Below are 905,188 nucleotides of genomic sequence, written 5' to 3'. Positions count from 1 at the left end.
AGCAGGTCGACCGGCTGCTTGCAGACGCTCAAGGCGGTGGCAATCACCGGGTCGTTCGGCGCCTCGGCCTGCAACGCGTGCAATTGCAGGCAGAGGCACTCGGTGAGGTTGCGCGCGCCGATGCCGGTGGGCTCCAGGTTCTGCAACAGCCGCAGCGCGACGGTGAAGCGGTGCACCAGTTCTTCCTGCTGCTCGATGTCGTCGGGTGCGAGCCCCGCGGCCAGCGATTCGAGAGACTCCTCGAGGTAACCGTCGTCGTTGAGCGATTCGATCAGGAAGCGCAGCGCGGCGCGGTCTTCCTCGCCCAGGCGCAGCGAGAGCGTCTGGCGGTGCAGCCAGTCCTGCAGCGACTCGCCGCCGCGCGCGAGGTCGGTGGCGTCGACGTCGCTGTCCTCGTTGTTGCTGGTCTTGCGGGCCGGCGCGTCGCCGCCCCACTCGCCGTCGTCCGGCACGAGCTCGGTGCTGCCGTCGCCATCCCAGCTGGGCGGCTCGTCGTCGGCCTGCGCGGTGGGCTCCGCTTCGACGGCGGCGCGGTCGTGCTCATGGTCGTCCTGCACGGCGGGCGCGTCGGCGTGGCGGATGCCGAACTCCTCCTGCGGCAGCTCGTCGGCGTTCTGCTCGAGGAAGGGGTTGTCGTCGAGCATCTGCTCGACCTCCTGCGCCAGCTCGAGCGTGGACAGCTGGAGCAGGCGGATCGACTGCTGGAGTTGGGGCGTCAGCGCTAAGTGCTGCGAGACGCGGAGGGAAAGCCCCTGCTTCATACCGAGGGGCGCTTACATGCGGAAGTGCTCGCCGAGGTACACGCGCCTCACGTCGGCGTTGTTCACGATCTCGGCGGGTGTGCCCTGGGCCAGCACGCGGCCTTCGCTGATGATGTACGCGTGGTCGCAGATGCCCAGCGTCTCGCGCACGTTGTGGTCGGTGATCAGCACGCCGATGCCGCGCGACTTCAGGAAGCTGATGATGCGCTGGATCTCGATCACCGCGATGGGGTCGATGCCCGCGAACGGCTCGTCCAGCAGGATGAAGCGCGGCTGCGTCGCGAGGGCTCGTGCGATCTCCACGCGCCGCCGTTCGCCGCCGGACAGTGCCACCGCGGGTGAGTCGCGCAGGTGGTCCACCCGCAGGTCCTGCAGCAGCGACGTGAGCCGCGACTCGATCTCTTCGCGCGAGAGCGACTTGCCGTCCGGGCCGCGCTGCAGCTCCAGCACCGCGCGCACGTTCTCTTCCACATTGAGCTTGCGGAAGATCGACGCCTCCTGCGGCAGGTAGGACAGGCCCAGGCGCGAGCGGCGGTGGATCGGCATGTGCTCCACCGAGCGGCCGTCGATGGTGATCTCGCCGTCGTCGGCGCGCACCAGCCCCACGATCATGTAGAAGGACGTGGTCTTGCCCGCGCCGTTCGGCCCGAGCAGCCCCACCACCTCGCCGTTGTCCACGGCCAGGGAAACGTCATGCACGACCCTGCGGCTGCCGTACGTCTTCTGCAGGTGGCGCGCCTCCAGCCGGCTGCGCGTCGTGGCCTCGGCAGGTGCGGCGGCCGTTTCGGTGTCGCCCATCAGCGCGGCTCTCCGCCGAACGTGGTGCTGGGCCGCAGGCGCACGCCCGAGGCCGGCGTGGCGGCCGCGGCGGCAGACGCCGCAGGCCGCGGCGCGAGCGTGGCGCGCACGCGGCCGCCCGGGTTGGCCGGCGTGCCGGCCACCGGCCCGCCGTCCACGTTGAAGACGTCGGTGGTGTTGTCGTAGGTGATCAGGCTGCCGCTGATCTCGTCGTTCACGGTCGCACCCCGCAGGCGCCGCATCTCGGCGCGGCCGATGAACTTCACGCGGTCGGCCTTGCCGTCGTACTCGATCGTCTGCGCCTCGCCCTCGATGTATTCGTCGAGGCCCTCGCGCTTCTGGCGGTAGTACGCCGGCTTGCCCGGCTCGGACGTCACGGTGCCGAACTGGTAGCCCTCTGGGTCCTGCTTGACTTCCACCTTGGCGCCGCGGATGAGGATGGTGCCCTTGGTCACCACCACCTTGCCGGTGAACACGCTGATCTGCCGCAGGTCGTCGTACTTGAGGGCGTCCGCCTCGACGTTCATCGGCTTGTTGCGGTCGGCCTTCTCGGCGGCGGCCGGCAACGCGGCCAGCGCCAAGGCGGCGCCGGCCAGGAGCAAGGCATAGGAATGTTTCATAGAGGCACGAATCTTGCTGGGGAGTATACCGACCGTGCCCCCCGGCAGGCGCGCTATTTGCTGCGGCGTGCCTCGGCGATCAGGAAATCGGTCACCTGCAGCGCGCGCTGCATGCTGCCGGCGGCGCTGCCGTCGGTCCACCAGCGGCCCGCCACGCCCAGCGTGGGCACGCCCTCGATGCGGTAGTCGTTGGCCAGCTGCGCCGCCTTGCGCGCCTTGGTGGCGATGGAGAACGAGTTGAACATCTCGGTGAACTTGGCCTTGTCCACGCCCTGCTTCTCGACCCACGGCGCGATCTGCTCGAAGCGCTCCAGCTTGATCTTCTCGCCGTGGATGGCCTGGAACACCTTGTTGTGCACGTCTTCCAGCTTGCCCATGGCCTCCAGCGTGTAGAACAGGCGCTGCTGCGGCTCGAACGATTCGTTGAACTGCACCGGCACGCGCTTGAGCACCACGTCCTGCGGCAGCTTCTTGGCCCAGGCCACCAGCTGCGGCTCGAAGGCGTTGCAGTGCGGGCAGGCGTACCAGAAGAACTCCACCACTTCCACCTTGCCCGGGGGCGTTTCGACGGGCGCGCGCTTGTCCAGCGTGCGGAAGTCCTTGCCGTCCGCGAAGGCACGCTGCGCGTGCGCGGGCAAGCCGGTGAAGCCCAGGGCGGCGGCCGTGCCGAGTGCGGCCGAGAATTGGCGACGATCCATTGCTTTCATTTCTCCTTAGGGCGCCTTGCGCGCCTCGGCGATGAGGAAATCGGTGACCTGCAGCGCCCGCGGCATGTTGCCGGCGAGCGTGCCGTCGGTGTACCAGCGCCCGGCGATGCCGAGCGTCGGCACCCCTTCGATGCCGTAGGCGTCGTGAAGTTGCGTGGCCTGGCGGGCTTTCAGCGACATGGCGGGCGAGGTGTAGAGCTCCACGAACTTCGCCTTGTCGATGCCTTGCTTCTCCACCCAGTCGACGATCTGCTCCCCGCGCTCGAGCTTGACCTTCTCCTTGTGGATGGCGTCGTAGATCTTCTGGTGCAGCTCCTCCTGCTTGCCCAGCGCCTGCAGCGTGTAGAACAAACGCTGCTGCGGATCGAACTCGTCCCGGAAGCCCACAGGGACGCGGCGCAGCACCGCGTCAGCGGGCAGGTTGCGGCTCCAGCGCACCAGCTGCGGCTCGAAAGCGTTGCAGTGCGGGCAGCTGTACCAGAAGAACTCCACCACCTCGATCTTGCCGGCGGGCGCCTCGACGGCGGCGCGCTTGGCGAGGCTGCGGTACTCGGTGCCGTCCTCCGGCTTCTTCTGCGCGAGCGCCAGAGCCGGCACGCCGGCGGCGAGGGCAAGTGCAGTGAATTCGCGGCGATGCATCAGGGTTACCTCAACGTTGGACGCGCACGAGGGCCGTCTCGACGCCGCCCGCCTCCAGCTTTTCCTTGGAGCGGTCGGCCTCGTCCTTGGTGTTGAAGGGCCCCACGCGCACGCGCCAGACCTGCCGGCCGGACTGCTCGCGCTCGGTCACCTTCGACTCGATGCCCATCAGGGACAGCTTGGCGCGCTGCGCCTCGGCATCTTCGGCCGTGCGGAAGGCGCCGGCCTGCACGAAATAGAGGAACGGGTCGCCGCCCGCGACGGCCGGCGGCACGGGCGAAGCCGCGGCGGCGCGCGCAGCGGCCAGGTCGCCCAGCGGGTCTGCGGATTTCTTCGCGGCGCTCGCGGCACCGGCGGGCTTGTCACCCTTGGCTTCCTTCGAGTCCTTTTCCGGCGGGGAGAGCGGCGGCGGCAGCGGCAGCACGCCGGCCGGGCCGCTGGCCGTGCCCGCGGGTGGCGTGGACGGCATGGGACGCGCGGGGTTCTTGCCGTACAGGGGCGCGTTGGGGTCCCAGTTCTGGTTCTTCTTGGACTCCGCGGCGTCCTGCTCGGCGGTGCGCGCGGTGCCCTTGTTCAGGAAAGGGACGGGGACTTTGGTGACGTAGACCGCCACCGCCAGTGCGGCGGCGAGGCCGAGGACCACGCCGATGATGATCCCGACCACGACGTTGCCGCCCTGGAGCTTACTGTGTGCCATGCCTGCCTACATCCTCTGCGGCGCGCCGACGCCCAGCACCGCCAAACCATTGTGCAACACCTGCGCGCAGGCGGCGACCAGCGCCAGCCGTGCCTTCTTCACCGTTTCGTCGTCCACCAGGATGCGCTCGCTGTCGTAGTAACTGTGGTACGCCGCGGCCAGCTCGCGCAGGTAGAAGGTGACGTCGTGCGGCGCGAAATCGGCCGCGGCCGCCGTCAGCATCTCCGGGTACTTGGCCAGCTGCAGCATCAGGTTCAACGCAGCCGGGCTGTCCAGCGCCGACAGGTCCGCCCCGGCCAGCGCGGCGCGGTCGCCGCCCCAGGCCTCCAGCACGGAGCAGATCCGCGCATGGGCGTACTGCACGTAGTAGACCGGGTTGTCGTTGTTCTTCGCCAGCGCCAGGTCCACGTCGAAGGTGTACTCGGTGTCCGCCTTGCGTGACAGCAGGAAGAAGCGAACCGCGTCCTTGCTGGTCCAGTCGATCAGGTCGCTCAGCGTGACGTAGCTGCCGGCGCGCTTGGAGATCTTCACCTCCTCGCCGTCCTTCATCACGCGCACCATCGTGTGCAGCACGTAATCCGGGTAACCCTGGGGAATGCCCACGCCGGCCGCCTGCAGGCCCGCGCGCACGCGGGCGATGGTGCCGTGGTGGTCCGTGCCCTGGATGTTCACGACCTTGGTGAAGCCGCGCTCCCACTTCGTGATGTGGTACGCCACGTCCGGCACGAAGTACGTGAACGTGCCGTCGGACTTGCGCATCACGCGGTCCTTGTCGTCGCCGTACTCGGTGGTGCGCAGCCACAGCGCGCCGTCCTGCTCGTAGGTCTTGCCGGCCTCGACCAGCCGCTTGACCGTGCCTTCGACGCGGCCGCTGGTGTACAGGCTCGACTCGAGGTAGTAGTTGTCGAACTTCACCTGGAAGGCCCGCAGGTCCAGGTCCTGCTCGTGGCGCAGGTAGGCCACGGCGAACTGGCGGATGGAGTCGATGTCCTCCACGTCGCCGCTGGCGGTGAACTCGCGGTCGTCGGACTTCACGGTCTTCTTCGCGAGGAAATCGTCGGCGATGTCCTGGATGTAGTCGCCGTTGTAGGCGTTCTCGGGCCAGAGCGCATCGCCCGGCTTGATGCCCTTGGCGCGCAGCTGCGTCGACAGGGCCAGCGTCTCGATCTGCACGCCCGCGTCGTTGTAATAGAACTCGCGGTAGACGTCCCAGCCCTGCGTGCCGTACAGGTTGCAGATGGCGTCACCGAGTGCCGCCTGCCGGCCGTGGCCCACGTGCAGCGGGCCGGTGGGGTTGGCGGAGACGAACTCCACCATCATGTGCTTGCCGTTGGCGGGCTGCACGCCGAACTGCGCGCCTTCGGCGAGCACTTCCTTCACCACCTGCTGCTTGGCCTGGGGCTTGAGCTTGATGTTGATGAAGCCCGGGCCCGCGATGTCCACCGCCTCCACCCACCGCTGGAAAGCGGGCGTGGCCAGCAGCTCGGTGCGCAGGCTTTCGGCCAGCGCGCGCGGGTTCTGCTTGAGCGGCTTGGCGAGCTGCATCGCCGCGGTGCAGGCGAAGTCGCCGTGCGCCGCCACCTTGGGGGACTCGAACGCCGCCTTCGAGGCGGAGCCGGGCAGCAGCTTGTCCAGCCCGGTGGCGAGCGCACCGAGCAGGTCCTGTTTCACTTGGAGCATTTGCGAATTTTACGTGCCGGGGTATGCTGCCTCCTCCCCTAGCTGAACAAGTCCGCTAAGGAGTAAGGAGTACAGCATGAAGAGGATTCTGGGCATCCTGGCCGTTGCCGCGTTCTGCGCCGGCCCCGTTTACGCCGCCAGCCACGCCGGCGCCGCCAAGCCGGCCGCCGAAAAGGCCGAGAACAAGCAGCAGTCCAAGATGGCCGTCTGCAACAAGGAAGCCGGCGACAAGAAGGGCGACGAGCGCAAGAAGTTCATGTCCGAGTGCCTGAAGAACAAGCAGGCGGCCCAGCAGGAAAAGATGAAGACCTGCAACGCCGACGCCAAGGACAAAAAGGGCGACGAGCGCAAGAAGTTCATGTCCGAGTGCCTGAAGAAGGCAGCCTGACGGCTCAGCTCCCGTAGCCGCGGGCGAGGAAAACCGCGGCCAGCGGCACGACAGGGATGATGTGCGCCTGGACCATCACCAGCTTGCGCACGCGCTTGACCTCGGCTTCGTCCGGCAGGCCGCCGCTCGCCCGCAAGGCGCGGCGCCACCGGATGAACGCGAGCGTCGGCGCGATCGAGATCAGCCCGACTGCCGCGAAAAGGCCGAACTTCGTCCAGAAGAGCGGGTTGCCCGCGTAGTACCCGGCGCCCTTGGCGCCGAGGAAGACGCGCGCGAGCCCCGTGACGAACACCGCGCCCGCCGAGATGCCGTAGATCATGTCGACGCGCGCCAGCCGCTCGACGATGGTGGCGTTCATCCATTCGCTGCGGCACAGCGCCGCCTCGCTCGTGAGGAACACGATCATGGTGAAGATGGCCAGGATGTGCGCGTAGGCCAGCAGGGCTTCCTGCGTCATGTCGGATGGGTCCTTTACGTCTTCCAGAAGTCCGGCTGCGCGTAGTTGTGCTTGAGGAAGTCGATCCACAGGCGCACGCGCAGCGGCAGGTGCTTGCGCTGCGGGAACACGGCGTAGATGCCGTTCGCGGGCGCGGCGTATTCTGCCAGCACCTCCACCAGCCGGCCGGCCGCGATGTCCTGCTGCACCTCCCACGTGCTGCGCCATGCGATGCCGATGCCGCGCAGGCACCAGTCGTGCAGCACCTGGCCGTCGGAGCAGTCGAGCGGGCCGGCGGGCTTGATGTGCAGGACTTCTTCCTTGCCCGGGACTTTGAAGGCCCATCCCCTGGTTTGCGATGCCTCACTGGATAGCGTGAGGCAGTCGTGCAGGCCCAGCTCGTTGGGGTGTTTCGGCGTGCCGCGTCGCTGCAGGTACGAAGGCGTGGCCACGCACAGGCGGCGGTTGTCCGCGAGGCGCACGCTCACGAGCGACGAGTCGGGGAAATCGCCGACGCGCACGGCGCAGTCGTAGCCTTCGCCCGCGAGGTCCACCACGCGGTCACTCAGGTTGAGCGACACCGTGACATCCGAATGCAGGTCGCGGAACTTCGGGACGAGCGGCGCGACATGGCGCCGGCCGAAGCCTGCGGGCGCGGTGACGCGCAAGTGGCCGCTCGCCTTGACGCCGCCCGCACTCACGCTCGCTTCCGCATTGGCGAGATCGGCCAGCAGGCGCTGGCAGTCTTCGAGGAAGGCGCTGCCTTCGTGCGTGAGCGTGATGCGGCGCGTGGTGCGCACCAGCAGCTTCACGCCGAGGCGCTCCTCCAGCGCGTCGAGGCGCCGGCCCATGATCGCGGGCGCCACGCCCTCGGCGTTGGCGGCCGCGGTCAGGCTGCCGCGGGTGGCGACGGAGACGAAGGATTCGAGCTGCTTGAGCTTGTCCACAGCGTGGCATTGTCATGCCGGACTCGATCCGGCATCCAGAGTGTGCCAGCCGCCATGGACCCCGGGTCAAGCCCTGCGTGGCAGCACGCCTCTCGCTGCGAGCGCTTCCAATTGGGCGTCCGTGTAGCCCACGCTGCGCAGCAACTCCCACGTGTGCTCACCCAGCTTCGGCGGATGCGCACGCAGGCCCGGGCGCTCGCCATCGAGCATCAGCGGCAGCAACGGCACCTTGGTTTCGCGGCCGTCCGGCAAGGTCATGGGCGCGAGCCCGCCGGTGCCATTGAGGTGCGGGTCGTCGAACAGGTCCTGCGGCCGCGTGATCGGCGCGAAGGGCAGCCCGTTCTTCTCGAAGATCTCCGCCAGTTCCGACGCACTGTGGTCGGCCAAGCGCGAACGCAATTGCGGCAGCAGCCACTCGCGCGCGCGGACGCGGTCGTTGTTCGTCCCGAGGCGCGAGTCCGCGCGCAGGTCGTCCAGCCCGAAGGCCTCGCAGAAGATCGCCCACTGCGTGTCGCTCACCACGGCCAGGAAGATCTGCTCGTTGTCCTTGACCGTGAACACGTCGTAGATCGCCCACGCGGAAATGCGCGCGGGCATCGGGTCGGCCGCCTTCCCAGTGACGGCGAACTGCATCATGTGCTGCGCGACGAGGAACACGTTGTTCTCGAAGAGCGCGCTCTGCACCTCCTGGCCGCGGCCCGTCTTCTCGCGCTGCGCGAGCGCCGCCATCGCGCCGATCGCGCCGAACATGCCGCCCATGATGTCGTTGACGCTGGTGCCCGCGCGCAGCGGGTCGCCGGGGCGGCCCGTCATGTACGCGAGGCCGCCCATCATCTGCACCACCTCGTCCAGCGCCGTGCGGTGGTCGTACGGGCCGGGCAGGAAGCCCTTGTGGCTGACGTAGATGAGCCGCTCGTTCAATTTCGAGAGCGCGGCGTAGTCCAGCCCCAGCTTCTTCATCGTGCCGGGCTTGAAGTTCTCGCTCACGATGTCCGCGGTGGCGATCAGCTTGAGCACCGCCTCGCGGCCTTCGGCCTGCTGCAGGTCCAGCGCCACGCTCTTCTTGTTGCGGTTGAAGAGCGGGTAGAAGCCCGCGCCGGAGCCGAGCAGCCGCCGCGTGTTGTCGCCGGCCACCGGCTCTACCTTGATCACTTCGGCGCCCAGGTCGGCCAGCACCATGCCACAGGTGGGCCCCATGACCATGTGGGTGAACTCGACGACGCGGATGCCCTCGTAGGGCAGTGGTTTACTGCTGGGTGCTGGCGGGTTTGGCATCCGCCGATTGTGTCCCGGACGCCTTGGCTGTGACATCGAACGAGCCGAAGACCTTCTGAACGGAGCGCGTCTCGGGCAGCACGTACACGTAGGCGCCCTTCTTGCCGACGGAAGGCTTGAGCACCGAGTTGTAGAACGCGATCGGCACGTTCACGCAGCCGTTGGAGATGCGGTTGTCGTCGATCTCGGGCGACGCCAGGCGTTCGAACCGGTTCTCGTCGCCCACCTTGATCACGCGGTGCATCGACACGGCGGCCTTGTAGTCGATCCACAGGATGTCGGCGCCGTGCGTGTTGCGGCCGTGCGAGGCGAGGAAGCGGCCGGCGGGCGTGGTCTTTTCTTCGTCCTTTAGCTGCGACAAGGGCTTGTCGCCGACGCCCGGCGCCGAGTCGTCGCCGACGGCCTTGCCCAGCAGCACGGGGGCGTCGCTCTTGAGCTTGCCCTTGGCATCGAACACGTACATGCGCGCGTGCTTCTTGTCGATGACGACGAAGTCGCGGTTGCGGTTGTTGCGCGTGTAGGAGACCCAGTTGGCGACGTGCACCACGTCGTCGGAGGCGTCCACCTTGCCGAAGTCGGCCAGTGGCCCGGGCGTGGTGTCGACCTTCTCGGCCTTGGCGGTGGCCTTGTCCTTGGCCGTCGCCTTGCCCTTTGTCTTCGCGGCCGCCGGGCCGGCCTTTGCCGCCGGGGACGCGGCTTTGGCCGTTTCAGCGGGCTTTGTGGCGGCGAAAGCCGGGATCAACGCGAAGGCGGCGCCCGCTACCACCGCCTTGCCGAGAACTGCTTTGAACATGCGTTGGATATTGCCGCGCAGCTTGCTGCCGAAGCGCTGACCGCGCACGACAGCGTATGTAGGCGCCGCTCCCGAGAGCGGCGCCGAATCCGCTCACTCGGCCTTGAAGCCCGACTGTTTGATCGGCTGCTCCCAGCGCTTGAGGTGAGCGACCTGCGTGGCTGCAAGCTCCGCCGCGTTCGCGTGGTTCGGCACGAGGCCGAAGCCGTAGATGCGGTCCTGCACCGCCGGGTCCTTCAGCGCGTCGCTCACCGCGCGGTCCATGCGGTTGACGATGTCCGTCGGCAGGCCGGGCGGGCCGTACAGGCCGAAGAAGGCATCGGCCGCCGTGTTGATGCCGATCTCCTTGAGCGTCGGGACGTCGGGCAGCGCCTTCGAACGCTGCTCGCCGGTAACGGCGAGGATGCGCACCTTGCCGGCCTTGTGGTGCTCGATGGTCTCGGAGGCCGTGTCCACCATCAGCGGCACCTGCCCGCCGATCAGGTCCTGCGCCGCGGGCGCGCCGCCGCGATACGCGACGTGCGTGAGCGGCACGCCGGCCGCCTGCGACAGCAGCTGGCCGGCGAAGTGCGGCACGGTGCCCGCGCCCGAGGTGGCGTAGTTGGCCTTTGCGGGGTTGGCTTTCATCCACGCGAGCACGGACTTGAGGTCGTTGCCCTGCGCACCCGGGCCCGCGGTGATCGCGAAGTCGAAGGTCACGATGCGCGACACCGGCGTGAAATCCTTCACCGGGTCGTACTCCAGCTTGTAGAGGTGCGGCGCGATCACCATCGCGCCGGAGGGCGAGAGCACGAAGTTCTGGCCGTCCGGCGGCATGCGCTTGAGTTCGCCGAGGACGAGGCGCCCGGCGGCACCCGGCTTGTTGTCCACGATGACGTTCTGGCCGAGCGACGCGCGCATCTTCTCGGCGAGCAGGCGCGCGATCACGTCGGCCGAGCCGCCGGGCGGGAAGCCCACCCAGATCTTGATCGTGCGGTCCTGCGCAAGGGCCGCGGGCGCGGCGAGCGAAGCCGCGGCCAGCGCGGCGAAGGTACGGCGTTTCATGCGGGTTGTCTCCTGTGTCCTCGAAAAGGTGCTTCTATTAGCATGCTAATCATGACAGTGATCGACGTCCACACCCACATGTTCACCGCGAAGTGGCTGCAGCTGCTCCAGGAAAAAAGCGGCATCTACAACGTCAAGACGCGGCCCGACGGCCAGCGCGAAGTCTTCCGCGGCGACACGCCCGTGGTGATCCCGCAGAAAGGCCACTTCGACTGGGACCTGCGCATCGCGCACATGGACGCCGCGAAGATCGACGTCTCGGTGGTTTCCCTCACCTGCCCGAACGTGTACTGGGGCGGCGAGGAGGTCAGCGTGATGGCCGCGCGCGAAGCCAACGACAACGTCGCCGACGCGCAATCGCGCTTCCCCGACCGCATCCGCTGGTTCGCGTCGCTGCCCTGGGAATACCCGCAGCGCGCCGTGGAAGAGCTGGAGCGTTCCTGCTCAAAGGGCGCGGTGGGCGTGATGGTGCTGGCCAACGTGGCGGGCAAGAGCCTCACCGACCCGATGTTCGCGCCCGTGTGGAAGGCCATCGACGACCGCAAGCTGCCGGTGCTGGTTCACCCCACGGACCCGCCGGGCGTGGACTTCATGGACATGACCAAGTTCGACCTGAGCTGGTCCGTGGGCTTCATGTTCGACACCACGCTCGCGATCACGCGGATGATCTTCGAAGGCTTCTTCGACACGTACCCGAACCTCAAGATCATCGCGTCGCATGGCGGCGGCACGCTGCCCTACCTTGTCGGCCGGTTCGAGAAGGGCGACGAGGTCGAACTGCCCCAGCGCCGCCAGATGAAGCGCAAGCCCACCGACTACCTGCGCCACATCTATTACGACAGCATCACGTACGACCTGCGGCCGCTGAAGTACCTGATCGAGATCGTGGGGCCCGAGCACGTGATGTTCGGCACCGACTGGCCGCACTGGGTGCACGACACCAAGGGCGCGTTCGCCAACACGGCCGCGTTGCCGGAGGCGCAGTGCAAAGCGATCCGGGGGTCGAACGCGCAGCGGGTTTTCGGGTTCTGAGCCCGATTACCCGCATCCAAGTCATCAATTCTTCGATTTCCAGGCACTTAATGGCAGCCTGAGTTCGGAATAAAGTGCCGCCATGGAGAAACCCAAGGCGGTTCTATTCGACGCGTACGGCACGCTCTTCGACGTGTACAGCGTCGGCCTGCTCGCGGAGCAGCTGTTCCCCGGCCACGGCGCGGCCCTGTCCGTGCTGTGGCGCGACAAGCAGATCGAGTACACGCGCCTGGTCACCACCAGCAACCACGGCGCGCACTACAAGCCGTTCTGGGAGCTGACGCGCGCGGGCCTGCGCTACGCGTGCCGGAAGCTGGGTGTGGAGCTCACCCCGGCGCACGAAGAGCGGCTGATGAACCAGTACCGCCACCTCTCGGCCTTCCCCGAGAACCGCGAGGTGCTGCAGGCGCTGAAGGACAAGCGTGTCGTCACCGGCATCCTCTCGAACGGCGACCCGGAGATGCTGGGCATCGCGGTGCGCAGCGCCGGGCTCGAGGAGCTCCTCGATCACGTGCTCTCGGTGGACACCGTGCGCAAGTACAAGACGCACCCGGACGCGTACCAGCTCGGCCCCGACGCCACCGGCCTTGCGCCGTCGCAGATCCTGTTCGTCAGCTGCAACGGCTGGGACGCGCTGGCCGCGACCTGGTTCGGCTACCGCACGCTGTGGGTCAACCGCTACCAGCTGCCGTTCGAGGAGCTGGGCACCGAACCCACACGCACCGGCAGTACGCTGCGCGACGTGCTTTCTTTCTTTTGATCCTCGAGGAAAAACAACATGAGCCAACGCACCGACATTCACGGCCTGAAGGTGGACAGCGCCCTGAAGGACTTCATCGACACGCAAGTGCTGCCAGGCACCGGCGTGGACAGCGCCGCATTCTGGAAGGGCTTCGACGCGATCGTCGCCGACCTGGCGCCAAAGAACGAGGCCCTGCTCGCGGAGCGTGACCGGCTGCAGGCGGCGCTGGACACGTGGCACAAGTCCACGCCCGGCCCGATCCGCGACATGGCTGCGTACCGCGGCTTCCTCGAGAACATCGGCTACCTCGCACCGCACCCGAAGGGCGCGAAGGCCACGACGACGAACGTCGATGCCGAGCTCGCGCTGCAAGCGGGCCCGCAACTCGTGGTGCCCATCCTGAACGCTCGCTACGCGCTCAACGCCGCGAACGCGCGCTGGGGCTCGCTCTATGACGCGCTGTATGGCACCGACGTCATCCCGGAGACCGATGGCGCGCAGAAGGGCCCGGGCTACAACGAAGTGCGCGGCCAGAAGGTCATCGACTACGCCCGCAACGTGCTGGACCAGTCCGTGCCGCTCGCGCAGGGCTCGCATCGCGATGCGACGGCGTACAAGGTCGAAGGCGGCCAGCTCGTGGTGGCATTGAAGGGCGGTGCATCCACCGGCCTGAAGGACGCCGCGAAATTCGTCGGCTACCAAGGCGACGCGGCGGCGCCCTCTTCAGTGCTGCTGAAGCACCACGGCCTGCACCTCGACATCCAGATCGACCGCAAGAGCGCCATCGGCGCGACCGACGCCGCGGGTGTGAGCGACGTGGTGGTGGAAGCCGCGCTCTCCACCATCCTCGACCTCGAAGACTCCATCGCCGCCGTGGACGCCGAGGACAAGCTGCTCGCGTACCGCAACTGGCTCGGCATCCTCAAGGGCGACCTGACCGAGGAGGTGAGCAAGGGTGGCCGCACCTTCACGCGCGGCCTGAACGCGGACCGCATCTACAAAGCGGCCGACGGCAAGGGCGAAGTGCGCCTGCATGGCCGCTCGCTGCTCTTCGTGCGCAACGTGGGCCACCTGATGACCAACCCCGCGATCCTGTGGGGCGGCGGGAAGGAAATCCCCGAGGGGATCATGGACGCGGTCATCACGACCGCGATCGCCGTGCACGACCTCAAAGGCCACGGCATCAACGGCATCCGCAACTCGCGCACCGGCTCGATCTACATCGTCAAGCCCAAGATGCACGGCCCCGCCGAAGCCGCTTTCGCTTCCGAGCTGTTCGGCCGCGTCGAGCAGCTGCTCGGCCTGCCGGAGAACACCGTCAAGCTGGGGATCATGGACGAGGAGCGCCGCACCAGCGTGAACCTGCAGGCGTGCATCGCCGCCGCGGCGCCGCGCGTGGCCTTCATCAACACCGGTTTCCTCGACCGCACGGGCGACGAGATGCACACGGCGATGCTTGCCGGCCCGATGTTCCGCAAGGGCGACATGAAGAGCAGCGCCTGGATCCAGGCGTACGAGAAGAACAACGTGCTCGTCGGCCTCAACTGCGGCCTGCGCGGCCGCGCGCAGATCGGCAAGGGCATGTGGGCCATGCCGGACCTGATGGCCGCGATGCTGGAGCAGAAGATCGCGCACCCGCGCGCCGGCGCCAACACCGCCTGGGTGCCCTCGCCCACGGCCGCGACGCTGCACGCGCTGCACTACCTGCAGGTGGACGTGTTCGCCGTGCAGCAGGAACTCGAGAAGACGGACGTGGAAACCGAGCGCGAGAACCTCCTCGCCGGCCTGCTGCAGATCCCGGTCGTGCCCGAGGCGAAGTGGACGCCGCAGGAGCGCCAGCAGGAGCTGGACAACAACTGCCAGGGCATCCTCGGCTACGTCGTGCGCTGGATCGACCAGGGCGTGGGCTGCTCCAAGGTGCCCGACATCCACAACGTGGGCCTGATGGAGGACCGTGCCACGCTGCGCATCAGCAGCCAGCACATCGCCAACTGGCTGCACCACGGCGTGGTGACCGCCGATCAAGTCGAGGAGACTTTCCGACGGATGGCGGCCGTGGTCGACAAGCAGAACGCGGGCGACCCGCTGTACAAGCCGATGGCCGGCAACTGGGACACGAGCTACGCGTACCGCGCGGCGCGCGACCTGGTGTTCAAGGGCAAGGAGCAGCCCTCGGGCTACACCGAGCCGCTGCTGCATGCGTGGCGTTTGAAGGTCAAGGCGGCGGGGCGCTAGCAACCGTTTGTCGGTAATCTTTGTGTCCGGATGCATCCGGCGCTGCCACTCGTCCGATTCCTCCTCCCTATGACACGAAGCGCTCCCTAGACTGCCCCAGTCTCCGGAGCGCTTCGCCATGCCCCTTCCAGCCGTCGTCCAGCCCTGCCTCGACCGCGCGGTCCAGCGCGCGAGTTCGCTCGTGTACCGGGCGGGCACGGAGGCTGCCGAGGCGCTGCAGAAGGACTCCGCCAACCGCGACGCGGTGCGCGATCTCCTTCGGCGCCTGCCGTCATGGCGCACGCGCTTCGCCGACGTGTTGCGCCGCACGATCGAGACGACCGAGCCCGAGCCCCAGGCGGCAGCGCCGCAGCCGGGCGCACTTTCGCTCTCCCTCGTCGACGACAACGAGGTCGTGCAGAACATCGAGGCCTCGCGCCTGGCGCAGCAGATGGCCGGCCGCGTCGAGAAGCAGCTCGCCGAGCTCAACGCGCTGATGTCCTCCGCGCTCGGCCTGCAGGCGATCCGCCCCGAGCGCAACCCGCTGCGCCCCGAGGTCCTCGCCAACGCCCTGCGCAAGCTGCTGGGCGAGGACGACCCGCACCCCGACTGGCCCGGCCTGTGGATGCGCGCGATGACGGACGTGTTCACCGAGGAGGTCGGCCAGCTCTACGCCGAATGCTCGGGCCTGCTGCTCAAGTCGGGCGTGCAGGCCGCGGGCTATCGCCTCGTCAACACGCCCTCCGGTGCGAAGACCGCCACCCCCAGCCGCCCCGCGCCCCTGCGCGAGGTGAGCCGGCCCGCCCCGCTGGACAGCCGCCCCGCCCCGCTCGGCGCCGGCGTTCCATCCGGGCCGGTCCCCGCGGGACTTGCCCAGGCGATCAACGCTTTCATGCAGTTCGCCGGCCAGGCGCTGCGCGGCCCGTTCGTGCGCGACTTCCTTGCGAACGACACGCCCCACCTGCGCCAGGCCCTGCCCTCGTCCTACTACGAGCGCCTGCAACAGGAGCTGGACTCGCTGCAGGACGGCGAGGACGAAGCCCCCTACGACCCGCACACCGATGCCGTGCTGGAAGCGATCGCGCCCGTCGAGCGGCCGCAGCGCGACATCGGCACGAACAGCCCCCTCACGCGCGGCGCGTGGGGCGACTACGGCGCGCCGCGCCAGCGCGCCATCGTGCGTGCGCAGCTCAAGAGCGAAGCGCGCGAGGTCGGCCAGGCCATGGGCGTGGACCTCGTGTGCCAGCTCGTGGACCAGGTCGCGCAGGACCCGCGCCTGCTCTCGCCCGTGCGCGAGGCCATGGTGGCGCTGGAGCCCGCGCTCGGCCGCCTCGCCGTCCGCTCGCCGCGCTTTGCCGGCGACGCCGAGAGCCCCGCACGCAAGCTGCTCGAGCAGGTGGCGCAGCGCAGCCTGCGCTACAACGACCAGTTCAGCCCCGACTTCGAGCGCTTCTACGAGGCGGTGCGCCAGCGCTTCAACGAGCTCAACGCGCAGGACGGGCTGCAGGACGCCGTGCCGTTCGAGGACGCGCTCAAGCTCCTTCAGGGCGAGTGGCATGAGCAGGACGCCGAGGAAGAGTCGCGCCGCCAGGAGCTGCTGAACGCGGTGCAGACCGCCGAGAAGCGCCAGGAGGAGGCCGACCGCATCGCGTGGGAGCTCGGCCAGCGCAGCGACCTCGAAGGCGTGCCCGGCGTTGTGCAGGACTTCCTCTACGAGCGCTGGGCGCTCGTGATGGCGCACGCGCGCGCGCACGCCAAGGGCGGCGAGCTGGACCCCGGCGGCTACGTGGCCGTCATCACCGACCTGCTGTGGAGCGTCAAGCGCGAGACCGCGCTGCGCGACCCCGCGAAGGCGTTCGAGCTGATCCCGCGCGTCGTCGGCAAGCTGCGCGCTGGCCTCACCGCCATCGGCCAGCCGCCCGGCGACGACGACATCTTCTTCAAGGCGCTGGAGCGGCTGCACCGGCCGGTGCTCAAGCTGCGCGCCAAGCACCGCCGGCAGGCCAGCGACACGGCCGCGAGCGTGCTCGATGCGCTGCCCGACGAGGACCTGAAGCCGGCCTCGGCGCAAGTGCCGAAGGTGGCCGACGACATCTGGCTCGCGCCCAACGAGCTGAAGGCCTGCGGCTTCGGCGACACCGAGCACGCGTACCACAAGCCCAAGCAGCCGGACCTGTCGGCGGCCGAGGCGGACAACCTGCTGGCCAGGCTCGAAGCCGGTTCATGGATCGACCTGTATTCGCGGCAGCACTGGCACCGGGCGCAGCTCGACTGGGTCAACGCGAAGGGCACGCTCTTCATGTTCGTCAGCCATGGCGGCCGGCCGCACTCCATGACGCGCCGCAGCCTGCAGCGCCTGCTGTGCAGCCGCATGGTCCGGCCCGTGGCCGCGCACCAGGTGGTGCAGCACGCCATCGACACCCTCGCCCAGCCGCGCCGACAGCCGCTCGCGGCCTGAAGCGGGGGCCGCGAGCGGCCCCGGCAGAGTCCCCACACGCACATAACGCGCACATACGGCGCAACCCGGCATTACGGATTTTCCCTGTGCAGGCGGCGCCCGCCTCCGATAAAGTCGCGGCGATGGACACCCGGCGCATCGAGGACGAACTGCGCGAGAGCGAGCTGCGCCTGCTCACGATGATCGAATCGGAGGCCGCGGCGCGGCGCAGCGCACTGCGGCTGCGCGCGGTCGTGCAGGCGCAGCGCGAGCTGGCCGCCAGCGACGCGGGCGAGGCGCAGCTCACCAGCCGCATCGCCGAGATGGCGCGGCGCCTGCTCGACGCCGACGGTGCAGCCTATGAAGCGCTGGAGAACGGCCGGCTGCGCATCCGCTGCGTGACGGGCATCAGCCAGGCCCACGTGGGCACGGAGTTCCCGCTCGACGGCAGCCTGTCGGGCCTCGCTGTGCAGGAGCAGACGAGCCTGCGCAGCGACGACGTCGAAACCGACGCGCGCAGCCACCGCCACGGCGTGCGGCTGGAGTGGCGCTCGCTCGTGGCCGCGCCGCTGCACATCGGCCGCGACACGGTCGGCGTGATCGCCGTGGTTTCGCGCGAGGCGGCCTATTTCACGCAGGACGACCAGTACGCGCTGGAGCTGCTGGCCGAATCGCTGGGCACCGTGCTGCAGCACCGGCGCGATGCCGAGCAGCGCGAAGCGTCGGACCGCGCGCACCGCGCCGAGCTGGAAGAGCGCGTGCGCGAGCGCACCGAACAGCTGCAGGCCGCCAATGCGGAGCTGGAGGCTTTCTCGTACTCCATCGCGCACGACCTGCGTTCGCCGCTCACGTCGATCGACGGTTTCAGCCGCGTGCTCGCGGAGCGTTACGCGGACCAGCTCGACGAGGAAGGGCGGCACTACCTGCAGCGCATCCAGGCCGGCGTGCGGCAGATGAGCGAGCTGACCGATGCGATGCTGTCGCTGGCGCATCTCTCCGGCGTGAGCCTGAAGGACGAGCCGGTGGACCTGGCAGGGCTCGCGTACGGCGTCTTCGCGCAGCTGCGCGAGCGCGAGCCGGAGCGCGCAGCGACGGCTACTCTGGAGGCGCCCTCGCGCCTGTGGGCGCGCGGCGACCCGCGCCTGCTGCAGCAGGTGGTGGCCAACCTCGTGGGCAACGCGTGGAAATTCTCCGCGCGCTCACCTCGCACCGAGGTCCGCCTTGGCAGCTTTGCCGGCACGGGCGGCGAGACGGTCTACTACGTGGCCGACAGCGGCGTGGGCTTCGACATGGCGCATGCCTCGCGCCTGTTCGGCGCGTTCCAGCGGCTGCACAGCCCGTCGGAGTTCGACGGCACCGGCATCGGCCTTGCGCTCGTGCAGAAGATCGTCAACCGTCACGGCGGGCGCATCTGGGCCGAGTCGGCGCCCGGGGAAGGCGCCACCTTCTACTTCACGCTCGCGAGCTGACGTTCGATGCGGCGCGAGAGCTCGCTGCGCCGATCCAGCAGGAACTGCGTGAGCCGCTCCCGGTAGTCCGGCACGGCCGCTTCGCGCACCGCGGGGCGCTGCGCGAGCGCGGCACGCCACGCGCGCACGCGCGGCAGGCCGCCGAAGAGCGAGGGCTCGCCCAGCGCTTCGAACACGTCGAAGTAGCGGAACACGGGGCCGAACACCGCGTCGACGATGCTGAAGCGCTCGCCGGCGAAGAACGGGCCTTCGACCACCGCCTCGAGCTGTTCGAACTTCGTGCGCAGCTCGTCCCTGCGGGCTTCGAGTGCGGCCGCATCCGGCGCGGTGTAGAACGCCCAGATCGTGTTCAGCACCGCGGAGCCGAACTCCATCCACGCGCGGTGCTGCGCACGCTGCAGCGGGTCGGCCGGGTGCAGCCGCGGCTCGTGCGTCTCGTCGAGGTACTCGCAGATGACGGCCGATTCGAAGACGGGCGTGTCGTCCGCGAGCAGCACCGGCGTCTTGCCGAGCGGCGAGATCGCGCGGAACCAGTCCGGCTTGTTCGCGAGGTCGACCCAGCGGCGCCCGAACGGCACACCCTTTTCGAGCAGCACGATCGCGGCGCGCTGCACGTACGGGCACAGGTGGTGGCTGACGAGCGTGAGCTGCATGGCCACGCCTTACGCCTTCACCAGGCCTTCGGCCTTCAGCACGTCCTTCACCGCGGGCCGCTGCGCAATGCGCTGCAGGTAGGCCTGCAGGCTCGGGTACGGCTTGAGCGACAGGGCCAGCATCGGCGCCCAGCTGACGATGGTGAAGCAGTACGCGTCCGCGACGGTGAAGCGCTCGCCCGTGAGGAAGGGCTGGTTCGCGAGGCGCGCGTCGAGTTCGGCGAATCGCGCGAACAGCTTCTCCTTCACCGCGGCACGCGTGGAGTCGGCGGTCTCCTTGTGCCAGAGCCAGGGGCTGAACACCTTGTGCAGCTCGCTCGACACGAAGGTGAGCCACTGCGCGACCTCGAAGCGCTCGCGCGTGCCGGCGGCGGGGATGAGGCCGCTCGCGGGTGCGAGGTCGGCCACGTACTGCAGCAGCGCGGCCACTTCGGTGTGGCGGCTGCCGTCGTCCAGCTCCAGCAGCGGCACGTAGCCGCGCGGGTTGATGGCCTTGTAGTCGCTGCCGTCCTCGAGCTTCCAGGTGGCGAGGTCCACCTTGCGCAGGTCCGCGGGCAGGCCCGCTTCGCGCAGCGCGATGTGGACGGCTTGGGAGCAGGCGGCGGGCGAGAAATAGAGTTTCATGGGGGTCTCCGGTTGAACGAGGGGAGACGCGAATGTAGGATTGCATGGCCGCAATGAAAATGCGCCGATATGAAATCCACGATTGCACAGACGCAATACGCCCTGACCGCCGCCGACCTGGAGCTGCTGCTCGCCCTGGTGCGCGGGCGCACGCTCGCGCAGGCCGCCGCGCGCGTGCAGGCCGATGCGTCGACCGTCTTCCGCTCGCTGCAGCGCATCGAGAAGGCCTTGGGGCAGCGGCTCTTCGAGCGCTCGCGTTCGGGCTACCTGCCCACCGACGCGATGCTGGAGCTTGCAGGCCATGCGGAGCGCATCGAGGCGGAGCTGGAGTCCGCGCGCGCGACGGCGCTGCGTCCCGGTGAAGAGGTGTCGGGCCGCGTGCGCGTCACCACGGTGGACGCCGTGCTGCGCGGCCTGCTGCTGCCCTGCCTCCCCGCGCTCGCGCGCAAGCACCCGCAGCTGCAACTCGAACTGCGCGCGAGCAACGAGCTGCTGAGCCTGACCAAACGCGATGCCGACCTGGCCTTGCGCGCTTTGGTGCCCACGAGCAAACCGCCACAGCACCTCATCGGCCGACGGCTCGGCACGATGCACTTCGTGGTGTGCGCGAGCAAGGCGATGCCCGCCGCGCAGCGCCGCAAGCCCCTGGACACGCAGGACTGGGTCGCCCCCGACGAAGCGCTGCCCGAGCACCCCACGGTGCGCTGGCGGCGGCGCAACTTCCCCAGGCTCGCGCCGAGGCACCTGATGGAGACCATCGTCGGCGTGCTCGACGCGGTGAGGGCGGGCCTGGGCGTCGGCATGGTGCCGCAGTTCCTGCTGGAGACCGAGCCTTCGCTGGTCGCCCTGACCGAGCCGAGCGACGAGTGCCATTCGAGCCTGTGGCTGCTCGCGCACCCCGAGTCGCGCCACCTGCGGCGCATCTCGGCCGTGTACCAGCACCTCGCCGACGCCATCGAGCTGCCGGATTAGACTGTGCGCATGCAGCCGCAAGCCGTCGACGCAAGCCTGTGCCCCTTGTGCGGGGAGCCGAACCGCTGCGCGATGGAAGTAGAAAAGGAAACCGGCGTGAAGCAGCCGCCGTGCTGGTGCACGCAGGCGGACTTCACAGCGGACCTGCTCGCGAGAGTGCCGGTTGAAAAGCAGCGCCTCGCGTGCATCTGCGCCGCCTGCGCGGCCAAGGACTAGTTCGGCCGGCCTTCGAGCTTGGCCTTGAGGAAGCCCACCGAACCATAGCGCGTCACGCGGCTGTAGTACCGCTGCGTGAGCCGCTCCACCATCGCCGAATACTCGTCGACCAGCGCCGGCAGGATGGTGAAGTTGTCGTAGTTCACCACCACCGCGACGCGCTTCTCGCTCGACGTCACCACCGGCTCCAGCAACTGCCGCACGCCGTTCTCGATGGCCTCGATGTCGCGCAGGTTGTCCACCGACAGCCCCTCGAAGTCGATGAAGAGCAGGCTGCCCGCGTGCAGCTGCAGGCGCTGTGAAAGAGGCTTGTCCAGCAGCCGGTCGCGCAACTTGAGCGGGTCTTCCCCAAACACCGACTTGTCCATCGTGCGCAGGTTCGGGCTGATGACCGGCTCGAACTCCATCTGCGCGAGGATGTGCCGCTCCAGGTCGATGCCCGGCGCGATCTCGACCAGTTCGAGCCCGCCCTTCGCGCCGAGCTGGAACACGCAGCGCTCCGTCACGTACAGCACGCGCTGGCCGCGGCGCGCCGCCTCTCGGCCGCTGAAGGTGCGGTGCTCCACCTGCCGCACGAACTTCTTCATCGTGCCTTCGCTTTCGACGACGAGCCGGCCGTCCTCCACCTTCACCGCAAGGTCGCCGGCTGTGAAGGTGCCGACGAAGCACACCGTCTTGGCGTTCTGGCTGATGTTGATGAAGCCGCCCGCGCCCGCGAGCCGCGGGCCGAACTTGCTGACGTTGAGGTTGCCCTCTGCATCGGCCTGCGCGAGGCCCAGCACGGCGAGGTCGAGGCCGCCGCCGTCGTAGAAGTCGAACTGGTTGGGCTGGTCGATGATGGCCTGCGCATTCACGGCGGCACCGAACGACAGGCCGCTGGCCGGGATGCCGCCGATCACGCCCGGTTCGGCCGTAAGCGTGACGAGGTCGATGACGCGCTCCTCCGCAGCCACCGCTGCAACGCCTTCGGGCATGCCGATGCCGAGGTTCACCACGCTGTTGGCCTTGAGCTCCAGCGCCGCGCGGCGCGCGATGATCTTGCGCTCCGTCATCGGCATCGCCGCGAGCGAATCGAGCGGCACGCGGATTTCGCCGGAGTAGGCCGGGTTGTACGCCTCGGCAAACGTCTGCCAGTGGTGCGCGGGGTCGGTCGCCACCACCACGGCATCGACCAGCACGCCCGGCACCTTCACCTGCCGCGGGTGCAGCGACCCACGCTCGGCGACGCGCTCCACCTGCGCGATCACCACGCCGCCCGAATTGCGCGCGGCCATCGCGATCGCCAGCGCTTCGAGCGTCAGCGCCTCGCGCTCCATCGTGAGGTTGCCGTCCGCGTCGGCCGTGGTCGCGCGGATGATGCCCACCGAGATCGGGAAGGCCTTGTAGAACAGGTACTCCTCGCCGTCGATCTCCATGCGCCGCACGATGTCCTGCGTGGTGCGCGCGTTGATCTTGCCGCCGCCATGCCGCGGGTCCACGAAGGTGTCCAGCCCCACGCGCGTGAGCGTGCCGGGCTTGCCCGCCGCGATGTCGCGGAACAGGTGCGCGAGCACGCCCTGCGGCAGGTTGTACGCCTCGATCTCGTTGGCCACGGCCAGCTTCTGCAGCGCGGGCACGAGCCCCCAGTGCCCGCCGATCACGCGCTTGACGATGCCGGGGTGGCCGAAGTGGTTCAGCCCCCGCTGCTTGCCGTCCCCCTGCCCCGCCGCATACACCAGCGTCAGGTCGCGCGGCGAGCCGGTGCCCGTCTCCGCCTGCGTCGCCAGGAAGCGCTGCTCCAGCGCCACCGCGACCGCCTCCGCGAAGCCGATGCCCACGAATCCGCCCGTCGCCACGGTGTCGCCGTCGTGGATGAGCCGCACGGCCTCCGCCGCGGTGACGACCTTGTTGCGCTTGCCGCCCAGGGTGGCGTGCTCGTTCAGGTTGGTGTGCATGGTCTCCTCCTGGCGCGAATGATGGCCCGATGCGGCCCCCGGCGCTTCGGAGAAAACCCATAATCAGCCTCATGTGCCAGTTGCTCGGGATGAACTGCAACACGCCCACGGACGTGACATTCAGCTTTTCCGGCTTCGCGCAGCGCGGGGGCCGCACCGACCACCACGCCGACGGCTGGGGCATCGCGTTTTTCGAGGGCCTCGGCCTGCGGCACTTCGTGGATCACCAGGCCGCCTGCGAGTCGCCGATCGCGGAGCTGATCCGCCGCTACCCGATCAAGAGCCGCAACGTCATCGCCCACATCCGCAAGGCCACGCAGGGGGTGGTTGCCCTGGAGAACTGCCACCCGTTCGTGCGCGAGCTGTGGGGCCGCTACTGGGTGTTCGCGCACAACGGCGACTTGAAGGAGTTCCACCCGCGCATCCACGCGAGCTTCAAGCCCGTGGGCAGCACGGACAGCGAGCGCGCGTTCTGCTGGATCATGCAGGAGCTGGCCAAGTCGCATGCCGGCGTGCCCGACGTGAACGAGCTCACGCTCACGCTGCGCGAGCTCACGCCGCAAATCGCGAAGCACGGGCCGTTCAACTTCCTGCTGTCCAACGGCGAAGCGCTGTGGGCACATTGCTCCACCAACCTGTACTACGTGGAGCGCAAGCACCCGTTCGCGCATGCGCAGCTGAAGGACGAGGACCTGTCGGTGGACTTCGCCCGCAACACCACGCCGAGCGACAAGGTGGCGGTGGTGGTGACGGCGCCGCTGACCGTCAACGAGGCGTGGGTGCAGCTTTCGGCCGGCGACCTGGTGGTCTTTGCCGACGGCGAGAAACTGTCAGGCTGACAGTTCGCGCTCCAGCGCGTCGATGAACATCTTCGGCACGTCGAAGCCGGCCTGCTGCGTGATTTCCTGGAAGCAGGTCGGGCTGGTGACGTTCACCTCGGTCAGGTAGTCGCCGATCACGTCGAGCCCCACGAGCAGCAGCCCGCGCTTGGCCAGCACCGGCCCGAGTGCACGAGCGATCTCCCAGTCGCGCGGCGAAAGCGGTTGCGCCACGCCCTTGCCGCCCGCCGCGAGGTTGCCGCGGATCTCGCTGCCCTGCGGGATGCGCGCCAGCGAGAAAGGTACCGGCTCGCCGCCGATCACCAGCACGCGCTTGTCGCCCTGCGCGATCTCCGGCACGAACTTCTGCACCATCAGCGTCACCGCGCCGCCCTGGTTGAGCGTCTCGATGATCGAGCCCAGGTTCAGCCCGTCGGGCCCGACGCGGAAGATGCCCATGCCGCCCATGCCGTCCAACGGCTTGAGGATGATCTCCTTGTGCTCGGCGTGGAAGCGCTTGACCTCCTCGGGGTCGCGCGTGACGAGCGTGGGGCTCACCCACTGCGCGAACTCCATGATCGCGAGCTTCTCCGGGTGGTCGCGCAGCGCCGCCGGCTTGTTGAACACGCGCGCGCCTTCGCGCTCGGCCTGCTCCAGCAGGTGTGTGGCGTAGAAGTACTCGCTGTCGAAGGGCGGGTCCTTGCGCATGATCACCGCGCCGAAATCCTTCAGCGCACGCACCGGCGTTGCCGTCTCGCGGAACCAGTCCTCGAGGTCGCCGGTGAGCTCGATCTCGCGCACCACGGCGTGCACGAGGCCGCCGGACTTCCACGTGATGTGCCGCGGCTCGCACGCCACGATGCGGTGCCCGCGGCGCTGCGCCTCGCGCATCATCGAGAAGGTGGTGTCCTTGTAGGTCTTGAAGGCTTCGAGGGGGTCGGCGACGAAGAGGATGTCCATGGCGTGCGGGGGCGGGGGGCGCCTACTTTCGCACAAAGCGCATCTCCCCGCCGGACGGCGGCCCAAAAGTGCGCCGATTTGACTTAAGTCGTGTCCCTGCCGGCCGTTCCTGCCTAACTTGCAAGCTCGTCCTCACGCCGGAGACCCGCATGCGCACGCCCTCTGTCCTCCGCCGCCGCACCCTGCTGGCGGCCGCCGCTTTCGTTCCCGTTGCCGGGTGGGCCGCACCCGCGAAGATCCCCGCCTGGAAGCTCGCCCAGACCACCACGCTGAGCGGCCCGCTGGGCGACCTCGGCCAGGCGCTGGTGCAGGGCGCCAAGGTGTACTTCGACGAAGTCAACGCCAAGGGCGGCATCCACGGCAAGCCGATCCAGCTGAGCACGCTGGACGATGCCTACGACGTGAAGCAGGCGCTCGAGAACGTGGACACGCTGTTCGACGAGAACGACGTGCTGGCCCTCTTCAACTGCTTCGGCACGCCGCTCGTGACGGCCATGATGCCGAAGGTGGCCGATACCGGCATCCCCTTCTTCGCACCGTACACCGGCGCGCTGGCGGCACGCCCGAAGATGCGCAACGTGTTCAACATCCGCGCGAGCTACCCGGAGGAGGCCGAGCGGCTGGTGCAGCACCTGTCCACGCTCGACATCAAGCGCATCGCCATCGCCTACCAGAACAACGCCTTCGGCAAGGAAGTGTTCAACGGCACGGTGCAGGCGGCGCAGAAGCACAAGCTGCCCGCGCCGGTGAGCGCGACGGTGGAAAACGACGGTTCGGATGCGGGCAAGGCGGCCGCGAAACTCGCGGACTCGAACCCGCAGGCCGTGATCGTCGGGCTCGCCGGCAAGCCGACGGTCGACTTCGTCAAGGCGATCCGCGCGAAGCAGCGCGGCCTGGCGCTCTATGCGTTGTCGGTGATGGGCGCCGCCGCGACGCTCAAGGCGATCGGCGACGACGCCGCGCGCATGAACATCTCGCAGGTCGTGCCGCTGCCGTCGTCGCCGACCGCCATCGTCGCGCGCGAGTTCCGCGCGGCGTGGTCGGCGTCGGGCACGAAGCTCGAACCGTCGCACGTGGCGCTGGAGGGCTACATCAATGCACGGGTGTTCGTCGAGGCGCTGCGCCGGTCAGGCCCGAAGACCACGCGGGCCACGCTGATCGACGCGCTGTGGAACCTGAAGCAGTACGACCTGGGCGGCTTCGAGATCGGCTTCACGGAGCCTGGGCAGAACGCGTCGAAGTTCGTGGAGCTGACGATGGTCGGCCCCGGTGGAAAACTCGTGCGCTAGATCTCGATCTTCGAGCCCAGCTCCACCACGGAGTTGTTCGGCAGGTTCAGGAAGTCCGCCGCCGCGCTCGCGTTGTGGTGCATCTGCGCGAACAGCTTCTCGCGCCACGCGGCCATGCCGCCGCCGATGCTGGGCACCACCACGTCGCGCGAGAGGAAGTAGCTGGTGGTCATCGGCTCGAGGTCGCAGCCGTGGCCGCGCAGGTGCTCCAGCGCACGCGGCACGTCGGGGTCGTTCTTGAAGCCGTAGTGGATGACGATCTGCCAGCAGTCGTGCCCCAGCGGCGTGATCACGGCGCGCTTGTCCATGCCGATCCACGGCACCTCGTGGTTGCGCACCGTCACGAACAGGTTGTGGTCGTGCAGCACCTTGTTGTGCTTGAGGTTGTGCAGCATCGCGTTGGGCACGGTGCCGGGCTCCGCGGTGAGGAACACCGCCGTGCCTTCCACGCGCGTGGGCGGGTTGACGAACACGGCCTCGAGGAAGCTCTGCAGGTCGATGGCGTCCGTCTTGAGCTTTTCGTTGAGGATGCTGCGGCCGCTCTTCCAGGTCGTCATGAGCGTGAACACCATGCCGCCGATCATCAGCGGGAACCAGCCGCCGTCGATCAGCTTGAGCAGGTTCGAGGCGAAGAACGTGAAGTCCACGACGAAGAACCAGCCGGTGGCCGCGATGCACAGTGCCAGCGGGTACTTCCAGCCGTAGCGGATGACGAAGAAGGTGAGGATCGTCGTGATCAGCATGTCCAGTGTCACGGCGATGCCGTAAGCGGCGGCGAGGCTGCTCGACGTGCGGAAGAGCACCACGGCCAGGACGATGGCGACGAACAGGCCCCAGTTGACGGCCGGGATGTAGATCTGCCCGGTGTCGCGCACGCTCGTGTGCTGGATGTTCAGCCGCGGCAGGTAGCCCAGCTGGATGACCTGCTTGGTCACGCTGAACGCGCCCGTGATCAGCGCCTGCGACGCGATCACCGTGGCCATGGTCGCCAGCACCACCAGCGGCAGCTGGGCCCAGTCGGGCGCCATCAGGTAGAACGGGTTCTTCACCGCCTCCGGGTTCGACAGCAGCAGCGCGCCCTGGCCGAAGTAGTTGAGCGTGAGCGCCGGCATGACGATGGAGAACCAGGCCAGCCGGATCGGCTTCTTGCCGAAGTGCCCCAGGTCCGCGTACAGCGCTTCGGCGCCGGTCACGCACAGCACCACCGCGCCGAGGATGATGAAGGTGGTGCCCGGGTGGTGCCACATGAAGAGCAGCGCGTGGTGCGGGCTCAGCGCCCCGAGGATCTCGGGGTGCCTGACGATGTGCGAGATGCCCAGCAGTGCGAGCACCGCGAACCAGATCAGCGTGACCGGGCCGAAGAAGCGCCCGATGCCGCCCGTGCCGCGCTTTTGCACCGCGAACAGGCCGAGCAGCACCACCAGCGTGATGGGGATCACCCAGTCCTTGAAGTGCGGCGAGACGACCTCCAGGCCCTCCACGGCCGACAGCACCGAGATGGCGGGCGTGATGACCCCGTCGCCATAGAAGAGCGAGGTGCCGAAGATGCCGACCAGCAGGAGCCGCGCGCGCAGCTGCGGCTTCTCCTTCACCGCCTGCGAGGCCAGGGCCAGCATGGCCACCAGGCCGCCCTCGCCGTTGTTGTCGGCGCGCAGCACGAGCACGACGTACTTGATCGAGACGATGACGGTGAGCGTCCAGAAGAAGATGGACAGGATGCCGTAGACGTTGGCCGGCGTGAACGGCACGTGGCCGTGCCCGAACACTTCCTTGACGGCATAAAGGACGCTGGTGCCGATGTCGCCGTAGACGACGCCGATGGCACCGAGCGTCAGCGCGGCGAGCGAGGATTTCGAGTTCTGCACGTGCCCGGTTCGGGTCTTCTGGGGACCGCTATTGTGCCCCTTCGGCTATTCGTAGACCTCTTGCTCCGGGTCGGTCGCCTCGAGTTCGTAACTTGCAGCCAACATGGCCAGCCGGCCGATCACGCCGTACATGTAGAACCGGTTCGGTGCACTGGCCCCCGGCTTGTGGCCAGGCTGAGGTAAGTGCGTACTCTCCGCAAAAGCCAAGGGCACATAGGACGCACCCGGTGCGTTGAGGTTCTCGTCGTCGCCGCGCTCGGCATGGATGCGGTAGAAGCCGCCGACCACGTAGCGGTCCATCATGTACACCACCGGCTCGGCCACGGCCTCGTTGATGCGCTCCGCGGTGAGCACGCCCTCCTGGATGATCACTTCGCCCACTGGCTTGTCCTTGGTGCGGCGGCCGATCTCCTCGAGGTCCTTCACGTCGCGCACGGTCATGATGCCCATGCCGTAGCTGCCGTTGTCGGCCTTGACGATCGCGAACGGCTTCTCGTTGATGCCGTATTCCTTGTACTTCTTGCGGATCTTGGTCAGCAGCGCGTCGACGTTGGTCTGCAGGCAGTCCAGCCCCTGCGGCTCGTTGAAGTCGACCTGCCCGCAGCGGTTGAACATCGGGTTGATGAGCCACGGGTCGATGCCCAGCATCTTGCCGAAGCGCTTGCCCACCTCTTCGTAGCTCTGGAAGTGCCGGCTCTTGCGGCGCACGCTCCAGCCCGCGTGCAGGGGCGGCAGCAGGTACTGCTCATGCAGGTCTTCCAGGATGCCGGGGGCGCCGGCCGCCAGGTCGTTGTTCAGCAGGATCGTGCAGGGGTCGAAGTCCTTCAGGCCCAGGCGGCGCTTGGTGCGCACCACCGGCTCGATGACCACGCTTTCGCCGGTGGGCAGCGTGAACTCCGTGGGCTTCTTGATCTCCGGCGCGATGGAGCCGATGCGTACGTTCAGCCCCGCCATCTGGAAGATGCGCTTGAGCTGCAGCACGTTGGCCAGGTAGAAGGTGCTGCGCGTCTGGTTCTCGGGGATGACCAGCAGGTTCTTGGCCTCGGGGCAGATCTTCTCGATGGCCGCCATGGCCGCCTGCACGGCCAGGGGCAGCATCTCCTGCGTGAGGTTGTTCCAGCCGCCGGGGTACAGGTTGGTGTCGACGGGCGCCAGCTTGAAGCCGGCGTTGCGCAGGTCGACCGAACAGTAGAAGGGCGGCGTGTGCTCCATCCATTCCAGCCGGAACCACCGCTCGATGGCCGGCATGGACTCGAGGATGCGCTGCTCGAGCTCGTTGATGGGGCCCGTCAGGGCGGTGATGAGGTGGGGGACCATGCTCCGGGGATTTTGGGGCTTGCCGGCCGGTTACAAGGCTCAGCCGCGCAACTCTCCCTGGCCGAGCACGACGTACTTGAGCGAAGTGAGCCCTTCGATGCCGACCGGCCCGCGCGCATGGAACTTGTCCGTGCTGATGCCGATCTCGGCGCCCAGGCCGTATTCGAACCCGTCCGCGAAGCGCGTGCTGGTGTTGACCATCACGCTGGCGGAATCCACCTCGCGCAGGAAGCGCTGCGCGTTCACGTGGTCGCGCGTGAGGATGGCGTCGGTGTGGTGCGAGGAGTAGTGGTTGATGTGGGCGATGGCTTCGTCCACGCCGGCCACCACCTTGATGCTGATGATCGGCGCGAGGTATTCCTCGTACCAGTCCTGTTCGGTGGCGTCCTTCGGGTCGAACTGCGAAAGGATTGCCTTCGCCTCGGCGTCGCAGCGCATCTCCACGCCTTTGGCCGCGAAGATGGCGCCGATCTTCGGCAGGAACTCCCTGGCCACGCCGCGCGCGACCAGCAGGCCTTCGCTCGCGTTGCAGGGGCTGTACTTCTGCGTCTTGGCGTTGTCGGCCACGCGCACGGCCATGTCGATGTCCACGGGGTCGTCGACGTAGGTGTGGCAGTTGCCGTCGAGGTGCTTGATCACCGGTACCTTCGCCTCGCGGCTGATGCGCTCGATCAGGCCCTTGCCGCCGCGCGGGATGATCACGTCCACGAACTGCGGCATCGCGATCAGCTGGCCCACCGCTTCGCGGTCGGTGGTCTGCACCAGCTGCGCCGCTTCGGCGGGCAGGCCGTTGTCGGTGAGCGCCTGCTGCACGAGGCGCGCCAGCGCGCGGTTGGAGTCGATGGCTTCGGAGCCGCCGCGCAGGATGCACGCGTTGCCGCTCTTGATCGACAGCGATGCGGCCTCGACGGTCACGTTCGGCCGGCTCTCGTAGATCATGCCGAACACGCCCAGCGGCACGCGCATCTGGCCAACGCGGATGCCCGAGGGCTGCTGCTTCATGCCGATGATCTCGCCGATGATGTCCGGCATGGCGGCGAGCTGCTCGCAGCCCTGCGCAAGCACCTCCACGATCCTGGGGGTCAGCTTCAGGCGATCCACCATCGGCGCGGCCAGGCCGGCGGCGACGGCGCGCTCGATGTCGTTGGCGTTGTCCTTGGCCAGGGCTTCGACGTTCTCGCGAAGCAGCCGCGCGAGCGACTTGAGGACTGCGTTCTTCTCGGCCGCGGTGGCTTTGGCCATGCGCGCGGAGGCCTGCCGGGCCTGCACGCCCAGCGTTTGCATGTACTCCGAAATGTTCAGCGCGTTCACGCGCCTATTTTCGCACGCGCGGGTTGGCCCTGCTGGGCCGTGCACTCCCGGCACAGGTCCATGGCCAGCCGGTGCAGCGCCTGCCAGCCGTCATTGGGCCACCCCGGCGCCTTCAGCCCCTTCACGATGCCGTCGACGGTGTGCGCCGCGTTCAGCAGGTTGTCCAGTGCGGTGGCGCCCAGGCGCGGCAGCGCGCGCTCGTAGAGCTTTTCCTTGACGCCCCAGACGCGCTGCTCGCGCAGCGCGACCGGCAGCGGGCGGCCTTCGGCCATCGCGTCCTTGACGCGCTTGAGCGCGCGGATGTCTTCGGACAGGGTGTAGTGCACCAGCACTTCCGCCTCGCCTTCGGCCTGCAGGCCGTCCAGCATGCGCTGCACGCGCGCAGGCTGGCCGGCCAGCACGGCTTCGGACAGCTTGAAGACGTCATAGCGCGCGACGTTGAGCACGGCGCTTTCGACCTGCTCGAACGAGAGTTCGCCTTGCGGGTAGAGCAGCGCGAGCTTCTGGATCTCCTGGTGGGCGGCCAGCAGGTTGCCTTCCACGCGGTCCGCGAAGAACTGCAGCGTGCGGTGGCCTTCGTCGCCCGAGGTGACCTTCTGGCCCTGCTGCGCGAGGCGCTGGGCGATCCACTGAGGCAGCGCGGCGCGTTCGACCGGCATCAGCTCGATCGTGACGCCGTTGCCGTCGAGCGCGCCGAACCAGGCGCCGGTCTTCGTCTGGCGGTCCAGCTTGGGCAGTAACACGATCGTGAGCGTGGAGTCGTTGCCCGCCGCGTTTTCCGCCAGCTGCTGCAGGGCAACGCTGCCTTCCTTGCCCGGCTTGCCGGAGGGGATGCGGACTTCGACGATCTGCTTGTCGGCGAAGAGCGAGAGCGAGCCGCCGGCCGCCAGCACTTCGCTCCAGTCGAAGTTGGCGCCGGTGACGGTGTGGACGGTGCGCTCCGTGTAGCCTTGGGCGCGGGCCGCTGCGCGGATGGCATCCGCCGCTTCCTGCACCAGCAGCGGTTCGTCGCCGTGGAGGGTGTAGAGCGAGCGCAGGCCCTTCGAGAGGTGCGTGGCGAGTTGCTGCGCGGGCAGTTGCATGCCCGCAAGTTTAGGGGTTCAGTCGACCACCGCCGCCAGCGGCACTTCCTTCGTGTTGCCTTCGCGCCTCAGCGTCGCCGCTTTCTCCATTGCCACCTTGCGGAAGATGTCCACCGCCCGGTCGATCATCTCGCGGGTGATCGTCAGGGGCGGCGCGAAGCGGATCACCGTCTCGTGCGTCTCCTTGGACAGCACGCCGTTCGCGGCCAGCGCTTCCACGAGCTCGCGCGCGGTGGCGTAACGCGGGTCGATGTCCACGCCCACCCAGAGGCCGCGGCCGCGCACATCGCGGATGAGGGGCCGTGCTTCCACCTGCACGTCGCGCAGGCGCTCGATGAGATGCTCACCCAGTTCGGCGCTGCGCTCCACCAGCTTCTCTTCTTCCAGCACCTTCAGGCCTTCCAGCGCCACAGCCGCCGCCAGCGCATTGCCGCCGAACGTCGAGCCATGGCTGTTCGGCGTGAACACGTCCATCACCTTCGCGTCGGCGCACACGGCGCTCACGGGCAGCACGCCGGCGCCCAGCGCCTTGCCGAGGATCAGCACGTCCGGGCGGATGCCCTCATGCTCGAACGCGAACCACTTGCCCGTGCGGCCCAGCCCCGCCTGCACTTCGTCGTCGACCAGCAGGATGTCGTTGGCCGTGCACCACTCGCGCAGTTCCTTGAAGAAGCCCGCGGGCGGCACGAGCACGCCGGCCTCGCCCTGGATCGGCTCGAGCAGCACGGCGCACGTGTTCGCGGTCGTGGCGGCGCGAATGCTGTCCATGTCGCCGTAGTCGAAGTGCCGGAAGCCAGTGGCCAGCGGCCCGAAGCCGTCGCGGTACGAGTCCTCGCTGGAGAAACTGACGATGGTGCTGGTGCGGCCATGGAAGTTGCCGCGCGCCACGAGGATCTCCTGCTTGCCGTCGAAGACGCCCTTCACACGGTTACCCCAACGCCGCGCGAGCTTGATCGCCGTCTCCACGGCCTCGGCGCCGGTATTCATGGGCAGCGCGCGCTCGAAGCCGGTGACCTGCGAGAGCTTTTCGAGGAAGGGGCCGAGCGTGGTGCCGAAGTAGGCGCGCGACGTGACGGCCACCTTCGCCAGCTGGCGGTGCGCCGCGGCGACGATGCGCGGGTGCAGGTGGCCGTGGCTCACTGCCGAATACGCACTCATCATGTCGATGTACTCGCGGCCGTCGACGTCCCAGACGAGGCAGTCCTTCGCGTGGTCCACGACGACGTGCACCGGCGCATAGTTGCGCGCACCGTATTTCGCTTCGCGTTCGATGTATTCGTTCATAGCCTGAGCTTAGGTGGGGCCCCGCTGCGGCAAGCGTGAATCCACGCGTGCGGCACTGCCGCAATGGCATGTTTCGGGGTATCTCACTTCCGAATCGGAAGCGGTGTCGGCGCTCAGCCCGGCCTGGGGACAGGAAAACCCGCGAATTCCTTGATCGTGGCGAGCTCGATGTTCGTCACGATCTTCTCGATGCCCAGCGTGTTGTCGTCCAGCCAGGCATTGATGAGCTGGTGGTAGCGATCGAGCGTGGGGCAGGCCACGCGCACGAGGTAGTCGTAGCGGCCGCTGATGATCCAGCAGCCGACCACCTCCTTGGCGGAGGCCATGCGCCGCTCGAAGCGCTGCACGTTGGCCTGGCGCTGGTCCTTCAGCGCCACTTCGGCGAAGACGGAGATCGGCTCGCCCGCGGCCTGCCGGCTCACGAGCGCGCGATACCCCTCGATGGCTCCCTCGCGTTCGAGCTTGCGCAGGCGATTGAGCGTCGCGCGCGCGGAGAGGTGGATGGCTTCGGACAGCGCCTGCACCGTGGCGCGGCCGTCACGCTGCAGCAGTTCGAGCAGCGTGAGGTCGGCGCGGTCCAGCTCCACGATCAGATGACTTTGATCGCTGCCAGGCGGCGCATCAGCTGCTGCACCAGGTCGGTCTGCATCTCGCGATACAGGAGGTTCTCTTCCGCTTCCTTCGACAGCACCGCCGATTCGCTGAAGCTGATGTCGCGCTGCTGCAGCAGCTCGGTGGGCGGCACCAGCTCCTTGCCGCCGGGCGTGCGCAAGCGGAAGCGCAGCCGCGTGCGCAACTGGAACTCGCGCACCTGCCCGCTGGCGTTCAGGCCGACGACCACTTTCTCGCGGCGTTCGTCGAGCACGTCGAGCACCACCTGCGCGGTGGTGGCCTGCGCGTCCGGCAACACCGTGACCTGGCCCGTGGAGCCGATCGTGCGCTTCAGCTCGTTGCCGATCGGCGAGGCGCTGGTGACGTACAGCGTGTTGAATACGAACGTGGGCGGCTGGCGCAGCTGGAAGCCGCAGCCGGAGAGGGCCGCCGCGCTTGCCAGCATGAAGAAGCGTCGCCTCATCAAATCACGACGTTCACGAGCCGGCCGGGCACCACGATCACCTTCTTCGGCGTCGCGCCACCACCATGCTTGGCGAACGGCTCGCTCGCCACGGCGATCTTCTCGATCTCACCCTTGTCCGCGCCCGCCGGCACGAAGATCGAACCGCGGTGCTTGCCGTTGACCTGCAGCACCAGCTCGATCTCGTCCTGCTTCAGCGCGTCCTCGTCCACGCGCGGCCAGGGCGCGTCGAGCAGGTCGCCGTGCGCGGCCGCGTAGCCCAGCGCCTGCCACTGCGCATGCGCGACGTGCGGCGTCACCGGGTACAGCACGCGCAGCAGGATCCCGAAGCCCTCGCGCAGCGCCATGTCGGCACCGGCGTCGCCATGCGCCTTGAAGTCTTCCAGCGCATTGAGCATCTTCATCGCGCCGGAGACCACGGTGTTGTATTGCATGCGCTGGTAGTCGTAGTCCACCTGGCGCAGCACGGTGTGGATCTCGCGGCGCAGTGCCTGCGCCTGCTTGCCGAACGCAGTGGCACCCACCGGCGCGGACTGCGACAGCTTGTGCCCGAACGCCCACACGCGGCGCAGGAACCGGTACGAGCCCTCGAGCGCCGCGTCGTTCCACTCCAGCGTGGCTTCCGGCGGCGCCGTGAACATCGTGTACAGGCGCGCGGTGTCCGCGCCGTACTTCTCGATCAGGTCCTGCGGGTCCACGCCGTTGTTCTTGGACTTGGACATCGTGGTCCAGCCTTCGTACGTCACGGGCTGGCCGTCGGCCTTCGACTTCGCCGAGATCACCTTCGCATGCTCGTCGCGCTCGATGTCCAGCTCGTGCGCCCAGTAGTAGTGCTTGCCGGTGTCGACGCGGTAGAACGCTTCGTTGAGCACCATGCCTTGAGTGAGCAACTTGGTGAAGGGCTCGTCGATCTTCACCAGGCCCATGTCGCGCATCACCTTGGTCCAGAAGCGCGCGTACAGCAGGTGCAGGATGGCGTGCTCGATGCCGCCGATGTACTGGTCCATCGGCATCCAGTACTGCGTGCCCTCGGCCACCATCTTCTGGTCGTTGGTGCGGTCGCAATAGCGCATGAAGTACCAAGACGAATCCACGAAGGTGTCCATCGTGTCCGTCTCGCGCCGCGCCGGCTTGCCGCAAATGGGGCAACTGCACTGGAGGAAGTCCTCGCGCTTGTTCAGCGGGTTGCCGCTGCCGTCGGGCACGCAGTCCTGCGGCAGCACGACGGGCAGGTCCTTCTCCGGCACCGGCACGGCGCCGTGCTCGTCGCAGTGGATGATCGGGATCGGCGTGCCCCAGTAGCGCTGGCGGCTGATGCCCCAGTCGCGCAGGCGCCAGGTGACCTTCTTCTCGCCGAGGCCCTTCTCCGCGAGCTTGTGCGCGACCGCCTCCACGGCTTCCTTGTAGCCGAACCCGCTGAAGATGTCGGAGTTGATGGTGACGCCGCGCTCCTTGTCGGCGTACCAGTCGTGCCATTCCTTGTAGTCGTAGCGCTCGCCCTCGACGTGGATCACCTGCATGATCGGCAGGCGGTACTTCATCGCAAACTCGAAGTCGCGCTCGTCGTGGCCCGGCACGCCCATCACGGCGCCGTCGCCGTAGGTCATGAGCACGTAGTTGCCCACCCACACGGGCACCTCTTCATTCGTGAACGGGTGGATCACGGTCAGGCCGGTGTCCATGCCTTCCTTCTCGCGCAGCGCGAGTTCGGCCTCGGTGGTGCCGCCCTTCTTGCAGTCCTCGATGAACTGCGCCAGGCCGGGGTTGGTCTTCGCGGCCTGCTGCGCGATCGGGTGCTCGGGCGCCACGGCCGCGAAGGTCACGCCCATGATCGTGTCCGCGCGCGTGGTGAACACGTACATGCGGCCGCCGCCGATGAGCTCGCCGCTGTCGTCCTTGATCGTGTGCGGGAACGCGAAGCGCACGCCCTCGCTGCGGCCGATCCAGTTCTCCTGCATCAGCTTCACGCGCTCGGGCCAGCCGGGCAGCTTGTGCTGCACGTGGTCCAGAAGCTCCTGCGCGTAGTCGGTGATCTTCAGGTAGTAGCCGGGAATCTCGCGCTTCTCGACGACGGCGCCGGTGCGCCAGCCCTTGCCGTCGATGACCTGCTCGTTGGCCAGCACGGTCATGTCCACCGGGTCCCAGTTGACGATCTGGGTCTTGCGGTAGGCGATGCCCTTTTCCAGCATCTTCAGGAACAGCCACTGGTTCCACTTGTAGTAGCTCGGGTCGCACGTCGCCACCTCGCGAGACCAGTCGATGGCCAGCCCCATCGCCTGCATCTGCTTCTTCATGTAGGCGATGTTTTCGTACGTCCACTTGGCGGGCGGCACCTTGTTCTTCAACGCCGCGTTCTCCGCCGGCAGGCCGAAGGCGTCCCAGCCCATGGGCATGAGCACGTTGTAGCCGTTCATGCGCAGGTACCGCGTCAACATGTCGTTGATGGTGTAGTTGCGCACGTGCCCCATGTGCAGCTTGCCCGAGGGGTAGGGCAGCATCGAGCAGGCGTAGAACTTCTTCTTGCGCGGGTCCTCCACGACCCGGTAGGCGTCGCGCGCCGTCCAGTCGGCCTGCGCGGCCTGCTCGACCTCGAGGTGGTTGTACTTGTCTTGCATGATGGGGAAATTGTAGGGGGCGGGCCCCTTCTTCCCCGGGGGTCGGCTATTTGGCGGGTTCGGCGACGAAACCGATGCGGTTCAGCCCGGCTTTCTGGGCGATCCCCATCACTTCCACGATGCGCCCGTAGGAGACGGCGGTGTCCCCGCGCAGCTGCACCTCGGTGTCCGGGTTCTCCTTGGCCGCCGCCGCCAGCCCCTTGGCGAGCTGCTGGGCGTCCACCGGCTTGTCATTGAGGAAGATCACGCCGGCCTTGTCCACGCCCACGGACACGAACTTCGGCACCTCGCCGGACTTCGCGCCCTCGGCCTTGGGCAGTTCCAGCCGCAGGGAGCTGGCCAACAGGGGCGCGGTGATGATGAAGATGACCACCAGCACCAGCATCACGTCCACCAGCGGCGTGACGTTGATGTCGCTCATGGGCTGCGGGCCCTGGGTCCTTTCCAGCCGCCCGAACGCCATGGCCTAGACCCCCTCGCCCACGGAATGGGTCAAAAGCTCGCGCAGGTCCCGCGCGAAGCCTTCCAGGTCCGCCTCGATCCGGCCGATCACGCGGCCGTAAATGTTGTAACCCAGTACCGCGGGGATGGCGACCGCCAGGCCGGCGGCCGTCATGATCAGCGCCTCGCCGACCGGGCCGGAGACCTTGTCGATGCTGATCTGGCCCGCGCTCGCGATGCCGGTGAGCGCGTGGTAGATGCCCCAGACCGTGCCCAGCAGCCCGACGAAGGGCGCGGTGGACCCCACGGTGGCCAGCAGCACCTGCCCGAACTGCAGCTTGTCCAGCACCTTGTGCAGCGCGTCGCGCAGCACGCGCGTGAGCTGCTGCGACTTGTCCGCGGCGGCCGCGAGCGAGCCGGGCATCTGCTGCTGCGTCGCCTCGATCAGCGGCAGCACGAGCTTCTCGCGGTCGAAGGCGCCCACCTTCTGCTGCGCGTCGGCCAGGTCCGCCGACTGCCAGAACGCCGCCGTGCTGCGCGCCACGTCGCCGCTGGCGCGCTTGAGCAGCCAGCCTTTCCACAGCAGCACGACCCAGCTGGCGACCGACATGGCCAGCAGCAGCAACGCCACGATCTGCGTGACCGCATCCCCTTGCTGGAACAAGGACGCCAGCGTCATTTCAAGCCGAGGACATCGAACATGTCGAACAGGCCGTTCTTCTTGTCGGCCAGGAAGCGCACCGCGCGCAGGCTGCCCTGCGCATAGGTGGCGCGGCTGGCGGCCTTGTGCGTGATCTCGATGCGCTCGCCGGTGCCGGCGAACAGCACCGTGTGGTCGCCCACGACGTCCCCGCCGCGGATGGCCGAGAAGCCGATGGACATGGCGTCGCGCTCGCCCGTGTCGCCGTGGCGGCCGAACACGCCGTGCTTCTTGAGGTCGCGGCCGAGCGCTTGCGCGATCACCTCGCCCATCTTGAGGGCCGTGCCCGAGGGCGCATCCACCTTGTGGCGGTGGTGCGCCTCGATGATCTCGATGTCGTAGCCGGTGGAAAGGGCCTTGGCCGCCATCTCCAGCAGCTTCATCGTGACGTTGACGCCCACGCTCATGTTGGGCGCCATGACGATGGCGATGTCGCGCGCGGCGTCGGCGATCTGCGCCTTCTGCGCCTCCGTGAATCCGGTGGTGCCGATCACCATCTTCACGCCCCGCTCGCGGCAGGCGGCCACGTGCTTCATCGTGCCCTCGGGGCGCGTGAAGTCGATCAGCACCTGCGCGTTCGCGAGCGCCGCTTTCACGTCCGCGGACACCGGCACGCCGCTGGCGGTGCCGAGGAAGGCGGCGGCGTCGTTGCCGATGGCGGGGCTGGACGGCTGGTCCATCGCGCCGGCCAGCACGCAGTCGTCCGCGTGCGTGAGCGCCTCGATGAGCATGTGGCCCATGCGGCCGGACGCACCGGCCACGGCCACCCTGGAACGGTTGGTTTGCGCCATGGCGCTGTCCTTAGCGAGCCGGCGGCTCGAGCGGCGGGTAGTTCGCGGGGGCGGGCACCGCGGCCGGCGGCGTGGCCGCGGCGGCGGGCTTGTCGGTTTCGTAGCGCTTGAGCTGCTCGGGCGTGGCCTCCAGCGGCGGCACCTTGCCGGCCTTGCGCTTGTCGAGCGCGGCGACGAATTCGGCCTCGCTGGGCATGGTGTCGCCCTCGAAGCGATCGAGCGCGTCGCCCTTGAAGAACACGGTGAGCTTGCGCTGCTGCGGCTCCACGCCCTGGCGCTTGAGCGTGAACACGTAGTCCCAGCGGTCGGCGTGGAACAGGCTGGTGACCAGCGGCGTGCCGAGCACCTCGCGCACCTGCTGGCGGCTGATGCCGGGCTTGAGCGCCTCCACCTGCTCGCGCGAGACGAAGTTGCCCTGCACGACCTCCACCTTGTACGGCGTGATCATGCCGGCGATGCGGTTGCTGGCGCTGTCGAGGCTGCCGCAGCCGGCCACGAACGCGCAGGCGGTGGCGGCGAGGAGGAACACGGGGCGGACAGGCATGGGAAACGTCGGCGATATGATTCGGGGGCATTGTAGCGGCACCCCCCAATGGCCAACATCGACGAACTCAAGAGCACCGGCCTGAAGGCCACGCTGCCGCGCCTGAAGATCCTGGACGTCTTCCACAAGGGCGCGCAGCGCCACATGACGGCGGAGGACGTGTTCCGCGTGCTGCTGGAAGAGCGGTCCGACATCGGGCTGGCCACCGTGTACCGCGTGCTCACGCAGTTCGAGCAGGCGGGCATCCTCTCGCGCAGCCACTTCGACAACGGCAAGGCCGTCTACGAGCTCAACGAGGGCACCCACCACGACCACCTCGTGTGCCTGGACTGCGGGCGCGTCGAGGAGTTCTACGATCCCGAGATCGAGCGGCTGCAGAACGACGTGGCGAAGCTCAAGGGGTTCGAGATCGCCGACCATGCGCTTTCCTTGTATGCGCACTGCACCAAGGAAAATTGCCCGCACCGGCCGAAACGTTAGCCGCCTTTCTCCATCGCGCGGCGGTGCCGCTCAACGAACTCCTGGTAGGTATCCACACCCCGCAGCTGCAGGATGGTGTTGCGCACCGCGGCTTCCACCAGCACGGCGATGTTGCGGCCGGCCACGACGGGGATCACGGCCTTGCGCACGGGCACGCCCAGCACGTCCTGCGTGAGCGGCTCGTAGGGCAGGCGCTCGTACTCGCGCTCCATCGTCTCGCGCCGCACGAGGTGAACGATCAGGCGCAGCCGCATCTTCCGCCGCACGGCCGTCTCGCCGAAGATGGCGCGGATGTCCAGCAGGCCGATGCCGCGCACCTCCAGCAGGTTCTGCAGCAGCTCGGGGCAGCGGCCCTCGATGGTGGTCTGGTTGACGCGGTACAAGTCCACCGCGTCGTCGGCCACGAGGCCGTTGCCGCGGGTGATCAGCTCCAGGCCCAGCTCGCTCTTGCCGAGGCCCGATTCGCCCGTGATGAGCACGCCCAGCCCCAGGATGTCCATGAAGACGCCGTGCATCGACGTGCGCTCGGCAAAGTGCTTGGACAGGTAGGCGCGCAGCACGTCGATGACGAACGCCGACGGCTCGTGCGTCGCGAACATCGGGATCTGCGCCCGCTCGCACATCGACAGCAGCGCATCGGGCGCGGCCTGCCCGTCGGTGAGCACCAGCACCGGCGGCTCGAGCGTGACGATGCGCGCGATGCGGCGGGCGCAGTCCTCCTGCGTGGCATTTGTGAGGTAGGCCACCTCGCGCTCGCCGAGGATCTGCACCCGGTACGGGTGGATGTAGTTGAGGTAGCCGACAAGGTCCGCGCCGGAACGCGCCGCACGCACGGCCACTTCGTCGAAGCGGCGCTCGGACGCGCCCAGGCCCGCGACCCACTCCCACTTGAGCGTGGCGCGGTGGTCTTCGAACAGGACGTCGGCGCTGACGACGGTGGGTTTCAAGCGCTTCTACAGCTCAGGAAGGTTGCGACGATTGCCAGTTGGCAATGAGCCCGTGCAGCTCCGCCGCCGACGCCGCGCCGCGCACCTTCTCGCGCAGCGGCGCGTCCGACAGCAGCTCGGCGATCTCGGACAGGATCTCCAGGTGCTTCTGCGTCGCCGCCTCGGGCACCAGCAGGAAGATCAGCAGGTTGACCGGCTGCTCGTCGGGCGCGTCGAAACCAATGGGGCTGGCCAGCTGGAAGAGCGCCGCCATCGGCGCCTTCAGGCCCTTGATGCGCCCGTGCGGGATGGCCACGCCATGGCCGAGCCCGGTCGAGCCGAGGCGCTCGCGCGCGAACAGGCTGTCCGTGATGAGCGCGCGCGAGAGGCCATGCAGGTTCTCGAACAAGAGCCCCGCTTCCTCGAAAGCGCGCTTCTTGCTGGTGGCGTCGACGCCCACCAGGACCTGGGCGGGCGGAAGGATGGACGCGAGGCGGTTCATGGCTTGCAAAAGGCAATTATGCGACACAGACGAAACAAGGCGCCCGGAGGGCGCCTTGTGCCTGGGTCGCGCTTCGCGCGGGGTTCACATCACGCGCTTGGCGGCCTCGTGGTGATGGTCCTGCATGCGGGTCTTGTGCTTGCCGACCTGCCGGTCGAGCTTGTCGACCAGCTCGTCGACGGCGGCGTAGAGGTCTTCATGCGAGCTCTCGGCGAACAGGTCGTCGCCCTTCACGTGGATCTTGCATTCGGCGCGTTGCCTTCGTTCCTTCTCCTTCTGCTTCACGACGGTCAGCAGGACCTTGATGTCCACAACCTGGTCAAAGTGGCGGGTGATTCGATCGAGCTTGGTGGTCACGTAATTGCGCAAGGCCGGTGTTACTTCGAGGTGGTGACCGCTGATCGTCAAGTTCATGAGTAGCCTCCTTAGTGCTCTCGGTCGGGGGAAGGCCGCCCAGTGAAGGTAGGGCGGCTTGGGGGGAGAACTTGCATCGCTTGCGATTCACTATGCCGACGCCGCCTGGAAAACGCAATTGATTTCCGTCAATCGCACTGCAGCAATGTGCAACGTTTGCCCAATGGGATTTCCGGAGCGAGAATGCAGAAGGCCGTCGCATGCGACGGCCTTCGTTCTGCAGCCTCTGCTGTATGGGCGCTCAGCGCGCTTGCCATGCAGCCGCGTAGTTCACGGGTGTCCAGCCGCCGAAGCGCGGGTGGGCTTTCGCACCCGGGCGCTCGACGTTGGCATGCTCGATACGGTCCGCGCGCGGCTTGTCGCGGGGCGTGTCGTGGTAGCGGTTGGTCGTCTTGGGCTCTTTGTTCATGATGCTCTTTCAATAGGGGCTCAGCTGCCGCTGTCGCCGTTGCTGTTCTTCTGGGGCTCCTGCGCGGCGGGCTTTTCGCCGTGCCGGCTGATGAACGGCCACGCATGGCTGCGTGTGCGCCGCGCATCCAGCGGGGCTCCCTTGCCTTCCGCCTGTGCGGGCCGCCAGGCCGTTCGGCTGGCGTTCGGATCGGACGCGAGCTGGATCATCAGGAAACTCCTTGGGACGAGCTCAATTTAGGGGCCCCTCCTCGACTGTTGTGTCGGACGGCTCGGCTCGGGCTTGTAGGAAATGTCCTGCCTCAGCCTTGAGATTGGCGGCGAGCTCTTCCGTAGACGACATTCGCGCCGTAACATGGCTGAGCCATGAGCCTTGGAACGATCATCCATGCCGGCCTGACCCGCCCCACGCGCACGATCGTCGCGCTGGTGCTGATGGGCGGGGGCGCGCGCACTGCGTACCAGGTGGGCGTGCTGCAGGCGATGGCGTCCATGCTCAAGCTGCAGACCAACCGCAAGCAGGACTTCCCGTTCCAGGTGATGGTGGGCACGTCGGCCGGCGCGCTCAATGCGGCCTTCCTCGCGAGCACCGCGAGCACCGGGCTCGATGCATTCGAGAAGCTCTCGGGCTTCTGGGCCAAGCTGCATTGCGAGGACGTGTACCGCCTCGAAGTGTCCCCATGGGTGCAGTTCAGCCGGCTCGTCGCCGCCGTCAAGCTGTGGGGCAACGCGCGCAAGCACGGCGCGATCCTGGACAACATGCCGCTCGTGGACACGCTGCATCGCACGATCTCGCTGGCGGGCATCGAGGCCGCGTTCGAGAGCAAGGCCATCGAAGCGATCGCGGTCACGGCGTCGAGCTACACGAGCGGCGTGCACTGGACCTTCTGCCACACCGCGCGCGACGAGAAGCAGAAGGCCTGGAACCGGCCCGGTCGGCGCGCGGAATTCCAGCCGCTGACCATCGAGCACCTGATGGCGTCCAGCGCCATCCCCTTCCTCTTCCCGTCGACACCGCTGTGGGTCGACGGCCACCGCGAATTCTTCGGCGACGGCTCGATGCGGCAGGTCTCGCCGCTCTCGCCGGCCGTGCACCTGGGCGCGCACAAGGTGCTCGTCGTCGGCGTGGGCCAGCCGCAGCGCTCCGGCATGCTGGGCAGCGGGCAGCCGGGCGAGCCCACGATGGGCGGTATCGCAGGCCATGCAATGGCGAGCGTGTTCCACGACACACTCCAGGCCGACGTGGAGCAGACGCAGCGCCTCGCGCGCACGCTCAAGGAGCTGCCGCGCGAGATCGCTGCGGTGCTGCCCTACCGCCCGATCGAAGTGCTGGCGATGCAGCCGACGCAATCGCTCGACGCGGTGGCGCAGGCCCACGTGCGCGAGTTGCCCAAGACCGTGCGCCGCGCGCTCGGCGGGCTGGGCGCGATGCGCAACGGCGGCGGCGCGCTGGCGAGCTACCTGCTCTTCGAGCCCGGCTTCGTGCAGGAGCTCGTCAAGCTGGGCGAGCAGGATGCGTACGCCCGCAAGGAAGAACTGCTCGCTTTCTTTGGTTAGGGACCGCATGCACGACACCGCCATCGACAACGGCAAGGCCTTCTTCGACACCTACCTCGTCCCGGGCACGCGCCCGCGGCTTCTCGACATCGGCGCGCTCGACGTCAACGGCTCGCTGCGCGCGGTGTGCCCCAAGGGCGTGGAATACATCGGCGTGGACTTCGCGCAGGGCCCCGGCGTGGACGTCGTGCTCACCGACCCGTACGCCCTGCCCTTTCCCGACAAGCATGCCGACGTGATCGTCACCTCGTCGTGCTTCGAGCACTCCGAGATGTTCTGGGTGCTCTTCATCGAGCTGCTGCGCGTGCTCAAGCCGCACGGCCTGCTGTACCTGAACGCGCCTTCCAACGGCGCGTTCCACCGCTACCCGGTCGATTGCTGGCGCTTCTACCCCGACAGCGGCCGCGCCCTCGTGACGTGGGCGAAGCGCTGCGGCCTGAAACCGGCGCTCCTCGAGTCGTACATCAGCGGCCAGAGCCCGCACAACCCCTGGGGCTGGAACGACTTCGTCGCGGTGTTCGTGAAGGACGAGGCGCACGCCGGCATCTACCCGCGCCGCATCCTGCAGGCCAAGCAGGACGTCTTCAACGGCGTGCTCTACGGGCTGGACGGGTTCGTGAAGTTCTTCAACCAGTCGGAAGACATGCGCAAGCTCCGAGCCTCGGGCGCGCATCCGCAGGCACAGCTGCCTGTGGAGTGAGTGATAATCGCCGCACCCCCACTACCGGAGCCATCTCCTTGGAAACCTACCCTAGTCGGTAGCTTTCGACGCCCGTGACCCGCGGTGCGTTGGAAGCCACCATTCCCGCACCCCCGATAGAAGAAGTCACGGAGCAGGAGCATGCTCAACATCTTTACGCTCGCCAACGGCCGGCTCTTCCAGGAAGAGATCGAGTCGCTCGAGGAGCTGTCGAAGTTCCAGCCGATCTGGGTGGACCTGGAGTCCCCCAGCGTCGAGGAAAAGCGCTGGATCAAGCAGTACTACGGCCTGTCCATCCCCGAGGATGCGATGGACGAGGACATCGAGGAGTCCGCCCGCTTCTACGAAGAGGACAACGGCGACCTCCACATCCGCAGCGACTTCCTGGTCGCCGGCGACGACGAGCCGCGCACCGTGCGCGTGGCCTTCATCCTGAACCTGCAGAACCGCGAGGCCAAGAGCCACAACGTGCTGTTCTCGATCCACGACGAGGACGTGCCCGTGTTCCGCCTGCTGCGGCTGCGCGCGCGGCGCGCCCCCGGCCTCATCGAGGACGCGAAGGAGGTGCTGCTCAAGCTCTTCGACGCCGACGCCGAATACTCGGCCGACACGCTCGAAGGCATCTACGACGAGCTCGAGAAGGTGAGCAAGCAGGTGCTGGCCGGCGAGGTGACCGACGAGCTCGCCGGCGAGGTGCTGGGCGAGATCGCGCGGCAGGAGGACCTGAACGGCCGCATCCGCCGCAACATGATGGACACGCGCCGCGCCGTGAGCTTCATGATGCGCAGCCGCATGCTGACCGCGGAGCAGTTCGAGGAGTCGCGGCAGCTCCTGCGCGACATCGAGTCGCTGGACAGCCACACGGCCTTCCTGTTCGACAAGATCAACTTCCTGATGGATGCGACGGTCGGTTTCATCAACATCAACCAGAACAAGATCATCAAGATCTTCTCGGTGGCCAGCGTGGCGCTGCTGCCGCCGACGCTGGTGGCGAGCCTCTACGGCATGAACCTGCAGTTCCCCGAGATCCAGCTGCTCGGGCACGCGGCGTACCCGTATGTGCTGGGGCTGATGGCGGGCAGCGCGCTGATCCCGATGTGGTACTTCAGGAAGCGCGGGTGGCTGAAGTGAGGCAAGGCCTTGCCGCGGCGCTCGCGCTTGCGGCCTGCAACGCCATGGCGGCGGGCGGGCACCATGCGGTCGACGACGCGGCCATCCTCGAGCCGGCCCAGTGCGAGCTGGAGACGTGGGTGATGCGCACGCGCTCCGGCGAGAGGCTGCTGCACGCGGGGCCCGGCTGCCGCGTCGGCCCGGTGGAACTGTCCGCCACGCTCGACCGCGAGCGCGCCGACGGCGCGTGGGCGGGCGCGCACTCGGTCCAGGTGAAGTCCGTGGTCGCCCTCACGCGCGAGTGGACGGTCGGCGCATCGGCCACGCCGTTCTGGCGGCCCGCCGGCGAGCGCGGCACGGGCGTGTTGCTGCTGGCGACGTGGGTGCGCGGGGCGTGGACGGCGCACTTCAACATCGGCCACGACTTCATCCGCGGTAGTGGCGGTACACCGAGGTCGGGCGCCAGCGTCGAGTACGCGTTCGACACACGCTGGTCGGCCGTTGGCGAGCGCTACGTCGAGTCGCGCGGGCACTACGCGCGCGCCGGCATGCGCTGGCAGGTCACGCCCACGTGGAACCTCGACCTCAGCCACGCGGCGCTGCTGCGGGGCAGCGGCGCATCGAGCTGGACCTTCGGCTCGACCTGGCAGTTCGACCGCCGCTGAAGCGCCTCAGGCCTCGGTCTCCTCGCGCGCGCGCACCGGCGCGGGCGCTGCACGCCGCCGCGCGACGAGCGCCACGTACAGCACGGGCAGCACGACCAGCGTCAGCAGCGTGGCGGTGATCAGCCCGCCGATCACGACGATGGCCAGCGGCCGCTGCGTCTCGGAGCCGATGTCGTGCGACAGCGCCATGGGCAGCAGGCCCAGCGCCGCAAGCATGGCCGTCATCAGCACCGTGCGCAGCCGCTGCATGGAGCCGAGCTTCACCGCGTCCAGCACGCCATGCCCCGCGTTCTGCAACTGCTGGTACACGGTGAGCATCACCACCCCGTTGAGCACGGCCTGCCCCGACAGCGCGATGAAGCCGATGGCGGCGGACACCGACAGCGGGATGCCGAAGGCCCACAGCGCGACGAAGCCGCCGATGAGCGCAAGCGGCACGTTCAGCAGGATCAGGCCGGCGAGCGTCACCGACTTGAAGGCGTCGAACAGCAGGACGAAGATGAGCAGCAGCGAAATCGGCACCACCACCGACAGGCGCTTCATCGCGCGCTCCTGGTTCTCGAACTCGCCGGACCACGTGAGCGTGTAGCCTTCGGGCAGCTTCACCTCCTGCGCCACGCGCGCCTGCATGTCCTTGACGACCGAACCCATGTCGCGGTCCTTGATGAAGATGCCGATCGCCATCATGCGGCGGCCCGCCTCGCGCGCGATGTTCATCGCGCCGCTCACCTCGCGGATGGTCGCCACGCTGCCCAGCTGCGCATAGCCGCCGTCGGGCGTGGGGATCAGCGTCTGCGGCAGCGCCACCAGCGCGCGGCGCGCCTCCGGCAGCCGCACGGTGACGGCGAACTTGCGCTCGCCCTCCCACAGGCTCGTCGCCGCCTTGCCGGCGAGCGCCGCCTCGATGACGTCCTGCACGTCCTGCACGTTCAGGCCGAGCCGCGCCGCGCGGTCGCGGTCGATGTCGATGACGAGCTGCGGCAGGTCGCCGAGGCGGTCGATCTCGGCGCGGTAGACGCCCGGCACCTGCTTGATCGAGCGCTCGATGGCCTCCATGGTTCGCTTGAGTTCTACGAGGTCATCCCCCGCGAGCTTGATGACGATCTGGCCGTCGATCTGCGAGATCGATTCCAGCACGTTGTCGCGGATCGGCTGGGAGAAGCTCGGCTCCATGCCCGGGATCGCCGAGACGGCGCGGTCCATCTCGTCGACGAGCTGCTCGCGCGTGACATCCTTGCGCCACTGCTCCGCCGGCTTCATGCCGACGAACACCTCGCCCATGCTGATGGTCTTGGGGTCGGTGCCGTCCTCGGGCTGGCCTGCCTTGGAGACGACCGTGGCGACTTCGGGGATCGTGAGCAGCGCCTTGCGAACGTTGCGCATCATGCGTGCGGCTTCGTCGTTGGACACGCTCGTGGGCAGGCGCACGTTCACCCACAGCGTGCCTTCGTTGAGTTCCGGCAGGAACTCGGAGCCGAGCTGCGAAGCCGCGAGCAGGCCGACCGCGAACGCGCCAAGCGCGATCGCCATCACCTTGCGGCGCTTTTCCAGGGCCCATTCGAGCACGGGTTCGTACAGGCGCTTGCTCGTGGCGACCACGCGGTTGTCGTGGTGCGGCAGCTTGCGGCGCAGCATCCAGTACGCCAGCAGCGGCACCAGCGTGAGCGAGAAGACGAGCGAGCCCACGAGCGCGGTCGACACCGACAGCGCCATCGGCTGGAAGATGCGGCCCTCGTGCCGCTGCAGCGCGAAGATGGGGATGTGCGCCGCGATGATGATCAGCATCGAGAACAGCGTGGGCCGCCCCACCTCGTTCGCCGCCTTCACGATCACGGCCTTGCGCTCGCCGTCGTCCATGGCCTCGCGCTTTTCGGCCAGGCGGTGCATGACGTTCTCGATGACGATCACCGCGCCGTCCACGATGATGCCGAAGTCCATGGCGCCCAGCGACAGCAGGTTGGCGGGCACGCCCATGATCTTCAGGCCGAGGAAGGTGGCCAGCAGCGCGAGAGGGATCACCACTACCACCGCGAGGCTTGCCCGCAGATTCGACAGGAACAGGTACAGCACCAGCGACACGAGCAGCGCGCCCTCGACGAGGTTGCGGAACACGGTCGACAGCGTCTTGCCCATCAGCCACGTGCGGTCGTAGAACGGCTCGACCTGCACGCCCTTGGGCAGCACGCGCGCATTGAGCTGCGCGATCTTCGCCTTCACGCCCTGCAGCACCACGCTCGGGTTCTCGCCCTTGCGCATGACGATGATGCCCGTGACCACGTCGTCGTCGTCGTCCTGCCCCACCGTGCCCAGGCGCGGCACCGCGCCCACCTTCACCTGCGCGACGTCGCGCACGAGGATGGGCGTGCCGTTGCGCGCGGCCACCACGATGCGGCCGATGTCCTCCGCCGACTGCAGCAGGCCGATGCCGCGGATGGCGTACTGCTGCGCGCCCTGCGCGACGTAGCTGCCGCCCGCGTTGGAGTTGCCGCGGCCCAGGGCGTCCAGCAGGTTCTGGAAAGTGAGCTTGGTCGCGCGCAGCTTGTCGAGGTCGGGCTGCACCTCGTACTGCTTGATGAAGCCGCCCATCGCGACCACGTCCGCGACGCCGGGCACCTGCCGCAATGCGCGCTCGACGGTCCAGTCCTCGATCGTGCGCAGGTCGGTGGTGGTGTAGCCGTCGCCGCGCAGCCGGTAGCGCATGATCTCGCCCACCGGCGTGGCGTTGGGCGCGATGTTGGCTTCGACACCGGGCGGCAGGTCCACGCCGCGCAGGCGCTCGTTGACCTGCGCGCGCACCGTCGCCACGTCGGCCTTGTCGTCGTAGGTGACGACGGTGAACGACAGGCCGAACTGCGTGTGCGAGAACACGCGGATGGAATTGGGCAGGCCCGACAGCGCCACCTCCAGCGGCAGCGTCACCTGTTTCTCGACCTCCTCCGCCGCGCGGCCCGGGTAGAGCGCAATGACGGTCACCTGCGTGTCGGTCACATCGGGAAAGGCCTCGACCGAGAGGTTCGAGAAAGCCACCACGCCCGCCAGCGCGAACAGCAAAGTGCCGAGCACCACGAACAGCGGCTGGTGCACCGCGAAATGGATGATGCGCTTCATGGCGCGGAAGCCGGTTTCGCGGTTTCCTGCGCGGTGCGGTACTGGCGCGCGAGCAGCAGTACGTTCTCGCCGACGACGAGTTCACCGGCTTCCAGGCCCTGCTTCACCAGCACTTCCTTCGGGCCTTGCCAGCCCAGCACCACTTCGCGCGGCTCGAACGCGCCGGGCTGCACCTGCACCATCACGAAGTGCTTCGCGCCGCGCAGCGACACGGCCTGCGCCGGCACGAGCACGCCCGAGCCGACGGAGCGCTCCACGCGCGCCGTGGCCAGCATCTCGGCCTTCAGCTTGCGGTCCGGGTTGGCGATGACGCCGCGGACCTTGATCGTGCGCGTGGCGGGGTCGATGTAGTCGGCCGCGGCGGTGACCTTGCCTTCGAACTTCTGGTTGGGCAGCGCCGGCACGGAGAGCTCGAAGGTCGCGCCGGGGCGCAGCGTATCGGCCTCGGATTCGCGGGCGTCGATCATCACCCACAGCGTCGTCGGGTCGCTGATCACGAACAGGGGCGGCACGCCGGGCCCCATCTGCTCCGGCCGCAGCTCCTGCCCCGGCGTGAGGTTGCGCTCGACCACCGTGCCCGCGATGCCCGCGGTGAGGGCTAGGGCCTGGTTGACGGACACGCCACCGCCGTAGAGCCGCGTGCGCGCCGCGGCACGCTGCACCTCCGCCTGCGAGCGCGCCGCGTCGGCTTCGGCCTGGTCGAGGTCCTTGCGCGCGATGATGCCGGCATCGAACAGCTCGCGCTGGCGCGCCAGCGCCTTCTGCGAGAGCGATGCGTCGGCGTGCGCCTTGGCGGCGTCGGCCTGCGCCGCGCCGAAGTCGGGCGATGCGAGCTGCGCGAGCACCGCGCCGGGCTTGACGGGCTGGCCGAGGTCCACCGCGATGCGGCTCACGCGGCCTGCGAACGCGGGATAGATGCGCTGGGTGCGGTCTTCGTTCCACACGATGCGCGCCGGCAGGTCCACGCTGATCGCGCGTGCGGGCGCCGCCGCGACGAGGCCGAACTGCGCGAGGTGCGGGTGCTTCGTCGGGAACTGGAACTGGTTGCCCACCAGCTTCGGCTGGGCCGCTTCCGCGGGCACTTCGGCTTCGCGGCAACCCGCAAGCAGCATCGCGCCGACAAGGGCGGCGCAAGTGAGGGAGGTCAGGATCTTCATCTCGGTCGGTTCAGTCTTCGTCGCGCGTGCTGCGCAGCCGCCAGGCGGCCAGCGCCTTCGCGTGGTCCGCGCGCGCGGCGATCTCTTCCAGCAGCACGCCGCGCAAGGTGCGGCGCGCATCGATCAGTTCGGCCAGCGGCATCGCGCCGCGTGCGTGGGCGAGTTCGGCCATCTGCGCCACCTGCCGTGCGCGCGGCACGATGGCCTCGTGGTACGTGCCCGCGCGCTGCGCGCTCGCATCGAGGTCGGCCAGCAGGCGCTGGCTGTCCGCAGCCGCCGCGGCCGACACCTTGTCCAGCTGGTCCTGCGCTGCGGCGAGCTGGGCCTGCGCGCGGCCGATCTCGCCCTGGTAGTCGTAGCCGCCCAGCACGCCCGCGAGCGGCAGGGACACGCGCAGCTCCAGCTGGCGGTTCGAGGTGCCGGGGAAGTGGTCCACCGAGCCGCCGACCGTCACGTCGTTGCGGCGCAGTGCCTGCGCGAGGGCGAGTGCGGCACGCGCGGCTTCGACGCGGTGCTGCGCTGCCTGCACGTCCGCGCGCGTTGCCGTGGCGCTGCCTTGCGCCGGGGCAGCTTCCAGCGTGGGCCACGCCTCCTGCGCCGCCACGGGCATGGGCAGGCGCGTGAGCTGCGCCAGTGCGAGCGCGGCACGCGCTGCGTCGGCTTGCGCCGAGCGATGGTCCGCCGCGGCTCGCCGGGCCTCGATCTCGGTACGCGCCACTTCCTGCTGCGACGTGTCGCCCGCGCGCTGGCGCCGCGTGGAAGTGTCGGCCAGCTGCGCGGCGCCGGCCGCGAGCGCATCCATCTGCCGGGCCCGCTCCTGCGCGGCCAGCAGGTCGTAGAACGCATTGGCAGCGGCCAGTTGCTGCTGCGTGCGCGCTTCGCGCAGGTCCGCCTGCGCCGCCTGCGCCGCCCATTGCGCGGCCTGCGTGCGCAGCTCGCGCTTGTTGCCGCGCTCCCAGGTCCAGTCGGCGCCGATCGACTTGTCGATGCGCTTGTCCCGCAGCACGTTGCCGGGGCCGATCCCGTTTTGCAGGTCGATGGACGCGGCCTTGGCGGACAGCACGGGCGCGGGTGCGTGGTTCGCGGCCGCGATGTCGGCCTGCGCAGCGGCTGCCGCGCGGGTCGCCAGCAAGACGTCAGCATTCCCGCGCGCGGCGGCCAGCACCTGCGCGAGCGTGAGTCCCTGCACCTGGGGCTGGGCCCAGGCGAGAGGCACGAAGAGAAGAAGGGCACACGCGGCTGCGCGTGCGGCGGCACGGATCGGCATGCCGCGTTTATCGCGTGCGGGCACTGACGCGCCACTGACCCGCGCGCTAAGTGATTCCGCTACGCGGCGGGTCAGGTCCGGGTCAGGACGGCCTCCATGGACGCACGGGAACGCGCGCCCTATGCTTGCGCCATGCACATCCCACCGCTCCCGCGGCTGCTCGTGGCCGGCGTCCTCTGCGTCTGCTGCGCACGCGCGCAGGCTCCGGAAGACCTGCGGCTCGCGCTCGTGATCGGCAACGCCGCGTACACCGATGCGCCACCCCTGGCCAACCCGCGGAACGATGCGGGTGCCATGGCCGACACATTGCGCGGCCTGGGCTTCGACGTGGAACTGCTGCAGGATGCGGACCGCGACCAGATGACGGCTGCGATCGGTCGCACCGCGCAGCGGCTGCAGGGCAAGCGTGGCGTCGGGATGCTTTATTACGCCGGCCATGGGTTGCAACTCGACTGGCGCAACTACATGGTGCCCACGGACGCACGGCTGGCCACGGCCGCCGACGTGCCGGCGCGCGCTGTCGACGTCGCGACCGTTCTCGATGCCTTCCGCCGCGCCAGCAACCGGATGAACATCGTCGTTCTCGACGCCTGCCGCGACAACCCATTCGCGCAGGCGGCCTCCGGCAAAGGCCTCGCCCAGCTCGACGCGCCCCCCGGTACGTTGCTGGCGTATGCGACGGCGCCAGGCAATGTCGCATCCGACGGCGACGGCCGGCACGGCCTGTACACGCAGCACCTGCTGCAGGAGCTCGTGAAGCCGCAGTCGCGCATCGAGGACGTCTTCAAGCGCACGCGGTATGCGGTGCGGCGCGCCTCGGGCGGCAGCCAGGTGCCGTGGGAAGTGACCAGCCTGGAAGAGGACTTCATGTTCAATGCCGGCACCATCGCCGCGGTGCCGCAGCCGGATGCGCGGGCGCGCGAGCAGGCCTACGCGCGGGAGGCGGCCGAATGGGCGCGCGTCAAGTCGCAGCCGACCATCGAGACGCTCTACAACTTCCTCTCGATGTTCCCCACCGGCAGCTTCAACGAAATCGCGCGGCTGAAGCTGGACGAATTGCAGGCGCCGAAGGTGCAGGCCCAGGCGGCGGCGGACGGCACACGCGAGTCCGAGTTCATGACCCGGTGGCGCGACGGCGACCGCTACGAAGTCGTCACGCGCGACGGCCTGAACGGCGCCGAGATGTCGCGCAGCACCTACGAAATCCGCGAGCTGCCCGGCGGCGAGTTCCGCACGGTGACGCTTGCCGGCGCCGCGTACGACGTGCGGCTGCTGCGCTCCGGCCACATCATCCAGGACCGGCTGGGCACCTACGACCCGCCCATCCCCGCCATTCCCGGCTCCGCATTCATCGTCGGCAACCGCGCTGCGGGGCGCTCCGTCGTCAGCGAACCTGGCAGCAGGATCCCCATCGATTTCACTGCGCGCATCGTGGGCCGGGAAACGATCGACACCGCCTTCGGGCCGCTGCAGACCTATCGCGTCGAAAGCGCGGCGCTCAGCGAGACGGGCGTACGCGTCAATTCGACCTCCTGGTACGACCCCGCATGGGGGCAGGCGGTGCGCACGCGAACCGAAGTGCGCCAGCGCGGCACCGGGGCGCCCGACATCCGGGTGCGCGACGTCGTCGCGCGCTCCCGCAAGGGCTAGCCGAGAAAGGCCTCGACGATCGCCGCCGAGTGCCCGCTCGCGACATCGCGAACGAACAACAGGAAGTCCACGTGCGCGGCGTCGTCGGCGCGGTCGGAGATCGTGCGCACGGCCGCGAACGGCACGCCGTAGTCGTGGCACACCTGCGCGATCGCGGCGCCTTCCATTTCGACGGCCAGCGCATCGGGCAATGCGGATTGCAAGGCGCGGCTCTCTGCGCTGGTCGCGACGAACCGGTCACCACTGATGACGAGCCCGCGATGCAGCTTCGCATCCGGCAGCGCCCTGCGCGCCGCGTCGGCCAGCTGCTGCGTGAGCGAAGCATCCGTCGCAAACCGGCTCATGCCGTACAGCGGCACTTCGTACTTCGGGAAAATCGGCGACGCATCCAGATCGTGCTGCAGGAAGCTTTCCGCCACCACCACGTCGCCCACGTTGACGCCCGGCGCGATGCCGCCCGCCACGCCCGTGAACACGATGCGGTCCACCTTGAACCGCTCGATCAGCACCGCAGCGGTGGTCGCCGCGGCCACCTTGCCGATGCGCGCCAATACGGCCACCACCTCGCGCCCATGCAAATGGCCGTCGAAGAACTCGCGTCCCCCGACGGCCACCTTGTGCTCGTCCGGCATCAGCGCGAGCACGGAGGAAAGCTCCTCCTGCATCGCGCTGACGATGGCGGTCTTCAAGTTGCGCTTACTTGATGTCCACGCCGTAGAAGTTGTGGCGCCCGAAGGGCGACAGCTTGAAGTCGATCACTTCCTTGCGCACCGGCTTGAGCTGCACGGCGTGCGCGAGCGTGAGCCACGGCTCCTGCTGCTTGAAGATCACCTGCGCCTGCTTGTACAGCGCGTCGCGCTCGGCGGGCTTGGTCACCGTCTTGGCCTTGAGCACCAGGTCCTCGAAGGGCTGGTGGCAGAACTTGGCCACGTTGGAGCCGTTGGTCTTCGCGGAGTCGCAGCCCAGCAGCGTGTGCAGGAAGTTGTCCGGGTCGCCGTTGTCGCCCGTCCAGCCCAGCATGCCCATCTGGTGCTCGCCGGCCTGCATGCGCTTGCGGTACTCGCCCCACTCGAAGGTCTTGATCTCGGCCTTGATGCCCACCTTGGCCAGGTCCGCCTGCATCAGCTCGGCGATGCGCTTGGCGTTCGGGTTGTAGGGGCGCTGCACCGGCATGGCCCACAGGTCGGTGGTGAAGCCGTCCTTGTGGCCCGCTTCGGCCAGCAGCTTCTTCGCGCCCTCGGGGTCGTACGGCGTGTCCTTGATGTCGTTGTTGTACGCGGCCATCGTCGGCGGGATCGGGTTCTTCGCGATCACGCCGGTGCCGAGGTACACGCCGTCGATGATGGCCTTGCGGTTGATCGCCATGCTCACGGCCTTGCGCACGCGCACGTCGTCGAAGGGCTTCTTCGTCACGTTGTACGCGAGGTAGCCGACGTTCAGGCCCGGTTGCTCGAGGATGGTGACGTTGGCGTCCTTCTTCATCGCCTCCAGGTCGGCCGGGTTCGGGTACGGCATCACGTGGCACTCGCCCTTCTGCAGCTTGGCCCAGCGCACGGACGCGTCCGGCGTGATCGAGTACACGAGGTCGTCGATCTTCGCCTTGCCGGCCCAGTACTGCGGGAAGGCCTTGTAGCGGATGACGGCGTCCTTCTGGTACTGCACCAGGTAGAACGGGCCCGTGCCGATCGGCTCCTGGTCCACCTTGTCGGGGGTGCCGGCCTTGAGCATCGCGTCCGCGTATTCCTTGGACTGGATCGCGGCGTAGGGCATCGCCAGGTTGGCGAGGAAAGGCGCCTCGGGCTTGTTCAGCGTGATCTTCACCGTGTAGGCGTCGACCTTCTCCACCGACTTCAGCAGCTTGGGCAGGCCCATGTCGTTGAAGTACGAGTGGTTGGAGCTCGTCACCTTGAAGTACGGGTCGCTCTCCTTCCACTGGCGCTCGAACGCGAAGATCACGTCGTCGGCGTTGAAGTCGCGCGTGGGCTTGAACGCGCGGTGGTTGTGCCACTTCACGCCCTTGCGCAGGTGGAAGGTGTAGGTCAGGCCGTCGGCGGAGATGTCCCACTTCTCGGCCAGGCCCGGCACGACCTTCGTGCCGCCGCGCTCGAACTCGACGATGCGGTTGTAGATGGGCTCGTTGCCGTCGAACGAGGTGCCGGTGGTGTTGACGCCCGGGTAGAAGTTCTCGGGGCTGCCTTCGGAGCAGAACACCAGCGTCTTGGCGCCGGCGCCGGCGGCGGCGGCGAGCGCCAGCGCGGCGATCGCGAAGTGCTTGCGGAATCGAATCATGCGTACTCCTGGATGAATGAGGGTCCCGGTCTGTGCCGGTGAGAACGCGCATTATCGGCATCCGCCGCTGCGGGAAAACCCGTGGGACGCGGGCAAAACCCGCGTTTGACCTATCGCAACTGCGACAGCGGGGTGCATTGCTAGCCTGCCGCGATGACCGTCAAAGCGACCCCGAAGCCCCCGCGCAGCAGCGGCGGCGGCAGCTTCCGCCGCGAGCGCTGGCTGCGCCCCATGGGGCTGGCGCTCGCGACGCTGGCCGTCGGGCTGCTCGCCACGCTGGCCGTGTGGTTGCAGGCGCGCGACTCCACGCACGAGGCCACGCTGCGCCGCTTCGAATACCGCTCGGGCCGCATCGCCACCGAACTGCGCACGCTGCTCGGCAATGACGAGACGGTGCTGCGCGCGGTCGCCGGCCTGCTCAACGTCAGCGGCGGGCTGAACCTCACGCAGTGGCGCAATTACTTCGACGCGCTGGAAACCGGCGCGCGCACGCCCGGGCGCCTGTGGGTTGCGTATGCGCAGCGCGTGGCCGAGCCCGCGCGCGAATCCCACGAGCGGCAGGTGAGGGACGAGGGGCTGGCCGGCTACTCGATCCGCGCCGGGCAGCGGCGCGCGCAGTATTTCCCGGTGGCGTTCTTCCGCTCCTTCGGCAGCTCGGACCGGCGGCCGATCGGCGTGGACCTGCAGGACGACGCCGTGGCGCGCGACGCGATGGCACGCGCCGCCGGGTCCGGGCAGATGGTGATGGCGGGGCCGATCAATGCACAGGGCCTCGTGGGCTCGCAGCCGGTGTGGGCGCTCTTCGTGCCCGTTTACTCGACGCCGGACGTGCCGATCACGGCCGTGCAGCGGCAGGCCGCGATCGCGGGCTTCGTGGTCGAAGCCTTCGACCCGGCGGAGACCGCTGCAGCGGCACTGGGCACCGACGCGGACGCGATCGGCCTGAACCTGCGCGACGGCCAGGCCGTGCTGTACACGTCGACGCAGCTGGCGCAGGCGCGGGCGAACGGCTTTCGCTCGGCGTACGAGGAAACCTTCGGCTTCGAGTTCGGCCAGCGGCCGTGGGCGCTGGAGTTCGTTGCGCTGCCGGGTTTCGAGAAGTTCGTGGGCGGCATCACGCCCGCCACGGCCATCCTGCTGGGCGGCCTCACGATCAGCGCGCTGATCGCGGGCCTGCTGTTCATGGTGGCTTCGATGCGGGTGCGTGCGATCGCGCTGGTGCAGGCCCGCACGGGCGACCTGCAATCCGCGCTGGCGCAGCGCGCGGAGAGCGAGGCGCGGCTGCGCGCCGTGTTCGACCACGCGCTGGACGGCATCATCACCATCGATGCGCGCGGCACCATGCTCAGCTACAACCCGGCCGCCGAGCGCATCTTCGGCTACAGCGAGCTCGATGCCGTGGGGCAGAACGTCAGCATGCTCATGCCATCGCCCGACCGCGAGCAGCATGACGGCTACCTCGCCAACTACCTCAAGGGCGGGCAGCCGCGCATCATCGGCATCGGGCGGCTCGTCACGGGGCGGCGCAAGGACGGCAGCACCTTCCCGCTGGACCTGTCGGTATCCGAGATGGACGTTGCCGGCGAACGCCTCTTCTGCGGCATCGTGCGCGACGTCACCGAGCGCATCCGTGCCGAGCAGGCCCTGCGGCAGGAGCGCGAGCTGCTGGAGCAGCGCGTGGCAGAGCGCACCGAGGTGCTGACCACGACCAACACGGAGCTCGTCGCCGCGCGCGAGCAGGCGCTGCAGGCCGCCGAAGCGAAGGCGTCGTTCCTCGCCAACATGAGCCACGAGATCCGCACGCCGATGAATGCGGTGATCGGCATGACGACGCTACTGGAGGAGACCACGCTCGACGGGGAGCAGCGCGGCTATGTGGAGACGATCCGCACCAGCGGCGACGCGCTGCTTGCCATCATCAACGACATCCTGGACTTTTCGAAGGTGGAGTCCGGCATGCTCGCGCTGGAGCAGCGCCCCTTCGAGCTGGGCGCCTGCGTCGAGGAAGCGTTCGACATGCTAGCGCCGCGCGCCGCGGAGAAGAGCATCGACCTGCTCTACGAGCTCGGCGACAACGTGCCGCAATGGCTGGTGGGCGACTCGACGCGGCTGCGGCAGGTGCTGGTGAACCTCGTTTCCAACGCGGTGAAGTTCACCGACACCGGCGAAGTGCAGATGAACGTGGCCGTGCAGAAGCGCGAGGCCGACGCGGTGCAGCTGCGCGTGACGGTGCGCGACACCGGCATCGGCATCTCGCCCGCGCAACGCGAGCACTTGTTCAAGGCGTTCTCGCAGGCCGATTCATCCACCACGCGCCGCTTCGGCGGCACGGGCCTGGGCCTGGCGATCTGCGCGCGGCTCGTGCGCCTGATGGGCGGCGAGATCGGCGTGGAGAGCGTCGAGGGCAAGGGCTCCGAGTTCTGGTTCACGCTGCACGCCGGCATCGCGCACAACGCGCCGATGGCGCGCTACCGCAGCGGCCATGCGCCGGAGCTCGCGGGCCGGCGCGTGCTGCTCGTCGACGACAACCCGACCAACCTGCAGATGCTCAAGACGCAGTGCACCCGCTGGGGCATGGAGGTGGCGTGTGCGACGCGCGGGACGCTCGCCTTGGCGATGCTCGAAGGCGAAGCACCGTTCGACGTGGCGGTGCTGGACTTCCACATGCCCGGCATGGACGGCCTGCAGCTCGCGCGCGCGATCGCGGTGCAATGCGGCAAGCGGGCGCCGCCGCTCGTGATGCTGTCGTCGTCCGCGCTGCGCTCCGGCGACCCCGGCGCCGCGGAGCTGTTCGCGGCGCGCCTTGGAAAGCCCGTGAAGCATTCGCAGCTGTTCACGCTGCTGATCGAGGTGATCCATGGGCGCCGCGCGGCCGCGCCCGTGCCACCCGCGCAGCGCATCGACCCGTCGCTGGCGCGCCGCTACCCGATGCGCATCCTCGTCGTGGAAGACAGCGCGATCAACCAGAAGCTGGCGGTGGGGATGTTGTCGAAATTCGGCTATGTGGCCGATCTCGCCGCCAATGGCATGGAAGCGGTGGAGATGGCGCGGCGCAATCCGTACGACCTCGTCTTCATGGACCTGCAGATGCCGGTGATGGACGGGCTCGAAGCTTCGCGCCGCATCCACGCGCAGTTGCCGGCGGGACAACGTCCCCGCATCATCGCGATGACGGCGAATGCATTGCCGTCGGACAGGCAGCGCTGCATCGATGCGGGCATGGACGATTACATCGCCAAGCCGATCCTGCCGGCGGGGGTGCAGGCGCTGATCGAGAAGTGGGCGCCGCAGGGTGTCAGCGTGCCGGAAGCCGACGCGGGGTTGCTGAACGAAGGCGTGCTGCGTGAACTTGCCGCGCTCAGCGATCCGGGTGGGCCGTCGATGCTGAAGGCGCTGGTGGAGGATTGGTTGCGCGAGGCGCCGGCCGTGGTCGGCGCGATGAAGCAGCACGCGCGTGAAGGCGATTCCGGCGAGCTTGCGAAACGCGCCCATAAACTGGGCGGCACCAGTGCGAGCCTCGGCGCTAGCGGTGTTGCGGAAGTCTGCTACCGGATCGAGGAGCAAGTGCGCGGGGGTGAGCTCGGGGTGCTGCCGCAGCTGATCGATGAGCTCGAAATGCGGTTTGCGCGTACGCGTGGCGCCTTGGGCAAGCGAGTCGAGTGAATGCGTCATGCCGGGTCAAACCCGGCATGGCAACGCGTCTAGCCCCGTTGCGCCAAGACGAGATACCCCTGCGGATCGTTCTTAGCATCCACCATCACCGTCACCTGGATCGCCGTCGGCCCGCCGGCCGTATTCACCATGAACCGCCGCGCCCCCGCATCGCGCAACCGCGTGACAGGCAGCGACTCATGCGCATCCTTCCACCCGGCCCGCTTCAACGCATCACGCAGGTCCGCACCATCGATGTCGCGCGCACTCAACCCCAGCATCTCCGCGGCGAGAGGAGTCGCAAACGAGATGCGGAACTCGAGGTCCGAAGCCAGGAAAGCCGTGCCGGTCACGGAGCGAAGGATGTTCGCCAGCACCAGCCGCTCGTCGATGCCGCGCTCGTGCATCAGCAGGCTGTTGGTGTTCTTCTGCAGCTCGATGATGTCCTTGAGGTACTGCACGTAGTCGCCGTCGAGCCCGCGCGCCACCTCATGGTGGGTCAGGAGCCCGCAGGCAACGCCCTGCTCGTCGACGACGACCAGGCGGCGGATGCGGTTCTGCTCCATGAACTTCACGGCCACGTGCAGGCGCTTGCGCGGCTTCACCGTGACGACGGGCGAGACCATCGCGGCGCCGAGCGACATCTGGTCCGGCTGCGCTTCGAGGCGGCACAGCCGCACGGCATCGCGCTCGGAGAGCACGCCCAGCGGCTTGCCCTTGCCGTCGACGGCGACCACGCAGCTCTGGTGGTGCTGGATCATCAGCTTCAACGCCTCGGACACGGGCGCCGACGGCGGCAGCTTGCAGAACTCCGCGTTCATCACGCTCGCCACGTCCTTGAAGTTCATGTAGTACTCCAGGCCGTAGTTGCGCATGACGTCGCCTTCGCTCACCATGCCCACCACCTGCCCCGCGTCGTCCGTGACGGCGAGATGCCGCAGGCCGCGGCTGGCCATCATGTGGTACGCGTCGAGGCAGCGCGTGTTCGCCGTGACGGTCACCACCGGCGACTGCATCAGGTCCGCGCAGCTGTCGCGCGCGATCTCGTGGTCGCGCGACCACGCGCGCACGATGTCGCGCTCGGTGATGATGCCCAGGATCATCCCGGCGTCCAGCACGAGGATGGAGCTCACGCGGTGCTCCTGCATCATGCGCAGGGCGTCGGAGGCGGGCTTTTCCACGCCGACCGCGAACACGTCGCGGTTCATCACCTCGGAAATCAGCTTGCGATGGATGGCCATGACCTCTCTCCTTTTTACTTCGCGCGCGAGATGCGCGCCACGCCGCCGAAGCTGCCCACCCACAACGTGCCGTCCTGCCCCGTCTCCATCGAGAACACGGTGTTGGAGAACAAGCCGTCGTTGGTCGTGAGCTTCTCGACGAACTTCTCGCCGTCGCGGCGCACCATGCCGTTGTTGGTGCCGATCCACATCTGGCCCTGCCGGTCGATGTGGAGCATGAAGACGTGGTTGCCGGGCAACCCGTCCTTGGTCGTGTAGTTGCGGAACTTCTTGCCGTCGAAGTGCGCGAGGCCGCCGCCCCAGGTGCCGGCCCACACCGTTCCGTCGGGGTCGGCCACGATCGAGACGATGTAGTTCGGGTTGTAGGCCGTGTCGATGCCCTGCAAGCCCATCTCCTGCTTCTGGCGCGCGTGGTGGCTCGACACCTTGGACGGGTCGTTCTTGAACGTGAGGTCGTCCTTCACCACGTCATAGGGCGCGCCCTGCCCGCCCTTGGCATGGTTCCAGTTGTCCCACTTGCCGTTCACCCAGCGCGCGAGGCCGCCTTCGGTGGCCAGCCACACGGTGCCGTCCTTGCCTTCGGCCAGGCCGTAGACCCAGTCGTTCGGCAGGCCGCCCCTGGTGCTGTCGACGGTGTGCAGCTCCCACTTGCTGCGGTCCTTGAGGTTGCCGCCCTTGATGCGGTTGACGCCCGACCACGTGGCGATCCACACGTCGCCGCTCTTCGTCTTGAGCAGGTCGTACACGAAGGCGTCGCCCAGGCCGTCGGGGATGTTGAAGGTCTCGGTGAACTTGCCCGTCTTCTCGTCGAGGATCGACAGCCCGCCGCCATAGGTGCCGACGGCCAGCTTGCCGTCGAGGCGGCTGATGTGGAAGACGCCGTTGGACAGCAGGCCCGAGCGCGTGTCGAACAGCTTGTACTGGTCCGTCTGCGTGTCGTAGCGCACCACGCCGCCCGATGTGCCCACCCACGCGACGTTGCCTTCGACGAGGATGTCCTTCACGTTGCGCTGCCCCACGCGGAAGTGCACGAACTTCGCCTTCGGGTCCACCTGCACCTTGCCTTCGGTGGGCGGCGCGCCACCTTCCGCGGCGGGCGGGTGGCCGGCCGGCGCCTGGATGTTGCCGGGCATGCCGCCTTGCGCATGCGGCGCCTGCGCCATCTGCGGGTGGGCGGCGGGTGCGGCCGGCGCCTCGTTGCGCTTGCCGAGCGAGTACGCGCCGGCGACTGCGCCCGCGAGCGCGATCACGCCGACGGCGAGGGTCTTGTGTCCGATCTGCATGGATGCTTCTCCGTTTTCCTTGCGGGCCTTCAGCGCCCGATCCGCGTGACGCCGCCGCGCGTGCCCACCCAGACTTCGCCGGCGGGGCTGATGGCGAGCGCATAGACGTTCTCTTCGATCAGCCCTTCCTTCTTGCCGAAGGTCTGCCACTTCTTGCCGTCGTAGCGCGACACGCCCTTGTTGGTGCCGAACCAGTACGCGCCGTCGGGGTGCTGCGTGATCGAATAGACGATGTTGCCGGCGAGGCCATCCTTCGAATTGAGGTTGGTCCACTTCTTCCCGTCGAACTTCGCGACGCCGCCGCCCCAGGTGCCCGCCCACACGTTGTCCTGCGGGTCGATGTGGATCGAGAAGACGTAGTTGGGGTTGTAGGTGGGCCGGCCCTCGTTCATCGTGGCCAGGTCGTGACGCGAGCGCGTGCCCAGGCCCGTGTTGGTGGAGAACGGCAGCTGGTCGGTATTGGGCGCGCCCAGGCCGTCCTTGTGGTTCCAGCTCTTCCAGGTCTTGCCGTCGAACATCGACACGCCGCCTTCGGTGCCGAACCACACGCGGTCCTTCGCGTCGACGCCCAGGCCATAGACCCATTCGTTGATCAGCTCGCGCACGTAGGTCGTGAACTTCTGCGTCTTCGGGTCGACCTTGTTCACGCCGGCCCACGTGCCGATCCACAGCGTGCCGTCCTTCTGCGACGCGAAGCAGTACACCCAGTAGTCGGCCAGGCCGTGCATCGGGAAGAAGGTCTTCCACTGCCCGTCCTTGAAGCGCGACACGCCGCCGGCATTGGTGCCGAACCACTTCTGGCCCTGGTTGTCGACGCCCACAGAGAACACGTATTCATTGGCGAGGCCATCCTTGCGCGTGAACGTCGCCTTCGGCTTGAGCGTCTTGAGGTCCACCTCGTGCACGCCGCCGGAGGTGCCGACCCAGATCGAGCCCTTCGACTTCTCCACCGTCAGCGCGCGCACGTACACGGGCTCGCCGACGTTGAAGTTGTCGATCACCTTCCACTGCTGCGCGAACGCGGCGCAGGCGGACAGGAGCATCGCCGCGATCAAAAGCTTTTTCTTCACGAAAGGGTCCTCAGGTAGGCGATCACGTCCAGGATCTCGCGGTCGCGCAGCACGCCGAAGTACGCAGGCATGGCGCCCTTGCCGTTGCGGATGGCGGTGAGCAGCTGCATGTCGGGCCGCATCAGGCTGTCGAGCCGGCGGAAGTTGGGCGCACCCGGCATCACCGGCGTGCCGTTCGCGCCGTGGCAGGTGGCGCAATGCGTGGCATAGGCTTGCCCGCCCTTGGCGATGTCGGCCGCCTGCGCGCCGAATGCGAAGGCGGCGAGCACGATTCCCACGATCGGGAATCTCACTTCTTCGCGGCCGCCAGCAGGCTCTTGCGGCGGGCTTCGAGTTCGTTGGCCAGCGCGAGGTCCTTGGGCAGGCCCAGCGTGCCGGTGCGATAGGCGCGCGCGATGGCGTCCAGCGCGGGCGGGTAGTTCTTCTTTTCGGCCTTGCGGTACCAGTCGAGTGCGAGCGCGTCGTCGCGCTTGACGGCGGCGCCGTTGGCGTACATCACGCCCATGCCGAATTCGCCCGCGGCCTCGCCCTGCGCGGCGGAGCGCTTGTAGAGGTCCAGCGCTTCGGCGTCGAACTCCGCCGCGTGCAGCAGCTCTGCGAGGCGCGCCTGCGCGACAGGATGGTTCTTGTCCGCGGCCTTGCGCAGCAGCGACATCGCGGTGTGCACGTCGCCCGCGCCCGCGGCGGCCTCGGCTTCGCGCAGGTCTTCGGCCGGGCCCGCGTTGGCACCGGCGGCGATGGCACAGAGCATCGCGACGGCCGCGACGCAGCGGGTGGTTGAGAGGCTTGAACGCAGCTTCATGCACCTTGAAGTGCAAGAAGCAGACCACCTCAATCCGGGGTGTTTTGCCCCTTGGAACCCTCGTTTTGCCCCTTCGGTGCCTCGTTTTCTTCCAACTTCCGGTAAAGGCTGGACAGGCCGATTCCCAGCTTTTGCGCTGCGGTGCGGCGGTCGCCGCCGCAGTCGTCGATGGCGCGCAGGATCAGGCCGAGCTCGTACTCGCGCACCTGCTCACGCAGCGTGCCGCCACTCGGTCGCGGCAGTGCCGTACCGCCCGGATCGGTGGTCACCACCGGCGTGATGTGCGGCGGCAGGTCGCCGAGCGTGATGCGCCCCTGGTCGGCCAGGATCGTGGCGCGCTGCAGCACGTTCTCCAGCTCGCGCACGTTGCCCGGCCAGTCGTACGCGATCAGCAGCTCCTCGGCGTCGGGCTCGATCGAGAGCTTGCCGCTCACGCCGAAGCGCTCGGCGCCGCGCGCCAGCAGGTACTTGATGAGCGCCGGGATGTCGTCGCGCCGCTCGCGCAGCGGCGGCACGGTGATGTGGAAGCCCGAGAGCCGGAAATACAGGTCCTCGCGGAACCTGCCCTCGGCCACCATGGCCTTGAGGTCGCGGTTCGTCGCGGCCACGATGCGCACGTCCACCTTGCGCACCTGCTCGCTGCCCAGCGGCCGGATCTCGCGCGCTTCCAGCACGTGCAGCAGCTTGACCTGCAGCTCCAGCGGCAGCTCGCCGATCTCGTCGAGGAAGATCGTGCCCTTGTCCGCTTCGAGGAAGAGGCCCTTGCGCGCGCGGTCCGCGCCGGTGAACGCGCCCTTCACGTGGCCGAAGAATTCGCTTTCGAGCAGGTTCTCGGGGATGGCGCCGCAGTTCACCGGGATGAAGGGCTTGCCCGCGCGCTGGCTCTGCTGGTGGATCGCGCGGGCGGTCACACCCTTGCCGGTGCCGCTCTCGCCGGTGATCAGCACCGTGCTGTCCGTCGGTGCCACCTTGGCGACAAGGCGGTCCAGCGCCTTCATCGATTGCGATACCGCCGGGCAATGGTCGTCGCGGCGGCCGACGACGAGCTTGCGCAAGGCCTCGTTCTCGCCCTTGAGGCCGCGCATCTCCGCGATCTGCTCCAGCCGCTGCGCGAGCTCCTCCTGCCGCAGCGGCTTGATCATGTAGTCGATGGCGCCGGCCTTCATCGCCTCGATGGCGGTGTCCACCGAGGAGTACGCCGTCATCATGATGAAGGTGGTGTCGATGCCCTGCGCGCGCGCTTCCTTCACCACCTCGATGCCGGTGAGGTCCGGCATGTTGATGTCGCACAGCGTCACTTCGACGTCGCCCTTGGCCAGGCGCATCAGCGCCTCGCGGCCGCTGGAAGCGACTTCGACCGAATGTCCCGCGCGTGTCATGCCTGCGGTGAGGATTTGCCGGATGGCGGGTTCGTCGTCCACCACCAGCACTTGCAATGCCGAGCCCATGACGGGCTAGTCTATCGGCGCACCCTGTAACAGGACAGTGACCCGGGCTCCGCTTTGCGGGGTCCAGTTGATTTCGATCAGCCCGCGGTGGTGCGCCGCGACCGAGCGGGCGACCAGCAGCTCGCCGGGCGGCTCTTCAGGTGCGTCGCCACTCACTTCGAGCACGACCTTCGCGCCGTCGGCGCGCGTGGCCACTTCGACCGTCCGGGCGCCAGCGTCCACCAGCCGCTGCACGACCTCGGTCACCAGCATCAGCAGCTGGTCCGCCTGCCCGGGCAGGGCCTGCAGCAGGGGGTCGAAGCGTGTCGCCACGGCCACATGTTCCAGGCGCGGCTCGTATCGCAGCAGCGCCAGCGCCTGCGCGGCGATGTCGTTGACGTTGACCAGCTGCCGCTGCGTCGCGGGCGCGCTGGCCAGGCCCGAGATGAAGTGGGTGATCTCGCCCAGGCGCCGCGTCTCGTTCACGATCAGCGACGGGTCGCAGTACGGCGCGGGCGGCGGCGGGATCTCGCCGCTGCGCTGCGCCTCGACCATCGCGCGCGCATAGCCGTCGATGGCCGCGATCGGGTTGCCGATGTCGCGCAGCACGCCGGCCGCGAGCGTGCCGAAGGCCGACACGCGTTCGTTCATCAGCTGTTGCTGCTGCGCGATCGCCTTTTCCTGCGCGCGCTGCTCGATGCGCCGCGCCGCGAACATGCCCGCACCGGCCAGGCCGAGGATGCCCAGGGCGGAGGCGACGGCGAGGGCAACGGCGGGGATGTCCATGGCTCAGGCTGCATCCATCACGCGGTCGATGCCGGCGCGGACTTCGGCGTCGTCCCATTCGCGCGCGCCGACCCACACCGACAGCACGGTGCCGTCGGCGGCGAGCAGGAAGGTCTGGGGCAACCTGTCCAGGCCCAGGTCGCGCACGGCGGGCAGGCCGGGGTGCATCAGCACGCTCGGTAACTTCGCCGCGTGCTTCGCAAGGTACTCGCGCACGCGGAAGCCGTCTTCCTCCAGCGCGATGGTGGTGACCTCGATGCGGCGCGGCGCCAGCGATTGCGCCAGCCGCTGCAGCCCCGGCAGCTCGTAGCGGCAGGGCGGGCACCACAGCGCCCAGAAATTCACGATGCGCCCGGCCGTGCTCGTCGGCGCGAGCGTGGCGGGTTCGCCGGCGAGGTCCGTGACGGGCAGCCACGGCAGGCGCGGGCCGTTGCGCGAGGCCTTCGCCGCGGGCTTGTCGCCGCAGCCGGCCAGCGCCGCCGCGCCCGCGAGGGCCAGTACTGCACGCCGCTTCACGGCACCACTCCGTCGATCGCCAGCTTCACATCGCGCGCACCGACCTTCACCGGGCCCAACGTGCCCATCAGGTCGCCGCTTTGCGGCGTGGCGTTGCCGCTCGCGGAGATGCGCGCGCCCAACATCACTTCGCGCTGGCCGGACAGCTTGAACTGCGCGGCCATCGCGGAAGCGTCGTCCAATCTGAATTTGTAGGGCATCTCGCCCACCGGAACCTTGACGATCGCCAAAGGCATGCGCGGGCCGTCGACGGCGCGGGCGAAGACGAACAGCGTGGCGCCGCGCGGGATGCGGGCCTTGATGGCGGGCGCGACGTCGACGGTGCCGTCGATCTGCGCAGCGCCGGACGGTGCGGACGCTTGCGCGGGCGCCGTCTGCGTGCTCGCCGCCTGTTGCGCCTGCGCGATGCTCGACGCAACCGACCGGGCCTGGTCCGAATCCGCCGGCAACGTGTCCAGCAGCTTTTGCCACGTGGCGGCGGCCAGCGCGAAGTCGCGGCGGTTGAAGGCCGCCGTGCCCGCCAGCGACAGCGCCTTCGGGTGCGTCGGGTCGGCCTGCAGCGCCAGGTTCACCAGCTCCATCGGCCGGCCTTCGAGGTTGCGGCCGTTGAGCATGGCCAGCGTGTCGGCGTAGTCGGCCAGCAGCGGCGCGTTGCGCGGCGCGAGCTTCATGCCCCGCTCGAAAGCCTGGCCCGCCTCGGCCAGGCGATTGAACGCGACGTACGAGCGCGCGAGCATGTGCCAGCCGTCGGCGTCGTCGGGCGACTTCTGCAGCTTCTCGGCAAGGCGCTCCACCATCTCTTCCATCTCTTCGCGCGACATGGTGTGCGGCGCGCCCCCGCCGGCCCTGGCCTGCGCAGCGGCGGGGTCGAGAGCGCCGGGCTTGCCGATCAGCCCGTAGATGCCGAGCGCGCCGGCCGGCAGCAGCAACGCGACCGCGAGCAGCGCCGCGAGCGCATGCCGCGGCGTCACCGTCACCGCCTCTTCCGGCGCCTGCACCACCTCTTCGATCACGCGGCCTTCCAGCTCGGTCACGGCACGCGCGTGTTCTTCCGTGGCGAGCTTGCCCGCGTCGCGCTCGGCATCGAGCTGCGCGCGCAGGTCGCGGTACACGTCGATGGGCGCGGCGCCCAGCGATGCGCGACCGCCGGTGCGCATCAGCGGCGGCAGCACGAACAGCAGCGCGCCGGCCAGCAGCAGGGCCACGGTGCTCCAGAAGGCAAGGTTCATTTCGTCGTCTCCGGCGTGCCGGCCAGCAAAGCGGCCGCCCTGGCATGGTCCTCGCCCGTGAACTCGCACGAGTCCACGCGCGGCTTGCGGCGGCGCACGGCCACCACGGTGACGATGGCGCCCACGCCCAGCAGCAGGAACGGCCCCACCCACAGCAGCAGCGTGGTGGCCTTCACCGGCGGGCGGTACAGCACGAAGTCGCCGTAGCGCTCGGTCATGTACGCGAGGATGTCGTCGTCGCTCTTGCCCGCGCGCAGCTGCTCGCGGATCTGGTTCTTCAGGTCCTGCGCGAGGCCGGCGTGCGAGTCGGCGATCGTCTGGTTCTGGCACACGAGGCAGCGCAGCTCTTCGGACAGGCGCTGCACACGCGCTTCGAGTTGCGGATCGTCCGCGAGGGGTACCGCCTCGCCCGCGAAGGCGAGGTTCATGGCGAGCAGGAGCACGGCCAGCAATTGCTTCATGCGCGCGCTCCTTCAACGGCGGCGACGCCCTGCTGCGCTTCCTGTCGGCGGCCGAAGCGGTAGCGCCGGTCGGTCGCGGCGACGATGCCGCCGAGTGCCATCAGCAGGCAGCCGCCCCAGATCCAGTCGATGAAAGGCTTCACCTGCACGCGCACGGCCCAGGCCTCCTGGCTCACCGCCTCGCCCAGGGACACATAGAGGTCGCGCGTGATGCCCACGTCGATCGCGGCTTCGGTCATCGGCATGCCCTGCGCCTTGTACAGGCGCTTCTCGGGCTGCAACTTCGCCACCTCGCGGCCGTCGCGCGTGACGGTGAAGTTCGCGCGCAGGCCCACGTAGTTGGGGCCGTTGTATTCGCCGAGGCTGTCCATGCGGAAGGTGTAGCCGCCCAGCTCCACGGTGTCGCCGGCCTGCATGCGCACGTCCTTCTCGCTCTCCCACGTCTTGACCATGGTCACGCCGAAGATGAAGCAGCCCACAGCGAAGTGCGCGAGCAGCATGCCGGCTTCGGCGCGCGTCACGCGCCGCGGGATGGCCGCGAATTTCCGCGCGATGCCACCGGGGACATTGCGGACCTTCTCGGCCAGCGAGACGACGGTGGTCGCGGCGATCCAGACCGCGAGCAGGATGCCGACGGCGCTCTTGATCGAGCCACCGGCGAGCATCGCCACCCCGGCGCCGATCGCGCTGGCCACAAGCGCCCAGCGCAGGCGCTTGAACAAATCGGGCAGCGACGCGTCTCGCCAGCGCGCGAGCGGCCCCACGCCCATGAGGAAGATCGCGGGCGCCATCAGCGGCAGGAACACGGCCTCGAAGTACGGCGGGCCCACGGAGATCTTGCCGAGCTTGAGCGCATCGAGCAGCAGCGGGTACAGCGTGCCGAGCATCACGGACGCGGCCGCCACCGACAGCAGCACGTTGTTGACCAGCAGCATCGACTCGCGCGAGATCGCTTCGAAGCCACCCCCCAGCCCGACCTTCGGCGCGCGCCACGCGAAGAGCGACAGCGACCCGCCGATGGCGATGCACAGGAACACAAGGATGTAGATACCGCGCTTCGGGTCGGTCGCAAATGCATGCACGGAGGTCAGCACGCCCGAGCGGACGAGGAAGGTGCCGAGCAGCGAGAACGAGAACGCGAAGATGGCCAGCAGCACCGTCCAGCTGCGGAACACGCCGCGCTTTTCGGTGACGGCGAGCGAGTGCAGCAGCGCGGTGCCCGCGAGCCACGGCAGGAAGGATGCGTTCTCCACCGGGTCCCAGAACCACCAGCCGCCCCAGCCGAGCTCGTAGTACGCCCAGCCGCTGCCCAGTGCGATGCCGAGGGTGAGGAACACCCACGCGACCGTGGTCCACGGCCGCGACCAGCGCGCCCACGTCGCGTCGAGGCGTCCCGAAAGCAGCGCGGCGATCGCGAACGAGAAGGCCACCGAGAAGCCGACGTAACCCATGTAGAGCATCGGCGGGTGGAACACCATGCCGGGGTCCTGCAGCAGAGGGTTGAGGTCGCGGCCTTCGGGCGCCGCGGGCAGCAACCGTGCGAACGGATTCGACGTGAACAGAAGGAAGCTGAGGAAGCCGACGCTCACCAGGCCCATCACGCCGAGCACGCGCGCGACGAACGCCGTGGGCAGGCGCTTGCTGAACACCGACACCGCGACGCTCCACAGCCCCAGCATCAGCACCCACAGCAGCATCGAGCCTTCGTGGCCGCCCCACACGCCCGCGATGCGGTAGGCCAGCGGCAGCTGCGTGTTGGATTGCTGCGCCACGACGAGCAGCGAGAAGTCGTTGTCGATGAAGGCCAGCGTGAGCGCGCCGAACGCGACGAGGATGAAGAGGAACTGGCCCTGGGCCGCGGGCTGCGCCACCGCCATCCAGGCGGGCACGCCGCGCGCCGCGCCCGCCAGCGGCAAGGCCGCCTGCGCCAGCGCGAGCATCAGCGCGACGATGAGACTGAAGTGGCCGATTTCACCGATCATGGAAAAAACCTCGTTGATCGGCACGGGAGTGCACGGAGCGTGCCAGCGGGTTTCGCGGTATTTCTTCCCGGAATCGGGAACGTCAGCCCTTGCGGTGCCGGCCGAGTTTCGCTTCCCACTCCCAGATGGCGGCGCGCGCCTTCTCGCGGTGGGGGTCGTCGGCCTTCGACAGGTGCAGGTAGCTGCGCATGCCACCCAGTGCGGACTCGTAGTCGCTGCGCATTTCCTCGGCCATCGCGAGGCCGTAGTACGCGTTCGCCTGCTGCGGCCGCAATTCGATGGCCGCGAGGAAGAAGCCGCGTGCCGCGTCGCCGCGCTCCTGCCCCAGCAGGGCGAAGCCCATGTTGACGTGCGCCTCGGGCATCTTCGGCGCGAGCTCCAGCACGCGGTGCAGCGCGGCGACGGCGTGGTCGTACTGCTTCGCGTGGAGCATCACGACCGCCTGTTCGAAGCGCTGCCTGACCTCGGCGTCCTTCATCTGCTGCTGGTGGTCCAGGCGCGTGACGCGGCCCGGCGGCGCCTTCATCATCAGCAGGCCGGCAACGGCCGCCACGGCGACCGCGAGTGCGATCGCACCGATGTGGCCCCGGCCCCATTCGAGCCTCACACCGCCCCCTTGTGCGGCGCGGTGCTGATGAAGGGCACCCCGAAGAAGGTCAGGAAAGCGATGGCGAACACGCCGACGATCATGAGCGCGCTGACCCGAGGCGCCACGCGCCACGCGAGGCGCGCGTGGATCGCGCCGGCCAGCGTGAGCCAGGTGACGAAAGCCCATGTCTCGAGCGGGTCCCACGCCCAGTACCGGCCCCACGCGTCCTGCGCCCACACGGCGCCGGCGACGAGCATCAGGCTCTCGAAGACGAGCGCTGCCATCATGAAGCGCCAGACGAGCGCGTCGAGCACGGCGTCACCCGGCACGCGTTCGAACCACAGGCGGCCCCGGCGCGTGGCGCGGGCGAGCACGACGCCCGCGATGCCGGTGGCCACGAGGGCACAGCCGAGGAACACCTTGCCCAGCGCGACGTGGAACCACAGCACCGTCATCTCGTACGTGGCGGGCAGGTGCGTGTCCGCGGGGTCGACGACCAGCAGCCACGCCGCCAGGACCGCGAGGAGTGTCAGCACCATGGGTGCGATGTCGCGCAGCCTTTGCACCCGCAGGTGCGTGACGCGCCACGCGACGCCGAGGCTGAAAAGGCTGCTCGCGAGGATCTCGAACATGTTGAGGAAAGGCCCGTGCCCCAGGCGCACCCATCGCAGCGCGATGCCGAGGGCAACCAGCAGGAGCGCCGTGTCGGTGAGCGACACCTGCACGAACTGCCACGCCGCCTGCGAGCGATGCGTCGCGGCCACGGCCCGCCACGCGGCCAGCATGGCCACCGTCATCGCCACCGCACCCGCGGCCACCCACCAGTAGTCCACCGGTTGCGCGGCGTAGTTCATGCGGCGGCACCTTCGCGCAGCGGCAGCAGCCGCACGCCGCGACCGAAGAGATGCCACGCCAGCGCGAGGATGCCCGCCACCGAGGCGAACAGCATCGGCAGCAGCGTCGGGTCGTGGAAGATGCGGTAGCCCATCCAGCCCGCGAGGCGCTCGTAGCGCAGCGTGGCGCCGCCGACGCGCAATGCGTCGCCCGGCGAGAGTTCATGGCGCACGCCGCCAGTCTCCACGACGAGCACCGTGCGCACATGACGTGGATCAAGCGTCCACGCGGTCTCGCCGGTCGGCGCGTCCACCACCCGCAGCCAGAAGCCCAGCGCCTCGCCGCCGGGCGCGGTCCAGCGGTTCTCCTGCTTCCAGTCGAAGAGCGGGTAGGAAGGCATGTGCAACGCACCCTGCACGCGCGGGCCCGCGTCCGGCTGCCACGAGATCACCGGCGCGAAGCCCTTGTTGTGCGTGGTGTAGAGGCGGTAGCCGTCGATCACCAGAGGTGTGTCGTCCCCGACCGTGCGCGGCAGCGACTCGCCCGGCAGCAGCACCTCGCTGCGCGTGTGCGCGCGGCGCATGCCGGGCGCGTAGTCCACCTGCCAGCCGCCCTGCCGGAACGAGATGCGGCGCCACGCGTTGCCGTGCAGCGGCCCGCGGCCGGTCACTTCGACGTGCGCGGGATCGAGAGCGCCGCCCTGGAGGACCTCGACACGCGCATCGAAATGGAACAGCCGGCCCCAGCCCGCCAGCAGCAGCAGCACGAGCAAGGCGAGGTGGAAGAGCCCGAGCCCGCCGCGGCGCAGCGCCGGCCGCGCGAGCATGGCGGCCGCGAGGTTGAGCGCGAGCAGCGCGAGCGGTGCAGCGATCGTTCCCTGCGGCACGGTCGGCAGCAGGTAGCTCGCGAAGGTGGCCGCCGCGAGCAGCGCGAAGCCTGCCAGCGAGAGCTTGAGCGAGGCGAGCGCGTGCAGCACGGGCTTCATGGCGCGTTGGCGCAGTTCTCGTTGGAGTCGCGCATCCACGAGCGGCCGGACTGCCCGTTGCCCGGCGCGCCGGCCGAGCCGCAGTTGGTGTCGTTCCAGTTGCCGCTGGTGGCGAAGGTGCGCACCTTCAGGACCGCGTTCACGTAATACGGCCCGTTGGTGTAGGTGGCCGTGGTGTTCAGCCGCACCTGGGTGCCGGCCGGCAGGCCCGCCTCCGGCCCCACGTCGTTCAGGTTGACGAGGAAGGCCTTGTTCTTCCAGCCGTGCGGCACGGCGACGTGGCACCACGTGCAGCGGATGCGGCCGATCTTGTCCACGTGGTGCGCATGCAGGTTGCCCTTGCCGCCGCCATAGAACCCGGTGGTGCGGTTGCTGATGCTGCCGATGCCGTTGCGGTCCGCATAGTTCGCCGGGTTGTGGCACTTGAAGCACAGCGCGTTGGCGGTGTAGGTGCCGCTGCTCGAGGCGCCGGTGGTGGAGCTCCACTCGCCCTTGAGGATGAAGTTGTTGGCAGACCCGTGCGGCCCCCACGGGCCCGATGCCGGCACCACGTCCGAGGCGCCGGAGTTGGAGCCGTGGCAGTCCGTGCAGTACATCGTCTGCGTGCCGACGTCCGCCACCGCGTTGAACGGGGCGCGCCAGATGCTCGTCTGGTTGGACGTCATCTGGCGCGTGGCGAGGTCGCGGCCGGTGTTGTCCATCACCGGGTGCCAGCCGCGGTGGTTGTTGGTCTGGAAATTGACGTTGTAGCAGGTGCACCCGCCGGCGCCGCATACCGCGCAGCCGGCGGGGTTGCGCACCTGTCCCGCGAACGCACCCGAGTCCGTCGTCGTGAGTTCCCCCTTGTGCCCCGCCGGTGCCTGGAACTCCATGGCCTGGTTCGTGTACCGGGTGACGCTGTTGGTGCCCGAGGGCGTGCCGCCCCCGGAAGAACCCAGCAGGGGCGGTGTGTCGTACGCGTAGTTGGAGTGGCACTTCAGGCACACCTGGTACTCGCGCGTGACCCACGCGCTGCCCTTGGCCGTGCTCGCGCCGGCGCCGCCGTCGCCGCGCTTGAAGTCGAACGACGTGGGGTCGCTGCCGAAGGCCACGCCCCCGTACACGGGCTCCACGCCGGTGATGCCCTTGAGCACGCCCGAGGCGATGTTGGTGTGGCCGGCCGTGTGGTTGTGCGTGCCGCCGGCGTCCGGTGTCGACGCATTCGCATTGAACAGCCGGTTGCGGATGACGCGGTGCGGGTTGTGGCAGTCGGTGCACTCCACGTGCCGATTGTTCAGGTTGCCTTTGCCCAGCAGCGCCGGCGCCTCGACGAAGTCCTTGCCCCGCTGCGTGCCCGTGCCCGTCCCGATGTCGTGCACTTCGCCGCCGGAGAGCTGCTCGGTGCTCTTGATCGGCATGTGCCGCGCGAGCGCGAAATCGTCCTTGATGTTGGGCACGCTCGTGACGTTGGTGAGCGCGCTCGACGCCAGCGCCGCATGGCACTGGTAGCACGTCTCCTCGATGGCCGGGTTGCCGCCCGCCTTGGGCGACGCGGCGCTGTCGGTGCCTTCGCGCAGCAGCCGGCGCGAACCCTGCACCGTGTGCGTGTCGTGACAGGCGAGGCAGCCCGCCTTCCACACCGGCAGGTTGGTCGGGAACTCGCGCAGCGAAGCCGCGGCGGCCGTGAAGGTTTCGTCGGCCACCGCCGGGTTGGCGTGCGCGGAGAGGGCCCACGCCTGCCCCGCCTTGTCGTGGCAGGCCAGGCAGAAGATGTCGCTGTTCTGCGAGAACGCGCCGCCGGTGGGCGCGGCCTCCTGGAAGCGGTTGAGGCGCAGGAATTTCGCCGGGCCCTTGGTCGCGTCGGTCTCGCGGATGTGCGGGTCGTGGCAGGTGGAGCACTGCATCTGCCCGCCGTTGGGGCCGGGCTGCAGCGGCAGCAGCGGCTTGACGCCGGGCGAGCGCGTGCCCACCACGGTGCCGTCGGGCGGGCGCAATTCGCCGTCGCGCGTGGCCAGCGCCGCGTCGTAGGTGAAGGAGATCGGGTGGTCGTTGGTGAGGTTCACGCCGAGGTTGCGCGTGAAGCCGGTGGTCGCGCCGGCGCCCACCGGCATCGTGCCGCCGGTGCCGGTGCCCGTCATCGGGATCGACACGTTCGGCGTGCCGTTGAGCACGTTGACATTGCCGATGGCCATGGTGCCGTCGTGGCACGACAGGCACAGCTTGGACGTGCCGCCGGGGCCGGCCGAAAGCTCCACCGTGTCCGCGTCGATGGAGCTCGATGTGTAGGGCGTGTACGTCGCGCCCGAGAGCTTGCGGTTCCACAGCGGGGCGGCAGGGATGTTCTCGGCGGCGTGCGGCGTGTGGCAGAACACGCAGACCTGCGACTCGCTCGTGGCCTTGACGGTGCCGCTGCCGCTGGCCGACAGGTTGTGCTTCGTGTTGCGCACGTCCGAGATCTTGGCCGCGCCCACGGGCTGCAGCAGGCCGAGCACGGCCAGCGCGATCATCACGACGAGCGACGCGAACCGCGCCATCAGTTGCCTCCCAGGAACTGGAACACGGCCACGCGGCCGTTGAACATGTCGGCGACGAACACCCGGTTGCGGGCATCCACCCACACCCCGGCGGGCAGGTAGAAGCGGCCGACGTCCTGGCCCGTGCCGCCGAGCGACATCAGCAGCTGCCCCTTCGGGTCGAACACCAGCAGCGTGTCGTGCATCGACTCGATCACGTAGACATTGCCTTCGTCGTCCGCCGCCACGCCCTTGGGCCGCACGAGGTTGCCGATGTACAGGCCCCGCTGGCCGAAGCGCAGCACCGGCTTGCCGTCGGCGTCGAAGCCCTGCACCCGCGCGTTGAGCGTGTCGGTGACGTAGAGCGTGCCGTTCGCCAGCGACAGGTGCGTGGGGTAGTTGAGCTCGCCGGGCCCGTCGCCGCGCGAGCCCCAGGTGGCGAGCAGCTTGCCGTCGTCGTCGAACACCTTGATGTCGTGCGCGCGCGTGTCGGCCACGTAGATGCGCTTGCGCTGCGCGTCCCGCGCGAGGCCGGTGGGCCGCACCAGCACGCCATCGCCGAACTCGCCCAGGGGCGTGCCGTCGGCGCGCAGGCGGAACACGCGGCCCAGCTCGGCGTCGGCCACCAGCACGCTGCCGGCGGGCCCGAGCGCGATGCCGATCGGCGAGGCGAAGCGCGTCATCTTCGTTGCCTGCTCCCAGACGTCGAGCTTGCCGCCCGGCTCGTCGAACACGAACACCGCGTTGCGGCTCACGTCGGTGACGAGCACGCGGCCCGCGGCATCCACCACGCCGGTCTGCGGGCGTTGCAGCACGGTCGGCGATTCGGCCTGGCCGACGAGGCCCACGACCCATTCGAAGAACTTGCGCGCGCCCGTCTTGCCGTTGGGCGAGCCGAAGTTCTGCTCGCCGGTGAGCTGCCCGAGGTAGCGGTAGCGCGGCACCTCCTGCGTCTGCGGCGGCGGGAAGGTGCGCGCCGTGTCCGCCTCGTTGGCTTCCATGCGCATGACCTGCGGCCCGGCGGCGCAGCCTGCGAGCAGCATGGCGATGGCGAGGACCGCGATGCGCATCACGGCGTCTCCTTCTCCATCGAAGGCGGCGCCACGAGCAGCACCTGCACACGCGCGTTCAGGCCGTCGGCCACGTACAGCAGGTTGCCGTCGATGGCGAGCGACTCGATGCGGCCGAAGCGCGCCGGCCCTGCACCCGCGCCGCCGAACGTGGCGAGCAGCTGGTTGCCGCGAAACACCTTGATGACCTGCTGCGCGTCGTCGCTCACGAACACGCGGCCGCTGCGGTCCACCGCCATCGCGCGCGGCTGCGTGAGCTGGTGCTCGCCGATCACGCGCACCGCGTTGCCGGCGGCGTCGAGCACCACCACCTGCTGCGCGAGGCGGTCCAGGACGTACAGGCCTTCGGGGCCGAACGCCAGTGCCGTCGCGCTCTGCAGCACGCGCGCCCGGCCGCGGCCGAGCAGCGACTGCACGCGGCCGAGCGGGTCGAAGGTGACGACCTGCGCGCTTGCGCTGTCCGCGATCAGGATCTCCGCGCGACCCGGCGGCACGGCGATGGCGACGGGCCGCATCGCATCCGCTTCATCGCGCCACTGGCGCACGAGCCGGCCGCGCGCGTCGTACTGCACGACGCGACGCTCGGCCGGCAGCGCGACCCAGACGGCGAAATCGTTGCCGATGTGCATCGCTGCGCCCTGCTCCGCGGCACCCGGCGGATATGGCGCGAAAGCCGCCATCGCATCGCGGCTGCGCTCGAGGCGCCAGATCGTGCGCGCGCCGGCGTCCGCGACCATGACGATGTCGCCGAGTGCGGCGACGCCCACGGGTTGCACGAAGCGCAGCCGGGGCCCCATTGCGGGAGCGGGCGCCAGCGGCAGCCGGGGCAATGCGGCAGAAGCACCGGGCAAGGCGCGCGGTGTCGTGTCGAGCCGCCAGCCGCCGTCGATCGACAACCAGGGCGTGAGCAGCGCGCTCGGACGCGGCATCTCGGAACGCGCAGGCGCGCCGATGTCGTCCGCGGCGCACGCAGCGAGCAAGAGCGCAACGATGGCGGCAAGCAGCCTCACCAGAACCCCGCACCCTTGGTCTGGTGGCCGCCGTAGATGCCGCTCTTGAGCCCCGGCTTGCCGGTGTGGCACAGGTCGCAGCGGTCGGCGGACCATGCGACCTGGCCGTTGTGGCACATGCCGCAGAACTTGCCGTTGATGATGTCGTTCATCTGCACGACGTTGGCGCCGGCGCGCATCTTGAAACCCAGCTCCGAGTGGCACACCTTGCAGCGGAAGCGGATGCGGTGGAACCAGTGCGGGAACACCACAGGCCGCACGCCCGCGGCCTGGGCCTGCCGATTCAGCACCACGTCGCCGTATTCCGCGCTCGCCGGCGCGGCGAAAAGCAGCGCGAATGCGAAGAGCACGAGCCACTTCACTGCGTCGCCTCCCGCACGATGCCCTTGCCGAAAGCCGCATGTTCGGGGCTGCCGCGGTCGACGCTGTGGCAGCGCTTGCATTCGGTGAGCGGGAAGGCGACCGCGCCGTGGCACAGCCCGCATTTCTCGCCGGCGAGGATCAGCATCATGTTGATGCGCGTGGCGCCGGCCTGCTGCGCGAAAAGCTGGTCGTGGCAGTTGGAGCAATCGAGCCAGGCGGTGTGCTGCCGGTGCGGGAAGCGCACCATCGGCATCTCGCCGGTGTTCCTGAGCAGCACGTCGGTCGTGCGCAGCTTGACGATCGTCTCGGGGTGGATGTTGGTGCGCGGCGTGATCTGGCCGGCGTCGAGCGCCTGCATCCAGCTCACGAGGTTGCCCGCCGTGTCCGGCGCCTTCGCGGCGAGCTGGCCCAGCGCGTCGCGCGGCTCCTGCAGCATGCCCAGCATCGGCGCGGTGGGGTCGTGCACCTCGTCCTTCGCGAGCGTGGCCCAGCTCGCGGCGGCCGCGAGAGCGATCGCCGAAACCAGCGCGAACGCAAAGGCCACCGCCCAGCGGAACATTCTTCTACCCCGGGATGTACACGCCCGCGGCCCGGATGGCCTTGACGAGTTCGCGCGTGGATTGCTCGAGCGTCCGGACGGCGCCTTCGTGGTCGCGCCGCGCGGCCTGCTCCTCGGCCTGCGCGCGCAGCTTCTCGGCCGCGCCCACCGCCTGGTCGACCATCGCATCGACGCTGGCCATGCCGCGCTTGTCTTTCAACAGCATCTGGACCAGCATCTTGTGCGTGTCGTTGCGGTCGATCTCGTAGGTGTACTCCTCGGCCTTGCTCGCGAAGTTGAGCGAGCGCACCACGGTCTCGCCATCGCGCAGGTTGCCGATCGCGGCCTTCACCGCCAGGTAGGCGCCGTCGATCTTCGTGCGCGCGTCGACCAGCCGGCCCACGCCTGCGAGCTGCTGCGCCTCGCGCATCTCGGCTTCGACGCGCTGCGACAGCTCGCCCGCGCGCGGGCCGCCGCCCTTCTCGGCGGCGATGCGCTTCTGCGCGTCGAGCAGCACGCGCGTGGATTCCATGCGCGCGTCGAAGTCGATCTTCTGCTTGCGGGCGACCAGCTCGTTGGAATCGGCCAGGCGCACCGCCTCGAACATCGCGCGGGACGCGTCGTCGAGCAGCGCGGACGCCGATTCGAGCTGCCCCGCCTTGAGCGCAGCGCCCGCGCGCGCATGCAGTTCGCGGGCACGCGTGCGGTGCGTGGCCGCGGCCTCGATACCACTCGCCTGGATCTGCCTGGCGGCCGACGAGCTCTCGATCAGTGTCGCGGTGGACACGAGCTTGCGCTCCAGCTGGTCGCGGTCCGGCGGCAGTTTCACGGGCGCCTGCGCGGCGGCATTGAACACGGTGGCGGCGGCCAGCAGCAAGCCCAGCCGCTGCGCCGCAAAAAAGGTGCGAAGTTCCATCAGTTGCTCCCCATCGTCTGCGGCACCACCAGGCCCGCGGCCTGCAGGGCGCGCCGCAGCGCGTCGGTGCCTTCATTGACCTTGCGGATGGCCAGCAGCGCGTCGCGCCCCGCCACCCCCTCGGCCGCTTCGCGCAGCTCGCGCGCTTCGGCCACGTGCCGCTCCACCAGCGCCAGCGCCTCGGGCGAGGGCCGGTACTCCAGCAGCGCCAGCGGCACCAGCCGCTCGAAACTGCGATGCCGCGCCAGCTCGAAGGCGAACTCCTCCTTGCGGTCGGCGAACTTGCGGTCGTAAACGATCGTCTGGCCCGCCAGGCGCGCCGATGCGTCGCGCAGCAGCAGCACCACCGCCTGGTCGAGCTGGCGGTTCGCTTCGATGTACTTGTCGGCCCGGGCGAGCGTGGTGGCCTGCTGCACGAGCTCGCCCACCTTGGCCGTCACCCGCTGCGCGGCCTCGGCGGCGCGCGCGTCGCCTTGCGGCAGCGCGATCTCGGCGGTGCGGCGCAGCGCAGACACGCTGTCTTCCAGCTGCGCGTAGCGGGCGCGCTCGCCGGCCTGCTGGCTGCCGGGGTCGGGTACCAGCTGCTGCGCGCGGCTGATCTCGATGATGGCCTCGTTGACCAGCGCATCGGCGCCGCGCAACTGGCCCATCGTCGTGAGCGTGCGCGCGTGCAGCGCGAGCTCGCGCGCGGAGGCCACGTGCCTGCGCGCCTTTTCATTGTTGCTCGCCGCGACGCGCGCGACCACCGGCGACTGGTTGAGCACCTTGTCGAGCATCGTCAGCTTCTGCTCCACGGCCTGCGCCGAGGGCGCCGGCCGCTCCACGTCCGCCTGCGCGAAGGCCTGCGACAGCGCGACGACGATCGCGGCGTGGGTCCAGAACGCGGCCTTCAGCATGGCTACTGCTTGGCCGCCGTGCCTTCGGCCGCCGCGGTGGCGGGTGCCGCCTGCTTGGGCTTGGAGTGGCACAGCCGGCACTCGGACACGGGGAACGCGACCTTGCCGTGGCAAGTACCGCACGCCTCGCCGAGCAGGATGCTGGCCATGCTGATCTGGTTGGCGCCCTTCTGCGGCTTGAAGATGGCCGGGTGGCAGTTGGAGCAGTCCAGCCACTCGGTGTGCTGCTTGTGCGGGTACACCACGTCGGGCATGGAGCCCTTCACTTCGCGCACGATGTTCAGGTCCATCACCATCGGCTGCGTGGCGGCATTCACCTTGTCCGCGCGCGGCGTGATGCGGTTCTCGCGCAGCGACTTCACCCAGTCCACGCGGTTGCCCGCGTTGCTGCGCGACAGGTCGTTGAACGCGGCCAGCGGCGGCTGCAGCGCATGCGTGCCGTCGTTGCCCGGGTCGTGGATGCCGTCCTCGGCCGGCGGGCGGTTGCGCTGTGACGGCGGGCGCAGCAGGCGGTTGAAGGAGTTGACGCCTTGCGGCGCGGCGACCTGGACGGCCGCGACCGGTGCGGGCGCGGGCGCTGCAACGGGTGCAGCCGCGACGGGTGCCGGGGCAGCTGGCGCGGGCGCTGGCGCCGCAGGCTTCGCCGCCGCAACCGCGGCCGGCGCAGGTGCGGCAGCAGGCGCGGGCTTCGCCGCCTGCGCGGTCGCCGTGCCCGCCTGGCCGACCATGTACGCCACGGCGCCGGCAAGCTGCGCATCGGTGATCGCGGGCATCGCGCCCTTGGGCGGCATCGCGCCCTTGCCGGCTTTCGCGCTGGCCACGAGGCCGGCCATGCTGCCCGCCGCGGCCAGGCGCGCCTTCCATGCGGCCGTGTCGCCGGCCTTGGGCGCACCGAGCACGCCGGTGCCGTGGCAGGCGACGCAGCCGCCTTCGTAGGTGGCCTTGCCGTCCTGCGCGGACGCATTGAAAACGAGGAGCGCCGCTGCCGCGGCGAGTGCGATGCGTTTCATGGCTTCGCTCCCTTCGCCGGCGTGACGATCGAGCTGGTCGTGCTCTCGTGCACCTGCGTCGGCGTGTTGGGCTTGCCGCTGTGGCACATGTTGCAGTTCTCGACGTTCCACGCGACTTCGCCGTTGTGGCACGCGCCGCAGAACTGGCCGTCGATCACCTTGACCATGTTGATCTCGTTGCCGCCGGCCTTGAACTTGAAGCCGAGGTCCGCGTGGCACACCTTGCAGCGGAAGCGGATGCGGTGGAACCAGTGCGGAAACACGACCGGCCGCATGCCGGCCTGGTCGGAGTAGTTGTTGATCACCACGTCGCCGTATTCGGCGCGGGCATCGAGCGTCACGCTGCTTCCGAGCAGCGCGGCCAGCGCCAGCAGGGTGGTGCCCACCCAGCGCGCGCGTCGCGATTTGCCGTCCATGTCTTGACCCCTAATCTCCAAAATTGCGCTGCACCCTGAACATCAGGAAGTCGCGCCGCTTGCCCTCCACCTGCGACAGCCGGTAGAGCGTCCCCGTCTCGAGGCGGCCGACGGACCAGTCGAGGCGGTTCTCCCACATGCGTGTCTCACGATCGGGAAGCGAGGGCAGCGTCCCAGCCTGTCTCAGCACATCCTGGGCCAGCTTGATGCGCGACGTGAAGCGCAGCCCCGGCATGTCGAGGAAGCGGTTGTCGCGGTACGTGATCTCGCCGCTCGCGCTCGTCGAACCCGTGGTTTCCCCCGGGATGAGCCCCGTGCCCGCGTCGAGGTAGTGGTCGCCCACGCGCTGCGCCACGCGCTGCAGCGTGAAGTCGCCGCCCAGCGAGCGCCAGCGGTTGAACTCGATGGTTCCCGAAATCTGGAAATTCCATAACTGGAAGCGGGCATGGCTGCCGCCCAGCTCGCGCGAGTCGCTGAATGTCAGCCGGGCGTAAAGGCTCTTGTTGTCGCCGCCCGCGGTCCACGTGAGCGAGCCCATGTGCAGCGCGGTGCGCTGCGAATTGCGGGACGACGCGAGCTGCGCCGCCTGCGCGGGCAGGCTGCTTTCGATGCGCGAGACCGACAGGCTCTGGCTGGCGGTGAGCGAAAGTGCCGACGACGAGCCGAGCGGCCACGCGCGCGTCACCGAGTGCCCGGCCTGCGCGTTCACGGTGCCCTGCGTCTCGTCTTCCACCTGCGAGCCGCTCGACGCGGCGACGGAGGCATTCACCGTCGCGAAGCGGTCGTAGCGGAACTGGGCGAAGTTCAGCGTGTCGGCCTGCCAGCTCACGCCGGCCGAGCCGCTGAAGCCCTGCGCCTGCGCGCCGCTGCTGCGCGTGGTGGTCACGGTCCCGTTGGCGGTGAGGCGCAGGTTGCGCGTGAGCTCGTAGTTCGCGCCTGCCGTGAACGACAGGTTGTCGATGCCGTGACCGGTGACGTCGTCGCGCAGCACCACGGCGCGCGCGGCGCCGCTGAGCGACAGCGGCGAGCCCTCGCGGTGCCACAGCCCCACGCTGGAGACCTGCAGCACGCTGATGTCGCTCGGCGCGCCGGCGAACTCGTCCACTGTCTGCGTGAGGTTCACGGTGGTGTTCAGCGAGAACGGCCCCACCGGCGACCACGAGTGGCGCGCCACCAGGCTGCGGAAGTCGCTGCTCTCGCCCACGAGCCGGCGCCGCGCGTGCGAGAGCGAGCCGCCGACGGACAGGTCGTTCTCCTTCCAGCGCAGGCCGAAGTCGGCGGTGAGCGAGTCCTGCGTGTCGCGAAAGCCGGTGCCCGACTGTTCGCGGTGCTCGTAACCCGCGCTCACGTTCCAGTTGCCGGTGGCGGGCCGGTAGCGCTGGGTCATGCCGATGCTGGTGGTGCGGAAGTCCAGCCCCGTCGAGAGGCCCGAGTCGATGCGGCTGTCCACCCGGTCGACGTGCACCTCGAAGGGAAAGCGGCTGCGCGGGAACACGTCGATGCGGGCATTGCCGCTGGCGAACTGCTCGCGGCCGGCGGTGGCGGGATGCGGCGCAAAGGGGTCGTCGACCGCGCCGGTGCGCGTGTGCGCACTCGTCAGCCGCAGGCTCGCCTGCACGGTCGCGAACCACGGCTGGTAGATGTAGGTCCGTGCACCGAACGTGCCGGTGAACAGGTGCGCCATCGTGCTCGCCTCGCCTTTGGCGCGCGACGCGCGCAGGTCGTAGGCGAGCGAGCCCGCGGTCCGGATGGGCGGCAGGCCGCCCCAGTTGAAATCGAACAGGCCCTTGAAGCCGCCCGGCTCGTTGCCCTCCTCGGCGGGCGGTGGCTGCGCGACTCGCGCGTCAGACGTCGGGGAGCGCTCCTGCTGCGCCGCCACGCCCCCGGCCGCGGCCACGGCCAGCAGCGCGAGAAGGAGGCGGGAGCCGCGGCGCATTCAAAACTTGGACTCGTCGATCTTCGAGGGCGTCTCACGCCGCAGCTTCGCGAGCAGCGCGTTCCAGGCCTCGTCGCCGCGCTCGCGCATCCACAGGTCCTGCGCGCGCTGGCGCACCGAGTCGAGCGGGTTGAGCTGCGGCGGCTTGCGGCCCTGCAGCTTGAAGAGCGCCACGCCTTCGAGCAGCACGACGGGCTCGCTCAGGTCGCCGGGCTTCATCTTGTCCACGACACCCTGTGCGGCTTCGGGCAGCATGCCGTGGTGCACGTACCCGAGGTCGCCGCCTTTCTGCGAAGAGCCGTCGCCGGAGTGCAGCTGCGCGAGCTGGGCGAAATCGGCGCCGGATTTGAGCCGCTTGTGGATCGCCGCACCTTCGGACTTGGCGGCGTCCCACTTGGACTGCGGCGAAGACGGGTCGACCTTCAGCAGGATCATCGCCACGTGCAGCTGCTCGGGCGAGGTGAACTTGTCCTTGTGCGTCTCCCAGTACTGCTCGAGCTGGCGCGCCGTGGGCTCGCCCACCTGCCGCACCTGCTTCGTCAGCTGTTCGACGACGCTGTCGCGCTCCAGCTTCGCCTGGATGCCGGGCAGGAGGCGCGCGCGGTTCTGCTTCCACTGCGCGCTGTCCTTGTAGCGCGCCTCGTACGCGTCGATGGTCTTCTTCACCGATGCGGTGTCGGGCTTGATGCCGCGCTTCTTCGCTTCCTTCGAGAGAAGGACCGCATCGACGAGGTCCTGCGCGACTTCGCGCTGCAGCGCGGCGACCGCGCCCTCGGGCGGCTTGCCGTGATAGAACTTGCTGCGCGCCGCCTGCGCGAACGCGGCCTCGTAGTCCTGCTGCGTGATGACGACGTCGCCCACTTTCGCGAAGGGCGCATCATTGGCCGCGAGGGCCGCGCCGCATGCGAGGGCGGCGGCGAATGCGATGCTGCGGAGGATCATGGTCGTACGCCTTTCGGGAGAAAAAACGGGGCACCCAGTGCCCCGAAATCACTCGCTTGCAGAAACCGGTTCTTACTTCACGTGGCAGGCCAGGCACACGGCGCTGCCGGCATTGGCGATGCGCAGGAACGTGGCGTTGGTGCTGTGCGGGTCATGGCAGCTGGCGCACTCGACGAAGGGCTCGCTGTCGGTCTGGCCCGTGTAGCCCTTGCCGGGTGCGCGGGTGTAGAGAATCATGTCCGTCTTGTTGCGCGCGTTGTTCGGCGTGGCTTCGGTGTCGACCCACCACACGGTGGTGCCGTTGATGCTGGCGTTGGCGGGAGTCTTGAAGTCGCTGTCGCGCGTCGCGGCCGCTGGGGACGTGGCCGTGATGCCGCCGCCGCCGTACTGGATGCCGATCGGGTGGTCGTTCTTCAGGTCCTGGCCGAGGTTGGCGATGATGCCGGCCTTCATGACGCCGCCGGTCTGGTTGGCGCCGGACCAGGTGCCGGCCTGCCAGGCGCTGTCGCCCGCGGTGCCGGAGCCCGGCGCGTTGATCACCGCGCTCATCGACGTCACGCCGTCGTGGCACGAGAGGCACGCGATGGACACGGAGCCCACCGGCGCGGTCTTGCCGTCCAGCGTGGAGGTGCCCAGGCTGTCATACGTGGTGAACGTGTTCGGGTTGGGCAGCGTGCGGTTCCACAGGGGAACGACGGCGCTGGTGTCCGAACCGTGGGGCGTGTGGCAGAACACGCAGATTTCCGTCGTGCCGTCGAACTTGTTCACCCCCGTGCCGCCCGTGGTGGTGCCCAGGTTGTGCTTCGTGTTCTTGATCTGCGCGTCGGCGGGAAGGTGGATGGCCATGCCGGCAACTGCCACGGCAAGGCCCATCACCAGCTTCGCGAAATCGCTCTTGATGCCCATCTCTCTCTCCTATGTCAGGTGTAGGTATGTGGGCCTGATTCGCAGGTTGCGTGCCAGCGCGCGAAACCGCTCGCGGGGCCGTTTTGCTTGACCTGCGTCAAGCTTCCGGGGCCGCGGCTTCCTACATTCAGGAAAACACGGATGTCCATTGCGAGAAGCAGGAAACGCATCAGCGCTTTCCGTACGCCGCGTTGGCCGGAAGGTGTGCGGGCCGGAACACTTCGACCTTGCGGAAGAACTGGTCCACCATGTAGATGCGGCCGTCGCTGTCCACCGCGATGCCCGAAGGCAGCATGAACTTGGCGGGCTGGTCCTGCGGGCCGCGCGAGCCGACGTCCAGCAGCAGCTGGCCTTCCTTGTTGAAGATCTGGAAATTGCCGAACGCGCTGTCCGCCACGTAGATGTTGCCTTCGTTGTCCGCCGCGATTTCCTTGGGCCGCGCGAACTGGCCGCTCTGTCGCCCGATCGCGCCGAAGGTCTTGACGAACTTGCCGTCGGCGTCGAAGACCTGGATGCGGAAGTTGCCGCCGTCCACCACATAGAGCAGGCCGTCGGCACCGACCACCGCGTCGCGCGGCAGGTTGAACTCGCCGTTGCCGTCGCCGCGCTTGCCGATCTCCAGCAGCGCCTTGCCGGTATCGAGGTCGATGGCCCGCACCTTGTGGTCGTTGCTGTCCACGCCGCCGGCGTCCACCACGTAGATGCGCCGCCGCTTCGCGTCCAGCGCCAGGCCGGCGGGGCGGCTCCACTTCATGTCGTTGCCCAGCATGCGCAGGAACTTGCCGTTCGCGTCGTAGACATGCACGCGCTTGAGCGTGCCGTCCAGCACGTACACGTTGCCCTGCGGGTCGATGTCGATGCCGAAGGGCATGCGCAGGCCGCCGGGCTCCTCGATGCCCAGGCGCGTGAACTTGCGCGCGTTGAGGTCGTAGACGACCACGTTGCGAGCCACCGTGTCGCCCACGTAGACCTTGCCGTTGCGCACCGCCACGCCATAGGGCTTGTCGAGGCCCTCGCCCGCGCGGACCTCGCCGGTGACGAAACGCCGCAGCGCGCCGTCCTTGCTGTCGTCCACCACGTCGGCGCTGCTGTGGATCGAGCGTTCCCACACGATGCGCGCCGCCTCGGGCGGCGGCGGGAAGGCGGGGATCTCGGCCTTCTTCTCGGGAACGGTGGGTTGGGTGACGCAGCCGCCCATGGCGAGCAGCACGGCGATTCCCAGTGCTGCGCAGGCGAATCGCGTTTTCGGGAATTTCGGGCTCATGTTCGTCTCTGCCTCCATGGCGGTGGCGGGCGAAACGCAAGCGCCATGCCACGGGAGTTGACGGGTGGCATGGGCTTTGCACTAGGGGTTCCAAACTCAGTGGAGTTCCCATGTTCGATGGAGCCGACAAGATGACCCGACGCGTTTGCGAGCTTGCCGCCGCCCTGCTGGTGCTGGCCGCCGCCTGGGCCGCGCCCGAAGCGCACGCGGGCGACCGCACGGCGGCGCCGCAGACGCCGGCCGCGCTGTACCACAACTACTGCTCGGTGTGCCACGGCGACGCGGGCGACGGCAAGAGCCGCGCGCAGAACAGCCTGAAGCCGCCGCCGCGCGACTTCACCACGTCGCAAAGCGCGCAGGAGCTCACGCGCGAGCGCATGATCGCCGCCGTCAAGGGCGGCGTGCCCGGCACGGCCATGACCGCGTGGAAGACGCAGCTGGACGACAAGCAGATCGTCGAAGTCGTCGATTACGTGCGCAACACCTTCATGCGCCCGAGCGTCACCGACGCGAGCCGCGGCCGGCAGGTCTATGCGCGCGTGTGCTCCGTGTGCCACGGCGACCGCGGCGCGGGCTCCATGTGGGCCAGCGCGAACCTGCGCCCTGCCCCGCGCGACTTCTCCTCGCCGCAGGCGCTGGCCGAACTCACGCGCGACAGGATGATCGCCGCGGTGGCCGCGGGCAAGCCCAACACCGCGATGCAGGCGTATGGCCAGAAGCTCAGCCCCAAGGACATCGAGGAGGTGGTGGACTACATCCGCACGTCGATCATGCGTGTGGACGGCCTGGCCGGCATCAGCGGCACCCATGCGCGTGGCGTGCCGGTGAATGCGCCCGCGGCGGCACCGTCTGCGCCCGCACAAGCATTCAAGGCCGACATGAAGCTGCCGTTCCCCAACAACCTCAAGGGCGACATCGCGGCTGGCCGCAAGTTCTACGACGCGAACTGCGCGACCTGCCACGGCGCCAAGGGCGACGGGCAGGGCCCGCGCGCGTACTTCATCAACCCCAAGCCGCGGGTCTTCACGAGCGAAGAGTCGCGCGGCATCCTCAACCGCCCGGCGATCTACGCCGGGGTATCGGCGGGCAAGCGCGGCTCCGAGATGCCGGCGTGGGACAAGGTGCTGACGGCGCAGGAAATGGCCGATGTCTCCGAGTATGTCTTCCGCTCGTTCATCCAGACTGCGGGCAGCGATGTCGCGAAGAAGAAGTAGGGCACTCGCTGCGCTCGCCGCACTGGGTGCCGCCTGGCTGCTCACCGGCTGCGGCCAGGAGCAGCCCGTGCATGCCGCCGTGCGCGGCGCTGCGCCCGCCGTGCCGGTGAGCGCCGAAGTGCTGGAGCAGGGCCGCAAGGTCTGGAACTACCGCTGCTACTTCTGCCACGGCTACTCCGGCGACGCGAAGACGCTCGCCACGAGCTACCTCGACCCCAAGCCGCGCGACTTCACGCAAGTGTCGGGCGACACGTTGACCTACGAGCGCATGATGAGCGCGCTGAAGGACGGCCGCCCCGGCACCGCGATGAAGAGCTTCGTGGGCATCATCTCGCCGCAGGACATGCACGCCGTGACCGAGTTCGTGCGGCACGAGTTCATGAGGAACAAGGCCGTCAACACGCAGTACCACACCGCGGAAAACGGCTGGCCCAACCACGAGCGCAACGCGGTGGCCTTCCCGTTCGCGCGCGGCGACATCGCCATCGACACGCCGTGGGACAAGCTCGACGAGACGCAGCAGAAGGGCAAGCGACTCTTCATGACCGCGTGCATCACCTGCCACGACCATGGGCGCGTGGAGACGCCCGGCACCGTCTGGGAGTCCCGCGCGGTTTCCTACCCGCGCGACGCGTACTGCACCAGCTGCCACCAGGACGTGCCGCGCTCCGCGCCGCAGGGCGCCGCGCATCCGCAGCGGCCGGCGACGCACACGTTCTCGGAGCCCGACGGCAGCGTGCCCGTTCGCAAGCCGCACGCGGGCGACCCCGTCGCGCAGACCTTCCTCGTCCATGACAAGGCGCCCGCGATGAAGAACCCGAGCGCGAAGGAGCTGCGCGGCGAGCACCTGTTCCAGAAGAACTGCGCGTTCTGCCACGCCGCCGACGGCACGAGCAAGAGCTGGATCGGCAGCTTCCTCGAGCCGCACCCGCGCGACCTGACCAGCAGCGACGAGATGAAGGGCATGACGCGCGAGCGCCTTGCGCGGTCCATCTCGCAGGGCCTGCCGGGCACGTCGATGCCGGCGTGGAACGGCGTGATGCCGAAGGAAGACATCGACGCCCTGGTCGCCTATATCGCCAAGGCCTTTCACCCGGTCCCGAACTGAGCTTGACGCCGGTCAAAAAAATGCCCGCCGGTGAGGCGGGCAAATTCCGGGCTCGCTTGGAATGTGCTTACTTGACCGAACCGAGCATGAAGTCGACGGCGGCGGTGATCTCGTCGTCCGTCAGCGCGGCGTTGCCGGCCTTCGGGGGCATCGCGCCCTTGCCGGTCTTCACGGACGCGACGAGCGCGGCCTTGCCCGTGGCCACTCGCGGGGCCCAGGCGGCCTTGTCGCCGAGCTTCGGCGCGTTGGCGACGCCGGCCGCGTGGCACGCGACGCACGTCTTCTCGTAGACGGCCTTGCCGTCGGCGGCCATCGCCGTCACACCGGCGCCGAGCGCCACGGCGGCAACGAGGGCTTGAACTGCGAATTTCATGGGGGAAGCTCCATCAGGGTTGAAATAGCCCGTTCGATGCAATACGCATGCCGAGCGCGATACGCCGCTAAGTGCTTGATGCACCGTGGCGCGCCATGTTTGCGCTGGGAAAACATCCGGGCGCTTTCCTGCAATTGGGAATGGGCTTCTGCTCCAATGCCTGCATGGATCGCAGTGCAGTCATGCGATGGATTTGCGTTGCCGTGTTGCCGCTGGCCGCGTGCCGGCACGCGCCGCCCGCGGAGCATCCGCTCATGGGCCTGAGCTCGCCCATGGCGCGCCAGGCGCGCGAGACGGCGATGAACAGCGTGTGGCAGAACCACACGCTTTCCGAGCTCGTTGCGGCCAAGGGCAGGCCTGTGCTGGTGATGCAGATCCCGGGCGGCGGCAACCCGCCGGGGTTCGTCGTCGTGTACGGCATCGATCCGGACACGGGCTGCATCGACGCATTCGCGGTGAGCCACGACGGCGACCCGCGCGTGCGCATCTACCACTGCCGATAGCGCCGCTTGCGGCGCCGCAAAACGTGAATTTGACGCACGCTGAGCTAGAACTCCCCCGTGTCCTACCGCTCTATCAGTGTCCTCCTACACGCTGATCAAGACCGTCCGACACATGCCCTGCCTCAAGAAGACCTTCGTTGCCTCTGCCGCCCTCACCCTCGCCGCGCTGGCTTCCCTGCCGCTGACGAGCCAAGGTAGCGATGGCTCTGCGGTGGCACCTGTCGCGTCGTTCCCCGTTGTGAAAACGGTCACCGCTGCCGCCGCGGTCGCGGCCCTGAAGCCCGCCACGCCGGCCGCGATCGACCTCGAGTCCACGGATGTCGAGACCGTGCGCGCGCAACTGAAGACCGACACGATCAAGTGGGGCGGCAAGCCCGTGCAGACGCTCGATGAGGCATCCCGCATCCTGCTGGCCCAGGCCGCTGCCGAAGAGGCAGGCCTGCATGAGGTCGGCCTTACGTACGAAGACGTGTACGGCATCATCGAAGCCGAGACCTCGTGGGTGCAGCGCACCGGCGCCAGCAAGGACGGCACGCCCAACCTCGGCCTTGCGCAGTTCGAGCCGCGCACCGCGAAGGCCTACGGCATCGAAGACCCGAGCGACCCCGTGCAAGCCGTCTACGGCGCCGCGCGCTACATGCGTGACGCGGCCGAGTGGGCGTCCGGGCGCGTTGCGGGCCTGAAGCTCTCGCCCGAGCAGCACGCCCTGAAGGTGCGCGAAGGCGTCTCGATCTACTACAACCTGTCGATCAAGGGCCGCAACAAGTGGGACGGCCAGAACGCCGACGAGCTGCCGGTCGAAACGCAGCGCCACATCCGCAACGCGCGGGCCGGCGCGCAGGAAGCGCGGCAGCTCGTCGCGCAGCTGAAGGCCTGAGGCCTTACTCCACCTTGATGCCGGCGGCCTTCACGACGGCGCCATAGCGCGCGAGGTCGCGCGCCATCTCGTCGCGGAACTCGGCCGCAGTGCCGGGTGAAGCCTCGATGCCGAGCGTGCGCAGCTTGCCTTGCGCCTCCGGGTCGGCGAGCACAGCGTTGAGCTCCTGGTTGAGCCGCGTGGCGATCGCGGGCGGCAGATGGGCCGGCGCGAGCAGGCCCACCCACGAATCCACCACGAAGTCCGCGATGCCGGACTCGATGAACGTCGGCACGTCGGGCAGCGACGGCGAACGCTTCGCGCTGGACACCGCGAGTGCGCGCACCTTGCCGTCCTTGACGAATCCATGCGCGCCTGCCACGGCCGTGTACACGAGCGGGATGCTGCCGCCGATGACGTCGGTGAGCGCCTGCCCGCCGCCCTTGTACGGCACGTGCACGAGGTTGGCGCCGGTGCGCATCTTCAGCAGCTCGCCCGCGATGTGCGGCGTGCCACCGGTGCCGGAGGTTCCGAACGAGAGGCCGCCTTGCGTGGCCTTCGACACGGCCACGAGGTCCGCCATGCTCTTGACCGGCGCATTCGGGTTCGCGACGAGGATGAGCGTCGCGTTGCCGATCTTGCCGATGGACGTGAAGTCCTTGAGCGTGTCGAACGGCAGCTTCGCGAACACGTGCGGGTTGATCACCATCGTGCCGTCGAACGCGAGGGCCAGGGTGTAGCCGTCCGGCGGCGCGTCCTTCACCAGGGCCATGCCGATGTTGCCGGACGCGCCCGGCTTGTTGTCCACCACCACCTGTTGGCCGAGGCGGCGGCCCAGGAACTCCGCCACCACGCGCGCGCTCGTGTCGGTGACGCCACCCGGCGTGAACGGCACCACCAGCCGGATCGGCTTCGCGGGCCACGCGCCCTGCGCGTTGGCGGCCAGGGGCGCGAGTGCGGTGGCCGCGAGCAGCGCGGCGGCGAGCCAGCGCCTGCGCGCCGGAGATTCGTGTGTCATGCCTGTCTCCTTGTTGTCTTCAGTCTTCCGCATGCTGGCGGTCGAAGTCCCACACCTGCTCGAAGCCCATCAGCTTCGTCATGTCGCCGAAGGGCATGAGCGGCACCGCCATGCCTTCGGACGAACCCTGTGCGCGAATGTGCGAGTACGCCGCACGCATCGCCTCCGCGGCCGCGAGCAGCGCCGTCACGGGGAAAATCGCGATGCGGTAGCCGATGGCTTCGAGCTGCGGCATAGTCAGCACGGGCGTGCGCCCGCCTTCGACCATGTTGGCCACGAGCGGCTTGCCCGCCTCTCGGCCGATGCGCTCCATCTCTTCCACGCTTTCGGGCGACTCCACGAAGAGGATGTCCGCGCCCGCTTCGGCATACGCGTGCGCGCGCCGCAGCGCTTCGTCGAGCCCGAGCGACGTGCGCGCGTCCGTGCGCGCGATGATGAGGAAGTCCTTGCTCGATCGCGACTCGCACGCGACGCGGATCTTGCGCACCATGTCCTGCATCGGCACCACGCGCCGGCCCGGCGTGTGGCCGCACTTCTTGGGAAATTCCTGGTCCTCCAGCTGGATGGCCGCCGCGCCCGCCGCTTCGTAGCCGCGCACCGTGTGCTGCACGTTGAGCAGCCCGCCGTACCCTGTGTCGCCGTCCGCAATCAGCGGCGCGCCCGCCATCCGGGCCATGGCGCCGACGCGCTGCACCATGTCCGTGTAAGTGGCAATGCCTGCGTCCGGCAGGCCGAGGTGGCTGGCGACGGTGCCGAAGCCGGTCATGTACAGCGCGTCGAAGCCGAAGGTGGAAGCAAGACGCAGCGAGACCATGTCGTAGACGCCGGGCGCGGCGATGAGGCCGGGCTGGCGCAGGCGTTGGGCGAGGGATTGCATGGGCTCATTTCAACGCAGGCGGGCCGCGGCACCAACCGGGATGACCCGAGACGCACTTTCGGCGTACTGCACCATGCCGCGCGCGGCGGCGCAGGTTTCTTGACCGGCGACAACGTCAGCGGGGTGGCGAGGCGCATACTGCAAACAACGAGGCACAAGAACAACGACAAGGTGCCACCGGTTCAAGGATGCGCCCCCGAGCGCATCTGTAGCGCCAGGCCAATGGCGCGAAGGCGCCGCTCCCGCGCAAGTGGGGCGGCGCCAACCTTTTGCGAGGCAGGCCGGGTTTGTATGTAGCGTCCGACGCCGGAACCCAGCGGCGGCCCACCACCCGCTGCTGAGACGCACCGCAGACTGCGCAGGTGACGGCACAGGCCCAACGCATCCTCGAGCTCGGCTTGCCGTGCCTGCGCGACCACGCGATCGTGCTGATCGACCCCGAAGCACGCATCGTGGGCTGGTACGGCGGCGCGGAGGAGATCTTCGGCTACCGCGAGCAGGAGATCGTGGGCTGCGACACCTCGACGCTCTTCGTCGCGGAAGACTTGCAGCTCGGCCTGGACCGGCACGAGCTGGAGGTGGCACGGCGCGACAGCTTCTCGCACGACGACCGCTGGCACGTGCGCGCGGACGGCATCCGCATCTGGGTGTCGGGCACGGTCACCGCCGTGCGCGAACCTTCGGGAGAACTGTGCGGCTACATCAAGATCCTGCGCGACCGCACGGACCTGCGCATGAGCACCGAGCACCGCCAGAACCAGCTCGAAGCCGTGGAAGCCGCGATGCAGCGCACCAGCAGCTACCTGCAGACGCTCGGGCACGAGCTGCGCAACCCGCTCGCGCCCATCAGGAATGCGGCTGCCATCCTGGCCGCGAGCGGCAAGGACGAGCGCGTCCAGAGACTCGCGCAGATCATCGACAACCAGGTCAGCGTGCTCGAACGCGTGACGGCCGACCTGATGGACGTCTCGCGCCTGCACCACCAAAAGCTGGAGCTGCGGCCGACGGAGTTCGACATCCGCACCTTGCTGGAGGAAGCGGCCGCGGGGATGTCCGAAGAGGCGAGCGCACACGGCCTGAAGCTGGAATGCGTGCTGCCGCCCCAGCCGTTGCGGCTGGTCGCCGACGCCGACCGCGTGCGCCAGGCCGTCTCGAACCTGCTGACCAATGCGATCAAGTACACGCCCAGCGGCGGCTCGATCTGGGTGAAGGCCACGCGCGAGGTGGACGACATCGTCGTGCGGGTGCAGGACACCGGCATCGGCATCGCGCCCGATGCGCTGTCCCGCATCTTCGAGCTCTTCACGCAGGAGCGGCGCGCGAGCGAGCTCGTGCCCGGCGGGTTGGGCGTGGGCCTGGCCATCGTGAGCCAGATCGCCGAGCTGCACGGCGGCGTGGCGCAGGCGCGCAGCAGCGGCATCGGCAAGGGCTCCGAGTTCATGATCCGGCTGCCCTGCCGGCTGGCGCCGAAGGCCGACATCGCCTAAAGTGGCTGTCCGCCCACCAGGAGGTACGCGACATGCCGATTCGTACTGCATCGATGAGCAAGCGGATTGCCCGCAACGGCCAGGCGCTGCACCGCGCCATGATGAGCCGCGGCGCCAGCCAGCAGCCCACCGAGGAGGAGCAGGCCCTCATCGACGAGCGCAAGCAGCTCAAGGAAGAGCGCGAGAAGCGCAAGGCGCAGGCGCTGCTGCCGCGGCCGAGCGCGCTCGACCGGCTGGTGCGCACGCACCACCCGACGGCCAAGGACAAGCCCAAGGCCGACAAGAAGCACGACGAGGTGAAGAAGCCGAAGGCCCGGCGTTCGCGCGCCGAGAAGCATGCCGAGCAGGCCGCCGCGATCGAGGCGGCGCGCAAGCCGAAGGGCGCGAAGCCGGCTGCGAAGGCGGCGACGAAGTAGCGTCTCGCTTCAGCTTTCGTCGCCGAGCACCTGCCCGCAGAATGCATCGATCGTGAGGATGGGGCAGAGGCCCTTGGCGCCTGCGAGCGCCAGCAGGTCCTTGTCGCCCGACACGATCATCTGTGCCTTGCCGGCGACTGCGAGCTGAAGGAAGGCGACATCGTACGGATCACGGCAGCGCGGCACCTGCGGCGGTGGGTCCGCGATGTGGACCACCTGCACGTGCGGGATGTAGTCGGCGAGCAGCTCCTCCTGTTCGCTACCGGCGAGCTTGAACTTCGGGTACGCCAGCACGCGCACCAGCTCGCGCGCCGTTTCCGGGCTCGCCAGTGGCACGAAGGCACCCGACTGCCAGTTGCTTCGCACGCGGCGCGCCGTCCCCCCGCCGAACAGCAGCGCGGACAGCACCACATTCGTGTCGAGCACCACGCGAGGTGCCGCTTTCATTTGCGACGCGACTGCTTCTTGGTGGGAGTGCCGTATGCGGGCCTTGGCTCCGCAACCATGTGCTGTGTGGAACCCGAGCGCGCCCAGCTCACCGCGTCGGCGACGTCGGCATCCGTCAAACCGAGCTCTTCGAGCTTGGCACGAATCGCATCGCCGCGCTGGATTCGCACCGGCGTGAGGACGATCTGGCCTTGGCGCACCTCCACGTCGAAGTACTCGGTGGCCCCGACGGCAGCCACGGCGGCTTTCGGCAGCGTGAGCTGGTTCTTGGAGGTGATTTTCGCGAGCACGGCTACCCTTTGAGTAAGGATTCCTTACTTTACACCAATCCGGACGCGCATATCAGCGTACCGGCGCCTCACCACTTCATCTCGCCCTTGTTCACTTTCGCGCCGATGTCCAGCGCGATCCCCAGGCCCGCCTGCGGGTAGGCCTGCTGCATCGTGTCGATCAGCGCAGCGCTGCCCGCTGCCTTGGGAAGCTCGGCTTCGAAGCGCTTGAGGTAGTCGCGCGTGTAGGTAATGGCAGTCCCATCGAGCGCCGCGCCGGGCGCCATGTGGCCGGGCACCACGAGCGTGGGCTTGAGCGCCAGCATCTCGTCGAGCTGCGCCAGCCACGCCTGGCGCTCGGCCGGCGTCTGCGTGTCGGCGGTCCACACGTGCAGGTTGTTGAAGACGGCGATGTTGCCCGCGATGGCCTTGATCGAGGGGATCCACACATAGGGGCGTGCAGCGAGTGCGCCCGTGGTGCCGCGCACTTCGACCATCTCGCCGTCAACCGTGAGCGTCGTGCCCGTGATCGCCTCCGGCACGACAGGCTGGTTCGGCGCGTTAGCGCCCATCTTCGGGCCCCAGAAAGCGACCTTGCCCGCGAGCTTGGACTGGATCCTCTCGCGCACGGCCGGCGTCGCGAGCACCTGCGCCTGCGGGAACACGGCTTTGAGCGTCTCGGCGCCGAAGTAGAAGTCGGGGTCGGCGTTGCTGATGAAGATGGTCTTGAGGGTCTTGCCGCTGTCCAGCACGTTCGCGGCGACGCGCAGCGCGTCGGCACGGGTGAAGCCGGTGTCGATGACAAGCGCTTCGGTCTTGCCGCTGACCACGACGGCATTCACGTGGAAGCTGTTGGCATCGGCGTTGTAGACCTTCACCGTCAGCGGCGTTTGCGCCGTTTGCGCGGCGGCGCCGGCGGCAACGACGCCCAGCGAGACGGCGGGCACGAGGTGGCGAATCAGTTTGAACATGGTGTTTCTCTCGTCGGTTGGGTGGCAGGAGCGCCCAATGTATTTGCCGCGATCCGGTAGATAAACAGCGGATCGGTAGAATGGTTGTTGCACCGATCGTTGCAATCGAGAATGGACCGCCTCACCGCCACCCGCGTGTTCGTCACCGTCGTCGAGCAGGGCAGCCTCACGCGCGCCGCCGATGCGCTGGACATGTCCACGGCGATGGTCAGCCGCTACCTCGCGGCGCTGGAGAGCTGGTTGAACGCGCGGCTGCTGCATCGCACGACGCGGCGCATCAGCCTCACCGATGCCGGCGAATCGGCGCTCGCGTCGTGCCGACAGCTGCTCGAAGCCGCGGAGGACGTGCAGGGCGTCGCTGGCGCGGCGGGGCGCGAGCCCAAGGGGCGGTTGCGCGTGGCGGCCTCGCCCTCGTTCGCGCAGGCGCAGCTGTCGGCCGCGTTGGTGGAGTTCCAGCAGCAGCACCCGCAGGTGGGCATCTCGCTGATGATCGCCGAGCGCGCGGTCGACCTCGCGGCCGAACGCATCGACCTCGCGGTGCGCATCACCAACACGCTGGAGCCCACGCTGATCTCGCGCCGGCTCGCGTCGTGCCGCTCGGTCGTGTGTGCAGCACCTGCCTACTTGAAGGCGCACGGCACGCCGCGGCGCGCGATCGACCTGCACAAACACCGCTGCCTCGGGCATGCGGAGGTGAGCGCGGCGCAGTTGCGCGCGGGCGCCGAGGAGTTCTCGTCGAACGACACGGGCGTGCTGCACAGCGCCGTGCTCGCGGGCGCGGGTATCGCGATCCTGCCGACGTACCTCGTGGGCCCCGACTTGCGCAGCGGGCGCCTCAAGCAGGTGCTGCCCGGCATGGACCTCGACCTGATGGGTGTGCATGCGATCTATTTGTCGCGGCAGCACCAGCCGCTCGCGCTTCGGCTGCTGATCGACTCCCTCGCGCAGCGCTTCGGCGGCCGTGTCGCGCCGTGGGACCGCTAAGCCAGGCGCAGGCCTGTGACCTTCAGGCTCGCGGCCTCGAACTCGAAGCGCACCTGCTTGTTCTCCACGAACAGCTTCAACGTCAGCGCACCGCCCACCTCGTCGGCGGCGAATTGCATGTCCTTGAACTTCAGCAACGCGCCCCTGGCGGACAGCGCCGCCAGTTCGGCGGTGATCCCGCGCCCCACCGCTTCCGAGTGCACGCGCACCACGTTGCGTTGCTGTGCGCGGCCCGCCAGCTCCGCATGCACGCCGGGCACCGCGAACTTGCCGTCGCCCAGTTGCAGGAAGCCGGTGACCGACGTGCGGTCCAGCAGCAGGCGCGCCTGCTCGGTGAAGCCGATGCCAGGGCCCACCTGGCCTTGTCGCAGCAGGCCCTCGCCGAACTCCTTCAGGCGCAGGCTGCCGCGGTCGGACACCCACGGCGTGAGCAAGGCCCCGCGCTGTTCGAACTGCACGCCGGCAACGGGTGACGACGTGAACTGGTACAGGTAGCTGCGCCCGTTGGCCGCGTCCACGTAGATGCCCATTCGGCTCACGCCCATGCGCGAGTCCGGGCCGATGTGCTCGACCTTCGCTTCGTTGAAGTGGACCTCGCCCCTTCGCACGGGCACGGTGACATCCGCATCGAACATCAGGTGCGCGTCGACGATCTGCGCCTTGATCGTGCCGTCGGCCGTGGCCAGTGGATCGAGGCACCAGTCCTCGGGCGCGGCGCCGACGCGGTCCGGCAGCACGACGGGTCCGCGCACTTTCACGCCCGAAAGCTCCGCGTTCGCCGCCTTGAGCGCGACGATCCGCGGCGTGCCGCCCTCGAGGCGTGCGCTGGCGACGAGATCGTCCAGCGTGGCACGGGCAACCTCCAGGACGAAGGGCCCGGTGGCCACGCGCAACGAGCCGGCCTCGAGTTTCCCGGCGGTGAACTCGAAGCCATCCTCCTTCGCGCGCAGCGAGAGGCCTTCGGGTTCGGTGATCGCGAACATCCCTGCAATCTAGGCCCGCCCACGGGCACCTCATGTAGGAGCCTGCCGGAATCGGGCGGGACCGGCTATTGGGCCCGCCATCCACCGCGCGCCACGGCTGACTCCGGGAAGCGCGCGCTTCCGACGCGGCACGCGCCGGCTGGGCCATAAGGTGACGGCATGGGTTACCGGCTGTTGCTGTGCCTGGCCTGCGTGCTGGCCTTGCTGCACTCGGCGAGCGAATGGCTGGCGCCGCGGCCTCCCGCGCCCGCGCCGGTGGTGGTGGGGCGCGTCGAAGAGCCGCCACCCCCCACGCCCGAAGCCCGCCTCGCGCAGCGCAAGCTCGCCGTGCCGGTGCAGGGCGTGCCGCGCAACAAGCTGCGGGACACCTTCAACGCCAGCCGCGGCAAGGGCCGCGCGCACGAGGCCATCGACATCATGGCGCCGTGGGGCACGCCCGTTATTGCTGCGGACGACGGCGAGGTGGTGAAGATCTCGCGCAACCGCGCGGGCGGCCTGACGCTGTACCAGGCGGATGCATCGGGCCGCTTCGTCTATTACTACGCGCACCTTGCAGGCTATGCGGACCACCTGCGCGAGGGGCAACCGGTGCGTCGCGGCGACGTGCTCGCTTATGTCGGTTCGACCGGCAATGCCACCACGCCGCACCTGCACTTCGCGGTGATGCTGCACAAGGAGAGCCTGCGGTGGAAAGGCGCGGAGGTGGTGAACCCGTACCCGGCGCTCGCGCTGGCCGGCGCTACGGACGGCGGCTGAGCACCTCCGGCACCGGCCGCTCGCCTTCCGCCTTGCCGCCGATGGGTGCGCGCGGCAATCGCGCTTCGCCCGGCTCGATGGTGAAGGTGTAGTCCAGCGAATACCACGGCCCGGGCTCGTGCCGCACGAAGTCCGCGACGAGCCGGCGTGTCACGCCGAACTGCACGTCGGTGTCGATGTTCGGGTCGTCGCCCGCGTACACCTGCGAGAACTGCGTCCTGTAGCCGGGCTTGTGGATCATGAAGTGCACGTGCGCCGGCCGCAGGTTGTGCCGGCCCTGCATGCGCAGCAAGGTGCCCACCGGCCCGCCGACAGGGATCGGGTAGCCCGCGGGCTTGACGCTTCGGAAAGCGATGCGGCCATCTTCATCCGTGGTGAAGATGCCGCGCAGGTTCATGTCCGGCTGGCCGGGGTCCTGGTTCTCGTAGAAACCTTCCGCGGAGGATTGCCACACGTGCACCTCCGCGCCCGCGACGGGTGCGCCGTCCCGGTCCTGCACGCGGGCGTTGACGACCAGCCGGTCGCCGGCCGTGCCGGGTGCCGCGATCGAATCGCCATTGGCACGCCGCGGCGCATCGGCCCGCCAGAACGGGCCGAGCAGGTTGGCCGTGGTGCCCTCGTCGCCGCGCGCGTTGTTCAACAGGCAGACGAGCGCGGAGATACCCAGCGAGCCGGCGGCCAGCACCACCTCGTTGTGCGACGCGGTCGTGCGCTGCCCCAGCTGCGCCACCACGGCGCAGACCTGCTGGAACTCGGCTTCGGTGAGGCGAGCTTTGCGCACGAAGGCGTGCAGGTGCGTGACGGCCACGCGCATGATCTCTCGCCAGCGCGCGTCCGGTGCGCGCTCCAGCTCCGCCAGCACGGCGGCGGTCAGGTCTTCCTGCTTCTCGATGATCACGTTCGGGCTCCTTCCCTCATCAGCGCCACGCGAAGCGCGGCTGCTCGTAATGGGCGACGCGCGTGGCGCGGCCGGCGATGCACACTTCGCGGAACTGGTACAGCACCGCGGCGGTGGGTGCGGCGATCCACCCGTCGCCCACCGGCATGCGCAGCACGGGGCGCGCGGGGTCGTCCGACGCTTCCAGCAACGGCGCGTCGCCGCGCATGAATTCGGCGACGGGGATGCGATGGATGCTCGCGACTTCGTCCGCGCTGGGCACCAGCGCACGCGCTTGGCCCGCCCACACGACCACAGGCGTGATGACGAAGCCGGAGCGCGTCGCGAAGTCGTCGAGGCGGCCCAGCACGTCCCCCGGCCCGAGGCGCAGGCCCAGTTCTTCCTCCAGCTCGCGCAGCGCCGCCTGCTCGGGCGTCTCGCCCTCGTCCATGCGGCCACCCGGCAGCGCCCACTGGCCGGCGTGGTTGCGCAGCGTATCGGGGCGGCGCGTGAGCAGGATCGCGGCTTCGCGGCTCCAGCCGGCCGGCGCGGCGACACCGGGTAAACCGGCCCCCGTCCCCTCTTCCGCCAGCGCCAGGGCGACGGCGGCCGGCCTGTGCGCGCCTGGGCCCGCCGCCCGTACTTCGAAGGCGCGCAGCGCCGCCTGTACCCGCAAGCGCAGGTGTTCGTCCAGCAACATGCGGTCATTTTGCGCGCATCGTGTACGCTTGGCCGAGCTCGACCGCACGCCATGTCCACGCCGACCGTCACGTTCGTTTCGCTTGCCGCCGAACTGCAGCAGCGGTTCGCGCTGGCCGCGGGCGAAGTGCACGTGCTCGAGCGGCTGCAGGTCGCCCAGTTCGTCAGCTCCGGCGTCTTCGAGCCGTGGCCCGCGCCCGACCTGCTGCGCCACCTGCACGCCTCGCTGGAAGCGCTCGACGTGGAAAAGCCGGGCGCCGGCTTCGTCAACCACTTCGCGCAGGCCACGCGCTGCCGCGACCTGCTGCAGGCGATGGCCACGCAAGCCGGGCCGTACGCGGAGCAGGCGGCCACGCCGCTGCGCCGCCTCGCGCTGGACATCGGCATGCACACGGGGGTGATCGGCAACGTCGCGCGCGACGTGGACCCGATGCTGCAGACGCTCGGCCAGTTGCTCAGCGACCGCGACAAGATGCTGCGGCACGCGCAGGCGCAGGCACACGTTCGGTCCCTGTTCACACAGGCCGCGGACTACGTGAAGCGCACGCAGTTGCTCAAGGAACTGGCCGAGTCCGGCCGCAACTCGCGTGCGTCGCTCACCGCGCTGATCGACGCGCAGAAGGCGCTGCTTGCAACCGTGCAGGGCGGTATCGCCGAGGCGTGGGCTGCGTGGCAGCCGCCGGTGGCGCAGTTTGCCGCCATGATGAGCGAGCACCCCTCGAACGCGCGCTACCACCCTTCGGTGCCGGGCCTGCAGAAGCGCCTGCTGGAACTCCTCGTGAAGGCCATCGAGGACGCCGATGCGGCCGAAGTGCTGCGCAACCGCGCGAAGGAGCAGCTGGTGGCCGTGCAGCGGCAGGTGAGCGTCGCGAAAGGCTGGGTCAGCGGCCCGCCGACGTGACCGCCGACCGGAAGCCCGCGAGGATGTCGGTGCGGTGCGGCTCGAAAAAATTGCGGTAACGCGGGTGCGCAAGCGCCTGCGACGTCGCCGTGCAGGCGCCGCGCAGCACCACGCGCGTGCCGAACCAAGGAGCGGAGTAGTCGCGGTAAGGATGCGGCTGGAAGCCCGGGTAGGGTGTGAAGGCTGAAGCCGTCCATTCCCACACCTCGCCCCAGGCGAAGCCGGGCGCGTGCAGCGCCGCGCACTCCCACTCGGCCTCGGTGGGCAGGCGGAGGCCCGCCCAGCGGCACCACGCGCGCGCTTCGTGCGCCGTGAGGTGCACGGCGGGTGCTTGCGGCTCGCCGGCGCGCGACCGGATGCCGGCCTCACGGTCCTTCGCGCCGGTCGCGTCGAGCCATTGCGCGCCGGCGTCGTCCCATAAGCGGCGCTCGCGGTAGCCACCCGCCTCCACGAAACCCATGTAGCGGGCCCAGCTCACCGGGCGCGCGTCGATCTCGAAGGCAGGCAGGTGCACCTCGTGCGCATGCAGTTCGTTGTCGAAGGCGAAGCCGGCTCCCGCCCAGCCGATGCGGAACGTTCGTTCCTCCACCCGCAGCGCACCCTCCTGGCCTCGCTCGCGTTGGCACAGCACCTGCGGCGGCACCGCAATGCCCAGGGCGCGGGCCATGTAGACGGCAGCCTCCGCATGCATCTCCTCGTGCAGCGTGCAGAGGCGGAAGAAATAGAGGTCGTCTTCGGATGCGTCGGGGGGCAGCCGATCGAGCAGCTCCAGGGTTTGCGCCAGCACCTGCGCGAGGTACCCGCGCGTGGCCTGCAGGTCCGGCAGCGGCAAGTGCCAGCGCGTGTCGTGCGGCACGTTGCTGGAGTCGTACAGCGAGTCCGCGTTGCGCAACATCGACGGCGGGCGCTCCAGTTCGAGCCACGCGGCGCCCTGCCCTCGCTGTGGGTTGCGCCCGAGCCAGTATTCCTGGAACCAGCCGACATGGCCCAGCTCCCACAGCGGCGGGTTGAGCGTGGCGCGCAGCGGCACGGGCAGCTGCGGCCCGAGCGCCTCCTCGTAGGCCAGCGAGAGCAGCTCGGTGCGCTCCCGCGCCCGCAGCAGAGCCGCGCGCACTTGCGCAGGCCCGCCGGTGCGCAGGGCGTGCGCCGCGTTATAAACCCGGGATGAAGGATCGTCCATCGGTCGTCATCGTAAGTCCTGCGACCGCCGCGGCCAACAACGGCAACTGGCGCACGGCGGCGCGCTGGGCGACCCTGCTGGCGGATTCGTGCAAGGCGCGCGTGGTGCAGGCATGGCCCGATGCCGATGCGGCGCGCGACACGGTGATGCTGGCCCTGCACGCGCGCCGCTCTGCGGCGGCCGTGAAGGCGTGGCACGCGAGCCGCGGTTCGCGCGGCCTGGCCGTGGTGCTGACGGGCACGGACCTGTATGGCGACCTGCCGAACGATTTCGCGTCGCTCGCTTCGATCGAGGCTGCTTCGCAACTCGTCGTCCTGCAGGAAGACGGCTTGCGCGTGCTGCCGCAGCCGTTTCGCGCCAAGGCCCGCGTCATCTACCAATCCACGCCCGCATTGCCCGTGTTGCCCAAACCCGTGGGGCAACTCACGGCCGTGATGGTGGGCCACTTGCGAGAGGTGAAGAGCCCGGGCACGTTCTTCGATGCGGCGCGTTTGCTGCGTGGCGAACCCGGCATCCAGCTGCGCCACATCGGCGCCGCCGAAGAGCCCGCGTGGGCCGGGCGCGCCCACGCCACCGAGCGCGAGTGCCCCGGCTACCGCTGGCTCGGCGCGCTGCCGCACGAGCGCACGCGCGAGGAAATCCGCGCCGCCCACGTGCTGGTGCACCCGAGTGCCGCGGAAGGCGGCGCGCACGTCGTGATGGAGGCGGTGTGCAGCGGCACGCCGGTGATCGCCTCGCGCGTGTCGGGCAACGTGGGCATGCTGGGCGAAGACTACGACGGCTACTTCGAGCATGGCGACGCGGCGGCCCTCGCGCGCCTGCTGCGGCTGTGCCACGCGGAAGACCCCAGCACAGGCACCCTCGCGCGGCTGGGGGCACAATGCGCGCGCCGGGCCGCTTTGTTCGCGCCCGAAGCGGAGCAGGCCGCCCTGCTGCGCCTCGTCCAGGATTTGGAGATCCCGCCATGACCACGAACCCCACCGAACCCCGCCTCACCTCGCTCTCGCACGGGGGCGGCTGCGGCTGCAAGATCGCGCCCGGCGTGCTGTCCGAGATCCTCAAGGGTTCCGTGAACATGCCGGTGCCGCCGGAGTTGCTCGTCGGCATCGAGACGGCCGATGATGCCGCCGTCTACAAGCTCAACGACCAGCAGGCGCTGATCGCCACCACCGACTTCTTCATGCCCATCGTCGACGACCCGTACGACTTCGGACGGATCGCGGCCACCAACGCCATCTCCGACGTGTACGCGATGGGCGGGCGGCCGATCATGGCGCTCGCTCTCGTCGGAATGCCGATCAACGTGCTGTCCACCGCCACCATCGGGCGCATCCTCGAAGGCGGGCAATCGGTTTGCCGCGAGGCGGGCATCCCCGTCGCGGGCGGCCACACGATCGATTCGGTCGAGCCCATCTACGGCCTCGTGGCGCTGGGCCTCGTGCACCCGCAACGCGTGAAGAAGAACGCCGATGCGCGTGCGGGCGACGTGCTCATCCTTGGCAAGCCGCTGGGGGTTGGCGTGCTCTCGGCTGCTCTCAAGAAGGAGAAGCTGGATGCGGACGGCTACGCGCGCATGATCGCGAGCACCACCAAGCTCAACACGCCGGGGCCCGAGCTTGCCGAGCTGCCGGGCGTCCACGCGCTCACCGACGTCACCGGTTTCGGCTTGGCCGGCCACGGGCTGGAGCTTGCGCGCGGCGCGGGCCTGACCGTCACGCTCGACATGGCGAAGGTGCCGGTGATCCAGGGCGCGCGCGAGCTCGCGGCCGAGGGCTTCATTACCGGCGCGTCCGGCCGCAACTGGGCCGGTTACGGCAAGGATGTGCAGCTGCCGTCGGACTTCGCCGCCGTCGACCAGTCGCTGTTGACCGACCCGCAGACGAGCGGGGGCCTGCTAGTGTCGTGCAGCCCGGGCAGTGCGGAGCAGGTGCTTGCCGTGTTCCGCCGGCACGGGTTCGAGCAGGCTGCGGTGGTGGGCGCGTGCAGCGCCGGCGAACCGAAGCTGGTTGTGGTCTGACTGTCATCCCGGGCTTGACCCGGGATCCATCGTGGCGCGCCGCCATGGATGCCGGGTCGAGCCCGGCATGACAGCGTTGGAAGTCGCACGATGACGCAAGTTCGCAAGGGGCAGGCGCCCGACATGCTGGAGCGCGGCGCGTTCCACGAACGCTTCATGCAGCAGTTCTTCGACCCGGCCTATGAGGCCGAGCAGCCGGCGTTGTCGCGCCTCGAAGAGATCGCGTGGCAAGCCTACCGGGAAGGCCGCAAGGCGCCGCGCACCGCGAAGGCCGGGCCCGGCTTCGCCGACCCCGGCTACGACCTCTCCATCGAATGGCGCGAAGCGCACGACAAGCTCGTCGCCGCACAGCAAGCGTGGAGCACCACGCCCTCGCGCGTGCTGGTCGTCTGCTCGGCGCCGCGCAATGACGGCACTTGCCCGGGCGAAATCTCCAAGACGTGGCGCCTGTCGAAGATCGCGTGCGAAGTGCTGGAACAAGCCGGCATCGAAGCGGACCTGCTCGACCTGTCGCGCCTGACTTCCGACTACGACCGCCACATCCACCCCTGCAAGGGCTGCGTGTCCACCGCGATGCCGCTGTGCCACTGGCCGTGCAGCTGCTACCCGAACCACGCGACGCGGCAAACCGGCGACTGGATGAACGAAATCTTCGAGCGCTGGGTGAAGGCGCATGGCGTCATCCTGCTCACGCCCGTGCACTGGTACCAGACCGCGAGCCCGCTCAAGCTGATGATGGACCGCATGGTGTGCGCGGACGGCGGCAACCCGGACCCGACTTCGACACAAGGCAAGAACGCGGAGATGGCGAAGGCGCTCGAACTCGCGGGCTGGGACTACCCCAAGCACCTGCAGGGCCGCTGCTACGGCGTGGTGGTGCACGGCGACGTGGCCGGCATCGAAACCGTGCGCCGGGTGCTGGAGGACTGGCTGGACTGGATGGGGTTGATCGACGCCGGCTTCCAGGCGCGGCTGGAACGCTTCATCGGCTACTACGAGCCCTATGCCACCAGCCACGACGAACTCGACAAGGACGAGCACGTGCAGGAAGAAGTTCGCAACGTGGCGCGCGCGGTGGTGAACGCGGTGAAGCAGCTGCGCGTCGGGAAGCTGCAGCGTCCCGACCGCGACATCCGGCGCGTGCGGGCGAAGTAAGCTGCGACCTGTCGCTCAGACAGGAGACAGCATGACCCTCTTCGACCTCACCGGCCAGGTGGCCGTCGTCACCGGCTCGTCGCGCGGCATCGGCCGCGCCATCGCGGAGCGCCTCGCCGAACACGGCGCGCGAGTCGTCATCTCGTCGCGCAAGCAGGAAGCCTGCGAGGAAGTGGCCTCGGAGATCAACGCGAAGTACGGCGCGGGACGCGCACTGGCTGTCGCGGCTAGCATCTCGTCCAAGGAAGCGCTGCATGCCCTCGTGGAAAAGACCATGCAGGCGTTCGGGCGCATCGACACGCTGGTCTGCAATGCCGCGAGCAACCCCTACTACGGGCCGATGGCGAAGATCTCGGACGACCAGTTCCGCAAGATCATGGACAACAACGTGCTGTCCAACCACTGGCTCATCTCGATGTGCGTGCCGCAGATGATGGAGCTCAAGTCGGGCTCGGTGGTCATCGTGTCGTCGGTCGGCGGGCTGAAGGGCAGCACGACGATCGGTGCCTATTGCGTCTCCAAGGCGGCCGACATGCAGCTCGCGCGCAACCTCGCGCACGAGTACGGCCCGCATGGGGTGCGCGTGAACTGCATCGCACCGGGGCTGATCCGCACCGATTTCGCGAAAGCGTTGTGGGAAGACCCGGCGCGGCTGGAGCTGGTGAACAAGCAGGTGCCGCTGCGGCGCATCGGCGAGCCCGACGAGATCGCGGGCGCGGCGGTGTTCCTGGCGTCGAAGGCGGGGAGCTTCGTGACAGGGACGACCATCGTTTGCGATGGGGGTGCGACGATCTGACGCGCAGCTCAGGTGGGCGGCATGCCCGCCAGCCTCTCGGCCGAAGCGCGCAAACCGTTCAGGATCGTATCCGCGACGCGCTGCGGAAAGCCTGCCGGCAACCTGGAGGCCACCGCCGCGATAGCACCGGGCAAACGGGACAGGATGTCTTCAATCAGCGGCTCGGCCGTGGGTCCGTAGCCGGCCTTGCGCGCGGTCGCATTGAAGTGCCGCCGCTGGATGTCCTTGAGCAGGTAGTGCCTGTTCTTCCCTGAAACGGCCATGGCCAGCTTCGCCTTGTGCCACCGCAGCTGGCTCGGCGCATCGCCCATCGCCGGCAGGATCGACATCACGTCGTAGATCGGCGTGAGCCGATATCGGCCCTGCGGAAGCAGGCGGATACTGAAATTCTTGGCGTGGCCGTCCGTCGCCGCGAGCATCCAGAAAAGCACTTGCGCCTTCATCAGGGTAGCGATGTCCTCCTCGCGACGCTCCGAGTTCAGCAGCTTTCCGGCGATCTGCTGCAGCCCGGGTCCGCCGTCCGCCTCGTACTTGCGTGTGTGCGGCAACCCGTAGACCTGGCAGAAGTCTTCCTGGGGCAGCCGTGCGATCCACCGGCCGGACAGGTCCAGCAGGCGGTCGAAGCGCTCCACGCCCAGCACCTTCTGGCCATCGAACGAGAGGACTGCCGTGCGTGGTACTTGGAGGCCGAAAGCCTCCATCAGTTGCATGCACAGCCATTCGTTCTCGACCGAAGTGGAAAAGTCGGCCCGCATGTTCCCCACGCGGCCAAGAGGCAGTTTCAGGATGTGCGTAGTAGGGGTCGCGCCGTGCGGCAGCAGCCAGCGCCCGCCATGCCAGAGCAGCGCCGTCTTCTCCTGCATGCCGGCGAGGGATATGCGAAATCCTTCGCCGTCGTCGTAGCCGGGAAACCGGGGGGACACGATGCCGCGCAAGTGCGCAGCCACCTCTTCCTCGGACAGCAGGGTACCTTCGATCTTCTCCACTGCCTCTGGCTTGTCGTGGTCGGGCAGGAGCTGGACCGCCCCGACACAATCGCGCCCCACAGCGGTCAGCAGATCGAACGCGGACAGGGACTGTGTCTTGAAGCGTTCTGCAATGCGCCGCCGGATTCCGTCGCTGTCGGGCAGGAGGTTGTCGAAATAATTCTCGACGGCGGCGCCGCGCAACGGCGAGTTGTCGGCACCGAAAGGAAGCGACAGCGAAAGGGGTCGGCCGCCTTCGGACGCCCGCCATGCTTCGTCGTACTGCAACTCCATCTCGCCGCGAGGAAGAATGCGCCACGTCCCGACCCGGACACCGTTGGCCCATATCGACAGAGCGCGCGTACGGGACTTGCGGCCCATCCCTACCAGCCGAACTTGTCCGAGTCGCGAACCTGGCTCGCAAGGCCGATGGTGAGCTCCAGCCCGAGAACTGCGCACAGCTTGAGCAGCTGCTCGGCAGTGATCGTGCCCGGCGCGATTTCCAGTGCGGAGATGCGCTTCTGGCTCAGGCCGACGCGGGCGCCCACGGCGGCCTGCGTCATGCCCTTGGCCTTGCGCGCCGACTGCAACATGCGCCCGAGCTGGGTGGTGGTCAGGAGAGGATCGGCCATGGTACTCGCAAGGAAAGTAAACGCAGTTTACCCTTTATCAGGGTAAACGCAAAATACCCGCGATGAGAGTGTCAAGCGCGTTTTCGCGTTGCTCCGCCCACCAGCCGCTCGCTATACCCAATCAGCTATCGCCTCTTCGCCTCCTTCGCCACGCTCAACCGGCGGACCGGCCACCGCGCCGGGCGTGCGCGAGAACCTCGGCGCAGCAGCCGGCTGCAGCACGCCATCCACGTCGACGAGGCTCGCGCGTCCACGGACATGCGGGTGCCGCGCCATCTCCTCCAGCGACAGCACCGGCGAGACACAAGCTTCCGTGCCGTCGAACACCTGCGCCCAGTGGTCGCGCGTGTGCTGCGCGAAAAGGGCCGCGAATCGCTCCCGCATCGCGGGCCACGCCTTGCGGTCCTGCTGCGCCGGCAATTCCGCGCCGGCGAGACCCAGCCCCTTCAACAGCGCCGCATAGAACCGCGGCTCGATCGCACCGACGGCCACCGCCTTGCCGTCGGACGTCGCGTACGTGCGGTAGAAATGCGCGCCGCCATCGAGCAGGTTGGCCTCGCGCTCGTCGCGCCAGCCGCCCTCCTGCCAGCGGCCGATCACCGGCGCCATCAGCGCCAGCGAACCATCGATCATCGCCGCGTCGACGACCTGCCCGCGGCCGGACGACTTCGCTTCGTGCAGCGCGGCGAGCACGCCGAACGCGAGCAGCATCGCGCCGCCGCCGAAATCGCCGACGAGGTTGAGCGGCTGCACGGGCGGTTGCCCGGCGCGGCCGATCGTGTGCAGCACGCCGGCCGTCGCGATGTAGTTGATGTCGTGGCCCACCGCCTGCGCCAGCGGGCCGTCCTGGCCCCAACCGGTCATGCGGCCGTAGACCAGCTTCGGATTGCGCGCGAGGCACACGTCGGGCCCCAGGCCCAGGCGCTCCATCACGCCGGGGCGCATGCCTTCGAGCAGCACGTCCGCGCGCCCGGCCAGTTGCAGGACCTTGTCGACACCTTCACGGGACTTAAGGTCGACGACGATCGAGCGGCGGCCGCGCCCGGTCACCTCGTAGCGCGTATCCCGGTCGATGCCCATGTCGGGCGGCGCAGGCCGGTCGACGCGCAGCACGTCCGCGCCCATGTCGGAGAGCATCATCCCGGCCCAGGGCACGGGGCCGATGGCCTCGATCTCCAGCACGCGCAGGCCGGCGAGCGGCCCCTGGCGCTTCACTGCGCGAACTCCACCAGCACGCGGCCGGCCGCCTTGCCTTCGAGCTGCTTCGCGGCGTGCTCCATCAGCTGGCCCAGCCGGATGTGGCTGACGTGCGGCGCCAGCTTTTCCATGTCGGGCTTCCACTCGCCGCCCAGCTTCGCCCACAGCCGCTTGCGCTGCGGCCACGGGGCGTTGGCCACCACGCCGAACATCTGAGCGCGGCGCATGATGAAGGGCAGCACGCTGCCTTCGTAGGTGTTGCCCGCCGCGTTGCCCACGCATGCGAGGCAGCCGCCGTCCTGCAGCGATCGCAGCAGCCACGACAGCGTGGCGCCGCCGACGTTGTCGATGGCGGCGGCGAAGCGCGCCTTCTCCAGCGGGCGCTGCGGCTGCTGCAGCACGGCCGCATCGATCACTTCGGTGGCGCCGGTGCGCTTGAGCGCGTCGGCGTGTTCCATGCGGCGCGTCATCGCGCTCACGGTGAAGCCCGCGCGCGGCAGGATGCCCAGCGCCATCACGCCGACCGCGCCAGTAGCGCCGCTCAGTGCGACGGGGCCGGATGCGGGCGTCACGCCCAGTTCGAGGAAGCGCTCGACGGCCATCGCGACGGTGAATGCCGGCACGCCCAGGATGGCGGCTTCCTGCGGCGTCAAACCCTCCGGCAGCGGGTGCACGTGCTTCGCGGGCACGCGTGCGTATTCGGCGAAGCCGCCGTCGAAGGCGATGCCGGTCTGGAAGCCGTGCACCAGCACCTGCTGCCCGGCCGTGAACTGCGGGTCCGACGACTGCACCACCTCGCCCACCAGCTCGATGCCCGCGATGCGCGGGAACTCCGTGATGATCTTCGCCTGCCCGTGCAGCGACAGGCAGTCCTTGTAGTTGACGCCGGCGTAGCGCGTGCGCACCAGCACTTCGCCGGGCGAAAGGTCGTCGAAGCGCAGGCGCACGAGGCGCGAGTCGATGCGGCCGCCCTCGCTGTGCGTGCGCAGGGCCTGGAAGTCGGGTGGGAGGTTCATGGCGGCATGAAACCACCTTCCCGCGCGTGCGCGCAAGACGGTGTTTCGCACATCGAAACGCCCGCTCGACCGTGCGCGCCCGCGCGCGCATGATGCCCGGAACCCTGGAGACAACGACGATGAGCGAGACCCGATTGTTCGGCGACCACTTCCTTCGCAACCTGCAGCCCGAGGAGCTGGCCGTGGTGCAGCGCGTGCGCGAGCTCTGCCGCTCGACCTTCGGGCCGAAAGCCGCCGAGGTGGCGAAGCAGGACGTCTTCGCGTGGGACAACTTCCGCCTGCTGGCCCGCGAGGGCATCGTGGGCACCGCGTTCCCGCGGCGCTTCGGCGGCACGGACGCGCGGCAGCAACTGCGCATCCGCATCATCGAGGAGCTGGGGCGCGTGTGCAGCACGTCGGCGTCGATCATCACCGGCACGGACCTGTCGACGCGGGCCATCGTCGCCGGCGCCTCCGAAGCGCTGCAGGAGCAGGTGGTGCCCGGGTTGTGCTCGGGCGAGCTGCAATCGGCGTTTGCGTTGACGGAACCGGACGCCGGGTCCGACGTGCGCGGGCTGAAGACGTTCTTCCGCCGGGTGGACGGCGGCTACCGCATCACGGGCCGCAAGAAATTCATCACGCGCGCGACCACGGCGGACTGGTTCGTGGTGGTGGGGCGTGCGGAAGACAACCCGTCGACGTTCCTTGCGGCCCTGGTGGCGCGCGACGCGAAAGGCTTCGGCATCAGCCCCGAGGTCGGCAAGCTCGGCTGGTACGGCGTGCCGATCTCCTCGCTGGAACTCACGGATGTGTTCGTGCCCGACTCGCATCGCCTGGGAGCCGAGGGCGAAGGCTTCAGCCTCGCGCAGGACGCGCTGCTGCGCGCGCGCATCGGCCATGCCGCGATGGCGCTCGGCCGCGCGATCGGCGCGGTGGAGATCGCGGCGGCCTATGCATGCGACCGCAGCACGTTCGGCAAGGCGCTCGGCGAACACCAGGGCGTGCAGTGGATGCTGGCGGACATGGTGACGCAGGTCGAATCGTCGCGCGCCCTGCTCGCGATGGTCGCGGACAAGTACGACCGCGGCGATGCGGACGTGGCCACGTTCGCGTCGATGGCCAAGCTGCAGGCCACGGACCTTTGCATGAAGGTCGTGACCGATTGCCTCCAGCTCACGGGCGGCCGCGGCTACCTGCAGGACTTCCCGCTGGAGCGCTTCTTCCGCGATGCCAAGCTCAACCAGATCGGCGAAGGCGCAAGCGAGGTGCACAAGACGGTGATCGGCCGCGACGTCGTGCGCCGTGCGCGGGCGGCCGAGCGCAACCCTTGCCTGCGCGAAGGGTCGCTGGTCGACTACTGATCAGATCACTTTCTGCTCGAGCAGCCGCGCGAGCTCGGCGGTGTCCAGCCCGAACTCGGCATACACCTCGGCGTTGTGCTCCCCAACGCCGGGTCCCGTGCGCGGTACCTTCATCTCCCGCCCCACGATCCGCGGCACGATGCACGGTGCGGGCAGGCTGCCGTAGTCCGGGTCGGGCAGCCGAACGATCGCCTGCCGCGCGATGTAGTGCGGGTCCTGCTCGATGTCCTCGATGGTGTACGCCTTGCTGAACGGGATGCCCGCCTGCTCCAGGCGCGGCGCGATCTCCGCGTAGTCGTGCGCGCCGAACCAGTCGCCCAGCTTCGCGTCCAGCTCCACCAGGTTCTTCACGCGCGCCGGGTTGCTGTTGAAGCGCGGGTCCTCCCCCAGCGCCGGCTGCCCGATGACGGCGCACACGCGCGCGAAGATCGCATTGGACGACGCCACCAGCGAGAAATACTGCCCGTCGCGGCTGCGGTACATGTTCGACGGCGCGGTGTAGCTCGCGCGGTTGCCCTCCGGCCGGCGCACCTGTCCGAGCATCTCGTGCTCCACCGGCAGGCAGTCGAGCAGGCGGAACAGCGCTTCGGTTGCCGCGAGGTCCACCTCGACGCCCTTGGCATCCGGATTCCCGCGGATGCGCGCGACTTCCGACGCGATCGAGAACGCGCAGAACAATCCGGCCACGGCATCGCCCACCGGGAAGTTGCTGTGCAGCGGCGGCCCACCCGCTTCTCCCGTCAGGTTGGTGAACCCGCTCATGGCTTCGAAGATGCGTGCGTAACCGGGCCGCGACTTGTAGGGACCCGTCTGCCCGAACCCCGTGAGCCGCACGACGATCAGCCGCGGGTTGGCCTTGTGCAGCGTCTCGATGTCCAGGCCCCAGCGGTCCATGCTGCCCGTGCGGAAGTTCTCCACCAGCACGTCGAACTTCGGCAGCATCGACAGGAAGATCTCTTTTCCGCGCGGCTGCCGCACGTCCAGCGTGATGCCGCGCTTGCCGCGGTTGGCCACCTTCCACCACAGCGGCACGCCCTCCTTGACCGGCTGCAGGCCGCGCAGCGCGTCGCTGCCGTCGGGCAGCTCCAGCTTGACGACGTCGGCGCCATGGTCGGCGCACAGGGTCGCGCCGATCGGTGCGGCCAGCACCGTCGCCATGTCGAGGATGCGCACGCCGGCGAGCGCGCCTGCTGAGTGGGTGTTCGTGGTCATCTTCGAGTTTGTGCCACCACCTTTCGCGGCCCACAATCGATGTTTCGCACAGCGAAACACCCGTTTGACCCCACCCTCGCACGGAACCATCATGGCCGCCAGCAAGCCGAAACGAAGCATGACCGCCATCGCGCTCCCCGGGCTCGTCAGCCCGCACGACCTCGCCGACGACCGCCAGTTCTCGATGAACCTGGCGCGCGGCCTGGAGGTGCTGCGCGCGTTCACCGCCACCGAGCCGATGCTCGGCAACCGCGAGATCGCGGACCGCACGGGCCTGCCGAAGCCCACGGTGTCGCGCCTCACGTACACGCTCACGCTGCTGGGCTACCTCACGCGCGACCCCGGCCTGCAGAAATACCGGCTGGGCAGCGGCGTGCTGTCGCTCGGCCACCCGCTGCTCGCGAGCATGCCCGTGCGGCAGGTCGCGCGGCCGCTCATGGAGCAGCTCGCCCGCAGGACGGGCTGCACCGTCAACCTCGGCATGCGCGACCGCGCCGACATGGTGTACGTGGACACCGTGCGTGCCGATGCACTCAACCAGCACCTGCCCGACATCGGCAGCACGCGCCCGCTGCTGGCCACGTCGATGGGCCGCGCGCTCATCCTCGCGTGCCCGCCGGCCGAGCGCACGGCCATCCTCAACTACCTCAAGGTGCACGACCGCGAGCTGTACGACACGCACCGCCCCGCGTGGGAGGCCGACCAGAAGCTCTATGCGCAGCACGGCTTCTGCCACTCGCGCGGCGACTGGCGCAAGGATGTGCACGCGGTGGCCGTGCCGGTGCGCCTGCCCCAGCGCGAGCAGCCCGTGGCGATGAACTGCACGCTGGCCGCCTACCGCATGCCCAAGGACAAGCTCACGCGCGAAGTCGCGCCGCTGCTGCTGGACACCGTGCGCCAGCTCGAGGCGGCGCAGGGCCTGCGCTCCACCAACTGAAAACCCGACCATGATCCGCAACCCTGAACAATTCGCCAAGCTGCTCGCCGACGTGCGCCGGTTCGTGCGCGAGGAATGCATCCCCATCGAAGCGGAGGTGGACCGCACCGACGTCATCCCCGAGCCCGTCGTCGAGCGCATGCGCACGCTGGGCCTCTTCGGCCACAGCATTCCCGAGGCGTACGGCGGCGCGGGGCTGACGAGCGAGGAGCTGTCCCTGGTGAACATGGAGGTGTCGCAATGCGCCACCACCTTCCGCGCGCGCTTCGGCGGGAACACCGGCATCGCGTCGGAATCGCTCGTCGTGGACGGCACGCCCGCGCAGAAGGAGAAGTACCTGCCGCAACTGGCCAGCGGCAAGGTCACCGGCTGCTTCGCGCTGACGGAGCCCGAAGCGGGGTCCGACGCCACGGCGCAGAAGACGATGGCCGTGCGCGACGGCGACCATTACGTGATCAACGGCCGCAAGTGCTTCATCACCAACGCGCCGATCGCCAACCTGTTCACCGTGTTCGCGCGCACGGACGCGCAGGGCAAGGGCGCGAACGGCATCAGCGCTTTCCTCATCGAACGCGGCGCACCCGGGCTGTCGACGCCCGAGGCCTACCGCAAGATGGGCCAGCACGGCTCGCCGGTGGGCGAGGTGGTGCTGGAGAACGTGCGCGTGCCGGCGAGCGCCGTCGTCGGCGGCCCCGCGATGGAGGGCCAGGGCTTCCGCACCGCGATGCGCGCGCTCAACAAGCAGCGCATCAACCTCGCGGGCCTGTGCATCGGCCCCGCCATCCGGCTGGTGGACGAGATGGTCGCGCGTGCGAGCACCCGCAAGCAGTTCGGCCAGTCCATCGGCGAGTTCCAGCTCGTGCAGCAGATGATCGCCGAGAGCAACACCGAAGTGCACGCGGCGCGCGCCTTGCTGCTGGAGACCGCGCGCAAGCGCGACGACGGCGTGGACGTGACTATGGAAGCGTCGATGTGCAAGCTGTTCGCCAGCGAGATGTGCGGCCGCGTGGCGGACCGCGCAGTGCAGGTGTTCGGCGGGCAGGGCTACGTGAACGACAACGTGGCCGAGCGCTTCTACCGCGACGTGCGCCTGTTCCGCCTGTACGAAGGCACCAGCCAGATCCACCTCGTCAACATCGCCAGGCGCACGATGGCCCTGGCCGCGCGCGACTGAAAAACCCTCGACCCTCGGAGACAAGCATGACCCTCACCCGACGCACCCTGCTCGCTGCCGCCACGCTCGCCATGGCGGCCGCCCCCGTGTTCGCGCAGGACGCCTACCCCAACAAGGCCGTGCGCATCATCGTGCCGTTCACGGCCGGCGGTATCGTGGACGCCATCGCCCGCACGATCGGCGAGAAGCTGGCGACGAAGTACGGCCAGCCCGTGATCGTGGAAAACAAGGTGGGCGCAGGCGGCGCCATCGGTACCGACTTCGTCGCGAAGTCGCCCGCGGACGGCTACACGCTGCTGCTGGTGAGCCCCGGCCATGCCGTGGCGCCCAGCCTGCAGAAAGGCGTGACGTGGAACCCCGTGCGCGATTTCAAATCCGTCGCCGGCATCGGCGTCGTGCCCAACGTGATCGTGGTGCACCCGAGCGTGGCCGCGCAGACGATGGCGGAGTTCGTGGAGCTGGCGAAGAAGAGCCCCACGCCCCTGACCTACGCCACCGCCGGCATCGGCACGTCCAACCACCTCTCCGGCGAGCTGCTCGCGCAGGAAGCCGGCATCAAGCTCACGCACGTGCCCTACAAGGGCCAGCCCGACGCGCTGAACGACCTGCTGGGCGGCCGCGTCAACATGATGCCTCTGACCGCCGCGCTCGCCATGCAGCACGTGAAGGCGGGCAAGCTGCGCGCACTGGCGGTCACCACCGCCAAGCGCGCGAGCGCCGCGCCGGAGCTGCCCACGGTGGCGGAGGCGGCCAAGCTGCCGAATTACGAGGTCGGCACGTGGTTCGGCCTGGTCGCGCCGGCGAAGACGCCGGACCCCGTGATGCGCAAGCTGTCGGCCGACGTCGCGGACATCCTGGCCATGCCGGACGTGAAGGCCAAGCTCGAAGGCATGGGCATGGAGCTCGCGCCGCAGAAGGGCCCCGACTTCGACGCGTTCGTGAACCGCGAGTTCGTGAAGTGGAGCAAGGTGATCAAGCAGGCCGGGATCGAGCCGCAATGACGCACGGCGTGCGCACACCGGTCTGCGAGCGGCTGGGCATCCGCCACCCGATCTTCGGGTTCTCGCATTCGGTCGACGTCTGCGTGGCCATCGCGCAGGCGGGCGGCTTCCCGGTGATGGGGCTCGCGCGCGAGCTGCCGCAGGAGATCCCGCACATCCTGGCCGAGGTGCAGCAGCGCATGGGCGACATGCCGTACGGCATCGACCTGATGCTGCCGTCGAAAGTGCCCGAGGCAGCGAGCATCGACGAGCTCAAGGGCGCGCTGCCGGCGGGGCATGTGGAATTCGTGGACGGCCTGCGCCGCCGTTTCGAAGTGCAGCCGCCCGTCAAGCCGAGTTTCTTCACGACGCAGGTGCGGTCGGAGGCGCTCTTCAACGAGCAGATCGAGGCCGTGCTCGCGTCCAACTGCCGCGGCGTCGCCACGGCCATCGGCCTGCGCGCGGACCTCATCGAGCGCGCCAAGGCGCGCGGCAAACTCACGTTCTCGCTCGTCGGCTCCGTGCGGCATGCGCAGAAGGCCATCGACATGGGCGTGGAGGTGCTGGTCGCACAAGGCTACGACGCGGGCGGCCACACCGGGCCGGTGGGCACGTTGTCGCTGCTGCCGCAGGTCATCGCCGTCGCAGGCGACAAGCCCGTGCTCGCCGCCGGCGGCATCGCCACCGGCGAACAGGTGCTCGGCACCATCGCCATGGGCGCGCAGGGTGCGTGGCTGGGTACGCTGTGGATGGCCGCGCGCGAGAACCACACCCCGCCCGCGCTGCTCAAGCGCCTCGTCGAGAGCAACAGCGAGGACACCGTCATCACCCGCGCGCACAGCGGCAAACCCTGCCGCGTGGTGCGCAGCGACTGGATCGACGCGTGGCAGCAGCCGGGCGCGCCGGAGCCGCTGAACATGCCGTTGCAGCAGGTTCTCACCGGCGACGTGTTCGCGTCGATGCACGAGCATGACGATGCGCGCACGATCTACGAAGCCGCGGGCCAGAGCGTGTTCGCGATCCGCGGCGAGACCACCGTGGCCGAGCAGATGGCCACGCTGGTGCAGGGCATGGAATCCGCCTGGAGCCGCCTTGCGAAACTGGCCGCCTGACCTGAAGCCGCTGCTGGCACCGCGCTCGATCGCGGTGGTCGGCGCGTCGGCGCAGCAGAACAAGGTGGGCGGCATGCCCATCCGCCTGCTGCGCGAGAACGGGTATGCAGGCGACGTCTATCCGGTGCACCGCACCGCGCAGGAGATCCAGGGGCTGCGCGCGTACGCATCGCTCGAAGCGATCGGGCGGCCCGTCGACCTGGCGATCGTCGCCGTGCCGGCGGCCGAATGCGAGAGCGTGATGGTGCAGATGGCGCGATGCGGCACGCGCGCCGCGGTGATGCTCACCTCGGGCTTTGCGGAAGTGTCCGAGGCGGGCGCGCGCGCACAGCAGCGCATGGGCGACATCGCGCGCGATGCGGGCATTGCGTTGCTCGGCCCCAACTGTCTCGGCGCGATGAACCTGCACGAGCGCATGTTCGCGACGTTCTCGCCGGTGGTGCTGGGCGGTGCGCCCGCAGGCGGCAAGGTGGCGCTCGTGAGCCAGAGCGGCGCGTTCGGCGGCTATGCGTTCTCGATGGCGCGGCAGGCGGGCGTGGGGCTCGGGCACTGGGTCACCACCGGGAACGAAGCGGGCGTGCAAGTGGCCGACGCGATTGCGTGGCTAGCGGCCGAACCCTCGTGCGAAGCCATCGTCGGCTACATCGAAGGCGCGCGTGACATGCAGCGGCTGCGCACGGCACTGCTCGCCGCAAAGGCGGCGGGCAAGCCGGTGAAATTGGTGAAAGTCGGCCACACGCCGGCCGGCGCGCGGGCGGCGAAGCTGCACACGGGCAGCGACACGGGCAATGCCGCGGAGTACCAGCGGCTCTTCGATGAATGCGGCGTGCGCACGGCCCGCACGATCGGAGAACTGTTCTCGGCGCCTGCGCAGGCCGCGGACGTGCCGCCGGCGCCGGGCGTGCCGGTCGCCATCTTCAGCATCTCGGGTGGGGTCGGGATCATGATGACCGACCGGGCCGAAGAACTGGGCCTCGCACTGCCGCCGCTGCCCGACGACGCCGCGGCACGGCTGAAGGCCGCGATCCCGTTCGCGTCCACCGTCAACCCGATCGACGTCACCGGCCAGGTGTTCTCGCAGCCGGCGGTGCTGGTCGATGCGCTGCGCGACGCCGCCACGTGCGGCCGCTACACCGACGTTGCCGCGTTCCTTGCGGCGGCAGGCAGCGCGCCGGGCGTGTGGCCGATGCTGCAGGAGTGCATCTCCCGATTGCGCGCCACGCAAGGGGCAGCCCGGCTGGTGCTCAGCGGGATTCTCTCCGCCGCGCAGCGGTCATGGCTGGAGGAAAACGGCTGCGCCGTGTTCGCCGAACCCGCGCACGCCATCGACGCGGTAGCGCGCAGGCGCTAGCGGACGAGCAGGCCCAGCACGACCGCGGCGTCCAGCAGGATCCAGCCGATGCACGCCACCCAGATCGCGCGGTCGTGCCGGCGCAACCCGTGCACCATCCACAGCACCGCCGCAAGCAGGTAGGCACTCCACGACAGCAGCGACACGCCACCCGTGTCGCGACCAAACCAGACCTGCCACACCTGCGGCACGGTCATGGCCATGGTGAACGCGGACAGCAGCGGCAGCAACTTGTCGAGCAGGGCGCCGTGCAGCTGGGGCATGGCAGCCCGCTAGAAGATCAGCTTGAAGAAACCGGTGACCACCAGCAGGCCGATGAGGAAGATGATGCCGATGATCCAGAGCAGAACGCGCATGGGGGTCTCCAGACTTGACTGAACAACAGCGTCGCATGCGCGGCCACGCGGCAGGGTAGGAGAGCGTCGGCTGGACTTGTCCGACGCGTCACGCGGCGTTGCAGTGCGAACGTGCGGTGATGCCCACCTCCCTTGCTCCTTCCCTGCTCGACGGCCTGCGCGACGACATGCATCCGCTCGCGGGCTCAGCCGCCGATGACGAGGCGTTGATGGGGCTGCTCGCGCGCGCAGGTCACGCGGCGGCTGATCCGCCAGCACGATGTTCGCGCGGTCGTGATCGCGGGCGATCGGCCCGACGCGCTGCGTGAGAACCGCTACGTGCTTCACCGCTCGGATGACCGGAGCGCGGATGAGGCGCTAGCCGGTTTCCAGCGCTTCCCGACCTGGATGTGGCGCAACACGGTGGTGCGCGACTTCGTGGAGTGGCTGCACGAACGCAATGCGCGACTGCCTGCCCACGAGCGCTGCGGCTTCTACGGCATGGACCTGTACAGCATGTACGCGTCGATGCAGTCGGTGCTGGAGTACCTGGACCGCGAAGGCCCCGGTGCAGCGACGCGCGCACGCGCGCGCTGCGGCTGCTTCGAGCACTTCGGCGAAGACCAGCAGACCTACGGCTACGTCGCCAGCTTCGGCATGGGTGCGAGTTGTGCGCCCACACGGCCATCCTCGGCGACGCGTCCGCCACCGAGATGGGCGAGCAAGGCGAATGGAATGTCAGCCACACCGGGCCGGCGAAGAGCGCTTCGCGCTGGTGCCGCCGGAGACCTACCCGTCCGGCCTGTGAGCCGCCCCGATTGACGCCGCCGCGGCCCGAGGCGATAGTGCCCGCTTCGACGTCGAGGGGCAGTCATGGACGAGAACAAGCTGCGCGGGTGGATCGAGGACGTTCGCGAGGGCCGCATGCCGCGGCGCCGCTTCGTCGAACGGCTGGTGTCGCTGGGGCTCACGGCCCCGATCGCCGGGCAACTGCTGATGCACGCCGGCGTGGCGAACTCGCAGACCGCTTTCAACTACAAGCCCACGAAGCGCGGCGGCGGCGGGCAGTTGAAGCTGCTGATGTGGCAGGGGCCGACGCTGCTCAATCCCTACTTCGGTACCGGCGCGAAGGACCAGGTCGGCTCGCGCGCGTTCTACGAGCCGCTGGCGCAATGGGACAACGACGCCAACCTCGTGCCGGTGCTCGCAGCGGAGATCCCGACCCGCGAGAACGGCGGTGTGGCAGCCGACGGCAAGTCGGTGACGTGGAAGCTCAAGCGCGGCGTCACCTGGCACGACGGCAAGCCCTTCACCGCCGACGATGTGGTCTTCAACTGGGAGTACGCGCGCGACCCGGCCGCGGCCTCGGTGAGCATGACCGTCTATGCCGAGATCAAGGTGGAGAAGGTCGACTCGCACACCGTGCGCCTCGTCTTCGACAAACCGCGGCCGTTCTGGGCGCAAGCTTTCGTGGCGGCCGGCGCCGGCATCATCCCCAAGCACCACTTCGCCGCGTACATGGGCGCGAAGTCGCGCGACGCGCCGGCCAACCTCAAGCCCGTCGGCACGGGCCCGTATCGCATCGTCGACTTCAAGCCGGGTGATCTCGTGCGCGCGGAAGCGTACCCCGGCTACCACATGCCGAACCGGCCGCACTTCGACTCGCTGGAGATCAAGGGCGGCGGTGACCCCACCTCCGCCGCGCGCGCCGTGCTGCAGACGGGAGAGTACGACTGGGCCTGGAACATGCAGATGGAGGACGAGGTGCTCAAGCGCTTCGAGGCGGAGCGCAAGGGGCACTCGATCATCACCGTGGCGCCGGACGTGGAGTTCGTCTACCTCAATGTCTCCGACCCGTGGACCGAGGTCGATGGCGAGCGGGCCAGTCCGAAGTCGAAGCACTTCGCCTTCGGCGATACGAGCGTGCGGCAGGCGATGGCGCTGCTGATGGACCGCGAGAGCATCCAGCAGTACATCTATGGCCGCACCGGCGCCGTCACCGCCAACTGGATCAACGCGCCCGCGCGCTATGCGTCGAAGAACACGAAGCCGGAGTTCGACATCGACAAGGCGCAGCGCATGCTCGAGGCCGCGGGCTGGAAGAAGGGCGGCGACGGCGTGCGCGAGAAGGGCGGGCGCAAGATGAAGTTCGTCTTCCAGACGTCCACCAACCCGGTGCGGCAGAAGGTGCAGACGGTGATCAAGCAGGCCTGCCAGAAGGCGGGCATCGACCTCGAGCTCAAGTCCGTGTCCGCCTCGGTGTTCTTCTCGTCCGACGTCGCGAACCCCGACACCAACACCAAGTTCTGGGCCGACCTGGAAATGTTCGCCGTGACCGGCGCCTCGCCCGACCCGCTGCGCTCGCTGGACCGCTACGTCAGCTGGGAGATCGCGAGCAAGGTGAACAAGTGGCAGGGCCGCAACCTCACGCGCTGGCACAGCGACGAGTACGACAAGCTCTATCGCGCCGCGGAGTTCGAGCTGGACCCCGTCAAGCGGGCGGCCATGTTCATCCGCATGAACGACATCGTGGTGAACGAGGCCGTGGTCATCCCGCTCATCCGCCGCTCCACGGTGTCGGTCGCGAAGTCGAAGATGGTGACCCGCGCTTCGGCGTGGGACACGGACTTCTGGGCGCTGCAGGACTGGTATCGTGAGGCATGACCAGCAGACTGTTCGAACCCCTTGAGCTCGGCGCGCTGCGCCTTTCCAACCGCATCATCGTCGCGCCGATGTGCCAGTACTCGGCCGATGGCGCGGGCAGCGCCACCGAATGGCACATGATCCATCTCGGCAGCCTGGCGTTGTCGGGCGCGGGGTTGTTGACCATCGAGGCGACCGCCGTGTCGGCCGTCGGACGCATCTCGCCTGACGATCTCGGGCTGTATTCCGACGACAACGAGCGCGCGCTGGGCCGGGTGCTGGCGGCGATCCGCAGGCATTCGAGCATCCCTGTCGCGATCCAGCTCGCGCATGCGGGGCGCAAAGGGTCGAGCCGGGCGCCATGGGACGGCGGCGCGCAGATCTCGCCGGATGCGCCTGAAGGCTGGGTCTCCGAAGCACCCTCCGCGGTGCCCCACTCCGAAGGCGAGGTGCCGCCGAACGCGTTGGACCACGAAGGCCTCGCCCGTGTGCGCGACGACTTCGTTCGCGCCGCGCAGCGCGCCGTGCGGCTCGGCATCGACGCCATCGAGCTGCACCTGGCGCATGGCTACCTGCTGCATGAATTCCTGTCGCCACTGTCCAACGAGCGCACCGACGAGTACGGTGGCAGCCTCGACAACCGCATGCGTTTCCCGCTGGAGGTATTCGACGCCGTTCGGGCCGCGGTGCCCGGCAAGATGCCGGTGTGGGTGCGCGTGTCGGCGACGGACTGGGTGCCGGGTGGCTGGGACGTGCCCGACACCATCGCGCTCGGCCTCGCGCTCAAGCAGCGCGGCTGCGCGGCGATCCACGTGTCGAGCGGCGGCGTTTCGCCTTTGCAGAAGATCACCCTCGGCCCGGGCTACCAAGTGCCGTTCGCGAAGCAGGTGAAGGATGCGACGGGCCTGCCGACGATCGCGGTCGGCCTGATCACCGACCCGGAGCAGGCGGAAGCCATCGTTTCAAGCGGCCAGGCCGATGCCGTGGCACTCGCACGCGCGATGCTCTACGACGCCCGCTGGCCGTGGCACGCCGCCGCGAAGCTCGGCGCGCAGGTGGAAGCCCCGCGCCAGTACTGGCGCTCGCAGCCGCGCGAGCACAAGGACCTGTTCCGGGGCCTGCACTTCGGGCAGCGCTGAGGGGTCAGCGCAAGCCCTCCCACCACTTCTTGTTCACGCGCGGCTTGCCGAGCGTGAGCACTTCGCCGATTTCGGGCGTCGCCAGCTGCAGCCCCTTCTGCTCCGCAAGCGCGGCCACTCGCTCCAGCGGGTCGCGCCAGGTGTGGAAGGCCAGGTCGAACGTGCTGTTGTGCACGAGGTAGAGCGTCTTCGCGCCGAGGTCCTGGAAGGCCTGCACCGTTTCTTCCGGCGTCATGTGCACCGTGGGCCAGTAGCTGTCGTACGCGCCGTTTTCCATGAGCGCGATGTCGATGCGGCCCAGGCGCTGGCCGATCTCCTTGAAGCCCTTGAAGTAGCCCGAGTCGCCGCTGTAGAACACGCGGTCGTCACCCGTCTTGATCAGCCATGACGACCACAGCGTCTTGTTGCGGTCCCACAGCGTGCGGCCTGAGAAGTGCTGCGACGGCGCGGCGACGAGCCCCACCTCACCGACCGTGCGCTCCTCCCACCAGTCGAACTCGTCGATGCGGTCCGCGGCGACGCCGAAGCCCTTGAGGCGCTCGCCGACACCAAGCGGCACAAAATAGCGCTTCACGCGGTCCTTCAGCGCCTCGATCGTCGGCACGTCGAGATGGTCGTAGTGGTCGTGCGAGAGGATGAGGCCTTCGATCGGCGGGACGTCCTCCAAGGCGATCGGCGGCTTGTGGAAGCGCGCCGGGCCCATCCACGTGACGGGCGACGCACGCGGCCCGAACACCGGGTCGATCAGCCACCATTTGCCGCGCAGCTTGAGAAGGTGCGACGAGTGGCCAAGCCGGATGATGTGCGTGGACGTGTCGTCCAGCGCCGCGAGCGCCGCCTTGTCCAGCATGCGCACGGGGATGGGGTCGATGGGGACCGTGCCTTGCTTCTTCTCCAGCAGGAAGCGCATCCAGATGTCCCACGAGGAGCGATGCGGTTTCGCGTCGGGGTTGGGCGGGTTCTGGAAGCGGCAGTCGGCCGCGGCGAACTGCGGCGACTTGGCGAAGCGCGGGTCGCATTCTTCCGCGCGGCCATCGGCCGGCACAAGCGTGGTGAAGAGCGGCACCAGGCAGCCGCACGTGAAACGTCGCATCGAGCCACCCCTCTGCAGGACGATGCACGAGGATACGGGGTTCGCGCGCGGCGCGCCACCTCCCCTTTCAGCGCTTGCGCATGCCGAGCGCGACGACGGCCCCGACCACGATGAGCGCACCGGCGACCTGCACGGGCGCGATGGCTTGCCCGAGGACCAGCCACGCGAGCACGAGCGCGAACACCGGCTCGACGTTCATGATGGCGGAGTTGCCGACCACGCCCAGGCGCGGCAGCACCGTGAACATGATCGTGAACGCGGTGCCGTAGAGGAACGTGAGCGCGGCGATGCCGGCCCATCCGGCCGGTGCGGTGGGCAGGTGGAAGCCGCCTTGCACGGCGACGGTGGCCAGCGCGATCACGGCGGCGATCGCCATCGTGGTGGCGGTGCGGACGCGGCCGTCCACGTCGCTCGCCTCGTGCTGCGTCAGCACGAGGGCCATGCCGAATGTGGCCGCCGCCGCGAGGGCGAATGCAACCCCCGCGCCGATGCGCGCCCACTGCCCGCTCGCCCCCAGGCCGGAGGCGGCGCCGAACACGTCGAGGGCGAGCGACAGGCCGACAAGGATCGCCGGCATCGCGATGAGCAGCGGCCGCTCCGGCGGGTGCTTGTAGAACACCGCCGCCCACAACGCGGTCCAGATCGGGTAGGTGTTGAACGCGAGCAGCGCCAGCGCCACCGGCAGGCGCGCGACGGCCGAATAGAGGCACAGGCTCTGCACCCCGATCAGCAGGCCGATGACGGGTAGGAAGCGTTTGTGGCGCGCGGTGAAGCTCACGCGCACGCCCTGCACCGCGAGCAGCGCGGCGATCACGCACACGGTCACCGTGCTGCGGAACACCACCGCCGTCGCGACGTCCACGCCGTTGTTGAACGCGATGCGCGCAGCCACGTGGTTCGCGCCCATCATCAGCGCGATGAGCAGCAGCGTGGCGAAGGCGGTGCCGCTGAGGGCCTTGCTCGGGGCGGTCACGCGAGGCCGGCCAGGTGCTCGCGCGCGGCTTTCGCCAGCTTCTTGTCGAAGGTGAGCAGCGGCACGTGCAAAGCGGAGGCAAGCCAGAGGTAAGCGGCGTCGTAGGCGCTCAGCTGATAGCGACGTGCGAGTTCGTACTGGCCGCGCGCGTCGGTGGGGTGCAGCTCGATGTCGTAATCGTGGTATTTCGCGAATGCGTTCTCGATCGCCTCCGGCGTCTCGGACTCCTTCTTCTTCAGCGCGACGCTCGCCAGTTCGCTGTCGAGCACGTGGGGCGCCTGCAGGCTCTTGCCGACCAGTAGCGCCGCGGCCTCTTCACGGGAGGCTTCCTTGAAAAGCACCGAGGCGAGCACGCTGCAGTCGAGCACGACGGGTGGGCGATGGAAGTACCGCGCCGGGGGTTCAGCCACGTAGAGGGGGCTCACCGGCTGTCCCTTTCCTTGCGGATGATGTCGGTGCCGGTCGGCGCGTCGGGCGAGAACTCGATGCCCTCTGCATCCTGCTCCGCGACGATCTGCTCGGTCGTCTTCCAGCCCCGGCGCAATGGCGGGTAACGCAAGTTCCGCGCCGGTATCGGCGTTTCGGGACGGCCCTGCGGCTCGGCAGCCGCCGATTCGATGATGGCCATCAGCTCGCCCTGCAGCGAACGATGGTTGCGCGCGGCGCGCTGCCGCAGCGCTTCGGCCAGCGGCTCGGGTACGTCCTTGATCGAAAGGTTGGGCATGTCGGCTCCCTGGGTTCAGGAGCCATTATGGCGCCACTTCGGCGTCAATACAACTTTCGACCTTGGAAGAACAACCGGCTGAGGCCGAGCAGCGCATCGGTGAACGGCGTCGCCACACCCGTCAGCTCGCCCAGTTCCTTCACCACTGTCACCAGCGCATCCAGCTCCACCGGCTTGCCCGCCTCGACGTCCTGCAGCATCGATGTCTTGAACGCGCCCAGCTTCTTCGTGATCGCGTGGCGGTCTTCGGGTTGCTGCTCGATGGGGATGCCGATGCGGTTGCCGACCTCGCGCGCTTCGAGCATCACGCGGGAGATGAAACCGCGCACGAGCTCGTCGTTCATGATGAGGTCGGTGGTGGCGCCGGTGATCGCGCTGACCGGGTTGACGGTCATGTTGCCCCACAGCTTGAACCATGTGTCGCGCTGGATCTGCGGCGAGACTTCGACTTCGAAGCCGGCTTTGGCCAGCAGGTCGGCGATGGCTTGCAGGCGCCGCGTCTTCTCGCCCGAAGGCTCGCCGACGATCAGCTTGTTGCCGAAGTGCTGCTTGACCAGGCCGGGTTCCGGCGTGGAGCAGCTCGCGTGCACGACGCAGCCGACGATGTGCTTGCCGGGGACCGCCTTCGCGATCGCGCCGTCGGGGTCCACCGCTTTCAGCCGCGTGCCTGCAAGCTTGCCGCCGAAGCCTTCGAAGAACCACCAGGGCACGCCGTTCATGGCGGTGAGGACGACCGTGTCGGGGCCGATCAGCGGAGCGATGCGCTTCGCGACGTCCGTCATCGCGGGTGCTTTGACGGCGACGACGACGAGGTCCTGCACGCCGAAGTCGGCCGGCGACTCGCTTGCGCGCACCTTCGTCGCCACGGTGTCGTCACCATGCTGCCAGCGCAGGCCTTGCTCGCGGATCGCGGCAAGCGTCGCACCGCGCGCGACCACGCTCACGTCGCAACCCTGCTGCGCCAGCCGCGCCCCGATCCAGCCACCGATGGCGCCCGCGCCGTAGATACAGACCTTGTTCATTGCTTGTAGCTCGCGTCCTTGCGGTCGACCAGCCGCGTCATCGCATCGAACACGTCCGTGCCGCCACCGAACTTCATGTCGAACTGGAAGGAGTCGTGCGTGGTCTTCTTCGCCACGGCATCCGGTACGGCGATGGCGGGGCCCAGCGCTGCCTGGGCGACCTGGACGTCACACGCGCGCTGCAGCGTCCACAGGCGCGAGAAAGCGAGCGGCAGCGTGGGCGCCCACGCGAGCAGGCCATGGTTGCGCAAGATGACGACCGGTTTGTCGCCGATGTTCTTCAACAGGCGCGGCGCCTCGTCCGCGTGGATGGTGATGCCCTCGAAGTCGTGGTACGCCACCAGGTCGTGCAGCTGCGCCGAATAGAAGTTGTTCTGGGCGAGCCCGCCCTGAGTGCACGCCACGGCCAGGCCCGTCGTCGTGTGCGTGTGCATCACGCAATGCGCGTCCGGGATGGCCTCGTGGATCGCCGAGTGCACCGTGAAGCCCGCCGGGTTCACCGGGTACGGGTTGTCGTCCAGCTTGTTGCCCGCGGTGTCGATCTTCACGAGGTTGCTCGCGGTGACCTCGCTGTAGTGCAGCCCGAAGGGGTTGATCAGGTACTGCTTCTTGCCGTCCGTCACCGAGTCGGGCAGGCGCACGGTGATGTGGTTGTAGATCATCTCGGTCCAGCCGAGCATGTCGAAGACGCGGTAGCACGCGGCGAGCTGCACGCGCGCCTGCCATTCGTCGGGGTGCCACTTCATGGTGGAGTTCCTAGTAGTTGCCTTTGGCGGCAGGCTGTTGCGGCGCGCCCTTGAATTTGCCGAGCAGCGCAGTGGTGCTCTTGATCATCAGGTTCGTGTCGGTGCCCAGCGCGATGAAGGTCGCGCCCATTTCCACGTGCTTCTTCGCGAGCGTTTCGTCCAGCGTGAGGATGCCGACCGCCTTGCCGGCTTTCTGGATGCGCTGGAAGGTCTCGGCGATCAGCTTCTGCATGTCGGGATGCCACGGGTCGCCCACGTGCCCGAAGGCCGCCGACAAATCCGACGGGCCGATGAACACGCCATCGACGCCATCCACCGCCGCGATCTCGTCGAGGTTCTCGATGCCCGCGCGCGTCTCGGCCTGCACGAGCAGGCACACCTCGCGGTTGGCCTCTTTTGCGTAGTTGGTGTTGCGTCCCCAGCCCGACGCACGCGTGGCCGCCATGCCGCGAATGCCCTCGGGCGGGTAACGCATGCAGCGCACCAGCTCGCGCGCCTGCTCCGCGGTGTCGACCATCGGCACCAGCAGCGTCTGGATGCCTGCATCGAGGTATTGCTTGATCAGCGCCTGCCCCACATAGCCATGCCCCATCGGCACGCGCGCGACGGCATGCACGCCCGGATAAGCCGCGATCACCTGCGACTGCATCAGCACGTTCATCGGGTCGTTGGGTGTGTGCTCGGCGTCGAGCAGCAGCCAGTCGAAACCGGCGGCCGCGCAGATCTCGGTGTTCAGCGGGCCCATGAGGCTGACCCACAGGCCGTACTGGGTGCGCTTCTCGGCGAGCGCCTTCTTGAATGCGTTGACGGGTGTCTTCACCTTGGACTCCTTAGACGAAACGGAACTCGAAGCGACCGAGCCTGCCGTAGTCGGCATCGAACACGTCGCCCTGCTTCGCCGGCGCGGGCCGCGTGAACGACCCCGCCAGCACGATCTCGCCTGCTTCCAGGCCTTCACCCCACGGCGCGAGCTTCATCGCGAGCCACGCGACGCCGACGGCGGGGTTGCCTTGCACGCCTGCGGCGAGGCCAGTCTCTTCGACCACGCCGTTCTGGCGCAGGATCGCGCCGACCCACGGCAGGTCCACCTCGCGCGGATGCATCTTGCGGCCGCCCAGGATGATGCCGGCGTTGGCTGCGTTGTCGCTGATCGTGTCCTGCACCTTGCGCGGCGCCCTGGTGTGGCGGTCGAACTGCTCGATGCGCGCGTCGATGATCTCGATGGCGGGCTGGACGTACTCGGTTGCGTCGAGCACATCGTCCACTGACACCTTCTCGCCCCGCAGCGGCTTCTTCAGGATGAACGCCAGCTCCACCTCCACGCGCGGCGCGACGAAACGCTGCGTCGGGATGTCGCCTGGCGCGAAGAGCATGTCGTCCAGCAGCGTGCCGTAGTCCGGCTCGTCGATCTGGCTGGACTGCTGCATGGCGCGGGAGGTCAGGCCGATCTTGTGGCCGATGGGCTTGCGGCCGGCGGCGATCTTCATCGCCACCCACGCGCGCGCGACGGCGTAGCCATCCTCCACCGTCATCGCAGGGTAGCGCCTGGAGAAATGCTCGACCTGTTGGCGCGTGCGCTCGCTCTCGTCGAGTTCGCGAGCGAGCTGCTGGACCAGTTCGGGTGTGATGCTCATTTGTTGAACAGCGGATGCAGCGTGGAATGCTTGCCGTCGTAGACCTGGCCCGGGCTTTCGTCGATCTGCAGCGTGACGCCCACGAGTTCCTTCTCGAACATCGGTGCGACATGCTGCTTCACGACGGCCATGAGCCGATCGCCGGCGCTTTGCTTCACCGCATCGCTGCGGCCCGCGCCCATGCGCACATTGAGGTACATGAAACCGTAGTCGCCCTTGCCGTCGGCTACCGCGTAGTGCGTGGCGGGGTACGCGAGCACACGAGTGCCGCCGGTGGGGAACACCTGCTTGCCGGATTCGTCGCGGATCTCGAGCATCTCGTCGGCGAGCTTGCGGCAGAGCGCGCTGACGTCCGTTTTCGCCTCGAGGTTGGGGGTGTAGAGGATGACGCAGTGGGGCATGTCAAAGCCTGCTGGAAATGGCGGTGTAGCCGTCGGCCGCCGACGCCTGCGCCTTCGGGATCGCCGCGCCGTCCTGCGGCGTGACGGGGAAGATCGCGTTGATCTGGCCGGTGCCGGAGGCGCCGAAGTACGGCGTGACGACTTCGACCTTGCCGTCGTAGGCGCTCCAGCCCAGCGCGCCAAGCAGCATCGCCGTGTCGTGCATGAAGCCTTCGCCGTGACCTTTGGCGGCATATTCGGGCAGCATGCCGCAGAACGCCCGCCACTCGCCGGCCTGCCACATGCGCACCACTTCGTGATCGAGCTGCTCGAGGAAGGGGCTCCAGATCCTGAACGCGAACTCCGGCGCGAGCCCGTTCTGCGCGAAGCGGTGCGAGAGGGACCCGCTCGCGAAGACGGCGACGGTGCCGTCGTATTCGTCCTCGATGGCCCGGCGGATCGCCCAGCCGAGGCGCGCGCTGTCGTTCAGGTAGTGCGCCATGCACAGCGCCGAAACCGACACGACCTTGAAGTGCTTGTCCGCGTTCATGTACCGCATCGGCACCAGCGTGCCGTACTCCGGGCCAAGCGTGGTGGCGTCGTGCGCCAGTGTCTCGACGCCCCACTCGTTGGCCACCTTGGCCATCAGCTTGCCGAGCCTCGGGTTGCCGGGAAACTCGTACCCCATGTTCGCGATGAAGTGCGGCAGCTCGTTGCTCGTGTACTCGCCCTTGAAGTGCGGCGCGCAGTTGACGTGGTAGTTGGCGTTGACCAGCCAATGGGTGTCGAACACCACGATGCTGTCCACGCCGAGCTCGCGGCAGCGCCGCCCGATCTCGGCGTGCCCGTCGATGGCGTCCTGCCGCGTGCCCTTGCGCGGGCCGTCCAGCTCGCTGAGGTACATCGAGGGAACGTGGGTGATCTTGGCTGCGAGCGCGAGCTTGCCCATGGCGTCAGACTCCCCAATGCGGTATGTGATGCGAGCCGAGCGACACCGCGATGTTCTTCGGCTCCAGGAACACCTCGTAGCTCCAGGTGCCGCCTTCACGGCCCGTGCCCGACGCCTTGGTGCCGCCGAAGGGCTGGCGCAGGTCGCGCACGTTCTGGCTGTTGACGAAGCACATGCCGGCTTCGATCTGCGCGGCGACGCGATGCGCGCGGCCGATGTTCTCCGTGAAGACGTAGCTGGACAGGCCGTACGGGATGTCGTTCGCGATGCGCACCGCATCCGCTTCGTCCTTGAACGGGATCAGGCAGGCGACCGGGCCGAAGATCTCGTCCTGCGCGATCTTCATGCGGTTGTCGACGTCGCCAAACACGGTCGGCACGACGTAGTTGCCCTTCTTCACGCGGTCCGGCAGCAGCGGCGCGCCCAGGCCACCGCACAGAAGCGTGGCACCTTCCTTCGGGCCCAGCTCGATGTAGCTGCGCACCTTGGCAAGGTGCGCCTGCGAGATCATCGGGCCGACGATCGTCTTCTCGTCCAGTGGGTCGCCCACGGTGATCTTCTTCGCGCGTTCCACAAATTTCTTCGCGAAGTCCGCGTAGATCGACTGCTGCACGAGGATGCGCGAGCCGGCCGTGCAGCGCTCGCCGTTGTTCGAGAAGATCATGAACACGGCGGCGTCGAGAGCGCGCTCGAGGTTCGCGTCTTCGAAGATCACGAACGGCGACTTGCCGCCCAGCTCCATGCTGAATTTCTTCAGTCCCGCTTCCTTGACGATGCGGTTACCGGTCGCCGTGGAGCCGGTGAAGGAGATCGCGCGAACGTCAGGGTGGCGCACCAGGGGTTCGCCGGCCTGCTTGCCGTAGCCGTGCACGATGTTCAGCACGCCAGGGGGGACACCCGCTTCGAGCGCAAGTTCCCCAAGCCGCGCGGCGGTCATCGGCGAGAGTTCGCTCATCTTCAGCACCGCCGTGTTGCCGAACGCAAGACACGGCGCCACCTTCCACGTGGCCGTCATGAACGGCACATTCCACGGCGAGATCAGCGCGCAGACGCCGACGGGGTGGAACAGCGTGTAGTTCAGGTGCGTCTCGGTCGGATACGTGTGGCCGTCCACCCGCACGCACATCTCGGCGAAGTAGTAGAAGTTGTCCGCGGCGCGCGGCACGAGCTGCTTGCCGGTCTGCGCGATCACTTGCCCGGTGTCGTTCGTCTCCGTCTGCGAAATTTCGGGAACGTTCTTCGCAATCAGGTCGCCGAGCTTCTTCACGATCTTCGCGCGCTGCGGCGCGGGCATGTTGGCCCAGGCCGGGAATGCGTCCTTCGCTGCAGCGACAGCGGCATTCACTTCGTCTTCGCCGCCGGACGCGACTTCCGCGAGGACTTCCTGCGTGGCGGGGTTCACGCTCTCGAAGTAGTCGCGGCCCGTGACGGGTTTGCCGTTGATCAGGTGCTCGATGCGCATGGCCTACTCGATGGTGTTCATGAGGGCGCCGAGGCCCTCGATCTCCGTCACGACGACGTCCCCCGGCTTGCAATCGACCACGCCGTCGGGCGTGCCGGTGAGGATCAGGTCGCCCGGCTGCAGCGTCATGAACGCGCTGAAGTACTCGATGAGGAACGGCACGTCGAAGATCATGTCCCGCGTGTTGCCGCATTGCGTGACCTTGCCGTTCACGGTGGTCCGCAGGTCCAGCGCCATCGGGTTGGGGATGTCCTTGGCGTCCACCAGCCACGGGCCCAGCGGCGTGGCGCCGTCGCGGTTCTTCACGCGCAGGTTGGGCCGGTACCAGTTCTCGAGGTAGTCGCGGATGGCGTAGTCGTTGGCGACCGTGTAGCCGGCAATGAAGTCGTAGGCGTCGTCCCGCTTCACCTTGCGCGCGGTGCGGCCGACCACGATGGTGAGTTCGCACTCGTAGTGCATGAAGTTCACGCCGGCGGGCCGCCTGGTACGCTGGCGGTGGCCGTTCAGCGCGGTCTCGCCTTTCAGGAACACGAGCGGCTCCTCGGGCGCCTTGAACTCGAGCTCCTTCGCGTGGTCGGCGTAGTTCAGGCCGAGGGCGAGGATGGTGCGCGGCCGGTCCGCGGGAGGCGCGACCGGGGGCAGCCAGGTGACGTCGGTTTCGCCGACGAGCGTGCCGTCCTGCAGCAGCAGCCGGCCGCCCTGCTCGCTCGCGTGCTGCACGCGGCCCTGGTGGATGACGCGGGCGCGTTTCATGCGGACTCCGCGACGAGCGTGTTCACGAGCGAGCCCAGCGCCGGCATCGCGATCTCGATGCGGTCGCCCACCTTGGCGCGGGGGCGGTCGCCGGCACATCCCAGCATCAGCACGTCGCCCTCGCCAAGCGTCATGAACTCGCCGACATCCGCGAGCAACTGGTCGGCGGAACGAATGAGTTCGGAGAAACGCACCGTCTGGACCAGCTCGCCATTGACACTCACCTTCAGCGTGAACACCGCCGGGTCGCCCGCTTCGTTGCGCGAACGCACGCGGTCGCCGAAGCCGAGGAAACCATCGAGGCAGCGGAACTTCACCGGCGGGCGGAAGTAGCTCGCATGCGGCACGCACAGGTCGTTGAGCAGCACGTAGCCCGCGACCTCGCGCGCCGACTTCATCACCATGCCGACGGTCGCGCCGATCTCCACCTCGGCGACATGCGCAGGCACCGGGATGTTCGCCCCGTTGGGCGAGAACGTGTTGGCCGTCTTCACGTACAGCACCGGCGCTTTCGGCGGCGCCTTGTACGGCGGCTCGTTCATCTTCGGCTGCCACGCTTCGTACTCGCCGCGGAAGTTCAGCAGCGTGCCGTAGACGGTGCCCTGCAACGTCATGGGCCCTCCAGTTCGATCAGTTCGTCGAGCAGCGTGTACAGCTGCGTGAGCTTCTGCTTGCCCAGCGACTGCTCCAGCCACTGGTAGTGCATCTCGATGGTGGTGGACAAACGGTCCACCAGCTTGCGACCCTTGGCCGTGGCCTCCACCACCGTGCGGCGCTGGTCCGCCGGGTCGCGCTCGCGGGTGACGAGCCCGTCGCGCTCCATGCGCGAGAGCACCCCCGTCAGGCTCGGCCCGATGATGTAGGCCTCGCGGCCGACACGGCCCGTCTCCACGGCCCCGTGCTCGCCCAACACGCGCAGCACGCGCCACTGCTGGTCGGAAAGGCCATGCTCGCGCAGGCTCGGCCGCGTGTGCAGCATCACGGCTTCGCGCGCCTGCAGCAGCAGGCGCGGGAGGTTGCGGTGGGCAAAGGCCGTCGTAGCCATGTTATTTAACATGTTAAGTGAATCGGCGGCGGCCCGCAAGCGCCCCCTACACTTGCGGCAATGGCCAAAGAGAAGACCACCTACACCTGCACCGAGTGCGGCGGCAGCACGCCCAAGTGGCAGGGCAAGTGCCCCAACTGCAACGCGTGGAACACGCTGATCGAGACCGTGGCCGAGTCGCCCTCGGCGCGCAACAACCGTTTCGCTTCGCTGGCGCCTGCGTCCGAGGTCGCGGTGCTGGCCGACATCGAAGCCTCCGAAGTGGAGCGCACCCCCACCGGCATCGGTGAGCTCGACCGTGTGCTCGGTGGCGGCATCGTCGAAGGTGGCGTGGTGCTGATCGGCGGCGACCCCGGCATCGGCAAAAGCACGCTGCTGCTGCAGGCGCTGGACGGCTTGCAGCGCGCAGGCGTGCCCACGCTCTACGTCACCGGCGAGGAAAGCGGCGCGCAGGTTGCCCTGCGCTCGCGCCGCCTCGGGCTCGACAACTCGCAGGTGAAGGTGCTGGCCGAGATCCAGCTGGAGAAGATCCAGGCGACCATCTCCGCGCAGCAACCGGCCGTGGCCGTGATCGACTCGATCCAGACGGTCTACTCGGACCAGCTCACCTCCGCGCCGGGCTCGGTGGCGCAGGTGCGCGAGTGCGCGGCGCACCTCACGCGAGCCGCGAAGTCCGGCGGCACGAGCATCGTGCTGGTGGGCCACGTCACCAAGGAGGGCGCACTCGCCGGCCCGCGCGTGCTGGAGCACATGGTGGACACCGTGCTCTATTTCGAAGGCGACACGCACTCCAGCTTCCGCCTCGTGCGCGCCATCAAGAACCGCTTCGGCGCGGTGAACGAGATCGGCGTCTTCGCGATGACCGAGAAGGGCCTCAAGGGCGTGGCCAACCCCAGCGCGATCTTCCTGTCGCAGCACAGCGAGCCGGTGCCCGGCAGCTGCGTGCTGGTCACGCTGGAAGGCACGCGGCCGATGCTGGTGGAGATCCAGGCGCTGGTGGATTCCGGCGGGCCGAGCCCCCGTAGGCTTTCCGTGGGCCTGGACCGCGACCGCCTCGCGATGCTGCTTGCGGTGCTGCATCGCCACGCAGGCGTCGCGTGCATGGACCAGGACGTGTTCGTCAACGCGGTCGGTGGTGTGCGCATCAGCGAACCGGCCGCAGACCTGGCGGTGATGCTTTCCATCGCGTCGTCGCTGCGCGGACGCGCGCTGCCCAAGGGCTTCATCGCCTTCGGCGAAGTGGGTTTGGCCGGCGAGGTGCGCCCCGCGCCGCGCGGTCAGGAGCGCTTGCGCGAAGCGGCCAAGCTCGGCTTTTCCGTCGCGATCGTGCCCAAGGCCAACGCCCCCAAGGGCCACCAGCGCGAGATGGAGGGCCTGGCCATCCACCCCGTCGAGCGCATCGAGCAGGCCCTGGAAGTGGTGCGGGGCCTGCAGTAGGGGAAAATCGCGCCATGAATTTCCAGAAGATCGCAGTCCCCATCCTCGGCGTCGTGCTCGTCTACGCCGCGTGGCGAGGGTATGGCTGGCCGGGCGTTGCGCTCGTCGTGGGCGGCATCATCATGTGGATGCTGCTGCACTTCACCCGCATGATGAAGGTGCTGCAGCGCGCGGGCAGCCGCCCTGTGGGCTATTGCGACAGCGCCGTGATGCTCAACGCCAAGCTCAAGCCCGGGGTGAACCTGCTGCACGTGCTGGCCCTCACGCGCGCCATCGGCGAGCAGCTCTCCGAAAAGGGCATCGACCCCGAGATCTACAAGTGGACCGACGGCACGCAGTCGTCGGTCACCTGCGAGTTCAAGCGCGGCAAGCTGGTGAAGTGGACGCTGTACCGCCCGCCTAGCGAGCAGGATACGGTCGCGCCAATTTCGACCATAAGTAACTGAACTGCAGGGCTTGCAGGTGCGCACGTTGCGCCGCGTCGGCCGCGCCGCCGTGGCCGCCTTCGATGTTCTCGTAGTACAGCACCGGGTGGCCCTGCTCCTGCATCCTCGCCACCATCTTGCGCGCGTGCGCCGGGTGCACGCGGTCGTCGCGCGTGCTCGTGTAGAAGAACACCTCCGGGTACTTCTTGCCCGCGGCCACGTGGTGGTACGGTGAGTACGCCGAGAGGAAAGCCCAGTCCTCGGGCTTGTCCGGGTCGCCGTACTCGGCCATCCAGCTCGCGCCGGCCAGCAGCTTGTTGTAGCGCTTCATGTCCAGCAGCGGCACGGCGCACACCACCGCGTTGAACAGCTCGGGCCGCTGCGTGAACACCGCGCCCACGAGCAGGCCGCCGTTGCTGCCGCCGTAGATGCCGAGGTGGCGGGGCGACGTGATCTTGCGCGCAATGAGGTCCTCCGCCACTGCGATGAAGTCGTCGAAGCTGCGCTGGCGGTTGCCTTTGAGCGCCGCACGATGCCACGCGGGCCCGAACTCGCCGCCGCCACGGATGTTGGCCACCACGTAGACGCCGCCGCGGGCCATCCAAGCGTTGCCCGTGGCAGGCGCATAGTGCGGCAGCTCGCTGTTCTGGAAGCCGCCGTAGCCGCGCAGCAGCGTGGGGTTCATGCCGTCCGCGGTGGCGCCCTTGGGCCACACGACGAAGTAGGGAACCTTGGTGCCGTCGCGGCTCGTGGCGAAGAGCCGCTCGACGCGCATGCCCTCGGCATCGAAGAACTTCGGCAACTGCTTGAGCAGCTCGCGCTCGTTCGTACCGGTGCGGCCGAGGTAGAGGGAATCGGGCGTCAGGAAGTCCTCGTAGGTCAGCAGAACCGATTCGCCGAGGGTGTCCGCCGCGAGCGAGCGGTCGTGCAACGAGCGCGCATAGGCCGAGGACTTGCCGGGCAGCGCGAACTCGCGGCGCTTCCATGCGCCGGCCTCGTGCCACAGCTCCTCGATGCGGGTGGCCACCGTGTCCATGCTCTCGACCAGCACGCGCGATTGCGTGAACGTCACCGCGCGCCGCACGAGGAAGCGCGTTGCCGTGGGCTCGAACAGCACGTCGAGGCGCCGCTCACCCTTCATGAAGCCGTCGAGGCCGGCAGCCAGCAACGAGCCCGCGCGGTAGGTTCGCCCACCCGCCGTGTAGTCGCTGCGCAGTTGCAGCAGCAGCCACTCGCGGTGGAACCACAGGAAGGTGTCCGCAGGCACGTCGATCTTCTCGAGCCGCCCGTCGCGCAGGAGGAAGTTCTCGTAGGTGTTGAACTCCACGACGCGCTGTACGAGGTGGCGCACGTAGCCGGGCGTCGGCGTCACCTCCGCGTTCACGCCGAGGTCCGTCGGCTGCGACTGGTAGACGATTCGCGCCTGCGCCAGCGGCGTGCCGCGCTGCCAGAGGCGCAGCTGCAGCGGGTATCCCGATGCACTCATCGTGCCCGGCCCGAAATCCGTCTCCACGTACAGCGCATCGCGCGACACCCAGCGGATGTCGTTCTTGGCCTCGGGCAGGACGAAGCCCCTGTCCACGAAGCGCTTCGATGCGAGGTCGAACTCGCGCTGCACCTTGGCGTCCGAGCCGCCGCGCGAGAGCGACACCATGCAGCGCTCCACCACGCCTGCCGCGGTCGCAGGCTCGCACTGGAAGCCCTTCCACACCCAGCTCGCCCCCTCGGCGCGGTTGAGCGCGTCGACGTCCAGCACCACTTCCCACGCAGGCTGCGGCTTGCGGAACTCGGCGAGCGTGGTGCGCCGCCACACGCCGCGCGGGTTCTGCGCGTCGGTCCAGAAGTTGTACAGGTGCTCGCCGATGCGCGTGGGGTACGGGATGCGTTCGCGCGAATCCAGCACCTCGCGCACACGCGCCTTCAGCGGGGCGAACTCGGGCCGCTTCTCCAGCACCGCCTGGGAAGCCGCGTTGCGCTCTCGCACCCAGGCCAGCTGGCGCTCGCCGGTCACGTCTTCCAGCCAGAGGTACGGGTCTTCGGTGGCCACCGCCACCGGGCCGGGCGCGGTGCAGGCGGCGACCAGCGTGAGCACGCCCAAGGCCGCCGCCTTCAGGAATGAATGCATTGGTTTGACTCCTCGTCTCTGGCCGGGATTGTCACCGAATAAAATCAGCTCCTTTCCCCCAAAACCTGCAGGCAAGGAATTCCTTATGGCGAGCCCACTACCCTCGATGGCCGACCGCGACGGCAAGATCTGGATGGACGGGGAGCTCATCGACTGGCGCGACGCCAAGGTCCACGTGCTCACCCATACGCTGCACTACGGCTGCGGCGCTTTCGAGGGCGTGCGCGCCTACAACACGGTCAACGGCACGGCGATCTTCCGCCTGCAGGAGCACACCGACCGCCTGTTCAACAGCGCCAAGATCCTGCGCATGCAGCTGCCCTTCAGCAAGGAGCAGGTCAACGAGGCGCAGAAGCAGGTTGTCAAGGCCAACAAGCTGGAGAGCTGCTACATCCGCCCGCTCACCTGGATCGGCTCGCAGAAGCTGGGCGTCAGCCCCAAGGGCAACACCATCCACCTGATGGTCGCCGCGTGGGCCTGGGGCGCCTACCTCGGCGAAGAGGGCCTGAAGAACGGCATCCGCGTGAAGACCTCCAGCTACACGCGCCACCACGTCAACATCACGATGACGCAGGCCAAGGCGGTGTCGAACTACTCCAACTCGATCCTCGCCAACATGGAAGCGCTGGACGACGGCTACGACGAGGCGCTGCTGCTGGACGCCTCGGGCTTCGTGTCCGAAGGCGCCGGCGAGAACATCTTCGTCGTGAAGGACGGCAAGATCTACACGCCGGACCTGTCGGCCGGCGCGCTCAACGGCATCACCCGCAACACCGTGTTCCACATCGCGCAGGACCTCGGCGTGGAGATCATCCAGAAGCGGATCACGCGCGACGAGATCTACATCGCCGACGAGGCGTTCTTCACCGGCACCGCCGCCGAGGTGACGCCCATCCGCGAGCTGGACCGCGTGCAGATCGGCATCGGCCGCCGCGGGCCGGTCACCGAGAAGATCCAGTCGGCCTTCTTCGACATCGTGAACGGCCGCAACCCCAAGTACGCGCACTGGCTGGCCAAGGTATGAGCACTGTGACGAAGAAGGAAGCGGTGGTCGAACTCACCGCCAAGGACCTCAACGCCAACGGCGGGGTGTTCTGCCCGAGCCCGATCGCGGGCATGAAGATCTGGAACACGCATCCGCGCGTGTTCCTCGACGTGGCGCGTACCGGGCAGGCTAAGTGCGCGTATTGCGGCACCGTGTACAAGCTGAAAGAAGGCGAGCATTTCGGCCACGGCCACTGATTCGCTCGTCGTCGCGCCGCAGTGGATCGGCGACGCGGTGATGACCGAGCCGCTGCTGCGCCGGCTGCATGCGCGCGGCGAGCGGCTCACGGTGGGCGCGTTGCCCTGGGTGGCGCCGGTGTACCGCGCGATGCCGCAGGTGCACGAGGTCATCGAGTTCCCGTTTGCGCATGGCGGCCTGCAGCTGCGGGCGCGCCGCGCATTGGGGCGTGAGCTGCAGGGCCGCTTCGATGCGGCCTACGTGCTGCCGAATTCCGCGAAGAGTGCATTGCTGCCGCTGCTGGCCGGCATCCCGCGGCGGGTGGGTTATCTCGGGGAAGCGCGCGTCGGGCTGCTCACGCACCGGCTGAAGAATCCCAAGGGCAAGCCGCCGATGGTGGCGTTCTACTCGGCGTTGTCGGGCGCTACGGGTGTGGAAGGCGATCGCCCCCGCCTGCAACTCAAGGCAGGCGAGGCGGATGCGACGCTGCGCGCTTTCGACTTGTCGCAGCGCGGGTACTACGTCTTCGCGCCGGGCGCGGAATACGGGCCGGCGAAGCGCTGGCCGCCCGGGCACTACGGCGCGCTGGCGCTGCAACTCGATGCGCCGGTGGTGCTGCTCGGCTCGGCGAAGGAAGCGCCGCTGTGCGAAGAGATCGCCGCGCATGCGCCCGGCAAGTGCCTCGTGCTCGCGGGCAAGACGTCGCTGGCGCAGGCCTTTGCCTTGATCGCTTCCGCGCGAGCGGTGGTCAGCAACGATTCGGGCTTGATGCACGTGGCCGCGGCTTTCGCCGTGAAGCAGGTGGCGCTGTTCGGCTCGTCGAGCCCGCTGCACACGCCGCCGCTGAACGAAGCGGCGCACGTGATCTGGTTGAAGCAGGACCCCGCTTATGTTCCGTCGCTCGACTGCGCGCCGTGCTTCGAGCGCGAGTGCCCGCTGGGGCACTTGAGGTGCCTGAACGACATCCGGCCGGAGCGCGTTCTGTCGATTCTTCAATAGAGAACGGTCGTTCTCGATTATTCATTTGTGCCGAGGCCCCCGAAGCGGTCCAATCGGGCCATGAACTTCACTGCCATGGCCGGGCTGCTCTCGCTGGCTGTCGCGATGGGCATCGGGCGCTTTGCCTTCACGCCCGTGCTGCCGCTGATGCTGCGCTCGGGCGAGCTCGACGTTGCAACGGCCGGCTGGATCGCGGCGGCGAACTACGCCGGGTACCTCGTGGGCGCGATGACGGCCGCACGCGTAAAGCTGCGTGCAGGGGCGCTGGGCATTGCGGCGCTCGTGGCAACGGCCGTGCTGACTGCCGCCATGGCCGCGCACGGGCCGGTGGCCTGGGGCTTGTTGCGGTTCGCCGCGGGCGTCGCGTCTGCATGGGCCTTCGTGGCGACGAGCGTGTGGTGCCTGGGTGCGCTGGCGCAACAGGGCAAGGGGCATCTAGGCGGCGTCGTGTACGCGGGCGTGGGTGTGGGGATCGCCATCACAGGCGCGTACTGCCTCGTTGCCGGCGCGGGCTCCGCGCAATCACTTTGGATCCAGCTCGGCGCGCTGGCACTTGTGCTCGCGCTGCCGGCGATGGTGGGCGCATCGAAGGCGGACGGCGGCGTTCCCTCCGCGCACCGCGACGCCGCGCGTCCCACTTCGGACGCAACGGGGCTGGTCGTGAGCTACGGCCTCATGGGCTTCGGCTACATCCTGCCCGCCACCTTCCTGCCCGTGATGGCCCGCAGCGTCGTCGATGACGCGCGCGTGTTCGGCCTGGCCTGGCCGGTGTTCGGCGCCATGGCTGCCATATCGACCGTGCTTGCAGCCGCCTGGCTGAAACGCGCATCGCGGCTCACCGTCTGGAGCGCCTGCCAGCTCGCGATGGGTGTCGGCGTGCTGCTGCCCAGCCTGTGGCTCACGGGCTGGACCATCGCGCTGTCGGCGGTGCTCGTCGGCGGCACCTTCATGGTCATCACGCTCGCCGGCGTGCAGGAGATGCGCGCACGCGCGCCGCATGACCCTGCGGCCGCAGTTGGCCGCATGACCGCCGCGTTCGCGTTCGGCCAAATCGCAGGCCCCGTTTGCTCCTCGCTGCTGCTGCACGTGCCGGCCTTCGCCGCGCACGGCCTGAACATCGCGCTGCAACTTGCGGCCGCCGGCCTGCTGCTGTCGGGCCTGTGGCTCGCACGCGAGACATCCAGAATCCCCACGAACCCGGAGGTTGCCCATGCCCGCTGAACCCATCCCCCAAGGCTTTGCCGAAGGCGCCCATGAGCGCCTGCCCATGCCCGCGCAGGACGCGATGAACGACGCGCAGCGCGCCGCCGCGCAGGCGCTGATCGACGGCCCGCGCAAGGGCGTGTACGGGCCCTTCCTGCCGCTGCTGCGCAGCCCCGACCTGCTCGACCGCGTGGCGAAGGTCGGCGAATACCTGCGCTTCGGCAGCACGCTCGACGCACGCGTGCGCGAACTCGCCACGTGCATCGCGGCACGCCACGTGCACAACCAGTTCGAATGGGTGATGCATGCGCCGCTCGCTCGCAAGGCCGGCGTTTCCGAGGCGGCGATCGAAGCATTGCGCAGCGGCGCGCGCCCGAAGCAGCTGGCAAAGGACGAGGAGTGCGCATACGACTTCGCCACCGAGCTGCTCGCCACCAACGGCGTGAGCGACGCGACGTACGCCGATGCACTCGCGCAGTTCGGCGAGCAGGGCGTGGTGGAACTCACCACCCTCGTCGGCTACTTCGTGATGGTCAACTGGGTGATGAACGTCGCGCGCACGCCTTCATTGGCCAGCGACGAAAAGCGCCTGGGCGCCCTTCCCGCCTAGAAATACTTCAGGCAGAACGACGTCTTGCTCGTGTGGTCCGCACCCCATGTGCGCCAGCCGCTCACGTCGAGGTGGATGCGCCCGCTCGGGTAGCGGCTCATCCCCATCTGCCATGCCTTGCCTTCGTTGCGCCAGAAGTTGCACAGCTTCTCCACGTCCACCTGCCCCGGGTCGGCCGTGATGTCGATGGCAAAGCTCTTCGTGTGCGCGCTGCGCGGCGCACCGTTGGCGCACTTGTTCAGCTCAGGGTTGCGGTAGCCCGAAGCGCCCTCCACGTCCTTGAGGATGCCGCGCTTCTTGAGCTCGGCCACCAGGTCCAGCACCTGCCGCATCACCGGCCAGCGGTCCTTGGGCGGCACTTCGAATTGCTGCGCACCGCACTTCTTCCAGTCGGTGGCCGTGCGCAGCAGCGAGCGCGTGGGCAGGATGCCCGACACGTGGTTCTCGTGCAGGTACGCCTCCAGCTCGCCGACCGGGTGCTCGCGCATCCACGCGTCGAATTCCTTCTGGTCGTCGGGCTCGGCCGCGCACGCGGCGGCCAGGCACAGCAGCGAGGCAAGGGCGGCGATGCGGTGCATCCGGCCATTTTCTTGCGGATCGCGCGCCCGCAGGCCGCGCTGTAACGGCGTGATCGGCTACCCTTGTGTTCCTCCACTCCCGAAGCCGTGAACCCCCACCACGTCGACCTCACCTCCCTGCGCGTCTTCGTCGCGGTGGCGCAGTCCGGCTCCATCTCCGCGGCCGCGGAAGCGATCAGCCTGTCCATCGCGGCGGTGAGCAAGCGCATCACCGATCTGGAGGCTGTCGTCGGCACCCTGCTGTTCCGCCGCACCTCGTCGGGCATGGAGCTGAGCCCTGCCGGGCATTCGCTGCTGCAGCACGCGCTGCAGATCCAGCAAGGCGTGGAGCGCATGGCGCAGCACATGGGCGAATTCGCGAGCGGTGTGGCCGGGCAGGTGCGCCTGCTCGCCACGTCGTCGGCCATCGTGCAGGGGCTGCCCGCACAGATCCGCGAGTTCTGCGAGAAGCATCCCAACATCCGCGTGGACTTCGAGGAGCGGCTGAGCGGCGACGTGGTCCGCAGCGTGTCGGACCGCCGGGCGGACATCGGCATCTTCACCGACAACGTACCGCACGATGGTTTGGCGGTGCGCAGCTACGACCAGGACGAGATGGTGCTCGTCGCGCACGCGGACCACCCCCTCGCCAAGCTACCGGAGGCGCAGCTTGCCGATGCGCTGCAATACGATTTCGTGTCGCAGTACGAAAGCACGGCGATGAACCACGCCTTGGCGCTGGCCGCCGCGCATTCGGGCCGCACGCTCAAGCTGCGCAGCCTGGTGCGCGGCTATGACAGCGTGTGCCGCCTGGTGGCCGCGGGCCTGGGGCTGGGGCTGGTGCCCGCTTCCTTCGAACTGCCGGAAGCGGTGTTCGGCAAGCTCGTGGTGGTGCGGCTGCGCGATGCGTGGGTGCGGCGCCGGCTGGTGATCGGCGTGCGCGAGGGCGAGGCATTGCCCAGCGCCGTGCAGGCCCTGTGCGACCACCTCGCCGCCACCGCGATCAGTCGACCGTGATCCCCATCTCCTTGATGAGGCCGCCCCACTTGTGGAGGTCCTTGCGCACCATCGCGGCAAAGCCTTCCGGCGTGTCCAGCATCGCCTCGGCGCCGATGGTGGTCAGGCGCTCCTTCACTTCCGGCAGCTTCAGCACCTTCTGGATGTCCGCGTTCATCTGCGCGACCACCTGCGGCGGCGTGCCGGCCGGCGCGAAGACGCCGTACCAAGGCGTCAGCTCGTAGCCCTTCACGCCGGCTTCGGCCAGCGTGGGCACGTTGGGCAGCAGCGGGCTGCGCGTGCGGCTGGTCACGCCCAGCGCCTTGAGCTTGCCCGAGCGGATGTGCGGCAGCGCCGACGTCAGGCTGTCGCACATCACCGGCACCTGCCCGCCCATCACGTCGGCGAGCGCCGGGCCGCTGCCCTTGTACGGCACGTGCATGATGTCGACGTCCGCCAGTTTCTTGAACAGCTCGCAGGACAGGTGCAGCGTGGTGCCGCCGCCGGCCGATGCGTAGCTGAGCTTGCCCGGCTGCGCACGCGCCATCGCGATGAGGCCCTGCACGTTCTGCACCGGCACCGACGCGTTGGTCACCAGCACGTTCGGCACCATGGCCGAGGGCGCCACGGGTGCGAAGTCGCCGAGCGTGTCGTAAGGCAGCTTCTTGTACAGCGCCGCGTTGAAGCCGTGCGTGCTGGCCGCGCCCATGCCGATGGTGTAGCCGTCCGGCGCGCTCTTGGCGAGTTGCTCCGTGCCGATGATGCCGCCGGCGCCGGGGCGGTTTTCAACGACCACGGGCTGCTTCCACATCACGCTGAGGTGCTGGCCCAGCAGCCGCGCGAGCGCGTCGATCGCGCCGCCCGGCGGGAACGGCACGATGAACTTCACGGCGCGCGTGGGGAACGTGGCGGCGGGTGTGCCCGGTTGCGCCGAAGCGGGCAGCAACGCGGTGCCCAGGCAGCATGCCAGGGCCGCCTTGGCCAGGAGGGTGATCGTCTTCTTGCGGGTCATCATGTTCAGGGTCACCGGGTTGTCTCCGTAGTGGTTCGTGGACGTTTCGATTGCGTCTGCTGGGCCAGCCGGTCCAGGGCTTCTTCGTGCGCGGCCGTCTGCAAGGCAAGCGCCTGCATCGCGGCCGCCGTTTCGAGGTGGGATGCGAAGCTGGTGCCGGGCTCGCGCAGCAGCCGCTTGGTCATGCGCAGCGCCTCAGGCGGATGCGCCGCGATCTCCTGCGCGATGGTGTTTGCGGTGGGCAGCAGTTCTTCTTGCGGCACGACCTGCGATACCAGCCCGTGAGCGAGCGCGGCCTCCGCGCCCAGCACCTGGCCGGTCAGGCACATCTGCGCCGCGCGCGCCGCGCCGACGATGCGCGGCAGCAGCCACGCGCCACCGAGCGCGGGCACCATGCCGACCTTCACGAAGTTGGCCGCGAAGCTCGCCCGCTCGGATGCAATGCGGATGTCGCACACGCAGGCGAGGTCCAGGCCGCCGCCGATGGCCGGGCCGTTGACGGCCGCGACCAGCGGCACTTCCAGCGCGTGCAGGTTCAGCGTGATCTGCTGGACGTCGGTGCGCAGGCGCCGGCGCACAACGGCCGCCTCGGTGGCCCCGCGCCAGTTCTCGCGCAGCGCGCGCAGGTTGCCCCCGGCGGAAAAAGCGGGGCCGGCGCCGGTGAGGATCACGGCGCGCACCGTCATGTCCGCTTCGATGCGCCTGCACGCAGCCACGAACTCTTCGACCGCGGAGTTGCCGCTCAGCGAGTTGCGCGTGGCGGGGTCGTCCAGCGTGAGCGTGACGACGGCGCCGGTTTGTTCGTAGGAAAGCACGCTCATTGCGCACCCACCGGCATGCCCAGCTCTTCGCGGATCTGCGCGCCGTGCTCGCCGAAGTTCGGCGCGGGCCGCGTGATGGCGCCGGGCGTACGCGAGAACTTCACCGGGATGCCCAGCGTGCGCACCTCGCCCTCGGTCGGATGCGGGCTCGTGCGGAAGAAGCCGGTCGCGTTCAGGTGCGGGTCGTCCAGCAGGTCCTGCGGCGAGAGGATCTTCGAGAACGGGATGTCGGCGCCGGAGAGGAGCTCCACCCACTCCTGCGTGCTGCGCAGCGCCACCAGCCGGGCGAGCTCGCCATACAACGCATCGACGTTGCGCGCGCGGGTCTCGGGGCTGTTGAAGCGCGGCTCGTCGCCGTGCTGCGGCACGCCGGCGGCGGCGAAGAAGTCGCGCCAGTGCTTCGACGTGTAGGGCAGCAACGCAATGTAGCCGTCGAGCGTGGGGTAGGGGCGGCGGTGCTCGGACAGGATGCGGTCGTAGCCCATGCCGCCGTTGGCCGGCGCGAACGTGGCGCCCGCCATGTGCTCCACCATGGTGAAGGCCACCATCGTCTCGAACATCGGCACCTCGATCGCCTGCCCGCGGCCGGAGCGCTCGCGCTCGTACAGCGCCATCGAGATCGCGTAGGTGACGGTGAGCGCGGCGGCCTTGTCCGCGATGATCGTGTTGACGTAAGCCGGCGCGCCGTCGTTGCCGGTGGCCTGCAGGTGCGCCAGGCCGCTCATCGCCTGGATGATGTCGTCGTACGCGGGTCGGCCCGCGTACGGCCCGTCTTCCGAGAAGCCGTAGGCGCCGCAGTAGATCAGGCGCGGATGCTTCTTCGCGAGCGTCTCGTAGTCCAGGCCGAGCTTGCGCAGCGCGCGCGGACGGATGTTGCTGATGAAGATGTCCGCCCCGTCCAGCAGCTTCAGCAGCACGTCCATGTCGCCCTCGGCCTTGAGGTCCAGCACGATGCTGCGCTTGTTGCGGTTGAGGTTGAGGAAGGCCGCGCCCATGTTCGGCGTGTGCGAAGGCGGCACCACGCGGAAATGGTCGCCCGACGGTGACTCGACCTTGATCACGTCGGCCCCCATGTCGCCCAGCGTCTGCGTAGCCAGCGGCCCCATGGCGACGGTGGTGAGGTCGATGACGCGAAGGCCTTGCAGGGGTCCGGGCATGTCGGGGGTTCCAGTGAAGTTGGAGCGACTTTAGGCGCCCGTGCGCGGGCGCGGTTTTGAGTTTGGGAAAGCCCTCTTTCGCCCAAACGAAACGCCCTTCGCGCGCTTCGTCCCTAGCATCCGTGCCATGTCATCTCTTCAGAAAACATCAAGGCGCGCCGCGATCGTCGCGCCGGTGCGCACCGGCGTGGGCGCCTTCGGCGGCGCCTTGCGCGGCGTCGGCGTGGCCGACCTTGCCGCCACCGTCCTGCGTGCGACGCTCGAACGCGCGCGGCTCGACGGGGCGCGCGTGGACGACGTGGTCTTCGCGCAGTCCTACGCCAACAGCGAAACGCCGTGCGTGGGCCGCTGGGCCGCGCTGCAGGCCGGCCTGCCCGTGGAGGTGCCGGGTATGCAGCTGGACAGGCGTTGTGGTGGCGGCCTGCAGGCCGTGGCCACGGCCGCGATGATGGTGCAGACCGGCGCCGCCGACGTGGTTGTCGCGGGCGGCGTGGAGAGCATGAGCAACATCGAGCACTACACGACCGACTTGCGCTGGGGCAAGCGCAGCGGTTCGACGACGCTGCACGACCGGCTGGACCGCGGGCGCGAACGCTCGCAGCCGGTGGAACGCTTCGGCGTGATCAGCGGGATGATCGAGACGGCCGAGAACGTCGCGCGCGTGTGGGGCATCTCGCGCGAGGCCTCGGACGCGTACGCGGTGCGAAGCCACCAGCGCGCCGCGCAGGCGTGGGCCGCGGGCCGCTTCGCGGACGAAGTGGTGCCGGTCGCGGTGCCGCAGCGCAAGGGCGACACCCTCGCCTTCGCGAGCGACGAGGGCATCCGCCCCGACGCAAGCCTCGAGACGATGGCCAGGCTCAAGCCGCTGATGAAGGGCGGCGTGGTGACCGCCGCGAACGCGAGCCAGCAGAACGACGCCGCCTCCGCCTGCCTCGTCGTCGCCGAGGACATGCTCGACAAGCTGGGCTTGGAGCCCATCGGCTACCTCGTCGGCTGGGCCGCCGCGGGCTGCGAGCCCGCCACGATGGGCATGGGCCCGGTGCCCGCGACGAAGCGCGTGTTCGAGCGCACGGGCCTGTCCATCGCGGACATGGACCTGGTGGAAGTGAACGAAGCGTTCGCCTGCCAGGTGCTCGCTGTGCTCAAGGCCTGGGGCTGGCAGGACGACGAGCGCCTGAACGTCAACGGCTCCGGCATCTCGCTCGGCCACCCGATCGGCGCCACCGGCGTGCGGATCATGACGAGCCTGCTGCACGAGATGCGCAGGCGCGGCGCGCGCTACGGGCTCGAGACGATGTGCGTGGGCGGTGGCCAGGGTGTGGCCGCAATTTTCGAGAGGGCCTGAAGCCATGGCCAGGACCCGCGCCTCCAGGATCCCGCCGGTGCTGCAGAAGCTGCGCATCCCCGTCATCGCCTCGCCGATGTTCACGGTGAGCTACCCCGAGCTGGTGCTCGCGCAGTGCGAGGCGGGCATCGTCGGCTCCTTCCCCGCGCTCAACGCCCGCCAGCCCGAGCTGCTGGACGAGTGGCTGCACCGCATGAACGAGTCGCTGGCCGCCCTGCGCGCCGCGAACCCCGGCCGCATCGTCGGCCCGCTGGCGGTGAACCAGATTTCGCACTCGTCCAACGTGCGCCTCGCGCAGGACATGGAGACCTGCATCCGCCACCGCGTGCCGGTCATCATCAGCTCGCTGCGTGCGCCCGTGCGCGAGATCGTGGATGCGGTGCACGGCTACGGCGGCATCATCCTCCACGACGTCATCAGCATCCGCCACGCGGAGAAGGCGCTCGAAGCGGGCGTCGACGGCCTCATCGCCGTGGCCGCGGGCGCGGGCGGCCATGCGGGGCGCATGTCGCCGTTCTCGCTCATCGGCGAGATCCGCCGCATCTTCGACGGGCCGCTGGCCCTGTCCGGCGCCATCGCGACGGGCCACGCCCTGCTGGCGGCGCAGGTGATGGGCGCGGACTTCGGCTACATCGGCACGCGCTTCATCGCGTCGGCCGAGGCCAATGCCAGTGACGACTACAAGGCGGCCATCGTGCGGGCGCGCGGCGGCGACATCGTGTACAGCAACTGGTTCTCGGGCGTGCACGGCAACTACCTGCGCGAGAGCATCGAGCGCGCCGGCCTGGACCCCGACAACCTGCCCGAAGGCGACAAGGCCCGCATGAGCTTTGCGGACGGCCGCTCCAAGGCCAAGGCGTGGAAGGACATCTGGGGCGCGGGCCAGGGCGTGGGGCAGATCGACGACCTGCCCGCGGCGCGCGTGATCGTGGATCGATTGGCGCAGGAGTACGCGGCGGCGAAGGAGAAGTTGATGCAATCGATGCCGAGCGAGGCCCTGGCATGAAGATCGACCTGGGCGGCAAGGCGGTGGTGGTCACGGGCGGCGCGGGCGCCATCGGGCGCGGCATCGCGATCGCCATGGCCCGGGCGGGCGCGAGTGTCGTGGTCAACGACATCGGCGTGAGCCTCAGTGGCGAAAGCGGTGGAGGCACCCCCGCGGACAGCGTCGTGGAAACCATCCGCGCTGCCGGCGGCAAGGCCGTGGCCAACTCGGACTCCGTTTCCACCTGGCAGGGCGCGCACAAGGTGATCGCCGCCGCGCTGGACAACTTCGGCCGCATCGACGCGGTCATCAACAACGCAGGCACGCTGCAGGACCGCATGTTCTTCCGCATGAGCGAGGAAGAGTGGCGCAGCGTGATCGACGTGCACCTGCGCGGCACCTTCTTCATCAGCCGCGGGGCCGCGCCGCACTTCAAGGACCAGGAAAGCGGCGCCTTCATCCACATGACGTCGACGTCGGGCCTCATCGGCAACCTGGGCCAGGCCAACTATTCCGCGGCGAAGCTGGGTGTGGTCGCGCTCTCCAAGTCCATCGCGCTGGACATGGAGCGGTTCAACGTGCGGTCGAACTGCATCGCGCCCTTTGCGTGGAGCCGCATGACGAACTCGCTGCCCACCGAGACCGAGGAGCAGCGCGAACGGGTCGCGCGCTTCCAGAAGATGGAGGCGGACAAGATCGCGCCGATGGCCGTGTTCCTGGCGAGCGAGCAGGCGAAGGACGTCAACGCGCAGGTCTTCGCCGTGCGCGCCAACGAGATCATGCTGATGGGCCAGGCCCGCCCGCTGCGCAGCGTGCATACGGCCGAAGGCTGGACCCCGGAGGCGGTCGCGCAGCATGCCATCCCCGCGCTGCGCCCGGGCTTCTACCCGCTGCACCGGTCCTCGGACGTGATCAGCTGGGACCCCGTCTGAGACAAAAAAAACAGCCACCTTGCGGTGGCTGTATCAAGTCCTTGGAAGGACGTCGTTGGGAGACTTGAAACCGGTTGCCGGGCTTTGCGTGACAGCGTTGAAGCAACTTTAGTCCCGCCCTGCCGCTGCTGCATCCCCCACATTGCGGAGGGAAGCCTCAACGGACCCGTTGCATGCAGCAATATTGGTGATTTTTTCCTGCATTGGCGAGCCCTGCAGGACTCTTTTACAGCGGTTTACTTTTCGTGACAGGCAAGGGCCAGCACGAAGCAGGCGCCGCCGCCCGGGTTGTCCTCGCAATGCACGCTGCCGTGGTGGCGCTGGGTGATCGAGCGCACCAGCGCCAGGCCCAAACCCACACTGCCTTCGCGCTCACTCGCACCCGGCAGCCGGTAGAAGGGCTCGAAGATGCGGTCGCGCTCGGCCGGCGGTACGCCCGGGCCCTGGTCGCACACGCGCACGACAGCGTTGCCGCCCTCGCGCTTCAGCTCGACAGTAACCGGCCCGGTGCTGTAGCGGCGCGCGTTCTCCAGCAGGTTGCGCAGCGCGCGGCGCAGCAGCTTGGGGACACCGTGCACGACGAGCGGCCGGCCGTCTTCGGCGGCGTGCAGCTCGGCGCCGGCACGCGCGCATTCCTCGGCCGCGAGGCCCGTGAGATCGACGGCCTCGAAAGTGCCGACGTCCGTTTCCTTCGCATCGAGCCGGCTCGCCAGCAGGATCTCGTCGACCAGCTGGTCGAGCTCGGCGATGCTGCGCTCGATCTCGCGGCGCGTCGTGGCGTCGGGCTCGGGCGTCATCAGCTCCAGCCCCATGCGGATGCGCGCGAGCGGCGAGCGCAGCTCGTGCGACGCATTGGCCAGCAGCGACTTGTGCGTCTTCAGCAGTGTCTCGATGCGCTCGGCCGAATGGTTGAAGCGCTGCGCGAGGAAGGCGATCTCGTCGTGCCCTTCCACCTGCACGCGCGCGCCGAGGTCGCCTTCGCCCCAACGCTCGACGCCCTGCCGCAGCGCCTCGAGGCGCTTGGTGATGCGGCGCACGATGGGGTAGCTGCCCACGGCGACGGCAAGCGCGATGATGGCCAGCATGGACCACGGCGTCCACCACGGGCTCGGCCCCGGCCCGCCGGCGCGGCGCCGCCCCTCGTCGCCCGGCGCGCGCGGGCGCGGGGGCAATTGCACGATGACCGTCTTGCCGTCCTTCATCGGCACCTGGAATTCGACGCCCTGCCCCGGCACGCGAACCGGCCGCACGGACGCTTCGCCGAGCACCTCGCCCGCTTCGTCGCGCAGGATGATCTGGCGTGGCGGCGACTGTTCGCGCTGCGCCTCGCGCTCGCGTTCGCGCTGCTCGCGCAGGATGAGGCCGAAGCCGGTGGTGAGCAGGAAGACGGCAACGACGACGGCCAGCCAGATGCGCAGGTAGAGCGGGAACCTCCAGCGCTCGGACCAGGATGTCATCAGTCTTGTTGTTTGGCGAAAACGTAGCCCACACCGCGCACGGTGAGGATGCGCTTCGGGTTCTTCGCATCGACCTCGATGGCCGCGCGGATGCGGCCCATGTGCACGTCGATGCTGCGGTCGAACGCCTCCAGCTCGCGGCCGCGCACGGCCTCCATGATCTGGTCGCGCGTGAGCACGCGGCCCGCGCGCTCGGCCAGCACCACCAGCAGGTCGAACTGGTAGGAGGTGAGCTCGCAGGATTGCCCCGCGACCATGACCGTGCGCGCATCGCGGTCGATCTCCAGCGAGCCGAAACGCATCACCTTGGCCGAGGGCTGCCCGCCCTCGCCCTTGCGGCGCAGGATGGCGCGGATGCGCGCGAGCAATTCGCGCGGCTCGAACGGCTTGGGCAGGTAGTCGTCGGCGCCGAGCTCCAGGCCGACGATGCGGTCCATGGGGTCGCCCTTGGCGGTGAGCATCAGCACCGGCACCTTGCCGGCCTCGCCGGGCAGCGAGCGCACGCGGCGACACACTTCGAGCCCGTCCATGTCGGGCAGCATGAGGTCCAGGATGACGAGGTCAGGCGAGGCGCCCGCGGGCGGCTCCTGCAGGACCGCCATGCCCGCCCTGGCGTCGAGCGCATGGGTCACGCCGAAGCCCGAACGCTCGAGGTACTCGCCCACCATCTGGGCCAGCCGCGCGTCGTCTTCGATCATCAACAGTTGCTGCATGGAATCCAATGTTAATGAGTTGATCCCCATGTTGGGGGACCGCGGCCGAGCACCATTGAACCGGGCGTAAAGTTAGGTAAATGGGTGTCCCTGTTTTCGCGGGTGAGGTGTCGTTGGCCGAGGTGGTGGCGCGGCATGCGCTGGAGTCACCCGGACAGACGGCGCTGCTGTTCGAGGGCGAGCGGCTGAGCTATGGCGATCTTGCTCGCCGCATCGTGGCCGCCACGCGCTTGCTCGCGCAGGATTGGCACGTGCGCAGCGGCGACCGCGTGGCGTGGCTCGGGGCGAGCCATCCGGGCGAGCTGGTACTGCTGTTCGCGCTGGCGCGCCTGGGCGCGGTGCTTGTGCCGCTGAACTACCGGCTGGCGCCGGGCGAATGGGACCGGTTGCTTGCGGACTGCAAGCCCGTTTGCGTGGTGCACGACATCACCTGGGCCGAGGCCGCGAAGGCGCTCGCGCAGCGCAACTCGCTCGCCAGCCACTGCGTCGACGAACTGATGGCCGCACCGCCCGCATCCGATGCACCGACGGACGGCAAGGCCGATTCGCCGGTGCTGCTGGTGTCCACGTCAGGCACGACGGGCGGCCCCAAGCTCGCCGTCCACACGCAGGCCAACCTGCTCGCCAACATGGCGATCGCCGCGGCGTCGCAGGAGCTGTCGCCGCACGACCGCGTCCTGACCGTGCTGCCGCTGTTCCACGTCGGCGGCCTCTGCATCCAGACTCTGCCCGCGCTGTACGCAGGCGCCGAGGTGGTGCTGCACGCGAAGTTCGACCCGGGCGAGACGCTTGGGGCCATCGCCGGCTTGCGACCGACGCTCACGCTGCAGGTGCCCGCGACGATGAAGGCGCTGGTGGAGCATCCTCGATGGGCAAGCACGGATCTCTCGTCGCTGCGCGCCGTCTGGGCCGGCTCCAGCCTCATACCGACAGCACTCGTCGAAGCTTTCCACGCACGCGGCGTACCGCTGTGCAACGTCTACGGCGCCACCGAGACGGGCCCGTTCTCCATCGCGCTCGGCCCCACGCACGCGCGCACGCACGTCGGCTCGTGCGGCTGGCCCGCGCAGGGTGTCGAGGCGAAGCTGGGTGAAGGCGGCGAGGTGCTGCTGCGCGCGCCGAACATCGTGGCGCGCTACTGGCCCGACGTGCCCGCGCTCGATGCCGACGGCTGGTTCGCCACCGGCGACCTCGCCGTGCAGGCAGCCGACGGCAGCTACACAATCGTCGGCCGCGCGAAGGAGCTGATCATCTCCGGCGGCGAGAACATCCACCCGGCGGAGATCGAGCTGGTGCTGGCCCAGCACCCCGCCGTCGCCGAGTGCGCGGCCTTCGGCGTGCCCGACGAGCGATGGGGCGAAGCAGTGGCAGTCGCCATCGTCGCGAAGGTGCCCTGCACCGAAGGCGCACTGAGGCTCCACCTCGAAGGGCAGCTCGCGCGCTTCAAGATCCCTCGCAAGTGGTACTTCGTCGACGCCTTGCCCAAAACCGCGCTGGGCAAGGTGCAGCGCGCGGCACTCGCGCGACGGTTCGCCTGATCAGGCCTGCGCCGACCCCGTGCGCCCGTGCATGCGCCACAGCAGCGCGATCAGCAGCAGCGGCGGTATGGCCGTGAGCCCCGTGGCAATGAACGCCGTCGCATAGGACCCGATCAGCCCGTACGTCGGCGTCATCGCATCGATGGCAACGCCGGAGAAGCCCTTGAGGAACTTGCCCAGCAGCGCGTAGGTGGACGACAGCATCGCGTACTGCGTGGCGGTGTAGCCCAGGCTCGTCAGGCTGGACATGTAGGTGACGAGCGCCACGCCGGCGAAAGCCTGCGCGAAAGCATCGAGCGACATCACGGCGGCGAACATCACGTCGCCGGCATGCAGCGCGAGCAGCGCGAACGCCGCGGTACCGAGGCCTTCGAGGATGAGCCCGACCACCAGCGTGGGCATCATGCCGATGCGCAGCACGGTGAGGCCGGCGGCGCCCAGGCCGAGGAAAGTCGCGACCAGCCCGAACGAACCCCGCACCAGCGCCACCGTGTCCTTGGAGATGCCCAGGTCGTGGTAGTACGGGTTGTACATCGGGCCCATGATGAAGTCGGGCAGGCGGTACAGCGCGACCATCAGCAGGATCACGAGGCCGGTGGACTTGTGCTTGCGGAAGAAGTCCACGAAGGGGCCGATGAGCGCGTCGACGAGCCCGCGCCGGCTCCACAGCGGCGGCTTGGCGTGCAGCACCTCGTCCGCCCGCTGCGGCTCGAACGCGAAGAAGGTGGCGACGACGCCGATCGTCATCAGCACCGCCATCGCCACATACGAGAGGGACCAACCGACGCGCTCGGCGGCCGCGATGATCGCCGCGTCGGTGACGAGCAGCGCGATGCGGTAGCCCAGTTGCGCGGCGGAGGTGAGCATGCCCACCTCGTCGGAGTCCGACGCCGCTTCGATGCGCCAGGCGTCGATGGCGATGTCCTGCGTGGCCGATGCGAAAGCCACGAGCAATGCGAACGCGCCGATGACCCCGAGCCCCGCCTTCACGCCGAAGAACGACATGGCGAGCAGGCCGACGGCCACGAGGAGCTGGCAGAACAGCATCCAGCCGCGCCGCCGCCCCAGCCGGCCGAACAGCGGGATGTCCATGCGGTCGACGAGCGGCGACCAGTACACCTTGAACGCGTACGCGAAGCCGACCCAGGAGATGAAGCCGATCGCCTTGAGGCTGGTGCCCTCGTCGCGCAGCCAGTAGCCGAACGTGTTGGCGGTGAGCAGGAAGGGCAGCCCGGACGAGAAGCCCAGGGCCAGCATCACGGCCACCTTGGGCTGGCGCAGGCCGCGCAGCACGTCGAGGACGGAGCGCTTCTTCTTCGGCGGTGCAGGTTCGCTCCGAGGGGGGGTCGCGACGGAATCCGACATGGTGTTTGTGTTGTTCGTCACTATTATTGGGCCATGTGCCAGCTCTGCCTTTCCAAGACGTCCGCGTGGACCCGGCGCGGCTTCATTCTGGCCGCAGGCGCGGCCGCGTCGGCGCCCGTCCTGGCGCAAGTGGACGTAGGCGGCCCCTCACGCGCCCGCAGCCTCGTGCCGGCGCAGGAGCTGGAAGTCGCCGCTGCCCAGCAGTACACGCAATTGCTCGAGCAGGCGCGCGCCAAGGGTGCGCTGGCGGGGGAGAGCCACCCGCAATTGCAAAGGCTGCGGCACATCGCCCAGCGCCTGATCCCGCAGGCGGGCCGCTGGAACCCGCGCGCCGGGCAATGGCGCTGGGAGGTGAACCTGATCGGCAGCAACTCGATCAACGCGTTCTGCATGCCCGGCGGCAAGATCGCCTTCTTCAGCGGGCTGCTCACCAAGCTGCAGCTCACGGACGACGAGACGGCGATGGTGATGGGCCACGAGATGGCCCACGCGCTGCGCGAGCATGCGCGCGCGCGCATCGCCAAGACGCAGATCACCGGCACCGTCGCTTCCATTGCCGCGCAGGTGCTGGGGCTCGGGCAGATCGGCGACCTGGCCGCGAACATCGGCACGCAGCTGCTGTCGCTGAAATACAGCCGCGACGACGAGAACGAGGCGGACCTCGTGGGGCTGGAGCTGGCCGCGCGCGCCGGCTACAACCCGGACGCCTCGATCACGCTTTGGGACAAGATGGCGCGCGCCTCGGGCGGCGGGGGCGGGCCGGCCTTCATCTCCAGCCACCCCACCGGGCCCGACCGCATGCGCAACCTGCAGATGAACATCCCGCGCGTGCGCGGGCTGTACGAGCAGGCTATCGCGCATCGCTGACGGACGGCCTCGCGCCGAGGGCATACCAGTCCACCCGGCGCGTGCCGACCATGAAGAGGGCGAGCAGGCCGAAGAGCAGCAGCGAGCCGAGCAGCAGCGCACTGTCTTCCGACGAGAGCAGCCCATACAGCGCCGCGTACAGCAGCGCGACATAGCCGCCGAGCCCCAGCCCGCGCCGCCAGCCGCGCAGCACCGCGCCGAAGTAGATCGTGAGCAGCGCACTGCTCGCACCCGCGGCGAGCCCATACGCCCACGCAAACGGAATCTTCTCGGACAGGGCGAGCAGCAGCAGGAAGAACACGGAGATCGCCAGCGCCACCAGCGCGTACTGGATCGGGTGCAGCCGCAGATCCTTGAACAGCTCGAACATGTAGGCCGCGGCGAGCGTGAGCGCGACGAACAGCAGGCCGTACTTGATGGCGCGGTTGGTGAGGGAGTACACGTTCAGCGGCTCCAGCAGCGTGACGCCGAAGGTGTCGGGCGGCTCGGTCGCCTTGCCGCTGCGCGCCTGCAGGAACTGCGAGCGAGCGCTGCTGGCGAGGGACGACACGGCCCACTGCGCGTCGAAGCCGGCGGCACCCACTTCGCGCCGTGCGGCCAGGAACTTGCCGCCGAAACCGGGATGCGGCCACGTCGATGCGATGTGCGCCTTGTTGTCGTCCGCCAGCGGCACGACGAAGAGCCGCTCCTGGCCCACGAGCGTGAAGTTGAGCGCGTAGTCGAGCGTGCCCTTGTCCTGCCACGCCTTCAGCAGCTCGGGCGGCAAGGGTGCGTGGATGCCGCCCAGCGCGGCCTCGTCGACGTCCGGTACGCGCGGCTGCCAGGTCATCGACGTGCCGCCCAGCGAGAGCGCGGGCCGGCCCTGCAGGCCACGCACGTCCTTCACCGCGAAAGCGAGGTACGGCGCCATCGGCTCGATGGTGGAGTTGCGCTCGGTGCGCGGCAGCGCCGACGGGTCGAACTTCGCGAACCGGCCGGTCCACGACGCCTCCAGCCCATAGAACATCACGCTGAAGATCCCGCGGTGCCGCTGCTCGGGCGCAAGCCGCCCCTCCAGCGCCGACGTCTCCGGGAACACGAACTGCGCCGACCGCTTGATGCGCGGCACGAGCATGGACTTCTCCTTCTCGCCCGCCTTCTCTTCGGTCCACCGCTCGGTGTACGGGAACACGATGAACGGCACGGCGACCGTCTGCGGCCTTGCGTAGGTGGAAGCGAGTTCATCCACTGCCTGCTGGCGGCTCGCGCCGCGCTCCTCGATCAGGCTGCCGATGGAGCCGAGCGGCAGCGCGGCCAGCAGGACGAGCACGAGCAGCGTCAGCGCCTTGGCCAGGGCGGAGTGGGCGAGCAGGTTCTTCATCTCCTGCTGGAGCCGCGCCGCACCCGCGCGTTCGCGCGCGTGAAGAAACCTTCCGCCCGATCAGGTCCCGCGCACGTACGGGTTGCTGCGCCGCTCCGCGCCGAAGGTGCTCTCCGGCCCGTGGCCCGGGATGAACACGGTGTCGTCGCCCATCGGCCACAGGCGTTGCGTGATGCTGGCGATCAGCGTCGCGTGGTCGCCCTGCGGGAAGTCGGTGCGGCCGATGCTGCCGGCGAAGAGCACGTCACCCACGAACGCCCGCTTCATCTCGCGTGAATGAAAGACGACGTGGCCCGGCGTGTGGCCCGGGCAGTGCCGCACGTCGAGCGTGTAGCCCGCCAGCTCCACCGTGTCGCCGTCGTGCAGCCAGCGCGTGGGCGTGAAGCGCTCGGCCTGCGGGAAGCCGAACATCGCGCTTTGCTGCGGCAGCAGGTCGATCCAGAACTGGTCCGCCGGGTGCGGGCCGACGATGGGGATGCCGAGCTCGCGTGCGAGCGTGGCCGTGGCGCCGGCGTGGTCGATGTGCGTGTGCGTGAGCCAGATCTGCTCGATCTTCACGCCGAGCTCCTGCGCGGCGGCCTTGAGCGTCTCGACGTCGCCGCCGGGGTCGATGATCGCGGCCTGTTTGGTGGCGTCGTCGTAGACGATGGAGCAGTTCTGCTGGAAGGCGGTGACGGGGACGGTGAGGTAGCGCAGCATGTTCGGCGTCATTTTGAACGACGCCGCCCCGCACGCGCGAACGCGGCCGCGCCCAGCGCCTGCCGCTCGTGCACGCGCGCGATGCTGCCGCACACGATGTCGCACAGCTTGTAGACGGCCGGGTCGGCGATGCGGTAGTACGCCGCCGTTCCGCGCGTCTCGCGTTCCACCATGCCGCGCTGCGTCAGGAAGGAAAGATGGCGCGACACGTTGGCCATCGACGTGCCCGCCGCCTCGGCGAGCTCGCCCACGTTGCGCTCGCCCGTGCGCAGCTCGTTGAGCAGCCGCAGGCGCATGGGCTCGGCCAGCGCCTGGAAATACGTGGCGACGTGCTGCAGTGCTTCGGGGGTGAGACCTTCCATGGCGCGGATTCTATCCAATTCGTGCTCACTTGACTATTTACGTGATTACGCAAATAATGCAAGACAGGATGGATGAGGCAGGCACTTCGATGACACCCCGCACGACCTTCAACCTGCGCGCAGCGGGCATGCTGCTGCTCACGGCAGCCGTCGTGGGCGCGGGCGCCTGGGTCCTGCTGGCCTCGCGTGGCCCGGGCCCGCAGACCGTGCCCGACGGCCCCGCGCCCGCGAGCATCCAGGTGCGGCCCGCGGCCCAGCCCGGGCTGGCGGCGTACGACGGCGTGGTGCAGGCCGTGCGGCAAACCGTGCTGGCTGCACAAGTCGCCGGTGCCGTGGTTGCGCTGGAGGTGAAGGCGGGCGATGCGGTCAAGGCCGGGCAGCTGCTGGTGCGGCTGGACGCGCGCGCGGCCGAGCAGTCCGCCGCCGCGGGTGCGGCGCAGGTGCGCGCGGCCGGCGCGGCGCTCGACGCGGCCCGGCGCGAGTACGAGCGGCAGCAGCAGCTGCTGCAGCAGAAGTTCATCAGCCAGGCCGCGTTCGAGCGCGCCGAGGCGCAGTTCAAGACCGCGCAGGCCGAAGCGGCGGCGCAGCTCGCCACGGCCGGCGCCGCGCGTACGCAGGCCGATTTCTATGCGATCCGCGCGCCCTATGCCGGCGTGGTGTCGGAGGTGTCCGTCGTGCTCGGCGACATGGCGATGCCCGGCCGGCCGCTCGTCACCTTGCACGACCCTGCCGCCATGCGCGTGAGCGCCGCGGTCCCGCAAAGCGTGGCGGCGTCGCTGCCGAAGCAGGCGCTGCCTGCGGTGGATCTGCCTGCCACCAGCGCCGGCCGCATCGTGCCCGTGCACATGCAACTGCTTCCCGCCGTCGACGCGGCGACCCACACGCAGGAGTTGCGGCTCGACCTGCCCGAGGGCACGCCGGTCGCACCCGGCATGTTCGCCCGCGTGTGGCTGCCGGCAGCCGACGCCGCGTCGGCGCGCGTGTTCGTGCCGGTGCAGTCCGTCGTGCGCCGCGCCGAGCTCACCGCCGTGTACGTGATCGGGGACAAGGGCCAGCCGCTGCTTCGCCAGGTGCGGCTCGGCCGCGCGGAAGGCGACCGCGTCGAAGTGCTCGCGGGCCTGTCGGCCGGCGAGCGCGTCGCGCTCGACCCGCAGGCCGCCGCGAGCGCGCGCTGAGGAGGCCGGGATGCCGCAACCGCAACTCGGTTTTTCGGGGCGCATCGCCGCCTTCTTCCAGGCCGCGCCCATCACGCCGCTGCTCGCGCTCGTGGCCTTGCTGCTGGGCGCTTTCGCGGTGCTCGTCACGCCGCGCGAGGAGGAGCCGCAGATCAACGTCACGATGGCCGACGTCATCATCCCGTTCCCCGGCGCGGCCGTGGCCGACGTGGAGCAGATGGTTGCCACACCCGCCGAGCAGGTGCTGTCGCGCATCCAGGGCACCGAGCATGTGGTGTCCGTGTCGCGGCCGGGCGTGGCCGTGGTCACCGTGCAATTCAAGGTGGGCGTGCCGCGCACCGAGGCACTGGTGCGCCTCTACGACACGATCCACTCCAACGCCGACTGGCTGCCCGCGGGCCTGGGCACCGGCGAGCCAATCGTCAAGCCCAAGGGCATCGACGACGTGCCGATCGTGGCGCTCACGCTGCACGCCAAGGACGGCGCGCTGGGTTCCTTCGACCTCGAGCGCGTCGCCCATAGCCTCGAAGCGGAACTCAAGCGCGTGCCCGGCACGCGCGACGTCACCACCATCGGCGGCCCCGGCCGCGGCATCGTGGTGGAGTTGGACCCGGCGCGCATGGCCGCCACCGGCATCTCGGTCGGCGACCTGCGCCAGGCGCTGCAATCGGCCAACCAGGGTGCGCCGGTGGGCGACCTGCTGGGCGGCAACCACGCCGTGGCGCTGGAGGCCGGGCCGTTCCTGCGCGACGCGAAGGACATCGCCGAACTCGTGGTGGGCGTGCGCGGCAACCGCCCCGTGTATTTGCAGGAAGTGGCCAACGTGCGCGACGGCGCGCTGCCCGCGCAACGGTATGTGTGGCACGGCACCACCGGCTCGAATGCCGCCGAATCGCCGGCCGTGACGCTCGCCATCACCAAGAAGCCCGGTGAGAACGCCATCGCCGTCGCCGAGGCGGTGACGAAGCGCATGGACGAACTGCGCAACACCGTCATCCCGCAGGGCGTAGGTGTGGCCCAGACGCGCAACTACGGCGCCACCGCCAACGACAAGGCCCAGAAGCTGATCCAGAAGCTGCTGTTCGCCACCGCGTCGGTGGTGGCGCTGGTGTTCTTCACGCTCGGGCGCCGCGAAGCCGCGATCGTGGGCGCGGCCGTGGTGCTCACGCTCACCGCGACGCTGTTCGCGTCGTGGGCCTGGGGCTTCACGCTCAACCGGGTGTCGCTCTTCGCGCTGATCTTCTCCATCGGCATCCTGGTGGATGACGCCATCGTCGTCGTGGAGAACATCCATCGCCACCAGGCCCTGCACCCGGGCACGCCGCTGCGCGAGCTGATCCCCGGTGCCGTGGCCGAGGTGGGCGGGCCGACGATCCTTGCCACTTTCACCGTCATCGCGGCGCTGCTGCCGATGGCTTTCGTCAGCGGCCTGATGGGCCCGTACATGGCGCCGATCCCGATCAACGCCAGCATGGGCATGCTGCTGTCGCTGGCGATCGCGTTCGTCGTCACGCCGTGGCTGGCGCGGTTGTGGATGAAGCCCGTACACGGGCACGCCCCCACGCTCGCCACGAAACTCGCGCCGTTGTTCGAGCGCGCGTTCCGGCCGCTGCTCGACGAGCGGCATGGCGCCGGCAGGCGACGGCTCGTGGGGCTGGGTGTCGCGGCCGCCATCGCGGTCTCCGTGGCGCTGCCGGCGCTCGGCCTCGTGGTGCTCAAGATGCTGCCCTTCGACAACAAGTCGGAGCTGCAGGTGGTGGTGGACATGCCGGCCGGCACGCCCGTGGAGCGCACGGCGGCCGTGCTGCGCGAACTGGGCAGCGTGCTTGCGCGCCAGCCGGAAGTCACCGATTACCAGGCGTACGCGGGCACCGCGTCGCCGATCAACTTCAACGGCCTCGTGCGTCAGTACTACCTGCGCGCGGGCGGCGAGGTGGGCGACATCCAGGTCAACCTTGTCGACAAGCATGCACGCCAGCAGCAGAGCCACGACATCGCCACGCGCCTGCGCCCGCTTCTGCGCGCGGTGGCCGCGCGCCACGGCGCCAACGTGAAGGTGGTGGAAGTGCCGCCGGGCCCGCCCGTGCTGGCGCCGATCGTGGCCGAGATCTACGGGCCCGACGCGCAAGGCCGCCGCACCGTGGCGAAGGCCGTGCGCAACGTCTTCGAGAAGACGGCCGGCGTCACCGACGTGGACGACAGCAGCATCGCCGCGGCGCCGCGCAAGCTGCTGCTGGTGGACCGGCGCAAGGCCGCGGCGGCCGGCGTGCAGCAGCAGGCCATCGTGTCGACCCTGCGTGCCGGCCTCGCCGGCGAAGCGGCGGCGTACCTGCGCGACGAAAGCAAGTACCCGGCGGCGGCCGTGCTGCAGTTGCCCGCCGAGGCCCATGGCGACATCGACGCGCTGCTGCAGCTGGCGGTGCGCGGCGCGAGCGGCCGGCTCGTACCGGTGCGCGAGCTCGTCACCGTGAGCGACACGCTGCGCGAGCAGCCGGCGTACCACAAGGACCTGCTGCCGGTGAGCTACGTGGTGGGCAACATGGCCGGGGCCGTGGACAGCCCGCTGTACGGCATGTTCGCCATGCGCGAGGAGCTTGCGAAGCTCAAGGCGCCGAACGGTGGCGGCCTGGCCGAGTACTTCATCCGCCAGCCCTCAGACGCGTACCGCGAGTACGCGATCAAGTGGGACGGCGAGTGGCAGGTGACGTACGAGACCTTCCGCGACATGGGTGCGGCGTATGCCGTGGGGCTGGTGCTGATCTACCTGCTGGTGGTCGGCCAGTTCGCGTCGTACCTCACGCCCCTGGTGATCATGGCGCCGATCCCGTTGACCGTGATCGGCGTGATGCCGGGCCATGCGCTGCTCGGCGCGCAGTTCACCGCCACCAGCATGATCGGCATGATCGCGCTGGCCGGCATCATCGTGCGCAACTCGATCCTGCTGGTGGACTTCATCAACCTGCAGGTGGCGCAGGGTGTGCCGCTGGCCGATGCCGTGGTGCGCTCCGCGACCGCGCGAGCGCAGCCCATCCTGCTGACCGGCGTGGCCGCGATGGCCGGCGCCTTCTTCATCCTCGACGACCCCATCTTCAACGGCCTGGCCGTCTCGCTCATCTTCGGGATCCTCGTGAGCACGCTGCTCACGCTGGTGGTGATCCCGCTGCTGCACTACATGGCGCTGCGCCGCGCCGCACTGGTTCCCCTCGACGAAGGAGCACTCGCATGACTTCCTGGCAGATCGTCCGCATGGCCGCGGGCACTTTCATCCTCGTCTCGCTCGCGCTGGGCGTCCCCGGCAGCCCGCTCTTCATGAGCACGTGGTGGCTCGCGTTCACGGCGTTCGTCGGCGCGAACCTGCTGCAGAGCTCCGTGACGAAGTGGTGCCCGCTGGAGATCATCCTGCGCAAGTTCGGCGTGCAGCCGGGCTGCTAGCGCATCAAGGCCGTGTCGCCGCCGGCCAGCAGACGCCGACGCGGCAGCCGCGGCCGGGCGCGCCGCGCAGCACGGCCTTGCCGTCGATGGCGGCGGCGCGTGCGCGGATCGAGCGCAGGCCGATGCCGGACGCCGAGCCGGCCTGCCGCGCGAGGTCGCAGCCCATGCCGTCGTCGGCGACCACGAGCCGGTACGCGCCGCCCGTGCCCGCGAGCGTGACGCGCACACGCGTCGCCCCGCCGTGGCGCAGCGCATTGGCGATCGCCTCCTGCGCGATGCGGTACACGTGGCCGCTCGTGGTCGCGGGCACGTCGCCGAACATCCCGCGAGAGAGGAAGCTGACGTCGATGCCGCCCGTGGCGGACATCTCGGTGGCGAGCCGCTCCAGCGCCGGCACCAGCGCGCCTGCCTCCTCGCCGGCCGGCATCAGCCCACGCGACACCTGGCGCACCTTCTGCGCCGCCTGCTGCACCTGCTGCTGGATCTTCTCCAGCATGTCGACCACGCGCGGGCGGTCGACGGTGGCCACCTTCGCGCCCGCGGCCACGAGCGCCACGCCCGCGAGCGAGGACGCCACGGCGTCGTGCAGCTCGCGCGCGATCGCGGCCAGCTGCGAGTCCATCTCCTTGAGCAGCGTCCGCTGGAAGTTCTCGTTGACGCGCCTGAGCTCGTCGCGCGCGGCGCGCAGGTCGCGCTGGTCGCGCACGCGCTGCGTCACGTCCCGCACGATCAGCGTGCAGTAGCTGGAATCGTCGCTGTCGATGAAGGAGGAGAACAGCATCTCCGCCGGGAAGTGCGCGCCGCCCGCGCGCGTGCCCACGCAGGGGATCGGCTTGTTCTCGGTGGCACCTTCGCGCCCGGCCCGGCACGTCTGCGTCAGGCGCGCCCAGGTGCGCGGCGCGAACAACTCCGAGGCGCAACGCCCGAGCATGTCCTGCGCGCAGTGCCCGAAGATCGCTTCCGCCGCGGCATTGAACACCACCACCTGGTGCGCCTCGTCGGTGACGATGATCGCGCTGCTCGCCGTCTGCAGGATCGTCTGCAGCCGCTGCTCGCTGCGCCGCAGGGCGTCGCCCGACTCCGCCAGCTTGCACGCGGAGTCGGCCAGCGCGCTGGCCACTTCGTCCGCTTCGCGGAAACTGCGCGCCGGCAGGTGCACGCCGGCGGGTGCCGGGAAGCTGCGCGCCATCTCGCCCAGCCGCTCGACGGATTGCGCGATGCGCCGCGCCACCCGCGTCGCGCCCCACATGCTCAGCAGGAAGACCACCGCCAGTGCCAGCGCCAGCTCCGCGGCGGCGTGGCGCAGCGGCGCGTACAGCACGCTGTGCGGCACGGTCACGTGCGAGGACCAGCCCGTGGACGCCGACACGCGGGAGAACACCTGGGCCGGCGAGCCGCCCTCCTCCACATCGAAGGGCCCGTGGTCGCCGGCGGTGTCCGTGCCGGGCTGCACGTGCGGGTAGGCCTGGCCCACCGGCCGTTCCCGGCCGCCGCCGCGATGCGCGACGACCGTACGTCGGGTGTCCGCGATGCAGGCCGACCAGCCCTCGGGCAGCGCCACGGTGTCCAGCAGCCGGCGGAAGTTGGTGTGCTCCAGGCCGGCGTTGAGGCCGTACGCGATGTGGCCGTCGCGGATCACGGGCACGCTCAGCCCGGCGGCGTGGACCTTCGCGACCGGCGCGACGGCCAGGTCGCTCACGGCCGGCCGCCCTGTGCGCACGGCCTTGAGCATCCCCTCGGGCGAATGCGGCAGCGGCGAGCCGAACGGCACCCGCGTGTTGACGACCTGCTGGCCGTCGGGCCGCACCAGCACGATCACCTCCACCTCCAGCTCGCGCGCGACGCGGCTGGCCTTGGCGTGGAACTCGGCCAGCGCCTGCGGGTCGTCGCCGGGCGGGACCTCGGCCGCGAGCTTGTCCATGCGGCGCTCGATGGCCGCGAAGCGCTCGCGCAGTTTCGCGGCGATCGCGCTCGTGGTGGTGCGCATCTCCTCGCGCGCGTGGTCCATCTGGTTGTCCCACTGGATCACGAAGAGCGCCACGCAGGCAGCGAGCACGGGCACCTGCATCACCGCGGCCAGCCGCGCGAGCAGGTGCCGCACGGGCGGCGCGGGTTCCGGGCGGTCGGGCTGCATGGCGCCGCAAGCATAGGAGCGCCCACCCCGGCGCGTCGTTGACGTTTCGCAAGCGCACGCGCTGTTTGACGGGCCGCAAGCCCACGCGCGTGCCGCCGCGCCACGATGGAGGCGATGCTTCCCTTCCTGCTCGCCACCTTGCTGCTCGCCGCGGCGCCCGCCGCCGCGCTCGCGGACGAGTGCGGCTCGCGCGCAACCGCACGCACCGCGGCGGAATTCGGCGAAGCGGTGTCGCGCCTTGCGCCGGCCGTCGTCACGCTGCGCGTGCTGCGGCCGCCGCGCGCGGACGACGAGGTGCCGGGGCTGTACGCGATGTCCGGCCTGCCGCTGCCCGGCGGCGCCGACGGGCGCGAGCCGGCGCTGGAGCGCAGCTTCTCCTCCGGCTTCGTGATCGGCGCGGACGGATGGATCGTCTCGACAGCGCACGCGGTGTACCGCGCGCAGCAGGCTTTCGTGGAGCTGGCGGACGGGCGCCAGCTGCCGGCGCGGGTCGTCGGCTCCGACCTGCGCAACGACGTCGCGCTGCTGAAGGTGCAGGTCTCGGGGCTGCCCGTCGCGGACATCGCGGCGGACGTGCAGCTCTGCGCGGGCGACGCACTCGCCGCGCTCGGCTCGCCCTTCGGCTTCGAGCGCACGGTCACCTCCGGCGTGGTGAGCGCGCCGCTGCGGCAGCTGCCCGGCGTGCACGCCGCGCCGCTGATCCAGACCGACGTGGCGCTCAACCCCGGCAGCTCGGGCGGGCCGCTGTTCGACACGCAGGGGCGCGTGGTGGGCATGAGCTCGATGATCTACTCCGACACCGGCATCTACGTCGGCGTCTCGTTCGCCGTGCCGATCGCCCGCGTGCTGAAGGTCGCCGCCGCGCTGCGCCAGGGCCGGTACCCGCAGCGCGAGATGGGCATCGTCACGCAGCCGCTGACGGCGCCGCTCGCCGAGGCCTTCGGCCTGGCGGACTCGCACGGTGTGCTGGTGGCGAATGTGCGCGCCGGCAGCGCAGCCGCGCTCTCCGGTTTGCGGCCGGGCGACGTCGTGCTCGGCGCGGGCGGCGCGGCCGTCGATGACGAAGCGGCCCTCGAAGACGCGGTCGCGGCGGCGCCGGGCGGCGTGGTGCGCCTGCAGGTGTGGCGCGGCCGGTCGCGGCACGTCGTGGCGGTGCGCACGATGGCGGGTTCGGAGCCGAGCGGCGGCCCGCCGCAACGCGAGGCCGAGGGGCCCGAGCGGCGCCTGGGCCTGGGCATCGCGAGCGCGGCGGCCACGCAGCAGATGCCGGCCGGTGTCTACGTCGAGCGCGCGGCGGGTTCCGGCCTGCTCGCGGGGCTGGAACCGGGGGACCGCATCACGGCGGTCAACGGCACGGACGTGACGACGCCCGATGCGTTCGATGCCGCGCTCGACGCTGCACGCGACCGCGACGTCGTCGCGCTGCTCGTGTGGCGCAACCGCGCGCCGCTCTACATCGCCGTGCGGCGCATCGCGCGCTGAGCCGCTGCATCGGCGCCCGGCCGCAGCTACGTCTGCGTGCGGCCCGTGGCCTGCTGCCGCTCGCCGCCGCGCAGCGCACGCACGACCGCGAAGGCGGCGAGCGCCGCGACGGCCAGCTTGCGCCAGCGTCCGGCGCCCGCGATGAGGCGGCTGAGCGAAAACGACAGCAGCCCGGCGCGCCAGAGCGAGCCGAGCTCGCCGCCCGCGCGCGCGAGCGCAAGGCGCGTGGCCTGCATGTCGGCGCGCAGCCGATCGCGCCGCGCCTGGACGAGCGCGAGCCGGCTCATCGCACCGCGCTCCGGTGGGAGGCAGCGCGCTTCATGGCGCGGCCCGGGGCGCGAGCTGCTCCCCGTCCTTGCGAAGCTCCTGCAGCGTGCCGTGCAGGAAGGGCGGCTTCGCATCGAGCGCGCGCTTCAAACGCCAGGCGATGCAGGCCGCCGCGCCGCCGAACACGGCCGCGACGCCCAGCAGCGCCTGCAGGCGCGCGGTGTCCCACCACCACACGACGACGAACGCCGCGAGCGCGGCGAGGCACAGCGCGCCAAGCGCCGCAACCGCGAGCACCGCCAGCAGCGCGATGCCGGCGCGCAGGACCTCTTCCTCGAAGTCGAGCGCGGCGAGCTCCAGCCGCTGGCGCGCGAGCAGCAGGACGGTGGCGGCCAGACGCCGCACGCTGTCCACGCCGAAGGCCTTACCTGCGGCCGATGAGCAGCCCGACCAGCACGCCGATGCCGGCGCCGATGCCGACGGCCGACCACGGGTGCTCGTGCACGTACGTGTCGGTGGCGCGCCCCGCGTCGCGCACGCGCCCGGCGACGGCGCGCTCCATCGTGGCGAGCTGGTCCTTCGCGGCCGAGAGGCTTTGCTCGAGCCGCGCGCGCGCGTCGCTGTAGCCGGCGCCGGCATCGCGCACGGCGTGGCGCAGCAGCGCGTCGGCGTCGTCGACCACGGCCCTCAGGTCGCGGGTGAGGCTGTGGGGGTCTTCCTGCAGGTTGCGTGTCACGTCGTCCATGGTGTCCTCCTGTCGATGTACCACCAGTGTTGGCGGGGGGCGCGCCACGCGGCTTGATGGCCATCAACGTCGCCGGGCGGGCGCGGCCCAGACTGGAAGCAGGAGCATTGCCATGAAGACCGCCTACCGCCAGATCCTCGTCCACATCGACAACACGCAGCGCAGCGGCGCACGCCTGGCGCTCGCCCGCGCCGTCGCACGGCAGCAGGGCGCATGGGTCGCCGCCGTCCACGCGACGATGCCCAGCTACGTCGACCTGCCGTACGCGCCGGAGCTCGGGCCGATCGCCATCGCGGAACTGCGCCAGCTCGACGAGAGCCTCGTGCGCGCCGCCCGCGACCGGTTCGAGACCGCGCTGGCCGACGGCGGGCCGCGCGCCACGTGGGCCGTGGTCGACGAACTGCCCACCGCCGCCGGCTTCCTGCAGCAGGCGTTCTATGCCGACCTGCTGGTGCTGGGCCAGTACGACGCGCAGGACCGCGACGGCTCGCGCGTGCCCCCGGGGTTCGTGGAGTCGGTGGTGATCGGCAGCGGCCGCCCGGCGCTGGTGCTGCCGCACAGCGGCGAGCTGCCGTCGTCCTTCGACACGGTCGCCGTGGCGTGGAAGGAGACGCGCGAATCGGCACGCGCCCTCACCGCCGCCATGCCGCTGCTGCAGCGCGCGAGCCGCGTCGTCGTGCTCACCTGGGGCAAGTGGCACACCCACGTGCGCGGCGCGCACCTGGACCTGGCCAACCTGCTGCGCCTGCACGGCATCGACGCCGACATCCAGCCGCAAGGCGAGGAGGAGCCGGCGGACGTGGGCGAGCTGCTCCTGTCGCGCTGTGCCGACCTCGGCGCCGACCTGCTCGTGATGGGCTGCTGGGGCCACAGCCGCGCGCGCGAGTGGGTGCTCGGCGGCGTGTCGCGCACCATCATGCAGTCGATGACCTTGCCGGTGCTGATGGCGCATTGAAGCGCAGGCGGCCTTGCAACGCCGCCGCGAGCAGCACGCTGCCCGCGCCCGCCACGCACGCCAGCGCGGCCGCGGCGCCGCCGGGTGGTGCGAGCTGCAGCAGCGCGCCGAGCGACGGAACGGCGATGCCCGCGCCGAGCGTCACCGTGGCGAACGCGGTGACCGCCCAGAACGCCGGGTAGCCCGCGCCGAAGATGGCGCGCCAGCTCGCGCCGCGGCTCGCGTTGAGCCACACCAGCCCGAGGTTGCCCACCGTCAGCGCGACCAGCGCCGCGGCGCGCGCCGCATCGGGCGGGCCGTGCCGCAGGGCCGCGAGGTAGGTGGCGAACGCGGCGGCGAACAGCAGCCCGCCCTGCAGCAGCGCCTGCAGCACCATCTCGCGCCCGAAGAAGCCGGCGGCGGCCTCGCGCGGCGGGCGGCGCATCACGTCCGCGCGCTCGGGCGCGCCTTCGAACGCAAAGGAGCACACGGGGTCGATCACCATCTCGGTCAGCACCACGTGCGCGGGCAGCATCAGCGGCGGCAGGCCCGCCACCACGGGCACGAGCGACAGGCCCGCGATGGGCACGTGGATCGCGGCGATGTAGGTCGTGACGTTGCGCAGGTTGTCGGAGATGCGGCGGCCCATGCGCACCGCGTCGACGATGTGGCCGAAGTCCTCCTCCAGCAGCACCAGCCCGGCGGCTTCGCGCGCGACGTCGGTGCCGCGCACGCCCATGGCGATGCCGATGTGCGCGGCCTTCAGCGCCGGCGCGTCGTTCACGCCGTCGCCCGTCATCGCCACCACTTCGCCGTTGGCGCGCAGGGCGCGCACGAGGCGCAGCTTCTGCTGCGGCGTCACGCGCGCGAAGACGCGCACCGCGCGCACCGCGTGGCGCAGCCGCGCATCGTCCATCGCGGCGAGCGCGTCGCCCGTCAGCACGCCCGCTTCGGCGGCGATGCCGGCCTGCCGCGCGATGGCGAGCGCGGTCGCAGCGTGGTCGCCCGTGATCATCACCACCGCGATGCCCGCGGCGTGGGCTTGCGCGACGGCGGCCGGCACGCTGGCGCGCAGCGGGTCCTCCAGCGCCACCAGCCCCACCCACTCGAACGCGTAGTCGTGCAGCACGCGCGCGTGGCCGCTGTCGTGCGTCTCGCTCGCGCGCGCCACGCCCAGCACGCGCAGGCCCTCGGCCGCCAGCGCCGCGGCCTGCGCCAGCACGCGCCGCGTCGCGGCCTCGTCCAGGTGGCACAGGTGCGCGATCGCTTCGGGCGCACCTTTCGCGGCGATGCTGTGCGCGCCGTCGCCATCCACCCAGGCCTGCGACGTCGCCGGCAACTCGGGCGTGACGGGGAATTCGTGCGCGAGCTGCCAGCCTTCGCGCAGCGCCGCCATGTGGCCGAGCCAGGCATCCGCTTCCGTGAAGATCGCCCGGTCCATCGGCTCGAGCGCGCCGCGCCGCGAGGCGAGCGCCGCGAAATCGAGCACGGCGTGCATGTGTTCGGGCGGCCGCAGGCCGTCGCCCAGCGCCACGTCGTCGTCCGCGGTGACGAGGCGGCGCACGCGCATGCGGTTCTCGGTGAGCGTGCCGGTCTTGTCGACGCACAGCACGGTGGCGCCGCCCAGCGCCTCGATCACTGCCGGGCGGCGCGCAAGCACTTTCACGCCTGCAAGCCGCCACGCGCCCAGCGCAAGAAACACGGCGAGCGCCATCGGGAACTCCTCGGGCAGCATCGCCATCGCGGCGGCGATGCCCGCGAGGATGCCCTGCGTCCACTCGCCGCGCACGATGCCATGCCACGCGGCCAGCACGGCGCTCATCGCGAGTGCGCCTGCCCCCAGCAGCCGCACGATGCGCCGCATGTGCAGCTGCAGCGGCGTGGCCGAGGTGGCGATCGAGGCGAGCGAGACGCCGATGCCACCCGCGCGCGTGTGGCGGCCGGTCGCCACCACTTCGGCGATGCCGTGCCCGGCGACCACGAGCGTGCTCGCATACAGCGCCGCGTCTTCGGTGCCCGCGCCCGCGTCTCCCGTCGCGCGCTCGGCGTGCGGGTGCTTCGCGACGGCCACGGATTCGCCCGTGAGCAGCGACTCGTCCACCGAGAGCTGGTGGCCTTCGCGCAGCACGGCGTCGGCCGGCACGCGCTCGCCTTCGCCGACGGTGAACACATCGCCCGGCACCATGTCGCGCGCGGGTATGCGCTGCAGCGTGCCGTCGCGGAAGACGCGCGCGTGCGGCGCGGCCAGCGAGCGCAGCGCGTCGAGCGCGCGCTCGCTGCGGCGCTCCTGCAGGATCACCATGCCCACGGTCACCGCGGCGAACACCGCGAGCAGCAGCCCTTGCGACAGCTCGCCGATGACGAGGTACAGCAACGCGCCGGCGACGAGCAGCACGAACATCGGCTCGGCGGCGACCTCGCGCAGCGTGGCGCCCCAGCCGCGCCTTTCGGTGGCGTCGATCTCGTTCAGCCCGTGCTCGCGCAGGCGCGCCAGCGCCTCGCGCGTGCCCAGGCCGGCCATGGCGCCGTCCTCAGGGCTCCAGGCTGTGCGCCGTCTCCAGCACCTTGCCGGCGTCGACCAGGTGAGTGCAGCAGCCCGCCACGTCGGTCTGCATCTCCACGGCCGCGGCGGCGAGCGATTGCCAGTAACGCAAGGCGGCCTCCATGTCGAAGCGCGCGAGGTCCGCCTGCAGGGCGAACAGCTCGGCCGGCTTGACCGGCCGGCGCAACTTCTCGGCCGCGGCCGCGTGGCGCACCTGCGCCTGGTGCGCCGCCTGCTCCTGCACCTTGCGGATCGCCTCGAAGCCGCGGAACACAGCGCAGGCGGCCTCGCAGGCCACGGCGGCCTGCTGGCGGGGGAACTCGGCGAAGGTTTCGAAGCCGCCGGCGGCGCGCGGCCAGTTGAATGCGGCCAGGAGGTTGGGCGCGGCGGCCTGCGGTTGTCTGGCAGGTTTCATCGGGGGCTCCTTTTCAGTCGGGACGAGACGATTCTGGGCAGCGGCCGGCGGCGCGATGTTGATGGCGCTCAACCACGCGCCGCGTGGCGCGGCCAGCATGAATGCATGGACTGGTGGACTGCGATCTTCTCGGCGGCCGCGCGTGCGGGTGCCGGCGTGCAGCTCGCGGCACCGGACCGCCAAGGAGCCGCGATGGACAGCACCCTCATCGTCTTCTATTCCCACACCGGCGTGTCGCGACGCGTCGCCCGCCTCCTGGCGGACCAGCAGGGCTGGCCGGTCGGCGAGGTCCACGAGAAGTTCGCGCTCGCGGGCCGCGGCCCGCTGCGCTGCGTGCTCGAGTCGGTGCTGCGCCTGCACCCCCGGATCAACTACAACGGGCCGAACCCCGCCGACTTCCGCACCGTCGTGCTGGTCTCCCCCGTCTGGGCGTTCTCGCTGAGCGGGCCGATGCGCAGCTTCGTCCATGGTCACCGGGACACCTTGCAGCATGTGGCGGTGCTGATGACGATGGGCGGCGCCGGCGCAAGCCTGGCGGCCCGGGAGGTCGCGCACATCCTCGGCCGGCAGCCCGTGCTCACGGCCGGCATCACGCAGAAGGAGGTCGAGGACGGGGCGGCCACGCAGCGCGTGCAGGAATTCGCCGACGCGCTGCGGCCGGGCGGCAACAGGCGGCAGCCGGCCGACACCGCATGGTCGCCGCTGGCGGGATGACGCCGCGCGCCGGCCGCCGCCGCGCCCGCGCGGGACTGGTGCGCTACATCGCGACGGTGATCGCCGCCACGGCGGCCACGGTGCTGCTGTCGCTGGCGCAGGCGCAGGCGCTGTGATGACCACAACCGCCACCACGACGCTCACCGGCTCCGCCGCAATCGGCCCCGCACCGCTCGACCTGCCGCTGAAGGTAGCCCTCACGCGGCTCTTCAACGGCATCTCGCCGGCGTCGCTCGTGCAGGCGTATGCGGACTGGCTGCTGCACATCGCCGCCTCGCCCGCCAAGCAGGTGGAGCTGGGCTCCAGCGCGATGCGCAAGGCCGCGCAGTGGCTGGCGTACGTGGCAACGCAGTCGCGCGGCCTCGAGTGCATCCCCTGCGTCGAGCCGCGCGAGGCGGACAAGCGCTTCAAGGACGCGCAATGGCACGCGCTGCCGTTCAGCGCCATCGCGCAGGGCTTCCTGCTGCAGGAGCGCTGGTGGGACGAGGCGACGCACGGCGTGCACGGCGTCTCGCGCCACCACGAGGAGGTGGCCTCCTTCGTCGCGCGCCAGTGGCTCGACATGTGGTCGCCCTCGAACTTCGTGGCGACCAACCCGGAGGTGCTGTCGCACACGGCGCGCTCGGGCGGCCTGAACCTCGCGAGCGGGTTCACCAACTGGCTGCACGACTTCACCGCGCTTGCCACCGGCGGGCGGCCGCGCGGCGTCGAGGCGTTCGAGCCGGGACGTGACGTCGCCATCACGCCCGGCAAGGTGGTGTGGCGCAACCACCTCGTCGAGCTGCTGCAGTACGACCCGGTGACGCCGCGCGTGGACCGCGAGCCGGTCTTCGTGGTGCCGTCGTGGATCATGAAGTTCTACATCCTCGACCTCACGCCGCACGACTCGCTGGCGCGCTACTTCGTGGCGCAGGGGCACACGGTGTTCATGCTCTCGTGGCGCAACCCGGGCAGCGAGGACGCCGGCCTCGGCCTGCAGGACTACGTGCAGGCCGTGCTCGACGCGATCGCCGCCGTGCGCAGGCTCTGCCCACGCGCGCACGTGCACGCGATGGGCTACTGCCTCGGCGGCACGCTGCTGGCCATCGTGGCCGCCGTGCTGGCGGGCCGGCACGACGAGTCGCTCAAGACGGTGACCCTCGTCGCGGCGCAGGTGGACTTCCACGAGCCCGGCGAGCTGGGCCTCTTCATGGACGAAAGCCAGGTCGCATTCCTCGAGGACGTGATGGCCGAGCGCGGCTACCTCGATGGCGTGCAGATGGCCGGGGCCTTCCAGCTGATCAACTCCAAGGACCTGGTGTGGTCCAAGCTCGTGCACGAGTACCTGCGCGGCGCCACCACGCCGATGACAGCCCTGCGCGCCTGGAACGCGGATGCCACGCGCATGCCGGCGCGCATGCATGCGGAGTACCTGCGGCAGCTGTACCTGCGCAACGAGCTGTCCGAGGGGCGCTACCGCTTCGACGGCGAGGCGGTGGACCTGGAGACGATCGCCGCGCCGATGTTCGTCGTGGCCACCGAGCGCGACCACGTTTCGCCGTGGCGGTCCGTCTACAAGGTGCACCACCTCGTCGACGCGCCGATCGAGTTCGTGCTGACGTCGGGCGGCCACAACGTCGGCATCGTCAACCCGCCGGGCGGCCCGGCGGCCAGCCCCGAGGCGAGCTACCGGATGGCGCGCACGCGCCGCCATGCCGCGCCGGTGGACCCGCAGAAGTGGCTGGACGCGAGCGTGCGGCACGCGGGCTCGTGGTGGCCCGAGTGGCACCGCTGGCTGCGGCGGCATTCGTCGGATGCGAGGGTGCCCGCGCGCGCCGTTACGCCGCTGTTGCCGCCGGCTGAACGGGCCGCCGCGCCGGGCAGCTACGTGTTCCAGCGCTGACGCGGCCGCGCGGGCGCATCGCGCTCAGTTCACCGTGATCTTCTTCGTCGCGTTGCCCGCCTTGCGCGGCAGCCGGAGGGTCAGCACGCCGTCCGCGTACCTCGCATCGACCATGCTCTCGTCGATGTCGCTTGCGAGCGTGAATGCGCGCGAGACGGCACCCCAGGTGCGCTCGCGGCACAGCAGCTTGTCGCCGTTGCCCCTGGTCTCCTTCTCGGTGCCCGACTGGGCGTCGATCTGCACGAAGTTGCCATCCACGCGCACGGAGATGTCTTCCTTCTTCATGCCGGGCAGGTCGGCCTTGACGAGGTAGCCGTCGGCGTTCTCGGTCACGTCGATCTTCATCTTCGAGGCGGGTGCGTCGCCCTCGAGCGGGGCGGCAGCGAAGAAGCGGCGCATCGCGCTGTCGAACGTGTCGCCGAACAGTGGGTCGAGGAGCTTGAGGTTGCCCATGGTGTCATCCTTTCTCGGTGGTTGTGGAATCACGTGGGGTGGCGCGAGTGCCACCAGCTGCCGATGGCCATGCCCACTGCAACCGGCAGTGCCGCATAAGCGCACCAGATGGCCAGCTCGTAGGGAAAGAGTTCGCGCGGCGCACCGCCCGATGTGCGTTCGAGCATGGCGTCGATGACGAGGCCAACCGGGATGCCCAGGTAGAACACGCCGGCGATCGCGGCCGTGGGGCCGGCCGCCTGCACGCGGGCGAGCACGGCGGCCACGCCATACAGCGCCAGAAGCAACAGCAGCGTGGCCGCGAAGCCGGGCAGCCCGTGCACCGCCGACAGCGCCGACGACAGCCAGCCGCCGGCCAGGGTTGCAGCCGCGCCGAGCAGCCACGGCCACAACAGGCGCGCCTGCCACGCTTGCCGGGTATGCGTGATGCGGTCCATCGCCTGCTCCTGTCGCCGTTGTCGTTCGATGCAGGATAGGTAGCGGTGCAACCTGCGGGCTTGATGGCTGTCAGGTTCGCGTCGCCATTGCGCCAGGTCAACGCCCGCCCGGGGCCGGCTGCTAACGTCTTCACTGAAACCCCATGAAGACCGTTGTTCTCATCGACGACCACGACATCGTGCGCTTCGGCCTCGAGACGCTCGTGCGCGCGGCGCCGCAGCTGGCGCTGGCGGGCTCCGCGGCCACGCTGCAGGAGGGGCTCGCCCTTATCGCGCAGCACCAGCCCGACCTCGTGATCACCGACATGGGCCTCGCCGATTCCGCGGGCCTGGACACCGTTCGTGCGGTGATCGCCGCGCAGTTGCCGCGCCCCACGCTGGTCATCTCCATGCAGGACGAGATGCTCTATGGCGAGCAGGTGCTGGCGCTCGGCGCGCGCGGCTACCTCATGAAGGAGACCGCGCACTCGATCATCATCCCGGCCGCGCTCGAAGTGCTGGAAGGCGGCACGTGGATCAGCCCACGCCTGGGGGCGCGGCTGCTCAACCGCGTGCTGCAGCGCAACCGCCCGGCGGCCGAAGCGGCGGCGGCACCGCAGGAGGGGCTGAGCGTGCGCGAGCTCGAGGTGCTGGAGCAGCTCAAGCTCGGGCGAACGACCAAGGAGATCGCCGCCGCGCTCGACCTGAGCGCGCGCACCGTGGACATCCACCGCGCCAACATCAAGCGCAAACTGGGCCTGCGCACCGGCGCGGAGCTGATCGCGTACGCATCGAACCGGCTCTGACGCGCCGCGAAATTTGATCCAGCGCAAACCGGCGCGGAACTGCCTATCGCCGGCTAGGTACATGTACATAGCGCCGCGACCGCGCCCACGGCGAGCATCGATGCAGCACACAACGCAGCGAGCACGCGATGGACTTCACCTCCGGTACCGCCACCTACCCGGCCCCCGCCGCCGGCCACCTCGATTTCACCGGCGCATGCGCGCCGTCGCACGACAACCCGGCAAGCCAGTGCGCGAACTGCCCGGTGAAGGTGCGCTGCCTCACGTCCGGCACCACGGAATGGGAGACGGTGCACTTCGCGCGCCTCGCCCTGGGCCGCCGCCGCGCGCGCAAGGGCCAGGCCGTCTACCGCGTGGGCGACCGCTTCCTCTTCGTGTACGCGGTGCGCTTCGGCAGCTTCAAGTCGACCATCGTGCTGCCCGACGGGCGCGAGCAGGTAGTGGCGTTCCACCTGCCGGGCGACGTGGTGGGCCTGGACGCGACGGCCACCGGCGCGCACCCGACCACGTTGACGGCGCTGGAGAACGCCGAGATCTGCGCCATCCCGTATTCGCAGCTGAGCGACGTCTCGGCCGAGTCGCGCACGCTGCGCGAGCACTTGGTGCGCATCGCCGGCAGCGAGCTCGTGCGCGACCACAAGCTGCTCGCGCTGATCGCGCACTCGCACGCCGAGGAACGCGTCGCGGCCTTCCTGGTGCAGCTGTCCGAACGCATGCAGGAGCGCGGCTACTCGCCGCGCGAGTTCAACCTGCGCATGACGCGCGCCGACATCGGCAGCTACCTCGGCACGACGCTGGAGACCGTCAGCCGCACGCTCTCGGCCTTCGCGCGCCGCGGCATCGTGAGCGTCGAGCGGCGCCGCATCCAGGTGCTGGACATGGACGCGCTGCGCGCCGCGCGCGCATACGCTTGAGGCCCACCCGCAGGATTTCGTGGCATTTCACGAACCCGCGGGGTGCAGCGGCAACCTTCAGTGCACGACGTGCAGGCGGTCGACCACGCGCGACACGCCCTTGGCCGCGAAGGCCGTGCCCACGACGGCGTCGTGCTCGGGCAGCGAGTCCACTTCGCCGGTGAGGGTGACCACGCCGCCGTCCACATCGACCGCGATGTGCGTGGCTTCGCGCTTCGCGTGCCGTGCGAGCGCACCGGCGATCTCTTCGCGGATGTCGCCCGCGTTCGCGAGGCCCTTGACCGTCACCGAGTTGGTGATGCCGCGCACGCCGGCGATGCGTCGCACGGCCTTCTCGGCGGCGTACTTCTCGGCCAGCGAGTCGAGCGAGCCGCTGAGCGTGACGACACCGTCCTCGACGGCGACGCCTATGTGCGTCGAGTTGACGGCAGGGTCCCACGCCAGTTCGGCGACGACGTCGGACTTGAGTTGGGCATCGGTCTTCATGAGGAGGTCTCCAGGGTTGCAGGTGGTGCTTCGACGAGGGCGGCCTCGGCCGCGGCCAGGGGTTCTGCGCCACGCCGCAGCTTGTCCAGCACGGCGGCCGTGGCTTCGGACGCGTCGCCGGTGCGCGCTGCCAGCCGCTCGCGCAGGACGGCCAGCGGCGCGTCGCATTCGACGATGTGGAACGGCACGTGGTACTCGGTGGCCACCTCGCGCGCGCGGCTGCGCTCCTCGCGCTTGAGGAAGGCGGCGTCGATCACCACCGGGTAGCCGGCCGTGATCGCGCCGCGCGCCAGCGTGCGCAGGCGCTCGTACGTCTGGCGCGTCGCTTTCGGCGTGTAGATGTCCTTGGCCGCATCGCGCGAACTCTCGTCCATCCACAACCCGAACAGGCGCTTGCGCTCGACGTCGGAACGCACGCGCACGGCGCCCAGCGTTTGCGCGAGGCGGGCCGCCGCGGTGGACTTGCCCGAGCCGGGCAGGCCGTGCGTGATGTAGAGCGCGGGCACCGGCTCGCGCATCTGGCGCAGCGCGGTGGCGAGGTAGGTGCGGGCGAGCGCGTCGTTGCCGCGCGCGCTTTCCACGCGCGCACGCACGAGGGCGCGGTAGACGACCGCCATGCGCAGCAGGCCCAGGGCTTCGTAGTCGCCCGTCCATTCCAGCCAGCCGTTGAGGAAGCGCCATGCGAGTGCCGGGCCGGCCCGCGTGTGCAGGTCCATGAAGGTGAAGGCCATGTCCTCCGCGATGTCGATGCGGCGCAGCGCCGGGTCGAACTCGATGGCGTCGAAGGGCACCGGCTCGCCGTCCAGCAGCACGATGTTGTCCAGGTGCAGGTCGCCGTGGCCGTCCCGCACGCAGCCGTGGCGGGCGCGCTGCTGCCACAGCGGCATGAGGCGCACAGTCTCGGCGTCCAGCCATGCGGCGATTGCCATCGCCTCGCCGCGGCCGGCGAGGTCTCGCACGCCGTCGAGCGCCGCGAGCGCGCGCCGCAAGGCACCGCTTGCCGCCACCCAGGCTTCGGTCATGGGCACGGGCTGGGCGTTCACGTGGAAGCGCGCGACGTTGTGCGCGAGGCGGTCCACAGTGGCGGTGTCCAGGCGGCCCTGCCGTGCCATAGCCCCGAGCAGCGCCGCCTGCTCGAAGCGGCGCATCCGCACTGCGTACTCCAGCGCCCGCCCCGCGCCGTCGACGCGCGGCGCGTCGGCGGTGCCGGTGATGCGGCTCACGCCCAGGTACAGGCCGGGGGCCGTGCGCCGGTTGATGCGCACCTCCTCCAGGCAGCAGCGCTGCCGCTGCCCGATGCGGCTGTAATCGAGGAAGGGCAGTTTCAGCGGCTTCTTCAGCTTGAGGGCTTCGCCGGCGCCGAGCACCACCCACGAGATCGGTGTTTCGATCCACTCGCCCCCCACCCGGCGGGCGAGGGCGTCGACCAGTTGCTGCTTGTTTCGCGCGTTCATGGAGTCATTCTTGGCGGGCCGCGCACGCGGATGTTGATGGGCAACAAGCTACGGACCGCACGCAGCGAGAACACTGAAGCCATCGAAGCCCAACCAAGGAGAAATCGATGATCAAGACCAAACTGCTGATCGCCGCCGCGCTGGCCTCGCTCATGGCCACCACCGGCGCATTCGCCCAGGGCAAGGGCGAAGTGGACGAGGCGCAATCGCGCGCCGCCCCCACGAAGAAGGCCACCAAGTCCGAGAAGGCCGCGGCCAAGGCCGCCCGCAAGGCCGAAGGCACGAAGCAGGCGAAGGTGGACGTGCCCGGCGGCACCGGCCCCGAGTCCGCCGGCGTGGCGAAGGTCGCCACGAAGGAGGAACGCAAGACCGCGGCGGCGAACCGCAAGGCCAACGCCACGGACGCGGTGAAGAAGGGCCAGACGACCTCGGGCGAAAAGTAGAACGGGGAACGACGTCCCAGGCTCCCATCCCGAGCTTGGTCATTGCGGGCCTCGCGGCCCGCTTTTTTTTTCATGGAACCCGACCCCGTCCTGCGCGCCCGCTCGCTCTGCCGCACCTACGGCACCGGCGACGCGGCGGTACGCGCACTCGCCGACGTGGACCTCGACGTGCGCGCCGGCGAGTTCATCGTGCTGCTCGGGGCGTCGGGCAGCGGCAAGTCGACGCTGCTGAACATCCTGGGCGGGCTGGACCGGCCCACCAGCGGCGAGGTGGTGTTCCAGGACCACCGCCTCACCGATGCCACGGAAGAAGCGCTCACCCGCTACCGGCGCGAGCACGTCGGCTTCGTCTTCCAGTTCTACAACCTCATCCCGAGCCTGACCGTCGCGGAGAACGTGGCGCTCGTCACCGACATCGCGGCCGACCCGATGCCGGTGGACGAAGCGCTCGCGCTGGTGGCGCTCTCGCCGCGGCGCGACCACTTCCCCTCGCAGCTGTCCGGGGGCGAGCAGCAGCGCGTGGCGATCGCGCGCGCCATCGCCAAGCGCCCGCAGCTGCTGCTGTGCGACGAACCGACCGGCGCGCTGGACTACGCGACCGGCAAGCTGGTGCTGGAGGTCATCGCGGACATCAACCGCAACCTCGGGACAACGGCAGTGGTGATCACGCACAACGCGGCGATCTCGGCGATGGCCGACCGCGTGGTGAAGCTGGCCGACGGCCGCATCGCGAGCATCGAGGTGCCCGCGCGCCGGCTCACGCCCGCGGAGCTTTCGTGGTGATGCGATGAACGCCCTGGACCGCAAGGTGCTGCGCGACCTGCGCCTGCTGTGGAGCCAGGCGCTCACCATTGCGCTGGTGGTGGCCAGCGGCGTCGGCGGCTTCATCGCCAGCCTGTCGGCGGTGGATTCGCTCGCGCAGGCGCGCGATGCCTTCTACGCGAGCGCGCGCTTCGCCGACGTGTTCACGATGGTGCACCGCGCGCCGCAGGCGACCGCGCGGCGGCTCGCGGAACTGCCCGGCGTGGTGGACGTGCAGGCCACCGTGGAATCGTGGGCGCGCGTGACGGTGCCCGGAAGCCCCGACCCGGTCATCGGGCAACTGATCGGCGTGAACGCGCGCGAACCGCATCGGCTGAACAGGCTGGTGCTGCGCACGGGCCGCTGGCCCGACGCGCGCACGCACGGCGGCAGCGAGATGGAAGCGGTGGCCACCGAGAGCTTCGCGCAGGCGCACCGCCTGCGGCCGGGCGACACCGTCTCCGCCCTCTTCAACGGACGGCTGCACACCTTGCGCATCACCGGCACGGCCCTGTCGCCGGAATACATCTTCGGCGGCCTCTTCGGCATGCCGGACCTGCGCGCCTTCGGCGTGTTCTGGGTGGACCACGACGCGCTCGCGGCCGCCAGCGACATGACGGGCGCATTCACCCGCGTCGCGATCAAGCTCGCGCCGGGCGCTTCGGAGCCCGCGGTGCTCGACGCGGTGACGCGCGCGCTGGTGCGCTACGGCGGCTCGCCCGCGCACGGGCGCGAGGCGCAGCCCTCGCACGCCATGCTGGACAACGAGATCCGCGAGCAGCAGGTGATCGGCACCGTGCTGCCCGCGATCTTCCTCGCCGTCGCGGGCTTCCTGCTGCACGTCGTGACCGCGCGGTTGGTCGCCACCCAGCGCGAGCAGGTGGCGGCACTGAAGGCGCTCGGCTACGGCAACCGCGCGATCGCCCTGCACTACCTCAAGCTGGTCTCGCCGATGGTGCTGGCCGGCTGCGCGCTCGGCATCGCGCTCGGGCGCTGGCTCGGCGAGCTGATCGTCGCGATCTACGCGCAGATGTTCCGCTTCCCGGTGCTGGACCACCGCATCGACCCTGCGCTCGCACTCACCGCGTTCGGCATCGTTGCCGCCACCGCGGTGCTGGGCACGCTCACGGCCATCGCCGCGACGGTGAAGCTGTCGCCGGCCGAAGCCATGCGCCCGCCCGCGCCGGGCAGGTATCGCCGCGCGCTGCTGGAGCGCCTGCCGCGCCTGCGGCCCAGCCCGGCGCTGCGGATGATCGCGCGCAACATCGAGCGGCGGCCGCTGCGCGCCTTCATCACCGTGGGCGGCATCGCGGCGGCGGTGGCGATCGTGATCATGGGCAACTTCTTCCGCGACGCCATCGATGCCATCGTCGACACGCAGTTCAACCGCGGCATGCGCAGCGACATCATCGTGTGGACCACCGACTCGGTGAACGCGTCCGCCGGCCGCGAGCTCGCGCGCATCCCGGGCGTGCTGCAGGTGGAGGCAGGCCGCCGGCTGGAGGTGCGCTTCATCCACGGCGCGGTCGCCGAGAAAGGCCTGCTCGAAGGCGAGGCGCCGCGGTCGCAGCTGCTGCACGTGATCGACATCTCCGGCCGCGCCGTCGCGCCGGGCGTGCACGGCGTGCTGATGACGGACCGGCTCGCGGCGAAGCTGCGGCTGCGCGCGGGCGACGAGTTCACCGTGGAAGTGCGCGAGGGCGCGCGCGAAGTGCGCCGCGTGGTGCTCGAGCGAACGGTGGGCGACATGATGGGCCTGAACGCCTTCATGGAGCGCGATGCGCTCAACCGGCTGCTGGGCGACGGCGACCTGGCCAACTTCTTCAGCCTGCGCGTGCTGCCCGGCCGCGTGCCGCAGGTGCTGGAGCGCACGCAGCAGCTGCCCAGGGTGGCGGGCGCGTTCGCCAAGGCGACGATGGTGCGCAACATGCAGGAGATCAGCGCGCGCAACGTGCGGGTGATGAGCGGCATCCTCACGGTGTTCGCGGTGGTGATCGCGGTGGGCGTGGTCTACAACAACGCGCGCATCGCGCTGTCCGAGCGCACGTGGGAGCTCGCGAGCCTGCGCGTGCTGGGCTTCACGCGCGCGGAGGTGTCGATGCTGCTGCTGGGCGAGCTCGCCATCGCGATCGCGGTGGCGCTGCCGCTGGGCATGCTGCTCGGCTGGGGCCTCACGCACGGCGTGGTGGCGCTCGTGAAGTCGGACCAGTTCCAGTTCCCGGTGGCGATCCAGCCGCGCACGTATGCGTGGGCGGCGCTCGCGGTGGTCGCCGCGGGCGTGGCGAGCGCGCTGGTGGTGCGCCGGCACGTGGACCGGCTGGACATGGTGGCCGCGCTCAAGACGAGGGAATGACGATGATGAAACCCGCATGGCTGAACCCGCGCAATGCGCTCGCCGCCGCCGGCATCGTGGCGGCCGTGGGCGCGCTGGCCTGGGCCTTTGCGCCGAGGCCCGTGGACGTCGAAGCGGCCGTGGTCGAACGCGGCCGCTTCGAGCAGTCGATCGAGGAGGACGGCCGCACGCGCCTCGTCGACCGCTACACGGTCTCGGCCCCCGTGGCCGCGCGCGTCGCGCGCATCACGCTGCGCGAGGGCGACACCGTCGCGGCCGGCGCGCCGGTCGCCGTGCTCACGCCCGTGATGTCCGCCATGGTGGACGAGCGCAGCGCGCGCGAGGCCGCGGCCCGGCTGAAGGCCGCCGAGGCGAACATCGCGCTGGCCGCCGCGCGCACCGAGCGCGCCCGCGTGGCGCTCGAGGAGGCGCGCCTCGAGCTGCAGCGCACCGAGAAGCTCGCGCGCGAGGGCTACCTCTCCGCATCGCGGCTCGACATCGCACGGCTCGCGGAGGCCGGCGCGCGGCGCGAGGTGGATGCGGCCGCCGCGCAGCGCGACGTGGCCGCGCAGGAGCGCGCGCAGGCTGCCGCCGTCCTGCAACCCGTGGGCGCGGCGCCGGGCCAGCCCATCCTCGTGCGCTCGCCCGTGGCCGGCGTGGTGCTGCGCGTGCCGGCGCAAAGCGAGGGCACGGTCGCGGCCGGCACCGCGCTGCTGGACGTGGGCGACCCGTCGCGGCTGGAGGTCGTGGCGCAACTGCTCACGACCGACGCGGTGCAGGCGAAGCCCGGCACGCGCGTTGCGGTGGAGCGCTGGGGCGGCCCGCCGCTGGCCGGGCGCGTGCGCCGCGTGGAGCCGGCCGCCTTCACCAAGGTGTCGGCGCTGGGCGTCGAGGAGCAGCGCGTCAACGTGCTCGTCGAGCTGGGCGAAGCGCCCGCGCAATGGCAGAGCGTGGGCGACGGCTTTCGCGTGACCGTGCGCGTGATCACCGCATCGGCGGACGACGCGGTGCTGGTGCCGGTGGGCGCTTTGTTCCCGGACGACGGCGGCGGCATGGCGGTCTACCGCCTCGAAGGCTCGCGCGCACGGCTGCGGCCGGTGGACGTGGCGGGGCGCAATGCGAATGTCGCGTGGGTGCGCGGTGGGCTGGCTGCCGGAGACCGCGTCGCGGTGTACCCGCCGCCCGCGCTCGCGGACGGCAATCGCGTGAACGTGCGCGCGCCCTGAGGGCCCTATTGCGGCAGCCAGCGGCCGGGGAACACCTGCAGCAGGCCGCCCGCGATGGTGACGTAGCGCGCGAACATGCCGACGGCCATGTAAGCCGTGCAGGCCCGGAGCGGCATGCGCAGCCAGCCGGCCACGGCGCACAGCGGGTCACCCACGATGGGCAACCACGCGAAGAGGCAGGCCTTGGGGCCCATGCGCGTGAGCATGCGCAACGCGCGCTCGTGCCAGCGCGAGCGTGTGTAGCGGTCGGCCAGGGAGCGCGCGCCCCAGCCCATGGACCAGTTGATCACGCCGCCGGCCACGTTGCCTGCCGTCGCCACGAACATCGCGGGCCAGAACAGGTCCGGGTTGAGCTTGAGCAGGCCGAACACGGCCGGCAGCGAGCCCAGTGGCAGCAACGTGGCGGACAGCAGGCAGACCAGGAACAGCCCCGTCAAGCCGTACTCGGGCAACGCGAGTGCCGCGAGGATTGCGTGCAACCAGGCCGGCATCGGGCGGCCGCCTTCAGCGAACGAGCGCCGCACCGGCCGCGGCCATGAGCGCGATGACGATGGTTCTCGGTCCCATGCATTCACTCTGGCGCAATGCCGGGACGCGAGGTTGATGGCCGTCAGGGTGCCGTTCGCCGGCACTCCATGGCGCCGGTCAGAAGGTGTGGCGAATGCCCAGGTCCAGCCCGCTCGAGCCCTGGTTGGCAGCCGTCGTCGCACCGCCGAGGCCCAGCGTGCCGCCGGCGCTGTTGCGCACGCGCGCATAGGTGGCGTACAGCGCGGTGCGCTTGCTCAGGTTGTGCACGTAGCCCAGCGCGATCTTGGTCGCGCGCGGCTCCGCCACGTTGCCGGGCGGGTCGATGTGGAAGCGGGAGTACGACACGCGCACTTCGCCCGCACCGACCGGCACGAGGCCGCCCACGAGCCAGCCGTCCGCTTCACGCAAACCCGCGCGCTCGCGCTCGTACTGCGCCATCAGCTTGACCATGGCGAAGTCCCAGCGGCCGCCGATGTTGCTCTGGTGCACCGCACCCGCGGCATAGCGCGTGTAGCCGGTGGCGGCAGCGATGTTGAAAGGGCCCGCGGCATAGCCGATGCGAACGCCGTAGCCCGAGCCGTCGCGCTTGGTCACGCCGACGTTGCCCGCGTTCTCGCCGAGGTGGTACATCGCCTGGCCGTACCAGCCGCCCAGCGAGCCGGGCAGCAGGTAGCCGATGCTGTTGGATGCACGCACCGACGTGATGCCGGTGATGTTGAGGTTGCTGATCACCGTCTGGCCGACGCCGACGATGCCGAAGGGGTCGAAGACGCTGCGGTTCCAGTACTGCGGCACGTAGTCGCGGCCCAGGCGCACCTCGCCCCAGCCGCCGGCCAGGCTCACCGTCGAACGGCGGTTGAACGTCATGCCTTGCGCGCCGTTGATCGCGGGCGTGCAGGTGCTCGTGCTGGTGGACGTGGAGGTGAGCGCGGTGCCGGCGATCGCGGGGTTGGCCGTGGTGGCCGTCGTGGTGGTCGTCGCGACCGTGCAGCTCAAGTTGCCGCCGCTGGTCTGGTTGTTGGTGTTGGTGGCCTGGCCGCTGCCGTCGTCGATGTTCAGGCCGGCTTCGAGCCAGAACGACGCGGACAGCCCGCCGCCCAGGTCTTCGGTGCCGCGGAAGATCAGCCGCGACGTGGCCATGTTGCCGCTCGTCAGCTGCACCCGGTCGGCCACGCTGCCGCGGCCGAAGGTGACGCCGGTGTCGATGATGCCCCCGAGGGTCACCGAGGATTGCGCGGAGGCGGTGCCGGCGGCGGCGAGCAGGCCGAGGGCCACGAGGTTTCTCTTCATGCGGTTATCTCCAATGTTGATGAGCTCGATCTTCGCGGCCGGCATTGCAAAACGGAATTGCATCTTTAAGATCAACTGATAGCCATGGCGCATCAATGCGCCGGGGAGCCCGCGATGCCGATGCACTTCGACCTGAACGACCTCGTCGCCTTCCGCACGGTGGCGGAACTGGCCAACTTCCGGCGCGCCGCCGACGCCGTGCACCTGTCGCAGCCGGCGTTCAGCCGCCGCATCGACAAGCTGGAAGAGGCGCTGGGCGTGCGGCTGCTGGAGCGCACCACGCGGCGCGTCACGCTGACGGCCGTCGGCCGCGACTTCGAGCGCAAGGTGCGGGAGCTGCTGGACGAACTCGATCACACCCTGCTCGGGATCAAGGGCGCGGCGGCCACGCGCATGAGCGAAGTCACCGTGGCCTGCGTGCCGTCCACCGTCAACTACTACCTCTCTCGCGTGCTGCACGATTTCCACGAGCGCAGCCCCAACGTGCGCGTGAAGCTGCTCGACGCCGGTGCCAACGAAGTGCTGGCCACCGTGGCGCGCGGCGAGGCGGACTTCGGCCTGAACTTCATGGGCGTGCAGGAAGCCGAGCTGGAGTTCACGGCCATCGCGGAGGAGCGTTTCGTCGCCGCATGCCGCCGCGACCACCCCGTGGCCCGCATGAAGCGCGTGTCGTGGGAGGCCCTGCAGGCGCACGACTTCATTTCGGTCAGCCGCTCGTCGGGCAACCGGCTGCTGCTGGACCAGGCGCTCGCGAGCGTGAAGAAGCGGCCGGTGGCGGCTTACGAGACGCAGCACGTGACCACGGCCCTCGGCCTTGTCGAAGCGGGGCTGGGCGTCGCCGCGGTCCCGGCGATGGCCATGCCGGCGGCCGACCACCCCCTGCTCGTCAGTGTGCCGCTCGTCGACCCGGTGGTCACCCGCAAGATGGGCCTGATCCGCCGCCGCAGCCGCAGCCTGTCACCCGCGGCGCAGCAGCTGTTCGACCTCTTTCTCGAGTTGCGCCGCAAGCGTCGCGCCCACTGATGTTGGTGGCGCATCAGTTGATCTGAAAGATGCAATTCACTTTGTGAATCGCCGGGCCGATCATTCGGCCCATGCAACGAACCATCCCCTGTGTTCTGATGCGCGCCGGCACGTCGCGCGGGCCCTTCTTCCTGCGCGAGTGGCTGCCCGCGGACGAGACGGCCCGCGACGAAGCGCTCATCGGCGCCATCGGTGCGTCGGACCTGCTGCAGGTGGACGGCGTGGGCGGCGGCAGCACGCTGACCAGCAAGGTCGCGATCGTCTCGAAGTCGTCGCAACCGGGTTGCGACGTGGACTACCTCTTCGCGCAAGTCGGCGTGGGCCAGAAGTCGGTCGACACGCGGCCGAACTGCGGGAACATGCTCTCCGGCGTCGCGCCGTTTGCCATCGAGCAGGGGCTCGTTGCCGTAAAGGAAGGTGAGACGACCGTTCGGGTGTTCAACGTGAACACGCGCTCGCGCATCGACGTGACCGTGCAGACGCCCGGCCGCCGCGTGCAATACGACGGCGACACCGGCATCGACGGCGTGGCGGGCACGGCCGCGCCCATCCGCCTGAATTTCCTGGACGCTTGGGGTGCGGTGACTGGCTCGCTGTTCCCCACCGGCCACAGAATCGACACGATCGAAGGCATCGAGGTGACCTGCATCGATGCCGCCATGCCGCTGGTGATCATGCGCGCCCGTGACCTCGGCCTCACCGGCCGCGAGTTGCCCGCCGAGCTCGATGCCGATGCGGCACTGATGGCACGCATCGAAAAGATCCGCTGCGCCGCAGGCGAAGCGATGGGCCTGGGCGACGTGTCCGGCAGCGTCGTGCCCAAGCCGGTGATCGCCAGCGACGGCGACGACGCGGACAGCATCACCTCGCGTTACTTCACGCCGCGCCGCTGCCACGCATCGCACGCGGTGACGGGCGCGATCGGTGTCGCCACGGCCTTCGCGCTGCCCGGCACCGTCGCGAGCGGCCGCACGCGCCGCGCCGGCGTGCGTTCCATCGCCGTGCTGCACCCGCAAGGCCGCATCGAGATCGAAGTCACCGTCGAAGGTGCGGGCGACGAGGCGCGCGTGCAGCGCGCCGCGCTCGTGCGCACCGCGCGAAAGATCCTGCAGGGCGACCTGCACCTCCCACCCTATGTGTTTTCGAACGTTCCCGAAGGAGACAAACCCATGAAACGCTTCATCGCGCCCGCCGTTGCCGCGGCCATGATCGCCGCCACGCCCGCCATGGCGGCCTACCCCGAGAAGCCCATCACGCTGGTGGTGCCGACGGCCGCCGGCGGCGGCAACGACGCCATGGCGCGCACCATCGCGCAGAAGCTGGGGCCGCTGCTGGGCCAGCAGATCATCGTGGACAACCGCGCCGGCGCGAACGGCGCCATCGCGAGCGAATTCGTCGCACGCGCCCCGGCCGACGGCCACACGCTGATGTTCGGCTACATCGCGACGCACGCGATGAACCCCGCGCTGCAGAAGCTGCGCTACGACCCGGTCGCGGACTTCGCGCCCATCGGCCTGGTGGCGAACTCGCCCACCTTGATGGTCGCCAACCCCACGGTCGCGGTGAAGGACGTGAAGGACCTGGTGACGCAGCTGAAGGCCAAGCCGGACAAGTTCGCCTACGCGTCGGCCGGCAACGGCACCGCGCCGCACTTCGCCGCCGAGCTCTTCAAGCTGAACGCCGGCGTGAAGATGATCGGTGCGCCGTACCGCGGCTCGGCCCCGGCCATCACGGACACCATCGGCGGGCAGACGCAGTTCATGTTCCCGAGCCTGTTCACGGCGATGCCGTACGTGAAGTCGGGCAAGCTGAAGGCCCTCGCGGTCGCGGGCCCGAAGCGCTCGCCGCTGCTGCCCGACGTGCCGACGCTGAAGGAAGCCGGCGTGGACGGTGTGGACGTGCAGCAGTGGTACGGCTTCTTCGCGCCGGCCAAGACGCCCAAGCCCGTCATCGACCAGATCAACAAGGCGCTGAACCAGGTGCTGGCCGACAAGGAGACCATCAAGCGCATCCAGGAACACGGCGCCGAAGTCGAGACCAGCACGCCGGAGCGCTTCGGCGAGCTCGTGAAGAGCGAGCTGGCCAAGTGGAAGGGCGTTGTGCAGCGCGCCAAGCTGACGGCGGAGTGAGCGCGATGGAAGCCGCTTCCAACGACCTGCGAGCGTGGGTCGGCCGCAGCGAGACGGTGCGGGACCGCATCGGCGCAACGCCGGTCAATGCGCTGAACGCCACGCTGGACCACGAGGCCGCGCTGGCCGCCGACGGCGACGCGCTGCATCCCTTGTGGCACTGGCTCTACTTCCTGCCGCTGCATCGCCAGAGCGAGATCGGCGCCGACGGCCATGCGAAGCGCGGCGGCTTCCTGCCCCCCGTGCCGCTGCCGCGGCGCATGTGGGCTGGCAGCCAGTTCGAGTTCCGCTCGCCGGTGCGCGTGGGTGACGCCGTGGAGCGCACCTCCACCATCGCCGACGTGACGGAGAAGGACGGCCGCACGGGCAAGCTCGTGTTCGTGAAGGTTCGCCACGAAGTGCGCTGCAACGGCGCTGCCGACCCGGCGATCGTGGAATTCCACGACATCGTTTACCGCGAGCCCAAGCGCGCGGACGACGTCGAGCCGCCGCCGCAACCGGCGCCCACGGGCGCGGCGTGGCAGCGCGAGATCGTGCCCGACGACGTGCTGCTGTTCCGCTATTCGGCGTTGACGTTCAACGGCCACCGCATCCACTACGACCGCAAGTACGTGACGGAAGTGGAGGGCTACCCGGGCCTCATCGTCCACGGCCCGCTGATCGCGACGCTGCTCATGGACCTGGTGCGCAGGAACGCGCCCGGCGCCGACGTGGCGACGTTCCGCTTCCGAGCGGTGCGGCCGACGTTCGACCTGCACCCCTTCCGCGTCAACGGGCAGGTGCAGCCGGACGGCAAGACGATCAAGCTGTGGGCGCAGGACCATGAGGGCTGGCTCACGATGGACGCGGTCGCGACGCTTCGCTGAAGGAACCTGACCATGCAACCCCTAAAGGGCCTCACCGTCGTCACGCTCGAACACGCGATCGCCGCGCCGTTCGCCACGCGCCAGCTGGCCGACCTCGGCGCGCGCGTCATCAAGATCGAACGGCCGGGCTCGGGTGACTTCGCGCGCGGCTACGACCAGCGCGTGCGCGGCCTCGCCTCGCACTTCGTCTGGACGAACCGTTCCAAGGAAAGCCTGACGCTCGACGTGAAGCACGCCGAGGCCGCGAAGGTGCTGGAGCGCCTCGTCATCGAGAAGGCCGACGTGGTGGTGCAGAACCTGGCGCCCGGCGCGGCGGCACGCCTCGGCCTCGGCTATGAGCGATTGTCGAAGCTCAAGCCCGGCCTCATCGTCTGCGACATCTCGGGCTATGGCGACGACCCGGATAACCCCGGCCCCTATCGCGACAAGAAAGCCTACGACCTGCTGATCCAGAGCGAGGCGGGTTTCGTGTCGGTGACCGGCACGCCCGACGAGCCGTGCAAGGCCGGCCCTTCCATCGCGGACATCGCCGCCGGCATGTACGCGTACACGAACATCCTCGCGGCGCTGTTGCAGCGTGGCCAGACCGGCAAGGGGCAGCGCATCGACATCTCGATGCTGGAGTCGCTCGCCGAGTGGACCAGCTACCCGCTGTACTACGCGTTCGAGGGCGCCGAGCCGCCGCCGCGCACCGGTGCGGCGCACGCGACGATCTACCCGTACGGGCCGTTCCCCGCGGGCGACGGCGGCGTCGTGATGCTCGGCCTGCAGAACGAGCGCGAGTGGATGGCCTTCTGCGAGAAGGTCCTGCTGCAGCCGGCGCTCGCCACCGATGCGCGCTTCACCGCCAACTACAAGCGCGTGGCCGAGCGCGACGCGCTGCGGGCGATCATCGTCGATGCGTTCTCGTCGCTCACCGCCGCGCAGGTGCTCGAGCGCCTCGAAGCCGCGCAGATCGCCAACGCGCAGGTCAACACGATGCGCGAAGTGTGGTCGCACCCGCAGCTGAAGGCCCGTGGCCGCTGGACCGAGATCGGTTCACCGAAGGGGCCGCTGCCCGCGATGCTGCCACCCGGCAGCTGGGACGTGCCGCCGCGCATGGACCCGGTGCCCGCGTTGGGCGAACATACCGACGCAATCCTCGCGGAGCTGGGCTACGGCGCCGCGGACATCCAGCGCCTGCACGCAGCGCAGGCAGTCTGACATCGAGAGAAAGACGAACACCATGGCCTCCACCATCATCGACTCGCGCATCTTCGGCGACATGTTCAGCGACGCGCGCATGCGCGACGTCTGGTCCGACGAGAACCGCACCGCCAAGTACCTCGACATCGAGCGCGCCCTCGCCAAGGTGCAGGGGCAGCTCGGCATCATCCCCCAGGAAGCCGCCGACGAGATCGTGAAGAACTGCGAGCTCTCGCAGATCGACTGGGCGAAGCTCAAGGCGAAGACCGAGCAGATCGGCTACCCGATCATCGCGGTGGTCAACCAGATCAACGCGAATTGCCGCGGCGGGCTCGGCGAGTACTGCCACTGGGGCGCCACCACGCAGGACATCACGGACACCGCCACAGTGCTGCAGATTCGCGAGAGCCTCGCACTCGTGGAGCGAGACCTGGACGAGATCGGCGAGGCACTCGCCGCGCTCGCGCGCAAGTACCGCGACACGCCGATCATCGGCCGCTCGAACCTGCAGCAGGCCACGCCGATCACGTTCGGCTACAAGATGGCGTCGATCCTGGCGGGCATCGACCGCCACCGCGAGCGCCTGCAGCAACTGAAGCCGCGCGTGCTCATGGGCGAGTTCGGCGGCGCCTCGGGCACGTTGTCGTCGCTGGAAAAAGGCGCGATGGAAACGCAGGCCGCGCTCATGAAGGAGCTTGGCCTCGCGCAGCCCCTCATCTCATGGCACACGGTGCGCGACACGATCGCGGAAGTCGGCGCGTTCCTCGGCCTCGTGGGCGGCTCGCTCGGCAAGATCGCGATGGACGTCAAGCTGATGATGCAAACCGAAGTGGCCGAGGTGTTCGAGCCCTACGCGCCCGGCCGCGGCTCGTCGTCGACCATGCCGCAGAAGCGCAACCCGATTTCGTGCCTGTACATCCACGCGAACATCTCGGTTGCGCGGCAGCATGCGGCTGCGCTGATGGACGCCATGGTCGCCGACCATGAGCGCTCCACCGGTCCGTGGGAGATCGAGTGGGTGGTGCTGCCGGAAATCTTCTGCCTGATGTCGGGCGCGCTCAAGCAGGCGAAGTTCGTGCTGAAGGGGCTCGAGGTGGACGCCACGCGCATGCGTGCCAACATCGACATGACCAACGGCCTGGTGATGTCCGAGGCGGTGATGATGGGCCTGGGCCCGTACATCGGCCGCGAGTATGCGCACGACCTTGTCTACGACCTGTGCCGCCAGGCCATCTCGGAGAACCGCCCGCTGATCGACTTCCTGGCCGCCCACCCGGAGATCTCGAAGCACGTCACGCGGGCGCAGCTCGAGGGGTTCTGCGACCCGGGCCGGAACCTCGGGCAGGCGGGGGTGATGGTGGACCGTGTGCTGGCGCAGCGGGCTGTGAGGTAACGCCTCACTCGGATTCAGATTCGCTCGATTGCACGGCGAACACTCTCGCGGCGCGCTTTCGGGACGGCGAACAGGCTCAACCCGAACTCCGCGGCGGCGCGAAACGCCGTGTCAAGGGCGACACCACCTTGGCCAGTTTCGAGATTCGCCAACGTTTGTTTGGCGATCCCGAGCTGCGCAGCAGCGTCAATCAAGTTGACCCCCGCGGCGGCTCGTGCCGCACGAAGGGCTGCGCCGAATTCAACAGCGGATTCAATCAGCGGCTCCGGATGACGGGGTAGTGATTTCACGGCCTGGTTTTCTAGGAGTAACGCTGGGGAAAGTGGCTCTTTACGCGCTTTGGGCTAGGATTTTAGGACGCCGGCGCGTACCCATGCGCGCGTACGATCGCGCGCGCCGCGCCGCCGCGAAGGAACTGCATCAGCGCCGCGGCCGCAGGGTTGTCCTTGCCGGACACGAGCAGCACCGCGTCCTGCCGGATCGGCGAGTGCAGGCGTTCGGGCACCACCCACGCGGAACCCTTCGCCACGCGGCCATCGACCATCACCTGCGACAGGGCGACAAAGCCGATGGGCGCATTGCCGGTGGCGACGAACTGGTGGGCCTGCGCGATGCTCTCCCCTTGCACGAGGCGCGGCTGCCAGGCCGCAAGGAGATTCAGCCCGGTGAGCGTCTCGACGGCGGCAGCACCATATGGTGCGAGCTTCGGGTCGGCGATGGCAAGGCGCGACACATCCGGCCGCTTCAGCACGGCGCCCTGCTCGTCGACGACACCCGGCGTTGCGCTCCACAGCACGAGGCGCCCGATCGCATACGTGAAGCGCGAGCCGGCAACTGCCAAGCCTTCCCGCTCCAGGCGTGCCGGCGTTTCCTCGTCGGCGGCCAGCAGCACCTGGAACGGCGCACCGTTCTTCACCTGCGCGTAGAAGCGGCCGGTGGACCCGAATGCGAGCCTGGCCTTGTGGCCCGTCGCACGCTCGAACGCCACCGCGACCTGCTGCATCGGTACCGTGAAGTTCGCGGCGACGGCAACGGACACCTCGCCCGCCTTCGCAGGCAACGCGACCAACGCAAGAAGGAGAAAACGCAGGGCGGCCTTCACCGGCCGCAGTGTAGACGTCAGGCCGTCTCGGCCGCTCGCGCCTGCTGCTCGCGCAGCGTGCGCACCAGCAGCCCCGCGTCGAAAGGCTTGGGCAGCACGACGAGGTTCTTGGCCTCGGCCTCGCCCAGCTTCTCCGCGTAGCCGGTCATCAGCACCACCGGCAGCTTGGGATAAAGCCGCCGCAGCTCGGCCTGGAACTGCAGGCCGTCCATGCCGCCGGGCATGACGATGTCGGTGAGCACCAGGTCGAACCGCTGGTCGCGCCCCAGCACCTCCAGCGCCTCGTCGGGCTGCACGGCGTGCACGACGCGGCAGCCCGCACCTTCGAGCAGCTCGCGCGTGGCCATGGCGACGTCGCGGTTGTCTTCCACCATCAGCACGCGCAGCGACAGTTTCTCCAGCGGCTGGCCCACGCCGTCGTTCGCCGCGCCGGGCTCCGCAGTTTCGGCGATGGCCGCGGGGAACCGCAGGAACACCGTGGTGCCCTTGCCCACCTGGCTTTCGATGCGCGCACTGCCGCCGGCCCGCGCGCACAGGCCGTACACCTGGCTCAGGCCCAGGCCGGTGCCGGAGCCCACGGGCTTGGTCGTGAAGAAGGGCTCGAACACCCGCTCCATGTTCTCCGGTGCGATGCCCGTGCCGGTGTCGCGCACGGCGATCTCCACCGACTCGCCCTCGTTGCCCGCCGTGATGTTCAGCATGCCGCCGTCGGGCATCGCGTCGCGCGCATTGATCGCGAGGTTGATCAGCGCCAGCTCGAACTCGCCCGTGTCGATCTTCACCGGCCGTGTGCCGGCCGCCACGTTCATCTCCAGCCCGATGCTGCTGCCCAGCGCCGGGCGGATCAGGTCTTCCAATGCCGGCATCAGCTCGGTGAGGTCCACCACGCGCGGCACCAGCGGCTGGCGGCGCGAGAAGGCCAGCAGCTGCCGCGTGAGCTTCTTGCCGGCGGCCACCGCGCGTTCGATGGCCTCGATCTGCCGCTGCTGCGCCTCGCCCACCTTCTGCTTGAGCAGCGTGGCGTTGAGGTTGACCACCATCAGCAGGTTGTTGAAGTCGTGCGCCACGCCGCCGGTGAGGTGGCCCATGGCCTCCAGCTTCTGCGACTGGCGCAGCGCGGCCTCCACCTTCTGCCGCTCGTGCGCCTCGCGGTGCAGCGCGCGCGACGCCTCGATGTGGCGTTGCGTGCGGCGCAGCGCCTGCCAGCTGATGAAGGCCAGGCACAGCGACAGCGGCAGGATGAATGCCGCCAGCGCGTAGAGCTGGCGCCGCCAGCTGCCCAGCGCCGTTTCCTCGTCGCTGCCCGCGACGACGTACACGGGGTAGCGGCCCACCTGCCGGAACGCGCCGATGCGCTTGACGCCGTCGAGGCGGGACACGCCGCGCAGCAGCCCCCGGTTCTCGCCGCGCGCGATGGCCGTCATCAGCGGGCCGCCGGGCGACGCCCGCAGCTCGCCCTCGCGCATCAGCGGCCAGCGGGCGATCACGCGGCCGTCCTGCCCCACGATGCTCAGCATCGTGCCCTCCTCGCTGTTGGCGAGCTCGCGGTAGAAGGCGGTGAAGGTCTCGGGGGCCGGCTGCTTCTGCGTCTCGTAGGCGCGCAGCGCCTGCTCGTGGGCGATGCTGGCGATGCGCTCCATGCGACGCTGCGCCTCGTACAGGCTGGTGTCGTGCGCGTACAGCGCGACGGCGGCGAACACGGCCCACGGGATGAGCAGCGACAGCAGCATCGCCATGCGCAGCCAGAAGATCGTCGATTCCTCGACGTCGCTGTCGGGCTCCGGGGGTTCGGACGGCTTGGACTGCATGACCACCGGATGTTAATGGTTGAGCTCACCCTGCGCCTGTAGGAGAGCATGCCGTCGGGCGGTTGTCGGCGCGCGGCGCATGTGCGCGTCGGCCGCATTCGCCCTTGCCGGCCCACACCATCGCTAACGCCTTGCTAACCCCGTGTATCGCTGCGGCTGCGTAGGCTTCACGCACCAGCAACTTTCGTTCGGGAGAACTTCGAAATGGCTATCTTCAACGGCACATCCGGCAACGACACGCTCATCGGTACGGCGGGCAACGACATCCTCACCGGGGGCGCCGGCAACGACGTCCTGACCGGCGGGCTCGGCAGCGACCAGTTCGTCATCAACTTCGGCTCGCGCATGGTGGCGGGCGGCACCTCCAGCTTCTCCGCCTACCTGGCGGCCAACGGCCTGTCGCCGCTGGCCGACGGCGTGACGACGCAGTCGCAGTTCTCGCAGGCCTACGGCGCGTGGCTGCACTCGCTGGTGCGGGACTTCGGCATCGGACGCGACGTCAATGGCGACGGGCAGATCAGCGTGGGGCTGATGCAGAACGACCGCGACGGCTTCGTGGGCGACGAGCATGACGACGACGATCACGACGAGGACCACGACGGCGACGCCGCCTTCATCGAAGGCATGAGCGACACGCAGGTCGCCGCGATGTTCGGCCACCGCGAGGACATCCAGGTGGTGACCGGCAACCACACGCAGCAGCGCTTCTACTGGTCCGACTTCACCGGCGGCTCGCGCTCCGCGCTCATGGGCGAAGGCAACGACCTCATCACCGACTTCAGCCGTGCCGACGGCGACAAGCTGGCCATCAGCGGCATCACGCTCGAGAACGTCGGCGACTTCCGCGTGCAGGTGGCCGACGTCACCGGCGACGGCCGGCTCGACACGAAGATCACGCTCGTGAACGACCCGTCCTTCTCGCTCACGCTGTCCAACTACACCGGCCTGGGGCTGCAGGACCTGCAGGTCAACCTGCCGCCCACGTCGAGCGGGCTCATCCTCAACGGCACGCTCGGCGCCGACCTGCTCGTGGGCGGGATGGGCAACGACACCATCACCGGCTTCGCCGGGAACGACATCCTCACGGGTGGCGAGGGCGCCGACGAATTCAGGCTCGCGTTCGGCACGAGCACGGGCGTGTTCAGCGGCCCCGGCTCGGACACGATTACCGACTTCAACCGTGCGCAAGGCGACAAGCTGGTGCTTTCCGGCCTGACCATTGCCAACGCCCTGAACTTCCGCGTCAACACGCTCGACCTCAACGCCGACGGCGTGCTCGACACGCAGGTGACGCTGGTCTCCGACCCGAGCTGGTCCCTCAAGCTGCTCGGCGTGAGCGACCTGAACGCCGCCACCGACGTCAGGGTCGTCTGACGCTCAGGCGTAGGCGAGCCCGTGGGCCGAAAGGCCCACGAGGTTCACCTGTTCCTGGTTGACCGGCAGTTCCGCGGCCGCGAGCGTGAGCGGCGCGGCGCCGAACACGTCCACCAGCACGTCCAGCTCGGCGTGCTGCGCGGCGGTTGCATTGCGGCCCAGCAGGTTCTGGAACAGCAGGTCGATGACGGCGGTGCTCGAAGCGTGCGCGCCGAGCTTCGCGTCCAGCGCCCGCTGCGCCACCTGCAGGCGATCGACGCCGCCATCGAGTTGCGCAAGTGTGCTGCCAACGAGCGAAGCATTCGAGAGCGCGCCGGCGCCGTACACCGCGCCGAGCAGCTTGGCCGCGCTCCCCGCATTACCGTCGATGTCGAGCGCGACGCGTGCGTCGCCGAACTGCAGGCGCTCCACGTTCACCAGCGTGTCGGTGCCGTTCGCGTCGCGCACGGTCGTCGTGGCGCCCGCGCGGACCACTTCGTAACCGCTGCGGCCGCCCGTGTAGACCACCGTGTCGGTGCCCGCGCCGCCGTCGATGCGGTTGGACGCGGCGTTCGCCGTGATGCGGTCGGCATACGCGCTGCCGACGGCGTTCTCGATGATGGCGCCCTGCGCGATCGTCAGCGTGGCGCTGTAGCTGGTGGTGGTGCTGGTGCCGTCGGCCTTGTAGGCCTGCGCGGTGACGCCGCGGCCGACTTCGCTGTGGCTGCCGGGCGTGAGGTCCAGCGTGACACCACGGCCGACACGGCTGGCGTCGAGGGTGTCGATGCCCGCCGCATCCCAGACGGTGTGGAAGCCGCCCTGGAATTCCGCGGAGGCCAGGTCGTAGGTGGTGTTGCCCGAATTCGCGTTGGATGCGCCGTAGAGGTACTGCAGCGCGGCGACGTCGTACACCATGGGCTCGGCCGGGTACTGCGACAGCGAGCCGGAGCTGCTGCCGGCCACGGCGGAGTAGCTCATCACGGTGTTCGGGATGATGTCCTGGTCGGCTGCGAGGCGGTCCGTGCCGCTGAAGGGGTGCTTCAGGCCCAGCGCGTGGAGCGTCTCGTGCAGCAGCAGGTTGGGCCGGTAGAAATCCCATTCGGCCTTGCTCTGGTTGGTGTCGATCCACACGTCGCCGCCGATTGCCGCAGCCGAGGGGTAGAACGCGAAACCGGCGTAGTTCATCGCGGCCGGCTGGCTGGAATAGCCATAGCGCACCACGCCGCACTGCGTGGCGTTGTCCGCGACCTCGACGAACTGCACGTTGCAGACGGCGGCGATCTTCTCGAGGATGGCGCGCACCAGCGACTTGTCGGCGTCCGAGAAGGCCTTCAGCGTCGCCGCGTAGTTCTCGCCGCCGGCGTAGTTGAACACCGAGGTGCGCGGGTCGGCGAAAGAAAAGGTGACCACCGTCTTCTGCGTGCCCGCGTCGATGCTCGTCCACTTGCTGCCGGCCATCAGCGGCGCGACGCCGCCGTTGCCCTGCGCGGCGGCCTGCGCGACGTAGCGGTACGCGTTGTCCACCGGCGTGGTGGCGTAGTCGCCGGGGGTGTTGCCCCCCGCGCCGAGGCCGCTGCTGCCGCCGCAACCGCCGCAGACGCAGGTCCATGCGGGGGTGGCGGAAGGCTCGTAAACCAGGTCGGTGAAGAGGGCGTTTTCCATGCCCTCGATGACACCGTTTGCAGCCTTTGCGCAGGTAAGCCAAACACCCCTTCGCCCTAGGTCGTTGGCCGTGCCGGCGCAGGCCGGAAACCTAAGGCGCTTAGGGCCCTTCCCTAAGCTCCATGGTTCCTCCACACTTGGCGGCCAGAATCCGGCCCATTTCATGGAGAGAGGAGAAAGCGATGGTCATGCGCACGTTCGCGGCCTGCGCCGCCACGATCGCCGCCGCGATGCTCACGGCATGCGGGGGCGGCAGTACCGACACGACCAGCGGGCTGTCGATGCCCTCGCCCATGGCAGCGCGCGTTGCGCTGTCCGCGTGCGACACGGCGGGCCTGGCCAGCGGCGATTACCAGTTGGTCGGCACCGAGTGCGTGCGCAGCACGCCGCTGATCCGGCCGACGGCGCAGGCGCAGGTGCTGCAGACCACCACGGCGGCCACGATCACGGCCACGCAGCTGATGGACTGGGCCGAGGCGCAATTCGCCACGTTCTTCCCGCCCGCGGGCAAGGTCAGCGCGACGATCGGCATCTACAACGTGCGCTACTACCCCAACTCCGGCAACTACATCGGCGTGACGACCGAGGCCACGCCCGCGGTGTACGTGCTGGGGCCGATCACCGGCAACAACCTCGTGCGCCTGGGCGCGCTGAGCGCGTTCAACTGCTCGGTGGCACCGACGACTTGCACCACGAGCACGTCCACAGGCGGCACGACGACGACTGGAACGGGGTCGACCACCACCACGGGTTCGACGACGACGTCGACCGGCAGTACGTCGGGCACCACCACCAGCACGACGAGCACTACACCGGGGTCCAGCACCGGCTCCACCGGTTCGTCGACCACGAGCACGGGCGGCACCTCCGGCAGCACCAGCTCCAGCAGCAGCACCGCCGGCGTGCAGTGCAGCTACAGCTACAGCGCGTTCAACAGCAGCGCTTCGGTGAACAAGACCAGCACCGCGAGCTGGTCGTGCAGCAGCACGCAGCGTACGGTGACGGGCAACGGCATCCCGGACCATTCCACCGGCACCTTCCCGAACGCGAACAACCCGAGCGCCATCGCGGCCGTCACCGTGAACGCCGCGATGCCGCTGATCCCGGCCATCGCCGCCTCGGTCACGAGCAACGTGCACGTCATCGGGTACGCCCTCAACAGCATCAAGATGGACCCGGCCACCGCCGCCACGTGCGCCGTCTCCGGCAGCACGGTCACGTGCACCGCCGACGGCAACACCGGCACATGGAACATCGAGGCGCTCGGCCAGACGGTGATGAACCTGGGCCTGGACAGCAACAACGCCCACGTGCAGCCCGACGGCTCGTACCACTACCACGGCATGCCCGAGGGCTTCCTCACGCGGCTGGGCGGCGGCACCGTCATGCGGCTCGTGGGCTTCGCGCTCGACGGCTTCCCGATCTACGCGCGCTACGGCTACAGCACGGCCACCAGCGCTTCCAGCTCGCTGAAGGTGATCACCTCCAGCTACCGCCTGAAGACGACGCCCAGCACCGGCCGGCCGTCCACCACGAGCTACCCCATGGGGATGTTCACGCAGGACTACGAGTACTCCGCGGGCTCCGGCGACCTCGACGAATGCAACGGCCGCACGGGCGTGACGCCGGAGTTCCCGAATGGCATCTACCACTACTTCATCACCGACACGTGGCCGTACATGGGCCGGTGCCTGAAGGGCACGCCGACGACCGGAACCCGCTGAAGCCATGCGACGCTGGCTCCTGCTCCTCGCCTTCGCGCTGCTGTGCGGCCGCGCTGCGGCGCACCTGATGCCACAGGGCCAGGGCGCGGTGAAGTTCGACGACGCGGGCGCGTTCGCGATGGTCGCCGTGCCGGTGCGGGCCTTCGCCGTCGCCGGCGACCGCATCGGCCCCGCCGAACACGCGCGACTGCGGGCGCAGATGGAGCAGCAGCTGCCTTCGCTCATCGAGCTGCGCAGCGACGGGCAGGCGGGTCGCGTGCTCGTGAGCCAGGCCATGCTGCCCGGCAAGCACGAGCTCGGCGAACGTACCGACTCCGACTACGTCGTGACCATGCTGCGTGTGGTGTGGGACACGCCGCCGCGCGACGTCACACTGGCCATGCCTTGGCTGGAGCGCACCGGCGCGCCGCTGATGCTGCAGGCGCAGCGCGGGAACGAAACCGAGGCCGTGCTGCTGACGGCGCACTACTCGCAGCATCGCTTCTTCGAGGGCTCGGTCGCCACGCTGCTTCGCTTCGTCGGCATGGGCGCCGAGCACATCCTGCTGGGCGCGGACCACCTGATCTTCCTGCTCACCGTGCTGGTGGTCGGCGCAGGTTGGCGTTACTGGGCCGCGGTGGTCACGAGCTTCACGGTGGCGCACAGCGTGACGCTGACGCTCGGCGTACTAGGTTGGGTGACGGTGCCGGCAAGCATCGCCGAACCGATGATCGCGGCCAGCATCGTGCTGATGGCGTGGATCAACCTGCGCGGCGGCGAAGTGCGCCTCGCGCAGCGCAGCGCGATCGTCTTCGCATGCGGGCTGGTCCATGGGCTCGGCTTCGCGCGTGCGCTGGGCGAGCTGGGCGGCACGGGCTCGAAGTGGCTGCAGCTCGCCGGGTTCAACCTCGGCGTGGAGGTGGGGCAACTCATGTTCGTGGCTGCCGCGCTGCTCGCGCTGGCGCTGCTGCGCCGGGCGGTCCCGATGTTCACGCAACCGCGCATCGCCCGCGCGACGTCGTGGAGCGCCGCCGGCCTCGGCGTGCTGCTGCTCGCTACTCTTCTGGTGTTGCCGCCCGCGTAGGCCACAGTACCGACGCGATCGCCACCATCATCAGCGCCACGGCGGCCCAGTCCTGCCAGTGCACGGCCTCGCGCAGCCACACGGCGCCGCTGAACACGCCAAGCACCGGGATGAGCATCACGCTGAGCGTCGACGCCACCGGCGGCAGCCCGCGCGCAAGGTAGAACCACGCGGCATGGGCGAAGCCGAAGATCAGCACGGCGTTGAAGAGGATCGCGTTGGTGGCCGCCGTCCCCGGCATCCGCCATTGCGCGCGTTCGAAGGTGGTCGCCAGCACGCTCATCACGACCGCGGTGAGCACCGTCATCCAGAACGAGATCGCCAGCGTCGGCACGTCGATGCGCGTGCGGCGCAGCAGCTGCGTGCCCAGCGCCCACACCGCGGCGGCGACGAGCGCCAGCACCACGCCCACGGGGCGGCCGGCCAGGTTGGTGAACTCGTGCCACAGCAGCAGCGCGACACCCAGCGCCGCCGCGGCCACGCCACCCCAGGCCCGCCCCGGCAACCGGTTGGCGAACAGCGCCGCGCCGATCACCGCCGAGAAGATGGGCATCGTGTAGCCGAGGATCGCCGCGCGGCCGCTGGAGAGCTCGCGCAGCGCGAGGATGATGCAGGCGTGCCAGACGAACATGTTGGTCGCGGCCAGCACCAGCAGCTCCCGCCAGTGCTCGCGCGGGATCCGGAAGGGCACTTTCAGCACCACCAGCGCCAGCGCCAGCACCGGCACGCCCAGGACGAGGGACAGCGCGCGGAACGTCAGCGGCGGGTAGTCCGCCACGCCCAGCTTCATGATCGGCCAATTGATGCCCCACACGAGGGTGAGGGCGACGAGGAGGACGAGTTGTTGTCGGGACAGCCGGTGCATGGGCGGTGATTGTGGCCCGCAACTAAAATCCCCTGCATGACCTTCCTCGAGATGCTCGCGGATGCGCAGCAGCGCAACCGCTCGATGCTCTGCGTGGGCCTCGACCCGGAGCCTTCGCGCTTGCCGGGCCGCATGGCCGGTGACGCTTCGAAGATCCACGACTTCTGCGCCCGCATCGTCGATGCCACCGCGGACCTCGTGATCGCGTTCAAGCCGCAGATCGCCTACTTCGCGGCCCACCGCGCCGAGGACCAGCTCGAGCGTTTGGTGATGCACATCCGCCAGGTGGCGCCGCACGTGCCGGTGATCCTCGATGCCAAGCGGGGCGACATCGGCTCCACCGCGGAGCAGTACGCGAAGGAGGCGTTCGAGCGCTACGGCGCCGACGCCGTCACGCTGTCGCCCTTCATGGGCTTCGACTCCGTGCAGCCCTACCTGCAGTACCGCGGCAAGGGCGCGTTCCTGCTGTGCCGCACCTCCAACCCGGGCGGCGACGACCTGCAGAACCAGCAGCTCGCGGGCTTGCCCGGCCAGCCGCGCCTCTACGAGCACATCGCGAAGCTCGCGCAGACGCACTGGAACACGAACGGGCAGCTCGGGCTGGTGGTGGGCGCCACCTACCCTGCCGAGATCGAACGCGTGCGGCAGATCGCGCCCACCGTGCCGCTGCTGATCCCTGGCATCGGTGCGCAAGGCGGTGACGCCATCGCCACCGTGAAGGCCGGCTGGCGCGCGAATGCCCCGATCGTCGTGAACTCGTCGCGCGCGATCCTCTACGCCGGCAAGGGCGACGACTTCATGGACGCCGCGCGCGACGCGGCGATGAAGACGCGCGACCAGCTACAGGCGGCGCGCGGCGGCTGAGCCCTTTCAACCGGCGCTTTCGCGTCGTAGCATCGCGGCATGAGAACCGCTGCCGTGGTTGCCGCCGTGCTGCTGGTCGCTGGCAGCGCCCGTGCCCAGGACTCGCTCGCGCCGCTGTCCTGGCTGGCCGGCTGCTGGAAAGCCGAGAACGGCGAGCCCGGCTCCGGCGAGCAATGGATGCCGCTGGCGGGCGACACGATGATGGGCGTGAGCCGCACCGTGCGCGGCGGCAAGACCGTCACATGGGAGTTCATGCGCATCGCGCGGCGCGAGGACGGCGCGTACGCGTTCTTCGCGCAACCGGCGGGGCGGCCGCCCGACAACTTCAAGGTCGTCGAGCTGAACGCGCAGCAGGTGGTCTTCGAGAACCCGGCGCACGAGTTCCCGCAGAAGATCGTCTACCGCCTCGAGGCACCCGGCAAGCTGGCCGCGCACATCGAAGGCGTGCGCAACGGGAACCCGCGCAAGATCGAGTTCCCGATGCTCAAGGTGCCCTGCCCTCAGTAGCGGCCGCGGCCGCGGAACATCGCGAAGATGAACAGCAGCACGATCGCGCCGATCACCGATGCGATCCAGCCGGCCGGCTCGTTGGCCGTGTAGAGGCCCATGGCCTGCCCCGCGAAGCGGGCAATGAACGCGCCGGCAATGCCGAGCAGCGTGGTCATGATGATGCCCATGCGGTCGTTGCCGGGCTTGAGCGCGCGGGCGATCAGCCCGACGATGAAGCCGACGATGATGGTTCCGATGATCGACATGTTTTCTCCCTTTTTGGCGTGAAGGGCCAGCTTAGGGAGGTGCGGGGCGCAGGCGCTGTAGGAACAGCCCGTACGCTGGGGTCGGAGGCCCAAGCTGGTCAGTGCGCGGTGGCGCGCGAAGCGTCCAGCTGCGCCTTCGCGCGGGCCGCGAGCGCCACGTCGGCCGGCGTCAAAGGCTGCCACGGGTCCACCGGCACCGGCTTGCCGCTCGCATCGACCGACACGAACACGATCAGGCATTCGGTCGTCGTGTGCAGCTGCCCCGTCTTGATGTCGCCGCTGCGCACTTCCACGGCGATGTTCATGCTGCTGGTGCCCGTGTAGGCGATGCGCGCCTCCACTTCCACGAGATCGCCGATGCGGATGGGCCGGTGGAAGCGGATGCCGCCGACGTACACCGTGACGCAATAGCGCTTCGCCCAGCTGCTGGCACAGGCATACCCCGCCTCGTCGATCCACTTCATCACGGTGCCGCCGTGCACGTTGCCACCGAAGTTGACGGTGGAAGGCTCGGCCAGGAAGCGCAGCGTGATCGAGGACATGAGGCGGTTATAGCAACCGCTGGAGGTACTTCCCCGTGTGGCTTGCCACATTTTTGGCAATGTCCTCGGGCGTACCGGCCGCCACCACCGTGCCGCCGCCGTTGCCCCCCTCCGGCCCCATGTCGATCACCCAGTCCGCCGTCTTGATGACGTCGAGGTTGTGCTCGATGACGACGATGGTGTTGCCGGCGTCGCGCAGCTGGTGCAGCACCTTCAGCAGGAGGTCGATGTCGGCGAAGTGCAGGCCCGTGGTGGGCTCGTCGAGGATGTAGAGCGTGCGGCCCGTGTCGCGCTTGGACAGCTCCAGCGCCAGCTTCACGCGCTGCGCCTCGCCGCCGGAGAGCGTGGTGGCCGACTGCCCCAGCTTGATGTACGAGAGCCCCACGTCCAGCAGCGTCTGCAGCTTGCGCGCGATGGCGGGCACGGGCTTGAGGAAGTGGAACGCATCCTCGGCGGTCATGTCGAGGATCTGCGCGATGTTGCGGCCCTTCCACTGCACCTCCAGCGTCTCGCGGTTGTAGCGCTGGCCGTGGCAGACGTCGCACGGCACGTAGACGTCGGGCAGGAAGTGCATCTCCACCTTGACCACGCCGTCACCCTGGCAGGCCTCGCAGCGGCCGCCGGCGACGTTGAAGGAGAAGCGGCCGGGGCCGTAGCCGCGCTCCTTGGCGAAGTTGGTCTCCGCCATCAGTTCGCGGATGGGCGTGAACAGGCCCGTGTACGTCGCCGGGTTGCTGCGCGGCGTGCGGCCGATGGGCGACTGGTCGACGTTGATCACCTTGTCGAAGTGCTCGATGCCTTCGATGGCGTCGTGCGGCGCGGGCTCGTCGTGCGCGCGGTACAGCTCGCGGGCAACGGCGGCGTAGAGCGTGTCGTTCACTAGCGTGGACTTGCCGGACCCGGACACGCCGGTGACGCACGTGAGCAGGCCGACCGGGATCTCCACCGTCACGCCCTTGAGGTTGTTCCCGCGCGCGCCCTCGATTTTCAGCACCTGCGGGTCGACCATCTCGCCGAGGCGCACACGCTTCTTCGGCACGGGAATCCTCAACTTGCCGGAGAGATACCGTCCGGTGAGCGATGCATCGCTGCCGATCACCTCATCGGGCTTGCCCTGCGCCACCACTTCGCCGCCGTGGATGCCGGCACCGGGACCCATGTCGACGACGTAGTCCGCGGCCCGGATCATGTCCTCGTCGTGTTCCACCACCAGCACGCTGTTGCCCAGGTCGCGCAGGTGCTTGAGGGTGCCGATCAGGCGGTCGTTGTCGCGCTGGTGCAGGCCGATGCTCGGCTCGTCCAGCACGTACATCACGCCGGTGAGGCCGCTGCCGATCTGTGACGCGAGGCGGATGCGTTGCGCCTCGCCGCCGGAGAGCGTCTCCGCGCTGCGGTCGAGGCTGAGGTACGTGAGGCCGACGTCGTTGAGGAATTTCAGGCGGTTGCCGATCTCGCGCACCACCTTGTCGGCGATCTCGGCCTTCGAGCCGCGCAGCTTCAGCGCCTGGAAGTAGTGCCAGCAGTCCGCAAGCGTGAAGTGGCCGATCTCGTAGATCGCCTTGGCCTGCTCGCCCTCGCCCAGCTTGACGTTGCGCGCCTCGCTGCGCAAACGCGTGCCATGGCACTCCGGGCAAGGCTGCATGCTGCGGTAGCGAGCGAGCTCCTCGCGCACCGCGGCCGAGTCGGTCTCGCGGTAGCGCCGCTCCATGTTGGGGATGATCCCCTCGAAGGGATGCTTGCGCGTGAAGCGCTTGCCGGCCGACGCGCCCGACTCCATCGTGTAGCTGAAGCGCACCTGCTCCTCGCCGCTGCCGTACAACAGCACCTGCTTGACGTGCGGCGCGAGCTCGCCGAACGGCACGTCGGGGCTGAACTTGTAGTGCTTGGCGAGCGAGTCGATCAGCGCGAAGTAGTAGGTGTTGCGCCGGTCCCAGCCCTTGATGGCGCCGCCCGCGAGCGACAGCTCGGGGAAGGCGACCACACGGGACGGGTCGAAGAACTCCATCGTGCCGATGCCGTCGCAGCGCGGGCACGCACCCACGGGTGAGTTGAAGGAAAAGAGGCGCGGCTCGAGCTCGGCGATCGAGTAGTTGCAGATGGGGCAGGCGAACTTGGCGTTGAACCAGTGCTCCTTGCCGGTGTCCATCTCCACCGCGATCGCGCGGCCGTCGGCAAGGCGCAGTGCGGCCTCGAAGCTTTCGGCGATGCGCTGCTGCACATCGGGGCGCCCCTTGAGGCGGTCCACGACGACGTCGATGTCGTGCTTTTCCGCCTTCTTCAGCTTGGGCAGGTTCTCGTACTCGACGACCTCGCCGCCGATGCGGAAGCGCACGTAGCCTTGCGCCTGCATCTGCGAGAACACGTCCGCGAACTCGCCCTTCCGGTCGCGCGCGACGGGCGCGAGGATCATGATGCGCGTCTCTTCGGGCAGCGCCAGCACGGCATCGACCATCTGCGAGACCGTCTGCGACGTGAGCGGGATGTTGTGGTTGGGGCAGTAAGGCGTGCCGGCCCGCGCGAAGAGCAGGCGCAGGTAGTCGTGGATCTCGGTGACCGTGCCGACCGTGGAGCGCGGGTTGTGCGACGTCGCCTTCTGCTCGATGGAGATCGCGGGCGACAGGCCCTCGATCAGGTCCACGTCCGGCTTGTCCATGAGCTGCAGGAACTGCCGGGCATACGCCGAGAGGCTTTCGACGTAACGGCGCTGGCCCTCGGCGTAGAGCGTGTCGAATGCCAGCGAGGACTTGCCCGAGCCCGACAGGCCGGTGATCACGACCAGCTCGTTGCGCGGCAAATCGAGGTCGACGTTCTTAAGGTTGTGCGTGCGCGCCCCGCGGATGCTGATCCGCTGGGCCATGGCATGCCCGAGGTATTTGCCGTCGACTTCTTGGTTCAAGGTTTCACGCGCGAAACCCTAAATTGTAGGCTTCAGACCCCTGCCTTTGCGAGCACCACCACCGAGACGCCGCGGGCGGGCGCCGTGGCGTCCGCGTTCTGGTACGAGTGGGGCACGTTGCCGGGGAAGCCGAGCACCTCGCCGGCCGCCACGGCAAACCTTTCACCCGCCACCATGATGTTGACCTTGCCGCTGAGGCAGGTGAAGAACTCGCGCGTGCCCGGCAGGTGGGGCGTGCCGCCCATGACGGCTCCCGGCGCGAACTCCATGACCTCGGCGAGGGCGTCGGGCACAGGCTCGGGCAGGAGCGGATGGATCGTGACGCCGCGGCCCTTGGACTGCTGCTGGACCTCCCCCGCCTGCCAGTGCCGCACCTTCGCGCGTGGCGAGGCGAGCAGCTCGTCGATGGGTACGCCGAGCGCGGCGGCCACCTTCACGAGCACTGCAAGGGAAGGATTGCCCTCGCCGGATTCGAGGTTGGCGATGGTGGAGCGCGGCACACCCGCCTGTTTCGCCAGGCCGTCCTGCGTGAGCGCGCGCGTGTGGCGCAGGCTCACGAGGTTGCGGGCGAGGTGCGAGGAGGCGGCGTCCGTCATCGCGCGCATTGTCGGCGAAAGAGAGCCTTGCCAATGCGTTGGACATGAAGCTCGAAAGGTTGGCGGTGCGTCCCTATCGTGCAGTCATCCAACCAGGAGAACGCAATGCACAACGAAACCTTTCGCGGCCTGAAGGTCGCCGTCACCGGCGGCACGTCGGGGCTGGGCCTCGCCCTTGTCGAACAGCTGCATGCCGCCGGCGCGAAGGTGGCTTTCGTCGCGCGAGATGCGCAGCGCGTGCGCGCCGTCGCGGCATCGCTGCCCGGGACGCACGGCATCGCGGGCGACGTGGCGGACAAACTCGCGACGCACCCCATCGCGCTGCAGGTCGCGGGCGTGCTGGGCGGCGTGGACGTGCTGGTGAACAACGCGTCCTCGCTCGGCCCGGTGCCGCTCGCGCCGCTGGCGGACACGGAATGCGAGGACTTCGAGGCAGCGCTCGCCACCAACGTGCTCGGGCCGTTTCGCCTCACGAAGGCACTGCTGGGTGCGCTCGCTTCGTCGGCCCGACAGGGCCGGCCCGCGGTGGTCGTCAACATCACGAGCGACGCGGCCGTGAACGCCTACGCCGGCTGGGGCGCGTACAGCGCGAGCAAGGCGGCGCTGGCACACATGACGCGTGTGTGGGACGAGGAGTTGCGCGAGCATGGCGTGCGGCTGATCGCGCACGATCCGGGGGACATGGACACGCCGCTGCATGCGCTTGCATTGCCGGATGCGGATCGCGCGTCGCTCAAGCAGCCCGCAGTGTCCGCCAACGAACTCCTCGCGCGCATTGCCGGGGTCATCGCGGAAGAAGCGGTGCCTGCATGAAGGCCGCAACGCAACCCGTTCAGCGTCCGCGCGACGCGAAGCTGCTGGTGGTGGACCGCCATGGCGGCATCGCGCACGAGTCGCGCACGAGCCTCGCGCAGGTCCTGCAGCCCGGCGACCTGCTCGTGGCCAACGACGCGGCCACGCTGCCGGCCAGCCTGCGGGGCGTGCACGTGGCGACGGGGCGCGAGATCGAGGTGCGGCTCGCGGCACGGCCATCGCTTGCCGTGGACGACGTGCACGGGTTCACGGCGGTGCTCTTCGGCGAAGGCGATTACCGCACGCCCACCGAGCACCGGCCTTTGCCGCCCACAGTCGCGCCGGGCGACCGCCTGCACCTCGGGCCGTTATCGGCGACGGTGCTGCGCACGTGCTCGCACCCGCGCCTGGTCGCTATCCGCTTCGACGGCACGGCGGACGCGATCTGGGCCGGCCTCGCGCGGCACGGCAAGCCGGTGCAGTACGCGCACATGGCGCAGCCGCTGGCGTTGTGGGATGTGTGGACGCGCGTCGCTGCGGTGCCCGTTGCGTTCGAGCCCCCGTCGGCGGGCTTCGTGCTCGACTGGGCATTGCTGCGCGAGCTGAAGTCGCGTGGGATCGGCTTCGCGACGCTCACGCATGCGGCCGGCCTGTCGTCCACCGGCGACGACGAGCTCGATGCACGCCTTCCACTGCCAGAGCCGTACTTCATCCCGCGTGCGACTGCCGACGCCATCCGCGAGACGCGGTGGAACTGTGGCCGCGTTGTTGCGCTGGGCACGACCGTGGTCCGAGCGTTGGAGCACGCGGCCTCGCGCCCAGGGATTGCAGCCGCCACGTGCGCAGAAGCCGGGCCAGCGCCGCCCCACGGCGCAGGCATCGCCGACCAGCGCATCGGCCCGCACACCCGCCTGCGCGCGGTCGACGCCATCGTCAGCGGCACGCACGAGCCCGGCACGAGCCACTACGAACTCCTGCGCGCCTTCGCGCCCGACGCCCTGCTGCAGCGCGCCGCGGCGGAGCTGGACGCCCACGGCTACCTCACCCATGAATTCGGCGACAGTGTCCTCATCGAAGCTGTGCCGCCGCCGGAGGCGTCAAAATGCAAGGTTCGCCGGCCCGGCCAGGGCCTGCTTCTTGCATCCACGCCCCCGTGACCGAACCCTCGCGCGCCGCCGCCCTTTCTTCCACCCGCATGACCGCCACCGAGCGGCGCGCCAGCGCGTCGCTCGCGGCCATCTTCGCCTCGCGCATGCTGGGGCTGTTCCTCGTGCTGCCGGTGTTCGCGCTCGAAGCGGCGCGCTACCCCGGCGGCAACGACCCGTCGCTCGTCGGTCTGGCGATGGGGATCTACGGCTTGACGCAGGGCGTGCTGCAGATCCCCTTCGGCATGGCGTCGGACCGGTTCGGCCGCAAGAAGGTGATCAGCCTCGGGCTGCTCGTCTTCGCCATCGGCAGCTTCGTCGCGGCTGCGTCGGGCAGCCTCATGGGCCTGATCATCGGCCGCTCGTTGCAGGGTGCCGGCGCGGTGTCGGCCGCCGTGACGGCACTGCTCGCGGACCAGACCCGCGACGAAGTGCGCACCAAGGCCATGGCGATGGTGGGCGCGAGCATCGGGCTGATGTTCGCGCTGTCGCTGGTGGCGGCGCCCATGCTGGCCGCGCGCATCGGGCTGGCCGGCCTCTTCACCGTGACGGGCGGGCTCGCGCTGGGCTGCATCGGCATCGTGCTGTGGTGGACGCCGCCGGAGCCGCTGCAGCACAAGGACACGCCGCGTGGGCGCATCTCGGAAGTGCTGGCGCACGGCCCGCTCGTGCGGCTGGACGTCGGCGTGTTCGTGCTGCATGCCGTGCAGCTGGCGATGTGGGTCGCGGTGCCCGGCATGCTGGTGGCGGCGGGCCTGCCCAAGAGCGAGCACTGGTACGTGTACCTGCCGGCGGTGGTGGCCTCCTTCTTCGTGATGGGTTTCACGCTGTTCCCGCTGGAGCGGCGCGGCTACCTGCGCGCGGTGTTCCTGGCGTCGGTCGGGCTCATCCTGCTGGTGCAGCTGGGCTTGCTGTGGGTGTCGAGCGCGCCGGGCGTCGCGTCGCTCGCCGTGCTGCTCTTCCTCTTCTTCTGCGGCTTCAACGTCCTGGAGGCCAGCCAGCCCAGCATGGCTTCGCGCCTGGCTCCTCCCCATGCGCGCGGCACGGCGCTCGGTGTGTACAACACCCTGCAGTCCTTGGGATTTTTTGCGGGCGGCGCGGTCGGCGGGCTGCTCGTTAGAAACGTTGGTATGCACGGGCTCTTTGCCGCGTGCGCCGCCATGATGGCGGTGTGGCTGGTCGTGGCTTGGCCCATGCGCGCGCCGCAAGGGAGGAATTCGGCCGAGGAGGTGCTGGCGGACGAGGCCCAGGCGACATAATCGAGACAACACACGAGGAAAGTTCTCATGGCATCCGTCAACAAAGTCATCCTGGTCGGCAACTGCGGCCGGGACCCCGAGATCCGCTACCTGCCCTCCGGCCAGGCCGTCGCCAACGTGAGCATCGCCACCAGCTCGCGCCGCAAGGACAAGACCAGCGGCGAAACCGTCGAGCAGACCGAGTGGCACCGCGTCACCTTCTTCGACCGGCTTGCCGAGATCGTCGGGGAGTACGTGAAGAAGGGCACGCCGATCTACATCGAGGGCCGCATCACGTACCGCAAGTACACGGACAAGGACGGCATCGAGAAGAACGCCACCGACATCATCGCGACCGAGATGCAGATGCTCGGCGGCCGCGAAGGCATGGGTGGGCCGCGCGGTGGGGATGAAGAAGGCGGTGGCGGTGGTGGTTACCAGCGCCGTGCGCCTGCGGGTGGTGGCGGTGGCGGCGGCGGTGGTTCGCGCCCGCCGCAGGGTGGCCAAGGCGGCGGCAAGCCCGCGTCGAAGCCTTCGACGGGCTTCGATGACATGGACGACGATATTCCGTTCTGACGATGCCGCGCTACGTTGCGTTCCTGCGGGGCGTGAGCCCCATGAACGCAAAGATGCCGCAGCTCAAGGCAGCTTTCGAATCGGCGGGCTTCACCCATGTGAAGACCGTCCTCTCGAGCGGCAACGTCGTTTTCGACTCCCGCAAGTCAACTGACACAGCCCTCGAGAAAAAGGCGGAGGCGGCGATGACGAAGGAGCTCGGCAAGAGCTTCTACACGATCGTCCGCTCCGTGGAGCATCTGGAGTCGCTCATCGCCGCCGACCCGTACGCGAAGCACAAGTTTCCGAAGGATGCGAAGCGGGTCGTGTCGTTCGTGCGCGAGGCGCCCGCGACTAAACCGAAGCTGCCCATCGAGTTCGAAGAAGCGCGCATCCTCGAGATGAAGGACCGCGACATCTTCACCGCTTATGTGCCGCAGCAGAACAACCCGGCCTTCATGAACCTGATCGAGAAGACCTTCGGCAAGGAAGTGACGACGCGCACCTGGGACACGGTCCAGAAGTGCGCCAAAGCGTGAGGTGACACGATGCTCCAACTTCGCCCCAACTGCGAATGCTGCAACACCGACCTGCCGCCGGACACCACCGAGGCGCGCATCTGCACGTTCGAGTGCACGTTCTGCGCAACGTGCGCGGACGGCAAGCTCAAAGGCACCTGCCCGAATTGCGGCGGTGAACTCGTGACGCGGCCGAGGCGGCCCGCGAACAAGCTCGCGAAGTACCCGGCGTCCACCGAGCGCGTCTACAAGCCACAGGGCTGCGCGGGAACCAACTAGTTCTGCAGGCGCGATAAGGCAGAGAACGAGCTGCCACCATCCTCCGGAAGTATGAAGTGGCGCGGGTACAACCCGCGGCTTGTCCCTGAATCCAACGGCCAGTACATTCGCGCCGAACCTCAGGGAGAAGCGAATGGAATTTCGCAGTTCGATCGCGGCGCTGGCGCTGCTCGCAACCTGTCTCACGCAACCTGCGCAAGCGCAGTTCAGTGCGCGCACCGGGTACGAGTACGAGCATGGCGACCTCAAGGCGGTCACCTATCACAGCGGGTTGGTGGTGACGTACAAGCGCGTCAAGGGCCGCGTCGTCGGCATCGATGTGCAGGTACCCGGGCGCAAGGCGCCGACGCCGTTCGTGACGGACCTTTCGCAAACTCCGCTGAAACAGCCGGCGAAGTGGACCTGGTGGAACGGCGACACGGCTTCGCGCTCCTTCAACCTGGATGGCCGCCTCACTTCGACGGAGTTCTCCTCGTACGAGTACGACGCGGCCGGGCGGATCGTCGGCGTCCGGCAGGACCTGTGGGCAACGCGGTCGGTCACGAGCGGCACAACGACGGTGGCCGAGCTGTACAAGTACCCGGTTCATTGGAGCGCCGGTTATGACGCACGCCATCGCCTGACCCGGTTTTCGCGAACAGGCGCCGAGAGCACTTTCTCGTACGACCCCAACGGCAACCGGCTGCTGGCCGTCGAGACACAGAGCAGCGACGTCGATCTCGACGCCGCATTCGACCAACCCGGATTCACACAGAGCACGACGCGATCTTCGAATATCGACGGCGGCAGCAACCGGCAGCTTGGTTTCACGCAGACGCTCGTCAGGACGCGCAACGGCAAACCGGTTTCCACTTCGACGGCATCGACCCGCTACACCCTCGATGCGAACGGCGCGCTCGTCAGCGACGGCATCCGCACATTCGAGTACGACGACACGAACGCACTGGCGCAGGTCGTCATTGCCAAGGATGGCGAGGCAGCTCGTATCCGTTACCTGCACAACTATCTGGGCCAACGGGTGTTCCGGTCCGAGCCGGAGCCGGAGCCGGAGGAGACGCTCCCGAACGAGACGACGCTCGCGAACGGCTTCGTCAACTGGCTGCGAAAGAACTTCGGGTGGTTGTTCGTCAAGGGCCCCACACGCGGCATCGGGCAAGCCTTCGTCTACGCGGATGGGCTGTTGCCGCAATGGGCGCTGCTCGGCGAGTACGACACGGGCTCGGCCCAGGGACGCGGTGTCACGGAGTACATCTGGCTGCCGATCATGAACGGCGACCCGATTCCCATCGGGATGTACAGGAACGGCAAGCTCTATGCCGTCCACGCGGACCACCTCGGCACACCGCGCCTGATCACCGATGCCGACAACAAACCCGTGTGGCAGTGGCCGTACTCGGCTTTCGGCAACAACAAGCCAACGGGCGTGCTCGCGATCACCACCATCGATGGGCAATCCATCGTGAGGGCGACGAAGCCGCCGGTCGAGTACAACCTGCGGTTTCCGGGGCAGTACTGGGACGAGGAGTCGAACCTCGCGTACAACTTCCGGCGGTGGTATCGGCCGCTCGATGGGCGTTACACGCAGTTCGACCCGATCGGCTTGAGGGGAGGCCCCAATGGCTTCAACTACGCACGTCAGGACCCGCTGCGCCGAGTCGATCCGTCGGGCCTCTTCGACTTCGCAGGGCACGTCTGGATAACCACGCAGGCGGTTGGCTCCGACCCGGCGTTCAAGGACCTGCCGATGGCGACCGCGCTGGTCGACTTCCAGCCGGGCAGCCAGCGGCCTGAAAACGCCTACTGGCATGCGATGAGCGATGGCTCCAACGGCCAGACCGCTGGCGAAGCTCGTCAACTGCACCGAGAATACGTCGAGCAACATCTTGCACAGTGCACACTCGCGGGCCTGGCCCGCGCGCTTCACGCTGTGCAGGATGGTTTTGCGAGAGGGCATCGCGGCTTCCAGCCCTGGTCCGGCGGCAGTCCTGGCGCTTCGCATATTGCGGGGGATGTTGTTGCGTCACCGGAAACGTATGACCGCGCCGTTCAAGCCTCTCGTGAGTTGATTGACGAATACAAGGTGAAATGTCAGTGTTCTCAATAGCATGGACGCAACGCCACACCCGAGTCTTGGTTTTGGCCTTCTCCGTGCTGGCGATCTGCGCATGCCATTCCATGGACGCTGTCACAGCGGACACACCGGAAACCTGCAGAATCACCCGACCGCCCCCGACCGCCGGAGTCAGTTTTGTCCACGGCACTGCCGTCTATGTTTTCCCGAGGTCAGTTCCAGGAAGTTTCGAGGGCTGCCAGACGATGTTCAGCGCCGAGGGAGACCCCGCCTTGCAGATCGAATTTCGACGTGGCGCGGTCCATCGATACAGCCAATTCCAGAAAGGCGGCACGAGGGAGGTCGACTGCCTCTATGCAGTGCGGGGGCGCACCGGTGAGAGTTGCCCAGAGTTGGCAGCGATCCAGAGCGGATTCCGCACTCTGACTGAAGACCAGGAGAAGGCCGTTCCGACCTTTCGGGATATCAGAAAGTAGGCGACTACGCGCCATGGCCCACCTCGTCTTCGTCTTCGGCACGCTCAAGCAAGGCTTCCCCAACTTCGGCTTCAACACCGGGCGGCGCGTGGTGGGCGACTTCGTCACGCAGGAGCGCTACCCGATGTACCTCGTCGGCGAGCGGCACGTGCCGTGGATGATCGACACGCCGGGCACGGGGCACGAGGTCGTGGGCCAGGTGTTCGAAGTGGACGCGACGGCACTCGCGGCGATGGACGCGCTGGAGCGGGTGAACGAACCCGATGGCTACCGCCGCGTGCTGATCGGCATCCGCCGCCGCGACGCCGTCTCGGAGGTCCGCCAGGCCTTCGCGTACATGAAACCCGCCGAGCAGCTGGACCCGATGCAGGTTCAGGTGGGGCCGCTTGCCGAGTACACGATGGAGCACGCGGCGCTGTACCGTTACCGGCCTTGAGGCCGGGAGCCCGAACAGCTTCGCCGAGAAGCTGGAGCCCGAGGCGATGCAGCAGGCTAAGCAGGAAGACCGGAAGGTCGAGGAGTGACGGCCGCGGCGGCTGCGATCACACCGCCGCCGAGACACACTTCGCCGTCGTACAGCACGGCGGATTGGCCGGGCGTCACCGCCCATTGCGGGTCCGCGAATTCCAGGTTGAACGCGCCACCTTCAGCGGCCGACAACGTGCAGGCCGCATCCGCCTGCCGATAGCGCGTCTTCGCGCCGTACTCGCCCGGAGCTGGTGGCTCGCCCGCGATCCAGCTCGCGTCATCCGCGTGCAGCGACGGCGACAGCAGCCACGGATGGTCGTGCCCCTGCACCACCCACAGCGTGTTCTTCTCGATGTCCTTGCGCGCGACGAACCACGGGGCGTGTTCGCCGCCACCGCGCTGCGCACCCTTCTCCTTGATGCCGCCGATGCCCAGCCCCTGCCGCTGCCCCAGCGTGTAGAAGCTCAGGCCCACGTGCCTGCCGATCGTGCGGCCCTTCTCGTCCTTGATCGGCCCCGGCTCCTTCGCGATGTAGCGATTGAGGAACTCGCGGAACGGCCGCTCGCCGATGAAGCAGATGCCGGTCGAATCCTTCTTCTTCGCGTTGGGCAGCCCGATCTCGGCGGCGATGCGCCGCACTTCCGTCTTGCGGATTTCGCCGACCGGGAACAGCGTCTTGGACAGCTGCGCCTGGTTCAGCCGGTGCAGGAAGTAGCTCTGGTCCTTGGTGTCGTCCAGGCCCTTGAGCAGCTCGAACCGGCCGCTGCGCTCGCGCACCCGCGCGTAGTGGCCGGTGGCGATCTTCTCCGCGCCCAGGCGCATCGCGTGGTCGAGGAAGGCCTTGAACTTGATCTCCGCGTTGCACAGCACGTCGGGGTTGGGCGTGCGGCCGGCCTGGTATTCGCGCAGGAACTCGGCGAAGACGCGGTCCTTGTATTCGGCGGCGAAGTTGACGTGCTCGATCTCGATGCCGATCACGTCCGCCACGCTGGCGGCGTCGACGAAGTCCTCGTTGGAGGAGCAGTACTCGCTGTCGTCGTCGTCTTCCCAGTTCTTCATGAAGATGCCGACGACGTCGTAGCCCTGTTGCTTCAACAGGTGCGCGCTGACCGCGGAGTCGACGCCCCCGCTCAGACCCACAACGACGCGCGGCTTCCGACCCATGTGTGCGATTATCCCAGCGCACGCAAACCCCTGCGGAAGGTGGTGAAGATGGAGCTCAGGCAGCTGCGCTACTTCGTCCGCGTCGTGGAGCTCGGTAGCATGGGCAGCGCGGCGCACGACCTGGGGCTGGTCCAGTCCGCGCTGAGCCAGCAGATCAGCCGGCTCGAAGGCGAGCTCTCGACCCGGCTCCTGCACCGCACCAGCAAGGGCGTCACGCCCACCGAGGCGGGGCTTGCCTTCTTCCGCGAGGCGCAGCTCTCGCTGCGGCATGCGGAGCAGGCGAGCCGGGCGGCCCAGCATTCGCGGCTGGCGGGGAACGTGCGGGTGGGCCTGTCGCCGGCCATCACGTCCGTGCTGGGGCTGCCCTTCCTGCTGGCGATGCGCGAACGCTACCCCGACGTCACCGTGCGCCTGCAGGAGTCCTTCTTCAACAGCAACCAGCTCCACCTGCGACAGGTCGACATGACGGTGCTGTTCCAGCCGCAGGAGGGCCGCGGCTGGACGATCCAGCCCTTGGTGAGCGAACGGCTCTTCCTCGTGCGCCCGCGCAGCCAGGCCGGTCCCCGCCCGGCGGCGCGCGTGCGGCTCGCGCAGCTGAAGGACGTGCCGCTGGTGGTGAACATCGGCCCGAAGGGCCTGCGCTTCGTCGTCGACGCGGCATTCGCACGGGCACGCATCCAGCCGCTCATCGTCGCGGAGGTGGATTCGATCCCGTTGACCATGGACGCGGTCGCGGCAGGCATGGGCGCCGCCATCGCGTCCTGGGCCGGGCTCGGCCCCGCACGCGAGGCCGACGAACGCTTCCACTTCGCCGAGATCATGGACGCCGCCGCTCGCCGCAACGCATGGCTTTGCAGCCTGTCGGACAGCGAGCTGTCGCCGGCTGCGCTCGGCGCGCGCATGGTGTTGTTGAACGTCGCTCGCGACCTGGTCCGCTCCGGCCGCTGGAAGGGCGTGGACCTGCTGCCTGTCGATGCGGTGCCGCCGCCCCTTCACGAATCGTGATGGCCCCATTGCACCCGCGCATTTGAGGTTTGGGGACCGGTCTCCTAGAGTCGATGCAGCGGCCCGGTTCGCGGTCGCGGAGGAGGTCCCCATGCAAGCCCGCATCCCGCGCCGAACCTTCCTCGCCGCCGCGATCGGTGCGCCCTTCATGGCGCCCGGCCTGCGCGCCGCGGAGGCTGCCTGGCCGCAGCGCCCGATCCGAGTCGTCATGGGCTTTCCCGGCGGCAGCCAGACGGAGGCTTTCGCCCGCGCGTATGGCGAGTACGTGACGCAGCAGACGGGCCAGCCCTGGTACCTCGATTTCAAGCCGGGCATGAACGGTGGCGTGGGTGCCGCGGAGTTGAAACGGGCGGCCCCCGACGGCCACACGCTGCTGTTCACGATCACGACGACGCTGATCCAGAACCGGGTGCTGTATCGCTCATTGCCGTACGACCCGGACAAGGACCTGTCGGTCGTCGCCTTCATGCCCGGCGGCAACCTCACGCTGTCGGTCTCCACGACCCGCACGGGCGCGACCAACCTGCGCGAGTTCGTGGACCACGTGCGAAAGAGCCCGAAGCCGGCGGTCGGCACCTTCGGGCCCGGCACGCACCCGCACATCCTCTTCCACGAGCTGAACCGGCAGTACGGCCTGGACATGAACATCGTGCACTACAAAGGCAGCGCGCAGATGCTGATGGACCTGGGCGCCGGCATCATCGACGCCGGCATCACCAACCACCTGAGCACGATGCCTTTCGTGCAGAAGGGCGTCGCGCGCGCCATCGCGACCATCCCCGGGCGCAGCCCGGTCCTGCCGGGCGTCGCATCGCTTGCGGACCAGGGCGCGACGTCGCCCGCGGTCCGGATCGCGGGCTACCAGTGCTGCCTCGCGCCCGGCGGAACGCCGCCGGAAGTGGTGGAGCGCATCTCCACGCTGTTCCAGGAGGCCGGGCGTACCGAGAAGATGCGCACGCTGCTGGCGACGTTCGGCGCCGACCAGCCTGCGTATTCGGCGGAGGAATCGCGCAGGCGCTACGCCGCGGAGATGCCGATGTGGCTTGCCTTGATCAAGGAACTGGCGCTCACGCCTGAATAGCCCGCGGCGGTTGCGGTCGGTGTGCGATTATCGCGACGCACACCGACGCCATGCTCTATCGGCCCTCCTACCCCGCGCTGCCGCGCTCGCGGCCCTCGCCGACGGCGGCTGCGAGCGCCATCGCGCTGCACATCGCGCTGGTGTGGGCGCTGCTGCAGTACCAGCCGGTGCAGCAGGTGGTGCGCTACGTGGTCTACCACTACGTGCAGCCGATCAGCCCGAACGCATCCAACGCTGCTGCCTCTTCGAGCCGCGCCATCACCGCGCCGCCGCTCGTTCTGCGGCAGTCGGACCGGCTGCCCGTGTTCTCGAACACGCCGGAGTCGAGCGTGCCGCTGCAGACGACCACGCAACTGCCGGACACGTTGCGTTCGCGCGAGCCGGAGGCCGGGCGCAAGCAGCCCGAACCGACACCGGTCAAGGAAGAACCCGCACCGACGCCACCGCCTGTTCCGGTGCCTGTACCACCAGTCGCGCCGCCGCCCGTGCCACTGCCCCAACCTCGCGAGCCTGAGCCGACGCCTGCACCGCCGCCGCCGACGCCTGCGCCGGTTCCAACGCCTCCTCCGACGCCTGCACCTGTTCCTTCCCCTGCGCCCGCGCCGGTACCTGCGCCCGCACCGGTTCCTGCGCCCGCGCCGGCGCCAGTACCCGCTCCCGCTCCCGCTCCCGCGCCCGTGCCCGCCCCGGCTCCGGTACCCGCACCCGCACCCGCACCCGCGCCTGTTCCCGCACCTGCCCCGGTGCCAGCGCCCGCGCCTGTGCCCGCACCGCCTGCGCCCGCACCGGCACCGGCCCCAGTGCCTGCGCCCCCTGCGCCCGTCGCAGCGCCGCCCGCGCCGGTTCCCGCACCTCCGGCACCGGTGGCCGCGCCAGCGCCCGCAGTGCCCGCCCCGGCCGTGCCCGCACCCCCCGCCCGGCTGCAAGGACCGGTGGTCGACCTGCCGGTGCCCGCCAACTCACCGGCAGCCGGCACGGCGACACCTGTCATCGTCCCGGTGCCGGCAGCTCCCGGCGGCGGCTGGGGCGCACCCGCGGTCGCACCGCCCGCTCCCGCCGCCGCGCTGCCGCCGGCGCCGATCATCCTTCCGCCCCCGCCGCGCCCCACGCTCGCGCCGCACCCCGGCCCGTTCCGCAAGGACGAGCGCAGCCTCGCCGACCGCGCGAACGCGCAGTTGCGGCGCGACCGCAAGGACCCGCTCGCGCAAGGTGTCGAAGACGCGGGCCGCGACGACTGCCTGCACACGCCGAAGGACCAGCGCGTGGGCGGGCTGCTGAATGCGCCGGTGGTGATCTCGCGCGCGCTCAACGACAAGTGCGCGAAGTAGCACCATCAAACCTTCGTTGCGCGAACAAGTACGGAAGCTGTGGCCGCCGGCTTGTGGTCTGATCGGCGGCAGACAACAGGAGTACCCATGAACAGAAGACACCTCATCGCCGCTGCGGCCGTGCTGGCCGTGGCCGGCAGCGCCGCCGCCCAGGACTTCCCGCCCAAGCGCCCCGTCACCCTCATGGTCGGCTTCGCACCGGGCGGCGCGGCCGACTCGGCCGCACGCCTGATCGCGAAGAAGCTCGGCGAGAACATCGGCCAGTCGGTCGTGGTGGAGAACAAGGCCGGCGCCGGCGGCAACATCGCGCACCAGCTCACCGCGCAAGGGCCGAGCGACGGCACGCAGCTCCTCTTCGGCTCGATCGGCCCGCTGACGATCGCGCCGCACATGATGAAGGTGGGCTACGACCCGTTCAAGGACCTCGCGCCCATCTCCGGTGGCGTGCACTTCCCGAACGTGCTGGTGGTCAACGCGCAGTCCGGCATCAAGTCGCTGGCCGACTTCGTGGCCGCGGCGAAGAAGAGCCCCGGCAACGTGACGTTCGCGTCCACGGGGCCGGGCTCCGCATCGCACCTCACGGGCGAGCTCTTCGCCAAGCGAGCGGGCGTGGAGATGACGCACGTGCCGTACAAGGGCGGCTCGGCCGCCATGCCGGACCTGCTCGCGGGCCGCTTCACCGCCTACTTCGCCGCGCCGCCCACGGCGCTGCCGCACATCGAGGCGGGCAAGATCACGCCGCTGGCGACCACCGGCCTCACGCGGCCCGACTACCTGCCCAACATCCCGACGGTGGCGGAGTCCGGCTTCCCCGGCTTCGAGGCGCTCAACTGGTACGCTTTCGTGGCGTCCGCGAAGACGCCGCCCGCGATCCTCGACCGCTGGAACGCCGAGATCGTGAAGGTGCTGAAGGACCCCGAAGTCGTGGCGCAGCTGAAGAAGCACGGCCTCACGCCGCACCCCACGTCACGCCCCGAACTCACTGCTTTCATGCAGAAGGAGTCGCAGCAGTGGGGCGCGATCGTGAAGGAGCGCAAGATCACCGGGGAGTGACCTGGACCTCGCCGGCGGGCTGCGCAGACCCTTGCGCATGGGCCCGCCGCAATTCGTCCAGCGGATAGAAGGTGCCGCGCCAGGTGATGCCGCCGCTGCGCAGCGTGATGTACGTGCTGCGCAGCATGGTGTAGACCATCAGCGCGGGGTTGAGCGGTACCCACAGCAGGCACCGCGCGTGCAGGCTGGTCAGCCGCAGCGCGTGCGCATGGGCGACGAGGTCGCCCACGATCGCGCCCAGGCAGAACCACCACGTGCGGCCGCTCGTGGTAACCAGCCCCACATACGGAAAGTAGCGCACGAACAGGATCAGCGCACTGCTTGCCACCACATGGGCGAGGCTGTAGTCCATGTTGGCGAACCCGTTCTTCTCCAGCCCCTTCACCATCGCCGGCGCATCGGCATACCACTCCACCTTCACGCTGCCCGGCGAGACCAGCGCGTCCTGGCGCAGGCCGAGGCGCTTGACGAGGCGGCCCAGCATCAGGTCGTCCAGCACCTCCAGCTTCAGCGGCTCGTGGCCGCCCCACGCGCGGTAGGCGCTCGCGCGCACCATGTTGAAGGCGCCCGCGCCGAAGTACACGCGCTTCGAGCGACGCAGCAGCCAGATCGGGTGCCGCAGCAGGAGGAACATCGCCGCGCCGAGCACCATCGCGCCGGCGGCGCCGCTTTGGGCATGCATGTCGGGGAAGAGCGTCAGGTGGTCCAGCTCGTTCGCGGCGAAGTACGCGACCGTGCGGCGCAACGCGCTGCGCTCGTACACGACGTCGGCGTCGGTGAAGAGCAGGATGTCGCCACTGGCGACGGCAGCAGCGGCATGCAGCGCATGGTTCTTGCCCAGCCAGCCCGGCGGCAGCTGCGCGATGTGCAGCACGCGCAGGCGCGGGTCCTGCCCGGCCATGCGGTCGAGTATGGCGCCGGTGCCGTCCGTCGAGCGGTCGTTCACGGCCACGATTTCGAGGTTGGGGTAGTCCAGCGCGAGCAGCGAGCGCATCGCGGGCTCGATCGTCGCCTCCTCGTTCAGCGCCGCGACGATCACCGACACCTTCGGCGCGCCGGCAGGCAGCATGTCCGGCAGCTGCGACACGCGGCGCACGCGCGACAGCCCCCACACGCCCCAGGCCAGGACGAGCACCGTTGCGATGAAGATCCCCTGCGCCAGACCCGCCATGCTCATGACAACCTCCAGCCTTGTTTGGCGGGCAGGGTAAGGGTCAAGGCCGGGCTGCGCCAAGCGCGTTCGTCGGTGCGGGCGGGCGCCGGAACCCGGCCGTACGGCGCGGTTCGTTCCGCCCAACTGCAGTTCATCGCAGCCAGACGGAGTTCGTCGCAACCGGGCTGCGGCCGGCCGTGTGCACGCCTAGATTCCAACCTGCCCCAGGAGGAATCCATGAAGAACTTCGAACTGTCGCCCCTTGCCGCCTTCCCCCGCTTCAACGCGGCTGCCCGCCCCGTGCTCGGTGCCGTTGTCGCCGCGGTGTATGCGTTCGTCGTCTTCACGGCCGGCCCGGGCAACGGCTACCAGGAGCCGCGCCCCGTCAATTACGTGAAGCTGCCCACCGTGGTGGTGATCGGGTATCGCCAGGCGGCCCCGCAGGCGATCGTGGCGTCGGCCGCGGTCAACAACGTGAACCTCACTCGCTAGGCAGCCTCTCCTCCATTCAGAGGAGGCGGCGCCCCCCGCCGCCTCGCCCTGCCGGGACAATGTGGCGATGACCCTTGATGTCCCGGCGCGTTTCATCCGCACGGACGACGGCGAGTTCTACGCCGTCACCTCCGACAGCGCCGAGCAGCGCGCCGACCTGCCCCTCACCGGTTTCCTGCAGCGCATCCGCCGTGCGTTCGACATGGACGTGGTGTTCGTCTCGCAGTTCGTGGGCGGCAAGCGCGTGGTGCGGTGGGTCGACGCGGACGCGGCCGACGAGTACGCGGTGCCGCAGGGCGCAACGGACCCGCTGGAGGAGTCGTACTGCTGGCACGTCGCGCAGGGCCGATTGCCCGAAGTCATTCCCGACACCGCGCGCGAGCCGCTCGCGATGTCGATCGCCGGGACGGCCGCGTGCAAGGTCGCCGGCCACGTCGCGGTGCCGATCGTCACGCCCGACGGCGCGGTGTTCGGCACCGTGTGCTGCTTCAGCCATGAGGTGTTGCCGCAGCTGCGTGCGCTCGAGCAGGCCGAGGCGCTGCGAAGCATTGCCGCGCTGCTCGCCGACGCGATCGGTCCACCCCGGCGTCCGGCCCCGAATCGAGCGGGGCCGGCGTAACGCTCAGCGGCGCGGGTTGTTCGGGGCGATCACCCGCGAGCGAACGCGAGTTCAGGGCGGCTGCGGCGAGTCGCTGAGCGCCTTGACCGCGGCGTCCGTGTAAACCACCTCCAGCGGATACCGCACGCCGCGCAGGTAGTCCTCCATGCACCGAACCACCAGCGGGCTGCGGTGCCGCTCCGCACTCGCGCGGATCTCCTCGGGCGTCATCCACAGCGTGCGCACGATGCCGGTGTCGAGCGCGCGATGCGCGACGTGCTCGCCGACCTCGCCGCAGAACGCGAAGCGCACATAGGTGATGTCCTCGCCGGTCGAGGGCCGCTGGAAGCGCGAGAGGTAGACACCGAGGCTGTGCGTCGGTCGAAAGACGTGCGCCGTCTCCTCCAGCGCCTCGCGCGCGCAGCCTTCGGCCGGCGACTCCCCGAGCTCCAGGTGGCCGGCGGGGTTGTTCAGCCGCAGGCCCTCGGAGGTCTCTTCCTCCACCAGCAGGAAACGGCCGCCGCGCTCCATCACGGCTGCGACCGTCACGCTGGGCTTCCAACGTTGGTCCATCGGGCCATTATGCGCAGCGCCTGCGCTGCAATGGTCCAGAATGCCGCCCATGCACATCCTTGCCCTCTTCCTGCAGACCGCCACCTCGCCGGCCCTGGGCACGGCGACGCAATCGCTGCCGCCCATCCAGCCGGCGGTGACCTCCAACCCGTACGGGCTGGCCGCGCTGTGGGCGCAGGGCGACCCGGTCGCGCGCATCACGATCGTCATCCTCGTGCTGATGTCCCTCGCGAGCTGGTACGTGCTGATCACGAAGCTGATCGCGCAGGGCCGCCTGGGCGCGCAGGGCCGCGCGGCCAACGAAAAGTTCTTCAAGGCCAACACGGTGCGGCAGGGCGCCGACTTCCTGGAGAAGAACAGTGCCTATCGCTACATCGCCGAAGCGGCGCTGGAAGCCACGCGCAAGCACGAAGGCCTCATCGGCCAGGTAGACCTGAACACTTGGGTGGCGCAGAGCATCGAGCGCGCGGTCGGCACGATCCACAGCCGCACCCAGGAAGGGCTGGCGGTGCTGGCGACCGTGGGTTCGACCGCGCCGTTCGTGGGGCTGTTCGGCACGGTCTGGGGCATCTACAACGCGCTGGTGCGCATCGGCGCATCGGGGCAGGCCTCCATCGACAAGGTGGCGGGCCCCGTGGGCGAGGCGCTGATCATGACGGCGATCGGCCTTGCGGTCGCCGTGCCCGCGGTGCTCGGCTACAACTGGCTCGTGCGGCGCAACAAGGTGGCGATGGATACCGTGCGCAATTTCGGCTCCGACCTGCACACCGTGCTGCTCGCCGCCGGCGCCGCGCAGAAGCCCGCCGCATGATCCACTACCAGCAGGGCGCCGAAGGCGAGGACAAGCTCCTCGCCGAAATCAACACCACGCCGCTGGTGGACGTGATGCTGGTGCTGCTGATCATCTTCCTGATCACGATCCCGGTGTTCAACAGCTCGATCGCGGTGAGCCTGCCGCGCGAGCCCAACCAGGCGCGCGAGACGGACCCGCGCAACGCCATCGTCACGGTGGACGCGCAAGGCAGCGTGTACTGGTTCGATGCGCGGCTGCCCAACCGACAGGCGCTCGCGCAGCAACTGGCTCGCATGGCCGTCATGCAGCCGCAACCCGAGCTGCACATCCGCGCCGATGCGCGCGCCGACTACGACGCCGTGGGTCAGGTGGTGTTCGTCGCGCAGCAGATGGGCATCCAGCGCATCGGGTTCCTGACGGAGCCGCCGCGATGAGCCTTCACATCAAGGCGGGCACGGAGCAGGAGCCCGAGCCGATGGCCGACATCAACACCACGCCACTGATCGACGTGCTGCTGGTGCTGCTGGTCATGCTCATCATCACGATCCCGATCCAGCTGCATTCGGTGAACATCGAGATGCCGGGCAAGAGCGCGCCGCCGCCGCCGACGCAGCCTGTGATCGTCCAGCTCGACGTCACCGCCGACGGCCGCTGGTTGTGGAACGGCGAAGCGGTGGCCGACCGCGCCGACCTCGAAGCGCGCCTGCGCGATGCCGCGTTCCAGACGGAGCAGCCGGAGATCCACCTGCGCCCCGACAAGCGCGCGAAGTACGACGCCGTTGCGGCCGCACTGTCGAGCGCGCAGCGCATCGGGTTGACCAAGATCGGCCTCGTGGGCGAGGAGCAGTTCCAGTAACCTTGCACGCATGCACCAGACCGCGACGTGGTTGCTGATGTATGCCGTGCTCCCGCTGCTCATCGTCGCGGGTTTCGTGGACTGGCTTTGCCACCGCTCGACCGAGATCGAAACCACCAGCGGCCTGCGCGAGAACCTCGTGCACTGGCTGATGTTCGCGCAGGTCGGCTCGGGCATCGCCGCGGTGATGATCTTCGAGGTCAACACGACGATCGTGCTGTGGGTGGGCTTCGTGTTCCTGCTGCACGAGGTAACGGTTTGGCTGGAGCTGCGCTACACGGTGGACCGGCGCGAAGTGCGGCCGATCGAGCAGGTGGTGCACAGCTTCATGGAGATGCTGCCGCTGGTGGCGTTCGCGCTGCTGTTCGTGATCGCGTCGCCGAGCGAGGGCTTGCGGCTGCGCCGCGCGCCGTTGCCGGAGGGCTACGTGTTCTACGCCGGCATCGGCGTGCTGCTGTTCAACGTGCTGCCCCTGGCGGAGGAAACGATCCGCTGCCTGAATCGCCGCCGGGCCGCCCCAAGGCGATGAACGCCCCCTCGGGGGGCAGCGAACCTCGCGAAGCGGGGAGCGTGGGGGCTCTATTTATCCGCCGTACTCGTCCGCGCCCTGCACCCAGATGAAGGACTGCAGGTCGATGAAGTCCCGCGCCTTGAAGCCGGGTCGCCGGTCCAGGTCGCGCCGGATCACGGCGGCGAAAGTCAGCAGCTGCTGGTAGCCCGCCCAGGACGGCCGGGCGTCGTAGTGCAGGTCGAACGCGTAGGCGCGCGCGGCACGCTGCGTGACGCGCGGTTTGAAGAAGATGTGCTTTTCCGGCCGCGCGATGAAACCGAAGACGGTCGCCATCGGCCAGGTGAGAACCGGGCTGCGCAACTGCGGCAGGTCGCGCAGGGCCTCCAGCCAGTCGTTGAACTTGCGCTGCTGCGAACCCGGCCCGTAGAGGAAGGCATACAGCTCGGTGGCAAACAGGCGCGCGCCGGCCGGTGTTTTCACCGCGTCGCGCAGCGCCATCTTCTCGAACGAGAAGAGCAGGTTGGTGCGCGACTCCACGCGCACGGCGACGTCGGCGATGTGGCGGAACTCGCCGCGCGCCAGCAGCTTGCGGAAGGCAGCGGGGCCGAGCTCCTGGTTCCATTCCAGCGTGGCGCGCTCCTTGTACGAGCGCTCGGCCACGAGGTAGGTCTCGTCCTCGAAGCCTTCGGGGTAGTAAAGCTCGAAGCGGCGGCGGCACCGCGCGGCGCCCAGGTAGTTCACGTTGCCGGCGCGCGGGCCGGCCAAAGGGGTGGAAAGCGATGCGAGACGGGCCATGAACCCAGTGTTCCGGGTGGCCCAACCTCAGCCATGTGGGACAACACGCCACTGGCCTGTAGGAACGGCACCTACGCCGCCCGGAGGACGATCTCCCCGATCTCGGAGGGAGCGCCTACTCGCTTGGGAGGACCCCAGTAGCCTGTGCCACGGCTGACGTAGACCCACAGGTTGCCCAGCCGGTGCAGCCCGGCCGTGAAGGGCTGCTGCAGCGGCACGAGCAGGTTCCACGGCAGGAACTGGCCGCCGTGCGTGTGGCCGGACAGCTGCAGGTCGAAGCCGGCTTCGGCCGCGGCTCGGGCGCTGCGCGGCTGGTGCGCGAGCAGCACCTTGGGCACGCCGGTGGGCGCGCCTTCGAGCGCGCGGCGCGGGTCGCTGGTGTGCGACGTGTCGAAGTGGCCGGCGCCGTAGTCGGGCACGCCGGCCAGCACGAGCCGGCTGCCGCCATGTTCGATGACTTCGTGCTCGTTCATCAGCACGCGCAGGCCCAGGCGCCGCACCTCGCGCACCCACGCGTCCGCGCCCGAGTAGTACTCGTGGTTGCCGGTGACGAAGAAGGCGCCGTGCTTCGCGCGCAGTTGCGCGAGCGGCGCGACGTGCTGCCGCAGCTCGGCGACCGAGCCATCGACGAGGTCACCCGTCACTGCGATGACGTCGGGCTTGAGGGCATTGACGCGCTCGACCACCTGCTCGATGTAGCGCTGCTTGATGGTCGGCCCGACGTGCACGTCGCTGATCTGCACGATGCGGAAACCGTCGAGCGCAGGCGGCAGGCCCGCGATGGGCACTTCGACGCGCTTGACCGCGGCGGTGCGGCGCGCATTCACGAGCCCGATGAGCGTGAGCACCAGCGCAATCGGCGGGATCAGCTCGGCACTCGTGCGCCAGAACTCGGGCGTACCGATGAACAGCAAGGCGATGTCGCGGAAGAACGTCAGGACCAGCAGCGACGAGAACAGGCCCATGCACAGCAGGCCGATCCACGCGAGCTTGTCCGCGAAGGGCGGCCGGGCGAAGCGGCGCGCGATGAGGCCGAGCGGCATCGACAGGGCCGACACCACGAGCAGGAGAACGAACGCGCCCGCCGCCCACGGGCCCGGCAGTGCGGGAACGATCCGGGCGCCGACGTACAGGTGGAACGCGGCCGAAAGGGCGTAGAGGGCGAACATTGATGTTCTTCAAGGCTAAACGCTTTTGTCGCTCCAGTGTCTTAGCTGCGGATGAGCGAGTGATGACATGGGGTAAGCTGTCGCCCGGCTGACTGGCAGCTTGGCGGCCGCGAGGCCATTGCGAGGAGAAGGGTCCATGCTCATTGGGGTACCGAAAGAAACGCTGCCCGGCGAAAAGCGCGTCGCGACCGTGCCGGACGTGGTGGAGAAGCTGGTGAAGCTGGGCTTCTCGGTCGCGGTGGAAAGCGGCGCCGGCGACGCGGCGAATTTCGCCGACGACATCTATCGCGCCGCGGGCGCGCAGGTCGTGCCCATCGCGGCGGACATCTGGGGCAAGTCGGACATCGTGTTCAAGGTGCGCCCGCCCACGCCGGACGAAGTGGCGATGCTGCGCGAAGGCGGCACGCTCATCGGCTTCGTGTGGCCCGCGCAGAACCCCGAGCTGATGCAGCAGCTGGCCGCCAAGAAAGCGACGGTGCTTGCCATCGACGCGCTGCCGCGTCAGCTGTCGCGCGCGCAGAAGATGGACGCGCTCACCTCGATGGCCGGCATCAGCGGCTATCGCGCGGTGATCGAAGCGGCCAATGCCTTCGGCCGCTTCTTCAACGGCCAGGTGACGGCCGCGGGCAAGGTACCGCCCGCCAAGGTGTTCATCGCGGGTGCCGGCGTTGCGGGCCTCGCGGCCATCGGCACGGCCGCCAACCTCGGCGCCATCGTGCGCGCCAACGACACGCGCGCCGAAGTCGCCGACCAGGTGAAGTCCCTCGGCGGCGAGTTCGTCAAGGTGGACTACGAGGAAGAAGGCTCGGGCGGCGGCGGCTACGCCAAGGTGATGAGCGAAGGCTTCCAGGCCGCGCAGCGCGAGATGTACGCGCAGCAGGCCAAGGACGCCGACATCATCATCACCACCGCGCTCATCCCGGGCAAGCCCGCGCCCCGGCTGATCACCGCCGAGATGGTGAAGAGCATGAAGCCGGGCAGCGTCATCGTGGACATGGCCGCGGAGCAAGGCGGCAACTGCGAGCTGTGCGTGCCCGGCGAAGCCGTCGTGCGCCACGGCGTCACGATCATCGGCTACACCGACCTCGCGAGCCGGCTCGCGAAGCAGTCCTCCACGCTCTACTCCAACAACCTGCTGCGGTTGACGGAGGAGCTGTGCAAGACCAAGGACGGCGTCATCAACGTCAACATGGAAGACGACGCCATCCGGGGCCTGACGGTCATCAAGGAGGGCGAGGTCACGTGGCCCGCGCCGCCGCCGAAGCTGCCGGCCGTTGCACCGAAGCCCGCCGCCAAGCCCGTTGCCGCACCGGCTGCGAAGGGCCACGGGCATGGCGCGAGCGAGCCGATGTCGGGCCAGTCGCTCGCCATCGTGTTCGGCGTCGGCGCCCTGCTCTTCCTGCTGGTGGGCATGTATGCGCCGGCGAGCTTCCTGTCGCACTTCACCGTGTTCGTGCTGGCGTGCTTCGTGGGCTACATGGTGATCTGGAACGTGACGCCTTCGCTGCACACACCGCTGATGTCGGTGACGAACGCGATCTCCTCGATCATCGCCATCGGCGCGCTGGTGCAGATCGCGCCGCCGCTCACCGGCGACGCGGCCAACCGCCCCAACATGCTGATCCTCGGCCTCGCGGTGTTCGCGCTCGCGCTCACCGCCGTCAACATGTTCGGCGGCTTCGCGGTCACGCGCCGCATGCTGGCGATGTTCCACAAGTAAGAAGGAAACGGACATGACCTCGAGCCTTGCGACCGTTTCCTACATCGGCGCCACCATCCTCTTCATCCTCAGCCTCGGCGGCCTGTCCAACCCGGAGACGGCGCGGCGCGGCAACCTGTTCGGCATCATCGGCATGGCCATCGCGGTCGTCGCCACCGTGTTCGGCCCGCGCGTCACCGCCGCGGGGTACGCGTGGATCATCGGCGCGCTCGTCGTCGGCGGGGCCATCGGCCTCGTCGCCGCGAAGAAGGTGCAGATGACGCAGATGCCCGAGCTGGTCGCGCTGATGCACAGCCTCGTGGGCCTCGCGGCCTGCCTGGTCGGCTTCGCGAGCTACGTGGACACGTCGATCGAGTTCACCGGTGCCGAGAAGGCGATCCACGAGATGGAGATCTACATCGGCATCCTGATCGGCGCCGTCACCTTCTCCGGCTCGATCATCGCGTTCGGCAAGCTCTCCGGGCGCATCGGCGGCAAGCCGCTGCTGCTGCCGGCACGTCACTGGTTGAACCTCATCGGCCTGCTCGTGGTGATCTGGTTCGGCCGCGAGTTCCTGCACGCGAAGGACATCCAGTCCGGCATGACGCCGCTGATCATCATGACGGTGGTCTCGCTGCTCTTCGGCATCCACATGGTGATGGCCATCGGCGGCGCCGACATGCCGGTGGTGGTGTCGATGCTCAACTCGTATTCGGGCTGGGCCGCGGCCGCGACGGGCTTCATGCTGTCGAACGACCTGCTGATCGTGGTGGGCGCGCTCGTGGGCTCGTCGGGCGCGATCCTGTCGTACATCATGTGCCGCGCGATGAACCGCAACTTCATCAGCGTGATCGCGGGCGGCTTCGGCACCGGCGGCGGCGCACCGGCCGCGGCCGCGGGCGGCGAGCAGCCGCAAGGCGAAGTGGTGTCGGTGAGCGCGCTCGAAACCGCGGAGATGCTGCGCGAAGCCAAGAACGTGATCATCGTGCCGGGCTACGGCATGGCGGTGGCGCAGGCGCAGCACACGGTGTACGAGATCACCAAGCTGCTGCGCGAGAAGGGCGTGAACGTGCGCTTCGGCATCCACCCGGTGGCCGGCCGCATGCCGGGCCACATGAACGTGCTGCTCGCCGAGGCCAAGGTGCCGTACGACATCGTGCTGGAGATGGACGAGATCAACGAGGATTTCCCGCAGACCGACGTGGCGATGGTGATCGGCGCCAACGACATCGTGAACCCGGCGGCGCAGGAAGACCCGCAGAGCCCCATCGCCGGCATGCCGGTGCTGGAGGTGTGGAAGGCCCACACGTCCATCGTCATGAAGCGCAGCATGGCCAGCGGTTACGCGGGCATCGACAACCCCTTGTTCTACAAGGAGAACAACCGCATGCTGTTCGGCGATGCGAAGAAGATGCTCGACGAAGTATGGGCCGCGCTGAAGGCCTGACTAGAGATTCCTCTCCATGATTCCCTAGGGTAAACCGGGGGAAAACCCGAAGGGGCTGCGCGACACAATCGCGCAGCCCCTCTGTCATCTGGAGAACTACAAAATGAGCAGCGACCGCCCCTGGCTGGCCTCGTATTCCCCCGGCGTACCGGCCGACATCGACCCCTCGCAGTACAGCTCGCTGGTGCAGCTGATGGAGGAGAGCTTCAAGAAGTACGCCGCGCGGCCCGCCTATGTGTTCATGGGCAAGGAGATCAGCTACGGCGAGACCGATTCCTACTCGCGCGCCCTCGCGGCTTACCTGCAGGGCCTGGGGCTCGTGAAGGGCGATCGCGTCGCGATCATGATGCCCAACACGCCGCAGTACCCGGTGGCCGTGGCCGCCATCCTGCGCGCGGGCCTCGTGGTGGTGAACGTCAACCCGCTGTACACGCCTCGCGAGCTCGAGCACCAGCTCAAGGACTCCGGCAGCAAAGCGATCATCATCATCGAGAACTTCGCCAACACGCTGCAGCAGTGCATCGCGAACACGCCGGTCAAGCACGTCGTGCTCGCCGCGATGGGCGACATGCTCGGCGCGATCAAGGGTGGCATCGTCAACTACGTCGTGCGCAACGTGAAGAAGATGGTGCCCGCGTACAGCCTGCCGGGCGCCGTGCGCTTCAAGGACGCCATCGCGCAGGGCCAGCGCGGCACGCTCAAGGCCGTGGCCACCGGGCCCGACGACATCGCGGTGCTGCAATACACGGGCGGCACCACGGGTGTTTCCAAGGGCGCGGTGCTCCTGCATCGCAACGTCATCGCCAACGTGCTGCAGTCCGAGGCCTTCAACGAGCCGGTGATGGGCATGGTGCCGAAGAACGAGCAGCCCTGTTCCGTCTGCGCGCTGCCGCTGTACCACATCTTCGCTTTCACCGTGGGCATGATGTTGTCGATGCGCACGGGCGGCAAACTGATCCTCATCCCCAACCCGCGCGACCTGCCCGCGGTGCTCAAGGAGCTGTCGACACAGACCTTCCACAGCTTCCCGGCGGTCAACACGCTGTTCAACGGCCTGGCCAACCACCCCGACTTCAACAAGGTGAACTGGAAGAACCTGAAGGTGTCGCTGGGCGGCGGCATGGCGGTGCAGGGCGCGGTGGCCAAGCTGTGGCTGGACAAGACGGGCTGCCCCATCGTCGAGGGCTATGGCCTGTCCGAGACGTCGCCGTCGGCGAGCTGCAACCCGGTGACGAGCAAGGAGTTCACCGGCACCATCGGCGTGCCGCTGCCCTCCACGTATTTCAAGTGCCTCGACGACGACGGCAACGAGGTGCCGCTGGGCACGCCGGGCGAGATCGCGATCAAGGGCCCGCAGGTGATGGCGGGCTACTGGCAGCGCCCCGACGAAACGGCCAAGGTCATGACGCCCGACGGCTACTTCAAGACCGGCGACATCGGCGTGCAGGACGAGCGCGGCTACTTCAAGATCGTCGACCGCAAGAAGGACATGGTGCTGGTCTCCGGCTTCAACGTGTACCCGAACGAAGTGGAAGACGTGGTGGCCAAGCTCGAGGGCGTGCTGGAGTGCGCGGTGGTGGGCGTGCCCGACGACAAGACGGGCGAGGCGGTGAAGCTGGTCATCGTCAAGAAGGACCCCAACCTCACCGAGCAGCAGGTGCGCGACTACTGCCGCGCGAACCTCACCGGGTACAAGCAGCCGAAGGTCGTAGAATTCCGGACCGACCTGCCGAAGACACCCGTCGGCAAGATATTGCGGCGCGAACTGCGCGATAAGAAGTAAACCACGGGCCCGCCACAAGCGGGCCTCTTAACGTCCGTGATCCGTTTCATATTGACCCGGCTGTCGCTGGTCATCCCGACCTTCTTCGGGATGACGCTGCTGGCCTTCTTCCTCATCCGGCTCGTGCCCGGCGATCCCATCGAGACGATGGCGGGCGAGCGCGGCATCGACGCCGCGCGCCACGCGAAGCTGCTCACCGAATACGGCCTGGACCAGCCGATGCTGGTGCAGTACGGCAAGTACATCGCCCGCGTGCTGCAGGGCGACCTGGGCAAGTCGATGATCACGCAGGAGCCGGTGATCCGCGAGTTCCTTGCGCTGTTCCCGGCCACCATCGAGCTGGCGCTGTGCGCGATCTTCTTCGCGCTCGTCATCGGCATCCCGGCGGGGATCATCGCGGCCGTGCGAAGGAACTCCATCTTCGACCACGGCGTGATGGCGACCTCGCTCACCGGCTACTCGATGCCGATCTTCTGGTGGGGCCTGCTGCTGATCCTGCTGTTCTCGGTGCAGTTCGGCCTGACGCCGGTGTCGGGGCGCATCTCGGTGCAGTACTTCATCGAGCCGAAGACGGGCTTCCTGCTGGTCGACTCGCTGCTGTCCGACGACAAGGGCGCGTTCTGGTCGGCGGCCAGGCACCTGATCCTTCCTGCCATCGTGCTCGGCACCAACCCGCTCGCGGTGGTCGCGCGCATGACGCGCAGCGCGATGCTCGAAGTGCTGGGCGAGGACTACATCCGCACCGCGCGCGCCAAGGGCCTGCCGCCGGTGCGCGTGATCGGCGTGCATGCGCTGCGCAACGCGCTGATCCCGGTCGTCACCGTCATCGGCCTGCAGGTGGGCGTGCTGTTCACCGGCGCCATCCTCACCGAAACCATCTTCTCCTGGCCCGGCGTCGGCAAGTGGCTGATCGAGGCCATCGCCCGCCGCGACTACCCCGTGCTGCAGGGCGGCATGCTGCTGCTCGGCACGGTGGTGATGGTCGTCAACCTGGTCGTCGACGTGCTGTACGGCGTGATCAACCCGAGGATCCGCAAATGAGCGCCGTGATGCCCCAGCCCCTGCAGACGCAGGCCACGCCGCCCGGGCCGCTGCGCGAGTTCTGGATTTCGTTCTCGGCGAACAAGGGCGCCGTCGGCGGCCTCGTGGTGGTGGCGGTGCTGCTGCTGCTCGCGCTCTTCGCGCCGCTCGTCGCGCCGCACTCGCCGGACGCGACCAACAGCGCCGCGTTCCTGAAGCCGCCCGTGTGGCAGGCCGGCGGCTCGTCGCAATACCTGCTCGGCACCGATGCCATCGGCCGCGACATCCTCTCGCGCCTGATCCATGGCGCGCGCCTGTCACTTTCCATCGGCCTGGGCGTGGTGGCGCTGTCGGTGGTCGCGGGCATCGCGCTCGGCCTCGTCGCCGGCTTCGCGCGCGGCGTGGTGGAGATCTTCATCATGCGCGCGATGGACATCCTGCTCACGCTGCCATCGCTGCTGCTGGCGATCGTGGTGGTGGCCATCCTCGGCCCGGGCCTCGTGAACGCGATGCTCGCGGTGGCGGTGGTGCTGCTGCCGCACTACGTGCGCATCACGCGCGCCGCGGTGATCGCCGAGACCGCCAAGGACTACGTGACCGCCGCCCGCGTGAGCGGCGCCGGCACGCTGCGCCTGATGTTCAGCGAGGTGCTGCCCAACTGCGCCGCGCCGCTGATCGTGCAGGCGTCGCTGGGCATCTCCACCGCCATCCTCGACGCGGCCGCGCTGGGCTTCCTGGGTCTCGGCGCGCAGCCGCCCTCGCCGGAGTGGGGCACCATGCTGGCCGACGCGCGCGAGTTCGTGCTGCGCGCCTGGTGGGTGGTGACCTTCCCCGGCCTGATGATCCTGATCGCCGTGCTCGCGTTCAACCTGCTGGGTGACGGCCTGCGCGATGCACTCGACCCGAAGCTGAAGCGATGAGCGCCCCCCTCCTCGAAATCGAAGACCTGCACGTGGAGTTCCCCACGCAAGGCAGCGTCATGCACGCCGTAGAAGGCGTGAGCCTCACGTTGAACGAAGGCGAGATGCTCGGCATCGTCGGCGAATCCGGCTCCGGCAAGAGCGTGACGATGATGGCGCTCATGGGCCTGATCGGCTACCCCGGCCGCGTGCGCGCGAAGAAGCTGCGCTTCATGGGCCACGACCTGCTGGGCATCGGCGACAGGCAGCGCCGCGAGCTGGTGGGCAAGGACATGGCGATGATCTTCCAGGAGCCCACCACCAGCCTGAACCCGTGCTTCACGGTCGGCTGGCAGCTGGTGGAGCAGCTGCGCCAGCATTCGCCGATGGACAAGAAGGCCGCGTGGAAGCACGCGATCGAGCTGCTGGAGCAGGTGGGCATCCCGGCTGCCGCCTCGCGCATGAACGACTACCCGCACCAGATGTCGGGCGGCATGAACCAGCGGGTGATGATCGCGATGGCGATCTCGTGCAACCCGCGCTTGCTGATCGCCGACGAGCCGACGACGGCGCTCGACGTGACGATCCAGGCGCAGATCCTCGACCTGCTGCGCCGCCTGCAGCAGGAGCGCGGCATGGCGATGGTGCTCATCACGCACAACATGGGCGTGGTCAGCGAGATGGCGCAGCGCGTGGTGGTGATGTATGCGGGGCAGGTGATGGAGCAGCAGCCCGTGGCCTCGCTGTTCGACAAGCCGCAGCATCCGTACACCGAGGCCTTGCTGGCGGCGTTGCCGGAGCATGGCGAAGCGGGGCATCGGCTGGCGACGATCCCGGGCGTGGTGCCGGGTGTGTTCGACCGGCCTGCGGGGTGTTTGTTCGCGCCGCGCTGTGCGTATGCGACGCAGCATTCGGCGACGGTGCGGCCCGAGTTGAGGGAGTGGCAGGGTGGGCAGGTGCGCTGCCATTACCCGCTGGGGGACCCGAGCCGTGAAAGCCGCATCGAACGCGACGGTGGATTGCGGGTCGCGCCCGCAATGACGAACCCATGAGCAACGTCGTCGTCGAAGCAAAAGACCTGCGCAAGGTCTACCCCATCCGTCGCGGCCTCTTCAAGCCGCCGGCTCAACTGCAGGCGGTGGGCGGCGTGTCCTTCACGCTCGAACAGGGCAAGACACTCGCCGTCGTCGGCGAGTCCGGCTGCGGCAAGTCCACGCTCGCGCGCATGGTGTCACTGATCGAAAAACCCACCGAGGGTTCGCTCACGCTCGACAACACCGACGCGGTGAACTACCCGGCCAGCGAGCACCGCCGCCTGCGGCAGGCCGTGCAGCTGGTGTTCCAGAACCCGTACGGCTCGCTGAACCCGCGCAAGAAGATCTCGCAGATCCTCGAAGCCCCGCTCGCGATCAACACCGACCTGCCGGCGAAGGAGCGCGGCGAGAAGGCCCGCGCGATGCTCGCGCACGTCGGCCTGCGGCCCGAATACGCCAACCGCTACCCGCACATGTTCTCCGGCGGGCAGCGCCAGCGCATCGCGATCGCGCGCGCGCTCATGCCGAACCCGAAGCTCGTGGTGGCGGACGAGCCCGTGTCCGCACTCGACGTCTCGATCCAGGCGCAGGTGCTCAACCTGCTGGCCGACCTGCAGGCCGAGCTGAAGCTCGCCTACCTCTTCATCTCGCACGACCTCGCCGTGGTGCGCCACATCGCGCACGACGTGCTGGTGATGTACCTCGGCCACGTGATGGAACAGGGGCCGAAGCCGAAGATCTTCGCGCGGCCGCTGCACCCGTACACGCAGGCGTTGCTGGCCTCCACGCCCGGCATCGACAGCAAGGCCAGGCGCATCGTGCTCAAGGGCGAGCTGCCCTCGCCGCTGAACCCGCCGAGCGGGTGCGTGTTCTCGTCGCGCTGCCCGTACGCGGTCGACATCTGCCACAAGGACAGGCCGCTGCCGCGGATGGTGGAAGAGCGCCTCGTGGCCTGCCACTTCGCGGGCGAAGTGGGCGTGGACCCGGCCTAGGCTTTGTCGAAACTGCCGGCGGACGCGCACGCCCGCGTGACACGCGCCGCGCCGCCGCGCACCTGCTCCACCAGGTCCACCCGCGCATAGCGGAACGCGTCGAGCACAGCCACCATGTCGTCGCCCATCGCCGTGGGCACCTCGCGCAACAGCCCGAGCTGGAATGCCTTGCGGTTCCAGACCGCCTCGATGAACTGCACGAGCGCCGGCGCCGCTGCGGGCCCGTGCGTCTCGGCGCTGCGCAGCAGCCGGTCGAAGGCGGCCAGGCCGCGCTCGGTGGCGGAGTGGGAGCTCATTTCCTCGTCGAGCATGCGCGCGCGCTCGAGCAGCGTCGCCTCGTGGTCGATGCGGGCATCGTCCCCGCGGCCGCTGACCACCTGCACGGTGTTGATCTGCGCCAGCCGCTTGACGTGGCGCCGTTCGCGTTCGGCCTGGCTCATGGCGGTCCCCCGACGAAGCTGAGTCACGCCTTTGTAGCCCAGCCCGGCCGCGGCGGCAAGCGGGTCAGGTCTCGACAGTTACCGGCACCCGCTGCGCGAGCGCACACATGAGCTCGTAGCCGAGCGTGCCGCCCGCGCGAGCCACCTCGTCGATGGGCAGCACCGCGCCGTTGCCGGCACGGCCCCACATCGTCACTTCCGAGCCGAAGCCGGCGGAGGGCACGGGCGTCAGGTCGACGGCGATCATGTCCATGCTGACGCGGCCGATCAGGCGCGAGCGCACGCCGTTCACGAGCACGGGCGTGCCGGTGCTGCAGTGGCGCGGGTAGCCGTCGGCGTAGCCGCAGGCCACCACGCCGATGCGCACCGGCGCTTCGGCCGTGAAACTGGAGCCGTAGCCGACCGTGTCGCCCGGCTTCAAGTCCTGCACGCCGAGGATGCGCGTGGCGAGCGTCATGGTCGGCCGCAGGTCCCAGTGCGCGATGTCGTTCTCGGGGTAGTCCGGCGCGCTGCCGTACACCGCGATGCCGGGGCGCACCCAGTCGCCGCGAACGTCGGGGTCGGCCGAGTGGCGCAGGGCGGCGGCGCTGTTGGAGAGGGACCGTTCGCCCGGCAGGTCGCGCGTGGCCTCGCGGAAAGCCGCGACCTGGTGTGCGATGCCGCGCGGGCCGTCGGCGTCGCTGAAATGGGTCATGAGCGAGATCTCTTCGACCTGCGGCAGCGCGTTCAGGCGCGCCCACGCCGCGCGATAGCGCTCGGGCGAGTAGCCGAGCCGGTTCATGCCCGAGTTCATCTTGAGGAACACGCGGTGCGGCTGCTGCGTCTTATGGGCGGCGAGCATGTCGATCTGCTCGTCGCAATGGATCGTGTGCCAAAGGCCCAGGCGCGAGCACAGCTCGAGGTCTCTTGCCTCGAACACGCCTTCGAGCAGCAGGATGGGCCCGCGCCAGCCCAGCGCCCGCACGCGCTCGGCCTCGTCCAGGTCCAGCAAGGCGAAACCATCCGCCGCGCGCAGCGCCTCGTACACGCGCTCGATGCCGTGGCCGTAGGCGTTGGCCTTGACGACGGCCCAGACCTTGGCGTCGGGAGCGGCGGTGCGCACCCGGGCGAGGTTGTGCCGCAGGGCGTCGAGATGGATGGTGGCCAGGATGGGGCGGGGCATGGCCGGGATTCTGGCATTACCCCCCGTGATATAACCCCGTGTCGCTTGGAGACAGCATAAGGTTTACAAGTCCATCAGCCCGCCTGATGGCCACGCCCAGACGGATGAAGCGCGGTTTCTACACCATCATGTCGGCGCAGTTCTTCTCGTCGCTGGCAGACAACGCCTTGTTCGTCGCCGCGGTGGAACTGCTCAAGTCGTCCGGCGCTGCCGAATGGCAGCGCGCGGCGCTCGTGCCGATGTTCGCGCTCTTCTACGTGGTGCTCGCGCCTTTCGTGGGCGCGTTCGCGGACGCGCAGCCGAAAGGCAAGGTCATGTTCGTCAGCAACGCCATCAAGGTGGTGGGTTGTTTGATGATGCTGTTCGGCACGCACCCGCTGCTTGCGTACGCCGTCGTGGGGCTGGGCGCGGCGGCGTATTCGCCGGCCAAGTACGGCATCCTGACGGAGCTGCTGCCGCCCTCGCAGCTGGTGAAGGCAAACGGCTGGATCGAGGGCCTCACCATCGCGTCGATCATCCTGGGCATCCTGCTGGGCGGCCAGCTGGTGGGGCAGGCGGTGGCCAGCAAGCTGCTCGTGTTCGACTTCCCGCTCATCGACACCGGCATCGACACGCCGCCCGAGGCCGCCATCACGGTGCTGATCTTCGTGTACGCGATCGCGGCGTGGTTCAACACGCGCATCCCGCTGACCGGCGTGGAGATGCGGCCGATCCCGAAGAACCCGATGGAGCTGGTGCCGGATTTCTGGAGCTGCAACTCGCGCCTGTGGCAGGACAAGCTCGGCCAGATCTCGCTGGCCACCACCACGCTGTTCTGGGGCGTCAGCGGCAACCTGCGCTACATCATCCTCGCGTGGAGCGCGGCGGCGCTGGGCTACAGCACCACGCAGGCGTCCAACCTCGCGGGCGTGGTGGCGCTGGGCACGGCCGTCGGCGCGGTGGTCGCGTCGATGCGCATGAAGCTCGATCGCGCGACGTCGGTGATCCCGCTGGGCATCGCCATGGGCGTCCTCGTCATCGCGATGAACTTCATCCACAACGTGTGGGTGGCGGCGCCCTTCCTGATCCTGCTGGGCGCGCTGGGCGGCTACCTCGTGGTGCCGATGAACGCGCTGCTGCAGCACCGCGGCCACAACCTGATGGGCGCGGGCCGCTCGATTGCCGTGCAGAACTTCAACGAGCAGGCCTGCATCCTCGGCCTGGGCGCGTTCTACAGCCTGTCGTCGTCGATGGGCCTGAGCTCCTTCGGCGCGATCACCGCGTTCGGCCTCATCGTGGCGTTCGTCATGTGGGTGATCAAGCGCTGGCACGCGCGCAACTGCATCGTGCACAAGGACGAGGTCGACCACCTGCTGCGCGTGGCGCGGCAGGACAACGTCCACGGGTGATGCGGGCCGGTGATCGTCTCGCTCCGGCCGCGGCGCTGGTGCTCAACGCATTCGTGTGGGGCCTGTCCTGGTGGCCCTTTCGTGAGCTGCAGGAGCGCGGGTTCCACCCGCTGTGGTCCACGGCCTTCACTTACTTCGTGGCGGTGGCGTTCTTCACGGCCTTGCATCCGGGCGCGTGGCGGCCGTTCCTGCGCGAGCCCAAGCTGTGGCTGCTGGCGGCCGCGTCGGGGCTGACGAACGTCGGGTTCAACTGGGGTGTGACCGTTGGCGACGTGGTGCGCGTCGTGCTGCTGTTCTACCTGATGCCCGCGTGGTCGGTGCTGCTCGCATGGGCACTGCTCGGCGAGCGGCCCACGGGTGCGGGGATCGCGCGGCTGTTGCTGGCGCTGGCCGGTGTGGCCATCGTGCTCAAGCGGCCCGATGCGGCATGGCCGGTGCCGGAGAGCCTGGCCGACTGGCTGGGCGTGGCGGGCGGGTTCAGCTTCGCGCTCACGAACGTGATGCTGCGCAAGCTGCCGCACGTGCCCGCGCCGTCGCGATTGATGGCGATGTTCGGCGGCGGCGGGACGCTGGCCATCGCGGCGGCGGGCGTGGGCGCGCTGCAGCATGTGGTGGTCGCGCCGCCTGCGCCAGGCCTCGCCGAGGTCCTGTTCATCCTGCTGCTGTCCGTAGGGTTCATCTGCGCCAACCTCGGCTGGCAGTACGGCGCTTCGCGACTGCCGGCGCAGGCCACCGCGCTCATCATGCTGTCGGAAGTGCTGTTCGCGAGCGCGTCGTCGGCGTGGTTGGGTGCCGGCGAGATCACGCCGCGCATCCTGGCCGGCGCCGCATTGATCGTCGCCGCCGCGGCATGGTCGGCTTGGCCTTCGCGCCGCCGCGGAGCAGAATTGCACGCATGACGACCGTCTACGACTTCGAAGCGCAGCAGATCGACGGCAAGGCCGTGCCCCTGAAGAAGTTCAAGGGCAAGGTCATGCTGATCGTCAACACCGCCAGCGCCTGCGGCTTCACGCCGCAGTTCGCGGGCTTGCAGGAGCTGCACGAGCAGTACGGCAAGAAGGGCCTCGTCGTGCTCGGCTTCCCCTGCAACCAGTTCGGCGCGCAGGACCCTGGCAGCAACGACGAGATCGCGGGCTTCTGCCAGCTCAATTACGGGGTGAGCTTCCCGATGATGGCGAAGATCGACGTCAACGGGCCCGCGGCGCACCCGCTCTACAAGTGGCTCACCTCCGAGAAGCCGGGCCTCCTGGGCAGCACCGGCATCAAGTGGAACTTCACCAAGTTCCTCATCGGCAAGGACGGCGAGGTGATCAAGCGCTACGCGCCGCAGGACCCGCCGTCGGGGCTGGCGGGCGATATCGAGAAGGCGCTCGCGGCCTGAGGCCGAAGCCTCAGTTGACCCAGCCCTGCTGCGAAGCCCACTCGCGGTCCAGCCGGGCGAGGTCGGCCAGCGTGCGGCCGGGCTCGTCGCGGAACTGCTCGTCGAGGCGGCGCACGTAGGTGACGCGGTCCACGCGGAAGCTGCGGAAGTCGTTGCGCAGCTCGCACCAGCCGGCGAGCGTCCACACCTTGCCCCAGTAGAAGCAGCCGAGCGGCCGCACGGTGCGCTCGCTGGGCTTGTCGGTGAGGTCCTTGTAGTTGATGAAGATCTTGCGGCGCTCCTGCACCGCCTCGCGCAGGGTCTGCAAGGTGCGCTGCGCCGGCGGGGGCAGCCCGCCGCCGGGCGCGTACACGGCCAGCGCCTCGGCGGCAACGCGCGCATCGACGGGGAGCACGGACATGATCTTGCCCAGCGCGTCCTGCGCGCCGGTGGCCAGCGCCGGGTCGAGCCAGGCTTGCGCGAGGCGCACCGAGGCGACGAGCGCTTTCGCTTCCTCGTGCGTGAACATCATCGGCGGCAGGTCGAAGCCGGCGCCGAGGCGGTAGCCGACGCCCGCCTCGCCCTCGATGGGCACGCCCTGCGCCAGCAGGTCCGCCATGTCGCGGTAGATGGTGCGCTCGGAGACCTCGAGCCGCATCGAGAGGTAGGCGGCCGTGGTGAGCCGCCGGCCGCGGATCAGCTGGATGATGTGGAACAGGCGGTCGGCTCGGCGCATGGGGAGTAACTTTGTACTCCAACGCGCGAGGCCCTGCTGACACGGTGGTGTCAGGAGTGTTTCAACGCGGAGTCCAGGACTTCCACCCAGTGCCTGACGGGCGTGGCGGTGGCCGCCTGCAGGTGGGTGATGCAGCCGATGTTGGCCGAGGCGATGGCCTGCGGGTCCGCCGCGTGCAGGTTCTTCAGCTTGCGGTCTCGCAGCTCCTGCGCGATGTCGGGGTGCAGAACGGAGTAGGTCCCCGCGGAGCCGCAGCACAGGTGCGACTCGTTCAGCGCGATGCGCACCGTGAAGCCCAGCTCCGACAAGCCTTGCTCGACGCCGCCCTTGAGTTGCTGGCCGTGCTGCAACGTGCAGGGCGGGTGGTAGGCGATAACCCGATCGTCCGCCGCGACCTTGCCGCGAAGCGCGGGCACGAGCTCGGGCAGCAGCTCGCTCAGGTCGCGCGTGAGCCCGGAGATGCGCCGCGCCTTGTCCGCATACTGCGCGTCGTGCTGCAGCATGTGGCCGTACTCCTTGACGGTGACGCCGCAGCCCGAAGCGTTCATCACGATCGCCTCGACCTCGCCGCGTTCGACGTGCGGCCACCAGGCGTCGATGTTGCGCCGCATCTGCGCGCGGCCGCCTTCCTGGTCGTTCAGGTGGAACTTGACCGCGCCGCAGCAGCCCGCGTCACGTGCGATGACCGTCTCGATGCCGGCCGCATCGAGCACGCGCGCGGTGGCGCTGTTGATGTTCGGCATCATCGACGGCTGCACGCAGCCTTCGAGCAGCAGCATCCTGCGCGCGTGGGTACGGCGCGGCCACGCGCCGGCGTCCTGCTTCGGCGGGACCTTTTCCTTGAGCTTGCCGGGGAGCAGCCCGCGCACCACCTGGCCGACCTTCATCGCCGGGCCGAAGAGCGGCGATGTGAGGCCTTCCTTCAGCGTCCAGCGCAGCGCGCGCGAGCCGGTGCCGCGCGGCACCTTCTCTTCGACGATGCGCCGGCCGATGTCCACGAGGCGCCCGTACTGCACACCGCTCGGGCAGGTGCTCTCGCAGTTGCGGCAGGTGAGGCAGCGGTCCAGGTGCAACTGCGTCGCGCGCGTCGGCTCCGCGCCTTCGAGCACCTGCTTGATCAGGTAGATGCGCCCGCGCGGGCTGTCCAGCTCGTCGCCGAGCACCTGGTAGCTGGGGCAGGTGGCGGTGCAGAAGCCGCAGTGCACGCATTTGCGCAGGATGGCTTCGGCCTCGGCGCCTTCGGCCGTGCCCTGAAACTGCGGGGCGAGTTGCGTCTGCATCTAGAAGTCCGAATAGAGCCGGCCGGGGTTGAAGATGCCGGCGGGGTCGAATTGGCGCTTGAGTTCGCGGTGGATGTGGTCCAGCGCCGCGGGCAGCGGCTGGAAGCGTTGCGGCGGGATGCCGCCCAGGTCGGCGGGCATGAAGAGCGTGGCATGGCCGCCGGCGTCCTGCGCGAGTTCGCGCACAAGCGAAGCATCGCTGCGGTCCGCGCGCAGCCAGCGCTGGCCGCCGTGCCATTCGATGACGCCCGGTTCGGGGCCGCCGAGCGGTTGCGCGGTCTGCGGCACGGACAGCCGCCAAAGGTCGCGCTCGCCACGGTCGGTGAACCACGGCAGCTCCATGTCGCGGCAGCGCTGCCAGCCCTTCGCTGCGTCGGCGTTGTCCTGGCGCTGGCCGCCGAGCGCTTTGCATGCGGCATCGACGGCCGCCTGCGCGCCGCGCAGGCGCAGCATCAGCGTGCCGGCGTCGTCGGGTGTCCAGCAGCTCGCGTTGAGCGGCAAGGGCTTGCCGCCCCAGGCATTGAGGTGCTTCAGCGCCTCGGCCTGCGTCATCTGGAACTGCAGCGTCGCTTCGGCGCGCGCAACAGGCAGCACCTTCAGGCTCACTTCCGCGATCAGCCCCAGCGTGCCCATCGCACCGACCATGAGGCGCGACACGTCGTAGCCCGCGACGTTCTTCATCACCGTGCCGCCGAAGCGCAGTTGCTCACCGCGCCCGTTGACCAGGGTGATCCCCAACACGTAATCGCGCACCGATCCCACACTTGCGCGCGCGGGGCCGGACAGCCCTGCGGCCACCATGCCCCCGACCGTGGGCTCACCCGCGAAATGCGGCGGCTCGAAAGGCAGGCACTGGCCTTCGCGTGCCAGCAGCGCTTCCAGCTCGGTCAGCGGCATGCCCGCCTGCACGGTGACGACGAGCTCGCTCGGTTCGTAGGCGATCACGCGATCCAGCGCGCCGGTGCGCAGCATCTCGCCGTCGAAACGCTCGCCGTAGAAGTCCTTGCTGCCGCCGCCCCGGATGCGCACCGGCGTGCCCGAGCCCGCCGCCTCGCGGATGCGTTCGATCAGCTGGGCCAGCACGTCGTCCATGGGCAAGGATGTTAAGCGCGGCCGCGGGGATTCGCTGGGCCGGGGCGCATGAAGTCTTCTTCAGGAGTCGATGAAGAAATTGACGCGCAGCCCCGGCACCTCCACCCGCGTCGCCATGACGATGCCCGAAAGCGGCAGCTCGCGCACCTCCGCCTCGCCGCGCTGCGTGCCCGCGCTGGTGACGTACAAGGTCTGCAGGTCGTCGCCGCCGAAGCAGGGCATCGTGGGGCAGCGCACCGGCACGGGCACTTCCTGCAGCACCTCCCCGCGCGGCGACAGCTTGAGCAGCCGGCCGCCTTCGAACATCGCCACCCAGTAATTGCCTTCGGCGTCCACCGCCGCGCCATCGGGCCGGCCGCCGTACCCGGGCTGCCTCGGCTGCCAGCCCGCGGGCTTGGCGGGGAACTGCGCGAATACGCGGTGGCCGCGCATGACGTTCGCGGCCGCGTCCCAGTCCCATGCGTGGATGACATGGTTCGTCGTGTCGGACCAGTAGATCGTGCGGTTGTCCGGCGACCAGGCCAGCCCGTTGGCGATGACCGCGTTCTGCGCCTTCAGCTGGATCAGCGTCTTGCCGCGCTCCGCGTTGTCGGGGCGGCAGTCGATGCAGTACAGTTCCGCCTTGCGCGCGTCGCGCGGCTCGTACATCGTGCCGGCCCAGAAGCGGCCCAGCGCGTCCGCCTTGCCGTCGTTGAAGCGCGTGGTCTTCGTGTCGTGGCTGAAGCGCGCGATGCAAAGGAGCGCCTCGCCCCAGCCGCGCGCGCGGTAGATGCCGTCGCGCAGCGCGATCACGAGGCCGCCACCTGCCGCCGGCGCGATGCAGCCGGGCTCCAGCGGCATCTCCCAGCTCTCCAGCGTGCCCATGAACACATTGGCCCGGCGGACCTGCCGGTTGGGGATGTCGACCCAGTAGAGCATCTGCTCGTCGGGGTGCCAGAACGGCGACTCCCCCAGGCCGTCGCGCGAGCCGACGACCGGCTGCCACTGCATCATCGGGCGGCCTCCGCCGAGATGGTCATCGTGGCCATGATCGAGTCGCCCATGCCGAGCACCGCGAGGCCGAGGTCGGCCGAAGGCGCGCCCGCCGCATGCAGGTTGACGGCATTGTTGACGTGGCTCACCGGCTCGATCGCGATGTAATCGCGCGTGTCGTTGGTGAAGACCACGAGCCGCGTCATGCTGGACGTGACGCGCACGTGCATCAGCTCGTCGCGCAGGTGCACCACGCCGTCCCAGCCGTCGAAACAGTGGTCGACGTCGAGGAACGCGCAGTCGGCGTCGATGCCGCGCGAGCCCTTGCGCACGGTGGGCAGCTTGTCCTCGCCCATGTCCCAGCGGCCGGTGGCCGCGAACGAGATGCGGCTGCGAGCGCGCTTCATGAAGTACGGGTGCCAGCCCAGGCCAGCGGGCGCAGGCTCCTGCGAGTGGCTGGTGAGCGCGAGCGTGAGCTCCAGGCCGGTCTCGTTCAGGCGGATCGTCTGCGAGCAGTCGAAAGCGAAGGGCCAGTTGGCGTCGGGCTGGTGCTCGTACGACAGCAGCGCATAGGTTTCGTCGCTGTCGAGCAGCTCCCAGGGCCGTTGCCAGCCGACGCCGTGGATGGCGTGCGGCTCGTCGCCGTTGTTGCGCACCAGTGGCAGCTGCGTGCCCTGCCACTGCAGCGTGGCCTGGCCGATGCGGTTGGAAAAAGGCACCAGCGGGTAGCTGCCGGCGAGGCGCGCACTGGTGAGCTGGGCGGCCGGCGTGGACCGCAGGACGGGATGGGTGCCGAGCCACAGGCCGGCGATGCAGCCGCCCAGCGCGGGCTCGATCTCGCAGCGCAGCGCACCTGACTTCAGTTCGAGCATGGGCCAAGTCTCCTTTTGCAGCCCATTGTGCACCCCGAGCGGCCAAAAAAAAGGGCCCGCTTGCGCGGGCCCAACATCCAAAGGAGACTTGCTTTTATCGGTTGTAGGCGGTTTCGCCGTGGCTGGAGATGTCCAGGCCCTCGCGCTCTTCCTCTTCGGTCACGCGCAGGCCGATGACGAGGTCGACGACCTTGTAGGCGATGAAGGCGACCACGCCGGACCACACGATGGTGGTCAGCACGCCTTGCAGCTGGATCCAGACCTGGCCGCCGATGGAGTAGTCGGGGCTGACCTTGTTGGCCACGTAGTCGTAGATGCCGGTGCCGCCGAGCGAGGGCGAGGCGAACACGCCGGTGAGCAGCGCACCCAGGATACCGCCCACGCCGTGCACGCCGAACACGTCCAGCGAGTCGTCGGCGCCGAGCATGCGCTTGAGGCCGTTGACGCCCCACAGGCAGACGAGGCCGGCCAGCAGGCCGATGACGATGGCGCCCATCGGGCCGACGAAGCCGCAAGCCGGCGTGATGGCCACGAGGCCGGCGACGGCACCGGACGCGGCACCCAGCATCGAGGCCTTGCCCTTGGCGAGCGCTTCACCCGCGATCCACGACAGCGTGGCGGCGGCGGTGGCAACGAGCGTGTTGACGAAGGCGAGCGCGGCGACGCCCGTGGCTTCGAGGTTGGAGCCGGCGTTGAAGCCGAACCAGCCCACCCACAGCATGGACGCACCGACCATCGTCAGCGTGAGGCTGTGCGGCGCGAGCGCTTCCTTGCCGAAGCCGATGCGCTTGCCGACCAGGTAGGCACCCACGAGGCCCGCCACACCGGCGTTGATGTGCACCACCGTGCCGCCCGCGAAGTCGAGCGCGCCCTTGGCCCACAGCCAGCCGCCGTTGGCGGTGACCGTCTTGAGCGTGGCTTCGCTCGTGATGGCGTCCGGGCCGTCCCAGTACCAGACCATGTGCGCGATCGGCAGGTAGCTGAACGTGAACCAGATCACCACGAAGAGCAGCACCGCGCTGAACTTGATGCGCTCGGCGAACGCGCCGACGATCAGGCCGCAGGTGATGGCCGCGAACGTGGCCTGGAAGGCGAAGAACGAGTACTCCGGGATCACCACGCCCTTGCTGAAGGTGGCGGCGACCGCGTCGGGGTTCACGCCCTTGAGGAACAGCTTGTCGAGGCTGCCGAAGAACGGGTTGCCGGCGGTGAAGGCCACGCTGTAGCCGTAGAGCGTCCACAGCACGTAGATGAGCGCCGTGACGACGAACACCTGCATCAGCACCGACAGCATGTTCTTGCTGCGCACGAGGCCGCCGTAGAACAGGGCCAGGCCGGGGATCGTCATCAGGATGACGAGCGCCGTGGCAACGGTCATCCACGCCGTGTCGCCCTTGTTGGGCACGGGCGCGGGTGCGGCAGCGGCCGCGGGGGCCGAAGCGGCGGCAGCCGCTGCAGGCGCGGCGGCGGCGGCCGGTGCAGCCGCCGTGGCGGCCGCGGGTGCGGCGGAAGCGGGGGCGGCAGCGGCGGCAGCCTGCGGTGCGGACGCGGCGGGTGCCTGCGCCATCACGGCACCGCCTGCCAGCAGGCCCAGCCCGAGGGCCAGGGAAGCGAGAAGCTTTTTCATGGGGGTCGTCTCTCTGAGGGGTGGATTTCTCTTACAGCGCTTCCTTGCCGGTCTCGCCGGTTCGGATCCGCACGACCTGCTCGAGGTCGTACACGAAAATCTTCCCGTCGCCGATCTTGCCGGTGCGGGCCGCGCCCTCGACGGCCTCGATGACGCGCTCGACGAGGTCGTCGGCGACGGCGGCCTCGATCTTCACCTTGGGCAGGAAATCGACGACGTACTCGGCGCCGCGGTACAGCTCGGTGTGGCCCTTCTGGCGGCCGAAGCCCTTGACCTCGGTGACGGTGATGCCCTGCACGCCGATGCCGGAGAGGGCTTCGCGCACCTCATCGAGCTTGAAGGGTTTGATGATGGCGGTGACGAGTTTCATCGTGATCTCCTTGGGGGAATGCGCGGCCTCAGAACGTGTAGGTGTACTTGACGCCCACGACGGCCGCGGTGCGGCCGAGGTTCCTGCCGCTGGGGGAAACGTAGGCCTTGGTGTCGGTGCCCACCAGGCCGGCGGAGGCCGAGAAGCCGTTGCCGAAGTCCTTGTTGGCCGTGACCGAGTAGTCCGTGTAGCTGAAGTTGCTGTTGCGCTTGACGGTCTGGTGGCCGATGTGCGGCACGATGCTCCAGCCGTCGCCGAGGTCGAACGTGGCGGACAGGTCGAGGTAGCCGCTGTTCTTGCTGTTGGCGAAGCCGAACAGGTTGGAGAACGCATGCGAGTACTTCAGCGTCGCGGGGCCGTACGTGCCGGCGACGTACAGCTCCTGCGTGTCGGCATTGGGGTTGAGGCGGTTGCTGTCGTAGTTGTACGTGAGCACGCCCACGTCCCAGGCGACCGGGCCGGCTTCGAACTTGTAGCCGCCGTAGACGTCCACTTCCGCGTTGGAGCCGCCGCCGGCGTCCTTGATCCACTTGATGGAGGAGGCCCACACGCCGACGTAGAAGCCGCTCTTGTGCGCGAGGTCGGCGCCGCCTTGCAGGGCGGGCTTCAGGCGGGTCTGGGAGATGCCGCGGTAGCGGTAGTCGGAGATGACGCCCACGTTCGCGGACAACGTGAAGTCGGGCTCCGGCGCCTTGGCCTGCGCCATGGCGGCGCCGGACAGGACGAGGGCCGACACGGCCAGGGCGGTTTCTTTGAGCTTCATTTGAGTTTCTCTCCGTGCTGAAGGATTGGGGCTAGGGTCTGTAGCAGGAGCTGTGCCATACATCACCGGGGCGTCAGCGGAAGTGCACCGGAACGTTCCGGCTGCGTTGTGGAGTGGGTGCAACCTATAGGTAACACCAGCTTGGTGCGTCGTTCCGCACCAAACGCGACGCTCGCACAGCTCTGGGGAGGCGGAAGAGAGATGAGCCTTTGTTTGGTGCAAAGCCGCGCCCTGGTCGGGCTGCAGGCCGAAGCGGTGACCGTGGAGGTCCATCTGGCCAACGGGCTGCCGAGCTTCACGCTGGTGGGGCTGGCGGACACCGAGGTGAAGGAGTCGCGCGAGCGCGTTCGCTCGGCCCTGCTGACCTGCGGGCTGGAGTTCCCGCACAACAAGAAGATCACCGTCAACCTGGCGCCGGCGGACTTGCCGAAGGATTCGGGGCGGTTCGACTTGCCGATCGCGCTGGGCATCCTGGCCGCAAGCGGGCAGGTGGATGGGGCTGCGCTCGCGGGATATGAATTCGCGGGGGAGCTTTCACTGTCGGGCGGGCTGCGGCCGGTGCGCGGTGCGCTCGCGATCAGCCTGGCCTTGCAGGCCGGCGCTGTGCAGACACGGCTCGTGCTGCCGCCGGGCAGCGCGGAGGAGGCCGCGCTGGTGCCGGGCGCGCAGGTGTATCGCGCGGTGCACCTGCTGGATGTGGTGGGGCAGTTCGTGCGTGGCGATGCACCGTCGCCCGCGCAAGGCTGGACGCGCTTGCAGGCCACGCCGCCGCCCTACGAGCCGGCCTATCCGGACCTTGCCGACGTGAAGGGCCAGCTCGCCGCCAAGCGCGCACTCGAAGTGGCCGCGGCGGGCGGCCACAGCGTGCTGCTCAGCGGGCCACCCGGCGCGGGCAAGTCGATGCTGGCGCACCGCTTCGCCGGCCTGTTGCCGGCCATGACGGTGCAGGAGGCGCTGGAGAGCGCCGCGGTCGCGAGCCTGGGCGGCCAGTTCTCGCTGGCGCAGTGGTCCGTGCGGCCCACGCTCGCGCCGCACCACTCCGCGAGCGCGGTGGCGCTGGTGGGTGGCGGCTCGCCACCCAGGCCGGGTGAAATCTCGCTCGCGCACCATGGCGTGCTGTTCCTCGACGAGCTGCCTGAATTTCCCCGTGCCGCGCTGGAGGCGCTGCGGGAGCCGCTGGAGACCGGCCACATCACGATCGCGCGCGCAGCACGCCGCGCCAGCTTTCCGGCGCGCTTCCAGTTCGTCGGCGCGTGCAATGCGTGCCCCTGCGGCAACCTCGGCTCGGCCCAGGCCTGCCGCTGCACGCCGGACCAGGTGGCGCGCTACCAGGGCAAGCTGAGCGGGCCGCTGCTCGATCGCATCGACCTGCACATCGAAGTGCCGGCGCTGCCCACCGACGAATTGCTGCAGGCGCCTGCCGGCGAGCCTTCGGCCCGCGTGCGCGCGCGGTGCGTCGAGGCGAGGGAGCGTGCGATGCAGCGGCAGGGCAAGGCGAACAGCGCGCTGCAGGGCGAGGAGATCGACCAGCATGCGGGCCTTGCCGTGCCCGCGCGCAAGTTCCTCCGCGCGGCCGCCGGGCGCCTTGGCTGGAGCGCGCGCTCCACCCATCGCGTGCTGAAGGTGGCGCGCACGATCGCGGACCTCGCCGGGTCGGCGCCCGTCGACGTGGTGCACGTGGCGGAGGCGGTCCAGTACCGGCGGACCGTGGCAGCGTCCGGGCGGAGCCAGCCCCGCTCATGAATAATCGGGCCCGATGAGTGCCCGCCCGCCTGCGCAGTACGACCGAGCCCTCGTGGGCTGGCTCTCGCTGGCCCAGTTGATCACCTGGGGCAGCGTCTTCTACACCTTTGCCCTCCTGCTCGCGCCCGTGGAGCGCGAGCTGGGCATGACACGCGCGCAATCGTCGCTCGCCTTCAGCCTCGCGCTGCTGGTCGAGGGCATCATGGCCTACCCCGTGGGCCGTTGGATCGACCGCGGGCACGAACGCGCGGTGATGACGGGCGGCTCGGTGCTCGTGGCCATCGGGCTTGCGGCGCACAGCCAGGTGCGAAGCGTCGCGGGCTTCTACGCGGTCTGGATGCTGCTCGGCGCCGCGCTCGCCGCGACCTTGTACAGCCCCGTGTTCGCGGTGGCCACGCGCCGCTTCCCCAACGACTTCCGCCGCGCGATCATCACGATGACCTTCCTCGGCGGCCTCGCGAGCACGGTGTTCATCCCCACCTCCGCGTGGCTGATCGAGAGCCTCGGCTGGCGCCACGCGCTGCTCGTGCTCGCCGCCGTGCACGTGCTGCTGTGCGCACCGCTGCACTGGCTGTGCCTGCGCGATGCGCCGCCGCCGGTGGTGCATCCGAAAGAGGCGGCCTCGCCCTCAGCGCTGCTGCGCAGCCCGCCGTTCCTGCTGATCGGCGTGTTCAGCGTCGGCATGATGGGCATCACCGCGGCGCTGCCGCCGCACATGATCAGCCTGTTGCGCGAAGCCGGGCTCGCGGAGCAATGGGTGATCGCGATCCCGGCGTCCATCGGCGTGATCCAGGTGCTGGGGCGCTTGCTGCTGTTCTTCTTCGAGCACCGCTTCGACGTGCACGTGGCCAACCGCGCGATCCCGTGGCTGGTGCCGATGGGCCTGGCTGCATTGCTGCTCGGTGCCGCGCACCCGGTCGCCGGACTCGTGTTCGTGGTTCTTTACGGCCTGGGCAACGGGATGATGACGATCGTGAAGGGCACTGCGATCGCGCAGTACGTGAATCGCGACCACGTCGCTTCCCTCAATGGCGCGCTGGGCATCCCGACGGCGATCTCGCGCGCGATCGCACCGCTGCTGCTCGGTGTGCTGTGGACGCAGGAGACCGGCTACCGCTGGGGCATCGCCGTGCTGCTAGGCGTGGGAGTGCTTTCCGCGGTGGCGCTGTGGCAGGCCCAGCGGCGCGCGCTCACCTGAAGCTTCGCGCTCCGCACGCAACTCCTCGGCGGCGCGTGCGCAACCGGCGCCGAACAGCAGCACGCCGGACGAGAAGTACATCCACATCAGCAGCACGATGAGCGAGCCGGCTGCGCCATACGCGGACACGACGGCGGCCGTGGAAAGGTAGATCGTGAGCACCTGCCGGCCAATCGTGAACAGGATCGCGCCCACGAACGCACCGAGCCAGAGGTAACGGCCGCGCGGCCGCGCACCGCCGGAGAGCCGCATCAACCCGTAGAACAGCGCGGTGCAGAAGAGGAAGCCCACGGTCTCGTTCACCGCGCGCAGCGCTGTTTCGAGCAGGATGCCGCCACCGACCTTGTTCGTGACGAGGCCCAGCATCGCCGAGATCGCCAGCGACACCAGCAGCAGGAAACCGAAGGCGAGGATGTACGCGATGCCGCGCAGCTTCATCGTGGCCGTGCTGCGCCACGACTTCTTGCCGGCGGGCTCGCGGCCGTGCGACCACACGCGCTCGAAGGCGTCCTGCAGTTCCCCGAACACGCCGGTCGCACCGGAGACCAGCACGATGAAGCCAAGCACCGTGGCCCAGATGCCCTGGCCGGTCTTCTGCGAACTGGCGAGCGCCTGCTGGATCAGTTCTGCGCCGCGTTCGCCGACGACAGCCTGGATCTGCGTGACCAGGCTGTGCTGCAGCATCTCCTTGTCCACCCACCAGCCGAGCAGCGCGACGAGCAGCAGGAGCAGCGGCGTGAGGCTCAGGATGCCGTAGAACGACACGGCGGCGCTCATGCTCAGGCCGCCCGCGTCACTCCACAAGCGCACGGCGCGCAGGATGGGCTGGAGGGGTCGGAGCAGGCCTCGCATGAAACGAGGCTAGGTGCGCGGCCTTCGCGAGTGCGTAGGAACCCGGCCAAGCGTCGGGTCGGAGACGCCAGCGTCAGAGGTTCGGTGCCAGCAGCCGCTGCAAGTCCTCGACGCTTTCGCCGCGACGCTGCGCGAGGTCCTGCAACTGGTCGTCCCCGACCTTGCCCACGTTGAAGTACGTGCTCGAAGGATGGCTCAGGTAGAAGCCGCTCACGCTGGCAGCCGGCCACATCGCGAGGCTTTCGGTGAGGGACATGCCCACCTCCTCGGCCTGCAGCACGCGGAACATGTCGCGCTTCACGCTGTGGTCCGGGCATGCGGGATAGCCCGGCGCGGGGCGGATGCCGAGGTACTTCTCGCCAATGAGCTCCTCGTTCGACAGAGTCTCGTCGGCCGCATAGCCCCACAGGTCCTTGCGCACGCGCTCGTGCAGGGCCTCGGCGAACGCTTCCGCGAGCCGGTCCGCCAGCGCCTTGAGCATGATCGCGGAGTAGTCGTCGTGGTCGGCCAGGAAGTACTGCTCCTTCTTCTCCGAGCCGATGCCCGCTGTGACGGCGAACATGCCCACGTAATCCGGCTTCACGCCCTTGGGCGCGACGAAGTCCGCAAGGCTGCGGCTCGGGCGCATCACGCCTTCGACAGCAAGCTTCTCCGTCTGCTGGCGCAGGCCGTACCAGGTGAGGATGGGGCTTGCGCGCGACTCGTCGGCATACAGCTCGATGTCGTCGTCGCGCACGGTGTTGGCGGGCCACAGGCCCATCACCGCATTCGCCGTCAGCCAGCGGCCTTCGATCAGTCGCTTGAGCATGCGCTGGCCGTCCGAATACACGCGCACCGCCTCCGCGCCCACCACCTCGTCCTTGAGGATGTCGGGGAAGCGGCCGGCGAGGTCCCACGTCTGGAAGAACGGGCCCCAATCGATGTACTTCGCCAGTTCCGCGAGGTCGAAGTTCCTGAACACGCGCCGGCCGATGAACTTGGGCTTGGGCGGCGTGTAGTTCGCCCAGTCGATCGGCGTCTTGTTCGCGCGCGCCTTGGCGATCGGCCACAGCGGCACCTGCTTCTTGTTGGCGTGCTGCTCGCGCACGCGCACGTAGTCCGCCTCGACATCGGCGATGTACTTCGCGGCCTGCTCGGACAGCAGGCTCTGCGCGACGCTGACGCTGCGCGAGGCGTCCGGCACGTACACCACCGGGCCTTCGTAGTTGGGCGCGATCTTCACGGCGGTGTGCACGCGCGACGTGGTGGCGCCGCCGATCAGCAGCGGGATCTTCTTCAGGCGGAAGTGCTCGTCCTTCTGCATCTCGCGCGCGACGTACTGCATCTCTTCCAGCGACGGCGTGATCAGGCCCGACAGGCCGACGATGTCCGCGCCTTCGACCTTGGCCTTCGCCAGGATCTCGTGGCACGGGACCATCACGCCCATGTTCACCACTTCGAAGTTGTTGCACTGGAGCACGACCGTGACGATGTTCTTGCCGATGTCGTGCACGTCGCCCTTGACCGTGGCGATGATGATCTTGCCCTTGGCCCGCACGTCCTCGCCCGCAGCCTCCTGCTGCTTCTTCTCTTCCTCGATGTAGGGGATGAGGTGCGCCACGGCCTGCTTCATCACGCGCGCGGACTTCACCACCTGCGGCAGGAACATCTTGCCGGCGCCGAAGAGGTCGCCCACGATGTTCATGCCGTCCATGAGCGGGCCTTCGATCACGTGCAGCGGCCGGCCGCCACCCTTGAGCACGATCTGGTACGCCTCTTCGGTGTCCTCGACGATGTGGTCGGTGATGCCGTGCACGAGCGCATGCGACAGGCGCTGGTTGACCGGCAGCGCGCGCCACTCGTTCTTCTTGCTGTCGTCGCGCGCCGCGCCCTTGGCGCTTTCGGCGATCTCGACGAGCCGTTCGCCGGCATCCGGACGGCGGTTGAGCACGACGTCTTCGACGCGGTCGCGCAGCTGCGGCTCCAGCTCGTCGTACACGCCCACCATGCCCGCGTTGACGATGCCCATGTCCATGCCCGCCTGGATGGCGTGGTACAGGAAGACGGTGTGGATCGCCTCGCGCACGGGGTCGTTGCCGCGGAACGAGAAGCTCACGTTCGACACGCCGCCCGACACCTTGGCGCCCGGCAGGTTCTGCTTGATCCACTTCGTCGCTTCGATGAAGTCGACCGCGTAGTTGTTGTGCTCCTCGATGCCGGTGGCGATGGCGAAGATGTTCGGGTCGAAGATGATGTCTTCCGGCGGGAAGTCCACCTCGTCCACCAGCATGCGGTAGGCGCGCTCGCAGATCTCGATCTTGCGCTGGTAGGTGTCGGCCTGGCCCTTTTCGTCGAAGGCCATCACGACGGCGGCGGCGCCGTAGCGCTTGATCAGCTTGGCCTGCCGCTTGAATTCGTCCACGCCCTCCTTCATGGAGATGGAGTTGACGATGCCCTTGCCCTGGATGCAGCGCAGGCCGGCCTCGATCACGTCCCACTTGGAGGAGTCGATCATGATCGGCACGCGGGCGATGTCCGGCTCGCTGGCGATCAGGTTGAGGAAGCGCACCATGGCGGCCTTGCTGTCCAGCATGGCCTCGTCCATGTTGATGTCGATGACCTGCGCGCCGTTCTCGACCTGCTGGCGTGCAACGGCCAGGGCCTGCTCGAACTGGCCCGCGAGGATCATGCGGGCGAAGACCTTGGAGCCCGTGACGTTGGTGCGTTCGCCCACGTTCACGAAGAGCGAACCCTTGCCGATCTCCACCGGCTGCAGGCCGGAGAGCTTCATCGGGGGGACGGGGATGTGGGACATGGGCTCACCTTGGAAAGGGTGAGCGCGGTTGGGAATCTCAAGCCTGACGGGCCATCCCGCTGCAGCGCTCCTTGAGGAACACCGATTTTAAACCGGCAGGTCGGCCTTCTTCAGCGTACGGAGAACGAAGCTGGAGCGGCTGTGCCGGATGCCCTTGATCTTGTACAGCCGCTCGCGCAGCAGCCGCTCGTAGTCGCGCGTGTCCTTCACCGCCACGCGCAGCAGGTAGTCGTAGTCGCCCGACACAAGGTGAGCCTCGATCACCTCGGGGATGGACGCCAGCACCTCGCCGAACTTCTCCAGCGTGTTGTCGGAATGGCTGTCCAGCGTCACCTGGACCAGCACCGTGTCATTGAGCCCGAGCGCGTGCGGGTTGAGCCGCACCGTGTAGCCCTCGATCACCCCGGACGCCTCCATCTTGCGGATGCGCTCCCAGCAGGGCGAGCTCGACAGGCCGACCGCCTGGCCGACCTCCTGCAGGCTGGCCCGGGCGTCGGCCTGCAGCACTCGCAGGATTTTCCGGTCGATCGCGTCCACGCAACATCTCTTTCGAAGGGGGAGCCATGTTACAGAAAAATCTTTGGCAAAGTGCAGAAAGAGGCGCAAACTCGGCAAGACTTCCTGCCGGCCTGGCCGCAAACTTTCGGCATGCCGGGGGGTTACCGCCTGCCGGCGCGGCTGCCGCAGGTGGTGGTGTCGATCACGGCCCCGGGGCTCCTCACAAGGGAGCCCCGGGGGAGCGAAAGGAGACCGACATGTGCGCACCGTGCAACCAGGCTTGCCGGCAAGGCCGGACCTGCCCCCGACGGGCAGCGGAGCCGTCCCCCCTTCTGGACTTCAGGCCCCTGGCGAGCTGGCTTCGCCGGCACCTTCCACCACTGCGTCCACAAACACCGGGCCCGTGAGGCATGCGCCGGGGCCGATGCCGCGCTCGGCAAACCAGCCGCGCGGCACCTCCAGCACGTAGCGCACCGGCACCTCGCTCTCGGTCGTCTCGCGGGTATGCGCCTCCATGTCCTCGATCTGCAGGATCGTGCCGTCGCCGTCGATGAAGGCAATGGACAGCGGCAGCGGCGTGTCCTTCATCCAGAAGCTCTGCGGCTGCGGCTCGCCGCACACGAACAGCATGCCCTCGTCGTCCGCCAGCTCGCGCACGTGCATGAGGCCGACCGCGCGCTCCTTCGCGCCACGCGCGACATAGGCGTTGAGGCGATGCTCGCCGAGCGTGAGGACGGCGCGGGGAAGGTTCTTCATGGGCAGCATCGTGCCGCCCGCCGCAGCGCCGCCGTGTCAGGCTAGGCCGCTTCCTTGTAGAAGAACTCGCGCTGCACGCCGCGCGTAGGCAGCGGTTCGATCGCCGTGCGGATGGCAGCGATGTGCTCCGGCGTCGTGCCGCAGCAGCCGCCGACGATGTTCACGAGGCCTTCGGCCGCGAACTCGCGCAACAGCGCCGACGTGACTTCCGGCGTCTCGTCGAACCCGGTCTCGCTCATGGGGTTGGGCAGGCCCGCGTTCGGGTAGCAGCTGATGAACGTGTCGGGCGCGACGCGGTTCAGCTCCTGGATGTAGGGGCGCATCAGCGCGGCACCGAGCGCGCAATTGAGGCCCACCGCCAGCGGCCGCGCGTGGCGCACGCTGTACCAGAAGGCCGTGACGGTCTGGCCGCTGAGGATGCGGCCCGAAGCGTCCGTGACCGTGCCGCTGATGACGATCGGCAGGCGCTCGCCGGTCTTGTCGAAGTACTCGTCGATGGCGAACAGCGCCGCCTTGGCATTGAGCGTGTCGAAGATGGTCTCGACCAGCAGCAGGTCCGACCCGCCCTCGACCAGGCCCTCGACCTGCTCGTAGTAAGCGGCGCGCAGCGCTTCGAAGTCGACGTTGCGCGCGCCGGGGTCGTTGACGTCCGGGCTGATGCTGGCGGTGCGCGGCGTGGGGCCGAGCGCCCCGGCGACGAAGCGCGGCTTGTCGGGGGAGGAGTACTTGTCGGCGGCTTCGCGCGCAAGGCGGGCCGAGGCGACGTTCATCTCGCGCGAGTACTCGGCAAGGTCGTAGTCCGACTGCGCCAGCGCGTTCGCGCCGAAGGTGTTGGTCTCGATGATGTCGGCACCGGCGGCGAGGTAGCCCTCGTGGATGTCGCGGATGACGTCGGGGCGCGTGAGCGACAGCAGGTCGCCGTTGTTCTTCAGGTCCTTGCCGTGGTCCTTGAAGCGCTCGCCGCGGTAGTTCTCCTCGGTGAGCTTGAAGCGCTGGATCATCGTGCCCATGGCGCCGTCGAGGACGAGGATGCGCTTTTCGAGCAGGCTCGGCAGGGCCTGGCCACGGGTGTACGAGATCGGCTTCATGGTCATCGCATTGTAGGTAGGAAGCGTTGATGGCTCTCAGGGACCGACAATAAGCCCACTTTGCTGCCCCCCCAATCCATCCTGTCCGAGGTCTTCGGCTACGCGGCCTTCCGCGGCCCGCAGGCCGACATCATCGACCACGTCATCGGCGGGGGCGACGCGCTGGTGCTCATGCCCACGGGCGGCGGCAAGTCGCTGTGTTACCAGATCCCGGCCATTGCGCGCCAACGCGCGGGCAAGGGCATCACCGTCGTCGTGTCGCCGCTGATTGCGCTGATGCACGACCAGGTGGGTGCGCTGCACGAAGCCGGTGTGGAAGCCGCGTTCCTCAACTCCACGCTCAGCGGCGAGGAAGCGAACGCGGTGGAGAAGAAGCTGCTGCGCGGCGAGATCACGCTGCTGTATGCAGCGCCGGAGCGCATCACCACGCCGCGCTTCCTGGCGCAGCTGGACTCGCTGCACGAGCGCGGGCAGCTGGCCTTGTTCGCCATCGACGAGGCGCATTGCGTGAGCCAATGGGGCCACGACTTCCGCCCGGAATACCGCGCGCTTGCGGTGCTGCACGAGCGCTTCGCCGGCGTGCCGCGCATCGCGCTCACCGCCACGGCCGATGCGCTGACGCGCGAGGACATCGTGCAGCACCTGCAGCTGCAGGAAGCGCGGCAATTCATCAGCAGTTTCGACCGGCCGAACATCCGCTACGCCATCGCCGAGAAGAAGGACGCCACTTCGCAGCTGCTGCGCTTCATCTCCAACGAGCACGATGGCGAAGCGGGCATCGTGTATTGCCAGTCGCGCAAGCGCGTCGAAGAGATCGCGCAGACGCTGTGCCAGGAAGGCGTCGATGCCCTGCCCTACCACGCGGGGCTGGAGCCGGACGTGCGCCAGCGCCACCAGGACCGGTTCCTGCGCGACGAGGGCGTGGTGATGGTGGCCACCATCGCCTTCGGCATGGGCATCGACAAGCCCGACGTGCGCTTCGTCGCGCACCTGGATCTGCCCAAGAACATCGAGGGCTATTACCAGGAGACAGGCCGTGCGGGCCGCGACGGGTTGCCCGCGGATGCGTGGATGGCGTACGGCCTGCAGGACGTCGTGAACCAGCGCCGCATGATCGACGAAGGCGAGGCGCCGGAGGAGTTCAAGCAGGTGCTGCGGGGCAAACTCGATGCGTTGCTCGCGCTCGCCGAAGCCACGGACTGCCGGCGTGTTCGCCTGCTCGACTACTTCGGCGAGCAATCGCAGCCCTGCGGCAACTGCGACAACTGCCTGAACCCGCCGCAGGTGTGGGACGGCACGGACGCCGCGCGCAAGCTGCTGTCCACCATCTACCGCGTGCAGCAGCAAAGCGGCATCAGCTTCGGCGCGGGCCACATCATGGACATCCTGCGCGGCAAGGCCACCGAGAAGGTGAAGCAGTTCGGGCACGAGCGCATCAGCACCTTCGGCCTGGGCGCGGAGTTCAGTGAGCAGCAGTTGCGCGGCGTGCTGCGGCAGCTGATCGGGATCGGTGCGCTCGCGGTGGATGCCTCGGCGTTCAACACGTTGCAGCTCACCGAAGGCTCGCGCGCGGTGCTCAAGGGCGAGCGCACCATCGAGCTGCGCGAGTCCGTCGCCGCTTCGACGGGTGGCAAGAAGGGCCGCGCGGCGAAGGGCACGCCGACGGTCGCCGCCGGCCTCACGCAGGCGGGCCAGCAGCGCTTCGACGCGCTCAAGCTGTGGCGCGCCGAAGTGGCGCGCGCGCACAACCTGCCCGCGTATGTGATCTTCCACGACGCCACGCTGGCCGCGATCGCGGCGCTCGCGCCGCAGTCCCTGCGCGACCTGCAGGGCATCAGCGGCATCGGCGCGAAGAAGCTCGAGGCCTACGGCGAGGAAGTGCTGCGCGTGGTGAGCGACGCGTAGTCCAGCGGCAGCGCGGTGGTGGTCTTGAGCACCTCCATCGCGAAGCTGGAGCTCACGTCCTGCAGCTCCACCGCCTTGATCAGGCGCTTGTAGACGCGGTCGTAGCCCGCGATGTCGGGCACCACCACTTTCAGCAGGTAGTCGACGTCGCCGCTCATGCGGTAGATCTCCACGATCTCCGGGATGTCCCGCGTGCCTTGCACGAAGCGCCTCATCCACGCGTCGCTGTGCTGGTTGGTGCGGATGGAGACGAACACCGTCACGCCCACGTTCAGCGCGGCCGGGTCGCACAGCGTCACCGTCTTGCGGATCACGCCGTCCTCCTGCATGCGCTGCACGCGGCGCCAGCACGGCGTGGACGACAGGCTCACGGCCTCGGCCAGCTCCGAGAGCGGGGTGGTGCCGTCCTCCTGCAGGATGGCAAGGATTTGCAGGTCCTTCTTATCCATGGAGAAGGATTTTCTACAAGATCCCGGTTTTCGGCCAGCACTTTGCAAAGACTTTCCACGCGCCCTTGCCTAGACTTGCCGGCATGAAAGCGTTCACCGACCACCCGGCCAGCGTTGGCGAGAGTTACTGGGAGCACATGCGCTTCGCGCTCGGCTTCTCAGGCACGCTCTTCGTCGCCGCCGGCGCGGCGTTGCTGCATGCGGTGTTCCCGTTCGTGTGCGAGAAGACCGGCAGCACGCTGATCAAGCGGCTGCACGCGAGGATCGTGAATCGTTAATTCGCGGCGCCGGGCCGCCCCAAGCCGCGAAAGCCCCCTCGGGGGGCAGCGATCCTCGCGAAGCGGGGAGCGTGGGGGCTCTATGACGTGAAGCCGATGCTGCGCGATTCGCGCACTTCGGGCTTGATGCGGTGCTCGGCCTCGAGCTGCTCGAGGAATTCCTCGGGCGCGAAAGCCGTCGCCAGGATGTCCACCTGGCGCTTCACGGCCGCGAAGTCACCCGGGCAAAGCTGCTCCAGCTTCGCGAGCCGCGCGCGCACTTCCGGCGACAGCGTCTCCGCATTGCCGCCCAGCACTTCGGTGATGAACATGCCCTCCCGCTGCGCCTGCGTGAGCGGCTTGAACTTGATCTTGAAGGTGAAGCGCCGCAGCGCCGCCTGGTCGATGCGGTCCATCAGGTTGGTCGTGCACACGAAGATGCCGGCAAAGCGCTCCATGCCCTGCAGCATCTCGTTGACCTCGGTCACCTCGTAGGTGCGCTGCGCGCCGCGGCGGTCCTGCAGGAAGCTGTCCGCCTCGTCCAGCAGCAGGATCGCCTTCTCGGCCTCCGCCTCGCGGAACATGGCGGCCATGTTCTGCTCGGTCTCGCCGACGAACTTGCTCATGAGGTCGCTCGCCTGCTTCACCAGCAGCGGCTTGTCGAGGCTGCGCGCGATGTGCTCGGCCAGCGCCGTCTTGCCGGTGCCCGGCGCGCCGTAGAAGCACAGCGTGCCGTGCCCGCGCGCCTTGAGCGCCTCGACGATGCGCGGCACCTCGAAGCGCGACTCGACGTTGAGCATCTCGAGGTCATACGTTGTGACGCTGCGCCGCGCACCGCTTTCGTACGCGCGTGTGCCCAGCGCCTGGTCGGCGTTGCGCAGCTGGCGCTCGATCAGCGACTCCATCGCCGCGCCCTCGGCCTGCGCGAGCCCCGCGAAGCGCACCGCCGTGCGGATCTGCGCCGGCGTGAGCCCCTTGCGCTCGGTGAGCTTGGCGACGAAGCCGTCCGACACCTGCACGCCTTCGAGCGTCTTGCGCACCAGCTGCTCGCGCGCGCCCGGCGGCGGCGACTTCAGCTCGAGGTGGTAGGCGAAGCGCCGGCGGAACGCGGGGTCGATCTGCTCGATTCGGTTGGTCACCCACACGGTGGGCACGGGGTTGGACTCGAGGATCTGGTTCACCCACGCCTTGCCGCTCACGCTGCCCGAAGGCGGTGCCACGATCTGCTCGGCGCGCGCCATCATCTGCGCGGCCTCGCTGGAGATCGGCGGGAACACGTCTTCCACCTCGTCGAACAGCAGCGCCGCCTGCGCGCTCCCTTTGAGGAACACCTGCGCGATCTGCAGCGAACGGTAGCGGTCGCGCCCCGACAGCGAATTGCCGTCGCGGTCCGCGTACTCCACCTCGAACAGCTCCAGGCCGGCGGCTTGTGCCACCACCTTCGCCAACTCCGTCTTGCCGGTGCCGGGCGGGCCGTACATCAGGATGTTCACGCCGCTTTCCTTGCGCGCCACCGCATTGCGCAGCAGCGTGCACAGCACCTGCGCGTCCTCGGCAACGAAGGTGAAGTCGGCCAGCTCCAGCGAGCTCTTGGCCGACGGCCGCGTGAACACCGCCATCAGCTCGCTCTGGTCGCGGTATTCGCGCATCAGCACGGGCGGCAGCTTCTCGCTCACCTTCATCAGGTCCGCGAGGTCGGTGATGTTGTGCTCGGAGATCAGGTTCTCGACGAGCCCGATGCGCTCCAGCCGCGAGCCGGCGCGCAGCGCCTCGCCCACTTCGGTGGCGTTGACGCCCGCCACCTCCGCGATCGCGGCATAGGCCTCGGGCGCGTTATTCACCTTGAACTCCACCAGCAGGCTGCGCAGGTCGCGCTGGTAGCGCGCGAGCGTGCCGTACAGCAGCAGTGCGCGCTCGGCCTTGTTCAGCTGCAGCAGCGACGCGAGCGCGTCGATGTTCTTCTCCACCAGCGTGGAATGCTTCTTGAGCGCGTGGGTCAGCCATTCGCCGGTGACGGCCAGCACCTGCAGCAGGTCCTTGGGCTGGTCCTTGGCGTATTCGTCCAGGTAGAAGAACAGCGTGCCCTCTTCGTACGGGCCGCGCCAGACGCCATGCCGGTCGAGGAACTCGCGCAGGGGCAGTTCCTCGTGGCCGCGCCAGAACTCGTTGTCCTTGCAGCGGCGGCCGAGGAACTCGCGCAGGCGCGCCAGCGCGGGCTGGGGCCAGACCAGGTGGCGGCCGGCGAGCGACAGCAGGCCGTTCAGGTCGCGGCGGACATTGAACTTGGCGCCCTGCTTGGCCGCGAGTGTGAGCACGAAGTGCGAGCACATCAGGTCCAGCACGGGCGCGTCTTTCAGCCCTGGAGAGGGCAGAACCTGCACGTCCGGCGAACGCTTGGCCAAGGGGCCTCCTTCCATGGGGCTGGTGCGTGATGACGATAACGCGAGTTGATGCTACATGGAAGACCGTGATGGCGGGGAAACCGGGCCCCCGGTCGTGGACAATCCGCCGATGATCGGATTCGAGGACATCCAGGCCGCCGCCGGCCGCCTGAAAGGGCAGGTGCTGGACACGCCGTGCGTGGAATCCCGCACGCTCTCCGAGATCGCCGGCTGCCAGGTCTTCCTGAAGTTCGAGAACCTGCAGTTCACCGCGTCGTTCAAGGAACGCGGCGCCTGCAACAAGCTGGCGCAGCTGACGCCGGCCGAGTCGTCCGGCGGGGTCATTGCCATGAGCGCCGGCAACCACGCCCAGGGCGTGGCCTATCACGCGCACCGGCTCGGCCTGCGCGCGGTGATCGTCATGCCGCGGTTCACACCGGGCGTCAAAGTGGGGCGTACGCGCGGCTTCGGCGCGGAAGTGGTGCTGTTCGGTGACACGCTCGACGAAGCCCGCGCCCATGCGCTGGAGCTGGCGGCGCGCGAGGGGCTGACGTTCGTCCACCCTTACGACGACGAGGCCATCGTCGCCGGCCAGGGCACCGTCGGGCTCGAGATGCTGGCAGCGGTGCCGGACCTCGACACGCTGGTCGTCGCGGTCGGCGGCGGCGGGCTGGTCGCCGGCATCGCCACCGCGGCCAAGGCGCTCAAGCCGGGCATCGAGGTGGTGGGCGTGCAGACGCTGCGCTTCCCCAATATGTACAACGCGGTCAAGCACACGGACCTGCCGCAGGGCATGTCGACCATCGCCGAGGGCATTGCCGTGGGCACGCCCGGCCGGGTGCCACAGGCGCTGATCGAAAAGTACGTCGACGACATCGTGCTGGTGGACGAGGGCGACATCGAGCAGGCGATCGTGCTGCTGCTGGAGATCGAGAAAACGCTGGTCGAAGGCGCGGGCGCGGCCGGGCTGGCGGCGCTGGTGAAGTACGCCGACCGCTTCAAGGGCCGCAAGGTCGGGCTCGTGCTCGGCGGGGGCAACATCGACCCGATGCTGCTGGCCGCGATCATCCAGCGCGGCATGGTGCGGGCTGGCCGGCTCGCGCGGCTGCACGTCAACGCGCGCGACGTGCCGGGATCTTTGGCCCAGATTACCAAGATCGTCAGCGAAGCGGGCGCCAACATCGACGAGGTGCATCACCAGCGCGCGTTCACCATGCTGGCGGCACAGAACGTGGAGATCGAACTCGTGGTGCAGACGCGCGGCCGCGAACATATCCAGGCATTGCTGTCCGCGCTGCATGCGGGCGGCTTCCAGGCGGAGGAGCAGCGATGACGAACGAGCAACTGCAAGGTGCCTTGGCCGAGTACTTCGCGCCTTGGGTGCAGGACCTCGGACTGAAGGTCGAGTCGTTCACGCAGGGCACGGCAACGCTGCGGCTGCCGCAGAACGCCCGGCTCTCGCGCGTCGGCGGCATGCTGTGCGGCCAGGCCATGATGGCCGCAGCCGACACGGCCATGGTGCTGGCACTGATCAGCCACTTCGGCGAGTTCAAGCCCTGCACGACGGTGCAGCTGAACACCAGCTTCCTCAAGCCGCTGTCCAACCAGGACGCGCTCGTCGAGGCCCGCGTGCTTCGCGCGGGCAAGAGCCTGGCCTTCGGCGAGATCGACATCCGCGGCGCCGACGACGGCAAGAGCGTCTGCCGCGCGAGCACCACCTACGCCCTCTTGTAGAATCGCGGGCTGACCCCCAGCCTGCCTACAGAGGAAGAGATGTCCGAGCCCCAACACGACACGCACAGCGACGACCCGATCGAGCAGATCATCCACAAGATCCCGATCGTGCTGCCCGTGGCCGGCGGCGTGCTGATGTTCCTTCTGGCGTTCATCGCCGTGTACATGGCCTGAGGCGCACCCCGCCCGATCAAGCCGCCCTTGAGGCGGCTTTTGTTTGCCCGACTGGCCGCTCGGAAGTATTTACTTGACAAACCCGACAAAGGTTCTATAGTGAGTCCATGGCCTCCGCAATCCTCAATCAGCCGCACTTCCAAGACGAGGGAAAAGCCCGCGAATACCTTGAAGCGCTGCGTTGGCCGCAAGGCACCGTCTGCCCGCATTGCGGCGTGATCGGCACCGCCTACAAGCTGGAAGGCACCAAGCACCGTCCGGGCCTCTACAAGTGCAAGGACTGCCGTGAGCAGTTCACCGTGACCGTGGGCACTGTGTTCGAGCGCTCCAAGATCGCGTTGAACGTCTGGCTGCAGGCTGTCCACCTGATGTGCGCCAGCAAGAAGGGCATCAGTGCCAAGCAACTCGAACGCATGCTGGGCGTCACGTACAAGACGGCCTGGTTCATGTCGCATCGCATCCGCGAAGCCATGACGGCCGATCCGAAGAACCTGCTTGGCGGCCCCGGTTCTTCCGGCATCGTGGAAGCCGACGAGACCTATTGGGGTTCCGCCACCGCCGAAGACGGCACCAAGTACCCGGCGAAGACCGGCGGCGGCTACTCCCCCAAGATGAAAATCTTTTCGCTGGTCGAGCGACAAGGCGTCAAGCGCACGATCCACGTTCCCAACGTCACGGCCGCCACGCTTGGTCCCATCCTGAAGTCACAAGTCGCGCAATCCGCCCGCCTGATGACCGACGAAGCCTCCTATTACAAGTCCATTGGCAAGCACTTCGCGTCCCACGAGTCCGTGAATCACTCGAAGTACGAGTACACGCGCGGCGACGTCACCAGCAACACCGCGGAATCCTCTTTCGCCATCCTCAAGCGCGGCTTGGTCGGCACGTTCCACAGCGTCAGCGAACAGCATCTGCAGCGCTACGCGCACGAATTCGACTTCAAGTGGAACACGCGCACTAGCCTCGGCTACAACGACGCGATGCGCACCGACGAAGCCCTCAAGGGCATCACCGGCAAGCGCCTGACCTATCGGCGGATTAGTTGGAGCGCCGCGCAAACCCACTTTTGAACGCATCATGGTGATGCTGCTGCGCAGCAGGTAGGTAATACGTGCGCACCTCAAAAGAACCGAGAATTTCTCGGCCAAGCGAATGAAATCCAGATAAAATCACTACTGAGCGGCTGGCAATCGGTTAGGCCACCTCCGCCTTGGCTACGAGCACCGGGAAGCCCCGGATGCCGTAGTCCTTGGCGTAGATCACAGTACCGTTCTTGAGGGTGATGGATGCACGGAAGATGACTTCATAACCCTCTGGGATCGGAAAACCGAAATCCAGTTGCTTCATAGGGCACTTACCTCCTTCCCGCCGGGATCGCCGGGCTTAAAGGGTTGGTGGGGTGCCAGCCGCTCCAGTAGCGGTTCGCCTCGGGCCTCTGTAACGCTCCTTCGACCAAGAGCTTGCGTTACAGGGGCCTTTCCTTTTCCGCCCCGGTTACGGCGAACTCATCGCCGGGGCCGTCGTTCCGCCGCATGGGGGCCTCCTTTCTGCGGTTGAGCGCGAGTTTAAACGGCTTGTGAGTTCTGCGCAAGCCGGGAGGCTGGATAAGTCTCGACTTGAGTCTCGGATGGGCTTAAACTACGAGACTGCTAAGGAGAATCTTATGGAAGCCAAGACCACGCCAGATGAGCAGAAGCGCGCCGCCGCTCATAGGAGCCCTTCGTATCCAGCAATAACGCTGCAAAAGGCAGTCGAGCGAGCGCGCACCTTCTATCAACACGAGAAGCGGAGCGCGGCCAACATCAACGTGGCACTTGATCACTGGAATTACTCCCCGGGGAGCGGACCAGGCCGAACTACTCTCGCTGCGCTACTGGCGTTCGGTCTTATGGTCGATGAGGGGTCTAGCGACAAGCGTCAAGTGCGCCTGACAGACCTAGCGTTTAGGATCATTCTGGATGATCGCCCGGAGTCGAATGAACGTGACGCCGCCCTGAGAGAAGCAGCGCAAAACCCGCGCATTTACAAGGAGGTACTTGCCAAATTCCCCGGTCTAGAGGTGTCGGACGCAAACCTCAGGCACTACCTGTTAGTCGAGCGAAAGTTCAATGACAACGCCGTCAAGGACTTTATGGGCGACTTACGAGCAACGGTCTCGTTTGCGAAACTCAATGACAGACCCGATAATGAGGTCGAGCGCCGTGATCCTGATCCGGAAGTACCACCTCCCGCGCCGACGCCACCGCCAGCACCGACGGTGGCGCCTCGGGACACGGTCCAAATCGAACGACACCCGCCCAATCCGGCGGTAGGGCAGACAAGGCCGCATATGCGTCAAGAGGTATTCGCACTCGCTGAGGGTGATGTCACGATTCAATGGCCCGAGAGATTGAGTCCAGAGAGTCTCGAAGACTTCACGGATTGGTTGCGCATCTTGGAGCGGAAGATCAAGCGCAACGTGCAGACGCCAGCAGCGCCGCGCGTAGACTCTGGCGATGGCAACGAAGCCGAAGACCTCGCCTAAGCAACCGACGGAGGACGACGTTCTCCGTCGCATGCTGAATACTCCGCCCGCTCCGAAGAAGACGCAGCCCCCAACGCAGCCGCAAAAGAAAACCGGCCACTAGGGCCGGTGGTTTGGTGGGTGAGCTACTTGTGCCGCCCGAAGTGCGCGGCAATGAAATCGTCCATCTTCGCGCGGATCGCGTCGTACTTGCCCCGAGCCGCCTCCCACGCATCCAAGTCCTGCATGCTGGGGTTGCCGGACGAGCCGGGCATCATCTGTGCCGTGACCTTGTTCAGCGTTTCTCGATGTGCCTTGTCGGCCGCATCGCATTCATCGCACATTGCCTTCCATTGTTCGTAAGGCGTCATCTTGACTCCCGCTAGGTTGCCCGGCAAAGCCTGCCGGGTAGGGCCTACCTACGCTCATTCACTGCGCTTTCAAGGCCCCAAGTTCCAACCGGGTTTGTAAGGTACATACCTCCGTGGCCGCTATGCATAACCTCATGCATGTTTTGCATGGAATTGCAGCCCGATGAAAGCGGAGGAAAGGGTCCGTTCCCTAAAATGCCTCGACCGACGGGCAAGCCCGATTTCAAAAAGGCCTTCGGGAGGCGTCCTTTCCGCGAGCTCCTTTTGGAAATCGGTTTTGATACTTTGGAGCTTCGGACAATGAATTCACCCGTGATGCAGGGCCTGAACCTGCAGGCCCCCGGCTACGTCAAGAATGCCAAACTGATCGCCTGGGTGGCCGACATGGTCGCCCTGTGCAAGCCGGACCAGGTCTACTGGTGCGACGGCAGCCAGGAAGAATACGACCGCCTCTGCCAGCAACTGGTGGACGCCGGCACCTTCCGCAAGCTGGACCCGATCAGGCGCCCCAACTCCTACCTCGCCTGCTCCGACCCGAGCGACGTGGCGCGCGTGGAAGACCGCACCTTCATCTGCTCGCAGAAGAAGGAAGACGCCGGCCCCACGAACAACTGGATGGCCCCGGCCGAGATGCGCGCGACGCTGCAACCCCTGTTCGACGGCTGCATGCGCGGCCGCACGATGTACGTCGTGCCGTTCTCGATGGGCCCGCTCGGCTCGCCCATCGCGCACATCGGCATCGAGCTGTCCGACAGCCCGTACGTCGCCGTGAACATGCGCATCATGACCCGCATGGGCAAGGCCGTTTACGACGTGCTCGGCGTGGACGGCGAGTTCGTGCCCTGCGTGCACACCGTGGGCGCGCCGCTGGAGCCGGGCGAGAAGGACGTGAGCTGGCCCTGCAACACGACCAAGTACATCGTGCACTACCCCGAGTCGCGCGAGATCTGGTCGTACGGCTCCGGCTACGGCGGCAACGCGCTGCTGGGCAAGAAGTGCTTCGCGCTGCGCATCGCGTCCACCATGGGCCGCGATGAAGGCTGGCTGGCCGAGCACATGCTGATCCTGGGCGTGACCTCGCCCGAGGGCAAGAAGTATCACGTGGCTGCCGCTTTCCCGTCGGCCTGCGGCAAGACCAACTTCGCGATGCTGATCCCGCCCAAGGGCTTCGAGGGCTGGAAGGTCACGACCATCGGTGACGACATCGCCTGGATCAAGCCCGGCAAGGATGGCCGCCTGTACGCGATCAACCCCGAGGCGGGCTACTTCGGCGTGGCCCCGGGCACGAACACGAAGACCAACCCCAATTGCATGGCGAGCCTCGACAAGAACGTGATCTTCACGAACGTCGCGCTCACCGACGACGGCGACGTGTGGTGGGAGAACATGGGCCCGCCGCCCGCGCACTGCATCGACTGGCAGGGCAAGGACTGGACGCCCGAGATCGCCGAGAAGACCGGCGCCAAGGCCGCCCACCCGAACGCGCGCTTCACCGTGTCCGCCGTCAACAACCCGGCGCTGGACAGCGATTGGGACAACCCGCAGGGCGTGGCGATCGACGCTTTCATCTTCGGCGGCCGCCGCTCGACGACGGTGCCGCTGGTGACCGAGGCCCGCAACTGGGTCGAGGGCGTGTACATGGCCGCGACCATGGGCTCGGAGACGACCGCGGCCGCCGGCGGCGCGCAAGGCGTGGTGCGCCGCGACCCGTTCGCGATGCTGCCGTTCACCGGCTACAACATGAGCGACTACTTCCAGCACTGGCTGTCGCTCGGCAAGAAGCTGCAAGCCAGCGGCGCGAAGCTGCCGAAGATCTACACGACCAACTGGTTCCGCAAGGGCGAGGACGGCAAGTTCGTGTGGCCGGGCTACGGCGAGAACATGCGCGTGCTCAAGTGGATGATCGACCGCATCGAAGGCCGCGCCACCGGTACCGAGCACGTGTTCGGAGTGAGCCCCGCCTATGAAGAGCTCAACTGGACCGGCTTGGACTTCACGCGCGACCAGTTCGGCAAGGTCACCAGCATCGACAAGGCGGCCTGGGTCAAGGAGCTGCAGCTGCACGCGGAGCTGTTCCAGCAGCTGTCGTACCACCTGCCCGCGGAGCTCACCGAGACCAAGGCGCAGATCGAAAAGCGCTTGGCCGCATGAACAAAAAGCCACCGCAAGGTGGCTTTTTTCATCGGGCGGCTTGCCGCTTCATGACAGCTGCGCGGCGTCGTTCGGCCCTCTGTTGCGCGACGCGGTAAGACCACTCGTCGAGCACCCGGACCAGCGGCCGCGGCAGCCGCGTGAGCAACAGGCCGACCCACGAGGTGCGGGCCAGCGCTGCCATGGCGTCACCTCAGTAGTAGCGCTTGATGTTCAGGGCTTCGGCACCCATCGCGCGGCTGAGGTCGGCCATCACACGGGCATCGGTCAGCGCCAGGTTCCAGAGCTTCTCGTCCTCGCGGGCTTGGCGGCGGGCCTCGGCCCACTTGCCCGCGCTGGTGCCCAGGGCAGCGGCGAGCTTGCGGACCGGCGCGCCGATGAAGGCAAGCGCGGCGAGGAAGTAGGTGCCCACGTGGGCTTTGCGGATGACGCGAGCGGTACGCTCGAGACGGACGACGCCGGGGTGACGGGTCGGGTATTCGATGTGGACGAAGCGGCTCATGACCTTCTCCTTCTTGTTCCCAGCACAGCGGGATTACTGTGTTGAGCGAATATTAGGGTTACCACTGATATTTTGCCAATTTTGATTTGTGATGCCTATCATTCAGGGCATCTATGGCCAGCTTCCGCAACCTCGACCTGAACCTGCTGCGTGTGTTCGACCAGGTGATGACCGAGCGCAACCTCACCCGGGCGGCGCGCAACCTCAACATGACGCAGCCGGCGGTGAGCAACGCGCTGAACCGCCTGCGCGAGTCGCTGGGCGACCGGCTCGTCACCCGCAGCGGGTATGGCGTCGAGCCCACGCCCCGCGCCGTGGCGCTGTGGCCGGCGGTGAGCGATGCACTGAGGCAGCTGGAGGCTTCGTTCGCGCCGGGCGACTTCACTGCCTCGGAGGCCAATAACACCTTCGTGCTCGCCATGGCCGATGCGACGGCTGCGGAACTGATGCCGGGGCTGGTGGAGATCATCGAGACCGATGCGCCGGGCGTGTCGATGCGCGTGCTGCCGCTCACCACGCGGGACCCGCGCAAGCTGCTGGACGAAGGCCTGATCGACCTCGCCGTCGGCTTCTTCCCCGCGGTGCTCGCGGATCTCACGGCCCAGGCGCAGGCCGGCCGGGTGGCGCCGTTCGACCACGAGCGCCTGTACCACGGCGAATATGTATGCGTGATGCGCGACGGCCACCCGTTGTCGCGCGGCCCGCTCACGCTCAAGCGCTATTGCGACGCGCACCACCTGCTCGTGTCGTTCTCCGGGCGGCCATTCGGCTTCATCGACCAGGCACTCGCCTCGCTCGGGCAGAAGCGGCGCGTGGTGCTCACGGTCAACCAGTTCTTCACCGCGGGACGGGTGGTGTCGACCTCCGACCTGCTCACGGTGCTGCCACGGCATTTCGTGCGCGTGACCGGCATGGCGGAGCAGCTCACGGTGCGCGAACTCCCCTTCTCCGTGCCGCCGGTGCACGTCGAGTCCCTGTGGCACCGCCGCCAGGGGCAGCGCGGCGACCATGCGTGGCTGCGGCTGGCCGTGGCGGCGGCAGCGAAGAAAGCATTCAACCCCGATTGACGGGCGCCGTCAGGTGCCCGACAGTGGCCGTGGCACACCGCTTGCGTCGTGCCTGCGTACCACCAGCAGGAGACACCATGCCCATCGCCGACAGCGGCCGCCGCCGCGCCCTCAAAGTGCTCGCCGCCACCGCGGCGGCCTGGAACCTGCCCGCCCGTGCGGCGTGGCCGGACAAGCCGATCAAGATCGTCGTCACCTTCCCCGCCGGCGGTGCGAGCGACATCGTCGCGCGCGTCGTCGCGGAGCAGCTCGCCTCCAAACTCGGCCAGGGTGTCGTCGTCGACAACCGGCCCGGTGCGGGCGGCAGCGTGGGCGGGCTCGTGGTGCACCAGGCACCGGCCGACGGCTACACACTGATGCTGTCCAACTCGACACCGATCTCCATCGGCCCGTTCGCGCTGGAGAAGCAGCCCTACGACCCGGTCGACGGCTTCACCCACATCGCGCTGATCGGCAGTGCCCCGTGCGTGGTCATGGCCAACCCGAAAGCGGGCATCAAGACGCTGGCGGACCTCGAAGCGGCGGCGAAGAAGGCCGGCCGCCTCGACTTCGGCTCCGGCGGCCCCGCCTCCATCGGCCACATCTACGGCGAGCTGATGAAGAACACGCTGGGCATCAACATGGTCCACGTGCCCTACCGCGGCGGCGCGCCGATGACCACCGACCTGATCGCCGGCGTGGTGCCGGTCGGCATCGACGTGCTCACCGCCTTCGTGCCCTACTTCAAGAGCGGGCAGCTCGTGCCGCTGATGGTGACCTCCGCCAGCCGCTCGCCGCTGGTGCCCGACGTGCCCAGCGTCGCCGAGCTCGGCCAGCGCAAGCTGGTGCTGGACAACTTCTTCGGCCTGTCCGGGCCGCCGAAGATGCCCGCGGACATCGTCGCGCGGCTGAACACCGCGGTGAACGAAGTGCTGGCGGTGCCCGCCGTGAAGACGAAGATGGGTGAGCTGGGCATCGCGCCCAACGCCGCGAGCCCCGGTGCCTTCACCAGCTTCGTGAAGGACCAGGTCGGCCAGCTCGCGCCCACGGTCAAGGGCGCTGGGGTTCGGCTCTAGGCAAGCCGCGGCGGGCTGGCGCTATGCTCGGCCGATGGCTGAGCCCGACGATGGAATTGCCCAACTGGCGCAGGCCATCGAGGAGATGCTGTGGGTGTGGGACGCGGCGACCAGCCGCGTGGTCTACACCAACCCCGCGTTCGAGCGCTTCTGGCACACCAGTGCCGCCCAGCTCGGCCCCGGCGCCGACGTGCTGCTCGACCGCATCGTCCCGGAGGACGCGCCCACGCTGAGGCGCCTGCGCAACGGCCTGCCCCTGGCCGGCTACGTCGAGGAATACCGCGTCAAGCTGCCGCCCGCGCGCGGCGAGCGGGCGTGGCGCAATGCGCGGCTGCGCGAGCGCGCGTTCGCGACCAAGGGGCCGAACGGCGAAACGCGCGTGACGCACGTGGCGCGCGACATCTCCTGGCAGGTCGACACCTCCGCGCAGCTGCGCGAGGAGATCAGCCGGCGCACCGACGCGGAACGCAGCCTGAGCGACGCGACGGCGCGCCTCGAAGCGCTGATCGCCACCGCGAACGACCCCGTCATCACCATCGACGAGCAGGGCCACGTGATCGACTGGAACCAGGCCGCCGAGCGCGTGTTCGGCTGGGCGCGGTACGAGGCGGTGGGCAAGCTGCTCACCGAGCTCATCATCCCTCCGGTGCACCGCAAATGGCACGAAGCGGGCATCCAGCGCTTCCTGCAGGACGGCTCCTCTCAGATCTTCCAGCGGCGCGTGGAGACTCGCGCCCTCAAGCGCAGCGGCGAGGAGTTCGACGTGGAGCTCTCGGTGTGGCCGGTTCGCACCGCGCAGGGCTACACCTTCAGCTCCTTCGTGCGCGACATCTCGCGGCGCAAGGCGCAGGCGCGCGCGCTGGCCGAGTCGGAGGCGAAGTACCGCAAGGTGGTGGAGAACGTGAACGAGGGCATCCTCATCACCGCCGGCGGCCGCATCCTCTACGCGAACCCGAAGGCGCTGGAGCAGACCGGGCAGGACCTCGAGACCGCCAAATCCAAGCCCTTCATCGAGTTCATCCACCCCGATGACCGCGAGCGCGTGCTTGGCAACCACCTCAAGCGCCTGCGCGGCGAGCCGGTGGAGAACCACTACCAGTTCCGCGTGATCCACTCCGGCGGCTCGGTGCGCTGGCTGGAGATCTCGGGCGTGCTGTTCGAGTGGCAGGGCCAGCCCGCGACGCTGAACTTCCTGATGGACGTCACCGAGCGCCGGCAGGTCGAGCAGGACATGCGCAACGCGCTCGCCCGCGAGCGCGAGCTGTCGCAGCTGAAGTCGCGCTTCGTCGCGGTGGCGTCGCACGAGTTCCGCACGCCGCTGGCCGCGATCCTTTCTTCGGTGGAGCTGCTCGACGACTACGGCGCGCGTTTGCCGACGCACGAGCGCAAGGAGATCGTGCAGCAGATCCGCAGCGCGGTGACGCGCATGAACGGCATGGTCGAGAACATCCTGCTCACGAGCAAGCTCGAAGCGGGCCGCCTCGCTTTCGACCCGCTGCCGCGCTCGGTGCCCGACCTGCTGGTGCAGGTAGCCGCGGAAATGGACCAGGCGAACCCGCAGGCCTCGCGCATCGAGATGCGCTGCGACGGCCTCGACGAGCCTCGCCTGATGGACGTGAAGCTCGTGCGGCACATCCTCGTCAACCTGCTGGGCAACGCGCTGAAGTACTCGCCGCCGGACACCGTGGTGGAGTGCTATGTCGCCACCGAGCACGACGACGACCGCCTCGTGTTCTCGGTGCAGGACCGCGGCATCGGCATCCCCAAGGACGACCTGCCGCGCCTGTTCGAGACTTTCCATCGCGGCGGCAACGTCGGCAACATCCAGGGCACGGGCATCGGGCTGAACATCGTGAAGGAATGCGTCGAGCTGCACCAGGGCACCATCGAAGTGGAAAGCGAGCCCGGCCACGGCACGATCTTCCATGTGCGGCTGCCGGCCCCCGTTGTGGCCCCGGCTTCCGCACAATGAGCGGGTGAAAATCCAGCTTCTTTCGGACCTGCATCTCGAAACCCAGCCCAAGTTCGTTGCGACGCCCGCACCCGATGCGGAACTGCTGTTGCTGCTCGGGGACGTCGGTTCCTACCAGCGCAACTCGAAACTGCCCGGCGAGGACTTCGGGCTCGACCGCTTCTCTCCGAGGCTCGGCACGTGGCCCGTCCCCGTGCTCTACGTGCCCGGCAACCACGAGTACGACAACCTCGACTTCGACGCCACGCATGCGCGGCTGCGGGAAACGTGCGAGCGGCTGGGCATCACGTGGCTGGAGCGCGAAGTCCTCCTCATGGGCGGAGTACGCTTTATCGGTACCACCCTCTGGACCGACTTCGACGCGCTGGCCGACGAATCGACGAACGAGGAGCGCCGCATCAAGCTGCGCCACAAGGCCTTTCGCGCCGCGAACTTCTACCTCGAGAAGATGGCCGGCACCCGCTACGGGCGGCCGTTGCTGGCGGAGGAATGGCGCGAGCTCGGGTGCAAGTGCCGCAAGTGGCTGGCGGCCGCGCTCGCGCAACCGTACGAAGGCACCACCGTCGTCGCGACCCACTTCGCGCCGAGCCTGCGCAGCGCGGACCCGCGCTATGGCGTGACGCCGGGCACGGCCGGCTTCTGCAACTCGCTGGACGAGCTGCTGCCGCTGGCGCGGTACTGGCTGCACGGGCACCTGCATTGCCCGCAGGACTATGTCGAAGCGGGCTGCCGCGTCGTCGCGAATCCACTGGGGTATGCGTACCGTCGCGAGCAGGACGCGTTCGTACCGCACTTCGTGCTGGATGTCCGATGACCGTTGCGCGTTACCCCTGCGAACAATTCGCGCGAGTCGTTTACCCGAAAAACATGGAAGGAAGCGGCCACCCTTGCGAAACTTCGCAGCGGCCACATCTACAACGCGAAGGGAGCCTGGCCATGAAACACCAACACCCGCTGTGGACACCGACGCTCGCCTGGATGGCGGCGGTCGCTGCCGCCGTGTTGCTGGCGCTGTTCGGGCCGGAGCTGTCCGGCCTGCACAACTTCCTCTCGCACGACGCGATCCTCTTCAACTCGCATTAGGCGAGCGATTTCTCCGCCGCCGCCGTCAGCGCGGCGGTGAGCGAGTCCAGCACTTCCGATTCCAGATTCCAGCAGTGCCAGTAGAGCTGCACCGGCACCGCATGCGCGGGCGCCAGGTTCACCAGCTCGCCCCTCTCGAGCAGCGGCCGTGCCAGCAGCTCCGGCACCACGCTCACACCCCAGCCTGAAAGCACCGCCCGGACCTGGCCCTCCGAGCTGGGCACGAACAGCTGGTTGAGCGCCACACGCTTCAGGCCGAACGCTTTGCCGACGAATTCGGCCTGCATGTCGTCCTTGCGGTTGAACGCGATGAAGGGCACGTCGCGGAAGTTGTGCGGCGTGAGCCCTTTCGGGAATCGCTCGTGCGCCAAAGCCTTCTGCGCGATCGCGATGTAGTTCATCGCGCCCAGCGGCACCACCTTGCAGCCACGCAGTGCCTGCTTCAGCGTCGTGACGCAGCCCAGCACCTGCCCTTCGCGCAGCCACTCGTGCGTGAAGTCCTGGTCGTCGGTGATGATCTCCATCGGCAGGCCGTCACGGGCCAGCCCGTTCAGGGCCGGCAATGCCCAGGTCGCGATCGAGTCGGCATTGATGGCGATCGAGACGCGCTCCTCCTCTCGATTGCCACCCGCCGAGCTGGGGGCCAGTTCCTTCAGGTCGCGCTCCAGGTCGGCCCGCAGCAACCTCAGCTGTTTCGTATGCTTGAGCAGCAGCTGGCCTGCCGAGGTGGGCTTGAGCGGCCGGCTGCGAACGATGAGCACCGTGCCGACCTGCGCCTCGAGTGCCCTCAGCCGTTGCGACACCGCCGACTGCGTGATCGACAACCGCTGCGCTGCGCGCTCGAAACCGCCCTCCTCCACGATGGCGGCCAGGCATTCGAGGGCGTCCGGGTCGAAGGTGCTCATATAAGCTGTCCTGATAATTTCGCAGAGAGTTTAATTTTCCTTTTCAAGAGGCGCAAGGCGTCGCAAACTTCCGGCCTATGCAGATCCTTGTCCTCGGCGCCGGCATCATCGGCATCAGCACCGCCTACCACCTGGCTGAACGCGGCCACGACGTGACCGTGGTCGACCGCCAGCCCGGCGCGGCCCTGGAAACCAGCTTCGCCAACGCGGCGCAGATCTCGGTGAGCTACTGCGAGCCGTGGGCCAACAAGCATGCGCCGGCCAAGCTCGTGAAGTGGATGTTCCGCAACGACGCGCCCCTGCTCTTCCGCCCGCAGTTCGACTGGCAGCAATGGCGCTGGGGCCTGCAGTTCCTCAGCCAGTGCCATGACGGCGCGTTCGAGCGCAACGTCGAGCAGCTCGTGGCCCTCGGCAACTACAGCCACGCCGCCCTGAAGGACGTGGTCCGCGCCACCGGCATCGAATACAACCGCCTCGAGCGCGGCATCGCCCACTACTACACCGACGAGAAGAGCTTCGAGTCCGCCGGCGAAGCCGCCGCGCTCATGCGCAAGTACGGTGTCGACCGCAAAGTGGTGAGCAAGGAAGAGCTGTTCAAGATCGAGCCCGCGTTCAAGTCGTTCGCGCACCGCATCGTCGGCGGCACCTACACCGCCAGCGACGAGAGCGGCGACGCGCGCGTGTTCACGCAGGCGCTGGCCGAGCGCTGCGCCGGCAAGGGCGTGCGCTTCCTGTACAGCCACGACATCGAACGGCTCGAGAAGGCCGGCGGCGCCGTGCGCGCCGTGCACGTGAAGGACAAGGCGACCGGCAAGCTCACGCGCCTGGTGGCCGACGAAGTGGTCGTGGCCATGGGTTCGTTCACCGCGCCGCTGCTGCGCACGGTGGGCGTCAACCTGCCGATCTACCCCGGCAAAGGCTACAGCGCCACGTTCAAGCTGAAGAAGCCCGAGCTCGCGCCGTTCGTGAGCACGATCGACGACGAGCTGAAGATCGCGATGAGCCGCCTCGGCGACGAGCTGCGCGTGGCGGGCACGATCGAAGTGGCGGGCTACAAGCTCACGCTCGACACGGAGCTGGCGAAAGCTCGCTGCCGCATGCTGGCCCAGCGCATCGAGGCGGTGCTGCCCGGCGTGTGCGACACGCGCACGGAAGAAGAAGGCGGCAATCCGCGCTTCTGGACCGGCCTGCGCCCCGCGACGCCGACCAACATCCCGTACATCGGCCGCACGAAGGTGGCCGGCCTGTGGGTGAACGCCGGCCACGGCACGCTGGGCTGGACCCACGGCGCCGGCTCCGGCAAGGCGATGGCGGAGCTGATCAGCGGCCGCGCGCCGAACATGGGCGCGTTCAGGTTCTACGGCTTCGACGCGCCTAAGGCCGCAGGGCAGCCCACACTGTCGCCGGCGTAAGCGGCATCTGCAGGTCACGCGCGCGCTGGGGGAACCCTGCGCGCGCGACTGCATCTGCCACGGCATTCACGATACAAGGCGTCGCGCCGATCGTGCCCAGTTCGCCGACGCCCTTCACACCCAGCGGGTTGTTCTTGCAGGGCACCGTCTGGTCCATCTCCGTGCGGAACTCGCACTCCACCGCATCCGCGCGCGGCGCCGCGTAGTCCATCAGGCTGCCGGTGAGCAGCTGGCCGCTCTCCGCGTCGTACACCACCTGCTCGCACAGCGCCTGGCCGATGCCCTGGATCGCGCCGCCATCGAGCTGGCCGCGCACGATCATCGGGTTCACCACGCGGCCCACGTCGTTCATGCTCGAATAGGCGACGACGCTCACTTCGCCGGTGTCGGGGTCGAGCTCCACTTCACTGACGTGGCAGCCATTGGGCCAGCTCGGGCCGGAGACTGCTGTCGTGCTGTCGATGTGGATGCGCTGATCGGGCTGCTTGCCGGCGACATCGAACAAGTCGATCGACAGGTCCGTGCCCTTCACCGTGAATCGGCCCGACGCATAGTCGAGGTCCTGCGCGCTCGCCTCGAGCGCCTGCGCGGCGAGCTCACGCGACTTCTCCAGCGTCTTCTCCGCGCCGACGCGCAGCGCCGAGCCACCGGTGAACAGCGAGCGTGAGCCCGCGCTGCCGAAGCCGTCGCCGCGGTCCGTGTCGCCCAGCACCACCTTCACCTTGTCCATCGTGACGCCGAACACGTCCACGACGAGTTGCGCGAGCGTGGTGGCGATGCCCTGCCCCATCGCGTTGACCGCCGAGTAGGCCTCGATCACGCCGTCGGCACGCACCGTGACGGTCACGCGCTCTTCCAGCGCGTTGCCGCCGGTCCACTCGAGGAAGGTCGCGAGCCCCAGCCCGCGAACCTTGCCGCGCGCCTTGCTCTGCGCCGCGCGCGCTTCGAAGCCCGACCAGTCCGCGAGCGCCAGCCCCTCTTCCATGATCTTCTCGAACTCGCCCACGTCGTACACCTGCCCCATGGGGTTCTTGTAGGGCATTTGCTCCGGTCGCACGAAGTTGCGGCGGCGCAGCTCGACGCGGTCGATGCCGGTCTGGCGCGCCGCCTCGTCCATCAGCCGCTCCATGAGGTAGATGGACTCGGGGCGCCCCGCGCCGCGATACGCACCGATGGGCGCGCAGTTGGTCATCACGGCCTTGAAGTGGAAGTCGATGACGGGCACGTGGTACACGCTCGTCTGCACCCACGGCCCGATCATCAGCGGGATCGCCGTGTTGGTCCCGGTGGCATACGCGCCGACGTTCGCCATGCCGCGCAGGCGCATGCCGAGGATCGCGCCCTGCGCGTCGAGCGCGAGCTCGGCGTGCTGCGTGACGTCGCGGCCGTGCGTGGCGGAGAGGAAGTCCTCGCTGCGGTCCGCCGCCCACTTCACCGGCCGGTTGAGCTGCTTCGCGCAGTACGCGACCACCGCATCTTCGGGATACAGCCCCGTCTTCATGCCGAAGCCGCCGCCGACGTCCGCCACGATCACGCGCACCTGCTCCTTGGGCAGGCCCAGCACGGCATCGCAGAGCGTGTTGCGCACGCCCGAAGGCATCTGCGTGCTCATGCGGATCGTCAGGCGGCCATCGTCGGCCATCCATGCCAGCACCGCGCGCGGCTCGATCGACAGCGGCGCCAGCCGCTGGTTGTGCACGACGAGCTTGACCACCTGCGCGGCCTGCGCGAACGCGGCATCGGTCTTGTCCGCGCTGCCGTGGCGCATCTCGCAGGCAATGTTGTCGGGCGCCTCATCCGTCAGCGCGGGCGCGTCGCCCTTCGTCGCGTCCTGCGCGTTGGTGACCGAAGGCAGCTCCTCGTACTCCACCCACACCGCCTCCGCGGCATCACGCGCCTGCTGCAGCGTGTCGGCGACGACCACCGCGACCGGCTCGCCCACGAAGCGCACGCGCTCGTGCGCGAGCGGGCGCCGCGGCGCGCTGACGCCAGGCTTGCCGTCGGCGCGCCGAAAGCCCGCTGTGCCGGGGATCGGCTTCACGCCCGCCGCGACCAGTTCGGCACCGGTCAACACCGCCGCCACGCCGGGCATGGACCTGGCATTCGCCGTGTCGATCGACGTGATGCGGGCATGTGGATAAGGCGATCGCACGAACACCACACGCAACTGGCCCGCGGGTGCCGCGTCGTCGGTGTACTGGCCGTGGCCCTGGAGGAGGACGTCGTCCTCGATGCGGCGAACGGCCTGGCCGCTGCCGAAACGCTGCGCAATGACTTCGTTCATGGAGCCGCACTATCGCTGATTTCCAGCGAACGTGCAGTCAGCGCTGCGAACCCGCCTCCGCCGAGAGCTTGGCGGCCATCCACCGCGCCAGGTCCACCCACATCTGCCGCATCTCGGCATCCAGCGGCGTACGCATGGCGTTGGGCAGCTCGATCGTCACGACCGGCACGCCCTTGTGCACGCCGCCGTAGTTGCCCAGCGACCCCGGGAAGATGCCCACCTGGTCCAGGTACAGACGCCCCAGCTTGGACGGCGGCACGGAGGGCCCGTCGAAGTCGAGCACGCCGTACGGCGCATGGATCGCCACGATCAGGTGCGGCTTGAACTGCTGCATCTGGTCGTGCACGTAGCGCGACTCCGGCTCCGACAGCGCCTTCGGGCCGGGCCAGCGGCGCGGGTCCTTGCGGGTGCGCTGCTCCCAGTAGATGGCCGCGTCGCGCGCCCAGTTGGGCGTGGCGAAATTGCGGTTGAGGTCGACACCATTGGCATTGGTGCGCCGGGGCGGGTGCGCCAGCAGCCCGTCCGGGTTGACAGCGGGCACGAAGCGCCAGTGCACCGCCTGCGGCAACTCCAGCTTTTCCTCGGCGGCCAGGCGGATCCAGTGCAGCGCCAGCGAAGCGGACGACAGCTCGTCCCCGTGGATCGCGCCGATCACCAGCACGCGCAGCTTCGCGTTCTCTTCCTTCACGTCGCGCACGAAGAGCGGCACGCCCTTGACGGACTTCGCCGGGCCTTCGGCCAGCTCGGCGGACTCGCACAGCGCCCGCGTGACGTTGGGCAGCTTGCCCACGAACACGTCGCACGCCTTCGACGCGTGCGCCAGCGGCGCCGCGCACAGCGCCGCCACGGCGAGCCAGTGTCCGGGCGCCAACCCCTTCATTCGTCCTTCTCTCCCGGCTCGTACAGCGCCTCGCGGCCCATGCGGTCCAGCACGAGCTCGGCGGTCCACGGCAGCATGAGCGAGCCGCAGCGGCTGTCGCGGTACAGGCGCTCCAGCGGCAGGTGCTTCATCATGCTCTGCCCTCCGCAGGTGCGGATGGCCAGCCGGGCAATGTCGTTGGCGCCTTCCATGACGGTGTAGTGTGCGGCATAAAGCCGCATGCGCTCGTCCCGAGACGGGTTGGGCTTCGCTTCCATGACGGCGCGCAGGAATATCGCACGCATCTGTTCGAGCTGGATGCGCATCTGGGCCACCGCCACCTGCTTGGTCGGGTACATCCGGCGCTTGACCGGCGGCTCGCCGGGCACCTCGCCGCGCAGGTACTGCACCGTGAAATCGTAGGCCGCGTTGGCAATGCCGAGGTACGTGGGCGCGAGCGTGAAGAACATCGCCGGCCAGGTCTGCGCGCCCTTGAAGTACACGCCGCGCGGCATGAGCTGCTCGTCGTCGGCGACGAACACGTCCTTGAACAGCAGGTTGCGGCTGACCGTGCCGCGCATGCCCAGCGGGTCCCATTCGCCGCTGATCGAGAAGCCTTCGCTCTTCGCCGGCACGGCGAGGTAGAGCGTGTCGCGCGCATCGGGGTGCTGGTCGCCCTTGTCCTCGGTGCAAAGCACGCCGTAGTAGTCCGCCGCGCCGGAGAGCGACGCGAAGATCTTGCGGCCGTTGACGACCCAGCCGCCGTCCACCTTCCGCGCCGTGGTGCCGAAGGGCGCGCGGCCCGCAGCCGCGGCGCTGCCTTCGGAGAACGGCTGCGCATAGATGGCGCCGTCGTTCACGACGCGAGCGAAGTGCAGCTCGCGGCGCTTCGCGTGCTCCGCGCGCTGCGCCTCGGTCATCGGGATGCCGTCCGCGAGCACGCCGGTCCACATCGTCGAGCAGATGTGCATGTTGTACGTGAGCGCCGTCGCGCCGCAGTAGCGGCCGATCTCGGCGGCGACCATCATGTAGGTGGCGTAGTCGGCGCCGAGGCCGCCGTGCTCCTTCGGCACGCACAGAGCGAGGAACCCGGCACCCCGCAGGTCGTCGTAGTTGGCAAAGGGGAAGCTCGCCTCCTCGTCCCACTTCGCGGCGCGTGGCGCGAACTTCGTCGTGCCCAGTTCGCGTGCGACCGACAGCAGCTCGCGCTGTTTCGGCGTGAAAGCGTGGTCGCCGACGGCGGGCGTGAAGCCGAGTTGGGGCAATGCGTCCATGGAGCTCCTTGCAATCAGTCCGTGCGACCGCCGAGCGACCGGAGAACGCCGTACCAGAAGAACGCGCGCTCGATGTTCGCGTCGTCCCGCGCCTGCAGGAAAGCGGCGGTGTGGACCATCACGATCCCCGTCGCCGGCTGCACGAACAGCCCCTGCCCGTGCACACCCCACATAGCGAACGTCCGCTCGCGCAGCGGCAGCAGCCAGAACTGGTAGCCGTACCCGGCAAAAGGCGTCGCCTTGCCGGGCTGGAAAGCCGCGGGCTGGCGCGCGAGGTCCGTGGCGTCGAGCAGGTACTCGCGTGAGATGAGGGCCTTGTCGCCCACGCGCCCGTCGCGCGCGAGCATCAAGCCGAGGCGCGCCCAGTCGCGCAGGCTGGCATTGAAATACGCGAACGCGCCTTCGTTGCCGTCGGTGTCGGTCATCCACAGCGCATCGCGTTCGGCGCCAAGCGGCTGCCACAACCACTCCTGCGTGAGCTGCGAGAGGTTCTTGCCGGTCGCGCCCTTGAGGACGCGGCCGAGCACCTGCGTCTCGCCGCTGGCGTACACGAACTTCTCGCCGGCCGCGGAATGCCGGGCCGTGATCGACTTCAACACGGAGGTGACGCCGCCGTGGTTGAAGGCGCCCACCATGCGGGCGACGTCGTCGGCGCCGTCGTAGCGCTCGGTGAACACGAGTCCGGACGACATGCGCAGCAGCTGCCGCACGGTGGTCGCGCCGTAGGGGCTGCCTTCGAGCTCGCGTGCGTACTTCGCCGCCGGGTCGTCGAGCGACGCGATGAGGCCGCGCTCCAGCGCCATGCCCACGAGCAGCGAGGTGACGCTCTTGGCCATGGAGAACGACAGGAAGCGCGCGTCGGGCGTGCGGCCGTAGCGGTAGCGCTCGACGACGATCTCGCCGTCCTTCATCACGATGAGGCCGGTGACGCGCTGCCGCTCGAGGTAGTCGTCGAGCGTGTACTCGACATTGTTGAAGCGGTACCTGATCGCCGCCGGTTGCGCCGCCACGCGCAACGGCTGCACTTCGCTGCCGGCGGAGACGACGCGCGTGCGCACGCCGGGCACCTTGTGCATCGCGGACCAGGAGCCCACGCGGTTGGGGTTGCTGTACCAGTCGGCCGCCACCGGGTAGCCCAGCGGCTTGCCGAGGATGACCTCGTCCGGCTCCGACTGCGCCGCGCCGCACAGCAGCGCCAGCAGGACTGCGGTTGCGATTCGACCCATGTCCGCTCTCCTCCAGTGAAGCTAGTGAAGATGCCGGGGCAGCGCCAGGAAATTGAGCACGAGCCCGTCGAATTCGTCCGGCGCCTCCAGGTTCTGCAGGTGGCCGATGCCCTTCATCTCGATGTAGGTGCTGCCGGCGATCCGGTCGGCCATCTTCTTCATGACGGCAGGGGGCGCATTGCGGTCCTGCTCACCCGCGATCAGCAGCGTGGGCACATGGATGCTCGCAAGGCTCTCGCGGCGGTCGAAGGTCACGATGCATTCCAGCGCACGCCGATAGGTCGCGGCGGGCACCTGCCCCATGCAGTGCGTCGCGAGGCGCACGCCCTCGGGCAAGGAGCCCGGGCCGACCATCTGCGGCACCAGCGTTTCCGCGAGTTCCGCCATGCTCTTGCCGGCATCGAGCGGTGCGGTGCGCTGCGAGATGAATTCGCGCTGCCAGTCGCCGTCCGGCTTGCCGAACGAGGGCGAGGTACCGCACAGCACGAGCCGGCTCACCAGCTCCGGCCGGCGCGCGACCACCTCCTGCGCGACCATGCCGCCCATGCTGTGGCCGATGAGCGTGACGCCGGTGCACTTGAGGCTTTCGATCAAGGCGATGCAGCTTTGCGCCAGCCCCTTGAAGGTGTAGGGCTCGATCGGCGCACTGTGGCCATAGCCCGGCATGTCCCACGCGACGGCGCGGTAGCCGGAGCCCGCGAAGGTCTCCACCTGCGGCGCGAAGGAGAGGTGGCCGCCGCCGATGCCGTGCAGCATCAGGATGGTGGGGCCGCCGCCCAGTGCGGTGAAAGCGGGGATCGATGTCATGCCACCACCTTGCCCGCGTCCACGACCGTCGCGCCATCGAGCTGCACGGTGCAGTTGCGCAGCGGCAAATCGAAGTGCCCGAGCGTGTGCCGCCCGGCCACTTCGTTGGCGCCGGTGCTGTAGAGGAAGTTGCCCGCGAACGCCCGCAGCTCCGTGCCGTTGAAGTCGCGCTTGTCGTACATCGCCATGCTGTCCCAGCGCGCCTTCGCGTTCAGGCCGTAGCCGACGTGGCTGACCGCGTAAGCGTCGCGGTCGCCCCACGCCTCGATGTAGCTGCGCATGAGGTCCGCGTCGGTGCCCGTGCCTTCGATGCGCGTGACGTAGTCGTCTTCGATGCGAAGCGTCACGGCGCGATCGAGGTAGCGCTTGAAGGTGAGATTGACGTCGCCTTCGGCCAGCACCAGCGTGCCGTTGACGCTGCGTGCCGCCGGGAAGGCCAGCGCCAGCCCGCCGGGCCAGTGCGTCATGGTGCCGGGGCGCGTGGTGTAGCCCCAGTTGCCGCCGCACACGGCGCCTTGCAGGGAGATGGTGAGGTCGGTGCCGGCCGCGGAGGTCACGCGCATCCGCTTCGCGGCGCGCAGGCGCTTCACGTGGTCCTTGACCAGCGGCTCGATCGTGTTGTCCGGCAGCAGGCGCACCAGCGCCTCGGGATGTTCGTTGCTGACGTAGATGACACGCGCGCCGCCCTTGAGGATGGCGGGCAGCTCAGGTGCGTGCATCAAGCCTTCAACGGTGCAATCGACCACGAGCGTGCTGCCGGCCAATGCGGACACCACCGGCGCAATGTTGCGCAGTACGGGCGAAGCGCCGGTCGACCTTGCCACGGGCAAGTCGCTGCTGAACAAGCTTGGCATTTCGACACTGAACACCTGCGCGCCCAACCGGGCGGCTGCGAGACGGGCCAGCGCCACAAGCGCGGGCCGGCTCTGCGATTCGGAAAGCACGGCGACCGTGTCGCCGCGTTGGACGGCGCAGCGCGTGAGCACCGCCTCGAAGGCATCCAGCCACGCGGGCTCCAGGGTTTCTTGCTGCAGCATGGGAATCCGATTCGCCCCATAATACATGAAATTTCATGTAAAGAACGTTGAACCCCCCTCCCCGCAAGGCCCAGCCACCGATCTTCTCGCCGCAGGAATTCCGGGCGGCGCTGGGCATGTTCGCGACCGGCGTCACCATCGTCACGGCCCGCACGGCCGATGGCCAGGTGATCGGCCTCACGGCCAACTCGTTCAACTCCGTTTCGCTCGAGCCGCCGCTGGTGCTGTGGAGCCTGTCGCGCGCGGCGGCTTCGCTCGCGGTGTTTTCCGCCGGGTCGCACTACGCCATCAATGTGCTCGCCGCGGACCAGAAGGCGCTGGCCGAGCGCTTTGCGGCCAAGGGCGCGGACCGCTTCAGCGGCGTCAGTTTCGACGAGGGCGCCGGCGGCGCGCCGCTGTTGCACGGCGCGGCGGCGACGTTCGAGTGCTTCAACCGCAGCCGCTACGAGGAAGGCGACCACGTGATCTTCGTGGGCGAGGTGGAGCGCTGCACGCACCGCCCCGGAGCTGCGCCGCTGCTCTTTCATGGTGGCCGCTACTACACCGAGCACGCCATATGAACGAGCGCTTCGTCGACGGCTACCTCGGCTACCTGCTCGGCCAGGCGAACCACGCGCTCTACAAGGACTTCGATGCGCAGGTGCGCGCAGCCGGGCTCAGTTCGATCGAGTGGCGCGTGCTCGCGACGCTGCACGACAGCGAGCCGCTCACCGTGAGCCAGCTCGCGCACGAGGTGCTGTCCAAGCAACCCACTGTCACCAAGCTCGTGCAGCGCATGTGCGAGCAAGGCTGGGTGGAGCTGAGCGCCTGCCCGGACGACCAGCGCCGCACGCTCGTCACGGCGACCACCGCCGGCCGCAAGCTCGTGCGGCCGCTGATCGACAAGGCGCGTGCGCACGAGGCGTCGGTGCTGCGTTCGCTGGGTGCTTCGGAGAAGGTCGCGCTGCGCAAACTGCTGGCCAAGCTCGCGAGCCAGGCGTAGCACCTTCGTTGTCGCCCCTGCGATCTGGATAGCATCAGCGCCGATGGTCCAGCGCAAAGAACACCTCGACACCCTCGCCGTCACCCTGCTCGTGGCGTGCTGCCTCTTCTGGGGCCTCCAGCAGATCCTCATCAAGAGCACGGTCGGCGAGATCCCGCCGCTGTGGCAGGCGTCGATGCGTTTCGCGGGCGCGACGCTGCTGCTGTGGCTGTGGTGCGTCGCGCGCAAGGTGCCGCTCTTCAGCCGCGACGGCACGCTGAAGGCCGGCCTGCTCGCGGGTGCCCTGTTCGCGAGCGAGTTCACCTGCATCTACCTCGGCCTGCGCGACACGACCGCGTCGCGACTCACCGTGTTCCTCTACACATCACCTTTCGTTGTCGCCCTGCTCCTGCCGCGGCTGGTGCCCGCGGAGAAGCTGCGGACGGTGCAGTGGGTGGGCCTGTTCATCGCCTTCGCCGCCGTCGCACTCGCCTTCAGCGAGGGCTTCACGGGCGGCAGCACGCCGCGCCAGCTGCGTGGCGATGCGCTCGGGCTCGCCGCCGGGGTGTTGTGGGGCCTGACCACGCTCGTGATCCGCGCCTCCGCGATGGCCACGGCGAGCGCGGAGAAAACGCTCTTCTACCAGGTGGCGGTAACCGCCGTGGTGGCGCCCTTCCTGTCGCTCGCGCTCGGCGAGACATGGTCGTTCCACTACTCGGCCTATGGATGGACGTCGCTGGCGCTGCAGACCGTGATCGGCGCGTTTGCCAGTTATCTCGCATGGATGTGGCTGCTGCGGCACTACCCGGCGACGCAGATGTCGTCGTTCGTCTTCCTCACGCCCGTGTTCGCGCTCGTGTTCGGCGTCGTGCTGCTGAAGGAGCCGCTGACCGTGCAGCTCGTCGTGGCGCTGGCCGCCGTGGCAGGCGGCATCGTGCTGGTGAATCGCAAGCGCGCTTAGCGCGCCTGGATGACGAGGCCCGCGGTGAGCGTGCGGGGCCGGCCGGGGAACAGCAGGTCGGCACCGTATGCGAAGCCGGCGTCGCGCCAGTAGCGGCGGTTCGCGAGGTTTTCGACGGCCGCTTGCAGCGCGACCCGCTCGCCGATTTCCCAGCGCAAGCCGGCGTCGAACCGGTCGTACCCCGCCACTTGGGCCAGCCCATCGGCACGCGCGTTGCGCCTGCCGCTGTGCAGCCAGCGCAACTCTGCGCGCAGTCCCGGCAGGTCAGGGAGCATGGCCGCCACCCAGGCGGAGGTGCGCAGGCGCGCCACGTTCTGCACCTGGCGGCCATCGTAAGCGGGCTCACCCGTCCCTCTCGCGACCGCGCGCAGGGCGGCGCCTTCGACGCCGGCCTCGATGCTTCGGCCCCATGTGCGCTTGGCCGCGAATTCGATGCCGGTATGCACCTGCGTGCCCGCCTGCGTGAAGTCGCCCAGGCCGGCCCATGAACTGCCCGCGGGCTGCACGAAATGGAAAGGCCGCGCCATCCGGAAAGCGGTGATGGAGAGTTCGCGGTCGTCAGCCATGCGGCGCCATCCCGCCTCGAACTGCCGCATCTCGCGCGGGGGTAGCAGCGCACCGGCGTTCTGCGCGGCGACCGGTGCTTCCGCGCCGAAGTCGATGGACCGCGCGGCATTGGCGAACAGGATCTCGCCCTCGGCGCGCTCCCACGCGAGCGCCGCATGCGGCAGCAAGCGCGCCGCACCGCGACCTTGCGACTGTGCGATGTGGGCAGCTCGCGCACCGACGGTCACTCGCCACTTGCGCCACGCGATTTCGTGCGCGGCGAAAAGCGCGCCCTGCCGTGCGATGCGCTTCGGCAGATCGGCGCCACTGGCGGGCGGCGCCGGCAAGGGCTGCGCAACGCGGTCCAGTGAGCCGGTGAGCGCACGGCCCGCGTCGTCGACCAGCGTCGTCGAATACAGCTGCCGCTGCTCGATGCGCCGCCGCACCTGCTCCAGCCCCACGCGCCACGCGTGGTGCGCCGCGCCCGCCACCGACTCGCCGGCGAGCGACGTGATCGCGTGTGTCGTGCGCCGCCGCTCGAAAGAGCGGTAGTCGTACAGGACGTAGCTGCGGTCGGCGCAGAAGAAGTGATACGGCGCATCGTTGCAGCCCAAGGGAAACGCCAGGCTGTCGTCGATGCGCGCGGCCGCGTCGCTGGCTGCCCAACGCAGTTTCAGGGCCGCAGCGAGGTCGTGTTCGCTGCGAACCGCCAGCAGCCGGCTTTCGTTGCGCACCGGCCGGCTCCACGGCTGCTGGTTGATGTTGGTGCGCGGGTCCACCTCCGGCGCCATCGTGCCGCCCAGCAACTGGAAGCCGGGGACTGCAGGCTGGGCACGACGGCCGTAGGCCGTGTCGAAATTCAGGTGCCAGGCGGTGGAAGGTGCGAGGTCGAAAGCGGCCCCAACGAAGTCCCGATGGCCTTCGGCGTGGTGCTCGACCGGCTGCATCGCTTCGTGCGCGAGGTTCAGTCGCCAGCCGAACCCATTGGTGGCGGCCCGGCCCAGGTCCACCAGCGCATAGCCGCCCCCACGCTGGCTCGTTTCGAGCCGCAAGGCGCGGACATCCGCGGGCCGCTTCGTGATGAAGTTGATCGTGCCGGCGGGACCGACGTGGTTGCCGCTGCCGCGCACGACTTCGATGGCCTGCTTGTCGTCCAGCCCGATGTGCATTTCGGCGGGCACCACCAGGCCGTTGATCCGGTAGGAGCTGCCATGGTCCAGCGCAAACCCGCGCACCGTGAAGTTCTCGTAGTAGCCCGTGATCGCGTAGCTCTCCCCGATCGCCGGATCGCTTTGCAGCGCCGACGAGATGCTCCGCAGCCCAGGTCCCGAGAGGTCCTCCGCCACGCGCCAACCCGCGGGCACCGCGAAAGGCTCGCCCGAAAACATCGAGCCGGGCACCGCACGCGTTGCGCGCACGCTCACCTCCGGCAGGGGCGTCGCCGTCTGCGCACGCAGCGCGAGCGGCAGGCACAGCAGGCTCAGGCAAGCGGCGGCGCGAATCGCCATGAGCGTTCCATGAGGGCATCGACGTGCCCCAGGGCGGTTTCGAGGCGCTGTTGCGGCGAGCCCTCCAGGACGGCATGCGGCAGGCCCTTCTCGGCGAGCCGCTCGAGGAAGCACGCCGTCATCCAGCCACGGATCGACTCGCCGTCGCGCAAGCCGTCCTGCTCGAAAGGCACGCCGCGGTCGTGGGTGACGAGGTAGAGGTCGCCCGGCTCTTCCGCCGCGATGCGCTCCACATGCGGGTCGCGCGAACCCATGTACCGCTCATGCCAGATCGCCGTGGCGAAGGCATCGGTATCGCACACGAGCACGGGACCGCCCTGCGCGGCCGCCTCGCGTTGGCGGCGCAGCTGCTCGCGCGCGATGTCGACGAACTCTTCGCTGCGCCAGGCGAGCTGTTCGAAGCGCGGCGGCACTTCACCTGCGAGCTGCGCCTGCGCGGTCGCGCGCGCGAACTTGTGGACGCTGTATTCGCGGCCGTACTCGCCCACCCAGCCCGTCTCCGTGAACGCACCACCGCGCGACCGCAGGCTCGATTGCAACGCGCGCGACAAAGTCGTCGTTCCGGTTGATTCGGCGCCGACCACCACGACGCGCACGGCGAGCGACCGGCGCACGGGCGCCGCGAGGAACCCCCAGTGCCCCGGCAAATCCGCCCGGATTCGCGTGGCGGAAACCGGAACCAGCGTCCGCGCCGTGTCGAGCGTCACCGCCGTGGCATTGAACCGCCGCGCGAGCTCCTGCCCGTACGGCTCCGACGTGAACACCGCGGTAACCGGCGGCGCGCCGATCCACGCGAGCGCTGCGCGCATCAGGGCCACGTGCTGCGACCACACGGTGTCGCTGTGCAGGTCCATCGGCACGTCGTCGGTGATGCCCGTGACCGCGACGTTCGCCGACCGTGCGTGCGCGTCGCGCATCCAGCCGACGCGCTGCTGCAGCGGGATGCTTTCGCACGTTGCGGCCATCACCACCACGGTCACGCGCTCGCAACAGGCTGCAGCCGTCTGCACCAGCAAGTGGTGCCCCGCATGCGGCGGGTAGAACTTGCCGATCACGAGCCCGTGCTTCACGCCGCCTCCTGCGCGGCAATCCTGCGCGACCAGTGCCGCCAACCCGCGACGCACAGCCCGAGGAAGAGGACGTACAGCACCGCTGTGAGCGGCAAGGAGCGGCTCCAGTAGAGCGGAACCGACACGATGTCCACCGCGATCCACACCCACCAGCAATCGATCCAGCCGCGCGCCTGTTTCCAGGTGGCGAGCAGGCTGAAGGAGAAGATCACCGCATCGGGCCACGGGACCGGGCTGTCGCTGTGCGTGCGCAGCAGCCATGCGCATGCGGCGGTTGCGAGCATCGCTGCGACGAGCCCCAGCACCAGTTCGCGCATGGGAGCTCGCGACACGCGGATCACACCTTCGCGCCCCTGCCCCTGCCGCCACTTCCACCAGCCCCAGCCGCACAGCACGCAGAAGACGAGCTGCAGCCCCGCATCGGCGTAGAGCTTCGCATGGAAGAACACCCACGCAAAGCACAGCACGCTCACGATGCCGGTCGGCCACGTGGCGATGTTCAGCCGCTGCGCATACCACACGGAAGCGAGGCCGGTGACGAATGCCACCGCCTCGACCGGTGAGACGGCCTGGCCCGCGAGCTCCATAAGTTGTACTATACAACCATCAACGGAGAAGTCCATGGACACCGGCCTCACGCTCCTCGTCATCGACCCGCAGAACGACTTCATGGACATGCCCGGCGCGGCGTTGCCGGTCGCCGGCGCCAAGGCCGACATGGCGCGGCTGGCCGCATTCATCGACCAGGCGCAGTCGCGCATCGACGCGATCTGCGTCACGCTCGACACGCACCACAGCGTGGGCATCGAGCGGCCGGCGATGTGGGTGCAAGGCGATGGCCGCGACGTCGCGCCGTTCACCCAGGTCAGCTCCGCCGACGTGCGCGCCGGCAAGTACCGGCCGCGCCGCGACGGTGACCTGCCGCGCGTGCTGGCCTACCTCGACGCGCTGGAAGCCGGCGGCCGCTACTCGCTGATGGTGTGGCCGGTGCATTGCGAGGTGGGCACCTGGGGCCACAACGTCGAGGACGAACTGCGCGCCGCCTACAACCGCTGGGAGGCCGCGCGTCTCGTGCCGGTGCGGCACGTCATGAAGGGCATGAACGCCTGGACCGAGAACTACAGCGCGCTGCAGGCCGAAGTGCCGGACGCCGAAGACCCCGAGACGCAGCTGAACACGCGGCTCGTCGCGCAACTCGACCGCGCCTCCACCATCGCCATCGCCGGGGAAGCCAGCAGCCACTGCGTGCGCGCCACGACCGAGCACCTCGTGCAGCACATGCCCTCGCGCAATGCTGGCAAGATCGTGCTGTTGCAGGACTGCATGAGCCCCGTGGCGGGCTTCGAAGCGCAAGCCGGTGAATTCCTCGACGCGATGCGCCGCAAGGGCGTGCGCGTCACCACCACCGCCGGGCTGCTGCGGGACGTCGACGCCTGAACACGGGAGCCCACGCCATGGCCGTCATCACGAGCCTCATCGACACGGACCTGTACAAGTTCACGATGTGGCAGGCCATGCTGCATCGCCACCCGCAGACGCAAGCCGAGTACACGTTCAAGTGCCGCAACCGGCCCGAGTACCCGCTCGCCGAACTGCTGCCGGAAGTCGAGCGCGAGCTGGACCACCTGTGCTCCCTGCAGTTCCGCGAGGACGAGCTCGCGTACGTGGGCGGTCTGCGCTTCATCAAGAGCGACTTCGTCGACTTCCTGCGCATCTTCCGGTTCCAGCGCCGCTTCATCGACGTGCAGGCGGACGGCGAGGACCTGCGGATCGTCGCGCACGGGCCGCAGGTGCATGTGATGGCCTTCGAGATCTTCGTGCTGGCGATCGTCAACGAGCTGTACTTCCGCCGGTTCGATGCGCAGCGCGCGCTGGAAGAAGGGCGCAAGCGGCTCGCGGCCAAGATCCAGATGCTGCGCGACTTCGCAAGGCGCCCGCAGAAGGCGCACCCCTTCGAGCTGTTCGACTTCGGCGTGCGCCGCCGCTTTTCCGGCGCGTGGCAGCGCGAGGTGGTCGCGCGGTTTCAGGGCGAGGCGCCGCAGTTCTTCAAGGGCACGTCGAACGTGCTGCTGGCGCGCGACCTCGGCCTCGTGCCCATCGGGACCATGGCGCACGAGTACCTGCAGACGTACCAGGCGCTCGGCGTGCGCCTGCGCGACTTCCAGCGCGCGGCACTCGAGGACTGGGTGCAGGAATACCGCGGCGACCTCGGCACGGCGTTGACCGACGTCGTCGGCATGGACGCCTTCCTCGCCGACTTCGACCTCTACTTCGCCAAGCTGTTCGACGGCCTGCGCCACGACTCCGGCGACCCCATCGAATGGGGCGAGAAAGCCCTCGCGCACTACCGGAAGCTGCGCATCGATGCGCGGACTAAGCGCATGGTGTTTTCCGACGGGCTTGACCTGCAGAAGTCGATCGAGATCTACGACGCGCTCGCGGACCGAACGCAGCTGGGTTTCGGTATCGGCACCAACCTCACGAACGACATGGGGCTCACGGCGCTGAACATCGTGATGAAGCTCACTGCCGCGAACGGCCAACCGGTGGCCAAGCTCTCGGACTCGCCGGGCAAGACGATGTGCAGCGACGAGACTTTCCTGGCCTACCTGCGCCAGGTGTTCCAGGTGAAGGCGCCTTGAGTCAGCAGTCGCACCACTCGGGGCGGTCGACGCGCTCGCTGTCGATGACCACCATCACCCGCCCGGGGTAAGGCAACTTCGGCGTGGGCCGCGTGGCGTCCAGCACGCCATGGCGCTCCACGAAAGCCAGCATCGAGGGCGGCAGCAGCACGCAGCCGTCGGAGTGCGGCTGGCCGAGGTGGCCGATCGCGGCACTGTCGGCGGCGCGCGCGCACAAACGCACTTCGCACTGCTGCATGCGGCCGGCGACGAAGCTCGGGCGGCGCGTCATGAACTCCAGCTCGCGCACTGCGGCGGAGGACGTGCGTTCGAACACGCCGTCCGGCGTTTCGTTCGCCGGCAAGGCGCCGGTACTCGCCGGCGCTGCACCGACCAGCTGGTAGTGGCCGGGCATGAGCCGCCAGTAGAGGAAGGCCACCTGGATGTTCACGTTCTTGTCCACCGCCAGCAGGTACTGCGGCGCGTTGCCGCCCTGCCAGCCTTCGGGCAGCTGCATCTCGGTCATCGAGCCGTAGAGCAGCGCCTCGGAGCGCGGCACGTCCAGCTTCTGGATCACCTCCCGGCGGAACAGCTCGGCGAGTTCGGAGGGCGTGCGGATCTCGGCCGCCGCCGCGGGCCGCGGCAGCACCGCGGACGCGAGCGCACCCAGGACGAAGTGCCTTCGCCGCAGGGTGGGGGTGGGATCGTGCAGGCCCATGCCACCCATTCTGGGAAGCGGGGCCGCCGCCCGCCTTGCGGGCGGTCAAGTGAAAGTTTGCGCTGGATCAGGAACGCAGCAGCAGCTCGTGCGGGCGCAGCGGCTCCTTCTCCGGCGGCACGCGCGCGGCCTCCTCGGCCTGCTCCTGCGCGATCTTCTTCGACAGCGTGAGCCTGAAGTGCGACAGCGCCGCATCCGCGGCGATGGCCTGCATGCGGTACTGCGCGTCGGTGTCGATCACCTTCTGCTGGTGCTCGATGATGTGCTTGTCTTCCATGAAGCCTTCGATCAGGCTGTCGCGCAGCGACCGCGAGATGTTGGTGTCGCTGCCCTCGAAGTTGTTCAGGTAGACGAAGAAGAAGTGCGTCGTGCGCCGCGTCTCGGGCGTCATGAACTGGCAGTTGCGGTATTCGCGCGTGCCCTCGCGGTTGCCGCGCTCGCTGCCGCTGCCCGCGGGCGAAAACATCGACTCGAGGAAGAAGATGCCCGGGATGAGCATGCGGCCGATGTTGCGGCGGTCGACGTTCTTCGCCTTTTCGTCGGCCGGCAGCACCTTCCTGTGGAAGGGCGGCGGCGGTGCGTCCATGTGCCAGCGCTCGACGCGGAAGCCATCGTCCAGCCGCTCGATCGCCACCGGCTTGGTCTTGTACGCGTACTCCTCCGAGCCGCCGAGCGTGTTGGTGTGCACGAACGCGAGGTGCGCGAAGTCGGAGAGGTTGTCGACGATCAGCAGCCAGTTGGCGTCGTAGTGCATGTACTCGGGGATGCCCTTCCACTGCGCATCGCGCAGGTACGGGTAGTCCACGATCTGCGAGGCGTCGGCCTTCTCGGCATCGCCCATCCAGATCCAGACAAGGTGGTCCTTCTCCACCACCGGGAAGCTGCGCACGCCGAGCTTGGGCGGGATGTTCTCCTGCCCGGGAATCTGGATGCACTTGCCCGAGGGGTCGAACTTCAGGCCGTGGTACATGCAGCGGACGCACTCGCCTTCGCGCCGGCCGATGGACAGCGGCGCGCCGCGATGGCAGCAGCGGTCGCGCAGCGCGACGACGCGCCCCGTCTCGGCCTTGTAGAGAACCACGGGCTCCTCGAGGATCGTGCGCGCCAGCATCTTGCCGTCGATGAGCTCGTGGTCCCAGCAGGCCACGTACCAGCAGTTTTTCAGGAACATGGGCCGATGCTAGGCAGCGGGGCGCCGCTTCGCAAGTTCCACGTAGAAGTCCAGCGACGCGGGGTTGGCCATTGCATCCTTGTTGACTACTTTGTCCACCGGCTGGCCCAGCAGCAGCTTCTTCACGGGCAGCTCCTGCTTCTTGCCGGTCAGGGTGCGCGGGATCTCCAGCACCTGGAAGATCTCGTCCGGGATGAAGCGTGGCGACAGCGCGGTGCGGATCGCACCGTTGAGCTTGGCCTTCATCGCGTCGTCGAGCTGCACGCCGGGCCGCAGCACGACGAAGAGCGGCATGTAGCTTTCGCGCCCGAGGTATTCGAGGTCCACCACCATCGAGTCCAGAACCTCGGGCAAGGCCTCGACGGCCGCGTACAGCTCGCTCGTGCCCATGCGCATGCCGTGGCGGTTGATCGTGGCGTCGCTGCGGCCGTAGATGATGCAGCTGCCCGTGGGCGTCACCTTCAGCCAGTCGCCGTGCCGCCAGATGCCCGGGTACATGTCGAAGTAGGACGAGAGGTAGCGCTTGTTGCCTTCGTCGTTCCAGAAGTACAGCGGCATCGAGGGAATGGGCCGCGCGCAGACGAGCTCGCCCACTTCGCCAATGACGGGTTCGCCTTGCTCGTTCCACGCTTCGACCGCGCAGCCGAGCAGGCGGCACTGCATCTCGCCGGGCACGAGCGGCAGCTCGCGGTTGCCGCCGATGAACGCGCCCGCGAAGTCGGTGCCGCCGGAGATGTTGGACCACCACATGCCGGGCGTGCCGATGCGCTCGAACTGCGCGTTGACCCAGTTCTGCACGTCGGCCGACAGCGGCGAGCCGGTGGTGCCGAGCGCGCGCACGTTCGTGAGGTCGCCGCAAGTGGAGAGGTCGATCTGCGCCTTCATGCAGTTCGCGAAGAACGCCGCGCCTGCGCCGAAAAAGGTGGCCTTCACATCCGCGCCGAAGCGCCACAGCGTGGTCCAGTCCGGCTTGTCGCGCGGACCGCCCGGGTTGCCGTCGTAGATGCAGCAGGTGGTGCCATTGAGCAGGCCCGCCATCTGCGCGTTCCACATCACCCAGCCGGTGGAGCTGTACCAGTGGAAGCGCTCGCCGAGGTTGTTGGGCTTGTAGCTGCAGCCGATGTCGCTGTGCAGGACGAGGTGCGCCAGCATCACGATGGCGATGCCGCCGTGGCCGTGCACGATCGGCTTCGGCAGGCCGGTGGTGCCGCTCGAGTACACGATCCACACCGGGTGGTCGAAGGGCAGCCACACCGGCTCGAACGCCGCGACTTCCGCGTCGTCACGCGAGCAAGCCTGGGCGAGGCCGGCGAAAGGCTGCAGCGCCTGCGTGTCCACGCCGAGGTTGTCCAGCAGGACGAGGTGCCGCACGCTCGGCAGCGCACTGCGCATCTCGGCCACCACCTGCGTGCGGTCGTAATCGCGCATGCCGTAGGTGACGCCGTCGCACGCGATCAGCACCTTGGGCTCGATCTGCCTGAAGCGGTCCAGCACGGCCGGCGTGCCCATGTCGGGCGAGCAAATGCTCCAGATGCCGCCGAGGCTGGCCACGGCGAGGAAGGCGACGATGGTCTCCGGCACGTTCGGCAGGTACGCCGCCACGCGGTCGCCGGGCTCGAGACCCTGCTCCTTCAGGTGCAGGGCGAGCGACGCCGCCTGCCGCTTCAGCTCGGGCCAGGACAGCTCGCGCGCCACGCCTTTCTCGTTGCGGCTGATCACCGCCGGCAGGCCCGCCGCATGGGCCGCATCGGCATGGCGGAACACCTGTTGTGCGTAGTTGAACTGTGCGCCTTCGAACCACTTCGCGCCGGGCATCCTGTCGTCGGCGAGCACGGCGGTGTGCGCCGTGGGCGACTGCAGCTCGAAGTAGTCCCAGATGCTTTGCCAGAACCCGGGCAGGTCGGTCGTGGACCAGCGCCAGAGCGCGTCGTAGCCGTCCAACGAGAGCCCGCGCTTCTTCTGCAGCCAGTCCTGGTACAGGCGGATCTGCGGCACGTTGGGCGGCTTCGGCTGGTATTCATCGCGCAGCTGGCGCTTGAGCACCTTGCCGATGTCGCTGCGCGGCAGCTCGCCGCGATAGCGCACGTCGACGAGTCGCTGCGTCTTGCCGAGGCGCTCGTTGGCCCAGGCCTTCAGCGCTTCCGGTGCGGGAGCGTTCCTGCCCGGCACGACGAATGCGACCGGCGACTCGCCCCATGCTTCGGAGGGCACGCCCACCACCGACACGTCCGCCACGCCGGCGTGCTCGCGCAGCACCGCCTCGATGTCGCTCGGGTAGATGTTGAAGCCGCCGCTGATGATCATGTCCTTGCGGCGGTCCATCAGCGTGAGGAAGCCGTCGGCGTCGAAGCGGCCCACATCGCCCGTGCGGATGTAGCGGCGACCCTCGCTGTCGTACCACTCCGCCTCGCGCGTCTTCTCCGGCTGGTTGTGGTACGCCGTCATCATCGACGCGGAGCGGCCGACGACCTCGCCCACCTCGCCGCTCGCGACCTCGCGGCCTTCCTCATCGATCAGGCGCACGTCATGGTTCGCCGCGGGCTTGCCGACCGTGTGGAGCTTGTCGGGGTAGTTGTGCGCCTCCAGCACGATCGAGCCGCCGCCTTCGGTCATGCCGTAGTACTCCACGAGCCCGCCCGGCCAGCGCTTCAGCACGTCGGCCTTCAGCTTCGCGCTGAACGGCGAGCTGGTGCAGAACTTCATGTGGAAGGACGACAGGTCGAACTTGTCGAAGTCCGGGTACGCCATGAGCCGCTGGTACTGCACCGGCACCAGCATCGCGTGCGTAGCTTTCACCTTCTCGGCCAGCGACAGGTACGCGGCCGGGTCGAAGCGGCCTTCGGACAGCACCACCGCACCGCCTCGTGCGATGGACGGGAAGAAGCACACCAGCGTGGTGTTGGAGCAAAGGGACGTCGCGAGCAGTGTCACGGACTCCGGGCCATAGCCGTAGGCGTCGGCGCGCGCGACGTGCGCCCAGCGCATCGAGTGCGGCTGCACGATGCCCTTGGGCGTGCCGGTCGTACCCGACGAATAGATGATGTTGAAGCCCCACTGCGGCTGCGCCTCCACGCGCTTCGGCCGGCTGCCTTCCGGCATGAGCCAGCCTTCCAGCGAGGGCGTGGCCCTGCCGTCCATCGCGATGCGCTTCACGCGCGACTCGATCTGCGGCGTGTCGGCATCCACGAACAGCAACCTCGCACCACTGTCCGCCACCATGCCCGCCAGCTGCGCCGGCACCGTGCCGGTCGGCAGCGGCGCGACAACGACGCCGGCGCGCAGCGCGCCCAGGAACACCGCCGCGTATTCGAGCGAGTTGGCGGCGCAGATGGCGATGGACTGCTGCGGCTGCACCCCGTCGCGCTGCAGTGAAGCGGCCACGCGGTCCATCATCGTGTCGAGCTGGCCATAGGTCACCGCGCGCTTGCCCTGGTGCAAGGCGGTGGCGGCGGGCCGCGCCGCCGCGTGCTCGCGCACGAGGTCGGCGATGGCACGGAACGGGGGGAGTCCGGCGGGTTCCGCTGCCGGGGGCGTTGTCTCCTTCTGGGTCATGGCTGGAATTTACGGCAGCGGGCCGGTTTGCTTTTTCGCACGACCGTGCTAAACTGCCGTCCATGGAAGCCAGGACCCAGCGCAGCGAGCTCACGCGCACCGCCATCGTCGGTGCCGCGCTGGATTTGGCCGCCGCCGAGGGGCTGGAAGCCATCTCCCTGCAGGTCGTGGCCGACCGGGTGGGCCTGTCCAAGAGCGGCGTGTTCTCCCGCGTCGGCTCGCGCGAGGCGCTGCAGAAGGCGGTGATCGAGGAATACGGCCGCCGTTTCCTCGCCGACGTGTTCGTGCCCGCGATGCAGCAGCCCAAGGGCCTGCCGCGGCTGAACGAGGTCGTCTCGCGCTGGCTCACGCGCGTGCGGGACGTGGAGTCGCAGCGCGCCTGCATCTTTGCCGCCGGGGCTTTCGAGTTCGACGACCGCGAAGGCCCGGTGCGCGACTTCCTGCAAGGCGAAGTCACCCGCTGGCGCGCCGCCCTGCGCCGCAGCGTGCTGCAGGCCATGGAAGCGGGCCACCTGAAGCCCGACACCGACCCCGACCAGCTCGCCGGCGAGATCTGCGGCCTGGTCATCGGCGCCATGCACGACTGCCGGTTCCTGCGCGACCTTCGCGCCTGCGACCGCGCCGCCGCCACCTGGCAGCGGCTGCTGTCCACCTACCAACCCCGATAAGAACAACGAGACATGCCGTTTCGCCCTCACCCCTGCCAGCATTTCGCACACTCGTGCGAAGAAAGGATCTCACCATGATCACCGCCCTCCTGCTCGTTGCCGCCTACGGCGTCGTCCGCATCGCCGGTGCGATGTACGAAGCGTGGCGCCTGCTGCCCCGCCGCAACGAAGACCTGGTGCTGTTCTGATGGACACCACCGCCACCACGACGGGCACGCTGCAGGCGGCGTCCCGCTTCTACGACGCGAGCCCGGCACTGCGCCTGTTCCGCTTCGCGCTGAAGACCGCCGAGCGCCTGTGGCCGGCGTTCGCCGTGCGCGCTGCGTACCGCGTGTTCGGCACGCCCTTGCCCTTGCGCTGGGTGCGCCGGCCGAACCGCCTCGGCAAGGATTGGCGCGCGGAAGCCTGGCCGTTCGAGGATGGCGGCGTGACCGTCTACTCGCCGGCCGCCGCGCCGCACGGCCCGGTGGCCCTGCTGGTGCACGGCTGGGGCGGCAACGCGGGGCAGATGGTGCCGCTGGCCGAGACGCTGGGGCAGCACGGCCTGCGCCCGGTGCTGGTGGACCTGCCCGCGCACGGCGCGAGCGCCGGCTCGGTGAGTAACCTGCCGCAGTTCGCGCGCGCCATCGAGTACGTCGTCGCGCGGCTGATGCAGCAAGGTTTCGAAGTGCGCGCACTCGTCGCGCATTCGCTCGGCGCCAATGCCGCCGCGTTCGCCGTGGCGCGCAACCTGCCCGTGCGCCGCCTCGTGCTGCTCGCGCCGCCGGCTTCGGCACGCGCGTACACCAGCTATTTCGCGCACGTGTTCGGCCTGTCCGAGACCACCCGCGCCGCGATGCAGAAGCGCATCGAGGTGCGCGAAGGCATCCTCATCACGCAGTTCGAGCCCCCCGCCGTGGGCCCGCGCGTGAACGTGCCGACGCTCATCGTCCACGACCGGGACGACCGCATCAACGCCTTCTCCGACGGCCAGGCCTTCGCGCGCCACGTGCGCGGCGCCGACCTGCTCGCAACCCAGGGCCTCGGCCACCGCCGCATCCTCAAGGACGCGCAGGTGCTGGGCCGCGTCGCCATCTTCACCGTCTGACCCCGACAAGGATTTCATCGATGGACGCTTTCATCGTCGACTACGCCCGCACGCCCTTCCACTTCGCGAAGAAGGGCCGCATGGCCGAACTGCGCCCCGACGACCTCGCCGGGCAACTGGTGCGCGCGCTCGTGGCACGCCAGCCCTTCGACGCGAAGGAGCTCGAGGACGTGCTGCTCGGCTGCGCCTACCCCGAGGGGCCGCAAGGCGACAACCTCGCGCGCATCGTGAGCTTCATCGCGGGCCTGCCGGACACCCTCGGCGGCATGACGATGAACCGCTTCTGCGGCTCGTCGATGTCCGCCGTCCATGTCGCCGCGGGCAGCATTGCGAGCGGTGCGGGCGACGCCTTCCTGTGCGTGGGCGTGGAGTCGATGTCGCAGGTGCCGCAGGGCGGCCTCAGCCCCTCGCGCAACCCGGGCCTCAAGAGCGACTTCCCCGAGGCGTACACGCCGATGGGCATCACCGCCGAGAACCTCGCGAAGCGCCACGCCATCACGCGCGAGCAGCAGGATGCGTTTGCCGTGCGCAGCCAGCGCAAGACGGCGGCCGCGTTCGAGCGCGGCGCGTTTGCCGAAGAAGTGGTTCCCGTGAAACTGCCGGACGGCTCGGTCGTGGACAGCGATGGCTGCCTGCGCCCCGCCACCACGCAGCAGGCGCTGGCCGCGCTGAAGCCCGCCTTCCTGCCCGAAGGCGAAGGCACCGTGACCGCGGGCACTTCGTCGCCGCTCACCGATGGCGCGAGCGCCGTGCTGGTGGCCAGCGAAGCCTTCGTGCGCCGCCACAACCTGAAGCCGCTCGCGCGGATCCGCTCCGTGGCAGTGGCCGGCGTGCCACCGGAGATCATGGGCATCGGCCCGGTGCCGGCCACGCGCAAGGCTTTGCAGCGAGCCGGGCTCACGGTCGACGCGATCGACCTCATCGAGCTGAACGAGGCCTTCGCCGCGCAGGCACTGGCGTGCATCGGCGAGCTGGGGCTGGACGAGGCGCGCATCAACCTCGATGGCGGCGCGATCGCGCTCGGCCACCCGTTGGGCGCCACCGGCGCGCGCATCACCGGCAAGGCCGCGCAGCTGCTCGCGCGAACCAAAGGCCGCTTCGCTCTCGCCACGCAGTGCATCGGCGGCGGGCAAGGCATTGCAACCGTGCTGGAAAGAACCTGACCCACCCGTTAGCATCGCTGCGCTTCAATAAAAAAGGAGAAGAGCGATGTTCAACTGGACCGAGAAGTCCCCGGAGGTTCTGCGCCAAGGCGGCGTGATCGCGCCCGACGAGCGCCTGCCCTGGCCGCAGACGGCGGCCATGGGCGTGCAGCACGTGATCGCCATGTTCGGCGCCACGGTGCTCGCGCCCATCCTCATGGGCTTCGACCCCAACATCGCCATCCTGATGAGCGGCGTCGGCACGCTGCTCTTCTTCTTCATCACCGGCGGCAAGGTGCCGAGTTACCTCGGCTCCAGCTTCGCCTTCATCGGCGTGGTCATCGCGGCCACGGCATACGGCGGCAAGGGACCGAACGGCAACATCGCGGTGGCGCTGGGCGGCATCATCGCGTGCGGTGTGGTGTACGCCATCATCGGCGCGCTGGTGCATGCGATCGGCACGGCGTGGATCGAGCGCTTCATGCCGCCGGTGGTCACCGGTTCGGTGGTCGCCGTGATCGGCTTGAACCTCGCCGGCATCCCGGTGAAGAACATGGCCGCGAGCAATTTCGACTCGTGGATGCAGGCCGTCACCTTCGTGTGCGTGGGCCTCGTCGCGGTGATGGCGCGCGGCATGGTGCAGCGGCTGCTGATCCTCGTCGGCCTGATCCTGGCGAGCATCGTCTACGCCATCCTCACCAACGGCCTGGGGCTGGGCAAGCCGATCGACTTCAGCGGCATCGCCACCGCGGCGTGGTTCGGTGCGCCCGCATTCACGGCGCCGCAGTTCAGCGGGCCCGCGATGCTGCTCATCGCGCCGGTCGCGATCATCCTTGTCGCGGAGAACCTCGGCCACATCAAGGCCGTGACCGCGATGACGGGCCGCAATCTCGACCCCTACATGGGCCGCGCCTTCATCGGCGACGGCATCGCCACCATCGTCAGCGGCTCCGCGGGCGGCACCGGCGTGACGACGTATGCCGAGAACATCGGCGTGATGGCGGCCACCAAGATCTATTCGACCTCGATCTTCATCGTGGCCGCCGTCATCGCGCTGCTGCTCGGCTTCTCGCCGAAGTTCGGTGCCGTGATCCAGGCGATCCCGCTGCCGGTGATGGGCGGCGTGAGCATCGTGGTGTTCGGCCTCATCGCGATCGCCGGCGCGAAAATCTGGGTGGACAACCGCGTGGACTTCTCGCAGAACCGCAACCTGATCGTCGCGGCCATCACGCTGGTGCTGGGCACGGGCGACTTCACGGTGAAGTTCGGCGGCTTCGCGCTGGGCGGCATCGGCACCGCCACGTTCGGCGCGATTTTGCTGTGGGCGCTGCTGGGGCGCAGCGGCGAAGGGGAAACCGTCGCCGCCGGCGACGCGCCGGTCAACCGCTAGCTAATATCGCCGGATGCGAATCTGGACCAAGCCGATCTCGATCGAGATCCTTTCCGCCAACCACCACCGCACCGCGCCCGGCCACCTGGGCATGGAGTTCCTGGAGGTCGGCGATGACTTCATTCGTGGCCGCGTGCCGGTCGACGACCGCACACGGCAGCCCTACGGCATCCTGCACGGCGGCGTGAGCGTGGTGCTGGCGGAGACGCTGGGCTCGTGCGGCGCCGCCTATTCGTGCGAGCCGGGGCACCGCGCGGTGGGGCTCGACATCAACGCGAACCACCTGCGCTCCGCGTCGTCGGGCTGGGTGACGGGCATCACGCGCCCGGTGCATCGCGGCCGCACGACGCACGTGTGGGCCATCGAGATGTTCGACGACGAAGGCCGCGCGACCTGCGTGTCGCGCATCACGATGGCGATCCTCGCGCCGAGGTCGAACGCGTGATCTCCCGGCGCGGTCCATGGCTTGGCCGATGGATCGCGCTTGTCGTGCTGGCGTTCGCGGTTCATGCCGATGCGCAAGGCGCGCCACCGGTGCCGCTCGGCCCCGACGAAGTCCGCGTCGACCTCTCGCGCGCCGCGGAGGTCCTTGAAGATCCCGAAGGGCGGCTCACGTTCGAGGAGGTGCGCCGCTCGACGGCTTTCAGGCCCGGCCCTGCGTCGCGGGGCCGCAGCGCCTCGGCATTCTGGTTGCGGTACGAGCTGGACAACCGCAGCGGCCGCACCAGCTGGTGGCTGGACACCGGGAGCCGCACGCTCCACGAGATCGACTTCTTCGCCGTGGGACCGGACGGCCGCATGACGCACCAGTCCGCGAGCGCGAATCTGCCGTTCGGCGCGCGACCCCTGCCGACCCTCTCGTTCGTGTTCCCCGTCACCTTGCCCGCGAACGCCAGGTCCACCCTCTACCTGCGCTTTCGCTCCACCAGCTGGATGGCGGCCTCGACCGCGCCCGTGCTGTGGGAGCCGGCGGCCCACCAGCAGGAGGTCGCCAAGGAGCGGACGCAATGGTTGCTCTACGTCGGGATGGCTCTCGCGCTCGCGCTGTTCAACCTGCTGCTCTACGCGGCGCTGCGTGAAACCGATTACCTCGTCTATGTCCTGTCCCTGTTCGGTACGGTGTGGACGATTTCCTCGGCCTACGGCGGCTTCGGTGCCGCGTACGAAATGCTCTGGCCGGATTCGCCCGTCTTCGAACAGGTCGCCTGGATCGCGCCCTTCCTTTTCGTCGCGGTCTTCTCCACGCTCTTCTACGTTCGTGTGACGCGCATGCGGGCGCAATTCCCGCACGCCAGCCGCGTGGTGTTCGCCGGCGCTTGCGCGTTTGCCGTCGTCGTGCTCGTTCGTGTGGCCATCGCCGGGCTGCAACTGCCGGTGCCACCGAAGGCGCAGATCCTGCTCGGCGTGGCGGGCAACCTGGGCTTCCTGCTCTGGGTGCTCAGCTCGGTGGGTGTGATGGCCTTCCTCGTTGCCGCGCGCAACCGGCAGGCGCAATTTCTCGCGGTGGCCGTGGCGCCCGTCGCGTTGATGGCGACCTACCAGACCGTCATGCGTGCCTTGGGCGAACTTCCGCCCGTGTCGTGGCTGCTGTGGACCTCGATGTTCGAGTTCGTCACCATGGCGCTGCTGCTGGCCGACCGCTTCCGCCAGGAGCGCGAGCAGCGGCAGACCGCCCAGGATGCGCTCGTGGCAGGGCTTCAGCGCTCCGAGCGCGAACTCGAGGCGAAGGTGCAGGAGAGAACGGCCCAGCTCGAACGCGAGCAGGTGCGCACGCGCGAGCTGCTGCACAACATCCTGCCCGCGCAACTGGCCCAGGAGCTCGCCGAGACCGGGGCCGCCCGGCCCGCGCGACACGACTCGGTTTCGATCCTCTTCACCGATTTCAGCGGTTTCACGCAGTCGGTCTCGATGATGCCCGCCGACCGGCTCGTGACGGAGCTCAACGAGATCTTCGCGGCGTTCGACGATATCGCGGAAGCGAACGGTATCGAGAAGATCAAGACGATCGGCGACGCCTACATGGCGGCCGGCGGGCTGCCCACGCCGTGCGAGCGCCACGCGCAGCGCTGCGTGAGAGCCGGCCTCGCCATGATCGAATGGATGGAGAAACGCAACGCGCACGCGCCGTTCAAGTGGCAGCTGCGCGTGGGCGTGCACTCCGGCCAGGTCGTCGCCGGCGTGGTCGGCAAGCGCAAGTACGCCTACGACGTCTGGGGCGACAGCGTGAACATCGCATCGCGCATGGAGAGCGCAGGCGAGCCGGGGCGGGTGAACATCTCCGCGTACACCTACGACCTTGTCCGCGGTGAATTCGAGTGCGAGTACCGCGGCCGCGTGCCCGTGAAGGGCAAGGGCGAGGTGGACATGTACTTCGTGGTCGGCCCGGCGGCTCAGGCACCGTCCTGACTTCGCGCCAACCGCTCGCTCTTCCAGTACACGTCGTCGCCGCCGTTCATGCGGTTGAGCACACGCGCGAGTACGAACATCAAGTCGGACAGGCGGTTGAGGTACTGGCGCGGGGCTTCGCGCAGCTTGTCGGAAGCACCCAGCGCAACAAGCGCGCGTTCGGCGCGGCGCGCCACCGTACGGCACACATGAGCCTGCGACGCTGCGCGGTTGCCCGCGGGCAGGATGAACTCCTGCAGCTTCGGCAGTTGCGCGTTGTACTTCGCGAGAGCCGTGTCGAGCGCCTCCACCGCCTCGGCCTTCAACAGCTCGAAGCCCGGGATCGACAACTCACCGCCGAGGTTGAACAGCTGGTGCTGGATCTCGACCAGCAGTTCGCGCACGTCGCCCGGCATCTCCTCGCACAGCAGCAGGCCGATGTGCGAGTTGAGCTCATCCACATCCCCCATGGCATGCACGCGCAGGCTGTCCTTCGACACCCGCGTGTTGTCCCCGAGGCCCGTGGTGCCGTCGTCCCCCGTGCGGGTGGCGATCTGGGTGAGGCGCTTGCCCATGGCTGTTCCTTGGCTGTTGCTGGGCAAGATTGTGCCCGCCTCTTCCTACATGCATTCACGGCCGCTTCGGCTGGTCCGTTACGCGGCCGCTGAGCAGCATGGTGGGAACAGGAGTCATGACCATGAAGTTCCACCGCATCGCCCTCGCGGCGGCATGCGCCGCGGCCGCCCTCGCCGCGCAGGCGCAGGTCGCGCGCATCCAGTCGGCACCCATCAGTACGTCGAAACCGGTCAACACGCAACAGGCCGCCACGTTCGGCATGCCGCGTGCGAACGGCCTGAACTCGCCGTTGCCCGCCGGGCTGACGGCCGGCAGCGGGCCGAACACGGGCACGACCACCACGACCAGTAGCGCGGGCAGCGCCACCACGACTGCTGCGACGGCGACAAGCCCCACGTCCGGCCAGGTCGTGCTGCAGAACCCGAACACGACGGTCGACCCGAACACCGTCACCACGCCTGTCGTGACTGCACCCGTCACCACGCCGATCGTCGTGGGCGCCGGCACGGCCACGGGCGTCGGCACCGGTGCCACCACACCCTCCGCCGCGTATGCAGCGACGGCCGTGATGGGCGCAGGCTCCAACATCCCGGCGCCGCGCCAGGGTGGCTCGTTCGGCCCGGGCCCGTACACCGCCGTCGAAGTGGCCGCTTCGTTCCTCAACGCAGACGCCAACGGCGACCGCGAACTGACGCGTGGCGAGGCGACCCGGCTGGCGCTGATGCCGTTCTCCTTCGAGGAAATGGACCGCAACCACGACGGGGTTGTGACGCGCGGCGAGTACGACGATTCACTACGTTGACGGTGGGCTTAAACTGGGGTGGTCAGGAGACGCCCCATGAATGCCCCCACCGCCGCCTCGCACCTCATCCCCGAAGTCCAGCAGCGCGCCGTGCCGCAGGCGCTGCTCGACGCGCTCAAGGCACGCTTCGGTGAGCAATGCTCCACCGCAATGGCGGTGCGCGAGCAGCACGGCCGCGACGAGTCGTCGTTCGAGGTGCCGCCGCCGGGCGCGGTGATCTTCGCGGAGAAGACGCAGGACGTCGCCGATGCCGTGCGCCTGTGCAGCGAGCACGGCACGCCCGTCATTCCTTTCGGCGTGGGCACGTCGCTCGAAGGCCATTTGCTCGCCGTGCAAGGCGGCGTGAGCATCGACGTGGGCCGCATGAACAAGGTGCTGGCCGTCAACCCCGAAGACCTCACGGTGACGGTGCAGGCGGGCGTGACGCGCAAGCAGGTGAACGAGGAGATCAAGAGCACGGGCCTGTTCTTCCCGATCGACCCGGGTGCGGACGCCACCATCGGCGGCATGAGCGCCACGCGTGCTTCGGGCACGAATGCGGTCCGCTACGGAACCATGCGCGAGAACGTGCTCGCGCTCGAAGTGGTGACCGCGAGCGGTGAGGTGATCCGCACCGGCACGCGCGCGAAGAAATCCTCGGCGGGTTATGACCTCACCCGCCTGTTCGTCGGCAGCGAAGGCACGCTCGGCGTGATCACCGAGATCACCCTGCGCCTGTACCCGATCCCCGAAGCGATCTCCGCCGCGGTCTGCTCGTTCCCGAGCATCGCGGATGCCGTGCACAGCGTCATCGAGATCATCCAGCTCGGCGTGCCGATCGCGCGCGTGGAGCTGATCGACCACAACACGGTGCGCATGGTCAACGCGCACAGCAAGCTCGCGCTGCGCGAGGAGCCGATGCTGCTGATGGAGTTCCACGGCTCGCCGGCCGGCGTGAAGGAGCAGGCCGAGACGGTGCAGGAGATCGCGTCATCGCACGGCGGCAAGGCGTTCGAATGGGCCACCACGCCCGAAGAGCGCACGCGCCTGTGGACCGCGCGGCACAACGCGTACTTCGCCGCGATCCAGTCGCGCCCCGGCTGCCGCGCGATCAGCACGGACACCTGCGTGCCGATCTCACGCCTGGCCGATTGCCTGCTGGACTCGGTGAAGGAAGCCGACGAGAGCGGCCTGCCCTACTTCCTCGTCGGCCACGTGGGCGACGGCAATTTCCACTTCGGTTACCTGCTCGACCCGAACCTGCCGAAGGAGCGCGAGGTCGCCGAGGCGCTGAACCACAAGCTCGTCTCGCGCGCGCTCGACCTCGGCGGCACGTGCACGGGCGAGCATGGCGTGGGCCTGCACAAGATGGGTTTCCTCGTCGACGAAGCCGGCGTGGGCGCGGTGGACATGATGCGTACGATCAAGCGCGCGCTCGACCCGAAGAACATCATGAACCCCGGGAAGATCTTCGCGCTTTAACGCTCGGCGCGCAGGCGGTCGATCAGGCCGTTCAACTCGTCCAGCGACCCGAACTGGATCGCGACTTCGCCGAGCTCCTCGGTGCGCCCGTGGCGCTTCACGCGCTTCTTCACGCGCACTTCGACTTCGGCGGTGAGCAGGTCGGAGAGTTCTTCCTCCACGCGGCGCAGATCGCGCGACTTCTCCTTCTTCGGCTTGGGCGAGGTCAGCGTGAACTCCGCGCCCAGCTTCTTGACGAGGCTCTCTGCCTCGCGCACGGACAGCTTCTTCTGCGCGATCTGGTTGGCCGCCGTGATCTGCGCCGCCCGCTCGAGTGCGAGGAGCGCGCGTGCATGGCCCATGTCGAGGTCACCGGCCATCAGCATCGTCTGCACGGGCTCGGCGAGGTTCAGCAAGCGCAGCAGGTTCGACGCCGCGCTGCGCGAACGCCCCACCGCTTGCGCGGCTTGTTCGTGCGTGAGGCCGAACTCCTTGACCAGCCGCTGCAGGCCATGCGCCTCTTCCAGCGGGTTGAGGTCCTCGCGCTGAATGTTCTCGATGAGCGCCATCGCCGCGGCGGACTCGTCGGGCACGTCGCGCACGAGCACCGGCACGCTGTCCAGGCCCGCGAGCTTCGCCGCGCGGAAGCGGCGCTCACCCGCGATGATCTCGTACTTGCCGGCGTGGTCCCCGCTCGCGAGCTTGCGAACGAGGATCGGCTGCATGATGCCTTGCGCCTTGATCGACTCGGCCAGTTCGTAGAGCGCGCCCTCGTCCATGCGCGTGCGCGGCTGGTACTGGCCGGGCACCATGTCGTCGAGCAGCAGCGACGCGGGCGTGCCCGGGTTCGTCGCGGGCGCGTCGGCGTTCGCGCCCTCTTCCACCTTGGGCCCGAGCAGCGCTTCGAGGCCGCGGCCGAGGCCCTTGGGTTTCTTCGTCACCATCACTAGTCTCTCATCAGGTCCTGCAAGAGGACGTGTCCTTCGGGCCAGCTCGCGAGCCCGCTCTCCGCGTTGATGTGCCCGCTGTTGCCGTAGTCCATGAACTGCGAGCCCCACGCGTGCGCAAAGAGGCGTGCGCGCTCGAAGTCGCAATAGGGGTCGTCGCGGCTGGCGACCAGCACGCTCACGAAAGGCAGCGCCTGCAGTGGCACCGGTGCCCAGGTGCGCAGCAGGTCGCGCATCTCGGGCCGCTCGGGGTCGCCCGGGGCGACGAGGAGCGCGCCCTTCACGCGATGCGTGTTCTGCGAATGCGCCGCCCACGCGGAGACGAGCATGCAGCCGAGGCTGTGGCCCACCAGCACCGCGGGTTCGTCGCGCGAGAGCACGACCTCTTCCAGCCGCGCGATCCAGTCGCCGCGCAGGGGCCGCATCCAGTCGTGCTGTTCCACGCGCACGTAGCCATGGCGCGCTTCCCACAGGGTCTGCCAGTGCTGCGGGCCGCTGGACTGCCAACCCGGCAGGGTCAAGACGTTGGAAGGCTTCACTGCTCTCTTTTTTGTAGCGCGGTCACATCCGCTTGAGGCGATCGACCATCTCCTGCGCGAAGTCCACGAAGGCCTGGCTGCCGCGCGCCGAGGGGTCGAAGATCACGCCGGGCAGGCCGTAGCTGGGTGCCTCGGCGAGGCGCACGTTGCGCGGGATCACCGTGTTGAACACCTTCTCGGCGAAGTGCGCCTTGAGCTGGTCGCTCACCTGCTGCTGCAGCGTGATGCGCGGGTCGAACATCACGCGCAAGAGGCCGATGATCTGCAGGTCCTTGTTCAAGTTGGCGTGCACCTGCTTGATGGTGTTCACCAGGTCGGACAGGCCTTCGAGAGCGAAGTACTCGCACTGCATCGGCACGATCACGCCGTGCGCCGCGCACAGGCCATTGAGCGTGAGCAGCGAGAGCGAGGGCGGGCAGTCGATGAGGACGAAGTCGTAGTCCTTGGCCGATTGCGCGAGCGCCTGCTTGAGGCGCTTCTCGCGGCGCTCCTCGTCGACCAGCTCCACCTCGGCACCCGCGAGCTCGCGGTTGGCGCCGAGCACGTCGTAGCCGCACTTCTCGCTCTTCACCCGCGCTTCGGCCACCGAAGCCGATTCGAGCAGGACGTCGTACACGGTGAGCTTGAGCGCGCGCTTGTCCACGCCTGAGCCCATGGTGGCGTTGCCCTGCGGGTCGAGGTCGACCATCAGCACGCGCTGGCCGATCTTCGCCAGGCCGGCGGCGAGGTTGACGGTGGTGGTCGTCTTGCCGACGCCGCCCTTCTGGTTGGCGACGCAAAAGATCCTGGCTGTCATTCGATTACCTGGAGAGGGCCAGCTTCACGCCGAAGCCGACCAGGAACACGCCGGCCAGCTTTTCGAGCGCGCGGCCGATCATGGGGTTGGCACGCAATCTTTCGGCCAGGAAGTGGGTGAGCAGCACGACTATCAGCCCGTAGAGGAAGGTGAGCGTGGCGATGGTCGCGGCCATCACGCCGAAGGTCACCAAGCCTTGGTGCTGCTTCGGGTCGACGAACAGCGGGAAGAAGGCCATGTAGAAAACGATGGCCTTGGGGTTGAGCAGCGTGATCAGGCCGGCTTGCTGGAAGTAGCGGCGCGGCTCGATGTTCAACACGGGCGCGTCACCGGGCTTGGCCAGCATCATCTTGAAGCCGAGCCAGGCGAGGTAGGCGGCGCCGAGCCACTGGACGGCGTGGAAGGCGGCGGGGTACGCGATGAGCAGCGCGGCAACTCCGGCAACGGCTGCCCACATCAGGACCTGGTCGCCGGCAATGATCCCGAAGGTGGCGGCCAGGCCGCCCGCGATGCCGCCCTTGCCGGTGGAGGTGATCAGCGCCAGGTTGCCCGGGCCGGGGATGGCCAGGAAAACGATGATCGCGACGACAAATGCGCCGTAGTCTGCAACGCCGAACATGAATGCCCTCCGGGTGGAGCGGCGAGTTTACGTCACGGCCTGTCGAGCCAGACCAAGCAGCGCTCGGCATCGAGGCCCGGGACGCCCAACTGTTCCACGTGAAACACACGGGCTTCGGGTGGGAGCGCGGCGATTTCGTCGTCGGGGCGCTTGCCTTTCATGGCGAGCCAGACGCCCCCCTGCTTCAGGGCCGAGGCCGACCAGGTGACGAAGTCGGCGAGCGACGCGAACGCGCGGGAGGTGATGACGTCGTACGGCTCTTCGAGCGTCTCAACCCGCGCGTGAACGCCGCGCAGGTTGGCGAGCTTGAGTTGGACGGCGCATTGCTGGATGAAGGCGGCTTTCTTGGCCACCGCATCGACGCAGTCGACCTGGATCTCGGGGCAGCAGATGGCGATCACGACGCCCGGGAGTCCAGCGCCCGAGCCCACATCCAACAGCTTCGTCGGTTGGCCTTGGGTGTGGCGCCGAAGTGGGGGAACCACTGCAAGACTGTCGAGCAGGTGGTAAGTGAGCATCTCCCCCGGATCACGGACGGCGGTGAGGTTGTAGACCTTGTTCCATTTCTGGATGAGGTCGAGGTAGGTGAGCAGCTGGGTGAGTTGCTGCGCTTCCAGCTCGAGGTCTAGCTCGGTTACGCCTTGGGCGAGGCGCGCTTCTCGTTCTGTCATGCGGCCCGCCTCTCCTCCGTGGTTGGGGTGGCGCGCTGCGTCGACGGCGGGGTGGGCCCCCGCCCTGCGCTTAATCTTCCGCCGCCCGTCCTCCGGACGGGGACCCTGGCGGCCGACTGACCGCTCAAGCTCCGGGAAAGACACGGCGGCCGCAACGGCGTCTCCACATGCGCGCCGGATCGAGGCCCCACCCCGCCGCCGACGAACCGGGGCGTGCGGAGGACGCGCGCAACGACCTCGGCCGCGAAGGCGATCCCGGCGCACCCCAGCGTTACGGTCGGGGCGGGAACCGGTCCGAAGAGAAGAGCCTTGGGGGCCGGCGGGAGTCCCGGAACCCACGCGAGCCGAGACGTCTCATGTTCAGGCGCGACGGTGAAGCGCGACTGCTCGCGCCCTCGGGTCCGTCGGTGGTGGGTGGGGTCTCGATCCGGCGCGCATGTGGAGACGCCGTTGCGGCCGCCGATGTTTCTCCGGGGCGCGAGGCGGTAGTCGGCCGCCAGGGCCCCCGTCCGCAGGACGGGCGGCGGAAGATTAAGCGCCGGGCGGGACCCCACCCAGCGCCGACGCAGCGCGCCACTTGTTGACGCGCCCAGCCCCCAGCAAACCGCCGACACGGCACAGCGGCCGATGCAGCCGGCACTCACCGCCCGCGCACCCGGCGCACCCCGAGAGCAAGAGCACGGCAGCATCAAGCCGCCTGCTTCCCCTGATTGGCCGCCTCGACAAATCCCTTGAACTTGTTCTTCTTCAGGTGCACCAGCAGCAGGGAAATGGCAGCGGGAGTCACCCCGGAAATCCGGGAAGCCAGGCCCAGCGTCTCCGGCCGATGCTTGCTGAGCTTCTGCCGAACCTCGATGCTCAGCGCGGCAACCTGCATGTAGTCCAGCTCAGCCGGCAGCTTCAGGTTCTCGTAGTACGCCGCCCGCTCCACCTCGTCCTTCTGGCGCTCGATATAGCCGGAGTACTTCGCGGCAATCTCGACCTGCTCGACGATGACACTGTAGAGCTCACCCAACCCGGCCTCCGTCATGGCCGGGCTGGCGTACTTGCCGCCGTCCAGCGACATCAGGCCGGCGTAGCTCACATCCGGCCGGCGCAGCAGATCGCCGAGGTTGTATTCGTGGTCGATACCCTTGCCGAGCACGCGCTCGGCCTCCGCCGCCGGCAAGCTGCGTGGGTTCACCCACGTCGATTTCAGCCGCTCTGTTTCACGTGAAACAGCGTCGCGCTTGCGGTTGAAAGCGTCCCAGCGCGCGTCGTCGACGAGCCCCAGACGGCGCCCGGTTTCGGTCAGGCGCATGTCGGCGTTGTCCTCGCGCAGCTGCAGCCGGAACTCGGCTCGGCTGGTGAACATGCGATACGGCTCAGTCACCCCCTTGGTGATGAGGTCGTCCACCAAGACGCCGAGGTACGCCTCGTCGCGGCGCGGCAGCCAGGCTTCCCTGCCCTGCACCTGCAGAGCGGCATTGATCCCGGCGAACAGGCCTTGGGCCGCCGCCTCTTCGTAGCCGGTGGTCCCGTTGATCTGGCCGGCGAAGAACAGGCCGCCGATCGCTCGGGTCTCGAAGCTCGCCTTCAGCGCCCGCGGGTCGAAGTAGTCGTACTCGATGGCGTAGCCCGGCCGCAGGATGTGGGCGTTCTCCAGCCCCGGCAGCGTGCGGACGAGCTGGTACTGGATGTCGAACGGCAGGCTGGTCGAGATCCCGTTCGGGTAGACCTCGTTCGTGGTCAGCCCTTCCGGCTCCAGGAAGACCTGGTGGCTGGACTTGTCCGCGAACCGGTTGATCTTGTCTTCCACGCTCGGGCAGTAGCGCGGGCCGACGCCTTCGATCTTGCCGGTGAACATCGGGCTGCGGTCGAAGCCGGAGCGGATGATCTCGTGCGTGCGCTCATTGGTGTGGGTGATCCAGCACGGCAGCTGGCGCGGGTGCATCGCCGCGTTGCCCATGAAGCTGAACACCGGCACCGGGTCCAGGTCGCCGGGCTGCTCCTCGCACTTGCTGAAGTCGATCGTCCGGCCGTCGATCCTCGGCGGGGTGCCCGTCTTGAGCCTGCCCTGCGGCAGCTTCAGTTCTTTCAGCCGAGCCGACAGTGTCGCCGCCGGCGGGTCGCCGGCCCGGCCGGCGGCGTAGTTGTTCAGGCCGACATGGATCTTGCCGTCGAGGAAAGTACCGGCGGTCAGCACGACCGCGCGGCCCCTGAAGCGAATACCAACTTGCGTGACAGCCCCCGTCACACGGTCGCCTTCGACCATGAGGTCGTCGACCGCCTGCTGGAAGAGCGTGAGGTTCGGCTGGTTCTCCAGCCGACGGCGAATGGCCGCCTTGTAGAGGATGCGGTCCGCCTGAGCCCGGGTCGCCCGCACGGCCGGGCCCTTGCTGGAGTTGAGGATGCGGAACTGGATGCCGCCCTCGTCCGTGGCAATCGCCATCGCGCCGCCGAGCGCGTCCACCTCTTTCACGAGGTGGCCTTTGCCAATGCCGCCGATCGACGGGTTGCAGCTCATCTGCCCCAGCGTCTCGATGTTGTGCGTGAGCAGCAGCGTCCTGCAGCCCATGCGCGCGGCGGCAAGGGCTGCTTCGGTGCCGGCGTGGCCGCCGCCGACGACGATGACGTCGAATTCTTCGGGGTAGAGCATGAGGGGCTAAATTTTATCTGGTGAGATGAAATCCTGCCCGTGGCGGACAATCGACGGCTATGGACTGCCGACCCGGCTGCGGTGCTTGCTGCATCGCGCCTTCCATCTCTTCGCCGATTCCTGGCATGCCGAACGGCAAGCCGGCGGGGGTGCGGTGCGTTCAGCTCGATGATGCAAATCGGTGCCGGATCTTCGGGCGGCCGGAGCGGCCTGTCGTGTGTTCGAGCCTGCGGCCTTCGGGGGAAATGTGCGGCGCGACGAACGAGCAGGCAATGCACTTCCTGCTGGCGCTCGAAGCCGCTACCGCCGTGTCATTGCGGGCTTGACCCGCAATCCATCGTCGCGCAGTACCACGCAACCATGGATCCCGGGTCAAGCCCGGGATGACGATTCGAGCGCCGGGACGTCCGTGATCTCGATCTGCCCGTAGCCCAATCGCACGGCGCCCTCCTGCGCGAACCCCTTCAGCTCCTTCGACAACGTCTGCCGCGTGATGCCCAGCATCATCGCCAGCGACTCCTGCGACACCGGCACCACCGGACGCGCGTAACGTGCAAAGGTCGCATCGCCGCGCGCGAGCAGCAGCAAGCGCCTCGCAACTCGCGCGCGTGTCGAGCGCAGGGTCGCATCCTCCACCATCCCATAAAGCGAGCGCACGCGGGCCGCGAGCATCCGGCACACCGCATGCGAAAACGCGGGCCGCTTCATCAATGCATCGAACGCGGCGCGCGGCAGCGCCATCACTTCCGCATCACCGAGCGCCGTTGCATCGTGCGTGCGCGGCTCGCCGTCGATCAGCGAAATCTCGCCGAACCAGTTGCCGGGCTCCAGCACCACGAGGATCGCTTCCTTGCCGTCCTCGCGCAAACTCGAGGCCTTGATGCGGCCCTCCACCAGCCCGTAGAACGCGCCCGTCCCCGCCGGCACGGCATCGCCCTGGCGGAACAGCATCTCGCCCGGCCGCAGGCGCTGCCTTTCGCACGCGGCCAGCACGGCCTTGCGGTCCGCAGCGGGCAGTGCACCGAACCACGGGTTCGCGGACATCCTGCCGAGCAGCTCCAGCGTCGCCTTCATGACAGGGATTGTCAATTTCTTGACATTCGCCCGTCAACCCGCGGCGAAGAATCGGGCGAACAGGAGACAGCACACCATGAACATCGCCTCGCTCAAGGAAGTGGTCAGCGCCGAAGAATGGCAATTGCGAGTGGACCTCGCGGCTGCGTACCGCCTTGTCGCCATGTACGGCTGGAGCGACCTGGTGTTCACGCACATCAGCGCGCGCATCCCCGGCCCCGAGCACCACTTCCTGATCAACCCGTACGGGATGATGTTCGACGAGATCACGGCCTCGTCGCTCGTGAAGGTGGACCACGAGTGCAACAAGGTGATCGACTCGCCCTTCCCCGTCAACCCGGCGGGCTTCGTCATCCACAACTGCATCCACGAAGGCCGCGAGGACGTCGCATGCGTGCTGCACACGCACAGCCGCGCGGGCGTGGCGGTGAGCGCGCAGAAGCACGGCCTGCTGCCCATCTCGCAGCAGAGCACGTTCATCATCCCCTTCCTGGGCTACCACGACTACGAAGGGCTCGCGGTGCGCGACGAAGAGCAGCCGCGCCTGCAGAAGGACCTGGCGAACAACGCGTTCCTGATGCTGCGCAACCACGGGCTGCTCACGGTGGGCAGCAACATCGCCGAAGCGTGGACGCGCATGTACTTCTTCGAAGCCGCGTGCCGCATCCAGATCGATGCGCTGAGCGGCGGCGAGGTGATCACGGTGGACCCGCGCATCCTGGATGGCATCGGCGCGGCGATGACGAAGGCGAGCGCGGGTGCGGGGCCAGACAAGCTGGTGTGGCCGGCGCTCCTGCGCAGGCTGGAAAAGACGGATCCCTCGTACAAGACCTAGGCAACCGCCGCTTCACGCGGCCGCACGACACGCGCCGGCCGCGGGTCGTGCTCCAGCACCATCACTTCCTTGCGCTTGAGCTCGATGTTGCCGAAGTAGGTGCAGAAGGCCACGTCCTTCGCATCGCGCCCCGTGCCGACACGCACCAGCCGATCCGCGGGCGCCATGCCGGTGGGATCGAACAGCACCCACCGCCCGCCGACCCACGCCTCGAAGATCGCGTGGAAGTCCTGCGGCGGCTCGTCGAACCACACGTAGCCCACCACCATGCGCGCCGGGATGCTCAGCGCGCGGCAGAAGGTGATGCCCAGGTGCGCGAAGTCGCGGCACACGCCGGAGCGCTGCACGTACACGTCCTTCGCTGTCGTCGTCGAGCACGTGCTGCCCGGCCGGTAGGTGATGTTCTCGGTGATCCAGTCGACCACCTTGCGAACGCGCGAAACGCCGGGCTTGAGCTCGCCGAACATCTTCTGCGCGGCCGCGCACAGCACGTCGCTCTCGCAATAGCGCGACGGCAGCAGGTAGTGGAAGATCTCGTCGGGAATGTCCCGCACGGGCGCTTCCTCGAGGTTCGGGTCGTGGTACTGCTGGAGCAGCTGCACGTCGGCCTTGTAGTGCAGGGCCAGCTTGCCGGGCGGCGCATCGAAGCGCACCAGGCGGTGCCCGAAATGCGGGTCCTCGAAACAGCGCGCAATGACGGGCGGCGAGAGCTCGAGCTTCTCGCTGACGATTCTCTGGGTGGGCCACTGGGCGGCCTCGAGGTTGAAGCAGAAGTGCGTGGGCTCCTTCACTTCGTACTCGAGTACCGCTTCGACGGTGGAGAAATGCATCCGAAGATGCTAAGCCGGCGCCGCACGATTGCCCATCGGCGGCGCGCTGACCCAGCTGTAGGACAGGCTACTTGCCGAAGAGCCCGCGCACCGCGTCGCCGATCTTGTTGGTGATGAGCGAGCCCTGGCTCAGCGTCACGCTCGGCGAATCCACAGTGCCGCCGAGGGCCAGCGGAACGCCCAGCTTGTCCGGCGTGCCCACGAGTTGCACCGTCACCTGCCCGCCCAGTGCCTTGGCCGGGCTGATCGTCACGTTGCCGTTGGCTGCGAGCGCGCCCGACGTTGCAGCCAGGTTGTTCAGCTGCACCGCCTTGCCCTGCGTGTTGAGCTGGCCCGCGAGCGAGTCGAGGCGCGTCTCACCGCCGCGGCTCATGCCGACCGTGCGCACGGCCCTGGCGAGGTCGAGCCCATGCACGACGGCGCCGCGCACCGTGAACTGCGTCTGCGTGCGCAGCGCATCGCCGAGCGCGCCCATCTCCTTGAACTCGGCGCGCAGCTTCGTCGTCGCCTGCAGCTTGCCGGTGAGAGAGCGGCTCGGCGCGGTGAGCGACGCGACCTCCACGTTCTGTGTCTGCAGGTCGCCGGACAGCACGCGCAGCTCACCCTTGCCCGGCACGAGGCGGATCTTGCCGCGGATGTCGCCGCCGCCGATGGCGACATGCACCGGCCAGTGGTCCGGCTCGCGCGACACCTCGCCGCGCGCACCCGCGAAGCGGCCTTCGAGCACCTTGAACGTGAGCACGTCGAGCGTGCCGTCATCCGACAGCCGCGCGTGGGCATCGAGCGTTGTCGGGACCTGCGGCAGCATCGCGCCGCGCACCACCAGCGCGCGCGGCTGGAACTTGCCCTGCACCATCGGGGCCCACGCGGGCCGCACTTCGAGGCGCTCGAGCGTGACGGGCGGCTGCGTCTGCACGGTGATGCTGTCGGCGGCGACGGCCGGCAGCGGCCACAGGTCGACCTTGAGCGCACGCACCTTCAGCTTCACGCCGAGCGCCGTGGACGCCTCCTGCTCCACGCGCGCACGGATGTCGTCCGACGACGCCCAATGCTGGAGCAGCAGCGCGGCCGCGCCGACCAGCACCAGCAGCACCCCGGCGCCGCCCGCCAGCCAGCGCATCCATGTCTTCATGCGGCCATTGTGCCCGGCCGCAGCACGATGCCCGCCAAGCCGCTAGCATCGGTTGCATGAAGCTCTATTACTCCCCCGGCGCGTGTTCGCTCTCCCCGCACATCGTGCTGCGTGAGGCCGGCCTGGCCTTCGAGCCGGTGCTCGCACCCACCAAGACGCACAAGCTGCAGGACGGCACCGACTACTACACGATCAACCCCCTCGGCTACGTGCCGCTGCTGGAGCTGGACGACGGCACGCGGCTGCGCGAAGGCCCGGCGATCGTGCAGTACATCGCCGACCAGGTGCCCGCGAAGAACCTCGCGCCCGCGAACGGCACGCTGGCCCGCTACCGCTTGCAGGAGTGGTTGACGTTCATCGGCACGGAGATCCACAAGAGCTATTCGCCGCTGTTCGTCGCGGCGATGCCGGACGAAGGCAAGCAGATCTACCGCGACCGCCTCGCCAAGCGCTACGAGTGGTTGAACAGGCAGCTCGAAGGCAAGGAGTACCTGATCAACACGCACTTCACTGTGGCCGACGCTTACCTGTTCGTGGTGACGCGCTGGGCCAAGCCGATGGCGATCGACCTGTCGCATGCGCCGAACGTCGTCGCGCACTCGCAGCGCATCGAGGCGCGTCCCGCGGTGCAGGAAGCGCTCAAGGTCGAAGGCCTGCTGGGCAAATAGAAGTCAGAACGCCGGGCCGACACCGATCGGCGCCGGCGCCTTCATCACGATCCGGGTGAAGAGGCGGTCGTAAGCGGGGTGGCGCTCGCCGCCGGCCAGCGGGTCCCGCTCGCGCTCGAAAGCGGCATCGATCTCGGCCCACTCGGCAGGCGTCAGCGACGCTTCGGCGGCCGGCAGGATCTCCAGCTCTTCCACCTTCATGTGCTCGAGGTAGAAGCCCACGTACTCCTTCAGGCCCTTGGCGAAAGCCATGCGGCGCGGCTCGCCGAGCAGCTCCCACGCCAGCAGCAGGTGCTGCAGTTCGCGCACGCGGCTCTCGCCCGCGAGATGCTCGTTGTCCAGGCGGCGGATCACGTTGGCCAGCGCGGGCTGCGCCTTCACGACCTTGGGGAACAGCAGTTCGCTTTCCTTCGGGTGGTGCAGGCGCTCGGGGAATTCGTCGATGTAGAACAGCATCGCGCGCAGCACGTCGAAGTAGCGCTCCGGTTCGTCGCCGGGCCCCTTTTCTTCCATCATCAGCAGCGAACGGAGCATCGCCGACAGTGCTGTGTGTTCGTCGCGAATGATCTGCAGCGTGCGTGACATGGGCTCGGTCTCCTGCCCGGAGCATGGCAGGCGGCGCGCAAGAGCGCGTTGATGGAGGTCAACTGCGTTCGTGCCACCTGCGCAGCAGCAGCGCGTTGCCCATCACGCTGATGCTCGACAGTGCCATCGCCGCACCCGCGACCACCGGGTTGAGATACCCGAGCGCCGCAAGCGGGATTCCCGCCACGTTGTACGCGAAGGCCCAGAAGAGGTTCTGGCGGATCTTGCGCACGGTGCGGTGCGAGACATCGAGGGCGCCGGCCACGAGCGCAACGTCACCGCGCATCAGCGTGATGCCGGCCGCGTGCATCGCGACGTCGGTGCCGCTGCCCATCGCGATGCCCACATCGGCGGCGGCCAGCGCGGGCGCGTCGTTGACGCCGTCGCCCACCATCGCGACCACGTGCCCGCCTTGCTTCAGCTGCGCAACGGCCGCGGCCTTGTCGCCGGGGAGCACGTTCGCGAGCACTTCGTCTTCGCGCAGGCCCAGGCGCGCGGCCATCGCCACGGCGGCGGCCTGGTTGTCGCCGGAGATCATGCGCAGGCGCAGGCCGCGTGCGCGCAGCTGCGCGATGGCCGCTGCGGCTGAGGGTTTGGGCTCGTCGGCGAACGCCATCAAGGCGCGCAACGTGAGGCCGTCGGTCGTGCGTTCGACGAGTGCAGAGCCGGTTGCGTTCATCGACTCGCCGACCTCGACGCCGAGGGACTTCAACCAGGGGAGGCTGCCGATCAGGAACGACCGGCCCTTCACCTCGCCTTCGAGGCCTCGCCCCGGCACGGCGCGCACGTCGTCCGGTGTTTCGATCGAGAGCCCCTTGGCCTTCGCGGCATCGACGACAGCACGCGCCAGCGGATGCTCGCTGCCGCTCTGCAACCCAGCGGCGATGGCCAGCATGTCATCGTTGCCCGTGAACTCCACCAGCCGCGGCTTGCCAACGGTCAGCGTACCGGTCTTGTCGAATGCCACGGTGTCGACCTTGTGCGCGATCTCCAGCGCCTGCGCGTCCTTGATCAGGATGCCGTGCTTCGCGGCCACGCCGGTGCCGGCCATGATCGCCGCGGGCGTCGCGAGACCGAGCGCACAGGGACATGCGATCACGAGCACTGCGACGGCATGCACCACGGCTGCTTCGACTTCGCCGCCCATCGCGAGCCAGCCGAGCAGCGTCACCAGCGCAATCACCAGCACCACCGGCACGAACACGGCCGACACCTGGTCCACCAGCCGCTGGATCGGCGCCTTCGCCGCCTGCGCATCCTCCACGAGCCGGATGATCCGCGCGAGCACCGTCTCGTGCCCGACAGCCTCCACGCGCACGACGATGCGGCCCTCGCCGTTGATGCTGCCGCCGGTGACGCGGTCGCCCTCGCCTTTCGCAACCGGCAGCGGCTCGCCGGTCAGCATGGATTCGTCCACCTGCGTGCGGCCCTGCTCCAGCACGCCGTCGGCCGGCACGCGCTCGCCGGGGCGCACCACCATGCGGTCGCCGACCAGCAGCTCGCCGATCGGCACGTCGGCCTCGCCGCCAGAGCGCAGCATCACGTGCGCGATGTCGGGCCGCAGCGCATGCAGGGCGCGGATCGCGGCCGTGGTCTGGCGCTTGGCGCGCGCCTCGAGCCATTTGCCGAGCAGCACCAGGCTCACGACAACGGCGGACGCTTCGAAGTAGAGGTGCGAGGTATCGCGCACCAGCCACAGCCACATCGACAGCCCCCAACCCGCCGTCGTGCCGATCGCCACCAGCAGGTCCATGTTGCCGGTGCGCGCCTTCAGTGCGTGCCAGCCCGCGCGGTAGAAGCGAGCGCCCAGCACGAACTGCACAGGTGTCGCCAGCAGGAACTGCAGCCACGCCGGCAGCATCCGGTGGATGCCCAGCAGGTCGAGCGCCATGGGCACGACGAGCGGCAGCGACAGCGCGAGCGCCAGCCCGACGGGCATGAAGCCCGCCCAAGGGGAAAGGTCCTCTTCGGCCTGCTGGTCGGCCGCGCGCGGCTCGTACCCTGCATTGCGCACCGCGCGGCGGATCTGCGCTTCCATCTCGCTGCCGGGCTCGAACGTGACGCGCGCCGTCTCGGTGGCCAGGTTGACGCTGGCCTCCTGCACGCCGGGCACCTTCCTGAGCGCGCGCTCCACCCGGTTGACGCACGAGGCGCAGGTCATGCCGCCGACGCCGAGATCGAGGATTTCAGTTGTCATGGCTCAATGCTCAAGCTTGCCATGATGGCAAGGTCAAGGCCTTGACCTTACTATGGTGGGAAGGTGGATGCTCTGCGCATCATCATCGAAAGGACGAAAACCATGAACCAGACATTCCAGGTGCAAGGCATGAGCTGCGGCCACTGCGTCAAGGCGGTCACCGAAGCCGTCAAGGCCGTCGACCCCGCCGCCGAGGTGCAGGTCGACCTCGGCAGCGGCAAGGTCGACGTGCAAAGCACGAAGGAGCGCGAGGCGCTGGCCGAAGCCATCCGCGAGGAAGGCTACTCGGTGGCCGCGTGATCAACATCGGCGAAGCGGCCCGGCGCTCGGGCGTCTCCGCCAAGATGGTGCGGCACTACGAGTCGCTGGGCCTGCTGCCCAAGGTGGCGCGCACCGACAGCGGCTACCGCCTCTACAGCGACGCCGACGTGCACACGCTGCGCTTCATCAAGCGCGGGCGCGAGCTGGGTTTCTCGATGGAGGAGATCGGCGAGCTGGTCGGCCTGTGGCAGAACCGCCGGCGCGCGAGTGCCAGCGTCCGCAAGATTGCGCAGAAGCATGCGGACGACCTGGGGGAGCGCATCGCGCAGATGCAAGCCATGCAGCGCACGCTCAAGCACCTGATCCACTGCTGCGCGGGCGACGACCGGCCGGACTGCCCGATCCTCGACGACCTGGCAGCCGGCTCCCACTGAACCTATTTGGTAGCCGGAACGACCTGCACCTTGCCGTCGGTGATGTCCAGCACGCGCTTGCCGTCGGTGGCCTGCACCGGGGCCGGACCGGCGCCCATCACGGTGGACATCATCTGCCGGTTGCGGGCGACGGTCTCGCGCATCAGTTCCTGCTTGGCGAGCACGGGTTGCTCTTCGAGCACGATCGCGCCGGTGCTGGCGCGGTCCTCCGCGGGCAGCGGGGCCATGTCGCTCATGACCTTGGGTGCGGGGGCGGGAGCCGTCTGCGCATAGGCGCCGCCCAGCGCGGCGGCGAGAAGCACAGCGGCGGTTCGGGCGATGGACGCGGTCTTCATGGTGGCTCCTTGAACTGCTCTGATTTGCCAGCCTGAATGCTGCGCGCCCCGCCACGGTCCGGCTGTGGCCGGAAGCAGCGTCCGGCCGTAGGAAGGTGCTGACTGGGGGGCTCAGCTTTACATTCGGGTGACGCTTGGGGCATGGTCGCGATACCTGCCCCGCCCAGACTTGCCCCCATGAATACCTCCAAGACCCTCCTTGCGGCCGCCCTGGCGGCCACCCTGGCCGCCGGCGCTTTCGCCCAGGCCCAGCCGATGCCGCCCCAGCCCGGCCAGCCGCCCATGATGATGCGCGGCGACCACGGCCCGGACCGCGCCCGCATGATGCAGGAGCGCATGGCCCGCCGCCAGGCCGAGCTCAAGGCCAAGCTGCAGATCACGCCCGCGCAGGAAGGCGCCTGGAACGCATGGACGCAGGCCATGCGCCCGGCCGCCAACCGCCCGCAGCGCCCCAACTTCGTCGAGTTCGCGCGCATGACCACGCCGCAGCGCATCGACCGCATGCGCGAGCTGCGCAACCAGCGCAACGCGGAGCAGGACCGCCGTGGCGAGGCCACCAAGGCCTTCTACTCGCAGCTGAGCCCCGCGCAGCAGAAGGTGTTCGACGAGCAGTCGTTCGAGCGCTTCGGCCGCGGCGGCGAGCGCGGCGGCCACCATGGCCGCGGCATGCATCGCGGCTGATTCCCGCTGGCGCAACGAAGAAGGCCTGCCGGTCGCCCGGCAGGCCTTTTCTTCGTGTGACAGCAGAAAACTTACTTGGTGGGCACCAGGATCACGGCCGGGCCCGCACCCATCGCCGTGCCGGTCGTCGCGTCGATGACCGTGTAGCTGGCGACGTTGGTCGTGAACACCTGGTTGTTGGTGGCCACGTTCGGCGCGCCGCGCGTCATCGTGCTCTGCTCGCCGGCGCGCAGCGGCACGTCGCTGGTCTCGCTGGCGGTCAGCATCTGGTTGGCGACGCGGCCACCCAGCGCCACGCGGTCGCCGTAGGGCGAATTCGTGGTCTTCACGTTCGGAACGCCATTGGTCATGATGCTCATTTCACCGGCGCGCAGCGGCGAGTCGGTGGACTCGCTGGCACCCGAGGCGAAGGCGGCGCCGCTGAAGCCGAGAACGGCAGCAAGCAGCATGGAAACATGCGTGGTCTTCATTGAAGTCTCTCCCTTAAGTCGTGATGACAACGCCCCGAGGCGGGTACGTGGCTCGAACATTAGGTGGGCGGCAGGCCCATCAACATCGGACTTGCGCGTCAGCCGCTGTAGGACTTATGGGCGAGGCACGTCAGTTCAGAACTTCGAACCCCATCGAACCTGTAAGAAGTTCTCTCCGGGGTTGGGATGTTTGATCCCGGCATTCGAAGTGTGAACAATCCGCACAGAAAGTTCGCTGCCGTTACCGATGCTGCGGCCCACCGCGACGGTGTCGTGGAACTGGAAGGCGGTGGCGAACTGCTTGTCCGGCGTGTTGTATTTGCGGTCGGCCAAGGTCAGGCCGATGCCGCCTTCGACGAACCACGGCGAGCGGCCCTCGTCGAAGCGCAGCCTCAGCAGCGGCACCAGCCCCAGCACGTTGGAGCTGCCGCGGCCGCCGCCGAAGCGGTCCCATTCCCAGTGACTGAGCTGCAGGTCCACGGCGCCGGTGGCCTCGGTGCCGAGCCAGCTGCGCTTCCAGCTGCCGTTCCATTTGAGGCCGCCCGTGACCTGCCAGGTGCCCTTCGGCGCGGCGCCGCCCTCGATGAACCAGGCGTCGGGGCGCCAATCCGCTTGTGCGGGCCAGGCCGCGAACAGCATCGCGGCAAGCACGAGAGGGCGAGACCACATGGGCGGCGATTCTGGCACAGGGGCGCTTAGGACGCCCGAGGGCGTCCGGGGCAGGCGTCCTACACCCCGGGCAAAAGCCGGGCTGTACAAGAAAAGCTCCCCCATAAAACGAACCGCAGCCCATGAGCGAAACCCACGCTTCGCCCCCGCCGCTGACCGTGATGACGGTCAACATCCACAAGGGGTTCACCAGCTTCAACCGCCGCTTCATCCTGCCCGAGCTGCGCGACGCCGTGCGCAAGGTGGGCGCCGACGTCGTGTTCCTGCAGGAGGTGCTGGGCACGCACGAGGAGCATGGGCGCAAGGTCGGCGAGGCCTGGCCGGACGCGCCGCACTACGAGTTCCTCGCGGACAGCATCTGGCCGCAGTACGCGTACGGCAAGAACATGGTGTACCCCAAGGGGCACCACGGCAACGCGGTGATGTCGAAGTTCCCGATCGTGCACTTCCAGAACCACGACGTGTCGATCACGGGCCCCGAGAAGCGCGGCCTGTTGCATTGCGTGATCCGCATCCCGGGCCAGGCGCGCGACGTGCACGCGATCTGCGTGCACCTGGGCCTGGCGGAAAACCACCGGCAGCAGCAGCTGGACCTGCTGTGCGCCATGATCCACAGCGAGGTGCCGCCCGAGGACCCGCTCGTCGTCGCAGGCGACTTCAACGACTGGCGCCGCCGCGCGAACGACCGGCTTTGGGAAACCTGCGGCCTGCGCGAGGTGTTCGTCACCGCGTACGGCGAGCCGGCCAAGACCTTCCCGTCGATCTTCCCGATCCTGTCGCTGGACCGCATCTACGTGCGCAATTGCTCCGTGCACTTGCCGGTGGTGTTGCCCCGCAAGCCCTGGTCGCACCTGTCGGACCATGCGCCCCTTGTCGCGGAGCTGCACCTGTGAGCGACTGGAAATGGACGAGCGGCAACAAGTTCGACCTCCTTGAAAACGGGGAGGAGTTCTACCCGCGCGTGTTCGCGTGCATCGCCAATGCGAAGCGCGAAGTGATCCTGGAGACCTTCATCCTGTTCGAGGACAAGGTGGGCCTGCAGCTGCACGAGGCGCTCATCGCCGCCGCGCGGCGCGGCGTGGAGGTGGACATCACCATCGACGGCTGGGGCTCGCCCGACTTCTCGCCGCGCTTCATGGCGTCGCTGGCCGAAGCCGGCGTGCGCGTGCACGTGTTCGACCCCGGCCCGCGCCCCTTCGGCTGGCGGCCCAAGGTGCTGCGGCGCATGCACCGCAAGATCGTCGTGATCGACGGCGAGGTCGCCTTCGTGGGAGGCATCAACTACTCGGCGGACCACCTGGCCGACTACGGCCCGGAAGCCAAGCAGGACTATTCCGTGGAGATCCACGGCCCGCTCGTGGCCGAGATCCACCGCTTCTGCCACGCGGCGCTCGCCGAGGGCCAGCGCCACTCGCAATACCGGCAGTGGTGGCGCTGGCGCCGCCACCTGCGCAACGTGGCCGACGAGATGCCGAACGCCGGCAGCGCGCAGGGGACGTTCGTCATCCGCGACAACCGGCGGCACATGAACGACATCGAGCGACACTACCGCATCGCGATCCGCGCCGCGCGCAAGCGCATCGTCATCGCCAACGCGTACTTCTTTCCCGGCTATGGGCTGATCAAGGAGCTCAAGCGCGCGGCACGGCGTGGTGTGGACGTGCGCCTCATCCTGCAGGGCGAGCCCGACATGCCCATCGTCAAGATCGCGGCCAGCATGCTCTACCACCACCTCATCCGCTCGGGCGTGCGCATCTTCGAATACTGCGAGCGGCCGTTCCACGGCAAGGTGGCCGTTGCCGATGACGAGTGGGCCACCGTGGGCTCGAGCAACCTCGATCCCCTGAGCCTCGCGCTCAACCTGGAAGCCAACGTTGTCATCCGCGACCGCGGCTTCAATGCCGAGCTGTCGAAAAAGCTCGAGCACCTGATGCAGCACTCGTGCAAGCACATCGTCGAAGACGACCTGGAGGAACTCAAGGGCTGGGCCTGGGTGCGCAGCTTCGCCGCGTACCACTTCGCGCGGCGCTATCCGGGCTGGGCCTCCTGGCTGCCCCGCCACGTGCCGCGACTGTTCACGCCGCCCGCGCCGCGGCCGGCCACGGAGAAAGCGTGAACGACCTCGCGCGCACGTCGCGCACGTCCGGTTCCGCGGCACCCGTGTCGCGCCACACCGTGTGGCACTGGGCCAGGCGCGGCATCGGCATCGCCTTCCTGGCCTTCGTGGTCGTGCTGATCGTGCGCTACGCGCGCAATGTCGACTGGGACGACGTGTGGCGCAGCGTGCGCGCGCTGCCTGCCTCGGTGCTCGTGCAGGCCGCCGCGCTTGCCGCCGTCAGCCACCTGCTCTACAGCTGCTTCGACCTGTTCGGCCGCCGCTACACGGGCCACGGCATCCGCCCGCGCACGGTGATGAAGATCGGCTTCATCAGCTACGCGTTCAACCTCAACATGGGTTCGACCGTCGGCGGCGTGGGCATGCGGCTGCGGCTCTATTCGCACCACGGCGTGCGGCCCGTCGACGTCGCCAAGATCCTCACGCTCAGCATGGTGACCAACTGGCTGGGCGACATGGCGCTCGCCGGCTCGTTCTTCACGTTCGCGCCGCTGGAGCTGCCGCCACACTGGAAGCTCGACAGTGACGGGCTCACCTTGCTCGGCATCGGCCTGCTCGCCACGGTGCTCGTGTATCTCGCGCTTTGCATCTGGTCGCCGCGCCGCAGCTGGACCATTCGCGGCCACGAGATCGAGCTGCCGCCGCACCGCATGGCCTTCCTGCAGGTGGGCATTTCCGCGGCCAACTGGGCGACGATCGCCGCCGTCATCTGGACACTGTTGCAAGGGCGCGTCGAATACAGCGCGGTGCTGAGCGTGCTGCTGCTGGCCGCGATGGCCGGGCTGATCGTGCGCGTGCCCGCCGGCCTGGGCGTGCTGGAAGCCGTGTTCCTTGCGCTGCTGTCGCACCGCGTGCCCGAGGGGCAGCTGCTGGCTGCGCTGCTGGCCTACCGCGCCATCTACTACATCGCGCCGCTCGGCGTGGCCGCCCTGCTCTACCTGGCCACCGAAGCGCGCCATCGCCGCCTTCGTGCGGCATAAGGCACACGAATGCTGGTTACAGCGCACACCGGAGAAGCCCCAGCGGGTGGACAATCGCGCATGAAGATTGCGACGCAGGCGCATTTGGCGGGCGAAACGGACCTTGCGGGGTTCCGTGCCGAGTCGCGCGAGCTGCTCGCGCAACAAGTGCACCCCGACAACGTGCAGTGGCAGATGGGCCGGCCGGCGTTTGCCGAACTGTTCACGGCCCCTTTGCCCGCGGCCGCCTCGCGGCCGAAGGGCGTGCCGCGCGCCGCCAGCGCGATCGTCCCCGCGTCGTTCCTGCGCCTGTGCGAATCGGTGGTGCTGCACCGCGACCCGGAGCGCTTCGGGCTGCTCTACCGCCTGCTGTGGCGCCTGGTGCACGAGCCCGATCTTCGCAACGACCCGGCCGACCCCGACATGATGCGGGCGCAGCACATGGCCCATGCCGTGCGCCGCGACATCCACAAGATGAAGACCTACCTGCGCTTCCAGCCGCTGGACCAGGCGCAGGTCGCCTATTACGAACCTTCGCACCACGTGCTCGAAGCGGTGGCCCCGTGGTTCCTGCGGCGCTACCACGAGCAGCCGTGGGCGATCTTCACGCCCGAGCGCAGCGTGCGCTTCGACGGGCAGAAGCTGCTCTTCGCGCCCGGCATGGCGCGCGAGCGCGTGCCGAAGGAGGCGGACAGCGCCGGCTGGCTCACGTGCCTGCAGGACGTCTTCCGCCCCGCGCCCGCGGCCTGAAGCTTCCATGCCCAAGCGCGGGGCCATCGCGTCGCTGGGCCAATTGAAGGCGGCCACCATGGCTTGCCGCGAATGCCCCATCGGCGAATTCGCGACGCAATCCGTCATCGGTGAAGGCAAGCTCAAGCCGAAGCTGATGCTGGTGGGCGAACAACCGGGCGACCAGGAGGACTTGCAAGGCCATCCCTTCGTGGGGCCTGCCGGCAAGTTGCTCGCACGTGCACTTGCGAAAGGCGGGTAAGGGTTAGAGCTGTGCGACGGCCGGGTGGCGGATGTTCTTCGCCGCGCGGCGCACGCTGCGCAGCGCGTGCCGGGTCGTGCCGCCCGTGTCGCGGGCCATGCCGGTGTCTCGCGCCGGCTTCTCGCCGCGGTTGCGGATGATGGCTTCGGCCGTTTCGTTATCGGCCAGCTGCGGCCGCACCATGTCGAGTTCGTCCTTGATCTCCGCACGCATCGCGGAGCGCGGCTCGTCCACCGAGCGCGGGCGCATCAGGCGCAGCCCCGCGGCGTCGCTGCCCTGCACGCCCAGGCCACCCTGCGGCGGCCCAGCCTGCGCGCCCGTGCCGGCCTGCGCACCCGCCATCGAAGGCATGCCCTCGAACTGCGAGCGGGCGTTGGTGGACGTCTGGCCCTGCACCTCGCGCAGCGTGAACAGCGCGGCAAGCACCACGAGGAACAAGATGATCCAGTGCGAAGGACGATGCGGTGTCATGGCGGTCTCCCTGCGTTGCACCCAGTTTGGTCAACCGCCCCCAGCCCTGCCACACGCCAGATGCAACAAAGTTTGTAGGACACCGCGCACTGCTAAGATGCGCCGCCCTTCCTCCGCTCGCATCGATGTCCGTTTCCCTTGCAGGCAAAGCGCCTGCCACGTTCGAGATCAAGAGTGCCAACCTGCCGCTGGTGGCGCTGCTGCTGAAATCCACCGACCTCGCCCGCCTGGCCGATGAGCTGGCGCAGCGCTTCGGCGACATCCCCGACTTCTTCGACGGCGACCCGCTTCTTGTCGACCTCTCGCCGCTGCAAGGCGCCGGCGACGTGGACTTCGCGCAACTCAAGGCCCTGCTCACCGGCTACCGCCTCAGCCCCGTCGCGGTGAAGGGTGGCAGCCAGGCGCACACACGCGCGGCGCAGCGCGAAGGGTTCGTGGAAGCGGGCGACGCGGGCATCCTGCACGTCGAGCGTGAAGCAGCGCCTGAAGAGAAAGCACCCGAACCCACGGTCGTGCAAGTGCCCACGCATGCGCTCGTCGTCGACAAGCCTCTGCGCTCCGGCCAGCAGGTCTATGCGAAAGGCCGCGACCTCGTGGTGCTGGCCATGGTGAACCCCGGCGCGGAAGTGATCGCAGACGGCAACGTGCACGTCTACGCGCCGCTGCGCGGCAAGGCCATCGCGGGTGCCCGCGGCAATACCGAAGCGCGCATCTTCACGCTCTCGCTCGACCCCGAGCTTGTTTCCATCGCCGGTGTGTACCGCACCAGCGAAGCACCGCTGCCGCCCGACTTGCGCGGCAAGCCGGCCCAGATCCACCTCGCCAGCGGCGACAAGCTGGTGATGCAACCCCTGAGGAACTGAACACCCATGACAGCGAAGATCATCGTCGTCACGTCCGGCAAGGGCGGCGTCGGCAAGACGACCACCAGCGCCAGCTTTGCCAGTGGCCTGGCCCTCGCCGGCCACAAGACGGCCGTCATCGACTTCGACGTCGGCCTGCGCAACCTGGACCTCATCATGGGCTGCGAGCGGCGCGTGGTGTACGACTTCGTCAACGTGCTCCACGGCGAGGCGACGCTCAACCAGGCGCTCATCAAGGACAAGCACTGCGAGAACCTGTTCGTGCTGGCTGCCTCGCAGACCCGCGACAAGGAAGCCCTCACGAAAGACGGCGTCGAGAAAGTCCTCAATGAACTTTCCGGCATGGGCTTCGAATACATCGTCTGCGACTCGCCGGCCGGCATCGAGACCGGCGCGCTGATGGCGATGCACTTCGCCGATGAAGCGCTGGTCGTCACCAACCCCGAGGTGAGCTCGGTGCGCGACAGCGACCGCATCCTCGGCATGCTGGCGAGCAAGACCAAGCGCGCGATCGAAGGCAAGGAGCCGGTCAAGGAGCACCTGCTCATCACCCGCTACAACCCCAACCGCGTCGACCAGGGCCAGATGCTGTCCCTCACCGACATCCAGGACATCCTGCGCATCGGCCTGATCGGCGTGGTCCCCGAGAGCGAAACCGTGCTGCAGGCCTCCAACCAGGGCACCCCCGCCGTGCACCTGAAGGGCAGCGACGTGAGCGAGGCCTACAAGGACGTGGTGGCGCGCTTCCTCGGCGAGGACAAGCCGCTGCGCTTCGTCGACGCGCAGAAGGCGGGGTTCCTCAAGCGCCTGTTCGGGAGCCGCGGATGAACCTGCTTTCCTTCCTGCTCGGCGAGAAGAAAAAGACGGCCAGCGTGGCCAAGGAGCGGCTGCAGATCATCCTGGCGCACGAGAGGAGCGGCCGCAACCCGGGCCAGCCGGACTACCTGCCGGACCTGCAGCGCGACCTGGTGGCCGTGATCAGCAAGTACGTCAAGATCGACCCGAAGGACATCAAGGTCGACCTGCAGAAGCAGGACAATCTGGAAGTTCTCGAAGTGAAGATAGAGCTCCCGGCTTGACTTTGCAGGGTGCGCGCGCGATAACCGCCGGATGAGCTCCCCAGTAGTTGTACGGGTCACACATCGATACAACGCGCCGGCCGAGCGCGTCTTCGATGCCTGGCTCAACCCGCGCGATGCGGGCCGTTTCCTCTTTGCCACCCGCACCGGCAACATCATGCGCTGCGAGATCGACTCGCGTGTCGGCGGCGAGTTCTTCGTCACCGACCGCCGCCCCACGGCGGACGGCGACGAGAGCGTGATGGACATGGACCATCGCGGCACCTACGTCGAGATCGACCGGCCCAGGCGCCTCGTCTTCGACTTCTCCGTGCCGCCCTACACCGACGATACCGTCACCCGCGTGGCCCTCGACTTCACGCCCAACGGCCCGATGGCCTGCGAGCTCGTGCTGACGCACGAGATGGGCGACAGCCCCATGGCGCATGCCTACGAGAAGCAGAGCCAGCAGGGCTGGGCCAAGATGCTCGAGAAGCTCGAGCGCGAGCTGTTCCCGCGGCGCATCGCCCTCTAGGGCCTGGCGCTGCGGCGCATCTTCGATTGGTTGTTGCCGATGTGGTCCTCGCGGTCGTGGCGGCTTTGCGGCGTGCGCTGGCCCTCGTTCTTCTGCGTGGGGCGCTCCATGCCCTGCTTGTTGGTGTCGTTCTGCACCTTGCCGGACTGCGGTGTCTGCTTGTCTTCGGGTTGGTTCTTGTAGCGATGAGTCATCTCGGTACCTCGTTTCGTGCCTGATGGGCTCATTCTGGGAAGCGGGGTTGCGCGTGGCTGTCGGACGGCGCGCAGGCGTCACGTCATCAGCATCGCCTCGATCTTGTTGCCGTCGAGGTCGCGCACGAACGCGGCGTAGTAGTTGTCGCTGTACTCCTTTCGATAACCCGGCGCGCCGTCGTCCGTGCCGCCCAGCTCCAGCGCCCTGGCATGGAAGGCCTTGACCTGGTCCACCGACTCGGCCCGGAAGCAGATGTGCACCCCGTTGCCCACCGTGGCGCGCTGCTGGTCGTGGGGCAGCTGCACCCAGAACTCGGGGAACTTGCGGCCGTAGCCGGCACCGCCGTCGAACGACATGAGGCAGCCGATGCCCAGGGTGCCGAGCACGGCGTCGTAGAAGGCCTTGGCCCGCTCGTACTGGTTGGTGCCGAGCGAAACGTGCGACAGGATCGAGGGCATGGCGGTGGGCTCCTTGCAGTGAGGGACGGATTCTGCGTCGGCAACCCGCAAGCCCTCAAGCCCCCTCCATCACCCTCCTGCCAGATCCGCGCTGTAGTCCTTCTTCAATTCAATGTTTCAAAGTAGTCGTAGCAGATAAGGGCGGGCCCCTCGTGTTGATAACCGCGCTTTTGCCCTTGCGCGCCAAGCACTTGCGTGCCGTGGACGGCTGTGGACGGGTGCGCTTCCGCGTTGCTCGCGAAACAGGGACAACTTCGGGCCCGGGCACCGCGCTGTGGACAACGCCCGAGTTGGGCCGGAACCATCCACAGGGTTGTCAGGCGCAAATAAATTTTCGGGTGTGGCGGCGACGCGACTCAGGGTGCGCCGGTCTTGACATCCCGTGATGGAAGCAGGGACCACAGTGGCACGGCTTCCATGCGGTCAGCCAGGTAATACCGGTGTGGGCCTCCGTAGACGACGTAGAGGGCATCCAGCTTCAGGTCATGCATGGCGATGTGCATGCTCCGAGTCGCCCCAACGACCGACGAACGCTTGAACTCCACTCCGATGCGACGGCTTCCATCCAGCATCACCAGGTCGAGTTCAGCACCTTGGTGCGTGGCCCAGAAAAATGCCTGCTGCGGCTTGGCGAGGCGCAAGACCTGCTCAAGGGCAAAACCCTCCCAGCTCGCACCGGCATGGGGGTGTCGCAGCAGGTCGCCCAACGACCGCACACCCCACAATGCGTGGAGAAAGCCGCTGTCCCGGAAATAAATCTTCGGTGCCTTGACCTGCCGCTTGCCGAGGTTTTCGTGGAAAGCGGGCAGCTGGCGGATCATGAAAGTCTCGGTCATGAAATCCAGGTAGCGCCTGACCGTCGATTCGTTGACGCCCATCGATTGGGCGGGCGCGGCAGCGTTCCAGACCTGCCCATGCAAGTGCGACAGCATTCCCATGAAGCGGTGGACGGCCGGCACTGCGACATTGCCGACAAGCCCAGGCAGGTCCGTTCGAACATAGCGATCGAGAGCGCTCTGGCGCCATGCAAGGCTCGACTCGTCATCAGGTGCGAGGAAGGCGAGTGGGAAGCCTCCGCGCAGCCATAGCTTGGCCACTTCTTCGTCCTCCCAACCTGTTTCATCAATCGTGAGGCCCGTGACTTCGACTGTCGCGACACGCCCCAGCAACGACTCCTCCTGTTTCAGAAGGTTGTGCGAGGCGCTCCCGAGCAAGAGGTACTGGCCGGGCCTGTCGATTCGGTCGGGCCGATCGATCAGGTAGCGCAGGAGCTGGTATAGCCGCGGGGCGTGCTGGACTTCGTCGATGACGACAAGGCCCTCCGCGTTGGCCAACAATGGCTCGGGATCGGCGAAGAGTGCCCTGACGGCAGGAAGCTCGAGATCGAAATAATTTGGGTGGTTCGCGGGAAGGAAATGGCGCGCAAGGGTGGACTTCCCGACCTGGCGCGGGCCGGTGAGTTCGACCGCCCGGAAGAACCCAAGCCGCTTCTCGATGTGGCGCAGCAGCCGCTGCCTGGTCAGCATGCCCAGCAGACTACCATGAAAATCCCGCATTTGATGCGGGATTTTCATGGACCGGCCCCCCGATGGACGAACGACCGAGGTTGCCCCAGAATGCCTGCTTCCACCCCTTCGCTGGAGGAGAGATGCCCGCAAAAGCCATCTGCATTTCGCGCGCCATCTGGACACGCGCGGAAACCATCGCCGCCAACGTCGCCCGCGAGCTCGGGTACCGGTGCATCGACGAGGAGATCCTCACGGTGGCCGCCGAGAAGCGCAACCTGAGCGCGGCCGAAGTGGCCGACTCGGAAAAGCGCAAGGGCGTGCTGCAGCAGTTCGTGGACGACATCCGCCGCGGCGGCGTGGGCGAGATGATCAACTACATCCCCGGCCAGCGCACCCTGCCCACCGCGGCCGACGACGTGCGCGTCGTCATCCGCGACGCCATCCTGGAAACGGTGGACGCCGGCAACGTCGTCATCGTCGCGCACGCCGCGTCCTATGCGGCGGGCAGCCGCAAGGACGTGCTGCGCGTGCTGATCACCGGCAGCCCGATGGCGCGCGCGACGCGCTGGGTGGCGCAGAGCAACGGCAAGGGCATCCGCGAAGCGCAGGAGACGATCGCCGAGAGCGACGAAGCGCGCGCGTCGTACATCCGCCGCTTCTACGGCGTGGAGCACGAAGCACCCGACGACTACGACCTCGTGGTGTCGACCGACAAGCTCACGCCGGAGTCGATCACGCAACTGATCCTCCAGGCCGCGCGCTCGCTCGACGCGGACCACCCGGACGTGAACCCGCCGCAGACCGGCTGGGACCTGCCGCCCACACCGCGCTCGCCCGCGAAGTACTGAGCCCCCTTCCTTCCTCCCTGATCTTCGCTGTGCGCGAAGGGAGGTGAGAACGATCTGTCGCTATACGTCCGATGGATCGGCTGCATGCACGCGCCCCTCGATACTGGCCGCCTTCAGCCAACCAGGGAGACCGCGTGATGAAATACCTCGTGCATGTGGAAGCACGGCATTGCCTGCTGGTGATGCGATACCCCGGCACGAGCCTGCCGTCCGAGGAGAAGGAGCGGGCCGTGGGTTTCTACGCCACGCGCGTCGTCGAGGCGCCCACGCTCGACGAGGCGCGCGAGATGGGCCTTGAGCGGGTTATCCAGGAGATCACGCCCCAGCTGCGCAACCCGCCGGAGAGCATGCCCGTCTTCAGGGCGGTCGAGGTGCGCGAGATCAACCCGGCGCCGATGCCGGAGGCGAGCGACGCGCTGACTTACTTTGCCGAGCGCAAGGAGCGCTGACATGCAGCGGCACTCGGTATGGGCGCGCGCCGTGTGCTGCGCGGTGTTGGCTTCGCTTTGCATCACCAGCTTTGCGCAGGGGTCGTGGTCGTACGGCTACGACGCGAACGGCAGGCTGGTAACGCAGACCGACACCTTGAACCAGACCACGCGGCAGGCGCTGGACGCGCTGGGCCGGCCCACGGCGACTACCTTGCCCGACAACAGTACCGTCACGCGAGCCTGGTCGCCGCTGAACCAGCTGATGCAGCTGACCGATCCGAAGGGTGTCGCCACTCGCTACACACGCAACGCCTTTGGTGAAGTGATGAGCGAGACGAGTGCCGACATCGGCACTGTGACGTTCAAGCGCAACGCGAACGGCGCTATCACGGAGATACGCGATGCGAAGGGGCAAGTCACGCGCGTCGAGCGAGACTTGCTGGGCCGCCCCACACGCATCCTCCACGACGCCGGCAGCATCACCAGCTTTACCTATGGGCTCGGCGGGCGCGTCGAGAAGTTGGAGGACGCTTCGGGGAGTATCACGTACACACGCGATCTGCATGGACGTGTGCTCACTGCCACTTGGCGGATCAACGACAACCCGGCGAACCCGAGCACCTTCCATGTCGAGTATGGCTACACGCAAGGTGACCTCACGTCCATCACCTACCCGAGCGGCCTGAAGGTGGCATACAGGCGCACAACCGGCCGCATCACTGGCATCGACGTGCTCGAGCCCGGCAAGAACAAGGCGTGGGTGCCGTTTGTGAGCGCACTCACCCACACCCCGCTCGGGCAGCCCAAGGCGTGGGTGTGGAGCAACGGTGATACGGCGGCGCGTAGCCTCGACATGAACGGCCAGATGACGGCCAACGAGTTCGCGCGCTACACGTACGACGCGGCATCTCGCATCACAGGCATCACCCAGGACCTGTGGGCCACGCGCACGGTCGTCGTGGGTACCACCACCGTGAGCGAGCTGTACAAGGCACCCGTGACGTGGGCCGCTGGCTACGACAACCGAAACCGCTTGACGCGCTTCGAGCGGCAAGGTGCGAAGAGTGTCTACACCTACGATGCGAACTCCAACCGCTTGAAGGCCTTGGAGATGCGGCAGCGACGTGGACCTCGAAGGCACCTTCGACCAGCCGAACATGGCGCAAGGCGCGGACATCTCGCTGAAGGTGGATGCGGGCAGCAACCGGCTGCTCGGGTTCACTCAGACCCTCACGCGCATGAAGGACGGGAAGACGGTGAGCAGCACCGTCACGAACGTCAGCTATGACGTGGACGCGAATGGTGCGATGACGAGCGACAGGCTGCGCAAGTTCGTCTACGGCGACGACAACCGCCTGGCACGTGTGGAGATGGTGAAGGACGGCGAAGCGGCCGCCGTGCGCTACCTGCACAACGGCTGGGGCCAGCGGGTGTTCAAGAGCGAGCCGGAGGTGCTGCAGACGCTGCCGAAGGAGAGCGAGCTGGGGAACACGTTCATCAACTGGCTGCGCAAGAACTTCGGGTGGACGTTCGCGAAAGGCAATGGCGACAAGACCAGCATCGGGCAGGCGTTCGTGTATGGAGATGGCCAGATTCCATCGTGGGCCATGCTGGGGGAGTACGGCAACGGTTCTGCGACGGGCAAGGGCAGGACCGAGTACATCTGGCTGCCAACGGAGAATGGTGGCGCCGTACCTGTGGGCGTCTATCTGAATGGGAAGTTGTATTCGGTCCACACGGACCACCTTGGTACGGCCCGGCTGATCACGGACGCCTCGAAGAACGTGGTCTGGCAGTGGCCCTATTCAGCTCACGGCGGAAACCGTCCGACTGGCGTACTGGCAACGAGCACGACAGCGAATGGACAAGTGAGCTTGCAAGCGACCAAGCCCGGCGTAGAGAGTTCGTTGGCATTTCCTGGACAACTACGGGACCCTGAAACCGGAACGTTCTACAACTTCCAGCGTGATTCGTATGACCCGTTCCTGATGCGGTACAGACAGTCCGATCCGATCGGCATCCACGGTGGATGGAACAGGTACATCTATGCCGGCGGGGACCCGCTCCTCTACGCCGACCCACGAGGGCTCGACAATCCCAGAATGGGGCCATATGGCCCCTACTACGGTTCCATGGGCTTCAGGCCGAAAGTCCCGTCGGATTCATGCACCTGCATGCTGGGATCGACGACCTTCTACGCGCCCACAGGAACCAACTTCGCGGCGGTGCAGGCGGCTGGTCAGTCAAATGGGAGGAACCCATTAGAGGTAAACCGCACCGTCGGACATTGGGGAACATTTGATTTCCAGCGCGATGTAGCGATGAATCAGTTCACCGCAGCCTATACTGACGCTTCCAACTTCGCAGTTGGTGTCTACATGCACGGTGCGGGCTATAGCCGAGAAGCCACCGGTGCCATCGCCGGCGCCTTTGCACGGGCGTTTTCAAGCAACGCAGGAAGTCCGCGTCAGAGACAGATGTGGATGATGGGCTGGGATGCCGCAAACTCCGGAAACCTGCAGTACGCCTGTCAATGAGAAAACCAAGTCGCTCACTCCTGCTGCTGGCCGCAGGCTTGTTGGTCGGATCCATCGCGACAGCGGTTTTCGTTGCCTGGCGTGCCGACCCGCAAGGTGAGGCGAACGCATGGTGCGACAAGTTCGCCGGTGGTTCGGTTGTAAACGGTCAGGACATGACCGTGAGTTGGCACACTACTGCGTGCACAACACTGGGAACGAGTGTCGTGACGTACGTTTATGTCCATCCGTCTCGCGAAGCCCCTGGTCCGAGTGACCTCGTGCTCAGATATGAAGCACGCGGCGTGGGCGACGTGCTGAAGGCTACATGGATCGGCGAACGACGCGTCGTACTCGAGGTAGACGACGTCAGCAACATTTCGGCAATGAGGACGACGGCAGGCCCGATCTCGATCGAGTACAAAATCAAGAGCGACGTCAAGGTTTCAATATCGTCGTGATCAGTCGCAATCGGGTTCCAGCGCACAAGGGTGTGGTCGGCGATGGCGTCACGATATCTGTAGCTCATACCCGGTACTTCTGCCCCCGCCCTCCATCTTGCGGAGCACGCCTCGAGCCACAAGGTCGTTGATGTCCCGCAGCGCCGTATCGGGCGAGCATTTCGTGATCACCGCCCACTTCGTGCTCGTGAGCTTCCCTTCGAAGCCATCGAGCAGCTTGTTGATCATCTTCACCTGCCGCTCATTCAACGCCACGCCGGCAAGGTTCTGCCAGAAGCGCGCCTTCACCAGCACCGCATCGAGCGTGGAGTGCGCATTGGCCAGCGCACGCTGAAGGGTGGCAAGGAACCAGGCGAGCCACTCCGTCACATCGAGCGTGCCCTTCTGCGTACGCTCCAGGATGTCGTAGTACGCCTTGCGGTCACGCTGAATCTGCGCCGACAGGCTATAGAAGCGCTGCGGGCTGCCGTCGGCCCGGGCAAGGAACAGGTCGCCCACTGCACGGGCGATGCGGCCGTTGCCGTCGTCGAACGGGTGAATGGTGACGAACCAAAGGTGCGCCAGGCCCGCCTTCACGAGCGCAGGCTCGGGCGTGCTCGCATTCGCCCATTGGAGGAAAAGAGCCATCTCCGCATCGAGGCTGGTCGCCGGCGGCGCCTGGTAGTGCACCTTGCGGCGGTGGTCCGGGCCGGACACGACCTGCATCGGGCCTGACGCGTCATCGCGCCATGCGCCGATCGTGACGGGGCTCATGCCGCTGAACCCGGTCGGGAACAAGGAGGCGTGCCACGCGAACAACCGCTCCTCGGTCAGCGGCGCCGAGAAGTTGGCTGTGGCGTCGAGGATCATCTCCACGACGCCTTCCACGTTGCGGTCCACCGGCGCTAGCGCGCCGATGTCCACGCCGAGCCGACGCGCGAGAGACGAACGAACGGACGCCACGTTGAGATGCTCGCCCTCGATCTCGCTGGTCTTCACGACGTCATCGGTCAAGGCGGCGAGGCTGGCTTGGTCGCGCAGCCCCAAGCCCACGTCGGCAAGCCTGCCGAGTAGTGCACCTTCGAGGCGGCTGGTTTCGGTCAGCGCAGCAGCCAGCACCGGCAGCTCGTAGTGCATGCCGGGCCAGCCCGCCTTCGCCCAGATATAGCGGCTTTGTCCGCGAAACATGCGGAGATTGTGGGGCGGATTCTCCGCACGCGCAACTTTCTCCGCAACGTATGCGGAGATTAGCCTATCGATTCCCCGCACGACTCTGGCCGCCGCCCACGCCAACGCCTGTTGCATTTCCCCCAACTTAGACCTTCGGTCAGCTCCCAGCCGCGCCACCTCCATCTAAATTCCGCCCACTTCACCCGGGAGGAACCCATGTCCACTGCACTCCGCCATGCAGCGCGCAAGAGCATCGTGCTCGCCACCGCTGCCATCCTCAACCTCGGACTCACCGCTGGCGCACGAGCGGGCGAAACCGACCACCCCATCGTCACTCAGCTCTGGCACGCAACCTACGACGTGCAGCAAGACGGCAGCGCCACCGAGACCGTCGACCTGCGCTACCAGGTGCTGCAGCAGCGCGCCATCGAAGGCGCCAAGACATACTCGATCTCCTTCAGCACGAGCATCCAGGCCGGCGAGATCGTCGAGGCGTACACGCTCAAGAAGGACGGCCGCAAGCTGCCCGTGCCGCCCACCAACTACCAGCACCAGACCAACGACGGCCGCAAGGGCGCGAGCCCTTTCTTCTCGGACCGCACCAGGATCACCGCCGTGATGCCCGACCTGGAAGTGGGCGACAGCGTGCACGTGCGCTACCGCATCACCGAGAAGGAGCCGATGTTCCCCGGCCAGTTCTCCATGGCCATGGGCTACAGCCCGTTCGCGCCCTATGGCGATGCCCGCCTCACCGTGCGCGTACCCAAGGAGATGAAGCTGCTGACCGAAGCCCACCACGTGAACGAGCAGCCCGTGGTGGAGCAGGATGGCAAGCGCGTGCATGAGTGGCGCTACGCCAACCCCAACCCGCGCCGCTGGAACGAGGAAGAAGACGGCGGCCTCTGGCGCCGTGACGAACGCCCTGGCGTGCTCGTCTCCACCTTCACCGACTACGAGAGCATCGCGCGCGCCTACGCGGCCCGCGCGCTGCCCAAGGCGCAGCCCACGCCGCGCATCCAGGCGCTGGCCGCCGGCATCGTGGGCGCGGAGAAGCAACCGCACGAGAAGGCGCGCCTGATCTACGAGTGGGTGTCGAAGACGCTCACGTACGGCGGCAACTGCATCGGCATTGGCGCGGTGGTGCCGCGCGACGTGGACACCGTGCTGGACAACAAGATGGGCGACTGCAAGGACCACGCGACCGTGCTGCAGGCGCTGCTCACCGCGGCCGGCATCCGCAGCGAGCAGGTCCTCATCAACGCGGGCAGCGACTACGAACTCGCGAAGACGCCCGTGGTTTCGCTCGTCAACCACGTGATGAACTACCTGCCGGACTTCGACCTCTACGTCGACGCAACGGCCAAGGAAATCCCCTTCGGCCACCTGCCGGACGACAGCTACTCCAAGCCCGTCATCCACATCGGCGCCGCGAAGGCCCTGGCCACCACGCCCGCGCAGGACCACCGCACTGCCGCGCAGAAGCTGCGCATGGCGCTGAAGATCGCTGAGAACGGCTCCGCCACCGGCACGATGCAGGTGGCAGTGAAGGGCCTCGCGGCCGCGCAGATGCGCGCGTACATGCGCGAGCTGAGCGCCGAGGACGAGGCCAACTGGGTGAAGAGCACGCTCGCCTCCGCCGGCATGAAGGGCCGCGGCAAGCTGCAGAAGGGCGAGACGAACGGCCTCGTGGACACCTACGAGTTCTCGGTGCGGTTCGAGATCGACAACTACCTGCGCGGCGGCGCCAACGGCGCGATGTTCTTCGCGCCCGTGGTGGGCACGCCGCACTCGGTGATGATGTTCGCCGGTGCGGATGAAGAGCCAGTGGGCAAGCGCCGGCAGCAGTGCCACGGCTTCCACAGCGAAGAGGTGTACGACATCGAGCTACCCGCCACGATGACCCTGCTGGCCATGCCCGAGAGCGTGCAGCTCAAGGGCAGCATCGTCGACTACACGGCGAAGTACGAGAAGACGGGCATGGGCGTGAAGGTGCAGCGCGAGCTGCATGACAAGACCGCGACGAGCATCTGCACGCCGGAGGTGATGGCGGAGTTCCGCAAGCAGGCCGCGGCTGTGGGGGAGAACCTGCGGACGCAGGTGGTTTACAAGCGGGGCGTGCGCTAAGGGTTAAACCGCCTCCGCCTCCGGCCACAAATTCGGGAAGTAAAACCGCAGCGCGTGCTGCGGCACGCCGAACCGCAGCTTGCCGTGCGGTGAGTCGGACAGTACCAACCCGCGCTTGAGCAGCGCCGACACCTGGGCGGTCGCCAGCCGATCGCCCAGGCCAAGCAGCGCCTTGAACTCGCTGCGCTCCATCTCGCCTTGCGAAGCGAACAGGTAGTGCAGCGCGCGGAGCGCCTCGGTTCGCACGCCTGACTTCACAACGTTCTCCTCATAGTGCAGGCAGGCGGCAATGCGGTCCTTCATGCCATCCAGCTGCAGCAGGCCTGCCATGAAGCGCACCTGGTCCAGGCACAGGTCGAGCACGTATGCGATCCACTCCACCAACGCACGCTCGGAGAGATTGCCGCGCCCGTCGAGATCCCCCGCGCGCGGCTCGTCGGCCGCGGCAAGCAGCGCGTAGTACTTGTCACGGCTGCGCGCAAACCCACGCAGCGGCGACCACAGCCCGTTGGTGAGCCCGAGCTTGCCAAGCACCAGGTGCGTGTGCAGCCGCATCACGCGGCCATTGCCGTCGCGGAAGGGGTGAATCCAGCCGAGCCGCTGGTGCGACGCCGCAGCGGCAACGATGGAGCGCGTGTGGTCCCCCCAGATGGTGAGCGACATCCACCAGGACCTTTTTGCGCGCCTGCCCGAGGAGGACCGCACGCTGGACGAGGGCGCGGTGCTGCAGCCTGGCGAGCTGCGGGACCGCGAGGTTTCCGTCGGCGTGCATGCGGCGCCGGCCAGCGCGGCGATCGGCCGGATGCTCGAGCGCTGGGCCAGCTTCTACCTCGGGGTGCGGCGGGGTGAGCTGCAGATCACGGCGGGCCATGTCGGCGTCCGCGGAATAGTCGTTGCGCAGGGCACGCTCGATGTCCAGCGGCAGGGTGTGCTGCCCCTCGATCTTGTTGCTGTAGTACGAGTTCATCGCACGCAGCAGCGTGCGCAGCCCGGTCAGCGCCCCCGGCTGGGCGAAGCCGCCCAGGCGATGCGCCTCGCCCTGCAGGTCATGCGCGCGCTCCAGCAGCGGCCCGAGGCGGTGCTCGCCGGGCAGCAGTGGCTCCATCTGGGACGGGTGGTCGTAGAGCGCGAATTCTTGCGACTTTGACTGCACGCCTAAGTTATTGATCTGAAAGGGAATTCCAGCAAACGTGCGCGAGTTTTTGCGACTTCGTTTGCGACCTCCCTACAAGCCCTCCAGCAGCGCCACCGCCCGCTTGTACCGGTTGATCCGCTCCAGGTCCTTCTCGGTCAGCACCGCGATGCGCCAGATGTCCAGGTTGTCGCGCAGGTCCGCCATCTTCACCGTCCGCCCGATCGGGTTGGCGGCGGCGCGGCGCACGAAGTCCATGTAGTCCTCGCCCTCGACCTTGGTCACCGAGCGCAGCGCCTCCACCAGCTCCGGCGTGAAGCCCTCGGCCGGCAGCCGCTCGAAGTTCCAGCCGGCGCAGTCTTCGCAAACGTCGTGGAAGACGGCGACGATGCGCGCCGCCTCCGTGCGCTGGGCCATCATCACGCGCAGGGGGTGCAGGATGTAGGGGGCGCCGGCCTTGTCCAGCTGGCCGGTGTGGGCGTGCGAGGCGAGGGAGATGGCGCGTTCGAGGGTGATCATGGCGGGCTCCTGGGGAGATTCTGATGTCTAAGATCGCAAATTGCGACCTTAAAGATCGGCCCTGAGCTCCTGACGCCCTACTAGAGACCCGACTGCGAGTCTTTAAGATCACAATTCGTGACCTTAAAGAGTGGCCGTGCCGTGTCGCACGCTCAGCAACGTTCGTAAGCGGGCAGCGGTCAGGAAGTGAGGTTTCGCGTGCAGTATCTCGTCGTCATCGAGGAAGGCCCCACCGGGTTTGGCGCCTATGTGCCCGACCTGGCAGGCTGCGTGGCTGCCGGGAAGACGCGCGAGGAAGTCACGCAGCTCATTCACGAGGCAATTGAGTTTCACATTGAAGGTATGAAGGAGGATGGCCTGCCGATCCCTCCTCCGCATTCGTTCGGGCAGATGGTCGAAGTGCAAACGTAACGGCCGCTTGAGCCGAACGCTGCGCTGACTGCCCGTCCGCTGAAGCAATCCGCTCGTGCACCAGCCTAGAACGGCCGCACGCCGATCCACATGGCGTGCAGCACCATCGCGAACACCACATACACGATGAGCCCGACGACAACCGTCGCCGCCGTCATCCCCGCGCTGGCAGGCGCCGGCGCCGGCACCGTGCTGCGCGGGTCGTGCGGGCTGCCCAGGGCCGCCGCGTCGCGCAAGCGCGCCGCCCGGAAACCCAGCACCGCCCACACCAGGAAGCTGCCGAACAGCAGCACGTCCGCGAGGTTGCCGTTGGACAGCAGGTGCGCCAGCGCCCACAGTTTGACCGACAGGATCTGCGGGTGCTTCAGCCGCGCATTGAGCGCGTTGCGCGGCACGTAGGCGGCCACGAAGAGCGGGAACACCGGCAGCATCAGCAGCGCGGTGACGTGCTTCATCCACGTGGGCGGGTCCCAGATCGGCATCTGCATGCGCGACTGGCCGTAGCCGTAGACGACGAGCACGAAGCCGGCGATGGAGAGCACCGAGTAAATGCCCTTGAACGGCAGCTCGCCCAGACGGGCGACGGTGGCGGTGCGCCAGGTGTTGGCGAAGATGCGGGTGCTGTGGACGCCTAGGAATAACAACAGGCCGAGGAGGAGGAGGGCCATGGGGTGGGGCCTTTCGGGGGCTGTGGTATGGGGATTGTGCCAAGGGACTTGCGAAGAAGTAGAACTTCGTCTTCTGGCAGTGAAGAGGTCATAGAGGGGGAAACCGACCTACCGGGTGATGGCGCCGTTACTAACCCAACGTGCTCAATCGCGGCCCTCCGACAACTAATGGCCACAAAGTGCACTTCCGGCGCGCCCATGCGACGTGCACCCAGCGGGCCTTTTCCTTGTTGGGGACTTGAGGAGATCGGCAACTACCTTTCTAATACATGGATAGCGGAGACCGTGCCGTCTGAGACAAGCCGCGAAAGAGGAGGTAGGTATTTGGCGACCGCAACATGGATGCTGTCGGGCGGGCGCCTAGCGCTAAGAACCGAGTCCGGAGTGCAGATTAGCGTCGGCGCTACGACGATATTTGATATCGTCTTCAAAGGTCAGAGAGTAGTAGAGGGGTACGACGTGGCCCACCCTCACGACCAGCTGGCTGATCTTACGTTTTCACGATTCCCGGCCGAGGTGGCCCTTAGGGTTCAAGACTCCGAGCGAGGAATCGAATTGACCTGCGGTGTACTCGCAGAGGGAATATTCGAATCTCTTCGACCGGGCGCTGATCAGATAATCGTCAATGCTCGATGGTTTCCCGTCAGTACCAGCCAAGTCCAACAGCTCGAAGAGTGGCTTGGTGCGACACTGGGGTCGAAACAGGAGCAGCAGCCCGTCGGTGCTCTTGTCGCAATTCGGACGCGACCGGACGTTCCAGCCAAACTGATCGACTTGGCAAAGGGCGATGCGAAGGCGATGTCGGTGCAGCGGCCGCTGCGCGCCGACGAACTCCCGAACCTGAATGCAAAGCTGTACCCGTACCAAGCTGAGGGTGTCGGTTTTCTTAGACGAATGTGCGATCAGTCAATCGGTTGCGTGCTCGCCGACGAAATGGGGCTTGGTAAAACCCTTCAGATCATCGCTCTGTTGTGCAATGAAGCGATTCAACGTCGCCGACCATCGCTAATAGTTGCCCCCGCAACGCTTCTGGAAAACTGGCGACGTGAGATCGCGAGTTTTGCGCCTTCTCTATCCGTTTATGTTCATCGCGGATCAGACCGACACGGGATTGCCAGCAGACTCTTGGGTGCTGACTTAACGCTTGTTTCATACGAGACCGCCGTGAGAGACGAGCCTCTTCTGTCCGAAATCTCATGGAACGTAGTCGCACTCGACGAAGCGCAGAACATAAAGAACCCAGCCGCTCAGCGAACGGCGTCCGTGAAGCGACTTCCACGGCGAGTTGGAATTGCGATTACCGGTACTCCCCTCGAGAACCGGATTGACGATCTGTGGTCAATCGTCGACTTTGCGCTCCCGCGCCTGCTCGGCGACCTAGACGCCTTTCGCAGAGAATTCGCAGATCAATTAGCCGATGCCGAAAGAGTCGGACTGCTTGTAGCGCCGGTTCTACTCCGCAGGCGAGTCCGGGAGGTGGCAAACGATCTCCCGGAAAGAGTAGATATCGCCCAACCGCTGGAACTCGAAAGCCCTTGGGCTGAGATGTATGAGGCCCTGCGAAAACAAATCCAGACTGAATATGGGCGGGCGGGCGCATTGGTGGCACTGGGAAAGTTGCGGATATTTTGTGCAAACCCCTCTTCTGCTACGAACGAGCTGCCGAGAGACATCGAATTTCCTAAGGTGACACGCCTGCTGGAGATCCTAGAAGAGGTCTTCGCTTTGGGCGAGAAGGCTCTGATTTTCACTTCATATCTCGATGTCGCTGATCGCCTTGCAGAGGCGATTACTGCGATGGACGCGAGCGCGTTTGTCGCAACGATTGATGGGCGACTCTCAGTGGAACGTAGGCAGCCGACTGTTGACGAGTTCTTCGCGTTCTCAGGAGCTGGTGTTTTGCTACTGAATCCAAAGGCCGCTGGAGTCGGTCTCAATATCACGGCGGCAAACCACGTCATTCACTACAACCCGGAATGGAATCCGGCGCTTACTGATCAAGCAACAGCACGAGCATACAGGCGACGTCAGGCGAAAGGCGTGACGGTGCATCACCTCTACTACGTGAACACCGTCGAAAGCGTTATCGTGGAGCGCGCATCTTTCAAGCGCCTACTTGCCGGGGAGGCAGTAACAGGCCATGGAGGCGAAATCGAGCCGGAAGCACTGGCGAGAGCACTCCAAGTTTCACCGTTACTCCGTGAGAAGGAAAAATGAGCAGTCAGGTTGTAAAGCGACTTTCAGCAAACGACGTCGGTGACACCGGGGGCCATCAGGCGGGAATTCTGGTCCCCTTGGACCCCGAAATCCTGGCCTTCTTTCCGAAACTCAACACTGCTGAAAAAAATCCTCGATGTCTAATCACGGTACGGGAGGGTGCGAGCAATGAAAGATGGGACTTCGCGTTCATTTACTACAACAACAAGAAGTTCGGCGGCACCAGGAATGAGTACCGTCTCACGCGAATGACTAAATTCCTTCGGGCGGTGAATGCAAAGGAGGGTGACGAGCTGCGTTTTTGGCACGACGAACAACGCAACTACAGAGTTGAGCTTCGGCGTACGGAGAAGTTGAGGGTGGCAGAAGACGTTCCCGAATTCGGGTCGGCCGTCCTAGTGCTGTCGGGCGGCTGGAAGGTAATCAAATACTAGTTTGAAAAGGATGCACATGACTCCGATCGAAGTTCCTCCTGATGTTGCCCGAATCACCGAAGGGCTTCGAGATACGGGCTACGACTTCAACACAGCTGTTGCCGATGTCATTGACAATTCGATTGCGGCGGGCGCGAACGTAATCGATGTTCGCATTGCGGCCGACTTTGTCGGGGACATATTGATCTCCGTCGCCGATGATGGCGTGGGCATGGACCAAGACGGTCTGATCAACGCTATGAAGTACGGCTCGAAGCGGAGACCTCATGCAAAGAGCCTTGGGAAGTTCGGCTTGGGGCTCAAGACGGCATCAACAGCGTTCTGCAAGAGACTCACCTTGGTGTCTCGGCATGTCGCTGGCGGTAAGCCATTAAAGGCGACGTGGGATCTTGAGGAGATGGCCGCCGCTAATTCCTGGTCTCTTCTGCTCGACACGCCGAGCGTAGACGAGCTGCGGCTACTTGACTCTGTAGCGCCGTCGCACTCAGGGACTGTCGTTCTCTGGGAGAAAGTCGATCGCCTTCTCGAGGGATACAAGGACAAACAGGGACGGCCATTCAAGAAAGCGCTAGACCGCGTCGCGGCGGCGCTCGGCGAGCATATCGCGCTCGTCTATCAGCGGTTTCTCGATCCATCCGACACGCGTGAAAAGACGTGTGAAATACGCGTCAACGGCCAAGCCATTCGTCCGTGGGACCCCTTCTGCTTGAACGAGACAAAGGAGCCTGTTGCAAGGCAGGAATTGGAGGTGGAACTCAACGGCGGCCAGCGCACAAAATTCCTCGTGCGCGCCTTTATCCTGCCACGGAAAGAGGAATTCTCGAGCGATGAAGCACGTGTTGAGGCTCGAATCTCAAATGAGCGGCAAGGCGTCTACGTGTACCGGGAAAATAGACTTATACATGGCCCAGATTGGATGGGGATGTTTAAGCAGGAGCCACACTACAGCCTTCTGCGCGTGGAATTGTCTTTCGATCACACGCTAGATGACGCCTTCCAAGTGGACATCAAGAAATCGCGCATACAGCTGAACGAGGCCCTTTACGAGTGGCTGCGGGACAAGTTCCTAACGGGCCCCCGGCGAGAGGCCGAAGTTCGGTACAGGCGCGGCGCAGCAAGCTTGGCCAAAGGGACGGCCGCGCTCTTGCATACGCCATCTAGCAACGTGATTCATCAAAAGGCACCGGGCCTATCAACGCCCACCGTTCAAGTCGTCGACCCTTCAAGTGGAAAAGTCGAAGTCTCGAACAAGTCGGGCAAGACAACCGCCACAATCAGAATTGTGGACCCGCAAGTGCCGGCGGGAGTCTATGTCGTTACGGCTGACAGTCTTGAAAACGGGGCCCTATGGGAGCCTACGTACGCAGCTAAGGGGCCCGCCGTCTCGTTGAATCTGGGGCATCCGTACTATACGAAGGCGTATCTGCCTAACAAGGCAAACAGCATCGTGGTCCAAGCACTGGACTATATGTTATGGGCGCTGGCCAATGCCGAATTGAATAATCTGAATGACGACAATAAGGATGCATTCGAGGAGTTTCGGATCGAGGTGTCGCGCAATCTGAAAAAACTGGTAGCTGACCTTCCCGACCCTCCTACCGAGCCGAGTGAGGCTTGATGAGTAAGGAGTTCGACCTGCCGCGCGTATGCGGGGTGCTGCAAGAGCGATTTGGAGTCGCGCTAACGTCCTCCTACCAAGAGGTTGATGGCGGAAAGTTTCCCGTGATCCGACCCACGGATTTAGCCGACGGGAACGGATTTTCCATTGTGATTGCGCGCTCGATAAGACAGGTCGAAGTCATTTTCCACCCCGACAACTTCGCGGCTGGATTGATTCGTCAGATGTGGCGCTCCGATCCTTCAGCGTTCAAGACTTTTGCCGCGCTCCGGACGAGTGCGGAATGGGATGGCTCGCGTGTGTACGTCGCGGTGGACGGAGTGCCTGCTCCGGAACTGGCGCCCACAACGGAGCCATGGCGGAAGATTGAGATCGAAGCCTCGAAACGGATAGTTGCCGCGAAGGTTACTGACAACGACGTCTTTGACACTGTGCTCGAGTGCACCTCGGTCGCGTTGGGCCTTACTCTTTCCCTCCTTGTGTCAGAGGAAGTGGTGAGTGCAGAAGATGATGTTCGTGGATTGCCTGAAGGAGCTCGGACGCGTATCGAAGTGAATCGCTACGAGCGAAGTCCTGCAAATCGAGCTGCCTGCATTGCGCACCACGGCCTCGTCTGCAAAGCGTGCGGGTTCGACTTTGGTGCGTTCTACGGAGACTTGGGCTCGGGCTACATCCAAGTCCATCACCGAGTTCCAGTGTCGAAGATGGGGGAGGACTATTTTGTCAATCCGGTGGCCGATCTGATCCCCGTCTGCGCCAACTGTCACGCGATGCTGCATCGATCCGATCCGCCAATGGAGGTCGAAGAGCTCGCGCGAAGGTTGAAGCAGTGAGCTCACTGGTCGGACTTCCACAATGCAGCCCGACGAGATACACTGTATGGATACACACCCCACACTCCGATGACCACACCGACATTTACGTTCATCGACCTCTTTGCGGGCATTGGTGGGATTCGCCAGGCGTTCGACCAGATCGGCGGCGAATGCGTGTTCACAAGCGAATGGGATCCATTCGCGCGACGAACTTATTCAGCGAACTACGGCGTCCCAGAGCGAGAAATCGCTGGTGATATTTGGGAAGTGAACATCGCGGACATTCCGTCGCACGACGTTCTTGTCGGGGGATTCCCCTGCCAGCCTTTCTCGCTCGCTGGTGTTTCGAAGAAGAATGCTCTTGGTCGGGCACACGGGTTCGCATGTGATGCGCAGGGGACGCTGTTCTTCAGGATTGCGGAGATTTTGAAGGCCAAGCGCCCCCACGCGTTCCTATTGGAGAACGTCAAGAACCTCCAATCTCATAACGGTGGGCATACATATCGCGTGATCAAGCACGTGCTGGAAGAAGAACTGAGGTACGACCTGCACACGATGGTCATCGACGGAAAGAGGTGGACGCCTCAGCACCGAGAGCGAATCTTCATGGTGGGGTTCGCAAAGGAGCACCACGTCCGATTCGAGTGGGGCGCTGAGAGCTGGCCCGGCGCCGGACAACGTCGCTTGCGGGAAATACTTGAACCAGCGTCAACTGTCTCTCCGAAGTACACGTTGAGCGACAAACTATGGACTTATCTGCAGGACTATCGCAGAAAGCATGAGCGAGCGGGAAATGGCTTTGGTTATTCACTCGTCGGTCCGCAAGACACGACTCGCACACTTTCTGCCAGGTACCACAAAGATGGCTCGGAGATTCTTGTGGACCAAGGACGATCAAGAAATCCGCGAAGACTCACGCCGCGAGAATGCGCGAGGCTCATGGGTTTTCCAGAAGACTTTCAGTTCGTCGTCTCGGATACCCAGCTCTATCGGCAATTTGGAAACTCTGTTGTCGTTCCGGCAGTTAAGGCTGTCGCTGAAGCTATGTCGCCGCATCTTAGAGTGATCGTGGGACAAAAGAAGCGCGCCCCAGGACAAGAGCTCCGTCTCGTCTACTCGAATCCGGTTCTGAAAAAGAAGAATGACCAAGTGCAGAAGCGAAAGGTTCGAATCCCGAAAGTTGCTTGATTGTTGATCGTCCGTGGCGCAGTACTGAGCGGAAGACGAGCGATCTAGGTAGGTCAGAGTGCCGCACAGATGAGCGCCAGACGACCTAGGGCGTCTGATGATTAGACTCAGCTAGCACGCGCCAGAATAGGCTTTCAAGGTTTTCGGGAGTTCGTGTCTCACATTCCCAGACCACGATAGGACTCCACCCGCACATTCTGACCAGATCCTCTTTGATTTGGTCACGTAGGACGTTCCCCTCGAATTTCTTCTGCCAGAACTCGACATTCGAAGAAGGCGTAGTCGCGAAGCGGCATCCAGGGTGTCGGTGCCAGAAGCAACCGTGCACAAAGATTGCCACCCGGTGCTGCGGAAGGATGATGTCAGGAGTGCCAGGTAGGCGGCGATCGTGCACGCGGAACCGTAGCCCCGCAGCATGCAAGTAGCGGCGGACGGCCAGCTCGGGCTGCGTGTCCTTTGGCCCGATACCGGCCATCATCGACGACCGTTTGGCCGCGTCGACGACGTCAGCCATGATCGACGTGCACGCTACACATACGGCGCACTTGCGTTCTTGGCGAGCTTGGTACGTTGTCTCTCCAGCTCTTGCTCTGCCGAGTCGGAAATGTCGGCGAACAGTACAACGCCCGCTCCCGTCAACAGCTTGAGCACCAAGCCAAGCCGCGCGGTTGGCTTTCCCCGCTCCACGTCCGCAGTCTTGCGAACCGCGCGCAGCAGCACCGCAACATCTTCGGGAGAGCGAACAGGATGCCTCATAAGAAAATGCCTGCGATCGCAGGCATTTCAGGCTGTTTCAGCCGTTCGACGCGAGAAATGCCTACGCTCGTAGGCATTTCATCAAACGTCAATATTCGCGGCCCGCAAGGCATTGCTCTCGATGAAGTCCCGACGAGGCTCCACCTCATCCCCCATCAGCATGGTGAAGACTTTGTCCGCCTCGATCGCATCCTCGATCTGCACCCGCAGCAACCGGCGCACTTGCGGATCCATCGTCGTCTCCCAAAGCTGCTCGGGGTTCATCTCCCCCAGCCCCTTGTACCGCTGACGGCTCGTCCCGCGCTCGGCTTCGGAAATGAGCCAGCGCATGGCGGAACGGAAATCCGAAACCCGCTCTTCCTTCGCCTTCTCACCCTCACCCCGCACCACACGCGCCCCCTCACCCAGCAGCCCGCGGAACGTATCCGCCGCCTCCGCCAGGCTCCGGTAATCCGCGCCATGCACGAAGTCCTGCGTGATCACGGACGACTTGATGTTCCCATGGTGCCGCCGCGAAATGCGCAGGATCGGCTTGTCCGTGCGCACGTCGAACTCGCCGGCCACTTCCGCATCCGGCAGCTTGGCCTGCAGCTCCAGCGCGCTGCGCTCGGCGTCGGGCACGGTGTCCAGGTTCAGGTGCACGCCGTCGGCAATGGCGCGCAGCGCCTCGCCGTCCATGTAGCCATACAGCCGGTTGATCACGCTCTCGGCCGCCTGGTGCTTGCGCGCCAGGTCCGCCAGCTCCTCGCCGGCGATGACGCGGCTCACCGCGCCGCCCGTGTGCACGCTCGCGCCCAGCAGCGCGATGCGCAGCAGGAAGCCGTCGAGCTCGTGCCCGTCCTTCAGGTACAGCTCCTCCTTGCCGGCCTTCACCTTGTACAGCGGCGGCTGCGCGATGTAGATGTGGCCGCGCTCCACCAGCTCGGGCATCTGGCGGTAGAAGAACGTCAGCAGCAGCGTGCGGATGTGCGCGCCGTCCACGTCCGCGTCGGTCATGATGATGATGCGGTGGTAGCGCAGCTTCGCCACGTCGAAATCGTCCGCGCCGCTCTTGCCGCTTTCAATGGCGGCCTTGCCGATGCCGGTGCCCAGCGCGGTGATCAGCGTGACGATCTCGTTGCTGGTCAGAAGCTTCTCGTATCGCGCCTTCTCCACGTTCAGGATCTTGCCGCGCAGCGGCAGGATCGCCTGGAACTTCCGATCACGCCCCTGCTTGGCGGACCCGCCGGCGGAGTCGCCCTCCACGATGTAGATCTCGCACAGCGCCGGGTCTTTCTCCTGGCAGTCCGCCAGCTTCCCGGGCAGGCCCATGCCGTCCAGCACGCCCTTGCGGCGCGTCATCTCGCGCGCCTTGCGCGCAGCCTCGCGCGCACGCGCGGCTTCGACGATCTTGCCGACGATGGTCTTCGCGTCGTTCGGCCGCTCCTGCAGGTAGTCGTTCAGCTTGCTGGCCACCACGTCTTCCACGGGGCCGCGCACTTCGCTGGAAACCAGCTTGTCCTTGGTCTGGCTCGAGAACTTGGGCTCGGGCACCTTCACGCTCAGCACGCACGTGAGGCCCTCGCGCATGTCGTCGCCGGTGATCTCCACCTTGGCCTTCTTGGCCAGCTCGTTCTCTTCGATGTACTTGTTGATCACGCGCGTCATCGCCGCGCGCAGGCCCGTCAGGTGCGTGCCGCCATCCCGCTGCGGGATGTTGTTGGTGAAGCAGAGGACCTGCTCGTTGTAGCCCTCGTTCCACTGCATGGCCACTTCCACGCCGATGGTGGTGCCCTGGTCGCTGTTCTTCTCGCCGATCGCGTGGAAGGCATTCGGGTGCAGCACCCGCTTGCCCTTGTTGATGAAGTCGACGAAGCCCTTCACACCGCCGGCGCCGCTGAAGTCGTCGCTCTTGCCGGTGCGCTCGTCCATCAGGCGGATGGCCACGCCGTTGTTCAGGAAGCTCAGCTCGCGCAGCCGCTTGCTGAGGATCTCGTAGTGGAAGTCGGCGTTTTCCTTGAAGATCTCGTTGTCCGGCAGGAAGTGCACCTCGGTGCCGCGCTTGTCGGTGTCACCCAGGATCAGCATGGGGCGCACCAGCGCCTTCTGGCCCTCGGGGCCGGTCTCTTCCTTCACCTCGCCGCTTTGCACCACCACACCGCGGCAGAACTCCATGGTGTGCACCTTGCCTTCGCGGCGGACGGTTAGCCGCAGGAACTTGCTCAGCGCATTCACGCAGCTCACGCCCACGCCGTGCAGGCCGCCGCTCACCTTGTAGCTGTTCTGGTTGAACTTGCCGCCGGCATGCAGCTCGGTCAGCGCGATCTCGGCCGCGCTGCGCTTGGGCTCGTGCTTGTCGTCCCACTTCAGCCCGGTGGGGATGCCGCGGCCGTTGTCCACCACGCTGATGGAGTTGTCGGTGTGGATGGTGACGACGATGTCGTCGCAGTGGCCGGCCAGCGCCTCGTCGATGCTGTTGTCCACCACCTCGAACACCAGGTGGTGCAGGCCGGTGCCATCGGACGTGTCCCCGATGTACATGCCCGGGCGCTTGCGCACGGCTTCCAGCCCCTCCAGGATCTGGATGGAGCTTGCGCCGTAGTCGTTTGCCGCTGCCGGGGGTTGTTGTTCTTCGGGTTGCGCGTGTTCTTCAGCCATTGAAACTTTCTCAAATCCGCATCGGCATCACGACGTACTTGAAGGTCGTGTTTTCGGGAATCGTGATCAGTGCCGAGCTGTTGGCGTCCGCCAGCTCCATCTTCACCATTTCCTGGTCCATGTTGGCCAGGGCATCGATCAAGTACGTGACGTTGAAGCCGATCTCGATGTCGTCGCCGGCATAGTCGATGTCCAGCTCGTCGACGGCTTCTTCCTGCTCGGCGTTGTTGCTCGCCACGCGCAGGGTGCCGTTCTCCAGGTTCAGGCGCACGCCCTTGAACTTCTCGCTCGTCAGGATGGCGGTGCGCTGCAGGCTGGCCAGCAGCGGCGCGCGGCCCAGGGTGACGGCGTTCTTGTGGTTCTTGGGGATGACGCGGTTGTAGTCGGGGAACTTGCCTTCCACCAGCTTGGTCACGAACTCCATGCCGTCGAAGGCGAACTTGGCCTGGTTGTTCGCGAACTGCATCTCGATCTGGCCTTCGGCCTTGTCGCTGAGCAGGCGCTGCAGCTCCAGCACGGTCTTGCGCGGCAGGATCACCTCTTGCCGCGGCACCTCTACATCTAGGGTCGCCGAAGCAAAAGCCAAGCGGTGGCCGTCGGTGGCCACGAGCGAAAGCTGCTTGCCTTCGGCCACGAAGAGGATGCCGTTCAAGTAATAGCGGATGTCGTGCACCGCCATCGCGAAGCTCACCTGGTTCAGCAGGTCCTTCAGCGCCTTCTGCGGCACCTTGAAGGCGGGGCCGAAGCTCGGGGCCTCCTGCACGAGCGGGAAGTCCTCGGCCGGCAGCGTCTGCAGCGTGAACTTGCTCTTGCCGCCCTTGAGGATCAACTTGTTCTGGCTGCTCTCGATGCTCACCGTCTGGTCGCTGGGCATGGTGCGCAGGATGTCGATGAGTTTGCGCGCGCCCACGGTGGTGGTGTAGTTGCCGCTGTCGCCGTCCATCTCCACGTTCGTGCGGATCTGGATTTCCAGGTCGCTCGTGGTGAACTGCACCGCGCCACCGGTCTTGCGCACCAGCACGTTCGCCAGGATGGGCAGGGTGTGCCGCTTTTCCACGATGCCGGCCACGGACTGCAGCACCGACAGCAGCTTTTCCTGCGTTGCCTTCAAGACGATCATGTCTTCCTCTTCCTATTGTTCGTTTTGCGGCCCTTCTGGGGCCAAAACCAGCATTTTGGCCTAGCCGGGCGCTAGCCCTTCAAGGTCTGCTCCAGCACGTGAAGTTGCTGGTTCAGTTCGGTCACGTTCTGCCGCTCCTGCGCGATCTTGCGCACCGCGTGCAGCACGGTGGTGTGGTCGCGGCCGCCGAAGAGCTCGCCGATTTCGGGCAGGCTTTTCTGCGTCAGCTCCTTGGCCAGGTACATGGCAATCTGCCGCGGCCGCGCGATGCTGGCCGGCCGCTTCTTGCTGTACATGTCCGCCACCTTGATCTTGTAGTAGTCGGCCACGGTCTTCTGGATGTTCTCCACGCTGATCTGCCGGTTCTGGATCGACAGCAGGTCGCGCAGCGCCTCGCGCGCGAGCGCGATGGAGATTTCCTTCTGGTTGAAGCGGCTGTACGCCAGGATCTTCCTCAGCGCGCCCTCGAGCTCACGCACGTTGCTTCGCACGTTTTTGGCGACGAAGAAGGCCACTTCCTCCGGCATCTCGGCGTTTTCGCTGCGCGCCTTGTTGATGAGGATGGCCACGCGCATCTCCAGCTCGGGCGGCTCGATGGCCACCGTCAGGCCGCTGTCGAAGCGCGAAACCAGCCGCTCGTGGATGTCCGTCAGGCCCTTGGGGTAGGTGTCGGAGGTCATCACGATGTGAGACTTTTTCGTTAACAGCGCCTCGAACGCGTTGAAGAATTCTTCCTGGGTGCGGTCCTTGTTGGCGAAGAACTGCACGTCATCTATCAACAGGAGGTCCAGGCTGTGGTACTTGTCCTTGAATTCATCGAAGGTCTTGCGCTGGTAGGCCTTCACCACGTCGCTCACGAACTGCTCGGCGTGGATGTAAAGCACCTTGCTGCCGGGCTTGTCGGCCAGCAGCTTGTTGCCCACCGCGTGCATCAAATGGGTCTTGCCCAGGCCCACGCCGCCGTAGATGAACAACGGGTTGTACAGCTGGCCGGGCGTTCCGGCCACGTGCATCGCGGCCGCCCGCGCCATGCGGTTGGCAGTGCCTTCGACGAGGGTGTCGAAGGTCAAAGCGGTGTTCAGCCGGGTCTTGAAGCCGCCCGCGGCGGGGTCTTCGTCGGGCTCCACGGGCTCTGCCGCGGCCGCAATGGGCGTGACGGCGGCCGGCGTGGCGTAAGTCTTGACGAGGTTTTCTCGGGGAGTGATGGCTAACTCAAGCTGCACGGGCTGACCGTACAGCTTTTCCAGCAGGCCGGCGATGCGGCCGGCGTACTGGGCCCGCACCCAATCGAGCTTGAACCGGTTGGCCACGTGCAGCGTGACCTTGGAGAAATCGTCGGAGACCGTGGCTGCCAGCGGCTTGATCCACGTGTTGAACTGCTGTTCCGGCAGTTCCTGGGCCAGCTGGTCCACGCACGCCTGCCACAGGCTGTCGCCTGCGCCCAAGCTGGCTGTGGCTGCCAGGCTGTTCAGTTGCCCCTCGCTCATGTGTGCTGTTCCCGCCTGTGGATTAGTTATGTCGCGCGAAACGGCGAATTCTAGTTTACGGGCAGGTTATCCACAAATGCGGCGGTGCCGCTTGACACGGGGCGCGGGCTCTGCGATATGGCAGCGTACCGTTTGCCGGGGCATCCGTTTTCCGCGATAATCGCCGGTTCCCCGGAGTATCAACATCATGAAACGCACCTACCAACCCTCCAAAGTGCGCCGTGCACGCACCCACGGCTTCCTGGTCCGCATGAAGACCCGCGGTGGCCGCGCCGTCATCAATGCGCGCCGCGCCAAGGGCCGCAAGCGCCTGGCCGTCTAAGGCTTCGCGCGCCACCCGCGCGTGCCTCGGGCGTGCAACGGATCAAGACCCGAGCGCAGTTCGAGGCAGCCATGGCAGGCGCCCCCCTCTCCCGGACGGCCCACTTCGTGCTGCACCGGGCCGCGCTCAACTCGACAGCGCCGCAGGCTGATGAAGCCCCGGCGCTGTTTGGCGTTCAAGAGCCCTACATAGGCGCGGTAGTCCCCAAGCGCTGGGCCAAGCGGGCCGTCACCCGCAATGGCATCCGCCGGCAGATTTACAACGTGGCCGCCTTGTGCCCGTTGCCGCCGGCCGCACATGTGGTGCGGCTGCGGTCGGGCTTCGCGGGGTTCACCAGCGCGTGGTCCGAAGGCCTCAAGGCCCAGGTCCGCACGGAGCTGCAGCAGCTGTTTGCCAGAGCATGAAGCGCATCCTCATCGCCATCGTCAAGGGCTACAGGCTTCTCCTGTCGCCGTGGCTGGGTGGCGCGTGCCGCTTCACACCCACCTGCTCCGTGTACTCTCTCGAGGCGCTCGAAACCCACGGCGCCGCCTACGGCAGCTACCTCACGCTCAAGCGCATCGCGCGCTGCCACCCCTTCTGCGCCGGCGGGCATGATCCGGTCCCGCCCGCCCTCTTTCCTCAAAAGAAGAACTCATGAACGACATCCGCCGCACGATCCTGTGGGTCATCTTCGGCTTCTCGATGGTGATGCTGTGGGACCAATGGCAGGTCTACAACGGCCGCCCTGGCACGTTCCTCATCGGCACGCACAAGCCCGCTGCCAGCGCGCCTGCCGCGCGTTCGTCCGCGCCGGCGTCGACGCCCGTTGCGGGTGGCCAGCCGCCGGTGGCCACGCCAGCCGCAGGCGCATTGCCTGGCACGCCGACCGCCGCACCCGCGGTTGCGGCCGAGCGGTTCACGATCACCACCGACGTGATGAAGGTCACCTTCGACACGCAAGGCGGCACGATCGTGCGCACCGAGTTCTCGAAGCACCCCGGCGACAAGGCCCTGGGCCACAGCGACACCTTCGTGCTGCTCGACCAGACGCCCGACCACACCTACGTGGCGCAAAGCGGCCTCGTCGGCGGCGACTTCCCGAACCACACCACGGTGATGAAGGCCAGCGGCGACCGCGCGCTGAAGGAAGGCGCCAACGAGCTGGTGGTGAAGTTCGAGGGCGAGAAGAACGGCGTGAAGCTGGTGAAGACCTTCACCTTCCACCGCGGCGCCTACGACGCGGCCGTGAAGCACGAGGTGTTCAACACCGCCACCGCGCCGGTGTCGCCGCAGCTGTACGTGCAGATCGTGCGCGACGGCCGCCGCCAGGGCAGCGGCAACATGTTCACGGACCCCACGTCCACCTTCACCGGCCCGGCCGTCTACACCGAGGAGCACAAGTTCCAGAAGGTGGAGTTCGGCGACATCGACAAGAACAAGATCGAGTTCCAGAAGACGTCGAGCAAGGGCTACGTGGCGATGGTGCAGCACTACTTCGCGAGCGCGTGGATCCTGCCCGATGGCGTGCCGCACGAGAACTTCATCCGCAAGGTGGAGAACAACTACGCGGTCGGCATGATCACGCCGCCGCAGCCCGTCCCGCCCGGCGCCGCGAAGGCGTACGACGCCAAGTTCTTCGCCGGCCCGCAGGAAGAGACGATGCTCGAGCGCGTGGCGCCGGGCCTGGAGCTGGTGAAGGACTACGGTGTCTTCACCATCATCTCCAAGCCGCTGTACTGGCTGCTGTCCAAGCTGCATGGCTTCCTGGGCAACTGGGGCTGGGCCATCGTCGGCCTGGTGCTGCTGATCAAGGTTGCGTTCTTCTGGCTGCAGGCCAAGGCCTACGAGAGCATGGCCAAGATGAAGGCCATCAACCCCAAGGTGATGCAGCTGCGCGAGCGCTACAAGGACAACCCGCAGATGATGCAGCAGGAGATGATGCGCATCTACCGCGAGGAGAAGGTCAACCCGCTGGGCGGCTGCCTGCCCATCATGATCCAGATCCCGGTGTTCATCGCGCTCTACTGGGTGCTGCTGTCGTCGGTGGAGATGCGCAACGCGCCCTGGATCGGCTGGATCCACGACCTGTCGCACCCCGACCCGCTGTTCATCCTGCCGGTGATCATGACGCTCACCACGCTGCTGCAGACGGCGCTGAACCCCGCCCCGCCGGACCCGATGCAGGCCAAGATGATGTGGATCATGCCGATGGTGTTCGCGGTGATGTTCTTCTTCTTCCCCGCGGGCCTGGTGCTGTACTGGGTGACCAACAACATCCTGTCCATCGCGCAGCAGTGGCTGATCAACCGCCGCATGGGCGTGAAGGTCGAGTTCAACCTGCCGAAGTTCAAATAGGCAGGGCCGCCCAGTGCGGCGGCCCCATTGCCAGGCCGCCCGGGCGCTCGTGCTCGGGCACGCCGGCGGCGCGGTACGCCTCCACGCAGCGGCGCCGCACCGCGGGGTCCTTGAACGGCAGCACGCGTTCGGCGAAGTCGATGCTGATGCGGCGGTTCAGGCGCTGCGCCGTGGCGCCATAGCTGCGGGCCAGCTCCAGCTCGCCGCACTCCGCGTGCAGCATCGCGAGCAGCCCGTGCGGCCACACATAGGTCGGGTTGCGCGTCGCCGCGCTTTCCAGCGAAGCCTGCGCGCCGCGGTAGTCGCGCGTGATCCACTGGATGAAGCCCCGGATGGTGAGGAAGATGCCGGCGTCGTTCGGCTCCACGGCGAGCGCGCGGTCGACGGTCTGCAGCGCCTCGTCGTAGCGGCCTGACCACGAGGCCGTGTCGGCGGCGTTGAAGATCGTGAAGCCATCCGACGGTGCCAGCGCGACTGCGAGCCGCATCTGCTCCAGCGCCGCTTCGTGCTGGCCGCGCCACAGCAGCACCTTGCCGTGCGCGGTGTGCGCAGCCGCCACCCTCCAGTCGCAGGTGACCGCGCGCGCAGCGGCATTCGCCGCGTACTCGTAGCTGAGCTCCGCGTCCTCGCTCCAGCCGGAGACCGCCTCGAGCCAATACGTCCACGCCAACCGGGCGATGGCCTCCGCGTGGTCCGGCGCCAGGTTGGCGGCCGTTTCGAAGGCGGCGCGCGCCCGCAGGTTGTCTTCCGCCGTGGTGAGCTTGAAGAGCTGCAGCCCGCGCAGGATGAGGTCCTGCACCCTGGGGTCGTCCTTGCGGCGCGTTGCGGCCCCGATGGCAGGCGCTTCCTCGGAGAGGTGCGCGACGACGGCAGCGGTCTCGGGGCTCGGCTCCACGCCGAGCTCCTTGCGCAGCACGTCGCGGCACTCGTTCCATAACTGCAGCGCCTTCGCGCGAAGGCCCGCGCGGGCATGCACCTGCATCAGCGCGCGGTAGCAGCCTTCGTGCAGCGGGTCGTTCGCGAGCAACCGGCGGCCGAGGCGCACGGCCGCTTCGCGTGTGGGTGCATCGCCCGCGACCTCGCACATGCGAGTGAGCAGCGCATGCGCGGCATCGCGCAGCCGCTCGCGTTCGGCGGCTGCCCACCGGTTGAAGTCCTCACCGGCGTCGAGCGCCTCCAGGAAGTCGCCGCGCACCAGCTCGGCGGCCTCGACCAGCGCAGCAGTCTCGCGCTGCTGCGCAAGAAACTCGAAGCGGTGCACGTCCACGTCCCATGCGCCGGCGCGAAGCACGATGCGGTCTCCCTCGCTGTCCAGCAGGTCGGCGCCGCTGCCGAGCCCGCGCCGCAGCAGGTGCAGGCACTGGCGCAAGGCATTGCGCGCTTCTTCTTCACCGAGGTCGGCCCAGAGCAGCGCAACGAGCCGGGCGCGCGAAACGCCCGTGGCGTGCATCGCGCAACACGCGAGCATCGCCTGCGCCTTGCGGCCCAGGCGCACGGCGCCTTGCGGCGTTTCGAGCACGAACGCGCCGAGCAATTGCAGCCTCGGGTACGGCATGGCGGAAAGCATGCCGCCGGCCCGGCGGCGCTGCAAGCCCCGAATAACGCTTTTCTCACGCCGCGGTGACGGCCTGCGCAACGCCCTCCACCGAGAGTGGGCACTCTTCCACCAAGGAGATGCTCATGGCGATTCGACACACTCCCGGCGTCCTGGCCCTGTCCCTGCTCGCCGCGGCCGCGATGGCGGCGGAGCTGCCGCGCGAAGGCGAGATCGACTCGCGCCTGTGCTTCGGTGGCCCGATGCACGTCGTGGCGGCCGCGCCCGACGCCCGCTTCGCCTCCTACGTCGTGCGCGGCGGCACGAGCGCGACGCACCCCGCCTTCGACTCGATGGCGGTCGAGTGCACCGGCACCTTCGAGACGCGCGGCGGGGCCACGCAAAGCCTCGGCTACTGCGTGCTGCGCGACACGGACGGCCACGCGATCTACGGCAGCGATTCCATCGGCCCCGAGGGCTACGTGTGGACGTATGCCGGCGGCACCGGCAAGTTCGCAGGCATCAGCGGGCAGGGGCGCGTCGAGCGCTCCGGCGACCTCGGCCCCACCGCGACCGAGATGCGCGGTTGCCGGCGGTTCGTGGGGACATACCGGATGCGATGACAATCCATGGATGCTCTCGCGCCTCGACCAGCCCATTGCCGCCATTGCGACCGCACCGGGGCGCGGGGCGGTGGGGATCGTGCGGGTTTCGGGCAAGGCGGTTGCGGCGGTTATTGATGCGGTCTGCGGCCGCGCGCTGAAGCCCCGCGAAGCGACGTTCCTCTCGTTCAAGTCCGCCGATGCCTCGGTCATCGACCAGGGCCTCGCCATTCACTTCCCCGCGCCGCATTCGTACACCGGCGAGGACGTGCTGGAACTGCAGGCGCACGGCGGTCCCGTGGTGCTGCAGTTGCTTCTGGCGCGTTGCCTGCAAGCCGGCGCTGCCATGGGCCTGCGTGTTGCGGAGCCGGGTGAGTTCACGCGCCGCGCCTTCCTCAACGACAAGCTCGACCTCGCGCAGGCCGAAGCGGTCGCGGACCTGATCGACGCGTCCACCGAAGCCGCGGCGCGCAGCGCGAGCCGCTCGCTCGCAGGCGAGTTCTCCAACGAGATCCACACGCTGCGCGATGCGCTGGTGAACCTGCGCATGCTGGTCGAGGCCACGCTCGACTTCCCCGAGGAAGAGATCGACTTCCTCAAGAAGGCCGACGCCGAGGGGCAGCTCGAGCGCCTGCAGGCCAACGTGCAACGCGTGCTGCAACGCGCCCAACAAGGCGCGCTGCTGCGCGAGGGCATCCAGGTGGTGATCGCGGGCCAGCCGAACGCGGGCAAGAGTTCGCTGCTCAACGCGCTCGCCGGCGCGGAGCTGGCGATCGTCACGCCGATCGCGGGCACGACGCGCGACGTGGTCAGCGAGCAGATCCAGGTCGAAGGCGTCCCGCTGCACGTGGTGGACACAGCCGGGCTGCGTGAGAGCGGCGACGAGGTGGAGCGCATCGGCATCGAGCGGGCATGGGGGCGCATCGAGAAGGCGGATGCGGTGCTGTTCCTGCATGACCTCACGCGGGTCAATGACGCCGACTACAAGGCTGCCGACGTGACGATCCGCGCGAAGCTGCCCGCGGACGTCGAGATCATCCACGTCGGCAACAAGATGGACGCGGCCCCCGGCGAGCTGGCTGCCGGAATGTTGCGCGTGTCCGCGAAAACCGGCGAAGGCCTCGACACGCTGCGCAAGAAGCTCCTCGAAACCGCCGGCTGGCAAGCCGCCCCCGAAGGCGTCTTCATCGCGCGCGAGCGCCACGTGCAGGCCCTGCGCCGCGTGGAGAACCACCTCATGGAAGCCGCCGCGCAACTCGCCCGCCAAGCGCAGGCGCTGGACCTGCTCGCCGAGGAGCTGCGCCTCGCGCAGAACGCCCTCTCGGAAATCACCGGCGAATTCAGCGCCGACGACCTGCTGGGCGTGATCTTCTCGCGCTTCTGCATCGGCAAGTGATCACGCTTCGCCCCGTTCATCCCCGTACCCGAACCGAATATCCGTACGCGACGTTTCGCCGCTTGAAGTTGCCGTTTCAGCTGTAAAGGTCCGTTAGAACGCCTTGCCCGGCCGCACGCGCGCACGTACCTTTCGCGCCTATGAACGCTCCGCTGCGCATGCCCCTTCGCTTCGACATCCAGGGCCTGGTCCGCGCCGTCACGCAGGACCACTCCCCCGATGCCTTCCGCCCCCAGCTCAAGCCGGAGCAGTGGGAGCTGCTGGGCACCTACATGCAGCCCTTCGCCCTGATGCAGGGCCAGGTGCTGATCGAGCAGAACTCGCAGGACCGCACGGTGTACTTCGTCGAGTCGGGCACGCTCACGGTGCATTACCAGGACGAGAAGGGCCGCGTGCGGCTGGCGGTCGTGGGGCCGGGCTCGGCGGTCGGTGAAGGCGCCTTCTTCACGCGCCTGCCGCGCAACGCCACTGTGCAGGCAGCCAGCCCCTGCAAGATCTGGTCGATGACGCCGATCCGTTTCACGGAACTGACGAACCGCCAGCCGCAGCTCGCGCTCGAAGTGGCGATGGCGCTCGGCTCGCTGGTTTCGCGTCGCCTGGCCAATCGACCGAAGCGCGCCGCGGTCACTTAAGCAAAGGCACGTAAGCCGCGCCAGTGTGACAAAAGTCAGTGACTGGCCCGCGCCGCTGCCCTTACACTGGCCCCTGCGATCTGGAAACAAAAGTTTCCTTCGCATCAGGAGCGCACCATGGCCTTGTTCGACTGGCTGTCCCCCAAGAAGAAGTCTTCCAAATCCGACCTCGCCCCCGTGAGCTCGGGCCTGTCGCGCATGGATTCCACGCGCCCGGTCATGAAGTCCGCCAAGGTGCCGCAGCAGCCCGAGGGCCAGCCCGGCAAGCCCGCCAACCGCAAGCACGAGCGCATGGCGCGCCGCGAGCTGCTGTACGGCGTGGTGCGCGAGTGCATGGCCAACGCGGGCGTCGTGTCCGCGGGCTACAAGTTCAAGGTCCTCTCGCTCGACGCGCGGGGCCGCCAGTTCCTCGTGATGGTGGACCTGTCGCGCGAATTCGCGGGCGACGCGGTGCGCCTCGCGGAAGTGGAGGCGATGGTGGCGCAGAGCGCCAAGGCGCGCTTCGACATCATGGTCACGGCCGTCTACTGGCGCACGATCGAGCACGTCGCCACCGGCATGGCGGCGAGCAGCCGGCCCGCACCGCTCACCAGCAATTCCAAGCCGATGCCGCTCGTGTCGCAGCCTGCCCCGCTCGCAGTCGATGCGGCGCTGCCGGACGAAGCTGCGTCCCCGCGCAAGGTCGCGCCCGCGCGCTTCGAGCCGTTGAACTCGGACGAAGTGGCGGCTTTCAAGGCCGCGCTCGCGCGCGGCGTGTCGGGCAGCGAGGCGCTTACGCAAGCGCAGGAGTCGACGCCCGTGGCCAAGTCGTTCGACGGCCAGGCCAAGCACGGCCCGCAAAGCTACACGCTGCTCACCGGCTTCGAGGACACCGAGCTGCCCGACTCCGACATGCGCGTGCCCCAAGCGCTCAGCGCCACGCAGTACGGCGACCTGCGTTGAACGTTCAGCAGCTGGTCGATGCGATCGGCGCGCTGGATGCGAAGGACGCACTCCAGTGCAAGCTCACCGTGGCCGAGTGGAAGCAGCTCGCGCCCTACCTCGCCGTTCGCTTCCTGCGCGTGGGCGAGCCGCTCATGACCGAAGGCGAGGCCGACCGCGAGCTGTTCATCCTGGCCGACGGCGAGCTCGAGGTGATGGCGCAGGGCCATGCCATCGCGCATGTGCTGCCCGGCTCCGTGGTGGGCGAAGGCTCGTTCTTCTCCGGCATGCCGCGCAGCGCCACGGTCGTGCCTTCCAAGCCCGGCGTGGCCTGGGGCCTGCAGTGGGACCGCTTCGAGCTGATGGCGCACAAGCATCCGCGCTTGGCCTGTGACCTGATGAAAGGGCTGGCCGCCGTGCTGGCCATCCGCATGCGCGAGGCCGTGCTGGTGGGGCACTTCGCCTAGGTCAGTGCCCGGCGAAGTCGACGAAGTTAAACACGTCCAGCCCGCCTTCGCGCAGCTTCTTCGAGCCCCCGAGCTCCGGCAGGTCGACGATCGCGCAGCCTTCCACCACCACGCCGCCGAGTTTCTCCAGCAGCTTCTTGCCCGCCATCATCGTGCCGCCGGTCGCGATGAGGTCGTCGACGAGCACCACGCGCTGGCCGGGCTTCACGGCGTCGGTGTGCAGTTCGACCGTGGCGCTGCCGTACTCCAGCTCGTAGGTTTCTTCGACGGTGGTGAAAGGCAGCTTGCCTTTCTTGCGGATCGGCACGAACCCCACGCCGAGCTGGTAGGCGACCACCGAGCCGAGGATGAAGCCGCGCGCATCGAGCCCCGCCACCACGTCCGGCTTGTGCGTGCGCGCACGCGCGACGAACGCGTCGATCAGCACGCGGAACACCGTCGGGTCTTGCAACAGCGGCGTGATGTCGCGGAACTGCACGCCGGGCGCCGGCCAGTCCGGCACGGTGCGGATGTGGCTGCGCAGGTAGTTGGAGATCGAGTCGTTCATCGCGCTAGCCCTTCAGCAGTTTCTCCTCGGCCAGCGCCAGCGTGTCCGGCCGGCCGGAGAGCACGAGCGTATCGCCATCCTCCAGCGGCGGGTCGGTGTCCGGGTCGACGACCTTGCCATTGCCGCGGCGCAGGCTGACCACGCGCACGCCGACCGCGTGCAGCGCGAAGTGGCTCAGCGCACGGCCGAGCGCGCGCGCGCCGTAGGGCAGCGTGATGGTCGACAGGCGCTCCTGCTCGATGTCGTCCGTGGTGTCGTCGTCCGCGCCGTGGAAGTAGCCGCGCAGCAGGCTGTAGCGCTCGTCGCGCTGGTCCTGCACGATGCGGATCACGCGGCGCATCGGCACGCCGACGAGCGCGAGCGCGTGGCTCGCGAGCATGAGCGAACCTTCCAGCGTCTCGGGCACCACCTCCGTGGCGCCGGCGGCCTGCAGTTTTTCGAGGTCGCGGTCGTCCTGCGTGCGCACGATCACCGGCACGTTGGCCGCATGCGCGCGCACGTTCGCCAGCACCTTCAGCGCGCTCGGCACGTCGATGTAAGTCACGACGACGGCGGTCGCACGTGCAAGGCCCGCAGCCATCACCGCTTGCAGGCGCGCCGCGTCGCCGAACACCACCGAGTCCCCCGCCGCCGCGGCCTGCCGCACGCGGTCGGGGTCGAGGTCGAGCGCCATGTAGGGGATGTTCTCGCGTTCCAGCATGCGCGCGAGGTTCTGGCCCACGCGGCCGTAGCCGCAGATGATGACGTGCTTGTTGACGTTGATCGACTTGCGCGCGATGGTCGTCATCTGCAGCGACTGCATCATCCATTCGCTGGCCACCAGCTTCATCACGATGCGGTTGCTCCACTGGATGATCAGCGGCGTGGCCAGCATCGAGAGCACCATGCTCGCGAGCACCGGGTTGATCAGCTCCGGCGGCACCAGCCGGTTCTGCTGCGCCAGCGTCAGGAGCACGAAGCCGAATTCGCCGGCCTGCGCGAGGTACAGGCCGGTGCGCAGTGCCACGCCTTCGGTCGAGCCGAACAGCCGCGCGAGCACGCTCACCAGCGCCAGCTTGAACAGCACCGGCAGCGTCAGCAGCACCAGCACCAGCTTCCAGCGGTCGAACACCGGCCGCCAGTCGAGCAGCATGCCCACGGTGATGAAGAACAGGCCGAGCAGCACGTCGTGGAAGGGCCGGATGTCGGTTTCCACCTGGTGCTTGTATTCCGTCTCGGAGATCAGCATGCCCGCGATGAAGGCGCCGAGCGCGAGCGACAGCCCGGCCTGCTCGGTGAGCCACGCGAGCCCGAGCGTGATCAACAGCAGGTTGAGGATGAAGAGCTCCTCGCTCTTGCGGCGGGCCACCAGAGTCAGCCACCAGCGCATGACGGCCTGGCCGCCGACGAGCAGCACCGTGATGACCACCGTCGCCTTCAGGCCGGCGATCGCAAGCGCGCCGAACAGCTGCTCCGGCGGGCTGCCCAAGGCAGGGATCAGCACCAGCAAAGGCACGACGGCCAGGTCCTGGAAGAGCAGCACGCCCATGACGCGCTGGCCGTGCTCCGACTCCAGCTCCAGCCGGTCGGCCATCATCTTCACGACGATGGCCGTGCTGCTCATGGCGAGGGCGCCCGAAAGCGCCACCGCGCTTTGCCACGACATCTTCCACAGCCCCGGCGCCAGCGCGGAGAGGAACATCGAACCGAACGTGGTGATCACGACCGTGAGCACCACCTGCATCAGCCCCAGCCCGAACACGTGTTTGCGCATGGCGCGAAGCTTGTGCAGGTTGAACTCCAGCCCGATCACGAACATCAGGAACACCACGCCGAACTCGGCGAGGTGCTGCACGGCGCCGCCGCTCTTCTGGCCCAGCCCCAGTGCGTTGGGGCCGATCAGCACGCCCACCGTGAGGTAGCCGAGGATGGGGGGAAGCTTGAGCGAACGAAAGGCCACCACCCCGAGCACTGCCGCCAGCAGGTAAAGGAGGGTGAGCTCGAGGGCGGACATGCCCCCATCCTACAATCCGGCCATGACCGCGTTCGACCGCGACCGGGCCCTGCGCCTGGCCCAGGAGACATTCGACATCGAGGCGCGGGCCGTGGCCGGCCTGAAGGCCCGCACGGGCGAGAGCTTCGCGCGCGCGGTGGAGAAGATCCTCGACGTGCGCGGCCGCGTGGTCGTGATGGGCATGGGCAAGAGCGGCCACATCGGCCGCAAGGTGGCGGCCACCCTCGCCTCCACCGGCACGCCGGCGATGTTCGTGCACCCGGCCGAGGCCAGCCACGGCGACCTCGGCATGATCAAGGCCATCGACCTCGTGCTGGCGATCTCCAACGGCGGCGAGAGCGACGAGATCACCGTGATCCTGCCCGTGCTCAAGCGCCTGGGCGTGTTCATCGTCGCGATGACGGGCAACGCGTCTTCCACGCTCGCGCGGCACGCCGACGTCGTGCTCGACAGCGGGGTGGAGATGGAAGCCTGCCCCCTGCAGCTGGCGCCCACGGCCAGCACCACGGCGCAGCTGGCGCTGGGCGATGCGCTCGCGGTCGCGCTGCTCGATGCGCGCGGCTTCCGCAGCGAGGACTTCGCGCGCTCGCACCCCGGCGGCGCGCTCGGGCGCAAGCTGCTCACGCACCTGTCCGATGTCATGCGCAGCGGCGACGCCGTGCCGCGCGTGACGGCCGACACCGCTTTCCCGCAGCTGATGCGCGAGATGAGCGCGAAGGGGCTGGGCGCCTCGGCCGTCGTGGACGACCAGGGCAAGCCGATCGGCATCTTCACCGACGGCGACCTGCGCCGGCTGATCGAAAAGGGCGTGGACCTGCGCGCCGTGGTCGCGCGCGACGTCATGCATCCCGGCCCGCGCACGATCCGCGACGACGAGCTCGCTGCCGAAGCGGCGGCGCTGATGGAGCAGTACCGCATCACGAGCGTGCTGGTCGTCGATGCGGAGGGCAAGCTCGTCGGCGCGGTCAACAGCAACGACCTCATGCGGGCCAAAGTCATCTGATGAAGGGGCCCGCGCTGAACTTCGCGCCCGAGCTGCTGCTCGCCGCGCAAGGCATCAAGGTGGCGTTCTTCGACGTCGACGGCGTGCTCACCGACGGCGGCATCTACTACTCCGACCAGGGCGAGACGCTCAAGCGCTTCCACACGCTCGACGGGCACGGCCTGAAGATGCTGCAGAAGGGCGGCATCACGCCGGCCGTCATCACCGGCCGCGACTCGGCGCCGCTGCGCAAGCGGCTCGAAGGCCTCGGCGTGGTCGACGTGCACTACGGCACCGAGACCAAGCAACCCGCCGCCGAAGCCACGCTCAAGTCGCTGGGCCTCGACTGGTCCCAGGCCGCCGCCATCGGCGACGACTGGCCCGACCTGCCGGTGCTTGCGCGCTGCGCGTTCGCGGCCGCGCCGCCGCACGCGCACGCGGAGGTGAAGGCCGCGGCACGCTACGTCACTCACGCTCCCGCCGGGATGGGCGCAGCGCGCGAGTTCTGCGACCTGCTGCTCGTGGCCAGCGGCCGCTACGCGCAGCTGCTGGAGGCCTACCGGTGACCATCGCGCGCCAGTATGTGGGGCGCGCGATGGATGCCGCCACGATCTACCTGCCGGTGATCCTGATGGGCGTGCTGGCGCTCGGCACCTACTGGCTCGCGCGCAACACGCCCACGTTTTCCGCGCCGGAGGCCAAGCGCCCCCCGACGCACCAGCCCGACTACTTCATGCGCGGCTTCTCGGTGAAGTCGTTCGGCCCGAACGGGCGCCTGAGGAGCGAGCTGCACGGCAGCGAGGCGCGCCATTTCCCGGATACGGACACGCTGGAGATCGACAACGTGCGCATCCGCTCGTACAACGAGCGCGGCGCGCTCACGGTGGCCACGGCGAAGAAGGCCGTGACCAATGCCGACGGCAGCCAGGTGCAGCTGATCGGCGATGCGGTGGTCACGCGCGAGGACGCGAAGCAGGCCAACGGCACCGCGGCGCCGAAGCTGGAGATCCGCGGCGAGTTCCTGCACGCCTTCCTCGACACGGAGCGCGTGAAGTCCGACCAGCCGGTGGTGCTCAAGCGCGGCGACGACCAGTTCACCGCCGACTCGCTCGCCTACGACAACCTCGACCGCGTGCTGGAGCTGCGCGGGCGCGTGCGCGGCACCATCGCGCCGCAGCAATGAGCAACGGCAAACTGGCGTTCATCACCGGCGCGTCGAGCGGCATCGGGCAGGCGCTGGCCTTGCGCTACCACCAGGCGGGCTGGCGGCTCGCGCTCGTCGCGCGCCGCACGGGCGAGATCGAGGCGTGGGCGAAGTCGCAGGGGCTGCCCGAAGACAGCTACCGCGTGTACGGCGCCGACGTCGCCATCACCGACAGCATCGTGGGCGTGGGCCATGCGTGCATCGCGGCACAGGGCGTGCCCGACGTGGTGATCGCCAATGCCGGCATCAGCATCGGCGTGGACACGGCCGAGCGTGAAGACATCGACGTGATCGCGCGCACCTTCGCCACCAACAACATCGGGCTCGCGGCCACCTTCCACCCGTTCATCCTGCCGATGGTCAAGCGCGGCAGCGGCGCGCTGGTGGGGATCGGCAGCGTGGCGGGCATTCGCGGGCTGCCGGGGCACGGCGCCTACTGTGCGAGCAAGGCCGCGGTCATTGCCTATTGCGAGAGCGTGCGCGGCGAGCTGCGCGGCACCGGCGTGCACGTCGTCACGATCTCGCCAGGCTACATCGACACGCCGCTCACTCGCAAGAACCGCTACTCGATGCCCTTCCTGATGCAGCCGCCGGACTTCGCCGACCGCGCGTTCCGCACCATCGAGGCGGGGCGCAGCTACCGCGTCATCCCGTGGCAGATGGGCGTGGTGGCCAAGCTGCTGCGCCTGCTGCCCAACTGGCTCTACGACAGGGTGCTGGCCGGCCGGCCGCGAAAACACCGCCAGCGCGAGGACTGAGCCCGGGGACTTGCAATTGGATTTACTTTGAATTAAAGTAAATTCAATTCGAGGACACCCATGGCCCCACGCGCCTACGACACCACCACCCGCGAGCTGCAGCAGGCCGAGCTGAAGGCCCGCATCGCCGCCGCCGCCGCCGAGCTGCACCGCACGCAGGGCGCGCTCGCCACCTCCTGGGCGGACATCGCGCGCGAGGCCGGCGTCTCGCTGCCCACCGTGTACAAGCACTTCCCGACGATGGACGACCTGCTGCAGGCGTGCACGGGGCACGTCGCGGCGCAGGCGCCGCAGTTCGCGGCCGAGGCGATCGTCGCCGCGCCGGATCTGGAGGCCGCAGCCCGTGCGCTCGTCGAAGCCGTCGAGATGCAGCACCACCACTTCGCGCCCTGGCGCGCATGGCGCGAACACGGCCAGCTGCCGGCGCTGGCGCGCATGTACGAGCAGCAGCGCGTGCAGCTCACCGGGCTGTGCCAACAGGTACTCGCGCGCCACGGCGTCGATGACGCGCGCAGCGTTGCCGCCGTCTGGGAAGCACTGCTGCACTTCGAGCTGTGGCACCGCCTTGTCCACGCGCACGGCATGGCTCGCGCCGCCGCGCGCGAGCGCATCGTCCACCTGCTGCTGGCCGCCGCCGGACCCCGGCCCGCAGCCCCCACCCCCGCGCGTCCGAAACCCAGGAAGACATGATGACTGCCGTCCAGCCCTCCATCCACGCCGTTGCCGAAGACACCTACCGCATCAGCATCCCGCTGCCGCCCGAGGAATTCCCCGGCGGGTTCTCGTTCAACCAGTACCTCGTGGTCGACGACAAGCCGCTGCTGTTCCACACCGGGCCGAAGAAGCTGTTCCCGCTGGTGAGCGCGCAGATCGCCAAGGTGATGCCGCTCGAGAAGCTGCGCTACGTCGCCTTCTCGCACTTCGAGGCCGACGAATGCGGCGCGCTTGCCGAGTTCCTGGCCGCGGCGCCCGGTGCGCAGCCCGTCTGCGGGCGCGTGGCCGCGATGGTCTCCGTCAGCGACTATGTCGACGTGCCGCCGATCGCGATGGAAGACGGCCAGGTGCTCAGCCTGGGCAAGCACGAGCTCGTGTGGCAGGCCACGCCCCACCTGCCCCACGGCTGGGAGTGCGGCTACTTCTTCGACCGCACCACGCAGACGCTCTTCTGCGGCGACCTCTTCACGCAGCCAGGCACGGGCGAAGTGCCGCTGACCGACGGCGACATCCTCGGCCCGAGCGAAGCCTTCCGCAAGCAGGAGGACTACTTCTCCTACTCGCGCGATGCCGGTGCCCTGATGGAGAAGCTCGCCAGCCTGAAGCCGCGCGTCCTCGCGTGCATGCACGGCAGTGCGTGGAAGGGCGACGGCGCCGGCATGTTGCGCCAGCTCGGCGCGGCCCTCGCCGCCTGAGCGCCACCAACGAAAAAGGCTCCCGTCGGGAGCCTCATTGCACGCACGAGGCCACGGGCCTCGTCATCGCGCCGGTTCAGTAGCCGCCGCGGCCACCACCGCCGCCGCCGCCACCGCCACGCGGGCCGGTGCCGTACGGGCTGCGGAAACCGCCGTCCTGGCCGCCGCGGCCACCGCCGCCGCCGCCACCACCACCGTAGCCGCCGCGGCCACCGCCGCCGCCGCCACCACCACCGTAGCCACCGCCGCCGCCACCACCATAGCCGCCGCCGCCACCGCCACCGGGGCGGCGCTCCATCGGGCGCGCTTCGTTAACGACGACGCTGCGGCCACCCAGCGGCTGGCCGTTCATGCCGTTGATGGCTGCCTGGGCTTCGGCATCGCTGCCCATCTCGACGAAGCCAAAGCCCTTGGAGCGGCCGGTCTCGCGCTCCATCATGACCTTGGCAGAGGTGACCTGGCCGAACTGGCTGAACGCCTGCTCCAGGTCACTGTCGCGCATCTGGTAAGGCAGGTTGCCTACGTAAAGTTTGTTGCCCATTGACAGGGACTCCTGAGAAAACACAAAAACCGCGCGATGGAGTCCCGAAAACGCATTCAACCCGTATTAAAGCGACGCGAAAAAGAACCTTGACACCGCAACCTGCGCGGAGAACTGCTCGAACCACGCGCGGTCATTATGAAGCAGATACGCAGGCGAATGTAAAGCACATGTTCCCCCAGAAAACCCTCATTCGGGGGAGCGCTTAAAGCGTTCGTGTGACTTGCGCGCAACGGGTGCTACCAATTCACTTCGCGCTCCGGCGTGGAGCCGATCCGGTGGATGGCGATGTCGGCACCTTCGTGTTCCTCTTCGGCCGTCAGGCGCAGCCCCGTCGCCGTCTTGAGCACGCCGTAGACGACGAACCCGGCCGCCACGGCCCACGCGACCCCGATGGCGCTGCCGACCAATTGCGCGCCGAAGCTCACGCCGCCCAGCCCGCCCAGCGCCTTGCTGCCGAAGATGCCCGCCGCGAGCCCGCCCCACAGGCCGCACAGGCCGTGCAGCGGCCACACGCCCAGCACGTCGTCGATCTTCCAGCGGTTCTGCGTGAGCGTGAACATGAACACGAAGATCGCGCCCGCGCCGCCGCCCACGACGAAGGCGCCCACGGGATGCATCAAATCCGAACCCGCGCACACGGCCACGAGGCCCGCGAGCGGCCCGTTGTGCACGAAGCCGGGGTCGTTGCGGCCCAGGACGACGGCCGCGAGCGTGCCGCCCACCATGGCCATCAGCGAGTTCACCGCGACGAGGCCGGAGATCTTGTCCAGCGTCTGCGCGCTCATCACGTTGAAGCCGAACCAGCCGACGGTGAGGATCCACGCGCCCAGCGCGAGGAAAGGGATGTTGGAGGGTGGGTGCGCGGAGATCGCGCCGTCCTTGCGGTAGCGGTTGCTGCGCGCGCCGAGCAGGATGACCGCGGGCAGCGCCAGCCAGCCGCCGACCGCGTGCACGACGATGGAGCCGGCGAAGTCGTGGAACTCCTCGCCGGTGAGCGCCTTGATCCAGCCCTGGATGCCGAAGCGCTGGTTCCACGCCACGCCCTCGAACAACGGGTACACCAGCCCGACGATCACCGCCGTCGCAATCAGCTGCGGCCCGAAGCGTGCGCGCTCCGCGATGCCGCCCGAAATGATCGCGGGGATGGCGGCGGCGAAGGTCAGCAGGAAGAAGAACTTCACCAGCTCGTAGCCGTTCTTCGCGGCCAGTTGTTCGGCGCCAACCATGAAGCTGGCGCCATAGGCCACGCCATATCCGACGGCGAAGTAGGCGACGGTGGAAACGGAGAAATCGACCAGGATCTTCACGAGCGCGTTGACCTGGTTCTTCTTGCGGACGGTGCCCAGCTCGAGGAAAGCAAAGCCGGAATGCATCGCCAGCACCATGATTGCGCCGAGCAGGATGAACAGGGCGTCCGCGCCCTGTTTGTGTGCGTCCATAAGTCCCTCGTGGATGTGAACTGCGTTGTGTTGGTGCGAAACCGTGCGTTCCGCGCTTTGTGCACCAACTCGAAGCAAAAACCGCGCCAGAAGCGTGCAGTTGCGGCGGTGCAATAAAATCGCAGGCTTGCAACCCTTCCTGATCTCCACGGGCCTCGTGGCCCTCGCCGAAATGGGCGACAAGACCCAGCTCCTTTCCTTGGTGCTGGCCGCGCGCTTCCGCAAGCCCTGGCCGATCGCGCTGGGCATCCTCGTGGCAACGCTTGTCAACCACGGCCTGGCCGGCGCGCTCGGTGCGTGGATCACCCAGGCGCTGAGCCCGCAGGTGCTGCGCTGGATCCTCGGCGGCTCCTTCATCGCGATGGCGGTGTGGATGCTCATCCCCGACAAGCTGGACGAAGACGACACGAAGTCCGCCGGCGTCTCGCGCTCGGGCGTGTTCCTGGCGACCCTCGTGGCCTTCTTCCTGGCCGAGATGGGCGACAAGACGCAGGTCGCCACCGTGATGCTTGCCGCGCGCTTCGACGCGTGGCTGCCGGTCGTGCTGGGCACCACGTTCGGCATGATGCTGGCCAACGTGCCCGTGGTGTGGTTCGGCGACCGGCTCACGCGGCGCGTGCCGATCAAGGCCGTGCACATGACCAGCGCGGTGATCTTCCTCGCGCTCGGTGTGTACGCGCTGCTCTAGGTATACTTCGCCCACAGCGCCGATTTGCCTCGCTTGCGGGCGCTTTAACAAATGCCGCTAAAGAAGCTGGACGAACCCGGCCTCGTGTAGCGGCCGGGTTTTTTCTTGTCCATGAGCTTCATCGCCACACCGCAGTCCATGCATTTCGACGCGCCGCTCGCGCTGAGCAGCGGCGCGTCGGTGCGCGACTACTCCCTCGCCTACGAAACCTACGGCACGCTCAATGCCGACCGCAGCAACGCGGTGCTGATCTGCCACGCCCTCAATGCGTCGCACCATGTGGCGGGCGTGTACGAAGGCCAGCCCAAGTCCGAGGGCTGGTGGGACACGATGATCGGCCCGGGCAAGCCGGTGGACACGGACCGCTTCTTCGTCATCGGCGTCAACAACCTCGGCTCCTGCTTCGGCTCGACCGGGCCGATGCACAAGAACCCGGACACGGGGCGTGTCTACGGCGCGGACTTCCCGGTGGTGACCGTAGAGGACTGGGTCAACGCGCAGGCGCGCCTGCTCGACGGCCTGGGCATCCGGCAGCTCGCGGCCGTGATGGGCGGCAGCCTCGGCGGCATGCAGGCGCTGTCGTGGACGCTGCAGTATCCCGAGCGCGTGCGCCATGCGGTGGTCGTGGCGAGCGCGCCGAACCTTACGGCGGAGAACATCGCGTTCAACGAGGTCGCGCGCCGCGCGATCGTCACCGACCCCGACTTCCACGGCGGCCACTTCTACGAGCACGGCGTCGTTCCGCAACGCGGCCTGCGCATCGCGCGGATGATCGGCCACATCACGTATCTGAGCGACGACGTGATGAACGAGAAGTTCGGCCGGCAGCTGCGCAACGGCCTGGACCTGCAGTACACCACGCAGGACATCGAGTTCCAGATCGAGAGCTACCTGCGCTACCAGGGCGACAAGTTCAGCGAGTACTTCGACGCCAACACCTACCTGCTGATCACGCGCGCGCTCGACTACTTCGACCCCGCCAAGAAGTTCGACGGCAACCTGTCGAAGGCGCTCGCCGCCGCGACCGCGAAATTCCTGCTCGTGAGCTTCACCACCGACTGGCGCTTCTCGCCGGCGCGCAGCCGCGAGATGGTGAAGGCGCTGCTGGAGAACAACCGAGACGTGAGCTACGCCGAAGTCGATGCGCCGCATGGTCACGATGCGTTCCTGCTGGAGGACCCGCAGTACCTCGGCGTCGTACGGGCCTACTTCGAGCGCATCGCGAAGGAGTTCCCGGCATGAGCGATCGCAAGACGATGGAGATCATTGCATCGCTCGTGCCGCAGGGCTCGCGCGTGCTCGACCTCGGCTGCGGCGACGGCGCGATGCTCGACTTCCTCCAGCAGGAACGTGGCTGCTCGGGCTACGGCATCGAGATCGACGACGCCAACGTGCTCGCCTGCACGAAGCGCGGCGTGAACGTGATCCAGTTGAACCTGGAAGAAGGCCTGTCGATGTTCGGAGACGCCACGTTCGACGTCGTGCTGCAGGTGGACACGCTGCAGCACCTGCGCAATGCCGAAGTGATGCTGCGCGAGACGGCGCGCGTGGGCAAGTGCGGCGTCGTGGCCTTCCCCAACTTCGCGCATTTCCCCAACCGGCTCTCGATCCTGCGCGGCCGCATGCCGGTGACCAAGCGCCTGCCGTACCAGTGGTACGACACGCCCAACATCCGCGTGGGCACGTTCAAGGACTTCGAGGTGCTCGCCACCAAGAACCGCCTGACCATCCTCGACGCCTTCGGGTTGCAGGACGGGCAGGTGCGGCGCATGTTGCCGAATCTCCTCGCAAGCACCGCGGTTTTCAAGTTCGAGCGCGGGTGAGATAACATCGCGGCTGCCGGGAAAGCAGCCTCCCGGGCCGCAAGGCAAGACGGTGTCCCGTCCAAGTGCTGGTAACTTCGCAATGGAGTTCCCCATGGACACCGTACAACCCGAATCCATTTCCCCTGCCGAATTGAACGCGCTCATGGCGCGTGCCGACGCGCCGTTGCTGCTCGATGTGCGCAGGCGTGCGCGCTTCGACGCAAGCCCCACGATGCTGGCCGGCGCGCACTACTGTGCGCCCGAGGACGTCGCGGCGTTCGCGCTCTCGAACGAGAAGCGAGACGTCATCGTCTACTGCGTCTACGGGCACGAAGTCGGCTGCGACGCCGCACGCACGCTGCGCGAGGCGGGCTGGAACGCGCGCTTCCTCGCCGGTGGCATCGAAGGCGGTGAACCGGGCGTCGACTCGCCGCAGGACATCGCCGCATGGCGTTCGCAACCGTTGCCGACCGTGCCGAAGGAGACGGCATGACGGTGAGTTTCGGCGAGGCGTTCAAGTTCTGGCTGAAGCTCGGCTTCATCAGCTTCGGCGGGCCGGCCGGGCAGATCGCGATCATGCACCGCGAGCTGGTGGAGCAGAAGCGCTGGATCTCCGAGCGGCGCTTCCTGCATGCGCTGAACTACTGCATGGTGCTGCCCGGGCCCGAGGCGCAGCAGCTGGCCACCTACATCGGCTGGCTGATGCACCGCACCTGGGGCGGCATCGTCGCGGGCGGGCTGTTCGTGCTGCCGTCGCTCTTCATCCTCATCGCGCTGTCGTGGGTGTACGTGGCGTTCGGGCACGTCGAGTGGGTGGCGGGTTTGTTCTACGGCATCAAGCCCGCGGTGGCGGCGATCGTCATCCATGCGGTGTGGCGCATCGGCAGCCGTACGCTGAAGAACCCGCGCCGGACACCGGCCTTGTGGGTGATCGCGTTGCTCAGTTTCGTGGCGCTGGCGGTCCTGGATGTGCCGTTCCCGTTGGTGGTGCTCACGGCAGGGATCGCAGGTGCGATCGGCGGCCGCGTGTCGCCCGCGCAGTTCAGCACCGGCAGCGGCCACGCCGCCGCGGACAAGGACTACGGGCCTGCGTTGATCGACGACCACACACCGACGCCGCCGCATGCGACCTTCGCGAAGTCGCGCCTCGCGAAGGTGGTGATCGCGGGCGCGCTTCTATGGCTGCTTCCCATGGGCGCGATCGTCGCGACGCAAGGCTGGAACGCCACGCTGGCCCAGATGGGCTGGTTCTTCACCAAGGCCGCGCTGCTCACGTTCGGCGGTGCGTACGCGGTGCTGCCGTACGTGTACCAGGGCGCGGTGGAGCACTACCAGTGGCTCACGGGGCCGCAGATGATCGACGGCCTGGCGCTGGGCGAGACGACGCCGGGGCCGCTGATCATGGTCGTGGCCTTCGTTGGCTTCGTCGGCGGCTGGACGAAGCAGGTCCTGGGTCCCGACGCGCTGTTCCTCGGTGCCGCGCTCGCCGCGACGGTCGTCACCTGGTTCACTTTCCTGCCGTCGTTCCTGTTCATCCTCGCGGGCGGGCCGCTGGTGGAATCCACGCATGGCAACCTGAAGTTCACAGCGCCGCTGACCGCCATTACGGCGGCGGTGGTCGGCGTGATCGCGAGCCTGGCTGTGTTCTTTCTCTGGCACATCGGCCGCACGCCGTCCGGCGGCGTCGATACGGTCGCGCTGCTCATCGCGGCCGCGGCGGCAATCGCACTCTTTCGTTTGAAGTGGGGCGTGATCCCCGTCATCGCGACATGCGCGGTCGCAGGCATGGTTCTGCGGATTGCAGGACTCGCATGAACCGGTATCCTCGTTGGCATGCAAATCCTCATCACCGGCGGCGGCGGTTTCCTGGGTGCCCGCCTCGCCCGCACGCTGCTTGCCCAAGGTGAACTCTCGCTTGCGGGCCAGCCGCGCAAGCGCATCGAGACGATCACGCTCACCGACAGGGCCGCGCCGCCCGACGACCTGAAGAACGACCCGCGCGTGCGCGTCGTCGTCGGCGACCTCAACGACGTGCTCGCGAGCAAGCAGGTGCCCGCCGCGGGAACGGATTGCGTTTTCCACCTGGCAGCCGCGGTGAGCGGCGAATGCGAAGCCGACTTCGACTTGGGCATGCGCAGCAATTTCGCGGCGACGCATGCGCTGCTGGAAGCCTGCCGCGCGCTCGGCAACAAACCCACCGTGGTGTTCTCGAGCTCCGTCGCCGTGTTCGGCAAGCGACCCGGATTCGAGATGCCGGACCCGATCCAGGACGACACGCTGCCCACGCCGCAGAGCAGCTACGGCACGCAGAAGGCGATCGGCGAGCTGATGATGGCCGACTACGGCCGCAAGGGCTTCATCCGCGCGCGCAGCGTGCGCCTGATGACGGTGAGCGTGCGGCCCGGCCGCCCCAACGGCGCGGCGTCGAGCTTCTTCTCCGGCATGATCCGCGAGCCGCTCGCCGGCGTGCGCGCGCAGGTGCCCGTGGGGCCCGAAGTGGACCACCCGATCCTGTCGCCGTCGCGCACCATCGCCGCGATCATCCGCTGCGCGGAAGCCACCGACGCCGAATGGGGGCCGCTCACCGGCCTGAACCTGCCGGCCCTGCGCTGCAGCGTCGGCGAGATGGCGAAGGCGCTGGAGCGCGTCGCGGGCCCCGAGGCGACAGCCCTGCTCGACTGGGTGCCGGACCCCAACATCCTCAAGCTCGTGAACACGTGGCCGGGCAACGTGAAGTCCGCTCGCGCGAACGCGCTGGGGCTCACGGCGAACGCCGACTTCGACGAAGTGATCCGCGAATACATCCGCGAGAACCCGCAGGCCGTGAAGCTGAAGGTGCGCTGATGCCGCGTTTCGCCGCCAACCTGTCGATGCTTTACCCGGAGCATGCCTTCCTCGACCGCTTCGCCGCCGCCGCGCGAGACGGCTTCAAGGCGGTGGAGTACCTGTTCCCTTACGAACACGACGCGAAGGAATTGGCCGCGCGCCTGCGCGACAACGGGCTGGAGCAGGTGCTGTTCAACGGCCCGCCGGGTGACTGGGCCGGCGGCGAGCGCGGCATCGCGTGCCTGCCCGGGCGCGAGGACGAGTTCCGCGCCGGCATCGAGCAGGCGCTGCGCTACGCGGACGTACTGCGCTGCCCGCGCATCCACGTGATGGCGGGCCTCGTGCCCGAAGGCCGCGACCGCGCGGACCTGCGCCCCACTTACGTCGCGAACCTGCGCTGGGCAGCGAAGGTTGCCGCGTCGCTGGGCGTGAACGTGCTCATCGAGCCGATCAACACGCGCGACATCCCGCGCTTCTTCCTTAACCGGCAGGACCACGCGCACGAGCTGCTCGGCGAGATCGCGGCGCTCAATGCGCAGGTGCAGATGGACCTGTACCACTGCCAGGTCGTCGAGGGCGACGTGGCGATGAAGATCCGCCAGTACCTGCCCACCGGCCACGTCGGCCATTTCCAGATCGCGGGTGTGCCGCAGCGGCACGAGCCGGATGTGGGCGAGGTGAACTACCCGTACCTGTTCGACGTGATCGACGAGGTGTCGGCGCAGTGTGGCTGGGAAGGCTGGGTCGGCTGCGAATATCGCCCGGCGGGCGCCACGAGCGAGGGCTTGCGCTGGATGAAGCGCTAGCCGGATGGCCCGCACATTGCGCAGCGCCGTCCACAGCGAGCTCTTGATCCGCAAGAGCCGCTTCATCGGTTGCGTGCAGCCGGTGCAGGGGCGCGCCGAAGCGAACGAGGTCGTGGCCCGGTTGCGCGCGGAACACCCGGGCGCAGCGCATGTGTGCTGGGCGCTGCTGGCGGGTGGGCAGTCGGCAGCCAACGATGACGGCGAGCCCGGTGGCACCGCTGGCCGGCCTATGCTGGAGGTGTTACGGCACCAGGACCTCGAAGGCGTGCTGGCGACCGTCGTGCGTTACTTCGGCGGCGTGAAGCTGGGCGCGGGTGGGCTCGTGCGCGCGTACACGGATGCGGTTGCGCAGGCGCTGCTGCAAGCCGAGAAGGTGCCGGTGCAGCGCCTGGTGACGATGGCTTGCTCGGTCAGCTACGCGACGGAGGGCTGGTTGCGCAGGGAGCTGGAGCTGGTGGGCGCGACGCTTCTCGAGGTTGCACATGGCAGCGATGTGCGGGTCGGCTTTTCGTTGCCCGAAGATGCGGCGAGCGCGCTGCGGCAGCGCCTGTCGGACCGCGGTATCCAGGTGGAGTGACGGGTCAAGCCTGCAATGACAGTTGTCGCAGCATCTCCATCGCGGCTGCGGGGTTGCGCTCCTTCGCGCTGCTGATGAAGAACGCATAGACCTCGCGGTCGGCGCCCTTTGCCACCCATGCCTTGGACCCTTGTGCCCACTGCGCAATGAGCGAGGGCGCATAGCCCGTGGGCACCGCCGCTTCACTGCGCATCAACCGCAAATAAGCCAGCGGCGTGCCGGGGTCCGCGATCGACGGGTACTTGCCCGAATCCGTGTGCACGGTCGCGACGCCGTATTTGTGCGCGAGCTCGAGGTACTCGGCCGACACGAAGCTCTCGTGCCGAGGCTCCAGCACGTGCTGCAGGCGTTTGCCTTTCACCTCCTTCGGCAGCAGGCGAAAGAACGCCTCGATGTTCTCGCGAACGAACTGCGTGCTCGGCATCAGCTGCCACAGGATCGGCCCGAGCTTGTCGCCCAGTTCGGCGATGCCGCTGCCGGTGAACCGCTCGATCGATTCGCGCGACGTCGACAGGTCGCGCCGGTGCGTCGTGAACCGGTTCGCCTTGACCGAGAACTTGAAGCCCTCCGGCGTCTCGTCGCGCCACCTGGCGTACTGCTCCGGCTTGAACGTGCTGTAGAAGCTGCCGTTGATCTCGATGGCCGTGAGCTGCCGGCTCGCGTAATTCAGCTCCTGCTTGTGCGGCAGGCCGTGCGGGTAGAAATTGTTGCGCCAGGGCTCGAAGGTCCAGCCTCCCACCCCGACGTGAATACGTCGGGTTTCGGGGTGCTCGACATGGATTCTTTCGTTCGACATATGCCCATCCTATCCGCGAGCGTACAGTCATGGGCTCGGCCCACGAAGCCCACCCCGGAGACTCCTGACATGAATACCCCCGTGCTCGACAGCGCAGCCGCCCTCGACAACGTCACCCAGAAGTGGGACAGCGACATCGTCCGCCGCCTCACCGACTACATCGCCATCCCCGCCAAGTCGCCCGGCTTCGACAAGGACTGGCAGAGCCACGGATACATCGAGGCGGTGCTGCGCAACGCCGCTGCGTGGGTGGAGTCGCAGAAGGTCGAGGGGCTGAAGCTCGAGGTGGTGCGCCTGCCCGGCCGCACGCCGGTGCTGTTCTTCGAAGTGGCGGCCACGCGGCCCGACAGCAAGCAGACCGTGCTGATGTACGGCCACCTCGACAAGCAGCCCGAGTTCACCGGCTGGCGCAACGACCTCGGCCCGTGGACGCCCAAGTACGAGGACGGCAAGCTCTACGGCCGCGGTGGCGCGGACGACGGCTATGCGGTGTATGCGTCGATCGCTGCCATCCAGGCGCTGAAGGCCCAGAACAAGCCGCATGCGCGCATCGTGGGCCTGATCGAGACGTGCGAGGAATCCGGGTCCTACGACCTGCTGCCCTACGTCGACGCCCTGCGACCGCGCCTGGGCGACGTGGCGCTGGTCATCTGCCTCGACTCGGGCGCCGGCAACTACGACCAGCTCTGGCTCACCACGTCGCTGCGCGGCATGGCCGCCGGTGTGCTGAAGGTGCAGATCCTCACCGAGGGCGTGCACTCGGGCGATGCGTCCGGCCTCGTGCCTTCCAGCTTCCGCATCATGCGGCAGGTGCTGGACCGGCTGGAGGACAGCAAGAGCGGCCGCCTGCTGCCGGCCAGCTTCCACTGCGAAGTGCCGGCCGAGCGGCTGGCGCAGGCCAAGGCCACGGCCGCGATCCTGGGCGATGAGGTCTACAAGCGCTTCCCCTGGGCGCACTACGACTGCGAAGGCTCCACCGTCTTCGCGCTGCCGACCACGACCGACCCGACGCAGGCGCTCATCAACCGCACGTGGACGCCCACGCTGTCGGTGACCGGCGCGGAGGGCTTCCCGGCCCTTCAGGACGCCGGCAACGTGCTGCGCCCCTACACCGCGTTCAAGCTGTCGCTGCGCCTGCCGCCGCTCATCGATGCGGCTGCCGCCGTGCAGGAGCTCAAGGCCCTGCTGGAAGACAACGCGCCGTACCAGGCCAAGGTGACTTTCGAGTCCGGCAGCGCGTCGTCCGGCTGGAACGCGCCGGACACCGCACCGTGGTTCGAGAAGGCGCTGAACACCGCCTCGCAGGCCCATTTCGGTGCGCCGGTCGGCTACATCGGCCAGGGCGGGACGATCCCGCTGATGAACATGCTCAGCAAGGGCTTCCCCAAGTCGCAGATGATGGTCTGCGGCGTGCTCGGCCCCAAGAGCAACGCCCATGGCCCCAACGAGTTCCTGCACGTGCCGTACGCCAAGAAGCTGACGGCGTCCGTGGCGGAGGTCATCGCACAACTCCCCTGAATGGGGGAGATTCTGTGAACTCCGTCACCGGGACGGGGTTCCCTGATTGCGAAAAGATCACGGCGCGCGCCATCATCGCGGCTGCATGAGCGCCGTACCCAGCGATTCCACGCTGTCAACTTTCACCGCCAGCGATGGCGACAACCTCGCGGTGCAGGACTGGCCCCTGCCCGAAGGGCTGGCCCTGCGCGGGGTGATCGTGCTCGTCCATGGCCTCGGGGAACACGCCGGCAGGTACGACCACGTAGCGCGCCGGCTCAACGGCTGGGGCTTCGCGGTCCGCGGCTACGACCAGTACGGCCACGGCGAGTCGGGCGGTGTGCGCGGCGCGTTACCGGCGTCCTCGCGGCTCCTCGACGACCTGGCGGACATCGTGGACAGCACGCGCGCGCGCATGGAACCCGAAACGCCGCTCATTCTGCTGGGCCACAGCATGGGCGGGCTCGTGGCGAGCTGCTTCGTCGCGCAGGCCCGGCGCGAGGTCGACGCACTGGTGCTCACGTCGCCCGCGCTGGACCCGGGGCTCAACTCGTTCCAGCGCATGCTGCTGGCGATCATGCCGCGCGTCGCGCCGAACTTCACCGTCGGAAACGGGCTCGACGTGGACCTGCTCTCGCACGATGCCAACGTGGTCAGCGCGTACCGCAACGACGCACGCGTGCACGACCGCATCTCGGGGCGCCTTGCGCGCTTCATCGCCGATGCGGGCCCGTGGGTCGTCTCGCAGGCGCAGCGCTGGACCGTGCCTACGCTGCTGATGTATGCCGGCGAAGACCACCTCGTGAACCCGCAGGGCAGCCGCGACTTCGCCGCGAAGGCGCCGAAGGAGGTGGTGACGGTGCGCTGCTTCGACGACCTCTACCACGAGGTCCTGAACGAGCCGGACGCGCGCGTGTTCGAGCAGCTCAGGCAGTGGCTGGACGCACGTTTCTGAGCTGCAGCCAGCCGATGGCCACGCCGGTGATGGCCACCGGGATCAGCGATGCGAGGTTCAGCCAGCTCCAGCCTTGCGTAGTCATCACCAGGCCCGACGCGAACGAGGTGACGGCGAGCGTCGCCATCACGAAGAAGTTGAGCGCGGCCTGCGCGCGGTCCTTTTCCTCGGGGCGGTAGGTCTCCAGCGACAGCGTGGTCGCGCCGGTGAAGAGGAAGTTCCAGCCCATGCCGAGCACGAACAGGGCGATCACGAATTTCTCGAGCTCCACCCCGGTCAGCGCGAACGCGATGCAGCACAGGTTCAGCAGCACGCCCGTACCCATGATCGGCAAGGCGCCGTAGCGCTTGATCAGGTGCCCGGTGAAGAAGCCGGGCGCGAACATGCCGATCACGTGCCACTGCAGCACGAGCGCCGCGTCCGAGAACGGCAGCCCGCACTGCTGCATGGCGATGGGCGTCGACGCCATCAGCAGGTTCATCACGCCGAAGCCGAGCGCGCCCGAGGCCGCGGCAACGATGAACACCGGCTGGCGCACGATCTCCGCGAGCGGCCGGCCGGTGGGCGCATCGGCGGCCTTCTTCGGCACCGGCGGGAATTCGATGAAGGCGAGGATGGCGAAGGCGATGGCGGCCACGACGCTCAGCGACAGGTAGGCCCCCGCGAACGGCACCGCGAACATGTCGCGCGTGCGCGCCGCGATGTTGGGGCCGATCACCGCGCCGATCAGGCCGCCGGCCATCACCAGCGACACGGCCTTCTCGCGCGCGTCGGCTTTCGCGAGTTCGGCGGCGGCGAAGCGATAGAGGTTGGCGTTCGCTGCGTAATAGCCGGCCACCACCGTGGTCAGGCAAAGCAGCCAGAAGTTGCGGCTGACGGCTGCATAGGCGCAGAACAGCGCGGACGCGAACGCCACGGCCAGCCCCCACTGGAAGCTGCGCTTGCGGCCGTAGACCGATTGCGTGCGCGCGACCATGCCGGTGGAGATCGCACCGCCGACCACGTAGCCCATGACCGGCAGCGTCGCCATCCAGCCGAAGGGTGCGAGCGCCAGGCCCACGAGCCCGTTGATCGCGATGAACACGACGTTGTTGGCGAGGAACAGGCCTTGCAGCACGGCCAGGAGCCAGAGGTTGCGGTTCATCGTGCGAGGGTGGTGAGGGCGAGGGCCGCAAGGGGCGCGGTCTCTGCGCGCAGGATACGCGGGCCCAGCCCGGCGCGCAAAAAGCTTTTCGCGACGGCGGCTTCTTCCTCCGCGGGCGCGAGGCCGCCTTCGGGGCCACTGAGCACGCACACGCTGCCCGCGCCGGTGCGCGCGTCGAGCGTCGAAGCGGCTGCAGGGGACAGCACGAATTTGGATTCGGCGGCGTTCGGCGACGAGAGCCACGCATCGAGCGTCGCCACGGCATGGATCTGCGGCACGCGATTGCGGCCGCATTGCTCGCAGGCCGCGATCGCGATCGATTGCCAGTGCGCCTGCTTCTTCAGCGCGCGCTCGCCCGCCAGCCGCAGCACGCTGTGTTGCATGAGCAGCGGCTGGATGCTCGCGGCACCCAGCTCGGTGGCTTTTTCCACCAGCCAGTCCATGCGTTCATTCGCCGGCATGCCCAGGGCCAGGTGCACTTCGCGCGCGGCCTCACGCTCCACCGCGTCGTGGTCGCCCACGAGCACCTGCACGTCGCTGCGGCCCATGCGCTCCACTGTCGCGGTGTACTCGCCGCCGCGTCCATCGAAGAGCGTGAGCGCATCGCCGGGCTGCATGCGCAGAACCTGCACGTGCCGTGCGGCGGCGGGCGGCAAACCGAGGGACGCCCCGCTTTGCAGGGCCGTCTCGCAAAAGATACGCGGCACTAGATGCGGCCGAAGGCGTAGCCGCTCGCGGCCTCGGTGCCTTCGACCTGGTCGATGAGCGCGGCCAGCGGCGCGAGCTCGCGGTAGCGCGAAGTGGTTGCGCGGATGTAAGCGATGAAGCGCGGCGTATCCGCCAGGTACTTCGGCTTGCCGTCGCGCAGCGTCAGGCGCGTGAAGATGCCCGCCACCTTCAGGTGCCGCTGCAGGCCCATCCACTCGACCGCGCGGTAGAACTCGCCGAAGTCCTCGTCCACCGGCAGGCCGGCCTTCTGCGCCTGCTTCCAGTAGCGCACGGTGATGTCGAGCACGAACTCCTCGTCCCACGAGAGGAACGCGTCGCGCATGAGGCTGGCGATGTCGTAGGTGATGGGGCCGTAGACCGCGTCCTGGAAGTCGAGCACACCGAGGCGCTCGCCCATCATGAGGTTGCGCGGCATGAAGTCGCGGTGGACGAACACCGCGGGCGAGCGCAGGTTGTGCGCGATGATCAGTTTGAACTGCGAATCGAGCGTCTCGCGCAATTTGCCTTCGACGGCGATGCCCTTGTGCTTGGCGAGGTACCAGTCGGGGAAGAGCGCCAGCTCGCGGGCGAGCAGTGCCTCGTCGTACGGCGGCAGAACGCCCGGCTTCGACGCGAGCTGCCACGCGATGAGTTCGTCGATCGCGCGCAGGTACAGGTCCTGGTTCGCCGGCGGCCGCTCGCGGTCCACCGCTTCGATCATGGTGCGCGTGCCCAGGTCGTCCAGCAGCATGAAGCCGAGGGGCTCCTCCCAGGCCAGCACGCGCGGCACGTGGACGCTGGCGTCCTTCATCAGCTGCGCGACCTTCACGAAGGGCCGGCAGTCTTCCTTCTCGGGCGGGGCATCCATCACGATGCGGCTGCCCTGCGAGCCATCGACCCGGAGGTAACGGCGGAAGCTGGCGTCGGCCGAGGCGAGGCGGACGGTCGAGGTGTCCAGGCCGTGGGCCGGGGCGACCGCTTCCAGCCAGTGCTGGAAGGCGAGTTGCCGCGCGGGGTCGGCCCAGGGGACTGCGGGGTTGTGCGCGGGGTCGCTCATGGATAATCGATTCTACAAATCGATGCACCGCTACCGCCCGAGGGCCGCCCGCGCCCGCTTTGCCCTGACCCCTGTCGCCGTCGTTGCCGCAGCGCTGCTGCAGCAGGGCAATGCCTGGGCGCAGGCCGAGCCCGCGCCCACGCTCAAGCCCTCGCCCATGCTGCGCGAGGACATCCCGCCCGCCGTGCGCCGGCAGCTGCCCACTTTTGTCGAAGGCCAGAGCATCCAGGGCCGGCCGGACCTCGAAACCGTGATCGAAGGCGGCGCCGAGCTCAGGCGTGGCGACACGGTGATCCGGGCCGACCGGCTGGAGTACTACCAGCCCGACGACCTGGCCAAGGCGCGCGGCAACGTGCACATCAACAAGGCGGGCAACATCTTCGAAGGCCCGCTGCTCGAGCTGAAGGTCGACGCGTTCGAGGGCTTCTTCAACGAGCCGCGCTACCGCTTCCTGCGCAACGACGCGTATGGCGAAGCCGACCGCGTGGACTTCATCGACGACAAGCGCGCGATCATCCGCAACGCGAGCTACACCACCTGCAAGCGCGAACCGGGGCCGAGCTGGATGCCCGACTGGATCCTGCGCGCCACCAGCATCCGCATCGACCAGGAAGAGGAAGTGGGCCAGGCCACCGGCGCCGTGCTCAGCTTCAAGGGCCTGCCCATCCTGCCGGTGCCGTCGATGAGCTTCCCGCTGAGCGAGAAGCGCAAGTCCGGCCTGCTGCCGCCCACCATCGGCATCGACAACGTGAGCGGCGTCGAAGTGACGCTGCCCTACTACTGGAACATCGCGCCCAACCGCGACGCCACGCTCTACCCCACGCTGATGACCAAGCGCGGCGTGGACCTCGCGGGCGAGTTCCGTTACCTCGAGCGGGACTACGTCGGCTCCGTGCGCGCCAACTACCTGCCCGACGACCGCCTGCGCGGGCACGACCGCTGGGGCCTGGCACTCAAGCACGACGGCCTCGTGCCGCTCGGCACGCTCGGCCCCGCGGGCGTGGCGATCAACGTCAACCGCGTCAGCGACGACAACTACTGGCGCGACTTCTCGCGCACGAGCGCCTCGCTCACGCAGCGGCTGCTCGCGGGCGACGGCATCATGTCGTGGTCGCGCGGGCCGCTGTCGTTCACGACTCGCGTCTTGAAGTGGCAGACGCTCCAGGACCCTACAGCGCCGATCGTGCCGCCGTACGACCGCGCGCCGCAGCTGGTGGCGCGCTACCTGCGGCAGGACCTGCCGCGCGGGCTGGAGTTCTACACGGAGGCGGACTACACGCACTTCGAGTCCGACCCCACGCTGACGGCGCAGCCCAACGGCAAGCGCAGCTTCGCGCTGATGCAGCTCTCGCGCCCCTGGCAATCGTCGTGGGGCTTCTTCGTGCCCAAGCTGCAGTTGCACAGCACGCACTACGAGTTCGATTCGCCGCTCGCGAGCGGCCGGCGCACCGCCGACCGCACGCTGCCCACCCTCAGCCTCGACAGCGGCCTGGTCTTCGAGCGCGACGCGAAGTACTTCGGCCGCTCGTTCCGACAGACGCTCGAGCCGCGCGCGTTCTACGTCTACACGCCGTACCGCGACCAGAGCTACCTGCCCAATTACGACTCGGCGCGCGTGGACTTCAACTTCGCGACCATCTACACCGAGAACGCGTTCGGCGGGCATGACCGCATCTCCGACAACAACCTGCTGACACTCGGCGCCACGAGCCGGTTGCTCGACCCCGAGACCGGCGCGGAGGCCGCGCGCTTCGGCGTCGCGCAGCGCCTGCGCTTCAAGGACCAGCGCGTCGTGCTGCCCGGCGAGACGCCGGTTTCGGAGCGCCTGTCGGACATCCTGTTCGGCGCGTCCGTGGCCCTGTTCCCGAAGTGGGTCGCCGACGGCACGGTGCAGTACAACCCGAAGAACAACCATTCGGAGCGCACGACGCTGGGCGTGCGCTACAACCCGGGCAACTACCGCGTCGTGAGCGCGGCGTACCGCCTGCAGCGCGGCCTGTCCGAGCAGGTGGACGTGGGCTGGCAATGGCCGCTCAACGACCTGTGGGGCCAGGCGGACGAAAAGCTCGGCGCGGGCCTCGGCTTGGGCGAAGGCCGCTGGTACAGCGTCGGCCGCCTGAACTACAGCCTGAAGGACCGTCGCATCGTCGACGCCGTGCTCGGCCTGGAATACGATGGCGGCTGCTGGCTGGGCCGCGTGGTGGTGGAGCGCCTGCAAAGCAGCACCTCCAGCTCGAACAAGCGCATCCTGTTCCAGCTGGAGTTCGTGGGGCTCACCAAGATCGGCTCGAACGCCCTGCAGACGCTCAAGCAGAATATCCCCCGCTACCAGTTCCTGCGCGAGCAGATCACCGTTCCCAGCCGCTTCTCCAACTACGACTGAAACCGACAGACCATGAAAGCACGCTCCCTCGCCCTCTGGCTGGCCTGCGCCGCGCTGGCCGAGCTGTGCTTGCCCGCGTACGCGCAGCTGCGCGCCGCGCCCCAGCTGAACCCCTTCCTGCCGCCGCCGGACAGCCGGCCGCGCGCGGCGGACTACATCGTGGCGGTGGTCAACTCCGAGCCCATCACCAACAACGAGGTGCGCTCGCGCATGATCCGCTTCGAGCAGCAGCTCGCGCAGCAGGGCTCGCCGATGCCGCCGCGCGCGGAGCTGGCGCGCCAGGTGCTCGAGCGCCTGATCGCCGAGAAGGCGCAGATCCAGCTCGCGCGCGAGAACGGCATCCGCGCCGAAGAAGGCATGGTGGACAACGCGGAGCAGAACGTCGCGCGGCAGAACCAGATGTCGGTTGACGAGCTGCGCAAGCGGCTGAAGGCCGACGGCATCGACGTGGCGCTGTTCCGCGAGGACCTGCGCAACCAGATCCTGCTGTCGCGCCTGCGCGACCGCGAGCTCGAGTCGCGCGTGCGCGTGAGCGAGTTCGAGATCGACCAGTTCCTGCGCGAGCAGCAGGGACAGGCCGGCGAGGCCAACATGGAGATCAACCTGGCGCACATCCTGGTGGCCGTGCCGGAGAAGGCGACCGGCCCGCAGGTGGCGGCGCTGCAGCAGCGCGCGATGCGCCTGCAGGAGCGCGCCAAGGCCGGCGAGGATTTCGTCAAGCTCGCGCGCGAGAGCTCCGACGCTCAAGGCGCGTCCAACAACGGCGGGGTGATCGGCCTGCGCACGGCGGATCGCTACCCGCCCCTGTTCGTGCAGGCCACGCGCGACCTGCGTCCGGGCGGCGTGAGCGAGGTGGTGCGCTCCGAGGCCGGCTTCCACATCGTCAAGGTGCTGGAAAAGCGCCAGGGCGGCGTGCCGGGCGTGAACGTCACGCAAACCCATGCGCGCCACATCCTGCTGCGGCCCTCCGCCGAGCTGACCGAGGCGCAGGCCAAGGCGCGGCTCGAGGACGTGCGCAAGCGGGTCGAAGCGAAGCAGGCCGATTTCGCGGAAGTCGCGAAGCAGATCTCGCAGGACGCGAGCGCGCGCAACGGCGGCGACCTGGGCTGGGCCAACCCGGGCCTGTTCGTGCCCGAGTTCGAGGACGTGCTGAACCAGCTCACGCCGGGGCAGGTCTCCGAGCCGGTGGTCACGCGCTTCGGCGTGCACCTGATCCAGCTGCTGGAGCGCCGCCAGTCGCAGCTGTCGCAGCGCGAGCAGCGCGACATCGCGCGCGGCCTGGTGCGCGAGCGCAAGCTGGACGAGGCCTATGCCACCTGGGCGCAGGAAGTGCGCGGCCGCGCCTACGTCGAATACCGCGAGCCACCGCAATAAAACACGTCGCTCGAAAAAGATTCGGGCAGCACTTCCTGTCCGACCCCGCGATCATCGACTCGATCGTGCGCGAGATCGCGCCCAGGTCGGGCGACCCGATGGTGGAGATCGGGCCCGGCCTCGCGGCACTCACGCAGCCGCTGGTCGAGCGGCTCGGCCACCTGACCGTCATCGAGCTCGATCGCGACCTCGCGGCGCGTTTGCGCCAGCACCCGCACCTCACCGTGGTGGAGTCCGACGTGCTGAAGGTGGACTTCGCGCAGCTCGCCGGCACCGCGAAGCTGCGCGTCGTGGGCAACCTGCCGTACAACATTTCTTCGCCCATCCTCTTCCACCTGCTGCAGTACGTGAACCACGTGCAGGACCAGCACTTCATGTTGCAGAAGGAAGTGGTGGACCGCATGGTCGCCTCGCCCTCGACCGGCGACTACGGGCGCCTGTCGGTGATGCTGCAGTGGCGCTACGAGATGGAGGACGTGCTGTTCGTGCCGCCCTCCGCTTTCGAGCCGCCGCCGAAGGTGGACAGCGCGGTGGTGCGCATGGTGCCGCGGCGCGATGCGGCGGCCGTCGATGAGGCGCTGCTCTCGGAACTCGTGCAGGTGGCGTTCAGCCAGCGCCGCAAGCTGCTGCGGCACACGCTGGGCAAGTGGCTGGACCAGCGCGGCTTTGCCGGCACGTTCGACGTGCAGCGGCGCGCGGAGGAGGTGCCCGTTGCGGAGTACCTCCAGCTCGCCGCGCAAATGCAAAGCCCCGCATAGCGGGGCTTTCCTCAACGCCTTGGATTCCCGCCTGCGCGGGAATGACGGTTACGCGGCGGTGAGCCAGTAACCCGCGTTGAACGGGCTGGACATGCGCAGCGCGAGCGGCGACACGTCGAGCAGCTTGTCGGTTGGCATCTTCTCGGTTTCTGCCGGGAGGGCAATGCCGTTGGGCGTCTCGCCCGGGGCCTCGTTCGCCCGTTCCGCTTGGCCTTGTTGTGCGGAACGGGCTACCGAAAAGAATAGAAGCATCGGAATGGGACTTTCCGGTCCGCCCAGTAGTCGGCGGTATCGCGGAAGATGTCCAGCAGCTGCTCGCGCGCTTCCTTGTCGAACTTGCCGTTGGCCGGGATGTGCTCCAGCACCACGATGAAGCCCGGCTGCGGGCCCGACTTGTGCAGCGGGTCCGTCATGCAGTCGTACAGCGCGTCGAAGTTCTTGCCGAAGTGCGCCGGCAGCATGAACTGCTGGGCGATCAGGTCCAGCACGTCCTGCTTGCTCTGCGCGGTGGCCAGGTTGGCGTACAGGAAGTGGTGGCCCAGGTCGGTGGCCGTTTCCTGCAGGTCCTGCACGCGGAACGCGCGGATGGACTGGACGATGTTCGTCCGCACCCCTTTCAATGGGGTCTCGTTGATTTCTTTACGAAGTGGCGTATCCATCTCCGCATCTTTCTCGGTAGTCAAAAACAGGTCCCGCTTCATCGGGTCACTCCACTATCTTTCGAAAACTGGCGTAATGGTCTGATGTGTACCAACAAGTGTGCGGTTGCCTTGCGGGCCCACCGCACACGATGCGCCGGGCGCCCCGGTCGCGCGATCCAGGCGTGGCCACGGTGTATTCGAGGTAGTAACCCCGCTTCTCGCGCGGGAGCAGCCGCTCCCGGTTGCCGAACACCGTGCCGTCCTTTTCGAAGGGGAACGGGCCGCCAGCGCGGATGCGTTCATAGGTCTCCCGGCCCTGCCGGGGCAGCTCGGCAACACGGATCGTGGCCGATGCGCCTGCGGGGAGGTCCGTCGGAGCCTTGGCTTGCACCAGGGCGGCGCCTGCGATCGCGAATACCAAGCAGCTAGTAAGTGCAAACTTGACAGCCGCAACGCGGGCCATGAACGGACCTTCTGGGTGACCTTCTTTCGGGGGGACGCCACTGGGATCCACCTTCTGGCCTGCAACAGACCTTCGGGTAAACCCGTAACTTTCAAGCGCGCTAGTGTGACGCAATCCCTCCCAAAAGGCAAGCGGCTGCCCACTTTTTGGGCAGCCGCCAAGGGCCTTTGGAGGCCGAAAGTTACACAGGCGAGTTAGTGCCAGCTCTCTAGCAAAACCTTAGCGCGCCGCGTTGGCGTCGGCAACCGTCAGCGCCGTCATGTTGACGATGCGGCGCACCGTGGTGCTGGCAGTCAGGATATGCACCGGCTTGGCGGCACCCAGCAGCACCGGGCCGATGGCAATGTTGCCGCCGGCGGCCGTCTTGAGCAGGTTGTAAGAAATATTCGCTGCATCGATGTTGGGGAGGACGAGCAGGTTCGCGTCGCCCGCCAGCGTGCTGCGCGGCATCAGCAGGTTGCGCGCATGCCCGTCGAGCGCCACGTCGCCGTGCATCTCGCCGTCGACCTCGAGCCACGGGGCTTCGGCCTGCAGCAGGGCCAGCGTCTCGCGCATCTTGATCGCCGTGGGCGTGTTGCCCGAGCCGAAGTTGGAATGGCTCAGCAGCGCCACCTTCGGCTTCACGCCGAAGCGCAGCATTTCCTCGGCGGCCATCACGGTGATCTCGGCCAGCTGGGCTGCGGTCGGGTCGTAGTTGACGTGCGTGTCGACCAGGAAGATCTGGCGGCCGGGCAGCATCAGCCCGTTCATGCACGCATAGGTCTTGACGCCGGGCCGCTTGCCGATCACCTGGTCGAGGTAGCGCAGGTGGATGTCGGTCGTGCCCCAGGTGCCGCAGATCATCCCGTCGACCTGGCCCTTGTGCAGCAGCATCGCGCCGATCAGCGTGAGGCGCCGGCGCATCTCGATCTTGGCCATCTGCGCGGTGACGCCCTTGCGGTCCGTCATGCGGTGGTAGGTCTGCCAGAAATCGCGGTAGCGCTCGTCGTACTCGGTGTTGACCACGTCGTAGTCCACCCCCTCGCGCAGGCGCAGGCCGAACTTCTCCACGCGCTCGGCAATGATGGTCGGCCGGCCGATCAGCGTCGGGCGCGCGATGGCTTCGTCCACCACCACCTGCGCGGCGCGCAGCACGCGCTCTTCCTCGCCCTCGCAGTAGGCCACGCGCTTCTTCGCCGCCGTCTTGGCCGCGGTGAAGATCGGCTTCATCGTCGTGCCGGACGCGTACACGAACGTCTGCAGCTTGTCGCGGTAGGCGTCCATGTCCGGGATCGGGCGCAGCGCCACGCCGCTGTCCGCCGCTGCCTTGGCCACGGCCGGCGCGATCTTCATCATCAGGCGCGGGTCGAACGGCTTGGGGATCAGGTAGTCGGGGCCGAAGGCGAGCTGCTGGCCCGCATAGGCCGCGGCCACCACTTCGCTCTGCTCCGCCTGCGCGAGCTCGGCGATCGCATGCACCGCCGCGATCTCCATCTCCACCGTGATCGTCGTCGCGCCCGAATCGAGCGCGCCGCGGAAGATGTACGGGAAGCACAGGACGTTGTTGACCTGGTTCGGGTAGTCCGTGCGGCCGGTCGCGATGATGCAGTCGGCGCGCGCCGCCTTCGCGTCCTCGGGGTTGATCTCGGGGTTCGGGTTGGCCAGCGCGAGGATGATCGGGTTGGCCGCCATCTTCTTGACCATGTCCGGCTTGAGTACGCCGCCCGCCGACAGGCCCAGGAACACGTCCGCGTCCTCCATCACGTCGCCGAGCTTGCGCAGCGGCGTGTTCTTGGCGAACTGGATCTTGTCCTCGTCCATCAGCTCCTTGCGGCCCTCGTAGACCACGCCCGCGAGGTCCGTGAGCCAGATGTTCTCGCGCGGCATGCCCAGCTTGAGCAGCAGGCCCACGCAGGCCAGCGCCGCGGCGCCCGCGCCCGAAGTGACGAGCTTGACCTTGGAGATGTCCTTGCCGACCACCTTCAGCCCATTGATGATGGCCGCGGCCACGCAGATGGCCGTGCCGTGCTGGTCGTCGTGGAAAACCGGGATCTTCATGCGCTCGCGCAGCTTGCGCTCGACGTAGAAGCAGTCCGGCGCCTTGATGTCCTCGAGGTTGATGCCGCCGAACGTGGGCTCCAGCGCCGCGATGATGTCGACCAGCTTGTCGAGGTTGTCCTTCTCGGCGATCTCGATGTCGAACACGTCGATGCCGGCGAACTTCTTGAAGAGGACGCCCTTGCCTTCCATCACCGGCTTGGCGGCCAGCGGGCCGATGTCGCCCAGGCCCAGCACCGCGGTGCCGTTGGTGATGACCGCCACGAGGTTGCCGCGCGCCGTGTAGCGGAAAGCGTTGGCGGGGTCCTTGACGATCTCCTCGCAGGGCGCGGCCACGCCGGGCGAATAGGCCAGCGACAGGTCGTGCTGGTTGACCAGCTGCTTGGTGGCGGCGATGGCCACCTTGCCGGGGATCGGCTGCTCGTGGTACTCCAGCGCGGCACGGCGAAGTTCGGCGCGCTTGTCTTCGGTATTCACCTCATTGGGCATGGGAAGCGGTCTCCTGGGCCCAGCGTACGCGGCGCCGGCCCTTGTTTTGAAAAAAGGTCCGGGATTGTAGCCACGGTTTCGGGAAAACCCTAGTACGCGGATTTGCGTAACGGCGCAGCGTGGAACGAAGGGTAGCGCGCAAACCTTGCCGTGGCTCAATGATGCGCTATGCGCATAACCTGCCGAGCAAATGGCATTGGCGTTTGATCACGCGCGCTAATACAGTCCCGCGGCCAAAGGAAAGAACACCACATGGACGCTTCCACCGAAGCCGAACGCGGCGAACGCGTCGCCGAAGTGCTGGCGCTCGCGGCTACCCGCCTGAGTGCTGCCGAATACAAGCGCGTCGAACCCTACGCGCGCGAATTCTTCCGCCGGGCCGACCCCGACGACCTGGCCGAGCGCAAGGCCGAGGACCTGCTGGGCGCGGTGCTGTCGCAATGGCAGTTCGCGGCCGTGCGCACGCCCGGCGCGCCCAAGGTGCGCGTCTTCAGCCCGTCGGTGGGCGAGGACGGCTGGGGCTCGCGCCACACGGTCGTGCAGGTGGTCAACGACGACATGCCTTTCCTCGTGGACTCCGTGACGATGGAAGCCAACCGGCAGGGCCACACGCTGCACCTGATGCTGCACCCGATCTACGCGGTGCAGCGCGACGGCGAGGGCCGGCTGCAGACGGTCGCCCTGCGCGACGACGCGCCGGACGCGCCGCGCGAATCGTGGATGTACCTCGAGGTGGACCGCCTCGTCGACGCGCAGCAGCGCGCGGCGCTCGCGGCCGGCATCGAGCGCGTGCTCGCCGACGTGCGCGCGGCAGTGACGGACTGGAAGGCGATGCGCGAGCGGCTGCAGGCCGTCATCACCGAGCTCGACAACGCGCCGTCAGGCCTGCCCGTCGAGACGGTCGCCGAAACGCGCGCTTTCCTGCAATGGCTTGCCGACGACCACCTCACCATGCTCGGCTACCGCTGCCACGACCTCATCGACCAGGGCGGCCAGACCGCACTGCGCGTCGTGCCGGGGTCGGGCCTCGGCCTGCTGCGCATGCAACCGGATGAGGCGCTGTCCGCCAGCTTCGCCGCGCTGCAGCCGCAGGTGCGTGCGCTCGCCCGTGCACCGCTGCCCATCGTCGTGGTTACCAAGGCCAACACGCGCTCCACCGTGCATCGCGACGGCTACACCGACTACATCGGCATCAAGCGCTACGACGCAAGCGGCGCGGTGGTCGGCGAGCACCGCTTCATCGGCCTGTTCACGTCCACGGCCTACCAGGCGCGCGTGTCGGAAACGCCCTTGCTGCGCGGCAAGGTCGAAGCGATCGCCAAGCGGGCGGGGCTCGCACCGGGCGGCCATGCGGCCAAGGCGCTGCAGCACATCCTGGAAACCTACCCGCGCGACGACCTGTTCCAGATCCCCGACAACGCGCTGTACGAAACGGCGCTGGGCATCCTCGCGCTGGGCGAGCGCCACCGCCTGCGCGTGTTCATGTGGCACGACCCCTTCGAGCGCTTCGTCTCCTGCCTGGTGTTCGTGCCGCGCGAAGCGTTCTCCACGGACCTGCGCGTGAAGTTCCGCAACATCCTCATGCAGGCCTTCCACGGCACGCAGGCGGACTTCGACGTGCTTCTCTCGGGCACCACGCTCGCGCGCATCCACTTCACCATCCGCACCACGCCCGGCCAGATACCGGCGGTGGACCGCAAGGAGCTGGAGCACCGGCTGGAGGAAGCCGCGCGCCGCTGGGACGACGACCTGCGCAAGGCGCTGGTCGATGCCGAGGGCGAGGCCGGCGGGCTGGCGCTGTTCAAGCGCTGGGGCAGCGCTTTCCCCGCGGCGTATCGCGACCGCGTCGGTGCTCGCGCCGCGGTGCCGGACGTTCGCCGAATCGCCGGGCTGACGCCGGAAAAACCGCTTGCCGTCGCGCTGTACTGGCCGCTCGGCGCGCCCACCGGCACGCTGGGCCTGAAGGTGTACCGCCTCGGTGACCCCATCGTCCTGTCCGACAGCCTGCCGATGCTGGAACACATGGGCGTGCGCGTGATGGCCGAGGCCAACTACCGCATCGAGGCCTTCGGCAACAGCGTGTCGATGCACGACTTCGAGCTGCAGGCGCAGCCCGCGGCCGAAATCGAGCCGGAGACGCTGGCGCGTTTGTTCGAGGACGCTTTTGCGCGCGTCTTCCGCGGCGAAGTGGAAAGCGACAGCTTCAACCGCCTCGTGCTGCTGGCGGGGCTTGCGGCCGAAGAGATCGTGGTGCTGCGCGCGTACACCAAGTACCTCAAGCAGATCGGCTTCGCGCAGTCGCAGGCCACCATCGCGGCGACGCTGGCGGCGCATCCGCGCATCGCGCGCATGCTGGTGCTGCTGTTCAAGCTGCGCTTCGACCCGAAGGCGCACGACGAAGCCGGCGCACAGGCGCAGGTCAACGCCATCGAGAAGGCGCTGGAGAAGGTGAGCAACCTCTCCGAGGACCGCGTGCTGCGCCAGATGCTGGCGCTGGTGCAGGCGACGCTGCGCACGAACTACTGGCGCACGGGCACGGGCCATTCCGGCGCCGCGGGCCCGCGCCGCAGCTTCCTGTCGATGAAGTTCGACTCGGCCAGCGTGCCGGGGCTGCCGCAGCCCAGGCCGCTCTACGAAATCTTCGTCTACTCGCCGCGCTTCGAAGGCATCCATTTGCGCGGCGGCAAGGTCGCTCGCGGGGGGCTGCGATGGTCGGATCGGCCGGACGACTTCCGCACCGAGGTGCTGGGCCTGGTGAAGGCGCAGATGGTGAAGAACACCGTCATCGTGCCCGTCGGCTCCAAGGGCGGCTTCGTGCTGAAGAAGGCGCCGCCGCCTTCGGACCGCGATGCGTGGATGAAGGAAGGCATCGCCTGCTACCAGGACTACCTGCGCGGCCTGCTGGACCTGACCGACAACCTCATCGGCGGCAAGGCCGTGCCGCCGCCGCACGTGGTGCGTGCGGATGGCGACGACCCGTACCTCGTCGTCGCCGCCGACAAGGGCACGGCCACCTTCTCCGACTTCGCCAACCAGGTGAGCGCGGAATACGGCCACTGGCTGGGCGACGCCTTCGCCTCCGGCGGCAGCGTCGGCTACGACCACAAGGCGATGGGCATCACGGCGCGCGGCGCGTGGGAAAGCGTCAAGCGCCACTTCCGCGAGATGGGTGTCGACACGCAGACGACCGACTTCACTGTCGTCGGTGTCGGCGACATGTCGGGCGACGTCTTCGGCAACGGCATGCTGCTGTCGAAGCACATCCGGCTCGTGGCGGCGTTCGACCATCGCCACATCTTCATCGACCCCACGCCGGAAGCGGCGAGCTCGTTCGCCGAACGCGAGCGCCTGTTCAAGCTGCCGCGCTCGTCCTGGGCCGACTACGACACGCAGCTCATCTCTGCCGGCGGCGGCGTGTGGGCGCGCTCGGAGAAATCCGTGCCGCTGTCGCCGCAGGCGCGCAGCGCGCTCGGGATCACGGCGGAGAGCCTCACGCCGTCGGAGCTCGTCACCGCGATCCTGAAGGCGCCGGTGGACCTGCTCTACAACGGCGGCATCGGCACTTATGTGAAGGCTTCGACCGAATCGCACGCCGAAGTGGGCGACCGCGCGAACGACGGCGTGCGCATCGACGGCAAGGACCTGCGGGTGAAGGTGGTGGCCGAAGGCGGCAACCTGGGCCTCACCCAACGCGGGCGCATCGAGGCCGCGCAGGCCGGCGTGCGCCTGAACACCGACGCCATCGACAACTCCGCGGGCGTGGACACCTCCGACCACGAGGTCAACATCAAGATCCTGCTGGGCATCGCGGTGGGCGACGGCGAGATGACCGAGAAGCAGCGCAACGCGCTGCTGCCGCAGATGACCGACGAGGTGGCGGCGCTGGTGCTGCGCGACAACTACTTCCAGACGCAGGCGCTGTCGATCGGCAAACGGCTCGCGGTGAAGCAGCTGGACGAGCAGGCGCGCTTCATGCGGTTCCTGGAGAAGAAGGGCGAGCTGCACCGCGCCATCGAGTACCTGCCGACCGAGGACGAGATCGCCGAGCGCAAGGCGCGCGGCCAGGGCCTCACCGCGCCGGAGCAGGCGGTGCTGCTCGCGTACAGCAAGATGTGGCTGAACGACGAGCTGATCGCGTCCGACCTCGTCGAGGACCCGTGGGTCGCGACCGCGCTGGAGCGCTACTTCCCGCGGGTGCTGAAGGAAAAGTTCGCGGCGTACATCCCGCGCCACCCGCTCAAGCGCGAGATCATCGCGACGCACGTGCTCAACAGCATGATCAACCGCGTGGGGCCGACCTTCGTGCACCGGCTCTCCGAGATCACGGGCACCACCGCGCCGCAGATCGTCCGGGCTTACCTCGCGACGCGCGAGGTGTTCGGCTTCGTGAAGACCTGGCAGGAGATCGAGGCGCTGGACAACGTCGTGCCCGACGCTGTGCAGGCGGAGATGGTGATCGAGCTGCGCGGCCTGATCGCGCGCGCCACGACGTGGTTCCTGCGCTCGCGCCGCCTCTACGAACCGACCGAGCAGCAGGTCAAGCGCTTCACGCCCGCCGTGCAGGCGCTGCGCGAGCGGCTGGAGACGCAGTCGGGTATCTCCCCGCGCGCCGCGGCGTGGATCCAGGCCGGCGTGCCGCAGGCACTTGCGTTGCATGTGGACGCGGCGGCCGGCGTGTTCGATGCGCTCGACATCGCCGAGATCTCCGACACGACCAAGCGCCCCTTGCAGGAAGTGGCGGCGGTGCATGCCGGCGTCGGCCAGCGCCTGGGCCTGAACCGCCTGCGCGGCCAGATCGAGGTGCTCCCCGCCGAAAGCTACTGGCAGGGCCTGGCCAAGCTGGCGCTGGGCGACGACCTCGCCGACCTGCAGCGCTCCATCGCGCTGGAGGCGGTGAGCCACCACGAGGGCGACTCGGCCACCATCCTCGACGGCTGGGAGCACGACAACCGCCAGGCGCTGGAGCGCGCGCAGCGGCTGCTCGCCGAGACGTCGGAGACCGGCGGCGACCTCGCGATGCTTTCCGTTGCACTGCGCGAATTGCGCAACCTCGTCTAGTGGATATGATGGTTCGCGCGCCGCCGTGGCGCGTGAACCTTGGCGAGAGGAGCGGACATGGCCCTGATGGACTTCATCAAGAAACAGTTCATCGACATCATCCAGTGGACGGAGTCCGGCGACGGCACGCTCGCCTGGCGCTTCCCGATGGCGGACATGGAGATCCAGTACGGCGCGTCGCTCACCGTGCGCGACTCGCAGATGGCGGTGTTCGTCAACGAGGGCAAGATCGCCGACGTCTTCGGGCCGGGCATGTACAAGCTCACCACGCAGACGATACCCGTCCTCACCTACCTGAAGAACTGGGACAAGCTGTTCGAGTCGCCCTTCAAGAGCGATGTCTATTTCTTCAGCACGCGCCAGCAGCTGGACCAGCGGTGGGGCACGCCGCAGCCGATAACGATCCGCGACAAGGACTTCGGCGCGGTGCGGCTGCGCGCGTTCGGCAACTACAACTTCCACATCGCCGACCCGAAGCTGTTCTACCAGAACATCTCGGGCACGACGCCGGCTTACTCCGTGAGCCAGCTCGACGGCCAGCTGCGCGGGACCATCCTGCAGCACATCTCGGACGCCATCGCGCAAAGCGGCATCCCCTTCCTGGACCTCGCGGCCAACCAGATGGAGTTCGCCAAGGCGCTCTTCACCGAGCTCGACCCGGTGTTCGCCACGAGCGGCCTCAAGCTGGACGGCATCACGGTGCAGAACCTGTCGCTGCCCGAGGAGCTGCAGAAGCTGCTGGACCAGCGCATCGGCATGGGCATGGTCGGCAACGACATGGGCAAGTTCATGCAGTACCAGACGGCGCAGGCGATCCCCGAGATGGCGAAGGCCGCCGGCTCCGGCGGCGGCAGCATCGCGGGCGATGCGATGGGGCTGGGCGCGGGCGTCGCGCTCGGCCAGGTGCTCGCGCAGAACCTGCAGCAGGGCCTGCAATCCGGTGCGGCGCAGAACGCCGCGGCGGCAGCGGCCGCGGCCGCCGCCACGGTGAAGCCGGACGACGTGATGGCCACGCTCGAAAAACTGGGCGACCTCAAGGCCAAGGGAATCCTCACGCAGGAAGAGTTCGACGCCAAGAAGGCTGAACTCCTCAAGAAACTCACTTGAGCGAGCGCGCCTACCGCGCAGCCTGCCCGGGCTGCGGGGCGCCGGTGGAGTTTCGAAGCGCCCAGTCCGCCTACGCGGTCTGCAGCTATTGCCAGAGCACCGTCGTGCGCGACGGCGAGACGCTGTCGCGCATCGGCAAGATGGCGGAGGTCTTCGACGACCACAGCCCGCTGCAGCTCATGGCTACGGGGCGCTGGCGCGCCCGCGCGTTCACGGTCGTCGGCCGCCTGCAGTACCGCAGCCCCGACGGGCCCTGGACCGAGTGGTACCTGCTGTTCGACGACGGCGCCACCGCCTTCCTGTCGGAGGACAACGGCGCCTACGTGCTCGCGCTGCCGGCCGAGATCGAGCGCGAGCTGCCGCCGCCCGAAACCTTGCGCGTCGGTGCGACGACCGCCATCGACGGCAAGAGCTTCGACGTCTCGTCCAACGAACAGGTCGCGCTGGTCTCGGCGCAGGGCGAGCTGCCCAAGCTGCCGCCGCTCAACCAGCCCTTCGCGATGGTGGAGCTGCGCAGCAGCGACGGCGAGGTGCTGTCGCTCGACTACGGCGCGCGGCCCGTCGTCGCGGCGAGCGGGCGCTCCATCCTGCTCGACGAGCTGGAGCTCAAGGGCCTGCGCGACGAGGTGGCGAGCGAGTACAAGGCGCGCCAGTTCTCCTGCCCGAACTGCGGCGCGCCGGTCGAGCAGCAGCTGGCGACCACGAAGAGCCTCACCTGCCGCGCCTGCAACGCGCTGATCAACGTCGACACCGGCATCGGCGGCGAGCTGCGCCATGCGCTGCAGGACGAGCCGGTGGAGCCGCTCATCCCGCTGGGCAGCACCGGCACGCTGCAGGGCGCGAAGTGGAAGGTGGTCGGCTACCAGCACCGCATGGGCTGGGAGCCGGACGACGACGACGAGCAGTTCGGCTGGGACGAATACCTGCTTTACGAGCCCAAGCGCGGGTTCATCTTTCTCGTGGATTCCACCGAGGGCTGGAGCGTCGTCAAGCCGACCACGGGCGCGCCATCGCTCTCGCCCAACGGCCAGTCGGCCGTGTACCTGGGCGCGGGCTACAAGCTCAAGTACAGCTACAAGGCGATGACCAACTACGTCGCCGGCGAGTTCTACTGGCCCGTCGAGCGCGGCCAGCGCACCTTCAACCGCGACTTCGAGAAGGGCACTTCCGTGCTCTCGATGGAGGAGACGCAGCGCGAACGCACGTGGTCGCTCGGCAGCCAGATCCAGGCGGAGTCGGTGGCGAAGGCGTTCGGGCTGGAAGGCAAGAAGGACCAGTTCAAGCGTGGCGACGCCGGGCCGACGGCGGCGAAAGGCGCGGGGATGGGGTGCGGGTGCCTCACCATCTTCCTGATCATCTTCATCATCATCATCCTGCTGGCGCTGTTGAAGGCGTGCGAGGACGGGACGACGAGTTCGGGCAGCGGCAGCTCCCGCAGTTCTGGTGGTTCTTTCGGTGGTTACTCAAGTGGCGGCGGCCACAAATAGGAGAGCGACATGGGACTTGAGTGGTTGAAACCGGCAGCCTTCTTCGGCTCCATCCTGTTCGCGCTGATCGGCGTGATCGTGTTCTGGGTGAGCTTCGTCATCATCGACAAGATCACGCCCTACGACCTGTGGGGCGAGATCGTCGAGAAGCAGAACGTCGCGCTCGCCATCGTCGTTGGCGCGATGGCGCTCGGCGTTTCGGTGATCGTGGCGGCCGCCGTGCACGGGTGAACACCGACGTGGCCGGGGCGGCGGCGAAGCCCCGCCCGCTCGAAGTCGCGCTGCTCGCGTCGGTCTTCGTCGTCGCGGCGTGCGGGCTCGTCTACGAGCTCGCGGCGGGTGCGCTCGCCTCGTATCTGCTGGGCGACTCGGTGCTGCAGTTCTCCACCGTCATCGGCACCTACCTGTTCGCAATGGGCGTGGGTTCGTGGCTGTCGAAGTTCTTCGAGCGGCAGTTGCCCGCGCACTTCCTGCGCATCGAGCTGATGGTGGCACTGGTCGGGGGGCTGCTGCCCACGATGCTGTTCGTGGCGAATGCGTGGCAGCCTGTCGCTTTCCGGCCGTTGCTTTATGGACTGGTGCTGCTGGTCGGCATGCTCGTGGGGCTGGAGATCCCGCTGGTGATGCGCATCCTCAAGCGCAACGTGCAATTGCGCGAGCTGGTGGCGCAGGTGCTCACGTTCGACTACCTCGGCGCACTCGCGGTCTCGATCGCATTCCCGCTGGTGCTCGTGCCGCAGCTCGGGTTGATCCGCACGGGCCTGCTGTTCGGGTGGATGAATGCGTGCGTGGCGCTGTGGGCGCTTTGGCTGTTCCGCCACGAGCTGCGCCGCGTGCGCGCGCACCTCGTGGCGTGCCTCGCGACGCTCGCCGTGCTGGGTGCGGCTTTCGCGGGGGCGCAGCACATCACCACCTTTGCGGAAGACCGCTTCTACCAGGACCAGGTCCTGCTGGCCGAGTCGTCGTCGTGGCAGCGGATCGTGGTGACGCAGGGCCGCGGCGGCATCCGGCTCTTCCTCAACGGCAACCTGCAGTTCGCGCAGTCCGACGAGTATCGCTACCACGAGGCGCTGGTGCACCCGGTGCTCGCCGCGCACGGTGCGCCGCGCAAGGTCGCCGTGCTGGGCGGCGGCGACGGCATGGCGGTGCGTGAGGTGTTGCGATATCCCGGCGTCGAGAGCGTCACACTTGTGGAGCTCGACCCGCACATGACGCGGTTGTTCTCGTCGCATCCGGCGCTCGCGCAGCTCAATGGCGGCGCGCTGTCGTCGCCCAAACTGAAGATCGTGAACGCCGACGCGTTCAAGTGGCTCGAGGAGACGAAGGACGTGTTCGATGCCATCGTGGTCGACTTCCCCGACCCGACGAACTTCTCGATCGGCAAGCTGTACACCAACTCGTTCTATGCGCTGCTCGACCAGCGCCTCGCAGCGAGCGGTTATGCGGTGATCCAGACGACGTCGCCGCTGATCGCGCGGCAGAGTTTCTGGACGGTGGTGTCCACCATCGAATCGGTCGGGCTCACCGCGACGCCGTACCACGCGCACGTGCCGAGCTTCGGCGAATGGGGCTTCGTCGTCGCGAGCCGCCGGCCCTTCCGCGTGGCGAGCAGCTTGCCGCAGGGGCTGCGTTTCCTCGACGACACCACGCTCGGCAACATGTTCGAGTTCCCGCGCGACATGGCGCGCGTGCCGGCCGAGGTCAACCGGTTGTCCAACCAGGTGCTGGTGACGACCTACGAGCGCGAATGGGGCAAGGTCCATCCCTGATCCGGCGACGCACCCTGCTGGCCGCCACTGCCGCAGCCCTCGCCGGTTGCGAGGACGCTTCGCGCGTCACGGGGGGCTTCGCCGGCGCGAATGCGGACCTCGGCCACATGCTGCGCGACAAGCGCGAGTGGGCCGCCCCGCGCACGAGCCGCCGCACGCAAGTCGTGGTGGCTGGCGCCGGCGTCGCGGGTCTCGCTGCCGCGCGCGCATTGCGAATGCGCGGCATCGAGGACTTCGTGGTGCTCGACGCCGAATCGCAGGCCGGCGGCAACAGCCGTGCGGGCGAGGTGAAGGGCATCGCCTGCCCGCTCGGTGCGCACTACCTGCCGGTGCCGGGCGACGAGGCGCGCGAGGTGCAGGCCCTGCTGGAGGAGCTGGGCCTGCGCAGGCGCGTAGCGGGCCGGTGGACTTATGACGAGCGCCACCTGTGCCACTCGCCGCAGGAGCGCCTGTACCACGATGGCGAGTGGCGCGACGGCCTGCTGCCCGTGCACGGCGCCGGGCCCGGCGCGCTGATGCAGTACCGCAAGTTCGCGCAGCTCGTGGAGCGGCTCTCGCAGGAGGCGCGCTTCACGATCCCGCTGGTGCGCGGCAGGCCATCCGCCGTGCACGCATCGCTCGACGCAGTCACCTTCGCCGCGTGGCTGGACGCGCAGGGTTTTAACGACCCGCTGCTGCGCTGGTACCTCGACTACTGCTGCCGCGACGACTACGGCGCGGGCATCGCGACCGTTTCAGCATGGGCCGGCATCCACTACTTCGCGGCGCGACACGGCTTCCATGCGCCCGGCACCGCGGAGGGCGAGCCGGATGCGCCGCTCACCTGGGGCGAGGGCAACGGCTGGCTCACGCGTGCGCTGGCGCGGCCGCTGGGTGACCGCTTTCGCGGTGGGCAACTGGTCGCGCGCGTTGCGGCGCAAACGCACGGCGTGGAAGTCGACGTGTATGACGCGCGCACGCAATCGGTCGAGCGCTGGCAGGCCGCGCACTGCGTGGTCGCGCTGCCTGTGTTCGTCGCCGCGCGCGTCGTCGAGAACGCACCTGCGTTCCTGCGCGCCCATGCGGCCGCCACGGGCTACGCGCCTTGGGTCGTGGCCAACCTACACCTCGATGCGCCGCTCGCGGATCGCGGGGGCGCACCGCCGGCGTGGGACAACGTCGTGCATGGCGGCACGAGCCTGGGTTATGTCGATGCCACTCACCAGGCGCTGAACCCGGTGCGTGGCGCGACCGTCCTGAGCTGGTACCACGCGCCCGGCGAAGCGGCTCGCGCCGACGTGCTGCGGCAACCGTGGACAGCGTGGCGCGACGCGGCGCTGGCGGAGCTCACGCCGATCCATCCCGACCTGCCACGCAAGCTCACGCACGTGGAGGTGGCGCGCTATGGTCACGCGATGGCGATTCCCACGCCTGGAAGCTTCGCGCGCGCCGGCGCGCCACCGCGCACCGCGCGGCTTTCGTTCGCGCATGCTGACTACAGCGGCTACTCCGTGTTCGAGGAAGCGTTCACGCTCGGGCATCTGGCGGGCACGGCCGCCTGAGGCTCAGCGCTTCGAATTCAACGCCACGTGCGCCTGGGCCTCGCGCTTCAGGATCGACGCGAGGTCGCCCACGGCTTCTTCGTGCAGCAGCGACTTCAGCTGCGACAGCAGTCGCGGGTCCGCGCCCGCGAGCTGCTTCGCCACATCGAGCGCCGCGCCTTCGAGTTCCGCGCGGGGCACGACCTGCCACACGAGGCCCCAGTCACCTGCCTGCTGCGCACTGATCTCGCGCCCGAGCATCAGCAGCCCCTTCGCTCGCGCCAACCCCACAACGCGCGGCAGCAGCGCCACCACACCGCCCGTGCCGAACAACCCGATGTTCGTCTCCGGCAGCATGAAGCGCGCATCGTCGGCGGCGACGACGATGTCGCAGTTCATCAGCATCTCGAAACCCGCGCCCACGGCCCAGCCCTGCACTGCGGCAACGACCGGCTTGCGGCTGTCCATCAGCACACGCGCGAGGTGCTGCAGCGCGTCGACGAACTCGGGCGTCGGCGGGTCGTCCTTGTCCTTGCCCGCGCAGAAGGCGCGGCCCTCGCCGGAGAGCAGGATCACGCGCACGCCGGGCTCCTCGTGCGCGTGGTGCACCGCCTGCAGCAGCTCGCGCACGAGCTCGAGCGTGAGCGCATTGAGCCGCCCCGGCCGCTCGAGGTGCAGTTGCAGCACCCCGTCGGCGGGCGAGCGGCGCGAGAGCACGGTCAGCCCTTCATGAGGGCTTCGATCTCGTCCGCTTTCACCGGCACGCCACGCGTGATCAGCTCGCAACCACCGGCCGTGACGATCGCATCGTCCTCGATACGGATGCCGATATGGTGGAAGCGCTCCGGCACGCCGTCGCCCGGGCGCACGTAGATGCCGGGCTCGATCGTCAGCACCATGCCGGGCTGCAGGATGCGGCTCGGGCGGTTCTTGATCACCTCGCCCGACAGCGGGTCCTTGCGCTCGCTCACTTCGCCCACTTCCGCGGGCTCGACGTAGCTGCCGCAGTCGTGCACGTCCATGCCCAGCCAGTGGCCGGTGCGGTGCATGTAGAACTGGAAGTAGCTGCGGTTGTCGATCACGTCCTGCAGCGTGCCCACCTTGTTCTTGTCCAGCAGCCCGGTGTCGAGCATGCCCTGCGCGAGCACCTTCACCGCGGCGTCGTGCGGGTCGGTGAAGCGCGCGCCCGGCTTCGTCGCGGCCACGGCGGCTTCCTGCGAGGCGAGCACGATGTCGTAGAGCTCGCGCTGCGGCCCGGTGAACTTGCCGTTGGCCGGGAAGGTGCGCGTGATGTCGCTCGCGTAGCCGTCCAGCTCGCAACCGGCGTCGATCAGCACGAGGTCACCGGACTTCACCGGCGCCACGTCGGCGCGATAGTGCAGCACGCAGGCGTTCGCGCCCGCGGCGACGATGGAGCTGTACGCCGGGTACTGCGAGCCGCCCGCGCGGAACTCGTGCATCAGCTCCGCGTCGAGGTGGTACTCGCGCACGTCGCGGCCTTCGCGCAGCGCCTTTGCGCAGTACTGCATGGCACGGACGTGAGCGCGGGCGCTGATCGCGGCCGCGCGGCGCATGATGTCCTGCTCGTGGGCGTCCTTGAAGAGGCGCATCTCGTCGAGCACCGCGCACAGGTCACGCTGCTGCTCGGGGCACAGCGCGCCGTAGCGCACGCGCGCGCGCACCTGGTTCAGCCAGCCGGCCACGCGCTGCTCCAGGCCCGGATGGATCGCGAACGGGTACCAGACCGCGTCCCTGTTCTCCAGCAGCTTGGGCATCTGCGTGTCCAGCTCGCCGACGGCATGGGCCGCGTCCACCGCGAGCGCGCCGACAGCCGCATCCGGCCCGAGGCGGTAGCCGTCCCAGATCTCGCGTTCGAGGTCCTTGGGCTGGCAGAACAGCGTGCTCTTGCCGTCGCCGGTGAGCACCAGGCACGCGTTCGGCTCGGTGAACCCGGTGAGGTAATAGAAGTAGCTGTCGTGCCGGAACTGGAAGTCGCTGTCGCGGTTGCGCTGGCGCTCCGGCGCCGTCGGCACCACGGCGATACCGTTGGGGCCGAGCGCAGCGGCGACTTTTGCGCGCCGCTGGGCATAGAGCGAGGTGGGGACGGTGGTGTTCATCCCATCATTGTGGCGCCAAGCGGGCTAGTTCGCTTGCAGGCCCGCCAGCCGCTCGGGCGTGCCGACGTCGGTCCAGGCACCCGGGTACAGCTCGGCACTGACCTCGCCCCGGGCCATGTGCTCCAGCAGCAGGGTCAGCAACGCGATCTTCCGGCCCTGCGGGTTGCCGTGCGGCGCGCCCGCGAAGAACGATTGCCTGAACAGGCCGATGCTCGCGTACGTGTAGCGCTTCGGCGCCTCGCGCACGGCGAGCCCCTCATCGGTGATCCCGAAATCGCCCGTGGGATGGTGATCCGGGTTTTCCACGAGCCACAGGTGCGCCTTGCGCTGCGACCGCGCGAACCGCTCGAACACCTCGCGCGTGTACCGAAAGCCCGGCACGAAGTTGTCGCTGGCCGTCACCCAGAACACGTCGTCCAGCAGCGGCAGCGCACGCGCGACGCCGCCGGCGGTCTCCAGCGGGCCGCCGAAGTCGCGGCCTTCGCGCGACCACAGCAGCGCGGGCAGGGCGGGCGAAGGCTGCGAGTAGCGCGCCTCGATCTGCTCGCCCAGCCACGCCGTGTTGACGACGACCGGGTCGAACCCGCCCGCCTTCAGCGCCTCCAGGTGGTACTGCATCAGCGGCTTGCCGCTCACTTCCAGCAGCGGCTTGGGGCATGCGTCCGTGAGCGGGCGCATCCGTTCGCCCCGCCCCGCGGCGAGGACCATCGCTTGTGCTTTCAGCTCTCGTCTCCCCGGTCCAGCGATCTCTGTTCGGTCCACTCCGGCTGGAAGCGGTTGACCAGCGCATACATCAGGCCGCGCGCCTTCGCGGAATGGTCGCCGCTGAAATTGCAGACGTAGACGTCGCAGGTCACGGCCTTCTGCTCCGGCCAGGTGTGCACGCAGATGTGCGACTCGGCCAGCAGCACCGTCGCCGTCACGCCGCCCGCGCCGGTGGCCGTGGCCGGAAAGGTGTGGAACAACTCGTCCACCGCCTGCAGCCCCACGGCCTGCACCGCCTCGCGGCACCACGAGCCGAGCTTGCGCGCGTCCGTGAGCCACACCGCGTCGCAGCGGCACTGGTACAGGTCGGCGGTCAGGTGCAGGCCTTTCATGGTCCTTGACTGTAGTTCAGGAGGGCATGGGCCCAGCCGGTAGAATTCCGGGTTTCCCCTGAGCTTTACCTCCCCGGAGCTGCCCCCGATGGCCAACGATTCACTGATGGCGAACGCAATCCGCGCGCTCGCCATGGACGCCGTGCAACAAGCGAACTCGGGGCACCCCGGCGCCCCGATGGGCATGGCGGACATCTCGGTGGCCCTGTGGCACCGGCACCTGCGCCACAACCCGAAGAACCCGCACTGGGCCGACCGCGACCGCTTCGTCCTCTCGAACGGCCACGGCTCGATGCTGATCTACGCGCTGCTGCACCTCACCGGGTACGACCTGCCCATCGGCGAGCTCAAGGGCTTCCGCCAGCTGCACAGCAAGACGCCCGGCCACCCCGAAGTGGGCATCACGCCCGGCGTCGAAACCACCACCGGCCCGCTGGGCCAAGGCCTGTCGAATGCCGTGGGCATGGCGCTCGCCGAGAAACTGCTGGCCGCCGAATTCAACCGCGACGGCCACGCCATCGTCGACCACCACACCTACGTGTTCATGGGCGACGGCTGCCTCATGGAAGGCATCAGCCACGAGGCCTGCGCGCTGGCCGGCGCGTGGAAGCTGAACAAGCTCGTCGCCATCTACGACGACAACGGCATCTCCATCGACGGCCAGGTCACGCCCTGGTACATCGACGACGTGCCGCTGCGCTTCAAGGCCTATGGCTGGAACGTGATCGGCCCCGTGGACGGCCATGACGTCGAAGCCATGGACCGCGCCATCGCCGACGCGCGCAAGAGCGCCGAGAAGCCGACGATCATCGTGGCCAAGACCACCATCGGCAAGGGCTCGCCCAACCGCGCCAACACGGCCAAGGCGCACGGCGAGCCGCTGGGCGCCGACGAGATCGCGCTCACGCGCACGGCCCTGAACTGGCCGCACGTGCCCTTCGAGCTGCCGCAGGCCGTGTACGACGAATGGGACATGCGCGCCAAGGGCCAGGTGCTGGAAGAAGAGTGGGAAAAGAAGTTCGCCGCGTATCGCGCCGCCTTCCCCGATCTCGCCGCCGAGTTCCAGCGCCGCATGAAGGGTGAGCTGCCGAAGAACTTCGCGCAGGTGGCGAACGAGGCGATGCTCTCCGCGCACTCGAAGGCCGAGACCGTTGCGTCGCGCAAGGCGTCGCAGCTCGCGCTGGAGTACTTCACGGCGGCGCTGCCCGAGATGCTGGGCGGCTCCGCCGACCTCACCGGCTCCAACCTCACCAACACCAAGAGCACGCCCTCGCTGCGCTTCGACCAAGCCGGCGATGTGAAGCGCACCGAGGATGGAAAGATCGGCCGCCACATCAACTACGGCGTGCGCGAGTTCGGCATGGCCGGCATCATGAACGGCGTGGCGCTGCACCGCGGCTACATCCCGTACGGCGGCACCTTCCTCACCTTCAGCGACTACAGCCGCAACGCCATCCGCATGGCGGCGCTGATGAAGACGCGCGTGGTGCACGTGTTCACGCACGACTCCATCGGCCTGGGCGAGGACGGGCCCACGCACCAGTCGATCGAGCACGCGGCCAGCCTGCGGCTGATCCCCGGCCTCGAAGTCTGGCGGCCTTGCGACACGGCGGAGACGGCCGTCGCCTGGTCCGCGGCGCTTCGTAACCAGAACAAACCCACCGCCCTGCTGCTCTCGCGCCAGAATCTGCCGTATGCACCCAAGGGAGACCTCAAGGCCATCGAGCGCGGCGCGTACGTGCTCGCCGAGCCCACCGAAGTGGGCGCCTCGAGGAAGGCGCAGGCCGTGATCGTGGCGACCGGTTCCGAGGTGCAGCTCGCGCTGAAGGCGCAGGAGCTGCTGGCGCAAGGCGGCATCGCCGTGCGCGTGGTGTCGATGCCCAGCACGAGCGTGTTCGACCGGCAGGACGCCGCGTACAAGCAGCAGGTGCTGCCCGCCAACCTGCCGCGCATCGCGGTGGAGGCCGGCGTCACCGATTACTGGTGGAAGTACGGCTGCTCGGCCGTGGTCGGCATCGACACTTTCGGCGAGAGCGCGCCGGCGGCGGCGCTCTTCAAGCATTTCGGTTTCACTGCCGAGAACGTCGCGGACACGGTCCGCGCGGTGCTCGCAAAATAGGGTTCACATCGTCCAGGAGATCCGCATGACCATCCGCGTAGGCATCAACGGCTTCGGCCGCATCGGCCGCAACGTGCTTCGTTCCGCCGTCCAGAACTTCCCCGACGTCGAGATCGTCGGCATCAACGACCTGCTGGAGCCGGACTACCTGGCGTACATGCTGCAGTACGACTCGGTGCATGGCCGCTTCAAGGGCGAGATCGCGGTGGAGGGCAACACGCTCATCATCAACGGCAAGAAGATCCGCCTGACGGCCGAGAAGGACCCCGCCGCGCTGAAGTGGGGCGATGTGGGTGCCGACGTGGTGATCGAGTCCACGGGCCTCTTCCTCACCAAGGAAGCCGGCCAGAAGCACCTCGACGCGGGCGCGAAGAAGGTCATCCTGTCGGCGCCGTCGAAGGACGACACGCCGATGTTCGTGTTCGGCGTGAACAGCAGCAAGTACGACGGCCAGAAGATCATCTCCAACGCGTCGTGCACGACCAACTGCCTCGCGCCGCTGGCGAAGGTGGTCAACGACAAGTGGGGCATCAAGCGGGGCCTGATGACCACCGTGCACGCCGCCACGGCGACGCAGAAGACGGTGGACGGCCCGTCCAACAAGGACTGGCGCGGCGGCCGCGGCATCCTCGAGAACATCATCCCGTCGTCCACCGGCGCGGCCAAGGCCGTGGGCGTGGTGATCCCCGAGCTGAACAAGAAGCTCACGGGCATGTCGTTCCGCGTGCCGACGTCCGACGTGTCGGTGGTGGACCTGACGGTCGAGCTGGACAAGCCGGCGCAGTACGCCGAGATCTGCGCGGAGATGAAGGCGCAGAGCCAGGGTGCGCTCAAGGGCATCCTCGGCTACACGGAAGACAAGGTGGTCGCGACCGATTTCGTCGGCGATGCGCGCACGTCGATCTTCGACGCCGATGCCGGCATCCAGCTGGACCCGACCTTCGTCAAGCTCGTCAGCTGGTACGACAACGAGTGGGGCTACTCGAACAAGTGCCTGGAGATGGCACGCGTGGTCAGCAAGTAAGCGCAAAAAAAAGCGCCGTCAGGCGCTTTTTTTTACCAGTTCAAACGCTTAGCGTTTGAAAGAACCTCATCGAGGACCGAGTCCAGCCCTCGATCGGAGCTACGCTCCCGCTTTTCTCGTATGCCTTTGACCGGAAGCTGAAAGACCCTGCCGGCCTGCAGCAGGTCACGCTCCGAGTTCGCCTCCGATGAGGCAGCGTCGAAATTTAAAGGCAGCTGAGGGGGAGGGGCTGGAGGACGTCGCGGCATGGATGCTCCTTCCAGTTAGCCATGGCTCATTCTGAGTTCGTAGCGATTATCTGTCAATTCGCGGCCGGTCTGAGCCGCTCAATCTCTTCATTCAGATGCTCGACCGCTTTTGTTTCGAAGTCTTGGTAGTTGTCGAGATACTCGGGCAAGACTTTGTCTGCCTCCATGGGCCGGATGGGGATGTACTTTCCATCGGAGTCCTTGCGCGACGCTGCTCGAAAGACGCTATGGAACTGACGCGGAGCTACGCCTTCGTAGTGCAGGAACTCGACGCGGCTAGGTTCGCCCTCCTTGGTCTCTTCGACTTCAAACGCTATGGCATCCTTGTGCAGGTCCTTGGCGAGGCTCTTTTCGTATGGCTCGATATAGAAGACTTTCATGATTCCCGCAGCCACAATGTGTCGCGCGCAGTTGTGACACGGATAAGTTGTCGTGTACAAGGTTGCGCCGTGCAGACCAGCACCGCCTAAGCGAGCGAGCGATACGATCGCATCCATCTCGGCATGCACGGATCGCGAGAACTCTATGAGGTCCTTCAATCGAGTGTTGTCATAGATCCTCGTGAGGAGTTCGGCGCGGTCGTCTTGTGGTAAGGACCACGTTCCTTTGCCAGCCTTCTCAAGGGCCTTATCGACCAACTCACCAATTTCGGTTTGCAGCTTTCGCTTGTAAAGGTCGTTGAAGCACTGCTGACCATCCATGTGAACGCATCGCTTGTCGTGACCCTTGAACGAAGCCGAATAGAGCCCTCCGGTTGCCTTAGGTACGTCGTTGCATCCCGTCGCCAATACTTCCCCGGTAGCTGACGAGATGCTCGCACCGACTTGACGCGAAAGGCACGCAGACCGGAGGCTCGCTGCATAAGCTGCATACATGCCGTGCTCGGCATCTGTCGGTGTCGTGCTCTTGTCGCCGTGGACCAAGTCCAAGAAACGATTAAGTTTCAACCGCTTTTCATCAACGGTCGTCGCATCGTTCCGAATGAAGTAGTCGGCCAGATGCAGCGTCTTATCGAGTTGTTGCCCGCCGTCCCCGGCTTCCAGTCGGTCGATGTCGATCAACCGCTGGGTTTCGTCGGACCTGACTTGCTCCGTCTCCAGTTGATCCTTCCTGTGATCGTTGATCCTTGTGACACCCAGCAGGTAAAAAAGATTCCGATAGATAGCCCGCAGAAGGCGAACTTCTTCGGGGCGCTTTACTTGGTCAATGAGGTATGCGATTCGACCAGGTACGAGAGGGGAATTCGGGGCTGGGATTGCTTGCCCGGTCTGGGAGCTCTGACGTTGACGTCTCCGGCGATCTACGGCAATTTCTTGTGCTGCATATTCCGCCAGAATTGCCGGGTTCTTTGATTTCCTACGAAGCTCTTTGCCTGCTTCTTGCAGCCGTCGATATCGAACGAATCTTCGCGAAGCATCTGCGTCGCCCCACTCACTCACGAGCTTGTTCGCCAACGAGTCTTCCAGGAATTTGCTCAACTTGATGTGAACGACGTCCGTATACCCTCGCTCACGAAGGCGATCTCGAAGACCGTCTACTATGGTTCCGATCCCGCAACCCATTGGGCCCGCCAAACCGATGATCAGTTCACCTGATTGACGACTGTCGAACTTTTCGAGCAGGGCATCGTTGCTCTTCTTGCTCGACGAACCACCCGGTACTGCGTGCAATACTGCGGACATATCGCTCCTCCTCTGATCTTTTTAAGCTTATCGGAAAGGTCGCCCGAATCCAATCCGGTGGCTTACTGTCCCTACTGTCACTACTCTAACCCGCCGTCCTCCCCTTTCTCTCTCGTCATAAAAGTACGCTTCGTATAAAAGCCCTCCTCATACTCTGGGCGACGGCTCACACGAGCTTCTCACTTCGAGCGCTGCGCCGCCGCCTTCGCCCGCACCGTGTAGTGCTGGTACGCCGGAATCGCGATCGCGGCCAGCATGCCGATGAGGAAGATCGCCGGGAAGCACCACGCGAGGATCTTCACGCCCAGCGTGTTCGGCGGCGGCGGCGCGCCGAAGCGGTTGCTGCCTTCGGTGCCGGCCTTGACGAGCCAGATCAGCCCCACGAACGGGATGAGCGCCAGCAGCGCGGACCAGCCCGACCAATCCATGTCGTGGCTGCGCTGGATCGTCTTGAGGACGGTGAAGACGCCATAGACGAGCAGCACGACCACCGGTGCGAGCCCGGCCGCCGTCTGCAACCTGGCCGTCGTCGCGACGAACGCGAGGACGAAGGCGCCGATGGTCACCAGGAAGTACGCGGCGGTGAGGTACGCGAGGTACCGCACGCGCCCGATGCGGCCCTTCGAGGAAAACACGCGCACGGGCTGCACCTCGTGCTGCACGGCGGCCACGTCCTCGACTTTCGCGCCGGGCGGCGCATAGGGGTTCAGCGTTTCCATCGTCTCTCCTCCATGAAGAACATGCGGTTCACAGCAGCCCGGCCCGCTTGACCGCGTGGTAGCGGTTCACCAGCGCAGCGGGCAATTGGGCCGGCTCGACGTCGATCGACAGCGCGTCGTTGCCGGCGACGCGAGCGAACGCATCGCGCCGGTTCTGCTCGAAGAGGTGCGCGCCCGCGGCCTCCACCGCGTCGCGCGGCTGGGCGAGCGGCTGCGACGCGATCTCGCGCAGCACGCGCTCGCGCAGGCTGGCCACCAGCACGAGGTGGCGTTTGCGCAGCAGTTCGAGCGCGGGCTTGAGCTCGCCCACGTCCTCGTCGCGGAAATTCGTGAGCACGATCACGAGCGCGCGGCGCGGGAACCAGTGCAGCAACTGCTGCGCGGCCTGCAGGTAGTCCGAATGCACCGCCTCGGGCTCGAGGTCGTAGAGCCGGTTCATCAGCGCATTGAGCGTGGCCACGCCCTTGCGCGGCGCGAAGTCCCGCTGGCGGCCCGGCGCATTGCCGAACGTGAGCGCCCCCACCTCGTCGCCTTCCTTCAGCGCGACGTAGCCGAGCAGCATCAACGCGTTCAGGGCCTGGTCGAAGTGGCTGCCGCCGGGCACGCCCTCTTCATCCGCACGCATGCGGCGGCCGCAGTCGAGCAGGAAGAACACGCGCTGGTCGCGCTCGTCCTGGTAGCGGCGCACGATGGGCTTGCCCTGGCGCAGCGTTGCCTTCCAGTCGATATGGCGCAGCGGGTCGCCGCGCGTGTATTCGGCGAGCTGGCGGAAGTCGGTGCCCAGCCCGCGCTGCGCATACGTCTTGATGCCGATCTGCTGCAGCCGCCGGTCGCCGGCCAGCCACGCGTAGCGGCCCACCGCGGCGAAGTTGGGGTACACGCGCAGCTCCTCCGGCTCGCCTGCGCCAGCCACGAATTCCAGAGCGCCGAAGACGCCGCGCCAGCGCAGTTGCACGGCGCCGAAGCGCAGGCCACCGCGCCGCAGCGGCGTGACGCGGTAGCGCAGGGTCGCGCGCGAACCCGGCGCGACGCGAGCCTCTTGCGGCAGGCCTTCGAACACGAAACGCGCGTCGGGCTCGTCGAACACGCCCAGCGTCCATGTGCGCGTGCCGCGGTTGTCGACTTGAATCACGACGTCGTGCGGCACGCCGAGTGCGAGTGCGCCCGGGAGACGTCGCGAGACCTGCAGTGCGGATGTACGCCACGCGCGCACGCTCGCCGCCGCATCGGCCAGCGCCCAGGCAACGAGCGCGGCCAAGGCGATGCCGGTGGCCCATGCGACGGCCTGCAACGCAGCACCCCCGAGCAACGCCGCCACACCGCACAACGCCAGTGCGGTGAGCGCGAACGCAAGCATTCGCGTCGGCATCACTGAGCGCAATCGGGCGCCGTTCACGCCCGCGGCGCCTCCACGCTTTCCGCAGCGGCCAGCAGCAGCTTGTCGACCGTGCGGCCTTCGAGCTGCGCATCCGGCGACAGCATCACGCGATGCCGCAGGGCGGGCAGCAGGTGCTGCTTGATGTCGTCCGGCGTGATGAAGTCGCGCGCCTGCAGCAGCGCGCCCGCACGTGCCGCGCGCACGAGCGCGATCGCGCCACGTGGCCCCGCGCCCGCCGAGAGGCCGGGCCACTCGCGGGTGGCGCGCACGATGCGAACGGCGTAGTCCACCACCAGCACGTCCGCGCGCACGAGCGCGGCCATGCGCTGCAGGTCCTGCACTTCGCCGGCCTGCAGGCGCGGCTGCAACGCATCGAGCGGCAGCAAATGGCCCATCTGGCCTTCGGTGCTGCCGCGCACGATCGCGGCCTCTTCCGCGGCGCCTGGATAGCCGATGCTGATCTTGAAGAGGAATCGGTCCAGCTGCGCTTCCGGAAGCGGGTACGTGCCTTCCGTGTCGATCGGGTTCTGCGTCGCCAGCACCATGAACGGCGCCGGCATCGGCAGCGCACGGCCTTCCAGCGTCACCTGGTACTCCTGCATCACTTCGAGCAGCGCGCTCTGCGTCTTGGCCGGCGCGCGGTTGATCTCGTCGGCCAGCAGCAGGTTGGTGAACACGGGCCCTTCCAGCACGCGCAGCCGACCGAGCCCCGCTTCACCGGGCGCGGCGGGGTCCAGCACCGCGTGGCCCGTGACGTCGGACGGCATCAGATCCGGCGTGAACTGGATCCGGGCGTAGGCGAGCTGCATCGCGCGCGCGAGGGCGCGGGCCAGCAGCGTCTTGCCGAGGCCGGGCACGCCTTCGATCAGTACGTGGCCGTTGGCCAGCAGCGCGACGAGCGTCTGCTCCAGCACTTCGTCCTGGCCGATCACGGCCTTGCGCAGCTCGTCGCGCAGGCCCTGCACCAGGGCGGCGGCGCGGGCGAGGTCTTCGGGGTTCAGGGTTGCAGTCATCGTTGTCGTTTCAGGCATCGGTGTTCCTGGGTTGGAGGCGGCGGCGCGCATGCTCCACCACTTCGAGCCGCGCCGGCAAAGTCTTGGGTGTGGGTGCGCCGCCGCGCAGCGCATCGGCAAGCGGCCCCGCCGGCACGTGCGCTGCTTTCGCGACGCGCGCGAGGCTCGCGGGATCGCCCAGGCTCGTGAAGCCCGCGACGCGTGTGCGTGCAAGCTCGGCAAGCGCCCGCACCTGCGCGTCCTGCAAAGCGCCGGGCGCGTGGCGGCGCAGGAAGGCAGCCGTGCCGGCGACCTGCTCGCGCATAGAACGGCGCTGGGTGGCGGGTGCCGCGCCGACAGGCCCGAAGCGCACCGCGCTGCGCCACACCCACGCGGCCAGTGCCAGCAGGCCCATCAGCAGCGCCGGCCACGCGCGGTTCCACAGCCAAGGCAGCAGCGGCTCGCGCGATTCCTCGCCGACGAACCACACGACGCTGCCGCGGCGCAGCTGCAAAGTGTCGGCAACGACAAGGGCGTGGTCGTGCCGCACCGCGTCGCGGTTGTGCAGCAGTCCCCAGGGGCCGTGCACGGTGACGGTGCCGCGGCCCACCGCGACCCGCAGCACTTCGATGCCGCGCGGCCCCTCCAGCGCCCACAGCGGGGCGGTGCCCTCGCGCGCACTGAGGATCTGCCAGTACGGGTACGCGCACACCTTCAGCGGTTCCGTGGCGGCAGCTGCGGGTGGCGCACGTTCACGCAAGGTGCGGCAGCCCTGCTCTTCGGCGGGCACGCGGCTGCGGGTGCGCGGCGCGTTCTCGGTCTCCTTGGGCGGGTTGCTGAACGCCACCGGGATCCACCGCAGCGCCTGGTCGCTCGCCACCGTCGCGGGCAGCACGAGGTTGCCGCCGCTTTCCACCCACTGCTGCAACTGCTGCGCGCGCTCGGGAAAGAGGTGCCAGGGCCGGGCATCCAGCACCAGGCGTATGTCACGCGGCGGCATGGCTTCGAGGTTGAGCTGGCGCTCGGCTCGCCCGCCGAGGCTGCGCACCAGCAGGCTCGCCGCGAACCACGGGTTGCGCGCTGCCTCGCCGCGCGGCGGGCGCGGCACTTCCACCTCCGCCCATTCGGTGGCGTTGACCAGCCACACGGCGACGGCGATGGCGAGCGCCGCGAACACCCAGCGCGTGATCGCTTCGCGGCTCATCGCCGGCCCTCCGCGACGCAAGCGTGCCGCCGGTTCATCCCGCGGCCCCCTTCGCCAGCAGCACGTCGAACTCGCTGCACAACGCCAGCGCCTCCTCCGCGCCGACCAGCCGCCCGCCGTACACCGACTGCTGCCACGCCAGCACGAGCCGCGTGAAGAACATGACCTTCGGCGCGTCGAGCCGCGAGCGCACGAGCGCGAGGCATTCGCCTTCGGTGCTCGCCGCGCGGATGGGCACCGCGTGACCATGCACGAGCCGCGACAGCGCGCCCCGGTACAGCAGCGACAGCGCCGTGCGCGACTCGCCCGCCTGCCACAGGCGCGCCGCGTGCGCGCCGATGTCGGCGGGCAGGCTCTCGGGCCGGATGTCGAGGTTCTGCACGTGGCTGGGCAGCGCCTCGCCGGTGCGGCCCGCCCAGTCGGCGTGCTCGCGCCGCCAGCGCCACAGGCCCACGAGCACCAGCGCCACCAGCACCGCGCCGCCCACCCACACGAGCAGGCGGCTCGTCTCCGAAATCCAGCGCAGCAGCTCCGCCAGCCAGCGCAGCCCGCTCGTGTCGCCGCTTTGGCGCGGCTTGTCGCTGGACTTGAAGCGCAGCGTGCGCTCCTTCTGCGGCCCGCCCAGGTCCGGATGCGAGCGCACCTCCTGCGCCGCGCGGCGCACCTCTTCGCGCGCGGGCGGGTCCGTGGCCACGGCCTGCGCGGCCGCCAAGGCGATGGCGAGTGCCAGCAGCACGCTACGCAAACGCACGGCGGAACTCCTGTTCGATGTCCCACGCCTCCAGCTCGACGCGCCGGTTCAGGTACATCGCGAAGCCGGCGGCGACGTGGAAGGGTTCGACGATGCCGACCGCCACCGCGTAGATGATGGAGAGCACCGAGCGGCTCGCCAGCGAGTCCGACTGCCACAGCCACGCGAACACGTGCCGGTGCGTGCCTTCGGGCGCGAACCACAGCAGCAGCGCGCCGAGCCCCAGCGCCAGCGCGAGCTCCACGTGCGCGAACACGGCCTGCAGCCCGAACGCCGCACCCCGCTTGCCGCGCAGCAGCTGGTTGCGGCGCCGCCAGCGGGCGCGCCCGCGCTGGCCTTCGAGCTGGTCCACCGCCTGCGTGAACGCGCGCCACGGCGACAGCCTGCGCAGCGTGAGCGAGTTCAGCAGCCCGTGCCACCACACAGTGCGGGCATCGCGCAGCAGGCCACGCAGCGTCGTGGGCTCGTTGAACACCGCACGCGCCATCACATATAGCAACGTGCGATCGAGCCACGGCTTGGCGCAGAAGATCAGCAGCCCCGGCAACCACGGGCGCCACTCCACCGTCGCCAGCGCGAGCAGCGCGAAGACGCCGTACACCGGCAGCCACACGCGCCACACGCTGGCCGCATGGCGATGCACCAGCAGCACGCCGAGGTCGGCGGCTTCCGCCATGGGCCGCGGGCGCAGGTGCAGCGCGAGCGCGTCAACGCGCATCCCAGCCTCCTTGCAAGGGTCGGCCTTGCCGCGCGAGGTACAGCAGCACCAGCGCCCAGCAGGCGGCGCCGACGCCGTACTTCACTTCCGGCTCGACCCAGCGCGCGGAGGACCAGAACGCCTCGATCGCGGCCGCCACGAGCAGCATCCAGACCACACCGTAGATCACCACCACCGCCTCGCGGCTGTGCGCCTTGAGCGCGTCCAGGCGCGTGCGCTGCCCGGGTGCGACCCACGCATGGCCGATGCGCAACCCCGCGGCGCCCGCGAGCACGATTGCGGTGATCTCGAACGCCGAGTGCGTGACGACGAAGGAGAAGAAGTTGGTCCCGTGCCCGCGCCCCACCACCCAGCCGCCGAGCGCACCCGCGAACAACCCGTTGAACAGCAGGTAGAACGCGCTGCCCACACCCGCGAACAGGCCGGCCGCGAAGCACTGGAAGCCCACGCCGATGTTGTTGAGGATGTAGAAGCCGAACATCGCCCAGTCGGTGTCGGCGTCGCGCCGGTGCCCGATGCCGTGCTCGCCCGGGCCGTACATGGCGTCGAACTCCTGCAGGCGCGCAGCCTCGAGCAGGTGCAGCACGAAGCCCGGGTCGCGCCAGCTCGCCCACGCGGCCAGCACGAGCGGCACGGCGAAGAGCGCCGTTGCCATCGCCACGTAGCGCGCGTGGGCGCGCACCGCTTGCGGGAACTCGATGAGCGCGAGCCGGCGCAGCTGCGCGAATTCCACGCCCTGCCGCCGGTACACGAGCCGGTGCGCGCGCTGCGTGAGCGACTCCAGCTGCTGCACCATCTGCACCGGGTAGGCGCGGGCCTGCGCGAGCGCGAGGTCTTCGCAGCAGCGCCGGTACAGCGACGCGAGGCGCGCGCCGTCGTACGGCACCTTCTCGTCGCCCCCGCCTTCGCCGCGCGCGACGAGCTGTTCCAGCTCCGCCCAGCCGGGCGCGCGTGCGGCGGCGAACTGCTTGGGCGTCACCGCGCGGGCTCCCGCTCGCCCAGCAGCCAGTGCGCCACGCCGAGGAGCCGCTGCGACGCGGGGTTGTTCGCCCCTTGGCCATGCGCAGCGCCGGCCGCGGGCGCCGCCAGCCGCGCGAGTTCCTCCAGCCGCTCCGGCGTCAGGCGCTGCGCGCGCCCGGCCCACGCGACGATCGCGGCCTGCTCGTCCTGCGTCAGCGTGCGCGCGGGGCGCAGCGGCGCGGCCGGAGGCAGTTCGCCATGCAGCTTCACCGTGGCGCTGTAGACCACGAGCGTGCCGGCGGCCACGTCGCCCAGGCGCTTGAAGTCGCGCCGCAGCAGCAGCGACACTGCCGCGGCCGCATAGCCGAACGGCAGGAAGTCCGCGGCGCGCAGCAGGTTGCGCACCACGCAGGCCGCGGGCGTGACCGGCAGGCCGTTGTCCATCACCACCTGCAGCCCCATCGCGCGCTTGCCCGGCGTGCCGCCGGCCGGCAGCAGCTCGAACACCATCGGGTAGAGCCACTCCAGCGCGAACAGCGAGATCAGCAGGAACGCGTTGCCCATGCCGCCCATCGACGCGGCGACCATGGCCAGCACGAAGAAGAGGCCCACGCGGATGCCGAAGTCGATCAGCCACGCCTGGCCGCGCGCGACGATGCCGGCGGGCCGCAGCGACAGCGCGATGCCCTCTGGCGTCTCGCAGCGGTGCAGCGTGTCCAGCCGCTGCGGGGCGCCCGGCGCGCTCACGCCTTCAGCACCACCGTGTCGGCAATGACGTCATGCAGGCAGCGGCGCGACTTGCGGAAGATGAGGAGCGCATCGACCAGCGCATACGGCTGGCCGATGGCGGGGATGACGGTGGCCAGCGTGCCGATGCCGTAGCGCAGCCCGAGCAGGCGGCCGAGCGACGCTCGGCTGCCGTCGATGCGCACGATGCGGATGCCCAGCACCATCTTGCCCACCGTCTGGCCCCGGCGCGCGAGAGGCACGCCGTGCACGACCGAGAAGAGCAGGAACGAGAGCCCGATGTTCAGCCACTGCGGCGTCCACCAGCCGCCCTCGGCGGACCAGGGGTTCCAGGGCGTGACGGCGGATGCGACGGCCATCAGGCCCAGCCCGATGCCCAGGTCGAGCATGGCGGCCCAGAAGCGCTGCATGCGCGTGGCCAGCCCGCCGGCTTCCTCCGGCGCGGCGATGTCGTCGACGTGCGAACGCGGAGGCGCGTAGCGCGCATCCGCCGGTGTCCCGGCCTCCCCCATGTGGAGCCCCCTTTCGTCCTTGGGGGCGATTCTAGGGGCTGCGGCCGCTACTTCAGCGAGCCGATGTACATCACGAGGGCTTTCATGTCGTCCTCGGTGAGGCTGCGGGTCTGCTTCATCATCTTCTCGTCCGAGCGCGCCGCGGAGCCTTCCTTGTAGCGCCGGATGCTCGTCATCAGGTATTCGGGCTGCTGGCCGGCGATGCGGGCGTACTTCTCGTCGCCGTAGCCGCCCGTGCCGTGGCACTTGAAGCAGTTCTTCTCGTACACCGCCTTGCCGCGCGAGGCCATGGCGGGGTCGGTGGCGGGGCGGCTCGTGACTTCCTGGTTGGTGTAGTAGATGGCCACCGCCAGTTTCTCGTCGGAGCTGAGCTTCTTCATCAGCGGCCCGCAGAACGAGTTGATGCGCTTGCCGTCGGTGAACTTCTGCAGCTGCGCGAGGGCGTAGCCGGTGTTCTGGCCCGCGAGGTTCGGCACATCGGTCTTGGTGCTCTGGCCGGACTGGCCATGGCAGTGCGAACAGAAATCCGCCACCTTGCGCCCGGTGCGGTACATCTTCTCGAAGGAACCGGCGTCCTTGCGCAGCTCCTGAAGCTTGTCCTCGGTCATCTGCGGCACGGCGCCACCGGGTGCCGCGGCCTGGGCGAGTACGGCGGGCGCGGCCGCCAACCCGAGGAGGAAGGCGAGGGCCAGCCGGGCGAAGTTGAGCTTGTCCATGAGGCGCATGATGCTCAGCGCAGGGGCAAGCCCGCTTGACGAACCTCAACTGGACGCGTCGCGGCCGCCCGACAGTATGATGGCCCGATGCCGGACGCCGAAGCCGCCGCCGAACGCCGCCGCCTCGCGCGGCTGCGGATGCTCCAGGTGCTGGACTCCGGCGCCGAGCCCGCTTTCGACGCGATCGTGCGCACGGCGGCGGCGGTCTGCGGCGTGCCGATCTCGCTGATCAGCCTCATCGACGAGGACCGCCAGTGGTTCAAGGCGAACGTCGGCCTCGAGGGTGTCGCCGAGACGCCGCGCGCGGTGGCGTTCTGCGACCACGCGATCCGCCGGCCCGACGAGACGATGCAGGTGCCGGACGCGCACCGCGACGAGCGCTTCGCCGCCAACCCGCTGGTCACCGGCGCGCCGCACATCCGCTTCTACGCCGGCGCGCCGATCGTCATGCCGGGCGGCGAGGCCATCGGCACCCTGTGCGTCATCGGCCGCCAGCCGCACGAGCTTTCCGCCGCGCAGCAGGCCGCACTGGAGGACCTGGCGCTCGTGGCCCGGCACTGCCTGCTGCTGCGCGAGCAGCTGCACGACCTCAACGTGGTGGGCGACGAGTCGCGCTTCCAGGCCGTTTCGTACGCATCGCCGCTGGGCATCTTCCAGGCCGACGAGCAGGGCATGCTGTTCCACGTGAGCGGCCGCCTCGGCGAGCTGCTCGGCATGGCCATCGCCCGCGCACAGGGCCTGGGATGGCAGGACGCGGTGGCGGCCGAGGACCGGCCGCGCGTGCGCGAGGCCTGGGCGCAGGCGATCACGTTCGCGCAGGATTTCGACGAGGAATTCGGCCTGCACCGATTCGACGGCAGCCAGATCCAGGTCCGCATGCAGGCGCGCCCCGGCCGCTGGGGCGAGCCGCCGCGCAACGGCTTCATCGGCGTGATGGAGGACGTCACGGCGCGGCACGAGGCGCTGCGCTCGCAGCAGCGCGCCATCGCGCTCGTGCAGACGGTGCTGGAGAACATCCCGTGCGGGCTGGCGGTGTTCGACGCGCAGCTGAACGTCATCGCGCACAACCGCAAGTTCCGCGAGCTGCTGGAACTTCCCGACTCGTTGTTCGCAGGGCCGGTCACGACACTGGAAGACATCGTGCGCTACAACGCGCCGCGCGGCGAGTACGCCGAGGGCACGGGCGAGGACGCGGTGCGGCTGATCGTGGACCAGGCGCGCTACATCTCCGCGCAGCGCACGGAGCGCACGCGCGCCAACGGCACCACGCTGGAGATTCGCGGCGCGCCGATGCCGGGTGGCGGCTACGTCACGACCTACGTCGACATCACCCCCGCCAAGCGATTCGAGCAGGCCCTGCGCGAGAGCGAAGAGCGGCAGGCCCGCGCGATCGACGCCTCGCGGCTGTCGCTGTGGGACCTGGACCTGGGCACGGGCCGCATGTACCTGTCCGAGCATTGGTCCGAGATGCTGGGCGGCCCGCGCGAGCCCACGGTCACCGACGTCGGCGCGCTGATCCAGCTCGTGCCCGAGGAGGAGCAGGCCTACCTCGAACAATGCCTGACCGCGGTGCTCAAGGGCGAGCGCGACCGCTACGCCGTCGAACACCGCGTGCGCCGGCCCGACGGCACGCTGCTGTGGATCCGCAGCGAGGGCCGCGTGACGCAGCGCGACGGGCACGGGCGCGCCACGCAGGTCACCGGCACCAACCAGGACATCACCGCGCGCAAGACGACCGAGGCGCAGCTGGAGCGCGCGGCCGCGATCACGCGCGCCACGCTGGAGTCCACCGCCGACGGCATCCTCGTGATGAACGACGACCGCGAGATCCTGCTGTACAACCGGCCGTTCCTGGAGATCTGGCGCATCCCGCCGGAGCTGGAGCAGGCGAACGCGGGCGAGTTGCTGCGTTTCGTGACCGACCAGATGAAGGACCCGCAGGCCTTCGTCGCGCGCGTCGACGAGCTGTTCAGCGACGCCGCTTCGCACGGCATGGACGTGCTGGAGTTCCGCGACGGCCGCACGGTGGAGCGCTACCTGCAGCCGATCGTGCTGTCCGAAGGATCGGTGGGCCGCGTGTGGACCTTCCGCGACGTGACGCTGCGGCGGGAGGCCGAGATGCAGATCGAACAAGCGCGGGAAGCGGCGGAGGCGGCCAACCGCGCGAAGAGCGACTTCCTGCACAACGTGAGCCACGAGATCCGCACGCCGCTCAACGGCGTGCTGGGCATGACACGGCTGCTGCTGGCCGAGGAGCTGCCCGATCGGCAGCGCCGCTACGTGGAGCTGGCCGATGCGAGCGCCGCGTCGCTGCTCGCGCTGATCAACGACCTGCTGGACCTGGGCAAGATCGAGTCGGGCCGGCTCGAGGTGGAGCACATTCCCTTCCCCCTCGACTCGCTGCTGGCGCAGCTCGGCGAGCTTTACGAGCTATCCGCCGCGCAGAAGGGGCTCGCCTTCAAGCTCGACGTCGCGCGCGGCGTGCCGGCGCAGGTGCGGGGCGACCCGGTGCGCGTGCGGCAGGTGTTGAACAACCTGCTGGGCAATGCGCTGAAGTTCACGTCGCAAGGGGGCTTCGGGTTGCGTGCGGCGGCGATCGAGGGTGGCGTGAAGTTCGAGGTCTACGACAGCGGCATCGGCATCGGGGCCGACGCGCAGTCGCGCCTTTTCGGCCGGTTTGCGCAAGCCGACAGTTCGACCACGCGCACGCACGGCGGCACGGGGCTCGGCCTGGCCATCGTCAAGCAGCTGTGCGAGCAGATGGGCGGCAGCGTGTCGCTGCGCAGCGAAGAGGGCAAGGGGTCCACGTTCACGGTGGAGCTTCCGCTGCCGGGCGTCGAACGCGTGTCGGCCGTCGGCAAGCGCACGGCGCGGGCAGCGCCGGCCGAGCGCCACACACAACGCCTCCTCGTGGCCGAGGACAACGCAACCAACCAGGTGGTGGTGCAAGGGCTGTTGTCGCTCGTCGGCTACGACGACGTCACGCTCGTGGCCGACGGTGCGCAGGCCGTGGCCGCGCTCGACGCCGGCCGCTTCGACCTCGTGCTGATGGATTGCCGCATGCCCGGCATGGACGGCTACGAAGCGACGAAGGCGCTGCGCGAGCGCGGGCACAAGCTGCCGGTGATCGCGCTCACGGCGAATGCGTCGCAGGCGGAGCGCGACCGCTGCCTCGCGTGCGGCATGGACGACTTCCTGTCGAAGCCGGTCGATGCGCAGCAACTGGCAACGGCGCTCGCACGCTGGACGGGTGCGAGCGTGCCGGCTGCGGCCGTTCCGGCACCCGCTGCCGCCCCGCCCGCCGCCGCGCCGGGCTACGACCGCGCGCGCACGCTCGCGCAACTCGGGGGCGACACGGCACTCATGCGCATGGCGCTCGACTCGTTCCGCGAACAGGGGCCCGGCTACATGCGCCGCATCCGCGAAGCGCTGGCGCAGATGGATGGCGGCGAACTGCACCGCGGGCTGCATTCGCTGGCGGGCTCGGCGGGCATGATGGCGGCGACGCCGCTGCAGCTGCTCGCCCGCTCGCTGGAAGACCGCGTGGGCAATGGCGAGCTCGACGGCATCGAGTCCAGCCTCGACCAGCTCGAAACGCTCGTGGAGCGGTTCGTCTCCGAGAGCGAGGGCTGGTAGTCAGGCCTCTTGAGGTTCCTCGACGCGCCCGTCGGGGTACTTCGCGAAGCGCTTCGGCTCGTGCCCATGCACCGGGTCCGCCGCCCCGAACGGCCAGCCGCCGAACTGCGTGCGGCGATAGTCCGTCATCGCCTGCATGATCTCGGCCTGCGTGTTCATCACGAAGGGGCCGTACTGCGCCACCGGCTCCGCGATCGGCCGGCCTTGCAGCAGCAGGAACTCGCTCTCGCTGCCCCCCGCGACGATGGGCACTTCCAGGTCGGCGCGCAGCTCGATCGCGCAGGGTGCCTTCACGGCCTGCCCGCCGACCACCGCGTCCGCGCCCTTGAAGAAGTAGAGCGTGCGCCGCGTGCCTTCGCCGCGTGCGGGCGGCAGCGACCACTGCGCACCCGGCTCCATCCGCAGCGTCCAGATCGCGACATCGGCCTCGGGTTGCGCAGCCCAGGATTCGGGCGGCGGCGCCGGCGGCTGGATGTCACCGAGAGCGCCGGCAACAACGGCGATCTCGGTCGCACGCCCCGCCGCATCGCGCACCACCTGGCGCGGGATGTCGCCGTTCCACAGCATCGTGAAGTGCGGCTCGGCCATCTTGTTCTTCGCGGGCAGGTTCAGCCAGATCTGGAACAGCTCCAGCGGGTTGTCCTCGTCTTCGCTCAGGAGCGGGAACATCTCCGAGTGCACGATGCCCTTGCCCGCCGTGACCCACTGCACGTCGCCGCGCCCGAAGCGCGCGCTCGCACCGAGCGAGTCCGAATGGTCGATGAGGCCGCGGCGCACGATGGTCACCGTCTCGAAGCCCCGGTGCGGGTGCGCGGGAAAGCCCGGCACCGTGTCGCCGTGGTACATCGAGAAGCCGTCCTTGCGGCTGAAGTCGCTGCCGATCTCGCGGCCGGCCAGCGACACGGCCGGCGCCAGCTGGCCGTTGCCACGCGGGTAGTGGTCGTCGTGGTAGGCGCAGAAGAGGAACGGGTCGACGGTCGCCCATGGGAAACCGAGCGGCTCTACGCGAAGGATGGGATTGGTCATCGCAGGTAGGTGAGGTTGGTGCCGCGTTTCAACAGGCGTGCGCGGCGCAACGCAGCGTTCCAGCGCCGCAACGATCGTCTCAGTGGTGGTGGCCGCCTTCGCCGTGCACGTGGCGGTGGGCGATCTCCTCGGCCGAGGCGGCGCGCACGCCCACGACCTTGATCGTGAACTTGAGCGTGCGGCCCGCGAGCGGGTGGTTGCCGTCCAGGTGGACCTCCTGGCCCTTGATCTTCATGACGTGGAAGATGTGCGGCTCGCCGGCATCGGTGCGGCCTTCGAGCTGGCCGCCCACTTTCACGCCGGGCGGGAACTCGCTTTTCGGAATGGTGCGCACGAGCGCTTCGTCGCGCACGCCGAACGCGTCCTGCGGCTCCAACGTGAGCGTGACGGAATACCCTTTTTCCTGGCCGTCCAGCGCTTCCTCGATCCTGGGCAGCGTGTTGTCGTAGCCGCCGTGCAGGTAGACAGCGGGCTCCTTCGTCTGCTCGATGACCTTGCCGTTGGGCTCCGCCACCGTGTAGTGCAGGGTGACGACGGTGTCCTTTGCGATTTTCATGCGCCGATTGTGAACGCAAGCTGAATCGCCCGCGGCCCGGCGGGTAAAGGCGCGCGGCATTTCTTTACTCGCGCTTCACGCCACAAAATGGGACTCGGCCGTTCTAATCCGTCATGAGCAGTACCCTTTCCACCCGTCCCGTGGCGCCCGGCTGGCGGCGCTGGTTGCCGATGCTTGCGTTGGCGTTCTCGGCCTTCGGCGTCTCGGCCCAGGGCGGGGCGGAAGACCCGCCCGGCCGCGTGGCTGCGGTGACGGCCCGGCAAGGCTCGGTGGTGTACGCACCGGCAGGCGACGAGGAGTGGACGGCACTGCCGCAGAACCGCCCTCTCACCCAGGCCGACCGTCTGTGGACCGACCAGGGCGCGCGTGTCGAGCTGAACCTTGGCACGGAAACGGTCCACGTGCGCGACCTCACCAACCTCGGTGTCGTCGAGCTGGACGACCGCTCCACCCACCTCACCATCACGCAGGGCAGCATCAACGCCCGCGTGCGCGAGCTGCAGCAGGGCGAGCGCTTCATCGTCGGCACGCCCAACCTGTCGGCGCGCGCTTCGCAGGCCGGCGACTTCCGCATCGACGTCGATCCCGATACCGCGTCGACGCGCGTTGCGGTGCGCAGCGGCACGGTCACCGTGTACGGCGAAGACGGCAGGGGCCGCATCGTCGGCCCCGGCGAAGACGTGATGTTCGTCGCGCGCGACCTCGAGCAGGTCGAGCCCAACCGGCGCAACCCGGATTCGTTCGACCAGTGGGTCACGGCGCGCAACCAGCAGGAGGACCGTTCGCCGACGGCGCAGGTTCTTTCGCGAGACGTCGTCGGCTACACCCAGATGGACAACCACGGCGTGTGGCAGCAGGACACCACGTACGGGCAGGTCTGGTACCCCAACGTCACCACGGTCGACTGGGCGCCGTATCGCCAGGGCCATTGGGAATGGATCCGGCCCTGGGGCTGGACGTGGATCGACGATGCGCCGTGGGGCTTCGCGCCCTTCCACTATGGCCGCTGGGCGATGATCGGCTCGCGCTGGGCGTGGGTGCCCGGCCGCCTGGGACCGCGCCCCGTCTATGCGCCGGCGCTCGTCACCTTCGTCGGCGGCAGCGGCAACGTGAGCTTCACGGTCGGCAACAGCCCCGGCATCGCGTGGTACCCGCTCGGGCCCGGCGAAGTGTGGCAGCCCAGCTACCGTGCCAGCACGGTCTACGTCAGCAACGTCAACCGCTACGTCTACGCGTCGCCTCGTTATTCGACGGCGGGTATGTACATGCACAGCCGCTACCCCGGCGCGATCACGTCGGTGCGCCTCGACGACTTCACCCGGGGTCGCCCGGTGTGGGGCAACTGGCATCGCGTCGACGCGTCGCGCGTTGCCGCTGCCGCCGTCATCACCGCGCCGTCGCGTCCGGCATGGACGCGCACCGACCGCCGCGACTTCACGCACACGCCGCGCCTCGTGCAGACGCCCCCGGCCGCGACCACCGTGACGGCCAACCCGCGTTGGACGCGCGATTGGCACACTGGCGCCGGTACGCGCACGCCCGTGGCGCCGGCAACCGCGACGCCGCCCGGGACGAACGTGACGCAGCCGAACTGGACGCGCGACGGCCGCGGACATTGGGGCACGCGCACGACCACGAACACGGGTACTGGCACGGGTACGGGTACGGGTACGGGCACGGGCACGGGCACGGGCACGGGCACGCGGACGACCACAACCACCGGCCCGGCCCCGGCCGCACCTGCAGCGCCGACGGCGGTTGCGCCCGCCCAGCCCGCTGCACCGGTCCCGCCGGTGGGGCCCGCGCGCCCGAACTGGGAGCGTGACCAGGCGCGTGCCATCGCGGGTTCCACGGCGCAGGGGCGTGTGGAGCTGGATGCGCAAGACCGCTTCTATCGCGAGCAGCGCGAGGCGGCCCGCCAGCAGAAGCAGCAGGTGCAGCAACAGCAGCTGCAGCAACAACAACAGCAGCAACAGCAATGGCGCCAGCAACAGCAGCTGCGGATGCAGCAGCAAGTGCAGCAGCAGCAAATGCAGCAAGCCGTCCAGCAGCAGCAATTGCAACAGCAACAGGCGCGCCAGCAGCAGATCCAGCAACAGCAGCAGCTGCGTGACCAGCAGCGCCAAACCCGCCAGGCCGAGCAGTGGCAGCATCGCCAGCAACAGGTGCAACCCGTGGCGGCCCCGCAGCGCCAGGTGGTGCCGCAGCCGCAAGCCGCGCCTGCCGCGCAGGAGAACCCGCGCGGCCAGCATCGCGGCTGGCGTGATCAGCAAGGCGGCGAGAACGAAGGCCGCGGCGGCCCCCGCGGCTGGCAGCGCTGAGCAAGCGAGGCGTCACCCCGGGCTTGGCCCGGGGTCCATGCGGGCGTGGCGCCGCGTCACCATGGATGCCGGGTCGAGCCCGGCATGACAACTTCTACTCTTCCTTCACCTTGTGCTGCGACATCAGCTGCTGCTGCACGTTCGGCGGCACGGCCTCGTAGTGGCTGAAGGCGATGGTGTAGCGCCCCTGGCCGCCGGTGAGCGAATTCAACCGCGACTGGTAGCTGGCCAGCTCCGACAACGGCGCCTGCGCCAGCACGGTGAGTGAACCCGCAGACGCGGCCTGCGTGCCGCTCACCTGCCCGCGCCGCGTCGAAAGGTCACCGGTGATGTCGCCCATGTTCTGCTCGGGCGCGGTGATCTCCACATTGACGATCGGCTCCAGGATGCACGGCCGCGCCGACTGCACGGCCGCCTGGATGGCCTTCTTCGCCGCCGTGACAAATGCGATTTCCTTGCTGTCCACCGAGTGGTACTTGCCGTCGTACACGACGACCTTCATGTCGACCACCGGGTAGCCCGCGATCACGCCCTCCTGCATCGCCAGCTGCACGCCCTTCTCGACGGCCGGCATCAGGTTGTGCGGAATGGCGCCGCCCTTCACCTCGTCCACGAACTGGAAGCCCGCGCCATGCGGCAAGGGCTCGATGCGCAGGAACACCTCGCCGAACTGGCCGGCGCCACCGGTCTGCTTCTTGTGGCGGTGGTGGCCTTCGGCGGGCGCGGTGATCGTCTCGCGGTACGCGATGCGCGGCGGCCGCGTGTTCACCTCGCACTTGTGGATCTCCTGCAGCCGGTCCAGCAGCGCGCGCAGGTGCAGCTCGCCGAGGCCATAGACCACGCTTTCGTTCGTGCTGGCCACGTGCTCGACCTTCAGGCACGGGTCCTCGCTCACGAGTTTCGCCAGGATGTCGTGCAGCCGCTGCTCGTCGCCGCGGCGCTTGGGCTCGATCGCCAGGCCGTGCACGGGCACGGGGAACTGCATCGGCTTGAGATGCATGTTCGCGTCCTCGGCGGCGTCGTGCAGCACGGCGTCGAAGTGCAGTTCCTCCACCTTCGCGATCGCGCACAGGTCGCCCGGCACGGCCTTCGACACTTCCTTCAGGTCCTTGCCCTGCAGCATGAAGAGGTGGCCCACCTTGAACGGCCGGCGCCCGTCGCCGACGAAGAGCTGGCTGTCCTTGGTGATCGTGCCCTGGTGCACGCGGATCACGCCCATCTTGCCCACGTAGGGGTCCTGCGTGATCTTGAACACGTGCGCGATCACGTGCTTGTCCGGGTTGCCGGAGTCCACCGTGGTCGGCTTCGCATCGGGGCCTTCGCCTTCGAGGAAGGCGGGCGGGTTGCTCTCGGTCGGGTCCGGCAGCAGCTTCTCGATCACCTGCAGCAACTCGGCGACGCCCGCGCCGGTGCGCGCGGACACGAAGCAGATCGGCACGAGGTGGCCCTCGCGCATCGCCTGCTCCAGCGGTGCGTGCAATTCCTTCGGGTCCACATCGCCCTCGTTGAGGTAGCGCTCGGTGAATTCGGCATCCACCTCCACGACCTGCTCGACGAGTGCGCGGTGCGCGGCTTCGACGGAGGAGAAGTCCGGAGGCGGCCCGTCATCCGTGAGGTGGTAGAAGCAGTCGATGACGCGCTCGCCCTTCTGCGAGGGCAGGTTCACCGGCAGGCATTCCTTGCCGAACGCGGACTGGATGTCCTGCACCAGCTTCTCGAGGTTGACGCCCTGCGCGTCGATCTTGTTGACGACGATGACGCGGTCGCGCTCGCGCTGCTGCGCCCATTCCATCATGCGCACCGCCATCGGCTCGATGCCGGTCGTGGCGTTGATCACGATGGCCGCCGTCTCCACCGCTTCCAGCGCGGTGAGCGACTGGCCGACGAAGTCCGGGGCGCCGGGCGTGTCGACGAGGTGGGAGGTGATGCCGTCGTGCGTGAAGTGCACCAGCGCCGAGTTGAGCGAGCGCAGCGCTTTCTTCTCGAGGGGGTCCCAGTCGGAGACCGTGGACCCTCTCTCTACGCTGCCGGGAGCGCCGATCGCCCCCGCCTTTGCCAGCAGCGCTTCCACGAGGCTGGTCTTGCCGGCAGCGCTGGGGCCCACGAGGGCCAGCGTGCGGCGGGTTGCGACGTCGCGATGGGTAGCCAAGGCTTCCTCCGGCAACAAGAACGATGGATGGCCCATGGTACGGCACGCCGGGCCGCGGCGGCAAACAGGGGAGAACCCGCGCTTGCGGCTGAGCAAGGTTTCGGCCCACGGCGCGCGGCTTTTGAATTAGGCTGTCGTGATCACGCGATGAGCCTCAACAGTTTTTCGTTTCCCACCGCCATCCGGTTCGGCGCCGGGGCGCGCAGGGAAGTGGCCGCGCACCTCCTGCAGAACGGCTTGAAGCGCCCGCTGCTCGTCACCGACCGCGCGCTCGCGGCCTTGCCGGTGCTGGATGAATTCAAGTCGCACCTCGGCGCGCTCGACGTCGCCGTCTACTCCGGCGTGGCGGGCAATCCGGTCGCCAGCCAGGTCATGCAGGGCGCCGCGATGTACAAGGCCCACGGCGCCGACTGCGTGATCGGCTTTGGCGGCGGCGCCGCGCTGGACGTGGCCAAGGTCGTCGGGCTCGCGGCCACCCACGAAGGCGGCATCCTCGACTATGCGTGGGACCACCCGAAGGTTCGGGCGATCGACAAGCCGCTGCCTTACTTCGTCGCGCTGCCGACGACGGCGGGCACGGGTTCGGAGGTCGGGCGCTCGTCGGTGATCAGCGAGGACGAGTCGCACCTCAAGCGCGTGATCTTCAGCTCGCTGCTGCTCGCGAAGATCGTGTTCGCAGATCCCGAGCTCACGCTGGCCTTGCCGCCCAACGTGACGGCTGCGACCGGCATGGACGCGCTCACGCACAACATCGAGAGCTACCTCTCGCCGGCCTACCACCCGCTGTGCGACGGCATCGCGCTCGAAGGCGCGCGCATCGCGTCGCGCTCGATCGTTCGCGCCGTGGCGGAGCCCGGCCACCTGCAGGCGCGCAGCGACATGATGATGGCGTCGATGATGGGCGCGATCGCTTTCCAGAAGGACCTGGGCGCGGTGCACGCGTGCGCCCACGCACTCGGCGCGGTGTGCGACCTGCACCACGGGCTCGCGAACGCGCTGATGATCGACACGGTGATGGCCTGGAACCTCGAAGCGGTGCCGGAGAAGTTCGACGACCTGGCGCACGTGTGCAAGGTACCCGGCGGCGGCAAGGCTTTCCCGGCGTGGCTCAAGTCGCTGAAGGAGCGCATCGGCATCCGCGGCACGCTCGCCTCGCACGGCGTCACGCCGCAGCAAATCCCGAAACTCGTCGACATCGCGGTCGCCGACATCTGCCACAAGACCAACCCGCGCATGTGCACGCGCGGCGACTTCGAGCGCCTGTTCGACCGGGCGATGTAAGCCCCTCCTGAACCTGCGGCGCCGGTACTCGACCGCGCTGGCACAGCCTTTGCATCTGATCTTGTATCCAAGTTTGGATGCTCAGAGATGGTGCAGCCCCAGCCAACCCTTGCCGCCGGATCGAACGCCTGGATCACCCGGTCCGCCGAGCCCGTGCGGGTTGCCGCCACGGGCGCGCTGCAGGGCATGTCCTTCGCGGCCAAGGACAACATCGACGTCGCCGGCTTGCCGACGACGGCGGCTTGCCCCGCATTCAAATACGTAGCCACGGCGCATGCCGCCGTGGTGCGGCGACTGCTCGAAGCTGGTGCGTCCTGCGCCGGCAAGACCAACCTCGATCAATTTGCTTGCGGCCTGAACGGCACGCGCTCGCCGTACGGCGCGGTACCGAATGCGTTCGACGCCGCCTATGTGAGCGGCGGGTCCAGCTCGGGCTCCGCCTATGTTGTCGCGAAGGCTGAAGTCGATTTCGCGCTCGGCACGGACACCGCCGGCTCGGGCCGTGTGCCCGCGGGCCTGAACAACATCGTGGGGCTCAAGCCCTCCAAGGGCCTGATCAGCGCACGCGGCGTGGTGCCCGCGGCGCAGAGCGTCGATTGCGTCTCGATCTTCGCGCGCACCGTGGGCCTTGCGGCGCAAGTGCTGCAGCAGGCCATGGGCTACGACCGCGACGACCCGTTCTCGCGCGACCTGCGCCTCGCGGACCAGCCGTTTCCCGCGGCCTTCCGGTTCGGCGTGCCCGACAACCTGCCCTTCTTCGGGGACACGCTCGCGCAGAAGGCGTTCGCCGCGGCCATCGACAACCTGCAGGCCCTCGGCGGCACGCCGGTGCGCGTGCCCTTCGGCCCGCTCGCGCAGGCCGCGGCGCTGCTCTACGAAAGCGCGCTGGTCGCCGAGCGTTACACCGCCATCCGCGGCTTCTTCGACACGCATGCCGCCGAAGTGATCGAGCCCGTGCGCTCCATCGTCGCCAGCGGCTGCAGCTACAGCGCAGCGGACCTCTTCGAAGCGCAGGAGAAGCTGCGTGCCCTGGGCCAGCATGCCGCGCAGATGTGGCACGACATCGACGTGCTGCTCGTGCCGACCGCGCCCACGCACTACACCATCGCCCAGATGCTCGCCGACCCGGTGGAGCTCAATCGCAACCTCGGCGCCTACACCAACTTCGTCAACCTGTTGGACTACGCCGCGCTGTCGGTGCCGAGCAGCCTGCGCAGCGACGGGCTGCCGTTCGGCATCACCTTGATCGGCCCTTGCGGCAGCGACTGGCAGCTGGCCGATCTGGGGCAGCGCTATCACCACGCGACCGGCCTCCCGCAAGGCGCGACCGACGAGCCCCTGCCGGCTCCGGTTGCGATCCCCGGCCTGGCGAAGTCCGGCGTTGTCAAGCTGGCGGTCGTCGGCGCGCACCTCTCCGGCATGCCGCTCAACCCGCAGCTCACGGAGCGCGGCGCGCGCCTGCTGCAAGCCACCGAAACCGCCGCCGACTACCGCCTCTTCGCGCTGCCCGGCACCACGCCACCCAAACCCGGCCTCGTGCGCGTGCCGCAAGGCGAAGGCGCGCGCATCGCCATCGAAGTTTGGGAGATGCCGGTGGCGCACTACGGCTCGTTCGTTTCGCTGATCCCTGCGCCGCTGGGCATCGGCACGCTCTCGCTCGCCGACGGCAGCAGCGTGCAAGGCTTCGTATGCGAAACGCTCGCGACGCAAGGCGCGCAGGACATCACGCACCACGGCGGCTGGCGTGCCTACATGGCCGCCCGCGCCAACCCCATTTCTCCCTCGTGAACGCCAGGAGTCCCACCATGACGACAACATCATTGAAGCGCCGCTCGCTGCTCAAGGCCGCCGGCGCGCTGCCCGCGGCCGGAGCCGCGCTCTACGCGGGCCGCACGCAAGCGCAGGACCGCAAGGAAACGCTGGTGATGGCCAACGAGTTCGGGCCCAACATGCTCGACATCCACGGCCTGGGCGCCAACCGCCCGAGCTACGGCGTGGCCTGGAACGTCTACGACCGCCTCATGACCTACGGCCGCAAGAAGCTGCCGGACGGCTCGATGATGTACGACTACTCGAAGCTGGAGCCCGAGCTGGCCGAGCGCTGGAAGATGGACGCCGACGGCATGGGCGTCACGTTCTACCTGCGCAAGAACGCGAAGTTCCATGACGGCACGCCGGTCACGGCCAACGACGTCAAGTGGAGCTTCGACCGTGCGCTGGCGATGGGCGGATTCCCCACCTTCCAGATGAAGGCCGGTTCGCTCGAGGATCCTGCGCAATTCAAGGTGGTCGACGAGTACACGCTGCACGTCAAGTTCGTCCGCAAGGACAAGCTGTCGATGCCCGACCTCGCCGTTCCTGTCGCGTCGATCTACAACTCGACGCTTGCGAAGAAGAACGCCACCGAGAAGGACCCGTGGGCCGCCGAATGGCTGAAGAACAACACGGCGGGCGGCGGCGGCTACAAGGTGGTGAGCTTCAAGCCCGGGCAGGAGCTCGTGCTGGAACGCTTCGACGACTGGAAGAGCGGCCCGCTGCCGAAGATCAAGCGCATCATCCAGCGCGACGTGCCGTCCGCCGGCAACCGCCGCGCGCTGCTGCAGCGTGGCGACATCGACATGACCTACTCGCTGCCGCCGAAGGACTTCGCGGACTTCGCCGGCGACAAGAGCAAGATCAAGGTGGCGAGCCTGCCCGTGGAGAACGCGTTGTTCTACCTGGGCATGAACACCACCAAGCCGCCCTTCAACAACGTGAAGGTGCGCCAGGCCGTGGCGTACGCGCTGCCCTACGACAAGATCTTCGAGTCTGCGTTCTACGGCCGCGGCATCAAGATGAGCGGCGCCAGCAACGACCCCAAGGCGCCGGTGTGGCCGCAGCCGCACGGCTACAAGCAGGATCTCGCCAAGGCCAAGCAGCTGATGCAGGAGTCGGGCGCCGGCGCGATCGAGACCACGCTGTCGTACGACCTGGGCTCGGCGACGGTAAGCGAGCCGACGGCCATCCTCGTGCAGGAAGCGCTGGCGCAGATCGGCATCAAGGCGTCCATCAACAAGGTGCCCGGCGCGAACTGGCGCGCGGCGCTGCTGAAGAAGGACATGCCGATGATCCTCAACCGCTTCGGCGGCTGGCTGAATTACCCGGAGTACTTCTTCTTCTGGTGCTACCACGGGCAGGACGCCGTGTTCAACACCATGAGCTACAAGAACCCGACGCTCGACAAGCTGATCACCAACGCGCGCTTCGCCGAGAGCAAGCCGCTGTACGACGGCATGGTCAAGGACATGATCAAGGTGGCGCACGACGAGGTGCCGCGCATCCCGCTCGTGCAGCCGATGATGGACGTGGCGATGCAGCCCAACATCAGCGGCTACACCTACTGGTTCCACCTCGAGCCGGACTACCGGCAACTGGTGAAGGCATAGAAGGCCGTCATGCCGGGCTTGACCCGGCATCCATGCAACCATGCCAATGCTCATCGCCAAACGCCTGCTCGGTGCCCTGCCGAACCTGCTGGGCATCGTGCTCATCACCTTCCTGCTCACCCGCGCGCTGCCGGGCGACCCGGCGGCGTTCTTCGCGGGCCCCGCGGGCACGCAGGAGGCGGTGCAGCAGGTGCGCGAGAAGCTGGGCCTCAACCGCAGCCTGCCGGAGCAGTTCTGGATCTACGTGAAGGACCTCGCGCGCGGCGACCTGGGCAACGCGCTGTCCACGGGGCAGCCGGTGCGGCAGGAGCTCATCTCGCGGCTGCCGGCCTCGCTGGAGCTGGTGCTGGCCTCGCTCGTGTTCGCCGTGAGCATCGCGATCCCGCTGGGCATTGCCGCGGCCCGGCATCCCAACTCGTGGATCGACCATGCATGCCGGCTCGTGACGACGGCGGGCGTGTCGCTGCCGACCTTCTTCACCGGGCTGCTGCTCGCGTACGTCCTTTACTACCTGCTCGGTTGGGCGCCGTCGCCGATCGGTCGCATGGATCCTTACCTCACCGCGCCCGCCGCGGTCACGGGCTTCTACACGATCGACAGCCTCATCGCCGGCGACGTGAAACTGTTCGTCGCGAGCGCGAAGCAGATGATCCTGCCGGTGCTGACGCTCGGCATCTTCGTGCTGGCGCCGCTCGCCCGCATGACGCGCGCTTCGATGCTGGCAGTGCTCTCGGCCGACTTCGTGCGCACGGCGCGCGCTTCGGGCTTGTCCACGCCGACGGTGCTGGTGCGCTATGCCTTGCGCAACGCGCTGCTGCCGGTGGTGACGACGCTCGGCATGGTGTTCAGCTTCCTGCTCGGCATGAGCGTGATCGTGGAGAAGGTGTTCGCGTGGCCGGGCGTCGGCTCGTTCGCGCTGGAGGCGCTGGTCGCGAGCGACTACGCGCCGGTGCAGGGCTTCGTGTTGACGATGGCGGTGCTGTACACGCTGCTCAACCTCGTCATCGACCTCCTCTACGTGGTCATCGACCCACGCGTGAGGCTCGCGTCATGAGTGCCGTCCTGGAAGCACCCGTCGCCGCCGCGCGTCCGCGCGCGCAGAAGTCGTTCTGGTCGCACGTGAAATACGTGCTCTCCGACAACCCGTTCACCCTGGGCGCCGCCATCCTGTTCTCGCTGTTCGTGGTGGTCGCGATCGTGGGCCCCTGGATCGCGCCCTACGACCCGCTCGCCACCAATGTCGGCCCGACGATGCAGCCACCGTCGGCGAAACACTGGTTCGGCACCGATTCGCTCGGCCGCGACATCCTCTCGCGCGTCATCGTCGCCACGCGCATCGACTTCGCCATCGCGCTGTCGGCCGTGAGCGCGTCGTTCGTCATCGGTGGCCTGCTCGGCGCCTGCGCCGGCTACTTCGGCGGCTGGCTGGAGCGCATCGTCATGCGCGGGTGCGACATGGTGATGAGCTTCCCGTTGTTCGTGCTGGCGATGGGCATCGTGGCCGCGATGGGGAACACGGTCGCGAACATCATCCTCGCGACGGCGGTGGTCAACCTGCCCTTCTACATCCGCGTGGCTCGCACCGAGGTGAACGTGCGGCGCGAAGCCGGCTTCGTGGAGGCGGCGCGGCTGGCAGGCAACGGCGACGCGCGCATCCTGCTGCTGCACCTGGTGCCCAACGCGATGCCGCCGATGATGGTGCAGGTGTCGCTCAACATGGGCTGGGCGATCCTGAACGCGGCAGGCCTGTCCTTCATCGGCCTCGGTGTGTCGCCGCCCGTGGCCGAGTGGGGAATCATGGTCGCGGAGGGTGCGACATACATCATCTCCGGCGAATGGTGGGTGGCGCTGTTCCCGGGCGGCGTGCTGATGCTGGCGGTGTTCACCTTCAACCTGCTCGGCGACGGTTTGCGCGACATCATCGACCCACGGAGGAGGACATGAGCGACCTCCTCCACGTGCGCAACCTGTCGCTGCAGTTCAAGACACGCGACGGCGTCGTCAACGCTTTGCAGGACGTGTCGCTGTCCATCGGCAAGGGCGAGACGGTGGGGCTGGTCGGCGAGTCGGGTTCGGGTAAGAGCGTGCTCTCGTACGCGATCCTCGGCCTTTCCGACACGGCGGCGCGAGTCACGCAAGGCACCGCGTACTTCGACGGCATGGACCTGCTCGCGGCAAAGGAAGCCGACCTGCAGGAGATCCGCGGCCGCGAGGTGAGCATGATCTTCCAGAACCCGAAGGTCGCGCTCAACCCGATCCGCAAGGTGGGCCACCAGCTGGAGGACGTGCTGCTGCGGCACACCACGGTGCTGCGTTCCGAAGTGAAGGCGCGCGCGATCGAGTGCCTCGCCGAGATGAAGATCCCGGACCCGGAGCGCCGCTACCACGCATACCCGTTCGAACTCTCCGGCGGCCTCTGCCAGCGCGTGATGATCGCGCTTGCACTGGCCTGCGGCCCCAAGCTGCTGATCGCCGACGAGCCCACCACCGGCCTCGACGTGACCACGCAGGCCGCCATCATGGCGCTCGTCAAGGAAAAGACGCGTGCCCGTGGCATGGCGACGCTGCTCATCACGCACGACCTCGGGCTGGCGCGCGAGCAGTGCGATCGCATCGTCGTGATGCATGCGGGGCACATCGTGGAATCCGCGCCGACGGAAGCGCTCTTCACCGAGCCGCGCCATCCCTACACGCGCTTGCTGATCGGGGCGACGCCGGTGGGGCGCGCTTCGCTCGAGGAACTCACCGCCATCGGCGGCAGCCTGCCCGACCTGCGGCGCACCGACCTGCCCACCTGCCGCTTCGCCGAGCGCTGCCCGGGGCGCAGCGAGGCCTGCGCACTGCCACTGCCCGAGCTGGTCGACGGCAACCACGTCGTGCGCTGCCATCGCGTGGAGATGATGGTATGACCGCGGCCCTGCTCGAGGTGATGGAAGTCGCCAAGCGCTTCCCCGTCAAGACACCGCAAGGCAAGGGCGAGCTGCATGCGGTGGACGGCGTCACGTTCCGCATCGAAGCGGGCGAGACAGTGGGGCTCGTGGGCGAGTCCGGCTGCGGCAAGTCCACGCTCGTTCGCCTGCTCACGCGCACGCTGCCGGTCTCGGACGGTCAGATCCGTTTCCTCGGCGCGGACCTGGGTCTCGTCGACCCGCGCGACATGCCCACGCACAAGTCACGTCGTGAAGTGCAGATGGTGTTCCAGGACCCGCACGACAGCCTCAACCCGCGCTACAGCGCGTTCGACACCATCGCCGAGCCGCTGAAGCTGCTGGGCGAGGTGAAGGATGCGCAGGAGATCCGCCGCCGCGTCGAGGAGATCGCCACGCTCACGGGCCTGCCGCACGAGCTGCTGCCGCGCTTTCCGCACCAGCTCTCCGGCGGCCAGAAGGCACGCGTGGGCATCGCCCGCGCCGCAGTGCTGCGGCCCCGGCTGCTGGTGCTGGACGAACCGACCGCGGCGCTCGACGTGTCCGTGCAGGTTGTCATCCTGCAGCTGCTGCGCGAACTCAAGCGCGAGCTGGGCATGAGCTTCCTCTTCGTGTCGCACGACCTCAACGTCGTGCGCCTGCTGTGCGACCGGGTGCTCGTGATGTACCTCGGCTCGGTGGTCGAGAGCGGCCCGGCGGCGCAGGTGTTCGCGAACCCGCGGCATCCGTACACGCGCGCGCTGATCGCCTCCATCCCGGGTACGGGCCACGACGCCTTGCAACACCTGCTGCCGGGCGAGCCGCAAAGCCCCATCCGCATGCAGGGTGCGGCGGCGTCCACGCGATGCCGCTTCCTGGGGCGTTGCCCGCATGCGGCCGGCGAGTGCGAACAGGCATTGCCCTTGCTTCAGCAGGTTGCGCCGCAGCGCGAGGTGGCCTGCCATCGCGCCGAAGCGCTCCCGGAGTTCTGAGCATGGAAGAAAACGACGTCCTCGCCTATGTCCGCGCCGCGGCGCAGGCGCTGCAGCTGCCGCTCGACGACGAACGGGCGAAGGCGGTGGCGCTGCACTTCGGCCGCACCGTCGGCATCGCGCGCGTGCTGGACAACGCGCCGCTCGCGCCGGAATCCGAACTCGCGGAAATCTACCGGCCGGCGCCGTTCCCGCCGGAGGACGCAGCATGAAAACGGCCGGGCCTGTGCCCCTGGTGATCGCATGAAGACGACCGAACTCCTGCGCGCGGTGGCCGGCGGCGAGCGCAGTGCCCGCGAAGTGTGCGATGCCGCCATCGCGCGGATCGACGCCACGGACCCCCGCGTCAATGCGTTCACCGAGCGGACCTTCGCCCGTGCACGCGCCGAGGCGGACGCCGTCGATGCGCGCCGCGCGCGTGGCGAAGTACTGCCGCCCCTCGCGGGCCTGCCGTACGCCGTGAAGAACCTCTTCGATGTCGCGGGTGTCATCACGCTCGCGGGTTCGAAGATCAACCGCGACCTTCCGCCGGCACAGGACGACGCGGTCCTGGTGCAGCGGCTGAAAGCAGCCGGCGCCGTGCTGCTGGGCGCGCTCAACATGGACGAATACGCGTACGGCTTCACCACCGAGAACACGCACTACGGCCCCACGCGCAACCCGCACGACCTCACGCGCATGTCCGGAGGTTCCTCGGGCGGTTCCGGCGCGGCCGTCGCTGCGGGCCAGGTGCCGCTTGCACTCGGCTCGGACACGAATGGATCTATCCGCGTGCCTTCGTCGCTCTGCGGCGTGTGGGGCCTGAAGCCGACCTTCGGGCGCCTGTCGCGCCGCGGCAGCTACCCCTTCGTGCACAGCCTCGACCACCTCGGCCCCCTGGCCGACAGCGTGGAGGCGCTCGCGCTTTCCTACGACGCGATGCAAGGCGCCGATCCGCAGGACCCGGGTTGCCACGCGCAGCGCGTGCAGCCTGCGGCGTCACGCCTCGGCAACGGCCTTGCCGGGCTGCGCATCGGCGTCCTTCGCGGTTATTTCGATGACAACGCCACACCCGCCGCGCGCGCAGTGGCACAGCAGGCCGCGAAAGTGCTCGGCGCCACCGAAACCGTCGACTGGCCCGATGCCGGCATCGCGCGTGCGGCAGCGTTCCTGATCACCGCAAGCGAAGGCGGCAGCCTCCACCTGCCGGACCTGCGCAAGCGCCCGCAGGATTTCGAGCCGCTGTCGGTCGACCGCTTCATCTCCGGCGCGCTGCAGCCGGTGGACTGGTACCTGCGCGCCCAGCGCTTCCGCCGCATCTATCGCGACAAGGTCAACGCGCTCTTCGAACACTGGGACGTGTTGGTCGCGCCCGCGACGCCCGTGGCGTCTCCGCCGATCGGCACCGACTGGCTGGAGATCAACGGTCAGCGGCAGCCCAGCCGGCCCGTGATGGGCTTGCTCACGCAACCCATCTCTTTCGCAGGCTGCCCCGTCGTCGCCGCACCGCTGTGGCCCGAAGGCACCGGTGGCCTGCCGATCGGCGTCCAGCTGATCGCCGCACCGTGGCGCGAGGACCTGTGCCTGCGCGCCGCAAAAGTGCTGCAGGACAGCGGCACGGCGCACCTGAAGGACCCAACGCTGTGACGATGCAGATCAACCTGCCCGACGTGCTGGCCGAGGTCAAGGCGCAATTCGCTCGCTACGAGCAGGCACTCGTGACGAACGACGTCGCCGTGCTCGACGAGCTGTTCTGGGACAGCCCGCACACGCTGCGCTACGGCGTCACCGAGAACCTCTACGGCTACGGCGCCATCAAGGACTTCCGCGCCTCGCGCCCCGCGCAGGGGCTCGCGCGCGAAGTGCTCAAGACGGTCATCACCACCTACGGCCGCGACTTCGCCACGGCCAACATCGAATTCCAGCGCGCGGGCGGCACAAAGACCGGCCGCCAGAGCCAGACGTGGATGCGCACGCCCGAAGGCTGGCGCGTCGTGGCCGCGCACGTGTCGCTTCTTTCCTGACTTTCACCAACCGCTCTGAGGAGAAAACCATGAGCCAGCAGTACAACCGCCGCGACACCCTCAAGACGCTTGCCGCATTGAGTGCTGCCGGCGCCGCCCCGCTCGCGTTCGCGCAGGCCAAGCCGATCACCGTTGGCGTCATCTACGTCGGCCCGCGCGACGACTACGGCTACAACCAGGCGCAGGCCGAGGCCGCCGCGCAGCTGAAGAAGATGGCCGGCGTGAAGGTGGTCGAGGAAGAGAACGTGCCCGAGACCGCGGCCGTGCAGAAGACGATGACGGGCATGATCGCGCAGGACGGCGCGTCGCTCGTGTTCCCCACGTCGTTCGGCTACTTCGACCCGCACATGCTGGCCGTGGCCGCCAAGCACCCCGACGTGCGCTTCGCGCACTGCGGCGGCATGTGGACCGACGGCAAGCACCCGAAGAACACCGCCAGCTACTTCGGCTACATCGACGAGTGCCAGTACCTCAATGGCGTCGTGGCGGGCCACATGACCAAGAGCAACAAGCTCGGGTTCATCGCGGCCAAGCCGATCCCGCAGGTGCTGCGCAACATCAACGCTTTCACGATGGGCGCGCGCTCGGTCAAACCCGGCATCACCACGCAGGTGATCTTCACCGGCGACTGGTCGATGCCCGTCAAGGAAGCCGAGGCGACGAACAGCCTCGCCGACCAGGGTGTGGACGTGTTCACGATGCACGTGGACGGCCCGAAGGTCATCGTCGAGACCGCCGCCAAGCGCGGCAAGATGGTCTGCGGCTACCACGCCAGCCAGGCGAAGCTCGCGCCGCAGGCTTACCTCACCGGCGCCGAATGGAACTGGCTGACCGCGTACACCAACTTCATCGAATCGGCGCGCGGCGGCAAGCCCCACCCGAACTTCGTGCGCGGCGGCCTGAAGGAAGGCTTCGTGAAGATGTCGCCCTACGGCAGCGCCGTGAGCGACGCCGCGAAGAAGCAGGCCGACGCCGTGAAGGCCGAGATGGTCGCGGGCAAGTTCGACATCTTCAAGGGCGGCCTGAAGGACAACAAGGGCGCGGTCGTCATCCCGGCCGGCAAGGTGTTCAAGCAGACGGACATCGAGCTGGAGAAGATGAACTACCTGGTCGAAGGCGTCATCGGCAGCGTCTGATGAAGCAAGTCGCCCGCGAGGCCGCCCTGCCGCTCGCCGCGATCGCCGCGGCGCTGGGGCTGTTCGGGATCTTCGTCGCGTTCGCGGGGGCCAACCCGCTGGACGTGTGGCTGATCCTGTTCAAGGGCGCCTTCGGCGACTGGTACTCGTGGCAGAACACGCTGCAGCGCGCGGCGCCGCTCATGCTGACCGCGCTGTGCGTGGCGATCCCCGCGCGTGCGGGGCTCGTGGTCATTGGGGGAGAGGGAGCCTTGGTCCTGGGCGGGCTGGCGTGTGCCGCGCTCGCCCAGGGCTTTTCTTCTTCGGCGGGGTTCGTGGGCACCGTGTTCGTGTGCATCGCGGGTGCAGTGGCGGGTGCTGCATGGATTGCATTGGCGGGGTGGCTGCGGCAGTGGCGCGGCGTGAACGAAACCATCAGCAGCCTGTTGCTCGCGTACGTCGCCATCGGGCTGTTCAAGCACATCGTCGAAGGGCCGCTGCGAGACCCGGCGAGCCTGAACAAGCCGTCGACGCATGCGCTTGCCGAATCCCTGCGCATCGGCGGGATCGCGGGCTCCGACGTGCATTGGGGCCTCGTGCTAGGCGTGCTGGCGTGTGTCGTGGCGGCGCTGTGGTTGCGGTGGACGCCTTCCGGTTTCTCGGTGCGCGTGGTGGGTGGCAACCTGCGTGCGGCGCAGCTCGTCGGCTTGCCGGCCACGCGCTTGATCCTCGTTGCATGCGCGTTGGGCGGCGCCGCAGCCGGGCTGGCGGGCGCGGTGGAAGTGGCGGCGGTGCACACGAGTGCGAACGCGTCGCTGATCGCGGGGTACGGCTACGCGGGCATCCTCGTGTCGTTCATGGCGCGGCACCATCCGCTGGCGATCATCCCTGTGGCGATCCTGTTCGGCGGGTTCGGGGCGGCGGGTAGCTTGCTGCAGCGGCGGTTGGGCCTGCCGGACGCCAGCGTCGTGGTGCTGCAGGGGATTGCCTTTGTCCTGATTCTCGCGAGCGAAGCCTTGCGCGACGTGGAGTGGCGCGCCGTGTGGAAGCGCCTCTCCGTCATCCCGGGCTTGACCCGGGATCCCCGCTCGCTCACATGGACCCCGGATCAAGTCCGGGGTGACAGCCCGTGAGCGCGGATGTGGTGGTCACGCTCGCCAGCGCCATCCTCGGGGGCGCGCTGCGAGTTGGGGCGCCCTTTCTTTTCGTCTCGCTCGGCGAATGCCTCACCGAGAAAGCCGGCCGCATCAACCTCGGCCTCGAAGGCGTGCTGGTCCTCTCGGCCATGTGCGCCTTCGGCGGCTCGTACCTGAGTGGCAACGTGTGGATCGGCGTCGTCTGCGCGATGCTCGCGGGCGCCGCGCTCGCCGCCTTGCACGGCGCTTTGTGCTCGCTGCCGCGCGTGAACGACGTCGCGACCGGCATCGCGCTCATGCTCCTCGGCATGGGTCTCGCCTTCTACCTCGGCAAACCGCTGATCCAGCCGCAGGCCCCGCAACTGCCGCCCATCGAGCTGGGCAACTGGAGCGACACGCCCGCGGTGAAAGCCGCATTGCAGATCAACCCCCTCGTGCCGCTCGGCATGCTGCTCGCCGCCGCGATGGCGTGGGCGTTCGCGAACACGCGGCCGGGCCTCCTCGTACGGATGGCGGGCGACTCGTCCGATGCGGCGCGGGCGCTCGGTTACTCCGTCAGCGGCATCCGCATCGCTGCGACCGCGGCCGGCGGCATGATCGCCGGCCTCGGCGGCGCGTGCCTCACGCTCGCCTACCCGGGCAGCTGGAACGAGGGCATCTCCAGCGGCCAGGGCCTGATCGCGGTGGCGCTGGTGATCTTCGCGCGCTGGAGCCCGCTGCGCTGCGTGGGCGCCGCGCTGCTGTTCGGCGGCGCCGGCGCGATCGGTCCCGCGCTGCAGTCGGTGGGCATCGGCTGGGGCTACCACCTGTTCAACATCGTGCCCTACGTGCTCACGCTCGTCATCCTCGTCCTCAGTTGCAGGCCGGGGCAGCTGGCGGCGGGCAGCCCGGGCGAGCTCTCCTCCGCGAGGTGAAGATGGAAAAGTACGTCACCGCCAACCCGTACCTGTGGCCGTACAACGGCGACCTGCGGCCGCAGAACACGGCGCTCGTCGTCATCGACATGCAAACCGATTTCTGCGGCCACGGCGGCTACGTCGACAAGATGGGCTACGACATCTCGCTCACGCGCGCACCGATCGAGCCGCTGAAGAAGCTCATGGCCGCGATGCGTGCAAAGGGGTATCACGTGATGCACACGCGCGAGGGGCACCGGCCGGACCTGTCGGACCTGCCCGCGAACAAGCGCTGGCGCTCGCGCCAGATCGGCGCGGGCATCGGGGACGACGGGCCTTGCGGCAAGATCCTCGTGCGCGGCGAGCCGGGCTGGGAGATCATCCCGGAGCTCGCGCCGCTGCCGGGCGAGGTGGTGATCGACAAGCCGGGCAAAGGCTCTTTCTGCGCGACGGACCTCGAACTGATTCTGCGCACGAAGGGCATCGCGAACCTCATCCTCACCGGCATCACCACAGACGTGTGCGTGCACACGACGATGCGCGAGGCCAACGACCGCGGCTTCGAATGCCTGATGCTGTCCGACTGCACGGCGGCCACCGACAAGGGGAACCATGAAGCGGCGCTGAAGATGATCACGATGCAGCACGGCGTGTTCGGCGCGCACGCACCGTCCGGCGCGGTGCTCGAGGCGATCTGACCATGTCCGGCATGCCCGCGCAGCTGCACGCGAACACCGGCGCCATGGCGCTGGAGACGTACGAGCTGACCAAGCGCTTCGGTGCCTTCACGGCGCTCGACCATGTCGCGCTGAAGGTCGAGCCGGGCACCGTGCACGCACTGCTCGGCGAGAACGGCGCGGGCAAGAGCACGCTGGTCAAGTGCATCGCCGGCTTCCACCGCGCCGAGGAAGGCGCGGTGATGGTGGACGGGCGCGAGCAGGACATCGCCAACCCTGTTGTTGCCCGTGCGCTCGGCATCGGCATGGTCTACCAGCACTTCACGCTGGCGCCCGGGATGACGGTGGCGGAGAACCTGCTGCTGGCCGGGGGCGAAACGCCGTTCCTGATCGACTGGAAGGACAAGCGCGCGGTGCTCGACGCCTTCCTCGCGTCCACGCCGTTCCGGCTCGACCTCGATGCGCGGCCCTCGGAACTGGCTGCCGGCGAGAAGCAGAAGCTCGAACTGCTCAAGCAGCTGTACCTCAAGCCACGCTTGCTGATCCTCGACGAGCCGACATCCGTGCTCACGCCGCAGGAGGCCGACGAAGTGCTCGGGCACGTCCGCGAATTCGCGCGCGCCGGCCTGTGCACCGTACTGATCATCACGCACAAGTTCCGCGAGGTGATGGCGTATGCCGACGACGTGACCGTGCTGCGCCGCGGCAAGGCGGTGCACCACACGAGCGTGAAGTACACGGGGCCCGCATTGCTGGCGCGGCACATGGTGGGCGAAGCGGCGGAGCATGCGATCGAGGAAGAGAACCTCTCGCAGGTGCATGCCGTGCGCGTGCCCGCTGTCGCGGATGCGCGGCTCGCCCTGCAGGTAGAAGCGCTGGACGTTGTCGGAGACCGCGGCGCACCGGCGGTACGCGACCTGACGATGACCGTGCGCGCCGGCGAGATCCTGGGCGTGGCGGGCGTCTCCGGCAACGGCCAGCGCGAGCTGGTGGAGGCGCTCGTCGGCCAGCGGGAACGCGCCGGCGGGAGCGTGAGGGTGATGGGCGAACCGTATGCGGCGCGCCGCGCGGACAACCACCGCCTGAAGGTGCGCAGCCTGCCGGAGGAGCCGCTGCGCAACGCGTGCGTGGGCGACCTCAGCGTCGCGCAGAACATGGCGCTGCGCGATTTCGACCTGCCGCCGCTGGCATCGAAGGGGCTGCTGCGCTTCGGCGAATGGCGCGCGCGGGCGCGCTCGTGGATCGGGGCGTACGGCATCAAGACGCGCGGCGAGGACGCGCCCATCCGCAGCCTGTCCGGCGGCAACGTGCAGCGCGCGGTGCTTGCGCGCGAGCTGGCCGGCGACATCAACGTGCTGATCGCGGCGAACCCTGTGTTCGGGCTCGACTTCGCGGCGGTGGAAGAGATCCATGGCCGCATCCGCGGCGTGCGCGACCGCGGCGGCGCGGTGCTGCTGATCAGCGAAGACCTCGACGAACTGCTGGCGCTGGCGGACCGCATCGTGGTGATGAGCGAAGGCCGCATCGTGTTCGAGACCGGCGCGGCCGATGCGAAGCGCGAGGTGCTCGGCGCACACATGGGCGGCGGGCACGGAGGCCACGCATGAAGCTGGGTACCGCGAAGCCGTTCCCCTACGAGTTCGAGCTGAAGCGCACCGCGCTCGTCATCATCGACATGCAGCGCGATTTCGTGGAGCCGGGCGGTTTCGGCGAGTCGCTGGGCAACGACGTGAGCCTGCTGCGCGCGATCATCCCCAGCTGCCAGGCGGTGCTGAACGCGTGGCGCGAGCTCGGCGGCCTTGTCGTCCACACGCGCGAAGCGCACCGTCCCGACCTGTCCGACTGCCCTCCGGCCAAGCGAAGCCGCGGCAACCCATCGCTGCGGATCGGCGACGAGGGGCCGATGGGCCGCGTCCTCGTTGCGGGCGAGCCGGGCAACGAGATCATTCCCGAGCTGGCGCCTCGCCCCGGCGAGATCGCGCTCGACAAGCCCGGCAAGGGCGCGTTCTACGCGACGCCGCTGCAGGGCCTGCTGCAGCAGGTCGCCATCACGCACCTCGTGTTCATGGGCGTGACGACGGAGGTCTGCGTGCAGACCTCGATGCGCGAAGCCAACGACCGCGGCTACGAGTGCCTCCTGCTGGAGGACTGCACCGAGAGCTACTTCCCGCAGTTCAAGGCGGCGGCTGTCGAGATGTTCCGCGCGCAGGGTGCGATCGTCGGCTGGACGGCCACCAGTGCCGAGCTGCTGGCCGCGCTCGCCTCCGCCCGCTGATAGAGTCCGCACCGTGCAGACCACCCAGCATCGCTCGCACCGCCCCCGCACCGCGCCGCGTTCGCGCGCCGACGAGGTCTACGAGCAGCTCAAGCGCGACATCGCCGAGTTCGACCTCGTCCCCGGCGACCGTTTTACCGAGAACGAGATCTGCGAGCGGCTCGATGTCTCGCGCACGCCGGTGCGGCAGGCGCTGATCCGGTTGCAGCAGGAAGGCTACGTCGAAGTCCTGTTCCGCAGCGGCTGGCGCGTGCTGCCCTTCGACTTCGAGCAGTTCGAGCAGCTTTACGACCTGCGCATGGTGCTCGAGACCACCGCAGCGCAACGCATCTGTGCGGATGACCGCCGTGTCGACCGCGAATTGGTGGACAAGCTCAACGCGATCTGGCTCGTCGCCGCCGCCGACCGCGAGACCGACGCCGCGCAGGTGGCGCAGTGGGACGAGGAGTTCCATTGCTCGCTCGTGGCGGCTGCCGGCAACGCGGAGATGGCGCGCGTGCACCGCGACGTCACCGACCGCATCCGCATCATCCGCCGCCTCGACTTCACCAAGCAGGCGCGCATCGACACGACCTACGAAGAGCACGCGAAGATCCTGAAGGCCATCGCCCGCAAGCGCGGCGACCAGGCCGCGATGCTGCTGCGTGCGCACATCGAGACGAGCCAGGCGGAGGTGCGCAAGATCACGTTGCACCAGGTGCACCTGGCGCGGCAGGGGGCGGGTGGGAAGTAGGGCGCCTTCAGGGCCGGCCTGCGTCCGTGAGGTGCGATCCGAAGTACATGCGCGACACGCGCGCCGCCGCTGCGGCCCGTTCGCACAACGCGCAAGGGCGTGACGTGGAATAGAGCACCGTTCCCGCGAGATCGGCGCGACCCAGCCGCTTTTGCGCATCGCGGATCGCCTCGCGTTCCGCGTGCGCCGATGGGTCGTTGTTCATGATGACCCGGCTCGGCCCTTCGCCGACGATGGCGCCACCCAGCACGAGCACCGCGCCGTAGTCCTGGTCACCCCAGGACAACGCCAGCTTGCGCATCGCATCGGCCGCCTCGAACCAGCGCCGCTCCTGCGAGCTTGCCGTGAGCGGCAGCAACGAGGCAGCCGCGGCGGCGAGCAGCGCCCGCCGCCCGGCCGGGCTCACTTCTTCGCCTTCGCCCGCCCGTACTTCGCGGTGAAGCTTGCCTTCGCGATCGTGTTCGCGTTGGTCATGAAGCCCGCCACGGCTGCCGTTGCATCCGCGGGCAAGTCCAGCTTGTCGGTCTTGAGCGCATGCACGGTGAAGATGTAGCGGTGCGGCTTGTCGCCCTCGGGCGGGCACGCGCCGCCCCAGCCGGCGAAACCGTAGTCGATGCGGTTCTGCTTCGCGCCCTGCGGCAGGTTGGCGCCGCTCTGGTTGCCCGCATCGAGCTTGAGCTCGGTGACGTTGGCCGGGATGTTGTAGACGAACCAGTGCCAGAAGCCCGAGCCGGTCGGCGCATCGGGGTCGTACACCGTGACGGCGAAGCTCTTGGTGTCCTTGGGCGCGCCGCTCCACTTGAGCGCGGGCGACTTGTTCTCGCCCGAGCAGCCGAACACGTTGGCTTCCCACTTCTTGTCCATCATGGCGTTGGCCTTGATGTCCGGGCTTTCGAGCTTGAAGCCGGCGGCGTGGGCACCGGTGGCGGCGATCAACAGCGCCGCGGCGAGCAGTTTGCGTTGCATGGTGGGCCTCCTTCTGGGTGAGGCCGCATCATGCCCCGGTCACTCCCCCTTCGACAAGTGCTTGCCCAGCACGCCGGCCAGCTCGAACATCGTCACGCTCGGCTTGCCGAACACCTTGCGCAGCTTCTCGTCGCCGTTGATGGTGCGCTTGTCCTTCGCGTCCTGCAGGCCGTGCGCCTTGATGTAGTCCCAGATCTTCTTCGTGGCTTCGGTGCGCGCGACGGGTTCGTTGCCGATCACGTCGGCGAGCTCCGCGCTCGGCGTGAGGCCGGGCCCGCTCTTGCGGTTCGTGGCCTTCTTCGCGGCTGCCTTCCTGGCGGGCGCGGCTTTCTTCGCGGGTGCGGCAGCCTTCTTCGCGGCCGGCGCCTTCTTCGCCGCAGGCGCGGCCTTGGCGGGCGCGCCCTTGCGCGGCGGGAACTTCGACGCACGCGGCTCGAACTCGAAGTTCACCTTGCCGGCTTCCTTGTCGTACACGAGGAAGGCCTTGAACGGCCGCCGCGTGCGCATCGAGATGAACTTGTCCAGCAGGTCCGTCTTGCCGGTGGCCAGGAGCTTCTGCATCTGCTCGCGCTCCACGGGTTGCTGCAGGATGACCTTGCCGCTCTTGAAGTCGCACGTGGGCACGGGGTGCTTCTCGGTCGGCACCGCGTTCTCGCACACGTAGTTGCCCCCGAGCTCGAACACACGGCCGCCGCACTTGGGGCATGGGCCCAGGGGCTCCTGGCCGGAGAAGTCGACGATCTCGCCGGTCTGCGCCGGGTCGTCCTCGTTGCCGAAGTCGAACTCCAGCTTCCAGTTCTTCTCCTCCTCGTCGAACTTCAGCACGAGCTCCGCCGTGAACGGCCAGCCCGCCTTGGAGCGGAAGCCCTGCAGCGGCCCGATGCGCTTGTTCTGCAGGAAGGCCTCCACTTCGTCGAGCTCGAACGCGCGCCCGGCCGGGATCTTCGTGAACGAGAAACCGCAAGGCGGCTGCTTCGGTTTGCCCACGCAGTTGTAGCGGCGGTACGTCTCCTGCACCACGCCGCCGCAGTTGGGGCAAGGCGTGTGCAGCGTCGCGTAGTCGCCGGGGACCGTGTCGCGGTCGTACTCCTTCGCCTTCTTGACGATGCGCGCCGCCATGTCGGCGATCTCGCTCATGAAGGCTTCGCGCGAGAGCTTGCCGTGCTCCATCTGCGCGAGCTTGTATTCCCACTCGCCGGTGAGCTCGGGCTTGGAGAGCTCCTCCACGCCCAGGCCGCGCAGCAGCGTCATCAGCTGGAAAGCCTTGGCGGTGGGGATCAGCTCGCGCCCTTCGCGCAGCATGTACTTCTCGTTGATCAGCCCTTCGATGATGGACGCGCGTGTCGCCGGCGTGCCCAGCCCCTTCTCGTGCATCGCCTCGCGCAGCTCGTCGTCCTCGATGAACTTGCCCGCGCCTTCCATCGCGCCCAGCAGCGTGGCTTCGCTGTAGCGCGCGGGCGGGCGGGTCTTCAGGCCCTTCACGTCGACGCTTTCCGTGCGAACCATCTCGCCGGGCTTCACGGCCACCAGCACCTTGGTGTTCTCTTCCTCGCCGGTGTCGGCCTCCTTGCCGTAGATCGCGAGCCAGCCGGGGTTGACCAGCACCTTGCCCTGCGATCGGAAGTGGTGGCCCACGACCTGGCTGATTCGCGTCGTCTCGAGGAACTCCGCGCTCGGGAAGAAGATGGCCAGGAAGCGGCGCACGACGAGGTCGTAGATGCGCTGCTCCGCGTCCGACAACCCATGCGGCGCCTGCAGCGTCGGGATGATCGCGAAGTGGTCCGACACCTTGCTGTCGTCGAACACGCGCTTGGTCGGCTTGACGTAGTTGTTGTCGACGGCCTGCTGCGCGAACGGCGCGAGGTGCTTCATGCCGCTTTGCGCGAGCATGCCCATGGTCTGGTGCACCACCTTCACGTAGTCGCCGGGCAGGTGGCGCGAATCGGTACGCGGATACGTCAGCGCTTTGTGCCGCTCGTACAGCGACTGCGCGAGCGCGAGCGTGGTCTTGGCGGAGTAGCCGAAGCGGCCGTTGGCTTCGCGCTGCAGAGAGGTGAGGTCGAAGAGCAGCGGCGAAGCCTGCGTGGTCGGCTTCGATTCCTCGGTGACGGTCGCGGGCTTGCCGCGCACGGCATCGGCAATGGCCTGCGCTTCCTTCTGCGTCCAGACGCGGTCGGCCCTTTTCTCCGGGTCTTCCTCGTCCTTCTTCCACTTCGGGTCGAACCACTTGCCCGGGTACTCGCCCGCCGCGGCGAGGAAGCTGGCGTGCACTTCCCAGTAGTCGCGGCTGACGAACTTGCGGATCTGCTCTTCGCGCTCCACCACCACGGCGAGCGTGGGCGTCTGCACCCGGCCCACGGTCGTCAGGAAGAAGCCGCCGTCGCGCGAGTTGAACGCGGTCATCGCGCGCGTGCCGTTGATGCCCACCAGCCAGTCGGCCTCGGAGCGCGAGCGCGCCGCGTGCGCCAGGCCTTCCATCTGCTTGTCGCTGCGCAGCCGCTCGAACCCTTCGCGGATGGCCTGCGGCGTCATCGACTGCAGCCACAGCCGCCGCACCGGTTTGCCCAGCGGCTTGGCGCCGCCGGCGTACTGCTCGATCAGCCGGAAGATGAGCTCGCCCTCGCGCCCCGCGTCGCAGGCGTTCACCAGCTCGGTGACGTCCTTGCGCTTGGCGAGCTTGACCACCGCGTTCAGGCGCGACTTGGTCTTGTCCACCGGTTTGAGGTCGAAGTACGGCGGTATCACGGGCAGGTGGGCGAAGCTCCACTTGCCGCGCTTGACGTCGAACTCCTCCGGCGCGTGGATCTCCACGAGGTGGCCCACGGCGCTGGTGACGATGTACTTCTCGTTCTCGAAGTACTCGTCGTGTTTTTCGAACTTGCCCACCTCCGGCGTCAGCGCGCGGACGATGTCCTGCGCCACGGAAGGCTTCTCGGCAATCACAAGTATCTTTCCCATCGGCACCTGTCTCTACAATCCACCCTTCGCCTCGCGCGTGCGCGTACGCGCACACGCGCGCGCACGTGTACGAATTCAAATTAACAGAACTTTGGGAAACATGGCCAGAAGGATCCAGGTCCGCAAGTCGGGCGTCCACGGGAAGGGCGTCTTCGCGCTCACGGAAATCGCCAAAGGGGAGGAGATCATCGAGTACGTCGGGGAGCTCATTTCCTGGGAGGAGGCACAGGACCGCCACCCCCACGACCCCAGCGACCCCAACCACACTTTCTACTTCAGCCTCGACGACGGCAACGTCATCGACGCGGCGGTCGGCGGCAACGCGGCGCGGTGGATCAACCACTCCTGCCAGCCCAATTGCGAGGCGGACGAGGTGGAGGGCCGGGTGTTCATCAAGGCCCTGAGGAAGATCAAGCCGGGCGAGGAGCTCAACTACGACTACGGCCTGATCATCGACGAGCCCTACACGAAGAAGCTCAAGGCCGAGTACGAGTGCCGCTGCGGCGCGAAGAACTGCCGCGGGACCATGCTCGCGCCCAAGCGGGGACGATGAAGCTCCGGCTGCCCGGCTGCGCGGTGGAGGTGGTGGACGAGATCGACTCCACCAACTCCGAGCTGATGCGCCGTGCGCGCGCCGGCCGCACCGGCCGGGTGCTGCTGGTGGCGCGGGAGCAGACGGCCGGGCGTGGGCGCCTCGGGCGCGGCTGGGTGAGCCGGGCCGGCGAGTCGCTGACCTTTTCCCTGGGCCTCAAGCTGGCGCCGGCCGACTGGTCGGGGCTGTCCCTGGCCGTCGGGGTGAGCCTGGCCGAGAGCCTGCACCCGCAGGTGGGGCTGAAATGGCCCAACGACCTGTGGGTGGCCGACCGCAAGCTGGGGGGCATCCTGGTGGAGACGGCCAGCTTCGGCGAGGGCGCCGCGGCCGGGCGCTACGCGGTGGTCGGGGTGGGCATCAACATCGCGCCGCGGCCGGAAACGGGGCTTTCCACGCCGCCGGCCGCCCTGCAGGACCTCGACCCTGCCGTCACCGCGGACACGGCGCTGCAGCGCCTTGGAGCCCCGCTGCTGGCCGCGCTGGAGGCCTTCGAGGCCTACGGCTTCACGCCCTTCCAGGCGCGCTTCAACGCCCGCGACGTCCTGCGCGACCGCGAGGTGCAGCTCTCCGACGGCACGGCCGGCACGGCCCACGGCGTGAGCGAAGCCGGCGCCCTGCTCGTGCATACTGCGGCGGGCATGCGCACCGTCACCAGCTCCGAAGTGAGCGTGCGCCCCCGCCCCTGAACGCCGATGCTCCGCCTGCTCGTCCTCGCCCTGCTGCTGGCCAACGGCGCCTATTTCGCCTGGTCGCAGGGCTACATGCTGCCCTGGGGCTTCGGGCCGGCGCAGCAGTCGGAGCCGCAGCGCATGGCGCAGCAGCTTCGGCCCGAGGCGTTGCGGGTGCTGCGCGCCGACGAGGCCCGCCGGGCCGAGGCCGCCGCCGCCGGCACGCCCCGCCCGCCGGAATGCCTGCAGGCCGGCACGCTGGAGGAGACGCAGTCCACCGCGCTCAGCAGCCTGCTCGAAGGCTGGCCCACCGGCAGCTGGATGCTGGAGACCAGCGCCGAGCCGGCGCGCTGGATCGTCTACATGGGCAAGTACGCGAGCGACGAGCTGGTGGCCCGCAAGAAGGGCGAGCTGCGCCAGCTGGGCATCTCGTTCGAGCCGCTGTCCAACACCACGCTGGAGCCCGGGCTGTCGCTGGGCGGCTTCACCTCGCAGGCCGACGCCAACCGACACCTCGAAAACCTCGCGCAACGCGGCGTGCGCACCGCGCGCGTCGTGCAGGAGCGCGGCGAAACCAAGGGGCTGCGGCTGGTGCTGCCGGCGGTCGACGACGCGCTGCGCCCGCGCCTCGAGGAACTCAAGCCCATCCTGGGCGGCAAGACGCTGCGGCCGTGCCGCGGCATGTGACGTCGGAAGAGACGACAAGGAGACCGGAATGAGCCTGAAGCTGTATTACGCGCCCGGAGCGTGTTCGTTCGTGCCCCACGTGCTGCTCGAGCTGTCCGGCGCGCCGTTCGAGCCGGTGCTGGTCAAGCTGCACAAGGGCGAGCAGCGCACGCCGGAATACCTGGCGATCAACCCGCGCGGGCAGGTGCCGGTGCTCGCGGACGGCGGCGAGAACATCAACCAGATCGTGGCCATCGTGTGCTACCTCGACGCGAAGTTCCCGCAGCACGGCTTCCTGCCGCGGGACGGCCTGGCGCGGGCCAAGGGCATGGAGCTGCTGTGCTGGATGAACAACACGGTGCACCCGACGTTCACGCACGTGTTCCGGCCTTCGACTTTCGCAGGTGAGGAGGCCGCGCAGGCCGACGTGAAGGCGTTCAACGCGCGGCGCTATGCGGGCCTGCTGGGTGAGCTCGACGCGATCGTGGCGGGCGCCGCGGCGAAGGGCCAGGCGTGGCTCACCGGCGACAAGCCGGGCGCGGTCGATGCCTACGCGCTCACGCTGTGCCGCTGGTCCGGCTTCGCGGGGCTCGACCCGACCACCTTCACCGCGCTGTGGGCGCACGTGCAGAAACTCGCGGCGCACCCGGCCGCCGCCCGCGTGATCGAGCGCGAGAAGCTGCAGCTGAATCTCTACAAGGCTTCTTGAACGCGGGCGGTAGCGTCTTCCTCGGCGTCCTGCGACACGACGAAGCGCACCGACACGCGAGTGCCCGGCGGCACCTGCCCGGGGCGCGCGTCCTCGATCGCGATGCCGGCGCCGTGCTGCCGCGCGATCTCCAGCACGATGGGCAGGCCCAGCCCGGAGCCGTCGACGCCGGTGCCGAGCGCGCGATAGAAGGGCTGGAGCACCAGCTCGCGTTCGCCCTCGGGGATCCCGGGCCCGGAGTCCTCCACCTGCAGCACGAGCACGCCGCCAAAGGGATCCGCGAGCACGCGGGCCGTGATCACGCCCGGTGACTCGGCGCTGGACGGCGTGTACGCGATCGCGTTGTCCAGCAGGTTGCGCACCATCTCCTTGAGCAGCGTCGGGTTGCCGCGCAGCGTGACGCCCGGCGCGCCGGGCTCGACGCCGTCGTAGCCCAGGTCCAGGCGCTTGTCCATCGCGCGGGGCAGCGAGTCCTGGATCGCTTCCATGGTCAGCGCGGCGAGGTCGCAGGGCTGCCGGACGATCGTCTTGCCGCTGGTCTCGGCACGCGCGAGTGCGAGCAGCTGGTTGACGGTGTGCGTGGCGCGGATGCTGGAGCGCGCGATCTGGTGCAGCGACTGCTTCAGCGCGTCGGCGTCCGAGCCTTCGCGCTGCGCAAGGTCCGCCTGCATGCGCAGGCCGGCGAGCGGCGTCTTCAGCTGGTGCGCGGCATCGGCGAGGAAGCGCTTCTGGGTGGCGATGGAATCCTTCAGCCGCGTGAGCAGGTCGTTCACGGAGGACACGAGCGGCGCCACTTCCAGCGGCACGGCCTTGTCGTCCAGCGGGCTCAGGTCGTCCGGCTTGCGCTGGCGGATGCGCTCCTCCAGCTTCGACAGCGGCTGGATGCCGCGCACGAGCGCCAGCCACACCAGCAACACGGCCAGCGGCAGGATCACGAGCTGGGGCAGCATCACGCCCTTGATGATTTCCGTGGCGAGGATCGATCGCTTCTCGCGCGTCTCCGCTACCTGCACCAGCGCGGTGGGGCTGCCGGGCAGGTCCAGCCGGACCCAGGTGTAGGCCACGCGCAGGTCGAGGCCGCGCATCTCGTCGTCGCGCAGCTTGACCTCGCCCACCTGCGGCAGCTCGTCCTCGGAGGGGAGCGGGAAGTCGCGCTCGCCGGAGACGAACTCGGCACGCGGGCCCATCACCTGGTAGTACACGAGGTCGGAGTCGTCGGCGCGCAGCACCTCGCGCGCTGGCCGCGTGAGGTTGAACGCGACGCGCCCGTTCTGCGCGGCCACGTACTGCGCGAGCGCCTGCACGTTGAACTCCAGCGCGCGGTCGAAGGGCTTGGTGGCGATGCTCTGCGCGACGAGCCAGGTCAGCGCCAGGCTCACCGGCCACAGCAGCAGCAGTGGGGTGAGCATCCAGTCCAGGATCTCGCCGAACAGCGAGCGCTGCTCACGCTGGAAAATCTTCATTCAGCTCAGGGGATCTTCTCGAGGCAATACCCAAGCCCCCGGACCGTCGCGATGCGGATCGGCCCCTTCTCGATCTTCTTGCGCAGGCGGTGGATGTACACCTCGATCGCGTTGTTGCTGACCTCCTCGCCCCACTCGCACAGGCGCTCGACGAGCTGGTCCTTGCTGACCAGGCGCCCGGCGCGCTGCAGCAGCACCTCCAGCAGGCCCAGCTCGCGGGCGGACAGTTCGATCATCTTGCCGTCGATGGTGGCCACACGGCCGGCCTGGTCGTACACCAGCGGGCCGTGCTTGATGGTGCTGGTGGTGCCGCCCATGCCGCGGCGCGTGAGCGCGCGCACGCGCGCTTCCAGCTCCTGCAGCGAGAACGGCTTGGCCATGTAGTCGTCGGCGCCGTAGTCGAGGCCCTTGACGCGCTCTTCGACGCTGTCGGCGGCCGTGAGGATCAGCACCGGCATCGACGAGCCGCGCCCGCGCAGCTTCTTGAGCACTTCGAGGCCGTGCATCTTCGGCAGGCCCAGGTCGAGGATCAGCAGGTCGAACTCGTTGTTGGTCATGAGCGCCGCGTCGGCTTCGGTGCCGCTGGCCACGTGGTCCACCGCCGCGCCCGATGCGCGCAGGGATCGCAGCAAGCCGTCGGCGAGCACCTGGTCGTCTTCGGCGATGAGGATCCGCATGCTTTGTCTCCTGTCCTGTCCTGCTCAACTGGCCCCGCCAGCATACGCTTCCAGCCCGAGCGCGACCACCGTGGCGACGTCGGGGCCCACCTCCTCGCGGAATTCCGCCTCGGCCTGCGTGACGGCCTCGCGGAAGGCGTGCAGCCACGCGAGGCCGGCCTCGGTGAACTTGACGAGCCGCGCGCGAGCGTCGCGCGCATCGGCTTCGCGCGTGACGAGGCCCCAGGCTTCGCACTGGTCCACGAGGTCGCCCATCGCCTGCTTGCTCATGCCCGCGCGCTCGGCCAGGTCCGTGAGGCGCGAGCCCTCCAGCGCAAGGTGCCGCGTGATGTGCACATGCGCCGCCGTCACCTGCCCGCGCGCGGCGAGGTTGGACAGCGCCAGCGGCACGTCGAGGTCGTGCGCCATCAGGTCGAGCACGCGCTCGTCGAAGCGGCGCATCGCGTGGCCGAGCAGGCGGCCGAGGTGGGTGAGGCGCCAGCCGTCGTCGTTGTCGTCCATCCGCAAATCGTAAGGCAAACTGACCAAAAAACCTGTTTACCTGCGCGTACCTCGCCCGTTAGAGTACTGGCCATGCATCCAGCCTGTCTGTCCAGACAGCCGGTGCGGCAAACCCAAACCATTGACACACAAGGAGAAACCTCGAATGGACGCACAGGTCAAGGGCGCGAAGGTCGACAAGGCCGACACCGAAAAAGCCAAGGCGCTGCAGGCGGCGCTGGCGCAGATCGAGAAGCAGTTCGGCAAGGGCACGATCATGCGCCTGGGCGAGGGCGAGAAGATCGAGGACATCGAGACGGTGTCCACCGGCTCGCTCGGCCTGGACATCGCGCTGGGCGTCGGCGGCCTGCCGCGCGGCCGCGTCGTCGAGATCTACGGGCCGGAATCGTCGGGCAAGACCACGCTCACGCTGCAGGTCATCGCCGAGATGCAGCGCCTCAATGGCCAGTGCGCCTTCGTCGACGCCGAGCACGCGCTGGACATCCAGTACGCGCAGAAGCTGGGCGTGAAGGTCTCCGACCTGCTGATCTCCCAGCCCGACACCGGCGAGCAGGCACTGGAGATCGTCGACTCCCTCGTGCGCTCCGGCGCGGTGGACCTGATCGTCATCGACTCGGTCGCGGCGCTCGTGCCCAAGGCCGAGATCGAAGGCGAGATGGGCGACTCGCTGCCCGGCCTGCAGGCCCGCCTCATGTCGCAGGCGCTGCGCAAGCTCACCGCCACGATCAAGAAGACCAACTGCATGGTCATCTTCATCAACCAGATCCGCATGAAGATCGGCGTGATGTTCGGCAGCCCCGAGACCACCACCGGCGGCAACGCGCTGAAGTTCTACGCCTCGGTGCGCCTGGACATCCGCCGCACCGGCACCATCAAGAAGGGCGAGGAGGCGATCGGCAACGAGACCAAGGTGAAGGTGGTCAAGAACAAGGTGTCGCCGCCCTTCAAGACGGCCGAGTTCGACATCATGTTCGGCGAGGGCATCAGCCGCGAGGGCGAGATCATCGACATGGGCGTGCAGCACCAGATCCTGGAGAAGTCCGGCGCCTGGTACGCGTACAACGGCGAGAAGATCGGCCAGGGCCGCGACAACGCGCGCGAGTTCCTGCGCGAGAACCCGGAGCTGGCGCGCGAGATCGAGAACAAGATCCGCGACGCGATCGGCATCGCCCCCCTGCCTGCCGGCGAGGCCGACGAAGAGTAAGCCTTCATGGCCTTTGCGCAACCGTCGCTCAAGGGCCGCGCACTCAGGCTGCTCGCCATGCGCGAGCACTCGCGCGCCGAGCTGGAGCGCAAGCTGCGCGCCCACGAGCAGGAGCCGGGCACGCTCAAGCGCGCGCTCGACGAGCTGCAGGCGCGCGGCTTCATCGACGAGCAGCGCGTGGCGGACTCGGTCGTGAACCGCCGCGCGCCCCGCCTCGGCGCCGGCCGCATCAAGCAGGAGCTGCAGGCCAAGGGGCTGGACGCCGAGCGCGTCGCGCTCGCGGTCGCCAGCCTCAAGGCGACGGAAGTGGAGCGCGCCCGCGAAGTCTGGCGCAAGAAGTTCGGCGAGCTGCCGGCGGACGCGGCGGCGCGGGCGAAGCAGGCGCGGTTCCTGGCGGCTCGCGGCTTCGCGGGCGACGTGATCCGCCGCGTGCTCGGGGGCGACGACACGCTGGGTTAGAGTGCGTGCCGGGTTTCGCCGATGCTCGCCTCGATCTTCAAGTTCCTCAAGCGCCCCGCGGCGCCCACCGACTGGCGCGAGCGGGGCAACGCGGCGCTCGCAGCGGGGGATTACGAGGCCGCCGCGGCGTGCTACCTCGAAGGCACCCAGCCCGAGCCGGGCGATCCCGTCGCCTGGTTGAACCTCGCCTTCGCCCAGCTCGAGCTGGGCCGCCACGACGCGGCGCGCGAGAGCCTTCGCCGCGCGGAGGGCCTGCTCCCGGCCGGCGACGCCTCGCTGCCCGAAGTGTGGTTCCTCCAGGCGCGCGAACGCCATGAGCAGCGCGATTGGGCAGCGGCCGCCGCGGCCTATCGCCGCGTCGTGGACCATGTGCCAGCGCATGCCTTCGCGTGGCGTGAGCTCGGCCAGGCGACCGAAATGCAAGGCGACCTGGCCGGTGCCGAGGCTTGCTATCGCAAGGCGGTGGCTGCGCAGCCGGACCTCGACGTCGCCCTGCGCGACCGCGCGCGCGTCCTGCTCGCGATGCGCCGCGATGCCGACGCGCTTGCGGCCATCGAGAGCCTGTTGCGGCGCAATCCCGCCGAACTCGCGACCCCCGCGAACCTGCCGCACGCAAGCCCGCGCGATCCCGACGTTCACCTGATGCACGCCGAAGCACTGCTGCGGCTCGGCCGCGCGAGCGACGCGCTGGCCGTGTGCGACCGCAGCCTCGCAGCGGCGCCGCACGTGCCGACGCTGAACATGCGCGGCGTGATCCTGCGGGGCCTCGGCCGGCCCGAAGAGGCGCTGGCCTGCCACGCGCAGGCGCTCGAACAGGACCCCACGTACGCGTCCGCGTGGCTCGACATCGCCCGCGCCCAGGAGCGCCTGGGCCGCAACGAGGACGCGCTCGCGAGCGTCGACAGCGCCGTGGCCGCGGGCTGTTCCCGCCGCGAGGCCGTCCTCGTGCGCTCCGGCGTGCTGATGGCGCAACTGCGTTGCCGCGAGGCCGTGGAATTGCTCGAGCGCGACCTGTCGGCGCAGGAACGCGCCGACCCCGAGGTCGATTTCTTCGTGAGCTTCCTGTACCTGCTGCTGGGCGACTACGCGCGAGGCTGGCCGGGCTACGAGGCCCGCTGGCAGCTCACGGCCTTCGGCGTGGCCAACCGCAAGCCGGACTTCGGCGCGCCCGAGTGGCGCGGCGAGCCGCTGCAAGGGCGCACGATCGTCCTCTACGCGGAGCAGGGGCTGGGCGATTCGATCCAGTCGCTGCGGTTCGTGCGGCCGGTGGCCGAGCGCGCGGGGCGCGTGAAGCTGCGCATCCAGCGCGCGCTCGTCCCGGTGCTCGGGCCGCTGCCGGAAAACTGCGAGCTGGTCGCGGAGAACTCGTTCCCGCGCGTCGACTTCGCCTGCCCGCTCATGAGCCTGCCGGTGGTGCTGGGAACGACCATCGACACGATCCCGAACGAGGTGCCCTACCTCGCGGCGCCCCCGCAGCTGGTGGAGAAGTGGCGCGCGAAGCTCGGCGAGCGGCGCGGCGCCCTGCGCGTGGGCGTCGCCTGGTCCGGCAACCCGATGCAGGCCAACGACCACAACCGCTCGATGCCGCTCGCCGCCCTGCGCGACGCGGCTCGCGGCGACATCGAGTTCGTGAGCCTGCAGAAGGAAGTGCGGGCGTCGGACGAAGCGGTGCTGCGCGAATGGCCCGCCCTTCGGCACTTCGGCGCGGAGCTCGAAAGCTTCGGCGACACGGCGGCGATCGCCTCGCTCGTAGACGTCGTCATCAGCGTCGACACCAGCGTCGCGCACCTGTGCGGAGCGCTCGGGCGGCCGCTATCGGTGGTGCTGACGCACTGCGCCGACTGGCGCTGGCTGCTGGGCCGCGACGACTCGCCGTGGTATCCCACGGCGAAGCTCTATCGGCAGGAAAGGCGCGGCGACTGGAGCGTGCCCGTGGCGCGCGCGATGGCCGAGCTCGAAGCGCGGGCCGCGCTCAGATCCCCAGCATCAGCTTGAGGTTCTGCACCGCGGCGCCGCTGGCGCCCTTGCCGAGGTTGTCGAGCCGTGCCACGCACACGGCCTGCCGGGACTCCTCGTTGGCGTAGACCCGCAGTTCCATCTTGTTCGTGTCGTTCAGCGCGGTGGCCTCGATGCGGCCGCCTTCGGTGGGCTCGCGCACCGACACCCATTCGCTGCCCGCGTAGTGCTTGGCCAGCGCGTCGTGCAGGTCGGCGGCCTTGGGCTTGCCGGGCAACTCGTCGAGGAACAGCGGCAGCTCCACCAACATGCCCTGCTTGAAGTTGCCCACGGCGGGGATGAAGATCGGCCGGCGCTTGAGGCCGCCGTACTTCACGATCTCGGGCAGGTGCTTGTGCTTCAGGCCCAGGCCGTACACCTCGAACGGGCCCGCCTCGCCCTTCTCGAAGGCTTCGATCATCGTGCGGCCGCCGCCCGTGTAGCCGCTGGTGGCCGGGATCACGAGCGGGAAGTCCGCGGGCACGATCCCGGCGTCCACGAGCGGGCGCACCAGCGCGATCGCACCGGTCGGGTAGCAGCCCGGGTTGGTGACGCGCGCCGCCTTGGCGATCGCCTCGGCCTGGCCCGGCGCCAGTTCGGCGAAGCCGTACACCCAGCCCTCGGCGACGCGGTGCGCCGACGAGGCGTCGATCACGCGCGGCGCCTTGCCGCCCGACTTGGCGATCTCGTCGACCATCGCCGCCGACTCGCGCGACGCGTCGTCGTGCAGGCAGAAGATGACGACGTCGACGGCCTGCATGATCTCGCGCTTGGCCTGCGGGTCCTTGCGCCGCTCCGGCGCGATGCTGACCACGTCGATGGCGGGCATCTTCGCGAGCCGCTCGCGAATCTGCAGGCCGGTGGTGCCGGCTTCGCCGTCGATGAACACCTTGGGCATGGCGGTTTTTCCTGTGGAAATTGCTTACCGCCTACTGTAAGGCAGGCGGAAGATTGGTGCGTTGCAGCATGATACAGTTGCACGCTGCGCCGCGCAGGGCCCGCGCGCCTTGTCCCAGCCGCACTCCCCCCGTTCAGATCCTCGAGAGAGACCATGAAGATTCACGAGTACCAAGGCAAGGAGATCTTGCGCAACTTCGGAGTGCCCGTGCCGCGCGGCATCCCGGCCTTCACCGTGCAGGAAGCCGTCGAGGCGGCGCAGAAGCTGGGCGGCCCGGTGTGGGTCGTCAAGGCGCAGATCCATGCCGGCGGCCGCGGCAAGGGCGGCGGCGTGAAGGTCGCCAAGAGCGTGGAGCAGGTCAAGGAGCTGGCCGGGCAAATCCTCGGCATGCAGCTCAAGACCCACCAGACCGGCCCCGAAGGCCAGAAGGTGCGGCGCCTCTACATCGAGGACGGCGCGGACATCCAGAAGGAATACTACGTGTCGGTCGTGACCGACCGCGCGACGCAGAAGGTCGCGTTCATCGCCTCCAGCGAAGGCGGCATGGACATCGAGGAAGTGGCGCACGCCACGCCCGAGAAGATCAAGAAGGTGTTCGTGGACCCGCTCGTGGGCTTCACGGACGCGCAGGCCAAGGAGCTGGCCGACGGCATCGGCATCCCGGAGGGCTCCACGGCGCAGGCCAAGGACGTGTTCCAGAAGCTCTACAAGTGCTACATGGACACCGACGCGTCTCTGGTCGAGATCAACCCGCTCAACCGCGACGGCAAGGGCAACATCATCGCCCTGGACGCCAAGTTCAACTTCGACTCCAACGCCCTTTTCCGCCACCCCGAGATCGTCGCGCTGCGCGACCTCGACGAGGAAGACCCGGCCGAGATCGAGGCGTCCAAGTTCGACCTCGCCTACATCTCGCTGGACGGCAACATCGGCTGCCTCGTCAACGGCGCGGGCCTGGCGATGGCCACCATGGACACCATCAAGCTGTTCGGCGCCGAGCCAGCCAACTTCCTCGACGTGGGCGGCGGCGCCACCCCCGAGAAGGTCACCGAGGCCTTCAAGATCATGCTGAAGAACAAGAAGGTCAAGGCGATCCTCGTCAACATCTTCGGCGGCATCATGAAGTGCGACACCATCGCCACCGGCGTCATCACGGCGTGCAAGGCGGTGAACCTGAGCGTTCCGCTGGTCGTGCGCATGAAGGGCACGAACGAGGAGCTGGGCAAGAAGATGCTGGCCGAGAGCGGCCTGCCCATCATCAGCGCGGACACGATGGCCGAAGCGGCGCAAAAGGTCGTGGCGGCGGTGAAGGCTTAAGGAACAGACATGTCGATCTACATCAACAAGGACACCAAGGTCATCACCCAGGGCATCACGGGCAAGACCGGCCAGTTCCACACCGAGAAGTGCCAGGAATACGCGAACGGCAAGAACTGCTTCGTCGCGGGCGTGAACCCCAAGAAGGCCGGCGAAAAGATCTTTGACATCCCGATCTACGCGTCGGTGAAGGAAGCCAGGCAGCAGACCGGCGCCACCGTGTCGGTCATCTACGTGCCTCCGGCGGGCGCCGCCGACGCGATCTGGGAAGCGGTCGAGGCCGACCTCGACCTCGCGATCTGCATCACCGAGGGCATCCCGGTCAAGGACATGCTCATCGTGCGCAACAAGATGAAGGAGAAGGAGGCCAAGGGCGGCAAGAAGACGCTGCTGCTGGGCCCCAACTGCCCCGGCCTCATCACGCCCGACGAGATCAAGATCGGCATCATGCCCGGCCACATCCACCGCAAGGGCCGCATCGGCGTGGTGTCGCGCTCGGGCACCCTCACCTATGAAGCGGTCGCGCAGCTCACCGAGATCGGCCTGGGCCAGTCCTCGGCCGTGGGCATCGGCGGCGACCCGATCAACGGCCTGAAGCACATCGACGTGATGAAGGCCTTCAACGACGACCCCGACACCGACGCCGTCATCATGATCGGCGAGATCGGCGGCCCCGACGAGGCGGACGCCGCCCGCTGGTGCAAGGACCACATGAAGAAGCCCGTGGTCGGCTTCATCGCCGGCGTCACGGCGCCCCCCGGCAAGCGCATGGGCCATGCCGGCGCGCTGATCAGCGGCGGCGCGGACACGGCCGACGCCAAGCTGGCCGTCATGGAAGAGTGCGGCTTCAAGGTCACCCGCAACCCGTCGGAGATGGCGAAGCTGTTGAAAGCCTTGCTGTAAGCAGAATTACGGTCCCGCCCCCGGGGCCCGCTCGCTAAACTGGGCGGCTGCGCAAACAAGAACGAGAAGCGCTCGGAACGCCAGGTTTCGGGCGCTTCGTCGTTAGATACAACAGCAGGAGCAACCTCGTCATGGAATTCCTCTCGACCGCCGATTTCTGGATCGGCCTCGTCAAGATCATCTGGATCAACATCATCCTGTCGGGCGACAACGCGGTGGTGATCGCCCTGGCCGCCCGTTCGCTGCCCCCGCACCAGCAGAAGCAGGCCATCCTGTGGGGCTCCGGCGCCGCCGTCGTGCTGCGGATCGTGCTGACCGTGGTGGCGGCACAACTGCTCGCGCTGTCCTACCTGCAGATCGTCGGCGGCCTGCTGCTGCTGTGGATCGGCGTGCAGCTGATGGCCGACGAGGAAGAGGAAGAGGAAGGCGAGACGAAGGAGTACGGCAACCTCATGGCGGCCGTGCGCACGATCCTGATCGCCGACCTCGTCATGAGCCTGGACAACGTGATCGCGGTGGCCGCCGCGGCCAAGGGCAGCATGCTGCTGCTGATCCTGGGCCTGGCCATCAGCATCCCGCTGGTGATCTTCGGCAGCACGCTGATGATCAAGCTGATGGAGCGCTTCCCCATCATCGTCACGCTCGGCGCCGGCCTGATCGGCTGGGTGGGCGGCGAGACGATCGCGAGCGACGTCGCGCTCAAGCCCTGGGTCGAAGGCAATGGCTGGGTGCACTACGCAGCCGCGGCCCTGGGCGCCGTCATCGTCATCGGCGTCGGCAAGATGCTCGGTGCCAAGGCTGCGCGCGAAGAACACGCCACCTGAAAGCGCTTTCGGGCGCGAATGCGCGCCCCGTGCGCATTTGCAACAACTTGTACAGGGGGCGTGAGAAACTCCCTTGTCCCCTCGTGTTGCGTCTGTTAACGTGCCCCACGGGGTCCCCCGGGCGCCTTCCGTAGCAGCGGAAGGCGTCCGTGTCGTTTGTGCGGGGGCCGTTTCGACATACGGGACGGGGGAATCGGCATGGCTTCTGGCAAGCGCGGTCAGTTCTGGCGCAAGGATTGGTTCGTCGCAGTCGCGGTGATCCTTGCGGTCATCGTGCTGCACCGTGCAACCGACGTCTTCGAGACGATGGAGCGCCGCTATTACGACTTCGCCAGCACGGCGACGTCGCGCCAGCCGTCCAATCGCATCGCGGTGATCGCCATCGACGACCAGAGCGTCGCCAACATCGGCCGCTGGCCCTGGCCGCGCGACGTGCATGCGCAGCTCATCGACAAGCTCTCCGAAGCCAAGGCCAAGACCATCGTCAACACGGTGTTCTTCTTCGAGCCGCAGACCGACCGCGGGCTCGTCTTCATCCGCAAGATCCGCGAGGCGCTGGGCATGCCGGCGCCCGTGGCAGCCGCGCCCGCCGCCGCTGCAAGCGGCGCCGCCGCGCCCGCGCCTGCCGCTGAAGCGCCCGCCGCCGCGCCGCAGAACGAGGCGCTCGCCAAGCTGATGGCCGATGCCGAGGCCACGCTCGACACCGACGCCAAGCTTGCTGCCAGTATGGCCAAGGCCGGCAACGTGCTGGTGCCTTCCGTGTTCGTCATCGGCGACCCGCAGGGCAAGGCCGACAAGCCGCTGCCGGCCGCGGTCGCCAAGAGCGCGGTCGACGAGAAGGGCGGCTTCTCCATCAACGTGCTGCGCGGCCAGTACCCGATCGACAGCATCGGCAACGCCGCCGCCGGCGTCGGGCACCTGAACCAGCTGACCGACGTGGACGGCGCGGTGCGCACCGAGCCGCTGCTCATGAACTACTACGGCAAGGCCGTGCCGTCGATGGCCCTGCTCGCGGCGGCGCGCAGCCTCAACCTCGGCCCCGGCGACATCCGGCTGAACCCCGGCGAGTCGGTGCAGATCGGCAAACTGCGCGTGAAGACCGACGAGTTCGCGCAGATGCGGCCGCAGTTCTACCCGCCGCAGGGCGGCAAGATGCCGTTCGCGGAAGATTCGTTCTACGACGTGCTCTCCGGCAAGATCCCGGCGAGCAAGTACACGGACAAGATCGTGCTGATCGGCGCCACCGCGGCGGGCGTCGGCACGCTGTTCCCCGCGCCGGGCGGCTACTCGCTGGCGCCTGCGCAATACCTCGCGCACGTCACCTCCAGCATCCTGAGCGAGCACTTCATCGTGGACCCCAGCTGGGGCTGGATGGCGACGCTGGCCATCGTGCTGGTGGTGGCCGGCTACCTGATCGCCGGGCTGCCGCGCCTCACGGCCGGCATGTCGGCTGCCGTGACGGCAGGCATCTTCGTCGCGCTGCTCATCGCCGAGTACGTGATGCTGTCCACCAGCGCGCTGTGGATGCGGCTGGTGTTCCCCGCGATGCTGCTTGTCATCGGCCACCTCGCGCTCACCACCAAGCGCTTCCTCATGACCGAGGCCGGCAAGGTGAAGTCGGACGAGGAGTCCGCCGAAACCAACCGCATGATGGGCCTGGCGCTGCAGGGCCAGGGCCAGCTGGACATGGCGTTCGACCGCTTCCGCCGCGTGCCGCACAGCGACGCGCTGATGGACAACCTGAACAACCTCGCGCTGGACTTCGAGCGCAAGCGCCAGTTCAACAAGTGCCAGGCCGTGTACGAGTACATGGCCACGCTGGACAAGAACTACAAGGGCCTGCAGGACAAGCTCAATCGCGCGAAGAACCTGTCGGAGACCGTCATCCTCGGCGGCGGCGGCGCGCACCCCGGCGGCACGATGCTGCTCGATGGCGGCGGCGTCGAGAAGCCGATGCTGGGCCGCTACCAGGTGGAAAAGGAGCTTGGCAAGGGCGCGATGGGCGTGGTGTACCTGGGCAAGGACCCGAAGATCGGCCGCGTGGTGGCGATCAAGACCATGGCGCTGTCCAACGAGTTCGAGGGCGAGGAGCTGAACGACGCGCGCGAGCGCTTCTTCCGCGAGGCCGAGACGGCCGGCCGCCTGCAGCACCAGAACATCGTCACGATCTTCGACGCGGGCGAGGAGCACGACCTGGCCTACATCGCCATGGAGTTCCTCAAGGGCCGCGACCTGGTGGACTACTGCAAGGACGGCGCACTGCTGCCCATCCCCAAGGTGCTGTCGATCTGCGCCCGCGTCGCCGAGGCTCTCGCATACGCGCACCGCGCGAACGTCGTTCACCGGGACATCAAGCCGGCGAACATCATGTACGAGCTCGATACCGACACGGTGAAGGTCACCGACTTCGGCATCGCGCGCATCACCGACTCGAGCAAGACCAAGACGGGCCTGGTGCTGGGCACGCCCAGCTTCATGTCGCCCGAGCAGATCGCCGGCAAGAAGGTGGACGGCCGCTCCGACCTGTACTCGCTGGGCGTGATGCTGTTCCAGATGCTCGCCGGCGTGCTGCCGTTCCGCGGCGACTCGATGGCGGAGCTGATGTACAAGATCGCCAACGAGGAGGCGCCGGACATCCGCATCATCCGCAAGGAACTCACGCCGCGCATCGCGGAGGTGGTGGCGAAGTCCCTCGCGAAGAAGCCCGAGGTGCGCTACCAGGACGGCGACCAGTTCGCCGCCGACCTGAAGGCCGCGATGGCGGAGCTGACAGGCGCGCCGATGCCCGCACCCGCGGCGGCGCCGATGCAGCCGATCGCAACCGCCCCGGCGCCCGCCGCGCAGGAAGCGCCCGCGGCCTCCGAGCGCACCGTCGCATTCACCTCGCCCGCGCCCGCGCCGGCGTCGGGCGGCGGCGACAGTGAGAAGACCGTCATCATGCCCGGCCCACCCGCAGACGCCGCGCCCAGCTATGATTCGACGCAAAAGATGCAGGCCACGGACGGATCTGGAGGGTCGACCCGCTGACTATGAACTACGAGTTTTGCCTGCGAACCGATCCCGGTCTCGCGCGCGAGAACAACGAGGACTCCGTCACTTTCGACGAGCCGACGCGGCTGGCGATCCTGGCGGACGGAATGGGGGGCTACAACGCCGGCGAGATCGCCAGCGGGATGGCCACCACGTTCATCAAGTCCGAGCTCGGGCGCTGGCTCGCGCAGGCGGGCCGCTCGGCCAATGCGCGCGAGGTGCGCCGCGCCATGGAGATCTGCGTCGACAACGCCAACCGCTCGATCTTCAACGCCGCCAACTCCAACCCGCAGTACAGCGGCATGGGCACCACGCTCGTGGTCGGCGTGTTCCAGGACGGCAAGCTGCTCCTGGGCCACATCGGCGACTCGCGCTGCTACCGGCTGCGCGGCACGGAGCTTGCACAGATCACCAAGGACCATTCGCTGCTGCAGGAGCAGATGGACGCCGGCCTGATCACGCCGGAGCAGGCCGCCACGTCGACCAACAAGAACCTGGTCACGCGCGCGCTCGGCGTGGAGGACGCGGTGCTGCTGGAAGTGAACGAACACAGGGTGGAGACGGGCGATATTTACCTGATGTGCTCCGACGGTTTGTCGGACATGCTGGACGACCCCTCCATCGCGAAGATCCTCATGGGGGAGGGGCCGCTGGATCAGAAAGTCGTGCAGTTGGTGGATGCCGCCAATGCAAACGGGGGCCGCGACAACATCTCGGTGCTGCTGGCTCAGGCCAACACCGGCTCCAAAAAGAAGGGCTTGATTTCCCGATTGCTGGGACAATAGCCTTTGGTACTAGCTCGCGGGATACGAATCACACAGGAGTCCGACCATGCCGAAAATGATCGTCTCGATCGACGGTGTTGTCATCAAGGAAGTACAGCTCACGAAGGACCGCACGACACTCGGGCGGCGGCCTTATAACGACATCGTGATCGACAACCTCGCCGTCTCCGGCGAGCACGCGGTACTGCAGATGACGGGCAACGAGGTTTACCTCGAAGACTTGAACAGCACCAACGGCACGTACGTCAACGGCAAGGCGGTGAAGAAGCAGTTGTTGCAGAACAACGACACCGTCGAGATCGGCAAGTACAAGATCAAGTACATCAACGAGGCGCCCGGGCCGACGTTCGAGAAGACGATGATCATGAAGGCGGGCATGGTCCCGCCGGTGCCCAAGCCGGCCGCCCAGGCCGGTGGTGTCGCGGGCGGCGCTGCGGCCGCACCCGCCGCGGGCGCCGCTGCGGCGGCGGCCGAGGTCCTGCCGAACATCAATGCCAGCATCAAGGTGCTGTCCGGCGCGGCCGCGGGCCGCGAGGTGGCACTGGTGAAGGTGGTCACCACGATCGGCAAGCCGGGCGTGGCGGTCGCCGCCATCACCAAGCGGCCCCACGGTTTCGTGGTGGCGCATGTCGAGGGGGCCAACAAGCCGACGCTCAACGGAGCGGCGATCGGTGCGGAGCCGGTGACGCTCAAGAACGGCGACCTGCTGGAGCTGGCCGGCACGCAGATGCAGTTCGTCCAGGCGTAGCGGCCGGCATCCCGGCGCGCTTGCCGGCAGGCGCGGCGGTCAAATAACGACGGGGGAGCATGGGGCTTTTTTCCAGGCATTGGTCCCGCATTGCGGTCACGCTGGTCCCGCTGGTGCTGGCGCTGCTTCACGCCGTCGGCGTGATGAAGATCGGCGTGCTGCAGCGGCTGGACGACATCATCTACGACGCGCGCCTGCGCGCCACGATGCCGCGCACGCTCGACGATCGCATCGTCATCGTGGACATCGACGAAAAGAGCCTCGCCGAGGTCGGCCGCTGGCCCTGGAGCCGCAACCGCATGGCGGAGATGGTCAACGAGCTGTTCGACCGCCAGAAAGTGGCCGTCGTCGGCTTCGACATCGTGTTCGCCGAGCCGGACGACAGCTCCGGCCTCAAGCGCCTGCGCCAGCTCGCGGGCAACGAGCTGAAGGACAACCCGGCGTTCGGCGAGAAGCTGAACCTGCTGCAGGCCTCGCTCGATTACGACGCGCTGTTTGCCAAGTCGCTGCAGGGGCGGCCCATCGTCATGGGCTACTACTTCACCAGTGATCGCGAGGGCCACACCAGCGGCGCGCTGCCCGCGCCGGTGATGGACCGCTCGACGCTGCAGGGGCGGCCGATCAAGTTCACGTCCTGGAACGGCTACGGCTCCAACATCGAGCAGCTCGCGAAGGCGGCGCCGATCGCGGGCTTCTTCAACCCGGTGCCCGACCCCGACGGCCTGGTGCGCTCCGTGCCGCTGGTGGCGGAATACAAGGACAACTACTACGAATCGCTGGCCCTGGCGATGTTCCGCATCCTCATGGGCTCGCCGCGCGTCGAGCCGGGCTTCCCGCAGGAAAAGTGGGTGGGGCGCAACTACCAGGGGCTGGACAGCATCCGCCTGCGGCTGGGCGACAAGTCGCTCGCGATTCCCGTTGCCGAGGGCGTGATCTCGCTTTCGCCCTTCCGCGGCCCGGGCGGGCCGAAGGGAGGCTCGTTCAAGTACATCTCGGCGGGGGACCTCGTCAACGGCAAGGTGCCCGCCGAGTCGCTCAAGGGCAAGATCGTCCTGGTGGGCACGACGGCGCCGGGCCTGCAGGACCTGCGGGCCACGCCCGCCGGCGAGGTGTACCCGGGCGTGGAGGTTCACGCCAACCTGATCTCGGGCTTCCTCGACAACAAGATCACCGTGCGGCCCGACTACGCGCTCGGCTACGACGTGGTCATCCTGCTGCTCGCGGGCCTGACGCTCGCCTTCGGCCTGCCGCTGGTGTCGGCCACGCGCGCGGTGATCCTGAGCGTGTCGGTGATCGCCGTGGTCGTCGTGCTGAACTTCTGGCTCTATGCGGACCTGGGGCTCGTGCTGCCGCTCGCGGCCGGCCTCGTCATGACGATCACGGCTTTCGCGCTCAACATGGGCTACGGCTATTTCGTGGAAAGCCGCAGCAAGCGCGAGCTGGCGCACCTGTTCGGCACCTACGTGCCGCCGGAGCTGGTGGACGAGATGGCCAAGGACCCCGTCAGCTACAGCATGACGGCCACCAGCAAGGAGCTGACGGTGATGTTCTGCGACATGCGCGGCTTCACCAACATGTCGGAGAAGATGGACCCGACGCAGCTGCAGGCGCTGCTCAACAACGTGTTCAACCGCCTCACGGACATCATCCGCGGCAACCGCGGCACGATCGACAAGTACATGGGCGATTGCGTGATGGCCTTCTGGGGCGCGCCCGTCGAGCTGCCGAACCACCCGCACCTGGCAGTGAAGACCTCGCTGGAGATGTCCAACGCGGTGCGCAAGATCAACGAGGAGCACCGCGCTAAGGGTTTACCCGAGATCGGTGTCGGCGTCGGCCTGAACACCGGCCCGATGTGCGTGGGCGACATGGGCTCGGAAATCCGCCGTGCCTACACCGTGATCGGCGACGCCGTGAACCTCGGCTCGCGGCTCGAGGGCCTGTCCAAGGTGTACGGGGTTGACATCGTGGTGAGCGAATCCACCCGCAAGCTCGCCAACGATTTCGCGTGGCAGGAGCTTGACCGCGTTCGCGTCAAGGGCAAGAAGGAAGCCGTGGCGATCTTCTGGCCGGTGGCGCCGCTCGAGCGGCTCGAGAAGGGGACGCAGGAGGAGCTCAAGACCTGGGCGACCTTCCTGAAGGCGTACCGCTCGCAGGACTGGGACCAGTGCGACGTGCTGCTGATCAACCTGCAGCGGATGAATGCAAAAAAATACCTTTACGAGCTGTACTCCGAACGTGTAGCCTCGATGCGGCTGCTGCCGTTCGACCCGGAGTGGGACGGCGCGACCAACTTCGAGACCAAGTGAGGACCTGATGAAGGTGCGGGTGCTGGGCTGCTCCGGCGCGATCGCGAAAGAGTGCCGGACCACGTCGTTCCTGATCGACGGCGACGTCCTCATCGACGCGGGCACCGGCGTGGGCGACCTCACGCTCGAGGAGATGATGCGCATCAAGCACGTGCTGCTGACGCATTCGCACCTGGACCACGTGGCGGCGCTGCCGCTGATGGTCGACAGCATCGCCTCCATGCTCACCGAGCCGGTGAAGATCCACGCGCTGCCCGGCACGCTGGCCGCCATCAAGGCGCACGTCTTCAACAACGTGATCTGGCCGGACTTCAGCCGCATCCCCACGCCCGAGGCGCCCTTCGTGAGCTTCCACGAGATCCACGTGGGGCAGGTGCTGGACATCAACGGCAAGAAGATCGAGGTGCTGCCGGCCGTGCACACGGTGCCGGCCTGCGGCTACGCGGTGGACGTGACGCACGGCGCGTGGGTGTTCACCGGCGACACCGAGCGCAACCCCGCTTTCTGGCGCCGCCTGAACCAGCTGGACGTCGCGGCGCTGGTGATCGAGACGGCCTTCTCCAACCGGGAGAAGGACCTCGCGCGCCGCAGCCTGCACCTGTCGCCCCATGCGCTGGCCGAGGAGCTGGACATGATCGACAAGGGCAAGCGCTTCCCGATCTTCATCACGCACACCAAGCCGGCGGAGACCGAGCTGATCATGACCGAGATCCAGAAGTTCGACCAGACGCAGCCGTTCGGGCCGAATGTCGTGCATGACATCCGCTGGCTGCGCGCGGGACAGGAGTTCGAACTATGAGTGCAGTCCTCAAGCCCAACACCCACGAACGCGATTCGCAGGCGTTCTTCGACTCGCAGATGCTGCCGCCCGAGAAGCGGGGCGTCACGTTCGAGGCCCTTTTCTACAAGCAGCTGCAGCAGGTCACGACCAAGGTCCACGCGACCGACAACGTCGACCAGATCATGCTGGACGCCAGCGCCGACATCTGCAAGCTGTTCAACGCCGATCGCCTGACGTTGTACGCGATCAACGAGGACCGCACGGCGATCGTCTCGAAGCTCAAGACCGGCCTGAACACCGCGAAGGACCTGAAGCTGCCGATCAGCGCGCAGAGCATCGCCGGCTACGTTGCCTTCTCCAAGCAGATGGTGAACATCGCCGACGTCTACGACGACGAGGCGCTCAAGCGCATCCACCCGTCGCTCGCGTTCCTCAAGGAGGTCGACAAGCGCTCCGGCTACCGCACGAAGCAGATGCTCGTGATGCCGATCCTCGACGGCGACGTGCTCCACGGCGTGCTGCAGGTCATCAACAACAAGAGCGACGTGCCCTTCGGCGACCTGGAGATCGACGGCGCGCAGCAGCTTTGCCAGACGCTCGCCACCGCCATCCGCCAGCGCATGCAGAAGGCGGAGGAGGGCGCGCGGCGCAAGTCCTCCAAGTACGACGGCCTGCTGCAGAACGGCGTGATCACCGCCGAGGAACTCGCCACCGCGGTGCAGAAGGCGCGCGAGGAGGCCAAGCCGGTCGAGTACGTGCTGATGGCCGACTTCGGCATCCGGCCGGCGCAGATCGGCCCGTCGCTCGCGAAGTTCTTCGGCGTGCCCTACGAGCCCTTCAACCCGGGGCGCATCAAGGTCGAGGCCCTGCAGGGCAACCTCAAGCGCGAGTTCGTGACCGAGCAGGGCTGGATGCCGCTGGAGGAGGGGCCCGAGGGGCTGATCGTGATGTGCACGGACCCCGAGGCCGTGCGCGGCTCGCGGGTGGTGCCGCAGATCTTCCCGCGCATCGGCAAGTTCGCGTACCGCGTCACGACGCAGACCGAATTCGACGAGACGCTCGCGCAGCTGTGGGGCGTGTCCGAGGCCGACGGCGGCCAGTCGATGGACGAGCTGCTCGCGGACCTGAATGCGCCGGTCGACGACGAGGGCAGCACCGAGGAGACCGACGCCGCCTCCGCCGCGTCCGACAACGAGCTGGTCAAGTTCGTCAACAAGATCATCGTCGACGCGTACAACCTGCGCGCGTCGGACATCCATATCGAGCCGATGCCCGGCAAGCTCAAGACCGGCATCCGCCTGCGCATCGACGGCTCGTTGCAGAACTTCGTCGAGGTGCCGGCGCACTTCCGCCAGGCGCTGGTCACGCGCCTGAAGATCATGTGCGACCTCGACATCTCCGAGAAGCGCAAGCCCCAGGACGGCAAGATCAAGTTCAAGAAGTTCGGCCCGCTGGACATCGAGCTGCGGGTGGCCACCATCCCGTCGGCAGGCGGCGTCGAGGACGTGGTCATGCGTATCCTGGCGGCCGGCGAGCCGATCCCGATGGAGAAGCTGGGCCTCACGCCGCACAACAAGGAGAACCTCGAGAAGACGGTCAGCAAGCCCTACGGCCTGTTCTACGTCTGCGGTCCCACGGGCTCCGGCAAGACGACCACGCTGCACTCGATCCTGAAGTTCCTCAACACGCCGGACACCAAGATCTGGACCGCCGAGGACCCGGTCGAAATCACGCAGAAGGGCCTGCGGCAGGTGCAGGTGAACAAGAAGGCGGGCATCGATTTCGCCCTCGTGATGCGCGCCTTCCTGCGTGCCGACCCGGACATCATCATGGTGGGCGAGTCGCGCGACAAGGAAACGGTGTCGATGGGCATCGAGGCGTCGCTCACGGGCCACCTCGTGTTCTCCACGCTGCACACGAACTCCGCGCCGGAATCGATCATCCGCCTGCTGGACATGGGCATGGACCCGTTCAACTTCGCGGACGCGCTGCTGGGCATCCTGGCGCAGCGCCTGGCCAAGCGCCTGTGCGACTGCAAGGAGGGCTACTACCCCGAGCAGGAGGAGATCAAGACCTTCATCGCCGAGTACGCCGAGGACCTGCGGCACACCGCCGCGTGGAAGGCCGACTACGCAGGCGAGGCCAAGAAGCTGTACGAGACCTGGCTGAAGCACTATGGCGACAACGGCCGCCTGAAGTTCTACCGGGCGGTCGGCTGCGACAAGTGCAACAAGACCGGCTACAAGGGCCGGGTCGGCCTGCACGAGCTCCTGATCGGCACGGACGAAGTCAAGAAGCTGATCCAGGAGCGCGCCCGCGTGGCCGAGATCTTCGTGGCGGCTGTCGGCAGCGGCATGCGCACGCTGAAGATGGACGGCATGGAGAAGATCATGATGGGCACGACCGACATCAAGCAGGTCCGCTCCGTCTGCATCAAGTAGTCACATAGCGCAAAGAGTGGTTGACAAGTTTGTCGGGGCCGCGGCCTCGGCAGCTCATCCTTGCGCCTGTTGAGTTGTGTTTTAATCCGTTTGCACTATACGAATCCGCCTGTCGCGCCGGCGGGCCGGCGAACGGCGATGGCATGCCGATTGCGGTAACGCATCGCTTCTTCAACAGAACGGAGGTTCCATGAAGCGTCAACTGCAGCAGGGCTTCACGCTCATCGAACTGATGATCGTCGTGGCCATCATCGGTATCCTGGCGGCCGTCGCCCTGCCCGCGTACCAGGACTACACGATCCGCGCCAAGGTCTCCGAGCTGATGCTCGCGGCCAGCGGCGCACGCACCTGCATCACCGAGCTCACGCAATCCAACGGCGGCATCATCCCGAGCAACGTCTCGGCCGACTGCTCCATCGCCGCGGTCGGCAAGGTGTCCTCGGCGGACGTCGGTGCCAACGGCGTCGTGACGATCGTCGGCAACTCGGCATCGGTCGGCGCGGCGGTCACCGTGACGCTCGTGCCCGCGGCTTCGGGCGGCACGCTCACCTGGACGTGCGCCGGAACCCCCCTGAAGTACCTCCCCGGCAGTTGCCGCGGCTGATCGAACGATCGGCCCGGCCCCAGCGCTCTCAGTCGTCGTCGAGGGCTTCCTTTCCACCCACTCGGAGAAAACATGAAACGTCAATTACAACAGGGCTTCACCCTCATCGAACTGATGATCGTCGTCGCGATCATCGGCATCCTGGCGGCCGTCGCGCTGCCCGCCTACCAGGACTACACGATCCGCGCGAAAGTGTCGGAGCTGATGCTGTCGGCCTCCGGCGCTCGCACCTGCGTCACTGAGCTGACCCAGTCCAACGGCGGCACGATCCCCAGCAACGTGTCGGCCGACTGCTCCATCGCGGCCGTCGGCAAGGTGTCCGCGGCTTCCGTGGACGCGGCCGGCATCGTGACAGTGAGCGGCAACTCGGCCTCCGTCGGCGCGGCCGTCACGGTGACGCTGACCCCCACCGCCAGCGGCGGCACGCTGACCTGGACCTGCCAGGGCTCGCCCGTGAAGTACCTGCCGGGTACCTGCCGCGGCTGATCGTCCGCTGTGACATGGCAAGGCCTCCTCGCGGAGGCCTTTGTCATTGTTGAATGACAGGAATGTCACGCCATTCGCCGCATTCGTCACGATGACGGCGGCCAGTGCGGGTTTTTCAACGCGAAAGCCCGCAGCGGCCAAAGGCATGTGAATTGCTTGTCGAGAGTTCCAATCATTTCTGGAGGTGTAATGAAGCGTCAACTGCAACAGGGCTTCACCCTGATCGAACTGATGATCGTGGTCGCGATCATCGGCATCCTGGCGGCGGTGGCCCTGCCGGCTTACCAGGACTACACGATCCGCGCCAAGGTCTCGGAGCTGATGCTTTCCGCCTCCGGCGCGCGCACGTGCGTGACCGAGCTGACCCAGTCCAACGGCGGCACGATCCCGAGCAACGTCTCGGCCGACTGCTCCGTCGCGCCCGTCGGCAAGGTGTCCGCGGCTTCCGTCGCGGCGAACGGCGTCGTCACCGTCAGCGGCAACTCCGCCTCCGTCGGTGCGGCCGTCACGGTCACTTTGACGCCCACGGCCAGTGGCGGTACGCTCACGTGGACCTGCCAGGGTTCGCCGGTCAAGTACCTGCCGGGTACGTGCCGCGGCTGATTTCGCTGCGGTCCCGAAAGCAAGCCCCCGCGAGCCGGGGGCTTTTCATTCCGGAAGTCGCGCGATGCTGAAGTTCCTGAGTACCGAGGCCGAAAAGGAGTTCGTTGCCGGCCTGGTGACGAAGCTCAAGGCGTCCCTGCCGCCCGACAGCGTGGCCGGCGCGGGCAAGGGCGCCACCGTCAACCGCATCACGCGCCAGCTCGAGAAGACGTACGAGACGGCGTCCGACTACCAGGCCGAGCGCCGCCTGGGGTTCTTCCGGCGCGCGGCATTCGCCAACCACTTCAAGTGGGAGCTGCGCAATGCCGGTTATTCCGACGAGTTCATCGACGTCGCGACCGAGGGCCTCGTGATGGAGATGTCGAAGGCCGCCGCGAAACGCCCCGCCGCCCCGGGCGGGGGCGGCCGGTAACCTTATGATCCGGCCGCGGCAATGGTGCCGCGGTCCCGACCCCCCGGAAGCGCCCGATGCTGGCCAACCTCCTCCGCCGCTTCGTGCCCAAGTCGAAGCGGGCCGCGCAATGGCGCGAGAACATGCTCGTCGAAGCAGTGAAGCTGCGCGAGGCGGGCGACGTCACGCGCTCGATGGAGAAGCTGCGCGAAGTGCTGGAGCGCGAGCCGGGCGAGCTGCGCGCGCTCAACGACCTCGGCGCCTGCCTCGCGTACGTCGGCCGCTCCAAGGATGCCGAGCACGTCTTCGAGCTGGCCTATTCGCTCGACGACACTTTCCTGCCGACGATCATCAACCACGCGCGCGTGCTGCTGGACCAGAAGCGCGGCGCGGAGGCGATGCGCTTCCTGCGGCGCGCGAAAGTCGTCGACCCCGAGGCGATCCAGGCGGAAGCCTTCTACGCGGCCTACTGCATCGGCAATGGCGACGCCGAGCGCGCCGCGCGTTTCCACCTGCGCGCGTGGCTCGCCGAGTTCGACAGCCTGCGGCACGGCAACTCCTTCCTCTGGAACCTCGCTTATGCCGACGTGACCGAGGAGCGCATCGCGTCCGAGCACCGCTTCTGGGCCGACACGGCGCCGCCCGCCGCGCACGGCGAGAAGCCGCTCGCGCCGCAGCCCCTCGAAGGCCGCCGCATCCGCATCGGCTACCTCTCGCCGGACTTCCGCAGCCACTCGGTGCGCTACTTCTTCCGGCCGCTGCACGAGAACCATGACCGCGACCGCTTCGAGCTGTTCCTGTACCACGACTCGCCCGTCACCGACGCCCAGACGAAGCTGATCGAGGCCGCGTCCGAGCACTTCCTCGACGTGCACGAGATGTCCGACGCCGCGCTGATCGACCGCGTGCGCGAGGACCGCATCGACATCCTCGTCGAACTGGCGGGCCACACGTCGTTCAACCGCCTGCACCTGTTCCAGCGCAGGCTGGCGCCGGTACAGATGACGGCGCTGGGCGACCCTTCGACGACCGGGCTGCGCGGGCTCGACGCGAAACTCGTGGACGTGCACGCGGCCGGCCCCGACCCGCAGCGCTACTACACCGAGGCGCCGGTGGCGTTGCCCGGCACCTTCTGGTGCTTCGACCCGATGGAGGACGCACCGGAGCCGGCGCCGCCGCCGGTGCTGGCCAAGGGCTACGTGACGTTCGGTTGCGCGGGCAACGTCGCCAAGATCTCGGCGCGCCTGCTTGCCGCATGGAAGTCGATCCTCGAGCGGGTGGAGGACAGCCGCCTGCTCGTGCGCTCCATCAGCTTCGAGGACGAGGAGTCGCGCAAGGCCAACGAGAAGCGCTTCGCCGCCGCGGGCCTGCCGATGGACCGCGTGGAGCTGCTCAAGCCGGCGCACGGCCACGCACTGTACGAGACCTACCATGAGCTCGACATCGTCCTCGACACTTTCCCGTTCAACGGTGGCACCACGTCGTGCCTGGCCGTCTACATGGGCGTGCCGGTGGTCAGCTTCTACGGCGAGTCGCTGATCAGCCGGATGGGCCTCTCGGTGATGGCTGCGATGGGCGCTGCCGACCTTGCAGTGCCCGACCTCGACGCCTACGCCGACCGCGCGGTGGCGCTTGCCCGCGATGTCGACTTCCTCACGCGCTTCCGCGCCGGCGCGCGCGAGCAGTACCGCGCCTGCACCCTCGGCAACGGCAAACTGTTCGCACGCGATTTCGAGCGCGCTGTCGAAGACCTGCTCGCGCGCCGCAATGCAGGCGAGTTCCACTACGAAACCAAAGTGCCGGTGCTGCCAGCGCGCGAGCTGGTGCGCCGGGCATACGCGGTTGCGCGCTACGGCCGCGTCGAGGCCGCCAGGCGCATCGTCGCGCACTGCCTCGAGCACCACCCCGAAACCGGCACGGCCCACCTGCTGCGCGCGCAGCTGATGACGGTCGACGGCAAGGGCGACGAAGCCATCGCCTACCTGATCGAGCAGGGTAGCCGCCTGAACCCCGCGGAACACGCGTCGATGCTGATCCTTGCGATCCGCTTCCAGCTGCTCGCCGGCCGGCGCGACGCCGCGGGCGAGCTGCTGCAGCGCGCGCTCGCGCTCGACGTCACGGACGCCTTCGACCGCGAGCAGCTCGCGCTGTATCGCTGCGCGCTCGCGGCGGCCGACGCACCTGCCCGCGCCGCTGCCGCAGGGCCGGCGCGACGGATCGTGTTCGTCGTGCCCTGCGACGAGCCGGAGCGCTTCGACGCGATCCGGCGGCAGGTCAAGGCCACGTGCACTTGCCCGGACGGCTGGGAGATGGACTTCGAGCGTTGCCGCGAGCGCGACCGCATCGAGGCGTATGTCGAAGCACTGGCCGGTGCCGGGACCGACATCGTCGTGCTGATGCAGAAGAACGTCGAGATCCATGGCCCCGGGTTCGCACTGGAAGTGGCTGAAGCGCTCGAAGGCGCCGACGTCGTCGGCTTCGCCGGCGCGCGCCGCTGGACGCGCATGGACTGGCGTGCCGAGGAGTACGCGCTGAAGTCCGCCTGCTTCCTCTCGCGCTCGCGCGAGGCGGAGGGCTTCACCGACGTCAACATCGTCGGCGCGGGCACGGCGCGCCGCGCCGACGGCATGGCGGTACTCGATGGCGCCTTGCTCGCCGCGCGCGCGGGCGTGCCGGCCCTCTTCGACGAGGAACTGCTCGGCTCGCATGCCCTGCTGGAGGAGTTCTGGAGCAACCGGCTCGCGGCCGAGGGCCGCCGGCTCGTCGTCAGCCGCGACCTCGGCGTCTTCGTCGACGCCGCGATCCCGCTGGACACGTCGAACCACGCCGAAGCGCGCGTGCGCTGCGCCGACCTGCTGGCCCTGGAGCCCTTCCCGATGACGGACGAGGACACGCTGGCGCTCTCCGTTCCCGTGCGCAGCCCCGCGGAGGCGGCGCAGGTCGCCAGCGCGTTCTTCGCCGAACGGCAGCCCGCCTAGGGGGCGCGATGAGACGCGAAGCCGTGGACCTGGGCCTGCCCGATGCGGCGGCGGGCGCGCCGGTGCAGCGAACGTGGCTGCGCTGGGGCCCGGCGCTGCTGCTGGCCTTGCTGGCGCTGGTCGCGCTCGTGGTCCTGTTCCCGTTCATCACCGGCGAGTACGACTTCGCCTTCCTCGACGTGGCGACCGACACGCACCAGGGGCGCGCCGGCAGCATGCACCTCGCGCGACTTTTCGCCACCGAAGGCATCCCCGGCTGGTCGTTCAGCATCGGGCTGGGCGCGCCGACGCTGTTCATGTTCAACGACCCGTTCATGCTCCTCAGCCAGCTGGGCGGGGCCGACCATGTCGCCCAGCTGCGCCTCTGGGTCTACCTGCTGAAGATCGCGCTGGGCGGCGGCTTCTTCTACCTGCTGGCCCGCAGCTGGGCCGAGCGCCGCGAAACGGCGGTGATCGCGGCGCTGGCGTATTCGTTCTGCGGCTACGTCGTCGTCAACGGCATCTGGGACTCGGAGACGAACATCTTCGTCTTCGCGCCGCTCGTGGCCTGGGCCATCCGGCGCCACCTGCGCACGGGCGACGTGGTGGCGCTGCCGCTGGCCCTCGCGGCGACCCTGTGCGCCGGCGTGTTCTTCCTGCTCGTCGGCGTGTCGCTGCTCGTGGCGTTCGCACTGTGCGTGGCGGCGGCGGAGCAGCCGCGCGCGATGGCGCGCCGCTGGCTGCTGGGCGTGCTGCCGCTGTGCGCCCTCGGTTTCGTGCTGGCCGCGCCGTTCGAGCTGCCCATGGTGCTGCAGCTGTTCGACAGCCCGCGCATCGGCACCGCCTCGCAACTGGAGCGTTTCATCGACCGCGGGCTCGCACCGAGCGAGGGCTACCAGCTGCTGCTGCAGCTGGGCGGCCTGTTCCACAAGGACATCTTCGGCGTCGCCAATTACCACTGGTCGTGGATGCAGTACCTCGACAGCCCGGGCTTCTACGTCGGCATGCTGCCGCTGGTGGTGCTGCCGCAGCTGTGGCGCGGCACGGCCGCCGACCGGCGCCTGCTCGTCGTGGGGCTCGTGGGCATCGCGGTGTACATGCTGTTCCCGCTGGTGCGGCTGTCTGCCTTCGGCTTCGCGGCGCCGTACTACCGCGGCACGCTGGTCTGGGTGACGCTCGGCCTGCTGGTGCTCGGCGTGCGCGCGCTCGACCGCGTCCTGGTGCACGGCGTCGACCGCCGGATGCTGCTCGTCGGCGCGGGGACCCTGCTGGTGCTGCTCGAAGTCGTCGCCTGGCTGGCCCCGGTGCAGATCGAGCACGCGGCCCGCATGGCCTTCGCGATCATCGCGTGGGGCGTGGTGCTCGCGACGGCTGCGACCGGGCGCATCTCGCGCGCGGCATTGCCGGCGGTGCTGCTGGCGCTGCTCGCCGTGGAACTTGCGGCAACGGCCTGGCCCTCGTTCAACGAGAAGCGCATGCTCGTGAAGCCGGACGAGCGGCCCTTCGACGACCTGTCGCTGCCCGCGCTCGCCGCGATCCGCGCCGACAACCCGCCGCCCTTCTACCGGGTGGAGAAGACGTTCGACAGCCTCGCGTGGGTGCTGAACGACGCGCTCGCGCAGGACTATCGCGGCGTGAAGTCGTACTACTACCATGGACGCTCCGTGGTCCGCTTCCACGAGAACATGGACCTGCTCACGGGCTCGAAGCTCGTGAACCACACCAACTGGCTGCCGTCCCCCGGCAACCGCTACATGCTGCACAGCGCGCTGGGTGTGCGCTACCTCATCAGCCATATCCCGCTGAACTGGTACGGCCTGCAGAAGGTCGCCGCGGGCCGCGGCTGGTCCGTGTACCGCAACGAGTTCGCGCTGCCGCTGGGTGTGGTGCACACGCGCCAGGTCACGGAGGCGCAGATGCAGCTGTTCGCCTGCCTGCGGCGCGGGGTGTGGCTGAAGGACCTCGTGCTCGCGAACGCCGTCGTGCTCGGCGAGCCGATGCCGCGGTGGGGACGCCTTGCCGACCTCTCGATGCCTGCCCATGACAGCGACGCCGGCGTGCCGCCCGAGTACGGCATCGTCGGCATCGGCGGCTGGACGCACGTCTGGGCGGCCCGCAGCGACCTCGACGATCCGTCGAAGTACACCGAGTCCCATTACGCGGAGCCGGCCCGCGCACTCCAGCGCACCGGACTCGAAGTCACGCATTTCGCCAACGACCACGTCGCCGGCACCATCCGCCCCGAGGAACGCGGCATCCTCGTCTTCTCGATTCCGGCCTCGCGCGGCTGGACGCTGCAGGTCGACGGCCAACCCGTGCCGTGGTTCGCCGCGAACTACGGCATGCTCGCCGCGCCGGTCGAGGCGGGCACGCACCGCATCGAATTGAAGTACCGCGTGCCGGGCCTGGTGCAGGGGCTCTGGCTGGCCGGTGCCGGGCTCGGCGTGCTGCTGCTGTTGCTGCTGCGCGCGCGCCGGCGCGCCGCCGCCTGAAGTTGCACGCATGCATCCACGCGCGCTTCGCATGCCCCTGCTGCTGCTCATGGTCCTGCCATGGCTGTGGGCCTACACGCCGGGCCCGTCGCCCAACGTGGGCCCGCTGCTCGGTGCGTGGACCTGCCTGCTGCTGTCAGTGCCGCTGCTGCTCGCGGGCGATCGCACCGAACTGCTGCGCGCCACCTTGCCGCAGGCCTGGACCGTCGCGGCGCTCGTGTCGGCCGTGATCGGCCTCGCGCAGTGGTTCGGCGTGGCGCCGGACGTTGCGGGCATCAGCACGGCGCAGGTCGGCGAGGCGTACGGCAACCTGCGCCAGCGCAACCAGTTCGCCACGTTGATGTCGCTGGGGCTGGCCGCGCTGGTCTGGGCACCTTCCATGCCGAAGGCGCCGACGTACGCGGCAGCGGCCCTGCTCGCAGTCGCGAGCGTCGCGTCATCCTCGCGCACCGGGCTGCTGCAGGTCGCCGCGATCACTGTCCTCGCAGCTGCGTGGCCGGGTGCGCGCGGCGAGCGGCTGCGGACCTGTGCGGTGGCGATTGCGGCTTACATCGCGGCCGTCCTGCTGCTCCCCTGGGCGCTGATGGAGTGGCGCGGCGTGGATGCGGCCACGGCCGTCGGCCGCGCGTTCAGCGAGCTGGGGTGCAGCAGCCGCAAGGTGTTGTGGGGCAACGTGGCATACCTCATCGCGCAGCGGCCGTGGACCGGCTGGGGCATCGGCGAACTCGATTACGCGCACTACGCCACGCTGTATCCGGGCGAGCGCTTCTGCGACATCCTCGACAACGCGCACAACCTGCCGCTGCACATCGCGGTGGAACTGGGCGTGCCCGCCGCGCTGCTGGTGACGGCCGTGCTGCTCGCGGCCGTGTGGCGCGGGCGGCCGTGGCACGAGGCGGACACGCACCGGCAACTCGCATGGACCGCGCTGCTGCTCATTGCGCTGCACAGCATGCTCGAATACCCGCTCTGGTACGGGCCCTTCCAGCTGGCCGCCCTGTACTCGGTGCTGCTGCTGTTGCCGCAGCGGCGCCCCGGCTACTCGCTGCGCATCGGGGCCGCAGCGGGCGCGTTCGTGGGGCTCGGGCTGGCCGCCATCGCGTACGCGGCTTTCGAGTACGCCAAGGTGAGCCAGGCCTACCGCCTGCCGCCCGACCGCTGGCGGGCTTTCCGGGAAGACCCGATCGCCGCCGCGGGCCGCACGCTCCTCTTCGGCGCGCAACTGCACTTCGCGGAGCTGTCGATCAGCGACGTCGATGCGCGCACCGCGCAGCGCGTGCACGAACTCGCGCTCGGCGCGCTGCACTACTCGCCCGAGCCCATGGTGGCGGAGAAGCTGATCGAGAGCGCCCGCCTGCTCGGGCGCGCGGACGAGGCCGCGTGGCACGCGGCGCGCTATCGCGCGGCGTTTCCCAAGGAATATGCACGCTGGCGGGGCGCATCCGCGGCGGATACGCAACACACGGCACCTATACTGGATTCGCGCTGAGGGGACATCGATGCACACAGGAGGAACGGAACTTTCCGCGGCGGCCACGCTGCCGCACGCAACGCCTGCCCCGCGCGAGGCCACGTGGAAGCAGTGGCTGCCGCTGCTCGGGCTGCAGGCGCTGGTCGCGCTGATCGTGCTCTTCCCGTTCATCACCGGCGTGCTGAACTTCGCGTTCCTCGACATCGCGTCCGACACGTACCACTCGATGACCGGCGGCATGCACCTGGCGCGCCTGCTCGGCCGCGAGGGCTTCTCCGGCTGGTCGTTCAGCCTCGGGCTGGGCGCGCCGGTCGTGTTCATGTTCAACGACCCCTTCGGGCTGCTCAGCCAGCTCGGCGGCGCCGAGCACGTGGCCGACCTGCGCATCTGGGTGTACCTGCTGAAGATCGCGCTGGGCGGCGGCTTCTTCTTCCTCTTCGCGCGCGGCTGGGTCGAGCGCAAGGAAAGCGCGCTGCTCGTGGCGCTCGCCTATTCGTTCTGCGGCTACATCGTCAGCAACGGCGTGTGGGATTCCGAGACCAGCATCTACGTGTTCGCGCCGCTGGTGCTGTGGGGCATCCAGCGCCACCTGCGCCATGGCGACGTCGTCACCTTCCCGCTCGCGGTCGCGGCGGTGCTGTCCACGGGCGTGTTCTTCCTGATGGTGGGCGTTTCGCTCGCGGTTGCGGGCGCGGTCTGCGTGGCTGCTTCCGAAGACCCGCGCGCGATGCTGCGCACCTGGCTCACGCGGATGGTGCCGCTCGCGGCGCTCGGCTTCCTGCTGGCCGCGCCCTACGTGATCCCGATGGCCCTGCAACTGCTCGACAGCCCGCGCGTCGGCGGCGGCACGGCCTCGGCACTCAGCCGCGTGGCGGGCGAGGCGTTCGCGGTGACGGACCTGTCGATGCTGCTGCTGCAGGTCGGCGGGCTGTTCCACAAGGACATCTTCGGCATCGGCGGCTTCCACCGTTCGTACATGAACTACCTGGAGAGCCCGGGGTTCTACGTCGGCATGCTGCCGCTCCTGGTCATCCCGCAGCTGTGGCGCGGCACGCCCGCGCAGCGCCGCATGCTCGTTGCCGGCCTCACGGCTATCGCGCTCTACATGCTGCTGCCGGTGTTCCGGCTTGCCGCATTCGGTTTCGCGGTGCCGTACTTCCGCGGCACGCTGATCTGGGTGACATTGGGCCTGCTGGTGCTCGCGACGCCCGCGCTCGATCGGGTGCTCACGCGCGGCGCGGACTTGCCGATGCTGGCCGTCGGCGCGGGTGCGGTGTGGCTGCTGCTGCTCGCGATGGCGTTCTTCCCGCCGGCATCCGGCGAGCACGCCGTGCGAATGGCCGTGTTCATCGCCGCGGGTGCGGCGGCGCTCGCCCTTGCCACGCGCGTGCGCGGGCTGCAGGCGAAGCTGCCCTCCATCCTGCTCGCGCTGATGATCGTGGAGCTCGTCACCACCGCGTGGCCCTCGTACTACGTGATGCGCACGCACGTGCGGCCCGACGAGCGCCCCTACGACGACGTGACGCTGCCCGCGCTCGATGCCATCCGCGCCGACAAGCCGCCCCTCTTCTACCGCGTGGAGAAGACCTTCGACACGTTCGGCCTCGGCGACGCGATGGCGCAGGACTACCGGGGCGTCAAGTCCTACTACTACCATGGCCGCGGCATCGTGAACTTCCATGCCGGCGTGGACATGCTGCTCGACGGCGGCAGCAAGCGGGCCGTCAATTTCACCAACTGGCTGCCGCCGCCGGGCAACCGCTTCATGCTGCAGTCGGTGCTGGGCGTGCGCTACATCGTCAGCCACTACCCGCTCGACTGGGTGGGGCTGGAGAAGGTCGGCTCGGGCAAGGACTGGTTCGCTTACCGCAACGAGCTCGCGTTTCCGCTGGGCGTGGTGCACACGAAGCAGGTGACGGCCGCCGAGATGGCAAGCCTTTCGTCCTTGCCGATCGAGCGCGCGCGCTGGCTCAAGGACCTCGCGCTCGTCAACGCGGTGGTGGTCGACACGCCGATGCCGCAACTGGGCGGCCGCTTCGACCTCGCCGCGGTCGCGGACAAGGGCGTGGTCAACGTGCCCGAGCACTACCTGCAGCCCGCGCAGGCGCTGCAGCGCACCGGCCTGCAGGTGACGCAGTTCTCGGACGACCACTTCAAGGGCACGATCCACCCGGACGCGCCCGGCATCCTTGTGTTCTCCATCCCCGCGTCGCGTGGCTGGCAGCTGCGCATCGATGGGCAGCCGGTGGATTGGATGACCGCGAATTTCGGCATGATCGCGGCGCCTGTTACCGCCGGTAAGCTCGAGGTGGAAATGCGCTACCGGCTGCCGGGGCTGGTGCCCGGTTTGCTGCTCGGCGCGCTGGCCGTTGCGGTACTTGTGCTCCTGCAGCGACGCCGCCGCGCCACTCGGGAACCCACAGCGCCCACACATCGTCGGGCGGCGGGCGCCGACACCCGCCAAGCTAATATCCCGGAATGAAGGCAGTCATCCTTGCGGGCGGGCTGGGAACGCGGATCTCCGAGGAGTCCAGCGTGCGGCCCAAGCCGATGATCGAGATCGGCGGGCGGCCCATCCTCTGGCACATCCTGAAGATGTACTCGGCCCACGGCATCCACGAATTCGTGATCTGCTGCGGCTACAAGGGCTACGTCATCAAGGAGTACTTCGCCAACTACTTCCTGCACATGTCCGACGTGACGTTCGACATGGCTTCCAACCGCATGGAAGTGCACCACCGCAACGCCGAACCCTGGCGCGTCACGCTGGTCGACACCGGCGACAAGACCGGCACCGGCGGCCGCGTCAAGCGCGTCTCGGAGTACGTGCAGGACGGCGACTTCTGCATGACGTACGGCGACGGCGTCGGCAACGTCGACATCGCCGAGCTCGTCGCCTTCCACCGCCACCACGGCCGCATGGCCACCATGACGGCCGTGCGGCCGCCGGGCCGCTTCGGCGCGGTGCAGCTCGATGGCACGGCCATCCGCCAGTTCATGGAAAAGCCGCTGGGCGACGGTGGCTGGATCAATGGCGGCTTCTTCGTGCTCTCGCCCAAGGTGCTGGAGCTGATCGAAGGCGACGACACGTCGTGGGAGTCGGGGCCGCTTGTGGCGATGGCTCACGCCGGCAACCTGCAGGCCTACATGCATCACGGCTTCTGGCAACCGATGGACACGCTGCGCGACAAGACCTACCTCGAGGAACTGTGGGCGAGCGGCTCGCCGCCGTGGAAGATGTGGCAACCGGAGGGACGCCGATGAACAGGGACACGCTCCTGGACCTGCGCGCGCGCATCGGCGCGTTGGTGGACGAATACGCGGCGATCGCGCTCAAGCGCCAGCCGTTCATGCCGGGCGCCACCATGGTGCCGGCCACCGGCAAGCTCATTGGCGCGGAGGAGCTGCGCTCGATGGTGGATGCGTCGCTCGACGGTTGGCTCACCACCGGGCGCTTCAACGACCAGTTCGAGACGGAGCTCGCGGCCTTCCTCGGCGTGAAGCACGCGATGACGGTGAACTCGGGTTCGTCCGCGAACCTCATCGCGTTCAGCGCGCTGACCAGCCCCAAGCTCGGTAGCCGCGCCATCAAGCCCGGCGACGAGGTGATCGGCGTGGCGGCGGGCTTCCCCACCACGGTGAATCCCATCGTGCAGTTCGGTGCCATTCCCGTGTTCGTGGACGTCGACATCGGCACCTACAACATCGACGTCGACGGCCTGCGCAAGGCCATCTCGCCGAAGACCAAGGCGATCATGCTCGCCCACACGCTGGGCAACCCGTACAACCTCGACGTCGTGCGCGAGGTCTGCGAGAAGCACCACCTGTGGCTCATCGAGGACTGCTGCGACGCGCTCGGCTCCACCTACCGCGGCCAGAAGGTCGGCACCTTCGGCGACTTCGGCACCCTCAGCTTCTACCCGGCGCACCACATCACGATGGGCGAGGGCGGCGCGGTGTTCACCAACAACTCCGAGCTGAAGGTGATCGCCGAGAGCTTCCGCGACTGGGGCCGCGACTGCTACTGCCCGCCCGGCAAGGAGAACACCTGCGGCAAGCGCTATTGCTGGAAGCTGGGCGACCTGCCCGAGGGCTACGACCACAAGTACATCTACAGCCACCTCGGCTACAACCTGAAGATCACGGACATGCAGGCGGCCTGCGGGCTCGCGCAGCTGCAGAAGGCGCCGGACTTCATCGCGCAGCGCAGGGCCAACTTCAAGTACCTGCGTGACAAGTTGGCGAGCTGCGAGGAGTACCTCGTGCTGCCCGAGCCGACCGAGCACTCCGACCCGTCGTGGTTCGGCTTCCCGCTGACGCTGAAAGACAACGCGCCCGTGACGCGCGTGGACCTTCTCACGTATCTCGACCAGCAACGGGTGGGCACGCGCCTGCTGTTCGCGGGCAACATCACGAGGCAGCCGTCGATGATGGGGCGCAACTGGCGCGCCGTCGGCGATTTGCGCAACAGCGACATCGTGATGAACAACACCTTCTGCATCGGGCTGCAGCCGCAGCTCACCACCGAGATGCTCGATTACGCCGTGAGCCGCGTCGAGGCCTTCCTCGGCGTGTCTTTCGAATAAGCAATGGACAGTACTCCCCGCATGACCACGGCCGACGCGCTGCTCGCCTACTTGCGCGCCAAGGGCGTGGACCGGATCTTCTTCGTGCCCGGCGGCGGCGCGATGCATCTGAACGACGCGCTGGCCCGCTCGGAGATCGGCCCGGTGCATTGCCACCATGAACAGGCCTGCGGCATCGCGGCGGAGGCCTGGGGCCGCGTGCGCGGCCATGCCGGCGTGGCGATGGTGACGACCGGTCCCGGTGCCACCAACATCCTCACGCCCGTGGCGGGTGCCTGGATCGAATCCACGCCGCTCGTCGTCGTGTCGGGGCAGGTGAAGCGCGCCGACCTCAAGGCGGGAACCGGCGTGCGCCAGCGCGGCGCGCAGGAAGTCGATGTCGTGGCGATGGCCGCCACGTCGTGCAAGTTCGCCACCACGGTGATGTCGCCGGAAGAAGCGCTGCGCAGCATCTGCAAGGCCTGGCACCTCGCCAACAGCGGGCGCATGGGGCCGTGCTGGGTGGACGTGCCGCTGGACGTGCAAGGTGCGCCTTATCCCGGCGACTGGGCCGCCGATGCGGCGCGCTTCGAAAAGGAACTGCTTGCCGCCGAGGCGGCCGCACAGGCGCCCGTGCCTGCGCAATGGGCCATGGACACCGACGCATTGCTGGCTGCCGTCTCGCGTGCGTCGCGTCCCGTGCTGCTCGTCGGCCACGGCGTGCGGCTCGCCGGTTGTGCGCAGCGTCTTGTCGAAGTGATGCGCCGCCACGAGATCCCGGCGGTCTTCACCTGGAACGCGATGGACATGCTGGAGTGGGACGACCCGCTCAATGCCGGCCGGCCGGGCGCGATCGCCCAGCGTTGCGCCAACCTCGCGGTGCAGCGCAGCGACCTGCTGATCACCATCGGCGCGCGCATGGACAACGTGGTCACCGCCTACAACCCGCGCGGCTTCGCGCGCAACGCGCAGAAGATCGTGTTCGACATCGACACGGCCGAACTCGCCAAGCTCGAAGGTGCGGCCACGCACCGCTGGCAGGCGACGGCCGAGGCCGCGCTCGCCGCGGTCGATGCCGCGTTCGCCAAGGCGGAAACGCGGCCCGCGGATCGCCGCCCGTGGCTGTCCTGGATCGCCGACGTCAAGCGGCGCTTCCCCGCGCGCGACGGCGCGAAGCCGGCAGCGAAAGGCCCGATCGAATCGGCCGACGTCGCGCACGAGCTGTCGACGGCCGTGCCCGAAGGCGCGCTCGTGGTCACCGGCAGCTCCGGCCTGTGCGTGGAGTCGTTCTACCTGGGCTTTCGCAACCGCGCGGGCCAGCGCGTGTTCCTCACGTCCGGCCTCGGCGCGATGGGCTATGGCCTTGCGGCTGCCATCGGTGCGTGCGAAGCGCAACCCGGCCGCCGCGCGGTGCTGGTCGAAAGCGACGGCAGCCTGATGATGAACCTGCAGGAGCTCGCCACCTTGCGCGCGCGCGCGCCCGACCTCGCGATCGTGCTGATGGACAACGCGGGCTACGCGTCGATCCGGCTCACGCAGCGCAACTACTTCAAGGGCCGCCACGTCGGCACCGGCGGCGAGGCGGGCGTGCTGTTCCCCGACTGGCGCGCCACCTGCGGCGCCTTCGGCATCGCGTACGACGAGGTGGACGACCTGGCCAACGTGGGCGGCGCGCTGGCACGCCTCATGGACCCCAAGGCGAGCGGCCCGCGCCTGCTGCGCGTCGGCCTCGTCAAGGACGAAGCCTTGTGGCCGCGATGCGCCTCGCTGCCGCAGCCGGACGGCAGCATGCTCTCCATGCCGCTCGAAGACATGACCCCTTTGCTGCCCATCGACGTGCTGCGCGAATGGATGGGCGGCGAAGTCGCGCCCGCCTCGCTCGCGGCGCGCGGCCTGTAGATACCCGCACCCGAGAGGTGACCCGCATGACAACCACCGACAGCAAGACGCGCCGCGCATCGATCTTCACGCGCCCCCTGTTCGTCTTCGAGATGGCGAACAACCACATGGGCGACGTGGAGCACGGGGTGCGCATCGTCGAGACCTATGCCGCGATCGCGGCGCAGTTCCCCGAGTTCGACTGCGCGATCAAGTTCCAGTACCGCGACCTGGACACCTTCGTGCATTCGAGCGCGAAGGGCGACCACACGATCAAGCTGGTCAAGCGCTTCGAGGAGACGCGGCTGGACGCCGGCCAGTTCGAGCGCATGCGCACGCGTGCCCGGCAACTCGGCCTGCTCGTCATGTGCACGCCGTTCGATGAAGTCTCGGTGGAGCGCGTCGAGAACGAGGGCTACGACATCCTCAAGATCGCCAGCTGCTCGCTGACCGACTGGCCGCTGCTGGAGCGCGCGGTGCGCACGCAGCTGCCGCTGGTGGTGTCCACGGGTGGCGCGACGAAGGAGGAAGTGGACCGCGTCGCACTGTTCCTCACCAACCGCGAGAAGCGCTTCGCGCTGATGCACTGCGTGGCGGAATACCCGACGCCCGACGACGACTTGCGCCTGGGCCGCATCGCGGAGCTCGCGAAAGCCTACCCGCAGGCGATCATCGGCTACTCGACGCACGAAGAGCCCTCCGCCACGCTGCCCGTGATGATGGCCATCGCGACCGGCGCGCGCGTGTTCGAGAAGCACATCGGGCTGGAGGCGGGCAGCTACAAGCTCAATGCGTACTCCGCGTCGCCCGAACAGACGAAGGCGTGGCTGTCCGCGGCGCGCGAGGCCGTCAAGATGAAAGGCCCGGCCGGCTGGCCCGCCCCGAGCGCCGCCGAACTCGCGAGCCTGCGCGAGCTGCGCCGCGGCGTGTGGACGCGCCGTGCCGTGCGCAAGGGCGAAGTGCTCAGTGCCGACAGCGTCGAATTCGCTTTCCCGCCCAAGCCGGGCCAGTATCTCGCCAACGACTGGTCCAAGTACGCCGTGTTCCGCGCGCAGCGCGACATCGCGCCGGGCGAGCCCGTGGATGCTGCTGCGGTCACGCGCGAAGACCTGCTGGGCCAGCTGCGCCAGATCGCCCTGCGCGTGGACGACCTGCTGCGCGATGCCGGCGTTGCCGCGCCGCCCGGGCAGCCGCTGGAAATCTCCCACCATTACGGCATCGCCGAGTACGCCCGCACGGGCCTGGCGATGGTGACGGTGGTGAACCGCGAGTACTGCAAGAAGATCCTGGTCATGTTCAAGGGCCAGGAGCATCCGGAGCAGTACCACCTGAAGAAGGAAGAGACCTTCCTCATGGTCAGCGGCGAGCTGGAGACATGGATCGACGGGCAGCCGCGCGTCCTCAAGCGCGGTGACGTGCTGACGGTGCAGCGCGAGCAGCGCCACCGCTTCGTCGCGCTCACCGACGTGATCTTCGAGGAGATCTCGACGAACCACGACAAGGCCGACTCGTACTACACCGACCCGGCCATCGCGGCGAACACCGCGCGCAAGTCGTTCCTGAACTTCTGGCACGAGCCGCGCACGGCATGAGCGTTGTGCGCGCCTGCCCGCTGTGCCGTTCGCGTGGCAGCAAGCTGCTGTTCACCAACGCCATGGCGGCGCTGGACGCGCTCGACATGAGCTACGCGGTGCACGAGTGCGCCGAGTGCGGCTTCGTGTTCGCGGGCGAGCTGCCACCGGAGCCGGACTATTCGCGGTACTACGCGCGCTATTCCAAGTACGACCATTCGAGCGTCGTGTCGGTCGTGGACGCCGCGCGCGGCGAAGCGGCCGCGGCGCTGATCGAGAACGTCGTGGCGAGGGACGCGCCGGTCGTCGATGTCGGCTGCGGCAGCGGCACGCTGCTGTCCCTCCTCAAGCGCGCGGGCTACACCAACCTTCACGGCGTGGACCCGGCGCCGAACGCGGGCAAGCTTGCCAACGAGCTGTTCGGCTTGACGGGCGTCCGCCGCGGCTCCATGGCCGATTGCCACGAGGTCGTGCCGATTGCCGAAGCGAGCGTCGTCATGGTGATGGCCGTGCTGGAGCACCTGTGGGACCCGCAGCGCGACATGGCGGGGCTGTTCGCCCGGCTGCGGCCGGGCACGCACCTGATGGTGGACGTGCCGGCCCTCGAGACCTTCGATGGCGAACGCGGCGAGCCCTTCGGCGAGCTCTCGCTCGAACACATCCAGTACTTCAGCCGCGACAGCCTCGACGCATTGATGGCGACGCTCGGCGCCGCGCCCCTGAGCCACCGCTACGTCGAATGCGGCGGCATGAGCGGTCGGGCGCTGCTCGCGCTGTACCAGGTCACCGGCAAGCCGGGGTCCGTGCCGCGGCGCAGCGAAAACGACGCGGCGACGATGCGCCGCTATCTCGAAGTCTGCGGCGGCCGCCTCGACAAGGCGCTGGCGCGCGTGCCGGCCCGCGAGATGATCGTTTACGGCGCGGGCTCGCACACGGCGCGCTTGCTGCCGCAGCTGGGGCCGCGTTGCGGCGCGCAGGTGCGCCTGCTTGCCGATGCCAACCCCAACCTGCAGGGTTCGCGGATGGGCGGCAGCCCGATCGTCGCACCGGCGGAGATCGCGAAACATCCGCGGCTTCCGGTGCTGGTCTCGTCCTTCCGCTTCCAGGACGAGATCGAGAAGCAACTCGCGCAGCGCTACCCCAATGAGCTCATCAAACTCTATTAGCTCTAGTAGCTCTGTCAGCGCGTTCGACGCGATGAAGCGGCGCGCCGAGCCGTGCCGGGCGCTCAAGCGCGAGTCGCGCGTCTGGATCTTCGGCGCCGGCTTGTTCGGCCGTGCGGTGTGCCGTGCACTGCAGTCGCAGGGCTTCGATGTCGCGGGTTTCGTCGAGACCCAACCGAAGGCCACCAACGTGTTGGGCCTGCCGGTGCAGGCGTGGGCCGACCTGCCGGCGTCGAGCCGCGGCGAGCAGCTCGCCGTCGGCATCTACAACCACTTCCTGCCGCTGGACGGCATGCACGCGCTCGCGAGCTCGCACGGCTTCGAGGCGCCCTTCCTCGCGCACGAGCTCTACGACCAGTTCGCGGACGCGCTCGGCTGGCGTTACTGGCTTTCGCGCCGCGAGTTCCTGCTCGCCAACGTGGAACGCGCGGCCGCCGTCGCCGAAAGGCTGGCCGACGAGGAGAGCCGCGCCACGTTCGCGCGCACGCTCGCCTTCCGCCTGGGGCAGGACCTGCCGTTCTCCAGCCGGTTGAGCGAGGAGCCGCGCTACTTCAACAGCTACACGCTTGCGCGCTTCGCGGAAAAGCCGATCGCGTACGTCGACTGCGGCGCGTACGACGGCGACACGTTCGCGGACCTGCTCGCGCTGCCACGCGTGAAGTGTTCCCGTGCGTGGCTGCTGGAGCCGGACCCGGCCAACTTCGCGAAGCTCGCCGCGCGCGTGGCCGGTGAGAAGGTGCCTGCCGTTTGCCTGCCGCTTGCCGCTGCGGACCGCTACCGCATGCTGTCCTTCACCGCCGATGAAGGCGAGGCCAGCCGCGTCGGCGATGGGAGCGTGAGCGTCGCAGCGGTCGCGCTCGACGAGCTGCTCCCCAACGAAAGCATCGGGATGCTCAAGCTCGACGTCGAAGGCGGCGAGGCGATGGCGCTGCGCGGCGCGCGCCGCCTCATCGAGCGTTCGCGCCCGGTGCTCGCCGTCTCGCTGTACCACAACCCGCAGGACCTCTGGGAGCTGCCGGAGCTGCTGTTCGAGATGTGCCCCGGCTACGACTTCCACGTCGGGCAGCACCAGGCCAATACCTTCGACAGCGTCCTTTACGCCGTGCCGAAACCATGAAGCGAGTCCTGCTCACCGGGGCGACCGGCTTCTTCGGTCGCGCGCTGCTGCGGCACTGGGCGGCGAGCAGCGAGCCGCCGCAGGTCATCGGCCTGTCGCGCGACCCGCAGCGCTTTTTCTTGCGCTACCCCGAATTCCGCGAACTCGAGTGGCTCGAGCTCGCGGGCGGCGACATCGTCGACATGCCGAAGCTGCGCGCGCTGCCCGCGTTCGACGCCGTCATCCATGCCGCCACGGATTCGACGCTCGGGCCGAAGCGCCCACGCCTGGCGCTGCACGACGAAATCGTAGGCGGCACGCGCAACGTGCTCGACCTCGCCGTCGAGCGAGGCGTGAAGCGCATGCTGCTCACGAGTTCCGGGATGGTCTATGGCCGCTTGCCGGCTTCACCCGCGGTGCCGGAAGACTGGGCGGGCGCTCCCGATCCGCTGGAACCCGCCAACGTGTACGCGTGCGCGAAACGCGCCGCGGAACACCTGTGCATGCTCTACGGCGCGCAGCACGTCCTCGAGGTCGTCGTCGCGCGCTGCTTCGCCTTCGTCGGCGAGGACCTGCCGCTGGACGTGCACTACGCCGCCGGCAACTTCATCCGCGACGCGCTCACCGCCGACGCCATCCGCATCGGCGGCGACGGCCGCAGCGTGCGCTCGTACATGGACCAGCGCGACCTCGCGCACTGGCTGCTCACGTTGCTGGAGAAAGGCCGCGCCGGCCGCGCGTACAACGTCGGCTCCGGCCGGGCGGTGACGATCGCGGAACTGGCGCAGGCCATCGTGAACGCCATCGCGCCCGGCAAGCCCGTGCACATCCTCGGCGCCGGCTCGCCGACTCCGCCCACCTACTATGTCCCCGACGTGAGCCGCGCCCGCGACGAGCTCGGCCTCACGGTCACGATCGAGCTGGAGCAGGCCGTCCGCGATACCGCGGCGGCGCTGCGCCGGCGCGACGCCCTGCTGGAAACCGCCCGATGACGCAACGCACGACTCCTGCCGCGCAGGTGCTCGAAACCGACCTCGAAGAGATCCGCACCCACGCGCGCGGCAGCCTCGACCGGCTCGCCGGCATGCGCGTGCTCATGACCGGGGGCGCCGGCTTCCTCGGCTACGAGATGCTGCACGTGCTTGCCACCATCGGCGAAGGCGACGGACGCGCGCCGGTGCAGCTGACCGTCTACGACAACATGCTGCGCGGCCGCAAGGCGTGGCTGGAGCAGCTCGGCGCGCGGCCGCACGTGCAGGTGGTGAACCACGACATCACGAAGCCGCTGCCGGCCGACGCGCCCGCGTTCGACTACATCGTGCATGCCGCGTCGATCGCCTCGCCCATCTTCTACCGCCAGTACCCCATCGAGACGATCGACGCCAACGTCAACGGCGTGCGCCACCTGCTCGACCACATGCGCGCGAGGCAGGAGAAGAACCCGGTGCGCGGCATGCTGTTCTTCTCCAGCAGCGAGATCTACGGCGACCCGGACCCGTCCTCCATCCCGACGAAGGAGGACTACCGCGGCCTCGTGTCCTGCACCGGCCCGCGCGCCTGCTACGACGAATCCAAGCGGCTGGGCGAGACGCTGTGCGTGAACTTCGCGCGGCAGTACGGCTGCCACGTCACCATCGCGCGGCCGTTCAACAACTACGGGCCGGGCCTGTCGATCCACGACCGGCGACTGCTCCCTGACGTCGCGCGCGACATCTTCGAAGGCCGCGACATCGTGCAGCTGTCCGACGGCACCGCGACCCGCACCTTCTGCTACATCGCCGACGCGGTGAGCGGCTACCTCAAGGTGCTCACGCATGGCGAAGCGGGCGAGCCCTACAACATCGGCACCGAGAGGCCCGAGATCTCCGTGCGCGACTTCGTCAACAAGGCCGCGGCCATCGGCGCCGAGCAGCACGGCTGGCGCGGCAACGTGGTGCAGCAGTCGAGCGACGACCGCCACTACCTCACCGACAACCCCAACCGGCGCTGCCCCGACATCGGCAAGGCGCGCACCCGGCTCGGCTACGAGCCGTACGTCGGCCTCGACGAGGGCCTCAAGCGCGCGCTCGCGTGGTATTCGGGGAACCGCGAGTGAAGGTCGTCGTCGTCGGCACCGGGTATGTGGGGCTCGTGTCGGGCGTGGGCCTGGCGGAGATCGGCCACGAGGTGGTGTGCGTCGACGTCGACCAGGCGAAGGTCGAGAGCATCCGCCGCGGCGAGCCGCCGATCCATGAGGAGGGCTTGCCGGCCCTGCTGAAGAAGCAGGTCGATGCCGGCCGGCTCACGGCCAGCACCGACCTCGGCGCCGCGCTGGCGGGCGCCGACGTCTCGCTGATCGCGGTGGGGACCCCATTCGACGGCTCCGTGATCGACCTGCAGTACGTGAAGCAGGCGGCCACCGACATCGGCCGCCACCTGCCGAAGGGCCGCTACCACGTGGTGTGCGTCAAGAGCACCGTGGTGCCGGGTACGACGAGCGACGTCGTCGGCCCCTTGGTCGAGGCGGCCTCGGGCCTGGTTGCCGGCCGCGACTTCGGGCTGTGCATGAACCCGGAGTTCCTGGCCGAAGGCACCGCGGTGAAGGACTTCATGAACCCGGACCGCATCGTGATCGGCACGCGCGAAGCGCGCACGGAAAGCGTGATGCGCGAGCTGTACGCGCCCTTCGCGCGCACCGAAGTCGTCGTCACGACACCGAGCACGGCCGAGATGGGCAAGTACACCGCCAATGCGCTGCTCGCGACGCTGATCTCGTTCTCCAACGAGATCGCCGACCTGTGCAGCCGGTGCGGCGACGTCGACGTGGTCGACGTGCTGCGAACGGTGTACCTCGACCGCCGCATCTCGCCGGTCACGCCGCAGGGCCGCGTGTCGCCCGGCGTGCTGGCGTTCCTGCACCCGGGCACGGGGTTCGGCGGCTCCTGCTTTCCCAAGGACCTGAAGGCGCTTGCCGCATTCGGCTCCGCCAAGGGCGCGATGCCCGGCATCCTCGACGCCGTCATCGCACGCAACCGGCTGCAGCCGGGCGTGCTGGTCGATCTTGCGAAGCAGCGGCTCGGCTCCCTCGCCGGCCGGCGCATCGCGGTGCTGGGCCTCGCGTTCAAGCCGGGCACCGACGACATCCGCGAATCGCCGGCGGTCCCCGTCATCCGCATGCTGCTCGACGAGCAGGCCACGGTCGTCGCGCACGACCCGATCGCCATCGAGCCGACCTCGCGTGTGCTGTCGTCGCCGCGCCTGTCGTTCACCGGTTCGCTGGAGGATGCGTTGCAAGGCGCCGATGCCGCCTTGCTCGTGACGTCATGGCCGCAATACAAGGAGCTGCCGCAGCTGCTGCGCGGCAAGGACATCCCCCTGGTGGACGGCCGCCGCTTCATCAGCCCCGCCGACCTGCCGGCCTACGAAGGCATCGGGCGCGCTAGAAGTTGACGCGCTCGGCCTCCACCACCAGCGGCAGCTTGCGCAGCTTGGTGTGGATGGAGCCGATGTATTCCCCCAGCATGCCGATGCAGAACAGCTGCACCGCGCCGAAGAAGAAAATGCCGATCAGGATCGGCGCGATGCCCAGCTGGAACGAGTCCCAGAACAGCAGCTTGGCCGCGAGGTAGAAGAAGGCGACGAGCAGGCTCAGGATCGACACCGCGAAGCCGCCCATGGTCATCAGCCGCAGCGGCACCTTCGAATGGTTGGTGATGCCCAGCATCGCCACGTCGTACAGCGTGTAGAAGTTGTTCTTGGTGATGCCGCGCTTGCGCCGCGGCTGCTTGAACGGCACGGTGGCGATCGGCAGGCCGATCTCCGAGACGAGGCCCCGCACGTAGGGGTAGGGGTCGTCGAGGTCGCGCATGACGTCGATCACGGCGCGGTCGAACAGCCCCGCGCCGGTGGCGTTCTGCACCAGCGGCACGTCGGAGATGCGCGTGATCAGCATGTAGTAGGTGCGCCGCACGAGGAACATCAGCGGCGACTCCTGGCTTTGCGGCTTGACGGCCATCACCGTCTTGTAGCCCTGCTCCCACTTCTCGATGAACTCGGGGATCATCTCCGGTGGGTCCTGGAGGTCGGAGGCGATGGCGATCACCGCGTCGCCCTTCGCCTGCAGGATGGCGTAGTACGGCGACCGCACATGGCCGAAGTTGCGCGCGTTGACGATGATCTTCAGCCGCTTGTCCGTCGCCGCGATCGCCTTGAGCTTGGCCACCGTGTCGTCCGTCGACGCATTGTCGATGCAGATGTGCTCGTAGTCGTAGGGCAGCTTCGCCATCGCGGCCGCGATGCGCTCGTGCAGCTCCACGACGTTCTCCGACTCGTTGTAGCAGGGCGTGACGATGCTGATCAGCTTGTTCATGTTTTGGCGGCGAAGACGAACCTGCGCAGGATGACGAACGAAACCGCGGCCATGGGCAGGATCAGGAGCAGCCCGCCCACCTGCGGCGAGAAGCCGGCCCCCACCAGCACGCGCAGCCCCGCGAGGTTGCAGAAGTAGGTGAAGACGTAGGAGCCCACGAAGCGGAAGATCAGCCGGTTATCGTGCGAGCCGAAGACGAGCGTGCCGGTGGTCTTGAAGTTGAACAGCACGCCCAGCACGGTGCCGATCAGCAAGGCCATCGAGTAATGCAGCCCCACGTACAGCAGCAGCCAGAAGCAGCCGTAGCCGAACACGGTGTTCACGCCGCCGACGACGATGAACCGCGCAACCCGGTTCTGCGCAAGCCGGCGCACGAGCCCGGCCGATGCGCTCACGCCGGCGCCTTCCACTCGCCCGACTTGCCCCCGCGCTTTTCCAGCAAACGCACGCCGCCAATCGTCATCCCCCGGTCCACCGACTTGCACATATCGTAGATGGTGAGCAGCGCCACCTGCACGGCGCACAGCGCCTCCATCTCGACGCCTGTCGGGCCGACGGTTTCGGCGGTCGCGGTGCACACCACCGCGTTGGCCGCGGCGTCGACCTCGAACTCCACGGCGAGCCGTGTGAGAGGAATGGGATGGCACAGGGGAACGAGCTCGCTCGTGCGCTTGGCGCCCTGGATGCCCGCGATGCGCGCGATGCCCAGCACGTCGCCCTTCTTCGCGGTGCCGGACTGGATGACCGCCAGCGTCGCGGCCTGCAAATCGATGCGGCCGGTGGCGACCGCGACCCGGTGGGTGGATGCCTTCGCGCCCACATCCACCATGTGGGCTTGTCCCTGCGCGTCGAAGTGGGTCAGCGAGCTCATGTTTGGCGTGCGTGGTAAAAAGCAAAGTTCCGGCTTCACGCCGGCTTTACCCTGCCCGAGCATCATAAGGCGATGACCGCCCCCACCCCCTCGCGACGCCGCAAGTGGACCCCGCTGGTCCTCGCGCTGGTGCTGGCCGCCCATGTGCCCGGCGGCGCGCAGCAGCGCGGCGCGCTGCCCGGCCTGGGCAGCGGCGACGGCGCGATGACGACCGCCGCCGAACGCAAGCTGGGTGAACGTGTCGCCCGCGAGCTGTTCCGCGACCCCGACTACATCGACGACCCCGTCGTCAGCGAATACGTCCAGAAGATCTGGCAGCCGCTGCTCGCGGCCGCGCGTTCGCGCGGCGAGCTCACGGGTGAACTCGACGACCGCTTCGCGTGGCGCGTGCTGCTTGGCAAGGACCGCTCGATCAACGCTTTCGCCGTGCCCGGCGGCTGGCTCGGGCTGCACATGGGCCTGATCGCCGTGACGCAGACGCAGGACGAGCTCGCGTCGGTGCTCGCGCACGAACTGAGCCACGTCACGCAGCGCCACATCTCGCGCATGATCGAGCAGGAGGGCAAGACCACGCCGCTGATGATCGGCGCGATGATCCTCGGCGCGATCGCGGCCAGCAAGAACCCGCAGGTGGGCCAGGCGATGATCGCCGGCGGCAGCGCGCTGGGGCAGCAACTGGGGCTGAACTTCTCGCGCGACATGGAGCGCGAAGCCGACCGCATCGGCTACGGCGTGGCCACGCAGGCGGGCTACGAGCCGCAAGGCTTCGTCAACATGTTCGACCGGCTGTACCAGGCCTCGCGCCACAACGACAGCGGCAACTTCCCCTACCTGCGCACGCACCCCCTCACCACCGAGCGCATCGCCGAGATGCAGGCGCGCCAGCCGCTCGCGCAGCGCGCCGGCCCGCTCGTGCCGACGATGGAGCACGCGATGATCGCGGCGCGCGCGCGCGTCGTCTCCAACTCCGGCGTCGATGCGTTGCGGGCGATGATGGGCGAGGCGGACGCGAGCAACTTCGCCACCTTGCCGCAGGTGCGGCAGGCCGCGGTGCTCTATGGCTCCGCGCTGGCTGCCTCGCGCCTGAAGGAGAACGCGGCCGCGGGCCGGCTGCTCACGCGGCTGAAGCCGGCGACCGCCGGCGACGCGGCAGGCACACGCCTTGCGCGGCTGCTTGCCGCGGAAGCGGCGCTCGCTGCCGGCGATGCCCCCACCACCATTGCGCTGACCGACGTGCGCGGCGCCGAGCGCCCCGAAGTGCTGCTCCTGGGCGAAGCGCGGCTGGCGGCGGGCCGCGCCGCGGATGCAGTCGGTCCGTTGCAGACCTGGGTGACGATCCACGGCAAGGACGGCACCGCGTGGCAGCTGCTCGGGCGCGCGTTCGCCGCGCAGGGCCAGCAGGTGCGCGCGATCCGCGCCGATGCGGAGTCGCAGGCTTCGCAGCTCGACTACCAGGCGGCGCTGGACCGGCTGCGCGCCGCGCAGGACCTGATGCGAAAGGGCGCGGGCGCGACCGACCACATCGAGGCGTCGATCATCGACACCCGCGCGCGGCAGATCCAGCTACTTCTTCGCGAACAGACTCTCGAGCGCTGACTCGATCACCACGCCGATGGCGGTGTACATGAGCGAGCCGAGCAGGGCCGCCACGAAGTCGCGCACCTGGAAGCCGTCGAGCATCTGCGCGGCCAGCCAGAAGACCGCCGCGTTGATGACGAACAGGAAGAGGCCGAGCGTGAGGATGGTCACCGGCAGCGTCAGCACCACCAGCAGCGGCCGCACGAAGGCGTTGAGCAGCCCGATGACGAAAGCGGCGAGCAGCGCCGAACCGAATGTGCGCACCTCCACGCCGCTGTAGAGGTAGGCGACGAGCAGCAGGGCGCAAGCCGAGAGGCCCCACTTCACAAGCAGCTTGACCATGAGGCCGGAGCATAGCGCACCGGCCCCACGCAAGCGTGTGCGCTATTCCGCGGCGAGCACCAGCGCCGCACCCAGCCCCGCGATGGCGCCGGGCACTTCCCACGCCGGGCGCTGCTGCACCGGCTGGTCGGCGGTGACCGGGTCCATCTGGTGGCCGAACTTCGGGCGGCGGGCGTCGAAGACGCGGCCGGCGCCGTGGCGCATCAGCAGCTCGCGCGTGAGCTGCGGCAGCGGCCGCTTGGCGATGACCGTCGTCACCTTGTCCTCGGCTCCCGCGAGCTGGGGCGTCACGCGCGAGAACAGCTTCTCGCACCAGCGCGCGCGCCACTGCTGGCGCGCCGACTGCGACACCCACTTGCCGGCGCGGCGCGTGAGCTGCGGGGCGCAGCCCACCACCACCCAGTGCGTGGGCTGCTGGTTCTTCACCGGCGCGAGCTGCTGGTGCGCGTAGTCGGCGTCGTCGACGAACACAATGACCGTTTCCATGTTGTATCTCCTGGGCTTTCTGCTTTTACGGACGGGCGTGGGAAGGTTGCTGGTGGTTTCGGGACGCCGCGTACCGGCCGGCGGCGAGCACCCCGGCGACGGCAGCGATGTACACGCCCCAGCGGGCGAGCGTGTTGGGGTCGAAGATGTCGTCCAGCAGCGGTTCGCTGACGATCATCTTGCCGGCCGTCACCGCGAGCACCGCCGCGCCGGCCTGGATGATGATGGGGAAGCGCTCGACCAGCTTGAGCACCATGGTGCTGCCGAACACCACGATGGGCACGCTCACGAGCAGGCCGATCACGACGAGGTCGAACGAGCCGTGCGCGGCACCCGCGACGCCCAGCACGTTGTCGATGCCCATCAGCGCGTCGGCGATCACGATGGTCTTCATCGCGCCCCAGAAGGTGCTGGCCACCGGGTGGTGCTCGGCGCCGTCGCTGTCGTCCACGAGCAGCTTGTAGGCGATCCACAGCAGCGCCAGGCCGCCGATGAGCATGAGGCCGGGGATCTTGAGCAGCCAGACGACGGCCAGGGTCATGATCGAGCGCACGACGATGGCGCCGACGGTGCCCCAGATGATGGCCCGCTTCTGCAGGTGGGAGGGAAGGTTGCGCGCCGCCAGCGCGATCACGATCGCGTTGTCGCCGGCAAGGACGAGGTCGATGAGGATGATGGCCGCGAGCGCGGACCACCAGGCGCTGGAGAGAAACTCCATGAACAAGCTCCGGGTTGTCGATTCACAACCCGCCAGTGCGCGATATGGAGTGCCGGACGCTGTGAAGACGTGGCACTTCGATCGCACCCATGGCGGGCGCCAATCGAAGGTCTTGCTCAGCGTGGAGTATGTTGTTATGCCCGACAGGCCGGAAGCGATACCCTGCTTCGTATTGACGACCTGCCGCTGGGAGCTACTCCCCTTCGGTAAGCAGGATTACAGCACATTCCCGGCGTTTCGTCCCTAGGAAGAACACGTATGATCCGGCTCCCCCCGCCTGCGCCATGGCCGCGATCCACATCACCGACGTCGAAGCCGCCATCAACTGGTGGCGCGAGAAGAAGCCTTCACCCGACGGCATCACGCTGGCGCCCGAGCTGCGCGCGCTGGCGGAGGTCTATGCCCTGATGGTGTTCTACCGCGAAGACGAGGCCGCCGAGTCGGGGTTCCCCAAGGAGGCCTACGCCGCCTGGAAGGCCTGGTACGACACCCAGCCGGATACGCCGTGCATCGCCATCTGCTCCACGAGCCAGGGCGACGCCGAGTGCAAGGGCTGCGGGCGCACCTTTGCCGAAGTGCAGCACTGGACCGAGATGTCGCCCGCCGAGAAGCGGCATGTGTGGCGGCGCATCACGCTGGAAGGCGATGCGTGGCGGTTCAACCGGTACGCGGAGCGCGCTGCCTGAGTCTTACTTCCAGCGGACGGGTTCGATATCGACGGTGCGCGAGCCGCTGGAGAGCATCAACGCGCCTTCCTGGATCGTCGCCTGCAGCTGCATGCTGCGCTCGGCCAGCTGCGCCAGCGCCTGTGAAGCCTCGGCCGGCACGCGCCACACGGCGAGGTTGGACAGCCGCGTGAGCTTGCCTTCGATGCCGCGCCACCACACTTCCGCCGCGTGGTGGAAGGCGTAGACCGCTACCTGCTCCGACTTGCGGCAGGCCTTGGTGATGGCCGTTTCGTCGGGCTGGCCGACCTCGATCCAGAGCTTGGTCGCGCCCGTGAAGTCGCGCAGCCACACGTCCGGGTCGTCGGGATCCGACAGGCCCGCGCCGAACGCGAGCGTGCCGTCGCCGTTGCACATCGTCTGCAGCGCGTGCGCATTGAAGGCGAACGCGGCCAGGCGGATCATCATGCGCTCGTCGTTCTCGCTCGGGTGCCGCGCGAGCGTGAGCGCATGCTCGGCGTAGTAGCCGTGGTCGATGTCGGCGACGTTCAGGCTCGCCTTGAAGATGGTGGATTTGAGGGCCACCGGGTCAGCACCGGCGAGCGAGTTCGGCCGCTTTACCGACGTACGACGCCGGGGTCATGGCGATCAAGCGTTCTTTCTCCGCCTGCGGAATCTCCAGCCCGCGGATCAACCCGTGCAGGTCTTCCGCCAGCACCGACTTGCCGCGCGTCACGTCCTTCAGCTTCTCGTACGCGCCCTGCACACCGTAGCGGCGCATGACGGTCTGGATCGGCTCGGCCAGCACTTCCCACGCGTTGTCGAGGTCTTCCTTCAGGCGTTCTTCGTTGAGCTCCAGCTTGCCCAGGCCGATGCCGAGCGAGTGGTAGGCGAGCGCGGCGTAGCCGAGGGCCACGCCCATGTTGCGCAGCACGGTGGAGTCGGTGAGGTCGCGCTGCCAGCGCGAGATGGGCAGCTTCTCCGAAAGGTGCTTGAGCAGCGCGTTCGCGAGGCCCAGGTTGCCTTCGGCGTTCTCGAAGTCGATCGGATTTACCTTGTGCGGCATCGTCGATGAACCGATCTCGCCGGGCCGCAGCTTCTGCTTGAAATAGCCGAGGCTCACGTAGCCCCATACGTCGCGGGACCAGTCGATGAGGATGGTGTTGGCGCGCGCGACGGCATCGAACAGCTCCGCCATGTAGTCGTGCGGCTCGATCTGGATGCTGTACGGCTGGAAGGTCAGGCCCAGCCCCAGCGGCTCGGGGGACTCCACCACCTTGCGCGAGAACACTTCCCAGTCGAAGTCGGGCCATGCGGACAGGTGCGCGTTGTAGTTGCCCACCGCACCGTTCATCTTGCCCATGAGCTTGACCGAAGCGATGTTCTCGCGGGCCTTGGCCAGGCGCACCACCACGTTCGCCACTTCCTTGCCCACGGTCGTAGGGCTCGCCGTCTGGCCGTGGGTGCGGCTCAGCATCGGCACGTCGGCGAAGGTGTGCGCCATCTCGCGCAGCTTGGTGATCACTGCGTCCAGCGCGGGCAGGATCACCTCGTCGCGCGCGCCCTTGAGCTGCAACGCATGGCTGGTGTTGTTGATGTCCTCGCTGGTGCACGCGAAGTGCACGAACTCGCTGGCCGCCTTCAGCTCGGGCCGGGCCTCGAACCTGGACTTGATCCAGTACTCCACGGCCTTCACGTCGTGGTTGGTGGTCTTCTCGATCTCCTTGATCGCGGCGCCGTCGGCCTCCGAGAAATTCTTCACCAGCCCGAGCAGGTAAGTGCGCGCTCCCGGCGTGAGCGGCTTGAACTCGGCAAAGCCGGCGTCGGAAAGGGCGATGAACCATGCGACCTCGACCTGCACGCGCTTGTGCATGTAGCCCAGCTCGCTCATCAGGGGCCTCAGGGCGGCGAGGCGGCCGGCGTAGCGGCCGTCGAGCGGGGACAGCGCGGAAATCGTGGACAGGGACATTCCCGAATTTTAAGTGGCGGTCAAGTTGCCCTGTCGCTGGGCTGCGACAGCGGGAAAAACGCCTTCCCCTAGAATGAAGCGACAACCCGCACAGAACTCGAACGAAGCAAGCGAAGCCCCATGAAGTTGATCGGCGCCACCACCAGCCCCTACGTGCGCAAGGTACGCATCGTGATGGCCGAGAAGAAACTCGACTACCAGTTCGTGCTGGAGGACGTCTGGTCGGCCGACACGGCCATCATGCAGTCCAACCCGCTGGGCAAGGTGCCCTGCCTGGTGATGGAAGGCGGCGAGGCGCTGTTCGACTCGCGCGTCATCGTCGAATACCTCGACACGCTCTCGCCCGTCGGCAAGCTCATCCCGGCCGTCGGCCGCGAGCGCGCGGAGGTCAAGACGTGGGAAGCGCTGGCCGACGGCGTGCTGGACGCGCTCATCCTGGCGCGCCTCGAAGGCAACTGGGCCGGGCGCACCAAGGCGCAGCGTTCGCAGGCCTGGATCGACCGCCAGCTCGCCAAGACCCACGCCAGCCTGAAGGCGATGAGCCAGGGCCTGGGCGACAAGCCGTTCTGCGCGGGCATCTACCTGAGCCTGGCCGACATCGCCGTCGGCTGCGCGCTGGGCTACCTCGACTTCCGCTTCCCGGAGATCGACTGGCGCACGCCGTATCCGAACCTGGCGAAACTTTACGAAAAGCTGTCGGCCCGTCCCAGCTTCGCGGACAGCAAGCCGGCCTGACTGTTCACAAAAATTTACCTCGGAAGGCCTCTTGATAGGGGAACCCCGGGGCGCCAACTGCTGTCCATCCAACAACGGGACAGGGATTCAATCGGTTTTATCGCTGCGAAGCCTGCCGTGATCGCCAGTTCGGTCCGGCTGCAATCCTGGAGCGCCTCTTCTCCTCCTCCCTCCCTCCCTCCTTCGTTTCAGGGCGCTTCGCGGCTTTTTTCTTTCAGGGGGCCAGCAGCTTCTCGATCTGCGGCCCCAGCTCCTCGGGGGTGGTGGTGCTGTTGTAGGCAGCCACCACCTTCCCGCTCCGATCCAGCAGGTACTTGTAGAAATTCCACTTCACGCTGGTGCCGGTGGCGGCTTCCAGCTGCTTGAAGAGCGGGTTCGCGTCGCCGCCGCGCACGTGCGAGGCCGCGAACATCGGGAATTTCACGCCGAAGGTGTTCTCGCAGAACTCCGCGATCTCCTTGTTGCTGCCCTTCTCCTGCGCGAAGTCGTTCGAGGGGAAACCCAGGATGACGAGGCCGCGGTCCTTGTATTTCGAGTAGAGCGCCTCCAGCCCCTTGTACTGCGGGGTGAAGCCGCAATAGCTGGCGGTGTTCACCACCAGGGCCACCTTGCCGCTGTACTGGCACAGCGACTGCGGCTTCTCATCCTGCAAACGCGGGAAGGTGTGGGCAAGGGTGGCGGGGCAGGCCTTCTGGGCGCTGGCGGCCCCCGCAAAGGCCGCCAGCAGCAGGAATAGCAAGGTACGCATCAACCAATTGTCACACCCACCGGTAAAATCGGGGCTGCCCGTACCGTCCGACCCATGCTCTACCCCGAACTTTTCAAGCAGCTCGAATCCGTCCGCTGGGACATGGACAAGGACATCCCCTGGGACCAGTTCGACGCCTCCAAGCTGTCCGACGAGCAGGCGCAGACCATCAAGATGAACGCCATCACCGAGTGGGCGGCGCTGCCGGCCACCGAGATGTTCCTGCGCGACAACCGCGACGACAGCGATTTCTCCGCGTTCATGTCCATCTGGTTCTTCGAGGAGCAGAAGCACTCGCTGGTGCTCATGGAGTACCTGCGCCGCTTCCGCCCGGACCTGGCGCCCACCGAGCAGGAGCTGCACGAGATCCGCTTCGAGTTCGACCCGGCCCCGGCGCTGGAGACGCTCATGCTGCATTTCTGCGGCGAGATCCGGCTGAACCACTGGTACCGCCGGGCGTCCGAGTGGCACACCGAGCCGGTCATCAAGCACATCTACACCACGCTGTCGCAGGACGAGGCGCGCCACGGCGGCGCGTACCTGCGCTACATGAAGCGCGCGATCAACAACTTCGGCGTCGAAGCCAAGGCCGCTTTTGCGAAGGTGGGCGTGCTGATGGCGAGCGCGCGCCGCACGGCCCAGGCGCTGCACCCGACCAACCTGCACGTCAACAAGGCGCTGTTCCCGCGCGACACCATCCAGTCGCGCCTGCCCAACCCCGAGTGGCTGGAGGAGTGGCTGGACAAGCAGATCAACTTCGACGCGGTGTGGGAAAGCAAGGTCGTCGAGCGCATCCTGCACAACATGAGCCTGCTGATGGACCGCAGCTTCAAGAGCGTGCAGGAGCTCAACCGCTACCGCAAGGAGCTGCAGGGCAGCCTGGGCTCCGCGGGCGGCGGCGCCTTGCCGGCGTGAGCATTGCGTCGAAGGTCGTGCCGCGCGAGCAGGCCGCGGCGCGCATCGCGCAACTCGCCCAGCCGGTCGTCTTCACCAACGGCGTTTTCGACGTGCTGCATCGCGGGCACGTGACTTACCTCGAAGCCGCGCGTGCGCAAGGTGCGTCACTTGTGGTCGCGCTCAATACCGATGCTTCCGCTCGCCGCCTGGGCAAGGGGCCGGACCGGCCGTTGAACGGGGAGCAGGACCGCGCGGCGGTGATCGCCGCGCTGGAGTCGGTGAGCCTCGTGACCTTCTTCGACGAGGACACGCCCGTGGCCCTCATCGGCGAGCTCAAGCCGCACGTGTACGTCAAAGGTGGCGACTACGACATGCGCAAGATCGAAGAGACGCGCGTCGTCGAATCGTATGGCGGCCGCGCACTCGCCATCCCCTTCGTGGACGGTTACTCCACGACGTCCCTCGTCAAGAAGATCCGCGGCTAGGCGAACAGCTTCCAGCCCACCAGCGCCGCCACGCTCGCGGCGGCGATGCCGCCGACCCACAACGCGCCCACGGGCGGCAGCGGCGGGTGCTCGCAGCGGTAGATCACTTCATAGGCCTTTTCGGCCACCTGGTCGTCCAGCAGGCAGGCGATGGCGCGGATGAAATCGGTGGGCGCGCGCTGGACCACGAGGTCTTCCACCCATTTCTGCACCAAGGCGCGGCGCTTTTCGTCCGGCATGGCCAGCAGGCGCTCGAGCTTCTGGTAGACGTCGTCGTCGCTGCAGGCCGAGCGCAGCAGCGTGATGAAACTTTCGATGTCGCCGACGGATGCCGCCGGGGTGGCCTGGCCCATGGGTTCCCTGAAAGAGTACTCAAGGATTAAACCATCCGCCCTACGCCACGCGCAAGCGGAATTCGTCACGCAGGCACTTTCTTTCGCCAGCGCAGCTTGCCGCGCGCGGCCCGCGCCCAGCGCTTGAGGTTGTCGTCCATGAACAGGAACACGGCCGGGATCACCAGCAGGCTCAGCACGGTGGACGTGATCAGGCCGCCGATCACGGCAATCGCCATCGGCGAGCGGAAGCTCGGGTCCGATTTCGACAGGCCGATCGCGATCGGCAGCATGCCCGCGCCCATCGCGATGGTGGTCATGATGATCGGCCGCGCGCGCTTGTGGCACGCGTCCAGCAGCGCGTCGAAGCGGCTCATGCCGTGGTCGCGGCGCGCGACGATGGCGTACTCCACGAGCAGGATCGAGTTCTTCGTCGCGATGCCCATCAGCATGATCAGCCCGATGAGCGACGGCATCGAGAAGCTCTTCTGCGCGAGCAGCAGGCCCAGGAAGGCCCCGCCGATGGAAAGCGGCAGCGCGGCGAGGATCGTCACCGGGTGGAGGAAGTCCTTGAACAGCAGCACCAGCACGACGTAGATGCACAGGATGCCGGTGAGGATGGCCAGGCCGAAGCTCGCGAAGAGCTCGCCCATCACTTCGGCGTCGCCGATCTCCACGATCTTCACGCCCGGCGGCAGGTTCTTCACCGCGGGCAGTTCTTCCACCTTGGCCTTCACGTCGCCGAGCGGCAGCCCCGACAGTTCGATCTCGAAGTTGATGTTGCGCGAGCGGTCGTAGCGGTCGATCACCGCGGGCCCGCCCGCGAGTTCGAGCGTCGCCACCTGCCCGAGCATCACCGTGCCGCGGCTGCCGGGCACGCCCAGGCGTTCGAGCGTCGAGAGGTCCTTGCGTGCTTCCTCCTGCAACTTCACCACGATGGGCACCTGTCGCTGCGCGAGATTGAGCTTGGGCAACGCCACGTCGTAGTCGCCCGCAGTGGCGATGCGCAGCGTGTCGGCGATCGCGCTGCTGGTCACGCCGAGATCGGCGGCCTTCACGAAGTCGGGGCGCACCACGATCTCGGGCCGCACGAGGCTGGCGGTCGAAGCAACGCTGCCGAGGCCCGGGATCGAGCGCAGGTCCTTCTCCACCGCGAGCGCCGCGGATTGCAGCGCCACAGGGTCTTCGCCCGTGAGCACCAGCACGTATTTCTCGCCCGAGCCGCCCAGGCCCACTTTCGAGCGCACGCCCGGCAGCGGCTCCAGCGCGCGGCGGATCTCGTTCTCGATCGGCTGCTTCTTCGGCCGGTCGCCGCGCTCGGTGAGAAGGATCGTGAGCGTGGCCTTGCGCGCTTCGGCGGCGCCCGCGTTGCTGAACGGGTCCGTGCCCGCGCTGCCACCGCCAACCGTGGTGTAGACGCTCTTCACGTCCTTCACCTTCGAGACCATCAGCCGCGCCTGTTCGGCGGTCGCCACCGTCTGCTCCAGCGTCGAGCCGGGCGGCAGCTCCAGGTACACCTGCGTCTGCGAGTTGTCGTCGGGCGGGATGAAACCCGTGGGCAGCAGCGGGATCAGCAGCACCGAGCCGATGAAGAACAGGCCCGACAGCACGAAGGTCGCGAGCTTGTGCCGCATGCTCCAGCTCACCGCCTTCAGGTAGGCGGGCATCCAGCGCGGCTCCGGGTGGCCGCCGGCCTTGGCGCGCAGCATGTACGCGGACATCATCGGCGTGAGCATGCGCGCGACGACGAGCGACGCGAAGACGGCGAGCGCCGCCGTCCAGCCGAACTGCTTGAAGAACTTGCCCGCCACGCCGCTCATGAAAGCCGTGGGCAGGAACACCGCGATCAGCGTGAAGGTCGTGGCGATCACCGCCAGTCCGATCTCGTCCGCCGCTTCCATCGACGCCTGGTAAGGCGTCTTGCCCATGTTCAGGTGGCGCACGATGTTCTCCACCTCCACGATGGCGTCGTCGACCAGGATGCCGATGACGAGGGAGAGCGCGAGCAGCGTCACCACGTTGATCGAAAAGCCGAGCAGGTGCATGCCGATGAAAGCGGGGATCACCGACATCGGCAATGCCACGGCCGAAACGAAGGTGGCGCGCCAGTCGCGCAGGAACAGCCACACCACCAGCACCGCGAGCAGCGCGCCTTCGTACAGCAGGTGCAGCGAGCCCTCGTACTCTTCCTCCACCGGCGTGACGAAGTCGAACGCCTGCGTGAGCTCGATGTCGGGGCGCTGTGCCCTCAGTTCGTCGAGCGCCTTGCGCACGGCGGCGCCGACCTGCACTTCGCTTTCGCCGCGGCTGCGCGCGACTTCGAAGCCGACCACGGGGCGGCCGTTCAGCAGCGCGGCCGCGCGGCGTTCGGCAATCGTGTCGGTGACCGTGGCCACGTCCTGCAATCGGATCGTGCGGTTCGCGGCGCCCGCGCCGCCGCCCGGCCCAGCCAGGGGGATCTCGATGAGGCCGATCTCGCGCGCCGATTTCACCGTCGCGAGCGTGCGCACCGGCTGCTCCGCCGTGCCGAGGTCGGCGCGGCCGCCCGCGCTTTCGACCTGCATCTGGCGCAGCGTGCGCGAGATGTCGGCCGCCGTTGCGCCCAGCGCCTGCAACTTCAGCGGGTCCAGCGCCACGCGCACTTCACGCGCCACGCCGCCGACGCGGTTGACCGCGCCCACGCCGCGCACGGCGAGCAGCTTGCGCGAGACCTCGTTGTCGACGAACCAGGAGAGCGCCTCCTCGTCCATCTGCTTCGACGCGATCGTGTACGCCAGCACCGGCTGCGCGGCGAAGTCGAGCTTGGTGACGATCGGGTCGCGCAGGTCCGCCGGCATGTCGGCCCGCACGCGCGCGACGGCGGAGCGCACGTCGTCCACGGCCTCCTGCACCGGCTTCTCGAGGCGGAATTCCGCCGTGAGCGTGACCACGCCGTCCTGCACCTTGGTGAAGATGTGCTTGAGGCCCTGCACGGTGGCTACCGAGTTCTCGAGCTTGCGCGCGACGTCGGTCTCCAGCTGCGTCGGTGCGGCGCCGGGCAAGGCGGCCGTCACCATCACGGTGGGCAGGTCGATGTCCGGGAAGTTCTGCACCTTCATCGCGTGGAAGGAGTACATGCCCGCGAACGTGAGCAGCACGAAGAACATCACCGACGGGATCGGGTTGCGGATGGACCATGCGGAGACGTTGAGCATGGCTGTCCTTACTTGCTCGCAGCCGAAGCAGGCCGGGCCGCGGCATCGGCGACGCGCACGAGGTCGCCGTCGTTCAGGAAACCCGCACCGGTGGCCACGATGCGCATGCCCGGCGTCACGCCACCCACCACTTCGAGCCGGTCGGCCTCGATGCGGCCGATCTGCACCTTGACCTGCGTCACGCGGTTGTCGGGGTTCACGCGGAAGACGTAGTGGAAGCCTTCGCGCACGACCACGGAGGCTTGCGGGACGGTGAGCGTCGGCGTCGCGCCGAGGTCGAACTCGCCGCGCGCATACATCCCCGCGCGTGCGCTGCCGGCCGCGGGGCCCGGCAGCGGCTTCACGTCCACGTAGACGAGCGCGGTGCGGCTCTGCGGGTCGAGGCTGGGCGCGATCGTGCGGATGCGGCCCTCGAGGCGCGCGCCGCTCGAAGTCGTGATGATGGCCGTGGTGCCCGGCGTGAGGCGGCCGAGTTCGGCGGCCGTCACTTCGGCGCGCCATTCCAGCCGGCCCTTGCGGATCAGCCGGAAGAGCTCGGTGCCCGGGCCGACCACGGCACCGAGCGTGGCCGTGCGCGCGGAGATCACGCCATCGTCCGGCGCCAGCACGCGCGTCTGCGCGAGCCTCGCCTGCTGCGCCTGGAAAGTCGCACGCGCAGCTTCCACGCGCGCCTGCGCCGTCTTGGCGGCCGTCACGTACTGGTTGATCTGCGACTGCGACATCGCCCCGGTCTTCTCCAGCGTGCGTGCGCGCTCCGCGTTGGATGCGGCATCCGCCGCATTGGCCTCCGCTTCGGCCACGTTGGCCTGCGCCTGGTGCAGGTCGGCGCGGCTCGTCTCGCTGGCGAAGGTCGCGAGGACTTGCCCCTGCCTGACCCGGTCGCCCACGTTCACCAGCACTTCGGTCAGTCGAAGTCCGCTCGCCTCGGCACCGATGATCGCTTCCTGCCAAGCCGCGAGGCTGCCGTTCGCGGCCAGCTTCGTCGCCATCATCACCTGCGCGGGCACGGTGGTCGTGACCGTCAGCGCAGGCTTCACCGGCGCCTTGGCGGCCTTGTCGTCGCCGCCGCAGCCGGCCAGCAGTGCGGCCAGCCCGACGGCGATCCAGGTGTTCTTCTTCATGGGGTCCTTGCTTCTTCTTGTTGCGCGCGCGTCCAGCCGCCGCCCACCGCGCGATACAGCGCGATCCACGAGGCCACGCGCTCGCGCTGCAGCGCCACGAGAGCGGTTTCGGCCGCCAGCATCGCGCGGCGCTGGTCTTCCAGTTCGATCAGGCTGCCCAGGCCACTGCGGTAGCGTGCTTCCGTCGCGACGAACGACGCGCTGTAGCCTTCGACCGCGATGCGCGCGTCTTCGGCACGCGCGCGGGCGCTTTCGAGGTTGACGAGTGCTTCTTCCACTTCGCGCACCGCCTGCCGCACGCGGGCCTTGTAGAGCGCCGCCGCTTCTTCGTAGCGCGCCTGCGCCGAATCGACGTTCGCGGCGCGCCGCCCGGCGTCGAAGATCGGCAGCGTGAGCGCGAGCGGGCCGATCGACCACGTTTCGACATCGAAGGTGTCGCCGCCCGCGTGCGCCTTGCCGAGCGCGATGGAGCCCGTGAGCGACAACCGCGGCAGTTGCTGCGCGCGTGCGCTGCCCACGTCGGCGCTCGCGGCGGCCACTTCGCGTTCGGCCTGGTACACGTCCGGCCGTTGTGCAAGCAGCTCCGCGGGAATCGACGCGACCGTGAGCAACGCGAACTCCGCGGGCTCCTTCCACGAGGCGCCCAGGCGCTCGCGCAGGCGCGGTTCGGGCAAGGCGCTCAATGCGACGAGCGCCTTCACTTCGATGTCGCACTGCGCGCGCTGCTGCGTCGCGCGTGCCGCGCCTTCCGCGGCACTGGCGCGGGCCAGCGCCGCGGTGGCCGGCGGCGTGAAGCCCGCATTGGCGCTCAGCTGCGTCAGGCGCGCCGTCTCCGCGCGCGACTGCGCATCGCGCGTCGCGACGAGGAGCTGGCGCTCGCAGGTGCGCAGCGCGAGGTAGCTGTTGGCGGTTTCCGCGGCAACCGAAACCCGCGCGTCGTGCCAGCCCGCCTCCGCGCCTTGCAGCCGTTCACGGGCCGCGTCGGTGGCGGCGCGGTTGCCGCCAAACAGGTCGATCTCCCACGCAGCCTGCGCGCCGGTGGTGACAGTGGTGGCGATGGGGGTGGGCGGCTGCTTCGCGCGCACCGCCGTCGCGTTGCCGTCGACCGACGGCAGCAGCGTCGCCTGCGCGGCCGCACGTGCCGCGCGCGCCTGCACGATGCGCGAGCGTGCCGTGGCGACCGTGGGGCTCGCGGTCTGCGCCGCTTCGATCAACTCGACCAGCAGCGGGTCGTTGAACTGCTGCCACCAGCGGTTCAAATCGGTGAGCGTGCCGTTGTGCGGCAGGGGCGCGTACCACTTCGGCGGCGCATCCGGGTCCACGGTGGCGGCCGGGCGCGGTACGGCGCACGCGCTCAAGACAAGTGCGCAGGCGCAAGCCAGCGCGAGCTTTTGGCCCATAGGTCCTTGTTCTCCTGGCGAACCCGGGAGCGTAACACCGCGCGGGGCGGTGCGCCTGATCAGCTGAAGACGTGGTGCCAGAGCGCGAGCACGGCTTTCTGCTCGCGTTGCAGGTGCGCCTGCGGCACCTGCGTGGTCTCTTCGTTCAGGCGCGCGCGGTGCTGCGTGCGGCGCAGCTCGCGGTACGCATCGGCCGCGGCCGTGCCGACGCCGCGCGGCAGCAGCCCCGACGCCTCGGCGCGCTGCAGCAGCGCGATGTTGCCGACGTTGGGCCGCAGCTCGGCATGCTCGGCCGACTGCGACAGCACGAGGAACTGCACCGCGAACTCCGCGTCCACCATGCCGCCGGGGCTGTGCTTCACGTCGAAGAGGCCCGGCTTCACCGGGTGCGCGTGGCTCACGCGCTCGCGCATCGTCTCGATCTCGAGGCGCAATGCATCCACGTTGCGCGGCGCGGTGATCACGGCCTCGCGCACGAGGTCGAACCGCGTGCGCAGCGAGTCGCTGCCCAGCACGAACCGCGCCCGCGTCATGGCCTGGTGCTCCCACGTCCATGCGGTGTTGCTGCCGCGGTTCTGCTGGTAATCGGCATACGCGGCAAAGGTGGTGATCAGCAGGCCCGAGCTGCCGTTGGGGCGCAGGGCGGTGTCGATCTCGAACAGGTCGCCCTCGGCCGTCTTGGTGCCCAGCCAGATGATGAGCTTGCGCACGAAGGCCGCGTAGGCCTCCGGCGCGCGGTCGTCCTCGTCCTCGTAGACGAACACGATGTCGAGGTCGCTGCCGTAGCCCAGCTCCTTGCCGCCCAGCTTGCCGTAGCCGATGATCGCGAACTGCGGCTCGTCGCGGTGGCGCTGCTTCAAGCGGTCCCAGCACCAGCGCGCCGTGACGCGCAGCACCGAGTCGGCGAGCGCACTCAGCTCGTCGGCCACCTGCTCCACCGACAGCGCGCCTTCGAGGTCGCGCGCCAGCGTGCGGAACACCTCCGCGTGGTGCGCGCGGCGCAGCAGGTTGAGCAGGGCCTCGTCGTCGTCCTCGCCCGTGATCTGCAGCGAGCGGCGGCGGCGCTCCAGCTCGTCCTCGAAGTCGCGCGCGCTGAAGCGCTCGGTGAGCAGCTGGTCGCTCGCGAGTTCGTCGATCACGCCCGGGTGCTGCATCAAATAGCGCGCCGGCCAGCGCGCGGCGCCCAGCAGCCGCAGCAGGCGCTCGTGCACGCCGGGGCGCTCCACCAGCAGCGCGAGGTAGCTCTCGCGGCGCAGCAGCGGCTCGATCCAGTCGGCCAGGCGCAGCGCGGCGTCTTCCTCGACGCGGCCTTCCTGCAGCCACTGCGCGGTGCGCGCCATCAGCCGCGCAAGCCGCGCACGGCCGTCGTCGCGCAGCGCCTGCACGCGCGGGTTGCGGCACCAGGCGGCGACGCGCTCTTTCATCTGCGGCGGCAGTTCGTCCACCAGCGAGTCCAGCTCCGGCGCCACGCGCGGCGCCTTCGGGCCGGCGCAGCCCTTGCACTCGCGCTGCCCGCTGCCCAGCAGCGTGTCGAACTCCTGCGCCACGAACTCGCGGTGGCTGTCCAGCTCGTGCAGGAAGGGGCAGCAATCGGCATAGCCCATCGTGCGGCCGATCCAGCTCAGGTCGCCGTCGTCGTCGTCGCAGGTGCCCATGGGCAGCACGTGCGTCTGCTGGTCGTCGAGGTACTGGATGCGGTGCTCGGTGCGGCGCAGGAATTCGTACGCCTTCGCCAGGCCGTCGGCCGTGGCCTGCGGCATCAGCCCGGCCTTGGCCAGGCGCTGCAGCGCGGCGAGCGTGGGCCGCGTGCGCAGCTCCGGGAACTGGCCGCCGCGCACGACCTGCAGCAACTGCACGATGAATTCGATCTCGCGGATGCCGCCGCGCGACAGCTTGACGTCGTTGGCGCGCTCGGGCCGCCCGGCCGCGCGCTTGGCGGCGTGCTCGCGGATCTGCCGGTGCAGCACCCGCAGCGAGTCGAAAACGCCGTAATCGAGGTAGCGGCGGAACACGAAAGGCAACACCGCGGTGCGCAGGCCTTGCGCAGAACCGTCCTCGATGCAGGAGCGCGGCGCGACTACTCGGCTCTTGAGCCACGCGAAGCGTTCCCACTCGCGGCCCTGCACAAGGAAGTACTCCTCCAGCGCGCCGAGGGACACGGCGGGCGGCCCGGAATTGCCGTTGGGGCGCAGCGCAAGGTCCACGCGGAACACGAAGCCGTGCTCGGTGACGTCGCCGATGATCCCGAAGATCGCCTTGACGACCTTGCCGAAGTATTCGTGGTTGGTGATGCGCCCGCGCCCCTCGGGCGTGCCGGCCGTCTCGCCGTCCTGGTCGTAGACGTAGACCAGGTCGATGTCGCTGGACACGTTGAGCTCGCGCGCTCCCAGCTTGCCCATGCCGACGACCCATAGCTGCGCGCGGCCGCCGCCGGGCGCGAGTGGTGCGCCGTGCACCGCGTCGAGCTCCTGCTGGGAGTGACGGCAGGCGGCGTCGAGCGCGAATTCGGCAAGCTCCGTCATCGCCAGCGTGACGTCGGCCAGCGGCGCCTGGCGGTCGCAATCGAGCGTGAGAAGGCGCTCGATCACCAACTGGCGCAGGATGCGCAAGGCGGCCGGCAGCGGCTCGCCGCGCGCACGCAGGGCGTCGAAGCACGCAGCCATCGAGGCGCGGTCGGGCGTGCCCTCGGGCAGCAGGGCGAGCTCGCTGCCATAGCGGCGGCGCAGGCGCTGCGCCAGCCGCGAATAGGCCGACAGCGGCGCAGGGTCGTTGCGGTTGGACACAGCGGGTTGCTGCGCGTTGAAACCCAGCGCGACGCCGGGGGTCATAATGCCTGCCACCTCGATGTTTTCATGAATGCTCCCCCGACGAATCCGTCACGCGCGCTGAGGGCCTACGCCGTTGCCGCCAGGGGTTTGCTGTGGTTGCTGGCGGCCTTCTGGCTGGCCCTTGTACTGGCTTGGGGGGCGCTGCATGGATTCATTGTGCCGCGAATCGGCGAGCTTCGCCCCGAGCTCGAAAAGCAAGCCGGGCGCGCCCTGGGGGTACCCGTCCGCATCGGCAGCGTGCAGGCGCGCAGCGAAGGGCTCATTCCGTCGTTCGAACTGCAGGACGTGGTGCTGCTGGACGCGCAGCAGCGCCCGGCGCTGACCCTGCCGCGCGTGCTGGTCGCGCTCAGCCCCCGGTCCCTCCTGAACCTCGGCTTCGAGCAGCTTTACATCGACAAGCCGGAGCTGGACATCCGCCGCGCCACCGACGGCCGCCTCGTGGTCGCGGGGCTGGACCTCTCGCGCACCGGCGACAACGACGGCCGCGCGGCCGACTGGTTCTTCGAGCAGTCGGAGTTCGTCATCCGGGGCGGCACCATCCGCTGGACCGACGAGATGCGCCATGCGCCGCCGCTGGCGCTGGGCGACGTGGACCTCGTGGTGCGCAACAAGTCGCGCCGCCATTCGATCCGCCTGGACGCCACGCCGCCGCCGGAGTGGGGCGAGCGCTTCACGCTCGCGGCGCAGTTCCGCCAGCCGCTGCTGGTGCGCCATGGCGGCCACTGGCAGCACTGGGCCGGGCAGGTGTATGGCGACTTCGCCCGGGTGGATTTGTCGCAGCTGCGCCGCCATGCGGACCTCGGCGTGCAGATCACGCAGGGCCGCGGCGCGCTGCGGGCCTGGGTCGATGTGGAAAAAGGGCAGGTCGTTGGCGGCACCGCCGACGTGGTGCTGGCGGACGTGGACGCGCGCCTCGGCCCGAAGCTCGAGCCGCTGGCGCTGGTCTCGGTGGCGGGACGGCTGGGGGGCAAGCGCTTCGAGGAGGGCTTCGAGTTCGAGACCCAGGGCCTGCAGTTCCAGACCCGCGACGGCCACCGGTGGCCCGGCGGCAACGTGAAGGTCTCATGGAGCGCGGCGCACGGCCAGCTGCCGGCGCAGGGCGAGTTCAAGGGCGACAAGCTGGACCTGGCAGCACTGACGCAGGTGGCCACCCGGCTGCCGCTGGGCACGCCCACGCATGCGGCGCTCACCGCGTATTCGCCGCAGGGGCTGGTGGACATCCAGGCCAAATGGCAGGGGCCTGTCGATGCACCCGTGTCTTATGAGGCGAAAGGCCGCGCCACGGCCCTGCAGGTGGCGGCCCGCCCCGACCCGCGCAACCAGGCGGCCGGCACGCCCGGCGTGCGCGGGGCCAACATCGACTTCGACCTCACGCACAAGGGCGGCAAGGCGCGGCTGGCCATGGAGAACGGCGCGCTCGAATTCCCCGGCGTGTTCGAGGAGCCGGCGATCCCGGTCGCCACGCTCGCGGGCGACGTGCTGTGGCAGCTCGATGGCGCGCAGGCTTCGGTCACGCTCAACAACATGAAGTTCGCGAACGCCGACGCGCAGGGCGAGGCGAAGGCCACGTGGCGCACGTCGGACCCCGCGAAGTCGGTCTCGAAGTCGCGCTTCCCCGGCGTGCTGGACCTGCAGGCCACGCTGTCGCGTGCCGACGGCACGCGCGTATGGCGCTACCTGCCGCTGGGCGTGCCCAAGACCGCACGCGACTACGTGCACGAGTCGGTGCAGCACGGCACGGCGACGAACGCGAAGTTCCGCGTGCGCGGCGACCTCGCGGAGTTCCCGTTCCCCGAGAACCGCAACGGCGAGTTCCTCGTCACCGCCGACGTGCAGGGCGCCACCTACGCGTACGTGCCGCAGAGCGCCAACAAGGGGCCGGGGCAGTGGCCGGCGCTCACGCAGCTCGCGGGGGAACTGGTGTTCCAGGGCAACGGCATGCAGGTGAAGAACGCGCGCGGCCTCTTCGGCGCGCCGTCGAAGCTGCAGGTGAAGGCCGAAGCGCAGATCCCCGACTTCCGCAGCACCGTGGTGGCGGTGAAGGGCCAGGTGCAGGGCCCGCTCGGCGAGGCACTGGGCGTGGTGAACACCTCGCCCATGTCGGCCATGACGAACCAGGCGCTCGCGAAGTCCAAAGCCACCGGCAATGCCGACGTCCAGCTGCAGCTGAACCTGCCGGTGGCGAAGATCGAGAACTCGCAGGTGCTGGGCACCATCACGCTGGCCAACAACGACCTGCAGATCACGCCCGACAGCCCCATGCTCGCGCGCGCGAAAGGCACGGTCACTTTCAGCGAGAAGGGTTTCCGCATCGCGGGCGGCCAGGCGCGGGCGCTGGGCGGCGACGCGCGCATCGAAGGCGGCTCGCGCACGTTGCCCCCGGGCAGCCTGGATGCGCCCATCGTCGTGCGGGCGCAGGGTGTGGCGACGGCGGATGGCTTGCGGCAGGCGCGCGAGCTCGGCTTCATCTCGCGCCTGGCGCGCGAGATGGCGGGCAGCGCCAACTATTCGCTCACGCTGGGCGTGCGGCGCGGCTCGCCGGAGATCCTGGTCACGAGCAACCTGCAGGGCATGGCGCTGAACCTGCCGGCACCCCTGGCCAAGACCGCCGAGGGCGTGCTGCCGCTGCGTTACGAGACGATCGCCACGCGCGACGCCATGATGGCGCCCGAAGGCTCGCCCGTGCGCATGCAGGACCAGCTGACGCTCGACATCGGCCGGATCGCGAACGTGCACTACGTGCGCGACGTCTCCGGCGCGGACGCCAAGGTGCTGCGAGGCACGATCGCCGTCGGGCTCGCGCCCGGCGAAAGCGTCTCGCTGCCGGATGCGGGGGTGATGGCCAACATCAACCTCGCCGGGTTCAACGTGGACGCCTGGGAAGACGTGCTCACGCGTGCCACCACCGAGGAGCAGGCGGCTGCGGGCGCACCGGTTCCCACGGTGGCCGCGTCGCCGTTCCGCGCGGCGGCCGGCGGGCCGGGCTACATCCCCACGCTGATGGCGGTGCGCGCCAAGGAGCTGAGCGTCGAGGGCCGCACGCTGCACAACGTGGTGATGGGCGGATCGCGTGACGGGCTCACCTGGCGCGCGAACATCGACGCCGACGAATTGAACGGCTACCTCGAATACCGCCAGCCCTCGGGGCAGGGCGCGGGGCGGCTGCATGCGCGCCTCGCGCGCCTGAAGCTAGCCGCGGCCGCGGCGAACGAAGTGGAGTCGCTGCTCGACGACCAGGTGAACAGCATCCCCGCGCTGGACATCGTGGTGGACGACTTCGAGCTCAAGGGCAAGAAGCTGGGCAAGCTGGAGATCGACGCCACCAACCGCGGTGCGGGCACCGTGCAGCGCGAAGGCGGCATCCGCGAGTGGCGCTTGAACAAGCTCGCGCTGACCACGCCGGAGGCGGTGTTCACGGCGACGGGCAACTGGGCCGCGATCGGTGCGACCGCGGTGCCCCCGGGCGGGCCGCGGCAGGCACCGCGCGCGGAGAAGAAGCGCACCGCGATGAAATTCCAGCTGGACATCGCCGACGCCGGCGGCCTGCTCGCACGCTTCGGCATGAAGGAGATCGTGCGGCGCGGCCGCGGCAAGCTCGAAGGCCAGATCGCGTGGGTGGGTTCGCCGCTGGCGCTCGACTACCCGTCCTTGTCCGGCGCGTTCCAGGTGAACGTGGAGAGCGGCCAGTTCCTCAAGGCGGACCCGGGGCTTGCCAAGCTGCTGGGCGTGCTGAGCCTGCAGTCGCTGCCGCGGCGCCTGGTGCTCGACTTCCGCGACGTGTTCACCGAGGGTTTCTCCTTCGACTTCATCCGCGGCGACGTGGCGATCGAGCAGGGCATCGCGTCCACCAACAACCTGCAGATGAAAGGCGTGAATGCCGCCGTGCTGATGGAAGGCAAGGCGGACATCGCGCGCGAGACGCAGGACATCAAGGTGGTGGTGGTGCCGGAGATCAACGCGGGCACGGCGTCGCTGGTGGCGACGATGATCAACCCGGCGATCGGGCTGGGCTCGTTCCTCGCTCAGATGTTCCTGCGCCAGCCGCTCATCCGCGCCGCGACGCAGGAGTTCCACATCGACGGGACGTGGAGCGACCCGCGCGTCACCAAGCTCTCGGGCCGCTCGCCCACCAGCACCAGCGGCAACGCCGCCGACAACACCGCAACGAGATGAAGGTCGCCGCCCTCCAGATGGTTTCCGCCGCGTCGGTCGACGCGAACCTGCGCTCCGCGCGCGAGCTTGTTGCGCAGGCTGCATCGGCAGGGGCCGAGCTGGCGGTGCTGCCGGAATATTTCTGCCTGATGGGCCGCAAGGACACGGACAAGCTCGACGTGCGCGAGGCATTCGGCAGCGGGGCGATCCAGCAGTGTTTGTCGGAGGCCGCGCGCGAGCATCGCGTGTGGCTCGTGGGCGGCACGCTGCCGCTGGAGGCCGGCGACGCGCAGCACGTGCGCAACACCAGCCTCGTCTTCGGGCCCGACGGCGAGCGCGTGGCCCGCTACGACAAGATCCACCTCTTCAAATTCGAGAACGGCCGCGAGAAGTACGACGAATCGCGCGTGATCGAGGCGGGCAGCGCGCCGCAGGTGTTCGAGGTGACGTCGCGCGCCGGCGAGAAGTGGCGCGTCGGCATGTCGGTGTGCTACGACCTGCGCTTCCCCGAGCTTTACCGCGCGCTCGCGGCCGACATCCTGCTCGTGCCCAGCGCGTTCACGTACGTGACCGGGCAGGCGCATTGGGAGCTGCTGCTGCGCGCCCGCGCCGTCGAGAACCTCGCTTACGTGGTCGCGCCCGCGCAAGGCGGCGAGCACGAGAGCGGCCGGCGCACCTGGGGCCACTCCATGGTGGTCGACCCGTGGGGCGTGGTGCTGGCCGAACGCGCCGAAGCGGGGGCTGGCGTCGTGATCGCGGATGTAGAACACTCACGCCTGGCGCAGGTGCGCAGCCAATTACCGGCGCTGGAACACAGGGTGTTATGAGCGTGACCTCACCAGACGTGCAGGAACCGCGGCGCGCGTCTCCTGCGCGGCGGCTCGGCACGCCCATGCGCTGGACGCTGTGGGGCCTGCTGGCCGGCCTTGTGATCTCGCTGCTCGCCACGCTGGTGTGGCTGGCGGGCCGCTACGAGGCGAGCCAGGCGCAGGCGCACGTCGAGCGCGACACCACCGAAGCCCTCTCCGACATCCGCTCCGCGCTCACGCGCAACGTGCAGACCTTGCAGGCCCTGCACTCGGGCCAGTTCACCCGCGAGAGCTGGACGGCCGATGCGGCGCGCCTGCTGCGCGAGCACCGCGAGTGGGTGCGCATCGAGTGGCGCGACTCCAACCTCGGCACGGTCGCGGCCGTGGACACGCCGTTCCGCTCGCCCGTCTTTGCCCGCCTGGGCCGCGCCAATTCGCACAACGACGTGCTGCAGGCCTGCACCGCCGCGCGGCGGCTCACCGGCCCCGCCTACGCGCGCAGCTACTACGTGCCGCAGATGGACGGCCTTGGCCTCGAGCTGATGGAGGTGTGCCTGCCGCAGGTCACGGCCGGCGTGCTCACCGGATACGTCGTGGCGACCTATTCGCTCGGCGAGATCCTCACCAACCTCGTCGGGCCCAACCTCACGCGCTCGCAGGAGATCGCGTTCACCGAGGCGGATGGCACGCGCCTGGCCACGCACGGCGCCACCAAGCGCGGCAGCCGCGTCTTCACGTCGCAGCAGCTGCTGGACCTGCCCGGCAACACGATGGTGCTGCGCATGGACGCCTGGCGCGCCGCGCCGGACCTGTTCCCGAACGTGCTCACGGCGCTGGTCACCGCGATGTCGATCGCGCTCGTCGCCGTGCTCGTGATGCTGGGCCACGACATGCGCCGGCGCATCCGCGTGGAGCAGGACCTGGCCGACGCGCTTGCGTTCCGCAAGGCCATGGAGGACTCGCTCGTCACCGGCCTGCGCGCGCGCGACCTGCAGGGCCGCACGACCTACGTGAACCCGGCGTTCTGCCAGATGGTGGGCTTCACCGCCGACGAACTGCTCGGCAAGGGCGCGCCTTCGCCCTACTGGCCGCCCGAGCTCGCCAGCGAATACCACAAGCGGCAGGAGCTGCGCCTGGCGGGCCGCTACGGGCCGCCGCGCGAGGGCTTCGAGTCGCTGTTCATGCGCAAGGACGGCACGCGCTTCCCGGTGCTGATCATCGAGGCGCCCCTGATCGCCGCGCACGGCATGCAGACCGGCTGGATGAGCGCCGTCCTCGACATCAGCGAGCAGCGCCGCGTCGAGGAGCTCTCGCGCGCCAGCCAGGAGCGTCTGCAAGCCACCGCGCGCCTGGCCACCGTCGGCGAAATGGCCTCGCTCCTCAGCCACGAACTCAACCAGCCGCTGGCCGCCATCAGCAGCTATGCCACCGGCTCGATGAACCTCCTGAAATCGGGGTCAGATTCCAATTTTCCCGGCGACATCGAGGTGGCCATGCGCCGCATTGCGGAGCAGGCCGAACGCGCCGGCCGCGTCATCAAGAGCGTGCACGACTTCGTGCGCCGCCGCGACAACCAGCGCGAGCCGGTGGCGCCGCATGCGCTGCTCGACGCCATCCTGCCGCTGGTCAACCTGCAGGCCCGCAAGCTGGGCGTGCAGGTGACCACGCAGTTGCACGAGCCGCTGCCCGCGGTGCTGTGCGACCGCACGATGGTGGAGCAGGTGCTGCTGAACCTCGCGCGCAACGCGATGCAGGCGATGGACGAGGCGCGCGTCGCCGCGCCCGCGCTGCACATCTCGGTGCGCACCATCGGCCGCAGCGAGGAAGGCGGGGAGCAACGCAAGCACTGGCTGGAGTTTTCCGTGGCGGACGTGGGCCCCGGCATCCCGGAGGAAGTGCAGCAGCAGCTGTTCACGCCCTTTTTCACGACGAAAGAGGAAGGCATGGGCCTGGGCCTGTCGCTTTGCCGCACGGTCGTGGAGCAGCATGGGGGATTCCTCGCATTCGAGCCCAACCGTCCGCAAGGTACGATTTTCCGGTTCACATTGCCTGCCGAGCCCGTCGAAGCCGCGTCACAGGACACGAATACAGCCACCGCAAGCGCCTGATGCAACCCGCCCCGAATGCCACCGTTTTCATCGTCGACGACGACGACAGCGTCCGCGAGGCGCTGGCCTGGCTGCTGCGCTCGCGCCACCTGCTCTCCGAAAGCTACAGCGGCGCCGAGGAGTTCGAGGCGATGCTGCAGCGCGGCTTCACGCCCACGCAGCCCTGCTGCCTGCTGCTGGACGTGCGCATGCCGGGCATGAGCGGCCTGGCCCTGTTCGACAAGGTCGTGGAGCGTGGCCTCGCCGAAGCGATGCCGGTGCTGTTCCTCACCGGCCACGCCGACGTGCCCACGGCCGTGGACATGGTCAAGCGCGGCGCGTTCGACTTCTGCGAGAAGCCGTTTTCCGACAACGCGCTGGTCGACCGCATCGAGCAGGCGCTGGCGAAGTCCTCATCGGTGCTCGCGGCCCGTGGGGAAAAGCAGAAGCTCGCCACGCGCCTGGCCGACCTTACGGACCGGGAGCGCGACGTGATGGAGCTCGTGGCCAAGGGCCTGCCCAACAAGCTCATCGCGGACCAGCTGGCCATCAGCGTGCGGACGGTAGAGGTGCACCGCGCCCGCGTGTTCGACAAGATGGATGTGAAGTCGGCGGTCGAGCTCGCGAACATGCTGAGGGCGAACTAGTCGTCCTTCTTCTTCTCCTGCGGCAACTCGCCCTTGGGCCGCCCCGAGAACATCGTCCACCAGACGATGCCCACCAGCAGCACCAGCGCCAGCAGGGCTTCGAGCAGAATCAGCAGCATGCAGCGTTTCCTTGGGTTGGCCGCGATCGTAGCAATGCTGGCGGCGTGCGGCACGACGCCGCTGCCGCCGTTGCCGCCGGTCGCCGCGCCAGCGCCCGCTCCGTCAGCGCCCGTTGTCGACAACGAGGTGCCGCTGCCCGCCCCCATCACCTTCGGCAAGAGCCGGTGGGTGCCCGTACGCTGGGCCGAGCTGCCCGGCTTCAACGACGACCCCTTGCACGAGGCGTGGAATGCATGGCTGCGCAGCTGCGAACGGCCGATGCCCACCATCGGCGCGCTGTGCGCGGACGTGCGGCGCCTGTCCATCGCTTCCGCGCAGGAACAGCGCGCGTGGATGACGCGCCGGCTGCAGCCGTATCGCGTGGAGCCGCTTTCCGGCCCGAATGAAGGCCTGCTCACCGGCTACTACGAGCCGCTGCTCGACGCGACGCGGCAGCCCACGGCGACGAGCAGCGTGCCTTTGTACGGCGTTCCCGCAGGGCTCGCGTCGCGCCGGCCCTGGTACACGCGGCAGGAGATCGACACCTTGCCCGAAGCGCGCGCCGCCTTGCGCGGCCGCGAGATCGCTTACCTTGCCGACCCGATCGACACGCTGGGCCTGCACATCCAGGGCTCCGGCAAGCTGCGCATCGCCGAGCCCGACGGCCGCCAGCGCCTCGTGCGGGTTGCCTTCGCGGGCAGCAACGAGCAGCCCTATCGCAGCGTCGGTGGCTGGCTGCTGCAGCAGGGCGCGATCCGCGATGCGTCCTGGCCCGGCATCAAGGCGTGGGCGCAGCAGAACCCGCAGCGCGTGAACGAGATGCTGTGGAGCAACCCGCGCTACGTGTTCTTCCGCGAGGAGCCGCTGCCGGAGGGCGATGCCTCCGCCGGCCCGCGCGGCGCGCAGGGCGTGCCGCTGACGGCGGGCCGTTCCATCGCGGTCGACAAGGACAGCATTCCCTACGGTGCGCCCGTGTGGCTCGCTTCGCCGGGCCCGCTGGTGAACCTGCAGCGGCTCGTGATGGCGCAGGACACCGGCAGTGCGATCACCGGCGCCGTGCGGGCGGACTACTTCGTGGGTTCGGGCAACGAGGCGGGCGAAGTCGCGGGGCGCCTGAAGCAGCCGCTCAGGCTTTGGGTGCTCTGGCCGCGCTGACGGACTTGGAAAGGTGCGCCAGCGGCAGCTCGCTGCTCGCCTTGACCTCGCCGAGCGAAAAGCTCGTGTGCAGGTCCTTCACGTTCGGCAGGTTGATCAGCACCTTGCGCGCGAGCACCGAGAAAGCTTCGAGGTCGCGGGCGACCACCTGCAGCTCGAAGGTGCCCGCGCCGCTGATGTAGTGGCACGACACGATCTCCGGGATCTTGCGGATCGCTTCCTCCATCTCCCGCGTGCGCTCGCCGGTGTTCTTGTCGGCGTCCAGCCGCACGAACGCCAGCACGCCCAGGCCGATCTTGTGCCGGTCGATTTCGGCGCGGTAGCCCTTGATGTAGCCCGACTCCTCCAGCGCCCGCACGCGCCGCCAGCAGGGCGCCGCCGACAGGCCCACGCGCTGCGCGAGCTCCGCGTTCGTGAGGCGCGCGTCGGCCTGCAGCTCCTTGAGGATCGCGATGTCGAATTTGTCGAGGTCCATGGGTCCTCGTAGTGTCTCACTTGCTCCCCGCGCGCAGGCCCGGCGTGATGTCCACCGGCGCGCGGCTCGCATCCATCTCGTAGATGCGCCCGTCCTTCGCGAACAGCCAGGTGCGGTCGGCCACCGGCTTGAGCACGCGGATGAGCGACGGCACGAAAATGAAGGTCGTGCCGCCGCCCGGGTTGCCGAAGTCGATGATGCCGGTGTCGCGCAGCAGGATGTTCGAGCCGGTGGCGATGTCCGCGCCGATGTCGCGGTACAGCGGCGCCGCGCGGCCGAAGGCCTGCGAATACGTGCGGGGCGAAGTTCCCGCAGCCGTCGACCCACCCCACACGTAGACCTCGTCGGTCAGCGTCGCCGCGTAGATCGTGTCGGCGGCCGCGCCGGACGCCTTGACGCTGTTCAACTGGCGCACCACGCCCGGGAGGTTGAGGTTGCGCGCCGTGAACTGCTGGTTGAGGTTGAAGACCGCCTGGTCGGTGTTGAACGTCGACGCGTCCGCGAACCCGAATCCGGCTTCGTAACCCGAGCCCCACCCGAACACGCGGCCGTCGGTGGTCAGCACGAACTGCGCGTTCACCGATGCGGCGACCGAGTCCGCCTTCGGCAGCGGCGTCACCTGCCGCACCGGCGCGATGCAGGCCGGCACCACGCGGTAGGTGTTCAGGTTGGCCTGCGACTGCGTCGTCACCGTCGTGCCGAAGATCGTGCGCATGTAATCGCGCGTCTGGAGCAGGCCGGTGCCGCTCGCCGGCGTCTGGCGGTAGACCGCACCGCCGAACTGGTCGCGGCCCCACACGAACACGTCGCCGTTCGCGTCGCGTGCGATCCAGTTCTCGTTGTACTTGCCCACCGCCATGTCGGTGATGTTGGAAAGCCCCTGCACCTGGATCGGCGAGGGGATGCTGTCACCCGTGCTGCCCGGCAGCCGGAACTGCGACGCGGCGATCTGCGCCGACTGCTCCGCGGCCGTGCCGCTGAGGAACACGCTGCTGATGCAATAGACGGCCGACCCCCACGCCCACACCGTGCCGTCGTTCTTCAGCATGTACGCCTGCTGCGCGATGCGGTCCGACGCCGCGGTGATCGGCAGCGCGGTCTGGCGCAGGTTGGGCGTGGAGAAATGGAACAGCCGCTTGACGTTGGTCGCGAAGTTGTCGATGCGCGTGATCGTGCTGCCGTTGGTCGTGCGGAACAGCGTCACCGTGCCGTCGGCCAGCAGCAAGGCGGTGTCGATGACGATGTTGCGCGCGTCGCTCACGCTCGAGTCGGCCACGAGCGGGATCGTGTTGTAGTACTCCATGCGGTACACGACGTCGATGATCGACTTCGCGGTGGGCACGAGCGCGCTGCCGACGGTGGCCGCCAGCTGCTCGGCGGCGGCCTGCGACCAGTCCGGCAACCGAGTCGCGGCATAGGTGCGCGTGGTTGCCGCAGGTGTGCCGTCGAGCGCGTAGCCGTCGAGGCGGCCGTCGGTGAGGTCGCGCGCGAACTCCTCGGCGAACGACAGCGCCGGCGTGGCCAGCGAGGGGTTGAAGCGCTGCGAGCTCTTGACGAGGCCGCCGTTGACGATGGCCGAGACGCCGTAGCGGCTGTTCTTCACGGTCGACGCGTTGCTGCTCGCGTCGATCGGTGTCGGCAACGCTTTCGCCGACGCGAGCGTGTAGCTGTCGACGTAGCGCACGTTCACCGCGGTGCGCACCACTTCGTTCGCAGCCTGCACCTGCTGCACCGTCAGGCCGCGCAGGTCGCCGTCGGCGGCCAACGGCGTGATCCCCGCGCGGATGGCCGACGGCGTGCGCTTGTAGTTGTTGAGCGCGTAGCGGAAAGCGGCTTCGGTCAGTGGCGAGACGCCCACGTGTTCGTCCCAGCGGTCCACCAGCGCATGCATCACCGTGCCGGCCGGGAAATCGACGAGCGTGTTGCGGCCTTCGTCGAAGTAGCGCGCGCCGGCGCGGCCGCGCAGCGTGAGCAGGAAGGGACCGGTGCGGTTGAAGGTGCGCACGGTCACGAGCCCGTTCGTGCTGTCGGTGAGCGCTTCGCCGATTAAGGTGCCGTCGGACAGGTCGGTCACCTGCATCAGCCCGCCGAGCACCTTGCCGAAGCCGCCGCCGACGCCCGCCCCGCCGCCGACGCCACCCACGCCGCTGCCGTCGCCCCCCTGGTCACCCGGGGACGGCGCCCCCGCGAACGCGGACCGCCCGCAGGTGCCGGCGCTCGGGATGGTGCTTTCGATGCCGGCGCCGTACCCGGTGGTCACCGACGCCGCGCAGCTGCTCGCCGAGGTGTTCGAGGTGTTCGTCGAGTAGGTGCGGTTGCTCGTCACCCGCGTGTTGAAAGCGCGCGCCGCGGAGCCCCAGGTCACGTCGGATTCCAGCCCGACGAGGATGCCGATGAGGTTGGCGACGATCTGGCCGCGCGCGCTCGAAGGATAGGCGCCGAAGTACGCGACGAGGGCTGAATAGAGGATGTTGTACGAGTTCGGATTCACCGATTGCGCGGTGACGCCCATGTTGGCCAGCACCATCGTCGAGAAGGTGGTGTCCGGGTAGTTCGCGAAGTCAGCCGCGAACTGCGTGGCAAGTGCCGCGCTGCCGCCGCCGGCCTGGCCGAGCAGCGTGGCGTACTCGCCGAAGCCGGGCGCGGCGTTGTAGAACGCCTGGTACGCACGCAACGCGGTGGTGCTCGCATCGGCGGCCGCCACTTGCAACTGCGGCGCGGGTGCCTGCGCGAGCGGCGCCGGGCGAACCGGGGGCGGCGAAGCTCCGCCACCGCACGACACCAGCAGGACGGAAACGAGCGCAGCCCCCAGCCGCAACGCGCCGGACTTCTCCATACCCCACCTCCGTTGTTCTTCGCGGCCACGGTAACTGCTCGGCCACGGCATTGCAACTCTTTCAGTAATTTGTGGGCTATCTTTCGTCGCTTCGACCAAACGCGCAAGAACCTTTCCCAAACCGCCGCCATTCGGGCAAACAAAGCAAAGACTTATCTGCCGAGCGGTCCTACACTCTGCCGATTCAGGAGACTCCCCCGCATGAACGCTCCCCTGCCCGAGCACATCCGCAAGGCGCTCGAAACGGTCACCCTCGACGACAAGTACTCGCTGGACTATGGCCGCGCGTTCATGAGCGGCGTGCAAGCCCTCGTGAAGCTGCCCATGCTGCAGCGCCAGCGCGACGCGCTGCAAGGCAAGAACACCGCCGGCTTCATCAGCGGCTACCGCGGCTCGCCGCTGGGCGGCTACGACCAGGCGCTGTGGAAGGCCAAGAAGTACCTGCAGGCGCAGAACATCGTGTTCCAGCCCGGCGTGAACGAGGAGCTCGCGGCCACGGCCATCTGGGGCACGCAGCAACTGGGCTTCGCACCGCCGGGCAGCAACAAGCACGACGGCGTGTTCGGCATCTGGTACGGCAAGGGGCCGGGCGTGGACCGCTGCTCCGACGTGTTCAAGCACGCCAACATGGCGGGCACGACGCCCTGGGGCGGCGTGATCGCGGTGGCCGGTGACGACCACGTCGCGAAGAGCTCGACGGCCGCGCACCAGAGCGACCACATCTTCAAGGCCTGCGGCCTGCCGGTGTTCTTCCCGGCGACCGTGCAGGAGATCCTCGACCTCGGGCTGCACGCTTTCGCGATGAGCCGCTATGCGGGCGTCTGGGCGGGCATGAAGACGATCCAGGAGATCGTCGAGTCGAGCGCCACGGCGTCCATCGACCCGGAGCGCGTCGAGATCAAGCTGCCGACCGACTTCGTCATGCCGCCCGGCGGCGTGCACATCCGCTGGCCCGACCTTGCGCTCGACCAGGAGGCGCGCCTCTTCGACACCAAGTGGTACGCGGCGCTCGCGTACATCCGCGCGAACCGCCTGAACCACAACGTCATCGAAGGCCCCAACGACCGCTTCGGCATCATCGCCAGCGGCAAGGCGTACAACGACACGCGGCAGGCGCTGCTGGACCTCGGGCTCGACGACGACACGTGCCGCCGCCTCGGCATCCGTTTGCACAAGGTCGCCGTCGTGTGGCCGCTCGAAGCGCAGATCACGCGCGAGTTCGCCACGGGCCTGCGCGAGATCCTCGTGGTAGAGGAAAAGCGCCAGGTCATCGAGTACCAGCTGAAGGAAGAGCTGTACAACTGGCGCCCCGACGTGCGCCCGGACGTGCTCGGCAAGTTCGACGAAGTCGCGGGTGACTTCTCCGGCGGCGAGTGGTCGCAGCCGAACCCCACCGCCAACACGCTGCTGCGTGCCAACGCCGATCTGTCACCCGCGCTCATCGCGCGCGCGATCGCCAGGCGCCTGAAGAAGCTGGGCGTGGACAGCGACACCGCCGCGCGCATCGACACGCAGCTCGCGATCCTCGAAGCAAAAGAGCGCGCGATGTCGGTGGTGGAGGTCAAGGGCGACCGCCAGCCGTGGTTCTGCTCCGGCTGCCCGCACAACACGTCGACCGTGGTGCCCGAAGGCTCGCGCGCGATGGCCGGCATTGGCTGCCACTTCATGGCGACGTGGATGGACCGCGCGACCGTCGGCTTCACGCAGATGGGCGGCGAAGGCGTGCCGTGGGTCGGCATGCAGCCCTTCAGCAACGAGAAGCACATGTTCGCCAACCTCGGCGACGGCACGTACTTCCACAGCGGCCTGCTCGCGATCCGCCAGTCGATCGCGGCCGGCGTGAACATCACCTACAAGGTGCTCTACAACGACGCCGTCGCGATGACGGGTGGCCAACCGGTCGGCGAGCGCCCCGAAGGCCACACGCCGATGCAGATCGCGGCGAGCCTCGTCGCCGAAGGCGTGAACAAGCTCGTGATGGTGACGGACCAGCCGGAGAAGTACACGCTGGCCAAGCTGCCGCCGGGCACCGAAGTGTTCCACCGCGACGAGCTCGACAAGGTGCAGCGCATGCTGCGCGAGATCCCCGGCGTCACGGCCATGATCTACGACCAGACCTGCGCGACGGAAAAACGCCGCCGCCGCAAGCGCGGCACGATGGAAGACCCGGCCGTGCGCGTGATGATCAACGACCTGGTCTGCGAAGGCTGCGGCGACTGCAGCGCCAAGAGCAACTGCCTGTCGGTCGAGCCGCTGGAGACCGAGTTCGGCCGCAAGCGCACCATCAACCAGAGCACCTGCAACAAGGACACGAGCTGCCTGAAGGGCTTCTGCCCGTCGTTCGTCACGGTCGAGGGCGGGCAGCTGAAGAAGAAGGCCAAGGACAAGGCCGTCTCGCCGTTCGAGCTGGGCGAGCTGCCCGAGCCGCGCCTGCCTTCGACGCACGATGCGTACGGCATCGTGGTCGCCGGCGTCGGCGGCACCGGTGTCATCACCATCGGCCAGCTGCTCGGCATGGCCGCGCATATGGAAGGCAAGGGCATCGTGACGCAGGACGCCGCGGGCCTGGCCCAGAAGGGCGGCGCCACCTGGAGCCACGTGCTGATCTCCGATTCGCAGGACGCGATCCGCACCACGCGCGTGGGCATGGCGGGCGCGGACCTCATCATCGGCTGCGACCCGATCGTCACCGCGGGCAAGGAGACGGTGCTGCGCATGCGCGAAGGCCGCACGCACGTGGCGCTCAACGCGCACGGCACGCCGACGGCCGCGTTCGTCAAGAACTCGGCCTGGACGAACCCGTCCGACGCCTGCGCCGGCGAGATCGCCAAGGCGGTGGGTGACGCCGGCGTCGCTGCGTTCAACGCCGAAGCCGCGTCGACCAAGCTGATGGGCGACAGCATCTACACCAACCCCATGATGCTCGGCTTTGCGTGGCAGAAGGGCTGGGTGCCACTGGCGCGCGAGTCCCTGCTGCGCGCGATCGAGCTCAATGGCGTGGCGGTGGAGGCCAACAAGGCCGCGTTCGAGTGGGGCCGCCGCGCCGCGCACGACTGGGCCTCGGTCGAGAAGCTGCTCGCCCCCGCGCAGGTGATCGAGCTGAAGAAGCGCGAGACGCTGGAGACCATCGTCGCGCGCCGCGTCGAGTTCCTCACGGACTACCAGAGCGCCGCGTACGCCGACACCTATCGCGACTTCGTCGACCGCGTCCGCGCGGCGGAAGCGGCGCTCGGCAAGACGACGCTCTCCGAAGCGGTCGCCCGCAACCTCTTCAAGCTGATGGCGTACAAGGACGAGTACGAGGTCGCGCGCCTGCACACCGAGACCGGTTTCCGCGAACGCGTGGCTGCCCAGTTCGAAGGTGATTTCAAGATCAACTACCACCTCGCACCGCCGCTGCTGGCCAGGCGCAACGAGAAGGGTGAACTCGTGAAGTCGAAGTTCGGCCCCGCCACGGTGATGGCCTTCAAGGTGCTGGCCAAGCTCAAGGGACTGCGCGGTACCGCGCTGGACATCTTCGGCCGCACCGAGGAGCGCCGCACCGAGCGTGCCCTGATCGGCGAGTACCGCGCGAGCGTCGAGCGGCTGCTGGCCGGGCTGGCTGCGGGCAACCACGCGCTGGCGGTCGAGATCGCCCGCATCCCGGAGCAGGTCAAGGGCTTCGGGCACGTGAAGGAGCGCAACCTGGCCGCCGCCCGCACCCGCTGGGCCGAGCTGGAAAGCCAGTGGGCGGCGGGCCCCACCGCCGGCCGGCAAGCCGCCTGATCGGCGGCCCTACAATCGTCCTTTTCCCCGCGAACCCGCGCGGCGCTTGAGCGCGGCCGGCTCGCGGGCTTTGCCATCCCCATAACGCCTCGGAGCCGCAGTGTTCATTCCTTCCGCCTACGCCCAGGCCGCCCCCGCCGGGGGTGGCGCCACCGACATGCTCGGCGGCATGTTGCCGCTGGTGCTGATGTTCGTGGTGCTTTACTTCGTGATGATCCGCCCGCAGATGAAGCGGCAGAAGGAACATCGCGCCATGATCGAAGCCCTCGCCAAGGGCGATGAGGTGGCCACCGCCGGCGGCGTGATCGGCAAGGTCACCCGCCTGGACGACACCTACCTGGGGCTGGAGATCGCCAGCAACGTGGAGATCCAGGTGCAGCGCAGCGCGGTCGTGCAGGTGCTGCCGAAGGGCACGCTCAAGTAAATGAACCGCTATCCGCTCTGGAAGTACGCGATCATCGTGGTCGCGTTGCTGGTGGGGGCCATCTACGCCCTCCCCAATTTCTTCGGCGAGTCGCCGGCGGTGCAGGTGTCGGCGGGCAAGCCTTCGGTCAAGGTGGACGCCGGCGTGCAGCAGCGTGTGGAACAGGCGCTCAAAAATGCCGGGATCCAGCCGCAATTGGTCACCCTGGATGCCAATTCCGTCAAGGTGCGCCTGGCCAGCGGCGAGGAGCAGCTCAAGGCCAAGGACGCGCTGCAGAAGGCGCTGGTGCCGGACGCCAACGACTCCAGCTTCGTCGTCGCCCTGAACCTGCAGTCGCGCTCGCCCCAGTGGCTCACCGCCCTCCATGCCCAGCCGATGTACCTGGGCCTGGACCTGCGCGGCGGCGTGCACTTCCAGCTGCAGGTGGACATGCAGGCGGCCCTGACCAAGAAGGCCGAGTCCTTCGCGGGCGACCTGCGCACCCTGCTGCGCGAGAAGAACGTGCGCCACGCCGGCATCGCGCGCAACGGGCAGATGGTGGAAGTGCGCCTGCGCGAGCCCGGCGCGGCCGATGCCGCGAAGAAGATCATCGCCGAGCAGCTGCCCGAGATGCAGGTCACCGAGACCAGCGACGGCGGCGACACCAAGCTCACCGGCACCATCCGCCCCGAAGCGGCACGCAAAGTGCAAGAGCAGGCACTGAAGCAGAACATGGTGACGCTGCACAACCGCATCAACGAGCTGGGCGTCGCCGAACCGGTGATCCAGCAGCAGGGGGCCGACCGCATCGTCGTGCAGCTGCCGGGCGTGCAGGACACGGCCAAGGCCAAGGACATCATCGGCCGCACCGCCACGCTGGAAGTGCGCATGGTCGACGAGAGCAACGAGGCCCGCGCCGCCGAGCTCGGCTCGGCGCCCGTGCCTTTCGGCGACGAGCGCTTCCCGGACCGCGAAGGCCGCCAGATCGTCGTGAAGAAGCAGGTGGTGCTCACCGGCGACAACCTCACCGACGCGCAGGCCGGCTTCGACAACCAGACGCAGGAGCCCGCCGTGCACCTGACGCTGGACGCCAAGGGCGCGCGCATCTTCAAGGACGTCACGCGCGAGAACGTCGGCAAGCGCATGGCCATCCTGCTGTTCGAGAAGGGCAAGGGCGAGGTCGTCACCGCCCCCGTCATCCGCAGCGAGATCGGCGGCGGCCGCGTGCAGATCTCCGGCCGCATGACCACCGTGGAAGCCAACGACGTCGCGCTGCTGCTGCGCGCCGGCTCGCTGGCCGCGCCCATGGAGTTCATCGAGGAGATGACCATCGGCCCGTCGCTCGGCGCCGAGAACATCACCAAGGGCTTCCACAGCGTGGCCTGGGGCTTCGCGGCCATCTGCGTGTTCATGGTCATCTACTACCACCTGTTCGGCGTGTTCTCCAGCATCGCGCTGGGGGTGAACCTGCTGCTGCTGGTGGCCATCCTGTCGATGCTGCAGGCCACGCTCACGCTGCCCGGCATGGCGGCCATGGCGCTGGCGCTCGGCATGGCCATCGACTCGAACGTGCTGATCAACGAGCGGGTGCGCGAGGAGCTGCGGGGCGGCGCCTCACCGCAGGCGGCCATCCACGCGGGCTACGACCGCGCCTGGGCGACCATCCTCGACTCCAACGTCACCACGCTGATCGCCGGCTTGGCCCTGCTGATCTTCGGCTCGGGGCCGGTGCGCGGTTTCGCCGTCGTGCACTGCATCGGCATCCTCACCTCGATGTTCTCCGCGGTGTTCTTCTCGCGCGGCCTCGTCAACCTCTGGTACGGGCGCAAGAAGAAGCTCAAGTCGGTTTCGATCGGCACGGTATGGCGGCCGGGCGGCGAAGCCGCTATAACCAAGGCGGAGTAAGGAAAAGTAAATGGAATTCTTCAAGATCCGGCGGGACATCCCGTTCATGAAGAACGCGCTGGTGTTCAACGTGATCTCGCTGGTGACCTTCCTGGCCGCCGTCTTCTTCCTCGTGACGAAGGGCCTGCACCTGTCGGTGGAGTTCACCGGCGGCACCGTCATGGAGGTGAGCTACTCGCAGCCCGCCGACATCGAGAAGGTGCGCGCCACGGTGGCCCAGCTCGGGTACACCGACGTGCAGGTGCAGAACTTCGGTACTGCCCGCGACGTGATGATCCGCCTGCCCGCGCAGAAGGGTGTGAGCTCGGCGCAACAGAGCGAAAAAGTGCTCACCGCGCTGAAGGCCGCCGACCCGAGCGTGGTGCACCGCCGCACGGAGTTCGTGGGGCCGCAGGTCGGCGACGAGCTCGCCACCGACGGCCTGAAGGCGCTGGCCATGGTGGTGGTGGGTATCGTGCTGTACCTCGCGATCCGCTTCGAGTGGAAGTTCGCGGTGGCGGCGATCATCGCCAACCTGCACGACGTGATCATCATCCTGGGCTTCTTCGCCTTCTTCCAGTGGGAGTTCTCGCTGGCCGTGCTGGCGGCGGTGCTCGCGGTGCTCGGCTACTCCGTGAACGAATCGGTCGTGATCTTCGACCGGATCCGCGAGAACTTCCGCCGCTACCGCAAGATGAACACGGTGCAGATCATCGACAACGCCATCACGTCGACGATCAGCCGCACGATCATCACGCACGGCAGCACGCAGATGATGGTGCTGTCGATGCTGTTCTTCGGCGGGGCCACGCTGCACTATTTCGCGCTGGCGCTTACCATCGGCATCCTGTTCGGCATCTATTCCTCTGTGTTCGTCGCGGCCGCCATCGCCATGTGGCTCGGCATCCGCCGCGAGGACCTGGTGAAGGGCCAGTCGAAACGAGAAGGCGACCCCAACGACCCCAACGCAGGGGCCACGGTCTGAAGTAGTACAAGCGCCCATGTCCATGCCCCAGATGCCCCACGCAGCCAACCCGGCCCGCCAGGCCCGGGAGCATTTCGTGGGCAAGCTGGAGGCTGCGCTCGCACCCCTGTCGGACGAGATCCGCCAGAAGCTGATCGAGCTGGTCGACTCGGCCGGCAGCACCCGCGAGATGCAGGACAGGCGCGACGCCATGTTCGAGTTCGACCGCGTGCGCGGCGCCTGGGTGCAGGCCACGCAGAAGGCGTGGCGCGGCGCGGTGGTGCCGCCCACGGCGACGGCCCGCGTGCGGCTGGACGCGATGAGCCTCGAGCTGATCGGCGACGACGTGGTCGAGAACAAGATCCTGTCGTCGCGCCTGGCGCTGGCGGTGCAGGAGAAGGCGTCCGACCTCAACGACCTGAAGACGCGCGTGCGCCATGTCGAGGGCACCGAGGAGCTGGCCAAGGAGGACATCCTCAACCCCGACGCTGTCGCGCAGCTGATGGTGGAGCAGTGGATGGCCGCCAAGCTGCCGCGCGAGACGTGGCTGCTGGTCAAGGACGTCATCCACGAGCAGATGGTGCCGAAGATGGTGGAGGCCTACAAATCCACCAACGAGTTCCTGGTGAAGAACGGCGTGCTGCCCGAGATCGACATGTCGGGCCGCGTCAAGCGCTCGGCGGCGCCGCCGCGCCGCGCCGGCCCCGGCCCGCAGGGCGAGCCGCCGCCTCCCGAGGAGCAGCAGCCGATGGACCCCGGTGCGTCCGGTGGTTACGGCCCCACGTCCGGTGGCTACGGCCAGGGCTCGGGCGGCTACGGGCCCAGCTCCGGAGGTTACGGGCAGCAATCGGCACCGGGAGGCTACGGCGGCCACCCGTCGGCCCCCGGCCACGGCGGTTTCGCACCGAGCCGGCCGGGCGGGCTGCCGCAGGCCGGCGGTGGCGGCAATTACGGGCCTCCCGGCAGCTACGGCCAGCCGGGCGGCAACTACGGACATCCCGGCGGCGGGCAAGGCCACCCGGGCGGCGGGCAGGCGGCCCGCGGCGGACAGGGCGGCTACGCGCCGGCCGGCGGCCAAGGCTACGGTGCGCCCGGCGGACAGGGCCGCAATGGCGCTCCCGGCGGCCAGGGTTACGGTTCACCGGGCGGCCAAAGCGAGTACGGCCCCGGCGGTGCCCAGGGCGCCCCGCAGGCCGGCAGCGGCATGTGGCAGGGCGACGGCGGCGCCACGGTCGGGGGCCAGAGCGCCTACACGGGCCAGGGCGGTGTCCAGGACGAAACGCGCATGCTCACGGGCACGACGCCGCTGGCGCGTGCGCGGGCCCGCGCGACCGGCATCGTCGGCCAGCTGCGCCGGCTGCTGACCGACAAGGTGCAGGGCTACGACGGCGTCGCGGGCGCGCAGCCGTCACCCGCGCTGGCCGAGGCGATGGCGCAGCACGAGCACGCCACGCAGGTCAACACGCAGGTGAACACGCGCGTCGGCCAGGAAGGCACCGTGCAGGGCGGCGAGATCGTGGTGTACGACGACGCCGCGGTGGAGCAGGTCGCGCAGGACCTGCGCAAGCGCACCGTCGACCTCAAGAAGAAAGCCTCCACCACCACCGAGAAGGCCACGATCGAGATCGTGGCGCTCATGTTCCAGAGCATCCTGGCCGAAGAGCGCATCCCCGCGGCCATCCGCGTGTGGTTCGCGCGGCTGCAGATGCCGGTGCTGCGCGTGGCGATCGCCGAGCCCGAGTTCTTCGGCTCGCTCGAGCACCCCGCCCGCCAGCTGATCGACCGCATGGGCTCGTGCGTGCTGGGCTTCAACCAGGCCACCATCAACGGCAGCGCGCTGGAGACCGAGATCAAGCGCGTGGTGCAGGTGATCGAGCAGTACCCCGAGACCGGCCGGCGCGTGTTCCAGCTGGTCTACGACGAGTTCCAGAAGTTCCTCGGCAAGTTCCTCACCGAGAAGGGCGCCACGCAGAAGCTGGTGAGCGTCGCGCAGCAGGTGGAGCAGAAGGAAACGCTCGCCATCCAGTACACGATCGAGATGCGCAAGCTGCTCACCGACGTGCCGGTGCGGGAGGAAATCCGCGAGTTCCTGTTCAAGGTCTGGGCCGAGGTGCTGGCCGTGGCCGCCGTGAAGCACGGCCCGCAGCACGAAGAGACGCAGGCGCTGAAGAAGGCCGCGGCCGACCTCGTCTGGGCCGCGAGCGCCAAGCCCAACCGCAACGAGCGCGCGAAGGTCATCGCCGACCTGCCCAAGCTGCTGCTGCGGCTGCGCAGCGGCATGACGCTGATCGGCGTGCAGGGCCCGGCGCAGGAGACGCACATCAAGACCATCGGCGACACGCTGGCCGATGCCTTCCTGTCCAAGACCGAGTCGATCCCGCGCGAGCGCATCGACATGATGGCCAAGCGCCTCGCCAACCTCGAGGACTTCATCGAGGACGACGAGACGGCCGACCTGCCGCTGGACAAGGAAACGATCGAGATGATGCTGGGCATCGACGCCACGGACATCGAGGTGATCGGCTCCGGCGGCTCGCAGCCGAACGCCGCCATGCAGGCCTGGGCGCAGGAGCTGCAGCTGGGCAACTGGTTCAACCTGGACCACAACGGCAAGGTGAGCCAGGTGCAGTACGTGTGGCGTTCCGACCGTCGCCAGCTGCACCTCTTCGCATCGTCCGACGGCCGCAGCTGGCTGATCCAGCTGCGCCGGCTCGCGGCGTACCTGCAGGCGGGTTTGCTGGTGCCGACGGAAGAAGAAGCGCTCACCGTGCGCGCCACGCGCGAGGCGCTGGCGAAGCTCGAGGCCAACCCCGAACGCCTCGTCCAGTAGGCGTCAGTGCGCGAGACGCCCTTCGGTGTCGTCGCAGAGCTCGTCGAGCACCAGCGCATCCGGCTCGTGCCCGAAGCGCCAGTAAACCATCAGCACGATGATCTTCAGCGCGTCCAGCGGCACGGGGTCGCCGGGCGCGGCCATCGCGCGGTCGACGACGATCTCGCGCAGGTACGGCGGCAGCACGCCCGAGGACTCTAGGAAGGCGATGAACCCGAGGCACGCCGCGCCGAGGTGGTCCTGCTCCGCCACCGAGAACACGCGCAGGCTGTGCGGTGACGCGGTAAAGGGTTCGGGGGCCTCGGGGGTGGGCTGGCTCTGGTCCGCCGCGATGTTCAGGCCGTCGAGCCACACGAGCGCGTCGTGGATCTCGTCGGGCTCGAACCCGTGGGCGGAGAGCTTGCGCTCCAGTTGGTGAAGTTCCGGTACGGCTTCGCCGCGCCAGTAGTTTTCGTAAACGAACACCAGCACTTCAAACATGAAACCCGATTAGGGGCCAATGCGCCAAGGGGCGCAAGCAGAATTTGCGGCGTGTTGTGCGGCGCCTACGCGGCGGCGGTCCGCTGCAAAAGGCCGCCGGGCAAGCGCGCGACGTGGCCGGCGAGCTCGAGTTCGAGCAGTTGCGCCTGCAGCGTGGGCGCGGGGATGCCGGTGCGGGCGATGAGCGCGTCGAGGCTCACCGGTTCGTACCCCATCGCGGCGAGCAGCGCGTCGTCGCCTTCCGCGGGCTCGGCCCCGCCCTCGTCTTGCGCGCGAGTGGAAGCCGGTACCCAGCGCAGGTCCTCCAGCACGTCCTGCGCACTCTCCACCAGCTTGGCGCCCTGCCGCAGCAGCTGGTGGCAGCCGCGCGATTGCGGCGAGTGGATCGAGCCGGGCACCGCGAACACGTCCTTGCCCTGTTCGGCCGCAAGCCGCGCGGTGATGAGCGAGCCCGACTTCAGCGCGGCCTCCACGACGAGCGTGCCCTGGCTGAGCGCCGCGATGATGCGGTTGCGGCGGGGGAAGTTGTCGCCGATGGGCGGCGTGCCGATCGGGTACTCGCTCACGAGCAGGCCGCGCTCGGCGATGCGATGCGCAAGCGCGTGGTGCTGCCTCGGGTAGACGCGGTCGAGCCCCGTGCCGACGACGGCCACGGTCGCCAGCAGGTCGGGCGCCGCGCCTTCGATGGCGCCTTCATGCGCGGCGCCGTCGATGCCCAGCGCGAGGCCGGACACCACCGTGACGCCGGCTTCAGCGAAGGCGTGGCCGAAGCGCTTCGCGTTCTCGCGCCCCTGCGGCGTCGGGTTGCGGCTGCCGACGATCGCGACGGCGCGTCCGAGCGACTCGTGAGCGCGGCCGGCCATGTACAGCATCAGCGGGGGGTCTTCGGTCTGCAGCAGCGCGGCAGGGTAGCCGGCATCGGCCAGCGTCACGATGCGCCGCGTCCCCGGTGATGCGGCCAGCCACTCCAATGTGGCCTCGAGCCGCTGCTGCAGGTCCGCCGGTTCCTTCAGCAGCAGCCGCGCACGCGCGGCCGGCACGACCTGCTCGAGCGCAGCCTGCGACTGCTCGAGGATTGCTTGCGGCAACCCGAAGGCCGCCAGCAACTTGCGGCGCTCGTTGTCGCCCAGCCCGTCGGTGAGCACGAGCCGCAGCCACGCGGCCAGTTCGGCGCGGTCCATGCGCGGCGGGCGGTCAGCGCGGGTTGGTGATGCGGTCGCCGACGGAAACCGTGTCGGTGATCTCGAGGATGAGCGCGTACGACAGGTGCTCGAACGGGCGGAACACCATCAGAAGGCCGTTGCGCTCGTCGGGCAGCTTGATGCGGGCGCGTTCGCCTTCCTGCGACTTGTCGTCGACCCGCATGCCCTGCTTGAGGATGGCGAACACGTGGCCGGTCTCGACGCCGTCGGCCAGGCCCTTGTTGATCACCACCACCTGGTTCTGGCCGGCCAGCGCCACGGCGTTGCCGTACACGGAGACGATGCTGCCCGACACCTGCTGCGAAGGTGCGCGCGGCACATAGCTGATCAACTGCCGCGGCGGCTCGGGGAACAGGCGGTCGCCGACCCGGATTTCTTCCTTGGCGCGCAAGATGTCGATGGTGGCCGGCACCAGCACCTGCTCGGTCGCGCCCTTGGCGTTGGTGAGCGTCTGCACGCTCTCGCTGCGCATCAGGCGCGCGCCGCCCAGGTACTGCGCCTCGTAGCCGAGGATGCGGTTGGTGCCCGGCTCCTTCAGCGGCGTGGCCTCGCGGAAGACGCGGAACAGCTCGGTCTTCGTGGGATCGGTCTCGACGAACGGGGTGCCCGTGCGCCCGCGCACGTAGGCACGGTCGCCGCGCGTCATCAGCACACGGTTGTCGGTGGCGGAGATGATGCGGGGCGCCTGGTCGAATTCGCTGCGCTCCAGGATGATGGGCTCGTCGAGGAAAGGCTCGATGAGGTGCGGCGCCAGCGTCGGGATGCTGGTATCGCCCACCGGCAGGACGCGGGTGCGCGGCGAGACACGCACGGTCTCGACCGGGCCGTCGGCGCCGCCGGGGCCCATGCGCAGGCGGGCCATGCCGCCCACCTTGTCCAGGAACAGCTGCTGGCCGGGGTAGATGCGGTGCGGGTTGCGCACCTCGTTCATGTTCATGCCCCACAGCTCGGGCCAGCGCCACGGGCTCTTGAGGAAGATGCCGGCAATCGCCCAGAGCGTGTCGCCCCGCTTGACGGTGTAGCTGTCGGGCGCGTTGGGTGCCAGTTCAGAGAGCGGCACGCCGGACTGCGCGACCTGCTGCGCGGTGGACCGCTGCGCCGGGGAGACCGGCTGCGCGACCGCGGATGCCGCCACGGCGAGCACCGCACACGCGACGCCGATCCAGCCGAGCCCTGCCTTGGTTTGCGCCATCATCGTTCGTCCTGGACTTGACAATTTACTCGCGATTCTGCGCTCAAGCCCTTGACGGGGCAACGTTTATTGGCTTTCGCGGGCGCCCGGCGGCCCAAAGTGGCGGAAAATAGCGACAGTCCCCGAATCCGCCCCGAATCCGCTCGAGCCATGGCCCTCCTGCCCATCCTTTGCTATCCCGACGAACGCCTCCACACGGTGGCCAAGCCCGTGCAGGCGGTCGACGCCCGCATCCGCAAGCTGGTCGCGGACATGCTGGAGACCATGTACGACGCCAACGGCATCGGCCTGGCGGCCACCCAGGTGGACGTGCACGAGCGCCTGATCGTGATCGACGTCTCGGAGCAGCGCAACGACCCCATGGTGCTGGTCAACCCGGAGATCGTCTGGGCCAGCGACGAAAAGCAGGTGAACGACGAGGGCTGCCTGTCGGTGCCCGGCATCTACGACGGCGTGGAGCGCTCCACGTCCATCAAGGTGCGGGCGCTGGACGGCGAGGGCAACGAGCGCGTCGTCGAGGCCGAGGGCATCCTGGCCGTGTGCATCCAGCACGAGATGGACCATTTGCTGGGCAAGGTGTTCGTGGAGTACCTGTCGCCGCTCAAGCGCAACCGCATCAAGACCAAGATGCTCAAGGCCCGGCGCGAGACGGCGCGGCCCTGATGCGCGTCGCCTTCGCCGGCACGCCCGAGTTCGCGCGCGTCGCGCTCGAGAGGCTGCATGCCGCGCGCTTCGACATCCCCCTCGTGCTGACGCAGCCGGACCGGCCCGCCGGGCGCGGCATGAAGCTGCAGCCTTCGCCGGTGAAGCAGTTCGCGCTGGAAAAGAACATTCCCGTCGTCCAGCCGCGCAGCCTGCGCCTGGATGGCAAGTACCCCGAAGACGCCGCAGCCGCGAAGCAGGCCCTCGAAGCGGCGCGGCTGGACGTGCTGGCCGTCGCCGCCTACGGCCTGATCCTGCCGCAGTGGGTGCTCGACACGCCCCGCCTCGGTTGCCTGAACATCCACGCGTCGCTGCTGCCCCGCTGGCGCGGCGCCGCGCCGATCCACCGCGCGATCGAGGCCGGGGATGCGGAAACCGGCATCACGATCATGCAGATGGACGCCGGGCTCGACACCGGCGACATGCTGCTGGTCGAGCGCGTGCCCATCGGGGCGCGCGACACCACGGGCAGCCTGCACGACGAGCTCGCGGTGCTGGGCGGCCGGCTCATCGTCGAGGCATTGGAGATGCTGGCCTGCGGCGGCCTCACGCGCACGCCGCAGCCGGAAGACGGTGTCACCTACGCGAGCAAGATCGAGAAGGCCGAAGCGGCCATCGACTGGTCGCAGCCGGCCGAAGCCATCGAGCGCCGCATCCGCGCCTTCGACCCCTTCCCCGGCGCAACCGGTCAACTGGCCGGCGAGACGGTCAAGCTGTGGAAGGCGCGCGCCCTGCCCGGCCGCGGCAGCGCGGCGCCGGGCACGGTGGTCGCCGTCGACGAACACGGCATCGGCGTCGCCTGCGGCGATGGAAGCCGGCTCGAAGTGCTCGAACTGCAACGCGCCGGCGGCAAGCGCATGCCCTTTGCCGAATTCCTGCGCGGCTTCCCCATCGCACCGGGCCAGCGCTTCGAAACCGCGGCCTGATGTTCTTCCTGCCCGAGGTCCATCGCCACCCCGCTTTCCGCGAAGGCATGCGCGCGACGGCGCCGGTCGCGCCCGGCATCGCGGCCTGGGCGCTGATGACCGGCGTGGCGATGGTGCGCTCGGGCATGAGCCCGCTGGAAGCCGTGGCGATGACGCTCTTCGTCTACGCCGGCAGCGCGCAACTCGCGGCCATCCCGCTCATCATGGCCGGCGCGCCTGCGTGGGTGATCTGGGCCACCGCGTTCTGCGTGAACCTGCGCTTCGTGGTCTTCAGCCTGCACTTGCGGCAGTACCTCATGCACCTGCCGCGCTGGCGGCGGCTGGTCAACGGCTTCCTCACGGCGGACATGAGCTATGCGCTCTTCACGCGCCGCTTCGCCACGCCGCCGGCGACACACGAGGAGCAGCGCGAGCAGGAGTCGTACCTCGCGGGCAACTACTTCATGACGTGGATGGCGTGGACCGGTGCCAGCCTCGTCGGCGTCGTCGTCGGCAATGCCGTGCCGGCCGCGTGGGGCCTCGGCTTCGCGGGCGTGCTGTGCCTCGTCGGCATCCTGTGCTCGCTGGCCAACACGCGGCTGCGCGTCGTGGCCGCGGCGGTGTCCGGCGCCGTCGCGGTGGCGGCGTACGCCTTGCCGCTGAAGCTGAACATCGTCGTGGCGATCGGCGTCGCGGTGATGCTGTGTTTCTGGCTCGAAGGCCGCATGCCGAAAGAGCAGGCCGCATGAACCGGGGCGAAACCGACCTCTGGACGGTCGCGATCATCCTCGGCCTCGCGGGCGTGTCGGTGCTGTCGCGCTGCTTCTTCTTCATCCTCGACCGGCCGTGGACGCTGCCGGCGTGGGCGCATCGCGCGCTGCACTACGCGCCCGTGGCCGCGCTTGCGGGCGTGGTGCTGCCGGAGATCGTGATGACGAACGGGCAGCTCATATCGACGTGGCACGACGCGCGCCTCTTTGCCGCCGTCGCGGGCGCCGCGATCCATTTGCGCTCGCACAGCGTGCTCTACACACTGCTGGGCGGCATGGCCGTGTACCTGCCCCTGCATCTCGTACTGGGCTGGTAAAGAGGGCCCCCACGCTCCCCGCTTCGCGAGGTTCGCTGCCCCCGAGGGGGCTGTTTCGCCTTGGGGCGGCCCGGCGGCGAAACCGCAGCACCCGCGCGCTTCCTAGAATCGGGCTTTCCCTTCCCTCGATCGCCCCCCATGAAAGTCCTGCGTTTCTCCGACCTCTGCAACGAAGGCCGCGCCCGTGGCCAGCGCGTCTTCATCCGTGCCGACCTGAACGTGCCGCAGGACGATGCCGGCAACATCACCGAGGACACGCGCATCCGCGCATCGGTGCCCTGCATCGAGATGGCGCTGGCGGGGGGTGCAGCCGTGATGGTCACCTCGCACCTGGGCCGCCCGACCGAAGGCGAGCTCAAGCCCGAGGACTCGCTCGCGCCCGTCGCGAAACGCCTCGCGGAACTGCTGGGCCGCCCCGTGGCGCTGAAGCAGGACTGGGTGGACGGCGTGGACGTGCAGCAAGGCGAAGTGGTGCTGCTGGAGAACTGCCGCGTCAACAAGGGCGAGAAGAAGAACGACCCCGCGCTCGCGAAGAAGATGGCGCAGCTGTGCGACATCTACGTGAACGACGCTTTCGGCACGGCGCACCGCGCCGAAGCCACGACCTACGGCATCGCCGAATACGCCAAGGTCGCCTGCGCCGGCCCGCTGCTGGCGGCCGAGATCGACGCCATCACGAAAGCGCTGGCCAACCCGAAGCGCCCGCTCGTGGCCATCGTCGCGGGCTCGAAGGTTTCGACCAAGCTCACGATCCTGCAGTCGCTCGCGAAGAACGTCGACCAGCTCATCGTGGGCGGCGGCATCGCCAACACCTTCATGCTGGCGGCCGGCCTGCCGATCGGCAAGTCGCTGGCGGAGGCAAACCTCGTCGGCGACGCGAAGGCCGTCATCGAAGCGATGCGGGCGCGCGGCGCCGAAGTGCCGATCCCCACCGACTTGGTGGTCGCGAAGACCTTCGCGGCCGATGCGCCGGCCACGGTGAAGGCCGCCAAGGACGTGGCCGACGACGACATGATCCTCGACATCGGCCCCGACACGGCGCGCAAGCTCGCGCAGCAGCTCACGGCCGCGGGCACCATCGTCTGGAACGGCCCGGTGGGCGTGTTCGAGTTCGACGCGTTCGCCAAGGGCACCGAGGCCATCGCGAAGGCGATCGCCGAATCGAGCGCGTTCAGCATCGCCGGCGGCGGCGACACGCTCGCGGCCATCGCCAAGTACGGCATCGAGAAGGACATCGGCTACATCTCCACCGGTGGCGGCGCCTTCCTCGAAGTGCTCGAAGGCAAGAAGCTGCCCGCGCTCGAGATCCTCGAAAAACGTGCGACGTCGTAACGAGGACGTAACCATGGCCCCCCAAACGGCTCCACAATCGCCCAAAGAACCAGGAGACCGCATGGCCCGACGCCGCCGCGCCACGAAGATCGTGGCAACCCTTGGCCCCGCTTCCAGCGAACCCGCCATCCTCTCGAAGATGATCGCCGCCGGCGTGAACTGCATGCGGCTGAACTTCAGCCACGGCACCGCGCAGGACCACATCGACCGCGCGCGCCTCGTGCGCGAGGCGGCCGCGGCCGCGGGCCGCGAGGTCGCGATCATGGCGGACCTGCAGGGCCCCAAGATCCGCGTGGGCAAGTTCGCCGAAGGCAAGGTGCAGCTCGCGCCCGGCGCGAAGTTCACGCTCGATGCATCGCGCACCGAACCCGGCGACATCCACGGTGTGGGCCTGGACTACAAGGAGCTGCCGCGCGACGTGAAGCCGGGCGACGTGCTGCTGCTCAACGACGGCCTGATCGTGCTCACGGTGGACGGCGTGAAGGGTGAGGAGATCCGCACCACCGTCAAACTGGGTGGCGTGCTCTCCAACAACAAGGGCATCAACAAGCAGGGCGGCGGGCTCACCGCGCCCGCGCTCACGGCCAAGGACATGGAGGACATCCGCACCGCCATGAGCTTCCAGGCCGACTACGTGGCGGTGAGCTTCCCGAAGAACGCCACCGACATGGAGATGGCGCGCCAGCTGTGCAACGTGGCGGCGGCCGAGTTCCGGCACAAGCCGGGGCTCATCGCCAAGATCGAACGCGCGGAAGCGATCCCCAACCTCGAGTCGATCCTGCTCGCCAGCGACGGCATCATGGTCGCGCGCGGCGACCTCGCCGTGGAAGTCGGCAACGCCGCCGTGCCCGCGCTGCAGAAGCGCATGATCCGCATGGCGCGCGAGCACGACAAGGTGGTCATCACGGCCACGCAGATGATGGAGTCGATGATCACCAACCCGGTGCCCACGCGCGCCGAGGTGAGCGACGTCGCCAACGCGGTGCTCGACGGCACCGACGCGGTGATGCTCAGCGCCGAGACAGCCGCGGGCAGCTTCCCCATCGAGGTGGTGGTCGAGATGGCCAACATCTGCGCCGAGGCGGAAATGGCCGAGGACGTGAAGCTCGACGCGGACTTCACGGGCATGGCTTTCTCGCGCATCGACCAGTCGATCGCGATGGGTGCGCTGTTCACGGCGTACCACCTCGGTTGCAAGGCGATCGTCGCGCTCACCGACTCCGGCTCGACGCCCTTGTGGATGTCGCGCCATCGCGTCCACGTGCCGATCTACGCGCTCACGCCGCGCCTGGCCACGCAGCGCAAGATGGCGCTGTACCGCAACGTGCGCCCGCTGCTGATGGACCAGAGCGCCGACCGGGACATGGCGCTGCACGACGCCGAGGCGCACCTGAAGAAGCGCGGCATCGTGGCCTCGGGCGACATCTACGCCATCACCTGCGGCGAGCCGATGGGCGCGCCGGGCGGCACCAACATGCTCAAGATCTGCCGGGCGGCTTGAGAGCCGCCGGGGCTAAAATTCCTGCAGTTACCAGGCGGTTACGGCCGCCTTTCCCAACTCTGCAGGAACCACCATGCCCCTCGTCTCCATGCGCGAACTGCTGGACCATGCCGCCGCCAACGGCTACGGCATCCCGGCCTTCAACGTCAACAACCTCGAGCAGGTCCAGGCCGTGATGGAAGCGGCCAAGGAAGTCGACGCGCCGGTCATCCTGCAGGCCAGCGCCGGTGCCCGCAAGTACGCCGGCGAGCCCTTCGTCAAGCACCTGATCCAGGCCGCGCTGGAAGCATACCCCTCGATCCCGCTGGTGATGCACCAGGACCACGGCCAGAGCCCCGACGTGTGCCAGGGCGCGATCAACCTGGGCTTCTCGTCCGTGATGATGGACGGCTCGCTCGAAGCCGACGGCAAGACGATAGCCAGCTACGACTACAACGTGGATGTGACGCGCAAGGTCGTGGACCTCGCGCACAAGGTGGGCGTCACGGTCGAGGGCGAGCTGGGCTGCCTCGGCTCGCTGGAGACGATGAAGGGCGACAAGGAAGACGGCCACGGCACCGAGGCCACGATGACGCGCGAGCAGCTGCTCACCGACCCGGAGCAGGCCGCCGACTTCGTGAAGAAGACGCAGCTGGACGCGCTGGCCATCGCCATCGGCACGAGCCACGGCGCGTACAAGTTCTCGCGCAAGCCCACGGGCGACATCCTGGCCATCGACCGCATCAAGGAAATCCACCGCCGCATCCCCAACACGCACCTCGTGATGCACGGCTCGTCGTCGGTGCCCCAGGATTTGCTGGCCATCATCAACCAGTACGGCGGCAAGATGAAGGAGACGTACGGCGTCCCGGTGGAGGAGATCCAGGAAGCGATCAAGTACGGCGTGCGCAAGATCAACATCGACACCGACATCCGCCTGGCGATGACCGGCGCCGTGCGCAAGTTCCTCGCCGAGAACCCCGACAAGTTCGACATGCGCGAGTGGATGAAGCCCGCGCGCGAAGCCGCGAAGAAGATCTGCAAGCAGCGCTACATCGAATTCGGCTGCGAGGGCCAGGGCAGCAAGGTCAAGGGCGACTCGCTGCAGGTCGTGGCGGCGAAGTACTCGAAGGGTGAGCTCGCGCAGGTCGTGAATTGAGCGCCGCGCTCCACACCTCCAACATCGCCTCGCTGCCCCTGCTCGCCCGGGGCAAGGTCCGCGACAACTACGCGGTCGGCAAGGACCGCATCCTCATGGTGGCGAGCGACCGGCTCTCGGCCTTCGACGTCATCATGGGCGAGCCCATCCCGGGCAAGGGCGAGATCCTCACGAAGATGGCGCTCTTCTGGTTCGCGCGCCTGGGCCACATCGTGCCCAACCACCTCACCGGTGATGCGCCGGAGAGCGCGGTGCAGCCCAGCGAGGTGCCGCAAGTCACGGGCCGCTCGATGCTGGTCAAGCGGCTCAAGCCGATTCCCGTCGAAGCCGTCGTGCGCGGCTACCTCGCCGGCAGCGGGTGGAAGGAGTACCAGGAGTCGCAGGCCGTCTGCGGCGTGAAGCTGCCGCCGGGGCTCACCAACGCGGCCAAGCTGCCGCAGCCCATCTTCACGCCGGCCGCCAAGGCCGAGATGGGCGAGCACGACGAGAACATTTCGTTCGAGCAGGTCGAGAAGATCACCGGGCCCAAGCTCGCCGCCAGGATCCGCGACATCAGCATCGCGATCTACAAGGAGGCTGCCGATTACGCGCTCACCAAGGGCCTGATCATCGCGGACACCAAGTTCGAGTTCGGCCTCGACGAGCAGGGCAACCTGGTGCTGATGGACGAGGTGCTCACGCCCGACTCCTCGCGCTACTGGCCGGTGGAGGGCTACGAGGCCGCGTTCAAGGCCGGTGCCAACCCGCCCAGCTATGACAAGCAGTTCGTGCGCGACTGGCTGGAGGCCGTGCGCATCGACGGCAAGCCCTGGGACAAGACGCCGCCCGCACCGCCGCTGCCCGCGGATGTGGTGGCGAAGACGGCCGCGAAGTATCGCGAGGCGCTGGACCGGCTGACGACCTGAAATTCGGTTTCATCCGACACGCGCGGTCACGCCGCGGGGCTATGCTGGCGCCCACTCACGAGCAGGAGCTGTCCCATGGCCACTTACCGTCCCCTTCTCCTCGCCTTGCTGGCGGCCGCGCCGATGGTGGCGTCGGCACAGGGCATCAACGCCGGCAACTGCATCGTCGCCGGCCGCCTGAATGAAGATGGCCGCTGGGCGCCGCGCTTCGACAGCGTGCAGCTGCTGGGCGGCAAGGACCGCGTGATCAAGGAGTCGAAGCGCGAGGCGCTGCACGACACGCAGCGCGTGCGCATCACGAAGCCCGCCGTGCTGACCAGGTGCGACGGCGACCGCGAAATCGCCCGCGGTGAAGAAACGACGATCCCGAAGGAGCCGGTGCCCGCCGTGGCGCCCGGTGCCTACGAAGTCGAGAGCATCGCCTTCCCGAGGCTGCGCCGCGGCGGCGAGCTGGTGGAAGTGAAGCTGAAGCTGCCCGTCGAGCGGGTGGTGATGGTGACGCGCTAAGCGTCGATCACGACAGGACGACGCTCGACAGCCGGCGGCGGTACGTCGCCACCGTCGGATCGTCCGGCGGGATCTGCCCGTCCGCCACCTTGGCCTTGGGCGGCTCGATGATCTCGAGGATGGCGATGTAGGTCTTGCGCGCGAGGTCCTCGTTCCACGCCTTGTCGCGCATCAGGATCTCCAGCAGCTCGTCCATCGCGGCCGTCCACTGCTGCTTCGCCATCAGCAGCCGCGCACGCGCGAAGCGCGCCTCGAAGTCGCGCTTGTTGGCGGCGATCTTCGCGTCGAACTCAGCCAGCTGGGCGCCGCCTTCCGCGAACTTCACCGCGTCCAGCCAGCGCGCGAGCGCGTCGATCTTGCGCGACACCCCGGCCTTGTTCGCCACCGGCTCGAAAGCGCGCTGCGCGTCCGCCACGCGGCCGGCCAGCAGCAGCGCCTTGACGTAGTCGAAGCGCGCGTCGTCGTTCGACGGGTCGGTGGCCACGGCGTGCTGCAGCTTCTCCAGCTGCGCGGCCGGGTCGGCGGCGCCGGGTTCCTCGGCGGGGAGCTCTTCCTCCTCGGGCTCGCCCTCCTGCGCCTGCACGTGCTTGTCGAGGAACTCGCGCACCTTGCCCTCGGGCAGCGCGCCCATGAAGCCGTCCACGGGCTGCCCGTTCTTCATCAGGATGACCGTGGGGATGCTGCGGATGCCGAAGGCCGCCGAGAGCTGCTGCTCCTCGTCCGAGTTGATCTTGGCCAGCTTGAAGGCGCCGCCGTAGGCCCCTTCCAGCTTCTCCAGGATGGGGCCGATGGCCTTGCAGGGGCCGCACCACTCGGCCCAGAAGTCCACCAGCACCGGCTGGGTCATGGAGGCGGCGATGACTTCGCTTTCGAAGTTTTCAAGGGTGACGTCGATCATGGGGGCAGCGTTGGGGCGGGAACTTAGAATTCAACCTTTGGGAGCATTGTCTTGAGCTCGATTTCGGTTGGCGTGGTGATGGGCTCCAGCAGCGACTGGGACACCCTGCAGCACGCAGTACAGATTCTCCAGGAATTCGGCATCGCCCATGAGGCGAAAGTCGTCTCCGCCCACCGCATGCCCGACGAAATGTTCGCGTACGCCGAAACGGCGGCGGCGAGGGGGCTCAAGGCCATCATCGCGGGGGCCGGCGGGGCGGCGCACCTGCCGGGCATGCTCGCTTCCAAGACGACGGTGCCGGTGCTCGGCGTGCCGGTTGCCAGCAAGCACCTGCAGGGCGTGGACTCGCTGCACAGCATCGTGCAGATGCCCAAGGGCATCCCGGTGGCCACCTTCGCCATCGGCGCGGCCGGCGCGGCGAACGCGGCGCTTTTCGCCGTGGCGATGCTCGCCGGCAGCGACGCGGCGCTGCAGCTGAAGCTGCAGGACTTCCGCCGCAAGCAGACCGAGGCCGCCCGCAACATGCAGCTGCCGCCCGCTCCCCAATGACGCGCGACGTGCTGTTGCCGGGCGCCACGCTCGGCGTGATGGGGGGCGGCCAGCTCGGCCGCATGTTCGTGCACGCGGCGCAGCGCATGGGCTATTTCACGGCCGTGCTGGACCCGGACGCGGACAGCCCGGCCGGGCGCGTGAGCCATCACCACATCCGCAGCGACTACCTCGACCCGCAAGGCCTGGAACAGCTTGCCGCCAAGGCGCAGGCGATCACCACCGAATTCGAGAACGTGCCGGCCGCGGCGCTGGAGCAGCTCGCGCGTCAACGGCCCGTGGCGCCGGGCGCCGCCGCCGTCGCGATCGCGCAGGACCGCGCGAAGGAAAAGGCGCACTTCATGAAATGCGGCGTCGCCTGCGCGCCGCATGCGGTCATCGAAACGCCCCAGCAACTGGCCGCCGTTGCGGACAACCTGCTGCCCGGCATCCTCAAGACCTCGCGCCTCGGCTACGACGGCAAGGGGCAGCAGCGCGTGGCTACGCGCGAGGAACTCGCCGCCGCATGGGACGTGATGAAGCGCGTGCCCTGCGTGCTGGAGAAGATGCTGCCGCTCGCCTACGAGTGTTCGGTGGTCGTCGCGCGCGGGCAGGACGGCGCGATGGTGAGCCTGCCCGTGCAGCGCAACCTGCATCGCGGCGGCATCCTCGCGATCACCGAGGTGTACGACGCCAACGTGCCGGCCGCGGCCGCGCAGCAGGCCGTCGCTTCCGCTCGTGCGGTGGCCGAGGGCCTGGGTTACGTCGGCGTGCTGTGCATCGAATTCTTCGTGCTGGGCGACGGCTCGCTCGTCGTCAACGAGATGGCGCCGCGGCCGCACAACAGCGGGCACTGGAGCATCGAGGGCAGCGACGTGTCGCAGTTCGAGCTGCAGGTGCGCACGCTCGCGGGCCTGCCGCTCACGCAGCCGCGCGCGCTCGGGCCGTCGATCATGCTCAACCTGCTGGGGGACATCTGGTTCCGCAATGGCGGCGAGCAGGTGCCGCCGTGGGCGGACGTGCTGGCGCTGTCGGGCACGCACCTGCACCTGTACGGCAAGACGAGCGCTCGCGTGGGGCGCAAGATGGGCCATCTCACCGTGACCGGCGCTTCGCTGGAGCAGGTGCGGTCGACCGCGCGCCGCTGCGCCGAGCTGCTCGGCATCGATCCTTTCTGAAGCATGATCCTCGACGGCAGTTCCCCCGAGTCGATCGCGCAGGCTGCGCGTCGTCTCGCCGCGGGTGAACTCGTCGCGTTCCCGACGGAGACCGTGTACGGCCTCGGCGCCGACGCAAGCCGCGACGATGCGGTGGCGAAGATCTTCGCGGCCAAGGGACGGCCGAGCGACCATCCGCTGATCGTGCACGTGCCGGAAGCGTCGGCAGCCACTCGGTTCGCGTCCGAAGTGCCACCGGTCGCGGCGAAACTCATGGCCGCGTTCTGGCCCGGCCCGCTCACCCTCATCCTGCCCCGCAAGCCCGACGCGGGCAAAGCCGCCGCGGGCGGCCATGCCACCATCGGCCTGCGCTGCCCGGCCCATGCGGTGGCGCATGCGCTGTTGCTGGCTTGCGCGCAACAGGACCCGCCGGTGCCCGGGCTCGCCGCGCCCAGCGCCAACAAGTTCGGCCGCGTGAGCCCGACGACCGCGCAGCACGTTGCAAGCGAGTTCGGTGACAGCCTGATGGTGCTGGACGGCGGTGCCTGCCCGGTCGGCATCGAATCGACCATCGTCGATTGCACGCGCGGCATCCCGGTGCTGCTGCGGCCGGGCATCCTCACACCCGCGCAGATCGAAGCGGCGTGCGGCGAGCGCCTGCGGCTGCCGTCCGAACTGGAAGGTGCCACCCCACGCGCATCGGGCACGCTGGAGTCGCACTACGCGCCGCACGCGAAGGTGCGCCTGATGGACGCGAAGTCCATCCAGACGGCGCTCGACGTGCTGGGCACCGAGGCGCCGCGCATCGCGGTCTATTCCCGCACGCCGATGCGCGCCCGTTCGGAGAACGTGCTGCGCAGGCGTATGCCGGACGGCGCGCCCGAGACCGCGCAGCAGCTGTTCGCCGTCCTGCGCGACTTCGACGCCGCCGGCGTGCAGCTGATCTGGGTGGAGACCCCACCGATCGGCCCCGAGTGGGACGGCGTCCGCGACCGCCTGCAAAGGGCGTCGGCCGGTTAACCGGCCCTCAACACGGCCTCGGTAAACTACCCGGCTCAAGACTGGAGAACACTCAATGAAAGCAAACTGGTTGCGCCGCGGCCTCTGGGCAGCGGCCGCCGGCGCGGTGCTGGCGCTCGCGGGCTGCGGCTCCGGCACGATCGAATCGCAGTTCGTGCCGAATCGCGTGGTGGCGTTCGGCGACGCCATGGCGGACCTCGGCCAGACCGGCCCCCGCTACACGATCAGCGACGCCACGATCAACATCTGGACGCAGCAGGTCTCCACCAACTTCGGCTACAACATCGGCACGGTGAACGTGCCGGGTGGCACGTCGTACGCGACCGCGCACGCGCGCGTCGTCGCCAAGCCGAGCGCAGCCGGCAGCAACACCACGCCCACGGTCGAGGAGCAGATCGGCACCTTCCTCGGCCGCAGCACCTTCACGGCCAGCGACCTCGTGCTGGTCAGCGCGGGCACCTCCGACATCATCGCCGAGGCGGCCAAGGTGATCGCGGGCACGCAGACGAGCACGGCCGCGGTCGAGAACGCCAAGGCAGCGGGCCGTGCCCTTGCCGGGCAGGTGCGGCGCATCGTCAACTCCGGCGCCACGCACGTGGTCGTCGCCGGTGTCTACAACATGGCGAAGTCGCCGTGGGCGCTGCAGACCAACCAGGGCGCGCTGCTGCAGGACCTGAGCATGCGCTTCAACGACGAGCTGCTGGTCGCGATGGTGGACCTGGGCGCCAACGTGCTCTATGTCGACGCCGCGCTGGAATACAACCTCTTCGCCGGCTTCCCGGGCACGTATTCGTTCGCCAACGTGACGGACCCGGCCTGCACGTCGGTGGACCCCGGCGTGGGCATCGGCACCGGCACGGGCCAGGTCAATTCGAGCCTGTGCTCGACGAGCACGCTCGTGAGCGGCGCCAGCTCCACCAACTACCTCTGGGCCGACCGCGTGTACCCGAGCGGGGCGGCACACCGCTTCTTCGGCGATTACGCGTACTCACGGATTCGCCAGCGCTGGTAAGTAAAAAGGGGCCGCAAGGCCCCTTTTTACTTTGTCACTTGGCCGAGTCGAAGAGCCCGCGCGCCTGCAGGTAGCAGAACGGCGGCTCGTACGTGCCGTGGTAGCTGCCGTAGTACGTCGCGAAGGCCGCGCTCGTGGGGTCCGTCGGCGCCGCACCCCCGACGCCGTACGTGGCACGGATCAACGGGTCGACGTCCACGGACGTCACGTGCACCAGCCCGCGCGCCGTGAAGCCGGCCTGCGCCACCTGCATGTGAACGGCCGGCGGCACGGTCGGGTCGCCGGAGCCGCCGCACATCAGCATGCGCGAGCGCGGGTTCCACGCCAGCAGGTCGTTGGCCTGCGCGTCCACGTAGAGGCCGTTGCTGTTGTTCGTGGCCACGTCGGTGATGAAGGCCGGCTGGAAGATGGCGTCGCGCGCCGCGGCCGGCGTCACGGTCGGGCCGCCGGGCAGCTGGCCGGTGGTCACGAGCGTCGTGTAGGTGAGCGTCGGGCTTGGCAGCAGGTTCTCGATGTAGGTCGAGTACGGCGTCTTGTAGACCTGCGAAACGTTCGAGTAGACGTTGCCGTACACCTTCTGGTACGAGTTGACGATGAAGGGCACGAAGTACTGGTAGCCCGCGATCGCGTTGTTGAGCTTGAACGAACCGGAGAGGTTGTACGGGCCTGCCAGGTGCGCGCCCGCCACCAGGTTGATCTCGGAGGCGTAGTCGCGCTCGATGGCGCGGTGCGTGGCCATCGAGGCGTGGCCGCCCTGCGAGTAGCCGGTCACCATCACCTTGCCGTTGAGCGAGAAGCCCTGCGCGGCGGCCGTGTTGCGCGCTGCGCGGATCGCGTCGACGGTGGTCGTCGCCTCCGATTCGGCATGCAGGTACGGGTGGTAGCTGAAGGCCGACTTGGCGAAGCCGAGGTAGTCCGGCGCCACCACCGCGTAGCCTTGTGACGCGAAGAAGGCGACCATCGAGAAGGTTTCCGCATCCGTTGCGCTGGCCAGGGCGCGCGGCTTGAACACTTCGGTGCCGCGGTCGTACGCCACCAGCGGGAACGACTGGCTCGCGCATGCGCCCGCCGGCACCAGCAGCGCGCCGGATGAGTTGGTCGCCTCACCCTTCGGCCCGATCGTGTTGAAGTTGATCGACTGGATGCGCACGTCGCACTTGGCCTTGCCGCTCAGGGCCTGCAGGCCGCTGGCTGCGGTGCTGGCGTCGATCTGCGCGGCAGTGAGCGTCGCGACGGTGGCGGACGGCTCGATGAGCGCGCCGCGCGCACTGGGGTCGGCGCCGCCGTCGCTGCCGCCGCCGCACGCGGCGAGCAGGGAGGCGAGTGCGACAGCAGTCAGGGCAAGTCTCTTTTGCATGTTGTGTCTCCGGTGGTCGGGGTTGCCATGGTTATCCATGGCGCGGCGGGTCCCATCCGTGGGAACCCTCAGGCCGTCACTCAGGTGACGCGCCGCCCCCGAAGCGGACCTTCATCGCCAGGATCGAGCAGGCCAGCGCGAGCGTGACCGCATTGGCCAGGATGACGGGCCAGGCCGTCACCAGGACGCCGTACGCGAGCCACAGCGCCACCCCGGCAGTGAAGACGCTGTACATGCCCAGAGAGATCCCGCTCACGTCGCGCGTGCGCCAGGTATGCCACGCCTGCGGGACGAAGCTGAGGGTGGTCAGGACGGCGGCGACGTAGCCGATGAGGTCGGCGCCGCTCATGAGTCCCGGGCCGCCCAGTCCACCAGCACGTCGAAGAGCGGCCGGATCGCCGACGGAGCGGAATGGTTGGCGATGGCGACCAGCACGTAGCGCCGGCCGCTGGCGCCGTGCACGTAGCCCGCGATGCCGGCGACGTCGCGCAGGCTGCCGCTCTTGAGGTGCGCGAGCCCCGCGGCCGTGGACCGCCGCAGCGTCCCGTCGAGCCCGGTGACGGGCAGCGAGGCCACCAGCTCGGGCATGAGCGGCGACTTCCAGGCGAGCGCGAGCAGCTGCGCGAGTTGGCGCGCGGTGACCCGGTCGGTGCGCGACAGGCCGGAGCCGTTCTCCACCACCGGCGGGTCGCCGCCGATGCGGTCGCGCCACCACGAGCGCAAAACGTCGCGCGAGCCCTCGAACGTGCCCGCCCCGCGCGCCTGCAGGCTGAGCGTGAGGAAGAGCTGCTGCGCCATCACATTGTTGCTGTACTTGTTGATGTCGCGCACGGCTTCGGCGAGTGGTGGCGAGCGCACGTCGAACACGGGCCGCAGCCCTGCGGGCACGCGGCCCTCCCGCACCTGCCCGCCCACCGTGCCGCCGAGCGATTGCCACATGCCGGCAACAGCGCGCACCGCGAAAGCCGCCGGGTCGGCGAACGCGATCGGCCACACGCGCTCGCCGCAAGCGGCAGGGTAGCTGCCTGCGAAGCGCGGGCGCAGCGGGTCCGTGTAGTCGGCTCGCAGGCCCGTGCGCCAGTCGCCGCAATCGCCCGCTGCGAGCGGCACGTTCGCGGGCCAGGTGACGCCGGCCAGCGGCGGCTCCACGTGCACGCGTGCCTGGCCGTCGGCGGGCGTGAAGGTGATGACGACCGACTTGTAGTTGACGAGCAGCGCGTCCGGGGCCGCGTTGTAGGGGCGCAGCGGCTCGCCGTCGAAAGCGGCGGCGTCCACGGGGGCGGTTTCGAACGCGCTGCGGTCGAGCACGATGTCGCCGGATACCCGCTTGATGCCCAGCCCCTGCACGCGCCGCATCAGCAGCCACAGCCGCTCGGCCACGAGCTTGGGGTCGCCGAGGCCGCGGATGTAGAGGTTGCCCTGCAGCACGCCGTCGCGGATGGGACCCTCGGCGTACACCGGCGTCGACCAGGTGTAGGCGGGGCCGAGCAGCTCGAGCGCGGCATAGGTCGTGACCAGCTTGGCCACCGAGGCGGGGTTGACGGGGTTGTCGATGCGATGGGCGACGCGCGCCTTGCCAAGGTCGTCCACCGGCGCGACGAAAAGCGTGACAGCCTCGCGCGGGACCTTCGTGCGGGCGAGCGCCGCTTCGATCTCCGGCGGCAGCCCCTGCGCGCCAAGCCCAGCCGTGGCCGACGCAAACACCGCACCCCACACCATCCGCCGCCAGAGCGCCACCATGCGGGCATTATGGGGCGCCGGATAATCGCGGATTGCCCTTCGAGCCCGAATTGAACCTCCTTGCCTTCGACACCAGCACCGAGCACCTCTCGGTGGCCGTGGCGCGCGCCGATGGCCGCACCTGGCGGCACGAGGGCGCGGGCGGGGCGCAGTCGTCGGCGACCCTGATTCCCACCGTCCAGGCCCTGCTGGCCGAGGCGGGGCTCGCGCTGGCCCAGCTGGACGCGATCGTCTTCGGGCGCGGACCAGGCTCTTTCACGGGGCTGCGGACCGCCTGCTCAATCGCGCAGGGGCTTGCGTTCGGCGCGGGCGTGCCCGTGCTGCCCGTCGACACGCTGCTGGCCGTGGCCGAGGACGCCCGGATGCAGCAAGGCAGCACGCAGGTTGTCGCCGTGCTCGATGCGCGGATGGACGAGGTGTACGCTGCGGCGTACGAGTACGCCGCCGGCGCGTGGACGTGCGTGCAGGCACCAGCGTTGATGAAGCCCGAAGCGCTCCAAGCGCCCGATGGCTGGGTCGTCGCGGGCAATGCGCGGCACGCGTATGCGGGGCGCCTGCCGGCCTCGGGCTCGCAGGTCGACGCCCTTCCGACCGCGGCCGCCCTGCTCTCGCTGGCCCCCCCGCTGTTGGCTGCCGGTCACGCCACCAGCGCGGATGGGGCCCTGCCCCTCTACATCCGGGATAAAGTGGCTCAAACTACGCAGGAGCGCGCGGCCGCCAAGGCCGCGGCTTCGCAGCCATGAGCGCCGTCTTCAAGACCATCGAGGCCGGCTTCGAGCCGATGACCGAGCACCACCTCGACGAAGTGCTCGTGGCCGAGCGCGCCGCATACGCCCACCCCTGGACGCGCGGCAATTTCTCGGACTCGCTGCGTTCGGGCTACCACGCCCAGTTGCTGGTGGCGGGGGAAACCCTGATCGGCTACTACGTGGCCATGAAGGGCGTCGACGAAGTGCACCTGCTGAACATCACCGTGGCGCCGCAGTTCCAGGGCCAGGGCTGGGGCCGCGTGATGCTCGATGCGCTGGGGCTCTGGTCCCGCTCGCAGGGCGCGCAGTGGCTGTGGCTGGAGGTGCGCGTGGGCAACACGCGGGCGCAGAAGGTGTACGAGCACTACGGCTACCGCCGCGTGGGCGAGCGCCGCAACTACTACCCGGCCGGTGGCGGCAAGCGCGAGGACGCCATCGTGATGAGCTACAAGCTGTGAGCCTCGAACTCGACGAACGCCAGCGGGCGATGCTGGCCGAAATGGGCGTGCGGGTGTTCCTCCCGGAGGCGCCCGTTGTCGCCCAGCCCGCACCGGTGGCGGCCGCCGAGGCCGCCATGTCGAGCGCCCCGCCGCCCGCTGCCGCTCCCCGCGCGGAAGCGCGGCCGCCCGCACCCGTCCCGCAGCGGCCCGTCGCCATGCCGCTTGCGCCGCGCGCGACCGGCGTCGAATCGATGGACTGGGCCGCGCTCGAAGCCAGCGTCGCTGCCTGCCGCGCCTGCAAGCTTTGCAATGGCCGCCGCAACACCGTCTTCGGCGTCGGCCCCGCGCACGCGGAGGTGATGGTCATCGGCGAAGCCCCGGGCGAGAACGAGGACGCGCAGGGCGAGCCCTTCGTGGGCCAGGCCGGCAAGCTGCTGGACAACATGCTGCGCGCGATCGGCCGCGACCGGCGCACGAGCGTCTACATCGCCAACGTGCTCAAGTGCCGCCCGCCCGGCAACCGCAACCCGGAGCCCGAGGAAGTGGCGCAATGCGAGCCCTTCCTGCGCCGGCAGGTGGATTTGCTCAAGCCGCGCATCATCCTCGCAATGGGCCGCTTCGCGGTGCAATCGATCCTGCAGACGACGGAACCGGTCGGCAAGCTGCGCGGCCGCGTGCACCACTACAACGGCGTGCCCGTCGTCGTCACCTACCACCCCGCCTACCTGCTGCGCAACCTGCCGGACAAGGCCAAGGCCTGGGCCGACCTGTGCTTCGCGCAGTCACTGCTGGACGCGTAGCGGCGACCACGCCTTCGGCTCCAGCGTGCGCGCCGCGTAGTCGATCCCGCTGAACGCCGCGTACTCCGCCACCGTGCGGATGCGCCCCAGCCCGTACACCCCGAGCGGCGCGTTGGCCACCAGCTGGGCAAGGCGGCCGCGTGCGCGCTGCTCGTACAGCCACCAGCCGATCGCCCGTTGCGACTCGTGGGCCGCGTCCCAGTGCATCGGTCGCGGCGGCGCGCCCGCGTCGGCGTTGTTGTACAGGTGGAAGACCGGCAGGTTCGGGATGTGGAAGATGTCCCAGCCATGCGTGTACAGCCGCATGGTCATCGACTGCTCTTCGCCGTGGAAGTACAGGAACGGGTCGTAGGGGAACAGCTGCACGATGCTGCCCGGCGCGAACAGGCAGCCCGCGCCGAGGTGGATGCCCTCGATGGGCAGCGGCGAAGGGACGGGATGCGCCTCGAAGGACAGCACGGGGTGGCCGGGCTCGAAGTTCGTGCCGGTCTTGACCACGTGCACCAGCACGTCCGCGTTGTTGTTGCGCCGCACGGGCTTGCCGTCCTCGAACACGAAAGGATTCGGGTAAGAGGAAATGACTGCACCGCGCCGGCCCGCCATGAGCGTGCGAAGCTGGTCGCACAGCATCTCGTCCCAGCCGGGGTCGAAGTCCATGTGCGAGTCGATTTGAAAGAAGAAATCCTCGCCGTCGTAGAGCGACATCGCGATGGCGCGCGCCCAGCACGGGCCGCGCGCGTCGACCGGGTCGATGCGCACGTAGCTGATTCGCCCTGGGGCGGCCGATGACGCCGCAGGCCGTGGCCCGTCGCCCGGTGCCTGCTCCACCACCCCGAAGTGCAAGGCCTCGGGGTTGCGCGCCGTCGCAAGGGCCCGCTCGATCGTGAAGGGCAGCAGGGGATCGCAGTAGGCCGCGATGCTCAGGAAGATCGACATACCTTGTCGCTTGCCGCGACATTTGTGTCACACCGCGGCCGTAATTTTTTCACGGGCATGTTACCAAGCGAGCCGCTCTTGAATGGCCGCCGTGAAGTGTGATGCGCACTGCGGTTTTCACTGCGGCACTTTTATTGCGTGCCATGTAACGCTGTGCTACTGTTGAATCGACCTTTTCCCTCTCAGAGGACGCGCCGGGCAGGTTAGCCGAGGGACCCCGGCGCGAGAGACAACACATGACCCAAACGAAGTTGTACCGGGCGCGCGTCGCCGGCAGCCCCGCCGCCTGCGGCCACGCACCGCTCGCGATCGCACTGGCCGTCGCCGCATGTTTCATCCCGCTGGCCTCGCGCGGGCAGCCCGTGGGCGCGCAGGCCATCCATGGTGCCGCGAGTGTCGTGCAGCAGGGCAGCAAGACGGTGGTCACCACGCAGAACGGCGCGGGCACTTCGCACTCGGCGATCAACTGGCAGAGTTTCTCCATCCCCTCGGGCACGACGACGCAGTTCGTGCAGCCCAACGCGGCGAGCACGTCGATCAACCGGGTCCTCGGCAACGACCCGAGCCGCATCTTCGGCACGCTGTCCTCCAACGGCCGGCTCGTGCTGGTCAACCCCTCGGGCATCACGGTGGGTGCGGGTGCGGTGGTGGACACGGCGGCCTTCACCGCGTCGACGCTGCGCATGAGCGAAGCCGATGCGATCGCGGGGCGGCTCGTCTTCGGCGACGGCGCGTTCGGCGCCAGCCTGTCGGTGCAGGGGCAGGTCATTGCGCGCTCGGGCGACCTCGTGCTGATCTCGCCGGACGTGCAGGTGGGCGCCGATGCGATCGTGCAGGCGGACAACGGCGCCACGGTGCTGGCCGCGGGCCGCAAGGTGGCGATCACGGGCCGCGGGCTCGAAGGCATCCAGCTGCAGGTGCAGGCGCCGGACGACCGCGCGGTGAACCTGGGCACGTTGAAGGGTGATGCAGTCGGCGTGTTTGCGGGGACGCTGAAGCACAGCGGCCTCGTGCAGGCCAGCGGCGTGAGCGCCGAAGGCGGCAAGGTCGTGCTCAAGGGTGCTGAAGCTGCGGACGTGTCCGGCAGCGTGCGCGCCGAAGCGGGTTCGGCAGGCGGTTCGGTTCACGTCACCGCCAACAAGGTGATGCTGCGCAGCGGCGCGGTCATCGACGTATCCGGGCGCGATGGCGGCGGCGAAGCGCTGGTGGGTGGCGGCTGGCAGGGTGGCGATGCGCGCATCGCGAATGCGTCCGCGACCACGCTCGAGGCCGGGGCGACGATCAACGCGAGCGCGACGCAGCGAGGCCACGGCGGCACCGTGGTGGTGTGGGGCAACGACCGCACGGTGATGGCCGGCAGCATCGCGGCCCGCGGTGGCGCGCTGGGCGGCGACGGCGGAAAGGTGGAAACTTCCGGCAAGGAAAACCTGCGCTTCACCGGCGACGTGGACACTTCGGCCGCGAATGGCCGCGCCGGCTCGCTGCTGCTGGACCCCCGCGACATCATCATCGTCCCCGGCGCGGCCTTCAGCCAGGCGAAGGACTCGATGGTCGGCGCCAGCGGCGTCGACAACACGGCCGACAACACCGACTGGACGATCTCGCAGGGCAAGCTGGAATCGCTCGGCGGCAACGTGACGCTTGCGGCGAACCGCAACGTGATCCTGGGGAACATGACTTCGGACGCGCTCTCCATGGGCAGCGTCGGGTCCGGCAGCACGTTCACGATCAACGCAGGCGTTACCGGCAGCGGCAGCATCCGGTTCGGCAACACCGGGTTGGGCGATACGGTGACCGGCGACGTCAACGACCGCATCGTCACCGGCGGCGGCAACGTCGTCCTCAACGTCAACGGGGGGGACATCAACATCGGCGGGGTCAGGACGCAAGGCGGAGCCGTCACCATGAGCGCAGGTGGCGCGAGTGGCAGCCTCGTCGTGCGCGAGATCCTCACCACACCGGGCGTCGGCAGCGGCGGCAACATCCAGCTCACGTCCGGCAGCTTCATGTCGCTGGGCGGCGGCAACATCGATGCGCGAGCAGGCGCGCTCGGCACGAGCGGCAACGTGCTGATCAACGCAGCCGGCGCCGTGGGCATGCAGTCCGCGAAGGTGATCTACGGCAACGACGTGCAGATCGCAGCCAACGGCGGCATCTCCAACGGCGCCGGCGGCGGCGCGGAGTTCGACGCCACGCGCGTGAGCGCCTCCAACAACGGCACCGGCGACATCCGCCTGAAGCACGTCGGCACCGGCGCCGTGACCGTGGACAACACCGGCCTCGGGTTCGGCATCGTCAACAACGCCACGAGCGGCGCGATCGTCCTCGACTCGAACGTGGCAGTGACGACCAATGCACGCGTCACCGCCAGTGGCAGCGGCAGCATCGCGGTCACCGCCGGCAGCCTCTCGGTCCTGCAGACGCTCGATGCGGTGGGCGGCAACCTCACGCTCTCCACCACGTCCGGCTCGATGACGGAAGGCGCCTCCGGCCGGATCATGGGCAACCTGCTCAACGTGAGCGCGCCCGGCAACGCCATCACGCTGACCGCATCGGGCAACAGCGTGGCATCGCTCACCGGCTCGGGCGGTTCGGTGCAGTTCACGAACAACAACGCGGGGGGCCTGACGCTCGGCAACCTGTCGCAGACGCTGGCCGGGTCGCAGCTCGCCGTCAACGACATCTCCGGCGGGATCACCGTCAATGGGTTCGTGACCACGGGCTCGGCCACTTCCACGCTGGACCTCAAGGCGGCCAACGGCCTGTTCAAGTCGGGCAGCGGCTTCGCGCGGTCCGACATCTTCAAGCTGCAGGACGGCATCGCGGGCGGGCAGATCGGCATCAACGGCGGCACCTCGTTCGATGCGACGTCTTTCACGACGGGTGCGGCCGCCAGCTACCAGATCGGCGGCGTGGCGAGCGGGCCGAACTCGATCCAGCTGTTCCACTCCGGCTCGATGGTGATCAATTCCATCGGCCTGAACGCGAACGCACCGGTCACCATCAACACCAACAACTCGTCGGCCACCGACGACATGACGCTCAATGCGGCGCTGAACACGGGCACGGCGACCGCGTTGCTGGCTGCGGGCGGCAAGCTCACGCTCGGCGCCACGTCCTCGATCACCGGCAACGGTGTCTTCCTCTTCGGCAACAAGATGGCGCTGCAGGGCGCCGCGAACTCCGTCTCGGGCACCAACTTCGTCTCGCTGTCCACGACCGGCGGCGCGGCCATGAACCTCGGTTCCGCGACAGACGCGGCGGCGGGTACGGTGGAGCTGTCGGCCACGGAACTGAACACGCTGGCATCCGGCACGCTCGTGAAGCTGGGCGGCACCAACACGGCGTCCCTGAGCATCACGCAGCCGCTCGCACTCGCCGGAGCCACGAACGTGCTCGGGCTGCAGAGCGCCAGCACCATCACGCAGCTCGCGACGGCGCCGATCACGGCCAACAAGCTCGGCATCCGCGCGCTCGGCGACGTGACGCTCGACACGGCGTCGAACGCGGTGAGCAACCTCGCCGCCACGATCGGCGATGCCACCAACGTCAACAAGACATTCCGCATCAAGACGAGCGGCGCGCTCAACATCGCGGGGCCGCACGACCTGATGTCGGGCATCACCAGCTTCTTCGACGGCAGCGCGACAGGCGACCAGGGCACGGCCGTGCTCATCGCGGGCGGCGCGCTCACGCAGAGCACCGGGACCATCAACACACGCGGTGTGTACGCCGAAGGCTCGAGCGTCAACCTCACAGGCAGCAACAGCACCGGCGTGATCGCGGGCAAGGCCACGGGTTCCGGCGCCAGCGACAGCTTCGCGTACACCAGCACCAATGCCATCAGCCTCAGCACGATCAATGGCTTCGCGGGCGTGTCGCAGGCCTCGGCAACGCCCGTGATCGGGATTTCGCTGACCGGGAACGGCATCGGCCAGTCCGCCGGCGCGAACGTCGTGACGAACAAGGGGCTGAAGTTCACGTCCACGGGCTCGGTGTTGCTGACGTCCTCCGGCAATGCCGTCGCGGGCAACATCGCCGGTACCGGTACGTCCGTTCAGTATTCGCAGCCCGGCGCCGTGGGCGTGGGCCTGTCGGGGCAGGGCATCACCGCGTCGACGGGTGGCGTGACCATCACGTCCACCGGCGATGCCGTTGTCGCCACGCAGCCGATCACGGGCAACGGTATCACGCTGGAAGGCCTGGGTGGCGCGCTGGGCGACATCATCGTCTCGAACACCACGCTCAACTCCGCAGCCGGCGGCGTGCTGCTGAAGGCGGGCAACGACATCACGCTGGCAGGCGCGAAACTCACCGGCGCCGGTTCCATCAACGCAATCGCGGGCAACAACTTCATCGTCGGCGTGGGCACGACCAGCCTGAACATGAACGTGTCGTCGACGAACGCGGCCACGCCGGCGGCACCGATCCCGCTGCAGGTCGACGGCGGCACGCTGTCGATCGACGGGCCGATGAACATCGCGCGGCTGGACATCCTCAACAGCGGCTCGCTGACCGGCGCTTCCAACCTCACCATCAGCGGCGCGCTCGGCTGGAGCAGCGGCTCGATGCTGGGCACCGGCAGCCTCACGGTGATGAGCGGCGCGGTGGCGACGATCGGGGGCAACGTTTCGTTGACGCGCCCCGTCGTCAATTCGGGCACGGTCAACATGACGTCCGGCACGCTCACCTTCGGCACCGGCGGCTCGATCTCCAACCAGTCGGGGGCGTTCTTCAACCTCGGGGGGGACGCCTTGCAGTTCGCCGGCACGGGTGGGACCGTGAGCAACTTCGGCACCTTCCGCAAGAACGCCGGGACGGGAACGAGCACGGTGAACGGCGTGACGTTCACGAACAATTCGACCGGCCTGGTCGCGTCCGGCACGGGCACGCTGTCGTTCGCGGCCGGTGTGCTCACCAGCAACTCCGGCACGCTGGGTTCCAACGCGGGTGCGACTCTTGCGATCGCCAACAACCTGGCCAACAACGCGAGTGCCGTGATCGGCGGCATGGGTACGCTGGACCTGGGCAGTGGCCTGCTCACCAACAACGGCATCATCAGCCCGGGCGGCGTCGGCACGGTCGCAACGCTCGCCATCTTGACGCCTTCGCTCACCATGGGCGCGGGCAGCAAGCTGGCGACGGACCTCACGTCGACGGGCAGCTACGACATCGTCAACGTGAGCGGCAACATCGACCTCGGGTCGATGACGATCCAGAAGAACGATGTGTCGCCCACCTATGTGCCGGGGGACAACTTCGACATCCTTCGCAGCACCGGCGGCACGATCACGGGCACGCCCCCGACGCTGGCCGGCTTCTCGACGGCGATCAACGCGGGTCCGCCGCCGTCGCTGCGGATTTCACCGACACCGGCGCCCACGCCTGCACCGACGCCTGCGCCCACGCCCGCACCGACGCCGGCACCAACGCCTGCACCGACGCCTGCACCAACGCCTGCACCGACGCCTGCACCGACGCCTGCACCGACGCCTGCACCGACGCCTGCACCGACGCCTGCACCAACGCCGGCACCAACGCCTGCGCCGACGCCTGCGCCGACGCCGGCACCAACGCCTGCACCGACGCCGGCACCAACGCCTGCACCGACGCCTGCACCGACGCCTGCACCGACGCCTGCACCAACGCCGGCACCAACGCCTGCGCCGACGCCTGCGCCGACGCCGGCACCAACGCCTGCACCGACGCCGGCACCAACGCCTGCACCGACGCCTGCGCCAACGCCCGCGCCAACGCCTGCGCCAACACCTGCGCCGACGCCCGCGCCAACACCTGCGCCGACGCCTGCACCAACACCTGCGCCAACGCCTGCGCCAACGCCTGCGCCAACGCCTGCGCCAACGCCCGCGCCGACGCCTGCACCAACACCCGCACCGACGCCCGCGCCAACGGCATCGCCCACGGCGAGCGCAACGGCCGCACGCCTGCAGGAAGCGCTACCCAACATTGCTCCCGCGATCGTGGAGCAGGTCGTGACGGAGCAGCAGAACACGCTCACGACATTCGTTTCGCTCCTGGTCAAGGAGGAGAAGTCCCAGGCCGAGACGAAGGAAAAGGAGAAGGACAAGAAGGACGAACAGCGCGGCGACGACAAGAAGGACGCGAAGAAGTCCAAGGACCCGATCGTCACCGATACGAGTTGCAAACCGTGATGAGGAAGCCATGGCCCGACACACTGCGTGCTTCGGGGTGGCTCTGCGTCCCACAAGCAGTCCGGCGGTCGCGGGGCATGCCCCACTTGGTCTAGCACTTGCGCTGGCTACGTGCTTCGCGCCGCTCGCGGCGCGTGGCCAGCCAGTGGGTGCGCACGCAATTCATGGTGCCGCGAGTGTCGTGCAGCAGGGCAGCAAGACGGTGGTCACCACGCAGAACGGCGCGGGCACTTCGCACTCGGCGATCAACTGGCAGAGTTTCTCCATCCCCTCGGGCACGACGACGCAGTTCGTGCAGCCCAACGCGGCGAGCACGTCGATCAACCGGGTCCTCGGCAACGACCCGAGCCGCATCTTCGGCACGCTTTCCTCCAACGGCCGGCTCGTGCTGGTCAACCCCTCGGGCATCACCGTGGGTGCGGGCGCGGCGGTGGACACGGCGGCCTTCACCGCGTCGACGCTGCGCATGAGCGAAGCCGATGCGATCGCGGGGCGGCTCGTCTTCGGCGACGGCGCGTTCGGCGCCAGCCTGTCGGTGCAGGGGCAGGTCATTGCGCGCTCGGGTGACCTCGTGCTGATCTCGCCGGACGTGCAGGTCGGCGCCGATGCGATCGTGCAGGCGGACAACGGCGCCACGGTGCTGGCCGCGGGCCGCAAGGTGGCGATCACGGGCCGCGGGCTCGAAGGCATCCAGTTGCAGGTGCAGGCGCCGGACGACCGCGCGGTGAACCTGGGCACGTTGAAGGGTGATGCAGTCGGCGTGTTTGCGGGGACGCTGAAGCACAGCGGCCTCGTGCAGGCCAGCGGGGTGAGCGCCGAGGGCGGCAAGGTCGTGCTCAAGGGCGGCGACGTTGCGGACGTGTCGGGCGCCGTACGCGCCGAAGCGGGTTCGGCGGGTGGTTCGATTCACGTCACCGCCAACAAGGTGATGCTGCGCAGCGGCGCGGTCATCGACGTGTCCGGGCGCGATGGCGGCGGCGAAGCGCTGGTGGGTGGCGGCTGGCAGGGCGGCGATGCGCGCGTGGCGAATGCGAAGGAGACCGCGCTCGAAGCCGGCGCCGCGATCCGCGCGAATGCCACGTCGCAGGGCAATGGCGGCACGGTCGCCGTGTGGAGCGACGGGACGACGAGCTTCGCGGGCACGATCGAAGCGCGCGGCGGCGCAGCCGGCGGCAATGGCGGGCGCGCCGAGGTGTCGGGCAAGTCGGTGCTGGCCTTCAGCGGCACCGCCGACCTGCGCGCGCCGCAGGGCCGCGACGGCTTGCTGCTCCTCGACCCGACCGACATCACCATCCAGGCCAGCGGCACGACCGGCGGCAGCTTCTCCACCGCAAGCGGCACTGCAACGTACTTCTCGCCGAACTCGAGCGTGCTGAAGGTGCAGGACCTGGAAAACCAGCTCGCGCTGTCCAACGTGTATGTGGCGACGTACACGAGCGGCACGGGCACCGGCAACATCACGGTGGCGGACCCGGTGCAATGGACCTCCGGCCGGGCGCTCGGCCTCGTTGCGGACAACAACGTCGTGCTCAACGCGAGCCTCACGGGCTCGGGGCCGTCGGGCTCGCCCGCGCAGGTCCAGCTGGTCGGGTTGAACGGCATCGTCCAGAACGCCGGCACGGTGAAGGCCGACCAGCTGATCCTCGCCGCCGGCAATGCGCGCAACGCGTCGGTCACGAGCGCCGCCGTCGGCACGCTGGCGTTCTACGGCGGCAGCCTGTCGTTCCGCAACACGGGCGACCTGGTGCTGGGCACGCTCACCAGTTCTTTCAACGGCGCCGTGTATCGCGGCGTGAGCGGGGTGACGGGGGCCGTCGGGATCGAAGCCGCTGCCAGCGCCACGCAGGCCGGCCGCATCACGGCGCTCGAGAGCGTCAGCGGCGCCTCGCTCACGCTCAAGTCGGCCGGCGCGTCGAACTTCCTCGCGCTTTCGACCTACGACACCGGCTCGATCGCCATCAACTCGGGCGGTGCGATCACCGCAACCGACATCTACACCGGCGGCTCGCAGGGCAGTGTCGCCATCCCCGGCGGGGCGGTCACCCTGCAGGCGGCGGGCGCGGTGAGCGTCGGCTCCCTGAGCACCAGGGGGTTCTACCCGAGCGCTGGCACCGCCGGCGCGAGTGCCGGCGCCATCGCCATCACGTCGCAATCGACGGTGGACGTCCTGAACATCTGGGGCTTCGGCATCGGCTCGTCGACCGACACGCGCGCGGGTTCCGGCGCGACCGCGACGATCAGCGCGGCGGGCGCGGTGACGCTCAGCCATGTCGCGCTCGACGGCAGCGGTCCCGGCGGCGCGGGCGGCACGTTGTCGGTGGCGGCGGGTGGCGACATCGTGCTGCGGTCGACGACGCAGGACAGCAACCCGGCGCGCAGCTGGGTGGGCGTTGCCGGAGGCTTCTCGAGCCTTGGCGCCGGCGGCAACGGCGGTGTCATTTCGCTTTCCAGCGCGGGCGGCCGCGTGGTGCAGGAAGCCGGCGACGGCAGTGGCATGTGGGCCTTCGGCAGCCAGAACGGCGGGGCCGCCGGGCGCATCTCGATCAGCGCCGCGCAGGGCGTGACGCTGCCGCACCTGAACGCAGGCGGCGGGTCCGCCAGCACGCCCGCGGTCGACGGCAGCGACGGCGGCACGATCTCGATCACCGCCGGCGGCGACATCAACATCGGCACCCAGGGCGACCGCAACGGCGGCCTCTATGCCGGCGGCGGCGGCGCCGCGTTCGGCCGCGCGGGCAAGGGCGGCACCATCACGGTCTCCGCCGGCGGGGCGCTCGTTGCCCACGGCTTCGGCACGGTCACGACGTCCTCGGGGACATCGACCTTCGACTCCGCCTTCTATGCCGGACCCGGCAACACGTCCGGAGGCAACAAGCTCGGCAATGGCGGTGGGACGGTCTCGCTCAGTGCGGGCACCGACATCGTCAGCGGCGACATGAACGTCGGCGCCAATGCAGGCTATGACGGTGGCGCGGGCACCGGCGGGACGGTCCGCGTCAGCGCGGGCCGCAATGTCACGCTCGGTTCGGTGTTCGCCCACGGCGGCCACGGCTTTTCGCTGACGACCGCCAACGGCGGGGCGGGCGGCTCGGTCAGCATCGGCTCGACCAACGGCTCGATCACGACCGGCTCGATTTCCGTGCAGGGCGGCGATTCGATGCAGGCCACGGGCGCCACCGGTGTCGGGGGCAGCGCCGGCAGCGCGGTGCTGACCGCACGCGGCACCGCGACCGGGGCGGGCACCATCACGACCGGCGACATCCATGCGTTCGGCCACCAGGGCCAGGGTGGCTCCGGGAACGGCGGCACCGTCACCGTCCTCGCGAGCCGCGACGTCACCGTCACGCGCGTGAACGCGTACGCCGCCTCCACGCCTTCGCTGGGCGTGGGCGGGCAAGGCGGCTCGGTGTCGATCGTGAGCGACGCCGGCAACGTCCGCATCACCAACGGGGCCAGTGCCTTCGGCGCTTCAGGATCGCGTGGCGGCGCGGGTGGAACGATCACCGTGGCGGCCGGCGGCAGCGCGATGGGCGCCGACCTGAACGCTTACGGCGGCACCGGCGTCGCGACGTCCGGCCGCGGCGGCGCGCTGAACGTGCAGGCGGGCACGGGCGCGCAGTTCGGCTTCCTGAGCGCGGGCGGCGGGTTCATCACGGGCAGCAGCGCGACGGCGGACGCAGGGGCGGGCGGTTCGATCTCGGTCGGCTCGGCTGCGGGCAACATCACGGCCGACGGCGCGTTCTCGGGCGGCGGCGGCACGCAGGGCAGCACCGGCAAGGGCGGGGCCGGCGGCGCGATCACGCTGGCGGCGGCGGGGGCGGCCAGCTCCCTCGCGGTCACGAACGTTTTCGCGGGCGGCGGCGGCGCGCCTTCCGGCGGCGGCAACGCGGGCTCGATCTCGCTGGCAGCCGGTTCCGGCGGCATCACGGCGACCGAACTGGGGACATTCGGCGGCTTCGGCTCGCTCGGGCTCGCGGGCAACGGCGGCGCCATCACGGTGGTCTCGTCGGGCACCGGCGGTGCGATCAACGTCGGCCGCATCAGTACGGGCGGCGCCAGCGGCGCGCAAGGCGGCGGCGACGCCGCACCGGTGCGCATCGCGGCGGATGGCAACATCCGCATCGGCGTGATCAACAGCGCCGGCGGGTGGGGCACGGTCAGCAGCGATCCGCCCGCGGGCCGTGCCGGCACCGGCGGGCGAGTGGAGATCTCGTCCGGCCACGGCGACGTGGAGCTGCTCGGCTACACCACCGCCAGCCTCGGCTCCAACCTCGGCAGCGTCTGGACGGGCGGCGGCTTCGGCACTGCCGCGGCACGTGGTGGCGACGTCGTGATCAGCGCCGGCGGCGCCGTCAACTTCCCGTCGGCGGGCATCTACACGCGCGGCGGCTCGGGCGGCGACGGCGGCAACGTGACGGTTTCCGCCGGCGGCGCGGTGACACTCGTCGACGGCATCTCCACGTCGCCACGCGACGACATCGCCGGCACCAACGGGCGCGGCGGCGACATCACGGTGCAGGCCGGCGGCGCCATCTCGATCCACGCGCCCTGGGGCGGGCTCAGCTCGCGCGGCGGCATCAGCACGGCCGCGGCTGGCGGCACGGCCGGCAACATCACGATCAACGGTGGCGCGAACGTCGACCTCGGCGAAACCTTCGCGTATGGCGGCAGCGGCCCGCTGGGCGGCGGCGCGGGCGGCCGCGTGGTCGTCGGCAGCGCGGGCACCCTGCAGATGGTGCGCGTGGCGGCATGGGGCGGCAACGCGAGCAACGGCATCGGTGGTGCCGGCGGCACGATCTCGCTGAGCGCCGCGGGCGGCGACCTCACTTCGACCGGCAACCACGACGTCACGGGTGGGTCCGGCGCCGGCGGCGGCGCCGGCGGCACGGCGACGCTGCGCGCGCCGGCGGGCTGGCTCAGGCTCGTGGACGTGTACGGCGGTGGGGGCAGCGCCGCCGCGCATGGCGCGCTGGCGGGCACCGGGGGCAGCATCTCGCTCGCGGCGGCGGGCGGCGCCACCCTGCGTCTCGTCGCGGCGAACGGCGGCGCGCACACGGGCGGCGGCACCGGTGGCAGCGGCGGCACGATCGCGCTGGACTTTTCCGGCACCGTCACGAGCGCCAGCACCTACACCATCGTTGCCAACGGTGGTGTCGGCAGCGACGCCACGGGCGCGGGCGCGCAAGCGGGCGACGGCGGCTCCGGGGGCGGTGTGATCGTGAACGCGGCAGGGGGCATCACAGCAGGCGCCGTCGGTGGCGACATCAACATCGTGGCCCGGGGCGGCGCCGGCGGGCGCGGCCTCTCGGGCGCGACACCCGGCAATGGTGGCGCGGGCGGCAGCGTCTCGGGCACGGCCGCGTCGGGCGCGATCCGCATCTACGCGCCGGCAGCCGACGGCCTGTTCACGATCTCCGGCCGCGGCGGTTTCGGCGGCACGTGCGACACCACCGGCTGCACCGCGGGCATCGACGGCAGCAACGGCACCGTGCGCCTGGTGGCGCCAGGCGGCGTGCAGGTGGAAAACAACCTGCTGTTCGGCGGCTTCTGGACCAACACGGGTCTCGTGAGCCTGCTGCCGGGCGTCGCCGTGAGCGGCACCCGCGGCAAGTTCATCAACCAGGGTACGCTGGCCATGAACGGCGCGCAGATGACGCACACCGGCGGCATCGACAATGCCGGCCTGCTGTCGCTCGCGCCCGCGGCGAGCTTCACCTACCAGCTGCTCCTGAACAGCAACACGGGCACGCTGGCCGTTGCGTCCGGCGCCACGGCCAGCGCGCAAGGGCTCGCCACCAACAACGGCACGCTCGACGTCAACGGCCTGCTGGGCATCGCTTCGTGCGCGGGCAGCAGCTGCTCCACGGGGGGTGGCGCTCTCCTGAACGTAGGCACCATCAAGGGCAGCGGCACGGTCGCCGCGAACGTCACGAACTCCGGCATCGTCGCGCCGGGCTCGTCGCCCGGCGTGCTGGCCATCGACGGCAGCTTCACGCAGACCGCGACCGGCCAGCTGCAGATGGAAGTCACCGGGCCGACGCCGGGCAGCGGCTACGACCAGCTGGCGGTCACGGGCGCGGTGGTGCTGGGCGGCAACCTCGTCATCACGTCGAGCTACACGCCGGCGAGCGGCGAGCAGTTCACGATCCTCTCGAGCCCGACGGCGCCCACCGGAACCTTCTCGAGCGTCACGGCGCCCGCGAGCGTGGCCAGTGCCGCCAGCGTGAGCGGCGCGCCGCTGTCGACGTTCGCGAGCACGCCCGTGGCGACGCCTGCACCGACTCCGGCCCCCACGCCTGCGCCGACACCGGCCCCGACTCCGGCCCCCACGCCTGCGCCGACACCGGGGCCGACACCTGCGCCGACACCCGCGCCGACGCCGGCCCCCACGCCTGCACCGACACCCGCGCCGACGCCGGCACCCACACCGGCGCCCACGCCCGCGCCGACGCCGGCCCCCACACCGGCGCCCACGCCCGCGCCGACGCCGGCCCCCACACCGGCGCCGACACCGGCCCCGACGCCCGCGCCGACACCGGCCCCCACGCCGGCGCCGACCGCGTCACCGACGGCCAGCGCCACCGCGGCGCGCCTGCAGGAAGCACTGCCCGCCGTCGCCCAGGCGATCGTGGAGCAGGTCGTCACCGAGCAGCAGAACACGCTCACGACCTTCGTCTCTCTGCTCGTGAAGGAAGAAAAGGCACAGTCCGAGACGAAGGAAAAGGAAAAAGAGAAAGAGAAGAAGGAAGACAAGCCCGACGGAGACAAGAAGGACGAGAAGAAGGCGCGAGACCTGATCGTCACCGACACGAGTTGCAAGCCCTGATCGAGTTATCCATGCCCAAGCACACACCCAGCGCCCGAGCGCCCCTGCATCCCACCAGTAGTCCGGCGGTCGCGGGGCATGCCCCACTCGGCCTCGCGCTCGCATTGGCCACGTGCTTCGCGCCGCTCGCGGCGCGCGGCCAGCCCGTCGGCGCACAGGTCATCCACGGCGCGGCCAGCGTCGTGCAGCAGGGCAGCAAGACGGTCGTCACCACGCAGAACGGCGCGGGCACCGCGCACTCGGCGATCAACTGGCAGAGTTTCTCCATCCCCTCGGGCACCACGACGCAGTTCGTGCAGCCGACGACGGCCAGTACGTCGATCAACCGCGTGCTGGGCAACGACCCCAGCCGCATCTTCGGCACGCTCTCCTCGAACGGCCGGCTCGTGCTGGTCAACCCCTCGGGCATCACCGTGGGCACGGGTGCAGTGGTCGACACCGCGGGCTTCACCGCTTCCACACTGCGCATGGCCGACGCGGACGCGCTGGCCGGCCGCATGGTGTTCGGCGATGGCGTGATCGCGGGCAACCTCGTGGTCAACGGGCAGGTGATCGCGCGTGCGGGCGACATCGTGCTCGTCGCGCCCGACGCACAGGTGGGTGCCGACGCGATCGTGCAGTCGCCCAACGGCGCGACGATGCTCGTCGCGGGGCGCAAGGTGGCCATCACGGGCCGCGGGCTCGAAGGCATCCAGCTGCAGGTGCAGGCGCCGGACGACCGGGCCGTGAACCTCGGCACGCTCAAGGGCGATGCGGTCGGCCTGTTCGCCGGCACGCTGAGGCACAGCGGCCTTGCGCAGGCAACAGCCGTCACCAGCGAAGGCGGCAAGGTCGTCATCAAGGCGGTGGACGCGGCGGAAATCGCGGGCCGCGTGCAGGCGCAGCGCGGCGCCGTCGGCGGCCAGGCCCACATCACGGGCGGCAAGGTGATGCTGCGCAGCGGCGCGGTGATCGACGTCTCCGGCAAGGAGGGCGGCGGCGAAGCGCTTGTCGGCGGTGGCTGGCAGGGCAAGGACTCTCGCATCGCGAACGCGAAGGCGACGACCGCGGAAGCGGGTGTGGTGATCAACGCGGATGCCGTCGAACGCGGCAACGGCGGGACGGTGGTGTTGTGGAGCGATGGCACGACGCGCAGCGAAGCCACGGTGAGCGCGCGCGGCGGCGCGCAGGGCGGCGACGGCGGCCGGGTGGAAACGTCGGGCAAGGTGCTCGACTACCGCGGGACGACGGACACGCGCGCGCCGATGGGGCAAACCGGCAACCTGCTGCTGGACCCCACGAACATCTACATCGCCAGCTCGCAGGCGAACGCCACCAGCGCGGGCATGTCCGGCACCGACAGCAGCGTCGACACGAGCGGCCCGACCACGTTCCAGTCCTCGGGCGCTGGAACCATCGATTCGTTCCTCTCGACAGGCTCCCTGTCCACCGCCCTGGGCAGTTCGACGGTCACCGTGACGACCACCGGCGGCGCCGGCAGCGGCTTCATCAAGCTGGTGGACCCGCTCAGCTGGTCGACGTCGAACACGTTGAACCTGATCGCCGACAACGGCATCTTCCTCAACGCCAACATCGGCGGCGCCAGCGGCAGCACGCTCGCCATGCATTCGGGCGTGGGCAGCATCACGCAGGCGCCGGCCGTGGGGATCACGGCGACCAACGTGTATGCCTACGTGTCGAATATCTCGGCCGGCGGTTCGATCACGCTGAACGGGTCGGGCAACGCATTCACGAACTTAGCCGCATTCACCAGCACGGGCCCCCTATCGGTCACCAACTCGGGCAACCTGAACATCGTCACCAGCGCCAACGTCGCCGCTTTCGGCGGCGGGCAGGTCTTCGGCGTGAACGCGCCCGGGCAGCCGGTGTCGATCTCGGTCAACAGCGGCAACCTCACGGTCAACGACTCCACGGTCGGCCTCAACGCGAGCGGCGCGGTGCTGAGCATCAACACGCACGGAGGCACCGTCTCGCAGTCCGCGGGTGCGGCCCTCACAGCCGCCACGCTGGACATCGCGGGCGGGGACATCTCGCTGTCCAACGCCTACAACCCCGTGAGCAAGCTCCTCATCAGCTCCACGGGGGCGGCGATCAGCTTCAAGGGCAACAGCCCGCTCTCGCTCGGCACGATCACGCAGACCAACGAGGGCCTGTCGTCGATGTCGATCGCAACGAACAACCAGCACCTCACTATCAACGGCACGGTGACGGCCGCCAACGGCGCAGGGTCCGGGCTGGCGCTCGATTCGGGCACGGGATCGGTCGTGCAGGGCACCGGCGGGCTGCTCAAGGCTCACACCTTCTACTTCAACCCGAACTCGTCCGGCCCGGTGGGCATTTCGCCCAAGCCGATCCTGACGCAGCCGCTGGGCACCAGCTCCTCGATCAACGCAGGCACCGGCACCGGCACGCCATCCATGGTGTATGTCACGCACACTGGCGACGCGACGCTGGGCACGATCAACGTAGCCGGCTTCGCGCCCATCGGCATCTCCGTCGTCAGCGGCGACCTCACGCTCGCCAACAGCGTCAGCACCACGGGCAGCCTCACGCTCGCGGCCGAGGGCAAGCTCACCAAGCCCGACTCGTTGACGATCAACGGCGGCAACAGCCTCACCCTGTCCGCCAACCGCATGGACCTCGGCAGCACGGCCAGCCGCGTGACGACCAACGGCAACCTCGTCGTGCGCCCGTACTCGTCTGCGTGGAACGTGGACCTCGGCTCCACGGCGGACACCACGGCGAACACGCTGGAGCTGTCGGCCGCCGAACTCGGCGTGTTCTCGGCGGGCTCCGAAAGCACGATCAAGATCGGCAGCACCGCGCACTCGGGGACGATGGTGGTGTCCGCGCCGGTGACGATCCCCGCGATCGGCTTCGGCGTGGCGCTGGAGATGGGCGGCAACATCACGCAGACCGCGCCCATCACGGCCACGGGCGGCCTCGCGGCGCGATCGAACGGCACGGTCGACCTCACCGACGCCGGCAACAACATCGCCAAGATCGCGGGGCAGGCCACCGGCGGTACCGGCTTCAGCTTCCTCTTCCGCAACAGCACGTCGGCGCAGGTCGGATCGGTTGGCGGCTACAGCGGCATCAACGCGGCGGGGCTGAACGTCTCGCTCGCCACCGCGAGCGGATCCATCAGCCAGTCCGGCGGCACGATCACGGCGAGCGGCCTCGACATCAACGCGCCCGGCGGCATCCTGATGGTCAGCACCAACAGCGTCGGCGCGCTCACCGCGAATTCGAGCGGCGGCAACATCGCGTTCAGCAACGGCGCGGCGCTGGAGCTCTATGCCAGCTCCATGGGGCTGGCCAACGGCTCGATCAGCATCCAGACCTCGGGCGGCTCGGCCAACTCGGTCACGATCGCCGATACGGTGCAGGCGCCCAGCAGCGGCACGATCACCATCAACGCGGGCTCCGCCGATATCCTGCAGGGCACGAACGGCCTGCTGAAGGCCCAGAACATCGGGCTGGCGATGACGAATGGGGGCGGTGTCGGCACGCTGGCCGCCCCGATCATGACGGCGCCCGCCTTCATCGGCGGTACGACGACCCTGCAGACCGGCTACGCCAGCGGCGGCCCCACCAGCTACTACGTCAAGAACGACGGCCACGCGCAGCTGGGCAGCACGTTCAAGGTCGCCTCCGGCGCCACCGTGGCGATCGCCACGATGAGCGGCGGAGACCTCACGGCCACGACGAGCGTCAACGTCGGCTCCGGCGCGTTGTTGCTGTCGGCCGACGGCACCCTTCTGGCCGGCAGCCACCTGCACGCGACGACGACCAGCGGCTCGACGACGGTGCTTTCCGGCGACATCACCCTGTCCGCGGCGCGCACGCTCATCCAGGGCGGCGGCGCGGTGTCGATCATCGGCAACAACATCACGCTCGAAGCCGACGAGGTGTCCCTCGGCGGCCCCGCCGCATCCATCGTGTCGAAGACGTCGACCACCGTGAAGCCCAGGAGCGGCTCGGCGAACATCGACATCGGCACCACGACCAAGGGCACGCCCGGCAAGCTGGAGCTGTCGGCGACCGACCTGCAGAAGTTCGACACGTCGGACTCCAGCGGCGTCCTGCGCATCGGCAGCACGACCACCGCGGGCACGCTCACGGTCAGCGCCCCGGTGTCGCTCGGCATCACGGGCGGCCTCGCGCTGGAGATCGACGGCAACATCACGCAGACGGCGGCGCTCAGCGTCGGCAAGCTGGCGGCGGCGGCCACCGGCAGCGTGACGCTGGACAACGTCAACAACGAGATCAATGTCATCTCCGGCAGCGCGGGCAGCGCCGGCGGCTTCACCCTGGTCAGCAACCACCCGAGCGGCCTCACGGTCGGCAGCGCGGGCGGCTGGGCCGGCATCGTGACCGGGAACGACGCGCCCATCTCGCTGCGTGCACGCCAGGGCGACCTGTTCATCGCGGACCTCACGAACGGCCTGAACGCGGGTGCCGGCACGGTCACGCTGCGCGCCGACAACGGCTTCCTCTACCAGGACTACCAGGGCGGCGACCCGCTGAACGACGCGCCGATCACGGCGGGCCTGCTCGTGCTGGACTCGCCCGCGGGCGACATCGACCTCTTCGGCCAGCGCAACGCCGTCTCCGCGCTGTCCGTCGCCAGCGCCGGCGGCTCGGCACTCTACTTCCAGGGCAGCGTGCCGCTGAGCCTGCGCGACGTGTCGGCGTCGGCCGACGACATCGAGTTCCTCACGGAAAGCGCGAACATCACGATCGACGGCGTGGTGCAGGGCACGGGCGCCAACTCGATGATCATCGTCACCGCGCGCAACGCGGCGATCCTGCAGGGGACGGGCGCCGGGACCCGCAAGCTCTCCGCGTCGCGCATCGACCTGCAGCAGGACAACCCCGGCTCCGGCGCCACCGCGGGGACCGAAGCCGCGCCTATCCTCACCGAGGGCACGACGGTCAACATCGGCAACGGCGTGACCGGCCCGACGCACGCGTACGTCAGCCACACCGGCGACCTGATCCTCAACCAGTTCACGGTGAGCGACGTCGCGCAGGTCACGGCCACGGGGAACCTCGAGTTCCAGGGCTACACGAGCAGCGGCACGCTCGAGGCGACTCTGACCTCCGGCGGGGTGTTCTCGCAGGTCAACACGGCCAGCATCTACGCCAAGTCGCTCACGGTCGTGGCGGACCAGGTCTCGCTGATGGGCATCGGCGGCTCGATGACCGCCGATACGGCCACGGTGAAGCCGTACACCGCCGGCCGCGCCATCAACATCGTCGGCAGCAAGTCCGGTTCGCCCACGTCGCTGGAGCTGGACGACTACGACATGGCGGCACTGGCCGGCAGCAACGTCCTGCGCATCGGCGGTCCCTCGGCGGGCGCCATCCATTGGGGTGCGTCGCTCTTCACGTCGTTCGGCGCGCTGGTGCTCGAATCGGGCGCCGGCGTCACGCAGGACTCTTCCGCGCCGATCGTGGCCACCAGCATCGGCGTGCGGGCCAACGGCGACGTCGTGCTCGATGCGAACAACGACGCCTACGGCTTCGCGGCCTCGGTGGGCAGCGCGGGCGGGCAGATCCGGTTCAAGTCGATCTCGGACCTGGAGATCGGGACCGTGGCCGACATCACCGGCGTGACGCTCACGGGCGCCGGCAGCCTGTCGCTGGTCTCCGGCGGCAACCTCACGCAGACGTCAAACGGCGTGCTGACGGCGCCCTCGGCCTACCTGGAAGGCCGCAAGGTCATCCTCGATGCCGACAACCTGACCGGCGTCATCGCGGGCCAGGCCACGGGCTCGGGCTCCAACGACATCTTCAAGTACCGCAGCATCAACGGCATCCACCTCACCACGGTGGACGGCTTCTCGGGCGTGGCCCAGGCAAGCACCTCGACCGCCGACGACGGCAGGGGGATCTGGCTGGAGGCCAACGCCTTCACGCAGGACGCGAACGCGCCCCTGGCGACCGCCAACGGCCTGTACCTCAAGGGCGCCACCGCGCCGGCCGCGGCGACCCTGGCCAGTACGCTCAACAACGTCAATTCGATCGCCGGCACCGCGCTCTCGTCGGTCGATTTCTACAACTCCGGTTCGCTCTACATCGGCACCGTCGACAACAGCAACTCCGAGCAGCAGGCGTTCTCGCCGCTGCAGAACTACACGGCGCTGGGCGCCACCGGCGACATCCACATCACCAGCGGCGTGAGCATCGGCGTCAACGCCGTCGTCAGCCTGGGCGGCAACGTCAGCCTCAATGCCGCGACGGGCAACCTGCACTTCGCCACCAACGCCCTGGCGATCGCCGACTACGGCACCATGACGCTGAACGCGCCCAGCGGCGCGGTGTACAAGAACAATGGCGCGGAAATCTACGCCGACGTGCTGGACGTGACCGCGTACAACGAGATCAACCTCGGCTATTTCAACGCGGTGCGGCGCTTCAACGCTGCGCAGACGGGGCCGAGCGGCTATATCTTCTTCAGCTACGGCACGCCGACCTTCGCCTCCGAAGTGGAGATCGGTAACGTCACGCAGGCGGCGTCGGGCTCGCAGATCGCGCTGGGCGCCATGGAGACCGTCAATGCGCGGCTTGTCGGCACAGTGCAGAGCGGCGTCGGCTCCAGCCTCACGTTCAACGTCGGCGGCGCCACGCTGCTGCAGGGCGGCGGCATGCTCAAGTCGGACGACATCGTGCTGATCGCCCAGACGCCGGGCCGCATCGGCCTGGCGAGCGACCCGATCTTCATCGCGCCGAACGGCAGCAACGTCAACGTGTCGATGCAAGGCGGCGACGCCATGGGGGCGGGTTATGCCGTCAAGCAGCCTTACGGCAGCGGCATGTCCCTGTCCTTCGCGGGCGGGCCGGGCACCGAATCCGAGGTCGTGGTGGTCGCCTCGTCCAGCCTGACGCTGAACACGCCGATCTACACCGGCACCGGCGGCATCTACCTCGAGGCGCAGGGCGGCATCCTGTCGCAGACCCCCGGCGCGATCCTGTCGGGCAATACCATCGAGCTGCGCTCGAACCGGATGGAACTCGACGGCGGCTCCGGGTCGATCGCGTCCACGACCGAGACGGTGGTCAAGCCGTACACGAACGCGCCCACCGTGGACCTGGGGGACACGGCCACCGGATTGACGGGCACGCTGTCGCTTTCCGCCGACGAGCTCAACGCCTTCGCCGGCTCCGGCATCCTGCGCATCGGCCGCACGGACGGCAACGGCGTCAACATCTCGCAGCCGCTGTCGCTGGCGTCTTTCAGCGGCGCACTCGTGCTGCAGGGACAGGTCGTCACGCAAAGCGCGCCGATCACCGTGCCGACGCTGGGCATCCGCGGCGGCGACGTCCTGCTGCAGAACGTTTCCAACGACATCGGCACGATCGCCGCCGACGTGGTCGGCCAGTACCGGGTCGTCAACGGGGCGGCCGGCACGCTCTACGTCGGCCAGGTCGACGGCATGTCCGGCATCAAGGCGTCGGGGCAGGTCAGCGTGCGCACGCCGGGCGAGCTGCACCTGGACTACCCGGTCACCTCCAGCGCGTCGGGCGACGCGATCGTGCTGGCCTCGTCGACCTTCACCAACCACGCCGGCAGCAAGGGGGTGGAGGCGCCCGGCGGCCGCTGGCTGATCTATTCGAGCGACCCGGGCCCGAACGAGTACGGCGGGCTGCAGTCGCTGGACGGCACCACGCTCAACACGGCGGTGTGGGGCACCAGCGTGGACGACGGCCTGGCCAACGTGCCCGCCGGCAACCGCTTCGTGTTCACGCACACGCCGCAGCTGACCATCACGGCGGGCGACGTCACGGCCGACTACAACGGCACGACGTCCTTCACGCCGCCGCTGCCCACGATCAGCGGCCTCATGAAGGGGACCGATTTCAACGCCGTCACGCCGCCGTTCGGGGACGACACGGTGACCGTCAACCTGTCCGCGACGACACCGCTGCGGGACGTGAACACGTACAGCGGCGCGGTCACGCTCAGCTCGGTGACGCAGCCCTACGGCTACCTGGCCCCCAACTTCACGCCCGGCAACATCACCGTCAACCCGCTCGCGATCACCATCAGCACGAGCGACGTCGTGAAGACCTACGACGCCACCACCTCGGCCAGCGGCAACCCGGTCGCCGTCGCGGGCGGCCTCGTGGGCGGCGACACGTTCACGGGCGGCAGTTACGCGTTCACGGACAAGAACGCCGGAACGAACAACAAGCAGGTGAACGTCAGCGGCATCGGCATCAACGACGGCAACGGCGGCAACAACTACAGCATCACGCTCGTGGACAACTTCACGAGCACGATCAACCCCGCGCCGCTCACCGTCAACGGCATCGGCGCGCAGGGCAAGGTCTACGACCGCACGACGGCCGCGACGCTCACCGGCACCGCCAGCGTCACGCCGATATCGGGGGACGTCGTCAGCGTCACCGGCACCGGCACCGGCGTGTTCCCGACGAAGAACGTCGGCACGCACACCGTCACGGTCACGGGCTTCTCGCTCACCGGCGGCGACGCGGCCAACTACGCCATCGTGCAGCCCGCGCCCACCGCCACGATCACGCAGGCCAGCCTGCAGATCACCGGCGTCACGGCGTCCAACAAGGTCTACGACGCAGGCACGGCCGCATCGCTCGGCGGTACGGCCACGGTCACGCCGATCGCCGGCGACACGGTCAACGTGTCCGGCATCGGCGCCGGCGCCTTCGCGGACAAGAACGCGGGCAACAACAAGCCCGTCACGGTGAGCGGCTTCACGCTCTCGGGCGCGGACGCGGCCAACTACCTGCCGCTGCAGCCCGCGGGGCTCACCGCCAGCATCACGCAGGCCACGCTGGCCGTCACCGGTGTCGGTGCTGCCAACAAGACCTATGACGCGACGACGAACGCCACGCTCACCGGCACGGCGACGGTCACGCCGCTCGGCACGGACGTGGTCAACGTGGTGGGCGCCGGCACGGGCACGTTCAACAACAAGAACGTCGGCACGGCCAAGCCGGTGAGCGTGGGCGGTTTCACGCTCACGGGCACCGATGCGGGCAACTACATCATCGTGCAACCCTCGGGTGTCACGGCCAACATCACGCCGGCGACGCTGGCGGTGACGGGCATCACCGCCGCCGACAAGGTGTACGACGCCTCCGTCGCGGCCACGCTCAATGGCACGGCCGGCATCTCGCCGTTCGCAGGCGACACGGTATCGCTCGCGGGGACGGGCACAGGCACCTTCGCCAACAAGAACGTCGGCACGGCCAAGCCGGTCACGGTGACGGGCTTCTCGCTCACGGGCACGGACGCCACGAACTACACCCTCGTGCAGCCCACGCCGACGGCCAACATCACGCCGGCCCCGCTCGTGATCGGTGGAGTGACGGCGCAGAACCGCACGTACGACGCGACCACCGTGGCCCCACTCGGCGGCACCGCCACGGTCACACCGCTCGGCAGCGACAGCGTCAGCGTCGGCGGCGGCGGCCTGGGCGCGTTCGCGGACAAGAACGTCGGCACGGGCAAGTCGGTCACGGTGAGCGGGTTCACGCTTTTCGGCGCCGACGCCGGCAACTACATCGCCGTGCAGCCGTCGGGCCTGACCGCCAACATCACGGCGGCCTCGCTCGCGGTCACGGGCGTGAGCGCCGTGAGCCGGACTTACGACGCGACCACGAACGCCGCACTCACCGGCACACCGACAGTGACGGGCTTCGCGGGCGACTCGGTCGGCGTGTCCGGCGCCGGCACCGGGCAGTTCGCCGACAAGAACGTCGGCAACACCAAGCCGGTCACGGCGAGCGGCTTCACGCTCACGGGAACCGACGCGGGCAACTACATCATCGTGCAGCCCTCGGGCCTGACGGCGAACATCACGCCGGCCTTGCTGGCCGTCAGCGGCGTCGGCGCGCAGAACAAGGTCTACGACACCACGACGTCGGCGACGCTCACGGGCACGGCGGCCGTCACGCCGATCGGCACCGACTCGGTCAGCCTCGCGGGCGCGGGCACCGGCAGCTTCGCGGACAAGAACGTGGGCAACGGCAAGGCAGTGAACGTCAGCGGCTTCACGCTCTCGGGCACCGACGCCGGCAACTACGTCATCGTGCAGCCCAGCGGGGTGACGGCGAACATCACCCCGGCGAGCCTGCTGGTTTCCGGCGTCAGCGCGAGCAACAAGGTGTACGACACGACGACCGCGGCAACCCTGGCGGGCACCGCCACGGTCACGGCGCTGGGCACCGATTCGGTCTCGGTCGCCGGCAGCGGCACGGCCGCGTTCGCGGACAAGAACGTGGGTACCGCCAAACCCGTGACGGTGAGCGGCTTCACGTTGACGGGTGCGGACGCCGCGAACTACCTGGTCGTGCAACCCAGCGGCCTCTCGGCCAACATCACGCCGGCCAGCCTTGCGGTCAGCGGCATCACGGCAACGGGCAAGGTGTACGACGCGACGACGTCGGCGACGCTCGCCGGCACGGCGACGGTCACGCCGCTCGGCACCGACTCCGTCTCGGTCGCGGGCACCGGCACCGGCGCCTTCGCGGACAAGAACGTCGGCACGGCCAAGCCGGTCACGGCGAGCGGTTTCACGCTCACGGGCACCGACGCGGGCAACTACATCGTCGTGCAGCCTTCCGGCCTGGCGGCGAACATCACGCCGGCCCCGCTGGCGGTGAACGGTGTCACGGCCTCGGGCAAGGTCTACGACGCGACGACCGCGGCCACGCTGGCGGGCACGGCCAGCGTCACGCCGCTGGGCACCGACGCCGTCACCGTGTCCGGCAGCGGCACGGGCACCTTCGCGGACAAGAACGTCGGCACGGCGAAGCCGGTGACCGTCAGCGGCTTCACGCTCTCGGGCGCGGACGCCGGGAACTACACCATCGTCGCGCCCTCCGGCCTGAACGCGAACATCACGCCCGCCAGCCTGGCGGTGGGCGGCGTCACCGCCGCGAGCAAGGTCTACGACACCACGGCGGCGGCCACCCTCAATGGCACGGCGTCCGTCACTCCTCTCGGCACGGACTCGGTCTCGGTGGCAGGCACCGGCACCGGCACCTTCGCCGACAAGAACGTGGGTACGGCCAAGCCGGTCACGGCGAGCGGCTTCACGCTGACGGGCACGGACGCGGGCAACTACATCGTCGTGCAGCCCAGCGGCCTCACGGCCAGCATCACGCCCGCGAGCCTCACGGTCGGCGGTGTCACGGCGAGCGGCAAGGTGTACGACACCACGACATCGGCGACGCTGGGCGGCACGGCGACCGTCACGCCCCTGGGCACCGACTCCGTTTCGGTCGCGGGCAGCGGCACGGGCACATTCGCCGACAAGAACGTGGGTACGGCCAAGCCGGTCACGGCGAGCGGCTTCACGCTCACGGGCACCGACGCGGGCAACTACACCGTCGTGCAGCCCAGCGGCCTCACGGCGAACATCACCCCGGCTTCGCTGGCGGTGAGCGGTGTCACGGCCTCTGGCAAGGTCTATGACGCGACGACCGCGGCCACGCTGTCGGGCACGCCGACGGTCACCCCGCTCGGCACGGACTCGGTGGCGGTGTCGGGTACCGGCGCAGGCACGTTCGCGGACAAGAACGTCGGCACGGCCAAGCCGGTGAGCGTGAGCGGCGGCTTCTCGCTGACGGGGCCCGACGCGGGCAACTACGTGGTCGTGGCGCCCTCCGGCCTCAGCGCGAACATCACGCCCGCACCCATTGCGGTGAGCGGGGTGGGCGTTGCCGGCAAGGTGTACGACGGCACGACCGCGGCGACGGTGACGGGCACCGCCAGCGTCACGCCGCTCGGCACCGACAACCTCAGCGTCGCCGGCACGGGCGCCGCCAGCTTCGTCGACCGCAACGCGGGCACCGCCAAGCCGGTCAACGTCGGCGGCTACAGCCTCTCGGGCACCGACGCGGGCAACTACACGATCGTGCAGCCCAGCGGGCTGACCGCCACGATCACGCCGGCACCGATCACGCTCACCACCACCGACGTCGTCAAGACCTATGACGGCAGCCTCGGCGCGCCGGGCGCAAGCCTCGTCCTGAACGCCGGTTCGGTCTTCGGCAGCGACACGATCAGCGGCGGCACGTTCGCCTTCACCGACCGCAACGCCGGCACCGGCAAGACGGTCACCGTCAGCGGGGCCGCCGTGAGCGACGGGAACGGCGGCAACAACTACGCGATCACCTACGCGCCGAACACGACCAGCACGATCCTCGTGCGGCCGCTGTCCACGTGGAACGGCGCGGGCGGCAACAACCTGTGGAGCAACCCGGCCAACTGGGACGCGCTGCCCGACGCGAGCAACGTGCTGAACGTGTCGATCCCGAGCGGCGTCACGGTCAACTACGACCTGGCGAGCACCACGAACCTGCAGTCGATCGCGAGCGCCGGCACGCTGGGCATGGCGAACGGCACGCTGTCGCTGACCGGCGCGCTCAACACGTCCGGCTACGTACAGACGGCCGGCGCGCTGACCGCCGGCAGCCTGACGGTGACGAATTCGTTCTCGCAGACGGGCGGCTCCATCAGTTCCTCGGGAGCCGTTTCGGTCACGCACAACCCCGCCACGGACCTGCAGATCGCGACGCTCACCGCGCCGTCGGTGACGCTCACCGTGCCCAACGCAGGCGTCGTCCAGAACGGGGCGCTCACGACCGAGCTGCTCACGTACAACACGAACCCGGCCGCGCAGGTGCTGCTGACGGATCCCGGCAACGCGATCGCGTCGCTGGTCGGAAGCGGCGGCGGGCTCACGCTGGTCAACATCGCAGCGCCGCTGGAGATCACCTCGTTCAGCGGCTCGAGCCTCACGATCGACAACACGGGCGGCATCGTCACGACCGGTCCGGTCGACGTGCCGGTGGGCAACATGTCGGTGGTGTCGCACAGCCCGATCACGGTGGGCGCCAGCGTCACGGCGGGCAGCATCCAGCTCACGAGCACGGGCACCGCGGGCAACGACAACATCACGATCAATGCGCCGCTCACGGCCACGACCGGCGGCGTGCAGATCACGTCGGCCGACGGCGTGGCGGTCAATGCCAACATCGCCGCGGCGACGGCGGTCACGGCCACGGCGGGCACCACGACCACGTTCGCCGCCGGCACGACGGTCGCGGCGCCGTCGGTGACTTTCCAGGCTGCGGGTACTCCCGTGACGGCCCCGACGCCGACACCCGCGCCGACACCGGCACCGACGCCTGCGCCGACACCGGCACCGACGCCTGCGCCCACACCTGCGCCGACGCCTGCGCCGACGCCTGCGCCCACGCCTGCGCCCACGCCTGCGCCCACGCCCGCGCCGACACCGGCACCGACGCCTGCACCCACGCCCGCACCGACACCGGCGCCGACGCCTGCACCCACGCCCGCACCGACACCGGCACCGACGCCGGCCCCGACACCTGCGCCCACACCCGCGCCGACGCCGTCACCCACGGCCAGCGCGACAGCCGCTCGCGTTCAGGAAGCGCTGCCGAACGTCGCGCCCGCGATCATCGAGCAGATCGTCACCGAGACGCAGAACACGCTGACCACTTTCGTGACGCTGCTGGTCGCCGAAGAGAAGGTCCAGGCGGTCTCCAAGGAAAAGGAAATCGAGAAGAAGGACGACAAGAAGGAAGACAAGTCCGAGGCCAAGGACAAGAAGGACGAGAAGAAGAACAAGGACCCGATCGTCACCGACACGTCCTGCAAGCCGTAACGGTTTTCAGAACCGCTCGATCCCGGGGTGCGCGAGCCGGCCGCCGCGCACCACCATCTTCCCGTACTCCGCGCAGCGGTTCAGCTGCGGGATCACCTTGCCCGGGTTGAGCAGCCCCTTGCCGTCGAACGCGCGCTTGACGGCCAGCATCTGCTCGCGCTCTTCGGTGGTGAACTGCACGCACATCGAGTTGAGCTTCTCCACGCCCACGCCGTGCTCCCCGGTGATCGTGCCGCCCATCTGCACGCTGGTCTCCAGGATGTCCGCGCCGAACTGCTCGCAGCGGTGCAGCTGGTCGGGCTCGTTCGCATCGAACAGGATCAGCGGGTGCAGGTTGCCGTCGCCCGCGTGGAAGACGTTGGCGCAGCGCAGGCCGTACTTCTTCTCCATCTCCTGGATCGCGAGCAGGATGTCGGCCAGGCGCTTGCGCGGGATCGTCGAGTCCATGCACATGTAGTCGGGGCTGATGCGGCCCGACGCGGGGAAGGCGTTCTTGCGCCCGCTCCAGAACCTCAGGCGCTCGGCCTCGTCGCGGCTGACGGCAATGGCCGTCGCGCCCGCGCCGCGCAGCACCTCGGTCATGTGGCCGATCTCTTCCTCCACCTCCTCGGGCGTGCCGTCGCTCTCGCACAGCAGGATGGCTTCGGCCGTGAGGTCGTAGCCGGCATGCACGAAGTCCTCGACGGCGGCCGTCATCGGCTTGTCCATCATCTCCAGGCCCGCGGGGATGATGCCCGCGGCGATCACGGCGGCAACCGCATCGCCCGCTTTGCGCACGTCGTCGAAGCTCGCCATGATGCAGCGTGCGAGCTGCGGCTTCGGCACGAGCTTCACCGTCACCTCGGTCGTCACGGCGAGCATGCCTTCGCTGCCGATGACGATGGCGAGCAGGTCGTAGCCGGCCGCATCGAGCGCATCGCTGCCGAACTCGACGGGCTCGCCCGCCGCGGTGAAGCCCTTGACCTTCAGCACGTTGTGCAGCGTCAGGCCGTACTTGAGGCAGTGCACGCCGCCGGAGTTCTCCGCGACGTTGCCGCCGATGGTGCAGGCGATCTGGCTCGAAGGGTCGGGCGCGTAGTAGAGGCCGTACGACGCGGCTGCCTCGCTGATCGCGAGGTTGCGAACCCCGCACTGCACGACGGCCGTGCGGCTGGCGGGGTCGAGCTTCAGGATGCGGTTGAACTTCGCGAGCGACAGCGTCACGCCCAGCCGGTGCGGCATCGCCCCGCCCGACAGGCCCGTGCCCGCGCCGCGCGCCACCACCGGCACTTCGAGCGCGTGGCAGGCCTTCAGCACGGCTTGCACCTGCGCCTCGTTCTCCGGCAGCGCAACGACGAGCGGCCGCTCGCGATAAGCCGTGAGCCCGTCGCATTCATACGGCGTGGTCTCCTCCAGGTTCCACAGCAGGCAATCGGGCGGAAGCACGTCCTGCAGCGCGGCCACCACTTCGGCCTGGCGTTCGGCGCGGTAGAGCAGGTCGGGGTCGGCGTCGGCGGGGGCGTTCATGCGGCGTATTTCTCGAGGGCGCGGTCGTCGAACTCTACGCCGGAACCGGGCGCTTCGGCATCGAGCACCGCGCAGCCGTCACGCAGCACCAGCGGCCGCTCGAGCACCGGGTTCCACCAGTCGGCGTATTCCAGCCAGGCAGCGGTGGGCGACGCCATCAGCAGCTGCGCGCTCACTTCCGGCCAGAGGTGGCTGGAGACCGGCACGCCATGCGCCTGCGCGAGCGCCGCCACGCGCATCCAGCCGGTCACGCCGCCGGCCTTCATCACGTCGGGCATGAAGTGGTCGCGCACGCCCGCGTCGAGCGCATGGCGGAAGTCCAGCGGGCCCCACCAGTTCTCGCCGGCCTGCAGCGGCGTCTTCGCTTCGCGTGCGAGACGCGCCAGCGCTTCGAAGTCATGTGCGAGCACCGGCTCCTCCACCCACGCGAGGCCCTCGGCGTCGAGCGCACGCAAGCGCCGCGCGGCCTCGGTGGCGCCCAGGCTCTGGTTGTAGTCCACCATGATCGCGAGCGACGGACCGACGGCCTCGCGCATCGCGCGGATCACCGCGATGTCCTCTTCGAGTGTCGGGTAGCCAATCTTTGCCTTCACGCCGCGCATCCCCTGCTTCGCACAGGCCTCCGCAGCCCGCGCGGAGCCGTCCACGCCGTCGTAGCCGATGCCGCCGTACGCCGGCACGGGCCGCGGCTGCGCGCCGAGCAGGCGAACGAGCGGCAAGCCCTGCGCACGCGCCTGCGCGTCCCACAGTGCCATGTCGATGCCGGCAAGCGCCATGCCGACCAGCCCCTGAGTGCCGAGCAGCCGGAAGCGCGCGTGCAAGGCGTCGGACTGCGCCGCCGGCGCGAGCACTTGCCCCGCCACCAGCGGCTCGAGGTTGCGCATCAGCTGCGCGACGGGCCCCAACGCTGCCGGCGTGTAGGTGAAGGTGAGGCTGTGGCCGGCTACGCCTTCGTCGGTGTGGACCGACAGCGCGACGAGCGGCGACACGGTGATCACGCCCGACGCGGTGCGATGCGGCGGCATCTCCACGAGGGCGCAGCGGACGTCGAAGCGGGTGATCTTCATCCGGCGACTCTAGGCGAGACCCCGGCGTTGCGGAAGTGAAGATTTTTCCAGCGCCCGTTGAATTCACATGAGATGGATCAACTGACGGCCCGCGCTCGCCCGGCAGGATCGGTTGCATGCTTACCGCCCTTGCCGCGCTCGCACTCGTGCTGGCCTCCACCGCGCTGTTCTTCTTCGTGTTCACGCGCGCGGCGCTGCTGGTGCGCACGCTCACGGGCGAGCGCAACCCGGCGGCGCACGTGTACCCCGTGTACTCCAACATGCGGCTGATCAAGATGGTGGACTTCCAGCCCGTCATCTCCGCCATCCTGCTGTTCCAGTACCACCGCCTCGTGTCGATGATCGTCGCCGGCCTGCGGGCCACGGACCTGCGCGGCAAGACGGTGCTCATCACATCCTGCGCTTTCGGTGACGTGATCCCGCGAGTGACTGCGGCCGCGTTCGCTTCGGGCGCCGAGCGCGTGGTCATCGTCGACCTGATCGAAAACGAACTGATCCACGCGAAGACGAAGCTCGCCCAGTGGGGCGAGCGCGTGCAGTACCTGCTGGGCGATGCCACCGCGATGACGCTCGCGCCCGGCTCGGTCCACGCCAACATCATGTTCTTCCTGCTGCACGAGCTGCCGCACGCGGAGAAGACCAAGGCGCTGGCGGAGGCCACGCGCCTGATGGCGCCGGGCGGCACGCTCTACCTCGGCGAATTCCACAAGCCCAAGCCTTGGGTGCTCAAGGCGCTGTCCTGGACCTACTTCAAGGTCTTCGAGCCGCTGGGGCTCGCCCTGTGGGACTGGCAGGACCCCGTCGCCCGCCTGAACGGCATGGGCGGCTGGCGTGCGGGCACCGAGACCTGCTTCTTCGGCAACTTCCAGGTCGTCACGGCTGCGCGGCAGGCGTAGCCCGCTCACTTACCTTCGTCTCCCCGGCCGCCCCAACCCCGGCGGCTGGGGCCTTTGGTACGCAATTCCCGCATTGCGCCAGCCGGAGGTATGACGCGCCCGCGTGGCCCGCTGCCTAACGTGGATGCGGGAGCCACTGAAGGGCGAGACGGACCGCAGAAGTCCGCACGCCGGCGGAGCGGTCGATGCATTCCTTGAACCAGGCATATCGGTTGGTGTGGAACGACACCACGGGGACGTGGGTCGTGGCGCATGAACATGCGCGCGGGCGGGGCAAGGGCAAGTCCCGCGCGGTTGCGGCGGTCGTTCGCGCCCTGCTCGCCGGCCTCGGGCTGGCGGGCGCCTGCAGCGCGTGGGCCGACGTCCTGGTGACGGGGGCTTCGGACGGTGTCCTGTCCATCCGCATCGGCAGCAACAGCGGGGCGACCACCACCACGGCCGGCAGCTCGGGCGTCGCCGTCGGCTACGCCGCTTCCGCCAGCAACAACGCGGTGGCCGTCGGTACCAGCGCCGTGGCGGCCGGCAGTGCGGCGGTGGCGATCGGCGACCATGCCTCCACGGGCGTCGCGATGCTCTACGCCGTCGCAGTCGGAAGCTTCGCCAATGCGTCGGCGGACTACTCCTTCGCGCAAGGCTTCCAGTCGCTGGCAAGCGGCAGCCAATCGATCGCGATCGGCCGCAGCGCCAGCGCCACCGCCAACGATGCGGCCGCGCTGGGCTTCCAGGCCGCCGCGAGCGCCACCAACGCCGTCGCCTTCGGGCGTGAGTCGAAGGCCAGCGCGAACAATGCCGCGGCGTTCGGCTACCGGGCGAACGCAAGCCTCGCGGACTACGTCGCGCTCGGCGCGAATTCGACCGTCACCGCAGTTTCCGGAACCAGCCTCCTGACCAACATCGCCGCTCCGGCCTCTGCCGTGTCGGTGGGCAGTGCGACGGCGCGGCGCCGTATCCAGAACGTCGCGGACGGCGCGGCCGCCCAGGACGCCGTCACGGTGGCGCAGCTGTCCACCGGCATGTCGACGGTCACGTCGATCTCCACGCAGGTCGACGGCATGTCGACGCAACTCGCCACGTTGCAGACCAGCGTCGACGACCTCGACACCGCCCTCAACTCGCCGTCGGTTCGCATCGGCTCGGGCACCACCGTGGGCACCTTCGGCGTGGCGGTCGGCGCGAACGCGGTCGCCGGTGAAACGGGCGTGGCCATCGGCCAGTCCGCGACCAGCGGCAACACGGGCGTCGCGGTCGGCAAGCTCGCCAACGCCGCCGACAACAGCGTCGCCCTCGGCCTGCAGGCGGGCGCCGCCGGCGTGGGTGCAACGGCGGCCGGCTACCAGAGCTCGGCGACGACCGATGCGGCTGCGCTGGGCCGGCGCGCCCAGGCGACCGCGTCCGGCGCGGTCGCGATCGGCACCAACACGGTCGCCAGCCATGCCAACTCGGTGGCCATCGGCATCGGCTCGCAGACGGCGGACACGTCGCGCGCCGCCTACCTCAATGGGGGTACGCCGTCAGGTGGTGGCGTGTCCATCGGCGCGACGGGCCTGACCCGCCGCATCCAGAACATGGCCGATGGCGCGGAAGACACCGACGGCACGACGGTCGCGCAGCTGAAGACTCTCTCGACGGCGACCGCGACCAGCCTGGCCGCGACCAACGCGTCGGTCACTTCGCTCTCCACAACGGTGTCGGGCGGGCTGGCGGGCGCGAACTCGTCGATCGCTTCACTCTCCACGACCGTGACCAGCGGCCTGTCGACCGCCACGTCGTCGATCGTCTCGCTGTCGACCGGCGTCGCATCGATCTCGACGCGCCTGTGGGATTCGGACACCGTGGCGCTCGGCGCGTCGAACCTGGGCACCGGCGCCGACGCCGTCTCGCTCGGCCACTACACGCGCGCGGGCGACTATGCCGTTGCCGTGGGCATGGGCGCGTCGGCCGAAGGAGGGAGCTCGGTCGCGGTCGGAGACTCGTCCTATGCGCGAGGCGCCAATTCGATCGCGCTCGGCGTGGGCACCGTCGCCGGGTCCGGTGCGGATTCCGCGGTCGCCATCGGGAAGCTGGCCGTGTCGAACGGCGTGTCGGCAGTGGCGCTCGGCGCCAATTCGCGCGCGCCGGCCACCGGTGCCGTCGCCCTGGGGTCCAGCGCGCGGGCGCAGGCCGCCGGTGCCGTCGCGCTCGGCGAGAACTCGAAGGCCACGACCGTGAACGTCGTGTCGGTCGGCGATGCGGCCAGCGGGCTGACGCGCCGCATCCAGAACATGGCGGACGGCACGCTCGCTTCGGACGGCGCGACCGTCGCGCAGGTGGCGGTCGCCACGAGTGGCGTCGCATCGCTGTCGACGCGCGCGAACGGCATCGAGGCCAATGTCAGCACCGCGACCACGAACATCGCCGGCCTCACGACGCGCGCGACCGACCTCGAATCGCGGACCACCACCGCCGAGAGCGGGATCACGTCGCTCGGCACGCGCGCTACCGCGCTCGAGTCGAGGACCACGGCGGCCGAAGGCACACTCACGACGCTGGGCACGCGGGCCACGAACCTCGAATCGAGGACCACCACGGCGGAAAGCCTCCTCGCCACCTTGGGGACTCGCACCACCAGCGTGGAGTCACGCACCACCACCGCGGAAAGCGACATCACGGCGCTGGGCGCGCGGGCCACGACGCTCGAGTCGCGAACCACCACCGCCGAAGGTGTGCTCGCCACGCTGGGGACGCGCACGAACAGCCTCGAGACGCGAACCACCATGGCCGAAAGCGGCATCGGCTCGCTGTCCACGAGCCTCGCCGGCCCCACGGTGCGGATCGGCAACGCCGCCGCGGTGACCTCCGCCGCCGGTGTCGCCATCGGCCGCGACGCGCGGGCCACGCACGACAACTCGGTTGCGCTGGGCGCGGGCTCGCGCACCGAGGCCACCACCCAGGCGGCCTGGCTCACCGGATCGACGCCGACCGCCGGCGCCGTGTCGATCGGCGACAGCGCCACCGGCGCCACGCGCCGGCTGCAGAACGTGGCCGACGGCGCGCAGGACGGGGATGCGGCGACGGTGCGCCAGCTGTCGACCTCGGCTCGCGCGCTCAGCACGTCCATCGGCGCGACGGCCGATTCGGTGGCGTCGCTGTCCACGGCGACGAACGACACGTTCAACACCCTGTCCACCGCCGCGAGCAACGCGATCACGTCCTTGTCGACCGCCTCGAACAACGCGGTCACGTCGCTGTCGACTGCTTCGAACAACGCTGTCACATCCCTGTCCACCGCGACGAACGCCTCGCTCGCGGCGCTGTCCACCAGCACGGGCAGTGCGCTGGGCTCGCTGTCGACCGGCCTGGCGGCGACCGCAGGCGCGGTCACGTCGCTCTCGACAAGCACCGGTTCGGCGATCGCATCCCTGTCCACCGGCACCGATACGGCGGTCACCTCGCTGTCCACCGGCACCGCGGGCGCGGTGGCCTCGCTGTCCACCACCTCCCGCGCCGCCATCGCGTCCCTGTCTTCCGCCTCGGCCGCGTCGCTGGCCTCGCTCTCGACAACCACCGGCACCTCCATCGGTTCCCTGTCCACCAGCACCCGCAGCGGGCTCGACACGCTCTCGACCGGCCTGGCGGCGACAGCGGGTGCGGTCACGTCGCTCTCGGCAAGCACGGGCTCGGCCATCACGTCCCTCTCGACGGGCACCGACGCGGCCGTCGCCTCGCTGTCCACCAGCGCCGCGGCCTCGCTCGTGTCGGTGTCCACCGGGCTCGCGGCAACGAACAGCACCGTGGCTTCGCTCTCCACCAGCGCGGGCGCCGCGGTGGGCTCGCTCTCCACGGCCGTCGCCGCAACGCAGGGCGCCGTCACCTCGCTGTCCAGCGGGCTCGGCGCCGCGAACAACGCGATCGCATCGCTGTCGACCGCCACCGGCGCATCCATCGGTTCGCTGTCCACCAGCGTGGCGTCGTCCGTCGGGTCGCTCTCCGCCGGCGTCAGCGGCGCCACGAGCGCGATCGCGTCGCTGTCCACCGCCACCGGCACCTCGCTCGGGTCGCTGTCCACCGGCCTGAGCAGCACCGCGAGCACGCTGGGCTCGCTGTCCACGTCGGCGTCCACGGGCCTGGTCGCCGCCACGAGCGGCATCAGCTCGCTGTCGACCGGCTTGAGCAGCACGGCCAGCACGATCGGCATCCTGTCGACCTCCGTGTCCACGGGCCTGAGCAGCGCGGCCAGCGGCATCTCGTCACTCTCCAGCGGTGTCACTTCCACGGCGAGCGCGCTCGGCTCGTTGTCCACGTCCACCTCCAGCGCGCTCAGCGCGGGGGCCAGCACGGTGGCCTCGCTGTCCACGGCCACGGCGGCCGGGCTCAGCACCGTCGCCGGCAGCGTAGCGTCGCTGTCGACCGGCCTCAGCACCACGACTGCTTCGCTCTCGTCGAGCGTGGCCAGCGCCGCCAGCACCATCGGCTCGCTGTCCACCGGCTTCTTCGGCCTGTCGTCCGGTGTCGCATCGCTGTCCAGCGGGCTCGTCGCGGCCAACACGAGCATCGCCTCGCTGTCCACATCGACGTCCTCCGGCCTCGCGTCGGTCGGCTCCATGCTCAATGCGGGGCTCGCGTCGCTGTCGGCCAGCACCGTGAGCACGATGGCCGCGCTGTCGGCGAACGTCGCATCGCTGTCCACGTCGGTCTCGTCCTCGGCGGCGGGCGCCCCGGCCCCCGGGCCGGCCGCGTCATCCGCTCCCGCCCCGGCGCCCACGACCGCATCGACATCCACCACTGCGTCGGCTCCTGCGCCATCACCCGCGGCCCCCGCCGTCGCCCAAGGCGCGCAGGGGGTGCAAGGCGCCGGCGGCATCGCACCCGACCCGCTGCTCGTCACCTCGATCGCCAGCCTCAACGCAACCACCGCGCGCGTGGACAACCTCTCGCTCGACCTCAACACCCTCAACAGCGCCATCGCTTCGCTGTCCACCTCCGCCTCCACCGGCCACGGCGTGCAGGACGGGCAGATCCGCACACTGCAGACCCAGGTGCGCCTGGGCGGCGGCGAGGTCGACGGCGAAGGGGCCCGTGCATTCGGCGGCGGCTCGCGCGCCACGGGCGCGCAGGCGACGGCGGCGGGCGACTGCGCTTTTGCCAACGGCATGGCCGCGTCAGCGCTCGGCTACTGCGCGCGCACGGGCACCGGCACGGCGGCGGCCAACAACGCCACCGCGGTCGGCAGCAACGCGGCGGCGATGGCGGACGACGCCACCGCCGTCGGCTCTCGCACGCAAGCCATCGGCAGGGGCTCGGTCGCCATCGGCAACCAGGCGCGCGCGGAGAGCACCGGTTCGGTCGCCATCGGCGACGGGGCGGTCGCACGCTCCTCGGTCGCGGTGGGCGTGCAGGCGCAGGCGCAGGGCCTGAACACCACGGCCGTCGGGGACCGCGCGCAGGCCGTGGGCGACTATTCGGTGGCGCTGGGCAACAACAGCGTCGCGGCGGCGCCGAACTCGGTGGCCATCGGCAACGGCTCCACGGCCGAACAGCCCGGCACCGTCTCCGTCGGCAGCCAGGGCGCCGAGCGGCGCATCACGAATGTCGCGCCGGGCATCGCGCCCACCGACGCGGTGAACGTCTCGCAACTGCGCGACGTCGAGCGCCGTGCGTACGCGGGCGTCGCGATGTCCGTCGCCATGTCGTCGGCGCGGGTCGCGCTGTACGAAGCGGGCGAGATGGCGTTCGGCGCGGGCGTGGGCTACTACGGCGGCAACAAGGCACTGGCCGTCACGTTCCAGGGCGTCGACCGCACCGGGAAGATCACCTACAACGTCGGTGTCTCGAGCAACACGCGCGATTTCAGCGTGGGCGCGGGCATCGGCATCCGCTGGAAGTAACCACGAGAGGAAGCCATGCAAGCGAAGAAGTTCCTGACCGCGTTGTCCGCCGCGATCGCGCTCGCCGCGCCGGCCTGGTCGCAGACGCACTCCGATCCCGAGAAGAAGGCCGCCGGCACCTGGTACGGCGAATACCAGCCCGCGCCGCGGCAGGCGCTGCAGCGCTTCGTCACCACGCGCGCCGCCGACGGCACTTTCACGCTGCACGCGCGCATGTACGAGAACGGCAAGGTGGTGGCGGAGCTGAAGAACCGCGGCCTCTGGGGCGTCTCCAACGGCATGTACTTCACGGTCACGACCGAGGTGAACGACCTTCCCACAGAAGCGCGCAAGCCCGACGTGATCAACGCCTACCTGGTCCAGAAGCTCGAGGGCGACGAGTTCGAGTACATGCACGTCGCCTCCGGCAACCGCTTCCGCGTCAAGCGCGTCGAGGCCGGCAGTGTCCGCCTTCCGGACTGACGGCGGCCTGCGCATCGGCATCACGATCGGGCTGGGCGCCGAGGGCGAGTCGCTCTGGGTCAACGGCATCAAGCAGAACGCGATCTACCTGGCCGAGGCGCTCAAGCACGTCGAGGGCGTGGCGTCCGTGGTGCTCGTGAACACCACCGCCGTGGCCATCACGCCCGCGCTGCCGTGGGACCTGCAGCGCTGGCCTGCCGTCGCCTTCGATGCGGCGAAGGACGCGCTGGACGTGCTCATCGAGCTGGGCGGGCAGGTGAGTGCGCAGCAGACGGCTTACCTCAAGGAGCGCGGCACCCGGCTCGTGTCCTATTGCTGCGGCAGCGAGTACGTGAGCGTCATGGAGTCGGTGATGTTCGGCCGCCCCATGTTCGGCTACGAGCTCTTCGTCAACCCGCGCTACGACGCGGTGTGGGTGATCCCGCAGGTGGCCGGCAACAGCCTGCACTTCTTCCGCACGCTGCGCCGCCGCGAGCCGCGCATCGTGCCTTTCGTGTGGGACCCGGTCCTGCTGGTGCAGGCCGCGCAGGCGCTGCCGGGCGGCGGCGAATACCGCCCGCGCACCGGCGCGCGCCGGCTGAGCGTGATGGAGCCCAACCACGACGTGGTGAAGTTCTGCCTCTACCCGATCCTCATCGCGGAAGAGGCCTATCGCGCCGCCCCGGGCCTCGTCGGCATGCTGCACGTCACGAACGCGGAGCACCTGGCTACGCACAGCGCCGAATTCATCGCGTTGATGAACCAGCTCTCGCTCGTGCGCGACCACAAGGCCGCGTTCGTGGGCCGCTACGACACGCCGCAGTTCCTCTCGGCCGCCACCGACGTGGTCATATCGCACCAGTGGGACAACCCGCTCAACTACGCCTACCTGGAAGCCTGCTGGCAGGGCTACCCGCTGGTGCACAACGCGGCGCTATGCAGCGACCTGGGCTACTTCTACCCCGGCAACGACGTGCAGGCAGGCTGCGCGCGCCTGCTCGAGGCGCTCGACACGCACGACGCCGGCCACGACACCTACCGGCACCGCCAGCGCCAGGCGATGAGCCGCTACCTGCCCGGCCAGCGCGCGCTCACGCAGGCCTACGGCGAGCTGCTGCACGGCCTCATGCAGGCCCCGCTCACCTGAGGCAGCCATGAACGTCGGCATCTCCGTCTTCGCCTCGCCCGGCTCCAACGTGTGGAGCAGCGGCGTCAACCAGAACATCGCGTTCCTCGTGCACCTGCTGCGCCACTCGCCGGGCGTGGGCGGTATCTACCTCGTCAACGGCGGCGACGGCGACGCGCTGCCCGAAGGCATGGCCGATGCCTTGCCCGGCGTGCCGCTGGTGCGGCCCGCGGATGTGACGCACAAGGTCGACGTCGTCATCGAGATGGGCGCGCAGCTGCCGCTGGAATGGATGAAGCACGTGCGCGCGCTCGGCGCGAAGCTCGTGCTGTTCGTGGTGGGCCACACCTACGCGATGGCCGCGGAGAACCCGCTCTTCGGCCGCACGGGCGGGCTCACGTTCACGGGTGCCCCATGGCACGAGGTGTGGACGCTGCCCCAGTACATGGACAGCTGCGCGCCGATGCTGCGCACGCTGGCGCGCGTGCCGGTGCATGCCGTGCCGCACATCTGGTCGCCCGCCTTCCTCGAGCGCAGCATCGCCGCGGGCGGGCAGGCCTTCGGGTTCGACCTGGGCAGCCGCTCGCCGCGCGCGGGCTGGCGCGTGGGCATCTTCGAGCCCAACATCTCCGTCGTGAAGAACGGCATGGTGCCCATGCTGGCGTGCGAGCAGGCGTACCGCACCAACCGCGGCGCGATCGACACGATGATGGTGATGAACAGCCTGCACATGAAGGAGCACCCCAGCTTCAACACGCTGGCCGCCGGCCTGGACCTGGTGAAGGACGGCCGCGCGTCGTTCGAGCCGCGTGTCGCGTTCGCCGAGTGCATGGGGCGCTTCCGGCTGGACGCGGTGGTGAGCCACCAGTGGGAGAACGCGCAGAACTACCTCTACTACGACGCGCTGCACGGCGGCTACCCGCTGGTGCACAACTCGCCGTTCCTGCGCGATGCGGGCGCGGGCCTGTTCTACGACGGCTTCGATGCTTTGGGTGCCGCCCGCGCACTGCTTGGCGCGCGCGACGAGGAGCCGGGCTACTGGCGCGAATACCGCACCGCGTCGAGAGCCTTCCTCGCCACGCTCGCACCGGACCGCGCGGAGAACGTCGCGGCTTTCAGGCGGAGGCTGGCCGCATGAGCGCCCCCGCCCGCAAGCTGCGCGTCGGCGTCACGCTGAACCTGCGTGACGCCACCCAGTCGATCTGGGAAAACGGCATCTTCCAGAACTGCGCCTTCCTCGCACAGCTGTTCAACCACTCGCCCGCCGTCGAAGAGGCGGTCATCGTCGCGCACGGCGCGGCCGCGGTGCCCAGCCCCGCGATGCTGCTGGAACACACGGGGCTGCGCTGCGTGGGGCTGGACGAGGCGATGTCGCTCGACGTCGTCATCGAGATGAGCGCGCTGCTCCCGGCCGACTGGGCCGCGGCCTTCCGCGCCAGGGGCGGCCGCTATGCGTGGATGCGCGTGGGCAACGACTACGTCATCGACATCGAGCGCGCGATGTTCGGCAAGCCCGCGGCCTCGCTCTACGACCACAAGCCGTACGACGCCATCTGGACCCTGCCGCAGTACGAGGAACAGTGCCGCGACTACTTCGGCATCCCCACGCGCGCGCCGGTGAAGGTGCTGCCGCACCTGTGGACGCCGCTGTTCTTCGATATCGGCATCCGCTCCCTGCCCGCCGGCACTTCGTTCGGCTACGTCGCGGGCAAGCCGCGCTGGCGCGTGTGCGCCTTCGAGCCGAACGTGTGCATGGTCAAGACCAGCATCATCCCGATGCTCGCCTGCGAAGAGGCCTACCGCCGGCGACCCAACTTCCTGGAGCAACTGCGCGTGTGCAACACGCTGCACCTGAAGGACCACGTGCAGTTCCTGCACATGGCGCGCTCGCTCGACGTGGTGCAGCACGGGGTGGCCACGTTCGAAGGTCGCTTCGCCGTGTACGAGTTCATGGCGAATTTCGGCGACTGCATCGTCTCGCACCAGTGGGCCAACGCGCAGAACTACCTCTACTACGAGGCGCTCTACGGCGGCTACCCGCTCGTGCACAACTCGCCGCTGCTGCGCGGCCACGGCTACTACTACCCGGGTTTCGATTGCGAAGCGGGCGGCGCCGCGCTGCTGCGCGCGCATGCCGAGCACGACCTGCGCATCGCCGACGCGAAGCGCAGCACGCGCGAGCTGCTGCAGTCGCTGGATACCGCGCACCCGGCCAATGTGGAGGCGTACACGCGCGAGCTGCTGGCGTTGTTTGCCTGAAGCCGGGCGTCAGCGCCCTTTGAGCGCACGCAGGGGCTCGGAATCGAACACCGACGGCGCCGTGGCCGGCTCGTCCACGCGGCCCAGGTGGTAGACGGCGCGCTTGGGGTCGCCGAGGAACAGGTCCAGCGCCTCGTTCGCGCGCTCCAGCAGCCGCTGCTCGTCCGCCGAGCCGTCGACGGTGGTGTGGGCGGAGGTGTCGGGCACAGGCAGCGTCACCACCTTCAGCCGCAACGCGAGGTCGTTCGGCATGTGCGGCAGCGGCTCGAGCCCGCGCGCCACCATGTGCGGCGCGAGCGCGCGCCGCGCTTCGTCCGGCTGCGGGCCTTCCACGAGGATGGCGAAGCGCGTGTTGCTGATGCGGCAGACGGTGTCGATCTCGCGCACGAGGCGCGACAGCCTGCCGGCCGCAACGACCAGCGCGCGGTCGCCGGCTTCGCGCCCCTCGCGCGCGACGATCTCCGCATGGTTCGCCACCTCCACCAGCAGCAGCGCCGCGGGGTGGTCGAGGCGCCGTGCGCGCCGCAGCGAGTCGCGCAGGCGCAGGCGCAGCACGGGCACCACGGCCAGGCCGGTGAGCGGGTCGGTGCTGTCCAGCGCACGCAGGCGAGCGCGGTTCTCGCTGAACTCGCGCGCCCGCCAGTGCAGGATGAACAGCAGCAGCGGGATCTCGATGGCCGAGCCGATCAGCACCGCATACTGCGACGCCCAGCTATCCGGCAGCACGCCCGACGCGCGCAGCGCGGGGAACGGATAGGCGAGGTGGATCGGCAGGAAGCCCAGAAAGATCCACAGCGACCAGCGCTCGCCGCGCCGCCACGTCCACAGGCACAGCGTGATGCTCAGCACGACGGCCGCGAGGCCGTAGATCATCAGCACCGCATACGACCACGCGGAAGTGAACGCCGTGTACACGGCGGCGAAGAGCACGCCGAAAATGCAGAAGCCGATGGTGAGGCGATCCACGAGGGGGCTGTGCCTTTGCAACGCCACCGACTCGCGAATGTTCCAGATGCCCGCCGCCGTCATCAACAGCATGAAGAGCGCGGGAGACGCGTCGTTGAACGCCGCCGACGTGGGCCATACGAACAGCCCGCCCATGCCGGTGTACGCCAGCTGGAACAGCAGCATCATCAGCACGTAGGTGCAGTAGGAGTGGAACGCCCGCTCGCCATACAGGTAGCCCTGCGTCACGCCCACCAGCAGCACCAGCAGGCCGAAGCCGAGATAGCCGCCCACCAGCAGGAAGGTCCACTGGCGCGATTGCTGCAGGTCGTCCTCGTCCAGCAGCTTGACGAAGGGGCTGAGCGGCGCCGGGCGGTTCTCGATGCGCAGCCACGCCGGGCCCGCCGCGTCCGCGGAGAACAGCGGCGCGATGTGCGGGTGCGGCCACTGCGACACCGGCACGAAGTCGCCGGCGCGCTGCTCGCGCCAGCGCCCGTCGGTGCCGCGTGTGAAGAAGCTCGCGCGGTCGATGAAGGCGCCGCCGGAAAGTGCCACGTAGCGGTGCTGCTCGCCTGCGCGCGGCGGCAGGTCCAGGCGCAGCCACATGGCCTTGCCTTCCAGTGCGAAGGCTTCGTGTTTTTCCAGGGGCTTGAGTGCCAGCGCACCGGCGTCCACCTGTTGCACGGTGGCCGTGCGCGTGGGGTCGATGCCGTACTGGGCGGTGGTCGTGATGTCGGCGGAGGCGGCGCGCGCGCACGCCGCCGCGAGCAGCAGCGACGCGAGCGCGACCGCCCAGCGACCGGACTTCAGGACTTCACCCCACACTCTTCTTCAGCCACTCCGCGAAAGCCGCGCATTCCCACCGCTCCATCGTGCCCGTGCGCCAGCAAAGGTAGTGCGCGTGCGGGCTCGGCACGTTGCGCGGCGACAGGCGCTCCAGCGTGCCGTTCTCCAGCCAGGGCTGGCCCAGTTTCAGCCGGACCAGCGCGATGCCCAGGCCTTGGGCCGCAGCATCGCACATCAGCCCGATGTCGTTGAACGAGGAGCCCTCGGCCGGCTCCGGCGCGTCCACGCCGTGCGCGAGGAACCACGTGCGCCAGGGCTCCAGCGGGCTCTTGATCAACTTGGCGGCCAGCAGGTCTTCCACGGTGTCGAAAGGGCCGTGCTCGCGCAGGAAGGCGGGCGCGGCGAGCGGCGTCACTTCGTCGGTGAGCAGGCACAGGTGCTCCACGTCGGCGTAGCGGCCGGTGCCGAAGCGGATCATCAGGTCCGCGTCCTCGGCGACCACATCCAGCAGCGGGATGGAGACCTGCAGCGTGAGGTCGATCTCGGGATAGGCCTCGATGAAGGCGCGCAGCCGCGGCATCAGGATGGACCGCGCGAAGGTCGGCGTCACCGCCACGCGCAGCTTGCGCTTGCCCTGCGCCACGCCCTGGCCCGGGAAGCGGCCCAGCACCGCGAGCCCTTCGCGCACGTGGGCGAGGTATTCGCTGCCCTCGGTGGTGAGGGAGAAGTCGGAGCGGCCGAACAGCTTGGTGCCCAGGATCTGCTCCAGCTGGCGCACGCGGTGGCTCACCGCGCTGGGCGTGACGCACAGCTCTTCGGCGGCCTGCGTCACCGAGCGAAGCCGCGCGAGGGCTTCGAACGTCAGCAGGCACTGGATGGGCGGGATGCGCGCTGTCATGGGCAATCCCCCTATTGTCGCCGGGTGGGGGGCTGCCGCCATACTGTGCGCTCGCACAGCGAAGGAGCAGTCCATGGCCACACGCGAAGCGGCGATCGCCCGCGCCGAGACGTATTTCGACGAAGGCGGTTTCCTCGCCGACCTGCAGCGGCGCGTCGCCATCCCCACCACCAGCCAGGAGGCCGACTCGATGCCGGCCTTGCGCGAGTACGTGCAGGGCGAGATCGGGCCGTCGCTGTCGAAGCTGGGCTACCAGTGGCAGGTGTTCGACAACCCGCGGCCGAAGTACGGGCCGTTCCTCATCGCGCGGCGCATCGAGGGCGACGGCTTGCCCACCGTGCTGACCTACGGGCACGGCGACGTGATCCGCGGGCAGGACGAGCAATGGCGCGAAGGCCTGTCGCCGTGGAAGATCGTGCGCGAGGGCGACCGGCTCTATGGCCGCGGTACGGCGGACAACAAGGGGCAGCACACGATCAATTTCGGGGCGCTGCAGTGCGTGTTGAAGGAAGGGGGCGCGCTCGGGTTCAACTCCGTCATCCTCGTGGAGACGGGCGAGGAGACGGGGTCACCGGGGCTGGAGGAGTTCTGCCGCGAGCATCGCGACGAGCTCAAGGCCGATGTCCTCATCGCCTCCGACGGTCCGCGCCTGCAGCCGGGGCGGCCGACGATCTTCGGCGGCACGCGGGGCGCGCTCAATTTCGACTTGCGGTTGAAGTACCGCGAAGGCGGCCATCACTCCGGCAACTGGGGTGGGCTCATCGCCAACCCGGGCATCGTGCTCGCCCATGCCATTGCCTGCATCGCCGACGAGCGCGGGCAGATTCGTGTGCCGCAGTGGCGCCCCACCACGCTCACGCCTGCGGTGCGCGCGGCGCTCGCCGACGCGCACATCGAAGCCGGTGAGGATGGCCCGCAGGTCGACGAGAACTGGGGCGAGGCCTCGCTCACGCCGGCCGAGCGCGTGTTCGGCTGGAACAGTTTCGAGGTGCTGGCTTTCCGCACGGGCAACCCGGACCGGCCTGTCAATGCGATCCCGCCGATGGCCACCGCGCACTGCCAGTTGCGCTTCGTCGTCGGCACCGAACCCTCCGGGATCCTGCCCGCGCTGCGTCGCCATCTCGACAAGCATGGTTTCCAGGCCGTCGAGGTGATCCCGGCGAAAGAGGTCGTGATGAAAGCCACGCGCCTCGACCCCGAGAACCCGTGGGCGAAATTCGCGGCTGCTTCCCTCGAGCGTACCGCCGGCCGCAGGCCCGCCATCCTGCCCAACCTCGGCGGCTCGCTGCCGAACGACGTGTTCACCGACACCATCGGCATGCCGACGGTGTGGGTGCCGCACTCCTACGCCGCCTGCTCGCAGCACGCCCCCAACGAGCACCTCCTCGCGAGCGTCGCCCGCGAGGGCCTGCGGATCATGACGGGGATTTTCTGGGACGTGGGGGAGAAGGCCCAGGCTCCGACGTGAGCCTTCATGAAGTCACGAGCGCACCCTTGCCGACGTAGGTCTTGTCGGTAAGCTGGGCCAGCGTGAAAGCAGCCACGTCCGCCCTCGAGATCTTCGGGATGCCCGAGAGTGGCAAGTGCTCTCCGTAACGGATCTTCGCGGTCTTCGGCCCGTCGGTCAGCACGGAGGGGTAGACGACCGTCCAATCGAGCCCGCTCGCGGGTAGCGCCCTCTCGCCCGCCTCCTTGTCGGCAAAGACCTTCGAGAGGAAGAGGCGCTGCGCAAGCCGCGGCACGAGAGGCACGTCGCCCTTCGTGGGGCCGACTCCAAAGGCGGAAATGTGCACCAGCCGCTTCACGCCCGCGCTGCGCATCGCCGCGACGATGGCGGGCACCGACCGTTCCATCAACCCATCTGGATTCGTGCCGTTCCCGAGGCCCAGCGAGCTGATGACGGCATCCTGGCCGCGCACGGCCGCCTGCAAGGCCTCGCCGCCCTCGGGCAAGCTGCCTTGGATGGCGCGCACTCTGGGCTGGAGTTCGCCCAGCTTCGCGGGATTGCGAACGAGCACGGTGACTTCGTGGCCCTGCTCAAGGGCTTGCGTCACGAGATGGCGGCCGGTGCCGCCGGTGGCGCCGAGGATCAACACCTTCATGACAGGCCCCTTTCGCCCGCCGCGCGGCGGGCCTAGCGGAAGATCACCGTCCGGTGCCCGTTGAGCAGCACCCGGTGCTCGCTGTGCCACTTTACTGCGCGCGCCAGCACGAGGCACTCGGTATCCCGACCGGTGGCGGTGAGCGATTCGACGGTATAGCTATGGTCCACCCGCGCCACGTCCTGCTCGATGATCGGCCCCTCGTCGAGGTCGGCCGTCACGTAGTGCGCTGTCGCCCCGATCAGCTTCACGCCGCGGTCGTGCGCCTGGTAATACGGCTTGGCGCCCTTGAAGCTGGGCAGGAAGCTGTGGTGGATGTTGATCGCGCGGCCGGAGAGCTTGCGGCACAGGTCGTCCGACAGGATCTGCATGTAGCGGGCCAGCACCACGAGTTCCGCGCCCTCGCTCTCGATGATCTCGAACTGCTTCGCCTCGGCCTGCCCCTTGTTGCCGCCCACCACCGGGATGTGGTGGAAGGGGATGTTGTAGCTGGCCGCCAGCTGGTAGAACTCGCGGTGGTTTGACACGATCGCCCGCACGTCAAGTGGCAGCAGGCCGCTTTTCACGCGAAACAGCAGGTCGTTGAGGCAATGGCCTTCCTTGCTGACGAAAATCACCGTGCGCATGGGCTGCTCGGTGGAGTGCAGCTTCCACTGCATCTTGAAGGGGTCGGCAAAGAACTTCAGCTGCTCCTTCAGGTCCTCGAAGGTGAGCTGGTCGCACGCGAAGCGCACGCGCATGAAGAACAGGCCCGTGCCGTGGTCGTTGTACTGCGCCGCCTCCTCGATGTTGCCGCCGCGCTCGTACAGGAAGCCGGAGACGGCATGCACGATGCCGGGCTGGTCGGGGCAGGACAGGGTGAGGATGTAGGCGCGGGTCATATCACGCGGATTGTCGCAGGCGGCGGGTTGCCCCACGCGGCGCTCGGGAGCATGATGGCCGGATGCGTGACACGCCCCTTCCCCGCCGCGCGGCCGCGGCCCGCGTGGGCATCGTGCTGCTCGCGCCGGCGGCATGGCCGTGCGCGGCGCAAGGCCTGGCCGCGCTGTCCAGCGCCGACGCGTCGCAGGGCCTGAAGGCCGCGCTCGAAAAAGGCGCGGACACGGCCATCCGCCTGCTCGGCGCGCCCGACGGTTTTCTCGGCAACCCGAAGGTGCGCATCCCGCTGCCCGGCTACCTCAAGGACGCGGCCAAGCTGCTCAACGCGATCGGCCGCAGCCAGCAGGTGAAGGACCTGGAGGTCGCGATGAACCGCGCCGCCGAGGCGGCCGTGCCGCTCGCGCGCAAGCTGGTGACCGACGCCGTGCGCAACATGACCGTCGTCGACGCCAAGAACATCCTCACGGGCGGCGACACGTCGGTGACGAACTTCTTCGCGGGCAAGACGCGCGAGCCGCTCACCGCGCAGTTCCTGCCTGTCGTGCGAAAGTCCACGGAAAAGGTCGCGCTGGCCCAGAAGTACGATGCCGTGGCGGGTAAAGCCACGGGCCTCGGGCTGGTGCGGCAGGAAGACGCGACAATGGACCACTACGTCACGCGCAAGGCGCTGGACGGGCTGTACCACGTGATCGGCGAGCAGGAGCGCAGCTTCCGCCGCGACCCGATGGGCAGCGGCAGCAGCGTTATCGGCCGGGTTTTCGGCGCATTGAAGTAAGCAGTTTCAGGAGACAGGCATGGCCTACAACGACTTCACCATGGACAACCACTGGTTGCCCTTCACGCCCAACCGCCAGTTCCGCAAGGAGCCGCGCGTCTTCGTCGGCGCCGACGGCATGGAGTTCACCACCCACGACGGCCGCAAGGTGGTCGACGGCATCTCCAGCCTGTGGTGCGTGGGCGCGGGCCACAACCGCAAGCCCATCAACGACGCCATCACTAAGCAGCTGAACACGCTGGACTACTCCACCGCGTTCCAGGCGAGCAACGACCAGGCTTTCATCGCGGCGCAGAAGATCGCCGAGATGGCGCCCGGCGACCTCAACCGCGTGCTGTTCTGCAACTCGGGCTCCGAGGCGGCCGACACGTCGCTGAAGGTCGCGCTGGCCTACCACCGCGCGCGCGGCGAAGGGCACCGCAACATCTTCATCGGCCGCGAGAAGGGCTACCATGGCGTGGGCTTCGGCGGCATGAGCGTGGGCGGCATCCCGGCCAACCGCAAGGTGTTCGGCACGGCGCTGCTGCCGCGCGTCGACCACCTGCGCTTCATCCACGACCCCAAGCACGCCTTCATCCACAACACCGAGCCGGTGTGGGACGAAGACCCGCTGCTCGAGCTGGAAAACCGCATCCTGCCGCTGCACGACCCGAGCAACGTGGCCGCGATCATCGTCGAGCCGGTTGCGGGCTCGGCCGGCTGGTACATCCCGCCCAAGGGCTACCTCAAGCGCCTGCGCGAGATCTGCGACAAGCACGGCATCCTGCTGATCTTCGACGAGGTCATCACCGGCTTCGGGCGCCTGGGCACGAACTTCGGCGCCGACTTCTACGGCGTCGTGCCCGACATGCTGAACTTCGCCAAGTGCGTCACCAACGGCGTGATCCCGATGGGCGGCGTCATCTGCCGCGACAAGCTGTACGACGCGATGATGAAGACGGACGCGCCGGAGCACGTGATCGAGTTCTTCCACGGGTACACGTACTCGGGGCACCCGGTGGCGTGCGCCGCGGCCATCGCCACGCTGGACCTGATGCAGAAGGATGCGTTGTTCCAGCGCGCCGGTGAGATGGGCAAGCTGCTGGGCAATGCGTTCCACTCGACGTTCAAGGGGCTGCCCAACGTGGTCGGCATCCGCAGCCTCGGCCTGGCGGCGGCGGTGGAACTGGCGCCGATCGCGGGTACGCCGGGCAAGCGCGCTTTCGACATCTACCTCGATTGCTTCAAGAAGGGCGCGCTCGTGCGGCCCGCGGGCGACGTGGTGGTGATCGCGCCGCCGTACATCGTGGAGAAGTCGCACATCGACCAGCTGGTGAACACGCTGGCGGATTCGATCAAAAAAAACGCTTAGCGCGTTTCGCCGCCGGGCCGCCCCAAGGCGAAACAGCCCCCTCGGGGGGCAGCGAACCTCGCGAAGCGGGGAGCGTGGGGGCTAACGCATACTCAACCAGATCGTGTAGAGGCTGAACAGGATCAGCAGCGCCACGATCCACTTCCCGTACTTGCCCTGCCCCGGGTGGCGCTCCGCGATCTTGAACGCGGGCGCCGCCAGGTGCGCTTCGGGCGGCAGCTCGGTCGCTTCGGCCTCCAGCATCTTCTCGATCTCTTCGTTGCGCACCGGCGCATCGTCCAGCGCACGCATCAGCCGCTCGAATGGCGGGGCGAAATCGATCGCCGCTGCGAACTCGAGGTTGCGCCTTGCGCGCATCTCGCGTTCCGCATCGTTGGCGGCCAGCCGCTTGCACGCATCCACCAGCCGCTCGTAGGGCGCGAACACGATGCCGGAAGCCGACCAGTCCGACAGCCGCGAGAACACCGACTGCTCACAGACGATGGCCACACCCTGCGCCACCGGCTGCAGGATGCGCGCGATGGGGAACAGCCCCGTCTCGTAGAAGTGCACGTGCAGCACGATGCGCGCGCGCTTGATCGCCGGCGCGAGCTCCTCGCCGAACGAACCCGCGACGACTTCCACCGTCAGCCCCGCCGCCTGCAAGCCGTCGATGATGCGCTGCCGCCGCTCGCTGAGCGTGCCGAAGAACAGCACGTCCACTTCGGGCTCGTACGGCAGGTCCGGCCGCCACGCGATCGATTCGCTCGGCACGACGGGCAGCTCGAACGCGCGTTGCTCGCCGCCGCTTTCGCGCCGCAGCCAGTCGATGTTGGCGCTGTGGTAGTCCGCCACCACCCATTGCCGCAGCCAGTTCGCGTAGTCCTCGCCCGTGACGGACTGCGTGCTCCCCAGCTGCTCGAAATTGAAGATCGCCGCTTTCGCGGGCGCGAGCTGGTCCACCGCCGGCAGGTTGGGCGGCAGCGCGCCAAGCACGATGCAGCGCTGCGCCGTGTCGGCACGGTTGACGTGCAGATCGCAGGTGTAGCCGAGCCGGCGGATCGAATCGCGCAGGCACAGCGCCGCTTCGGTGAAGGTGAAGGGCCGCGGCGCGTGCGGGTTGATCTCGGCGACGTTCACGACGCCGCGGGACGGCGCCGTCATGCCGGCGGTTTTCCGCGCGACTTGCGGAAGTCCTCGCAATAGTCCTTGCCGGTATCCACCGGCGGCAGCATCACCGACTCCGCGCGCAGCTGCGGCCGCAGGTGCTGCGGTACGCCGGCCTGCGCGTTGACGTGGCCGGAGCCGGCCAGCAGCACGACCGTCTTGCCCTTGGCCGCCGCGGCGAGGATCGTGCGCGCCATCGCCTGGTCGCGCGCGATCTGCACGCGGACCATCGGCGGGATCTGCGTCTCGGGCAGCATGTTGCAGTGGCCGGCGCGGATGGCCTCGCGCTGCACGCGCAGCGCAGGCTCGGGCAGCAGGCCGTCGAGCGAGGCGTCGGCCATGGCGGCGCGCATCTGTGTCGAATTGAGGTTCGAGCCGAACACCGGCGCGCCCGCGCGCACGGCGGCCATCACGGCGGGGCCGTACTGGTCCCACGGCCACGCGCTGTTGTTCCAGCCGAGCGCGGCCTGCACCTGCTGCTCCGTCGCGGCGGCCGGCAGGCCCAGCGTGCTGTGCCCGCCCTCGGCCATCTCGAGCACCACGGCCGCCAGCACGCCGCGCGCGGCAAGTGCGTCGACCACGTCGCGATGCAGCTTCTGGTGCTCGGGCGCGTCGTGCTGCTCGCCCAGCAGCAGGGCGGGCACGGGGCCTTCGGGGGGAATGGGGTTGAATGCGGCGCAAGCCGCCAGCACGAAAGGCAGCAGCAAGCCAGACAGCCGGACCATGCGGCGATACTACGCCAGATGAAGGTGGCCGGAGTTCGCGTTGCGCTCACGCTGGCGCTCGCGCTGGCCGCGGCGCTCGCGTGCGTGTGGCTGCGCACGCCCATCCCGTGGATGATCGGCCCGCTGCTCGCCACCTCGATCGCGTCCATCCTCGGCGCGCCTACGCGCAGCTACGGCCCCTTCCGCAACGCCGGGCAATGGCTGATCGGCACCGCGCTCGGGCTCTACTTCACGCCGCAGGTGGTGGCGCTCGTCGCGAGCCTGTGGTGGACGATCGTTCTGGCCATCGTGTGGGCCCTCGCCCTCGGCTGGGGCTTCGGCGCGTGGCTGCATCGCGTGAATTCCAAGGGGCTCACGGGCACGGACCAGGAGAGGCGCGTGACGACCTACTTCGCCGCCGCCATCGGCGGTGCCTCCGAGATGACCCTGCTGGCCGAACGCGAAGGCGGCCGCACCGACCTGGTCGCCGCCGCCCACAGCGTCCGGCTGATCATCGTGACGCTCTCGGTACCCTTCGCCGTGATGGCGGCGGGGCTGCAGGGCATCGACCCTTCGCTGCCCGGCCCGCGCACCTTCAGCGCCATCGGACTGGCGGTGTTGCTGGCCGCGGCGATGGGCGGCGCATGGCTCATGAACAAGACGGGACGTGCCAATCCGTGGTTCCTGGGCGCACTGATCGTGTCAATGGGCCTGACAATGTTCGGCATCGAGCTCTCGGCCATGCCGCAATGGCTGAGCAATACGGCCCAGCTGGTGATCGGCGTCAGCCTCGGCGTGCGCTTCCAGCGCGAGTTCCTCGGCAGCGCGCCGCGCTGGCTGCTGTCGGTGGCGCTGGGGACGGTCGGGATGATCGTGATCTGCGGCGTGTTCGCGCTGGCACTTTCGTATGCCACGGGCCTGCACCCGGCCACGCTCGTGCTCGGCACGTCGCCGGGCGGCATTGCCGAGATGGCCATCACGGCCAAGGTGCTTCAGCTGGGGGTTCCGGTGGTGACCGCCTTCCAGGTCTGCCGCCTCGTGGCGGTGCTGGTGCTGGTCGAGCCGCTGTTCAGGCGGCTCTACCGGACAAATGGGATTAGTGGATGACGAGCGGGTTCTGCGCAAGTTCGGCGTAGCCGTCGAGCGTGGCTTCCACCTCTTCCTGCGTGGGCGTGTTCAGCTGCCAGGCGTTGATCTGGCGCTGGAAGGCGTCGGCCCACTGGCCGTCCAGGTACACCTCCTTGTTGGACCGCTTGTCGACGATCTCGAAGCCATGGCGCGCGACGCCCGGGCCCAGGTCCCCCTCGACGGGCTGGTTCGCCTGCAGGTGCACCACGACGAACGAGTCGGAGTCATAGAGCATTTGCATCGTGTATTCCTTCTGGTCCTTGTAGTTGGCAACGTTCATGCCCGTTTCAAGGTGCACCGGCCGAACGTCGGAAAGTACCGGGAATGGCCTTTCCCATGCCTTTCAGGGTAGGCAAACACGAGCTCAGGGCCTGTCGGCACCGGACCAGCGCTGGTCCACGGAATCCCCGTTTGGGTTTGTCAGACGCAGCCGTACCGGCGCGTAGTCCAGCCCGGGGGCCAGCCACAGCTCCACCTTCACGTCGTACTCGCGCCGCGGGGCGCGCTGCAGCTTCAGGCCCGGCATTTTTCCAGCGGGAAGGTCCAGCACTTCCTCGCCTTCGACGGTGAAGATCCAGTTCTCGACCTCGCTGGTGCTCGCGGTGGGCACCGTGAGCGTCGTGCCTTTGGGGAAGCGCTGCGGTGCGCCACCCACCATCGCGCACAGCTGCACGACGATGCTCAGGCGGTCCTGCACGCCGGGCGGCAGGGGCGCGTCGGGCTTGTTGTTGCTGAACACGATCCGCTTTTCCCCGCGCACGAAATGCGTGGCCGCTTCGTTGCGGCTGCGGTCGGAAAAACGCACGGGCGCGAGGCCCTCGGAGGTGAGCAGGCCGGTGCTGCGCTGGACGCGCTTGGGGAACATGCCGCCGCCGGCTTCCAGCACCGCTTCGTACTGCCGGCCGTCGTGGCGCCAGAGCAGTTCGGCGGTGCTTCGCAAGGTAAGACCGAAGCGTTCGGCGACGAGTTCGTACTTCATGCGGACGGACTCGGGGATGGCGTACGCCTGCGTGGCATTGACATCCGCCGCGTCCACCTTGCCGAGCTCGACGTCGGTGCCGGGCGTGAAGGGGATGTTGGGCTGCGCGGTGGCTGCCACTTGCGGCTCCGGTGCCGGCGCGGCGGCTTCGGCTGTCGCGGGTGCGGCAGAAACCGGCGCCGCGGGCGACGGCTCAGGCTTGGGTTGTGGCGCAACAGCGGGCTTGGCTTGCGGTGCCTGCGCAACCGGCCTCGGGGCAGGTGCGGGCGCAGCGGGGCGTGGCGCTTCGATCACGCGCGTGGTGAACGCGTGCGTGGGCAGCTGCTGCGGCCGTGCCAGCGAAATCGCGGCCGGCGCGAGGTCCAGCAGCACGGCGTGCGAAACGAGCACGACGGCCGCCAGCAGGGCGAGCTTCTCGGGCGGGGCGCGCCTGTCGGTCATGTGCGAGGATCGTGTCCAATCCGGTTCACGCAATCCTAACTGACACCCACGATGAAACTCGCCACCTACAAGGATGGCTCGCGCGACGGCCAGCTGGTGGTCGTCTCCCGCGACCTCTCCACCGCCCACTACGCGACCGGCATCGCCGCGAAGCTGCAACAGGTGCTGGACGACTGGGGCTTCCTGTCGCCGCAGCTGCAGGACTTGTACGAGACGCTCAATTCCGGCAAGGCGCGCCACGCCTTCCCGTTCGACGCGAAGCAATGCATGGCGCCGCTGCCCCGCGCCTACCAGTGGGCCGACGGCTCCGCCTACATCAACCACGTCGAGCTGGTGCGACTGGCGCGCAACGCCACGGTGCCCGACAACTACTACACCGAGCCGCTCATGTACCAGGGCGGCAGCGACGATTTCCTCGGGCCGTGCGACGACGCACCATTCATCGACGAGGCCTGGGGCATCGACTTCGAGGCCGAAGTGGCGGTGGTCACCGGCGACGTCCCCATGGGCAGCTCGCCCGAGCAGGCGCTCGACGGCATCCGCCTCGCCATGCTCGCCAACGACTGGTCGCTGCGCCACCTCATCCCCGACGAGCTGGCCAAGAGCTTCGGCTTCTTCCAGAGCAAGCCGGCCACCGCCTTCAGCCCCGTGGCCGTCACGCTGGACGAATTCGGCGGCGCGTGGCAAGGCGGCAAGGTGAACCTGACACTGCAGGCCCAATGGAACGGCCGCACCGTCGGCATGTGCGACGCCGGCCAGGAGATGACTTTTCACTTTGGCCAGCTGATCGCGCACATCTGCAAGACACGCAATGTGCGCGCCGGCAGCATCGTGGGCAGCGGCACCGTCAGCAACCGCGCCGTCGAAAAGGACGGCCGCAAGGAGTGGGTGAAAGGTTACTCCTGCATCGCGGAAAAGCGCGCGATCGAAACCATCCTCGACGGAAAGCCCTCGACCGATTACATGAAGTTCGGCGACACGATCCGGCTCGAGATGAAGGGCAAGGACGGGCAGAGCGTTTTCGGCGCCATCGACCAGAAGGTGGCGAAGCGGGGCTGATTGCCAAAGCCCGGCGCCGTCGCTATAAGGCGGCGATGACTCCTCGCGCTTCACGCGATTGGGCTCGCAGGCTCGCTGCGTATGCCCTCGCCTGCGTGGCGTTGTTCGCGCCGCAGGCCGCGCCGGCGCAGGAGCGGCCCAAGGTGGTCGGGCAGATCTTCGTCGGCAACGAGGAGTCGTCGCGCCGCAACCTCAAGCTGTTCCTGGATGCCTTCCGCGAGCTGGGCTACATCGAGGGGCGCAACTTCCGGTTTGCGACGCGCTACGCCGAGGGCCGTTTCGAAGACGGGCCGCGCCTGTACGAAGCGCTGCAAGCCGAGGGCGCGCAGGTGATGATCGCCGGCACCTACCAGCTGATGGTCGCCGCCACGCGCCTGCCGGGGCGGCCGCCCACCATCCTGCTGTCCTGCGGCGCCGAGCGCTTCGCGGATGCGCCGCGCGCCGGGCGGCACTTCACCGGCATCAGTTGCCTCTCCGTCGAGCTCGCACCCAAGCAGCTCGAGGTGCTGCGCGAGCTGTTCCCCGGGCAGGCCCGCGTGGCCGTGCTCCACAACCCGGAAAACCCGACGGCCGTGGCGGAGCTGCGCGAGGTGCGCATCGCCGCCGCCAAACTGGGAATGGACGTGCGCGTCCACGAAGTGCGCCATCCGCGCGAGATCGAAGGCCGTTTCGCAGAGATCGGCCGGGACGGCGTGCGAGCCGTACTGGTGATGTCCGACGGGATCTTCTTCGCCGAGCGCCGCAAGCTCGCCGAGCTCGCCACGCGCAACGGGCTGGGCCTGATCTCCAGCTTTCCCGACTACGCCGACGCGGGCGCGCTGCTCTCCTATGGCAGCACGCTGGACGAGATCATCCGCCGCGTCGTCGCCATGGCCGACAAGATGCTCAAGGGGACACGGCCGGAGGACATCCCGTTCGAGCAGCCGACCAAGTTCGAACTGGTCCTGAACCAGAAGACGGCACGCGCCTTGAACCTGAAGATTCCACCGGGCCTGCTCGCGCGGGCCGACCGCGTCGTCGAGTAAGGAGTAGGTCCTTGCGCGTACCGCGCTGCAAACATTTACAAGTTCCCGATTGAAGCGGGTTGCGCAGCTCTCTACGATTCGCGGATGCACAGGATCAGCGGCCCGTATCGTGGATATTTCGTCGCCGCGTACACCATGGAAGTTCGCGGTGGGTTCGTCGGCTATGGCGAGGCGTCGGAGTCGCGGCCGCCGAACGCGTGGCGCGCCAAGGGCCATGGCGACTACGCCAGCAGCATCTACCCCAGCGAGTTGCAGGCGCTGGTGGCCGCGGAGCACAAGGTGCGGCTCGAGATCGAGATGCTGCCCCCCAGCTGGGCGCCGTTCACGGTGCCCGGCACGTTGGCCGACTCCCAATAAGACTTCACAAACGCAGCCACGGGGTGCCCTTCACCTCGGCCTGCGCTTTTTCGAGCGCCGCCAGGAACGACTGGCACCACCAGTGCACGTCCTGCCGGCGGATGGTCTTCATCAGGTGCTCATGGCGCTCGCGCCGCTCCTCCAGCGGCATGGAGAGCGCGAGCTGGATCGCCGCCGCCGTGCCTTCGGTGTCGTAGGGGTTCACGAGCAGCGCCTCGCGCATCTGCTCCGCGGCGCCGGCGAAACGTGACAGCACCAGCACGCCCGGATCCTCCGGGTTCTGGGCGACGACGAACTCTTTTGCAACGAGGTTCATCCCGTCGCGCAAAGGTGTGACCAGCCCCACGCGGCTCGCGCGGTACAGGCCCGGCAGGCGCGCGCGGGCCACGGTGCGGTGCAGGTAGCGCACCGGCATCCAGTCCAGCTCGCCGAAGTTGCCGTTGATGGAGCCGCACAGGCTTTCCATCTCCTTGAGGATGTCGTTGTACGCCTCGACGTCCTCGCGGCTGGGCGACGCGATCTGCACCAGCGTCGCACTGTTGCGCGCCTCCGGGTACTTGTCCAGCAGGTGGCGGAACGCGCGCATGCGCTGCGGCAGGCCCTTGGAGTAGTCGAGCCGGTCCACGCCCACCAGCAGCTTGCGGCGCGAGTACTCGCTGCGCATGCGCTCGTACATGTCGCGCCCCTCGGGCGCGTGCGTGAGCGTGGTGAACTCCTCCACGTCGAGGCCGATGGGAAACGCATTGGCTTCGAGCGTGCGGCCGAACGCGCGCCAGCGGTGCTCCTCGACCTGCTGCGCATGCGCTTCCGCCGTCACGTAGCCCGCGAAATGCGAGAGGTCGGCCTGGCTTTGGAAGCCCACGAGGTCGTACGCGAATAGTGCACGGATCAACCAGTCGTGCCCCGGGATCGCGGCCAGGATCAGCGGCGGCGGCAGCGGGATGTGCAGGAAGAAGCCGATGCGCTGCGTGCAGCCCAGCGCGCGCAGTTCCGCGGCCAGCGGGATCAGGTGGTAGTCGTGCACCCAGATGATGTCGTCCGGCCTGAGCAGCGGCATCAGCTTCTTCGCGAAGAGCTGGTTCACGCGCCGGTAGCCGGCGATGTAGCCGGCGTCGAAGTCGGCGAGGTCGAGGCGGTAGTGGAACACCGGCCACAGCACGCCGTTCGCGTAGCCGAGGTAATACGAGTCGTGGTCGGCGCGGCACAGGTCCACGGTGGCGAGCTTCACGCTGCCGGCCTGCGTGACGTGCACCTTGCCCTCGCCCTGCGGCGCCTCGTCGTCGATCTTGCCGCTCCAGCCGAACCACAGGCCGCCGGTGCTGTTCAGGACGTCCGCCAAAGCGACGGCGAGGCCGCCGGCCGCGGTCTTGCGAGGATCCGCGATCCGGTTCGAAACGACGACCAGCCGGGGCTGGCCTAGATCACGGTGTCCCATGGCGCGGAAAGACGCACGGCGGCGTTGATGGTGCCGACCATCGAATACGTCTGCGGGAAGTTGCCCCACATCTCGCCCGTGACCGGGTGCGTGTCCTCGGAGAACAGGCCGACGTGGTTGCGGCTCTTGAGCATCACCTCGAAGATCTCGCGCGCCTGCCCCTTGCGGCCGATGCGCGCGAGCGCGTCGATGCGCCAGAAGGTGCAGATGTTGAACGCGGTCTCGGGCTTGCCGAAGTCGTCCGCCGCTTCATAGCGGCGCATGTACGGCCCGTCGCACAGCGTCTTCTCCAGCGCTTCCACGGTGGAGACGAAGCGCGCGTCGTGCGGGTCGATCATGTTCACTTCCGCCATCAGCAGCACGCTCGCATCGAGGTCGCGGCCACCGAAGCTCTCGGCGAACGCCTGGCGCTCGTCGCTCCACGCTTCCTTGAGGATGCGCGCGCGGATGGTGTCGGCGCGCTCGCGCCAGTAGCGGATGCGGTCCGGCAGCCGCAGTGCCGCGGCGGCTTTCGCCAGGCGGTCGCAAGCGGTCCAGCTCATGAGCGCCGAGGAAGTGTGGATGCGCGCGCGCGTGCGCAGCTCCCACATGCCCGCATCGGGCGTGTCGTAGATGCGGAAAGCCTGCTCGCCCACCGCCTCGAGGTACTGGAACTCCGCGCGCGTGGCGGGCTTGAAGAGGCGGCGGTCATGGAAAGCCTGCGCGGAGGCCAGGATGATGTTGCCGTACACGTCGTGCTGGAAATGCTCCTGCGCCTGGTTGCCCATGCGCACCGGGCCCATGCCGCGGTAGCCGGGCAGGTGCTCGACGATCGCCTCGGGCAGCTTCTCCTCGCTGCCGATGCCGTACAGCGGCTGGATGTGGCCGCCGCCGGAGCGCACCACGATGTTCATCAGCCAGCGCAGGTACTCCTCCATCGTCGCCACTTCGGAGATGGAGTTGAGCGCGCGCACGACGAAGAACGCGTCGCGCAGCCAGCAGAAGCGGTAGTCCCAGTTGCGGCCGCTGTGCGGTGCCTCCGGGATGCTGGTGGTCATCGCGGCGATGATCGCGCCCGTGTCCTCGTACAGCGACAGCTTCAGCGTGATCGCGGAGCGCACCACGGCGTCCTGCCATTCGAGCGGCAGCGAGAGGCTGCGCGACCACTGGCGCCAGTAGGAGACCGTCTCCTGCTCGAAATTGCGCGCGGTCTCCTCGATGCCGGTCTGCAGCGTCTCGTCGGGCCCCAGCAGGAAGTTGAGCGGGCGGTCGACGAGGAAGAACGTCTCCGAGAACACGTACGACAGCGGCGCGTCGGTGTTCAGCCGCAGCGTCATGGCCGGCCCGACGAAGCGGATGTGGGTGCTGCCCTGCGTCACCACCGGCTTCGCGCGGCCCCAGTCGAAGCGCGGGCGCAGCAGCACGCGCATGCGCGGCGAGCCGCTGATCAGCTTGACGCGGCGCACGAGCGTGAGCGGCCGGAACATGCGCCCGCGGCTGGTGAAACGCGGCGCGAAGTCGGTCACCTCGATGCCCTGCCCGCGCGAGTCGTACAGGCGCGTGACGAGCACCGCGGTGTTCGGCTCGTAGAACTGTTCGCTGCGCGCATAGTCCTCGATCTCGAACTGCCAGAACGCGGCGTTCTCGCTCGGGTCCAGCAGGCTGTTGAACACCGGGTCGCCGTCGAAGCGCGGCAGGCAGCACCACACCATGCGGGCGCGCGTGTCGACCAGTGCGTTGTACGCGCAGTTGCCGATCACACCCAGGTTGAGGTCCGGCTGGTAGTTGTTGTTGTTCATGGCGTGGTGGTCCTGGTGGATTTCGCGGCCGCGGCCGCCTCGAACTGGTGGCGCAGCGCCGCCGGGTCGGGCAGGCGCTGCCAGGCGCAGGTGGCGCCGTCACCGACCTTGATGCCCAGGCCGCCGGCGTTCTGCACGGTGGAGAAGCCGACTTCGTCGGTGATGTCGTCGCCGATGAAGATCGGCGTGCGGCCGGCGAAGGGCGGCTCCTTCATGAAGGCTTCGATCGCGCGCCCCTTGCTGGCGCCGCCGGGCTTGGCTTCGACGACCATCTTGCCGCGCAGCAACGTCAGGCCGGGGGACTTTTCGACGGCGGCGCGCATGGTGTCCAGGCACTCGGCTTCCAGTTGCGGCGCCTGGCGGTAGTGCAACGCGATGGAGCCGCGCTTGTTCTCGACGAGCAGGCCCGGGTGGCGCGCTGCGAGGCTGCGCGCCGCATGCTCGACCGCATCGAGCGGGTGCGTGGACAGCAGGGTCACCTCACCGCTCGCGCCGCGGCGCTCGGCGCCGTGCACGCCTGCCACGGGCAGCTTCAGCGGCGCGAGGAAGTCGTCGATCTGCTCGATGGGGCGGCCGGAGATCACGGCCACGGCGCCGCCCAGGTAGGTGTGCAGCCAGCGCAGGTGGTCGATGAGGCCGTCGGGGACTTGCACGGCCTCGGGGTTGGGCGCGATGTCCACGACGGTGCCGTCGAAGTCGAGGAACAGGGCGCACGATGGGCAGAGGATCTCCAGCAGAGTCATGCGTGCAGAAGGTAGCAAAGGCGCCGGCTGCCGAACAGGCGGCGTGGACCCTTGGGCGGGTAGGAAGCCGCCTACAAACGGCCGGGCAGGGTGCTGCGGGGGCTTTGTCGGACGGCGCACAATCGCCCCCATGGCTGACTACACACGCTACAAGACGCTGAACATCACGCGCCGCGGCGCCAACGACTCGGTGCTCGACATCCAGATGCGCGCGCTCAACGGCAAGCTGCCGACGGCCGGGCATGACGGGCACCGCGAACTCACGGAAATCTGGCGCGATGTCGGCGCTGACGACTCTGTGCGCGTGGCGGTCCTGCGTGGCGAAGGCCAGGGCTTTTCCGGCGGAGGTGACCTCGCATTGGTGCAGGACATGGCCAGCGACTTCGAGGTCCGCGCGCGCGTGTGGAAGGAAGCGCGCGACCTCGTCTACAACGTGATCAACTGCGACAAGCCGATCGTGAGCGCGATCCATGGTCCGGCGGTGGGTGCGGGGCTGGTGGCGGGTTTGCTGGCGGACATTTCTATCGCGGCCAAGGGCGCGAAGATCGTCGACGGGCACACGCGCCTCGGCGTGGCCGCGGGCGACCATGCCGCGATCGTGTGGCCGCTGCTGTGCGGCATGGCCAAGGCCAAGTACTACTTGATGCTGTGCGACCCGGTGAGCGGCGCCGAGGCCGAGCGCATCGGGCTCGTGTCCCTTGCTGTCGACGAGGACCAGTTGCTGCCGAAGGCGTATGAAGTTGCGGACCGGCTCGCCGCCGGTTCGCAAACGGCGATCCGCTGGACCAAGTACTCGCTGAACAACTGGCTGCGCCAGGCCGGGCCGGCGTTCGACACCTCATTGGCCCTGGAGTTCATGGGGTTTGCGGGGCCCGACGTGCGAGAGGGCGTGGCGAGCCTGCGTGACCGGCGTCAACCCAAGTTCTGACGGGCTGGGATAATCGCGCCCATGCAGCCCCTGCGCCAAGCCCGCTTCCTCGCCCGCCTCGTGCTGGCGTGGTTCGTGTTCGCGCTGGGTGCGGCCATCGCCTCGCCGCTGGTGAAGCCGCAGGCGATGGAGCTGGTGTGCTCGGGGTCCGGCGCGATGAAGCTGCTGGTCAAGGGCGACGATGGCTCGCTCGCCCAGGTGAAGCACACGCTGGATTGCCCGCTTTGCACGACTGCCGGTGCTCCGCCGCCGGTGGTGTGCGCCGAGATTCCTGCCGCGCAGCCCCTCGGCCGCGCAGTCCAAGCTATTCCTGCCGCGCACATCGCGGCCCTCACCGCGGCGCCAATACCGGCGCGCGGGCCACCTGCTTCGCTGTCGTGACCTGAGCGGGCGGGGTCATCGCGACTTCGCCTACCTTCACCCACACAGCGGAGTTTCCATGCATCACATCCGCGCCGCGGCCCTCGCCGCCGCGGCACTTTCATCCGCCGCCCATGCGGCGCACGAACTGCCCGCCATCCAGGTGCAGGGCGGCCGGCCCAGCTCGTTGCCGGCCGAGATCCCCGCCACCAAGGAGGGCATCACGCGTGAGCAAATCGAGCAGGGCATCAACGCCTCCGACAGCGAAGACGCCCTGAAGTACCTGCCCAGCCTGCTGGTGCGCAAGCGCTTCGTCGGCGACTACAACCATGCGGTGCTGTCCAGTCGCGCCTCGGGCACCGGCAACAGCGCGCGCTCGGCGGTTTATGCGGACGGCATCCTGCTGTCCAACTTCCTCGGCAACGGCGTGGGCGGGCTCGCGTTCCCGCCCCGCTGGGGGCTGGTGACGCCGGAGGAAATCGAGCGGGTCGACGTGATGTACGGGCCGTTCTCCGCGGCTTACCCGGGCAACTCGGTCGGCGCGGTCGTCGAATATCTCACTCGCATGCCGCGCGCCTTCGAAGCGCACGGCGCGTTGACGGCCACGGTGCAGCCCTTCGACCTGTACGGCACGCACAGGACGTATCGCACATGGCAGGCCAGTGCGTCGGCGGGCAACCGCCATGGGCCATGGTCCTGGTGGATCAACGCGAACCGCACCGACAGCGACGGCCAGCCGCTCACGTACGCGACACGGCTCGCGAGTGCCGGCGGTGCGGCCACGGGCGTGCCCGTCACCGGCGCAGTGCCGGCCCGCAACAACGCCAACCAGCCCTGGTACCTGCTGGGCACCGGCAGCGAGTACGCGACGCGGCAGGACCACCTGAAAGCCAAGCTCGCGTACGACGTCACGCCTACGCTGCGCGCGTCGTACGTTGCAGCGCTGTGGCAGAACCGCTCCGACGGCAAGGTGGAAACGTGGTTGCGCGACCCGCAGGGCGCCGCGGTGACGACGCGCAATGTCGTGATCGACGGCCGCGGCTACACCTTGGCGGCGGCGGACTTCGCGGCGACGCAGGAAAACCTCTTGCACGTGATGCATGGCGCAAGCCTCAAGACTCACACGCGCGGCGTGTTCGACTGGGAAGCGTCGGCCAGCCTGTATGACTACGCGCGCGACGAGAAGCAACAGGCCGGCACGCGGTTCGACGGCTCTGGCACCGGCTGGACCACGCTTGCATTGCGCGGCGCGTGGCGCCCGGGCGGCGAGCAGGGAGCGCACATCGTAGAGTTCGGCGCGCAGCAGGATCGCTATGCGCTGCGCTACGTCGCCACCGGCGCGGCGCCGAGCGACGTGCGGGGCGACACGCAGCTGCGCAGCCTCTGGGCGCAGAACGCGTGGCGGTTCGCGCCGAAGTGGAAGGCGGTGCTCGGTGTGCGCGCGGAGCAGTGGACCGCGAGCGATGGGCTCACGCAGATCGGCGCCGCAGTCAACACTGCGTGGCCGCAACGGCGCGAGTCGCACGTCTCTCCCAAGGCATCCGTGGCGTGGCAGGTGCGGCCGGATACCACGTTGAAGGCATCGCTCGGCCGCGCGTTGCGCATGCCCACCGTCGCGGAGCTGTACGGCGCCACCTCCACCGTCAATTCGCAGTTCATCAACGACCCTTCGTTGCGCGCGGAGCGTTCGTGGACGGGCGAACTGAGCGCCGAGAAGCAGGTCGAGAACACGCTGCTGCGCGCGACCTACTTCGCCGAACGCACGCGCGACGCGCTGTACTCGCAGACCACGCTGGACACCGCGGCCAACCGCAACGTCTCGCGCGTGCAGAACGTCGGCCGCATCCACACGCAAGGTCTGGAGCTCGCCGCGAGCGGCAGCGAAGGGCGGCTCGACTTCAACGCGAGCCTCACGTACACGGACTCGGTGATCAAGGAGAACGCCGGCTTCGTGGCCACGCCGGGCGACACCCTCGGCAAGCGCCAGCCGAACATTGCGCGGTGGCGTGCGAGCGGCCTCGCGACCTGGCGCTTCACGCCGGCACTCACCGGCAGCGTGGGTGCGCGCTACAGCGGCCCGCAGTTCCGCACGCTGGACAACAGCGACGTCGATGGCGCCACCTACATGGGCGTGAGCCGCTTTTTCGTGGTCGACCTGCGCGCCCGCTGGCAGTTCGCCCCGAACTACAGCGCCGCATTCGGCATCGACAACGCGGGCAACCGCAGGTACTGGAATTTCCATCCCTATCCCCAACGCAGCTTCTTCGCGGAGCTGAAGGCAGGCTTCCAATGAAACACGCCCTCATCCTGCTCGCCGGATTCGCCTTGTTCGCCGGCGCCGCGCACGCGCACGTCGGCCTGGAGTACGAGGTGGCGAACGCCAGCTCCTCGTACAAGGCCACTTTCAAGGTCGGCCATGGCTGCGACAAGTCGCCCACCCGCCAGCTGAGCGTGCAGGTGCCGCCCACGATGGGCAACGCACGCCCGATGCCCAAGCCCGGCTGGACCCTGGAAGTCCAGCGCCAGGGCGAGGCAGCCTCTCGCATCACCTGGACCGCCCGCACGCGCGAGGACGCCTTGCCGGACAATCAGTACGACGAATTCGTGCTGGTCGCGCAGGCGCCCGCGCAGCCCGGCACCGTCACGTGGCAGGTCGTGCAGGTGTGCGAACAGGGCCGTGCCGAGTGGGCGCCGAAGCTCGAAATCCTCCCGTCGGCCGGAGGCGGCCACAAGCACTGAACAAGGACTCCCCATGACCCGCAAATTGCTCGCAGCCGCCGCGCTGCTCGCCGCCGCCGTTTCCGCATTCGCGCAGCCGGCCCCCGTGAAAGCCGAAGGCGCCTGGATGCGCCCCGCCGTCCAGGGCCAGGGCGCCACCGGCGCCTACGTGGTGCTCACCGCGTCCGAGCCGCTGACCCTGGTCGGCGCCAGCTCGCCCATCGCGGAAATCGCCGAGATCCACGAGATGAAGATGGAGGGCGACGTCATGCGGATGCGTGCCGCGCCCGAGGTCAAGCTCGAGCCGGGCCGCAAGGTCGAACTCAAGCCCGGCGGCCTGCACGTCATGCTGATGGCGCTGAAGATGCAGGTGAAGGCCGGCACGCAGGTGCCGCTGACGCTGCAATTCCGCAATGCGAAGGGCCAAACCAGCAAGCTGGAGCTGCAGGTGCCTGTGCAGGTGCAGGGCGGCAACAACCCGCACAAACACTGACCGGTGCGCGCGGCCTTGGAGTAAGCTCGCTGGCAGGAGGTGTTCGATGAGCGATGGCAACCTCGGTTTCGGCAAGTTCGTCCCGGGCTTCGATTTCCTGCAGAGCCTGGCCAAGGGTGCGTCGCAGACCATCCCCCAGCTGCCCAACCTGTCCAACTGGGTCGCGCCCACGCTCAACCTCGAGGAGCTGGAAAAGCGCATCTCCGAGCTCAAGGCCGTGCACTTCTGGCTCGACCAGAACAGCAAGGCGCTCGGCGCCACCATCCAGGCGCTGGAAGTGCAGAAGATGACGCTGGCCACGCTCAAGGGCATGAACTTCAACATGGGCGACGTGGCCAACGCGCTCAAGCTGAAGGCCGCCGACAGCGTGATGGGCGGCGTGCAGAAGGTCACCGAGACCGCGGCCAGTGCCGCGGGCACGGTGGCTGGCGCCGCCAAGGCTGCGCGCAAGCCCGCCGCGAAGAAGACGGCTGCGGCGAAAGCGGCGGCGTCCGTCAAGAGCGGCGGTGGCAACGGCATGGTCGACCCGCTGCAGTGGTGGGGCGCGCTCACCCAGCAATTCCAGGAGATCGCGGCCGGCGCCATGAAGGACGCCGCGCAGAAGACGGCGCTCGACACCGCCAAGAACGTTGCCGGCGGCATGGCGAAGGCGGGCGTGAAGGCAGCGGCCGGCATGGCGAAGGCAGCCACCGGCTCGGCTACCAAGTCCCGCAAGTCGACGCGCAAGACAAAGGCCGCCACCGGCTGAAAAGCGAGGGCGCGATGAAACTCTTCCCGTTCGGCCATGCCACGCACCCGCAGTGGCAGATGGCGGCGGGGCTCGTGCTGGCACAGCTGCGCGCGCAGGTCGCACTGCACGACTACGCCGCTTCGCCGACGCTCGGCCTGCTCTACATCACCGACCACTACGCCGCGCACGCGCAGGACATCCTGGACCACGTGAGCGCCGAGCTGCCCGAAGTGACCGACTGGTCCGGCACCGTGGGCGTGGGCATTGCCTCGTCAAACGTCGAGTATTTCGACGAGCCTGCCATGGCCGTGATGCTGTGCGAGCTGCCGTCGGACCAGTACCGGGTGTTCTCCGGCGTGGCGCCGCTCAGCCCGCTCTTCCCGGCGCACACCGCGCTCGTGCACGCCGACGGCATGACGCCCGACCTTTCCGAGCTGATCGGCGAAATGGCAGGCCGCACGGCCACCGGCTATCTTTTCGGCGGGCTCGCTTCGAGCCGCGCCGAGACGGTGCAGTTCGCGATCGGCGGCAACGGCAACATCAAGGGGCACGGCAAAGCGGGCGGCGTTTTCCGCGGCGGGCTCTCGGGCGTGGCGTTCGCCGACGGCGTGTCGCTCGTCTCGCGCGTCACGCAGGGCTGCCAGCCGGTGGCGCCGGAGCGCACGATCACCGAGAGCGACCGCAACGTGATCTACAAGCTCGACGGCGAGCCGGCGCTCGACGTGCTGCTGCGCGACCTCGCGATCACGCTCGACGAGCCGTCGGAGGCGATGGCGACGCTGCGCGCCACGCTGGTCGGCCTGACCGATGCGGGCAGCGACCTCGTCGGCCGCACCGGTACCTTCGGCAACGACGTGGTCGTGCGCCACATCATCGGCCTCGACCCCACGCGCCGCGGCGTAGCGATCGCCGAGAAGGTGGAGGAAGGCATGCGCGCCGCGTTCTGCAAGCGCAACGCGCAGGCGGCGAAGGCGGACCTCATGCGCATCTGCGCCGAGATCCGGGAGGAAGTCGAGCCGGAGGAGATGCCGCTCGCGGTGGCAAGCGCGCTCGCCGCCTCCGAAGCGCAGGCCGAGCCGACGCCCACGCGCCGCATCGCGGGCGCCGTCTACGTGAGCTGCGCGGGAAGGGGAGGGCCGCATTTCGGCGGGCCGAGCGCCGAGCTGCAGATCGTGCGGCGGGCCCTGGGGGATGTACCTTTGGTTGGGTTTTTCGCGGGCGGCGAGATCGCCCGGCACCACTTGTATGGCTACACTGGCGTGCTGACTGTCTTCCGCTGAAGACACCCGTTCCCCCCTCGAAAAAACTTCAATGGCAAGTACGTCCCGCAGGCTGCCGGGGTTGTGGCAGGGAGTGCGCTGGGCCTGGGCCCGCGGCAACGAAGGCGGCGGCATCGGCCGCGCGCGGCTCACGCGCCGCGCCCTTGCCGCCACGCTCGCGCATCGCAGCGCATTGCAACGCTGGATGTCGGTGGTGCACGAGCTCGCATCGCGCGGCCTCGTGCGCGACGTGCAGGGCGAGTACCTCCGCGCGATCAGACCCCACGTGAACATGCACACCGGCGTCGCCGACCGCGCGGTGCAGCTGATCGACCACGTGGACTGGATGGAGACGGCGTTCCATTCGTGGGCGCTGGAGCGCTTTGCCGGCGACGAGCCACTTGTACTGGCCGAGCTCACGCCGCCGCGCGGCTACGAGTTCATGCGGCTGCAGTTGCAGCGCACGCCCGTGCAGGCACCCGAGGGCGAGCTGCTGCTGGTGCTGGCGCTGCGGCGCGCGGCCAACGTGCAGCACAAGGCGCAGCCGGTGGAGGCCGCGGCGCTGGGCTTCAGCCGCTTCCGCATCGAAGGCACGGGCTGCCTCGTGATCGGCGGCGTGCGCGGGCAGCGCGACCCGCTCAACCGCCTTTCGCAGGCCGAGCTGAACAACGTGTTGGTCGGCTGGAAGCCCAGCGTCCTGCTGGTGCGCGTGATGCAGGAGCTGGCGCGCTACTGGGGCCAGAAGCTCGTCGGGCTGGATCCGGCGGCGCACCGACTGCATCACTGGACGTATCGCCTCGACGAGCGCCGCCGCGAAACCGGCCAGAAGATCTTCGCGGCGTACGACGCGCTGTGGAAACACTTCGACGCGCAGCCGGGGCCCGAGGGCTGGGTCGTCCTGCCCGCGCACTCCGACGAGAAGCTGGCAGCGACCGACCTGTCGCCCGAGCGGCGCGAGCGGCAGGTGCGCCGCGCGGACTACTGGATTCGCACGCGCAAGTTGCTGCATGCGCAGATGAAGTCGCTGCTGCAGCGGCCGGGGCGTGAGATCACGCGGGGCGGTGTGACGGAGGAGCTGGACTCCGTCACCCAGTCGCCGGATGGCACCAGCAGCTACTTCGATGCCGACTACCTGGACAGCAGCGAGGATGACGTGCCGTCGCGGGTGTTGCAGACGGGGCCGGGGGCGCTGCTTTGAGTTGAGCCTCGGGGCGCGGTTCTTTTCGTTGGGGGGCGTCCGTAAGCGTAGTCTCGGTTTCGACTGGCGTCGGGCCGTTGTTCTCCCCATTCCTCCCCCCGCCCTCCTCTCCCCTCCGGGGAGAAGAGGGAGCTAAGCCGGACAGCCGATTTGGGCTCGTCTGAACGGACAGGGCCGAGTCGGGAGCCGTCGGGGGGCGGGCTGACACTGCTAGCGCTATCGTCCGAACCCGAGCGGACAATTTGCTGCGTGCTACGCAGCCTAATTCATCGTCATCTCATCACCGCATCATCTTCTTAGGCTGGGTAGCACCCAGCAACCAGTGGACCCGTCTCTTGCCGATAGCGCTAACAGCGTCCGAGCACCCCCCGACGTCTCCCGATTCGGCCGTGTCCAAGGCGACGAGCCCAAATCGGCTGTCCGATTTAGCTCCCTCTCCTTCCCGGAGGGGAGGGGAGGGCGGGGGGAGGGATGGGGGGAGCAACGCACATCAGAGTGGCGAGCTCGAGACTACGCTTACGGACGTCTCAACGCGTCAACGCGTCAACGCGTCAACGCGTCAACGCGTCAACGCCGCAGCGCCGCGAACTGCGCAAACTCCCAGGTCCGCATCCCCATCACCAGCGTGAAGCTCTCGCGCTGGTTCGCCGGCAGCTTCTGGTCCGCCAGGTGCTGCTGCGCGAAATCGGACGCGAGCCGCTGCATGCGGTCGACGAAAGACGGCGCGATGCCGCTGCTCACCGACCCGTGCACCAGCAGCAGCGTCTCGGCGCTGCCGTCGAACCCGCCGCCGAAATAATCCAGCACCACGTGGTCGCGGAAGTACTGCATCACCGGCCCATTGGGCCGCCAGCGGAAGGTCTTGGCGAGCTTCAGCCGGTACCGGTTGAGCGGCCGCAACTCGATGATGCCGATGCGATCGAGCTGCACGAGGTACTTGATGCCGTCTGCTTCCGTGAGGCGGTAGTAGCTGGTGAGCTGCTCCAGCGTCCACTGCGACAGCACGCAGATCGCCACCAGCAGCAGCTTCTTGTCGGCCACCACCGCGCGCTCCTGCTCGTGGGTGAGCTCCTTCAGCAGCGGCTGCGCGTCGGCCACGCGCCGGGCGAGCTCCGCGAAGTCCAGCTTCAGCACGCGGCAGATCGCGTCGATGCGCGACAGCGGCATGTCGCCCTTGGCCAGCATGCGCTTGACGCTCGACTCCGCCATGCCGAGCCCGCGCGCGAGGTCGGCATAGGTCAGTTGCGACGACTTCAACTCCTTCTTGATGGCGGCGACCAGGTCGGCTGTAGTGCTCATGGAAGTAGGGGGGTATCGCGCCGCGATACCGGGCAAGCGTGGCTGCGCGACTGTAGCGCAAATGGCTTGGCCGGTAAGGGCAGGCGCCCGACACTGCGCCGCGTTCCCCAACGTCCCCCGAAAGAAAAGGAAAACCACCATGCCATCGATCCTCACGAAGACCGAAGCCATGCTGTTGATGGCCATCGCCACGCTCCTGGCCGCCGCCATGGGCGGCCCCTCGCTCGCGCAGTCGCCGCACTTCCATGACTTCGCCGACCAGCGCTCGTTCCTGGGCATCGTGTATGCCATGGACGTGTTCTCGAACGTGCCGTTCGCGATCGCCGGTCTCGCCGGCCTCGCCTGCCTGTGGCTCGCACCCGCGCGCAGCCTGACCAACATGCAGCGCGCGATGGCGCTGCTCTTCTTCTGCGGCCTGCTGCTGGTCGCGCTCGGTTCGGCCACGTACCACCTCGCGCCGATGGACTCGGGGCTGGCCCTGGACCGCTACACCATGACGTTCGCCATGGCGGGCTTGCTGGGCATGGCGGCGGCGGGCCACGTGAGCGAGCGCGCCGGCGCGGCCACGGGGCTGCTCTCGCTGGCCGCGGGCTTGGCCGCGGTGTACACGTGGCAGGCCACGGGCAACCTGCTGCCCTGGGCGGTGTTCCAGTTCGGCGGCATCGCCGTGCTGTGGTGGCTGGCCAGCCTGCCGGTGCGGCACGTGGCGCAGCCGGTGAACTGGGCGCTGGTCATCGTCGTCTACGGCGTGGCCAAGCTGCTGGAGATCAACGACTACGCGGTGTTCGAGCTGACGTGGCACACGGTCTCCGGCCACACCTTGAAACACATCGTGGCCGCTTTCGCCGCCTGGCCCGTCATCGCGGCTCTCGTCAGCGCGCGCCGGGCAAGGCAGAATGCCCCCGCGGAGACCGGGGTGGAGCAGGACCTGGACGTCCGCTGGAGCAACGCCTGAAAGAGCGAGAGGACCCGGGATGAGCACTGTGATCGCCGAAGGAGCGCCTGCCGCTGCCGAACAAGCCCACGCGAGCCAGTTCGCGCTGCTGGCGCAACGCCGCTTCGCGCCCTTCTTCTGGACGCAGTTCTGCGGCGCGGGCAACGACAACCTGTTCAAGTTCGCGTTCACCGTGATGGTGACCTACCAGCTGCAGGTGTCGTGGCTTCCCGCCGACAAGGCGGGGCTGGTGATCGGCGCGCTGTTCATCCTGCCCTTCCTGCTGTTCTCGGCCACGAGCGGCCAGCTGGCCGACAAGTACGACAAGCGCACGCTGATCCTCTTCGTGAAGTGGCTGGAGGTCGGCATCATGGTGCTGGCGGCGTTCGGCTTCTTCAACGCCAACGTGCCGGTGCTGCTGGCCTGCACCTTCCTCATGGGGCTGCACTCCACATTGTTCGGGCCGGTGAAGTTCGCCTACCTGCCGCACCACCTGGGCGAGCGCGAGCTCACCGGCGGCAACGGCATGGTGGAGATGGGCACCTTCGTGGCCATCCTGCTCGGCAACGTGGCGGGCGGGTTGATCGTGGCGATCCCGCAGGTCGGGCCGCAGTACGTGGGCATCAGCTGCATCGCGGTCGCGCTGCTCGGGCGGGCGGTCGCGCACTTCATCCCCGCCACACCGGCGACGGACCCGGGGCTCGCGATCAACTGGAACCCGTTCACCGAGACGCTGCGCAACCTGAAGCTCGCGCACGGGAACATCGTCGTGTTCCGCTCGCTGCTGGGCATCAGCTGGATGTGGTTCTTCGGCGCGGTGTTCCTGTCGCAGTTCCCGAGCTTCGCCAAGGACGTGCTGCACGGCAACGAGCAGGTGGCGTCGCTGCTGCTGGTGGTGTTCTCGGTGGGCATCGGCGCGGGCTCGCTGATGTGCGAGATGCTGTCGCGGCGGCACGTCGAGATCGGGCTGGTGCCGCTGGGCGCGATCGGCATGACCGTGTTTGCCGTGGACCTGTACTTCGCCTCGCGTGGCTTGCCGCCATCGGCGACGCTGACGCTCGGCCAGTTCCTCGTGGTGCCTGCGCACTGGCGCGTGATGGCGGACCTGGCGCTTCTGTCGATGTTCGCGGGGCTCTACAGCGTGCCGATGTACGCGCTGATCCAGCTGCGCGCGCAGCCGACGCACCGCGCGCGGATCATCGCCGCCAACAACATCCTCAATGCGCTGTTCATGATCGCGAGCTCGCTCATCGCGGGTGCGCTGCTGGCAGCAGGGTTCAGCATCCCGCAGGTGTTCCTGGTGGTGGGGCTGGCGAACGCGGTGGTCGCGTTCTACATCTTCCTGCTGGTGCCGGAATACCTGCTGCGCTTCGTGGCGTGGATCGCGTCGCACATCATTTATCGCTTCCGCGTGCGCGGCGACGACCACATCCCGGTGGAAGGCGCGGCCATCCTGGCGTGCAACCACGTGAGCTTCGTCGATGCGGTGCTGCTGATGGCGGCGAGCCCGCGGCCGATCTACTTCGTGATGGACCACCGCATCTTCAAGTTCCCGGTGCTGGGCTGGCTGTTCAAGCTGGCGAAGGCGATTCCCATTGCGTCGCGTACCGAGGATCCCGCGGCGTACGAGGCAGCCTTCGAGCGCGCCGCGCAGGTGCTGCGCGAGGGCGACCTGCTCGCGATCTTCCCGGAGGGCGCGATCACCAGCGACGGGCAGCTGCATGAATTCAAGGGCGGGATCATGAAGGCGCTGCAGCGCGCGCACGCGGAGGGGCTCGACCCGCCCGTGATCCCGATGGCGCTGACGGGCTTGTGGGGCTCGTTCTTCAGCCGCGTCGAGTCCGGGCGAGCGATGGTGCGGCCCTTCCGGCGTGGGTTCTTCAGCCGCGTGGGGCTGGAGGTCGGCGCGCCCGAGCCGGGGCGGCAGGTGAGCCCGCCCGCGTTGCAGCAACGCGTTCAATTGCTTCTGGATGGAGGGACGGCTTGAGGAAACTGCTTCCTGTGTTCGGCTTTCGCGGCCGGCTTTCGCGCGCTGCGTTCTGGCTGCGCGTGGTGTTGATCGGCATCGCATTCGTCGTGCTCGATGCGGCGATGGAGCCGCTCCTCGGCGCGGCGCGCGTGTGGGTGCTCAACCCGCTCGTGCTGTGGGCGCTGCTGGCCGCGCTGGCGCGGCGCCTGCACGACCGCGACTACTCCGCATGGTGGCTGCTGTTCGGGCTGGTGCCCGTGCTCGGCGCGTTCTGGCTGCTGTGGCAAAGCCTGCGCCGCGGCTCCGCCAGCGACAACCGCTACGGGGCCGACCCGAGGCGCGACACGGCCGACTTCCTGGTGGTGGGCGGCTGATGCAGAACAACCTCGTCGTGAACGACGTGACGGGGCTGAACCCGGTCACCGTGTGGGCGATCAACAAGCCGCAGTCCGTGGAGGACGTTGTCGAAGCCATCCGCCGCTTCGACGGGCCTGTATCGGTCGGCGGCGGCCACTTCAGCATGGGCGGGCAGACGGCGAGCCCGAACAGCCTGCACCTGGACATGCGGTCGATGAACAAGGTGCTGCTGTTCTCGCCGGTGGACAAGACGATCCGCGTGCAGGCCGGCATCCGCTGGTGCGACATCCAGCGCTTCGTGGACCCGCATGACCTGTCGGTGAAGATCATGCAGACCTACGCCAACTTCACGGTGGGCGGGTCGCTGAGCGTCAACGTGCACGGTCGCTACATGGGGCTCGGGCCGGTGATCCTGAGCGTGCGCTGGTTCAAGCTGGTGATGGCCGACGGCAGCGTGCACGAGTGCACGCCCACGCAGAACACCGAGCTTTTCTACGCCGTGATCGGCAGCTACGGCGGGCTTGGCGTGATCGTCGAAGTGGAGCTGCAGCTGGCCGACAACGTGAAGGTCAAGCGGCTCGCGATGAAGATGTCCGCGCGCGACTACATCGAACACTTCAAGGCCAAGGTGCGACACTCGAAGGATGCGATTTTCCACAATGCCGACCTCTACCCGCCCGACTACGAGCGCGCGCGTTCCGTCACCTGGGTGCGCACCGAGGAGGCGGTCACCGAGCCGCGCCGGCTGCACCGCGGCGGCGCGGGCTATGCGCTGGAGCGTTACTTCGTCTGGGCCGTCACCGAGACGCCGCTGGGCAAGTGGCGCCGCGAGTACCTGATCGACCCTCTCCTCTATGCGTCGCGCAAGGTGCACTGGCGCAACTTCGAGGCGAGCTACGACGTCGCGGAGCTCGAGCCTGCATCGCGCAAGCGCACGACCTACGTGCTGCAGGAGTACTTCGTGCCGGTGGAGCGTTTCGACGAGTTCGTGCCGAAGATGGCGGAGGTGCTGAAGCGGCATCGCGTGAACGCGCTGAACGTGTCCGTGCGGCACGCGCAGGCGGACCCCGGCTCGGTCATGGCGTGGGCGCGCGGCGAGACGTTTGCCTTTGTGCTCTATTACAAGCAGCGCACCCGCGACAGCGCGAAGAACCGCGTGGCGGTGTGGACGCGCGAGTTGATCGACGCGGCGGTGAGCTGCGGCGGCACCTACTACCTGCCGTACCAGCCCCATGCGACCGAGGAGCAGTTCCACGCCGCCTACCCGCGCGCGAAGGAGCTGTTCGCGCTGAAACGACGGCTGGACCCCGGCTTCCGCTTCCGCAACGTGCTCTGGGACAAGTACTACGCCCCCACGCTGGCCACGCCGACATGATCACCTTCAACCGCCCGCCCTCCGAGTTCAAGGCCGTTTTCGGCGACGTGCGCATGCACGACGCGTTCTACAAGTTCCTGCAGAACATCTACCGGCTTTACCCGGAAGACCGCTTCCACGCGCTCATCAAGGAAAGCTGCACGCAGTTCGGCGACGACGAGGCGATCTACCGCCACGTGCAGCGCCAGCTGCCGCGCATCAAGCCCTTCCATGCGGACGTGACCTACGCGCTGCCGTCGCTCTTCAAGCAGAAGGAGGAGATGGCGCGCCAGACGCTCAAGCTGCTCGGCGGCACGAAGCGCATCGAGGGCTACATGGAGATCGGCAGCACGGGCCGCTATGTGAGCGAGCTGCGCAAGCACCTCGACATCCGCGAGCCGATCGTGCTGGTGAACGACCTCGCGCCGACCTTCTCGCCGGTGGACATCGCCGAGCGCGGCGGGCTGCGCAAGATCGGCCGTTTCGTGCCGCTGGACGATTACGCGCCGCTGCCCAAGGACCTTCCGGCGGGCGGCTTCCAGCTGGTCACGGCCTACATCGGCCTGCACCACTGCCCGCTGGAGAAGTTCGACGCGTTCATGCAGTCGATCGTGCGGCTGCTGCCCGCGGGCGGCGTGTTCATCGTGCGCGACCACGACGTGACCAGCGACGACATGAACACGTTCGTGTCGCTCGCGCACACGGTCTTCAACGCGGGGCTCGGTGTGCCATGGGCTACCAACCAGGCGGAGCTGCGTTTTTTCCGGCCGGTGGACGACTGGGTCGCCACGCTCGCGCGTTGTGGGCTCAGGCACACCGGGGAGCGGCTGCTGCAGGCGCACGACCCTTCCGACAACGTGCTGATGGCTTTCCGCAAGGAGGGCGCGTGAAACGCTGGCTCGCGGCCCTGCTGGCGGGCGTGTCGGTGCTCGCGGCGGCGCAGGTCACGCCGAAGGAGCACGTGCGCGGCGTCGAGCAGACCTTCCTCACCTTCCCGGAGTGGTTCCTCGTGTTCAGCCCGGCGGAGTACGCGGCGTACGTGAAGAAGGCGTCGCCGGACAACTTCCCGTTCTTCGGCCACATCAGGCAGTTCTGGGAGAGCTACGGCGCGGTCACGCGCGAGAGCCGGGCGATGGGGCACGACCTGAACCCGGGCTACCACCTCATGGTCTTCGTGATCGGCACGAGCACCACGGTGGAATACGCGCTGCGCTCGGGTTACGAGCGCCTGCTGGGCCGGCTCTCGCAAGCAACGACGTCCGCGCCCACGGCGGAAGACAGGCACGCCGCGAAGATCGCGCAGGACTATGTGGACTTCATCCGCGTGCTGCCTTGGTACGAGTACGACTTCGGCAAGCAGCTGAAGGCGCTGTGGACCGAGGTTCCGGCGACCGGGCCCGACATGCTGCGCAAGTGGGAGCGGCGCTTCGCGCTCACGACCGAGCTGGGCATCAAGGCGCTGTACGGGCAGTTGATCAAGGCCGGGACGAAGTCGATCTACGAGACGCCTTTGCTCGTGACTGCCGTCGTCGTGCAGCCCGCGCCGAAACCGGACCCGAAGCTGCCCGACATGAAGGTGCTGCAAACGCTGACCGATGGCGCGGCCGTGGTGACGATCCCGCGCTACGAAGCCTTCATGACGTACGCGCAGGCGCTGGCCGCGCAAGGCGTGGAGTTCCGCGAGATCGCGGGCAACCAGTCGATCATCCTGGTGAGCCTGATCGGCGCGAACGAGTGGCGGCCCAAGGCCGGCATCGACAAGGAACTGCTGGAACAACCCATCCTCACCGAGCCGGGCCGCAAGCGGCTGGTCGCGACGGCGAAGGTGCAGCAGCTGGGCGCCGCGCTGCGCGAGTGGCAAGGCGCGGGCGTGCAGGTGGAGCACGTGTTTGACTACTAGCGATCCGGCCCGCATCGAGCGCAGGCGACGCAGGCGCATCCGTCGCGCGCTCTGGTGGGCTGTATCGATTCCGCTGGCGGTCTTCGCGTTGTTGCTGGCCGCCATGGCTGGTGTCTTGATCAACGGCCAAGTGCGCCTCGCATCGGCCGAAACGCAGGCGCGCGCGCAGGCCGCACCGGCCGGTGCCCTGTGGTTCCAGGCGCACGACACGCGCATCCACGCGCGCGAGTGGGGCCGGCGCGATGCGCCGCCCTTGCTGCTGGTGCACGGCACGGGCGCGTGGGCCGGCACGTGGGTGAGCAATGCGCAGGCCATGGCAGATGCGGGCTTTCGCGTCGTCGCCATCGACCTGCCGCCCTTCGGCTACAGCGAGCTGCCGGCAAACGGCGACTACAGCCGCATCGCGCAGGCGCGCCGCATCCAGGCCGTCGCAGCGCAGCTCGGGCCCCAACCCGTCACCTTGCTGGGCCACTCGTTCGGCGGCGGCCCATCGGCGGAGGCGGCGATGCTCGATCCATCGCGCATCGCGCACCTCGTGCTCGTCGATGCGGCGATCGGCCTGCAGGGCGATGAAGAAAAGCCCTGCGAGAACCCGGCGGTCGCCGAGGCCGTGCTCGGCTGGCCGGGCCTTCGCACCGCACTGGTCGGCGCCACGGCCACCGAGCCTCACCTGACGCAGCACTGGCTGCGCCAGTTCGTGGCGCGCACGGAAGTCATCACGCCGGCGCGCGCGGCCATCTACCAGCAACCGTTCACCGTGCAGCACTTCAGCGCGGGCCTCGGCGACTGGGCCAGGCAGTTCGCCCTCGGTTGCGAGCGGCCTGCAAGCGTCAAGCCGCGCAGCTACCGCGCCTACGCGAGCCCGGTGACGCTGGTCTGGGGCGCCGAGGACACGGTGACGCCGCTCGCGCAGGCGCAGGCGCTGAAGGCGCAATTGCCTCGCGTGCGCCTCGTGGTGTTGCCGGGCGTCGGCCATATCCCGCAGATCGAGGACGTGACGTTGTTCAACACCCGCATCGTCGAAGTGCTGCGCACGCTCCCCTGACGGTATCGCTTTCCGGTACTCCCCGGGTTTTCCCTCGCCTTCGCCGGGTCGGCTGGCCACACTCGCGGCCATGTTCAACAACCCCCGGAGGGTTCCATGCAGAAAGTCCTGATCTCGCGCGACACCAAGGCCTGGCAGATGCAGGTCTGGGTCTCGTTCCTCATTGCCGCGTTCCTGTGCGGCGTGGGCCTGGCGTACCTGCCGGGCAAGGACCTCGATCGCGCATTCATGATCATGGGCTACATGTTCTGCCTGTCGGCGGCCTTCGTGCTCGCGAAGTTCGTGCGCGACAACGAAAAGGCGCGCCAGGGTGGCCGCGCCGGCGACACCTCGATGTTCAAGCTGGTGGTGTGGGGCGGCTTTTTCCTCGCCATGGCGCTGACCGGCTGGGGCCTGCTGCGCATGGAAGTGAATGAAACCTACAAGGCCTACCTGGGCGTGAGCTGGCTGTACCTGATCACCTGCACCTTCACCCTGGCCAAGACGCTGCGCGACGCGCACGAAGCCGACCTGGCCGAAGCCATCGAGGGAGCCCGCGAATGAAATCCCGCATCGTTGCCCTCTCGATCGCAGCCGCCGCAGCCGCCGCAGCCGACCTGCAGCCGGTGCATGCCCAGAGCGAAGTGTCCGCCTTGAGCGCGTTGTCGGCGCTGCCCGTCGCGTCGGTGGTCGGCACCGCGAGCGTGGCGGCGGGCGCCGTCGCCGTGGTTCCGCTCGCGCTGTCCGCCACAGGCGCGGTCCTCACCGTGAGAGTTGTGGAGGCCAGCGCGCGCGGCACGGTGTACGTGCTCGAACGGGCCTCCGACGGCGCGCGCGTCAGCATCGAAGTGGTGGACCGCGGCGCGCGCAGCGCTTCCGTCGCAGCCGGCACGCTCGTGACGTGCAGCGTGGTCGGCGCGGGCGTCGTGCTCTCGGTCGCGGGCGAGGCGATTGCCTTCGTGCCGAACGCGCTGGGCCGCGCACTGCTGCACAACGAACGCCTGACGTACTGACATGCCAAGCCTCCAGCATCAACGGCCGTGCGCCGGCATGCGCGCCCTGCTGCTCGCGTCCGCCCTCGCCTGCGCGTTCGCCGCGCCGGCCCATGCCGGCCGGTCCTGCGAGCCGCGCAAAGCCAGCGCCGAAACCATCGCGCGCGGCATCACGCTTGCCGAGCGCACGCATGCCGCGCTGGAGCAGCAGCACGCGGCGAGCGGCACGCAGGTGGTACTGCTCGCGCGCACGGGGCAGGACCTGACGAAGTACGGCCTGCGCTACTCGCACATGGGCATCGCCTACCGCACGAGCGGCACCGACGGCAGCCCCGCCTGGCGCGTGCTGCACAAGCTCAACCACTGCGGCACGGCCGACGCGGCGATCTACCGGCAGGGGCTGGCCGAGTTCTTCCTCGACGACCTCTGGCGCTACGAGGCCGCTTGGGTGACGCCGCCGCGCGAGATGCAGGCCCAGGTGCTCGCGCTCGTGGCCGACACGCCGCGCTCGCTCCAGCTGCATCGCAAGCCGTACAGCATCGTGAGCTACGCGTGGGGGCAGCGCTACCAGCAGTCCAACCAATGGGCGATCGAGACGCTGGCGGCCGCCGCGGAGCCGACGATCGCGACGCGGGAGCAGGCGCAGGCCTGGCTGCGCTTCAAGGGCTACGAACCAGGTGTGCTGGTGCTGGGGCCGCTGACGCGCCTGGGCGGGCGCATGGGGTCCGCAAACGTGGCGTTCGACGACCACCCGAACGAGAAGCGCTTCAGCGACCGGATCGAGACCGTGACGGTGGATTCGGTGTTCGCGTGGCTGCGGCGCGCGCAGCTCGGGGGTGAGCCGACGGTGGTGCGGTTATGAGCGTGGGGTGCGTCAAGCGCCCCTGCGCGCCAGCGCCCGGCGCCAGCGGCGCTTGACCACGCGGGCCCAGCGCCACGGCCACGACTCGCGCACGATCGCGAGCAGCGCTGCCTTCCAGGTGATCCAGGCGTTGTAGGCACGCTCGAACCACGCAAGGCGCATCAGCGCGGGTTTCGTGAGCGTGAACAGGCGCGCGACGATGGCGGTGCCGACGATCTTGGCCGCGACGATCACGAGCGTGCCGAGCAGCATGCGGCCCTGGCCGACCAGCCAGAGCGCGAGCAGCTTCACGGGCAGCAGCAACAGCGAGGGTGCGATGAAGAGCACGAGGGCGGCGTACGGCGGCAGCTCGCGGATGCGCGCTTCCAGCCATTCGAGGTGCAGGAACTTCGCGAGGCGAAGCAGGGCGCGCTGCAGCGGCTCCCAGCCCCACTCCTCGAAGAGGATCAGCAGCGCGAGCGGCCACGCGGCGAGCCGCGCGATGACGCGCGTGAGTGCGTGGAGGAGTTGGCGCCCCATGGGCGCGATGGTAATGCCGGCTAGATACCGCGCTTGCGGTCGGAGCGGAACTGCTGCGCGAAGGAGGCGAAGTTTCCGGCGTCCAAGGACTCGCGCACCTGCCGCATCAGGTCCAGGTAGAAGTGCAGGTTATGGATGGTGGCGAGCATCGGCGCCAGCATCTCGCCGCAGCGCTCCAGGTGGTGCAGGTACGCGCGCGAGAAATTGCGGCAGGTGTAGCAGCTGCAGGTCTCGTCAAGGGGACGTTCATCCATGCGATGCCGCGCATTGCGGATCTTCAGGTCGCCGAAGCGCGTGAACATGTGGCCGTTGCGCGCGTTGCGAGTCGGCATGACGCAGTCGAACATGTCCACGCCCTGCGCGACGCCTTCGACGAGGTCCTCCGGCGTGCCCACGCCCATCAGGTAGCGTGGCTTGTCCGCGGGCAGCCGATGAGGGGTGTGCGCCATGATGCGCAGCATGTCCTCCTTCGGCTCGCCCACGCTCACTCCGCCGACGGCGTAACCGGGAAAGTCCATCTCGACGAGGGCCTGCAACGACTCCTCGCGCAGGTGCTCGAACATGCCGCCCTGCACGATGCCGAAGAGCGCGTTGCGGTTCTCGAGGCGCTCGAATTCCGCCTTGCAGCGCAGGGCCCAGCGGCGCGACAGCTCCATCGAGAAGCGGGCTTCGGCTTCGGTCGTGAGGTGGCCCTTGGTTTCGTAGGGCGTGCACTCGTCGAACTGCATGACGATGTCGCTGTCCAGCACCGTCTGGATCTGCATCGAGCCTTCGGGCGTGAGGAACAGCTTGTCGCCGTTGACCGGCGAGGCGAACTTCACGCCCTCCTCGCTGATCTTGCGCATCTCGCCGAGCGACCACACCTGGAAGCCGCCGGAGTCCGTGAGGATCGGCTTGCCCCAGCTCTCGAACCTGTGCAGGCCGCCGAACTGCTTGAGCACGTCGAGGCCGGGCCGCATCCACAGGTGGAAGGTGTTGCCCAGGATGATCTGCGCGCCCATTTCGTCCAGCGAGCGCGGCGTGACACCCTTCACCGTGCCGTACGTGCCCACAGGCATGAAGATCGGCGTCTCCACCACGCCGTGGTTGAGGGTGAGGCGGCCGCGGCGCGCGAGGCCCTCGGTCTTGAGCAGGTCGAATGTCAGCATCGTTGCAGCAGCATCGCGTCGCCGTAGCTGAAGAAGCGGTAATGCTCCCTCACGGCGTGCGCGTAGAGGTCCATGACGTGTTCGTAGCCCGCGAACGCGCTCACCAGCATCATGAGCGTGGACTTGGGCAAATGGAAGTTGGTGACGAGCAGGTCCACCTCGCGGAACACGAAGCCGGGGGTGATGAAGATGCTCGTGTCGCCGCTGGCCTGGCCCGTGAGCGACCACGATTCGAGCGTGCGGACGGTGGTGGTGCCGACGGCAACGAGCCGGCCGCCGCGTTCGCGCAACCGCGCGATGGCGTCTTGCGTGCCTCGAGGCACTTCGTACCACTCACTGTGCATCCGGTGCTCGGCGAGGTTCTCGGTCTTCACCGGCTGGAAGGTGCCGGCGCCCACGTGCAGGGTGACGCTGGCGCGTTCTATGCCGCGTGCTTCGAGCGCGGCCAGGACGCCTTCGTCGAAGTGCAGTGCGGCTGTCGGTGCGGCAACGGCGCCGGGGTTCTTCGCGAACACGGTCTGGTAGCGCTGCTCGTCCTGCGCGGTGTCCGCGTGTTCGATGTAGGGTGGGAGCGGCACGTGGCCGTGCTGCTCCATCACCGTGTACGGGTCGGCATCGAAGCGGAAGCGGAACAGCGCACCGTCTGCGTCGGGCCAGCGCCCGAGCAGCGTCGCCGTGAAGCCGCCGTCCATGCGCAGCACGGTACCGGGCGGCGGCTTCTTGCTGACCTTCATGTGCGCGACGACTTCGTGATCCCGCAGTACGCGCTCCACGAGCAGTTCCAGCTTGCCGCCCGTGGGCTTCTCGCCGAAGAGGCGCGCCTTGACGACCTTGGTGTCGTTGAAGACGACGAGGTCGCCGGGCTGCAGCAGCAGCGGCAGGTCGCGGAAGATGCGATCGACCGGCGCGTCACCGGTGCCATCGAGCAGGCGCGAGCCGCTGCGCTCGGGTGCCGGGTGCTGCGCGATCAGGTCGGGGGGCAGGGCGAAATCGAAATCGCCCAAAGTGAACGTGCGTTGCATGCGCTTGAGGGCCGGACGGACCCGTTCCAAGTGAGAAGGCAGAATTGTCCCATGCCCACGACCCAGGCCGAGTCCGCCCCGCAGAAAGCCCTCAGGAAGATGGGCCTGACGCGGGACATCGACCTGGCGCTGCACATCCCCCTGCGCTACGAGGACGAGACGCGCATCGTGAAGCTGAAGGATGCGCGCGACGGCGACACGGTGCAGATCGAGGCCGCGGTGACGGACTGCGAGGTGCAGTACCGCGGCCGCCGGCAGCTGGTGGTGACCGTGGACGACGGCACCGACACCTGCGTGCTGCGCTTCTTCACTTTCTATCCCTCGCAGCAGAAGTCGCTGGCGGTGGGCACGAAGCTGCGAATCCGGGGCGAGCTCAAGGGCGGTTTTCTGGGTTTCCAGATGGTGCACCCCAGCTGGAAGCCGGCGGGTGGCGAGCTCGCGACGGCACTGACACCCGTGTATTCCACCGTGGCGGGCCTGCCGCAGGCCTACCTGCGCAAGGCGGTCGCATCGGGTCTCGCACGGGCCGAGCTCGGCGACACGATCCCGCCGGACGTACCCAAGCGGCCACACTGGACGCTGAAGGAGGCGCTGCACTTCCTGCACCATCCCACGCCAGACGTGTCGATGGCCACGCTCGAAGACCGCAGCCACCCCGCATGGCAGCGCCTGAAGGCGGAGGAACTGCTCGCGCAGCAGCTGTCGCAGCTGCAAAGCAAGCGCGCGCGCGACAAGCTGAAGGCGCCGCGCCTGAAGGCGAAAAAGGGCGGACTGCACGAGCAGCTCCTGGCCGCGTTGCCGTTCTCGCTGACTGCCGCGCAGCGCCGAGTGAGCGAGGAGATCGCGCGCGACGTCGCCCGCGACGTGCCGATGCACCGGCTGCTGCAAGGCGACGTGGGCTCCGGCAAGACGATCGTTGCCGCGCTCGCCGCTGCCGTCGCCATCGACGCCGGCTGGCAATGCGCGCTGATGGCGCCGACGGAAATCCTCGCGGAGCAGCACTTCCGAAAGCTGATCGGCTGGCTGGAGCCGTTGCTCGCCCCGCGCGGCCAGCGGGTGGCGTGGCTCACGGGCAGCCAGCGCAAGAAAGAGCGTGGCGAGATGCTGGCGCTGATCGCGAGCGGCGAAGCGGCCCTGGTGGTGGGCACGCATGCCGTGATCCAGGAGCAGGTGCAGTTCGCGAAGCTGGGGTTGGCGGTGATCGACGAACAGCATCGCTTCGGCGTGGAGCAGCGGCTGGCACTGCGCGGCAAGATGCTCGAACCCGGGCATGAGCCGCACATGCTGATGATGTCCGCGACGCCGATCCCGCGCACGCTGGCCATGAGCTACTACGCGGACCTCGACGTCTCCACCATCGACGAGCTGCCTCCGGGCCGCACGCCCGTCGTCACGAAGCTCGTCGCCGACTCGCGGCGCGACGAGATCGTCGAACGCATCCGCGCCCAGGTCGCCGAAGGCCGGCAGGTCTATTGGGTCTGCCCGCTGATCGAGGAGAGCGAGGCGCTGGACCTCACCAACGCCACCGCCACGCACGAGCAGTTGAGCGAAGCCTTGCCGGGCGTGATGGTGGGCCTGCTGCATTCGCGCATGCCGGTGCCGGAGAAGAAGGCAGTGATGTCGCTCTTCGTCGGCGGGCAGATGGGCGTGCTGGTGTCGACGACCGTGATCGAGGTGGGGGTCGACGTGCCGAATGCGTCGCTGATGGTGATCGAGCATGCGGAGCGCTTCGGCCTGTCGCAGCTGCACCAGTTGCGCGGGCGCGTCGGGCGCGGCGCCGCAGCTTCGGCGTGCGTGCTTCTTTATTCGACCGGCGACCACGGCAAACTGGGCGACACCGCGAAAGCGCGCCTGAAGGCGATGCAGGAAACGTCGGACGGCTTCGAGATCGCGCGGCGCGACCTGGAAATCCGTGGCCCCGGCGAATTCCTGGGCTCCCGCCAATCGGGCGCACCGCTGCTTCGTTTTGCGGACTTGATGACGGATACGCACCTGCTCGACTGGGCCCGCCAGCTCGCACCTGTCATGCTCGACCGTCACCCGGAATACGCCGAACGACACATCGGCCGCTGGTTGGGTGGAAAATCGGAGTACCTGAAAGCGTAGTTACATGGGGACAGATCTTTAGCTCTGTCCCCTCATATCAAGAGGCTATGACGCTCACCGAGCTCAAGTACATCGTGGCAGTTGCGCGCGAGAAGCACTTCGGCCGTGCCGCGGAAGCCTGTTTCGTGTCGCAGCCGACCTTGTCGGTGGCGATCAAGAAGCTCGAGGACGAGCTGGAGGTCAAGCTGTTCGAGCGCAGCGCCAATGAAGTGTCCGTCACGCCGCTGGGCGAAGAGATCGTCCGGCAGGCGCAGAGCGTGCTGGAGCAGGCAGCGGCAATCAAGGAGATCGCCAAGCGCGGCAAGGACCCGCTGGCCGGCCCGCTGCGCCTCGGCGTGATCTACACCATCGGCCCGTACCTGCTGCCCGACCTCGTGCGCCAGGCGATTGCGCGGACGCCGCAGATGCCGCTGATGCTGCAGGAGAACTTCACCGTCAAGCTGCTGGAGATGCTGCGCACGGGCGAGATCGACTGCGCGATCATGGCCGAGCCCTTCCCCGACACCGGCCTGGCCATCGCAGCCCTTTACGACGAGCCCTTCCTCGCGGCGGTGCCGAGCACGCACCCGCTGTCGGCGCATGCCACCGTGACGGCCGACCAGCTGAAGAAGGAGACGATGCTGCTGCTGGGCACCGGCCACTGCTTCCGCGACCACGTGCTCGAGGTGTGCCCCGAGTTCGCGCGCTTTTCCAGTGACGCCGAGGGCATCCGCAAGAGCTTCGAGGGCTCGTCGCTGGAGACGATCAAGCACATGGTGGCGGCCGGGATGGGCGTGACGCTCGTGCCGAGGCTGTCCGTGCCGAAGGACGCACTGGAAACCAAGCCGAAGCGGCGCAAGGACGACCAGGCCTTCGTCAAGTACATCCCCTTCGACGGCGACCCGCCGAGCCGCCGCGTGGTGCTGGCGTGGCGCCGCAGCTTCACGCGCTACGAGGCCATCGCCGCGCTGCGCAACGCCATCTACGCCTGCGAGCTGCCGGGCGTCAAACGACTCTCATGACCGACAAGAACATCTTCCAACCCGGAATCCTCGACCCCGTCCCCGCCGTTGCACGCTACGTCAATTTCGTCGTCGCGCAGGAGGGGACCACCGCACAACAGATCAAGGAAGCCTTCACGCGCCTGTCGCCGCTGGCGAACGGCAGCGACGTGGTGCTGGGCATCGGGCCTTCGCTCGTGAAGGCGCTCGGCACGCAGGTCGAGGGCTTGCACGAATTCCCCGACTTCTCGGGGCACGGCGTGAAGGTGCCTTCGACGCCGGGGACGCTGTGGTGCTGGATCCGGGGTGAAGACCTCGGGGAGTTGCTGCACCTCACGCGCAAGGTGCAGAAGGCGCTCGCACCCGCGTTCGTCGTGCGGCACGTGGTGGACGCGTTCCGCCATTCCTGGAGCGGCACGCACGGGCGCGACCTCACCGGCTACGAGGACGGCACCGAAAACCCCGAGGGCGAGGCTGCCGTGGCGGCTGCCTTCGCGCCCGACGGCTCCAGCTTCGTCGCCGTGCAGCAGTGGCTGCACGACCTCGACGCGTTCGAGGCGCTGGCCGGCGACGCGGCCAACCACCACTTCGGCCGCGACCGCGTGACGAACGAGGAACTGGAGGACTCGCCCGAGGAGGCGCACGTCAAGCGCACCGCGCAGGAGAGCTTCGAGCCCGAGGCCTTCCTGCTGCGCCGCTCCATGCCGTGGATGATGAGCATGCAGGCCGGCCTGATGTTCGTGGCGTTCGGCAAGTCGTTCTACGCCTTCGAGGCGCAGATGAAGCGCATGGCGGGCCACGACGACGGCATCGTCGATGCGATCTTCCGGATTTCGAAGCCCGTCAACGGGTCGTACTATTGGTGTCCCCCGATGCGGGACGGCAAGCTGGATTTGCGCCGGCTGGGCCTGTAAGACACCAAGTGCTGCGCGAGAAACTCGACCTCTACCTCGACCTGATCCGCTGGAACCGGCCCGCGGGCTGGCTGCTGTTGCTGTGGCCGTCGCTCTCCGCGTTGTGGGTCGCGGCGCATGGCTTCCCCGGCTGGCACCTGCTGGCGGTGTTCACGCTCGGCACGATCCTGATGCGCAGCGCCGGCTGCTGCGTCAACGACGTGGCCGACCGGGACTTCGACAAGCACGTCAAGCGCACGGCGCAGCGGCCTGTGACGGCGGGACGCATCGGCGTGAAGGAGGCGCTGGTGCTCGGTGCGGTGCTGGCGCTCGCGGCGTTCGCCCTCGTGCTGACGACGAACGCAGCAACGATCGCGTGGTCGTTCGTCGCGCTCGCGATCGCGATCGCGTATCCCTTCGCGAAGCGCTTCGTGTCGATGCCGCAAGCCGTGCTGGGCGTCGCCTTCAGCTTCGGCATCCCCATGGCCTTTGCGGCGGTGGAGTCGCGCGTGCCACTGCTTGCGTGGGTGCTGCTGCTTGGCAACCTGTTCTGGGTGCTCGCGTACGACACCGAGTACGCCATGGTGGACCGCGACGACGACCTGAAGATCGGCATCAAGACGTCGGCCATCACGCTGGGCCGCGCCGACGTGGCCGTTGTGATGCTTTGCTATGCCGCCTACCTCGTGATCTGGGCGGCGGCGCTCGCGGGCGAAAAGCTGGGCGCGTTCTTTGCATTGGGGCTGCTGGCCGCGGCCGGGCAGGCGGCGTGGCACTGGTCGCTGATCCGGGACCGCACGCGGGAAGGTTGTTTCCGCGCCTTCCGGTTGAACCACTGGGTCGGCTTCGCCGTGTTTGCCGGCATCGTGCTGGGTTACGCCACAAGGTCCTGAAGCTCTGAGCGCGCACCGCGCGAGGGCCGCCGCGCACCAAGCTGGCACAGGCGTTGCATGGCGTGCGGCATGCATGCCGACGCGCTGACGCTGACTGCCCCGCCCGAGCCGGCCGCCAACCCGCTGTGGCGGCACCAGCTCGGGCTGCTGCTGGAGTCCACCGGCGAAGGCATCTTCGGCATCGACCTGCACGGCCACTGCATGTTCATCAACCGCGCCGGCGCGCGGCTGCTCGGCTATGAGCAGGGCGAGGTGCTGGGCCGCAACATGCACGAGCTGACCCATCACTCGCATGCCGACGGCTCGCACTACCCGGACACCGACTGCCCGATCTTCAACGCGTTCCGCCAGGGCCTGCCCTGCCGCATCGACACCGAGGTGTTCTGGCGGCGCGACCACACGGCCTTTCCGGTGGAGTATTCGAGTTACCCGATCATGGACGCGGGCGAAGTGCGCGGCGCCGTCATCACGTTCGTCGACATCACCGAGCGCAAGCAGACCGCCGAGGGTCTGCGGCAGGCGAACGAGGCCCTGGAGCAGCGTGTGGCGGAACGCACGCGCGAACTGTCGGTGGCACTCTCCCGCCAGCGCGAGCTGGCCGCGTACTCGGAGAAGGTGCGCGAAGAAGAACGCACGCGCATCGCGCGCGAGGTGCACGACGAGCTCGGCAGCCTGCTCGTGGCGCTGAAGATGGAGATCAACTGGCTGGACAAGCGCTTGTCCGAGCAGGCGGAACGCGAGCCCGCCGACGCGCAGGCCATGCGCGACCGCATGCGCGGCAAGTGCCAGGGCATGAGCCGGCTGATCGAGGACGCGGTGCAGAACGTGGGCCGGATCATCACCGACCTGCGCCCCAGCATCCTCGACCACCAGGGCCTGTGGGCGGCGCTGGAATGGCAGGCGCACGAGTTCGTGCGGGTGAGCGAGCTGGCACTCGACTGGGATGTGCCGGCCAGCGGATTGCCCGAGCTGGCGGAGCCCGTGTCCGTGGCCGTGTTCCGCATCTTCCAGGAGATGCTGTCCAACGTCGGGCGGCACGCGCGGGCGTCGCGGGTCGCCGTGCACGTCGCGCTGGCGCCCGGCGAGCTGCGCCTTGCCGTGAGCGACGACGGCTGCGGCGCACCGGCGGATGCGTTCGAGGCGCCGACTGCCTACGGCGTGATGGGTATGCGGGAGCGGGCGCGCCACTTCGGCGGCCGGCTCGCGATCCGCAGCGAACCGGGGCGCGGCAGCACCTTCACTTTGTACCTGCCGCTGCAAGATGGCTGACGGCAAGATCCGGCTGCTGCTCGCCGACGACCACCGCATCGTGCGCGAGGGCCTCAAGCAGGTGCTGGCCGACGCGCCGGAGATCGAGGTGCGCGCCGAGGCGGTCGATGGCGCGCAAGCGTTGCAACTCGTCGCGCAGCACGGCGGCGAAGCCGGGCTCGACATCGCATTGGTGGACATCGCGATGCCCGGGCGCGACGGGCTCGACGTGCTGCAGGCGCTGCGGCGGGACTGGCCGAAGTTGCCGGTCCTCATCTTGTCGACCTACCCCGAGCGGCAGTACGCCGTGCGCTGCATCAAGCTGGGCGCGGCCGGCTACCTGAACAAGAGCGCGGACCCCGACGACATGATTGCCGCCGTGCGCAAGGTGGCGGCCGGCGGCGTGTACGTCACCCCGACAACGGCGGAAGCCCTCGCCAGCGCCGTGGGCCGTGGTGGCGCAGGTGCGGGGCCCGAAGCGCTGTCGCACCGCGAGTACCAGGTGTTCCGGCTGCTCACTTCGGGGCATAGCGTGAGCGATATTGGTGCGCAGTTGCAGCTGGCACCCAATACGGTGAGCACCTATCGCGCCCGCATCCTGGAAAAGACGGGTACGCGCAACGACGTGGAGCTTGCGCTCTATGCCGAGCGGCACGCGAAGGGCGCCGGCTGACCCGGGTTTGTAGGGCTGGCACTACACGCGTTCGACGGGCCGTGGGTGATTTGCCCCTTCGGCCCGGCTCGGGCGGACCGCAGGCGCAGCGCTTGCAAGGCAGCAGGGACTTCATCGCACCGAGGACCTCGCCATGCCCGACCGCCTTCCCGACGCCTACGATGCCGACCGGCCGATGCAGCTGCGCTGTGCCTGCGGCGCCGACCACGCCCCTCAGGAGCACGGCGCCACCAGTGACGAGTTCATCGAGAACACGCTGGTCAAGGCGCTCTTTCCTGTCGACGCGGTGCGACGCAGCTTCCTGAAGGCCGTGGGCGCCGGCACCGCGCGCGCCGCGATCGCTTCGCTGGTGCCCGTGGGTGCGCTGCAGGCCATGGCCCAGGAGCGCGGGCCGCTGGAGAAGAAGGACCTGAAGATCGGCTTCATCGCCATCACCTGCGCTTCGCCGCTGATCATGGCCGACCCGCTGGGCTTCTACAAGAAGGAGGGCCTCAACGTCTCGCTGAACAAGACGGCGGGCTGGGCACTCATCCGCGACAAGATGATCAACAAGGAGCACGACGCCAGCCACTTCCTCTCGCCGATGCCGCTGGCCATGAGCATGGGTCTGGGCAGCAACCAGGTGGGGATGAACGTGGCGAGCATCCAGAACACCAACGGGCAGGCGATCACGCTGCACGTGAAACACAAGGACAAGCGCGACCCCAAGACCTGGAAGGGGTTCAGGTTCGCGGTGCCGTTCGAGTATTCGATGCACAACTTCCTGCTGCGCTACTACCTGGCGGAAAACGGCATCAACCCCGACACCGACGTGCAGATCCGCGTGACGCCGCCGCCCGAGATGGTGGCCAACCTGCGCGCGGGCAACATCGACGGCTTCCTCGGGCCGGACCCGTTCAACCAGCGCGCGGTGTACGACGAGGTCGGCTTCATCCACATCCTGTCCAAGGAGATCTGGGACGGCCACCCGTGCTGCGCGTTCGGCGTGAGCGAAGAGTTCATCAAGCAGAACCCCAACACGTTCGCGGCGCTTTACCGCGCCATCCTCACCGCCAGCTTCATGGCGAGCCAGCCGAAGGACCGCGAGCTGATGGCCAAGGTGATCGCGCCGCCGCAATACCTCAACCAGCCGGAGACGGTGCTCGCGCAGGTGCTCACCGGCAAGTTCGCGGATGGCCTGGGCAACGTGCGCAACGTGCCCGACCGCGCCAACTTCGACCCGGTGCCGTGGCAGTCGATGGCGGTGTGGATGCTCACGCAGATGAAGCGCTGGGGCTACGTGAAGGGCGACGTGAACTACAGGCAGATCGCCGAGAAGGTGTTCCTGCTCACCGACGCGAAGAAGTACATGTCGCAGGCGGGCTTCCGGCCGCCCGAGGGCGCGTACCGCAAGTTCAAGGTGATGGGCAAGGAGTTCGACCCCGCCAAGCCCGAGGAGTACGCGAAGAGCTTCGCGATCAGCCGGATGGCGGCGCCGTGATGTCGCGCCTCGACCTCAAGGCGGCGCTCGTGTCGGCGCTGCTGCTGCTGGTGTTTCTCGGTGCGTGGCACCTGGCCACGCAGCAGCCGGGCGCCGGCGCGGCGGGGGCGCTGAGCGCGGAGCAAGCCGAGTACGCGAAGATGATGGGCAAGGACCCGGGCACGCAGAAGACGACGGGCTTTCCCACGCTGTCGCAGGTGGGTGCCACATTCGCGCGCCAGCTGGGCGACCCGTTCTACGACAACGGCCCCAACGACAAGGGCATCGCCATCCAGCTGGCGCACTCGCTCGGGCGCGTTGGCCTGGGCTTCCTGCTCGCGTGCATCGTGGCCGTGCCGCTCGGCTTCGTCATCGGCATGTCGCCGCTGCTGCAGAAGGCGTTCAACCCCTTCATCCAGGTGCTCAAGCCGATCTCGCCTCTCGCGTGGATGCCGCTGGCGCTGTACACCATCAAGGACTCGTCGGTCTCGGGCGTGTTCGTCATCTTCATCTGCTCGGTGTGGCCGATGCTGATCAACACCGCGTTCGGCGTGGCGAGCGTCAAGCGCGAGTGGCTGAACGTGGCGCTCACGCTGGAAGTGCGGCCGCTGCGCAAGGCGCTGCGCGTCATCCTGCCGGCGGCGGCGCCCACCATCCTCACCGGCATGCGCATCAGCATGGGCATCGCCTGGCTCGTGATCGTGGCCGCGGAAATGCTGGTGGGCGGAACGGGCATCGGCTACTTCGTGTGGAACGAGTGGAACAACCTGTCGCTCACGAACGTGATCTTCGCCATCGTGGTGATCGGGCTCGTCGGGATGCTGCTGGACCTGCTCTTCGCGCAGTTGCAGAAGGCGGTGACCTATGTGGAGTGAACGCGAACCCGGGCCGGGGGTGGTGCCGGCGGCGCGCGTCGCGCAGAAGGAGGCAGCCATGCCAGGCTTCCTGAAAGTCGATGGCCTGTCGAAGTCGTTCATTGCCGGCAAGCCCGTCTTCGCCGACGTGACGTTCGCGATCGACCGCGGCGAGTTCGTCTGCATCATCGGCCACTCCGGTTGCGGCAAGACCACGATCCTCAATGTGCTTGCCGGCCTGGACCGTGCGACCACCGGCACGGTGATCATGGACGGGCGCGAGGTCGCGGGGCCCGGGCTCGAGCGGGGCGTGGTGTTCCAGGGCCACGCGCTCATGCCTTGGCTTTCGGTGCGCCAGAACATCGCCTTCGCCGTGGAATCGCGCTGGCCGGACTGGAAGCCCGCGCAGGTGAACGCGCACGTCGAGAAGTTCGTGGCGATGGTGGGCCTGACCGCCGCGCTGGACAAGAAGCCGGCGCAGCTGTCGGGCGGCATGAAGCAGCGCGTGGGCATCGCGCGCGCATTCGCCATCCAGCCCAAGATGCTGCTGCTGGACGAGCCCTTCGGCGCGTTGGACGCGCTGACGCGCGGGACCATCCAGGACGAGCTGATGGGCATCGTGCGCAGCACCCGGCAGACCGTGTTCATGATCACGCACGACGTCGACGAAGCCATCCTGCTGGCCGACCGCGTCCTGCTGATGTCCAACGGCGCGGAGCACGACGGCACGTATTCACCCGGCGGCATTGCCGAAGTCGTGATCAACCCGCTGCCGCGCGAACGCACGCGCTCCGGGCTGCACCACCTGCCCGGCTACTACGACCTGCGCAACCACATCGTCGATTTCCTGGTGTCCCGCGCGCACGCGGGGCACCAACCCTCACCCCCACAAGGAGCCAACGCATGAACCGCAACGACGTCACCGAAAAGATCATCGCCACCAAGGTGAGCCAGGGTCTCACGTGGGAAGGCGTGGCCAAGAAAGTCGGCCAGTCGAAGGAATGGACCACCGCCCTCTGCCTGGGGCAGATGACGGCCACGAGCGAGCAGGCCAAGGTGCTCGGCGAGGTGTTCGGCCTCACCGAGGACGAGCAGAAGTGGCTGAAGGTGGTGCCGTACAAAGGCTCGCTGCCCACTTCCGTGCCCACCGACCCGCTGATCTACCGCTGGTACGAGATCGTCAACGTCTACGGCACCACGATCAAGGAGTTGATCCACGAGGAGTTCGGCGACGGCATCATGAGCGCGATCGACTTCTCCATGGACATCACGCGCGAGCCAGACCCGAAGGGCGACCGCGTGAGCGTCGTGCTCTCCGGCAAGTTCCTGCCGTACAAGACGTACTGAGGTCAGGCACCGAATTCGTTGCCGAGTTCGTCGGCGCGCTTGCAGGCGGCGTGCAGCGCCTTGATGAAGTGCGCCTTCACGTTGTCGCTGTCCATGGATGTCGTGGCGGCGTAAGTGGTGCCGCCCTTGGAGGTGACGCGCTCGCGCAGCAGCTCGGGTGGGTCGTTCGACGCCTGCGCGAGTGCCGATGCCCCGACGAAGGTGCCGACGGCGAGCTTGTACGCCTGCTGCTCGGTGAGGCCCATTTCCTTGCCGGCCTGGCGCATCGCTTCGAGGAAGTAGAAGACGTACGCCGGGCCGGAACCGGAGAGCGCGGTGACGGCGTCGAGGTGCTTTTCCTCGTCCACCCACAGGAACTCTCCCGTGGTGGCGATCACGCGCTCGACCTGCGCCTTGTCCGCCGCGGTCACAGCATCGCGCGCGAACAGCGCCGTCATGCCTTTGCCCACGAGCGCCGGCGTGTTGGGCATCGAACGCACGATGCGCTGCGTGCCGAGCCACCGCGCGATGCTGTCGGAGCGGATGCCCGCGGCCACGCTCAGGTGCAGCGCGGTGCCCGTATGCGGCTTGGCCTGCGCGGCGGCGTCCTTGAAGGTCTGGGGCTTGACGGCCCACACGACGAGCTCGCAACCGGCGAGCGCGGCGCCGGGTTCCGCCTGCGCCGTTATGCCGAACTGCTCCTTGAGCTTCGCGCGCTGCGGCTCGTAGGGCTCGACGATCTCGATGTTCGAGGCGGCCATGCCCTGCCGGATGAGCCCGCCGATGATGGCGCTGGCCATGTTCCCGCCGCCGATGAAGCCGATGCGCGTATTGTCGTTTGCCATGTCCTTACCCGAGGTATTCGCAGGCGGCGAACTGCGTCACCTGCAGGGGATTGAAATTGTCGTCGCTCACGAAGACCAGGGTGCGGGCGCCGTTCGCAAGGCGCGGGCCCCAGCACATGCCCTCGGTGTTGTCCAGGCGCGAGAGGCCGAGCTGCGCGAAGTCGGCGATCAAGGTCTTGCGCGGCATGCGCACGTTTGTACCGGACAGCGAAGCCACGGCGAGCGTGTCGGAGCCTTCGCGCACGTCGATGCGATACACGCGAAGCGAAGTGCCGCGGCCCATCATGAATGCGCGTTCGAGCACCAGCATGTGGTGCTCGCCGTCCATCAGGACTTCGCTCACGCCGTTGTCCGCGAAAGAGCCGGGCGGGATGGGGCGCGCCGGGATCGGGTCGGGCTGGTAGGCGATCTGGCGTGTCGCGCGGCCGCTCGCCACGTCGAACAGCGTGAAGCGGCAGGCGCCGCCGCCGGATTCCACGGTGGGCATGCCGCCGTCCTGCTCGAGCGCGTTCTCCATCGCCACCCACGCGCCGCGCGCGTCGGGCGTGAGCGCGAGCCCTTCGAAGGTGACGTTGTTGCGCGGGCCGGTGCCCGCTGTGCCGCCAAATCGGAACATGGGCGGGAGCTCGAACTCGCGCACGTGCGAGCCATCGGCGCGCGCTTCGCGGATCCAGGGCGACAGCTTGATCGCGCCGTCGCCCTCGCTGGTCCACAGCACGTTGCCATTGGGCAGCCACCGCACGGCCTCGGGGTCGGGCACGTCGCCACCTTGCCGCCGGCCGGGGAACGGCTGCCCGTTTGACTGGCGCAGGGTGTGCACGTCCTTCAGCGTGACCTGCAGCTGGCCCGGGCTGAGCTGCAGGTCGAAGGTGTAGAACCGCGCCGGGTCGATCTCGGAGCGGTCGTCCGACAGCGCGATCCAGAGGTTGCGCGCCGTGTCGTAGTCGATGCCCGAGAGCCCACCGACAGTGGTGCCCTTGAACTTCATGCGGTGCGGGAGCGTCGCCTCGCCGATCAGTTTGAGCTTGGGAGGGGCCGAGGTGACGGAGGGCACCATGCAGCCCGCGGCGGCCAGCGTCGCGGCGGCACCGGTGGCGCGCAGCAGGGTGCGGCGCGTGAGCAGGAGGGAAGTCATCGCAAGCGAGTCTAGTTCCTGCGGGAAGCTTGAGTTACGCTGCGGGCCCATGAAATACGTTCTTGCGCTGGACCAGGGGACGACGAGCTCGCGTGCCATCGTGTTCAACCGGGAGGGCCAGGTGGTCGCCCTCGCGCAGCGCGAGTTCCGCCAGATCTTCCCGCAGCCGGGCTGGGTGGAGCATGACGCGCGCGAGATCTGGGCGACGCAGCATGCGGTGGCGCTGGAGGCGATCGAGAAGGCCGGGGGCGAGATCGTCGCGATCGGCATCACCAACCAGCGCGAGACCACGGTGCTGTGGGACCGCGCGACCGGCCAGCCGGTGGCCAACGCCATTGTCTGGCAGGACCGCCGCACGGCACCGCGCTGCGACGAGCTGCGCAAAGCCGGCAAGGCCGCTCTGATCCAGAAGAAGACCGGCCTCGTGATCGACGCCTACTTCTCCGGGACCAAGCTCCAATGGCTGCTGGACAACGTGCCGGGCGCGCGCAAGCGTGCCGAAGCGGGCGAGCTGGCCTTCGGCACCGTCGACAGCTGGCTGCTGTGGAACCTCACCCGCGGGCGGCTGCACGGGACGGACGCGAGCAACGCGTCGCGCACGCTGCTGTTCAACCTGCACACCATGGACTGGGACGACGAGCTGCTGCGGTTGCTGGACATCCCGCGCGCGGTGCTGCCGCAGGTGCTGCCTTCGAGCGGGTTGCTCGCGGACGTGGAGACATCGCTGTTCGAGGCTTCGATCCCCATCGCGGGCATCGCCGGCGACCAGCAGGCCGCGACGTTCGGGCAGGCCTGCTTCGCGCCGGGCATGGCCAAGAACACCTACGGCACGGGCTGCTTCATGTTGATGAACACCGGTGCCACGCCGGTGGCGAGCCGCAATCGGCTGCTCACCACCGTCGGTTGGCAGGGCCCGCAGGCAGCGCACCGCACGGCGTACTGCCTCGAAGGCAGCGTGTTCATGGCCGGTGCGACGGTGCAGTGGCTGCGAGACGGCTTGCAGGTGATCCAGTCGGCGCCCGAGGTCGAGTCGCTCGCCGCGCAGGTGGAAGACACCGGCGATGTCTATCTCGTGCCGGCGTTCGCCGGCCTGGGCACGCCCGATTGGGATGGCTACGCGCGTGGCACGCTCGTGGGCATGACCCGCGGCACGACGCGTGCGCATATCGCGCGTGCCGCCCTTGAGGCGATTGCGCTGCAGAGCGCGGACGTGTTCGACGCGATGAGCCGCGATTCGCGCATCGCGCTGAAGGAACTGCGCGTCGATGGCGGCGCGTCGCGCAACAACCTGCTGATGCAGATGCAGGCCGACTTCCTCGGCGTGCCCGTCGTGCGGCCGCAGGTGACGGAGACCACGGCGCTCGGCGCCGCGTACCTCGCCGGTCTTGCGACCGGCTATTGGTCCGGCGCGGACGAAATTTCGGCGCAGTGGAAGTCGGACCGCCGCTTCGAGCCGCGCCTGCCGGAGGGCGAGCGCCGCGCGAAGCTCGCGCGGTGGCGGCAGGCGGTGGAGCGATCCAAGGGCTGGGCGCAGCGAGAATGACGGGGACATGAAGCGACAAGAATTGGTGGAGCGGCTGGCCCGGCCGCACACGTATGACCTGGCAATCGTGGGCGGTGGGGCAACCGGGCTGGGCGTGGCGCTGGACGCTGCCGCCCGCGGTTTCAGCGTCGTGCTCGTGGAATCGCACGATTTCGCGAAGGGCACGTCGTCGCGGGCGACAAAGCTGGTCCATGGCGGCGTGCGCTACCTTGCGCAGGGCAACATTTCGCTCGTGCGCGAGGCGCTGCACGAACGCACGACACTGCTGCGCAACGCGCCGCACCTGGCGCAGCCACTGGCCTTCGTCATGCCTTCGTACAAACTGTGGGAGACGCCGTTCTATGGCGCCGGGCTCAAGATGTACGACGCGCTGGCGGGATCGGCCGGGCTCGGGGCGACGGAGTTCCTCAGCCGCTCGCGCACGCTGGCCTGCCTGCCGACAGCGAAGCCGGATGGGCTCAAGGGCGGCGTGAAGTACTGGGACGGGCAGTTCGACGATGCCCGGCTCGCGCTCGCGCTGGCGCGCACGGCCGCCGAACGCGGCGCGCTCCTCGTCAATTACTGTTGCACGACAGGCCTGCTGCACGAGAACGGCAAGGTGGTCGGCCTGGCCTGCCGCGACCAGGAAACCGGCCGCGAATACCGCGTGCACGCCAAGTGCGTGATCAACGCCGCGGGCGTCTGGGTCGACGAGTTGCGCCAACAGGATGGGCAGGCCATCGGCCGCGCGGTCAAGCCCATGGTGGCGCCGAGCCAAGGTGTCCACGTCGTGGTCGACAAGGAATTCCTGCCGGGCGACCACGCGCTCATGGTGCCCAAGACGGTGGACGGCCGGGTGCTTTTCGGCGTGCCGTGGCTCGGCAAGGTGATCCTCGGCACCACCGATACGCCCCGCTCCGACCTGCCGCGCGAGCCCCGCCCGTTCAAGGACGAGTTGGCGTTCATCCTCGGCGAGTCGGCGCGCTACCTCGTCAGGGCCCCGCAGCCGCGGGACATCCGCAGCATCTGGGTCGGGCTGCGTCCCCTGGTCAAGCCGCTGGGCGAGGACGGCGAGTCCACCAAGGCGCTCAGCCGCGAGCACACGGTGCTGGTCAGCCGCAGCGGGCTGGTCACCGTGACCGGCGGCAAGTGGACGACCTACCGGGCCATGGCGGAGGACGTCCTCGAGAAGTGTTTCGGTGCGCAGCTCCTGCCGAGGGCAAGACCGGGTGTGACCACTAACTTGCCGCTCGTGGGCGCAACCGACCTGCGCGGCGCGCCCGTTTCCCTGAGCGCCGCGCAAGGCCCGCATATATATGGAGGCGAAGCCGGCTTGGTGGGGTCCCTGCCCGGCAGCGGCCGCAAGCTCGGCGGCGGCCTGACCGAAGCCATGGTCCGGTTCGCGGCCCGCCGCGAGTACGCCCGAACCGCCGAGGACGTGCTGGCCCGTCGCGTCCGGTTGCTGTTCCTCGATGCGGCGATGGCGGCCGAGCTCGCGCCGGAAGTGGGGGCCATCCTGCGTGAGGAGACCGGCGTCGACCCCCAGGTCGAGGCCTTCCAGGCGCTGGCGCGCAGCTACACGGAGTTGCCACAATAGCCCCCGTTTGACAATCCAGCCAGATCGGTCATAATCGCGGGCTCGCCTTTTGGTAGGCGAGCTTCTGCCCATTCGAAGTTTCGCAAGAAGCGACGGCGGGCCCAAGACTGCCCCGATGGCCTGAGGGATGTTCCCTCGGGGGTTTCGGGACAAGTTGGGAATAAACGAAATGATCCAGACTGAATCTCGGCTCGAAGTCGCCGACAACACCGGTGCGAAGTCCGTTCTTTGCATCAAGGTGCTCGGCGGTTCCAAGCGTCGCTACGCCAGCGTGGGCGACATCATCAAGGTGAGCATCAAGGAAGCCGCGCCCCGTGGCCGCGTGAAGAAGGGCGAGGTCTACAGCGCCGTCGTCGTTCGCACCGCCAAGGGCATTCGCCGCGCCGACGGCTCCCTGGTCAAGTTCGACGGCAATGCCGCCGTGCTGCTCAACAACAAGCTGGAGCCCATCGGCACCCGCATCTTCGGCCCCGTGACGCGCGAGCTGCGCACGGAGAAGTTCATGAAGATCGTGTCGCTGGCGCCCGAAGTCCTGTAAGGAACCGTCATGAACAAGATCCGCAAGGGTGACGAAGTCATCGTGCTGGCCGGCAAGGACAAGGGCAAGCGCGGCCGCGTGCAGCTGCGCAAGGATGCCGACTACATCGTGGTCGAGGGCATCAACCTGGTGAAGAAGCACACCAAGCCTAACCCCATGAAGGGCACGACCGGCGGCATCGTGGAGAAGGCCATGCCCATCCACCAGTCCAACGTCGCGATCTTCAACCCCGCCACCGGCAAGGCTGACCGCGTGGGCATCAAGACGGAAGGCGAGAAGCGCACGCGCGTGTTCAAGTCCTCCGGCGAAGAAATCAAGGTGGCCTGATCATGTCCCGCTTCCAAGAACACTATCGCACCAAGGTCGCTCCCGAGCTGACCGCCAAGTTCGGCTACAAGTCGCCGATGCAGGTGCCGCGCATCACCAAGATCACGCTGAACATGGGCGTGAGCGAGGCCGTGGCGGACAAGAAGGTCATGGAAAACGCCGTCGGCGACCTGACCAAGATCGCCGGCCAGAAGCCCGTCGTGACGAAGGCCAAGAAGGCCATCGCCGGCTTCAAGATCCGCGAAGGCCAGGCCATCGGAACGATGGTCACGCTGCGCGGCAACCGCATGTACGAATTCCTGGACCGTTTCGTGACGGTCGCGCTGCCCCGCGTGCGCGACTTCCGCGGCGTGTCCGGCCGCGCCTTCGACGGCCGCGGCAACTACAACATCGGCGTGAAAGAGCAGATCATCTTCCCCGAGATCGAGTACGACAAGGTCGACGCGATCCGCGGTCTGAACATCTCCATCACGACCACGGCGAAGACCGACGAGGAAGCCAAGGCGCTCCTGGCCGGCTTCAAATTCCCGTTCAAGAACTGAAGGTGCATCGTGGCTAAAACCGCACTGATCCAGCGCGAACTCAAGCGCGAAAAGCTGGTCTCCAAGTACGCCAAGAAGTACGAGGAGCTCAAGGCCATCGCCAACGATGCCAAGCGCAGCGAAGAAGAGCGTGCCGCCGCGCGCGACTCCCTGCAGAAGCTGCCCCGCAACGCGAACCCCACGCGCCAGCGCAACCGCTGCGAAATCACCGGCCGTCCGCGCGGCACGTTCCGCCAGTTCGGCCTGGCCCGCAACAAGATCCGCGAGATGGCCTTCACGGGCGACATCCCGGGCGTGGTCAAGGCCAGCTGGTAAGCGCGAGGAGAGACAGACATGAGCATGAGTGATCCCATCGCCGACCTGCTGACGCGCATCCGCAATGCGCAGATGGTCGCCAAGTCCTCGGTGACGGTGCCCTCTTCCAAGGTGAAGGTGGCCATCGCCCAGGTGCTGAAGGACGAGGGCTACATCGACGGCTTCCAGGTCAAGACCGAAGGCGGCAAGACCGAGCTCGAGATCGCCCTGAAGTACTACGCCGGCCGCCCGGTCATCGAGCGCCTCGAGCGCGTGAGCCGCCCCGGCCTGCGCGTGTACAAGGGCGTCGGCGCCATCCCCCAGGTCATGAACGGCCTGGGCGTCGCCATCGTGACGACCCCCAAGGGCGTGATGACGGACCGCAAGGCCCGCGCCAGCGGCGTCGGCGGCGAAGTCCTTTGCTACGTCGCTTAAGCGGGAGGTAAAGAGAAATGTCCCGAGTCGGAAAAATGCCCGTTGAAGTCCCGAAGGACGTCAACGTCGAAATCAAGGAAGACCAGATCAGCGTGAAGGGCAAGGGCGGCGAGCTGCGCCTGGCCACGAACGCGCTGGTGAAGGTGGCCTCCAAGGACGGCAAGCTGTCCTTCGAGCCCGCGAACGATTCGCGCGAAGCCAACGCCATGAGCGGCACCATGCGCCAGCTGGTGAACAACATGGTGCTGGGCGTCACGAAGGGCTTCGAGAAGAAGCTCACGCTCGTGGGCGTCGGCTACAAGGCCGCCGTGCAGGGCTCCAAGCTGAACCTCGCGGTCGGCTACAGCCACCCCGTGAACGTCGAAGCCCCTGCGGGCATCACGTTCGCCACCCCCACGCCGACGGAAATCCTCGTGAAGGGTGCCGATCGCCAGCGCGTGGGCCAGTTGGCCGCCGAGATCCGTGCCGTCCGCCCGCCCGAGCCCTACAAGGGCAAGGGCATCCGCTACGCGGACGAGAAGATCACGATCAAAGAGACCAAGAAGAAGTAAGGAGCATGACGATGTTGAACAAGAAAGAGCAGCGTCTGCGCCGTGCGAAGCAAACCCGCATCCGGATCGCGACGCAGGGTACGGCCCGCCTGACGGTGAACCGCACCAACCTGCACATCTACGCGAGCGTGATCTCGGGCGACGGCTCCAAGGTGCTGGCTTCCGCTTCGACGGTCGAGGCCGACATCCGCAAGGAGCTCGGCACCGTGGGCAAGGGCGGCAATGCCGCCGCCGCCGCGCTGATCGGCAAGCGCATCGCCGAGAAGGCCAAGGCCGCCGGCGTCGAGAAGGTCGCCTTCGACCGCGCCGGTTTCGCGTATCACGGCCGCGTCAAGGCGCTGGCCGAGGCCGCCCGTGAAGCGGGCCTGCAGTTCTAACGGACACGGATACCAAGATGGCAAAAGTTCAAGCGAAGACGCAGGGTGACGGTCCGGAAGACGGCCTGCGCGAGAAGATGATCGCGGTCAACCGCGTGACCAAGGTGGTGAAGGGCGGCCGTATCCTCGGCTTCGCGGCGCTCACCGTGGTCGGCGACGGCGACGGCCGCGTCGGCATGGGCAAGGGCAAGTCCAAGGAAGTGCCCGCGGCCGTGCAGAAGGCGATGGAAGAAGCGCGCCGCGGCATGACCAAGGTCACGCTGAAGAACGGCACGATCCACCATGCGGTCACCGGCCACCACGGCGCCGCCCGCGTGATGATGGCGCCGGCCCCCAAGGGTACCGGCATCATCGCCGGCGGCCCGATGCGTGCCGTGTTCGAAGTCATGGGCATCACCGACATCGTGGCCAAGAGCCACGGTTCGACCAACCCGTACAACATGGTCCGCGCCACGTTCGACGCGCTGAAGAACTCCACCACTCCCTCGGAAGTGGCGGCCAAGCGCGGCAAGTCGGTCGAAGAGATCTTCACCGCCTGAGGAGCAGCAAATGGCTAACCAACAACAGAAGACGGTGAAGGTCCAGCTGGTTCGCAGCCCGATCGGCACCAAGGCCGACCACCGCGCCACCGTGCGCGGCCTGGGCCTGCGCAAGCTCAACTCCGTGAGCGAGCTGGAAGACACGCCGGCCGTGCGCGGGATGATCAACAAGATCGATTACCTGGTGAAGGTGCTCTGATCATGGAACTCAATACCATCAAGCCGGCTGACGGCTCCAAGAAGCCCCGCCGCCGCGTCGGCCGCGGCATCGGCTCCGGCCTGGGCAAGACCGCCGGCCGCGGCCACAAGGGCCAGAAGTCCCGTGCGGGCGGCTACCACAAGGTCGGCTTCGAAGGCGGCCAGATGCCGCTGCAGCGCCGCCTGCCCAAGCGCGGCTTCAAGTCGCACAACCTGAAGTTCAACGGCGAAGTGACGCTGGCGCAGCTGGAGAAGCTGGGCGCGGCCGAGGTCGACCTCCTGGCCCTCAAGCAGGCCAAGCTGGTGGGCCAGATCGTCCAGAACGTGAAGGTGATCAAGTCCGGCGAGCTCAAGCGCGCCGTGAAGCTGACGGGCATCGGCGCCACCGCCGGCGCCAAGGCCGCCATTGAAGCGGCCGGCGGCAGCCTCAACTGAGCAGGATGTCTCTGACTTCCAAGGACCGACGTGGCAACTAGCGCTGCACAAATCGCGAAGACCGGCAAGTTCGGCGACCTGCGTCGCCGGCTGGTGTTCCTTTTGCTCGCGCTGGTCGTCTACCGCATCGGCGCGCACATCCCGGTGCCCGGCATCAACCCCGACCAGCTCGCGCAGCTGTTCAAGGGCCAGCAGGGCGGCATCCTGAGCCTGTTCAACATGTTCTCGGGCGGTGCGCTCTCGCGGTTCACGGTGTTCGCGCTGGGCATCATGCCGTACATCTCGGCCTCGATCATCATGCAGCTGCTCACGTACGTGGTCCCCACGTTCGAGCAGCTGAAGAAAGAGGGCGAGGCGGGCCGCCGCAAGATCACGCAGTACACGCGCTGGGGCACGCTGGGCCTGGCGATCTTCCAGTCGCTGGGCATCGCCGTGGCGCTGGAAAGCTCCGCCGGCCTCGTGGCCAGCCCGGGCATGGGCTTCCGCCTCACGGCGATGGTCAGCCTCACGGCCGGCACGATGTTCCTGATGTGGCTGGGCGAGCAGATCACCGAGCGGGGCTTGGGCAACGGCATCTCGATCCTGATCTTCGCGGGCATCGCCGCCGGGCTGCCCAACGCGATCGGCGGTCTGCTGGAGCTGGTGCGCACGGGCGCGATGGGGCCGCTGACGGCCATCATCATCTGCATCGTGGTCGCGGCCGTCACGTACTTCGTGGTGTTCGTCGAGCGCGGCCAGCGCAAGATCCTCGTGAACTACGCGCGGCGCCAGGTCGGCAACAAGGTGTACGGCGGCCAGTCGTCGCACCTGCCGCTGAAGCTGAACATGTCGGGCGTGATCCCGCCGATCTTCGCGTCGTCGATCATCCTGCTGCCGGCCACGGTCGTCAGCTGGTTCTCGGCGGGCGAGTCGATGACGTGGCTGAAGGACATCGCGGCGACGCTGACCCCCGGCCAGCCGATCTACGTGATGCTGTACGCCAGCGCCATCGTGTTCTTCTGCTTCTTCTACACGGCGCTCGTGTTCAACAGCCGCGAGACCGCCGACAACCTGAAGAAGAGCGGAGCGTTCATCCCCGGGATCCGTCCCGGCGACCAGACCGCCCGCTACATCGACAAGATCCTGGTTCGCCTCACGCTGGCGGGCGCGGTGTACATCACCTTCGTCTGCCTGCTGCCGGAGTTCCTGATCCTGAAGTACAACGTGCCCTTCTATTTCGGCGGCACCTCGCTGCTGATCATCGTGGTGGTCACCATGGACTTCATGGCCCAGGTGCAGAACTACCTCATGAGCCAGCAGTACGAGAGCCTGCTGAAGAAGGCCAATTTCAAGACGTCGCTGGGCGGCTGAAATGGCGAAGGACGACGTCATCCAGATGCAGGGGGAAGTGGTCGAGAACCTTCCCAATGCGACGTTTCGAGTGAAGCTGGAAAACGGGCACGTGGTGCTCGGGCATATTTCGGGAAAGATGCGGATGCACTACATCCGCATCCTCCCGGGTGACAAGGTCACCGTGGAACTGACGCCCTACGACTTGTCGCGGGCACGAATTGTTTTCCGCGCCAAGTAAGGGCGGGCGAGTTTTAGGAGAAAGAACATGAGAGTTTCGGCTTCCGTCAAGAAGATCTGCCGCAACTGCAAGATCATCCGCCGCAAGGGCGTTGTCCGCGTGATCTGCACCGATCCGCGCCACAAGCAGCGTCAAGGTTAAGTTTCAGAGGAATCGACATGGCACGTATCGCCGGCATCAACATCCCGCCGCACCAGCACGCCGAAATCGGCCTGACGGCGATCTTCGGCATCGGTCGCACGCGCGCCCGCAAGATCTGCGAGGCCTGCGGCATCGCCTACTCGAAGAAGATCAAGGACCTGACGGACGCGGAGATGGAAAAGATCCGCGACCAGATCGGCCAGTTCACGATCGAGGGCGACCTGCGCCGCGAGACCACGATGAACATCAAGCGCCTGATGGACATCGGCTGCTACCGGGGCTTCCGCCACCGCCGTGGCCTGCCGATGCGCGGTCAGCGCACGCGTACCAACGCACGCACCCGCAAGGGCCCGCGCAAGGCCGCCCAGGCCCTGAAGAAATAACGGGAAGAGAGATAAGACATGGCCAAGGCTCCCGCCAGCAACGCCGCGCAGCGAGTGCGCAAGAAGGTCCGCAAGAACGTGTCGGACGGCATCTGCCACGTGCACGCGTCCTTCAACAACACGATCATCACGATCACCGACCGCCAGGGCAACGCCTTGAGCTGGGCCTCCTCCGGCGGCCAGGGCTTCAAGGGCTCGCGCAAGTCCACGCCGTTCGCCGCCCAGGTGGCCTCGGAAGTGGCCGGTCGCGCCGCGATCGAGCAGGGCATCAAGAACCTCGACGTCGAGATCAAGGGCCCGGGCCCCGGTCGCGAGTCGTCGGTGCGTGCGCTGGCCGCGCTGGGCATCCGCATCACGTCGATCAGCGACGTGACGCCGGTCCCGCACAACGGCTGCCGCCCGCAGAAGCGCCGCCGCATCTAAGTCAGTCAACCCAAGCCCACCGCTTGCGCTGCACGCAGCGCAAGCTCCCCCGGCAACAGGCCGGGGTAGTGTTTTAAAGGAAAGAGAAAGTGGCACGTTACCTCGGCCCCAAGGCCAAACTCTCCCGCCGTGAAGGCACCGACCTGTTCCTGAAGAGCGCCCGCCGCTCCATCAGCGACAAGGCCAAGTTCGACTCCAAGCCCGGCCAGCACGGCCGCACGTCGGGCCAGCGCACCAGCGACTTCGGCCTGCAGCTGCGCGAGAAGCAGAAGGTCAAGCGCATGTACGGCGTGCTGGAGCGCCAGTTCCGCCGCTACTTCGAGGAGGCCGAGCGCCGCAAGGGCAACACGGGTGCCAACCTGCTGTTCCTGCTCGAGTGCCGCCTGGACAACGTCGTATACCGCATGGGCTTCGGCTCCACCCGCGCCGAGGCGCGCCAGCTGGTCAGCCACAAGGCGATCACGGTCAACGGCCAGCCGGTCAACATCCCGTCGTACCTGGTCAAGGCCGGCGACGTGATCGCGGTGCGCGAGAAGTCCAAGAAGCAGAACCGCGTGGTCGAAGCGCTGCAGCTCGCCCAGCAGGTCGGCATCCCGGGCTGGATCGAGCTCAACGCCGACAAGGCCGAAGGCACCTTCAAGAAGGTCCCGGACCGCGACGAATTCGGCGCCGACATCAACGAATCCCTGATCGTCGAACTGTATTCGCGGTAAACGGACGATAACGAGGCAGCTTCGCCTCCTCGTACTTGGTTTTTTTAGTTCCAGCCTTACCGGTGTAACGAGCCGGGGGTATTGAGAAGGAAAGTCCTGCATGCAAACCAATTTGCTGAAACCCAAATCCATCAACGTGGAGCAGCTCGGCACCAACCGTGCCAAGGTGACCCTGGAGCCGTTCGAGCGGGGCTACGGCCACACGCTGGGCAACGCGCTGCGCCGGGTCCTGCTCTCGTCGATGGTCGGGTATGCGGCCACCGAGGTCACCATCGCCGGTGTCCTGCACGAGTACTCGTCCATCGACGGCGTGCAGGAAGACGTCGTGGGGATCCTGCTGAACCTGAAGGGCGTGGTGTTCAAGCTCCACAACCGCGACGAGGTCACGCTGTCGCTGCGCAAGGACGGCGAAGGCGTGGTCACCGCCGCTGACATCCAGACGCCGCACGACGTCGAGATCATCAACCCCGACCATGTCATCGCCAACCTGTCGCAGGGCGGCAAGATCGACATGCAGATCAAGGTGGAGAAGGGCCGCGGCTACGTGCCGGGCACGATGCGCCGCTACGGCGACGAGCCGACCAAGTCGATCGGCCGCATCGTCCTGGACGCGTCGTTCTCGCCGGTCAAGCGCGTGAGCTACACGGTCGAGAGCGCTCGCGTGGAGCAGCGCACCGACCTCGACAAGCTGGTGATGGAGATCGAGACCAACGGCGCGATCACCGCCGAGGACGCCGTGCGCGCCTCCGCGAAGATCCTCGTCGAGCAGCTCGCGGTGTTCGCGCAGCTCGAGGGCAGCGAGCTCGCAGCCTTCGATGCGCCGGTGCAGCGTTCGAGCCAGCAGTTCGACCCGATCCTGCTGCGCCCGGTCGACGAGCTCGAACTCACGGTTCGCTCCGCGAACTGCCTGAAGGCCGAGAACATCTACTACATCGGCGACCTGATCCAGCGGACCGAGAACGAGCTGCTCAAGACCCCGAACCTGGGCCGCAAGTCGCTCAACGAAATCAAGGAAGTCCTGGCTTCGCGCGGGCTCACGCTCGGCATGAAGCTGGAAAGCTGGCCCCCGGCCGGCCTGGACAAGCGTTAACCAACCAATGGTGAACTGGCAGTACCTGACACGGCTGCCTTTGAAGATAAGGAAAGGAACACACCATGCGCCACGGACACGGCCTGCGTAAACTCAACCGCACCAGCGAGCACCGCCTCGCGATGCTGCGCAACATGATGAACTCGCTGATCGAGCACGAGGTGATCAAGACCACCGTGCCGAAGGCGAAGGAACTGCGCCGCGTCGTCGAGCCGATGATCACCCTGTCGAAGGAAAAGACGGTCGCCAACCAGCGCCTCGCCTTCGACCGCCTGCGCAGCCGCGACTCCGTCGCCAAGCTGTTCAACGAGCTGGGCCCGCGCTACAAGGCGCGCCCGGGCGGCTACACGCGCATCCTGAAGATGGGCTTCCGCGTCGGCGACAACGCGCCGATGGCACTCGTCGAACTCGTGGACCGTCCCGAGCCGACCGAAGCAGCCGCCACCGAGCAGGCCGCTTCCGAATAACCTATAATCGACAGTCTTGACGCGCGGTGGAGCAGCCTGGTAGCTCGTTGGGCTCATAACCCAAAGGTCGCAAGTTCAAATCTTGCCCGCGCAACCAAACTTCGACGCCCACCACCCGGTGGGCGTTTTTCATTGTGGCGTTGTCCGAGGACAACGAACATGCCCCCTGAATCCCTTCTAGGGGAAAACCATCCGATTCAGGCTCGCGTCAGGGATTGCCGTAAGCGTTACCGGCAGATACGATCCCACGGACATAAGACAACGTCGCCCGTTCTGCGTCCGACCATTGCGGGAAGTCCGCATCGGCGCGTGTTCTTCGTCCTAGAGGGGTATTTCGAGCATGGGGATCCAGGAAGCGAGCAAACCAGCCGCGCGTTGCAGTCACAGCGGCCGGCCATTCGCACACATACGGGCTGCGCTTGCGACCCTCGGGCTCTGCGCTGCCAGCTGGGTCGCTCTCGCACAAGCACCTGCCGCGCCCGCCGCCTCGGCGGCGCCCTCTGCAACACCTCCTGCTGCCGCGGCGGCTGCCGCAGCGCCGGCTTCCGCACCGAAGCCCGCGCAGGCTCCTGTGCCCCTTGCGGGCATTGGCTCCACGCTGGTCAAGGTCCCCGACGGCCGCATGCTTGCGCCGGACATCGCGCGCATCGTCAGCCGCGGTGAACTGATCGTCGCCATGCTCGGCGTCGACACGCCGCCGTTCTTCTACGAGAAGAACGGCGAGCTGGTCGGCGTGGAGGTCGACCTCGCCAAGGCGATCGCCAAGGAGCTGGGCGTCGCCGTCCGCTTCAACCGCAGCGCCAAGTCGTTCAACGCGGTGGTGGACATCGTCGCGCGCGGCGACGCCGACATCGCCCTGTCGAAGCTGTCGCGCACGCTGGCCCGCACGCAGATCATCAGCTTCACGCAGCCCTACCTCGTGATGAACCACGCGCTGATCCTCAACCGGGTCAAGTTCGCGCAGTTCGCCCGCGAGCGCGCGCTGCCCGAGGTCATCCGCGGCTTCACCGGCAGCGTCGGCGTGATCGCCAAGTCCTCCTTCTCGGACTACGCGCGCCGCAACTTCCCGAACGCCAAGATCGTGGAATACCCCGGCTGGCCCGACGTCCTCAAGGCCCTCGAGAAGGGCGAGGTGATCGGCGCCTACCGCGACGAGTTCGAAGTCAAGCGCATCCTGAAGGCCGACCCCACGGCCTCGCTGCACCTGCGCACCGTCACGTTCAAGGACCTCGAGGACACGCTGGGCATCGCGGTGGGCATCAACGACCACGTGCTGCTTGCCTTCCTCAACGAGTACCTGTCGCAACGGGTCGAAAAGCTGAACACCGCCAAGGTGCTGGCCGCGCTCGAGAAGTAACCCCCAGGGAGATTCCGCCATGGACGCAAAAAAGCTTTATTCCTTTGCCCTCAACCCCTGGGTCATCCTGGGCAGCCTGGCCCTCGGTTTCGCCATGGGCACCGTGGCCCCGCAGCAGGCCGTCAAGCTCGGCTTCCTGGGTGACATCTACGTCGACCTGCTCAAGATGATCACGCTGCCCTTCATGGTGTCGGCGGTCATCTTCAGCCTGCAGCGCCTGTTCCGCGAAGGCGGCACCGGCCAGCTGCTCGGGCGGCTTGCGGCGGTGTTCGTGGCTTTTTCGATCGCAGTGGCCGTCGTGGGTGCGGCGACCGCGCTCATCGTGCGGCCCGGCTCGAACCTGTCGAGCGAAACCATGGCCACGTTCGGCCAGATGGTCGGCAGCGACCTGAATTCCAGCGACACGGCCATGCAGCTGCAGGGTGCGGACGAAGTCAAGAAGTCCGTCTCGTTCACCGACGTGCTGCTCAGCCTCGTGCCCGCCAACATCTTCTCGGCGCTGGCCAGCGGCGACACCCTCAAGGCGCTGGTGTTCGCCATGCTGTTCGGCCTGGCGGTGGGGCACGTGCCATCCCGCATCTCGGACGGCCTCACTTACTCGCTGGAGACGATCTACCACTCGTGCCAGACCCTGGTGCGCTGGCTGAACTACCCGCTGCCGCTCGTGCTGTTCTGCATGAGCGCGGCGCAGCTGGGCAAGACGGGCATCCAGCCGCTGCAGGCGATGTTCCAGTTCGTGGTGGCGTTCTTCATCGCCTCGCTGATCATCCTGGTGGTGGCGGCCGTGATCATCTGGCGCCGCTCCAACAACTCGTTCGGGCAGACGCTCGACTCCCTGCGTGCCCCATTCGCGCTGGCCCTCGCCACGCGCAGCAGCGCCACCTGCATGCCGGTGATGATCGAGAGCCTGGCCGACAAGCTGGGCTTCGCCCGCTCGCGCGTCGAGCTGCTGGTGCCGCTGGCCACCTCGCTGCTGCGGGTGGGTCCGGTCGTCTACTACGTGACCGCGACGCTGTTCATCGCGCAGCTCTACGGGCGTGACCTCACCGCCGCGGACATCGCGCTCGTGATGGGTGCGTCGGTGCTCGCCGGTTTCGCATCGGCGGGCATGACGGGCCTGGTGACTGTGTCGCTGGTCGGCATGACCTGCGCCTACCTCGGCCTGCCGTTCGAGGCCGCGTTCATCCTGTTCCTGGCCGTGGACCCGATCTGCGACATGCTGCGCACGCTGGTCCTCGTGATCGGCAACACCGCGGCGGTCTCGCTCATCTGCCCCAGGCCCCTGAAGATCTAGGAGAAGGCCCATGTCGCGAATCGGTGTCTTCGGAGGGATGGGCCCGGCAGCGACAGTGGACTTCATGGACAAGCTGGTGACGCTGACACCGGCCAGGCGCGACCAGGACCACCTGCCGGTGGTGGTCGCGAGCTTGCCCCACGTGCACGACCGCTCGCGCTCGATCCTCGGCGTGGGCAAGGACCCGCTGCCGCAGCTGCTCGAAGGCATCGATTTCCTCAACGGGGCGGGCGTGGGCGTGATCGCCATCCCCTGCAACTCGTCGCACCACTGGTACGCCCAGATGAGCGAGCGCAGCAAGGTGCCGATCCTGCACATCGCCAAGGCCTGCGTCGCGGCCATCCCGAAGGAGGCGGCGGGAAAGGTCGCGGTGCTCGCGACGCGCGGCGCGCTGGCCTCCGGCTTCTACCAGGCCGCCCTCGACGAGCGCCGCATTCCCCATGGCGTGCCCGATGCGGCCACGCAGCCCTTCGTGGACGACTGCATCCGGCAGATCAAGGCGGGCGAGATGAAGGACGGCGGCGCGAGCCTGGGCAAGGCGCTGGCCGTAGTGAAGGAGCAGGGCGCGACCGCAGTGATCATGGGCTGCACGGAGATCCCGATCGCGGCGAAGTACACCGACACGCTGGGCCTGCACCTGATGGACAGCTCGCTGGAGCTGGCGCGCGCGGCCGTGAACTACGCGCTCGAGCGCAAGTGGCATCGGCCCGGCTGGGACGCATAGAAGAAAACCTGGCGCGGCTGGCGGGGATCGAACCCACGACCCTTGGCTTCGGAGGCCAATACTCTATCCACTGAGCTACAGCCGCATTGCTCGCGTTGCGAGCTGCGCATTATCGCCCATCGCCGCACCCTCAGGGTTGCCCCGCACCCGCTGGCTATAATCGAAGGTTGATTTGACTCCAGCCTACGCATTGCCCGAGGACGCCATGAGCGACACGACGCACGAAGAAGCCCACACCGGCCCGATCAAGACCCCCAGCCAGCTGCTCGCGACGGTGTTCTTCGCGTTCTTCGTGCCGGTGTTCATCATCATCGCGCTCGTGTCCTATGTCGTTTCCGACAGCAAGCCGGCCGGCAGCACCGACGTCGAGAAGTACGCACTGGGCGGCCTGACGGCCCAGGACATCGAGCGCGGCACCGCCGAGCGCATCCGCAAGGTCGGCGCGGTCGAGATCCGGGACGCCAACCGGCCGCTCAAGACCGGCGAGGAAGTGTTCAAGGCGCAGTGCACGGCGTGCCACACGTCCGGCGCCGCCGGTGCTCCGAAGCTGGGCGACGCCGCTTCGTGGGCCAACCGCATCAAGACCGGTTTCGACGCGCTCGTCGCTTCGGCGCTCAAGGGCAAGGGCGCGATGCCCGCGCAGGCCGGCGGCGACTTCGACGACATCGAGATCGCGCGCGGCGTCGCGTACATGGCCAACGCCGCCGGCGCCAAGTTCGCCGAGCCGCAGCGTCCTGCCGCTTCCGCCGCGGCCGCCCCTGCTGCCTCCGGTGCCCAGGCTGCTGCACCTGCGTCCGCTGCGGCGCCGGCTGCCACGGCCGTCGCTGCGGCCACGCCTGCACCCGCTGCCGCTCCTGCCCCTGCAGCCGCGCCTGCCACGGCTGCCGCCGGCGGCGGTGAGGCCCTCTACAAGCAGGCTTGCGTCGCCTGCCACGCGGCCGGCGTTGCCGGTGCGCCGAAATTCGGCGACAAGGCCGCCTGGGCGCCCCGCCTGGCGCAAGGCGTGCCCGCGCTCGTCCAGAGCGCCATCAAGGGCAAAGGCGCCATGCCGCCCAAGGGTGGCAGCACCGCTTCGGACGCCGAAGTGAAGGCGGCGGTCGAATACATGGCCGCCGCAGCCAAGTAAGCCAGGGAGCCCAAGGAAAGCCGGTCACGCGACCGGCTTTTTTCATGCCTGCGCGCGAACGCGCAATGCCGCAGGGCTGGTCACGAACCGGTAGCGCTCGGGTAGCTGCGCCGCAGCCACCTCGCGCGGCACCCACGCCCCTTGCTCGATCGCATCGGCCGCGGCTTCGACATCGAGCGTGTGCACGATGCCAAGGCCGATGTCGGTGTCGAGGTAAACGCGGCCGGCCTCGTCGACCAGGCACTCGCGCACGGTCTGCGGCGCGCGCCCGGTATGCGCCGTGACCTGACGCTCGCCACCGATGCGCCACACGAAAGGCGTGGCCTCCAGCTCCACGTACACGCGCTGCGGCCCGTTCTGGAAGAACCACTGGCCCGCATCGTCGCGCTCGTAGTTGCGGTGGATGAACTCGACGAGCTTCTCGTGCCGCAGCAGCGAACCCTTCGCAACGGGGAAGGGCCCTGCCGCCTGCGTGCGGTCGTCCCGCATGTACCAATTGCCGCGTGCGTCGAGGCCGAGCCAGCCATAGCAGTGCGGCACGTTGGGCCACTTGGCCATCGCTTGCCGAACGATGTCGTCCATGGCCCATTATCCGGCCGCGACAAATAAAAAGCGCCGCATGAAGCGGCGCCTTGGAGTGTTCATTTGCCCTGCCAGGCAATCGTTGGAGTTGTGGTTTGTCTCCTCGGTCCCTCGTCCCCTGGCGCCCTTTGGCGGGGCGTCATTGCGAGTCCGTGGACTCTACCGGCAAACCCCATGCACCAGCATCGGGAGTTTCCCGCGCTTCGCTAGCTCAACCGGTGCGCGCGATCCACTCGGCAGCCTTCTCGGCCATCATCAGGATGGGCGAGTTGGTGTTGCCGCTCGTGATGGTCGGCATGGCACCTCCGTCGACGACGCGCAGGCCCGCGATGTCGCGCACGCGAAGCTGCGAGTCCAGCACGGCCATCGGATCGTCGTCGCTGCCCATCTTCGTTGTCCCTACGGGGTGGAAGATGGTGGTGGCGATGTCGCCCGCGAGACGCGCGAGGTCCTCGTCGCTTTCGTACTGCGGCCCGGGCTTCCACTCCACCGGCTTGTATTTCGCCAGCGCCGGCTGCGCGGCGATGCGGCGCGTCACGCGCAGCGAGTCGGCCGCGACCTTGCGGTCCTCCTCGGTGCTCAGGTAGTTGGGCGCGATCGCCGGCGCATCCGCGAAGTTGGGCGTGCGGATGCGCACCCAGCCGCGGCTCGTGGGGTTGAGGTTGCACACGCTGGCCGTGAACGCGTTGAACGCGTGCAGCGGTTCGCCGAACGCGTCGAGCGACAGCGGCTGCACGTGGTACTCGATGTTCGGCCACGGCTGCTCGGCCGAGCTGCGCGTGAAGGCGCCCAGCTGCGAAGGCGCCATGCTCATGGGGCCGCTGCGCTTGAGCGCGTACTCGAGGCCGATCTTCATCTTGCCCCACCAAGAATAGGCCAGCGTGTTGAGCGTCGCCACGCCGTCGACCTTGTACACGGCGCGGATCTGCAGATGGTCCTGCAGGTTCTCGCCCACGCCCGGCAGGTCGTGCACGACCGGGATGCCCAGCTCCTGCAGCAGCGCTCCCGGGCCGATGCCCGACAGCTGCAGCAGTTGCGGCGAGCCGATGCTGCCGGCGCAGAGGATCACTTCTCTCGTCGCGGTGACGGTCGTCATCTCCTGCCCGGTCCACGCCTGCAGGCCGGTGCAGCGCTTGCTGCCGTCGGCCTGCACGTCGATCACGAGCTTCGCGACGTGCGCGCTCGTCCACATCTCGAAGTTCGGCCGGCCGTAGCAAGTGGGCCGCAGGAAGGCCTTGGCCGTGTTCCAGCGCCAGCCGTCCTTCTGGTTGACCTGGAAGTAGCCCACGCCCTCGTTGTTGCCGCGGTTGAAGTCCTCGCTGTGCGGGATGCCCGCTTCCTGCGCCGCGGCGGCGAACGCATCGAGGATGTCCCAGCGCAGGCGCTGGCGCTCCACGCGCCACTCGCCGCCGGCGCCGTGCATCGCATCGGCGCCCTTGTAATAGTCCTCGTGCCGCTTGAAGTAGGGCAGCACGTTGTCCCAGCGCCAGCCGGCGTCGCCGGTCACCTGCGCCCAGCCGTCGTAGTCACGCGCCTGGCCGCGCATGTAGATCATGCCGTTGATGCTGGAGCAGCCGCCCAGCGTCTTGCCGCGCGGGTAGCGCAGCTTGCGGCCGTTGAGGCCCGCGTCCGGCTCGGTGTAATAGAGCCAGTCGGTGCGCGCGTTGCCGATGCAATAGAGGTAGCCCACCGGGATGTGGATCCAGTGGTAGTCGTCGCGCCGCCCCGCTTCGATCAGCAGCACGCGCACGCTCGCGTCGCGCGTGAGGCGGTTGGCGAGCAGGCAGCCGGCCGTGCCGGCGCCGACGATGACGTAGTCGAAGGTTGTGTCGCTCACTTATTTTGCAGTGGGCATCACGAACTCGGCCCCTTTGCCGATGCTCTCCGGCCAGCGCTGCATGATCGACTTCTGCTTCGTGTAGAAGCGCACGCCCTCTTCGCCGTAGGCGTGCATGTCGCCGAACAGGCTCTTCTTCCAGCCGCCGAAGCCGTGCCAGGCCATCGGCACCGGGATCGGCACGTTCACGCCGACCATGCCCACCTGCACGCGCCGCGAGAACTCGCGCGCCGTGTTGCCGTCGCGCGTGAAGAGGGACACGCCGTTGCCGTACTCGTGGGAGTTGATCAGGTCCACCGCACCCGCGAGGTCCTTCACGCGAACGCAGCCGAGCACCGGGCCGAAGATCTCTTCCTTGTAGATCTTCATCTCGGGCGTGACGTTGTCGAACAGCGTGCCGCCGAGCCAGAAGCCGTTGTCGCAACCCGTGCCGGCCATCGCGCCCTTGAACTGGCGGCCGTCGACGACGAGCTTTGCGCCCTCGGTCGCACCTTGCGCGATGTAGCCGGCGATGCGCTCGTGCGCCACCTTGGTGACGATCGGGCCCATCTCGGCATCGAGCTCGGTGCCGTTCTTGATCTTCAGCTCCTGCGTGCGCTTCTGCAGCGCGGGCATGATGCGGTCGGCCGCATCGCCCACCAGCACGCCCAGCGAGATCGCCATGCAGCGCTCGCCGGCCGAGCCGAACGCCGAGCCGATGAGGGCATCGACGGCCTGGTCCATGTCCGCATCGGGCATCACCACCATGTGGTTCTTCGCGCCGCCCAGGGCCTGCACGCGCTTGCCGTGCTTCGCGCCGGTTTCGTAAATCTTCTGGGCAATGGCCGTGGAGCCCACGAAGGAGATCGCCTTGACGTCCGGATGCTCGAGCAGCGCATCCACGGCATCCTTGTCGCCCTGCACGACGTTGAACACGCCGTCGGGCAGGCCCGCTTCCTTGAGCAGGCGCGCCATCAGGATCGACGCGCTCGGGTCCAGCGGGCTGGGCTTCAGGACGAAGCAGTTCCCTGCCGCGATCGCCACCGGGTACATCCACATCGGCACCATGCACGGGAAGTTGAACGGCGTGATGCCGGCCACCACCCCCAGCGGCTGGCGCATCGTCCAGTTGTCGATGCCGGTGGAGACCTGGTCGGTGTACTGGCCCTTGAGCAGTTGCGGGATGCCGCAGGCGAATTCGACGATGTCGATGCCGCGGGTGACTTCACCCTGCGCGTCGGTGAACACCTTGCCGTGTTCGGCGGTGATCGTGCGCGCGAGTTCGTCGCGGTGCGTGTTGAGCAGTTCGAGGAACTTGAACATCACGCGCGCGCGGCGGATCGGCGGCGTGTCGGCCCACGCGGGGAAGGCAGCCTGCGCGGACTTCACCGCGGCGTCCACTTCGGCCGCGCTCGCCAGTGCCACGCGGCCGCTGACCGCGCCTGTCGCGGGGTTGAAGACGTCGGCGCGGCGGCCGCTCGTGCCGGGCACCACGCGGCCGGAGATCCAGTGTTCGATGGAGGAGAGGGCCGCCCCGGAGGCGGACTTGTCGGGAGCGTTCATGCGGGTCTTCCTTGGAGGAAGGCCAGTCTACCTCCAGCGGCGGCGCGCCCTATCCGGCGAAATCCGGGGCGCCGGCCGGTGCCACGGGCGGCGGCAGGCCGGGCGAGAAGATGAAGTCGGCGAACACCGCGCGCTCGATGCCCGTGAGCGTGTCGATGCTGCCGGTGGCGAGGTCACGCACGTAGATGTGATCGGCGTCGGCGCTGAAGGCGTAGCTGCCGACAGTGCCGGTGAAGTACGCGGTGTCGATGCCTGCACCGCCATCGAGCCAGTCGATGCCCTCCCCGCCGGCCAGCCAGTCGTCGCCCGCGCCGCCCAGCAGCCGGTCGTCGCCGCGGCCGCCGACCAGCGCGTTGTTCGCCGCATTGCCAACGAGCACGTCGTCGAACGAAGTGCCTGTTGCGTGCTCGATCGTGACGCCCTGCGCGATGGCCAGCGTGCGGTGGTAGGCGCCCGACACCATCGTGCCGTCCCGCTGCACCGCGGCCGCGTACACGACCGCGCCGATGTCGCTGCGCGTCCCGGCGCCGAGGTCCAGGTGCACGCCGGTGGCGACGCCGCGGGCGTCCAGCACGTCGGCGCCACCGGTGTCCCAGATCACATGGAAGCCGCGCTGCCAGGCGGGATCGGCGAGCCGGTAGGTTGTGTCGCCCTGCGCGTGCTGCGCAGCGCCGTAGAGCGCCTGCAAGGCCTGGACATCGAGCGGCATCGGCTCGACCGGGTAGCGCGAAAGGGTGCCGTCGCCCTCGCCTGGCAGCACCGAGTAGCTCAGGACCGTGTTGGGGATGACGTTGTCCGCGGCGGCCAGTTGCCGGGTGCCTTCGAACGGGTGCTTCAGGCCGAGCGCGTGCAGCGTCTCGTGCAGCACGAGGTCGGCGCGGTAGAAGTCCCAGTCGCTCGTCGCGAGGGTGCTGCCGATCCACACGTCCCCGGCCTGCGCGGCGGCGGAGGGGAAGAAAGCGTAGCCGGCGAAGCCCATGTCGAGCGGCCGGCTCGAGTACGCGTAGCGCAGCGTGCTGCCTTGCGGGCCGGCGTCGGCGACTTCGACGAAGCGGACGGCGGCCACGGCCTCGATCGTGTCCAGCACGGCGCGCACCGTCGCGCGGTCGGCAGCGGCCATCGCGGACGCCGTGGCCGCGAAGGCATCGCTCGCAAGGAAACTCGCGCCGGCGCCGGCAAACGAATAAGTGAGGACCATGCGGCCGTCGGCGTCGCGCGCGGTGCCCCATACGTGGCCTTCAACGAGCGCGGCGAAGTCGCTTGCCTGCAGCGTACGAAGGTCCACGGTTGTCGACGACGGTGCGGGCGGCGCGGGAACGGCAGGCACATCGCCGCCCGACGCCGCCGGCCCCTCCAGGCCCGGCGCGTGCAGTGCGTCCGCGTCCACCTCGATCCAGCCCACTGCCTGCTCCAACGGCGACTACTTCTTGCCGTCGGTCAACTCTAGGCAGGACTCGTCAAAACTTCATCCGCAATTTTGGTGATCGAGTGCGCAATCGCACGTCGCTTGAACTTGCGTGTTAGCTCGCAAGTTCCGCAATCGCGCGCGGCACGCGCACCGGCATGGCGAGCAGGATCTGCCCCGTGCCCTTGCCGAGCGGGTCGTTGCGCAGCGACGCCATGCCGCCGCCATCGAGCGCGCGCGTGCAAAGGAAGTTGAAAGCATCAATCCCCGGAACGTCGTAGCGTGTGACCTCGCCTTCGACCAGGTGCGACAGCCATTCCTTCACGCGCTCGGGTGTCAGTTGTGCGCGCAGCAGCGGCAGCCATTCGGGCCGGCGCGCGATGACGCCGATGTTGGAGTTGTTGCCCTTGTCGCCGCTGCGCGCCCAGGCGAGGCGTACCAAGGGCACCTCGATGGTGTCCTCTTGCGGTGCGCAGCCGCCACCGGTGTCGGGCCGCGGCGGTGAAGGTACTTCTTCCTGGCCGGAAGGCACCGCCACTTCCGTGCGTGCCCCACCCGCAAGCACGGTGGGCTGCAGGCGCTCCTTGCGAAGCAGGAAAGCGTACTGCTTGATCGCCGGTCCGGGCGAGGGCCGCCCATCGCCCGAGCCGGTGGTGCCCGGCGACCATGACGTGCCCGCCGGCGCGATCTCGCGCGCGAACAGCTCCAGCGCCGCCTTGTCCTTGTGCATCACGGCGATGCGCAGCACGGCCTCGCGCACGTCGCGCGTGCGCGCATGCGAGCCGAAGTAATTCTCCTCGGAACCCATCACCTCGATGCGCGTGCGGGTGTAGTCGTCCAGCCCCTGGGCCGCGAAAAGCTCGCGCGTGCGCTCGAGGATCGCTTCGCCCGTGCGGCGTGCCTTGCGCGCCGCGTCGAAACCGATGATGGTGAGCTGCCCGTTGCAGCGGAAGCCGTCGGCGTACGTCGCGCTCACCTTGTAATGCGGCCCCGGCGCGAGCCCGCGCGCGCCGCTCACGTGCACGCGATCGGGCCCTTGCTGCACCATGCGCACCTGCGTGAAGTCACAGGTGACGTCGGGCAGCAGGTACCGCCGCGGGTCGCCGATCTCGTAGAGCATCTGCTCGGCGACGACCGCGGTGTCGACGAGGCCGCCCGTGCCCGGCGGCTTGGTGACGACGAAGCTGCCGTCCTCCGAGCACTCGGCCACCGGGTAGCCGATGTGCGCCCAGTCCGGCACGCGCTCCCAGTCGGTGTGCAGGCCGCCCGTGGCCTGGCAGCCGCACTCGAGGATGTGGCCGGCGAGGCTGCCCTGCGCGAGGCGGTCGTAGTCCTCGGCGGACCAACCGAATTCGTGCATCAGCGCGCCGAGCGTCACGGCGCTGTCGACGCAGCGCCCGGTGACGATCACCTGCGCGCCGGCCTGCAGCGCCGCGCGGATCGGCAACGCGCCGAGGTACGCGTTCGCCGTGAGCACGCGCGCGGGCAGTGGCGCGCCGCTTTGCAACTCCGCCACGCCCTCGTCGCGCAACTGCGGCAGCAGCGGCATCACGTCGTCGCCCGTGACCACCGCCACCTTCACGTCGACGCCCAGCTCCGCGGCCAGCGCGGCAATCGCCTTCGCGCAAGCCTCCGGGTTCACGCCGCCCGCATTGCTGATGACGCGGATGCCCTTGGCCACGACGTCGCGCAGCACCGCGCGCATCGTGACCGTGACGAAGTCGGTGGCGTAGCCCAGCTCCGGGTTCTTCGCCCGCGCCGCAGCGAGGATCGACATCGTGAGTTCGGCCAGGTAGTCGAACACCAGGTAGTCGACATTGCCCTTGGCCACCAGTTGCGGCGCGCCGACGCTGCTGTCGCCCCAGAAGCCCGACGCCCCGCCGATCCGAACGGTCATGCCCATGCTCACTGCCCCTTCCACTGCGGCTTGCGTTTCTCCTGGAATGCCTTCTGCCCTTCCTTCGCGTCCTCGGTCAGCGTGAAGAGCGAGATCTGGCTCTCGGTGAACGCCATCGACTCCTCGAAGGGCATCGATTCGATCCGCTTCAACGTGTACAGCCCGCGCCGGATGCCGGCGGGCGACTTGTCCAGCAGGCGGGCGAGCAGCCATTCGAGCCGGCCGTCGAGGTCCGCATCCACGTGGTTCACCAGGCCGATCTCCAGCGCCTGCGCGGCATCCACCGGTTCGCCCGTGAGGCACAGCTCGGCGAGCTTGCGGCGCGGCAGCAGGTGTTGCAGCGCCGAGAGCACCTGCGCGGGAAACAGGCCCACCTTCACCTCGGGCAGCCCGAAGACGGCATGCGGCGCGGCCACTGCCATGTCGCACATCGCCAGCAGGCCCATGCCCCCCGCCATGCAGGCGCCATTGACGCGCGCGACGAGCGGCACGTTGCTGGCCCGCGCCGCGCGCAGCAGCTTGCCCATGCGGCCATAGGGCTCGGAGTAGTCGGTGGAAAAAGTCTTGCCGGACTGCAGGTCGGCCCCCGCGCAGAAGGCCTTGTCGCCCGCGCCGGTGACGACGATCGCGCGCACGTCCCGGTCCGACTGGGCGCCCTCGATCGCGGCTGTCATCCCCGCCAGCACGTCAGGGCTCAGGGCGTTGCGGCGCTCCTCGCGGTTGACGGTGAGCCACAGAACGTGCCCGCGCCGCTGCACCAGCACGTCATTCGAATGAAGGGTATCGCTCATGAAGCGCCTTATACAGCCCCACCGGCGCCAGCGCAGCCGTTAGGATGACAGGCTGACCATGGTGGACGCCACGCCCCGCATCGACTCGACCGCGCCGGACGCCGTACGCCTGCTCGGGGAATGGACCGCCGGGCAGTTCGGCCGCCGCCGCGTCGTGCGCCGCCTGCTGTCGGCGCTGCCGGCCCCGGGCCCCGGACGGCTGTGGGACCTGCGGGAGGCCCGCCAGCTGGATCACGTCGGCGCCCAGCTGCTGTGGGACCACTGGCAGCGCCGCTGGCCGGAGCGCCTGGAGCTGCTGCCCTCGCAGCGGACCATCCTGGACAGGGTGGCGCAGTACACCGTGGACCCGCCGGGTCGCCGCCGGGCGGGCCTGCGCGACCTCTACCTCGCCTTCGGCGCGCGGCTGCTGCGGTTCGGCGGCCACGTGCATGGCTTCGTCCGGCTGATCGGGCAGCTCACGCTCAACATCATCCGGCTGTGGCGGGCGCCGCACGAAGGGCCGTGGCGCGACCTCTCCGGCCACCTGTACCGCATCGGCGCGACGGCGCTGCCGATCACGGCGCTGGTGGGTTTCCTGATCGGGATCGTGCTGGCTTACCTCACGTCGCAGCAGCTGCGGCAGTTCGGGGCCGACGCGTACATCGTGAACATCCTGGGCATCGCGCTCGTGCGCGAGCTCGGCCCGATGCTGGCCGCCATCCTGATCGCCGGCCGCTCCGGCTCCGCGATCACCGCGCAGATCGGCGTGATGCGCGTGACGGACGAACTCGACGCCATGCGCGTGATGGGCATCTCGCACAGCTTCCGCCTCGTGATGCCGCGCGCGATCGCGCTGGCCATCGCCATGCCGCTGATCAGCGCGTGGACGACCGTCAGCGGCCTCATCGGCGGCATGATCGCGGCCGACCTGTCGCTGGGCATCACGCCGCTGTTCTTCCTCAAGGCGCTACCCGACGCCGTGAACGTGCAGAACCTCGTGCTGGCCACCGTCAAGTCGGTGTTCTTCGGCATCCTCATCGCGATGATCGGCTGCCACTTCGGCCTGCGCGTGAAGCCGAACACGCAGAGCCTGGGCGAGGGCACGACGGCGTCGGTCGTGACGGCGATCACGGTCGTGATCCTGGTCGATGCGCTGTTCGCAGTGCTCTTCAGCAACGTCGGGATATGAGCGAAGAGGACGTCGCCGTCAGCCAACTGCCCGAGGCCGACCAGCCGATGGTGGAAATCCGCAAGCTCTGGTCCGTGTTCGAGACGGCGGAGCGGCGCGTGGTCATCCACCGCGACCTCGACCTGACGGTCAAGCGCGGCGAGATCCTCTCCATCGTCGGCGGCTCGGGCACCGGCAAGACGGTGCTGCTGCGGCAGATCCTGGGGCTGGAGAGGCCCGCGCAGGGGGAGATCCGCCTGCTCGGCCAGCCGCTGGAAAAGCTCTCCAGCAAGGGCGCGGCCAGCCGCATCGGCATGCTGTTCCAGCACGGGGCGCTGTTCTCGGCCTTCAGCGTGCTGGAGAACATCGCCTTCCCGCTGCGCGAGCTCAAGACGTTGCCCACCGCGCTGGTGCGCGAAGCGGCGATGGTGAAGCTTCAGATGGTCGGCCTGAAGGCGACCGACGCCGACAAGATGCCGGCCGAGCTGTCGGGCGGCATGATCAAGCGGGCGGCCCTGGCACGGGCGCTCATCATGGACCCGCCCCTGCTCCTGCTGGACGAGCCCACGGCGGGGCTGGACCCCGACAGCTCGGACGCCTTCGTGCGGCTGCTGCGCTCGCTGCACCGCGACCTGGAGCTGACGGTGGTGATGGTGACGCACGACCTCGACACGCTGTTCGAGCTGTCCACGCGCATCGCGGTGCTGGCCGAGCAGCGGGTGATCGTCGCCGGCCCACCCAAGGAGGTGATCGGCGTGCCGCACCCGTTCATCCAGGACTTCTTCCTCGGCGAGCGGGGGCAGCGGGCGATGGAACTGCTGCGCGAATACCCGTTCGCCATTTAGAAAAGAAAGGGTACAAGAGGCCATGGAAAACAAAGCCCATGCAATGGCCGCCGGCATCTTCGTGGTGCTGATGACGTTCCTGCTGCTCGCGCTCGCGTCCTGGCTGACGCGGGAGACGGGCGTGCGCGACACGTACGAGATCTCCACGAAGGAAAGCGTCACCGGCCTGCAGGAGCAGGCGCCGGTGCGCTACCGCGGCGTGGACGTCGGCAAGGTGTCGAGGATCGGTTTCGACCCGAAGCAGCAGGGCAATGTGCTGATCCGGCTGCAGGTCGAGCGCGAGGCCCCCATGACGAAAGGCACCTTCGCCACGCTCAGCTTCCAGGGCGTGACCGGTCTGGCGTTCGTGCAGCTCGACGACAACGGCCAGCAGCCGACGCGCCTGCAACCCGACGAGGCGAATCCGCCGCGCATCCCGCTGCGGCCGGGCCTGCTGGCCAAGCTGGAAGAAAAGGGCGAGGTGATCGTCGACCGCGTGAGCGAGGTCGCCGAGCGGGTCAACCGCCTGCTGAACGACGAGAACCAGAAGAAGCTGACCCTGGCGCTGGGCAACCTCGGGCAAGCGGCCGACAGCGCGAACCAGCTCGCGTCGCGCCTCGACGCCACGGTTCAAAAGCGCCTCGACCCCGCGCTGGCCGAAGCCGTGCCGGCGATGAAGTCCGTGCAGCGCAGCGCCGACGAGATCGGCCGCACGGCCGCGGACTTCGGCGCCACCGCGCGCCGCCTGAACCAGAAGGACGGGCCGATCGACCGGCTCGCCGAAGGCACGCAGGCGCTGTCGCATGCCGCCGACTCGTTCAACTCGGCCACGTTGCCGCGCCTGAACCGCGTGACCGAGGACGCCGGCCGCGCGGTCCGGCAGCTCGGGCGCACGGCCAGCAGCATCAGCGACAACCCGCAGTCCCTCATCTTCGGCACCGGCAAGACCGAGCCGGGGCCCGGCGAGCCCGGGTTCGCGACGCCCGGGGGTGCGCGATGAAGGGCCGGCCCTGGCTCGCCGTGGTGGCCGCAGTGCTGCTGGCCGGGTGCAGCGCGCTGCCGGACAAGCCCGTGCGCCCCACGCTCTACGACTTCGGCCCGCTCACCGGCGAGCCGACGCAGGTGACGCCGACGCTGCCCGCGCTCGTGCTCGGCGACGTGGACGCCGCCGGCTCGCTCGAGGGCACGTCGATGATGTACCGCCTCGGCTACGCCGATGCGACGCAGTTGCGCCCCTACGCCTTCGCGCGCTGGAGCGCGCAGCCGGCGCTGCTGGTGCGCCAGCGGCTGCGCGAGATCCTCGGCCGCGAGCGGCTGGTGCTCGACGGGCCCGACGCCGCGGCACTGGCGCGCAGCGGCAGCCGCGCGCCGCTCGTGCTGCGCGTGGAGCTGGAGGAGTTCTCGCACTACTTCGAAAGCGCCGAGCGCAGCACGGGCCTGCTGCGGCTGCGCTGTACGCTGCTGGAGAACACGCCGGGCGGCGAGCGCCTGCTCGGGCAGCGCAGCTTCAACCTGCAGCGGCCCGCGCCCACGCCCGACGCGCCCGGCGGCGTGCGTGCCCTTGCGGCCGCGACCGAGGCCGCCGCCGGCGAGATCGCGCGCTGGATCGGCACGCAGGGCCGCTGAGCGCCGCCATGGCAGCCGCGCCAGTCCAGGAACAGCTGCAGGCCGCCGGGCTGGAGGTGTCGGGCCAGTGCGAGCGCCTGTCGCAGTGTCCGGGCCTGATGCAGAACGCGGCGCTGCTGCACGACTTCTCGCCGGCGGAGGCGGACATCCTGGGCGCCTCCATGCTGCACGTGAAGGCGCAGCCGGGGCAGGTGCTCATCGCCGAGGGCGACACGAGCGACTGGCTGATGCTGCTGCTGCGCGGGACCGTGGATGTGGGCAAGCAGAAGATCGGCACCGAAACCGACGCGCACGAGCCGGGCGACATCACGCGCATCGCCGTGCTGCGCGAAGGCGCGACGCTGGGCGAGATGTCGATGCTCGACGGCGAGCCGCGCTATGCCAGCTGCCGCGCGATCACCGAAGTGGAGGCAGGCGTGCTCAGCCGCGGTGCCTTGGCCAGCCTGATCCAGCGGCATCCCGCGATCGGCGCGAAGCTGCTCGTGAAGCTCACGCAGGTGCTGGCACAGCGCCTGCGCAACACGAGCAACCAGCTGGTGAAGGTGCTGAGAACGCGCTAGCGCAGCGCGGGGAAGAGCTTGTGCAGGCCGTCGGCCATCACCTCGACCGCCAGCGCCGCGAGGATCAGGCCCATGAGCCGCGTCATCACGTTGATGCCCGTCTTGCCGAGGAAGCGCGCGATGGGCTCCGCCAGCGTGAAGCAGACCGCGGTCGCCAGGCCGATCACAACGCCGTAGCCGACCAGCGTCGCCATCTGCAGCACCGTCTGCGCGCGTTCGGCGTAGATCACCACGGTGGAGATCGTTGCCGGGCCGGTGAGGAGGGGGATCGTCAGCGGCACCACGGCGATGCTCGCGCCCATCGCGGCCTTCTCCGCGCCGTCCTGCAGTTCCTTGGTGTTCGGTTTCGCTTCGGCCGGCTGCGCGTTGAGCATGTTGAGCGCGCTGGTCAGCAGCAGCATGCCGCCGCCGACCTGGAAGCTCGCGAGCGAGATGCCGAAGAACTCCAGTACACGGATGCCCAGCAGCGCGCTCGCGGCGATCACCACGAACGCCGAGAACGAGGCAACGCCCACGGTGCGGCGCCGCTGCGCGCGCGTGAAGTCCTGCGTGTAGTGGATGAAGAACGGGACGATGGCGAGCGGGTTGACGATCGCCAGCAGGGTGAGGAGCGGCTTGAAATCCATCAGGCGCCGCTGCGCTCGGCGTTCAGCCGCTCGATCTCCTCGGCGGTGGCGGGCTCGCGGCGGCGGAACATGCCCCAGCCCTCCATGTGCAGCACCTTGTCGCCGTTCTGGTTGAACATCTCCCACGACGAGCGCACGAGGCCGATGTCGGGCCGCCGGCGCATGCCGCGCGACTCGATCGTGGTGTGCTTGAGCGTGAGCGTGTCGCCGGGGTACACCGGCTTGAGCCAGCGCAGCGACTCCAGGCCGGGCGAGCCCATGCTGGACGACTCGTTGAGGAAATTGGTGACCGTCAGGCGCATCGCCAGCGCGCAGGTCTGCCACCCGCTCGCGCACAGGTTGCCGTAGATCGAGCGGCGGCCGGCGAGCTCGTCGAGATGGAAGGGCTGCGGGTCGTACTGCTCGGCGAACTCCTTGATTTCCTCCGCGCTCACGCTCAACGAGCCCAGCTCGCGCACGCTGCCCGGCACGAGGTCTTCCCAGTAGTAGTGGATGGTCATCAGCGGCCCCCGGAGACTTCCACGAGCGACATCGTGGTGTAGCTGGCCTGCGGCGACAGCAGCCAGAGGATGGCCTGCGCCACTTCCTCGGCCGAGCCGCCGCGCTGCATCGGCACGTGGTGCTTCAGTTTCTCGACGCGGTCCGGGATGCCGCCGGAGGCGTGGATGTCGGTTTCGATCAGGCCGGGGCGCACGGCGTTGACACGGATGCCTTCCGCGGCCACTTCCTTTGCCAGCCCGAGCGTGAAGGCGTCGATGGCGCCCTTGGCCGCCGCGTAGTCCACGTACTGGCCCGGCGAGCCCAGGCGGGAGGCCGCGCTCGAAACGTTGACGATGGCGCCGCCGGGGCCGCCGTGCCGCGTGCTCATCCGCCGCACGGCCTCGCGCGCGCACAGGATGCTGCCGATCACGTTGATGTCGAACATTCGTTTGAGCCGCGCCGCGCTCATCTCGTCGACGCGCTGGGTGATGTCCACGACGCCGGCGTTGTTGACGAGCGCGGTGAGCCGGCCCAGCCGCTTGTCCACCTGCTCGAACATCGCCAGGATGTCCGCCTCGCTGGCGACGTCGGCGCGCACGGCGAAGGCGCGGCTGCCCGCCGCCTCGATGTCGCGCACCACCTGGGCGGCGGCCGCTTCGTTGCTGGTGTAGTTCACCGCCACGGCATAACCGTGTTTCGCCGCCAGGCGCGCGGTTGCCGCGCCGATGCCGCGGCTTGCGCCGGTGACGAGCATGACCTGTTGCACTGCAGTACCTCCGGGTTGCGCCGCTGCGCGGCACGCCGCATTATTCGCCTTTTGCAGTCCCGACGAATCAAGGAGAACATTCATGGGCGAATTCATCCAGCTCAAGGCCGCCGACGGCCAGTCCATTCCCGCCTACGTGGCCAAGCCGGCGGGCAAGCCGCGCGGCGGCATCGTGGTGCTGCAGGAGATCTTCGGGGTCAACTCGCATATCCGCTCGGTGGCCGACGGCTACGCGGCCGACGGCTACCTCGCCGTCGCGCCGTCCACATTCCACCGCGTCAAACCGGACGTGGACCTCGGCTACTCGCAGGAAGACATGCAGGCCGGCTTCGCGCTCAAGACGGCCGTGGAGGCGCTGCCCGCGCCGGGCGTGATGCAGGACATCCAGGCGGCGATCGACCACGCCGCGCAGGCCGGCAAGGTGGGCATCGTCGGCTACTGCTGGGGTGGCCTGCTCACGTGGCGCGCCGCTTGCCTGGCCAACGGCCTGTCGGCGGCGGCGCCCTACTACGGCGGCGGCGTGACCACGCCGGACGAAGTGGCGCGCAAGCCCAAGGTCCCGGTGCTCGCGCACTTCGGCGACCAGGACCACTGGATCCCGCTGGACAGCGTGGAGGCGTTCAAGCAAAAGCACCCGGAGGTGGAGGTGCACGTGTACAACGCCAACCACGGCTTCAACTGCGACCAGCGCGCGTCGTACAACGCGGAGGCGGCCAAGCTCGCCCGCGAGCGCACGCTGGCGTTCTTCCGCAAGCACGTGGGATGAGGCGCGCGCTCGGCGCGGCCCTGCTCGCCTTCCCGCTGTTTGCCGCGGCGGCCGACTACGCGGGGCCGATCTTCGACGCCCACCTGCACTACAACGAAGAGGCGTGGAACGGCAGCGCCGGGCCGCACCCGGTGCCGGATGTCGTGGCGCGCATGAAGCGCAACGGCGTGCACGCGATCGTCGCCAACTCGCGGCCGAACGACGGCACGAAGAACCTCGCCTCGGCCGCGGAGGTGAAGCAGGCGGGCATCACCGTCGTGCCGTTCGTGCGCCTGTACCGCAACCGCGCCGACTACGACAACTGGTTCCGCGACGAGACCATCCACCAGATGGTGCTCACGGAGCTGTCGCGCGGCACCGCGTCGGGCGCGTTCCGCGGGCTGGGCGAGTTCCACCTGTACGACAGCGCCAATGCCGACGGGCCGGTCGCCCGCAAGCTGATGGCGCTGGCGGAGGAGAAGGACCTCGTGGTCCTCGCGCACGTGGACGACGTCGCCATCGACAAGCTGATGGCGCACACCGCGTCGAAGGGCCAGAAGGCGCGCGTGATCTGGGCGCACACGGGCATCGGCGGCGTGCCCGTGGCGCGCGTGGACCAGCTCTTCGCGCGCTACCCGTTGCTGATGGGCGAGCTCTCGTACCGCCCGGGGCTCACGTGCGAAGGCGGCAAGCTGTGCCCCGAATGGCGCCAGCTGCTCACGAAGTATGCGACGCGGTTCCTGCTCGGCTCGGACACCTGGGTGAACCAGCGCTGGCAGTACTACGACGACACCATGAAGGGCTACCGCGTGTGGCTCGGCGACCTGCCCGCGGACATGGCGCGGCGCATCGCCTGGGACAACGGCGCCAACCTCTTCGGACTCAAGACACCCTGATGCCCACCCTTTACTACTACCCCAGCACGGCGGCGATGATCCCGCACATCGTGCTGGAGGAAATCGGCGCGCCCTACGAGCGCGTGCTCGTCGACCGTACGAAGGACGCGCACAAGAGCGCCGACTACCTGCGCATGAACCCCAACGGGCTGCTGCCCGTGTGGCGTGACGGCGAGCTCGTGCTGTACGAGACCGCGGCGATCGTGCTGCACCTGTGCGACACGAACCCGAAGGCGCAACTCGCGCCGGCGCTGGGCACTGCGCAACGCGCGCACTTCTACAAATGGCTGGCGTGGCTCACGAACACCCTGCAGGCCACGCTGATCGTCTACTTCTACCCGGACCGCTGGGTGAAGGAGGGCGATGCTGCGGCGGCTGCGGAAGTGAAGCTGCAGGCGCAGCGCAAGGTGCTCGCGCAGCTGCGGCAGCTGGACGATGAACTGGCACGCACCGGCGGGCCGTGGTTCGCGGGGGAGCGGTACAGCGCTCTCGACGCCTACGTGTTCACACTGTGCCGCTGGACGCGCAATTTCGATACGGGCAAGGCTCGCGACTTCCCGAACCTGGGCCCCTACCTGCAGCGGATGCTGGAGCGGCCGGCGGTGAAGCGCGTCTTCGACATCGAGGCACTCAAGCCGCCTTACGTGTGATGTTTCGCCGGCGGCTGCCCGCTGGCCGCCCGGTACGCATCCTCGATCTGCCTGGCCAGCGTCTCCGGGCGCGTCGCCTGTTCCAGCGCGCGGATTTCGGGGTCGTCACCGGGCGATGCACCCACGTGCTTCGCTATGCGCTCGAGCAACTGCAGCATCTTCGTGTTTTCCTGCTCGGCGAGCAGGTTGATCTGCAAATCGAGCTGGTTGCGCCGCTCGCTCACGCGCATCTCGTAGTTCTGCGCGATCAGGATGAAGGACGAGAGGAAGATCGCTTCCAGCGACACGCACAGCGTGAGGAATGTGAAGGGATACGGGTCGAAGTGGAAGGTGCCCGGCACCGCGTTCCACGCGATCCAGGCCGCGAAGAGCGCCGCGTGGATCCAGACGAAGGTGATGCTGCCGCAGAAGGTGGCGACGAACTCCGCCATCCGGTCCGCGAACCCGCGCTTGGCCTTGGCCAGCTCCTCGAGCCGGCGCATGGCCTCGATGTTCTGGCGCGTGAGCTCCTCGGCGTCGCGCGGCGTGCGGTAGTTCTGGAAACGGTGGTGGCTCATGGCGTGGGTCTCCCTGGCGCGAGGTGGCGCAGCAGCGTGAGCGCGTCGCCGGTGGCGGCGCCGGACGCCGTATTGTCGAAGATGCACCACATGCGCTGTCCGTCATCGGCGGCGCGCCGGATACGGGCCGCAAGCGTTCCCAGCCACGCGGGGTCGTACGCGGAGTAATACACACGCGGCGAGCCGTGGAGGCGCACGTAGACGACGCCCGGCCAGCCGCCGGGTGCTCGCCCGGGCTCGTGCCGCACGGGGTCGGCGAGCACGCGTGCCACACGGAGGGAGGCGAGCATCGCATCCGCGTGGGGCTCGAACCAGCTTGCGTGGCGCGGTTCGAGCGCGACGTCGCCTTCGTAGCGCGCGCGAAGCATTGCAAAGAACCGGCTCGCAACATCCGAGTCGTACGCTAGGCTCGGCGGGAGCTGCACCAGGAGGCAGGCCAGCTTGTCGCCCAGCAGGCGGGCCTCCACGAGGAACGCGTCGAGCAGGTGCTCGCAATCCGCCAACCGACGCTCGTGCGTGATCGCCTTGGGCAGCTTCACCGAGAAGCTGAAACCGGCGGGCACGGAATCCGCCCACCGCCGCCACACCCATTCCTTGTGGCTGCGGTGGAAGGAGCTGTTGATCTCGGTCGCATCGAAGCGGCTCGCATACCGCTGCAGGTGGCTCTCGCCGGGCGCGAATTCGTGCTGGAACTCGCGCGGCAGGCTCCAGCCGGCGCAGCCCACGTGGATGGCGCCGGGCTGCATCGTCCTGGCTTTCAGCGGCCGCTGCGCGCGAGGTAGCGCTTGCGCCAGAACACGACGCCGAGAACGACCGCGATGAACAGCATGCTGCCGAGCGTCCACCAGAAACCGGTGTCGCGGTGGATCAGCGGCAGGAACTGGAAGTTCATGCCGAAGATGCCGGCGATGAGGTTCAGCGGCAGGAAGATGGCGGTGAGCGCCGTCAGCGTGCGCATGATCTCGTTGGTGCGGTTGCCCAGTGCGGAGAAGTGGATCTGCACCGCCGTCTCGGCGCTTTGCTCCATGCGGCGCACGTGGTGCAGCACGCGCTGGATGTGGTCCACCACGTCGCGGGCGCGGGCGATCAGGACGTCGCGGTCGGCCTGCGGCATCCACGTCGCCGGCTGCTCCTGCTGGCTGTCCAGCCATTCCTGCACGGCATCGTGCTGCTCGTCGCACAGGTCTTCCAGCGTATGCAGCGAGTTGCGCGCGGAGAGCAACGCGCCCCAGTCGGCCGTGTGCGAGTGCGGCGCGAGCAGCTGCTGCTGCCAGAGGTCGAGGCCCGAGTTGAGGTCGCGGCGCATGTCGAGGTAGCTGTCCACCATCAGGTTCAGCATGCGCAGCATCAGGTCGGCCGCACCCGTGGGCAGTCGGCTGCGTGCGGCGACGTTGACGCCCGCACTTTGCACGGCGTCGCCGACATAGCGGTCGACGAATTCGCGGGCGGCGTAGCAGTCCGAAGGATGGACCGAGATCAGCAGCCGGTCGAAGACGACGAAGCCCACGGCCCGTGTGCGCAGGCGATTGAAGATGGCGAGCGGTTGCGGCTGCGCGTCGGGCATCGCACCGAGCTCCGCACGCGTCTCGGGCTCGGTCGCCAGGCGGCGGAAGATGACGAGGTCGTAGACCGAGGTGTAGTCGTAGCGCGAAGGGTGCGAGCGGTTCGCGAGGTCCTTCACGTGCAGGTCCAGCAGCTGCGAGCCGCCGAGCACCTGCGCCGCGTGCTGCAGGGTGGACAGGTGCGCGTCGAGGGCGTCTCGCTCCAGGTAGATCCAGACGAAGCCCGAGGCGGGCGGGTGCTGCGGGACCGTGTCCAGGAAGCGCAGCGTGCCGCCCGAGAATTCGACGATGCGCATCAGGACTTCAGCTTGCGAGCGGCGTCGAGAGCGAAGTACGTCAACACACCGTCGGCGCCGGCACGCTTGAAGGCCAGCAGCGACTCCATCATCACCGCATCATGGTCCAGCCAGCCGTTCTGCGCGGCGGCCTTGAGCATCGCGTACTCGCCCGAGACCTGGTACGCGAAGGTGGGCACGCGGAACTCGTCCTTCACGCGCCGCACGACATCGAGGTACGGCATGCCGGGCTTGACCATCACCATGTCCGCGCCCTCGGCGATGTCCAGCGCCACTTCGCGCAGCGCCTCGTCGGTGTTGCCGGGGTCCATCTGGTAGACCTTCTTGTTGCTCTTGCCCAGGTTCGCGGCGGAGCCGACCGCGTCGCGGAACGGGCCGTAGAAAGCGCTCGCGTACTTGGCGCTGTACGCCATGATGCGCGTGTGGATCAGCCGGTCCTTCTCGAGCGCCTGGCGGATGGCGCCGATGCGGCCATCCATCATGTCCGAGGGGGCAACGATGTCGACACCCGCCGCGGCCTGCACGAGCGCCTGCTTGACCAGCACTTCCACGGTCTCGTCATTGAGGATGTAGCCCGTGTCGTCCAGCAGGCCGTCCTGGCCGTGGCTGGTGAACGGGTCGAGCGCCACGTCCGTCATCACGCCGAGTTGCGGGAAGCGCTCTTTCAGTGCGCTCACCACGCGCGGAACGAGCCCCTTCTCGTTGAACGCCTCACGGCCGTCGGGTGTCTTCAGCTGCGGGTCGATCACCGGGAAGAGTGCCATCACCGGGACGCCCAGCGCGACGCATTCCTCCGCCACGCCGAACAGCAGGTCGAGGCTGACGCGCTCCACGCCCGGCATCGACGGCACGGCCTCGCGGCGCTTCTGGCCGTCGAGCACGAACACCGGGTAGATCAGGTCGTGCGGCGTGACCGCGTGCTCGCGCACGAGGTTGCGGGTGAAGTCGTCGCGGCGCAGGCGCCGGGGGCGTCCGTTCGGATAGGTGGCGTAGGCGGTCATACGAAAATTGTGCCCCACTGCCGCGGCGCGCACTTGCGCTGGATCAGGTGCATCACTTGCATGACTTGTCTCCCATGGCCCGCCCGCCGACCGTCCGGGGGCGGCTGGCTCATGCTTGAAACCGACCGCACGGTCTGTTAAATTTCGCGCGGGCGGCTTGCCGCTCCCCGCTTTTCCTCCCTGAGCGGGTGCCTTAATGTGTGACAGCAAAAAGGCTTCGAACCCCGGCTGATGGCCGGGGTTTTTTTTGAGTCGCCGTAGACTGTCGCCCCATGCTCTGGGTCAAGGCATTCCACATCGTTTTCGTCGCCAGCTGGTTCGCCGGCCTGTTCTACCTGCCGCGCATCTTCGTCAACCTGGCGATGGTGGAGCCGGGCTCCACGGCCGAGTACCAGCGGCTGCTGCTCATGTCGCGCAAATTGCTTCGGTTCACCACGCTGCTGGCCGTGCCCGCACTCGCGCTGGGCCTCTGGCTGTGGCTGGGCATCGGCATCGGCGAGGGCAGCGGCTGGATGCACGCGAAAGTGGCGCTGGTGGTGCTGATCGTCGGCTATCACCACGCGTGCGCCGTGCTGCTGCGCAAGTTCGAGGCGAACGCGAACCAGCGCAGCCACCGCTGGTACCGGTGGTTCAACGAGATCCCGATCGTCCTGCTCGTCGTCGTCGTCATCCTCGTCGTCCTCAAGCCGTTCTAAGCTGGATGCACAAGACCTCGGCCTGGCCGCTGTCGCTGGCGTACGCGGCGCTCGTCGTCTACGCGAGTCTCTACCCCTTCAGTGGCTGGCATGACCAGGGCATCCCGGCGTTCGCCTTCCTGGCGAGCCCGCTGCCGAAATACTGGACCGGCTTCGACGTGGCCGCGAACCTGGTCGGCTATGCGCCGCTGGGCGTGCTGCTCGCGCTGAGTTTCATCCGCCGCGGCTCGCTTCGGTTCGCGCCCACGAACAACTGGGCGGCGGTGGCCGTGGCCACCACCGTCGCGGCGCTGCTGTCGCTGTGCATGGAGGCCCTGCAGACCTTCCTGCCCAACCGCGTGCCGTCCAACGTCGACTTCGCGCTCAACACCGCGGGGGCGCTGGCGGGGGCCATCGTGGCGGCTGGGCTCGAAGTCGCGGGCGCGATCGACCGCTGGAGCAGCTTCCGCACACGCTGGTTCATCGACCACGCGCGCGGCGCGCTCGTGCTGCTCGCGCTTTGGCCGTTCGCGCTGTTGTTCCCGGCCTCCGTGCCGCTCGGGCTGGGGCAGGTGCTCGAGCGCGTCGAGCAAGCGCTGGGCGAATGGCTGCAGGACACGCCGTTCCTCGAGTGGGTGCCGGTGCGCGAAGTGGAGCTGCAGCCGCTCGTGCCGGGCATGGAGATGATCTGCGTGGCGCTCGGCGTGCTCGTGCCGTGCCTGCTCGGCTATTCGATCATCCGGCATCCGGGCCGACGCGCTGCATTCGCCGCCATCGTGGTGCTGGTGGGTGCCGCTGCGACTGCGCTGTCGGCCGCGTTGAGCTGGGGGCCGTCGCATGCATGGGCGTGGGTGACGCTACCCGTGCGCGTGGGCTTCGGCTTCGGTTTCCTGCTCGCGCTCGCAATGGTGGTCACGCCGCGCCGCGGCTGCGCTGCCGTGGTGCTGGTCGCGCTCGTCGTGCACCTGAGCCTGTTGAACCATGCACCCGCCAGCGCGTACTTCGCGCACACGCTGCAGGCGTGGGAGCAGGGCCGCTTCATCCGCTTCCACGGCCTTGCGCAGTGGCTGGGCTGGCTGTGGCCCTACGCCACGCTGGTGTACGTGCTGCTGAGGGTCTCGCGGCGGGACCCCCCTTCTAGAATCGCGGAATGAGCGCGCCTCCCAGCTACTACAAGTACCACGTCTTCTTCTGCCTCAACAAGCGCGACAACGGCGAGGCGTGCTGCGCCGACCACAACGCCGAAGGCGCGTTCGCGCGCTGCAAGTCCCAGGTGAAGGCCGCCGGCCTGAACGGTCCCGGCAAGGTGCGAGTGAACCGCGCGGGCTGCATGGACCGTTGCGCGGCGGGGCCCGTGGCGGTGGTTTACCCCGGCGAGACCTGGTACACGTACGTGGACGACAAGGACATCGACGAGATCGTCGAGTCGCACCTGAAGAACGGCAAGGTCGTCGAGCGGCTGCTGACGCCGCCGCACCTGGGCCGATGAACGCGTACACCGAGCGCTTCGAGCTCGCCGGCCCCGCCGGCAGGCTGCAGTGCCAGCGTGACCGGCCCGAAGGCGAGACGCGCGGCACCGCCGTGATCGCGCATCCGCACCCGCTTTTCGGCGGCACGATGGACAACAAGGTGGTGCAGACGATCGCGCGCGCGTTCGTCCAGAGTGGATGGACCGCGGTGCGCTTCAATTTCCGCGGCGTCGGCAAGAGCGAGGGGCAGCACGACGACGGCAACGGCGAGGTCGATGACCTGCTGGCTGTCGTTACCGGCGCCGCGCACGACGGCCGCCTGGCGCTGGCCGGCTTCTCGTTCGGCTCGTTCGTGACCGTGCGCGCGCTGCAATCGCTGTGGACCACGCGCGAGATCGAGCACATCGTGCTCGTGGGCACCGCGGCCTCGCGCTTCCAGGTACCGCCCGTGCCGGCCGAGGCGCACGTGCGCACGCTCGTCATCCACGGCGAGCAGGACGACACCGTGCCGCTCGCCTCCGTGATGGACTGGGCGCGCCCGCAGTCGCTTCCGGTTACCGTCGTCCCCGGGGGCGAGCATTTCTTTCACGGACAATTGCCGCTCTTGAAGAACCTGGTGCTGCGGCACCTGCGCTGAGTCGATGACACGTTTTCTCCTCCGGGTGCTGTGCGCACCGGTGCTTGCCTTCCTTGCCGTTTCCGCCGGTGCACAGATTCCGCAGCCGCCCGAAGTGGCCGCGCGCAGCTGGCTGGTGATGGACGTCTCGGCCAACCAGGTTCTTGCGGCCAGGGAGATCGATTCGCCCATCGAACAGGCGTCGCTCACCAAGCTGATGACGGCTTATGTGGTGTTCGACGCCCTGCGCGCGAAGAAGATCGACATCAAGCAATCGCTGCCGGTGAGCGCGCGCGCATGGAAGACGCCGGGCTCGCGGATGTTCATCGATCCCAAGATGACGGTGCCGGTGGAGGACCTCATCAAGGGCATGATCGTGCAGTCGGGAAATGACGCCACGATCGTCCTGGCCGAGGGTGTGGGTGGAAGCGTCGAGCACTTCGTGGAGCTGATGAACCAGCAGGCGAAGGCGCTCGGCATGAAGAACACCACCTACAAGAACCCGGATGGGCTCACTGAGCCGGGCCACACCACGACGGCGCGTGACCTCGGCATCCTTTCCACTCGGCTCATCAAGGACTTCCCGGAATACCTCGGCTTCTATTCGATCAAGAAGTACCGCTACGAGGGGACGCCGCCGACCAACGACACGAACCGGAACATGCTGCTGTTCCGCGACCCCACGGTCGATGGGCTCAAGACCGGGCACACGGACGCGGCGGGCTATTGCCTCATCGCCACCGCGAAGCGCGACTTCCCCAACTTGCCCGGCCGGCGCGTGCTGGCGATCGTGCTGGGCGCCTCGAGCGAGGTCGCGAGGGCCAACGAGGCGCAGAAACTACTCAATTGGGCTTACATGGCTTGGGAAGGCTTGAAGCTCTTCGATGCTGGGCAGGCCGTCGTGGAGCCGCCGGTGTGGAAGGGTTCCGAGAAAACCGTAAAGCTCGGCCAGCCTGCCGCGCCGATCGTGGTCGCCGTTCCGGCGGGGTCGTCGGGCAAGGTCAAGACGCAGGTGGCCCGCGCCGACCCCCTGATCGCGCCCTTCGCCAAGGGCCAGCAGGTGGGCACGCTGAAGGTGAGCGCCGGCGAGCAGGTGCTCGGCGAAGTGCCGCTCGTGGCTCTGCAGGCCGTGGAACAGGCCGGTGTGCTGCGCCGCGCTTGGGACGCAGTCAGGTTGTGGGTCAAGTAACCAGCTAGCGGGTTTCCCCGCACCCGGATATACTAGAGGGCTTTCCCGCGATTGGGGCGGGAAGGTTTTTTCCGTTTTTCCGCTCTGCGGATTCCAGAATCCAACGTTTTAGGGACGTTAATGCCAACCATCAACCAACTCGTGCGTCAGGGGCGGGAGGTCGAAAAGACCAAGTCCAAGTCCCCCGCGATGCAGAACAGCCCGCAGCGTCGGGGCGTGTGCACCCGCGTGTACACCACGACGCCGAAGAAGCCGAACTCGGCCCTTCGTAAAGTCGCCAAGGTGCGCCTCACGAATGGCTTCGAGGTCATCTCGTACATCGGCGGCGAAGGCCACAACCTGCAGGAGCACAGCGTTGTGCTCGTGCGCGGCGGCCGCGTGAAGGACCTGCCCGGTGTGCGTTACCACATCGTGCGCGGTTCGCTTGACCTGCAAGGCGTCAAGGATCGCAAGCAGGCCCGCTCCAAGTACGGCGCCAAGCGCCCGAAGAAGGCCTGATAAGTTTTCGTTTGTCGGTGCTCGAACGCCTCGGCAGGCGAATCGAGCGTAGTGACCCACTTTCGGGTCGAGTAAGCGGGTAGCCAGGATGGCTCCCTGGGCCCCAGAGGCCAGCTGAAGCAAATTGAGAGGTGAATTGAAATGCCGCGTCGTCGTGAAGTCCCTAAACGTGAAATCCTGCCGGATCCCAAGTTCGGCAATGTCGAGCTCGCCAAGTTCATGAACGTGATCATGCAAGGCGGCAAGAAGGCGGTCGCCGAGCGCATCGTGTACGGCGCGCTCGAGCAGATCGAGAAGAAGTCGGGCAAGGACCCGCTCGAGACCTTCACCATCGCGATCAACAACGTCAAGCCGATGGTCGAAGTGAAGTCGCGCCGGGTGGGCGGCGCCAACTACCAGGTGCCGGTGGAAGTTCGCCCCGTGCGCCGTCTGGCGCTGTCCATGCGCTGGCTGAAGGAAGCCGCCAAGAAGCGCGGCGAGAAGTCCATGGCCCAGCGCCTGGCCAACGAACTCATGGAAGCCACCGAAGGACGCGGCGGCGCCATGAAGAAGCGCGACGAAGTCCATCGCATGGCCGAGGCCAACAAGGCCTTCAGCCACTTCCGCTTCTAAGAACCGTCCCAATCCAGTGGAGCGGGCCCGCCACGAGCGGGCCGTTCCCCATTGAACTGAAAGACCATCATGGCCCGCAAAACGCCCATCGAGCGGTACCGCAACATCGGTATCTCCGCGCACATCGACGCCGGCAAGACGACCACGACCGAGCGCATCCTTTTCTACACCGGTGTGAACCACAAGATCGGCGAAGTGCACGACGGCGCCGCCACGATGGACTGGATGGAGCAGGAGCAGGAGCGCGGCATCACGATCACGTCGGCCGCCACCACCTGCTTCTGGAAGGGCATGGACATGTCCTTCCCCGAGCACCGCATCAACATCATCGACACCCCCGGCCACGTGGACTTCACCATCGAGGTGGAGCGTTCCATGCGCGTGCTGGACGGCGCCTGCATGGTCTACTGCGCCGTGGGCGGCGTGCAGCCCCAGTCCGAGACGGTCTGGCGCCAGGCCAACAAGTACAAGGTGCCGCGCCTCGCGTTCGTCAACAAGATGGACCGCACCGGCGCCAACTTCTACAAGGTCTACGACCAGATGAAGGCGCGCCTGAAGGCCAACCCCGTGCCCATCGTCATCCCGATCGGCGCCGAGGACAAGTTCACCGGCGTGGTGGACCTGCGCAAGATGAAGGCCATCATCTGGGACGAAGCGTCCCAGGGCATGAAGTTCACCTTCGAGGAAATCCCGGCCGACCTGCTCGAGACCGCCAAGGAGTGGCGCGAGAAGATGGTCGAGGCGGCTGCCGAGGCCAACGAAGAGCTGATGAACAAGTACCTGGAAGAAGGCGACCTGACGGAAGCCGAGATCACCCAGGGCCTGCGCTCGCGCACCATCGCCGGCGAAATCCAGCCGATGCTGTGCGGCACCGCGTTCAAGAACAAGGGCGTGCAGCGCATGCTCGACGCCGTCATCGAACTGATGCCGTCGCCCATCGACATCCCGCCGGTTGCCGGCACGGATGAAGACGAGCAGCCCGTCAGCCGCAAGGCCGACGACAACGAGAAGTTCTCGGCGCTGGCGTTCAAGCTGATGACCGACCCGTTCGTGGGCCAGCTCACGTTCGTGCGCGTGTACTCGGGCGTGCTGTCCAAGGGCGACAGCGTGTACAACCCGGTGCGCGGCAAGAAGGAGCGCATCGGCCGTATCGTGCAGATGCACGCCAACAACCGCCAGGAAGTCGAAGAGATCCGCGCCGGCGACATCGCCGCCTGCGTGGGCCTGAAGGACGTGACGACCGGCGAGACGCTGTGCGACCCGAACTCGATCGTGACGCTCGAGCGCATGGTGTTCCCCGAGCCCGTGATCGCGCAGGCCGTGGAGCCCAAGACCAAGGCCGACCAGGAAAAGATGGGCATCGCCCTGTCCCGCCTGGCCGCCGAGGACCCGTCGTTCCGCGTCAAGACGGACGAAGAGTCGGGCCAGACCATCATCGCCGGCATGGGCGAGCTGCACCTGGAAATCATCGTCGACCGCATGAAGCGCGAGTTCGGCGTGGAAGCCAACGTCGGCAAGCCGCAGGTGGCGTACCGCGAGACCATCCGCAAGAAGGTCGTCGACACCGAAGGCAAGTTCGTGCGCCAGTCCGGCGGCAAGGGCCAGTACGGCCACGTCGTGTTCACGCTCGAGCCGAACGAAACCGGCAAGGGCTTCGAATTCGTCGACGCCATCAAGGGCGGCGTGGTGCCGCGCGAGTACATCCCCGCGGTGGAGAAGGGCGTCGTCGAGGCGCTCAACTCCGGCGTGATGGCCGGCTACCCGGTCGTGGACGTGAAGGTCACGCTGACCTTCGGTTCGTACCACGAAGTGGACTCGTCGGAGCAGGCGTTCAAGATGGCCGCCATCTTCGGCTTCAAGGAAGGCGCGAAGAAGGCTTCGCCCGTGATCCTCGAGCCGATGATGGCCGTGGAAGTCGAGACGCCGGAAGACTATGCCGGCAGCGTGATGGGCGACCTGTCGTCCCGCCGCGGCATGGTGCAGGGCATGGAAGACATGCCCGGCGGCGGCAAGATCATCAAGGCGGAGGTTCCCCTCTCCGAGATGTTCGGCTACTCCACGACGCTGCGCTCGATGTCGCAGGGCCGTGCCACGTACACGATGGAGTTCAAGCACTACAGCGAAGCTCCGAAGAACGTGGCTGAAGCCATCATCGCCGCGCGTACAAAGTAAGTGCATGGGGACAGACCAACAAGCGAAGCGGTTGCACTGTCCCCTCTGATCAAGAGTTCGGTCTGCGACTGCGGGCCCCTCGTTGCCGGTTGGCGAGGGAACAAGCACCGCAGTGCAGACCTAAAACCAATACACCGGCATTGCTCTTTCAAGGAAAAGACATGGCAAAAGGCAAATTCGAGCGGACCAAGCCGCACGTCAACGTCGGCACGATCGGCCACGTGGACCACGGCAAGACGACGCTGACCGCGGCGATCACCACCGTGCTGTCGACCAAGTTCGGCGGCGAAGCCAAGGCGTACGACCAGATCGACGCGGCTCCGGAAGAAAAGGCGCGCGGCATCACGATCAACACCGCGCACGTCGAGTACGAGACGGCCAACCGCCACTACGCGCACGTGGACTGCCCGGGCCACGCCGACTACGTGAAGAACATGATCACCGGCGCCGCCCAGATGGACGGCGCCATCCTGGTGGTGTCGGCCGCTGACGGCCCGATGCCCCAGACGCGCGAGCACATCCTGCTGGCCCGCCAGGTGGGCGTGCCCTACATCATCGTGTTCCTGAACAAGTGCGACATGGTCGATGACGCCGAGCTGCTGGAGCTGGTCGAGATGGAAGTGCGCGAGCTGCTCTCCAAGTACGAATTCCCCGGCGACGACACGCCCATCATCCACGGCAGCGCCAAGCTGGCCATGGAAGGCGACAAGGGCGCGCTGGGCGAGCAGGCCATCATGAAGCTGGCCGATGCGCTGGACACCTACATCCCCACCCCTGAGCGTGCCATCGACGGCGCGTTCCTGATGCCGGTGGAAGACGTGTTCTCCATCTCCGGCCGCGGCACCGTGGTGACGGGCCGTGTCGAGCGCGGCATCATCAAGGTCGGCGAGGAAATCGAGATCGTGGGCATCAAGCCGACGCTCAAGACCACCTGCACGGGCGTCGAGATGTTCCGCAAGCTGCTGGACCAGGGCCAGGCTGGCGACAACGTGGGTATCCTGCTGCGCGGCACGAAGCGTGAAGAAGTCGAGCGCGGCCAGGTGCTGTGCAAGCCCGGCTCCATCAAGCCGCACACGCACTTCACGGCCGAGGTGTATGTCCTGTCCAAGGACGAGGGCGGCCGCCACACGCCGTTCTTCAACAACTACCGCCCGCAGTTCTACTTCCGCACGACCGACGTCACCGGCTCGATCGAGCTGCCGAAGGACAAGGAAATGGTCATGCCCGGCGACAACGTGACGATCACGGTCAAGCTGATCGCCCCGATCGCCATGGAAGAAGGCCTGCGCTTCGCCATCCGTGAAGGCGGCAAGACCGTCGGCGCCGGCGTCGTCGCCAAGATCATGGAGTAATCATGGCCGACAAACAACAGAAGATCCGCATCCGCCTGAAGGCCTTCGATTACAAGCTGATCGACCAGTCCGCCGCGGAAATCGTCGACACGGCCAAGCGCACGGGCGCCGTCGTCAAGGGCCCCGTGCCCCTGCCGACGCGCATGAAGCGCTTCGACATCCTGCGCTCGCCGCACGTCAACAAGTCGAGCCGCGACCAGTTCGAGATCCGCACCCACCAGCGCCTGATGGACATCGTCGACCCGACCGACAAGACGGTCGACGCCCTGATGAAGCTGGACCTGCCGGCCGGCGTGGACGTGGAAATCAAGCTGCAGTAACTCGTCCGTAGGATCACTGCTATAATTTTGGGCTCCGCGTGCCTACGGGTGCGCGGAGCTTTTTATCAACCCTCTCTCGTAACCCAAACGCGCAGGCCAATTGCAGCAGGCGCGGCGAGAGCAACGGAGTAACAACATGAGCTTGAGCAGCCTCGGGTTGCTGGGCCGGAAGGTGGGCATGATGCGCATCTTCACCGACGACGGCGATGCCGTGCCGGTGACGGTGCTGGACGTGTCCAACAACCGTGTCTCCCAGGTCAAGACCCAAGACAACGACGGCTACGTGGCCCTGCAGGTCACGTTCGGTGCGCGCAAGGCCTCGCGCGTCACCAAGCCGCTCGCCGGCCACCTCGCCAAGGCGAAGGTCGAGCCCGGTGAAATCATCCAGGAATTCCGTGTCGACGCCGACACCGCCGGCAAGTACGCCGCCGGTGCCACCGTCCCGGTGCAGGACCTGTTCGCCGCCGGCCAGAAGGTCGACGTGCAGGGCACCAGCATCGGCAAGGGCTTCATGGGCACCATCAAGCGCCACAACTTCGGTTCGCAGCGCGCCTCCCACGGTAACAGCCGCTCGCACAACGTCCCGGGCTCCATCTCGATGGCCCAGGACCCGGGCCGCGTGTTCCCGGGCAAGCGCATGTCGGGCCACATGGGCGACGTGACCGTCACCACCCAGAACCTCGACGTGATCCGCGTGGACGAAGCCCGCCAGCTGTTGCTGGTCAAGGGCGCGGTCCCCGGCGCCAAGAACGGCTTCGTGACCGTGCGTCCTGCCGTCAAGGCCCAGCCGCAGGCTGCTGGTAATTCCTCGGCGAAGGGAGCGAAGTAACCATGCAACTCGAACTCCTGAACGAGCAAGGCCAGCCCTCTTCCAAGGTTGACGCGCCCGAGACCGTCTTCGGCCGCGAATACAACGAAGCGCTGGTGCACCAGATCGTGGTGGCCTTCCAGGCGAACGCGCGTCAAGGCACGCGCGCGCAGAAGGACCGCGAGATGGTCAAGCACTCGACCAAGAAGCCGTTCCGCCAGAAGGGCACGGGCCGCGCCCGCGCCGGCATGACCTCGTCGCCGCTGTGGCGCGGGGGCGGCCGCATCTTCCCGAACAGCCCGGAAGAGAACTTCACCCAGAAGATCAACAAGAAGATGTACCGCGCCGGCATGGCGTCCATCTTCTCCCAGCTCGCTCGCGAAGGTCGCATCGCGGTGGTCGACAGCCTCAAGCTCGACAGCCCCAAGACCAAGCAGCTGGCCGCCCGGTTCAAGCAGATGAACCTGGAGTCGGTGATGGTGATCGCCGACGAAGTCGATGAAAACCTGTACCTGGCCTCGCGCAACCTCGCGAACGTGCTCGTCGTCGAGCCGCGTTACGCCGACCCGCTGAGTCTGGTGCATTACAAGAAAGTGCTCGTCACCAAGGGCGCGATCGACAAGCTCAAGGAGATGTTCGCATGAGCGCTCCCAAGAAGTACGACGAGGGCCGCCTGATGGCCGTGCTGGTCGCTCCGATCGTCTCGGAGAAGGCAACCCATGTTGCCGACAAGACCAACGCCGTCACGTTCAAGGTCCTGCAGGACGCCACCAAGCCCGAGATCAAGGCCGCCGTCGAACTGATGTTCAAGGTGGAAGTCAAGGGCGTCTCGGTGGTCAACACCAAGGGCAAGCAGAAGCGCTTCGGCCGCTCGGTCGGCCGCCGCGACAACGTGCGCAAGGCGTACGTGACGCTCAAGCCCGGCCAGGAGCTGAACTTCTCCGGGGAGGCCGCGTAATCATGGCTGTCATCAAGATGAAACCGACTTCCGCCGGCCAGCGCGCCGTCGTGAAGATCTCGCGCGACCACCTGTACAAGGGTGAGCCGTACGCGCCCCTGCTGGAGCCGCAGTTCCAGAAGGCCGGCCGCAACAACAACGGCCACATCACGGTGCGTCACCGTGGCGGCGGCAACAAGCACCACTACCGCGTGGTCGATTTCGTCCGCAACAAGGACGGCGTCCCGGCGAAGGTGGAGCGCATCGAGTACGACCCGAACCGCACGGCCCACATCGCCCTGGTGGTGTACGCCGACGGCGAGCGCCGCTACATCATCGCGCCGCGCGGCCTGGAAGTGGGCGCGCAGCTGATGTCGGGCGCCGAGGCGCCGATCCGCGCGGGCAACACGCTGCCGATCCGCAACATCCCGGTGGGTTCCACGATCCACTGCATCGAGCTGCAGCCCGGCAAGGGCGCGCAGATCGCGCGTTCGGCCGGCACGTCGGCCACGCTGCTGGCCCGCGAAGGCACCTACGCCCAGGTCCGCATGCGCTCCGGTGAGGTCCGCAAGATCCACATCGAGTGCCGCGCCACCATCGGCGAAGTCGCCAACGAAGAGCACAGCCTGCGCCAGCTCGGCAAGGCCGGCGTCAAGCGCCACATGGGCATCCGCCCGACGGTGCGCGGCGTCGCGATGAACCCGATCGACCACCCGCACGGCGGCGGCGAAGGCCGCACCGGCACGGGCAAGCCGCCGGTCGATCCGTGGGGCAACCTGACCAAGGGTTACCGCACTCGTGCCAACAAGCGGACGCAGACGTTCATCGTCTCGCGCCGCAAGAAGTAAGGGGTCGACACAATGACTCGTTCTCTGAAAAAAGGCCCCTTCGTCGACTACCACCTGCAGGCGAAGGTCGACAAGGCCGTGTCCACCAAGGACAAGAAGCCGATCAAGACCTGGTCGCGCCGCTCCATGATCCTGCCCGAATTCATCGGGCTGACGATCGCCGTGCACAACGGCAAGCAGCACGTTCCCGTGTACATCACCGACCAGATGGTCGGCCACAAGCTGGGCGAATTCGCGCTCACGCGGACCTTCAAGGGTCACCCGGCCGACAAGAAGGTCGTGAAGAAGTGAGGATGAACAATCATGGCTGAAACTCGTGCAGTCCTGCGCGGCGTGCGCCTGTCCGTGGACAAGGGCCGCCTCGTGGCCGACCTGATCCGCGGCAAGAAGGTGGACCAGGCGCTGAACATCCTGAACTTCACCCAGAAGAAGGGTGCCGTCATCGTCAAGAAGGTGCTGGAGTCCGCGATCGCGAACGCCGAGCACAACGACGGCGTCGACATCGACGAACTGAAGGTCAAGACCATCTACGTCGAGCAGGGCACCACGCTCAAGCGCTTCACGGCGCGCGCCAAGGGCCGCGGCAACCGCATCAGCAAGCCCACGTGCCACGTGTACGTGACCGTCGGGAACTGAGGAAGAACATGGGACAGAAGATCCATCCGACCGGCTTCCGCCTCGCGGTCACCCGCGCGTGGAACAGCCGCTGGTACGCCAACAACCGCAACTTCGGCGACATGCTCGCCGAGGACATCAAGGTTCGCGAGTACCTCAAGACCAAGCTGAAGAACGCCGCCGTCAGCCGCGTGCTGATCGAGCGCCCGGCCAAGAACGCGCGCATCACGATCTACTCCGCCCGCCCGGGCGTGGTGATCGGCAAGAAGGGCGAGGACATCGAGAACCTGAAGAAGGAACTCGCCACCCGCCTGGGCGTGCCGGTCGCGGTCAACATCGAGGAAGTGCGCAAGCCCGAAGTCGATGCCCAGCTGATCGCCGACAGCATCACCCAGCAGCTCGAGAAGCGCATCATGTTCCGCCGCGCGATGAAGCGCGCGATGCAGAACGCCATGCGCCTCGGTGCCCAGGGCATCAAGATCATGTCGTCGGGCCGCCTGAACGGCATCGAGATCGCCCGCACCGAGTGGTACCGCGAAGGCCGCGTGCCGCTTCACACCCTGCGTGCCGACATCGACTACGGCTTCTCCGAAGCCAAGACGACGTACGGCGTGATCGGCGTGAAGGTGTGGGTCTACAAGGGCGACACGCTCGGCCGCACGGACGTGCCGTCCCTGGACAGCACGCCGCGCCCCGAGGGCGAAGAGCGCCGTGGCCCGCGTGGCCCGCGCCGTGACGGCGACCGCCGTGGCGGCCCTGGCGGCGGCCGTGGCGGCCCCGGCGGCGGCCGTGGCGGCCCGCGCCGCGACGCTGCAGGCACCACCGCTGCGCCCACCGACGGCTCCGACAAGCCGCAAGAAGCAACCGCAGGCGCGCCGTCCGACGCGCCGAAATCTACCGTTAAGCGCGTCGCCCGCAAGGCAGCCGCGCCGGCCCCGGCCGACGGTAAAGGAGAGTAAACATGCTGCAACCCGCTCGCCGGAAATTCCGCAAGGAGCAGAAGGGCCGCAACACCGGCATCGCCACCCGGGGCAACTCGGTGGCTTTCGGTGACTTCGGCCTGAAGTCGACCGATCGCGGCCGCCTGACGGCGCGCCAGATCGAGGCGGCACGTCGTGCCATCTCCCGTCACGTCAAGCGTGGCGGCCGCATCTGGATCCGCGTGTTCCCCGACAAGCCGATCTCCCAGAAGCCCGCCGAGGTGCGGATGGGTAACGGCAAGGGCAACCCCGAGTACTACGTGGCCGAGATCCAGCCGGGCAAGGTGCTGTACGAGATCGTCGGCGTGCCCGAGGAGCTCGCGCGCGAGGCGTTCAAGCTGGCCGCTGCCAAGCTGCCGCTGCGCACCACGTTCGTTGCGCGCCAGATCGGCGCCTGATCAGGAGATGACGGAAATGACCAAAGCTGCTGATCTGCGCAACAAGGACGCCGCCGCCGTGGAACAGGAAGTGAAGGACCTGCAGAAGGCCCACTTCGGCCTGCGCATGCAGAAGGCCACGCAACAACTCAACAACACCGCATCGCTGCGCGTCACGCGCCGCGACATCGCCCGCGCCAAGACCATCCTGGCGCAAAAGCGTGCGGAATCCGCCAAGTAATCAGGAGCGAACATGACGGAAGCCAAGACCTCCCTCAAGCGCACCTTGATCGGCAAGGTGGTGAGCGACAAGCGCGCCAAGACCGTGACGGTCCTGGTGGAGCGCCGCGTGAAGCACGCGCTGTACGGCAAGATCGTGATCAAGTCGTCCAAGTACCACGCCCATGACGAAAAGGGCGAGTACCACACGGGCGACATCATCGAGATCCAGGAAAGCAAGCCGATCTCCAAGACCAAGAACTGGGTTGCGACCCGCCTGGTCGAGAAGGCGGTCGAGGTTTAACCCTCGCTGCTGCGCAAGCAAGCAAAAACGGCTCACAATGTGGGCCGTTTTTCTTTTTGGAGCCAAGCGATGATCAAGGTTGGAGACGAGCTTCCCGACGTGACCCTGCAGGAGTTTTCCGAGGTCGAAGGCAACGGCTGCAGCATCGGCCCGAACCCGGTGAAGGTGCGCGAAGCGGCCAAGGGCAAGACCATCGCGCTGTTCGCGCTGCCCGGCGCTTTCACGCCCACCTGCTCGGCCAAGCACGTGCCGGGCTACATCGAGAAGTTCGACGACCTGAAGAAGGCCGGCGTCGACGAGATCTGGTGCGTGAGCGTCAACGATGCGCACGTGATGGGCGCCTGGGCACGCGACCAGAAGAGCAACGGCAAGGTGCGCATGCTGGCCGACGGCAGCGCCGATTTCGCCAAGGCCACGGGCCTCACCCTCGACCTCAACGCCCGCGGCATGGGCACGCGCATCCAGCGCAGCTCGATGCTGGTGAAGGACGGCAAGGTCGCATCGCTGAACGTCGAAGCACCCGGCAAGTTCGAGGTGAGCGACGCCGCGACGATGCTCAAGCAGGCGGGCGGCGCCTAGAGATCCGCCTTGAGGTAGTGCGCCCCCGCGATGGGGTTGTGGTAGTAGGGAGGGATCTCCTCGAACCCCAGCTCCTCGTAGAGGGCGCGGGCTGCTTCCATGTCGTCGAGCGTGTCGAGCAGCACGCAGTCGTAGCCGGCCGCCCGCGCCGCGTCGAGCGCGCGCTCGGCCAGCTGCCGGCCGAGCCCGAAGCCGCGGAAAGCCTTGCGCACGTAGAGGCGCTTCATCTCCGCGGCGTTCGCGTAGTCCACCGAATCGATCGGGCGCAGGGCCACGCAACCAGCCACTTCACCGTCCACGTACGCCAGCAGCAGCGCGCCGCGCGGGGCCGCGTAGTCGCCGGGCAGGCCGGCGAGCTCCTGGTCGAATTGCTGGAAACAGAGGTCGACGCCCAGCCCTCGGGCGTATTCCTGGAAGATCTCGCGCACGAGGTCGAGCTCGTGCGGTCGGGTGGGCGTGATCAGCTCGACAAGAGGCGAAGGTGCAGTGTCCACAGGCGGGAGGGGTAGCCCTGGGACGACGGAGTTTACCGCCTACCCGCCCAGCGACACCAGCCACCAGACGGCGCCCCCACACACGGCCAGGATCACTGCCGCGACAAGGCGGGACGCCATGTCGTCGCGCGACGAACGTGCCTCGTGCGCAACCTCCTTGTCCCCGGACAGCATCGGCCGCACCAGGTTGTTGTCCTTCTTGACCAGGTAATAGAGCACGGCGCCGATGTGCAGCACCACGAGGGCGAGCAGCAGCCACTGGCCGATGCGCTTGTGGTACCAGGTGGCGGCCAGCCCCTTGCTTGTGGCCACGAACTTGTTCAGCGGCCCCGTGAACGAGCTGTCGTCGTCGCCGACCAGCCCCGTCGCGACCTGCGCCAGCAGGACGAGCAACATCGCGAACACCGAGCCGGCGCCCAGCGGGTTGTGGCCCACGAGGTGGTCCGGGTGCGCCGTGCCCCGCAGGTACGCGAGGACGCTGCGCGGCGAGTAGAAGAAAGTCGCAAATCGCGACCAGTGCCCACCGACGATGCCCCACACGATCCGGAACAGCAGCAGCGTGAGCACGGCATAACCGAACCGCGCATGCCAGTCCAGCGCGCCCTTGTAGCCGGTCACCACGAGCATGACGACGCACACGACGAGTGCCCAGTGGAACAGACGGGTGGGGAGGTCCCAGACGCGGATGCGAGTGGCCATGCGGGCGACACCTTTCCTGTGTTGGCCGCGAACCACGCCGCGGAGCCGAGATGTTAGTGAATTCCCGCAGGCCCCACTGCGGCGGCGAACTTTTTTCACGATACTCGGTCAGCCGCTGTGGCAACACGCCGGACAAACCGAACCCGGAGAAGGAGTCCCATGAAGAAGTTTGCAGTCTCGCTTGCCGTCGCCACCCTCGTTGCGGGTGTGGCCGGCACCGCGCTCGCGCAGTCGTTCCAGAAGCCGGAAGACGCCATCAAGTACCGGCGGTCGGCCATGACCGTGCTGGCAACTCACTTCGGCGCGCTCGGTGCGATGGCCAACGGCCGTGCGCCCTATGACGCCGCCGCGGCGGCGCGCCACGCGGACGTCATCAGCGTCGTGCACACGCTACCCTTTGCCGGATTCGGGCCGGGGACGGACAAGGGAGAGACGAGAGCGAAGCCCGAGGTCTGGAGCGAGGCCGCCAAGTTCAAACAGGGCCAGGACCGCCTGCACGACGAGATCACCAAGCTGGCAGCCGCCGCCAAGACCGGCAGCCTGGACAACCTCAAAGCCGCGTGGAGCCCGAACTCGGGCAGCTGCAAGGCCTGCCACGACACCTTCCGCAAGGATTGAGGCGCGCAGCGGCGCCGGAGGCGATCAGCCCTCGGCGAGCAGCTTTTCGATCAGCTGGTGCAGCTCGGCGAAGTCGGGCTCGCCCACATAGCGCTTGACGATCTCGCCCTTCTTGTTCACGAGGAAGCTCGTGGGCGTGAGCTGCACGTCGCCCCATGCCTTGGCGACGGCGCCCGTGTTGTCGATGGCGACCTTGAACGGCAGCTTGCGCGTCTCGGTGTAGTTCACGACGTAGGAGGGCGGGTCGTAGCTCATGGCGACCGCCACCGTCTCGTAGCCCTTGCCCTTGAACTTCTCGTAGGTCGATACGATCCTGGGCATCTCCGCGACGCAGGTCGTGCAGCTCGTCGCCCAGAAGTTCACCAGCATCACCTTGCCGCGCAGCTCCTGCGTGGTCTGCTTCGAGCCGTCGAGCAGCACGAAAGTGGACTGCGGCGCCGCGTCCGCGGCCGAGCAGCCGGCAAGGAGGGCGCTGGTGGCGGCGAGGGCGGCCAGCCCGAGGGCGACGACGGTTCTGCGGAACATGACCCTCGGATTCTAGGTCGGCGGTTTCGTTCCCGCTCGCCAGGGGTCAAGCCGCGGCTTCGAGCAGGACGCGCACCAGGTCGGCCGGCGCGCTGACCATCGGGTCGTGGCCGGTCTGCAGTTCCACGATGCGGGCGCCCTGCCACGTACCGGCCCAGAACCCTGGATCACGTACCCGGTGCCGGATCGCGTCGATCGTGGCCATCCGCGGCCGCACGCAATCGACGAACGTGCGCGGCACGCTGGCAACCCGCACCGGGTCGAACTGCAGCGGGGCCGTGTACGTGTGGCCCGGGTGCGGCACCTGGCGGCGCTTGACCCACTCGTACTGTTCACCGGCGAGGCCATAGAGAGCCGGGTCCGCCGGCGGGAAACTGAAGTTGCTCGACGCGCTCGCGGCGGCCAGCCGCTGTTCCCGCGTCGCGCTGGGCTGCATGCTGCTCCAGCTCTCGCCGGGCTGCGGCACGACCGCGTCGACATAAACGAGGTGCTTCAGCCGGCTCGCCATGCGGTCGGCAATGGCGGTGCCGAGCATGCCGGCATACGAGTGCACCGCGAGGACCACGTCCTGCAGCTCGTTCGCTTCGATCGTGTTCGAGACGTCCGCGATGTGCGTCTCCAGCGTGATCAGCGACGACATCAGGTGCACGCGCTCGCCCACGCCCGTGAGGTTCACGGCGTGGACGCGGTGGCCTTGCGACGCGAGCTGCGCAACGACGTCGCGCCAGCACCATGCGCCGTGCCAGGCGCCATGCACGAGGACGAAGTTCGCCATCAGATCACCTTCCCTTCGCGCATCGCGGCGATGCGGCTCGCGTCCCAGCCCAGCACCTCGCCCAGCACTTCGTCGGTGTGCTGCCCGAGCAGCGGCGGCGGCCGGTCGGTGCGCACCGACGTGCCGGACAGCTTCATCGGGCTGGCGACGAGGCGCAGGCCCAGCTTCACCGGGTGCGTCCACTCGTTGACCATGCGCCGCTGGATCACGTGCGGGTCCTCGAACACCTCGGCGATGTTGTTGATCGCCCCGCAAGGCACTTTCGCGCGCTCGAGCGCTTCGAGCCAGTCGTACTTGCGCCGGGTCTTGAAGATTTCCTCGAGGATCGGGATGAGCACGCCGCGGTTCGCCACGCGGTCGCGGTTCTTCGTGAACCGTGGGTCCGCCGCGAGCTCGGGCCGCCCCGCCACTTCGCAGAACTTGGCGAACTGCCCGTCGTTGCCCACGGCGAGGATCACGTGGTCCTTGTGGCCATCGGCCGCGGGCGCGGTCTCGAACACCTGGTACGGCACGATGCTCTGGTGCGCGTTGCCCGCACGGCCCGGCACATTGCCGCTGACGAGATAGGCTGCGCCGAGGTTGGCCAGCATCGCCACCTGCGAGTCCAGCAGCGCCATGTCGATGTGCTGGCCTTCGCCCGTGCGCTCCGCGTGGCGGAGCGCGGCGAGCACTGCCACGGTCGAATACATCCCGGTGAAGAGGTCCGCCACCGCCACACCCACCTTCTGCGGGCCGCCGCCGAGGTCGTCGCGCTCGCCGGTGATGCTCATGAGGCCGCCCATGCCTTGCGCCGCGTAGTCGTAGCCGGCGCGCTCGCGGTAGGGCCCGGTCTGGCCGAAGCCGGTGATGCTGCAGTAGACGAGCCGCGGGTTCACCTTGCGCAGCGACGCGTAGTCGAGGTGGTAGCGCGCCATGTCGCCGACCTTGTAGTTCTCGACGAAGATGTCGCACTTCGCCGCGAGCTCGCGCACCAGCGCCTGGCCTTCGGGCCGCGAGATGTCGCAGGTGATCGAGCGCTTGTTGCGGTTCGTGCCGAGGTAGTACGCCGCGTCCTGGTCTTGCCCCTGCGCATCCTTCAGGAAGGGCGGCCCCCAGCCGCGCGTGTCGTCGCCGCTGCCCGGCCGCTCGACCTTGATGACGTCGGCGCCGAGGTCGGCGAGGTTCTGCGTGCACCAGGGGCCCGCGAGCACGCGGGAGAGGTCGAGGACGCGAACACCATCCAGTGCGTTCATGCGCCCCATTCTGCCCTCAAGGCTTGGCGAGGTGGCGCGCGAGGAATTTCTCGATGCGGCCCCACACCTCCTGCGTGTCCTGGAATTCGCTGTCGAGCTTCCAGTCCGTCGCGAAGTCGACCCAGTCCACAGTGACGCCGTTGGCCTTGAGGGCATCGCGCATCTTCGAGCCGTGCTCGAAGGGAACCGCCCGGCGGTAGTCCCAGTGCGCCAGGAAGACCGGCTGCCTGATCTGCGCCGCGCGGTGCAGCGGCGAGGTCTCCTTCAGCTGCTGCGCGTCCTTCTCGGCGTCGCCGACCATCATCGGGATGCCGTGCACGCGCAACTCTTCGTTGAATGCCTGCCAGTTCGTCGCGAACGCGGGCAGGTCGGTGATGGCCTGCATCGCGACGGCGCAACGGTACAGGCCGGGGTCGCGCACGAGCCCCATCAGCGCCGAGTAGCCGCCCCACACCGAGCCCGCGATGCAGATGCGCGCGGGGTCGGCGATGCCCTGCTGCGCGGCCCACTTCGCGCCGTCGGCGATGTCGTCCTGCATCGCCAGGCCCCACTGCTTCCAGCCCGCCTTGAAGTGGTTCAGCCCGAAACCGCGTGAACCGCGCGTTTCCGGCTGCAGCACCGCGTAGCCGCGCGACGCCAGGAACTGCGCCTCGGGGCTCCAGCCCCAGCCGTCGCCGCGGGTGAACGCACCGGTGTGGACCAGCACGACCATCGGCAGGTTCTTGCCGCCGCCTTGCGGCAGCGTCAGCCGTGCCGGGATCTCCAGCCCGTCGCGGGCGCGGTACTTCACCACGTCCGTGCGGGCCATCTGCTTCGGGTCGATCATCGGCCGCCACTTGCCCAGCGCGGTGAGCTTGTTGGTCGCGCTGTCGTACAGGTAGAACACGTACGGCGAGCGGTCGGAATGCGAGCGCACGAGCAGCCTGGTCGTCTGGTTGCGCACCGCTGATGTGATGGTGTTGACGGTGCCCGGCAGCAGCTTGTCGACCGCGTCCTGGATGGCCTTGAAGGCGGGGTCCACCCATGCGGTGCCGGCCGCGTCCGACGTGTAGCGGAACCCGACGATGCGCCCGGCATGCCGCACGGGGAAGCCGTCGAAGTCATGGTCGGCGAGTGTCACCAGCGGCTGCGGGTCGAGCTGGTTCTTCGCCAGGTCGTACACGTGCAAGGCACTCTTGTCCCGGCCGTTGTAGGCGCGCACGTAGAGCGTGTTGCTGCCGCTGGGGCCGAGCGCCACCGGATACATCGCCGCAGTGCCGAACGTGTCGAATTCGAAGAGCGTGCGCCAGTCCTTGGTGGCGGGGTCGAAGTACTTGACCGAAGAACGCCCCCCCGCTTCGCGCACGGTGGCGGCCGCCGGCTCGCCCTTCTCGTCCATCGCCCATTCATAGGCGTCGCCGGGCGAGCGCATCGGGATCGGGTGGCGGGTGCGCGAGTCCACGCGGTACAGCGCCACGCGCTGGAAGTTGCCGATGTTGTCGTAGCGCGGGCTGGCCCAGAAGAAGCTGTCGCTGTCCTGCAGCGGCGACGGCGAGTGGAAGCGTCCCGGGGGCTGGCTGGTGAACGGCTCCGACATCTCGGTGCCGTCGCTGTTGACGGCCCGGTACAGCGTCACGTCGTGGAAGCCCCCGGTCGCGCCGAACACGAGCCGGCGGTCGTTGATCCACCGCACCCAGTGCACGTCGCCGTTGGTGAACGACGCGACGACCTTCGCGGTGAGCTTTTCCGTGTCCACCACCACGAGGCGACCGCGCTGCCCGCGCGGGTGGACCACCATCGCCAGTTGACGGCCATCGGGCGCCAGCTGCTCGTTGTACATGGCCGCGCGATCGAAGAAGTCGACCACTGGGGGCGGTTGCTGGGCGCGGGCCGCCACGGCGGCCAGGAGCAGCGATGCTGCGAGAGCGAGCGCTCTGGTGAACGGGTGCATGTTTGTTGTCCTCCTCGAGCCGCCATTTTGCAGGCGCCCGGGCGGACGTTCACTCGGCGAGGTAGATCTTCGCCAGCCCGCGCTTGATGGCCTCGACGATCTGGTCGCGCCTGAGGCCGATGTGCTCGCGCAGCGCGCGCTCGCCCGCGCTCGCGTCGCGCGTTTGCAGCGCCTGCAGGATGGCCGCGTGCTCGCTCTGCGTCGAGTCGCGGCCGACGCTTTCCATGTCGATCCAGCGGATGAAGCGGATGCGCTCGTTGAGGTTGACGAGGATGCGCTTGAGCTCCGAGTTGCGGGCCATGTCGGCGATGCGCAGGTGGAAGCCTTCGTCCAGCTCCACGAGCTGCTCGATGGGCGTGTCGGCCGCTACCTGCCGGCTCGCGGCGAGGTACTTCACCGCCTCGGCGATCTCCTCATCGGTCGCGCGAGCGATCGCCATCGCGAGGCACGTGGACTCGATCGCGACACGCGCTTCGTAGAGGTCCATCGTCTCCTGCACCTCGAGCGGCCGGCGCATGTAGCCGCGCGTGGTGGGCGTGAGGAAGCCGTCGTTCACCAGCCGGGTGAGCGCTTCGCGCACCGGGGTGCGGCTCACGCCCAGCTTCCCGGCCAGCTCGATCTCGCTCAGGCGCTCGCCGGGCTTGAGCTCGTAGGAGATCGCCATCCGGCGCAGGGTGTTCAGGACCCCCGAGCCCCGTTCGCGGCGCGTCTTGGAAATCGTGCTTGGCATGGTGAATGCAGCTAAGTATACTGAATTGAATTCTGAAGGAACAACAATGAGCCAGATGAATGGCGCGGACGCCCTCGTGCGGATGCTCCAGCTCAATCACGTCAAGCACATCTTCGGGTTGTGCGGCGACACCACCTTGCCCCTGTACGACGCCCTCGCGCGCCTCGACCACGGCATCGACCACATCCTCACGCGTGACGAACGCAGTGCAGCGTACATGGCTGACGCTTACGCGCGTGTCACGGGCAAGCCGGGCGTGTGCGAAGGGCCGAGCGGCGGCGGCGCGACCTACCTGCTGCCGGGCATCGTGGAAGCGAACGAGTCCGCGATTCCCGTGCTGGGCATCACGTCCGACGTGTCGGTCGGCGCACGCGGCAAGTTCCCGCTCACGGAGCTGGACCAGCAGTCGCTGTACAAGCCGCTGACGAAGTGGAACACGACGATCGATCGCGTGGACCAGATCCCGCATGCGGTGCGCAGTGCCTTCCGCGCCATGACCACGGGCCGCCCCGGTGCCACGCACATCTGCCTGCCGTACGACGTGCAGAAGCACCCGTACGAGCCCGTGGACCTGTGGGCGCAGCCGGGCCATGACAAGTTCCCCGCCTACCGCTTCGCGCCCGACCCGCAGGAGGTGGAGCGGGCAGCCGAGAAGCTGGCGACTGCGCGCGCGCCCGTCATCGTCTGCGGCGGCGGTGTCGTGATCTCGGGTGCAAGCGCCGAACTCGAGCGCCTCGCCACGCTTCTGAATGCGCCGGTGTGCACGACCATCAGCGGCCAGGGCAGCCTGCCCGGCTCGCACCCGCTGCTCGCCGGCGTCATCGGCACGAACGGCGGTGTCGCCGCTACGCGCGAGGTCATCGGCCAGGCCGACGCGGTGCTGTTCGTCGGCGCCCGTGCGGGCTCGACGACCACCGAGCACTGGAAGATGCCTTCGCGCGACGTCACGGTGCTGCACCTCGATGTGGATCCGATGACGATCGCCACCAACTACCGCACCGACGTGGCACTGGTCGGCGATGCGAAGCTGGGCCTTGCGGCGCTCGCGGACGCCGTCGCAGCGCGCTCGTCGCAACGGCCCGCAGGCGCTGCCGACGGCCGCGCCATCGTGGCGAAGGCGCGCGCGGACAAGCACGCGTTCTTCTCGAACCTCGCGGAATCGCGCGAGCGCCCGGTCCGCCCCGAGCGCGTCGTCGACGCTCTCAACAAGCTGCTACCCGCAAAGGCCATCGTCGCGGCCGACCCCGGCACGCCGTGTCCGTACTTCTCGGCGTACTTCGACGCGCCGCAATCGGGCCGCCACTTCATCACCAACCGCGCGCATGGCGCGCTGGGCTTCGCGATGTCGGCCGGCGTCGGCGCGCAATTCGGCCGCCCCGATGCCATGGTCGTTGCCGTGATGGGCGACGGCAGCTTCGGCTTCACCTGCGGCGAGCTCGAAACCATCGTGCGGCGCAACGTGCCGCTGAAGATGGTGGTGTTCTCCAACTCCGTGTTCGGCTGGATCAAGGCCAGCCAGAAGACCGGCTACGACCAGCGCTACTTCTCCGTCGACTTCAACCGCACGGACCACGCGCGCGTGGCCGAGGCGTTCGGCGTGAAGTCGTGGCGTGTCGAAGACCCGGCCGACGTGCACGGCGCCATCAAGGCCGCGCTGGCCCACGACGGCCCGGCGCTCGTCGACGTGATTTCCCAGGAACTGCAGGACACGGCGGTGCCCGTGAGCCAGTGGATGGGCTGAACCCCTCGACCAACCAAGGAACTTCCATGCGCTTGTTGTCCAGAGCAATTCGTTTCCTCATCCCGGCCCTGGCCGCGGCACTGCCGCTGGCTGCCTCGGCGCAGGACTTCCCGAGCGCGCCGGTGCGGGTGATCGTGCCGTACCCGGCGGGCGGTTCGCTCGACGCGGTCATCCGGCCGGTCGCCGAGAAATTCCAGCAGGCCACCGGCCAGACGATGGTGGTCGAGAACCTGGGTGGCGCAGGCGGCCTGATCGCCGGCGCGAAGGTTGCGCAGTCGAAGCCGGACGGCTACACGCTGCTGCTCGCCAGCAATGGCCAGGTGTCGCTGGCGCCGCTGCTCTATTCGAGCATGAGCTACGACGCCGAAAAGGACCTCGTGCCCATCATCCACCTCACCGACCAGGTGGCCGTGCTGTACGCGAACTCGAAGACGCCGTACAAGACGGTGGCCGACGTGATCGCGGCCGCGAAAGCTGCGCCCGGCACCGTGGCGTTCGCGTCCACCGGCGCGGGTGGCATCTCGCACCTCGCCATCGAGCTGCTCGGGCAAGCCACCGGCGCGAAGTTCAACCACATCCCATACAAGGGCGCCGTGCCCGCGCTGCAGGATGTCGCCGGCGGGCAGGTGCCGCTGGTCTTCACGTTCGTGGGCTCGGCCAAGGCCCTCACCGCGTCGGGCCATGTGCGGCCGCTCGCCGTTGCCTCGGACAAGCGCCTCGCGTCGCTGCCGGACGTGCCCACGTTTGCCGAAGCCGGCATCCCCAACTTCCAGGTGTCGTCGTGGATGGGCCTCATGGCGCCACGTGACACGCCGCCGGCGGTGATCCAGCGGATGGCGACTGTCGCTGGCGAGATCATGAAGCAGCCCGACTTCCAGAAGAAGATGGCCGACATCAGCATGGAAATCCGCGGCGGCACGCCCGCCAATTTCAAGAGCGCGATCCAGGCCGACACGGTCAAGTGGAGCAACCTCGCCAAGACCGTCAACCTGAAGCAGCAGCAATGAAACAAGTGACCGGAGTCGCGCCGTCCGGCTCGATGGGCAGCGGCTACAACCTCGAGTCGTTCAAGCGCGCCATGGCCGCGCAGCCCGACTTCATCGGGCAGGACGCGGGCTCCACCGACATGGGCCCCTACTACCACGGCGACGACAAGCCGTTCCTGCCGCTGTCGGCCTATCGCCGTGATCTCGCGGTGATGCTCGACGCGGCGCGCGCGGCGAAGATCCCGCTGCTCATCGGCTCAGCGATCACGAACGGCTCGACGCAGACGCTCGCGCTGATGGAGCAGATGGTGCGCGAAGTGGCGAAGGAGCAGAAGCATTCGTTCCGGCTCGCCGTGATCGATGCGGAGATCGACAAGACCTATCTCAAGGGCAAGGTCGCGAGCGGCAAGGTGGAGGCGATGGGTCCCGACCACGACCTCACGGCGAAGATGATCGACTCCGCCGGGCCGATCGTGGCGCAGATGGGCATGGAGCCCTTCATGCACGCGCTCGAAGGCGGCGCCGATGTCGTCATCGCGGGTCGTGCCTGCGACGACGCGATCTTCGCCGCGCTGCCGGTGCTGCGCGGCTTCGACCCCGGCCTGGCCCTGCACTGCGGCAAGATCCTCGAATGCGCGGGCCTCTCGGCCGTGCCGTACGACCTCGGTGAGCCGATGATCGGCCGCGTGCGCGAGGACCACTTCGAGGTTGAGCCCGGTAACGCAGCCAACCGCTGCACGACGGTCTCAGTCGCGGGGCACTCGCTCTATGAGCGCAGCGACCCGTTCCTGCAGGCCGGCCCCGGCGGCATCAACGACCTCACGCACGCGAAGTTCGAGCAGATCGACGAGCGCCGTGTGAGAGTCACCGGCAGCCGCTTCCTCAAGGACAACCAGTACCGCGTCAAGCTCGAGGGCGCCGAGCGCATCGGCTACCGCAGCATCGTCATCGTGGGCATCCGCGACGCGGTGATGATCCGTGAGCTCGAAGGCGTGATCGCGCACGCACGCGAACGCGCGGAGCAGCGCTTCGGCACCAAGGCCGATGGGATCAACCTGATGTTCCGCACGTACGGCAAGGACGGGGTGATGGGTGCGCTGGAGCCGGACAAGGCCTTCGTGCCCAAGGAAGTGGGGCTCGTGATCGACGCGGTCGCGCCGACGCAGGACCTTGCAACCGCCGTCGCGATGTTCACCCGCGGCGTGATGCAGCACGCCGACTACCCGGGCATCCTCACCACCGCCGGCAACATGGCCTACCCGTTCTCGCCGTTCGGCATCCCGGTGGGGCCCGCGTACCGGTTCAACGTCTACCACCTGATGCCGGTGGCCAACCCGCTGGAATGCTTTCCGGTGCGCTTCGAGGAGATCCGATGAGCGAGAAGACCCTCACCGACTACGCCAAGGTGATCCGCAGCAAGAACTCCGGCCCCTTCGAGCTGACCTTCGACGTGATGTTCGACCGCGAGGAGCCGTACCGCATCGTCAAGGCAAGCGGCGCGATCAACTTCGACGCGATGGCGCATGCCTTCGCCGTGCCGCGCGAGCACGTGCTTGTGTGCACCGCGTTCGACGCAGCCCGCGCGTTCAAGATCACGCTGAAGCGCCCCACGAGCTCGGGTGACCTCGACGACCGCGACGTGTACGGCTGCCAGCAGCACCTGCCGCTCACCACGCTGAAGATTCCCGCGTGAGCATCTTCGAGGCCCTCGCCGGCGTGGACACGGGCACGGTGTGCAACGCCATGATCGTGCTCGACCCCTCGTTGCGCGGGAAGAACTACACGCTCGACGCGGTGGTCCCGGCGAGCGCCGACCTGCAGCCTTTCACCGGCTATGCACTCACCGCGAAGATCGTGTCGTCCGCGCCGTCGAAAGACAGCCACGACACGATGCTCGCGCGCCGCTTCGCCTACTACCGCTACCTCGAGCAGGCGCGCGGCCGTCCGTCCGTGGTGGTGATGGAAGACTGCGGCGAGCGGCGCGGCATGGGCTGCATCTGGGGCGAGATCCAGGTGTCCATCCACAAGGGCATGGGCATCGTGGGCGCCGTCACCAACGGCGCCATCCGCGACATCGGCTCGATGCCGGCCGGCTTCGGCCTGCTGGGCGGCAACGTCTGCCCCGGGTCCGGCTTTGCGCACCTGGTGGCGTTCGACACGCCGGTGAGCGTCTTCGGCCTGCCCGTGTCGCCGGGCGACCTGGTCCATGCGGACCGGCACGGCTGCGTCGTGATCCCGGCCGCGCTGGTCGATGCACTTCCGGCCGCGATCGCGCGGGTGGCCCAGCGGGAAAGCACGCTCATGGCGGCGCTGGAAGCCCCCGGGCTGGACTACGACAAGCTCGTAGCGGCCTGGAAGGTGTTCGAAGTCAAATAAGCGGCCGGGCAGCCGCCGGGGCAGCGGCCATAATCGGGATGAAGATGAACGGCATCCTGATCATTGCCCACGCGCCGCTCGCCAACGCACTGCGGCAGTGCGCATTGCACGTGTTCCCCGATTGCGGCCCGCTGGTGGCCGCCATCGACGTGCAGCCCAACCTGTCGCCGGACGAGACGCTGGGCGCCGCCAGGATCGCTCTGGACCAGCTGACGCACGTGCCGCAGGTCAAGGGCGTGCTCATTCTCACGGACATCTTCGGCGCCACGCCGAGCAACGTCGCCCAGAAGCTGGTCGACGGCACTCGCACGCGCCTGATCACGGGCGTGAACCTGCCCATGCTGCTGCGCACGGTGAGCTACCGCCACGAGCCGCTGGAAACGCTCGTTTCCCGCGCCATGGTGGGCGGCACGCAGGGCGTCATGCAGGTCGCGCCCGCCGCACCCCAGAACCAGACCCGACGGAACCATGATCAAGACGAACGTGACCATCAGCAATAAGCTGGGCCTTCACGCGCGTGCCTCGGCCAAGCTCACCAAGCTGGCGGGCAGCTACCCCTGCGAGGTGTGGATGGCGCGCGGCGAGCGCCGCGTCAATGCCAAGAGCATCATGGGCGTGATGATGCTGGCCGCGGGCCTTGGGACCGAAGTTACGGTGGAGACGAACGGGGACAAGGAGCAGGAGTGCATGGACGCGCTCCTGGCCCTCATCAACGACAAGTTCGGAGAAGGCGAGTGACCTTCGCCGTCCACGGCATCGCCGTCGCCCGTGGCATCGCCATCGGGCGCGCGGTGCTGATGGCCGCGGGCCGGGCGGACGTCGCGCACTACTTCATCGAACCGGGGCAGGTGGAAGCGGAGATCGACCGCGTGCGCGCGGGCCGCAATGCGGTGGTCGAGGAGATCCACCGCCTGCAGCAGACCATCTCGCAGATGGGCCCGAAAGAGGCGCCGCACGAGCTCGGCGCGCTGCTCGACGTGCACCTGATGCTGCTGCAGGACGAGGAGCTGATCGCCGGCGTCAAGCACTGGATCACCGACCGCCTCTACAACGCCGAATGGGCGCTGACGACGCAGCTGGAAGTGCTGTCGCGCCAGTTCGACGACATGGAGGACGAGTACCTGCGCGAGCGCAAGGCCGACCTCGAGCAGGTGGCCGAACGCATCCTGCGCTACATGAAGGGCGTGCCTTCGCCCGTCGCGCAGCCGCCCGCGCCCAAACGCAAGACGCAGCAGGACCTGCTGCTGGACGACAGCGTCGACGTGCCGCTGGTGCTGATCGCGCACGACCTGTCGCCCGCCGACATGCTGCAGTTCAAGCAGAGCGTGTTCGCCGGTTTCGTCACCGACGTGGGCGGCAAGACGTCGCACACGGCGATCGTCGCGCGCAGCATGGACATCCCGGCCGTCGTGGGCGCGCGCAGCGCGAGCCAGCTCGTGCGGCAGGACGACTGGGTCATCATCGACGGCGACGCCGGCGTGATGATCGTCGACCCGTCGCCGATCATCCTGGCGGAGTACGGCTTCAAGCAGCGGCAGGCGGAGCTGGAGCGCGGGCGCCTCTCGCGCCTGCGGCATACACCGGCCGTCACGCTCGACGGGCAGAAGATCGAGCTGCTGGCCAACATCGAGATGCCGGACGACGCGCCTGCCGCATTGAAGGCAGGTGCCGTGGGCGTGGGTTTGTTCCGCAGCGAGTTCCTCTTCATGGGCCGGCACGGCAACCTGCCGGACGAAGAGGAGCAGTACCTTGCCTATCGCCGTGCGGTGGAGGGGATGGAGGGCTTGCCGGTGACGATCCGCACCGTGGACGTCGGCGCCGACAAGCCGCTCGACGAATCGCGGCGCGACGAGGCGCACCTGAACCCGGCGCTGGGCTTGCGGGCGATCCGCTGGAGCCTGTCGGAGCCCGACATGTTTCGCACGCAGCTGCGCGCGATCCTGCGCGCGGCCGCGCATGGCAAGGTCAACCTGCTGATCCCGATGCTGGCGCACGGCGGCGAGATCCGCCAGACGCTGTCGCTGCTGGACTTCGCGCGTGCGGAGCTGGACAACCGCGGCACGGCGTACGGACCCGTTGACGTGGGCGCCATGATCGAAGTGCCCGCCGCGGCACTGGCCGTGCGCACCTTCCTCAAGTACTTCGACTTCCTGTCGATCGGCACCAACGACCTGATCCAGTACACGCTGGCGATCGACCGCGCGGACGAGTCGGTCGCGCACCTGTACGACCCTTGCCATCCGGCCGTGCTGCGGCTCGTGGCCGACACGATTTCGGAGTGCGTGCGGCAAGGCAAGGGCGTGAGCGTGTGCGGCGAGATGGCCGGCGACACGCAGTTCACGCGGCTGCTGCTCGGGCTCGGCTTGCGCAGCTTCTCGATGCACCCGGCGCAGATCCTCGCGGTGAAGCAGGAAGTGTTGCGCGCCGATTCAACGCGGCTTGCGGAGTGGGCGCAACGCGTGATCGAGTCCGAGGACCCCGCTGCGCTGATGGCCGCTTAACCGGCGCGAGTGCCTGCGACGGCCGCGCCGATGATCAAGGCGGCCGCGAGCCCGATGCTCCAGGTCAGTGGCCGGCCGCTGACGATCATGAGCAGCGTTGTCGAGGCCAGAGGTGTGATGTAGCTCAAGATCCCCACTTGGCGCGGGTCACCAAGCTTGAGCGCCTTGTCCCACAGGAAGAACGCCGCACCCAGCGGACCCAGGCCTGCGATCGCGATGAGCAGCCAATCCTGCGCGCTCAACTGCGCCGAGGGTTCGAGAACCACATGGCAAAGCAGCGAGAGCACGCCGGACACGAGCCCGAACAGCCCGATCGCCGCCGTCGGAAACGCGCCGACGCGCCGAGTCATCAACGAGTACGTCGACCAGATGAAGGCCGCGCCCAATGCGCAGAGATAGCCCCACGACCACCCGCCCGCACCGGTACTCGCACCGCTGCCGAGGATCGCCACCGCAGCGCCCGCGAACCCCGTGAGCCCGGCGACGATGTGCATGGCGCGCAGGTGCATCCCCGGCAGGATCACCGGCGCCAGCAGCACGATCAGCAAGGGCCAGAGATAGTTGACGAGATTCGCCTCAACCGCAGGCGCCGTGCGCAGGCCGACGAACAGCAGGAAGTGATACGCGAAGAGGCCGTACACGCCGAGCGCCAGCGTCTTCGGCGGCACGCGCCACTGCTTCACCAGCGGCCACGCGGGGATGCTGCCGATCACGAGCGCAAGGCCCGTGAGCAGGAAAGGCGGAACGTGCTTGAGCGCAAGCCCGAGCGAAGCGAGCGCAGCCCAGAGCGCGATCGCGCCCAGGGCGTAGAGGTTGGCGCTCAGACCGTGTCGGGCACGCCCGCGGCGTGCGCCTGCTGGTCGGCGTGGTAAGAGCTGCGCACCATCGCACCGACGGCTGCGTGCGTGAAGCCCATCTCCCGCGCCTTCTCCTCGAACATCTTGAACGTGTCCGGGTGCACGTAGCGCCGTACGGGCAGGTGCGACGTGGAAGGCGCGAGGTACTGGCCGATGGTGAGCATCTCGATGTCGTGCTCGCGCATGTCGCGCATCACGTCGAGGATCTCTTCGTCGGTCTCGCCCAGGCCCACCATCAGGCCGCTCTTGGTCGGAACGTTCGGGTGCAGGGCCTTGAACTTCTTCAGCAGGTTGAGCGAGAACTTGTAGTCCGAGCCGGGCCGCGCTTCCTTGTACAGGCGCGGGATCGTCTCGAGGTTGTGGTTCATCACGTCCGGCGGCGCGGCCTTCAGGATTTCCAGCGCGCGGTCGTCGCGGCCGCGGAAGTCGGGCACCAGCACTTCGATGGTCGTGCCGGGCGACAGCTCGCGCGTCCTGCGGATGCATTCGACGAAGTGGCCGGCGCCGCCGTCGCGCAGGTCGTCGCGGTCCACGCTCGTGATCACGACGTACTTGAGCTTGAGCGCCGCGATCGTCTTCGCGAGGTTCTCCGGCTCGTTCACGTCGAGCGGGTCGGGGCGGCCGTGCCCCACGTCGCAGAACGGGCAGCGGCGCGTGCACTTGTCGCCCATGATCATGAACGTGGCCGTGCCCTTGCCGAAGCATTCGCCGATGTTGGGGCAGGACGCCTCCTCGCACACGCTGTGCAGCTTGTGCTCGCGCAGGATCTGCTTGATCTCGTAGAAGCGGCTGCTCGCGCTGCCGGCCTTCACGCGGATCCAGTCCGGCTTCTTCAGCACCTCGCCCTGTTCCACCTTCACCGGGATGCGCGACAGCTTGGCCGCGGCCTTCTGCTTGGCGGTGGCATCGTAGGTATCGACGGATTGCGCGTCGCGCACGACGTTGGTGGAGCTCATGGCGGGTCTCTTCAGGAGGGCAGGAGCGCGCGCAGCTGGTGGCCGAGCACGCCTGCCGCATCATCCCATGTGGTGGAAACCCCGATTGTAGAAAGGTCCACTGTCGAAAGGCTTGCGTACCCGCAAGGATTAATACGTAGAAACGGCTGGAGGTCCATCGCCACGTTGAAGGCGACGCCGTGGTACGTGTAGTGCCTGCTGACCTTGACGCCCAGCGCGGCGATCTTGCCGAGCCCGGCGAACGGGTCCTGCCTCGGCCCGGTGATCGCGGCGTGGGAGAACGGGTTGTCCAGCCGCACATAGATGCCCGGCGCGCCCGCAACCCGATGGCCCGTGACGCCGTAGTGCATCAACGCGCGGATCACGGCCTCTTCGAGCCGGTAGACGTATTCCTTGACGAAGTAACCGGCGCGCCTGAGGTCCATCAGCGGGTAGGCAACCACCTGCCCCGGGCCGTGGTACGTGACCTGGCCGCCGCGATTCGTCTGCACGACGGGGATGTCGCCCGGATTCAACAGGTGCTCGGGCTTGCCGGCCAGCCCCTGCGTGAACACGGGCGGGTGCTCGCAGATCCACAGCTCGTCGGGCGTCGCGTCGGTGCGCTCCTCCGTGAAGGCGCGCATCGCCTCGTACGTGGGCACGTACTCGACCAGGCCGAGGACGCGCGTCTCCAAGCTCAGAGGACGACCTTGACCATCGGGTGCGTGGACAGCGTGCGGTACAGCTCGTCGAGCTGCTCGCGGCTGGTCGCCGTGATGGTGATCGTGATGCCGAGGTAGTTGCCGGCCTTGCTGTCGCGCAGCTCGATGCTGGACGCGTCGAACGCCGGATCGAACTGCTTCGCGATCTGCGTGACGGCGTGGACGAAGCCGTCCACCTTGGCCCCCATCACCTTGATGGGGAACTGGCTCGGGTACTCGATGAGGGATTCTTTGGGCGGGTCGGTGATGTTCATGGCGATGCCTGTTTCGCCCGCTGGTAGCCGGCATACAGTTTGGCGTAGATGGGGCCGGGCCGCCCGTTTCCAACCGGTTTGCCGTCCAGGCGCGTCACGGGCACCACTTCCTTCGTGGCCGACGAAATGAGGATCTCGTCCGCCGCGAACACCTCGTCGCGCGACACGCGCCGCAGCTCGAAGGGGATGCCGGCTTCGGCGCACAGCTGCTCGATCAGCCCGTAGCGGATGCCTTCCAGCACGAGGTTGTCCTTGGGCGAGCCCAGCACCTTGCCGCCCTTCACCACCCAGATGTTCGCCGCAGCGGCCTCCGTGAGGTAGCCGTCGCGGAACAGCACCGTCTCGTTGCCGCCCTGGTCCGCGCTGATCTGCCGCGCGAGCACCGCGCCGGCAAGGCTGATGCTCTTGATGTGGGCCTTGTGCCAGCGGAAGTCCTCCGCCGTGAAGCACTCCACGCCCTGTTCGCGTTCTTCGGGCGAGTAGATGTAGAGCCGGTTGGTCGTCGCGAACACCGTCGGCTGGATGCCCGCCGGGATCACGTGGTCGCGCATCGCCACGCCACGCGTCACCTGCAGGTACACGAGCTGGTCCGTCTGCTGCGGCTTCTTGCCGACGTGCGCCGCATACATCTCGATCAGTTCGCCCACGAGCGAGGCCCACGCCTGGCGGCTCATCGGGTTCTCGATGCGCATCTCGCCGAGGCTGCGTTCGAGGCGCGCCATGTGCTCGGCAAAACGGAAGGGCTTGCCGGCATACGCGGGCACCACCTCGTACACGCCGTCGCCGAAGATGAAGCCGCGATCGAGCACGCTCACCTTCGCGTCGCGCAGGGTGCTGAACTCGCCGTTGAGCCAGCAGGGCAATGCGGGGATGTCGTTCATCCCCGTCATTCTGTCAGCGCCAGAAGATCACTGCAGCGATCGCGAGCCAGCCCAGGCCGAGGTTGACCTTCGCGAGCAGCGCGATCTGCTGGGCTGCCTGCCCGGCCACCGGCCATTGCGCTTGGCCAAGCGCCGCGCGCATGCGGCGCCAGGGCACGAGCCGGATGAACAGGAAGACCAGCATCATCGCGATGCCGAGCGCGGCCATCGCGTGCCAGCCGACCGGTGCGCCCGCCGCCGGCACCTGCAGCAGCAGGCGCACACCCGTGACCAGCAGCACGAGCACGCTGATGTCCACGACGATGAAGAAACGCCGCAGCACGCCGCCGAGGACAGGCAGCCGCTGCGGCGGCTCGAGCGTGCCCAGCGCGGGCCGCAGTGCAAGGATCATGAAGGCCATGCCGCCCATCCAGAAGATCGCCGCGGCAAGGTGCAGGAACAGAAAGAGGTTACGCATCGCTGACGATTGTGCGCGCTTAAGTAAAACTACTTTCACCTCGGCCGCAAGCACCTTGGGTCTGCGACCTCTGGATAAACAGAGGGGGTTTCTACTTATAATGGGCGGCTTTGCAAAATTCCCCGGGGACACAGGTGCGCGGCCAAACACCTAAGAACATACCGCCGCTTCCCGAGGAGGATTGGAAAGAGGAGGAGCCCCCAGTGCAGGCGGTGAGCGCGGAAGCCGCGCGCCGGCTGCGTGAACAGAACCCGCCGGTTTCCCCCTGGTGGGTGGTTGCGGGTCAGGCAGGGGTGGGGCTCGTGGCCGCTTTGCTGGCCTGGGCCTTCACCGGGAAGCAAAACGTCGGGTGGTCCGCCGCATATGGCGCACTGGCCGTGGTCGTCCCCGCGGCGGTGTTCGCGCGAGGGATCTCCAGCCGCGTTTCTTCCCTCAATGCCGCGACAGCCGCAATGGGGTTCCTGGTGTGGGAGATGGTCAAACTGGGCTTGACGGTCGCCATGTTGCTGGCGGCGCCAAGCCTGGTGGCGGGGCTGAGCTGGCCGGCATTGCTGGTGGGCCTGGTCCTCGCGATGAAGGTTTATTGGGTGGCGCTGGCCTTCAAGCCGCGCCCGAAACGAACAGAAGGCTGAAGAGAAACATGGCTGCCGAAGCTGCTGCACAAGGCCAGACCGCGGGTGAATACATCCTTCACCACTTGACGTTCTGGCAGAACCACCCGCCCAAGGCCGTCGCCGATTTTTCCGTCTTCAATTTCGACTCGCTCTTCTACGGCATCTTGCTGGGCGTGCTGACCTGCTTCGTCCTCTGGAGCGCCGCTCGCAAGGCGACGTCGGGCGTGCCGGGCCGCTTCCAGGCCGCGGTGGAAATCCTCGTCGAGATGGTCGACAGCCAGGCCAAGGCCATCGTGCACAACGCGCAGAGCCGCAAGTTCATCGCGCCGCTGGCGCTGACCGTGTTCGTCTGGATCTTCCTGATGAACGCGATGGACCTGCTGCCGGTCGACCTGCTGCCCGCCATCTGGGCCCAGATCTACGGCGCCGCCGGCCACGACCCGCACCACGCGTACATGCGCGTCGTGCCCACCGCCGACCTGTCGATGACGATGGGCCTGTCGGTTTCCGTGCTGCTGCTGTGCCTGTACTACAACGTCAAGATCAAGGGCGCGGGCGGCTGGCTGCACGAGATGGTGACGGCGCCCTTCGGCGCGCACCCCATCCTGTGGCCGTTCAACTTCGCCTTCCAGATCATCGAGTTCATCGCCAAGACGGTTTCGCACGGCATGCGACTGTTCGGCAACATGTACGCCGGCGAGCTGATCTTCCTGCTGATCGCCCTCATGGGCGGCGCGTGGGGGTCGCTGGGCATCGGCGGCTCCGTGGCGCTGGCCATCGGCCACATCATCGCGGGCTTCGCCTGGGCCGTGTTCCACATCCTGATCATCACGCTGCAGGCGTTCGTGTTCATGATGCTGGCGCTCGTGTACCTCGGCCAGGCGCACGACCATCACTAAAACGCTTTTCTTTTCACTTCAACCCCCAGTCCCCTTAGGAGAACATCAAATGCAAGCGCAAGTCATCGCTTTCGTCGCCCTGGCCGCCGGCCTGATCATCGGCCTCGGCGCCATCGGTGCCTGTATCGGTATCGGCGTGATGGGCAGCAAGTACCTCGAGTCCGCCGCTCGCCAGCCCGAGCTGATGAACGAACTGCAGACCAAGATGTTCCTGCTGGCCGGCCTGATCGACGCGGCCTTCATCATCGGCACGGGTATCGCGCTGTGGTTCGCCACCGCCAACCCGTTCCTGGGCCAGCTGCCGAAGTAATCGTTTCCCATCCTTCCAACCCATTCCCGGGCGGTTCGCGCGCGGGAGCAAGGATGACCAAGTGAGCATCACCGGTACCCTCATCGTCCAGATGATCGTGTTCCTACTGCTGGTAGCGTTCACGATGAAATTCGTGTGGCCGCCGATCGCCGCCGCGCTCGACGAGCGCGCGAAGAAGATCGCCGAGGGCCTGGCCGCCGCCGACAAGGCGAAGGCCGAGCTCGCGGACGCGGACAAGCGCGTCGAGCAGGAGCTCGCGAAGTCGCGCGCCGACACGGCGCAGATGCTCGCGGACGCCGAACGCCGCGCGCAGACCATCGTCGAGGAAGCCAAGGCGCGCGCCACCGAGGAAGGCAACAAGATCGTTGCCGCCGCGAGGGCCGAGGCCGAGCAGCAGACCGTCAAGGCGCGCGAAGCCCTGCGTGAGCAGGTGGCGGCGCTTGCCGTCAAGGGCGCGGAGCAGATCCTCAAGCGCGAGGTGAACGCCAGCGTGCACGCCGAGCTGCTCAATCGCCTGCAGACCGAGCTGTAAAGGGACACGAGCATGGCCGAACTCGCCACCATCGCCCGCCCGTACGCCGAGGCGCTGTTCAAGTCGTCGAAGAACGATTTGAATGGCACGTCGCAGTGGCTGGACGCGCTGGCCGCCGTGGCCGGCAACGCGCAGCTGCTGCAGTTCGCGGACAACCCGAAGGTCACCGCGCAGCAGGTCTACGACGTCGTCGCCGACGTGGCGCGCGCCAACCTGCCGGAGTCCGGCAAGAACTTCCTGCGCACCGTGATCGAGAACGGCCGCCTCGCGGCGCTGCCGGAGATCGCGCACCAGTTCCGCGAGATGAAGAACTCGCAAAGCGGCTCGTCGGACGCCATCGTCTACAGCGCCTTCCCGATCCCCGAATTCGAACTGGGGCGGGTGTCGGTGGCGCTGGAGAAGCGTTTCGGCCGCAAGCTGAACCTCACGGTGCAGGAAGATCCGTCCCTCATCGGCGGCATCCGGGTGGTGGTCGGCGACGAGGTGCTGGACACCTCCGTCAAGGCCCGCCTCGAACAAATGAAAGTCGCGCTGACGGCGTAAGCCGGAGGCAGCACAGAAGGAAAGGAAAGAGTCATGCAACTCAATCCCGCAGAAATCTCCGAACTGATCAAGAGCCGCATCGAAGGCCTCGCGGCCAGCGCCGACATCCGCAACCAGGGCACCGTCATCTCCGTGACGGACGGCATCGTCCGCATCCACGGCCTGAGCGACGCGATGGCCGGCGAAATGCTGGAGTTCCCGCCCACCAAGGACGGCTCGCCCACGTTCGGCCTCGCGCTGAACCTGGAGCGCGACTCCGTCGGCGCCGTTATCCTGGGCGAGTACGAGCACATCTCCGAAGGCGACACCGTCAAGTGCACGGGCCGCATTCTCGAAGTGCCCGTCGGCCCCGAGCTGATCGGCCGCGTGGTGAACGCGCTGGGCCAGCCCATCGACGGCAAGGGCCCGGTCAACGCCAAGATGACGGACGTGATCGAGAAGGTCGCGCCGGGTGTGATCGCGCGTAAATCGGTGGACCAGCCGGTGCAGACCGGCCTGAAGTCGATCGACTCCATGGTGCCGATCGGCCGTGGCCAGCGCGAGCTGATCATCGGCGACCGCCAGACCGGCAAGTCGGCGGTTGCGGTCGACACGATCATCAACCAGAAGGGTCAGAACATGACCTGCGTGTACGTCGCCATCGGCCAGAAGGCGTCGACCATCAAGAACATCGTTCGCGCCCTCGAGCAGAACGGTGCGATGGAGTACACGATCGTGGTGGCGGCGTCCGCTTCCGAATCTGCGGCCATGCAGTACGTGTCCGCGTACGCCGGCTGCACGATGGGCGAGTACTTCCGCGACCGCGGCCAGGACGCGCTGATCATCTATGACGACCTGTCCAAGCAGGCCGTTGCGTACCGCCAGGTCTCGCTGCTGCTGCGCCGCCCGCCGGGCCGCGAAGCCTACCCCGGCGACGTGTTCTATCTCCACAGCCGCCTGCTCGAGCGCGCCGCGCGCGTGAACGCCGACTACGTGGAAGCGTTCACCAAGGGCGAAGTCAAGGGCAAGACCGGCTCGCTGACCGCGCTTCCCATCATCGAAACGCAGGCCGGCGACGTGTCCGCGTTCGTGCCGACCAACGTGATCTCGATCACGGACGGCCAGATCTTCCTGGAAACCGCGCTGTTCAACGCCGGCATCCGCCCCGCCATCAACGCCGGTATCTCGGTGTCGCGCGTGGGTGGTGCGGCGCAGACGAAGCTGATCAAGGGCCTGTCCGGCGGTATCCGTACCGACCTCGCGCAGTACCGCGAGCTGGCCGCGTTCGCGCAGTTCGCCTCCGACCTCGACGCCGCCACGCGCAAGCAGCTGGACCGCGGCGCGCGCGTGACGGAACTGCTCAAGCAGCCGCAGTACAGCCCGCTGCCCATCTCGCTGATGGCCGCTTCGCTGTTCGCGGTGAACAAGGGCTACTTCGACGACATCGACGTCAAGAAGGTGCTCGCGTTCGAACACGGCCTGCACGCCTACCTGAAGGACAAGGCCGCCGCGCTGCTGAACAAGCTCGAGACGAACAAGGCGATGGACAAGGACGCCGAGGGCGAACTCGTCGCCGCGATCGAAGCGTTCAAGAAGACGTTCGCTTAAGGGGCCGACATGGCTGCAGGCAAGGAAATCCGGACGAAGATCAAATCGGTGGAGAACACCAAGAAGATCACCAAGGCCATGGAAATGGTCGCGGCGTCCAAGATGCGCAAGGCGCAGGACCGCATGCGCGCGGCCCGGCCCTACAGCGACAAGGTGCGCAACATCGCCGCCAACCTGGGCAAGGCCAACCCCGAGTACACGCACGCCTTCATGAAGACGAACGACGCCAAGGCGGTCGGCTTCATCGTGGTGACGACGGACAAGGGGCTGTGCGGCGGCCTGAACACCAACATCCTGCGCGCGGTGACCGCGAAGATCCGCGAGCTGCAGGGGCAGGGCGTCGACGTGCAGACGGTGGCGATAGGCAACAAGGGCCTCGGCTTCCTCAACCGCATCGGCGCGAAGGTCGTGTCGCATGCGGTGCAGCTGGGCGACACGCCGCACCTGGACCGCCTCATCGGGCCGGTGAAGGTGCTGCTGGACCAGTACGCCGAGGGCAAGCTGTCCGCCGTGTACCTGTGCTACACGAACTTCATCAACACGATGCGCCAGGAGCCGGTCATCCAGACCCTGCTGCCCCTGTCCGCCGCGAAGATGCAGGAAGAGACCAAGGCCAGCGGCGAGCACGGCTGGGACTACATCTACGAGCCCGACGCGCCCACGGTCATCGACGACCTGCTGGTGCGTTACGTCGAGGCGCTGGTGTACCAGGCGGTCGCCGAGAACATGGCGTCCGAGCAGTCCGCGCGCATGGTGGCCATGAAGGCCGCCACCGACAACGCGGGCAACCTCATCGGCGAACTCAAGCTGGTCTACAACAAGACGCGCCAGGCGGCGATCACGAAAGAGCTTTCGGAGATCGTGTCTGGGGCCGCCGCCGTCTAACGGCGGCTCCGAATACCCGGTTTAATTTACGGAGCAACAAATGGCTCAAGTTCAAGGCAAGATCGTTCAGTGCATCGGCGCCGTGGTCGACGTCGAGTTCCCGCGCGAGGCGATGCCGCGCGTGTACGACGCGCTGAAGATGGAAGGCACGGCCCTCACGCTGGAAGTGCAGCAGCAGCTGGGTGACGGCATCGTGCGCACGATCGCGCTGGGCTCGTCCGACGGCCTGCGCCGCGGCTCGATGGTCTACAACACCGGCGCACCGATCACGGTGCCCGTCGGCAAGGCCACCCTCGGCCGCATCATGGACGTGCTGGGCAACCCGATCGACGAGCGCGGCCCCGTGGACCAGGCCCTGACGGCCGCCATCCACCGCAGGGCCCCCGCGTACGACGAGCTGTCGCCCTCGCAGGAGCTGCTCGAGACGGGTATCAAGGTTATCGACCTGATCTGCCCGTTCGCCAAGGGCGGCAAGGTGGGCCTGTTCGGCGGCGCCGGCGTGGGCAAGACCGTGAACATGATGGAACTCATCAACAACATCGCCAAGGCGCACTCGGGCCTGTCGGTGTTCGCCGGCGTAGGTGAGCGCACCCGCGAGGGCAACGACTTCTATCACGAGATGGCCGACTCCGGCGTCGTGAAGCTGGACAACCTGGCCGAATCGAAAGTGGCCATGGTGTACGGCCAGATGAACGAGCCCCCGGGCAACCGCCTGCGCGTGGCGCTGACGGGCCTGACGATTGCCGAGTCCTTCCGCGACGAAGGCCGCGACGTGCTGTTCTTCGTGGACAACATCTACCGCTACACGCTGGCCGGCACGGAAGTGTCCGCGCTGCTGGGCCGCATGCCTTCCGCCGTGGGCTACCAGCCGACGCTGGCCGAAGAAATGGGCCGCCTGCAGGAGCGCATCACGTCCACCAAGGTCGGCTCGATCACGTCGATCCAGGCCGTGTACGTGCCCGCGGACGACCTGACCGACCCGTCCCCCGCGACGACGTTCGCCCACCTGGACGCCACGGTGGTGCTGTCGCGTGACATCGCGGCGCTGGGCATCTACCCCGCCGTGGACCCGCTCGACTCCACGTCGCGCCAGGTCGACCCCAACGTCGTGGGCGAAGACCACTACACGACGACGCGTTCCGTGCAGGCCACCCTGCAGCGCTACAAGGAACTGCGCGACATCATCGCGATCCTGGGCATGGACGAACTGTCCCCCGAGGACAAGCTGGCCGTGGCCCGCGCGCGCAAGATCCAGCGTTTCCTGTCGCAGCCCTTCCACGTGGCCGAGGTGTTCACGGGCTCGCCCGGCAAGTACGTGCCGCTGTCCGAAACCATCCGCGGCTTCAAGATGATCGTGGCCGGCGAGTGCGACCACCTGCCCGAGCAGGCGTTCTACATGGTCGGCACCATCGACGAGGCCTTCGAGAAGGCCAAGAAGCTGGCGGCCTGAGCCATGGTGGATTCGACCCACACCATCCACGTCGACGTGGTGAGTGCCGAGGAGTCGATCTTCTCGGGCGAGGCGCGTTTCGTCGCGCTGCCCGGCGAGGCCGGCGAGCTCGGCATCTACCCGCGCCACACCCCGCTGATCACGCGCGTGAAGCCCGGCTCGGTGCGCATCGAGAAGGCCGACGGCAACGAGGAGTTCATCTTCGTGGCCGGCGGCATCCTCGAGGTGCAACCCAACCGCGTCACCGTGCTGTCCGACACCGCCATCCGCGGCAAGGACCTCGACGAGCAGAAGGCCGCCGAGGCCCGCCGGCAAGCCGAGGAAGCGCTGAAGAACGCCAAGAGCGAAGTGGACGTCGCCCGCATCCAGTCGGAGCTGGCCATCATGGCGGCCGAGCTGGCCGCCGCCCGCAAGTACCTGAATAAGAAATAAGCGTCAAAAGAACCGACGCGCTCCCAGCCCCGTTCGAAAGAACGGGGCTTTTTTGTCTTTTGGCGCCACAATGGCCCAGCAAGCAGTTCTGGAGACAAGCGTGACCTCACTTCGCATCCTGCCGCTGGCCCTCGCGCTCGCGTGCGGCCCGGCGTTCGCCGACATCGTCATCGGCCAGTCCGCGCCCCTCACGGGCGGCAACGCGGAACTCGGCAACGACATCCGCAACGGGGCCCTCGCGTACTTCAAGAAGGTGAACGACGCCGGCGGCATCGGCGGCGTGAAGATCAAGCTCGTCACGCTCGACGACAAGAACGACACGAAAGCGTCCGCCGCCAACACCGAGAAGCTGTTGAAGGACGAGAACGCGGTGGCCCTCTTCGGCTACGCGTCCTCCACGTTGAGCATTCCCGCGATGCCCGCGGTGGCCGAGGCCAAGGTGCCGTTCTTCGCGCCGTTCACCGGCGCCGACACCATCCGCAAGCAGAACGAGTTCGTCTACACGATCCGCGCGACCTACGCGGACGAGATCGAGAAGATCGTCAACTTCTGGGGCAGCCTGGGCAACACGCGCATCACGGTGCTGCACTACGACGACCCCGTCGGCAAGCAGAACTTCGACACCGTGGCCGAGGGCCTGAAGAAGTTCGGCAAGGCGCCCGTGTCCGTGTCGATCAAGCGCAACGCGCCGGTGAGCGACGCCAACATCAAGGCGGTGGTCGACTCGGACCCCAACGTGCTCGTCGTGACGACGCTCTACGCGCCTGCGGCCGAGCTGATCAAGAAGCTCAAGGCGGGCGGCAAGCAGTACATGACGACCAGCCTCTCGTTCGCGGGTGCGAGCCAGCTGGCGAAGGCCCTCGGCTCCGACGCCAACGGTGTGTCGGTGTCGATCACCGTGCCCACTCCGGGACGGCAAAGCGTGCCGGTGGTGAAGGAGTGCAACGACGCGTGGAACGCCTCGGGCCAGAAGGAAGCGATGTCGGTGACGGCGCTCGAGTCGTGCATCGCGGCCAAGGTGCTGGTCGAAGGCATGAAGCGCAGCGGCGGCCCGGTCACGCGCGCGTCGCTGCACAAGTCGCTGTCGGCGCTCGGCCGCTACGACACCGGCGGCTACGTCGTCGACTTCAAGCCGAACTTCCGCCATGGCGGCAGCTATGTGTCGATGGCCCTGCTGCGCCCGAACGGCGAAGTGAAAGACTAGCCCAGGACCGGTTCGTCCGGCAGCTCGTTCGTGTCCGCCTCGCCCGGCGCGAGCGGGAAGTGTTGCACGAGCAGCGCCGAGACCTCGGCCAGTGCTTCGGTGAGGCCATCCTCGAAGCGGCCGTCGCGGAAGGCGCCGCCCATTCTCGCGACGATCTCCCGCCACTCCTGCGGCGTCACCTTTCTGTTCAGGCCGCGGTCGGCCACGACCTCGATCGCGCGCTCGGCCAGCAGCAGGTAGATCAGCACGCCGTTGTTGTGCTCGGTGTCCCACACGCGCAGCTTGCCGAACATCGTCACCGCGCGGTCGCGCGCCGTGGCGCCGCGCAGGATGTAGCTGGTGGGCAGGCCGGCTTCGACGCAGATGCGCACCTCGCCGCTGTGGCGCTTTTCGCTCGCCGCCACGCGCTGCGCGAGGCGCTTGACCATGTCGGGCGGGATGGCGCGGCGCGTGTCGGTCTCGTCCAGCCAGCGGTGCTTGAAGAGGCGCTTGAGCGTGGCCAGCATCACCAGTCTCCCGAGGCGCCGCCGCCACCAAAATCGCCACCGCCGCCCGAGCTGAAGCCGCCGCCGTCGCTGCCGCCGCTGCTCCAGCCGCCGCCCCCACCGCCGCCGCCCCAGCTCCCGGTGCTGATCCACGGCCCGCTGCGCGAGTAGCCGCGGCGGGGCCCCGCCGAGCCGAGCCCGCCGGACATCAGCGCGACGATGAAGCCGATGAATGCCGCGATCACGGCCATGAAAATGCTGGACGTGAAGACCATCGCGAGGCCGCCCGCGCCCGCGCTCGTGATCACCGGGCCCAGCTTGCCGAAGATGCCGCGCAGCACCTTGCTCGCGATCGGCACGACGAGGAACAGGAAGATCGCGATGTCGAACCAGTCGAAGCCCGCGTCGACGCTGCCGGTGCCCTTGCGTTGCGGCTGCGCCGGCGGCGCGGGCAGCGCCTCACCGTTGATGCGCGCGGCAATGGAATCGGCCGCGGCCTGCAGCCCGCCGGCGAAGTCGTTGTTGCGAAATCGCGGGGTGATCTGCTCGTCGATGATCTGCTTGGCGACGACATCGGGGATCGCGCCCTCGAGCGTCTTGGCCACCTGCAGGTTGACCTTGCGGTCGTTCTTGGCGACGACGAGCAGCACGCCGTCGCCCACGCCCTTGCGGCCGATCTTCCACTGGTTGGCCACGCGGTTCGCGTAGCTGAACGCGTCTTCCGGCTGCACCGTAGGCACGATCAGGAAGACGACCTGCGAGCCCTTGGCCTTTTCGAGCGCGGCAAGCTTGTCGTCGAGGCCCTTGCGCTGGATGTCGTCGAGCGTGCCCGTCTGGTCGATGACGCGGGCCGTCAGCTCGGGGACGGGCTGAAGGTTCTGTGCGAATGCTGCGCTCGCGAAGGCCGTCGCCAGGAAGACGATGACCGCCGCGAGCAGGCGCATGTCGGCGTTATCGCGAGGCTGCGGGGGACGCTGGTGCCGCCGGTGCAGGCGCAGCCGGTGCCGCTGCCTTGCCGAAATCCACCGTGGGCGGCGCGGAAATCTGCGCCTCGTTCTGCACCGTGAAGTTCGGCTTCGGCTCGTAGTGGAACACCATCGCCGTGAGGTTGGTGGGGAACTGCCGCGCGAGCACGTTGTACTCCTGCACCGCCTGGATGTAGCGGTTGCGGGCCACGGTGATGCGGTTTTCCGTGCCTTCCAGCTGCGCCTGCAGGCCGCGGAACGCCTGGTTGGCCTTCAGGTCGGGATAGCGCTCGCTGACCACCATCAGCCGCGACAGCGCGCTCGAGAGCTCGCCCTGCGCCTGCTGGAATTTCTGGAACGCGGCCGGGTCGTTGAGCGTCGCCGGCGACACCTGCATCGACGTGGCCTTGGCGCGCGCTTCCACCACCTTGGTCAGCGTGTCCTGCTCGAAACCCGCCTCGCCCTTGACGGTGGCGACGAGGTTGGGGATCAGGTCGGCGCGCCGCTGGTACTGGTTGAGCACCTCGCTCCAGGCCGACTTGGTGGCTTCGTCGAGCCGCTGGAAGTCGTTGTAGCCGCAGCCGGTGAGCGACAGGGCGGCAGCGAGGATGAGCAGCCATCTTTTCATCGAGGTGTCCCTTTCGAGGATGTGGGCAACGGTAGCATAGATGGGATGGAGATCCCGCCGGTTCAAGGGCCGAAACCCAGGCTCGTGATCGCCGGCGCGACGGGCGTGCTGGGCCACGAGGTGCTGCGCGAGCTGGCCGGTTCCATGCGCTTCTCGCAAGTGCAGGTGCTGTCACGCGAACCCATCCGCGCCGGGCTGCGCGGCATGGCGACGTGGCAGGTGCCATCCGGCGACCCGGCAGACTGGCCGCCGTTCGCGGCCGACGTCGCCATCGTGCTGTTCGATCCGCCGCGAATGTTCTTCGAACGCGAACGCGCGCTGTGGACGCCGGCGCCCGGGCAACTGCCGGCGCTCGCCGCCTGGCTGCACGCGAGCGGTGTGCGCACCGTCGCCATCGTGATGCCGCACCAGCAGGGCCGCCTGCCCGAAGCGCTCAAGCGCGGGCTGGCCAACCTCGACGAGCACGCGGTCGCCCGGCTCGGTTTCGACCGGGTGCTCATCCTGCGCACGGCCAGCAAGCCCGGCGATGCGTCGCCCACGAACCCGTTGGCGCGCATAGCCCGCTTCATGCTGTCGGTCTTCAAGTACATGGTGCCCACCAGCGAGCAGCCCGTGCGCGCCGGTTGCGCAGTTGCTGGCGCTGGCGCTGCAGATCGCGCCGCGCGGCATCCACGTCGCCGCGCCGGAAACAGTCTGGCGGGCGTCACAAGCAGGACGGCTTGGGCCGGAGGCCCAGGCCTGGCTGCGACCGCAGGCAGAATAAAGCCGATGCGCAAGTCGAAGCTCCAGGCCGCCAACCTCGAAGGCAACGCCGACGACGTCGAGGCGGCGTTCTACGACGCGCTGCAGAACGCCGACATCGAGAAGCTGATGGCCTGCTGGGCCGACGAGGACGACATCGTCTGCATCCACCCCGGCGGGCCGCGCGTGGTGGGCGCCGTCGCCATCCGTGCGACCTTCGAGGCGATGTTCGCCAACGGCAGCATCCGCGCGTGGCCGCAGCAGGTCCGCAAGACGGTTTCGGTGGCCAGCGCCGTGCACAACCTGCTGGAGAAAGTGGAAGTGCTCACCCCCGAAGGCCCGCGCCACGCGTGGGTGATCGCCACCAACGTGTACCACCGCACCGCGCAGGGCTGGCGGCTGGTGGCGCACCATGCCAGCCCGGGCACCGCCAGCGAGATCCAGGAAGTGTCCGGCACGCCTTCCGTCCTGCATTGATCGACTACCGGGCTCCCCGCTGGTTGCCGGGCGGCAACCTCCAGACCATCTGGCCGGCGCTTTACGGGCGTCGCCATGACGGCGACCCGCCTTCATACCGGCGCGAACGCTGGTCCACGCCCGACGGCGACTTCATCGACCTGGACTGGCTGGCCACGCCCCCGACCACGAACGTCCTGCTCGTCCTCTTCCACGGCCTCGAAGGCTCGTCCCGCAGCCACTACGCCGAAGCGTTCGCTGACTTCGCGCGCAGTCGAGGCGCAGCCTTCGTCGTCCCGCACTTCCGCGGCTGCAGCGGCGAGCTCAACGCCGGGCCGCGCGCCTACCATTCGGGTGACCACGAGGAGATCGCGTGGATCCTGCAGCGCCTGCGGGAGCGGCACACCGGGCCGTTGGCGGCGGTCGGCGTCTCGCTCGGCGGCAACGCCCTGATGCGCTGGGCGGGCGAGTGGGAGTCGCGCGCCGCGACGCTGGCGGACGCGGTGGCTTCGGTCTGCTCGCCGCTCGACCTCGCCGCGGGCGGGCGCGCCATCGGCCAGGGCTTCAACCGGCTGGTCTACACGACCATGTTCCTGCGCTCGATGAAACCCAAGGCGCTGCTCAAGCTGGCGCAGCACCCGGGCCTGTTCGACCGCGAGGCACTGCTCGCCGCGCGCGACCTCTACGAGTTCGACAACATCTTCACCGCGCCGCTGCACGGCTTCCGCGACACGGACGACTACTGGCGGCGCGCTTCGGCCAAGCCGCACCTGCACCGCATTTGCATCCCGGCGCTGGCCGTCAATGCCCGCAACGACCCCTTCGTGCCCGCGGCGAGCTTGCCCCTGCCGGCGGAAGTGGGCGCCAGCGTCACGCTCTGGCAGCCGCAGCAGGGCGGGCACGTCGGCTTCCCGTCCGGCCCCTGGCCCACCGACGTGCGCGTGATGCCGCGAGCGGTCGGCGAGTGGCTGCTCGACCGGCTTCCCGTCAGCTGAGCCGTCGCGCGCGGGACAACCCTCGCCGGGTTTCTACCTGTACCGGCCGCGACCGCGCGGGGCGATAAAGCGCCGGTACACGGAGAAAAAAGCTTACCCGTGCAGGCAACGCCGCCACTGCTGGAAGTTTCAGGCGTCACCGTTCGCTTCGGAGGCATCGTGGCGCTCGACCAGGTGTCGTTCGACGTGCAGCAGGGGACGATCGCGGGCCTGATTGGCCCCAACGGCGCCGGCAAGACGACCCTCTTCAACTGCCTGTCGCGCCTGTACACCTTCAGCGAAGGCCGCATCAACTTCGAGGGCCACCCGCTCACCGACCATCCGCCGCACGGCATCGCGTCGCTCGGCATCGGCCGCACCTTCCAGAACCTGGCGCTGTTCCGCACGATGAGCGTGCGCGACAACGTGATGCTGGGCGGCCACTGCCGCAGCAGCAGCGGCTTCCTGTCCAACGCGCTGCGCCTGCCCGGCGTGCGGCGCGAGGAAGAAGAACTCTCCGCGCGCGCCGACGAAGCGATCCGGCTGATGGACCTCGGCGACGTCGCGCAGCGCCCGGTGGCGGACCTGCCTTTCGGCACGCAGAAGCGCGTCGAACTCGCGCGCGCGCTCATGAGCCGGCCCAAGCTGCTGCTGCTCGACGAGCCTGCCGGCGGCCTGAACCACGAGGAGGTGGACGGCCTGCGCCAACTGCTCAAGCGCATCCAGCAGGAACTCAAGCTCACGATGCTGCTGGTGGAGCACCACATGAACCTCGTGATGCGCGTGTCGGACCAGGTGGTCGCGCTGGACTTCGGCAAGAAGATCGCCGACGGCACGCCCGCCGAGGTGCAGGGCAACCCCGACGTGATCAAGGCGTACCTGGGGGTGGAAGCATGACGAGCCCGATGCTCCAGGTGCGAGGGCTGCACGCGCAATACGGCCCGACGCGCGTGCTGCACGGCATCGACTTCGACGTGAAGACGGGCGGCATCACCACCATCCTCGGCGCCAATGGCGCCGGGAAGACGACGACTTTGCGCGCGATGTGCGGCATGGTGCGCACGCAGGGCGAGGTTTCGCTCGCGGGCGAACGCATCGATGGCAAGGCCACCGAATCCATCGTGCGCATGGGCGTGGCCCATGTGCCGGACGGGCGCGGCACCTTCATGCATCTCACCGTTGAAGAGAACCTGCGCCTGGGCGCGTACACGCGCAGCGACAAGGACGCGGTGCAGGCCGACTTCGAGCGCATGTACGGCTGGTTCCCGCGCCTGCGCGAGCGGCGCAAGCAGCAGGCGGGCACGCTCTCCGGCGGCGAGCAGCAGATGCTGGCCGTCTCGCGCGCGCTCATGCTGCGGCCGCGCCTGCTGCTGCTGGACGAGCCCTCGTTCGGCCTCGCGCCGCGCATCGTGGCGGAGCTGTTCGAGATCTTCGGCGAGATCCGCGCGAAGGAGGGCACGAGCATGCTGCTGGTGGAGCAGAACGCCGCGCTCGCACTCAAGCTCGCGGACGATGCGTATTTGCTGGAGACCGGCAAGGTCGTGATCTCGGGCAGCGCCGAATCCATCCGCAACGACGAGGCGGTGCGCCGCTCGTACCTGGGATATTGAGCATGGACCTGCTGCTGCACCAGATCCTCTCCGGCCTTGCCACCGGCGGCATCTACGCGAGCGTGGCATTGGCCTTGGTGATGATCTACCAGGCCACCCACCTGGTGAACTTCGCGCAGGGCGAGATCGCGATGTTCGCGACCTACCTCGCGTGGACGATGCTGCAGGCCGGTCTGCCCTACTGGGTGGCTTTCTTCCTCACGGTGGCGATCGCGTTCGTTGCAGGCGTGGTGATCGAGCGCGTGATCATCCAGCCGGTGGAGAACGCGCCGGTGCTCTCGGTGGTGATCGTCTTCATCGGGCTGCTCGTCATCTTCAACAGCGTGGCCGGCTGGATCTACAGCTACACCATCAAGCCGTTCCCCAGCCCGTTCCCCGAGCAGCCGCTCTTCGGCAACAAGCTGCTGTCGTCGCACGAGCTGGGCTCGATGTTCGTGACGCTCGTGGTGCTGGGGCTGGTGTTCGTGTTCTTCCGCTTCACCCCGCTTGGCCTCGCGATGCGCGCGGCGGCGCAGAACCCGGTGTCGAGCCGGCTCGTCGGCGTGCGCGTCGGCTGGATGCTCGCGCTCGGCTGGGGGCTCGCGGCGGCGATCGGCGCGGTCGCGGGGATGATGGTCGCGCCGGTGGTGTTCCTGGAACCGAACATGATGGGCGGCATCCTGCTCTATGCGTTCGCGGGCGCGCTGCTGGGCGGCATCGACAGCCCCGGCGGCGCGGTGCTCGGGGGCTTCCTGGTCGGCATCCTCGAGAACGTGGTCGGCGTGTACCTGGGCACCGAGCTGAAGCTCACCGTGGCGCTGCTGATCATCGTGACCGTGCTGGTCGTCAAGCCTTCCGGGTTGTTCGGCAAGGTTCACGTGGCGAGGGTTTGACATGGCAGAACTCGTCCTGGCCGCCGTGCCCCGCCGCAAGCTCGAACTCAAGCAGTTCGCCGGCGTGGCCGTGCTGCTGCTCGTCGCGTGCGTGCTGCCCTTCGTGCTGGGCAACTACCGCGTGTTCCAGCTCACGATGGCGCTCGCCTATGCGATCGCGCTGCTCGGGCTGAACATGCTCACCGGCTTCAACGGCCAGATCTCGCTGGGGCACGGCGCGTTCTTCGCCATCGGGGCGTACACCGCGGCGGTGCTGATGGACAAGGCCGGCGTGCCTTACTGGGCGACCATCCCCGTCGCCGGTTTCGTGTGCCTCGTCGCTGGCTTCCTCTTCGGGTTGCCTGCGCTGCGGCTGGAGGGCCTGTACCTCGCGCTCGCGACCTTCGCGCTCGGGGTCGCGATGCCGCAGATCCTCAAGCACAAGTCGCTGGAACACTGGACCGGCGGCGCGATGGGCGTCGTGCTCGTGAAGCCGGAAGCACCGTCGTTCCTGCCGCTGAACCAGGACCAGTGGTTCTACTTCTTCACGCTGTTCTGGGCCGTGCTGCTGTTCGTGGCGGCGTGGAACCTGCTGCGCGGACGCGTCGGGCGCGCACTGATCGCGATCCGCGACCAGCCGATTGCCGCCGAGGCGATGGGCGTCAACACGGCGATCTACAAGTCGCTCACCTTCGGCGTCTCCGCGCTGTACACGGGCGTCGCGGGCGCGCTTGCGGCGATCGCGGTCCAGTTCGCCTCGCCGGATTCGTTCACGGTGTTCCTCTCGCTCAGCCTGCTGGTGGGCGTGGTGGTCGGCGGCCTCGCCTCGATCTCCGGCGCGATCTACGGCGCGCTTTTCATCCAGTTCATCCCCAACGTCGCCGACGAGATCTCGAAGGCGGCGCCGTGGGCGATCTACGGCATCTTCCTCATCGGCTTCATGTACCTCATGCCGACCGGCGTCGCGGGCCTCGTCCGGATGCTGCGCCACCGGTTGCGCATTTCTTCCTCTGTCAGTGATCGAAAGGAGCCAACATGAATGCTTCCAGGTGGACCCGCAGGCAGGTGATCGGCCAGGCGGCGACGGTCGGTGTGGCGCTCGCGTCGGGGCGCTCGTTCGCGCAGGCCAAGGAGATCAAGATCGGGCAGACCATGCCCTACAGCGGGCCGGCGTCGGCGTACGGCACCATCGGCAAGGTCGAGGCCGCGTACTTCAAGATGGTCAACGACCAGGGCGGCGTCAACGGCCGCAAGATCAACTTCATCACGCTGGACGACGGCTACAGCCCGCCCAAGACGGTGGAGCAGGTCCGCAAGCTCGTGGAGCAGGAGGACGTGCTGGCGCTGTTCCAGGTGCTGGGCACGCCGCCCAACACCGCGATCCACAAGTACGTGAACGCCAAGAAGGTGCCGCACCTGTTCGTCGCCACGGGCGCGACCAAGTGGAACGACCCGAAGGACTACCCGTGGACCTTCGGCTTCAACCCCACGTACCAGACCGAGGGCGAGGTCTACGCGAAGTACCTGCTCAAGACCAAGCCGAACGCCAAGGTGGCGGTGCTCTACCAGAACGACGACTACGGCAAGGACTACCTCACCGGCTTCAAGAAGGGCCTGGGCAACCGCGCGAACATGATCGTGCAGGAGGCCACGTACGAGGTGACGGACCCGACCGTCGACTCGCAGGTGATCACGCTGCACAAGTCCGGCGCGGACACCTTCTTCAACATCACCACGCCCAAGTTCGCCGCGCAGGCGATCCGCAAGGTGCACGACATCGGCTGGAAGCCGCTGCACATCCTCAACAACGTGAGCGCGTCCATCGGCTCGGTGCTCAAGCCTGCGGGGCTGGAGAAGGCCGTGGACATCATCTCCATGGAATACTTCAAGGAGCCGACCGACCCGCAGTGGAAGGACGACCCCGCGATGCTCGAGTGGCGCGCCTTCATGGCCCGCTACAACCGCGAGGCCGACCCGAACGAAGCCTTCAACGTCTACGGCGTCATCGCCGCGCAGACGCTGGTGCAGGTGCTCAAGCAGTGCGGCAACGACGTCACGCGCGACAACATCAAGCGGCAGGCCGAGAACCTGAAGAACGTGAAGCTGCCGCTGCTGCTGCCTGGCATCGCGCTGAGCACGAGCCCCACGCAGCACACGCCCATCAAGCAGCTGCAGCTGGCGAAGTTCGACGGCACGAAGTGGGTGCTGTTCGGCGAGATCATCGGCGGCTCGGCGGGCTGATGCATTAATATTCCCTCGCGGCGCCCGCAGGCAAAAAGGCGCCCGAGGGACACCATGCAAGCCAAGCGACTCCTGACGATCGCCCTGCTGGCCTTCAGCGCCGGCAGCCTGCAACCGGCAGCGGCCCAGGTGACCGCGCGCGTCACGCCCCTCATGCTGCAGCAGTGGCAGCTGGGCCAGGAGCTGGGACGCTACGGCCTCGCCAACAACGACCCGCTCGCGCTGCTCACGGCGGCCAGGCTGCAGCGCGCCTCCGGCATGCAGCCTTCGCGGGCGCGCGTCGAAGGCGGCGCGAATGCGGTCGTGGAACAGACCGACGCCGCCGGCCTGCTCGCGCAAGCCAGGGTGCTGGCGCGCGACCAGCCCGAGCTGCTCGCGATGATCGACTCGGCCGCCGCTCCACGCCGCACCCGCGGCACGCTCATCGGCCCGCAGGTGCAGCCGATGCTCATGGCCGCGCGCGACAGCCGGCCCATCCTGCTGTCGTACAAGCCGGGCCAGAAGGCCTTCTTCGGCATCTCCAGCGACCGGCTGCAGGACGTCGCGCTGTCCATCCGCGGCCCGCGGGGCGAACCGCTGTGCGAGCCCGCGCCCGCCCCGGCCGAGCTGCTGTGCGAATGGGATTCCGCCGACTCGTCGGAAGTGCGCGCTGTGGTGACGAACCGGTCGGCCAACGCCGTCCTGGTGACCTTCTTCCATGACTGAGGCGGCGGCCCGCCCCGCGTGGCGGACCGCGCTGTGCCTGGGGCTCGCCGCCCTGACGCTGGCGGGCTGCACCGTCGTCAGCGGCCGCCCCGGCGTGAGCTACCGCAACGAACCGGACCTTGGCCGTTCCTTCATCCGCCCCCAGAACCCCGTACCCCGCGCGCCGACGGCATGGGTGGCCGACAAGCCGCAGTTCGTCGGCCTGGCGATCAGCGGCGGGGGCAGCCGCTCCGCGAACTTCGGCATGGCGGCGCTGCAGGAGCTGGACGAGCTGGGCGTGCTGCAGCACGTGGACGCGGTGTCGGCCGTCAGCGGCGGCTCGATCCCGGCGGCGTACTTCGCCTTGAACGGCGAGCGCACCGACTGGAGCCTGCGCGCGCGCGAACTCGCGGCCACGGACTTCGCGCTGCCCTTGATCGGCAAGCTGTTCAACCCGGTGAGCCTCGCCGCCACGACCTTCACCGACCGCGACCGCAGCGACATGCTCGCGGAGCTGTTCGAGGAAAAACTGTTTGGCGGGCGCAGCGTGACCTTCGCCGAGCTCGGCCCGCGCGGACCGCGGCGCCCCGCGGTGTATTTCAATGCCACCGACACCACCAACGGCGGCACGCGCTTCGTCTTCAGCGACCAGGCCTTCCTGCAGACCACGGGCTCGGACCTGAGCAAGTACCCCATCGCGTGGGCGATGGCGTCGTCCGGCGCTTTTCCCGGCATCTTCAACTCGGTCACCCTGCGCCGGTACAGCCTCGATCCGGCCAAGCGCCGCGAAGCCACCGAAGACCCCAACGACAAGCGCTACCTGCACCTGATCGACGGCGGCCCCAGCGACAACCTCGGCGTGGAGACATTGATCCGCCTCGCGCGCGAGCACCACGTGAACCGGCTCAACGCGCAGCAGAGCGCGCAGGGCTGCATGATCGTGGTGGTCGACTCGCACGTGCCCAATGCGGGCGTGGCGGAGATGCGGCAGTCGGACCGGCGCAACTTCGGCTCGGTCGTGCTCGACCTGAACTTCCTCGATGCCATCGACGCGATGCTGTCCAACCGGCGCGACCAGACGCTCGCGCAGATGGGCATCCACCGCGACGTGCCGCAGGGCCAGTTCAACGTGGAGCTCGCGCCGGGGCTGTGGGACTACAAGATCCGCCCCTACCGCCGGGTCGCGAGGTTCCCGGTCGACTACTACTACCTCGATGGCCGTGCGTTCACCGAGGCGCGCTACCTCACGCAGGTGAACGCGGTGGACCTCTCCGCGGTGCGGCAACCCGAGCGCCGCGAGTTCGACTGCCACGTGTGGCACGTCGCGCTCGACGAGATCCAGTCGATCGTGCCCTGGCGCGTGCGGGGCGGCGAGGAAAATCCGCTGGACCTGAACGCACCGGCGGACCACGCCGTGTTCGCCTACCGCTCGCGCCTGGGCCGCCTCGTGAGCCAGGTCGCCACGAGCTACCGCCTCAGCGGCGCGCCCAACTGCAGCCAGGCGCAGGTGCAGGAGGTGCTGTACGACGCCGCGCACATCGCCGTGCGGCAGGACCGGGTTTCGCTGGCGCAGGTGTGCAAGTGGTTCCGGGACCGCGGCCTCGACGCGGCCGGCCGCTGCCGGATGGAAAGCGAACCTCTCGTGCGGCCGCAGCTGCGGGTCGAACCGATCCGCGCGCCGTTGAACCTCACGGAATCGGAGCAGAACACGGACCGCTTCGTCAAATGCGTGGGCACTGACGGCCTGGCATTGCCGATGCCGTCGATCCCGGCCGAACCGCTGCTGCCGCTGCGCTGAGGCCGGCGCCTCGCGCTCAGCGGGTGGCGGTCGCCGTTGCCGTGGCTGCCGCCGTCGATGTAGCCGTTGTCCTGACAGCCGCCGCAGCCGACGCGGGCAGCGCCGCCACGCTGGCCGATGCAGCGCTCGCGGGCGTGGCCGCGGCGCCGGCGGTGCCCGGCGGCGGCCACGGGATCTCCGAGGCGGGGCGCGGCTTGCCGATGGGCGTGGTGGCCTTGCCGACCTTCACCGCCGCCATGTCCTCTTCGCTCGGGTACTGGCCCATCAGCCAGTAGTCGAACGCGCGGCGCGCGATCGGCGCGGCGTTGGCGGCGCCGAAGCCCGCGTTCTCCACGATCATCGCGATCGCGATCTTCGGGTCCTCGGCCGGCGCATAGGCGATGTAGAGCGCGTGGTCGCGGTGGCGCTCGTCCAGCTGCGACGCGTTGTACTTGGCGCCCTGCGCGATGGCGATCACCTGCGCCGTGCCCGTCTTGCCGCCGCTCGTGTACGGGGCGCCGCGGAAGGCGGAAGCCGACGTGCCCTCGATGTTCACGCCGACCATCGCCCGCTGGATGATCGCCACGTTCTCGGGCTTGGCGCGCCACTGGTCCTGCACCACCGGCTCGATCTTGCGCACCTGCTTGGTGTTGATGTCGATGATCTCGCTGACCAGGTGCGGCTTCATGCGCACGCCGCTGTTGGCCAGCGCGCCCATGGCGGACGCCATCTGCAGGATCGTGAAGCTGTTGTAGCCCTGGCCGATGCCCAGCGAAATGGTCTCGCCCGCGTACCACTTCTGCTGCTCGGGCCGGCGGTAGGCATTGCGCTTCCAGGTGGTGGAGGGCAGCAGGCCCTTCGATTCGCCGGCGATGTCGATGCCGGTGAGCTGCCCGAAGCCGAAGTGCGCCATGTGCTCGGCCATCGTGTCCACGCCGAGGTCGTTGGCCAGCATGTAGTAGTAGGTGTCGCACGACTGCACGATGGACTTGTACATGTCCACCGAGCCGTGGCCGCCTTCCTTGTCGTCGCGGAACTTGTGGTTGCCGAACCAGAAGTAGCCGGGGTCGCTGATGGCCTGCTGCGGCGTGCGCTTGCCGGTCTCCAGGCCGGCCAGCGCCATGTACGGCTTGTACGTGGAGCCCGGCGGGTAGGTGCCGCGCAGCGCGCGGTTGAGCAGCGGCTTGTCGAGCGACTCGTTCAGCGCCGTCCAGTTCTCGGTGTCGATGCCGTCGACGAAGAGGTTGGGGTCGAAGGTGGGCTTGCTCACGAACGCGAGGATCTCGCCGGACTTCGGGTCGAGCGCGACGAGGGCGCCGCGCCGGTCGCCGTACAGGTCCTCGATCATCTTCTGCAGCTTGATGTCGATGCCCAGGCGCACGGTGTTGCCCGGCGTCGCGGGGCTGGAGGCGAGCTTGCGCACGGCGCGGCCGCCGGCGGAAGTCTCGACCTGCTCCACGCCGGTCACGCCGTGCAGCGTCTTCTCGAAGCTGTGCTCCACGCCGAGCTTGCCGATGTATTCGGTGCCACGGTAGTTGGACTGCTCGTCCTCCGGCCACTCCTCGATCTGCTTCTTCTCGGCCTGGTTGATGCGGCCGATGTAGCCGACCACGTGGCTGGCGAGCTCGCCGTAGGGGTAGCTGCGGAACAGGCGCGCCTTGATGTCCACGCCGGGGAAGCGCCAGCGCTGCGCGGCGAAGCGCGCGACCTCTTCGTCGGTGAGCTTGGTGCGGATGGGCAGCGAGTCGACGCTCTTGGATTCTTCCTGCAGCTTGCGGAAGCGCCGCAGGTCGCGCGGCTGGATGCTGACGACGTGGCCGAGGTCCTCGATGACGCGGTCCAGCGGCTGGTTCAGGCGCGAAGGCGTCACCTCGAGCGTGTAGGCCGAGTAGTTGCTCGCCAGCACGATGCCGTTGCGGTCGAGGATGAGGCCGCGGTTGGGCACGATCGGCACGATCGCGATGCGGTTGTTCTCGGCCTGCTCCTCGAACTCCTCGTGCTTGACCACCTGCAGCCACACGAGCCGCGACAGGAGCAGCAGGAAACAGACGAGCACGGCGATGCTCGCGGCGAGCACGCGCGCGCGGAACCGGGACAGGTCCGCTTCGACGTTCCTCAATTCCGTCATAAGGGCCGATTTTCGTCCGGATCGGGCGCCCTGCGCTGCGGCGCGAGCAGCAGGATGCTGACGATCGGCCACAGCAGGGCTTCCAGCAGCGGCGCCAGCGCGACCGTGATGCCCGGGAAGGCGCCGCCGGCCAGCATGCGGATGGCGAGTTCGATCGCGTGGGCAGCCACGAAGAGCGGCAGCACCTGCAACGCCTGCGACGGCACCTTGAACCACAGCAGCCGGCGGTGGATGGTGATCGCGAAGAACGAGAGCGCGGTGTACGCGAGCGCGTGCTGGCCCAGCAGCGTCGCCTGGTGGACGTCGAGGGCAAGCCCGAAGAGGAATGCGGCCACGACGCCGATGCGCTGCGGCTGGTGCACGTTCCAGAACACCAGCGCCACGGCCAGGAAGTCCGGCTGCCACGGGATGCGCCCGAGCGGCAGCATGTTCAGCAGCAGGGCGCCGATGAGGCTGCCCCAGATGAACACGGGGTTGGCCGGCAGCAGCAGCGGCTGCCCGGGACGCATGATCATTGCGGCGCTCCTGGCGGCGGCGGCGCTGCCTTGCGGCCCTTCTTCTGCGCCGCCGTGGGTTCCTCGGCCGGCGGCCGCGGCGGGATCTGCGGCGACACGGGCTTGAGCACCATCACGTGCCGGGCGCCGTCCACCAGGCCCTGCGGCTTGCAGACGATGCGCGCGAACGCGGAGTCGGCGCGGCGCTCGACGCGCTCCACGACCGCCACCGGCAGCCCCGGCGGGTACACGCCGTCCACGCCGCTGGTGGTGAGCACGTCGCCCGGCTTCACGTCGGCATTGGCGGCCATGAAGCGCAGCTCCAGCGCGCCGCCGTGCGCCGCCGGGTCGCCGTAGGCCACGCTGCGCGCGCCCGTACGGGTGTTGAGCACGGGAATCGCCTGCTCGCGGTCGGTCACCAGCGTCACCTCGCTGATGAGCGGGTGCACGCGCGTGACCTGGCCGATCACACCCGATTCATCGATCACGGGCGAGCCGGCCTCGATGGCCTGCGCGAGGCCCTTGTCGATGATCACCTTGCGGGTGTACGGGTCGGCCGCGTCGTAGAGCACTTCGGCGGGCACCGACTCGGTGGTCAGCCGCGGTCGCAGGTCGAGCAGCTTGCGCAGGCGGGCGTTTTCCAGCGCAAGCTGCTCGACCTGGTTGGAGCGCTGCGACTGCAGCGTCAGCTTCTTGCGGGCTTGCTCTTCCGAGCGCTGCGCCTCGCCGAGCGACTCGAAGTAGCCGGTGACGAGCCGCACGCCCTGCACCGGCTGGTAGGCGAGCCACTGCACCGGCGTGATGACCAGCCCCACCACGTAACGGATGGGCTGGGTGATCTTGAAGCGCGCGTCGGCCACCATGAGGAACAGCGCGAGCGCGCTGCACACCATCAGCTTGGACAGGGCCGACGGCCCTTGCTTGAAGAAGGGCGGCGGCGTGCGATCGAGGGTGCCTAAGGGCATGCGCTATTGTGCCCAGCCGCCCGGGCGACAGGGGCCGATTACTCGCTGGTGAAGATCGATCCGAGGCGTTCCATGCGCTCCAGCGCGATGCCGCAGCCGCGGACCACGCAGGTGAGCGGGTCTTCGGCGACGAGCACCGGCAGGCCGGTCTCCTCGGCCAGCAGGCGGTCCAGGTCGCGCAGCAGCGCGCCGCCGCCGGTGAGCATCATCCCGCGCTCGGCAATGTCGGCGCCGAGCTCCGGGGGCGTCTGCTCCAGCGCGTTCTTGACGGCCGACACGATGTTGTTCAGCGGGTCGGTCAGCGCCTCGAGGATCTCGTTGGAGGAGATCGTGAACGAGCGCGGCACGCCTTCGGAGAGGTTGCGGCCCTTGACCTCCATCTCCTTGACCTCGCTGCCGGGGAAGGCGGAGCCGATCTGCTTCTTGATGGATTCGGCCGTGGGCTCGCCGATCAGCATGCCGTAGTTGCGGCGGATGTAGCTGATGATGGCCTCGTCGAACTTGTCGCCGCCCACGCGCACGCTGCCCTTGTAGACCATGCCGCCCAGCGAGATGACGCCCACCTCGGTGGTGCCGCCGCCGATGTCGACGACCATCGAGCCGGAGGCTTCGCTCACCGGCAGGCCCGCGCCGATGGCGGCGGCCATCGGCTCCTCGATGAGGTACACCTCGGACGCGCCGGCGCCGAGCGCCGACTCGCGGATGGCGCGGCGCTCCACCTGGGTGGAGCCGCAGGGCACGCAGATGATGATGCGGGGGCTGGGCTTCAGGATGGACCGGGGGTGGACCATCTTGATGAACTGCTTGAGCATCTGCTCGGTGACGGTGAAGTCGGCGATCACGCCGTCCTTCATCGGGCGGATGGCCTCGATGTTGCCCGGCACCTTGCCGAGCATGGCCTTGGCTTCGCTGCCGACGGCCTGGATCGTCTTCTTGCCCTGGGGGCCGCCCTCGTGGCGGATGGCGACGACCGAGGGTTCGTCGAGGACGATGCCCTTGTCGCGCACGAAAATGAGGGTGTTGGCCGTGCCCAGGTCGATCGCCAGGTCGGTCGACAGGTAGCGTCGGAATGCTCCGAACATTGGGGAATTTCCTCGTTTCTTCTGTGAAATCGGCCGCTTCCGCGGCCGAGTCACCAAAGGCGGGATAATACCCGATCCCCTGTGCACAACCGGCCGCCGAGAGGCGGCTGAGAGCCTCTTTTACACCTCATGTCCCTGAGCTTGGAAGACATCCGGCGCATCGCGCACCTCGCGCGCCTGGAACTCGATGCGCAAGAGGGCGAGCGCATGCTCGCCCAGATCAACGGCTTCTTCGACATCGTCGAGAAGATGCGCGCCGTGGATACGTCCGGCGTGGAGCCGCTCAACCACCCGGTGGCGGCCGTGCAGGACGTGCCGCTGCGGCTGCGCGACGACGTCGCGAGCGAGCCCAATGACCGCGAGGCGAACCAGCGCAGCGCGCCGGCCGTGGAGCGGGGCCTGTTCCTCGTGCCGAAGGTGATCGAATGAGCGCGCTGCACGACCTCACCGTCGCGCAGCTCGCGGCGCAGTTGCGCGAGAAGAAGGTCTCGGCCACGGAGGTGGCGAAGCACTTCCTCGCGCGTGTGCAGGGCGACTCGCTGGGCGCTTTCCTTTCGACCGACGCCGAGGTGACGCTTGCGCAGGCAGCCGCGGCCGACCGGCGCATCGCGGGCGGCGAGGCCGCGCCGCTGGCGGGCGTGCCGATCGCGCACAAGGACATCTTCGTCACGAAGGATTTCCCGAGCACCGCCGGCTCGAAGATGCTGGAGGGCTACCGCTCTCCCTTCGATGCAACGGTGGTGCGCAAGCTGGCCGATGCGGGCTGCGTCACGCTCGGCAAGCTCAATTGCGACGAGTTCGCGATGGGCTCGTCGAACGAAAACTCGGCGTACAAGCCGGTGCGCAACCCTTGGGACACGTCGCGCATTCCCGGCGGCTCTTCCGGCGGCAGCGCCGTGGCCGTGGCGGCGCGCCTGGCGCCCGCGACCACGGGCACCGACACCGGCGGTTCGATCCGCCAGCCGGCCTCGTTCTGCGGCGTGACGGGCATCAAGCCGACGTACGGCCGCGCATCGCGCTACGGGATGATCGCTTTCGCTTCCTCGCTGGACCAGGCCGGGCCGATGGCGCGCACGGCCGAAGACTGCGCGCTGCTGCTCTCGGCGATCTGCGGGCCCGACCCCGACCGCGACTCGACCTCGCTCGACGTCGCGACGGAGGATTTCACGCTCTCGCTGAACGCACCGCTCGAAGGCCTGCGCATCGGCGTGCCCAGGGAGTTCTTCGGCGAGGGCCTCGCGGCCGACGTGCGCAAGGCGATCGACGACGCGCTGCAGGTGTACGTGAAGCTGGGCGCGAAGCTGGTCGAGGTGTCGCTGCCCCGCACCGAACTTGCGATCCCGGTTTACTACATCATCGCGCCCGCGGAGGCGAGCTCGAACCTCGCGCGCTTCGACGGCGTCAAGTTCGGCCACCGCGCGAAGCAGTACACCGACCTGCTGGACATGTACAAGAAGACGCGCGCCGAAGGCTTCGGCGACGAGGTGAAGCGCCGCATCATGATCGGCACCTACGTGCTCTCGCACGGCTACTACGACGCGTACTACCTGCAGGCGCAGAAGATCCGCCGCATGATCGCGGACGACTTCCAGCAGGCCTTCAGGCAATGCGACCTGATCGCGGGGCCGGCCGCGCCGAGCGTGGCGTGGCACCTGGGTGACCACGGCAACGACCCGCTGGCGGACTATCTCGCGGACATCTTCACGCTCCCCGGTTCGCTTGCGGGGCTGCCGGGCATGAGCGTGCCTTGCGGGTTCGGCGAAGGCGGCATGCCCGTTGGGCTGCAGCTGCTGGGCAACTACTTCTCGGAGTCGAAGCTGCTGAACGCCGCCCACCGCTTCCAGCAGGCCACGGACTTCCACCAGCGCAAGCCGGGGGGCGTGCAATGAGCAAGCTCGTTCGAGGCTACGAAGTCGTCATCGGCTTCGAGACGCACGCCCAGCTGTCGACCCAGAGCAAGATCTTCAGCCGCGCGCCGACGGCGTTCGGCGCCGAGCCGAACACGCAGGCTTGCGCGGTGGACCTGGCGCTGCCCGGCACGCTGCCGGTGATGAATAAGGGCGCCGTCGAACGCGCGATCCGCTTCGGCCTGGCGATCGGCGCGCACGTCGCGCCGCGCAGCATCTTCGCGCGCAAGAACTACTTCTACCCCGACCTGCCCAAGGGGTACCAGATCAGCCAGTACGAGATCCCGGTCGTGCAGGGCGGGGCCATCGAGTTCTACCTGGGCGAAGAGAAGAAGACCGTGCGGCTCGTGCGCGCGCACCTCGAGGAGGACGCGGGCAAGTCGCTGCACGAGGACTTCATCGGCCAGTCGGGCATCGACCTCAACCGCGCGGGCACGCCGCTGCTGGAGATCGTGACCGAGCCGGACATGCGCTCGTCCGACGAGGCTGTGGCTTATGCGAAGGAGCTGCACAAGATCGTCACGTGGATCGGCATCTGCGACGGCAACATGCAGGAAGGCTCGTTCCGCTGCGACGCCAACGTGTCCGTGCGCAAACCCGGCGAGCCGCTCGGCACGCGCCGCGAGATCAAGAACCTGAACAGCTTCAAGTTCATGCAGCAGGCCATCGACTATGAGGTGCGCTGGCAGATCGAGCAGCTGGAGGACGGCCTGGCGGTCCAGCAGGCGACGGTGCTGTTCGACCCGGACACGGGCGAGACGCGTGCGATGCGCACCAAGGAAGACGCGGCGGATTACCGCTACTTCCCGGACCCCGACCTGCCGCCGCTGGTGATCCCGGCCGACTGGGTCGAGCGCGTGAAGGGCGAGCTGCCCGAGCTGCCGCGCGCGATGGCCGCGCGCTTCGTGGCGGACTATGGGCTGCCCGAATACGACGCGACGACGCTCACACAGAGCAAGGCCATGGGCGCGTACTTCGAGGCGGTGGCGAAGGCGTCGGGCCAGCCGAAGCTGGCGAGCAACTGGATCATGGGCGAGTTGTCGCGCCGCCTCAACGCGCAGGACATCGGCATCGAGCAGGCGCCGGTGTCCGCCGAAGTGCTCGGCAAGCTCATCGGCCGCATCCAGGACGGCACGATCTCCAACAACGCGGCCCGGCAGGTGTTCGACGCGCTGTGGACGGGTGAGGGCAAGGACGTCGACGCCGTCATCGAGGCCAAGGGCCTCAAGCAGATGAACGACAGCGGCGCGCTGGAGAAGATCCTCGACGACATCATCGCCGCCAACCCGGACAACGTCGCCCAGATTCGCGCGGGCAAGGACAAGGCGTTCAACGCGCTCGTCGGCCAAGCCATGAAGGCCAGCAAGGGCAAGGCGAACCCGCAGCAGGTGAACGACCTGCTGCGAAAGAAACTGGGGCTCTGAACTACCGGCGCACCGGCTGCGAAGCCGGCTGCGCCGCCGTCTGCTGCGACCACAACGGTTTGAGCCGCGCGAGCTCCTCGTTGAACCGCGCGTCGATTCGCTTCTTTTCCTCGTTGGCGTCCGCCAGCTGGCGGCGCTGCACCGCGAGCTGCCGCGCGATCTCCTCGAGCTGCCGCGCGATGCGGGCGCGGGAAGCGGGGTCCGAAGCGGCGCTGCTGGAAGTGAGCTTCTGCCGCTCGGTCTCGAGGTCCGCCTCGCGCTTGCGGCCCGCGGCGATCATGTCGTCGACGGTGCGATGCGCGGCGCTGCGCTCGCGCTGGTGCGAATCGGCGTCGGGGTAGCGGGTGAGCAGGGCGCGGCCGCGGCGCTTTTCCTCGTCCTCGCGCTGGCGGGCTTCGGCGGCGCGACGCTCTCTTTCCTCTTCGGCGGCCCGCTCTTCGGCGGTCATCTGGGGCTTGATCGTGCGGCGCACGGTACCGGAGGAATTGAGTTCCTGCTGCTGGCGGTCCATGCATTCGGGGATGGGACGGTCAGCCGTGAGGCGCCGGCCCTTGGCGTCCGTGCACGTGTAGATCTGCGCGTGGACCGGCGCCGCGATTGCAGCGAGCAGGCAGCCGACGAAGGCGAAACACAACCTGGCACCGGCCACCGGACAACTCCTCAATCGACGCCGTAACGCTCCCTGTACGCAAGGACCTTGTTGTAGTGGGCGGCCATCTCGCCGCCACTCTGGCTCTGCAGATACTGGAGCAAGTCCGCCAGCCGCGCAATCGCGCAAACCTTGAGGCCGAGCCGGTCGCGGACGTATTGGACGGCGCTGTGGTCCACGTCCGTACCGTTTTCGGTCGCCTTCTCCTGCCGGTCCAAGGCGATCGCCACCGCGTGCGGCGTGGCGCCGGCCGCCTCGATGATGGCGATGGACTCGCGAGCCGCCGTGCCGGCGGACATCACGTCGTCCACGATCAATACTTTCCCCTTCACCGGGGCGCCCACCAGGTTGCCGCCTTCGCCGTGGTCCTTGGCTTCCTTGCGGTTGAAGGCGTACGGCACCACCCGGCCCAGGCGGGCCAGCTCGATCACGACGGCGGCGGCCAGCGGGATGCCTTTGTAGGCCGGCCCGAAGACCATGTCGAACTCGATGCCCGAATCGAGGATGCGGCGTGCATAGAATTGCGCCAGCCGGCCCAGCTTGGCGCCGTCGTCGAACAGGCCTGCGTTGAAGAAATAGGGCGAGAGCCGCCCCGCCTTGGTCTTGAATTCGCCGAAGCGCAGCACGCCGGCCTCGACCGCGAACCGCACGAAATCCTGCGCCAGGGCATCCTGCCCGCCATCCGTCACCATGGGAAAGTCCTTGTTCAAGCTGACCAGCCTCAACCTCAACGGCATCCGCTCGGCCACGAGCAAGGGAGTGGAGGCGTGGCTGAAGAAAACCCGACCGGATTGTATTTGCGTGCAGGAGGTCAAGGCGCAGGCGCCGGACGTCGAGGGCCGCTTCGAGAAGCTGGCGGGGCTGACCGGGCACTTCCACTTCGCGCAGAAGAAGGGTTACTCCGGTGTCGCGGCTTTCACGAAGCACGAGCCGAGCGACGTCATCGTCGGGTTCGGCTCCGAGGAGTTCGACGCCGAGGGCCGCTACGTGGAACTGCGCTACGACACGCCCACGCGCAAGCTGTCCCTCATCAGCTGCTATTTCCCGAGCGGGTCTTCGGGCGAGGAGCGGCAGCTGGCCAAGTTCCGCTTCCTCGACCAGATCGACCCGCACCTGGCGGCACTGCGCCAGACGCGCGAGTTCATCCTGTGCGGCGACGTCAACATCGCGCATACGCAGAACGACCTGAAGAACTGGCGCGGCAACCGGAAGAACAGCGGCTTCCTGCCCGAGGAGCGCGCGTGGATGACGAAGATCACTTCCGAGACGGGGCTCGTGGACGTCTACCGGCTGCTCAAGCCCGAGACCACCGAGGAGTGCTACACGTGGTGGAGCAACCGCGGCGAGGCCTACGCGAAGAACGTGGGCTGGCGGCTGGACTACCACCTTGCCACGCCGGGCATCGCGCAGCTTGCGCGCAAGGAGACGATCTATCGCAAGGAGCGCTTCTCGGACCACGCGCCGGTGACGGTGGAGTACGAGCTGGCGCTGTGAGCGCCGTCAGAGCATCTCGTCCGGCGCGAACGGCCCGATCAGGTTGACGAGCAGCTTCTGCTTGACGCTCGCTTCGGGCTCGCCGTGCGAGTCCTTGAAGGGGGCGCCCGGCGGGGCGCGCCAGACGTAGCCCAGCGCGCCCTTCTCCAGGCGGTAGGCATCGGTCGCAATCGTGGCCTCCACTTGCCGGATCGCCTGCTGCGCGATGGCCGGGCCGCGGATCAGGAGCGCGACCTCGCTGTTCTTCAGCTGCGACCGCAGGTCGAGGTTCATCGAGCCGATGATCGACAGGTAGCCGTCGATGATCACCGCCTTCGAATGCAGGCTGGCGCGCGATGTGCCGCTCTTGGAGCCGCCCGGCCCGCTGCCGGCAATGCTGCGCGTTGCGGAGCCGGTGCCGGAGCCCAGCCCCGCGGCTGTTTCGGGCGCCGCGCGCATCTCGTGGATTTCCAATCCCAGCCCGAGCAGGCGGTCACGGTAGCGGGCATACCCCGCATGCGCGGCTGGCGCATCGTTGGAAGCGAGCGAATTGGTGAGCACCCGGATGCGCACGTTGCGCTTGCGCAGCTGCTCGAAGACGGCAAGCATGCGCGTGCCCGGCACGAAGTAAGGCGAGACGATCAGGACGTCGCGGCGGGCCTGCGACATGAGGGTCAGCAGGCCGTCGACGACGGTTTCGCCGGCATTGACCTCGTCGTCGCCGGGCCCGATCTTGCCCGGCTGGTCCGCCAGCAGGATGGCGGGTGCCCACGCGAGCTCCACGCGCGCGAGGTCCATCGCCGGCCGGTCGGTCTGCGCCGCTTCCGCGGGCGTGACGCCGGGCAGCACCGTGCTGCCCGTCGCGGCGACCGGCTGCAGGGGCGACTCGGGCTTGCGCAGCCGGTCGAGGTCTTCCTTCGACAGCAGCGACTCGACCGGGTAGGCCAGCTCGTCGTTCCAGTAGCGGTCGAAGCTCGTGGACATGTCGCGCACGATGCGCCCCGCGGCCAGCACGTCGAGGTCGACGAAGTTCTGCTTGTCGCCGCCGCCGAAATAGCGGTCCCCGAGGTTGCGGCCCCCGGCGATCCCCCACGCGTTGTCGGCGATGAACAGCTTGTTGTGCATGCGCTTCTGCACGCGTTCCACGTCGTGCAGCGAGCCCACCAGCCGCGTGAGCATGCTGCCCCGCGAGCCGGGCAGCGGGTTGAACAGGCGCAGCTCGATGTTGGGCTCGAAGGCCATGCGCAGCACCTGCGCGTCCTCGCCCACGGAATTGAAGTCGTCCAGCAGGATGCGCACCCGCACGCCGCGCTGCGCCGCCTTGCGGATGCGTTGCAGCAGCACCTCCGTGCTCGCGTCGGCATGGATCGCGTAGTACTGCAGGTCCAGCGTGCGCTGCGCGCGCTCGACGAGTGCGAGCCGCGACGTGAGCGCGATGTCCACCGAATCGAGCAGGTGGAAACCGGAGTCGCTGCGCGCATTGCCGCGGCGCGCGATCGCCAGCTGGCCCAGCGCTGTCTGCTCCGGTGCCTCGAACGCGCGGGAGGCGGGGCGCGACGCGTTCGCGGGAAGGCTGGCGCAGCCCGTCGCCCACGACAGGCAGAACGCGAGGAAGATCCAGCGGAAGGCGGCGCTATACATGTGCTGCCAATGTAGCCGTGCCCCTGCAAGCGCGGGGGGCGTGCAGGTCAGCCGTAGCCGCGACCCGCTGCCGGACTCAGGCTACACCGCGCCGAGCTGCTCCCAGCGCTCCAGCGCGGCCATCAGTTCGTCTTCGATGGCGGCGCTGCGCTCGGCGAGTTGCGCGGCACGCGGAGGGTCGTCGCGGTAGACGGCGCCATCGGAGAGTTCCTCCTGGATCTGGCGCTGCTCCTGCTCGAGCGACTCGATGAGCGCGGGGAGGGCTTCGAGCTCGCGCTGCTCCTTGTAGCTGAGCTTGCGTTTCGCCGCGGGGGCGGCGGCGTCGGGCTTGCGTTCCGGCTTCGGCGCTGCCGTTGGCGGCGCCGCGGCGGCGAGCGCGGCCTGTGTGCGCCGCGATTGCGTGAGCCAGTCGGTCACGCCGCCCTGGTATTCGCGCCAGACGCCGTCGCCCTCGAAGGCAATGGTGCTCGTGACCACGTTGTCGAGGAAGCTGCGGTCGTGGCTGACGAGGAACACGGTGCCGTCGTAGTCCTGCAGCAGTTCCTCCAGCAGCTCCAGCGTGTCGATGTCGAGGTCGTTCGTGGGTTCGTCGAGCACGAGCACGTTGGCGGGCCGCGCGAACAGGCGGGCGAGCAGCAGGCGGTTGCGCTCGCCGCCGGAGAGCGAACGCACCGGGGACGCGGAGCGCGCGGGGGAGAACAGGAAGTCGCCGAGGTAGCTCTTGACGTGCTTGCGCTGGTTGCCGATGGTGATCCACTCGCTGCCCGGGCTGATGAAGTCCTCGAGCGTGGCGTTGGGATCGAGTGCCTCGCGCATCTGGTCGAAGTACGCGACGCTCAGGTTCGTGCCGCGCCGCACGCGGCCGCGGTTGGGTTCGAGCTCGCCCAGGATCAGCTTGAGCAGCGTGGTCTTGCCGGCGCCGTTGGGGCCGATCAGGCCGACCTTGTCGCCTCGCAGGATCGTGGCGGTGAGATCGCGCACAACGGTCTTGTCGCCGAACGATTTGGACACCGCGGCGAGCTCGGCAACGATCTTCCCGCTGGGCTGGCCGGAATCGAGGTCGAGCTGCACGCGCCCGAGCGCCTCCCGACGCGCGACACGCTTCTGCCGCAACTGCTGCAGGCGCACGATGCGGCCCTGCGCGCGCGTGCGCCGCGCCTCGACGCCCTTGCGCACCCACACCTCTTCCTGCGCGAGCAGCTTGTCCGCTTTCGCGTTCACGACGGCTTCCTGCGCGAGCTGCTGCTCCTTGAGCTCCTGGTACTTCGTGAAGTTGCCGGGGTAGGAGCGCAGCTGGCCGCGGTCGAGCTCGACGATGCGCGTCGCGACGTTGTCGAGGAAGGCGCGGTCGTGGGTGATGACGACGACGCTGCCGGGGAAGTCGATCAGCAGCTGTTCGAGCCACTCGATGGAATCGAGGTCGAGGTGGTTGGTGGGCTCGTCGAGCAGCAGCACATCGGGCCGCCGCACGAGCGCCTGCGCGAGCGCGACGCGCTTGCGGTTGCCGCCGGAGAGCGAACCGATCACGGCGTTCGGGTCGAGGTGGAGGCGATGGAGGGTCTCCTCCACGCGCTGCTGCCAGTGCCAGCCGTCACGCGCTTCGATGCGGCCCTGCAGATCGTCAAGGTCGCCCTGGCCGTGCGAGTACCGGTCGATCAGCTCGATGAGGTCGGCGACGCCTTCGCGCGTGGCGTCGAACACGGTCGCTGCGGGGTCGAGCAGCGGCTCCTGCGCGACGTATGCAGCACGCAGGCCTTGTTGCACGTGCAGAACGCCGTCGTCCGGCTTCTCGAGGCCGCCCAGGATCTTGAGCAGCGAGGACTTGCCGGCGCCGTTGCGGCCGATCAGGCCGACGCGCTCCGCGCTTTCGAGCGCGAAATCCGCGTGGTCCAGCAGGGGGACATGGCCGAACGCGAGCTGCGCGCCGGCAAGGGTGATGAGCGCCATGGGAGCGGCGATTATCGGCGGCGCGCGCTGGATGCGCGGCTCTATTCCATCGCGGACGTGCTGGCTATAGTGGCCGCTCGCACGTCGAGGAAGGACTCATGGAGCTACAGATCAACGGCCGGGCGGTGCAAGCCGACGCCGAGCCGGACATGCCTTTGTTGTGGGTGCTGCGGGACGTGCTGAACATGACCGGCACCAAATTCGGCTGCGGCGTGGCGGCCTGCGGTGCGTGCACGGTGCGCATCGACGGGCAGGCCGTGAGGTCGTGCGTGACGCCGGTGTCGTCGGTCGCCGGCAAGAGGATCCAGACCATCGAAGGCCTGGGTAGCCGCGAGAAGGCTCACCCGCTGCAGGCGGCGTGGATCGCGGAGCAGGTGCCGCAATGCGGCTACTGCCAGAGCGGCATGCTGATGGCGGCCGCCGCGCTGCTGGAGAAGAAACCGAAACCCACGGATGCCGACATCGACGAGGCGATCACGAACATCTGCCGCTGCGGCACCTACCAGCGCGTGAAGGCAGCGATCAAGCGCGCGGCGGGGGTGAAGGCATGAAGTGCGTGCCTCGCGTGGAGGCTGGCTGATGCGGCGGCGCACGTTGTTCCTGGGCGGGGCCGCAGCCGCGGGCGCGCTCATCGTCGGCTGGGGGCTCATGCCGGCGCGCTCGCGCCTGGGGTCGGGCGCGCTGATGTTGCCCGGCGAGCGCGATGTGGCGCTCAACGGGTGGATCAAGATCGCGCCGGACGGCGGCGTGGTGCTCGCGATGCCGCGCAGCGAAATGGGGCAGGGGGTGCACACCGCGCTGCCGATGCTGGCGGCGGAGGAGCTGGACGTTGCGCTTACGTCCGTGCGTATCGAGCAGGCAGGTGGGGACGCGATCTACGGAAACGTCGCGATGCTGCTGGGGGGCTTGCCCTTCCATCCGCTGGACGAGGAGCGCGAGGACGGCTTCGGCCGCGTCAAGGCGACGCGCTGGGTGGTCGGCAAGCTCGCGCGCGAACTCGGAATCAACGCCACGGGAGGGTCCTCGAGCGTGGCGGACGCGTGGGATGTCGTGCGTGTGGCCGCGGCTACGGCTCGCGCGTCCCTGTTGGGGGCCGCGTCGCTGCAGTGGAAGCTGCCGGTGGCGGAGCTCGCCGTCAAGGACGGCGTCGTCACGCATACGTCAGGCAAGAGTGCGTCGTATGGCGAGTTGGCGCGCTACGCCGCGGCCACGCCGCCGGGCTCGGTGGCACTGAAGCCCCGGTCGGAGTGGAAGGTGATCGGACAGCCGGCGCCGCGGCTCGACATCCCCGCCAAGCTGGATGGGCGTGCGGTGTATGGCATCGATGTGCGCGTGCCGGGGATGAAGTTCGCCGCGATCCGGCTTTGCCCGATGCTGGGTGGCTCGCCCGGGCGCGTGGATGCTGCCGCGGCGCTGGCGATGCCGGGCGTGGAGCGCATCGTGATGTTGCCGGCGTACTCGGGGTCGACGGCGGGCTTCGCCATCGTCGCGAAAACGTCATGGCACGCCAGGCAGGCTGCACAGGCCGTCCAGGTCGAGTGGCAGCCCCGGCCGGCGGGCGCTCTGGATTCGCGGCGAGTCGGTGAAGAACTGGAGCGGCAGGTCCGCACGGGCAGCGGCTTCACCTTCTACGAGAAAGGCAGTGCCGATGCGGCCGAGCGTGATGCCGCGCGGGTGGTGGAGGCCTGGTATCGCGCGCCTTTCCTGGCGCACGCGACGCTGGAGCCCATGAATGCGACGGCGCGCTTTCGCGATGGGCGCCTCGACCTGTGGATGCCGACGCAGGTGCCTCAGCTGTGCCGGGCCGCAGCTGCCCGCGTGGCCGGGGTTGCCGTGGAGAAAGTGGAGATACAGGTCACGCTGCTCGGTGGCGGGTTCGGGCGCCGGCTGGAGACGGACTGCGCCGCGCAGGCAGCCCGCATCGCGCTGGATTGCGGCGGTGAGGCGGTCCAGTTGCTCTGGCCACGCGAAGAAGACACGATGCACGACTTCTACCGGCCGATGGGTGTGGCGCAGCTTCGCGCCGCGATCGACAGGAGCGGGAAGGTCGCGAGCCTGCGCATCAGGTCGGCGGGCGATGCGATCCAGCCGCGCTGGATGGAGCGAAACATTCCTGCGCTGGCGGGGCCGGTCGATGTGCCCGACAAGACCACGGCCGAGGGCCTTTTCGACGCGCCTTACGGCTTCGCGCACCAGCACATGGAGCACGTCGCAACGCGCACGGGCGTGCCGATCGGCTTCTGGCGCTCCGTGGGGCACTCGCACAATGCGTTCTTCGCCGAAAGCTTCATGGACGAGCTGGCGGCTGAGCTACGCGTGGACCCCGTCGACTTCCGCAGGGGCTTGCTCAAGGACGCCCCGCGCCACCTGGCCGTGCTCGAGCTTGCTGCGCAGAAGAGCGGCTGGGGCAGCAAGCTGCCTGCAGGACGGGCGCACGGCGTGGCGCTGCATGAATCCTTCGGCTCCGTTGTGGCGCAAGTGGCCGAGGTCTCGCTGGAGGCAGGGCAGCCTCGAGTGCACAGGGTGGTCTGTGCAGTGGACTGCGGCACGGTGGTGAATCCCACCATCGTGGCCCAGCAGATGGAAAGCGCCGTGGTTTTCGGCCTCACGGCTGCCATCCACGGCCGCATCGACATTCACGATGGCGTCGTACAGCAAGGGAACTTTCCGTCCTACCCGATGCTCCGACTGGCTTCGGCGCCGAAAGTGGAGACGTGGCTCGTGCAGAGCAACAGACCCCCGGCCGGCGTCGGAGAGCCCGGTGTGCCACCGATCGCTCCCGCAGTCGCGAACGCGTTGTTCGCGCTCACGGGCAGGCGACATCGCACATTGCCTCTCGCGGCTTGAAGCACGAGCCAGAGAAAATTTTCAGCTGAGTTTGCGAAGCCGAAAAATCTCGTGCTATAGTCGCGGGCTCCGCTGATGGCAGCGATGCGAAACGCGAAAGCGCAACGCACCGCAAGAACAGCAGAGGGGTTGAAAAAATTTTCGCCTTGAGTTGATCGGGACAGAAAAACCGGTATAGAATTCAAGGCTCTGCTGAAAACGCAGCGAAGCACAAAAGAGCAACGCAGCAAATCGGTAGAAACCCTAGAAGTTGACAGGACTTCTAAAAACGGTAGATAATTCAAGGCTTCGCTGATCGCAGCGAAGGCAGGCAGAAGAAAGAAGCGCAACGCTGAATTCGCTGCCAGGTTCGTTAAAAACATACAGCCGATAAGCGTGGGCGTTTGATGGCGATTGCCAAGTTCTTCGGAACAAATCAAACGCTCATGAATAGACAAGAAGATCAGAAATGATCGTCTTTGTCGATTCCAAAGAGCAAAAATCAAGATCGAACTGAAGAGTTTGATCCTGGCTCAGATTGAACGCTGGCGGAATGCTTTACACATGCAAGTCGAACGGCAGCACGGGGGCAACCCTGGTGGCGAGTGGCGAACGGGTGAGTAATACATCGGAACGTGCCCAGTCGTGGGGGATAACGTAGCGAAAGCTACGCTAATACCGCATACGAACTCTGGTTGAAAGCGGGGGATCGCAAGACCTCGCGCGATTGGAGCGGCCGATGGCAGATTAGGTAGTTGGTGGGGTAAAGGCCTACCAAGCCGACGATCTGTAGCTGGTCTGAGAGGACGACCAGCCACACTGGGACTGAGACACGGCCCAGACTCCTACGGGAGGCAGCAGTGGGGAATTTTGGACAATGGGCGCAAGCCTGATCCAGCCATTCCGCGTGCAGGATGAAGGCCCTCGGGTTGTAAACTGCTTTTGTACGGAACGAAACGGTCCTGGTTAATACCCGGGGCTAATGACGGTACCGTAAGAATAAGCACCGGCTAACTACGTGCCAGCAGCCGCGGTAATACGTAGGGTGCGAGCGTTAATCGGAATTACTGGGCGTAAAGCGTGCGCAGGCGGTGATGTAAGACAGGTGTGAAATCCCCGGGCTTAACCTGGGAACTGCATTTGTGACTGCATCGCTGGAGTGCGGCAGAGGGGGATGGAATTCCGCGTGTAGCAGTGAAATGCGTAGATATGCGGAGGAACACCGATGGCGAAGGCAATCCCCTGGGCCTGCACTGACGCTCATGCACGAAAGCGTGGGGAGCAAACAGGATTAGATACCCTGGTAGTCCACGCCCTAAACGATGTCAACTGGTTGTTGGTCCTTCACTGGATCAGTAACGAAGCTAACGCGTGAAGTTGACCGCCTGGGGAGTACGGCCGCAAGGTTGAAACTCAAAGGAATTGACGGGGACCCGCACAAGCGGTGGATGATGTGGTTTAATTCGATGCAACGCGAAAAACCTTACCTACCCTTGACATGTCCAGAATCTCGCAGAGATGTGAGAGTGCCCGAAAGGGAGCTGGAACACAGGTGCTGCATGGCTGTCGTCAGCTCGTGTCGTGAGATGTTGGGTTAAGTCCCGCAACGAGCGCAACCCTTGCCATTAGTTGCTACGAAAGGGCACTCTAATGGGACTGCCGGTGACAAACCGGAGGAAGGTGGGGATGACGTCAAGTCCTCATGGCCCTTATGGGTAGGGCTACACACGTCATACAATGGCTGGTACAGAGGGTTGCCAACCCGCGAGGGGGAGCTAATCCCATAAAACCAGTCGTAGTCCGGATCGCAGTCTGCAACTCGACTGCGTGAAGTCGGAATCGCTAGTAATCGCGGATCAGCATGTCGCGGTGAATACGTTCCCGGGTCTTGTACACACCGCCCGTCACACCATGGGAGCGGGTTCTGCCAGAAGTAGTTAGCCTAACCGCAAGGAGGGCGATTACCACGGCAGGGTTCGTGACTGGGGTGAAGTCGTAACAAGGTAGCCGTATCGGAAGGTGCGGCTGGATCACCTCCTTTCTGGAAAACAGCAGTCAAATTCAAACGCTCACACTTATCGGTTGTTGGAAGATGTCGCCAGCGACGTTTGCTCGTTTCAAGCGACCGGCCTGGGTCTGTAGCTCAGTTGGTTAGAGCACCGTCTTGATAAGGCGGGGGTCGTTGGTTCGACTCCAACCAGACCCACCATCTTTCCCAAACGGGGGATTAGCTCAGCTGGGAGAGCACCTGCTTTGCAAGCAGGGGGTCGTCGGTTCGATCCCGTCATCCTCCACCAAACAATCCAATCAACACCAAAGCAGCCTGGTTGCTACCAGGCTTCTTTGTTGTTGACGCCGCATCTGCGGCTTCAATCGGCTGTTCTTTAACAATTCATAGAGTCGAATCAGCGTTGTTGACGGAAACCGCTTCATGGCGGACCGTGCCGTCAACAACATTTTTTGATTGCGTCAACCAAAGATTCAATTTTGCGAAAGCAACATTGAAACGGCATAACGCGCGAGGTGAAAGACCTCGCAAGTGCTTGATTGACTTCGAATCCTCGTGAGAGGGGTCAAAGTTATAGGGTCAAGTGACTAAGAGCATGTGGTGGATGCCTTGGCGATTACAGGCGACGAAGGACGTGATAGCCTGCGATAAGCTTCGGGGAGCTGGCAAATAAGCTTTGATCCGGAGATTTCCGAATGGGGAAACCCACCCAGCAATGGGTATCTTCAGCTGAATACATAGGCTGTCGAGGCGAACCGGGTGAACTGAAACATCTCAGTAGCTCGAGGAAAAGACATCAACCGAGATTCCGAAAGTAGTGGCGAGCGAAATCGGATGAGCCTGCTAGTGATAGCGCAGAACTTAGCGGAACGATCTGGAAAGGTCGGCTACAGAGGGTGATAGCCCCGTACGCGAAAAGATCTGTGTGGTACTGAGCTAGCGAAAAGTAGGGCGGGACACGTGAAATCCTGTCTGAAGATGGGGGGACCATCCTCCAAGGCTAAATACTCGTAATCGACCGATAGTGAACTAGTACCGTGAGGGAAAGGCGAAAAGAACCCCGGGAGGGGAGTGAAATAGATCCTGAAACCGCATGCTTACAAAAAGTCGGAGCCCGCAAGGGTGACGGCGTACCTTTTGTATAATGGGTCAGCGACTTACATTCAGTGGCAAGGTTAACCGAATAGGGTAGCCGCAGGGAAACCGAGTCCGAACAGGGCGTCCAGTCGCTGGGTGTAGACCCGAAACCAGATGATCTATCCATGGCCAGGATGAAGGTGCCGTAACAGGTACTGGAGGTCCGAACCAACTAGTGTTGCAAAACTAGTGGATGAGCTGTGGATAGGGGTGAAAGGCTAAACAAATCTGGAAATAGCTGGTTCTCTCCGAAAACTATTTAGGTAGTGCCTCGCGTATTACCTTCGGGGGTAGAGCACTGTTTTGGCTAGGGGGTCATGGCGACTTACCAAACCAAGGCAAACTCCGAATACCGAAGAGTACAGCGCGGGAGACAGAGCACCGGGTGCTAACGTCCGGACTCAAGAGGGAAACAACCCAGACCGCCAGCTAAGGTCCCTAAAATTGGCTAAGTGGGAAACGAAGTGGGAAGGCTAAAACAGTCAGGATGTTGGCTTAGAAGCAGCCATCATTTAAAGAAAGCGTAATAGCTCACTGATCGAGTCGTCCTGCGCGGAAGATGTAACGGGGCTAAGCCAGTTACCGAAGCTGCGGATTTGCACGCAAGTGCAAGTGGTAGGAGAGCGTTCTGTAAGCCTGTGAAGGTGGCTCGTAAGGGCTGCTGGAGGTATCAGAAGTGCGAATGCTGACATGAGTAGCGTTAAAGCGGGTGAAAAGCCCGCTCGCCGTAAGCGCAAGGTTTTCTACGCAACGTTCATCGGCGTAGAGTGAGTCGGCCCCTAAGGCGAGGCAGAGATGCGTAGCTGATGGGAAACAGGTCAATATTCCTGTACCGATGTGTAGTGCGATGTGGGGACGGAGAAGGTTAACTCGGCCGGGTGTTGGATGTCCCGGTTCAAGCCTGTAGTCGTGCCTGGTAGGTAAATCCGCCGGGCTTAGATGAGGGGTGATAACGAGGCGGCTTGCCGCTGAAGTGAGTGATACCCTGCTTCCAGGAAAAGCCACTAAGCTCCAGCTACACACGACCGTACCGCAAACCGACACTGGTGCGCGAGATGAGTATTCTCAGGCGCTTGAGAGAACTCGGGAGAAGGAACTCGGCAAATTGACACCGTAACTTCGGAAGAAGGTGTGCCCTTAGTAGGTGAAGTCCCTCGCGGACGGAGCCCAATGGGGTTGCAAAGAATCGGTGGCTGCGACTGTTTAATAAAAACACAGCACTCTGCAAACACGAAAGTGGACGTATAGGGTGTGACGCCTGCCCGGTGCTGGAAGATTAAGTGATGGGGTGCAAGCTCTTGATCGAAGTCCCAGTAAACGGCGGCCGTAACTATAACGGTCCTAAGGTAGCGAAATTCCTTGTCGGGTAAGTTCCGACCTGCACGAATGGCGTAACGATGGCCACACTGTCTCCTCCCGAGACTCAGCGAAGTTGAAATGTTTGTGATGATGCAATCTCCCCGCGGAAAGACGGAAAGACCCCATGAACCTTTACTGTAGCTTTGTATTGGACTTTGAACGGATCTGTGTAGGATAGGTGGGAGGCTTTGAAGCCCGGTCGCTAGATCGGGTGGAGCCGACGTTGAAATACCACCCTGGTGCGTTTGAGGTTCTAACCTAGGCCCGTTATCCGGGTCGGGGACAGTGCATGGTAGGCAGTTTGACTGGGGCGGTCTCCTCCCAAAGCGTAACGGAGGAGTTCGAAGGTACGCTAGTTACGGTCGGACATCGTGACGATAGTGCAATGGCATAAGCGTGCTTAACTGCGAGACTGACAAGTCGAGCAGATGCGAAAGCAGGACATAGTGATCCGGTGGTTCTGTATGGAAGGGCCATCGCTCAACGGATAAAAGGTACTCTGGGGATAACAGGCTGATACCGCCCAAGAGTTCATATCGACGGCGGTGTTTGGCACCTCGATGTCGGCTCATCTCATCCTGGGGCTGTAGCCGGTCCCAAGGGTATGGCTGTTCGCCATTTAAAGAGGTACGTGAGCTGGGTTTAAAACGTCGTGAGACAGTTTGGTCCCTATCTTCCGTGGGCGCTGCAGATTTGAGGAAGCCTGCTCCTAGTACGAGAGGACCGGAGTGGACACACCTCTGGTGTACCTGTTGTCACGCCAGTGGCATTGCAGGGTAGCTAAGTGTGGAAGAGATAACCGCTGAAAGCATCTAAGCGGGAAACTCGTTTCAAGATGAGATCTGCCGGGGCCCCGAGCCCCCTGAAGAGTCGTTCTAGACCAGGACGTTGATAGGCTGGGTGTGGAAGCGCAGCAATGCGTTAAGCTAACCAGTACTAATTGCTCGTGCGGCTTGACCCTATAACTTTGATCGAACGATCAGGTGTTATGCCCAAGGGTTGAACGCAATCAGAAGCTGATTCGAAGCTCTATGAATTGGTTGCCTTGAGAGATCAAGGCGACGACAAGTTATGCCTGATGACCATAGCGAGGTGGTCCCACTCCTTCCCATCCCGAACAGGACAGTGAAACGCCTCTGCGCCGATGATAGTGCGGATTCCCGTGTGAAAGTAGGACATCGTCAGGCTATTACAGCGGCAAACGCCCCGTGAGAGATCACGGGGCGTTTTGCTTTTTCAGGCGGCCGTTGCAGCAGGGGCGAAAACCTTGTCGCACGAGTCGCGTGCCACGTTCTTCTGCGAAATCGAAGAGCAGGTTTTCGTGAGCTGCGCGCGCAGCTTGTCGACCACCGGCTTGCGTGAAGCATCGGCGGTGCGCCAGTCGTCCAGCTTCCTGGCCATGCGTTCCAACGATCGTTGGCTGCGGCCGAAGAAGGCGTCGGGCTTGATCTCGCCCAAGACGGCACCGGCCGCGTCGGCAATGCGTTTCGAATCAGCCGGCGACAGGTCCACCAGCTGGCCAACATAGTTGGCACCCCACTGCACCCGAGTAGCCGGGCCCTCCGATTTACGCCACGCCTGCTCGTACCAGGAAAGTGCCGCCTGCGAATCCCCGCGCTTCTTGGCGTTCGAAGCCAAGCCGAGCATGTGGTAGTAGGGAGCGACTGCCCGCGGGAGCTCCGCCTTCAGCAGCGCATCGGCATCGTCAAGGAGTCCCGCTTGGGCGAGAACATGGGCGGCGCTTGGCACAACCGCCTGTCTCTCGTAGCGATCCGTCGTTGCCGCGACCAGCCGCGCGACCTCCTTGACCGCAGCTTGCTGGCGCTCGGGGGAGAGCTTGTCGGTGGCGTCGACCAGTTTCCACATCGAAACGCGCGAGTCAACGGCATCGACCTGCTCACCGCGAGACAGGTTGCCGGCAGAAACGAGCCGCGAGAGTGCTGCATCCCATTTCGATGCCACCACTTTGCGTTCTTCCGCGGACACTGCGACATGCTTGACGACCTTGTCCGCATAGCCGATGAACAGGTCCGCAAGTTCACGGGTCGCCTCGCTGTCGGCCAGCAACCGGTCAACCGTCTTGCGATCCACAACGCGAGCCGAATCAGGTGCGGACTTTTCCTGCGCGCGCGCGACCACCGCCTTCAAGGCCAGGCGATCCTTCGCCAGCCGCTGGTCGGCGGGCGCAGCATTCGCCAGTTCGTCGAGGCGCTTGGCGAGCTCGGCGGAAGGGAGAACCTGCTGTTCGTCCGTGTCCCACGAATAGAAAGCCAGAAGCCGCCACTGCTCCGGCGTCAAAACCTGCCCCGCCGACGCGCGCTTCACCAGTTCGCGCACCGGCACTTGTGCATCGAGGCCAGTCGTCAACGCCATCAAATAACGTTCGGGATCCACCTCGCCCGGCAAGCGAGTGACTTCGGTACCGTCCGGCTTGAAGAGGATCATGGTCGGATACCCCGACACCTTGAACCGCGACGCAACCTTCTGCGCCCCGGGCTTGTCGCCGTCCACGTACACGGGCACGAAAGCACGCGAGCGTTCGACAAAATCCGCGCGGGAAAAAAGCGTCGCCTTCACCTGGTTGCACGGAGGGCACCAGACGGCACCCCAATAGAGGAACACCGGCTTGCCCGACTTGCGAGCGAGTGCAAATGCCTTGTCGACGTCTGGGTCCGAAGACGCGACCTGCCACGCAATCCCGCCGCTGGACGAAGGCGCAGCGGCAAAACCGGGAACAGCGGTCCCCATGCAACCCACGAGGGCGCAAGCGGCGACAACGCCGCGGAGCGCAAAACGAGACGACATCTTCATCCAGCCAACTCCTTCAGCCGTTGCCCAGCAGCCCGCCTTCGCGGACCGCGGCACCCGACCGCAACAACTCACCGACCAGCCCGGCAACCCACTCGCCGGCCGGCCGATCCGCGAAGTATCGCGCGTGGACCATTCCGAAGTAAGGGGTGGAACCCGCCCAGCCGAGCAAGTCCGACTCCGGGACCTGCTGAAGCTCCAGCAACTTGAACTTCAGGAGGACCTTGGCGGCATGCTGGGCATGTTTCGCCGGGTCGCGCACAAAGCTGTCGAGCCTGCGGCGGGCGTTCGCAAGCGCCGCAACTGCGTCGGCGAAGACAGGACCATGGCCGGGAATCACAACGGCGGGACGCAGTCCCTCGATCAGGTCCAGCGTCGCCCCCACCTCGTCGAAAGCACGCTCACCCTCGAGCTCCTGGAAAACAACGCCAAAACCGTTCTCCCACAGGGCGTCCGCCGAAATCAATGTGCGTGAAACAGGCTCGAACAGGATCACGGAATGCGGATCGTGCCCCGGCGCCGAGTGCACCTGCCACGAAGTGCCGCCGAGCTCGACGGAAGCTCCGGGGACCAGCAACCCGTCCAGCCGGAACCTCGGGCAATGCTGGCCGGTCGGCTGGTAGGTCAACGCGACGGGATCCCACGCGGACACGAATCGCGCGAGCCCCGGCGGCACTCGTGTCTCGACCCCGGGGTACCGCCTCTGCAGCGCCGCGTTGCCCCCGCAGTGATCGCTGTGCAGGTGCGTCGACAGCAGCAAGTCCAGCGGACGGGCACCGAGCGCGCCCTCCACGAGCGCGACAGTCTGCACTTCGTGCGTCCAATACCCGCTGTCGACGAGCGCCGTCCGCTCGCCGCCCGTGAAAAGGATGTTGTTGGCCGAGAGCCAGCCGCGTTCGAAGACGGTGACTCCCGGCGGCAGCAACTCGCCCCCTTACTTCCCGGCGCGCAGCTCGCGCCGCAGGATCTTGCCCACCGGTGTCTTCGGCAGGTCGTCGCGGAACTCGATGTACTTCGGCACCTTGTACCCGGTGAAGTTCTGGCGGCAGTATGCCGCCACTTCTTCCTCGCTCAGCGTCGGGTCGCTCTTGACCACGAACACCTTGATCGCTTCGCCCTGCTTCTCGTCGGCCACGCCGATCGCGGCGCATTCGACCACGCCCGGGCACAGCGAAATCACGTTCTCCAGTTCATTGGGGAACACGTTGAAGCCGGACACCAGGATCATGTCCTTCTTGCGGTCCACGATCTTGCTGTAGCCGCGCTCGTCCATCACAGCGATGTCGCCCGTGCGCATGAACCCGTCGGCGGTGAACGCCTTCGCATTCTCCGCGGGCTGGTTGTAGTAGCCGGTCATCACGTTCGGGCCCTTGATGCACAGCTCCCCGGACGTGCCGATCGGCAGCGTGTTGCCGTCGTCGTCCTTGATCGCGATCTCGATGCTTGGCAGCGGCAGGCCGATCGTGCCGCTGAACTCCGCGCTCGTCACCGGGTTGTTGGTGCCGATCGCGCAGGTCTCGCTCATGCCCCAGCCTTCCACCATCGGGCAGCCCGTCGCCTTCTGCCAGGCGCGCGCCGTGCCTTCGGATGCGGCCATGCCGCCCGCCTGCGACACGCAAAGCTGCGAGAAATCGACGGTCTTGATCTGCGGGTGCTGCAGCAGCGCGTTGTAGAGCGTGTTCACCGCCGGGAACAGGTGGAACGGCCGCTTCTTCAGGACCTCGATGAACTTGCCGAAGTCGCGCGGGTTCGGGATCAGCGTGAGGTGCGCGCCCCACCGGATCGCCAGCAGGCCCAGCGTCAACGCGAAGATGTGGTACAGCGGCAGCGCCGCGATGCAATTGATCTTGTGGACGTCGCCCACGCGCTTGAGCGCCGGCGTGAACCATGCCTCCGCCTGCAGGATCGCAGCGACGATGTTGCGGTGCGTCAGCACTGCACCCTTCGACAAACCCGTCGTGCCACCCGTGTACTGCAGGAACGCGATGGAATCCAGCGACTGAGGGGTTGGCTTGAGCGACAGCGCCGTACCCTGTGCAATGGCTTGGTTGAACGGCGTCACCGTGCGGCCATCCGTCAGCGGCAGCTTGTACGCCGGCACCATCTTCGCGAGGTGCCTCACGGCAAACGTGATCCACTTGCCGTAGCCGAAGCCCAGCAGGTCGCCCATCGAAGCGACGACCATGTGCTTCACGGACGTCTTCTCCACCACTTCCTGCAGCGTGTGCGCGAAGTTCTCGAGAATCACGATCGCGCTCGCGCCGGAGTCCTTCAGCTGGTGCTCCAGCTCGCGCGCCGTGTACAGCGGGTTCACGTTCACGCAGGTGTAGCCCGCGCGGATGATGGCTGCCATCGTCACCGCGAACTGCGGGATGTTCGGCAGCATGATGGCCACTCGTGCGCCGGGCTCGAGCCCCTTGCCCTGCAGCCACGCGCCCAGCGCCTGCGACAGCTCGTCGAGGTCGCGGTAGCTCATCCACCGCTCCATGCAGACCGAGAACGGCCGCGCCGCGTTCTTGCGGAACGATTCCTCCAGCAGCTGCGTGAGCGACTTGTACTGCTCCGGGTCGATCTCGTGCGGCACGCCTTCGGGATAGTGCTTCAACCAGTGCTTTTCCATCGATGCTCCTTCACCGGCGCCGATTGTGGTCGGGGGCGCGCGCCCGCATTAGGGGGCTTGTCCTAGGAGCGAGCCCAGTTCCGTCTCGCAGGCGACAACGTCGGCCTCGAACAGGCGCTGGATCAGCCCGGCCTCGCGCTCGCGGATCGTGCCGAGGAAGCGCTCGGCCTCGCCAGGCTTCTTCGCCATGGCCCCAAAGGTGTCGAAGCCGGCCTCCAGGAACCGCTGCAGGTCGTTCAGCCCCGCCGCCGCGGCAGGCCCGCGCATCATCTTGAGCATCAGCCGCAGGCCGGGCGTGCGAGTGAGTCGCGCCATCTCGGCGCCAATGCGCATCACCACCGTCAACTGGGATTCGCGCTCCGCGCGGCGGCCCACCTTGCGCCAGGCATGGACGTAACGCGCGGGGGCCGGCAGCAATTGCAACTCCGGCGAGATCCACGCCTGCGCCACCGCAAAATCGAGCTGCTCCGTCAGCGCATGCAGTTCCGCCAGCGCGACGGCTGTCTGCGCGACCTGCGCCGGGAAGAACTTCTCGATCGCGCCCGCGATGCGCGCGAACTGCGCATCCCGCTCGGCGTAGTCCTTGTCGCTGTACAGCTCGTCGAGGAAGAAGCGGGCGGGCGCGCGGAACGCGCCGCCGCCCAGCATGTCTGCATACGTCCCCGCAAAGCGCCGGGCCTGCAGGCGCTTGACGTCGATGACGGCGGCGCGCAGCGTCGTCTCGTCGTGCCCGACCTCGCGCAGGTGCGCGACCTCGGCCACCGCCTTGCGGATTCTTTGTGCGGCTTCCATGCAAACCCCGAGTCTATCTAGGCGTGGCGCTCTACGGCCGGGCGCGCTGCCCATGCAATAGTGCGCCGATGCAAAGAAGGAGCCTGCTCAAGCTCGGCGTCGCGGGCGCCGCGGTGCTGGCGCTCGGCGGCGGCGCGGCCGCGCTGCTGCAGCCGGGCGTGGTGGATTCGCGTCTGTCGCCCGCGGCGCGCGAGGTGTTCGCCGCCGTCGGGCGCGGCGTGCTCGATGGAACCCTGCCGCAGGATGCGACCGACCGCGCGCGCGCCATCGACAGCCTGCTGCCCCGCATCGACGCCCTTGTCGCCGGCTTGCCGCCTCACGCGCAGGCAGAACTCTCGCAATTGCTCGCGCTGCTCGCGATGGCGCCCGGCCGTCGCGCGCTCGCGGGGCTCGCAACGAATTGGCGCGACGCGAGCGTCGGCGAGTTGCAGGCTGCTTTGCAGGACATGCGGATGTCCTCGCTCGCCATGCGCCAGCAGGCCTACCACGCGCTGCACGACATCGTGAGCGGCGCCTACTTCTCGGACGCGAGCACCTGGGGCGCGATGGGCTACCCCGGGCCCGTTGCGGTCTGAACACCATGGCGAACGTCCCCGATCCCATCCGGGAAGGCTTGGCGCGCGGCTGGAAAGTCCGCGGTGGCCCGCACGGCGAAGCACCGCCCCGCATCACCTGCGACGTGGCCATCGTCGGCTCGGGCGCCGGCGCGGGCATCACTGCCGAAATCCTGACGCGCGCAGGCTTGTCCGTCGTCATCGTCGAACAGGGGCCGCTGCGCAGCAGCAGCGACTTCAAGCAGCAGGAAGCCGTCGCCTACCCCTCGCTGTACCAGGAAAGCGCCGCGCGCAAGACCGCCGACAAGGCGATCAACATCCTGCAGGGCCGCTGTGTCGGCGGCTCCACCACCGTCAACTGGACCAGTTCGTTCCGCACGCCGTCGGCCACGCTCGCCTACTGGCGCGAGAAGTTCGGCCTGACCGACTACACCGACGACGCGTTGTCGCCGTACTTCACGCAGGCCGAACGGCGCCTGGGCATCGCACCCTGGCTCACCCCGCCCAACGAGAACAACGACCTGCTGCGGCGCGGTGCGCTCAAGCTGGGCATCCCGGCCGCCGCGATCCTGCGCAACGTGCGCGGCTGCTGGAACCTCGGCTCCTGCGGCATGGGCTGCCCAACGAACGCCAAGCAGTCGATGCTGGTGACGACGATCCCGGCCGCGCTCGATGCGGGCGCGACCCTGCTCGTGGAGACGCACGCCGAGCGCTTCGAATTCGCGAACGGCCGCGTGCAGTCGCTGCGCTGCCACCCCGCGCGCGCCAACGGCGGCTTCGCGGCCGGCGGCACGACGGACGTCATCGCGTCGCACTACGTCCTTGCCGCAGGCGCGATCAACTCGCCGGGGCTCCTGCTGCGCTCGCAAGCGCCGGACCCGCACGGCCGGCTCGGCACGCGCACCTTCCTCCACCCGGTGGTCATGTCCGCAGCGGTCATGCAGCAGCCGGTGCAAGGCTGGCAGGGCGCGCCGCAGACGATCTACACCGACCATTTCCTCGACACGCAGCCCATCGACGGCCCGATCGGCTTCAAGCTCGAAGCGCCGCCGCTGCACCCCGTCATCTTCGCGTCGAGCGTCTCCGGCTTCGGCACGCAGCAGGCCGAACTGCTGCGCGGCTTCCCGCACACGCACGTGCTGCTCGCGCTGCTGCGCGACGGCTTCCATGAGCAATCGCCCGGGGGCAAGGTGTCCGTGCGCGGCGACGGCTCGCCCGAGCTGGACTACCCGCTCAACCCGTTCGTGATGGAAGGCGCGCGCCGCGCGTTGCGCGAGATGGCCCGCATCCAGTTCGCCGCCGGCGCCCAGCGCGTGCTTCCGGTGCACGAAGCCACGCAGCCGTACACCACCGAATCGCAGGCGCTCGCGGCCATCGATTCGCTCGCCATGAAGCCACTGCTCACCAAGGTCGTCAGCGCGCACGTGATGGGCGGCTGCGGCATGGCTGCCACGCCAGACCTCGGCGTCGTGCGGCCCGACGGCGGCCACTGGCAAGTCGCCAACCTCTCGGTGCACGACGGCTCGATCTTCCCGACGAGCATCGGCGCCAACCCGCAGCTGTCCATCTACGGCATCGTCAACCGCCTTGCGCAGGGCCTCGCCCGTCGCCTCGGCGCACGCGATGTGATACTCGCCTGATGCCCACCCGCTCCGCGCTCGCGAGGCTGCAGCAGTTCACGACGCTGTCCGGGGCGCTCGCTGCGCTGGCGTGGTTCGCGTGGCATGTGCGCACGCAGCCCTGGGTCGCGACGATCGGGGCCGTGCTCATCTTCTTCGCGTACAGCGTCGTGCTCGCCATCGAGTTCGTGCTGCTGCGCCACGTGGTCCGCAACGACCCCGTGCCCACGCCGACCGCAGGGCAACTGTTCCACGCGTGGTGGGCCGAAACCGTCGACGCGCTCAAGGTGTTCTGCTGGCGCCAGCCCTTCCGCTGGCGCGCGGAGCCCGACTTCCTCGGCCCCGGCGTGCAAGGCCGCCGCGGCGCGGTGTTCATCCACGGCTTCGTGTGCAACCGCGGCTTCTGGACACCATGGCTGCGCGAGATGCGCGCGTGCGGCCACGCCTTCGCCGCCGTCAACCTCGAGCCGGTGTTCGGCTCGATCGACGACTACGCGCCGATCATCGACGACGCCGTGCGCCGCGTTACCGAAGCCACCGGCATGCCACCCGTGCTCGTGTGCCACAGCATGGGCGGCGTGGCGGCTCGCGCCTGGTTGCGCACCGCCCGCGCGCCCGAGCGCGTGCACCGCGTCATCACCATCGCCAGCCCGCACCACGGCACTTGGCTCGCGCGCTTCAGCCACCTCACCAACGGCCGCCAGATGCGCCGGCACGGCGAGTGGCTGGCGCAACTGGCGCAGGACGAGGCGCAGCGCACGCTGCCGCCCTTCACCTGCTGGTATTCCAACTGCGACAACATCGTGTTCCCGCCGTCCACCGCGGCCTTGCCCTTCGCGGACAACCATGTCGTGACGGGCGCCGCGCACGTGGACCTCGCGTTCCGCCCCGACGTGATGCGCCAGGCCCTCGCGCTGGTGACAGGCTAAGATAGCCGGCTCTGGGGGAATCACTGAAATGGCATTGATCGTCTTGATGGAAGACGATGCGGCCACGCGGATGCTCGTGGCGTCGGTCCTGAAGAAGGAAGGTCACGAGGTCCTGGCCGCAGAGGATGGCGTGCAGGGCATGGCGCTCGTGGAAACGCGTCGCCCGGACCTCGTCGTGAGCGACGTGCAGATGCCGCAGCTCAACGGCTTCCAGATGCTCGCCGCCTTGCGGCAAAACACGGCTATTGCCGGCACGCCCGTCATCCTGCTCACGTCGCTGCAGGAGCGCGCACACATGCGCATCGGCATGACCACGGGCGCCGACGACTACATCACGAAGCCCTTCCGCCCTTCCGAACTGCGCGAGGCGGTCAGCGCCCAGCTCAACCGCCGCCAGATGCGCGCAAGCCTCGAAGCGCTTGCCGTCGACGCCGCCGTGCAAGCCGCCCTGGAAGAGCAGCGCCACCAGCTCGCCAAGCTTTACGAGCAGCGGCTTGCGGCCGAACTCAGCGAGCGCTGGCCCAGCGGCGACACCTCGCAGGGCGACGAACGCTTCGACAGCGCGACGGTGATGTTCGTCGACATCCCGCAGTACGCCGGCGTCGCCGAGAAGCTCACGCCGGACGAGCTCACCGAGCTGGTCAAGCGCTTCTACGGCAACGCGAACGACAGCGCGCACCTCTTCGGCGCGCGCCACATGCAATTCATCGGCGAAGGCCTGCTGGCCGTATTCACCGACGACACCAACACGCGCACCGTGAACCACGGCCTGCGTGCGGCCCGCAGCGCGCTGGGGCTGGTGGAGACCAGCTTCGGCATCGGCAAGTACCTCGCGAGCACTTACCCCGACCGCGCGCTCCCGCCCTTCGGCGTCAACATCGCGCTGCACACCGGCCCGGTCGCGCTCACGCTGCTGAGCGACCCGCTGCACGGCGGCGCGCAGAAGCTGCCGGTGGGCGACGCCGTCAGCGTGGCCATCCTGCTGCAGCGGCAGGCCGTCACGCTGGGCTGGCCTGTCGCGGCAAGCGTCAGTGTCCTGCGCTCGATCACCGGCGCTGTGCGCACCGGCCGCCGTGCCCTCGTTGAACTGCCCGGCCGCTCGCAGCCGCTCGATGCTGCCGAGCTGGTCGAACTCGCCGTCTAACAAGAAATGAGGATGTTCCCGCTGCGGCGCATCCTCGCGGCCAGCCTCGTCCTCCTCGCCACCGTCCCCGCACTGCTCGTCGCATGGGTGATGGGCCGCGCGAGCACGCAGGCCGTCGAGGAGATGGCCGGCCGCACGCTGTCGCAACTGGGCACGCTCGTGCAGACGGGCACCGAGGCGCACCTGCGGCAGGCGCACGACGTGCTCAACGGTCTCCTGCCCGAGGAGCCCACCGCCGCCGATACGGCGCGTGCCCGGCAGTGGCTCCGGGCGCTGGACCGGCTCGAGCCGATGGGCTTCGCGCTCGCGCGGCAGGCACCGGACACCCCCGTCGTGCATTTCGCCAACCTGCGCGGCGAATACCTCGGCATGGAGGCCGTCGCGGAAGGCGTGCGGCTCGCCGTGCGCCCCGCCGGCGGCGCTGCGCGAAGCTGGTACATCGCGCGCGTGCCGGGTGACCGCACCAACGAGGTCACGGGCGACGCGGCCAACTTCGAGCCGCGCACCACCGTCTGGTACTCCGGCGCCTTGCAGGCCAAGAAGCGCGTGTTCTCGCCGGTGCAGGTGTCCGCCGTGCGCAAGCAGCTGATGGTGACGCTCTCGCAGCCCGTGTACGACCCCGACGGCAGTGCCACCGGCGTCATCGCCAACGAGCTGTACCTGCAGGGCCTGGCCGACGTGCTGCGCACGCAGCGCATCACGGCCCGCGGCGCCGCCTTCATCATCGACGAGAAGGGCCTGCTGGTGGCCAGCTCGGCGGGCGATCCGCTCTACGTGCAGGAGGGCGGGCGGTTCGTGCGCCGCAGCCCGAAGGAGAGCGCCAACGCCACGCTGCGCGCGGGCTTCGCCGCGTTCGAGGCGCTGCGCGCGCGTCGCAGCGAGGACTCCGTCGCTGCCGACACGCGCCTGCAGCGCCTGCCCATGGACGGCGACTCGCTGCTGATGGTGCAGCGGCCGTTCGGCGAGGCGCTGGGCCTGCGCTGGACGCTGGTGGTGGCCGCGCCGGAGACCGACTTCACGGCGGAGATCAACCGCGCGTGGAAGCTCGCCGCGGCCGGCGGCGCCGCGCTCATCGCGCTGGGCACGCTCATCGCGTTCCTGCTCGCGCGCGGCTTCGGACGGCGCCTGCGCAGGCTGTCCACCGCCGCCGAGCAGCTCGGGCGCGGCGAGGTGCCGGTGATCGAGGAATCGACGCGCATCGCCGAAGTGCGGCGCCTGTCCGAAGTTCTCCACGACAGCGCCGTGCAGCTCCAGGGATACCGCGCGCAGGTCGAGGCGGACGCGCAGGCGCTGCAGCAGGCCAACGAGACACTCGAAGCGCGCGTGCAGGCACGCACCGCCGAGCTCGCAGCTTCACGCGAAGAGGCGCTCGCCGCCGCGCGCGCGAAGGCCGCGTTCCTGGCCACGATGAGCCACGAGATCCGCACGCCGCTCAACGGCGTGGTCGGCATGAGCACGCTGCTGGCCGAGACGCCGCTGGACCCCGAGCAGCGCGACTACCTGCAGACCATCCGCCTTTCGAGCGACCAGCTGCTCGCGGTCATCAACGACATCCTCGACTTCTCCAAGATCGAGTCGGGCAAGCTGGAGCTGGAGGCCGAGCCGCTGTCGGTGCGCGGCGCGATCGAGGAGGCGTGCGACATCGCCGCGCCCCGCGCGCGCGAGAAGGGCCTCGAGCTGATCATCGACATCCCCGAGAGCGGCGAGCATGCGGTGCCGCACGCGATCAAGGGCGACATCACGCGCTTGCGTCAGGTGCTGATCAACCTCGTGAACAACGCCGTCAAGTTCACGGCGAAAGGCGAGGTGGCCGTGCACGTGCGCCAGCTCGCCGCCGACGACGGCCAGGGCCGCGCGGTCCTGGAGTTCCGTGTCACGGACACCGGCATCGGCATCCCGCCCGAGCGGCAGGCGTCGCTGTTCGAGGCGTTCACGCAGGTCGACGCGTCCACCACGCGCAAGTACGGCGGCACGGGCCTGGGCCTGGCGATCTGCAAGCGGCTGGTGGAGCTGATGGGCGGGCGGCTCGGCGTCGAAAGCGCACAGGGCCAGGGTTCGACGTTCTGGTTCACCGTGGCCGCGCCGACCACCGAGCTCGCGCCCGCATTCAGCCCCGCCGACGCCGTGCGGCTCAAGGCCATCCGCGTGCTCGTCGTCGACGACCACGCCACCAACGTGCGTGTGCTCACGCGCCAGCTGCAGCTGTGGGGGATGGAAGTGGCGGGCGCGGACTCCGGCAAGCGCGCCTTGGAACTCCTGCGCGAAGGCCCGCCGCCCGACGTCGTCATCACCGACATGCACATGCCGGAGATGGACGGCGTCGCCTTCGCGCGCGAGCTGAAGGCGAGCGAGGCGTGGCGCCGCATCCCCATCGTGCTCCTCAGCTCCGGCTTCATGCCCGCGGCCGACGAGAGCGCCGCGCTGTTCGCGGCGCGGCTGCTCAAGCCCGCGCGGCAGAACCAGCTGTTCGACACGATCCTGCGTTCGGTCTCCGCCGAATCGGCCGCCACACCGGCCAGCGTCGCCGCCGCCGAAATCCGCAAGCACGCGACGGTGCTGGTCGCCGACGACAACGCGGTGAACCTCAAGGTCGCATGCGCGATGCTGCTCAAGCTCGGCTACGAAGTGCGCACCGCTACCGACGGCCGCGAGGCGGTAGAAGCGCTCGCGCAGGCGCAGGCCGCCAACCTGCGCATCGCCGCCGTGCTGATGGACGTGAACATGCCGGAGGTCGACGGCCTCGAAGCCACGCGCCAGATCCACGCCGCATGGGGCAGCGCGTCACCGCCCATCATCGCCGTCACCGCCGCGGCGAGCGCCGACGACCGCGCGCGCTGCGAAGCCGCTGGCATGGACGATTACCTCACCAAGCCGCTGCAGGTCGCGGCACTGGCCCAGGCGCTCGAACGCTGGATCGGGCAGGAGGCCGCCCCCGCGCCGCCGGCGCCCGGGCCCACCTCCGCGCCGGCGGAACAAGCCGCACCGCTCGTGGACTTCTCTCGCCTGGAGGAATTCCGCGAATACGACGACGAGGCGCTCACGATGACGCGCGACGTGATCCGCCTCTTCCTCGCCGACACACCCGCGCGTCTCGAAGCGATCGGCGCCGCGACAGCCTCCGGCGACGCCGGCGCTCTTGCGACCGCGGCCCACGCACTCAAAGGCGCCGCCGGCAACATCGGCGCGATGGCGATGCACTTCGCCGCCGGCTCGCTCGAAGCCGACGCCAAGTCCGGCATGCCGGCCGATGCCGCCGCGCGCCACGCCGCGCTGTGCGAGCTGTGGAAGGCCACGCGCGAAAAGCTCGAAGCCTGGCAGCCTTTGTGACATAGATCACCGGAATCCGCGGCGATATTCCACTGGCCGTTTCCTCCCCTAACCCCTAGTCTCCTGCAATCGAATGAGATGTACGAAGGGGTGGTGAATGGAAAGGTTTGGCGAGGGAGGAGCCGCAGCGGGCGGCCCCGCAACGGGCACAGGCGGCGAGGGGTCGGTTTCCGGCCTCGCGCTGTTGATGGAGGAGTGGGCCCACGGGGTGGTGGTGACGACTGTCGGGGGACGTGTCGTGCACGCCAATGGGGCCGCCCGCCGCGAGCTCGCTCGGCGCAACGTGCTGGAGCTGCGCCTGGGCAGCCTGCATGCGGCGCTGCCGGAGAACGCAGAGGCGCTGCAGGACGCGCTGGGCAAGGCCGCCGAAGGCAAGCGCAGCCTCGTCACGCTGGGCGGCGCCGAGGGCCCCAACGTCACGCTGGCCGTGCTGCCGCTCAAGCCCGAGGGCGCTCGCAGCGTCGCCAGCATCGCGCTGGTGTTCGAGCGCGCATCGGTCTGCGAGTCGCTCATGCTCTGGTTCTTCGCGCGCAGCCACGGGCTCACGCCGACGGAAGAACAGGTGCTGGGCATCCTGTGCCAGGGGTATTCGGCCCCCGAGGCCGCGAAGCAGTTGCGCGTCGCCGTGTCCACCGTGCGCAGCCACGTGCGCAGCGTGTGCGCCAAGACGCGCTCGGGCAGCGTGCGCGAGCTGGTCGGCCGCGTCGCCGTGCTGCCCCCGGTTGCACCCTTCTGGCAGGAAGCGATCCACTAAGGTGTAACCGCGCCCTCCGGGGTTTCCCGCATCGGCCGCATGCTAGAGTCGGCGGCGCTGGGGAAGGGAAACCATGGAGCAGACCGCCAGGCTCACCGCCGAACACGAGAAGCTGTTTGCCGCACTCAACCCGTCGCTGCGCGTGCTGGCCGCGCGCGGCACGCTGCGCAACTACCGCAAGAACACGGTCGTCCTGACCGAAGGCGAGTCGGGCGACTCGGTCTTCGTCGTGCTGTCGGGCGAGGTCAAGGTGTTCGCCACCGACGAACACGGCCGCGAGCTCACCTACAGCACCATCGGCGCCGGCGACTACTTCGGCGAGATGTCCCTCGACGGCGGCCCGCGTTCCGCCTCCGTCATGACGCTGCAGCCCACGGTGTGTTCGGTCGTCAGCCGCGCCGCGGTGCGCGACCACATCGCCGAGGAGCCCGAGTTCGCGCTGGAGCTGGTGGCGCAGGTCATCCGCCGCGCGCGCGCCGCCACCGAGACGGCGCGCCAGATGGCGCTGCTGGACGTGTACGGCCGCGTGATCCACGTGCTGGAGGACCAGCACGGCCCCGCCAACGGCGGCGAGCCGATCGAACTCACGCAGATCACGCACCAGGCCATCGCCAGCCGCGTGGGTGCCTCGCGCGAGATGGTCAGCCGGTTGCTCAAGGACCTGGAGAAGGGCGGCTACATCGAGCTGGGCGTCAAGCGCATCACGCTCAAGAAGAAGCTGCCGGCCCGGTGGTGACGGGCTGCTTCTGCTTTGCCATCCCGCCGAAGATGTTCCGGCGGCTGGTGGAGAAGGCACCGGCCAAGGCGCATGGCCACCACAAGCATTCCACGAAGCTGCGCTCGGTGCGCTATGCGGAGCACGCAGCGCCTGCCAAGCCGCCCGCGCGTTCGCGCAAGCCCCAGCGCACCGTGTACGACGTCGCCAACGGCGAGACGCTGCCCGGCAAGCTGGTGCGCAAGGAGGGCGGCAAGCCCGCGAGCGACACGGCGGCCGAACAGGCCTTCGACAACGCCGGCATCGCGCTCGCCTTCTTCCGGGAGGTGTTCGGCCGCAACTCCGTCGACGGCAAGGGCCTGCCCATCGTCTCCGCCGTCCACTACGGCCAGGCGTTCGAGAACGCGATGTGGAACGGCAGGCAGATGATCTATGGCGACGGCGACGAGCACGTCGGTAACTTCACCGCCGCCCTGGACATCATTGCCCACGAGCTCTCGCACGGCGTCACGCAATACCTGATCCCCGGCGGGCTCGGCGTGGAGCGCATCCCCGCGGCGGAGCGCGAGTTCAAGGAGCAGCGCTACCGGCTCACGGGCCAGTCCGGCGCGCTCAACGAATCCTTCTCCGACGTGATGGGCAGCCTCGTCAAGCAGTGGCATGCGCGCGAGACGGTGCGCGAGGCCGACTGGCTGATCGGCGAGAAGGTGCTCGCGCGCGGCATGGGCCGCGCGGTGCGCTCGCTCAAGAGCCCCGGCAACGAGCGCGTCACCTGGCGCGGCGACGAGCAGATGCGCAGCATGGACCAGTACTACGAAGGCTGCGACGTGCACGACGCCTCCGGCATCCCGAGCCACGCGTTCTACCAGGCGGCCATGAAGATCGGCGGCCATGCGTGGGAGAAGGCGGGTCACATCTGGTTCGAAGCGTATGACAACCTGAGTCGCACGGCGCAGTTCGCGGACTTCGCCCAAGCCACGCTCGCTGTCGCAGCCAAGCGACACGGGGAGGCATCCCTCCCGCACAACGCCGTCCATGCGGCGTGGAGGAAGGTGAAGGTTCTCGGCTGACGCAGGCTGGCGCAAGGCGCGTTTGCTATAAGAACGCATGCGTTGCCGGTCCTGCATGACGGTCAACCCCTCGGGGAACAAGTTCTGCGAGCAATGCGGCTCGCAGTTGCAGCCTGCGTGCGCCCGCTGCGGCCATGACGTCTCGCCGGGTGCGCGCTTCTGCGGCAATTGCGGCCACGCCGTTGGCGCCGCGCCGCCGGCCGCCGCCGAATCGGGCCCCAAGTGGGGCGAGCTGAAGCAGGCCACCGTCCTCTTTGCCGACATCGTCAGTTCCACCGAGCTCATCTCCGCGCTCGACCCCGAGGAAGCCATGGCGCGCCTGCGCCCGGCCGTGCTGCGCATGCGCCACTCGGTGGAGCGGTTCGGCGGCACCGTCGTGCGCACGCTCGGCGACGGCGTGATGGCGCTGTTCGGCGTGCCGCACGCGCTGGAGGGCCACGCGCTGCTCGCGTGCCAGGCGGCGCTGCACATGCAGCGCGCTTTCGCCGCGGAGGCCGGGGGCCTGACCGTGCGCGTGGGGCTGCATTCGGGCCAGGTCGCCTCCGACCCTTCCGATGCCGAAGACGGCCGCGGCGGCGGCGCGCACGGCCTGACGATCCACCTCGCCAGCCGCGTGATCGCGCAGGCGGAGCCGGGCGGCATCTGCATCACCGAAGCTTGCCGCGCCGCGGCGGGCGCGTGCGAGACGACGCCGCTCGGGCTGCACACGCTCAAGGGCATCCGCGATGCCGTAGTCCTGCACCGGCTGGACGGGGTCGCCGCGCAGCCGGCGCATCGCGCGGGCGAGGTCGGTGGCGGCAGCACGTTCCGCGGACGCGATCGCGAGCTCGCGCAGTTGCACGAGGCCCTGCAGGCGGCGGCCGCCGGTGAAGCAAGTGTCATCGGCATCGCGGGCGAGCCCGGCTCGGGCAAGAGCCGGTTGTGCCAGGAATTCGCCGAGGCTTGCCGCGAGCAGGGCATTCCGCTGCACGAAGTGCGCTCGCAGCTCTACGGCCACGCGCTGCCGCTGCAGCCCATCCTCGAGCTGTTCCGCGTGCACTTCTTCGGCATTTCGGCAACCGACGATGCGGCCGTCGCGCGCGGTCGCATCGCGCAGCGCTTCGCGAAGCTGCAGCCCTCGGCCGTGGACCTGGAGATCGTGCACGACTTCTTCGGCGTCGGCAGCGAGGGCGCCGTGCAGGCGCTGGGCCCGCGCGCGCGGCAGGTGCGGCTGCTCGCACTGCTGAAGGACCTGCTGCGCAGCGAAGCCGCGCTGCAGCGCGTGATCCTCATCGAGGACCTGCACTGGCTCGACGAAGGCAGCGAGGAGTTCGTGTCGCTGCTCGTCGAGGCGGTCGCCGGCACCCGCACGTTGCTGCTGCTCAATTACCGGCCGTCCTACCGCTGCCGGTGGCTGCAGTTGCCGCACTTCCGCCAGCTCGAGTTGCACGAACTCGGCGACGCCCACATGGATGCGCTCGTCGCGGAGCTGCTCGCGCCGGCCAGCCGCTCGCCCGAGGTGCGCCGCCTCATCTGCCGCCGCGCCGGCGGCAACCCGTTCTTCGCGGAAGAACTGGTGCGCGGCCTCGTCGACTCGCGCCTGCTCTCCGCCGAGACCGGCCTGCCCGAAGGCGGACTCGACGCCGTCGAACGCGCCTTGCCCGCGACGCTCGAAGCCGTCGTCGGTGCACGCCTCGACCGCGTCGGCGAGCCCGAGAAGTCGCTGCTGCAGATGTGCGCCATCATCGGCAAGGACATCCCGCTGGCCGTGCTGGAACGCGTCGCCAGCCCGCTTTCGGCGCAGATCGAGCGCGGCCTCGACGGCCTGTGCCGCGCGGGGCTCATCCTGCCGCAGCCGGCCGACGGCGGCCGCCGCTTCGCTTTCCGCCACCCGTTGATCCAGGAGGTGGCCTACGGCACGCAGTTCAAGCTGCGGCGCGGGCAGGTGCATGCCGACGTGGGCGCGGCCATGGAGGTCTACTACGCGGAGCGCATCGACGAATACGCCGGCCTCATCGCCTACCACTTCGAGCAGGCCGGTGAAAACCTGCAGGCGGCGCGCTACAACGCGCGCGCCGCGACGTGGATCGCGAACACCAGCCCGGCGCAATCCATCAAGCACTGGCGCAAGGCACGCGCGCTGCTGGAGCCGCTCGCGCGCACCGCGGAGGTGGACCGGCTGCGCGCGACCGCGGGCGCGAAGATCGCGCTGCTCGGCTGGCGCGAAGGCATGACGCTGTCGGAGGTCAAGCCGCTGATCGACGATGCGCTGGCGCTGGCGAACCAGGGCGACGACCGACTCGTGCCGTGGCTGCTCACCATCGAAGGCCGCATGCTGGTGGCCAGCGGCGGGCCGGCCGACGGCTATGTGGACTGCGTGCGCAAGGCGCTGCTGTACATCGACGTCGACCGCGACGAGGGACGCGTCGCCGTGGCGCACGCCTTCCTCACGCAAGCCTATGCGTGGGCCGGGTTGCTCAACGAAGCCCTCGCGGCGAGCGAGGTCGCGCTGCACAAGGCGCCGCACGTGGACGCGTTCGACCGCGAGTTCATCGGCTTCAGCATCGAGCACTGGGTGCAGGCGCTGCGCGCGCGCGTGCTGGCGCGCATGGGCCGCTTCGACGAGGCGCGTGCCTGCCTCGAACGCGTGGTGGAGCTGGAAGGCGACGCCCACGCGACACCCGTGCCGGGCATGTCGACGCTCGGCTTCATCGAGCTCGCGTGGTCGCTGCAGGACGCCGAGACGGCGCGGGCGCACGAGCCGGGGCTCGCGGCGATGATGCGCCGGCAGGACACGCCGTACATGAAGACCTTCGCCCACGGCTACCGCGGCATGGTCGACGTGCTGGCCGGCGAGCATGGCAGCGCGCTCGCTTCGCTGCGCGATGCGCTCGCGCACTTGCGCGCCACCGGCGCCGCGCGTGAATTCGAAACCGAGATCCTGGCGCTGCTCGCGGAGTGCTGCCTGCGCAGCGGCGACCCCGAGGCCGCGCACGCCGCCGCCGACGAGGCCGTGCAGCTGTCGCGGCAGCGCGGCACGCGCATCGCCGAGTGCCGGGCGCGCATCGCGCGCGGCGCCGCGGCCCGTGCCATGGCCGACGGCAACCCGCGCGCGGGCGATGCCGACTTCCGCGAAGCCGAGGCGCTGATCGCGCGCACCGGCGCCAAGGCGTGCGCCGACGCGCTGCAGCGCGCGCGTCAGTGGCGCGCGAACAGCGTCACCTCGCGCAGCCCGTAGCCGGCGACGGTCTCCACGCTCAGGCCCAGTTCGTCCTCGCAGAAAGCGGCCCAGCGGCGCGGCGGCGGGCGATAGAGCTCGGGCACGTCGTCGGTGCCGCGCGGCAGGGGCTTGAGGAAGTTCACGGCAAAGCCGCGCCGGCTGGCGAAAGCCAGCTGCACCAGCGTTTCTGCCACGAAGTCCTCCCACAGCCGCCGGGGCTCGTCGATGCGCACGTTGAAGATGCCGCTGGCCACCGAGTAGTCCGCCACGCGCGACGGCGCCCCGCCCACCTCGAAACGCGCCGTGCCGCGCCACAGCGCGCGCGCTTGCGCCACCATCGCGGGCGACACATCGGTGCCGAGGTAGTCCACGCCACGCGCGCGGCCCGTGCGCCGCAGCAGGCCGAGCAGCGCGCCGTAGCCGCAGCCCAGGTCGTTGAGCGTGAAGGGTGACGCGAAGTCGCAGAGCCGCAGGAGCTGCTCCAAGCGCAACGCCTGCGTGCCGGCACTGGGCCAGTCCACGCCGCGCGGCGTCGGCCCATGGCGAGCGAGCTTCGCGCCGTAGTAGCGCGCGATCCGCCCGTGCAGGGCCGCGATCGCGTCGCTCACGTCACTTCTTCTTTTTCTTCGCGGGCTCGGCTTCGCCCGTGCGCGGCTGCATCGGCAGCGAGATCCACAGGTACTGCTGGTCCATGTAGAACAGCGGGTAGTCCTTCTCGCGGATGATCACCCCCGCGTTGTCGCCGCCGCCGCGCATGTCGTGGAAGTCGAAGTACACCGGCAGCGGCTTCTTCGCCGCGAAGTTCTTCAGCAGCGCCTTCACGATCGCCGCCTCGCCGTTCTGGCCCTTCACGTTGGACTTCTGGCGGCGCAGGTTGGCCAGGTAGGCGTAGAAGCGGTTCTTGGCCTCGTGGTTGGCGCCGTTGCCCAGGTGCAGCGCCATCGCGCTGGTGCGCAGCGAGCGGCCTTCCTTGAAGATGCCGAACTCCTTCTGGATCGCCGCCATCTCCTCGATGCCGCCGAACTGGTCCTTGCTGCCGTGCGGCGGCGCGAAGCGCACGTTCAGGTCGTCCAGCATCGTGCCGACGTAGACGTCGTGCTCCTTCATGAAAAAGCCCATGGGTCCTCGACTCCTCGTTGAAAATTTGTGCGGGGAGTGTAAGGGCTACTGCAGCTACTGCACCGGCGGCAGCGGCTGGCCGTTGATCCACATGCGCGCGACCTGCGGCGACGCGGCGCTCGTGCCGACCATGCGCACGAGTGCGCCGCTGCGGCTGCCGGCGGCATTCACGCCGGGCAGCTGCGCGTTCTCGTCGCTCGGCGCCTGCGCGGAGGGCACCTTGCGCACCTGGGGGCGCTGCGGCCGCGACGCATCGGGGTCGGGCTCGCGCGGCGAGTAGTGCGCCCAGTACTCGGGGTCGGCCGCCGGCAACCCGACGCGCGTGCCACCCGCGGACCGCACGCCGTGGCCGGTGGCGATGCTGTTGAAGTTGCCGCTGCGGCGGATGAGCGTGGGATTGGACGGGTGGTCGATGAAGCTGCCCGGGTTGCCGCTCGTGTCGTACAGCGCGTCCTCGAAGTGCGACTGCCGCGCGCCTGCGCGCGTGCCGACGGCCACGTCGTCGCGCTCGACGTAGGCGTCTATCGTCGCGTCCTGCTTGCCGCGGTTCACCAGTTCGATGTCCCACCGGCCCGATGGCGCCAAGCCCGCCCCGCTGTCGAACGAGTGCGTCGGCGCGAGCGCGAGCAGCGCGCAGGTGCCGAGCTTGCCGGTCGCGGCACGTTGCGGGTAGATCAGCGTGGCCAGCGGCACCGTGCCGCTGCCCGTCCACACACCGCCTTCGCCGATGCGCATCGCAGGCAGCGCAGTGCCACCCGGCGGCGTGACGACGATCTCCACGTCCTTGCAGCCGTCCTGGATCCACAGCTCGACGAAGCTTTGCGTGATGTCGTCCGGCTGCACCTGCCAGTGCAGCACGCAGCGGTCGCCGGCGGCCAGCGTGACGTTCGCGTGCGTGCGTTGCTGGTAGCTGTTGCCGGCGGCCAGCGTCACCGCGAGGCGCGCGCCTTCCTCGGCGCACAGCGCCGCCATCGCTTGCTCGAGCACCGACGTGCCGTCGTGCGGGCCCGCGATGGTGCCGAAGCTGATGTTCGCGGAGATCCGCGCCGTCGGCGCGCAGCGCCGCAGCACGTACATCAGGCCGTCCAGCACGTGCACGTTGAGCGAACCACCCGAGGTGTCCTTCACCGTGTCGTAGTCCAACTGCACGGCCACCAGCGCGGCGCGGCTCGCCGCGTCGTTCGCCAGCGCCCAGCTCGGGGGCGCGCCGTAGTGGGGCGGCACGCCGGCGATGCGCGAGGCCAGCGCGTACGGGCCGGCCGCAAGGTCCGCAACGTGCGAGCCGTGGCTCACGGGCGTGTCGAGCGTGTGGAAGCGCAGCTCGCCCGACGGGTGCTTGTCGCCGAGCGTGGACAGCCCGAGCTGCGTGTAGACGCGGCCCTCGTCGACCAGCCCATTGAAGATGTTGGCGCCGATCACCTTGTCGATGTCGGCTGCACTTTGTTCGTGGCCGTAGCCGAAGCCGTCGGGCACGGTGCCGCGGCCTGCTTCGTCCTGTCGCCAGAAGTACTGCGTGCGCGACTTGCGGTTCGCCAGGAAGGCCGCGTTCGCGAGCGCGAGGCTGTCGTCGATGATGGCGACGACGTCGCCTTGCACCTGCGCTGGGCCGCTTGCCTGCGACGACTTCGCCTGCGTCCCGGCTCGCGCGGCGCGCGAGCTGCCGGGCGGCGTGGCTTGGGGCTCGTCCGTGTATTGGGCCGCTGGCAGCCCGAGCTCGATGCGCTCGACGAGCTGCGCGAGTCGCCCGTTGTCGACCGCCTGGAAGAACGCCGGCGCCGCCCGACCCGTGGCGAAGCGCGGTGCGGGTGTTCGCTGAAGGTAAGCGTCGGGCACCCACAGCGAGCCCGCCGGCGCGGCGCCGAGGAGTTGCGCGAGGGTCGTACCTGCCTTCAGTTCGAACGCGATCGGCAACCGTTTGGGACTGGCGTTCCTGTACCCCGCGAAGTTGTCCGTCTCCGCCCACACGAGGTACGGGTCCCAGCCGTCGAGCGCGCCCTTGCGCGACCAGTCGATGCCGGTGAAGCAACCGCGCGGCAGCTTCTGCCAGGTCATGCCGCTACCACTCGGCTTGCGCTTTTGCCCACATGAACTGCAGCAGCGGCGACACCGGTATGGCGCCCGCCACCGGCCCGTACTGGTAGTAGCCCGATGCGTTGTTCGTCATGGAAACGCGCAGGTCGAAGTCCAGCGGCGCGCCCCCAGCCTGCTGGAACTGCGTGCCGTCGAAGCCGCGCTGCTGCAGCGGCGCGCCGTTGCACCGCGCGACGAAGAAATCGGCGATGGCCGCGCCGAGCAAGCGGCCCACGGCCGTGTCCACCGGGTAGTGCAGCCCCGCCACCGTGCGGTTGACGGCGATGCGCGCGGCCTGCCGCTCCAGTTGCTCGGCGTAGATCGCGCCGTTCGGCAGCAGCGCCTGCAGCACCGCGGAGACCGCGAACGCTTCGGTGCTGTGCCCGCTCGGCCAGCTCGCATGGCCGGGCGTCGGGATCATCGGCTGCACCTGCGGCGACAACTCCACGGCGCGCTGCACGGCGAATTCGTGCTTCAGCCGCATCTCGATGTGCGAGGCAAGCGACAGCAACAGTCCCATGAGTTCCACTGTGTACTTGTGCCGATGCGCCGTAAGGCCGATCACCGAGGCCCAGAACGGCACCTGCGGCACCATCTGCGTGAGCACTTCGCTGCCGCGGTCGCTGCGCAGCTCGCCGTAGTTCGAGACGAGCCAGAGCTGCTGCTGCACGATCGCGGGCGTCGGGCGCGTCAGCGTGGCAAGCGTCAGCGGCTGCGCACCGGCCTTGTTGACATCGACGAAGCCCACTTGCATCGTGTCATTGCCCTGCTGCCGGAACGCGATGCCGGCCAGCGCTTCGAGCTCGCAGATCTCCATGCGCGGGCCGCTCGCCCACTCGGCAAGGCGTGCGGGATCGTTCAGCGGCGGCATCACGACGGGCACCACCGGCCCCTTGAAGGGCCCGGCCAGCGCCGCGCGGCTCTGCGTCAACGCGTTCGCCACCATCGGGTCCGCATCCGCCGGCGCGGCCGACCAGCCGCCCTGCGCGGCCGCCCCGCTCCAGCCCCCGGCGCCGCTCCAGCCGCCGGCGGCGCTCCAACCACCGGCGCCGCTCCAGCCGCCGGCGCCACTCCATCCTCCGAGCGCGCCCATGGGCACTCCTCCTGTTTTACGCCGTGTTACAGCGCCCGGACGACTCTAACCGAATGAGGAGGAAGGGGCCAGTGATGCAGTGCGCAGGTTTTCTTCAGGCGGCGCGAAGGCTTTCGGCCGCCGCATGCAGCCGCAGTTGCGCGCCGGCCGAAAGCCCGCGCAGTTGCCGCGCCGCCGCATCGCGCGGGATCGCGCCCATGGCGAAGCCCACCGTCTCCCAGCTCGGGATGCCGAACATGATCGTGCCGCCCATCTGGTAGGGCACGAGGTCGGCCAGCCGCGGCGTGCGCGTTGCGAAGGCGCGCTTGAGGTCGCGGTAGCGCGGCGTCTGCGCGGCCGCGGCGGCGTCGCGCCAGAACGCTGTGTCGCTGCGCACGGTGTCGTAATGCATCAGGAGGAAGTCCAAGATGCCGTCCCACGCGTTCGACACCTCGCGGTTGAACTGCGCGATGGAGGACTCGGCCACCACGTGGTGCGTGTCCTGCACCAGGTTGCCGAAGAAGCTGAGCTGGTAGAGGGTGTGCGCGATCGAGGTCGCTTCCAGCGGCTCCACGAAGCCGGCAGCCAGGCCGACCGCGAGCACATTCGATTCGAGGCAGCGCGCGAGCCGCCCGGCGCCGAAGCGCAGCCGGTTCACGGGCTCGATCTCGCAGCCCCAGTGCGCGCGCAACTCCGCCAGCACGCCCGCCTCGTCGATATGCGCGGTGCTGTAGACGTAGCCGCAGCCCAGGCGCCCCTGCGTCGGGATCACCCACATCCAGCCGGACTTCATCGCGTGCGACATCGTCAGCAGCGGCGGGTGCGCGTCGCGGTGCGGCAGCATGAAGGGCAGCGCCGCATCGAGCAGCAGGTTCTGCGCGAAGGATTCCCACGGCACGCCGAGCGCCTTGCCCGCGATCACGCGCGCAAGGCCGGACGCGTCGACCCAGAAATCCGCTTCGAGCCGGCCTGCGTCGCTTTCGAGCGCGGTCACACGGCCCGCGTCCATGACCACCTGCTTCACGCGCCCTTCGATGCGCTTGACGCCGCGCGCCTCGGCCTCGCCGCGCAGGAAACGCGCCAGCGCCCGCGCGTCGAAGTGGTAGGCGTAGGCCTCGCGCGGATGCATGTCGAGCCACGCCAGCACCTCCTGCTGCGAGGCTCCGCGTTCCACGAGCGCCTGCACCGCGGGGTAGCGCTCCAGCGGCAGGCCCTCGCTCATCAGCCAGGAGCTCAGGGGGTAGAAGCCTTGCTCGGCCCAATCGAGCAGGCTCGTGTCGCCGCGCACGGTGGAGAAGAGGTGGTGGTAGCGGTCGTCCGCGGCGCCCGTGCGCCAGCCGTCGAAGCGCACACCGAGTTTCACCGTCGACTGCGTCGCCGCCATGAAGCGCTCGCGGTCGATGCCGTAGCGCTGCAGCGCGAGGTTGAAGTTGGGGATGCTGCCTTCGCCGGCGCCGATGATGCCGATCTGCTCCGACTCGATCAGCGTCACCTCCACCTGCGGGCCGAACGCGTGGCGCATCTCCAGCGCGGCGAACCAGCCCGCGGTGCCGCCGCCGACCACCACCACGCGCTTCGCGTTCGCAAGGTCAAGCATCGGTCACTCCGGCACGCCGGCCATGCGCAGTGCTTCGGCGAAGAGCCGGCCCTGCTCGGAGAACCCGCCGCCCTGGCGGCGCGCACGGAACACCGAAACGGTGAACTCCGGCGCCAGCTGCATCAGCCGCGTCGCCTGCATGCGCGCCTCTTCGATGCGACCCGCCATCGCCAGCGCGATCGTCAGCGCGCGATGCGTCGAGATGTGCGTCGTGTTCGATTTGAGCGAGCTGCGCGCAAGCTCCACCGCGCGGTCGTATTGGCCCGCCGAGAGGTGGATCGACGCGGCGAGCGACTGGAAGAAGTAGCGCGCCGGGTCCAGCGGCGACAGCGCCAGCGCCGTGTCCACTTCGGCGAGCGCGGGGCCGGGCTGGCCGGTGAAGCCATGCAGCATGCCCATGAACAGCCATGCGAGCGACTCGTTCGGGTTGAGCTGCAGCGCCATGCGGTAGCGGTCCAGCGCGCCGTCGAAGTCCTTCAGCAGGTTGCAGCGCACGAAGCCGTCCATGGTGAGCGCGAGTGCCGACTTGCCGTCGATGTCGAGCGCGCGGTTGGTGTGGCCGAGCGCCCGCTTCGCCGTGTCCTCGACGTTGCCGCTCCAGCCTTGCTCCACCTGCAGCACGTGCCACTTGGCGAGCCACGCCAGCAGCTCGGCATGCCGCGGGTGGCGTTCGAGCAGCAGGTTGAGCAGGTCCTGCGCGCGGAAGAAGTCGTTGCGCGCGGTGCGATGCATCAGCGTCACGGCGCCGAGCATCAGCGAGTGGCTTTGCAGGGTGGGCAGCCGCTGGCTGAGCGCCTTCTGCACCTCGGCGTCGAGGATGGCGTTGTGGGCGGCCGAGGCCAGCTCGTGCGACAGCTCGCTTTCCACCTGGAGCAGGTCGCCGACCTCGGCGTTCAGCCGCTTGGACCAGCGCACCTCGCCGCTTTGCGCATCGGCGAGCTCCGCCATCACCAGCAGCTTGTCGCCGCTGGCGACGTAGCTGCCGTGCAGCAGGTAATGCGCGCCGAGGTGCCGCTCGATCTCGAAGGGCGCGACGTCGCGGCCGCGGAACACGGTGGCGGACAGGCGCGAGATCACGCGCAGGTCGGGCGTGCGCGACAGCTGCGCGATCACGTGGTCGGCGATCAGCTCGCCGATCGCGAAGTGGTGCTCGCCGGTGCTGCGCGCGTCGAACGGGATCACGGCGACGGTGGGCTTGCGCGCTTCGCCGTCCGTGGGCGCCGTCGGTTCCGGCCGCTCGGCGCCCGGCTCCTCCAGCCGGTAGATGCGCACCGGCTGCGACACGTGCTTGAGGTAGCACTCGCCCAGGTCCTCGAGGTCGGCGTCCAGCCCTTCGGCCAGCTCGTCGCGCACCGCGACCGTCGCGACCACCTCGCCGGGGCCGGCCTGCGCGGCCACGCGCGCGGTGAGGTTGACGCCGATGCCGTAGATGTCGTGGTCGTCGCGCACGAACTCGGCGCGGTGCACGCCGATGCGCAGGTGCATCTGCCGCTCGGGCGGCAGCCCCGCGTTGGCTTCGCGGCTGATGCGGCGGATCGCGAACGCGGCTTCAGCGCCCGCGCGTGCGTCGGGAAACTCCAGCATCAGCCCGTCGCCCAGGCTCTTGACCATGCGGCCGCCATGCGGGGGCAGCACCTCGTCCAGCACGCGCTTGACCAGCGCATGCCAGCGCGCCACCGTGCCCGCCTCGTCCAGCTCCATCAGCCGGACGGACTCGACGATGTCGGTCACCACCAGCACCTTCGACTGCGGCGGCAGCGCGAAGGCGGCAAGTGGGTCGGTGTCGGCAGTGGGGGCGGGGGTGGGCGGGGGATGCATGCGCGCCCCCATTTTCAGCGAGCGCGCCGCAGCCGCCGCTGACGGTGTCGCCCGCCTGCAACGGACGTGCGAACCCGGTGTGCGCTCCCTACGAGTTGGCTTCCAGCACGCCGCGCCGCATCTGGTCCAGCTCCATGGTTTCGAACAGCGCCTTGAAGTTGCCCTCGCCGAAGCCTTCGTTGCCCTTGCGCTGGATGAACTCGAAGAAGATCGGCCCGAGCTGGTTCTCGCTGAAGATCTGCAGCAGCAGCTCGCCAGGTTGCCCGTCCACGAGGATGTTGCGCGCCTGCAGGGCTGCCACGTCTTCCTGCAGGTTCGGGATGCGCCTGGGCAGCAGCTCGTAGTACGTGTCGCTCGTGTCCAGCAGCTTGATGCCGTTGAACTGCAGCGCGTCGACGCTGTCGTACAGGTTGGTCGAGCCCAGCGCGATGTGCTGGATGCCTTCGCCGCGGTACATGTCCAGGTACTCCTGGATCTGCCCGGACTTCTCGTTGCCCTCTTCGTTGATCGGGATGCGGATCTTCCCGCAGGGGCTGGTCATCGCCTTGCTCTTCACGCCCGTGGCCTGGCCCTCGATGTCGAAGTAGCGCACCTCGCGGAAGTTGAAGAAGCGCTCGTAGAAGTCCGCCCATTCCTTCATGCGGCCGCGGTGCACGTTGTGCGTGAGGTGGTCGATGTAGGTCAGGCCGATGCCCGCGGGGTTCAGTTCGGCGTCGGGCAGCGGCTCGAAGTCCACGTCGTAGAAGCCGATGTTGCCGATCTCGCCTTCCTTGCGGCCGTTCTTGCCGCGCCAGCGGTCCACCAGGTAGATCAGCGAGTCGCCGATGCCCTTGATGGCGGGGATGTTCAGCTCCCCCGGGCCCGCTTGCCCCGCGTAGCCCCACGCGCCCAGCGACACGGCGCGCTCGTACGCAGCCTTCGCGTCCTGCACGCGGAACGCAATGGCGCAGATGCTGGGCCCGTGCAGGCGCGCGAAGCGCTGCGCGAACGAGTCGGGCTCGGCGTTGATGATGAAGTTGATTTCGCCCTGCCGGTACAGGAGCACGTTCTTGTGGCGGTGCCGCGCGACGGGCTTGAAGCCCATGCGCTCGAACAGCTCGCCCATGGCCTTGGGGTCGGGCGCGGCGTACTCGATGAACTCGAAGCCGTCGGTGCCCATGGGGTTCTCCCAGGCGGTGAATTTCTGCATGCGGTGTCTCCGTTGAACAGGCGGTTGCCCGCACTTTAGGGCCGCCCGCCTTCAGGATGGCGCCGTTTTGCGGCTGATTTCGCGGGCTGTTTGCAGTAAAGTTGCGTCATGGCCGAAACTGACGCACTCGACAAGCTCGATCGGGCCATCCTGCGCCACCTGCAGGCGAACGGCCGCGAAACCTACGACCAGATCGGCGCCGAGGTCGGCCTGTCGGCCAGCGCGGTGCTGCGGCGCGTGAAGCGCCTCGAGGAGACGGGCGTCATCGACCGCTACGTGGCGCTCGTGAAGCCCGAATCCGTCGGCCTGGGGCTCACCGCTTACCTGAACGTGCGCCTCGAAAAACACACCGAGCACCACAAGCGCAACCCGATGGACGCCTTCAGCGCCGCGGTGCAGACGTGGCCCGAGGTCGTGGAATGCGCCGCGCTCACCGGCGAGATGGACTTCATGCTGCGTGTGCTGGTGGCCGACATGGCGCACTACAGCCGGTTCATCATGGAGACGCTGCTGAAGCACCCCAGCGTGCAGGACTGCAAGACGAGCTTCCTGCTCAGTCGCATCAAGGCGACGACCGCGGTGCCGGTTTAACCCATTGGTGTTCATTCGGTCGTAGGTAGACCTACCTGCCTAGGCCTCCAGGTGACAAAAGTCGCTTGGCAGATCAGGGTGAACCCTTAAATTGAGGCCATGGCTTCCGTGCAATCCCCCGTCGTCGTCCCGATCCGCTCGCTCGGCCCCGGCCACCGCGAGCGCATCGCCGCGCATTTGCTCGCGCTGGACGAACACGACCGCTACCTGCGTTTCGGCTACGCCGCCAACGACGAACAGGTGCAGCGCTACGTCGACACGCTCGATTTCGAGCGCGACGACATCTTCGGCATCTACAACCGCAACCTCGAACTCATCGCGATGGCGCACCTGGCGTTCATCGTGGACGCCAAGTCACCCAACTGCGCCGAGTTCGGCGTATCCGTGCTGAAGAAGGCGCGCGGGCGCGGCTACGGCCAGCGCCTGTTCGAACGCGCGTCGGTGCACGCGCGCAACGAAGGGGTGGACATGCTGTTCATCCACGCGCTGTCGGAGAACCACGCGATGATCGCCATCGCTCGCAAGGCCGGCGCCAAGCTGGAGCGCTTCGGCGGCGAAACCGACGCCTACCTGCGCCTGCCGCCCGCCACGATCGACACGCGCATGACCGAGCTGCTGGACGAGCAGCTCGCGCAGACGGACTACCGCCTCAAGCAGCAGGCCAAGCAGTTCTGGGATTTCCTCGCGGGCCTGCAGGAAGTGCGCCGGGGCGTCAGGGAAGGCCGACACCGCTCCGGACAGTAGAGCTACACCGGGGCGGCGGAGGTCGGGTATCCTAACCCTCCCTCCACTCCCGCCGCCAGGCTGTGTCAGACCCCCACCCTGCGCGCCATGCGCAAGACAAGCAGGACAAACGCACTTTCCTGCAGAAAGTCGCCGAGTTCATCCACCCCGGGCCCGACTCGAAGGCCGAGCTGATCGAAACACTCGCGGACGCCGAGGACAACGACGTCATCGGCGCCGAGTCGCGCATCATGCTCGAAGGCGTGATCCGCATGGCGGACCAGACGGCCGGCGACGTGATGGTCGCGGCGCCGCGCATGGACATGATCGACATCGACGCGCCGTATGACGAGATCCTCGGCATCGTCATCGACACGGCGCACTCGCGCTTCCCGGTCTACGAGAAGGAGCGCGAGAACATCATCGGCATCCTGCTCGCCAAGGACCTGCTCAAGTTGCAGCGCGCCCCGGAGCTGAACCTGCGCGCGCTGCTGCGCCCGCCGTCCTTCATCCCGGAAAGCAAGGGGCTCAACGACCTGCTGCGCGAATTCCGCGGCAACCGCAACCACCTGGCCATCGTCATCGACGAGTTCGGCCGCATCGCGGGGCTGATCACCATCGAGGACGTGCTGGAGCAGATCGTCGGCGAGATCGAGGACGAGTTCGACATCGACGACGACAGCGCGGGGGACATCTTCGCGCTGGCCGACCGCACCTACCGCGTGAGCGGCGACACGGCGCTCGAGCGCGTGAACGAGGCCTTCGGCGTCCACCTCAAGCCGAGCGACGAGGACCAGGAGTTCGACACCATCGGCGGCCTCGTGGCGCACGAGATGGGCCACGTGCCCAAGCGCGGCGAGTCGCTCGTGCTGGGCGGGCTGGAATTCGCGGTGATGCTCACCAAGGGTGGGGCCGTGCGCTGGTTCAAGGTGTCCCCGGTCGCGGGCGACGGCAAACCCGCTTGAACGCGCAGGGCGTCCGCCGCGCGATACCCGTTGCAGCGCTCGTCGCCGGGCTGCTGCACGCCATTTCCATCGCCGACTGGTGGGCCGGGCAGCCGCGCTGGTGGCTGCAGGTGTTCTCGCTGGCGCTCCTGGCCGGGATGGTCGGGCGCGCCGAATCCGTGCGCGCGGCGGCCATTCGCGGCTGGGCGTTCGCCATCGCATGGCTCGCAGGCACCTTCTGGTGGCTGTTCATCTCGATGCACGTGTACGGCGGGCTGCCGTCGCTGCTGGCCGTGCTGGCCGTGCTCGCGCTGGCCGCTTTCCTGGGGCTCTACTACGCCGCGGCGGCCGCAGCCTTTGCGCGCTGGGCGCGCGGCGGCAAGGTGGCGCGGGCGCTGATGTTCGCCTGCCTGTGGCTCGCCGCGGAGTTGATGCGAGCGAGCTGGTTCACCGGTTTCCCGTGGGGCGCGAGCGGCTACGCCCACGTCGACGGGCCGCTGGCGTTCCTGGCGCCGTGGATCGGCGTGTACGGCATCGGCTTCGTGGCGGCGCTGGTCGCCGGCGGGCTCGCGTTCTCCACCGAAAAGCTCGGGCCAGGCAAGTGGCGCACTTCGGGCTGGGGGCTGCTCATCCCGGTCGTGCTGCTCTTCATGCCCAAGGGTGCGTACGTTCCCGAGGGCCCGGCCGGCAAGCCGCTCACGGTGGCGCTCCTGCAGGGCAACATCCCGCAGGACGAGAAGTTCCAGGGCGGCAGCGGCATCCCGGTCGCGCTGCGCTGGTACGGCGAGCAGCTGCGCGCGGCGAAAGCGTCCCTCGTGGTTGCGCCGGAAACCGCGATCCCCCTGCTGCCGCGCCACCTCGGGGGCTACTGGGAGCCGCTGGTTGCCGACCTGTCGAAAGGCGACAAGGCCGCGATCATCGGCATCCCGCTGGGCAGCCTGCAGGAGGGCTACACCAACTCCGCCGTCGGGCTGAAACCCGGTGGCGGCCGCGAGTACCGCTACGACAAGCACCACCTCGTGCCCTTCGGCGAGTTCATCCCGCCGCTGTTCAAGTGGTTCACGCAGATGATGAACATCCCGCTGGGCGACTTCAACCGCGGCGCGGTGCAGCAGCCCTCGTTCGAGTGGCAGGGCGAGCGGCTGGCACCCAACATCTGCTACGAGGACCTGTTCGGCGAAGACCTCGCCGAGCGCTTCACCGACAGCCGGGCCGCGCCCACGATCTTCGTCAACATCAGCAACATCGGCTGGTTCGGCGACACGGTGGCCATCGACCAGCACCTGCAGATCAGCCGCATGCGCGCGATCGAGTTCGCGCGGCCGATGATCCGCGCCACGAACACGGGCGCCACGGTGGTCATCGACCACGCGGGCCGCGTGACGCACTCGCTGCCGCGGCTCACCCGGGGCGTGCTCACGGGCACGGTGGCCGGCTGGCGCGACACCACGCCCTACGTCGAGTGGCTCTCGCGCTTCGGCCTGTGGCCGCTGTGGCTGCTGGCCTTGGGCGTGCCGGTCCTGCTGGCGAGGCGGCGCCCGTAAAATCGAGGGTTTTCCCGCCACGCCATGCTCACTTTCCAGCAACTCATCCTGAAGCTCCAGTCGTACTGGGACCAGCAGGGCTGCGCGCTGCTGCAGCCCTACGACATGGAGGTGGGCGCGGGTACTTCGCATACCGCCACCTTCCTGCGCGCCATCGGCCCCGAGCCGTGGAAGGCCGCATACGTGCAGCCCAGCCGCCGCCCGAAGGACGGCCGCTACGGCGAGAACCCCAACCGGCTGCAGCACTATTACCAGTACCAGGTGGTGCTCAAGCCCGCGCCCGCGAACATCCTCGAGCTGTACCTGGGCTCGCTCGAAGCGCTCGGCTTCGACCTGAAGAAGAACGACGTGCGCTTCGTCGAGGACGACTGGGAGAACCCCACGCTGGGTGCCTGGGGCCTCGGCTGGGAGGTGTGGCTCAACGGGATGGAGGTCACGCAGTTCACCTACTTCCAGCAGGTCGGCGGCATCAACTGCAAGCCGATCACCGGCGAGATCACCTACGGCCTCGAGCGCCTCGCGATGTACCTGCAGGGCAAGGAAAGCGTGTACGACCTCGAATACGCGCCGGGCATCAAGTACGGCGACGTCTTCCACCAGAACGAGGTGGAGCAGAGCGCCTACAACTTCGAGCACAGCAACGTGGATTTCCTGCTCTCGGCCTTCGCGGCGCACGAGAAGCAGGCGCAGTACCTGATGGAAAAGCAACTGGCCCTGCCGGCGTACGAGCAGGTGCTCAAGGCCGCGCACACCTTCAACCTGCTGGACGCGCGCGGCGCGATCAGCGTGACCGAGCGCGCCGCGTACATCGGGCGCATCCGCAACCTCGCGCGCGCGGTGGCGCAGGCGTACTACGAGAGCCGCGAGCGCCTCGGGTTCCCGATGGCGCCGCGCGAATGGGTGGGCGACATGCAGAAGAAGGCGGCCTGAGATGTCGAAGAACCTTCTCGTCGAACTCTTCGTCGAAGAGCTGCCGCCCAAGGCGCTGCGCAAGCTGGGCGATGCCTTCGGCGCCGTGCTGCACGAGCAGCTGAAGGCGCAGGGGCTCGCCACGGGCGAGTCGAAGCTCACGACGTTTGCGTCGCCTCGCCGCCTTGCCGCGCACGTCACGAACGTCGCGCCGCAAGCGGCGGACAAGGCCGTGTCGCAGAAGCTGATGCCGGTGTCCGTCGGCCTCGATGCTTCGGGCAAGCCCACGCCCGCGCTGTTGAAGAAGCTGCAGGCGGTCGGCGCCGACGAATCCGCCGTGCCGAAACTCAAGCGCCAGATGGACGGCAAGGCCGAAGCGCTGTTCTACGACAGCACGGCCAAGGGCGCCACGCTCGCCGAGGGCCTGCAGAAGGCGCTGAACGAAACCATCGCCAGGCTGCCGATCCCCAAGGTCATGACCTACCAGCTGGCCGACGGCTGGACGGACGTGAAGTTCGTGCGCCCCGCGCACTCGCTCGTCGCGCTGCACGGCGCGGACGTCGTACCGGTGCAGACGCTGGGTCTGCAGTCGGGTCGCTCGACCCAGGGCCATCGCTTCGAATCCAAAGGCACCGTCACCTTCGCCGATGCGGACAGCTATGCCGCATCGCTGGAGAAGGACGGCGCGGTCGTTGCCGGCTTCGATGCGCGTCGCAACGAAATCGCGAAGCAGCTCGCCGACGCGGCGGCGAAGGTCGGCGGCGGCGCCAAGGCGATCGAAGACGACGCGCTGCTCGATGAAGTGACAGCGCTGGTCGAGCGCCCCAACGTCCTCACCTGCGAGTTCGAACAAGAGTTCCTCGAAGTGCCGCAGGAGTGCCTCATCCTCACGATGAAGGCGAACCAGAAGTACTTCCCGCTGTTGGACGCGCAGGGCAAGCTCACCAACCGCTTCCTCGTCGTCAGCAACATCCGCCCCGCGGATCCGAGCGCGGTGGTGCAGGGCAACGAGCGTGTCGTGCGCCCGCGCCTGGCCGACGCCAAGTTCTTCTTCGACCAGGACCGCAAGAAGACGCTGGAGTCGCGCGTCGCGGGCCTGGCCAAGGTCGTGTACCACAACAAGCTGGGCACGCAGGGCGAGCGCGTCGAGCGCGTGCGCGCCATCGCGCGCTTCATCGGCGAGAAGATGGGCGGCGATGTGCTCGCCAAGGCAGCCGACACCGCCGCACGCCTCGCGAAGGCCGACCTGCTGACCGACATGGTCGGCGAGTTCCCGGAGCTGCAGGGCATCATGGGCCGTTACTACGCCCAGCACGACCAGCTGCCCGGCGACATCGCGGATGCCATCGAGGACCACTACAAGCCGCGCTTCGCCGGCGACGAGCTGCCGCGCAACGACGTCGGCATCGCCGTCGCGCTGGCCGACAAGCTCGAAACGCTGGTCGGCATGTTCGGCATCGGCAACCTGCCGTCCGGCGACAAGGACCCGTTCGCGCTGCGCCGCCACGCGCTGGGCGTGGTGCGCATGCTCATCGAGCGCGGGCTCGACCTCGAACTGCCCGCGCTCGTGAAGGCCGCGAGCGACACCTTCGGCAAGCTGCTGCCCGATGCGGCCGCGAGCAACGGGCAGGCGATGCAGTTCATCTACGAGCGCATTGGCGGGTATCTCCGCGAGCAGGGCTGGTCGCCGGCCGAAGTGGAGGCCGTCATCTCCGTCCACCCGCCGTGGAAGCAGATCCGCCCGCGCCTCGAGGCCGTGCGTGCGTTCGCCGCGCTGCCCGAGGCGCCGGCGCTCGCCGCCGCCAACAAGCGCATCGGCAACATCCTCAAGAAGTCCGAAGCCGCGGTGGACGCGCACGTGAGCGAAGTCCTTTTGAAGGAAGACGCCGAGAAGGCGCTTTACACCGCCACCCAGAAGATCGGCCCTCAGGCGCGCACGCAGTACGAGTCCGGCGACTACACCGCGTCGCTCAAGACGCTTGCCGCACTGCGCGAACCCGTGGACGCCTTCTTCGACGGCGTGATGGTCAACGCTGAAGAGGCTGACCTGCGCCTGAACCGCCTCGGCCTGCTGGCCACGCTGCACCAGGCGATGAACAGGGTGGCGGACCTGTCGCGGCTGGCGACCTGAGCGCCACAGCGGGATAATCTGCCGAATGAACAGGCAGCAGCAGATCGACGAATTCCTGGTGCAAGCGCATCGGCTCGCGGTCGTACGCCTGAGGGAGCATCCGGAGCGCTTGGGCGATGTCGCTGCATTGATGGATCGTTGGCGCCAACTCAATGGATCGACGCGGGCTGACGTTTATCGCGACGAGTGGGATGAGCTGATTGCTGAAGGCGTCGATGCGATAGAGCGCGTAGTCTGTGCGGACACCGAGCATGCCGCCGTCCTTCGGAGCGTATCGCCCATTTCGGTCCTCATCACGCAGCAGGAGCGCGGCGAAATGTTGCGCCGGGTTCGCCAGGCAAGATGAACCGCGAGGAAGTCGAGCATGTCCTGCGTGCGGCAGCCGCGATCACCAAGGAGCGGTCTTTCGTCGTCGTTGGCAGTCAGGCCATCCTGTTGATCTACCCGGACGCGCCGGCCGAGCTGCGCGCATCGAGGGAGCTCGACCTGTACCCGGCCTTGCACCCGGAGAAGGCCGACCTGATCGACGGCGCGATCGGCGCCCTGTCGAGCTTCGACGAAACTTTCGGCTATCACGCAGACGGTGTGGGCCCCGAGACCGCCGTGATGCCTCCGAGCTGGCAGCAGCGCAGCCAGCTCGTCTACATTGACGATGTGACAGTTATCTGCCCCGAAGTCCATGACCTCGCCGTCTCGAAGTGCGTCGCCGCTCGCGAGAAGGACGCCGAGTTTGTGCGCGCCCTGTTCTCGCATCGAATGATCGACCTCGACACTCTACTCGGCCGCATTTCCGAGCTGGGCGCTTCGCAACCGGTGGCGAGTATCACGGCCTGGGCACGTCGACGCGCGCAGGAGGCACGCAGCGCATGAAACTCGTCATCCTCGACCGCGACGGCACGATCAACGTCGACAGCGACGAGTTCATCAAGTCGCCGGAGGAATGGCAGCCGCTGCCCGGCTCGCTGGAAGCCATCGCCAAGATGAACCACGCCGGCTGGCACGTCGCGGTGGCGTCCAACCAGTCGGGCCTCGGGCGCGGCCTGTTCGACGTGGCTTCGCTCAACGCCATCCACGCCAAGATGCACAAGGCCGTCTCGGCGGTGGGCGGCCGCATCGACGCCGTGTTCTATTGCCCGCACAGCCCCGACGAAGGCTGCAACTGCCGCAAGCCGCTGCCGGGCCTGTTCGAGCAGATCGGCGAGCGTTTCGGCGTGGACCTCAAGCTCGTCCCCGTAGTGGGCGACACGCTGCGCGACCTGCAGGCCGGCGCGCTCGTGGGATGCCCCACGCACCTGGTCTTCACCGGCAAGGGCGCCGCGATGCGCGGGCGCCCGCTGCCGATCGAATACCCGGCCGGTACGATGGTCCATGAAGACCTCGCGGCTTTCGCCGACTGGCTGATCGCGCGCCCGCCGGTGCTGCGCCCCCCGATGCAATAACAACGAAGTCCATGGCCCTCCTGCGCTCCATCGTCCACCTGCTGTGGATGTTCGTCACGGTCGTGCCCTGGGGCACGTACATGGTGATCTCGTCGATCTGGAAGCGCGGCATCCCGCTGTACTGGGACGCGCGCCGCTGGCTGGCGATGGCCATGTACGGCCTGCGCGCCATCTGCGGCGTGCAGTGGCGCGTGAGCGGCTACGACAACCTGCCCCTCGGCGAGAAAAGCCCCGCCATCCTGCTCGTCAAGCACCAGTCCACGCTGGAAACCTTCCTGATGCCGGTGCTGATGCCGCATCCACTGGCCTACGTGTTCAAGAAGGAGCTGCTCTACGTCCCCTTCTTCGGCTGGGCGATGGGGCGGCTGGACATGATCCACATCGACCGCAGCCAGCGCGCGCAGGCTTTCTCCAAGGTGGTGGCGCAGGGCAAGGAGCTGCTCGCGCAGGGCATCTGGATCATCATGTTCCCCGAGGGAACGCGCATTCCGCGCGGGCAGAAGGGCGTGTACAAGCATGGCGGCACGCGCCTGGCGGTGGAGACGGGCGCGCCGGTGATCCCGATCGCGGTGACGTCGGCCAAGTGCTGGCCGCGCAAAGCGATCGTGAAGCGGCCGGGCATCGTCGACGTGTCCATCGGCAAGCCGATCTCCAGCGTGGGCCGCGACCCGGACGACCTGCTGCGCGAAGTGGAAGCGTGGATCGAATCGGAAATGAGAAGGCTCGATCCCGAGGCCTACGTTCACGAAGGCGCCGTAAACTAGCGCCCCATGCAGTCCCCGTTTCAGCTCCTCTTCGATTTCTTCGACGAGCCGAAACCTTCCCCCACCCACGCACCGCGCGTCGTCGCAGCCCCCGCCGGCCCGCCCGCAGAGCCGCTGGACAGCGTGCTCACGCCCGAGTGCTTCCGCCACCCGGACGCCAACCGCGAAGTGCTGCTGGGTGAAGTGCTCGTGGCGTACGAATTCCGCCGCGCACGCCGCCGCAACATCGGCTTTTCCGTCGGCCCCGAAGGGCTCACGGTCAGCGCGCCCAAGTGGGTCACGCTGTCCGAGATCGACACCGCCGTGCGTTCCAAGGCCAAGTGGATCGTCGCCAAGCTCGAACAGGCGCGCGAACGCCGCGAGCGCATCGAGGCCGCGCGCATCGAATGGAAGGACGGCGCGAGCTTCCCCTTCCTCGGCGAGACGGTCATCGTGGTGCTCGACCCGCGCTGCGACCAGACCGGCGTGCTCAACACCGGCGCCGAGGCGCTACCCGGCGTGCCGCACCTCACGCTGCACCTGGGCCTGCCGCAAACGGCCACGGGCGCGCAGATCCGCGACACGGTGCAGGCCTGGCTGATGCGGCAGGCGCGCCGCATCTTCACCGAGCGGCTGGAGCACTACGCGCCGCAGCTCGGCGTGCAATGGCGCAAGCTGTCGCTCTCCAGTGCCGGCACGCTGTGGGGCACGGCACATTCGGACGGGTCGATCCGCCTGAACTGGCGGCTCGTGCATTTCAGGCTCGCCGTGATCGACTATGTGGTCGCGCACGAGCTGAGCCATTTGCGCGTCATGGACCACAGCCCGCGCTTCTGGGACACCGTGCGCTCCGTCGTCCCCGACTACGCGCAATTGCGCGGACAATTGAAGGACGAGGCGCTGCCCGCCTGGTAGCAGCCCGGAACACAGGGAGGTTCCGTTGCCAAGCCGTGCTTACGCCGTGCTCGACACGGTGCTCGACACGATGCAGGAAGGCGTGGTCGCGGTGGACCCGCAGGGCGCCGTGCTGATGCACAACCGCGCCGCGTCGCGCATGTTCCAGCTGGCGGGCGAAGTGCCCGCGGCTGCCGAGTGGCCCGCGCGCTTCGGCCTCTACGTGCGCGAAGGCGAGCAGCTTTGCGTCCCGCAGGACACGCCCTTTGCCCGTGCGCTGCGCGGCGAGGCCGGGCACATGGTGCTGCTCGTGCGCAACCCGCTGGCGCCCGCGGGGCGCCTGCTGCGCTGCGACTACCGGCCGCTGGAGAACACGACTCGGGACACTTCCGGCGGCCTCGTCGTGTTCAACGACATCACCGAGCTGGAGCGCGCCCAGTCCCACGTCACGGGCCTCGAGGCGGCGCAGCGCGCGCTGCGCGACACCAACCAGGAGCTCGAGGCGTTCTCGTATTCCGTGTCGCACGACCTGCGTGCGCCGCTGGGCGCCATCGGCGGCTTCAGCGCTGCGCTGGCCGACCGGCTGGGCGACGTGGCGGACGAGAAGTCGCGGCACTACCTCGCGCGCATCCGCGCGAGCGTCGACCGCATGGAGCAGCTGATCGAGGGCCTGCTGGGGCTCTCGCGCCTCACGCGGGTGGCGCTCGACATCGTGGACGTGGACCTCTCGGCGCTGGCGCGCGAGGTGGTCGAGGGCCTGCAGGACCAGGCGCCCGCACGCCAGGTCGACGTGGTCATCGAGGAGGGCCTCGTCGCGCATTGCGACCTGCGCCTGATGCGGGTGCTGCTCGGCAACCTCCTGGGCAACGCATGGAAATTCACGTCGCGCAACGAGACCTCGCGCATCGAGCTCGGCCGCGACGACGCGCAGGGCGCCTTCTTCGTGCGCGACAACGGCGTCGGCTTCGACATGGCGCACGCCGGCAAGCTGTTCTCCGCGTTCCAGCGCCTGCACATCGAGGCCGAGTTCCCCGGCACCGGCATCGGCCTCGCCACCGTGCGGCGCATCGTGGCGCGCCACGGCGGGCGCGTGTGGGCCGAGTCGCAGCCGGGCAACGGCACCACCGTCTGGTTCACCTTGTCTGATTGACGTTAACGTAAACGTCAGATGTAATCGGCCCTGACATGGGCCCGGGCAGCAACACCACCTACACGATCAGCGACCTCGCGCGCGAGTTCGACCTCACCACGCGGGCGATCCGGTTCTACGAGGACATGGGCCTGCTGCAGCCCACGCGCTCGGGGCCGGGCGGGCGCAACCGCGTCTACAGCTCGCGCGACCGCACGCGTCTGAAGCTCACGTTGCGCGCCAAGCGCCTGGGCCTCTCGCTGACTGAGGCCAAGGACATCATCGACATGTACGACAGCCCGCGGGACACCGGCCCGCAGCTGAAGAAGTTCCTCACCATCCTGGCGCAGCACCGCGCGCAGCTGGAGGAGCAGATGGCAGAGCTGCAGGCCAACCTGGACGAGGTGCGCACGCACGAGAAAGAGGCGCGGGCGCTGCTCGCCAAGGCCGCCAAGACCGCCTGACTTCACGCGGCGGCCGGGATCGGCCATAATTGACGTTTACGTAAACGTCAACTCCCCGGCCACAACCAGGAGACCCCGCATGCAACTCCCCGGCCTCGACTTCCAGCTCGGCGAAGACATCGACGCCCTGCGCGACACCGTCGCTTCCTTCGCCCAGGCCGAGATCGCACCGCGCGCGGCCGAGATCGACCGAAGCGACCAGTTCCCGATGGACCTGTGGCGCAAGATGGGCGAGATCGGCGTGCTGGGCATCACCGTGCCGGAGGAGTACGGCGGCGCCAACATGGGCTACCTCGCGCACATGGTGGCGATGGAGGAGATCTCGCGCTCATCCGCCTCCATCGGCCTGTCCTACGGCGCCCACTCCAACCTGTGCGTCAACCAGATCAAGCGCAACGGCAGCGATGCGCAGAAGAAGAAGTACCTGCCCAAGCTGATCTCCGGCGAGCACGTCGGCGCGCTTGCGATGAGCGAGCCGGGCGCGGGCAGCGACGTCATCTCGATGAAGCTCAAGGCCGAGGACAAGGGCGGCTACTACCTGCTCAACGGCACCAAGATGTGGATCACCAACGGCCCCGATGCCGACACGATGGTGGTGTACGCGAAGACCGAGCCCGAGCTGGGCGCGCGCGGCGTCACGGCGTTCATCGTCGAGAAGGGCATGAAGGGCTTTTCCACGGCGCAGAAGCTGGACAAGCTGGGCATGCGCGGCTCTCACACGGGCGAGATGGTGTTCAACAACGTCGAAGTGCCCGCGGCCAACGTCCTCGGGTCGCTGAACGGCGGCGCGAAGGTGCTGATGTCCGGTCTCGACTACGAGCGTGCGGTGCTCGCCGCCGGCCCCATCGGCATCATGCAGGCCGTGATGGACAACGTGGTGCCCTACATCCACGACCGCAAGCAGTTCGGCCAGAGCATCGGCGAGTTCCAGCTCATCCAGGGCAAGGTGGCCGACATGTACACCGTGCTGCAGGCGGGCCGCGCCTTCTGCTACACGATCGGCAAGAACCTTGACATGCTGGGCGCCGAGCACGTGCGGCAGGTGCGCAAGGACTGCGCCTCGGTCATCCTGTGGTGCGCCGAGAAGGCCACGTGGATGGCAGGCGAGGGCATCCAGATCTTCGGCGGCAACGGCTACATCAACGAGTACCCGCTCGGGCGCCTGTGGCGCGACGCCAAGCTGTACGAGATCGGCGCGGGGACGTCGGAGATCCGCCGCATGCTGATCGGGCGCGAGTTGTTCGCCGAAACCATGTAAGGGCCCGCGGCATAGCACAATAGCTCTCATGCCCGACATCCAGATCCACGACCTCTTCGCCCACAACCGTGCCTGGGCCGCGCAGATGGAGCGCGACCGGCCCGGTTTCTTCACCAGCCTCGTCAAGCAGCAGACGCCCAAGTTCATGTGGATCGGCTGCAGCGACTCGCGTGTGCCGGCCAACCAGATCACGGGCCTGGAGCCCGGCGAGGTGTTCGTCCACCGCAACGTCGCGAACGTGGTCGTGCACTCCGACCTCAACGCGCTCTCCGCGATCCAGTTCGCGGTGGACATGCTGAAGGTGGAGCACATCATGGTGGTGGGCCACTACCGCTGCGGCGGCGTGCTGGCGGCGCTGAACAACCAGCGCGTGGGCCTGGCCGACAACTGGATCCGCCATATCCAGGACGTGCGTGACCGCCACCGCGGCATCCTGGAGAACATCGCGCCGGAAAAACGCGGCGACGCGCTGGTGGACCTGAACGTGATCGAGCAGGTGGTGAACGTGTGCGTCAGCACCGTGATGACCGACGCGTGGGCCAAGGGCCAGAACGTCACCATCCACGGCTGGGCCTTCGGCGTGCACGACGGCCTGTTGCAGGACCTGCACATGACCGTGTCCAGCCACGACTCGATCGAGCCCGTCTACCGCGCCGCCATCGAAGGCGTGATGGCGACGCATTCCTAGCCATGTTCCCGCAGCGCCTCGACTCGCCCCAGGCCTACGACATCGCCAAGGCGATGCTCGACGGCTTCAACCGCCACTACCGGCTGTTCCGCACCGAGTCCGCGCGCGCCAAGCACCGCTTCGAGACGGCGGACTGGCACGGCCAGCAGCGCGCGCAGCGCGAGCGCATCCAGTTCTACGACCTGCGCGTGAAGGAGGCGACGCTGCGCCTCGAAAAGGAATTCAAGGCGGGCGAGCAACCGATGGAGGTGTGGCAGCAGGTCAAGCTGCACTACATCGGCCTCCTGATCGACCACCACCAGCCGGAGCTGGCGGAGACCTTCTTCAACTCGGTCACCACCAAGATCCTGCACCGCACGTATTTCCACAACGACTTCATCTTCGTGCGGCCGGCGGTGAGCACGGAGTACATCGAGAACGACGAGCCGGCCGCAACGCCCACCTACCGCGCGTACTACCCGACGGCCGAGACGATGCACGAGACCATCGTTCGCATCGTCGACAACTTCCGCCTCGGCCGCGCGTTCGACAACCTGGAGCGCGACGCGAGCTTCGTGCTCGAAGCCATGAGCGGGCGCCTCGCGCAGGTCCGCCTGCGCGCGAATTTCCAGATCCAGGTGTTGTCGTCCTTGTTTTTCCGCAACAAAGGCGCCTACGTGGTCGGCAAGATCATCAACGGTTTCAACGAACTGCCGTTCGCCTTGCCGATCCTGCACAACAAGTCCGGAAAACTGATCATCGACGCCTGCCTGTTCGGCGAGGACGACCTGCAGGCGCTGTTCTCCTTCGCCCGCGCGTACTTCATGGTGGACATGGAAGTGCCGGCCGCGTACGTGCAGTTCCTGCGCTCGCTCATGCCGCGCAAGCCGCGCAACGAGATCTACAACGCGCTCGGGCTCGCGAAGCAGGGCAAGACGCTCTTCTACCGCGACTTCCTCTACCACCTGAAGCACAGCAGCGACAAGTTCCGCATAGCGCCGGGCATCAAGGGCATGGTGATGCTGGTGTTCGACCTGCCGTCGTTCCCGTACGTCTTCAAGCTCATCAAGGACTACTACCCGCCGCAGAAGGACACCACGCGCGAGCAGATCCAGGGCAAGTATTTGCTCGTGAAGCAGCATGACCGCGTGGGCCGCATGGCCGACACGCTGGAGTACAGTGAAGTGGCCTTCGACCGCGCCCGTTTCGACGAGGAGCTGCTCGCGGAGATCCAGAAGTTCGCGCCGAGCCAGCTGGAGATCTCCGACCGCGACGGCGACGGGATGGAAGAGGTGGTCATCAAGCACCTGTACATCGAGCGCCGCATGATCCCGCTGAACATCTACCTGCAGGAGGCGTTCGACTCGAACGCCCACGAGCAGATCGAGCGCGCGGTCATCGAGTACGGCAACGCCATCAAGGACCTCGTGGCCGCCAACATCTTCCCCGGCGACATGCTGTGGAAGAACTTCGGCGTCACGCGCAACGGCAAGGTGGTGTTCTACGACTACGACGAGATCGAGTACATCACCACCTGCAACTTCCGCAAGGTCCCCGAGGCCCGCAACGAGGAAGACGAGCTTTCGGGCGAGGTCTGGTACAAGGTCGGCCCGCACGACATCTTCCCGGAGACCTTCGGGCCTTTCCTGCTGGGCAACGACGCGGTCAAGGAGGTGTTCCTCAAGCACCACGGCGATTTGCTGGACCCCGAGTTCTGGCAGAAGCACAAGGAACGCATCCAGGCGGGGCACGTGCACGACGTGTTCCCGTACGAGCGCGACAAGCGCTTCGTGCGCAAGCTGCAGCCGCAGCCCGAGGCCGCGAATGTATGAGCGCCCGGGACGCATGGGAACTGGCGAGCTTCGTCGTCACCGCGCTGGGCCTGCCATTCGCCATCCTCTTCTTCGCGTGGGAGCAGCGCAAGGAGCGCGACAACGAGGACGAGGAGCAGTACCAACTGCTTTCCAACGCGTACAACGACTTCCTCAAGATCGTGCTGGCCAACCCGGACCTGCACCTGCGCACCAACGAGCCGCTGCCCCAGCCCACGACGGAGCAGAACGAGCGCATGCTGGTCATCTTCGACATGCTGATCTCGCTGTTCGAGCGCGCCTACCTCGTCGCTTACAAGCCCCGGATGAACGAAGCCGAGGCGCGGCGCTGGAACAGCTGGGACGACTACATGCGCGAGTGGTGCCGCCGCGAGGACTTCCACAACGCCCTGCCGCTGCTGCTGCGCGGCGAGGACGCCGCTTTCCAGGACTACATCCGTCGCATCGCGTCTGAAGAGCGCGGCGCGATCATCCTTCCATCTTCAGGAGCAACACATGGCTGAATCCATCGTCATCGTCGGCGCCGCCCGCACCCCCATGGGCGGCTTCCAGGGCGACTTCTCTTCCCTCGCCGCGCACGACCTGGGTGGCGCCGCGATCCGCGCCGCCGTCGAGCGCGCCGGCATCCCGGGTGACTCGGTCGGCGAAGTGGTGTTCGGTAACTGCCTCATCGCCGGCCAGGGCCAGGCACCCGCGCGGCAGGCGGTCTTCAAGGCCGGCCTGCCCAAGAGCACCGGCGCCGTCACCATGAGCAAGATGTGCGGCAGCGGCATGAAGGCCGCGATGTTCGCGCACGACATGCTGCTGGCCGGCACGCACGAGATCATGGTGGCGGGCGGCATGGAGAGCATGACCAATGCGCCGTACCTCATGCTCAAGGGCCGGGGCGGCTACCGCATGGGCCACGACAAGATCTACGACCACATGATGCTGGACGGCCTGGAAGACGCTTACCAGCCGGGCCGCAGCATGGGCACGTTCGGCGAAGACTGCGCCGCGAAGTACAAGTTCTCGCGCGAGGCGCAGGACGCTTTCGCAACGGCATCGGTGGTGCGCGCGAAGAAGGCCACGGAGTCGGGCGCGTTCGCGGCCGAGATCACGCCCGTGACGGTGAAGGACCGCGCGGGCGAGCGCGTCGTCGCCATCGACGAAGGCCCGGGCAAGGTCAAGCTGGACAAGATCCCGCAGCTCAAGCCCGCGTTCAAGAAGGACGGCACCATCACGGCAGCATCTTCTTCTTCGATCAACGACGGCGCAGCGGCGCTGGTGATGATGACCGAGAGCACCGCCAAGCGCCTCGGCGCCAAGCCGCTCGCGCGCATCGTGGCGCACACCACGCACGCGCAGGAGCCGGAGTGGTTCTCCACCGCGCCGGTCGGCGCGACCCAGAAGCTGCTGGCCAAGACCGGCTGGAAGGTCGGCGACGTGGACCTGTGGGAAGTGAACGAGGCGTTTGCGGTGGTGCCGATGGCGCTGATGGAGGAGCTGAAGATCTCGCACGACATCGTGAACGTGAACGGCGGTGCGTGTGCGCTCGGTCACCCGATCGGCGCCTCCGGCGCGCGGATCATGGTGACGCTGATCCACGCGCTGAAGGCGCGTGGTGGCAAGCGCGGTGTGGCGACGCTGTGCATCGGTGGTGGCGAGGCGACGGCTGTCGCGATCGAGCTGGTTTGACGCTCGCTCAGGCGTGAGGAGTTCATGCACGTCCTGATCATCGGCGCCTCCCGCGGCATCGGCCTCGAGTTCGCGCGCCAGTACCGCGATGCCGGCGACCGTGTCATCGCCACTGCGCGCAGCACCGACGCTCTTGCGCAGCTCGAAGAGCTCGGCGCCGAGCCCTTGCACGTCGACGTCACCGACCCCGCCAGCATCAGCACGCTCGGCTGGCAACTCGACGGCGAGAAGATCGACCTCGCGATCTACGTCGCGGGCGTCATGTCCCGCGGCGGTGCGACGCAATCGCCCGCACTGGACGAATTCGACAGCGTGATGCGCACCAACGTGTGGGGCGCCATGCAGTCCATCGTGCAGGTCGCCCCGCTCGTGGAAGCCGCGAAAGGCCGCTTCGTCTTCATCAGCAGCGAGATGGGCTACATCGCGGGCGTGGGCTCCAGCTACAGCTGGGTCTACCGCGCGAGCAAGGCCGCACTGAACATGACGGTGGCTGCCGCCCAACCCGATTACCCGAAAGCGGTGATGGTCGCCATCAGCCCGGGCTGGGTGAAGACCGACATGGGCGGCGCGAGCGCGCCGCTCACCGTGGAGCGCAGCGTCACGGCGATGCGCAAGACCATCGAAGGCCTGACGAAGAAGCACCAGGGAGCCTTCCTCAACTACGACGGCCGGCGCTTCGACGGCTTCTGACGATGATCCTCACCCAAGACCAGACCATGATCCGCGACGCCGTGCGTGCGTTCGCGCAGGAAGAGCTGTGGCCCAACGCGCCGCAATGGGACCGCGACCACACCTTCCCGCGCGAAGCGCACCAGGGCCTCGCCGCGCTCGGCGCTTATGGCATCTGCGTGCCGGAGGAGTTCGGCGGTGCGGGGCTCGACTACCTCACACTTGCGCTCGTGCTGGAAGAGATCGCCGCCGGCGACGGTGGGACCAGCACGGCGATCAGCGTGACCAACTGCCCGGTGAACGCCATCCTCATGCGCTACGGCAATGCGGCGCAGAAGAAGAAGTGGCTCACGCGGCTTGCAGCCGGCGAACTGCTTGGTGTCTTCTGCCTCACCGAGCCGCACGTGGGCAGCGACGCATCGGCGCTGCGTACGACGGCGACGAAAGACGGCGACTCGTACGTCATCAACGGCGTCAAGCAATTCATCACGAGCGGCAAGTACGGGCACCTCGCCGTCGTCATCGCGGTGACCGACAAGGGCGCCGGCAAGCGCGGGATGAGCGCCTTCCTCGTGCCCACCGACACGCCCGGCTACGTGGTTGCTCGCCTGGAGGAGAAACTCGGCCAGCGTTCCAGCGACACGGCGCAGGTCAACTTCGAGAACTGCCGCATCCCTGCCGAGAACCTGGTCGGCGAGGAGGGCGAGGGCTACAAGATCGCCCTCTCGACCCTCGAAGGCGGCCGCATCGGCATCGCATCGCAGTCTGTGGGCATGGCGCGCAGCGCGCTCGAAGTCGCGATCAACTATGCCAAGGAGCGCGAGAGCTTCGGCACGGCCATCATCAACCACCAGGCCGTCGGCTTTCGCCTCGCCGAATGCGCCACCAGGCTCGAAGCTGCGCGCCAGCTGATCTGGCACGCTGCTTCCTTGCGCGATGCAGGCCAGCCCTGCCTCAAGGAAGCCGCGATGGCCAAGCTGTTCGCCAGCGAGACCGCGGAGCAGGTCTGCAGCGCCGCGATCCAGACGCTCGGCGGCTATGGCTACGTCAGCGACTTCCCCGTCGAGCGAATCTACCGGGACGTGCGCGTGTGCCAGATCTACGAAGGCACGAGCGACGTGCAGAAGATCATCATCCAGCGGGGTCTCTGAAGCGGGCTCGCCCCGGCGGCGACGGAAAGCACTTGGCGTTGCACGCCGCCGGGCATAGCATGCCTGCGGATGGGCACGGACGTTTCCCTCGACCGCTTCACCCTGCGCTTCAAGGACGCGGCGCTGGAGCGCAGCTTCCGCGAAGCCGAGGACGACAAGTCGGTGCGCACGATGCGCTTCGGCACCCTGGTCGGCGCGCTGCTCTTCGTGTTTGCGTGCCTGTCCCTCGCGGTGATTCCCGAGCCGCTTCGGCACCTGCTCAACTGGGCCGACGTCTGGGTGTCCGGCGTGGTCGTCACGGTGGCTTGCGTGCTCGTCTACGGCGTGACCTTCACCCGCCCGTTCCAGGCGCATCCCCAGGTCGCGCTCGCCGCGCTGTGCGCTTCCGCGTCCGGGTGGCTGGCCTCGGGCCTGCGCCACCTGGAGCCCGATTTCGTCGCGAACCGCGGCTTCATGTTCCTGGTGCTGCACACCTTCACGATCTACAGCCTGTTGCGCATGCGGCTGTTGCCCGCGCTCGCGGCCGGCTGGGGCTCGCTCGTGCTGTACGTCGCCGCGATGAAGTACTGGCACGTCATCGGCGACATGTACCTGGTGCGGCAGGTGTTCTGGCTGGCGGCCTGCAACGTGTGGGGGAGCGTCATTTGCTACCAGGTGGAGCGCTCGCTGCGTCGCGAATACGCGTCGGCGCTGCAGGTGCAGCGAGAGCGCGAACGCGCCGACGGCCTGCTGCTCAACATCCTGCCCGCGCCGATCGCCGAGCGGCTGAAGTCGTCGCGCGAGCGGATCGCCGAACATGCCGACCCCGTCACGGTGCTCTTCGCGGACATCGTGGGGTTCACACCGCTGTCGGCGCGCAAGAAGCCGGCTGAACTGGTCGAGCTGCTCGACGAGGTGTTCACGGGCTTCGACGAACTCGCGGCCGAACACGGGCTGGAGAAGATCAAGACGATCGGCGACGCGTACATGGCCGTCGCCGGGCTGCCGCACGCACAGCCCGACCACGCGATGCGCGCCGCGCGCATGGCGCTGGCGATGGTCGAGCACGTCGAACGCGCGGCGCAGACAGCCGGCGAGCCGCTGCAGGTGCGCATCGGCATGCACACGGGCGCGGTCGTGGCCGGCGTGATCGGCCGCAGCAAGTTCAGCTACGACCTCTGGGGCGACACCGTCAACACCGCGAGCCGCATGGAGAGCTCGGGCGTGCCGGGCGCCGTGCACTGCACGCAGGCCACAGCCCGCCACCTCGACGGCGACTTCGCCGTGCGCTCGCGCGGGCCAGTCGAAGTCAAGGGCAAGGGCACCATGGAGACGTTCCTCGTGCTGGGCGCGGCATGATCGCCGGCGCACCGCTGCACCGCCTCACGCTGCACTTCGCGGACGCGGCGCTCGAGCGCCGCTATCGCGATGCCGAGGACGGCCACACGATGCGTTACGGCCGGCTCGGGTCGATCGGCGGCATGGTGCTCACGGTCCTCACCACGCTGCTGCTCCACCTCTTCGTGCCGCAGCACATGCTCGGCACCGACCAGGTGCTGTACGGGGGCTTGTTCGTGTGGGGCTTCTTCGCGCTGATGTATGCCGCGTCGTATGCGCCCGTCACCGTGCGGCATCCGCAGGCCGCGGGTGTCGCCGCCAACCTCGTCTTCGCATCGGCCCTGCTGGCCGTGATGAGCCGGATGCCGGCGGAGTTCCTGCAGCACCGCGGCTTCATGCTGCTGCTCAACCAGCTCTTCGCGCTCTATGGCCTGCTGCGGCTGCGGATCGTACCGGCCACCATCGCGGGCACCTCGTGCGTGCTGCTGTATGCGCTGGTTGTCGGACTGGCCGGCTGGATGCCGGCGATCGACCTCCTGCGGCACCTGTTCTGGCTGACGATGATCAACGTGTGGGGCGTCTTCATCTGCTACCAGATGGACCTGGCCAACCGCCGCGAGTTCATCGCGCGCGAGGCGATGCAGCGCGAGCATGCGCGTGCCGAGGGCCTGCTGCTCAACATCCTGCCCGGCGCGATCGCGCAGCGGCTGAAGGCATCGACCGAGCGGATCGCGGAGCACGCCGAGCCCGTCACTGTGCTCTTCGCGGACATCGTCGGCTTCACACCGCTGTCGGCCCGCAAGACGCCCGCGCAGCTCGTCGACCTGCTCGATCGCGTGTTCACCGATTTCGATTCACTCGCGGCGCAGCACGGCCTGGAGAAGATCAAGACGATCGGCGACGCGTACATGGCCGTCGCCGGCCTGCCCGAGTCGCAGCCCGACCACGCGCTGCGCGCTGCGCGCATGGCGCTCGCCATGATCGAGCGCGTCGCGCGCGCCGCCGACGAAACGGGCGAGGCGCTGCAGGTGCGCATCGGCCTGCACAGCGGCCCGGTCGTGGCCGGCGTCATCGGCCGCAGCAAGTTCAGCTACGACCTGTGGGGCGACACGGTCAACACGGCCAGCCGGATGGAAAGTTCAGGCGTGGCGGGCGCGGTGCACTGCTCGCAGGCGACCGCCTCTTGCCTGGACGGCGAATTCTCGTTGCACCCGCGCGGGCCGGTGGAAGTGAAGGGCAAGGGAACCATGGAGACGTTCCTTGTACTCAGTGCCTAGGAGCGTGATCCCGAATGCAGCTCGTCACACCCGCCCCCGGCTACCTCGCCGCCTACACCGACGCGCTCAGGCGCGGCTGGTCGCCCGACAACGCCCGCGGTGCCGCGGCCGCCGCCGAGCAGCTCGAAGCCATCGAGCGCGATGCGCAGGCGTTCGTCGCCGGCCTGACCGACCGCGAAGCCCTTGGCGCACCGATTCGCCTGCCGGACGGCAGCACGGTGCCGCGATTGCCCGGCTTCGTCATGTGGATGTGGGACGGCGAGTTCTGCGGCTCCATCGGGATGCGCTGGCAACGCGGCACCGAGGCGCTGCCGCCCTACTGCCTGGGCCACATCGGCTACGGGGTGGTGCCGTGGAAGCGCGAACGCGGCTACGCGAAGGCCGCGCTCGCACAGATGCTCGTCCACGCGAAGGCCGAAGGCCTGCGCTGGGTCGACATCACGACGGACCTCGAGAACCGTGCGTCCCAGCGCGTGATCCTCGCCAACGGCGGCGTGCTGCTCGAACAGTTCGAGAAGCCCTCGCAGTACGCCGGCAGCCACGTGGGCCTGCGCTACCGTGTTGAGCTCACCCCCGCTTGCGCTTGAGGTTTCAGCGGCGCACCGGCCAGTGGTCCACCACGTAGACCGCCAGCCGCGGCACCAGCACCTGCATGCCGCAAGCCAGCACGACCACCGCGACGGCGATGCCGATCTCGACCAGCATGCGCCTGGGGTTCATCGCGACGCTTTGGCCGCCGCGGGCGGCAGCGGCTCCGGCACGCGGTTCTTCACCGCGGGGATGGTGCGCAGGTAAGCGAAGATCGCGCCGAGGTCGTCGTCCGTGAAGTTCTGGTAGACGGGGATCGGCATCGGCGGCAGCACCGGGCGGCCGCGGCCCATGTGGCGGCCGGTGCGGATGGTCTCGCGGAAGTCGCGCTCGGTCCAGTTGCCCAGGCCCGTATCGGGGTCGGGCGTGAGGTTTGCGGTGAAGCTCGTGCCCCAGGGGCCGATCCACGCGGTCATGGTCGCGCCGGCGATCACGTTCCAGAAGCTGTTCTCCGCGACGGCGGGCGCGGGCGGCACGCGCACGTCCTGCGGGTGGCCGGAGAGCAGGCGGCTCATGTCCGGCTCGGGGCCGTTCGCGCCCATCTTCAGCGGCGTGTGGCAGTCCATGCAGGCCGAGGTGTGCACGAGGTACTTGCCGCGCGCCACTTTCACGGCCAATTCCTTCGCGTCCTTCTCGGAAGCGAAGGCGCTGCCGGCGAGCACGGCGGCGAGGGCGAAGAGCGAGAGTCGAAGTTTCATCATCGGGTTTCCTTGCGGGTGGGGAGGTCTTCGTCGATCCAGCGCGTGAGCAGCGCCAGGCCTTCGGTGTCGGGCAGTTGCGTGCCCAGCGGCGGCATCTGCACCTGCGGATGCCGAGAACGCATGCGCTGCGCGAGCACGCTCGCGCCGGCGTGGCCGGGGACCACGACGCGGGCATCGTCGCTGCCGGCGGGGCGCCAGCGGCTCATGCTGTCGATCGTGGTGCGCAGCACTTCGTCGTGCGACGCACGTGCATCGCCGGCGCGCTGAGCGAGCGTGAGCTTCAGCGGCACGCGCTGCTCGCCCGTGTTGTGGCAGTGGCCGCAGTTGGCGTGCAGGTAGCCGAGCGCGGCGCGCTCGACGGGCGTCGTGGCTTCGATGCGCGGCGGCTTGTCGGCGAGCGATGGCGGCAGGTTGCGCACGACACCGCTCGCGACCAGTGCGCGCAGATCGATCTCGCCTTGCGTGCGCGGCCGCCCGCCCGGCGCCAGCGGGTCGCGATCGGGCGAAAGCTGCAGCGCCGAGAAGCCGAGCACGGGCACCGGCGCGCTGGCGTGGCACGCCAGGCAGTCGCCTCGCGACGGCACGAGGTAGCGGCCGTTGGGCGCGTCGGCCACGGGCACGCTCGCGCCGCGCGGCGAAGCGAGCGTTGCTTCGGTGCCCGATTCGTTCCACACGTAGGCGGCGAAGCGCCAATCGCCGTTCGACAGGCGTTCGATGTAGCGCGTCTCCACAGGTTTGCCGCCGACGGCGAACTCCTTCCAGAGTTTCGTGCCGGGCGGGAACTGCCACTCGTCCGCGCGCGACGCATCCACATGCGCGCCGCGCGGCAGCGCGATCCACCGGCGCTTGCCGGCGCCGTCGGACCACAGCGGGTATTGCGGCGAGAACGGGATCACGTTCGCCCCATCGATGCCGGTATCCGCCAGCCGCGCAGGCAGCGGCGCGTCGTCCGCATGGGCGAACGTGACGTATGCGATGCACGCGAGGCAAAGGGCCGCGAAGGCCCGGGCGATGGCGGCCGGGGCAGGCATGGGGTCTCCGTTGGGAAGGCCGCCAGTGTGCGGCGCCGGCTCGCGCACCGTTCTTAACTATTCGCTAAGCCCACCTGAAAACTTTCTTAAACTGGCCGCGCCATGCGGTGTATGTGAACTGCTTCACAGCCGCGGCGAAGGAGAAACGATGGATTGCCCTTGCGGGCGGCGCGATGCGAAGGGCCGTGCGCTGCCATTCGAGCGCTGTTGCGGCCGCTACGTCGGCCACTTCGACGACACGCCCGCGCCCGATGCCGAGTCGCTGATGCGCTCGCGCTATTGCGCGTTCGTGCGGCAGGACGAGGTTTACCTGCTGGCGACGTGGCATGCGAGCACGCGGCCCGCGGATGTGCAGTTCGACCCTGCTGCTCGTTGGCTGGGCCTCGACGTGCGTGAGCATCGCGTCGTCGACGAGAACCATGCCGAAGTGGAGTTCATCGCGCGCTACCGCGTCGGGGGCCGTGCGGTGCGCCTGCACGAGCGCAGCCGCTTCGTGCGCGAGGAGGACGGGCGCTGGTACTACGTGGACGGGGACGTCACTCCGTGACGATGCCCTGCGAGAGCGCATCGGCACCGCGCAATGTGCGGCACTTCTCCAGCGTGCCGTCCTGCGTGCCGTCGCAATAGACGGTGCGCGACATGCGCACGCTGCCCACGTTGTAGCTCATGAACATCACGCCGGACGCGGGCGCCCACGACGACGCGATCAGGTCCATCACTTCCTTGCTCAACTTGCCGCCGGTGGCGCGCTCCACCCACTGCAGCATCTTCTGGCTCACGGCATCGGATGACGGGCCGCTGCTGTCCGGCAGGCGCGGCGCGTGCAGGCCGATCATGCTGAAGCCCGGCACGGCTTCGAAGCGGCGCGGCACGCCCGCGAGGAAGGCGAGCGCGCAGGCGGACGTGCACTGGCCGGCAGCCAGTGTCTTGAGCTTGCGGTCCCGGATGATCGTGGCAAAGGCGTTCGCTGCGCCGAGCGTGCCGCCCCGGCATTCGTGGAACAGCACCGTGTCGATGCCGGGGTTGCGCGCCAGCAGGTCGAGCAGGCGCGATGCGTCCTCGGGCGCGATCTGGCCGCTGACGATCACGCGCCCCGCGGCTTCGCGCACGATGCCGGCCTGCGCGCTGATGCACACGAAGGCCAGCCCGAAAGCAACGAGGTGCCGCACCATCACACCCTCCGCAGCGCCGCGGCCGCTTGCGGCCACGCACGCTCCATCTGTTGCCGCGCAACCGATGCCTCCGCGGCCTTGCCCTGTGCCTGCAACGCGCGAGCGAGCCCGCGCAACGCCCAGCCGCTGCCGGGGTGCTCTTCGAGCGCGGTGCGGAAGGTCGCTTCCGCTTCGGCCGCGCGCCCCGCGGCGAGCTGGATGTCGCCCAGCGCGATGAGCGTGCCGTCGGCGAACTCCGGCGGCTCGCGCTGGTCGGACTTCTGCGCGGCCTTCATCGCCGCCTGCTGGTGCGAGATGGCTTCGGCGAAGTTGCGGCGCGCCGCGGCGACCTGCGCCTGCAGCCCCGCCTCCGCGATGCCGGTGTGCGTGGCCACGAGAGCCTTCTGCCGCGGGTTGAGCGCCGCGTTGCCGCGCATCGATGTCGCGAGCGCCTGCAGGCGCGCGAGCGAGGCCTGCGCCTCGTCCATGCGCCCCAGCCGCGCCTGCGCGATGCCGCGCGCATGCTCGTACCACAGCTGCGTGACGCCCTTGTCGCCTGGCGGCAGCGGCTCGGCGAGCACGCGGTCCCACTGCTCCATGCGCACGAGCGTCAGCAGCCGCAGGCTGCGCGTGTATTCCGCGAAATAGAGCGGCGAGCCGTCCAGCATCGCTGCCACCTTGGCCGCCGCGTCCAGCGCCACGTCATCGCGCCCGGCCATGATGGCCGCGTACCAGAGGAAGTGCCGGTTGTGGCCGCGCCAGTCCTTCGTCGTCTCGAAGCCCTGCGCCTTGTGCGTCGCGTCGAGCGCGGCCTCGGCCGTCTCGGCCAGCTGGTTCACCCGCGCGGCGTCGTCGTAGCGGCCCACGTGCACGTAGATATGGGAAGGCATGTGCACGAGGTGTGGCGACTGCGGCGCGAGCTGCGCGAGCCGGTCCGCGGCGGCGACCGCGCGGCGTGCGGGCGCCGCGCCGTCCGCGAGGTGGACCATGTAGTGGTTCAGGCCGGTGTGCGTGGTGTGCGAGGGCAGCAGCTTCTCCACGCGGTCGAGCACTTCGCCGATGCGGCCGTTGGGCTTGCCGTCGCGCGTCCAGCCGTTGTCGGCGTCGGTGGCGATGATCTCGGCTTCGGCATACAGCGAAGCAATGTCGGGATCGGCAGGGTAGGCATCCGCGAGCGTGCGCATGCGGGCGGCGTACGCGATGTCCAGCGGATGCGGCGGCTCGCTGCCGTCCTCGCGCTTGGCGCCGCACACGGCCGTGTACGGCGCGGTCTCGCGCGCGGCGCTCGGGTGCGCATAGCGCACGGCCAGCGACTCGATCAGCGCGCGCTCGCGTGGCGTGGCCGCGGCCGCATGCTTCATCGCGTAGCCGACGTACTGCAGCGCTTCGGCCGCCTGCTTGCGGCTGGAATTGTTGATGTTCGGGCCGAGCTGCCACGCCACGCCCCAGGCACACATCGCGCAGGCTGGGTCCTGCGCGAGCGCGGCCTTGAACATGCGAACCGCTTCCACTTCGTTGAACGCGTAGGCCTGCAGCACGCCGTCGTTGAAGAGCGCGCGGGCGCGGTCGGACGCGGAGGTGATGGCGATCGTGGACGTGCCGAAGCCGGACAGCCGCGGCGCGGTGGCCTTCAGGTCGGGCGCGAAGGGTTCCAGCTGCGCGCACGAGCCGAGCGCGGCCGCGCAAGCCAGGGCAACAGCAGTCCGGCGAACCAACGACGACGTATTTCGCATAACGGCTCCGTCACGCCAGTATGCACGCCGGCGCCGGCGCTGTCAGCCCGTGGCGCGCTCCTGCCGGGCGAGCGGCGCCAGCGCCCACAGGCCCAGCACCGGCCCGAGCGCCAGCCAGGGCAGCACCGTCTCGAGCGGCGCCGCCTGGGCGGCGCGCACGAACACCTCGATGCTGGCCACGGAGATGGCAAAACCGATGCAGTTGGTGAAAGTCAGCACGCTGCCCGTCACGCCCGGCGGCGCGTTGCGGGCCGTGAGCGCGGAGAACTGCGGCGAATCGCCGGCCACCGTCACGCCCCACAGCAGCAGCCAGGCCACGAACAGCGGGAAGGGCGCCTGCAACGCCAGTGGCGCTGCAATGCAGCATGCGCCACTGACCGCCAGTTGCCACTGCGCCACGCGCGCGCTGCCGATGCGCCGCGCCACCAGCCCGCCGCCCGCGCAGCCGACGGCCCCGGCCGCGATCGCCCAGAACGACATTGCGCTCACCCCGTCCGCCGCCACTCGCACGGCTGCGATGGTGGGCACCAGTGCGTAAAGCGAGTACAGCTCCCACATGTGGCCGAAGTAACCGAACACCGACGCGCGCAGCCGCGGCTGGGCGACGATAGCGCCCAGCGCGGCGATGCGGATCGGCGCGCCCTGGACGGGGGGCCGCTCCGGCACCAGAAACGCCGTCGCCACGCCGCCGAGCGCGGCCAGCAGCGACACGCCGATCACGACGATGCGCCATGGCGGCAGCCCATCGCCCACGTTCGCGGCAGCCAGCGCACGCAGGCCGTGCGGCAGGGCCGTGCCCAGCACCAGCGCCGCGATCAGCACGCCCAGCGCGGCACCGAGGCCCTCGCGGTACCAGCTCGCGGCGATCTTCATGCCCACCGGGTAGATACCGGCGAGCAGGAAGCCGACCGCAAAGCGCAACCCGACGAGCAGCGCGTACTGCCCGTCCAGCAGCAGCACGGCCGCGTTCGCCAGTGCGCCCAGCAGGGAGCACACGAGGAACACGCGCGTCGGGCGGAACCGGTCCGCCAGCATGAGCAGCGCGAACACGAGCGTGCCCGCCACGAAGCCCAGTTGCACGGCAGAGGTCAGCGTCGCCAGTGCGGCGGGTGGGAGCGACCACGCCCGCTGCAGGTCGGGCAGCACGGCATTGACGGCGAACCACAGCGACGTGCCCGCGAACTGCGCAAGCACGATCACGGGCAGGATGCGGGCGGGGGTGTCCAACGGTTGCTACGATCCTTGTTGGCGAAAGGACCCCGATTTGAACCCGAAATACGAAGCCGTGCTGTTCGACTGCGACGGCGTGCTGGTGGACAGCGAGAGCATCACCAATGGCGTGCTGCGCGACATGCTGGAGGAGATCGGCTGGAAGCTCACCGCCGCCGAGTGCATGCGGATCTTCCTCGGCAAGGCGCTCAAGGACGAGAAGGCGATCATCGAGGCGAGCACCGGGCGGCCGCTGACCGAAGAGTGGCTCGCGAGCTTCCGCGCGCGGCGCAACGAGCAGCTCGAACTGCGGGTCGGGCCGATCCCGCATGCGGTCGAAGTGGTTGCCGAGCTTCATGCACGCTTCGAGGGGCGCATCGCGTGTGCCACGGGGGCCGACCGCGGCAAGGCGGAACTGCAGCTGCGCAAGTGCGGCCTCATGCAGTACTTCGAAGGCCGGCTGTTCAGCGGCCACGACCTGCCGCGCTCGAAGCCGGCGCCCGATGTGTACCTCGCCGCGGCGAGCGCCCTCGGTGCCGACCCGAAGCGATGCGTGGTCGTGGAAGACACCACGGTGGGCACCACGGCCGGTGTCGCTGCCGGCGCCACGGTGATCGGCTACAGCCCGCCGGTGCCCGGGCATGACGGCGGCGCGCTACTGCGCGCGGCCGGTGCCGCCTTCGTCGTGGAAGACCTGCGCCAGGTCCGGGAACTCTTGTAGGCGCGTTGCGGGCGATGAGGCCGGTGGCCCGCAGGTCACGGGCCTGACTGCGCTGCTCATACCGTCAACCCCCGTGCGCTGAGTTCGGCGCTCGCCTGCGCCACACGGTCCACGGCGGCCTGGTCCTTGAGCCACGCCGCCAGCTCCGCCATGCCGTCGTCGAGCTTCACCCGCGGCTCGAAGCCGAGGCGCTTGCGCGCCTTGGTGATGTCGGCATAGCAGTGCCGGATGTCGCCGACACGGTACTTCTGCGTGATCTCCGGCTCGATGTGCGGCTTGCCCATCACCTGCGCCAGCCGCAGCGCGATGTCGCGCACCGTCAGCGGCTGCCCGCTGCCGACGTTGAACACTTCGCCGTCGGCGGCGGGCGACTCCAGCGCGAGCCGGCAGCAGCGCACCACGTCGTACACGCTGACGAAGTCGCGCTGCTGCAACCCGTCCTCGAAGATGCGCGGCGGGCTGTCGTTCAGCAGCCGCGACGCGAAGATCGCGAGCAAGCCCGTATAAGGATTGGAGAGCGCCTGCCGCGGCCCGTACGCGTTGAAGAAGCGCAACGCGACGGTCGGCATGCGGTAAGCCCGGCCGGTGATCAGCGCCATTCGCTCCTGGTCGTACTTGCCCAGTGCATAGATGGAGGCGAGGGCGGGCGCCTTGGTCTCCGGCGTGGGCAGCGGGGTGAGCAAGCCGCCGTCAGCGCCACGCAACTCCCACTCGTCGCGCTCCAGTTGCGCAAGCGTGCGTTCGCAGTTGCCATGCACGCCACCTGATCCGTCCCTGTACAGGCCCTCCCCGTACAGGCTCATGCTGGAAGCGACGACGAGCTTGGCCACGGGGCTGGCGATGAGCGCTTCGAGCAGCACCGCCGTGCCCAGGTTGTTGGTGCGCGTGTAGTGCGCGATCTCGTACATGCTCTGCCCCACGCCGACCGCGGCCGCGAAGTGGAACACGGCGTCGATGCCCTGCAGCGCGCGCACCACCGCTTCCTTGTCGCAGACGTCGCCGACCTGGAGTTCGACGTTGGGGTGGAGGTAAGCGGGCCTTCGCGTGCCGTCGCCGTGCACCTGCGCGGCCAGCGTGTCGAGCACGCGCACGCGATAGCCTTGCGCGAGGAGTTCGTCGGCCAGATGGGACCCGATGAACCCTGCGCCTCCCGTGACCAACACATGCTTCATGCGCAAGACCTTCCGTTTCGCCGACGTGCCGCCACCGCGCGTGAAGGTCTCGCGCGGCATGGCGCACGACGGCGCCGGCGAGTATCTCAAGGAGGCCGTGCCCGAGGCAAGCGGCAGCACCGGCGACATCCGGACATGCGCGAGGGCCGGGCGCGCGCCGGGCGTCGACGGTCAGCCGTCTTCTCCGCCCCGGATGACGAGCACCGGCACCGGTGCATGGCGGATCACCTGTTCCGCGCCGCTGCCCAGCAGCACGCGGTCGAGGCCGCGGCGGCCGTGGGTGCCGACCACGATGAGGTCCGCGTTCCACGCTTTCGCCTCTTCGGCGATGGTTTCGCCCAGGCGGTGCCGCGGGAACTCGATGAATTTCGTCTCCGGGTCCACGCCCGCGGACTTGGCGATGTCGGCCGCCTCGGCGAGCAACCGTGCCGCGGCTTGCTTCGCGACCGCGATCATGTCCGACGTGTATTCGAAGCCGGTGACGTAGGCCAGTTCGTCCGCGCAGTGCACGAGCAGCAGGCTGCCGTTGCCGTCGCGCGCGATCTGCAGCGCGTGCACGAGCGCCTTCCTGGACGTGGCGCTGCCGTCCACGGGCACGAGCAGTCGGCGGTAGGTTCGCATGGCGGCTTTCCTTTCAGCGGGCCACCAGCACCGGCACGGGCGACGCGGCGACCACCTTGGCGGCGATGCTGCCGAGGATGAGGCGCTGGATGCCGGTGCGGCCGTGCGAGCCCACGACGACCAGGTCCGCCTTCGTGTTTTCCGCGGCGCGCAGGATGCCCTTGTCCGCGGTGACGTCCTCGAGCAGCACGCATTCGAGCTGGATGTGGCCGCCGTCCTTGGCCGCCAGTTCGCCGATCTTCGCGTGCGCCGCGGCGGCGTGTTCGCGGGCGGCGGAGAGGTAGGCGTTCATGCCGACCGGATTGGCCTCGCCGATGCCGAGGTAAGGGTACGGGTCGACGACGTAGACGGCCGTCAGGCGCGAGTCGTGCCGGCGGGCGAGCTTCACGGCCAGCTGGGCGGCGTGCTCGGAAGCGGCGCTGCCGTCGGTCGCGAAGAGGATGTTCTTGAACACGGGGGCCTCCTTTCTGGGCTTGCGTGCATCTTGCTGCAGCGCAGGGCGGTGCGCTTGACGTCGATCAAGCAGAATCGAGGCATGTTCAAGGACCGCCGCGACGCGGCCGGAAAACTGGCCGATGCCCTCGCCCACCATGCGGGCGCGCACCCGCTGGTGCTCGCCATTCCCCGCGGCGCGGTGGAGATCGGCGCGGTACTCGCGCAGCGCCTCGCCGGCGAGCTGGACGTGGTGCTCGTGCGCAAGCTCGGCTCGCCGTTTTCTTCCGAATTCGCGGTGGGTGCGATCGACGAGAGTGGTTGGACCTACGTGGCGCCGCATGCCTCGCAAGCGGGTGCGGACGACGACTGGATCCGGCGCGAGTCGGCGAAGCAGCTGGCGTTGCTGCGTGAGCGGCGCGCAATGTACACGCCGGGGCGCGGGATGCCTTCGATCGCGGGCCGGGCCGTGATCGTCGTCGACGATGGCCTTGCGACCGGTGCAACCATGATCGCCGCGCTGCATTCGGTGCGTGCGCACGGGCCGAAGCATCTCGTGTGCGCTGCGCCCGTGGCTTCCGATTCATCCATCGAAGCGGTGCGCCCGTACTGCGACGAGGTGGTGGTGGCGCTTGCGCCGAAGGACTTCCGCGCCGTGGGGCAGTTCTATCGCACCTTCGAGCAGGTCGAGGACGGCGAAGTCGTCGCCCTGCTGGCCCGCTGAAAAAAATTGCCCGCCGGCTGCGTGATGCAGGCGGCGGGCGCGACGGGAGCCCCGGGTTGGGGTGGAGGGTGGCCCGGTATGAGCACGCTCCCGTCCGGCCCTGCGGAGCAGGACCTTTTGCGCGGTGTCCGGATTCACCGGTTTCCGCGGTGCGCCGGGAATCCCCCCGTCGCACGAATTCACTGTAGGACCGCGGCGCAAGTGCTACCTTGATGGGGCGCAAGTTTGGGGCGTTGACGTACCGCAATCGCCTGCAGGGGGCACGCCCCTAACCTCGGGCGCATGACCATCCGCAACCTCGACGCGCTGTTCGCGCCGCGATCCCTCGCCGTGATCGGCGTCTCCGAACGGCCCGGCAGCCTGGGCGGCATCGTGCTCGCCAACCTCGAACAGGCCGGGTTTGCCGGCCCCATCTGGCCCGTCAACCACCGCCACCGCACCGTCCACGGCCGCGAAGTGTTCGCCGACGTGCCTTCGCTGCCCGGCGTGCCGGACCTCGCCGTGATCTGCACGCCGCCGCGCAGCATCCCCGGCCTCATCGAACAGCTGGGGCAGAAGGGCACCCGCGCGGCCATCGTGCTCTCGGCCGGCCTGAAGGAACCCATGGCCGAAGGCGGCCCGACGATCGAACAGCTGGTGCTCGACGCGGCGCGCCCGCACCTGCTGCGCGTGCTCGGCCCCAATTGCATCGGCCTGCTGGTGCCGCGCCTCGGGCTCAATGCCAGCTTCGCACCGGGCAACGCGAAAGCGGGCAGCCTGGCGTTCGTCACGCAATCGGGTGCACTCGCGACCGCGATGCTCGACTGGGGCGCGGGCCGGCAGATCGGTTTTTCGCACTTCATCTCGCTGGGCGACAGCGCCGACGTGGACTTCGGCGACGTGCTCGATTACCTCGCGAGCGACGGCCACACGAGCGCGATCCTGATGTACGTCGAGTCGATCAAGCACGCGCGCAAGTTCATGTCGGCCGCGCGAGCGGCGGCGCGCGTCAAGCCGGTGATCCTGGTCAAGGCCGGCCGCGCGCCCGAGGGCGCCAAGGCCGCCGCTTCTCACACAGGCGCGCTCGCGGGCTCCGACGCCGTATTCGACGCAGCCGTCGAGCGCGCCGGCATGCTGCGCGTGGACACGCTCGAAGCGCTGTTCGACGCGGCGGAGACGCTCGCGCATCCGCGTGCCTGGCATGGCGAGCGGCTGGCGATCGTCACGAACGGTGGCGGCGCGGGCGTGCTCGCCGCCGACGCGTTGTCGCTCGGCGGCGGCAAGCTCGCGCAGCTGTCCGAGGCGACGCTCGCGAAGCTCGACGCCGCGCTGCCACCGACGTGGTCGAAGGGCAACCCGGTGGACATCATCGGCGACGCGCCCGTGGAGCGCTACACGCATTCGCTGCGCGTGCTGCTCGACGCGCCCGAAGTCGACGGCGTGCTGTTCATGCATGCGCCCACCGCCATCGTGCCCGCGGCCGACATCGCGGGTGCGTGCGCGCCGGTCGTGAAGAACGCATCGAAACCGGTGCTCTCGTGCTGGGTTGGCGGTGTCGCGGTCGGCGGCGGCTACAAGGTGTTCGCGCAGAACGGCCTGCCGTGCTTCCGCACGCCTGAGCGCGCGGTGAGCGCGTGGCTGCAGCTGCAGGACTACCACCGCCACCAGCAGGCGCTGCTGGAACTGCCCGATGCGCCGCCCGAGGCGGTGCAGCCCGATCGCCGCGCCGCCCGCGCACTCGTCCGCGGCGCGCTCGCGGAAGGGCGCGAGTGGCTCGACGAGGCGCAGGCCAAGGCGCTGCTCGCCGCGTACGGCATCCCCACGGTGCAGACCGTCACCGCGCGCGACGCCGGCGAAGCGGCCGACGCCGCGGTGCGCATCGGCTTCCCCGTCGCGCTGAAGGTGCTGTCGCCGCAGGTGCTGCACAAGTCCGACGTGGGCGGCGTCGTGCTGGACCTGCAGTCGCACGAGGAAGTGCGGCAGGCCGCGGTGCGCATGCTGGAACGCGTCACGCGCGAAGTGCCGGGCGCGCAGATGGGCTACACGGTCCAGGCGATGGCGCGCCGCCCCGGCGCGCACGAGCTGATCGTGGGCATCGCGAGCGATCCCGCGTTCGGGCCGGTCATCCTGTTCGGCCATGGCGGCACCGCGGTCGAACTGCGCAACGACCGCGCCGTGGGCCTGCCGCCGCTGAACGCGAATCTGGCCGAATCGCTGATCTCGCGCACGCGCATCGCCCCGCTGCTGGCCGGGTATCGCGGCCGGCCGCCGGTCCAACGCGAAGCGCTGGTCGATGCGCTGCTGAAGGTTTCGGAGCTTGCCTGCGACATCGCCGAAGTGGCGGAGCTGGACATCAACCCGCTGCTTGCCGACAGCCACGGCGTGCTCGCGCTCGATGCGCGCATTCGCGTGCGCTGCGCCACGGGCGGCAGCCGGCTGGCGCTGCGGCCGTACCCCTCGGGGCTGGAGGAGAGCGTGGCGCTCGATGGCCACACCCTCAAGCTGCGGCCGATCCGCCCGGAAGATGGCGCGCGCCTCACCGCCTTCTACGCACAGGCAGCGCCAGGCGACATGCGCATGCGCTTCTTCCACGTGCGCCGCGACATCCCCGCGGCCGAAGTCGCGCGCTACACGCTGATCGACTACGAACGCGAGATGGCGTTCGTCGCACTCGACGGCGACCGCATCGTCGGCGAGGCACGCGCGCTGTGCGACCCCGACAACACGACGGCCGAGTTCGCGACGCAGATCGCGGGCGACTGGCAGCACAAGGGCCTGGGCAGCAAGCTGCTCGCGAAGACGCTCGACTACCTGCGCGAGCGCGGCACGGGCGAGCTCGTGGCGTACACCTTGCGGGAAAACGACGGCATGCTCGCGCTCGGGCGCGAGATCGGCTGCACGGTGAAGTCCGGCCCGGAGGACCTGGTGACGATGACGCTCAAGCTGCGCTGACCCGCGCGGCGCGGCACCGGGGGATACTCGGTGCCGCATGCACACCCAGGCCGTCCTGCTCGAAGCCCTGCGGCGCGCGCCGCGGCGCTACCGGCTGCCGCCGTTGCCGCGCGACGCCGCGCAGGCGCGCGCCGCCAAGCCGGATGTCGCCATCGGGTGGGCGATCGAGCAGCGGCGCGCGGCACTCGTTGCGAGCGCAGTTTCGGCCGGCCAGGCGGCGACAGCGCAAGGCCGGCTCGACGAGGCATTCGAAGTCTTTCTCCGGGGCCTTGCCGCACTTATCGCCGAAGCGCTGGACCCGCGCAGCGGTGACCCATCCTTCCAGGCACTCGTGCTGCGCGCGCAGCATCCGCACGTGGACGAGCATGTGCGCCTGGCCGCGCAGCAGCATGCGGACCGGCGCGCGATCCGGGCCGTGGTGGATGCCTTCGCCCACCCCGGCAAGCTGGTCGCGCTGCCCGAAGGCCCCGAGCGCGACCTGCTCGCGCCGCTGCACACGCTGGCGCGGCAAGGCAAGTGGCGCGAGCTGCGCGGCGAGCTCGAAGCCGTGTTGCCCCACCGCAGCGAAGCACGAACGGTCCTCGACCACCCCGCGCTCGAGCGGCTCGAACGCAGCAGCGTGCTGCTCGCGCACGACGCGGTGCAGCGCTACCTCGCGCTGTGCGGGCCGCAGGCCGGCAGCGCGGCCGCGTCGGCGCAAGGGCGCGCCGCGGCACGCACGGGCGACTCGGCCGAGCGCGCGACGCTCGCCGTCTTCCGCGAGATCGCGCTGCTGCTGGACCGGGCCGATCCCTCGCAACCTCACCGCGTTGTGGGCGGCCTGCGCACGCCGCCCGGCTTCCCCGGGCAGGTGGAGAAGTCGAAGGACGAATGGGACGCAGCCATCCTGCGCGGCAACGACCTGCTGCTGCTGGCCGAAGTGAAGGCTTCGCCTTCCGCTGCGACGCCGGACTACGCGCGCCTGCAGCGCGGGCTGCAGCGGTTGGCGCACGCCGTGCCGGGCGAGACCTACCGCTTTCCGTCACCGGGCGGCGGCACGGACATCAGCGGCGCATCGCTCGCGGCTTTGCGGCCGCACGGCCGCGAGTTGCCGCCGAGCGTCATCTATTGCTGCATGGGCCCGCCGGAGGTGCAGCCACTGCTCCTGAGCGCGGCCAGCCGGGCCGTGCTACTGGCCGAACCCGCAAGCGTCGCCTTCGCCTGCGCGCTGGCCGAGAGCCGCAACCCGCAGCTCGCCACGCTGACGCCCGTCTGGGACGCGCTCGCCACCGAACCGCGCCTGCGCTCCGCCCTGCACCAGGACGACACGTCCCGCGCCGCGCGGGAAGCAATGCTTCATCCCGACGACCTGAAAACCGCTGTTGTTGAAACCCTCCACCTCCCCTAGCATCAGGGCATGAAGTTCCTGACCGCGCAGGCGAAGCTGGTCGAACTCGTGCAGGACGGCGTCGTGGCCGAGATCGCATCGGGCCGCTTCGCGCCGGGCGTGCACATCCGGCAGGACCAGATCGCGCAGGACCTCGGCGTCTCGCGCGCGGCGGTGCAGGAGGCGCTCGAGGCGCTGCGCCGCCGCGGCGTGCTGCGCGAGACGGCCAACCGCACGTTCGAGGTGGCGCCGCTCGACCTGGACCATGTGCGCCACGTCTACGACGTGCGCGCGGTGATCGAGGGGCTGGCCTTTCGCAAGGCGGCCGAAGTCAACCCGCATGGCGCCGCCTCGGAAGGTCCGCTGCACATCGCCGCCGGCCGCCGGGCCATCGAGCGCGGCGACGTGGCGGACATCATCGACGCCGACATCGCGTTCCACGAGTTCGTCTACGAGCTCTCGGGCAACCCGCTGCTTGCCGCCGCCATGGACGCGCACTGGACCGAGACGCAGCGAGTGATGGGCGAAGTGCTGCTGCGCGACGAGGCGCCCAGCGACGTGTGGGACCAGCACCAGGCGATGCTGGACGCGATCGTTGCCGGGGATGGCGAGCGCGCCGAGGCGCTGGCGCGGCGGCACATCGAGCAGTCCGCGGCGTACATGATCCGGCGGCTGCGCGGCGGCACGGCCTGAGGTGCCGGGTTTTCCCGCGGCCCATACGGAGGTCGGATGACATGCCAGGGGTGGCTGCACAGACTGGAAGTGCGCCGCCCCTCTACCGGCGTGTCAGGACCTTCACATGGACGTCATCACCGCTCTCTCCGCATTCTTCTTCTTCGCCATCTACTCCATCATGGCGCACGGCCTCATGGCCGTGCTGGCCGGCATCCGGATCGACACGGCGCAAGGCGAGCCGCCGTCGGCGCTGCGCATCACGGCCGCCTGGTTGGGCGCGATGTGCATGGTCCTGCTGCCGCCTGCGAGCTACTACATGCTCAAGGGCGCCGGGCTCGTGGCGCCCCTGTCGGCGGCCACCGGCGGCGTCCTGCTGGTCGTGTGGTTCGTGTCGCTGCTGCCCGGCATCTTCGCCAGCCGCGGCATGCTGAAGGCCGCGGGCATCGACCCCGACGCCACCGCGAGCGTCCTCAACTGAGCCCGGGCCGCCCCGCGCCGCGTCACGTCACGTCACCGGCGCGGGGTTGAACAGCACGAGCTGGTTCGCCAGCTTCCACTGCTCGGCCCACGTCTTCTTCCGCCCGCTCGCCACGTCGAGCATGTAGCGGAACATCTCCCAGCCCACCTCCTCGATCGTCGCCTCGCCGTCGGCGATCCGGCCCGCGTTGATGTCCATCAGGTCATGCCAGCGCCGTGCAAGCTCGGTGCGCGTCGCCACCTTGATCACCGGGCATTCGGCCAGACCGTACGGCGTGCCGCGGCCGGTGGTGAACACGTGCAGGTTCATGCCGGCGGCCAGCTGCAGCGTGCCGCAGATGAAGTCGCTGGCGGGCGTCGCCGCATAGGTGAGGCCCCGGTTCTGCAGTTTCTCGCCGGGCGCGAGCACGCCGGCGATCGGCGCGGTGCCCGACTTGATGACCGAGCCCATGGCCTTCTCGACGATGTTGGCCAGGCCGCCCTTCTTGTTGCCCGGCGTGGTGTTGGCGCCGCGGTCCACCGAGCCGCGCTTGAGGTATTCGTCGTACCAGGCCATCTCGCGCACGATGGCGTCGGCGATCTCCGGCGTCTGCGCGCGCGACGTGAGCTGCTCCACCGCGTCGCGCACCTCGGTCGTCTCGCTGAACATCACGCTCGCCCCGGCGCGCACCAGCAGGTCGGCGCAATAGCCCACCGCGGGGTTCGCCGTGACGCCGGAGAAGGCGTCGCTGCCGCCGCACTGCACGCCCACGACGAGCTCGCTCGCGGGCACTGTCTCGCGCTTGCGCGCGTTCAATCGCTTCAGGTGCGTTTCGGCCTGGCGCATGATCGAGTCGACCATCGACATGAAGCCGACGTGCGCGTCGTCCTGCAGGCAGACCACGTCGAGTTTCTCGTCGGCGTTGGCGACGGGGATCGAACCGGGCGGCAGCAGCCGCTCCGGCTGCAGCTTCTCGCAGCCCAGGCTCACCACCATCACCTCGCCGCCGAAGTTGGGGTTGCGGCTGATGTTGCGCAGCGTGCGGATCGGGATGACCGCGTCCGGCGCGTCGATGGCCACGCCGCAGCCGTAGCCGTGCTCCAGCGCCACAACGTCATCGACGTTGGGGTATTTCGGCAGCAGCTCGCGCTTGATGCGGTCGACCGCGAAGTCGGTGACACCGGCGACGCACTGCACGGTCTGGGTGATCGCGAGGATGTTGCGCGTGCCCACCGAGCCGTCGGCGTTGCGGTAGCCCTCGAAGGTGTAGCCCTCCAGCGGCTCCAGCGTGCGCTTCACCGTTGCCTTCGGGAGGTGGTCCAGCTCGCGCGCATCGGGCATGGAGAGCAGGCGCTCGTGCACCCAGCTGCCGGCGGGGATGTCCTTGATGGCATAGCCGATGGGCACGTTGTAGCGAACCACGGCGCTGTTGGCGGGGATGTCGACGAGGGCCACCTTGTGGCCCTGCGGCACCTTGTCCTTGAGCGTGAGGCCGTTCGCGAGCTGCGTGCCGGGCGGCAGGCCGCCGTCGTTCGCGACGATCGCGACGTTGTCGGCGGGGTGCATGACGATGTGGAGCGGGGTCATTGGGGTCGATTCTGCACCTGGCCCGGGCGTGTGCCGGGGGTATTCCCCTAGGCCGCACGGTCGCCTTGGCCCGTTGAGGCAGCAGGGTCGCAAGTTGCGGAGGTCCCTGATGTTGGTCAAACGGGTCGAAATCAGCGAAGCGGAGCGCTCGGCGTTCGAGGCGGTCGTGCGGTCCTGCGGGCGCGAGCCCGCGGACTTCCATGTGGAGGCCTACTCGGCCGACGGCCCCCTGCGCAGCGTGCACGTGGCGTGCACGCAAGGCGGCGCCGTGCAGTACGACGCCTGCGGCGGCCGGTGCTGGACCGAGAGCTTCGCCGAGCACCTCGCCAAGGGCTGTTTCCACTAATCTGCCGGTTCGCTGCCCGGGCGTATCCTGCGCCCATGCAGTACGAACTCCTTCCCCAGGACCTTTCCGCCTACCGGGCCGGCAACACCGGCATCCCCTACGTCCACCGTTTCGAGTCCGGCAAGCCCGGGCCCCACGTGCTGGTGAACGCGCTCACCCACGGCAACGAGTTCTGCGGGGTGGAGGCGGCGCGGCACCTGCTGGACAACTCGGTGCGCCCGCGCATCGGCACGCTGACGGTGAGCTTCGCGAACGTCGAGGCGTACGAGAGCTTCGACCCCGAGAAGCCGGCCGCCAGCCGCATGGTCGTTCACAACCTCAATCGCATCTGGGGCGCCGACATGCTCGATGGCAGCCTCGACAGCCCGGACCTGCGCCGCGCTCGGGAGCTGCGGCCGGTCGTCGCCGCGGCCGACCACGTGCTCGACATCCACTCGACGCTGCGCAAGACGGGGCCGTTCTGGGCGTATCCGCGCCAGGGCACGAACGAGAAAGTGGCCCATGCGCTCGGCTTCCCCCCAGTGCACATGGTCTACACGCCGGGGCAGCTCGGCACGGGCGTGGCGCTGGTCGAGTACGAGGCGCACAAGCATCCCGGCAGCGCGCGGCTGGTGGTGGAGTGCGGCCAGCATTTCGAGCGCGAAAGCGGCGAAACGGCAAAGCGCGTGACCTTGTCTTTCCTGGCGTACTTCGGGCTCGTCGACGCGCTGGTCGCCCGGCCCGCCGAACCGCAGCGCCCTTACGAAGTCGTCTCCGTCATGGTCGTGAAGACCCCCGCTTTCCGGTTCGCGCGGCCCGTCGAACCGCTGGACGTCTTCGCTGCCGGCGAGCTGATCGCCACCGACGGCGACATCGAGCACCGCGCCCCGGTGGACGGCTGCACGATCTTCATGCCGGCCCGCGAGCCGATCGTGGGGCGGGAAGCCGGCTGGCTGACGCGACCGGCCTGAGAAACAAAAAGCCCGCCGAAGCGGGCCCGTTCACGAATGCGATGCGCTCCGGTGCCGGTCTCGCGGCCCGGCGCCGCCATTGAGAAAGTCGGCCGCGACACGAACAACGGCCATCACGATCGCGGCGGCCAGTTCGAACGAGCCGACAAAGCCTTCCCGGAAGTAGGTCCACGTCTTCATGCTGTCAGTCCCGGCTGGGCAATCTCTCGAATGAAGCGAAACGCTCCGACGACCAAGACGATACCACTCAAGCCGATGTCCAGGTAGAGGATGGCGACCTCGACACCGTGCAGCAGCGCGAAAACGGATGGGTTGAACGGGTGGATCGCATCCAGCGCGTGGATGCCCCACCCAATGAGCCAGGAAACGGCGGCCAGCCCGAGAAAGAGCACAGCCCCGCCGATCACGTGGCCCAGCAGCTTGAAGACGGATTCGCCGAACGTCGGCTGACGGTGCGAGTACAGCGGGCCCAGGCTCATGGTGCCTCCCTCCTTGGCGCGGGCGAGTGTAGCGGCCCACGCCGCCGTCCGGCCCGCTCCTATACGAAAGCAGTGGATGCGGCCTGTCCCGGAATCCGGCGGCTTGCCCCCGGTTTCCCGCAGTTCGTCGCACCGCGCGGGCGCGCGCGGAACTCCCTCGGTACTATCGCGTCCCATGCCGCCGCACGGCCGCCCGAAGGCGGCATTTCGCAGGGCGGAGCCCGGAGACTTTTCTGATGCTAAAAGCACACGTTTTACTGCTGGCGACGGCCCTGGCGACCCTGGGGCTGGCCGGCTGTGGCGGGGGCGCGGCCAGCGCCTCCTCGTCCCTCCCCATCGCGGCGCAGCCCGTCCTCCTCTCGGCCGAGGACGTGCTGGTCGTCCAGGCCAGCGCCACCACGGCCGGGCCCCTCATCACCGGCAGCCTCCAGCCGGCCAAACGGGCCGACCTGCGGGCCGAGGTCTCCGCCGTGGTGACGGCCGTGCTCAAGGAAAACGGCGACGCCGTCCGCAAGGGCGACCTGCTCGTGCGCCTGGACGACACCGCCATCCGGGACGCCCTCATGTCCGCGCAGGAGTCGGAGCGCGCCGCCCAGCTCGCGGCCGACCAGGCCGAGCGGCAGCTCACCCGGCTGAAAACGCTGCGCGAATCGGGCATGGCCTCCGCCCAGGCGCTGGAAGACGCCGAGATCCGCCGCAACACGACGCACAGCGAAGTGGCCTCGGCCAAGGCGCGCGTGGTGCAAGCCCGCCAGCAACTGCAGCGCACCGAAGTGCGCGCGCCCTTCGACGGCGTCGTGGCCGACCGCAAGCTGTCGGTGGGCGACACCGCGCAAGTCGGCAAGGAACTGCTGAAGGTCATGGACCCGGGGAGCCTGCGCTTCGAAGGTCTCATTTCGTCCGACGCCATCGCTTCAGTGCAGCGCGGCCAGAAGGTGGTGTTCCGCGTCAACGGCTTCACCGCGCGCGAGTTCACGGGCACCGTGGCACGCGTCGCGCCCTCGGCCAACGCCATGACACGGCAGGTGGAAGTGCTCGTGGATGTCGACGAGCCGCCTGCGCGCGTGGCGGGGCTCTACGCGGAAGGCCGCGTCGCGGCGTCCAACGGCAGCGCGATCGTGCTGCCCGCTTCGTCGGTGGTCCGCGAAGGCGACAAGACCTCCGCCTGGCGCGTCGGCGGCGGCAAGCTGCAGAAGGTCCCGCTCGCGCTCGGGCAGCGCGACCCTCGCAGCGGCGACTTCGTCGTGGCGGGCGGGCTCGCCGCCGGCGACCGCGTCCTGCGCCATCCCGTGGCCACGCTCAAAGACGGCCAGCCGGTCTCGGAGAAGTAAGTGTTCCTCTCGGACTTCTCCATCCGCCGCCCCCTCGCGGCGATCGTGATCATCTTCACGCTCATGGCGCTGGGCGTCATCGCGCTGCAGAAACTGCGCGTCAACGAGATCCCGGACGTCGAGCAGCCCGTGCTCTCGGTCAACATCCTCTACCCCGGCGCCTCGCCCGAGACGGTGGAGCGGGAGATCATCAACCGCATCGAGCGCGCGCTGCAGGGCATCTCGGGCATCTACGAGCTGCGGTCCACGGCCAAGGAAAGCAACGCGCAGATCGTCCTGATCTTCAACTTCAACAAGAACATGATCGAGGCGGCGGAGGAGGTGCGCAACGCGATCGCGGGGGTGCGCTACAAGCTGCCCGTCGAAATGCGTGAGCCGGTCATCCGCCGCCGCGACCCGAGCGCGCAACCGGTGATGGAGCTGGCGCTGTCGTCCACCGCGCAGACGCATTCGCAGATCTCGCGCCTCGCCGAGGACGTGCTGGCCGACCGCTTCCGCGGCGTGGACGGCGTGTCGGTGGTCACGGTCACCGGCGCGCTCAAGCGCGAGCTGTCGGTGCTGCTGCGCTCCGACCGCCTGCGCGAATACGGCATCTCGGTGGCCGAAGTGGTGGACGCGCTGCGCAACCAGAACGCGAACGCGCCGGTGGGCCGCGTCGTCGGGCCGCTGAAGGACCAGAGCATCCGCCTCGTCGGCCGGATCGAGTCGCCGCAGGATTTCTCGCAGGTGATCGTGCGCCGCCGCGGCAGCGAGATCGTGCGCCTGGGGCAGCTGGCCGAAACGGTCGACGGCTTTGCCGACGTCGAGAGCTTCAGCCTGCGCAACGCGCAGCCGAACGTGAGCATCTCCATCACACGCTCGCGAGACGCGAGCACGGTGTCGGTGGCGCAGGGCGTTCGCAAGCTGGTGGACGAGGTCAACGAGACGCTGCCGCAGGGCACGAAGCTGGCCATCGTGCGCGACGGCGGCAAGGACGCGCAGGCCAACCTCAACAACGTGATCGAGGCGCTGGTGCTCGGTGCGCTGCTCACCATCACGGTGGTCTACGTCTTCCTCAACTCGTGGCGCTCGACGCTGATCACGGCGCTTTCGCTGCCCACGTCGGCCATCACCGCCTTCATCGCGGTGTGGCTGTGCGGCTTCACGCTGAACATCATGACGCTGCTGGGGCTGTCGCTGGCCATCGGCGTGCTGATCGACGACGCCATCGTCGTGCGCGAGAACATCGTGAGGCACCTCGAACGCGGCGCGGACCGCATCACGGCGGCGAGCAAGGGCACGGCGGAAATCGGCCTCGCGGTGGCCGCCACCACGTTCTCCATCGTGGCGATCTTCATTCCGGTGGCCTTCATGCCCGGCGTCGCGGGCGAATGGTTCCGGCCCTTTGCGCTGACGGTCGCCTGCTCGGTGCTGGTGAGCCTGTTCATCTCCTTCACGCTCGACCCGATGCTCTCCGCCTACTGGGGCGACCCGCCGGCGCACGAGCGGGGCCCGCGCTCGAAGCTGGGCGCGGCGCTGGAGCGCTTCAACACCTGGTTCGACCACCAGGCCGACCGCTACGGCAAGTTCATCGCGTGGGCGCTGCACCACCGCAAGTGGATGACCGCCGCTGCCGTGGGCAGCCTCGTGCTGGCGCTCGGCCTGCACACGAAGTTCGGCGGCTCCAGCTTCCTGCCGGTGCAGGACGGCAACACCATCGCCGTGGAAGTGCGCACGCCTTCGTCCGCGAGCCTCGAGTACGCGAAGCTCAAGGTGGAAAAGGCCGCCGAACTCGCGCGAACGCTGCCGGAGACCAGGGCCACCAACAGCCAGGTCAATGCCGGCGGCGGGCGCGTGTACGTGGACATCGGCAACACGCGCACCCGCAAGCGCAGTGCCGCGCAGGTCGCGGTTGCCTTGCGCGAGAAGGTGGCGCTGCTCGTGGGCGCCGAGTACGTGGTGCTCGACGACCTGAACAACGGCCCGCGCAAGCCGGTGCAGATCCAGTTCTACGGGCAGGACGCGCGCACGCTGCTGGAGATCACGAACAAGTACATGGAGAAGCTGCGCAACGTGCCCGGCGCGGTGGACGTGGGCCTCTCCGAACAGGCGCCCAAGGACGAACTGAAGGTGGAGCTGGATCGCGGCCTTGCGAACCAGCTGGGCATCACCGTCAACGACGCGGCGCAGGCCTTGCGCGTGGCGTTTGCCGGCGTGGAAGTCGGCGACTGGGTCGACCCCACCGGCGAGGCACGGGACGTCGCCGTGCGCCTGCACAAGAACGACCGCGTCGATGCGGAGAACCTGGAGCGCCTGCCCGTGGCCGTCGGCAACACGGGCATGGTGGTGCCGCTGAACCAGATCGCGCGCATCTCGCTGGGCGAGGCGCCCGCGCAGATCCAGCACTACGCCACGCGGCGGATGATCGCGGTGTCGGCCAACGTGCAGGGGCGTGCCTCGGGCGAAGTGATCGGCGACGCGATGAAGCTGGCCAAGTCGATGAACTTCCCGCAAGGCTATGGCGTGGAGCTCACCGGCGCGGGCAAGGACCAGAAGGAAGTGTTCGGCGCGATGTTCACGGCGCTGATCATGGGCGTGGGCCTCATGTACCTGATCCTCGTCGTGCAGTTCGGCTCGTTCACCGCGCCGCTGGCCGTGATGCTGTCGCTGCCCTTGAGCCTGGTGGGCGTGGTGCTCGCGCTGATGATCTCGCGCAACACGCTCAACCTCATGAGCTTCATCGGCGTGATCATGCTCATGGGGCTGGTCGCCAAGAACGCCATCCTGCTGCTCGATGCCGCCCGCGCGCGCGAGGCGCAGGGCATGGACCGCGAGGAGGCGCTGATGGAGGCGGGCCGCGCGCGGCTGCGCCCGATCCTGATGACGACCTTCGCGCTGATCGCGGGCATGCTGCCCGTGGCCCTGGCCACCGGCGAAGGCGCCGACTTCTACCGGCCGCTGGCCATCGCCATCATCGGCGGCACGATCACGTCGACGCTGCTCACGCTGCTGGTGGTGCCGGCGTTCTACGACAGCATCGAGATCATGCGGGACAAGGTGGCGGCGAAGCGCCTGGCGTGGCGCGAGTGGCGGCAGGTGAAGATGGCAGCGGTTGCCGCTCAACCTCCAACGAACGTATAGCTCTCAAGCTCGGCAGTTCTCAATAGATTCCGCTCCGGCCCAGTCAATCAGGGAGCGGACTCATGCCCACCATGCTGTTGGCGCGCGCCTGCGCGCTTCTTCGCCGTTTCGCGCCTGCACTCTTTGCAGCCGCTTTTTTCGGATTGCCTTCACTGCCCGCGCACGCCGCGGCGCAAGTCGAAGTCCTGTCAAAGTGCCCCGCCTCGTGGTGGGCCGCCTCGCAACGGTTCACGGCCAGTTGCACGAAAGAGGCGGCGTGTACCAAGTACACCGGCACGCGCACCTTCCAGGGCATCTATGTGGCGATGTCCGGGAACCAATACTGCGAATACACGGATGGGTACCGGGTGACCCTGAGCGGGCTGTACCCCGAACCCGGGGATTACTCGTGTCCTGCCAATGCGACCTTGAGCTTTACCTCTTGGGGGCAGTATCCGCAGTGCTTTTGCGACGACGGGTACCTCACGCAGGACGGCAAGACCTGCACGACGCCGACGCCGCGCACGGTGGCGTCGAATGGTGGGAGGACCATCAAGGTCGGCGACGGGCCGTTGGTCTTCACGGCCAAGGTGATGCAGGGGACGCCGAAGGCGGGGGTGATGGTGCTGCTGTACCCGCACACGGGCAACTTCGGCGGATTCACGTTCGACGGCACGCCGTACACGGATGCGAATGGGGAGGTACGCATCAAGTATTCCTCCACGTGGGATTTGGTCGGGGCGACACGCGAGGCGCTGGTGTCCATCGCCTGCGAGGGCTGCGCCAATCGCGCGGTGGTGAAGATGACGGTGCTGGGACGGCCCGCGAAGCAAGCGCAGATGTGCCACCGCACGCCGCTGCCCATCGAGCTGACTTCGGGCACCAAGCTGCTGACGGAGACGGACATTCGCGACACGCGGCCGCATCCGCTGATGCTCACGCGGCATTTCGCAAGCCGGTGGGACGAAGCGCCTGCTGCGGGCCTCGGCGCATCCTGGAGCCACAACCATGCGCACCGTGTCGTCCTCGGCACCGAGTGGCGCACGGTGCTCTTCGGCGACGGTACTTCGAGCCGCTTCCGCAATGTAGCCGTGCCGGCAGGTTCTGGTGCCAACTGGAGTTGCCCTGCTGGCGTGGATTGCGCAGCACCGACGGTCGTACCCACCGGGCCGGCAACGTGGCAGGCCGACGGCAACGCCGACACGATGACCGAAGCCGCGGACCGCATCGTGGTCAAGCGCACCGAGGACGAGACCGTCTTCGAATTCGACAAAGCCACAGGCCGTGTGCTCCTCGCGCGCAGCCGCAACGGCTGGGCCTACACGTACTCGTACTCCGGCAACCTGCTCTCGCGCGTCACGAACGCCTTCGGCCGCTCGATTGCCTTCGAGAGCGACACTGCGGGCCGGCTGGTGCGAGTCAGCGGCGCGGGCACCGCGGTCGCCTATCGTTTCGATACAGCCGCACGCCTGGCAGGCAGCAGCTACACCAATGGTACGAGCCGCGGCTACGTCTACGAAGACGCGCGGTGGCCGAACGCCGTGACCGGGCTGATCGACCAGAACGGCCAGCGCTGGGGCAATTACTTGTACGACGAGACTGGCAGGGCCGTCCTGAGCGAGCTGGCCGGTGGTGCGGCTCGACGCAGCGTCGCCTATGGCAACCAGTCCACCGCAGTGACGGACCCGTTGGGTACGACGCGCACTTTCCAGTACTCCCGCCTCACCGGCGCAGCCAGCGGCCTTGCGCTCACGCAGTCGAGTGCACCCGGTGGCGATGGCAGCGGCGTCGCGCAGCGCACGCTAGATGCAAACGGCCTCGTGACCGGCGAGACCGACTACCTCGGTGTGACGACGCTCTTCTCGTGGGACGCGCAGCGCCGATTACCCACGTCTGAAACGCGTGCGGCGAGTCGGCCAGAAGCTCAGACCACGCAAACCGAGTGGCACCCCACGATGCGCCTGCCAGTGCGGATCACCGAAGCCGGCCGCATCAACGAACTGAGTTACGACAGCCTGGGCAACGTGCTCACGCAAACCGTAACCGACACCGCCAGAGGTGAGCCACGCACGTGGCGTTGGACCTACGGCGTGAACAACCTTCCCGCCACAGCCACGGAGCCGGCAGGCGCGCTGTGGACCATGGGCTACGACAGCGAGGGGAACCGAACGAGCCTTCGCGATCCGCTGGGGCAAATGACCACGTGGACGTTCGATGAAGCCGGCCGAGTCCTCACGCAGACCGCGCCGAGCGGCCTCGTCACTCGCTACTCCTACGACCTCGTGGGCCAGGTGATCGCACAGGAAAGCGCCGGCGAGACCACGCGCTTCACGTACACGGCGAGCGGCCAGCTTTCCAGCGCGACGCTCCACAACGGCTACTTGGTCACGTATTCGTACGATGCGGCGCAGCGCTTGATCGGCGCGGCCGACAACCAAGGTGCCATCGTCACGTACACCCTCGACCGCGCAGGCAATACCGTACGAAGCGAGGTAAAGGACGCGAGCGGTGGCATTGCGCAGGCGACGAGCCGCGTCATCAACGCGCTCAACCAGGTCGCGCAGGTGCAGGGCGCCGCCGGCCAGGCAACGCAGCTTGGGTACGACGCGAATGGGTCGCAGGTCTCGGAGACCGACCAGTTGAACCAGACCACCACGCAAGCTCTCGATGCACTGCGGCGAGCCACGGTCACCACCTTCGCCGACAACGCCACGGCGACCCAGTCATGGAACGCACTGGACCAGCTCACGAAGGTTGTGGACCCGAAGAACGTAGCCACCGGCTACGAGGTGAACGCCTTCGGCGAGGTGATGCGCGAGACGAGCCCCGACATCGGCAGCATCACGTACACCCGCAACGCCAACGGCGAAGTGACGCAGAGCACGGACGCCAAGAACCAGACGACTCGCATCGACCGCGATGCGCTCGGCCGCGCAACCGCCGTTCGCTTCTCCGCTGGCAGCACGACGACGCTTGCCTACGACGCCGCTGGCGCGGTGGCGAAAGCAGAGAACAAGGGCGGCACCGCCACGTATGCGCGCGACCCGCACAGCCGCCCGACCGGCGTCGACAACACGGTCAACGACAACCCGTCCAATCCCAGCCGCTTCCGCGTCGGGTACTCCTACTCCGCTGGCGACCTCTCGAAGATCGTGTACCCGAGTGGGTTGCAGGTGGTCTACAGAAGAACCGCCGGGCGCATCACCGGCGTCGACGTGCTCGAGCCGGGCAAGAACAAGGTCACGTTCGCCTTCATGAGCAACATCACCCACACGGCGCTTGGCCAGCCGCGCAGTTGGGCGTGGAGCAATGGCGACACGGCTGCGCGCACCTTCGACAGCGACGGCAGGATGACCTCCTCGGAGTTCTCCCGGTACACGTGGGATTCGGCGGGCCGCATCACCGGAATCGTTCAGGACCTGTGGGCCACGCGCACCGTGGTCAGCGGAACAACGACGATCGCCGAGTTGTACAAGGCACCGGTCACGTGGACCGCAGGCTACGACCGCCGCAATCGCTTGACGAGCCTCGAGCGCCAAGGCGCCAGGAGCGTCTACTCCTACGATGCCAACTCAAACCGCCTCACCGCCTTGGAGACACAAGGCAGCGATGTGGACCTCGAAGGCACTTTCGACCAACCGAACTTCGTGCAGTCGGCAAACACCGCACTGAAGATCGACGACGGTAGCAACCGTCTACTCGGCTTCACGCAGACCCTCACGCGCACGCAGAATGGCCAGCCGCTCTCCAGCACCAGCAGCACGGTCACGTACGGCATCGACCCCAACGGGTCGATGACTTCCGACGGGCTTCGCAAGTTCATCTACGACGACACCGGCCGAATCTCCCGCGTCGAGATCATGAAGGACGGCGAAGCCGCAGCAGTCCGCTACCTGTACGACTGGCGTGGGCGACGAATCTTCAAGAGCGAACCCGAAGTCGCGCAGACGCTTCCGAACGAGACCGTGCTGGGCAACAGCTTCGTCAATTGGCTGCGCAAGAACTTCGGATGGATCTTCGCGAAGAGCAACGGCGCCAGGACCAGCGTCGGCCAAGCTTTCGTGTACGCGGACGGTGAACTTCCGAGCTGGGTGATGCTCGGTGAGTACGACAACGGTTCGGCGAGCGGTCGCGGCACGTCGGAGTACATCTGGCTACCCACAACGAACGGCAGTGCACTTCTCGTAGGGATGTACCGGAATGGGAAGTTCTATGCGATCCATACTGATCACCTCGGCACGCCTCGGCTGATAACAGACAACGCCAAACAGGCGGTATGGCAATGGCCTTACTCAGGTTTCGGAGCAAACAAGCCGGCAGGCGTGCTGCAGACCGTCCTTCCCGGCCAGTTGAAGTGGACTCAAGCGACCGTCGAATTTGACGGCCGCTTCCCAGGACAAACGTACGACCGTGAATCGGGGCTCGTTGACAACGGGTGGCGGACCTACGACCCCTTCGTCCGCGGTGGCTACACGCAAGTCGATCCGATCGGCGTAGCCGGTGGGATCAACGTCTATGGATATGCAAACGCAAGTCCGTTCGCTTATACAGATCCTTCGGGTCTGAACCCGGGTGCGGCTATTGCCTGGTGTGTCTCGAGTCCGGCGTGCGCGACGGGCGTGGCGGTGATTGTCGTTGGCAGCGCATATTCGCAAAGCCAAAGCCGTCCGGACTCGAAAGCACCACCGATACCTGCCGAAGCAGCCTCAACATCTCCTGATTCGACGAACTGTCCGGACTGCAACTCGCCGTATACGCGAGAGCAGGCAATGGCGGAAGCCTACGCGTGGGCAGGCATTGCAGCCGATGGAGCGGGTGCAGCACCGCTCGGCTGGCGGAACCTGAATATTCCGAAGGGCATGACTCGTGGCGACCGGGTCTATGCAGAGTTCATGAGCAAGTACTATCCTCCGACCTACGGATTCGCAGCACCGAATGGCGCGACGGTGGTAGAGCACCCGTTCGGCCACCCGGACCTGTCGGGTCCCGAGCACCACAAGTGCCCTCACTTCCATGCAAAGAACGCCGAAGGCGTCGAGCGGATATTTCACTACAAGCCGTAGCAGCAGGATTGGCAATGGACTGGAAGTTATTTTTTCTGGAAGCCGCGGAGCAGTTCAGTTCCGGCCAGAATCGACCGGTCGGGGGCGCTCCTGCTTCATGGTGCGCCTGGACCACCTTCAAGCGGCTCCGGGAAGACGCAGGCTACTGGACGGCACCATTGCCGATCGCAGCGGAAGTGGGCGATCTGGGGATCCGCGATGGTGGTACGTGGCAGCAGCCGTTTGTGTACGATGAACTTGCCCACGTCATCGTGCCGCGCCAGTTTCACTGGGAGCAAATAGGTCCACGAACGTTCACCTCGGAAACGGTAATGCAGCAGGTCGAAGCTCTTTCAGCGAGATTGGAAAAGCATTCGATTGCGCATCGCCTGACTGACTTGTTGCTTGAGATCAAGCTGTATTAGCTGGGGCGTGGCGGCTTCGAGGCGATGATGATCCAAAGAATGCGTTCAGAAATTGGAATCTGACCCCGATTCCCCGCTACCAATTCCCCAAGGGACAGTTCTAAGGCGCGCCGATGCTCTACTACTTCCACCAAATCGAGGTCGAACCGCTGAGTTCGTCGCGGCTCGCGATCGAGATGCCTCAGGCGAGTGGTGCGTTTGTCAATTCCATCGTAGATGCCAGCTCAGAGCCGTCTGCGCGGGAAAAGCTGCACGATGCTCTTCAAGTGGATGGATATACCGTCCCTGGGATAGAGGGGGTTCAAGTTCTTGACGGCGTTGTGGACGAAAGCTGCCCTGAGCTTTAACAAATGTTAGCTGCCTTGAAACCAGGCGGTACTGAAGTGACATATGGCGAGTTCCGCTGCTTCCAGTAATTCGTTGGTCGACGTTGAATTGCAGCGCCGGCACGAGACAGCCTTCGTCGATGCGTTCATCGTGGAGAACAAGAAAGATCGGTGGAAGCAGTTGCTGTCCGGAAGGCGGCGATCCGCGATCATTGGCAAGCTTGCGGGATGGCAGGACTCCAGGGGCAGCGAATGCGGGCGTTGCCGCGAGGGTCGACACCTGAGTTCGTTCTTCACGCCCTCCGACATGAGGCCGGTCGCGTCACGGCAGATTGCTGGGTCCTTTCCGACTGGTCGCGACTGGATAGAGCTGCGCTTCCGCTGGAAGAAGCCATAACGAAGGTTGTGGGACTTGGCCTGGCAACAGTCGTGTCCGTCGTTCCGGGCCGCGTCGCCTACTACGAAAGCGAATCGGGACATCAGTACTTGCTGTTGGACGCTTAGCGAGGACAACGCTTCCTGGCCTGTCGCTGAAGGCCTCAGCTGCTCGTACCGGAGATCACCGCGCATGCGGTTTAATACCCGTCCATGACCGACTGGACCTCCGGCTACGTCTCCGACATCAGCTACACCTACGGCTACTACCCCGAGCTGCAGCCGAACCGCCTGCGCCTCGCCTTCCTCGAACGCGGCGTCGCGGCGCCCACCGTCGCCAACGCCTGCGAGCTGGGCTTCGGCCAGGGCATCAGCGTCAACGTGCACGCCGCCGCATCCAACGTCAAGTGGTGGGGCACCGACTTCAACCCCACCCAGGCCGCCTTCGCGCAGGAGCTGGCCGCGGTCTCCGGCGCGGGCGCGCAGCTCTTCGACCAGTCGTTCGAGGACTTCTGCAGCCGCACGGACCTGCCCGACTTCGACTACATCGGCCTGCACGGCATCTGGAGCTGGATCTCCGACGCCAACCGCACGCACATCGCCAACTTCGTCGCGCGCAAGCTGCGCCCCGGCGGCGTGCTGTACGTCAGCTACAACGTCCTGCCCGGCTGGGCGCAGATGGTGCCGATGCGGCACCTGCTCACGCGCCACGCCGACATGCTCAGCGCGCCCGCCGACAAGCTGGTGCAGCGCATCGACCGCTCGCTCGAGTTCGCCGACACGCTGCTGCAGCTCAAGCCCGCGTATGCGAAGGCGCATCCCGCCGTCGCCGACCGCATCACGCAGATGCGCAAGCACAACCGCCACTACCTCGCGCACGAATACTTCAACCGCGACTGGCTGCCGATGCACTTCCTCGACATGGCCGACTGGATGCATCGCGCCAAGCTGGACTTCGCATGTTCCGCGCAGTACTTCGACCTGGTGGAGCCGGTCAACTACACGCAGGAACAGTCGGCCTTCCTCAAGGGCCTGCCCGACCCGATGTTCCGCGAGGCGGTGCGCGACTTCATGGTCAACGCGCAGTTCCGCCGCGACTTCTGGGTCAAGGGCCTGCGCCCGGTGCCGCCGATGGAGCGCACGCAGAACGTCAAGGCGCTGCGCCTGCTGCTGTCCACGCGGCGCGATGCCGTCACGCTGAAGGCGGCCACGCCGCTGGGTGAGGCGGCGCTCAACGAGGACGTGTACGGGCCCGTGCTGGACGCGCTGGCCTCGCGCAAGCCGGTGACGGTGGCGCAGGTGGAAAAGGAGGTCGAGAAGAAGAAGGTGACCTTCGGCCAGTTGATGCAGGCCATCCTGATCCTCGCGGGCAAGGGCGACCTGCAGGTCGTGCAGGACGACAAGGTGACGGCCAAGGCCAAACCGCAGTGCGAGCGCCTGAACCGGCACATCATGGGCATGGCTCGCGCCGGCGGCGACATCACCACGCTGGCAAGTCCTGTCACCGGCACGGGCGTGTCGGTCGGCCGTTTCGAGCAGCTGTTCCTGCTGGCGCGGCAGGAGGGCGCGAAGACGCCCCAGCAGATGGCCCAGCACGCGCTGGATGCCATCCACGCGCAGGGCCAGCGCCTCATGCGCGAGGGCAAGGCCGTGGATGACGACGCAGAGAGCCTGGCCCACCTCGTGGAACAGGCGAAGAAGTTCGAGGCGGACGCCCTCCCGACCCTCGTAGCTCTGCAGGTCGCGTGACCGTTCGTCAAGCAGAAATAACCTGCCTTGATTTCCGGCCGGGCTGGGCCAGAATCAGCGACGGGAGGCCGGAACACCATGATTCCATCGCACAAGGCAGAACAAGCCGCCATTGCGCGCCAGCTGCTGGAAGCGCTGGCCCGCTACGACCGCGATCTCTCCCTCCTCGTGGCCCGCGGGCTCGACGCGGAGCTTGCCCAGCGCGTGTCGGAGCAGTTCGACCTGATGCGCTCCTATTCCACCGCGCTGCCGACCCTCTCGGTGACGTGGGTGGAGCTCCTCATCAGCCGCTTCGACATGACCCACGCCATGTGGTCCAACCGCAATGGCGGCACGACCCACCGCGTGGCCAAGCTGCACGCGTACCACCGCTCGATCATCGACGAGGCCCGCCGCAAGTGCGGGGCCTGCATTGCCGCCGCCGCCCTCAGGGACGGCCAGGCGCCGCCAGCCGCTCCAACATCGCCGGCACCCTTGTAGCCAGCTCCCGGGCGAGGTAGCCCACCGTTCCCGCCTCCTGCGCGAGCGCTTCGCCGGCACGCGCGTGCAGTGCGACGCCCCACACGGCTGCCTGCGCGGCGTCGGCGCCGCGTGCCGCCAGGCCTGCGATGACGCCCGCGAGCACGTCGCCCGAGCCGGACATCGCCAGGCCCGGCGTGTGGCCATCGTGGCGCCACAAGCGGCCGTCGGGCCGGGCGATCCAGGTGACGGCGCCCTTGAGCGCCACCGTGGCGTTCCAGGCGCGCGCCTGCTTCAGTGCCATCTCCTGCGCGTTCGCGCGCACGTCTTCCTTCGCGCAGCCCGCAACATGTGCCATTTCGCCGGCATGCGGCGTCAGGATCACGGGCTGGTCGAAGCGTTCGAGCACGGCGACGACGTCCAGCGCGGCAGCATCGAGCACGGTGACCCCGTGCCTCACATGGGGCAGCAGCGCGTTGACGAAGCCGGCGGTGGCATCGCAACCCAGCAGGCCCGGCCCCATCAGGACCGCGTGCGTGGCGTGGATGCGCTCGACCAGCAACTTCACGCCTTCATCGCGCAAACCGCCTTCGCGCGACTCGGGCAATGCGATCACCCTTGCCTCCGGCAATGCCGCGGCGACGATCGCATGCGCGGATTCCGGCGTCGCAACCGCCAGCTTGCCCGCGCCCGCGCGCAGTGCAGCCGTGGCGGCGAGCACCGCCGCGCCCGGCGTCTCGCGGCTGCCGGCGATCACCAGCACGCGGCCGCGGTCCTCCTTGTCCGCGTCGGCGTCCGGCTCGGGCAGGGGCCAGGCGCGCAGCAGCGCCTCGTCGACTTCCACGCTCACGGCTTCGGCGCGGCCAGCGCGTCCGGTTCCACCGTCACCGGCGCGCCCGCCTCCTTCAGCGGCGCGATGAAGTTCGCCAGGTCCAGGCGGAGATTGTTCGTCGCGCGGTCCAGCCGGTACGAGGTGACGCCGCAATTGGGCACGTCGGCCTCGGCGTCGATCGCCAGGATCTGCGACTCGTCCAGGTTCTCGATCAAATACCGCATGCAGTTGACGATCACCTGGTGCGCCACCACCAGCACGCGGCAGCCGCCGTATTCGCGCGTGACCATCTCGGTCAGGCTGCGCAGGCGCAGGATCACGTCGCACCAGCTCTCGCCGCCCGGCGGGCGGAAGTAGAACTTGCCGACGTGGCTGCGCTGCGCGCTCAGCTCCGGGTACTTCTCGCGGATGCCGTGCCGGGTGAGCCGGTCGAGGACGCCGAACTCCTTTTCGCGCAGGCGCTCGTCCACGCGCATGTGCAGCTCGTTGCCGGGTTTCCAGCCGGCCTCTTCCAGTACGAGGCGCGCCGTTTCGCGGGCGCGCACGTAGGGCGAGCAAAGGATGACCTGCGGCCGCTCCCGCGCCGGCTGGCGCGCGAACCAGCGACCGAGCGCGCGCGACTGCTCGATGCCCAGCTGCGACAGCGGCGTGTCGATGTCGCGGTATTCGATGTCGATCAGCGCCATGCCTGCGGCCTCGGCCGCGTCGCGCGCCACGTTGCCCGCGCTTTGCCCATGGCGCGCGATCCACAGCAGGGACGGCCAGTCGACTTTCATCAAGGCTAGTGTTGCGCCCCCGTGGCAAGCTCGGCCTTCACGGCTTCCTACTTGCCCGTCAGCCGCCACCCAACGTGCTCGGCGGCCGGGCAGAATACCCGCATGGCAGACAGCAAAGAACGCCCCGACCTCCCCGACCGCCTGTGCGCCGACCCGCGCAGCAAGTACCACGTGCCGGCCATCTTCGAGCACGAGATCGGCATCCGCTTCAACGGCAAGGAGCGCCACGACGTGGAGGAGTACTGCATCAGCGAAGGCTGGGTGAGCGTGCCCGCCGGCAAGACGCTCGACCGGAAGGGCAACCCGCTCATGCTCAAGCTCAAGGGCAAGGTCGAGGCTTTCTACAAGGACGCGCCGCCCGCCGCCTGAGCCGCCCGTGGACCGTTTCGTCACGCGCGTGCAGGACCGCTACCTCATCTGGGTGGCCGCCGTGCTGGTGTTCGCCACCGGCGCGGTGGCGCTCGCCGGCTGGGTGCTGGGCGTGGATGCGTTCAAGAGCATCCTGCCCGGCGCGGTGCAGCTCAAGCCCAACACCGCGGTGGGCCTGTGTGTCGCGGGCCTCGCGCTGGGCCTGCTCGCGGCCGACCGCGCGGGCCGGATCGCCGCGGCGTGCGGCGCTTTCGTGGGGCTGGTGGGGGTGCTGACGCTCATCGAGTACCTCACGGGCACGTCCCTCGGCATCGACGAGCTGCTGTTCGAGGACAGGGCGCTGGCCTTCAACGCGATCCCCGGCCGCATGTCGCCCTACACGGCCTGGGCCTTTGCCTGGGTCGGGCCGGGGCTGGTGCTGTTGCACACGCGCCCGCGCCATTGGACGGTGGCCCTGTGCGCACTGCAGGCCGGCCTCATCGGCGCCATCTCGATCATCGGCTACCTGTGGAATGCGTCCCAGATCGTCACGGACACGTGGCTGCCGCCGGTGGCGCTGAACACCGCCATCGCGCTGGCTGCGCTTGCCATGGGGATGATGGGCCTGAACGCGCGGGCGCGGCGCCGCCAGCCGCGCAAGCTGGACAAGGTGCCGCAGGCGCGTGCGCTCACGCTGGCGTTCTGGACGCTGGCGCTGCTGATGATCGCCTCCACGACCTACACCTACCGCACGAACACCAACTTCCTGCAGGCGCAGCGGCAGGTGGAGCAACTGCTGCTGGCCGCCGCGGGCGGGTTGACGCCCGCGCAGCAGGCCGAGCTGGCGCGCCGACGCATGGCGCAGGAGGCGGAGCGCACGAAGCTGCTCGTGTCGCTGCTGCTTGCCCTGGCGCTGTCCGTCACCGTCATCGGCGTGCTCACGCGCACGATGCGCGTGCAGCTGCACCGCAACCTGCGCTCGCGCGACGAGCTCAAGGTGCAGGGCGACGAGCTGCGCGGCGCGCGCGTGGAGGCCGAGGAGGCCACGCGCATGAAATCGGCGTTCCTCGCGAACATGAGCCACGAGATCCGCACGCCGCTGAACGCCATCATCGGCCTGGGCCACCTCGCCCTGCAGACGCAGCTCACGCGCCAGCAGCGCGACTACCTCACCAAGCAGCAGGGCGCGGCGCGCCACCTGCTGCAGGTGGTGGACGAGATCCTGGACATGTCCAAGATCGAGGCGGGCAAGCTCACGCTGGAGGAGGCGCCGTTCACGCTGCGCGCGGTGCTGGAGGACGTGGGCTCGGTGATGTCGCACCGCGCGCGGGAGAAGGGGCTGGAGCTGGGCGTGACCATCGCGCCCGAAGTGCCGCCGTGGGTGCGCGGCGACGCGCTGCGGGTGCGGCAGGTGCTGCTCAACTACGTGAACAACGCGATCAAGTTCACCGAGCGCGGCCGCATCTCGGTGTATGTCGAGAACGTGGTGCTCGAAGGCGAGGACGTGCTCCTGCGTTTCTCCGTGCGCGACACCGGCATCGGCCTGACCGACGAGGAGCGCGAGCGGCTGTTCCAGGACTTCCAGCAGGCGGACAGCAGCACCACGCGCAAGCACGGCGGCACGGGCCTGGGCCTGTCCATCTCGCGCAGCCTCGCGCGGCTGATGGGCGGCGACGCGGGCGTGCTGAGCGAGCCGCGCGTGGGAAGCACGTTCTGGTTCACCGCGTGGCTGCGGGTGCTGGACGAAGCGCCCGAAGCGGCGGCGCCGCCTTCGGTGCCGCCCGACGCCGCGCTGGCGGGTGTGGAGGTGCTGCTGGTGGAGGACAACGAGATCAACCAGCAGGTGGCCGGCGAAGTGCTGTTCGCCGCGGGTGCGCGCGTCACGGTTGCGGGCAACGGCCAGGAGGCGCTGGACATGGCCGCTGCGCAGCAGTTCGACGTCGTGCTGATGGACATGCACATGCCCGTGATGGACGGCATCGAGGCGACGCAGGAGTTGCGGCGGCGCGGCGTGTCCACGCCCATCGTGGCGATGACGGCCAGCGCGATGGCGGCGGACCGCGAGCGCTGCCTCGCCGCGGGCATGAACGCATTCGCCACCAAGCCCATCGATCCGCCGCAGCTGGTGCGCGCCGTGCAGCAGGTGCTGCCCGGCGGCGAAGTGCCCGCCGTGCCGCAGGAAGCTCCCGTCCTGCTGGGCAGCGGCGGCCTGCAGCACCCGGTGGCAGGGCTGGACTGGGACGACGGGCTGTCGCACATCCCCGGCGGCGACGAGTCGTTCTACGTGTCGATGCTGCGCATGTTCGTCGCGAACCACGAGCCCACCGTGGGCCGCCTCCACGCCGCGGTGGCCAAGGGCGACATGCAGGATGTGCGCTTCGTCGCGCACACGCTGCGCGGTTCCGCGGCCACGCTCGGCGCGGTCGAAGTGTCGCGGCTCGCGGGTGAGGTGGAGGCCGCGTGCGACGGCGGGCGGCCGCCGGCGGAGATCGAGGCGCTCGCGGGGGAGCTTGCGTCCAAGCTCACGGACTTGCGTGCGGGGCTGGCGAGCGCGTTGCCGCAGCCTTGATCAGGACTCCCGCGCGGGCTTGAGCTCGCACACGGCATGGCCGGCGAAGTCGGCCTTCTGTGCGACGACCGCGAGCTGCCCGTCGAGCTTGCCCGGCAGTGCCGCGTCCGCCGCCACGCGCCAGCCGGACTCCACCGCGAAGCGCCGCAGCGCCAGGCAGGCGCGCAGTGCCGCGCCGGGCAGCGCGGCGCTGCCGGCGTCGCCGTGCAGCGGGTCGTACAGCGGGATCAACGCCACGTCGCCTTCGCCGAGTGCGATGGACAGGCGCTGCGCGACGTCGGAGCCGATGGCATGCGCCACCGCCGACTGCAACGCCAGGGCCGCGCGCACGCCGTGCACGTGGGCGGGCACGGGTGCGTCGGGTGCGGTGTCGAAGACGCCGAACACGTCCTCGCCGAACGGCGCGACGTGGACGGCGCCGAACAGGTAGAGCGAGTCGCGCACGGCCTGGAAGGCTTCCGTCGCCAGCGCCGCGTCTTCGCCGCGCACCTGCAGCGCCTCGAACAGGTTGGCCAGCAGCAGCGTCGCGCCGGTGAATTCCCGGTGGGTCTCGCCGCCCTGCGTGTCGCGCTCCCAGCGCGCGCTGAGCTCGTTGGCGAGTTGCCACTCGTACTTGAAGGAGAGCGCGTCCTGCTGCGCGCGCAGCGCCTCGTCGAAGCGGTCCTTCAGCGCGCTCATAGCCGCCGCTTCGTGCGCGCGGTTGCGCTGCAGCAAGGCGCGGACGGCCTCCACCAGCTCCTGCGGGCGGTAGGGCTTGCCGAGGTAGTCGTCGGCGCCGGAGGTCATGCCCAGCCGCACCTGCGCGCGCTCGGCCATCGTCGTCAGCAGCATGATCGGCGTGGCGGCGATGGCGGGCTCGGCGCGCACGGCCGCGACCACCTGGTAGCCGTTCATGCGGGGCATGACCACGTCCGAAACCACCAGGTCGGGCTTGCGTTCGCGGATGGCTTCCAGCCCCGCCTGCCCGTCCTCGGCCACGTGCACGTCATGGCCCGCGTCGGCCAGTGTTCGTGATGCCAGCATCCGCTGCAGCGGGTCGTCGTCGATCACCAGGACTTTCGCCATGCGCGGATTCTGCATGGAAACTAGGCGTATCGCTTGTTCCGCAGGTTGTTCTTCATTTCACGCAGCAACGGCTGCAACCGCGCGCCGCCGATCCGCAGCGCCACGGTGGTGGCCAGCACGTCGATGATCACCAGGTGCAGCAGCCGCGACACCATCGGGCTGTAGCGGTCGTAACCCTCGGGGTGGTCGGCAGCCAGGTGGATGTGGCCCGCCGAAGCAAGGGGCGACCCGGTGGCGGTGATCACGATCGCGGTCGCGCCGTTCTTGCGCGCGATGTCGCACGCATCCATCAGGTCGCGCGTGCGGCCGGAGTTGGAGATCACCACGATGCAATCGCCCGGCCCGAGCATGGTCGCACCCATCACCTGCATGTGCCCGTCGCTGTACGCGACCGTGTTCACGCCCAGGCGGAAGAACTTGTGCTGCGCGTCCTGCGCGACGATGCCGGAATTGCCGACGCCATAGAACTCGATGCGCCGGCCGGTCTGGTAGGTCGCCGCCAGCGCCTGCGCGGCGCGCTCGATCGCGAAGGTCGACGCGTCGTTGCGGTACTTCAGGAACGCGGCGACCGCATTGTCGATCACCTTCACCAGCACGTCGCCGGTCTTGTCGTCGGCGTCCACGCTGCGGTGGATGAAGGGCACGCCTTCGCTCACGCTGCCCGCGAGCTTGAGCTTGAAGTCCGACAGGCCGTCGTAACCCATGCTGCGGCAGAAGCGAACGACGGTGGGCTTGCTCACGTGCGCGCGCTCGGCCAGCTCGCTCACCGGCAGGTTCGCGAAGATGCGCGGGTCGGACAGGACGAGCTTGCCCACGCGCTGTTCGGCAGGCGCGAGGGACTGCAGCGAGGCGCGGATGCGGTCCAGCATGCTCAGAGCTCCTCCGGCCACGAGTAGCCGTCGCGCGCGATCATGGCGCTGGATGCGCTCGGGCCCCAGGTGCCCGCCGCGTACGGCCGCGGCCCGTTGTCGTCGTTGGCCCAGTATTCGAGGATCGGCTCGACCCAGCGCCACGCCTCTTCCTGCTCGTCGCTGCGCACGAACAGGTTCAACCGTCCGTCGATCACGTCCAGCAGCAGCCGCTCGTAGGCGCCGACGCGCTCGCTGCCGAAACGCTTGTCGAAGTCGAGGTCCAGGTGCGCGGGCGCGAGCGCCTGCGTGTTGCGCCGGTTCTCCTGGCCTTGCGCCAGCAGGTGCAGCTGCAGCCCGTCGCGCGGCTGCAGGTTGATCACCAGCTTGTTCGCCGCACCCGGCGGCGCATTGAAGATCGCGTGCGGGGCAGGACGGAAGTTCACCACGATGCACGCGTTGCGCGCCGCCATGCGCTTGCCGGTGCGGATGTAGAAGGGCACGCCCGCCCAGCGCCAGTTGGCGATCTCGGCGCGCAGCGCCACGAAGGTTTCGGTGTTGCTTTGGGGGTCCACGCCGGGCTCCTCGCGGTAGCCGGGAACCTGCTCGCCGTTCACCACGCCGGCGGCGTACTGGCCGCGCACCACGTGCTGCGCGAGGTCGGTCGGGGTCCAGGCCTTGAGCGACCGCAGGACCTTGAGCTTCTCGTCGCGGATGGCGTCGGCATGCGCGTTGATCGGCGGCTCCATGCCCAGGGCGCACAGCAGTTGCAGCGCATGGTTCTGCACCATGTCGCGCAGCGCGCCGGTGGTGTCGTAGAACGCGCCGCGCTTCTCGACGCCGAGGTCCTCCGCGATCGTGATCTGGATGTTGGCGATCGTCTCGCGCCGCCACAACGGCTCGAAGAGCGAGTTGCCGAAGCGCAGCGCAAACAGGTTCTGCACCGACGGCTTGCCGAGGTAATGGTCGATGCGGAAGATCTGCTTCTCGGCGAACACGCGCCGCACCGCCTCGTTGATCGCGCGGTTGGACGCGAGATCGTGGCCGAGCGGTTTCTCGAGCACGAGGCGCACGTTGGGGCGGTTCAGCCCCGCCGCCCCGATCTGCTCGCAAGCCTGCGTGAAGAGCGACGGGCCGACCGCGAGGTACATCACCACCACGTCCGCGCCGCGCGACTCCAGCGTTTCCTTCAGCCGCCGGAAATCCTCCGGCTTCGACAGGTCCATGCGCACGAAGTGCAGCAACTGCGCGAACTGCTCGAACTCCTGCGGGCTCGGCTGCTTGGCGTCGTCCACCTGCGCGAAGCGCTCGCGGATCAGCGCGCGGTACTGCTCGTCGCCGAGGTCGTCGCGCGCGACGCCGATGATGCGCCCCTCCTTCGGCAGCGTGCCGTGGCGGAAGGCCTGGAAGAGTGCCGGCATGAGCTTGCGCCAGGCGAGGTCGCCGGTGCCGCCGAACAGGACGAGGTCGAAACTCATGGCTTTAATGTAACTTAGTTTCATGCATTTGGTGTTTACCCCGACAGCCGCTTGTCGGGGTGAAGCTATGCTGGCGTCGTAATCGAGTTACTTCCAAGAACGAACATGAGAAAACTGTTGCTCGCCGCGGCGCTTGCCGCCGCTTCCGTCGCCGCCTCCGCCCAGGGCCAGATCAACGTCATCTGCTCCGTGCAGGCCGAGTGGTGCAACATGATCGGCACGGTGTACGCGCGCACCACCGGCACGCGCGTGAACCTGAGCCTGAAGGGCTCGGGCGAAGCGCTCGCCCAGCTGATCGCGGAGAAGGACAACCCGAAGACCGACATCTGGTTCGGCGGCACGGGCGACCCGCACCTGCAGGCCGCCGAGCAAGGCCTCACCGTCGAATACAAGTCGCCGTCGCTCCCGCAATTGCACGAGTGGGCGCAGCAGCAGGCCAGGCAGTCCGGCTACAAGACGGTGGGCATCTACTCGGGCCCCTTGGGCTTCGGCTACAACACCGAGCTGCTGGCCAAGAAGAAGATCGCGGTGCCCAAGACCTGGGCCGACCTGACGAAACCGGAGTACAAGGGCGACATCCAGGTGGCCAACCCCGCGTCCAGCGGTACCGCGTACACGATGATCGCGACGCTGGTGCAGCTGATGGGCGAGGACAAGGCGTTCGACTACCTCAAGGCGCTGCACCGCAACGTGAGCACCTATTCCCGCTCGGGCACGGGGCCGATCAAGGCGGTGGCGCGCGGTGAAACCGCCGTTTCCATCAGCTTCGTGCACGACGGCCCCGGCGAGAAGATGCAGGGCTTCCCGGTGGAGACCATCACGCCCGTGGACGGCACCGGCGCGGAGATCGGCTCGATGAGCATCATCAAGGGCTCGCGCAACATGGAAGCGGCCAAGAAGTTCTACGAATGGGCGCTCACGCCGGCCGCGCAGGAGATGGCGGCGGCCGCCAAGCAGTTCCAGCTGCCGTCGAACAAGGCGGCGAAGGTGGACTCGCGCGTGCCCGACTTCAAGAAGATCAAGTTCATCAACTACGACTACGCGAAGTACGGCGCCAGCGCCGAACGCCGCCGGCTGATCGCGCGCTGGGAAAAGGAAGTCAACTCGCTGCCGAAGTGATGCTGGCCTCCACGGTCCCGGAGGAACTGCCGCTCTCCCGTTCTCGCACGGGCCATCCGAACGCTGCGATCTGGGGCTGGCTCGCCGTGGGGTTTGCGGCCTACCTGCTGTGGCCCTGGTACGCACTGCAGGACACGAACGGCCTCATCGCCATCGCACGCGTGTTCGGCGGCGACGACACCGGCAACGGGCTGATGCAGATGGCGGCGTACGGCCGCGTGTGGCTCGCGTCCGGTCTCGCGGGGCTCGCCATCTGCGGCGCGGCCGCGTCGATGAAACCCGGGCGCACGCAAGGCAACGTGCTGCTCGCGGGCGGCGGCCTCGGCGCCGTCGGCCTGCTTGCCAGCGGGTTCTTCATCGGCGCGAAAGGCTGGAGCTTCGAGTGGGCCAACACCGCCTTTGGTGAACTCGCGCGCAACCAGTTCGGCATGGGCTGGGGCGGCTTCCTCGCGATCGCCTCGCTCGTGATGCTGGCGTCGTTCGGTGTCGCGCGGCGCGGCGCGTTCCGCGGCGACCTGTTCGTGGCGGCCGCGGTGATCGGCACTGCGTCGCTGCTCGGCATGTTCATCGTGTTCCCCGTTCTCAAGGCGCTGGCCGGTGCGTTCGCGGGCGAGGACGGCAAGTTCGCGGTGACGGCGATCTGGACGCGGCTGGCGAGCGAGCGCAACTGGGGGCTGGGCTGCCTCGCGGGCGGCGTGCGCTGCGGGGTGGCGTGGAACACGCTGTGGCTGGGCCTGTTCACGGCCGCGAGCACGACGCTGCTCGGCACGCTGATGGCGCTGATGGCCGAGCGCGGCCGCAAACCCGGCGGCGGCAAGCTGCTGAACGTGATCGCGCTGCTGCCGATCATCACGCCGCCGTTCGTGGTTGGCCTGGGCCTCATCCTGCTGTTCGGCCGCGCGGGCCTCGTCAACCAGTTCCTCGAATACGCCTTCGGCATCCCGCCCTCGCGCTGGTTCTACGGCGGCTCCGGTGTGTGGGTGGCGCAGACCTTCGCCTTCACGCCCATCGCCTTCATGATCATGCGCGGCGTGGTGCAAGGCATCGCACCGAGCCTGGAGGAGGCGGCGCAGACGCTGCGTGCCGACGCGCGCCGCACCTTCAGCACGGTGACGCTGCCGCTGCTCAAGCCGGGGCTGGCCAATGCCTTCCTCGTCGGCTTCATCGAGAGCATGGCAGACTTCGGCAACCCCATCGTGGTGGGCGGGCAGTTCTCGGTGCTGTCGACGGAGATCTTCTTCGCGATCGTCGGCGCGCAATACGACCAGGGCCGTGCCGCCTCGCTCGCGTGGCTGCTCACGCTCTTCGCGCTGGGGCTCTTCGCGCTGCAGCGCTGGGTGCTGGGGCGGCAGAATTACACGACGGTGACGGGCAAGGGCGACTCGGGCGTGCCGATGCCGCTGCCGCCCAATGTGCTCATGCTCACGCGCTGCGTCGCGCTGCCGTGGATCGCGTTCACGGTGGTGGTGTACCTGTTCGCGCTGGCGGGCGGCTTCGTGCGCACCTGGGGCCGCGACTACACCGTCACGCTGCAGCACTTCACGACAGCCTTCGCGCTGGAGTGGGGCCAGTTCGGCATCGTGTGGGCGGGCACGGCGTGGAACTCGTTCTTCACGACGATGAAGCTGGCCGCGATCTCCGCGCCGCTGACGGCGGGCCTCGGCCTGCTGATCGCGTGGCTGCTCGCGCGCACGGAGTTCCGCGGGCAGGGCTTCTTCGAATTCGCGGCGCTGCTCGCGTTCGCCATCCCCGGCACGGTGCTGGGCGTGAGCTACATCCTCGCGTTCAACGTGCCGCCCTTCGAGCTGACGGGCACGGGGCTGATCATCGTGCTGTGCTTCCTGTTCCGCAATTTGCCCGTCGGCGTGCGCGCCGGTACGGCGGCGTTCAAGCAACTGGACAAGTCGCTGGATGAAGCGTCGGTGATGCTGCGCGCCTCCAGCATCCAGACGCTGCGTTACGTCGTGCTGCCGCTGCTCAAGCCCGCGCTGGTGGCCGCTCTGGTCTACAGCTTCGTGCGCGCGATCACCACGGTGTCGGCGGTGATCTTCCTGGTGACGGCGGAGAACGAGCTCGCCACCACCTACATCATCGGCCGGGTCGGCAACGGCGACTACGGCGTGGCGCTGGCGTACTGCACGGTGCTGATCGTGACGATGAGCGCCGCCACGGCGTTGATCCAGCTGGTCGTCGGCGAACGCAAGCTGGGCCGCCGCCGCGTCGCCGCGGTGCCGATCACGAGGACGGGGGTTTGAACAGGATGACAACGGCCGGCATCGAATTCCGCAACGTCAGCAAGCGCTACGGCAGCGACAGCAATGGGCCGCTGGCCGTGCGCGAGATCAGCTTCGAGGTGCCGCGCGGCTGCCTCACGACGATCCTCGGGCCCTCGGGCTGCGGCAAGACGACGACGCTGCGCATGATCGCGGGGCTGGAGTCGCCGACGTCGGGCCAGATCCTGATCGGCGGCCAGGACGTCACCACGCTCGGCCCCGCGCAGCGCAACGTGAGCATGATGTTCCAGAGCTACGCGCTGTTCCCGCACATGAACGTGGTGGAGAACGTGATGTACGGCCTGCGCATGTCCGGGCTGCCGCAGGAGCCCGCGCAGGCACGCGCGGTGGAGACCTTGCGCAGCGTGGGCCTCGTGGGTTTCGACGAGCGCCTGCCCAGCGAGCTCTCCGGCGGGCAGCAGCAGCGCGTGGCGCTCGCGCGCGCGCTCGTGCTGCAACCCGAGGTGCTGCTGTTCGACGAGCCGCTCTCCAACCTCGACGCGCGCCTGCGCCGCGAGATGCGCGACGAGATCCGCTCGCTGCAGCAGCGGCTCGCGCTCACGGTCGCGTACGTCACGCACGACCAGAGCGAGGCGCTCGCGGTGAGCGACCAGATCATCGTGATGGACCACGGCATCATCGCGCAGCGGGGCACGCCCCAGGAGTTGTACGAAGCGCCCGCGAGCGAGTTCGTGGCGGGCTTCATGGGCGAGGCGATGCTGTTCCCCGCGATGGCCGATGCGTCGGGGCGGGTGAGCCTCGGCCCGCTGCGCATCGCGCCGCGCCAGCCCGTGACGGCCGGCCCGGTGAAAGTGGCGGTGCGCCCGGAAGCGTGGAACATCGGCCCGCCCGGTGCGGGGCTGATGGGGCGCCTCGCGAAGTCGGCCTATCTCGGCAGCAACTACGAGTACACCTTCGAGACCGAGCTCGGCCCGGTGTTCGTCGTGTCGTCGGACCTGTCGCGCGCCCTCGGCGTCGGCGCGGACGTGAGCCTGCAACTCGCCGACCACGGCGTCTCGGTTGTGCAGGTTTCGTAACCCGCGCGCGCACGTCGCGCCGGATAATGACTGCATGAACCAGCTCGACGCACTCAAGCAGTACACGACCGTCGTGGCGGACACGGGAGACTTCCGCCAGCTCGCCCAGTTCAAGCCGCAGGACGCCACCACCAATCCCTCGCTCATCCTCAAGGCGGTGCAGAAGCCCGACTACGCGCCGCTGCTGCGCGAGACGGTGGAGCGCTTCCGCAGGCGGCCGATGGACGAGGTGATGGACCGCCTGATCGTGCGCTTCGGCGTGGAGATCCTGCGCATCATCCCCGGCCGCGTTTCGACGGAGGTGGATGCGCGGCTGAGTTTCGACGCGGATGCGAGCTTCACGCGCGCCGAACGCATCATCGAGATGTACCAGGCCGAGGGCGTTCCGGTGGACCGCGTGCTGATCAAGGTGGCGTCCACGTGGGAAGGCATCCAGGCTGCCAAGCGGCTGCAGGAGCGCGGCATCAACACCAACCTCACGCTGCTGTTCTCGTTCTGCCAGGCCGTGGCCTGCGCGCAGGCGAAGGTGCAGCTCATCTCGCCCTTCGTCGGCCGCATCTACGACTGGTACAGGAAGCAGGCGGGCAGCGCGTGGAACGAAGAGGCGAACGCCGGCGCCAACGACCCCGGCGTGAAGTCGGTGCGGCAGATCTACGACTACTACAAGCACTTCGGCATCGCCACCGAGGTGATGGGCGCGAGCTTCCGCAACACCGGCCAGATCCTCGCGCTCGCGGGCTGCGACCTGCTGACCATCAGCCCGGAGCTGATGGCGCAGCTGGCCGCGTCCGAGGCGCCCGTGGCGCGCTCGCTCGACCCGATCCAGGCCCAGATGGGGATGATCGACGCGATGCAGTACGACGAGGCGAGTTTCCGCTACGCGCTCAACGACGACGCCATGGCGACCGAGAAGCTCGCCGAAGGCATCCGCGCCTTCGCGGCCGACGCCGTGAAGCTCGAGCAGCTGATGAAGGCCTCCTGATGCACCGCGTGCGTTGCGACCGGACGGCGGCGTGGCCGCGGCTGCAGACCTACTACAAGGAGCAGGGCGCGAATTTCGATCTGCGCACGGCTTTCGACAGCGACCCGAAGCGTTTCGCCCACTTCAGCCAGCAGGCGCCGCACGTCTTCGCCGACCTGTCGAAGAACCTGCTGAACCACGTCGCCGAGGCGCTGCTTTTCGAGCTGGCGCAGCAGTGCGGCGTGCCCGCGTACCGCGATGCGATGTTCGCGGGCGAGAAGATCAACAACACGGAGCAGCGCGCGGTGAAGCACTGGCTGCTGCGCGCGCCGAAAGGCTCGTCGGCGGACCCCGACCTCGCGCTCGTGCACGAGACGCTCGATGCGATGCTGGCTTACGCAGAGCGCGTGCGCGCGGACGATGCGATCACGGAAGTGGTGAACATCGGCATCGGCGGCTCGGACCTGGGGCCGCAGATGGTGGTGACGGCGCTCGCGGCTCATGCCATGCCGGGCAAGCGCTTCCACTTCGTCTCCAACATCGACGGGCACGAACTGGCGGCCGTACTCGAGCAGGTCAAACCGGAGTCGACGCTTTTCCTCGTCGCCTCCAAGACATTCACCACGCTGGAGACGATGACCAACGCGCGCTCCGCGAAGCGCTGGTTCGAGCAGAACGGCGGCAAGGACATCGCGCGCCATTTCGCGGCACTCACGACCAACGTGGAAGCGGCCCGCGAGTTCGGCATTGACACCACCTTCGGCTTCTGGGACTGGGTGGGCGGCCGCTATTCGCTGTGGTCGGCCATCGGCCTGCCGATCGCGATCGCCATCGGCGCGGCTGGCTTCCGTGACTTGCTCGCCGGCGCCCATGCGATGGACGAACACTTCCGCACCGCGCCGGCGCAAGCCAACCTGCCGCTGCGCCTGGGCCTGCTCGACGTCTGGTACCGCGACTTCCACGGCTTCGGCAGCCGCAGCATCGCGCCGTACCACAGCGCCTTGCGCCGCGTGCCCGCCTACCTGCAGCAGCTGGAAATGGAAAGCAACGGCAAGAGCGTCGACGCCCAAGGCGCTGCCGTCACCTACGCCACCTCGCCGGTGCTGTGGGGAGAGCCCGGCACCAACGGCCAGCACGCGTACTTCCAGATGCTGCACCAGGGCACGGACCGCGTCCCCGTCGAATTCATTGCCGTGAAGCAACCCGCGCACGCCTTGCCCGTGCACCACGAGCTGCTGCTCGCGAACGCGCTGGCGCAGGCGCAGGCCCTGATGCAGGGCAGGCAGGACGCCGGCGGCCACCGCAACTTCAGCGGCAACCGCCCCAGCACGTTCTTCGTGCTGGACGAGCTGTCGCCCGCCTCGCTCGGCGCGTTCATCGCGCTTTACGAGCACCGCGTGTTCACCAGCGGCGCCGTGTGGGGCATCGACAGCTTCGACCAGTGGGGCGTGGAGCTGGGCAAGGTGCTGGCGCAGGACCTCGCGCCGCGCCTGGCCAGCGGCGACGCGGCGGGCCTGGACCCGTCCACGGCGGGCTTGCTGCAAAGGCTGCGATGAACGATCATGCGCGGCACCGAATGACGGAGGCTGCCATGACGTTCCAGGATTCCATCGCCACCTGCCTGCGCAAGTACGCCACGTTCGAGGGCCGCGCCTCGCGCTCGGAGTTCTGGTGGTTCATGCTGTTCTTCGTGCTGGCGATCGCCATCCCCAGCATGATCAGCGACATCGCCGCCAACATCATCGCGCTGGCGCTGCTCGTCCCCAACCTCGCCGTCAGCGCGCGCCGCCTGCACGACATCCAGAAGAGCGGCTGGTTCCTGCTGCTGGGGCTGATCCCCATCATCGGCAGCATCATCCTGCTCGTGTGGTCGATCAAGAAGAGCGACCCCAACGACAACGAGTACGGCCCGGTGCCGGCCGAGGTGGCGCAAGGCGCGATGGCCGCGCCGCCCGGCGCGGTGTAGCCGCCACCGTCCTTCGTCTATCCCGCGCTTCGCGCCGGAACCCCGGCCGGGCGCGCCGCGACCTACTTGCAGCCGACAAGCTGCAAGGAGATCCGCATGGTGTCCCACGCTCTTTCCCAACATCGCCTGCTGCGCTGGATGGTGGGCGTCTCGCTTGCCGCCCTCGCCACCGCGGTGGCTGCCACGGTCATCGTCCTGAACGAACCGCAGGCTCCCGTGCAAGCGGGCCTGCCGGGCGAGCAGGTGTACCAGCGCGGCGCGGTCACCTGGCGCCTGCAGGAGGGCGAGTGCACCCGCGACGACCTCGGCGCGGCGCTCATCGACGAAGACCGCGTGGGCCTGCACAGGGCGGCGGTCGTGGAGCACGGCACCCGCCAGTGGGCCGCCTGCTGGTCCGTCGACACCGACGGCGACATCATCGTCGTCGACACCAGCGGCGGGCGCGGGTTCATGCCGAAAGACTGGTTCCACACCGTCTCGCGATAAAAAAAGCCGGCCCAAGGGCCGGCTTCTTCGTTGCCTGGGAGGCTGGACTTACATGTCCATGCCGCCCATGCCGCCCATGCCACCGGGCATGCCGCCGGCGGGCGCTTCGTCCTTCGGCGCCTCGGCGACCATGGCTTCGGTCGTGAGCATCAGCGACGCGACGGAAGCGGCGTTCTGCAGGGCAGTACGCGTGACCTTCGTCGGGTCCAGGATGCCCATCTCGATCATGTCGCCATAGGTGTCGTTGGCGGCGTTGAAGCCGTAGTTGCCCTTGCCGGCCAGCACCGCGTTCACGACCACGCTGGCTTCGCCGCCGGCGTTGGACACGATCTCGCGCAGGGGCGCTTCGATCGCCTTGAGCACCAGCTTGATGCCGGCGTCCTGGTCGGGGTTGTCGCCCTTGATCTCGCCGGCGGCCTGCTTGGCGCGCAGCAGCGCGACGCCACCGCCGGCCACGATGCCTTCTTCCACGGCAGCGCGGGTGGCGTGCAGCGCGTCTTCCACGCGGGCCTTCTTTTCCTTCATCTCGACTTCGGTGGCGGCACCGACCTTGATCACCGCAACGCCGCCGGCCAGCTTGGCCACGCGCTCCTGCAGCTTCTCGCGGTCGTAGTCGCTCGTCGCCTCTTCGATCTGCACGCGGATCTGCTTGACGCGCGCTTCGATGTCCGCGGCGGCGCCGGCGCCGTCGATGATGGTGGTGTTTTCCTTGCCCACTTCGATGCGCTTGGCCTGGCCCAGGTCGGCCAGCGTGACCTTCTCGAGGCTCATGCCGGTCTCTTCGCTGATGACCTTGCCGCCCGTGAGGATGGCGATGTCTTCCAGCATGGCCTTGCGGCGGTCACCGAAGCCCGGCGCCTTGACGGCCACGACCTTCAGGATGCCGCGGATGGTGTTGACCACCAGCGTGGCGAGCGCTTCGCCTTCGACTTCTTCCGCGATGATCAGCAGCGGGCGCGACGCCTTGGCCACTTGCTCGAGCACCGGCAGCAGGTCGCGGATCGACGAAACCTTCTTGTCGTACAGCAGCACGAACGGGTTGTCCAGCAGCGCCGCCTGCTTCTCGGGGTTGTTGATGAAGTAGGGCGACAGGTAGCCGCGGTCGAACTGCATGCCTTCGACGACGTCCAGCTCGTTCTCGAGGGACTTGCCGTCCTCGACGGTGATGACGCCTTCCTTGCCGACCTTGTCCATCGCGTCCGCGATGATCTTGCCGATGGATTCGTCGCTGTTGGCGGAGATGGAGCCGACCTGCGCGATTTCCTTGGAGGTGGTGGTGGGCTTGGAGGCCTTCTTCAGCTGCTCCGTCAGGGCGATGACCGCCTTGTCGATGCCGCGCTTGAGGTCCATCGGGTTCATGCCGGCGGCCACGTACTTCATGCCTTCGCGGATGATGGCCTGGGCCAGCACCGTGGCGGTGGTGGTGCCGTCACCGGCGTTGTCGCTGGTCTTGGAAGCCACTTCCTTGACCATCTGCGCGCCCATGTTCTGGAGCTTGTCCTTCAGCTCGATTTCCTTGGCCACGGAGACACCGTCCTTGGTGACCGTGGGGGCGCCGAACGAACGCTCGAGCACCACGTTGCGGCCCTTGGGGCCCAGCGTGACCTTGACCGCGTTGGCCAGGATGTTCACGCCCTCGACCATGCGCGCGCGCGCATCGCCGCCGAAAATGACGTCTTTTGCTGCCATGTTCTATGACTCCTTGATCAGATTTACTTTTCGATGACCGCGAAGAGGTCTTCTTCTTTCATGACGAGGAGTTCCTCGCCGTCCACCTTGACCGTCTGGCCGCTGTACTTGCCGAACAGGACCTTGTCGTCGACCTTGACGGCCATCGCGACGAGCTCGCCCTTGTCGTTCTTGCGGCCCTGGCCGACGGCGATCACCACACCCTGGTCCGGCTTCTCGGCGGCGTTGTCGGGGATCACGATGCCCGAGGCGGTCTTGGTCTCGTTCTCCATGCGCTTGACGATCACCCGATCGTGCAGGGGGCGAAGTTTCATTGCATCTCCTTGACTTGAAACTTTGGTAGACATCAAAAAGCGCCAACAGGGGGCCAGCGCTTGGTAACTTACGCGGAGCTGGGCTGTTAGCACTCAACTCCGGCGAGTGCTAATCATAAGGCTTTTCGGGGAGCTTTCAAGCGTGGCGACGCGATGCCTGCAGGACACCCCAGACGTAGATCGCCAGCAGCACCAGCAGGCAGCAGGCGCCGAGCATGGAGTAGCGGCTGACCATCGTTTCGATCGACCAGCCATACCACTCCACCAACCTCGTCGCATCGGACGGCCCGCCGCGCTCCATCTCGCCGAAGGGGATGTCGCTGTAGTCGTTGCGCGCCGTCCACCAGGTCGGAAAGATGTCGAAGAACGCGCCGGCGCCGATCACGAGGAAGCCCCAGCGCAGCCGGCCGTGGTACAGCTGCGTGCCCTTGCCGAAGAAGAAGCTCGCCATCAGCGCGGTGGCCAGCACCATCCCCATGCCGTCGCCACCGAAGGTGATGAACGCCTCGGCGCGGCGCTCGTCGATCATGAACGTGCCCACGGCCTGCAGCGCGAGCAGCAGCACGGCGAGGCCGGCCAAGCCGCGATGCCCGCCGCGCCATGCACGCCAGCCCATCGCGCACAGCACGCTCCCCAGCACCACCGGCGCAACGAAGCCGCGCGTCTCGGCGATGCGCGTGAACCACAACGTGGGCACCGCCGTGAAGCCGCAGAACCAGGCGCTGACGGTGTGCCCCAATTCGTGCACCGGCATGCCGAGGAAGATGCGCTGCATCCCCGGCGCGAACACGTGGAAGGCGATGCCCGCAAGCAGGGCTGCAGGCAGGGCGAAAAGGCACAGCTTCAGTTCGAGCGCGGGGTCTTCGACCGCGCCCGGTTCGCTGTCGGGCACCTGCTGCGCTTCGTCGATCACGATCTCGGGCAGCGCCGGCGGCGCCGCCGCGCGCCCATGCCTGCGGATCTGGTCGGCCTTCGCATAGTCCGCGCCGCAGCGCGGGCACGCCGCAGCGAGCGCGCGCGGGGCTCCGCACCAGGGGCAGGTCGATGCTGTCGATGCGGCTGTGTCCACGGTACTTCCTTGCGTCTTCATGCGTTCAGGGGCGTGCCGCAGCCGCCACGGGGATCTCCAGCGTGAACGTCGCACCCTGGCCGGCGCCTTCGCTGTGCGCCGTCAGCTTGCCACCCATCTCCATCGCCGCCAGCGCGCAGCTGTGCAGGCCGAAGCCATGCCCGTCGCGGCGCGTCGTGAAGCCATGCGCGAAGATGCGCGTGAGGTTCTCCGGCGCGATGCCCTCGCCCTTGTCCGCCACCAGCACGCGCAGCTTCGGGCCGTCGGCAAGGTCCACCTTCAGCCGGATCTCCGGGGCGCGCCCGCCGCTGCCGCTCACCGCCTGCTTCGCGTTGTTGATCAGGTTCACCATGATCAGCAGCATCCGGTGCTTGTCCAGCGCCAGCGGGGGCACGTCCGCGATCTCCTTGACCACGGTGACGCCGCTGCGCTTGAACGACTCGGCGTTCATGCGCAGCGCGTCGTCCACCAGGTCCTGCACGCGGATCGACTCGATCACGCTCGCCGGGAAACCCGCATACGACTGCTGCATCGCCACGATCTCCTTGATGTGGTCCACGCTCGCGCCCAGGCGTGCCAGGTCCTCCAGCAGGCTCGCGCGCTCGGCCGCAAGCGCCTTGGCAAGCTGGCCGAGGTAGCGCGGCAGGAGCTTGCCTTTCGGGTCGTCCTGCAGGTAGGCGGCAAGGTCGCCCTCGTGGCCCTCGAGCATCTGCGCCACCTTGCCCAGCCCCTCGGCCTTGGAGTGTTCGACCGTGCGGCGGATCAAGCCGGTGGCGACATTCACGCTGTTCAGCACGTTGCCCACGTTGTGCAGCACGTTGGTGGCGATCTCGGCCATGCCCGCGCGGCGCGCCGCAGTCACCAGCGCCTCCTGCGCCTCGCGCAGCTCGCCGGTGCGCTGCTGCAGCGCGAGCATCTCGTCCGACACGCGCGCGTTCGCGCGCTGCAGTTCGTCCACGAGGTAGTTGAACGCGCGGGCGGTGCGGCCGATCTCGTCGTCGCTGGAGACTTCGGCGCGGCGGGTGAGGTTGCCGCCGGCCAGGTCGGCCGCCGCGCTGTGGATCGCCTCCACCTTCGAACGCACGTGCCGCGTCACCACCACCGTCGCGCCGAGCGCCGCGAGCAGCGCGAGCAGCAGCAGCGCCGAGAACGCCACCAGCAGCCAGCGCGAGCGCTCGCGCGACTGCGCGAACGCCTCGTCCGTGAGCTCGCGCTCCACGCCGACCATCCGGGTGAGGTTCCACGACACGACGCCGAAAGCGCTCTCCAGCCGGCGCTCGGTCAGCGCGTCGATCTGCTGCGCGGCGAAGGCCTGTTCCACCATCGCGACGTACCTGCGCAGCGAGGCCATCGTGGCCTGGATCACCTCCTGCTCGCGCGGATCCAGGCCCTGCCCGCTGAAGTACTCCAGCGTCGGCAGCGCGGTCTTCAGCTTGCCGAGCACCTCGTCCTTCGACAGGCGCGCGAGCGCGCCGCGCTCGCCGCCCGCCGCTGCCAGGGCTTCGTCCAGCTGCTGGTGCGCCTCCTGGATGAAGGCACTGGCCTCCAGCGCCAGCTGCAGGTGGGAGAAGCGCACGTCGTTGAGCGTGCTGATGGTGTCGCGCTGCTGCGCCAGCCCCCAGTACGCGCCGGCCGCCACGATGGCCAGCGCGACGATGCCCACCGCGGGGGCCAGCAGCAGCTTGGTGGCCAGCGAGAGGCGCCCGAGCCAGCGTCCCATCGTGCGGCACCCCTAGCGCGGCGCGTACGAGACGACGCGCACGGTGACGGTCTTCTCGCCCTCGTTGCGCACCACCGTGTAGTCGTGGCGGCCGTCGCCGTTGGCGTCGAAGGTGTACGCGCCGCCCGTGCCCTGGTGGCCCCGGGTGGCCAGCAATGCGCGGCGCAGCGCGTCGGGGCTGGTGCTGCCCGCCTTGTTCATCGCCGCCGCGAGCAGGTGCACGGCGTCGTAGACCCAGCTCGCGCGCACGTCCGGCTCCTCGCCCCAGCGCTCGGTGTACCTGCGGCCGAACGCCCTGGCCTGCGCATTCGAGTCCGGCACGAAGTCCCGCACGGAATAGCTCTGGTCCAGGGCGCCGCCGGCGAGCTTGCGCGCTCGCGGCGACGACAGCGACGTCGAGCCGATCAGCTGCGTGTCCACGCCCGCCTGCCGCAGCTGCCGGGCGAAAGCGCCGACGGCATTGGCGCTGAAGTACGTGGCCACGACGTCGATGTCGCTGCGCTTGAGCGCCTGCGCGACGGGCGCGAAGTTCTGCGCCTGCGGGTTGACGCCGTGCACCGCCACCGGCGCGAGGCCGACGCCCTTGAGCTCCTCGACCAGCCGGTCCTTCGCGTCGATGCCGAAGCTCTCCGCCGCGTACACGATGGCCCACCGCTTGCGGCCCAGCGTGTTGACGCCGAAGTCGGCGATCGCGCGCGCCGAGTAGCCGTCGTGCGGCCGCACGCGGAAGATCCAGGGGTTCTTCGCCTGCGTGAGCGCGTGGCTCGTGCCGCCGATGAGCGCCGGGATGCGGGCCTGCGCGATGACGGGCATCATCGCCTGGATGTGGGTGCTGTGCAGCGTGGTGATGATCGCCTTGACGTCGCGGTTGGCCACGAGCTGCGTCGCGGCGACCACCGAGCCCGGGTTGGTGCTCTCGTTGTCCGCGGTCACCAGCTCCAGCGTCCGCCCCAGCACGCCGCCGGCGCGGTTGACCTCTTCCAGCGCCAGCGTCGCGCCGCGTGTGGACTCGCGCGCGTACTCCGCATAGGCGCCCGTCGTCTCCACGACGAGGCCGATCTTGACCGGGTCGGCCCCGGTGGCGGCGCCCGCGCCCATGGCGCCTGCGAGGGCCACGATCCGCGCGAGCCGTTTCGCGCTCATGCCTGCCGCGGGATGGAAAAGGAGAACGTGGCGCCGGCGCCGGGCGAGGACTCCACCCAGATGCGACCGCCGCAGCTCTCCACGATCTTCCTGCACACGGCCAGGCCCACGCCGATGCCGCCTTGCTCGCCGGCCGGGGGCACTTGCGGGAACACTGTAAAGATGCGGTCCGCGCGCTCGGCCGCCAGGCCGATGCCGTTGTCGCGCACGGAGAAGGTCCACTCGCGCGGGCCCTCGCTGCATTCCACGCGCACGGCGGGCGTGCGGTCGGGCGGCACGAACCGGATGGCGTTGGCCACGAGATGGCGCAGGATGTGCGCGAGCGCCTCGGGGTCGCCGTTGATGCGCGGCATCGGCCCCGCGTCCACCACGGCCCGCGTGCCCGCGATCGGCAGGGCCAGCTCGCCCAGCGTCCTGCGCAGCACGTCGCCCATGTCCACCTCACGCGACGGTGTGCCGGCCCGCGCCGCCTCGAGCTGCCGGGTGAGCTCCTGGACCAGGGCGGCCGCGCGGCGCGCACCCGCCCACTTGGCCGCGAGCGCGCGGGCGAGCTGCATCACTTCGGCCGGGTCGAAGGGCTTCTTCAGGATCAGGAGGTTGTCGCCCGCGTCCAGGCGGCTGACGAACTCGTCCCACGGGTAATCGGAATACGCGGTGCACACCACCACCTGCAGCTGCGGGTCGGTGGCCCACAGGTGCTCGATGGTCTCCAGCCCGTCCCAGCCGGGGGGCATGCGCATGTCGACGAATGCCACGGCATAAGGCCGGCCGTCGCGCAAGGAAGCCTGCAGCTTGGCCAGCCCCTCCTGCCCCTGGTACGCGCTGTCAAGCTCGAAGCTGCCGCCGCCTTTGCCGGCGGGCTCGCCGAACAGCTCGGAGCCCAGCTCCTCCAGTTCGGACACGGCCGGATGGGGCGCGAGGATGCGCTCGAAATCCTCGTGGATCGAGCGGACGTCGTCGATGAGCAGGATGCGCCCGCCCTGGGAGGTGCCCGTGGCCAGCATGCCGCCATCACAGCACGGCGGCCCACGGCGCGTGCTAGCGGTTGCCCTCTTGGCGCGGCGGCGGAATCGCGGAAGAATCCCCTGTTAGCGTGCGCAATGCGCCCTGCATCTTGCGCAGCGCGCTCGCCCAGTCGCCGTGCGAGTCCTGCCGCAGCAGGCGCAGCGTCGGGTACCAGGGCGAATCCTCCCGCTGCAGCATCCAGCGCCAGTCCGGGTCGCGCGGCAGCAGCACCATCGCCGGGCGCAGCAGCGCGCCTGCGAGATGGACGACCGAGGTGTCGACGGCCACGAGCGCATCGCAGATCTCGCACACGGCCGCGGTGTCCGCGAAGTCGCGCAGCTGCGCGCCGATGTTGCGCACGAGGCTCTGGCCCGCGAGCACTTCGCGGTCGTGCGGCCGCGGCTCCTTCTGCAGGCCGATGTACTCGATGCCTTCGGGCAGGAAGGGCAGGATCTGCGCGAGCTGGATGCTGCGCTTCGCATCTCGCACGTGCAACGTGCTGCCGCTCCAGACGAGCGCCACGCGCGGGCGCGTTCGCTTGCCCAGCAGCTTGCGCCAGCGCGCGACCAGGTGCGCGGGCGTGTGCAGGTAGCGGCCCGGCGAGGGGATCGTTTCCAGCGTCGTGCCGAACCGCATCGGCAGGCCGAGCAGCGGGCAGTGCAGGTCGAAAGGCGGCAGCGGGTCGCCGCGCGCGACGACGACCGCCGCACCCGGCAGGCCGCTGACGAGCGGCAGCAATTCGCGCTGCACTTCGAGGATGACGTACGCGCCGCGCTGCGCCACGAGCTTGGCGTAGCGGCAGAACTGGATGGTGTCGCCGAGCCCCTGCTCGGCGTGCAGCAGGATGCGCTTGCCCTCGAGTGGCGACTTGCCGTCCCACAGCGGCTGGTCCGCCGGCCAGCGGTACATCGTGCCCTTCACACCGGCGCGCACCTCGTACAGCGGCCAGCCGTTGGCGAGGTCGCCGGTCAGCAGCGTGAGCAGCGACAGGCCGAGCAGCGCGTCGAGGTATTGCGGGTTCAGCTGCAGCGCGTGGCGGTAGTCCGCGATCGCACCCTCAAGGTCGCCCGCGCCCTGCCTGGCGCTGCCGCGGTTGCGAAAGGCCACGGCATCGGCCTGGCCGCACTCGATCGCCTGTGTGTACGCGTCCACCGCGTCCTGGAAGCGGGCCATCTCCATCAGCGAGCGGCCGCGGTTGAAGTGTGCCGGGCCGAAGCGCGGGTTGAGGGCGAGCGCCGCCTCCTGCGCCGCGAGCGAACGGACGAACTCGCCCATCTCGAAGAGCGCGCGCCCGAGGTCGGCGAAGTACGCGGGGTCGCGATGCTGGTCCAGCGCTTCCTGGATCAATCGCGCGGCGGTGACGTAGTCGCCGCGCTGGCCGTGGATGGTGCCCAGCAGGTGCAGCGCGTCGGGATGCTTCGGTGCGCGCTGCAGGATGTCCCGGTAGGTTGCCTCGGCGGCGTCGAGGTCGTTCGCGCGGTGCAGCGCCACGGCGCGCGCGACGAGCGTGTCGAGCGGTTCGTCGTCAGCCGATCGTGAGGTCGACTCGCTTGCCATGGTGCTTCAGCGCGACCTGCGTGGGGTCGCTCTCGTGCGTCGCCACGATGTTCATGCCGACGCGATGGCTGCGGTAACCCAGCTGCGCCAGCAGCTCGCCGATCGCCGCCTCGTCCGACTTGATCACTTCCACCAGCAACGCCGGCTTGTGGCGCTGCAGCGTCTCGCGCGCCCCGCGCAGGGCCTCGATCTCCATGCCCTCGATGTCCAGCTTGAGCAGGTCGAGGCGGCCGATGTTCATGGCGTCGAGGTTCACCAGCGGTACGGTCGCCATCTTCTCCGCCGCGTACGACACGGGTTGCCCGATGTCCTCGTTGCCCTCGCGGGCGCGCAGCTCCAGGCTGCCGAAGCTGGCGGGCTGCAGGTAGTTCGGCTGGGGAATGGCGATGTCGCCCGTCGTCTCGCCGAGCGCGGCGAAACGCGCGCGCGCATTCAGGCAGTTGTTGAGCGCGATGTTGCCGGCCAGCGCATAGAACACGAACTCCTGCGCCTCGAACGCGACGACGCTGCCCCAGCCGGCCATGTGCCGCGCCCACTCGACGGTGTGCACGCCGATGTTGGCGCCGCCGTCGATGGCGACGACGCCGTTGCCGAAATACTTGCGGCGCTTGTCGAGCAGCGCCAGGGCGATGGCCACTTCCTTCGGGTCGAAGCTCGAGTGGGAGAGGAGCTGCCAGCCCACGCCGATGCCGCGGTCCGCGCCGTCCATGCGGTAGTCGTGCCGGTTCACGATCATGCTGCCGTGGTTCGTCGATGCGAGCACGAACGCGATGGGGCGGTCGGGGTGGGCCATACTGCGCATCGAGGATACAACACGCTGCAAGGAGCAACCCTTATGTTCAAGGCCCTGGTGCTGGAGAAGAACCCCGATTTCGCCGCCGCCGTGCGCGAGGTGGATGACGGTTTCCTGCCCGAAGGCGACGTCACCCTCGACGTCGAATATTCGACCCTCAATTACAAGGACGGCCTGGCCATCACCAACAAGTCGCCCGTCGTGCGCAGCTGGCCCATGGTGGCCGGCATCGACGGCTCCGGCACGGTGGTGGAGAGCGCGTCGCCCGAATGGCGCGCCGGCGATGCGGTCGTGCTCAATGGCTTCGGTGTCGGCGAGACGCACAAGGGCTGCCTCGCGGGCCGCGCGCGCCTGAAGGGCCAGTGGCTGGTGCGGCGGCCCACGGCTTTCAGCGCGAAGCAGGCGATGGCCATCGGCACGGCGGGCTACACCGCGATGCTGTGCGTGCTCGCGCTCGAGCGGCACGGCGTGAAGGCCGGGGACGGCGAGGTGCTGGTCACCGGCGCGACCGGTGGGGTCGGTTCGGTTGCGATCGCGTTGCTGTCGAAGCTGGGGCACAAGGTCGTCGCCGCGACGGGCAAGGCCTCGGAAGAGGGCTACCTGAAGAAGCTGGGCGCCGCGTCCATCATCGACCGCAACGAGCTCTCCGCGCCGGGCAAGCCGCTGCAGAAGGAGCGCTGGACGGCCGTGGTGGACGCCGTGGGCAGCCACACGCTCGCGAACGCATGCGCGCAGGTGCGCTACGGCGGCGCGGTCGCTGCATGCGGGCTCGCGCAGGGCATGGACTTCCCCGCGACCGTCGCGCCCTTCATCCTGCGCGGCGTGGCGCTGCTGGGCGTGGACAGCGTGATGGCGCCGCGCGCGTTGCGCGAGCAGGCGTGGTCGCGGCTTGCGCGCGACCTCGACGTCGCGCTGCTCGATGAGATGACCACCGAGATCGGGCTCGACGGCGCCATCGACGCCGCGCAGAAGCTGATGGCAGGCCAGGTGCGCGGCCGCTACGTCGTCAAGACTCGCTGAGCATCCGGTACTCGCGGATCGCTGCCACCGTGGTGCACAGCAACCCGTGCGCCTGCGCGAAGGCTGCGACCTGCTCGCCGCGCGCCATGCTGCCGTCGGGGTTCATCAGCTCGCACAGCACGCCGGCGGGGTAGCGGCCCGCCAGCACGGCGAGGTCCACGGCCGCTTCGGTGTGGCCCTCGCGCTCCAGCACGCCGCCCGTGCGCGCGATGAGCGGGAAGACGTGGCCGGGGCTCACGATCTCGCTGCGCTCCAGCGTCGAGCGCAGCGCGCACTGGATGGTCTGCACGCGGTCGGCCGCCGACACGCCGGTCGACACGCCGAACGCCGCTTCGATCGATTGCGTGAACGCAGTGGCATGCCGTGACCGGTTCACCTCGACCATCGGCCGCAGGCGCAGCTCGCTGGCCTTGTCGGGCCGGATGCAGAGGCACACGATGCCGCTGCCTTCGCGGATCATCAGCGCCATGGTCGCCGGCGTGACGAGATCCGCGGCGACGATCAGGTCGGCTTCGTTCTCGCGCTCGGCATCGTCGAGCACGAGCACGGGCTTGCCGAGCGCGACGTCGGCAATGACCGCATCGAGCGGCGCCAGTTCGAGGGTAGGGGTGACAGAGATCATTGAAACGCTCCTGTTTGTTGAACAAAAACGCCCCAAGGCTTGCGAAGCAGCGCACGCCCACCTGCCCTGCGGCAAGGCGCGAACGCATCTTCTTTCATCCGGACTGTGACCGTCGGCTCCAGAATCGCACTGGATCTGCTGACCCTCGCTCTCTTTCGATACGCGAAGCGCTCGCGGGCTCGCGGTTGTGACGCCGCCTACCGCCGGTGGGGACTTCCACCCCGCCCTGAAGACAGCTCCACTATAGGCGCCACGCGATTCCACGCGCGCGCGAGGGGCTATAGTCGAAGTCGCGATGGAGACAAGCAGCGAGAGTGCAGTACCCACGCGCAGGCGCCGCCATCTGCTGGTGCGCCGCGCGGCGGTGATGCACAGGCGCGCATCGCGGCTCGATCCCACGGTGCGGGGCCTGCTGTGGTCCAGCGCAGCCGGCTTGCTGTTCGTGCTGCTCAACACGCTGATGCGCGGGCTGGCGATCGACCTGGACCCGTTCGAGGTCCAGTTCCTGCGCTACGTGTTCGGCATCGTCGTGCTGCTGCCGATGGTGGCGCACAGCGGCGTGGCCGCGTACATGCCGCTGAACATCCGCGGGCAGTTCGTGCGCGGCGGCGTGCACACGCTGGGGCTGTGCCTGTGGTTCGTCGCGATCCCGCACATCACCATCGCCGACACCACGGCCATCGGCTTCACGGGGCCGATCTTCATCATGCTGGGCGCGGCACTCGTGTTCAAGGAGCCGATGCGCTGGGAGCGCTGGCTCGCGGCCGCGATCGGCTTCGCGGGCGTGCTGATCGTCGTGGGGCCCAAGCTCTCGGCCGCGGGCGGCATCTACACGCTCGTGATGCTGGCCTCTTCGCCGGTTTTCGCCGCGTCGTTCCTTCTCACGAAGGCGTTGACCCGCTACGAGCGGGCGGAGGTGATCGTGCTGTGGCAGGGAATCAGCGTGGCCCTCCTGAGCCTGCCGCTGTCGCTGCTGCACTGGCAGTGGCCGACGGCGTGGCAGTGGGGCGGCTTCTTCGTGTGCGGCTTCCTCGGCAGCGCAGGGCACTACTGCCTGACGCGGTCCTATGCGGTCGCCGACATCTCGGCCACGCAGTCGGTGAAGTTCCTCGACCTCGTCTGGGCGAGCGCGCTGGGGTGGCTGGTGTTCAGCGACATGCCGAGCGATTCGACGCTGCTCGGGGGTTTCGTGATCTTCCTGTCGACGATGTGGATCGCGCGCCGCGAAGCTCGCAGCAGGGTGGCTTAAACGACGTTCGCGATCCCGCTCGCCACATGCCCCGCCGGCACATGCCGCGCCGCCTGGTCCACGTGCCGCGTCTGGTCGTCGAAGAAGAAGTCCGGCTCGAACTGCCGCAGGAACTCGCCCTTGGGCAGGCCGCCGAGGAACATGGCCTCGTCCACCTGGATGTTCCAGTCCATCAGCGTGCGGATGGCGCGCTCGTGCGCCGGCGCGCTGCGCGCCGTGACGAGCGCCGTGCGGATGCGCATCGATGGATCGCCCGCCTGCTGCAAGCGATGCAGCGCAGTGAGGAAAGGCTTGAATGGCCCGTCGGGCAGCGGCTGCGCGGCCTTGGTCAGCTCGTGCAACTGGAAAGCCTCGAGCCCGTCGCGCTGGAACACCTTCTCCGCCTCGTCGGAGAACAGCACCGCGTCGCCGTCGAAGGCGATGCGCACTTCGTTCGGGTAGTTGACGCTCGCGACCATCGATTCGGTGAGCACGCGCGCCGCCGGGAAACCGGCCGCCAAGGCTTCGCGCACGTCCTGCGCGTTCGCGGACAGGAACAGGTGCGCGCGCAGCGGGTGCAGGTACCCGAACGGAGGCCGGCCTTGCGTGAACACGCCGCGCGACAGCGGGATGTGCGCCGCCTTGGCCGAGCGGAACACGCGCATGCCGGAGACGGGGTCGTTGCGCGAGAGGATCACGACCTCCACGCGCTGCTTGTCGGGGTCGTTGAACGCCAGCAGCTTGCGGATGAGCGAGAAGGCGATGCCGGGCTGCGCGGGCTGGTCCAACCGCTGCAGCTGCAGCTTCATGTAGGCCTGCGGGTCGCCGCCTTCGAAGACACGGTTCTCTTCCTCGAAGTCGAACAGCGCGCGCGAGGAGATCGCGACGACGAGCTTGTCTTCAAGGCTGGGGGCTGCCATTCATCGGACCCACTGGTTCAGCTGGATGATAGGCAGGAGAACAGCCAGCACGATCATCATCACCACGAAACCCATGGTGACGATCAGCAGCGGCTCGAGCAACGTCGCGAGCTGCATCGCGCGCCGTTGCACTTCGGCGCCCAGCTGGTTGGCCGCGCGTTGCAGCATGGCGGGCAACTGGCCGGTCTGCTCGCCCATGCGGGCGAACATCGCGAGCAAGCCCGGGAAGCGCTTCTTCTGGCCCAGGGCGGATGCGAGCGGCGCGCCTTCGCGCACCAGGACCAGCGCGTCCATCGCGTCCGCCCGCATGGCGCGGTTGTTCAGGGTTTCCGCCGCGGCCTGCAGGGCCCGCAGGATCGGCACACCGGCGCCGGCCAGCATGGCCAGGGTGCTGGCGAACTGTGCCGCGTTGTAACCGCGGGCCAGCCGTCCCAGCAGCGGGACAGTGAGGAAGCCCGCATCGAATTTTTCACGGAATGCAACATTCCTGAGGCTGCTGCGTAGGAGCAGTCCCACGCCAACGCCTGCAATCAGGATGATCCAGCCGTAATCGCGGACGAACGCACTGATCCAGAGCATGGCGACGGTCAGGAACGGGAGGGCGCGCTTGGTGCCCGCAAACACGTTCGCGACTTGCGGGACGACATACGTAACAAGAAATAACACGATCACGATCGCCACGAGCGTGACGATCGCGGGGTAGAGAGCGGCTCCGAGGAGCTTGGCGCGCAAGGCCTGGCGGGCTTCCAGGTCGTCGGCCAGCTTGTCCAGGACCTGGCCGAGGTGGCCGCTTTGCTCGCCCGCGGCGACCACGGCGACGTAGATCTCGGAGAAGTCGCGCGGGAAGTGGGAAAGGGCGGTGGCGAAGGTGGCGCCGGCGTTCACTTCGGCCCGCAAGGCGGCGACAAGGTGGCGCTCACGCTCGCCCTGCGCCTCATCGGCGAGCGCAGTGAGCGCGCGCTCCAAGGGCAGGCCGGAGCCGACCAGGCCAGCCAGCTGGCGGGTCCAGATGGTCAGGGCGGTGTCGTTGAAAACGGCCCGCGTGAAGGGGCGCGGGGCGCCTGCGGACGACGCCCCCGCTTCGACGGGAGCGACCTGCAGGGGGATGAGCGCCTGGGAGCGCAACTGGCTGCGGGCCGCCTTGGCGGTGTCCGCTTCCAGCACGCCGCGCCGGGTTTCGCCCTGGCTGTCGAGCGCCTCGAAAGAGTAGGCAGGCATTGAAGGTGTAACAGTGTGTAGTAGATTCGAGAGGCCGCCCGTCACAATTGCCGTGAATGTGCAACAAATGCACGGGCTATTCTTACAATTTCTGTTGCACTTTGTTTCAAGTGCCCCCACCATTCGCATAGGGGCGGCATCGTCGTTGCGCCAGCCCGAAGGAGTTTAAACATGTCGAGGGGGACAAGGCGCCCGCGTACGCGCCTGCTGGCACTGGAACCTCGCGTGCTGTTCGATGGCGCGCTGGTCGATACCGCGATGGCAGTGCCCAGGCAGGACGCCGTCACGGACGCCTCCGACGTGCTTCACGAGGCTGCGCTCAAGCTGCCCGCGGCAGCTGTCGAAGCGCCCACTGCGGCCTCGCCGGCTGCGGTCGAATGGCTGGTCATCGACGCCCGCGTGCCGAACGCGCAGCAGCTCGTCGACAACGCCCGCGCCGGCGTGAAGGTCCTGATCCTCGACGAGAACCGCGACGGCATCGACCAGATCGGCGAAGCCCTGCGCGCCGACGGCAGCGCCGTCTCCGCCCTGCACATCGTCAGCCACGGCGCGCCCGCGTACCTGACGCTGGGCTCCACGGCGCTGGACGCCGCCACGCTCGACGCCCGCGCCGACGAATTCGCGCTGCTGCGCCAGTGGTTCACGCGCGACGGCGACATCATGCTGTACGGCTGCGACGTCGCGGCCGGCGTGCAGGGCGAGCGTTTCGTGCAGGCGATCGCGAAACTCACCGACACCGAGGTCGCGGCGTCCACCGACGCCACCGGCAGCCGCAACGCCAACGGCGACTGGGTCTTCGAATACCAGACGGGCGAGATCACCGCCACCGCGTTCCTGTCGGAGCAGGCCGAACAGGCCTACGACGCGCGCCTGTCGACGGTCAGCCTCTCCGGCGCGAGCGGCTGGATCCCGATCATGTTCGGCAGCGCGCAGGACCCGCAGGGCGACAGCCAGGCCAAGGCGGCCGATACCGACATCGTGGCCGACGCCACGCACGGGTCGCTGTACGCGGCCTACGACGACGGCGGCACGACGGGAACGTCGAACGACGACTACATGTACTTCCGCGTGCGCGTGGACAACCCCACGAGCTCGAGCCCGCCGGTGTTCAACGGCGTGCTGACGATCGGCATGGACGCCAACAGCGACGGCAAGATCGACATCTTCTTCACCGTCGACGGCCGCAGCAGCGCGCAGGTGATCCGGCTGATGGACCCGGGCACCGACCTGAACATCTCGCCCAACACGACGAGCACGCAGCCGCTGCCCACCGGCTGGCTCGCGAACAACGGCGTGTACGCCATGCAGAACGGCGTGAACTACTCCGCCGTGGCGGTGAGCGCGACGAGCGACCCGAACTGGAACCCGGCCGCGCCGCCGGTGGGCCAGGACACCGACGTCGGCAACGACGGCAAGAACGACATCTTCGTGAGCTTCAAGGTGCCGGTGAAGGACATCGCCGCCGTGCTGGCGATTCCCTCCCCGCTCGACAAGAGCGGCAACTACGGCCCGCGCGGCTCGACCGGCATCGCCAACTTCGGGCCGAACACGTCGGTGAGCTACGTCGCGTTCTCGCAGACGCAGCCCGGCCCGATCAACGCCGACCTCAACGGCGTCGGCGGCAGCTACGACAAGAACGCCGACTTTTCCTCGCTCGGCGTGCTGGCCGGCCCGATGACGCCGTCCAACCCGGTCAGCGCGGCGGACTACGTGAAGATCAAGGCGCCGGTGGACTACGCGTCCAACCGCGACGGCATCGTCAACGCGAGCGAAGACGACGCGCTTGTCATCCAGGGCACGTCGCGCGCCACGGCGAACGCCAACATCATGGTGGTCATCACCGACAGCGCCAACGCCACGGCGACCGTGTGGGCCACCGCGGCGGCGGACGGCACGTGGTCCACCACCGCCAACGTGAGCGGCCTGGCGGAAGGCACGCTCACCTTCGATGCGAAGGTGGTCACCGCCGCCGGCGGCACCACGCAGGTGGCGGGCTCCAGCGGCGACACGGCAACCGCACTGCACGACTCCGTCGCGCCGACGGTGGGCGTGAACACGCTGGCGACGGCGGGGCGGCCTTCGATCAGCGGCACGACCTCCGGCGTGCCCGTGGGCTCGAACATGACGGTGGTCGTCGACGTGTACGGCAACGGCGCGACGACGGTCACGTACGCCGCGCTCGTGCTGGCCGACGGCACGTGGACGGTGGACACCTCAGTCACGTCGCCCACCAGCGGCTCGGTGCCCTCGTCGGGCTTCACCTCGTACTCGAAGGTCACGGCAACCGGCTCGGACTCTTCCGGCAACTCGACGACGGCGACGGCCATCGACCGCCCGGTCGTCAACACGCTCAGCACCAACAACACCACGCCCACGATCACGGGCACGTGGGGCGGCACGAACAGCGGCACCGACTCGCTCGCCGTGACCGTGACGCGCTCGGGCTACACGCAGTCGTTCAGCGGCGGCAGCATCACCTACAGCGGCACCAACAACACGACGTGGAGCATCACCATCCCCGGCGGCAACCCGGTGGTGGCCGGCAACACGTACGACGTGACCGCGACGACCACGCGCTCCGGCGGCGCGACCGCGGTGGACTCGTCGACGGGCGAGCTCGCCGTCGTCACCGGGCCGACGATCACGATCACCGGCGGAGCCACGGCCAACTCCGGCACGACCAAGCCCACCATTGCCGGCACGTCGTCCGTGCTGAGCGGCTCGATCGTCGTGCGCATCGACCCGAACAACGACGGCACGCTGACCGACGCGCTCTATTACAACGTCACGACCAACTCGGTCGGCGCGTGGACGCTGGACACGGCGAGCTCCGCGCCGATCAGCGGTTCGTTCCCGGTCGCCGGCATCAGCACCGCGATGGGCGTGCAGGCCACCGCGACCGACAGCTCCGGCCGTACCGCGAACGCCACGCAGACGCTCACGCCGGTGACGCTCGCCATCACCACGGTGACCACCGCGGCGACGACGGGAACGACGGGGAGCGTCGGCTCTTCCGGCACCGAATACGGCATCGTGGGGACCTGGGACACCACGATCAACCGGCGCGAGGACGACAGCATCAGCGTCATCGGCACCGCAACCAACGTCAACGGCCAGACGGTGACGGTGACGTGGTCGGACAGCGACTCGGCGACGCCCGACGTCACGACAACCGCCGTCGTCTCCGGCGGCACCTGGACCGCGACGGGCATCGACCTGACCAGCCTGGCCGGCAGCTACATGACCGTCAGCGCCGCGATCGGCAGTGCGACGGCCACCAGCGGCGGCTACCTGCACGACAAGGCGCCCCCGCAGATCGCGTTCGCGGGCCCGCAGTATTGGGACACGAACGCGAACAACACCGTCACCGGCATTTCGGATCTCGCGTCGGGCACGACGATCACGATCGACGTCCTCGGCTCCAACAGCAAGACAAGCTCGGCCACGACCACCGTCAACTCGAACGGGACATGGACGGCCAGCGTGCCGCGGCCGTCGGGCAGCTATTCGTCGGTGACGCTCACCGCGAGCGCCGCGAACTCCGCGGCCGACTCCGCCGGCAACACGGGCGTGAGCGCGGTCACGCGCACGGAGACCTCGACCAACTCGCCCAGCCTGGGGGCGAAGATCACGATCAACACGATCGCGAGCGACAACGTCATCGACACGACCGAGGCCGCGTCCAACGTGCTGATCACGGGGTCGACGACCAACGGCACCAGCGCGACGATCCAGGGCAACGCCGTCACCGTCACGGTGAGGAACGTTGCCACGGGCTCGAGCAAGACCTACACCGCGACGGTCAGCACCGGCACGTGGACCGTGACGGTGGCGCCGAGCGACATCACGAACACGCTCGGCCCCAGCTCGACCTGGCTCGTTACCGCCGGTGTGAGCGCCACCGAGTCGCCCAACATCCTGTTCCAGGACGTCGCCCTGCCCAAGCTGCAGCTGGGCAGCGCGCCCACCACCACCAAGGGCGTGTCGATCACGGGCTTCGGCCCCGACACCAACCTCTCCGCCACCGACGACGACTCGGTGACGATCTCCGGCACGAGCTCGAACACGACGACCGCGGACACCGTCACGGTCAGCGTCGGCGGCACGAGCATCGGCACCGCGGCCGTTGCCGCCAACGGCACCTGGTCGCTCGTGACGACCAGCTTCGCGACGAAGTCGGACGGCCTGCTCGCCGTGGCCGCGGCCATCGGCACGTCGACGGACACGGTGACGGTGAACCACGACACCGTGGCTCCGGACATCGACATCACAGGCGGCCCGAGCGCCAGCACGAGCACGCCGACGATCAAGGGCACGACGGACCTCGCCGCCGGCTCCACGCTGACCGTGGTGGTCGACGTGGCGAACGACACCGCGACGACGCTGACGTACACGACCACGGTGCAGCCGGACCTCACATGGTCCGTGAACACCGCCACCGCGACGCCCACGAGCGGCAGCTTCCCGGCCACGGGGCTCACGGCCAACAGCCTCGTGAGCGTGAAGGGCACGGACGGCGCCGGCAACACCTCCACGGTCTCGAACGTGACGGTGAAGGCGATCACCACCGATGCCGGCACGAGCACGACCGACTTCCTCACCAACGACCCCACGCTGACCTTCAGCGGCATCGCCGAGGCGAGCCGCACCGTCACGGTGTACGTCGACGGCACGAGCGTGGGCACCGCGGTGACCAGCACCGCGGGCGCATGGACCTACGACCACAGCGCCACGTCGCTCACCAGCACGGTCCACACCGTCACCGCCGTCTCCAGCAAGTCCGGCGGACCGAACACACTCACGTCGACCGCGGCGCAGACATTCACCGTCGACACCACGGTGCCGACCGTGACGATCTCGGCGATCTCCACCGACACCGGCACGAACACCACCGACTTCTACACGAACGACCCGTCGCTGGTGTTCTCGGGCACCACGACCTCGGGTTCCGTCGTCGCGGTGACGCTCAAGGATTCGAGCAACAACACGACCTTCTCCACCAGCGTGGCGGCGAGCGGCTCGACGTGGACGGTGGACCGCACGGGCAGCACGCTGCCCGACGGCACCTACACGCTCACCGCCGTGGCGAGCAACGCGGCCGGCAGCACCAGCAGCACGGCGACGAAGACGCTGGTGGTGGACACGTCGGCCAACATCGACATCACCACCAACACCAAGACCAGCGACAACACGCCGCTGCTCACCGGCACCAGCGACCTCGGCTCGGGGCAGGGCGTGACCGTCACGCTCAACGGCTTCACGTGGACGACCACGACCGACGCCAGCGGCAACTGGAGCATCGACACCGGCACCAAGGCGCCGACCTCGGGCAGCTTCACCGGGCTCGCGGCCGGCACCTACACGATCAGCGTGAACGGCACCGACATCGTCGGTAACGCGGCGAGCAACAGCAAGTCGATCACGTACGACCCGGCCGCGCCGGTGCTCACGATCACCGAGCCGATCGGTGGCGACGGCGTCCTGGACCAGACGGAAGACGACAACGTCACGATCAACGGCACGACGACCTTCGTCCCCTCGGGCAACACGATCTACGTGACGATCACGGATGGCGCCACGACGCTCAGCACCACGGCGACGTCCACCGGCACGGGGTTCACCGTCAGCGGCCTGAACCTCGCCGCGATGCTCAACGGGACGCTCACGGTCACGGCCACGTACTTCGACGACGCCGGCATCCAGTACTCCGACACGGCGACGGTCACGCACACCAAGTCGCTGAGCATCGACAGCATCACCACCGACAGCGGCGCGGTGGGCGACTTCGTCACGAACGACAACACGCTCAAGTTCAACGGCTCCGCCGGCGCGTCGGCGTCGGTCACGCTGGTGCTGAAGGATTCGGGCGGCGCGACCAAGAGCACCGCCACGGTTACGTCCAGCGCGTCCGGTGCCTGGACCTGGGACTACACCGGCACCACGCTGGCCGACGGCACGTACACGCTGAGCGCCACGAGCGGCAGCACCACGTCGCAGACGATCAGCATCGACACCGTCGCGCCCGCGCCGGTGCCGACGGTCAACACGCTCACCACGGCGGACACGACCCCGCAGATCACCGGCTCGGCCACCGTCGGCAGCGGCGAGACGCTCAAGGTCACCGTGGACGGCGTCACCTACACGGGCGGCGGCGACGGCCTGACGTGGGGCGGCGGCACCTGGACGCTGCAGATCCCCGCCGCCAACGTGCTCAGCCCGGCGGGCACCGGCACGGCGGCCTTCAACGGCAAGTACGACGTCACCGCCATCGTGTACGACACGGCCGGCAACAAGGCCACCGACACGACGACCAAGGAGCTGCTGATCAGCGCCGACACCACCGCGCCCGTGGTGGACCTGGACCCGAGCGACGGCACGAAGATCACGAACACGGTGTCGTTCACGGGCAGCGCCCTGAGCATCGACGACAACGCCGACCCCGCGACGCTGGTGGAGGCGTCGGACCTCGTGGCGTCCCTGAAGGTCACCGTGGGCGGCGTGCTCGACGGCTCCAGCGAGAAGATCATCCTCGGCACGACGACCGTGTCGCTCGACGGCTCGACCGGCTCGCTCACCAACATCCCGGTGGGCGGCTCGGCGGTGAACGTGAGTTACGCGGGCAACGTCTTCACGATCCAGGCGAGCGACTATTCGCCGCTGTCGGAAAGCGCGGCGCAGCTGGTCATCCGCGACCTGCAGTACAACAACACGAAGGCGGCCTTCACCGCCGGCGACCGCACGGTGGACATCGTCGCGACGGACGACGCGGGCAATGCATCGACCGCGGCGCGCACGACCATCGTCGAGACGCCGAACCCGACGAACACCGTGCCCACCACGGTGACCGTGGCGGAGGACACGACCTTCTCGTTCACCGGCACCAGCGCGATCAGCGTCTCGGACAACCAGAACAACCTGGCGAGCACCAAGCTCACGGTGGCCAGCGGCACGCTGGGCGTGACGCTGGCAGGCTCGGCGTCGGCCAGCGGCAACGGGACGGGCACGCTGACGATCACGGGCTCGCAGACCGACATCAACAGCACGCTCGCCACGCTCACCTACAAGGGCACGAGCAACTTCAACGGCAGCGACACGCTGACGGTGCTGTCGACGGATTCGTCGGCGTACACGGACTCGGATACGGTTTCGATCACGGTCACGCCGGTCAACGACGCGCCGGTCAACACGCTGCCGACGACCTACACCACGTCCGAGGACACGGGCGTGCAGCTCACCGGCATCTCGTTCGCGGACGTGGACGTCGGCACCGGCTCGGCCAAGGTCACGCTGTCGGTCGGCTCCGGCACGCTGACGGCCAGCTCCACGGCGCAGGTGACGGTCACCGGCTCGGGTGGATCGTCGATCGTGCTGGACGGCAAGGCGACCGACATCAACACGTACCTGGCCGGCGCCTCCGCGCCGACCTTCAACCCCGCGGCCAATGCCAACGGGACGGTCACCCTGACGATGGTGACCAGCGACCTGGGCAACACCGGCGGCAGCGCGCAGACCGACACCGACACGAGCACGATCACCGTCAGCGCGGTGAACGACGCACCGGTCAACACGCTGCCCACGACGTACACCACCGCCGAGGACACGGCGGTGCAGCTGACGGGCATCTCGTTCACGGATGTCGATGCGGGCACGGGCACCGTCAAGGTGACGCTCTCGGTCGGCTCTGGCACGCTCACGGCGAGTTCGACGGCGCAGGTCACCGTCGGCAACTCGGGCAGCGCGTCGATCATCCTGACCGGTACCGCGGCGGACATCAACGCGTACCTCGCGACCACCACCGCGCCGACGTTCACGCCGGCCGGCAATGCGACGAGCGACGTCACCCTGACGATGGTGACGAGCGACGAGGGCAACACCGGCGGCTCGGCGAAGACGGACACCGACACCAGCACGATCTCGATCAACGCGTCGAACGACCCGCCGGTCAACACGCTGCCCGCCACGTACACCACCGCCGAGGACACGTCGCTGCAGCTGACGGGCATCTCCTTCGCCGACCCCGACGCCGGCACCGGCGCGGTCAAGGTGACGCTGTCGGTCGGCTCCGGCACACTGACGGCGAGTTCCACCGCGAATGTGACGGTCGCGAATTCGGGCACGAGCTCGATCACGCTGACCGGCAAGGCGACGGACATCAACAGCTACCTGGCGACGACGACGGCGCCGACGTTCACGCCGGCATCCAACGCGACGGCCGACGTGACGCTGACGATGGTCACGAACGACCAGGGCAACACGGGCGGCGCGGCCCAGACCGACACCGACACCAGCACCATCTCGATCACCGCGTCGAACGACCCGCCGGTGAACACGCTGCCGACGACGTTCAGCACCAACGAGGACACGCCGCTCACCCTGTCCGGCATTTCGTTCGCCGACCCGGACGCCGGCTCCGGCACGGTGAAGATGACCCTGACGGTGGGCTCCGGCGCACTGACGGCGACGGGTACGGCGCAGGTCGGCGTCACCGGCTCGGGCGGCACGTCCATCGTTCTGACCGGCACCGCCGCGGACATCAACAGCTTCCTCTCGGCCACGGCACCCACCTTCAACCCGGCGACGAACGCCAACGGCAGCGTCTCGCTGACGATGGTGACCAACGACCAGGGCAACACGGGCGGCAGCGCGCAGAGCGACAGCGACACGACGTCGATCACCGTCAACGCGGTGAACGACGCGCCCGACGCGAAGGACGACTCGGCAACGACCTCGCTCAACACCGCGACGACCATCACGGTGCTGTCGAACGACGTCGACGTCGAGAACGACACGCTCACGATCACCGAGGTGGGCGGCCAGGCGATCACGTCCGGCCAGACCAAGACCGTGACCGACGGCACGGTCAAGCTCAATGCGGGCGGCACGCTGACCTTCACGCCCACGACGGGGTTCCTGGGCAACACCACCTTCACATACAAGGTGAGCGACGGCAACGGCGGCACCGACACGGCGACGGTCTCCGTCACGGTCAACAACTCCGCCGCGCCGACCAACAACGTGCCCGCGGCACAGACGGTCAACGAAGACACCACGCTCACCTTCAGCAGCGGCAACGGCAACCTCGTGAGCGTGAGCGACGCGCAGGGCGACCTCGCGACGACCAAGCTGTCGGTGACCAACGGCGTGCTCAACGTCTCGCTCAAGGGCGCCGCGTCGATCTCGCTGGGCTCCAACAATTCGTCCTCGCTGACGATCTCCGGCACGCAGACGGACATCAACGACACGCTGGCAACGCTCACGTACAAGGGCACGGGCAACTTCAACGGCGCCGACACGCTGACCGTGGTGTCCACGGACGCGACCTCCGCGACCGACACGGACACGGTCGGCATCACGGTGAGTGCCGTCAACGACGCACCCGTGGCGACCATCACGCCCACGAGCTACAGCGCCACCGAGCAGGTGGGCCTGACGCTGCAGGGCACGGGCCTGTCGATCAGCGACGTCGACGCGGGTGGCGCGACCGTCACGGCCACGCTGTCGGTCGGCGCCGGCGCGCTCACCGTTGCGCTCGGCTCCACCGGCGCTTCGCAGAGCGGGTCGGGTACCGGCACCGTGGTTCTCACCGGCACGCTCACGCAGATCAACGACGTGCTCGCCGGCAACGGTAGCGCGACCGTCAGCTACGCGGCGACGGGCGACGCGCCCCCGGCCACCGACACGCTGACGCTGAAAGTCGACGACGGCGGCGCCACGGGCAGCGGCGGCGCGCTCACGTCCACGGCTTCCGCAACGATCAACATCACGGCGGTCAATGACGGCCCGACCAACACGTTGCCGGCCACATTCACGACAGCCGAGGACACGAGCCTGCAATTGACCGGCCTGTCCATCGCGGACCCCGATGCGGGCACCGGCACGATGAAGGTGACGCTGTCGGTGAATTCCGGCTCGCTGACCGCGAGCGACGCGAGTTCCGTCACCGTCACGGGCTCGCCGGGCGGCTCCATCGTGCTCACGGGCACTCGGGCCAACATCAACACCTTCCTCGGCGGCGCATCGGCGCCCACGTTCGTGCCGACGGCAGACGCCAACGGCACCGTCACGCTGACGATGGTGACGAGCGACGAAGGCAACACCGGCGGCGGCGCGCTGACCGACACGGACACGAGCACGATCACCGTCAGCGCCGTCAACGACGCACCGGTGAACGGCTTCCCGGCGGCGACCCAGACGGTTGCCGAGAACACGACGCTCACCTTCAGCAGCGGCAACTCGAACCTGGTGTCGATCTCCGACGTCGATGCCGGCAGCGGTTCGGTCAAGGTGACGCTGGGCGTCTCGCACGGCGCGCTCACCCTGTCCGGCACCACCGGCCTCGCGTTCAGCAGCGGCGACGGCACGGCCGATGCGTCAATGACCTTCGCGGGCACGCTCACGGACGTGAACAACGCGCTGAAGGGCATGACGTACACGCCCACCAGCGGCTACAACGGCGCGGACACGCTGGCCATCGACACGAGCGACCAGGGCAACACCGGCTCGCCCGGCGCGAAGACCGACAGCGACACGGTGTCCATCACCGTCGCGGCGGTGAACGACCCGCCGGTGGCGACGATCACGCCCACCAGCTACAACGCGAACGAACAGGCCAGCCTCACGCTGCAGGGCACGGGCCTGTCGATCAGCGACCCGGACGCGGGCACCGCCACCGTCACGGCGACGCTGTCGGTCGGCGCGGGCGCCATCACCGTGGCGCTGGGCTCCACCGGCGCCACGCAGAGCGGCTCCGGCACCGGCACCGTGGTGCTCACCGGCACGCTCACGCAGATCAACGACGTACTGGCCGGCAACGGCAGCGCGACGGTGACGTATGCATCCACCAGCGACACGCCTCCCGCCACGGACACGCTCACGCTGAAAGTCAGCGATGGCGGCGCCACGGGCGTCGGCGGCACGCTCACGGCCACGGACACGGCGACGATCAACCTCACGGCCGTCAACGATGCGCCGACCGCGACGATCACCCCCGCCAGCTACAGCGCGACCGAGCAGGTGGCGCTGTCGCTGCTGTCGACGCTGTCGATCTCCGACGCGGATTCCGCCGGCGCGCTGATCAAGGCCACCTTGAGCGTCGCGTCGGGCAGCCTCACCGTCTCAACCGGAACGACCGGCGTCGCGGCAACGCAGCCCAACGGCACGACGATCGTGCTGGTCGGCACGGTCACGGAGATCAGCAACCTGCTGGCCGGCAGCGGCGGTGCGACGCTGAACTACACGTACCAGGGCGATACGCCGCCCGCCACGGACACGCTGACGCTGTCGGTCGACGATCTTGGCAACACCGGCACCGGCGGCGCGAAGAATGCGACGGCCAGCAAGACCATCAACCTGACCGCCGTCGACGATGCGCCGGTCAACACCGTACCCGGCGCGCAGACCGTCGCCGGTGGCGGCACGATCACTTTCACCGGCGGCAGCGCGATCCAGGTCGCGGACGCAGATGCGGGCTCGGCCGACGTGCAGGTCACGCTGAGTGTTGCGCACGGTGCGCTGACTTTGTCCGGCACGACCGGCCTGACCTTCACAGGCGGCGACGGCACCGCGGACCCGTCGATGGTGTTCACGGGCACGCTCACCAACGTGAACGCCGCGCTGGCCGGCATGACCTACACGCCGACGGCGGGGTACAGCGGCAGCGACACGCTGACGATCCGCACCAACGACCAGGGCAACACCGGCACCGGCGGCCCGCTCGCGGACACCGACACGGTGGCGATCACGGTCAGCGACACGACCGCGCCGACGATCACGGGCGGCACGACGATCAACTACACCGAGAACCGCACGACGGCCAGCACGCTCGGCACGGTGACCGCCACCGATGCCGTCGGCGTGACGCAATGGCGTTTCTCGGCGACGAACGCGGCGATCAGCTCGGACGGTTACTTCACGATCGACAGCAGCGGCGCGATCAAGCTGACCACGGCCGGCGCGGCCGCGGGTGCGGCGAGCAACGACTACGAGACGACACCGAACACCTTCACGCACAGCGTGCAGGCGGGCGATGCGGCGGGCAACTGGAGCACGGCCACGGCCGTGACGCTGAACGTCCAGGACGACACGTCGGACGACCTGACGGCGCCGGTGCTGGACCTCGATGGTGCGACTTCGGGCGTGAACTACAGCGTCACGAGCGCCAATGGCGCGATCGTGAGCCTGGACAACAACGGCAACGCCGCGACGATCGTCGAGGCGAGCGACAAGGTCGCGACGATCTCGATCTCCGCCGGCAGCTCGCCGGATGGCGCGAACGAGCTCCTGACGATCGGCACGCTCACCGCCGTTCGCACGGACGGCACCGGTTTCACCACGCAGACGAACAAGACCGTCGCCGGTGTGGCCGTGGACATTGCCTACACGGGCGGCGCCTACGTCATCAGCAAGACCGGCAGCGGCAACCTGACGACGGCCGAAGCGCAGGGCATCGTCCGCGCGCTGCAGTACGAAGACACGAAGAGCGCCTTCACGGCGGGCAACCGCACCTTCACGATCACCGTGAAGGACGCGAACAACAATACGGGAACGGCCACGGCGACGGTCGCCGTGACGGACACGACGGCGCCGACGATCACGGGCGGCACGACGGTGAACTACACCGAGAACCGCGCAACGACCGACACCCTCGGCACGGTCACGGCGACGGATGCCCTGGGGGTGACGAACTGGCGCTTCTCGGCGACCGGTGGCCAGGTCAGCTCCGACGGTTACTTCACCATCGACAGCAGCGGGCAGATCAAGCTCACGGCTGCCGGTGCTGCGGCGGGCGTGGCGTCCAACGACTACGAGACCACACCCAACACCTTCACGCACAGCGTGCAGGCGGGTGACGCGGCCGGGAACTGGAGCACGGCGACGGCAGTGACGCTGAACGTACTCGACGACACGACGGACGACACGACCGCGCCGGTCCTCGACCTCGACGGCGCCACGAGCGGCGTGAACTACAGCGTCACGAGTGCAAACGGCGCAATCGTCAGCCTCGACAACAACGGCAACGCTGCGACGATCGTAGAAGCCAGCGACAAGATCGCGACGATCTCCATCGCTGCCTCCGGCATCACCGATGGCGCCAACGAGCTGCTGACGATCGGCACGCTGACGGCCGTTCGTGCAGACGGCACCAGCTACGTCGACCAGACCAACAAGACGGTCGCCGGCGTCGCCGTCGACATCGCCTACACCGGCGGTGCCTACGTCATCAGCAAGAACGGTGGGGGCAATCTCACGACGGCGGAGGCGCAGGGCATCGTCCGTGCGCTGCAATTCGAAGACACGAAGTCGGCGTTCACCGCGGGCAACCGGACCTTCACGATCACCGTGAAGGATGCGAACAACAACACGGCCAGCGCGACGTCGACGGTGACGGTGAGTGACACGACGGCGCCGACCATCACGGGCGGCACGACTGTCAACTACACCGAGAACCGGACCACGTCCGACACGCTCGGCACCGTCACGGCTACCGACGCGGTCGGCGTGACCAATTGGCGATTCTCCGCGACGGGCGGCCAGGTCAGCTCCGACGGTTACTTCACCATCGACAGTACCGGCAAGATCAAGCTCACTTCTGCCGGTGCGGCGGCCGGGATCGCCAGCAACGACTACGAAACGACCCCCAACACCTTCACGCACAGCGTGCAGGCGGGTGACGCGGCAGGTAACTGGAGCACGGCGACGGCCGTGACGCTGAATGTCCTCGACGACACGACCGACGACACGACGGCTCCGGTGCTGGACCTTGACGGCGCCACCAGCGGTGTGAACTACAGCGTCACGAGTGCCAATGGCGCGATCGTGAGCCTGGACAACAACGGCAGCGCAGCCACGATGGTTGAAGCCAGCGACAAGATCGCGACGATCTCGATTGCCGCGTCTGGCATCAGCGACGGCGCGAACGAGCTGCTCACGATCGGCACGCTGACCGCCGTTCGTGCAGACGGCACCAGCTACGTCGACCAGACGAACAAGACGGTCGCCGGCGTGGCTGTCGACATCGCGTACACCGGTGGTGCCTACGTCATCAGCAAGAACGGCGGCGGTAACCTGACGACCGCTGAAGCCCAAGGCATCGTCCGGGCCCTGCAGTACGAAGACACCAAGAGCGCGTTCACGGCGGGCAACCGCACCTTCACGATCACCGTAAAGGACGCGAACAACAATACCGCGAGCGCAACTGCGACGGTCACGGTCTCCGACACGACGGCACCGACGATCACCGGCGGCACGACGTTCAACTACACCGAGAACCGCACGACAGCCAACACGCTGGGCACGGTGACGGCCACCGATGCCGTGGGTGTGACCAACTGGCGTTTCTCCGCGACCGGCGGCCAGGTGAGCTCGGACGGCTACTTCACGATCGACAGCAGCGGCCAGATCAAACTGACCGCTGCCGGCGCGGCCGCGGGCGTTGCCTCGAACGATTACGAAACGACGCCCAACACCTTCACGCACAGCGTGCAGGCGGGTGACGCGGCAGGCAATTGGAGCACCGCGACGGCCGTCACGCTGAACGTCCTCGACGACACAACCGACGACACCACCGCTCCGGTGCTGGACCTCGATGGCGCCACGAGCGGTGTGAACTACAGCGTCACGAGCGCAAACGGCGCAATCGTCAGCCTCGACAACAACGGCAACGCTGCGACGATCGTAGAAGCCAGCGACAAGATCGCGACGATCTCGGTTTCCGCCGGCAGCTCGCCCGATGGCGCGAACGAGCTCCTGACCATTGGGACGCTGACGGCGTCGCGCACCGACGGCACTGGCTTCACGAACCTGACGAACCAGACGGTCGCGGGTGTCGCGGTGGACATCGCGTTCAGCGGCGGCGCCTACGTCATCAGCAAGAACGGCGGCGGCAACCTCACGACGGCCGAAGCGCAAGGCGTCGTCCGCGCGTTGCAGTACGAAGACACGAAGACGTCGTTCACCGCCGGCAGCCGCACGTTCACGATCACCGTGAAGGACGCGAACAACAATACGGCCAGCGCGACCTCAACCGTGGCCGTGAGCGACACGACGGCGCCGACCATCACGGGCGGCACGACTGTCAATTACACGGAGAACCGGACCACGTCCGACACGCTCGGCACCGTCACGGCCACCGACGCGGTCGGTGTGACGAACTGGCGCTTCTCGGCCACCGGTGGCCAGGTCAGCTCGGACGGCTACTTCACCATCGACAGCACCGGCAAGATCAAGCTGACCGCGGCCGGTGCCGCGGCCGGGATCGCCAGCAACGACTACGAGACGACGCCCAATACCTTCACGCACAGCGTCCAGGCCGGCGATGCCGCGGGCAACTGGAGCACGGCGACGGCGGTGACTCTGAACGTGCTTGACGACACGACCGACGACACCACGGCGCCGGTGCTGGACCTCGACGGCGCCACGAGCGGCGTGAACTACAGCGTCACGAGTGCAAACGGCGCAATCGTCAGCTTGGACAACAACGGCAATGCGGCCACGATCGTTGAAGCCAGCGACAAGATCGCGACGATCTCGATTGCCGCGTCTGGCATCAGCGACGGCGCGAACGAGCTGCTCACGATCGGCACGCTGACCGCCGTTCGTGCAGACGGCACCAGCTACGTCGACCAGACGAACAAGACGGTCGCCGGCGTGGCTGTCGACATCGCGTACACCGGTGGTGCCTACGTCATCAGCAAGAACGGCGGCGGGAACCTGACGACCGCTGAAGCCCAAGGTATCGTCCGGGCCCTGCAGTACGAAGACACCAAGAGCGCGTTCACGGCGGGCAACCGCACCTTCACGATCACCGTGAAGGATGCGAACAACAACACGGCCAGCGCGACGTCGACGGTGACGGTCAGCGACACGACGGCACCGACGATCACTGGTGGAACTACTGTCAACTACACGGAGAACCGGACCACGTCCGACACGCTCGGCACTGTGACGGCGACCGACGCGGTCGGTGTGACGAACTGGCGCTTCTCGGCAACGGGCGGCCAGGTCAGCTCGGACGGCTACTTCACCATCGACAGCACCGGCAAGATCAAGCTGACCGCCGCTGGTGCCGCAGCTGGTATCGCCAGCAACGATTACGAGACGACGCCCAACACCTTCACGCACAGCGTGCAGGCGGGTGACGCGGCAGGCAATTGGAGCACCGCGACGGCCGTCACGCTGAATGTCCTCGATGACACGACCGACGACACGACGGCACCCGTGCTCGATCTCGACGGCGCGACCTCGGGGGTGAACTACAGCGTCACCAGCGCCAACGGCGCGATCGTCAGCCTCGACAACAACGGCAACGCTGCGACGATCGTCGAAGCCAGCGACAAGATCGCGACGATCTCGGTTTCCGCCGGCAGCTCGCCCGATGGCGCGAACGAGCTCCTGACCATTGGGACGCTGACGGCGTCGCGCACCGACGGCACGGGCTTCACGAACCTGACGAATCAGACGGTCGCGGGTGTTGCGGTGGACATCGCGTTCAGCGGCGGCGCCTACGTCATCAGCAAGAACGGCGGCGGCAACCTGACCACGGCGGAAGCGCAGGGCATCGTGCGGGCGCTGCAGTACGAGGACACGAAGACTGCGTTCACCGCTGGCAACCGCACCTTCACGATCACGGTGAAGGACGCGAATAACAACACGGCGAGCGCGACCGCGACCGTGGCCGTGAGCGACACGACGGCGCCGACCATCACCGGCGGCACGACCGTCAACTACACCGAGAATCGTGCGACGACCGACACGCTCGGCACCGTCACGGCCACCGACGCGGTCGGCGTGACCAACTGGCGCTTCTCGGCCACCGGTGGCCAGGTCAGCTCGGACGGCTACTTCACCATCGACAGCACCGGCAAGATCAAGCTCACCGCCGCCGGTGCCGCCGCGGGCATCGCCAGCAACGACTACGAAACCACGCCCAACACCTTCACGCACAGCGTGCAGGCCGGCGACGCAGCGGGCAACTGGAGCACCGCAACGGCCATTACGCTGAATGTCCTCGACGACACAACCGACGACACCACCGCTCCGGTGCTGGACCTCGACGGCGCCACCGGCGGCGTGAACTACAGCGTGACGAGCGCCAACGGCGGCATCGTCAGCCTGGACAACAACGGCAACGCCGCGACCGTCGTTGAAGCCAGCGACAAGATCGCGACGATCTCCATTGCTGCTTCCGGCATCAGCGACGGCGCGAACGAGCTGCTCACGATCGGCACGCTGAGCGCCGTGCGAGCTGACGGCACGAGCTATGTCGATCAGACAAACAAGACGGTCGCGGGCGTTGCTGTCGACATCGCCTACACCGGCGGTGCGTACGTCATCAGCAAGAACGGCGGCGGGAACCTGACCACGGCGGAAGCACAGGGCCTTGTCCGTGCGCTGCAATACGAAGACACGAAGACTGCGTTCACGGCTGGCAACCGCACGTTCACAATCACCGTGAAGGACGCGAACAACAACACGGCCAGTGCAACGGCAACCGTGTCGGTCAGCGACACGACGGCACCGGCGATCACGGGCGGCACGACTGTCAATTACACCGAGAACCGGACTACCTCCGATACGCTGGGTACCGTGACCGCCACGGATGCCGTGGGGGTGACGAACTGGCGCTTCTCGGCAACCGGCGGCCAGGTCAGCTCGGACGGCTACTTCACCATCGACAGCACCGGCAAGATCAAGCTGACTGCGGCCGGTGCCGCGGCGGGCATCGCCAGCAACGACTACGAGACGACGCCCAACACCTTCACGCACAGCGTGCAGGCCGGCGACGCCGCGGGAAACTGGAGCACGGCGACAGCGGTGACGCTGAACGTGCTGGACGACACAACCGACGATACGACCGCTCCGGTGCTGGACCTCGATGGCGCCACGAGCGGTGTTAATTACAGCGTGACGAGCGCCAACGGCGGCATCGTCAGCCTGGACAACAACGGCAATGCGGCCACGATCGTTGAGGCGAGCGACAAGATCGCGACGATCTCCATTGCTGCTTCCGGCATCAGCGACGGCGCGAACGAGCTGCTCACGATCGGCACGCTGAGCGCCGTGCGAGCTGACGGCACGAGCTATGTCGATCAGACAAACAAGACGGTCGCGGGCGTTGCTGTCGACATCGCCTACACCGGCGGTGCGTACGTCATCAGCAAGAACGGCGGCGGGAACCTGACCACGGCGGAAGCACAGGGCCTTGTCCGTGCGCTGCAATACGAAGACACGAAGACTGCGTTCACGGCTGGCAACCGCACGTTCACAATCACCGTGAAGGACGCGAACAACAACACGGCCAGTGCAACGGCAACCGTGTCGGTCAGCGACACGACGGCACCGGCGATCACGGGCGGCACGACTGTCAATTACACCGAGAACCGGACTACCTCCGACACGCTGGGTACCGTGACCGCCACGGATGCCATGGGGGTGACGAACTGGCGCTTCTCGGCAACGGGCGGCCAGGTCAGCTCGGACGGCTACTTCACCATCGACAGCACCGGCAAGATCAAGCTGACTGCTGCCGGTGCCGCGGCCGGGATCGCCAGCAACGACTACGAGACGACGCCCAATACCTTCACGCACAGCGTCCAGGCCGGCGATGCCGCGGGCAACTGGAGCACGGCGACGGCAGTGACGCTGAACGTGCTCGACGACACGACGGACGACACGACCGCGCCGGTGCTGGACCTCGATGGCGCCACGAGCGGCGTGAACTACAGCGTCACGAGCGCCAACGGCGCGATCGTGAGCCTAGACAACAACGGTAACGCCGCGACCATCGTCGAGGCGAGTGACAAGATCGCGACGATCTCGGTTTCCGTCGGCAGTTCGCCGGATGGCGCGAACGAGCTCCTGACCATCGGGACGCTGACGGCGTCGTGCACCGACGGCACGGGCTTCACGAATCTGACGAACCAGACGGTTGCGGGTGTCGCGGTGGACATCGCGTTCAGCGGCGGTGCCTACGTCATCAGCAAGAACGGTGGGGGCAACCTCACGACGGCTGAAGCCCAAGGCATCGTCCGGGCGCTGCAGTACGAAGACACGAAGTCCGCGTTCACCGCCGGCAACCGCACGTTCACGATCACCGTGAAGGACGCGAACAACAACACGGCGAGCGCGACCGCGACCGTGGCCGTGAGCGACACGACGTCGCCAACCATCACTGGCGGCACGACGGTCAACTACACCGAGAACCGCACGACCTCCGACACGCTGGGCACTGTGACGGCCACCGACGCGGTCGGCGTGACCAACTGGCGCTTCTCGGCCACCGGCGGCCAGGTCAGCTCGGACGGCTACTTCACCATCGACAGCACCGGCAAGATCAAGCTCACCGCCGCCGGGGCGGCCGCCGGCATCGCCAGCAACGACTACGAAACCACGCCCAACACCTTCACGCACAGCGTGCAGGCGGGTGACGCGGCAGGTAACTGGAGCACCGCGACGGCCGTCACGCTGAACGTCCTCGACGACACGACCGACGACAACACCGCCCCGGTCCTCGACCTCGACGGCGCGACCGCCGGCGTCAACTGGAGCGTGACCAGCGCCAACGGCGCCCTCGTGAGCCTCGACAACGACGGCAGCGCGGCCACGATCGTCGAAGCGAGCGACCGGATCGCGACGATCTCCGTCTCGGCGGGCAGCGCACCCGACGGCGCGAACGAGCTGCTGACCATCGGCGCGCTCACCGCAGTCCGCACGGACGGCACGGGCTACACGAACCAGTCGAACGTCACGGTCGCGGGTGTCGCGGTCGACATCGCCTACACCGGCGGTGCCTACGTGATCAGCAGGAACGGCGGCGGCAACCTGGGCACGGCCGAGGCGCAGGGCATCGTGCGCGCGCTGCAGTACCAGGACACGAAGACCAGCTTCACGACCGGCACGCGCACCTTCACGCTCACCGTGAAGGACGCCAACAACAACACGGCCAGCGCGACGGCGACCGTCTCCGTGACCGATGCGACCGCGCCGACCGTCACCGGCGGCACGTCCATCAGCTACACCGAGAACCGCTCGACCACCGACACGCTCGGCACCGTAACCGCCACCGACGCGATCGGCGTGACGCAATGGCGCTTCTCCGCGACCAACGCTTCGATCAGCTCCGACGGGTACTTCACGATCGACAGCAGCGGCCGGATCAAGCTGACCACCGCCGGCGCCGCGGCCAATGCGGCCAGCAACGACTTCGAGACCACGCCCAACAGCTTCACGCACGGCGTGCAGGCCGGCGACGCGGCGGGCAACTGGAGCGCGGCGACCAACGTCACGCTGAACGTGCTGGACGACGCCGCCGATGACTCCAGCGCACCGGTGGTCGACCTCGACGGCGCGACCTCGGGCGTCAACTACAGCGTGACCAGCGCCAACGGCGCGATCACCAGCCTGGACAACAACGGCAACGCCGCGACGCTGGTCGAAGCGAGCGACAAGGTCGCCACGATCAGCATCTCGGCAGGCAGCTCGCCCGATGGCGCCAACGAGCTGCTCACCATCGGCACGCTCGCGGCCGTGCGCACCGACGGCACGGGCTTCACGAACCAGGGTAACGTCACAGTCGCGGGTGTCGCGGTCGACATCGCCTACACGGGCGGCGCCTATGTCATCAGCAAGAACGGTGGCGGCAACCTGACCACGGCCGAAGCGCAAGGCATCGTGCGCGCGCTGCAGTACCAGGACACGAAGTCGAACTTCACCGCCGGCAACCGCACCTTCACCATCAGCGTGAAGGACGCGAACAACAACACCGGCTCGGCCACCGCGACGGTCAACGTGGCCGACACGACCGCACCGGCGGTCACCGGTGGCACGACGATCAACTACACGGAGAACCGCGCGACGTCCGACACGCTCGGCACGGTGACGGCCACCGACGCGGTCGGCGTGACGAACTGGCGTTTCTCGGCTACCGGCGGTTCGATCAGCTCCGACGGCTACTTCACCATCAACAGCAGCGGCCAGGTGAAGCTGACCGCCGCGGGCGCAGCGGCGGGCATCGCGTCGAACGACTACGAGACCACGCCCAACACCTTCACGCACAGCGTGCAGGCCGGGGATGCGGCGGGCAACTGGAGCACGGCCACCGCCATCACGCTGAACGTGCAGGATGCGGCCGACGACAGCAGCGCGCCGGTGCTGGACCTCGACGGCGCGGCCGCCGGTGTCAACTACAGCGTGACGAGCGCGAACGGCGCGATCACCAGCCTGGACAACAACGCGAATGCGGCGACCCTGGTGGAAGCGAGCGACAGGATCGCGACGATCTCCATCTCCGCGGGCAGCGCGCCCGACGGCGCGAACGAGCTGCTGACGATCGGCACCCTCAGCGCAGTCCGCACGGACGGCACGGGGTACACGAACCAGTCGAACGTCACGGTCGCGGGAGCAGCCGTCGACATCGCCTACACCGGCGGTGCCTACGTCATCAGCAAGAACGGCGGCGGCAACCTCACCACGGCCGAAGCGCAGGGCATCGTCCGCGCGCTGCAGTACGAGGACACGAAGACCGCGTTCACCACCGGCAACCGCACCTTCACGATCAGCGTGAAGGATTCGGAGAACAACACCGGCAGCGCGGTGGCCACGGTCACCGTCAGCGACACGATCGCACCGACCGCCAATGCGGCGACCTTCGGCTACAACGAGAACCGCTCCACCACCGACGTGCTGGGCACGATGACGGCCACCGACAACCTGGGCACGATCTCGGGCTGGCGCTTCCAGGCCACCGGTGGCTCCACCAGCGCCGACGGCTACTTCACCATCGACAGCACCGGCAAGGTCCGCCTCACGACGGCGGGCGTCGCGGCCGGCGTCGCGTCGAACGACTACGAGACGGCACCCAACAGCTTCACCTACGCCATGCAGGCGTCGGACGCGGCGGGCAACTGGTCCCCGGCCGCCACGCTCACGCTCAACGTGCTGGACGTGGCCGACGACACCTCGGCGCCCACCATCGACCTCGACACCGCCGCCGCGGGCTCCGCCTACAGCGTGACGAGTGCGAACGGCGCGATCGTCAGCCTCGACAACGACGGTGCGGCGGCCACGGTGACGGAGACCAGCGACAAGATCGCGACGATCTCCATCGTGGCGGGCAGCATCGCGGACGGCGCGAACGAGCTGCTGACCATCGGCACGCTCACGGCGGTACGCGCGGACGGCACCGGCTTCACGAACCAGAGCAACGTCACGGTGGCGGGTGTCGCGGTCGACATCGCCTACACGGGCGGCGCCTTCGTCGTCAGCAGGAACGGCGGCGGCAACCTCACCGCGGCCGAGGCACAGGGCATCGTGCGCGCGCTGCAGTACCAGGACACGAAGGCCGCCTTCACGCCGGGCAACCGCACCTTCACCATCACGGTCAAGGACGCGGAGAACAACAACGCGAGCGCGGTGGCGACGGTCGTCGTCGCGGACACGGTCGCGCCGGTGGTCGGCGGCAGCCAGTCGTTCACGTACAACGAGAACCGCGGCGCATCCGACGTGCTCGGGACCGTGACGGCCACCGATGCCATCGGCGTCACCGGCTTCCGCTTCAGCGCCACGGGTGGCAGCACCAGCGCCGACGGGTATTTCCAGATCGGCAACGACGGCAAGATCACGCTGACTTCGTCCGGCGTGGCGGCCGGCGCCGCCAGCAACGACTTCGAGGTCACGCCCAACAGCTTCACGCACGGCGTGCAGGCGCGCGACGCCGCGGGCAACTGGTCCACGGCGGTGGACGTGGTGCTGAACGTCGCCGACGTGAACGAGAACGACGTGACGCCCCCGGTGGTCACGCCGAACCAGTCGTTCGCCTACACCGAGAACTCTTCCACGAGCACCGTGCTCGGCACGGTCGCCGCGACGGATGCGGTGGGCGTGACGGGCTTCCAGTTCGCCAACGGCACGACCACGAGCGACGACGGCTTCTTCACCATCGCGGCCAACGGGCAGGTGAAGTTGACGACGGCGGGTGCGGCAGCCAACGCGGCCAGCAACGACTTCGAGACGACGCCGAACACGTTCACGGTGAGCGTGCGGGCGCGCGACGCCGCCGGCAACTGGTCGACGGCCACGAACGTGACGCTCAACGTCACGGATGTGGATGACATCGCCCCGGTGGTCGCCGCGAACCAGGCGTTCACCTACGACGAGAACCGCAGCTCGTCGGACGTGCTGGGCACCGTCGCGGCGAGCGATGGGGTCGGCGTCACCGGCTTCCGCTTCTCCAACGGCCTCACGATCAGCGCCGACGGCTACTTCCAGATCGACAACAGCGGCAAGATCTCTCTGACGACCGCGGGCACCGTCGGTGCGGCGAACGACTTCGAGACCGCGCCGAACACGTTCACGGAAGCCGTGCAGGCACGCGATGCGGCCGGGAACTGGTCGACGGCAGTGGACGTGACGCTGAAGGTCGCGGACCTCTCCGACGCGACGCCGGACACGAAGGCGCCGACGATCACGGCGAGCCAGGCATTCACGTACAACGAGAACCGCAGCACCTCGGACGTGCTCGGCACGGTTGCCGCGACGGACGACCGCGCCGTCACCGGCTTCAAGTTCAGCACGGGCGGCACGACCAGCAGCGACGGCTTCTTCACCATCGGCAACGGCGGCCAGATCAAGCTCACCGCGGCCGGTGCCGCCGCTGCTGCGGCCTCGAACGACTTCGAGACGACACCGAACACCTTCACGCTGGGCGTGCAGGCATCGGACGCAGCCGGCAACTGGTCCACGGCGGTCGACGTGACACTGAACGTCGCCGACCTCGACGATGCCGCGCCGGTCGTGACCGCGGGCCAGTCCTTCACGTACAACGAGAACCGCGCCACGAGCGACGTGCTGGGCACGCTCGCGGCCACGGACAACGTCGCGGTCACCGCCTGGCGCTTTGCCAATGGCGGCCAGGTCAGCACCGACGGTTACTACGCGGTCGACAACGCCGGCAAGATCCGCCTGACGACGGCGGGCGCGGCGGCGAGTGCCGCCTCGAACGATTTCGAGACGACGCCCAACACCTTCACGCAGTCGGTGCAGGCCGGCGACGCCGCGGGCAACTGGTCCGCCGCCGTCAATGTGACGCTGAACGTCGCCGACGTGAACGACGCGCCGCCGCCACCGCCGCCGCCGGCCGACCCGACGGCGCCCACCGTCACGGCGAACCAGTCGTTCAGCTACGACGAGAACCGCAGCACCACCGACGTGCTGGGCACGGTGGCCGCCACCGACAACGTCGCCGTCACGGCGTACCGCTTCTCGAACGGCGGCCAGATCAGCGACGACGGCTACTTCACCATCGGCAACGACGGCAAGATCCGCCTCACGGTGGCCGGCGCTTCCGCGGGCGTGGCCGCGAACGACTTCGAGACGGCGCCCAACACCTTCACGCACAGCGTGCAGGCCGGCGACGCCGCGGGCAACTGGTCGGCCGCGACGAAAGTCACGCTCAACGTCAACGACCTCAGCGACTCGCCGGCCCCGCCGCCGCCGCCCCCGCCGCCGGCGGGCGACACGTCGGCGCCGATCGTCTCGACAGGCCTCACGTTCACGTACAACGAGAACCGCGGCACGAGCGACATCCTCGGCACCGTGACCGCGTTCGACGACGTGGCGGTCACCGGCTTCAGGTTCGCCAACGGCACCACCTTCAGCGACGACGGCTCCTTCACGATCGACACGAGCGGCCGCATCCGGCTGACCTCGGTGGGTGCAGCGGCCGGCTCCGCCAGCAACGACTACGAGATCACGCCCAACACCTTCACCGTGAAGGTGCAGGCGCGCGACGCCGCGGGCAACTGGTCCACCGCCACCGACGTGGTGCTCGAAGTCGCCGACTTCGACGATACGCCGCCGACGGTGAAGGCCGGCCAGACGTTCACCTACGACGAGAACCGGGCCACGAGCGACATCCTGGCAACGGTTGCGGCGACGGACGACACCGGCGTGACCGGCTTCCAGTTCGCCAACGGCACCACGACCAGCGACGACGGTTTCTTCACGATCTCGGCCACCGGCCAGGTCAAGCTGACGGCCGCCGGCGCCGCGGCCAACGCGGCCAGCAACGACTTCGAGACAACGCCGAACACCTTCACGCTTGCCGTGCAGGCGCGCGATGCCGCGGGCCACTGGTCGGCCGCCGCGAACATCAAGCTCAATGTCGCGGACATCGACGACACGCCGCCCGTGATCGCGGCCGGCCAGACGTTCACGTACGACGAGAACCAGGCCACCGGCGCCGTCGTGGGTGCGGTCAAGGCGACGGATGCGGTCGGTGTCACCGACTACCGTTTCGCGGCCACGCGCACGAGCGTCAGTTCGGACGGCTACTACGCCATCTCGAATGCGGGTGCGATCAGCCTCACCGCGGCGGGTGCCGCCGCCGGTGCGCCCAGCAACGACTTCGAGGCGGGGCAGCCCAGCTTCACGGTGGCCGTGCAGGCGCGCGACCTCGCGGGCAACTGGTCCAGCGGCGTGACGGTGAACCTCAACGTGCGCGACGTCGACGAGAACCCGGCGACGCAGCCGCCGGCCACGCAGCCGCCCGCGACAGCCGCACCGACGCAGCCGCCCGCCACGCCTGCGCCGACGGAGCCGCCGGCGACACCCGCGCCCACGCAGGCCCCCACGCCCGCACCGACACAGGCACCGACGCCCGCACCGACACAGGCACCGACGCCCGCACCCACGCAGGCTCCCACGCCCGCACCGACGCAGGCCCCCACACCTGCACCGACGCAGGCCCCCACGCCCGCGCCGACGCAACCGCCGGCCACACCCGCGCCGACCGAACCGCCCGCTGCCACTCCGCCGCCGACGCCCGCGCCGACCGAGCCCCCGGCCGCAACGCCGCCGCCGACTTCGGCACCGACACAGGCACCGACACCCGCACCGACGCAGGCACCCGCGCCCGCGCCGACCGCCGCGCCCACCCCGCCCGCACCGGCGCCGCAGCCGGTCATCGTGCCGGCGCCCGCGCTGGTGGCCGTGCAGCCGGTCGCGCCGCCGCCGCCCGTGCCGCTGGTGATCGAGGCCATCGCGCAGTCGCCCGTCCCGCCGGTGTCGGACACGAACTCGGTCAACGACACGGCGAACCAGTTCATCGCGTCGGGCTACGTGCAGAACAACTCGCTGACGTCCAACGTCGCACCCGTCGCTGTGCCCTCGCCGATCGCCCCGCCCGTCGCGTCGCCTGCCGCGCCGGCCGCCGCGCCCGCGGCCGGTGCGCCAAGCGTCGCGATCAGTGCACCGCCGCCCGCAGACCCGGGCGCGGCCGTGCTCGAGTCGACGCTGGTCGGCTTCCCGGCCGTGCGTGCGTCCACCGTCACGGGTGCCGACGCCGGCGCGACGCAGTCCGCAGCGCCCGTGGGCGGCCTCTCCGCCGCGACCACCCGCGACGGTGCGTCGCTCGCCGTGCTCAACGGCATCCCCGACCTGGGCAGCACGCCGACGGGCCTGAGCTTCACCGTGCCGCGCGACGCGTTCGTGCACACGGACCCGAAGGCCATCGTCACGCTCGAAGCGCGCATGGTCGACGGCACGGCGCTGCCGGGCTGGCTGAACTTCGACGGCGTCACGGGCCTGCTCAATGGCCGCGCGCCGGCGGGGCAGGGCGTACCGACGCTGCAAGTGGAAGTGATCGCGCGCGACGACGGCGGCCGCCAGGCCCGCACGACGTTCACGATCGTGGGCGACACCGCGATCGGCGCGTCGCTGCAGGACAGCAGCCCTGTACGCACGCTGCCGGGCGCCACATCCGCACCCGCACCGGCGACCGCACCTGCGCCCGAACCGCAAGCGCCCGCCGAGAGCGCGTCGCAAGGTGTTTCGCCCGCCGGCTCGCCCGTCGCGCTCGCAACGCCGGCGGCGCCCGTGCTGCCCGCAGGCGGCCCGCTCGACAGCACGCTCGCAGGCTTCCCCGCCGCGCGCATGTCCGCGCGCGAGCTCGGCATCGCGTCAACGACGCAAAGCGGCGACATGCTGGTGCGCTTCCAGCCGATCCCGGACCAGGCGTTCAGCGTGGGCCGCGCGATGTCCTTCAGCGTGCCCGTGGACGCGTTCGTGCACACGAACCCGCGCGCCACGGTGCGCCTCGAGGCCTCGCTGGTCACCGGCGAGCCGCTGCCGACGTGGGTCACCTTCGACGGCGTGAGCGGCAAGCTCACGGGCAACCCGCCCGCCGACTTCGTCGGCGTGTTGCAAATCCGCATCATTGCGCGGGACAACCTTGGAGTCGAAGCGCGAACTCAGTTCACCATCACGGTCGGTGACCCCTCCGTGTTGCTGGACCGTCCGCTGCCGCCGCCCGAGGCGCAGCCCGACGCGGCGGTCCCGGACGAGGAAAAGGCTGCGCCTGACGAGGAGCCGCCGGCCAAGGTGTCGAAGGCCGAGAAGGACAAGCCCGTGAAGCGAGCCGCGGCGCGCTTCGCCGACCAGATCAAGGCGGCCCGGGACCAGACGCCGGCGAAGGCGGACGAAGCCTTGCTGGATGCGCTGGCCGCGCAGAAGGCCGCGAAACGCCCTGCCAGCCCCGGCCGCAGCAGGGCCTGACAGCGACCAACAGAAAGAGAGAACGATGGACGTCGTGAGGAAGGAGAAATGGCGTGGCCCGCGGGCCCTGTGCAGCCTGGGCGCAGCCGCCCTGCTGGCGGGCTGCTCGGTCATGCCCAGGCCGCTGACGCTGCAGGAGAACTCCACGCAGGCGCAGCAGGACCTGGCCGCGATCACCGCGCGGCTGGAACCCGTGAAGGGCCCGATGACGCTGCCCGACGCGACGGCGCGCGCCATCCGCAACAACCTCGAGCTGCGCGTGCGGCAGATGGAGCAGATGGTGCAGTCGGGCCAGCTGGACGTGTCGCGCTACGACATGCTCCCGCGCCTGGCGCTGTCGGCCGGCTACAGCTGGCGCAACAACGACGCTTTCGGCGTCGGCTACCAGCCGGACGGCACGATCTCCACCACGCCGTCGGCTGCGAGCGAGCGCATCCGCAGCACCGCGAACGCGGCGCTGTCGTGGAACGTGCTCGACTTCGGCCTGAGCTACTTCCGTGCGCGGCAGAACGCCGACAACGTGCTCATCGCCGAGGAGCGGCGCCGCCGCGCGCTGCAGAACCTCGTGCAGGATGTGCGCCTCGCGTGGTGGCGCGCCGAGGCCGCGCAGCGCCTGCTGCCGCAGATGGACAAGATGATCGAGCAGATCGACCAGGCGGCCGAGCGCTCGCGGCTGATCGAGTCGCGCCGGCTCATGTCGCCGCTGCAGATCATTGCCTACCGCCGCTCGCTGCTGGACCTGCAGCAGCAGCTGAGCCAGCGCCGGCAGGAGCTCGCGCAGTGGCGCAGCGAGTTCTCGGAGCTGGTGGGCATCGCGCCCGGCGAGCGTTACCGTATCGCGGGCCCCGCGAGCACGGCGGCCCTCGTGGCGCCCGAGCTCACGACGCGCGCCGAAGACCTTGCCGCGATGGCGCTGGAGCGCCGGCCCGAACTGGCCGAGGAGCGGCTGCGCGTGCGCATCACCGCCGACGAGGGCAAGCGGCAGCTGCTCTCGCTCATGCCCAACCTGAGCCTCGCGTTCGGCCCCAATTACGACAGCAACCGCTTCCTCGTGAACAACGAGTGGGTGGACGCCACCGGCGGCGTCGCGCTGAACCTGCTGAAGCTGCTGTCGCTGCCGGCGATGCAGCGCGCCCAGAAAGCCAACGTGGAGCTGGACCGCGCGAGGCGCGAAGCGCTCACCATGGCCGTGATGGCGCAGACGCACGTGGCCGTGTCGCGCTACGAGCTGCTGCGGCACGAGATGGGCATCTGGAACCAGGCGCTGGCCGACGACCGCGCGCTGCTGCAAAGCATGCAGGCCGCGCAGCAGTCCGGCTTCGAGACCGAGCTGGAGCTGATGCGCGCCGCCGCCCGCGTGGCCATCACCGAGATCAACCGCGACATCATCCATGCCAATCTCGAGCATGCGATGGGCCGCGTGATGAACTCGGTCGGCTACGACATCGTCGACGCGCAGACCAACGTGGACGACGGCCCGACGCTCGCCAAGCAGCTCGATGGTGCGCTGGCGCAGTTCGGCCAGCAGCATTTCCGGCTGGTGGCGAACACGCCGGTCAGCCCGGTGGGCATCGGCGAGATCGTCGGCGTGCCGAACGAATCGCTTGCCGACTTCCGGCAGTCGATGGTGAACGTGATGAACGTGAGCCGCTTCACGCTCGACCAGCGTTCGCCCGCGGTGAAGGTCGACGTCGCCGTCAAGATGGCGCCGCAGCAGCCGTCCGGGCGGCCCGTCAACGTCAAGGTGACGCTCTCCGACGGCCCGAGCGGCAACCTGCTGCAGGTGGTGCAGATGAACTCGATGCTGGTGGAGCCCGTGACGCAGGACCAGTGGAAGGTGCTGGGCGAGGCGGCCGTCTTCAAGGTGGCCGACGTGCTGCGCCGGCTGGTGGGCGGCACGCCGCGTGCGCGCGACACGCTCAGCCTCACCGAGGGCGGCGCCTTGCGCCTCGATCGCACGTGGTCGGGCCCCGCGCCCGCGCCGGCTACACCCTGATGCTTCTGGAAGAATGCCCGACATGATGACCGACCTCCGTTTGCCGGCCGCCCGCGTCCTCGCCGCGGGCCTGCTGGCCGCCGCGCTGGGCGCGCAAGCGCAGGCGCCCGCTGCCGTGAACGACGGCACCGCCGCACGCAACGCTCCCGCTGCCGCGGCTGCGCGCGCCGCATCCGTGCCTGCCGCAGCGATCGCTTCTTCGTCCGGCGACGTGCGCGTGCTGGTGGTGGCCGAACAGGAAGCCACGCTGTCTTCGCAGATGGGCCGCGACAGCCGCGTCACCGCCATGCCCCGGCAGGTCGGTGACACCTTCCGCGCCGGCGACCTGCTCGTCGCCTTCGACTGCTCCGAGCGGGTGGCGCTCGTGAAGGAAGCCGAGGCCAAGCTGCTGCGGGCGCGCGAGATCCACCTGTCGAAGCTGAAGCAGCAGAGCCTGGGGGCCGTTGCCGACATCGACGTGGTCACCGCTGCCGCCGATGCGGAGACCGCGCGGGCGCAGCTCGAGTCCGCCAAGGCGCAGGAGCGCCAGTGCACGATCCCCGCGCCGTTCCCCGGCCTCGTGGTGCGCACGCGCGCGCATGCGCACGAGGTCGTGAAGCCCGGCGAGCCGCTGCTGGACATCCTCAACACCGCGTCGCTGCGCGTGCAGCTGTACGTGCCTTCTTCGTGGGTGCGCTGGGTGCGGCCCGGCACGCGCTTCAAGGTGCAGATCGACGAGACGGGCGCCACGTACAACGCGCAGGTGTCGAAGATCTCCGGCCGCATCGACGGGTCGAGCCAGACGGTGGAGCTGCTCGGCCGCTTCGATCGCATGCCCGCACGCGTGCTGCCGGGGATGATCGGCAAGGCGACGTTCGAAGGAGCGCCGCGCTAGGTTCTCCATGGAAGTGCTCGATCCCGCGCAGGCGCTGCTTCGCTACGAGGCAGAGCTGGTCGGGGCGGGGTCCGCCGCCGAGGCGGGCTTCGTCGCCGTCAACCGGCTCGGCACCGTGCTGCCGTTCCGGCTGGCCGTGCTGCTGCAGCCGGACGTGGTGCGCCACGTGCGCGTCGCCTCCGTGTCGCACCTCGCCGAGGTCGACGAGAACGCGCCGTTCGCGCAGTGGCTGGCGCAGCTCGTGCGCCATGCGGGGCAGGAAGACCTCGCCGTGCTCACGCCGTCGTCCGTGCCCGAAGAACTGGCGCGCGACTGGGGCGAGTGGCTGCCCGAACACGCGGTGCTGTGCCGCCTCACCTCGCCCGCGGGCACGCTCGTGGGCTGGGTGCTGACCGCTTTCGACAACGAGCCGGAGAAACAGCAGCTCGCCGTGCTGCAGCTTGCCTGCCGCCAGGTGACGCTGGTGCTTTCTGCGTGGCAGGGCCGCGGCTGGTTGACCGGGTGGCGGCAGCGGCTGCGGGCCTCGCGCAAGTGGATGTGGGTCGCGGCCGGCGTGCTGGTGGCGCTGATGGCGGTGCCGGTGAGGCTGTCGGCCGTCGCGCCCGCGGAAGTGACGCCGCTGGAGCCGGCGTCCATTGCCGCGCCCATCGAAGGCGTGCTCGCGAAGTTCCATGTGCCGCCCAACACGCTGGTGAAAGCCGGCACCGTCGTCGCATCGATCGACGACACCGTGGTCCGCAATCGCCACGCGATGGCGCAGAAGGCGCTGGAGATCTCGCGCGCCGAGTTCGCGCGTGCGGGATCCAAGTCGTTCGGCGACGACCAGAGCCGCTCCGAGCTGCTCACGCTGCGCGCGCGCATCGACGAAAAGCAGGCCGAGCTGGCGTACACCGAGGAGCTGCTGGAGCGCGTGCAGCTGAAGGCACCGATCGACGGGCTCGTCACGTACTCCAGCCCGGACGAGTGGGTGGGGCGTCCGCTCGCGACGGGTGAGCGCATTGCCACCATTGCCAACCCGGCGCGCGTGGGCCTCACGCTCCACCTGCCCGCCGACGACGCCATCGACTTGAAGTTGGGCGGGGAGGTGCAGTTCCACCAGAACATCTCGCCGCTCGACACGCTCACGGCCAAGCTCACGCAGACGGCCTACGAAACAGAGAACACCGTCGATGCGGGCCTCGCGTACGTGCTGAAGGCGCAGTTCGCGCCGGGCACGCAGCCGCCGCGCCTGGGCCTGCGCGGCAGTGCCAAGGTGTACGGCGACTACGTGCCGCTCGGCTATTACCTGCTGCGCAGGCCGTTCGCGTCCGCGCGGCGCGTGATCGGTTTCTAGGGCTCCTGCCGATGAGCCTCGCCCTCTCGATCGGACAGGACCCGGCCAAGGCGCCGCTGCCGGGCCTGCGCGAAGACCTGCACGTGCAGCGC

General features: G+C 68.4%; 825 protein-coding genes, 4 tRNA genes, 3 rRNA genes, 3 pseudogenes and 2 riboswitches (2 of these 837 running past the window's edge). Of the genes and pseudogenes, 480 read left to right on the top strand and 355 right to left on the bottom strand.

The features are described 5' to 3' along the window. The 7 genes in view from H8R02_RS06545 to argS are tightly spaced (at most 53 nt apart) and all read right to left on the bottom strand, a layout consistent with a single transcriptional unit that may run on beyond the window. A protein-coding gene (locus tag H8R02_RS06545; protein WP_187080504.1) for an RNA polymerase factor sigma-54 crosses the window boundary here: on the bottom strand, positions 1-761 show its 5' portion. Its footprint begins 760 nt before the window's first position; only the first 761 of its 1,521 coding nucleotides appear in the window; its start codon is at positions 759-761; the stop codon falls past the left edge of the window. 12 nt (positions 762-773) lie between these two features. Beyond that, a complete protein-coding gene (gene lptB, locus H8R02_RS06540; RefSeq protein WP_187080503.1) occupies positions 774-1,559 on the bottom strand; it encodes an LPS export ABC transporter ATP-binding protein in 786 nt (261 codons plus the stop codon). Then, positions 1,559-2,179, bottom strand: coding sequence for a lipopolysaccharide transport periplasmic protein LptA (gene lptA / locus H8R02_RS06535; RefSeq protein WP_187080502.1), 621 nt, complete (start codon positions 2,177-2,179; stop codon positions 1,559-1,561). Before lptA ends, lptB begins: the two co-directional genes overlap by 1 nt. Before the next feature lie 53 nt (positions 2,180-2,232). Beyond that, entirely contained in the window at positions 2,233-2,877 is a 645-nt protein-coding gene (locus tag H8R02_RS06530) for a thiol:disulfide interchange protein DsbA/DsbL (RefSeq protein ID WP_187080501.1), read from the bottom strand. Between the two features lie 15 nt (positions 2,878-2,892). Beyond that, complete coding sequence (locus tag H8R02_RS06525) at positions 2,893-3,525, bottom strand: thiol:disulfide interchange protein DsbA/DsbL (RefSeq protein ID WP_187080500.1); 633 nt, start codon at positions 3,523-3,525, stop codon at positions 2,893-2,895. Positions 3,526-3,535: 10 nt separating this feature from the next. Then, positions 3,536-4,222, bottom strand: a complete 687-nt coding sequence (locus H8R02_RS06520) for an SPOR domain-containing protein (RefSeq protein ID WP_187080499.1) — start codon at positions 4,220-4,222, stop codon at positions 3,536-3,538. 6 nt (positions 4,223-4,228) lie between these two features. Further along, positions 4,229-5,902: an arginine--tRNA ligase gene (gene argS / locus H8R02_RS06515; RefSeq protein ID WP_187080498.1), complete on the bottom strand. Its 1,674-nt coding sequence runs from the start codon at positions 5,900-5,902 to the stop codon at positions 4,229-4,231. Positions 5,903-5,978: 76 nt separating this feature from the next. Here argS and H8R02_RS06510 point away from each other — a divergent pair, with 76 nt between their 5' ends. Then, on the top strand, positions 5,979-6,290 hold the full coding sequence (locus tag H8R02_RS06510; RefSeq protein ID WP_187080497.1) for a PsiF family protein: 312 nt from the start codon (positions 5,979-5,981) through the stop codon (positions 6,288-6,290). A gap of 4 nt (positions 6,291-6,294) precedes the next feature. Here H8R02_RS06510 and H8R02_RS06505 read toward each other — a convergent pair whose 3' ends face one another. From H8R02_RS06505 to H8R02_RS06485, 5 genes are all read right to left on the bottom strand, one after another. Beyond that, a complete protein-coding gene (locus H8R02_RS06505; RefSeq protein ID WP_187080496.1) occupies positions 6,295-6,747 on the bottom strand; it encodes a DUF2214 family protein in 453 nt (150 codons plus the stop codon). 14 nt (positions 6,748-6,761) lie between these two features. Beyond that, the gene (locus H8R02_RS06500) at positions 6,762-7,673 is read right to left on the bottom strand and encodes a LysR family transcriptional regulator (protein ID WP_187080495.1); all 912 of its coding nucleotides are present in this window, start codon (positions 7,671-7,673) and stop codon (positions 6,762-6,764) included. A 66-nt stretch (positions 7,674-7,739) separates the two neighbouring features. Next, complete coding sequence (locus H8R02_RS06495; RefSeq protein ID WP_187080494.1) at positions 7,740-8,948, bottom strand: CaiB/BaiF CoA transferase family protein; 1,209 nt, start codon at positions 8,946-8,948, stop codon at positions 7,740-7,742. After that, positions 8,920-9,741, bottom strand: a complete 822-nt coding sequence (locus H8R02_RS06490) for a hypothetical protein (RefSeq protein WP_187080493.1) — start codon at positions 9,739-9,741, stop codon at positions 8,920-8,922. The genes H8R02_RS06495 and H8R02_RS06490 overlap by 29 nt, the downstream gene beginning before the upstream one ends. Before the next feature lie 93 nt (positions 9,742-9,834). Then, positions 9,835-10,785, bottom strand: a complete 951-nt coding sequence (locus tag H8R02_RS06485) for a Bug family tripartite tricarboxylate transporter substrate binding protein (protein WP_187080492.1) — start codon at positions 10,783-10,785, stop codon at positions 9,835-9,837. Positions 10,786-10,836: 51 nt separating this feature from the next. On the opposite strand from H8R02_RS06485, the gene H8R02_RS06480 reads away from it, so the two are divergent. The 5 genes from H8R02_RS06480 (at position 10,837) to H8R02_RS06460 (ending at position 18,679) form a co-directional block, all read left to right on the top strand. Beyond that, the gene (locus H8R02_RS06480) at positions 10,837-11,817 is read left to right on the top strand and encodes an amidohydrolase family protein (protein ID WP_187080491.1); all 981 of its coding nucleotides are present in this window, start codon (positions 10,837-10,839) and stop codon (positions 11,815-11,817) included. Between the two features lie 82 nt (positions 11,818-11,899). Then, positions 11,900-12,577, top strand: coding sequence for a haloacid dehalogenase type II (locus H8R02_RS06475; protein ID WP_187080490.1), 678 nt, complete (start codon positions 11,900-11,902; stop codon positions 12,575-12,577). A gap of 18 nt (positions 12,578-12,595) precedes the next feature. Beyond that, on the top strand, positions 12,596-14,794 hold the full coding sequence (locus H8R02_RS06470) for a malate synthase G (RefSeq protein WP_187080489.1): 2,199 nt from the start codon (positions 12,596-12,598) through the stop codon (positions 14,792-14,794). A 118-nt stretch (positions 14,795-14,912) separates the two neighbouring features. Then, positions 14,913-17,231, top strand: a complete 2,319-nt coding sequence (locus tag H8R02_RS06465; protein WP_187080488.1) for a DUF1631 family protein — start codon at positions 14,913-14,915, stop codon at positions 17,229-17,231. 122 nt (positions 17,232-17,353) lie between these two features. After that, positions 17,354-18,679 carry a sensor histidine kinase gene (locus H8R02_RS06460; protein ID WP_222622326.1) on the top strand — a complete coding sequence of 442 codons (1,326 nt, stop codon included), beginning with the start codon at positions 17,354-17,356 and terminating at the stop codon, positions 18,677-18,679. Here H8R02_RS06460 and H8R02_RS06455 read toward each other — a convergent pair. Together H8R02_RS06455 and gstA (H8R02_RS06450) are read right to left on the bottom strand one after the other, a co-directional pair. After that, positions 18,658-19,332, bottom strand: coding sequence for a glutathione S-transferase family protein (locus H8R02_RS06455; RefSeq protein WP_187080487.1), 675 nt, complete (start codon positions 19,330-19,332; stop codon positions 18,658-18,660). The genes H8R02_RS06460 and H8R02_RS06455 overlap by 22 nt on opposite strands. A gap of 9 nt (positions 19,333-19,341) precedes the next feature. Further along, complete coding sequence (gene gstA / locus H8R02_RS06450) at positions 19,342-19,956, bottom strand: glutathione transferase GstA (RefSeq protein WP_187080486.1); 615 nt, start codon at positions 19,954-19,956, stop codon at positions 19,342-19,344. 69 nt (positions 19,957-20,025) lie between these two features. On the opposite strand from gstA (H8R02_RS06450), the gene H8R02_RS06445 reads away from it, so the two are divergent. After that, entirely contained in the window at positions 20,026-20,928 is a 903-nt protein-coding gene (locus H8R02_RS06445) for a LysR family transcriptional regulator (RefSeq protein WP_187080485.1), read from the top strand. A 9-nt stretch (positions 20,929-20,937) separates the two neighbouring features. Further along, a complete protein-coding gene (locus H8R02_RS06440; protein WP_187080484.1) occupies positions 20,938-21,144 on the top strand; it encodes a cysteine-rich CWC family protein in 207 nt (68 codons plus the stop codon). On the opposite strand, the gene H8R02_RS06435 is transcribed toward H8R02_RS06440, so the two are convergent. Next, positions 21,141-23,078 carry an acyl CoA:acetate/3-ketoacid CoA transferase gene (locus H8R02_RS06435; protein ID WP_187080483.1) on the bottom strand — a complete coding sequence of 646 codons (1,938 nt, stop codon included), beginning with the start codon at positions 23,076-23,078 and terminating at the stop codon, positions 21,141-21,143. The two genes, H8R02_RS06440 and H8R02_RS06435, sit on opposite strands and share 4 nt — an antisense overlap. 71 nt (positions 23,079-23,149) lie before the next feature. Between H8R02_RS06435 and H8R02_RS06430 the strand changes: the two genes are divergently transcribed. Continuing rightward, positions 23,150-23,917, top strand: a complete 768-nt coding sequence (locus H8R02_RS06430; RefSeq protein WP_187080482.1) for a class II glutamine amidotransferase — start codon at positions 23,150-23,152, stop codon at positions 23,915-23,917. Here H8R02_RS06430 and gshB read toward each other — a convergent pair. Then, complete coding sequence (gshB, locus tag H8R02_RS06425; RefSeq protein WP_187080481.1) at positions 23,909-24,856, bottom strand: glutathione synthase; 948 nt, start codon at positions 24,854-24,856, stop codon at positions 23,909-23,911. The two genes, H8R02_RS06430 and gshB, sit on opposite strands and share 9 nt — an antisense overlap. A 149-nt stretch (positions 24,857-25,005) precedes the next feature. Between gshB and H8R02_RS06420 the strand changes: the two genes are divergently transcribed. After that, positions 25,006-26,145: an ABC transporter substrate-binding protein gene (locus H8R02_RS06420; RefSeq protein WP_187080480.1), complete on the top strand. Its 1,140-nt coding sequence runs from the start codon at positions 25,006-25,008 to the stop codon at positions 26,143-26,145. On the opposite strand, the gene H8R02_RS06415 is transcribed toward H8R02_RS06420, so the two are convergent. The 12 genes from H8R02_RS06415 to H8R02_RS06360 form a co-directional block, all read right to left on the bottom strand. Then, positions 26,142-28,010 carry a potassium transporter Kup gene (locus H8R02_RS06415; RefSeq protein ID WP_187080479.1) on the bottom strand — a complete coding sequence of 623 codons (1,869 nt, stop codon included), beginning with the start codon at positions 28,008-28,010 and terminating at the stop codon, positions 26,142-26,144. The genes H8R02_RS06420 and H8R02_RS06415 overlap by 4 nt on opposite strands. Before the next feature lie 45 nt (positions 28,011-28,055). Beyond that, a complete protein-coding gene (gene gshA / locus H8R02_RS06410) occupies positions 28,056-29,327 on the bottom strand; it encodes a glutamate--cysteine ligase (RefSeq protein ID WP_187080478.1) in 1,272 nt (423 codons plus the stop codon). Between the two features lie 39 nt (positions 29,328-29,366). Continuing rightward, on the bottom strand, positions 29,367-30,638 hold the full coding sequence (locus tag H8R02_RS06405; RefSeq protein ID WP_187080477.1) for a glutamate-5-semialdehyde dehydrogenase: 1,272 nt from the start codon (positions 30,636-30,638) through the stop codon (positions 29,367-29,369). Beyond that, positions 30,635-31,720, bottom strand: coding sequence for a DNA polymerase III subunit delta (holA, locus tag H8R02_RS06400; RefSeq protein WP_187080476.1), 1,086 nt, complete (start codon positions 31,718-31,720; stop codon positions 30,635-30,637). Before holA ends, H8R02_RS06405 begins: the two co-directional genes overlap by 4 nt. Positions 31,721-31,738: 18 nt before the next feature. Beyond that, complete coding sequence (rocD, locus tag H8R02_RS06395; protein ID WP_187080475.1) at positions 31,739-33,004, bottom strand: ornithine--oxo-acid transaminase; 1,266 nt, start codon at positions 33,002-33,004, stop codon at positions 31,739-31,741. A 113-nt stretch (positions 33,005-33,117) separates the two neighbouring features. Beyond that, on the bottom strand, positions 33,118-33,591 hold the full coding sequence (locus tag H8R02_RS06390; protein ID WP_187080474.1) for an Lrp/AsnC family transcriptional regulator: 474 nt from the start codon (positions 33,589-33,591) through the stop codon (positions 33,118-33,120). Between the two features lie 2 nt (positions 33,592-33,593). Then, positions 33,594-34,079, bottom strand: a complete 486-nt coding sequence (locus H8R02_RS06385; protein WP_187080473.1) for an LPS-assembly lipoprotein LptE — start codon at positions 34,077-34,079, stop codon at positions 33,594-33,596. After that, the gene (leuS, locus tag H8R02_RS06380) at positions 34,079-36,694 is read right to left on the bottom strand and encodes a leucine--tRNA ligase (protein WP_187080472.1); all 2,616 of its coding nucleotides are present in this window, start codon (positions 36,692-36,694) and stop codon (positions 34,079-34,081) included. Before leuS ends, H8R02_RS06385 begins: the two co-directional genes overlap by 1 nt. 46 nt (positions 36,695-36,740) lie before the next feature. Further along, complete coding sequence (locus tag H8R02_RS06375) at positions 36,741-37,157, bottom strand: ExbD/TolR family protein (RefSeq protein WP_187080471.1); 417 nt, start codon at positions 37,155-37,157, stop codon at positions 36,741-36,743. Between the two features lie 3 nt (positions 37,158-37,160). After that, positions 37,161-37,814, bottom strand: coding sequence for a MotA/TolQ/ExbB proton channel family protein (locus H8R02_RS06370; protein ID WP_187080470.1), 654 nt, complete (start codon positions 37,812-37,814; stop codon positions 37,161-37,163). After that, entirely contained in the window at positions 37,811-38,626 is an 816-nt protein-coding gene (gene dapB / locus H8R02_RS06365) for a 4-hydroxy-tetrahydrodipicolinate reductase (protein WP_187080469.1), read from the bottom strand. Before dapB ends, H8R02_RS06370 begins: the two co-directional genes overlap by 4 nt. A 10-nt stretch (positions 38,627-38,636) precedes the next feature. Next, positions 38,637-39,170 carry an outer membrane protein assembly factor BamE gene (locus H8R02_RS06360; RefSeq protein ID WP_187080468.1) on the bottom strand — a complete coding sequence of 178 codons (534 nt, stop codon included), beginning with the start codon at positions 39,168-39,170 and terminating at the stop codon, positions 38,637-38,639. A 48-nt stretch (positions 39,171-39,218) separates the two neighbouring features. Between H8R02_RS06360 and fur the strand changes: the two genes are divergently transcribed. Then, positions 39,219-39,650 carry a ferric iron uptake transcriptional regulator gene (gene fur, locus H8R02_RS06355; RefSeq protein WP_187080467.1) on the top strand — a complete coding sequence of 144 codons (432 nt, stop codon included), beginning with the start codon at positions 39,219-39,221 and terminating at the stop codon, positions 39,648-39,650. Here the strand turns inward: fur and hprK are convergent. The 5 genes from hprK to H8R02_RS06330 all read right to left on the bottom strand — a co-directional run bounded on the left by hprK (position 39,647) and on the right by H8R02_RS06330 (position 42,110). After that, entirely contained in the window at positions 39,647-40,597 is a 951-nt protein-coding gene (hprK, locus tag H8R02_RS06350; protein WP_187080466.1) for an HPr(Ser) kinase/phosphatase, read from the bottom strand. The two genes, fur and hprK, sit on opposite strands and share 4 nt — an antisense overlap. A 13-nt stretch (positions 40,598-40,610) precedes the next feature. After that, positions 40,611-41,078, bottom strand: a complete 468-nt coding sequence (locus tag H8R02_RS06345; protein ID WP_187080627.1) for a PTS sugar transporter subunit IIA — start codon at positions 41,076-41,078, stop codon at positions 40,611-40,613. Between the two features lie 84 nt (positions 41,079-41,162). Then, positions 41,163-41,492 (bottom strand): ribosome hibernation-promoting factor, HPF/YfiA family, encoded by a 330-nt coding sequence (hpf, locus tag H8R02_RS06340; protein WP_187080465.1) that lies wholly within the window; start codon positions 41,490-41,492, stop codon positions 41,163-41,165. Between the two features lie 241 nt (positions 41,493-41,733). Continuing rightward, positions 41,734-41,901, bottom strand: coding sequence for a hypothetical protein (locus H8R02_RS06335; protein ID WP_187080464.1), 168 nt, complete (start codon positions 41,899-41,901; stop codon positions 41,734-41,736). Positions 41,902-41,921: 20 nt separating this feature from the next. Beyond that, positions 41,922-42,110: a hypothetical protein gene (locus H8R02_RS06330; RefSeq protein ID WP_187080463.1), complete on the bottom strand. Its 189-nt coding sequence runs from the start codon at positions 42,108-42,110 to the stop codon at positions 41,922-41,924. A 156-nt stretch (positions 42,111-42,266) separates the two neighbouring features. Here H8R02_RS06330 and H8R02_RS06325 point away from each other — a divergent pair, with 156 nt between their 5' ends. From H8R02_RS06325 to H8R02_RS06310, 4 genes are all read left to right on the top strand, one after another. Next, the gene (locus H8R02_RS06325) at positions 42,267-43,457 is read left to right on the top strand and encodes a patatin-like phospholipase family protein (protein ID WP_187080462.1); all 1,191 of its coding nucleotides are present in this window, start codon (positions 42,267-42,269) and stop codon (positions 43,455-43,457) included. Positions 43,458-43,464: 7 nt separating this feature from the next. Then, positions 43,465-44,157, top strand: a complete 693-nt coding sequence (locus H8R02_RS06320; protein WP_187080461.1) for a methyltransferase domain-containing protein — start codon at positions 43,465-43,467, stop codon at positions 44,155-44,157. Positions 44,158-44,298: 141 nt separating this feature from the next. Continuing rightward, positions 44,299-45,288 carry a magnesium and cobalt transport protein CorA gene (locus H8R02_RS06315; RefSeq protein WP_187080460.1) on the top strand — a complete coding sequence of 330 codons (990 nt, stop codon included), beginning with the start codon at positions 44,299-44,301 and terminating at the stop codon, positions 45,286-45,288. Beyond that, positions 45,276-45,932 carry a PA4824 family protein gene (locus H8R02_RS06310; protein ID WP_187080459.1) on the top strand — a complete coding sequence of 219 codons (657 nt, stop codon included), beginning with the start codon at positions 45,276-45,278 and terminating at the stop codon, positions 45,930-45,932. The genes H8R02_RS06315 and H8R02_RS06310 overlap by 13 nt, the downstream gene beginning before the upstream one ends. Before the next feature lie 6 nt (positions 45,933-45,938). On the opposite strand, the gene H8R02_RS06305 is transcribed toward H8R02_RS06310, so the two are convergent. The 3 genes from H8R02_RS06305 to H8R02_RS06295 are packed head-to-tail and all read right to left on the bottom strand — an operon-like array spanning position 45,939 to position 51,464. Further along, positions 45,939-49,040, bottom strand: coding sequence for an efflux RND transporter permease subunit (locus tag H8R02_RS06305; RefSeq protein WP_187080458.1), 3,102 nt, complete (start codon positions 49,038-49,040; stop codon positions 45,939-45,941). After that, the gene (locus H8R02_RS06300) at positions 49,037-50,197 is read right to left on the bottom strand and encodes an efflux RND transporter periplasmic adaptor subunit (protein ID WP_187080457.1); all 1,161 of its coding nucleotides are present in this window, start codon (positions 50,195-50,197) and stop codon (positions 49,037-49,039) included. Before H8R02_RS06300 ends, H8R02_RS06305 begins: the two co-directional genes overlap by 4 nt. A 10-nt stretch (positions 50,198-50,207) precedes the next feature. Next, complete coding sequence (locus H8R02_RS06295) at positions 50,208-51,464, bottom strand: TolC family protein (protein WP_187080456.1); 1,257 nt, start codon at positions 51,462-51,464, stop codon at positions 50,208-50,210. 132 nt (positions 51,465-51,596) lie between these two features. Between H8R02_RS06295 and H8R02_RS06290 the strand changes: the two genes are divergently transcribed. Beyond that, on the top strand, positions 51,597-53,114 hold the full coding sequence (locus H8R02_RS06290) for a caspase family protein (RefSeq protein WP_187080455.1): 1,518 nt from the start codon (positions 51,597-51,599) through the stop codon (positions 53,112-53,114). Here the strand turns inward: H8R02_RS06290 and H8R02_RS06285 are convergent. Both H8R02_RS06285 and H8R02_RS06280 read right to left on the bottom strand, forming a co-directional pair. Beyond that, positions 53,111-53,779, bottom strand: coding sequence for a 5'-methylthioadenosine/adenosylhomocysteine nucleosidase (locus H8R02_RS06285; RefSeq protein WP_435531262.1), 669 nt, complete (start codon positions 53,777-53,779; stop codon positions 53,111-53,113). The genes H8R02_RS06290 and H8R02_RS06285 overlap by 4 nt on opposite strands. A gap of 31 nt (positions 53,780-53,810) precedes the next feature. Further along, positions 53,811-55,403 (bottom strand): ABC transporter substrate-binding protein, encoded by a 1,593-nt coding sequence (locus H8R02_RS06280; RefSeq protein ID WP_187080453.1) that lies wholly within the window; start codon positions 55,401-55,403, stop codon positions 53,811-53,813. A 153-nt stretch (positions 55,404-55,556) separates the two neighbouring features. Between H8R02_RS06280 and H8R02_RS06275 the strand changes: the two genes are divergently transcribed. Beyond that, positions 55,557-59,066 carry a response regulator gene (locus H8R02_RS06275; protein WP_187080452.1) on the top strand — a complete coding sequence of 1,170 codons (3,510 nt, stop codon included), beginning with the start codon at positions 55,557-55,559 and terminating at the stop codon, positions 59,064-59,066. Between the two features lie 38 nt (positions 59,067-59,104). On the opposite strand, the gene H8R02_RS06270 is transcribed toward H8R02_RS06275, so the two are convergent. The 27 genes from H8R02_RS06270 to H8R02_RS06140 form a co-directional block, all read right to left on the bottom strand. Continuing rightward, positions 59,105-60,295 carry a CBS domain-containing protein gene (locus H8R02_RS06270; RefSeq protein WP_187080451.1) on the bottom strand — a complete coding sequence of 397 codons (1,191 nt, stop codon included), beginning with the start codon at positions 60,293-60,295 and terminating at the stop codon, positions 59,105-59,107. A gap of 14 nt (positions 60,296-60,309) precedes the next feature. Continuing rightward, positions 60,310-61,578, bottom strand: a complete 1,269-nt coding sequence (locus tag H8R02_RS06265; protein WP_187080450.1) for a ligand-binding sensor domain-containing protein — start codon at positions 61,576-61,578, stop codon at positions 60,310-60,312. 29 nt (positions 61,579-61,607) lie between these two features. After that, a complete protein-coding gene (locus tag H8R02_RS06260; protein WP_354004873.1) occupies positions 61,608-62,648 on the bottom strand; it encodes a ligand-binding sensor domain-containing protein in 1,041 nt (346 codons plus the stop codon). Further along, positions 62,645-62,926, bottom strand: a complete 282-nt coding sequence (locus H8R02_RS30310; RefSeq protein WP_354004872.1) for a c-type cytochrome — start codon at positions 62,924-62,926, stop codon at positions 62,645-62,647. Before H8R02_RS30310 ends, H8R02_RS06260 begins: the two co-directional genes overlap by 4 nt. Positions 62,927-62,937: 11 nt before the next feature. Next, positions 62,938-63,450 (bottom strand): tetratricopeptide repeat protein, encoded by a 513-nt coding sequence (locus tag H8R02_RS30305; RefSeq protein WP_187080449.1) that lies wholly within the window; start codon positions 63,448-63,450, stop codon positions 62,938-62,940. 29 nt (positions 63,451-63,479) lie between these two features. Further along, positions 63,480-64,898: a sigma-54-dependent transcriptional regulator gene (locus H8R02_RS06245; RefSeq protein ID WP_187080448.1), complete on the bottom strand. Its 1,419-nt coding sequence runs from the start codon at positions 64,896-64,898 to the stop codon at positions 63,480-63,482. Between the two features lie 6 nt (positions 64,899-64,904). Beyond that, a complete protein-coding gene (locus H8R02_RS06240; RefSeq protein ID WP_187080447.1) occupies positions 64,905-65,663 on the bottom strand; it encodes a sensor histidine kinase in 759 nt (252 codons plus the stop codon). A 3-nt stretch (positions 65,664-65,666) separates the two neighbouring features. Next, on the bottom strand, positions 65,667-66,179 hold the full coding sequence (locus H8R02_RS06235; protein WP_187080446.1) for a TlpA family protein disulfide reductase: 513 nt from the start codon (positions 66,177-66,179) through the stop codon (positions 65,667-65,669). Further along, a complete protein-coding gene (ccmI, locus tag H8R02_RS06230) occupies positions 66,176-67,408 on the bottom strand; it encodes a c-type cytochrome biogenesis protein CcmI (RefSeq protein WP_187080445.1) in 1,233 nt (410 codons plus the stop codon). The genes H8R02_RS06235 and ccmI overlap by 4 nt, the downstream gene beginning before the upstream one ends. Continuing rightward, positions 67,405-67,869: a cytochrome c-type biogenesis protein gene (locus tag H8R02_RS06225; protein WP_187080444.1), complete on the bottom strand. Its 465-nt coding sequence runs from the start codon at positions 67,867-67,869 to the stop codon at positions 67,405-67,407. The genes ccmI and H8R02_RS06225 overlap by 4 nt, the downstream gene beginning before the upstream one ends. Continuing rightward, positions 67,866-69,851 (bottom strand): heme lyase CcmF/NrfE family subunit, encoded by a 1,986-nt coding sequence (locus H8R02_RS06220; RefSeq protein ID WP_187080443.1) that lies wholly within the window; start codon positions 69,849-69,851, stop codon positions 67,866-67,868. The genes H8R02_RS06225 and H8R02_RS06220 overlap by 4 nt, the downstream gene beginning before the upstream one ends. An 82-nt stretch (positions 69,852-69,933) precedes the next feature. Next, positions 69,934-70,458, bottom strand: coding sequence for a tetratricopeptide repeat protein (locus tag H8R02_RS06215; protein ID WP_187080442.1), 525 nt, complete (start codon positions 70,456-70,458; stop codon positions 69,934-69,936). Then, the gene (locus tag H8R02_RS06210) at positions 70,455-71,294 is read right to left on the bottom strand and encodes a cytochrome c biogenesis protein (protein ID WP_187080441.1); all 840 of its coding nucleotides are present in this window, start codon (positions 71,292-71,294) and stop codon (positions 70,455-70,457) included. The genes H8R02_RS06215 and H8R02_RS06210 overlap by 4 nt, the downstream gene beginning before the upstream one ends. After that, a complete protein-coding gene (locus H8R02_RS06205) occupies positions 71,291-72,259 on the bottom strand; it encodes a hypothetical protein (RefSeq protein WP_187080440.1) in 969 nt (322 codons plus the stop codon). The genes H8R02_RS06210 and H8R02_RS06205 overlap by 4 nt, the downstream gene beginning before the upstream one ends. Then, positions 72,256-74,772 carry a cytochrome c3 family protein gene (locus H8R02_RS06200; protein ID WP_187080439.1) on the bottom strand — a complete coding sequence of 839 codons (2,517 nt, stop codon included), beginning with the start codon at positions 74,770-74,772 and terminating at the stop codon, positions 72,256-72,258. The genes H8R02_RS06205 and H8R02_RS06200 overlap by 4 nt, the downstream gene beginning before the upstream one ends. Then, positions 74,772-75,821 carry a 6-bladed beta-propeller gene (locus H8R02_RS06195; RefSeq protein ID WP_187080438.1) on the bottom strand — a complete coding sequence of 350 codons (1,050 nt, stop codon included), beginning with the start codon at positions 75,819-75,821 and terminating at the stop codon, positions 74,772-74,774. Before H8R02_RS06195 ends, H8R02_RS06200 begins: the two co-directional genes overlap by 1 nt. After that, positions 75,821-76,831 (bottom strand): NHL repeat-containing protein, encoded by a 1,011-nt coding sequence (locus H8R02_RS06190; protein WP_187080437.1) that lies wholly within the window; start codon positions 76,829-76,831, stop codon positions 75,821-75,823. The genes H8R02_RS06195 and H8R02_RS06190 overlap by 1 nt, the downstream gene beginning before the upstream one ends. Continuing rightward, a complete protein-coding gene (locus H8R02_RS06185; protein ID WP_354004871.1) occupies positions 76,828-77,193 on the bottom strand; it encodes a c(7)-type cytochrome triheme domain-containing protein in 366 nt (121 codons plus the stop codon). The genes H8R02_RS06190 and H8R02_RS06185 overlap by 4 nt, the downstream gene beginning before the upstream one ends. After that, complete coding sequence (locus tag H8R02_RS06180; RefSeq protein ID WP_187080435.1) at positions 77,190-77,753, bottom strand: c(7)-type cytochrome triheme domain-containing protein; 564 nt, start codon at positions 77,751-77,753, stop codon at positions 77,190-77,192. The genes H8R02_RS06185 and H8R02_RS06180 overlap by 4 nt, the downstream gene beginning before the upstream one ends. A gap of 4 nt (positions 77,754-77,757) precedes the next feature. Further along, positions 77,758-78,648 carry a hypothetical protein gene (locus H8R02_RS06175; RefSeq protein WP_222622325.1) on the bottom strand — a complete coding sequence of 297 codons (891 nt, stop codon included), beginning with the start codon at positions 78,646-78,648 and terminating at the stop codon, positions 77,758-77,760. Further along, complete coding sequence (locus H8R02_RS06170; RefSeq protein ID WP_187080434.1) at positions 78,648-79,544, bottom strand: hypothetical protein; 897 nt, start codon at positions 79,542-79,544, stop codon at positions 78,648-78,650. Before H8R02_RS06170 ends, H8R02_RS06175 begins: the two co-directional genes overlap by 1 nt. 2 nt (positions 79,545-79,546) lie before the next feature. Further along, on the bottom strand, positions 79,547-80,554 hold the full coding sequence (locus H8R02_RS06165; protein ID WP_187080433.1) for a c(7)-type cytochrome triheme domain-containing protein: 1,008 nt from the start codon (positions 80,552-80,554) through the stop codon (positions 79,547-79,549). After that, positions 80,551-80,970: a c(7)-type cytochrome triheme domain-containing protein gene (locus H8R02_RS06160; RefSeq protein ID WP_187080432.1), complete on the bottom strand. Its 420-nt coding sequence runs from the start codon at positions 80,968-80,970 to the stop codon at positions 80,551-80,553. Before H8R02_RS06160 ends, H8R02_RS06165 begins: the two co-directional genes overlap by 4 nt. 10 nt (positions 80,971-80,980) lie before the next feature. Then, positions 80,981-82,906, bottom strand: a complete 1,926-nt coding sequence (locus H8R02_RS06155) for a hypothetical protein (RefSeq protein WP_187080431.1) — start codon at positions 82,904-82,906, stop codon at positions 80,981-80,983. Further along, positions 82,907-83,848: a peptidylprolyl isomerase gene (locus H8R02_RS06150; protein WP_187080430.1), complete on the bottom strand. Its 942-nt coding sequence runs from the start codon at positions 83,846-83,848 to the stop codon at positions 82,907-82,909. Between the two features lie 72 nt (positions 83,849-83,920). Then, positions 83,921-84,754, bottom strand: a complete 834-nt coding sequence (locus H8R02_RS06145) for a cytochrome c3 family protein (RefSeq protein WP_222622324.1) — start codon at positions 84,752-84,754, stop codon at positions 83,921-83,923. Positions 84,755-84,923: 169 nt separating this feature from the next. Next, complete coding sequence (locus H8R02_RS06140; RefSeq protein ID WP_255429158.1) at positions 84,924-86,018, bottom strand: 6-bladed beta-propeller; 1,095 nt, start codon at positions 86,016-86,018, stop codon at positions 84,924-84,926. 131 nt (positions 86,019-86,149) lie between these two features. Between H8R02_RS06140 and H8R02_RS06135 the strand changes: the two genes are divergently transcribed. Together H8R02_RS06135 and H8R02_RS06130 are read left to right on the top strand one after the other, a co-directional pair. Continuing rightward, on the top strand, positions 86,150-87,232 hold the full coding sequence (locus H8R02_RS06135; protein WP_187080429.1) for a c-type cytochrome: 1,083 nt from the start codon (positions 86,150-86,152) through the stop codon (positions 87,230-87,232). Then, complete coding sequence (locus tag H8R02_RS06130; protein WP_187080428.1) at positions 87,213-88,340, top strand: c-type cytochrome; 1,128 nt, start codon at positions 87,213-87,215, stop codon at positions 88,338-88,340. Before H8R02_RS06135 ends, H8R02_RS06130 begins: the two co-directional genes overlap by 20 nt. A gap of 67 nt (positions 88,341-88,407) precedes the next feature. Here H8R02_RS06130 and H8R02_RS06125 read toward each other — a convergent pair whose 3' ends face one another. Beyond that, positions 88,408-88,713: a c-type cytochrome gene (locus H8R02_RS06125; RefSeq protein ID WP_187080427.1), complete on the bottom strand. Its 306-nt coding sequence runs from the start codon at positions 88,711-88,713 to the stop codon at positions 88,408-88,410. 164 nt (positions 88,714-88,877) lie between these two features. On the opposite strand from H8R02_RS06125, the gene H8R02_RS06120 reads away from it, so the two are divergent. Continuing rightward, positions 88,878-89,216, top strand: a complete 339-nt coding sequence (locus H8R02_RS06120; RefSeq protein WP_187080426.1) for a hypothetical protein — start codon at positions 88,878-88,880, stop codon at positions 89,214-89,216. Between the two features lie 112 nt (positions 89,217-89,328). Further along, positions 89,329-90,093: a transglycosylase SLT domain-containing protein gene (locus H8R02_RS06115; protein ID WP_187080425.1), complete on the top strand. Its 765-nt coding sequence runs from the start codon at positions 89,329-89,331 to the stop codon at positions 90,091-90,093. Positions 90,094-90,097: 4 nt separating this feature from the next. Here H8R02_RS06115 and H8R02_RS06110 read toward each other — a convergent pair whose 3' ends face one another. Both H8R02_RS06110 and H8R02_RS06105 read right to left on the bottom strand, forming a co-directional pair. Continuing rightward, positions 90,098-91,090, bottom strand: a complete 993-nt coding sequence (locus H8R02_RS06110; RefSeq protein ID WP_187080424.1) for a Bug family tripartite tricarboxylate transporter substrate binding protein — start codon at positions 91,088-91,090, stop codon at positions 90,098-90,100. Positions 91,091-91,109: 19 nt separating this feature from the next. Beyond that, positions 91,110-91,967: an isocitrate lyase/PEP mutase family protein gene (locus H8R02_RS06105; RefSeq protein WP_187080423.1), complete on the bottom strand. Its 858-nt coding sequence runs from the start codon at positions 91,965-91,967 to the stop codon at positions 91,110-91,112. A gap of 362 nt (positions 91,968-92,329) precedes the next feature. On the opposite strand from H8R02_RS06105, the gene H8R02_RS06100 reads away from it, so the two are divergent. After that, positions 92,330-93,454 carry a PAS domain-containing sensor histidine kinase gene (locus H8R02_RS06100; protein WP_187080422.1) on the top strand — a complete coding sequence of 375 codons (1,125 nt, stop codon included), beginning with the start codon at positions 92,330-92,332 and terminating at the stop codon, positions 93,452-93,454. 32 nt (positions 93,455-93,486) lie between these two features. Continuing rightward, complete coding sequence (locus H8R02_RS06095) at positions 93,487-93,870, top strand: hypothetical protein (protein WP_187080421.1); 384 nt, start codon at positions 93,487-93,489, stop codon at positions 93,868-93,870. A gap of 9 nt (positions 93,871-93,879) precedes the next feature. On the opposite strand, the gene H8R02_RS06090 is transcribed toward H8R02_RS06095, so the two are convergent. From H8R02_RS06090 to H8R02_RS06080, 3 genes are all read right to left on the bottom strand, one after another. Further along, complete coding sequence (locus H8R02_RS06090; RefSeq protein ID WP_187080420.1) at positions 93,880-94,317, bottom strand: putative toxin-antitoxin system toxin component, PIN family; 438 nt, start codon at positions 94,315-94,317, stop codon at positions 93,880-93,882. Then, positions 94,314-94,607 (bottom strand): AbrB/MazE/SpoVT family DNA-binding domain-containing protein, encoded by a 294-nt coding sequence (locus H8R02_RS30300; protein ID WP_187080419.1) that lies wholly within the window; start codon positions 94,605-94,607, stop codon positions 94,314-94,316. The genes H8R02_RS06090 and H8R02_RS30300 overlap by 4 nt, the downstream gene beginning before the upstream one ends. Positions 94,608-94,675: 68 nt before the next feature. Continuing rightward, positions 94,676-95,557: an MBL fold metallo-hydrolase gene (locus H8R02_RS06080; RefSeq protein WP_187080418.1), complete on the bottom strand. Its 882-nt coding sequence runs from the start codon at positions 95,555-95,557 to the stop codon at positions 94,676-94,678. 111 nt (positions 95,558-95,668) lie between these two features. On the opposite strand from H8R02_RS06080, the gene H8R02_RS06075 reads away from it, so the two are divergent. Continuing rightward, complete coding sequence (locus H8R02_RS06075; RefSeq protein WP_187080417.1) at positions 95,669-96,541, top strand: LysR family transcriptional regulator; 873 nt, start codon at positions 95,669-95,671, stop codon at positions 96,539-96,541. Here the strand turns inward: H8R02_RS06075 and H8R02_RS06070 are convergent. After that, positions 96,538-97,524: a hypothetical protein gene (locus H8R02_RS06070; RefSeq protein ID WP_187080416.1), complete on the bottom strand. Its 987-nt coding sequence runs from the start codon at positions 97,522-97,524 to the stop codon at positions 96,538-96,540. The genes H8R02_RS06075 and H8R02_RS06070 overlap by 4 nt on opposite strands. A gap of 159 nt (positions 97,525-97,683) precedes the next feature. Between H8R02_RS06070 and H8R02_RS06065 the strand changes: the two genes are divergently transcribed. Next, a complete protein-coding gene (locus tag H8R02_RS06065) occupies positions 97,684-98,280 on the top strand; it encodes a M23 family metallopeptidase (RefSeq protein ID WP_187080415.1) in 597 nt (198 codons plus the stop codon). On the opposite strand, the gene H8R02_RS06060 is transcribed toward H8R02_RS06065, so the two are convergent. Both H8R02_RS06060 and H8R02_RS06055 read right to left on the bottom strand, forming a co-directional pair. Then, positions 98,264-99,178, bottom strand: coding sequence for a dioxygenase family protein (locus H8R02_RS06060; RefSeq protein ID WP_187080414.1), 915 nt, complete (start codon positions 99,176-99,178; stop codon positions 98,264-98,266). The genes H8R02_RS06065 and H8R02_RS06060 overlap by 17 nt on opposite strands. Positions 99,179-99,197: 19 nt before the next feature. Continuing rightward, positions 99,198-99,857 (bottom strand): NUDIX hydrolase, encoded by a 660-nt coding sequence (locus H8R02_RS06055; RefSeq protein WP_187080413.1) that lies wholly within the window; start codon positions 99,855-99,857, stop codon positions 99,198-99,200. Between the two features lie 51 nt (positions 99,858-99,908). On the opposite strand from H8R02_RS06055, the gene H8R02_RS06050 reads away from it, so the two are divergent. After that, positions 99,909-100,757 (top strand): hypothetical protein, encoded by an 849-nt coding sequence (locus H8R02_RS06050; protein ID WP_187080412.1) that lies wholly within the window; start codon positions 99,909-99,911, stop codon positions 100,755-100,757. Here H8R02_RS06050 and senA read toward each other — a convergent pair. Continuing rightward, on the bottom strand, positions 100,738-101,937 hold the full coding sequence (senA, locus tag H8R02_RS06045) for a selenoneine synthase SenA (protein WP_187080411.1): 1,200 nt from the start codon (positions 101,935-101,937) through the stop codon (positions 100,738-100,740). The two genes, H8R02_RS06050 and senA, sit on opposite strands and share 20 nt — an antisense overlap. Between senA and senB the strand changes: the two genes are divergently transcribed. The 4 genes from senB to H8R02_RS06025 all read left to right on the top strand — a co-directional run bounded on the left by senB (position 101,922) and on the right by H8R02_RS06025 (position 105,905). Next, entirely contained in the window at positions 101,922-102,905 is a 984-nt protein-coding gene (gene senB / locus H8R02_RS06040; RefSeq protein WP_187080410.1) for a selenoneine biosynthesis selenosugar synthase SenB, read from the top strand. The genes senA and senB overlap by 16 nt on opposite strands. Then, on the top strand, positions 102,902-103,954 hold the full coding sequence (gene selD / locus H8R02_RS06035) for a selenide, water dikinase SelD (RefSeq protein WP_222622323.1): 1,053 nt from the start codon (positions 102,902-102,904) through the stop codon (positions 103,952-103,954). Before senB ends, selD begins: the two co-directional genes overlap by 4 nt. 90 nt (positions 103,955-104,044) lie before the next feature. After that, on the top strand, positions 104,045-105,109 hold the full coding sequence (locus tag H8R02_RS06030; protein ID WP_187080408.1) for a flavodoxin family protein: 1,065 nt from the start codon (positions 104,045-104,047) through the stop codon (positions 105,107-105,109). Between the two features lie 31 nt (positions 105,110-105,140). Next, on the top strand, positions 105,141-105,905 hold the full coding sequence (locus H8R02_RS06025) for an SDR family oxidoreductase (RefSeq protein ID WP_187080407.1): 765 nt from the start codon (positions 105,141-105,143) through the stop codon (positions 105,903-105,905). Positions 105,906-105,913: 8 nt separating this feature from the next. On the opposite strand, the gene H8R02_RS06020 is transcribed toward H8R02_RS06025, so the two are convergent. The 4 genes from H8R02_RS06020 to H8R02_RS06005 all read right to left on the bottom strand — a co-directional run bounded on the left by H8R02_RS06020 (position 105,914) and on the right by H8R02_RS06005 (position 109,715). Beyond that, positions 105,914-107,251, bottom strand: coding sequence for a type II toxin-antitoxin system HipA family toxin (locus H8R02_RS06020; protein ID WP_187080406.1), 1,338 nt, complete (start codon positions 107,249-107,251; stop codon positions 105,914-105,916). A 2-nt stretch (positions 107,252-107,253) separates the two neighbouring features. Then, a complete protein-coding gene (locus tag H8R02_RS06015) occupies positions 107,254-107,502 on the bottom strand; it encodes a helix-turn-helix domain-containing protein (RefSeq protein ID WP_187080405.1) in 249 nt (82 codons plus the stop codon). 111 nt (positions 107,503-107,613) lie between these two features. After that, positions 107,614-108,717: a CaiB/BaiF CoA transferase family protein gene (locus tag H8R02_RS06010; RefSeq protein WP_187080404.1), complete on the bottom strand. Its 1,104-nt coding sequence runs from the start codon at positions 108,715-108,717 to the stop codon at positions 107,614-107,616. Next, the gene (locus tag H8R02_RS06005; protein WP_187080403.1) at positions 108,714-109,715 is read right to left on the bottom strand and encodes a YhdH/YhfP family quinone oxidoreductase; all 1,002 of its coding nucleotides are present in this window, start codon (positions 109,713-109,715) and stop codon (positions 108,714-108,716) included. The genes H8R02_RS06010 and H8R02_RS06005 overlap by 4 nt, the downstream gene beginning before the upstream one ends. Before the next feature lie 119 nt (positions 109,716-109,834). On the opposite strand from H8R02_RS06005, the gene H8R02_RS06000 reads away from it, so the two are divergent. Then, entirely contained in the window at positions 109,835-111,055 is a 1,221-nt protein-coding gene (locus tag H8R02_RS06000) for an acyl-CoA dehydrogenase family protein (protein ID WP_187080402.1), read from the top strand. Here H8R02_RS06000 and H8R02_RS05995 read toward each other — a convergent pair whose 3' ends face one another. After that, on the bottom strand, positions 111,056-112,267 hold the full coding sequence (locus H8R02_RS05995) for a CaiB/BaiF CoA transferase family protein (RefSeq protein ID WP_187080401.1): 1,212 nt from the start codon (positions 112,265-112,267) through the stop codon (positions 111,056-111,058). A 91-nt stretch (positions 112,268-112,358) separates the two neighbouring features. On the opposite strand from H8R02_RS05995, the gene H8R02_RS05990 reads away from it, so the two are divergent. From H8R02_RS05990 to H8R02_RS05970, 5 genes are read left to right on the top strand one after another with little or no spacing between them, the layout of a single operon-like run. After that, positions 112,359-113,204: an IclR family transcriptional regulator gene (locus H8R02_RS05990; RefSeq protein ID WP_255429157.1), complete on the top strand. Its 846-nt coding sequence runs from the start codon at positions 112,359-112,361 to the stop codon at positions 113,202-113,204. A gap of 10 nt (positions 113,205-113,214) precedes the next feature. Beyond that, positions 113,215-114,378 carry an acyl-CoA dehydrogenase family protein gene (locus tag H8R02_RS05985; RefSeq protein ID WP_187080400.1) on the top strand — a complete coding sequence of 388 codons (1,164 nt, stop codon included), beginning with the start codon at positions 113,215-113,217 and terminating at the stop codon, positions 114,376-114,378. A gap of 26 nt (positions 114,379-114,404) precedes the next feature. Next, positions 114,405-115,379, top strand: a complete 975-nt coding sequence (locus H8R02_RS05980; RefSeq protein WP_187080399.1) for a tripartite tricarboxylate transporter substrate binding protein — start codon at positions 114,405-114,407, stop codon at positions 115,377-115,379. After that, the gene (locus H8R02_RS05975; RefSeq protein WP_187080398.1) at positions 115,376-116,470 is read left to right on the top strand and encodes an NAD(P)H-dependent flavin oxidoreductase; all 1,095 of its coding nucleotides are present in this window, start codon (positions 115,376-115,378) and stop codon (positions 116,468-116,470) included. The genes H8R02_RS05980 and H8R02_RS05975 overlap by 4 nt, the downstream gene beginning before the upstream one ends. After that, the gene (locus tag H8R02_RS05970; RefSeq protein WP_255429156.1) at positions 116,451-117,821 is read left to right on the top strand and encodes a CoA-binding protein; all 1,371 of its coding nucleotides are present in this window, start codon (positions 116,451-116,453) and stop codon (positions 117,819-117,821) included. The genes H8R02_RS05975 and H8R02_RS05970 overlap by 20 nt, the downstream gene beginning before the upstream one ends. On the opposite strand, the gene H8R02_RS05965 is transcribed toward H8R02_RS05970, so the two are convergent. Further along, positions 117,818-118,084, bottom strand: coding sequence for a PQ-loop repeat-containing protein (locus H8R02_RS05965; protein ID WP_187080397.1), 267 nt, complete (start codon positions 118,082-118,084; stop codon positions 117,818-117,820). The genes H8R02_RS05970 and H8R02_RS05965 overlap by 4 nt on opposite strands. Before the next feature lie 9 nt (positions 118,085-118,093). Continuing rightward, the gene (locus H8R02_RS30970; RefSeq protein WP_494338105.1) at positions 118,094-118,177 is read right to left on the bottom strand and encodes a small membrane protein YohP; all 84 of its coding nucleotides are present in this window, start codon (positions 118,175-118,177) and stop codon (positions 118,094-118,096) included. Between the two features lie 243 nt (positions 118,178-118,420). Between H8R02_RS30970 and H8R02_RS05960 the strand changes: the two genes are divergently transcribed. Genes H8R02_RS05960 through H8R02_RS05950 form a run of 3 tightly spaced genes read left to right on the top strand, consistent with a single transcriptional unit; the run spans position 118,421 to position 121,938 of the window. Continuing rightward, a complete protein-coding gene (locus H8R02_RS05960; RefSeq protein WP_255429211.1) occupies positions 118,421-118,978 on the top strand; it encodes an erythromycin esterase family protein in 558 nt (185 codons plus the stop codon). Between the two features lie 51 nt (positions 118,979-119,029). Then, complete coding sequence (locus H8R02_RS05955; protein WP_187080395.1) at positions 119,030-120,820, top strand: peptide ABC transporter substrate-binding protein; 1,791 nt, start codon at positions 119,030-119,032, stop codon at positions 120,818-120,820. Beyond that, on the top strand, positions 120,817-121,938 hold the full coding sequence (locus H8R02_RS05950; protein ID WP_187080394.1) for an NADH:flavin oxidoreductase/NADH oxidase: 1,122 nt from the start codon (positions 120,817-120,819) through the stop codon (positions 121,936-121,938). Before H8R02_RS05955 ends, H8R02_RS05950 begins: the two co-directional genes overlap by 4 nt. A gap of 4 nt (positions 121,939-121,942) precedes the next feature. On the opposite strand, the gene H8R02_RS05945 is transcribed toward H8R02_RS05950, so the two are convergent. The 14 genes from H8R02_RS05945 to hpaR form a co-directional block, all read right to left on the bottom strand. Next, entirely contained in the window at positions 121,943-123,031 is a 1,089-nt protein-coding gene (locus H8R02_RS05945; protein WP_187080393.1) for an MBL fold metallo-hydrolase, read from the bottom strand. A gap of 67 nt (positions 123,032-123,098) precedes the next feature. Beyond that, complete coding sequence (locus H8R02_RS05940; RefSeq protein ID WP_187080392.1) at positions 123,099-124,004, bottom strand: DMT family transporter; 906 nt, start codon at positions 124,002-124,004, stop codon at positions 123,099-123,101. Then, a complete protein-coding gene (locus H8R02_RS05935; protein WP_187080391.1) occupies positions 124,001-124,429 on the bottom strand; it encodes a type II toxin-antitoxin system VapC family toxin in 429 nt (142 codons plus the stop codon). Before H8R02_RS05935 ends, H8R02_RS05940 begins: the two co-directional genes overlap by 4 nt. After that, positions 124,426-124,728 (bottom strand): FitA-like ribbon-helix-helix domain-containing protein, encoded by a 303-nt coding sequence (locus H8R02_RS05930; protein WP_187080390.1) that lies wholly within the window; start codon positions 124,726-124,728, stop codon positions 124,426-124,428. Before H8R02_RS05930 ends, H8R02_RS05935 begins: the two co-directional genes overlap by 4 nt. A 44-nt stretch (positions 124,729-124,772) precedes the next feature. Continuing rightward, positions 124,773-125,750 carry a 2-dehydropantoate 2-reductase gene (locus H8R02_RS05925; RefSeq protein ID WP_187080389.1) on the bottom strand — a complete coding sequence of 326 codons (978 nt, stop codon included), beginning with the start codon at positions 125,748-125,750 and terminating at the stop codon, positions 124,773-124,775. Then, on the bottom strand, positions 125,747-126,496 hold the full coding sequence (locus tag H8R02_RS05920) for a class II aldolase/adducin family protein (protein ID WP_187080388.1): 750 nt from the start codon (positions 126,494-126,496) through the stop codon (positions 125,747-125,749). The genes H8R02_RS05925 and H8R02_RS05920 overlap by 4 nt, the downstream gene beginning before the upstream one ends. 10 nt (positions 126,497-126,506) lie before the next feature. Continuing rightward, positions 126,507-127,316 (bottom strand): HpcH/HpaI aldolase family protein, encoded by an 810-nt coding sequence (locus H8R02_RS05915; RefSeq protein WP_187080387.1) that lies wholly within the window; start codon positions 127,314-127,316, stop codon positions 126,507-126,509. A gap of 10 nt (positions 127,317-127,326) precedes the next feature. Next, positions 127,327-128,130 carry a 2-oxo-hept-4-ene-1,7-dioate hydratase gene (gene hpaH, locus H8R02_RS05910; RefSeq protein ID WP_187080386.1) on the bottom strand — a complete coding sequence of 268 codons (804 nt, stop codon included), beginning with the start codon at positions 128,128-128,130 and terminating at the stop codon, positions 127,327-127,329. Further along, the gene (locus tag H8R02_RS05905; protein WP_187080385.1) at positions 128,127-128,531 is read right to left on the bottom strand and encodes a 5-carboxymethyl-2-hydroxymuconate Delta-isomerase; all 405 of its coding nucleotides are present in this window, start codon (positions 128,529-128,531) and stop codon (positions 128,127-128,129) included. The genes hpaH and H8R02_RS05905 overlap by 4 nt, the downstream gene beginning before the upstream one ends. Position 128,532: 1 nt before the next feature. Then, on the bottom strand, positions 128,533-129,459 hold the full coding sequence (gene hpaD, locus H8R02_RS05900; protein WP_187080384.1) for a 3,4-dihydroxyphenylacetate 2,3-dioxygenase: 927 nt from the start codon (positions 129,457-129,459) through the stop codon (positions 128,533-128,535). Between the two features lie 4 nt (positions 129,460-129,463). After that, positions 129,464-130,921 carry a 5-carboxymethyl-2-hydroxymuconate semialdehyde dehydrogenase gene (gene hpaE, locus H8R02_RS05895; RefSeq protein WP_187080383.1) on the bottom strand — a complete coding sequence of 486 codons (1,458 nt, stop codon included), beginning with the start codon at positions 130,919-130,921 and terminating at the stop codon, positions 129,464-129,466. 3 nt (positions 130,922-130,924) lie between these two features. Continuing rightward, entirely contained in the window at positions 130,925-131,674 is a 750-nt protein-coding gene (locus H8R02_RS05890) for a fumarylacetoacetate hydrolase family protein (RefSeq protein ID WP_187080382.1), read from the bottom strand. Further along, positions 131,671-132,288, bottom strand: coding sequence for a fumarylacetoacetate hydrolase family protein (locus H8R02_RS05885; RefSeq protein ID WP_187080381.1), 618 nt, complete (start codon positions 132,286-132,288; stop codon positions 131,671-131,673). The genes H8R02_RS05890 and H8R02_RS05885 overlap by 4 nt, the downstream gene beginning before the upstream one ends. Beyond that, a complete protein-coding gene (hpaR, locus tag H8R02_RS05880) occupies positions 132,285-132,719 on the bottom strand; it encodes a homoprotocatechuate degradation operon regulator HpaR (RefSeq protein WP_187080380.1) in 435 nt (144 codons plus the stop codon). The genes H8R02_RS05885 and hpaR overlap by 4 nt, the downstream gene beginning before the upstream one ends. Positions 132,720-132,779: 60 nt before the next feature. On the opposite strand from hpaR, the gene radA reads away from it, so the two are divergent. Together radA and H8R02_RS05870 are read left to right on the top strand one after the other, a co-directional pair. Then, positions 132,780-134,156, top strand: coding sequence for a DNA repair protein RadA (gene radA / locus H8R02_RS05875; RefSeq protein WP_187080379.1), 1,377 nt, complete (start codon positions 132,780-132,782; stop codon positions 134,154-134,156). Between the two features lie 14 nt (positions 134,157-134,170). Next, positions 134,171-134,602 carry a glycerate kinase gene (locus H8R02_RS05870; protein ID WP_187080378.1) on the top strand — a complete coding sequence of 144 codons (432 nt, stop codon included), beginning with the start codon at positions 134,171-134,173 and terminating at the stop codon, positions 134,600-134,602. On the opposite strand, the gene H8R02_RS05865 is transcribed toward H8R02_RS05870, so the two are convergent. Then, the gene (locus H8R02_RS05865; protein ID WP_187080377.1) at positions 134,556-136,706 is read right to left on the bottom strand and encodes a prolyl oligopeptidase family serine peptidase; all 2,151 of its coding nucleotides are present in this window, start codon (positions 136,704-136,706) and stop codon (positions 134,556-134,558) included. The genes H8R02_RS05870 and H8R02_RS05865 overlap by 47 nt on opposite strands. 85 nt (positions 136,707-136,791) lie before the next feature. On the opposite strand from H8R02_RS05865, the gene H8R02_RS05860 reads away from it, so the two are divergent. From H8R02_RS05860 to H8R02_RS05840, 5 genes are read left to right on the top strand one after another with little or no spacing between them, the layout of a single operon-like run. After that, complete coding sequence (locus H8R02_RS05860) at positions 136,792-137,730, top strand: branched-chain amino acid transaminase (protein ID WP_187080376.1); 939 nt, start codon at positions 136,792-136,794, stop codon at positions 137,728-137,730. Then, positions 137,727-137,948 carry a zinc-finger domain-containing protein gene (locus H8R02_RS05855; protein ID WP_187080375.1) on the top strand — a complete coding sequence of 74 codons (222 nt, stop codon included), beginning with the start codon at positions 137,727-137,729 and terminating at the stop codon, positions 137,946-137,948. The genes H8R02_RS05860 and H8R02_RS05855 overlap by 4 nt, the downstream gene beginning before the upstream one ends. Next, positions 137,929-138,927 carry a lipopolysaccharide heptosyltransferase II gene (gene waaF / locus H8R02_RS05850; RefSeq protein WP_354004878.1) on the top strand — a complete coding sequence of 333 codons (999 nt, stop codon included), beginning with the start codon at positions 137,929-137,931 and terminating at the stop codon, positions 138,925-138,927. The genes H8R02_RS05855 and waaF overlap by 20 nt, the downstream gene beginning before the upstream one ends. Before the next feature lie 60 nt (positions 138,928-138,987). After that, positions 138,988-140,148: a YbfB/YjiJ family MFS transporter gene (locus H8R02_RS05845; protein WP_187080373.1), complete on the top strand. Its 1,161-nt coding sequence runs from the start codon at positions 138,988-138,990 to the stop codon at positions 140,146-140,148. Beyond that, a complete protein-coding gene (locus H8R02_RS05840) occupies positions 140,138-140,740 on the top strand; it encodes a carboxymuconolactone decarboxylase family protein (protein ID WP_187080372.1) in 603 nt (200 codons plus the stop codon). Before H8R02_RS05845 ends, H8R02_RS05840 begins: the two co-directional genes overlap by 11 nt. Here H8R02_RS05840 and H8R02_RS05835 read toward each other — a convergent pair. Beyond that, entirely contained in the window at positions 140,737-141,318 is a 582-nt protein-coding gene (locus H8R02_RS05835; protein ID WP_187080371.1) for a D-Ala-D-Ala carboxypeptidase family metallohydrolase, read from the bottom strand. The two genes, H8R02_RS05840 and H8R02_RS05835, sit on opposite strands and share 4 nt — an antisense overlap. An 87-nt stretch (positions 141,319-141,405) precedes the next feature. On the opposite strand from H8R02_RS05835, the gene H8R02_RS05830 reads away from it, so the two are divergent. Beyond that, positions 141,406-142,314, top strand: a complete 909-nt coding sequence (locus tag H8R02_RS05830; RefSeq protein ID WP_187080370.1) for a LysR family transcriptional regulator — start codon at positions 141,406-141,408, stop codon at positions 142,312-142,314. Here H8R02_RS05830 and H8R02_RS05825 read toward each other — a convergent pair. The 3 genes from H8R02_RS05825 to H8R02_RS05815 are packed head-to-tail and all read right to left on the bottom strand — an operon-like array spanning position 142,301 to position 145,283. Continuing rightward, positions 142,301-143,320, bottom strand: coding sequence for a Bug family tripartite tricarboxylate transporter substrate binding protein (locus H8R02_RS05825; RefSeq protein ID WP_354004870.1), 1,020 nt, complete (start codon positions 143,318-143,320; stop codon positions 142,301-142,303). The genes H8R02_RS05830 and H8R02_RS05825 overlap by 14 nt on opposite strands. Beyond that, positions 143,317-144,126 carry an enoyl-CoA hydratase-related protein gene (locus tag H8R02_RS05820; protein WP_187080369.1) on the bottom strand — a complete coding sequence of 270 codons (810 nt, stop codon included), beginning with the start codon at positions 144,124-144,126 and terminating at the stop codon, positions 143,317-143,319. Before H8R02_RS05820 ends, H8R02_RS05825 begins: the two co-directional genes overlap by 4 nt. Further along, positions 144,123-145,283: a CaiB/BaiF CoA transferase family protein gene (locus H8R02_RS05815; RefSeq protein ID WP_187080368.1), complete on the bottom strand. Its 1,161-nt coding sequence runs from the start codon at positions 145,281-145,283 to the stop codon at positions 144,123-144,125. Before H8R02_RS05815 ends, H8R02_RS05820 begins: the two co-directional genes overlap by 4 nt. A gap of 127 nt (positions 145,284-145,410) precedes the next feature. Here H8R02_RS05815 and H8R02_RS05810 point away from each other — a divergent pair, with 127 nt between their 5' ends. From H8R02_RS05810 to H8R02_RS05800, 3 genes are read left to right on the top strand one after another with little or no spacing between them, the layout of a single operon-like run. Beyond that, the gene (locus H8R02_RS05810) at positions 145,411-146,628 is read left to right on the top strand and encodes an acetyl-CoA C-acetyltransferase (RefSeq protein WP_187080367.1); all 1,218 of its coding nucleotides are present in this window, start codon (positions 145,411-145,413) and stop codon (positions 146,626-146,628) included. 4 nt (positions 146,629-146,632) lie between these two features. Further along, positions 146,633-147,634 (top strand): NAD(P)H-dependent flavin oxidoreductase, encoded by a 1,002-nt coding sequence (locus H8R02_RS05805; RefSeq protein WP_255429154.1) that lies wholly within the window; start codon positions 146,633-146,635, stop codon positions 147,632-147,634. Further along, positions 147,631-148,545 carry an SDR family NAD(P)-dependent oxidoreductase gene (locus tag H8R02_RS05800; RefSeq protein ID WP_187080366.1) on the top strand — a complete coding sequence of 305 codons (915 nt, stop codon included), beginning with the start codon at positions 147,631-147,633 and terminating at the stop codon, positions 148,543-148,545. The genes H8R02_RS05805 and H8R02_RS05800 overlap by 4 nt, the downstream gene beginning before the upstream one ends. 236 nt (positions 148,546-148,781) lie before the next feature. Here H8R02_RS05800 and H8R02_RS05795 read toward each other — a convergent pair whose 3' ends face one another. After that, positions 148,782-150,002 (bottom strand): sensor histidine kinase, encoded by a 1,221-nt coding sequence (locus tag H8R02_RS05795; RefSeq protein ID WP_187080365.1) that lies wholly within the window; start codon positions 150,000-150,002, stop codon positions 148,782-148,784. Further along, positions 150,002-150,715 carry a response regulator transcription factor gene (locus tag H8R02_RS05790; protein ID WP_222622321.1) on the bottom strand — a complete coding sequence of 238 codons (714 nt, stop codon included), beginning with the start codon at positions 150,713-150,715 and terminating at the stop codon, positions 150,002-150,004. Before H8R02_RS05790 ends, H8R02_RS05795 begins: the two co-directional genes overlap by 1 nt. Before the next feature lie 80 nt (positions 150,716-150,795). Between H8R02_RS05790 and H8R02_RS05785 the strand changes: the two genes are divergently transcribed. Further along, the gene (locus H8R02_RS05785; RefSeq protein ID WP_187080364.1) at positions 150,796-152,253 is read left to right on the top strand and encodes a class I adenylate-forming enzyme family protein; all 1,458 of its coding nucleotides are present in this window, start codon (positions 150,796-150,798) and stop codon (positions 152,251-152,253) included. Here H8R02_RS05785 and H8R02_RS05780 read toward each other — a convergent pair whose 3' ends face one another. Beyond that, positions 152,254-153,618, bottom strand: a complete 1,365-nt coding sequence (locus H8R02_RS05780; protein WP_187080363.1) for an AmpG family muropeptide MFS transporter — start codon at positions 153,616-153,618, stop codon at positions 152,254-152,256. A 33-nt stretch (positions 153,619-153,651) separates the two neighbouring features. Between H8R02_RS05780 and H8R02_RS05775 the strand changes: the two genes are divergently transcribed. Beyond that, on the top strand, positions 153,652-154,485 hold the full coding sequence (locus H8R02_RS05775) for a M48 family metallopeptidase (RefSeq protein ID WP_187080362.1): 834 nt from the start codon (positions 153,652-153,654) through the stop codon (positions 154,483-154,485). On the opposite strand, the gene creD is transcribed toward H8R02_RS05775, so the two are convergent. Genes creD through H8R02_RS05760 form a run of 3 tightly spaced genes read right to left on the bottom strand, consistent with a single transcriptional unit; the run spans position 154,469 to position 156,906 of the window. Continuing rightward, complete coding sequence (gene creD / locus H8R02_RS05770; protein ID WP_187080361.1) at positions 154,469-155,845, bottom strand: cell envelope integrity protein CreD; 1,377 nt, start codon at positions 155,843-155,845, stop codon at positions 154,469-154,471. The genes H8R02_RS05775 and creD overlap by 17 nt on opposite strands. Positions 155,846-155,905: 60 nt before the next feature. Beyond that, positions 155,906-156,544, bottom strand: coding sequence for an MBL fold metallo-hydrolase (locus tag H8R02_RS05765; protein ID WP_187080360.1), 639 nt, complete (start codon positions 156,542-156,544; stop codon positions 155,906-155,908). 8 nt (positions 156,545-156,552) lie between these two features. After that, positions 156,553-156,906 carry an ArsR/SmtB family transcription factor gene (locus tag H8R02_RS05760; RefSeq protein WP_187080359.1) on the bottom strand — a complete coding sequence of 118 codons (354 nt, stop codon included), beginning with the start codon at positions 156,904-156,906 and terminating at the stop codon, positions 156,553-156,555. A gap of 89 nt (positions 156,907-156,995) precedes the next feature. Between H8R02_RS05760 and H8R02_RS05755 the strand changes: the two genes are divergently transcribed. Genes H8R02_RS05755 through H8R02_RS05745 form a run of 3 tightly spaced genes read left to right on the top strand, consistent with a single transcriptional unit; the run spans position 156,996 to position 161,513 of the window. Continuing rightward, positions 156,996-158,081 carry an efflux RND transporter periplasmic adaptor subunit gene (locus H8R02_RS05755; RefSeq protein ID WP_187080358.1) on the top strand — a complete coding sequence of 362 codons (1,086 nt, stop codon included), beginning with the start codon at positions 156,996-156,998 and terminating at the stop codon, positions 158,079-158,081. 10 nt (positions 158,082-158,091) lie between these two features. Continuing rightward, entirely contained in the window at positions 158,092-161,307 is a 3,216-nt protein-coding gene (locus H8R02_RS05750) for an efflux RND transporter permease subunit (RefSeq protein ID WP_187080357.1), read from the top strand. Continuing rightward, a complete protein-coding gene (locus H8R02_RS05745; protein WP_187080356.1) occupies positions 161,304-161,513 on the top strand; it encodes a YgaP family membrane protein in 210 nt (69 codons plus the stop codon). Before H8R02_RS05750 ends, H8R02_RS05745 begins: the two co-directional genes overlap by 4 nt. Before the next feature lie 4 nt (positions 161,514-161,517). Here H8R02_RS05745 and H8R02_RS05740 read toward each other — a convergent pair whose 3' ends face one another. Continuing rightward, positions 161,518-163,647 carry a sensor histidine kinase gene (locus H8R02_RS05740; protein WP_187080355.1) on the bottom strand — a complete coding sequence of 710 codons (2,130 nt, stop codon included), beginning with the start codon at positions 163,645-163,647 and terminating at the stop codon, positions 161,518-161,520. A gap of 114 nt (positions 163,648-163,761) precedes the next feature. Here H8R02_RS05740 and H8R02_RS05735 point away from each other — a divergent pair, with 114 nt between their 5' ends. Further along, positions 163,762-165,129, top strand: a complete 1,368-nt coding sequence (locus tag H8R02_RS05735) for a trypsin-like peptidase domain-containing protein (RefSeq protein ID WP_187080354.1) — start codon at positions 163,762-163,764, stop codon at positions 165,127-165,129. Positions 165,130-165,155: 26 nt separating this feature from the next. Here H8R02_RS05735 and H8R02_RS05730 read toward each other — a convergent pair whose 3' ends face one another. From H8R02_RS05730 to H8R02_RS05720, 3 genes are read right to left on the bottom strand one after another with little or no spacing between them, the layout of a single operon-like run. Next, positions 165,156-165,416, bottom strand: coding sequence for a hypothetical protein (locus H8R02_RS05730; RefSeq protein ID WP_187080353.1), 261 nt, complete (start codon positions 165,414-165,416; stop codon positions 165,156-165,158). A gap of 31 nt (positions 165,417-165,447) precedes the next feature. Beyond that, entirely contained in the window at positions 165,448-165,810 is a 363-nt protein-coding gene (locus H8R02_RS05725; RefSeq protein ID WP_187080352.1) for a phage holin family protein, read from the bottom strand. 10 nt (positions 165,811-165,820) lie between these two features. Beyond that, positions 165,821-166,141 carry an ElaB/YgaM/YqjD family protein gene (locus H8R02_RS05720; protein WP_187080351.1) on the bottom strand — a complete coding sequence of 107 codons (321 nt, stop codon included), beginning with the start codon at positions 166,139-166,141 and terminating at the stop codon, positions 165,821-165,823. Positions 166,142-166,253: 112 nt separating this feature from the next. Between H8R02_RS05720 and H8R02_RS05715 the strand changes: the two genes are divergently transcribed. Next, complete coding sequence (locus H8R02_RS05715) at positions 166,254-167,096, top strand: universal stress protein (RefSeq protein WP_187080350.1); 843 nt, start codon at positions 166,254-166,256, stop codon at positions 167,094-167,096. On the opposite strand, the gene H8R02_RS05710 is transcribed toward H8R02_RS05715, so the two are convergent. Both H8R02_RS05710 and H8R02_RS05705 read right to left on the bottom strand, forming a co-directional pair. Next, the gene (locus tag H8R02_RS05710) at positions 167,056-169,596 is read right to left on the bottom strand and encodes a cation-translocating P-type ATPase (RefSeq protein WP_187080349.1); all 2,541 of its coding nucleotides are present in this window, start codon (positions 169,594-169,596) and stop codon (positions 167,056-167,058) included. The two genes, H8R02_RS05715 and H8R02_RS05710, sit on opposite strands and share 41 nt — an antisense overlap. A gap of 10 nt (positions 169,597-169,606) precedes the next feature. Further along, a complete protein-coding gene (locus H8R02_RS05705) occupies positions 169,607-170,032 on the bottom strand; it encodes a phasin family protein (protein ID WP_187080348.1) in 426 nt (141 codons plus the stop codon). A gap of 105 nt (positions 170,033-170,137) precedes the next feature. Here H8R02_RS05705 and H8R02_RS05700 point away from each other — a divergent pair, with 105 nt between their 5' ends. Both H8R02_RS05700 and H8R02_RS05695 read left to right on the top strand, forming a co-directional pair. Further along, positions 170,138-170,746, top strand: a complete 609-nt coding sequence (locus H8R02_RS05700; RefSeq protein ID WP_255429153.1) for a flavodoxin family protein — start codon at positions 170,138-170,140, stop codon at positions 170,744-170,746. 115 nt (positions 170,747-170,861) lie between these two features. Continuing rightward, a complete protein-coding gene (locus H8R02_RS05695; RefSeq protein WP_187080347.1) occupies positions 170,862-172,628 on the top strand; it encodes a PHA/PHB synthase family protein in 1,767 nt (588 codons plus the stop codon). Between the two features lie 24 nt (positions 172,629-172,652). On the opposite strand, the gene H8R02_RS05690 is transcribed toward H8R02_RS05695, so the two are convergent. Next, a complete protein-coding gene (locus H8R02_RS05690; protein WP_187080346.1) occupies positions 172,653-173,081 on the bottom strand; it encodes an Hsp20/alpha crystallin family protein in 429 nt (142 codons plus the stop codon). A 29-nt stretch (positions 173,082-173,110) separates the two neighbouring features. Further along, entirely contained in the window at positions 173,111-173,518 is a 408-nt protein-coding gene (locus H8R02_RS05685) for a hypothetical protein (protein ID WP_187080345.1), read from the bottom strand. A 143-nt stretch (positions 173,519-173,661) separates the two neighbouring features. On the opposite strand from H8R02_RS05685, the gene H8R02_RS05680 reads away from it, so the two are divergent. Continuing rightward, positions 173,662-174,303 carry a response regulator transcription factor gene (locus H8R02_RS05680; protein WP_187080344.1) on the top strand — a complete coding sequence of 214 codons (642 nt, stop codon included), beginning with the start codon at positions 173,662-173,664 and terminating at the stop codon, positions 174,301-174,303. A gap of 128 nt (positions 174,304-174,431) precedes the next feature. After that, positions 174,432-175,217 carry a helix-turn-helix domain-containing protein gene (locus tag H8R02_RS05675; protein WP_187080343.1) on the top strand — a complete coding sequence of 262 codons (786 nt, stop codon included), beginning with the start codon at positions 174,432-174,434 and terminating at the stop codon, positions 175,215-175,217. A 57-nt stretch (positions 175,218-175,274) separates the two neighbouring features. Here H8R02_RS05675 and H8R02_RS05670 read toward each other — a convergent pair whose 3' ends face one another. Together H8R02_RS05670 and H8R02_RS05665 are read right to left on the bottom strand one after the other, a co-directional pair. Further along, positions 175,275-175,703, bottom strand: coding sequence for a BON domain-containing protein (locus H8R02_RS05670; protein ID WP_187080342.1), 429 nt, complete (start codon positions 175,701-175,703; stop codon positions 175,275-175,277). Further along, positions 175,700-177,157, bottom strand: a complete 1,458-nt coding sequence (locus H8R02_RS05665) for a bifunctional aminoglycoside phosphotransferase/ATP-binding protein (protein ID WP_187080341.1) — start codon at positions 177,155-177,157, stop codon at positions 175,700-175,702. The genes H8R02_RS05670 and H8R02_RS05665 overlap by 4 nt, the downstream gene beginning before the upstream one ends. A gap of 107 nt (positions 177,158-177,264) precedes the next feature. Between H8R02_RS05665 and H8R02_RS05660 the strand changes: the two genes are divergently transcribed. The 4 genes from H8R02_RS05660 (at position 177,265) to H8R02_RS05645 (ending at position 181,959) form a co-directional block, all read left to right on the top strand. Further along, the gene (locus H8R02_RS05660) at positions 177,265-177,600 is read left to right on the top strand and encodes a hypothetical protein (RefSeq protein WP_187080340.1); all 336 of its coding nucleotides are present in this window, start codon (positions 177,265-177,267) and stop codon (positions 177,598-177,600) included. Positions 177,601-177,672: 72 nt separating this feature from the next. Continuing rightward, positions 177,673-178,383: an ABC transporter ATP-binding protein gene (locus H8R02_RS05655; RefSeq protein WP_187080339.1), complete on the top strand. Its 711-nt coding sequence runs from the start codon at positions 177,673-177,675 to the stop codon at positions 178,381-178,383. 4 nt (positions 178,384-178,387) lie between these two features. Continuing rightward, positions 178,388-180,754: an ABC transporter permease gene (locus H8R02_RS05650; protein ID WP_187080338.1), complete on the top strand. Its 2,367-nt coding sequence runs from the start codon at positions 178,388-178,390 to the stop codon at positions 180,752-180,754. Next, the gene (locus H8R02_RS05645; RefSeq protein ID WP_255429152.1) at positions 180,751-181,959 is read left to right on the top strand and encodes an efflux RND transporter periplasmic adaptor subunit; all 1,209 of its coding nucleotides are present in this window, start codon (positions 180,751-180,753) and stop codon (positions 181,957-181,959) included. The genes H8R02_RS05650 and H8R02_RS05645 overlap by 4 nt, the downstream gene beginning before the upstream one ends. A 5-nt stretch (positions 181,960-181,964) precedes the next feature. On the opposite strand, the gene H8R02_RS05640 is transcribed toward H8R02_RS05645, so the two are convergent. Both H8R02_RS05640 and H8R02_RS05635 read right to left on the bottom strand, forming a co-directional pair. Then, the gene (locus H8R02_RS05640) at positions 181,965-182,450 is read right to left on the bottom strand and encodes a YqaA family protein (RefSeq protein ID WP_187080337.1); all 486 of its coding nucleotides are present in this window, start codon (positions 182,448-182,450) and stop codon (positions 181,965-181,967) included. Positions 182,451-182,604: 154 nt separating this feature from the next. Beyond that, positions 182,605-183,777: a porin gene (locus H8R02_RS05635; protein WP_187080336.1), complete on the bottom strand. Its 1,173-nt coding sequence runs from the start codon at positions 183,775-183,777 to the stop codon at positions 182,605-182,607. 114 nt (positions 183,778-183,891) lie between these two features. On the opposite strand from H8R02_RS05635, the gene H8R02_RS05630 reads away from it, so the two are divergent. From H8R02_RS05630 to pcaB, 5 genes are all read left to right on the top strand, one after another. Next, complete coding sequence (locus H8R02_RS05630) at positions 183,892-184,800, top strand: LysR family transcriptional regulator (RefSeq protein WP_187080335.1); 909 nt, start codon at positions 183,892-183,894, stop codon at positions 184,798-184,800. Between the two features lie 71 nt (positions 184,801-184,871). Further along, positions 184,872-186,929 (top strand): 4-oxalomesaconate tautomerase, encoded by a 2,058-nt coding sequence (locus H8R02_RS30755; protein ID WP_187080334.1) that lies wholly within the window; start codon positions 184,872-184,874, stop codon positions 186,927-186,929. Between the two features lie 5 nt (positions 186,930-186,934). Continuing rightward, positions 186,935-187,795 carry an HTD2 family dehydratase gene (locus H8R02_RS05620; protein ID WP_187080333.1) on the top strand — a complete coding sequence of 287 codons (861 nt, stop codon included), beginning with the start codon at positions 186,935-186,937 and terminating at the stop codon, positions 187,793-187,795. Positions 187,796-187,807: 12 nt separating this feature from the next. Next, positions 187,808-188,998 carry a CaiB/BaiF CoA transferase family protein gene (locus tag H8R02_RS05615; RefSeq protein WP_187080332.1) on the top strand — a complete coding sequence of 397 codons (1,191 nt, stop codon included), beginning with the start codon at positions 187,808-187,810 and terminating at the stop codon, positions 188,996-188,998. A 22-nt stretch (positions 188,999-189,020) separates the two neighbouring features. Beyond that, positions 189,021-190,373: a 3-carboxy-cis,cis-muconate cycloisomerase gene (gene pcaB, locus H8R02_RS05610; RefSeq protein WP_187080331.1), complete on the top strand. Its 1,353-nt coding sequence runs from the start codon at positions 189,021-189,023 to the stop codon at positions 190,371-190,373. A 14-nt stretch (positions 190,374-190,387) separates the two neighbouring features. Here the strand turns inward: pcaB and H8R02_RS05605 are convergent, their stop codons facing one another. The 3 genes from H8R02_RS05605 to H8R02_RS05595 all read right to left on the bottom strand — a co-directional run bounded on the left by H8R02_RS05605 (position 190,388) and on the right by H8R02_RS05595 (position 193,283). Beyond that, on the bottom strand, positions 190,388-190,663 hold the full coding sequence (locus H8R02_RS05605) for a helix-turn-helix domain-containing protein (RefSeq protein WP_187080330.1): 276 nt from the start codon (positions 190,661-190,663) through the stop codon (positions 190,388-190,390). Positions 190,664-190,725: 62 nt separating this feature from the next. Continuing rightward, entirely contained in the window at positions 190,726-191,475 is a 750-nt protein-coding gene (gene modA / locus H8R02_RS05600) for a molybdate ABC transporter substrate-binding protein (RefSeq protein WP_187080329.1), read from the bottom strand. Positions 191,476-191,492: 17 nt separating this feature from the next. Next, entirely contained in the window at positions 191,493-193,283 is a 1,791-nt protein-coding gene (locus H8R02_RS05595; protein ID WP_187080328.1) for an ATP-binding protein, read from the bottom strand. Positions 193,284-193,487: 204 nt separating this feature from the next. Here H8R02_RS05595 and H8R02_RS05590 point away from each other — a divergent pair, with 204 nt between their 5' ends. Next, positions 193,488-194,657 (top strand): calcium-binding protein, encoded by a 1,170-nt coding sequence (locus H8R02_RS05590; RefSeq protein ID WP_187080327.1) that lies wholly within the window; start codon positions 193,488-193,490, stop codon positions 194,655-194,657. Between the two features lie 3 nt (positions 194,658-194,660). Here the strand turns inward: H8R02_RS05590 and H8R02_RS05585 are convergent, their stop codons facing one another. Further along, complete coding sequence (locus H8R02_RS05585; RefSeq protein ID WP_187080326.1) at positions 194,661-196,298, bottom strand: M10 family metallopeptidase; 1,638 nt, start codon at positions 196,296-196,298, stop codon at positions 194,661-194,663. Between the two features lie 182 nt (positions 196,299-196,480). On the opposite strand from H8R02_RS05585, the gene H8R02_RS05580 reads away from it, so the two are divergent. Continuing rightward, positions 196,481-198,022, top strand: coding sequence for a YHYH protein (locus H8R02_RS05580; protein WP_187080325.1), 1,542 nt, complete (start codon positions 196,481-196,483; stop codon positions 198,020-198,022). 4 nt (positions 198,023-198,026) lie between these two features. After that, a complete protein-coding gene (locus tag H8R02_RS05575; RefSeq protein WP_187080324.1) occupies positions 198,027-199,085 on the top strand; it encodes a HupE/UreJ family protein in 1,059 nt (352 codons plus the stop codon). Here H8R02_RS05575 and H8R02_RS05570 read toward each other — a convergent pair. Next, positions 199,057-199,950 (bottom strand): DMT family transporter, encoded by an 894-nt coding sequence (locus H8R02_RS05570; protein ID WP_187080323.1) that lies wholly within the window; start codon positions 199,948-199,950, stop codon positions 199,057-199,059. The genes H8R02_RS05575 and H8R02_RS05570 overlap by 29 nt on opposite strands. 36 nt (positions 199,951-199,986) lie before the next feature. Between H8R02_RS05570 and pyrF the strand changes: the two genes are divergently transcribed. Then, a complete protein-coding gene (gene pyrF / locus H8R02_RS05565; RefSeq protein ID WP_187080322.1) occupies positions 199,987-200,814 on the top strand; it encodes an orotidine-5'-phosphate decarboxylase in 828 nt (275 codons plus the stop codon). Positions 200,815-200,853: 39 nt separating this feature from the next. After that, a complete protein-coding gene (locus H8R02_RS05560; protein ID WP_187080321.1) occupies positions 200,854-201,321 on the top strand; it encodes a DUF6265 family protein in 468 nt (155 codons plus the stop codon). Here the strand turns inward: H8R02_RS05560 and H8R02_RS05555 are convergent. The 4 genes from H8R02_RS05555 to H8R02_RS05540 form a co-directional block, all read right to left on the bottom strand. Beyond that, complete coding sequence (locus H8R02_RS05555) at positions 201,315-201,569, bottom strand: GlsB/YeaQ/YmgE family stress response membrane protein (RefSeq protein WP_187080320.1); 255 nt, start codon at positions 201,567-201,569, stop codon at positions 201,315-201,317. The two genes, H8R02_RS05560 and H8R02_RS05555, sit on opposite strands and share 7 nt — an antisense overlap. A 98-nt stretch (positions 201,570-201,667) precedes the next feature. After that, positions 201,668-202,111 carry an acyl-CoA thioesterase gene (locus H8R02_RS05550; protein WP_187080319.1) on the bottom strand — a complete coding sequence of 148 codons (444 nt, stop codon included), beginning with the start codon at positions 202,109-202,111 and terminating at the stop codon, positions 201,668-201,670. Positions 202,112-202,118: 7 nt separating this feature from the next. Further along, positions 202,119-204,968, bottom strand: coding sequence for an excinuclease ABC subunit UvrA (gene uvrA / locus H8R02_RS05545; RefSeq protein ID WP_187080615.1), 2,850 nt, complete (start codon positions 204,966-204,968; stop codon positions 202,119-202,121). 71 nt (positions 204,969-205,039) lie between these two features. Next, a complete protein-coding gene (locus H8R02_RS05540; protein WP_187080318.1) occupies positions 205,040-205,603 on the bottom strand; it encodes a helix-turn-helix domain-containing protein in 564 nt (187 codons plus the stop codon). Positions 205,604-205,708: 105 nt separating this feature from the next. Between H8R02_RS05540 and H8R02_RS05535 the strand changes: the two genes are divergently transcribed. The 8 genes from H8R02_RS05535 (at position 205,709) to H8R02_RS05500 (ending at position 213,113) form a co-directional block, all read left to right on the top strand. Further along, positions 205,709-206,416, top strand: coding sequence for an SDR family NAD(P)-dependent oxidoreductase (locus H8R02_RS05535; protein ID WP_187080317.1), 708 nt, complete (start codon positions 205,709-205,711; stop codon positions 206,414-206,416). Next, positions 206,413-207,552 carry an S-adenosylmethionine:tRNA ribosyltransferase-isomerase gene (locus H8R02_RS05530; protein ID WP_187080316.1) on the top strand — a complete coding sequence of 380 codons (1,140 nt, stop codon included), beginning with the start codon at positions 206,413-206,415 and terminating at the stop codon, positions 207,550-207,552. The genes H8R02_RS05535 and H8R02_RS05530 overlap by 4 nt, the downstream gene beginning before the upstream one ends. A gap of 38 nt (positions 207,553-207,590) precedes the next feature. Then, the gene (locus H8R02_RS05525) at positions 207,591-208,799 is read left to right on the top strand and encodes an MFS transporter (protein WP_187080614.1); all 1,209 of its coding nucleotides are present in this window, start codon (positions 207,591-207,593) and stop codon (positions 208,797-208,799) included. 27 nt (positions 208,800-208,826) lie between these two features. Further along, positions 208,827-209,354 (top strand): single-stranded DNA-binding protein, encoded by a 528-nt coding sequence (gene ssb, locus H8R02_RS05520; RefSeq protein WP_187080315.1) that lies wholly within the window; start codon positions 208,827-208,829, stop codon positions 209,352-209,354. A 2-nt stretch (positions 209,355-209,356) separates the two neighbouring features. Further along, entirely contained in the window at positions 209,357-209,872 is a 516-nt protein-coding gene (locus H8R02_RS05515) for a DUF1697 domain-containing protein (protein ID WP_187080314.1), read from the top strand. A 9-nt stretch (positions 209,873-209,881) separates the two neighbouring features. Then, entirely contained in the window at positions 209,882-210,130 is a 249-nt protein-coding gene (locus H8R02_RS05510) for a DUF1272 domain-containing protein (RefSeq protein ID WP_187080313.1), read from the top strand. Positions 210,131-210,263: 133 nt separating this feature from the next. Continuing rightward, complete coding sequence (locus H8R02_RS05505; RefSeq protein WP_187080312.1) at positions 210,264-212,234, top strand: RHS repeat-associated core domain-containing protein; 1,971 nt, start codon at positions 210,264-210,266, stop codon at positions 212,232-212,234. 456 nt (positions 212,235-212,690) lie between these two features. Continuing rightward, complete coding sequence (locus tag H8R02_RS05500) at positions 212,691-213,113, top strand: gamma-glutamylcyclotransferase family protein (protein WP_187080311.1); 423 nt, start codon at positions 212,691-212,693, stop codon at positions 213,111-213,113. A gap of 56 nt (positions 213,114-213,169) precedes the next feature. Here H8R02_RS05500 and mnmA read toward each other — a convergent pair whose 3' ends face one another. Next, a complete protein-coding gene (mnmA, locus tag H8R02_RS05495; RefSeq protein ID WP_187080310.1) occupies positions 213,170-214,309 on the bottom strand; it encodes a tRNA 2-thiouridine(34) synthase MnmA in 1,140 nt (379 codons plus the stop codon). A gap of 48 nt (positions 214,310-214,357) precedes the next feature. On the opposite strand from mnmA, the gene H8R02_RS05490 reads away from it, so the two are divergent. The 4 genes from H8R02_RS05490 (at position 214,358) to H8R02_RS05475 (ending at position 218,776) form a co-directional block, all read left to right on the top strand. After that, the gene (locus H8R02_RS05490) at positions 214,358-215,314 is read left to right on the top strand and encodes a LysR substrate-binding domain-containing protein (RefSeq protein WP_187080309.1); all 957 of its coding nucleotides are present in this window, start codon (positions 214,358-214,360) and stop codon (positions 215,312-215,314) included. Positions 215,315-215,405: 91 nt separating this feature from the next. Further along, a complete protein-coding gene (locus H8R02_RS05485) occupies positions 215,406-216,395 on the top strand; it encodes a Bug family tripartite tricarboxylate transporter substrate binding protein (RefSeq protein ID WP_187080308.1) in 990 nt (329 codons plus the stop codon). A 50-nt stretch (positions 216,396-216,445) separates the two neighbouring features. Next, positions 216,446-217,723, top strand: coding sequence for a hypothetical protein (locus H8R02_RS05480; protein WP_187080307.1), 1,278 nt, complete (start codon positions 216,446-216,448; stop codon positions 217,721-217,723). A gap of 87 nt (positions 217,724-217,810) precedes the next feature. Next, positions 217,811-218,776: a Bug family tripartite tricarboxylate transporter substrate binding protein gene (locus tag H8R02_RS05475; protein WP_187080306.1), complete on the top strand. Its 966-nt coding sequence runs from the start codon at positions 217,811-217,813 to the stop codon at positions 218,774-218,776. On the opposite strand, the gene H8R02_RS05470 is transcribed toward H8R02_RS05475, so the two are convergent. Next, positions 218,763-219,953, bottom strand: coding sequence for a glycosyltransferase family 2 protein (locus H8R02_RS05470; protein WP_187080305.1), 1,191 nt, complete (start codon positions 219,951-219,953; stop codon positions 218,763-218,765). The genes H8R02_RS05475 and H8R02_RS05470 overlap by 14 nt on opposite strands. 213 nt (positions 219,954-220,166) lie before the next feature. On the opposite strand from H8R02_RS05470, the gene H8R02_RS05465 reads away from it, so the two are divergent. Together H8R02_RS05465 and H8R02_RS05460 are read left to right on the top strand one after the other, a co-directional pair. Further along, entirely contained in the window at positions 220,167-220,421 is a 255-nt protein-coding gene (locus H8R02_RS05465) for a hypothetical protein (protein ID WP_187080304.1), read from the top strand. Positions 220,422-220,488: 67 nt separating this feature from the next. Then, positions 220,489-221,040, top strand: a complete 552-nt coding sequence (locus tag H8R02_RS05460) for a GAF domain-containing protein (RefSeq protein WP_187080303.1) — start codon at positions 220,489-220,491, stop codon at positions 221,038-221,040. A 51-nt stretch (positions 221,041-221,091) separates the two neighbouring features. Here H8R02_RS05460 and H8R02_RS05455 read toward each other — a convergent pair whose 3' ends face one another. Continuing rightward, the gene (locus H8R02_RS05455; protein WP_187080302.1) at positions 221,092-221,592 is read right to left on the bottom strand and encodes an NUDIX hydrolase; all 501 of its coding nucleotides are present in this window, start codon (positions 221,590-221,592) and stop codon (positions 221,092-221,094) included. 40 nt (positions 221,593-221,632) lie between these two features. Here H8R02_RS05455 and H8R02_RS05450 point away from each other — a divergent pair, with 40 nt between their 5' ends. Genes H8R02_RS05450 through H8R02_RS05435 form a run of 4 tightly spaced genes read left to right on the top strand, consistent with a single transcriptional unit; the run spans position 221,633 to position 223,770 of the window. Beyond that, positions 221,633-222,403 carry a MotA/TolQ/ExbB proton channel family protein gene (locus H8R02_RS05450; RefSeq protein WP_435531255.1) on the top strand — a complete coding sequence of 257 codons (771 nt, stop codon included), beginning with the start codon at positions 221,633-221,635 and terminating at the stop codon, positions 222,401-222,403. Then, a complete protein-coding gene (locus tag H8R02_RS05445; protein WP_187080300.1) occupies positions 222,400-222,819 on the top strand; it encodes an ExbD/TolR family protein in 420 nt (139 codons plus the stop codon). The genes H8R02_RS05450 and H8R02_RS05445 overlap by 4 nt, the downstream gene beginning before the upstream one ends. Then, positions 222,816-223,241: an ExbD/TolR family protein gene (locus H8R02_RS05440; RefSeq protein ID WP_187080299.1), complete on the top strand. Its 426-nt coding sequence runs from the start codon at positions 222,816-222,818 to the stop codon at positions 223,239-223,241. The genes H8R02_RS05445 and H8R02_RS05440 overlap by 4 nt, the downstream gene beginning before the upstream one ends. A gap of 10 nt (positions 223,242-223,251) precedes the next feature. After that, positions 223,252-223,770, top strand: a complete 519-nt coding sequence (locus tag H8R02_RS05435) for a diguanylate cyclase (RefSeq protein ID WP_187080298.1) — start codon at positions 223,252-223,254, stop codon at positions 223,768-223,770. Positions 223,771-223,824: 54 nt separating this feature from the next. Here H8R02_RS05435 and H8R02_RS05430 read toward each other — a convergent pair whose 3' ends face one another. Further along, complete coding sequence (locus H8R02_RS05430) at positions 223,825-224,547, bottom strand: hypothetical protein (protein ID WP_187080297.1); 723 nt, start codon at positions 224,545-224,547, stop codon at positions 223,825-223,827. 71 nt (positions 224,548-224,618) lie between these two features. Then, complete coding sequence (locus tag H8R02_RS05425; RefSeq protein ID WP_187080296.1) at positions 224,619-225,716, bottom strand: metallophosphoesterase; 1,098 nt, start codon at positions 225,714-225,716, stop codon at positions 224,619-224,621. A gap of 136 nt (positions 225,717-225,852) precedes the next feature. On the opposite strand from H8R02_RS05425, the gene H8R02_RS05420 reads away from it, so the two are divergent. The 7 genes from H8R02_RS05420 to H8R02_RS05390 all read left to right on the top strand — a co-directional run bounded on the left by H8R02_RS05420 (position 225,853) and on the right by H8R02_RS05390 (position 234,590). Then, positions 225,853-227,436, top strand: coding sequence for a Re/Si-specific NAD(P)(+) transhydrogenase subunit alpha (locus tag H8R02_RS05420; protein ID WP_187080295.1), 1,584 nt, complete (start codon positions 225,853-225,855; stop codon positions 227,434-227,436). 13 nt (positions 227,437-227,449) lie between these two features. Continuing rightward, complete coding sequence (gene pntB, locus H8R02_RS05415) at positions 227,450-228,862, top strand: Re/Si-specific NAD(P)(+) transhydrogenase subunit beta (protein ID WP_187080294.1); 1,413 nt, start codon at positions 227,450-227,452, stop codon at positions 228,860-228,862. A gap of 103 nt (positions 228,863-228,965) precedes the next feature. Continuing rightward, on the top strand, positions 228,966-230,645 hold the full coding sequence (locus H8R02_RS05410; RefSeq protein ID WP_187080293.1) for a long-chain-fatty-acid--CoA ligase: 1,680 nt from the start codon (positions 228,966-228,968) through the stop codon (positions 230,643-230,645). A gap of 36 nt (positions 230,646-230,681) precedes the next feature. Continuing rightward, positions 230,682-231,686 carry an ABC transporter permease subunit gene (locus tag H8R02_RS05405; protein WP_187080292.1) on the top strand — a complete coding sequence of 335 codons (1,005 nt, stop codon included), beginning with the start codon at positions 230,682-230,684 and terminating at the stop codon, positions 231,684-231,686. Between the two features lie 8 nt (positions 231,687-231,694). Beyond that, entirely contained in the window at positions 231,695-232,585 is an 891-nt protein-coding gene (locus H8R02_RS05400) for an ABC transporter permease subunit (protein ID WP_255429151.1), read from the top strand. Next, positions 232,582-233,616: an ABC transporter ATP-binding protein gene (locus H8R02_RS05395; protein WP_187080290.1), complete on the top strand. Its 1,035-nt coding sequence runs from the start codon at positions 232,582-232,584 to the stop codon at positions 233,614-233,616. Before H8R02_RS05400 ends, H8R02_RS05395 begins: the two co-directional genes overlap by 4 nt. Further along, complete coding sequence (locus H8R02_RS05390) at positions 233,613-234,590, top strand: peptide ABC transporter ATP-binding protein (protein ID WP_187080289.1); 978 nt, start codon at positions 233,613-233,615, stop codon at positions 234,588-234,590. The genes H8R02_RS05395 and H8R02_RS05390 overlap by 4 nt, the downstream gene beginning before the upstream one ends. Here H8R02_RS05390 and H8R02_RS05385 read toward each other — a convergent pair. Together H8R02_RS05385 and alr are read right to left on the bottom strand one after the other, a co-directional pair. Continuing rightward, entirely contained in the window at positions 234,587-235,030 is a 444-nt protein-coding gene (locus H8R02_RS05385; RefSeq protein WP_187080288.1) for a DUF7673 family protein, read from the bottom strand. The two genes, H8R02_RS05390 and H8R02_RS05385, sit on opposite strands and share 4 nt — an antisense overlap. Positions 235,031-235,094: 64 nt before the next feature. Next, entirely contained in the window at positions 235,095-236,192 is a 1,098-nt protein-coding gene (gene alr / locus H8R02_RS05380; RefSeq protein WP_187080287.1) for an alanine racemase, read from the bottom strand. 104 nt (positions 236,193-236,296) lie between these two features. Between alr and lplT the strand changes: the two genes are divergently transcribed. The 3 genes from lplT to H8R02_RS05365 are packed head-to-tail and all read left to right on the top strand — an operon-like array spanning position 236,297 to position 238,961. Then, on the top strand, positions 236,297-237,580 hold the full coding sequence (lplT, locus tag H8R02_RS05375) for a lysophospholipid transporter LplT (protein ID WP_187080613.1): 1,284 nt from the start codon (positions 236,297-236,299) through the stop codon (positions 237,578-237,580). Continuing rightward, positions 237,580-238,479 carry a DMT family transporter gene (locus tag H8R02_RS05370; RefSeq protein ID WP_187080286.1) on the top strand — a complete coding sequence of 300 codons (900 nt, stop codon included), beginning with the start codon at positions 237,580-237,582 and terminating at the stop codon, positions 238,477-238,479. The genes lplT and H8R02_RS05370 overlap by 1 nt, the downstream gene beginning before the upstream one ends. Beyond that, positions 238,476-238,961, top strand: coding sequence for a glutathione peroxidase (locus tag H8R02_RS05365; RefSeq protein ID WP_187080285.1), 486 nt, complete (start codon positions 238,476-238,478; stop codon positions 238,959-238,961). The genes H8R02_RS05370 and H8R02_RS05365 overlap by 4 nt, the downstream gene beginning before the upstream one ends. 10 nt (positions 238,962-238,971) lie before the next feature. Here H8R02_RS05365 and H8R02_RS05360 read toward each other — a convergent pair whose 3' ends face one another. From H8R02_RS05360 to H8R02_RS05325, 8 genes are all read right to left on the bottom strand, one after another. Further along, the gene (locus tag H8R02_RS05360) at positions 238,972-239,676 is read right to left on the bottom strand and encodes a helix-turn-helix transcriptional regulator (protein ID WP_187080284.1); all 705 of its coding nucleotides are present in this window, start codon (positions 239,674-239,676) and stop codon (positions 238,972-238,974) included. 50 nt (positions 239,677-239,726) lie between these two features. Beyond that, entirely contained in the window at positions 239,727-240,956 is a 1,230-nt protein-coding gene (glcF, locus tag H8R02_RS05355; RefSeq protein ID WP_187080283.1) for a glycolate oxidase subunit GlcF, read from the bottom strand. After that, positions 240,957-242,048: a glycolate oxidase subunit GlcE gene (gene glcE, locus H8R02_RS05350; RefSeq protein WP_187080282.1), complete on the bottom strand. Its 1,092-nt coding sequence runs from the start codon at positions 242,046-242,048 to the stop codon at positions 240,957-240,959. 60 nt (positions 242,049-242,108) lie between these two features. After that, positions 242,109-243,038 (bottom strand): SMP-30/gluconolactonase/LRE family protein, encoded by a 930-nt coding sequence (locus H8R02_RS05345; protein WP_187080612.1) that lies wholly within the window; start codon positions 243,036-243,038, stop codon positions 242,109-242,111. Further along, positions 243,038-243,892 (bottom strand): aldose 1-epimerase, encoded by an 855-nt coding sequence (locus H8R02_RS05340; RefSeq protein ID WP_187080281.1) that lies wholly within the window; start codon positions 243,890-243,892, stop codon positions 243,038-243,040. The genes H8R02_RS05345 and H8R02_RS05340 overlap by 1 nt, the downstream gene beginning before the upstream one ends. Before the next feature lie 94 nt (positions 243,893-243,986). Then, on the bottom strand, positions 243,987-245,519 hold the full coding sequence (locus H8R02_RS05335) for an ammonium transporter (RefSeq protein WP_187080280.1): 1,533 nt from the start codon (positions 245,517-245,519) through the stop codon (positions 243,987-243,989). A gap of 31 nt (positions 245,520-245,550) precedes the next feature. Next, a complete protein-coding gene (gene glnK / locus H8R02_RS05330) occupies positions 245,551-245,889 on the bottom strand; it encodes a P-II family nitrogen regulator (protein ID WP_187080279.1) in 339 nt (112 codons plus the stop codon). A 28-nt stretch (positions 245,890-245,917) separates the two neighbouring features. After that, positions 245,918-246,652 carry a TorF family putative porin gene (locus tag H8R02_RS05325; protein ID WP_187080278.1) on the bottom strand — a complete coding sequence of 245 codons (735 nt, stop codon included), beginning with the start codon at positions 246,650-246,652 and terminating at the stop codon, positions 245,918-245,920. A 201-nt stretch (positions 246,653-246,853) separates the two neighbouring features. Here H8R02_RS05325 and H8R02_RS05320 point away from each other — a divergent pair, with 201 nt between their 5' ends. Both H8R02_RS05320 and H8R02_RS05315 read left to right on the top strand, forming a co-directional pair. Then, complete coding sequence (locus H8R02_RS05320) at positions 246,854-248,395, top strand: YifB family Mg chelatase-like AAA ATPase (protein ID WP_187080277.1); 1,542 nt, start codon at positions 246,854-246,856, stop codon at positions 248,393-248,395. 13 nt (positions 248,396-248,408) lie between these two features. After that, positions 248,409-249,593 (top strand): MFS transporter, encoded by a 1,185-nt coding sequence (locus H8R02_RS05315; RefSeq protein ID WP_187080276.1) that lies wholly within the window; start codon positions 248,409-248,411, stop codon positions 249,591-249,593. Here H8R02_RS05315 and H8R02_RS05310 read toward each other — a convergent pair. The 5 genes from H8R02_RS05310 to H8R02_RS05290 form a co-directional block, all read right to left on the bottom strand. Beyond that, the gene (locus H8R02_RS05310) at positions 249,531-250,445 is read right to left on the bottom strand and encodes a YihY/virulence factor BrkB family protein (protein WP_187080275.1); all 915 of its coding nucleotides are present in this window, start codon (positions 250,443-250,445) and stop codon (positions 249,531-249,533) included. The genes H8R02_RS05315 and H8R02_RS05310 overlap by 63 nt on opposite strands. Positions 250,446-250,518: 73 nt before the next feature. Then, on the bottom strand, positions 250,519-253,215 hold the full coding sequence (gene metH, locus H8R02_RS05305) for a methionine synthase (protein WP_187080611.1): 2,697 nt from the start codon (positions 253,213-253,215) through the stop codon (positions 250,519-250,521). Between the two features lie 37 nt (positions 253,216-253,252). Continuing rightward, positions 253,253-253,318, bottom strand: a riboswitch (S-adenosyl-L-homocysteine riboswitch). A gap of 8 nt (positions 253,319-253,326) precedes the next feature. Beyond that, the gene (locus H8R02_RS05300; protein WP_187080274.1) at positions 253,327-253,776 is read right to left on the bottom strand and encodes an Lrp/AsnC family transcriptional regulator; all 450 of its coding nucleotides are present in this window, start codon (positions 253,774-253,776) and stop codon (positions 253,327-253,329) included. A 300-nt stretch (positions 253,777-254,076) separates the two neighbouring features. Beyond that, positions 254,077-254,493 (bottom strand): DUF192 domain-containing protein, encoded by a 417-nt coding sequence (locus tag H8R02_RS05295; RefSeq protein ID WP_187080273.1) that lies wholly within the window; start codon positions 254,491-254,493, stop codon positions 254,077-254,079. A 41-nt stretch (positions 254,494-254,534) separates the two neighbouring features. After that, a complete protein-coding gene (locus tag H8R02_RS05290; RefSeq protein WP_187080272.1) occupies positions 254,535-255,581 on the bottom strand; it encodes a homocysteine S-methyltransferase family protein in 1,047 nt (348 codons plus the stop codon). A 60-nt stretch (positions 255,582-255,641) separates the two neighbouring features. On the opposite strand from H8R02_RS05290, the gene recQ reads away from it, so the two are divergent. Further along, positions 255,642-257,486 (top strand): DNA helicase RecQ, encoded by a 1,845-nt coding sequence (gene recQ, locus H8R02_RS05285; RefSeq protein WP_187080271.1) that lies wholly within the window; start codon positions 255,642-255,644, stop codon positions 257,484-257,486. Here recQ and H8R02_RS05280 read toward each other — a convergent pair. Continuing rightward, positions 257,447-257,935 carry an Lrp/AsnC family transcriptional regulator gene (locus H8R02_RS05280; RefSeq protein ID WP_187080270.1) on the bottom strand — a complete coding sequence of 163 codons (489 nt, stop codon included), beginning with the start codon at positions 257,933-257,935 and terminating at the stop codon, positions 257,447-257,449. The two genes, recQ and H8R02_RS05280, sit on opposite strands and share 40 nt — an antisense overlap. Before the next feature lie 83 nt (positions 257,936-258,018). Between H8R02_RS05280 and H8R02_RS05275 the strand changes: the two genes are divergently transcribed. Then, positions 258,019-258,213: a DUF6356 family protein gene (locus H8R02_RS05275; protein WP_187080269.1), complete on the top strand. Its 195-nt coding sequence runs from the start codon at positions 258,019-258,021 to the stop codon at positions 258,211-258,213. Positions 258,214-258,293: 80 nt separating this feature from the next. Here the strand turns inward: H8R02_RS05275 and H8R02_RS05270 are convergent, their stop codons facing one another. Beyond that, positions 258,294-260,609, bottom strand: coding sequence for an ATP-binding protein (locus H8R02_RS05270; RefSeq protein WP_187080268.1), 2,316 nt, complete (start codon positions 260,607-260,609; stop codon positions 258,294-258,296). Positions 260,610-260,703: 94 nt separating this feature from the next. Between H8R02_RS05270 and H8R02_RS05265 the strand changes: the two genes are divergently transcribed. From H8R02_RS05265 to H8R02_RS05255, 4 genes are all read left to right on the top strand, one after another. Continuing rightward, positions 260,704-261,906 carry a threonine ammonia-lyase gene (locus H8R02_RS05265; protein ID WP_187080267.1) on the top strand — a complete coding sequence of 401 codons (1,203 nt, stop codon included), beginning with the start codon at positions 260,704-260,706 and terminating at the stop codon, positions 261,904-261,906. Next, positions 261,903-262,307 (top strand): PaaI family thioesterase, encoded by a 405-nt coding sequence (locus tag H8R02_RS05260; RefSeq protein ID WP_187080266.1) that lies wholly within the window; start codon positions 261,903-261,905, stop codon positions 262,305-262,307. Before H8R02_RS05265 ends, H8R02_RS05260 begins: the two co-directional genes overlap by 4 nt. A gap of 39 nt (positions 262,308-262,346) precedes the next feature. Further along, the gene (locus tag H8R02_RS30295) at positions 262,347-262,481 is read left to right on the top strand and encodes a hypothetical protein (RefSeq protein ID WP_255429150.1); all 135 of its coding nucleotides are present in this window, start codon (positions 262,347-262,349) and stop codon (positions 262,479-262,481) included. Between the two features lie 107 nt (positions 262,482-262,588). Next, positions 262,589-263,551, top strand: coding sequence for an IS1595 family transposase (locus tag H8R02_RS05255; protein ID WP_187080265.1), 963 nt, complete (start codon positions 262,589-262,591; stop codon positions 263,549-263,551). A 124-nt stretch (positions 263,552-263,675) separates the two neighbouring features. Here H8R02_RS05255 and H8R02_RS05250 read toward each other — a convergent pair whose 3' ends face one another. Beyond that, on the bottom strand, positions 263,676-263,828 hold the full coding sequence (locus tag H8R02_RS05250) for a hypothetical protein (protein ID WP_187080264.1): 153 nt from the start codon (positions 263,826-263,828) through the stop codon (positions 263,676-263,678). 316 nt (positions 263,829-264,144) lie between these two features. Here H8R02_RS05250 and H8R02_RS05245 point away from each other — a divergent pair, with 316 nt between their 5' ends. After that, positions 264,145-265,005 (top strand): hypothetical protein, encoded by an 861-nt coding sequence (locus H8R02_RS05245; RefSeq protein WP_187080263.1) that lies wholly within the window; start codon positions 264,145-264,147, stop codon positions 265,003-265,005. A gap of 125 nt (positions 265,006-265,130) precedes the next feature. On the opposite strand, the gene H8R02_RS05240 is transcribed toward H8R02_RS05245, so the two are convergent. Next, positions 265,131-265,355, bottom strand: coding sequence for a hypothetical protein (locus H8R02_RS05240; RefSeq protein WP_187080262.1), 225 nt, complete (start codon positions 265,353-265,355; stop codon positions 265,131-265,133). Positions 265,356-265,655: 300 nt separating this feature from the next. Here H8R02_RS05240 and H8R02_RS05235 point away from each other — a divergent pair, with 300 nt between their 5' ends. Continuing rightward, the gene (locus H8R02_RS05235; protein ID WP_187080261.1) at positions 265,656-267,506 is read left to right on the top strand and encodes a phosphoenolpyruvate carboxykinase (GTP); all 1,851 of its coding nucleotides are present in this window, start codon (positions 265,656-265,658) and stop codon (positions 267,504-267,506) included. A gap of 28 nt (positions 267,507-267,534) precedes the next feature. Here the strand turns inward: H8R02_RS05235 and H8R02_RS05230 are convergent, their stop codons facing one another. Further along, positions 267,535-267,690, bottom strand: a complete 156-nt coding sequence (locus H8R02_RS05230; protein WP_187080260.1) for a hypothetical protein — start codon at positions 267,688-267,690, stop codon at positions 267,535-267,537. Between the two features lie 9 nt (positions 267,691-267,699). Next, positions 267,700-268,008 carry a hypothetical protein gene (locus H8R02_RS05225; protein WP_187080259.1) on the bottom strand — a complete coding sequence of 103 codons (309 nt, stop codon included), beginning with the start codon at positions 268,006-268,008 and terminating at the stop codon, positions 267,700-267,702. 113 nt (positions 268,009-268,121) lie between these two features. On the opposite strand from H8R02_RS05225, the gene H8R02_RS05220 reads away from it, so the two are divergent. From H8R02_RS05220 to H8R02_RS05200, 5 genes are all read left to right on the top strand, one after another. Further along, complete coding sequence (locus tag H8R02_RS05220) at positions 268,122-269,075, top strand: LysR family transcriptional regulator (protein ID WP_187080258.1); 954 nt, start codon at positions 268,122-268,124, stop codon at positions 269,073-269,075. Positions 269,076-269,152: 77 nt separating this feature from the next. Continuing rightward, positions 269,153-270,130 carry a Bug family tripartite tricarboxylate transporter substrate binding protein gene (locus tag H8R02_RS05215; protein WP_187080257.1) on the top strand — a complete coding sequence of 326 codons (978 nt, stop codon included), beginning with the start codon at positions 269,153-269,155 and terminating at the stop codon, positions 270,128-270,130. 34 nt (positions 270,131-270,164) lie between these two features. Further along, positions 270,165-272,102, top strand: a complete 1,938-nt coding sequence (locus H8R02_RS05210; protein WP_187080256.1) for a PAS domain S-box protein — start codon at positions 270,165-270,167, stop codon at positions 272,100-272,102. A gap of 4 nt (positions 272,103-272,106) precedes the next feature. Continuing rightward, a complete protein-coding gene (locus H8R02_RS05205; protein WP_187080255.1) occupies positions 272,107-272,916 on the top strand; it encodes a metallophosphoesterase in 810 nt (269 codons plus the stop codon). 122 nt (positions 272,917-273,038) lie between these two features. Then, a complete protein-coding gene (locus H8R02_RS05200) occupies positions 273,039-273,185 on the top strand; it encodes a hypothetical protein (protein ID WP_187080254.1) in 147 nt (48 codons plus the stop codon). Here H8R02_RS05200 and H8R02_RS05195 read toward each other — a convergent pair. After that, positions 273,182-274,090, bottom strand: a complete 909-nt coding sequence (locus H8R02_RS05195; RefSeq protein WP_187080253.1) for a LysR family transcriptional regulator ArgP — start codon at positions 274,088-274,090, stop codon at positions 273,182-273,184. The two genes, H8R02_RS05200 and H8R02_RS05195, sit on opposite strands and share 4 nt — an antisense overlap. Positions 274,091-274,167: 77 nt before the next feature. On the opposite strand from H8R02_RS05195, the gene H8R02_RS05190 reads away from it, so the two are divergent. Beyond that, complete coding sequence (locus tag H8R02_RS05190; protein WP_187080252.1) at positions 274,168-275,502, top strand: D-amino acid dehydrogenase; 1,335 nt, start codon at positions 274,168-274,170, stop codon at positions 275,500-275,502. On the opposite strand, the gene H8R02_RS05185 is transcribed toward H8R02_RS05190, so the two are convergent. From H8R02_RS05185 to H8R02_RS05160, 6 genes are read right to left on the bottom strand one after another with little or no spacing between them, the layout of a single operon-like run. Next, on the bottom strand, positions 275,465-277,786 hold the full coding sequence (locus H8R02_RS05185; RefSeq protein ID WP_187080251.1) for a xanthine dehydrogenase family protein molybdopterin-binding subunit: 2,322 nt from the start codon (positions 277,784-277,786) through the stop codon (positions 275,465-275,467). The two genes, H8R02_RS05190 and H8R02_RS05185, sit on opposite strands and share 38 nt — an antisense overlap. 37 nt (positions 277,787-277,823) lie before the next feature. Continuing rightward, positions 277,824-278,666, bottom strand: a complete 843-nt coding sequence (locus H8R02_RS05180; protein WP_187080250.1) for a DUF2817 domain-containing protein — start codon at positions 278,664-278,666, stop codon at positions 277,824-277,826. Next, on the bottom strand, positions 278,663-279,919 hold the full coding sequence (locus H8R02_RS05175) for an acyl-CoA dehydrogenase family protein (RefSeq protein ID WP_435531254.1): 1,257 nt from the start codon (positions 279,917-279,919) through the stop codon (positions 278,663-278,665). Before H8R02_RS05175 ends, H8R02_RS05180 begins: the two co-directional genes overlap by 4 nt. Positions 279,920-279,933: 14 nt before the next feature. Beyond that, a complete protein-coding gene (locus H8R02_RS05170; protein WP_187080249.1) occupies positions 279,934-281,145 on the bottom strand; it encodes a serine hydrolase domain-containing protein in 1,212 nt (403 codons plus the stop codon). A gap of 21 nt (positions 281,146-281,166) precedes the next feature. Next, positions 281,167-281,952: an alpha/beta fold hydrolase gene (locus H8R02_RS05165; protein WP_187080248.1), complete on the bottom strand. Its 786-nt coding sequence runs from the start codon at positions 281,950-281,952 to the stop codon at positions 281,167-281,169. Next, positions 281,949-282,989 (bottom strand): 2,5-dihydroxypyridine 5,6-dioxygenase NicX family protein, encoded by a 1,041-nt coding sequence (locus H8R02_RS05160; RefSeq protein WP_255429149.1) that lies wholly within the window; start codon positions 282,987-282,989, stop codon positions 281,949-281,951. The genes H8R02_RS05165 and H8R02_RS05160 overlap by 4 nt, the downstream gene beginning before the upstream one ends. Before the next feature lie 47 nt (positions 282,990-283,036). Between H8R02_RS05160 and H8R02_RS05155 the strand changes: the two genes are divergently transcribed. Genes H8R02_RS05155 through H8R02_RS05145 form a run of 3 tightly spaced genes read left to right on the top strand, consistent with a single transcriptional unit; the run spans position 283,037 to position 284,911 of the window. Continuing rightward, entirely contained in the window at positions 283,037-283,549 is a 513-nt protein-coding gene (locus H8R02_RS05155) for a flavin reductase family protein (RefSeq protein ID WP_255429148.1), read from the top strand. Continuing rightward, a complete protein-coding gene (locus H8R02_RS05150; RefSeq protein WP_187080247.1) occupies positions 283,546-283,971 on the top strand; it encodes a MarR family winged helix-turn-helix transcriptional regulator in 426 nt (141 codons plus the stop codon). The genes H8R02_RS05155 and H8R02_RS05150 overlap by 4 nt, the downstream gene beginning before the upstream one ends. A 43-nt stretch (positions 283,972-284,014) precedes the next feature. Then, positions 284,015-284,911 carry a DMT family transporter gene (locus H8R02_RS05145; RefSeq protein WP_187080246.1) on the top strand — a complete coding sequence of 299 codons (897 nt, stop codon included), beginning with the start codon at positions 284,015-284,017 and terminating at the stop codon, positions 284,909-284,911. Here the strand turns inward: H8R02_RS05145 and H8R02_RS05140 are convergent. The 3 genes from H8R02_RS05140 to pnuC are packed head-to-tail and all read right to left on the bottom strand — an operon-like array spanning position 284,908 to position 288,622. Continuing rightward, the gene (locus tag H8R02_RS05140; RefSeq protein ID WP_187080245.1) at positions 284,908-286,965 is read right to left on the bottom strand and encodes a TonB-dependent receptor; all 2,058 of its coding nucleotides are present in this window, start codon (positions 286,963-286,965) and stop codon (positions 284,908-284,910) included. The genes H8R02_RS05145 and H8R02_RS05140 overlap by 4 nt on opposite strands. Beyond that, the gene (locus H8R02_RS05135) at positions 286,938-288,035 is read right to left on the bottom strand and encodes an AAA family ATPase (protein WP_187080244.1); all 1,098 of its coding nucleotides are present in this window, start codon (positions 288,033-288,035) and stop codon (positions 286,938-286,940) included. The genes H8R02_RS05140 and H8R02_RS05135 overlap by 28 nt, the downstream gene beginning before the upstream one ends. Further along, complete coding sequence (gene pnuC, locus H8R02_RS05130) at positions 288,032-288,622, bottom strand: nicotinamide riboside transporter PnuC (RefSeq protein ID WP_187080243.1); 591 nt, start codon at positions 288,620-288,622, stop codon at positions 288,032-288,034. Before pnuC ends, H8R02_RS05135 begins: the two co-directional genes overlap by 4 nt. Positions 288,623-288,656: 34 nt before the next feature. Here pnuC and H8R02_RS05125 point away from each other — a divergent pair, with 34 nt between their 5' ends. Both H8R02_RS05125 and pncB read left to right on the top strand, forming a co-directional pair. Continuing rightward, on the top strand, positions 288,657-289,472 hold the full coding sequence (locus tag H8R02_RS05125; protein WP_187080242.1) for a cysteine hydrolase family protein: 816 nt from the start codon (positions 288,657-288,659) through the stop codon (positions 289,470-289,472). A 17-nt stretch (positions 289,473-289,489) separates the two neighbouring features. Beyond that, positions 289,490-290,677 (top strand): nicotinate phosphoribosyltransferase, encoded by a 1,188-nt coding sequence (gene pncB / locus H8R02_RS05120; RefSeq protein WP_187080241.1) that lies wholly within the window; start codon positions 289,490-289,492, stop codon positions 290,675-290,677. Between the two features lies 1 nt (position 290,678). On the opposite strand, the gene H8R02_RS05115 is transcribed toward pncB, so the two are convergent. The 4 genes and pseudogenes from H8R02_RS05115 to H8R02_RS05100 form a co-directional block, all read right to left on the bottom strand. Then, complete coding sequence (locus H8R02_RS05115) at positions 290,679-291,374, bottom strand: hypothetical protein (RefSeq protein ID WP_187080240.1); 696 nt, start codon at positions 291,372-291,374, stop codon at positions 290,679-290,681. Positions 291,375-291,441: 67 nt separating this feature from the next. After that, on the bottom strand, positions 291,442-292,545 hold the full coding sequence (locus H8R02_RS05110; RefSeq protein WP_187080239.1) for a Rieske 2Fe-2S domain-containing protein: 1,104 nt from the start codon (positions 292,543-292,545) through the stop codon (positions 291,442-291,444). Between the two features lie 9 nt (positions 292,546-292,554). After that, entirely contained in the window at positions 292,555-294,573 is a 2,019-nt protein-coding gene (locus H8R02_RS05105; protein ID WP_187080607.1) for an acetoacetate--CoA ligase, read from the bottom strand. Between the two features lie 27 nt (positions 294,574-294,600). Further along, positions 294,601-296,097 (bottom strand): annotated as a pseudogene (locus tag H8R02_RS05100) (class I adenylate-forming enzyme family protein); the annotation flags it as partial. 62 nt (positions 296,098-296,159) lie between these two features. Here H8R02_RS05100 and H8R02_RS05095 point away from each other — a divergent pair. The 6 genes from H8R02_RS05095 to H8R02_RS05070 all read left to right on the top strand — a co-directional run bounded on the left by H8R02_RS05095 (position 296,160) and on the right by H8R02_RS05070 (position 302,790). Then, complete coding sequence (locus H8R02_RS05095) at positions 296,160-296,765, top strand: TetR/AcrR family transcriptional regulator (protein WP_187080238.1); 606 nt, start codon at positions 296,160-296,162, stop codon at positions 296,763-296,765. A 187-nt stretch (positions 296,766-296,952) separates the two neighbouring features. Next, a complete protein-coding gene (locus H8R02_RS05090; protein ID WP_187080237.1) occupies positions 296,953-297,852 on the top strand; it encodes an alpha/beta hydrolase in 900 nt (299 codons plus the stop codon). Between the two features lie 20 nt (positions 297,853-297,872). Continuing rightward, positions 297,873-299,015 (top strand): thiolase family protein, encoded by a 1,143-nt coding sequence (locus H8R02_RS05085; RefSeq protein ID WP_187080236.1) that lies wholly within the window; start codon positions 297,873-297,875, stop codon positions 299,013-299,015. A gap of 46 nt (positions 299,016-299,061) precedes the next feature. Continuing rightward, the gene (locus tag H8R02_RS05080) at positions 299,062-300,384 is read left to right on the top strand and encodes a solute carrier family 23 protein (protein WP_187080235.1); all 1,323 of its coding nucleotides are present in this window, start codon (positions 299,062-299,064) and stop codon (positions 300,382-300,384) included. 13 nt (positions 300,385-300,397) lie between these two features. Continuing rightward, positions 300,398-300,829, top strand: a complete 432-nt coding sequence (locus tag H8R02_RS05075; RefSeq protein WP_187080234.1) for a hotdog fold thioesterase — start codon at positions 300,398-300,400, stop codon at positions 300,827-300,829. Positions 300,830-300,873: 44 nt separating this feature from the next. After that, positions 300,874-302,790: an adenylate/guanylate cyclase domain-containing protein gene (locus tag H8R02_RS05070; RefSeq protein ID WP_187080233.1), complete on the top strand. Its 1,917-nt coding sequence runs from the start codon at positions 300,874-300,876 to the stop codon at positions 302,788-302,790. Here the strand turns inward: H8R02_RS05070 and H8R02_RS05065 are convergent. Further along, positions 302,775-303,344 (bottom strand): cob(I)yrinic acid a,c-diamide adenosyltransferase, encoded by a 570-nt coding sequence (locus H8R02_RS05065; protein ID WP_187080232.1) that lies wholly within the window; start codon positions 303,342-303,344, stop codon positions 302,775-302,777. The two genes, H8R02_RS05070 and H8R02_RS05065, sit on opposite strands and share 16 nt — an antisense overlap. Positions 303,345-303,466: 122 nt before the next feature. Between H8R02_RS05065 and H8R02_RS05060 the strand changes: the two genes are divergently transcribed. Together H8R02_RS05060 and H8R02_RS05055 are read left to right on the top strand one after the other, a co-directional pair. Continuing rightward, a complete protein-coding gene (locus H8R02_RS05060) occupies positions 303,467-304,147 on the top strand; it encodes an EF-hand domain-containing protein (protein WP_187080231.1) in 681 nt (226 codons plus the stop codon). Between the two features lie 36 nt (positions 304,148-304,183). Then, entirely contained in the window at positions 304,184-305,608 is a 1,425-nt protein-coding gene (locus H8R02_RS05055) for an FAD-binding oxidoreductase (RefSeq protein WP_187080230.1), read from the top strand. Here the strand turns inward: H8R02_RS05055 and H8R02_RS05050 are convergent. The 6 genes from H8R02_RS05050 to mnmG all read right to left on the bottom strand — a co-directional run bounded on the left by H8R02_RS05050 (position 305,605) and on the right by mnmG (position 311,797). Further along, on the bottom strand, positions 305,605-306,531 hold the full coding sequence (locus H8R02_RS05050; RefSeq protein ID WP_187080229.1) for a ParB/RepB/Spo0J family partition protein: 927 nt from the start codon (positions 306,529-306,531) through the stop codon (positions 305,605-305,607). The genes H8R02_RS05055 and H8R02_RS05050 overlap by 4 nt on opposite strands. Before the next feature lie 2 nt (positions 306,532-306,533). Next, positions 306,534-307,073 carry an RBBP9/YdeN family alpha/beta hydrolase gene (locus tag H8R02_RS05045; protein ID WP_354004869.1) on the bottom strand — a complete coding sequence of 180 codons (540 nt, stop codon included), beginning with the start codon at positions 307,071-307,073 and terminating at the stop codon, positions 306,534-306,536. Positions 307,074-307,095: 22 nt separating this feature from the next. Then, positions 307,096-307,869 carry a ParA family protein gene (locus H8R02_RS05040; protein WP_187080228.1) on the bottom strand — a complete coding sequence of 258 codons (774 nt, stop codon included), beginning with the start codon at positions 307,867-307,869 and terminating at the stop codon, positions 307,096-307,098. A gap of 4 nt (positions 307,870-307,873) precedes the next feature. Further along, a complete protein-coding gene (locus tag H8R02_RS05035) occupies positions 307,874-308,488 on the bottom strand; it encodes a LysE family transporter (protein WP_187080227.1) in 615 nt (204 codons plus the stop codon). Between the two features lie 32 nt (positions 308,489-308,520). Beyond that, positions 308,521-309,159 (bottom strand): 16S rRNA (guanine(527)-N(7))-methyltransferase RsmG, encoded by a 639-nt coding sequence (gene rsmG / locus H8R02_RS05030; RefSeq protein ID WP_187080226.1) that lies wholly within the window; start codon positions 309,157-309,159, stop codon positions 308,521-308,523. 688 nt (positions 309,160-309,847) lie between these two features. After that, on the bottom strand, positions 309,848-311,797 hold the full coding sequence (mnmG, locus tag H8R02_RS05025; protein ID WP_187080225.1) for a tRNA uridine-5-carboxymethylaminomethyl(34) synthesis enzyme MnmG: 1,950 nt from the start codon (positions 311,795-311,797) through the stop codon (positions 309,848-309,850). A 59-nt stretch (positions 311,798-311,856) separates the two neighbouring features. Here mnmG and H8R02_RS05020 point away from each other — a divergent pair, with 59 nt between their 5' ends. Next, entirely contained in the window at positions 311,857-312,123 is a 267-nt protein-coding gene (locus H8R02_RS05020; RefSeq protein ID WP_187080224.1) for a YkgJ family cysteine cluster protein, read from the top strand. Positions 312,124-312,169: 46 nt separating this feature from the next. On the opposite strand, the gene H8R02_RS05015 is transcribed toward H8R02_RS05020, so the two are convergent. After that, a complete protein-coding gene (locus tag H8R02_RS05015) occupies positions 312,170-312,871 on the bottom strand; it encodes a Crp/Fnr family transcriptional regulator (RefSeq protein WP_255429146.1) in 702 nt (233 codons plus the stop codon). 76 nt (positions 312,872-312,947) lie between these two features. Between H8R02_RS05015 and H8R02_RS05010 the strand changes: the two genes are divergently transcribed. Beyond that, a complete protein-coding gene (locus tag H8R02_RS05010; protein WP_187080223.1) occupies positions 312,948-313,706 on the top strand; it encodes a class II aldolase/adducin family protein in 759 nt (252 codons plus the stop codon). On the opposite strand, the gene H8R02_RS05005 is transcribed toward H8R02_RS05010, so the two are convergent. Then, positions 313,703-314,536, bottom strand: a complete 834-nt coding sequence (locus tag H8R02_RS05005) for a transglutaminase-like domain-containing protein (protein WP_187080222.1) — start codon at positions 314,534-314,536, stop codon at positions 313,703-313,705. The genes H8R02_RS05010 and H8R02_RS05005 overlap by 4 nt on opposite strands. Before the next feature lie 67 nt (positions 314,537-314,603). Further along, positions 314,604-315,668: an AsmA family protein gene (locus H8R02_RS05000; protein ID WP_187080221.1), complete on the bottom strand. Its 1,065-nt coding sequence runs from the start codon at positions 315,666-315,668 to the stop codon at positions 314,604-314,606. A 56-nt stretch (positions 315,669-315,724) separates the two neighbouring features. On the opposite strand from H8R02_RS05000, the gene gstA (H8R02_RS04995) reads away from it, so the two are divergent. After that, a complete protein-coding gene (gstA, locus tag H8R02_RS04995; RefSeq protein WP_187080220.1) occupies positions 315,725-316,336 on the top strand; it encodes a glutathione transferase GstA in 612 nt (203 codons plus the stop codon). A 3-nt stretch (positions 316,337-316,339) separates the two neighbouring features. Here the strand turns inward: gstA (H8R02_RS04995) and H8R02_RS04990 are convergent, their stop codons facing one another. Together H8R02_RS04990 and H8R02_RS04985 are read right to left on the bottom strand one after the other, a co-directional pair. Continuing rightward, positions 316,340-316,921 (bottom strand): hemerythrin domain-containing protein, encoded by a 582-nt coding sequence (locus H8R02_RS04990; protein ID WP_187080219.1) that lies wholly within the window; start codon positions 316,919-316,921, stop codon positions 316,340-316,342. A gap of 58 nt (positions 316,922-316,979) precedes the next feature. Next, complete coding sequence (locus tag H8R02_RS04985) at positions 316,980-319,118, bottom strand: heavy metal translocating P-type ATPase (protein WP_255429145.1); 2,139 nt, start codon at positions 319,116-319,118, stop codon at positions 316,980-316,982. 102 nt (positions 319,119-319,220) lie between these two features. Between H8R02_RS04985 and H8R02_RS04980 the strand changes: the two genes are divergently transcribed. Both H8R02_RS04980 and cueR read left to right on the top strand, forming a co-directional pair. Beyond that, a complete protein-coding gene (locus H8R02_RS04980; RefSeq protein ID WP_187080218.1) occupies positions 319,221-319,418 on the top strand; it encodes a cation transporter in 198 nt (65 codons plus the stop codon). Next, positions 319,415-319,813 carry a Cu(I)-responsive transcriptional regulator gene (gene cueR / locus H8R02_RS04975; protein WP_435531253.1) on the top strand — a complete coding sequence of 133 codons (399 nt, stop codon included), beginning with the start codon at positions 319,415-319,417 and terminating at the stop codon, positions 319,811-319,813. Before H8R02_RS04980 ends, cueR begins: the two co-directional genes overlap by 4 nt. A 2-nt stretch (positions 319,814-319,815) precedes the next feature. Here the strand turns inward: cueR and H8R02_RS04970 are convergent, their stop codons facing one another. Further along, the gene (locus H8R02_RS04970) at positions 319,816-320,148 is read right to left on the bottom strand and encodes a hypothetical protein (RefSeq protein ID WP_187080217.1); all 333 of its coding nucleotides are present in this window, start codon (positions 320,146-320,148) and stop codon (positions 319,816-319,818) included. 177 nt (positions 320,149-320,325) lie between these two features. Here H8R02_RS04970 and H8R02_RS04965 point away from each other — a divergent pair, with 177 nt between their 5' ends. After that, on the top strand, positions 320,326-320,829 hold the full coding sequence (locus H8R02_RS04965; protein ID WP_187080216.1) for a Spy/CpxP family protein refolding chaperone: 504 nt from the start codon (positions 320,326-320,328) through the stop codon (positions 320,827-320,829). Positions 320,830-320,900: 71 nt separating this feature from the next. Here the strand turns inward: H8R02_RS04965 and H8R02_RS04960 are convergent, their stop codons facing one another. After that, positions 320,901-321,299 (bottom strand): hypothetical protein, encoded by a 399-nt coding sequence (locus H8R02_RS04960; protein ID WP_187080215.1) that lies wholly within the window; start codon positions 321,297-321,299, stop codon positions 320,901-320,903. A gap of 135 nt (positions 321,300-321,434) precedes the next feature. Beyond that, complete coding sequence (locus H8R02_RS04955; protein ID WP_187080214.1) at positions 321,435-321,968, bottom strand: acyloxyacyl hydrolase; 534 nt, start codon at positions 321,966-321,968, stop codon at positions 321,435-321,437. Between the two features lie 122 nt (positions 321,969-322,090). Here H8R02_RS04955 and H8R02_RS30290 point away from each other — a divergent pair, with 122 nt between their 5' ends. From H8R02_RS30290 to H8R02_RS04935, 5 genes are read left to right on the top strand one after another with little or no spacing between them, the layout of a single operon-like run. Then, a complete protein-coding gene (locus tag H8R02_RS30290; RefSeq protein ID WP_255429143.1) occupies positions 322,091-322,861 on the top strand; it encodes an endonuclease/exonuclease/phosphatase family protein in 771 nt (256 codons plus the stop codon). After that, positions 322,858-324,084, top strand: a complete 1,227-nt coding sequence (gene clsB, locus H8R02_RS30285; RefSeq protein WP_354004868.1) for a cardiolipin synthase ClsB — start codon at positions 322,858-322,860, stop codon at positions 324,082-324,084. Before H8R02_RS30290 ends, clsB begins: the two co-directional genes overlap by 4 nt. Then, positions 324,081-325,064: a lysylphosphatidylglycerol synthase domain-containing protein gene (locus H8R02_RS04945; RefSeq protein ID WP_354004867.1), complete on the top strand. Its 984-nt coding sequence runs from the start codon at positions 324,081-324,083 to the stop codon at positions 325,062-325,064. Before clsB ends, H8R02_RS04945 begins: the two co-directional genes overlap by 4 nt. A 60-nt stretch (positions 325,065-325,124) precedes the next feature. After that, positions 325,125-325,793 carry a TIGR03915 family putative DNA repair protein gene (locus H8R02_RS04940; protein ID WP_187080212.1) on the top strand — a complete coding sequence of 223 codons (669 nt, stop codon included), beginning with the start codon at positions 325,125-325,127 and terminating at the stop codon, positions 325,791-325,793. Positions 325,794-325,800: 7 nt separating this feature from the next. Then, complete coding sequence (locus H8R02_RS04935; protein WP_187080211.1) at positions 325,801-326,034, top strand: uracil-DNA glycosylase family protein; 234 nt, start codon at positions 325,801-325,803, stop codon at positions 326,032-326,034. A 3-nt stretch (positions 326,035-326,037) separates the two neighbouring features. Here the strand turns inward: H8R02_RS04935 and H8R02_RS04930 are convergent, their stop codons facing one another. Continuing rightward, positions 326,038-326,505: a hypothetical protein gene (locus tag H8R02_RS04930; protein WP_187080210.1), complete on the bottom strand. Its 468-nt coding sequence runs from the start codon at positions 326,503-326,505 to the stop codon at positions 326,038-326,040. Between the two features lie 125 nt (positions 326,506-326,630). Here H8R02_RS04930 and minC point away from each other — a divergent pair, with 125 nt between their 5' ends. From minC to H8R02_RS04910, 4 genes are read left to right on the top strand one after another with little or no spacing between them, the layout of a single operon-like run. Further along, positions 326,631-327,368, top strand: coding sequence for a septum site-determining protein MinC (gene minC / locus H8R02_RS04925; RefSeq protein WP_187080209.1), 738 nt, complete (start codon positions 326,631-326,633; stop codon positions 327,366-327,368). 6 nt (positions 327,369-327,374) lie between these two features. Continuing rightward, entirely contained in the window at positions 327,375-328,196 is an 822-nt protein-coding gene (minD, locus tag H8R02_RS04920; protein WP_187080208.1) for a septum site-determining protein MinD, read from the top strand. Next, positions 328,193-328,447: a cell division topological specificity factor MinE gene (minE, locus tag H8R02_RS04915; RefSeq protein WP_187080207.1), complete on the top strand. Its 255-nt coding sequence runs from the start codon at positions 328,193-328,195 to the stop codon at positions 328,445-328,447. Before minD ends, minE begins: the two co-directional genes overlap by 4 nt. 31 nt (positions 328,448-328,478) lie before the next feature. Further along, positions 328,479-328,961: an SRPBCC family protein gene (locus H8R02_RS04910; RefSeq protein ID WP_187080206.1), complete on the top strand. Its 483-nt coding sequence runs from the start codon at positions 328,479-328,481 to the stop codon at positions 328,959-328,961. Here the strand turns inward: H8R02_RS04910 and H8R02_RS04905 are convergent. The 3 genes from H8R02_RS04905 to H8R02_RS04895 all read right to left on the bottom strand — a co-directional run bounded on the left by H8R02_RS04905 (position 328,958) and on the right by H8R02_RS04895 (position 331,188). Beyond that, positions 328,958-329,155: a hypothetical protein gene (locus H8R02_RS04905; RefSeq protein WP_187080205.1), complete on the bottom strand. Its 198-nt coding sequence runs from the start codon at positions 329,153-329,155 to the stop codon at positions 328,958-328,960. The two genes, H8R02_RS04910 and H8R02_RS04905, sit on opposite strands and share 4 nt — an antisense overlap. 78 nt (positions 329,156-329,233) lie before the next feature. Next, a complete protein-coding gene (locus H8R02_RS04900; RefSeq protein ID WP_187080204.1) occupies positions 329,234-329,614 on the bottom strand; it encodes a VOC family protein in 381 nt (126 codons plus the stop codon). Between the two features lie 356 nt (positions 329,615-329,970). Next, positions 329,971-331,188: an ATP-binding protein gene (locus H8R02_RS04895; RefSeq protein ID WP_187080203.1), complete on the bottom strand. Its 1,218-nt coding sequence runs from the start codon at positions 331,186-331,188 to the stop codon at positions 329,971-329,973. Between the two features lie 74 nt (positions 331,189-331,262). Here H8R02_RS04895 and H8R02_RS04890 point away from each other — a divergent pair, with 74 nt between their 5' ends. From H8R02_RS04890 to H8R02_RS04875, 5 genes are all read left to right on the top strand, one after another. Beyond that, positions 331,263-331,970: a cytidylate kinase-like family protein gene (locus H8R02_RS04890; protein ID WP_187080202.1), complete on the top strand. Its 708-nt coding sequence runs from the start codon at positions 331,263-331,265 to the stop codon at positions 331,968-331,970. Between the two features lie 137 nt (positions 331,971-332,107). After that, a complete protein-coding gene (locus tag H8R02_RS04885) occupies positions 332,108-332,419 on the top strand; it encodes a hypothetical protein (protein WP_187080201.1) in 312 nt (103 codons plus the stop codon). Between the two features lies 1 nt (position 332,420). Further along, the gene (locus tag H8R02_RS04880; RefSeq protein WP_187080200.1) at positions 332,421-333,689 is read left to right on the top strand and encodes an RHS repeat protein; all 1,269 of its coding nucleotides are present in this window, start codon (positions 332,421-332,423) and stop codon (positions 333,687-333,689) included. Then, positions 333,640-334,938, top strand: a complete 1,299-nt coding sequence (locus tag H8R02_RS30280) for an RHS repeat-associated core domain-containing protein (RefSeq protein ID WP_354004877.1) — start codon at positions 333,640-333,642, stop codon at positions 334,936-334,938. The genes H8R02_RS04880 and H8R02_RS30280 overlap by 50 nt, the downstream gene beginning before the upstream one ends. Then, positions 334,935-335,378: a hypothetical protein gene (locus H8R02_RS04875; protein WP_187080199.1), complete on the top strand. Its 444-nt coding sequence runs from the start codon at positions 334,935-334,937 to the stop codon at positions 335,376-335,378. The genes H8R02_RS30280 and H8R02_RS04875 overlap by 4 nt, the downstream gene beginning before the upstream one ends. Before the next feature lie 48 nt (positions 335,379-335,426). On the opposite strand, the gene H8R02_RS04870 is transcribed toward H8R02_RS04875, so the two are convergent. After that, a complete protein-coding gene (locus tag H8R02_RS04870; protein WP_187080198.1) occupies positions 335,427-336,545 on the bottom strand; it encodes a Fic family protein in 1,119 nt (372 codons plus the stop codon). Positions 336,546-336,743: 198 nt separating this feature from the next. On the opposite strand from H8R02_RS04870, the gene H8R02_RS04865 reads away from it, so the two are divergent. Then, positions 336,744-338,651 (top strand): transglutaminase family protein, encoded by a 1,908-nt coding sequence (locus H8R02_RS04865; protein ID WP_187080197.1) that lies wholly within the window; start codon positions 336,744-336,746, stop codon positions 338,649-338,651. Between the two features lie 3 nt (positions 338,652-338,654). Here the strand turns inward: H8R02_RS04865 and H8R02_RS30945 are convergent. Both H8R02_RS30945 and H8R02_RS04850 read right to left on the bottom strand, forming a co-directional pair. Next, positions 338,655-339,756: pseudogene (locus H8R02_RS30945) on the bottom strand (Fic family protein). 120 nt (positions 339,757-339,876) lie between these two features. Then, positions 339,877-340,302: a GTP pyrophosphokinase gene (locus tag H8R02_RS04850; RefSeq protein WP_187080195.1), complete on the bottom strand. Its 426-nt coding sequence runs from the start codon at positions 340,300-340,302 to the stop codon at positions 339,877-339,879. Positions 340,303-340,500: 198 nt separating this feature from the next. On the opposite strand from H8R02_RS04850, the gene H8R02_RS04845 reads away from it, so the two are divergent. Next, a complete protein-coding gene (locus tag H8R02_RS04845; RefSeq protein ID WP_187080194.1) occupies positions 340,501-340,713 on the top strand; it encodes a type II toxin-antitoxin system HicB family antitoxin in 213 nt (70 codons plus the stop codon). Between the two features lie 65 nt (positions 340,714-340,778). On the opposite strand, the gene H8R02_RS04840 is transcribed toward H8R02_RS04845, so the two are convergent. Continuing rightward, a complete protein-coding gene (locus H8R02_RS04840) occupies positions 340,779-341,381 on the bottom strand; it encodes an NnrU family protein (RefSeq protein ID WP_187080193.1) in 603 nt (200 codons plus the stop codon). A gap of 324 nt (positions 341,382-341,705) precedes the next feature. Between H8R02_RS04840 and H8R02_RS04835 the strand changes: the two genes are divergently transcribed. The 5 genes from H8R02_RS04835 to dcm all read left to right on the top strand — a co-directional run bounded on the left by H8R02_RS04835 (position 341,706) and on the right by dcm (position 347,653). Continuing rightward, on the top strand, positions 341,706-343,598 hold the full coding sequence (locus H8R02_RS04835; RefSeq protein WP_187080192.1) for a DEAD/DEAH box helicase: 1,893 nt from the start codon (positions 341,706-341,708) through the stop codon (positions 343,596-343,598). After that, entirely contained in the window at positions 343,595-344,032 is a 438-nt protein-coding gene (locus H8R02_RS04830) for an EcoRII N-terminal effector-binding domain-containing protein (protein ID WP_187080191.1), read from the top strand. Before H8R02_RS04835 ends, H8R02_RS04830 begins: the two co-directional genes overlap by 4 nt. A gap of 16 nt (positions 344,033-344,048) precedes the next feature. Further along, positions 344,049-345,650, top strand: coding sequence for an ATP-binding protein (locus tag H8R02_RS04825; protein ID WP_222622319.1), 1,602 nt, complete (start codon positions 344,049-344,051; stop codon positions 345,648-345,650). Beyond that, a complete protein-coding gene (locus H8R02_RS04820; RefSeq protein ID WP_222622318.1) occupies positions 345,650-346,483 on the top strand; it encodes an HNH endonuclease in 834 nt (277 codons plus the stop codon). Before H8R02_RS04825 ends, H8R02_RS04820 begins: the two co-directional genes overlap by 1 nt. A 69-nt stretch (positions 346,484-346,552) precedes the next feature. Beyond that, positions 346,553-347,653: a DNA (cytosine-5-)-methyltransferase gene (gene dcm / locus H8R02_RS04815; protein ID WP_187080190.1), complete on the top strand. Its 1,101-nt coding sequence runs from the start codon at positions 346,553-346,555 to the stop codon at positions 347,651-347,653. Positions 347,654-347,738: 85 nt separating this feature from the next. Here the strand turns inward: dcm and H8R02_RS04810 are convergent, their stop codons facing one another. The 5 genes from H8R02_RS04810 to dnaA all read right to left on the bottom strand — a co-directional run bounded on the left by H8R02_RS04810 (position 347,739) and on the right by dnaA (position 353,653). Continuing rightward, on the bottom strand, positions 347,739-348,167 hold the full coding sequence (locus H8R02_RS04810; protein ID WP_187080189.1) for a very short patch repair endonuclease: 429 nt from the start codon (positions 348,165-348,167) through the stop codon (positions 347,739-347,741). Between the two features lie 14 nt (positions 348,168-348,181). Further along, positions 348,182-348,373 (bottom strand): hypothetical protein, encoded by a 192-nt coding sequence (locus H8R02_RS04805; protein WP_187080188.1) that lies wholly within the window; start codon positions 348,371-348,373, stop codon positions 348,182-348,184. A gap of 117 nt (positions 348,374-348,490) precedes the next feature. After that, positions 348,491-351,046, bottom strand: a complete 2,556-nt coding sequence (gyrB, locus tag H8R02_RS04800; protein WP_187080187.1) for a DNA topoisomerase (ATP-hydrolyzing) subunit B — start codon at positions 351,044-351,046, stop codon at positions 348,491-348,493. Positions 351,047-351,056: 10 nt separating this feature from the next. Beyond that, positions 351,057-352,166: a DNA polymerase III subunit beta gene (dnaN, locus tag H8R02_RS04795; protein WP_187080186.1), complete on the bottom strand. Its 1,110-nt coding sequence runs from the start codon at positions 352,164-352,166 to the stop codon at positions 351,057-351,059. Positions 352,167-352,237: 71 nt separating this feature from the next. Continuing rightward, positions 352,238-353,653 carry a chromosomal replication initiator protein DnaA gene (gene dnaA / locus H8R02_RS04790; RefSeq protein ID WP_187080185.1) on the bottom strand — a complete coding sequence of 472 codons (1,416 nt, stop codon included), beginning with the start codon at positions 353,651-353,653 and terminating at the stop codon, positions 352,238-352,240. A gap of 187 nt (positions 353,654-353,840) precedes the next feature. Between dnaA and rpmH the strand changes: the two genes are divergently transcribed. From rpmH to yidC, 4 genes are read left to right on the top strand one after another with little or no spacing between them, the layout of a single operon-like run. Continuing rightward, on the top strand, positions 353,841-353,975 hold the full coding sequence (gene rpmH, locus H8R02_RS04785; protein ID WP_027101598.1) for a 50S ribosomal protein L34: 135 nt from the start codon (positions 353,841-353,843) through the stop codon (positions 353,973-353,975). A gap of 32 nt (positions 353,976-354,007) precedes the next feature. Further along, positions 354,008-354,379, top strand: a complete 372-nt coding sequence (locus H8R02_RS04780) for a ribonuclease P protein component (RefSeq protein WP_187080184.1) — start codon at positions 354,008-354,010, stop codon at positions 354,377-354,379. Beyond that, a complete protein-coding gene (gene yidD, locus H8R02_RS04775; protein WP_187080183.1) occupies positions 354,376-354,615 on the top strand; it encodes a membrane protein insertion efficiency factor YidD in 240 nt (79 codons plus the stop codon). Before H8R02_RS04780 ends, yidD begins: the two co-directional genes overlap by 4 nt. Further along, positions 354,612-356,312, top strand: coding sequence for a membrane protein insertase YidC (gene yidC, locus H8R02_RS04770; protein ID WP_187080182.1), 1,701 nt, complete (start codon positions 354,612-354,614; stop codon positions 356,310-356,312). The genes yidD and yidC overlap by 4 nt, the downstream gene beginning before the upstream one ends. Here yidC and H8R02_RS04765 read toward each other — a convergent pair. Next, entirely contained in the window at positions 356,305-357,867 is a 1,563-nt protein-coding gene (locus tag H8R02_RS04765; RefSeq protein ID WP_187080181.1) for an AfsR/SARP family transcriptional regulator, read from the bottom strand. The genes yidC and H8R02_RS04765 overlap by 8 nt on opposite strands. Positions 357,868-357,992: 125 nt before the next feature. Here H8R02_RS04765 and H8R02_RS04760 point away from each other — a divergent pair, with 125 nt between their 5' ends. From H8R02_RS04760 to H8R02_RS04740, 5 genes are all read left to right on the top strand, one after another. Further along, complete coding sequence (locus H8R02_RS04760) at positions 357,993-358,469, top strand: hypothetical protein (protein ID WP_187080180.1); 477 nt, start codon at positions 357,993-357,995, stop codon at positions 358,467-358,469. 10 nt (positions 358,470-358,479) lie between these two features. Beyond that, positions 358,480-359,844, top strand: coding sequence for a tRNA uridine-5-carboxymethylaminomethyl(34) synthesis GTPase MnmE (gene mnmE / locus H8R02_RS04755; protein WP_187080179.1), 1,365 nt, complete (start codon positions 358,480-358,482; stop codon positions 359,842-359,844). Positions 359,845-359,984: 140 nt separating this feature from the next. Then, positions 359,985-360,476 (top strand): Crp/Fnr family transcriptional regulator, encoded by a 492-nt coding sequence (locus H8R02_RS04750; protein WP_187080178.1) that lies wholly within the window; start codon positions 359,985-359,987, stop codon positions 360,474-360,476. A 117-nt stretch (positions 360,477-360,593) separates the two neighbouring features. After that, positions 360,594-361,418 (top strand): hypothetical protein, encoded by an 825-nt coding sequence (locus tag H8R02_RS04745; protein ID WP_187080177.1) that lies wholly within the window; start codon positions 360,594-360,596, stop codon positions 361,416-361,418. After that, on the top strand, positions 361,415-361,864 hold the full coding sequence (locus tag H8R02_RS04740) for a Crp/Fnr family transcriptional regulator (protein WP_187080176.1): 450 nt from the start codon (positions 361,415-361,417) through the stop codon (positions 361,862-361,864). Before H8R02_RS04745 ends, H8R02_RS04740 begins: the two co-directional genes overlap by 4 nt. 1 nt (position 361,865) lies before the next feature. Here the strand turns inward: H8R02_RS04740 and H8R02_RS04735 are convergent, their stop codons facing one another. Together H8R02_RS04735 and H8R02_RS04730 are read right to left on the bottom strand one after the other, a co-directional pair. Next, positions 361,866-362,411 carry an adenine phosphoribosyltransferase gene (locus H8R02_RS04735; RefSeq protein ID WP_187080175.1) on the bottom strand — a complete coding sequence of 182 codons (546 nt, stop codon included), beginning with the start codon at positions 362,409-362,411 and terminating at the stop codon, positions 361,866-361,868. A 4-nt stretch (positions 362,412-362,415) separates the two neighbouring features. After that, entirely contained in the window at positions 362,416-364,404 is a 1,989-nt protein-coding gene (locus H8R02_RS04730) for a monovalent cation:proton antiporter family protein (RefSeq protein WP_187080174.1), read from the bottom strand. A gap of 22 nt (positions 364,405-364,426) precedes the next feature. Between H8R02_RS04730 and H8R02_RS04725 the strand changes: the two genes are divergently transcribed. From H8R02_RS04725 to H8R02_RS04700, 6 genes are read left to right on the top strand one after another with little or no spacing between them, the layout of a single operon-like run. After that, on the top strand, positions 364,427-365,407 hold the full coding sequence (locus H8R02_RS04725; RefSeq protein WP_255429142.1) for a KpsF/GutQ family sugar-phosphate isomerase: 981 nt from the start codon (positions 364,427-364,429) through the stop codon (positions 365,405-365,407). Further along, a complete protein-coding gene (locus H8R02_RS04720) occupies positions 365,407-365,952 on the top strand; it encodes a KdsC family phosphatase (RefSeq protein WP_187080172.1) in 546 nt (181 codons plus the stop codon). The genes H8R02_RS04725 and H8R02_RS04720 overlap by 1 nt, the downstream gene beginning before the upstream one ends. Positions 365,953-365,981: 29 nt before the next feature. Then, on the top strand, positions 365,982-366,569 hold the full coding sequence (gene lptC / locus H8R02_RS04715; RefSeq protein ID WP_187080599.1) for an LPS export ABC transporter periplasmic protein LptC: 588 nt from the start codon (positions 365,982-365,984) through the stop codon (positions 366,567-366,569). Then, on the top strand, positions 366,566-367,348 hold the full coding sequence (locus H8R02_RS04710) for an SDR family oxidoreductase (RefSeq protein WP_187080171.1): 783 nt from the start codon (positions 366,566-366,568) through the stop codon (positions 367,346-367,348). Before lptC ends, H8R02_RS04710 begins: the two co-directional genes overlap by 4 nt. A gap of 60 nt (positions 367,349-367,408) precedes the next feature. Then, positions 367,409-368,038 carry a TetR/AcrR family transcriptional regulator gene (locus H8R02_RS04705; protein ID WP_187080170.1) on the top strand — a complete coding sequence of 210 codons (630 nt, stop codon included), beginning with the start codon at positions 367,409-367,411 and terminating at the stop codon, positions 368,036-368,038. Beyond that, on the top strand, positions 368,035-368,757 hold the full coding sequence (locus H8R02_RS04700) for an FprA family A-type flavoprotein (protein ID WP_187080169.1): 723 nt from the start codon (positions 368,035-368,037) through the stop codon (positions 368,755-368,757). Before H8R02_RS04705 ends, H8R02_RS04700 begins: the two co-directional genes overlap by 4 nt. Before the next feature lie 76 nt (positions 368,758-368,833). On the opposite strand, the gene rbp is transcribed toward H8R02_RS04700, so the two are convergent. Both rbp and H8R02_RS04690 read right to left on the bottom strand, forming a co-directional pair. Next, positions 368,834-369,298: an RNA-binding regulator gene (gene rbp, locus H8R02_RS04695; RefSeq protein ID WP_187080168.1), complete on the bottom strand. Its 465-nt coding sequence runs from the start codon at positions 369,296-369,298 to the stop codon at positions 368,834-368,836. A gap of 239 nt (positions 369,299-369,537) precedes the next feature. Beyond that, on the bottom strand, positions 369,538-370,740 hold the full coding sequence (locus tag H8R02_RS04690; RefSeq protein ID WP_187080167.1) for an ammonium transporter: 1,203 nt from the start codon (positions 370,738-370,740) through the stop codon (positions 369,538-369,540). Between the two features lie 127 nt (positions 370,741-370,867). On the opposite strand from H8R02_RS04690, the gene H8R02_RS04685 reads away from it, so the two are divergent. From H8R02_RS04685 to H8R02_RS04650, 8 genes are all read left to right on the top strand, one after another. Beyond that, a complete protein-coding gene (locus H8R02_RS04685) occupies positions 370,868-371,428 on the top strand; it encodes a TMEM165/GDT1 family protein (protein WP_187080166.1) in 561 nt (186 codons plus the stop codon). Between the two features lie 111 nt (positions 371,429-371,539). Continuing rightward, positions 371,540-372,670, top strand: coding sequence for a homoserine O-succinyltransferase MetX (metX, locus tag H8R02_RS04680; RefSeq protein ID WP_187080165.1), 1,131 nt, complete (start codon positions 371,540-371,542; stop codon positions 372,668-372,670). Beyond that, positions 372,667-373,251: a methionine biosynthesis protein MetW gene (metW, locus tag H8R02_RS04675; protein WP_187080164.1), complete on the top strand. Its 585-nt coding sequence runs from the start codon at positions 372,667-372,669 to the stop codon at positions 373,249-373,251. The genes metX and metW overlap by 4 nt, the downstream gene beginning before the upstream one ends. A 94-nt stretch (positions 373,252-373,345) precedes the next feature. After that, entirely contained in the window at positions 373,346-373,726 is a 381-nt protein-coding gene (locus H8R02_RS04670) for a rhodanese-like domain-containing protein (RefSeq protein WP_187080163.1), read from the top strand. Continuing rightward, complete coding sequence (gene chrA / locus H8R02_RS04665; protein ID WP_187080162.1) at positions 373,681-375,048, top strand: chromate efflux transporter; 1,368 nt, start codon at positions 373,681-373,683, stop codon at positions 375,046-375,048. The genes H8R02_RS04670 and chrA overlap by 46 nt, the downstream gene beginning before the upstream one ends. An 18-nt stretch (positions 375,049-375,066) precedes the next feature. Then, a complete protein-coding gene (denD, locus tag H8R02_RS04660; protein ID WP_187080161.1) occupies positions 375,067-376,077 on the top strand; it encodes a D-erythronate dehydrogenase in 1,011 nt (336 codons plus the stop codon). Beyond that, positions 376,077-376,865, top strand: a complete 789-nt coding sequence (otnI, locus tag H8R02_RS04655) for a 2-oxo-tetronate isomerase (RefSeq protein ID WP_187080160.1) — start codon at positions 376,077-376,079, stop codon at positions 376,863-376,865. Before denD ends, otnI begins: the two co-directional genes overlap by 1 nt. 4 nt (positions 376,866-376,869) lie before the next feature. Next, positions 376,870-377,442: an IMPACT family protein gene (locus H8R02_RS04650; RefSeq protein ID WP_187080159.1), complete on the top strand. Its 573-nt coding sequence runs from the start codon at positions 376,870-376,872 to the stop codon at positions 377,440-377,442. A gap of 4 nt (positions 377,443-377,446) precedes the next feature. On the opposite strand, the gene H8R02_RS04645 is transcribed toward H8R02_RS04650, so the two are convergent. Further along, entirely contained in the window at positions 377,447-378,238 is a 792-nt protein-coding gene (locus tag H8R02_RS04645) for a DUF72 domain-containing protein (RefSeq protein WP_187080158.1), read from the bottom strand. A gap of 69 nt (positions 378,239-378,307) precedes the next feature. Between H8R02_RS04645 and H8R02_RS04640 the strand changes: the two genes are divergently transcribed. After that, positions 378,308-379,756 (top strand): M20 family metallopeptidase, encoded by a 1,449-nt coding sequence (locus H8R02_RS04640; RefSeq protein ID WP_187080157.1) that lies wholly within the window; start codon positions 378,308-378,310, stop codon positions 379,754-379,756. Between the two features lie 85 nt (positions 379,757-379,841). Beyond that, positions 379,842-380,690: an alpha/beta hydrolase gene (locus H8R02_RS04635; protein ID WP_187080156.1), complete on the top strand. Its 849-nt coding sequence runs from the start codon at positions 379,842-379,844 to the stop codon at positions 380,688-380,690. Here the strand turns inward: H8R02_RS04635 and H8R02_RS04630 are convergent. Genes H8R02_RS04630 through H8R02_RS04620 form a run of 3 tightly spaced genes read right to left on the bottom strand, consistent with a single transcriptional unit; the run spans position 380,662 to position 383,599 of the window. Next, positions 380,662-381,834, bottom strand: coding sequence for an MFS transporter (locus H8R02_RS04630; RefSeq protein ID WP_187080155.1), 1,173 nt, complete (start codon positions 381,832-381,834; stop codon positions 380,662-380,664). The genes H8R02_RS04635 and H8R02_RS04630 overlap by 29 nt on opposite strands. After that, positions 381,831-382,541, bottom strand: coding sequence for a 16S rRNA (uracil(1498)-N(3))-methyltransferase (locus H8R02_RS04625; RefSeq protein WP_187080154.1), 711 nt, complete (start codon positions 382,539-382,541; stop codon positions 381,831-381,833). The genes H8R02_RS04630 and H8R02_RS04625 overlap by 4 nt, the downstream gene beginning before the upstream one ends. Continuing rightward, positions 382,541-383,599 carry an aminoglycoside phosphotransferase family protein gene (locus tag H8R02_RS04620; RefSeq protein WP_187080153.1) on the bottom strand — a complete coding sequence of 353 codons (1,059 nt, stop codon included), beginning with the start codon at positions 383,597-383,599 and terminating at the stop codon, positions 382,541-382,543. The genes H8R02_RS04625 and H8R02_RS04620 overlap by 1 nt, the downstream gene beginning before the upstream one ends. Here H8R02_RS04620 and H8R02_RS04615 point away from each other — a divergent pair. The 3 genes from H8R02_RS04615 to rsmA are packed head-to-tail and all read left to right on the top strand — an operon-like array spanning position 383,598 to position 388,114. Further along, positions 383,598-385,982, top strand: a complete 2,385-nt coding sequence (locus H8R02_RS04615) for an LPS-assembly protein LptD (protein WP_255429141.1) — start codon at positions 383,598-383,600, stop codon at positions 385,980-385,982. The genes H8R02_RS04620 and H8R02_RS04615 overlap by 2 nt on opposite strands. A gap of 12 nt (positions 385,983-385,994) precedes the next feature. Further along, entirely contained in the window at positions 385,995-387,356 is a 1,362-nt protein-coding gene (locus tag H8R02_RS04610; protein WP_187080152.1) for a peptidylprolyl isomerase, read from the top strand. Further along, the gene (gene rsmA, locus H8R02_RS04605) at positions 387,353-388,114 is read left to right on the top strand and encodes a 16S rRNA (adenine(1518)-N(6)/adenine(1519)-N(6))-dimethyltransferase RsmA (RefSeq protein ID WP_187080597.1); all 762 of its coding nucleotides are present in this window, start codon (positions 387,353-387,355) and stop codon (positions 388,112-388,114) included. Before H8R02_RS04610 ends, rsmA begins: the two co-directional genes overlap by 4 nt. Positions 388,115-388,344: 230 nt before the next feature. Here rsmA and H8R02_RS04600 read toward each other — a convergent pair whose 3' ends face one another. From H8R02_RS04600 to H8R02_RS04590, 3 genes are all read right to left on the bottom strand, one after another. Beyond that, positions 388,345-388,773 carry a barstar family protein gene (locus H8R02_RS04600; RefSeq protein ID WP_187080151.1) on the bottom strand — a complete coding sequence of 143 codons (429 nt, stop codon included), beginning with the start codon at positions 388,771-388,773 and terminating at the stop codon, positions 388,345-388,347. 46 nt (positions 388,774-388,819) lie between these two features. Beyond that, on the bottom strand, positions 388,820-389,218 hold the full coding sequence (locus H8R02_RS04595) for a guanyl-specific ribonuclease (protein WP_187080150.1): 399 nt from the start codon (positions 389,216-389,218) through the stop codon (positions 388,820-388,822). A 219-nt stretch (positions 389,219-389,437) separates the two neighbouring features. After that, on the bottom strand, positions 389,438-391,744 hold the full coding sequence (locus H8R02_RS04590; RefSeq protein ID WP_187080149.1) for an NADP-dependent malic enzyme: 2,307 nt from the start codon (positions 391,742-391,744) through the stop codon (positions 389,438-389,440). Positions 391,745-391,996: 252 nt separating this feature from the next. Here H8R02_RS04590 and H8R02_RS04585 point away from each other — a divergent pair, with 252 nt between their 5' ends. Genes H8R02_RS04585 through H8R02_RS04560 form a run of 6 tightly spaced genes read left to right on the top strand, consistent with a single transcriptional unit; the run spans position 391,997 to position 402,706 of the window. Next, positions 391,997-396,802 carry an NAD-glutamate dehydrogenase gene (locus H8R02_RS04585; protein ID WP_187080148.1) on the top strand — a complete coding sequence of 1,602 codons (4,806 nt, stop codon included), beginning with the start codon at positions 391,997-391,999 and terminating at the stop codon, positions 396,800-396,802. Positions 396,803-396,859: 57 nt separating this feature from the next. After that, a complete protein-coding gene (locus H8R02_RS04580) occupies positions 396,860-397,909 on the top strand; it encodes an SPFH domain-containing protein (protein WP_187080147.1) in 1,050 nt (349 codons plus the stop codon). Next, positions 397,906-399,396, top strand: a complete 1,491-nt coding sequence (locus tag H8R02_RS04575) for a DUF4178 domain-containing protein (RefSeq protein WP_187080146.1) — start codon at positions 397,906-397,908, stop codon at positions 399,394-399,396. Before H8R02_RS04580 ends, H8R02_RS04575 begins: the two co-directional genes overlap by 4 nt. Positions 399,397-399,405: 9 nt before the next feature. Further along, positions 399,406-399,627, top strand: coding sequence for a DUF350 domain-containing protein (locus H8R02_RS04570; protein WP_187080145.1), 222 nt, complete (start codon positions 399,406-399,408; stop codon positions 399,625-399,627). After that, the gene (locus H8R02_RS04565; protein ID WP_354004866.1) at positions 399,624-401,165 is read left to right on the top strand and encodes a polyamine aminopropyltransferase; all 1,542 of its coding nucleotides are present in this window, start codon (positions 399,624-399,626) and stop codon (positions 401,163-401,165) included. The genes H8R02_RS04570 and H8R02_RS04565 overlap by 4 nt, the downstream gene beginning before the upstream one ends. After that, a complete protein-coding gene (locus H8R02_RS04560; RefSeq protein ID WP_187080144.1) occupies positions 401,144-402,706 on the top strand; it encodes an FAD-dependent oxidoreductase in 1,563 nt (520 codons plus the stop codon). Before H8R02_RS04565 ends, H8R02_RS04560 begins: the two co-directional genes overlap by 22 nt. Positions 402,707-402,709: 3 nt before the next feature. Here H8R02_RS04560 and H8R02_RS04555 read toward each other — a convergent pair whose 3' ends face one another. Genes H8R02_RS04555 through speD form a run of 4 tightly spaced genes read right to left on the bottom strand, consistent with a single transcriptional unit; the run spans position 402,710 to position 405,899 of the window. Beyond that, the gene (locus H8R02_RS04555; protein ID WP_187080143.1) at positions 402,710-403,402 is read right to left on the bottom strand and encodes an enoyl-CoA hydratase/isomerase family protein; all 693 of its coding nucleotides are present in this window, start codon (positions 403,400-403,402) and stop codon (positions 402,710-402,712) included. 2 nt (positions 403,403-403,404) lie between these two features. Further along, on the bottom strand, positions 403,405-404,802 hold the full coding sequence (locus H8R02_RS04550) for an aminopeptidase P N-terminal domain-containing protein (protein ID WP_187080142.1): 1,398 nt from the start codon (positions 404,800-404,802) through the stop codon (positions 403,405-403,407). A 24-nt stretch (positions 404,803-404,826) separates the two neighbouring features. After that, positions 404,827-405,510: a nucleotidyltransferase family protein gene (locus tag H8R02_RS04545; protein ID WP_187080141.1), complete on the bottom strand. Its 684-nt coding sequence runs from the start codon at positions 405,508-405,510 to the stop codon at positions 404,827-404,829. 11 nt (positions 405,511-405,521) lie between these two features. Continuing rightward, positions 405,522-405,899: an adenosylmethionine decarboxylase gene (gene speD, locus H8R02_RS04540; protein ID WP_187080140.1), complete on the bottom strand. Its 378-nt coding sequence runs from the start codon at positions 405,897-405,899 to the stop codon at positions 405,522-405,524. A gap of 88 nt (positions 405,900-405,987) precedes the next feature. On the opposite strand from speD, the gene tkt reads away from it, so the two are divergent. Continuing rightward, positions 405,988-408,018, top strand: coding sequence for a transketolase (tkt, locus tag H8R02_RS04535; protein ID WP_187080139.1), 2,031 nt, complete (start codon positions 405,988-405,990; stop codon positions 408,016-408,018). A 25-nt stretch (positions 408,019-408,043) separates the two neighbouring features. Then, positions 408,044-409,042: a type I glyceraldehyde-3-phosphate dehydrogenase gene (gene gap / locus H8R02_RS04530; protein ID WP_187080138.1), complete on the top strand. Its 999-nt coding sequence runs from the start codon at positions 408,044-408,046 to the stop codon at positions 409,040-409,042. Between the two features lie 301 nt (positions 409,043-409,343). Here the strand turns inward: gap and H8R02_RS04525 are convergent, their stop codons facing one another. From H8R02_RS04525 to H8R02_RS04475, 11 genes are all read right to left on the bottom strand, one after another. Next, on the bottom strand, positions 409,344-410,972 hold the full coding sequence (locus tag H8R02_RS04525) for an anti-phage dCTP deaminase (protein WP_187080137.1): 1,629 nt from the start codon (positions 410,970-410,972) through the stop codon (positions 409,344-409,346). A 179-nt stretch (positions 410,973-411,151) separates the two neighbouring features. Further along, on the bottom strand, positions 411,152-411,691 hold the full coding sequence (locus H8R02_RS04520) for a DUF805 domain-containing protein (RefSeq protein WP_187080136.1): 540 nt from the start codon (positions 411,689-411,691) through the stop codon (positions 411,152-411,154). A gap of 28 nt (positions 411,692-411,719) precedes the next feature. Continuing rightward, entirely contained in the window at positions 411,720-413,060 is a 1,341-nt protein-coding gene (locus tag H8R02_RS04515; RefSeq protein WP_187080135.1) for a DUF58 domain-containing protein, read from the bottom strand. A 23-nt stretch (positions 413,061-413,083) separates the two neighbouring features. After that, positions 413,084-414,100, bottom strand: a complete 1,017-nt coding sequence (locus tag H8R02_RS04510) for an AAA family ATPase (RefSeq protein ID WP_255429139.1) — start codon at positions 414,098-414,100, stop codon at positions 413,084-413,086. Continuing rightward, on the bottom strand, positions 414,093-415,265 hold the full coding sequence (locus tag H8R02_RS04505) for a DUF4350 domain-containing protein (protein ID WP_187080133.1): 1,173 nt from the start codon (positions 415,263-415,265) through the stop codon (positions 414,093-414,095). The genes H8R02_RS04510 and H8R02_RS04505 overlap by 8 nt, the downstream gene beginning before the upstream one ends. 34 nt (positions 415,266-415,299) lie before the next feature. Further along, positions 415,300-416,016, bottom strand: coding sequence for a DUF4129 domain-containing protein (locus H8R02_RS04500; protein WP_354004865.1), 717 nt, complete (start codon positions 416,014-416,016; stop codon positions 415,300-415,302). After that, a complete protein-coding gene (locus H8R02_RS04495; RefSeq protein WP_187080132.1) occupies positions 416,003-416,734 on the bottom strand; it encodes a hypothetical protein in 732 nt (243 codons plus the stop codon). Before H8R02_RS04495 ends, H8R02_RS04500 begins: the two co-directional genes overlap by 14 nt. Beyond that, the gene (locus tag H8R02_RS04490; protein ID WP_187080131.1) at positions 416,724-417,713 is read right to left on the bottom strand and encodes a stage II sporulation protein M; all 990 of its coding nucleotides are present in this window, start codon (positions 417,711-417,713) and stop codon (positions 416,724-416,726) included. Before H8R02_RS04490 ends, H8R02_RS04495 begins: the two co-directional genes overlap by 11 nt. After that, the gene (locus H8R02_RS04485; protein ID WP_187080130.1) at positions 417,710-418,441 is read right to left on the bottom strand and encodes an RDD family protein; all 732 of its coding nucleotides are present in this window, start codon (positions 418,439-418,441) and stop codon (positions 417,710-417,712) included. The genes H8R02_RS04490 and H8R02_RS04485 overlap by 4 nt, the downstream gene beginning before the upstream one ends. Then, a complete protein-coding gene (locus H8R02_RS04480) occupies positions 418,438-418,953 on the bottom strand; it encodes an RDD family protein (protein ID WP_187080129.1) in 516 nt (171 codons plus the stop codon). Before H8R02_RS04480 ends, H8R02_RS04485 begins: the two co-directional genes overlap by 4 nt. A 47-nt stretch (positions 418,954-419,000) precedes the next feature. Next, on the bottom strand, positions 419,001-419,669 hold the full coding sequence (locus H8R02_RS04475) for a c-type cytochrome (protein ID WP_187080128.1): 669 nt from the start codon (positions 419,667-419,669) through the stop codon (positions 419,001-419,003). Positions 419,670-419,756: 87 nt separating this feature from the next. Between H8R02_RS04475 and H8R02_RS04470 the strand changes: the two genes are divergently transcribed. Continuing rightward, a complete protein-coding gene (locus tag H8R02_RS04470) occupies positions 419,757-423,305 on the top strand; it encodes a PAS-domain containing protein (RefSeq protein ID WP_187080127.1) in 3,549 nt (1,182 codons plus the stop codon). On the opposite strand, the gene H8R02_RS04465 is transcribed toward H8R02_RS04470, so the two are convergent. Further along, on the bottom strand, positions 423,306-424,331 hold the full coding sequence (locus H8R02_RS04465; RefSeq protein WP_187080126.1) for a pirin family protein: 1,026 nt from the start codon (positions 424,329-424,331) through the stop codon (positions 423,306-423,308). It abuts the gene before it with no gap. Positions 424,332-424,410: 79 nt separating this feature from the next. Then, positions 424,411-424,887, bottom strand: a complete 477-nt coding sequence (locus tag H8R02_RS04460) for an FKBP-type peptidyl-prolyl cis-trans isomerase (protein ID WP_187080125.1) — start codon at positions 424,885-424,887, stop codon at positions 424,411-424,413. 113 nt (positions 424,888-425,000) lie between these two features. On the opposite strand from H8R02_RS04460, the gene H8R02_RS04455 reads away from it, so the two are divergent. Further along, positions 425,001-427,208, top strand: a complete 2,208-nt coding sequence (locus H8R02_RS04455; RefSeq protein ID WP_187080124.1) for a DUF6600 domain-containing protein — start codon at positions 425,001-425,003, stop codon at positions 427,206-427,208. Between the two features lie 94 nt (positions 427,209-427,302). Here H8R02_RS04455 and fusA (H8R02_RS04450) read toward each other — a convergent pair whose 3' ends face one another. Continuing rightward, positions 427,303-429,372: an elongation factor G gene (fusA, locus tag H8R02_RS04450; RefSeq protein ID WP_435531261.1), complete on the bottom strand. Its 2,070-nt coding sequence runs from the start codon at positions 429,370-429,372 to the stop codon at positions 427,303-427,305. 132 nt (positions 429,373-429,504) lie between these two features. Between fusA (H8R02_RS04450) and H8R02_RS04445 the strand changes: the two genes are divergently transcribed. The 17 genes from H8R02_RS04445 to H8R02_RS04365 all read left to right on the top strand — a co-directional run bounded on the left by H8R02_RS04445 (position 429,505) and on the right by H8R02_RS04365 (position 446,796). Continuing rightward, positions 429,505-430,638 carry an iron-containing alcohol dehydrogenase gene (locus tag H8R02_RS04445; RefSeq protein ID WP_187080122.1) on the top strand — a complete coding sequence of 378 codons (1,134 nt, stop codon included), beginning with the start codon at positions 429,505-429,507 and terminating at the stop codon, positions 430,636-430,638. 87 nt (positions 430,639-430,725) lie between these two features. After that, complete coding sequence (gene atzF, locus H8R02_RS04440; RefSeq protein ID WP_187080121.1) at positions 430,726-432,426, top strand: allophanate hydrolase; 1,701 nt, start codon at positions 430,726-430,728, stop codon at positions 432,424-432,426. Between the two features lie 17 nt (positions 432,427-432,443). Then, positions 432,444-434,063 carry an ABC transporter substrate-binding protein gene (locus tag H8R02_RS04435; protein ID WP_187080120.1) on the top strand — a complete coding sequence of 540 codons (1,620 nt, stop codon included), beginning with the start codon at positions 432,444-432,446 and terminating at the stop codon, positions 434,061-434,063. 40 nt (positions 434,064-434,103) lie between these two features. Further along, positions 434,104-435,117, top strand: a complete 1,014-nt coding sequence (locus tag H8R02_RS04430; RefSeq protein ID WP_187080119.1) for an ABC transporter permease — start codon at positions 434,104-434,106, stop codon at positions 435,115-435,117. Then, on the top strand, positions 435,114-436,007 hold the full coding sequence (locus H8R02_RS04425; protein WP_187080118.1) for an ABC transporter permease: 894 nt from the start codon (positions 435,114-435,116) through the stop codon (positions 436,005-436,007). Before H8R02_RS04430 ends, H8R02_RS04425 begins: the two co-directional genes overlap by 4 nt. Further along, the gene (locus tag H8R02_RS04420) at positions 436,004-436,972 is read left to right on the top strand and encodes an ABC transporter ATP-binding protein (protein ID WP_187080117.1); all 969 of its coding nucleotides are present in this window, start codon (positions 436,004-436,006) and stop codon (positions 436,970-436,972) included. The genes H8R02_RS04425 and H8R02_RS04420 overlap by 4 nt, the downstream gene beginning before the upstream one ends. Next, entirely contained in the window at positions 436,969-437,961 is a 993-nt protein-coding gene (locus tag H8R02_RS04415) for an oligopeptide/dipeptide ABC transporter ATP-binding protein (RefSeq protein ID WP_187080116.1), read from the top strand. Before H8R02_RS04420 ends, H8R02_RS04415 begins: the two co-directional genes overlap by 4 nt. A 2-nt stretch (positions 437,962-437,963) precedes the next feature. Continuing rightward, the gene (locus H8R02_RS04410; protein WP_187080115.1) at positions 437,964-438,173 is read left to right on the top strand and encodes a DUF4089 domain-containing protein; all 210 of its coding nucleotides are present in this window, start codon (positions 437,964-437,966) and stop codon (positions 438,171-438,173) included. 31 nt (positions 438,174-438,204) lie between these two features. Beyond that, a complete protein-coding gene (locus H8R02_RS04405) occupies positions 438,205-439,587 on the top strand; it encodes an AtzE family amidohydrolase (protein WP_187080114.1) in 1,383 nt (460 codons plus the stop codon). 2 nt (positions 439,588-439,589) lie between these two features. Beyond that, complete coding sequence (gene hpxZ / locus H8R02_RS04400) at positions 439,590-439,964, top strand: oxalurate catabolism protein HpxZ (RefSeq protein WP_187080594.1); 375 nt, start codon at positions 439,590-439,592, stop codon at positions 439,962-439,964. Positions 439,965-439,993: 29 nt separating this feature from the next. Continuing rightward, the gene (locus H8R02_RS04395; protein WP_187080113.1) at positions 439,994-441,100 is read left to right on the top strand and encodes a BMP family ABC transporter substrate-binding protein; all 1,107 of its coding nucleotides are present in this window, start codon (positions 439,994-439,996) and stop codon (positions 441,098-441,100) included. After that, positions 441,100-442,212: an ABC transporter permease gene (locus tag H8R02_RS04390; RefSeq protein WP_187080112.1), complete on the top strand. Its 1,113-nt coding sequence runs from the start codon at positions 441,100-441,102 to the stop codon at positions 442,210-442,212. The genes H8R02_RS04395 and H8R02_RS04390 overlap by 1 nt, the downstream gene beginning before the upstream one ends. Next, on the top strand, positions 442,209-443,129 hold the full coding sequence (locus tag H8R02_RS04385) for an ABC transporter permease (RefSeq protein ID WP_187080111.1): 921 nt from the start codon (positions 442,209-442,211) through the stop codon (positions 443,127-443,129). The genes H8R02_RS04390 and H8R02_RS04385 overlap by 4 nt, the downstream gene beginning before the upstream one ends. 2 nt (positions 443,130-443,131) lie before the next feature. Then, positions 443,132-443,809, top strand: a complete 678-nt coding sequence (gene biuH, locus H8R02_RS04380) for a biuret amidohydrolase (protein WP_187080110.1) — start codon at positions 443,132-443,134, stop codon at positions 443,807-443,809. Between the two features lie 2 nt (positions 443,810-443,811). Further along, complete coding sequence (locus tag H8R02_RS04375) at positions 443,812-445,395, top strand: ABC transporter ATP-binding protein (protein WP_187080109.1); 1,584 nt, start codon at positions 443,812-443,814, stop codon at positions 445,393-445,395. Continuing rightward, on the top strand, positions 445,392-446,063 hold the full coding sequence (locus H8R02_RS04370; protein WP_187080108.1) for a cysteine hydrolase family protein: 672 nt from the start codon (positions 445,392-445,394) through the stop codon (positions 446,061-446,063). Before H8R02_RS04375 ends, H8R02_RS04370 begins: the two co-directional genes overlap by 4 nt. A 13-nt stretch (positions 446,064-446,076) precedes the next feature. Beyond that, a complete protein-coding gene (locus H8R02_RS04365) occupies positions 446,077-446,796 on the top strand; it encodes a GntR family transcriptional regulator (protein WP_187080107.1) in 720 nt (239 codons plus the stop codon). Between the two features lie 7 nt (positions 446,797-446,803). Here H8R02_RS04365 and H8R02_RS04360 read toward each other — a convergent pair whose 3' ends face one another. The 3 genes from H8R02_RS04360 to H8R02_RS04350 are packed head-to-tail and all read right to left on the bottom strand — an operon-like array spanning position 446,804 to position 450,720. Then, positions 446,804-447,202: a deaminase gene (locus H8R02_RS04360; RefSeq protein WP_354004864.1), complete on the bottom strand. Its 399-nt coding sequence runs from the start codon at positions 447,200-447,202 to the stop codon at positions 446,804-446,806. Next, entirely contained in the window at positions 447,199-447,762 is a 564-nt protein-coding gene (locus H8R02_RS04355; RefSeq protein WP_187080106.1) for a YbhB/YbcL family Raf kinase inhibitor-like protein, read from the bottom strand. Before H8R02_RS04355 ends, H8R02_RS04360 begins: the two co-directional genes overlap by 4 nt. A 39-nt stretch (positions 447,763-447,801) precedes the next feature. Continuing rightward, positions 447,802-450,720, bottom strand: a complete 2,919-nt coding sequence (locus H8R02_RS04350) for a DNA topoisomerase III (protein ID WP_187080105.1) — start codon at positions 450,718-450,720, stop codon at positions 447,802-447,804. Positions 450,721-450,820: 100 nt separating this feature from the next. On the opposite strand from H8R02_RS04350, the gene H8R02_RS04345 reads away from it, so the two are divergent. The 4 genes from H8R02_RS04345 to H8R02_RS04330 are packed head-to-tail and all read left to right on the top strand — an operon-like array spanning position 450,821 to position 453,355. Next, entirely contained in the window at positions 450,821-451,273 is a 453-nt protein-coding gene (locus tag H8R02_RS04345) for an SET domain-containing protein (RefSeq protein WP_187080104.1), read from the top strand. Beyond that, entirely contained in the window at positions 451,270-451,998 is a 729-nt protein-coding gene (locus H8R02_RS04340; RefSeq protein ID WP_187080103.1) for a biotin--[acetyl-CoA-carboxylase] ligase, read from the top strand. The genes H8R02_RS04345 and H8R02_RS04340 overlap by 4 nt, the downstream gene beginning before the upstream one ends. A 6-nt stretch (positions 451,999-452,004) precedes the next feature. Further along, positions 452,005-452,667, top strand: coding sequence for an SPOR domain-containing protein (locus H8R02_RS04335; protein WP_187080102.1), 663 nt, complete (start codon positions 452,005-452,007; stop codon positions 452,665-452,667). A 28-nt stretch (positions 452,668-452,695) separates the two neighbouring features. Then, positions 452,696-453,355 (top strand): glutathione S-transferase family protein, encoded by a 660-nt coding sequence (locus tag H8R02_RS04330; protein ID WP_187080101.1) that lies wholly within the window; start codon positions 452,696-452,698, stop codon positions 453,353-453,355. Here the strand turns inward: H8R02_RS04330 and H8R02_RS04325 are convergent. Genes H8R02_RS04325 through H8R02_RS04315 form a run of 3 tightly spaced genes read right to left on the bottom strand, consistent with a single transcriptional unit; the run spans position 453,340 to position 455,996 of the window. Then, positions 453,340-454,818, bottom strand: a complete 1,479-nt coding sequence (locus H8R02_RS04325; RefSeq protein WP_187080100.1) for a sensor histidine kinase — start codon at positions 454,816-454,818, stop codon at positions 453,340-453,342. The genes H8R02_RS04330 and H8R02_RS04325 overlap by 16 nt on opposite strands. 5 nt (positions 454,819-454,823) lie before the next feature. Continuing rightward, positions 454,824-455,495, bottom strand: a complete 672-nt coding sequence (locus H8R02_RS04320) for a response regulator transcription factor (RefSeq protein WP_187080099.1) — start codon at positions 455,493-455,495, stop codon at positions 454,824-454,826. A gap of 24 nt (positions 455,496-455,519) precedes the next feature. Continuing rightward, positions 455,520-455,996 (bottom strand): MarR family winged helix-turn-helix transcriptional regulator, encoded by a 477-nt coding sequence (locus H8R02_RS04315; protein ID WP_187080098.1) that lies wholly within the window; start codon positions 455,994-455,996, stop codon positions 455,520-455,522. Between the two features lie 145 nt (positions 455,997-456,141). On the opposite strand from H8R02_RS04315, the gene recA reads away from it, so the two are divergent. From recA to H8R02_RS04300, 3 genes are read left to right on the top strand one after another with little or no spacing between them, the layout of a single operon-like run. After that, entirely contained in the window at positions 456,142-457,200 is a 1,059-nt protein-coding gene (gene recA / locus H8R02_RS04310; RefSeq protein ID WP_187080097.1) for a recombinase RecA, read from the top strand. Positions 457,201-457,206: 6 nt separating this feature from the next. Further along, positions 457,207-457,659, top strand: coding sequence for a recombination regulator RecX (recX, locus tag H8R02_RS04305; RefSeq protein ID WP_187080096.1), 453 nt, complete (start codon positions 457,207-457,209; stop codon positions 457,657-457,659). Positions 457,660-457,680: 21 nt separating this feature from the next. Continuing rightward, positions 457,681-459,654 carry a tetratricopeptide repeat protein gene (locus tag H8R02_RS04300; RefSeq protein ID WP_187080095.1) on the top strand — a complete coding sequence of 658 codons (1,974 nt, stop codon included), beginning with the start codon at positions 457,681-457,683 and terminating at the stop codon, positions 459,652-459,654. On the opposite strand, the gene argC is transcribed toward H8R02_RS04300, so the two are convergent. Beyond that, the gene (gene argC / locus H8R02_RS04295; RefSeq protein WP_187080094.1) at positions 459,632-460,552 is read right to left on the bottom strand and encodes an N-acetyl-gamma-glutamyl-phosphate reductase; all 921 of its coding nucleotides are present in this window, start codon (positions 460,550-460,552) and stop codon (positions 459,632-459,634) included. The two genes, H8R02_RS04300 and argC, sit on opposite strands and share 23 nt — an antisense overlap. A gap of 153 nt (positions 460,553-460,705) precedes the next feature. Here argC and sucC point away from each other — a divergent pair, with 153 nt between their 5' ends. The 26 genes from sucC (at position 460,706) to H8R02_RS04165 (ending at position 496,396) form a co-directional block, all read left to right on the top strand. After that, positions 460,706-461,869, top strand: a complete 1,164-nt coding sequence (gene sucC, locus H8R02_RS04290; RefSeq protein WP_187080093.1) for an ADP-forming succinate--CoA ligase subunit beta — start codon at positions 460,706-460,708, stop codon at positions 461,867-461,869. A gap of 9 nt (positions 461,870-461,878) precedes the next feature. Continuing rightward, positions 461,879-462,772, top strand: coding sequence for a succinate--CoA ligase subunit alpha (sucD, locus tag H8R02_RS04285; protein ID WP_187080092.1), 894 nt, complete (start codon positions 461,879-461,881; stop codon positions 462,770-462,772). Between the two features lie 131 nt (positions 462,773-462,903). Next, positions 462,904-463,596, top strand: a complete 693-nt coding sequence (locus H8R02_RS04280; protein ID WP_187080091.1) for a TerC family protein — start codon at positions 462,904-462,906, stop codon at positions 463,594-463,596. Between the two features lie 198 nt (positions 463,597-463,794). Next, positions 463,795-466,623, top strand: coding sequence for a CHASE2 domain-containing serine/threonine-protein kinase (locus H8R02_RS04275; protein WP_187080090.1), 2,829 nt, complete (start codon positions 463,795-463,797; stop codon positions 466,621-466,623). 2 nt (positions 466,624-466,625) lie between these two features. Continuing rightward, positions 466,626-467,411 (top strand): Stp1/IreP family PP2C-type Ser/Thr phosphatase, encoded by a 786-nt coding sequence (locus tag H8R02_RS04270; protein ID WP_187080089.1) that lies wholly within the window; start codon positions 466,626-466,628, stop codon positions 467,409-467,411. Positions 467,412-467,457: 46 nt separating this feature from the next. Then, positions 467,458-468,159, top strand: a complete 702-nt coding sequence (locus H8R02_RS04265; protein ID WP_187080088.1) for an FHA domain-containing protein — start codon at positions 467,458-467,460, stop codon at positions 468,157-468,159. Positions 468,160-468,218: 59 nt separating this feature from the next. Further along, complete coding sequence (locus H8R02_RS04260) at positions 468,219-470,468, top strand: CHASE2 domain-containing protein (protein ID WP_187080087.1); 2,250 nt, start codon at positions 468,219-468,221, stop codon at positions 470,466-470,468. Positions 470,469-470,475: 7 nt separating this feature from the next. Further along, positions 470,476-471,267, top strand: coding sequence for a 3',5'-cyclic-nucleotide phosphodiesterase (locus H8R02_RS04255; RefSeq protein WP_187080086.1), 792 nt, complete (start codon positions 470,476-470,478; stop codon positions 471,265-471,267). Next, positions 471,264-473,690, top strand: coding sequence for a GspE/PulE family protein (locus H8R02_RS04250; RefSeq protein WP_187080085.1), 2,427 nt, complete (start codon positions 471,264-471,266; stop codon positions 473,688-473,690). Before H8R02_RS04255 ends, H8R02_RS04250 begins: the two co-directional genes overlap by 4 nt. 190 nt (positions 473,691-473,880) lie before the next feature. Beyond that, positions 473,881-474,294 carry a pilin gene (locus H8R02_RS04245; protein ID WP_187080084.1) on the top strand — a complete coding sequence of 138 codons (414 nt, stop codon included), beginning with the start codon at positions 473,881-473,883 and terminating at the stop codon, positions 474,292-474,294. 72 nt (positions 474,295-474,366) lie between these two features. After that, positions 474,367-474,780 carry a pilin gene (locus tag H8R02_RS04240; protein WP_187080083.1) on the top strand — a complete coding sequence of 138 codons (414 nt, stop codon included), beginning with the start codon at positions 474,367-474,369 and terminating at the stop codon, positions 474,778-474,780. Positions 474,781-474,969: 189 nt separating this feature from the next. Further along, complete coding sequence (locus H8R02_RS04235) at positions 474,970-475,383, top strand: pilin (protein ID WP_187080082.1); 414 nt, start codon at positions 474,970-474,972, stop codon at positions 475,381-475,383. A 64-nt stretch (positions 475,384-475,447) separates the two neighbouring features. After that, on the top strand, positions 475,448-475,795 hold the full coding sequence (locus H8R02_RS04230; protein WP_187080081.1) for a hypothetical protein: 348 nt from the start codon (positions 475,448-475,450) through the stop codon (positions 475,793-475,795). Positions 475,796-475,851: 56 nt separating this feature from the next. Then, positions 475,852-478,752, top strand: a complete 2,901-nt coding sequence (locus tag H8R02_RS04225) for an O-linked N-acetylglucosamine transferase family protein (RefSeq protein WP_187080080.1) — start codon at positions 475,852-475,854, stop codon at positions 478,750-478,752. An 8-nt stretch (positions 478,753-478,760) separates the two neighbouring features. After that, a complete protein-coding gene (locus tag H8R02_RS04220; RefSeq protein ID WP_187080079.1) occupies positions 478,761-481,223 on the top strand; it encodes a YfhO family protein in 2,463 nt (820 codons plus the stop codon). Between the two features lie 10 nt (positions 481,224-481,233). Further along, positions 481,234-482,712 carry a PglL family O-oligosaccharyltransferase gene (locus tag H8R02_RS04215; protein ID WP_187080078.1) on the top strand — a complete coding sequence of 493 codons (1,479 nt, stop codon included), beginning with the start codon at positions 481,234-481,236 and terminating at the stop codon, positions 482,710-482,712. Positions 482,713-482,722: 10 nt separating this feature from the next. Then, complete coding sequence (locus H8R02_RS04210; protein WP_187080077.1) at positions 482,723-485,176, top strand: YfhO family protein; 2,454 nt, start codon at positions 482,723-482,725, stop codon at positions 485,174-485,176. After that, positions 485,173-485,958, top strand: coding sequence for a glucose-1-phosphate cytidylyltransferase (gene rfbF / locus H8R02_RS04205; RefSeq protein ID WP_187080076.1), 786 nt, complete (start codon positions 485,173-485,175; stop codon positions 485,956-485,958). Before H8R02_RS04210 ends, rfbF begins: the two co-directional genes overlap by 4 nt. Further along, the gene (gene rfbH, locus H8R02_RS04200) at positions 485,955-487,280 is read left to right on the top strand and encodes a lipopolysaccharide biosynthesis protein RfbH (protein WP_187080075.1); all 1,326 of its coding nucleotides are present in this window, start codon (positions 485,955-485,957) and stop codon (positions 487,278-487,280) included. Before rfbF ends, rfbH begins: the two co-directional genes overlap by 4 nt. 3 nt (positions 487,281-487,283) lie before the next feature. Further along, positions 487,284-489,158: a thiamine pyrophosphate-binding protein gene (locus H8R02_RS04195; RefSeq protein WP_222622315.1), complete on the top strand. Its 1,875-nt coding sequence runs from the start codon at positions 487,284-487,286 to the stop codon at positions 489,156-489,158. Between the two features lie 26 nt (positions 489,159-489,184). Beyond that, a complete protein-coding gene (locus H8R02_RS04190) occupies positions 489,185-490,729 on the top strand; it encodes an N-acetylneuraminate synthase family protein (RefSeq protein ID WP_187080074.1) in 1,545 nt (514 codons plus the stop codon). Then, positions 490,726-491,874 (top strand): class I SAM-dependent methyltransferase, encoded by a 1,149-nt coding sequence (locus H8R02_RS04185; RefSeq protein WP_187080073.1) that lies wholly within the window; start codon positions 490,726-490,728, stop codon positions 491,872-491,874. The genes H8R02_RS04190 and H8R02_RS04185 overlap by 4 nt, the downstream gene beginning before the upstream one ends. Positions 491,875-491,905: 31 nt before the next feature. After that, positions 491,906-492,988, top strand: a complete 1,083-nt coding sequence (locus H8R02_RS04180) for an FkbM family methyltransferase (protein ID WP_187080072.1) — start codon at positions 491,906-491,908, stop codon at positions 492,986-492,988. Further along, entirely contained in the window at positions 492,985-493,959 is a 975-nt protein-coding gene (locus H8R02_RS04175; protein ID WP_187080071.1) for an NAD-dependent epimerase/dehydratase family protein, read from the top strand. Before H8R02_RS04180 ends, H8R02_RS04175 begins: the two co-directional genes overlap by 4 nt. Continuing rightward, the gene (locus H8R02_RS04170) at positions 493,956-495,062 is read left to right on the top strand and encodes an NAD-dependent epimerase/dehydratase family protein (protein ID WP_187080070.1); all 1,107 of its coding nucleotides are present in this window, start codon (positions 493,956-493,958) and stop codon (positions 495,060-495,062) included. Before H8R02_RS04175 ends, H8R02_RS04170 begins: the two co-directional genes overlap by 4 nt. Next, positions 495,059-496,396 carry a UDP-glucose dehydrogenase family protein gene (locus H8R02_RS04165; RefSeq protein ID WP_187080069.1) on the top strand — a complete coding sequence of 446 codons (1,338 nt, stop codon included), beginning with the start codon at positions 495,059-495,061 and terminating at the stop codon, positions 496,394-496,396. Before H8R02_RS04170 ends, H8R02_RS04165 begins: the two co-directional genes overlap by 4 nt. On the opposite strand, the gene H8R02_RS04160 is transcribed toward H8R02_RS04165, so the two are convergent. From H8R02_RS04160 to moaC, 3 genes are read right to left on the bottom strand one after another with little or no spacing between them, the layout of a single operon-like run. Beyond that, positions 496,386-497,315 (bottom strand): glycosyltransferase family 2 protein, encoded by a 930-nt coding sequence (locus tag H8R02_RS04160; protein WP_187080068.1) that lies wholly within the window; start codon positions 497,313-497,315, stop codon positions 496,386-496,388. The two genes, H8R02_RS04165 and H8R02_RS04160, sit on opposite strands and share 11 nt — an antisense overlap. Further along, positions 497,312-497,710, bottom strand: coding sequence for a GtrA family protein (locus H8R02_RS04155; protein WP_354004863.1), 399 nt, complete (start codon positions 497,708-497,710; stop codon positions 497,312-497,314). The genes H8R02_RS04160 and H8R02_RS04155 overlap by 4 nt, the downstream gene beginning before the upstream one ends. After that, complete coding sequence (moaC, locus tag H8R02_RS04150) at positions 497,707-498,186, bottom strand: cyclic pyranopterin monophosphate synthase MoaC (protein ID WP_187080067.1); 480 nt, start codon at positions 498,184-498,186, stop codon at positions 497,707-497,709. The genes H8R02_RS04155 and moaC overlap by 4 nt, the downstream gene beginning before the upstream one ends. Positions 498,187-498,258: 72 nt before the next feature. Between moaC and H8R02_RS04145 the strand changes: the two genes are divergently transcribed. Continuing rightward, positions 498,259-499,782: a M48 family metalloprotease gene (locus H8R02_RS04145; RefSeq protein ID WP_187080066.1), complete on the top strand. Its 1,524-nt coding sequence runs from the start codon at positions 498,259-498,261 to the stop codon at positions 499,780-499,782. Here the strand turns inward: H8R02_RS04145 and H8R02_RS04140 are convergent. The 3 genes from H8R02_RS04140 to H8R02_RS04130 are packed head-to-tail and all read right to left on the bottom strand — an operon-like array spanning position 499,750 to position 501,310. Next, positions 499,750-500,106, bottom strand: a complete 357-nt coding sequence (locus H8R02_RS04140; RefSeq protein WP_187080065.1) for a phage holin family protein — start codon at positions 500,104-500,106, stop codon at positions 499,750-499,752. The genes H8R02_RS04145 and H8R02_RS04140 overlap by 33 nt on opposite strands. Before the next feature lie 42 nt (positions 500,107-500,148). Beyond that, positions 500,149-500,592, bottom strand: a complete 444-nt coding sequence (locus H8R02_RS04135; RefSeq protein WP_187080064.1) for a hypothetical protein — start codon at positions 500,590-500,592, stop codon at positions 500,149-500,151. Positions 500,593-500,617: 25 nt separating this feature from the next. Beyond that, a complete protein-coding gene (locus H8R02_RS04130; RefSeq protein ID WP_187080063.1) occupies positions 500,618-501,310 on the bottom strand; it encodes a TerC family protein in 693 nt (230 codons plus the stop codon). Positions 501,311-501,594: 284 nt separating this feature from the next. Here H8R02_RS04130 and H8R02_RS04125 point away from each other — a divergent pair, with 284 nt between their 5' ends. Beyond that, positions 501,595-501,996: a DUF3717 domain-containing protein gene (locus H8R02_RS04125; RefSeq protein WP_187080062.1), complete on the top strand. Its 402-nt coding sequence runs from the start codon at positions 501,595-501,597 to the stop codon at positions 501,994-501,996. A gap of 3 nt (positions 501,997-501,999) precedes the next feature. On the opposite strand, the gene H8R02_RS04120 is transcribed toward H8R02_RS04125, so the two are convergent. Together H8R02_RS04120 and purB are read right to left on the bottom strand one after the other, a co-directional pair. Next, entirely contained in the window at positions 502,000-502,560 is a 561-nt protein-coding gene (locus H8R02_RS04120) for a YaeQ family protein (RefSeq protein ID WP_187080061.1), read from the bottom strand. Positions 502,561-502,564: 4 nt separating this feature from the next. Continuing rightward, positions 502,565-503,944: an adenylosuccinate lyase gene (purB, locus tag H8R02_RS04115; protein WP_187080060.1), complete on the bottom strand. Its 1,380-nt coding sequence runs from the start codon at positions 503,942-503,944 to the stop codon at positions 502,565-502,567. Between the two features lie 120 nt (positions 503,945-504,064). Between purB and H8R02_RS04110 the strand changes: the two genes are divergently transcribed. Continuing rightward, a complete protein-coding gene (locus H8R02_RS04110; protein ID WP_187080059.1) occupies positions 504,065-504,679 on the top strand; it encodes a glutathione S-transferase family protein in 615 nt (204 codons plus the stop codon). Between the two features lie 214 nt (positions 504,680-504,893). Here the strand turns inward: H8R02_RS04110 and H8R02_RS04105 are convergent, their stop codons facing one another. Further along, entirely contained in the window at positions 504,894-505,427 is a 534-nt protein-coding gene (locus H8R02_RS04105) for a glutathione peroxidase (protein ID WP_187080058.1), read from the bottom strand. A 54-nt stretch (positions 505,428-505,481) separates the two neighbouring features. On the opposite strand from H8R02_RS04105, the gene H8R02_RS04100 reads away from it, so the two are divergent. Beyond that, entirely contained in the window at positions 505,482-506,342 is an 861-nt protein-coding gene (locus H8R02_RS04100; protein WP_187080057.1) for a ferritin family protein, read from the top strand. After that, positions 506,339-506,809 (top strand): D-glycero-beta-D-manno-heptose 1-phosphate adenylyltransferase, encoded by a 471-nt coding sequence (rfaE2, locus tag H8R02_RS04095; protein WP_187080056.1) that lies wholly within the window; start codon positions 506,339-506,341, stop codon positions 506,807-506,809. The genes H8R02_RS04100 and rfaE2 overlap by 4 nt, the downstream gene beginning before the upstream one ends. On the opposite strand, the gene H8R02_RS04090 is transcribed toward rfaE2, so the two are convergent. The 5 genes from H8R02_RS04090 to glnE form a co-directional block, all read right to left on the bottom strand. Beyond that, positions 506,806-507,162, bottom strand: coding sequence for a hypothetical protein (locus H8R02_RS04090; RefSeq protein ID WP_187080055.1), 357 nt, complete (start codon positions 507,160-507,162; stop codon positions 506,806-506,808). The genes rfaE2 and H8R02_RS04090 overlap by 4 nt on opposite strands. 65 nt (positions 507,163-507,227) lie before the next feature. After that, positions 507,228-510,335, bottom strand: coding sequence for an efflux RND transporter permease subunit (locus H8R02_RS04085; RefSeq protein WP_187080054.1), 3,108 nt, complete (start codon positions 510,333-510,335; stop codon positions 507,228-507,230). An 8-nt stretch (positions 510,336-510,343) separates the two neighbouring features. Further along, a complete protein-coding gene (locus H8R02_RS04080) occupies positions 510,344-511,456 on the bottom strand; it encodes an efflux RND transporter periplasmic adaptor subunit (RefSeq protein ID WP_187080053.1) in 1,113 nt (370 codons plus the stop codon). Continuing rightward, the gene (locus H8R02_RS04075; RefSeq protein ID WP_187080052.1) at positions 511,453-512,856 is read right to left on the bottom strand and encodes an efflux transporter outer membrane subunit; all 1,404 of its coding nucleotides are present in this window, start codon (positions 512,854-512,856) and stop codon (positions 511,453-511,455) included. Before H8R02_RS04075 ends, H8R02_RS04080 begins: the two co-directional genes overlap by 4 nt. Before the next feature lie 59 nt (positions 512,857-512,915). Continuing rightward, positions 512,916-515,684, bottom strand: a complete 2,769-nt coding sequence (glnE, locus tag H8R02_RS04070) for a bifunctional [glutamate--ammonia ligase]-adenylyl-L-tyrosine phosphorylase/[glutamate--ammonia-ligase] adenylyltransferase (RefSeq protein ID WP_187080051.1) — start codon at positions 515,682-515,684, stop codon at positions 512,916-512,918. Positions 515,685-515,708: 24 nt separating this feature from the next. Between glnE and H8R02_RS04065 the strand changes: the two genes are divergently transcribed. From H8R02_RS04065 to H8R02_RS04050, 4 genes are read left to right on the top strand one after another with little or no spacing between them, the layout of a single operon-like run. After that, positions 515,709-519,857, top strand: a complete 4,149-nt coding sequence (locus tag H8R02_RS04065; RefSeq protein WP_187080050.1) for a YhdP family protein — start codon at positions 515,709-515,711, stop codon at positions 519,855-519,857. Beyond that, the gene (locus H8R02_RS04060) at positions 519,854-520,663 is read left to right on the top strand and encodes a carbon-nitrogen hydrolase family protein (RefSeq protein ID WP_187080049.1); all 810 of its coding nucleotides are present in this window, start codon (positions 519,854-519,856) and stop codon (positions 520,661-520,663) included. Before H8R02_RS04065 ends, H8R02_RS04060 begins: the two co-directional genes overlap by 4 nt. Then, complete coding sequence (locus H8R02_RS04055) at positions 520,660-522,753, top strand: two-component system sensor histidine kinase NtrB (RefSeq protein WP_187080048.1); 2,094 nt, start codon at positions 520,660-520,662, stop codon at positions 522,751-522,753. The genes H8R02_RS04060 and H8R02_RS04055 overlap by 4 nt, the downstream gene beginning before the upstream one ends. Further along, positions 522,753-523,379 (top strand): response regulator transcription factor, encoded by a 627-nt coding sequence (locus H8R02_RS04050; RefSeq protein ID WP_187080047.1) that lies wholly within the window; start codon positions 522,753-522,755, stop codon positions 523,377-523,379. The genes H8R02_RS04055 and H8R02_RS04050 overlap by 1 nt, the downstream gene beginning before the upstream one ends. On the opposite strand, the gene H8R02_RS30270 is transcribed toward H8R02_RS04050, so the two are convergent. Continuing rightward, entirely contained in the window at positions 523,376-523,498 is a 123-nt protein-coding gene (locus H8R02_RS30270; RefSeq protein ID WP_255429137.1) for a hypothetical protein, read from the bottom strand. The genes H8R02_RS04050 and H8R02_RS30270 overlap by 4 nt on opposite strands. Between H8R02_RS30270 and mltA the strand changes: the two genes are divergently transcribed. Next, entirely contained in the window at positions 523,497-524,633 is a 1,137-nt protein-coding gene (gene mltA / locus H8R02_RS04045; protein ID WP_494338103.1) for a murein transglycosylase A, read from the top strand. The genes H8R02_RS30270 and mltA overlap by 2 nt on opposite strands. On the opposite strand, the gene H8R02_RS04040 is transcribed toward mltA, so the two are convergent. Both H8R02_RS04040 and H8R02_RS04035 read right to left on the bottom strand, forming a co-directional pair. After that, positions 524,605-525,108, bottom strand: a complete 504-nt coding sequence (locus tag H8R02_RS04040; protein ID WP_187080045.1) for an Lrp/AsnC family transcriptional regulator — start codon at positions 525,106-525,108, stop codon at positions 524,605-524,607. The genes mltA and H8R02_RS04040 overlap by 29 nt on opposite strands. Before the next feature lie 16 nt (positions 525,109-525,124). Continuing rightward, positions 525,125-527,944, bottom strand: coding sequence for an RCC1 domain-containing protein (locus H8R02_RS04035; protein WP_187080044.1), 2,820 nt, complete (start codon positions 527,942-527,944; stop codon positions 525,125-525,127). A 201-nt stretch (positions 527,945-528,145) separates the two neighbouring features. Between H8R02_RS04035 and H8R02_RS04030 the strand changes: the two genes are divergently transcribed. The 5 genes from H8R02_RS04030 (at position 528,146) to H8R02_RS04010 (ending at position 537,790) form a co-directional block, all read left to right on the top strand. Then, the gene (locus H8R02_RS04030) at positions 528,146-531,709 is read left to right on the top strand and encodes an indolepyruvate ferredoxin oxidoreductase family protein (protein ID WP_187080043.1); all 3,564 of its coding nucleotides are present in this window, start codon (positions 528,146-528,148) and stop codon (positions 531,707-531,709) included. A gap of 100 nt (positions 531,710-531,809) precedes the next feature. Continuing rightward, the gene (gene yajC / locus H8R02_RS04025; RefSeq protein ID WP_187080042.1) at positions 531,810-532,133 is read left to right on the top strand and encodes a preprotein translocase subunit YajC; all 324 of its coding nucleotides are present in this window, start codon (positions 531,810-531,812) and stop codon (positions 532,131-532,133) included. Beyond that, the gene (gene secD / locus H8R02_RS04020) at positions 532,134-534,017 is read left to right on the top strand and encodes a protein translocase subunit SecD (protein ID WP_187080041.1); all 1,884 of its coding nucleotides are present in this window, start codon (positions 532,134-532,136) and stop codon (positions 534,015-534,017) included. Between the two features lie 10 nt (positions 534,018-534,027). Then, complete coding sequence (gene secF, locus H8R02_RS04015; RefSeq protein WP_187080040.1) at positions 534,028-534,981, top strand: protein translocase subunit SecF; 954 nt, start codon at positions 534,028-534,030, stop codon at positions 534,979-534,981. A 22-nt stretch (positions 534,982-535,003) separates the two neighbouring features. Next, positions 535,004-537,790 carry a DUF1631 family protein gene (locus H8R02_RS04010; RefSeq protein ID WP_255429136.1) on the top strand — a complete coding sequence of 929 codons (2,787 nt, stop codon included), beginning with the start codon at positions 535,004-535,006 and terminating at the stop codon, positions 537,788-537,790. Between the two features lie 3 nt (positions 537,791-537,793). Here H8R02_RS04010 and H8R02_RS04005 read toward each other — a convergent pair whose 3' ends face one another. The 3 genes from H8R02_RS04005 to H8R02_RS03995 form a co-directional block, all read right to left on the bottom strand. After that, positions 537,794-538,270, bottom strand: coding sequence for a Smg family protein (locus H8R02_RS04005; protein WP_187080039.1), 477 nt, complete (start codon positions 538,268-538,270; stop codon positions 537,794-537,796). 65 nt (positions 538,271-538,335) lie between these two features. After that, on the bottom strand, positions 538,336-539,451 hold the full coding sequence (gene dprA / locus H8R02_RS04000) for a DNA-processing protein DprA (protein ID WP_187080038.1): 1,116 nt from the start codon (positions 539,449-539,451) through the stop codon (positions 538,336-538,338). A 13-nt stretch (positions 539,452-539,464) separates the two neighbouring features. Beyond that, a complete protein-coding gene (locus H8R02_RS03995; RefSeq protein WP_435531260.1) occupies positions 539,465-540,664 on the bottom strand; it encodes a LysM peptidoglycan-binding domain-containing protein in 1,200 nt (399 codons plus the stop codon). A gap of 150 nt (positions 540,665-540,814) precedes the next feature. Between H8R02_RS03995 and def the strand changes: the two genes are divergently transcribed. The 9 genes from def to H8R02_RS03950 all read left to right on the top strand — a co-directional run bounded on the left by def (position 540,815) and on the right by H8R02_RS03950 (position 548,741). Then, positions 540,815-541,327 carry a peptide deformylase gene (gene def, locus H8R02_RS03990; protein ID WP_187080036.1) on the top strand — a complete coding sequence of 171 codons (513 nt, stop codon included), beginning with the start codon at positions 540,815-540,817 and terminating at the stop codon, positions 541,325-541,327. Then, positions 541,327-542,292, top strand: a complete 966-nt coding sequence (gene fmt / locus H8R02_RS03985; protein WP_187080035.1) for a methionyl-tRNA formyltransferase — start codon at positions 541,327-541,329, stop codon at positions 542,290-542,292. The genes def and fmt overlap by 1 nt, the downstream gene beginning before the upstream one ends. Continuing rightward, complete coding sequence (locus H8R02_RS03980) at positions 542,292-543,020, top strand: AzlC family ABC transporter permease (protein WP_187080034.1); 729 nt, start codon at positions 542,292-542,294, stop codon at positions 543,018-543,020. The genes fmt and H8R02_RS03980 overlap by 1 nt, the downstream gene beginning before the upstream one ends. After that, complete coding sequence (locus H8R02_RS03975; protein WP_187080033.1) at positions 543,017-543,358, top strand: AzlD domain-containing protein; 342 nt, start codon at positions 543,017-543,019, stop codon at positions 543,356-543,358. Before H8R02_RS03980 ends, H8R02_RS03975 begins: the two co-directional genes overlap by 4 nt. Positions 543,359-543,496: 138 nt before the next feature. Beyond that, a complete protein-coding gene (locus H8R02_RS03970; RefSeq protein ID WP_187080032.1) occupies positions 543,497-544,690 on the top strand; it encodes a phosphoglycerate kinase in 1,194 nt (397 codons plus the stop codon). A gap of 61 nt (positions 544,691-544,751) precedes the next feature. After that, on the top strand, positions 544,752-546,191 hold the full coding sequence (pyk, locus tag H8R02_RS03965) for a pyruvate kinase (protein WP_187080031.1): 1,440 nt from the start codon (positions 544,752-544,754) through the stop codon (positions 546,189-546,191). A 73-nt stretch (positions 546,192-546,264) separates the two neighbouring features. Continuing rightward, positions 546,265-547,329 carry a class II fructose-bisphosphate aldolase gene (fba, locus tag H8R02_RS03960; RefSeq protein ID WP_187080030.1) on the top strand — a complete coding sequence of 355 codons (1,065 nt, stop codon included), beginning with the start codon at positions 546,265-546,267 and terminating at the stop codon, positions 547,327-547,329. Beyond that, positions 547,326-548,234, top strand: a complete 909-nt coding sequence (locus H8R02_RS03955; RefSeq protein WP_187080029.1) for a phosphoribosylaminoimidazolesuccinocarboxamide synthase — start codon at positions 547,326-547,328, stop codon at positions 548,232-548,234. Before fba ends, H8R02_RS03955 begins: the two co-directional genes overlap by 4 nt. A 75-nt stretch (positions 548,235-548,309) precedes the next feature. After that, the gene (locus tag H8R02_RS03950) at positions 548,310-548,741 is read left to right on the top strand and encodes a hypothetical protein (RefSeq protein WP_187080028.1); all 432 of its coding nucleotides are present in this window, start codon (positions 548,310-548,312) and stop codon (positions 548,739-548,741) included. 7 nt (positions 548,742-548,748) lie between these two features. On the opposite strand, the gene trxA is transcribed toward H8R02_RS03950, so the two are convergent. Continuing rightward, the gene (gene trxA / locus H8R02_RS03945) at positions 548,749-549,639 is read right to left on the bottom strand and encodes a thioredoxin (protein WP_187080027.1); all 891 of its coding nucleotides are present in this window, start codon (positions 549,637-549,639) and stop codon (positions 548,749-548,751) included. A gap of 51 nt (positions 549,640-549,690) precedes the next feature. On the opposite strand from trxA, the gene purE reads away from it, so the two are divergent. The 4 genes from purE to H8R02_RS03925 are packed head-to-tail and all read left to right on the top strand — an operon-like array spanning position 549,691 to position 553,356. Then, a complete protein-coding gene (purE, locus tag H8R02_RS03940; RefSeq protein ID WP_187080026.1) occupies positions 549,691-550,188 on the top strand; it encodes a 5-(carboxyamino)imidazole ribonucleotide mutase in 498 nt (165 codons plus the stop codon). Next, positions 550,185-551,345 carry a 5-(carboxyamino)imidazole ribonucleotide synthase gene (locus H8R02_RS03935; protein ID WP_187080025.1) on the top strand — a complete coding sequence of 387 codons (1,161 nt, stop codon included), beginning with the start codon at positions 550,185-550,187 and terminating at the stop codon, positions 551,343-551,345. The genes purE and H8R02_RS03935 overlap by 4 nt, the downstream gene beginning before the upstream one ends. A gap of 3 nt (positions 551,346-551,348) precedes the next feature. Continuing rightward, positions 551,349-552,344 (top strand): L-threonylcarbamoyladenylate synthase, encoded by a 996-nt coding sequence (locus tag H8R02_RS03930; protein ID WP_187080024.1) that lies wholly within the window; start codon positions 551,349-551,351, stop codon positions 552,342-552,344. A gap of 55 nt (positions 552,345-552,399) precedes the next feature. Beyond that, on the top strand, positions 552,400-553,356 hold the full coding sequence (locus tag H8R02_RS03925; RefSeq protein ID WP_187080023.1) for an SGNH/GDSL hydrolase family protein: 957 nt from the start codon (positions 552,400-552,402) through the stop codon (positions 553,354-553,356). A gap of 34 nt (positions 553,357-553,390) precedes the next feature. Here H8R02_RS03925 and H8R02_RS03920 read toward each other — a convergent pair whose 3' ends face one another. The 3 genes from H8R02_RS03920 to dacB all read right to left on the bottom strand — a co-directional run bounded on the left by H8R02_RS03920 (position 553,391) and on the right by dacB (position 556,453). Next, positions 553,391-554,713 carry a lipase family protein gene (locus H8R02_RS03920; RefSeq protein WP_187080022.1) on the bottom strand — a complete coding sequence of 441 codons (1,323 nt, stop codon included), beginning with the start codon at positions 554,711-554,713 and terminating at the stop codon, positions 553,391-553,393. A 76-nt stretch (positions 554,714-554,789) separates the two neighbouring features. Further along, positions 554,790-555,062, bottom strand: a complete 273-nt coding sequence (locus tag H8R02_RS03915) for a SemiSWEET transporter (protein ID WP_187080021.1) — start codon at positions 555,060-555,062, stop codon at positions 554,790-554,792. Then, a complete protein-coding gene (gene dacB, locus H8R02_RS03910; RefSeq protein ID WP_187080020.1) occupies positions 555,059-556,453 on the bottom strand; it encodes a D-alanyl-D-alanine carboxypeptidase/D-alanyl-D-alanine endopeptidase in 1,395 nt (464 codons plus the stop codon). Before dacB ends, H8R02_RS03915 begins: the two co-directional genes overlap by 4 nt. 50 nt (positions 556,454-556,503) lie before the next feature. On the opposite strand from dacB, the gene tsaB reads away from it, so the two are divergent. From tsaB to H8R02_RS03895, 3 genes are read left to right on the top strand one after another with little or no spacing between them, the layout of a single operon-like run. Then, entirely contained in the window at positions 556,504-557,196 is a 693-nt protein-coding gene (gene tsaB / locus H8R02_RS03905; protein WP_187080019.1) for a tRNA (adenosine(37)-N6)-threonylcarbamoyltransferase complex dimerization subunit type 1 TsaB, read from the top strand. After that, positions 557,193-557,660 (top strand): ribosomal protein S18-alanine N-acetyltransferase, encoded by a 468-nt coding sequence (gene rimI / locus H8R02_RS03900; RefSeq protein ID WP_187080018.1) that lies wholly within the window; start codon positions 557,193-557,195, stop codon positions 557,658-557,660. Before tsaB ends, rimI begins: the two co-directional genes overlap by 4 nt. 29 nt (positions 557,661-557,689) lie before the next feature. Then, a complete protein-coding gene (locus H8R02_RS03895; protein ID WP_187080589.1) occupies positions 557,690-558,442 on the top strand; it encodes a uracil-DNA glycosylase in 753 nt (250 codons plus the stop codon). On the opposite strand, the gene H8R02_RS03890 is transcribed toward H8R02_RS03895, so the two are convergent. Then, positions 558,425-559,378 (bottom strand): GlcNAc-transferase family protein, encoded by a 954-nt coding sequence (locus H8R02_RS03890; protein ID WP_187080017.1) that lies wholly within the window; start codon positions 559,376-559,378, stop codon positions 558,425-558,427. The genes H8R02_RS03895 and H8R02_RS03890 overlap by 18 nt on opposite strands. 236 nt (positions 559,379-559,614) lie before the next feature. Between H8R02_RS03890 and H8R02_RS30965 the strand changes: the two are divergent. After that, positions 559,615-560,520 (top strand): annotated as a pseudogene (locus H8R02_RS30965) (two-partner secretion domain-containing protein); the annotation flags it as partial. A 4,097-nt stretch (positions 560,521-564,617) separates the two neighbouring features. Here the strand turns inward: H8R02_RS30965 and H8R02_RS30960 are convergent. Beyond that, positions 564,618-565,346 carry a hypothetical protein gene (locus H8R02_RS30960; RefSeq protein ID WP_494338104.1) on the bottom strand — a complete coding sequence of 243 codons (729 nt, stop codon included), beginning with the start codon at positions 565,344-565,346 and terminating at the stop codon, positions 564,618-564,620. A 386-nt stretch (positions 565,347-565,732) separates the two neighbouring features. Between H8R02_RS30960 and H8R02_RS03880 the strand changes: the two genes are divergently transcribed. After that, a complete protein-coding gene (locus tag H8R02_RS03880) occupies positions 565,733-572,377 on the top strand; it encodes a two-partner secretion domain-containing protein (protein ID WP_187080015.1) in 6,645 nt (2,214 codons plus the stop codon). 11 nt (positions 572,378-572,388) lie between these two features. Continuing rightward, complete coding sequence (locus tag H8R02_RS03875) at positions 572,389-586,065, top strand: YDG domain-containing protein (RefSeq protein WP_187080014.1); 13,677 nt, start codon at positions 572,389-572,391, stop codon at positions 586,063-586,065. Between the two features lie 6 nt (positions 586,066-586,071). Here H8R02_RS03875 and H8R02_RS03870 read toward each other — a convergent pair whose 3' ends face one another. Continuing rightward, the gene (locus H8R02_RS03870; RefSeq protein ID WP_187080013.1) at positions 586,072-587,571 is read right to left on the bottom strand and encodes an FAD-linked oxidase C-terminal domain-containing protein; all 1,500 of its coding nucleotides are present in this window, start codon (positions 587,569-587,571) and stop codon (positions 586,072-586,074) included. Next, positions 587,568-588,638 carry an enolase C-terminal domain-like protein gene (locus H8R02_RS03865; protein WP_187080012.1) on the bottom strand — a complete coding sequence of 357 codons (1,071 nt, stop codon included), beginning with the start codon at positions 588,636-588,638 and terminating at the stop codon, positions 587,568-587,570. Before H8R02_RS03865 ends, H8R02_RS03870 begins: the two co-directional genes overlap by 4 nt. Positions 588,639-588,754: 116 nt before the next feature. On the opposite strand from H8R02_RS03865, the gene H8R02_RS03860 reads away from it, so the two are divergent. The 6 genes from H8R02_RS03860 (at position 588,755) to H8R02_RS03835 (ending at position 599,224) form a co-directional block, all read left to right on the top strand. Beyond that, positions 588,755-589,534 (top strand): class I SAM-dependent methyltransferase, encoded by a 780-nt coding sequence (locus H8R02_RS03860; RefSeq protein ID WP_187080011.1) that lies wholly within the window; start codon positions 588,755-588,757, stop codon positions 589,532-589,534. Positions 589,535-589,719: 185 nt separating this feature from the next. Then, positions 589,720-595,398, top strand: coding sequence for an ESPR-type extended signal peptide-containing protein (locus H8R02_RS03855; RefSeq protein ID WP_187080010.1), 5,679 nt, complete (start codon positions 589,720-589,722; stop codon positions 595,396-595,398). Positions 595,399-595,413: 15 nt separating this feature from the next. Then, a complete protein-coding gene (locus H8R02_RS03850; RefSeq protein ID WP_187080009.1) occupies positions 595,414-595,860 on the top strand; it encodes a hypothetical protein in 447 nt (148 codons plus the stop codon). Continuing rightward, a complete protein-coding gene (locus H8R02_RS03845; protein WP_187080008.1) occupies positions 595,841-596,986 on the top strand; it encodes a DUF2827 domain-containing protein in 1,146 nt (381 codons plus the stop codon). Before H8R02_RS03850 ends, H8R02_RS03845 begins: the two co-directional genes overlap by 20 nt. 7 nt (positions 596,987-596,993) lie before the next feature. Further along, positions 596,994-598,103: a DUF2827 domain-containing protein gene (locus H8R02_RS03840; protein WP_187080007.1), complete on the top strand. Its 1,110-nt coding sequence runs from the start codon at positions 596,994-596,996 to the stop codon at positions 598,101-598,103. Then, positions 598,100-599,224 (top strand): DUF2827 domain-containing protein, encoded by a 1,125-nt coding sequence (locus H8R02_RS03835; protein ID WP_187080006.1) that lies wholly within the window; start codon positions 598,100-598,102, stop codon positions 599,222-599,224. Before H8R02_RS03840 ends, H8R02_RS03835 begins: the two co-directional genes overlap by 4 nt. A gap of 9 nt (positions 599,225-599,233) precedes the next feature. Here H8R02_RS03835 and H8R02_RS03830 read toward each other — a convergent pair whose 3' ends face one another. Both H8R02_RS03830 and H8R02_RS03825 read right to left on the bottom strand, forming a co-directional pair. Further along, positions 599,234-600,994: a sensor domain-containing diguanylate cyclase gene (locus tag H8R02_RS03830; protein WP_187080005.1), complete on the bottom strand. Its 1,761-nt coding sequence runs from the start codon at positions 600,992-600,994 to the stop codon at positions 599,234-599,236. Beyond that, the gene (locus H8R02_RS03825) at positions 600,984-601,853 is read right to left on the bottom strand and encodes a LysR substrate-binding domain-containing protein (RefSeq protein ID WP_187080004.1); all 870 of its coding nucleotides are present in this window, start codon (positions 601,851-601,853) and stop codon (positions 600,984-600,986) included. The genes H8R02_RS03830 and H8R02_RS03825 overlap by 11 nt, the downstream gene beginning before the upstream one ends. A 73-nt stretch (positions 601,854-601,926) precedes the next feature. Between H8R02_RS03825 and H8R02_RS03820 the strand changes: the two genes are divergently transcribed. After that, the gene (locus H8R02_RS03820) at positions 601,927-603,321 is read left to right on the top strand and encodes a M20 family metallopeptidase (RefSeq protein WP_187080003.1); all 1,395 of its coding nucleotides are present in this window, start codon (positions 601,927-601,929) and stop codon (positions 603,319-603,321) included. Between the two features lie 4 nt (positions 603,322-603,325). Here the strand turns inward: H8R02_RS03820 and H8R02_RS03815 are convergent, their stop codons facing one another. Then, positions 603,326-603,955 (bottom strand): NAD(P)-dependent oxidoreductase, encoded by a 630-nt coding sequence (locus tag H8R02_RS03815; RefSeq protein WP_187080002.1) that lies wholly within the window; start codon positions 603,953-603,955, stop codon positions 603,326-603,328. Between the two features lie 32 nt (positions 603,956-603,987). Beyond that, a complete protein-coding gene (gene purU / locus H8R02_RS03810; protein WP_187080001.1) occupies positions 603,988-604,836 on the bottom strand; it encodes a formyltetrahydrofolate deformylase in 849 nt (282 codons plus the stop codon). A 62-nt stretch (positions 604,837-604,898) separates the two neighbouring features. On the opposite strand from purU, the gene H8R02_RS03805 reads away from it, so the two are divergent. Beyond that, positions 604,899-605,609 (top strand): DUF4197 domain-containing protein, encoded by a 711-nt coding sequence (locus H8R02_RS03805; protein WP_187080000.1) that lies wholly within the window; start codon positions 604,899-604,901, stop codon positions 605,607-605,609. A gap of 19 nt (positions 605,610-605,628) precedes the next feature. Continuing rightward, complete coding sequence (aptA, locus tag H8R02_RS03800) at positions 605,629-606,960, top strand: omega-aminotransferase AptA (protein WP_187079999.1); 1,332 nt, start codon at positions 605,629-605,631, stop codon at positions 606,958-606,960. Positions 606,961-607,041: 81 nt separating this feature from the next. Here aptA and H8R02_RS03795 read toward each other — a convergent pair whose 3' ends face one another. Together H8R02_RS03795 and H8R02_RS03790 are read right to left on the bottom strand one after the other, a co-directional pair. Next, complete coding sequence (locus H8R02_RS03795; RefSeq protein WP_187079998.1) at positions 607,042-608,103, bottom strand: CgeB family protein; 1,062 nt, start codon at positions 608,101-608,103, stop codon at positions 607,042-607,044. Beyond that, positions 608,100-608,831, bottom strand: a complete 732-nt coding sequence (locus H8R02_RS03790) for a ChaN family lipoprotein (protein ID WP_187079997.1) — start codon at positions 608,829-608,831, stop codon at positions 608,100-608,102. Before H8R02_RS03790 ends, H8R02_RS03795 begins: the two co-directional genes overlap by 4 nt. 18 nt (positions 608,832-608,849) lie before the next feature. Here H8R02_RS03790 and H8R02_RS03785 point away from each other — a divergent pair, with 18 nt between their 5' ends. Next, a complete protein-coding gene (locus H8R02_RS03785) occupies positions 608,850-609,917 on the top strand; it encodes an AbrB family transcriptional regulator (protein WP_187079996.1) in 1,068 nt (355 codons plus the stop codon). Here H8R02_RS03785 and H8R02_RS03780 read toward each other — a convergent pair. Together H8R02_RS03780 and H8R02_RS03775 are read right to left on the bottom strand one after the other, a co-directional pair. Beyond that, positions 609,907-610,179 (bottom strand): BTH_I0359 family protein, encoded by a 273-nt coding sequence (locus H8R02_RS03780; RefSeq protein WP_187080588.1) that lies wholly within the window; start codon positions 610,177-610,179, stop codon positions 609,907-609,909. The genes H8R02_RS03785 and H8R02_RS03780 overlap by 11 nt on opposite strands. 123 nt (positions 610,180-610,302) lie before the next feature. Next, entirely contained in the window at positions 610,303-611,358 is a 1,056-nt protein-coding gene (locus H8R02_RS03775; RefSeq protein WP_187079995.1) for a DUF3108 domain-containing protein, read from the bottom strand. Positions 611,359-611,409: 51 nt separating this feature from the next. Here H8R02_RS03775 and H8R02_RS03770 point away from each other — a divergent pair, with 51 nt between their 5' ends. The 3 genes from H8R02_RS03770 to H8R02_RS03760 all read left to right on the top strand — a co-directional run bounded on the left by H8R02_RS03770 (position 611,410) and on the right by H8R02_RS03760 (position 613,799). After that, positions 611,410-612,417 carry a fumarylacetoacetate hydrolase family protein gene (locus tag H8R02_RS03770; protein WP_187079994.1) on the top strand — a complete coding sequence of 336 codons (1,008 nt, stop codon included), beginning with the start codon at positions 611,410-611,412 and terminating at the stop codon, positions 612,415-612,417. A gap of 35 nt (positions 612,418-612,452) precedes the next feature. Continuing rightward, positions 612,453-613,442, top strand: a complete 990-nt coding sequence (locus H8R02_RS03765; RefSeq protein WP_187079993.1) for an ABC transporter substrate-binding protein — start codon at positions 612,453-612,455, stop codon at positions 613,440-613,442. A gap of 84 nt (positions 613,443-613,526) precedes the next feature. Next, a complete protein-coding gene (locus tag H8R02_RS03760; protein WP_187079992.1) occupies positions 613,527-613,799 on the top strand; it encodes a hypothetical protein in 273 nt (90 codons plus the stop codon). A gap of 4 nt (positions 613,800-613,803) precedes the next feature. Here H8R02_RS03760 and otsA read toward each other — a convergent pair whose 3' ends face one another. The 3 genes from otsA to otsB are packed head-to-tail and all read right to left on the bottom strand — an operon-like array spanning position 613,804 to position 617,755. After that, positions 613,804-615,234, bottom strand: coding sequence for an alpha,alpha-trehalose-phosphate synthase (UDP-forming) (gene otsA, locus H8R02_RS03755; RefSeq protein WP_187079991.1), 1,431 nt, complete (start codon positions 615,232-615,234; stop codon positions 613,804-613,806). After that, complete coding sequence (locus tag H8R02_RS03750; protein ID WP_187079990.1) at positions 615,216-617,012, bottom strand: glycoside hydrolase family 15 protein; 1,797 nt, start codon at positions 617,010-617,012, stop codon at positions 615,216-615,218. Before H8R02_RS03750 ends, otsA begins: the two co-directional genes overlap by 19 nt. Then, positions 617,009-617,755: a trehalose-phosphatase gene (gene otsB / locus H8R02_RS03745; RefSeq protein ID WP_187079989.1), complete on the bottom strand. Its 747-nt coding sequence runs from the start codon at positions 617,753-617,755 to the stop codon at positions 617,009-617,011. Before otsB ends, H8R02_RS03750 begins: the two co-directional genes overlap by 4 nt. A gap of 130 nt (positions 617,756-617,885) precedes the next feature. Here otsB and H8R02_RS03740 point away from each other — a divergent pair, with 130 nt between their 5' ends. Genes H8R02_RS03740 through H8R02_RS03705 form a run of 8 tightly spaced genes read left to right on the top strand, consistent with a single transcriptional unit; the run spans position 617,886 to position 625,441 of the window. Continuing rightward, positions 617,886-618,683: an enoyl-CoA hydratase/isomerase family protein gene (locus H8R02_RS03740; RefSeq protein ID WP_187079988.1), complete on the top strand. Its 798-nt coding sequence runs from the start codon at positions 617,886-617,888 to the stop codon at positions 618,681-618,683. 21 nt (positions 618,684-618,704) lie between these two features. Beyond that, entirely contained in the window at positions 618,705-619,064 is a 360-nt protein-coding gene (locus H8R02_RS03735) for a DUF2946 domain-containing protein (RefSeq protein WP_187079987.1), read from the top strand. Positions 619,065-619,122: 58 nt separating this feature from the next. After that, positions 619,123-621,336 carry a TonB-dependent receptor gene (locus H8R02_RS03730; RefSeq protein ID WP_187079986.1) on the top strand — a complete coding sequence of 738 codons (2,214 nt, stop codon included), beginning with the start codon at positions 619,123-619,125 and terminating at the stop codon, positions 621,334-621,336. Further along, entirely contained in the window at positions 621,333-621,782 is a 450-nt protein-coding gene (locus H8R02_RS03725; protein ID WP_187079985.1) for a YcnI family copper-binding membrane protein, read from the top strand. Before H8R02_RS03730 ends, H8R02_RS03725 begins: the two co-directional genes overlap by 4 nt. Positions 621,783-621,795: 13 nt before the next feature. Further along, positions 621,796-622,254, top strand: coding sequence for a copper chaperone PCu(A)C (locus H8R02_RS03720; protein WP_187079984.1), 459 nt, complete (start codon positions 621,796-621,798; stop codon positions 622,252-622,254). Between the two features lie 46 nt (positions 622,255-622,300). Continuing rightward, entirely contained in the window at positions 622,301-623,002 is a 702-nt protein-coding gene (locus H8R02_RS03715) for a PhaM family polyhydroxyalkanoate granule multifunctional regulatory protein (protein WP_187079983.1), read from the top strand. 14 nt (positions 623,003-623,016) lie between these two features. Then, the gene (locus tag H8R02_RS03710; RefSeq protein ID WP_187079982.1) at positions 623,017-624,264 is read left to right on the top strand and encodes an FIST signal transduction protein; all 1,248 of its coding nucleotides are present in this window, start codon (positions 623,017-623,019) and stop codon (positions 624,262-624,264) included. Between the two features lie 31 nt (positions 624,265-624,295). Next, a complete protein-coding gene (locus tag H8R02_RS03705; protein ID WP_187079981.1) occupies positions 624,296-625,441 on the top strand; it encodes a DUF535 family protein in 1,146 nt (381 codons plus the stop codon). 567 nt (positions 625,442-626,008) lie between these two features. Here the strand turns inward: H8R02_RS03705 and H8R02_RS03700 are convergent. Next, the gene (locus tag H8R02_RS03700; protein ID WP_187079980.1) at positions 626,009-626,740 is read right to left on the bottom strand and encodes a helix-turn-helix domain-containing protein; all 732 of its coding nucleotides are present in this window, start codon (positions 626,738-626,740) and stop codon (positions 626,009-626,011) included. A 139-nt stretch (positions 626,741-626,879) separates the two neighbouring features. On the opposite strand from H8R02_RS03700, the gene H8R02_RS03695 reads away from it, so the two are divergent. The 10 genes from H8R02_RS03695 to H8R02_RS03655 all read left to right on the top strand — a co-directional run bounded on the left by H8R02_RS03695 (position 626,880) and on the right by H8R02_RS03655 (position 636,132). After that, entirely contained in the window at positions 626,880-627,695 is an 816-nt protein-coding gene (locus H8R02_RS03695) for a hypothetical protein (protein WP_187079979.1), read from the top strand. Positions 627,696-627,714: 19 nt separating this feature from the next. Beyond that, a complete protein-coding gene (locus H8R02_RS03690; protein WP_187079978.1) occupies positions 627,715-629,661 on the top strand; it encodes an MFS transporter in 1,947 nt (648 codons plus the stop codon). Further along, entirely contained in the window at positions 629,658-630,017 is a 360-nt protein-coding gene (locus H8R02_RS03685; protein WP_187079977.1) for a DUF805 domain-containing protein, read from the top strand. The genes H8R02_RS03690 and H8R02_RS03685 overlap by 4 nt, the downstream gene beginning before the upstream one ends. Continuing rightward, positions 630,017-631,375 (top strand): FAD-binding oxidoreductase, encoded by a 1,359-nt coding sequence (locus H8R02_RS30265; RefSeq protein ID WP_255429134.1) that lies wholly within the window; start codon positions 630,017-630,019, stop codon positions 631,373-631,375. The genes H8R02_RS03685 and H8R02_RS30265 overlap by 1 nt, the downstream gene beginning before the upstream one ends. Further along, positions 631,372-632,244 carry a class I SAM-dependent methyltransferase gene (locus tag H8R02_RS30260; protein ID WP_255429133.1) on the top strand — a complete coding sequence of 291 codons (873 nt, stop codon included), beginning with the start codon at positions 631,372-631,374 and terminating at the stop codon, positions 632,242-632,244. The genes H8R02_RS30265 and H8R02_RS30260 overlap by 4 nt, the downstream gene beginning before the upstream one ends. Further along, positions 632,241-633,254 carry a hypothetical protein gene (locus H8R02_RS03675; RefSeq protein ID WP_187079976.1) on the top strand — a complete coding sequence of 338 codons (1,014 nt, stop codon included), beginning with the start codon at positions 632,241-632,243 and terminating at the stop codon, positions 633,252-633,254. Before H8R02_RS30260 ends, H8R02_RS03675 begins: the two co-directional genes overlap by 4 nt. Positions 633,255-633,357: 103 nt before the next feature. Further along, a complete protein-coding gene (locus H8R02_RS03670; RefSeq protein WP_187079975.1) occupies positions 633,358-634,299 on the top strand; it encodes an alpha/beta fold hydrolase in 942 nt (313 codons plus the stop codon). A 96-nt stretch (positions 634,300-634,395) separates the two neighbouring features. Continuing rightward, positions 634,396-634,842 (top strand): YiaA/YiaB family inner membrane protein, encoded by a 447-nt coding sequence (locus H8R02_RS03665; protein WP_187079974.1) that lies wholly within the window; start codon positions 634,396-634,398, stop codon positions 634,840-634,842. Beyond that, positions 634,839-635,291 (top strand): hypothetical protein, encoded by a 453-nt coding sequence (locus H8R02_RS03660; protein ID WP_187079973.1) that lies wholly within the window; start codon positions 634,839-634,841, stop codon positions 635,289-635,291. Before H8R02_RS03665 ends, H8R02_RS03660 begins: the two co-directional genes overlap by 4 nt. 37 nt (positions 635,292-635,328) lie before the next feature. Further along, complete coding sequence (locus H8R02_RS03655) at positions 635,329-636,132, top strand: DUF2145 domain-containing protein (RefSeq protein WP_187079972.1); 804 nt, start codon at positions 635,329-635,331, stop codon at positions 636,130-636,132. A 12-nt stretch (positions 636,133-636,144) separates the two neighbouring features. Here H8R02_RS03655 and H8R02_RS03650 read toward each other — a convergent pair whose 3' ends face one another. Genes H8R02_RS03650 through queA form a run of 3 tightly spaced genes read right to left on the bottom strand, consistent with a single transcriptional unit; the run spans position 636,145 to position 638,821 of the window. After that, positions 636,145-636,651 carry a hypothetical protein gene (locus tag H8R02_RS03650; RefSeq protein ID WP_187079971.1) on the bottom strand — a complete coding sequence of 169 codons (507 nt, stop codon included), beginning with the start codon at positions 636,649-636,651 and terminating at the stop codon, positions 636,145-636,147. Between the two features lie 20 nt (positions 636,652-636,671). Further along, positions 636,672-637,799 (bottom strand): tRNA guanosine(34) transglycosylase Tgt, encoded by a 1,128-nt coding sequence (gene tgt, locus H8R02_RS03645; protein ID WP_187079970.1) that lies wholly within the window; start codon positions 637,797-637,799, stop codon positions 636,672-636,674. After that, positions 637,793-638,821: a tRNA preQ1(34) S-adenosylmethionine ribosyltransferase-isomerase QueA gene (queA, locus tag H8R02_RS30255; RefSeq protein WP_255429132.1), complete on the bottom strand. Its 1,029-nt coding sequence runs from the start codon at positions 638,819-638,821 to the stop codon at positions 637,793-637,795. Before queA ends, tgt begins: the two co-directional genes overlap by 7 nt. On the opposite strand from queA, the gene recG reads away from it, so the two are divergent. From recG to cynS, 10 genes are all read left to right on the top strand, one after another. After that, entirely contained in the window at positions 638,756-640,927 is a 2,172-nt protein-coding gene (recG, locus tag H8R02_RS03635; RefSeq protein ID WP_354004862.1) for an ATP-dependent DNA helicase RecG, read from the top strand. The two genes, queA and recG, sit on opposite strands and share 66 nt — an antisense overlap. A gap of 47 nt (positions 640,928-640,974) precedes the next feature. Continuing rightward, positions 640,975-641,928, top strand: a complete 954-nt coding sequence (locus H8R02_RS03630; protein ID WP_187079967.1) for a LysR substrate-binding domain-containing protein — start codon at positions 640,975-640,977, stop codon at positions 641,926-641,928. Then, a complete protein-coding gene (locus H8R02_RS03625; RefSeq protein WP_187079966.1) occupies positions 641,925-642,821 on the top strand; it encodes a Dyp-type peroxidase in 897 nt (298 codons plus the stop codon). Before H8R02_RS03630 ends, H8R02_RS03625 begins: the two co-directional genes overlap by 4 nt. A gap of 11 nt (positions 642,822-642,832) precedes the next feature. Beyond that, complete coding sequence (gene ubiA / locus H8R02_RS03620) at positions 642,833-643,693, top strand: 4-hydroxybenzoate octaprenyltransferase (RefSeq protein ID WP_222622363.1); 861 nt, start codon at positions 642,833-642,835, stop codon at positions 643,691-643,693. 69 nt (positions 643,694-643,762) lie between these two features. After that, positions 643,763-644,962 carry a sensor histidine kinase gene (locus tag H8R02_RS03615; RefSeq protein WP_187079964.1) on the top strand — a complete coding sequence of 400 codons (1,200 nt, stop codon included), beginning with the start codon at positions 643,763-643,765 and terminating at the stop codon, positions 644,960-644,962. After that, on the top strand, positions 644,955-645,614 hold the full coding sequence (locus tag H8R02_RS03610) for a response regulator (protein ID WP_187079963.1): 660 nt from the start codon (positions 644,955-644,957) through the stop codon (positions 645,612-645,614). The genes H8R02_RS03615 and H8R02_RS03610 overlap by 8 nt, the downstream gene beginning before the upstream one ends. 133 nt (positions 645,615-645,747) lie before the next feature. Further along, complete coding sequence (locus H8R02_RS03605; protein ID WP_187079962.1) at positions 645,748-647,094, top strand: CmpA/NrtA family ABC transporter substrate-binding protein; 1,347 nt, start codon at positions 645,748-645,750, stop codon at positions 647,092-647,094. Continuing rightward, on the top strand, positions 647,094-647,948 hold the full coding sequence (gene ntrB / locus H8R02_RS03600) for a nitrate ABC transporter permease (protein ID WP_187079961.1): 855 nt from the start codon (positions 647,094-647,096) through the stop codon (positions 647,946-647,948). Before H8R02_RS03605 ends, ntrB begins: the two co-directional genes overlap by 1 nt. Positions 647,949-648,006: 58 nt before the next feature. After that, a complete protein-coding gene (locus tag H8R02_RS03595; protein ID WP_255429131.1) occupies positions 648,007-648,834 on the top strand; it encodes an ABC transporter ATP-binding protein in 828 nt (275 codons plus the stop codon). After that, positions 648,831-649,274 (top strand): cyanase, encoded by a 444-nt coding sequence (cynS, locus tag H8R02_RS03590; protein WP_187079959.1) that lies wholly within the window; start codon positions 648,831-648,833, stop codon positions 649,272-649,274. Before H8R02_RS03595 ends, cynS begins: the two co-directional genes overlap by 4 nt. A 2-nt stretch (positions 649,275-649,276) precedes the next feature. Here the strand turns inward: cynS and proC are convergent, their stop codons facing one another. Together proC and H8R02_RS03580 are read right to left on the bottom strand one after the other, a co-directional pair. Then, positions 649,277-650,098, bottom strand: coding sequence for a pyrroline-5-carboxylate reductase (gene proC / locus H8R02_RS03585; protein ID WP_187079958.1), 822 nt, complete (start codon positions 650,096-650,098; stop codon positions 649,277-649,279). A 4-nt stretch (positions 650,099-650,102) separates the two neighbouring features. Further along, a complete protein-coding gene (locus tag H8R02_RS03580) occupies positions 650,103-651,233 on the bottom strand; it encodes an esterase-like activity of phytase family protein (RefSeq protein WP_187079957.1) in 1,131 nt (376 codons plus the stop codon). A gap of 49 nt (positions 651,234-651,282) precedes the next feature. Between H8R02_RS03580 and glpK the strand changes: the two genes are divergently transcribed. The 24 genes from glpK (at position 651,283) to cuyB (ending at position 666,750) form a co-directional block, all read left to right on the top strand. Beyond that, entirely contained in the window at positions 651,283-652,776 is a 1,494-nt protein-coding gene (glpK, locus tag H8R02_RS03575) for a glycerol kinase GlpK (RefSeq protein ID WP_187079956.1), read from the top strand. Between the two features lie 7 nt (positions 652,777-652,783). Then, a complete protein-coding gene (locus tag H8R02_RS03570) occupies positions 652,784-654,352 on the top strand; it encodes a glycerol-3-phosphate dehydrogenase/oxidase (RefSeq protein ID WP_187079955.1) in 1,569 nt (522 codons plus the stop codon). 169 nt (positions 654,353-654,521) lie between these two features. Further along, positions 654,522-654,890: a 50S ribosomal protein L14 gene (gene rplN / locus H8R02_RS03565; protein WP_187079954.1), complete on the top strand. Its 369-nt coding sequence runs from the start codon at positions 654,522-654,524 to the stop codon at positions 654,888-654,890. A 9-nt stretch (positions 654,891-654,899) separates the two neighbouring features. Continuing rightward, positions 654,900-655,217: a 50S ribosomal protein L24 gene (rplX, locus tag H8R02_RS03560; protein ID WP_187079953.1), complete on the top strand. Its 318-nt coding sequence runs from the start codon at positions 654,900-654,902 to the stop codon at positions 655,215-655,217. Between the two features lie 2 nt (positions 655,218-655,219). Then, positions 655,220-655,759: a 50S ribosomal protein L5 gene (rplE, locus tag H8R02_RS03555; RefSeq protein WP_187079952.1), complete on the top strand. Its 540-nt coding sequence runs from the start codon at positions 655,220-655,222 to the stop codon at positions 655,757-655,759. Positions 655,760-655,768: 9 nt separating this feature from the next. After that, entirely contained in the window at positions 655,769-656,074 is a 306-nt protein-coding gene (gene rpsN, locus H8R02_RS03550) for a 30S ribosomal protein S14 (protein ID WP_187079951.1), read from the top strand. Positions 656,075-656,092: 18 nt separating this feature from the next. Then, on the top strand, positions 656,093-656,488 hold the full coding sequence (rpsH, locus tag H8R02_RS03545; protein WP_187079950.1) for a 30S ribosomal protein S8: 396 nt from the start codon (positions 656,093-656,095) through the stop codon (positions 656,486-656,488). Positions 656,489-656,505: 17 nt separating this feature from the next. Next, positions 656,506-657,039, top strand: coding sequence for a 50S ribosomal protein L6 (rplF, locus tag H8R02_RS03540; protein ID WP_187079949.1), 534 nt, complete (start codon positions 656,506-656,508; stop codon positions 657,037-657,039). An 11-nt stretch (positions 657,040-657,050) separates the two neighbouring features. Further along, positions 657,051-657,416: a 50S ribosomal protein L18 gene (gene rplR, locus H8R02_RS03535; protein ID WP_187079948.1), complete on the top strand. Its 366-nt coding sequence runs from the start codon at positions 657,051-657,053 to the stop codon at positions 657,414-657,416. Between the two features lie 17 nt (positions 657,417-657,433). After that, positions 657,434-657,955 (top strand): 30S ribosomal protein S5, encoded by a 522-nt coding sequence (rpsE, locus tag H8R02_RS03530; RefSeq protein WP_187079947.1) that lies wholly within the window; start codon positions 657,434-657,436, stop codon positions 657,953-657,955. Positions 657,956-657,965: 10 nt separating this feature from the next. Then, on the top strand, positions 657,966-658,154 hold the full coding sequence (rpmD, locus tag H8R02_RS03525; protein ID WP_187079946.1) for a 50S ribosomal protein L30: 189 nt from the start codon (positions 657,966-657,968) through the stop codon (positions 658,152-658,154). 2 nt (positions 658,155-658,156) lie between these two features. After that, on the top strand, positions 658,157-658,588 hold the full coding sequence (rplO, locus tag H8R02_RS03520; protein ID WP_187079945.1) for a 50S ribosomal protein L15: 432 nt from the start codon (positions 658,157-658,159) through the stop codon (positions 658,586-658,588). A gap of 30 nt (positions 658,589-658,618) precedes the next feature. Further along, on the top strand, positions 658,619-659,938 hold the full coding sequence (gene secY / locus H8R02_RS03515; protein ID WP_187079944.1) for a preprotein translocase subunit SecY: 1,320 nt from the start codon (positions 658,619-658,621) through the stop codon (positions 659,936-659,938). Position 659,939: 1 nt separating this feature from the next. Then, entirely contained in the window at positions 659,940-660,158 is a 219-nt protein-coding gene (gene infA, locus H8R02_RS03510; protein ID WP_012734373.1) for a translation initiation factor IF-1, read from the top strand. A 27-nt stretch (positions 660,159-660,185) separates the two neighbouring features. Continuing rightward, positions 660,186-660,299, top strand: a complete 114-nt coding sequence (rpmJ, locus tag H8R02_RS03505; protein ID WP_011481465.1) for a 50S ribosomal protein L36 — start codon at positions 660,186-660,188, stop codon at positions 660,297-660,299. A gap of 17 nt (positions 660,300-660,316) precedes the next feature. After that, positions 660,317-660,682 (top strand): 30S ribosomal protein S13, encoded by a 366-nt coding sequence (gene rpsM / locus H8R02_RS03500; protein ID WP_187079943.1) that lies wholly within the window; start codon positions 660,317-660,319, stop codon positions 660,680-660,682. An 18-nt stretch (positions 660,683-660,700) separates the two neighbouring features. Then, positions 660,701-661,105 (top strand): 30S ribosomal protein S11, encoded by a 405-nt coding sequence (gene rpsK / locus H8R02_RS03495; RefSeq protein ID WP_187079942.1) that lies wholly within the window; start codon positions 660,701-660,703, stop codon positions 661,103-661,105. A gap of 89 nt (positions 661,106-661,194) precedes the next feature. Continuing rightward, the gene (gene rpsD, locus H8R02_RS03490) at positions 661,195-661,818 is read left to right on the top strand and encodes a 30S ribosomal protein S4 (RefSeq protein WP_187079941.1); all 624 of its coding nucleotides are present in this window, start codon (positions 661,195-661,197) and stop codon (positions 661,816-661,818) included. Between the two features lie 100 nt (positions 661,819-661,918). Then, the gene (locus H8R02_RS03485) at positions 661,919-662,908 is read left to right on the top strand and encodes a DNA-directed RNA polymerase subunit alpha (RefSeq protein WP_187079940.1); all 990 of its coding nucleotides are present in this window, start codon (positions 661,919-661,921) and stop codon (positions 662,906-662,908) included. Between the two features lie 65 nt (positions 662,909-662,973). Further along, entirely contained in the window at positions 662,974-663,375 is a 402-nt protein-coding gene (gene rplQ, locus H8R02_RS03480) for a 50S ribosomal protein L17 (protein ID WP_187079939.1), read from the top strand. Between the two features lie 20 nt (positions 663,376-663,395). Then, positions 663,396-663,472 (top strand) — tRNA-Met (locus H8R02_RS03475). Between the two features lie 474 nt (positions 663,473-663,946). Next, entirely contained in the window at positions 663,947-664,732 is a 786-nt protein-coding gene (locus H8R02_RS03470) for an ABC transporter substrate-binding protein (RefSeq protein WP_354004861.1), read from the top strand. 19 nt (positions 664,733-664,751) lie between these two features. Next, complete coding sequence (locus tag H8R02_RS03465) at positions 664,752-666,026, top strand: dicarboxylate/amino acid:cation symporter (RefSeq protein WP_187079937.1); 1,275 nt, start codon at positions 664,752-664,754, stop codon at positions 666,024-666,026. Positions 666,027-666,036: 10 nt separating this feature from the next. After that, entirely contained in the window at positions 666,037-666,750 is a 714-nt protein-coding gene (gene cuyB, locus H8R02_RS03460) for a cysteate racemase (RefSeq protein WP_187079936.1), read from the top strand. Positions 666,751-666,759: 9 nt separating this feature from the next. On the opposite strand, the gene H8R02_RS03455 is transcribed toward cuyB, so the two are convergent. Continuing rightward, a tRNA-Arg gene (locus H8R02_RS03455) sits at positions 666,760-666,835 on the bottom strand. A gap of 120 nt (positions 666,836-666,955) precedes the next feature. Here H8R02_RS03455 and H8R02_RS03450 point away from each other — a divergent pair. After that, complete coding sequence (locus H8R02_RS03450) at positions 666,956-667,876, top strand: c-type cytochrome (RefSeq protein ID WP_187080587.1); 921 nt, start codon at positions 666,956-666,958, stop codon at positions 667,874-667,876. 42 nt (positions 667,877-667,918) lie between these two features. On the opposite strand, the gene H8R02_RS03445 is transcribed toward H8R02_RS03450, so the two are convergent. From H8R02_RS03445 to H8R02_RS03420, 6 genes are all read right to left on the bottom strand, one after another. Beyond that, the gene (locus H8R02_RS03445) at positions 667,919-668,458 is read right to left on the bottom strand and encodes a DUF2946 family protein (protein ID WP_187079935.1); all 540 of its coding nucleotides are present in this window, start codon (positions 668,456-668,458) and stop codon (positions 667,919-667,921) included. A gap of 211 nt (positions 668,459-668,669) precedes the next feature. Further along, complete coding sequence (locus tag H8R02_RS03440; RefSeq protein ID WP_187079934.1) at positions 668,670-670,295, bottom strand: GMC family oxidoreductase; 1,626 nt, start codon at positions 670,293-670,295, stop codon at positions 668,670-668,672. Beyond that, positions 670,296-671,837, bottom strand: coding sequence for a CoA-acylating methylmalonate-semialdehyde dehydrogenase (locus tag H8R02_RS03435; RefSeq protein ID WP_187079933.1), 1,542 nt, complete (start codon positions 671,835-671,837; stop codon positions 670,296-670,298). A gap of 49 nt (positions 671,838-671,886) precedes the next feature. Next, a complete protein-coding gene (locus H8R02_RS03430) occupies positions 671,887-673,251 on the bottom strand; it encodes a M10 family metallopeptidase (protein WP_187079932.1) in 1,365 nt (454 codons plus the stop codon). A gap of 106 nt (positions 673,252-673,357) precedes the next feature. Continuing rightward, positions 673,358-675,145 (bottom strand): acyclic terpene utilization AtuA family protein, encoded by a 1,788-nt coding sequence (locus H8R02_RS03425; protein ID WP_187079931.1) that lies wholly within the window; start codon positions 675,143-675,145, stop codon positions 673,358-673,360. Between the two features lie 2 nt (positions 675,146-675,147). Further along, positions 675,148-675,930, bottom strand: coding sequence for an enoyl-CoA hydratase/isomerase family protein (locus H8R02_RS03420; protein WP_187079930.1), 783 nt, complete (start codon positions 675,928-675,930; stop codon positions 675,148-675,150). A 58-nt stretch (positions 675,931-675,988) separates the two neighbouring features. Between H8R02_RS03420 and H8R02_RS03415 the strand changes: the two genes are divergently transcribed. From H8R02_RS03415 to H8R02_RS03395, 5 genes are read left to right on the top strand one after another with little or no spacing between them, the layout of a single operon-like run. After that, a complete protein-coding gene (locus tag H8R02_RS03415) occupies positions 675,989-677,098 on the top strand; it encodes an MlaE family ABC transporter permease (RefSeq protein WP_187079929.1) in 1,110 nt (369 codons plus the stop codon). Then, positions 677,095-677,922 (top strand): ABC transporter ATP-binding protein, encoded by an 828-nt coding sequence (locus H8R02_RS03410; RefSeq protein ID WP_187079928.1) that lies wholly within the window; start codon positions 677,095-677,097, stop codon positions 677,920-677,922. Before H8R02_RS03415 ends, H8R02_RS03410 begins: the two co-directional genes overlap by 4 nt. A gap of 22 nt (positions 677,923-677,944) precedes the next feature. Next, positions 677,945-678,901: an MlaD family protein gene (locus H8R02_RS03405; protein ID WP_187079927.1), complete on the top strand. Its 957-nt coding sequence runs from the start codon at positions 677,945-677,947 to the stop codon at positions 678,899-678,901. Further along, complete coding sequence (locus H8R02_RS03400) at positions 678,898-679,527, top strand: ABC-type transport auxiliary lipoprotein family protein (protein ID WP_187079926.1); 630 nt, start codon at positions 678,898-678,900, stop codon at positions 679,525-679,527. The genes H8R02_RS03405 and H8R02_RS03400 overlap by 4 nt, the downstream gene beginning before the upstream one ends. Before the next feature lie 8 nt (positions 679,528-679,535). Beyond that, positions 679,536-680,087 carry a Crp/Fnr family transcriptional regulator gene (locus H8R02_RS03395; protein ID WP_187079925.1) on the top strand — a complete coding sequence of 184 codons (552 nt, stop codon included), beginning with the start codon at positions 679,536-679,538 and terminating at the stop codon, positions 680,085-680,087. On the opposite strand, the gene H8R02_RS03390 is transcribed toward H8R02_RS03395, so the two are convergent. From H8R02_RS03390 to H8R02_RS03380, 3 genes are read right to left on the bottom strand one after another with little or no spacing between them, the layout of a single operon-like run. Continuing rightward, on the bottom strand, positions 680,084-680,713 hold the full coding sequence (locus H8R02_RS03390; RefSeq protein ID WP_187079924.1) for a MarC family protein: 630 nt from the start codon (positions 680,711-680,713) through the stop codon (positions 680,084-680,086). The two genes, H8R02_RS03395 and H8R02_RS03390, sit on opposite strands and share 4 nt — an antisense overlap. Next, positions 680,713-681,213, bottom strand: coding sequence for a MaoC family dehydratase (locus H8R02_RS03385; RefSeq protein ID WP_187079923.1), 501 nt, complete (start codon positions 681,211-681,213; stop codon positions 680,713-680,715). Before H8R02_RS03385 ends, H8R02_RS03390 begins: the two co-directional genes overlap by 1 nt. Then, entirely contained in the window at positions 681,213-681,959 is a 747-nt protein-coding gene (locus tag H8R02_RS03380) for an SDR family oxidoreductase (protein ID WP_187079922.1), read from the bottom strand. The genes H8R02_RS03385 and H8R02_RS03380 overlap by 1 nt, the downstream gene beginning before the upstream one ends. A gap of 82 nt (positions 681,960-682,041) precedes the next feature. On the opposite strand from H8R02_RS03380, the gene H8R02_RS03375 reads away from it, so the two are divergent. From H8R02_RS03375 to H8R02_RS03365, 3 genes are read left to right on the top strand one after another with little or no spacing between them, the layout of a single operon-like run. Beyond that, a complete protein-coding gene (locus H8R02_RS03375) occupies positions 682,042-682,725 on the top strand; it encodes a dienelactone hydrolase family protein (protein WP_187079921.1) in 684 nt (227 codons plus the stop codon). Next, the gene (locus H8R02_RS03370) at positions 682,722-683,600 is read left to right on the top strand and encodes an amidohydrolase family protein (RefSeq protein WP_187079920.1); all 879 of its coding nucleotides are present in this window, start codon (positions 682,722-682,724) and stop codon (positions 683,598-683,600) included. The genes H8R02_RS03375 and H8R02_RS03370 overlap by 4 nt, the downstream gene beginning before the upstream one ends. After that, a complete protein-coding gene (locus tag H8R02_RS03365; protein ID WP_187079919.1) occupies positions 683,600-684,250 on the top strand; it encodes a glutathione S-transferase family protein in 651 nt (216 codons plus the stop codon). The genes H8R02_RS03370 and H8R02_RS03365 overlap by 1 nt, the downstream gene beginning before the upstream one ends. Here H8R02_RS03365 and H8R02_RS03360 read toward each other — a convergent pair. From H8R02_RS03360 to hemB, 4 genes are read right to left on the bottom strand one after another with little or no spacing between them, the layout of a single operon-like run. After that, positions 684,241-684,807, bottom strand: a complete 567-nt coding sequence (locus H8R02_RS03360) for a DUF1003 domain-containing protein (protein WP_187079918.1) — start codon at positions 684,805-684,807, stop codon at positions 684,241-684,243. The genes H8R02_RS03365 and H8R02_RS03360 overlap by 10 nt on opposite strands. Further along, positions 684,804-685,553, bottom strand: a complete 750-nt coding sequence (locus tag H8R02_RS03355; RefSeq protein WP_187079917.1) for a DUF72 domain-containing protein — start codon at positions 685,551-685,553, stop codon at positions 684,804-684,806. Before H8R02_RS03355 ends, H8R02_RS03360 begins: the two co-directional genes overlap by 4 nt. Before the next feature lie 11 nt (positions 685,554-685,564). Next, complete coding sequence (locus H8R02_RS03350; RefSeq protein WP_187079916.1) at positions 685,565-686,665, bottom strand: magnesium transporter CorA family protein; 1,101 nt, start codon at positions 686,663-686,665, stop codon at positions 685,565-685,567. Beyond that, a complete protein-coding gene (gene hemB, locus H8R02_RS03345; protein WP_187079915.1) occupies positions 686,665-687,666 on the bottom strand; it encodes a porphobilinogen synthase in 1,002 nt (333 codons plus the stop codon). The genes H8R02_RS03350 and hemB overlap by 1 nt, the downstream gene beginning before the upstream one ends. A gap of 272 nt (positions 687,667-687,938) precedes the next feature. Between hemB and H8R02_RS03340 the strand changes: the two genes are divergently transcribed. The 21 genes from H8R02_RS03340 (at position 687,939) to H8R02_RS03240 (ending at position 702,235) form a co-directional block, all read left to right on the top strand. After that, positions 687,939-688,361: a CopD family protein gene (locus H8R02_RS03340; protein WP_187079914.1), complete on the top strand. Its 423-nt coding sequence runs from the start codon at positions 687,939-687,941 to the stop codon at positions 688,359-688,361. 5 nt (positions 688,362-688,366) lie between these two features. After that, positions 688,367-689,494, top strand: coding sequence for a VanZ family protein (locus H8R02_RS03335; RefSeq protein ID WP_187079913.1), 1,128 nt, complete (start codon positions 688,367-688,369; stop codon positions 689,492-689,494). Next, positions 689,491-689,829 carry a (2Fe-2S) ferredoxin domain-containing protein gene (locus H8R02_RS03330; protein ID WP_187079912.1) on the top strand — a complete coding sequence of 113 codons (339 nt, stop codon included), beginning with the start codon at positions 689,491-689,493 and terminating at the stop codon, positions 689,827-689,829. The genes H8R02_RS03335 and H8R02_RS03330 overlap by 4 nt, the downstream gene beginning before the upstream one ends. Further along, positions 689,826-690,446, top strand: a complete 621-nt coding sequence (locus tag H8R02_RS03325; protein WP_187079911.1) for an alpha/beta hydrolase — start codon at positions 689,826-689,828, stop codon at positions 690,444-690,446. The genes H8R02_RS03330 and H8R02_RS03325 overlap by 4 nt, the downstream gene beginning before the upstream one ends. A gap of 4 nt (positions 690,447-690,450) precedes the next feature. Further along, positions 690,451-691,614 (top strand): D-alanyl-D-alanine carboxypeptidase family protein, encoded by a 1,164-nt coding sequence (locus H8R02_RS03320; RefSeq protein WP_187079910.1) that lies wholly within the window; start codon positions 690,451-690,453, stop codon positions 691,612-691,614. Between the two features lie 120 nt (positions 691,615-691,734). After that, a complete protein-coding gene (gene rpsL, locus H8R02_RS03315) occupies positions 691,735-692,112 on the top strand; it encodes a 30S ribosomal protein S12 (RefSeq protein WP_027477404.1) in 378 nt (125 codons plus the stop codon). A 141-nt stretch (positions 692,113-692,253) separates the two neighbouring features. Then, positions 692,254-692,724: a 30S ribosomal protein S7 gene (gene rpsG / locus H8R02_RS03310; RefSeq protein WP_187079909.1), complete on the top strand. Its 471-nt coding sequence runs from the start codon at positions 692,254-692,256 to the stop codon at positions 692,722-692,724. A 69-nt stretch (positions 692,725-692,793) separates the two neighbouring features. After that, positions 692,794-694,896 carry an elongation factor G gene (fusA, locus tag H8R02_RS03305; RefSeq protein ID WP_187079908.1) on the top strand — a complete coding sequence of 701 codons (2,103 nt, stop codon included), beginning with the start codon at positions 692,794-692,796 and terminating at the stop codon, positions 694,894-694,896. 161 nt (positions 694,897-695,057) lie between these two features. After that, positions 695,058-696,248, top strand: coding sequence for an elongation factor Tu (gene tuf / locus H8R02_RS03300; RefSeq protein ID WP_187079907.1), 1,191 nt, complete (start codon positions 695,058-695,060; stop codon positions 696,246-696,248). 2 nt (positions 696,249-696,250) lie between these two features. Next, positions 696,251-696,568, top strand: coding sequence for a 30S ribosomal protein S10 (gene rpsJ, locus H8R02_RS03295; RefSeq protein ID WP_187079906.1), 318 nt, complete (start codon positions 696,251-696,253; stop codon positions 696,566-696,568). Positions 696,569-696,704: 136 nt separating this feature from the next. Continuing rightward, positions 696,705-697,397, top strand: a complete 693-nt coding sequence (rplC, locus tag H8R02_RS03290) for a 50S ribosomal protein L3 (protein ID WP_187079905.1) — start codon at positions 696,705-696,707, stop codon at positions 697,395-697,397. A 2-nt stretch (positions 697,398-697,399) separates the two neighbouring features. After that, positions 697,400-698,020: a 50S ribosomal protein L4 gene (gene rplD, locus H8R02_RS03285; protein WP_187079904.1), complete on the top strand. Its 621-nt coding sequence runs from the start codon at positions 697,400-697,402 to the stop codon at positions 698,018-698,020. Continuing rightward, positions 698,017-698,334, top strand: a complete 318-nt coding sequence (rplW, locus tag H8R02_RS03280) for a 50S ribosomal protein L23 (RefSeq protein ID WP_187079903.1) — start codon at positions 698,017-698,019, stop codon at positions 698,332-698,334. The genes rplD and rplW overlap by 4 nt, the downstream gene beginning before the upstream one ends. Positions 698,335-698,336: 2 nt before the next feature. Continuing rightward, positions 698,337-699,161 (top strand): 50S ribosomal protein L2, encoded by an 825-nt coding sequence (gene rplB / locus H8R02_RS03275; protein WP_187079902.1) that lies wholly within the window; start codon positions 698,337-698,339, stop codon positions 699,159-699,161. 12 nt (positions 699,162-699,173) lie between these two features. Continuing rightward, entirely contained in the window at positions 699,174-699,452 is a 279-nt protein-coding gene (gene rpsS, locus H8R02_RS03270; protein ID WP_187079901.1) for a 30S ribosomal protein S19, read from the top strand. A 12-nt stretch (positions 699,453-699,464) separates the two neighbouring features. Continuing rightward, a complete protein-coding gene (gene rplV, locus H8R02_RS03265; protein WP_187079900.1) occupies positions 699,465-699,797 on the top strand; it encodes a 50S ribosomal protein L22 in 333 nt (110 codons plus the stop codon). A gap of 8 nt (positions 699,798-699,805) precedes the next feature. Beyond that, entirely contained in the window at positions 699,806-700,735 is a 930-nt protein-coding gene (gene rpsC, locus H8R02_RS03260; RefSeq protein WP_187079899.1) for a 30S ribosomal protein S3, read from the top strand. 2 nt (positions 700,736-700,737) lie between these two features. Then, positions 700,738-701,154 (top strand): 50S ribosomal protein L16, encoded by a 417-nt coding sequence (rplP, locus tag H8R02_RS03255; RefSeq protein ID WP_187079898.1) that lies wholly within the window; start codon positions 700,738-700,740, stop codon positions 701,152-701,154. Positions 701,155-701,170: 16 nt separating this feature from the next. After that, positions 701,171-701,374 carry a 50S ribosomal protein L29 gene (gene rpmC, locus H8R02_RS03250; RefSeq protein ID WP_187079897.1) on the top strand — a complete coding sequence of 68 codons (204 nt, stop codon included), beginning with the start codon at positions 701,171-701,173 and terminating at the stop codon, positions 701,372-701,374. 12 nt (positions 701,375-701,386) lie between these two features. Further along, entirely contained in the window at positions 701,387-701,656 is a 270-nt protein-coding gene (rpsQ, locus tag H8R02_RS03245) for a 30S ribosomal protein S17 (RefSeq protein WP_187079896.1), read from the top strand. A 69-nt stretch (positions 701,657-701,725) separates the two neighbouring features. Beyond that, complete coding sequence (locus H8R02_RS03240) at positions 701,726-702,235, top strand: peroxiredoxin (protein WP_187079895.1); 510 nt, start codon at positions 701,726-701,728, stop codon at positions 702,233-702,235. On the opposite strand, the gene H8R02_RS03235 is transcribed toward H8R02_RS03240, so the two are convergent. Both H8R02_RS03235 and H8R02_RS03230 read right to left on the bottom strand, forming a co-directional pair. Further along, positions 702,232-702,729: a GNAT family N-acetyltransferase gene (locus H8R02_RS03235; protein ID WP_187079894.1), complete on the bottom strand. Its 498-nt coding sequence runs from the start codon at positions 702,727-702,729 to the stop codon at positions 702,232-702,234. The genes H8R02_RS03240 and H8R02_RS03235 overlap by 4 nt on opposite strands. Before the next feature lie 39 nt (positions 702,730-702,768). Then, positions 702,769-703,428 (bottom strand): cytochrome b/b6 domain-containing protein, encoded by a 660-nt coding sequence (locus H8R02_RS03230; protein ID WP_187079893.1) that lies wholly within the window; start codon positions 703,426-703,428, stop codon positions 702,769-702,771. A gap of 159 nt (positions 703,429-703,587) precedes the next feature. On the opposite strand from H8R02_RS03230, the gene H8R02_RS03225 reads away from it, so the two are divergent. Beyond that, a complete protein-coding gene (locus H8R02_RS03225; RefSeq protein WP_187079892.1) occupies positions 703,588-704,046 on the top strand; it encodes a c-type cytochrome in 459 nt (152 codons plus the stop codon). A gap of 24 nt (positions 704,047-704,070) precedes the next feature. Here the strand turns inward: H8R02_RS03225 and H8R02_RS03220 are convergent, their stop codons facing one another. The 5 genes from H8R02_RS03220 to H8R02_RS03200 are packed head-to-tail and all read right to left on the bottom strand — an operon-like array spanning position 704,071 to position 709,238. Further along, positions 704,071-704,571, bottom strand: a complete 501-nt coding sequence (locus tag H8R02_RS03220) for a TlpA disulfide reductase family protein (protein ID WP_187079891.1) — start codon at positions 704,569-704,571, stop codon at positions 704,071-704,073. Positions 704,572-704,617: 46 nt separating this feature from the next. After that, positions 704,618-705,346 carry an alpha/beta fold hydrolase gene (locus H8R02_RS03215; RefSeq protein ID WP_187079890.1) on the bottom strand — a complete coding sequence of 243 codons (729 nt, stop codon included), beginning with the start codon at positions 705,344-705,346 and terminating at the stop codon, positions 704,618-704,620. Then, entirely contained in the window at positions 705,346-706,578 is a 1,233-nt protein-coding gene (locus H8R02_RS03210; RefSeq protein ID WP_187079889.1) for a CaiB/BaiF CoA transferase family protein, read from the bottom strand. Before H8R02_RS03210 ends, H8R02_RS03215 begins: the two co-directional genes overlap by 1 nt. Positions 706,579-706,594: 16 nt before the next feature. Then, on the bottom strand, positions 706,595-708,508 hold the full coding sequence (locus H8R02_RS03205; RefSeq protein ID WP_187079888.1) for an alpha/beta hydrolase family protein: 1,914 nt from the start codon (positions 708,506-708,508) through the stop codon (positions 706,595-706,597). Between the two features lie 49 nt (positions 708,509-708,557). Next, entirely contained in the window at positions 708,558-709,238 is a 681-nt protein-coding gene (locus tag H8R02_RS03200) for a GntR family transcriptional regulator (RefSeq protein ID WP_187079887.1), read from the bottom strand. Positions 709,239-709,284: 46 nt separating this feature from the next. Between H8R02_RS03200 and H8R02_RS03195 the strand changes: the two genes are divergently transcribed. From H8R02_RS03195 to ptsP, 8 genes are read left to right on the top strand one after another with little or no spacing between them, the layout of a single operon-like run. Then, positions 709,285-710,979 carry a thiamine pyrophosphate-binding protein gene (locus H8R02_RS03195; protein ID WP_187079886.1) on the top strand — a complete coding sequence of 565 codons (1,695 nt, stop codon included), beginning with the start codon at positions 709,285-709,287 and terminating at the stop codon, positions 710,977-710,979. A gap of 26 nt (positions 710,980-711,005) precedes the next feature. Continuing rightward, entirely contained in the window at positions 711,006-711,986 is a 981-nt protein-coding gene (locus H8R02_RS03190; protein WP_187079885.1) for a Bug family tripartite tricarboxylate transporter substrate binding protein, read from the top strand. Further along, positions 711,983-713,341 carry an acyclic terpene utilization AtuA family protein gene (locus H8R02_RS03185; protein WP_187079884.1) on the top strand — a complete coding sequence of 453 codons (1,359 nt, stop codon included), beginning with the start codon at positions 711,983-711,985 and terminating at the stop codon, positions 713,339-713,341. The genes H8R02_RS03190 and H8R02_RS03185 overlap by 4 nt, the downstream gene beginning before the upstream one ends. Then, the gene (locus H8R02_RS03180; protein ID WP_187079883.1) at positions 713,338-713,658 is read left to right on the top strand and encodes a DUF4387 domain-containing protein; all 321 of its coding nucleotides are present in this window, start codon (positions 713,338-713,340) and stop codon (positions 713,656-713,658) included. Before H8R02_RS03185 ends, H8R02_RS03180 begins: the two co-directional genes overlap by 4 nt. After that, entirely contained in the window at positions 713,655-714,341 is a 687-nt protein-coding gene (locus tag H8R02_RS03175) for an RraA family protein (protein WP_187079882.1), read from the top strand. Before H8R02_RS03180 ends, H8R02_RS03175 begins: the two co-directional genes overlap by 4 nt. A 44-nt stretch (positions 714,342-714,385) precedes the next feature. Then, entirely contained in the window at positions 714,386-714,841 is a 456-nt protein-coding gene (locus H8R02_RS03170; RefSeq protein ID WP_187079881.1) for a PTS sugar transporter subunit IIA, read from the top strand. Then, the gene (locus H8R02_RS03165) at positions 714,810-715,079 is read left to right on the top strand and encodes an HPr family phosphocarrier protein (RefSeq protein ID WP_187079880.1); all 270 of its coding nucleotides are present in this window, start codon (positions 714,810-714,812) and stop codon (positions 715,077-715,079) included. Before H8R02_RS03170 ends, H8R02_RS03165 begins: the two co-directional genes overlap by 32 nt. Beyond that, a complete protein-coding gene (gene ptsP / locus H8R02_RS03160; RefSeq protein ID WP_187079879.1) occupies positions 715,076-716,842 on the top strand; it encodes a phosphoenolpyruvate--protein phosphotransferase in 1,767 nt (588 codons plus the stop codon). Before H8R02_RS03165 ends, ptsP begins: the two co-directional genes overlap by 4 nt. Here ptsP and H8R02_RS03155 read toward each other — a convergent pair. The 6 genes from H8R02_RS03155 to H8R02_RS03130 are packed head-to-tail and all read right to left on the bottom strand — an operon-like array spanning position 716,839 to position 720,948. Continuing rightward, on the bottom strand, positions 716,839-717,666 hold the full coding sequence (locus H8R02_RS03155) for a DMT family transporter (protein ID WP_187080586.1): 828 nt from the start codon (positions 717,664-717,666) through the stop codon (positions 716,839-716,841). The two genes, ptsP and H8R02_RS03155, sit on opposite strands and share 4 nt — an antisense overlap. Then, complete coding sequence (gene lipA / locus H8R02_RS03150; RefSeq protein WP_187079878.1) at positions 717,663-718,655, bottom strand: lipoyl synthase; 993 nt, start codon at positions 718,653-718,655, stop codon at positions 717,663-717,665. Before lipA ends, H8R02_RS03155 begins: the two co-directional genes overlap by 4 nt. An 11-nt stretch (positions 718,656-718,666) precedes the next feature. After that, positions 718,667-719,278, bottom strand: a complete 612-nt coding sequence (gene lipB / locus H8R02_RS03145) for a lipoyl(octanoyl) transferase LipB (protein WP_435531259.1) — start codon at positions 719,276-719,278, stop codon at positions 718,667-718,669. A 53-nt stretch (positions 719,279-719,331) separates the two neighbouring features. Further along, entirely contained in the window at positions 719,332-719,610 is a 279-nt protein-coding gene (locus tag H8R02_RS03140) for a YbeD family protein (protein ID WP_187079877.1), read from the bottom strand. Then, a complete protein-coding gene (locus H8R02_RS03135) occupies positions 719,607-720,491 on the bottom strand; it encodes a D-amino acid aminotransferase (RefSeq protein WP_435531252.1) in 885 nt (294 codons plus the stop codon). The genes H8R02_RS03140 and H8R02_RS03135 overlap by 4 nt, the downstream gene beginning before the upstream one ends. A 13-nt stretch (positions 720,492-720,504) precedes the next feature. Next, the gene (locus H8R02_RS03130; RefSeq protein ID WP_187079875.1) at positions 720,505-720,948 is read right to left on the bottom strand and encodes a CopD family protein; all 444 of its coding nucleotides are present in this window, start codon (positions 720,946-720,948) and stop codon (positions 720,505-720,507) included. 203 nt (positions 720,949-721,151) lie between these two features. On the opposite strand from H8R02_RS03130, the gene H8R02_RS03125 reads away from it, so the two are divergent. The 10 genes from H8R02_RS03125 to H8R02_RS03080 all read left to right on the top strand — a co-directional run bounded on the left by H8R02_RS03125 (position 721,152) and on the right by H8R02_RS03080 (position 729,404). Beyond that, positions 721,152-721,580: an ATP synthase subunit I gene (locus H8R02_RS03125; RefSeq protein ID WP_354004860.1), complete on the top strand. Its 429-nt coding sequence runs from the start codon at positions 721,152-721,154 to the stop codon at positions 721,578-721,580. A gap of 8 nt (positions 721,581-721,588) precedes the next feature. Continuing rightward, positions 721,589-722,461, top strand: a complete 873-nt coding sequence (gene atpB / locus H8R02_RS03120) for a F0F1 ATP synthase subunit A (RefSeq protein ID WP_187079874.1) — start codon at positions 721,589-721,591, stop codon at positions 722,459-722,461. Between the two features lie 49 nt (positions 722,462-722,510). After that, complete coding sequence (gene atpE / locus H8R02_RS03115; protein ID WP_187079873.1) at positions 722,511-722,771, top strand: F0F1 ATP synthase subunit C; 261 nt, start codon at positions 722,511-722,513, stop codon at positions 722,769-722,771. A 61-nt stretch (positions 722,772-722,832) separates the two neighbouring features. Then, positions 722,833-723,303 (top strand): F0F1 ATP synthase subunit B, encoded by a 471-nt coding sequence (locus H8R02_RS03110; protein WP_187079872.1) that lies wholly within the window; start codon positions 722,833-722,835, stop codon positions 723,301-723,303. 12 nt (positions 723,304-723,315) lie between these two features. Then, on the top strand, positions 723,316-723,846 hold the full coding sequence (locus tag H8R02_RS03105; RefSeq protein WP_187079871.1) for a F0F1 ATP synthase subunit delta: 531 nt from the start codon (positions 723,316-723,318) through the stop codon (positions 723,844-723,846). Between the two features lie 33 nt (positions 723,847-723,879). Then, positions 723,880-725,433 (top strand): F0F1 ATP synthase subunit alpha, encoded by a 1,554-nt coding sequence (gene atpA / locus H8R02_RS03100; RefSeq protein WP_187079870.1) that lies wholly within the window; start codon positions 723,880-723,882, stop codon positions 725,431-725,433. A 9-nt stretch (positions 725,434-725,442) separates the two neighbouring features. Further along, positions 725,443-726,318: a F0F1 ATP synthase subunit gamma gene (gene atpG, locus H8R02_RS03095; protein WP_187079869.1), complete on the top strand. Its 876-nt coding sequence runs from the start codon at positions 725,443-725,445 to the stop codon at positions 726,316-726,318. A 40-nt stretch (positions 726,319-726,358) separates the two neighbouring features. Next, entirely contained in the window at positions 726,359-727,768 is a 1,410-nt protein-coding gene (gene atpD / locus H8R02_RS03090; protein ID WP_187079868.1) for a F0F1 ATP synthase subunit beta, read from the top strand. A 3-nt stretch (positions 727,769-727,771) separates the two neighbouring features. Further along, positions 727,772-728,200 (top strand): F0F1 ATP synthase subunit epsilon, encoded by a 429-nt coding sequence (locus tag H8R02_RS03085; RefSeq protein WP_187079867.1) that lies wholly within the window; start codon positions 727,772-727,774, stop codon positions 728,198-728,200. A 100-nt stretch (positions 728,201-728,300) separates the two neighbouring features. Next, positions 728,301-729,404, top strand: coding sequence for an ABC transporter substrate-binding protein (locus H8R02_RS03080; protein WP_187079866.1), 1,104 nt, complete (start codon positions 728,301-728,303; stop codon positions 729,402-729,404). Here H8R02_RS03080 and H8R02_RS03075 read toward each other — a convergent pair. Genes H8R02_RS03075 through H8R02_RS03065 form a run of 3 tightly spaced genes read right to left on the bottom strand, consistent with a single transcriptional unit; the run spans position 729,401 to position 731,482 of the window. Continuing rightward, positions 729,401-729,910 carry a TPM domain-containing protein gene (locus H8R02_RS03075; protein WP_187079865.1) on the bottom strand — a complete coding sequence of 170 codons (510 nt, stop codon included), beginning with the start codon at positions 729,908-729,910 and terminating at the stop codon, positions 729,401-729,403. The genes H8R02_RS03080 and H8R02_RS03075 overlap by 4 nt on opposite strands. Continuing rightward, positions 729,910-730,833 (bottom strand): TPM domain-containing protein, encoded by a 924-nt coding sequence (locus H8R02_RS03070; RefSeq protein ID WP_187079864.1) that lies wholly within the window; start codon positions 730,831-730,833, stop codon positions 729,910-729,912. The genes H8R02_RS03075 and H8R02_RS03070 overlap by 1 nt, the downstream gene beginning before the upstream one ends. Positions 730,834-730,840: 7 nt before the next feature. Continuing rightward, complete coding sequence (locus H8R02_RS03065) at positions 730,841-731,482, bottom strand: LemA family protein (RefSeq protein ID WP_187079863.1); 642 nt, start codon at positions 731,480-731,482, stop codon at positions 730,841-730,843. A gap of 768 nt (positions 731,483-732,250) precedes the next feature. Here H8R02_RS03065 and H8R02_RS03060 point away from each other — a divergent pair. The 9 genes from H8R02_RS03060 (at position 732,251) to H8R02_RS03020 (ending at position 740,837) form a co-directional block, all read left to right on the top strand. After that, positions 732,251-732,700 (top strand): YybH family protein, encoded by a 450-nt coding sequence (locus H8R02_RS03060; RefSeq protein WP_187080582.1) that lies wholly within the window; start codon positions 732,251-732,253, stop codon positions 732,698-732,700. Beyond that, positions 732,700-733,674 (top strand): YheT family hydrolase, encoded by a 975-nt coding sequence (locus tag H8R02_RS03055; protein WP_187080583.1) that lies wholly within the window; start codon positions 732,700-732,702, stop codon positions 733,672-733,674. Before H8R02_RS03060 ends, H8R02_RS03055 begins: the two co-directional genes overlap by 1 nt. 99 nt (positions 733,675-733,773) lie before the next feature. Continuing rightward, positions 733,774-734,550 carry an ABC transporter ATP-binding protein gene (locus tag H8R02_RS03050; RefSeq protein ID WP_187079862.1) on the top strand — a complete coding sequence of 259 codons (777 nt, stop codon included), beginning with the start codon at positions 733,774-733,776 and terminating at the stop codon, positions 734,548-734,550. After that, entirely contained in the window at positions 734,547-735,263 is a 717-nt protein-coding gene (locus H8R02_RS03045) for an ABC transporter ATP-binding protein (protein WP_187079861.1), read from the top strand. The genes H8R02_RS03050 and H8R02_RS03045 overlap by 4 nt, the downstream gene beginning before the upstream one ends. A gap of 2 nt (positions 735,264-735,265) precedes the next feature. Further along, positions 735,266-736,135 carry a branched-chain amino acid ABC transporter permease gene (locus H8R02_RS03040; protein WP_187079860.1) on the top strand — a complete coding sequence of 290 codons (870 nt, stop codon included), beginning with the start codon at positions 735,266-735,268 and terminating at the stop codon, positions 736,133-736,135. A gap of 1 nt (position 736,136) precedes the next feature. Further along, positions 736,137-737,153, top strand: coding sequence for a branched-chain amino acid ABC transporter permease (locus H8R02_RS03035; protein ID WP_187079859.1), 1,017 nt, complete (start codon positions 736,137-736,139; stop codon positions 737,151-737,153). Next, on the top strand, positions 737,150-738,355 hold the full coding sequence (locus tag H8R02_RS03030; protein WP_187079858.1) for an ABC transporter substrate-binding protein: 1,206 nt from the start codon (positions 737,150-737,152) through the stop codon (positions 738,353-738,355). Before H8R02_RS03035 ends, H8R02_RS03030 begins: the two co-directional genes overlap by 4 nt. Before the next feature lie 54 nt (positions 738,356-738,409). Beyond that, positions 738,410-739,060, top strand: coding sequence for a hypothetical protein (locus H8R02_RS03025; protein ID WP_187079857.1), 651 nt, complete (start codon positions 738,410-738,412; stop codon positions 739,058-739,060). After that, positions 739,053-740,837, top strand: a complete 1,785-nt coding sequence (locus H8R02_RS03020) for a patatin-like phospholipase family protein (protein WP_187079856.1) — start codon at positions 739,053-739,055, stop codon at positions 740,835-740,837. Before H8R02_RS03025 ends, H8R02_RS03020 begins: the two co-directional genes overlap by 8 nt. A gap of 16 nt (positions 740,838-740,853) precedes the next feature. Here the strand turns inward: H8R02_RS03020 and mrdA are convergent, their stop codons facing one another. From mrdA to H8R02_RS03000, 4 genes are read right to left on the bottom strand one after another with little or no spacing between them, the layout of a single operon-like run. After that, positions 740,854-742,944, bottom strand: coding sequence for a penicillin-binding protein 2 (gene mrdA, locus H8R02_RS03015; RefSeq protein WP_187079855.1), 2,091 nt, complete (start codon positions 742,942-742,944; stop codon positions 740,854-740,856). Beyond that, the gene (mreD, locus tag H8R02_RS03010; RefSeq protein WP_187079854.1) at positions 742,941-743,459 is read right to left on the bottom strand and encodes a rod shape-determining protein MreD; all 519 of its coding nucleotides are present in this window, start codon (positions 743,457-743,459) and stop codon (positions 742,941-742,943) included. The genes mrdA and mreD overlap by 4 nt, the downstream gene beginning before the upstream one ends. Next, entirely contained in the window at positions 743,456-744,403 is a 948-nt protein-coding gene (mreC, locus tag H8R02_RS03005) for a rod shape-determining protein MreC (RefSeq protein WP_187079853.1), read from the bottom strand. Before mreC ends, mreD begins: the two co-directional genes overlap by 4 nt. A 38-nt stretch (positions 744,404-744,441) precedes the next feature. Further along, positions 744,442-745,485 (bottom strand): rod shape-determining protein, encoded by a 1,044-nt coding sequence (locus tag H8R02_RS03000; RefSeq protein WP_187079852.1) that lies wholly within the window; start codon positions 745,483-745,485, stop codon positions 744,442-744,444. A gap of 129 nt (positions 745,486-745,614) precedes the next feature. Here H8R02_RS03000 and gatC point away from each other — a divergent pair, with 129 nt between their 5' ends. Genes gatC through gatB form a run of 3 tightly spaced genes read left to right on the top strand, consistent with a single transcriptional unit; the run spans position 745,615 to position 748,816 of the window. Then, positions 745,615-745,914: an Asp-tRNA(Asn)/Glu-tRNA(Gln) amidotransferase subunit GatC gene (gene gatC / locus H8R02_RS02995; protein ID WP_187079851.1), complete on the top strand. Its 300-nt coding sequence runs from the start codon at positions 745,615-745,617 to the stop codon at positions 745,912-745,914. Continuing rightward, entirely contained in the window at positions 745,911-747,374 is a 1,464-nt protein-coding gene (gene gatA, locus H8R02_RS02990; protein WP_187079850.1) for an Asp-tRNA(Asn)/Glu-tRNA(Gln) amidotransferase subunit GatA, read from the top strand. Before gatC ends, gatA begins: the two co-directional genes overlap by 4 nt. Beyond that, on the top strand, positions 747,371-748,816 hold the full coding sequence (gene gatB / locus H8R02_RS02985; protein ID WP_187079849.1) for an Asp-tRNA(Asn)/Glu-tRNA(Gln) amidotransferase subunit GatB: 1,446 nt from the start codon (positions 747,371-747,373) through the stop codon (positions 748,814-748,816). The genes gatA and gatB overlap by 4 nt, the downstream gene beginning before the upstream one ends. A 1-nt stretch (position 748,817) precedes the next feature. Here gatB and H8R02_RS02980 read toward each other — a convergent pair whose 3' ends face one another. Both H8R02_RS02980 and pyrE read right to left on the bottom strand, forming a co-directional pair. Beyond that, on the bottom strand, positions 748,818-749,465 hold the full coding sequence (locus H8R02_RS02980) for a DUF4124 domain-containing protein (protein ID WP_354004859.1): 648 nt from the start codon (positions 749,463-749,465) through the stop codon (positions 748,818-748,820). An 11-nt stretch (positions 749,466-749,476) separates the two neighbouring features. Next, a complete protein-coding gene (gene pyrE, locus H8R02_RS02975; RefSeq protein WP_187079848.1) occupies positions 749,477-750,157 on the bottom strand; it encodes an orotate phosphoribosyltransferase in 681 nt (226 codons plus the stop codon). On the opposite strand from pyrE, the gene H8R02_RS02970 reads away from it, so the two are divergent. Further along, complete coding sequence (locus H8R02_RS02970; protein WP_187079847.1) at positions 750,156-750,959, top strand: exodeoxyribonuclease III; 804 nt, start codon at positions 750,156-750,158, stop codon at positions 750,957-750,959. The two genes, pyrE and H8R02_RS02970, sit on opposite strands and share 2 nt — an antisense overlap. Positions 750,960-750,965: 6 nt before the next feature. On the opposite strand, the gene H8R02_RS02965 is transcribed toward H8R02_RS02970, so the two are convergent. Both H8R02_RS02965 and H8R02_RS02960 read right to left on the bottom strand, forming a co-directional pair. Beyond that, entirely contained in the window at positions 750,966-752,579 is a 1,614-nt protein-coding gene (locus tag H8R02_RS02965; RefSeq protein WP_187079846.1) for a phospholipase D-like domain-containing protein, read from the bottom strand. An 81-nt stretch (positions 752,580-752,660) separates the two neighbouring features. Continuing rightward, a complete protein-coding gene (locus H8R02_RS02960) occupies positions 752,661-754,526 on the bottom strand; it encodes an ATP-binding cassette domain-containing protein (protein WP_187079845.1) in 1,866 nt (621 codons plus the stop codon). 98 nt (positions 754,527-754,624) lie between these two features. Here H8R02_RS02960 and H8R02_RS02955 point away from each other — a divergent pair, with 98 nt between their 5' ends. The 7 genes from H8R02_RS02955 (at position 754,625) to rrf (ending at position 763,043) form a co-directional block, all read left to right on the top strand. Continuing rightward, on the top strand, positions 754,625-755,077 hold the full coding sequence (locus tag H8R02_RS02955) for a (2Fe-2S)-binding protein (protein ID WP_187079844.1): 453 nt from the start codon (positions 754,625-754,627) through the stop codon (positions 755,075-755,077). A 28-nt stretch (positions 755,078-755,105) separates the two neighbouring features. Continuing rightward, positions 755,106-757,373, top strand: coding sequence for a xanthine dehydrogenase family protein molybdopterin-binding subunit (locus H8R02_RS02950; protein WP_187079843.1), 2,268 nt, complete (start codon positions 755,106-755,108; stop codon positions 757,371-757,373). A 489-nt stretch (positions 757,374-757,862) separates the two neighbouring features. Beyond that, positions 757,863-759,393 (top strand): 16S ribosomal RNA (locus H8R02_RS02945). A 91-nt stretch (positions 759,394-759,484) separates the two neighbouring features. Then, positions 759,485-759,561 (top strand) — tRNA-Ile (locus H8R02_RS02940). Between the two features lie 12 nt (positions 759,562-759,573). Next, a tRNA-Ala gene (locus H8R02_RS02935) sits at positions 759,574-759,649 on the top strand. Positions 759,650-759,937: 288 nt separating this feature from the next. Further along, positions 759,938-762,817: ribosomal RNA gene (locus H8R02_RS02930) — 23S ribosomal RNA — on the top strand. Between the two features lie 113 nt (positions 762,818-762,930). After that, positions 762,931-763,043 (top strand): 5S ribosomal RNA (rrf, locus tag H8R02_RS02925). The 16S, 23S and 5S rRNA genes sit together here with 2 tRNA genes alongside, the layout of an rRNA operon. A gap of 49 nt (positions 763,044-763,092) precedes the next feature. Here rrf and H8R02_RS02920 read toward each other — a convergent pair. From H8R02_RS02920 to H8R02_RS02905, 4 genes are read right to left on the bottom strand one after another with little or no spacing between them, the layout of a single operon-like run. Next, complete coding sequence (locus H8R02_RS02920) at positions 763,093-764,667, bottom strand: thioredoxin family protein (RefSeq protein ID WP_187079842.1); 1,575 nt, start codon at positions 764,665-764,667, stop codon at positions 763,093-763,095. 13 nt (positions 764,668-764,680) lie between these two features. Beyond that, positions 764,681-765,589, bottom strand: a complete 909-nt coding sequence (locus tag H8R02_RS02915; RefSeq protein ID WP_187079841.1) for an MBL fold metallo-hydrolase — start codon at positions 765,587-765,589, stop codon at positions 764,681-764,683. Between the two features lie 9 nt (positions 765,590-765,598). Continuing rightward, positions 765,599-767,284 carry an AMP-binding protein gene (locus H8R02_RS02910; protein ID WP_187079840.1) on the bottom strand — a complete coding sequence of 562 codons (1,686 nt, stop codon included), beginning with the start codon at positions 767,282-767,284 and terminating at the stop codon, positions 765,599-765,601. A gap of 48 nt (positions 767,285-767,332) precedes the next feature. Continuing rightward, positions 767,333-768,076, bottom strand: a complete 744-nt coding sequence (locus tag H8R02_RS02905) for an FFLEELY motif protein (protein WP_187079839.1) — start codon at positions 768,074-768,076, stop codon at positions 767,333-767,335. 68 nt (positions 768,077-768,144) lie between these two features. Here H8R02_RS02905 and H8R02_RS02900 point away from each other — a divergent pair, with 68 nt between their 5' ends. From H8R02_RS02900 to H8R02_RS02860, 9 genes are all read left to right on the top strand, one after another. Next, entirely contained in the window at positions 768,145-768,651 is a 507-nt protein-coding gene (locus tag H8R02_RS02900) for a hypothetical protein (protein ID WP_187079838.1), read from the top strand. A 5-nt stretch (positions 768,652-768,656) separates the two neighbouring features. Next, positions 768,657-770,270 (top strand): GMC family oxidoreductase, encoded by a 1,614-nt coding sequence (locus H8R02_RS02895; protein ID WP_187079837.1) that lies wholly within the window; start codon positions 768,657-768,659, stop codon positions 770,268-770,270. Further along, positions 770,270-771,178 carry an esterase/lipase family protein gene (locus H8R02_RS02890; protein WP_187079836.1) on the top strand — a complete coding sequence of 303 codons (909 nt, stop codon included), beginning with the start codon at positions 770,270-770,272 and terminating at the stop codon, positions 771,176-771,178. Before H8R02_RS02895 ends, H8R02_RS02890 begins: the two co-directional genes overlap by 1 nt. Positions 771,179-771,206: 28 nt before the next feature. Beyond that, positions 771,207-772,322, top strand: coding sequence for a response regulator (locus H8R02_RS02885; RefSeq protein ID WP_187079835.1), 1,116 nt, complete (start codon positions 771,207-771,209; stop codon positions 772,320-772,322). A gap of 12 nt (positions 772,323-772,334) precedes the next feature. Beyond that, entirely contained in the window at positions 772,335-775,649 is a 3,315-nt protein-coding gene (locus H8R02_RS02880; protein WP_255429127.1) for a response regulator, read from the top strand. 97 nt (positions 775,650-775,746) lie between these two features. Further along, entirely contained in the window at positions 775,747-776,403 is a 657-nt protein-coding gene (locus H8R02_RS02875; RefSeq protein WP_187079833.1) for a helix-turn-helix transcriptional regulator, read from the top strand. A gap of 73 nt (positions 776,404-776,476) precedes the next feature. Beyond that, complete coding sequence (locus tag H8R02_RS02870) at positions 776,477-777,139, top strand: Crp/Fnr family transcriptional regulator (RefSeq protein ID WP_187079832.1); 663 nt, start codon at positions 776,477-776,479, stop codon at positions 777,137-777,139. Continuing rightward, entirely contained in the window at positions 777,133-778,188 is a 1,056-nt protein-coding gene (locus H8R02_RS02865) for a M4 family metallopeptidase (protein ID WP_354004858.1), read from the top strand. Before H8R02_RS02870 ends, H8R02_RS02865 begins: the two co-directional genes overlap by 7 nt. A gap of 55 nt (positions 778,189-778,243) precedes the next feature. Next, the gene (locus H8R02_RS02860; protein WP_187079831.1) at positions 778,244-781,405 is read left to right on the top strand and encodes an adenylate/guanylate cyclase domain-containing protein; all 3,162 of its coding nucleotides are present in this window, start codon (positions 778,244-778,246) and stop codon (positions 781,403-781,405) included. On the opposite strand, the gene H8R02_RS02855 is transcribed toward H8R02_RS02860, so the two are convergent. The 7 genes from H8R02_RS02855 to hppD form a co-directional block, all read right to left on the bottom strand. After that, positions 781,366-781,995 (bottom strand): class I SAM-dependent methyltransferase, encoded by a 630-nt coding sequence (locus H8R02_RS02855; RefSeq protein ID WP_187079830.1) that lies wholly within the window; start codon positions 781,993-781,995, stop codon positions 781,366-781,368. The two genes, H8R02_RS02860 and H8R02_RS02855, sit on opposite strands and share 40 nt — an antisense overlap. 1 nt (position 781,996) lies before the next feature. After that, positions 781,997-782,506: a hypothetical protein gene (locus tag H8R02_RS02850; protein WP_187079829.1), complete on the bottom strand. Its 510-nt coding sequence runs from the start codon at positions 782,504-782,506 to the stop codon at positions 781,997-781,999. Positions 782,507-782,560: 54 nt separating this feature from the next. Continuing rightward, positions 782,561-784,558: a S8/S53 family peptidase gene (locus H8R02_RS02845; protein WP_187079828.1), complete on the bottom strand. Its 1,998-nt coding sequence runs from the start codon at positions 784,556-784,558 to the stop codon at positions 782,561-782,563. Positions 784,559-784,562: 4 nt separating this feature from the next. Beyond that, positions 784,563-785,669 (bottom strand): phosphatase PAP2 family protein, encoded by a 1,107-nt coding sequence (locus tag H8R02_RS02840; RefSeq protein WP_187079827.1) that lies wholly within the window; start codon positions 785,667-785,669, stop codon positions 784,563-784,565. Between the two features lie 94 nt (positions 785,670-785,763). Beyond that, complete coding sequence (locus H8R02_RS02835) at positions 785,764-787,245, bottom strand: tryptophan halogenase family protein (RefSeq protein ID WP_187079826.1); 1,482 nt, start codon at positions 787,243-787,245, stop codon at positions 785,764-785,766. A gap of 3 nt (positions 787,246-787,248) precedes the next feature. Then, the gene (locus tag H8R02_RS02830) at positions 787,249-789,063 is read right to left on the bottom strand and encodes an adenylate/guanylate cyclase domain-containing protein (RefSeq protein WP_187079825.1); all 1,815 of its coding nucleotides are present in this window, start codon (positions 789,061-789,063) and stop codon (positions 787,249-787,251) included. Between the two features lie 88 nt (positions 789,064-789,151). Then, positions 789,152-790,252, bottom strand: coding sequence for a 4-hydroxyphenylpyruvate dioxygenase (gene hppD / locus H8R02_RS02825; protein ID WP_187079824.1), 1,101 nt, complete (start codon positions 790,250-790,252; stop codon positions 789,152-789,154). A 108-nt stretch (positions 790,253-790,360) separates the two neighbouring features. Between hppD and H8R02_RS02820 the strand changes: the two genes are divergently transcribed. The 23 genes from H8R02_RS02820 (at position 790,361) to H8R02_RS02710 (ending at position 812,198) form a co-directional block, all read left to right on the top strand. Continuing rightward, the gene (locus H8R02_RS02820) at positions 790,361-790,843 is read left to right on the top strand and encodes an Lrp/AsnC family transcriptional regulator (RefSeq protein WP_187079823.1); all 483 of its coding nucleotides are present in this window, start codon (positions 790,361-790,363) and stop codon (positions 790,841-790,843) included. Positions 790,844-790,942: 99 nt separating this feature from the next. Next, positions 790,943-791,587, top strand: coding sequence for a GNAT family N-acetyltransferase (locus H8R02_RS02815; protein WP_187079822.1), 645 nt, complete (start codon positions 790,943-790,945; stop codon positions 791,585-791,587). Between the two features lie 62 nt (positions 791,588-791,649). Beyond that, a complete protein-coding gene (locus tag H8R02_RS02810; protein ID WP_187079821.1) occupies positions 791,650-792,531 on the top strand; it encodes a CorC family transporter in 882 nt (293 codons plus the stop codon). Further along, positions 792,528-794,054 (top strand): apolipoprotein N-acyltransferase, encoded by a 1,527-nt coding sequence (gene lnt, locus H8R02_RS02805; RefSeq protein WP_187079820.1) that lies wholly within the window; start codon positions 792,528-792,530, stop codon positions 794,052-794,054. The genes H8R02_RS02810 and lnt overlap by 4 nt, the downstream gene beginning before the upstream one ends. A gap of 24 nt (positions 794,055-794,078) precedes the next feature. Beyond that, a complete protein-coding gene (glyQ, locus tag H8R02_RS02800; protein WP_187079819.1) occupies positions 794,079-794,984 on the top strand; it encodes a glycine--tRNA ligase subunit alpha in 906 nt (301 codons plus the stop codon). A 1-nt stretch (position 794,985) separates the two neighbouring features. Further along, positions 794,986-797,094, top strand: a complete 2,109-nt coding sequence (gene glyS, locus H8R02_RS02795) for a glycine--tRNA ligase subunit beta (RefSeq protein WP_187079818.1) — start codon at positions 794,986-794,988, stop codon at positions 797,092-797,094. Between the two features lie 25 nt (positions 797,095-797,119). After that, complete coding sequence (locus H8R02_RS02790) at positions 797,120-797,440, top strand: hypothetical protein (RefSeq protein ID WP_187079817.1); 321 nt, start codon at positions 797,120-797,122, stop codon at positions 797,438-797,440. Next, positions 797,437-797,964: a DUF6036 family nucleotidyltransferase gene (locus tag H8R02_RS02785; RefSeq protein WP_187079816.1), complete on the top strand. Its 528-nt coding sequence runs from the start codon at positions 797,437-797,439 to the stop codon at positions 797,962-797,964. Before H8R02_RS02790 ends, H8R02_RS02785 begins: the two co-directional genes overlap by 4 nt. Beyond that, positions 797,961-798,533, top strand: coding sequence for a D-glycero-beta-D-manno-heptose 1,7-bisphosphate 7-phosphatase (gmhB, locus tag H8R02_RS02780; protein WP_187079815.1), 573 nt, complete (start codon positions 797,961-797,963; stop codon positions 798,531-798,533). Before H8R02_RS02785 ends, gmhB begins: the two co-directional genes overlap by 4 nt. Positions 798,534-798,544: 11 nt before the next feature. Continuing rightward, complete coding sequence (locus H8R02_RS02775; protein ID WP_187079814.1) at positions 798,545-799,297, top strand: lysophospholipid acyltransferase family protein; 753 nt, start codon at positions 798,545-798,547, stop codon at positions 799,295-799,297. Between the two features lie 6 nt (positions 799,298-799,303). After that, entirely contained in the window at positions 799,304-800,191 is an 888-nt protein-coding gene (locus tag H8R02_RS02770; RefSeq protein WP_187079813.1) for a M48 family metallopeptidase, read from the top strand. A gap of 25 nt (positions 800,192-800,216) precedes the next feature. After that, entirely contained in the window at positions 800,217-801,320 is a 1,104-nt protein-coding gene (locus tag H8R02_RS02765; RefSeq protein ID WP_187079812.1) for an ATP-binding protein, read from the top strand. 35 nt (positions 801,321-801,355) lie between these two features. Beyond that, positions 801,356-801,763 (top strand): MerR family transcriptional regulator, encoded by a 408-nt coding sequence (locus H8R02_RS02760; RefSeq protein WP_187079811.1) that lies wholly within the window; start codon positions 801,356-801,358, stop codon positions 801,761-801,763. Positions 801,764-801,842: 79 nt separating this feature from the next. Beyond that, positions 801,843-803,021: an isovaleryl-CoA dehydrogenase gene (locus H8R02_RS02755; protein WP_187079810.1), complete on the top strand. Its 1,179-nt coding sequence runs from the start codon at positions 801,843-801,845 to the stop codon at positions 803,019-803,021. Between the two features lie 28 nt (positions 803,022-803,049). Then, positions 803,050-803,709 carry a carbonate dehydratase gene (gene can / locus H8R02_RS02750; RefSeq protein ID WP_187079809.1) on the top strand — a complete coding sequence of 220 codons (660 nt, stop codon included), beginning with the start codon at positions 803,050-803,052 and terminating at the stop codon, positions 803,707-803,709. Between the two features lie 2 nt (positions 803,710-803,711). Continuing rightward, positions 803,712-805,520, top strand: a complete 1,809-nt coding sequence (aceK, locus tag H8R02_RS02745; RefSeq protein ID WP_187079808.1) for a bifunctional isocitrate dehydrogenase kinase/phosphatase — start codon at positions 803,712-803,714, stop codon at positions 805,518-805,520. Beyond that, positions 805,517-806,023, top strand: coding sequence for a hypothetical protein (locus H8R02_RS02740; protein ID WP_187079807.1), 507 nt, complete (start codon positions 805,517-805,519; stop codon positions 806,021-806,023). Before aceK ends, H8R02_RS02740 begins: the two co-directional genes overlap by 4 nt. After that, the gene (locus H8R02_RS02735) at positions 806,016-807,197 is read left to right on the top strand and encodes an acetyl-CoA C-acyltransferase (protein ID WP_187079806.1); all 1,182 of its coding nucleotides are present in this window, start codon (positions 806,016-806,018) and stop codon (positions 807,195-807,197) included. The genes H8R02_RS02740 and H8R02_RS02735 overlap by 8 nt, the downstream gene beginning before the upstream one ends. 24 nt (positions 807,198-807,221) lie before the next feature. Continuing rightward, positions 807,222-807,887, top strand: a complete 666-nt coding sequence (locus tag H8R02_RS02730; protein WP_187079805.1) for an SDR family oxidoreductase — start codon at positions 807,222-807,224, stop codon at positions 807,885-807,887. Positions 807,888-807,889: 2 nt separating this feature from the next. Further along, entirely contained in the window at positions 807,890-809,017 is a 1,128-nt protein-coding gene (locus H8R02_RS02725; protein WP_187079804.1) for an acyl-CoA dehydrogenase family protein, read from the top strand. Between the two features lie 69 nt (positions 809,018-809,086). Continuing rightward, on the top strand, positions 809,087-810,355 hold the full coding sequence (locus H8R02_RS02720) for an adenylate cyclase (RefSeq protein ID WP_187079803.1): 1,269 nt from the start codon (positions 809,087-809,089) through the stop codon (positions 810,353-810,355). Beyond that, complete coding sequence (locus H8R02_RS02715; protein WP_187079802.1) at positions 810,352-811,611, top strand: adenylate/guanylate cyclase domain-containing protein; 1,260 nt, start codon at positions 810,352-810,354, stop codon at positions 811,609-811,611. The genes H8R02_RS02720 and H8R02_RS02715 overlap by 4 nt, the downstream gene beginning before the upstream one ends. A gap of 14 nt (positions 811,612-811,625) precedes the next feature. Next, positions 811,626-812,198 carry a GNAT family N-acetyltransferase gene (locus H8R02_RS02710; protein ID WP_187079801.1) on the top strand — a complete coding sequence of 191 codons (573 nt, stop codon included), beginning with the start codon at positions 811,626-811,628 and terminating at the stop codon, positions 812,196-812,198. A gap of 4 nt (positions 812,199-812,202) precedes the next feature. Here H8R02_RS02710 and H8R02_RS30250 read toward each other — a convergent pair whose 3' ends face one another. From H8R02_RS30250 to H8R02_RS02700, 3 genes are read right to left on the bottom strand one after another with little or no spacing between them, the layout of a single operon-like run. After that, on the bottom strand, positions 812,203-812,331 hold the full coding sequence (locus H8R02_RS30250) for a hypothetical protein (protein WP_255429126.1): 129 nt from the start codon (positions 812,329-812,331) through the stop codon (positions 812,203-812,205). After that, entirely contained in the window at positions 812,328-812,897 is a 570-nt protein-coding gene (locus H8R02_RS02705) for a c-type cytochrome (protein ID WP_187079800.1), read from the bottom strand. Before H8R02_RS02705 ends, H8R02_RS30250 begins: the two co-directional genes overlap by 4 nt. Next, positions 812,897-813,931, bottom strand: a complete 1,035-nt coding sequence (locus tag H8R02_RS02700; protein WP_187079799.1) for a hypothetical protein — start codon at positions 813,929-813,931, stop codon at positions 812,897-812,899. The genes H8R02_RS02705 and H8R02_RS02700 overlap by 1 nt, the downstream gene beginning before the upstream one ends. A gap of 148 nt (positions 813,932-814,079) precedes the next feature. On the opposite strand from H8R02_RS02700, the gene H8R02_RS02695 reads away from it, so the two are divergent. Continuing rightward, positions 814,080-814,478: a YchJ family protein gene (locus H8R02_RS02695; protein WP_187079798.1), complete on the top strand. Its 399-nt coding sequence runs from the start codon at positions 814,080-814,082 to the stop codon at positions 814,476-814,478. Here H8R02_RS02695 and H8R02_RS02690 read toward each other — a convergent pair. Genes H8R02_RS02690 through H8R02_RS02680 form a run of 3 tightly spaced genes read right to left on the bottom strand, consistent with a single transcriptional unit; the run spans position 814,468 to position 818,042 of the window. Then, on the bottom strand, positions 814,468-815,139 hold the full coding sequence (locus tag H8R02_RS02690; protein WP_187079797.1) for a hypothetical protein: 672 nt from the start codon (positions 815,137-815,139) through the stop codon (positions 814,468-814,470). The genes H8R02_RS02695 and H8R02_RS02690 overlap by 11 nt on opposite strands. Further along, positions 815,103-816,815: a tetratricopeptide repeat protein gene (locus H8R02_RS02685; RefSeq protein ID WP_187079796.1), complete on the bottom strand. Its 1,713-nt coding sequence runs from the start codon at positions 816,813-816,815 to the stop codon at positions 815,103-815,105. The genes H8R02_RS02690 and H8R02_RS02685 overlap by 37 nt, the downstream gene beginning before the upstream one ends. Before the next feature lie 42 nt (positions 816,816-816,857). Next, positions 816,858-818,042: an MFS transporter gene (locus H8R02_RS02680; RefSeq protein WP_187079795.1), complete on the bottom strand. Its 1,185-nt coding sequence runs from the start codon at positions 818,040-818,042 to the stop codon at positions 816,858-816,860. Positions 818,043-818,079: 37 nt separating this feature from the next. Here H8R02_RS02680 and H8R02_RS02675 point away from each other — a divergent pair, with 37 nt between their 5' ends. Beyond that, entirely contained in the window at positions 818,080-818,745 is a 666-nt protein-coding gene (locus H8R02_RS02675) for an HAD family hydrolase (RefSeq protein WP_255429125.1), read from the top strand. Positions 818,746-818,801: 56 nt separating this feature from the next. Here the strand turns inward: H8R02_RS02675 and H8R02_RS02670 are convergent, their stop codons facing one another. The 3 genes from H8R02_RS02670 to H8R02_RS02660 all read right to left on the bottom strand — a co-directional run bounded on the left by H8R02_RS02670 (position 818,802) and on the right by H8R02_RS02660 (position 820,992). Continuing rightward, positions 818,802-819,917 (bottom strand): NAD-dependent epimerase/dehydratase family protein, encoded by a 1,116-nt coding sequence (locus H8R02_RS02670; RefSeq protein WP_187079793.1) that lies wholly within the window; start codon positions 819,915-819,917, stop codon positions 818,802-818,804. Positions 819,918-820,088: 171 nt separating this feature from the next. Next, positions 820,089-820,538 (bottom strand): universal stress protein, encoded by a 450-nt coding sequence (locus H8R02_RS02665; RefSeq protein ID WP_187079792.1) that lies wholly within the window; start codon positions 820,536-820,538, stop codon positions 820,089-820,091. 13 nt (positions 820,539-820,551) lie between these two features. Continuing rightward, positions 820,552-820,992, bottom strand: coding sequence for a universal stress protein (locus H8R02_RS02660; protein ID WP_187079791.1), 441 nt, complete (start codon positions 820,990-820,992; stop codon positions 820,552-820,554). Between H8R02_RS02660 and H8R02_RS02655 the strand changes: the two genes are divergently transcribed. The 5 genes from H8R02_RS02655 (at position 820,906) to H8R02_RS02635 (ending at position 827,144) form a co-directional block, all read left to right on the top strand. After that, positions 820,906-821,694 carry a phosphoribosyltransferase gene (locus tag H8R02_RS02655; protein WP_354004857.1) on the top strand — a complete coding sequence of 263 codons (789 nt, stop codon included), beginning with the start codon at positions 820,906-820,908 and terminating at the stop codon, positions 821,692-821,694. The genes H8R02_RS02660 and H8R02_RS02655 overlap by 87 nt on opposite strands. A 282-nt stretch (positions 821,695-821,976) precedes the next feature. Further along, entirely contained in the window at positions 821,977-824,625 is a 2,649-nt protein-coding gene (locus H8R02_RS02650) for a bifunctional acetate--CoA ligase family protein/GNAT family N-acetyltransferase (RefSeq protein WP_187079789.1), read from the top strand. Between the two features lie 37 nt (positions 824,626-824,662). Next, the gene (locus H8R02_RS02645; protein WP_187079788.1) at positions 824,663-826,012 is read left to right on the top strand and encodes a hypothetical protein; all 1,350 of its coding nucleotides are present in this window, start codon (positions 824,663-824,665) and stop codon (positions 826,010-826,012) included. 9 nt (positions 826,013-826,021) lie between these two features. Then, positions 826,022-826,684, top strand: a complete 663-nt coding sequence (locus H8R02_RS02640; RefSeq protein WP_187079787.1) for a GntR family transcriptional regulator — start codon at positions 826,022-826,024, stop codon at positions 826,682-826,684. A gap of 106 nt (positions 826,685-826,790) precedes the next feature. Next, entirely contained in the window at positions 826,791-827,144 is a 354-nt protein-coding gene (locus tag H8R02_RS02635; RefSeq protein WP_187079786.1) for a hypothetical protein, read from the top strand. Positions 827,145-827,171: 27 nt separating this feature from the next. Here H8R02_RS02635 and garD read toward each other — a convergent pair whose 3' ends face one another. Beyond that, on the bottom strand, positions 827,172-828,710 hold the full coding sequence (garD, locus tag H8R02_RS02630) for a galactarate dehydratase (protein ID WP_187079785.1): 1,539 nt from the start codon (positions 828,708-828,710) through the stop codon (positions 827,172-827,174). A 109-nt stretch (positions 828,711-828,819) separates the two neighbouring features. Between garD and H8R02_RS02625 the strand changes: the two genes are divergently transcribed. Both H8R02_RS02625 and H8R02_RS02620 read left to right on the top strand, forming a co-directional pair. Continuing rightward, positions 828,820-829,056, top strand: coding sequence for a hypothetical protein (locus tag H8R02_RS02625; protein ID WP_187079784.1), 237 nt, complete (start codon positions 828,820-828,822; stop codon positions 829,054-829,056). A 35-nt stretch (positions 829,057-829,091) separates the two neighbouring features. Continuing rightward, the gene (locus H8R02_RS02620; RefSeq protein ID WP_187079783.1) at positions 829,092-830,006 is read left to right on the top strand and encodes a M14 family metallopeptidase; all 915 of its coding nucleotides are present in this window, start codon (positions 829,092-829,094) and stop codon (positions 830,004-830,006) included. 30 nt (positions 830,007-830,036) lie between these two features. On the opposite strand, the gene H8R02_RS02615 is transcribed toward H8R02_RS02620, so the two are convergent. Further along, entirely contained in the window at positions 830,037-830,186 is a 150-nt protein-coding gene (locus tag H8R02_RS02615; protein ID WP_187079782.1) for a hypothetical protein, read from the bottom strand. Beyond that, positions 830,183-830,485: a hypothetical protein gene (locus tag H8R02_RS02610; RefSeq protein ID WP_187079781.1), complete on the bottom strand. Its 303-nt coding sequence runs from the start codon at positions 830,483-830,485 to the stop codon at positions 830,183-830,185. The genes H8R02_RS02615 and H8R02_RS02610 overlap by 4 nt, the downstream gene beginning before the upstream one ends. A 236-nt stretch (positions 830,486-830,721) precedes the next feature. Between H8R02_RS02610 and H8R02_RS02605 the strand changes: the two genes are divergently transcribed. The 8 genes from H8R02_RS02605 (at position 830,722) to H8R02_RS02570 (ending at position 843,312) form a co-directional block, all read left to right on the top strand. Continuing rightward, the gene (locus H8R02_RS02605; protein ID WP_187079780.1) at positions 830,722-831,816 is read left to right on the top strand and encodes an efflux RND transporter periplasmic adaptor subunit; all 1,095 of its coding nucleotides are present in this window, start codon (positions 830,722-830,724) and stop codon (positions 831,814-831,816) included. After that, positions 831,817-834,936 (top strand): efflux RND transporter permease subunit, encoded by a 3,120-nt coding sequence (locus H8R02_RS02600; RefSeq protein ID WP_187079779.1) that lies wholly within the window; start codon positions 831,817-831,819, stop codon positions 834,934-834,936. A 62-nt stretch (positions 834,937-834,998) separates the two neighbouring features. Continuing rightward, on the top strand, positions 834,999-839,978 hold the full coding sequence (locus tag H8R02_RS02595; RefSeq protein ID WP_187079778.1) for an RHS repeat-associated core domain-containing protein: 4,980 nt from the start codon (positions 834,999-835,001) through the stop codon (positions 839,976-839,978). 14 nt (positions 839,979-839,992) lie between these two features. Continuing rightward, positions 839,993-840,382, top strand: coding sequence for a hypothetical protein (locus H8R02_RS02590; protein WP_187079777.1), 390 nt, complete (start codon positions 839,993-839,995; stop codon positions 840,380-840,382). Positions 840,383-840,495: 113 nt separating this feature from the next. After that, a complete protein-coding gene (locus H8R02_RS02585) occupies positions 840,496-840,729 on the top strand; it encodes a hypothetical protein (RefSeq protein ID WP_187079776.1) in 234 nt (77 codons plus the stop codon). Positions 840,730-840,802: 73 nt separating this feature from the next. Then, the gene (locus tag H8R02_RS02580) at positions 840,803-841,105 is read left to right on the top strand and encodes a hypothetical protein (protein WP_187079775.1); all 303 of its coding nucleotides are present in this window, start codon (positions 840,803-840,805) and stop codon (positions 841,103-841,105) included. A gap of 191 nt (positions 841,106-841,296) precedes the next feature. Then, the gene (locus tag H8R02_RS02575; RefSeq protein WP_187079774.1) at positions 841,297-842,832 is read left to right on the top strand and encodes a methyltransferase regulatory domain-containing protein; all 1,536 of its coding nucleotides are present in this window, start codon (positions 841,297-841,299) and stop codon (positions 842,830-842,832) included. Between the two features lie 78 nt (positions 842,833-842,910). Further along, the gene (locus tag H8R02_RS02570; protein ID WP_187079773.1) at positions 842,911-843,312 is read left to right on the top strand and encodes a hypothetical protein; all 402 of its coding nucleotides are present in this window, start codon (positions 842,911-842,913) and stop codon (positions 843,310-843,312) included. Here H8R02_RS02570 and H8R02_RS02565 read toward each other — a convergent pair. Continuing rightward, a complete protein-coding gene (locus tag H8R02_RS02565) occupies positions 843,260-844,141 on the bottom strand; it encodes an NAD(P)H-hydrate dehydratase (protein ID WP_187079772.1) in 882 nt (293 codons plus the stop codon). The genes H8R02_RS02570 and H8R02_RS02565 overlap by 53 nt on opposite strands. Continuing rightward, positions 844,138-844,899, bottom strand: coding sequence for a histidine phosphatase family protein (locus H8R02_RS02560; RefSeq protein ID WP_187079771.1), 762 nt, complete (start codon positions 844,897-844,899; stop codon positions 844,138-844,140). The genes H8R02_RS02565 and H8R02_RS02560 overlap by 4 nt, the downstream gene beginning before the upstream one ends. A gap of 102 nt (positions 844,900-845,001) precedes the next feature. Here H8R02_RS02560 and H8R02_RS02555 point away from each other — a divergent pair, with 102 nt between their 5' ends. Continuing rightward, positions 845,002-845,268, top strand: a complete 267-nt coding sequence (locus H8R02_RS02555) for a DUF3297 family protein (protein ID WP_187079770.1) — start codon at positions 845,002-845,004, stop codon at positions 845,266-845,268. A gap of 7 nt (positions 845,269-845,275) precedes the next feature. Beyond that, positions 845,276-847,816 (top strand): response regulator, encoded by a 2,541-nt coding sequence (locus H8R02_RS30750; protein WP_187079769.1) that lies wholly within the window; start codon positions 845,276-845,278, stop codon positions 847,814-847,816. Here H8R02_RS30750 and H8R02_RS02545 read toward each other — a convergent pair whose 3' ends face one another. From H8R02_RS02545 to zwf, 3 genes are read right to left on the bottom strand one after another with little or no spacing between them, the layout of a single operon-like run. Continuing rightward, a complete protein-coding gene (locus tag H8R02_RS02545) occupies positions 847,817-848,881 on the bottom strand; it encodes a response regulator transcription factor (RefSeq protein ID WP_187079768.1) in 1,065 nt (354 codons plus the stop codon). Positions 848,882-848,901: 20 nt separating this feature from the next. Then, a complete protein-coding gene (locus tag H8R02_RS02540; RefSeq protein ID WP_187079767.1) occupies positions 848,902-849,750 on the bottom strand; it encodes a MurR/RpiR family transcriptional regulator in 849 nt (282 codons plus the stop codon). A 2-nt stretch (positions 849,751-849,752) separates the two neighbouring features. Then, positions 849,753-851,207: a glucose-6-phosphate dehydrogenase gene (gene zwf, locus H8R02_RS02535; RefSeq protein WP_187079766.1), complete on the bottom strand. Its 1,455-nt coding sequence runs from the start codon at positions 851,205-851,207 to the stop codon at positions 849,753-849,755. A gap of 105 nt (positions 851,208-851,312) precedes the next feature. Here zwf and H8R02_RS02530 point away from each other — a divergent pair, with 105 nt between their 5' ends. The 7 genes from H8R02_RS02530 (at position 851,313) to H8R02_RS02500 (ending at position 859,049) form a co-directional block, all read left to right on the top strand. After that, on the top strand, positions 851,313-852,326 hold the full coding sequence (locus H8R02_RS02530) for an ABC transporter substrate-binding protein (RefSeq protein ID WP_187079765.1): 1,014 nt from the start codon (positions 851,313-851,315) through the stop codon (positions 852,324-852,326). Then, a complete protein-coding gene (locus H8R02_RS02525; protein ID WP_187079764.1) occupies positions 852,326-854,581 on the top strand; it encodes an ABC transporter permease in 2,256 nt (751 codons plus the stop codon). Before H8R02_RS02530 ends, H8R02_RS02525 begins: the two co-directional genes overlap by 1 nt. Before the next feature lie 5 nt (positions 854,582-854,586). Continuing rightward, positions 854,587-855,636, top strand: coding sequence for an ABC transporter ATP-binding protein (locus H8R02_RS02520; RefSeq protein ID WP_187080579.1), 1,050 nt, complete (start codon positions 854,587-854,589; stop codon positions 855,634-855,636). Positions 855,637-855,670: 34 nt separating this feature from the next. Beyond that, on the top strand, positions 855,671-856,618 hold the full coding sequence (gene tal / locus H8R02_RS02515; RefSeq protein ID WP_187079763.1) for a transaldolase: 948 nt from the start codon (positions 855,671-855,673) through the stop codon (positions 856,616-856,618). Further along, positions 856,618-858,153 carry a glucose-6-phosphate isomerase gene (gene pgi / locus H8R02_RS02510; RefSeq protein ID WP_187079762.1) on the top strand — a complete coding sequence of 512 codons (1,536 nt, stop codon included), beginning with the start codon at positions 856,618-856,620 and terminating at the stop codon, positions 858,151-858,153. The genes tal and pgi overlap by 1 nt, the downstream gene beginning before the upstream one ends. A gap of 35 nt (positions 858,154-858,188) precedes the next feature. Further along, complete coding sequence (locus H8R02_RS02505) at positions 858,189-858,563, top strand: DUF805 domain-containing protein (protein ID WP_187079761.1); 375 nt, start codon at positions 858,189-858,191, stop codon at positions 858,561-858,563. 96 nt (positions 858,564-858,659) lie between these two features. Continuing rightward, positions 858,660-859,049: a hypothetical protein gene (locus H8R02_RS02500; protein ID WP_187079760.1), complete on the top strand. Its 390-nt coding sequence runs from the start codon at positions 858,660-858,662 to the stop codon at positions 859,047-859,049. Positions 859,050-859,097: 48 nt separating this feature from the next. Here H8R02_RS02500 and groL read toward each other — a convergent pair whose 3' ends face one another. From groL to H8R02_RS02460, 8 genes are all read right to left on the bottom strand, one after another. Beyond that, positions 859,098-860,738, bottom strand: coding sequence for a chaperonin GroEL (gene groL / locus H8R02_RS02495; RefSeq protein ID WP_187079759.1), 1,641 nt, complete (start codon positions 860,736-860,738; stop codon positions 859,098-859,100). 23 nt (positions 860,739-860,761) lie between these two features. Continuing rightward, on the bottom strand, positions 860,762-861,052 hold the full coding sequence (gene groES / locus H8R02_RS02490; RefSeq protein ID WP_187079758.1) for a co-chaperone GroES: 291 nt from the start codon (positions 861,050-861,052) through the stop codon (positions 860,762-860,764). Positions 861,053-861,188: 136 nt separating this feature from the next. After that, positions 861,189-862,121: a hypothetical protein gene (locus tag H8R02_RS02485; protein ID WP_187079757.1), complete on the bottom strand. Its 933-nt coding sequence runs from the start codon at positions 862,119-862,121 to the stop codon at positions 861,189-861,191. Positions 862,122-862,146: 25 nt separating this feature from the next. Then, a complete protein-coding gene (locus H8R02_RS02480) occupies positions 862,147-863,841 on the bottom strand; it encodes an ATP-binding protein (protein WP_187079756.1) in 1,695 nt (564 codons plus the stop codon). A gap of 12 nt (positions 863,842-863,853) precedes the next feature. Beyond that, positions 863,854-864,984 carry an ABC transporter substrate-binding protein gene (locus tag H8R02_RS02475; RefSeq protein ID WP_187079755.1) on the bottom strand — a complete coding sequence of 377 codons (1,131 nt, stop codon included), beginning with the start codon at positions 864,982-864,984 and terminating at the stop codon, positions 863,854-863,856. Further along, entirely contained in the window at positions 864,981-865,988 is a 1,008-nt protein-coding gene (locus H8R02_RS02470; protein ID WP_187079754.1) for an ATP-binding protein, read from the bottom strand. The genes H8R02_RS02475 and H8R02_RS02470 overlap by 4 nt, the downstream gene beginning before the upstream one ends. Positions 865,989-866,022: 34 nt before the next feature. Next, positions 866,023-867,546 carry a tetratricopeptide repeat protein gene (locus H8R02_RS02465; RefSeq protein WP_187079753.1) on the bottom strand — a complete coding sequence of 508 codons (1,524 nt, stop codon included), beginning with the start codon at positions 867,544-867,546 and terminating at the stop codon, positions 866,023-866,025. Then, positions 867,515-868,339, bottom strand: a complete 825-nt coding sequence (locus tag H8R02_RS02460) for an FkbM family methyltransferase (protein ID WP_187079752.1) — start codon at positions 868,337-868,339, stop codon at positions 867,515-867,517. The genes H8R02_RS02465 and H8R02_RS02460 overlap by 32 nt, the downstream gene beginning before the upstream one ends. Positions 868,340-868,381: 42 nt before the next feature. On the opposite strand from H8R02_RS02460, the gene acuI reads away from it, so the two are divergent. After that, entirely contained in the window at positions 868,382-869,359 is a 978-nt protein-coding gene (acuI, locus tag H8R02_RS02455; RefSeq protein WP_187079751.1) for an acrylyl-CoA reductase (NADPH), read from the top strand. On the opposite strand, the gene ribB is transcribed toward acuI, so the two are convergent. Continuing rightward, positions 869,346-869,981, bottom strand: coding sequence for a 3,4-dihydroxy-2-butanone-4-phosphate synthase (gene ribB / locus H8R02_RS02450; RefSeq protein ID WP_187079750.1), 636 nt, complete (start codon positions 869,979-869,981; stop codon positions 869,346-869,348). The two genes, acuI and ribB, sit on opposite strands and share 14 nt — an antisense overlap. A gap of 82 nt (positions 869,982-870,063) precedes the next feature. After that, positions 870,064-870,219: riboswitch (FMN riboswitch) on the bottom strand. Positions 870,220-870,276: 57 nt separating this feature from the next. Here ribB and H8R02_RS02445 point away from each other — a divergent pair. After that, complete coding sequence (locus tag H8R02_RS02445; protein WP_255429124.1) at positions 870,277-871,230, top strand: DMT family transporter; 954 nt, start codon at positions 870,277-870,279, stop codon at positions 871,228-871,230. Here the strand turns inward: H8R02_RS02445 and H8R02_RS02440 are convergent. Together H8R02_RS02440 and gspF are read right to left on the bottom strand one after the other, a co-directional pair. Further along, the gene (locus H8R02_RS02440) at positions 871,227-872,129 is read right to left on the bottom strand and encodes a 5'-nucleotidase (protein WP_187079749.1); all 903 of its coding nucleotides are present in this window, start codon (positions 872,127-872,129) and stop codon (positions 871,227-871,229) included. The genes H8R02_RS02445 and H8R02_RS02440 overlap by 4 nt on opposite strands. Then, positions 872,130-873,347, bottom strand: coding sequence for a type II secretion system inner membrane protein GspF (gene gspF / locus H8R02_RS02435; RefSeq protein WP_187079748.1), 1,218 nt, complete (start codon positions 873,345-873,347; stop codon positions 872,130-872,132). It lies immediately after the preceding gene. A 171-nt stretch (positions 873,348-873,518) separates the two neighbouring features. On the opposite strand from gspF, the gene H8R02_RS02430 reads away from it, so the two are divergent. The 5 genes in view from H8R02_RS02430 to H8R02_RS02410 are tightly spaced (at most 25 nt apart) and all read left to right on the top strand, a layout consistent with a single transcriptional unit that may run on beyond the window. Beyond that, positions 873,519-900,893 (top strand): DUF4347 domain-containing protein, encoded by a 27,375-nt coding sequence (locus H8R02_RS02430; protein ID WP_187079747.1) that lies wholly within the window; start codon positions 873,519-873,521, stop codon positions 900,891-900,893. A gap of 25 nt (positions 900,894-900,918) precedes the next feature. Next, positions 900,919-902,889, top strand: coding sequence for a TolC family protein (locus H8R02_RS02425; RefSeq protein WP_187079746.1), 1,971 nt, complete (start codon positions 900,919-900,921; stop codon positions 902,887-902,889). Positions 902,890-902,911: 22 nt separating this feature from the next. Beyond that, a complete protein-coding gene (locus H8R02_RS02420; protein ID WP_187079745.1) occupies positions 902,912-903,763 on the top strand; it encodes an efflux RND transporter periplasmic adaptor subunit in 852 nt (283 codons plus the stop codon). Between the two features lie 7 nt (positions 903,764-903,770). Then, positions 903,771-905,096 carry an efflux RND transporter periplasmic adaptor subunit gene (locus H8R02_RS02415; protein WP_187079744.1) on the top strand — a complete coding sequence of 442 codons (1,326 nt, stop codon included), beginning with the start codon at positions 903,771-903,773 and terminating at the stop codon, positions 905,094-905,096. Between the two features lie 11 nt (positions 905,097-905,107). Continuing rightward, positions 905,108-905,188 carry the 5' end (the start) of a site-2 protease family protein gene (locus tag H8R02_RS02410; protein ID WP_187079743.1) on the top strand. It continues 2,055 nt past the right edge of the window, so 81 of the gene's 2,136 nt are visible here — the first part of the coding sequence; the start codon lies at positions 905,108-905,110; its stop codon lies off the right edge, out of view.

It is taken from the genome of Ramlibacter albus (assembly GCF_014297445.1).
In the GTDB taxonomy this organism is placed as follows: domain Bacteria; phylum Pseudomonadota; class Gammaproteobacteria; order Burkholderiales; family Burkholderiaceae_C; genus Ramlibacter; species Ramlibacter albus.
The sequence above is the reverse complement of the archived record's forward strand: the minus strand, read 5'-3'. Positions and strand labels throughout refer to the sequence as shown.

Bases quoted from the DNA above. Each gene is read 5' to 3' on its own strand.
- lptB (WP_187080503.1), bottom strand. From the start codon at position 1,559: ATGGGCGACACCGAAACGGCCGCCGCACCTGCCGAGGCCACGACGCGC.
- lptA (WP_187080502.1), bottom strand. From the start codon at position 2,179: ATGAAACATTCCTATGCCTTGCTCCTGGCCGGCGCCGCCTTGGCGCTG.
- H8R02_RS06530 (WP_187080501.1), bottom strand. From the start codon at position 2,877: ATGGATCGTCGCCAATTCTCGGCCGCACTCGGCACGGCCGCCGCCCTG.
- H8R02_RS06525 (WP_187080500.1), bottom strand. From the start codon at position 3,525: ATGCATCGCCGCGAATTCACTGCACTTGCCCTCGCCGCCGGCGTGCCG.
- H8R02_RS06520 (WP_187080499.1), bottom strand. From the start codon at position 4,222: ATGGCACACAGTAAGCTCCAGGGCGGCAACGTCGTGGTCGGGATCATC.
- argS (WP_187080498.1), bottom strand. From the start codon at position 5,902: ATGCTCCAAGTGAAACAGGACCTGCTCGGTGCGCTCGCCACCGGGCTG.
- H8R02_RS06510 (WP_187080497.1), top strand. From the start codon at position 5,979: ATGAAGAGGATTCTGGGCATCCTGGCCGTTGCCGCGTTCTGCGCCGGC.
- H8R02_RS06505 (WP_187080496.1), bottom strand. From the start codon at position 6,747: ATGACGCAGGAAGCCCTGCTGGCCTACGCGCACATCCTGGCCATCTTC.
- H8R02_RS06495 (WP_187080494.1), bottom strand. From the start codon at position 8,948: ATGCCAAACCCGCCAGCACCCAGCAGTAAACCACTGCCCTACGAGGGC.
- H8R02_RS06490 (WP_187080493.1), bottom strand. From the start codon at position 9,741: ATGTTCAAAGCAGTTCTCGGCAAGGCGGTGGTAGCGGGCGCCGCCTTC.
- H8R02_RS06485 (WP_187080492.1), bottom strand. From the start codon at position 10,785: ATGAAACGCCGTACCTTCGCCGCGCTGGCCGCGGCTTCGCTCGCCGCG.
- H8R02_RS06480 (WP_187080491.1), top strand. From the start codon at position 10,837: ATGACAGTGATCGACGTCCACACCCACATGTTCACCGCGAAGTGGCTG.
- H8R02_RS06475 (WP_187080490.1), top strand. From the start codon at position 11,900: ATGGAGAAACCCAAGGCGGTTCTATTCGACGCGTACGGCACGCTCTTC.
- H8R02_RS06470 (WP_187080489.1), top strand. From the start codon at position 12,596: ATGAGCCAACGCACCGACATTCACGGCCTGAAGGTGGACAGCGCCCTG.
- H8R02_RS06465 (WP_187080488.1), top strand. From the start codon at position 14,913: ATGCCCCTTCCAGCCGTCGTCCAGCCCTGCCTCGACCGCGCGGTCCAG.
- H8R02_RS06460 (WP_222622326.1), top strand. From the start codon at position 17,354: ATGGACACCCGGCGCATCGAGGACGAACTGCGCGAGAGCGAGCTGCGC.
- H8R02_RS06455 (WP_187080487.1), bottom strand. From the start codon at position 19,332: ATGCAGCTCACGCTCGTCAGCCACCACCTGTGCCCGTACGTGCAGCGC.
- gstA (WP_187080486.1), bottom strand. From the start codon at position 19,956: ATGAAACTCTATTTCTCGCCCGCCGCCTGCTCCCAAGCCGTCCACATC.
- H8R02_RS06445 (WP_187080485.1), top strand. From the start codon at position 20,026: ATGAAATCCACGATTGCACAGACGCAATACGCCCTGACCGCCGCCGAC.
- H8R02_RS06440 (WP_187080484.1), top strand. From the start codon at position 20,938: ATGCAGCCGCAAGCCGTCGACGCAAGCCTGTGCCCCTTGTGCGGGGAG.
- H8R02_RS06435 (WP_187080483.1), bottom strand. From the start codon at position 23,078: ATGCACACCAACCTGAACGAGCACGCCACCCTGGGCGGCAAGCGCAAC.
- H8R02_RS06430 (WP_187080482.1), top strand. From the start codon at position 23,150: ATGTGCCAGTTGCTCGGGATGAACTGCAACACGCCCACGGACGTGACA.
- gshB (WP_187080481.1), bottom strand. From the start codon at position 24,856: ATGGACATCCTCTTCGTCGCCGACCCCCTCGAAGCCTTCAAGACCTAC.
- H8R02_RS06420 (WP_187080480.1), top strand. From the start codon at position 25,006: ATGCGCACGCCCTCTGTCCTCCGCCGCCGCACCCTGCTGGCGGCCGCC.
- gshA (WP_187080478.1), bottom strand. From the start codon at position 29,327: ATGGTCCCCCACCTCATCACCGCCCTGACGGGCCCCATCAACGAGCTC.
- holA (WP_187080476.1), bottom strand. From the start codon at position 31,720: ATGCAACTGCCCGCGCAGCAACTCGCCACGCACCTCTCGAAGGGCCTG.
- rocD (WP_187080475.1), bottom strand. From the start codon at position 33,004: ATGAACGAATACATCGAACGCGAAGCGAAATACGGTGCGCGCAACTAT.
- H8R02_RS06385 (WP_187080473.1), bottom strand. From the start codon at position 34,079: ATGAGGCGACGCTTCTTCATGCTGGCAAGCGCGGCGGCCCTCTCCGGC.
- leuS (WP_187080472.1), bottom strand. From the start codon at position 36,694: ATGCAAGACAAGTACAACCACCTCGAGGTCGAGCAGGCCGCGCAGGCC.
- H8R02_RS06375 (WP_187080471.1), bottom strand. From the start codon at position 37,157: ATGGCGTTCGGGCGGCTGGAAAGGACCCAGGGCCCGCAGCCCATGAGC.
- H8R02_RS06370 (WP_187080470.1), bottom strand. From the start codon at position 37,814: ATGACGCTGGCGTCCTTGTTCCAGCAAGGGGATGCGGTCACGCAGATC.
- dapB (WP_187080469.1), bottom strand. From the start codon at position 38,626: ATGGCGCAAACCAACCGTTCCAGGGTGGCCGTGGCCGGTGCGTCCGGC.
- H8R02_RS06360 (WP_187080468.1), bottom strand. From the start codon at position 39,170: ATGCCTGTCCGCCCCGTGTTCCTCCTCGCCGCCACCGCCTGCGCGTTC.
- fur (WP_187080467.1), top strand. From the start codon at position 39,219: ATGGCCAACATCGACGAACTCAAGAGCACCGGCCTGAAGGCCACGCTG.
- H8R02_RS06345 (WP_187080627.1), bottom strand. From the start codon at position 41,078: ATGAACCGCCTCGCGTCCATCCTTCCGCCCGCCCAGGTCCTGGTGGGC.
- hpf (WP_187080465.1), bottom strand. From the start codon at position 41,492: ATGAACTTGACGATCAGCGGTCACCACCTCGAAGTAACACCGGCCTTG.
- H8R02_RS06335 (WP_187080464.1), bottom strand. From the start codon at position 41,901: ATGAACAAAGAGCCCAAGACGACCAACCGCTACCACGACACGCCCCGC.
- H8R02_RS06330 (WP_187080463.1), bottom strand. From the start codon at position 42,110: ATGATCCAGCTCGCGTCCGATCCGAACGCCAGCCGAACGGCCTGGCGG.
- H8R02_RS06325 (WP_187080462.1), top strand. From the start codon at position 42,267: ATGAGCCTTGGAACGATCATCCATGCCGGCCTGACCCGCCCCACGCGC.
- H8R02_RS06320 (WP_187080461.1), top strand. From the start codon at position 43,465: ATGCACGACACCGCCATCGACAACGGCAAGGCCTTCTTCGACACCTAC.
- H8R02_RS06315 (WP_187080460.1), top strand. From the start codon at position 44,299: ATGCTCAACATCTTTACGCTCGCCAACGGCCGGCTCTTCCAGGAAGAG.
- H8R02_RS06305 (WP_187080458.1), bottom strand. From the start codon at position 49,040: ATGAAGCGCATCATCCATTTCGCGGTGCACCAGCCGCTGTTCGTGGTG.
- H8R02_RS06300 (WP_187080457.1), bottom strand. From the start codon at position 50,197: ATGAAGATCCTGACCTCCCTCACTTGCGCCGCCCTTGTCGGCGCGATG.
- H8R02_RS06295 (WP_187080456.1), bottom strand. From the start codon at position 51,464: ATGCCGATCCGTGCCGCCGCACGCGCAGCCGCGTGTGCCCTTCTTCTC.
- H8R02_RS06290 (WP_187080455.1), top strand. From the start codon at position 51,597: ATGCACATCCCACCGCTCCCGCGGCTGCTCGTGGCCGGCGTCCTCTGC.
- H8R02_RS06285 (WP_435531262.1), bottom strand. From the start codon at position 53,779: ATGCAGGAGGAGCTTTCCTCCGTGCTCGCGCTGATGCCGGACGAGCAC.
- H8R02_RS06280 (WP_187080453.1), bottom strand. From the start codon at position 55,403: ATGATTCGATTCCGCAAGCACTTCGCGATCGCCGCGCTGGCGCTCGCC.
- H8R02_RS06275 (WP_187080452.1), top strand. From the start codon at position 55,557: ATGACCGTCAAAGCGACCCCGAAGCCCCCGCGCAGCAGCGGCGGCGGC.
- H8R02_RS06270 (WP_187080451.1), bottom strand. From the start codon at position 60,295: ATGGCCATCCATCGCAAGCTGATTTCCGAGGTGATGAACCGCGACGTG.
- H8R02_RS06265 (WP_187080450.1), bottom strand. From the start codon at position 61,578: ATGCAGATCGGACACAAGACCCTCGCCGTCGGCGTGATCGCGCTCGCG.
- H8R02_RS30305 (WP_187080449.1), bottom strand. From the start codon at position 63,450: ATGAAGCTGCGTTCAAGCCTCTCAACCACCCGCTGCGTCGCGGCCGTC.
- H8R02_RS06245 (WP_187080448.1), bottom strand. From the start codon at position 64,898: ATGGGCTCGGCATTGCAAGTGCTGGTGGTGGACGACGAACCCGCCATC.
- H8R02_RS06240 (WP_187080447.1), bottom strand. From the start codon at position 65,663: ATGGACATCCCCGCCGTTGCCCTCGCCGTCGCCTCCGCCCTGGGCATC.
- ccmI (WP_187080445.1), bottom strand. From the start codon at position 67,408: ATGAACCTTGCCTTCTGGAGCACCGTGGCCCTGCTGCTGGCCGGCGCG.
- H8R02_RS06225 (WP_187080444.1), bottom strand. From the start codon at position 67,869: ATGAAGCAATTGCTGGCCGTGCTCCTGCTCGCCATGAACCTCGCCTTC.
- H8R02_RS06220 (WP_187080443.1), bottom strand. From the start codon at position 69,851: ATGATCGGTGAAATCGGCCACTTCAGTCTCATCGTCGCGCTGATGCTC.
- H8R02_RS06210 (WP_187080441.1), bottom strand. From the start codon at position 71,294: ATGAACTACGCCGCGCAACCGGTGGACTACTGGTGGGTGGCCGCGGGT.
- H8R02_RS06205 (WP_187080440.1), bottom strand. From the start codon at position 72,259: ATGAAGCCCGTGCTGCACGCGCTCGCCTCGCTCAAGCTCTCGCTGGCA.
- H8R02_RS06200 (WP_187080439.1), bottom strand. From the start codon at position 74,772: ATGGCGCGGTTCGCGTCGCTCGTCGTGATGATCGCGCTGGCCGTGCTC.
- H8R02_RS06195 (WP_187080438.1), bottom strand. From the start codon at position 75,821: ATGCGCATCGCGGTCCTCGCCATCGCCATGCTGCTCGCAGGCTGCGCC.
- H8R02_RS06180 (WP_187080435.1), bottom strand. From the start codon at position 77,753: ATGTTCCGCTGGGCGGTGGCCTTTGCGTTCGCGCTGGTTTCGGCGATC.
- H8R02_RS06175 (WP_222622325.1), bottom strand. From the start codon at position 78,648: ATGGAACTTCGCACCTTTTTTGCGGCGCAGCGGCTGGGCTTGCTGCTG.
- H8R02_RS06170 (WP_187080434.1), bottom strand. From the start codon at position 79,544: ATGCTGAAGGCCGCGTTCTGGACCCACGCCGCGATCGTCGTCGCGCTG.
- H8R02_RS06165 (WP_187080433.1), bottom strand. From the start codon at position 80,554: ATGAAACGCATCGCACTCGCCGCGGCAGCGGCGCTCCTCGTTTTCAAT.
- H8R02_RS06160 (WP_187080432.1), bottom strand. From the start codon at position 80,970: ATGGACGGCAAATCGCGACGCGCGCGCTGGGTGGGCACCACCCTGCTG.
- H8R02_RS06155 (WP_187080431.1), bottom strand. From the start codon at position 82,906: ATGCGCCGCGGCTCCCGCCTCCTTCTCGCGCTGCTGGCCGTGGCCGCG.
- H8R02_RS06150 (WP_187080430.1), bottom strand. From the start codon at position 83,848: ATGATCCTCCGCAGCATCGCATTCGCCGCCGCCCTCGCATGCGGCGCG.
- H8R02_RS06145 (WP_222622324.1), bottom strand. From the start codon at position 84,754: ATGGGCATCAAGAGCGATTTCGCGAAGCTGGTGATGGGCCTTGCCGTG.
- H8R02_RS06140 (WP_255429158.1), bottom strand. From the start codon at position 86,018: ATGAGCCCGAAATTCCCGAAAACGCGATTCGCCTGCGCAGCACTGGGA.
- H8R02_RS06135 (WP_187080429.1), top strand. From the start codon at position 86,150: ATGACCCGACGCGTTTGCGAGCTTGCCGCCGCCCTGCTGGTGCTGGCC.
- H8R02_RS06130 (WP_187080428.1), top strand. From the start codon at position 87,213: ATGTCGCGAAGAAGAAGTAGGGCACTCGCTGCGCTCGCCGCACTGGGT.
- H8R02_RS06125 (WP_187080427.1), bottom strand. From the start codon at position 88,713: ATGAAATTCGCAGTTCAAGCCCTCGTTGCCGCCGTGGCGCTCGGCGCC.
- H8R02_RS06120 (WP_187080426.1), top strand. From the start codon at position 88,878: ATGGATCGCAGTGCAGTCATGCGATGGATTTGCGTTGCCGTGTTGCCG.
- H8R02_RS06115 (WP_187080425.1), top strand. From the start codon at position 89,329: ATGCCCTGCCTCAAGAAGACCTTCGTTGCCTCTGCCGCCCTCACCCTC.
- H8R02_RS06110 (WP_187080424.1), bottom strand. From the start codon at position 91,090: ATGACACACGAATCTCCGGCGCGCAGGCGCTGGCTCGCCGCCGCGCTG.
- H8R02_RS06105 (WP_187080423.1), bottom strand. From the start codon at position 91,967: ATGCAATCCCTCGCCCAACGCCTGCGCCAGCCCGGCCTCATCGCCGCG.
- H8R02_RS06095 (WP_187080421.1), top strand. From the start codon at position 93,487: ATGCCGATTCGTACTGCATCGATGAGCAAGCGGATTGCCCGCAACGGC.
- H8R02_RS06090 (WP_187080420.1), bottom strand. From the start codon at position 94,317: ATGAAAGCGGCACCTCGCGTGGTGCTCGACACGAATGTGGTGCTGTCC.
- H8R02_RS06080 (WP_187080418.1), bottom strand. From the start codon at position 95,557: ATGTTCAAACTGATTCGCCACCTCGTGCCCGCCGTCTCGCTGGGCGTC.
- H8R02_RS06075 (WP_187080417.1), top strand. From the start codon at position 95,669: ATGGACCGCCTCACCGCCACCCGCGTGTTCGTCACCGTCGTCGAGCAG.
- H8R02_RS06070 (WP_187080416.1), bottom strand. From the start codon at position 97,524: ATGTTCGCGATCACCGAACCCGAAGGCCTCTCGCTGCGCGCGAAGGAG.
- H8R02_RS06065 (WP_187080415.1), top strand. From the start codon at position 97,684: ATGGGTTACCGGCTGTTGCTGTGCCTGGCCTGCGTGCTGGCCTTGCTG.
- H8R02_RS06055 (WP_187080413.1), bottom strand. From the start codon at position 99,857: ATGTTGCTGGACGAACACCTGCGCTTGCGGGTACAGGCGGCGCTGCGC.
- H8R02_RS06050 (WP_187080412.1), top strand. From the start codon at position 99,909: ATGTCCACGCCGACCGTCACGTTCGTTTCGCTTGCCGCCGAACTGCAG.
- senB (WP_187080410.1), top strand. From the start codon at position 101,922: ATGAAGGATCGTCCATCGGTCGTCATCGTAAGTCCTGCGACCGCCGCG.
- senA (WP_187080411.1), bottom strand. From the start codon at position 101,937: ATGGACGATCCTTCATCCCGGGTTTATAACGCGGCGCACGCCCTGCGC.
- selD (WP_222622323.1), top strand. From the start codon at position 102,902: ATGACCACGAACCCCACCGAACCCCGCCTCACCTCGCTCTCGCACGGG.
- H8R02_RS06030 (WP_187080408.1), top strand. From the start codon at position 104,045: ATGACGCAAGTTCGCAAGGGGCAGGCGCCCGACATGCTGGAGCGCGGC.
- H8R02_RS06025 (WP_187080407.1), top strand. From the start codon at position 105,141: ATGACCCTCTTCGACCTCACCGGCCAGGTGGCCGTCGTCACCGGCTCG.
- H8R02_RS06020 (WP_187080406.1), bottom strand. From the start codon at position 107,251: ATGGGCCGCAAGTCCCGTACGCGCGCTCTGTCGATATGGGCCAACGGT.
- H8R02_RS06015 (WP_187080405.1), bottom strand. From the start codon at position 107,502: ATGGCCGATCCTCTCCTGACCACCACCCAGCTCGGGCGCATGTTGCAG.
- H8R02_RS06005 (WP_187080403.1), bottom strand. From the start codon at position 109,715: ATGAACCTCCCACCCGACTTCCAGGCCCTGCGCACGCACAGCGAGGGC.
- H8R02_RS06000 (WP_187080402.1), top strand. From the start codon at position 109,835: ATGAGCGAGACCCGATTGTTCGGCGACCACTTCCTTCGCAACCTGCAG.
- H8R02_RS05995 (WP_187080401.1), bottom strand. From the start codon at position 112,267: ATGACCACGAACACCCACTCAGCAGGCGCGCTCGCCGGCGTGCGCATC.
- H8R02_RS05990 (WP_255429157.1), top strand. From the start codon at position 112,359: ATGGCCGCCAGCAAGCCGAAACGAAGCATGACCGCCATCGCGCTCCCC.
- H8R02_RS05985 (WP_187080400.1), top strand. From the start codon at position 113,215: ATGATCCGCAACCCTGAACAATTCGCCAAGCTGCTCGCCGACGTGCGC.
- H8R02_RS05980 (WP_187080399.1), top strand. From the start codon at position 114,405: ATGACCCTCACCCGACGCACCCTGCTCGCTGCCGCCACGCTCGCCATG.
- H8R02_RS05975 (WP_187080398.1), top strand. From the start codon at position 115,376: ATGACGCACGGCGTGCGCACACCGGTCTGCGAGCGGCTGGGCATCCGC.
- H8R02_RS05965 (WP_187080397.1), bottom strand. From the start codon at position 118,084: ATGCCCCAGCTGCACGGCGCCCTGCTCGACAAGTTGCTGCCGCTGCTG.
- H8R02_RS30970 (WP_494338105.1), bottom strand. From the start codon at position 118,177: ATGCGCGTTCTGCTCTGGATCATCGGCATCATCTTCCTCATCGGCCTG.
- H8R02_RS05955 (WP_187080395.1), top strand. From the start codon at position 119,030: ATGGACGAGAACAAGCTGCGCGGGTGGATCGAGGACGTTCGCGAGGGC.
- H8R02_RS05950 (WP_187080394.1), top strand. From the start codon at position 120,817: ATGACCAGCAGACTGTTCGAACCCCTTGAGCTCGGCGCGCTGCGCCTT.
- H8R02_RS05945 (WP_187080393.1), bottom strand. From the start codon at position 123,031: ATGCGACGTTTCACGTGCGGCTGCCTGGTGCCGCTCTTCACCACGCTT.
- H8R02_RS05930 (WP_187080390.1), bottom strand. From the start codon at position 124,728: ATGCCCAACCTTTCGATCAAGGACGTACCCGAGCCGCTGGCCGAAGCG.
- H8R02_RS05925 (WP_187080389.1), bottom strand. From the start codon at position 125,750: ATGAACAAGGTCTGTATCTACGGCGCGGGCGCCATCGGTGGCTGGATC.
- H8R02_RS05920 (WP_187080388.1), bottom strand. From the start codon at position 126,496: ATGAAGTGGCACCCCGACGAATGGCAGGCGCGCGTGCAGCTCGCCGCG.
- hpaH (WP_187080386.1), bottom strand. From the start codon at position 128,130: ATGAGCATCACACCCGAACTGGTCCAGCAGCTCGCTCGCGAACTCGAC.
- H8R02_RS05905 (WP_187080385.1), bottom strand. From the start codon at position 128,531: ATGCCCCACTGCGTCATCCTCTACACCCCCAACCTCGAGGCGAAAACG.
- hpaD (WP_187080384.1), bottom strand. From the start codon at position 129,459: ATGGGCAAGCTCGCGCTCGCAGCCAAGATCACCCACGTTCCCTCGATG.
- hpaE (WP_187080383.1), bottom strand. From the start codon at position 130,921: ATGCGCATCGAGCACCTGATCAACGGCAAACCCGTCACGGGCCGCGAC.
- H8R02_RS05890 (WP_187080382.1), bottom strand. From the start codon at position 131,674: ATGAAACGCGCCCGCGTCATCCACCAGGGCCGCGTGCAGCACGCGAGC.
- H8R02_RS05885 (WP_187080381.1), bottom strand. From the start codon at position 132,288: ATGACGTTGCAGGGCACCGTCTACGGCACGCTGCTGAACTTCCGCGGC.
- hpaR (WP_187080380.1), bottom strand. From the start codon at position 132,719: ATGGCTACGACGGCCTTTGCCCACCGCAACCTCCCGCGCCTGCTGCTG.
- radA (WP_187080379.1), top strand. From the start codon at position 132,780: ATGGCCAAAGAGAAGACCACCTACACCTGCACCGAGTGCGGCGGCAGC.
- H8R02_RS05870 (WP_187080378.1), top strand. From the start codon at position 134,171: ATGAATTTCCAGAAGATCGCAGTCCCCATCCTCGGCGTCGTGCTCGTC.
- H8R02_RS05865 (WP_187080377.1), bottom strand. From the start codon at position 136,706: ATGCATTCATTCCTGAAGGCGGCGGCCTTGGGCGTGCTCACGCTGGTC.
- H8R02_RS05860 (WP_187080376.1), top strand. From the start codon at position 136,792: ATGGCGAGCCCACTACCCTCGATGGCCGACCGCGACGGCAAGATCTGG.
- H8R02_RS05855 (WP_187080375.1), top strand. From the start codon at position 137,727: ATGAGCACTGTGACGAAGAAGGAAGCGGTGGTCGAACTCACCGCCAAG.
- H8R02_RS05845 (WP_187080373.1), top strand. From the start codon at position 138,988: ATGAACTTCACTGCCATGGCCGGGCTGCTCTCGCTGGCTGTCGCGATG.
- H8R02_RS05840 (WP_187080372.1), top strand. From the start codon at position 140,138: ATGCCCGCTGAACCCATCCCCCAAGGCTTTGCCGAAGGCGCCCATGAG.
- H8R02_RS05835 (WP_187080371.1), bottom strand. From the start codon at position 141,318: ATGCACCGCATCGCCGCCCTTGCCTCGCTGCTGTGCCTGGCCGCCGCG.
- H8R02_RS05820 (WP_187080369.1), bottom strand. From the start codon at position 144,126: ATGAGCGTGCTTTCCTACGAACAAACCGGCGCCGTCGTCACGCTCACG.
- H8R02_RS05815 (WP_187080368.1), bottom strand. From the start codon at position 145,283: ATGCCCGGACCCCTGCAAGGCCTTCGCGTCATCGACCTCACCACCGTC.
- H8R02_RS05810 (WP_187080367.1), top strand. From the start codon at position 145,411: ATGTCATCTCTTCAGAAAACATCAAGGCGCGCCGCGATCGTCGCGCCG.
- H8R02_RS05805 (WP_255429154.1), top strand. From the start codon at position 146,633: ATGGCCAGGACCCGCGCCTCCAGGATCCCGCCGGTGCTGCAGAAGCTG.
- H8R02_RS05800 (WP_187080366.1), top strand. From the start codon at position 147,631: ATGAAGATCGACCTGGGCGGCAAGGCGGTGGTGGTCACGGGCGGCGCG.
- H8R02_RS05795 (WP_187080365.1), bottom strand. From the start codon at position 150,002: ATGACATCCTGGTCCGAGCGCTGGAGGTTCCCGCTCTACCTGCGCATC.
- H8R02_RS05790 (WP_222622321.1), bottom strand. From the start codon at position 150,715: ATGCAGCAACTGTTGATGATCGAAGACGACGCGCGGCTGGCCCAGATG.
- H8R02_RS05785 (WP_187080364.1), top strand. From the start codon at position 150,796: ATGGGTGTCCCTGTTTTCGCGGGTGAGGTGTCGTTGGCCGAGGTGGTG.
- H8R02_RS05780 (WP_187080363.1), bottom strand. From the start codon at position 153,618: ATGTCGGATTCCGTCGCGACCCCCCCTCGGAGCGAACCTGCACCGCCG.
- H8R02_RS05775 (WP_187080362.1), top strand. From the start codon at position 153,652: ATGTGCCAGCTCTGCCTTTCCAAGACGTCCGCGTGGACCCGGCGCGGC.
- creD (WP_187080361.1), bottom strand. From the start codon at position 155,845: ATGAAGAACCTGCTCGCCCACTCCGCCCTGGCCAAGGCGCTGACGCTG.
- H8R02_RS05765 (WP_187080360.1), bottom strand. From the start codon at position 156,544: ATGCTGCGCTACCTCACCGTCCCCGTCACCGCCTTCCAGCAGAACTGC.
- H8R02_RS05760 (WP_187080359.1), bottom strand. From the start codon at position 156,906: ATGGAAGGTCTCACCCCCGAAGCACTGCAGCACGTCGCCACGTATTTC.
- H8R02_RS05755 (WP_187080358.1), top strand. From the start codon at position 156,996: ATGACACCCCGCACGACCTTCAACCTGCGCGCAGCGGGCATGCTGCTG.
- H8R02_RS05750 (WP_187080357.1), top strand. From the start codon at position 158,092: ATGCCGCAACCGCAACTCGGTTTTTCGGGGCGCATCGCCGCCTTCTTC.
- H8R02_RS05745 (WP_187080356.1), top strand. From the start codon at position 161,304: ATGACTTCCTGGCAGATCGTCCGCATGGCCGCGGGCACTTTCATCCTC.
- H8R02_RS05740 (WP_187080355.1), bottom strand. From the start codon at position 163,647: ATGCAGCCCGACCGCCCGGAACCCGCGCCGCCCGTGCGGCACCTGCTC.
- H8R02_RS05735 (WP_187080354.1), top strand. From the start codon at position 163,762: ATGCTTCCCTTCCTGCTCGCCACCTTGCTGCTCGCCGCGGCGCCCGCC.
- H8R02_RS05730 (WP_187080353.1), bottom strand. From the start codon at position 165,416: ATGAGCCGGCTCGCGCTCGTCCAGGCGCGGCGCGATCGGCTGCGCGCC.
- H8R02_RS05720 (WP_187080351.1), bottom strand. From the start codon at position 166,141: ATGGACGACGTGACACGCAACCTGCAGGAAGACCCCCACAGCCTCACC.
- H8R02_RS05715 (WP_187080350.1), top strand. From the start codon at position 166,254: ATGAAGACCGCCTACCGCCAGATCCTCGTCCACATCGACAACACGCAG.
- H8R02_RS05710 (WP_187080349.1), bottom strand. From the start codon at position 169,596: ATGGCCGGCCTGGGCACGCGCGAGGCGCTGGCGCGCCTGCGCGAGCAC.
- H8R02_RS05705 (WP_187080348.1), bottom strand. From the start codon at position 170,032: ATGAAACCTGCCAGACAACCGCAGGCCGCCGCGCCCAACCTCCTGGCC.
- H8R02_RS05700 (WP_255429153.1), top strand. From the start codon at position 170,138: ATGGACTGGTGGACTGCGATCTTCTCGGCGGCCGCGCGTGCGGGTGCC.
- H8R02_RS05695 (WP_187080347.1), top strand. From the start codon at position 170,862: ATGACCACAACCGCCACCACGACGCTCACCGGCTCCGCCGCAATCGGC.
- H8R02_RS05690 (WP_187080346.1), bottom strand. From the start codon at position 173,081: ATGGGCAACCTCAAGCTCCTCGACCCACTGTTCGGCGACACGTTCGAC.
- H8R02_RS05685 (WP_187080345.1), bottom strand. From the start codon at position 173,518: ATGGACCGCATCACGCATACCCGGCAAGCGTGGCAGGCGCGCCTGTTG.
- H8R02_RS05680 (WP_187080344.1), top strand. From the start codon at position 173,662: ATGAAGACCGTTGTTCTCATCGACGACCACGACATCGTGCGCTTCGGC.
- H8R02_RS05675 (WP_187080343.1), top strand. From the start codon at position 174,432: ATGGACTTCACCTCCGGTACCGCCACCTACCCGGCCCCCGCCGCCGGC.
- H8R02_RS05670 (WP_187080342.1), bottom strand. From the start codon at position 175,703: ATGAAGACCGATGCCCAACTCAAGTCCGACGTCGTCGCCGAACTGGCG.
- H8R02_RS05665 (WP_187080341.1), bottom strand. From the start codon at position 177,157: ATGAACGCGCGAAACAAGCAGCAACTGGTCGACGCCCTCGCCCGCCGG.
- H8R02_RS05660 (WP_187080340.1), top strand. From the start codon at position 177,265: ATGATCAAGACCAAACTGCTGATCGCCGCCGCGCTGGCCTCGCTCATG.
- H8R02_RS05655 (WP_187080339.1), top strand. From the start codon at position 177,673: ATGGAACCCGACCCCGTCCTGCGCGCCCGCTCGCTCTGCCGCACCTAC.
- H8R02_RS05650 (WP_187080338.1), top strand. From the start codon at position 178,388: ATGAACGCCCTGGACCGCAAGGTGCTGCGCGACCTGCGCCTGCTGTGG.
- H8R02_RS05645 (WP_255429152.1), top strand. From the start codon at position 180,751: ATGACGATGATGAAACCCGCATGGCTGAACCCGCGCAATGCGCTCGCC.
- H8R02_RS05640 (WP_187080337.1), bottom strand. From the start codon at position 182,450: ATGCCGGCCTGGTTGCACGCAATCCTCGCGGCACTCGCGTTGCCCGAG.
- H8R02_RS05635 (WP_187080336.1), bottom strand. From the start codon at position 183,777: ATGAAGAGAAACCTCGTGGCCCTCGGCCTGCTCGCCGCCGCCGGCACC.
- H8R02_RS05630 (WP_187080335.1), top strand. From the start codon at position 183,892: ATGCCGATGCACTTCGACCTGAACGACCTCGTCGCCTTCCGCACGGTG.
- H8R02_RS30755 (WP_187080334.1), top strand. From the start codon at position 184,872: ATGCAACGAACCATCCCCTGTGTTCTGATGCGCGCCGGCACGTCGCGC.
- H8R02_RS05620 (WP_187080333.1), top strand. From the start codon at position 186,935: ATGGAAGCCGCTTCCAACGACCTGCGAGCGTGGGTCGGCCGCAGCGAG.
- H8R02_RS05615 (WP_187080332.1), top strand. From the start codon at position 187,808: ATGCAACCCCTAAAGGGCCTCACCGTCGTCACGCTCGAACACGCGATC.
- pcaB (WP_187080331.1), top strand. From the start codon at position 189,021: ATGGCCTCCACCATCATCGACTCGCGCATCTTCGGCGACATGTTCAGC.
- H8R02_RS05595 (WP_187080328.1), bottom strand. From the start codon at position 193,283: ATGCAGTCCAAGCCGTCCGAACCCCCGGAGCCCGACAGCGACGTCGAG.
- H8R02_RS05590 (WP_187080327.1), top strand. From the start codon at position 193,488: ATGGCTATCTTCAACGGCACATCCGGCAACGACACGCTCATCGGTACG.
- H8R02_RS05585 (WP_187080326.1), bottom strand. From the start codon at position 196,298: ATGGAAAACGCCCTCTTCACCGACCTGGTTTACGAGCCTTCCGCCACC.
- H8R02_RS05580 (WP_187080325.1), top strand. From the start codon at position 196,481: ATGGTCATGCGCACGTTCGCGGCCTGCGCCGCCACGATCGCCGCCGCG.
- H8R02_RS05575 (WP_187080324.1), top strand. From the start codon at position 198,027: ATGCGACGCTGGCTCCTGCTCCTCGCCTTCGCGCTGCTGTGCGGCCGC.
- H8R02_RS05570 (WP_187080323.1), bottom strand. From the start codon at position 199,950: ATGCACCGGCTGTCCCGACAACAACTCGTCCTCCTCGTCGCCCTCACC.
- pyrF (WP_187080322.1), top strand. From the start codon at position 199,987: ATGACCTTCCTCGAGATGCTCGCGGATGCGCAGCAGCGCAACCGCTCG.
- H8R02_RS05560 (WP_187080321.1), top strand. From the start codon at position 200,854: ATGAGAACCGCTGCCGTGGTTGCCGCCGTGCTGCTGGTCGCTGGCAGC.
- H8R02_RS05555 (WP_187080320.1), bottom strand. From the start codon at position 201,569: ATGTCGATCATCGGAACCATCATCGTCGGCTTCATCGTCGGGCTGATC.
- H8R02_RS05550 (WP_187080319.1), bottom strand. From the start codon at position 202,111: ATGTCCTCGATCACGCTGCGCTTCCTGGCCGAGCCTTCCACCGTCAAC.
- uvrA (WP_187080615.1), bottom strand. From the start codon at position 204,968: ATGGCCCAGCGGATCAGCATCCGCGGGGCGCGCACGCACAACCTTAAG.
- H8R02_RS05540 (WP_187080318.1), bottom strand. From the start codon at position 205,603: ATGACGGACGCCGCCTCCTCGCACCTCGCCCGCAACCTCGTGAGCCTG.
- H8R02_RS05535 (WP_187080317.1), top strand. From the start codon at position 205,709: ATGCACAACGAAACCTTTCGCGGCCTGAAGGTCGCCGTCACCGGCGGC.
- H8R02_RS05530 (WP_187080316.1), top strand. From the start codon at position 206,413: ATGAAGGCCGCAACGCAACCCGTTCAGCGTCCGCGCGACGCGAAGCTG.
- H8R02_RS05525 (WP_187080614.1), top strand. From the start codon at position 207,591: ATGACCGCCACCGAGCGGCGCGCCAGCGCGTCGCTCGCGGCCATCTTC.
- ssb (WP_187080315.1), top strand. From the start codon at position 208,827: ATGGCATCCGTCAACAAAGTCATCCTGGTCGGCAACTGCGGCCGGGAC.
- H8R02_RS05515 (WP_187080314.1), top strand. From the start codon at position 209,357: ATGCCGCGCTACGTTGCGTTCCTGCGGGGCGTGAGCCCCATGAACGCA.
- H8R02_RS05510 (WP_187080313.1), top strand. From the start codon at position 209,882: ATGCTCCAACTTCGCCCCAACTGCGAATGCTGCAACACCGACCTGCCG.
- H8R02_RS05505 (WP_187080312.1), top strand. From the start codon at position 210,264: ATGGAATTTCGCAGTTCGATCGCGGCGCTGGCGCTGCTCGCAACCTGT.
- H8R02_RS05500 (WP_187080311.1), top strand. From the start codon at position 212,691: ATGGCCCACCTCGTCTTCGTCTTCGGCACGCTCAAGCAAGGCTTCCCC.
- mnmA (WP_187080310.1), bottom strand. From the start codon at position 214,309: ATGGGTCGGAAGCCGCGCGTCGTTGTGGGTCTGAGCGGGGGCGTCGAC.
- H8R02_RS05490 (WP_187080309.1), top strand. From the start codon at position 214,358: ATGGAGCTCAGGCAGCTGCGCTACTTCGTCCGCGTCGTGGAGCTCGGT.
- H8R02_RS05485 (WP_187080308.1), top strand. From the start codon at position 215,406: ATGCAAGCCCGCATCCCGCGCCGAACCTTCCTCGCCGCCGCGATCGGT.
- H8R02_RS05480 (WP_187080307.1), top strand. From the start codon at position 216,446: ATGCTCTATCGGCCCTCCTACCCCGCGCTGCCGCGCTCGCGGCCCTCG.
- H8R02_RS05475 (WP_187080306.1), top strand. From the start codon at position 217,811: ATGAACAGAAGACACCTCATCGCCGCTGCGGCCGTGCTGGCCGTGGCC.
- H8R02_RS05470 (WP_187080305.1), bottom strand. From the start codon at position 219,953: ATGAGCATGGCGGGTCTGGCGCAGGGGATCTTCATCGCAACGGTGCTC.
- H8R02_RS05465 (WP_187080304.1), top strand. From the start codon at position 220,167: ATGAAGAACTTCGAACTGTCGCCCCTTGCCGCCTTCCCCCGCTTCAAC.
- H8R02_RS05460 (WP_187080303.1), top strand. From the start codon at position 220,489: ATGACCCTTGATGTCCCGGCGCGTTTCATCCGCACGGACGACGGCGAG.
- H8R02_RS05455 (WP_187080302.1), bottom strand. From the start codon at position 221,592: ATGGACCAACGTTGGAAGCCCAGCGTGACGGTCGCAGCCGTGATGGAG.
- H8R02_RS05450 (WP_435531255.1), top strand. From the start codon at position 221,633: ATGCCGCCCATGCACATCCTTGCCCTCTTCCTGCAGACCGCCACCTCG.
- H8R02_RS05445 (WP_187080300.1), top strand. From the start codon at position 222,400: ATGATCCACTACCAGCAGGGCGCCGAAGGCGAGGACAAGCTCCTCGCC.
- H8R02_RS05440 (WP_187080299.1), top strand. From the start codon at position 222,816: ATGAGCCTTCACATCAAGGCGGGCACGGAGCAGGAGCCCGAGCCGATG.
- H8R02_RS05435 (WP_187080298.1), top strand. From the start codon at position 223,252: ATGCACCAGACCGCGACGTGGTTGCTGATGTATGCCGTGCTCCCGCTG.
- H8R02_RS05430 (WP_187080297.1), bottom strand. From the start codon at position 224,547: ATGGCCCGTCTCGCATCGCTTTCCACCCCTTTGGCCGGCCCGCGCGCC.
- H8R02_RS05425 (WP_187080296.1), bottom strand. From the start codon at position 225,716: ATGTTCGCCCTCTACGCCCTTTCGGCCGCGTTCCACCTGTACGTCGGC.
- H8R02_RS05420 (WP_187080295.1), top strand. From the start codon at position 225,853: ATGCTCATTGGGGTACCGAAAGAAACGCTGCCCGGCGAAAAGCGCGTC.
- pntB (WP_187080294.1), top strand. From the start codon at position 227,450: ATGACCTCGAGCCTTGCGACCGTTTCCTACATCGGCGCCACCATCCTC.
- H8R02_RS05410 (WP_187080293.1), top strand. From the start codon at position 228,966: ATGAGCAGCGACCGCCCCTGGCTGGCCTCGTATTCCCCCGGCGTACCG.
- H8R02_RS05400 (WP_255429151.1), top strand. From the start codon at position 231,695: ATGCCCCAGCCCCTGCAGACGCAGGCCACGCCGCCCGGGCCGCTGCGC.
- H8R02_RS05395 (WP_187080290.1), top strand. From the start codon at position 232,582: ATGAGCGCCCCCCTCCTCGAAATCGAAGACCTGCACGTGGAGTTCCCC.
- H8R02_RS05390 (WP_187080289.1), top strand. From the start codon at position 233,613: ATGAGCAACGTCGTCGTCGAAGCAAAAGACCTGCGCAAGGTCTACCCC.
- H8R02_RS05385 (WP_187080288.1), bottom strand. From the start codon at position 235,030: ATGAGCCAGGCCGAACGCGAACGGCGCCACGTCAAGCGGCTGGCGCAG.
- alr (WP_187080287.1), bottom strand. From the start codon at position 236,192: ATGCCCCGCCCCATCCTGGCCACCATCCATCTCGACGCCCTGCGGCAC.
- lplT (WP_187080613.1), top strand. From the start codon at position 236,297: ATGAAGCGCGGTTTCTACACCATCATGTCGGCGCAGTTCTTCTCGTCG.
- H8R02_RS05370 (WP_187080286.1), top strand. From the start codon at position 237,580: ATGCGGGCCGGTGATCGTCTCGCTCCGGCCGCGGCGCTGGTGCTCAAC.
- H8R02_RS05365 (WP_187080285.1), top strand. From the start codon at position 238,476: ATGACGACCGTCTACGACTTCGAAGCGCAGCAGATCGACGGCAAGGCC.
- H8R02_RS05360 (WP_187080284.1), bottom strand. From the start codon at position 239,676: ATGCGCCGAGCCGACCGCCTGTTCCACATCATCCAGCTGATCCGCGGC.
- glcF (WP_187080283.1), bottom strand. From the start codon at position 240,956: ATGCAGACGCAACTCGCCCCGCAGTTTCAGGGCACGGCCGAAGGCGCC.
- glcE (WP_187080282.1), bottom strand. From the start codon at position 242,048: ATGGACGACGTGCTGGCCCAGCTGATCGAACGCATCCGCGAGGCGGCG.
- H8R02_RS05345 (WP_187080612.1), bottom strand. From the start codon at position 243,038: ATGCAGTGGCAGCCGGTCGTCGGCTCGCGCGACGGCCTGGGGGAGTCG.
- H8R02_RS05340 (WP_187080281.1), bottom strand. From the start codon at position 243,892: ATGCTCGAACTGAAGTCAGGTGCGCTGCGCTGCGAGATCGAGCCCGCG.
- H8R02_RS05335 (WP_187080280.1), bottom strand. From the start codon at position 245,519: ATGAAAAAGCTTCTCGCTTCCCTGGCCCTCGGGCTGGGCCTGCTGGCA.
- glnK (WP_187080279.1), bottom strand. From the start codon at position 245,889: ATGAAACTCGTCACCGCCATCATCAAACCCTTCAAGCTCGATGAGGTG.
- H8R02_RS05325 (WP_187080278.1), bottom strand. From the start codon at position 246,652: ATGAAGCTCAAAGAAACCGCCCTGGCCGTGTCGGCCCTCGTCCTGTCC.
- H8R02_RS05320 (WP_187080277.1), top strand. From the start codon at position 246,854: ATGAGCCTTTGTTTGGTGCAAAGCCGCGCCCTGGTCGGGCTGCAGGCC.
- H8R02_RS05315 (WP_187080276.1), top strand. From the start codon at position 248,409: ATGAGTGCCCGCCCGCCTGCGCAGTACGACCGAGCCCTCGTGGGCTGG.
- H8R02_RS05310 (WP_187080275.1), bottom strand. From the start codon at position 250,445: ATGCGAGGCCTGCTCCGACCCCTCCAGCCCATCCTGCGCGCCGTGCGC.
- metH (WP_187080611.1), bottom strand. From the start codon at position 253,215: ATGAAGCTCTCCGGCCTGCAGCCGGTGGAGATCGGCAAGGGTTCGCTC.
- H8R02_RS05295 (WP_187080273.1), bottom strand. From the start codon at position 254,493: ATGAAGAACCTTCCCCGCGCCGTCCTCACGCTCGGCGAGCATCGCCTC.
- H8R02_RS05290 (WP_187080272.1), bottom strand. From the start codon at position 255,581: ATGAAGCCGATCTCGTACACCCGTGGCCAGGCCCTGCCGAGCCTGCTC.
- H8R02_RS05280 (WP_187080270.1), bottom strand. From the start codon at position 257,935: ATGGATAAGAAGGACCTGCAAATCCTTGCCATCCTGCAGGAGGACGGC.
- H8R02_RS05275 (WP_187080269.1), top strand. From the start codon at position 258,019: ATGAAAGCGTTCACCGACCACCCGGCCAGCGTTGGCGAGAGTTACTGG.
- H8R02_RS05270 (WP_187080268.1), bottom strand. From the start codon at position 260,609: ATGGAAGGAGGCCCCTTGGCCAAGCGTTCGCCGGACGTGCAGGTTCTG.
- H8R02_RS05265 (WP_187080267.1), top strand. From the start codon at position 260,704: ATGATCGGATTCGAGGACATCCAGGCCGCCGCCGGCCGCCTGAAAGGG.
- H8R02_RS05260 (WP_187080266.1), top strand. From the start codon at position 261,903: ATGACGAACGAGCAACTGCAAGGTGCCTTGGCCGAGTACTTCGCGCCT.
- H8R02_RS30295 (WP_255429150.1), top strand. From the start codon at position 262,347: ATGTCCGAGCCCCAACACGACACGCACAGCGACGACCCGATCGAGCAG.
- H8R02_RS05255 (WP_187080265.1), top strand. From the start codon at position 262,589: ATGGCCTCCGCAATCCTCAATCAGCCGCACTTCCAAGACGAGGGAAAA.
- H8R02_RS05250 (WP_187080264.1), bottom strand. From the start codon at position 263,828: ATGAAGCAACTGGATTTCGGTTTTCCGATCCCAGAGGGTTATGAAGTC.
- H8R02_RS05245 (WP_187080263.1), top strand. From the start codon at position 264,145: ATGGAAGCCAAGACCACGCCAGATGAGCAGAAGCGCGCCGCCGCTCAT.
- H8R02_RS05240 (WP_187080262.1), bottom strand. From the start codon at position 265,355: ATGACGCCTTACGAACAATGGAAGGCAATGTGCGATGAATGCGATGCG.
- H8R02_RS05235 (WP_187080261.1), top strand. From the start codon at position 265,656: ATGAATTCACCCGTGATGCAGGGCCTGAACCTGCAGGCCCCCGGCTAC.
- H8R02_RS05230 (WP_187080260.1), bottom strand. From the start codon at position 267,690: ATGGCAGCGCTGGCCCGCACCTCGTGGGTCGGCCTGTTGCTCACGCGG.
- H8R02_RS05225 (WP_187080259.1), bottom strand. From the start codon at position 268,008: ATGAGCCGCTTCGTCCACATCGAATACCCGACCCGTCACCCCGGCGTC.
- H8R02_RS05220 (WP_187080258.1), top strand. From the start codon at position 268,122: ATGGCCAGCTTCCGCAACCTCGACCTGAACCTGCTGCGTGTGTTCGAC.
- H8R02_RS05215 (WP_187080257.1), top strand. From the start codon at position 269,153: ATGCCCATCGCCGACAGCGGCCGCCGCCGCGCCCTCAAAGTGCTCGCC.
- H8R02_RS05210 (WP_187080256.1), top strand. From the start codon at position 270,165: ATGGCTGAGCCCGACGATGGAATTGCCCAACTGGCGCAGGCCATCGAG.
- H8R02_RS05200 (WP_187080254.1), top strand. From the start codon at position 273,039: ATGAAACACCAACACCCGCTGTGGACACCGACGCTCGCCTGGATGGCG.
- H8R02_RS05195 (WP_187080253.1), bottom strand. From the start codon at position 274,090: ATGAGCACCTTCGACCCGGACGCCCTCGAATGCCTGGCCGCCATCGTG.
- H8R02_RS05190 (WP_187080252.1), top strand. From the start codon at position 274,168: ATGCAGATCCTTGTCCTCGGCGCCGGCATCATCGGCATCAGCACCGCC.
- H8R02_RS05185 (WP_187080251.1), bottom strand. From the start codon at position 277,786: ATGAACGAAGTCATTGCGCAGCGTTTCGGCAGCGGCCAGGCCGTTCGC.
- H8R02_RS05180 (WP_187080250.1), bottom strand. From the start codon at position 278,666: ATGAAGGGGTTGGCGCCCGGACACTGGCTCGCCGTGGCGGCGCTGTGC.
- H8R02_RS05175 (WP_435531254.1), bottom strand. From the start codon at position 279,919: ATGGACGCATTGCCCCAACTCGGCTTCACGCCCGCCGTCGGCGACCAC.
- H8R02_RS05170 (WP_187080249.1), bottom strand. From the start codon at position 281,145: ATGGGTCGAATCGCAACCGCAGTCCTGCTGGCGCTGCTGTGCGGCGCG.
- H8R02_RS05165 (WP_187080248.1), bottom strand. From the start codon at position 281,952: ATGACATCGATCCCCGCTTTCACCGCACTGGGCGGCGGCCCCACCATC.
- H8R02_RS05160 (WP_255429149.1), bottom strand. From the start codon at position 282,989: ATGCTGCAGCAAGAAACCCTGGAGCCCGCGTGGCTGGATGCCTTCGAG.
- H8R02_RS05150 (WP_187080247.1), top strand. From the start codon at position 283,546: ATGAACGAGCGCTTCGTCGACGGCTACCTCGGCTACCTGCTCGGCCAG.
- H8R02_RS05145 (WP_187080246.1), top strand. From the start codon at position 284,015: ATGGTCCAGCGCAAAGAACACCTCGACACCCTCGCCGTCACCCTGCTC.
- H8R02_RS05140 (WP_187080245.1), bottom strand. From the start codon at position 286,965: ATGGCGATTCGCGCCGCCGCTTGCCTGAGCCTGCTGTGCCTGCCGCTC.
- pnuC (WP_187080243.1), bottom strand. From the start codon at position 288,622: ATGGAGCTCGCGGGCCAGGCCGTCTCACCGGTCGAGGCGGTGGCATTC.
- H8R02_RS05125 (WP_187080242.1), top strand. From the start codon at position 288,657: ATGGACACCGGCCTCACGCTCCTCGTCATCGACCCGCAGAACGACTTC.
- pncB (WP_187080241.1), top strand. From the start codon at position 289,490: ATGGCCGTCATCACGAGCCTCATCGACACGGACCTGTACAAGTTCACG.
- H8R02_RS05115 (WP_187080240.1), bottom strand. From the start codon at position 291,374: ATGGGCCTGCACGATCCCACCCCCACCCTGCGGCGAAGGCACTTCGTC.
- H8R02_RS05110 (WP_187080239.1), bottom strand. From the start codon at position 292,545: ATGTTCCTGAAAAACTGCTGGTACGTGGCCTGCTGGGACCACGAGCTC.
- H8R02_RS05095 (WP_187080238.1), top strand. From the start codon at position 296,160: ATGGAAGCCAGGACCCAGCGCAGCGAGCTCACGCGCACCGCCATCGTC.
- H8R02_RS05090 (WP_187080237.1), top strand. From the start codon at position 296,953: ATGGACACCACCGCCACCACGACGGGCACGCTGCAGGCGGCGTCCCGC.
- H8R02_RS05085 (WP_187080236.1), top strand. From the start codon at position 297,873: ATGGACGCTTTCATCGTCGACTACGCCCGCACGCCCTTCCACTTCGCG.
- H8R02_RS05080 (WP_187080235.1), top strand. From the start codon at position 299,062: ATGTTCAACTGGACCGAGAAGTCCCCGGAGGTTCTGCGCCAAGGCGGC.
- H8R02_RS05075 (WP_187080234.1), top strand. From the start codon at position 300,398: ATGCGAATCTGGACCAAGCCGATCTCGATCGAGATCCTTTCCGCCAAC.
- H8R02_RS05065 (WP_187080232.1), bottom strand. From the start codon at position 303,344: ATGGGCAAGCGCCTCACCCAGATCGCCACCCGCACGGGGGACGACGGC.
- H8R02_RS05060 (WP_187080231.1), top strand. From the start codon at position 303,467: ATGAAGTTCCACCGCATCGCCCTCGCGGCGGCATGCGCCGCGGCCGCC.
- H8R02_RS05055 (WP_187080230.1), top strand. From the start codon at position 304,184: ATGAATGCCCCCACCGCCGCCTCGCACCTCATCCCCGAAGTCCAGCAG.
- H8R02_RS05050 (WP_187080229.1), bottom strand. From the start codon at position 306,531: ATGGTGACGAAGAAACCCAAGGGCCTCGGCCGCGGCCTCGAAGCGCTG.
- H8R02_RS05040 (WP_187080228.1), bottom strand. From the start codon at position 307,869: ATGACAGCCAGGATCTTTTGCGTCGCCAACCAGAAGGGCGGCGTCGGC.
- H8R02_RS05035 (WP_187080227.1), bottom strand. From the start codon at position 308,488: ATGTTCGGCGTTGCAGACTACGGCGCATTTGTCGTCGCGATCATCGTT.
- rsmG (WP_187080226.1), bottom strand. From the start codon at position 309,159: ATGACAGAACGAGAAGCGCGCCTCGCCCAAGGCGTAACCGAGCTAGAC.
- mnmG (WP_187080225.1), bottom strand. From the start codon at position 311,797: ATGCTCTACCCCGAAGAATTCGACGTCATCGTCGTCGGCGGCGGCCAC.
- H8R02_RS05020 (WP_187080224.1), top strand. From the start codon at position 311,857: ATGGACTGCCGACCCGGCTGCGGTGCTTGCTGCATCGCGCCTTCCATC.
- H8R02_RS05015 (WP_255429146.1), bottom strand. From the start codon at position 312,871: ATGAAGGCGACGCTGGAGCTGCTCGGCAGGATGTCCGCGAACCCGTGG.
- H8R02_RS05010 (WP_187080223.1), top strand. From the start codon at position 312,948: ATGAACATCGCCTCGCTCAAGGAAGTGGTCAGCGCCGAAGAATGGCAA.
- H8R02_RS05005 (WP_187080222.1), bottom strand. From the start codon at position 314,536: ATGCATTTCTCCACCGTCGAAGCGGTACTCGAGTACGAAGTGAAGGAG.
- H8R02_RS05000 (WP_187080221.1), bottom strand. From the start codon at position 315,668: ATGAAGACATGGATGCGCTGGCTGGCGGGCGGCGCCGGGGTGCTGCTG.
- gstA (WP_187080220.1), top strand. From the start codon at position 315,725: ATGAAGCTCTATTACTCCCCCGGCGCGTGTTCGCTCTCCCCGCACATC.
- H8R02_RS04990 (WP_187080219.1), bottom strand. From the start codon at position 316,921: ATGTCACGCACGCTGCAGATCATTCGCGACGAACACACAGCACTGTCG.
- H8R02_RS04985 (WP_255429145.1), bottom strand. From the start codon at position 319,118: ATGACAACTGAAATCCTCGATCTCGGCGTCGGCGGCATGACCTGCGCC.
- H8R02_RS04980 (WP_187080218.1), top strand. From the start codon at position 319,221: ATGAACCAGACATTCCAGGTGCAAGGCATGAGCTGCGGCCACTGCGTC.
- H8R02_RS04970 (WP_187080217.1), bottom strand. From the start codon at position 320,148: ATGAAGACCGCGTCCATCGCCCGAACCGCCGCTGTGCTTCTCGCCGCC.
- H8R02_RS04965 (WP_187080216.1), top strand. From the start codon at position 320,326: ATGAATACCTCCAAGACCCTCCTTGCGGCCGCCCTGGCGGCCACCCTG.
- H8R02_RS04960 (WP_187080215.1), bottom strand. From the start codon at position 321,299: ATGAAGACCACGCATGTTTCCATGCTGCTTGCTGCCGTTCTCGGCTTC.
- H8R02_RS04955 (WP_187080214.1), bottom strand. From the start codon at position 321,968: ATGTGGTCTCGCCCTCTCGTGCTTGCCGCGATGCTGTTCGCGGCCTGG.
- H8R02_RS30290 (WP_255429143.1), top strand. From the start codon at position 322,091: ATGAGCGAAACCCACGCTTCGCCCCCGCCGCTGACCGTGATGACGGTC.
- H8R02_RS04940 (WP_187080212.1), top strand. From the start codon at position 325,125: ATGAAGATTGCGACGCAGGCGCATTTGGCGGGCGAAACGGACCTTGCG.
- H8R02_RS04935 (WP_187080211.1), top strand. From the start codon at position 325,801: ATGCCCAAGCGCGGGGCCATCGCGTCGCTGGGCCAATTGAAGGCGGCC.
- H8R02_RS04930 (WP_187080210.1), bottom strand. From the start codon at position 326,505: ATGACACCGCATCGTCCTTCGCACTGGATCATCTTGTTCCTCGTGGTG.
- minC (WP_187080209.1), top strand. From the start codon at position 326,631: ATGTCCGTTTCCCTTGCAGGCAAAGCGCCTGCCACGTTCGAGATCAAG.
- minD (WP_187080208.1), top strand. From the start codon at position 327,375: ATGACAGCGAAGATCATCGTCGTCACGTCCGGCAAGGGCGGCGTCGGC.
- minE (WP_187080207.1), top strand. From the start codon at position 328,193: ATGAACCTGCTTTCCTTCCTGCTCGGCGAGAAGAAAAAGACGGCCAGC.
- H8R02_RS04910 (WP_187080206.1), top strand. From the start codon at position 328,479: ATGAGCTCCCCAGTAGTTGTACGGGTCACACATCGATACAACGCGCCG.
- H8R02_RS04905 (WP_187080205.1), bottom strand. From the start codon at position 329,155: ATGACTCATCGCTACAAGAACCAACCCGAAGACAAGCAGACACCGCAG.
- H8R02_RS04900 (WP_187080204.1), bottom strand. From the start codon at position 329,614: ATGCCCTCGATCCTGTCGCACGTTTCGCTCGGCACCAACCAGTACGAG.
- H8R02_RS04895 (WP_187080203.1), bottom strand. From the start codon at position 331,188: ATGAAAATCCCGCATCAAATGCGGGATTTTCATGGTAGTCTGCTGGGC.
- H8R02_RS04890 (WP_187080202.1), top strand. From the start codon at position 331,263: ATGCCCGCAAAAGCCATCTGCATTTCGCGCGCCATCTGGACACGCGCG.
- H8R02_RS04885 (WP_187080201.1), top strand. From the start codon at position 332,108: ATGAAATACCTCGTGCATGTGGAAGCACGGCATTGCCTGCTGGTGATG.
- H8R02_RS04880 (WP_187080200.1), top strand. From the start codon at position 332,421: ATGCAGCGGCACTCGGTATGGGCGCGCGCCGTGTGCTGCGCGGTGTTG.
- H8R02_RS30280 (WP_354004877.1), top strand. From the start codon at position 333,640: ATGAAGGACGGGAAGACGGTGAGCAGCACCGTCACGAACGTCAGCTAT.
- H8R02_RS04875 (WP_187080199.1), top strand. From the start codon at position 334,935: ATGAGAAAACCAAGTCGCTCACTCCTGCTGCTGGCCGCAGGCTTGTTG.
- H8R02_RS04870 (WP_187080198.1), bottom strand. From the start codon at position 336,545: ATGTTTCGCGGACAAAGCCGCTATATCTGGGCGAAGGCGGGCTGGCCC.
- H8R02_RS04865 (WP_187080197.1), top strand. From the start codon at position 336,744: ATGTCCACTGCACTCCGCCATGCAGCGCGCAAGAGCATCGTGCTCGCC.
- H8R02_RS04850 (WP_187080195.1), bottom strand. From the start codon at position 340,302: ATGATCACCCTCGAACGCGCCATCTCCCTCGCCTCGCACGCCCACACC.
- H8R02_RS04840 (WP_187080193.1), bottom strand. From the start codon at position 341,381: ATGGCCCTCCTCCTCCTCGGCCTGTTGTTATTCCTAGGCGTCCACAGC.
- H8R02_RS04830 (WP_187080191.1), top strand. From the start codon at position 343,595: ATGAGCAGTCAGGTTGTAAAGCGACTTTCAGCAAACGACGTCGGTGAC.
- H8R02_RS04825 (WP_222622319.1), top strand. From the start codon at position 344,049: ATGACTCCGATCGAAGTTCCTCCTGATGTTGCCCGAATCACCGAAGGG.
- H8R02_RS04820 (WP_222622318.1), top strand. From the start codon at position 345,650: ATGAGTAAGGAGTTCGACCTGCCGCGCGTATGCGGGGTGCTGCAAGAG.
- dcm (WP_187080190.1), top strand. From the start codon at position 346,553: ATGACCACACCGACATTTACGTTCATCGACCTCTTTGCGGGCATTGGT.
- H8R02_RS04810 (WP_187080189.1), bottom strand. From the start codon at position 348,167: ATGGCTGACGTCGTCGACGCGGCCAAACGGTCGTCGATGATGGCCGGT.
- gyrB (WP_187080187.1), bottom strand. From the start codon at position 351,046: ATGGCTGAAGAACACGCGCAACCCGAAGAACAACAACCCCCGGCAGCG.
- dnaN (WP_187080186.1), bottom strand. From the start codon at position 352,166: ATGATCGTCTTGAAGGCAACGCAGGAAAAGCTGCTGTCGGTGCTGCAG.
- dnaA (WP_187080185.1), bottom strand. From the start codon at position 353,653: ATGAGCGAGGGGCAACTGAACAGCCTGGCAGCCACAGCCAGCTTGGGC.
- rpmH (WP_027101598.1), top strand. From the start codon at position 353,841: ATGAAACGCACCTACCAACCCTCCAAAGTGCGCCGTGCACGCACCCAC.
- yidD (WP_187080183.1), top strand. From the start codon at position 354,376: ATGAAGCGCATCCTCATCGCCATCGTCAAGGGCTACAGGCTTCTCCTG.
- yidC (WP_187080182.1), top strand. From the start codon at position 354,612: ATGAACGACATCCGCCGCACGATCCTGTGGGTCATCTTCGGCTTCTCG.
- H8R02_RS04765 (WP_187080181.1), bottom strand. From the start codon at position 357,867: ATGCCGTACCCGAGGCTGCAATTGCTCGGCGCGTTCGTGCTCGAAACG.
- H8R02_RS04760 (WP_187080180.1), top strand. From the start codon at position 357,993: ATGGCGATTCGACACACTCCCGGCGTCCTGGCCCTGTCCCTGCTCGCC.
- mnmE (WP_187080179.1), top strand. From the start codon at position 358,480: ATGCTCTCGCGCCTCGACCAGCCCATTGCCGCCATTGCGACCGCACCG.
- H8R02_RS04750 (WP_187080178.1), top strand. From the start codon at position 359,985: ATGAACGCTCCGCTGCGCATGCCCCTTCGCTTCGACATCCAGGGCCTG.
- H8R02_RS04745 (WP_187080177.1), top strand. From the start codon at position 360,594: ATGGCCTTGTTCGACTGGCTGTCCCCCAAGAAGAAGTCTTCCAAATCC.
- H8R02_RS04735 (WP_187080175.1), bottom strand. From the start codon at position 362,411: ATGAACGACTCGATCTCCAACTACCTGCGCAGCCACATCCGCACCGTG.
- H8R02_RS04730 (WP_187080174.1), bottom strand. From the start codon at position 364,404: ATGTCCGCCCTCGAGCTCACCCTCCTTTACCTGCTGGCGGCAGTGCTC.
- H8R02_RS04725 (WP_255429142.1), top strand. From the start codon at position 364,427: ATGACCGCGTTCGACCGCGACCGGGCCCTGCGCCTGGCCCAGGAGACA.
- H8R02_RS04720 (WP_187080172.1), top strand. From the start codon at position 365,407: ATGAAGGGGCCCGCGCTGAACTTCGCGCCCGAGCTGCTGCTCGCCGCG.
- lptC (WP_187080599.1), top strand. From the start codon at position 365,982: ATGGATGCCGCCACGATCTACCTGCCGGTGATCCTGATGGGCGTGCTG.
- H8R02_RS04710 (WP_187080171.1), top strand. From the start codon at position 366,566: ATGAGCAACGGCAAACTGGCGTTCATCACCGGCGCGTCGAGCGGCATC.
- H8R02_RS04705 (WP_187080170.1), top strand. From the start codon at position 367,409: ATGGCCCCACGCGCCTACGACACCACCACCCGCGAGCTGCAGCAGGCC.
- H8R02_RS04700 (WP_187080169.1), top strand. From the start codon at position 368,035: ATGATGACTGCCGTCCAGCCCTCCATCCACGCCGTTGCCGAAGACACC.
- rbp (WP_187080168.1), bottom strand. From the start codon at position 369,298: ATGGGCAACAAACTTTACGTAGGCAACCTGCCTTACCAGATGCGCGAC.
- H8R02_RS04690 (WP_187080167.1), bottom strand. From the start codon at position 370,740: ATGGACGCACACAAACAGGGCGCGGACGCCCTGTTCATCCTGCTCGGC.
- metX (WP_187080165.1), top strand. From the start codon at position 371,540: ATGAGCTTCATCGCCACACCGCAGTCCATGCATTTCGACGCGCCGCTC.
- metW (WP_187080164.1), top strand. From the start codon at position 372,667: ATGAGCGATCGCAAGACGATGGAGATCATTGCATCGCTCGTGCCGCAG.
- H8R02_RS04670 (WP_187080163.1), top strand. From the start codon at position 373,346: ATGGACACCGTACAACCCGAATCCATTTCCCCTGCCGAATTGAACGCG.
- chrA (WP_187080162.1), top strand. From the start codon at position 373,681: ATGGCGTTCGCAACCGTTGCCGACCGTGCCGAAGGAGACGGCATGACG.
- denD (WP_187080161.1), top strand. From the start codon at position 375,067: ATGCAAATCCTCATCACCGGCGGCGGCGGTTTCCTGGGTGCCCGCCTC.
- otnI (WP_187080160.1), top strand. From the start codon at position 376,077: ATGCCGCGTTTCGCCGCCAACCTGTCGATGCTTTACCCGGAGCATGCC.
- H8R02_RS04650 (WP_187080159.1), top strand. From the start codon at position 376,870: ATGGCCCGCACATTGCGCAGCGCCGTCCACAGCGAGCTCTTGATCCGC.
- H8R02_RS04645 (WP_187080158.1), bottom strand. From the start codon at position 378,238: ATGTCGAACGAAAGAATCCATGTCGAGCACCCCGAAACCCGACGTATT.
- H8R02_RS04640 (WP_187080157.1), top strand. From the start codon at position 378,308: ATGAATACCCCCGTGCTCGACAGCGCAGCCGCCCTCGACAACGTCACC.
- H8R02_RS04635 (WP_187080156.1), top strand. From the start codon at position 379,842: ATGAGCGCCGTACCCAGCGATTCCACGCTGTCAACTTTCACCGCCAGC.
- H8R02_RS04630 (WP_187080155.1), bottom strand. From the start codon at position 381,834: ATGAACCGCAACCTCTGGCTCCTGGCCGTGCTGCAAGGCCTGTTCCTC.
- H8R02_RS04615 (WP_255429141.1), top strand. From the start codon at position 383,598: ATGGATAATCGATTCTACAAATCGATGCACCGCTACCGCCCGAGGGCC.
- H8R02_RS04620 (WP_187080153.1), bottom strand. From the start codon at position 383,599: ATGAGCGACCCCGCGCACAACCCCGCAGTCCCCTGGGCCGACCCCGCG.
- H8R02_RS04610 (WP_187080152.1), top strand. From the start codon at position 385,995: ATGAAAGCACGCTCCCTCGCCCTCTGGCTGGCCTGCGCCGCGCTGGCC.
- H8R02_RS04600 (WP_187080151.1), bottom strand. From the start codon at position 388,773: ATGGATACGCCACTTCGTAAAGAAATCAACGAGACCCCATTGAAAGGG.
- H8R02_RS04595 (WP_187080150.1), bottom strand. From the start codon at position 389,218: ATGGCCCGCGTTGCGGCTGTCAAGTTTGCACTTACTAGCTGCTTGGTA.
- H8R02_RS04590 (WP_187080149.1), bottom strand. From the start codon at position 391,744: ATGCCCAATGAGGTGAATACCGAAGACAAGCGCGCCGAACTTCGCCGT.
- H8R02_RS04585 (WP_187080148.1), top strand. From the start codon at position 391,997: ATGGACGCTTCCACCGAAGCCGAACGCGGCGAACGCGTCGCCGAAGTG.
- H8R02_RS04580 (WP_187080147.1), top strand. From the start codon at position 396,860: ATGGCCCTGATGGACTTCATCAAGAAACAGTTCATCGACATCATCCAG.
- H8R02_RS04570 (WP_187080145.1), top strand. From the start codon at position 399,406: ATGGGACTTGAGTGGTTGAAACCGGCAGCCTTCTTCGGCTCCATCCTG.
- H8R02_RS04560 (WP_187080144.1), top strand. From the start codon at position 401,144: ATGGGGCAAGGTCCATCCCTGATCCGGCGACGCACCCTGCTGGCCGCC.
- H8R02_RS04550 (WP_187080142.1), bottom strand. From the start codon at position 404,802: ATGAACACCACCGTCCCCACCTCGCTCTATGCCCAGCGGCGCGCAAAA.
- H8R02_RS04545 (WP_187080141.1), bottom strand. From the start codon at position 405,510: ATGGTCCTCGCCGCGGGGCGGGGCGAACGGATGCGCCCGCTCACGGAC.
- speD (WP_187080140.1), bottom strand. From the start codon at position 405,899: ATGAAAGGCCTGCACCTGACCGCCGACCTGTACCAGTGCCGCTGCGAC.
- tkt (WP_187080139.1), top strand. From the start codon at position 405,988: ATGGCCAACGATTCACTGATGGCGAACGCAATCCGCGCGCTCGCCATG.
- gap (WP_187080138.1), top strand. From the start codon at position 408,044: ATGACCATCCGCGTAGGCATCAACGGCTTCGGCCGCATCGGCCGCAAC.
- H8R02_RS04525 (WP_187080137.1), bottom strand. From the start codon at position 410,972: ATGTCCGCAGTATTGCACGCAGTACCGGGTGGTTCGTCGAGCAAGAAG.
- H8R02_RS04520 (WP_187080136.1), bottom strand. From the start codon at position 411,691: ATGGAAACGCTGAACCCCTATGCGCCGCCCGGCGCGAAAGTCGAGGAC.
- H8R02_RS04515 (WP_187080135.1), bottom strand. From the start codon at position 413,060: ATGCCGACGCGAATGCTTGCGTTCGCGCTCACCGCACTGGCGTTGTGC.
- H8R02_RS04510 (WP_255429139.1), bottom strand. From the start codon at position 414,100: ATGCCTGAAACGACAACGATGACTGCAACCCTGAACCCCGAAGACCTC.
- H8R02_RS04505 (WP_187080133.1), bottom strand. From the start codon at position 415,265: ATGAGCCGCGAAGCGATCACGCGCTGGGTGTTCGCGGCGCTCGCCATC.
- H8R02_RS04495 (WP_187080132.1), bottom strand. From the start codon at position 416,734: ATGCGCGTTGACGCGCTCGCGCTGCACCTGCGCCCGCGGCCCATGGCG.
- H8R02_RS04480 (WP_187080129.1), bottom strand. From the start codon at position 418,953: ATGGGGGAGGCCGGGACACCGGCGGATGCGCGCTACGCGCCTCCGCGT.
- H8R02_RS04475 (WP_187080128.1), bottom strand. From the start codon at position 419,669: ATGGACAAGCTCAACTTCGCCCGGCTGGCCCTCGCCTTCCTCCTCGGG.
- H8R02_RS04470 (WP_187080127.1), top strand. From the start codon at position 419,757: ATGCCGGACGCCGAAGCCGCCGCCGAACGCCGCCGCCTCGCGCGGCTG.
- H8R02_RS04465 (WP_187080126.1), bottom strand. From the start codon at position 424,331: ATGACCAATCCCATCCTTCGCGTAGAGCCGCTCGGTTTCCCATGGGCG.
- H8R02_RS04460 (WP_187080125.1), bottom strand. From the start codon at position 424,887: ATGAAAATCGCAAAGGACACCGTCGTCACCCTGCACTACACGGTGGCG.
- H8R02_RS04455 (WP_187080124.1), top strand. From the start codon at position 425,001: ATGAGCAGTACCCTTTCCACCCGTCCCGTGGCGCCCGGCTGGCGGCGC.
- H8R02_RS04445 (WP_187080122.1), top strand. From the start codon at position 429,505: ATGAGCCTCAACAGTTTTTCGTTTCCCACCGCCATCCGGTTCGGCGCC.
- atzF (WP_187080121.1), top strand. From the start codon at position 430,726: ATGGTGCAGCCCCAGCCAACCCTTGCCGCCGGATCGAACGCCTGGATC.
- H8R02_RS04435 (WP_187080120.1), top strand. From the start codon at position 432,444: ATGACGACAACATCATTGAAGCGCCGCTCGCTGCTCAAGGCCGCCGGC.
- H8R02_RS04430 (WP_187080119.1), top strand. From the start codon at position 434,104: ATGCCAATGCTCATCGCCAAACGCCTGCTCGGTGCCCTGCCGAACCTG.
- H8R02_RS04425 (WP_187080118.1), top strand. From the start codon at position 435,114: ATGAGTGCCGTCCTGGAAGCACCCGTCGCCGCCGCGCGTCCGCGCGCG.
- H8R02_RS04420 (WP_187080117.1), top strand. From the start codon at position 436,004: ATGAGCGACCTCCTCCACGTGCGCAACCTGTCGCTGCAGTTCAAGACA.
- H8R02_RS04415 (WP_187080116.1), top strand. From the start codon at position 436,969: ATGACCGCGGCCCTGCTCGAGGTGATGGAAGTCGCCAAGCGCTTCCCC.
- H8R02_RS04410 (WP_187080115.1), top strand. From the start codon at position 437,964: ATGGAAGAAAACGACGTCCTCGCCTATGTCCGCGCCGCGGCGCAGGCG.
- H8R02_RS04405 (WP_187080114.1), top strand. From the start codon at position 438,205: ATGAAGACGACCGAACTCCTGCGCGCGGTGGCCGGCGGCGAGCGCAGT.
- hpxZ (WP_187080594.1), top strand. From the start codon at position 439,590: ATGCAGATCAACCTGCCCGACGTGCTGGCCGAGGTCAAGGCGCAATTC.
- H8R02_RS04395 (WP_187080113.1), top strand. From the start codon at position 439,994: ATGAGCCAGCAGTACAACCGCCGCGACACCCTCAAGACGCTTGCCGCA.
- H8R02_RS04390 (WP_187080112.1), top strand. From the start codon at position 441,100: ATGAAGCAAGTCGCCCGCGAGGCCGCCCTGCCGCTCGCCGCGATCGCC.
- biuH (WP_187080110.1), top strand. From the start codon at position 443,132: ATGGAAAAGTACGTCACCGCCAACCCGTACCTGTGGCCGTACAACGGC.
- H8R02_RS04375 (WP_187080109.1), top strand. From the start codon at position 443,812: ATGTCCGGCATGCCCGCGCAGCTGCACGCGAACACCGGCGCCATGGCG.
- H8R02_RS04370 (WP_187080108.1), top strand. From the start codon at position 445,392: ATGAAGCTGGGTACCGCGAAGCCGTTCCCCTACGAGTTCGAGCTGAAG.
- H8R02_RS04355 (WP_187080106.1), bottom strand. From the start codon at position 447,762: ATGCAACGCAAACTGCTCGCCGCGGCGCTGTTGATCGCCGCCACCGGT.
- H8R02_RS04350 (WP_187080105.1), bottom strand. From the start codon at position 450,720: ATGGGAAAGATACTTGTGATTGCCGAGAAGCCTTCCGTGGCGCAGGAC.
- H8R02_RS04345 (WP_187080104.1), top strand. From the start codon at position 450,821: ATGGCCAGAAGGATCCAGGTCCGCAAGTCGGGCGTCCACGGGAAGGGC.
- H8R02_RS04340 (WP_187080103.1), top strand. From the start codon at position 451,270: ATGAAGCTCCGGCTGCCCGGCTGCGCGGTGGAGGTGGTGGACGAGATC.
- H8R02_RS04335 (WP_187080102.1), top strand. From the start codon at position 452,005: ATGCTCCGCCTGCTCGTCCTCGCCCTGCTGCTGGCCAACGGCGCCTAT.
- H8R02_RS04330 (WP_187080101.1), top strand. From the start codon at position 452,696: ATGAGCCTGAAGCTGTATTACGCGCCCGGAGCGTGTTCGTTCGTGCCC.
- H8R02_RS04325 (WP_187080100.1), bottom strand. From the start codon at position 454,818: ATGAAGATTTTCCAGCGTGAGCAGCGCTCGCTGTTCGGCGAGATCCTG.
- H8R02_RS04320 (WP_187080099.1), bottom strand. From the start codon at position 455,495: ATGCGGATCCTCATCGCCGAAGACGACCAGGTGCTCGCCGACGGCTTG.
- H8R02_RS04315 (WP_187080098.1), bottom strand. From the start codon at position 455,996: ATGGACGACAACGACGACGGCTGGCGCCTCACCCACCTCGGCCGCCTG.
- recA (WP_187080097.1), top strand. From the start codon at position 456,142: ATGGACGCACAGGTCAAGGGCGCGAAGGTCGACAAGGCCGACACCGAA.
- recX (WP_187080096.1), top strand. From the start codon at position 457,207: ATGGCCTTTGCGCAACCGTCGCTCAAGGGCCGCGCACTCAGGCTGCTC.
- H8R02_RS04300 (WP_187080095.1), top strand. From the start codon at position 457,681: ATGCTCGCCTCGATCTTCAAGTTCCTCAAGCGCCCCGCGGCGCCCACC.
- argC (WP_187080094.1), bottom strand. From the start codon at position 460,552: ATGCCCAAGGTGTTCATCGACGGCGAAGCCGGCACCACCGGCCTGCAG.
- sucC (WP_187080093.1), top strand. From the start codon at position 460,706: ATGAAGATTCACGAGTACCAAGGCAAGGAGATCTTGCGCAACTTCGGA.
- sucD (WP_187080092.1), top strand. From the start codon at position 461,879: ATGTCGATCTACATCAACAAGGACACCAAGGTCATCACCCAGGGCATC.
- H8R02_RS04280 (WP_187080091.1), top strand. From the start codon at position 462,904: ATGGAATTCCTCTCGACCGCCGATTTCTGGATCGGCCTCGTCAAGATC.
- H8R02_RS04275 (WP_187080090.1), top strand. From the start codon at position 463,795: ATGGCTTCTGGCAAGCGCGGTCAGTTCTGGCGCAAGGATTGGTTCGTC.
- H8R02_RS04270 (WP_187080089.1), top strand. From the start codon at position 466,626: ATGAACTACGAGTTTTGCCTGCGAACCGATCCCGGTCTCGCGCGCGAG.
- H8R02_RS04265 (WP_187080088.1), top strand. From the start codon at position 467,458: ATGCCGAAAATGATCGTCTCGATCGACGGTGTTGTCATCAAGGAAGTA.
- H8R02_RS04260 (WP_187080087.1), top strand. From the start codon at position 468,219: ATGGGGCTTTTTTCCAGGCATTGGTCCCGCATTGCGGTCACGCTGGTC.
- H8R02_RS04255 (WP_187080086.1), top strand. From the start codon at position 470,476: ATGAAGGTGCGGGTGCTGGGCTGCTCCGGCGCGATCGCGAAAGAGTGC.
- H8R02_RS04250 (WP_187080085.1), top strand. From the start codon at position 471,264: ATGAGTGCAGTCCTCAAGCCCAACACCCACGAACGCGATTCGCAGGCG.
- H8R02_RS04245 (WP_187080084.1), top strand. From the start codon at position 473,881: ATGAAGCGTCAACTGCAGCAGGGCTTCACGCTCATCGAACTGATGATC.
- H8R02_RS04240 (WP_187080083.1), top strand. From the start codon at position 474,367: ATGAAACGTCAATTACAACAGGGCTTCACCCTCATCGAACTGATGATC.
- H8R02_RS04235 (WP_187080082.1), top strand. From the start codon at position 474,970: ATGAAGCGTCAACTGCAACAGGGCTTCACCCTGATCGAACTGATGATC.
- H8R02_RS04230 (WP_187080081.1), top strand. From the start codon at position 475,448: ATGCTGAAGTTCCTGAGTACCGAGGCCGAAAAGGAGTTCGTTGCCGGC.
- H8R02_RS04225 (WP_187080080.1), top strand. From the start codon at position 475,852: ATGCTGGCCAACCTCCTCCGCCGCTTCGTGCCCAAGTCGAAGCGGGCC.
- H8R02_RS04220 (WP_187080079.1), top strand. From the start codon at position 478,761: ATGAGACGCGAAGCCGTGGACCTGGGCCTGCCCGATGCGGCGGCGGGC.
- H8R02_RS04215 (WP_187080078.1), top strand. From the start codon at position 481,234: ATGCATCCACGCGCGCTTCGCATGCCCCTGCTGCTGCTCATGGTCCTG.
- H8R02_RS04210 (WP_187080077.1), top strand. From the start codon at position 482,723: ATGCACACAGGAGGAACGGAACTTTCCGCGGCGGCCACGCTGCCGCAC.
- rfbF (WP_187080076.1), top strand. From the start codon at position 485,173: ATGAAGGCAGTCATCCTTGCGGGCGGGCTGGGAACGCGGATCTCCGAG.
- rfbH (WP_187080075.1), top strand. From the start codon at position 485,955: ATGAACAGGGACACGCTCCTGGACCTGCGCGCGCGCATCGGCGCGTTG.
- H8R02_RS04195 (WP_222622315.1), top strand. From the start codon at position 487,284: ATGGACAGTACTCCCCGCATGACCACGGCCGACGCGCTGCTCGCCTAC.
- H8R02_RS04190 (WP_187080074.1), top strand. From the start codon at position 489,185: ATGACAACCACCGACAGCAAGACGCGCCGCGCATCGATCTTCACGCGC.
- H8R02_RS04185 (WP_187080073.1), top strand. From the start codon at position 490,726: ATGAGCGTTGTGCGCGCCTGCCCGCTGTGCCGTTCGCGTGGCAGCAAG.
- H8R02_RS04180 (WP_187080072.1), top strand. From the start codon at position 491,906: ATGAAGCGGCGCGCCGAGCCGTGCCGGGCGCTCAAGCGCGAGTCGCGC.
- H8R02_RS04175 (WP_187080071.1), top strand. From the start codon at position 492,985: ATGAAGCGAGTCCTGCTCACCGGGGCGACCGGCTTCTTCGGTCGCGCG.
- H8R02_RS04170 (WP_187080070.1), top strand. From the start codon at position 493,956: ATGACGCAACGCACGACTCCTGCCGCGCAGGTGCTCGAAACCGACCTC.
- H8R02_RS04160 (WP_187080068.1), bottom strand. From the start codon at position 497,315: ATGAACAAGCTGATCAGCATCGTCACGCCCTGCTACAACGAGTCGGAG.
- moaC (WP_187080067.1), bottom strand. From the start codon at position 498,186: ATGAGCTCGCTGACCCACTTCGACGCGCAGGGACAAGCCCACATGGTG.
- H8R02_RS04145 (WP_187080066.1), top strand. From the start codon at position 498,259: ATGACCGCCCCCACCCCCTCGCGACGCCGCAAGTGGACCCCGCTGGTC.
- H8R02_RS04140 (WP_187080065.1), bottom strand. From the start codon at position 500,106: ATGGTCAAGCTGCTTGTGAAGTGGGGCCTCTCGGCTTGCGCCCTGCTG.
- H8R02_RS04135 (WP_187080064.1), bottom strand. From the start codon at position 500,592: ATGGAAACGGTCATTGTGTTCGTCGACGACGCCGACTACGCGCACCAG.
- H8R02_RS04130 (WP_187080063.1), bottom strand. From the start codon at position 501,310: ATGGAGTTTCTCTCCAGCGCCTGGTGGTCCGCGCTCGCGGCCATCATC.
- H8R02_RS04125 (WP_187080062.1), top strand. From the start codon at position 501,595: ATGGCCGCGATCCACATCACCGACGTCGAAGCCGCCATCAACTGGTGG.
- purB (WP_187080060.1), bottom strand. From the start codon at position 503,944: ATGTCCCTGTCCACGATTTCCGCGCTGTCCCCGCTCGACGGCCGCTAC.
- H8R02_RS04110 (WP_187080059.1), top strand. From the start codon at position 504,065: ATGAAGTTGATCGGCGCCACCACCAGCCCCTACGTGCGCAAGGTACGC.
- H8R02_RS04105 (WP_187080058.1), bottom strand. From the start codon at position 505,427: ATGCGTACCTTGCTATTCCTGCTGCTGGCGGCCTTTGCGGGGGCCGCC.
- H8R02_RS04100 (WP_187080057.1), top strand. From the start codon at position 505,482: ATGCTCTACCCCGAACTTTTCAAGCAGCTCGAATCCGTCCGCTGGGAC.
- H8R02_RS04090 (WP_187080055.1), bottom strand. From the start codon at position 507,162: ATGGGCCAGGCCACCCCGGCGGCATCCGTCGGCGACATCGAAAGTTTC.
- H8R02_RS04085 (WP_187080054.1), bottom strand. From the start codon at position 510,335: ATGCTCAACGTCTCCGCATGGTCCATCCGCAACCCGATCCCGTCGGTG.
- H8R02_RS04080 (WP_187080053.1), bottom strand. From the start codon at position 511,456: ATGAAGAAGAACACCTGGATCGCCGTCGGGCTGGCCGCACTGCTGGCC.
- H8R02_RS04075 (WP_187080052.1), bottom strand. From the start codon at position 512,856: ATGGGCCAAAAGCTCGCGCTGGCTTGCGCCTGCGCACTTGTCTTGAGC.
- glnE (WP_187080051.1), bottom strand. From the start codon at position 515,684: ATGACCCCCGGCGTCGCGCTGGGTTTCAACGCGCAGCAACCCGCTGTG.
- H8R02_RS04065 (WP_187080050.1), top strand. From the start codon at position 515,709: ATGAATGCTCCCCCGACGAATCCGTCACGCGCGCTGAGGGCCTACGCC.
- H8R02_RS04060 (WP_187080049.1), top strand. From the start codon at position 519,854: ATGAAGGTCGCCGCCCTCCAGATGGTTTCCGCCGCGTCGGTCGACGCG.
- H8R02_RS04055 (WP_187080048.1), top strand. From the start codon at position 520,660: ATGAGCGTGACCTCACCAGACGTGCAGGAACCGCGGCGCGCGTCTCCT.
- H8R02_RS04050 (WP_187080047.1), top strand. From the start codon at position 522,753: ATGCAACCCGCCCCGAATGCCACCGTTTTCATCGTCGACGACGACGAC.
- mltA (WP_494338103.1), top strand. From the start codon at position 523,497: ATGCAGCGTTTCCTTGGGTTGGCCGCGATCGTAGCAATGCTGGCGGCG.
- H8R02_RS30270 (WP_255429137.1), bottom strand. From the start codon at position 523,498: ATGCTGCTGATTCTGCTCGAAGCCCTGCTGGCGCTGGTGCTGCTGGTG.
- H8R02_RS04040 (WP_187080045.1), bottom strand. From the start codon at position 525,108: ATGGACCTCGACAAATTCGACATCGCGATCCTCAAGGAGCTGCAGGCC.
- H8R02_RS04035 (WP_187080044.1), bottom strand. From the start codon at position 527,944: ATGGAGAAGTCCGGCGCGTTGCGGCTGGGGGCTGCGCTCGTTTCCGTC.
- H8R02_RS04030 (WP_187080043.1), top strand. From the start codon at position 528,146: ATGAACGCTCCCCTGCCCGAGCACATCCGCAAGGCGCTCGAAACGGTC.
- secD (WP_187080041.1), top strand. From the start codon at position 532,134: ATGAACCGCTATCCGCTCTGGAAGTACGCGATCATCGTGGTCGCGTTG.
- secF (WP_187080040.1), top strand. From the start codon at position 534,028: ATGGAATTCTTCAAGATCCGGCGGGACATCCCGTTCATGAAGAACGCG.
- H8R02_RS04010 (WP_255429136.1), top strand. From the start codon at position 535,004: ATGCCCCAGATGCCCCACGCAGCCAACCCGGCCCGCCAGGCCCGGGAG.
- H8R02_RS04005 (WP_187080039.1), bottom strand. From the start codon at position 538,270: ATGTTTGAAGTGCTGGTGTTCGTTTACGAAAACTACTGGCGCGGCGAA.
- dprA (WP_187080038.1), bottom strand. From the start codon at position 539,451: ATGGACCGCGCCGAACTGGCCGCGTGGCTGCGGCTCGTGCTCACCGAC.
- H8R02_RS03995 (WP_435531260.1), bottom strand. From the start codon at position 540,664: ATGGCGCAAACCAAGGCAGGGCTCGGCTGGATCGGCGTCGCGTGTGCG.
- def (WP_187080036.1), top strand. From the start codon at position 540,815: ATGGCCCTCCTGCCCATCCTTTGCTATCCCGACGAACGCCTCCACACG.
- fmt (WP_187080035.1), top strand. From the start codon at position 541,327: ATGCGCGTCGCCTTCGCCGGCACGCCCGAGTTCGCGCGCGTCGCGCTC.
- H8R02_RS03980 (WP_187080034.1), top strand. From the start codon at position 542,292: ATGTTCTTCCTGCCCGAGGTCCATCGCCACCCCGCTTTCCGCGAAGGC.
- H8R02_RS03975 (WP_187080033.1), top strand. From the start codon at position 543,017: ATGAACCGGGGCGAAACCGACCTCTGGACGGTCGCGATCATCCTCGGC.
- H8R02_RS03970 (WP_187080032.1), top strand. From the start codon at position 543,497: ATGAAAGTCCTGCGTTTCTCCGACCTCTGCAACGAAGGCCGCGCCCGT.
- pyk (WP_187080031.1), top strand. From the start codon at position 544,752: ATGGCCCGACGCCGCCGCGCCACGAAGATCGTGGCAACCCTTGGCCCC.
- fba (WP_187080030.1), top strand. From the start codon at position 546,265: ATGCCCCTCGTCTCCATGCGCGAACTGCTGGACCATGCCGCCGCCAAC.
- H8R02_RS03950 (WP_187080028.1), top strand. From the start codon at position 548,310: ATGGCCACTTACCGTCCCCTTCTCCTCGCCTTGCTGGCGGCCGCGCCG.
- trxA (WP_187080027.1), bottom strand. From the start codon at position 549,639: ATGATCGACGTCACCCTTGAAAACTTCGAAAGCGAAGTCATCGCCGCC.
- H8R02_RS03935 (WP_187080025.1), top strand. From the start codon at position 550,185: ATGACGCGCGACGTGCTGTTGCCGGGCGCCACGCTCGGCGTGATGGGG.
- H8R02_RS03930 (WP_187080024.1), top strand. From the start codon at position 551,349: ATGATCCTCGACGGCAGTTCCCCCGAGTCGATCGCGCAGGCTGCGCGT.
- H8R02_RS03925 (WP_187080023.1), top strand. From the start codon at position 552,400: ATGAAAGCAAACTGGTTGCGCCGCGGCCTCTGGGCAGCGGCCGCCGGC.
- H8R02_RS03920 (WP_187080022.1), bottom strand. From the start codon at position 554,713: ATGCAAAAGAGACTTGCCCTGACTGCTGTCGCACTCGCCTCCCTGCTC.
- H8R02_RS03915 (WP_187080021.1), bottom strand. From the start codon at position 555,062: ATGAGCGGCGCCGACCTCATCGGCTACGTCGCCGCCGTCCTGACCACC.
- dacB (WP_187080020.1), bottom strand. From the start codon at position 556,453: ATGGTGGCGCTCTGGCGGCGGATGGTGTGGGGTGCGGTGTTTGCGTCG.
- rimI (WP_187080018.1), top strand. From the start codon at position 557,193: ATGAGCGCCGTCTTCAAGACCATCGAGGCCGGCTTCGAGCCGATGACC.
- H8R02_RS03895 (WP_187080589.1), top strand. From the start codon at position 557,690: ATGCTGGCCGAAATGGGCGTGCGGGTGTTCCTCCCGGAGGCGCCCGTT.
- H8R02_RS03890 (WP_187080017.1), bottom strand. From the start codon at position 559,378: ATGTCGATCTTCCTGAGCATCGCGGCCTACTGCGATCCCCTGCTGCCC.
- H8R02_RS30960 (WP_494338104.1), bottom strand. From the start codon at position 565,346: ATGTTGGGTAGCGCTTCCTGCAGGCGTGCGGCCGTTGCGCTCGCCGTG.
- H8R02_RS03875 (WP_187080014.1), top strand. From the start codon at position 572,389: ATGCCCAAGCACACACCCAGCGCCCGAGCGCCCCTGCATCCCACCAGT.
- H8R02_RS03870 (WP_187080013.1), bottom strand. From the start codon at position 587,571: ATGAACGCCCCCGCCGACGCCGACCCCGACCTGCTCTACCGCGCCGAA.
- H8R02_RS03865 (WP_187080012.1), bottom strand. From the start codon at position 588,638: ATGAAGATCACCCGCTTCGACGTCCGCTGCGCCCTCGTGGAGATGCCG.
- H8R02_RS03860 (WP_187080011.1), top strand. From the start codon at position 588,755: ATGCTTACCGCCCTTGCCGCGCTCGCACTCGTGCTGGCCTCCACCGCG.
- H8R02_RS03855 (WP_187080010.1), top strand. From the start codon at position 589,720: ATGCATTCCTTGAACCAGGCATATCGGTTGGTGTGGAACGACACCACG.
- H8R02_RS03850 (WP_187080009.1), top strand. From the start codon at position 595,414: ATGCAAGCGAAGAAGTTCCTGACCGCGTTGTCCGCCGCGATCGCGCTC.
- H8R02_RS03840 (WP_187080007.1), top strand. From the start codon at position 596,994: ATGAACGTCGGCATCTCCGTCTTCGCCTCGCCCGGCTCCAACGTGTGG.
- H8R02_RS03835 (WP_187080006.1), top strand. From the start codon at position 598,100: ATGAGCGCCCCCGCCCGCAAGCTGCGCGTCGGCGTCACGCTGAACCTG.
- H8R02_RS03825 (WP_187080004.1), bottom strand. From the start codon at position 601,853: ATGACAGCGCGCATCCCGCCCATCCAGTGCCTGCTGACGTTCGAAGCC.
- H8R02_RS03820 (WP_187080003.1), top strand. From the start codon at position 601,927: ATGGCCACACGCGAAGCGGCGATCGCCCGCGCCGAGACGTATTTCGAC.
- H8R02_RS03815 (WP_187080002.1), bottom strand. From the start codon at position 603,955: ATGAAGGTGTTGATCCTCGGCGCCACCGGCGGCACCGGCCGCCATCTC.
- purU (WP_187080001.1), bottom strand. From the start codon at position 604,836: ATGACCCGCGCCTACATCCTCACCCTGTCCTGCCCCGACCAGCCCGGC.
- H8R02_RS03805 (WP_187080000.1), top strand. From the start codon at position 604,899: ATGCGTGACACGCCCCTTCCCCGCCGCGCGGCCGCGGCCCGCGTGGGC.
- aptA (WP_187079999.1), top strand. From the start codon at position 605,629: ATGGCCTACAACGACTTCACCATGGACAACCACTGGTTGCCCTTCACG.
- H8R02_RS03795 (WP_187079998.1), bottom strand. From the start codon at position 608,103: ATGACGGCGCCGTCCCGCGGCGTCGTGAACGTCGCCGAGATCAACCCG.
- H8R02_RS03790 (WP_187079997.1), bottom strand. From the start codon at position 608,831: ATGGTCCGGCTGTCTGGCTTGCTGCTGCCTTTCGTGCTGGCGGCTTGC.
- H8R02_RS03785 (WP_187079996.1), top strand. From the start codon at position 608,850: ATGAAGGTGGCCGGAGTTCGCGTTGCGCTCACGCTGGCGCTCGCGCTG.
- H8R02_RS03780 (WP_187080588.1), bottom strand. From the start codon at position 610,179: ATGCAAATGCTCTATGACTCCGACTCGTTCGTCGTGGTGCACCTGCAG.
- H8R02_RS03775 (WP_187079995.1), bottom strand. From the start codon at position 611,358: ATGACCGACAGGCGCGCCCCGCCCGAGAAGCTCGCCCTGCTGGCGGCC.
- H8R02_RS03770 (WP_187079994.1), top strand. From the start codon at position 611,410: ATGAAACTCGCCACCTACAAGGATGGCTCGCGCGACGGCCAGCTGGTG.
- H8R02_RS03765 (WP_187079993.1), top strand. From the start codon at position 612,453: ATGACTCCTCGCGCTTCACGCGATTGGGCTCGCAGGCTCGCTGCGTAT.
- H8R02_RS03760 (WP_187079992.1), top strand. From the start codon at position 613,527: ATGCACAGGATCAGCGGCCCGTATCGTGGATATTTCGTCGCCGCGTAC.
- otsA (WP_187079991.1), bottom strand. From the start codon at position 615,234: ATGGGACACCGTGATCTAGGCCAGCCCCGGCTGGTCGTCGTTTCGAAC.
- H8R02_RS03750 (WP_187079990.1), bottom strand. From the start codon at position 617,012: ATGAACAACAACAACTACCAGCCGGACCTCAACCTGGGTGTGATCGGC.
- otsB (WP_187079989.1), bottom strand. From the start codon at position 617,755: ATGACTCTGCTGGAGATCCTCTGCCCATCGTGCGCCCTGTTCCTCGAC.
- H8R02_RS03740 (WP_187079988.1), top strand. From the start codon at position 617,886: ATGGCTGACTACACACGCTACAAGACGCTGAACATCACGCGCCGCGGC.
- H8R02_RS03735 (WP_187079987.1), top strand. From the start codon at position 618,705: ATGCAGCCCCTGCGCCAAGCCCGCTTCCTCGCCCGCCTCGTGCTGGCG.
- H8R02_RS03730 (WP_187079986.1), top strand. From the start codon at position 619,123: ATGCATCACATCCGCGCCGCGGCCCTCGCCGCCGCGGCACTTTCATCC.
- H8R02_RS03725 (WP_187079985.1), top strand. From the start codon at position 621,333: ATGAAACACGCCCTCATCCTGCTCGCCGGATTCGCCTTGTTCGCCGGC.
- H8R02_RS03720 (WP_187079984.1), top strand. From the start codon at position 621,796: ATGACCCGCAAATTGCTCGCAGCCGCCGCGCTGCTCGCCGCCGCCGTT.
- H8R02_RS03715 (WP_187079983.1), top strand. From the start codon at position 622,301: ATGAGCGATGGCAACCTCGGTTTCGGCAAGTTCGTCCCGGGCTTCGAT.
- H8R02_RS03710 (WP_187079982.1), top strand. From the start codon at position 623,017: ATGAAACTCTTCCCGTTCGGCCATGCCACGCACCCGCAGTGGCAGATG.
- H8R02_RS03705 (WP_187079981.1), top strand. From the start codon at position 624,296: ATGGCAAGTACGTCCCGCAGGCTGCCGGGGTTGTGGCAGGGAGTGCGC.
- H8R02_RS03700 (WP_187079980.1), bottom strand. From the start codon at position 626,740: ATGAGCACTACAGCCGACCTGGTCGCCGCCATCAAGAAGGAGTTGAAG.
- H8R02_RS03695 (WP_187079979.1), top strand. From the start codon at position 626,880: ATGCCATCGATCCTCACGAAGACCGAAGCCATGCTGTTGATGGCCATC.
- H8R02_RS03690 (WP_187079978.1), top strand. From the start codon at position 627,715: ATGAGCACTGTGATCGCCGAAGGAGCGCCTGCCGCTGCCGAACAAGCC.
- H8R02_RS30265 (WP_255429134.1), top strand. From the start codon at position 630,017: ATGCAGAACAACCTCGTCGTGAACGACGTGACGGGGCTGAACCCGGTC.
- H8R02_RS30260 (WP_255429133.1), top strand. From the start codon at position 631,372: ATGATCACCTTCAACCGCCCGCCCTCCGAGTTCAAGGCCGTTTTCGGC.
- H8R02_RS03670 (WP_187079975.1), top strand. From the start codon at position 633,358: ATGGCTGGTGTCTTGATCAACGGCCAAGTGCGCCTCGCATCGGCCGAA.
- H8R02_RS03665 (WP_187079974.1), top strand. From the start codon at position 634,396: ATGCAGAAAGTCCTGATCTCGCGCGACACCAAGGCCTGGCAGATGCAG.
- H8R02_RS03660 (WP_187079973.1), top strand. From the start codon at position 634,839: ATGAAATCCCGCATCGTTGCCCTCTCGATCGCAGCCGCCGCAGCCGCC.
- H8R02_RS03655 (WP_187079972.1), top strand. From the start codon at position 635,329: ATGCGCGCCCTGCTGCTCGCGTCCGCCCTCGCCTGCGCGTTCGCCGCG.
- H8R02_RS03650 (WP_187079971.1), bottom strand. From the start codon at position 636,651: ATGGGGCGCCAACTCCTCCACGCACTCACGCGCGTCATCGCGCGGCTC.
- tgt (WP_187079970.1), bottom strand. From the start codon at position 637,799: ATGCTGACATTCGACCTGCTCAAGACCGAGGGCCTCGCGCGCCGCGGC.
- queA (WP_255429132.1), bottom strand. From the start codon at position 638,821: ATGCAACGCACGTTCACTTTGGGCGATTTCGATTTCGCCCTGCCCCCC.
- H8R02_RS03630 (WP_187079967.1), top strand. From the start codon at position 640,975: ATGACGCTCACCGAGCTCAAGTACATCGTGGCAGTTGCGCGCGAGAAG.
- H8R02_RS03625 (WP_187079966.1), top strand. From the start codon at position 641,925: ATGACCGACAAGAACATCTTCCAACCCGGAATCCTCGACCCCGTCCCC.
- H8R02_RS03615 (WP_187079964.1), top strand. From the start codon at position 643,763: ATGCATGCCGACGCGCTGACGCTGACTGCCCCGCCCGAGCCGGCCGCC.
- H8R02_RS03610 (WP_187079963.1), top strand. From the start codon at position 644,955: ATGGCTGACGGCAAGATCCGGCTGCTGCTCGCCGACGACCACCGCATC.
- H8R02_RS03605 (WP_187079962.1), top strand. From the start codon at position 645,748: ATGCCCGACCGCCTTCCCGACGCCTACGATGCCGACCGGCCGATGCAG.
- ntrB (WP_187079961.1), top strand. From the start codon at position 647,094: ATGTCGCGCCTCGACCTCAAGGCGGCGCTCGTGTCGGCGCTGCTGCTG.
- H8R02_RS03595 (WP_255429131.1), top strand. From the start codon at position 648,007: ATGCCAGGCTTCCTGAAAGTCGATGGCCTGTCGAAGTCGTTCATTGCC.
- cynS (WP_187079959.1), top strand. From the start codon at position 648,831: ATGAACCGCAACGACGTCACCGAAAAGATCATCGCCACCAAGGTGAGC.
- proC (WP_187079958.1), bottom strand. From the start codon at position 650,098: ATGGCAAACGACAATACGCGCATCGGCTTCATCGGCGGCGGGAACATG.
- H8R02_RS03580 (WP_187079957.1), bottom strand. From the start codon at position 651,233: ATGACTTCCCTCCTGCTCACGCGCCGCACCCTGCTGCGCGCCACCGGT.
- glpK (WP_187079956.1), top strand. From the start codon at position 651,283: ATGAAATACGTTCTTGCGCTGGACCAGGGGACGACGAGCTCGCGTGCC.
- H8R02_RS03570 (WP_187079955.1), top strand. From the start codon at position 652,784: ATGAAGCGACAAGAATTGGTGGAGCGGCTGGCCCGGCCGCACACGTAT.
- rplN (WP_187079954.1), top strand. From the start codon at position 654,522: ATGATCCAGACTGAATCTCGGCTCGAAGTCGCCGACAACACCGGTGCG.
- rplX (WP_187079953.1), top strand. From the start codon at position 654,900: ATGAACAAGATCCGCAAGGGTGACGAAGTCATCGTGCTGGCCGGCAAG.
- rplE (WP_187079952.1), top strand. From the start codon at position 655,220: ATGTCCCGCTTCCAAGAACACTATCGCACCAAGGTCGCTCCCGAGCTG.
- rpsH (WP_187079950.1), top strand. From the start codon at position 656,093: ATGAGCATGAGTGATCCCATCGCCGACCTGCTGACGCGCATCCGCAAT.
- rplF (WP_187079949.1), top strand. From the start codon at position 656,506: ATGTCCCGAGTCGGAAAAATGCCCGTTGAAGTCCCGAAGGACGTCAAC.
- rplR (WP_187079948.1), top strand. From the start codon at position 657,051: ATGTTGAACAAGAAAGAGCAGCGTCTGCGCCGTGCGAAGCAAACCCGC.
- rpsE (WP_187079947.1), top strand. From the start codon at position 657,434: ATGGCAAAAGTTCAAGCGAAGACGCAGGGTGACGGTCCGGAAGACGGC.
- rpmD (WP_187079946.1), top strand. From the start codon at position 657,966: ATGGCTAACCAACAACAGAAGACGGTGAAGGTCCAGCTGGTTCGCAGC.
- rplO (WP_187079945.1), top strand. From the start codon at position 658,157: ATGGAACTCAATACCATCAAGCCGGCTGACGGCTCCAAGAAGCCCCGC.
- infA (WP_012734373.1), top strand. From the start codon at position 659,940: ATGGCGAAGGACGACGTCATCCAGATGCAGGGGGAAGTGGTCGAGAAC.
- rpmJ (WP_011481465.1), top strand. From the start codon at position 660,186: ATGAGAGTTTCGGCTTCCGTCAAGAAGATCTGCCGCAACTGCAAGATC.
- rpsM (WP_187079943.1), top strand. From the start codon at position 660,317: ATGGCACGTATCGCCGGCATCAACATCCCGCCGCACCAGCACGCCGAA.
- rpsK (WP_187079942.1), top strand. From the start codon at position 660,701: ATGGCCAAGGCTCCCGCCAGCAACGCCGCGCAGCGAGTGCGCAAGAAG.
- H8R02_RS03485 (WP_187079940.1), top strand. From the start codon at position 661,919: ATGCAAACCAATTTGCTGAAACCCAAATCCATCAACGTGGAGCAGCTC.
- rplQ (WP_187079939.1), top strand. From the start codon at position 662,974: ATGCGCCACGGACACGGCCTGCGTAAACTCAACCGCACCAGCGAGCAC.
- H8R02_RS03465 (WP_187079937.1), top strand. From the start codon at position 664,752: ATGGACGCAAAAAAGCTTTATTCCTTTGCCCTCAACCCCTGGGTCATC.
- cuyB (WP_187079936.1), top strand. From the start codon at position 666,037: ATGTCGCGAATCGGTGTCTTCGGAGGGATGGGCCCGGCAGCGACAGTG.
- H8R02_RS03450 (WP_187080587.1), top strand. From the start codon at position 666,956: ATGAGCGACACGACGCACGAAGAAGCCCACACCGGCCCGATCAAGACC.
- H8R02_RS03445 (WP_187079935.1), bottom strand. From the start codon at position 668,458: ATGGACGACATCGTTCGGCAAGCGATGGCCAAGTGGCCCAACGTGCCG.
- H8R02_RS03435 (WP_187079933.1), bottom strand. From the start codon at position 671,837: ATGAACGCTCCCGACAAGTCCGCCTCCGGGGCGGCCCTCTCCTCCATC.
- H8R02_RS03425 (WP_187079931.1), bottom strand. From the start codon at position 675,145: ATGGGCATGACCGTTCGGATCGGCGGGGCGTCGGGCTTCTGGGGCGAC.
- H8R02_RS03420 (WP_187079930.1), bottom strand. From the start codon at position 675,930: ATGAGCGATACCCTTCATTCGAATGACGTGCTGGTGCAGCGGCGCGGG.
- H8R02_RS03415 (WP_187079929.1), top strand. From the start codon at position 675,989: ATGGTGGACGCCACGCCCCGCATCGACTCGACCGCGCCGGACGCCGTA.
- H8R02_RS03410 (WP_187079928.1), top strand. From the start codon at position 677,095: ATGAGCGAAGAGGACGTCGCCGTCAGCCAACTGCCCGAGGCCGACCAG.
- H8R02_RS03405 (WP_187079927.1), top strand. From the start codon at position 677,945: ATGGAAAACAAAGCCCATGCAATGGCCGCCGGCATCTTCGTGGTGCTG.
- H8R02_RS03400 (WP_187079926.1), top strand. From the start codon at position 678,898: ATGAAGGGCCGGCCCTGGCTCGCCGTGGTGGCCGCAGTGCTGCTGGCC.
- H8R02_RS03395 (WP_187079925.1), top strand. From the start codon at position 679,536: ATGGCAGCCGCGCCAGTCCAGGAACAGCTGCAGGCCGCCGGGCTGGAG.
- H8R02_RS03390 (WP_187079924.1), bottom strand. From the start codon at position 680,713: ATGGATTTCAAGCCGCTCCTCACCCTGCTGGCGATCGTCAACCCGCTC.
- H8R02_RS03385 (WP_187079923.1), bottom strand. From the start codon at position 681,213: ATGACCATCCACTACTACTGGGAAGACCTCGTGCCGGGCAGCGTGCGC.
- H8R02_RS03375 (WP_187079921.1), top strand. From the start codon at position 682,042: ATGGGCGAATTCATCCAGCTCAAGGCCGCCGACGGCCAGTCCATTCCC.
- H8R02_RS03370 (WP_187079920.1), top strand. From the start codon at position 682,722: ATGAGGCGCGCGCTCGGCGCGGCCCTGCTCGCCTTCCCGCTGTTTGCC.
- H8R02_RS03365 (WP_187079919.1), top strand. From the start codon at position 683,600: ATGCCCACCCTTTACTACTACCCCAGCACGGCGGCGATGATCCCGCAC.
- H8R02_RS03360 (WP_187079918.1), bottom strand. From the start codon at position 684,807: ATGAGCCACCACCGTTTCCAGAACTACCGCACGCCGCGCGACGCCGAG.
- H8R02_RS03355 (WP_187079917.1), bottom strand. From the start codon at position 685,553: ATGCAGCCCGGCGCCATCCACGTGGGCTGCGCCGGCTGGAGCCTGCCG.
- H8R02_RS03350 (WP_187079916.1), bottom strand. From the start codon at position 686,665: ATGCGCATCGTCGAATTCTCGGGCGGCACGCTGCGCTTCCTGGACACG.
- hemB (WP_187079915.1), bottom strand. From the start codon at position 687,666: ATGACCGCCTACGCCACCTATCCGAACGGACGCCCCCGGCGCCTGCGC.
- H8R02_RS03340 (WP_187079914.1), top strand. From the start codon at position 687,939: ATGCTCTGGGTCAAGGCATTCCACATCGTTTTCGTCGCCAGCTGGTTC.
- H8R02_RS03335 (WP_187079913.1), top strand. From the start codon at position 688,367: ATGCACAAGACCTCGGCCTGGCCGCTGTCGCTGGCGTACGCGGCGCTC.
- H8R02_RS03330 (WP_187079912.1), top strand. From the start codon at position 689,491: ATGAGCGCGCCTCCCAGCTACTACAAGTACCACGTCTTCTTCTGCCTC.
- H8R02_RS03325 (WP_187079911.1), top strand. From the start codon at position 689,826: ATGAACGCGTACACCGAGCGCTTCGAGCTCGCCGGCCCCGCCGGCAGG.
- H8R02_RS03320 (WP_187079910.1), top strand. From the start codon at position 690,451: ATGACACGTTTTCTCCTCCGGGTGCTGTGCGCACCGGTGCTTGCCTTC.
- rpsL (WP_027477404.1), top strand. From the start codon at position 691,735: ATGCCAACCATCAACCAACTCGTGCGTCAGGGGCGGGAGGTCGAAAAG.
- rpsG (WP_187079909.1), top strand. From the start codon at position 692,254: ATGCCGCGTCGTCGTGAAGTCCCTAAACGTGAAATCCTGCCGGATCCC.
- fusA (WP_187079908.1), top strand. From the start codon at position 692,794: ATGGCCCGCAAAACGCCCATCGAGCGGTACCGCAACATCGGTATCTCC.
- tuf (WP_187079907.1), top strand. From the start codon at position 695,058: ATGGCAAAAGGCAAATTCGAGCGGACCAAGCCGCACGTCAACGTCGGC.
- rpsJ (WP_187079906.1), top strand. From the start codon at position 696,251: ATGGCCGACAAACAACAGAAGATCCGCATCCGCCTGAAGGCCTTCGAT.
- rplC (WP_187079905.1), top strand. From the start codon at position 696,705: ATGAGCTTGAGCAGCCTCGGGTTGCTGGGCCGGAAGGTGGGCATGATG.
- rplD (WP_187079904.1), top strand. From the start codon at position 697,400: ATGCAACTCGAACTCCTGAACGAGCAAGGCCAGCCCTCTTCCAAGGTT.
- rplW (WP_187079903.1), top strand. From the start codon at position 698,017: ATGAGCGCTCCCAAGAAGTACGACGAGGGCCGCCTGATGGCCGTGCTG.
- rplB (WP_187079902.1), top strand. From the start codon at position 698,337: ATGGCTGTCATCAAGATGAAACCGACTTCCGCCGGCCAGCGCGCCGTC.
- rpsS (WP_187079901.1), top strand. From the start codon at position 699,174: ATGACTCGTTCTCTGAAAAAAGGCCCCTTCGTCGACTACCACCTGCAG.
- rplV (WP_187079900.1), top strand. From the start codon at position 699,465: ATGGCTGAAACTCGTGCAGTCCTGCGCGGCGTGCGCCTGTCCGTGGAC.
- rpsC (WP_187079899.1), top strand. From the start codon at position 699,806: ATGGGACAGAAGATCCATCCGACCGGCTTCCGCCTCGCGGTCACCCGC.
- rplP (WP_187079898.1), top strand. From the start codon at position 700,738: ATGCTGCAACCCGCTCGCCGGAAATTCCGCAAGGAGCAGAAGGGCCGC.
- rpmC (WP_187079897.1), top strand. From the start codon at position 701,171: ATGACCAAAGCTGCTGATCTGCGCAACAAGGACGCCGCCGCCGTGGAA.
- rpsQ (WP_187079896.1), top strand. From the start codon at position 701,387: ATGACGGAAGCCAAGACCTCCCTCAAGCGCACCTTGATCGGCAAGGTG.
- H8R02_RS03240 (WP_187079895.1), top strand. From the start codon at position 701,726: ATGATCAAGGTTGGAGACGAGCTTCCCGACGTGACCCTGCAGGAGTTT.
- H8R02_RS03230 (WP_187079893.1), bottom strand. From the start codon at position 703,428: ATGGCCACTCGCATCCGCGTCTGGGACCTCCCCACCCGTCTGTTCCAC.
- H8R02_RS03225 (WP_187079892.1), top strand. From the start codon at position 703,588: ATGAAGAAGTTTGCAGTCTCGCTTGCCGTCGCCACCCTCGTTGCGGGT.
- H8R02_RS03220 (WP_187079891.1), bottom strand. From the start codon at position 704,571: ATGTTCCGCAGAACCGTCGTCGCCCTCGGGCTGGCCGCCCTCGCCGCC.
- H8R02_RS03215 (WP_187079890.1), bottom strand. From the start codon at position 705,346: ATGGCGAACTTCGTCCTCGTGCATGGCGCCTGGCACGGCGCATGGTGC.
- H8R02_RS03210 (WP_187079889.1), bottom strand. From the start codon at position 706,578: ATGAACGCACTGGATGGTGTTCGCGTCCTCGACCTCTCCCGCGTGCTC.
- H8R02_RS03205 (WP_187079888.1), bottom strand. From the start codon at position 708,508: ATGCACCCGTTCACCAGAGCGCTCGCTCTCGCAGCATCGCTGCTCCTG.
- H8R02_RS03200 (WP_187079887.1), bottom strand. From the start codon at position 709,238: ATGCCAAGCACGATTTCCAAGACGCGCCGCGAACGGGGCTCGGGGGTC.
- H8R02_RS03195 (WP_187079886.1), top strand. From the start codon at position 709,285: ATGAGCCAGATGAATGGCGCGGACGCCCTCGTGCGGATGCTCCAGCTC.
- H8R02_RS03190 (WP_187079885.1), top strand. From the start codon at position 711,006: ATGCGCTTGTTGTCCAGAGCAATTCGTTTCCTCATCCCGGCCCTGGCC.
- H8R02_RS03185 (WP_187079884.1), top strand. From the start codon at position 711,983: ATGAAACAAGTGACCGGAGTCGCGCCGTCCGGCTCGATGGGCAGCGGC.
- H8R02_RS03180 (WP_187079883.1), top strand. From the start codon at position 713,338: ATGAGCGAGAAGACCCTCACCGACTACGCCAAGGTGATCCGCAGCAAG.
- H8R02_RS03170 (WP_187079881.1), top strand. From the start codon at position 714,386: ATGAACGGCATCCTGATCATTGCCCACGCGCCGCTCGCCAACGCACTG.
- H8R02_RS03165 (WP_187079880.1), top strand. From the start codon at position 714,810: ATGATCAAGACGAACGTGACCATCAGCAATAAGCTGGGCCTTCACGCG.
- lipA (WP_187079878.1), bottom strand. From the start codon at position 718,655: ATGAGCTCCACCAACGTCGTGCGCGACGCGCAATCCGTCGATACCTAC.
- lipB (WP_435531259.1), bottom strand. From the start codon at position 719,278: ATGCGCGCCTTCACGGAGGAGCGCACCGACGCGACGCCCGACGAGCTG.
- H8R02_RS03140 (WP_187079877.1), bottom strand. From the start codon at position 719,610: ATGAACATCACCGACCCGCCCAAAGAATCCCTCATCGAGTACCCGAGC.
- H8R02_RS03135 (WP_435531252.1), bottom strand. From the start codon at position 720,491: ATGAACGACATCCCCGCATTGCCCTGCTGGCTCAACGGCGAGTTCAGC.
- H8R02_RS03130 (WP_187079875.1), bottom strand. From the start codon at position 720,948: ATGCGTAACCTCTTTCTGTTCCTGCACCTTGCCGCGGCGATCTTCTGG.
- atpB (WP_187079874.1), top strand. From the start codon at position 721,589: ATGGCTGCCGAAGCTGCTGCACAAGGCCAGACCGCGGGTGAATACATC.
- atpE (WP_187079873.1), top strand. From the start codon at position 722,511: ATGCAAGCGCAAGTCATCGCTTTCGTCGCCCTGGCCGCCGGCCTGATC.
- H8R02_RS03105 (WP_187079871.1), top strand. From the start codon at position 723,316: ATGGCCGAACTCGCCACCATCGCCCGCCCGTACGCCGAGGCGCTGTTC.
- atpA (WP_187079870.1), top strand. From the start codon at position 723,880: ATGCAACTCAATCCCGCAGAAATCTCCGAACTGATCAAGAGCCGCATC.
- atpG (WP_187079869.1), top strand. From the start codon at position 725,443: ATGGCTGCAGGCAAGGAAATCCGGACGAAGATCAAATCGGTGGAGAAC.
- atpD (WP_187079868.1), top strand. From the start codon at position 726,359: ATGGCTCAAGTTCAAGGCAAGATCGTTCAGTGCATCGGCGCCGTGGTC.
- H8R02_RS03085 (WP_187079867.1), top strand. From the start codon at position 727,772: ATGGTGGATTCGACCCACACCATCCACGTCGACGTGGTGAGTGCCGAG.
- H8R02_RS03075 (WP_187079865.1), bottom strand. From the start codon at position 729,910: ATGCTGGCCACGCTCAAGCGCCTCTTCAAGCACCGCTGGCTGGACGAG.
- H8R02_RS03070 (WP_187079864.1), bottom strand. From the start codon at position 730,833: ATGCGCCTGCTCGCGGCGGTCATCGTCTTCCTGGCGACGGCCTTCGCG.
- H8R02_RS03065 (WP_187079863.1), bottom strand. From the start codon at position 731,482: ATGAAAAGATGGCTGCTCATCCTCGCTGCCGCCCTGTCGCTCACCGGC.
- H8R02_RS03060 (WP_187080582.1), top strand. From the start codon at position 732,251: ATGCGCAAGTCGAAGCTCCAGGCCGCCAACCTCGAAGGCAACGCCGAC.
- H8R02_RS03045 (WP_187079861.1), top strand. From the start codon at position 734,547: ATGACGAGCCCGATGCTCCAGGTGCGAGGGCTGCACGCGCAATACGGC.
- H8R02_RS03040 (WP_187079860.1), top strand. From the start codon at position 735,266: ATGGACCTGCTGCTGCACCAGATCCTCTCCGGCCTTGCCACCGGCGGC.
- H8R02_RS03035 (WP_187079859.1), top strand. From the start codon at position 736,137: ATGGCAGAACTCGTCCTGGCCGCCGTGCCCCGCCGCAAGCTCGAACTC.
- H8R02_RS03030 (WP_187079858.1), top strand. From the start codon at position 737,150: ATGAATGCTTCCAGGTGGACCCGCAGGCAGGTGATCGGCCAGGCGGCG.
- H8R02_RS03025 (WP_187079857.1), top strand. From the start codon at position 738,410: ATGCAAGCCAAGCGACTCCTGACGATCGCCCTGCTGGCCTTCAGCGCC.
- H8R02_RS03020 (WP_187079856.1), top strand. From the start codon at position 739,053: ATGACTGAGGCGGCGGCCCGCCCCGCGTGGCGGACCGCGCTGTGCCTG.
- mrdA (WP_187079855.1), bottom strand. From the start codon at position 742,944: ATGACGGAATTGAGGAACGTCGAAGCGGACCTGTCCCGGTTCCGCGCG.
- mreD (WP_187079854.1), bottom strand. From the start codon at position 743,459: ATGATCATGCGTCCCGGGCAGCCGCTGCTGCTGCCGGCCAACCCCGTG.
- mreC (WP_187079853.1), bottom strand. From the start codon at position 744,403: ATGCCCTTAGGCACCCTCGATCGCACGCCGCCGCCCTTCTTCAAGCAA.
- H8R02_RS03000 (WP_187079852.1), bottom strand. From the start codon at position 745,485: ATGTTCGGAGCATTCCGACGCTACCTGTCGACCGACCTGGCGATCGAC.
- gatC (WP_187079851.1), top strand. From the start codon at position 745,615: ATGTCCCTGAGCTTGGAAGACATCCGGCGCATCGCGCACCTCGCGCGC.
- gatA (WP_187079850.1), top strand. From the start codon at position 745,911: ATGAGCGCGCTGCACGACCTCACCGTCGCGCAGCTCGCGGCGCAGTTG.
- gatB (WP_187079849.1), top strand. From the start codon at position 747,371: ATGAGCAAGCTCGTTCGAGGCTACGAAGTCGTCATCGGCTTCGAGACG.
- H8R02_RS02970 (WP_187079847.1), top strand. From the start codon at position 750,156: ATGGGAAAGTCCTTGTTCAAGCTGACCAGCCTCAACCTCAACGGCATC.
- pyrE (WP_187079848.1), bottom strand. From the start codon at position 750,157: ATGGTGACGGATGGCGGGCAGGATGCCCTGGCGCAGGATTTCGTGCGG.
- H8R02_RS02965 (WP_187079846.1), bottom strand. From the start codon at position 752,579: ATGTATAGCGCCGCCTTCCGCTGGATCTTCCTCGCGTTCTGCCTGTCG.
- H8R02_RS02960 (WP_187079845.1), bottom strand. From the start codon at position 754,526: ATGGCGCTCATCACCCTTGCCGGCGCGCAGCTCGCGTTCGGCCATGTC.
- H8R02_RS02955 (WP_187079844.1), top strand. From the start codon at position 754,625: ATGGAGCTACAGATCAACGGCCGGGCGGTGCAAGCCGACGCCGAGCCG.
- H8R02_RS02950 (WP_187079843.1), top strand. From the start codon at position 755,106: ATGCGGCGGCGCACGTTGTTCCTGGGCGGGGCCGCAGCCGCGGGCGCG.
- H8R02_RS02920 (WP_187079842.1), bottom strand. From the start codon at position 764,667: ATGAAGATGTCGTCTCGTTTTGCGCTCCGCGGCGTTGTCGCCGCTTGC.
- H8R02_RS02910 (WP_187079840.1), bottom strand. From the start codon at position 767,284: ATGGAAAAGCACTGGTTGAAGCACTATCCCGAAGGCGTGCCGCACGAG.
- H8R02_RS02905 (WP_187079839.1), bottom strand. From the start codon at position 768,076: ATGGAAGCCGCACAAAGAATCCGCAAGGCGGTGGCCGAGGTCGCGCAC.
- H8R02_RS02900 (WP_187079838.1), top strand. From the start codon at position 768,145: ATGCAAAGAAGGAGCCTGCTCAAGCTCGGCGTCGCGGGCGCCGCGGTG.
- H8R02_RS02895 (WP_187079837.1), top strand. From the start codon at position 768,657: ATGGCGAACGTCCCCGATCCCATCCGGGAAGGCTTGGCGCGCGGCTGG.
- H8R02_RS02890 (WP_187079836.1), top strand. From the start codon at position 770,270: ATGCCCACCCGCTCCGCGCTCGCGAGGCTGCAGCAGTTCACGACGCTG.
- H8R02_RS02885 (WP_187079835.1), top strand. From the start codon at position 771,207: ATGGCATTGATCGTCTTGATGGAAGACGATGCGGCCACGCGGATGCTC.
- H8R02_RS02880 (WP_255429127.1), top strand. From the start codon at position 772,335: ATGTTCCCGCTGCGGCGCATCCTCGCGGCCAGCCTCGTCCTCCTCGCC.
- H8R02_RS02875 (WP_187079833.1), top strand. From the start codon at position 775,747: ATGGAAAGGTTTGGCGAGGGAGGAGCCGCAGCGGGCGGCCCCGCAACG.
- H8R02_RS02870 (WP_187079832.1), top strand. From the start codon at position 776,477: ATGGAGCAGACCGCCAGGCTCACCGCCGAACACGAGAAGCTGTTTGCC.
- H8R02_RS02860 (WP_187079831.1), top strand. From the start codon at position 778,244: ATGACGGTCAACCCCTCGGGGAACAAGTTCTGCGAGCAATGCGGCTCG.
- H8R02_RS02850 (WP_187079829.1), bottom strand. From the start codon at position 782,506: ATGGGCTTTTTCATGAAGGAGCACGACGTCTACGTCGGCACGATGCTG.
- H8R02_RS02845 (WP_187079828.1), bottom strand. From the start codon at position 784,558: ATGACCTGGCAGAAGCTGCCGCGCGGTTGCTTCACCGGCATCGACTGG.
- H8R02_RS02840 (WP_187079827.1), bottom strand. From the start codon at position 785,669: ATGGGCGCGCTCGGAGGATGGAGTGGCGCCGGCGGCTGGAGCGGCGCC.
- H8R02_RS02835 (WP_187079826.1), bottom strand. From the start codon at position 787,245: ATGCTTGACCTTGCGAACGCGAAGCGCGTGGTGGTGGTCGGCGGCGGC.
- H8R02_RS02830 (WP_187079825.1), bottom strand. From the start codon at position 789,063: ATGCATCCCCCGCCCACCCCCGCCCCCACTGCCGACACCGACCCACTT.
- hppD (WP_187079824.1), bottom strand. From the start codon at position 790,252: ATGCAGAAATTCACCGCCTGGGAGAACCCCATGGGCACCGACGGCTTC.
- H8R02_RS02820 (WP_187079823.1), top strand. From the start codon at position 790,361: ATGGCCGAAACTGACGCACTCGACAAGCTCGATCGGGCCATCCTGCGC.
- H8R02_RS02815 (WP_187079822.1), top strand. From the start codon at position 790,943: ATGGCTTCCGTGCAATCCCCCGTCGTCGTCCCGATCCGCTCGCTCGGC.
- glyQ (WP_187079819.1), top strand. From the start codon at position 794,079: ATGCTCACTTTCCAGCAACTCATCCTGAAGCTCCAGTCGTACTGGGAC.
- glyS (WP_187079818.1), top strand. From the start codon at position 794,986: ATGTCGAAGAACCTTCTCGTCGAACTCTTCGTCGAAGAGCTGCCGCCC.
- H8R02_RS02790 (WP_187079817.1), top strand. From the start codon at position 797,120: ATGAACAGGCAGCAGCAGATCGACGAATTCCTGGTGCAAGCGCATCGG.
- H8R02_RS02785 (WP_187079816.1), top strand. From the start codon at position 797,437: ATGAACCGCGAGGAAGTCGAGCATGTCCTGCGTGCGGCAGCCGCGATC.
- gmhB (WP_187079815.1), top strand. From the start codon at position 797,961: ATGAAACTCGTCATCCTCGACCGCGACGGCACGATCAACGTCGACAGC.
- H8R02_RS02775 (WP_187079814.1), top strand. From the start codon at position 798,545: ATGGCCCTCCTGCGCTCCATCGTCCACCTGCTGTGGATGTTCGTCACG.
- H8R02_RS02770 (WP_187079813.1), top strand. From the start codon at position 799,304: ATGCAGTCCCCGTTTCAGCTCCTCTTCGATTTCTTCGACGAGCCGAAA.
- H8R02_RS02760 (WP_187079811.1), top strand. From the start codon at position 801,356: ATGGGCCCGGGCAGCAACACCACCTACACGATCAGCGACCTCGCGCGC.
- H8R02_RS02755 (WP_187079810.1), top strand. From the start codon at position 801,843: ATGCAACTCCCCGGCCTCGACTTCCAGCTCGGCGAAGACATCGACGCC.
- can (WP_187079809.1), top strand. From the start codon at position 803,050: ATGCCCGACATCCAGATCCACGACCTCTTCGCCCACAACCGTGCCTGG.
- aceK (WP_187079808.1), top strand. From the start codon at position 803,712: ATGTTCCCGCAGCGCCTCGACTCGCCCCAGGCCTACGACATCGCCAAG.
- H8R02_RS02740 (WP_187079807.1), top strand. From the start codon at position 805,517: ATGAGCGCCCGGGACGCATGGGAACTGGCGAGCTTCGTCGTCACCGCG.
- H8R02_RS02735 (WP_187079806.1), top strand. From the start codon at position 806,016: ATGGCTGAATCCATCGTCATCGTCGGCGCCGCCCGCACCCCCATGGGC.
- H8R02_RS02730 (WP_187079805.1), top strand. From the start codon at position 807,222: ATGCACGTCCTGATCATCGGCGCCTCCCGCGGCATCGGCCTCGAGTTC.
- H8R02_RS02725 (WP_187079804.1), top strand. From the start codon at position 807,890: ATGATCCTCACCCAAGACCAGACCATGATCCGCGACGCCGTGCGTGCG.
- H8R02_RS02720 (WP_187079803.1), top strand. From the start codon at position 809,087: ATGGGCACGGACGTTTCCCTCGACCGCTTCACCCTGCGCTTCAAGGAC.
- H8R02_RS02715 (WP_187079802.1), top strand. From the start codon at position 810,352: ATGATCGCCGGCGCACCGCTGCACCGCCTCACGCTGCACTTCGCGGAC.
- H8R02_RS02710 (WP_187079801.1), top strand. From the start codon at position 811,626: ATGCAGCTCGTCACACCCGCCCCCGGCTACCTCGCCGCCTACACCGAC.
- H8R02_RS30250 (WP_255429126.1), bottom strand. From the start codon at position 812,331: ATGAACCCCAGGCGCATGCTGGTCGAGATCGGCATCGCCGTCGCGGTG.
- H8R02_RS02705 (WP_187079800.1), bottom strand. From the start codon at position 812,897: ATGAAACTTCGACTCTCGCTCTTCGCCCTCGCCGCCGTGCTCGCCGGC.
- H8R02_RS02700 (WP_187079799.1), bottom strand. From the start codon at position 813,931: ATGCCTGCCCCGGCCGCCATCGCCCGGGCCTTCGCGGCCCTTTGCCTC.
- H8R02_RS02695 (WP_187079798.1), top strand. From the start codon at position 814,080: ATGGATTGCCCTTGCGGGCGGCGCGATGCGAAGGGCCGTGCGCTGCCA.
- H8R02_RS02685 (WP_187079796.1), bottom strand. From the start codon at position 816,815: ATGCGAAATACGTCGTCGTTGGTTCGCCGGACTGCTGTTGCCCTGGCT.
- H8R02_RS02670 (WP_187079793.1), bottom strand. From the start codon at position 819,917: ATGAAGCATGTGTTGGTCACGGGAGGCGCAGGGTTCATCGGGTCCCAT.
- H8R02_RS02665 (WP_187079792.1), bottom strand. From the start codon at position 820,538: ATGCGAACCTACCGCCGACTGCTCGTGCCCGTGGACGGCAGCGCCACG.
- H8R02_RS02650 (WP_187079789.1), top strand. From the start codon at position 821,977: ATGACCATCCGCAACCTCGACGCGCTGTTCGCGCCGCGATCCCTCGCC.
- H8R02_RS02645 (WP_187079788.1), top strand. From the start codon at position 824,663: ATGCACACCCAGGCCGTCCTGCTCGAAGCCCTGCGGCGCGCGCCGCGG.
- H8R02_RS02640 (WP_187079787.1), top strand. From the start codon at position 826,022: ATGAAGTTCCTGACCGCGCAGGCGAAGCTGGTCGAACTCGTGCAGGAC.
- H8R02_RS02635 (WP_187079786.1), top strand. From the start codon at position 826,791: ATGGACGTCATCACCGCTCTCTCCGCATTCTTCTTCTTCGCCATCTAC.
- garD (WP_187079785.1), bottom strand. From the start codon at position 828,710: ATGACCCCGCTCCACATCGTCATGCACCCCGCCGACAACGTCGCGATC.
- H8R02_RS02625 (WP_187079784.1), top strand. From the start codon at position 828,820: ATGTTGGTCAAACGGGTCGAAATCAGCGAAGCGGAGCGCTCGGCGTTC.
- H8R02_RS02620 (WP_187079783.1), top strand. From the start codon at position 829,092: ATGCAGTACGAACTCCTTCCCCAGGACCTTTCCGCCTACCGGGCCGGC.
- H8R02_RS02615 (WP_187079782.1), bottom strand. From the start codon at position 830,186: ATGAAGACGTGGACCTACTTCCGGGAAGGCTTTGTCGGCTCGTTCGAA.
- H8R02_RS02610 (WP_187079781.1), bottom strand. From the start codon at position 830,485: ATGAGCCTGGGCCCGCTGTACTCGCACCGTCAGCCGACGTTCGGCGAA.
- H8R02_RS02605 (WP_187079780.1), top strand. From the start codon at position 830,722: ATGCTAAAAGCACACGTTTTACTGCTGGCGACGGCCCTGGCGACCCTG.
- H8R02_RS02595 (WP_187079778.1), top strand. From the start codon at position 834,999: ATGCCCACCATGCTGTTGGCGCGCGCCTGCGCGCTTCTTCGCCGTTTC.
- H8R02_RS02590 (WP_187079777.1), top strand. From the start codon at position 839,993: ATGGACTGGAAGTTATTTTTTCTGGAAGCCGCGGAGCAGTTCAGTTCC.
- H8R02_RS02585 (WP_187079776.1), top strand. From the start codon at position 840,496: ATGCTCTACTACTTCCACCAAATCGAGGTCGAACCGCTGAGTTCGTCG.
- H8R02_RS02575 (WP_187079774.1), top strand. From the start codon at position 841,297: ATGACCGACTGGACCTCCGGCTACGTCTCCGACATCAGCTACACCTAC.
- H8R02_RS02570 (WP_187079773.1), top strand. From the start codon at position 842,911: ATGATTCCATCGCACAAGGCAGAACAAGCCGCCATTGCGCGCCAGCTG.
- H8R02_RS02560 (WP_187079771.1), bottom strand. From the start codon at position 844,899: ATGAAAGTCGACTGGCCGTCCCTGCTGTGGATCGCGCGCCATGGGCAA.
- H8R02_RS02555 (WP_187079770.1), top strand. From the start codon at position 845,002: ATGGCAGACAGCAAAGAACGCCCCGACCTCCCCGACCGCCTGTGCGCC.
- H8R02_RS02545 (WP_187079768.1), bottom strand. From the start codon at position 848,881: ATGGCGAAAGTCCTGGTGATCGACGACGACCCGCTGCAGCGGATGCTG.
- H8R02_RS02540 (WP_187079767.1), bottom strand. From the start codon at position 849,750: ATGCTGGACCGCATCCGCGCCTCGCTGCAGTCCCTCGCGCCTGCCGAA.
- zwf (WP_187079766.1), bottom strand. From the start codon at position 851,207: ATGAGTTTCGACCTCGTCCTGTTCGGCGGCACCGGCGACCTCGCCTGG.
- H8R02_RS02530 (WP_187079765.1), top strand. From the start codon at position 851,313: ATGAGAAAACTGTTGCTCGCCGCGGCGCTTGCCGCCGCTTCCGTCGCC.
- H8R02_RS02525 (WP_187079764.1), top strand. From the start codon at position 852,326: ATGCTGGCCTCCACGGTCCCGGAGGAACTGCCGCTCTCCCGTTCTCGC.
- H8R02_RS02520 (WP_187080579.1), top strand. From the start codon at position 854,587: ATGACAACGGCCGGCATCGAATTCCGCAACGTCAGCAAGCGCTACGGC.
- tal (WP_187079763.1), top strand. From the start codon at position 855,671: ATGAACCAGCTCGACGCACTCAAGCAGTACACGACCGTCGTGGCGGAC.
- pgi (WP_187079762.1), top strand. From the start codon at position 856,618: ATGCACCGCGTGCGTTGCGACCGGACGGCGGCGTGGCCGCGGCTGCAG.
- H8R02_RS02505 (WP_187079761.1), top strand. From the start codon at position 858,189: ATGACGTTCCAGGATTCCATCGCCACCTGCCTGCGCAAGTACGCCACG.
- H8R02_RS02500 (WP_187079760.1), top strand. From the start codon at position 858,660: ATGGTGTCCCACGCTCTTTCCCAACATCGCCTGCTGCGCTGGATGGTG.
- groL (WP_187079759.1), bottom strand. From the start codon at position 860,738: ATGGCAGCAAAAGACGTCATTTTCGGCGGCGATGCGCGCGCGCGCATG.
- groES (WP_187079758.1), bottom strand. From the start codon at position 861,052: ATGAAACTTCGCCCCCTGCACGATCGGGTGATCGTCAAGCGCATGGAG.
- H8R02_RS02480 (WP_187079756.1), bottom strand. From the start codon at position 863,841: ATGGGACGCTGGCTCGGGCGCCTCTCGCTGGCCACCAAGCTGCTGCTG.
- H8R02_RS02475 (WP_187079755.1), bottom strand. From the start codon at position 864,984: ATGAGCGCGAAACGGCTCGCGCGGATCGTGGCCCTCGCAGGCGCCATG.
- H8R02_RS02470 (WP_187079754.1), bottom strand. From the start codon at position 865,988: ATGCTGGCCACGGGCACCTCCCAGGGCGGGCGCATCCTGCTCATCGAC.
- H8R02_RS02465 (WP_187079753.1), bottom strand. From the start codon at position 867,546: ATGGCAAGCGAGTCGACCTCACGATCGGCTGACGACGAACCGCTCGAC.
- H8R02_RS02460 (WP_187079752.1), bottom strand. From the start codon at position 868,339: ATGGCCCACCCCGACCGCCCCATCGCGTTCGTGCTCGCATCGACGAAC.
- acuI (WP_187079751.1), top strand. From the start codon at position 868,382: ATGTTCAAGGCCCTGGTGCTGGAGAAGAACCCCGATTTCGCCGCCGCC.
- ribB (WP_187079750.1), bottom strand. From the start codon at position 869,981: ATGATCTCTGTCACCCCTACCCTCGAACTGGCGCCGCTCGATGCGGTC.
- H8R02_RS02445 (WP_255429124.1), top strand. From the start codon at position 870,277: ATGGAGACAAGCAGCGAGAGTGCAGTACCCACGCGCAGGCGCCGCCAT.
- H8R02_RS02440 (WP_187079749.1), bottom strand. From the start codon at position 872,129: ATGGCAGCCCCCAGCCTTGAAGACAAGCTCGTCGTCGCGATCTCCTCG.
- gspF (WP_187079748.1), bottom strand. From the start codon at position 873,347: ATGCCTGCCTACTCTTTCGAGGCGCTCGACAGCCAGGGCGAAACCCGG.
- H8R02_RS02430 (WP_187079747.1), top strand. From the start codon at position 873,519: ATGTCGAGGGGGACAAGGCGCCCGCGTACGCGCCTGCTGGCACTGGAA.
- H8R02_RS02425 (WP_187079746.1), top strand. From the start codon at position 900,919: ATGGACGTCGTGAGGAAGGAGAAATGGCGTGGCCCGCGGGCCCTGTGC.
- H8R02_RS02420 (WP_187079745.1), top strand. From the start codon at position 902,912: ATGATGACCGACCTCCGTTTGCCGGCCGCCCGCGTCCTCGCCGCGGGC.
- H8R02_RS02415 (WP_187079744.1), top strand. From the start codon at position 903,771: ATGGAAGTGCTCGATCCCGCGCAGGCGCTGCTTCGCTACGAGGCAGAG.